Source organism: Kribbella jiaozuonensis (genome assembly GCF_005233875.1).
Lineage (GTDB): Bacteria > Actinomycetota > Actinomycetes > Propionibacteriales > Kribbellaceae > Kribbella > Kribbella jiaozuonensis.
Window position 1 is genome coordinate 168,728 of record NZ_SZPZ01000001.1, and the last position, 909,012, is coordinate 1,077,739.

Annotated in this window: 864 protein-coding genes, 5 tRNA genes and 3 riboswitches (2 of these 872 only partly in view); of the genes, 450 read left to right on the forward strand and 419 right to left on the reverse strand. The window is 67.9% G+C overall.

The genetic code is table 11. The features are described 5' to 3' along the window. Window positions 1-1,011: the 3' portion of a glycoside hydrolase family 10 protein gene (locus tag FDA38_RS00845; protein ID WP_137252154.1), read on the forward strand. Its footprint begins 561 nt before the window's first position; the window shows 1,011 of its 1,572 coding nt (coding positions 562-1,572); its start codon lies off the left edge, out of view; its stop codon occupies window positions 1,009-1,011. A 71-nt stretch (window positions 1,012-1,082) separates the two neighbouring features. Beyond that, entirely contained in the window at window positions 1,083-2,357 is a 1,275-nt protein-coding gene (locus FDA38_RS00850) for an ATP-binding protein (RefSeq protein WP_137252155.1), read from the forward strand. 2 nt (window positions 2,358-2,359) lie between these two features. Here FDA38_RS00850 and FDA38_RS00855 read toward each other — a convergent pair whose 3' ends face one another. Further along, on the reverse strand, window positions 2,360-4,783 hold the full coding sequence (locus FDA38_RS00855) for a hypothetical protein (protein WP_202877512.1): 2,424 nt from the start codon (window positions 4,781-4,783) through the stop codon (window positions 2,360-2,362). Between the two features lie 173 nt (window positions 4,784-4,956). Between FDA38_RS00855 and FDA38_RS00860 the strand changes: the two genes are divergently transcribed. The 3 genes from FDA38_RS00860 to FDA38_RS00870 are packed head-to-tail and all read left to right on the forward strand — an operon-like array spanning window position 4,957 to window position 7,194. Further along, a complete protein-coding gene (locus FDA38_RS00860; RefSeq protein WP_134105965.1) occupies window positions 4,957-5,208 on the forward strand; it encodes a phosphopantetheine-binding protein in 252 nt (83 codons plus the stop codon). After that, on the forward strand, window positions 5,205-6,455 hold the full coding sequence (locus FDA38_RS00865; protein ID WP_233714447.1) for an AMP-binding protein: 1,251 nt from the start codon (window positions 5,205-5,207) through the stop codon (window positions 6,453-6,455). The genes FDA38_RS00860 and FDA38_RS00865 overlap by 4 nt, the downstream gene beginning before the upstream one ends. Continuing rightward, window positions 6,448-7,194, forward strand: coding sequence for an SDR family NAD(P)-dependent oxidoreductase (locus tag FDA38_RS00870; RefSeq protein ID WP_137252156.1), 747 nt, complete (start codon window positions 6,448-6,450; stop codon window positions 7,192-7,194). The genes FDA38_RS00865 and FDA38_RS00870 overlap by 8 nt, the downstream gene beginning before the upstream one ends. Here the strand turns inward: FDA38_RS00870 and FDA38_RS00875 are convergent. Then, the gene (locus FDA38_RS00875) at window positions 7,158-8,651 is read right to left on the reverse strand and encodes an MFS transporter (RefSeq protein ID WP_137252157.1); all 1,494 of its coding nucleotides are present in this window, start codon (window positions 8,649-8,651) and stop codon (window positions 7,158-7,160) included. The genes FDA38_RS00870 and FDA38_RS00875 overlap by 37 nt on opposite strands. 124 nt (window positions 8,652-8,775) lie before the next feature. On the opposite strand from FDA38_RS00875, the gene FDA38_RS00880 reads away from it, so the two are divergent. After that, on the forward strand, window positions 8,776-9,375 hold the full coding sequence (locus FDA38_RS00880) for a TetR/AcrR family transcriptional regulator (protein WP_137252158.1): 600 nt from the start codon (window positions 8,776-8,778) through the stop codon (window positions 9,373-9,375). On the opposite strand, the gene FDA38_RS00885 is transcribed toward FDA38_RS00880, so the two are convergent. Both FDA38_RS00885 and FDA38_RS00890 read right to left on the reverse strand, forming a co-directional pair. Further along, window positions 9,335-9,853 (reverse strand): dTDP-4-dehydrorhamnose 3,5-epimerase family protein, encoded by a 519-nt coding sequence (locus FDA38_RS00885; protein ID WP_137252159.1) that lies wholly within the window; start codon window positions 9,851-9,853, stop codon window positions 9,335-9,337. The genes FDA38_RS00880 and FDA38_RS00885 overlap by 41 nt on opposite strands. Continuing rightward, window positions 9,850-11,055: a DUF2786 domain-containing protein gene (locus tag FDA38_RS00890; protein ID WP_233714448.1), complete on the reverse strand. Its 1,206-nt coding sequence runs from the start codon at window positions 11,053-11,055 to the stop codon at window positions 9,850-9,852. Before FDA38_RS00890 ends, FDA38_RS00885 begins: the two co-directional genes overlap by 4 nt. 154 nt (window positions 11,056-11,209) lie before the next feature. Here FDA38_RS00890 and FDA38_RS00895 point away from each other — a divergent pair, with 154 nt between their 5' ends. Further along, window positions 11,210-12,598 (forward strand): FAD-binding oxidoreductase, encoded by a 1,389-nt coding sequence (locus tag FDA38_RS00895; RefSeq protein WP_137252161.1) that lies wholly within the window; start codon window positions 11,210-11,212, stop codon window positions 12,596-12,598. Here FDA38_RS00895 and FDA38_RS00900 read toward each other — a convergent pair. The 4 genes from FDA38_RS00900 to FDA38_RS00915 form a co-directional block, all read right to left on the reverse strand. Next, on the reverse strand, window positions 12,573-13,544 hold the full coding sequence (locus FDA38_RS00900) for a GNAT family N-acetyltransferase (RefSeq protein WP_137252162.1): 972 nt from the start codon (window positions 13,542-13,544) through the stop codon (window positions 12,573-12,575). The genes FDA38_RS00895 and FDA38_RS00900 overlap by 26 nt on opposite strands. Before the next feature lie 40 nt (window positions 13,545-13,584). Next, entirely contained in the window at window positions 13,585-14,613 is a 1,029-nt protein-coding gene (locus tag FDA38_RS00905) for an alpha/beta hydrolase (RefSeq protein WP_137252163.1), read from the reverse strand. Between the two features lie 16 nt (window positions 14,614-14,629). Continuing rightward, on the reverse strand, window positions 14,630-16,288 hold the full coding sequence (argS, locus tag FDA38_RS00910; protein WP_380091712.1) for an arginine--tRNA ligase: 1,659 nt from the start codon (window positions 16,286-16,288) through the stop codon (window positions 14,630-14,632). A 117-nt stretch (window positions 16,289-16,405) separates the two neighbouring features. After that, window positions 16,406-18,628, reverse strand: coding sequence for a bifunctional glycosyltransferase/CDP-glycerol:glycerophosphate glycerophosphotransferase (locus tag FDA38_RS00915; RefSeq protein ID WP_137252164.1), 2,223 nt, complete (start codon window positions 18,626-18,628; stop codon window positions 16,406-16,408). 24 nt (window positions 18,629-18,652) lie between these two features. Between FDA38_RS00915 and FDA38_RS00920 the strand changes: the two genes are divergently transcribed. Then, entirely contained in the window at window positions 18,653-19,426 is a 774-nt protein-coding gene (locus tag FDA38_RS00920; protein WP_137252165.1) for a Fic family protein, read from the forward strand. Between the two features lie 265 nt (window positions 19,427-19,691). Here FDA38_RS00920 and FDA38_RS00925 read toward each other — a convergent pair whose 3' ends face one another. After that, window positions 19,692-20,498, reverse strand: coding sequence for an HAD family hydrolase (locus FDA38_RS00925; protein WP_137252166.1), 807 nt, complete (start codon window positions 20,496-20,498; stop codon window positions 19,692-19,694). A 404-nt stretch (window positions 20,499-20,902) separates the two neighbouring features. On the opposite strand from FDA38_RS00925, the gene FDA38_RS00930 reads away from it, so the two are divergent. Beyond that, window positions 20,903-22,582, forward strand: a complete 1,680-nt coding sequence (locus tag FDA38_RS00930) for a chitinase (protein WP_137252167.1) — start codon at window positions 20,903-20,905, stop codon at window positions 22,580-22,582. A gap of 2 nt (window positions 22,583-22,584) precedes the next feature. Beyond that, a complete protein-coding gene (locus FDA38_RS00935; protein WP_137252168.1) occupies window positions 22,585-23,484 on the forward strand; it encodes a helix-turn-helix domain-containing protein in 900 nt (299 codons plus the stop codon). Here FDA38_RS00935 and FDA38_RS00940 read toward each other — a convergent pair. Both FDA38_RS00940 and FDA38_RS00945 read right to left on the reverse strand, forming a co-directional pair. After that, a complete protein-coding gene (locus tag FDA38_RS00940) occupies window positions 23,481-23,930 on the reverse strand; it encodes an aminoacyl-tRNA deacylase (RefSeq protein WP_137252169.1) in 450 nt (149 codons plus the stop codon). The genes FDA38_RS00935 and FDA38_RS00940 overlap by 4 nt on opposite strands. Further along, entirely contained in the window at window positions 23,927-25,132 is a 1,206-nt protein-coding gene (locus FDA38_RS00945; RefSeq protein ID WP_137252170.1) for an MFS transporter, read from the reverse strand. Before FDA38_RS00945 ends, FDA38_RS00940 begins: the two co-directional genes overlap by 4 nt. A gap of 71 nt (window positions 25,133-25,203) precedes the next feature. On the opposite strand from FDA38_RS00945, the gene FDA38_RS00950 reads away from it, so the two are divergent. Both FDA38_RS00950 and FDA38_RS00955 read left to right on the forward strand, forming a co-directional pair. After that, window positions 25,204-26,091 (forward strand): LysR family transcriptional regulator, encoded by an 888-nt coding sequence (locus FDA38_RS00950; RefSeq protein ID WP_137252171.1) that lies wholly within the window; start codon window positions 25,204-25,206, stop codon window positions 26,089-26,091. 88 nt (window positions 26,092-26,179) lie between these two features. Then, window positions 26,180-26,965, forward strand: coding sequence for an SGNH/GDSL hydrolase family protein (locus tag FDA38_RS00955; protein WP_170989538.1), 786 nt, complete (start codon window positions 26,180-26,182; stop codon window positions 26,963-26,965). A 35-nt stretch (window positions 26,966-27,000) separates the two neighbouring features. Here FDA38_RS00955 and FDA38_RS00960 read toward each other — a convergent pair whose 3' ends face one another. After that, on the reverse strand, window positions 27,001-28,545 hold the full coding sequence (locus tag FDA38_RS00960) for a cellulose binding domain-containing protein (RefSeq protein WP_137252172.1): 1,545 nt from the start codon (window positions 28,543-28,545) through the stop codon (window positions 27,001-27,003). A 28-nt stretch (window positions 28,546-28,573) separates the two neighbouring features. Next, a complete protein-coding gene (locus FDA38_RS00965; RefSeq protein ID WP_137252173.1) occupies window positions 28,574-30,313 on the reverse strand; it encodes a glycosyl hydrolase family 18 protein in 1,740 nt (579 codons plus the stop codon). A gap of 205 nt (window positions 30,314-30,518) precedes the next feature. Here FDA38_RS00965 and ssd point away from each other — a divergent pair, with 205 nt between their 5' ends. From ssd to FDA38_RS01005, 8 genes are all read left to right on the forward strand, one after another. Then, entirely contained in the window at window positions 30,519-31,595 is a 1,077-nt protein-coding gene (gene ssd / locus FDA38_RS00970) for a septum site-determining protein Ssd (protein ID WP_137252174.1), read from the forward strand. Then, a complete protein-coding gene (locus FDA38_RS00975) occupies window positions 31,592-32,767 on the forward strand; it encodes a TadA family conjugal transfer-associated ATPase (RefSeq protein WP_137252175.1) in 1,176 nt (391 codons plus the stop codon). The genes ssd and FDA38_RS00975 overlap by 4 nt, the downstream gene beginning before the upstream one ends. After that, window positions 32,764-33,600: a type II secretion system F family protein gene (locus FDA38_RS00980; RefSeq protein ID WP_137252176.1), complete on the forward strand. Its 837-nt coding sequence runs from the start codon at window positions 32,764-32,766 to the stop codon at window positions 33,598-33,600. The genes FDA38_RS00975 and FDA38_RS00980 overlap by 4 nt, the downstream gene beginning before the upstream one ends. 112 nt (window positions 33,601-33,712) lie before the next feature. Continuing rightward, a complete protein-coding gene (locus tag FDA38_RS42845) occupies window positions 33,713-34,429 on the forward strand; it encodes a type II secretion system F family protein (RefSeq protein WP_233714451.1) in 717 nt (238 codons plus the stop codon). A gap of 101 nt (window positions 34,430-34,530) precedes the next feature. Next, window positions 34,531-34,977, forward strand: a complete 447-nt coding sequence (locus tag FDA38_RS42570) for a DUF4244 domain-containing protein (RefSeq protein ID WP_137252177.1) — start codon at window positions 34,531-34,533, stop codon at window positions 34,975-34,977. Between the two features lie 316 nt (window positions 34,978-35,293). After that, window positions 35,294-35,629, forward strand: a complete 336-nt coding sequence (locus tag FDA38_RS42015; RefSeq protein ID WP_170989539.1) for a TadE family type IV pilus minor pilin — start codon at window positions 35,294-35,296, stop codon at window positions 35,627-35,629. Continuing rightward, window positions 35,626-36,174, forward strand: a complete 549-nt coding sequence (locus tag FDA38_RS01000; RefSeq protein ID WP_137252179.1) for a pilus assembly protein TadG-related protein — start codon at window positions 35,626-35,628, stop codon at window positions 36,172-36,174. Before FDA38_RS42015 ends, FDA38_RS01000 begins: the two co-directional genes overlap by 4 nt. A gap of 183 nt (window positions 36,175-36,357) precedes the next feature. After that, a complete protein-coding gene (locus FDA38_RS01005; protein ID WP_137252180.1) occupies window positions 36,358-36,978 on the forward strand; it encodes a response regulator transcription factor in 621 nt (206 codons plus the stop codon). A gap of 57 nt (window positions 36,979-37,035) precedes the next feature. Here FDA38_RS01005 and FDA38_RS01010 read toward each other — a convergent pair whose 3' ends face one another. The 10 genes from FDA38_RS01010 to FDA38_RS01055 form a co-directional block, all read right to left on the reverse strand. Then, the gene (locus tag FDA38_RS01010) at window positions 37,036-38,013 is read right to left on the reverse strand and encodes a phosphotransferase family protein (RefSeq protein WP_170989540.1); all 978 of its coding nucleotides are present in this window, start codon (window positions 38,011-38,013) and stop codon (window positions 37,036-37,038) included. Then, window positions 38,010-38,420 carry a hypothetical protein gene (locus FDA38_RS01015; RefSeq protein WP_137252182.1) on the reverse strand — a complete coding sequence of 137 codons (411 nt, stop codon included), beginning with the start codon at window positions 38,418-38,420 and terminating at the stop codon, window positions 38,010-38,012. Before FDA38_RS01015 ends, FDA38_RS01010 begins: the two co-directional genes overlap by 4 nt. A 56-nt stretch (window positions 38,421-38,476) precedes the next feature. After that, window positions 38,477-39,724, reverse strand: coding sequence for a CehA/McbA family metallohydrolase (locus tag FDA38_RS01020; RefSeq protein ID WP_137252183.1), 1,248 nt, complete (start codon window positions 39,722-39,724; stop codon window positions 38,477-38,479). Window positions 39,725-39,806: 82 nt separating this feature from the next. Continuing rightward, window positions 39,807-40,907 carry an ABC transporter ATP-binding protein gene (locus tag FDA38_RS01025; protein ID WP_137252184.1) on the reverse strand — a complete coding sequence of 367 codons (1,101 nt, stop codon included), beginning with the start codon at window positions 40,905-40,907 and terminating at the stop codon, window positions 39,807-39,809. Beyond that, on the reverse strand, window positions 40,907-41,749 hold the full coding sequence (locus FDA38_RS01030) for a carbohydrate ABC transporter permease (RefSeq protein WP_137252185.1): 843 nt from the start codon (window positions 41,747-41,749) through the stop codon (window positions 40,907-40,909). The genes FDA38_RS01025 and FDA38_RS01030 overlap by 1 nt, the downstream gene beginning before the upstream one ends. Beyond that, complete coding sequence (locus FDA38_RS01035) at window positions 41,746-42,672, reverse strand: carbohydrate ABC transporter permease (RefSeq protein ID WP_137252186.1); 927 nt, start codon at window positions 42,670-42,672, stop codon at window positions 41,746-41,748. Before FDA38_RS01035 ends, FDA38_RS01030 begins: the two co-directional genes overlap by 4 nt. Continuing rightward, window positions 42,672-44,102 (reverse strand): extracellular solute-binding protein, encoded by a 1,431-nt coding sequence (locus FDA38_RS01040; RefSeq protein ID WP_137252187.1) that lies wholly within the window; start codon window positions 44,100-44,102, stop codon window positions 42,672-42,674. Before FDA38_RS01040 ends, FDA38_RS01035 begins: the two co-directional genes overlap by 1 nt. Window positions 44,103-44,692: 590 nt before the next feature. Continuing rightward, window positions 44,693-45,460 carry an RICIN domain-containing protein gene (locus tag FDA38_RS01045; protein ID WP_170989541.1) on the reverse strand — a complete coding sequence of 256 codons (768 nt, stop codon included), beginning with the start codon at window positions 45,458-45,460 and terminating at the stop codon, window positions 44,693-44,695. 318 nt (window positions 45,461-45,778) lie between these two features. Continuing rightward, window positions 45,779-46,180, reverse strand: a complete 402-nt coding sequence (locus FDA38_RS01050) for a hypothetical protein (RefSeq protein ID WP_137252189.1) — start codon at window positions 46,178-46,180, stop codon at window positions 45,779-45,781. Between the two features lie 36 nt (window positions 46,181-46,216). Further along, complete coding sequence (locus FDA38_RS01055; protein WP_170989542.1) at window positions 46,217-48,526, reverse strand: DEAD/DEAH box helicase; 2,310 nt, start codon at window positions 48,524-48,526, stop codon at window positions 46,217-46,219. Window positions 48,527-48,714: 188 nt separating this feature from the next. On the opposite strand from FDA38_RS01055, the gene FDA38_RS01060 reads away from it, so the two are divergent. The 7 genes from FDA38_RS01060 (at window position 48,715) to FDA38_RS01090 (ending at window position 57,564) form a co-directional block, all read left to right on the forward strand. Beyond that, window positions 48,715-49,074: an STAS domain-containing protein gene (locus tag FDA38_RS01060; protein ID WP_272948965.1), complete on the forward strand. Its 360-nt coding sequence runs from the start codon at window positions 48,715-48,717 to the stop codon at window positions 49,072-49,074. A 225-nt stretch (window positions 49,075-49,299) separates the two neighbouring features. Next, window positions 49,300-51,603 (forward strand): sodium-translocating pyrophosphatase, encoded by a 2,304-nt coding sequence (locus FDA38_RS01065; RefSeq protein WP_137252190.1) that lies wholly within the window; start codon window positions 49,300-49,302, stop codon window positions 51,601-51,603. Window positions 51,604-51,742: 139 nt separating this feature from the next. Next, a complete protein-coding gene (locus FDA38_RS01070) occupies window positions 51,743-52,945 on the forward strand; it encodes a DUF4142 domain-containing protein (RefSeq protein ID WP_170989543.1) in 1,203 nt (400 codons plus the stop codon). Between the two features lie 270 nt (window positions 52,946-53,215). Further along, a complete protein-coding gene (locus tag FDA38_RS01075) occupies window positions 53,216-54,208 on the forward strand; it encodes an ABC transporter ATP-binding protein (protein WP_137252192.1) in 993 nt (330 codons plus the stop codon). A gap of 1 nt (window position 54,209) precedes the next feature. Then, entirely contained in the window at window positions 54,210-54,974 is a 765-nt protein-coding gene (locus FDA38_RS01080) for an ABC transporter permease (RefSeq protein WP_137252193.1), read from the forward strand. Window positions 54,975-55,148: 174 nt separating this feature from the next. Further along, window positions 55,149-55,943: a DUF2785 domain-containing protein gene (locus FDA38_RS01085; protein ID WP_137252194.1), complete on the forward strand. Its 795-nt coding sequence runs from the start codon at window positions 55,149-55,151 to the stop codon at window positions 55,941-55,943. 316 nt (window positions 55,944-56,259) lie between these two features. Beyond that, window positions 56,260-57,564, forward strand: coding sequence for a cytochrome P450 (locus tag FDA38_RS01090; RefSeq protein WP_137254050.1), 1,305 nt, complete (start codon window positions 56,260-56,262; stop codon window positions 57,562-57,564). A gap of 517 nt (window positions 57,565-58,081) precedes the next feature. On the opposite strand, the gene FDA38_RS01095 is transcribed toward FDA38_RS01090, so the two are convergent. Continuing rightward, entirely contained in the window at window positions 58,082-58,897 is an 816-nt protein-coding gene (locus FDA38_RS01095; protein WP_137252195.1) for a TIGR03619 family F420-dependent LLM class oxidoreductase, read from the reverse strand. Between the two features lie 217 nt (window positions 58,898-59,114). Between FDA38_RS01095 and FDA38_RS01100 the strand changes: the two genes are divergently transcribed. Then, window positions 59,115-60,671 carry a GGDEF domain-containing protein gene (locus tag FDA38_RS01100; protein ID WP_137252196.1) on the forward strand — a complete coding sequence of 519 codons (1,557 nt, stop codon included), beginning with the start codon at window positions 59,115-59,117 and terminating at the stop codon, window positions 60,669-60,671. A 40-nt stretch (window positions 60,672-60,711) separates the two neighbouring features. Beyond that, window positions 60,712-62,280, forward strand: a complete 1,569-nt coding sequence (locus tag FDA38_RS01105) for a GGDEF domain-containing protein (protein ID WP_233714453.1) — start codon at window positions 60,712-60,714, stop codon at window positions 62,278-62,280. Here FDA38_RS01105 and FDA38_RS01110 read toward each other — a convergent pair. Further along, window positions 62,274-63,707 (reverse strand): DUF7059 domain-containing protein, encoded by a 1,434-nt coding sequence (locus FDA38_RS01110; protein ID WP_137252197.1) that lies wholly within the window; start codon window positions 63,705-63,707, stop codon window positions 62,274-62,276. The two genes, FDA38_RS01105 and FDA38_RS01110, sit on opposite strands and share 7 nt — an antisense overlap. A gap of 51 nt (window positions 63,708-63,758) precedes the next feature. Continuing rightward, entirely contained in the window at window positions 63,759-67,412 is a 3,654-nt protein-coding gene (locus tag FDA38_RS01115) for an NPCBM/NEW2 domain-containing protein (RefSeq protein WP_137252198.1), read from the reverse strand. A gap of 167 nt (window positions 67,413-67,579) precedes the next feature. On the opposite strand from FDA38_RS01115, the gene FDA38_RS01120 reads away from it, so the two are divergent. Further along, a complete protein-coding gene (locus tag FDA38_RS01120) occupies window positions 67,580-68,947 on the forward strand; it encodes an alpha/beta hydrolase (protein ID WP_137252199.1) in 1,368 nt (455 codons plus the stop codon). A 292-nt stretch (window positions 68,948-69,239) separates the two neighbouring features. Continuing rightward, window positions 69,240-71,921, forward strand: a complete 2,682-nt coding sequence (gene topA, locus FDA38_RS01125) for a type I DNA topoisomerase (RefSeq protein WP_137252200.1) — start codon at window positions 69,240-69,242, stop codon at window positions 71,919-71,921. A 17-nt stretch (window positions 71,922-71,938) separates the two neighbouring features. Here the strand turns inward: topA and FDA38_RS01130 are convergent, their stop codons facing one another. Beyond that, window positions 71,939-72,352: a hypothetical protein gene (locus tag FDA38_RS01130; protein WP_137252201.1), complete on the reverse strand. Its 414-nt coding sequence runs from the start codon at window positions 72,350-72,352 to the stop codon at window positions 71,939-71,941. An 80-nt stretch (window positions 72,353-72,432) separates the two neighbouring features. Between FDA38_RS01130 and FDA38_RS01135 the strand changes: the two genes are divergently transcribed. Both FDA38_RS01135 and FDA38_RS01140 read left to right on the forward strand, forming a co-directional pair. Beyond that, on the forward strand, window positions 72,433-72,864 hold the full coding sequence (locus FDA38_RS01135; protein WP_137252202.1) for a Fur family transcriptional regulator: 432 nt from the start codon (window positions 72,433-72,435) through the stop codon (window positions 72,862-72,864). A 66-nt stretch (window positions 72,865-72,930) separates the two neighbouring features. Then, entirely contained in the window at window positions 72,931-75,708 is a 2,778-nt protein-coding gene (locus tag FDA38_RS01140) for a glycoside hydrolase family 2 TIM barrel-domain containing protein (RefSeq protein WP_233714454.1), read from the forward strand. Window positions 75,709-75,752: 44 nt separating this feature from the next. Here FDA38_RS01140 and FDA38_RS01145 read toward each other — a convergent pair whose 3' ends face one another. From FDA38_RS01145 to FDA38_RS01155, 3 genes are read right to left on the reverse strand one after another with little or no spacing between them, the layout of a single operon-like run. After that, window positions 75,753-76,160: a type II toxin-antitoxin system VapC family toxin gene (locus FDA38_RS01145; protein WP_137252204.1), complete on the reverse strand. Its 408-nt coding sequence runs from the start codon at window positions 76,158-76,160 to the stop codon at window positions 75,753-75,755. Continuing rightward, window positions 76,157-76,432, reverse strand: a complete 276-nt coding sequence (locus FDA38_RS01150) for a type II toxin-antitoxin system Phd/YefM family antitoxin (RefSeq protein ID WP_137252205.1) — start codon at window positions 76,430-76,432, stop codon at window positions 76,157-76,159. The genes FDA38_RS01145 and FDA38_RS01150 overlap by 4 nt, the downstream gene beginning before the upstream one ends. 37 nt (window positions 76,433-76,469) lie before the next feature. Then, complete coding sequence (locus tag FDA38_RS01155) at window positions 76,470-77,882, reverse strand: aminotransferase-like domain-containing protein (protein ID WP_137252206.1); 1,413 nt, start codon at window positions 77,880-77,882, stop codon at window positions 76,470-76,472. Between the two features lie 63 nt (window positions 77,883-77,945). Here FDA38_RS01155 and FDA38_RS01160 point away from each other — a divergent pair, with 63 nt between their 5' ends. The 5 genes from FDA38_RS01160 (at window position 77,946) to FDA38_RS01180 (ending at window position 84,180) form a co-directional block, all read left to right on the forward strand. Continuing rightward, window positions 77,946-79,046 carry a pyridoxal phosphate-dependent aminotransferase gene (locus FDA38_RS01160; protein WP_137252207.1) on the forward strand — a complete coding sequence of 367 codons (1,101 nt, stop codon included), beginning with the start codon at window positions 77,946-77,948 and terminating at the stop codon, window positions 79,044-79,046. Between the two features lie 9 nt (window positions 79,047-79,055). Next, entirely contained in the window at window positions 79,056-81,041 is a 1,986-nt protein-coding gene (gene tmk / locus FDA38_RS01165) for a dTMP kinase (protein ID WP_137252208.1), read from the forward strand. Then, window positions 81,038-82,246 (forward strand): DNA polymerase III subunit delta', encoded by a 1,209-nt coding sequence (locus FDA38_RS01170; protein ID WP_137252209.1) that lies wholly within the window; start codon window positions 81,038-81,040, stop codon window positions 82,244-82,246. Before tmk ends, FDA38_RS01170 begins: the two co-directional genes overlap by 4 nt. A gap of 131 nt (window positions 82,247-82,377) precedes the next feature. Beyond that, complete coding sequence (locus tag FDA38_RS01175; protein WP_137252210.1) at window positions 82,378-83,046, forward strand: DUF4190 domain-containing protein; 669 nt, start codon at window positions 82,378-82,380, stop codon at window positions 83,044-83,046. A 126-nt stretch (window positions 83,047-83,172) separates the two neighbouring features. Next, complete coding sequence (locus FDA38_RS01180; RefSeq protein WP_170989544.1) at window positions 83,173-84,180, forward strand: DUF4190 domain-containing protein; 1,008 nt, start codon at window positions 83,173-83,175, stop codon at window positions 84,178-84,180. A 49-nt stretch (window positions 84,181-84,229) separates the two neighbouring features. Here FDA38_RS01180 and FDA38_RS01185 read toward each other — a convergent pair whose 3' ends face one another. From FDA38_RS01185 to FDA38_RS01195, 3 genes are read right to left on the reverse strand one after another with little or no spacing between them, the layout of a single operon-like run. Beyond that, window positions 84,230-84,439: a bleomycin resistance protein gene (locus tag FDA38_RS01185; protein WP_137252212.1), complete on the reverse strand. Its 210-nt coding sequence runs from the start codon at window positions 84,437-84,439 to the stop codon at window positions 84,230-84,232. A gap of 2 nt (window positions 84,440-84,441) precedes the next feature. Continuing rightward, window positions 84,442-84,909, reverse strand: a complete 468-nt coding sequence (locus tag FDA38_RS01190; protein ID WP_233714455.1) for a VOC family protein — start codon at window positions 84,907-84,909, stop codon at window positions 84,442-84,444. After that, window positions 84,906-85,619, reverse strand: a complete 714-nt coding sequence (locus tag FDA38_RS01195) for a hypothetical protein (protein ID WP_137252213.1) — start codon at window positions 85,617-85,619, stop codon at window positions 84,906-84,908. The genes FDA38_RS01190 and FDA38_RS01195 overlap by 4 nt, the downstream gene beginning before the upstream one ends. A 131-nt stretch (window positions 85,620-85,750) precedes the next feature. Here FDA38_RS01195 and FDA38_RS01200 point away from each other — a divergent pair, with 131 nt between their 5' ends. Together FDA38_RS01200 and FDA38_RS01205 are read left to right on the forward strand one after the other, a co-directional pair. After that, window positions 85,751-88,513 carry an ATP-binding protein gene (locus FDA38_RS01200; RefSeq protein ID WP_137252214.1) on the forward strand — a complete coding sequence of 921 codons (2,763 nt, stop codon included), beginning with the start codon at window positions 85,751-85,753 and terminating at the stop codon, window positions 88,511-88,513. Between the two features lie 119 nt (window positions 88,514-88,632). Continuing rightward, window positions 88,633-89,874: an MFS transporter gene (locus FDA38_RS01205; RefSeq protein WP_137252215.1), complete on the forward strand. Its 1,242-nt coding sequence runs from the start codon at window positions 88,633-88,635 to the stop codon at window positions 89,872-89,874. 3 nt (window positions 89,875-89,877) lie between these two features. Here FDA38_RS01205 and FDA38_RS01210 read toward each other — a convergent pair whose 3' ends face one another. Together FDA38_RS01210 and FDA38_RS01215 are read right to left on the reverse strand one after the other, a co-directional pair. Further along, window positions 89,878-90,435: a hypothetical protein gene (locus tag FDA38_RS01210; protein WP_137252216.1), complete on the reverse strand. Its 558-nt coding sequence runs from the start codon at window positions 90,433-90,435 to the stop codon at window positions 89,878-89,880. After that, window positions 90,432-90,929, reverse strand: a complete 498-nt coding sequence (locus FDA38_RS01215; protein ID WP_137252217.1) for a SigE family RNA polymerase sigma factor — start codon at window positions 90,927-90,929, stop codon at window positions 90,432-90,434. The genes FDA38_RS01210 and FDA38_RS01215 overlap by 4 nt, the downstream gene beginning before the upstream one ends. Window positions 90,930-91,192: 263 nt before the next feature. Between FDA38_RS01215 and FDA38_RS01220 the strand changes: the two genes are divergently transcribed. Beyond that, the gene (locus FDA38_RS01220) at window positions 91,193-92,236 is read left to right on the forward strand and encodes a PSP1 domain-containing protein (RefSeq protein ID WP_137254053.1); all 1,044 of its coding nucleotides are present in this window, start codon (window positions 91,193-91,195) and stop codon (window positions 92,234-92,236) included. Further along, window positions 92,233-93,774 carry an alpha/beta hydrolase gene (locus FDA38_RS01225; RefSeq protein ID WP_137252218.1) on the forward strand — a complete coding sequence of 514 codons (1,542 nt, stop codon included), beginning with the start codon at window positions 92,233-92,235 and terminating at the stop codon, window positions 93,772-93,774. The genes FDA38_RS01220 and FDA38_RS01225 overlap by 4 nt, the downstream gene beginning before the upstream one ends. Here the strand turns inward: FDA38_RS01225 and FDA38_RS01230 are convergent. Continuing rightward, the gene (locus FDA38_RS01230; RefSeq protein ID WP_137252219.1) at window positions 93,771-94,403 is read right to left on the reverse strand and encodes a hypothetical protein; all 633 of its coding nucleotides are present in this window, start codon (window positions 94,401-94,403) and stop codon (window positions 93,771-93,773) included. The genes FDA38_RS01225 and FDA38_RS01230 overlap by 4 nt on opposite strands. 89 nt (window positions 94,404-94,492) lie before the next feature. Here FDA38_RS01230 and FDA38_RS01235 point away from each other — a divergent pair, with 89 nt between their 5' ends. Then, complete coding sequence (locus FDA38_RS01235; RefSeq protein ID WP_137254054.1) at window positions 94,493-94,837, forward strand: sterol carrier family protein; 345 nt, start codon at window positions 94,493-94,495, stop codon at window positions 94,835-94,837. Window positions 94,838-94,886: 49 nt separating this feature from the next. Here FDA38_RS01235 and FDA38_RS01240 read toward each other — a convergent pair whose 3' ends face one another. Beyond that, window positions 94,887-95,669, reverse strand: coding sequence for a hypothetical protein (locus FDA38_RS01240; protein WP_170989545.1), 783 nt, complete (start codon window positions 95,667-95,669; stop codon window positions 94,887-94,889). Between the two features lie 185 nt (window positions 95,670-95,854). Between FDA38_RS01240 and FDA38_RS01245 the strand changes: the two genes are divergently transcribed. Together FDA38_RS01245 and FDA38_RS01250 are read left to right on the forward strand one after the other, a co-directional pair. Next, a complete protein-coding gene (locus tag FDA38_RS01245; RefSeq protein ID WP_137252220.1) occupies window positions 95,855-97,141 on the forward strand; it encodes an MFS transporter in 1,287 nt (428 codons plus the stop codon). 13 nt (window positions 97,142-97,154) lie between these two features. Then, complete coding sequence (locus FDA38_RS01250) at window positions 97,155-98,117, forward strand: hypothetical protein (protein ID WP_137252221.1); 963 nt, start codon at window positions 97,155-97,157, stop codon at window positions 98,115-98,117. A 5-nt stretch (window positions 98,118-98,122) separates the two neighbouring features. Here the strand turns inward: FDA38_RS01250 and pdxR (FDA38_RS01255) are convergent, their stop codons facing one another. Further along, window positions 98,123-99,589, reverse strand: coding sequence for a MocR-like pyridoxine biosynthesis transcription factor PdxR (gene pdxR / locus FDA38_RS01255; RefSeq protein ID WP_137252222.1), 1,467 nt, complete (start codon window positions 99,587-99,589; stop codon window positions 98,123-98,125). Between the two features lie 28 nt (window positions 99,590-99,617). On the opposite strand from pdxR (FDA38_RS01255), the gene FDA38_RS01260 reads away from it, so the two are divergent. The 5 genes from FDA38_RS01260 (at window position 99,618) to FDA38_RS01280 (ending at window position 104,340) form a co-directional block, all read left to right on the forward strand. Then, window positions 99,618-100,418, forward strand: a complete 801-nt coding sequence (locus FDA38_RS01260; protein WP_137252223.1) for a methyltransferase — start codon at window positions 99,618-99,620, stop codon at window positions 100,416-100,418. Further along, window positions 100,415-100,555, forward strand: coding sequence for a hypothetical protein (locus FDA38_RS42020; RefSeq protein ID WP_170989546.1), 141 nt, complete (start codon window positions 100,415-100,417; stop codon window positions 100,553-100,555). The genes FDA38_RS01260 and FDA38_RS42020 overlap by 4 nt, the downstream gene beginning before the upstream one ends. Window positions 100,556-100,587: 32 nt before the next feature. After that, window positions 100,588-102,075 carry a CYTH and CHAD domain-containing protein gene (locus FDA38_RS01265; RefSeq protein ID WP_137252224.1) on the forward strand — a complete coding sequence of 496 codons (1,488 nt, stop codon included), beginning with the start codon at window positions 100,588-100,590 and terminating at the stop codon, window positions 102,073-102,075. A gap of 473 nt (window positions 102,076-102,548) precedes the next feature. Beyond that, window positions 102,549-103,736: an XRE family transcriptional regulator gene (locus tag FDA38_RS01275; protein ID WP_233714456.1), complete on the forward strand. Its 1,188-nt coding sequence runs from the start codon at window positions 102,549-102,551 to the stop codon at window positions 103,734-103,736. Continuing rightward, the gene (locus tag FDA38_RS01280; RefSeq protein WP_137252225.1) at window positions 103,726-104,340 is read left to right on the forward strand and encodes a PIN domain-containing protein; all 615 of its coding nucleotides are present in this window, start codon (window positions 103,726-103,728) and stop codon (window positions 104,338-104,340) included. The genes FDA38_RS01275 and FDA38_RS01280 overlap by 11 nt, the downstream gene beginning before the upstream one ends. Window positions 104,341-104,448: 108 nt before the next feature. Here FDA38_RS01280 and FDA38_RS01285 read toward each other — a convergent pair whose 3' ends face one another. The 9 genes from FDA38_RS01285 to FDA38_RS01325 all read right to left on the reverse strand — a co-directional run bounded on the left by FDA38_RS01285 (window position 104,449) and on the right by FDA38_RS01325 (window position 113,594). Continuing rightward, entirely contained in the window at window positions 104,449-106,080 is a 1,632-nt protein-coding gene (locus tag FDA38_RS01285; protein WP_137254057.1) for a solute symporter family protein, read from the reverse strand. An 11-nt stretch (window positions 106,081-106,091) separates the two neighbouring features. Next, on the reverse strand, window positions 106,092-106,424 hold the full coding sequence (locus FDA38_RS01290; RefSeq protein WP_137252226.1) for a DUF485 domain-containing protein: 333 nt from the start codon (window positions 106,422-106,424) through the stop codon (window positions 106,092-106,094). 174 nt (window positions 106,425-106,598) lie between these two features. Then, entirely contained in the window at window positions 106,599-108,137 is a 1,539-nt protein-coding gene (locus FDA38_RS01295) for a sodium/solute symporter (protein ID WP_137252227.1), read from the reverse strand. Next, a complete protein-coding gene (locus FDA38_RS01300; RefSeq protein ID WP_137252228.1) occupies window positions 108,138-108,518 on the reverse strand; it encodes a hypothetical protein in 381 nt (126 codons plus the stop codon). It lies immediately after the preceding gene. Continuing rightward, entirely contained in the window at window positions 108,515-109,261 is a 747-nt protein-coding gene (locus tag FDA38_RS01305; RefSeq protein WP_137252229.1) for a LytR/AlgR family response regulator transcription factor, read from the reverse strand. Before FDA38_RS01305 ends, FDA38_RS01300 begins: the two co-directional genes overlap by 4 nt. Before the next feature lie 9 nt (window positions 109,262-109,270). Continuing rightward, entirely contained in the window at window positions 109,271-110,395 is a 1,125-nt protein-coding gene (locus FDA38_RS01310) for a histidine kinase (protein WP_137252230.1), read from the reverse strand. A gap of 17 nt (window positions 110,396-110,412) precedes the next feature. Further along, window positions 110,413-111,144: a metallophosphoesterase family protein gene (locus FDA38_RS01315; protein WP_137252231.1), complete on the reverse strand. Its 732-nt coding sequence runs from the start codon at window positions 111,142-111,144 to the stop codon at window positions 110,413-110,415. Window positions 111,145-111,199: 55 nt separating this feature from the next. Then, window positions 111,200-112,435, reverse strand: a complete 1,236-nt coding sequence (locus tag FDA38_RS01320) for a hypothetical protein (RefSeq protein ID WP_137252232.1) — start codon at window positions 112,433-112,435, stop codon at window positions 111,200-111,202. 1 nt (window position 112,436) lies between these two features. After that, window positions 112,437-113,594: a hypothetical protein gene (locus FDA38_RS01325; RefSeq protein ID WP_137252233.1), complete on the reverse strand. Its 1,158-nt coding sequence runs from the start codon at window positions 113,592-113,594 to the stop codon at window positions 112,437-112,439. A gap of 166 nt (window positions 113,595-113,760) precedes the next feature. Here FDA38_RS01325 and FDA38_RS01330 point away from each other — a divergent pair, with 166 nt between their 5' ends. Further along, window positions 113,761-115,176: a serine/threonine-protein kinase gene (locus tag FDA38_RS01330; RefSeq protein WP_137252234.1), complete on the forward strand. Its 1,416-nt coding sequence runs from the start codon at window positions 113,761-113,763 to the stop codon at window positions 115,174-115,176. On the opposite strand, the gene FDA38_RS01335 is transcribed toward FDA38_RS01330, so the two are convergent. Next, window positions 115,173-116,108 (reverse strand): hypothetical protein, encoded by a 936-nt coding sequence (locus FDA38_RS01335; RefSeq protein WP_137252235.1) that lies wholly within the window; start codon window positions 116,106-116,108, stop codon window positions 115,173-115,175. The genes FDA38_RS01330 and FDA38_RS01335 overlap by 4 nt on opposite strands. A 117-nt stretch (window positions 116,109-116,225) precedes the next feature. Between FDA38_RS01335 and FDA38_RS01340 the strand changes: the two genes are divergently transcribed. Genes FDA38_RS01340 through FDA38_RS01355 form a run of 4 tightly spaced genes read left to right on the forward strand, consistent with a single transcriptional unit; the run spans window position 116,226 to window position 120,397 of the window. Further along, entirely contained in the window at window positions 116,226-117,560 is a 1,335-nt protein-coding gene (locus FDA38_RS01340; protein WP_137252236.1) for a dipeptidase, read from the forward strand. 43 nt (window positions 117,561-117,603) lie between these two features. Next, window positions 117,604-118,728: an NAD(P) transhydrogenase subunit alpha gene (locus tag FDA38_RS01345; protein ID WP_137252237.1), complete on the forward strand. Its 1,125-nt coding sequence runs from the start codon at window positions 117,604-117,606 to the stop codon at window positions 118,726-118,728. After that, window positions 118,725-119,030 carry an NAD(P) transhydrogenase subunit alpha gene (locus tag FDA38_RS01350; protein ID WP_130387084.1) on the forward strand — a complete coding sequence of 102 codons (306 nt, stop codon included), beginning with the start codon at window positions 118,725-118,727 and terminating at the stop codon, window positions 119,028-119,030. The genes FDA38_RS01345 and FDA38_RS01350 overlap by 4 nt, the downstream gene beginning before the upstream one ends. Beyond that, the gene (locus FDA38_RS01355) at window positions 119,027-120,397 is read left to right on the forward strand and encodes an NAD(P)(+) transhydrogenase (Re/Si-specific) subunit beta (protein ID WP_137252238.1); all 1,371 of its coding nucleotides are present in this window, start codon (window positions 119,027-119,029) and stop codon (window positions 120,395-120,397) included. The genes FDA38_RS01350 and FDA38_RS01355 overlap by 4 nt, the downstream gene beginning before the upstream one ends. A gap of 280 nt (window positions 120,398-120,677) precedes the next feature. Here FDA38_RS01355 and FDA38_RS01360 read toward each other — a convergent pair whose 3' ends face one another. Beyond that, the gene (locus FDA38_RS01360) at window positions 120,678-121,691 is read right to left on the reverse strand and encodes a helix-turn-helix domain-containing protein (protein WP_137252239.1); all 1,014 of its coding nucleotides are present in this window, start codon (window positions 121,689-121,691) and stop codon (window positions 120,678-120,680) included. 5 nt (window positions 121,692-121,696) lie between these two features. Next, on the reverse strand, window positions 121,697-122,680 hold the full coding sequence (locus FDA38_RS01365; protein WP_233714458.1) for a helix-turn-helix transcriptional regulator: 984 nt from the start codon (window positions 122,678-122,680) through the stop codon (window positions 121,697-121,699). A gap of 99 nt (window positions 122,681-122,779) precedes the next feature. On the opposite strand from FDA38_RS01365, the gene FDA38_RS43350 reads away from it, so the two are divergent. The 3 genes from FDA38_RS43350 (at window position 122,780) to purM (ending at window position 125,690) form a co-directional block, all read left to right on the forward strand. Continuing rightward, entirely contained in the window at window positions 122,780-122,902 is a 123-nt protein-coding gene (locus FDA38_RS43350) for a hypothetical protein (RefSeq protein WP_267901731.1), read from the forward strand. 44 nt (window positions 122,903-122,946) lie between these two features. After that, window positions 122,947-124,509 carry an amidophosphoribosyltransferase gene (gene purF / locus FDA38_RS01370; RefSeq protein WP_137252240.1) on the forward strand — a complete coding sequence of 521 codons (1,563 nt, stop codon included), beginning with the start codon at window positions 122,947-122,949 and terminating at the stop codon, window positions 124,507-124,509. Window positions 124,510-124,616: 107 nt separating this feature from the next. Then, window positions 124,617-125,690, forward strand: a complete 1,074-nt coding sequence (gene purM, locus FDA38_RS01375) for a phosphoribosylformylglycinamidine cyclo-ligase (protein ID WP_137252241.1) — start codon at window positions 124,617-124,619, stop codon at window positions 125,688-125,690. A gap of 184 nt (window positions 125,691-125,874) precedes the next feature. On the opposite strand, the gene FDA38_RS01380 is transcribed toward purM, so the two are convergent. From FDA38_RS01380 to FDA38_RS01390, 3 genes are all read right to left on the reverse strand, one after another. Beyond that, a complete protein-coding gene (locus FDA38_RS01380) occupies window positions 125,875-126,060 on the reverse strand; it encodes a DUF3073 domain-containing protein (protein WP_137252242.1) in 186 nt (61 codons plus the stop codon). A gap of 194 nt (window positions 126,061-126,254) precedes the next feature. Beyond that, window positions 126,255-127,064: an ABC transporter permease gene (locus tag FDA38_RS01385; RefSeq protein ID WP_137252243.1), complete on the reverse strand. Its 810-nt coding sequence runs from the start codon at window positions 127,062-127,064 to the stop codon at window positions 126,255-126,257. Between the two features lie 32 nt (window positions 127,065-127,096). Further along, window positions 127,097-127,987, reverse strand: a complete 891-nt coding sequence (locus tag FDA38_RS01390; protein WP_137252244.1) for an ABC transporter ATP-binding protein — start codon at window positions 127,985-127,987, stop codon at window positions 127,097-127,099. Window positions 127,988-128,129: 142 nt separating this feature from the next. Between FDA38_RS01390 and FDA38_RS01395 the strand changes: the two genes are divergently transcribed. Both FDA38_RS01395 and FDA38_RS01400 read left to right on the forward strand, forming a co-directional pair. Further along, window positions 128,130-129,344: a sensor histidine kinase gene (locus FDA38_RS01395; RefSeq protein WP_137252245.1), complete on the forward strand. Its 1,215-nt coding sequence runs from the start codon at window positions 128,130-128,132 to the stop codon at window positions 129,342-129,344. Continuing rightward, window positions 129,322-129,978 (forward strand): response regulator, encoded by a 657-nt coding sequence (locus FDA38_RS01400; protein ID WP_137252246.1) that lies wholly within the window; start codon window positions 129,322-129,324, stop codon window positions 129,976-129,978. The genes FDA38_RS01395 and FDA38_RS01400 overlap by 23 nt, the downstream gene beginning before the upstream one ends. Here the strand turns inward: FDA38_RS01400 and FDA38_RS01405 are convergent. The 3 genes from FDA38_RS01405 to FDA38_RS01415 all read right to left on the reverse strand — a co-directional run bounded on the left by FDA38_RS01405 (window position 129,975) and on the right by FDA38_RS01415 (window position 132,630). Beyond that, on the reverse strand, window positions 129,975-130,211 hold the full coding sequence (locus tag FDA38_RS01405) for a hypothetical protein (protein WP_137252247.1): 237 nt from the start codon (window positions 130,209-130,211) through the stop codon (window positions 129,975-129,977). The two genes, FDA38_RS01400 and FDA38_RS01405, sit on opposite strands and share 4 nt — an antisense overlap. Window positions 130,212-130,355: 144 nt before the next feature. Further along, window positions 130,356-131,210: a C40 family peptidase gene (locus tag FDA38_RS01410; protein ID WP_137252248.1), complete on the reverse strand. Its 855-nt coding sequence runs from the start codon at window positions 131,208-131,210 to the stop codon at window positions 130,356-130,358. Beyond that, window positions 131,210-131,377: riboswitch (cyclic di-AMP (ydaO/yuaA leader) on the reverse strand. It overlaps the preceding gene by 1 nt. Window positions 131,378-131,676: 299 nt before the next feature. After that, window positions 131,677-132,630, reverse strand: coding sequence for a pyridoxal-phosphate dependent enzyme (locus tag FDA38_RS01415; protein ID WP_137252249.1), 954 nt, complete (start codon window positions 132,628-132,630; stop codon window positions 131,677-131,679). 100 nt (window positions 132,631-132,730) lie between these two features. Here FDA38_RS01415 and FDA38_RS01420 point away from each other — a divergent pair, with 100 nt between their 5' ends. After that, window positions 132,731-133,093 (forward strand): YciI family protein, encoded by a 363-nt coding sequence (locus FDA38_RS01420; protein WP_137252250.1) that lies wholly within the window; start codon window positions 132,731-132,733, stop codon window positions 133,091-133,093. 61 nt (window positions 133,094-133,154) lie between these two features. On the opposite strand, the gene FDA38_RS01425 is transcribed toward FDA38_RS01420, so the two are convergent. Together FDA38_RS01425 and FDA38_RS01430 are read right to left on the reverse strand one after the other, a co-directional pair. Beyond that, window positions 133,155-133,340, reverse strand: a complete 186-nt coding sequence (locus FDA38_RS01425) for a YegP family protein (protein ID WP_137252251.1) — start codon at window positions 133,338-133,340, stop codon at window positions 133,155-133,157. An 80-nt stretch (window positions 133,341-133,420) separates the two neighbouring features. Further along, complete coding sequence (locus tag FDA38_RS01430; RefSeq protein WP_137252252.1) at window positions 133,421-134,083, reverse strand: TetR/AcrR family transcriptional regulator; 663 nt, start codon at window positions 134,081-134,083, stop codon at window positions 133,421-133,423. A gap of 92 nt (window positions 134,084-134,175) precedes the next feature. Here FDA38_RS01430 and FDA38_RS01435 point away from each other — a divergent pair, with 92 nt between their 5' ends. The 4 genes from FDA38_RS01435 to FDA38_RS01450 all read left to right on the forward strand — a co-directional run bounded on the left by FDA38_RS01435 (window position 134,176) and on the right by FDA38_RS01450 (window position 137,750). After that, window positions 134,176-135,600, forward strand: coding sequence for a DHA2 family efflux MFS transporter permease subunit (locus FDA38_RS01435; protein WP_137252253.1), 1,425 nt, complete (start codon window positions 134,176-134,178; stop codon window positions 135,598-135,600). Between the two features lie 157 nt (window positions 135,601-135,757). Next, a complete protein-coding gene (locus FDA38_RS01440; protein ID WP_202877514.1) occupies window positions 135,758-136,822 on the forward strand; it encodes a serine hydrolase domain-containing protein in 1,065 nt (354 codons plus the stop codon). Window positions 136,823-136,834: 12 nt separating this feature from the next. Then, entirely contained in the window at window positions 136,835-137,173 is a 339-nt protein-coding gene (locus tag FDA38_RS01445) for a hypothetical protein (protein WP_137252254.1), read from the forward strand. Between the two features lie 88 nt (window positions 137,174-137,261). Continuing rightward, the gene (locus FDA38_RS01450; RefSeq protein WP_170989547.1) at window positions 137,262-137,750 is read left to right on the forward strand and encodes a GNAT family N-acetyltransferase; all 489 of its coding nucleotides are present in this window, start codon (window positions 137,262-137,264) and stop codon (window positions 137,748-137,750) included. On the opposite strand, the gene FDA38_RS01455 is transcribed toward FDA38_RS01450, so the two are convergent. Both FDA38_RS01455 and FDA38_RS01460 read right to left on the reverse strand, forming a co-directional pair. Continuing rightward, window positions 137,685-138,917 (reverse strand): hypothetical protein, encoded by a 1,233-nt coding sequence (locus tag FDA38_RS01455; protein WP_137252256.1) that lies wholly within the window; start codon window positions 138,915-138,917, stop codon window positions 137,685-137,687. The genes FDA38_RS01450 and FDA38_RS01455 overlap by 66 nt on opposite strands. Beyond that, window positions 138,914-140,038: an XRE family transcriptional regulator gene (locus FDA38_RS01460; RefSeq protein ID WP_137252257.1), complete on the reverse strand. Its 1,125-nt coding sequence runs from the start codon at window positions 140,036-140,038 to the stop codon at window positions 138,914-138,916. The genes FDA38_RS01455 and FDA38_RS01460 overlap by 4 nt, the downstream gene beginning before the upstream one ends. A 337-nt stretch (window positions 140,039-140,375) precedes the next feature. Between FDA38_RS01460 and FDA38_RS01465 the strand changes: the two genes are divergently transcribed. Then, window positions 140,376-141,113, forward strand: coding sequence for a phosphotransferase family protein (locus tag FDA38_RS01465; protein WP_137252258.1), 738 nt, complete (start codon window positions 140,376-140,378; stop codon window positions 141,111-141,113). Between the two features lie 8 nt (window positions 141,114-141,121). Here the strand turns inward: FDA38_RS01465 and FDA38_RS01470 are convergent, their stop codons facing one another. From FDA38_RS01470 to FDA38_RS01495, 6 genes are all read right to left on the reverse strand, one after another. Continuing rightward, the gene (locus FDA38_RS01470) at window positions 141,122-141,583 is read right to left on the reverse strand and encodes a nucleoside/nucleotide kinase family protein (RefSeq protein ID WP_137252259.1); all 462 of its coding nucleotides are present in this window, start codon (window positions 141,581-141,583) and stop codon (window positions 141,122-141,124) included. A gap of 95 nt (window positions 141,584-141,678) precedes the next feature. Next, window positions 141,679-141,969: a DUF6247 family protein gene (locus tag FDA38_RS01475; protein WP_137252260.1), complete on the reverse strand. Its 291-nt coding sequence runs from the start codon at window positions 141,967-141,969 to the stop codon at window positions 141,679-141,681. A 382-nt stretch (window positions 141,970-142,351) separates the two neighbouring features. Further along, window positions 142,352-142,427 (reverse strand) — tRNA-Phe (locus tag FDA38_RS01480). Window positions 142,428-142,471: 44 nt separating this feature from the next. Then, a tRNA-Asp gene (locus tag FDA38_RS01485) sits at window positions 142,472-142,548 on the reverse strand. A 59-nt stretch (window positions 142,549-142,607) separates the two neighbouring features. Next, window positions 142,608-142,680: transfer RNA gene (locus tag FDA38_RS01490), tRNA-Glu, on the reverse strand. Window positions 142,681-142,827: 147 nt separating this feature from the next. Then, window positions 142,828-144,018 (reverse strand): hypothetical protein, encoded by a 1,191-nt coding sequence (locus FDA38_RS01495; protein ID WP_137252261.1) that lies wholly within the window; start codon window positions 144,016-144,018, stop codon window positions 142,828-142,830. Window positions 144,019-144,150: 132 nt separating this feature from the next. Here FDA38_RS01495 and FDA38_RS01500 point away from each other — a divergent pair, with 132 nt between their 5' ends. Together FDA38_RS01500 and FDA38_RS01505 are read left to right on the forward strand one after the other, a co-directional pair. Continuing rightward, entirely contained in the window at window positions 144,151-145,077 is a 927-nt protein-coding gene (locus FDA38_RS01500; protein ID WP_170989548.1) for a helix-turn-helix transcriptional regulator, read from the forward strand. Between the two features lie 17 nt (window positions 145,078-145,094). Then, on the forward strand, window positions 145,095-145,445 hold the full coding sequence (locus FDA38_RS01505; RefSeq protein WP_137252263.1) for a metallopeptidase family protein: 351 nt from the start codon (window positions 145,095-145,097) through the stop codon (window positions 145,443-145,445). Here FDA38_RS01505 and FDA38_RS01510 read toward each other — a convergent pair. After that, the gene (locus FDA38_RS01510; protein WP_137252264.1) at window positions 145,442-146,167 is read right to left on the reverse strand and encodes a polyprenol monophosphomannose synthase; all 726 of its coding nucleotides are present in this window, start codon (window positions 146,165-146,167) and stop codon (window positions 145,442-145,444) included. The two genes, FDA38_RS01505 and FDA38_RS01510, sit on opposite strands and share 4 nt — an antisense overlap. 56 nt (window positions 146,168-146,223) lie before the next feature. After that, a complete protein-coding gene (locus FDA38_RS01515) occupies window positions 146,224-146,607 on the reverse strand; it encodes an STAS domain-containing protein (RefSeq protein WP_137252265.1) in 384 nt (127 codons plus the stop codon). A gap of 193 nt (window positions 146,608-146,800) precedes the next feature. Here FDA38_RS01515 and FDA38_RS01520 point away from each other — a divergent pair, with 193 nt between their 5' ends. Beyond that, entirely contained in the window at window positions 146,801-147,556 is a 756-nt protein-coding gene (locus FDA38_RS01520; protein ID WP_137252266.1) for a DNA alkylation repair protein, read from the forward strand. Between the two features lie 14 nt (window positions 147,557-147,570). Here the strand turns inward: FDA38_RS01520 and FDA38_RS01525 are convergent, their stop codons facing one another. Next, window positions 147,571-149,064 carry an MFS transporter gene (locus FDA38_RS01525; protein ID WP_137252267.1) on the reverse strand — a complete coding sequence of 498 codons (1,494 nt, stop codon included), beginning with the start codon at window positions 149,062-149,064 and terminating at the stop codon, window positions 147,571-147,573. 4 nt (window positions 149,065-149,068) lie between these two features. After that, window positions 149,069-149,788 carry a hypothetical protein gene (locus FDA38_RS01530; protein ID WP_233714459.1) on the reverse strand — a complete coding sequence of 240 codons (720 nt, stop codon included), beginning with the start codon at window positions 149,786-149,788 and terminating at the stop codon, window positions 149,069-149,071. A gap of 169 nt (window positions 149,789-149,957) precedes the next feature. Between FDA38_RS01530 and FDA38_RS01535 the strand changes: the two genes are divergently transcribed. The 3 genes from FDA38_RS01535 to FDA38_RS01545 all read left to right on the forward strand — a co-directional run bounded on the left by FDA38_RS01535 (window position 149,958) and on the right by FDA38_RS01545 (window position 152,182). Then, a complete protein-coding gene (locus tag FDA38_RS01535; RefSeq protein ID WP_233714460.1) occupies window positions 149,958-150,881 on the forward strand; it encodes a DUF4397 domain-containing protein in 924 nt (307 codons plus the stop codon). Between the two features lie 71 nt (window positions 150,882-150,952). Further along, on the forward strand, window positions 150,953-151,531 hold the full coding sequence (locus FDA38_RS01540) for a class F sortase (RefSeq protein ID WP_233714461.1): 579 nt from the start codon (window positions 150,953-150,955) through the stop codon (window positions 151,529-151,531). Between the two features lie 33 nt (window positions 151,532-151,564). Beyond that, on the forward strand, window positions 151,565-152,182 hold the full coding sequence (locus tag FDA38_RS01545) for an L-threonylcarbamoyladenylate synthase (RefSeq protein WP_137252268.1): 618 nt from the start codon (window positions 151,565-151,567) through the stop codon (window positions 152,180-152,182). Between the two features lie 2 nt (window positions 152,183-152,184). Here the strand turns inward: FDA38_RS01545 and FDA38_RS01550 are convergent, their stop codons facing one another. Beyond that, window positions 152,185-152,715 carry a nitroreductase family protein gene (locus FDA38_RS01550; RefSeq protein ID WP_137252269.1) on the reverse strand — a complete coding sequence of 177 codons (531 nt, stop codon included), beginning with the start codon at window positions 152,713-152,715 and terminating at the stop codon, window positions 152,185-152,187. 120 nt (window positions 152,716-152,835) lie between these two features. Here FDA38_RS01550 and FDA38_RS01555 point away from each other — a divergent pair, with 120 nt between their 5' ends. Both FDA38_RS01555 and FDA38_RS01560 read left to right on the forward strand, forming a co-directional pair. Next, the gene (locus FDA38_RS01555; RefSeq protein ID WP_137252270.1) at window positions 152,836-153,795 is read left to right on the forward strand and encodes a peptidoglycan-binding domain-containing protein; all 960 of its coding nucleotides are present in this window, start codon (window positions 152,836-152,838) and stop codon (window positions 153,793-153,795) included. 13 nt (window positions 153,796-153,808) lie between these two features. After that, entirely contained in the window at window positions 153,809-154,456 is a 648-nt protein-coding gene (locus FDA38_RS01560) for a nitroreductase family protein (protein WP_233714462.1), read from the forward strand. On the opposite strand, the gene FDA38_RS01565 is transcribed toward FDA38_RS01560, so the two are convergent. Beyond that, on the reverse strand, window positions 154,457-155,095 hold the full coding sequence (locus tag FDA38_RS01565; protein ID WP_325053026.1) for a DNA polymerase ligase N-terminal domain-containing protein: 639 nt from the start codon (window positions 155,093-155,095) through the stop codon (window positions 154,457-154,459). Here FDA38_RS01565 and FDA38_RS42025 point away from each other — a divergent pair. After that, window positions 155,077-155,253 (forward strand): hypothetical protein, encoded by a 177-nt coding sequence (locus FDA38_RS42025; protein WP_170989549.1) that lies wholly within the window; start codon window positions 155,077-155,079, stop codon window positions 155,251-155,253. The genes FDA38_RS01565 and FDA38_RS42025 overlap by 19 nt on opposite strands. Window positions 155,254-155,283: 30 nt before the next feature. On the opposite strand, the gene FDA38_RS01570 is transcribed toward FDA38_RS42025, so the two are convergent. Together FDA38_RS01570 and FDA38_RS01575 are read right to left on the reverse strand one after the other, a co-directional pair. Further along, on the reverse strand, window positions 155,284-156,345 hold the full coding sequence (locus FDA38_RS01570; RefSeq protein WP_170989550.1) for a serine hydrolase domain-containing protein: 1,062 nt from the start codon (window positions 156,343-156,345) through the stop codon (window positions 155,284-155,286). Between the two features lie 39 nt (window positions 156,346-156,384). Beyond that, window positions 156,385-157,284 carry a TIGR03564 family F420-dependent LLM class oxidoreductase gene (locus FDA38_RS01575; RefSeq protein ID WP_137252273.1) on the reverse strand — a complete coding sequence of 300 codons (900 nt, stop codon included), beginning with the start codon at window positions 157,282-157,284 and terminating at the stop codon, window positions 156,385-156,387. A gap of 88 nt (window positions 157,285-157,372) precedes the next feature. Between FDA38_RS01575 and FDA38_RS01580 the strand changes: the two genes are divergently transcribed. The 9 genes from FDA38_RS01580 to FDA38_RS01620 all read left to right on the forward strand — a co-directional run bounded on the left by FDA38_RS01580 (window position 157,373) and on the right by FDA38_RS01620 (window position 169,234). Further along, on the forward strand, window positions 157,373-158,245 hold the full coding sequence (locus FDA38_RS01580) for a LysR family transcriptional regulator (RefSeq protein WP_170989551.1): 873 nt from the start codon (window positions 157,373-157,375) through the stop codon (window positions 158,243-158,245). A gap of 269 nt (window positions 158,246-158,514) precedes the next feature. Further along, complete coding sequence (locus FDA38_RS01585; RefSeq protein ID WP_137252275.1) at window positions 158,515-161,262, forward strand: MDR family MFS transporter; 2,748 nt, start codon at window positions 158,515-158,517, stop codon at window positions 161,260-161,262. A gap of 112 nt (window positions 161,263-161,374) precedes the next feature. Beyond that, a complete protein-coding gene (locus tag FDA38_RS01590; RefSeq protein WP_137252276.1) occupies window positions 161,375-162,673 on the forward strand; it encodes an SWIM zinc finger family protein in 1,299 nt (432 codons plus the stop codon). After that, window positions 162,670-164,073, forward strand: a complete 1,404-nt coding sequence (locus tag FDA38_RS01595; RefSeq protein ID WP_137252277.1) for a DUF5691 domain-containing protein — start codon at window positions 162,670-162,672, stop codon at window positions 164,071-164,073. Before FDA38_RS01590 ends, FDA38_RS01595 begins: the two co-directional genes overlap by 4 nt. Beyond that, the gene (locus tag FDA38_RS01600; protein WP_137252278.1) at window positions 164,070-165,152 is read left to right on the forward strand and encodes an ATP-binding protein; all 1,083 of its coding nucleotides are present in this window, start codon (window positions 164,070-164,072) and stop codon (window positions 165,150-165,152) included. The genes FDA38_RS01595 and FDA38_RS01600 overlap by 4 nt, the downstream gene beginning before the upstream one ends. Next, window positions 165,149-167,317, forward strand: coding sequence for a DUF5682 family protein (locus FDA38_RS01605; RefSeq protein ID WP_137252279.1), 2,169 nt, complete (start codon window positions 165,149-165,151; stop codon window positions 167,315-167,317). Before FDA38_RS01600 ends, FDA38_RS01605 begins: the two co-directional genes overlap by 4 nt. Continuing rightward, window positions 167,314-168,462 carry a VWA domain-containing protein gene (locus FDA38_RS01610; protein ID WP_137252280.1) on the forward strand — a complete coding sequence of 383 codons (1,149 nt, stop codon included), beginning with the start codon at window positions 167,314-167,316 and terminating at the stop codon, window positions 168,460-168,462. The genes FDA38_RS01605 and FDA38_RS01610 overlap by 4 nt, the downstream gene beginning before the upstream one ends. 10 nt (window positions 168,463-168,472) lie before the next feature. Then, window positions 168,473-168,760: a hypothetical protein gene (locus FDA38_RS01615; protein WP_137252281.1), complete on the forward strand. Its 288-nt coding sequence runs from the start codon at window positions 168,473-168,475 to the stop codon at window positions 168,758-168,760. A 42-nt stretch (window positions 168,761-168,802) separates the two neighbouring features. Then, window positions 168,803-169,234 carry a GNAT family N-acetyltransferase gene (locus FDA38_RS01620; protein WP_137252282.1) on the forward strand — a complete coding sequence of 144 codons (432 nt, stop codon included), beginning with the start codon at window positions 168,803-168,805 and terminating at the stop codon, window positions 169,232-169,234. On the opposite strand, the gene FDA38_RS01625 is transcribed toward FDA38_RS01620, so the two are convergent. After that, window positions 169,231-169,575: a YciI family protein gene (locus FDA38_RS01625; RefSeq protein WP_137252283.1), complete on the reverse strand. Its 345-nt coding sequence runs from the start codon at window positions 169,573-169,575 to the stop codon at window positions 169,231-169,233. The genes FDA38_RS01620 and FDA38_RS01625 overlap by 4 nt on opposite strands. Continuing rightward, complete coding sequence (locus tag FDA38_RS01630; RefSeq protein WP_202877516.1) at window positions 169,572-170,519, reverse strand: aldo/keto reductase; 948 nt, start codon at window positions 170,517-170,519, stop codon at window positions 169,572-169,574. The genes FDA38_RS01625 and FDA38_RS01630 overlap by 4 nt, the downstream gene beginning before the upstream one ends. A gap of 167 nt (window positions 170,520-170,686) precedes the next feature. Between FDA38_RS01630 and FDA38_RS01635 the strand changes: the two genes are divergently transcribed. Next, on the forward strand, window positions 170,687-171,256 hold the full coding sequence (locus FDA38_RS01635; protein ID WP_137252284.1) for a TIGR03086 family metal-binding protein: 570 nt from the start codon (window positions 170,687-170,689) through the stop codon (window positions 171,254-171,256). Here FDA38_RS01635 and FDA38_RS01640 read toward each other — a convergent pair. The 3 genes from FDA38_RS01640 to FDA38_RS01650 form a co-directional block, all read right to left on the reverse strand. Beyond that, window positions 171,227-172,393, reverse strand: coding sequence for a hypothetical protein (locus FDA38_RS01640; RefSeq protein WP_137252285.1), 1,167 nt, complete (start codon window positions 172,391-172,393; stop codon window positions 171,227-171,229). The genes FDA38_RS01635 and FDA38_RS01640 overlap by 30 nt on opposite strands. Continuing rightward, a complete protein-coding gene (locus FDA38_RS01645) occupies window positions 172,377-173,447 on the reverse strand; it encodes a glycosyltransferase (RefSeq protein WP_137252286.1) in 1,071 nt (356 codons plus the stop codon). Before FDA38_RS01645 ends, FDA38_RS01640 begins: the two co-directional genes overlap by 17 nt. Before the next feature lie 137 nt (window positions 173,448-173,584). Then, window positions 173,585-174,121, reverse strand: coding sequence for a GrpB family protein (locus tag FDA38_RS01650; protein WP_202877517.1), 537 nt, complete (start codon window positions 174,119-174,121; stop codon window positions 173,585-173,587). 132 nt (window positions 174,122-174,253) lie between these two features. Between FDA38_RS01650 and FDA38_RS01655 the strand changes: the two genes are divergently transcribed. The 4 genes from FDA38_RS01655 to FDA38_RS01670 all read left to right on the forward strand — a co-directional run bounded on the left by FDA38_RS01655 (window position 174,254) and on the right by FDA38_RS01670 (window position 179,572). Then, window positions 174,254-177,136 carry a S8 family serine peptidase gene (locus FDA38_RS01655; protein WP_233714655.1) on the forward strand — a complete coding sequence of 961 codons (2,883 nt, stop codon included), beginning with the start codon at window positions 174,254-174,256 and terminating at the stop codon, window positions 177,134-177,136. An 85-nt stretch (window positions 177,137-177,221) separates the two neighbouring features. Continuing rightward, window positions 177,222-177,785, forward strand: a complete 564-nt coding sequence (locus tag FDA38_RS01660; protein ID WP_170989552.1) for a TetR/AcrR family transcriptional regulator — start codon at window positions 177,222-177,224, stop codon at window positions 177,783-177,785. Beyond that, window positions 177,782-178,639 (forward strand): LLM class F420-dependent oxidoreductase, encoded by an 858-nt coding sequence (locus FDA38_RS01665; RefSeq protein ID WP_137252288.1) that lies wholly within the window; start codon window positions 177,782-177,784, stop codon window positions 178,637-178,639. The genes FDA38_RS01660 and FDA38_RS01665 overlap by 4 nt, the downstream gene beginning before the upstream one ends. A gap of 75 nt (window positions 178,640-178,714) precedes the next feature. Next, window positions 178,715-179,572 carry a hypothetical protein gene (locus FDA38_RS01670; protein WP_137252289.1) on the forward strand — a complete coding sequence of 286 codons (858 nt, stop codon included), beginning with the start codon at window positions 178,715-178,717 and terminating at the stop codon, window positions 179,570-179,572. 1 nt (window position 179,573) lies between these two features. Here the strand turns inward: FDA38_RS01670 and FDA38_RS01675 are convergent, their stop codons facing one another. Continuing rightward, on the reverse strand, window positions 179,574-180,584 hold the full coding sequence (locus FDA38_RS01675; RefSeq protein WP_137252290.1) for a LacI family DNA-binding transcriptional regulator: 1,011 nt from the start codon (window positions 180,582-180,584) through the stop codon (window positions 179,574-179,576). 132 nt (window positions 180,585-180,716) lie between these two features. Between FDA38_RS01675 and FDA38_RS01680 the strand changes: the two genes are divergently transcribed. The 12 genes from FDA38_RS01680 (at window position 180,717) to FDA38_RS01730 (ending at window position 196,979) form a co-directional block, all read left to right on the forward strand. Further along, the gene (locus FDA38_RS01680) at window positions 180,717-182,018 is read left to right on the forward strand and encodes an ABC transporter substrate-binding protein (RefSeq protein ID WP_137252291.1); all 1,302 of its coding nucleotides are present in this window, start codon (window positions 180,717-180,719) and stop codon (window positions 182,016-182,018) included. Between the two features lie 5 nt (window positions 182,019-182,023). Beyond that, window positions 182,024-182,959, forward strand: a complete 936-nt coding sequence (locus tag FDA38_RS01685; protein WP_233714464.1) for a carbohydrate ABC transporter permease — start codon at window positions 182,024-182,026, stop codon at window positions 182,957-182,959. After that, window positions 182,956-183,771, forward strand: a complete 816-nt coding sequence (locus FDA38_RS01690) for a carbohydrate ABC transporter permease (protein ID WP_137252292.1) — start codon at window positions 182,956-182,958, stop codon at window positions 183,769-183,771. The genes FDA38_RS01685 and FDA38_RS01690 overlap by 4 nt, the downstream gene beginning before the upstream one ends. Continuing rightward, entirely contained in the window at window positions 183,768-185,231 is a 1,464-nt protein-coding gene (locus tag FDA38_RS42860) for a glycoside hydrolase family 10 protein (RefSeq protein WP_233714465.1), read from the forward strand. The genes FDA38_RS01690 and FDA38_RS42860 overlap by 4 nt, the downstream gene beginning before the upstream one ends. Before the next feature lie 20 nt (window positions 185,232-185,251). Then, window positions 185,252-187,249, forward strand: a complete 1,998-nt coding sequence (locus FDA38_RS01695) for an alpha-amylase family protein (RefSeq protein WP_233714466.1) — start codon at window positions 185,252-185,254, stop codon at window positions 187,247-187,249. Window positions 187,250-187,259: 10 nt separating this feature from the next. Further along, window positions 187,260-188,825, forward strand: coding sequence for a malate synthase A (gene aceB / locus FDA38_RS01700; RefSeq protein ID WP_137252294.1), 1,566 nt, complete (start codon window positions 187,260-187,262; stop codon window positions 188,823-188,825). A gap of 138 nt (window positions 188,826-188,963) precedes the next feature. Further along, on the forward strand, window positions 188,964-190,760 hold the full coding sequence (locus FDA38_RS01705; RefSeq protein WP_137252295.1) for a peptide ABC transporter substrate-binding protein: 1,797 nt from the start codon (window positions 188,964-188,966) through the stop codon (window positions 190,758-190,760). A gap of 2 nt (window positions 190,761-190,762) precedes the next feature. Beyond that, on the forward strand, window positions 190,763-191,740 hold the full coding sequence (locus tag FDA38_RS01710; RefSeq protein WP_137252296.1) for an ABC transporter permease: 978 nt from the start codon (window positions 190,763-190,765) through the stop codon (window positions 191,738-191,740). Further along, complete coding sequence (locus FDA38_RS01715) at window positions 191,727-192,626, forward strand: ABC transporter permease (protein ID WP_137252297.1); 900 nt, start codon at window positions 191,727-191,729, stop codon at window positions 192,624-192,626. Before FDA38_RS01710 ends, FDA38_RS01715 begins: the two co-directional genes overlap by 14 nt. Next, on the forward strand, window positions 192,623-193,585 hold the full coding sequence (locus FDA38_RS01720; protein ID WP_137252298.1) for an ABC transporter ATP-binding protein: 963 nt from the start codon (window positions 192,623-192,625) through the stop codon (window positions 193,583-193,585). Before FDA38_RS01715 ends, FDA38_RS01720 begins: the two co-directional genes overlap by 4 nt. Continuing rightward, window positions 193,578-194,588, forward strand: a complete 1,011-nt coding sequence (locus tag FDA38_RS01725) for an ATP-binding cassette domain-containing protein (RefSeq protein WP_137252299.1) — start codon at window positions 193,578-193,580, stop codon at window positions 194,586-194,588. Before FDA38_RS01720 ends, FDA38_RS01725 begins: the two co-directional genes overlap by 8 nt. Window positions 194,589-196,013: 1,425 nt before the next feature. Further along, entirely contained in the window at window positions 196,014-196,979 is a 966-nt protein-coding gene (locus FDA38_RS01730; protein WP_202877518.1) for a hypothetical protein, read from the forward strand. Window positions 196,980-197,003: 24 nt separating this feature from the next. Here the strand turns inward: FDA38_RS01730 and FDA38_RS01735 are convergent, their stop codons facing one another. From FDA38_RS01735 to FDA38_RS01750, 4 genes are all read right to left on the reverse strand, one after another. Beyond that, window positions 197,004-198,008 (reverse strand): phosphotransferase, encoded by a 1,005-nt coding sequence (locus FDA38_RS01735; protein WP_170989553.1) that lies wholly within the window; start codon window positions 198,006-198,008, stop codon window positions 197,004-197,006. A 729-nt stretch (window positions 198,009-198,737) separates the two neighbouring features. Continuing rightward, window positions 198,738-199,886, reverse strand: a complete 1,149-nt coding sequence (locus tag FDA38_RS01740; protein ID WP_137252302.1) for a DegT/DnrJ/EryC1/StrS family aminotransferase — start codon at window positions 199,884-199,886, stop codon at window positions 198,738-198,740. Beyond that, window positions 199,868-201,631: a polysaccharide deacetylase family protein gene (locus FDA38_RS01745; RefSeq protein WP_137252303.1), complete on the reverse strand. Its 1,764-nt coding sequence runs from the start codon at window positions 201,629-201,631 to the stop codon at window positions 199,868-199,870. The genes FDA38_RS01740 and FDA38_RS01745 overlap by 19 nt, the downstream gene beginning before the upstream one ends. A 69-nt stretch (window positions 201,632-201,700) precedes the next feature. Further along, complete coding sequence (locus FDA38_RS01750) at window positions 201,701-202,069, reverse strand: cupin domain-containing protein (protein ID WP_137252304.1); 369 nt, start codon at window positions 202,067-202,069, stop codon at window positions 201,701-201,703. 69 nt (window positions 202,070-202,138) lie between these two features. On the opposite strand from FDA38_RS01750, the gene FDA38_RS01755 reads away from it, so the two are divergent. Next, entirely contained in the window at window positions 202,139-202,360 is a 222-nt protein-coding gene (locus tag FDA38_RS01755; RefSeq protein WP_137252305.1) for a hypothetical protein, read from the forward strand. On the opposite strand, the gene FDA38_RS01760 is transcribed toward FDA38_RS01755, so the two are convergent. Further along, entirely contained in the window at window positions 202,361-203,122 is a 762-nt protein-coding gene (locus FDA38_RS01760; protein ID WP_137252306.1) for a S1 family peptidase, read from the reverse strand. A 3-nt stretch (window positions 203,123-203,125) separates the two neighbouring features. Then, the gene (locus FDA38_RS01765; protein WP_137252307.1) at window positions 203,126-203,815 is read right to left on the reverse strand and encodes a DUF4386 domain-containing protein; all 690 of its coding nucleotides are present in this window, start codon (window positions 203,813-203,815) and stop codon (window positions 203,126-203,128) included. A gap of 67 nt (window positions 203,816-203,882) precedes the next feature. On the opposite strand from FDA38_RS01765, the gene FDA38_RS01770 reads away from it, so the two are divergent. The 4 genes from FDA38_RS01770 to treZ all read left to right on the forward strand — a co-directional run bounded on the left by FDA38_RS01770 (window position 203,883) and on the right by treZ (window position 210,856). Beyond that, a complete protein-coding gene (locus FDA38_RS01770) occupies window positions 203,883-204,551 on the forward strand; it encodes a TetR/AcrR family transcriptional regulator (protein WP_137252308.1) in 669 nt (222 codons plus the stop codon). 63 nt (window positions 204,552-204,614) lie between these two features. Next, on the forward strand, window positions 204,615-206,732 hold the full coding sequence (glgX, locus tag FDA38_RS01775; protein ID WP_137252309.1) for a glycogen debranching protein GlgX: 2,118 nt from the start codon (window positions 204,615-204,617) through the stop codon (window positions 206,730-206,732). Then, window positions 206,729-209,125 carry a malto-oligosyltrehalose synthase gene (treY, locus tag FDA38_RS01780; RefSeq protein WP_137252310.1) on the forward strand — a complete coding sequence of 799 codons (2,397 nt, stop codon included), beginning with the start codon at window positions 206,729-206,731 and terminating at the stop codon, window positions 209,123-209,125. Before glgX ends, treY begins: the two co-directional genes overlap by 4 nt. Window positions 209,126-209,128: 3 nt before the next feature. Further along, a complete protein-coding gene (gene treZ / locus FDA38_RS01785) occupies window positions 209,129-210,856 on the forward strand; it encodes a malto-oligosyltrehalose trehalohydrolase (RefSeq protein ID WP_137252311.1) in 1,728 nt (575 codons plus the stop codon). 474 nt (window positions 210,857-211,330) lie between these two features. On the opposite strand, the gene FDA38_RS01795 is transcribed toward treZ, so the two are convergent. Continuing rightward, entirely contained in the window at window positions 211,331-211,993 is a 663-nt protein-coding gene (locus FDA38_RS01795) for a helix-turn-helix transcriptional regulator (protein WP_137252313.1), read from the reverse strand. A gap of 166 nt (window positions 211,994-212,159) precedes the next feature. Here FDA38_RS01795 and FDA38_RS01800 point away from each other — a divergent pair, with 166 nt between their 5' ends. Beyond that, complete coding sequence (locus FDA38_RS01800) at window positions 212,160-212,975, forward strand: SAM-dependent methyltransferase (RefSeq protein WP_137252314.1); 816 nt, start codon at window positions 212,160-212,162, stop codon at window positions 212,973-212,975. A 38-nt stretch (window positions 212,976-213,013) separates the two neighbouring features. On the opposite strand, the gene FDA38_RS01805 is transcribed toward FDA38_RS01800, so the two are convergent. Further along, window positions 213,014-213,793, reverse strand: coding sequence for a class I SAM-dependent methyltransferase (locus FDA38_RS01805; RefSeq protein ID WP_170989554.1), 780 nt, complete (start codon window positions 213,791-213,793; stop codon window positions 213,014-213,016). 102 nt (window positions 213,794-213,895) lie between these two features. Here FDA38_RS01805 and FDA38_RS01810 point away from each other — a divergent pair, with 102 nt between their 5' ends. Both FDA38_RS01810 and FDA38_RS01815 read left to right on the forward strand, forming a co-directional pair. Continuing rightward, on the forward strand, window positions 213,896-214,264 hold the full coding sequence (locus FDA38_RS01810; protein ID WP_137252316.1) for a VOC family protein: 369 nt from the start codon (window positions 213,896-213,898) through the stop codon (window positions 214,262-214,264). Window positions 214,265-214,304: 40 nt separating this feature from the next. Then, entirely contained in the window at window positions 214,305-215,111 is an 807-nt protein-coding gene (locus FDA38_RS01815) for a phosphotransferase family protein (protein ID WP_137252317.1), read from the forward strand. Here the strand turns inward: FDA38_RS01815 and FDA38_RS01820 are convergent. The 3 genes from FDA38_RS01820 to FDA38_RS01830 form a co-directional block, all read right to left on the reverse strand. Further along, window positions 215,108-215,914 carry a phosphotransferase family protein gene (locus tag FDA38_RS01820; RefSeq protein WP_202877520.1) on the reverse strand — a complete coding sequence of 269 codons (807 nt, stop codon included), beginning with the start codon at window positions 215,912-215,914 and terminating at the stop codon, window positions 215,108-215,110. The genes FDA38_RS01815 and FDA38_RS01820 overlap by 4 nt on opposite strands. A 152-nt stretch (window positions 215,915-216,066) precedes the next feature. Further along, window positions 216,067-216,897, reverse strand: coding sequence for an oxidoreductase (locus tag FDA38_RS01825; protein ID WP_137252318.1), 831 nt, complete (start codon window positions 216,895-216,897; stop codon window positions 216,067-216,069). 11 nt (window positions 216,898-216,908) lie between these two features. After that, window positions 216,909-217,769, reverse strand: a complete 861-nt coding sequence (locus tag FDA38_RS01830; RefSeq protein ID WP_137252319.1) for an aldo/keto reductase — start codon at window positions 217,767-217,769, stop codon at window positions 216,909-216,911. 103 nt (window positions 217,770-217,872) lie between these two features. Here FDA38_RS01830 and FDA38_RS01835 point away from each other — a divergent pair, with 103 nt between their 5' ends. Next, window positions 217,873-218,739 (forward strand): helix-turn-helix transcriptional regulator, encoded by an 867-nt coding sequence (locus FDA38_RS01835; protein ID WP_137252320.1) that lies wholly within the window; start codon window positions 217,873-217,875, stop codon window positions 218,737-218,739. Here FDA38_RS01835 and FDA38_RS01840 read toward each other — a convergent pair. Together FDA38_RS01840 and FDA38_RS01845 are read right to left on the reverse strand one after the other, a co-directional pair. Continuing rightward, window positions 218,729-219,463 (reverse strand): Type 1 glutamine amidotransferase-like domain-containing protein, encoded by a 735-nt coding sequence (locus FDA38_RS01840; RefSeq protein WP_137252321.1) that lies wholly within the window; start codon window positions 219,461-219,463, stop codon window positions 218,729-218,731. The two genes, FDA38_RS01835 and FDA38_RS01840, sit on opposite strands and share 11 nt — an antisense overlap. A gap of 122 nt (window positions 219,464-219,585) precedes the next feature. Further along, window positions 219,586-222,165: a GNAT family N-acetyltransferase gene (locus FDA38_RS01845; RefSeq protein ID WP_137252322.1), complete on the reverse strand. Its 2,580-nt coding sequence runs from the start codon at window positions 222,163-222,165 to the stop codon at window positions 219,586-219,588. An 87-nt stretch (window positions 222,166-222,252) separates the two neighbouring features. On the opposite strand from FDA38_RS01845, the gene FDA38_RS01850 reads away from it, so the two are divergent. Both FDA38_RS01850 and FDA38_RS01855 read left to right on the forward strand, forming a co-directional pair. Continuing rightward, window positions 222,253-222,960: a siderophore-interacting protein gene (locus tag FDA38_RS01850; protein ID WP_137252323.1), complete on the forward strand. Its 708-nt coding sequence runs from the start codon at window positions 222,253-222,255 to the stop codon at window positions 222,958-222,960. Window positions 222,961-222,970: 10 nt separating this feature from the next. Then, complete coding sequence (locus tag FDA38_RS01855) at window positions 222,971-223,423, forward strand: GNAT family N-acetyltransferase (protein WP_137252324.1); 453 nt, start codon at window positions 222,971-222,973, stop codon at window positions 223,421-223,423. On the opposite strand, the gene FDA38_RS01860 is transcribed toward FDA38_RS01855, so the two are convergent. From FDA38_RS01860 to arfA, 3 genes are read right to left on the reverse strand one after another with little or no spacing between them, the layout of a single operon-like run. Next, on the reverse strand, window positions 223,407-224,024 hold the full coding sequence (locus FDA38_RS01860) for a TMEM175 family protein (RefSeq protein WP_202877521.1): 618 nt from the start codon (window positions 224,022-224,024) through the stop codon (window positions 223,407-223,409). The genes FDA38_RS01855 and FDA38_RS01860 overlap by 17 nt on opposite strands. Continuing rightward, window positions 224,008-225,444: a Si-specific NAD(P)(+) transhydrogenase gene (gene sthA, locus FDA38_RS01865; RefSeq protein ID WP_137252325.1), complete on the reverse strand. Its 1,437-nt coding sequence runs from the start codon at window positions 225,442-225,444 to the stop codon at window positions 224,008-224,010. The genes FDA38_RS01860 and sthA overlap by 17 nt, the downstream gene beginning before the upstream one ends. A 56-nt stretch (window positions 225,445-225,500) precedes the next feature. Then, complete coding sequence (gene arfA, locus FDA38_RS01870; RefSeq protein WP_137252326.1) at window positions 225,501-227,003, reverse strand: arabinosylfuranosidase ArfA; 1,503 nt, start codon at window positions 227,001-227,003, stop codon at window positions 225,501-225,503. 194 nt (window positions 227,004-227,197) lie between these two features. Between arfA and FDA38_RS01875 the strand changes: the two genes are divergently transcribed. Further along, window positions 227,198-227,836 carry a hypothetical protein gene (locus FDA38_RS01875; protein ID WP_137252327.1) on the forward strand — a complete coding sequence of 213 codons (639 nt, stop codon included), beginning with the start codon at window positions 227,198-227,200 and terminating at the stop codon, window positions 227,834-227,836. Further along, a complete protein-coding gene (locus tag FDA38_RS01880) occupies window positions 227,833-228,471 on the forward strand; it encodes a hypothetical protein (protein ID WP_137252328.1) in 639 nt (212 codons plus the stop codon). The genes FDA38_RS01875 and FDA38_RS01880 overlap by 4 nt, the downstream gene beginning before the upstream one ends. Window positions 228,472-228,488: 17 nt before the next feature. Here the strand turns inward: FDA38_RS01880 and FDA38_RS01885 are convergent, their stop codons facing one another. Together FDA38_RS01885 and FDA38_RS01890 are read right to left on the reverse strand one after the other, a co-directional pair. Next, window positions 228,489-228,824, reverse strand: a complete 336-nt coding sequence (locus tag FDA38_RS01885) for a hypothetical protein (RefSeq protein ID WP_137252329.1) — start codon at window positions 228,822-228,824, stop codon at window positions 228,489-228,491. 66 nt (window positions 228,825-228,890) lie between these two features. After that, on the reverse strand, window positions 228,891-229,259 hold the full coding sequence (locus tag FDA38_RS01890) for a DUF4258 domain-containing protein (protein ID WP_137252330.1): 369 nt from the start codon (window positions 229,257-229,259) through the stop codon (window positions 228,891-228,893). A 166-nt stretch (window positions 229,260-229,425) separates the two neighbouring features. Here FDA38_RS01890 and FDA38_RS01895 point away from each other — a divergent pair, with 166 nt between their 5' ends. After that, a complete protein-coding gene (locus FDA38_RS01895; RefSeq protein ID WP_170989555.1) occupies window positions 229,426-231,216 on the forward strand; it encodes an ROK family protein in 1,791 nt (596 codons plus the stop codon). A gap of 25 nt (window positions 231,217-231,241) precedes the next feature. Here FDA38_RS01895 and FDA38_RS01900 read toward each other — a convergent pair whose 3' ends face one another. Genes FDA38_RS01900 through FDA38_RS01910 form a run of 3 tightly spaced genes read right to left on the reverse strand, consistent with a single transcriptional unit; the run spans window position 231,242 to window position 233,570 of the window. Continuing rightward, window positions 231,242-232,252: a LacI family DNA-binding transcriptional regulator gene (locus FDA38_RS01900; protein WP_137252332.1), complete on the reverse strand. Its 1,011-nt coding sequence runs from the start codon at window positions 232,250-232,252 to the stop codon at window positions 231,242-231,244. A 37-nt stretch (window positions 232,253-232,289) separates the two neighbouring features. Next, window positions 232,290-232,490 carry a hypothetical protein gene (locus FDA38_RS01905; protein WP_137252333.1) on the reverse strand — a complete coding sequence of 67 codons (201 nt, stop codon included), beginning with the start codon at window positions 232,488-232,490 and terminating at the stop codon, window positions 232,290-232,292. 42 nt (window positions 232,491-232,532) lie between these two features. Continuing rightward, complete coding sequence (locus FDA38_RS01910) at window positions 232,533-233,570, reverse strand: aldo/keto reductase (protein ID WP_137252334.1); 1,038 nt, start codon at window positions 233,568-233,570, stop codon at window positions 232,533-232,535. 91 nt (window positions 233,571-233,661) lie between these two features. Between FDA38_RS01910 and FDA38_RS01915 the strand changes: the two genes are divergently transcribed. Continuing rightward, the gene (locus tag FDA38_RS01915) at window positions 233,662-234,696 is read left to right on the forward strand and encodes an aminotransferase class V-fold PLP-dependent enzyme (protein WP_137252335.1); all 1,035 of its coding nucleotides are present in this window, start codon (window positions 233,662-233,664) and stop codon (window positions 234,694-234,696) included. 27 nt (window positions 234,697-234,723) lie between these two features. Further along, a complete protein-coding gene (locus FDA38_RS01920) occupies window positions 234,724-235,149 on the forward strand; it encodes a MerR family transcriptional regulator (RefSeq protein WP_137252336.1) in 426 nt (141 codons plus the stop codon). Here FDA38_RS01920 and FDA38_RS01925 read toward each other — a convergent pair. The 9 genes from FDA38_RS01925 to alr are packed head-to-tail and all read right to left on the reverse strand — an operon-like array spanning window position 235,133 to window position 244,865. Beyond that, window positions 235,133-235,621 (reverse strand): SRPBCC family protein, encoded by a 489-nt coding sequence (locus tag FDA38_RS01925; RefSeq protein WP_137252337.1) that lies wholly within the window; start codon window positions 235,619-235,621, stop codon window positions 235,133-235,135. The two genes, FDA38_RS01920 and FDA38_RS01925, sit on opposite strands and share 17 nt — an antisense overlap. Window positions 235,622-235,658: 37 nt before the next feature. Then, complete coding sequence (locus FDA38_RS01930) at window positions 235,659-237,086, reverse strand: molybdopterin molybdotransferase MoeA (RefSeq protein ID WP_202877522.1); 1,428 nt, start codon at window positions 237,084-237,086, stop codon at window positions 235,659-235,661. Further along, complete coding sequence (locus FDA38_RS01935) at window positions 237,083-237,304, reverse strand: formate dehydrogenase subunit delta (protein ID WP_137252338.1); 222 nt, start codon at window positions 237,302-237,304, stop codon at window positions 237,083-237,085. The genes FDA38_RS01930 and FDA38_RS01935 overlap by 4 nt, the downstream gene beginning before the upstream one ends. Then, entirely contained in the window at window positions 237,301-240,114 is a 2,814-nt protein-coding gene (gene fdhF, locus FDA38_RS01940; protein WP_137252339.1) for a formate dehydrogenase subunit alpha, read from the reverse strand. Before fdhF ends, FDA38_RS01935 begins: the two co-directional genes overlap by 4 nt. Then, on the reverse strand, window positions 240,111-241,613 hold the full coding sequence (locus FDA38_RS01945; protein WP_137252340.1) for a formate dehydrogenase beta subunit: 1,503 nt from the start codon (window positions 241,611-241,613) through the stop codon (window positions 240,111-240,113). The genes fdhF and FDA38_RS01945 overlap by 4 nt, the downstream gene beginning before the upstream one ends. Then, a complete protein-coding gene (locus FDA38_RS01950; RefSeq protein WP_170989556.1) occupies window positions 241,610-242,086 on the reverse strand; it encodes an NAD(P)H-dependent oxidoreductase subunit E in 477 nt (158 codons plus the stop codon). Before FDA38_RS01950 ends, FDA38_RS01945 begins: the two co-directional genes overlap by 4 nt. A 54-nt stretch (window positions 242,087-242,140) precedes the next feature. Then, window positions 242,141-242,770: a M15 family metallopeptidase gene (locus FDA38_RS01955; RefSeq protein WP_137252341.1), complete on the reverse strand. Its 630-nt coding sequence runs from the start codon at window positions 242,768-242,770 to the stop codon at window positions 242,141-242,143. Further along, the gene (locus FDA38_RS01960) at window positions 242,767-243,732 is read right to left on the reverse strand and encodes a D-alanine--D-alanine ligase family protein (RefSeq protein WP_137252342.1); all 966 of its coding nucleotides are present in this window, start codon (window positions 243,730-243,732) and stop codon (window positions 242,767-242,769) included. The genes FDA38_RS01955 and FDA38_RS01960 overlap by 4 nt, the downstream gene beginning before the upstream one ends. Continuing rightward, a complete protein-coding gene (gene alr / locus FDA38_RS01965) occupies window positions 243,729-244,865 on the reverse strand; it encodes an alanine racemase (protein ID WP_137252343.1) in 1,137 nt (378 codons plus the stop codon). The genes FDA38_RS01960 and alr overlap by 4 nt, the downstream gene beginning before the upstream one ends. Before the next feature lie 138 nt (window positions 244,866-245,003). Between alr and FDA38_RS01970 the strand changes: the two genes are divergently transcribed. Next, complete coding sequence (locus tag FDA38_RS01970) at window positions 245,004-245,540, forward strand: CGNR zinc finger domain-containing protein (protein WP_170989557.1); 537 nt, start codon at window positions 245,004-245,006, stop codon at window positions 245,538-245,540. On the opposite strand, the gene FDA38_RS01975 is transcribed toward FDA38_RS01970, so the two are convergent. From FDA38_RS01975 to FDA38_RS01985, 3 genes are all read right to left on the reverse strand, one after another. Continuing rightward, window positions 245,484-246,134 (reverse strand): GNAT family N-acetyltransferase, encoded by a 651-nt coding sequence (locus tag FDA38_RS01975; RefSeq protein WP_137252345.1) that lies wholly within the window; start codon window positions 246,132-246,134, stop codon window positions 245,484-245,486. The genes FDA38_RS01970 and FDA38_RS01975 overlap by 57 nt on opposite strands. Window positions 246,135-246,170: 36 nt before the next feature. Further along, window positions 246,171-247,319: an ROK family transcriptional regulator gene (locus FDA38_RS01980; protein ID WP_137252346.1), complete on the reverse strand. Its 1,149-nt coding sequence runs from the start codon at window positions 247,317-247,319 to the stop codon at window positions 246,171-246,173. A gap of 251 nt (window positions 247,320-247,570) precedes the next feature. Further along, on the reverse strand, window positions 247,571-248,269 hold the full coding sequence (locus FDA38_RS01985; RefSeq protein WP_137252347.1) for a GAF and ANTAR domain-containing protein: 699 nt from the start codon (window positions 248,267-248,269) through the stop codon (window positions 247,571-247,573). A 913-nt stretch (window positions 248,270-249,182) separates the two neighbouring features. Here FDA38_RS01985 and FDA38_RS01990 point away from each other — a divergent pair. The 5 genes from FDA38_RS01990 (at window position 249,183) to FDA38_RS02010 (ending at window position 253,718) form a co-directional block, all read left to right on the forward strand. Beyond that, window positions 249,183-249,425, forward strand: a complete 243-nt coding sequence (locus FDA38_RS01990; RefSeq protein WP_137252348.1) for a type II toxin-antitoxin system Phd/YefM family antitoxin — start codon at window positions 249,183-249,185, stop codon at window positions 249,423-249,425. After that, window positions 249,422-249,682 carry a Txe/YoeB family addiction module toxin gene (locus FDA38_RS01995; protein ID WP_137252349.1) on the forward strand — a complete coding sequence of 87 codons (261 nt, stop codon included), beginning with the start codon at window positions 249,422-249,424 and terminating at the stop codon, window positions 249,680-249,682. Before FDA38_RS01990 ends, FDA38_RS01995 begins: the two co-directional genes overlap by 4 nt. A gap of 695 nt (window positions 249,683-250,377) precedes the next feature. Next, on the forward strand, window positions 250,378-252,264 hold the full coding sequence (nhaA, locus tag FDA38_RS02000) for a Na+/H+ antiporter NhaA (RefSeq protein WP_202877523.1): 1,887 nt from the start codon (window positions 250,378-250,380) through the stop codon (window positions 252,262-252,264). Between the two features lie 65 nt (window positions 252,265-252,329). After that, entirely contained in the window at window positions 252,330-252,767 is a 438-nt protein-coding gene (locus FDA38_RS02005; protein ID WP_137252350.1) for a rhodanese-like domain-containing protein, read from the forward strand. Between the two features lie 102 nt (window positions 252,768-252,869). After that, the gene (locus tag FDA38_RS02010; protein WP_137252351.1) at window positions 252,870-253,718 is read left to right on the forward strand and encodes an SAM-dependent methyltransferase; all 849 of its coding nucleotides are present in this window, start codon (window positions 252,870-252,872) and stop codon (window positions 253,716-253,718) included. Here FDA38_RS02010 and FDA38_RS02015 read toward each other — a convergent pair. Genes FDA38_RS02015 through FDA38_RS02025 form a run of 3 tightly spaced genes read right to left on the reverse strand, consistent with a single transcriptional unit; the run spans window position 253,715 to window position 255,888 of the window. Beyond that, on the reverse strand, window positions 253,715-254,218 hold the full coding sequence (locus FDA38_RS02015; protein ID WP_233714467.1) for a tetratricopeptide repeat protein: 504 nt from the start codon (window positions 254,216-254,218) through the stop codon (window positions 253,715-253,717). The genes FDA38_RS02010 and FDA38_RS02015 overlap by 4 nt on opposite strands. Window positions 254,219-254,225: 7 nt before the next feature. Continuing rightward, complete coding sequence (locus FDA38_RS02020) at window positions 254,226-254,585, reverse strand: DUF1622 domain-containing protein (protein ID WP_202877524.1); 360 nt, start codon at window positions 254,583-254,585, stop codon at window positions 254,226-254,228. 16 nt (window positions 254,586-254,601) lie between these two features. Beyond that, window positions 254,602-255,888: an FAD-binding oxidoreductase gene (locus tag FDA38_RS02025; protein ID WP_233714468.1), complete on the reverse strand. Its 1,287-nt coding sequence runs from the start codon at window positions 255,886-255,888 to the stop codon at window positions 254,602-254,604. An 83-nt stretch (window positions 255,889-255,971) separates the two neighbouring features. Between FDA38_RS02025 and pdxR (FDA38_RS02030) the strand changes: the two genes are divergently transcribed. Both pdxR (FDA38_RS02030) and FDA38_RS02035 read left to right on the forward strand, forming a co-directional pair. Next, window positions 255,972-257,372, forward strand: a complete 1,401-nt coding sequence (gene pdxR / locus FDA38_RS02030) for a MocR-like pyridoxine biosynthesis transcription factor PdxR (protein WP_233714469.1) — start codon at window positions 255,972-255,974, stop codon at window positions 257,370-257,372. A 52-nt stretch (window positions 257,373-257,424) separates the two neighbouring features. Then, window positions 257,425-258,159, forward strand: coding sequence for a GNAT family N-acetyltransferase (locus FDA38_RS02035; RefSeq protein ID WP_137252354.1), 735 nt, complete (start codon window positions 257,425-257,427; stop codon window positions 258,157-258,159). Here the strand turns inward: FDA38_RS02035 and FDA38_RS02040 are convergent. After that, window positions 258,149-259,087, reverse strand: a complete 939-nt coding sequence (locus tag FDA38_RS02040; RefSeq protein ID WP_233714470.1) for an MBL fold metallo-hydrolase — start codon at window positions 259,085-259,087, stop codon at window positions 258,149-258,151. The genes FDA38_RS02035 and FDA38_RS02040 overlap by 11 nt on opposite strands. Window positions 259,088-259,203: 116 nt before the next feature. Between FDA38_RS02040 and FDA38_RS02045 the strand changes: the two genes are divergently transcribed. Together FDA38_RS02045 and FDA38_RS02050 are read left to right on the forward strand one after the other, a co-directional pair. Beyond that, on the forward strand, window positions 259,204-260,079 hold the full coding sequence (locus FDA38_RS02045; protein ID WP_137252355.1) for a LysR family transcriptional regulator: 876 nt from the start codon (window positions 259,204-259,206) through the stop codon (window positions 260,077-260,079). Then, a complete protein-coding gene (locus FDA38_RS02050) occupies window positions 260,076-260,948 on the forward strand; it encodes a serine hydrolase (RefSeq protein WP_137252356.1) in 873 nt (290 codons plus the stop codon). Before FDA38_RS02045 ends, FDA38_RS02050 begins: the two co-directional genes overlap by 4 nt. Here the strand turns inward: FDA38_RS02050 and FDA38_RS02055 are convergent. Beyond that, window positions 260,945-261,331 (reverse strand): RidA family protein, encoded by a 387-nt coding sequence (locus FDA38_RS02055; RefSeq protein ID WP_137252357.1) that lies wholly within the window; start codon window positions 261,329-261,331, stop codon window positions 260,945-260,947. The two genes, FDA38_RS02050 and FDA38_RS02055, sit on opposite strands and share 4 nt — an antisense overlap. Before the next feature lie 60 nt (window positions 261,332-261,391). On the opposite strand from FDA38_RS02055, the gene FDA38_RS02060 reads away from it, so the two are divergent. Beyond that, window positions 261,392-263,254 carry a DUF6807 family protein gene (locus FDA38_RS02060; RefSeq protein WP_202877525.1) on the forward strand — a complete coding sequence of 621 codons (1,863 nt, stop codon included), beginning with the start codon at window positions 261,392-261,394 and terminating at the stop codon, window positions 263,252-263,254. Here FDA38_RS02060 and FDA38_RS02065 read toward each other — a convergent pair. After that, window positions 263,229-264,002 (reverse strand): thiazole synthase, encoded by a 774-nt coding sequence (locus tag FDA38_RS02065; RefSeq protein WP_137252358.1) that lies wholly within the window; start codon window positions 264,000-264,002, stop codon window positions 263,229-263,231. The two genes, FDA38_RS02060 and FDA38_RS02065, sit on opposite strands and share 26 nt — an antisense overlap. Before the next feature lies 1 nt (window position 264,003). After that, window positions 264,004-264,207, reverse strand: coding sequence for a sulfur carrier protein ThiS (thiS, locus tag FDA38_RS02070; RefSeq protein ID WP_137252359.1), 204 nt, complete (start codon window positions 264,205-264,207; stop codon window positions 264,004-264,006). Next, window positions 264,200-264,311, reverse strand: a riboswitch (TPP riboswitch). (Overlaps the previous gene by 8 nt.) 65 nt (window positions 264,312-264,376) lie before the next feature. Here thiS and FDA38_RS02075 point away from each other — a divergent pair. Beyond that, a complete protein-coding gene (locus FDA38_RS02075) occupies window positions 264,377-265,384 on the forward strand; it encodes a LacI family DNA-binding transcriptional regulator (protein ID WP_137252360.1) in 1,008 nt (335 codons plus the stop codon). On the opposite strand, the gene FDA38_RS02080 is transcribed toward FDA38_RS02075, so the two are convergent. The 3 genes from FDA38_RS02080 to FDA38_RS42030 all read right to left on the reverse strand — a co-directional run bounded on the left by FDA38_RS02080 (window position 265,381) and on the right by FDA38_RS42030 (window position 269,148). After that, window positions 265,381-267,939 carry a glycosyl hydrolase gene (locus FDA38_RS02080; RefSeq protein ID WP_137252361.1) on the reverse strand — a complete coding sequence of 853 codons (2,559 nt, stop codon included), beginning with the start codon at window positions 267,937-267,939 and terminating at the stop codon, window positions 265,381-265,383. The two genes, FDA38_RS02075 and FDA38_RS02080, sit on opposite strands and share 4 nt — an antisense overlap. 102 nt (window positions 267,940-268,041) lie before the next feature. Further along, window positions 268,042-268,986 carry an ArsR/SmtB family transcription factor gene (locus FDA38_RS02085; protein ID WP_137252362.1) on the reverse strand — a complete coding sequence of 315 codons (945 nt, stop codon included), beginning with the start codon at window positions 268,984-268,986 and terminating at the stop codon, window positions 268,042-268,044. 3 nt (window positions 268,987-268,989) lie between these two features. Then, window positions 268,990-269,148: a hypothetical protein gene (locus FDA38_RS42030; protein ID WP_170989558.1), complete on the reverse strand. Its 159-nt coding sequence runs from the start codon at window positions 269,146-269,148 to the stop codon at window positions 268,990-268,992. Between the two features lie 69 nt (window positions 269,149-269,217). Between FDA38_RS42030 and FDA38_RS02090 the strand changes: the two genes are divergently transcribed. From FDA38_RS02090 to FDA38_RS02100, 3 genes are read left to right on the forward strand one after another with little or no spacing between them, the layout of a single operon-like run. Then, window positions 269,218-269,619 (forward strand): hypothetical protein, encoded by a 402-nt coding sequence (locus FDA38_RS02090; RefSeq protein WP_137252363.1) that lies wholly within the window; start codon window positions 269,218-269,220, stop codon window positions 269,617-269,619. Window positions 269,620-269,671: 52 nt separating this feature from the next. Further along, entirely contained in the window at window positions 269,672-270,091 is a 420-nt protein-coding gene (locus FDA38_RS02095) for a pyridoxamine 5'-phosphate oxidase family protein (RefSeq protein WP_170989559.1), read from the forward strand. 31 nt (window positions 270,092-270,122) lie between these two features. Beyond that, on the forward strand, window positions 270,123-270,638 hold the full coding sequence (locus tag FDA38_RS02100; RefSeq protein WP_137252365.1) for a YceI family protein: 516 nt from the start codon (window positions 270,123-270,125) through the stop codon (window positions 270,636-270,638). Here FDA38_RS02100 and FDA38_RS02105 read toward each other — a convergent pair. Then, the gene (locus FDA38_RS02105) at window positions 270,635-271,207 is read right to left on the reverse strand and encodes a G5 domain-containing protein (protein WP_137252366.1); all 573 of its coding nucleotides are present in this window, start codon (window positions 271,205-271,207) and stop codon (window positions 270,635-270,637) included. The genes FDA38_RS02100 and FDA38_RS02105 overlap by 4 nt on opposite strands. Window positions 271,208-271,559: 352 nt before the next feature. Here FDA38_RS02105 and FDA38_RS02110 point away from each other — a divergent pair. From FDA38_RS02110 to FDA38_RS02125, 4 genes are all read left to right on the forward strand, one after another. Next, window positions 271,560-271,632, forward strand: a tRNA-Lys gene (locus FDA38_RS02110). A 283-nt stretch (window positions 271,633-271,915) separates the two neighbouring features. Beyond that, the gene (locus FDA38_RS42035; protein ID WP_170989526.1) at window positions 271,916-272,389 is read left to right on the forward strand and encodes a hypothetical protein; all 474 of its coding nucleotides are present in this window, start codon (window positions 271,916-271,918) and stop codon (window positions 272,387-272,389) included. Then, entirely contained in the window at window positions 272,296-272,574 is a 279-nt protein-coding gene (locus tag FDA38_RS43595) for a helix-turn-helix domain-containing protein (protein ID WP_137252367.1), read from the forward strand. Before FDA38_RS42035 ends, FDA38_RS43595 begins: the two co-directional genes overlap by 94 nt. 849 nt (window positions 272,575-273,423) lie before the next feature. Next, window positions 273,424-277,242 carry a hypothetical protein gene (locus tag FDA38_RS02125; protein WP_137252368.1) on the forward strand — a complete coding sequence of 1,273 codons (3,819 nt, stop codon included), beginning with the start codon at window positions 273,424-273,426 and terminating at the stop codon, window positions 277,240-277,242. Between the two features lie 146 nt (window positions 277,243-277,388). On the opposite strand, the gene FDA38_RS02130 is transcribed toward FDA38_RS02125, so the two are convergent. Further along, window positions 277,389-277,694, reverse strand: coding sequence for a DUF3024 domain-containing protein (locus tag FDA38_RS02130; protein ID WP_202877526.1), 306 nt, complete (start codon window positions 277,692-277,694; stop codon window positions 277,389-277,391). A gap of 131 nt (window positions 277,695-277,825) precedes the next feature. Then, window positions 277,826-278,986 carry an AAA family ATPase gene (locus FDA38_RS02135; protein WP_170989560.1) on the reverse strand — a complete coding sequence of 387 codons (1,161 nt, stop codon included), beginning with the start codon at window positions 278,984-278,986 and terminating at the stop codon, window positions 277,826-277,828. Window positions 278,987-280,247: 1,261 nt separating this feature from the next. On the opposite strand from FDA38_RS02135, the gene dpdE reads away from it, so the two are divergent. From dpdE to dpdD, 8 genes are read left to right on the forward strand one after another with little or no spacing between them, the layout of a single operon-like run. Further along, a complete protein-coding gene (gene dpdE, locus FDA38_RS02140) occupies window positions 280,248-283,505 on the forward strand; it encodes a protein DpdE (RefSeq protein WP_202877665.1) in 3,258 nt (1,085 codons plus the stop codon). A gap of 3 nt (window positions 283,506-283,508) precedes the next feature. Further along, window positions 283,509-286,109, forward strand: a complete 2,601-nt coding sequence (gene dpdF, locus FDA38_RS02145) for a protein DpdF (protein WP_137252371.1) — start codon at window positions 283,509-283,511, stop codon at window positions 286,107-286,109. Continuing rightward, the gene (dpdG, locus tag FDA38_RS02150) at window positions 286,110-287,030 is read left to right on the forward strand and encodes a protein DpdG (RefSeq protein WP_137252372.1); all 921 of its coding nucleotides are present in this window, start codon (window positions 286,110-286,112) and stop codon (window positions 287,028-287,030) included. Then, the gene (gene dpdH / locus FDA38_RS02155; RefSeq protein WP_137252373.1) at window positions 287,027-290,065 is read left to right on the forward strand and encodes a protein DpdH; all 3,039 of its coding nucleotides are present in this window, start codon (window positions 287,027-287,029) and stop codon (window positions 290,063-290,065) included. Before dpdG ends, dpdH begins: the two co-directional genes overlap by 4 nt. After that, entirely contained in the window at window positions 290,062-290,772 is a 711-nt protein-coding gene (locus tag FDA38_RS02160; protein ID WP_137252374.1) for a hypothetical protein, read from the forward strand. The genes dpdH and FDA38_RS02160 overlap by 4 nt, the downstream gene beginning before the upstream one ends. Continuing rightward, complete coding sequence (gene dpdJ, locus FDA38_RS02165; protein WP_137252375.1) at window positions 290,769-295,265, forward strand: protein DpdJ; 4,497 nt, start codon at window positions 290,769-290,771, stop codon at window positions 295,263-295,265. The genes FDA38_RS02160 and dpdJ overlap by 4 nt, the downstream gene beginning before the upstream one ends. Further along, entirely contained in the window at window positions 295,262-295,771 is a 510-nt protein-coding gene (gene dpdK, locus FDA38_RS02170) for a phospholipase D-like domain-containing protein DpdK (RefSeq protein ID WP_137252376.1), read from the forward strand. The genes dpdJ and dpdK overlap by 4 nt, the downstream gene beginning before the upstream one ends. Next, a complete protein-coding gene (gene dpdD, locus FDA38_RS02175; RefSeq protein WP_137252377.1) occupies window positions 295,768-297,936 on the forward strand; it encodes a protein DpdD in 2,169 nt (722 codons plus the stop codon). The genes dpdK and dpdD overlap by 4 nt, the downstream gene beginning before the upstream one ends. A gap of 39 nt (window positions 297,937-297,975) precedes the next feature. On the opposite strand, the gene folE2 is transcribed toward dpdD, so the two are convergent. The 4 genes from folE2 to queC are packed head-to-tail and all read right to left on the reverse strand — an operon-like array spanning window position 297,976 to window position 300,475. Next, window positions 297,976-298,776, reverse strand: coding sequence for a GTP cyclohydrolase FolE2 (folE2, locus tag FDA38_RS02180; RefSeq protein ID WP_137252378.1), 801 nt, complete (start codon window positions 298,774-298,776; stop codon window positions 297,976-297,978). Between the two features lie 3 nt (window positions 298,777-298,779). Then, window positions 298,780-299,148 carry a 6-carboxytetrahydropterin synthase QueD gene (gene queD / locus FDA38_RS02185; protein WP_137252379.1) on the reverse strand — a complete coding sequence of 123 codons (369 nt, stop codon included), beginning with the start codon at window positions 299,146-299,148 and terminating at the stop codon, window positions 298,780-298,782. After that, window positions 299,145-299,780 (reverse strand): 7-carboxy-7-deazaguanine synthase, encoded by a 636-nt coding sequence (gene queE / locus FDA38_RS02190; RefSeq protein ID WP_137252380.1) that lies wholly within the window; start codon window positions 299,778-299,780, stop codon window positions 299,145-299,147. The genes queD and queE overlap by 4 nt, the downstream gene beginning before the upstream one ends. Then, the gene (queC, locus tag FDA38_RS02195) at window positions 299,777-300,475 is read right to left on the reverse strand and encodes a 7-cyano-7-deazaguanine synthase QueC (protein ID WP_137252381.1); all 699 of its coding nucleotides are present in this window, start codon (window positions 300,473-300,475) and stop codon (window positions 299,777-299,779) included. The genes queE and queC overlap by 4 nt, the downstream gene beginning before the upstream one ends. Window positions 300,476-301,445: 970 nt before the next feature. Between queC and dbpB (FDA38_RS02200) the strand changes: the two genes are divergently transcribed. The 3 genes from dbpB (FDA38_RS02200) to dbpB (FDA38_RS02210) are packed head-to-tail and all read left to right on the forward strand — an operon-like array spanning window position 301,446 to window position 304,907. Then, entirely contained in the window at window positions 301,446-302,582 is a 1,137-nt protein-coding gene (dbpB, locus tag FDA38_RS02200) for a DGQHR domain-containing protein DpdB (protein ID WP_137252382.1), read from the forward strand. Next, on the forward strand, window positions 302,579-303,811 hold the full coding sequence (gene dpdA, locus FDA38_RS02205; protein ID WP_137252383.1) for a tRNA-guanine transglycosylase DpdA: 1,233 nt from the start codon (window positions 302,579-302,581) through the stop codon (window positions 303,809-303,811). Before dbpB (FDA38_RS02200) ends, dpdA begins: the two co-directional genes overlap by 4 nt. Further along, the gene (gene dbpB / locus FDA38_RS02210; protein ID WP_137252384.1) at window positions 303,804-304,907 is read left to right on the forward strand and encodes a DGQHR domain-containing protein DpdB; all 1,104 of its coding nucleotides are present in this window, start codon (window positions 303,804-303,806) and stop codon (window positions 304,905-304,907) included. The genes dpdA and dbpB (FDA38_RS02210) overlap by 8 nt, the downstream gene beginning before the upstream one ends. Window positions 304,908-305,569: 662 nt before the next feature. Here dbpB (FDA38_RS02210) and FDA38_RS02215 read toward each other — a convergent pair. Then, on the reverse strand, window positions 305,570-306,601 hold the full coding sequence (locus FDA38_RS02215; protein WP_137252385.1) for an aldo/keto reductase: 1,032 nt from the start codon (window positions 306,599-306,601) through the stop codon (window positions 305,570-305,572). Beyond that, window positions 306,598-307,083 carry a VOC family protein gene (locus tag FDA38_RS02220; RefSeq protein ID WP_202877527.1) on the reverse strand — a complete coding sequence of 162 codons (486 nt, stop codon included), beginning with the start codon at window positions 307,081-307,083 and terminating at the stop codon, window positions 306,598-306,600. The genes FDA38_RS02215 and FDA38_RS02220 overlap by 4 nt, the downstream gene beginning before the upstream one ends. Window positions 307,084-307,106: 23 nt before the next feature. Between FDA38_RS02220 and FDA38_RS02225 the strand changes: the two genes are divergently transcribed. Then, the gene (locus FDA38_RS02225) at window positions 307,107-307,766 is read left to right on the forward strand and encodes a TetR/AcrR family transcriptional regulator (RefSeq protein ID WP_137252386.1); all 660 of its coding nucleotides are present in this window, start codon (window positions 307,107-307,109) and stop codon (window positions 307,764-307,766) included. A gap of 190 nt (window positions 307,767-307,956) precedes the next feature. Beyond that, window positions 307,957-308,316: a hypothetical protein gene (locus FDA38_RS02230; RefSeq protein ID WP_137252387.1), complete on the forward strand. Its 360-nt coding sequence runs from the start codon at window positions 307,957-307,959 to the stop codon at window positions 308,314-308,316. On the opposite strand, the gene FDA38_RS02235 is transcribed toward FDA38_RS02230, so the two are convergent. The 3 genes from FDA38_RS02235 to FDA38_RS02245 form a co-directional block, all read right to left on the reverse strand. After that, entirely contained in the window at window positions 308,317-308,619 is a 303-nt protein-coding gene (locus FDA38_RS02235; RefSeq protein WP_137254078.1) for a DUF427 domain-containing protein, read from the reverse strand. A gap of 11 nt (window positions 308,620-308,630) precedes the next feature. Next, window positions 308,631-309,548, reverse strand: coding sequence for an NADP-dependent oxidoreductase (locus FDA38_RS02240; RefSeq protein ID WP_137252388.1), 918 nt, complete (start codon window positions 309,546-309,548; stop codon window positions 308,631-308,633). A 70-nt stretch (window positions 309,549-309,618) separates the two neighbouring features. Beyond that, entirely contained in the window at window positions 309,619-309,972 is a 354-nt protein-coding gene (locus FDA38_RS02245) for a GNAT family N-acetyltransferase (protein ID WP_170989561.1), read from the reverse strand. 103 nt (window positions 309,973-310,075) lie between these two features. Here FDA38_RS02245 and FDA38_RS02250 point away from each other — a divergent pair, with 103 nt between their 5' ends. After that, on the forward strand, window positions 310,076-310,711 hold the full coding sequence (locus FDA38_RS02250) for a TetR/AcrR family transcriptional regulator (protein WP_202877529.1): 636 nt from the start codon (window positions 310,076-310,078) through the stop codon (window positions 310,709-310,711). Here FDA38_RS02250 and FDA38_RS02255 read toward each other — a convergent pair. Both FDA38_RS02255 and FDA38_RS02260 read right to left on the reverse strand, forming a co-directional pair. Then, window positions 310,679-311,137 (reverse strand): LmrA/YxaF family transcription factor, encoded by a 459-nt coding sequence (locus tag FDA38_RS02255; protein ID WP_137252391.1) that lies wholly within the window; start codon window positions 311,135-311,137, stop codon window positions 310,679-310,681. The two genes, FDA38_RS02250 and FDA38_RS02255, sit on opposite strands and share 33 nt — an antisense overlap. Next, a complete protein-coding gene (locus FDA38_RS02260; RefSeq protein WP_137252392.1) occupies window positions 311,134-311,856 on the reverse strand; it encodes a GNAT family N-acetyltransferase in 723 nt (240 codons plus the stop codon). Before FDA38_RS02260 ends, FDA38_RS02255 begins: the two co-directional genes overlap by 4 nt. Window positions 311,857-311,990: 134 nt before the next feature. Here FDA38_RS02260 and FDA38_RS02265 point away from each other — a divergent pair, with 134 nt between their 5' ends. Further along, complete coding sequence (locus FDA38_RS02265; protein WP_233714472.1) at window positions 311,991-312,374, forward strand: nuclear transport factor 2 family protein; 384 nt, start codon at window positions 311,991-311,993, stop codon at window positions 312,372-312,374. Between the two features lie 59 nt (window positions 312,375-312,433). Next, window positions 312,434-312,889 (forward strand): VOC family protein, encoded by a 456-nt coding sequence (locus FDA38_RS02270; RefSeq protein WP_233714473.1) that lies wholly within the window; start codon window positions 312,434-312,436, stop codon window positions 312,887-312,889. A 4-nt stretch (window positions 312,890-312,893) separates the two neighbouring features. Here the strand turns inward: FDA38_RS02270 and FDA38_RS02275 are convergent, their stop codons facing one another. After that, entirely contained in the window at window positions 312,894-313,487 is a 594-nt protein-coding gene (locus tag FDA38_RS02275; RefSeq protein WP_137252394.1) for a TIGR03086 family metal-binding protein, read from the reverse strand. Window positions 313,488-313,539: 52 nt separating this feature from the next. Here FDA38_RS02275 and FDA38_RS02280 point away from each other — a divergent pair, with 52 nt between their 5' ends. From FDA38_RS02280 to FDA38_RS02300, 4 genes are all read left to right on the forward strand, one after another. Next, window positions 313,540-313,959, forward strand: a complete 420-nt coding sequence (locus tag FDA38_RS02280) for a MarR family winged helix-turn-helix transcriptional regulator (RefSeq protein WP_137252395.1) — start codon at window positions 313,540-313,542, stop codon at window positions 313,957-313,959. Between the two features lie 63 nt (window positions 313,960-314,022). Beyond that, window positions 314,023-314,946 carry a hypothetical protein gene (locus FDA38_RS02285; protein ID WP_137252396.1) on the forward strand — a complete coding sequence of 308 codons (924 nt, stop codon included), beginning with the start codon at window positions 314,023-314,025 and terminating at the stop codon, window positions 314,944-314,946. 207 nt (window positions 314,947-315,153) lie between these two features. After that, window positions 315,154-315,663, forward strand: coding sequence for a sigma-70 family RNA polymerase sigma factor (locus FDA38_RS02295; protein WP_137252397.1), 510 nt, complete (start codon window positions 315,154-315,156; stop codon window positions 315,661-315,663). Then, window positions 315,660-316,322 carry an anti-sigma factor family protein gene (locus tag FDA38_RS02300; RefSeq protein ID WP_137252398.1) on the forward strand — a complete coding sequence of 221 codons (663 nt, stop codon included), beginning with the start codon at window positions 315,660-315,662 and terminating at the stop codon, window positions 316,320-316,322. The genes FDA38_RS02295 and FDA38_RS02300 overlap by 4 nt, the downstream gene beginning before the upstream one ends. Window positions 316,323-316,668: 346 nt before the next feature. On the opposite strand, the gene FDA38_RS02305 is transcribed toward FDA38_RS02300, so the two are convergent. Both FDA38_RS02305 and FDA38_RS02310 read right to left on the reverse strand, forming a co-directional pair. Continuing rightward, window positions 316,669-316,905, reverse strand: coding sequence for a hypothetical protein (locus FDA38_RS02305; protein ID WP_137252399.1), 237 nt, complete (start codon window positions 316,903-316,905; stop codon window positions 316,669-316,671). A gap of 63 nt (window positions 316,906-316,968) precedes the next feature. Then, window positions 316,969-317,646, reverse strand: coding sequence for an ArsR/SmtB family transcription factor (locus FDA38_RS02310; protein WP_137252400.1), 678 nt, complete (start codon window positions 317,644-317,646; stop codon window positions 316,969-316,971). A gap of 67 nt (window positions 317,647-317,713) precedes the next feature. Here FDA38_RS02310 and FDA38_RS02315 point away from each other — a divergent pair, with 67 nt between their 5' ends. Continuing rightward, window positions 317,714-318,325, forward strand: a complete 612-nt coding sequence (locus FDA38_RS02315) for a flavin reductase family protein (RefSeq protein WP_137252401.1) — start codon at window positions 317,714-317,716, stop codon at window positions 318,323-318,325. 27 nt (window positions 318,326-318,352) lie between these two features. On the opposite strand, the gene FDA38_RS02320 is transcribed toward FDA38_RS02315, so the two are convergent. From FDA38_RS02320 to FDA38_RS02340, 5 genes are all read right to left on the reverse strand, one after another. Continuing rightward, window positions 318,353-319,138, reverse strand: a complete 786-nt coding sequence (locus tag FDA38_RS02320; RefSeq protein ID WP_137252402.1) for an arylamine N-acetyltransferase family protein — start codon at window positions 319,136-319,138, stop codon at window positions 318,353-318,355. An 18-nt stretch (window positions 319,139-319,156) separates the two neighbouring features. Further along, entirely contained in the window at window positions 319,157-319,558 is a 402-nt protein-coding gene (locus FDA38_RS02325) for a VOC family protein (protein WP_137252403.1), read from the reverse strand. A gap of 11 nt (window positions 319,559-319,569) precedes the next feature. Continuing rightward, window positions 319,570-319,920: a YybH family protein gene (locus FDA38_RS02330; RefSeq protein ID WP_137252404.1), complete on the reverse strand. Its 351-nt coding sequence runs from the start codon at window positions 319,918-319,920 to the stop codon at window positions 319,570-319,572. Next, the gene (locus FDA38_RS02335) at window positions 319,917-320,993 is read right to left on the reverse strand and encodes a YbfB/YjiJ family MFS transporter (protein WP_202877530.1); all 1,077 of its coding nucleotides are present in this window, start codon (window positions 320,991-320,993) and stop codon (window positions 319,917-319,919) included. The genes FDA38_RS02330 and FDA38_RS02335 overlap by 4 nt, the downstream gene beginning before the upstream one ends. Window positions 320,994-321,126: 133 nt before the next feature. After that, window positions 321,127-321,837 carry an SDR family NAD(P)-dependent oxidoreductase gene (locus FDA38_RS02340; RefSeq protein ID WP_137252406.1) on the reverse strand — a complete coding sequence of 237 codons (711 nt, stop codon included), beginning with the start codon at window positions 321,835-321,837 and terminating at the stop codon, window positions 321,127-321,129. Window positions 321,838-321,946: 109 nt separating this feature from the next. Between FDA38_RS02340 and FDA38_RS43530 the strand changes: the two genes are divergently transcribed. Further along, window positions 321,947-322,858, forward strand: a complete 912-nt coding sequence (locus tag FDA38_RS43530) for a LysR family transcriptional regulator (RefSeq protein WP_137252407.1) — start codon at window positions 321,947-321,949, stop codon at window positions 322,856-322,858. On the opposite strand, the gene FDA38_RS02350 is transcribed toward FDA38_RS43530, so the two are convergent. Beyond that, window positions 322,846-323,625, reverse strand: coding sequence for a GntR family transcriptional regulator (locus FDA38_RS02350; RefSeq protein WP_137252408.1), 780 nt, complete (start codon window positions 323,623-323,625; stop codon window positions 322,846-322,848). The genes FDA38_RS43530 and FDA38_RS02350 overlap by 13 nt on opposite strands. 83 nt (window positions 323,626-323,708) lie before the next feature. On the opposite strand from FDA38_RS02350, the gene FDA38_RS02355 reads away from it, so the two are divergent. Further along, the gene (locus tag FDA38_RS02355) at window positions 323,709-324,794 is read left to right on the forward strand and encodes a YeiH family protein (protein WP_137254080.1); all 1,086 of its coding nucleotides are present in this window, start codon (window positions 323,709-323,711) and stop codon (window positions 324,792-324,794) included. Here FDA38_RS02355 and FDA38_RS02360 read toward each other — a convergent pair. After that, a complete protein-coding gene (locus FDA38_RS02360) occupies window positions 324,779-326,587 on the reverse strand; it encodes a glycoside hydrolase family 2 protein (protein WP_137252409.1) in 1,809 nt (602 codons plus the stop codon). The two genes, FDA38_RS02355 and FDA38_RS02360, sit on opposite strands and share 16 nt — an antisense overlap. 88 nt (window positions 326,588-326,675) lie before the next feature. Further along, window positions 326,676-327,137 carry a GNAT family N-acetyltransferase gene (locus FDA38_RS02365; protein ID WP_137252410.1) on the reverse strand — a complete coding sequence of 154 codons (462 nt, stop codon included), beginning with the start codon at window positions 327,135-327,137 and terminating at the stop codon, window positions 326,676-326,678. A 175-nt stretch (window positions 327,138-327,312) separates the two neighbouring features. Between FDA38_RS02365 and FDA38_RS02370 the strand changes: the two genes are divergently transcribed. The 3 genes from FDA38_RS02370 to FDA38_RS02380 are packed head-to-tail and all read left to right on the forward strand — an operon-like array spanning window position 327,313 to window position 329,108. Continuing rightward, window positions 327,313-328,068, forward strand: a complete 756-nt coding sequence (locus FDA38_RS02370; RefSeq protein ID WP_137252411.1) for a TRM11 family SAM-dependent methyltransferase — start codon at window positions 327,313-327,315, stop codon at window positions 328,066-328,068. Window positions 328,069-328,105: 37 nt separating this feature from the next. Beyond that, window positions 328,106-328,450 (forward strand): ArsR/SmtB family transcription factor, encoded by a 345-nt coding sequence (locus FDA38_RS02375; RefSeq protein WP_137252412.1) that lies wholly within the window; start codon window positions 328,106-328,108, stop codon window positions 328,448-328,450. Then, complete coding sequence (locus FDA38_RS02380) at window positions 328,443-329,108, forward strand: cation diffusion facilitator family transporter (RefSeq protein WP_137252413.1); 666 nt, start codon at window positions 328,443-328,445, stop codon at window positions 329,106-329,108. The genes FDA38_RS02375 and FDA38_RS02380 overlap by 8 nt, the downstream gene beginning before the upstream one ends. Here FDA38_RS02380 and FDA38_RS02385 read toward each other — a convergent pair. The 4 genes from FDA38_RS02385 to FDA38_RS02400 are packed head-to-tail and all read right to left on the reverse strand — an operon-like array spanning window position 329,076 to window position 332,995. Then, window positions 329,076-329,960, reverse strand: a complete 885-nt coding sequence (locus tag FDA38_RS02385) for an amidohydrolase family protein (protein WP_137252414.1) — start codon at window positions 329,958-329,960, stop codon at window positions 329,076-329,078. The genes FDA38_RS02380 and FDA38_RS02385 overlap by 33 nt on opposite strands. 4 nt (window positions 329,961-329,964) lie before the next feature. Continuing rightward, window positions 329,965-331,200, reverse strand: coding sequence for an ATP-grasp domain-containing protein (locus FDA38_RS02390; RefSeq protein ID WP_137252415.1), 1,236 nt, complete (start codon window positions 331,198-331,200; stop codon window positions 329,965-329,967). A 12-nt stretch (window positions 331,201-331,212) separates the two neighbouring features. Continuing rightward, window positions 331,213-331,959 carry an esterase family protein gene (locus tag FDA38_RS02395; protein WP_137252416.1) on the reverse strand — a complete coding sequence of 249 codons (747 nt, stop codon included), beginning with the start codon at window positions 331,957-331,959 and terminating at the stop codon, window positions 331,213-331,215. Continuing rightward, on the reverse strand, window positions 331,919-332,995 hold the full coding sequence (locus FDA38_RS02400) for an alpha/beta hydrolase (protein ID WP_137252417.1): 1,077 nt from the start codon (window positions 332,993-332,995) through the stop codon (window positions 331,919-331,921). The genes FDA38_RS02395 and FDA38_RS02400 overlap by 41 nt, the downstream gene beginning before the upstream one ends. Window positions 332,996-333,038: 43 nt before the next feature. Here FDA38_RS02400 and FDA38_RS02405 point away from each other — a divergent pair, with 43 nt between their 5' ends. Then, complete coding sequence (locus FDA38_RS02405) at window positions 333,039-333,401, forward strand: MmcQ/YjbR family DNA-binding protein (protein WP_137252418.1); 363 nt, start codon at window positions 333,039-333,041, stop codon at window positions 333,399-333,401. Between the two features lie 184 nt (window positions 333,402-333,585). Here FDA38_RS02405 and FDA38_RS02410 read toward each other — a convergent pair whose 3' ends face one another. After that, window positions 333,586-334,326, reverse strand: a complete 741-nt coding sequence (locus FDA38_RS02410) for a response regulator (RefSeq protein WP_170989684.1) — start codon at window positions 334,324-334,326, stop codon at window positions 333,586-333,588. Further along, complete coding sequence (locus tag FDA38_RS02415; protein ID WP_137252420.1) at window positions 334,323-335,681, reverse strand: sensor histidine kinase; 1,359 nt, start codon at window positions 335,679-335,681, stop codon at window positions 334,323-334,325. Before FDA38_RS02415 ends, FDA38_RS02410 begins: the two co-directional genes overlap by 4 nt. Window positions 335,682-335,857: 176 nt before the next feature. Between FDA38_RS02415 and FDA38_RS02420 the strand changes: the two genes are divergently transcribed. From FDA38_RS02420 to FDA38_RS02430, 3 genes are all read left to right on the forward strand, one after another. Further along, window positions 335,858-336,580 (forward strand): M15 family metallopeptidase, encoded by a 723-nt coding sequence (locus FDA38_RS02420; protein ID WP_137252421.1) that lies wholly within the window; start codon window positions 335,858-335,860, stop codon window positions 336,578-336,580. A 20-nt stretch (window positions 336,581-336,600) separates the two neighbouring features. Continuing rightward, window positions 336,601-336,972: a hypothetical protein gene (locus FDA38_RS02425; RefSeq protein ID WP_137252422.1), complete on the forward strand. Its 372-nt coding sequence runs from the start codon at window positions 336,601-336,603 to the stop codon at window positions 336,970-336,972. A 64-nt stretch (window positions 336,973-337,036) separates the two neighbouring features. Continuing rightward, complete coding sequence (locus FDA38_RS02430) at window positions 337,037-337,423, forward strand: pilus assembly protein CpaE (RefSeq protein ID WP_137252423.1); 387 nt, start codon at window positions 337,037-337,039, stop codon at window positions 337,421-337,423. On the opposite strand, the gene FDA38_RS02435 is transcribed toward FDA38_RS02430, so the two are convergent. Then, a complete protein-coding gene (locus FDA38_RS02435; protein ID WP_137252424.1) occupies window positions 337,420-338,130 on the reverse strand; it encodes a YqeB family protein in 711 nt (236 codons plus the stop codon). The genes FDA38_RS02430 and FDA38_RS02435 overlap by 4 nt on opposite strands. Before the next feature lie 63 nt (window positions 338,131-338,193). On the opposite strand from FDA38_RS02435, the gene FDA38_RS02440 reads away from it, so the two are divergent. After that, window positions 338,194-339,207: an ornithine cyclodeaminase family protein gene (locus FDA38_RS02440; protein ID WP_137252425.1), complete on the forward strand. Its 1,014-nt coding sequence runs from the start codon at window positions 338,194-338,196 to the stop codon at window positions 339,205-339,207. Further along, entirely contained in the window at window positions 339,207-340,673 is a 1,467-nt protein-coding gene (locus FDA38_RS02445) for an aromatic amino acid lyase (RefSeq protein ID WP_233714475.1), read from the forward strand. The genes FDA38_RS02440 and FDA38_RS02445 overlap by 1 nt, the downstream gene beginning before the upstream one ends. On the opposite strand, the gene FDA38_RS02450 is transcribed toward FDA38_RS02445, so the two are convergent. Then, window positions 340,670-341,719, reverse strand: a complete 1,050-nt coding sequence (locus tag FDA38_RS02450; protein ID WP_137252427.1) for an iron-siderophore ABC transporter substrate-binding protein — start codon at window positions 341,717-341,719, stop codon at window positions 340,670-340,672. The two genes, FDA38_RS02445 and FDA38_RS02450, sit on opposite strands and share 4 nt — an antisense overlap. A 187-nt stretch (window positions 341,720-341,906) precedes the next feature. Here FDA38_RS02450 and FDA38_RS02455 point away from each other — a divergent pair, with 187 nt between their 5' ends. From FDA38_RS02455 to FDA38_RS02470, 4 genes are read left to right on the forward strand one after another with little or no spacing between them, the layout of a single operon-like run. After that, on the forward strand, window positions 341,907-342,560 hold the full coding sequence (locus tag FDA38_RS02455; protein WP_137252428.1) for a hypothetical protein: 654 nt from the start codon (window positions 341,907-341,909) through the stop codon (window positions 342,558-342,560). Window positions 342,561-342,604: 44 nt separating this feature from the next. Then, window positions 342,605-342,952: an ArsR/SmtB family transcription factor gene (locus FDA38_RS02460; protein WP_137252429.1), complete on the forward strand. Its 348-nt coding sequence runs from the start codon at window positions 342,605-342,607 to the stop codon at window positions 342,950-342,952. Beyond that, on the forward strand, window positions 342,949-343,425 hold the full coding sequence (locus tag FDA38_RS02465; protein WP_137252430.1) for an SRPBCC family protein: 477 nt from the start codon (window positions 342,949-342,951) through the stop codon (window positions 343,423-343,425). The genes FDA38_RS02460 and FDA38_RS02465 overlap by 4 nt, the downstream gene beginning before the upstream one ends. Further along, window positions 343,425-344,168: an SDR family NAD(P)-dependent oxidoreductase gene (locus tag FDA38_RS02470; protein WP_137252431.1), complete on the forward strand. Its 744-nt coding sequence runs from the start codon at window positions 343,425-343,427 to the stop codon at window positions 344,166-344,168. Before FDA38_RS02465 ends, FDA38_RS02470 begins: the two co-directional genes overlap by 1 nt. Window positions 344,169-344,173: 5 nt before the next feature. Here the strand turns inward: FDA38_RS02470 and FDA38_RS02475 are convergent, their stop codons facing one another. Genes FDA38_RS02475 through FDA38_RS02485 form a run of 3 tightly spaced genes read right to left on the reverse strand, consistent with a single transcriptional unit; the run spans window position 344,174 to window position 347,486 of the window. Continuing rightward, window positions 344,174-345,328, reverse strand: coding sequence for an NAD(P)/FAD-dependent oxidoreductase (locus FDA38_RS02475; protein WP_233714476.1), 1,155 nt, complete (start codon window positions 345,326-345,328; stop codon window positions 344,174-344,176). Further along, window positions 345,325-346,869 carry an aldehyde dehydrogenase family protein gene (locus tag FDA38_RS02480; protein ID WP_137252432.1) on the reverse strand — a complete coding sequence of 515 codons (1,545 nt, stop codon included), beginning with the start codon at window positions 346,867-346,869 and terminating at the stop codon, window positions 345,325-345,327. Before FDA38_RS02480 ends, FDA38_RS02475 begins: the two co-directional genes overlap by 4 nt. Window positions 346,870-346,892: 23 nt before the next feature. After that, on the reverse strand, window positions 346,893-347,486 hold the full coding sequence (locus FDA38_RS02485; RefSeq protein WP_202877531.1) for a hypothetical protein: 594 nt from the start codon (window positions 347,484-347,486) through the stop codon (window positions 346,893-346,895). A gap of 87 nt (window positions 347,487-347,573) precedes the next feature. Between FDA38_RS02485 and FDA38_RS02490 the strand changes: the two genes are divergently transcribed. After that, a complete protein-coding gene (locus FDA38_RS02490; protein WP_137252433.1) occupies window positions 347,574-348,050 on the forward strand; it encodes a DnaJ family domain-containing protein in 477 nt (158 codons plus the stop codon). Here the strand turns inward: FDA38_RS02490 and FDA38_RS02495 are convergent. Beyond that, complete coding sequence (locus FDA38_RS02495) at window positions 348,043-350,133, reverse strand: thiamine pyrophosphate-dependent enzyme (protein ID WP_233714477.1); 2,091 nt, start codon at window positions 350,131-350,133, stop codon at window positions 348,043-348,045. The two genes, FDA38_RS02490 and FDA38_RS02495, sit on opposite strands and share 8 nt — an antisense overlap. A 161-nt stretch (window positions 350,134-350,294) precedes the next feature. Between FDA38_RS02495 and FDA38_RS02500 the strand changes: the two genes are divergently transcribed. Further along, entirely contained in the window at window positions 350,295-350,939 is a 645-nt protein-coding gene (locus FDA38_RS02500) for a hypothetical protein (protein WP_137252435.1), read from the forward strand. On the opposite strand, the gene ku is transcribed toward FDA38_RS02500, so the two are convergent. From ku to FDA38_RS02515, 3 genes are read right to left on the reverse strand one after another with little or no spacing between them, the layout of a single operon-like run. Further along, complete coding sequence (ku, locus tag FDA38_RS02505) at window positions 350,936-351,781, reverse strand: non-homologous end joining protein Ku (protein ID WP_137252436.1); 846 nt, start codon at window positions 351,779-351,781, stop codon at window positions 350,936-350,938. The two genes, FDA38_RS02500 and ku, sit on opposite strands and share 4 nt — an antisense overlap. A 38-nt stretch (window positions 351,782-351,819) precedes the next feature. Then, window positions 351,820-352,683: a hypothetical protein gene (locus FDA38_RS02510; RefSeq protein ID WP_137252437.1), complete on the reverse strand. Its 864-nt coding sequence runs from the start codon at window positions 352,681-352,683 to the stop codon at window positions 351,820-351,822. 31 nt (window positions 352,684-352,714) lie between these two features. Next, the gene (locus FDA38_RS02515) at window positions 352,715-353,512 is read right to left on the reverse strand and encodes a sigma-70 family RNA polymerase sigma factor (protein WP_233714478.1); all 798 of its coding nucleotides are present in this window, start codon (window positions 353,510-353,512) and stop codon (window positions 352,715-352,717) included. A 168-nt stretch (window positions 353,513-353,680) separates the two neighbouring features. Between FDA38_RS02515 and FDA38_RS02520 the strand changes: the two genes are divergently transcribed. Next, window positions 353,681-354,394 carry an NIPSNAP family protein gene (locus FDA38_RS02520; protein ID WP_137252439.1) on the forward strand — a complete coding sequence of 238 codons (714 nt, stop codon included), beginning with the start codon at window positions 353,681-353,683 and terminating at the stop codon, window positions 354,392-354,394. Between the two features lie 150 nt (window positions 354,395-354,544). After that, the gene (locus FDA38_RS02525; RefSeq protein ID WP_233714479.1) at window positions 354,545-355,468 is read left to right on the forward strand and encodes a serine protein kinase RIO; all 924 of its coding nucleotides are present in this window, start codon (window positions 354,545-354,547) and stop codon (window positions 355,466-355,468) included. On the opposite strand, the gene FDA38_RS02530 is transcribed toward FDA38_RS02525, so the two are convergent. Continuing rightward, window positions 355,452-356,534: an alpha/beta hydrolase family protein gene (locus FDA38_RS02530; protein WP_233714480.1), complete on the reverse strand. Its 1,083-nt coding sequence runs from the start codon at window positions 356,532-356,534 to the stop codon at window positions 355,452-355,454. The genes FDA38_RS02525 and FDA38_RS02530 overlap by 17 nt on opposite strands. After that, window positions 356,531-358,186, reverse strand: a complete 1,656-nt coding sequence (locus FDA38_RS02535; RefSeq protein WP_170989562.1) for an FAD-binding dehydrogenase — start codon at window positions 358,184-358,186, stop codon at window positions 356,531-356,533. The genes FDA38_RS02530 and FDA38_RS02535 overlap by 4 nt, the downstream gene beginning before the upstream one ends. A 36-nt stretch (window positions 358,187-358,222) precedes the next feature. Between FDA38_RS02535 and FDA38_RS02540 the strand changes: the two genes are divergently transcribed. Together FDA38_RS02540 and FDA38_RS02545 are read left to right on the forward strand one after the other, a co-directional pair. Continuing rightward, window positions 358,223-360,085 (forward strand): DUF5107 domain-containing protein, encoded by a 1,863-nt coding sequence (locus FDA38_RS02540; protein WP_137252443.1) that lies wholly within the window; start codon window positions 358,223-358,225, stop codon window positions 360,083-360,085. Between the two features lie 195 nt (window positions 360,086-360,280). Next, on the forward strand, window positions 360,281-360,679 hold the full coding sequence (locus FDA38_RS02545; protein WP_233714481.1) for a DUF3592 domain-containing protein: 399 nt from the start codon (window positions 360,281-360,283) through the stop codon (window positions 360,677-360,679). 31 nt (window positions 360,680-360,710) lie between these two features. On the opposite strand, the gene FDA38_RS02550 is transcribed toward FDA38_RS02545, so the two are convergent. Beyond that, the gene (locus FDA38_RS02550; protein WP_137252444.1) at window positions 360,711-361,328 is read right to left on the reverse strand and encodes a TetR/AcrR family transcriptional regulator; all 618 of its coding nucleotides are present in this window, start codon (window positions 361,326-361,328) and stop codon (window positions 360,711-360,713) included. A 92-nt stretch (window positions 361,329-361,420) separates the two neighbouring features. On the opposite strand from FDA38_RS02550, the gene FDA38_RS02555 reads away from it, so the two are divergent. Both FDA38_RS02555 and FDA38_RS02560 read left to right on the forward strand, forming a co-directional pair. Continuing rightward, a complete protein-coding gene (locus FDA38_RS02555; RefSeq protein ID WP_137252445.1) occupies window positions 361,421-362,566 on the forward strand; it encodes a phosphatidylinositol-specific phospholipase C1-like protein in 1,146 nt (381 codons plus the stop codon). A gap of 7 nt (window positions 362,567-362,573) precedes the next feature. Then, the gene (locus FDA38_RS02560; RefSeq protein WP_137252446.1) at window positions 362,574-363,017 is read left to right on the forward strand and encodes an OsmC family protein; all 444 of its coding nucleotides are present in this window, start codon (window positions 362,574-362,576) and stop codon (window positions 363,015-363,017) included. A 404-nt stretch (window positions 363,018-363,421) separates the two neighbouring features. Here the strand turns inward: FDA38_RS02560 and FDA38_RS02565 are convergent, their stop codons facing one another. After that, window positions 363,422-364,576, reverse strand: a complete 1,155-nt coding sequence (locus FDA38_RS02565) for an FUSC family protein (RefSeq protein WP_233714482.1) — start codon at window positions 364,574-364,576, stop codon at window positions 363,422-363,424. Between the two features lie 57 nt (window positions 364,577-364,633). On the opposite strand from FDA38_RS02565, the gene FDA38_RS02570 reads away from it, so the two are divergent. Then, window positions 364,634-365,137 (forward strand): DUF5709 domain-containing protein, encoded by a 504-nt coding sequence (locus FDA38_RS02570; protein WP_137252448.1) that lies wholly within the window; start codon window positions 364,634-364,636, stop codon window positions 365,135-365,137. A 12-nt stretch (window positions 365,138-365,149) separates the two neighbouring features. On the opposite strand, the gene FDA38_RS02575 is transcribed toward FDA38_RS02570, so the two are convergent. Together FDA38_RS02575 and FDA38_RS02580 are read right to left on the reverse strand one after the other, a co-directional pair. Further along, window positions 365,150-366,481, reverse strand: a complete 1,332-nt coding sequence (locus FDA38_RS02575; RefSeq protein ID WP_137252449.1) for a cytochrome P450 — start codon at window positions 366,479-366,481, stop codon at window positions 365,150-365,152. Window positions 366,482-366,581: 100 nt separating this feature from the next. Continuing rightward, window positions 366,582-369,596 (reverse strand): alpha-mannosidase, encoded by a 3,015-nt coding sequence (locus FDA38_RS02580; RefSeq protein WP_137252450.1) that lies wholly within the window; start codon window positions 369,594-369,596, stop codon window positions 366,582-366,584. A 200-nt stretch (window positions 369,597-369,796) separates the two neighbouring features. Between FDA38_RS02580 and FDA38_RS02585 the strand changes: the two genes are divergently transcribed. Next, window positions 369,797-370,837 carry a TAXI family TRAP transporter solute-binding subunit gene (locus FDA38_RS02585; RefSeq protein ID WP_137252451.1) on the forward strand — a complete coding sequence of 347 codons (1,041 nt, stop codon included), beginning with the start codon at window positions 369,797-369,799 and terminating at the stop codon, window positions 370,835-370,837. A 1-nt stretch (window position 370,838) separates the two neighbouring features. Here the strand turns inward: FDA38_RS02585 and FDA38_RS02590 are convergent, their stop codons facing one another. After that, complete coding sequence (locus tag FDA38_RS02590) at window positions 370,839-372,215, reverse strand: sensor histidine kinase (protein WP_233714483.1); 1,377 nt, start codon at window positions 372,213-372,215, stop codon at window positions 370,839-370,841. A gap of 3 nt (window positions 372,216-372,218) precedes the next feature. Then, window positions 372,219-372,884 (reverse strand): response regulator transcription factor, encoded by a 666-nt coding sequence (locus FDA38_RS02595; protein ID WP_012918592.1) that lies wholly within the window; start codon window positions 372,882-372,884, stop codon window positions 372,219-372,221. Between the two features lie 118 nt (window positions 372,885-373,002). On the opposite strand from FDA38_RS02595, the gene FDA38_RS02600 reads away from it, so the two are divergent. Together FDA38_RS02600 and FDA38_RS02605 are read left to right on the forward strand one after the other, a co-directional pair. Next, window positions 373,003-375,012, forward strand: coding sequence for a TRAP transporter permease (locus FDA38_RS02600; protein ID WP_137252452.1), 2,010 nt, complete (start codon window positions 373,003-373,005; stop codon window positions 375,010-375,012). After that, complete coding sequence (locus tag FDA38_RS02605) at window positions 375,009-375,974, forward strand: TAXI family TRAP transporter solute-binding subunit (protein WP_137252453.1); 966 nt, start codon at window positions 375,009-375,011, stop codon at window positions 375,972-375,974. Before FDA38_RS02600 ends, FDA38_RS02605 begins: the two co-directional genes overlap by 4 nt. A gap of 241 nt (window positions 375,975-376,215) precedes the next feature. Here the strand turns inward: FDA38_RS02605 and FDA38_RS02610 are convergent, their stop codons facing one another. The 4 genes from FDA38_RS02610 to FDA38_RS42870 all read right to left on the reverse strand — a co-directional run bounded on the left by FDA38_RS02610 (window position 376,216) and on the right by FDA38_RS42870 (window position 379,020). Continuing rightward, window positions 376,216-376,869, reverse strand: coding sequence for a hypothetical protein (locus tag FDA38_RS02610; RefSeq protein WP_137252454.1), 654 nt, complete (start codon window positions 376,867-376,869; stop codon window positions 376,216-376,218). A gap of 159 nt (window positions 376,870-377,028) precedes the next feature. Further along, complete coding sequence (mgrA, locus tag FDA38_RS02615) at window positions 377,029-378,093, reverse strand: L-glyceraldehyde 3-phosphate reductase (RefSeq protein ID WP_137252455.1); 1,065 nt, start codon at window positions 378,091-378,093, stop codon at window positions 377,029-377,031. 70 nt (window positions 378,094-378,163) lie between these two features. Continuing rightward, complete coding sequence (locus FDA38_RS02620; protein ID WP_233714658.1) at window positions 378,164-378,850, reverse strand: aminoglycoside phosphotransferase family protein; 687 nt, start codon at window positions 378,848-378,850, stop codon at window positions 378,164-378,166. Next, entirely contained in the window at window positions 378,835-379,020 is a 186-nt protein-coding gene (locus FDA38_RS42870; RefSeq protein WP_233714484.1) for a hypothetical protein, read from the reverse strand. The genes FDA38_RS02620 and FDA38_RS42870 overlap by 16 nt, the downstream gene beginning before the upstream one ends. 117 nt (window positions 379,021-379,137) lie before the next feature. Here FDA38_RS42870 and FDA38_RS02625 point away from each other — a divergent pair, with 117 nt between their 5' ends. Then, window positions 379,138-379,761 carry a flavin reductase family protein gene (locus FDA38_RS02625; RefSeq protein WP_137252457.1) on the forward strand — a complete coding sequence of 208 codons (624 nt, stop codon included), beginning with the start codon at window positions 379,138-379,140 and terminating at the stop codon, window positions 379,759-379,761. Window positions 379,762-379,794: 33 nt separating this feature from the next. Here the strand turns inward: FDA38_RS02625 and FDA38_RS02630 are convergent, their stop codons facing one another. After that, complete coding sequence (locus FDA38_RS02630) at window positions 379,795-380,748, reverse strand: hypothetical protein (RefSeq protein WP_137252458.1); 954 nt, start codon at window positions 380,746-380,748, stop codon at window positions 379,795-379,797. Between the two features lie 127 nt (window positions 380,749-380,875). On the opposite strand from FDA38_RS02630, the gene FDA38_RS02635 reads away from it, so the two are divergent. After that, window positions 380,876-381,400, forward strand: a complete 525-nt coding sequence (locus tag FDA38_RS02635; RefSeq protein ID WP_137252459.1) for an acyl-CoA thioesterase — start codon at window positions 380,876-380,878, stop codon at window positions 381,398-381,400. Continuing rightward, window positions 381,397-382,059 carry a potassium channel family protein gene (locus FDA38_RS02640; protein ID WP_137252460.1) on the forward strand — a complete coding sequence of 221 codons (663 nt, stop codon included), beginning with the start codon at window positions 381,397-381,399 and terminating at the stop codon, window positions 382,057-382,059. Before FDA38_RS02635 ends, FDA38_RS02640 begins: the two co-directional genes overlap by 4 nt. On the opposite strand, the gene FDA38_RS02645 is transcribed toward FDA38_RS02640, so the two are convergent. Continuing rightward, a complete protein-coding gene (locus tag FDA38_RS02645; protein ID WP_137252461.1) occupies window positions 382,056-382,676 on the reverse strand; it encodes a TetR/AcrR family transcriptional regulator in 621 nt (206 codons plus the stop codon). The genes FDA38_RS02640 and FDA38_RS02645 overlap by 4 nt on opposite strands. Before the next feature lie 39 nt (window positions 382,677-382,715). Here FDA38_RS02645 and FDA38_RS02650 point away from each other — a divergent pair, with 39 nt between their 5' ends. From FDA38_RS02650 to FDA38_RS02690, 9 genes are all read left to right on the forward strand, one after another. Further along, complete coding sequence (locus tag FDA38_RS02650; protein WP_137252462.1) at window positions 382,716-383,675, forward strand: DMT family transporter; 960 nt, start codon at window positions 382,716-382,718, stop codon at window positions 383,673-383,675. Next, a complete protein-coding gene (locus tag FDA38_RS02655; RefSeq protein ID WP_233714485.1) occupies window positions 383,668-384,081 on the forward strand; it encodes a MarR family winged helix-turn-helix transcriptional regulator in 414 nt (137 codons plus the stop codon). Before FDA38_RS02650 ends, FDA38_RS02655 begins: the two co-directional genes overlap by 8 nt. Before the next feature lies 1 nt (window position 384,082). Next, complete coding sequence (locus FDA38_RS02660) at window positions 384,083-385,321, forward strand: glycoside hydrolase family 3 N-terminal domain-containing protein (RefSeq protein WP_233714486.1); 1,239 nt, start codon at window positions 384,083-384,085, stop codon at window positions 385,319-385,321. After that, the gene (locus tag FDA38_RS02665) at window positions 385,318-385,650 is read left to right on the forward strand and encodes a YidH family protein (RefSeq protein ID WP_137252464.1); all 333 of its coding nucleotides are present in this window, start codon (window positions 385,318-385,320) and stop codon (window positions 385,648-385,650) included. The genes FDA38_RS02660 and FDA38_RS02665 overlap by 4 nt, the downstream gene beginning before the upstream one ends. Further along, window positions 385,647-385,955 (forward strand): DUF202 domain-containing protein, encoded by a 309-nt coding sequence (locus tag FDA38_RS02670; RefSeq protein WP_137252465.1) that lies wholly within the window; start codon window positions 385,647-385,649, stop codon window positions 385,953-385,955. Before FDA38_RS02665 ends, FDA38_RS02670 begins: the two co-directional genes overlap by 4 nt. A gap of 140 nt (window positions 385,956-386,095) precedes the next feature. Continuing rightward, a complete protein-coding gene (locus FDA38_RS02675) occupies window positions 386,096-386,728 on the forward strand; it encodes a DUF47 domain-containing protein (RefSeq protein ID WP_137252466.1) in 633 nt (210 codons plus the stop codon). Window positions 386,729-386,730: 2 nt separating this feature from the next. Then, window positions 386,731-387,729: an inorganic phosphate transporter gene (locus tag FDA38_RS02680; protein ID WP_137252467.1), complete on the forward strand. Its 999-nt coding sequence runs from the start codon at window positions 386,731-386,733 to the stop codon at window positions 387,727-387,729. An 87-nt stretch (window positions 387,730-387,816) separates the two neighbouring features. Then, a complete protein-coding gene (locus FDA38_RS02685; protein ID WP_137252468.1) occupies window positions 387,817-388,953 on the forward strand; it encodes an inorganic phosphate transporter in 1,137 nt (378 codons plus the stop codon). Window positions 388,954-388,966: 13 nt separating this feature from the next. Next, on the forward strand, window positions 388,967-389,200 hold the full coding sequence (locus FDA38_RS02690) for a hypothetical protein (RefSeq protein ID WP_137252469.1): 234 nt from the start codon (window positions 388,967-388,969) through the stop codon (window positions 389,198-389,200). Window positions 389,201-389,272: 72 nt separating this feature from the next. Here the strand turns inward: FDA38_RS02690 and FDA38_RS02695 are convergent, their stop codons facing one another. Together FDA38_RS02695 and FDA38_RS02700 are read right to left on the reverse strand one after the other, a co-directional pair. Further along, the gene (locus FDA38_RS02695) at window positions 389,273-389,797 is read right to left on the reverse strand and encodes a hypothetical protein (RefSeq protein WP_233714487.1); all 525 of its coding nucleotides are present in this window, start codon (window positions 389,795-389,797) and stop codon (window positions 389,273-389,275) included. Between the two features lie 134 nt (window positions 389,798-389,931). Beyond that, window positions 389,932-390,678 carry a lysophospholipid acyltransferase family protein gene (locus tag FDA38_RS02700; RefSeq protein WP_137252470.1) on the reverse strand — a complete coding sequence of 249 codons (747 nt, stop codon included), beginning with the start codon at window positions 390,676-390,678 and terminating at the stop codon, window positions 389,932-389,934. A gap of 153 nt (window positions 390,679-390,831) precedes the next feature. Between FDA38_RS02700 and thiC the strand changes: the two genes are divergently transcribed. The 3 genes from thiC (at window position 390,832) to FDA38_RS02715 (ending at window position 393,590) form a co-directional block, all read left to right on the forward strand. Beyond that, the gene (gene thiC, locus FDA38_RS02705; protein WP_202877534.1) at window positions 390,832-392,355 is read left to right on the forward strand and encodes a phosphomethylpyrimidine synthase ThiC; all 1,524 of its coding nucleotides are present in this window, start codon (window positions 390,832-390,834) and stop codon (window positions 392,353-392,355) included. Between the two features lie 84 nt (window positions 392,356-392,439). After that, on the forward strand, window positions 392,440-393,039 hold the full coding sequence (locus FDA38_RS02710; protein WP_137252471.1) for a helix-turn-helix domain-containing protein: 600 nt from the start codon (window positions 392,440-392,442) through the stop codon (window positions 393,037-393,039). Then, window positions 393,036-393,590: a hypothetical protein gene (locus FDA38_RS02715; protein ID WP_137252472.1), complete on the forward strand. Its 555-nt coding sequence runs from the start codon at window positions 393,036-393,038 to the stop codon at window positions 393,588-393,590. Before FDA38_RS02710 ends, FDA38_RS02715 begins: the two co-directional genes overlap by 4 nt. 2 nt (window positions 393,591-393,592) lie before the next feature. Here the strand turns inward: FDA38_RS02715 and FDA38_RS02720 are convergent, their stop codons facing one another. Further along, window positions 393,593-394,138: an RDD family protein gene (locus tag FDA38_RS02720; protein WP_137252473.1), complete on the reverse strand. Its 546-nt coding sequence runs from the start codon at window positions 394,136-394,138 to the stop codon at window positions 393,593-393,595. Between the two features lie 6 nt (window positions 394,139-394,144). Beyond that, on the reverse strand, window positions 394,145-394,885 hold the full coding sequence (locus FDA38_RS02725; protein ID WP_137252474.1) for an RDD family protein: 741 nt from the start codon (window positions 394,883-394,885) through the stop codon (window positions 394,145-394,147). Window positions 394,886-394,966: 81 nt separating this feature from the next. On the opposite strand from FDA38_RS02725, the gene FDA38_RS02730 reads away from it, so the two are divergent. Continuing rightward, window positions 394,967-395,407 carry a DUF2752 domain-containing protein gene (locus FDA38_RS02730; protein WP_202877535.1) on the forward strand — a complete coding sequence of 147 codons (441 nt, stop codon included), beginning with the start codon at window positions 394,967-394,969 and terminating at the stop codon, window positions 395,405-395,407. Between the two features lie 39 nt (window positions 395,408-395,446). Here the strand turns inward: FDA38_RS02730 and FDA38_RS42580 are convergent, their stop codons facing one another. Further along, window positions 395,447-396,073 (reverse strand): hypothetical protein, encoded by a 627-nt coding sequence (locus FDA38_RS42580; RefSeq protein WP_202877536.1) that lies wholly within the window; start codon window positions 396,071-396,073, stop codon window positions 395,447-395,449. Between the two features lie 105 nt (window positions 396,074-396,178). On the opposite strand from FDA38_RS42580, the gene FDA38_RS02740 reads away from it, so the two are divergent. Further along, entirely contained in the window at window positions 396,179-396,736 is a 558-nt protein-coding gene (locus FDA38_RS02740) for a hypothetical protein (protein WP_137252475.1), read from the forward strand. A gap of 75 nt (window positions 396,737-396,811) precedes the next feature. Here the strand turns inward: FDA38_RS02740 and pstB are convergent, their stop codons facing one another. From pstB to FDA38_RS02780, 8 genes are all read right to left on the reverse strand, one after another. After that, window positions 396,812-397,588 (reverse strand): phosphate ABC transporter ATP-binding protein PstB, encoded by a 777-nt coding sequence (gene pstB / locus FDA38_RS02745; RefSeq protein WP_137252476.1) that lies wholly within the window; start codon window positions 397,586-397,588, stop codon window positions 396,812-396,814. 22 nt (window positions 397,589-397,610) lie between these two features. Continuing rightward, entirely contained in the window at window positions 397,611-398,531 is a 921-nt protein-coding gene (gene pstA, locus FDA38_RS02750) for a phosphate ABC transporter permease PstA (protein WP_137252477.1), read from the reverse strand. After that, window positions 398,528-399,514, reverse strand: a complete 987-nt coding sequence (pstC, locus tag FDA38_RS02755) for a phosphate ABC transporter permease subunit PstC (protein WP_202877628.1) — start codon at window positions 399,512-399,514, stop codon at window positions 398,528-398,530. Before pstC ends, pstA begins: the two co-directional genes overlap by 4 nt. A 352-nt stretch (window positions 399,515-399,866) precedes the next feature. Then, window positions 399,867-400,979: a phosphate ABC transporter substrate-binding protein PstS gene (gene pstS, locus FDA38_RS02760; RefSeq protein ID WP_137252478.1), complete on the reverse strand. Its 1,113-nt coding sequence runs from the start codon at window positions 400,977-400,979 to the stop codon at window positions 399,867-399,869. Between the two features lie 219 nt (window positions 400,980-401,198). Then, window positions 401,199-402,482, reverse strand: a complete 1,284-nt coding sequence (locus FDA38_RS02765; RefSeq protein ID WP_137252479.1) for a hypothetical protein — start codon at window positions 402,480-402,482, stop codon at window positions 401,199-401,201. A gap of 86 nt (window positions 402,483-402,568) precedes the next feature. Next, the gene (locus FDA38_RS02770; RefSeq protein WP_134105638.1) at window positions 402,569-403,042 is read right to left on the reverse strand and encodes a bifunctional nuclease family protein; all 474 of its coding nucleotides are present in this window, start codon (window positions 403,040-403,042) and stop codon (window positions 402,569-402,571) included. 140 nt (window positions 403,043-403,182) lie between these two features. Further along, window positions 403,183-404,061: an NUDIX hydrolase gene (locus tag FDA38_RS02775; RefSeq protein ID WP_137252480.1), complete on the reverse strand. Its 879-nt coding sequence runs from the start codon at window positions 404,059-404,061 to the stop codon at window positions 403,183-403,185. A 30-nt stretch (window positions 404,062-404,091) separates the two neighbouring features. Continuing rightward, window positions 404,092-406,251: an RNA degradosome polyphosphate kinase gene (locus FDA38_RS02780; protein WP_137252481.1), complete on the reverse strand. Its 2,160-nt coding sequence runs from the start codon at window positions 406,249-406,251 to the stop codon at window positions 404,092-404,094. Window positions 406,252-406,357: 106 nt separating this feature from the next. Between FDA38_RS02780 and FDA38_RS02785 the strand changes: the two genes are divergently transcribed. Beyond that, window positions 406,358-407,629, forward strand: a complete 1,272-nt coding sequence (locus FDA38_RS02785; RefSeq protein ID WP_233714488.1) for an alpha/beta hydrolase — start codon at window positions 406,358-406,360, stop codon at window positions 407,627-407,629. Window positions 407,630-407,634: 5 nt separating this feature from the next. Here FDA38_RS02785 and FDA38_RS02790 read toward each other — a convergent pair whose 3' ends face one another. The 3 genes from FDA38_RS02790 to mshD form a co-directional block, all read right to left on the reverse strand. Then, a complete protein-coding gene (locus FDA38_RS02790) occupies window positions 407,635-408,195 on the reverse strand; it encodes a PKD domain-containing protein (RefSeq protein WP_137252482.1) in 561 nt (186 codons plus the stop codon). A gap of 341 nt (window positions 408,196-408,536) precedes the next feature. After that, a complete protein-coding gene (locus FDA38_RS02795; protein ID WP_267901734.1) occupies window positions 408,537-409,148 on the reverse strand; it encodes a DUF6318 family protein in 612 nt (203 codons plus the stop codon). 232 nt (window positions 409,149-409,380) lie between these two features. Then, window positions 409,381-410,289, reverse strand: a complete 909-nt coding sequence (mshD, locus tag FDA38_RS02800; RefSeq protein WP_137252484.1) for a mycothiol synthase — start codon at window positions 410,287-410,289, stop codon at window positions 409,381-409,383. A 134-nt stretch (window positions 410,290-410,423) separates the two neighbouring features. Between mshD and FDA38_RS02805 the strand changes: the two genes are divergently transcribed. Both FDA38_RS02805 and FDA38_RS02810 read left to right on the forward strand, forming a co-directional pair. Continuing rightward, entirely contained in the window at window positions 410,424-412,286 is a 1,863-nt protein-coding gene (locus tag FDA38_RS02805; protein ID WP_137252485.1) for a bifunctional metallophosphatase/5'-nucleotidase, read from the forward strand. 128 nt (window positions 412,287-412,414) lie between these two features. Next, on the forward strand, window positions 412,415-412,723 hold the full coding sequence (locus FDA38_RS02810; protein WP_137252486.1) for a hypothetical protein: 309 nt from the start codon (window positions 412,415-412,417) through the stop codon (window positions 412,721-412,723). Between the two features lie 7 nt (window positions 412,724-412,730). Here the strand turns inward: FDA38_RS02810 and FDA38_RS02815 are convergent, their stop codons facing one another. After that, on the reverse strand, window positions 412,731-413,441 hold the full coding sequence (locus FDA38_RS02815) for a response regulator transcription factor (RefSeq protein ID WP_137252487.1): 711 nt from the start codon (window positions 413,439-413,441) through the stop codon (window positions 412,731-412,733). Between the two features lie 161 nt (window positions 413,442-413,602). Between FDA38_RS02815 and FDA38_RS02820 the strand changes: the two genes are divergently transcribed. Together FDA38_RS02820 and FDA38_RS02825 are read left to right on the forward strand one after the other, a co-directional pair. Next, a complete protein-coding gene (locus FDA38_RS02820) occupies window positions 413,603-413,842 on the forward strand; it encodes a MoaD/ThiS family protein (protein WP_137252488.1) in 240 nt (79 codons plus the stop codon). Window positions 413,843-413,892: 50 nt separating this feature from the next. Then, window positions 413,893-415,257, forward strand: coding sequence for a hypothetical protein (locus FDA38_RS02825; RefSeq protein ID WP_233714659.1), 1,365 nt, complete (start codon window positions 413,893-413,895; stop codon window positions 415,255-415,257). Here the strand turns inward: FDA38_RS02825 and FDA38_RS02830 are convergent. From FDA38_RS02830 to arfB, 5 genes are read right to left on the reverse strand one after another with little or no spacing between them, the layout of a single operon-like run. Continuing rightward, a complete protein-coding gene (locus FDA38_RS02830) occupies window positions 415,220-415,825 on the reverse strand; it encodes a hypothetical protein (protein ID WP_137252489.1) in 606 nt (201 codons plus the stop codon). The two genes, FDA38_RS02825 and FDA38_RS02830, sit on opposite strands and share 38 nt — an antisense overlap. Beyond that, entirely contained in the window at window positions 415,822-416,388 is a 567-nt protein-coding gene (locus tag FDA38_RS02835; RefSeq protein ID WP_233714489.1) for a DUF4352 domain-containing protein, read from the reverse strand. The genes FDA38_RS02830 and FDA38_RS02835 overlap by 4 nt, the downstream gene beginning before the upstream one ends. After that, window positions 416,385-416,585, reverse strand: coding sequence for a hypothetical protein (locus FDA38_RS42875; RefSeq protein ID WP_233714490.1), 201 nt, complete (start codon window positions 416,583-416,585; stop codon window positions 416,385-416,387). Before FDA38_RS42875 ends, FDA38_RS02835 begins: the two co-directional genes overlap by 4 nt. Continuing rightward, window positions 416,582-417,004, reverse strand: coding sequence for a hypothetical protein (locus FDA38_RS02840; protein WP_233714491.1), 423 nt, complete (start codon window positions 417,002-417,004; stop codon window positions 416,582-416,584). The genes FDA38_RS42875 and FDA38_RS02840 overlap by 4 nt, the downstream gene beginning before the upstream one ends. 26 nt (window positions 417,005-417,030) lie before the next feature. Further along, the gene (arfB, locus tag FDA38_RS02845; RefSeq protein ID WP_130446285.1) at window positions 417,031-417,456 is read right to left on the reverse strand and encodes an alternative ribosome rescue aminoacyl-tRNA hydrolase ArfB; all 426 of its coding nucleotides are present in this window, start codon (window positions 417,454-417,456) and stop codon (window positions 417,031-417,033) included. Between the two features lie 93 nt (window positions 417,457-417,549). Here arfB and FDA38_RS02850 point away from each other — a divergent pair, with 93 nt between their 5' ends. The 6 genes from FDA38_RS02850 to FDA38_RS02875 all read left to right on the forward strand — a co-directional run bounded on the left by FDA38_RS02850 (window position 417,550) and on the right by FDA38_RS02875 (window position 422,376). Further along, window positions 417,550-417,981 carry a TlpA family protein disulfide reductase gene (locus tag FDA38_RS02850; protein ID WP_137252491.1) on the forward strand — a complete coding sequence of 144 codons (432 nt, stop codon included), beginning with the start codon at window positions 417,550-417,552 and terminating at the stop codon, window positions 417,979-417,981. A gap of 61 nt (window positions 417,982-418,042) precedes the next feature. Continuing rightward, the gene (locus tag FDA38_RS02855; protein WP_170989563.1) at window positions 418,043-418,954 is read left to right on the forward strand and encodes an RDD family protein; all 912 of its coding nucleotides are present in this window, start codon (window positions 418,043-418,045) and stop codon (window positions 418,952-418,954) included. Window positions 418,955-419,227: 273 nt separating this feature from the next. Then, on the forward strand, window positions 419,228-419,674 hold the full coding sequence (locus FDA38_RS02860; protein WP_137252493.1) for a DUF4395 domain-containing protein: 447 nt from the start codon (window positions 419,228-419,230) through the stop codon (window positions 419,672-419,674). A gap of 12 nt (window positions 419,675-419,686) precedes the next feature. After that, on the forward strand, window positions 419,687-420,535 hold the full coding sequence (locus FDA38_RS02865; RefSeq protein WP_137252494.1) for a sulfurtransferase: 849 nt from the start codon (window positions 419,687-419,689) through the stop codon (window positions 420,533-420,535). A gap of 3 nt (window positions 420,536-420,538) precedes the next feature. Then, window positions 420,539-420,835 (forward strand): DUF1416 domain-containing protein, encoded by a 297-nt coding sequence (locus FDA38_RS02870; protein ID WP_134105618.1) that lies wholly within the window; start codon window positions 420,539-420,541, stop codon window positions 420,833-420,835. A gap of 314 nt (window positions 420,836-421,149) precedes the next feature. Next, window positions 421,150-422,376: a choice-of-anchor P family protein gene (locus FDA38_RS02875; RefSeq protein WP_137252495.1), complete on the forward strand. Its 1,227-nt coding sequence runs from the start codon at window positions 421,150-421,152 to the stop codon at window positions 422,374-422,376. 87 nt (window positions 422,377-422,463) lie between these two features. Here the strand turns inward: FDA38_RS02875 and dtd are convergent, their stop codons facing one another. Continuing rightward, complete coding sequence (dtd, locus tag FDA38_RS02880; RefSeq protein WP_137252496.1) at window positions 422,464-422,889, reverse strand: D-aminoacyl-tRNA deacylase; 426 nt, start codon at window positions 422,887-422,889, stop codon at window positions 422,464-422,466. A 92-nt stretch (window positions 422,890-422,981) separates the two neighbouring features. Between dtd and FDA38_RS02885 the strand changes: the two genes are divergently transcribed. Then, entirely contained in the window at window positions 422,982-423,806 is an 825-nt protein-coding gene (locus FDA38_RS02885; RefSeq protein WP_137252497.1) for a BKACE family enzyme, read from the forward strand. A gap of 161 nt (window positions 423,807-423,967) precedes the next feature. Beyond that, the gene (locus FDA38_RS02890; RefSeq protein ID WP_137252498.1) at window positions 423,968-424,198 is read left to right on the forward strand and encodes a hypothetical protein; all 231 of its coding nucleotides are present in this window, start codon (window positions 423,968-423,970) and stop codon (window positions 424,196-424,198) included. Here the strand turns inward: FDA38_RS02890 and FDA38_RS02895 are convergent. Then, entirely contained in the window at window positions 424,191-425,327 is a 1,137-nt protein-coding gene (locus tag FDA38_RS02895; protein ID WP_137252499.1) for a molybdopterin-dependent oxidoreductase, read from the reverse strand. The two genes, FDA38_RS02890 and FDA38_RS02895, sit on opposite strands and share 8 nt — an antisense overlap. 238 nt (window positions 425,328-425,565) lie before the next feature. On the opposite strand from FDA38_RS02895, the gene FDA38_RS02900 reads away from it, so the two are divergent. Continuing rightward, window positions 425,566-426,123, forward strand: coding sequence for a hypothetical protein (locus FDA38_RS02900; RefSeq protein WP_233714492.1), 558 nt, complete (start codon window positions 425,566-425,568; stop codon window positions 426,121-426,123). Then, the gene (locus FDA38_RS02905) at window positions 426,123-427,910 is read left to right on the forward strand and encodes a midas domain-containing protein (RefSeq protein WP_137252500.1); all 1,788 of its coding nucleotides are present in this window, start codon (window positions 426,123-426,125) and stop codon (window positions 427,908-427,910) included. Before FDA38_RS02900 ends, FDA38_RS02905 begins: the two co-directional genes overlap by 1 nt. 377 nt (window positions 427,911-428,287) lie before the next feature. On the opposite strand, the gene FDA38_RS02910 is transcribed toward FDA38_RS02905, so the two are convergent. Next, a complete protein-coding gene (locus FDA38_RS02910) occupies window positions 428,288-428,650 on the reverse strand; it encodes a DsrE family protein (RefSeq protein WP_137252501.1) in 363 nt (120 codons plus the stop codon). Between the two features lie 360 nt (window positions 428,651-429,010). On the opposite strand from FDA38_RS02910, the gene FDA38_RS02915 reads away from it, so the two are divergent. Then, window positions 429,011-429,505 (forward strand): FABP family protein, encoded by a 495-nt coding sequence (locus FDA38_RS02915; RefSeq protein ID WP_137252502.1) that lies wholly within the window; start codon window positions 429,011-429,013, stop codon window positions 429,503-429,505. A gap of 430 nt (window positions 429,506-429,935) precedes the next feature. Here the strand turns inward: FDA38_RS02915 and FDA38_RS02920 are convergent, their stop codons facing one another. Both FDA38_RS02920 and FDA38_RS02925 read right to left on the reverse strand, forming a co-directional pair. Beyond that, complete coding sequence (locus FDA38_RS02920) at window positions 429,936-430,616, reverse strand: response regulator (RefSeq protein WP_137252503.1); 681 nt, start codon at window positions 430,614-430,616, stop codon at window positions 429,936-429,938. Beyond that, a complete protein-coding gene (locus tag FDA38_RS02925; RefSeq protein ID WP_137252504.1) occupies window positions 430,609-431,865 on the reverse strand; it encodes a sensor histidine kinase in 1,257 nt (418 codons plus the stop codon). Before FDA38_RS02925 ends, FDA38_RS02920 begins: the two co-directional genes overlap by 8 nt. 130 nt (window positions 431,866-431,995) lie before the next feature. On the opposite strand from FDA38_RS02925, the gene FDA38_RS02930 reads away from it, so the two are divergent. Beyond that, window positions 431,996-433,363: a cation:dicarboxylate symporter family transporter gene (locus FDA38_RS02930; RefSeq protein WP_137252505.1), complete on the forward strand. Its 1,368-nt coding sequence runs from the start codon at window positions 431,996-431,998 to the stop codon at window positions 433,361-433,363. Window positions 433,364-433,425: 62 nt separating this feature from the next. On the opposite strand, the gene FDA38_RS02935 is transcribed toward FDA38_RS02930, so the two are convergent. Next, a complete protein-coding gene (locus tag FDA38_RS02935) occupies window positions 433,426-434,247 on the reverse strand; it encodes an LLM class flavin-dependent oxidoreductase (protein WP_137252506.1) in 822 nt (273 codons plus the stop codon). A gap of 110 nt (window positions 434,248-434,357) precedes the next feature. Here FDA38_RS02935 and ygfZ point away from each other — a divergent pair, with 110 nt between their 5' ends. Continuing rightward, window positions 434,358-435,350, forward strand: a complete 993-nt coding sequence (gene ygfZ / locus FDA38_RS02940) for a CAF17-like 4Fe-4S cluster assembly/insertion protein YgfZ (protein ID WP_137254092.1) — start codon at window positions 434,358-434,360, stop codon at window positions 435,348-435,350. A 46-nt stretch (window positions 435,351-435,396) separates the two neighbouring features. Continuing rightward, entirely contained in the window at window positions 435,397-436,353 is a 957-nt protein-coding gene (locus FDA38_RS02945; protein WP_137252507.1) for an asparaginase, read from the forward strand. On the opposite strand, the gene FDA38_RS02950 is transcribed toward FDA38_RS02945, so the two are convergent. Further along, window positions 436,346-437,596 carry an erythromycin esterase family protein gene (locus FDA38_RS02950; RefSeq protein ID WP_137252508.1) on the reverse strand — a complete coding sequence of 417 codons (1,251 nt, stop codon included), beginning with the start codon at window positions 437,594-437,596 and terminating at the stop codon, window positions 436,346-436,348. The genes FDA38_RS02945 and FDA38_RS02950 overlap by 8 nt on opposite strands. 82 nt (window positions 437,597-437,678) lie before the next feature. Then, complete coding sequence (locus FDA38_RS02955; RefSeq protein WP_137252509.1) at window positions 437,679-438,314, reverse strand: TetR/AcrR family transcriptional regulator; 636 nt, start codon at window positions 438,312-438,314, stop codon at window positions 437,679-437,681. Window positions 438,315-438,582: 268 nt separating this feature from the next. On the opposite strand from FDA38_RS02955, the gene typA reads away from it, so the two are divergent. The 3 genes from typA (at window position 438,583) to FDA38_RS02970 (ending at window position 442,878) form a co-directional block, all read left to right on the forward strand. Continuing rightward, window positions 438,583-440,448 carry a translational GTPase TypA gene (typA, locus tag FDA38_RS02960; RefSeq protein WP_137252510.1) on the forward strand — a complete coding sequence of 622 codons (1,866 nt, stop codon included), beginning with the start codon at window positions 438,583-438,585 and terminating at the stop codon, window positions 440,446-440,448. Continuing rightward, the gene (locus FDA38_RS02965) at window positions 440,448-442,106 is read left to right on the forward strand and encodes a glutamate--tRNA ligase (RefSeq protein ID WP_137252511.1); all 1,659 of its coding nucleotides are present in this window, start codon (window positions 440,448-440,450) and stop codon (window positions 442,104-442,106) included. Before typA ends, FDA38_RS02965 begins: the two co-directional genes overlap by 1 nt. Window positions 442,107-442,299: 193 nt before the next feature. Then, window positions 442,300-442,878, forward strand: a complete 579-nt coding sequence (locus FDA38_RS02970; RefSeq protein ID WP_137252512.1) for a L,D-transpeptidase — start codon at window positions 442,300-442,302, stop codon at window positions 442,876-442,878. Between the two features lie 29 nt (window positions 442,879-442,907). Here the strand turns inward: FDA38_RS02970 and FDA38_RS02975 are convergent, their stop codons facing one another. Together FDA38_RS02975 and FDA38_RS02980 are read right to left on the reverse strand one after the other, a co-directional pair. After that, a complete protein-coding gene (locus FDA38_RS02975) occupies window positions 442,908-443,411 on the reverse strand; it encodes a macro domain-containing protein (protein ID WP_137252513.1) in 504 nt (167 codons plus the stop codon). Beyond that, complete coding sequence (locus FDA38_RS02980; protein ID WP_137252514.1) at window positions 443,411-444,274, reverse strand: haloalkane dehalogenase; 864 nt, start codon at window positions 444,272-444,274, stop codon at window positions 443,411-443,413. The genes FDA38_RS02975 and FDA38_RS02980 overlap by 1 nt, the downstream gene beginning before the upstream one ends. Before the next feature lie 90 nt (window positions 444,275-444,364). Between FDA38_RS02980 and FDA38_RS02985 the strand changes: the two genes are divergently transcribed. After that, complete coding sequence (locus tag FDA38_RS02985; protein WP_137252515.1) at window positions 444,365-445,156, forward strand: L,D-transpeptidase family protein; 792 nt, start codon at window positions 444,365-444,367, stop codon at window positions 445,154-445,156. 2 nt (window positions 445,157-445,158) lie between these two features. On the opposite strand, the gene FDA38_RS02990 is transcribed toward FDA38_RS02985, so the two are convergent. From FDA38_RS02990 to FDA38_RS03010, 5 genes are all read right to left on the reverse strand, one after another. Beyond that, window positions 445,159-445,503: a DUF2516 family protein gene (locus FDA38_RS02990; protein ID WP_137252516.1), complete on the reverse strand. Its 345-nt coding sequence runs from the start codon at window positions 445,501-445,503 to the stop codon at window positions 445,159-445,161. 112 nt (window positions 445,504-445,615) lie between these two features. After that, complete coding sequence (locus FDA38_RS02995) at window positions 445,616-446,137, reverse strand: hypothetical protein (RefSeq protein WP_137252517.1); 522 nt, start codon at window positions 446,135-446,137, stop codon at window positions 445,616-445,618. 32 nt (window positions 446,138-446,169) lie between these two features. Next, window positions 446,170-446,598, reverse strand: a complete 429-nt coding sequence (locus FDA38_RS03000; protein WP_137252518.1) for a helix-turn-helix domain-containing protein — start codon at window positions 446,596-446,598, stop codon at window positions 446,170-446,172. Between the two features lie 81 nt (window positions 446,599-446,679). Further along, window positions 446,680-447,426: an SDR family NAD(P)-dependent oxidoreductase gene (locus FDA38_RS03005; protein WP_137252519.1), complete on the reverse strand. Its 747-nt coding sequence runs from the start codon at window positions 447,424-447,426 to the stop codon at window positions 446,680-446,682. A gap of 43 nt (window positions 447,427-447,469) precedes the next feature. Further along, window positions 447,470-448,468 (reverse strand): hypothetical protein, encoded by a 999-nt coding sequence (locus FDA38_RS03010; protein ID WP_202877537.1) that lies wholly within the window; start codon window positions 448,466-448,468, stop codon window positions 447,470-447,472. A gap of 93 nt (window positions 448,469-448,561) precedes the next feature. Between FDA38_RS03010 and FDA38_RS03015 the strand changes: the two genes are divergently transcribed. Further along, on the forward strand, window positions 448,562-449,773 hold the full coding sequence (locus FDA38_RS03015; protein ID WP_137252520.1) for a metal-dependent hydrolase family protein: 1,212 nt from the start codon (window positions 448,562-448,564) through the stop codon (window positions 449,771-449,773). On the opposite strand, the gene FDA38_RS03020 is transcribed toward FDA38_RS03015, so the two are convergent. Further along, window positions 449,745-450,488 (reverse strand): SDR family oxidoreductase, encoded by a 744-nt coding sequence (locus FDA38_RS03020; protein ID WP_137252521.1) that lies wholly within the window; start codon window positions 450,486-450,488, stop codon window positions 449,745-449,747. The genes FDA38_RS03015 and FDA38_RS03020 overlap by 29 nt on opposite strands. A 127-nt stretch (window positions 450,489-450,615) precedes the next feature. Here FDA38_RS03020 and FDA38_RS03025 point away from each other — a divergent pair, with 127 nt between their 5' ends. From FDA38_RS03025 to FDA38_RS03045, 5 genes are all read left to right on the forward strand, one after another. Then, window positions 450,616-451,494, forward strand: coding sequence for a helix-turn-helix transcriptional regulator (locus FDA38_RS03025; RefSeq protein ID WP_137252522.1), 879 nt, complete (start codon window positions 450,616-450,618; stop codon window positions 451,492-451,494). A gap of 31 nt (window positions 451,495-451,525) precedes the next feature. After that, on the forward strand, window positions 451,526-452,776 hold the full coding sequence (gene mshA, locus FDA38_RS03030; RefSeq protein WP_137254093.1) for a D-inositol-3-phosphate glycosyltransferase: 1,251 nt from the start codon (window positions 451,526-451,528) through the stop codon (window positions 452,774-452,776). Beyond that, window positions 452,773-453,258 carry a type III secretion system chaperone family protein gene (locus FDA38_RS03035; protein WP_137252523.1) on the forward strand — a complete coding sequence of 162 codons (486 nt, stop codon included), beginning with the start codon at window positions 452,773-452,775 and terminating at the stop codon, window positions 453,256-453,258. Before mshA ends, FDA38_RS03035 begins: the two co-directional genes overlap by 4 nt. Before the next feature lie 10 nt (window positions 453,259-453,268). Then, a complete protein-coding gene (locus FDA38_RS03040) occupies window positions 453,269-454,015 on the forward strand; it encodes a phosphoglyceromutase (RefSeq protein ID WP_137252524.1) in 747 nt (248 codons plus the stop codon). Window positions 454,016-454,590: 575 nt separating this feature from the next. Then, window positions 454,591-455,424 (forward strand): hypothetical protein, encoded by an 834-nt coding sequence (locus tag FDA38_RS03045; RefSeq protein WP_137252525.1) that lies wholly within the window; start codon window positions 454,591-454,593, stop codon window positions 455,422-455,424. A 293-nt stretch (window positions 455,425-455,717) separates the two neighbouring features. On the opposite strand, the gene FDA38_RS03050 is transcribed toward FDA38_RS03045, so the two are convergent. The 3 genes from FDA38_RS03050 to phoU all read right to left on the reverse strand — a co-directional run bounded on the left by FDA38_RS03050 (window position 455,718) and on the right by phoU (window position 458,042). Next, window positions 455,718-455,936, reverse strand: a complete 219-nt coding sequence (locus tag FDA38_RS03050; protein ID WP_137252526.1) for a hypothetical protein — start codon at window positions 455,934-455,936, stop codon at window positions 455,718-455,720. A gap of 287 nt (window positions 455,937-456,223) precedes the next feature. Beyond that, window positions 456,224-457,168 (reverse strand): hypothetical protein, encoded by a 945-nt coding sequence (locus FDA38_RS03055; protein WP_137252527.1) that lies wholly within the window; start codon window positions 457,166-457,168, stop codon window positions 456,224-456,226. A gap of 166 nt (window positions 457,169-457,334) precedes the next feature. Then, a complete protein-coding gene (gene phoU, locus FDA38_RS03060; RefSeq protein WP_137252528.1) occupies window positions 457,335-458,042 on the reverse strand; it encodes a phosphate signaling complex protein PhoU in 708 nt (235 codons plus the stop codon). A 207-nt stretch (window positions 458,043-458,249) separates the two neighbouring features. Here phoU and FDA38_RS03065 point away from each other — a divergent pair, with 207 nt between their 5' ends. The 3 genes from FDA38_RS03065 (at window position 458,250) to FDA38_RS03075 (ending at window position 461,245) form a co-directional block, all read left to right on the forward strand. Continuing rightward, window positions 458,250-459,467 (forward strand): sensor histidine kinase, encoded by a 1,218-nt coding sequence (locus FDA38_RS03065; RefSeq protein ID WP_137252529.1) that lies wholly within the window; start codon window positions 458,250-458,252, stop codon window positions 459,465-459,467. Beyond that, a complete protein-coding gene (locus tag FDA38_RS03070; protein WP_130383318.1) occupies window positions 459,464-460,141 on the forward strand; it encodes a response regulator transcription factor in 678 nt (225 codons plus the stop codon). The genes FDA38_RS03065 and FDA38_RS03070 overlap by 4 nt, the downstream gene beginning before the upstream one ends. An 84-nt stretch (window positions 460,142-460,225) precedes the next feature. Next, on the forward strand, window positions 460,226-461,245 hold the full coding sequence (locus FDA38_RS03075; RefSeq protein WP_137252530.1) for an iron-siderophore ABC transporter substrate-binding protein: 1,020 nt from the start codon (window positions 460,226-460,228) through the stop codon (window positions 461,243-461,245). Between the two features lie 101 nt (window positions 461,246-461,346). Here the strand turns inward: FDA38_RS03075 and FDA38_RS03080 are convergent, their stop codons facing one another. Continuing rightward, window positions 461,347-461,994, reverse strand: coding sequence for a superantigen-like protein SSL4 (locus FDA38_RS03080; RefSeq protein WP_137252531.1), 648 nt, complete (start codon window positions 461,992-461,994; stop codon window positions 461,347-461,349). A gap of 275 nt (window positions 461,995-462,269) precedes the next feature. Between FDA38_RS03080 and FDA38_RS03085 the strand changes: the two genes are divergently transcribed. Genes FDA38_RS03085 through ispF form a run of 3 tightly spaced genes read left to right on the forward strand, consistent with a single transcriptional unit; the run spans window position 462,270 to window position 463,935 of the window. Further along, window positions 462,270-462,755, forward strand: coding sequence for a CarD family transcriptional regulator (locus FDA38_RS03085; RefSeq protein WP_130446326.1), 486 nt, complete (start codon window positions 462,270-462,272; stop codon window positions 462,753-462,755). Between the two features lie 14 nt (window positions 462,756-462,769). Then, window positions 462,770-463,468 carry a 2-C-methyl-D-erythritol 4-phosphate cytidylyltransferase gene (ispD, locus tag FDA38_RS03090; RefSeq protein ID WP_137252532.1) on the forward strand — a complete coding sequence of 233 codons (699 nt, stop codon included), beginning with the start codon at window positions 462,770-462,772 and terminating at the stop codon, window positions 463,466-463,468. Then, entirely contained in the window at window positions 463,465-463,935 is a 471-nt protein-coding gene (ispF, locus tag FDA38_RS03095) for a 2-C-methyl-D-erythritol 2,4-cyclodiphosphate synthase (RefSeq protein ID WP_137252533.1), read from the forward strand. The genes ispD and ispF overlap by 4 nt, the downstream gene beginning before the upstream one ends. Here ispF and FDA38_RS03100 read toward each other — a convergent pair. Beyond that, window positions 463,925-464,884: a nitrilase family protein gene (locus FDA38_RS03100; RefSeq protein WP_137252534.1), complete on the reverse strand. Its 960-nt coding sequence runs from the start codon at window positions 464,882-464,884 to the stop codon at window positions 463,925-463,927. The genes ispF and FDA38_RS03100 overlap by 11 nt on opposite strands. A gap of 70 nt (window positions 464,885-464,954) precedes the next feature. On the opposite strand from FDA38_RS03100, the gene FDA38_RS03105 reads away from it, so the two are divergent. Beyond that, a complete protein-coding gene (locus tag FDA38_RS03105; RefSeq protein ID WP_137252535.1) occupies window positions 464,955-465,833 on the forward strand; it encodes a LysR family transcriptional regulator in 879 nt (292 codons plus the stop codon). On the opposite strand, the gene FDA38_RS03110 is transcribed toward FDA38_RS03105, so the two are convergent. From FDA38_RS03110 to FDA38_RS42585, 4 genes are all read right to left on the reverse strand, one after another. Further along, window positions 465,817-466,386, reverse strand: a complete 570-nt coding sequence (locus FDA38_RS03110; protein ID WP_137252536.1) for a hypothetical protein — start codon at window positions 466,384-466,386, stop codon at window positions 465,817-465,819. The two genes, FDA38_RS03105 and FDA38_RS03110, sit on opposite strands and share 17 nt — an antisense overlap. Window positions 466,387-466,390: 4 nt before the next feature. Further along, window positions 466,391-467,674, reverse strand: coding sequence for a M1 family metallopeptidase (locus tag FDA38_RS03115; RefSeq protein ID WP_233714493.1), 1,284 nt, complete (start codon window positions 467,672-467,674; stop codon window positions 466,391-466,393). 14 nt (window positions 467,675-467,688) lie between these two features. Then, window positions 467,689-471,621, reverse strand: a complete 3,933-nt coding sequence (locus tag FDA38_RS03120; RefSeq protein ID WP_202877538.1) for a Pls/PosA family non-ribosomal peptide synthetase — start codon at window positions 471,619-471,621, stop codon at window positions 467,689-467,691. A 317-nt stretch (window positions 471,622-471,938) separates the two neighbouring features. After that, window positions 471,939-472,271: an SDR family oxidoreductase gene (locus FDA38_RS42585; protein ID WP_202877539.1), complete on the reverse strand. Its 333-nt coding sequence runs from the start codon at window positions 472,269-472,271 to the stop codon at window positions 471,939-471,941. A gap of 91 nt (window positions 472,272-472,362) precedes the next feature. On the opposite strand from FDA38_RS42585, the gene FDA38_RS03130 reads away from it, so the two are divergent. Beyond that, complete coding sequence (locus tag FDA38_RS03130; protein ID WP_202877540.1) at window positions 472,363-473,283, forward strand: AraC family transcriptional regulator; 921 nt, start codon at window positions 472,363-472,365, stop codon at window positions 473,281-473,283. Window positions 473,284-473,346: 63 nt separating this feature from the next. Here the strand turns inward: FDA38_RS03130 and FDA38_RS03135 are convergent, their stop codons facing one another. From FDA38_RS03135 to FDA38_RS03145, 3 genes are read right to left on the reverse strand one after another with little or no spacing between them, the layout of a single operon-like run. After that, window positions 473,347-474,120: an FHA domain-containing protein gene (locus FDA38_RS03135; RefSeq protein ID WP_137252540.1), complete on the reverse strand. Its 774-nt coding sequence runs from the start codon at window positions 474,118-474,120 to the stop codon at window positions 473,347-473,349. A 1-nt stretch (window position 474,121) separates the two neighbouring features. After that, window positions 474,122-475,960, reverse strand: a complete 1,839-nt coding sequence (locus tag FDA38_RS03140; protein WP_137252541.1) for a serine/threonine-protein kinase — start codon at window positions 475,958-475,960, stop codon at window positions 474,122-474,124. Beyond that, window positions 475,957-477,054 (reverse strand): neutral zinc metallopeptidase, encoded by a 1,098-nt coding sequence (locus tag FDA38_RS03145; protein ID WP_233714494.1) that lies wholly within the window; start codon window positions 477,052-477,054, stop codon window positions 475,957-475,959. Before FDA38_RS03145 ends, FDA38_RS03140 begins: the two co-directional genes overlap by 4 nt. A 66-nt stretch (window positions 477,055-477,120) precedes the next feature. Between FDA38_RS03145 and FDA38_RS03150 the strand changes: the two genes are divergently transcribed. Beyond that, window positions 477,121-478,830, forward strand: coding sequence for a DUF2207 domain-containing protein (locus FDA38_RS03150; RefSeq protein WP_137252542.1), 1,710 nt, complete (start codon window positions 477,121-477,123; stop codon window positions 478,828-478,830). Between the two features lie 35 nt (window positions 478,831-478,865). Here the strand turns inward: FDA38_RS03150 and FDA38_RS42040 are convergent, their stop codons facing one another. Beyond that, window positions 478,866-479,873 carry a neutral zinc metallopeptidase gene (locus FDA38_RS42040; RefSeq protein ID WP_170989564.1) on the reverse strand — a complete coding sequence of 336 codons (1,008 nt, stop codon included), beginning with the start codon at window positions 479,871-479,873 and terminating at the stop codon, window positions 478,866-478,868. Between the two features lie 570 nt (window positions 479,874-480,443). Here FDA38_RS42040 and FDA38_RS03160 point away from each other — a divergent pair. Next, window positions 480,444-480,866, forward strand: a complete 423-nt coding sequence (locus tag FDA38_RS03160; protein WP_137252543.1) for a hypothetical protein — start codon at window positions 480,444-480,446, stop codon at window positions 480,864-480,866. Between the two features lie 458 nt (window positions 480,867-481,324). Here FDA38_RS03160 and FDA38_RS03165 read toward each other — a convergent pair whose 3' ends face one another. Both FDA38_RS03165 and FDA38_RS03170 read right to left on the reverse strand, forming a co-directional pair. Then, entirely contained in the window at window positions 481,325-482,647 is a 1,323-nt protein-coding gene (locus FDA38_RS03165; RefSeq protein WP_233714495.1) for a neutral zinc metallopeptidase, read from the reverse strand. A 26-nt stretch (window positions 482,648-482,673) separates the two neighbouring features. Then, window positions 482,674-483,579, reverse strand: a complete 906-nt coding sequence (locus FDA38_RS03170; RefSeq protein WP_137252544.1) for a neutral zinc metallopeptidase — start codon at window positions 483,577-483,579, stop codon at window positions 482,674-482,676. A 234-nt stretch (window positions 483,580-483,813) separates the two neighbouring features. Here FDA38_RS03170 and FDA38_RS03175 point away from each other — a divergent pair, with 234 nt between their 5' ends. Then, a complete protein-coding gene (locus FDA38_RS03175) occupies window positions 483,814-485,508 on the forward strand; it encodes a DUF2207 domain-containing protein (protein WP_137252545.1) in 1,695 nt (564 codons plus the stop codon). Between the two features lie 54 nt (window positions 485,509-485,562). On the opposite strand, the gene FDA38_RS03180 is transcribed toward FDA38_RS03175, so the two are convergent. From FDA38_RS03180 to FDA38_RS03190, 3 genes are all read right to left on the reverse strand, one after another. Next, a complete protein-coding gene (locus FDA38_RS03180) occupies window positions 485,563-486,855 on the reverse strand; it encodes a peptidase C39 family protein (RefSeq protein WP_137252546.1) in 1,293 nt (430 codons plus the stop codon). A 61-nt stretch (window positions 486,856-486,916) separates the two neighbouring features. After that, window positions 486,917-487,474: a GNAT family N-acetyltransferase gene (locus FDA38_RS03185; protein ID WP_137252547.1), complete on the reverse strand. Its 558-nt coding sequence runs from the start codon at window positions 487,472-487,474 to the stop codon at window positions 486,917-486,919. A 31-nt stretch (window positions 487,475-487,505) separates the two neighbouring features. Next, a complete protein-coding gene (locus tag FDA38_RS03190; RefSeq protein WP_137252548.1) occupies window positions 487,506-488,336 on the reverse strand; it encodes a lysozyme in 831 nt (276 codons plus the stop codon). Between the two features lie 133 nt (window positions 488,337-488,469). Here FDA38_RS03190 and cysS point away from each other — a divergent pair, with 133 nt between their 5' ends. Both cysS and rlmB read left to right on the forward strand, forming a co-directional pair. Further along, the gene (gene cysS, locus FDA38_RS03195; RefSeq protein ID WP_137252549.1) at window positions 488,470-489,897 is read left to right on the forward strand and encodes a cysteine--tRNA ligase; all 1,428 of its coding nucleotides are present in this window, start codon (window positions 488,470-488,472) and stop codon (window positions 489,895-489,897) included. 1 nt (window position 489,898) lies between these two features. Beyond that, window positions 489,899-490,864, forward strand: coding sequence for a 23S rRNA (guanosine(2251)-2'-O)-methyltransferase RlmB (rlmB, locus tag FDA38_RS03200; protein WP_137252550.1), 966 nt, complete (start codon window positions 489,899-489,901; stop codon window positions 490,862-490,864). Between the two features lie 55 nt (window positions 490,865-490,919). Here the strand turns inward: rlmB and FDA38_RS03205 are convergent, their stop codons facing one another. The 3 genes from FDA38_RS03205 to FDA38_RS03215 form a co-directional block, all read right to left on the reverse strand. Continuing rightward, window positions 490,920-491,798, reverse strand: a complete 879-nt coding sequence (locus tag FDA38_RS03205) for a S1 family peptidase (RefSeq protein WP_137254096.1) — start codon at window positions 491,796-491,798, stop codon at window positions 490,920-490,922. 132 nt (window positions 491,799-491,930) lie between these two features. Beyond that, entirely contained in the window at window positions 491,931-492,809 is an 879-nt protein-coding gene (locus FDA38_RS03210) for a S1 family peptidase (protein WP_233714496.1), read from the reverse strand. A gap of 84 nt (window positions 492,810-492,893) precedes the next feature. Continuing rightward, window positions 492,894-493,478: a TetR/AcrR family transcriptional regulator gene (locus FDA38_RS03215; protein ID WP_131460575.1), complete on the reverse strand. Its 585-nt coding sequence runs from the start codon at window positions 493,476-493,478 to the stop codon at window positions 492,894-492,896. Window positions 493,479-493,565: 87 nt separating this feature from the next. On the opposite strand from FDA38_RS03215, the gene FDA38_RS03220 reads away from it, so the two are divergent. The 3 genes from FDA38_RS03220 to FDA38_RS03230 all read left to right on the forward strand — a co-directional run bounded on the left by FDA38_RS03220 (window position 493,566) and on the right by FDA38_RS03230 (window position 495,931). Continuing rightward, the gene (locus tag FDA38_RS03220) at window positions 493,566-494,714 is read left to right on the forward strand and encodes an acyl-CoA dehydrogenase family protein (protein ID WP_137252552.1); all 1,149 of its coding nucleotides are present in this window, start codon (window positions 493,566-493,568) and stop codon (window positions 494,712-494,714) included. Then, window positions 494,715-495,482 carry an SDR family NAD(P)-dependent oxidoreductase gene (locus FDA38_RS03225; protein ID WP_137252553.1) on the forward strand — a complete coding sequence of 256 codons (768 nt, stop codon included), beginning with the start codon at window positions 494,715-494,717 and terminating at the stop codon, window positions 495,480-495,482. Window positions 495,483-495,565: 83 nt separating this feature from the next. Then, on the forward strand, window positions 495,566-495,931 hold the full coding sequence (locus FDA38_RS03230; protein ID WP_202877541.1) for an NUDIX domain-containing protein: 366 nt from the start codon (window positions 495,566-495,568) through the stop codon (window positions 495,929-495,931). Window position 495,932: 1 nt separating this feature from the next. Here the strand turns inward: FDA38_RS03230 and dgoD are convergent, their stop codons facing one another. Beyond that, on the reverse strand, window positions 495,933-497,078 hold the full coding sequence (gene dgoD, locus FDA38_RS03235; RefSeq protein ID WP_137252554.1) for a galactonate dehydratase: 1,146 nt from the start codon (window positions 497,076-497,078) through the stop codon (window positions 495,933-495,935). Window positions 497,079-497,196: 118 nt separating this feature from the next. Here dgoD and FDA38_RS03240 point away from each other — a divergent pair, with 118 nt between their 5' ends. Both FDA38_RS03240 and FDA38_RS03245 read left to right on the forward strand, forming a co-directional pair. After that, a complete protein-coding gene (locus FDA38_RS03240; protein ID WP_170989565.1) occupies window positions 497,197-497,469 on the forward strand; it encodes a type II toxin-antitoxin system Phd/YefM family antitoxin in 273 nt (90 codons plus the stop codon). After that, a complete protein-coding gene (locus FDA38_RS03245; RefSeq protein ID WP_137252556.1) occupies window positions 497,469-497,870 on the forward strand; it encodes a type II toxin-antitoxin system VapC family toxin in 402 nt (133 codons plus the stop codon). The genes FDA38_RS03240 and FDA38_RS03245 overlap by 1 nt, the downstream gene beginning before the upstream one ends. 594 nt (window positions 497,871-498,464) lie before the next feature. Here the strand turns inward: FDA38_RS03245 and FDA38_RS03250 are convergent. Next, a complete protein-coding gene (locus FDA38_RS03250) occupies window positions 498,465-499,712 on the reverse strand; it encodes a DUF4032 domain-containing protein (protein WP_233714660.1) in 1,248 nt (415 codons plus the stop codon). Window positions 499,713-499,779: 67 nt separating this feature from the next. Between FDA38_RS03250 and FDA38_RS03255 the strand changes: the two genes are divergently transcribed. The 5 genes from FDA38_RS03255 to FDA38_RS03275 all read left to right on the forward strand — a co-directional run bounded on the left by FDA38_RS03255 (window position 499,780) and on the right by FDA38_RS03275 (window position 505,768). After that, a complete protein-coding gene (locus FDA38_RS03255) occupies window positions 499,780-500,772 on the forward strand; it encodes a LacI family DNA-binding transcriptional regulator (RefSeq protein ID WP_137252558.1) in 993 nt (330 codons plus the stop codon). A 174-nt stretch (window positions 500,773-500,946) separates the two neighbouring features. Further along, a complete protein-coding gene (locus FDA38_RS03260) occupies window positions 500,947-502,314 on the forward strand; it encodes an ABC transporter substrate-binding protein (RefSeq protein WP_137252559.1) in 1,368 nt (455 codons plus the stop codon). A 293-nt stretch (window positions 502,315-502,607) separates the two neighbouring features. After that, window positions 502,608-503,351 carry a carbohydrate ABC transporter permease gene (locus FDA38_RS03265; RefSeq protein ID WP_233714497.1) on the forward strand — a complete coding sequence of 248 codons (744 nt, stop codon included), beginning with the start codon at window positions 502,608-502,610 and terminating at the stop codon, window positions 503,349-503,351. Then, the gene (locus FDA38_RS03270) at window positions 503,348-504,217 is read left to right on the forward strand and encodes a carbohydrate ABC transporter permease (protein WP_137252560.1); all 870 of its coding nucleotides are present in this window, start codon (window positions 503,348-503,350) and stop codon (window positions 504,215-504,217) included. The genes FDA38_RS03265 and FDA38_RS03270 overlap by 4 nt, the downstream gene beginning before the upstream one ends. Before the next feature lie 9 nt (window positions 504,218-504,226). Further along, window positions 504,227-505,768, forward strand: a complete 1,542-nt coding sequence (locus FDA38_RS03275; protein ID WP_137252561.1) for a glycoside hydrolase family 13 protein — start codon at window positions 504,227-504,229, stop codon at window positions 505,766-505,768. On the opposite strand, the gene FDA38_RS03280 is transcribed toward FDA38_RS03275, so the two are convergent. Genes FDA38_RS03280 through FDA38_RS03295 form a run of 4 tightly spaced genes read right to left on the reverse strand, consistent with a single transcriptional unit; the run spans window position 505,761 to window position 509,452 of the window. Beyond that, window positions 505,761-507,977, reverse strand: coding sequence for a heavy metal translocating P-type ATPase (locus tag FDA38_RS03280; protein ID WP_137252562.1), 2,217 nt, complete (start codon window positions 507,975-507,977; stop codon window positions 505,761-505,763). The two genes, FDA38_RS03275 and FDA38_RS03280, sit on opposite strands and share 8 nt — an antisense overlap. Further along, window positions 507,958-508,920: a hypothetical protein gene (locus tag FDA38_RS03285; protein ID WP_137252563.1), complete on the reverse strand. Its 963-nt coding sequence runs from the start codon at window positions 508,918-508,920 to the stop codon at window positions 507,958-507,960. The genes FDA38_RS03280 and FDA38_RS03285 overlap by 20 nt, the downstream gene beginning before the upstream one ends. Beyond that, entirely contained in the window at window positions 508,917-509,135 is a 219-nt protein-coding gene (locus FDA38_RS03290; RefSeq protein WP_137252564.1) for a heavy-metal-associated domain-containing protein, read from the reverse strand. The genes FDA38_RS03285 and FDA38_RS03290 overlap by 4 nt, the downstream gene beginning before the upstream one ends. A gap of 20 nt (window positions 509,136-509,155) precedes the next feature. Further along, a complete protein-coding gene (locus FDA38_RS03295; protein WP_137252565.1) occupies window positions 509,156-509,452 on the reverse strand; it encodes a metal-sensitive transcriptional regulator in 297 nt (98 codons plus the stop codon). Between the two features lie 835 nt (window positions 509,453-510,287). Between FDA38_RS03295 and FDA38_RS03300 the strand changes: the two genes are divergently transcribed. The 3 genes from FDA38_RS03300 (at window position 510,288) to FDA38_RS03310 (ending at window position 513,210) form a co-directional block, all read left to right on the forward strand. Beyond that, window positions 510,288-510,758: a nuclear transport factor 2 family protein gene (locus FDA38_RS03300; protein WP_137252566.1), complete on the forward strand. Its 471-nt coding sequence runs from the start codon at window positions 510,288-510,290 to the stop codon at window positions 510,756-510,758. A gap of 542 nt (window positions 510,759-511,300) precedes the next feature. Then, window positions 511,301-512,221, forward strand: coding sequence for an ABC transporter ATP-binding protein (locus FDA38_RS03305; RefSeq protein ID WP_137252567.1), 921 nt, complete (start codon window positions 511,301-511,303; stop codon window positions 512,219-512,221). Further along, on the forward strand, window positions 512,221-513,210 hold the full coding sequence (locus FDA38_RS03310; RefSeq protein ID WP_137252568.1) for an ABC transporter permease subunit: 990 nt from the start codon (window positions 512,221-512,223) through the stop codon (window positions 513,208-513,210). Before FDA38_RS03305 ends, FDA38_RS03310 begins: the two co-directional genes overlap by 1 nt. Window positions 513,211-513,800: 590 nt before the next feature. Here the strand turns inward: FDA38_RS03310 and FDA38_RS03315 are convergent. Further along, window positions 513,801-516,287, reverse strand: coding sequence for a YfhO family protein (locus FDA38_RS03315; protein WP_170989566.1), 2,487 nt, complete (start codon window positions 516,285-516,287; stop codon window positions 513,801-513,803). Window positions 516,288-516,353: 66 nt separating this feature from the next. On the opposite strand from FDA38_RS03315, the gene FDA38_RS03320 reads away from it, so the two are divergent. After that, window positions 516,354-517,346: a glycosyltransferase family 2 protein gene (locus FDA38_RS03320; RefSeq protein ID WP_137252570.1), complete on the forward strand. Its 993-nt coding sequence runs from the start codon at window positions 516,354-516,356 to the stop codon at window positions 517,344-517,346. A gap of 19 nt (window positions 517,347-517,365) precedes the next feature. Here the strand turns inward: FDA38_RS03320 and FDA38_RS03325 are convergent, their stop codons facing one another. Further along, window positions 517,366-518,445 (reverse strand): ABC transporter ATP-binding protein, encoded by a 1,080-nt coding sequence (locus FDA38_RS03325; protein WP_137252571.1) that lies wholly within the window; start codon window positions 518,443-518,445, stop codon window positions 517,366-517,368. Window positions 518,446-518,668: 223 nt separating this feature from the next. On the opposite strand from FDA38_RS03325, the gene FDA38_RS03330 reads away from it, so the two are divergent. Further along, on the forward strand, window positions 518,669-519,697 hold the full coding sequence (locus tag FDA38_RS03330; RefSeq protein WP_137252572.1) for a LacI family DNA-binding transcriptional regulator: 1,029 nt from the start codon (window positions 518,669-518,671) through the stop codon (window positions 519,695-519,697). Here the strand turns inward: FDA38_RS03330 and FDA38_RS03335 are convergent. The 3 genes from FDA38_RS03335 to FDA38_RS03345 form a co-directional block, all read right to left on the reverse strand. Continuing rightward, on the reverse strand, window positions 519,681-521,459 hold the full coding sequence (locus FDA38_RS03335) for a sialidase family protein (protein WP_137252573.1): 1,779 nt from the start codon (window positions 521,457-521,459) through the stop codon (window positions 519,681-519,683). The two genes, FDA38_RS03330 and FDA38_RS03335, sit on opposite strands and share 17 nt — an antisense overlap. Before the next feature lie 136 nt (window positions 521,460-521,595). Continuing rightward, window positions 521,596-522,291, reverse strand: coding sequence for a snapalysin (gene snpA, locus FDA38_RS03340; RefSeq protein WP_170989567.1), 696 nt, complete (start codon window positions 522,289-522,291; stop codon window positions 521,596-521,598). A 163-nt stretch (window positions 522,292-522,454) separates the two neighbouring features. Next, window positions 522,455-523,330: an alpha/beta fold hydrolase gene (locus tag FDA38_RS03345; protein WP_233714498.1), complete on the reverse strand. Its 876-nt coding sequence runs from the start codon at window positions 523,328-523,330 to the stop codon at window positions 522,455-522,457. A 52-nt stretch (window positions 523,331-523,382) separates the two neighbouring features. On the opposite strand from FDA38_RS03345, the gene FDA38_RS03350 reads away from it, so the two are divergent. Continuing rightward, window positions 523,383-523,943 carry a TetR/AcrR family transcriptional regulator gene (locus FDA38_RS03350; RefSeq protein WP_137252575.1) on the forward strand — a complete coding sequence of 187 codons (561 nt, stop codon included), beginning with the start codon at window positions 523,383-523,385 and terminating at the stop codon, window positions 523,941-523,943. Here the strand turns inward: FDA38_RS03350 and soxR are convergent. Beyond that, window positions 523,938-524,414 carry a redox-sensitive transcriptional activator SoxR gene (soxR, locus tag FDA38_RS03355; protein ID WP_130446382.1) on the reverse strand — a complete coding sequence of 159 codons (477 nt, stop codon included), beginning with the start codon at window positions 524,412-524,414 and terminating at the stop codon, window positions 523,938-523,940. The two genes, FDA38_RS03350 and soxR, sit on opposite strands and share 6 nt — an antisense overlap. 363 nt (window positions 524,415-524,777) lie before the next feature. Here soxR and FDA38_RS03360 point away from each other — a divergent pair, with 363 nt between their 5' ends. Further along, complete coding sequence (locus tag FDA38_RS03360) at window positions 524,778-526,679, forward strand: DEAD/DEAH box helicase (RefSeq protein WP_137252576.1); 1,902 nt, start codon at window positions 524,778-524,780, stop codon at window positions 526,677-526,679. A gap of 46 nt (window positions 526,680-526,725) precedes the next feature. On the opposite strand, the gene FDA38_RS03365 is transcribed toward FDA38_RS03360, so the two are convergent. Further along, window positions 526,726-527,814: an aminotransferase class V-fold PLP-dependent enzyme gene (locus FDA38_RS03365; RefSeq protein ID WP_137252577.1), complete on the reverse strand. Its 1,089-nt coding sequence runs from the start codon at window positions 527,812-527,814 to the stop codon at window positions 526,726-526,728. A gap of 114 nt (window positions 527,815-527,928) precedes the next feature. On the opposite strand from FDA38_RS03365, the gene FDA38_RS03370 reads away from it, so the two are divergent. Genes FDA38_RS03370 through FDA38_RS03385 form a run of 4 tightly spaced genes read left to right on the forward strand, consistent with a single transcriptional unit; the run spans window position 527,929 to window position 534,264 of the window. After that, a complete protein-coding gene (locus FDA38_RS03370; RefSeq protein WP_233714499.1) occupies window positions 527,929-531,081 on the forward strand; it encodes a penicillin acylase family protein in 3,153 nt (1,050 codons plus the stop codon). 15 nt (window positions 531,082-531,096) lie between these two features. Next, on the forward strand, window positions 531,097-531,687 hold the full coding sequence (locus tag FDA38_RS03375; RefSeq protein ID WP_137252579.1) for a YbjQ family protein: 591 nt from the start codon (window positions 531,097-531,099) through the stop codon (window positions 531,685-531,687). Beyond that, window positions 531,677-533,023, forward strand: coding sequence for a GH1 family beta-glucosidase (locus tag FDA38_RS03380; RefSeq protein WP_137252580.1), 1,347 nt, complete (start codon window positions 531,677-531,679; stop codon window positions 533,021-533,023). The genes FDA38_RS03375 and FDA38_RS03380 overlap by 11 nt, the downstream gene beginning before the upstream one ends. Continuing rightward, the gene (locus FDA38_RS03385) at window positions 533,020-534,264 is read left to right on the forward strand and encodes an MFS transporter (RefSeq protein ID WP_137252581.1); all 1,245 of its coding nucleotides are present in this window, start codon (window positions 533,020-533,022) and stop codon (window positions 534,262-534,264) included. Before FDA38_RS03380 ends, FDA38_RS03385 begins: the two co-directional genes overlap by 4 nt. On the opposite strand, the gene FDA38_RS03390 is transcribed toward FDA38_RS03385, so the two are convergent. Both FDA38_RS03390 and FDA38_RS03395 read right to left on the reverse strand, forming a co-directional pair. Continuing rightward, window positions 534,195-535,520, reverse strand: a complete 1,326-nt coding sequence (locus tag FDA38_RS03390; protein WP_137252582.1) for a winged helix-turn-helix domain-containing protein — start codon at window positions 535,518-535,520, stop codon at window positions 534,195-534,197. The two genes, FDA38_RS03385 and FDA38_RS03390, sit on opposite strands and share 70 nt — an antisense overlap. Before the next feature lie 83 nt (window positions 535,521-535,603). Continuing rightward, entirely contained in the window at window positions 535,604-536,212 is a 609-nt protein-coding gene (locus FDA38_RS03395; protein ID WP_137252583.1) for a VC0807 family protein, read from the reverse strand. A gap of 93 nt (window positions 536,213-536,305) precedes the next feature. Here FDA38_RS03395 and FDA38_RS03400 point away from each other — a divergent pair, with 93 nt between their 5' ends. Beyond that, a complete protein-coding gene (locus tag FDA38_RS03400; RefSeq protein ID WP_233714501.1) occupies window positions 536,306-536,902 on the forward strand; it encodes a TetR/AcrR family transcriptional regulator in 597 nt (198 codons plus the stop codon). On the opposite strand, the gene FDA38_RS03405 is transcribed toward FDA38_RS03400, so the two are convergent. From FDA38_RS03405 to FDA38_RS03425, 5 genes are read right to left on the reverse strand one after another with little or no spacing between them, the layout of a single operon-like run. Further along, window positions 536,871-538,172: an MFS transporter gene (locus tag FDA38_RS03405; protein WP_137252585.1), complete on the reverse strand. Its 1,302-nt coding sequence runs from the start codon at window positions 538,170-538,172 to the stop codon at window positions 536,871-536,873. The two genes, FDA38_RS03400 and FDA38_RS03405, sit on opposite strands and share 32 nt — an antisense overlap. Before the next feature lie 21 nt (window positions 538,173-538,193). After that, complete coding sequence (locus FDA38_RS03410) at window positions 538,194-538,628, reverse strand: EVE domain-containing protein (protein ID WP_137252586.1); 435 nt, start codon at window positions 538,626-538,628, stop codon at window positions 538,194-538,196. Between the two features lie 4 nt (window positions 538,629-538,632). After that, window positions 538,633-540,135, reverse strand: coding sequence for a tripartite tricarboxylate transporter permease (locus FDA38_RS03415; RefSeq protein WP_137252587.1), 1,503 nt, complete (start codon window positions 540,133-540,135; stop codon window positions 538,633-538,635). Beyond that, window positions 540,135-540,638, reverse strand: a complete 504-nt coding sequence (locus FDA38_RS03420) for a tripartite tricarboxylate transporter TctB family protein (protein ID WP_137252588.1) — start codon at window positions 540,636-540,638, stop codon at window positions 540,135-540,137. The genes FDA38_RS03415 and FDA38_RS03420 overlap by 1 nt, the downstream gene beginning before the upstream one ends. Beyond that, on the reverse strand, window positions 540,635-541,633 hold the full coding sequence (locus tag FDA38_RS03425; RefSeq protein ID WP_137252589.1) for a Bug family tripartite tricarboxylate transporter substrate binding protein: 999 nt from the start codon (window positions 541,631-541,633) through the stop codon (window positions 540,635-540,637). The genes FDA38_RS03420 and FDA38_RS03425 overlap by 4 nt, the downstream gene beginning before the upstream one ends. A gap of 181 nt (window positions 541,634-541,814) precedes the next feature. Between FDA38_RS03425 and FDA38_RS03430 the strand changes: the two genes are divergently transcribed. Both FDA38_RS03430 and FDA38_RS03435 read left to right on the forward strand, forming a co-directional pair. After that, window positions 541,815-543,467 (forward strand): sensor histidine kinase, encoded by a 1,653-nt coding sequence (locus tag FDA38_RS03430; RefSeq protein WP_137252590.1) that lies wholly within the window; start codon window positions 541,815-541,817, stop codon window positions 543,465-543,467. Further along, window positions 543,464-544,129 carry a response regulator gene (locus FDA38_RS03435; RefSeq protein WP_137252591.1) on the forward strand — a complete coding sequence of 222 codons (666 nt, stop codon included), beginning with the start codon at window positions 543,464-543,466 and terminating at the stop codon, window positions 544,127-544,129. The genes FDA38_RS03430 and FDA38_RS03435 overlap by 4 nt, the downstream gene beginning before the upstream one ends. 210 nt (window positions 544,130-544,339) lie before the next feature. On the opposite strand, the gene FDA38_RS03440 is transcribed toward FDA38_RS03435, so the two are convergent. Further along, window positions 544,340-545,863: a PucR family transcriptional regulator gene (locus FDA38_RS03440; RefSeq protein WP_137252592.1), complete on the reverse strand. Its 1,524-nt coding sequence runs from the start codon at window positions 545,861-545,863 to the stop codon at window positions 544,340-544,342. A gap of 176 nt (window positions 545,864-546,039) precedes the next feature. Here FDA38_RS03440 and FDA38_RS03445 point away from each other — a divergent pair, with 176 nt between their 5' ends. The 4 genes from FDA38_RS03445 to FDA38_RS03460 are packed head-to-tail and all read left to right on the forward strand — an operon-like array spanning window position 546,040 to window position 550,329. Continuing rightward, window positions 546,040-547,527, forward strand: coding sequence for an MFS transporter (locus FDA38_RS03445; RefSeq protein WP_170989568.1), 1,488 nt, complete (start codon window positions 546,040-546,042; stop codon window positions 547,525-547,527). A 10-nt stretch (window positions 547,528-547,537) separates the two neighbouring features. Beyond that, a complete protein-coding gene (locus FDA38_RS03450) occupies window positions 547,538-548,605 on the forward strand; it encodes a sugar phosphate isomerase/epimerase family protein (protein WP_137252594.1) in 1,068 nt (355 codons plus the stop codon). Further along, window positions 548,602-549,618: a DUF6282 family protein gene (locus tag FDA38_RS03455; protein WP_137252595.1), complete on the forward strand. Its 1,017-nt coding sequence runs from the start codon at window positions 548,602-548,604 to the stop codon at window positions 549,616-549,618. Before FDA38_RS03450 ends, FDA38_RS03455 begins: the two co-directional genes overlap by 4 nt. 3 nt (window positions 549,619-549,621) lie before the next feature. Next, window positions 549,622-550,329 carry an aspartate/glutamate racemase family protein gene (locus FDA38_RS03460; RefSeq protein ID WP_137252596.1) on the forward strand — a complete coding sequence of 236 codons (708 nt, stop codon included), beginning with the start codon at window positions 549,622-549,624 and terminating at the stop codon, window positions 550,327-550,329. 86 nt (window positions 550,330-550,415) lie between these two features. Here FDA38_RS03460 and FDA38_RS03465 read toward each other — a convergent pair whose 3' ends face one another. Beyond that, window positions 550,416-550,940 carry a gamma carbonic anhydrase family protein gene (locus tag FDA38_RS03465; RefSeq protein WP_137252597.1) on the reverse strand — a complete coding sequence of 175 codons (525 nt, stop codon included), beginning with the start codon at window positions 550,938-550,940 and terminating at the stop codon, window positions 550,416-550,418. Between the two features lie 32 nt (window positions 550,941-550,972). Here FDA38_RS03465 and FDA38_RS03470 point away from each other — a divergent pair, with 32 nt between their 5' ends. Further along, a complete protein-coding gene (locus tag FDA38_RS03470; RefSeq protein WP_137252598.1) occupies window positions 550,973-552,151 on the forward strand; it encodes an MFS transporter in 1,179 nt (392 codons plus the stop codon). A 106-nt stretch (window positions 552,152-552,257) separates the two neighbouring features. Further along, a complete protein-coding gene (locus tag FDA38_RS03475) occupies window positions 552,258-552,620 on the forward strand; it encodes a cupin domain-containing protein (protein ID WP_137252599.1) in 363 nt (120 codons plus the stop codon). On the opposite strand, the gene FDA38_RS03480 is transcribed toward FDA38_RS03475, so the two are convergent. After that, window positions 552,621-553,196 carry a TetR/AcrR family transcriptional regulator gene (locus FDA38_RS03480; protein ID WP_137252600.1) on the reverse strand — a complete coding sequence of 192 codons (576 nt, stop codon included), beginning with the start codon at window positions 553,194-553,196 and terminating at the stop codon, window positions 552,621-552,623. It abuts the gene before it with no gap. A 115-nt stretch (window positions 553,197-553,311) separates the two neighbouring features. On the opposite strand from FDA38_RS03480, the gene FDA38_RS03485 reads away from it, so the two are divergent. Then, entirely contained in the window at window positions 553,312-554,691 is a 1,380-nt protein-coding gene (locus FDA38_RS03485; protein WP_137252601.1) for an MFS transporter, read from the forward strand. Then, window positions 554,681-555,148: a GNAT family N-acetyltransferase gene (locus FDA38_RS03490; RefSeq protein WP_137252602.1), complete on the forward strand. Its 468-nt coding sequence runs from the start codon at window positions 554,681-554,683 to the stop codon at window positions 555,146-555,148. The genes FDA38_RS03485 and FDA38_RS03490 overlap by 11 nt, the downstream gene beginning before the upstream one ends. Here the strand turns inward: FDA38_RS03490 and FDA38_RS03495 are convergent. After that, a complete protein-coding gene (locus FDA38_RS03495; protein WP_137252603.1) occupies window positions 555,133-555,576 on the reverse strand; it encodes an endonuclease/exonuclease/phosphatase family protein in 444 nt (147 codons plus the stop codon). The genes FDA38_RS03490 and FDA38_RS03495 overlap by 16 nt on opposite strands. Before the next feature lie 89 nt (window positions 555,577-555,665). Here FDA38_RS03495 and FDA38_RS03500 point away from each other — a divergent pair, with 89 nt between their 5' ends. Beyond that, the gene (locus FDA38_RS03500; protein WP_202877544.1) at window positions 555,666-556,505 is read left to right on the forward strand and encodes an EamA family transporter; all 840 of its coding nucleotides are present in this window, start codon (window positions 555,666-555,668) and stop codon (window positions 556,503-556,505) included. Here the strand turns inward: FDA38_RS03500 and FDA38_RS03505 are convergent. Beyond that, window positions 556,492-557,292 (reverse strand): SDR family NAD(P)-dependent oxidoreductase, encoded by an 801-nt coding sequence (locus FDA38_RS03505; protein ID WP_137252605.1) that lies wholly within the window; start codon window positions 557,290-557,292, stop codon window positions 556,492-556,494. The genes FDA38_RS03500 and FDA38_RS03505 overlap by 14 nt on opposite strands. Further along, window positions 557,289-558,617, reverse strand: coding sequence for an FAD-binding oxidoreductase (locus tag FDA38_RS03510; protein WP_137252606.1), 1,329 nt, complete (start codon window positions 558,615-558,617; stop codon window positions 557,289-557,291). Before FDA38_RS03510 ends, FDA38_RS03505 begins: the two co-directional genes overlap by 4 nt. 175 nt (window positions 558,618-558,792) lie before the next feature. Between FDA38_RS03510 and FDA38_RS03515 the strand changes: the two genes are divergently transcribed. Next, window positions 558,793-559,443, forward strand: a complete 651-nt coding sequence (locus FDA38_RS03515; protein ID WP_137252607.1) for a DUF998 domain-containing protein — start codon at window positions 558,793-558,795, stop codon at window positions 559,441-559,443. Window positions 559,444-559,484: 41 nt separating this feature from the next. Here the strand turns inward: FDA38_RS03515 and FDA38_RS03520 are convergent, their stop codons facing one another. Together FDA38_RS03520 and FDA38_RS03525 are read right to left on the reverse strand one after the other, a co-directional pair. Then, window positions 559,485-560,780: an esterase-like activity of phytase family protein gene (locus FDA38_RS03520; RefSeq protein ID WP_137252608.1), complete on the reverse strand. Its 1,296-nt coding sequence runs from the start codon at window positions 560,778-560,780 to the stop codon at window positions 559,485-559,487. Between the two features lie 62 nt (window positions 560,781-560,842). Continuing rightward, on the reverse strand, window positions 560,843-561,334 hold the full coding sequence (locus FDA38_RS03525) for a VOC family protein (protein ID WP_137252609.1): 492 nt from the start codon (window positions 561,332-561,334) through the stop codon (window positions 560,843-560,845). 120 nt (window positions 561,335-561,454) lie between these two features. On the opposite strand from FDA38_RS03525, the gene FDA38_RS03530 reads away from it, so the two are divergent. Further along, window positions 561,455-562,114, forward strand: coding sequence for an alpha/beta fold hydrolase (locus FDA38_RS03530; RefSeq protein ID WP_137252610.1), 660 nt, complete (start codon window positions 561,455-561,457; stop codon window positions 562,112-562,114). On the opposite strand, the gene FDA38_RS03535 is transcribed toward FDA38_RS03530, so the two are convergent. Together FDA38_RS03535 and FDA38_RS03540 are read right to left on the reverse strand one after the other, a co-directional pair. After that, window positions 562,100-563,221 carry a serine hydrolase domain-containing protein gene (locus FDA38_RS03535; RefSeq protein ID WP_137252611.1) on the reverse strand — a complete coding sequence of 374 codons (1,122 nt, stop codon included), beginning with the start codon at window positions 563,219-563,221 and terminating at the stop codon, window positions 562,100-562,102. The two genes, FDA38_RS03530 and FDA38_RS03535, sit on opposite strands and share 15 nt — an antisense overlap. A gap of 42 nt (window positions 563,222-563,263) precedes the next feature. Further along, a complete protein-coding gene (locus FDA38_RS03540; RefSeq protein ID WP_202877545.1) occupies window positions 563,264-566,233 on the reverse strand; it encodes a PQQ-dependent sugar dehydrogenase in 2,970 nt (989 codons plus the stop codon). Window positions 566,234-566,457: 224 nt separating this feature from the next. On the opposite strand from FDA38_RS03540, the gene FDA38_RS03545 reads away from it, so the two are divergent. Next, a complete protein-coding gene (locus FDA38_RS03545) occupies window positions 566,458-567,357 on the forward strand; it encodes a GIY-YIG nuclease family protein (RefSeq protein ID WP_170989569.1) in 900 nt (299 codons plus the stop codon). Between the two features lie 18 nt (window positions 567,358-567,375). Further along, window positions 567,376-567,969: a SecDF P1 head subdomain-containing protein gene (locus FDA38_RS03550; RefSeq protein WP_137252614.1), complete on the forward strand. Its 594-nt coding sequence runs from the start codon at window positions 567,376-567,378 to the stop codon at window positions 567,967-567,969. On the opposite strand, the gene FDA38_RS03555 is transcribed toward FDA38_RS03550, so the two are convergent. From FDA38_RS03555 to FDA38_RS03565, 3 genes are read right to left on the reverse strand one after another with little or no spacing between them, the layout of a single operon-like run. Further along, window positions 567,959-568,687: a hypothetical protein gene (locus tag FDA38_RS03555; RefSeq protein WP_137252615.1), complete on the reverse strand. Its 729-nt coding sequence runs from the start codon at window positions 568,685-568,687 to the stop codon at window positions 567,959-567,961. The two genes, FDA38_RS03550 and FDA38_RS03555, sit on opposite strands and share 11 nt — an antisense overlap. A 1-nt stretch (window position 568,688) precedes the next feature. Continuing rightward, window positions 568,689-569,213, reverse strand: a complete 525-nt coding sequence (locus tag FDA38_RS03560; protein WP_137252616.1) for a SigE family RNA polymerase sigma factor — start codon at window positions 569,211-569,213, stop codon at window positions 568,689-568,691. Between the two features lie 57 nt (window positions 569,214-569,270). Next, window positions 569,271-570,011, reverse strand: coding sequence for a TrmH family RNA methyltransferase (locus FDA38_RS03565; protein WP_233714502.1), 741 nt, complete (start codon window positions 570,009-570,011; stop codon window positions 569,271-569,273). Window positions 570,012-570,129: 118 nt separating this feature from the next. On the opposite strand from FDA38_RS03565, the gene FDA38_RS03570 reads away from it, so the two are divergent. After that, on the forward strand, window positions 570,130-570,684 hold the full coding sequence (locus FDA38_RS03570) for an AMIN-like domain-containing (lipo)protein (protein ID WP_137252618.1): 555 nt from the start codon (window positions 570,130-570,132) through the stop codon (window positions 570,682-570,684). 6 nt (window positions 570,685-570,690) lie between these two features. After that, a complete protein-coding gene (locus FDA38_RS03575) occupies window positions 570,691-571,653 on the forward strand; it encodes a GNAT family N-acetyltransferase (protein ID WP_137252619.1) in 963 nt (320 codons plus the stop codon). On the opposite strand, the gene FDA38_RS03580 is transcribed toward FDA38_RS03575, so the two are convergent. Next, window positions 571,643-571,933: a DUF4287 domain-containing protein gene (locus FDA38_RS03580; RefSeq protein ID WP_137252620.1), complete on the reverse strand. Its 291-nt coding sequence runs from the start codon at window positions 571,931-571,933 to the stop codon at window positions 571,643-571,645. The genes FDA38_RS03575 and FDA38_RS03580 overlap by 11 nt on opposite strands. A gap of 89 nt (window positions 571,934-572,022) precedes the next feature. Beyond that, entirely contained in the window at window positions 572,023-573,414 is a 1,392-nt protein-coding gene (locus tag FDA38_RS03585; protein WP_137252621.1) for a pyridoxal phosphate-dependent decarboxylase family protein, read from the reverse strand. A 39-nt stretch (window positions 573,415-573,453) separates the two neighbouring features. On the opposite strand from FDA38_RS03585, the gene FDA38_RS03590 reads away from it, so the two are divergent. Continuing rightward, a complete protein-coding gene (locus FDA38_RS03590) occupies window positions 573,454-574,779 on the forward strand; it encodes an MFS transporter (RefSeq protein WP_137252622.1) in 1,326 nt (441 codons plus the stop codon). On the opposite strand, the gene FDA38_RS03595 is transcribed toward FDA38_RS03590, so the two are convergent. Next, window positions 574,709-575,917 carry an MFS transporter gene (locus FDA38_RS03595; protein WP_325053037.1) on the reverse strand — a complete coding sequence of 403 codons (1,209 nt, stop codon included), beginning with the start codon at window positions 575,915-575,917 and terminating at the stop codon, window positions 574,709-574,711. The two genes, FDA38_RS03590 and FDA38_RS03595, sit on opposite strands and share 71 nt — an antisense overlap. A gap of 27 nt (window positions 575,918-575,944) precedes the next feature. Between FDA38_RS03595 and FDA38_RS03600 the strand changes: the two genes are divergently transcribed. The 3 genes from FDA38_RS03600 to FDA38_RS03610 all read left to right on the forward strand — a co-directional run bounded on the left by FDA38_RS03600 (window position 575,945) and on the right by FDA38_RS03610 (window position 577,267). Continuing rightward, a tRNA-Thr gene (locus FDA38_RS03600) sits at window positions 575,945-576,017 on the forward strand. Window positions 576,018-576,328: 311 nt separating this feature from the next. Then, the gene (locus tag FDA38_RS03605) at window positions 576,329-576,757 is read left to right on the forward strand and encodes a DUF3237 domain-containing protein (RefSeq protein ID WP_170989570.1); all 429 of its coding nucleotides are present in this window, start codon (window positions 576,329-576,331) and stop codon (window positions 576,755-576,757) included. A 123-nt stretch (window positions 576,758-576,880) separates the two neighbouring features. Then, window positions 576,881-577,267 (forward strand): VOC family protein, encoded by a 387-nt coding sequence (locus tag FDA38_RS03610; protein ID WP_137252625.1) that lies wholly within the window; start codon window positions 576,881-576,883, stop codon window positions 577,265-577,267. A 122-nt stretch (window positions 577,268-577,389) separates the two neighbouring features. Here FDA38_RS03610 and FDA38_RS03615 read toward each other — a convergent pair whose 3' ends face one another. Then, the gene (locus FDA38_RS03615) at window positions 577,390-578,940 is read right to left on the reverse strand and encodes an FAD-dependent monooxygenase (RefSeq protein ID WP_137252626.1); all 1,551 of its coding nucleotides are present in this window, start codon (window positions 578,938-578,940) and stop codon (window positions 577,390-577,392) included. A 70-nt stretch (window positions 578,941-579,010) separates the two neighbouring features. Here FDA38_RS03615 and FDA38_RS03620 point away from each other — a divergent pair, with 70 nt between their 5' ends. From FDA38_RS03620 to FDA38_RS03630, 3 genes are all read left to right on the forward strand, one after another. Beyond that, window positions 579,011-579,637, forward strand: coding sequence for a TetR/AcrR family transcriptional regulator (locus FDA38_RS03620; protein WP_137252627.1), 627 nt, complete (start codon window positions 579,011-579,013; stop codon window positions 579,635-579,637). Window positions 579,638-579,739: 102 nt separating this feature from the next. Then, complete coding sequence (locus FDA38_RS03625; RefSeq protein WP_202877546.1) at window positions 579,740-581,941, forward strand: carbohydrate-binding protein; 2,202 nt, start codon at window positions 579,740-579,742, stop codon at window positions 581,939-581,941. Window positions 581,942-581,969: 28 nt separating this feature from the next. After that, on the forward strand, window positions 581,970-582,578 hold the full coding sequence (locus tag FDA38_RS03630; RefSeq protein WP_137252628.1) for a VOC family protein: 609 nt from the start codon (window positions 581,970-581,972) through the stop codon (window positions 582,576-582,578). A 5-nt stretch (window positions 582,579-582,583) separates the two neighbouring features. Here the strand turns inward: FDA38_RS03630 and FDA38_RS03635 are convergent, their stop codons facing one another. The 3 genes from FDA38_RS03635 to FDA38_RS03645 all read right to left on the reverse strand — a co-directional run bounded on the left by FDA38_RS03635 (window position 582,584) and on the right by FDA38_RS03645 (window position 585,105). Beyond that, window positions 582,584-583,057, reverse strand: a complete 474-nt coding sequence (locus tag FDA38_RS03635; protein WP_137252629.1) for a winged helix-turn-helix transcriptional regulator — start codon at window positions 583,055-583,057, stop codon at window positions 582,584-582,586. Further along, complete coding sequence (locus tag FDA38_RS03640) at window positions 583,054-584,283, reverse strand: MFS transporter (RefSeq protein WP_137252630.1); 1,230 nt, start codon at window positions 584,281-584,283, stop codon at window positions 583,054-583,056. Before FDA38_RS03640 ends, FDA38_RS03635 begins: the two co-directional genes overlap by 4 nt. Window positions 584,284-584,463: 180 nt before the next feature. Continuing rightward, a complete protein-coding gene (locus FDA38_RS03645) occupies window positions 584,464-585,105 on the reverse strand; it encodes a hypothetical protein (RefSeq protein ID WP_137252631.1) in 642 nt (213 codons plus the stop codon). A 103-nt stretch (window positions 585,106-585,208) separates the two neighbouring features. On the opposite strand from FDA38_RS03645, the gene FDA38_RS03650 reads away from it, so the two are divergent. The 11 genes from FDA38_RS03650 (at window position 585,209) to FDA38_RS03700 (ending at window position 597,248) form a co-directional block, all read left to right on the forward strand. Beyond that, the gene (locus tag FDA38_RS03650; protein WP_137252632.1) at window positions 585,209-587,722 is read left to right on the forward strand and encodes an ATP-binding protein; all 2,514 of its coding nucleotides are present in this window, start codon (window positions 585,209-585,211) and stop codon (window positions 587,720-587,722) included. Between the two features lie 136 nt (window positions 587,723-587,858). After that, the gene (locus FDA38_RS03655) at window positions 587,859-588,698 is read left to right on the forward strand and encodes a DUF11 domain-containing protein (protein WP_137252633.1); all 840 of its coding nucleotides are present in this window, start codon (window positions 587,859-587,861) and stop codon (window positions 588,696-588,698) included. A 166-nt stretch (window positions 588,699-588,864) separates the two neighbouring features. Then, window positions 588,865-590,490, forward strand: a complete 1,626-nt coding sequence (locus tag FDA38_RS03660) for a type 2 periplasmic-binding domain-containing protein (protein ID WP_137252634.1) — start codon at window positions 588,865-588,867, stop codon at window positions 590,488-590,490. Further along, window positions 590,490-591,446, forward strand: coding sequence for an ABC transporter permease (locus FDA38_RS03665; protein ID WP_233714504.1), 957 nt, complete (start codon window positions 590,490-590,492; stop codon window positions 591,444-591,446). Before FDA38_RS03660 ends, FDA38_RS03665 begins: the two co-directional genes overlap by 1 nt. Next, window positions 591,443-592,318 (forward strand): carbohydrate ABC transporter permease, encoded by an 876-nt coding sequence (locus FDA38_RS03670; RefSeq protein ID WP_137252635.1) that lies wholly within the window; start codon window positions 591,443-591,445, stop codon window positions 592,316-592,318. Before FDA38_RS03665 ends, FDA38_RS03670 begins: the two co-directional genes overlap by 4 nt. A 17-nt stretch (window positions 592,319-592,335) precedes the next feature. Further along, complete coding sequence (locus FDA38_RS03675) at window positions 592,336-593,334, forward strand: LacI family DNA-binding transcriptional regulator (protein ID WP_202877547.1); 999 nt, start codon at window positions 592,336-592,338, stop codon at window positions 593,332-593,334. Continuing rightward, a complete protein-coding gene (locus FDA38_RS03680; protein ID WP_233714505.1) occupies window positions 593,298-594,800 on the forward strand; it encodes an arylsulfatase in 1,503 nt (500 codons plus the stop codon). The genes FDA38_RS03675 and FDA38_RS03680 overlap by 37 nt, the downstream gene beginning before the upstream one ends. After that, window positions 594,784-595,533 carry an aminoglycoside 3'-phosphotransferase gene (locus FDA38_RS03685; RefSeq protein ID WP_137252636.1) on the forward strand — a complete coding sequence of 250 codons (750 nt, stop codon included), beginning with the start codon at window positions 594,784-594,786 and terminating at the stop codon, window positions 595,531-595,533. The genes FDA38_RS03680 and FDA38_RS03685 overlap by 17 nt, the downstream gene beginning before the upstream one ends. A gap of 5 nt (window positions 595,534-595,538) precedes the next feature. Then, window positions 595,539-596,075 carry an MOSC domain-containing protein gene (locus FDA38_RS03690; RefSeq protein ID WP_137252637.1) on the forward strand — a complete coding sequence of 179 codons (537 nt, stop codon included), beginning with the start codon at window positions 595,539-595,541 and terminating at the stop codon, window positions 596,073-596,075. A gap of 116 nt (window positions 596,076-596,191) precedes the next feature. Continuing rightward, the gene (locus tag FDA38_RS03695) at window positions 596,192-596,884 is read left to right on the forward strand and encodes a class E sortase (protein ID WP_233714506.1); all 693 of its coding nucleotides are present in this window, start codon (window positions 596,192-596,194) and stop codon (window positions 596,882-596,884) included. Between the two features lie 31 nt (window positions 596,885-596,915). Then, complete coding sequence (locus FDA38_RS03700) at window positions 596,916-597,248, forward strand: hypothetical protein (protein WP_137252638.1); 333 nt, start codon at window positions 596,916-596,918, stop codon at window positions 597,246-597,248. 23 nt (window positions 597,249-597,271) lie between these two features. Here the strand turns inward: FDA38_RS03700 and FDA38_RS03705 are convergent, their stop codons facing one another. Continuing rightward, window positions 597,272-597,694, reverse strand: coding sequence for a hypothetical protein (locus tag FDA38_RS03705; protein ID WP_137252639.1), 423 nt, complete (start codon window positions 597,692-597,694; stop codon window positions 597,272-597,274). Between the two features lie 20 nt (window positions 597,695-597,714). Then, complete coding sequence (locus FDA38_RS03710; protein WP_233714507.1) at window positions 597,715-598,449, reverse strand: SAM-dependent methyltransferase; 735 nt, start codon at window positions 598,447-598,449, stop codon at window positions 597,715-597,717. Between the two features lie 63 nt (window positions 598,450-598,512). On the opposite strand from FDA38_RS03710, the gene FDA38_RS03715 reads away from it, so the two are divergent. Then, window positions 598,513-599,298: a class I SAM-dependent methyltransferase gene (locus FDA38_RS03715; protein WP_137252640.1), complete on the forward strand. Its 786-nt coding sequence runs from the start codon at window positions 598,513-598,515 to the stop codon at window positions 599,296-599,298. Here the strand turns inward: FDA38_RS03715 and FDA38_RS03720 are convergent. Then, window positions 599,295-600,029: a hypothetical protein gene (locus tag FDA38_RS03720; protein WP_137252641.1), complete on the reverse strand. Its 735-nt coding sequence runs from the start codon at window positions 600,027-600,029 to the stop codon at window positions 599,295-599,297. The two genes, FDA38_RS03715 and FDA38_RS03720, sit on opposite strands and share 4 nt — an antisense overlap. A 170-nt stretch (window positions 600,030-600,199) precedes the next feature. Between FDA38_RS03720 and FDA38_RS03725 the strand changes: the two genes are divergently transcribed. From FDA38_RS03725 to FDA38_RS03740, 4 genes are read left to right on the forward strand one after another with little or no spacing between them, the layout of a single operon-like run. Continuing rightward, window positions 600,200-601,402 (forward strand): neutral zinc metallopeptidase, encoded by a 1,203-nt coding sequence (locus tag FDA38_RS03725; protein ID WP_137252642.1) that lies wholly within the window; start codon window positions 600,200-600,202, stop codon window positions 601,400-601,402. An 18-nt stretch (window positions 601,403-601,420) separates the two neighbouring features. Further along, on the forward strand, window positions 601,421-602,707 hold the full coding sequence (locus FDA38_RS03730) for a neutral zinc metallopeptidase (RefSeq protein WP_137252643.1): 1,287 nt from the start codon (window positions 601,421-601,423) through the stop codon (window positions 602,705-602,707). After that, window positions 602,707-603,654 (forward strand): neutral zinc metallopeptidase, encoded by a 948-nt coding sequence (locus FDA38_RS03735; protein ID WP_137252644.1) that lies wholly within the window; start codon window positions 602,707-602,709, stop codon window positions 603,652-603,654. Before FDA38_RS03730 ends, FDA38_RS03735 begins: the two co-directional genes overlap by 1 nt. Then, window positions 603,651-604,553: a neutral zinc metallopeptidase gene (locus FDA38_RS03740; protein WP_137252645.1), complete on the forward strand. Its 903-nt coding sequence runs from the start codon at window positions 603,651-603,653 to the stop codon at window positions 604,551-604,553. Before FDA38_RS03735 ends, FDA38_RS03740 begins: the two co-directional genes overlap by 4 nt. 6 nt (window positions 604,554-604,559) lie before the next feature. On the opposite strand, the gene FDA38_RS03745 is transcribed toward FDA38_RS03740, so the two are convergent. Beyond that, on the reverse strand, window positions 604,560-605,015 hold the full coding sequence (locus FDA38_RS03745; RefSeq protein ID WP_137252646.1) for a GNAT family N-acetyltransferase: 456 nt from the start codon (window positions 605,013-605,015) through the stop codon (window positions 604,560-604,562). A gap of 180 nt (window positions 605,016-605,195) precedes the next feature. On the opposite strand from FDA38_RS03745, the gene FDA38_RS03750 reads away from it, so the two are divergent. Then, window positions 605,196-606,023 carry a mechanosensitive ion channel family protein gene (locus FDA38_RS03750; protein WP_137252647.1) on the forward strand — a complete coding sequence of 276 codons (828 nt, stop codon included), beginning with the start codon at window positions 605,196-605,198 and terminating at the stop codon, window positions 606,021-606,023. 60 nt (window positions 606,024-606,083) lie between these two features. On the opposite strand, the gene FDA38_RS03755 is transcribed toward FDA38_RS03750, so the two are convergent. From FDA38_RS03755 to FDA38_RS03775, 5 genes are all read right to left on the reverse strand, one after another. Continuing rightward, on the reverse strand, window positions 606,084-606,614 hold the full coding sequence (locus FDA38_RS03755; protein ID WP_137252648.1) for a hypothetical protein: 531 nt from the start codon (window positions 606,612-606,614) through the stop codon (window positions 606,084-606,086). A gap of 39 nt (window positions 606,615-606,653) precedes the next feature. Next, complete coding sequence (locus tag FDA38_RS03760) at window positions 606,654-607,376, reverse strand: hypothetical protein (RefSeq protein WP_137252649.1); 723 nt, start codon at window positions 607,374-607,376, stop codon at window positions 606,654-606,656. A 93-nt stretch (window positions 607,377-607,469) separates the two neighbouring features. Next, complete coding sequence (locus tag FDA38_RS03765) at window positions 607,470-608,474, reverse strand: N-acetylglucosamine kinase (protein WP_137252650.1); 1,005 nt, start codon at window positions 608,472-608,474, stop codon at window positions 607,470-607,472. Continuing rightward, window positions 608,462-609,718, reverse strand: coding sequence for a 6-phospho-beta-glucosidase (locus FDA38_RS03770; protein WP_137252651.1), 1,257 nt, complete (start codon window positions 609,716-609,718; stop codon window positions 608,462-608,464). Before FDA38_RS03770 ends, FDA38_RS03765 begins: the two co-directional genes overlap by 13 nt. Before the next feature lie 10 nt (window positions 609,719-609,728). After that, window positions 609,729-610,916, reverse strand: a complete 1,188-nt coding sequence (locus FDA38_RS03775; RefSeq protein ID WP_137252652.1) for an ROK family transcriptional regulator — start codon at window positions 610,914-610,916, stop codon at window positions 609,729-609,731. Window positions 610,917-611,131: 215 nt separating this feature from the next. Here FDA38_RS03775 and FDA38_RS03780 point away from each other — a divergent pair, with 215 nt between their 5' ends. Together FDA38_RS03780 and FDA38_RS03785 are read left to right on the forward strand one after the other, a co-directional pair. Then, window positions 611,132-612,715 (forward strand): ABC transporter ATP-binding protein, encoded by a 1,584-nt coding sequence (locus FDA38_RS03780; protein WP_233714508.1) that lies wholly within the window; start codon window positions 611,132-611,134, stop codon window positions 612,713-612,715. Further along, a complete protein-coding gene (locus FDA38_RS03785; RefSeq protein WP_137252654.1) occupies window positions 612,712-614,496 on the forward strand; it encodes an ABC transporter ATP-binding protein in 1,785 nt (594 codons plus the stop codon). Before FDA38_RS03780 ends, FDA38_RS03785 begins: the two co-directional genes overlap by 4 nt. On the opposite strand, the gene FDA38_RS03790 is transcribed toward FDA38_RS03785, so the two are convergent. From FDA38_RS03790 to FDA38_RS03825, 8 genes are all read right to left on the reverse strand, one after another. Next, entirely contained in the window at window positions 614,444-615,406 is a 963-nt protein-coding gene (locus FDA38_RS03790) for a DUF2891 domain-containing protein (protein WP_137252655.1), read from the reverse strand. The two genes, FDA38_RS03785 and FDA38_RS03790, sit on opposite strands and share 53 nt — an antisense overlap. Before the next feature lie 10 nt (window positions 615,407-615,416). After that, window positions 615,417-616,388, reverse strand: coding sequence for a DUF979 domain-containing protein (locus FDA38_RS03795; protein ID WP_137252656.1), 972 nt, complete (start codon window positions 616,386-616,388; stop codon window positions 615,417-615,419). After that, window positions 616,385-617,086 (reverse strand): DUF969 domain-containing protein, encoded by a 702-nt coding sequence (locus FDA38_RS03800; RefSeq protein WP_137252657.1) that lies wholly within the window; start codon window positions 617,084-617,086, stop codon window positions 616,385-616,387. Before FDA38_RS03800 ends, FDA38_RS03795 begins: the two co-directional genes overlap by 4 nt. A gap of 145 nt (window positions 617,087-617,231) precedes the next feature. Continuing rightward, on the reverse strand, window positions 617,232-617,909 hold the full coding sequence (locus tag FDA38_RS03805) for a uracil-DNA glycosylase (RefSeq protein WP_137252658.1): 678 nt from the start codon (window positions 617,907-617,909) through the stop codon (window positions 617,232-617,234). 140 nt (window positions 617,910-618,049) lie between these two features. After that, a complete protein-coding gene (locus tag FDA38_RS03810) occupies window positions 618,050-618,601 on the reverse strand; it encodes a DUF1990 family protein (protein WP_137252659.1) in 552 nt (183 codons plus the stop codon). Beyond that, on the reverse strand, window positions 618,598-619,377 hold the full coding sequence (locus tag FDA38_RS03815) for a YndJ family protein (RefSeq protein ID WP_137252660.1): 780 nt from the start codon (window positions 619,375-619,377) through the stop codon (window positions 618,598-618,600). The genes FDA38_RS03810 and FDA38_RS03815 overlap by 4 nt, the downstream gene beginning before the upstream one ends. Further along, complete coding sequence (locus tag FDA38_RS03820; RefSeq protein ID WP_137252661.1) at window positions 619,374-620,402, reverse strand: LCP family protein; 1,029 nt, start codon at window positions 620,400-620,402, stop codon at window positions 619,374-619,376. Before FDA38_RS03820 ends, FDA38_RS03815 begins: the two co-directional genes overlap by 4 nt. An 83-nt stretch (window positions 620,403-620,485) precedes the next feature. Beyond that, a complete protein-coding gene (locus FDA38_RS03825; RefSeq protein ID WP_170989571.1) occupies window positions 620,486-621,289 on the reverse strand; it encodes a helix-turn-helix domain-containing protein in 804 nt (267 codons plus the stop codon). A gap of 71 nt (window positions 621,290-621,360) precedes the next feature. On the opposite strand from FDA38_RS03825, the gene FDA38_RS03830 reads away from it, so the two are divergent. Together FDA38_RS03830 and FDA38_RS03835 are read left to right on the forward strand one after the other, a co-directional pair. Next, window positions 621,361-622,146: a phytanoyl-CoA dioxygenase family protein gene (locus FDA38_RS03830; RefSeq protein WP_137252663.1), complete on the forward strand. Its 786-nt coding sequence runs from the start codon at window positions 621,361-621,363 to the stop codon at window positions 622,144-622,146. An 82-nt stretch (window positions 622,147-622,228) separates the two neighbouring features. Further along, on the forward strand, window positions 622,229-622,522 hold the full coding sequence (locus FDA38_RS03835; protein WP_137252664.1) for an HU family DNA-binding protein: 294 nt from the start codon (window positions 622,229-622,231) through the stop codon (window positions 622,520-622,522). Between the two features lie 4 nt (window positions 622,523-622,526). On the opposite strand, the gene FDA38_RS42045 is transcribed toward FDA38_RS03835, so the two are convergent. After that, a complete protein-coding gene (locus FDA38_RS42045) occupies window positions 622,527-622,694 on the reverse strand; it encodes a hypothetical protein (protein WP_170989572.1) in 168 nt (55 codons plus the stop codon). A gap of 28 nt (window positions 622,695-622,722) precedes the next feature. Next, window positions 622,723-623,652 carry an SMP-30/gluconolactonase/LRE family protein gene (locus FDA38_RS03840; protein WP_137252665.1) on the reverse strand — a complete coding sequence of 310 codons (930 nt, stop codon included), beginning with the start codon at window positions 623,650-623,652 and terminating at the stop codon, window positions 622,723-622,725. 133 nt (window positions 623,653-623,785) lie between these two features. Between FDA38_RS03840 and FDA38_RS03845 the strand changes: the two genes are divergently transcribed. Further along, a complete protein-coding gene (locus tag FDA38_RS03845; RefSeq protein ID WP_137252666.1) occupies window positions 623,786-625,729 on the forward strand; it encodes a M13 family metallopeptidase in 1,944 nt (647 codons plus the stop codon). Between the two features lie 42 nt (window positions 625,730-625,771). On the opposite strand, the gene FDA38_RS03850 is transcribed toward FDA38_RS03845, so the two are convergent. Both FDA38_RS03850 and FDA38_RS03855 read right to left on the reverse strand, forming a co-directional pair. Then, the gene (locus FDA38_RS03850) at window positions 625,772-627,085 is read right to left on the reverse strand and encodes an FAD-binding oxidoreductase (protein WP_137252667.1); all 1,314 of its coding nucleotides are present in this window, start codon (window positions 627,083-627,085) and stop codon (window positions 625,772-625,774) included. Beyond that, window positions 627,082-627,486, reverse strand: coding sequence for a DoxX family protein (locus tag FDA38_RS03855; protein WP_137252668.1), 405 nt, complete (start codon window positions 627,484-627,486; stop codon window positions 627,082-627,084). Before FDA38_RS03855 ends, FDA38_RS03850 begins: the two co-directional genes overlap by 4 nt. 129 nt (window positions 627,487-627,615) lie before the next feature. Between FDA38_RS03855 and FDA38_RS03860 the strand changes: the two genes are divergently transcribed. Beyond that, window positions 627,616-630,801, forward strand: a complete 3,186-nt coding sequence (locus FDA38_RS03860; RefSeq protein WP_137252669.1) for a LuxR C-terminal-related transcriptional regulator — start codon at window positions 627,616-627,618, stop codon at window positions 630,799-630,801. 80 nt (window positions 630,802-630,881) lie between these two features. Further along, a complete protein-coding gene (locus FDA38_RS03865) occupies window positions 630,882-631,460 on the forward strand; it encodes a dihydrofolate reductase family protein (protein ID WP_137252670.1) in 579 nt (192 codons plus the stop codon). Here the strand turns inward: FDA38_RS03865 and FDA38_RS03870 are convergent. The 9 genes from FDA38_RS03870 to FDA38_RS03910 form a co-directional block, all read right to left on the reverse strand. Continuing rightward, entirely contained in the window at window positions 631,457-632,905 is a 1,449-nt protein-coding gene (locus FDA38_RS03870; RefSeq protein ID WP_137252671.1) for an aminopeptidase P family protein, read from the reverse strand. The two genes, FDA38_RS03865 and FDA38_RS03870, sit on opposite strands and share 4 nt — an antisense overlap. Window positions 632,906-632,923: 18 nt before the next feature. Beyond that, window positions 632,924-633,346, reverse strand: a complete 423-nt coding sequence (gene panD, locus FDA38_RS03875) for an aspartate 1-decarboxylase (protein ID WP_137252672.1) — start codon at window positions 633,344-633,346, stop codon at window positions 632,924-632,926. Between the two features lie 51 nt (window positions 633,347-633,397). Then, the gene (locus FDA38_RS03880) at window positions 633,398-635,614 is read right to left on the reverse strand and encodes an MMPL family transporter (RefSeq protein ID WP_137252673.1); all 2,217 of its coding nucleotides are present in this window, start codon (window positions 635,612-635,614) and stop codon (window positions 633,398-633,400) included. A gap of 81 nt (window positions 635,615-635,695) precedes the next feature. Next, the gene (locus FDA38_RS03885) at window positions 635,696-636,373 is read right to left on the reverse strand and encodes a response regulator transcription factor (protein WP_202877548.1); all 678 of its coding nucleotides are present in this window, start codon (window positions 636,371-636,373) and stop codon (window positions 635,696-635,698) included. After that, complete coding sequence (locus FDA38_RS03890) at window positions 636,279-637,544, reverse strand: sensor histidine kinase (RefSeq protein WP_137252675.1); 1,266 nt, start codon at window positions 637,542-637,544, stop codon at window positions 636,279-636,281. The genes FDA38_RS03885 and FDA38_RS03890 overlap by 95 nt, the downstream gene beginning before the upstream one ends. Window positions 637,545-637,620: 76 nt before the next feature. Then, a complete protein-coding gene (locus FDA38_RS03895) occupies window positions 637,621-639,042 on the reverse strand; it encodes an FGGY family carbohydrate kinase (RefSeq protein WP_137252676.1) in 1,422 nt (473 codons plus the stop codon). Continuing rightward, window positions 639,029-640,426: an alpha,alpha-trehalose-phosphate synthase (UDP-forming) gene (locus FDA38_RS03900; protein ID WP_137254106.1), complete on the reverse strand. Its 1,398-nt coding sequence runs from the start codon at window positions 640,424-640,426 to the stop codon at window positions 639,029-639,031. Before FDA38_RS03900 ends, FDA38_RS03895 begins: the two co-directional genes overlap by 14 nt. Before the next feature lie 8 nt (window positions 640,427-640,434). Continuing rightward, window positions 640,435-641,436 carry a Gfo/Idh/MocA family protein gene (locus FDA38_RS03905; protein WP_137252677.1) on the reverse strand — a complete coding sequence of 334 codons (1,002 nt, stop codon included), beginning with the start codon at window positions 641,434-641,436 and terminating at the stop codon, window positions 640,435-640,437. Further along, window positions 641,427-642,830, reverse strand: coding sequence for an amidase (locus FDA38_RS03910; RefSeq protein WP_233714509.1), 1,404 nt, complete (start codon window positions 642,828-642,830; stop codon window positions 641,427-641,429). Before FDA38_RS03910 ends, FDA38_RS03905 begins: the two co-directional genes overlap by 10 nt. Window positions 642,831-642,978: 148 nt before the next feature. On the opposite strand from FDA38_RS03910, the gene FDA38_RS03915 reads away from it, so the two are divergent. Genes FDA38_RS03915 through otsB form a run of 3 tightly spaced genes read left to right on the forward strand, consistent with a single transcriptional unit; the run spans window position 642,979 to window position 644,746 of the window. Further along, on the forward strand, window positions 642,979-643,287 hold the full coding sequence (locus tag FDA38_RS03915) for a DUF3263 domain-containing protein (RefSeq protein ID WP_137252679.1): 309 nt from the start codon (window positions 642,979-642,981) through the stop codon (window positions 643,285-643,287). Window positions 643,288-643,289: 2 nt separating this feature from the next. After that, window positions 643,290-643,916 carry a LytR C-terminal domain-containing protein gene (locus tag FDA38_RS03920; RefSeq protein WP_137252680.1) on the forward strand — a complete coding sequence of 209 codons (627 nt, stop codon included), beginning with the start codon at window positions 643,290-643,292 and terminating at the stop codon, window positions 643,914-643,916. Next, on the forward strand, window positions 643,913-644,746 hold the full coding sequence (otsB, locus tag FDA38_RS03925) for a trehalose-phosphatase (protein WP_137252681.1): 834 nt from the start codon (window positions 643,913-643,915) through the stop codon (window positions 644,744-644,746). Before FDA38_RS03920 ends, otsB begins: the two co-directional genes overlap by 4 nt. On the opposite strand, the gene FDA38_RS03930 is transcribed toward otsB, so the two are convergent. Next, window positions 644,712-645,179 (reverse strand): hypothetical protein, encoded by a 468-nt coding sequence (locus FDA38_RS03930; RefSeq protein ID WP_137252682.1) that lies wholly within the window; start codon window positions 645,177-645,179, stop codon window positions 644,712-644,714. The genes otsB and FDA38_RS03930 overlap by 35 nt on opposite strands. Window positions 645,180-645,226: 47 nt before the next feature. Here FDA38_RS03930 and FDA38_RS03935 point away from each other — a divergent pair, with 47 nt between their 5' ends. The 6 genes from FDA38_RS03935 to FDA38_RS03960 all read left to right on the forward strand — a co-directional run bounded on the left by FDA38_RS03935 (window position 645,227) and on the right by FDA38_RS03960 (window position 650,653). Beyond that, window positions 645,227-646,174 carry a DNA-3-methyladenine glycosylase family protein gene (locus FDA38_RS03935; RefSeq protein WP_233714510.1) on the forward strand — a complete coding sequence of 316 codons (948 nt, stop codon included), beginning with the start codon at window positions 645,227-645,229 and terminating at the stop codon, window positions 646,172-646,174. Window positions 646,175-646,195: 21 nt separating this feature from the next. Next, window positions 646,196-647,443: a cation:proton antiporter gene (locus FDA38_RS03940; RefSeq protein WP_137252684.1), complete on the forward strand. Its 1,248-nt coding sequence runs from the start codon at window positions 646,196-646,198 to the stop codon at window positions 647,441-647,443. An 82-nt stretch (window positions 647,444-647,525) separates the two neighbouring features. After that, window positions 647,526-647,669: riboswitch (SAM riboswitch) on the forward strand. 13 nt (window positions 647,670-647,682) lie between these two features. Further along, the gene (thrC, locus tag FDA38_RS03945; RefSeq protein ID WP_137252685.1) at window positions 647,683-648,942 is read left to right on the forward strand and encodes a threonine synthase; all 1,260 of its coding nucleotides are present in this window, start codon (window positions 647,683-647,685) and stop codon (window positions 648,940-648,942) included. Next, on the forward strand, window positions 648,939-649,214 hold the full coding sequence (locus tag FDA38_RS03950; RefSeq protein WP_137252686.1) for a ubiquitin-like small modifier protein 1: 276 nt from the start codon (window positions 648,939-648,941) through the stop codon (window positions 649,212-649,214). The genes thrC and FDA38_RS03950 overlap by 4 nt, the downstream gene beginning before the upstream one ends. A 46-nt stretch (window positions 649,215-649,260) precedes the next feature. Continuing rightward, a complete protein-coding gene (locus FDA38_RS03955) occupies window positions 649,261-649,641 on the forward strand; it encodes a VOC family protein (RefSeq protein ID WP_137252687.1) in 381 nt (126 codons plus the stop codon). Between the two features lie 13 nt (window positions 649,642-649,654). Continuing rightward, entirely contained in the window at window positions 649,655-650,653 is a 999-nt protein-coding gene (locus FDA38_RS03960) for a zinc-dependent alcohol dehydrogenase family protein (RefSeq protein WP_137252688.1), read from the forward strand. A gap of 3 nt (window positions 650,654-650,656) precedes the next feature. Here the strand turns inward: FDA38_RS03960 and FDA38_RS03965 are convergent, their stop codons facing one another. From FDA38_RS03965 to FDA38_RS03975, 3 genes are all read right to left on the reverse strand, one after another. Beyond that, the gene (locus tag FDA38_RS03965; protein WP_137252689.1) at window positions 650,657-651,880 is read right to left on the reverse strand and encodes a response regulator; all 1,224 of its coding nucleotides are present in this window, start codon (window positions 651,878-651,880) and stop codon (window positions 650,657-650,659) included. A gap of 226 nt (window positions 651,881-652,106) precedes the next feature. Beyond that, window positions 652,107-653,057 (reverse strand): dihydrodipicolinate synthase family protein, encoded by a 951-nt coding sequence (locus FDA38_RS03970; protein WP_137252690.1) that lies wholly within the window; start codon window positions 653,055-653,057, stop codon window positions 652,107-652,109. 20 nt (window positions 653,058-653,077) lie between these two features. Beyond that, the gene (locus FDA38_RS03975; RefSeq protein ID WP_137252691.1) at window positions 653,078-654,202 is read right to left on the reverse strand and encodes a mandelate racemase/muconate lactonizing enzyme family protein; all 1,125 of its coding nucleotides are present in this window, start codon (window positions 654,200-654,202) and stop codon (window positions 653,078-653,080) included. 95 nt (window positions 654,203-654,297) lie between these two features. Between FDA38_RS03975 and FDA38_RS03980 the strand changes: the two genes are divergently transcribed. Further along, complete coding sequence (locus FDA38_RS03980; protein ID WP_137252692.1) at window positions 654,298-655,266, forward strand: LLM class flavin-dependent oxidoreductase; 969 nt, start codon at window positions 654,298-654,300, stop codon at window positions 655,264-655,266. On the opposite strand, the gene FDA38_RS03985 is transcribed toward FDA38_RS03980, so the two are convergent. Beyond that, window positions 655,228-656,418 carry an AI-2E family transporter gene (locus tag FDA38_RS03985; RefSeq protein ID WP_137252693.1) on the reverse strand — a complete coding sequence of 397 codons (1,191 nt, stop codon included), beginning with the start codon at window positions 656,416-656,418 and terminating at the stop codon, window positions 655,228-655,230. The two genes, FDA38_RS03980 and FDA38_RS03985, sit on opposite strands and share 39 nt — an antisense overlap. Before the next feature lie 289 nt (window positions 656,419-656,707). Between FDA38_RS03985 and FDA38_RS03990 the strand changes: the two genes are divergently transcribed. After that, entirely contained in the window at window positions 656,708-657,790 is a 1,083-nt protein-coding gene (locus FDA38_RS03990) for a hypothetical protein (RefSeq protein ID WP_137252694.1), read from the forward strand. Window positions 657,791-657,801: 11 nt separating this feature from the next. Then, window positions 657,802-658,272 carry a DUF7144 family membrane protein gene (locus FDA38_RS03995; protein WP_137252695.1) on the forward strand — a complete coding sequence of 157 codons (471 nt, stop codon included), beginning with the start codon at window positions 657,802-657,804 and terminating at the stop codon, window positions 658,270-658,272. Between the two features lie 3 nt (window positions 658,273-658,275). On the opposite strand, the gene FDA38_RS04000 is transcribed toward FDA38_RS03995, so the two are convergent. From FDA38_RS04000 to FDA38_RS04045, 10 genes are all read right to left on the reverse strand, one after another. Beyond that, complete coding sequence (locus tag FDA38_RS04000) at window positions 658,276-659,148, reverse strand: carbohydrate ABC transporter permease (RefSeq protein ID WP_137252696.1); 873 nt, start codon at window positions 659,146-659,148, stop codon at window positions 658,276-658,278. Beyond that, window positions 659,148-659,963, reverse strand: a complete 816-nt coding sequence (locus tag FDA38_RS04005; RefSeq protein WP_137252697.1) for a carbohydrate ABC transporter permease — start codon at window positions 659,961-659,963, stop codon at window positions 659,148-659,150. The genes FDA38_RS04000 and FDA38_RS04005 overlap by 1 nt, the downstream gene beginning before the upstream one ends. Before the next feature lie 203 nt (window positions 659,964-660,166). Then, window positions 660,167-661,432 (reverse strand): ABC transporter substrate-binding protein, encoded by a 1,266-nt coding sequence (locus tag FDA38_RS04010; protein ID WP_137252698.1) that lies wholly within the window; start codon window positions 661,430-661,432, stop codon window positions 660,167-660,169. 90 nt (window positions 661,433-661,522) lie between these two features. Then, on the reverse strand, window positions 661,523-663,547 hold the full coding sequence (locus tag FDA38_RS04015; RefSeq protein ID WP_137252699.1) for a ligand-binding sensor domain-containing protein: 2,025 nt from the start codon (window positions 663,545-663,547) through the stop codon (window positions 661,523-661,525). 127 nt (window positions 663,548-663,674) lie between these two features. Next, entirely contained in the window at window positions 663,675-664,238 is a 564-nt protein-coding gene (locus FDA38_RS04020; protein WP_137252700.1) for a hypothetical protein, read from the reverse strand. Continuing rightward, a complete protein-coding gene (locus FDA38_RS04025) occupies window positions 664,235-665,386 on the reverse strand; it encodes an L-histidine N(alpha)-methyltransferase (protein ID WP_137252701.1) in 1,152 nt (383 codons plus the stop codon). The genes FDA38_RS04020 and FDA38_RS04025 overlap by 4 nt, the downstream gene beginning before the upstream one ends. Before the next feature lie 57 nt (window positions 665,387-665,443). Further along, a complete protein-coding gene (locus tag FDA38_RS04030) occupies window positions 665,444-665,659 on the reverse strand; it encodes a cold shock domain-containing protein (RefSeq protein ID WP_137252702.1) in 216 nt (71 codons plus the stop codon). 26 nt (window positions 665,660-665,685) lie between these two features. Beyond that, complete coding sequence (locus FDA38_RS04035; RefSeq protein ID WP_137252703.1) at window positions 665,686-666,825, reverse strand: Cmx/CmrA family chloramphenicol efflux MFS transporter; 1,140 nt, start codon at window positions 666,823-666,825, stop codon at window positions 665,686-665,688. Window positions 666,826-666,938: 113 nt separating this feature from the next. Continuing rightward, entirely contained in the window at window positions 666,939-667,130 is a 192-nt protein-coding gene (locus FDA38_RS04040; protein ID WP_130443947.1) for a hypothetical protein, read from the reverse strand. Further along, complete coding sequence (locus FDA38_RS04045; protein WP_137252704.1) at window positions 667,127-668,467, reverse strand: PspC domain-containing protein; 1,341 nt, start codon at window positions 668,465-668,467, stop codon at window positions 667,127-667,129. Before FDA38_RS04045 ends, FDA38_RS04040 begins: the two co-directional genes overlap by 4 nt. Before the next feature lie 194 nt (window positions 668,468-668,661). Here FDA38_RS04045 and FDA38_RS04050 point away from each other — a divergent pair, with 194 nt between their 5' ends. From FDA38_RS04050 to FDA38_RS04060, 3 genes are all read left to right on the forward strand, one after another. Continuing rightward, window positions 668,662-670,242: a PspC domain-containing protein gene (locus FDA38_RS04050; protein WP_137252705.1), complete on the forward strand. Its 1,581-nt coding sequence runs from the start codon at window positions 668,662-668,664 to the stop codon at window positions 670,240-670,242. Beyond that, window positions 670,239-670,880: a response regulator gene (locus tag FDA38_RS04055; protein WP_137252706.1), complete on the forward strand. Its 642-nt coding sequence runs from the start codon at window positions 670,239-670,241 to the stop codon at window positions 670,878-670,880. The genes FDA38_RS04050 and FDA38_RS04055 overlap by 4 nt, the downstream gene beginning before the upstream one ends. Window positions 670,881-670,941: 61 nt before the next feature. Continuing rightward, window positions 670,942-671,934, forward strand: coding sequence for an ABC transporter permease (locus tag FDA38_RS04060; protein WP_137252707.1), 993 nt, complete (start codon window positions 670,942-670,944; stop codon window positions 671,932-671,934). 4 nt (window positions 671,935-671,938) lie between these two features. Here FDA38_RS04060 and rpsR read toward each other — a convergent pair whose 3' ends face one another. After that, the gene (gene rpsR, locus FDA38_RS04065; protein ID WP_137252708.1) at window positions 671,939-672,181 is read right to left on the reverse strand and encodes a 30S ribosomal protein S18; all 243 of its coding nucleotides are present in this window, start codon (window positions 672,179-672,181) and stop codon (window positions 671,939-671,941) included. A 137-nt stretch (window positions 672,182-672,318) separates the two neighbouring features. Between rpsR and FDA38_RS04070 the strand changes: the two genes are divergently transcribed. Further along, window positions 672,319-673,641 carry a C1 family peptidase gene (locus FDA38_RS04070; protein WP_137252709.1) on the forward strand — a complete coding sequence of 441 codons (1,323 nt, stop codon included), beginning with the start codon at window positions 672,319-672,321 and terminating at the stop codon, window positions 673,639-673,641. Here the strand turns inward: FDA38_RS04070 and FDA38_RS04075 are convergent. Next, window positions 673,630-674,361, reverse strand: coding sequence for an alpha/beta fold hydrolase (locus FDA38_RS04075; RefSeq protein ID WP_137252710.1), 732 nt, complete (start codon window positions 674,359-674,361; stop codon window positions 673,630-673,632). The two genes, FDA38_RS04070 and FDA38_RS04075, sit on opposite strands and share 12 nt — an antisense overlap. A 40-nt stretch (window positions 674,362-674,401) precedes the next feature. Next, a complete protein-coding gene (locus FDA38_RS04080) occupies window positions 674,402-675,130 on the reverse strand; it encodes a PIG-L deacetylase family protein (RefSeq protein ID WP_233714511.1) in 729 nt (242 codons plus the stop codon). 43 nt (window positions 675,131-675,173) lie between these two features. On the opposite strand from FDA38_RS04080, the gene FDA38_RS04085 reads away from it, so the two are divergent. After that, window positions 675,174-676,244, forward strand: coding sequence for a serine hydrolase domain-containing protein (locus tag FDA38_RS04085; protein WP_170989573.1), 1,071 nt, complete (start codon window positions 675,174-675,176; stop codon window positions 676,242-676,244). Here FDA38_RS04085 and FDA38_RS04090 read toward each other — a convergent pair. Next, on the reverse strand, window positions 676,241-676,849 hold the full coding sequence (locus tag FDA38_RS04090; RefSeq protein WP_137252712.1) for a ClpP family protease: 609 nt from the start codon (window positions 676,847-676,849) through the stop codon (window positions 676,241-676,243). The genes FDA38_RS04085 and FDA38_RS04090 overlap by 4 nt on opposite strands. Continuing rightward, complete coding sequence (locus FDA38_RS04095) at window positions 676,846-677,445, reverse strand: ClpP family protease (RefSeq protein ID WP_137252713.1); 600 nt, start codon at window positions 677,443-677,445, stop codon at window positions 676,846-676,848. Before FDA38_RS04095 ends, FDA38_RS04090 begins: the two co-directional genes overlap by 4 nt. Before the next feature lie 97 nt (window positions 677,446-677,542). Between FDA38_RS04095 and FDA38_RS04100 the strand changes: the two genes are divergently transcribed. The 5 genes from FDA38_RS04100 to FDA38_RS04120 all read left to right on the forward strand — a co-directional run bounded on the left by FDA38_RS04100 (window position 677,543) and on the right by FDA38_RS04120 (window position 682,689). Beyond that, window positions 677,543-677,899: a hypothetical protein gene (locus FDA38_RS04100; protein WP_137252714.1), complete on the forward strand. Its 357-nt coding sequence runs from the start codon at window positions 677,543-677,545 to the stop codon at window positions 677,897-677,899. Between the two features lie 41 nt (window positions 677,900-677,940). After that, the gene (pcrA, locus tag FDA38_RS04105; protein ID WP_137252715.1) at window positions 677,941-680,256 is read left to right on the forward strand and encodes a DNA helicase PcrA; all 2,316 of its coding nucleotides are present in this window, start codon (window positions 677,941-677,943) and stop codon (window positions 680,254-680,256) included. A gap of 108 nt (window positions 680,257-680,364) precedes the next feature. Beyond that, window positions 680,365-680,925, forward strand: coding sequence for a hypothetical protein (locus FDA38_RS04110; RefSeq protein WP_137252716.1), 561 nt, complete (start codon window positions 680,365-680,367; stop codon window positions 680,923-680,925). A gap of 17 nt (window positions 680,926-680,942) precedes the next feature. Then, complete coding sequence (locus FDA38_RS04115; RefSeq protein WP_137252717.1) at window positions 680,943-681,626, forward strand: TetR/AcrR family transcriptional regulator; 684 nt, start codon at window positions 680,943-680,945, stop codon at window positions 681,624-681,626. An 82-nt stretch (window positions 681,627-681,708) separates the two neighbouring features. Then, window positions 681,709-682,689 (forward strand): NAD(P)-dependent alcohol dehydrogenase, encoded by a 981-nt coding sequence (locus tag FDA38_RS04120; RefSeq protein ID WP_137252718.1) that lies wholly within the window; start codon window positions 681,709-681,711, stop codon window positions 682,687-682,689. Here the strand turns inward: FDA38_RS04120 and FDA38_RS04125 are convergent. From FDA38_RS04125 to FDA38_RS04140, 4 genes are all read right to left on the reverse strand, one after another. Beyond that, window positions 682,679-683,959, reverse strand: a complete 1,281-nt coding sequence (locus FDA38_RS04125) for a lanthionine synthetase LanC family protein (RefSeq protein ID WP_137252719.1) — start codon at window positions 683,957-683,959, stop codon at window positions 682,679-682,681. The genes FDA38_RS04120 and FDA38_RS04125 overlap by 11 nt on opposite strands. Next, window positions 683,956-684,474 (reverse strand): DUF6886 family protein, encoded by a 519-nt coding sequence (locus FDA38_RS04130; RefSeq protein WP_137252720.1) that lies wholly within the window; start codon window positions 684,472-684,474, stop codon window positions 683,956-683,958. The genes FDA38_RS04125 and FDA38_RS04130 overlap by 4 nt, the downstream gene beginning before the upstream one ends. A 43-nt stretch (window positions 684,475-684,517) precedes the next feature. Further along, window positions 684,518-685,420 (reverse strand): M23 family metallopeptidase, encoded by a 903-nt coding sequence (locus tag FDA38_RS04135; RefSeq protein WP_233714512.1) that lies wholly within the window; start codon window positions 685,418-685,420, stop codon window positions 684,518-684,520. Window positions 685,421-685,638: 218 nt separating this feature from the next. Next, window positions 685,639-686,493 carry an esterase/lipase family protein gene (locus FDA38_RS04140; RefSeq protein WP_137252721.1) on the reverse strand — a complete coding sequence of 285 codons (855 nt, stop codon included), beginning with the start codon at window positions 686,491-686,493 and terminating at the stop codon, window positions 685,639-685,641. Between the two features lie 135 nt (window positions 686,494-686,628). On the opposite strand from FDA38_RS04140, the gene FDA38_RS04145 reads away from it, so the two are divergent. From FDA38_RS04145 to FDA38_RS04160, 4 genes are all read left to right on the forward strand, one after another. Further along, window positions 686,629-687,048: a cobalamin B12-binding domain-containing protein gene (locus FDA38_RS04145; RefSeq protein WP_137252722.1), complete on the forward strand. Its 420-nt coding sequence runs from the start codon at window positions 686,629-686,631 to the stop codon at window positions 687,046-687,048. A gap of 357 nt (window positions 687,049-687,405) precedes the next feature. Continuing rightward, window positions 687,406-688,728 carry an ABC transporter substrate-binding protein gene (locus FDA38_RS04150; RefSeq protein WP_137252723.1) on the forward strand — a complete coding sequence of 441 codons (1,323 nt, stop codon included), beginning with the start codon at window positions 687,406-687,408 and terminating at the stop codon, window positions 688,726-688,728. A 196-nt stretch (window positions 688,729-688,924) separates the two neighbouring features. Then, window positions 688,925-689,890, forward strand: coding sequence for a carbohydrate ABC transporter permease (locus FDA38_RS04155; protein WP_233714661.1), 966 nt, complete (start codon window positions 688,925-688,927; stop codon window positions 689,888-689,890). Then, window positions 689,890-690,744: a carbohydrate ABC transporter permease gene (locus FDA38_RS04160; protein WP_137252725.1), complete on the forward strand. Its 855-nt coding sequence runs from the start codon at window positions 689,890-689,892 to the stop codon at window positions 690,742-690,744. The genes FDA38_RS04155 and FDA38_RS04160 overlap by 1 nt, the downstream gene beginning before the upstream one ends. Window positions 690,745-690,933: 189 nt before the next feature. On the opposite strand, the gene FDA38_RS04170 is transcribed toward FDA38_RS04160, so the two are convergent. Continuing rightward, window positions 690,934-692,571 carry a glycoside hydrolase family 13 protein gene (locus FDA38_RS04170; RefSeq protein ID WP_137252726.1) on the reverse strand — a complete coding sequence of 546 codons (1,638 nt, stop codon included), beginning with the start codon at window positions 692,569-692,571 and terminating at the stop codon, window positions 690,934-690,936. A 128-nt stretch (window positions 692,572-692,699) separates the two neighbouring features. Between FDA38_RS04170 and sucC the strand changes: the two genes are divergently transcribed. Next, window positions 692,700-693,872, forward strand: a complete 1,173-nt coding sequence (gene sucC, locus FDA38_RS04175) for an ADP-forming succinate--CoA ligase subunit beta (protein WP_137252727.1) — start codon at window positions 692,700-692,702, stop codon at window positions 693,870-693,872. A 14-nt stretch (window positions 693,873-693,886) separates the two neighbouring features. Continuing rightward, window positions 693,887-694,777 carry a succinate--CoA ligase subunit alpha gene (sucD, locus tag FDA38_RS04180; RefSeq protein ID WP_137252728.1) on the forward strand — a complete coding sequence of 297 codons (891 nt, stop codon included), beginning with the start codon at window positions 693,887-693,889 and terminating at the stop codon, window positions 694,775-694,777. Between the two features lie 45 nt (window positions 694,778-694,822). On the opposite strand, the gene FDA38_RS04185 is transcribed toward sucD, so the two are convergent. Beyond that, entirely contained in the window at window positions 694,823-696,157 is a 1,335-nt protein-coding gene (locus FDA38_RS04185) for a hypothetical protein (protein WP_137252729.1), read from the reverse strand. A 175-nt stretch (window positions 696,158-696,332) separates the two neighbouring features. Between FDA38_RS04185 and FDA38_RS04190 the strand changes: the two genes are divergently transcribed. The 5 genes from FDA38_RS04190 to FDA38_RS04210 all read left to right on the forward strand — a co-directional run bounded on the left by FDA38_RS04190 (window position 696,333) and on the right by FDA38_RS04210 (window position 702,806). Beyond that, a complete protein-coding gene (locus FDA38_RS04190) occupies window positions 696,333-697,583 on the forward strand; it encodes a cell division protein PerM (protein WP_137252730.1) in 1,251 nt (416 codons plus the stop codon). 10 nt (window positions 697,584-697,593) lie between these two features. Further along, window positions 697,594-698,220, forward strand: coding sequence for a phosphoribosylglycinamide formyltransferase (gene purN, locus FDA38_RS04195; protein ID WP_137252731.1), 627 nt, complete (start codon window positions 697,594-697,596; stop codon window positions 698,218-698,220). Further along, complete coding sequence (gene purH, locus FDA38_RS04200) at window positions 698,217-699,776, forward strand: bifunctional phosphoribosylaminoimidazolecarboxamide formyltransferase/IMP cyclohydrolase (protein WP_137252732.1); 1,560 nt, start codon at window positions 698,217-698,219, stop codon at window positions 699,774-699,776. Before purN ends, purH begins: the two co-directional genes overlap by 4 nt. Window positions 699,777-700,907: 1,131 nt before the next feature. Next, complete coding sequence (gene fes / locus FDA38_RS04205) at window positions 700,908-702,107, forward strand: enterochelin esterase (RefSeq protein WP_170989574.1); 1,200 nt, start codon at window positions 700,908-700,910, stop codon at window positions 702,105-702,107. A 15-nt stretch (window positions 702,108-702,122) separates the two neighbouring features. Beyond that, the gene (locus tag FDA38_RS04210; RefSeq protein WP_137252734.1) at window positions 702,123-702,806 is read left to right on the forward strand and encodes a hypothetical protein; all 684 of its coding nucleotides are present in this window, start codon (window positions 702,123-702,125) and stop codon (window positions 702,804-702,806) included. Here the strand turns inward: FDA38_RS04210 and FDA38_RS04215 are convergent. The 4 genes from FDA38_RS04215 to FDA38_RS04230 all read right to left on the reverse strand — a co-directional run bounded on the left by FDA38_RS04215 (window position 702,803) and on the right by FDA38_RS04230 (window position 706,506). Continuing rightward, window positions 702,803-703,267, reverse strand: a complete 465-nt coding sequence (locus FDA38_RS04215) for a GNAT family N-acetyltransferase (protein WP_137252735.1) — start codon at window positions 703,265-703,267, stop codon at window positions 702,803-702,805. The genes FDA38_RS04210 and FDA38_RS04215 overlap by 4 nt on opposite strands. Window positions 703,268-703,293: 26 nt before the next feature. Then, entirely contained in the window at window positions 703,294-703,563 is a 270-nt protein-coding gene (locus FDA38_RS04220; protein WP_134106630.1) for a DUF3017 domain-containing protein, read from the reverse strand. Window positions 703,564-703,600: 37 nt separating this feature from the next. Further along, window positions 703,601-704,458, reverse strand: coding sequence for a bifunctional methylenetetrahydrofolate dehydrogenase/methenyltetrahydrofolate cyclohydrolase (locus FDA38_RS04225; protein WP_137252736.1), 858 nt, complete (start codon window positions 704,456-704,458; stop codon window positions 703,601-703,603). An 83-nt stretch (window positions 704,459-704,541) separates the two neighbouring features. Further along, window positions 704,542-706,506, reverse strand: coding sequence for a glycosyltransferase family 39 protein (locus tag FDA38_RS04230; RefSeq protein ID WP_233714513.1), 1,965 nt, complete (start codon window positions 706,504-706,506; stop codon window positions 704,542-704,544). 292 nt (window positions 706,507-706,798) lie between these two features. Here FDA38_RS04230 and FDA38_RS04235 point away from each other — a divergent pair, with 292 nt between their 5' ends. Continuing rightward, a complete protein-coding gene (locus FDA38_RS04235; protein WP_137252738.1) occupies window positions 706,799-707,785 on the forward strand; it encodes a pirin family protein in 987 nt (328 codons plus the stop codon). Here FDA38_RS04235 and FDA38_RS04240 read toward each other — a convergent pair. Beyond that, window positions 707,782-708,093: a cupin domain-containing protein gene (locus FDA38_RS04240; protein ID WP_137252739.1), complete on the reverse strand. Its 312-nt coding sequence runs from the start codon at window positions 708,091-708,093 to the stop codon at window positions 707,782-707,784. The two genes, FDA38_RS04235 and FDA38_RS04240, sit on opposite strands and share 4 nt — an antisense overlap. Before the next feature lie 71 nt (window positions 708,094-708,164). On the opposite strand from FDA38_RS04240, the gene FDA38_RS04245 reads away from it, so the two are divergent. After that, the gene (locus FDA38_RS04245) at window positions 708,165-709,085 is read left to right on the forward strand and encodes a helix-turn-helix domain-containing protein (RefSeq protein WP_137252740.1); all 921 of its coding nucleotides are present in this window, start codon (window positions 708,165-708,167) and stop codon (window positions 709,083-709,085) included. On the opposite strand, the gene FDA38_RS43355 is transcribed toward FDA38_RS04245, so the two are convergent. Both FDA38_RS43355 and FDA38_RS04255 read right to left on the reverse strand, forming a co-directional pair. After that, a complete protein-coding gene (locus FDA38_RS43355) occupies window positions 709,073-709,714 on the reverse strand; it encodes a phosphotransferase (RefSeq protein WP_137252741.1) in 642 nt (213 codons plus the stop codon). The two genes, FDA38_RS04245 and FDA38_RS43355, sit on opposite strands and share 13 nt — an antisense overlap. Then, on the reverse strand, window positions 709,715-710,983 hold the full coding sequence (locus tag FDA38_RS04255) for a glycoside hydrolase family 18 protein (protein WP_137252742.1): 1,269 nt from the start codon (window positions 710,981-710,983) through the stop codon (window positions 709,715-709,717). A gap of 81 nt (window positions 710,984-711,064) precedes the next feature. Here FDA38_RS04255 and FDA38_RS04260 point away from each other — a divergent pair, with 81 nt between their 5' ends. The 4 genes from FDA38_RS04260 (at window position 711,065) to FDA38_RS04275 (ending at window position 719,723) form a co-directional block, all read left to right on the forward strand. After that, on the forward strand, window positions 711,065-712,189 hold the full coding sequence (locus tag FDA38_RS04260; protein WP_137252743.1) for a M48 family metallopeptidase: 1,125 nt from the start codon (window positions 711,065-711,067) through the stop codon (window positions 712,187-712,189). Window positions 712,190-712,245: 56 nt separating this feature from the next. Beyond that, window positions 712,246-712,953, forward strand: a complete 708-nt coding sequence (locus FDA38_RS04265) for a transporter substrate-binding domain-containing protein (RefSeq protein WP_137252744.1) — start codon at window positions 712,246-712,248, stop codon at window positions 712,951-712,953. Between the two features lie 169 nt (window positions 712,954-713,122). Beyond that, entirely contained in the window at window positions 713,123-716,422 is a 3,300-nt protein-coding gene (locus tag FDA38_RS04270; protein ID WP_137252745.1) for a S8 family peptidase, read from the forward strand. 70 nt (window positions 716,423-716,492) lie between these two features. Next, window positions 716,493-719,723 carry a S8 family serine peptidase gene (locus tag FDA38_RS04275; RefSeq protein WP_137252746.1) on the forward strand — a complete coding sequence of 1,077 codons (3,231 nt, stop codon included), beginning with the start codon at window positions 716,493-716,495 and terminating at the stop codon, window positions 719,721-719,723. Window positions 719,724-719,774: 51 nt separating this feature from the next. On the opposite strand, the gene FDA38_RS04280 is transcribed toward FDA38_RS04275, so the two are convergent. Beyond that, on the reverse strand, window positions 719,775-720,767 hold the full coding sequence (locus tag FDA38_RS04280) for a malate dehydrogenase (RefSeq protein WP_134105369.1): 993 nt from the start codon (window positions 720,765-720,767) through the stop codon (window positions 719,775-719,777). A 191-nt stretch (window positions 720,768-720,958) separates the two neighbouring features. Between FDA38_RS04280 and FDA38_RS04285 the strand changes: the two genes are divergently transcribed. Then, the gene (locus FDA38_RS04285) at window positions 720,959-722,107 is read left to right on the forward strand and encodes a glycerophosphodiester phosphodiesterase (protein WP_137252747.1); all 1,149 of its coding nucleotides are present in this window, start codon (window positions 720,959-720,961) and stop codon (window positions 722,105-722,107) included. Between the two features lie 16 nt (window positions 722,108-722,123). Next, window positions 722,124-722,930: a spermidine synthase gene (locus FDA38_RS04290; RefSeq protein WP_137252748.1), complete on the forward strand. Its 807-nt coding sequence runs from the start codon at window positions 722,124-722,126 to the stop codon at window positions 722,928-722,930. Here FDA38_RS04290 and FDA38_RS04295 read toward each other — a convergent pair. Further along, a complete protein-coding gene (locus tag FDA38_RS04295; RefSeq protein WP_170989575.1) occupies window positions 722,893-723,402 on the reverse strand; it encodes a helix-turn-helix domain-containing protein in 510 nt (169 codons plus the stop codon). The two genes, FDA38_RS04290 and FDA38_RS04295, sit on opposite strands and share 38 nt — an antisense overlap. 58 nt (window positions 723,403-723,460) lie before the next feature. Here FDA38_RS04295 and FDA38_RS04300 point away from each other — a divergent pair, with 58 nt between their 5' ends. After that, window positions 723,461-724,312 carry an MOSC domain-containing protein gene (locus FDA38_RS04300; RefSeq protein ID WP_137252750.1) on the forward strand — a complete coding sequence of 284 codons (852 nt, stop codon included), beginning with the start codon at window positions 723,461-723,463 and terminating at the stop codon, window positions 724,310-724,312. Here FDA38_RS04300 and FDA38_RS04305 read toward each other — a convergent pair. Both FDA38_RS04305 and FDA38_RS04310 read right to left on the reverse strand, forming a co-directional pair. Then, complete coding sequence (locus FDA38_RS04305; protein ID WP_170989576.1) at window positions 724,309-724,779, reverse strand: lamin tail domain-containing protein; 471 nt, start codon at window positions 724,777-724,779, stop codon at window positions 724,309-724,311. The genes FDA38_RS04300 and FDA38_RS04305 overlap by 4 nt on opposite strands. A 113-nt stretch (window positions 724,780-724,892) precedes the next feature. Continuing rightward, entirely contained in the window at window positions 724,893-725,654 is a 762-nt protein-coding gene (locus tag FDA38_RS04310; RefSeq protein ID WP_137252752.1) for an MBL fold metallo-hydrolase, read from the reverse strand. A gap of 82 nt (window positions 725,655-725,736) precedes the next feature. Here FDA38_RS04310 and FDA38_RS04315 point away from each other — a divergent pair, with 82 nt between their 5' ends. Next, window positions 725,737-726,690: a GlxA family transcriptional regulator gene (locus FDA38_RS04315; protein ID WP_137252753.1), complete on the forward strand. Its 954-nt coding sequence runs from the start codon at window positions 725,737-725,739 to the stop codon at window positions 726,688-726,690. Here the strand turns inward: FDA38_RS04315 and FDA38_RS04320 are convergent. The 7 genes from FDA38_RS04320 to FDA38_RS04355 all read right to left on the reverse strand — a co-directional run bounded on the left by FDA38_RS04320 (window position 726,666) and on the right by FDA38_RS04355 (window position 733,148). After that, on the reverse strand, window positions 726,666-726,926 hold the full coding sequence (locus FDA38_RS04320) for a hypothetical protein (RefSeq protein ID WP_130444050.1): 261 nt from the start codon (window positions 726,924-726,926) through the stop codon (window positions 726,666-726,668). The two genes, FDA38_RS04315 and FDA38_RS04320, sit on opposite strands and share 25 nt — an antisense overlap. A gap of 75 nt (window positions 726,927-727,001) precedes the next feature. After that, on the reverse strand, window positions 727,002-727,802 hold the full coding sequence (locus FDA38_RS42050) for a CAP domain-containing protein (RefSeq protein WP_233714514.1): 801 nt from the start codon (window positions 727,800-727,802) through the stop codon (window positions 727,002-727,004). Continuing rightward, complete coding sequence (locus FDA38_RS04335) at window positions 727,781-728,113, reverse strand: hypothetical protein (protein WP_137252756.1); 333 nt, start codon at window positions 728,111-728,113, stop codon at window positions 727,781-727,783. The genes FDA38_RS42050 and FDA38_RS04335 overlap by 22 nt, the downstream gene beginning before the upstream one ends. Before the next feature lie 974 nt (window positions 728,114-729,087). Further along, entirely contained in the window at window positions 729,088-730,068 is a 981-nt protein-coding gene (locus tag FDA38_RS04340; protein ID WP_137252757.1) for a CAP domain-containing protein, read from the reverse strand. A gap of 195 nt (window positions 730,069-730,263) precedes the next feature. Beyond that, window positions 730,264-731,067, reverse strand: coding sequence for a CAP domain-containing protein (locus tag FDA38_RS04345; protein ID WP_137252758.1), 804 nt, complete (start codon window positions 731,065-731,067; stop codon window positions 730,264-730,266). A gap of 149 nt (window positions 731,068-731,216) precedes the next feature. After that, window positions 731,217-731,882 (reverse strand): GNAT family N-acetyltransferase, encoded by a 666-nt coding sequence (locus FDA38_RS04350; RefSeq protein ID WP_137252759.1) that lies wholly within the window; start codon window positions 731,880-731,882, stop codon window positions 731,217-731,219. 135 nt (window positions 731,883-732,017) lie between these two features. Beyond that, entirely contained in the window at window positions 732,018-733,148 is a 1,131-nt protein-coding gene (locus FDA38_RS04355) for a GNAT family N-acetyltransferase (RefSeq protein WP_137252760.1), read from the reverse strand. 79 nt (window positions 733,149-733,227) lie between these two features. Between FDA38_RS04355 and FDA38_RS04360 the strand changes: the two genes are divergently transcribed. Then, window positions 733,228-734,040, forward strand: coding sequence for a DeoR/GlpR family DNA-binding transcription regulator (locus FDA38_RS04360; RefSeq protein ID WP_137252761.1), 813 nt, complete (start codon window positions 733,228-733,230; stop codon window positions 734,038-734,040). Here FDA38_RS04360 and galK read toward each other — a convergent pair. Both galK and galT read right to left on the reverse strand, forming a co-directional pair. Then, window positions 734,037-735,167 carry a galactokinase gene (gene galK, locus FDA38_RS04365; RefSeq protein ID WP_137252762.1) on the reverse strand — a complete coding sequence of 377 codons (1,131 nt, stop codon included), beginning with the start codon at window positions 735,165-735,167 and terminating at the stop codon, window positions 734,037-734,039. The genes FDA38_RS04360 and galK overlap by 4 nt on opposite strands. Beyond that, entirely contained in the window at window positions 735,164-736,210 is a 1,047-nt protein-coding gene (gene galT / locus FDA38_RS04370; protein WP_137252763.1) for a galactose-1-phosphate uridylyltransferase, read from the reverse strand. The genes galK and galT overlap by 4 nt, the downstream gene beginning before the upstream one ends. A 167-nt stretch (window positions 736,211-736,377) precedes the next feature. Between galT and FDA38_RS04375 the strand changes: the two genes are divergently transcribed. Next, complete coding sequence (locus FDA38_RS04375) at window positions 736,378-737,703, forward strand: hemolysin family protein (RefSeq protein ID WP_137252764.1); 1,326 nt, start codon at window positions 736,378-736,380, stop codon at window positions 737,701-737,703. Here the strand turns inward: FDA38_RS04375 and FDA38_RS04380 are convergent. Further along, complete coding sequence (locus tag FDA38_RS04380; protein ID WP_137252765.1) at window positions 737,648-738,901, reverse strand: MFS transporter; 1,254 nt, start codon at window positions 738,899-738,901, stop codon at window positions 737,648-737,650. The two genes, FDA38_RS04375 and FDA38_RS04380, sit on opposite strands and share 56 nt — an antisense overlap. Next, window positions 738,898-739,506: a helix-turn-helix domain-containing protein gene (locus tag FDA38_RS04385; protein WP_137252766.1), complete on the reverse strand. Its 609-nt coding sequence runs from the start codon at window positions 739,504-739,506 to the stop codon at window positions 738,898-738,900. The genes FDA38_RS04380 and FDA38_RS04385 overlap by 4 nt, the downstream gene beginning before the upstream one ends. Before the next feature lie 81 nt (window positions 739,507-739,587). Between FDA38_RS04385 and FDA38_RS04390 the strand changes: the two genes are divergently transcribed. After that, the gene (locus tag FDA38_RS04390) at window positions 739,588-741,192 is read left to right on the forward strand and encodes an MFS transporter (RefSeq protein WP_137252767.1); all 1,605 of its coding nucleotides are present in this window, start codon (window positions 739,588-739,590) and stop codon (window positions 741,190-741,192) included. Here FDA38_RS04390 and FDA38_RS04395 read toward each other — a convergent pair whose 3' ends face one another. Next, window positions 741,193-742,035 (reverse strand): alpha/beta fold hydrolase, encoded by an 843-nt coding sequence (locus FDA38_RS04395; RefSeq protein ID WP_137252768.1) that lies wholly within the window; start codon window positions 742,033-742,035, stop codon window positions 741,193-741,195. It lies immediately after the preceding gene. A 96-nt stretch (window positions 742,036-742,131) separates the two neighbouring features. Here FDA38_RS04395 and FDA38_RS04400 point away from each other — a divergent pair, with 96 nt between their 5' ends. Then, window positions 742,132-742,515 (forward strand): YciI family protein, encoded by a 384-nt coding sequence (locus tag FDA38_RS04400; RefSeq protein WP_137252769.1) that lies wholly within the window; start codon window positions 742,132-742,134, stop codon window positions 742,513-742,515. Between the two features lie 669 nt (window positions 742,516-743,184). On the opposite strand, the gene FDA38_RS04405 is transcribed toward FDA38_RS04400, so the two are convergent. After that, window positions 743,185-744,249: an N-acetylglucosamine kinase gene (locus FDA38_RS04405; protein ID WP_233714515.1), complete on the reverse strand. Its 1,065-nt coding sequence runs from the start codon at window positions 744,247-744,249 to the stop codon at window positions 743,185-743,187. Window positions 744,250-744,461: 212 nt separating this feature from the next. On the opposite strand from FDA38_RS04405, the gene FDA38_RS04410 reads away from it, so the two are divergent. The 6 genes from FDA38_RS04410 (at window position 744,462) to FDA38_RS04435 (ending at window position 749,815) form a co-directional block, all read left to right on the forward strand. Further along, on the forward strand, window positions 744,462-745,253 hold the full coding sequence (locus tag FDA38_RS04410) for a sugar isomerase domain-containing protein (RefSeq protein WP_137252770.1): 792 nt from the start codon (window positions 744,462-744,464) through the stop codon (window positions 745,251-745,253). Between the two features lie 29 nt (window positions 745,254-745,282). After that, on the forward strand, window positions 745,283-746,626 hold the full coding sequence (gene ngcE / locus FDA38_RS04415) for an N-acetylglucosamine/diacetylchitobiose ABC transporter substrate-binding protein (RefSeq protein WP_137252771.1): 1,344 nt from the start codon (window positions 745,283-745,285) through the stop codon (window positions 746,624-746,626). A 56-nt stretch (window positions 746,627-746,682) separates the two neighbouring features. Further along, window positions 746,683-747,084, forward strand: a complete 402-nt coding sequence (locus FDA38_RS04420; RefSeq protein ID WP_170989577.1) for a hypothetical protein — start codon at window positions 746,683-746,685, stop codon at window positions 747,082-747,084. An 85-nt stretch (window positions 747,085-747,169) separates the two neighbouring features. Beyond that, the gene (gene trpS, locus FDA38_RS04425; RefSeq protein WP_137252772.1) at window positions 747,170-748,225 is read left to right on the forward strand and encodes a tryptophan--tRNA ligase; all 1,056 of its coding nucleotides are present in this window, start codon (window positions 747,170-747,172) and stop codon (window positions 748,223-748,225) included. An 8-nt stretch (window positions 748,226-748,233) separates the two neighbouring features. Next, complete coding sequence (locus FDA38_RS04430) at window positions 748,234-748,749, forward strand: 2'-5' RNA ligase family protein (RefSeq protein WP_137252773.1); 516 nt, start codon at window positions 748,234-748,236, stop codon at window positions 748,747-748,749. A gap of 28 nt (window positions 748,750-748,777) precedes the next feature. Next, window positions 748,778-749,815: a YihY/virulence factor BrkB family protein gene (locus tag FDA38_RS04435; protein ID WP_137252774.1), complete on the forward strand. Its 1,038-nt coding sequence runs from the start codon at window positions 748,778-748,780 to the stop codon at window positions 749,813-749,815. Here FDA38_RS04435 and FDA38_RS04440 read toward each other — a convergent pair. Then, window positions 749,812-750,939 carry a D-alanyl-D-alanine carboxypeptidase family protein gene (locus tag FDA38_RS04440; RefSeq protein ID WP_137252775.1) on the reverse strand — a complete coding sequence of 376 codons (1,128 nt, stop codon included), beginning with the start codon at window positions 750,937-750,939 and terminating at the stop codon, window positions 749,812-749,814. The two genes, FDA38_RS04435 and FDA38_RS04440, sit on opposite strands and share 4 nt — an antisense overlap. A gap of 46 nt (window positions 750,940-750,985) precedes the next feature. Beyond that, window positions 750,986-751,930 carry a zinc metalloprotease gene (locus FDA38_RS04445; protein WP_137252776.1) on the reverse strand — a complete coding sequence of 315 codons (945 nt, stop codon included), beginning with the start codon at window positions 751,928-751,930 and terminating at the stop codon, window positions 750,986-750,988. 172 nt (window positions 751,931-752,102) lie between these two features. Between FDA38_RS04445 and FDA38_RS04450 the strand changes: the two genes are divergently transcribed. From FDA38_RS04450 to FDA38_RS04485, 8 genes are all read left to right on the forward strand, one after another. Beyond that, window positions 752,103-753,455 carry a glutamine synthetase family protein gene (locus FDA38_RS04450; RefSeq protein ID WP_233714516.1) on the forward strand — a complete coding sequence of 451 codons (1,353 nt, stop codon included), beginning with the start codon at window positions 752,103-752,105 and terminating at the stop codon, window positions 753,453-753,455. Then, the gene (locus tag FDA38_RS04455; protein WP_233714517.1) at window positions 753,436-754,140 is read left to right on the forward strand and encodes a gamma-glutamyl-gamma-aminobutyrate hydrolase family protein; all 705 of its coding nucleotides are present in this window, start codon (window positions 753,436-753,438) and stop codon (window positions 754,138-754,140) included. Before FDA38_RS04450 ends, FDA38_RS04455 begins: the two co-directional genes overlap by 20 nt. Further along, complete coding sequence (locus FDA38_RS04460; RefSeq protein ID WP_137252778.1) at window positions 754,137-755,483, forward strand: aldehyde dehydrogenase family protein; 1,347 nt, start codon at window positions 754,137-754,139, stop codon at window positions 755,481-755,483. The genes FDA38_RS04455 and FDA38_RS04460 overlap by 4 nt, the downstream gene beginning before the upstream one ends. Continuing rightward, window positions 755,484-756,260, forward strand: a complete 777-nt coding sequence (locus tag FDA38_RS04465) for a 3-oxoacyl-ACP reductase (protein ID WP_137252779.1) — start codon at window positions 755,484-755,486, stop codon at window positions 756,258-756,260. 9 nt (window positions 756,261-756,269) lie between these two features. After that, entirely contained in the window at window positions 756,270-756,989 is a 720-nt protein-coding gene (locus FDA38_RS04470; RefSeq protein ID WP_137252780.1) for a FadR/GntR family transcriptional regulator, read from the forward strand. A gap of 93 nt (window positions 756,990-757,082) precedes the next feature. Continuing rightward, entirely contained in the window at window positions 757,083-758,585 is a 1,503-nt protein-coding gene (locus FDA38_RS04475) for an amino acid permease (RefSeq protein WP_137252781.1), read from the forward strand. A 227-nt stretch (window positions 758,586-758,812) separates the two neighbouring features. After that, complete coding sequence (locus tag FDA38_RS04480; protein WP_137252782.1) at window positions 758,813-761,575, forward strand: helix-turn-helix transcriptional regulator; 2,763 nt, start codon at window positions 758,813-758,815, stop codon at window positions 761,573-761,575. After that, window positions 761,576-761,806 carry an SCO4848 family membrane protein gene (locus FDA38_RS04485; RefSeq protein ID WP_137252783.1) on the forward strand — a complete coding sequence of 77 codons (231 nt, stop codon included), beginning with the start codon at window positions 761,576-761,578 and terminating at the stop codon, window positions 761,804-761,806. Here FDA38_RS04485 and FDA38_RS04490 read toward each other — a convergent pair. Further along, on the reverse strand, window positions 761,778-762,569 hold the full coding sequence (locus FDA38_RS04490; protein ID WP_137252784.1) for a helix-turn-helix transcriptional regulator: 792 nt from the start codon (window positions 762,567-762,569) through the stop codon (window positions 761,778-761,780). The two genes, FDA38_RS04485 and FDA38_RS04490, sit on opposite strands and share 29 nt — an antisense overlap. A 23-nt stretch (window positions 762,570-762,592) precedes the next feature. Between FDA38_RS04490 and FDA38_RS04495 the strand changes: the two genes are divergently transcribed. Further along, window positions 762,593-763,417: a M55 family metallopeptidase gene (locus FDA38_RS04495; RefSeq protein ID WP_137252785.1), complete on the forward strand. Its 825-nt coding sequence runs from the start codon at window positions 762,593-762,595 to the stop codon at window positions 763,415-763,417. Here FDA38_RS04495 and FDA38_RS04500 read toward each other — a convergent pair. After that, window positions 763,392-764,126 (reverse strand): alpha/beta fold hydrolase, encoded by a 735-nt coding sequence (locus FDA38_RS04500; RefSeq protein WP_137252786.1) that lies wholly within the window; start codon window positions 764,124-764,126, stop codon window positions 763,392-763,394. The genes FDA38_RS04495 and FDA38_RS04500 overlap by 26 nt on opposite strands. A gap of 54 nt (window positions 764,127-764,180) precedes the next feature. On the opposite strand from FDA38_RS04500, the gene FDA38_RS04505 reads away from it, so the two are divergent. Both FDA38_RS04505 and FDA38_RS04510 read left to right on the forward strand, forming a co-directional pair. Then, window positions 764,181-764,591: a MarR family winged helix-turn-helix transcriptional regulator gene (locus tag FDA38_RS04505; RefSeq protein ID WP_137252787.1), complete on the forward strand. Its 411-nt coding sequence runs from the start codon at window positions 764,181-764,183 to the stop codon at window positions 764,589-764,591. A 44-nt stretch (window positions 764,592-764,635) separates the two neighbouring features. Beyond that, complete coding sequence (locus FDA38_RS04510) at window positions 764,636-765,058, forward strand: DUF2000 family protein (RefSeq protein ID WP_233714518.1); 423 nt, start codon at window positions 764,636-764,638, stop codon at window positions 765,056-765,058. Between the two features lie 9 nt (window positions 765,059-765,067). On the opposite strand, the gene FDA38_RS04515 is transcribed toward FDA38_RS04510, so the two are convergent. The 5 genes from FDA38_RS04515 to sdhC all read right to left on the reverse strand — a co-directional run bounded on the left by FDA38_RS04515 (window position 765,068) and on the right by sdhC (window position 769,623). Next, the gene (locus FDA38_RS04515) at window positions 765,068-766,231 is read right to left on the reverse strand and encodes a WD40/YVTN/BNR-like repeat-containing protein (protein WP_137252789.1); all 1,164 of its coding nucleotides are present in this window, start codon (window positions 766,229-766,231) and stop codon (window positions 765,068-765,070) included. Between the two features lie 103 nt (window positions 766,232-766,334). Then, window positions 766,335-767,039, reverse strand: coding sequence for a succinate dehydrogenase iron-sulfur subunit (locus tag FDA38_RS04520; RefSeq protein WP_137252790.1), 705 nt, complete (start codon window positions 767,037-767,039; stop codon window positions 766,335-766,337). Beyond that, window positions 767,039-768,781 carry a succinate dehydrogenase flavoprotein subunit gene (sdhA, locus tag FDA38_RS04525; RefSeq protein WP_137252791.1) on the reverse strand — a complete coding sequence of 581 codons (1,743 nt, stop codon included), beginning with the start codon at window positions 768,779-768,781 and terminating at the stop codon, window positions 767,039-767,041. Before sdhA ends, FDA38_RS04520 begins: the two co-directional genes overlap by 1 nt. Window positions 768,782-768,788: 7 nt before the next feature. Then, window positions 768,789-769,244: a succinate dehydrogenase hydrophobic membrane anchor subunit gene (locus FDA38_RS04530; protein WP_134105325.1), complete on the reverse strand. Its 456-nt coding sequence runs from the start codon at window positions 769,242-769,244 to the stop codon at window positions 768,789-768,791. Between the two features lies 1 nt (window position 769,245). Further along, entirely contained in the window at window positions 769,246-769,623 is a 378-nt protein-coding gene (gene sdhC, locus FDA38_RS04535) for a succinate dehydrogenase, cytochrome b556 subunit (protein WP_134105324.1), read from the reverse strand. A 180-nt stretch (window positions 769,624-769,803) separates the two neighbouring features. On the opposite strand from sdhC, the gene FDA38_RS04540 reads away from it, so the two are divergent. Beyond that, entirely contained in the window at window positions 769,804-770,613 is an 810-nt protein-coding gene (locus FDA38_RS04540) for an MBL fold metallo-hydrolase (protein WP_137252792.1), read from the forward strand. Here FDA38_RS04540 and FDA38_RS04545 read toward each other — a convergent pair. From FDA38_RS04545 to FDA38_RS04555, 3 genes are all read right to left on the reverse strand, one after another. Continuing rightward, window positions 770,610-771,839 (reverse strand): glycosyltransferase, encoded by a 1,230-nt coding sequence (locus FDA38_RS04545; protein ID WP_233714519.1) that lies wholly within the window; start codon window positions 771,837-771,839, stop codon window positions 770,610-770,612. The two genes, FDA38_RS04540 and FDA38_RS04545, sit on opposite strands and share 4 nt — an antisense overlap. Continuing rightward, window positions 771,836-772,960: a glycosyltransferase family 4 protein gene (locus FDA38_RS04550; protein WP_202877550.1), complete on the reverse strand. Its 1,125-nt coding sequence runs from the start codon at window positions 772,958-772,960 to the stop codon at window positions 771,836-771,838. The genes FDA38_RS04545 and FDA38_RS04550 overlap by 4 nt, the downstream gene beginning before the upstream one ends. Window positions 772,961-773,081: 121 nt before the next feature. Continuing rightward, a complete protein-coding gene (locus FDA38_RS04555; protein ID WP_137252793.1) occupies window positions 773,082-776,171 on the reverse strand; it encodes a M14 family metallopeptidase in 3,090 nt (1,029 codons plus the stop codon). A gap of 139 nt (window positions 776,172-776,310) precedes the next feature. On the opposite strand from FDA38_RS04555, the gene FDA38_RS04560 reads away from it, so the two are divergent. The 3 genes from FDA38_RS04560 (at window position 776,311) to FDA38_RS04570 (ending at window position 779,577) form a co-directional block, all read left to right on the forward strand. Continuing rightward, entirely contained in the window at window positions 776,311-777,885 is a 1,575-nt protein-coding gene (locus FDA38_RS04560; RefSeq protein ID WP_137252794.1) for an acyl-CoA mutase large subunit family protein, read from the forward strand. A gap of 615 nt (window positions 777,886-778,500) precedes the next feature. Continuing rightward, window positions 778,501-779,034 carry a helix-turn-helix domain-containing protein gene (locus FDA38_RS04565; RefSeq protein ID WP_137252795.1) on the forward strand — a complete coding sequence of 178 codons (534 nt, stop codon included), beginning with the start codon at window positions 778,501-778,503 and terminating at the stop codon, window positions 779,032-779,034. 12 nt (window positions 779,035-779,046) lie between these two features. After that, window positions 779,047-779,577, forward strand: a complete 531-nt coding sequence (locus FDA38_RS04570) for a PIN domain-containing protein (RefSeq protein WP_137252796.1) — start codon at window positions 779,047-779,049, stop codon at window positions 779,575-779,577. A gap of 28 nt (window positions 779,578-779,605) precedes the next feature. Here FDA38_RS04570 and FDA38_RS04575 read toward each other — a convergent pair whose 3' ends face one another. Then, entirely contained in the window at window positions 779,606-780,250 is a 645-nt protein-coding gene (locus tag FDA38_RS04575; RefSeq protein WP_137252797.1) for a GNAT family N-acetyltransferase, read from the reverse strand. A gap of 906 nt (window positions 780,251-781,156) precedes the next feature. After that, window positions 781,157-782,338 carry an amidohydrolase gene (locus FDA38_RS04580; protein ID WP_137252798.1) on the reverse strand — a complete coding sequence of 394 codons (1,182 nt, stop codon included), beginning with the start codon at window positions 782,336-782,338 and terminating at the stop codon, window positions 781,157-781,159. A gap of 302 nt (window positions 782,339-782,640) precedes the next feature. Between FDA38_RS04580 and FDA38_RS04585 the strand changes: the two genes are divergently transcribed. The 6 genes from FDA38_RS04585 to FDA38_RS04610 all read left to right on the forward strand — a co-directional run bounded on the left by FDA38_RS04585 (window position 782,641) and on the right by FDA38_RS04610 (window position 789,631). Next, window positions 782,641-783,720 carry a BMP family lipoprotein gene (locus tag FDA38_RS04585; RefSeq protein WP_137252799.1) on the forward strand — a complete coding sequence of 360 codons (1,080 nt, stop codon included), beginning with the start codon at window positions 782,641-782,643 and terminating at the stop codon, window positions 783,718-783,720. 97 nt (window positions 783,721-783,817) lie between these two features. Next, on the forward strand, window positions 783,818-785,368 hold the full coding sequence (locus tag FDA38_RS04590) for an ABC transporter ATP-binding protein (RefSeq protein WP_137252800.1): 1,551 nt from the start codon (window positions 783,818-783,820) through the stop codon (window positions 785,366-785,368). After that, complete coding sequence (locus FDA38_RS04595; protein WP_137252801.1) at window positions 785,369-786,586, forward strand: ABC transporter permease; 1,218 nt, start codon at window positions 785,369-785,371, stop codon at window positions 786,584-786,586. Beyond that, entirely contained in the window at window positions 786,583-787,872 is a 1,290-nt protein-coding gene (locus FDA38_RS04600; protein ID WP_137252802.1) for an ABC transporter permease, read from the forward strand. Before FDA38_RS04595 ends, FDA38_RS04600 begins: the two co-directional genes overlap by 4 nt. A 95-nt stretch (window positions 787,873-787,967) precedes the next feature. Then, window positions 787,968-788,357, forward strand: coding sequence for a cytidine deaminase (locus tag FDA38_RS04605; RefSeq protein WP_233714662.1), 390 nt, complete (start codon window positions 787,968-787,970; stop codon window positions 788,355-788,357). Next, window positions 788,357-789,631: a thymidine phosphorylase gene (locus tag FDA38_RS04610; RefSeq protein WP_137252804.1), complete on the forward strand. Its 1,275-nt coding sequence runs from the start codon at window positions 788,357-788,359 to the stop codon at window positions 789,629-789,631. Before FDA38_RS04605 ends, FDA38_RS04610 begins: the two co-directional genes overlap by 1 nt. Here FDA38_RS04610 and FDA38_RS04615 read toward each other — a convergent pair. Together FDA38_RS04615 and FDA38_RS04620 are read right to left on the reverse strand one after the other, a co-directional pair. Continuing rightward, the gene (locus FDA38_RS04615; RefSeq protein ID WP_137252805.1) at window positions 789,628-790,299 is read right to left on the reverse strand and encodes a hypothetical protein; all 672 of its coding nucleotides are present in this window, start codon (window positions 790,297-790,299) and stop codon (window positions 789,628-789,630) included. The two genes, FDA38_RS04610 and FDA38_RS04615, sit on opposite strands and share 4 nt — an antisense overlap. A 97-nt stretch (window positions 790,300-790,396) precedes the next feature. Beyond that, the gene (locus FDA38_RS04620; RefSeq protein WP_170989578.1) at window positions 790,397-790,996 is read right to left on the reverse strand and encodes a uridine kinase family protein; all 600 of its coding nucleotides are present in this window, start codon (window positions 790,994-790,996) and stop codon (window positions 790,397-790,399) included. Window positions 790,997-791,124: 128 nt separating this feature from the next. Between FDA38_RS04620 and FDA38_RS04625 the strand changes: the two genes are divergently transcribed. Then, window positions 791,125-791,313, forward strand: a complete 189-nt coding sequence (locus tag FDA38_RS04625; protein WP_137252806.1) for a hypothetical protein — start codon at window positions 791,125-791,127, stop codon at window positions 791,311-791,313. On the opposite strand, the gene FDA38_RS04630 is transcribed toward FDA38_RS04625, so the two are convergent. Further along, window positions 791,270-792,061 (reverse strand): phosphotransferase, encoded by a 792-nt coding sequence (locus tag FDA38_RS04630; RefSeq protein ID WP_137252807.1) that lies wholly within the window; start codon window positions 792,059-792,061, stop codon window positions 791,270-791,272. The genes FDA38_RS04625 and FDA38_RS04630 overlap by 44 nt on opposite strands. 6 nt (window positions 792,062-792,067) lie before the next feature. Then, window positions 792,068-793,033 (reverse strand): sugar-binding transcriptional regulator, encoded by a 966-nt coding sequence (locus FDA38_RS04635; protein ID WP_202877551.1) that lies wholly within the window; start codon window positions 793,031-793,033, stop codon window positions 792,068-792,070. A 115-nt stretch (window positions 793,034-793,148) separates the two neighbouring features. Between FDA38_RS04635 and FDA38_RS04640 the strand changes: the two genes are divergently transcribed. From FDA38_RS04640 to xylB, 5 genes are read left to right on the forward strand one after another with little or no spacing between them, the layout of a single operon-like run. Further along, window positions 793,149-794,510: an ABC transporter substrate-binding protein gene (locus FDA38_RS04640; RefSeq protein WP_233714520.1), complete on the forward strand. Its 1,362-nt coding sequence runs from the start codon at window positions 793,149-793,151 to the stop codon at window positions 794,508-794,510. A gap of 12 nt (window positions 794,511-794,522) precedes the next feature. Next, window positions 794,523-795,479 (forward strand): carbohydrate ABC transporter permease, encoded by a 957-nt coding sequence (locus tag FDA38_RS04645; RefSeq protein WP_137252809.1) that lies wholly within the window; start codon window positions 794,523-794,525, stop codon window positions 795,477-795,479. Beyond that, window positions 795,476-796,321 (forward strand): carbohydrate ABC transporter permease, encoded by an 846-nt coding sequence (locus tag FDA38_RS04650; RefSeq protein WP_137252810.1) that lies wholly within the window; start codon window positions 795,476-795,478, stop codon window positions 796,319-796,321. The genes FDA38_RS04645 and FDA38_RS04650 overlap by 4 nt, the downstream gene beginning before the upstream one ends. Window positions 796,322-796,365: 44 nt before the next feature. Beyond that, window positions 796,366-797,781, forward strand: a complete 1,416-nt coding sequence (locus FDA38_RS04655; RefSeq protein WP_233714521.1) for a mannitol dehydrogenase family protein — start codon at window positions 796,366-796,368, stop codon at window positions 797,779-797,781. Between the two features lie 9 nt (window positions 797,782-797,790). Continuing rightward, window positions 797,791-799,236, forward strand: coding sequence for a xylulokinase (gene xylB / locus FDA38_RS04660; protein WP_170989579.1), 1,446 nt, complete (start codon window positions 797,791-797,793; stop codon window positions 799,234-799,236). A 2-nt stretch (window positions 799,237-799,238) separates the two neighbouring features. Here xylB and FDA38_RS04665 read toward each other — a convergent pair whose 3' ends face one another. Both FDA38_RS04665 and FDA38_RS04670 read right to left on the reverse strand, forming a co-directional pair. Next, on the reverse strand, window positions 799,239-800,492 hold the full coding sequence (locus FDA38_RS04665; protein WP_137252812.1) for a sensor histidine kinase: 1,254 nt from the start codon (window positions 800,490-800,492) through the stop codon (window positions 799,239-799,241). Next, window positions 800,489-801,181, reverse strand: coding sequence for a response regulator transcription factor (locus FDA38_RS04670; RefSeq protein ID WP_137252813.1), 693 nt, complete (start codon window positions 801,179-801,181; stop codon window positions 800,489-800,491). Before FDA38_RS04670 ends, FDA38_RS04665 begins: the two co-directional genes overlap by 4 nt. Window positions 801,182-801,307: 126 nt before the next feature. Between FDA38_RS04670 and FDA38_RS04675 the strand changes: the two genes are divergently transcribed. The 6 genes from FDA38_RS04675 (at window position 801,308) to FDA38_RS04700 (ending at window position 805,779) form a co-directional block, all read left to right on the forward strand. Beyond that, window positions 801,308-801,505 (forward strand): hypothetical protein, encoded by a 198-nt coding sequence (locus FDA38_RS04675; RefSeq protein ID WP_137252814.1) that lies wholly within the window; start codon window positions 801,308-801,310, stop codon window positions 801,503-801,505. After that, window positions 801,502-802,488: an AAA family ATPase gene (locus FDA38_RS04680; RefSeq protein WP_137252815.1), complete on the forward strand. Its 987-nt coding sequence runs from the start codon at window positions 801,502-801,504 to the stop codon at window positions 802,486-802,488. Before FDA38_RS04675 ends, FDA38_RS04680 begins: the two co-directional genes overlap by 4 nt. Next, complete coding sequence (locus FDA38_RS04685; protein WP_137252816.1) at window positions 802,485-803,408, forward strand: DUF58 domain-containing protein; 924 nt, start codon at window positions 802,485-802,487, stop codon at window positions 803,406-803,408. Before FDA38_RS04680 ends, FDA38_RS04685 begins: the two co-directional genes overlap by 4 nt. Further along, window positions 803,405-804,343 (forward strand): VWA domain-containing protein, encoded by a 939-nt coding sequence (locus tag FDA38_RS04690; RefSeq protein ID WP_137252817.1) that lies wholly within the window; start codon window positions 803,405-803,407, stop codon window positions 804,341-804,343. Before FDA38_RS04685 ends, FDA38_RS04690 begins: the two co-directional genes overlap by 4 nt. Window positions 804,344-804,497: 154 nt before the next feature. Further along, a complete protein-coding gene (locus FDA38_RS04695; RefSeq protein ID WP_137252818.1) occupies window positions 804,498-805,259 on the forward strand; it encodes a S1C family serine protease in 762 nt (253 codons plus the stop codon). A 22-nt stretch (window positions 805,260-805,281) separates the two neighbouring features. Then, complete coding sequence (locus tag FDA38_RS04700) at window positions 805,282-805,779, forward strand: YkvA family protein (RefSeq protein WP_137252819.1); 498 nt, start codon at window positions 805,282-805,284, stop codon at window positions 805,777-805,779. Between the two features lie 225 nt (window positions 805,780-806,004). Here FDA38_RS04700 and FDA38_RS04705 read toward each other — a convergent pair whose 3' ends face one another. Beyond that, entirely contained in the window at window positions 806,005-806,748 is a 744-nt protein-coding gene (locus FDA38_RS04705) for a sulfite exporter TauE/SafE family protein (protein WP_137252820.1), read from the reverse strand. A gap of 82 nt (window positions 806,749-806,830) precedes the next feature. Here FDA38_RS04705 and FDA38_RS04710 point away from each other — a divergent pair, with 82 nt between their 5' ends. Beyond that, window positions 806,831-807,706 carry a LysR family transcriptional regulator gene (locus FDA38_RS04710; RefSeq protein WP_137252821.1) on the forward strand — a complete coding sequence of 292 codons (876 nt, stop codon included), beginning with the start codon at window positions 806,831-806,833 and terminating at the stop codon, window positions 807,704-807,706. Here FDA38_RS04710 and FDA38_RS04715 read toward each other — a convergent pair. After that, on the reverse strand, window positions 807,703-808,398 hold the full coding sequence (locus tag FDA38_RS04715) for a TetR/AcrR family transcriptional regulator (RefSeq protein ID WP_202877552.1): 696 nt from the start codon (window positions 808,396-808,398) through the stop codon (window positions 807,703-807,705). The genes FDA38_RS04710 and FDA38_RS04715 overlap by 4 nt on opposite strands. Before the next feature lie 71 nt (window positions 808,399-808,469). Between FDA38_RS04715 and FDA38_RS04720 the strand changes: the two genes are divergently transcribed. The 3 genes from FDA38_RS04720 to pepN are packed head-to-tail and all read left to right on the forward strand — an operon-like array spanning window position 808,470 to window position 812,373. Next, entirely contained in the window at window positions 808,470-809,546 is a 1,077-nt protein-coding gene (locus tag FDA38_RS04720) for an FAD-dependent oxidoreductase (protein WP_202877553.1), read from the forward strand. A 9-nt stretch (window positions 809,547-809,555) separates the two neighbouring features. Continuing rightward, the gene (locus FDA38_RS04725) at window positions 809,556-809,927 is read left to right on the forward strand and encodes a hypothetical protein (protein ID WP_137252823.1); all 372 of its coding nucleotides are present in this window, start codon (window positions 809,556-809,558) and stop codon (window positions 809,925-809,927) included. Between the two features lie 10 nt (window positions 809,928-809,937). Then, entirely contained in the window at window positions 809,938-812,373 is a 2,436-nt protein-coding gene (pepN, locus tag FDA38_RS04730) for an aminopeptidase N (protein ID WP_137252824.1), read from the forward strand. Here pepN and FDA38_RS04735 read toward each other — a convergent pair. After that, window positions 812,370-812,909, reverse strand: coding sequence for an RNA polymerase sigma factor (locus FDA38_RS04735; protein ID WP_137252825.1), 540 nt, complete (start codon window positions 812,907-812,909; stop codon window positions 812,370-812,372). The genes pepN and FDA38_RS04735 overlap by 4 nt on opposite strands. Window positions 812,910-812,956: 47 nt before the next feature. Here FDA38_RS04735 and FDA38_RS04740 point away from each other — a divergent pair, with 47 nt between their 5' ends. Continuing rightward, complete coding sequence (locus FDA38_RS04740; protein WP_137252826.1) at window positions 812,957-813,967, forward strand: serine/threonine-protein kinase; 1,011 nt, start codon at window positions 812,957-812,959, stop codon at window positions 813,965-813,967. Between the two features lie 17 nt (window positions 813,968-813,984). Beyond that, window positions 813,985-814,584, forward strand: coding sequence for a hypothetical protein (locus tag FDA38_RS04745; protein ID WP_137252827.1), 600 nt, complete (start codon window positions 813,985-813,987; stop codon window positions 814,582-814,584). Here the strand turns inward: FDA38_RS04745 and FDA38_RS04750 are convergent. From FDA38_RS04750 to deoC, 4 genes are read right to left on the reverse strand one after another with little or no spacing between them, the layout of a single operon-like run. Next, complete coding sequence (locus FDA38_RS04750; RefSeq protein WP_137252828.1) at window positions 814,578-815,591, reverse strand: S66 family peptidase; 1,014 nt, start codon at window positions 815,589-815,591, stop codon at window positions 814,578-814,580. The two genes, FDA38_RS04745 and FDA38_RS04750, sit on opposite strands and share 7 nt — an antisense overlap. Further along, a complete protein-coding gene (locus tag FDA38_RS04755; RefSeq protein WP_233714522.1) occupies window positions 815,592-816,437 on the reverse strand; it encodes an aldehyde dehydrogenase family protein in 846 nt (281 codons plus the stop codon). Between the two features lie 19 nt (window positions 816,438-816,456). After that, the gene (locus FDA38_RS04760) at window positions 816,457-817,893 is read right to left on the reverse strand and encodes an aldehyde dehydrogenase family protein (protein WP_137252830.1); all 1,437 of its coding nucleotides are present in this window, start codon (window positions 817,891-817,893) and stop codon (window positions 816,457-816,459) included. A gap of 5 nt (window positions 817,894-817,898) precedes the next feature. After that, the gene (gene deoC / locus FDA38_RS04765; protein ID WP_137252831.1) at window positions 817,899-818,855 is read right to left on the reverse strand and encodes a deoxyribose-phosphate aldolase; all 957 of its coding nucleotides are present in this window, start codon (window positions 818,853-818,855) and stop codon (window positions 817,899-817,901) included. Window positions 818,856-819,064: 209 nt separating this feature from the next. Here deoC and FDA38_RS04770 point away from each other — a divergent pair, with 209 nt between their 5' ends. The 4 genes from FDA38_RS04770 to FDA38_RS04785 all read left to right on the forward strand — a co-directional run bounded on the left by FDA38_RS04770 (window position 819,065) and on the right by FDA38_RS04785 (window position 821,945). Next, on the forward strand, window positions 819,065-819,625 hold the full coding sequence (locus FDA38_RS04770) for a PH domain-containing protein (RefSeq protein ID WP_137252832.1): 561 nt from the start codon (window positions 819,065-819,067) through the stop codon (window positions 819,623-819,625). A 71-nt stretch (window positions 819,626-819,696) separates the two neighbouring features. Further along, on the forward strand, window positions 819,697-820,029 hold the full coding sequence (locus FDA38_RS04775; RefSeq protein ID WP_137252833.1) for a hypothetical protein: 333 nt from the start codon (window positions 819,697-819,699) through the stop codon (window positions 820,027-820,029). Between the two features lie 335 nt (window positions 820,030-820,364). Then, window positions 820,365-821,315: a neutral zinc metallopeptidase gene (locus tag FDA38_RS04780; protein ID WP_137252834.1), complete on the forward strand. Its 951-nt coding sequence runs from the start codon at window positions 820,365-820,367 to the stop codon at window positions 821,313-821,315. A gap of 180 nt (window positions 821,316-821,495) precedes the next feature. After that, on the forward strand, window positions 821,496-821,945 hold the full coding sequence (locus tag FDA38_RS04785) for a hypothetical protein (protein ID WP_130444202.1): 450 nt from the start codon (window positions 821,496-821,498) through the stop codon (window positions 821,943-821,945). Between the two features lie 45 nt (window positions 821,946-821,990). On the opposite strand, the gene FDA38_RS04790 is transcribed toward FDA38_RS04785, so the two are convergent. Both FDA38_RS04790 and FDA38_RS04795 read right to left on the reverse strand, forming a co-directional pair. Continuing rightward, the gene (locus tag FDA38_RS04790; protein ID WP_137252835.1) at window positions 821,991-823,622 is read right to left on the reverse strand and encodes a phospho-sugar mutase; all 1,632 of its coding nucleotides are present in this window, start codon (window positions 823,620-823,622) and stop codon (window positions 821,991-821,993) included. Window positions 823,623-823,631: 9 nt separating this feature from the next. Beyond that, window positions 823,632-824,093, reverse strand: coding sequence for a gamma-glutamylcyclotransferase (locus FDA38_RS04795; protein WP_137252836.1), 462 nt, complete (start codon window positions 824,091-824,093; stop codon window positions 823,632-823,634). A 31-nt stretch (window positions 824,094-824,124) separates the two neighbouring features. Between FDA38_RS04795 and FDA38_RS04800 the strand changes: the two genes are divergently transcribed. From FDA38_RS04800 to FDA38_RS04810, 3 genes are read left to right on the forward strand one after another with little or no spacing between them, the layout of a single operon-like run. After that, window positions 824,125-825,504 carry an NAD(P)H-quinone dehydrogenase gene (locus FDA38_RS04800; RefSeq protein ID WP_137252837.1) on the forward strand — a complete coding sequence of 460 codons (1,380 nt, stop codon included), beginning with the start codon at window positions 824,125-824,127 and terminating at the stop codon, window positions 825,502-825,504. A gap of 2 nt (window positions 825,505-825,506) precedes the next feature. Further along, window positions 825,507-825,785 carry a muconolactone Delta-isomerase family protein gene (locus FDA38_RS04805; protein ID WP_137252838.1) on the forward strand — a complete coding sequence of 93 codons (279 nt, stop codon included), beginning with the start codon at window positions 825,507-825,509 and terminating at the stop codon, window positions 825,783-825,785. Between the two features lie 45 nt (window positions 825,786-825,830). Next, window positions 825,831-826,232, forward strand: a complete 402-nt coding sequence (locus FDA38_RS04810; protein ID WP_137252839.1) for a helix-turn-helix domain-containing protein — start codon at window positions 825,831-825,833, stop codon at window positions 826,230-826,232. Here FDA38_RS04810 and FDA38_RS04815 read toward each other — a convergent pair. The 10 genes from FDA38_RS04815 to FDA38_RS04855 are packed head-to-tail and all read right to left on the reverse strand — an operon-like array spanning window position 826,184 to window position 833,958. Continuing rightward, entirely contained in the window at window positions 826,184-826,864 is a 681-nt protein-coding gene (locus FDA38_RS04815) for a DUF6390 family protein (RefSeq protein ID WP_202877554.1), read from the reverse strand. The two genes, FDA38_RS04810 and FDA38_RS04815, sit on opposite strands and share 49 nt — an antisense overlap. After that, complete coding sequence (locus tag FDA38_RS04820) at window positions 826,861-827,079, reverse strand: HypC/HybG/HupF family hydrogenase formation chaperone (protein WP_137252840.1); 219 nt, start codon at window positions 827,077-827,079, stop codon at window positions 826,861-826,863. The genes FDA38_RS04815 and FDA38_RS04820 overlap by 4 nt, the downstream gene beginning before the upstream one ends. Window positions 827,080-827,083: 4 nt before the next feature. After that, the gene (locus FDA38_RS43600) at window positions 827,084-827,185 is read right to left on the reverse strand and encodes a DUF6893 family small protein (RefSeq protein ID WP_380091395.1); all 102 of its coding nucleotides are present in this window, start codon (window positions 827,183-827,185) and stop codon (window positions 827,084-827,086) included. Next, complete coding sequence (locus FDA38_RS04825) at window positions 827,185-827,688, reverse strand: hydrogenase maturation protease (protein WP_137252841.1); 504 nt, start codon at window positions 827,686-827,688, stop codon at window positions 827,185-827,187. The genes FDA38_RS43600 and FDA38_RS04825 overlap by 1 nt, the downstream gene beginning before the upstream one ends. After that, on the reverse strand, window positions 827,685-828,962 hold the full coding sequence (locus FDA38_RS04830) for a hypothetical protein (RefSeq protein ID WP_137252842.1): 1,278 nt from the start codon (window positions 828,960-828,962) through the stop codon (window positions 827,685-827,687). The genes FDA38_RS04825 and FDA38_RS04830 overlap by 4 nt, the downstream gene beginning before the upstream one ends. Next, window positions 828,959-829,591: a DUF6084 family protein gene (locus FDA38_RS04835; RefSeq protein WP_137252843.1), complete on the reverse strand. Its 633-nt coding sequence runs from the start codon at window positions 829,589-829,591 to the stop codon at window positions 828,959-828,961. Before FDA38_RS04835 ends, FDA38_RS04830 begins: the two co-directional genes overlap by 4 nt. Continuing rightward, complete coding sequence (locus FDA38_RS04840; RefSeq protein ID WP_202877555.1) at window positions 829,584-830,252, reverse strand: DUF5947 family protein; 669 nt, start codon at window positions 830,250-830,252, stop codon at window positions 829,584-829,586. The genes FDA38_RS04835 and FDA38_RS04840 overlap by 8 nt, the downstream gene beginning before the upstream one ends. After that, window positions 830,249-831,079 (reverse strand): NifU family protein, encoded by an 831-nt coding sequence (locus FDA38_RS04845; RefSeq protein WP_137252844.1) that lies wholly within the window; start codon window positions 831,077-831,079, stop codon window positions 830,249-830,251. The genes FDA38_RS04840 and FDA38_RS04845 overlap by 4 nt, the downstream gene beginning before the upstream one ends. Before the next feature lie 2 nt (window positions 831,080-831,081). Beyond that, window positions 831,082-832,881, reverse strand: coding sequence for a nickel-dependent hydrogenase large subunit (locus FDA38_RS04850; protein ID WP_137252845.1), 1,800 nt, complete (start codon window positions 832,879-832,881; stop codon window positions 831,082-831,084). A 3-nt stretch (window positions 832,882-832,884) separates the two neighbouring features. After that, the gene (locus tag FDA38_RS04855; protein ID WP_202877556.1) at window positions 832,885-833,958 is read right to left on the reverse strand and encodes an NADH-quinone oxidoreductase subunit B family protein; all 1,074 of its coding nucleotides are present in this window, start codon (window positions 833,956-833,958) and stop codon (window positions 832,885-832,887) included. Between the two features lie 180 nt (window positions 833,959-834,138). Here FDA38_RS04855 and FDA38_RS04860 point away from each other — a divergent pair, with 180 nt between their 5' ends. From FDA38_RS04860 to hypE, 5 genes are all read left to right on the forward strand, one after another. Beyond that, window positions 834,139-834,603, forward strand: a complete 465-nt coding sequence (locus tag FDA38_RS04860) for a helix-turn-helix domain-containing protein (RefSeq protein ID WP_137252846.1) — start codon at window positions 834,139-834,141, stop codon at window positions 834,601-834,603. A gap of 83 nt (window positions 834,604-834,686) precedes the next feature. Next, window positions 834,687-836,963 (forward strand): carbamoyltransferase HypF, encoded by a 2,277-nt coding sequence (gene hypF, locus FDA38_RS04865; protein ID WP_202877557.1) that lies wholly within the window; start codon window positions 834,687-834,689, stop codon window positions 836,961-836,963. A gap of 13 nt (window positions 836,964-836,976) precedes the next feature. Further along, window positions 836,977-837,291 carry a HypC/HybG/HupF family hydrogenase formation chaperone gene (locus tag FDA38_RS04870; RefSeq protein WP_137252848.1) on the forward strand — a complete coding sequence of 105 codons (315 nt, stop codon included), beginning with the start codon at window positions 836,977-836,979 and terminating at the stop codon, window positions 837,289-837,291. After that, window positions 837,288-838,406: a hydrogenase formation protein HypD gene (gene hypD / locus FDA38_RS04875; protein ID WP_137252849.1), complete on the forward strand. Its 1,119-nt coding sequence runs from the start codon at window positions 837,288-837,290 to the stop codon at window positions 838,404-838,406. Before FDA38_RS04870 ends, hypD begins: the two co-directional genes overlap by 4 nt. Then, a complete protein-coding gene (gene hypE, locus FDA38_RS04880) occupies window positions 838,399-839,466 on the forward strand; it encodes a hydrogenase expression/formation protein HypE (RefSeq protein ID WP_325053039.1) in 1,068 nt (355 codons plus the stop codon). The genes hypD and hypE overlap by 8 nt, the downstream gene beginning before the upstream one ends. Here hypE and hypB read toward each other — a convergent pair. Beyond that, entirely contained in the window at window positions 839,435-840,220 is a 786-nt protein-coding gene (gene hypB, locus FDA38_RS04885) for a hydrogenase nickel incorporation protein HypB (protein ID WP_137252850.1), read from the reverse strand. The two genes, hypE and hypB, sit on opposite strands and share 32 nt — an antisense overlap. Window position 840,221: 1 nt before the next feature. Next, window positions 840,222-840,551: a hydrogenase maturation nickel metallochaperone HypA/HybF gene (locus FDA38_RS04890; protein ID WP_137252851.1), complete on the reverse strand. Its 330-nt coding sequence runs from the start codon at window positions 840,549-840,551 to the stop codon at window positions 840,222-840,224. 266 nt (window positions 840,552-840,817) lie between these two features. Here FDA38_RS04890 and FDA38_RS04895 point away from each other — a divergent pair, with 266 nt between their 5' ends. Beyond that, window positions 840,818-844,924: a S8 family serine peptidase gene (locus FDA38_RS04895; RefSeq protein ID WP_137252852.1), complete on the forward strand. Its 4,107-nt coding sequence runs from the start codon at window positions 840,818-840,820 to the stop codon at window positions 844,922-844,924. Window positions 844,925-844,960: 36 nt separating this feature from the next. Beyond that, window positions 844,961-845,860 carry a hypothetical protein gene (locus tag FDA38_RS04900; protein ID WP_233714523.1) on the forward strand — a complete coding sequence of 300 codons (900 nt, stop codon included), beginning with the start codon at window positions 844,961-844,963 and terminating at the stop codon, window positions 845,858-845,860. A gap of 49 nt (window positions 845,861-845,909) precedes the next feature. On the opposite strand, the gene FDA38_RS42055 is transcribed toward FDA38_RS04900, so the two are convergent. Further along, on the reverse strand, window positions 845,910-846,761 hold the full coding sequence (locus FDA38_RS42055) for a hypothetical protein (RefSeq protein ID WP_170989580.1): 852 nt from the start codon (window positions 846,759-846,761) through the stop codon (window positions 845,910-845,912). Window positions 846,762-846,917: 156 nt separating this feature from the next. Here FDA38_RS42055 and FDA38_RS04910 point away from each other — a divergent pair, with 156 nt between their 5' ends. From FDA38_RS04910 to FDA38_RS04920, 3 genes are all read left to right on the forward strand, one after another. After that, complete coding sequence (locus FDA38_RS04910; protein WP_137252853.1) at window positions 846,918-848,297, forward strand: peptidoglycan recognition protein family protein; 1,380 nt, start codon at window positions 846,918-846,920, stop codon at window positions 848,295-848,297. Beyond that, entirely contained in the window at window positions 848,294-849,517 is a 1,224-nt protein-coding gene (locus tag FDA38_RS04915) for a SpoIID/LytB domain-containing protein (RefSeq protein ID WP_170989581.1), read from the forward strand. Before FDA38_RS04910 ends, FDA38_RS04915 begins: the two co-directional genes overlap by 4 nt. Before the next feature lie 77 nt (window positions 849,518-849,594). Beyond that, window positions 849,595-850,752 carry a glycoside hydrolase family 76 protein gene (locus FDA38_RS04920; protein WP_137252854.1) on the forward strand — a complete coding sequence of 386 codons (1,158 nt, stop codon included), beginning with the start codon at window positions 849,595-849,597 and terminating at the stop codon, window positions 850,750-850,752. A 60-nt stretch (window positions 850,753-850,812) separates the two neighbouring features. Here the strand turns inward: FDA38_RS04920 and FDA38_RS04925 are convergent, their stop codons facing one another. From FDA38_RS04925 to FDA38_RS04945, 5 genes are all read right to left on the reverse strand, one after another. Beyond that, complete coding sequence (locus FDA38_RS04925) at window positions 850,813-851,673, reverse strand: peptidylprolyl isomerase (protein WP_137252855.1); 861 nt, start codon at window positions 851,671-851,673, stop codon at window positions 850,813-850,815. Window positions 851,674-851,987: 314 nt separating this feature from the next. After that, window positions 851,988-852,428 carry a bleomycin resistance protein gene (locus tag FDA38_RS04930; protein WP_137252856.1) on the reverse strand — a complete coding sequence of 147 codons (441 nt, stop codon included), beginning with the start codon at window positions 852,426-852,428 and terminating at the stop codon, window positions 851,988-851,990. Window positions 852,429-852,440: 12 nt separating this feature from the next. Then, complete coding sequence (locus FDA38_RS04935) at window positions 852,441-853,100, reverse strand: SMI1/KNR4 family protein (RefSeq protein ID WP_170989582.1); 660 nt, start codon at window positions 853,098-853,100, stop codon at window positions 852,441-852,443. 251 nt (window positions 853,101-853,351) lie between these two features. Continuing rightward, the gene (locus tag FDA38_RS04940; RefSeq protein ID WP_137252858.1) at window positions 853,352-855,136 is read right to left on the reverse strand and encodes an acetyl/propionyl/methylcrotonyl-CoA carboxylase subunit alpha; all 1,785 of its coding nucleotides are present in this window, start codon (window positions 855,134-855,136) and stop codon (window positions 853,352-853,354) included. A 65-nt stretch (window positions 855,137-855,201) separates the two neighbouring features. Continuing rightward, window positions 855,202-855,630, reverse strand: coding sequence for an Lrp/AsnC family transcriptional regulator (locus FDA38_RS04945; RefSeq protein WP_233714524.1), 429 nt, complete (start codon window positions 855,628-855,630; stop codon window positions 855,202-855,204). A gap of 75 nt (window positions 855,631-855,705) precedes the next feature. Here FDA38_RS04945 and FDA38_RS04950 point away from each other — a divergent pair, with 75 nt between their 5' ends. Next, a complete protein-coding gene (locus FDA38_RS04950) occupies window positions 855,706-856,608 on the forward strand; it encodes an SMP-30/gluconolactonase/LRE family protein (protein ID WP_137252860.1) in 903 nt (300 codons plus the stop codon). Here the strand turns inward: FDA38_RS04950 and FDA38_RS04955 are convergent. Beyond that, complete coding sequence (locus FDA38_RS04955; RefSeq protein ID WP_233714525.1) at window positions 856,599-858,008, reverse strand: three-helix bundle dimerization domain-containing protein; 1,410 nt, start codon at window positions 858,006-858,008, stop codon at window positions 856,599-856,601. The two genes, FDA38_RS04950 and FDA38_RS04955, sit on opposite strands and share 10 nt — an antisense overlap. A gap of 118 nt (window positions 858,009-858,126) precedes the next feature. On the opposite strand from FDA38_RS04955, the gene FDA38_RS04960 reads away from it, so the two are divergent. Then, window positions 858,127-859,056 carry an SMP-30/gluconolactonase/LRE family protein gene (locus tag FDA38_RS04960; RefSeq protein ID WP_137252861.1) on the forward strand — a complete coding sequence of 310 codons (930 nt, stop codon included), beginning with the start codon at window positions 858,127-858,129 and terminating at the stop codon, window positions 859,054-859,056. A gap of 63 nt (window positions 859,057-859,119) precedes the next feature. Then, the gene (locus FDA38_RS04965) at window positions 859,120-859,896 is read left to right on the forward strand and encodes an aminoglycoside 6-adenylyltransferase (protein ID WP_137252862.1); all 777 of its coding nucleotides are present in this window, start codon (window positions 859,120-859,122) and stop codon (window positions 859,894-859,896) included. Window positions 859,897-859,905: 9 nt separating this feature from the next. Here the strand turns inward: FDA38_RS04965 and FDA38_RS04970 are convergent, their stop codons facing one another. Further along, window positions 859,906-861,342: an Nramp family divalent metal transporter gene (locus FDA38_RS04970; protein ID WP_137252863.1), complete on the reverse strand. Its 1,437-nt coding sequence runs from the start codon at window positions 861,340-861,342 to the stop codon at window positions 859,906-859,908. A gap of 93 nt (window positions 861,343-861,435) precedes the next feature. Between FDA38_RS04970 and FDA38_RS04975 the strand changes: the two genes are divergently transcribed. Further along, on the forward strand, window positions 861,436-864,441 hold the full coding sequence (locus FDA38_RS04975) for a helix-turn-helix transcriptional regulator (protein ID WP_137252864.1): 3,006 nt from the start codon (window positions 861,436-861,438) through the stop codon (window positions 864,439-864,441). Here the strand turns inward: FDA38_RS04975 and FDA38_RS04980 are convergent. After that, complete coding sequence (locus FDA38_RS04980) at window positions 864,428-864,868, reverse strand: YdeI/OmpD-associated family protein (protein WP_137252865.1); 441 nt, start codon at window positions 864,866-864,868, stop codon at window positions 864,428-864,430. The two genes, FDA38_RS04975 and FDA38_RS04980, sit on opposite strands and share 14 nt — an antisense overlap. A gap of 9 nt (window positions 864,869-864,877) precedes the next feature. Then, the gene (locus FDA38_RS04985; protein ID WP_137252866.1) at window positions 864,878-866,695 is read right to left on the reverse strand and encodes a DUF222 domain-containing protein; all 1,818 of its coding nucleotides are present in this window, start codon (window positions 866,693-866,695) and stop codon (window positions 864,878-864,880) included. Between the two features lie 208 nt (window positions 866,696-866,903). On the opposite strand from FDA38_RS04985, the gene FDA38_RS04990 reads away from it, so the two are divergent. Continuing rightward, on the forward strand, window positions 866,904-867,338 hold the full coding sequence (locus FDA38_RS04990) for a hypothetical protein (RefSeq protein WP_137252867.1): 435 nt from the start codon (window positions 866,904-866,906) through the stop codon (window positions 867,336-867,338). A gap of 61 nt (window positions 867,339-867,399) precedes the next feature. Here FDA38_RS04990 and FDA38_RS04995 read toward each other — a convergent pair whose 3' ends face one another. Further along, a complete protein-coding gene (locus FDA38_RS04995) occupies window positions 867,400-869,523 on the reverse strand; it encodes an MMPL family transporter (protein WP_233714526.1) in 2,124 nt (707 codons plus the stop codon). A 148-nt stretch (window positions 869,524-869,671) separates the two neighbouring features. Here FDA38_RS04995 and FDA38_RS05000 point away from each other — a divergent pair, with 148 nt between their 5' ends. From FDA38_RS05000 to FDA38_RS05025, 6 genes are read left to right on the forward strand one after another with little or no spacing between them, the layout of a single operon-like run. Beyond that, window positions 869,672-871,048, forward strand: coding sequence for an MFS transporter (locus FDA38_RS05000; protein WP_137252869.1), 1,377 nt, complete (start codon window positions 869,672-869,674; stop codon window positions 871,046-871,048). Next, on the forward strand, window positions 871,045-873,147 hold the full coding sequence (locus FDA38_RS05005) for a molybdopterin oxidoreductase family protein (RefSeq protein ID WP_137252870.1): 2,103 nt from the start codon (window positions 871,045-871,047) through the stop codon (window positions 873,145-873,147). Before FDA38_RS05000 ends, FDA38_RS05005 begins: the two co-directional genes overlap by 4 nt. Further along, window positions 873,144-877,085 (forward strand): nitrite reductase large subunit NirB, encoded by a 3,942-nt coding sequence (gene nirB, locus FDA38_RS05010; protein ID WP_137252871.1) that lies wholly within the window; start codon window positions 873,144-873,146, stop codon window positions 877,083-877,085. Before FDA38_RS05005 ends, nirB begins: the two co-directional genes overlap by 4 nt. Next, entirely contained in the window at window positions 877,082-877,399 is a 318-nt protein-coding gene (gene nirD, locus FDA38_RS05015) for a nitrite reductase small subunit NirD (protein WP_137252872.1), read from the forward strand. Before nirB ends, nirD begins: the two co-directional genes overlap by 4 nt. After that, window positions 877,392-878,516 carry a uroporphyrinogen-III synthase gene (locus FDA38_RS05020; RefSeq protein WP_233714527.1) on the forward strand — a complete coding sequence of 375 codons (1,125 nt, stop codon included), beginning with the start codon at window positions 877,392-877,394 and terminating at the stop codon, window positions 878,514-878,516. The genes nirD and FDA38_RS05020 overlap by 8 nt, the downstream gene beginning before the upstream one ends. Further along, window positions 878,513-879,196 carry a sirohydrochlorin chelatase gene (locus tag FDA38_RS05025; RefSeq protein ID WP_137252873.1) on the forward strand — a complete coding sequence of 228 codons (684 nt, stop codon included), beginning with the start codon at window positions 878,513-878,515 and terminating at the stop codon, window positions 879,194-879,196. The genes FDA38_RS05020 and FDA38_RS05025 overlap by 4 nt, the downstream gene beginning before the upstream one ends. Here the strand turns inward: FDA38_RS05025 and FDA38_RS05030 are convergent. The 4 genes from FDA38_RS05030 to FDA38_RS05045 all read right to left on the reverse strand — a co-directional run bounded on the left by FDA38_RS05030 (window position 879,179) and on the right by FDA38_RS05045 (window position 885,118). Further along, complete coding sequence (locus tag FDA38_RS05030; RefSeq protein WP_137252874.1) at window positions 879,179-880,915, reverse strand: SulP family inorganic anion transporter; 1,737 nt, start codon at window positions 880,913-880,915, stop codon at window positions 879,179-879,181. The two genes, FDA38_RS05025 and FDA38_RS05030, sit on opposite strands and share 18 nt — an antisense overlap. Window positions 880,916-880,923: 8 nt before the next feature. Next, complete coding sequence (locus tag FDA38_RS05035; protein WP_137252875.1) at window positions 880,924-881,856, reverse strand: PPK2 family polyphosphate kinase; 933 nt, start codon at window positions 881,854-881,856, stop codon at window positions 880,924-880,926. Beyond that, entirely contained in the window at window positions 881,853-884,654 is a 2,802-nt protein-coding gene (locus tag FDA38_RS05040) for a cation-translocating P-type ATPase (protein WP_202877558.1), read from the reverse strand. Before FDA38_RS05040 ends, FDA38_RS05035 begins: the two co-directional genes overlap by 4 nt. A 77-nt stretch (window positions 884,655-884,731) precedes the next feature. Continuing rightward, a complete protein-coding gene (locus FDA38_RS05045) occupies window positions 884,732-885,118 on the reverse strand; it encodes a MerR family transcriptional regulator (protein ID WP_233714528.1) in 387 nt (128 codons plus the stop codon). A gap of 68 nt (window positions 885,119-885,186) precedes the next feature. On the opposite strand from FDA38_RS05045, the gene FDA38_RS05050 reads away from it, so the two are divergent. Genes FDA38_RS05050 through FDA38_RS05065 form a run of 4 tightly spaced genes read left to right on the forward strand, consistent with a single transcriptional unit; the run spans window position 885,187 to window position 889,417 of the window. Continuing rightward, window positions 885,187-886,350 carry an acyl-CoA dehydrogenase family protein gene (locus FDA38_RS05050; protein WP_137252878.1) on the forward strand — a complete coding sequence of 388 codons (1,164 nt, stop codon included), beginning with the start codon at window positions 885,187-885,189 and terminating at the stop codon, window positions 886,348-886,350. A 7-nt stretch (window positions 886,351-886,357) separates the two neighbouring features. After that, window positions 886,358-887,887 carry an acyl-CoA carboxylase subunit beta gene (locus FDA38_RS05055; RefSeq protein ID WP_137252879.1) on the forward strand — a complete coding sequence of 510 codons (1,530 nt, stop codon included), beginning with the start codon at window positions 886,358-886,360 and terminating at the stop codon, window positions 887,885-887,887. A 14-nt stretch (window positions 887,888-887,901) separates the two neighbouring features. Continuing rightward, entirely contained in the window at window positions 887,902-888,690 is a 789-nt protein-coding gene (locus FDA38_RS05060) for an HpcH/HpaI aldolase family protein (RefSeq protein WP_137252880.1), read from the forward strand. A gap of 31 nt (window positions 888,691-888,721) precedes the next feature. Next, window positions 888,722-889,417, forward strand: coding sequence for a maleylpyruvate isomerase N-terminal domain-containing protein (locus FDA38_RS05065; protein WP_137252881.1), 696 nt, complete (start codon window positions 888,722-888,724; stop codon window positions 889,415-889,417). On the opposite strand, the gene FDA38_RS05070 is transcribed toward FDA38_RS05065, so the two are convergent. Then, entirely contained in the window at window positions 889,414-890,487 is a 1,074-nt protein-coding gene (locus FDA38_RS05070; RefSeq protein ID WP_137252882.1) for a CobW family GTP-binding protein, read from the reverse strand. The genes FDA38_RS05065 and FDA38_RS05070 overlap by 4 nt on opposite strands. A 64-nt stretch (window positions 890,488-890,551) precedes the next feature. Between FDA38_RS05070 and FDA38_RS05075 the strand changes: the two genes are divergently transcribed. From FDA38_RS05075 to FDA38_RS05100, 6 genes are read left to right on the forward strand one after another with little or no spacing between them, the layout of a single operon-like run. Further along, a complete protein-coding gene (locus tag FDA38_RS05075; protein WP_137252883.1) occupies window positions 890,552-891,763 on the forward strand; it encodes a GNAT family N-acetyltransferase in 1,212 nt (403 codons plus the stop codon). Window positions 891,764-891,780: 17 nt separating this feature from the next. Continuing rightward, complete coding sequence (locus FDA38_RS05080; RefSeq protein WP_137252884.1) at window positions 891,781-892,494, forward strand: DUF4129 domain-containing protein; 714 nt, start codon at window positions 891,781-891,783, stop codon at window positions 892,492-892,494. After that, window positions 892,491-893,078 (forward strand): MFS transporter, encoded by a 588-nt coding sequence (locus tag FDA38_RS05085; protein ID WP_233714529.1) that lies wholly within the window; start codon window positions 892,491-892,493, stop codon window positions 893,076-893,078. The genes FDA38_RS05080 and FDA38_RS05085 overlap by 4 nt, the downstream gene beginning before the upstream one ends. A 9-nt stretch (window positions 893,079-893,087) precedes the next feature. After that, on the forward strand, window positions 893,088-894,071 hold the full coding sequence (locus FDA38_RS05090) for an AAA family ATPase (protein WP_137252885.1): 984 nt from the start codon (window positions 893,088-893,090) through the stop codon (window positions 894,069-894,071). After that, complete coding sequence (locus FDA38_RS05095; protein WP_137252886.1) at window positions 894,068-895,369, forward strand: DUF58 domain-containing protein; 1,302 nt, start codon at window positions 894,068-894,070, stop codon at window positions 895,367-895,369. The genes FDA38_RS05090 and FDA38_RS05095 overlap by 4 nt, the downstream gene beginning before the upstream one ends. Further along, complete coding sequence (locus FDA38_RS05100; RefSeq protein WP_137252887.1) at window positions 895,366-895,914, forward strand: hypothetical protein; 549 nt, start codon at window positions 895,366-895,368, stop codon at window positions 895,912-895,914. Before FDA38_RS05095 ends, FDA38_RS05100 begins: the two co-directional genes overlap by 4 nt. Here the strand turns inward: FDA38_RS05100 and FDA38_RS05105 are convergent. Then, complete coding sequence (locus FDA38_RS05105) at window positions 895,911-896,450, reverse strand: TetR/AcrR family transcriptional regulator (protein WP_137252888.1); 540 nt, start codon at window positions 896,448-896,450, stop codon at window positions 895,911-895,913. The two genes, FDA38_RS05100 and FDA38_RS05105, sit on opposite strands and share 4 nt — an antisense overlap. 94 nt (window positions 896,451-896,544) lie before the next feature. Here FDA38_RS05105 and FDA38_RS05110 point away from each other — a divergent pair, with 94 nt between their 5' ends. Together FDA38_RS05110 and FDA38_RS05115 are read left to right on the forward strand one after the other, a co-directional pair. Next, window positions 896,545-897,945 carry a DHA2 family efflux MFS transporter permease subunit gene (locus FDA38_RS05110; RefSeq protein WP_137252889.1) on the forward strand — a complete coding sequence of 467 codons (1,401 nt, stop codon included), beginning with the start codon at window positions 896,545-896,547 and terminating at the stop codon, window positions 897,943-897,945. A gap of 2 nt (window positions 897,946-897,947) precedes the next feature. Continuing rightward, entirely contained in the window at window positions 897,948-898,283 is a 336-nt protein-coding gene (locus tag FDA38_RS05115) for an MmcQ/YjbR family DNA-binding protein (RefSeq protein ID WP_137252890.1), read from the forward strand. Here FDA38_RS05115 and FDA38_RS05120 read toward each other — a convergent pair. Beyond that, a complete protein-coding gene (locus FDA38_RS05120) occupies window positions 898,263-899,471 on the reverse strand; it encodes a neutral zinc metallopeptidase (RefSeq protein ID WP_137252891.1) in 1,209 nt (402 codons plus the stop codon). The two genes, FDA38_RS05115 and FDA38_RS05120, sit on opposite strands and share 21 nt — an antisense overlap. Window positions 899,472-899,538: 67 nt before the next feature. On the opposite strand from FDA38_RS05120, the gene FDA38_RS05125 reads away from it, so the two are divergent. Together FDA38_RS05125 and FDA38_RS05130 are read left to right on the forward strand one after the other, a co-directional pair. Continuing rightward, window positions 899,539-901,230 (forward strand): DUF885 domain-containing protein, encoded by a 1,692-nt coding sequence (locus FDA38_RS05125; protein ID WP_202877559.1) that lies wholly within the window; start codon window positions 899,539-899,541, stop codon window positions 901,228-901,230. Further along, the gene (locus tag FDA38_RS05130; RefSeq protein WP_137252892.1) at window positions 901,227-902,417 is read left to right on the forward strand and encodes a Maf family nucleotide pyrophosphatase; all 1,191 of its coding nucleotides are present in this window, start codon (window positions 901,227-901,229) and stop codon (window positions 902,415-902,417) included. Before FDA38_RS05125 ends, FDA38_RS05130 begins: the two co-directional genes overlap by 4 nt. Before the next feature lie 6 nt (window positions 902,418-902,423). Here FDA38_RS05130 and FDA38_RS05135 read toward each other — a convergent pair whose 3' ends face one another. Genes FDA38_RS05135 through FDA38_RS05145 form a run of 3 tightly spaced genes read right to left on the reverse strand, consistent with a single transcriptional unit; the run spans window position 902,424 to window position 904,554 of the window. Beyond that, complete coding sequence (locus tag FDA38_RS05135) at window positions 902,424-902,774, reverse strand: hypothetical protein (RefSeq protein ID WP_137252893.1); 351 nt, start codon at window positions 902,772-902,774, stop codon at window positions 902,424-902,426. Between the two features lie 11 nt (window positions 902,775-902,785). Next, a complete protein-coding gene (locus tag FDA38_RS05140; RefSeq protein ID WP_137252894.1) occupies window positions 902,786-902,980 on the reverse strand; it encodes an acyl-CoA carboxylase subunit epsilon in 195 nt (64 codons plus the stop codon). Further along, entirely contained in the window at window positions 902,977-904,554 is a 1,578-nt protein-coding gene (locus FDA38_RS05145; RefSeq protein ID WP_137252895.1) for an acyl-CoA carboxylase subunit beta, read from the reverse strand. The genes FDA38_RS05140 and FDA38_RS05145 overlap by 4 nt, the downstream gene beginning before the upstream one ends. A gap of 89 nt (window positions 904,555-904,643) precedes the next feature. Here FDA38_RS05145 and FDA38_RS05150 point away from each other — a divergent pair, with 89 nt between their 5' ends. Then, window positions 904,644-906,401 (forward strand): hypothetical protein, encoded by a 1,758-nt coding sequence (locus FDA38_RS05150; protein WP_137252896.1) that lies wholly within the window; start codon window positions 904,644-904,646, stop codon window positions 906,399-906,401. A 2-nt stretch (window positions 906,402-906,403) separates the two neighbouring features. Here the strand turns inward: FDA38_RS05150 and FDA38_RS05155 are convergent, their stop codons facing one another. Then, window positions 906,404-906,880, reverse strand: coding sequence for an SCP2 sterol-binding domain-containing protein (locus tag FDA38_RS05155; RefSeq protein WP_137252897.1), 477 nt, complete (start codon window positions 906,878-906,880; stop codon window positions 906,404-906,406). Between the two features lie 65 nt (window positions 906,881-906,945). Here FDA38_RS05155 and FDA38_RS05160 point away from each other — a divergent pair, with 65 nt between their 5' ends. Further along, entirely contained in the window at window positions 906,946-907,572 is a 627-nt protein-coding gene (locus tag FDA38_RS05160; protein WP_137252898.1) for a TetR/AcrR family transcriptional regulator, read from the forward strand. A gap of 100 nt (window positions 907,573-907,672) precedes the next feature. Beyond that, window positions 907,673-909,012: the 5' portion of a phosphoenolpyruvate carboxylase gene (locus FDA38_RS05165; RefSeq protein WP_137252899.1), read on the forward strand. Its footprint extends 1,288 nt past the window's final position; 1,340 of the gene's 2,628 nt are visible here — the first part of the coding sequence; the start codon lies at window positions 907,673-907,675; its stop codon lies beyond the right edge, outside the window.

A 909,012-nucleotide genomic window follows, 5' to 3' on the forward strand; every position in this document is an offset into this window, starting at 1 on the left:
AAGCTGGTCGAGGACGCGATCATGGACGCGGTCTCGCGGTACGACATCGACGGCGTGCACTTCGACGACTACTTCTACCCGTACCCGGTGGCCGGTCAGACGTTCGACGATGCCGCGACGTTCGCGCAGTACGCCGACGGCTACACCGACCTGCAGGCCTGGCGGCGGCACAACATCGACCTGCTGATCAGCGAGCTCAGCCAGAAGATGCACGCGATCAAGCCGTGGATCAAGTTCGGCATCTCACCGTTCGCGGTCTGGCGGAACAAGGCGACCGACCCGGAGGGCACCGACACCACGGCAGGCGTGCAGACGTACGACGACCTCGCGGCGGACACCCGCAAGTGGGTCCGCGAGGAGTGGATCGACTACATCGTCCCGCAGGTCTACTGGGCCGGCGGATTCGCGCCCGCCGACTACAACAAGATCGTCCCGTGGTGGGCCGACCAGGTCCGCGGTACGCACGTCCACCTCTACATCGGCGAGGCGACGTACAAGGTCGGTACGTCGACCCAGTCGCCGGACTGGTCCGACCCGCAGGAGCTGAGCGACCACCTGGCGTTCGACAGCGCGATCCCCGAGGTGAAGGGCAACATCTACTTCTCCGCCAAGGACGTCCGCGCCGACCGCCTGGGCGCGACCACCCTCCTCAACAACACCTGGTACACCAAGCCGGCCCTCATCCCCGCGATGCCCGCCCTCGACTCCCGCCCGCCCCTCCCGGCCCACGCAGTCCACGCCAGCCGCACCGCCGACGGCGTACAACTCAAGTGGTCCCGCACCTCGAAGGACACCACGTCCTACGCCATCTACCGCCGCGACCTCCTAGGCGGCGACCACTGCCCCGACAACGACGCCCGCAACCTCCTCACCACCGTCCGCTCGACGGGCGCCGCTCAGTCCTACACCGACCCCACCGCAACCCCAGGCAAGGCCTACCTCTACACAGTCACCGCCCTAGACCGCCTCGCCAACCAAAGCATCGCCATCCCCACCATCTCGCTCCGCTGAGATCTGCTAACGGTAGTGTTGAGGTCCTGCTAACGGTAGTGTTCGACTGCTGCTAACGGTAGTCTAGCGGCATGGATGCGTACGTGGAGCGGATCGTCGACGCGGAGCTGGACGAGTTGCTCGCCGGCCTGCCGGCGGTCACGCTCGATGGCCCGAAAGGCGTGGGCAAGACGGCGACCGCGGTTCGGCGGGCGCAGACTGTCTATGCGCTTGACGACCCGGCCCGACGACTTCTGCTGGAGGCGGATCCGGATCGGCTGGATCGGGCTGAGCCGCCGGTGCTGGTCGACGAATGGCAGCTGCATCCACCGGTCTGGGACCAGGTCCGGCGTAGCGTCGATCGGGACGCGACGCCGGGCCGCTTCCTGCTGACCGGCAGCGCAAGCCCGGTCAGCGCGCCGACGCATTCCGGGGCTGGGCGGATCGTCCGCCTGCGTATGCGTCCGATGTCGCTCTCCGAGCGCGGGGTCGAGTCGCCGACCGTCAGCATCCGGAGTCTGCTGACCGGCGCGAAGGGATCTGTGGACGGTACGACGGAGGTGCAGTTGGCGCAGTACACCGAAGAGATCGTTCGGTCGGGCTTCCCCGGCATCAGGCCGCTCACCGACCGGCCCCGGCGTGCCCAGCTCGCCGGATACCTCGACCGGATCGTCGAACGAGACTTTCCCGAGCAGGGACATCTGGTACGACGTCCCGCCACCCTGCGCGCGTGGTTGGCCGCGTACGCCGCCGCCACCGCGACCACCGCGTCGTACAACGCGATCCTTGACGCCGCGACCGCAGGTGACAGCGACAAGCCGGCCAAGACGACGACCATGGCGTACCGCGATGTGCTCAGTCAGCTGTGGCTGCTCGAGCCCGTGGAGGCCTGGTTGCCGACCCGCAACCGCCTCAGCCGGCTTGGTTCGTCGCCGAAGCACCATCTGGCCGACCCGGCGCTCGCGGCGGCTCTCCTCGGGGTCGGCGTGGACGCGCTGCTCGACGATGCGACCAGGGGACATCCGCGGATCCGCGACGGCGTGCTGCTCGGACAGCTCTTCGAATCGCTGGTCACTCTCGACGTGAGGGTTTATGCCCAGGCTGCCGAAGCAGCTGTCCGTCATCTTCGGACCAGGAACGGCGACCACGAGGTGGACCTGATCGTCGAGCGCGCCGATCACCGGGTGCTGGCCATCGAGGTCAAGCTGACACCGTTCGTGACCGACGACGACGTCAAACACCTGCTGTGGTTGCGATCCGAGATCGGTGCGGATCTTCTGGATGCGATGGTGATCTGTACCGGCACGGAGGCCTATCGCCGTCGGGACGGGATTCTCGTCGTTCCGGCCGCGCTCCTCGGACCCTGAACTTACGGGCTCTTGAGCGGCGGTGTGGTTGTTTGCTGGGGCGGGAGTGGGTCGGTTGGCACGGTGTTGGTTGGCAGGCTGCCTGTGGGGAAGGGCTGGGTTGGTTGGGTCTGGCCTGGGGACTGGGGCGTGGTTGGGAAGGTGGATGTGGTTGTTGGGGAGCTTGGTGTGCCCGTGGGGAAGCTGGGGGATTGGGTCGGGCTTCCTGTTGGGGAGGGGGTTCTGGTGGGGAAGGGGGTTTCTGGGGGTGGTGGGTAGATCTGGTAGACGCGGACTGTGCCTAGTTGGAACCTGAGCTCGGTGAGCTTGTCCAGGTTCTTCGGGGGCGCGCTGACGCGGTCGTCGAGAAGCAGCCACTGGACGTCGTACTTCGTGCGTAGGGTCTCGATCAGCTGGCGGGTGGGGTTGGTGAAGACCTCGTCGTTCAGTTGGAGTTGTTCCTGATCCCAGTACGGGCCTTGGACCCCAGCGGGATAGGTGTCGTCGACGCGGGTCTGGTACGACCACCCCTGGACCAGCACGCGCCGCTCGGCGTACCCGGCGATCCAGTACGAGCCGGTCTGGCAGTGGGACGCTCGGGCCTGGTGGCAGTGCAGGTTGGTGGCGATGCGGTCGTCCGAGCCGGAGTTGCGGCGGATGAATCGCGCCGCCTCGATCCCGCCCGGTGCGATCGACTCGTACGACGTCAGCGGCGGGCTGGCGAACTTCCGGATGGACGCCACCGTCGGCGACACCGTCGTACCCACCAGCACCGCCACCGCGATGACAGCCCACGTACGCCGGGAGCCGCGCAGCACCAGCCCGAATACGCCGATGCCGATCACGGCGATCACCAGTGTGACAACGAGACCCTGCCCGAAGCAGTTGCTCGACGTACAGGACCTGTCCGACCGGTAGCGACCCCAGTAGATCGCCGCGGCGCCGATCGCGAGTGCAACCGCAGCGATCCAGAACTGACGCCGCTCCAGCGACCCAAGCCCCCACGTAGCAAGCAGTACGCCGAACACGAACCCGGTCCGTACGAAGAACAGTTGCGTGTCACCACGATCCGCCAACAGCGACGCCCCCAGCACCGCCGCAACGAACGCAGCCAGCAGGAAGACCACCATCGGATCCCGCGCCAACCGCCGCTTGATCAGCAACGCCCCGACCACCGGCATGACCCACCCGACCACAACCACCGCCGCGATGACCGGGACGGCAGATCCACCACCCATCCGATCCGCCAGGCTGTCGAACGTCGCTCCTGGATCGAACCGCACACTCGATGCGGCACCACGCAGTACGAAGAAGAACGTCAACGCGTACGCCGCTGCGACGACCACGCCAAGAACCAATGCGCGCAGATTGAGCCGGCCGGCGCGGACCGTCAGATAGATCCACGCAACCGCCAGACCGGTCGCGTAGACGGGCAGTGCGGTCGCTTTCGTCAACGCCAGCGCAGTAATGAGCACACCGGCCGCAACGTAGAGCCGAAACACCTCACCCCGCGTTTTTGCCGTACTACGTCGCAGGAGCAACGCAGTGACCGCGATCAACGGCAGCAGCAAGACTGTGGAGAACGCCTGCGGCGGATTGGTCAGCTGACCGAGCGAAAACGGCCCGTCCGCGAACACCCGATCGGACACCGCCCACGGCCACGCAACCAGATCGCCTCCGGCCACCACGAGCCCAGCAGCGATCGGCGCGGCCACTGCGCGACCCGTCAACACCATCCCGACCGCAGCCGCGCCCAGCACCGTCAGCAAGATCCACGCGAACGGCACCATCCGATGCGTCAGTACGTCGAGCGGCACGCTGGTGATCCAGTGCACGGAGGCGATGTGGTCGTACGCCGCCCAGTGGCTCGTCAGCCACCCGCCATCGGCGTACGGGACGCGCGGCGGGAAGTGGTGCGTCAGTTCACCTGCCAGCGCGAGGTTGTGCGGCGCGTCCGAGTTGGGCCGTAGCGCCTCCGACCCGTCGAGCGGAATGAGCCGCGAGCCGACGCGTACGAACCACGCGGCCGCGACACCGACCGCGACCATCGCGCCGGCCACCGACCACCACGGCGTCGGCCGCTCCGGCAGTTTGCGCGGCGGCAGCGCACGCCATACCCCGAACGCCAGCGCAGGCATCAGCAACGCCGCGAACGGCATCTTGAACAGCATCCCGATCGGGTAGACCAGCGCCTCGACGGCCAGTCCGAACGCAGTACCGAGGACGATGTCGGCCGAGAACCAGCCGACGCCACCGGTCAACCGACGCCAGAACAGCGTGCCCGGTACGACGATCACGACCAGCAGATAACCGAGGTACGCCGCGGGCATCCAGGGCGGATGTTCCTGCAGCGCGACGAACCAGGCCAGCGGCAGTACGGGCAGGCTCGCCAGGGCCGCGATCCGCTTGCTGCGTCCCGCAGTACGGCGCCTGCCCGCTCTGATCATCGCGCAAGTGTATGAGTCCGACGAGTCCCGTTCGTGGCCGGTGAGCCGTTTACCACGGTGAAGTTCGCATTTACACTCAGTAATCTCCCAGACCCCGAAGTCGCCGGGAGGTCCGGATGGTCAAACGGCTGACAGCCTGGGCAGTCCATGGTGACCCGCTAGGCTTCGGGACTATGAGTTCGGTGGCGCGGGGTCGGGTCAGGGAGATGATGGGTGAGGTGATGACGGCCCAGGGCCGGTCATTGCCGGCTGACGACACAGCGGACCTCCGCGAGATCGGGTTCCGGTCGCTGGACTTCTCCGAGCTGGCCCTCCGGGTGGAGGACGAGCTGGGCGACGAGCTGAACTTCGATGCCCCTGGGCTGCGCCGGATCGCGACGGTCGGCGACGTACTGGACTTCATCGAGCAGCTGCAGTCTGCGTGACGGCCGTGACCAGCCGCCGCCGGACCACCGCCCTGATCGGCGATGACAACACCGTCGTCGTCGCCGGTAAGCGCCTGACCTGGCGGACGCTGCACAAGCTGCCGCAACTGCCGTCACCCGCTGCAGTCCTCGTCGACAGCGGCGCCGACGCGCTCGCGGCCCTTCGTCATCACGCGGTCCACGGCACCGAGCTGCTCGTCGCCACGGAGTCCCGCGTCGACATGCGGATGCGCGAGGAGCTGGGCGAGTCCGGGTTCGCCATCGTCCTGCCCGATGGGGCAGTGACCCCAGCCAAGCTGAAGCGGGTCGAGGAATCCGGCCGCGCCTGGCTGCTCACGTCCGGCTCGACCGGTCGCCCGAAACGCATCGGCCACACGCTCGAGTCTCTGACCACGGTCACGGCCGATCAACCGCCGCGCACTTGGCTCCTTCCGTACTCTCCCGGCACGTACGCGTGGTGGCAGGTCGTCACGCTCTCGCTGACCCAGGCCGACCAGGGCCTGGTCGTGATCGAGCCGAGCGAGCTCGAGGAGTGGCCGACGATCGCCGCCGAGCACGGCGTCACCGCAGCCTCGGGTACGCCGACGTTCTGGCGGCAGGCCATCTACCGGGACGCCGACGCGCTCGCCCGCGTACCGCTGGAGCAGATCACGCTCGGCGGCGAGCCCGTCGACCAGGCGATCCTCGACCAGCTGCGCGAGATCTTCCCGAAGACGCGCATCTCCTGGATCTACGCGTCGTCCGAGGTCGGCGCCTCGATCGTGGTGCACGACGGCAAGGCCGGGTTCCCCAAGTCCTGGCTGGACCGCGAGCCCGACCCGGAGCGTCCGATGCTGACCGTCGAGGGCGACGAGCTGGTGATTCGCTCGCCGCACCACGGCGCGGGTCTGGTCGGCGCCGTACATACGGGCGACCGGATCGAGTACGACGGCGACCGCGTGCTGATCACCGGACGCCTGGACACCGACGAGATAAACGTCGGCGGATCGAAGGTGTCGGCCGGCGTGGTCCGCAGTGTCCTGATGGGTCATCCGGGTGTCGCGTGGGCGCGGGTGTTCGCGCGGAAGGCACCGTTGGTCGGCCGGATGGTCGCGGCCGAGGTCGTGCCGAACCGTGCGCTCGGCCCGATCACGGACGCCGACCTGGTGCAGTGGTGCTCGACCCGGCTGCCCGATTACGGCGTACCCCGGAGGATCAAGTTCCTCGACGAGATCCCGCAGAAGGAAACCCTGAAGAGTGATGTCTGAAGTCAGTCTTGTCCCGCCGGCCTCGGTCGTGCTGGTGTCGGGCGGCTCGCGCGGTCTCGGCCTGGCGATCGTCACCGACCTGCTCGCGGCCGGGCTCAAGGTCGCGGCGTTCGCCCGGACCGTCACGCCCGAGCTGACCGCGCTCGGCGAGAAGTACCCGGACCACCTGTACTACGGATCCGTCGACGTCAACGACGCCCAGGCAGCACAGGCCTTCGTCAAGGCAGTGGAGAGCACGCTCGGCCCGATCGATGCCTTGGTCAACAATGCGGCGATCGGCCAGGACTCGCTGCACGTCCACACCTCGGCCGAACACCTGGCCGAGATCATCCAGACCAACCTGACCTCGCCGTTGATCCTGACCCGCTTCGTCCTGCGCCGGATGCTCGCGAAAGGGCTGAAGGGCCGGATCGTCAACATCACCTCGATCTGCGCGCAGCGCGGCTATCCCGGCCTGGTCGCGTACTCGGCCACCAAGGGCGGCATGGACGCGGCCACCCGCTCACTCGCTCGTGAGCTCGGTGGCCGCATCCTCGCCAACTCGGTCGCGCCGGGTTTCTTCGCCTCGGAGATGTCCGCGGTCCTAGGTCAGACCCAGCTCGACCAGATCGTTCGCCGTACTCCGACAGGCCACCTGACCGAGCCGGAGGACGTGCTCCCGGTCGTTCGCATGCTCCTGCTGGAGAACACGAACCTCAACGGTCAGGTGCTCGTCGTGGACGGCGCCGCCTCCATCTGAGCCAGGCTCTCGACGGGCTCCGGTTCGCGCCGGAACCAGGTCCACGGACGGACACTGATCACGATCATGGCCAGCGTCAGCCCGGCGTATACGAGCGCGCCGATGAACGCCGCGTGGACCCCATCGACCAGGACCTGACGCGGTACGACGGAGGTCGAGTTGCGGCTCGCCGTACCGAAGATCGTGACCAGGATGCCCAGGCCCAGTGCGCCGCCGACCTGCTGGACCACGTTCAGCATGCCGGACGCGGCGCCCGAGTCCTCCGGTGCGACACCGGAGATGGCCCGGCCGACCAGCGGGATGAAGATCATTCCGGCGCCACCGCCGAACAGCAGCAGCGGACCGACCACGTCGTGCAGGTACGTGCTGTGCGCGTCCAGCCGGGTCAGCCACACCGTGCCCAGTGCGACCAGCGTCGAGCCGGACAGCATCAGCTTCGCGCCGTCGATCCGGGCGACCAGCCGCGGTACGACGCGCGACGCGGTGAACAGCAGACCGGTCATCGGCAGGAAGGCCAGACCGGCAGCCAGCGGGCTGAGCGCGAGCACACCCTGCAGGTACTGGGTCAGGAAGAAGAACATCCCGAACATGGTCCCGACGACGAGCAGCATGGTCAGGTACGACGTCGACCGGGCGGCGGACTTGAACAGCCGCAGCGGCACGATCGGGTGACTGACCCGGCGCTCGATCAGCACGAACGAGACCAGCAGCACCACACCGACAGCGAACGCGGCCAGTACTTCGGCCGACGTCCAGCCGGCCTCGGCGACCCGGATGAACCCGTAGACCAGCGACGTGATGCCGAGCGTCGAGGTGAGCGCACCGGCCACGTCGAACCGGCCGGTCTCCGGCTCGGTCTCGGTCAGTACCCGTCGTGCGGCGAAGACCAGTGCGATACCGATCGGGACGTTGACGAACAGGCCCCAACGCCAGGAAGCCCATTCGGTCAGCATGCCCCCGAGCACCAGGCCGACGCTGCCGCCACCGGACGACACCAGGCTGTAGTAGCCGAGCGCCTTCATCCGCTCCGGACCTTCGCGGTACGTGAGCATGAGCAGCGTCAGCGCAGCTGGAGCGGCGATGGCGCCGCCGATGCCCTGCAGTACGCGGGCGGCGAGCAGGAGCTCCGCGTTCGGGGCGAGACCGCCGAGCAGCGAGGCGAGCGTGAAGACACTGATACCGGTGATGAACACCCGGCGACGGCCGAGCAGGTCACCGGCGCGGGCGCCGAGCAACAGCAGGCCGCCGAACGCGAGTGCATAGGCGTTCTGCACCCACGACAGGCTGGAGGGGCTGAAGTGCAGGGCCTGCTGGATGTGCGGCATCGCGATGTTCACCACGGTGCCGTCGAGGATCACCATCAGCTGGGTGACCAGGATGACTGCGAGAACTACCCCCGGCCGCCGAGCGGGCGTGCCGGATCTGGCGCCGGCCGGCGCCGCGGCTGTTGCCGACATATTGCTCCTTACCCCGGAGGGGTTACAGTTGTGAGAGGAAAGCGGAGCGCTCCTCCGGATACGATACGGAGGCATCCTCCGCTTTGCAAGCGATATTCTGAGCGGACCCGTGCGAGGAGGCTGGATGGCGCCGCAACCCCTGCCGTGTACGCGGCCGTCCCGTGCGGACGCGGCCCGGAACTACGACCGCCTGGTGACGGCCGCCCGGGAGACCTTCGCCGAGCACGGCACCGATACCTCGCTGGAGGAGATCGCCCGCCGCGCCGGAGTCGGCATCGGCACGCTGTACCGCCGGTTCCCGAGCCGGACCGCGCTGCTCGAGGCGGTCTACGTCGAGGAGATCCAGTCGGTCTGCGACCGGGCGTACGAGTTCGACCGGGAGCTGGAGCCGTTCGACGCGCTGGCCGCCTGGCTGCGTAGCTTCCTCGGGTACGGGCTGTCGAAGGGCACGCTGGCCGGCGAGCTGACGGTTGCTCTGGGCAAAGATTCGCCGTTCTTCAAGGCCTGCAAGGTCAACGTGCAGGACGCCGGGAAACTCCTGCTGGACAAGGCGAAGGCGGCCGGTGAGGTGCGGCAGGAGCTCGACCTGGCGGACGTGATGCGGCTGGTCGGCGGCATCAACATGGGTCGCGACATCGAGCCTGAGCAGGCGAACCGCCTGCTCGACATCGTGCTGTGTGGCCTCAGGCCCGCTGCCGCCTCAGCTGCTCCAGCGAAGGGTTAGTGGCGTCCCGCTCGGTGTAGCTGAGCTCCTGGATCGGCCACTCGATCGCCAACTCCGGATCGAAGAGGTCGACGGCCACCCGCTCCGGCGACCAGTGCTCGTTCACCAGGAAGTTGTACGTCGTGTGCGGCGTCAACGTGCAGAACGAGTTCCCGACGTCCCGCGGCACGAACAACGCGTCTGAAGTACCGAGCTCAAAAGTCTCCACCTGACCGAACGTCGCGTTGTCCCGCAGGTCGACGATCGCCGCGAACACCCGGCCGGACGACGGCGACAGGTACTTGTCCCACGGCTCCGCATGGATGCCCCGGACGATCCCCGCCTCGGCGAAGTACGCGACGTTGTGCTGTACGACGTCCATCCCGAGCGCGGCGAGCTTCTCGCGGTGGAAGTTCTCCTTGAACCAGCCGTCGTCGTTGGGCTTCACCTCCAGCCCGATCCGCAGTACTCCGGGGATCGTCGTCTGCTCGACCTTCACCGGCGCACCTGCCGGCGGCCCTCGAGCTGAGCCTGGTCAGCCGCTGTCAGACCCGCGTGCCAGCCGGCGCCGTTGGTGATGCGCGTCCGCCGGGTCGTCGTGTTCGGGAACAGCTGCGCGAACAACGCGTCCACCTGCTCCTCCCGCTTCGCCAGCACCGGCAGCAGCCGGCCCGCATCCGCTTCGGGTACGGCGGCCTGGGTCGCCGCGGCAGTCTGCTCTAACCGCTCGCCGATCCGCAGCGCATAGGCCATCAGGAACGACTGCCGGAACGACCGCGTCCTGGACTCACCCCGATGGCCGATGTGCTTGCCAGCGGCAATCATCGCGCGGTTCGCCTGCACCAGCAGCGACGTACTGAGGATCTCGGTGTGCTGCAGATCCACCTCAGCGCCGACGATGGTGACCACCGCCAGCTCGTCGATCACGACCGTCCGGCACCGGTTCGCCGACGCGACCGCTCCGACCAGTTGCGCCTTGGCCGAGACGTACGGCGTCTCGACCCAGAGCCGCCGCCCCGCGGAGTCATCCGGGATCTCCACGTCCGCCTCGACCAGCGCACTGTCCAGCGAGAACTTCGCCATCAGCTCCTGCGCCTTCCCCGACAGCGCCTCCGCCTCCTCCGGGAACTCGGTCGCCTCCGCCTTCGCCAGCAGTCCACGGATCCGCGCCAGCATCTTCCCGTTCGCCGGTACGACGTGATGCTCTCGCCGGACCGTCGTACCAGGAAGCGGAAAGAGGCGAGCCAGGACCGGGAGCGTCTGCAGGAATCCGGCCAGGGAGAGGGCGTGATGCAAGGTGAGGTAGCGGCCCACCCGTGCACCGGCGGCCCACGCGGTCAGGCTCGGCTTGGTGAAGGGCTGCGGCACGCCGAGGTCAGTCAGTTGTTCGAGCCAGCGGGAGTCGATCGTCGAAGCCTTGTAGCCCACGTGTTCAGCGGAGATCGCGGTCAGCAGCAGCGGCTCGACGCCGGCGTCCAGAGTGCGGCGGCCGTGCTGGACGACGTCGGCAGGCGCCCAGCCGCGCTCCCACGTGGTGCGCAGCAGACCGGTCAGGAACGCCTGCACGCAACGATCCACCTGCGCCTGGTCGCGCTCGTCGTACGCACCCAGGCGGGCCAGGTGTTCGTCGGCGCGATCGTCGCGCACCGCCACAGCAGCAGCCGTGATCGGTAACAATCGCAGGATTTCCTCGTCACTCACGTCGTCGAGTCTGACACTCACCGAAGTTCCTGCCCAAACGGGAATCGTTCCCCTTGTGGACAAACCCCGTGACTCTGCAGGCTGCCCGAAAGGACGCTGACGCAGCGGAGCCGGGCACCTAGCCTGGCGGCAACACATCGGGGAGGGGACTGTAATGACGCAGACTGTGGGGGAACTGCGCGCGGCGGTGAGCGGAGCCGTGTTCGCACCGGAAGATGACGGGTACGACACGGCGCGCCGGCTGTGGAACGCGGAGCACGTCCGGGAGCCGGCGCTGATCGCCCAGGTTCATTCGGCCGAGGACGTGCAGGCAGCCGTTCGGTACGCGGTGGCCGAGGGGCTGGAGATCGCCGTACGCGGCGGTGGGCACAGCATTGCCGGACTGTCGTCGGTCGACGGCGGGCTGATGATCGACCTGAGCCAGCTGAACCAGGTCACGGTCGATCCCGAGGCGCGGCGTGCTCGCGTCGGCGGCGGTGCGCTGCTGCGGGATCTGGATGCTGCCACGCAGGAGCACGGCCTCGCCGTACCGGCCGGGCTGATCGGTCACACCGGAGTCGGCGGGCTCACGCTCGGCGGCGGCATGGGCTGGCTGACCCGGATGCACGGGCTCACCATCGACAACCTGGAGTCGGTCCAGCTGGTCACCGCGGACGGCAGCATCGTGCGCGCCGCGGAGGACGAGAACGCCGACCTGTTCTGGGCTGTGCGCGGTGGCGGCGGCAACTTCGGCGTGGTCACCGAGTTCGAGTTCCGGCTGCACGTGGCCGGGCCGATCGTGAACTTCGGCCTGGCGTTCTGGGGGCAGGACCAGGGCGCGGAGCTGCTCCGGGCGGCCCGCGAGGTGATTCCGACGCTGCCGCGTGAGGTCAACGTGGTGATCGCCGCGCTGAACGCGCCGCCGGCGCCGTTCGTCCCGGAGGAGCACCACTTCAAGCCAGGGTTCGCTCTGGTGGTCGTCGGCTTCGGATCGCCCGAACAGCACGCGGAGGCAGTCGCTCGGCTGCAGTCGATACCGCCGCTGTTCCAGATCGTCACGCCGATGCCGTACGTCGCCGTACAGCAGCTGCTCGACGAGGCGAACGGCCCGGGCATGTACCACTACGAGAAGGGCGCGTACCTCGAGACACTGTCCGACGGGGCGATCGACGTCTACACGTCACAACAGCTGAACAAGACGTCGCCGATGTCGGCCGCCATGATCTACCACCTCGACCAGGGCTACCTCGAGACCGCGGACGACGCCACCGCGTTCGGCGGGCAGCGGACCGAGCGCTATGCGATGTTCGTCATCGCAACCGCGCCGGTTCCGGAAGCCCTGGAGCCGGAGCGTGCCTGGGTCCGAGGGTTCTGGGACGCCATCCAGCCGTATGCGATCAACATCGGCAGCTACGTGAACGGTATGGCCGAGCCGGACGCGGCCCGGATCCAGGCGTCGTACGGCGACAAGTACGCCCGGCTGGTCGAGCTCAAGCGGAAGTACGACCCGGACAACGTGTTCCGCCGGAACCAGAACATCAATCCAGCGGCAACTGGTAGCTGATGAACTTCTTGTGAGTGACGAAGCCGAGGCCCTCGTACAGGCCGAGGGCTCCGGTGGGGTTGTCGGCGTCGACGCCGAGCGCAGCCCGCTGGTATCCGGCCTCCGCGGCCTTGGCGAGCACCTTCGCCAGGGCCGCGCGGGCCAGTCCACGGCCACGGTAGGCACGACGGGTGCCGACCTGGCCGATGTACAGCTCGCGGACCCCGGTCACCTCGGTGTCGGCTTCCCACTCGTAGCCGTTGACGTACGCCGCGACGGTGTCGCCGTCGAGAACGCAGTACGACTGCGCGCCGCGGAACGCCCGTGATCCGACGTTCCGGGCTCGCCACGCGTCCGTGGTGGGCGGCGTCCAGCCCCAGTGGTCGGAGAAGGCCTCGAAGTGGGCCAGCCGCAGCGCCTCCTCGTACGACGTGTCGTACGCCCTGAGCCGCAGCCCGTCCGGCACCGGCGCGGGCGGTACCGGCTGGTCCAGCGGCCGGCGCATGTCGAAGAAGTAGCGCGCCTCCTCGAACCCGAGGTTGCGCAGCAGTCGGTCCGCCCCGGCATTGGTGCTGCTTGCACCCGCGCCGACCAGACCGGGGTACTCCGGATGGGCGGTCGTGTGCAGCTCGCCGGCGCGCTGGATCAGCCAGCGCATCAGCGTCGTGCCGAGGCCCTTCCGGCGCCACTCCGGGTCGATGGTGCCCTCGGTGTTGACCCGGTCCACGTCGACGACGTTGGCCCTGACGTGTGCGATGCCGTAGCCGATCATCCGGTCGCCGGACCACAGGCCGATGGTGTCCTTGGCCAGATCCAGGTGCGGCAGCTCCAGCTCCTCGGCGAGGTCCTCGGCGCCGAAGTTCTCGCCGTCCTCGTCTGCCCTCTCCTTGGCGGCCATCAGCTCCGCCCACGCCTCCACGTCACCCTTGTCGATCGGGCGCGCCTGGATCCCCTCCGGCCAGTTCATGGGACGAAGGTACGGCGTCCATGGTGCCAAGGCACGTCAATTAGCTCAGCTGTTCGGCGAGCCATCGCACTGCCATCGGATAGCGGTACTCGATGCCGCCGTGGGTGCCCTCGAACAGCTCGAAGTGCATCCGCCCGTCCGGCAGACCAGCCTGCTGCGCGGCCCGGTGGAACGCGGTCGCGCCCAGGTCGAGGTAGTACTCGTCCTGCTTGCCCGCGTCGATCCACACCGCCCGCAGTGAGAGCAGCGCCTCGGCGTACTGCGGTTCCTTGACCATCTCCACCGGGTCCCGCGACAGCCAGCGCGCCCAGACCTCTGGGACGATCGAGCCCAGGTCGTCGAACGGCAGCAGTACGGTGCCGTCGGGCTCAGCGGAGTACGCCGACGCGTAGCCGTACATCTCCAGCAGATGCAGGTCCTCGTTCGTCGTACGACCGGTCCGGGTGGCCAGCGCCTCGAAGTACTTCTCGTAGCTGCCGTCGTACTTGTCCCGCAGCGTCCGCGCGCGCTCCGGGAACTCCGGCCGGTAGCAGACGTCGAAGAGCGCGTCACCGGCGTGGGTAGCGAGTGCGCCGAACACATCCGGCCGCAGCAACGGCATCACCATCGCCGTGTACCCGCCACTCGATTTGCCGGTCACAGCGCGGTGATCGCGGTCGGGAATGGTCCGGTACGTCGCGTCGATCCACGGCACGATCTCGTCGCACAGGTACGACTGGTACTGCCCGGTGCCGGGCGAGTCGAGACACTGGCTGCCGCCGTACTTCGTCCAGGAGTCGACGAACACCACTACTGCCCGCGGCACGGTCTCGTCCGAGAACATCGCGTCCAGGAGCTCCGGGTACGGCTGGCGGAACGGAGTCCGGTTGAACCACATCCCGACGTGACCGGTGTACCCCATCGTCACGTAGATCGACGGGTAGCGGTCCTCCGAGTCGTCGTACCCCGGCGGCAGGTAGACCAGCACCGGACGCTCGTGCGGATCGCCGAGTGGGTTGCCACGGAGCAGTTCGCTGGTGAACGTCAGTTGGTCCAAGCGTCCGTTGAGTTCGGCCGACCAGGGCAGCATCCGTACCTCCGATGAGTCACATCGCGTCAGGGGCCTCGATACCGAGCAGGCCGAGTCCATCCTGCAACACGTTGCGGGTTGCGGTGCAGAGGGCGATCCGGCTTGCTCTGGTCGCGCCCTCGCTGCCGAGAACCGGGCACTGCTCGTAGAAGGTGGAGAGGGCGGACGCGACGTCGTACAGATAGGTGCAGAGCCGGTGCGGCTGGAGGGTCTCGGCGACCTGTGCGACGGCGGCGGCGAAGCCGGTGAGGAGGAGGGCCAGCCGCTGCTCGGCCGGGTCCTTGAGCTCGGTGACCTCTGTTGACGCGTCTGCCTTGGACAGGAGTCTGGTCAGCCGCGCGTGCGCGTACTGCAGGTACGGTCCGGTGTTGCCGGTCATCGCGACCATCCGGTCCAGGTCGAAGACGTAGTCATTGCCCCGGTCGCTCGACAAGTCGGCGTACTTGACCGCGCCGATCCCGACTGCCCGCGCGGTAGCTTCCCCGCTGACGCTCGCTTTTGCTATAGCACTCTCCAGTAGGTCGACGAGCTTGACCGTCCCGCCTTCTCTTGTTTTGAAGGGCTTTCCGTTCGGCCCGAGCACCGTTCCGAACGACACGTGCTCGGCCGGTACGTCGGCCGGCAGCCATCCCGCGGTCCGCGCCAGGGTGAAGATCATGTCGAAGTGCAGTGCCTGCCGGTGGTCCACGACGTAGACGATCCGGTCGGCGTGGAGAGTGCTGACCCGGTGTCGTACTGCGGCCAGGTCTGTTGCGCTGTAGCCGAAGCCGCCGTCGGACTTCCGGACGATCACCGGGAGCGGACTGCCGTCGCGGCCGAGGAATCCGGGCAGGAAAGCGCACATTGCACCCTCGGACTCGGTCAGGAGGCCTTGCCCATCCAGCTCGGCCACTACCTGTGGCAGGTCGTCGTTGTAGGCGCTTTCGCCCACCACGTCTGCTCTGGCGAGTTTCGAGCCGAGCAGGGCGTAGACCTTGTCGAAGTCGTCCAGCGAGACGTCGACCATGTGTTGCCAACTCGCCCGCGTCTCCGGATCGCCGGACTGCAGTTTGACGACCCTTAGTCTGGCCTTGTCGGCGAAGTTGCTATCAGCATCGAAATGCTTCCGGCTCCGCTCGTACAGGTGCTGCAATCCCTCCAGATCAAGGGATTCCGCCGTACCGCCCTCCTCGAGCAGCTGCTCGATCATCATCCCGTACTGCGTGCCCCAGTCGCCGACATGGTTCTGCCGGATCACGTCGTACCCGACGTACTGCAGCACGTTGCACAACGCGTCGCCGATCACCGTCGACCGGAGATGGCCGACGTGCATCTGCTTTGCGACGTTCGGCTGCGAGTAGTCGACGACGACCCGTTGGCCGTTGCTGGCAAAGGTTTCCGGCTCGTTGACTGCCTTGGCGAGTGTCGCCGGCAGCAGTGTCAGATTGATGAACCCCGGGCCGGCGATGGACGGCTGCTCGCAGAGGTCGTCTATGTGGAGTTCTGCGATCAGGCGCGCGGCGACCTCCCGCGGCGGCAGGCCTTGGGCGTTGCCGATTCTGAGCGCGAGATTGCTCTGGTAGTGGCCGAACTCGGGCTTGGTCGCCGCCCGCAGCTCCGGGTCGTACGGCGTACCGAACGCAGCCTCGGCGGCAGCGGACAATCTGGAGGCAAGGACAGGCAGAACTGCGGACATAACGGGGTCCTTCGAAAAGACGCGACTGGAACAGGCTGGGGTGTTCAGACAGTGCGTCGTCGTCGCAGGCTGAAGCTCACGCGCGCGGCGTGGATGGGCTTCAGGCTGATCGACATGTCAGCCATTATGCACGAAGTACGCCGACGGTGCCGGTGACCGATCCGCCAACGGCACGACCGCCGGTACCTCGGTCTCGCCCAGGAAGACCCGCCGTACGACGCGCTCCGCCGCCTGGCCGTCGTCGAACTCGCAGAACTTCTCCCGGTAGAGGTGCCGGTGCTTGGCCGCCTCCGGCGTCGCGAACGTGCCGTTCCGCAACGCGGCGAACAGCTCGTCGGACGACCGCGCCACGACGCCGGGCGGGAAGTCGGTGACGTCGAAATACGTGCCGCGCCGGCCGTTGTAGAAACCTTGGTCCTCGACGTGCAGCATGATCGGCCGATCGAGGTTGGCGTAGTCGAACGTGATCGACGAGTAGTCCGAGATCAGTACGTCGGCCGCCAGCATCAGGTCCTCGACCCGCGGGTGCCGGGACACGTCCTGGACCTTGCCGGAGTGCGATTCCGGTGCCTTCGACAACGAGTAGTGCGTCCGCACCAGCACCCGGCCGTGATCGCCGGCCGCGTTCGCCAGTTGGTCCAGGTCGAGCCGGATACCGGTGCCGCCGAGATCCATCACGCCCGTCGGCATGCGGACCGAGTCGACGCCGTCGCGGAACGTCGGCGCGTACAGGATGACCAGGTGCGAGTCGTCGTACCCGAGACTCGCCCGGATCGCGCGGACCTCGTCGAGGGTCGCGGTGAGCAGCCGGTCGTTGCGCGGGTAGCCGTACTCGAGCTCCTCGAAGTACGCCGGGTAGGTGCGCTCCCAGATCTCCGAGGAGTAGCGGTTCGAGGAGAGGTTGAAGTCCCAGCGGTCGACCTCGCGCATCAGCTCCTCGAGGTCGAGGCCCTTGCCGGCCTGCGGGAAGTTGCGCAGATCGGTGCCCATGGTCTTGAGCGGCGTACCGTGCTGGGTCTGCAGGTGGATCTGGCCCTCGCGCTTCTCCAGCTCCTTCGGCCAGTTCATGTTGCTGACGAAGTACGTCGCCTTGCTGAGCAGCTTGTCGTACGCCGGGGAGTCCGCGACGACGTACTCGACGCCTTCCGGGATCGCGCTCAGGTGATCGTTGTCGACGACCCAGACCCCGCGGATGTGCGGCGCGAGCTCGGCCGCCTTCTCGTAGATCGCCCGCGGGTTGCAGGCGTACTGCTTGAACCAGTACGCCGTGTACGCGGCCAGGTTCGGGTCGAGCTTGCCGCGGCGCAGCATCTTGCGGACCGTCTGGCGCGGACTCTGGCCGTGCAGCATCCGTGAGCTGAGCTTCAGGGTCGAATAGGTCGCATAGTCGTCATGGATCAGCAGCCAGCGTTTGAAGCCACGCGCCGTCCGGTCCGCCGTGTAGCCCTCGGGCTTCCAGCGCTTCGCGAACGCATGGGCCGCGTGGAAGAACTCGGCCCGGTCGTCGGTGTCGATCCGCTCGGGCTTCGCGAGTACGGCGACGATGTGGTCCAGCGACCGGTCGAACGCGAACCGGCGCCAGCCGGCCAGCTCCGGGTCGGACTGGATGAACGCGTGCACCCGGTCGTACTGGTCGAAGATGTCCCACTGCCGGCGTCCGCTGGTCGCGTGGATGTTGCCGCCGGTCCGGTGCTGCCGGTAGTGCACGACGATCCGGTCCAGGGTGGCGATCCGCTGGGCGGTCAGCATCGTCGAGTACGTCCAGGGCGCGTCCTCGTAGAAGCCGGAGGTGAACGCGAAGCCGTGCCGGGTGAGGAACTCCCGCTGGTACGCCTTGTTCCAGACCACCTCGAGGAAGGTCAGGAAGATCGGCCGCTCGGCCGCGGTGAACACGCCGGCGCCCTCCCGCGCGAACGCGTCGTGTCGCTGGCTGCCGACCGCGCGGCCGTCCCAGAAGATCCGCTCGTAGTCGAACATCACGATGTCCGGCTGGTTGGTGTCGTCGATCCGGGTGGCGATCGCCTCCAGCGAACCGGGCAGCCAGACGTCGTCGGCGTCCAGGAACAGCACGTACTCGCCGCGGCACTCCTTCAGCCCGGCGTTCCGGGTCAGGCCGAGCCCGATGTTCTCGTCCAGGTGCAGCGCCCGCACCCGCGGATCGGCGGCGGCGTACTCGTCCAGAATCCGCCCGGACCCGTCCGGATCCGCGTCGTCGACCCCGATCACCTCGAAGTCGGTGAACGACTGACTCAGCACAGAGTCCAAGCACGGCCGCAACCATGCCCGCGAGGCATGACAGGGAACCACAATGCTGAACCTGGGGACGGTGCCGAGCGCCATACGACGTCATCCTAGGCTGCGGGCATGAGTGTTGACGTGTTCGAGCCGTTGGCCGGGCTGGAGGGGGTCGGGTCGGCGGCGCGGGCGGCCCGGGATGCGGTTGACGTGCTGCTGCGGGACCGGGGGTTGCGCCGGGTCGGGTCGGACATGACCGCCGAGGCCCTGTTGCGCGGCGCCCACGCGTCCGCGGCGCTGGCCGGCAGTACGTCGACGCCGGACGACGTACGCCGTGGCGCAGCCGACGGACTGGCCTCCGGTGCGGTCCGGATCACCAGCGAGCTGATGGCGCTCGCGCCGCAGCTGGACAAGGCGCCGGTGCAGGTCTGGACCAGACTGCACCAGTTGGCCGCCGCCGACCTGAGCGGTGAGGACCAGTTGGGTCATCTTCGGACCAGTCGGGAGCCGGTGCCCGACGACATCCCGGGACTGCCGCCGGCGCCGGGCGCCGACGAGATGTGGGAGCGGTTGAGCGCTCTCGCGCAGAACCTGACCCGCCCGACCAAGGCGCCCGGCCTGGTCGTGGCTGCGATCGTGCACGCCGAGCTCGCCGTCCTCCGCCCGTTCCCGAGCGCCAACGGGCTGGTTGCCCGGGCCGCCGAACACTGCCTATTGGTTGCCCGAGGCATCGACCCGGTAGCGGTGACCGTACCGGAGGGTGGTCACTATGTGTTGCAGGCTTCCTATCCGAGCGGTCTCACCGACTACGCAGTGCAAGGTTTGACCGGAGTTCGTGATTGGTTACTGCGGTCCTGCGAGGTCGTGACAAAAGGTGCCGAGCTGTCGCCGCTCGTGTCCTGACATGCGAACGGCGTTCTCGAGTGAGAACGCCGTCGCTGGCACAACCTCCTGGTTACCATGCGTGCACCGGTTTGCCGCCACAGGACTGGCCTGGGTCGAGCTGCCCGTTTGGGATGGGCTGGTCGCCGCGTGGGTGCCTGGTTGCCGTGCAATCTCTACCGGACCCGAAAGTCCTTTGTGCTTCCTTTGTACTCCTGAAACCCCTTTCTGGGAAGGGGATACGGCGGCTTCATGGAGTTGAGAACAATGAAGCTATCTTCAGCTTTCAAGCACTCCGCGAGCGCCGGCGGGAGGCCAGCAACAGCGCCCCGGCAGCAACGGCCGCGACCACGCCGGCGGCTACGGCGGGTCGTCGTACGCCGTTGCGGTGCGGCTGTTGCGGTTCCGCGAAGTCCAGCACCGGCCAGCCGCGCTCGACCGCGATCCGGCGCAATGCCTTGTCCGGGTTGACCGCGAACGGGTGCCCGACCGCGGCCAGCAAGGGCTCGTCGGTGATCGAATCCGAGTAACCGTAGGAGGTCGCGAGGTCGTAACCCTCGGCAGCGGCCAGCGCCTCGATCGCGGTCACCTTGTTCGGACCGTACGCATATTCGGCGATCTCGCCGGTGTACTTGCCGTCGGCAACTACCATCCGGGTGGCGATCACCTTGTCGGCGCCGAGCATCGCACCGATCGGTTCGACCACCTCGGCGCCGGACGACGACACGATCACCACGTCCCGGCCGGCCGCGTGGTGCTGCGCGATCAGCTCGACGGCCTCGGTGTGGATCATCGGCCGGACGATGTGTTCCAGGGTGTCGGCGACGATCGCCTTGACGGTCGCGACGTCCCAGCCGGTGCACATCGCCGAGATGTACTCGCGCATCCGCTCCATCTGGTCGTGGTCGGCGCCGCCGAGCAGATAGACGAATTGCGCGTACGCGCTACGCAGTACGGTCCGGCGGTTGATCAGGCCGCCGGCGTAGAACGGGCGGGAGAACGCGAGCGTGCTGGAGCGGGCCAGAATGGTCTTGTCCAGATCGAAGAAAGCGGCTGAACGAGCCGTCCCGGGGTGCGCCATGGGACCGAGCATAGGAGCCGGGGAGAAACGCCGAGGGACCCGGGCTTTTGCCTGGGCCGGTATCCAGTTAGACTGATGATCAGTGTGACAGTGACACTGGCTGGAAGCGCCCGTCCGGGTGCAACCGGCGCTCGGGCAACAGGCATTCGGTTGAAATCGAATCGAGATGTGTGAAGCCTGGTCTTGGGGGGTACATACCCCCTGACAGTGGCAGACTGTCGCCTCCTGAACGGCCCCCGGCTCCTCCCCCCGAGCCCGTGGCCGAAGACGGCCCCCGGTCACCCCCCCGCCGGGGGCCGTCGCCTTTCTCCGTTCAGCCAAGTAAGCGTAAAGATTCTCGCTTTTCTGCGCGTGAGAGCGTTCCCACTTTATGCAGGGTCTTGACAATGTAATTGCCTGGTCACACTTTGTAGAGCATGAAACCGCCTGCACACCGCCCCCAGGCAGCGGTCGTCATCAGCCTGCTCGCCGTACTCATGGCCTTCCTGGTCCCCGCTTCCGCCTCCGCGGCTACCAATCTCGTCGCGAACGCCGGCTTCGAGTCCGGCACGCTGTCGGGTTGGTCCTGTCCCGCCGGCGGCGTCACGACGTCCGCCCCGCACTCCGGCTCGTACGCCCTTCAGGCGACCCCGAGCGGGAGCGACATCGCCAAGTGCTCCCAGTCCGTAGCGGTCCAGCCCAATACGGCGTACACGCTGTCGGCGTGGGTCAAGGGATCGAATGTCTACGTCGGCGTGGACGGTGGTCCCAGTACGTGGACAACTAGCTCCGGCTGGAGTCAGCTGACCGTGCCGTTCACCACGGGCGCTTCGGCGACGTCGGTGACGATCTACGTCCACAGCTGGTACGCGCTCCCGGCGTACCAGGCCGACGACGTCGTACTGGATGGTCCCGGTGGTACGGCGGACACCACGCCGCCGTCGACGCCAGGTGGCCTGACGGTCGGCAGCCCGACCTCGAGCTCGCTCAAGCTGAACTGGTCCGCCGCGTCCGACGCGAACGGCATCGACCACTACGACGTGGTCCGCGGGACGGGCGCCGCGCAGAGCGTCGGCAACGTCACCAGCTGGACCGCGACCGGTCTTGCCGCGTCTACGACCTACTCGTTCAAGGTGCGCGCATGCGATCCGAGCGGCAACTGCTCGCCGTACGGCGCAACCGTGTCGGGCACCACGTCGGACGGCGGCACCAATCCGCCGGCCGGCAACCTGCCCGCGCATGTGCTCACCGGGTACTGGCAGAACTTCAACAACGGCGCGACGGTGCAGAAGATCTCCGACGTACCCGCGGCGTACGACTTGATCGCGGTGGCCTTCGCCGATGCCGACTCGTCCCGGCCGGGTGCCATCACGTTCAACCTGGACAGCGCCGGGCTCGGTGGTTACACGGTCGCGCAGTTCAAGGCCGACATCGCGGCGAAGCAGGCGGCCGGTAAGAAGGTCATCCTGTCCGTCGGCGGCCAGAACGGCACCATCTCTGTTGCTGATCCCACCGCGGCGGCCAACTTCGCCTCGAGCGCGCTGTCGGTGCTGCGTACCTATGGCTTCGACGGGATCGACATCGACCTGGAGAACGGCGTCAACGCGCAGTACATGGGTCAGGCTTTGCGGAGCCTGCAGAGCCAGTTCGGTAGCGGACTGGTGATCACGATGGCGCCGCAGACGATCGACATGCAGAGCACGTCGTTCGAGTACTTCAAGCTGGCGCTGGCGATCAAGGACATCCTGACCATCGTCAACGTGCAGTACTACAACTCCGGCTCGATGAACGGCTGCGACGGACAGGTCTACTCGCAGGGCTCGGTCGACTTCATCACCGCCCAGGCCTGCATCATGCTGCAGGGCGGACTGCGTCCCGACCAGGTCGGTCTGGGCCTGCCGGCGTCGTCGCGGGCGGCCGGTAGCGGGTACGTCTCGCCGACGGTCGTCAACAACGCTCTGGACTGCCTCACCAAGGGCACCGGCTGCGGCAACTACCGGCCGAGCTCCCCGTGGCCGTCGCTGCGTGGGGCGATGACCTGGTCGACCAACTGGGACGCGCTGAACGGCAACCAGTTCGCGAACCAGGTCGGCAGCCACGTGCACTCGCTGCCCTGATCATGCATAGCTATCGACCGGCTCCAGTGTTGGAGGCGCTCGGTGTCTGCTCGGAGGACGAGCAGCTCTACCGGGCGCTTCTGGCCCGCCCGGAGTCCACAGCCACTGACCTGACCACGTTCGTCGATTGGCCCGCCAACCGGGTCGGCCGGCACCTGCGGTCCTTACTGTCGCTCGGCCTGGCGTCGCGTACGCCAGGCCGTCCGGCCCGCTACCTGCCCGCAGTACCGGAAGCCGCGGTCGAGTTGCTCGCACTCCGGAAGCAGGCCGCGATCGTCGAGGCGCGGTTGGGTGCTTCGGTGCTCACTGCCGAGTTCCGGCAGCCGGATGCGTTCACGGTCATCCGGGGCGCCGAGGCCATCGCGCAACGGTTCTACCAGGCGCAGCAGTGCGCGCAGGACGAAGTACTCGTGCTGGATCGCATGCCGTACGCGCGCCGGTTGGATGGAGTGAGGCACCGGATCATCTACGACATGGCGTCGTTGTCGGAGCCCGGCGACCTGACCGCGGCCCGATCGGCAGGTTGCTGCCGGATGCTGCGCGACGTCCCGCTGAAGCTGGTCGTCGTCGATCGCCGGACTGCTCTGTTGCCGACCGCTGCCGATGTGGTTGTGGAACTCGGTCCGTCGAGCCTCCTGGACGCTCTGCTCCGCCTCTTCGAGCTGTTGTGGAAGCAGGCGAGCCCGCTGACCCCATCGGTGTCAGAAGGCCCGCTGACGTCGGACGACCAGCAGCTCCTCTCGCTGGCCGCAGCAGGTCTGACGGACCAAGCCATAGCCCGTCGCCTCGGCGTCGCGCAGCGAACCGTAGAACGCCGAATGCAACGCATCCTGAAGGCACTCGACGCCACCACCCGCTTCCAGGCCGGCCTCAGGGCTGGCCAACGCGGGCTGCTCGTCTAGTCCGTGACGTCAGCAACAGTGGCGTTCAGAGCCTTGGCAAGCGCCTGTGCGTCCACGGTGATGCCAACGCCGTGGTCTCCACCGCCGATCGAGATAGTGCCGGTGATCCGCTCGTCCGCGATCACCGGCCAGGCGTGTGTGCTGCCGAGCGGCGTGATCGTCCCGCGCACGTACCCGGTGACGTCGAACGCCGTGTCCTTGTCGGGCATCGAGATCCGGTTCACGCCGAGCAGTGCCCGCAGTTTCGGCCACGCGATCTCGCGGTCACCCGGTACCAGCACGAACCGGTAGTCGTCGTCGGACAGTCGTACGACGATCGTCTTGATCAACCGGGCCGGCTCGATACCCCGCGCCGCCGCGGCCTCCTCCAACGAGTTCACCCGGCCGTGCCTGGTCACCTCATAGGTGAGCCCCAACTGATCAGCAGCATCCGTCGCCTTCGTCACCTGGCCAGTTTCGCATTCGTCTGCTTGAGCAGCACGGAAAGGACCAGGCTGACCGTGAACAGTGCCCCGGCCTCGAGCGCGACCCCGGTCCAGCCTCCGTGACTCCACGCCGTACCCGCCAGCCCGCCGAACACCGACGACCCCAGGTAGAAGGAGAAGAGGTACATGCTCGACGCCTGCGCGGTGCCGACGCCGCTCGCGTGCGCCCGAGCGGGCACCCAGCCGCTGGCGACGCCGTGCACGGCGAAGAACCCTGCCGTCATCACAGCCAGCCCCAGCACGATCAGCGGCAGTGGGCTGGCCAGCGTGATGGCTACACCGGCCAGGGTGATCAAGCACCCGATCGGCACGACCTTCCGTCGCCCGTAGCGGTCCGCGAGCGTCCCCGCCGTCGCTGAGCCTGCTGACCCGAGCAGATAGACACAGAAGACCAGCCCTGCGGCTCCAGCGCTCAGTTTGTAGGGCGAACCGGACAGTCGGAAGACCGCTCCGTTGTAGACAGCGACGAACGCGCCGACCGCCGTGGCGGCGATCCCGTAGAGGGCGAGGAGTGCGGGGTCACGCAGTACCTTCACGCTCGGCCGCGCCGGGCTCGGGCGGAAGTTCCGCGACGCTGGAAGGAGCAGCCAGACGATCGCAGCGCACAGTACGCCGACCGCGGCGATCCCACCGGTCGCGAACCGCCATCCGCCGAGGTCCGACAATCCTCCCGCGATCAGACGTCCCGCCATGCCGCCAACCGCAGTACCCGCGATGTAGAGGCCGCTGGCTCTCGCGTGGCTGTCCTGGTGCACCTCCTCGCGCAGATAGGCCATCGCGACCGCGGGCAGTCCGGCCATCGCGATCCCCTGCAGACCCCGCAGCGCCAGCAGCGTGTGCCAGGTCGGGGCGAATGCGCTCAGAAGTGCGAAGACTGACGTCGCCGCGACCGACCAGCGCATCAGATTGGTCCGGCCGAGGACCTCCGACGCCGGACCGGCGACCAGCAGCGCGAGACCGAGTCCGAACGTGGCGAACGACACGCTGAACGCGCTCTGACTGGGGGAGACGTGGAATGCGTCGACGAGCTGGGGAAGCAGCGGCTGCGTGCTGTAGAGCAGAGCGAACGTGGCCAGTCCGGCCGCGAACAGCGCGACCGAGAGCTTGCGGTACTCCGGGTCTCCGGGCAGGTACCCGGTCTGGCGAGCAACGGACTGGTGCATGTCTTCGACGGTCGCACGCCTGCTGCGATACGTAAAATGTCGATCTCAGCGGAAATCGATACGCTTTCAGTATGCATGTCGAGGATCTGCGGTGGTTCGCCGTACTCGCTGAGACCGAGCACCTGACCGAGGCGGCGGCCGCGCTGGGGACCAGCCAGCCGAATCTGTCCCGGTCGCTGCAGCGGGTGGAGCGGGCGTTCGGGGTGGCGTTGTTCGAGCGGGAACGCCGTGGTGTGCGGCTGAATCCGTACGGCCGGCTCGTACTGGAGGCGGCGCGGGCCGGGACGATGGCGGTCGATACCGCGAAGCGCCGGATCGACGCGCTCGTCGACCCGGAGTCCGGCACGGTGCGGCTGGCGTTCCTGCACTCGGTCGCGACGAGCCTGATGCCGGACCTGCTGAAGGCGTTCCGGGCGGACGCGCCGAGCGTGGGGTTCGCGCTGCGGCAGGAGCCGGCGCACGACATCGTCCAGGACCTCGAGACTGGCGAGGCCGAGATCGCGATCATCGCGCCGCGGCCGGATCCTTCCCGCTTCGGCTGGCATCTCCTGGAACGGCAGCGGCTGTGTCTGCACGTGCCGCCTGGCCACGCTCTGGCTTCTCGGCATCGGGTCGAGCTGGAGGAGGTCCGGGACGAGCCGTTCGTCGCGCTGCAGCCCGGCTTCGGCTTCCAGCGGGTGACGGACCGGTTGTGCGAGGCCGCGGGGTTCACGCCGCGGTTCGCGTTCCAGGCGACGGACCTCGCGACGATCGACAGCCTGGTCGGTGCGGGCCTCGGCGTGGCGATCCTCCCGGCCGGTGCGGTCCGCGGCAACGACAGCGGTGCGGTGTCGATACCGCTGGCCGGCGTACAGGCTCGTCGGGAGATCGGAATGTCGTGGCGGCTGAGTACTCCGTTGACGCCCGCAGCCGAGCGTTTCCGGACGTTCGTCCGATCCCGACCGGTCACCTCCAGCTGACTGCTATGACAACGACTTCCGTAGCGTTCGTCCAATTTTCCAGGTGTCGACTTGCAGTCAGAGGCCTTTCCACCGCACTCTTTCCTGCGTGAGGAAGCGTCTGGGTTCGTTCCGGCCGAGTCGCCGGCTGCTCTTCGCAGCCGGGACGGCGGCGGCTGCGTCGACGGTTGCGGCAGCGTCCGCGGCCGAGGCGGTCCCAGTTTCCCCGCAGTCAGAGACCGACGGCGCGACCGGGCTGGCTTATTTGGGCAACTACGGCTCCGGTGTGCTCGGTGCCTGGGAGCGCCAGGCGCGTGCGATCTCGAACGAAGCGCAGATCCGCCGGACGCGTGAGAACGACGGCGTCTTCATGTTCGGCGACAGCATCGGCGTCCAGGACGGACCGGCGCTGGCCCGTCAGCTGGCCCAGCTCGGCATCATGACGGCGGTCCACAACTGGGCCGGCCGCCCGGTGACGCCCGCGGTCGACGCGCTGGACACGTGGGCCCAGGACTACGGCCTGCCGCACCGGATCCTGATGTCGGTCGGCTCCAACGACATCTTCACGCCGCCCGCGGTGGCCGCACAGGTCGACCGGACCATGCAGATCGCCGGTCCGGAGCGGACCGTCTACTGGGTCAACGTGCAGGCTGCCCGCACCGCGTTCATCCCGGAGATCAAGGTCGCCGACCAGCGCAACAGCGCCTGGATCAACCTGCAGCTCGCCGAGGCCGCTCGCCGCCACGAGAACCTGCGCATCATTCACTGGGCCGAGCACCTGGCTTCCAGCCCGAACCGGCTGGCCCGTTACCTTCGCGACGGTCTGCACCCGTCCATCCCGCTCGGGCGGAACGCCCGCAACGGCCTGATCATCGAAGCGATCAAGGCCGGCTGAGCGCGACTCGTCGCCGCACCCAGCCGGACCCTGTCTCAGAAGCCCGCGGTGATGCGGGTGAAGTCCCAGTCGCCCTGGGCGATACCGCTGCAGTTCGAGACCACACCGCCGCCGGCGCAACCGCGGTCGCGGTTGACCGACCAGAACGCCAGCCGGCCGAGCCCGTTGCTCTTGGCCCAGTTGGTGATGTTCTGCCAGGTCGCGGTCGACGTCATCTCCTGCTGGTCGGACAGACCGTTCATGCCGGAGACGCCTTGGTGCGAGTACGCCTCCGCGGTGGACCAGCCGAAGGTCGACTTCAGCTTGTTGTTCAGGCCCTGCGACGCGGCGACCGTGTCGTTGTAGATGTTCGAGCTGCCGAAGTCGAACGGCATCAGCGTGAAGATGTCGATGTTCGCGCCGAGTGCCTTCGACTGGTCGATCAGCCGGTTTCCGTAGTACGTCGGACCGGTCGTCGACGTACCGAACGTGACGATGGTCTGGATACCGGGGTTGTTCTGCTTGACGATCTTCAGCGCGGTCAGGATCCGGTCCTGCACGGCCTCGTTCTCGAACTCGTCGGAGTTCTCGATGTCGATGTCGATCGCCTTCAGGTTGTAGGCGCTGATGACCTGCTGGTACGCGCCGGCCAGCGCCTCCGGGGTGCTGCAGTTCGGGCCGAGCTTGTTGCCGCTCCAGCCGCCGAACGACGGTACGACGTCACCGCCACCGGCCCGGATCGCTGCGATCGCGCTGGCGTCCGCACCACCCTGGAGCGGCCGGGTGCTGTCCCAGGCCGGGCTGCAGCCGCCGCCCGACAGGACGAACGCCATGGTGAACCACTTGATCCCGGTGGCGTTCATCACGGTCGACGGGCTCGGCGGGTCGCCCCAGCCCATGTAGAGGTACGGCGCCGCCTGCTTCGAGCCGGTGTTGCCGCCGCCGTTGCCGGTGGTGACCGAGACGGTGTTGCTCTTCGGTCCCTCACCAGCGCTGTTGGATGCGCTCACCTGGTACGAGTACGACGTGTTCGCGCTGAGGCCGGAGTCCGTGTAGGACGTGCCGCTGGGCGAGCCGACCTTCGAGCCGTTGCGGTAGACGTTGTAGCTCGTGGCGCCTGACGCAGCGGACCAGGACAGGTTCACCGACGTGCCAGACGCCGTACCCGAGAGACCTGTGGGTGCGCCGGGAGCGGTGCCGCCACCGCCGCCCGAGCACGAGCCGCCGTTCAACCGGCACGCGGCGACGCCGGCGAAGTTGCCCGGGCTGCCGTTGAAGCCGAAGCTGACGGTTGCCCCGGGCGCGAGCGGTCCGGCCCAGCTCGGCGGAGTGAACGTGTGCGTCTGTCCGCTGCTGGTGTGGTTGGCGTCCCAGGTGCTGGTGACGGTGTAGCCGGACGGGAAGTCCAGTGCGACCGACCAGGTGCTGAGGGAGCTGGTGGTGCCGTTGGTGACAGTCACCTTGCCCTCGAAGCCGCTGCCCCAGTCGGACACTTTGGTGAAGGTGGCAGAGACTCCTGCCGCGCTGGCCGCCTGTGCGGTCAGCAGAGCGATGACCACGGCCGAGATGGCCGCTATCGCCAGGGTGATGCGTCGTTTCATGATGCTCCGATCAGTGGGCGGTACGTGATCAGACCTGGCCCCAGAGTGCGGGGACGTTCGGTGGCTCCCAGCCGGTCAGGGAGGTGTGGCCCTGGATGCACCTGTAGGTGACGCCGTTGTAGGTCACCAGCGCACCGGTTGCGTACGTCGTGTTCGGCGCCCACGGAGTGGCCGATGTGGGCGGCGTCGTCGGCGGCGTCGTGGGAGGCGTGGTCGGGGGAGTTGTAGGCGGGGTAGTGGGAGGCGTCGTGGGCGGGGTGGTCGGCGGCGTGGTGGGCGGTGTCGTCGGGGGGCCGCTGCAGCCGGCGGTGTTGGCGTTGACCGAGTCGACCACGTTGTTGAAGAGGGTGACGCCGGGGTCGAGTGCCTCGAGGGAGTACATCATCGCGCCGGCCAGGCCGTTGCAGTGCTGGTAGTCCGCCTTGGCCTTGATCGACTGGGCGTTGTCACCCGACCAGAACGTGCCGTTGCTGTAGAACCAGGAGGACTTGGTCGCGTCGTCGAAGTACGTGAACGACGGGTTGTCGACGAAGCCGGTCAGCTCCTTGTAGAACGAGACACCTGGGACGTTGCCGCTCAGTGCGTGCCCGTCGGCCGGTCCGGTCGCAGTCTGGTACTTGCCGTTGGCCGTGGCCGGTACACCCTTCCATCCCCTGTAGTAGAAGGGATATCCGATGCTCAGCTTGTTCGCCGGGAACCCGCCAGGGATGCCGTACGCCGAGTCGCCGGTCGTCCACGCCTTCACCGCAGCGTCGACGGAGTACTTGCCCTGACCCGGTGGGATGGGGTTGCTCGGGTCGTTCGGCGCTGTGTAGAGCGGGTCCTGGAAGTTCGTCGGCCCGGTGGCCTCCCAGCCGCCGTGCATGTCGTACGACATGACGTTGTTGTAGTCCAGGTACTGCCCGATCTTGTTGGTCTCGATCGTGGCGATCTTGTCCTGGCCGGCCGGAGTGGCGGCGGTCAGGTAGTACCGCTTGCCGGTCTGGCTGCCGTACGCGTTGAGCTGCGTGCGGAACTCGGCCAGCAGCGACGTGAAGTTCTGCTTGTCGGCGACGCTGTAGTGGTTGCCGACGTGGCCGTTCGGCGAGCCTGGGTACTCCCAGTCGATGTCGACACCGTCGAAGATGCCGGCCGCGGAACCAGCGCCGCCGAAGCCGTCGATGACCGGCAGATCGCCCTTGAGGAACATGTTCACGCACGAGCTGACCAGGGCCTTGCGCTTGGCGTCGGTCGAGGCCGCGTCGGAGAAGTACTTCGAGTACGTCCAGCCGCCGATCGAGATCAGGATCTTCAGGTTCGGGTACCTCGCCTTGAGCTTCTTGAGCTGGTTGAAGTTCCCTTGGATCGGCTGGTTCCACACATCACCGACTCCGTCGACGCTGATGTCCGCGCCGTACGACTTGCCGTAGTCCGCGAACGCGTCACCCGCGCCGTCACCGGCGTTCGGGTTGTTCTCGTCCTGCGACGCGGCCTTGTTGGCCATGAAGCAGGTGTGGTTCGTCGGGTCGATGTTCGCGAACGCGTAGTTCAGGAAGTCCAGCTTCCCGGCCGCGCCGGTGGTGATCAGGTTCTTGGGGTAGAAGGCGTTGGCGTAGATACCCCACTGGGTGAAGTACGCCGTTTTGACGCCACCACTGCTGGCCTGCGCCATGGTGGCGGCGTTGGCAGTGGTGGCGGTGTCCGGGCCGGCAAGAGATACTCCGGCTGCGGTGAGCAGGGCGGTGGCCGCGACGGCTGAGGTGGCGGCGAGCAGGCGTAATCGACTCATCTGGGATCCTCCGGAGCGATGGGGCGGAAGCGGTCCGGTGAAATTTAGTTAAAGACGCTTCGAAAGGAACCGTAACCGTTCCCGGCGGGTTGGTCTCGGGCTCGTCGTGGCGGGTTCCCGCTGCTGACGGAAACCCGACAACGCTTTGTCCACAGGGATTCCGTTCGGGTGCGCGGAGCAGGCCGGACAACGGCATCTTCTTGGCATGGACACGAACTCATCAGCCAATTCGGTGCTCATGGCAACTACCAACGATGCTCTCCTCGACGATCTGTTGCGGCTGGCCGCGGCCGCGTCGATCACACCTCTGGTCGAGCCCGACCTGCACGGCCTCCGGCGCAACTGGCACACCTGCTCGCTGGTCGTGATCGGCCGGGACCTGGCCGAGCCGTTGGCCCGCCTCCAGCCCGCGCAACGACCGGGAGTCGTCGTGGTCGGCTCGGCGCTCGACGGCGACGATCTCTACCGCTGCGCCTTCGACGTCGGCGCCGATGTCGTGTGCCGCCTGCCCGACGACGAGACCACGCTCGCCGGCAAGTTGGCCGACGCCCTGGATGGTGTGAATCGGAAGGCCGTCACCCTCGCCTTCGTCGGCGGCTGCGGGGGAGCGGGCGCAACCACGCTCGCCGCTGCGGTCGCGGTCCTTGGCAACCGGCGCGGGTTCCGGACGATGCTCATCGACGGGGACCCGCTAGGTGGTGGCATAGAGCTTGCCCTAGGCATCGAACGCGATCCGGGCGACCGTTGGCCCAAACTCCTCAACGCCTCCGGCCGCGTCAGCGCCGCCGCTCTTCGCTCGGCGCTGCCATCCGTCGACGGCCTCGCCGTACTGTCCTGGGATCAGTCCGACGTCACCGTCCTGCCGCCGGACACCATGAGCTCAGTCATCGGCGCCGCCCAACGCAGCAACGACCTCGTCGTTCTCGATCTCCCTCGCCGCGCCGACCCCACCGTCGAGGAGGGTTTCATCCGCTCCACCGCGACCCTCCTCGTCGTCCCATGCGACGTCCGCTCAGTAGCCGCCGCCAAACGCCTCTCCGGCCCCCTCCGCTCCGTCGCCGGCGACCTCCGCGTAGTAGCCCGCAGCACCCGCCCAGCCCTCTCACCCGTAGACGTCTCCACCCACCTCTCCTTGCCCCTAGCAACGAAACTGGGCATCGACCGCACCCTCCCCACCGCCATGGACCAAGGCCACTTCACCCCCACCCCCCGAAGCCCCCTAACCCGAGCCGCCACCACCCTCCTAGACCTCTTCAACCTGACAGCCCCGACCGCCGCATGACCACCACCGATGTCCCTGCACAGCTGCTCGATCGCGTGCGGGGCACCCTCGCTCTGACCGGCGCCGAGCCAACCCCCGTGCAGGTAGCCGCAGCCCTCCGCGCCGACGGAACCATCTGCGGCGACGCCATGGTCCTCGCCGTCGTGACCGCCCTCCGCCGCGAAGCCCTGGGCGCCGGCCCCCTCGACAGCCTCCTCGCCGAGCCGGGCGTGACCGACATCCTGGTCAACGGCCCCGACGAGGTCTACATCGACCGCGGCCGCGGACTCGAGTTCGTAGCCATCCGCACCGGCGACGAACCCGCCATCCGACGCCTCGCCACCAGACTCGCCGCCGCAGCCGGCCGCCGCCTCGACGACTCCACGCCGTACGTCGACGTGCGCCTCTCCGACGGCACCCGCTTCCACGCCGTACTCGCCCCGATCGCCGCCCCCGGAACCTGCCTGTCCCTCCGCGTCCCCTCCCGCAAGGTCTTCACCCTCGAGGACCTCGTAACAGCCGGAGCCCTCCCTCAAGCCGGCGTCCCGATCCTCCGCGACCTCCTGGACTCCCGCCTGGCGTTCCTCATCAGCGGCGGGACCGGCACCGGCAAAACCACTCTCCTGAACTCCCTCCTCTCCCTGATCGACCCGTCCGAACGCCTGGTCCTCGTAGAAGACGCCAGCGAACTACGCCCCGACCACCCGCACGTAGTCCGCCTGGAAGCCCGCCCACCGAACGTAGAAGGCACCGGCGAAATCTCCCTCCGAGACCTCGTCCGCCAAGCCCTCCGCATGCGCCCCGACCGCCTAGTAGTAGGCGAAGTCCGCGGCCCAGAAGTCGTAGACCTCCTCATCGCCCTGAACACCGGCCACGAAGGCGGCTGCGGCACCATCCACGCCAACTCCGCCGCCGACGTACCCGCCCGCCTGGAAGCCCTAGGCGCCTTGGCCGGCCTCACCCGAGAAGCCATCCACAGCCAAATCACCTCAGCCCTACACGCCGTAATCCACCTGACCCGAACCCCATCCGGCCGCCGCCGAATAGCCGAGATCCACACCTTCACCCCTCACCCCAACGGCCCCCCAACCACCCACCCCGCCGTCACCTTCCACCCCAACAACACCCTCACCCTCCACCCACCCGCCCACCTCTTCACCAAAGTCCCTGGTACTGCGGTGAATGCAGCGTGAATCCAGCCTTCCTCGCTGCCGCCCTCACCCTCCTCACCTGCGCCCTCGCACTCCCACCCCCAACCGCAGCCCTCCGCCGGCTGCAAGCCAGCAGGCCCCCCAATCTGACCCGCCCACAACCCACCGACGCACCACAACCAACCCGCAGCCCGCTCAGAACCCGACTAACCCGCGCCGCCCTCCTCACCCCTCCAACCGCCATAGCCACAGCGATCCTCGGCCCCCAAGCCCTCGTCTCAACCCTCGCCATCACGGCCATCCTCACCCTGATCACCCACCAACGAGCCCAACATCAACACCAAAAATCCACCGCCGCCCGCCGCGCCAACATCATCGAAGCCCTCGACGTACTAGCAGCAGACCTCTCCGCCGGCCGCCCACCAATCGCCGCCCTGGAAGGCGCAGCCTCCATCAGCCCCGACCTAGAAGTCGCCCACGCCGCAGCCAAGCTGGGCGCCGACGTCCCCGCCGCCCTGATCCGAGCATCAACCAAGCCAGGCGCCACCAGCCTCCGAGCCCTCGCGGCCGCCTGGCGCGTCACCGAGGAATCCGGCGCCGCCTTCGCCGCCCTCACCGAACGCCTCGCCAACTCCCTCCGAGCCGACGAAGCCATCCACCGCCAAACCGAATCCAGCCTCGCCGGCGCCCGCTCCACCGCCCGAATCCTCGCCATCCTCCCCGCCTTCGGCATAACCCTCGGCTACGCCCTAGGCGCCCACCCCCTCACCTTCCTAACCACCACCCCACCCGGCTGGCTCTGCCTAACAGCAGGCCTAGCCCTAACCACAGCAGGCCTCCACTGGACCACCCACCTCTCCACCCACCCAACCTGACCGCTCACCCGGTCCACCACCACCCAACCCGACCGCTCGCCGCCCTCCGTCCGCCCAACCTGACTGCCCGCCCCTCTCTCACCCCCCAACCGCAGCGTCAACCTGAGCCCCCATGACCCAAGCCTTCGCCGCCGCAACAGCAGTTGCCCTAAGCATCTATTTCCTACTTCCACCCCGCCCCAACCTCCGCCGCCTAACCCGCCCCCGACCTCGCACCCGCCCACGCACCCCGCCCCACCACCGCCTAGCAGCCACCGCCACAGCCCTAGCCGCCCTACTCCTCATCGGCCTCCCCTGGGGCGCAATCCCAGCAGCCATCGCCCTGTACGCCGTCCCCCGATCCCTCTCCCGCCTAGAACCAGCCGCCACCAAACAACGCAACGCCCAACTAGCCCGCGACCTCCCACTAGCCATCGACCTCCTGACCGCCTGCCTACGCGCCGGCCGCCCACCCCAACACGCATTGACCCTCGTAGCCGAAGCCCTCCCCGGCCCCCTGGCCGATCTCTTCACAAAGATCGCCCACCACCTAGCCCTCGGCGCAGACCCATCCACCGCCTGGGCTCACCTACGCGCCGAACCCTCCTGCGCCCCCATGGCCCGAGCAATCACCCGCTCCATCCGCTCCGGCGCCCCACTCTCCAAAACCCTCGAACACCTAGCCGACGAAACCCGCCGCTCCCGCCACCACACCGCCGACCAACAAGCCAGAGCCACCGAGTCCCGAGCAGCCCTCCCACTAGGCCTCTGCTTCCTCCCAGCCTTCGTCCTCCTCTCAATAGTCCCCACCATCGCCGACTCCCTGATCCCCTACGTCCTCACCCCCTAACCGAGAAATCCACAACCCCAAAAGTCCTTATAAAAAAGCCCATCCAACAACGGCATGTTGTCAACGACGACTCACTCCAAGCCGAGCCCAGGAGGCCGCACATGTCCACCCCAGTAGTAGCCCCCAGCAACCACCCCAACCCCAATCCCGCCCAAGCCAACCTCCACCTCACCCAAGCCAGCCCCCAGCCCACCCGAGCCAACCCCCTCACCACCACCAAACCCTCCGACTCTCATATCTCCGAGCCCTTCCCGTCCCGCACCCCGGAGCACCTCCTGCCCCACATCTCCAATCACCTGCTGCCCGACACTCGAGAACATCGCCGCGCCCGCACCCTCCGACGCCTCCGCCCGCGCACCCTCCGAGACCTCCGAACCCGAACAGAACGCGGCGCCGCAACCGCCGAGTACGCCGTCACGATCGTCGCCGCCTGCGGCCTGGGCGGCATCTTGGTAGCCCTCCTCAAATCCCCCGTGATGCAGAACGCCCTCAAAGCCCTCATCAACTACGCCCTCAAAATCGCCGGCGTAGAAGGCGTCCACCTCTAACCACCCCCGATCCGGCGACCGGTCGGGCCACCCCTCCCCGACCGGTCGCCACCCCAAGGAGCCCCCATTGCCCCGCCGCCCGCCACCCAACTCGACCGCCCACCCCAACGGCTCCCTCCACACCGCCGAGTCCCGCCCGACAGCCGATTCCCCCGAGACCGCGTGTCCCCACCGCACCGCGTGCTCCGACCGCACCGCGTGCTCCCACCACGCCGCGTGTTCCCATCGCACCGCCGGCTCCACCCAAACCACTCGCTGCCATTCCCCCAACAGCTCCCACCGCCCCAGGACGTCCCGCCGCAACCACTGCGGCGCCGTGACGGCGGAACTCGCGATTGCACTGCCCGTGCTGTTTTCCCTGCTCCTCTTAGGTATCTGGTCCATCGGTCTCGTCGTACTCAACATCCGATGCATGGACGCCGCCCGCGACGTAGCCCGAGCAGTAGCCCGGGGCGAACCACCCGATCAAGCAGAAGCCATCGGCCGCCGCACCATCCCGACCGGCACGATCACCATCACTCGCGAGTCCGAAGACATCCACGTAACCGTCTCCGCGACCCCGACCCACACCCCTCCACTCCTCACTCTCCTGACTCCCACCCGCCTAACAGCAACCGCGACCCTCCAAGCCGAACCAGAGGCGACCCCATGACCCGATCGGAACGAGGCAGCGCCACCATCCACACCCTGCTAGCCGCCGTCCTCCTCATCACAGCCCTAGCCGCAGCCACCCTCTGGTCCACCATCTCCACCGCGCGCCACAGACTCACCACCGCGGCAGACCTAACCGCCCTAAGTGCCGCCCAATTCCTGGCGACATCCGAATTGCCCACCGATCCCGCATCTGCCGTCGGCGACGCGCGCGCGGCTGCCACCGGCGACGTGCGCGCGGCTGCTAGCGGCGACACCAGCGCGGCTGCCGTCGGCGACATGCGCGCGGCCGCCACACACGCGATGGCTACCTCGCTGACTACGCAGCGACTTGATGCGATGCACTCGTCAAATGCCGATCAACCGACCGTCACCGAACCCGCCGCGCCGTGTGAAACCGCGGCCCGCATTGCGATTCTCAACAAGGTCCGCCTCGCCAGCTGCCGCGTGACTGCTGACGATGTAACCATCCAGGTGTCGCTCGAGCTCGATCTTCCGTTCGGCCATCGGACCCTCGTTGCGACCGCCAGGGCCGGTCCTCTCTGAGCACCGCCAACAGGGCAAACTAGAGCCTGGTTCTGGTGTGGTCGCGATCTGGTCGCAATCTGGTAGAGATGCCGCGTTGATGTGGACGACTCGCGTCGCCGCGCTCCATGATCTGGAACCGAGTCCAACTCATCTTCCCGGACGTACTTCCCCGACGCCCGGACGGATACCTCGGAGGCCCGTTTGCCCGACCGGATTCGGCTGTTGCTGGTCGACGACCAGATCCTCAGCCGAGGCTTGCTCCGCAGCGGTCTGGAGCGCGAACGCGATCTGGAGATCGTTGCCGAGCTCAACAGAACCGACGACGTCGTGGGTGCGGCGAAACGGCACCGCGCGAACGTCGCTCTGCTCGACGCGGGCGGACCGGGGAACCACAGCATCACCGTCACCACCAAGCTGCGTACGTCGATGCCGGAATGCCGGGTCGTCATGCTCACCACGTACGGTCGACCGGTGCACCTCCGCCGCGGGCTCGACGCTGGCGCCAAAGGGTTCGCGCTGAAGGGGTGTCCGGCACCGCAGCTTGCGGATGCAGTACGCCGGGTGCACCTCGGCCTCCGCGTGGTCGACGCAGACCTCGCCGCCGAGACGCTGCAGTACTCCGAGACTCCCCTCGATCAGAACGAGACCGACACCCTGCGCGCCGCACGAGAAGGCGGTTCGGTTGCGCTGATGGCACGCAAGCTCCAGGTGTCCGAGCGCGTCGTACGCACCCGGCTCTGGTCCGCCATCGGTAAGACCGGAGCCCGCACGCGTTCCGACGCGATCCAGGTAGCCGAGCAAAACGGCTGGCTCCTCGATTAGCCGAGGCACGATGGCTGGCTGCGTCGATTAGCCGAGCACGACGGCTGGATGCGTCGACTAGCCGAGGCAGGCGGTGGCCAGGGTGCGGAGGCGGTGGACGGTTTGGGGGAGCGTCTGTAGGTCCTGGCTGATCAAGGCGGTCAGGTCTTGGCCTTGCATCCACCCTGGAGGAGGTTCTTTGCCGACTTCGACGTCGAGGCGTTCGGCGAGGTGGCACAGGTGGAGCGAGACCGTGCGGAGGAACAGGTCGTCGCCGATCGCGGCCAGCGTGCCGCCGGAGTCGACGTACTTCTGGAGGATGCGGGAGATCCGGGCAGGGTCGTCACCGCCGAAACTCAGCGCGGCGCGGGAGAATTCCAGGGTGGCGCTTTCGCAGGCCACGCTCTCCCAATCGATCAGGACGGGGCCTTCGGCTGAGACCAGGACGTTGTACGGCTCGAGATCGCCGTGGCTCAGTACTTGGTCGTCGGCTGCGGTGAACGCGGCCTGGATCGACCGGCCCAGCTCGCCGAAGAAGCCGACCTTCTCAGCGAGCGCATCTGCCCACGGCTTGTCCTGGCTTCGGCCGATTGCCGCCCATTCCTCCCAGCGGTCGCGCGGGAAGACTCCCCACCAACGCCATTCGGGCTGTACGCCGGTCAGCGGCATCAGCCCGTGTAGCCGCGCAGCGACCCGTCCGAGCCACGCTGCCACGTCATCGGCGGGTGTGAGCGTGCGGTGGTCGATCCAGTCGTACAGGCGAACAGTGCCGAAGTCGTCCACCCGGGCCGCGTATCCGAAGGCCGGAGCCGTCGGTTCGACCGGCCGGGCGATGGGCAGGCCTTGCGCGAGTGCGGCCGCCTCCAGCGCCATGCCCTGCTCGATGCGGGTCCACCATGGTGGGTCTTCGAGGCCCCACAGCCGTTTGACGAGATAGTCGGCTGAGGCTGTTCGAAGACGCCAGGTCTCGAAGCTGGTGTGCTGGACCGGGGTAAGAGGCTCGATGGACCGGCCGAGTCCGAAGACCTTGGCGATGGATTCCGCCGCGTGCTTCAAGACTCGAGTTGGTCTAGGAGCCAGCGGGGGCCGACGGCGGTCGCGCCGGTGGGGTCTGTTCGCTCGCGGAGGCCGCGGTCGGCGGTGACCACGGTGACCTCAGGACTTTGGGGTTGTGCCGCGGCTTCGGCGGTGACGGCAGCGATGGTGTCGTCGCCGGAGCCTGGGGCGAGGACGACGCGAAGGTTGCCGGTGTCGGGAGCGTCGGGGCCGGTGACGGCGGCTCGGGCGGCGCCTTCGAGGATCACGACGATGTCGGTCGTGTCCTGCAGGCGTTGCTGGAGTACGGCGAGCTTCGTGAGGAGACGTCGCGCTGCGCCGGGGCGATCGCGCCACCAGCCGTCGGGGCGGGAACCGACGACGTTCGCAGCATCTACCACGATCACCTGAGGCCGCTCGCTCGTCATGAGGCCAGTCTGCCGGAAGGCGGCCGCGCGCTCCGGTAGAGAACTGTCGCCGCGGGTCAGCCGCACGTCGCCAGGAACTCTCCGGTGTGGGTGACGAGGATGTGCGGGCCGGGCGTGGCGGGGATCCGTTCGGCGGACGAACGGACGGCGTGGCGGGTGCTGGCGGGGGAGATGACGAGCGTGTCGGCCGCGTCGATCGCGATGAGTTCGTCGTCGGCTCGGACCAGGACAGGAGCCGTGTAGGACCACGAGAGGGCGGTTCGGCCCGCAGACAGGCCGGCCAGGGTAGCGGCCGCCAACTCGCCCGGGCCTTCGGCGTTGGCGTCTACGGCGATCCAGGTGGTGGGGGAGCCGGGTGGCGTGAATGAAGTCGGGTTGTGCCAGTCGCTGCCGCCGATGGGGGTGGTGCCTTCGAGACCCCAGGCCTGCCACCAGGCGATGGGCCCACCCCAGGTGTGGTCCAGCCAGGAGGAGTGCCAGATCTCGGCGAGCGGTGGGTGTTCGGGGAGCGGGTGACGCCAGGCGCAGTCGCCGCCGAGGGGGTGGTTGATGGAGAGGAGACCGCCGCGGCGGGCGACCTCGGAGACCCAGGTGGCGGCGGGTTGGCGGAAGTCGATCACGCCGATCTCGCCGAACGCGTTGGCGTGGCCGGTGTCGGTGGTGACTTCCTGGCCGGGGATGAGGCCGATGCCGAAATGGTTGCTGAGCGCGGGGAGTTCTGCGTGGTGGGCGACGGTGTTGTGGTCGGTAACGGCGAGTACGTCGAGGCCGGCCGACACCCCGAGTGCAGCGAGGTTGGCGACCGGGGTGGAGCCGTCGGAGTGGAGTGAGTGCGCGTGGAAGTCGCCGGCGATCCATTTCAGTCCGGAGGATGCGGGGAGCGTACGGCGTGGTGGTCGCGGCGGTACTGCGATGGCGGCGCTCGCGTCGGCGTACTCGTTGAGGCCCGGGATGTTGGAGACCGGGCCTGTGGTGGCTTCGACGAGGAGTTCGACGCCTTCGACCGGGATGCGGTGCAGGCCGAGGACGATCCACCAGGTGCCTGGTTCGAGTTCGCCGGGGAGGTAGCCGGGGGTGGCGGCGTCGGGGGTGATGGCGAAGGTTTGACGGGCGCCGCCGGACCACCCGCGCCAGCCGGCCGCGCCTTCGCAGCCGATGTCGATGACGGCACCTTCGACCGGCGGGATGGTGAGGGTGACAAGCAGGCCGGGGCAGTCGGCCGGGATGTCGACGGGGAGCGAGTGCCATGGAGACTCGGCTCGATCGTCCAGCGTCCAGCGGCGCTTGTAGGAGGTCACAGCCATCAGACGGCTTCCCAGCTCTCCGGTGTCCGGCGGTACGACGTGGCGGCCACCCGACACGGGTGAGGGCGATACGACGTGACGGTCATGAGGCGACCGTGGCTGGTTGGCGGGCTAGGAGTTCGCCGGAGTTGCGGTCGTAGAGGAGGACTCGGGAGGCGGGGGCGGTGAGGACGACTGCGGTGCCTGGAGTGGGTTCGGCTTCTTCGGGGACGGTCACGCCGACGAGGGTGCCGTCGCAGTCGACGGTGACGAGCGACTGGGTGCCGAGGTTCTCGGCGACGACAACAACGCCGCGGAGGGCAGGTCCGGTGACATCACCCGAGACGACCGTGAGGTACTCAGGCCGGATACCGACCGTCACCTCGGCGTCGGCAGGAACAGAACCGGTTGTAGCAGGCAACGAACCACCCGCCACCGAGACTGCCCCGGTGCCAGACGTGGTGACTGTGCCCGGCAGGAGGTTCATCGGAGTCGAGCCGATGAAGTTGGCCACGAAGGTGTTCACAGGCCGGGCAAAGACCTCACGAGGCGACCCCAACTGGCGAAGCTTGCCGGAGTCCATCACGGCGATCCGATCGGCCAGCGCGAGGGCTTCCGCCTGGTCATGGGTGACGAAGACCGTCGTGATGCCGAGGTCCCGTTGCAGCTTCTTCAGGAACGTGCGGGCTTCGAGGCGGAGCCGGGCGTCGAGGTTCGACAACGGCTCGTCCAGCAGCAGCACCTTGCCCTCGGATGCGATCGCACGCGCAAGCGCGACACGCTGCTGCTGCCCGCCGGACAGCTGCGCCGGCTTGCGTTCGAGCAACCCCTGCAGCGACAGTTCGCCCGCGGTACGAGAAGCAACATCGGCACGAGTAGCCGCGGCGACCCGGCGTACCTTCAAGGGGTAGGTGATGTTCTCGGAGACGTTCATGTGCGGGAAGAGCGCGTAGTCCTGGAAGACCATCGCGACGCCGCGCTTGCCCGGCTCGACCCGTGTCACATCGGCCGAGTCGATCCGGACCGTGCCCTCGCTGGCAGCTTCCAGACCGGCGATCGTCCGGAGCAGGGTCGTCTTGCCGCAGCCGGACGGGCCGAGGAGGGCGAAGAACTCGCCGTCGGCCACGTGCAGGTCCAGCCCGTCGACGGCGCGGACGCCGTTCGGGTAGACGGTTGCGAGGCCTTCGATGTCGATGCCCGCCATCAGCTCTTGATCCCTCCATGGAAGCGGAACCCGTACCGCGAGTTCACCAACAGGTACAGCACGACGACCGGGATCGAGAACAGCAGCGAGAACACCGGCAGCACCTGCAGGTTCACGCTGCCGCCTTCGTCGGTGAGGGTCTGCATCAGCACCGCACCGGGCTGCTTGTCGATCGACCGGAGAAGCAGGAAGGGCACCAGGAAGTTGCCCCAGGAGTTCACGAACGCCCAGACCATGATCGTCGCGAGCCCGGGCCGTGCGACCGGGAGTACGACATCGCGCAGGATCTGGCCCGTCGACGCGCCGAAGACCCGCGCCGACTCCTCGTAGGATTTCGGCACCGCGTCGACGAAGTCCTTCAGGATGAAGATTGCCGCTGGCAACAACCCGCCGGTCATCACCAGCGCGACCCCGAACCGGGAGTCGATCAGCCCCAGCTGGAACATCATCACGAAGATCGGCACCATCGCCGCCGTACCCGTGACCACCGACGACAACAGCAGCAACCCGTAGAGCAACGCGTCCCGTCCCGGGATCCGCACCCGCGACAGCGCGTACGACGCCAACGCCGCGAACGCCGTCACGGCAACGGCCGTCGTCACGCAGATCAGCAGCGAGTTGACCATCGAGTGCATCGCGTACGGGTGCTCGAGGGTCTTGCGGAAGTTCTCCAGCGTCCAGTCCGGCCAGTGCACGCCGAGGCCGGGCGACGCGTCGAACGGCGCCGAGGCGATCCACAGCATCGGTACGGCGAAGAACAGCGTGATCGCGCAGATCAGCACGTAGAACCCAATGCGCCGCAGGACGAAGGCGGGGGTCGTCGGCAACGACTGCCTGCTCATGAGCGCCTCCGAAGCAGTCGCAGGTAGATCAATGAGACCAGCAGGTTCGCGATCAGCAGCAGGAACGAGATCGCCGACGAGTACCCGAGCTCACCGCCCTGCAGCGCCACGTTGTAGATGTACACCGGCACCGTCTCGGACTCGTGGTTCGGTCCGCCCTTGGTGAGCAGGAACGGTGAGAAGTCGTTCGCCGTCCACAGCGAGATCAGCAGCGTGTTCGTCAGCACATGTCCGCGAATGTGCGGGAACACCACGTCCCGCAGCGTCTGCCAGCCCGATGCGCCGACCATCCGCGCCGACTCGAGCTGCGACGGCGGGACGGCCTGCAACGCGGACGAGTAGAGCATCATCGAGAACGCCGTACCGCGCCACGTGTTGAAGACCACGAGGCAGGCCATCGGATAGTCGATCAGCCACGCGGTCCCCGACGTACCCAGCAAGCTGTTGAGCGTGCCACCGTCGCGGTCGTAGAACGCGACCCACAGGTACGCGACCACGGTCGACGGCAGGATCCACGCGAGCAGGACGAAGGCCTCGACGGTACGGCGTACGGCGGGCCGCGTACGCCGCATGATCCACGCCAGCGTGAAGCCGAGGATGTTCTGCCCGATGATCGCCGAACCGAGCACGAACACCAACGTCAGCCACAACGCGTTGTGGAACAGCGCGTCGTTCAACGCCTTGGTGTAGTTCGACAGCCCCACGATCGACGGCGACACGGCCTCGACACCGGTCAGCCGGTAGTTCGTGATGCCGATGTAGATCGTCCAGAGCGCGGGGAAGATCAGGAAAGCGCCGATCAGCAGGAACGCGGGCGCGACGAAGCCGAGGGCCCGGCCGACGCCGAGCCCCGCGACATCCCGGGCGGGCGCACGACCCCGCCCGGGCCCGACGCCCTCAAGAGGTGCGGAGGGGGAAGCCATCAGTTACTGGTGACCTTGTCCTTGCCGCCGGCCGCGGTCTCGACCGCCTTCTGGTACGCCGATGCCGCCGCGTCCGTGCTCTTCCCGGCCACCACATCCGCGGTCGCCTGCTGCAGCGCCGCCGAGATCTTCGGGTACTCCGCCAGACCCGGACGGAACTGCGTGATCGGCAGGACCTTCTCGGCGATGAAGCTCAGCATCGGGTCACTCGCGAGTACTTCGCTGTTGACGTCGGACCGCTGCGTGATCTTCGCCGCGCCGTCGAGCGACGCCTTCACCATCTCCGAGGAGTTCATGAACTGCAGCAGCTCCCACGCCTGCTGCGGGAACTTCGTGTTCGGGTTGATCACGGTCGCGCCGCCGCCCGACATCGAGACGAAGTCCTGGCCCTTCACGCCCGCGCCCGGCTTCATGGCCGGGATCAGTGCCCAGCCCACCGCGCTGTCGCGGTCGGCCATCTTGGCCACACCCTCCTTGGGCTCCACCACGCTGCGCCAGAAGTAGTCGCTCTCGCCGAGGATGCCGATCTTGTTCGCCGCGAACTCCGCGAACGACTTGTCCCGGCCCTTGGCCTCCTTCTGCAGCACGGGGTCGCCGAGACCGGTGCTGTAGATCTGGTGGTAGAAGTCCAGCACCTGCCGCAGCTGCGGGCTGTTGCCCAGCCACTTGCCGTCGGTGTTGACGGTCGCGCCGGTGCCGACCAGCAGCGGCAGTACGCCCTGCATGGTGGTCGCCTCGCCCATCGCCGTACCGGCGTTGATCTGGATCGGCGTCACGCCGGGCAGCTTCTTCAGCGCCTGGCCGGCCGAGATGATGTCGTCCCACGACTTCGGCTGCCAGTCGGCCGGCAGTCCGGCCTGCTGGAACAGCTTCTTGTTGAAGTAGAGCACCCGGCCGTCGGTGCCGCCCGGTACGCCGTACCGCTGGCCGTTGTAGCTGCCGAGCGCCTGGACGGACTCGGGGATCTGCTTCCAGCCGTCCCAGTCGTTCACCTTGGCGGCGTCGCCGACGGTGTCGGTGAGCGGCTTGATGTACCCGGCCTGCGCGAACTCGCCGACCCAGATGCCGTCGATCTGGAACAGGTCCGGTCCGGACTTGTTCGACAGGTCGAGGGACAGCTTCTGCTTGTAGACCTCGTCGTCGGAGCCGTCGCCCTGGAACTTGACCGTGACGTCGACGCCCTTGCCCTTCTGGTCGGCGACGAACTTCGGGATCAGTACGTCGGACAGGAACGTCGCCCCGGCGCTGCTCTTACCGCCCTTGACCGAGTTCGAGCCGATGGTCAGCTCGACCTTCTTGGCGTCGGCGTTCCGGTTCGCGTCCTGACCGCCGCTGCTGCCCGCGTCGGAGGAGCCGAGGCATCCGGTGAGCAGCGCGAGGGCGGCGGCGCCGAGGACGCCGGCGGTGGTCAACCGCGAGAGTGATCGCATCGAGGCTCCTAGCGAAAGGCGAAAGTGGGCCGGGGAGAGTGCCGGTCAAAGATTGTCACTCTCAAACGACTATGTGAAGACTTTTTCCCAACCGCGCGTGAACCATGCAGGTGCTGTAGGCAACGAAGCGTGCGCTGTCAAGCCGGGATTCCGCGGGACGCATTGCGGAAGAGTTAAAGGATGCTCAAGGTTCTGTGGCAACAGGTAGTTGACTAGATACAGAGCGTGAGGATCGGAGCTACTGTCTTGCCGACCGGTTCAGTGGATCGGAGGTGACAGACATGGGACTGCTCCACGGAGTTGCTTGCCTTCTCGACGACCTGCTTGATCACTGCCATCACTGGTGTTGGTGGTGACCGTGGCCGCCTGGTGACGGCTGCGGACCTGACGGCCGAGCGGTGACGACGACGCCGGGCTCCCGCTGACGCGCAAGCAGCGGGGATTCCGAAACGTCATCCCCGAGCATCGAGCAGCCGTCGTTCGCTTCACCAGACACAACTGAAGATTCACGTCGATTCGAAGGAGAAGAAAACGGTCGGCCCCGACATGATGTCGGGGCCGACCGTGTGTCTGGCTGGAACCTCCTCAGGTCAGCTCTGCGCCAGCTGCATCATCTGCTTCGGCAGCACCGTCATCTGGGCCGGGATCGGCAGCTGCGGCCGCAGCAGCGACAGCAGGCTGGCCGCCGCGCCCGCGATCGGCAGCGGCAGGGCCAGGCCCAGCGACGCCAGCAGCGCGTTCACGAGCGCCAGCACCGCGCCCAGGATGTCCAGGCTCGGCACCGGGAGTCCGGCCCAGGCCTGGATCGGCGTGCCGGCCGCACTCATGCTGCCGGTCGGTTGTGCTTGCTTGGCCTTCCCCTTGCCAAGCAGCGAGGTCAGGGCAAGGCCGCTGGCAGCGTTCACGAACGTGCCCGCGTCCTTGTCGTAGCTCCACTTCTGCCCGGTGCCTTCACGGCAGGGCAGTACCAGCAGTGGCGCGGCGGCAGGTACCTTCGCCAGGTCCGCACCGCTGTCCAGGCAGGCGCCGGTCGTTGCAAGGGCGCCACCGACGCTCTTGCTCATCGCGACCTGCAGCTGGCCGGACTCGGTGTAGATCCACTCCTGGGTCTTGCCTTCCTTGCCCGGCGCGCAGGCCATCATGACCGCCATCGGGACCTTGGCGGCCGCGACGAACGTCAGGCAGTACCGCGTGTCGGAGCGGGTGGCGATCTGTTGTGCCACGCCCACCGTGACGCCCGGTGTCTTCGAGCCTTCGGAGACGGGGTTCGCGGCCTGGGCCGGTACGGCGGTGGCGAGTGCGACGCTGACTGCGAGCACTGCCACGCCGGTACGGCTGAACAGCTTACGGATGATCAAGACAACCTCCAGAGGTCGTGCTATCTCACGGCGTCAGGTCGTCGGGACCCCGTACGCGAGCCGGAACGCCGGCAGTGACTCAGCGCGACGTTGACGCCACAACCAGTAAGGCACAGGTGGGACCGGGGAGGTTATGCCGATCCTGCGAAACTTGATGCCAATGGCAACTAACTGCCAAGCCCGATCTCGTTGCGCAAGGCATCGAAATCGGGCTGCCGGGTCGCCGTGCGACCGCTGTGAGGTGATCGAGATCTTACGGCAATCCGGCGGTATTCAGGTAGCTTGCCGGGAGAGTTGATGCCGTAGGCAACAGAGTGGTCAGTGCGGCTGCTTGGTGTCATTGGGGTCCGGGGCGAGCTCCTGCTCGGAGGCCAGACGCTCGTCGGCGGGGGTGTCGCCGGCGGTCTCGAGGGCAGGTGCGGACGTGTCACCCTCTGTGATCTCGCCGCCGACGGTGTCACTCGGCGTGGTTGTGGCCTGGGCGCGCAGCTCGCGCATCTCCTTGCGTCGGCGGTAGCCGCGGCCGAGGCCCTTCTTCAGCAGCCACAGCCCGAAGATCAGCGCGGCGCCGGCCAGGGCGCCGAGGAAGAACACGGTCGGCACCGAGACGCCGAAGTCGACGCCGAACACCTCGAGCTTGGTGGACGCGGTCGAGGACACCGAGACGCCCAGACCGAACAGCACCGCGAGGGCAATCAGAACAATTCCGAGGACGGCCATGGCAAGCTGCCTTTCCGCCGGCCCTACGCCGGCCCTTCAGGCCTCACTGCTCAGCAATGCGGAGAGCAGCGCTACCGCGCCGCTCTTGTCGAGTGGGTTGTTCTGGTTCCCACACTTGGGTGACTGTACGCACGACGGGCATCCGTCCGTACATTCACAGTGTGCAATCGCCTCGCGTGTCGCGGTCAACCACTCGCGCGCCGCGGCGTACCCGTGTTCGGCGAATCCGGCTCCGCCGGGGTGCCCGTCGTACACGAAGACGGTGAGGCAGCCGGTGTCGGCGTGGCGGGCGGTGGAGACGCCGCCGATGTCCCAGCGGTCGCAGGTGGCGAACAGCGGGAGCAGTCCGATCGACGCATGCTCGGCCGCATGCGCCGCTCCTGGTACGTCGGACAGGCCCAGGTCCGCGACCGCGGTGTCGGGCATCGTCCACCAGACCGCTTTGGTCCGCAGTGTGCGCTCCGGCAGGTCGAGAGGCTGCTCATCGAGTACGTCGCCCGTCGCGATCAGCTTGCGCTGGTACGAGATGACTTGGCTCTTCACCTGGACCCAGCCGCGCGACAACTCCGCCGTACCCCAGCTACAGGTCTCCTCGGTCGCCAGGATGCTGATCTCGGTCGTGTCCCGCGCGAACGTCGTGTAGTCCGGGGAGGCCGGCTCGACGACAGCGGCATGCTCCTCGAGGTCGAGGGACCGGACCAGGTACGACTCGCCGGCGTGCACGTAGACGGCGCCCTCATGGACCGACGAGTGCGCCGAGCCGCCGTCGACCGTGCCGAGCAAGCGACCGGTCTGGTCCTCCACGATCTGCACGGTCTTCCCGCCGGCCGACCGGATGTCGATGGCGTCGACGGCCCGCTCGCGGCGCGTCCAGAACCAGCCATGGGGCCGCTCCCGCAGCGCGCCCTGCAGCACGAGTTGTGCGATGACCTGCGACGTCGTACTGCCGAAGATCTCGAAGTCATCCTCGGTCAGCGGGACCTCCTGCGCGGCCGCACACAACTGCGGACCGAGGACGTACGGGTTCTCCGGGTTGAAGACCGTTGCCTCGACCGGCCGACCGAAGATCGCGCGCGGATGGCGCACCAGATAGGTGTCGAGCGGATCGTCGCGAGCGATCAGCAACGCAACTGCATCCCCACCAGCTCGGCCAGCACGCCCAGCCTGCTGCCAGAGCGATGCGCGCGTGCCAGGCCAACCAGATAGCAGTACGGCGTCCAGTCCGGCGATGTCGATGCCCAGCTCGAGCGCATTGGTTGCCGCGACACCGGTCAGCTCGCCGCTCTGCAACATCCCCTCGAGGCGCCGCCGTTCCTCCGGCAGATAGCCGGCCCGGTACGCCGACACCTGGTCGATCAGCGTCGGGTCGACCTCGGCCAAGTTCTCGCGTGCTGTCATCGCAACCGATTCCGCACCGCGCCGCGAACGGACGAACGCCACAGTCCGGACACCACTGACGACCAGATCGCTCAGCAGGTCGGCCACCTCGGCCGTGGCGGAACGTCGTACCGGTGCGCCGTTCTCACCATGCATTGCGGTCAGTGGAGGCTCCCAGAGACCAAACGCGATGCCGCCGCGCGGAGAGCCGTCCTCGACCACCTCCACCATCGGCAGGCCGGTCAAGCGTTCGCCTGACACCGCCGGCTCGGCAACAGTCGCCGAAGCGCAGATGAAGATCGGATGAGCGCCGTACTGCGCGCAGACCCGCCGCAACCGTCGCAGTACGCCGGCCACATGAGCGCCGAAGACGCCGCGGTAGTGGTGACACTCATCCACCACGACGTACTGCAGGCAGCCCAGAAAACGCGCCCAGCGTTGGTGATTCGGCAGAACGGACCGGTGCAGCATGTCCGGATTGCTGAGCACGTACGTCGCATGGTCGCGCGCCCAGTCGCGCTCGCTGCGCTCGGAGTCCCCGTCCAGCGTCGTCGCACGCAGACCGGGCACGGTGTACGACGAGACCGCGCGCAGCTGGTCGTGCGCCAGCGCCTTCGTCGGAGACAGGTACAACAACGACGCAGTACGGCGATGTGGTGACGCGGCCTGCGCAATGCTCAACGTGGCAAAGGCCGGCAGCAGATAGCCGAGCGACTTGCCCGATGCGGTCCCGGTCGCGACGACGACGTGCTTCCCGGCGTACGCCGCTTCGGCCGTGGCGACCTGATGTGTCCACGGAGCCGTGATGCCGGCGTCGCGCAGCTGGCCGAGCACTTCGTCCGGAACCCAGCGCGGCCAATCACACGTTTGCCCCAACCGGGGCGGCACGGACTCGACGTGGGTCAACCGGTCGTCACGACCGGCGGCCAGGCGTTTCAGGACAGCCTCCGCCTCACCACCTGCACGCATACCGCGAGCTTAGGGCGTGGCACGGACAGCGAATCGCTGAGGACGAGCTGAGAGTGCACGTGCGGCGTGCACGGTCGGATGCACACGGTCGGATGCACGCGGCTTTTTGGGGAGGGGAATCGACTTCGGTCTGACGAGATGAAAGAGTTTTCGGTAGCGGGTCTTACTCACGGTCCGTACATGGTTGAATGCAGCAGTTCACGGGATCGGAGGCCGAAGTGGATCTGTCGCTGACCGCGCGCGCCGAGGGCGGGCGGACCGTCATCGAGGTGGCGGGGGAGATCGACGTCTACACCGCACCGAAGCTCCGCGAGAAGATCGCCGCGCTTGTCGATGAAGGGGTCTACGACCTGGTCATCGACCTGGAACGCGTGGAGTTCCTGGACTCCACCGGCCTCGGCGTTCTCGTCGGCGGGCTGAAACGGGTGCGCACCCACGACGGTTCGCTGTCCCTGGTCTGTACCCAGGAACGGCTGCTGAAGATCTTCCGGATCACCGGCCTGACAAAGGTCTTCGACATCCATCCGGACGTCGCCTCGGCGATCTGATCCCGGCGTCCCGAAGCGAAAAGGTGTCCACAAGGCTACGAAGAGTGAGCTGCTTGCTCAGACACCCGGGTATGGCGTAGACCACCCTGTCGTCAGGTCTGGTCGGGAACCCGTTAGAGTAGCCCACCGCGCCAGTCCATTGGCGTTGTGTCGTATTTCCCCAACCCTTCGGTTGCGGCAGATGGGGGCCGTCAAGCCTGGATGGGTTGCCTACAAGGAGGACGGATGTCCGCGCTGCTTGCACCACAAGCGGTGGATCTTTCGTCGAGCAACACCACTCTGGTGATTGTCGTCGGGGTGATCGCGATCCTCGCGGTCGTCATCGCGATGGTCTTCCGGGGCCAGGTGCTTGCCGCGAACGATGGCACCGAGAACATGAAGACGATCGCCGCGGCGGTTCAGGAAGGCGCATCGGCGTACCTGAACCGGCAGTTCCGGACATTGTCGATCTTCGCCGTGGTTGCGTTCCTGTTGCTGTTCCTGCTGCCGGCGCACACCGACGGCGGCAACGAGACCACGCTGAAGATCTTCCGCTCCGTCTTCTTCCTGATCGGTGCGGGCTTCTCCGCCGCGATCGGGTACCTGGGCATGTGGCTCGCGACGCGCGCCAACGTCCGGGTCGCCGCGGCTGCCCGCGACGAGGGACGCAACCCGGCGATGCGGGTCGCGTTCCGCACCGGCGGCACCGTCGGCATGGCGACCGTGGGCCTCGGCCTGTTCGGCGCCGCGCTGGTCGTGCTGATCTTCAAGGGTGACGCCCCGACCGTGCTCGAGGGCTTCGGCTTCGGCGCCGCGATGCTCGCCATGTTCATGCGTGTCGGCGGCGGTATCTTCACCAAGGCCGCCGACGTCGGCGCGGACCTGGTCGGCAAGGTCGAGCAGAACATCCCCGAGGACGACCCCCGGAACGCGGCGACGATCGCCGACAACGTGGGCGACAACGTCGGCGACTGCGCCGGTATGGCGGCCGACCTGTTCGAGTCGTACGCCGTGATGCTGGTGGCCTCGCTGATCCTGGGCAAGGCTGCGTTCGGTGAGCAGGGCCTGATCTTCCCGCTGATCGTGCCGACCATCGGCGCGGTCACCGCGATCATCGGTGTCTTCCTGACCCGTCCGCGGACCGGTGAGAACGGCCTGCGCACGATCAACCGGGCCTTCTACATCTCCGCGGTCATCTCTGCCGTGCTCTGTGCGGTGGCAGCGTTCGTCTACCTGCCGAGCAGCTTCAAGGACCTGACCGGCGCGACCGAGACGATCGCCGCGTACGACGGCGACCCGCGGCTGATTGCCACCGTTTCGGTGATCATCGGCATCGTGCTGGCGGCCGTCATCCTGGCGCTCACCGGTTACTACACGGGCACCGAGGACAAGCCGGTCCGCGACGTCGGCAAGACCTCGCTGACCGGTGCCGCGACCGTGATCCTGTCCGGTATCTCGGTCGGCTTCGAGTCCGCCGTCTACACCGCCGTGGTGATCGCGGCGGCCGTGTACGGCGCCTTCCTGGTCGGCGGTTCCGGTGTGGTCGCGCTGTTCGCGATCGCGCTGGCCGGCTGCGGTCTGCTCACCACCGTCGGCGTCATCGTCGCGATGGACACCTTCGGTCCGGTCTCCGACAACGCGCAGGGCATCGCCGAGATGTCCGGTGACGTGGACGGCGAGGCGGCCCAGATCCTGACCGAACTGGACGCCGTCGGCAACACCACCAAGGCCATCACCAAGGGCATCGCGATCGCGACCGCCGTACTGGCCGCGACCGCGCTGTTCGGCTCGTTCACCGACGCGATCCGGACGTCGCTGGCCGACAACTACCCGAAGTTCGAGGCCGACGCACTGGTCTTCAACCCGGGCACGCTGGTCGGCATCATCCTCGGTGCGGCCGTGGTGTTCATGTTCTCCGGTCTGGCCATCAACGCCGTCGGCCGCGCCGCCGGTGCGGTCGTCTACGAGGTACGTCGGCAGTTCCGCGACATCCCCGGGATCATGGAGGGGACGGGCAAGCCGGAGTACGGCAAGGTCGTCGACATCTGCACCCGGGACTCGCTGCGGGAGCTGGCCACGCCTGGTCTGCTCGCACTGACCGCGCCGATCGCCGTCGGCTTCGGCCTCGGCGCCGCGGCCCTGGCCGGCTACCTGGCCGGTGCGATCGGCGCCGGCACGCTGATGGCGGTCTTCCTGGCCAACTCCGGTGGTGCCTGGGACAACGCCAAGAAGCTGGTCGAGGACGGCAACTGGGGCGGCAAGGGTTCGCCCGCGCACGAGGCCACCGTCATCGGTGACACCGTCGGCGACCCGTTCAAGGACACCGCCGGCCCGGCCATCAACCCGCTGATCAAGGTGATGAACCTGGTCTCGGTGCTGATCGCTCCGGCCGTCGTCGGGATGTCGGCGATCGGCGACGACCCGAACAAGACGCTCCGGATCATCATCGCGGTCGTCGCGGTGATCATCCTGGCCGCCGCGGTCTACGTCTCGAAGCGCCGGGAGTCGGTCATCTCCGACACTCCGGCCGAGGTCAACGCGGCCGCGTAGTTCGCAGTACTGACAGCAGCAGCTGATGAAGCGGCCCGCCGGTCTGATCGGCGGGCCGTTTCGCATGTCTGGACCCAGACCGGTGACCGCCTTACTGTCGATACGACGAAACGTCCGTTGGGGGGAGGTGGCAGGACCTATGTCTCCCCGTCGATCGGCGATCGCCCTGCTGCTTCTGGTCGTGGCAGGTCTGGTGGGTACGGCGCAGTCGGCGTACGCCGCGACGCCCGATGCCACCTACCTCAACACAGCACACCAGCTCAATCTGACGATCATCCAGGCGTCCCACGCGGCGAATGCCCAGGGCCAGAGCTCGTGCGTGCGAAGCGTCGGTACGCAGATGGAACGCGATCACCGCCGGCTCGCCGCGCAGGAGTCCGAGCTCGCCGGCCGATTCGGTATCAAGCTCGCGACGCTGCCTTCAGTCCAGCAGCGCGAACAGCTCGACGCGCTGGGAGCCAAGGCCGGGACCTCGTCGTACGACGCTGCTTGGCTCGCGTTGCAGCGGCAGCTGCACCAGGAGTACCTCGCGTTGATCAACGGCGATGTGCCGAAGAGCGCCTCGCCTGCCGTCGAGTCATTGGCCGAGGGCGCCAAGCCCGTGGTCCAGATGCACCTGGACATGGTGACGCCCACCTGCCACATCGTGACCAGCAAGCCGGTCGTGCCGACCGGCGACGGCGGCCAGGTGGGCGATGCCCAGAAGGCTCGCTCGCGCGCGGCGTTGATCCTGCTCGGCATCGGAGTACTGCTGTTGCTCGGCAAGGCGATCTCGATGCGGCGCCGGCTCCTCGGTTTTGCGGCGATCGGCGCCGGGCTGGTGATGGTGTTCGGTGGGCAGCCCAATAACGCGGGACAGGTTCCGAAGGCCGGAAATTCCGCGGAAGAACGGGAAGCTGCCATCCCACCGGTCCGGTTGAAGCTGCAAGGCGTCGAGAACGCGCCGGTGCAGGCGGTCGCCACAGGAAGCGACGGCCAGCTGCAGATGCCGACATCTCCGAACGCCGTGGGCTGGTGGGCGGCGGGCGCGGCCCCGGGCTCCGACGGTGGCACTGTTCTGCTCGCCGGGCACGTGGACACGGCCCGGTCCGGGCCGGCGGTGTTCGCAGGGCTCTCCGCAGTACCGGTGGGTGCCAAGGTCTCGGTGACGGGTGGGGACGGACACGTGCACCGGTACAAGATCGTGGCTCGGCGCACCTATCTGCAGAGTGCCTTGCCGCGCGACCTTTTCCAGGGTGCCGGAAAGCCGCGGCTGGTGCTGGTCACCTGCACCGGCTCGTACGACCACAAAGCACACCGTTACACGCACAACCTGGTGCTGTACGGCGTCCCGGTGGTCTGAGCCGTTTGGTAGTCACTTCCACCTGCGACCGACCGAAGTACGGGCGTCCGTCGACTTTCGGCTGATGCGCCAAGACCCTCGCATAGGGGATCGTCGGGGTCGTGGTCAGGGCTTTAACCGATAGCTGCCGACGTCCGGCGGACGGCAGAATCAACCCACGGGTGGACACACCGGATCCGCCCGGGGTCCGATGATCCGGACCCCGGTGACCTCGATACTGAGAGCTACACAGTCCACTACCAGGTGCGCCACCGAAAGAGGAGTACGGCGATGATCGAGGCAAAGGGCCTCACCAAGCGATACGGCGCAACAGTTGCCGTTGACAACCTGTCTTTCGAGGTGAAACCGGGAAAGGTGACCGGCTTCCTCGGCCCGAACGGGGCCGGTAAGTCGACCACCATGCGGATGATCCTCGGTCTCGACACCCCGACGTCCGGCGAGGTCACGATCGACGGACAGCGCTACCGGGATCTGCACCGGCCGCTGACCAAGGTCGGCGCGCTGCTGGACGCCAAGTGGGTGCACCCGAACCGCTCGGCGCGTGCGCACCTGACCTGGATGGCCGCTTCCAACAAGCTGCCGAAGGACTCGGTCGACAAGGCCCTGGAGATGGTCGGCCTGTCCGCGGTCGCGAACAAGCGGGCCGGCGCCTTCTCACTGGGTATGTCGCAGCGGCTCGGCATCGCCGGCGCACTGCTCGGCGACCCGGAGGTGCTGCTCTTCGACGAGCCGGTCAACGGCCTCGACCCCGAGGGCATCGTCTGGATCCGTACGTTCATGCACCGGCTGGCCGACGAAGGCCGGACCGTGCTGGTCTCCAGCCACCTGCTGTCCGAGATGGCGCTGACCGCCGAGGACCTGGTCGTGATCGGCCGCGGCAAGCTGATCGCGCAGAGCACGACGCAGGAGTTCGTCGACCGGGCCAGTGGTACGACGGTCAAGGTCCGTACGCCGCAGCTCGACCAGCTGGCCGGCGTACTGCACCAGCAGCAACTGGTCACCCGGATCGAGGACGTCGAGAACGAGGGCAAGGTGCTCTTCGTCGAGGGCGACCTGACCACCGACCAGATCGGCGAGACGGCCGCCGCGCACGGCATCGTGCTGCACGAGCTGACGCTGCAGCGCGGTTCGCTGGAGCAGGCGTTCATGCAGATGACCGGTGACTCGGTCGAGTACCACGCGCACGACGAGATCGCTGCCGTGACCGAGCTCGACGCGCCGTCGGGCGCCGAGGTGGCCGCGGGTCCGAAGGAGGACAACTGACATGTCGGTGATCACTGTCGAGCGGATCAAGCTCTTCTCCACCCGCTCGCCGTGGTGGTGCATGATCGTCGCAGCCGTGCTGACCGTCGGGTTCGCGGCGCTGACGACCGGCTTCCTCAAGGGCGCCGACGAGCAGCAGGCGACGATCTTCATCACCCAGCCGGGCGCACAGCTCAGCCAGATGGTGATGATGGTGATGGCCGCGCTGGCCGTCACCACCGAGTACCGGTTCGGCACCATCCGGACCAGCTTCCAGGCCGTTCCGCAGCGCGCCGCGCTGCTGCTGGGCAAGACCGCGGTGGTCGCGTTCCTGTCCGGTGTCATCGGCCTGATCGCGTCCTTCGGCGCGTGGGGCGTCGGCAGCCTGTTCGCCAGCAACGCGGACCTGTCGATCAACACCGGGGCCGAGTGGCGGCTGCTGGCCGGTCAGGGCCTGGTCTTCGCGATCTCCGCGGTGATCGCGGTTGCGGTCGGCATCCTGATCCGGCAGAGCGCCGGTGCGATCGCGATCCTGATCCTCTGGCCGCTGCTGGTCGAGAACCTGGTCAACCTGATCCCCAAGGTCGGCGACGACCTGGCCCGGTGGGCGCCGTTCGCGAACGGCAGCTCGTTCCTGAACCAGGGCCAGGACTTCGGTCTGGCCGGTGCGGGCGCCGGGGGCAGCGACTTCGCTCTCGGTCCCTGGTGGGCACTGCTGTACTTCGCCGGCTGGGCGGCCGCGCTGATGGCGATCGCCCTCTTCTCGGCGAGCAAGCGCGACGCATAGAAGCCACCCCGGTCGAGGTTGAGGGGCCCTGGCCGGGGCAGGGAGCCCGGTCGGGCTGAGGGGTCCTGGCCGCGACGGCCCGTGGTACATCCGGGAGACCGGATGGACCACGGGCCGTTTCTCCTGTTGATCAAGGGTTGGCGGGTGGCCCGGCGAGCGTCTACGGTGCCGCGCATGACCGATTGGGCGCAGGTGCGCGAGGCGGGCTACGCGGTCCCTGAGGGCCGCTCCACGGGCGAGTTGGTGGCCGAGTTGGTGGGCATGCTGCGATCGCCGGATCCCGTCGTACGGGATCGCCAGGCGTACGCCGTACTTGCGACCTGGATCGGCCGCGGGGTGCTGACGGCCGAGGAGCTGCGGGCGCTCGGTGACGAGATGATTCCGCGGTTCGGCGACCCGGAGATCCAGGCGCGGACGTTCGCGCCGCTGATCCTCGACTGCATCGTGGCCGCCGGGGTCTACGAGCCGCATTGGGTGCCGCCGTTCGAGCGCTGGTACGTCGCCGAGGAGGACCTGCGCGGGTACGACGAGAAGCTCGGCTGGCTGCACGCGATCGCGCACGGGGCCGATCTGCTCGGGACGCTCGGGCAGCACGCGGCGGTCGAGCCGATCCAGATGCTCCGGCTGGGGATCGGGCGGTTGCTGACGCCCACGGCGTACGTGCTGCGCGATATGGAGGACGACCGGCTCGGGTACGCGCTGGCGGCGACGCTGACGCGCGAGGACCTGACCGAGTCCGATGCGGTCGAATGGCTCGATCCGGTGATCCGGGCGTTGTCGAACCCGCCTGCCGAGGGGATCACTCCCGAGGTGACGAACACTATCCGGACGTTGCGGGTTGTATACGTGCTGGCCGATCACGGCCCGCGGGTCGGGGATGAGAAAAAGCTCACGCCGATCCCGCACCGCGAACAGGTCAAGACAAGGCTGGCGGACGTGTTCCGGATCGTCACGCCGTACTATCTCTGAGCTCTCTCAGGCGATGCAGGGCTGTCGGCAACTACCTGACGGAGTACGACGCATCCGACTTTCGTCTTGTTTTTCCCTGAATCCTCCCCGAGCAACGGCATGTCGAGGTCCAGGGCGGAGTACAGGTGAAGTCAGGTGGCAGTGGAGGCTCGTCCGTGACAAGGTCTCTGCTGGCAGGCCATGGCCCCCTCCCATGGTGGTGCCAACGCCACTACCCAAGTAGTGCCAACACCATCAGATCTGGTCCCCGGCAAGGTTAGCTTTGAGCTACAAGGCCGTCGGGGGCAGCGGGTTCTAGAGAGGGCGCGTGGAAGTCATGGTTGCGACATACCTGAAGAGATGGGTCGGCAACCGCATTCTCAGTAGGACCACCCGCAAGGGTGGTCTCGACCTGTCGAAGATGCGGATGTTCCCCAGCTCGGTCTCGATGCCGCTGCGCCGGCAGGGTCTCGACCCGGTGCCGGAGCTCGCGGAGGTGCGGGAGACCGAGCCGGTGCACAAACTGGCCCACCTGTTCGGGCTGAACGTATGGGTGGTCAGCGGGCATGCCGAGGCGAAGGCCGTGCTCGCCGACACGACGAACTTCAGCAACGACATCCGGCCGCTGGTCGGCTCGGACCCGAACAAGCCGTCGGAAGGTATCGGCGGGCTCGGGTTCACCGATCCGCCGGACCACACGCGGCTGCGGAAGCTGCTCACCCCCGAGTTCACCAAGCGCAAGCTGGCCCGGCTGGAGCCGGCGATCGAGAAGATCGTCAACGACCAGCTGGACCAGATGGAGGCCAAGGGGCCGGTCGTCGACATCGTCGCCGACTTCGCGTTCAACGTGCCGTTCCTGTTGATCGCCGATCTGCTCGGGGTCGAGGAGCAGGACCGCGATCGTTTCCGTGCGCTCGGGCCGGCGCGGTTCGACCTGTCCGGTGGCGGTATCGGGGTGTTCGGATCGGCTTCGGAGTCGCGGGACTTCCTGTTCGAGATCGTCCGCAAGCAGCGGACGAACCCGGGCGACGGGCTGATCGGGTCGATCATTCGCGAGCAGGGTGACGATCTCGACGACGTCGAGCTCGGCGGTCTCGCCGACGGGGTGTTCCTGGGCGGGTACGAGACGTCCGCGAGCATGCTCGCGCTCGGGACGCTGGTGCTGCTGCGCGACCCGAAGAACTTCGAGATGATCCGGAACGAGCCCGGTTCGGTCGACGGGATCGTGGAGGAGTTGCTGCGGTACCTGACGGTTGTCCAGGTCGCGTTCCCGCGGTTCGCGCGGCACGACCAGGAGCTGTTCGGCCAGCAGGTGAAGAAGGGCGACCTGGTCGCGGTATCGCTGTCCGGCGCGGACCGGGACAAGCAGATCTTCGGCGCTGATGCCGAGGACTTCTACCCCCGTCGTACGGTGTCCTCCGCCCACCTCGCCTTCGGCCACGGCATGCACCGCTGTGTCGGCGCGGAACTCGCGCGGATGGAGTTGCGGGCCGCATTCACCGCGCTGGCCCACCGCTTCCCGGACCTGTCCCTCGCCGTACCCGAAGAACAACTCCGCTTCCGCGACTTCTCCATCGTCTACGGCGTCGAATCCCTCCCCGTCCAACTCCACGCAGCCTCCACCAACCAAGCCGCCGTCTAACAAACCGCTCCGCGACAGCCAAAGGACACCGCTTCGCGGCGGCTGTTCTTTTGGCCGCTCCGCGGCGGCGCAACCGTCATCCGCCTCGCCCCCACCGGGCGAGGCGGATGTGTTTCCGGCGGCAACAAAGGACACCGCTCCGCGGCGACTGCCTTTCGGCCGCTCCGCGGCGAGCACGATCGCACCCCGAGCTGCTCCTTACGGGCGACGCGAATGTTTCTGACGCGAACAAAGGACACCGCTTCGCGGCGGCAGTTCTTTGGCCGCTTCGCGGCGTGCGTGATCGCACCCCGAGCTGTCCTGTCCGGGTGAGGGGCTGCGTCTGTGCGCTCAGCGAGCCACGAGACCACCGGTCGGACGACCCTCGGCGCCTCCGGCGATATGCCGGCGTCGATCGTGTCAGGCGACCCGGTGTGGGCCGGCGCAAGACACGATAGGTGGTGAAGGCCTTGCTGGCTGGTTGGATCCAAGTGGTGCTGACCGCGGTGCGGGACGGAACGACCTGGTGTGAAGCCTGTCAGTACAGGCTGAAGCGTTGGGCGAAGGTGGTTAGGGTGGCGGGGGTTTGGGGGTTGATGACGAGGCGGGTGACGCCTTGGCGTTCGTACGAGGCGAGGGCCGCGGGGGCCAGGTCGGTTGAGGCCCAGCGGGTGTACTCGAGGTCGTCGCGGCCGGAGGTTTCGCGGGCGAGTTTCCATTGGGCTGCGCGCTCGGCCGGGGGCAGTGCACCGCCTGGGAAGTAGCCGTCGCCGTGGCGGCCGGCTCGGCGGGCGGCGGCGCGGCTGGAGCCGCCGATGTGGATCGGCAGCGGGGCTAGCGGATGCGGGAAGCTGCACAGGTCCTCGAACTCGAAGAACTCGCCCGAGTAGCTCACCCCGTCCGCGCCGCCGCTCCACAGCAGGCGCAGTACGTCGATGGCCTCGTCCGTACGGCGACCACGGGTGGCGAAGTCGACGCCGACGGCGCGTGCCTCACCGGGCAGGCTGCCCAGCCCGACGGTCAGCAGGCGCATCCGGCCCTTCGACAGCACGTCGATCGTGGCGAGACGCTTCGCCAGCGTGACCGGGTGGTGGTAGGGCAGCAGCAGTACTGCGGTACCCAGCAGGAGACGCTCCGTCGAGGCGGCGACGTACATCAGCAGGTCGAGCGGATCGGCGTACTCGAGCGTCGTCGGCAGTTCGAAGCCGCCCAAGGACGCACCGCGGTAGAGCGCGACGTGCTCGGGGACGTACAGCCCCTCGAACCCGCAGGCCTCCGCGTGCCGGGCGAACTCCACCAGCCGCTCCGGATCCATCCCCTGTCCTGGCGTGCTGTAAGTAACGGCGAATTTCACCCGCCGACCTTAGAACCCGGCCCCCAGGGTCAAGGCAAATCGCGCGGTATTTCCGGCACTGGTGGTTCTCGTGAGTAGTTTGTTTGTGGCACTAGGTGGTCGTTGGCCGGATCGGGTCGTGACAGGATGCGGGGTGGGTGGTCACAATGGGCGGTCCGGCCCGAAGTGCGGGTGACGGAACAGGGAAGGGCCGTCGGCGGGTATGGGGATTGGCGAGATGGCGACGGGCGATGTGTTGACCGCCCGGATCGCCGCCGCGATGACCGCCGCCCAATCGGGTGGGCATGCGAGTGCTGCGGCGGAGATCGAGGCGATCCGGTCCGAGCTGGGTGGGGTGCCGAGTTACCGGCTGGCCGCAGTTGAGTACGTGCGGGGTGTGTCGGCTCATCACGCGAGTGACGCCGACGAGGCGCTGCGGGCGGTCGACGCCTGCATCGAGGTCGCCCGCGCGATCGACGAGCCCGGCTGGGAAGCCAACGCGCTCCCGATCCGCATCATCAACCTCGCCCGCAGCGGTCGCGGTGGCGACACCGTCAATGACCTCGTCGCGGCTGAAGCGGCCTTGAGCCGGACCAGGGATCCGGGACTGACTGCCTGGGCGCACACCGGCCTCGGCTACGCGTACGACGTACTACGACTGTTCGAGCTCTGCATCCCGCATTACGAGCTCGCGACCGGGCTCGACGAGGACGTGTTCGAGCTGGCTGAGTCCGAGGCGATCGACCGCTTGAACCTGGCCGAGACGTACCTCCGCTGGGCGCACGAACTCGAGCGGCTCGGCGATCCTTTGTATACAAGGGAGATCGAGGAGCGGCTGGCGTCAGCGGCGTACTGGGCGCGTGAGGCCGAGCGGGTGATAGTGGACGACGAGAGCCAGGAGTTCTGGCGTCTGAGCGCCCGTCTGTGGCTTGCTGCGGCCGCTACCGTCGAGGATCCGGACCGCGCGGTCGTCGACCTGACCGAGATTCGCGACGAGATCAGCAAGCTCGGCGAGACCGAGCGGCTCGCGATCGCCGGCGCGTACCTGGCAAGAGCGCTGAAGGCGCAGGGAAAGTTCGAGGAGGCCAAGGCTGCGGCGGATCGAGCCGCCGCCGACCTGATTCCGTTGGCCGACCCATCGACGCATGTCCTGGTCCTGCAGACCCGTTCGGAGATCGACGCTCTCGACGGTACGCCGGGAGGCATTGCAGGCTTGGAGTACGCGCGTTCGGTCGCGCGCGGCTGGTGGAAGGAGCGGCAGCGGGCGCTGAACGCCGTACGGCATGCGCTTGCTGTGCACGATCTTCCGGCTCGCCACGACGCGGAGTGGCACGCCGCGCGCCAGGATCCGCTGACCGGCGTGGGTAATCGCCGTGCGCTGGACGAGCGGCTGACCGCGGCCCGCGACTCCGGGCGGGCGGTCACCTTGCTGGCCATCGATGTGGACAACCTGAAGATCGTCAACGACACTTTCGGGCACGCCTGCGGGGACGAATTGCTGCAGGTTGTGGCAAATCTCCTGGTAGAACAGGCGCGAGCGACCGATGCCGTGGTTCGATCGGGTGGCGACGAGTTCTTCGTGGTCCTCGACCAGCCTGATGCCAAGGGCGGTGCGCAGTTGGCCGAGCGGATCCGGATCGCCGTCGCGGCGATCGCGGCGGCGACGGAGAAACCGTGGCTGCGCCGGCTCGGGCTGAGTCTCGGGTACGCCGCAACCGCCGAGGGTCTCGGTGTCGACCAGCTGATCGCGCGGGCGGATCTGCGTCTTTACGAGGACAAGCGCCGCAGTAGGTAATGGGCACCGCAACAGAGTGAGTCAGGGTAGGGGAGGTGTGGTGCGCGAGACGTCGGGGGTGACGGCGCGGATTGCGGCGGCGATGACGCGGGCGCAGTCGGGTAGTCCGGCGGAGGCTGCGCTCGAGATCAACGAGCTGCTGGCCGAGCTGGGCCCGGAGCCGAGTCACGAGCGGGCAGCGGCCGAGTACGTGCGGGCCGTCGCGGCGCATCACGCCACCGACTCGATCGAGGCGCTCGACGCCGTCGACGGCTGTATCCGGGTCGCGCGCGCGATCGACGAGCCGGGCTGGGAGGCGAACGCGATCGCGGTCCGGATCGTCACGCTGATCCGCACCGGTGAAGGCGGTGACTCGGTCGCCGACCTGGTCGCCGCGGAGAACGCGCTGTCGCGGACCCGCGATCTCGGCCTGGCCGCCTGGGCGCACACCGGCCTCGGCTACGCGTACGACCTGCTCCGGCTGTACGAACTGTGCATCCCGCACTTCGAGCTCGCCGCCGAGGGCGATCACGATCCGCTCGGCCTGCCCGAGGCGCCGACGATCAACCGGCTGAACCTGGCCGAGTCGAGCCTGCGATGGGCGCACGAGCTCGAGCGGCTCGGCGATCCGTCGTACGACGAGGAGATCCAGGAGCGTCGCCGGGCCGCGCATCGGTGGGCGGGTGAGGCGGTCGACGCGATCCTTGCGGCCGACCTGCTCGGGTACTGGCCGATGGCCGGGCGGATGTGGCTCGCGGCGAGCAACGACGCCGGCGACGCGGCCGAGGCGGCGGTGATCCTGAAGGACTGCCGGGACCAGCTCGCGAAGCTCGGCGATCTCGAGCTGGCCGCGATCGCGGGCGCGTACCTGGCCAGGGCGTATCTGACGCTCGGCCGGATCGACGATGCGATGGAGGCCGCGGGCCGGTCGGCCAGCGAGCTGCCGCCGACGTCGGATCCGCCGGTCGAGGCCCTGATCCGGCACACCGCCGTACAGATCGTTGCTGAGTCAGGCGACGCTGGTGCGTCGAGCGGGCTGCAGTATGCGCGGGCGATCAGCAGAGGGTGGTGGGCGGAGCGGCTGCGCGGGCTGTACGCCGTACGGAGTGCGCTGGCGAACCATGAGCTCTCGATCCGGCACGACGCCGAATGGCGGGCCGCGCGGGAGGATCCGCTGACCGGCGTGGGCAATCGGCGCGCGCTGGATGAGCGGATGTCGGTGGCGCGCGACTCCGGTCGATCGGTCGCTGTCATCGCGATCGACGTGGACAACCTGAAGGTCGTCAACGACAGCTACGGGCATGCGTGCGGGGACGAGGTACTGCGTCGCGTCGGGCAGCTGTTGAAGGAGCAGTGCCGCGCGGAGGACGTGGTGGCACGGGCCGGCGGGGACGAGTTCGTCGTCGTACTGGACAACCCGGACGAGCGCGGTGCCGGCGAACTCGTCGAGCGGATCAAGACAGCGGCGGATCGGGAGGCGGCGCAGGCGTTGGCGCCGTGGTTCGCAATGCTGCGGTTGAGCGTCGGGCAGGCGAGCAGCACCGACGGTACGTCGGTGAGCGACCTGCTGACCGAGGCCGATCGGCGGATGTACGCCGAGAAGCGCCGTCGCCGGCGGGCTGCTCAGTAGTCGAGGAAGCCTTCTACGACAAGGTTTCTGATCTGGGGAAGGTAGTCGGCGAGTACGTCGACCACCGGGCGGTCCATCAGGTCCGCGAGTGCGGCAAGGATCTGGCCGGTGCTCAGGTCGCCGTCACACGCACCGACGAAGCCGGCCAGGACGGTGTCGACCTGCTCTGCGCGGCGCATGCCACGCTGGCGTCGCAGCACGATGGTGGCCGGGTCCTCGGCGCCTGGTTGACCGGTGGTCTCCTGGATGACGTCGTCGGCGACATGCAGGTGCAGTGCGGTCAGGTCGGCGGGTAGGCCTTCCAGACGCTCGAAACGGTGCAGGACGTGCGGACCGATCGGGCGCTCGATCTCGTACGGCCAGGACTCGGCGGCGAGGGTGCCTTCGACGTTGTGCAGGGTGATCCAGCCCATGCCGATCGCCTCGACGTTCTGGTCGTCCAGGTACCGCATCCACTCGTCGTACCGGCTGGTGTACTGCGGTGGGCCCTGCAGGCCGGCGTCGCGCAGCCAGAGTTCGACGTACTCGGAGGGGTCTAGCTGCTCGCGCTGGACGGCCCACGCCGACCGGTCCGCTGTCCAGGAGGCGATGCGGTCCTGCCAGTCCTCGCCGCGCACACAGGTCCAGTTGGCGAGCAGTTGGCACCAGCCGCCGTCGGTCAGGTGGTCTGGTGCTTGCCGGATGAGCTGCTCGACGACGGTGTCACCGGCGTACCCGGTCTCGCGGTAGGTCAGGTCGCCGCCGGGCGGGGAGATGACGTACGGCGGGTTGCTGACGATGAGGTCGAACCGCTCGCCGCGCACCGGCTCGTACAGGCTGCCGTCGCGGACATCGAGGTCGATGTGGTTGAGCGCAGCAGTCCAGCGGGCCAGCTGCAGGGCACGCGGGTTCACGTCGGTGGCGACGAGCTGGTTGACCCGGTCGGCCAGGTGGAGCGACTGAATGCCGCACCCGGTGCCGATGTCGAGCGCTCGGTCGGCCTTGATCGGGACCGTGAGGTGGATGAGGCTCAAGCTGGCCGGAGCGATGCCGAGGACGTAGTCGGAGCGCATCGGCTCGCGGCGCCCGTCGAGCCCTGGCGTGGGGTCCGCAACGACCCACCATTCCCGCTCTTCCTCCGCGAACGGCCGGATGTCGAGCACAGCCCTTGCCTCGCCGCCCGAGGTCTCGACGATGCCCAGGGCAACCAGATCGATTCCCGCAAACACCTTATTTACAAGTGCTTCCGGCAGGGGTCGTTGCAGCAGGAACAGCCGGATCATCGTGTCGAGCGCATCTCCGGATCCGGTACGCCGAAACGCCGGCGCCGTCTCGTTCCGCCCCAACGCCCCGTTGGCCTGCTCCCCGAGCCGCTCGGCAACCCCGTCCACGGTGTACCCCGCGGCCTCGAACGCCGTCCGCAGCCCTGCCACCACACTCTCCTGCATGCGCACATCCTCCCACCTCCCATCGAGGGAGGCGGGAGGATGCCCCGGCTTCTACGGGTTGCAGGTGAGTTTGGCGTCGGCCCAGTCGCCGTGGTCGCTGGTGTTGCCGTCGCCTCCGTCGGTGACTTGGAGGGTGAGGGTTTGGGCGCCGGTCACGTCGACCGTTGTGGTGGCTGTTGGCGATGTTCCGGTGAGTTGATCGGACGTGTACTTCGCGGTGCCGTCGGTAAGGACCTTGAACGTGACCTTGCCCCGGTCCTCCATCTCGTCGTCGATGCCCAGCTTGCTGGTGAATGTGGTGCAGTTGCCGCCCAGGCGAACGCTCACCGACGAAGGAGCGTGCGCGCCCAGGCCCTTGGCGTACGTGACCCCGTCGAGCGTGATCGGGCCGCCGTCGCCGGTGCCGTCCTCGCCGTTGCTGTGGTCGCGTTCGACCGGGCCCCAGCCGTTGGTCGAATCCAGGAACTCCAGGTCACTGACCCAGTTCTCCCCGGTGGGTGCCGGGGGCAACGGTTTGTCGGCGATCGTGGCCGCGAAGAATCCGAGCCCGCCGCCGGGCAGCTTGATCGCCTTCACGGTCTTGCCGGGATCGAGCGGTACGGCGGTGTAGAACACGCGGTAATCCGTCGTCGTGTTGCCCAGACCGGCTGGTGTGTAACGGCCCTTGACCGAGACGGCGAGCTTGGCGCCGCCCGTGGTCGGATCCTGGCAACACCAGTTCGGCAACTGGAAGGTGCCTTCGGACGTGGAGCCGTCGGTGTAGATGATGGTGACGGTTCCCCGGGCGTTGAGGCTGGCGCCTGCACCAAGGAGCGCGAGGTGTGAGCCGGTGCCTGAGACCAGGATCGGGGCCGACTGGTCCTTCACCACGTTCGGCGTACCGGGTGCTCCGGTCGGCCAGGTGAAGTCAGCGCCCTGGACGTTCACCGTGCCGCCTGGCGTGTAGCCGGCTGCCGCCAAAGCCTCGCCGTTGAAGCTGTCGCCGGAGCCGTCGAAGTTGCCCTTGGCGTACGTCGCTGCGTCGGTCACGCCAACGACATTGGCTGCCTGCGACAACGATGCGTACGGCAACTCCGCGGTCGCTGACGCGGTATTCGAGTAACTCTTGCCTTGAGCAACGTACGACGCCCTCACAGACAGGGTGAAGCTTGCCGGCTTCACATCCGCGCCCGGAGTGACCTGGAGCTTGGTGGTCACGGTCTTGCCGGGGGCAACTGACGAGAAGGTGTTTGCGCCCGCGACGGACCAGCCGGTTGGCAGCTGAGCGTCGAGGTGCACGTTGCGGACGGATGTGCGGGTGTCGTTGCGGAAGGTCGCGGTGACCTCGGTGGCCTGGCCGGGAGCGTTCCACAGTGACGGGGTGGTGAGCTCCGGGGTGCCGAAGGTATTGGTGACGTCTGGGCCGCCCACCGCGGACGTCCCCGACAGGCGGACGACGGCGCTCCGTGAGGTGGGGATCGATGCGGTTTGCACTCGAACCACTCCGTTGGAGTAGGACCAGTTGGCAGCTTTGCCATCGATTGTGACGTGGTGCGGGGCGGTGCCGGTGTGGAGTGTCAGCTCGTACGGGCGCGCGGTGGGCTTGCCGTCGTACGAACCGTTGCTGCGGCCGATGTTCACGGTGATGTCGCCGCGGCCGTCCGTCGGTGCGTCGACGGCGAACGTCTGCGTCGCGGACTTCGTCGAGCGGGTGACGCGATCGTCCTCGTAGAGGTTGAACGACGACTTGCCCGATGGGTAGATGTCGACCGTGACGCGGTCGCCGAAGCCTTGCTCGGCGGCGTTGTTGATACCGGTCTTCCACATCGGCACGACGGCGCCGGCCTTCACGAACAGCGGCAGCGTGTCGAGCGCGGCGTGGTACCCGTTGACCGTTGTCGGGCCTTGGTACACGCGACCGGTCCAGTAGTCGATCCACCGGCCTGCAGGCAGGTAGATCCCGTTCTTGACCTCGTCCGCGCCGTACATCGGTGCGACCAGGAACTCCTTGCCGGCCAGGAACTCGTACTTCGTCGTGTCGTCCCACGTCTTCGGGTCGTTCGGGTACTCCAGCACCAGCGACCGGTTCAGCGGAGCGCCGGTCCGGTGCGCCTCAGCGGCGTACGTGTAGAAGTACGGCAGCAGGCGCTCGCGGAGCTTCAGGTACTTGCGGTTGATCGAGGTGTACGGATCGCCGTACGCCCAGGGCTGCTTGTACGCCGGGGTCGACCAGCCGGACATGCTCATGAACGCCGGGTTGAACGTCTTCCACTGCAGATCCCGCACGTACGACGTGGCGCTGCCGCCGAAGATGCCGTCGACGTCACCCGCGCTGTACGCGATGCCGGAGTTGCCGGAGCCGGTGATCGCCGGGATCTGCCACTTGATCGCGTCCAGCGAGCCGCTGTGGTCGCCGGTCCACTGCACCGCACACCGCTGCGCGCCGGCCCAGCCTTCGACCATCCACGCGAACCCGCGGGCGTTGCTGTACTGCTCGATACCGTCATGCGCCGTGTCGCAAGCACTCAGCGCGTACCGGTACCCCGGACCGACCCATGCCACGTCCAGCTTCCGCACGCGCACACCGGCGTCACCGACCTCGGCCGGCTGCCGGTCCAGGTTGGACTGGGTCCACAGCCCCATCTGGATGTTCCGAGCGCGCAGTTCGTCACCGGCCTGCTTGAGTGCGGGGATGTCGCGCTTGCCCCACCACGTGCCGTCGACCTGTTCGGAGTCGGTGGTGGCGGAGTACCCGCAGCCGTAGTCGTCGTTGACGAGCATCCAGCCGCCTGGCATGTCCTCGTCCTTGAACCGCTGCGCGACCTTGACCGCGTCCAGCGTGGTCACCTTGTCCGGGTTGACCTTCCAGTCGTTGCTGGGGTCCGGGTCCGTCGCGTAGTGACCGCGGTTGTAGCAGTCCGAGTCGCCGTACTCGAGTCCGTAGATCGGCGGCATGAACGGCCGGCCGGTGAGCTCGGTGTAGCGGTCCAGCGAGGTCTTCAGGTCACCGACGAAGTAGTACGCGTCGAACCGCTTCTCGTCGTGACTGGTTACGACCGGACTGGTGAAGCTGTAACTACCCGGGGCGAACGTGTTCCGCAGTACGCCGTAGCCCGCGGTGCTCATGTAGTACGGCGACGCGTTCGGGTTGCCGCCGTCCTCCCAGTTGAAGTCCTTGGTGATCTTGATCGTCTGGTCGCGGTGCGAGAAGCGGCCGTTCTGCATGCCGCCGCCGAAGAACTGCTCGTTCGCGCCACGGCCCAGGGTCTGCGTGGTGGAGGTGTCGGTCCAGGACAGCGGTGCGGTCTCGGACCAGACCAGCTGACCGTTCGACCGGTACAGCGAGAACTTCAGCGGGCTCTTCTGCGCACGGACCTCGATCTTGCCGGTCGTGAGCGAGTAATAGGTGCCGCGGTCACGCCAGGAGGTCCGCGGCGTGCCGTAGTCCGTCTTGGTGACGATGTTGGACGCGGGAGCGCCCGGATCGGTGGGCGGAGTGTTCGCGGGATCGGTGAAGTTCCCGTCCGGCGCCATCCACAGCCGGAAGACGTCGTCCTTCAGGAACACCACCCGCACCTTCGCCGCGCCGGCGCTGAGGGTGTACGTCGCTTTGTCGGCCGCGAAGCCGGTGACGTCACCGAGAGTGGTGGCGGCGGCCTGGGCGGGAGCCGCGGTGTACACGAGTGCGCCTGCTAACAAGGCTAAGGCGACTACTGAACGTTTCATGCGGACAAAGATGCTCACGAGTGCCTCACTTCACGCATCAATGAACAAGATGCGCACATTGAAACTCACTGACGACGCGTTGTCATCAGGTCGCGCCAAATGACCCCGTGATCAAGTTGGGACGGTGTCGCCATCACGGGGTGAAACAAGGCGATGACGATGAGCGCATGAGCAACCGGCGTCCCAGCAGCCCCAGCAGTCACGTCTTCACCAGGCGTCACGTCCTGGGCGCCGGCCTGTCGGCTGCCCTCGCCGCGGGTGCCGCGGCCGCGTGGCCGGGGTTGGCGCAAGCCGCCGCGATCGACCCGGACGCGCCGGGCGGCGTCGCGCCGGACCGGATCCGCGCGCAGGGCGACCCGGACTTCCACCCGGTGAAGTTCCGGCTGCCGGCGCCGACCGGGCGGAAGGCGCTCGGGACGACCGCCGTCCACCTGATCGACCGGTCGCGGCCGGATCCGGCCATGCCCAGCGGGCAGCGCGAGCTGATGATCAGCCTCTGGTACCCGGCCGGGATGTTCGGGTCGGCGCCGTTCGCGAAGTACATGCCGCCGCGGACCGCGGTCGAGGTCGACGACGCGTGGACGGGCGAGTACGGGCTGGCGCTGCCGAGCGGGTCGTTCGACTTCGCCGGCACCGTGACGCACGCGCGGATCGACGTACCGGCCCAGCCGATGCGGCATCCCGTCGTACTGTTCTCACCCGGTTTCCAGTACAGCCGGTTCGTGAACACCGCGCAGGTCGAGGACCTCGCGAGTCGTGGGTACGTCGTGGTGACGATCGACCACTCGCACGAGACGCCGGTGGAGTTCCCCGGCGGACGGTTCCTGCCGGGTGCGCCGGAGTCGGAACCGCCTGGTCCGGACCAGATCCGGGCAGCGGTCGAGACCCGGACCGCGGACGCGCGGTTCGTACTGGATCAGCTCGAGCGGATGGCCGGCGGCCGGAAGGTCGATGCCGAGGGCAAGGATCTGCCGAAGGACCTCGCGGACGGGCTGGACCTGCGCAAGGTCGGCATGTTCGGCATCGGCCTCGGCGGCTATGCGACCGCGAACACGATGCTCGAGGACGAACGGATCGCCGCCGGGATCGATCTCGACGGCACGCTCCAGGACGACCGGAAGAAAGGACCGCTCGGCGACGTTGCAAAGAGTGGTCTGGACCGACCGTTCCTGTTGTTCGGATCGGGTGAGACCCAGCGGACCGATCCGGCCGAGGACAACTACGACGCATCCTGGGCGAGCTTCTGGAAGACGCAGCACGGCGGCAAACTCAACCTGGCCCTGGCGAACACCAAGCAGAAGGCGTTCACCGACTACCAGTTCATCTTCTCCCAGCTCTTCCACGACATCTACGGCGAGGACCCGATCATCACGTCGGTGATGAAGGCGCTCGTCGGCAGCGCGAAACCGGCGCGGAGTGTGCTGGCGCAGCGCGAGTACATCGCCGCATTCTTCGACCAGACGCTGCGTCGCCGGCCGGCGCTTCTGCTCCGCGGTGACTCCCCGAAGTTCCCGGAGATCCGCTTCGTCCGCTGAGACGGCGTACGCTCGTAGGCGACCTCGGGGCAGCCTGTGGCGGTGCCGCGACGCGCGGTGACGATGGGTTGTACGCCACTTTCTGACAGCCTGGGGAGCATGAAGGGGGCGTCAGCGGTTACGGTGCGTTGAGAAAAGCGTTGCCGTCGGCCGTACTCTGTCCTCGGGTGGGGTCGGTCTGTGCCCGGGGGAACAGACACCGAGACAGGGGCGTTGGGTCGCAGGGACGAGAGTAGGGAGCGCAGTGGCAGGGGCAGCAGCAGGGACGAAGACAACGGCAGGGACCCGTTTGGTGATCGTCGAGTCGCCGAAGAAGGCGCGGATGATCGCCGGCTTCCTGGGGTCCGGGTACGTGGTGGAGTCCAGCTTCGGCCACATCCGCGACCTGCCGAGCGGCGCGGACGAGATCCCGGCGAAGTACAAGGGCCTGCCCTGGGCACGCCTCGGCGTCAACGTCGAGGACCACTTCGACCCGCTGTACGTCGTACCGGCCGACAAGCGGGCGCAGATCCGCAAGCTGAAGGACCTGCTCAAGGGTGCCGACGAGCTCTTCCTGGCGACAGATGAGGACCGCGAGGGCGAGGCGATCGCCTGGCACCTGCTCGAGGAGCTGAAGCCGAAGGTCCCGGTCAAGCGGATGGTCTTCCACGAGATCACGCCGAAGGCGATCCAGGACGCGGTCGGCAACGCCCGCGACATCGACGAGGCCCTGGTCGACGCCCAGGAGGCGCGCCGGATCCTCGACCGGTTGTACGGGTACGAGGTCTCCCCGGTGCTGTGGAAGAAGGTCATGCCGAAGCTGTCGGCGGGCCGGGTGCAGTCGGTCGCGATCCGGATGGTGGTCGACCGGGAGCGCGAGCGGATCGCGTTCCGCAGCGCGTCGTACTGGGATCTCGACGCGACCCTCGACGCCGGTGAGAGCCGGACGCCGCGGCAGTTCCCTTCCCGCCTGGTCTCGGTGGACAGCAAGCGGGTGGCGCAGGGCCGCGACTTCAGCTCGACCGGTGAGCTCAAGGGCGCCAACACCGTCCATCTGAACGAGGAGACCGCGACCGCGCTGGCCGGTGCGCTGCGCGACTCGCAGTTCACCGTCCGGTCGATCGAGTCCAAGCCGTACACCCGCAAGCCGTACGCGCCGTTCCGGACGACCACGCTGCAGCAGGAGGCCGGTCGCAAGCTCGGCATGTCCGCGTCGCAGACGATGCAGGTCGCCCAGCGGCTCTACGAGAACGGCAACATCACCTATATGCGTACCGACAGCGTCACGCTGTCGGAGACCGCGATCACCGCGGCCCGGGCCCAGGTCCGCGAGCTGTACGGCGCGTCGTACCTGCCGGACAAGCCGCGCGTCTACACCTCCAAGGTGAAGAACGCCCAGGAGGCACACGAGGCGATCCGGCCGGCCGGTGAGCACTTCCAGACGCCGGCGCAGACCGGGCTGAGTGGTGCGGAGTTCCGGCTCTACGAGCTGATCTGGATGCGGACGATCGCGTCCCAGATGAAGGACGCAGTCGGGAACAGCGTCTCGATCCGGATCGACGCGACCGCGTCCACCGGCGAGAAGTGCGAGTTCACCTCGTCCGGCCGGGTGATCACGTTCCACGGGTTCCTCAAGGCGTACGTCGAGGGCCAGGACGACCCGTCCGCGGGGACGGACGACCAGGAGACCCGGCTGCCGAACGTCGAGGAGGGCGACGTCCTGCCCGCCATCGAGGTGCTCGCCTCGGGGCACGACACCAAGCCGCCGGCGCGCTACACCGAAGCGACACTGGTCGGCGGGCTGGAGGAGCGCGAGATCGGGCGGCCGTCGACGTACGCCTCGATCATCGGCACGATCCAGGCCCGCGGATACATCTACAAGAAGGGTCAGGCGCTGGTTCCGGCCTGGCTGGCGTTCGCGGTGGTCCGGCTGCTCGAGGAGCACTTCACCCGGCTGGTGGACTACGCGTTCACCGCGACGATGGAGGACGTGCTCGACGAGGTCGCGTCCGGCGACCTGCAACGCGAGGGTGTGCTGGAGCGGTTCTACTTCGGTGACACCGACCTCGAGGGTCTGCACTCGATGGTGAACGACCTGGGCGACATCGACGCCCGGGAGATGTCGACCTTCCCGGTCGGCGGGGACGACAGCGGCATCGTCGTCCGCGTCGGGCGGTACGGGCCGTACGTCGAGGACAAGGACGAGCGGCGCGCGAACGTACCGGAGGACCTGCCGCCGGACGAGCTGACCGTCGACAAGGCGCAGGAGCTGCTGGCGCAGCCGTCGGGTGTCGAGCTCGACCTCGGTACTGCGCCGGACACCGGGCTCCGCGTCGTCGCGAAGGCGGGCCGCTTCGGGCCGTACGTGACCGAGGTACTGCCGGAGGACGCGCCGAAGGGCGCGAAGCCGCGGACCGGGTCGCTGCTGAAGTCGATGACGCTCGAGAACGTCGGCCTCGACGACGCGATGAAGCTGCTGTCGCTGCCGCGGGTGGTCGGCAAGGACCCGGAGTCGGGCGACGAGATCACGGCGCAGAACGGGCGCTACGGGCCGTACCTGAAGAAGGGCACGGACTCACGGTCGCTGGCGACCGAGGAGCAGATGTTCGACATCACGCTCGACGAGGCGCTGAAGATCTACGCCGAGCCAAAGCAGCGTGGACGTCGCGCCGCTGCGCCGCCGCTGAAGGAGCTCGGCGAGGACCCGGAGTCCGGTAAGCCGGTGGTGGTGAAGGAGGGTCGCTTCGGCCCGTACGTCACCGACGGGGAGACGAATGCGACACTCCGCAAGGACGACGCGGTCGAGACGATCTCGCTGCTGCGCGCGGCCGAGTTGCTGGCCGACAAGCGTGCCCGCGGTCCGGTGAAGAAGACCGCGAAGAAGTCCACGGCCAAGAAGACGACCGCGAAGAAGACGACGACCAAGAAGGCCGCCGCCAAGAAGACCACGGCGAAGAAGACGGCCACGAAGAAGACCGCAGCCAAGAAGAGCTGACGGGCTTCTGACGCGCTTCAGCCGCCGAAGCTGCTGAGGCCGTGGATGATGAAGTAGAGCACGAACGCGAAGAACGCGGCGAAGATGATCGCGACCGGCACGGCCACCCACACTGGTGGCCGCCGGGCGCGAACCGCGGCACCGGTGGCCTGGCTGACGATCTCCTTGGCGACGATGCGTCCGCTGCGCCATTTCCCGGTGACGGTTACCTCCTCGCCGTCGACGACCTGGCCCTCCAGAGCCGTCGCACGCAGCTCGACGAGAACGGGCTGCTGCGGATTCCCGACGGAGTCGTGTTGGGTGAGCCGGAAGGTCAGCACTTGGATGGAGCCGTTCTCGGAGCGGCCCTCGGAGCGGTACTGCACGTTCTGCGCGACGCCGCGCAGCTCGGCGGCGCCCCGGCGGGCGACAGCGTTCGACCGGTCACTCATCGCAGTTCCCCAGGTGTGAGACGTAGTACTGGGAAAGTACATTGGTTTGCGTTGGGAACCCCGGATTTCAAGGAGCGCGGATGACGAGTCCAGTCGAGGTCAGCGCGCAGCGGTTGCGGGAGCGGGGCGAGCGCGTGACGCCGGCCCGGCTCGCGGTCGTCGAGGTGCTGGCCGGGACCGAGGAGCACCTGAGCGCGGAGCAGATCGGCGAGCGGGCCGAGCAGCTACGCCCGGGGATCCACCGCGCGACCGTGTACCGGGCGCTCGACGCGCTCGGGGAGTTCGGACTCGTCACGCACGTCCACCTCGGGCGCGCGGGGACGACGTACCACCTGGCCGGCGACCTGGCCCCGCGCCACCTGCACCTGCGCTGCTCGGAGTGCGGCACGGTGTACGACGCTCCCGGCGACGTCCTCGAATCGGCCCGCAAGAAGCTGTCCCGTGAGCTCGGCTTCCATCTCGCGCCCGAGCAGGTGGCGCTCGTCGGGGTGTGTAAGAACTGCCAGGGCTGAGAGCCTCTGTCCATATCTGTTCATCGGTGTGGATTCGTGAACAGAGTTGGCTTAGGGTCGACTCCTGTGACGGACTATGTCGAGGACTTTGCGTCGGGTTTGAACGTGCTGGCGCCGCGGGCGTGGCTGGATGACGACTCCGGGCGGTTGGCGCTCAGCGGGGACTGGAGCTTCCGCCTGTCGCCGACGGTGGCGGATGCGCCGGACGATCTGAAGGACCCGGACACGTCCGGCTGGGACACGATCGCGGTCCCCGGCCACTGGCAGTTGAGTGGGTACGGCGCACCGGCGTACACGAACGTGGTCTATCCGTTCCCGCTCGAGCCGCCGTACGTGCCGACCGACAACCCGACCGGCGACTACGTCCGGACCGTGACGGTGCCGGCGGACTGGGACGGCGCGCGGATCGTGCTGCGGTTCGAGGGCGTGGACTCGCGGTTCGCGGTGTACGTGAACGGGTCGGCGGTCGGTTGGTCGTCGGGGTCGCGGCTGCCGTCGGAGTTCGACGTCACCGAGTTGGTTGCTCCGGGCAAGGATGTGCAGATCGCGGTCCGGGTGCACCAGTGGTCGGTCGGCAGCTATGTCGAGGACCAGGACATGTGGTGGCTGTCCGGGATCTTCCGCGAGGTCAACCTGCTGGCGCTTCGTCCGGACGCGCCGACCGACATCTTCGTCAAGGCTGCGTGGGACCACATCGACGGCGCCGGCACGCTGCTGGTCGAGTCGGATGTGCCGGGCATCGTGAGTGTGCCTGAGCTGCAGTTGGAGCTGCCGACCGGTGAGCACACGCGGGTCGATGGCGTGCAGCCGTGGAGCGCCGAGGTGCCGCGGCTGTACGACGCCGTACTGCGGACGGCGGGCGGCGAGGTGCGGCTGCGGATCGGGTTCCGGACCGTTGCGATCGTCGACGGGATCTTCACGGTCAACGGCAATCGGGTGCTGTTCAACGGCGTCAACCGGCACGAGTTCCACCCGGACCGGGGTCGCACGCTGACCGAGCAGGACATGCTGGACGACGTACTGATCATGAAGCGGGCCGGGATCAACGCGGTCCGCACGAGTCATTACCCGCCGCATCCGCACTTCCTTTCGTTGTGCGACGAGTACGGGTTGTACGTGATCGACGAGTGCGATCTGGAGTCGCACGGGTTCGGGTACGAGCCGCAGCCGCCGAAGCTGCCGAACCCGGTGATGGATCCGCGGTTCCGCGACGATCTGGTCGACCGGATGCGGCGTACGGTCCATCGCGACAAGAACCACCCGTCGATCGTGATCTGGTCGCTCGGCAACGAGTGCGGGACGGGTTCGAACCTGAAGGACATGTACGACGCGGTGAAGGAGCTCGACCCGTCTCGGCCGGTGCACTACGAGCGCGACACCGAGGCGGAGTTCGTCGACATCTACTCGCGGATGTACACGTCGCCGGAGGGGTGTGCGGAGATCGGGGCGGACACCTCGCTCTACCGGAACTTGCCTTTCATTCTTTGTGAGTACGGGCATGCGATGGGGAACGGGCCGGGTGGGTTGCTCGACTACCGCGAGGTGTTCGAGAAGTACCCGCGCTGCCAGGGCGGCTTCATCTGGGAGTTCATCGACCACGGTCTGCGGACGACGATCGACGGACGCGAGGTCTACGCGTACGGCGGGGACTTCGGCGAGACGATCCACGACGGGAACTTCGTCTGCGACGGGCTGCTGTTCCCGGACCGTACGCCGTCGCCGGGTATGCACGAGTACGTGAAGGTGATCGAGCCGCTGCGGATCGTTGCTGATGGCAACCGGGTGGCGATCACCAACCGGTACGAGGTGCTGGACACGAGCCACCTTCAGTTCACGCTGAAGGTCGAAGCCGAGGGTGAGCTGGTCGCCGGCGGCGGGCTGCCGGTTCCTGTGATCGCACCCGGCGAGACCGTGACGGTCGAGCTGCCGCCGGGGGTTGAGGCGCAGCGCGAGCGGTCGGAGAGCTGGCTCACTGTGACCGCCGAACTGAAGGAAGCAACCTCTTGGGCGGACGCGGGCCATCGCGTCGCCTGGGGCCAGATCCGGCTGGACGAGCCGGCTCCCGTTGCTGCCGTTCCTGCTGGTTCACCTGCTGAAGGAACTGTGGGCGTGCAGGGCATCAACATCGTTGATCTGCAGAACATTCGGCTGGATGTTTGGCGGGCGCCGATCGACAACGACGCGATTCCTGGGGTTGCTGCTGCCTGGCGGGAGCAGGGGTTGCACCGGGTGCAGCACCGGGTTGTTTCGCAGGGCGAGCGTGACGGTGCTTGGGAGGTTGTCACCCGGACGGCGCCGCCCGCGCTGCAGTGGGGTCTGCGCAGTACGTGGCGGTGGACGGCTGTCGACAACGGCGTGGTGCTCGAGCTCAGCGTCGTACCGGAAGGTTTGTTCCCGGAGGTGCTGCCGCGGCTCGGCATCACGTTCGAGTTGCCGAAGGTGGAGCGGGTCGAGTGGTTCGGCACCGGCCCCAACGAGGCGTACGTCGACACCCGCGCGGCTGCCGCGGTCGGCAAGTACTCCGCGACAGTCGCCGAGCTGCAGACGCCGTACGTCCGCCCCCAGGAGAACGGCCACCGCATCGACACCCGCTGGGCTCAGCTGGACGGCCTACGCATCGAAGCAGTCAACGAACTCTTCGGCCTGACCGTCCGCGACTGGACCACCCACGCCCTCGAAACGGCCAGCCACACCCCGGACCTGGTCCCCGGCGACACCACCTACGTCACCCTCGACATCGCCCAAACCGGCGTAGGCACAGCCGCCTGCGGCCCAGCCCTCCCCGACCGAGACAAACTAAAAACCGCCCCAGCCACCCTGACCCTCCGCTTCACCACGGCCTGACCTGTTCTCCGCCGCGCCGACAACGGCGCGGCGGAGAACGCAATTCAGCTGGCTCCGGGCGCGGCCGTCGGCAGGCCGATCTCGGCGGCCGCGGTCAGAAGACGCTTGTCGTAGGTGACCAGCGCCGTGAGCTCGATGCCTTCGAGGACGAGTGACTGGGCTGTCGCCAGGTGGATCGCATCGAGGGTTCGGAGCATCGGGTCCGAGTACGCCGCCGCAGTTGCAAGGACGGTGTCGTCGACCGGAACTCGGTCGAGCCTGGCCAGGACCGTCGGCACGGCTGCAAGCCGGGCGGGATCGGATCGCCGCAGTGCACGAGGAACCTCGGTGAGCACCAACGATGATGCGACGAGTTCCTTGTCCTCCTGGCTCGCGAGCCAGGACTCGAGTGCTGCGCTCTCAGCCTCCCGGCGGATCATTTTCACGATCGCTGCCGAGTCGAGGAAGATCACAGACGCTCCTCGCGAAGATCCGAGATGACCTCTGTTGAGTCGACTGACAGATCCGGCTCTCCCGGGGGAAGGACAAGCGGGCCCGGGTCGCTGGCCGGGATCAATCGGCCGCGGCGAATCAGCCCGGCGCGGATGCTGGTGTTGTCGCCGATCGGGACCAGCCGAGCCGCCGGGCGGCCGCTCACGGTGATCTCGAGGGACTCGCCGTTGGCAACCCGCGCCAGCACGGCGCTGGTGTGCTGGTTGAGCTCACGCACGGGGATGCTGTCCATGACTTTAGTGTAGAACGTTGTGTTCTACACCTGCTAGTCAGATCGCGATGGTCGGGCGTGGGGGGATGCGGGTGGCTGGTGGGTGGTAGGCGGACCAGGCCTTGGTCAGGCGGTGGACTGCTTCGGTGAGGGCTGGTTCGGGGGCTCGGAAGTGGAGGCGGAGGTGGGTGTCGCTGGCGCCGGTGACGTCTAGGCCGGCGCCGGGGAGGATGGCTAGGCCGTGGCGTAGGGCGGTTTGGGCGAAGGAGGTGCCGTCGCCGTACGGGAGGCGGACCCACAGGCATTGGCCGCCGGTGACCGTTGGGATGTCCCAGGTGGGGAAGGCGTGCGTGAGGAGCTTGTGCAGGTGGTCGTGGCGGGACTTCAGGGTGTGGTGGAGGTCAGGGCCGTCCAGGAGTGGCAGCAGGTGTACGGCGGCCAGCTGAGTCGGGACGTTGCCGCCCAGGTCGCGTACGGCGCGCAGCCGGGCCAATCGGTTGATGAGGGGTGTGGACGCGCGGATCCAGCCGATGCGCAGGCCGCCCCAGATGCTCTTGCTGAGTGAGCCGATCGAGATGACCGACTCGGAGTACGCCGCCATCGGCGTCGGCAGCTCCTCCCCAGGGAAGCCAAGGTCCGCCGGCACCTCGTCCTCGATCAGCGGGACGCCGGCGCCGGCCAACCGCTGGCGCCTCAACGCGGACAGCACGCAGCCAGTCGGGTTCTGGTACGTCGGGATCACGTACGCAACCGCCGGACGCCGCTCCCGCACCGCCGCCTCGAACCCGTCCAGCCCGACCGGCAGACCACGCAGTACTGCGCCCTCCTCGCGGAACACCTCCAACGCTCCCGGGTACGTCGGCGCCTCGACGAGCACCTGGTCGCCGGGCGACACCAGAGCATGCGCCAGCAACGACAGGGCTTGCTGACCGCCGTTCGTGACCATGATCTGCTCGAAGGACGTCCGTACGCCGCGAGCCGTGTACCGCGCGGCCAGCGCCTTCCGCAACGCCGGGTGACCGTACGGGTAGTAGCCGATGTCGTTGCTGATCCGGCTGAGCTGCGGCGCGATCTCCACGAACGCCTCGGCAAGCTGCGGCGGCGGATCGCCGGGCGCGGCGCAGATGGCGAGCAGTACGTCGTCGTCGCGCGCCTCCAGCGAGTCCAGGAAGATCGGGTCGACCGGAGCGTCCTCGACAACACCTGCAGTCGGTACGCCGGCCACGCGCGTGCCGCTGCCCTGCCGTCGCATGATCCGCCCCTCGGCGCGGAGCAGGTCGTACGCGGCGACCACCGTCGTACGACCGACAGCCAGCGCACCGGCGAGCGCACGGTCCGGCGGCAGGACCGCACCCGGTGGCAGTTCGCCGTCGTCGATCAGGTGGCGGAGGCGGGCCGCGAGCAGCAAGTACAGCGGGCCGCGGCCGGACGACCAGCGGCCCAACCGGTCAACAACCTCGATTGGTCTCATCTGCGAACCAATTCTGCCGGATTGGCTCTGGGGTCGCCAGTGGAAGCCCAGAACGATGGCGTTATGGCCACCTTCCCGCGCAACGAGATCATGTCCCTGACCGCCGAGCAGGCCCAGCACGAGCTGGGCGAGAGTTACGGGCCGGACCTCCGGCTGGCCGATGTGCTGACGCCGGACCTGGCGGAGCTCGAGCTCGGCTACGGCAAGGCGGCCGGCGATCCCCGGCTGCGGAGCGCGATCGCCGAGCGGCACGGCGTACAACCGGATCAGGTCGTCGTCACCGTGGGCGGGATGCACGGGATCTTCCTGCTCTCCTACTTGCTGGTGGAGCGCGGCGAGCAGGTCGTGACGACGGCGCCGTTGTTCCCGATGACGCGCAACATCTATGAGTCGCTCGGCGCCGATGTGCGCGTGATTCCTTTGTCCTTTGACGACGGCTATCGCGTGACCGCGGACGCCGTACGGGCGCAGCTGACGGCGGACACGAAGCTGGTCAGTCTGACGACTCCGCAGAACCCGTCAGGTGTTGCCGTATCGCTGGAAACCCTGCAAGAGATCGTGATTGCGATGGATGCGGTCTGCCCGGACGCGTGTCTGATGGTCGACGAGACGTATCGGGTCGCGGCGTACGGCGATGATCCGGTCGCGCCGACTGCCGTGTCGCTCGGCTCCAAGGTGGTGTCGGTTGCGTCGTTGTCGAAGTGTCATGGGGCTGCGGGGCTGCGGATCGGGTGGGTGATCTCGACGGATGCCGGGCTGGTGGAGCGGCTGACCACGGCGAAGTTCAGCACAGTTGTTTCGGCGTCGCCCGTCACCGAGGCGCTGGCTGTGCGGGTGTTCGAGCAGGAGGACGAGATTCTCGGCGTACGACGGCGCTGGTTGGAGGAGAATCTGCTGATCACCCAGGAATGGGTGAAGGAGAACAGCGACGTTGTCGAGTGGGTCCGGCCGGACGCGGGCGCGTTGTGTGTGGTGCGGCTCAAGCCGGGTGTGGATCTGGAGCGGTTCCGGCCGGCGGCTGCGGAACGCGGGGTGCGGCTGGCGGACGGGGACTGGTTCGGGGATGAGGAGCGGGTGTTCCGGCTCGGGTTCGGGTATCTGGCAGCGGGTGAGCTCAAGGCGGCGCTGGATGCGCTGCGTGAGGCTGTCCATGCCGCCCACTAGTCTTTAGGCGTGCCGGAGGCTTACGACCCGCTGACCGATCCTGCACCGGCGCATGATGTGCGCGCGGTGTTGCGGATCCGCGCGTTCCGGCGGCTGTGGATCGCGTTCGGGCTGTCGAGTCTCGGCGACTGGATCGGGTTGCTGGCGCTGACCGCGATGGCGAAGTCGTTCGCCGGCGACAACTACCAGGCGGCGAACTTCGCGATCGGCGGCGTGCTGTTCCTGCGCGTCCTGCCCGCGCTGGTGATGGGTCCGGTGGCCGGCTGGATCGCGGACCGGCTCGACCGACGCTGGACGATGATCCTCGGCGACCTGATCCGGGCCGCGTTCTTCGTCACGATCCCGATCGTCGGCACGCTGACCTGGCTGCTGGTCGCGACCGTGCTGATCGAGATCGTCAGCCTGATCTGGGGTCCGGCCAAGGACGCCTCGGTGCCGAACCTGATTCCGCGGCACCGGCTCGAGGCGGCCAACCAGATCAGCCTGATCACGACGTACGGCACGGCTCTTCCGGCGGCGGCGATCTTCACCGCGATCACGCTGGTCACGCGCTGGGCCGGCGACTTCTCCATAGATCTTGCTGTGTACGTGAACGCCGCGACATTCGCCATCTCCGCGCTCGCGATCGTGTCGGTCGCCGAGATCGGCCGCGCGGTCCACGACCACGAGGACCATCCGACGCTCTGGCGGACCATGGTCGAGGGCTGGTCCTACGTCACCGGTACGCCGGTGGTCCGCGGTCTCGTGGTCGGGATCTCGGGTGCGTTCGCAGCGGGTGCGGTCGTGGTCGGACTGGGCCGCACGTACGTCGAGGATCTCGGCGCGGGCGATCCGGGGTACGGCGTGCTGTTCGGGGCTGTGTTCGGCGGTCTCGCGTTGGGCATGGGGTTTGCGCCGCGGATCTTCTCGGGGCTGTCGCGGCGACGGTTGTTCGCGGCCGGGCTGGTCGGGTCGGGCATCTGCCTGGCCGGGCTGGCGTTGATCCAGCAGATCGAGATCGCGACGATGATCGCGATCCTGCTCGGGTTCTGTGCGGGTGGCTCGTGGGTTTCCGGGTACACGTTGCTCGGCCTCGAGGTGCCGGATGCCGTTCGCGGGCGGACGTTCGCGTTCGTGCAGTCCGCCGTGCGCACGGTGCTTGCGGTCACGTTGGCGATCGCGCCGTTCGCTGCTGGTGCGATCGGGCGGCACACGTGGACGATCCGCGGCCATTCGGCGACGTACAACGGTGCTTCGATGACGATGCTCGCGGCCGCGATCCTGGCCGGGGTGATCGGCCTGCTCGCCTGGCGGCAGATGGACGACCGGCCGGGTGTGCCGTTCTGGCGCGACGTACGGAAGAGTTTCGGCAAGACCCGTGGTGACTACCCGACAACCGGTCTGTTCATCGCGATCGAGGGCGGCGACGGGGCCGGCAAGTCGACGCAGTCCGCGCTGCTGGTGAAATGGCTGGAAGAGCAAGGACAACAGGTCCTGCTGACTCGTGAGCCTGGCGCGACTGAGCTCGGGAAGACCTTGCGGCAGATCGTCCTCGACCCGGCGACCGGCGACATCTCGCACCGGACCGAGGCGCTGCTGTACGCCGCCGACAAGGCCGAGCACGTCGACTCCGTGATCAAGCCCGCGCTGAAGGCCGGGGCGGTCGTGATCACCGACCGGTACGTCGACTCCGCGCTGGCGTACCAGGGCTCCGGGCGCGACCTGGATGTGTCCGATGTCGAGCGGGTGAACCGCTGGGCCACCGATGATCTCCGGCCGAACCTGACGATCCTGCTCGATCTGCCGCCGAAGCGCGGTCTCGGCCGGTTCGAGGAGCGGGACCGGATCGAGGCGCAGTCCGACGAGTTCCACGAGCGGGTGCGGCACGCGTTCCTCGAGCTGGCGGCAGCGGAGCCGCAGTACTACCTGGTCATCGACGCATCCCAGGACCGCGAGGACATCGCCAAGCAGATCCGCGCGCGTCTCCAGCCGATCCTCCCGAAGGTGGGCCTATGAGTGTCTGGGACGACCTGGTCGGACAGGAGCCGGCAGTCGCCGTACTGCAGAAGGCCGTCGCCGGCGCCGCCGCCGTACTGCGTGGTGAGAAGGGTGCCGCGGTCGCCGGGATGACGCACGCCTGGCTGATCACCGGCCCGCCTGGATCGGGCCGGTCGAACGCGGGCCGAGCATTCGCGGCTGCGTTGCAATGCGCCGACCAGGGCTGCGGCGTGTGCAACGACTGCCGCACGACGCTCAGCGGGGCGCATCCCGACGTGTCGTTGATCCGCACCGAGCTGCTGTCGATCCGGGTCAGCGAGGTCCGTGAACTGGTCCGCCGCGCCGCGATGAGCCCGACGCAGGGGCGGTGGCAGGTGATGGTGGTCGAGGATGCGGACCGCCTGACCGAGCAGGCCGCGGACGCGTTGCTGAAGAGCATCGAGGAGCCGGCGCCGCGGACCGTCTGGGTGCTGTGCGCGCCGACGGTCGAGGACGTCGTACCGACGATTCGTTCGCGCTGCCGCCTGCTGGTGCTGCGTACGCCGCCGGTCGCCGCGGTCGCGGAGATGCTCAGCCGGAAGCTCGACGTGGATCAGGATCTGGCCTGGTTCGCGGCGCGGGCTGCCCAGGGGCATATCGGCCGGGCGCGGGCTCTGGCTCGTGACGAAGAGGTGCGCGAGCGGCGGAACAAGGTGCTCGAGGTCCCGTTCGCGTTGCGTGACCTCGGGGCGTGCTTGAAGGCGGCGCAGCAGCTGGTCGACGCCGCCAAGGTCGAGGCCAAGGCCAGCGCCGAGAAGGTCGACGAGAAGGAGCGGGCCGCGCTCGAGCAGGCGCTCGGGGTCGGCACGAAGGGCGCCAAACCGCGCGAGGCGAACGCCGCGCTGAAGGAGCTCGAAGACCAGCAGAAGGCACGCGCCAAACGCTGGGAACGCGATGTACTCGACCGCTCACTCGTAGATCTGATGGCGCTGTACCGGGACGTGCTCGTGGTGCAGACGCGGTCGGGCAGCGAGCTGATCAACGCGGAGCTGCATCGCAACATCGAGCAGCTCGCGGGGCGGACGACTCCCGAGCAGACGGTACGCCGGATCGACGCGATCGGGATGTGCCGCGAGGCGATCGAGGCGAACGTCGCACCGCTCGTCGCGCTGGAGGCGATGACGGTCTCGTTGTTCGAGGGACGCAACGACGGGTTCACGATTCCGCGCCGGGTACTGCGCTGAGGCATTAGTCACGTTCCGGGGTCCACGTCCGATAACTGGGCGGATGGTGTAACACCGAGACCGGCGGGTCCGATGACTGGGTGTCCGGGTGAAGCAGACCGCTCGGCACATTTCTGCGCGAACGGACACCGATGAACCAGCCGCCCTCCGAGATCCAGCCTGTGCGGCAGCCGTTGCCGTCGGCTGAGTCATGGCTCGAGGGCGTCCCGACTCCGGCCCAGCAGAAGCAGGACGGGTACGCCGTCGCGGCACTCGCGACCAGCCTGCCCGGGCTCGTGCCGATCGCCGTCGTACTGGCCGCGATCGCGTTGCGCCGGATCAAACGGACCGGTGGCCGCGGGAAACGGCTCGCGTACGGCGCGTTGCTGGTGTCGCTGTGCTGGGTGATCGCGACAGCGGTCGCGGTGACGCTCAACCTGGTCGGTGAGCACCGGGCCGGGATCGGCCGGACGGTGTCGATCTCGCAGGTCGCCGTCGGCCGCTGCTTCGACGCGGACCTGGACGCCGATGCGCTGAAGCTGGTGACGATCGCGGACTGCGCCGCGCCGCACACCGGGGAGGCGTACGCGAAGGTGCGCGCGGGGCTGGTGGGGCTGTCCGTGGCGCAGACCGGGACGGTGGCGACGCAGCAGTGCGCTGGGGCGTTCGTCGAGTTCGTGGGGAAGCCGTACGAGCGGTCCGAGCTGGACATGTACTACGTCGTATTGGAAAATCGTGACGTTGCTGACGGCAACGTCCTGTGTCTGGTCGGGATGCCGGGGACCAAGCTGACGGGTACGATGCGCGGATCACAGCGGTAATGCCCGCGGGGGAGCAGTGGGGATAGCGTGACTCAGCCACCGTACGATCCAGAACGTCCACAGGACCGGCCACACGACGAGCCCCAGGACGCCACCCAGTCGTTCCCTACACAGGACCCGACCCAGGTGTTCCCGACGCAGGATCCGACGCGAGTCTTTCCGGCGCAGGATCCGGGCCAGGGGTTCCCGGCGGCGGGGTCGACGCGGGCGTTTCCGACGTACGGGCGGCCGGAGCAGGCGCATCCGCAACAGACGGGTTCGTCGCCTTGGGCGGCTCCTGGGCATCCGCAGCCTGCTCCCGGGCAACCGCAGTACGGGCAAACCGCCTACGGGCAGACGGCTTATGGGCCGGCGCCACAGGGGCAACAGGGTTATGGGCAGCCGTCTTATGGGCAGCAGCCGCCGTCGTACGGGCAGGGATACGGTCCTGGGCAGTATCCGCCGCAGTACGGGCAGGCACCGGCGCCGTACGGGTATGGGTACGGCTACTCGGGGTCGGGCGGGACAAACGGGCTCGCGGCCGCGGCGCTGGCGACCGGGATCGGCGGGATCTTCATCGGCATCTCCGCGCCGGTCGCGATCGGGCTCGGCATCGCCGCGCTCGTCCAGATCAACCGCCGCCAGCAGGCCGGCAAGGGCATGGCGATCGCCGGGCTGGTGATCGGCTCGCTCGTGACGATCGGGTACGTGCTCGTGATCGGGCTCGTGATCGCGTTCGGTTCGTCGGTCAACGAGGGCTACAACTCACCCGAACCGGTCTCGTCGTACTCCGCCGGTCCGACAACCAGCGTCGACGATCTCGCTGTCGGTGAATGCTTCAACGACGGCACCGAAGAGGACGAGGTCGTGCGCCAACCGTGCACGCTCGCCCACGACGGCGAGGTCATCGCCGACGTCACCCTCCCCGAAGGCCCGTACCCCGGCGACAACGGCGTCGACAAAGCCGCCGACCGCGCCTGCACCCCGACCTTCACCAGCTACGTCGGCAAATCCCCCGACGACTCCGAGCTGGACCTCTCCTACTGGACCCCCACCAGATCCCTCTGGGAAGACGACGACCGCCTCGTAGTCTGCGCCGCCTACGGCCCCGACCACGACAAACTAACCAGCACAGTAAAAAACAGCCACCGCTAACACGCAGTCGAGCCGGAGACGTTAGGTCTCCGGCTCGGCTGATGTCCGGTCAGGGAGTGGCTGGGACGACGATGTGCTTGGCGTCGGCCATGTAGCGGCCGGCGGCAGCGGAGGACTCGTCCGGGGTGCTGCCAGCCTCGCGTGCCACCATGTAGGCCGCGTACCAGTCCCACCAGTCGTGCTGCGGGGCGACTGCCTCGAAGCGGCCGTGGTGCAGGGCGGTCTCCTGCAAGAGATGGGTCATGGCTGTGACGTCCATGGTCAGACCCTCCCCGGGATGCGTTCGGTGACTTCCTGTAGGACCCACTGGTTGCCGTCCGGGTCCGAGAACGCTGCGTGGCTCACGTACGAGCGGCCCTCGGGATCTCGGCCGGGCTCGGGCGCCTGTCCCGGGCGTGCGTGCCAGATCTCGCCGATCTCGTTGCCGCGATCGACCAGCTCCGCGCGCGCTGCCTCGATGTTCGTGACGACCAGCAGTAGGCGCTGCAGCCGGTCCGCGCCGGCTGGGGCGAACTGGATCGACGCCGGTGAGCCGGGCGGAGTGAACTGGATGCGGCGACTCCCGGCGACCGTGATGTCGATGTCGAGACGCCAGCCGAGGCGTTGGTAGAAGGCCTTCGCGCGGTCGAAGTCGGTGACCGGGAGCGGCGTGGCTTCGAACCTCATTGGGACGGTCGCGAGGTCCTGACCTTCGGGCGGGGACGGAACGGTGAACTGGGTGGTGCTCATGACAACTCCTTGATGTTGTGGTTGGTGATGGAGGATCCGCGCCGTACGAGCATCACGATCGACGCGACGCCGACCCAGGCCCAGAACGGCGTGATGTTGACGTAGACCACGTCGAAGAGCAGGGCGATCGAGGCCACGATCCCCAGCCAGGCAAGCCATTTCGGGAACACGGCGGTGCGGAAGATCACCACGGCGGCGGCCAGAATGACGAGGATCCCGGAGAATCCACCGCCGAGCAGCAGGGCCAATCGACCCAACGGAGGCAGCACGCGGACCAGGTCGACATCGGTCACGGACGCTCCGCGCAATGCGATGGCGTACGGAATGGCGGCGTACGCCGCGGCAGCGCCCATCCAGACTGCGCTGAAGGCCACACCGGCGCCGAACGCGATGTTCGAAACGGTGCCCTGTCCGCCTTCAGCTCTTCGCAGTTCGTTGCGCAATCGGACCAGGAACCCCAGGAACGCAAGCGCGCCGAGGACCCAGAGGTACGCGCCGATCAGGTTGGTGGTGTGACGACCGGCGTCGGCGAGGTAGGCGGTGATCTCCTGCGCCGGTGCGTCCGGAAGCGGCACATCGCCGATCAGCATGCTGCCGACGACCATCAGTACGACGAACGCGAGGCCGGCGATCGGCCCGGAACGCCCGAACCGGCTCAATGCCGTTGCCTGGTTCGACTCTGCCGAACTGGCCTTAATGTAGGTATCCATGATGTCCCTCCAAGGGGCTCGTTGTTCAGGAGGACCACCGTGGCGCGTTGGTCGCTGGGTCGAGCCAGGCACGCTGCCTGGTCGGTGGTGACTGGCGGGCACACGGTTGTTCACGGGCGGATGCGATAGCGATGGCGACGTCTGGTCCGCAGCTGCTCGGCCGGCACCGCGAGTGCCTGGCCCTGGACGAACTGCTGACCGGCGTGTGGTCCGGATCGAGCCAGGCGCTTGTACTGCGTGGTGAGGCCGGCGTGGGGAAGAGCGCGTTGCTGGACTACCTGGTGCAGCGCGCATCGCATTGCCGGGTCGCTCGCATCGGCGGTGTCGAGTCCGAGATGGAGCTGGCGTTCGCGGCGTTGCACCAGCTCTGCGCACCGTTCGCCGACCACCTGGAGGTGCTTCCGGATCCGCAGCGCGCAGCCCTCGGCACGGCTCTCGGTCTGCGCGACGGCGATGTCCCCGACCTGTTCCGGGTCGGCCTGGCCGTGTTGAGCCTGCTGTCCGACGTCGCCGAGGAGCGGCCGCTGATCTGTGCTGTGGACGACGCGCAGTGGCTGGACGCGGCATCGGCGCAGGCGTTGGCGTTCGTAGCTCGCCGTCTCGGCGCCGAATCGGTCGGACTGGTCTTCGCCGTACGCCATCCGGTCGCCGAGCAGCACCTGGACGGGCTCCCGGAACTCCTCGTCTCCGGTCTGGACAGCGGCGATGCGCAGGCCCTGCTGGAGGCCGTGGTGGCGGGACCGCTCGACGAGCGGGTACGCGATCGGATCGTCGCGGAGACGCGTGGGAACCCGCTGGCGCTGCTGGAGCTGCCACGTGGCCGTTCGCCCGCTGAGTTGGCAGGCGGTTTCGGGCTGGACGGCGCGCCCGCGCTGATGGGCCGCATCGAGCAGACCTTCCGCGAACGGCTCACCGACCTTCCACCGGCGACGCGGCTGTTACTGCTTGTCGCGGCTGCCGAGACGGTCGGCGATTCGCTCCGGGTGTGGCGCGCGGCCGCCGTACTGGGGATCGACGCCGATGCGGCCGAGCCTGCGACCGACGCCGGCCTGGTCGAGCTCGGTACGCAGGTGCGCTTCCGGCACCCGCTTGTGCGCTCTGCGGTGTACGGCGGGGCAGATCCGGCCGAGCGCCGACGCGTTCATCGAGCGCTCGCCGACGTCACCGATGCCGAGTCCGATCCCGATCGCCGAGCCTGGCACCTCGCTCACGCGACCCCCGGGCTGGACGAAGGCGTAGCTGCCGAGCTGGAGCGCTCGGCGGACCGGGCCAGAGCACGAGGCGGGCTGGCCGCGGACGCCGCCTTCCACCAACGCGCCGCCGAGCTCACACCCGATCCGGAGCGCCGCGCGCAACGTGCCCTCGCCGCAGCCCAGAGCAAACACAAGGTCGGAGCGCCGGAGTCGGCTCTCCACCTGCTGACAGCTGCGCAGGCGGGACCGCTGCCCGAACTCGATCGTGCCCGCGCGCAACTGCTGCGTGCGCAGATCACCTTCGCCACCACGCGTGGCCGGGACGCCGCGGCACTCCTGCTCGATGCGGCTCGGCGGTTGGAGAAGGTGGACGCAACCGTTGCCCGCGAGACGTACCTCGACGCGTTCGCCGCAGCGTTCTCGGCCGGTCGACTCGCAGAGCGCGGCAGTGTGAGCGAGGTCGCCGCCGCCGTACTCGCCGCCGACTATGGGCCGTCCAAGCGGTCGTGCGACCTGCTTCTCGACGGGCTCGCGCTGCTCACGACCGAGGGCTACCGCGTGGGAGCGCCGCCGTTGGCGGTTGCGTTGCGGGCGTTCCGTGACGAGCAGCTCTCCGAGGACGACCAGCTCCGCTGGCTCTGGCTGGCCTGCCACACAGCCCGGGCTCTGGGCGACGACGAGGCGTGGGACGAGCTCACCGCCCGCCAGGTAGCGCTCGCTCGTCGGGCCGGCGCGTTCTCGGTACTGCCTGTCGCGCTCAGCGACCGCCTCAGCGTGGAACTGTTCTCCGGACGGTTCGCGGTCGCCGCCTCACTCGCTGCTGAGGCGGACTCCGTCGTCGAGGCGACGGGCAGCCACCTGATGCTGCGTGGGCCGATCGCCCTGGCCAACTGGCGCGGGCTGGACGCCGAGGCGATGGCTCTCACGAAGGCGCGCCAGGACGACGTACTGCGTCGTGGCGAAGGACTCTGGCTCGTCGCCAACGATTGGGGCCACGCGATGCGGTACAACGGCCTCGGCCGGTACGACGATGCGCTGGCCGCCGCGCAGCGAGCCGCCGAGGATCCGTATGCGCTCGGACTGCCGATCCTGTTCTTCTCGGAGCTCATCGAGGCGGCCGTCCGCAGCGGTAACCCGGAGCGTGCCACCGATCCGCTCGCACGGATGGCCGAGATCGCGGAGTCGAGCGGCACCGACTGGGCGCTCGGGACATACGCCCGTTCAGCTGCCGTGTGCGCAGACGGCGCCGACGCCGAGGAGCTGTACCGTGAGGCGATCGAGCGGCTGTCGGGCATCCACATCCGCGGCTGCGAGACCCTCGCGCGCACCCATCTGCTGTACGGCGAATGGCTGCGGCGCGAGCAGCGCCGGGTCGACGCGCGCGAACAGCTGCGGATCGCTCACGAGCTGCTGTCCGGGATGGGCATGGAGGCGTTCGCCGATCGCGCCCGCCGCGAACTGCTGGCCACCGGTGAGACGGTCCGCAAGCGTACGGTCGAGACGCTCGAGGACCTGACCCCGCAGGAGCTGCAGATCGCCCGGATGGCGGCCGAAGGGCGGACGAACCCGGAGATCGGCGCGCAGCTGTTCCTCAGCCGTCGCACCGTCGAATGGCACCTGCGCAAGGTCTTCGGAAAGCTCGGCGTCGGTTCCCGCCGCGAGCTGCGGGACGCGCTGCCCGACGGCCGCGCCGCGGTCTAGTACCTCACTGGGGCGCGACCAGTGAGGTAGCACCGGGCAGCGCGACGGGCTCGATCCGGGGCGTCTGCGAGGAGTTTTGGGGCATCCAGTCCGATCGCGACCAGGAAGGCCCGACTCCCATGTTGAACACGGAACTGACTCCCCGCCACACACTGTCCCGCCGCACCGGCTATGCCGTGGCAGCGACGCTGATCGGTGTCGCCCTGTTCGCGTCCGGTGTGCCGTCGGCGCTCTACGGCACCTACCAGCAGCTGTGGGGCTTCTCGCCGCTGGTCCTGACCCTCGTCTACGCGACGTACGCCTTCGGTGTACTCACGACGCTGGTCCTCGCCGGCCGCCTGTCCGACGCCGCCGGCCGACGACCGGTCCTGCTCGGAGCGCTCATCGGACTGATGGCCGCGACCGTGCTCTTCGTCCTCGCCGATTCGGTGACCTGGCTGTTCGTCGCCCGCGCCCTCCAAGGCCTGACGACCGGCGCCCTGATCAGCACTGCCAGCGCTGCGTTGCTCGAGCTTCATCGAACCCGCGACGCCCGGGCCGTCAGTCTCGCGAACGGCGTCGCCAGCACGGTCGGCACCGGCCTCGGCGTCCTCGTCTCGGGAGCGCTGGTCGAGTTGCTGCCCGCGGCCCGGATCACGCCGTACGTCGTCCTCTTCGCGCTGCTCGCGATCGGGTTCGTGGCGGTCTGGCGGATGCCTGAGCCGGTCGCGACGCGCTCCCGTCCGCGGCTGACCCCGCAACTCCCGCGCGTGCCGGCGGCGATCCGCAGTCCGTTCGTGCTGGCGGCTCTCGGCGCAGTCTCCTCCTGGTCGATCGCCGGACTGTTCCTCTCCCTCGGTTCGCACCTGTCCGCTGAGCTCTTCCACACCACCAACCACCTGGCCGCAGGCGTCGGCATCTTCGCCCTCACCGGCTCGGCCGCCGTTGCGCAGCTCATCTTCCGTCGTACGGCGCCCTGGTCCGGCGCGGCCTTCGGATCGCTTGCTCTCGCGATCGGGATGGCACTGCTGGTCGTCGCCGCGGCCACCGACTCGGCGATCTGGTACCTCGCCGGCACAGTCATCGGCGGGAGCGGATTCGGCGTCGCGTTCCTCGGCGGACTGCGCGCCCTGACGGCCGTCATCCCCGCGGAGCACCGTGCGGCCGTCATGTCTGCCTTCTACATCGTCGCGTACGCCGCGATCTCGCTACCCGCCATCGCCGGCGGCACCGTCGCAGGCTTCGTCGGAGTACGCCCGACCTTCGAGATCTTCGGAAGTGCAGCTGCGATCGTCGCCCTCATCGTCGCCTACCTGGCCACCCGCACCCGTCCCCAGCCTTCGCACCAGCCCGTTCCCCACGCGGCACCTGCAACCTGCTGACAACTATCGGGCGGCGCTGATGCCGCCGACCATCCAGATGTCTCCCCTGGTTGCGCAGTCTCGTCCCGTCCAGGTGTCCATGAAGTGGTCGGCACCTCCGCCGCCGATGGTGAGGAGCGTGCCGGATCGCGCGACGACCTTGTTGGTGCCGTCGAGGATCTCGAAGGACTTCGAGTCTCCGCGGACGGTGTAATCGCGAGGCCAGACGAGAGTCACGTCGGATTGACCTGCCCGTACGCAACCGTTCGCGTCGGCGGTCAGCGTGGTCTGCAGCGCCGCCTCCATCCCGCTGGGGCCGTCGAAATCAGACTGAACGAGCCGAGGCGGGACAGTCGAATGCTTGGCTGCTGGCGGCGACTGTTCGCCGCCGGTGTTAACGGCCCAGGTGGTCCCTGCGATGACCACGGCCGCAGTAAGAGCCGCACCTCCGATCGCCAGCCGTCGGCTGCGGGTGCGACGGTGGCGGATGCGGGTGGCGACCGCGTCTTCGGCGAGGTCGACGGCGTTGCTGCCCTCGGCGGCGGTGGCTCGGAGCAGGTCTCGCAGGTCGTTGGTGGTCATTGGGTGCTCTCCTCGGTGACGCCGAGCTGCGTAGCGAGCTTTGTCCTGGCGTCGGCCAGGTGGCGTTTGACGGTGCCTTCGGCGCAGTCGAGCTCATCCGCGATCTCGGTGATCGTCAGGTCTTCGTAGTAGCGCAGGACGACGCACGCGCGCTGCTTCGGGGACAGGGCCGCGAGCGCCTGCCGGACCTCGTCTGCGACCGCGAGTTGGTCGTCGTCATGGTGCGGTACGTCGACCAGCAGGTGGCGGGTCGCGTTCCATCGCTTGAGTCGGCGGCGGCTGTCGATGTACTGGTTGAGCATCGCGCGGCGGACATAGGCCTCGAGCTCGTTGACGTCCGCACCGATCCGCCGCCGACTGAACACCCGCGTGAGCGCTTCCTGCACCAGATCACTCGCTGTCGTCGCGTCACCGGTCAGCAGGTAGGCGTAGCTCCGGAGCGCGCCACCCCGCGAAGCCAGCAACGCCCGAAACACAGGCTCCCAGTCCGCCACCACGCCACCCCTCTCACCCCCAAGGACGAACAACAGGCCCATCACGTTGGGGTGCCCCCACAACAATTCTCAGACAGACCTTGGCTGAGACCGGGCGAACCATCGCAGTTCTCGGGGTGACATGCGTGGATCGCGCGTCGGCTGATCCTCACCATGGGTGTGGTCGCGCGCGGGGCTGCTCCTGTACGCGGGCTGCTCCTGCGTGCGGGGCGGCTGTCTGGCGGGTCAGATTGTCGTTCTGCAAGTACTCTGACGGCGTGGGTATGGTGATGGCGGTGTCGTTCGAGCGGTACGGGCGGCTTTATTACCTGGACCCGGGTGAGTTTCGGCCCCGGGTGGGGGACAAGGTGCTCGTGCCTACTGACGACGGGCCTGAGGTGGCTGAGTGCGTGTGGGCGCCGCAGTACGTCACCGAGGAGGTTGGTGGGCTGCCGCTGTGTGAGGGCATCGCGACCACGAAGGACCTGGATCGGGACGAGCAGAACCGGCAGCGGCGGGCCGATGCGCGGGTGATTGCCAAGCGGACGATCCGGCAGCACGGGTTGCCGATGAAGGTGGTCGGGATCGATTTCGTCGACCGGCGGCCGGATGTCGACCAGTTGGTGATCGTGTACTTCTCGGCGCCGCACCGGGTGGACTTCCGCGAGCTCGTGCGGGATCTGGCCCGGGCGCTCCGGGCGCGGATCGAGCTGCGGCAGGTCGGCGCCCGGGACGAGGCGCGGTTGCAGGGTGGGATCGGGCCGTGCGGGCGGGACCTGTGTTGCGCGACGTTCCTGAAGGACTTCGAGCCGGTCAGCGTGCGGATGGCGAAGGACCAGGACCTCCCGCTGAACCCGCTGAAGATCTCCGGCGCGTGCGGTCGGCTGATGTGCTGTCTGAAGTACGAGCACCCGCTCTACCAGGAGTTCAACGCGAAGGCGCCGGCTCTCGGGAGCGCGGTGGAGACCCCCGCGGGTGATGGAGTGGTGGTCGGGCACAACGTGCCGAGCGACACCGTGGTCGTCCGGCTGGCGGCCTCGGGCCGGCGCTGCGCCTGCAGTCGCGCGGACGTGTGCTCGCCGCGGCAGCAGTACGAGGCATCCGGTACGACGACCCCGGACGCGGTACCAGTCGCACCAGCCGGTCCGCCGGACGCAGCACCAGCCGGTACGCCGGACACTGCACCAGCCGCGGACGTCGTACCAGCAGCAGACGTCACAGACGCCGTACCCGAAGAGACGACCGAGACCCGCGAGGAGCGGCGGGTCCGGAAACCGCGCCGGCGCCGCCGCCTGCACCATGACGACGAGGGAGAAACCGGGCAGTGAGATTCCGCAGGTCGACCGTGTTGGTGGCAGCTCTTGCGGTCCTGGCGAGCGGATGTGGGGTGGCCAGTCGCGCCCAGAACGCGGGCAGCGGTACCGAGGTGCCCGGCATCGGCAGCAACCCGCCGAGCGCACCGGTAGGCCCGATCCCCGCCGGGCTGGAGAAGTTCTACCAGCAGAAGCCGGACTGGGAACGCTGCGGCTCCAACCAGCAGTGCGCGACGATCCTGGTTCCGCTGGACTACAGCCAACCGGCCGGTCAGACGATCGAGCTGCGCGCGCGGAAGGTGCTGGCCCGGGACCGCGGCGGCCGGCTCGGTTCGCTGTTCATCAACCCGGGCGGTCCGGGCGCCTCGGGGCAGGACTTCGCCGCGCAAGCGCCGCTGCTGTTCGGCTCGTCGCTGCTGCGGAAGTTCGACATCATCGGATGGGACCCGCGCGGTGTCGGCGAGTCCACGCCGGTGAAGTGCCTGGACACCGAGCAGCTGGACACGATGATCGCCGCCGACGGCAGCCCGGACAACGCGGCCGAGATCAACGACCTGGACAAAGAGGCGAAGACCTTCGCTGCCGGCTGCGAGCAGCGTTCCGGTCGCCTGCTGCCGCATCTGTCGACCAAGGACGCGGCGCGCGACATCGACGTACTGCGCGGCATCGTCGGCGACCCGCAGCTCTACTACATGGGCATGTCGTACGGCACGTACCTGGGAGCGACGTACGCCGAGCTGTTCCCGAAGAACGTCGGCCGGATGGTGCTGGACGGCGCGGTCGACCCGTCGATCACCAACGAGCAGATGGCGATCGCGCAGGCGAAGGGCTTCGACAAGGCGCTGGACGCGTTCGCGGAGGACTGCGCACAGCGGTCCTGCAAGCTCGGCAGCAGCAAGACCGAGGTGCTCGCGAAGGTCGACCAGCTGATCAAGGACAGCGACGCGAACCCACTGCCCGGCGACGGGAACCGCAAGGTCACGCAGGCCCTGGTCGTCCTCGGCCTGATCTACCCGCTGTACCTGAAGGACTTCTGGCCACGCCTCGAGGACGCCGTCGCCGACGGGCTCGCCGGGAACGGCGCCCGCCTGCTCGCACTCGCCGACGAGTACACCGATCGTGAGCAGAGCGGGTACGCCGACAACTCCAACGAGGTCAACATCGCGATCAACTGCCTCGATCACCCCGACTTCACCTCGATCGCGCAGATCGAGGCGAACCTGCCGGCGTACAAGACGGCGTCACCGCGCTTCGGCGAGTTCCTCGCGTGGTCGTCGGTGTCGTGCGCGAACTGGCCGGTGAAGCCGCAGAACCAGCCGCACAAGATCACGGCGGCCGGCGCGAAGCCGATCATGGTGGTCGGTACGACCCGCGACCCGGCCACGCCGTACGAATGGGCGGTCAGTCTCGCGCACCAGCTGGAAAGCGGTGTCCTGGTCACGCGGGACGGCGACGGGCACACGGCGTACCTGTCGGGGAACGCCTGTGTGAAGAACGTCGTGGAGAGCTACCTGGTGCAGGGCAACACACCGGCCGCCGACATCAAGTGCTAGTTGGGCCGGGTGTCGCCGGACGCGACCGGCAGTTTGAGCGTGTCGGTCGCATGCTGGAGTACGGCGCGGAGGCCGGCCTCGTCCTGTGGGCGCCCGCCGACGGTGATCTCGACGGCTGAGGTCTTACCGCCGTCGATCGAGATCCAGCGCGACAGGCCCATCCGCGGCCCGCGGGCCTGGTCGGTGTACGTGTAGACCAGCGTGCCGTTGTCGCGGCTGAGCACCTTCAGGTTGCGCTCGTCGATGCTGTGCTCACGGCCCGCGACCAGCTGGTCCGGGGTCTGCTTGCTGCCTCGCGTGTCGAACCGGACCTGCCAGACGCCGGTCGGGTCGAGGAACTTCGGCCGGGTGCCGTCCTGGGCGCTCTTCCAGCCGGTCGGGACCTCGGCGGACACCGGGTCGTCGTCGGTGCCGAAGTTCTGTACGACGTACTGCAGCGCGCCGGGCTGGAGACAACTGGGACAGGCCGGGGTGCTGGGCGGGGCCGAACTCACGATCCCCACCGAGGTGTTGTTGTCGGTGGCGAACGGATTGCCGCCGTTGATGGCGAGCACCGCGCCGAACACGGCTACGCCGACGGTCATTCCCGCCAGCGTCATCAGCAGCGCCTGGTGCCTGGGCGTGAGCATCCCGACCTCGCTTCCCTCTCTCCCGCCCGATTATCGCTGACGAGAGGGGCGTCACCGCAAACCCACGCGTACGCTGGCACGTCGTGGAGATGTCCGAACCCGCGTTCCTGCAGGCTTTGCAGCGCTACAACGACGGTACGGCGGAGCGCGCCGACTTGAAACTGCTCACCAAGGAACTGCTGAAAATCCTGGTGGCAAAGGCGCCGGGCCACGCTGTCGAGGTCCGAGTCCCGCCGTACGGCGCTGTGCAATGCATCGAAGGTCCGCGACACACCCGTGGTACGCCGGGCGCGGTGATCGAACTCCCGCCGGAACTGTGGATCGACGTAGCGCTGGGCCGCACCACCTGGGCCGATGCCCGGTTGACCGGCAAACTCCGCGCCAGCGGCGAGCGCACCGACCTGTCCGGCCTGCTGCCGCTGGTCCGGGCGTGAAATGAGCCGCGGTGCTCCCCTGCGGCACCGCGGCTCACGTTTCATCGGATCAGTGCGCCGAGGTGGACCAAACCGCCGTACGGCCGTACACGATCACCAGGCGACCGTCGTTGTTCATCTGCAGCACGGAGCCCTTGCGGACGGTCTTGCTGGACCACAGTGCCTTCTTCGCGGCGCTGTAGACGACGAAGTTGCCGTCCTGCTGCATGACCGCGAACGCGCCCTTGCTGACGGTCTTGGTGGACCAGACCGGGGTCTTGCCGTTCTTCACCATGACCAGGTTGCCGTCGGTCTGCATCTGCAGGCGGTAGACCCGGCTGGGCGAGAAGAGCATGTCGTAGGGGTTCAGCAGCCGGCCGGAGCCGAGCGTGCCGATCACCATGTGCCGGAACCAGACCGCCTTGTTCCGGACGTTGTAGATCACCAGATTGGAGTCGTTCTGCACGGCGAGGTACGCGCCGGTGCTGCCGCCGGTGTTGCTGGCCCAGACCGGCGTGCGGCCGGAGATGACGACCAGGTTGCCGTCGCGCTGCATGATCAGGCTGGAGGCCTTGCGGTTCGTCATCGAGGCCCACAGCGCGGTGCGGCCCTTGTAGAGGACGGCGTTGCCGTCGGTCTGCATGATCAGCGTGTAGATCCCGTTCGGCGAGCGACGGTACTGGCCCGGCTTCAGGTACTCACCGGGCTTGACCACCGCGGACACAGCGGTGGTGCTCGCAGCGGTCGTGCCGGCCGCCTGTGCGGACGGGGGAACAAGCAGGGTGGCACCCGCGGCAGCGCCCACGGCGAGCGTGGCGAGCAGCCGGGTGCGTGCCGACTTGATCGAGATCATCCGGTTCTTCTCCGTTTCCCGAGAACCGGCCGGGCCTTCCCGGCCGGTGAGATTGACGCCCTGGGCAACCAATCGGTGCCACGCTAGGGCGCTCGGAGGGTCTCGACCGGACGTTTCGACGGTGCTCGAAAGGGTGGCCGGAAATCAGGTTCATCCCTGCCGGTAGGACCTGTCACTATGTTCCGGTGGCAGCAAGTCTCCGCACGCGACTGGCCCGGTTGCGCGTCGATCTGACCCCGTGGCGTGGTTCCCGTGACTTCCGCATCCTGCTGGTCTCCGGATCGGTCTTCTTCCTCGGCGGCATGGTCGGGTACGTCGCTCTGCCGTACCAGCTGTACCAACTGACCGGATCGAACTTCGCCGTCGGCGCGATGGGCCTGGTGACGATCGCACCACTCGTCGTGTTCGGCCTGTACGGCGGTGCGCTGGCCGACCACGTGGAACGCCGGACGCTGCTCGTCAGCACCGGGATTGCCCAGGTCGTGATCTCCGCGCTGATGGTCACCAACACCCTGCTCGCGCACCCGCAGATCTGGCTGATCTACGTCTGCGGCGCGCTGAACGCCGTCGCCTCCTCGCTCCAGCGGCCGTCGCGTGAGGCGCTGCTGCCGCGCGTGGTCCGCCACCAGGAGATCCCGGCGGCGGTCGCGCTGAGCTCCCTGACCTCGCAGGTCGGCCAGCTCGCCGGCCCGGCGCTGGGCGGCGTCCTGGTCGGTTCTGTGGGCGTGACCTGGGCGTTTGCGGTGGAGCTGACCGGGATCGTGTTCGCGACGCTGCTCTACACCCGGCTCGGCTCGTACAAGGCGGGCGACCACACCACCGCGCCGAGTCTGCGCGCGATCGGCAGCGGGATCATGTACGCGTACCGCCGCAAGGACCTGCTGGCGACGTACGTGGTGGACATGGTCGGGATGTTCCTGGCGATGCCGATCGTGCTCTTCCCGGCGTTCGCCACGGATGTCCTCAAGGAGCCGAAACTGCTCGGTCTCCTCTACAGCGCCGAGGCGATCGGGGCGATGTGCGCGAGCCTGACCAGCGGCTGGGCGAAACACGTCCATCACCAGGGCCGGGCGGTGGTGCTGGCCACGATCGGCTGGGGTGCCTCGGTCGGGATCGCCGGGCTGGCGCCGAACATCTGGTTCGCGATCGGGTTCTTCGCCCTGGCCGGAGCTGCCGACATGGTGTCGGTGCTGTTCCGCTCGGTGATCTGGAACCAGACGATCCCCGACGAGATGCGCGGCCGGCTGGCCGGGATCGAGATGCTCGGGTACTCGCTCGGACCGCTCGGCGGTCAGGCCCGCTCCGGTCTCGTCGCCGACCTGACCAGCGTCCGTACGGCGATCGTCAGCGGCGGCGCGCTGTGCGTCGTCGGCGTGGTCGGCGCCGCTGCCTGGCTGCGCGAGTTCTGGCGGTACGACGCGCGTACCGACGAACACGCCGTACGCGAAAGGGACCTCCGCGCGGCCCGTTAGTCTTCAAGACATCATGCGTACCCTGATCGCCGCCGGGCTGGCCGTCGTACTCCTTGCGGGCTGTAGCGGTCCCGGGCAGGAGAACGCGCCGAGTGCGCCGCCGCTGGTGTCGGTATCGCAGACGCCGAGCGAAACGCCTTCCGAGACGCCGTCCGTGACACCGTCGTCGACCTCGAAGCTCGCGGAGACGTTGTGCGTGCGGATGGACGCCACCCTGGTGAAGTCGACGCTCGCCGTGCCGGTCGCGAACATCCACCCCGAGACACCGCCCGCCGATTTCGGTGTTCCGACGTACGACGTCTGTCAGCTGACGCTCAGCAAGGCTCCCAACGGGCCGGTGCTGAACGTGGAGACTTCGGTGCTTCAGGCAACAAAGGCGACGCTGGCGGCGACGCAGAAGGCGTACGCGGCGACGAAGAAGGAGCCGGCCAAGCCGGCGCTGCTGGGCGAGGGCGGATACGGGACGAGCAGCTTCGTGGTGTTCTTGCTGGACGGGAAGCTGTACAAGATCGCCGGGCCCAAGGCCACGCTGGCGAAGTACATCGTGCTCGGGCAGGAAGCGATCCGGCAGGTGCCTGGGCTGCCGGCGGCGGATCTGCTGATCACCCGGCCGGACTGCGAGCGCGGCTCGGATGCGGCCGAGAAGGTCCTGGGCGTGCCGGCGTCGGCCCGCCGGGACGGTCAGACAGCTCTCGGCGATCCGGTCTGCGGTTGGGTCACCCCGACGGGCGCCCTGTACAGCTCGGCCCGCCGTACGACGCAAGCCGCGGCGCTGATGGTCCCGATCCGCAAGGCCGCGACCTCGCAGCCGATCCCGCTCGGCGACGAGGGGTACGTCGACACCGCGACCGGCCGCACCACGATCCGCGTCGGCGACGACAAACTTGTCGACCTGGTCCCGCTTCCGGCCCGCGCGATCAACCCGGACCTGATGACCCAGTTCGCGCTGGCGATGTCCTCGCTCTACACGCGCTGAGCTCGCTAGCTGTTCGTCGGTACGGACGCGATTGTGGCGATGGCCTCGGTGATCTCGGTGGTGGTGCGGGCGGCGTAGCCGAGAACCAGGCCGGGGGCGTGGGGGAGTTGGCTGTGCCAGGAGAGAGGGTGGGTTTTGACGCCCTTGGCCAGGGCCGACGCGGCCAGTTCTGTGTCGTTGATGGTGTCGGCGAGGGTGATCGTGAGGTGCAGGCCGGCGGCGGCGCCGTGGATGGTTGCGGTGGGCAAATAGTTGTGGATGGCGGTGACCATCGCATCGCGGCGGATGCGGTGGCGGCGGCGGAGGAAGTGCAGGTGGCGTTCGAGTTCGCCGGACTCCATCAGGTGGGCGAGGGTGAGCTGCGGGAGCGCCGCGTTGCCGAGGTCGGCCAGGCGTTTGCGGCCGATCAGGTCGTCCTTGTACTGCGGGGGCGCGAGCATCCAGCCGATCCGCAGCGCCGGCGCGAGCAGCTTGGAGATGCTTCCGGCGTAGATCACCTGGTCGGTCAGCATCGCGCGCAGTGCGGGGACCGGCGGCCGGTCGTACCGGTGCTCGGCGTCGTAGTCGTCCTCGATGATCAGCCCGCCGTCCGCGGCCCATTGGATCAACTCGCGTCGACGTTCGCCGTCGAGTACGACACCGGTCGGGAAGTGGTGCGCCGGCGTCACCATGACCACCTTGGCGGCGGACTCACGCAGTACGTCGACCTGTAGGCCGCGGTCGTCGACGGGGATGGGCGGGGTGTGCATCCCCCAGTTCTGCAGGTGCTGCCGGGATCCGAGCGAGCCGGGGTCCTCGACGGCGATCTCGTGTACGCCGCGCTGGTCGAGGACCTGTGCGACCAGCCCGATCGCCTGCGCGACACCGGCCACGATGATCAGGTCGTCCGGGTCGGCGGCGATGCCGCGGTTGCGGGCCAGCCAGTTGGCGACGGCCCGTCGGAGTGCAGGGGTTCCGGCTGGGTCGCCGTACCCGAAGTTCGCGGACTCGAGGTCGTTCAGGACGGCTCGCTCAGCTCGCAACCACGCCGTTCGCGGGAAGGCCGCTAGGTCCGGGACGCCCGGCGTCAGGTCGATCCTGGCCGGTGCTGCGCGAAGGTTGTCGAAGATCTCCAGGTCAGGTGCACCTAGGACGGTTGTCGAGGTGGTTCGCCGGGGCTCCGTCGGCGTCGTACTGAACTGGGCTCGGGCGACGATCGTGCCGGAGCGGCCGTGGGTGGTGAGGTGGCCGTCTTCGGTGAGGCGTTGGTAGGACTCCGTCACCACGCCGCGGGAGATGCCGAGGTCGGTGGCGAGCGTGCGGGTGGCGGGGAGGCGGGTGCCGATCGGGAGGTGGCCGGTCGAGATCGCCGTACGGAGGCGGTCCGTGAGCCAGTCCGCGAGTCCGCCGGGCAGCGCCTCGGCCGGATCCAGTTGAAGGAAGTCCGCGCCTCCAATGGACCGACCACTTCTCCCCGGATTGGACCTGTTCACAGGACCATTGTGGCCGGATCGTAGAGGTATGGGAACTGACTACGTCCACGGCTACACCCCGGCAGAGACCCGCCGCCTGGCGGACCAGGCCGGAACGCTGGCCGACCTCCTCCACGGCGGCACCACGTACCCGGCCGGTAGCCGAGTGCTGGAAGCCGGCTGTGGCGTCGGCGCGCAGACCGTGCAGCTCGTGACCCGCAGCCCCGGGATCGAGCTCGTTTCGGTCGACGTCTCCGAGGAGTCGCTCGCCCAGGCGAAGGCCCGCGTCGCCGTACACGCGCCGGAAGCCACGGTCGACTGGCGTCACGCGGACCTGCATGACCTGCGGGACGAGAAGTTCGACCACGTCTTCGTCTGCTTCGTCCTCGAGCACCTCGTCGACCCTGGCAAGGCTCTGGTCGGTCTGCGCGACCTCCTCAAGCCTGGCGGCACGATCACGGTGATCGAAGGCGACCACGGGTCCGCCATCTACCACCCACGCAGTACGCAGGCCCAGGCCGCAGTCGACTGCCTTGTCGACCTCCAGGCCGAGGCGGGCGGCGACTCGCTCATCGGCCGGCGCCTCCAGCCGCTCCTCGAGCAGGCCGGGTACGACGACGTACACGTCGAGCCGCGCACCGTATACGCCGACGAGACGCTTCCGGAGCTCGTCGACGGGTTCACGCGGAAGACGTTCATCGCGATGGTCGAGTCGGTTCGCGAGCGCTCGATCGCGGCCGGCCGACGTACCGAGGCCGAATGGGACGCGGGCATCCGCGACCTGGAGAAGACCGCCGAGCCCGGCGGCACATTCCACTACACGTTCTTCAAGGGGGTCGGTCGAACATGATCGCTCTAGTCGTCCTCGTCGCCGCGATCTGCCGGGCGCTGAACCGCAACCAGCGCAGGCAGATCCGCCCGACACTCAACGGCATCGAGGACCGCGACCTGCAACGACTGGTCAAGGATCTACGCGCTCTCACCTGACCAATTCATGAACGCCTGGTAAACAAGTGGGTATGCCCCCGACTGAGCAGCTAGAGATCGAGACGAAGTACGACGTCGACGACAGTGTGATCCTGCCGGCGCTGCACGAGCTGCCCGGAGTCGCGAGCGTCGCCCAACCCGTCGAGCTGGACCTGGAGGCGGTGTACTACGACACCGCTGACCTCGACCTGGCCGCGAACAAGGTGACGCTGCGCCGCCGTACCGGTGGCGAGGACGACGGCTGGCACGTGAAGTTCCCGGTCTCGTCGGGTGAGCGGCTCGAGGTGCACTATCCGCTCGGGCGGTCGGTGCGGAGTGTGCCGATCGCGATCGTGCGGACGGTCCGGGTCCATGTGCGGGATCACGCGCTCGTACCTGTCGTGACGTTGCAGACGCGGCGCATCGTGCACCGCCTGCTCGACGCGGACGGCGCCGTACTCGCGGAGGTCGCCGACGACAACGTGACCGCGACGGTCGGGGACGGCGAGCCGGAGAGCTGGCGTGAGTGGGAGGTCGAGCTCGTCGGCGGGGACAAGCTGCTGCTCGAGGACGCCGGTGAGCTGCTGAAGTCGGCCGGTGCGCGTCCCGCGGGCGGTCCGAGCAAACTGGCGCGGGCGCTCGGCAACCGGGTGCCGTCGTCGGTGGATTGGACGCTGCCCAAGAAGCCGCGGACGTCGGACCTGTTCCGTGCGTACGCCGGTGCGCAGGTGCAGGCGATCCGCGAGAGGGATCCTGAGGTACGGCGGGATGTGCCGGACTCGATCCACAAGTTCCGGGTCGCGACGCGGCGGCTGCGGTCGGCGCTGGCGACGTACCGTCCGGTGATCGATCGGTCGGTCGGGGACGAGATCCGGGCGGAGCTCAAGTGGCTGGCGGGTGAGCTGGGTGTTGCGCGCGATGCGGAGGTGCAGCGCGAGCATTTCGCGGCCGAGGTCGCGGAGCAGCCGGTCGAGCTGGTCATGGGCCGCGTCGCCGGCCGGATCGACGACCACCTGCGCCGGGTTTACAAGGACGGTCGCGCGGGAGCGCTCGCGGCGCTGGAGAGCGAGCGGTACTTCCGGCTGCTCGACACCCTGGACGAACTGATCGCCAAGCCGCCGGTCACCGGCGACGATCGGAAGGCTTCCAAGCAGATCGGTGAGCTCCTGGACCACGACCGCAAACGGATGCGCAAGGCGGTCAAGCGCTCTCAGGCCGCGGAGACGGTTGCCGAGCAGGACCACGAGCTGCACGAGGTCCGCAAGGCGGCCAAGCGACTCCGGTACGCCGCGGAGTCCGCCGTACCTGTGCTTGGTGAGGAGGCGAGTGCGCTGGCTGCTCGGGCCGAAGAGGTCCAGGAAATCCTCGGCGAACACCAGGACTCCGTCGTCTCCCGCGACCTCCTCCACCAACTGGCCCTGGAAGTCTTCGCCGACGGCGGCAACCCCTTCACCTTCGGCCGCCTCCACGCCACCGAAGAAGCCCGCGGCAACACCTCCCGCGAGTCCTTCTACAAACTCTGGCCAACCCTCAAGTTCTGAGAACCCCGCGCGGGAACCAGCCCACCGCGGTGCTACGCGCGGCTCGTTCCTCGCCGTGCTACGCGCCGCCCCACCCACCCCCGGGCTTATCGCCCGGAGCATCCTTTCCGGCTATCGCCGGGTTCTTCCGGCTGTCGCCGGATCTGCGGGCTGCCGCCCGCACCCGTGCGCGCTACCGCGCGATCGACCGCCTCGTGGTGCGGCTGGTGCGTATCCGTCGAGCTGGCTCCCGCCCGCGCCCGTGCGTGCTACTGCGCGGTCGACCGCCTCGTGGTGCGGCTCGTTCGTACCTGACGAGGTGGCTGCCGGCAGTCCATCGCGGTGCTACGCGCGGGCTCTTCCTCGTGTTACGCGCCGTCCCTTCCACCTGCGGCTATCGCAGGAGCGCCTGACGGGCCGTCGCTTGGTCGCCGGCCGTTCATCGCATAGACTGAATCACTCATTGGTTGAGTGATTCAGGGAGTCGGTGAACCATGGCAGGGGTGGACGTTGGTGCGCTGATCGAAGGCGCTCAGGTGGCCGCGGGGTTGAGTCAGCGGGGGCTTGCCGATGCGACTGGGATCTCGCAGTCCACGCTCTCGCGGATCATTGCCGGTGATCGGGTGGCGAAGTTGCCTGAGATCGTGTTGATCGCTCAGGCGACCGGTCACACGGTCGCGCAGCTCACCGGGACGAGTGTGGTGGCTGACCGGGTGCAGTGTGTGGCGCGTGCGACCAACGACTGCAGCATGGATGGAATGCACGACACGTTGCTGCACTTCCTGGAGCTCGACAGCTACATGGACGATCAGGCGATTCCGCCGGCAGCCGGACTCGACGACAACGCGACGGTGAGCCCAGAGGTCGACGGGCAAGAGGCGGCAGCGCAGTTCCGCGCGCAACATCACCTGGGCGTGCAGCCGCTCGGCGATCTCGTCGCGATCATCGAACAAGCGACCGGGATCGATGTCGCAGTACTCGACGCAGATCCCGACGAGCACGGCATGACGATGCGCGACCCGGAGCGCGGCGCGGTCTTCATCGGTGTTGCCCGGACGCTGAATCCGATGCGCCAGCGCAGCACTCTTGCTCATGAGCTCGGACACGTGCTCTTCGAGGATTGGGCCGAGAAGAGCTCCGGTGATTGGAGCGCCCGGACACCGACGGAGAGACGGGCCGATGCGTTCGCGCAGCACCTGTTGATTCCGCAGGACGGCCTGGCGGAGTTCCTCGGCAATCGCGACGCCGCCAGTCCGGCGACCCTCTCCGCGATCGTTCAGCGATTCTTGGTGTCGCCGGCGATGGCAGCGATCGCACTGCATCAGCGCAAATACATCGACGCGAAAACCAAAGAGGACTGGAAAACCTGGACCACGCCCCAGCTCGCGGTCCGGTTCGGGTGGACCGATCACTATCACGTCCTGCAGGCGGACGCCGATCAACGTAGAGCGCCGCAACGACTGCTGGCAAGGGCGGTCAGCGGCTACATCGAGGGTGTTCTGCCTGCACGGGCGATCGCGACGCTTCGCGGCGTCAGCCTTGGTGACGTGGAAGCTGAGCTGAGCCAAGCCGGTGTTGTCGCCAAGCCACAAACCGTCGCCTGGGCCGCGGCCGAGGATCTTCCTGAGGTGGACGTAGACCTGTCGGACCTGGACGACGGCGGTACGGCGGATGAGTCGTAGGCCCATCATCGACGCTGGTCCCGGCCTGAACTTCCTGTCCATCAACAAAGAACGCCTGCTCATCGGCACGCTGGGTGCGCTCAGTGCCCCGGAGACGGTGCAGAACGAAGTACTTCGCAAGGCGACGCAAGATCCGCGCTTCAAGGCCGCGGAGAAGGTCTGGCGCAAGCTGTCCGAGCGCTGGATGCAGATCCTGCCCGACGACAACACACCGGAACTCGCAGCAGTAGTTCAGCGGCTCACCGACCTGCAGATGCCAGACCGGATGACGCAGTCCAAGGACCTTGGCGAGACGATGGTCATCGCGCATGCAGTCGTCGCTGCCGAGGCGGGAGAGATCGTGACCGTGCTCATCGACGATGGAAAGGGCGCTCTTCAGGCGACAGCGGAGATCAAGCGGCTCGAGAGGATGCGAGCTGCCGGCCGGGAGGTCGGGTCCATCAGGCTCATCGGCACGCTGACCGTCCTCGAGCGCGCCGCGGGTGGGAAGTACCTGACGGACAAGGCCGCGATGCGCGACGTCTACAGGCGGTTGCGTGAACTCGACGACGGCCTCCCGCCGATCGACTCCACCCACCTGTTGTCGCCGAGACTCTGGAACTGAGTCGTCCAGAAACGTGAGCCGGGCGGTCAGGTACTCGCCTACCTGGCCGCCCGGAGTGGGGCTGTCAGGCAGGTCCGCGTCGAATCAGCAGGACCTGCCTGACAGGTCTTAGTGGGTGACTGCCTTTTCGGCGCCTGCGCCGGTGAGGGAGCGGACTTCCATTTCGGCGAAGCGGTCTACGTCGACCGGCTCCTTGCTGGTGATCGTTCCGAGCCAGCCGAGGAGGAAGGCCAGGGGGATCGTGACGATGCCGGGGTTGTCGAGCGGGAACCAGTGGAAGTCGATGCTGGTGTCGGTGATCATCGACAGGCTGGCGTGGGTCTTCGCGTCGACCTTGCCGGAGACGACGGGGCTGAACACGATCAGGATGATCGTCGAGGCCAGGCCGCCGTAGATGCTCCAGAGTGCGCCGCGGGTGTTGAAGCGCCGCCAGAACAGTGAGTACAGGATCGTCGGCAGGTTCGCACTCGCCGCGACCGCGAACGCCAGTGCAACGAGGAACGCGATGTTCTGCCCGTTCGCGAAGATGCCGCCGATGATCGCGACGATGCCGATCACGACCGCGGTGTACCGCGCCACGCGGACCTCGCCGTCGCCGCTGATCTGGCCCTTCTTGATGATCTGGCCGTAGATGTCGTGTGCGAACGACGTACTCGCGGTGATCGTCAACCCGGCCACTACCGCCAGGATCGTGGCGAAGGCGACCGCGGAGATGACGCCCAGGAGGACCTCGCCGCCGAGTTCGAAGGCGAGCAGCGGGGCGGCCGAGTTCGCCTTGCCCGGTGCGGCCTTGATGCGGTCCGGTCCGACGATCGCGGCAGCGCCGTACCCGAGGACGAGCGTGAACAGGTAGAAGATGCCGATGATCCAGATCGCCCAGCTGACGCTACGGCGGGCTTCCTTCGAGTCCGGCACGGTGTAGAAGCGCATCAGCACGTGCGGGAGACCGGCGGTGCCGAGCACCAGCGCGAGAGCCAGCGAGATGAAGTCCAGCTTCGTGACGCCGGTGGCGCCGTACTGCAGACCCGGGGACAGGAGTTTCTCGCCGGCGGCCGGGCTCTTGTCGACTGCTGCGCCGAGCAGGCTGGACAGGTTGAAGGAGTACTTCGCGAGCACCCACAGCGTCATGAGTCCGGCGCCGATGACCAGCAGCACGGCCTTGACGATCTGCACCCAGGTGGTGCCCTTCATGCCGCCGACCAGGACGTACGTGATCATCAGGATGCCGACCACGGCGATCACGATGCTCTGTCCGGCGCGGTGGCTGACGCCGAGCAGCAGCGCGACCAGACCACCGGCACCGGCCATCTGGGCCAGCAGGTAGAAGAAGCAGACGACCAGGGTCGAGATCGCGGCCGCCATCCGGACCGGCCGCTGCTTGAGGCGGAACGACAGTACGTCGGCCATCGTGAAGCGACCGGTGTTCCGTAGTAGCTCCGCAACTAGTAGCAGTGCAACCAGCCACGCGACGAGGAAGCCGATCGAGTACAGGAAGCCGTCGTACCCGTTCAGCGCGATCGCACCGGCGATGCCGAGGAACGACGCGGCGGACAGGTAGTCGCCGGAGATCGCGATGCCGTTCTGCGGGCCGGTGAACGACCGGCCGCCGGCGTAGAAGTCGGCCGCGGTCTTGTTGTTGCGGGAGGCCCGGAACACGATCGCCAGCGTCGCGACGACGAACAGCGCGAAGATGATGATGTTGACGGTCGGGTTTCCGATATCCGTTGCCAGTGGCAACATCAGTGGGGCGGTCACTGCAGTTCTCCCTCGATCTGGCGGCGCAGCTTCGCCGCGTCGGGGTCGAGCCGGCGGTCGGCCCAGCGGACGTAGATCAGCGTGATCGCGAACGTCGACACGAACTGGCCGAGCCCGAACAGCAGGGCGACGGTGATGTTGCCGCCGACCTTGTGCGACATGAAGCCGTGCGCGTAGGCGGCGAGCAGGACGTAGACGAAGTACCAGACCAGGAACAGTGCGGTCATCGGGAACACGAACCGCCGGAACCTGCGACGCAGTTCGGAGAAGTCCGGCGACAGCTGGACATCCCGGTACGTCGTCAGGTCCGGATCGCGCGTATCACTCATCGGCGAGCCTCCAGGTGGATCGAGCCGGGCGGAAGAGGCCGGGCACGTCGTACTGTGGCCTGGGTCACGATGCTTCGACAGCACCGGCGCGCATCGAGCGCTCAGCGGAGCAGACCAGTCGTCCGGTGGATCACTCGGCTGCGCCGAGCGGTAGGAATCACACGACGAGCGGTCTCAGCGCGGTGGCAGACCGCGGTCCACGTCGACGGCCTCCGGGGTGTGCAGGCGGACCATGCTGCGGGCGGTCCCGGCCGGGATGCGGTCCGGGGTGAGCTTCGAGACCACGATCACGGTGAGGAACGCGAGCGGCATCGTCCACGCGGCCGGCTGCCCGACGAGCGCCCGCGGCCAACCGCCCTGAGGTGCGCCGGCCACGTTGATCAGAGCGGCAGCGCTGGCCGCGATCCCGCCGACGATCAGCCCGGCCGCGGCGCCCGTAGTCGACATCCGCCGCCACCAGATCCCCAGTACCAGCAACGGGCAGAACGTCGACGCAGCAAGGGCAAACGCCAGTCCGACGGTGTCCGCGAGGCTCAACGAACCCGTCACGGTGAACGCCAGATACGGCACGATCATCGCGATCAGTGCCGCGATCCGGAAGCTGTTCACCGCCACGTAATCGCCGCCGGTCCACTCGCGCAACCGGCTCCGCAACAGGTCCTGGTCGATCACCCCGGCGATCGCGACGGTCAACCCCGACGACGTCGACAGGAACGCCGCGAACGCCCCCGCCGCGACCAACGCACCGAGTAGATCCCCTGCTGTACCAGGGAAAACTCGCCCCGGCAGTTCGAGTACGACGGTGTCCCCGCCGCTCGCCACGAGGTCAGGCGCGAACGTCCGCCCGAGCACGGCGTACATCGGCGGGAAGAGGTAGAACAGACCGAGCAACGCCAGGACGACTACGGTGGTACGCCGGGCCGCGCGCCCGTCCGGGTTCGTGTAGAACCGGACGAGGACGTGCGGCAGCCCCATCGTCCCGAAACAAAGGGCCAAGAGCAACGAATACGTCGCGTACAACGGATGGTCGCGACCGCCCGCGCGAGACAACGGTTCCGCCCAGGCGGCCGCCGCGCCGTGCAACGAGTCGAGTACGCCGGTGGGCTGGCGCCACATGAGCAGGATCACGAAGATTGGAGTGGCCAACGCTGTCAGCTTGAGCCAGTACTGGAAAGCCTGGACGAACGTGATCGACCGCATCCCGCCGGCGGCGACGTTGATGACCACGATCACCGCGACGATCATCGCCCCGACCTGCGGCGGTGCTCCGGTGACGGTTTGTACGGCGAGACCGGCGCCGTGCAGCTGCGGTAGGAGATAGAGCGTCCCGATGCCGACCACGAGACCGGCGCAGATCCGCCGTACCAAAGGGGATTCGAAGCGGGTCTCGGCGAAGTCAGGCAAGGTGTACGCACCGGATCGGCGCAGGGGAGCTGCGACCAGGACCAGCAGCATCAGGTAGCCGACCGTGTAGCCGACCGAGAACCACAGCATGTCGGCGCCGTTGACCAGCACCAGTCCGGCGACGCCGAGGAACGACGCGGCCGAGAGGTACTCGCCGCTGATCGCCGACGCGTTCCAGCGCGGGCTGACGGCGCGACTGGCGACGTAGAAGTCGCTCGTGGTCCGCGAGATCCGCAGCCCGAACAGCCCGATCCCTATCGTTGCCGCGACCACCAATCCGATCGCGCTCAAACTGATTGCCGAGGACATCTATTGCCGACCCACGAACTCGGTGAACTCGGCCTCGATCCGCTCGGCGTTGCGGACGTAGATGCGTGCGGCGACGTACACGACCGGGTAGACGAGGATGCCGAGGATCATCCAGGGCAGTGGCAGGCCGAAGATGGACAGGGTTCGGACCGGCGGGACGAGCCAGAAGAGCAGCGGGATGCTACCGAGGACCAGCAGTACGACGCCGATGACTGCCAGCGTCAGCCGGAGCTGGGACTGCACCAGCGAGAGCATGTAGATCTCACCGAGCCGGGTCTGCTCGTCGATCTCGCGGGTGCCGGTCGGGATGATCGGACGCCGGGCCGCGCTGGTCCGCGGACTGGTGACGCGGACCCGACGCGGTCCCTCCGGCGTACTCATCGCAACGACGTCGATCGGACCAGGAGGTCGCGTAGCTCGCGGGTGTGCCGTCGGCTGACCGGGAGCCAGTCGCCGCCGACCCGGACCGCGCACCGGCCGCCGTCGACGCGCATCTCGTCGATGTGCGCCAGCGCGACCAGCGTGCTGCGGTGGATCCGAGTGAAGCCTGCGTCTCGCCAGCGCTCCTCCAGAGTGCTGAGCGGGATGCGGACCAGGTGGGAGTTCTGGCCGGTGTGCAGGCGGGCGTAGTCGCCCTGCGCTTCGACGTACCGGACTGTGGAGCGCTGGACGAACCGGGTGACGCCCGCGAGCTCCACCGAGATCGTCTCGTCCTCGGTGTCGTCCGGCGACTGCAGTGCGGCCGGTGCGCCCGCAGTGACGACCCGGCGGACCGCCTCGGCCAGGCGCTCGGCCCGGACCGGCTTCATGACGTAGTCGGCCGCGTCGAGCTCGAAGGCGGCCACGGCGTGTTCGTCGTACGCGGTGACGAAGACGATCCGCGGGCGCGGGGGGCGGAACTTGGACAGCACGCTGGCCAGGTCGATGCCGTCCAGACCGGGCATCTTGATGTCGCAGAACACCACGTCCAGGTCGCTGGCCTGCAGGATCTTCAGCGCCTCCGGGCCGTCGGATGCCGTCTGGATAGGGCCGATCCGGGGGTCCTGGCTCAGCAGGTACACCAGCTCGGCGCGGGCGGGCTCCTCGTCGTCCGCGACGAGGGCGCGCAGCGGAGTGTCGGCCATGCCCTCACCCTAGGGCGAGGCATGCACTCCTGAGGAGTATTTGGGGATGCGGAAAGTTACCTTCGTGCCGGCGTCCAGTGCTGTCTCCACGACCAGGCCGTACGTGTCGCCGTACACCTGGCGCAGGCGGGCGTCGACGTTGCCCAGGCCGACCGAGTCGCTGCCGGTCTCGCCGGAGAGCGCGGCCCGGATCACCTCAGGGTCGCTGCCGGCGCCGTCGTCCTCCACGCTGATCTCCGCCTCGTTGATCCGGTCCCGTGCACGGATCGTGATCGATCCGGCTCCTGCCTCGAGTCCATGGCGCACTGCGTTCTCCACCAGCGGCTGGACGACCAGGAACGGGATGACCACCGGCAGCACCTCCGGCGCGATCTGCAGCGACACCTTGAGCCGATCACCGAAGCGGGCCTGTTCCAGCACCAGGTAGCGCTCCACGTTGCGCAGCTCGTCGGCCAGCGTGGTGAACTCGCCGCCACGCCGCAGTGCGTACCGGGAGAAGTCCGCGAACTCCAGCAGCAGTTCACGCGCCCGCTCCGGATCTGTGCGGACGAACGACGCTATGGCGGCCAGAGCGTTGTAGATGAAGTGCGGGCTGATCTGAGCCCGCAGCGCACGCAGCTCGGCCTCCATGGCCCGCGTGCGTTCCTTGTTGAGCTCAGCGAGTTCCACCTGACCGGAGACCCACCGCGCGACCTCTTCGGTCGCTCTGACCAGGGCAGCCGAGGTGTTGTTGCTGTACGCGACCAGTACGGCGACCACGCGCTCCTCGGTGACGATTGGCGCGACCACCGCCGTACGGATCGGGCACTGCGGATCGCCGCAGGCCACGTCATGCGCACCTAGTACTGCGGTTCGGCCCGAGCGGAGCGTCGGCGCGGCGAGGGCCTTGGCGTCACGGCGGTGGTTGCTCTCGTACGGTCCACCGACGCCGTCCCACGCCAGCACGCCGGACGAGTCGCAGATCGCGATGGCCGCCGTACCGAGAAGGTCTCTGAGGTGACGGCTCGCCTTACCTGCAGCTGCGGGTGTCAGGCCTTCGCGCAGGTGCGGGCTGGCCAACGAGGCGGTATGCAGGGTCGCATACGTCGCCTTGTCGGCCGGAGTCCCGAAATGCTTCCTCCGCCGGGTGAACACCCCCTGACGGTAACCGCTCAGCCCTCCGCACGCGGCCTGAACGCCTCCAGCGCCTCCGTGTCGGAGTACGTGCTCAGCAGGTACTCCGCAACCCACGCCTCACGTCCTGGGTACGCCGACTCACGCACGATCCGCTCCGCCGCCGCGGCAGCGTCGAGCGCGGACCGACGCAGCTGTACGCCGTCTTCGGTCAGGAGCGCCCAGCTCGGACCAGGTGCGCCGTACGGCATGCCGACACTGCCCGCGTTGACCACCAGACGCCGATCGACCTGCCGGGCGAACGGCATGTGGGTGTGACCGCACACCACCGTCCTGACATCAGCCGGCAGCCCGTCGAACACTGTGGACCATCGTGAGATCGGACTGTCGACCAGGACCATCTCCTCGTCGTCGCGTGGAGTGGCGTGGCAGTACAGCACGTCCCCGAGCGTCACCGTGGTCGGCAGCCCGGCCAGCAGCTCGACCTGGTCCGGCCGCAGCTGCTCCGCGGCCCACGGACTCACCGCATCCGGCGGCTCGGCGTCGTACGTCCCCCGAGCCATCTCCACCAGCTCTCGGTCCGCATTGCCGCGCACCCACACCGCCCGATCGCCCAACGCAGTCAGCACATCCAGCGTCTCGACCGGCTGCGGCCCGCTGGCGATGTCCCCGGCGAGCACAATCACATCAGCGTCCTGAGCGTCGGCCAGAACCGCCTCCAGCGCAGGCAGCACCCCGTGAATGTCAGCCAGTACGGCAACCGTCGTCATACCCGCAGTCTGCCGCCAAAACCCTTGCTGCAAAGGGACATCTGCTCAGAGCAGATCAGCGGGCGAAGTCGATCTGCTTGGCGGCGACGATCCCGGTCGCGCGTTCACAGGTTGCGGTGTCGAGCGAACAGCGCACGACCGTGCTCTTCGTGTTGGGATCCTGACCGCCGCCGGCCACGACGGCGACCATCAGCAGGTTTTGCTCGTCCTCGGCGGTGGCCTCGTAGAAACAGCCGCTCCACTGGCGCTTGACGTCCCCGGTGCGCGAGTCCAGCGCCGTGATGACGTTGCTGCAGTAGCTGTCGCCGTACGCCGGTGTCGCGATCGCGACCGAGCCGTCGGGGGTGAACCCGATGACTCGGTAGTCGCAGGTCTTGAACCGCTTCTTGCCGGTCGCGATCTCGACGACTGTCGAGCAGCCGTCACCGGTGTTGTTCGCAGGCAGTGCGGACGCCAGACGGCCGTCCTGCGAGACAGCCATCGCGTCGCCGGTGACCGTCTTCACCGGAGTGGCCTTGGCGGCACCCGGCGTCCACGAGTAGAGCTTGAGGGTTGTCTCAGCGCCCTTGACGGAAGCCTTGTAGTAGATCGTTTCCTTCGTATATGCGAGCACGTAGATGCTCTGCGCGTCGGGGAGATCCAGCGACTTCACCGAGGAGCCGTTGTCCGCGTAGAGCGTCGCGCCGTACGTCTGCTGTCCGACGACCACGGGTGGGGTGGTGGCGTACGCAACGGCCGACTGGTCGGCTGTCCCGGCGAGGGTCATGACATGCGGCGTGCGGCTGACCACTGCGCCGCTGGAGCCGACCTTGAGCAGGTCGCCGCCGGAGGTCGTTGCGAGCACGCTGCTGCCCAGGCGGGCGACCTCCATCAGGCTCCCGTTGCTCGGGACCTTCAGCTCCTTACCGGCGCCCAGCACTGTGCGATCGAAGCGATAGGCCAGCTGCGGATCCCGGCCCTGCGTCAACTTGGCCGCCTCGAGAGCGACCGGGCCGGAGGGAGCCTCGGGAGTAGTCGACTTGGGCCTCAGCGACAGCTTCGGCTTCGGGGTCTGGGTGGGCACCACGACCGGAGTCGAGGTGAGCATCGGGGTCGGCGATGGTGTGGTTGACGGCGTCGGAGCCGGTGTGGGGCTCGGGGTGCCGCCCAGCGGCGCGGCGAGGGTCGAGGAGGCTGACTCGGGGCCCTGGCGGTAGGCGAGGGCTCCACCGATAGCAACAGCAGCGACTGCGGTGGCCGCTACGACAGCGATGAGGCGACCGTTCAGCTGTCGCTTCGGCGGAGTCGTCAACTCAGTCCCCGATCAGTAGTGCGCCCTTGGCGAGCGGCGTGGCGAGTTCGCAGGCGCCGGTCGACACCGTGCAGCGGATGATCGAGGCAGCTGTCTCCTGGCCGGTGTCGGCGAGGAGCAGCAGGTGCTGGTCGTCTTCGGGGACCCACTGGCGGAACACTCCGGACCACTCGTGGAGCAGTGTGCCCTTCTTGGCGTCCAGAACAGCTGCGATCCCGTTGCCGTACCCGTCCTGGTAGATCGGACCGGCGATCGCAGTCGCGCCGTCGGGGGTGAAACCGACGATCTGGTAGTCGCAGGTGCGCCAGAGCCGTTTGCCTGCCGGCACCGTCAGGAGACTGCTACAGCTGTTCTGGTCGGCCAGCGTGGTCAGCGAGCCCGCCGTACCGACGCTGGACACCGCCATGGCGCTCGGGACCGAGTCGATCGTTATCACCTTCGACTGAGCGGGCGTCCACTCGTACAGGGTGGAGGTCCCGTCCTGGGTCTTCGACGCGTCGAAATAGACCTTGCCGTTGAGGTAGCCCAGTAGCGCTGCGTTCCAGATGTTCGGCATGGTGACCTTCTGGACCTCTGTCTGGCCCTGGGCCTGCTCGGCGTAGAACGTCGTCACGCCGGTCTCCTCACCGGTGTCCTTCAGGCGCGAGCCGACGTACGCCGCGCCGTTGCCGTCGTCGGTGGTGACGATCTGGGTGATGTCGGGGGTCCGGGCGATGACCTTGCCGTCGGTGTCGATGGTCAGCATCTCGGTGCCGTAGCCCTTGGTGACGACGGCGAGTCCCGAGGAGCCGAGCCGGGCGACCTCCTGGATCTCGGCAGTGCCCGGGACCTTGATGTCACCGCCGGCGCCGCCGCGGATCGTCCGGCCGGTCAGGTACGCGATCTGCGGCGCGCGACCGATGGGGAGCTTGTTCAGGACGATCTTGGTCTTCAGCGGTCCGGTCGACGACGGGGTGCTGCTCGGCGTCGATGAAGTGGACGGCGTCGGCTTGGACGTCACGGGCTTGCTGGTGACGGGAGACGGGGAGGTGGAGAGCGGGGCGGCCTCGGCCTCGGCGGTCTGCGGGCCCTGGCGGTAGGCGAGGGCGCCGCCGCCCGCGATCGCGGCTACGGCGACGGCTGCGACGAGGGCGACCAGGCGGCCGTTCTGCACTCGCATCGGCGATCTCCTATCGAACATGGTCTTGGCACGGTTGATCCGGACCGTGCGGCGGACCACGGCCGAGCGGCCCTCAGGGCCCGCTGTCGGGAGATGTGACGTCGGGAAACACCGGTTTGTTCACTCCAGCGAACGGGTCGCAGGAGGGATCGAGCATAATTGCGCCATGGACCAGCCACCCCGGATCGGCCGGTACTCCCTGGTCCGCCGGGTGGGTGCCGGAGGTTTCGCGACCGTTTGGCTGGCCCGGGACGAGCAATTGGACGCCGAGGTCGCGGTCAAGATCCTGTCCGAGAACTGGGTCGAGGACGAGGACGTCCGCCGTCGCTTCCTGGCCGAAGGCCGGTTTCTGCGCAAGGTCGATTCGCTGTACGTCGTCGGCGTACACGACATCGGCGAGGCCGACGACGGGCGGCCGTTCATGGTCCTTACGTACGCCGACGGCGGGACGCTCGCGGAGCGGATCAAGGCCGGGCCGCTCGAGTTCGGCGAGGCGGTCCGGATCATCACACAGGTCGGCCGCGGCCTGAAACACCTGCATGCGCGCGGCGTACTGCACCGCGACGTGAAGCCGGCCAACGTGCTCTTCCGCACCGACTCTGCTGCCGGTGACCGCGCCATGCTGTCCGACCTCGGTCTGGGCAAGTCGCTGGCCGAGGTGTCGCGGATCACGATGCCCGGCGGCACTCCGGCGTACGTCGCTCCCGAACAAGTCATGGGCGACCGGCTGGACCACCGTGCCGACCTCTACTCGCTTGGAGCGGTCGCGTACGCTGCCTTCACCGGACAGGCACCGCATGGCGTCGCCAGCCTCGGTGCCGTGATGCAGATCGACGCCCCGCCGCCGTCGATGACCACGCTGCGCGAGGACGTACCGGACGCGATCGACGTCGTCGTACGGCGTGCTCTGGAACCGGACCGCGATCAGCGCTGGCCTGACCTCGACAGCTTCCTCAATGCGCTGCGTGAGGCGCACACCACGGGCAAGGTGCCGGCTGGCTTGGTGCCGGCGGCGGAGATGCCCGCACCGGCGCCAGCAGCCGCACCGGTCGACCAGGCGACCGCACTGGCCAGCTCCAACGAGCCAACTGTCCCGGTAAAGCCCAAGCGGCGCCGGCGGGCTGTGGTGATCACAACGCTCGTGGCGCTGGTCCTCGCAGCAGCTGGTGGGTACGGCGGGTACGAGTACGTTCTGACCCGCCCGATCAAGGTGGACGACAAACCGCTGTCGGTGGAAGTCCCGCGCGCGTGGAAGCAGAAGGCCGTCGACTCCACCCAAGCGCTCGTGGTCAGCACGAACACGGCGGCGTGGCAGAACGACCCGAAGATCGAGGGCGTGTTCGTCGGACTGGTGCCTGCGAGCAGCCTGCCGACGGTTGGCACCGCGCCGGCCGGATGCACTGCGGGCACGACGAACACCGGTCAGACGACGGTTACCTTCAATTACACCTGCGACTCGAATCCCGCGGTGGTCGAGCAGTATCGGAAGGTGAACGACAGCACGCTGCTCCGGATCCAGGTGCGGGCATCCGACGACAAGACCCGGACCAGCGTGCTCGACTCGGCGGCGTACCAGCCTTAAGGCACCAGCGACGTCAGCGACGAGATCGATGCCTTGTGCATGCGGGGGATGACGTTCAGCGTGGCCGGGTCCGATGCGTACAGGTACGAGCCGGACTCGTAGACCAGGTACGCGGTTCCGTTGTACTCCGTGAAGCCCTCGGTCATGCTCGGGGCGCGGAAGCAGCTCAGTGCGGCCGCGTCGAGGTCCTTCTGGCCGCGCTTCACCACGTAGATGTTGCTGCGGTTCCCACGGCCGTACGACGTGCTGTAGATGAAGTGGTTCGCCGTGACGGTCAGACCCTGTGTCTTGGTCGGGATCTCCCACGCACCGGCCTGAGTGGTCAGCGTGCCGTCGTCGGCGATCTTGTACTCGTACATGGTCCCGCGGCCGGTGTCGTTGAACGTCCCGGCGAACAGCGAGTCCCCATAGGTCCCGATGAAGGACGATCCGGCGACGTCGCGCGCAGTACCGACCTGTGCGAGGTACGGCGTACCCGCTGCCTTCAGGGCGTCGCGTAGGTCGGTCAGCCGGTACTTGCGGATGCTGCTGCCCTGGCCGGCCACGAACGCCCAGCCCTTGCTCACGGCGATCCCGCCGACGTGTGACTCGGCGATCGCGACCACGCCGACCGTGGAGCCGGTGGACGGGTCGATGCCGTAGATCTCGGAGTCGGCGCCTTCGCGGTACGCCGCGACGAGGAGCAGGTTCTTGCCGGAGCCGTCCCAGTTGTACCAAGTGCCCGCGCCTTGCGGGGTGTACGTGCTGAGGTTCGGGATGCTCGCGCTGTTGCTGAACCGGGCGTCGTACTTCTTGGACGCCGACGGCCCGTCGTAGAAGGTGGCCCCGCCGGTGGTGGCGGTGTCGCAGCTGATCGCCGCGTTCGCCGGCAGGGCCGTGGTGAGGGCGGCGGCTGTGGTGATGAGGGCGGTCGAGATGGCGAGAATGCGCATGGTGACCTCTGGAGGTTGGGCGGAAACCTACGAGAATTTCAGAGTAGATCGCCAATGAGTAACAAGCGAGGGCTCACCGGGCGTCGGATCGGCAAACGGACGCCGTACGGTTGTCGCATGACCGATCTGTCCGCGGCGATCGACCGCGTTCTGCCCAGCGTCCGTGCCGACCTCGAGGACCTCATCCGGATCCCGTCGGTCAGCTACGAACCGGCCCGCGCGGCCGACGTCCAGCGGTCCGCCGAAGCGACCGCCGCGCTGTTCGAGGCCGAAGGCTTCACGGTGAAGATCGTCCGCGCCGGCGACGGCGCGCCTGCGGTGATCGCGAAGAAGCCGGCCCCGGCCGGCAAGCCGACCGTACTGCTGTACGCGCACCACGACGTCCAGCCGACCGGACCGGTTGAGCAGTGGACCTCGGACCCGTTCGAGCCGACCGAGCGCGACGACCGGCTGTACGGGCGGGGCGCCGCCGACGACAAGGCCGGGATCGCCGCGCACCTCGCCGCCGTACGGGCCTTCGGCAACGATCTGCCGGTGGGCGTGACAGTTTTCGTCGAGGGTGAGGAGGAGATCGGCTCGCCGACCCTGCTGCAGCTGCTCGACGAGTACTCCGAGGACCTCGCCGCCGACGCGATCGTGATCGCCGACTCGGGTAACTGGGAGGTCGGTACGCCGGCCCTGACCGTTTCGCTGCGCGGCCTGGTCGAGGCGTACGTCGAGGTCCGGACGCTCGATCACGCCGTACATTCAGGTCTTTTCGGCGGGCCGATCCCGGATGCGCTGTCGGCGCTGTGCCGGCTGCTTGCGACCCTGCATGACGACAAGGGCGATGTTGCGGTCGACGGGCTGCACGCGTCGCGGGCAGCGGACGTCGTGTACCCGGAGGACCGGCTGCGGGCCGAGTCGTCGGTGCTCGATTCCGTTCGGCTGACCGGTTCGGGCTCGCTGGTGGATCGGCTGTGGACCCGGCCCGCCGTTGCGGTGGTCGGGATCGACGCGCCGTCCGTCGCGGAGGCCAGCAACACGCTGGTGCCGGTCGCGCGGGCCAAGGTAAGTCTGCGGGTCGCGCCCGGCGACGACGCGATCAAGGCCAGTGCAGCATTGCGTGAACACTTGGAGAACCACGCGCCCTGGGGTGCGCAGGTCACCGTGACCGAGGGCCAGAACGGCCAGCCGTGCAGCGTGAACGCGCGCGGCGCCGGGTACGAAGCGGCCCGGGAGGCCTTCAAGACCGCCTGGGGTGTCGACCCGATCGACATGGGGATGGGCGGCTCGATCCCGTTCATCGCGGAGTTCCAGCAGACGTTCCCGGAGGCAACGATCCTGGTCACCGGCGTCGAGGATCCGGACACCCGCGCCCACGGAATCGACGAGGGCCTGCACCTCGCCGAGTTCACCAAGGTCTGCCTGGCCGAAGCACTTCTCCTTCAGAACCTGGCCAACCAGGCATGACCGGGCTTTCCGGCGACCCAGTGTTTGGCATAGGTTTCGGCGAGTGAAGATCGCAGTCGTACGGGAGACGAGACCGGCGGAGCGCCGGGTCGCGCTGGTGCCGGAACAAGTCGCGAAACTGATCGAGCTCGGCTACGAGGTCGCGGTCGAGCCGGCCGCCGGTGAACGCGCGCTGTTCTCCGACGACCAGTACCGCGACGCCGGCGCCGAAGTGGCCTGGGGCGCCGACCACGCGGCCACGCTCGTGGCCTCGGTCCAGCCCTTGGAACGCGAGCGTCTGCAGCGGTTGCACGCCGGTACGGCGCTGATGTCGTTCCTGCCGACCAACCCGCCGGATGTGGTCCGTACCGCCACGCGGGCCAAGCTGACCGCGTTCGCGATGGAGCTGATCCCACGGATCTCCCGGGCGCAGTCGATGGACGCGCTGTCCTCCCAGGCGCTGGTCGCCGGATACCGGGCCGCGATCGTCGCCGCCGAACGGCTCCCGCGCTTCTTCCCGCTGAACATGACCGCGGCCGGCACAGTCCCGCCGGCGCAGGTCGTCGTACTCGGAGCCGGTGTCGCCGGTCTGCAGGCGATCGCGACAGCCAAGCGCCTCGGCGCGGTAGTCAAGGCGTACGACGTCCGTACTGCGGCCGCCGAGGAGATCGCGTCGATGGGCGCCGTACCGATCGAGCTCGAGCTGGGCACGCTCGACGGACCCGGCGGATACGCCCGCGAGATGACCCCGGAACGCGCACAGCTCCAGCGCGAACTGCTCACGCCGTACATCGCTGCTGCGGATGCGCTCATCACCACAGCCGCCGTACCGGGCCGGACTGCGCCGATGCTGGTGACGCGCTCGATGGTCGAGCAGATGAAGCCGGGATCGGTCGTGGTCGATCTGGCCTCCGAGCAAGGCGGCAACGTCGAGGGATCCGTCGCCGGGACCGAGCTGACGATCGGCGAGGCGCTCGTCTGGGGCGGCGCCAACGTGCCGTCGCAGATGGCCGGGCCGGCGTCACGGCTGTACGGGCAGAACATCGCCAACCTGATCCGGTTGATGACCCGGAACGCCGCCTTCGATCCTGACTTCGACGACGAGATCGTCCGCGGCTGCTGCGTCACCCATGACGGCAGCGTGCTCCACGAGCCAACGCGCCAGCTTTTGGAAGGACATCCCCAGTGACCGAGTCCATCGCACTCCTCACGATCTTCGTGCTGGCGGCGTTCGTCGGGGTCGAGGTGATCAGCAAGGTCTCCTCGACGCTGCACACGCCGTTGATGTCCGGTGCGAACGCGATCCACGGCGTGATCCTGGTCGGCGCCATCATCGTCACCGGTGCGGCCGACTCCGTGATCGTGGTGATCGTCGGGCTGCTGGCCGTCGTACTCGCGACCGTGAACATGGTCGGCGGGTTCGTGGTCACGGACCGGATGCTGGAGATGTTCAAAGGTCCGGGGGCTCGTAAGAAGGAGCTGCACAAGTGATCCCCACCTGGGCCCAGATCGGGTATCTGGTCTCCGCGGTCTGCTTCATCGTCGCGCTGAAGGCACTCTCGTCGCCGCGCAGCGCCCGGACCGGCAACCTGATCGGCGCCGCGGGTGCGGTGCTCGCGGTAATCATCACGTTCGCGGCGTACAAGCCGAACCACCTGGCGCCGATCCTGATCGCGCTGATCATCGGCACCATCGGCGGTGTGGTCGGTTCGCGCCGGGTGCAGATGACGCAGATGCCGCAGCTCGTTGCCTTGTTCAACGGTGTCGGCGGCGGCGCGGCCGCTTTGGTCGCACTGCTCGAGCTCGACGAGGTCTCCTCCGACGCGACTGTGGCGGCGATCGCTTCGGCGTTCACGATCCTGGTCGGGGCGGTGAGCTTCTCCGGATCGGTGGTCACGTTCACCAAGCTGCAGGAGCTGATGACGACCCGGCCGGTGACGTTCCCGGGGCTGCCGGTGCTGTTCATCGCGTCGATCCTGGGCGGGGTCGCGCTGAGCGTGTGGCTAGTGTCGGACCCGCGCGTGTGGGTCGGCGTACTGCTCTGCCTCGTGGGTCTCGCGATCGGCGTGATGCTGGTGCTGCCGGTGGGCGGGGCCGACGTACCGATCGTCATCTCGTTGCTGAACGCATTCACCGGCCTGACGGTGGCCGCGAGCGGATACGTGCTGGGCAACACGCTGCTGCTGATCGCGGGCACGCTCGTCGGCGCCGCCGGTACCTTGCTGACCAAGCTGATGGCGGACGCGATGGGGCGGTCCGTGTTCAACATCCTCTTCGGCGCGATCCGAGGTGGATCGACGCTGGGCGCCACTACGGCGTCCGAGCGGCCGGTGATCTCGGGCGGGCCGGAGGACGTGGCGATCCTGCTCGGGTACGCGAACAAGGTCATCATCGTGCCTGGGTACGGTCTCGCCGTTGCGCAGGCGCAGCACACCCTGCGTGATCTGGTCGAGGAGCTGCAGGCCCGCGGCGTGAAGGTCGACTACGCGATCCACCCGGTCGCGGGTCGGATGCCTGGTCACATGAACGTGCTGCTGGCCGAGGCGCAGGTTCCGTACGACCAGCTGCGCGAGATGGACGACATCAACGGCGACTTCAAGACGACGGACGTCGTACTGGTCGTCGGCGCAAACGACGTGGTCAACCCCGCGGCTCGCAACACCCCGTCGGCCCCCATCTACGGCATGCCGATCCTGAACGCGGACGAGGCCCAGCGAGTCATCTTCCTCAAACGCTCGATGCGCCCCGGCTTCGCCGGCATCGAGAACGAACTCCTCTACGACCCGCGCACCACGCTGTTGTTCGGCGACGCCCGGGACTCGCTGACCAAGCTGCTGGCCGCATTGAAGACGGTCTGAGGATCACATGCGAAAAGGCGCGTACTAAACCACAGGCGCGCCTTTCCCCGCAACCATCTGGCACCTTCCTGCCCGAAATTCCCCCAGCCGGTCCAGGCCGGTAAGTAGATCGCATCCCCATGGCCACCCCCGGTCAACGACCTACCCCGGCCACACCCTCTCGTTGCCCCTGGCTCCACCCCTCTGTTTCACTTTTCCCACCCCGAGAGGTTGAGCCAGGCACCCCGCCTTTTCCCTCTCCCCTTCCGCCCCAGAGGAGACAACTATGCCCTGCCCACCCTCACCACCCCGAGCCTGGGACTGGGGCTAATCCACCCACCCCCGCTGAGCCGCCCCGAACCCCCAACTCAAACCGCCCCGAAGCCCCAACTTGCTCACTGAGCTTCGCGGCAATCCGCCGCACGGTCCGCATAGACACACCAAGTTTCCGAGCAACTTGCTCGTCAGTCGCGCCGTGCACCAGGAGCCTGAGGAATTCAGCCTCCTGAGCGTTGATGCCGCCCTCCTTGGCCCACCGCTCCTCGTTGAGCGGGTCCATGGCTCGGTCCCACATGCTGAGGAACAGCTCCATCGCCAGGCGCACAACGGCGCGGCTGTGGTGCACGACCGCGCCGACCGTATGGTCATCGGGGTCGATCCCCATGACCGCGGACTCGTCGTCGAAGATGACCAACCTGAACGGAACTGACGGCGCGATTCGAACAGTTCCGCCCAGGCTGGTAAGAAGATGTACGAACTCGGGCGCTCCGGGCCTTTTCCAGAAGGCCTCCGAGTAGAGGTATCGTATTTCGATACCGCGTTCCAAATGCGGTCGGTCGGGTAAAACGTGAGGATCCATGTTCACGACCCGATCAGCCTGGTTTATCCCCCAGATTGATTTCTTAGGCTTGAAGCGTTGCATTCGCTGGTTGGCGAGTGCGCGACCTTCGAGGATTTCGACGTCGCGCGTTGTTCTTTGCACGAGGAAATTCGCCAGGTCGGCCGTGAATCTGTCTGCGGCGAGTTGGTCCGACCGCAGTTCGTTGCTCAACGCCTCGATTTCCTGCTGTCGACGCGCGGCGAGTCGCCCGAAGGTGAGCGACGGATCCAGCGGGTACTCCACGCCCTCGATCCAGCTCGGCACGAGGAAGCCAAGCTCTCGCAGCGTTTGCAGGTCGCGGGCCGTCTCGTTCTCGGTCTGGTGTAGCTCGGCGGCGAGCTCACTCAACCGCGAGCCGCGCCCGAGCTCCGGCTTCTGCAGCAACGTCCGGTAGACCGCAAGCAACTCCTCCGTGAGCCCAGAAGAGTCGAACAACGCCGTCAGACCCAGCCGCGCTTCGCCGCGGCCACCCCGAGCTCGAAGCGGCTGGCGGCGTCGAGGCGTTCGGAGAGGTTGGCGGTGATGCGCCGCGCGGTGCGGAGGGAGATGCCTAGGAGGCGAGCGACCTGCTCGTCTTTGGCCCCGCCGGCGAGAAGGCGCAGTACCTCGGCCTCGTGCGGGGTGAGCGGGGCGTCGTTGTCGCGCTCGTCTGGGTCGAAGAGGTCACTTGCCCGAGACCAGTAGGCGTCGAAGAGTGCCAAGGCAACTGACACGACTGCCGGACTCCGGTGGATCACCGCGCCGGCGGTCGGGTTTGCCGGATCCATCGGCATGACGGCGATCTCCTGGTCGAAGATCAGTAGGCGCATGGGGATCGTCGGGGTCGCCCTGACCTCGCCGCCCAGGCGGTGGATCATCGCCGCGTAATCCATCGCCTGCTTCGACGTGGTCATGCTTTGCAGATATACCGTCCGCATCCGGAGTCCTCGCTCCAGCAGCGGTAGATCTGGCGAGCGTTCCAGCGGTTGGACAGCCTCATCGACGTGCGCGGGCAGCAGACCCCAGAACGTCTCCCTAGCCTTGAGGCCGAGCTCCTCGATCCTGCGGGACGCGTTGGCGCGCCCCTTGAGCACCTCGACATCGCCGCTGCTCCGAGAGGTGAGCAGTTCGTTGTACTGCTCCGCAATGACCTCGGCAGATGCCTCTGCATCCTTCAGTTCGCTCATCAATCTGCCGAGCTCGGCACGGCGCCGCTCTGCGAGGCCTGTGAGTCCCACTCGCGGATGCACGGCATGTTCGCCATCGGGGTTCGTCCACGTAGGCACGAGAAGCTCGAGGTGTCGAAGCTTCTCCATCAGTTCCGCAACCTCGGTCGCCGAGAGATTAACTAGCGCGGCAATCTGGTCAGGCGTACTGTCTGGGTGGTTGAGCAGGGCGTGATAGACCGCAAAGGTGGCTTCGTCCACCCCCAGCGGCTCGAGCACGTACTTCTCCTTCAGAGCTAGTCGGAACCGACCATATACAGAGTGCGTCAATAAAGAGCACTCGACAGTGGTTGTGAATTATTTCCGAAAGGACAAGGTGTGATCAAGAAGCTGCTGATCGTAGTCAGTTCGGCTCTGTTCGTCGCAGCGGCCGCCGCCCTCCCGGCGTCCGCGGCTGGTGGCAGCGAGCCGAGCTGCAACGCTGCAGGACTCTGCTGGTAGTCGGTGCGGTCATGGGGCGCTTCGGCGTCCCGTAGACTGTGGGTGTGGCTCGTGGCGATGGTCGGCTTACTCATGAACTCGACCCGCAGGATCTGGGTCCGCAGGATGCTTGTGGGGTGTTCGGGGTTTGGGCGCCCGGTGAAGAGGTTGCCAAGCTCACCTACTTCGGTCTGTACGCGTTGCAGCACCGGGGGCAGGAGTCGGCGGGGATCGCGGTCAGTAATGGGTCGCAGATTCTGGTCTACAAGGACATGGGGCTGGTCAGCCAGGCGTTCGACGAGGCGACTCTTGCCTCGCTCCGCGGGCATATCGCGATCGGCCACTGCCGGTACTCGACCACTGGTTCCAGTGTGTGGGCCAACGCGCAGCCGACGTTCCGGTCCACGGCGACCGGTTCGATCGCGCTCGGCCACAACGGCAACCTGACCAACACCAGCGAGCTTGCCGCCAGTCTGAACGGCGAAGGTGACCTGGATCTCGGTCTCGACGCCGACGTCGACCACGCGAAGGCGAACGCCAAGCACGGTGCGTCGTCCGACACCGACATCCTCACCTCGATGCTGGCCGGCTACCCGGACCTCACCATCGAAGAGGCCGCGGCCAAGATCCTCCCGAAGGTCAAGGGTGCGTACAGCCTGATCTTCATGGACGAGAACACCCTGTACGCCGCCCGCGACCCGCAGGGCATCCGTCCGCTGGTCCTCGGCCGACTCGAGCGCGGTTGGGTGGTCGCCAGCGAGACCGCCGCCCTCGACATCGTCGGCGCCTCCTTCATCCGTGAGGTCGAGCCCGGTGAGATCGTCGCGATCGACGCCGACGGCCTGCGCTCGACCAAGTTCGCCGAGCCGGACCCCAAGGGCTGCCTCTTCGAGTTCGTCTACCTGGCCCGCCCGGACACCCAGATCTCCGGCCAGCGGATCTACTCGACCCGCGTCGAGATCGGCCGCAAGCTCGCCCAGGAGCACCCGGCCGACGCCGACCTGGTGATCGCGACCCCCGAGTCCGGCACCCCGGGCGCGATCGGGTACGCCGAGGAGTCCGGCATCCCGTACGGTTCCGGCCTGGTCAAGAACGCGTACGTCGGCCGCACGTTCATCCAGCCCAGCCAGACGATCCGCCAGCTCGGCATCCGCCTGAAGCTGAACCCGCTGCGTGAGGTGATCGAGGGCAAGCGCCTGGTCGTCGTCGACGACACGATCGTCCGCGGCAACACCCAGCGCGCCGTCATCCGGATGCTGCGCGAGGCCGGCGCCAAGGAGATCCACGTCCGGATCACCGCGCCGCCGGTGAAGTGGCCGTGCTTCTACGGCATCGACTTCGCGAGCCGCGCGGAGCTGATCGCCAACGGGCTGAACACCGAGGAGATCTGCCGTTCGCTCGGCGCCGACTCGCTCGGGTACATCAGCCTGGACAACTTGGTCGAGGCGACGACGGTCCCGAAGGAGCGGCTCTGCCGGGCCTGCTTCGACGGCGTCTACCCGGTCGCACTGCCGGAGCCCGAGCAGCTCGGCAAGCACCTGCTCGAGGAGCCGGCGCGGACCGACGTGGACGGGTTGGCGACGATCTCCGGTGGTGGCGGCGCGGCCGACGCGCTCAGCCGGCCGTAGCCCGTCCGGACCGGTCGGCGTGGTGTGTCAGCCGGTCCGTCAGACTGGGCGGGTGACGCCGGAAGTACGCCGTACCGGCCGGACAGCTGTCGTATCGAGGAGAGAACGTGAGCGAACGGGCGAGCTACGCCGCCGCTGGGGTCGACATCGAGGCCGGTGACCGGGCCGTCGAGCTGATGAAGGAGTGGGTGGCGAAGGCGACCCGCCCCGAGGTGGTCGGTGGGCTCGGCGGATTCGCCGGCCTGTTCGACGCGACCGCCCTGACGTCGTACCGCCGGCCCCTGCTGGCGACGTCGACGGACGGGATCGGGACCAAGGTCGCGATCGCGCAGAAGCTGGACAAGCACGACACGATCGGGTTCGACCTGGTCGGGATGGTCGTCGACGACCTGGTCGTGTGCGGCGCGGAGCCGCTGTTCATGACTGACTACATCTGCACCGGCAAGGTGGTCCCGGAGACGATCGCGCAGATCGTGAAGGGCATCGCGGAGGCCTGCGTCGAGGCCGGCACGGCGCTGGTCGGCGGCGAGACGGCCGAGCACCCGGGTCTGCTGAAAGCAGATGAGTACGACGTGGCCGGCGCGGCGACCGGTGTGGTCGAGGCGGACGAGGTACTCGGCGCGGAGCGGGTGCGCGCGGGGGACGTCGTACTGGCGATGGCGTCGTCGGGACTGCACTCGAACGGGTACAGCCTGGTCCGGCACGTGTTCTTCGACCGCGCGAAGTGGACCTTGGACCGTGAGGTGCCGGAGCTCGGTACGACGCTGGGCGACGTGCTGCTGACGCCGACACGCGTGTACGCCAAGCACTGCCTGGAGCTGATCCAGGAGCTGAACGACGGCGAGGACCGCCCGCTGCACGCGATGTCGCACATCACCGGCGGCGGCTTCGCGGCGAACCTGGCGCGGGTCATCCCGGCCGAGCTGTCGGTCCGGATCGACCGGTCGACCTGGACGCCGGCGCCGATCTTCGGGCTCGTCGGACTGCTGGGCGATGTCGCACTGCCCGAGCTGGAGAAGACGCTGAACATGGGCGCCGGCATGGTCGCAGTACTCGACCCGTCGGCCGCCGATGCGGCGATCCAGGCGTTGGCCGCCCGCGACATCCCCGCCTGGGTATGCGGTGAGGTCACCGCAGCTCCCGGCGGCACCGTCGCACTGGAAGGCGCGTACGCCAAGTAAGCCGACCGGCTGTGCATCCCAGCACCACCTGGGAGCGGCTCTGGAACGAGCTGTCCGACGCCTCGGGCAGCTACGACCGCTGATCCGCCACAGGTGGTGCTGGTGTGATGGAACTCGTCGGACGCACGGTGAACTGCTCAGGCACCCCGATGGGCGCTGAGCAGCTCAGCCGGGCTGATGTTGCTTACCGACGGGGGTGGTAGTCGTCGGCGTCGTAGTCGTCGCCGTCGTTCTCGCCGTTTGCAGAACGGTCGCCACCCTGGTCACCGGACAGCTCACGCTTGAGCTGGTCCAAGTCGGTGTCCCAGGTGCGGTACTTCAGGTCGCGTGCGACCTTCGTCTGCTTGGCCTTTGCACGGCCGCGCCCCATAGCGTCGACCCCCTCGCACAAGTCAACCGGGTACGCTGCGTGGCGCCCACGGATCAGTCGTCAGTAATCGTGGTTCAAGGATACCCGGAGCGCGGGATCGACACACGCACCGCCCCCGTCCAGAGGTCCGATCACAGCATCGATAGGGCGGGCCGATCCCCTCTAACCGGCCCGCCCCACCGCGTCCGGCCCCGCTACTTCACCTCGCGACGTGAGCTAGCCCACAGTCCGACGATGGTCGGAAGCACGATCCAGACCCCGACCGCGGTCAGCGTCTCGGGCACCATCCCGTGCAGATCGCGCTCCGCGATCCGGCCGAGTGCGCCGAACACGTCCAGGTAGTTCGCGTTGTCCTTGAACAGCGCCGGCCCGGCCAGCGACCATGCGGTCGGCGCGATGAAGAAGGCCAGGATCGCGACCGCGGTCTGCGGGATGACCGCACCGAACGCGGCACCCATCACGACGTTCAGGGCCACAGTCAGGTAGGCCCCGGCGAGCTGCCCGCCCAGTCCGGCGTACGACGCAGCGTGGTCGGTGACTCCACCGGCGAGCGCAGTGCTGGCGAGCGCCAGCGCGACGACCCCGGTCATGACGACCACGCTCAGCACGACGGCCGAGACGAACTTGGCCAGCTGCACCCGGACCCGGCGCGGAGACAGCGTGAACGTGGTCAGCGCGGTCCGCTGGGTCCACTCCGACGTCATCGCCATCACGCCGATCACCGGCAGCAGCAGCATGACGCCGGTGGATGCGGCGCCGAGGAAGCCGTCGAAGCCGGCCGCTCCCTGCGGCAGGTGGGTGATCTGCCAGGCCAGCGCAGCCAGCGCGACCAGCAGGATCGCGGCGATCAGGACGCGGCCGCTCCGGGTGTTGACGGATTTGCGTAGTTCGATTGCAACTAGTTTCAGAAAAGACTGGCCGCGGGCGGGCGGGAGCGCGGTGGCTACCTCGGCCCGGTGCTTGGCCGGTGCGGTGGTCGGGACGTCTTCGGTCACGGTGGTCATAGCGATGAGCTCCTGAAGAGAAGTAGGTGTGATCAGGCGGCCACGGCGGCGGGCGCCGCGGTCAGCTGGAAGAACAGGTCCTCCAGGCCGGCGCCGTCGCTCTGGCGGAGTTCGATCAGGATCTGACCGGCAGCGGCGGCGGCGCGCCCGACCTGCTCGGCGGTGGCGTCGACGCGCAGCGAGCCGTCGGAGAGCGGCTCGAGGTTCAGACCGGCCGCGGTCAGGGCCTCGTTCAGGCCGATCAGGTCGAGGCCGCGGACCAGCGTGCCGGTCCCGGCGAGCAGCTCGTCCAGCGAGCCGTTGGCGACGATCCGGCCGCCGCCGATGACGACCAGGCGGTCGACGGTCGCCTGGACCTCACCGAGGAGGTGGCTGGACAGGATCACGGTGCCGCCGCGAGCGGCGAAGTCCTGCAGCAGCCCGCGCATCCAGCGGATGCCCTCCGGGTCCATCCCGTTGGCAGGCTCGTCGAGGATCAGTACGGCGGGGTCGCCGAGCAGCGCGGCCGCGATGCCGAGCCGCTGCCGCATGCCGAGCGAGTACTGACCGACGCGGCGCTTCGCGGCGTGGCTGAGTCCGACCGCCTCGAGCATCTCGTCGGCGCGCGTCTTCGGCACTCCGAGCAGGCTGGCGTTCAGCAGCAGCGTCTCGCGGCCGGTCCGGCCCGGGTGCTGCGCAGCGGCGTCCAGCATGACTCCGACGACCCGGCCCGGGTTCGGCAGGTCGGCGTACCGCTTGCCGGTGATGGTCGCGGTGCCGGAGGTCGGTGGCGTCAGGCCGGTGAGCATCCGCAGCGTGGTCGACTTGCCGGCGCCGTTCGGGCCGAGGAAGCCGGTGATGCTGCCGGGCTGAACGGTGAACGACACGTCCTGGACAGCCGTGGTGCTGCCGTAGCGCTTGGTCAGGTTCTCGACGGTGATCATGACATCGAGTCAACCGTCACCGACCCCTCCCGCACATCGGACGAGCGGCTGCGGTCACCCCCTACGAAAGTTGTCCGAAGCGGCCCGGAACCCACCCGGAAGGGGGACGTGATCGCGTCGACCGTCGAACTACAGTGACGGAATGCGACGGTTGCGCCGGTGGTACGCCTGGTGGGTCAGGCATGCCGCGCGCGTGCGTGACTTCCTGTACGTCGCCTTCAGCCTGCTCACGATCGTCGCGCAGGCCGCGTCCGGCGGTCACTGGACCGCCAAGGACTGGTACGTCCTGGGCGCGGGCATTGTTGCCTCCGTCGCCCTACTCTGGCGTCGCCGCTTCCCCGTCACGGTCACAGCTCTCACCGTTGTCGCGATGCTGACCGGCGGGATCTTCGTCCCGATGGGCCTCGCCCTGCTGACGCTCTCGATCCGTCGCCGCGATCTGGCGCTGGCGATCCTCGGCCTCGCGTCGTACGCCGCCTATGTCCTGAACACCTGGGGTGGCAAAGGCTCGATCTGGGTGTCCATCTTCACCGGCCCGTTCCTGGTCGGCGCCTGGATAGCCGTCGGTGCGTACGTCGGCGCTCGTCGCGACCTGATGGCATCGCTGCGGGACCGGGCCGAGCGCGCCGAGGCCGAGCGCGAGCTCCGTAGCGAGCAAGCCCGGCTGGGCGAGCGCGCCCGGATCGCCCAGGAGATGCACGACGTCCTCGCCCACAAGGTCTCGCTGATCGCCCTGCATGCCGGCGGTCTCGAGGTGAACCCGGCCGTCGGCGCGGAGAAGGTCGAAGGCTCGGCCAAGCTCATCCGCGAGACCGCACGGCAGGCCATGGAGGACCTCCGCGAGGTTCTCGGCGTACTGCGGACCGACGTCAGCGTGGCCGGTGCGGACCTGGCGCCGGTGCCGCAGGCGGCCGATCTGGAGCGCCTGATCGAGGCCTCCCGCGACGCGGGCGTGACCGTCGGGTACGACGTTGCGCTGCCGGACGACGTACCGGATTCGGTCGGGCGGACCGTCTATCGGCTGGTGCAGGAGTCGCTGACCAATGTCCACAAGCACGCGCGCGGCGCGGCGACCGAAGTACTGGTCGATGGCGCTCGCGGTGAGGGCGTGACGGTGAGGGTGACGAACGTACGACCGGTGGCTGCTGGTTCACTGCTGCCTGGCGCCGGTGCGGGCCTGGTCGGGCTGCGCGAGCGGGTGCAGCTGGTCGGTGGCCGACTGACCACCGGGCCGACGATCGAAGGCGGCTGGCGGGTCGAGGCCTGGCTGCCGTGGGACGACCGCAAGCAAGATGCCGAGCCTGTGCTCCTGGACGAAGCGATGAAGGGGAACGATGACGCGGCTGCTGATCGTTGACGACGAGGCGCTGGTGAGGGCCGGGCTGAAGATGATCCTCGAGTCCGACGACGAGCTCGAGGTGGTCGCCGAGGCCGACGACGGCGCGGATGCCGCGGCGATGGTGAAGGAGCACCGGCCGGACGTCGTACTGATGGACATCCGGATGCCGCGACTGGACGGGCTGGCCGCGACGCGGGAGGTGCAGGCGCTGCCGGATCCGCCGAAGATCGTCGTACTGACGACCTTCGACCTGGACGACTACGTGTTCCGTGCCTTGCAGGCGGGAGCCAGTGGGTTCCTGCTCAAGGACACGCCACCGCGCGAGCTGGTCCAGGCCATCAAGGTCGTCGCGGCCGGGGACGCGATGCTGTCGCCGGCGGTGACGCGGCGGCTGATCGGGCACTTCGCCGGCGACCCGCGGACGGACCGGCGACGGGTGGCGCGCGAGCGGATCAGCAAGCTCACCGAACGCGAGCGGGAGGTGCTGGTCGAGGTCGGCCGCGGCCTGCAGAACGCCGACATCGGCCGGAAGCTCTTCATGAGCGAGGCCACCGTCAAGGCGCATGTCTCGCGGGCGCTGGTGAAACTCGATGCCACCAACCGCGTGCAGATGGCGATCCTGGCGTACGAAGCCGGTCTGCTCGACGACTAGTCGCGGGAGAAGAAGTACCAAGCGGTGACGGCCACGGTAACGACGGTGAGCGCGATCAACACGGGGTAGTACCACCCCGGCGCGCTGTGCCAGATGAAGTTCTCCTGCCCGGAGAAGAAGACGCGCCAGAAGGACTTCCCGGTGGCGTGCGCCTTCTCGGACACGCCTTTGACCGTGCCGTAGAAACCTGTCGCCAGCGTGACGACCCACAGCAGCCCGGTCAGTGCCTTCACTCCCCAAGAATAGGAAACCGGCCCGGCCGTCGGAGGGGTGGGGGATCGACGGCTCGGACCGGTTTCATGGCCAGCGTGCCTGGGGGGATAGGACGCTGACGACCAGCGGCACCCGATGGGGGGAAGGGCGCCGCCGGTCAGGACTCAGATGCGGCCGAAGGCCACGCTGCTGGTCCAGATCTTCGCCTTGGCGACCGGACGACCCGGCTTCGAGGCGTGCCACAGCATGTTCCCGCCGGCGTAGATGCCGACGTGGTACACGCCGCCGCCACCGCTGCGGAAGAACACGAGGTCACCCGGCTTGGCGGCCTTGCGGCTGATGTGCTTGGTCGCGCTGTACTGCTGGCGCGACGTGCGCGGCAGCTTGTGGCCGGCCTTCTTGTACACGTAGCCGGTGTAGCCGGAGCAGTCGAAGCCGCGGGTGGTCGTGCCGCCGTAGCGGTACGGCGTGCCCTTGAGCTTGGCCGCCTCCCGGAGCACCTTGGCCCGGAAGGTGGTGGTGCCGCTCGATGCGCTGGCGCCGTACTTGCCGTAGAGCACCTTGTGCTTGGCGGCCCAGGTGAGCCGGCCCCAGGTGTTCTTGTCCATGTAGCCGGTGGCCTTCAGGCCCCAGGACGCCTGGAACTTCTTCAGCACGCGAACGGTGCTGGAGCCGAAGTAGCCGTCCGGGCCGAGGTGCAGCGCACGCTGCACGTACTTGACGGTCGGGCCGGAGTCACGGAACCGGAGCAACGGCCGGCTCGGGATGCTCATGTGGCCGCGCTGCTGAGCAGCGGTCATGGTGGCCGCGGACGCGGTCGCCGGGGTGGTGCCGATGCTGAGGGCGGCTCCACCGGCGACAGCGAGGCCGACCGAGAGTACGGCGGCTGCGGCACGGGGCGCCGCGGGCTTGCTGGTGGTCCTACGGTGCTTCGCCAGGGTCCGGCCGGTAGGCCGGTCGGTACTGGAAAGCTGGCTGACGGCGCGCGAAAGCGACGTCCGTCGGGCAGTGACGGGCATGGTTGTCTCCCGACGCCTGTGAAGTTAGCTGTCGGGTTCGGGCTGGGATTCATAGCCCGGTCCGCTCCCGCGGACTTCACCCCAGGGTTTCGACCACTCACGGTCGAGACCCAACTTCCTGGGTCCCCCACCCCTGCCATGGTTTTCGAGGGGAGCACATGGGCCCTGGCAGGGCTCGGCGTTGACCCACGTGCGGTTCGTGTTGTTTACCGAACCGCCGACGACTGTATAACAGGATGATCACGACGCAAACCCTCAGATCCACAAAGACCCTCCCGAATGCCTCTGAGAGGGCATCTGACGGATCAGCAAGCCTGGGTGAACACCAGGTGTCCTGAGCGCATCTGAGCGGGGCTGAGGCGGGAAATGAGGGCCTCGGTGTGACCTCGGTCACAATCGATGGTGGCTGTCTGTGACAACGGGCACAGAGGGTGGTCAGGGCACCCTAAAATCCTTGCGAATTCAGCTATTTTCCGAGGAGCTCGCGGAACCGCTCCAGGCCCACGTTCCCGCCCGACAGCACCACTCCGACGCGCTCCGGCGTCCCGTGGATCCGTCCGGCCAGCAAGCCGGCCAGCGCGCTCGCCCCGCTCGGCTCCAGCACGATCTTCAGCCGCTCGAACGCGAACGCCATCGCGGCCACGATCTCCTCGTCGCTGACCAGCTCGAACGACTCCACCAGCCGCCGGTTCACCGCGAACGTCAGCTCGCCGGGCGTCGAGATCGCCTGCCCGTCCGCGATCGTCCGCGGTACGTCGATCTCCACGCGCTCGCCCGCGGCCAGCGACCGGGCGTGGTCGTCGCCCGCGGCGGGCTCGACCCCGATCATCCGGATCCCCGGGCTCATCAGCGTCGCCGCGGTCGCACAGCCGGCCATCAGCCCGCCGCCGCCGACCGGGACCAGCAGCGCGCCCAGGTGCCCGACCTCCTCGAGCAGCTCGAGCGCGACCGTCCCTTGCCCGGCCATCACGTCGTAGTTGTCGTACGGCGGGATCAGCGTGCGCCCGCGTTCGGTCGCCAGCTCCTGCGCCAGGGCGGCCCGGTCCTGCGTGTAGCGGTCGTACGTGACCACCTCAGCGCCGTACCCGCGGGTGGCGGCGACCTTCGTCGGCGGCGCGTCCTCCGGCATCAGGATCACCGCGCTCGCGCCGGCGAGCTGCGCCGCGAGCGCGACCGCCTGCGCGTGATTGCCCGACGAGTACGCCGCGACGCCCGCCCCGAGCTGTTCCGGGGTGAGCCGGCTGATCGCGTTGAACGCGCCCCGAAACTTGAACGCACCGATCCGCTGGAAGTTCTCGGCCTTGAGGAACACCTCCGCCCCGACCCGCTCGTTCAGCGTTCGCGACGTGAGGACCGGCGTACGGTGGGCGACACCCTTCAGGCGCTCTGCGGCGGCCCGGACATCTGTGAGACTCAGCACGATCCGAACTTATCCGCGGGCGATGTCAAAGTGCGGCGGCCCGCTCCGTACTGATGAACGAGAGGCACCCACTCCGGGGGCCGCGGGTGAAGGAGAAACCGTGAAGTACCTACTGGTCCTGAACATCAACCCCGACGTGATCGCCGCGCTGCCCCAGCAGGAGCAGGAGGCGATCGGCTCCGGGCACCAGAAGTTCATGGACACGATCAAGGCCTCGGGCGAGTTCCACAGCACGGTCGCGCTGCAGCAGCCCGCGCAGTCCGCCGTCGTCACGGTCCGGGGCGGCCTCCCGGCGGTGACCGACGGGCCGTTCGTCGAGTCGAAGGAGTTCCTCGGCGGCTACTACCTGGTGGACGTGGCGTCCCGGGAACGCGCGCTGGAGCTGGCCGCGATGATCCCGGACGCGGCGATCGAAGGCCTCGGCGTCGAGGTCCGCGGTGTCGAGTTCGCGGACGGGCTCTGAGACAAACCAAGGGGGTTTCTCCGCCGGATCGGTGGAGAAACCCCCTTGTTTTCTTGACGTTTCAGTCAGTCTGGTCGTCGATGTTCGCCTCGCCGGCGTTCCGCTTGATCGAGTCGATCCCGTTCAGCGCGGACGCCTTGGTCTTGTAGCTCTCGCTGCTGGTCGCGATCACCTCGCCGTTGCCGGCCTTCAGACGAAACCGGAACTCGCCGGACTTGTCCTTGTACAGCTCGAACTTCCCCGCCATCGATGTACCTCCATAGAGAGTGGTATCGCTCCGTTTCGGAGCGTAGTCCTCTCCGGCCCGTGGTGGGGTGCGTACACGCCCTACGCGCGGAGGCCGCGGATGCCCGCGACGACCAGGTCGAGGCCGATCTCGTAGTACCGGTCCCGGGACTCCGGGCAGATCAGCGCGCCGGCGGCGGACGTGATCAGCGGGTATCGATCGGGGGAGAGCGCGCCCAGGGATGCTCGCTTCCGGCGCAGCGACGCCTCGCGGGCCTCGGGGTCGCTCACCTCGCGGGCGATCGGGTCGGTGGTCACCAGTGAGATCAACGAGCAGATCGCCTGCCGGCCGACCTCTGCCGCGTCGTCGACGGCGAAGCCGCCCTCGGTCAGCAGCTCCAGCGCCCGCTCGGCCAGCGCCAGCCCGGGCTCGGCGATCAGGATCCGCGGCAGCGTCATGTCCGCGAGCCGCGGGTGCGCGCGGAGTGCGGTCACGAACGCGGTGAGCAGCTTGTGGAGCTGCTTGTCCCACCGCTCGTCGTTCGGCTCCGGGAGTACGACGTCGGCCAGGATGCGGTCGCCGATCGCGGCCAGCAGGTCGTCCTTGTCCTTGAAGTGCCGGTACAGCGCCATCGGCGTGACGTCGTGTTGCGCGGCCAGCTTCCGGAACGAGACCGCGGCCGGTCCTTCGTCGTCGGCGATGGCCAGCGCGCTGTCGACGACCTTCTCCGGATCGAGGCGACGGGAGGTCTCTTTGATGATCACGTTGACAAGTCTACACCGTAGACCTAGTGTCTACTCCGTAAGCTTACGGCGTATACATACAGCGTAGACTCTCAACCGAGTGAGGTACGGCAATGCGACGCAGTCCTTGGGCCACCCTGGCGGTGCTGGCTCTAGCGCAGTTCATCGTGGTGCTCGACGTGACGATCGTGAACGTCGCGTTGCCCCACATCCAGGCGGACCTGCACTTCTCCGCCGATTCCCTGCAGTGGGTCATCAACGCGTACACACTGCTCTTCGGCGGCTTCCTGCTCCTCGGCGGGCGGATGGCCGACCTGCTCGGTCCGCGCCGCGTGTTCACCGCGGGCCTCGTGCTCTTCGGCGCGACCAGCCTCGTCGCCGGCCTCTCCAACTCGCCGGAGTTCCTCATCGGTGCCCGTGCGATCCAGGGTCTTGGTGGAGCGCTGCTGTCACCGGCGGCGTTGGCGATCCTTACGATGACCTTCGCGCACGGACGTGAGCGGAACATCGCGATGGGCGTCTGGGGTGGTCTAGCCGGTCTTGGCGGCACGCTTGGCGTGGTCGCAGGCGGCGTACTCGTGGATTCGCTCAGCTGGCAGTGGGTCTTCTTCGTGAACGTGCCGATCGTGATCGCGCTGATCGCCCTGATCCCGGTCTTCGTCCCGGATATGCGGCACTCGACGGGTCGCCGTACGTTCGACACCCTCGGCGCGGTGCTCGGCACGGCTGGACTGATGTCGGTCGTGTACGGCGTGGTCCGGTCGGAGCCGGCTGGGTGGGGATCGTTCGAGGTCATCGGCGTACTGACTGCTGGTGTGCTGCTGCTGGCGGCGTTCGTTGTGGTGGAGTCGCGGTCGGCTGCTCCGCTGGTGCCGCTGCGACTGTTCCGGTCGCGGGCGTTGAGTGTGTCGGGTGCGACGTTGGCGCTGAACGGTGCCGGGTTCCTGTCGATGTTCTTCCTGACTGCTATCTACCTGCAGCAGGTGCGTGGCGACACTGCGCTCGAGGCCGGCGTCCACTTCCTGCCGATGGGCGGCGCGGCGATCGTCGGTGCGGTGCTGGCGTCGCAGTTGGTGCAGCGGCTCGGCACGCGGACGGTCCAGCTGGCCGGTGCGGTCCTCAGCGTTGTCGGACTGCTCCTCCTGTCGCAGGCCGACGCCACCGGTAGCTACAGCTCGCAACTCCTGCCCGGCCTGATCATCTTCGGCTTCGGCATCATCGGCGTCGGCGTACCCGGCCAGATCAACGCCGTCTCCGAAGTACGCCCCGCCGAAGCCGGCGCTGCTTCCGGCGTGGTCAACGCGATGTACCAGGTCGGCGGCGCGCTCGGCCTGGCGATCGTCACTACCCTCTCCATCTCCCACACCACCAACGAACTCACCCACGGCGCGACTCAGCTCCAGGCTCTCCAGTCCGGCTACGAACGCGGCCTCCTCGCGGCAGCAGCCTTTGCCGTAGCCAACGTTCTGCTGACCCTGGCATCACCCCAGCTGCAGCCCACCTCGGAGCAACTCACCGAGGCGACCGCAGCGGCATAAGTTGCTCAGGGCAATATCCGGCCGGGCCCTTTGCGGGCCCGGCCGGATTGCTTTGCCCCGAGTGGTCTAACCGGGTCATTCCCGGGGCGATCCCCGATGTTTGTGATGTTCCGTGCGGGGAGGGTTGGAGGCTCGGACGGAACAAGAGGAGATCGGGATGCTGGTTCAGGGAATGGTTGCGTTGGTGACGGCCGCGGTGACCGCGGTTGTGCCGGCTTCTGGAGGTGCTGACTTGCAGAAGGGGCTCGACGGGGTGGCGTCCATCGGCGCGTTGGCTGAGGTGCGGAACGGTGCGCAGGTTTGGCGGGGGAGTAGCGGGGTTGCGGAGTTGGGGACCTCGCGGAAGGTGCCGGTGGATGGGCGGTTCCGGGCCGGGAGTATCACGAAGACGTTCGTTGCCACCGTCGTACTGCAGTTGGTTGCTGAGGGCAAGATCCGGCTGGATGACTCGGTGGAGCGGTGGTTGCCTGGCGTTGTGCCGAACGGCGAGAACATCACCGTGCGCCAATTGCTCAACCACACCAGCGGTTTGTACGACTACAAGAACACGTTGCCGATGCCGCCGAGCGAGGAGTTCTACGCGCTTCAGTACCGGACCTGGACGGCGAGCGAGCAGATCGAGCGGGCGCTGGCGAATCCGCCGGTGTTCGACAAGCCGGGTTCGCAGTACAACTACTCCAACACGAACTACCTGCTGGTCGGCGAGATCATCAAGAAGGTCACCGGCCGGACGTACTCCGAGGAGATCGAGCGCCGGATCATCCGCCCGCTCGGACTGCACGGTACGACGATGCCCGGTGCGTCGACGCGGATCCCGGGGCCGCATCCGCATGGCTACGTGCCCAAGGACGGCGGCCAGCTCGACTTCACCGAGATGAACCCGACCCTGTTCGGCGCCGGCGGCGACATCATCTCGACGACCCACGACCTCAACCGGTTCTTCGCGGCCCTGCTCGGCGGGCATCTACTCCCGGCTCGACTGCTCAACGCGATGAAGCAGCCCGGAACCGAGGGCGGTACGTACGGCCTCGGCCTGTCCTGGCACAAGACCGCGTGCAATGTCCGTGTCTACGGCAACGACGGCGACGCGCTGGCGTACCAGGCCTATTCGTTCTCCACTGCGGACACCCGCCGGCAGGCAACCATCGCCGTCACACCGCACCTCCCGACCAACCCGGACGCCACCGTCGACATCTTCCTCGACAAGGCGTTCTGCTCGTGACACGTTGACCCCATGACTCGCTTCACTGACGAACAGATGCGTGCAGGGCTGAGCACGACCCGCGAGTACACGGTCGTGCTCCTGGAGGAAGGACCGCAGTACGGCAAGGAGGGCGCCGACGCGATCGTCTGGGAGCACGGCCGGCGCAACTTCGAGCTTCGGGCGGACGGTCTGCTGAACATCGTCTGCCCGATCCGGGACGACTCCCCGCTCTGCGGCGTCGGCATCTTCCCGGGTACGGCGGACGACGTACGACGGCTGATGGACGACGACCCCGGAGTCCGGGCCGGGGTGTTCACCTACCGGATCCACCCCGCCCGGAGCTTCCCCGGAGATGCCCTGGGAATGTGAGATTGTCCGGCAATCGGTTTGGCCCTCCGGCGAAACGGCGACACTGGGATGGATGCGTTGCTGCCGTCGACCGAGGGGGACCGGGACCTTGGAACTCGCCACGCTCGATGCCGACGACTGGCCCATCGCCCGGGAAGTTCGCCTCCGGGCGCTGAAGGATTCCCCGTCGGCGTACATCTCGGAGTACGAGGACGAGGTGGCGGTGGGCGAGGACGGCTGGCGGGAACGGTTCACCCGGATGCGATGGATCGTGGCTCGTCACCAGGCGCGGGTGATCGGCCTGGCGAGCTCGGTCCGCGTCGACAGCCGGCCGCCGTACGAGCGGCATGTCGAGTCGGTCTGGGTCGATCCGCGGCATCGGCGTACGGGGATATTGCGGGCGATCTTCGGCCATCTGACCGAGGTCGAGCCGGACGTCACCGAGTGGCGGGTGTGGGTGCTGGATACGAACTTCGTGGCGCGCGAGGTCTACGAGCGCCTCGGATTCACGCCGACCGGCGAATGGCAGCCGCTAGCCGACGGTTCCGGTCGGCTCGAGATCCGCCTGCGTCTTGACGCGCCGCGGCGGCCTGGCTGAGACGCCGTACCCACAGGAAGCCCAGGTCTGCAGTCCGAGCTCGGCCAACGCGTCGCGCTCCGAAAGCTCCGACGTGTAGCGCCACAAGACCTGCTCCCACTGCAGTTCGTCGTCCTGCCACTTCTCGATGAAGTCCACGCAGAGCTCCGGCGTGATGGTCAAAGCCCGCTCCATCGCGACCCGCAGGGATTCGCGTGCGTCCAGGATCTTCAGGTAGTTGGCCGGGTTTGCCGACGGCTGGGCGTGGGACAGCGCAGCGATCGTCTCGGCGATCGTCTCCAGCCGGATCTCCGTGAACTCCCGCCAGTGACCCATCCGGGTCGCGGCCGCCAACTGCTCCTTGAAGGTCCAGTGCCGGGTGCTCTCGAACAACGCGTACAGGCCCTCGGCCAGCAGGTCGCCGAACTCCTCGCGATCCGCGCGTCCCGGGTCCGCGAACGGCTGGTACTTCGCTTGCCGGACCTCACCGATCTTCGGCAAGGACCGCTCGGCCGCGTGCCGGGCAAAGAAGAACCAGTCCTCGTTGTAGACGTCCGCGAAGAACGACAGACCCGGGTGCTGCAAGTTGACGCCGAGGGCCGCACCGCTGACGAAGACGTCCTGCTTGAACCCTGCGAGTCGTCGAGCGTGGCAGACCACCGAGTTGTCCGGGAAGTACCGGCTGACCATCGACGCGACGGGGTGCCGGTCGAGGTAACCGCTCAGGCGCTCGACGTCCCACGGGTTGAACTGGCTGATGTCGTCGTCGACGAAGAGGATCTTGTTCCAGCCGCGCATCCGGCCGAGCAGGAGGCCGATGTTCCGCTTCGCGCTGAGATCACTCGAGCGGCCGGCCGATGCCTCCTTGAACTCCGAGCCGGAGGTCAGCGGAGCGTCGTGCGGAAGTTCGTAGTTCTCCGGCACCTCGACGACGAGCGCCCTGGCGCCGAATGTCCGTTCCACCCGGCGTACTACCTGCCCGACCTGGGCCTGCCTGCTGCACAGGATGACGAGCGGCACGGACAGTGTCGCCGACAGGGTGATGACGTCTTGCAGTGCAGATGCCGGCCGGGCGGCCGGGACGACTATCGCGTCCAGTCCGCTGCGCGCGGCCGGCGCCGCACTCGCGGCGGAGACGTCGCGTAACAGCGACGCATGAGATTGGCCGTGCTTGAGCTGACGGCTCATTCGTCCTCCTCCTCGGGGGACCACTCGTAGAGTCGGTTCTCCGGGACTTCCAGATCGGGGGTGATGGCCTCGCCGTTGATCACTGGCACGCGCAGGAGCAGACCGAAGATGCCGCCCGGGAACCGATTCGCGAGGAAGGCCTCGTTACGTTCGCGGACGGCGTCGTCGGTGAGCGTTCGTACTGCGCCCAGGACACCGCGGCTGTAGACGCCATTGCAGATAGTGATGGTCCGGCTGTGATTGAAGGGATTGCGAAGCCGGGCGAGAAGGGCCACGTCCTCGACGAGCTCGCGAGGAGTCTCGCCTTTCCAGGCATCCTGGGCCTGGACCGCCTCAAGCTCCGCCTTCGACGGTGCATCCGCGTCGGCGTCCTTGAGCTCTTCCCACAAAGGCCGGTACTCGCGGCCGTCGCGCGATCGGAAAATCTCGCCGTCGGCCAGGTCCGCGACGGACATCTGCCGGATCGGCAGTTGGTCCAGTACTCGCAGCAGTCGGCCGGTGACCTGGTTCCAGGCGATGCCGCCGAGCAATATGAGGTGACCGGACAGATGGTCCGCGCTCACCTCGGAAGGAATCTGGTGTCGCGTGCGGAGCTCCGGGTTGGAGGCGCGCACATGGCCCCACATCTCGATCAATGCGTCGAGGTCGGCGTATCTGTACAACCTCGTGTAGTTCGGATTGCCTTCCTCCGCGAGCGGAGAACGTCCATCTGCTGGAGCTTCCGGGCAGACCAGCGTGATCGGCCCTGATTCGAAGTCGAACGTGTACGAGCCGCCGGTGGGTGACTCGACCTGATGACGGACCGAGTCCCGCAGCGCGACGAGCTCACGGTGGAGAGTCCTGAAACGGTCCCGCTCCGCTGCGTCCAGATCCTGCTCCCGCGGCAACCGCGTCGTACCTTCCGGAACGACGGACTTCGCGAACAGCAGCGCATACCCTCGCAGCCGTTCTTCCGGCGGCAGTTTCGGATTGGCCTGTGACTCCCACGAGCTGATCGTCGCCACCGCGACCCGGGAGTCGGAGCTGAGCGCATGCGACAGATCCTTCTGGGTCAATCGCTGCGACTCGCGGAGTTCCCGAAGTCTCCTGGCGAGTCGTACGGCCTCTGGTGAGGGGGCCACTGTCACTCCCGAAATCTGCTCAGCCAATTACGGGTGTCAAGGATCCGGCTGATCCTATACCCGCCTCTACCCGACTCCACTGACTACATCTGAACCCCGCACCGGAGATCCTCCGATGCCCCGCGACGCTCAGATTCGTCGACTCTCTGCGTTTCCCCGATCACAGCCGGTGCACCACGAGCCGCAGTACACCATCGCTCTACCGTAGTACCGAACTCGACCTGAATCCAACTGAACCCGCACAATACGCCGAAATATGCCAGATCTCGGCCCCGTCTCAGCTGGCGACCCCCGATATTCCAGTGACGTCAGTGGTCTTACCCGCCATGATGGCGCGGTGGACGAGGTCAAAGTCGTAGTTGCCCACAGCGAACGAGCCACCCTGCAGGTTGGTGATGTGTTCCTCAAGATCGACTCGGATCAGACGAACATCGACGTCGAGGTCGAGGCGATCGCCCTGGCGCCGATCCCGACTCCGCAGATCTTGTGGCGCCGGCCGCCGGTGCTCGCGCTCGCCCGCGTCCCCGGGATGGCGCTTGGCAAGCTAGGCGAACCCTCGCCCGCATCGCCGGCCGCATGGGCCGCGGCAGGCGCCGCCATACGAACCCTGCACGACGCACCCCTCCCACCTTGGCCCGGCGGCAACCTCGACGACATCACCGAGCATCTAGACAGCGAATGCGACTGGCTCATCTCCAGCGGCACCCTTCCCGCCGACCTGGTCAAACGCAACCGCGAGGTAGCCGAAGCCGCCCTCCGCCCCTGGACCCCGGCCTTCACCCACGGAGACCTGCAAATCACCCACGTCTTCGTCGAGAACGACCAAGTCACCGGCGTCATCGACTGGTCCGAAGCAAGCCAAGGCGACCGCCACTTCGACCTGGCCACCCTCACCCTCGGCCACGAAGAAGTCCTCCCCGACCTCCTCGCCGGCTACGGCACCGACGTAGACGTCGACGTAATCCGCGGCTGGTGGTCCCTCCGAAGCCTAAGAGCCTCCCGCTGGCTCGTAGAACACGGCTTCGACCCCAACTCCCCAGGCTGCGAATTCGACGTACTACGCGCACGGATGTAAGCCAGCACCTACTTCCAGAGCCTCGACACTTCTCCGATCTGGCTCCGCAAGTCGAGTGTGTCCACCTGGATGCGGTGATCGGCATGAGGCGGATTCGCCGCATCCGCCTCATGCAACATCCGAAACTCATCCTCAGTCAGCCAGACCTCGCGAGAAGCCGCCCGCCGCCTCGCCTCCACCAAGCCGACCTGCAGATGCACGATGACGCACCCCGGCAGCTCTCTTCTATACAGATCACTGGTCTCCGGCGTCAGCACATCAGCAATAACAACTTCGATGCCCACAGCCACAAAACCCCGAGCCAAGCCACATGCGTTAACCACCCCGAGCCGCTGCTGCTCGTGCCCTTCCTCGCCCTCCCACGGCGCCGCAGCCCCCGCAACAACCAACTGACGCACATCATCCACATCAACAAAGGCACATCTACTTCGGCCTTCTGCCAGAGCCCGCCCCGTCACACTCTTACCCACCGCAGGCCCACCCGTAAGAACCAACGGCGGAAGAGTCATACCTCAACCGACCCAGGTTGGGGCGAGTGTGGACGCGTGAAACTCCACGCGGTAGTTCATTGTTGGTCGGGCCAACCAGGGATCGCTTGCTCGGCCGGCACGAACTCGTCGGTTCGATCTTCGCGCGTGGCCTGCATCGCCTCATCGAAGCCAGGAGCGGAGTAAGCAACTGCTCGCATCCGCCAGAGTTGGAGGACGTCGCGCAGTTGCTGGAAACGCCAGACTTCGTGGGCGGCGTCGAGCGCACTGTGGTACTCACTCAAGAACTGTTCATGCCACCGTGCCGGCAACAGCCGAAGGATCTCACTCGGATCCTCCGGCGAGCTCTGCATCGGCTGAGCGGTCATGCCAACAGACTACTCGGAGCCAAGTTTGTGGGTATCAAAGTTATCCACACCGCCACGCTGCAATCGTCGTCAATCTTCAGAGGGACATACGAGCCTCGAGCAAGCTCATGACGGCTGGAACGGCGCGATCGGGCTTCGTAGCCAGTACGCGTGATCAGGGTCACCTAGATGGGTGGCCTGGCATGCGTCGTCGATCGCGCGATAAGCGCGCACCCGCGGGCGATAAGCCCGCAGACGCCGCGATGAGCGGCAGGTTTGCCGGCGATGAGCCGGAGGGTGGGCGGGAGCTCGCGGAGTGGGCGTTGAGGAGCGGAGCGACGAAGAGAGCCCCGCGTAGGGTGCGTGGGAAAGAAAAATCCCTCCCCGGTGTGCGGAGAGGGTGTGGTGGTCAGGGGCGGTCTCGAACCGCCGACCTTCCGCTTTTCAGGCGGACGCTCTACCAGCTGAGCTACCTGACCGGGGAGAAAATTCGGCGGCGGTGTTGGACACCGCCGCCTTCTCCTGGCGACCCAGACGGGACTCGAACCCGCGACCTCCGCCGTGACAGGGCGGCACGCTAACCAACTGCGCCACTGGGCCAAATGACTCGACGATCGTACAGCATCTTCGAGCTAGTTCTTGCACCGGCCTTTCGGCCGTATCCCCAACGGGATTCGAACCCGCGTTACCGCCTTGAAAGGGCAGCGTCCTAGGCCACTAGACGATGGGGACTCGGACCCGCGGGAGCCGAAGCTCCAGGGACAGCCGTAAGCATAGAGGGTTTGGGCCGCGGCTCCAAAACGAGATAACCAGGGTGCGCCGTACGCCGCAGGTGGTCGGCGTACGGCGCCCTGGGAGGGGGCCGCGAAGGGCCCGGGATCAGCTGGTCGCGTCAGGCGCGATCAGCCGCGGATAGTGCGCGGCGAACAGGTGGAACACGACCAGCGACGGCAGCACGCGGTTGCGGGGCGGGATCGTGACGGCGACGCCGTACCCCCACAGGGATGCCTTCATTCGCTGGTTGGGTGTGCCGTGGTGGCCGTCGGCGGTGAAGCCGCAGTCGCCCAGCTGGTAGAACATCTGGCTGAAATCGCGGACCTCGCGCAGGCCCATCCGCTCGCCCCGCGCGTGGGTGAGGAAGTACCCGCTGAACGAGTCCGCCATCAGCTCCGCCCACCGGGACGCCTCCGGCCCGGGCAGCTCCGGCCGCATCAGCGAGTCGGCGAACTGGACCTGGTGACCGAACTCATGCCCGAGGATCGCCTGCGGCGCCACGTTACCCAGACCGACCCGCGCAAACCCCTCCATCACCCCGTCGCCAAAGGCGATCCGCTTCGGCGACTTCCCGTACCCCGGGATGTCCTCGCCGCCCGGCGTCGCGTACGCGTTGAACGTGAAGATCGGCAGGTCGCCGTACCCGAGGGCCGGGCTGTTCAGCTCGTGCGCGACCAGATCGGCAGAGACACGCGACTGCGCCGGGTCGAGACCGTAGAGCACCGTGAAGACGCGGTAGTTCACGTCGGCGTTCAGCATCGACCGACCGTGCGCCGGCACCACCGAGACACCACGCGACGGGATGTCCCAGAACTTCTGCAGGTCCTTGAAGGTGCGGTTGACCGTGTGCGTGTACTGGCCGTGCGAGCCGAACGTGTACGGCCCCGGCTGCGGCAGGTACGCCGCGTCCATTAGCGCCATGTTGAAGATCAGCACATGCAGTACGGCGAGCGCCTGCTCCTGCGTCCAGCCCGTCGTGTCCGGCAGGATCGCGGCGACGACCGGCGGGGTGGCGTCGGAGCACTTGTACTGCGTCGGGTCGATCGCGTCGAGCACGGCCTCCTGGACCGGGTTGTCGTGCAGCCCGAGCTTGGCCTTGACGGCCTCGGCCCGCTGGCGCAGCGCCGGCAGTTCGTCGGCGAGCTGCTGGAACTTCGGGTCCAGCTTGTGCGGTACGGCGCCCTGCACCAGGGCGACCGGGCCGGGTGAAGGAGCGGCGGTGGCGGCCGAGGGGACTGCGAGACCGAGCGTGAGGCCAAGGGCGGCGACCACTGGCCAGATCAGGCGTTTTCTCATCGGGGACTCCTGCGAAACGCATGGGGGATGTGGGCGGCATCAGTATTTGCCGGGCGCGGCGGCCGGTACGAGCGTTCGGACCTGTCAGAAACCGGCATGGCGAGAAACTGTCGCCCGGTGGTACACAAGGGCATGGAAGCGCTCCAGGCACTCGGCCTGACCCCTTCGGCCGAGGCGCTCCTCGTGCGGCTCATGCAGCACCCAGAGACCTCGCCGACGGATCAGGACCCGGTCGAGGAGCTAATAACCCTGGGGCTGGTGGAGCAGATCGACGGCGCTCTCGTCGTACGTCCGCCGCGGCTGGCCATGGACGCGCTGGCCGAGCGGCACACCAAACAGGCCGCCCTGGCCCGCGAGAGCGCTGATCTCCTGACAGAGCTGTGGAAATCTGCCGCCGGCCGGCAGGACTACCTCGAGATCCTCCCGACGTACGCCGCCTCCCAAGCGGTGCTGAACTCCGTCCAGAAGGACGCACAGGAGCACGTACGGGCGATGACGATGGGCAACCTGGCCGCCCGTGAGCTGAAGATCGTCGAGGGCATGTTCGACGCGCTGGACCGTGGCGTCCGGTACGACGTGATCTACGGCGCGCACGTCCTCCAGGACGGCAATGCCCTCCACATGGTCCAGTCCTGTATCGAGGCGGGCGAGCAGGCCCGCGTGTTCCCGCACGTGCCGCTGAACATCACGATCGTCGACGACCGCTGGGCACTCGTCGGAGCCCGTGCCGAGGTACGGCGGGGGCCCGAGTTCGTCGCCCTCGTCGTACACGATTCCCCGCTGCTCCGCGGGCTGGAACGGATCTTCGAGGCGCTGTGGCGGATCGCCGTACCGATCACGAGCGGGACCGAACTGAACGACGTGACGGCCGGGCCGAGCCTGGACGCGAAGCGGCTGCTGACCTACCTGAGTGCGGGGCTGACCGACGAGTCGATCGCGCGTGAGTTCGGGGTGAGCGAGCGGACGATCGCGCGAAGGATCGGCCGGTTGCAGGAAGCGCTCGGAGCCCAGACGCGGTTCCAGCTCGGCGTACAGGCGTCGCGTCAGGGGTGGTTGTAGGTCACTACGCTGGAGGCGTGATCGAGATAAGCCGGGCCAACTTCGAGGCGCTGGTCTCCGACGCGCTCGACGAGATACCCGAAGAGCTCGCGCTGCTGATCGAGAACGTGGCGGTGTTCGTCGAGGATGATCCGCCGCCCGGCGATCCCGAGCTGCTCGGGATCTACGAAGGCATCCCGCTGACCGAGCGCGGGCACGAGTACGGCGGCGTCCTGCCGGACCGGATCACGATCTACCGGAACCCGACGCTGGCGATCTGCGACACGTACGGCGACGTCCTCGACGAGGTGAACATCACAGTGGTGCACGAGATCGCGCACCACTTCGGCATCGACGACGCCCGACTCCACGAGCTGGGCTACGGCTAGCGGTTGAACAGCAGCTTCCACGGCATCAGCGCCGACTCGAGCTGCACCTTCAACGACATCTTCGAGACGCCCTCGGTGCGCTCCTCGAAGCGGATCGGCGTCTCGGCGATCTTCAGGCCGCGCTTGACCGTCCGGTAGTTCATCTCGACCTGGAACGAGTACCCGTTGCTCGCGATCGACGCGACGTCGATCCAGCGCAGGGTGTCCGCCTTCCACGCCTTGAAGCCGGCCGTGGCGTCCTTCACGTGCAGCCGCAGGATCGCGTTCACGTAGAAGTTCGCCCAGGCGGACAAGGCCCGTCGGTGCCAGCCCCATTCGGCGGCCGCGGAACCGCCCGGGACGTACCGCGAGCCGATCACCACGGCGGCGTCCGTCGTACGCAGCATCTCGACCATGGTCGGGATCACCGACGCCGGGTGGGACAGGTCCGCGTCCATCTGGATGACGATGTCGGCACCCTCGTCGAGCGCACGGGTGATCCCGGCGACGTACGCGCGGCCCAGGCCGTCCTTGACGGTCCGGTGCAGTACGCCGACCTTCTCCGGCGACTCCTTCGCCAGTTCGTCGGCGACGTCGCCCGTACCGTCGGGGGAGTTGTCGTCGACAACGAGAAGCTCGAGGCCGGGCAGGTTCAGGTCGGACAGGAGTCCGGCCAGCACGGGCAGGTTCTCCCGCTCGTTGTAGGTCGGCACCACGACCACGATCTTGGCTAGCTCACCCATGACTTTCCTTTGTCGGAGACACCGAAAGCTACCGTATCCGCCGACCACAGCTGACCTCAGAGCTCGGCGAGTGCCTCCGCGACCGTGCTGTAGATGCGGAACTGGCCGCCGAGACCGGTGACGCTGAGAGGGCGGTCGACCGGCCGGCCGACGCCGACCAGGGCCAGCGTGATGTTCTGCTCACCGGCCAGGTTGCGCGCCTCGACCAGGTTGCCGAGGCCGGCCGAACTGCAGAACGTCACGGCCGAGAGCTCGATCAGCACCAGCCGGGCCGGTGGCGCGACGGCGGCGCGGATCGCCTCGGCGGCGAAGTCGGTGCTGGCGATGTCGATCTCACCCGACAGTCTGACCAGCAGGACGCCAGGTGTCAGCTCCTCGGTCACCGCGTCGAAGGTGGTTCGGATCATCTCGCCGTCACGCGGCTCTGGGTGGCTGGTCACGCCGATATCTCCCCGGGTAGCGCCACGAACGCAAGGTCCTGGCGGAGTGGAACTGCCCTGCTCTCACCGTATGCCTGAACGCGCAGGCATAACAACGGGTCTGCCACGGATGACCCCGGAGCGTGACCTCGGACCTGCAAACGCTCCAATGTCAAGCAAACGAAGGACCCAGCACGGTGATACACAGGACGACATGGGCGTTCTCGACGGCAAGGCGGCTCTGATCACCCAGGATCTGCTCGAGGCAGTCGACGCCGCCGCCGATCCGGCCGTGGCGGAGGTGCTCGCGCGCTACTTCCAGCTCCAGCCCGGCGGATACGGCCATGGAGACCAGATGGTCGGCGTCAAGCTGTCGACGATCCGCGGCATCCTCAAGCCGTACCTGCAGGTCGGCCTGCCGCTGCCCGAGCTCGAGCACGCCCTGACCAGTCCGATTCACGAGCACCGCCTGGCAATCCTTTGCCTGCTCGCCGATCGTGCCGCACGCGCCCTCAAGCCGCGTACGGCGAACCCGGCTGAGCTGACCGCGATCCACGACCTGTACCTGCGGAGTACGGCGTACATCAACAACTGGGATCTCGTCGACTGCAGTGCTCCGCAGGTCGTCGGCGGGTACCTGTTCGACAAGCCCCGGGACGAGCTCTACACGCTCATCCGTTCGAGCAGCCTGTGGGAGCGCCGGATCGCGCTGGTCGCCACGCAGTTCCTCATCGGTCAGGGTCAGACCGACGACACCTTCCGGCTGGCGGCCGAGGTGCTCGACGACAAGGAAGACCTGATCCACAAGGCGTCCGGCTGGATGTTGCGCGAGGCCGGCAAACGCGTCTCCGAGGCCGAGCTCCGCGACTTCCTCGACGAGTACGCGACCCGGATGCCGCGCACGATGCTCCGCTACGCGATCGAACGCCTCGACCAGGTCAGCCGCAAGCACTACCTCGGCCTGCGCTAGACAAAGTCGACAAATCAGCCGGTCGGCCGAGTGGTGTGCGCGTCGGCGAGCGGTGGCGCCTCGAGCGCGCAGTGCCGGTGGTGGATCTCCGCGGGCTGCACCTCGCGAGCCTTGTCGCGGCGATCGCCCAGTGTGACCCAGGCGATCACGCCACCCGCCGCGGCGAGGACGGCGGAGATCCACAGGGCCTTGCCGAATCCGTTGTGGAAGGCAACGGGATCGCGGTAGGCGTTGCCGGTGATGCCGGCCGCCACCGGGATCGCGGCGACCGCCATCAGCTGCGCGGATCGGGCGACCGCGTTGTTCACGCCGGAGGCGATACCCGCGTGGTGGTCCGCGACCGACGACATCACGGTCGCGGTCAGCGGAGCGACGGTCGCGACCAGGCCGAGCCCGAGCACCACGACGGCCGGCAGTACGGCGCTGACGTAGCTGGACTCGGAGTTGATCCGCAGCATCAGCAGGAACCCGGCGGCCATCAGTACCGGTCCGACCGTCATCGGGATGCGGGCGCCGATCCGGTCCGACAGACCGCCGGCGTACCCGGACAGGAAGAACATCAGCAGTGTCATCGGCAGCAACGACGCACCGGCCCACAAGGCGGAGTAGCCGAGTGCGGTCTGCAGGTACACCACGAGCAGGAAGGTCGCGGTTCCGAGACCGCCGTACACGACGACGGTGACGAGGTTCGCGCCGGTGAAGCGTCGGTTGGCGAAGATGTTCAGCGGCAGCATCGGGTGCGAGGTGCGGCGCTCGACCTCGATGAACCCGGCGAAGGCCAGTACGCCGATCGCCAGGCTGGTCAGAACCAGCGGATCGCCGAAGCCGTGGTCCCCGGCACTGATCAGGCCGTACGTGAGACCGGCCAGGCCGACGGTGGCCAGGATCGCGCCGTTGATGTCGAGCCTGCCGCCGGCGCTCTCGTCGCGGCTCTCGGGCACATGCCGCAGCGTGACCAGGACGGTGACCAGCGCGATCGGAACGTTGAGCAGGAAGATCAGCTGCCAGTAACCACTGTCGACCAGGGTGCCGCCGACGAACGGGCCGACGGCTGCCGCGACCGACGTGAGGCCGGACCAGGTGCCGACCGCCTTGCCGCGGTCGGAGTGCTGGAACGAGGTCTGCAGGATGGCCAGGCTGCCCGGGGTCAGCAGGGCGCCACCGATGCCCTGCAGTACGCGGCCCGCGATCATCACCTCGAGTGTCGGCGCGATCGCGCAGACCACCGAGGCGATGGCGAACCAGATCACCCCGACGACGAACGTCCGCCGTCGCCCGAGCCGGTCGCCGATCGAACCGCTGAGCAGAACCAGCGAGGCGAGCATCAGCATGTAGCCGTTCACGATCCATTGCAGGCCGGCGACGTCCGCGTTCAGGTCCTCGCCCATCGCCGGCAGTGCGACGTTGACGACCGTTCCGTCCAGGAACGCCATCCCCGACCCGAGCGCCGTCGCCGCCAGTACCCACCGGCCCCGGGCCGTGCCCAAGGCGATCCGCTCATCCGTCATAAGGTCAGCGTGGCAGATCCAATTGCAGGACGACGAGGGCCTTGCTCGCCGGGATGCCGGACTGGATCCCGAGGATCGGCGGATCGCCGACCGCGCAGCGGGTCTCGGTCAGCAGCGGGCAGATCGCGTTGAGCAGACCGGTGGTCACGGTGACGTCGGTCGGCAGCGCTCCGCCGGCCGCCGAGGTGAGCGGTTTGATGGCCGCACTGGCCCGCGTCGACGTCGACGGAGAGGCGATGACCGCCGATCCGGACAGTGTGTAGGTCAGCCGGATCCGGGTGGCGGAGACGGTCAACGGCAGGTCGCCCGGGGCGGTGACCGTGGTGTTCTCGATCGGCACCGACTGGTCGTCGGCGACCACCTTCAGGTTGGTGACCCGGGGCGTTGTCCGGGCCATCATTCCGGGCAGGTGGTCGCCGGACGACGGCAACTGCAGCGGCAGGATGTCGGTGGCCGCAGGCAACATCACGTTCTCGGTCATGTCGAACGACCCGTCCCGATGCGGTACGGCGATCAACTGGATGCCGGGCACGGTCTCGCCCGGACCGGGCGTGGTGGGCCTGGGCGTTGCAGCGCTGCCCGACGGCCGCGAACTGTTCAGCCCCGGGCTCGGCGCGACCGGGAGTGCGTCGATGCTGGAACAGGAGACGGTCGCGCTGTACCCCAGCACCAGCGCGACCGCCGCCAGGATCAGCGATCCAGCTCTGCGTCCGGGCTCCCCCACCCCCGATGTCCGCTCGGGGAGGAGCCCGCGACGCCGGTGCGGTGAGCCGGGTCCTGCCACGAGTCACCGCCCCCCAAAAACGGACCTGACCGTTTCCCCTTCCGGTCCGGTCGACTGGGGCATACGATACGCCCGAATTCGTGGGGTAGGGAAATGCTTACGCTATTTTTTGGCGAACACCGGAGGGGGAAGGAAAATGCAGGAACGGAGCGTGTCCGGGCAATTCCGGGCGGTATCCCTGAGTATTTCGAGAATTCGTGGTCCGGTAATTCGCAGGGTGTTGTCGCTGCTGCTCGCCGTGATGGTGGCGGCGGCGCCGGCAGTCCTGGCGGTACCGGCGCAGGCCGCTGCGGGGGCCAACCTGTACTTCGTCCAGGGGCTTCCCGGACGCAGTCTCGACATCAGCGTCGACGGTCATCAGGTTGCCGCGGGGGTGGCCGGCGGGAAGCTGGTGGGGCCTTTCGGGGTTGCGTCCGGCAAGCGGATGATCACAGCGAAACAGAACGGAAAGCTGGTCATCCAGCGTGAGGTCTCGGCCGGTTCCGGGGCCAGTCTGGATGTCGTCATCCACCAGCCGGTGTCGCCGACGGGGCAGCCGCTGATCACGACGTACCCGAACAAGCTGACCGCGGTGCCGACGGACAAGGCCGGGTTGCGGGTCGCGCACGACGCGGCTGTCGGTCCGGCTGACATTCGGGTTAACGGAAAGGTGCTATTCCGTAACGTAGCGAACGGAGAATCACTCGACGTGGTCGTTCCGGCGGCTACGTACAAGGTGGACATCGTTCCTACTGGCGCAACGTCACCAGTTGTTCTCGGTCCGTTGGATCTGCCGGTGAAGGCCGGTTACCTGACCCGGGTGTTCGCGATCGGTGCACCCACCCAGAAGACGATGACCGTTGCCCTGGGCACGATCAAGCTACCGGCCACCGGGTCGGCGAAGCCGGGTGTGGTGAACACCGGAACAGGCGGACAGGCGGCAGGGCTCGACCAGGCGCAGAGCCCCGCCGGACAGTCCGGACTGTGGGTCGTGGTGTTCCTTGCTGCACTGGGAGTCGCGGTCGTCACTGCCCGGAAAGTAGTCCGCCGCTGAAGCGGGCACTGGTCGGTACGGCGCTGTGCTGTTTCGCCCTGGCGGGTTGTGCCGCCGGGGCGGACGGCGCGGTGCCGACACCGACGCCTACGTTCGGCTTCACGTTCGAGGGCACACCGTCTGCCGTACCGTCTCCGACCGAGCCGATGTCCGCGCCGCCGGGACGGGTCGGTACACCTGCGCCGAGTCAGCGCATCCGGTTCGTACCGCAACAGGTCGTGCTGCCGGGCGGCAAGGACGCACCGGTGCTTCCGGCAACTACCGTCAGCGGGCAGCTCCAGGTGCCGGCCAAGCCGCAATGGGTCGGCTGGTGGGACGGTGGCGCCCAGGCCGGTGATCCGTTCGGTTCGGTCGTGCTCGCCGGTCACGTCGACTCGAAGAACGAGGGGATCGGGTTCTTCGCGCGTCTGCTCAATGTGCGGGCGGGCGAGATCGTCGTACTGAACGGCTCGGGCCACACGGCGTCGTACCGGGTCGTGTCCATCGAATCGGTGCGGAAGGATGCGCTCGCGACCAAGAGTGGCGCGTTCGACCAGACCGTCGATCATCGGCTGATCCTCATCACCTGCACGGGTCCGTACCATGCCGATCGTGGCGGCTACGAGGACAACCTGGTGGTGACCGCGACCCCGATCGGCCTGGCCAAATAGACCGAAAGTTCTGCAGCGGTAGGCTCCCCGGTCATGGCCAGGTATTTCGACATCCATCCCGAGAACCCTCAGCGGCGGTCGATCGGTCAGGTGGTGGACCTGCTCCGCGAGGACGGGCTGATCGCGTACCCGACCGACTCCTGCTACGCGCTCGGCTGCCAGCTGGGGAACCGGGACGGGATCGACCGGATCCGGACCATCCGGCAGTTGGACGACCGGCATCACTTCACGCTGGTCTGCGAGAACTTCGCGCAGCTCGGGCAGTTCGTGCACATCAGCAACGCCGTCTTCCGGTCGATCAAGGCGGCCACGCCGGGCAGCTACACGTTCATCCTCCCGGCCACCAAAGAGGTCCCGCGCCGGCTGCTGCACCCGAAGAAGAAGACCGTCGGCGTACGCATCCCGGATCACGTGGTCACGCAGGCCCTGGTCTCGGAGCTCGGCGAACCGCTGGTCTCCAGCACTCTGCTGCTCCCCGGCCACGAGGATCCGATGACGCAGGGCTGGGAGATCAAGGAAGAACTCGACAACCAGATCGACGCCGTCATCGAGGGCGAGGCCGGCACCGAGCCAACCACAGTCGTCGACTTCTCCGAAGACGTCCCCGAGCTCGTCCGAGTAGGCGCCGGAGACCCGACTCCGTTCGAATAGGCCTACCAGCGGTCCCAGTGCAGGACCTGGTCGCGTGGAACCCGTTTCGCCGGACGGAAGTCGGTCCCGATCGTGAACGCCAGCGGGATGAACGCGGCCAGCATCACGTCGTCGTACGGAACCCGGAGTACTTTCGCGAGTTCCCGCTCGAGCGGGCCTTGCGCGGTGGTCCACACCGTGCCGAGGCCGCGCTCGCGGGCGGCGAGCATGAAACTCCAGACCGCCGGCAGGATCGAGCCCCACGTCCCGGACTGCTCCGCCGCAGACGCCCGATCGGTCCGGCCTTCGACGGCCGGGATCAGGAACGCGGGGACCCGGTGGATGTTGTCCGCCAGGTAGCGCAGGCTGTCGAACACCCGCTCGGTCGAGCGCGCGTGATGGTTCATCCGCCGTACGTCGTCCTCCGTCAACGGCTGCCCCGCCGCCTGCGACAACGCCCGCCGGAAGATGTCCGCGACGGCCCGGCGCTGCGCGTCCTCGGTGACGACGAGAAAATGCCAGCGCTGCCGGACGAGTTGAGAGCCATCGTCAATCCTTCCGTTAGCAGATAGTCTGCTTCAGGACTATCTCACACCCTCTTGCTCCGTGGTAACAAATGACCGATGGTGGCGGGTGAGCGTTAGTCAGTTACCTCACCCGCCCCGGAGGGACTCATGCGACGTGCTCTGCTTGCCCTGATCGTTCTGCTCATCACTGCCTTAGTGCCGGCCTCCGCGCAGGCTTACGCGAACGCTTTCTTTCCGACCCAGAGCAGTGGTAACCGCGGTGCCGACGTACAGGCGATCCAGTTTCTGTTGCAGTACGCCGGACAGGCCGTCGACGCGGACGGGGTGTTCGGTGCGACCACTGTCACCGCGGCGAAGGCGTTTCAGACCGCGAAGGGGCTCGGTGTCGACGGGATCGTCGGGCCGCAGACCTGGGGAGCGTTGGCGCCGACGATCCGGTCCGGTGACAACAACGCTGCGGTCAAGGCGCTCCAGGTCGAGCTGAACTCCAAGCGCCGGCTGAGCCTCCCGGTCGACGGTGTCTTCAGTACGGCGGTCCACGACGCGGTCGTCTCGTTCCAGTCGCATGCCGGCATCGGCGCGGACGGCATCGTCGGCCCGGTCACCTGGCGCAACCTCGCCTGGCACTACGACTACCCCGACTTCAGCAACAACTTCTGCGATCAGGACCCGGACGGCAACGGTACGGCGGCCAACTGGGCGGCAGCCGCCCCGATCGCCCAGATCGAGGCCGCAGCCCGTTCGTTCGCCGGCACCAACCAGGGCCAGGTCCCGTACGGCGATGCCGGGTTCGAGCACGGTGGTGACATCCCCGGCCACGCGAGCCACGACAACGGCATGGACATCGACATCTGGCCGATCCGCACCGACAACGCGCAATGCACCGCGGGCCGGATCACCTGGGAGAGTGCGACGTACGACCGTGCCGCTACCCGCCAGCTGATCCAGGCTGTCCGCGCCGCGGCGCCCGGGCACGTGAAGTACATCTGGTTCAACGACCCGACGCTGATCAACGAGGGCCTGACGATGAACTGGCCCGCCCACGACAACCACCTGCACGTCCGGTACTGCGAGAAGGTGCACCCGAACAGCACGTATGTCTGCTGACACACTGTCCCACGTGACCTACACCCTCGACCTGAACCCCGACGAACTGCTGACGACGACCCGGACGGTCCGCAAGCGCCTCGACCTCGAGCGCCCGGTGCCGATGGAGCTGATCCGGGAGTGCATCGAGATCGCCCTGCAGGCGCCGTCGGGGAGCAATCGGCAGACGTGGCACTGGCTGGTGATCACCGACGCCGAGAAGCGTGCGGCCATCGGCGAGTACTACCGCCGGTCGGTCGAGCAGTACCTGGCCGGCCCGGGCGCGGCCGGGAAGCTGCACGCCGACGACCCCGAGCGCGGTCCGGTCCAGCGCCGGGTCGGCGACAGCGTGGCCTACCTGGGCGAGCGGATGGGCCAAGTCCCTGTGCTGGTGATCCCGTGCCTCAAGGTCCACTCGCTGCCCGCAGGGAACCAGGCCGGCCTGTGGGGTTCGATCCTGCCGTCCGCTTGGAGCTTCATGCTCGCCGCCCGGGCCCGTGCTCTCGGTACGGCGTGGACGACGCTGCATCTCACCTATGAGCAGGAGGTTTCGGAGCTGCTCCGCCTGCCGGAGGACATCCGTCAGACGGTGCTGATCCCGACGGCGTACACGATCGGGACCGATTTCAAGCCGGCCGCGCGGCAGCCGCTCGACGAAGTTCTCCACGTCGACAGCTGGTGATCACGAGGCGGCCATCTCCTCGATGGTCAGCCCGCTCAGCACCGAACGGGGCTCGGTCACCGTCAGGTCCAGCCCCGGATCGGCGTCCGCGTCCTTCACCTTGACCAGCAGCCAATCCGCGCCGGTGCGGGTGAAGGCCCAGGCGCCGTTGAGTTTCACGCCGTGCAGTTGCACCTTCAAGTGCCCGCGCTCGATCGCCTCCGCGGGATCGACGAGCTTGTGCCGGTCGTCGCGGGTCAGATTCGTGTAGACGCCGGCATCCCAGACGATCACGGCGCCGCTGCCGTACTGCGCATCCCGGTGCACTCCCTCGTACGACGCGTACTCGAGATCGTGGTCCGTGGTGAACACCGCGAGCCGCTTCACGATCGGGTCCAGCGACGGCCCGCGCGGCACTGCCCAGGACTTCAGCACCCCGTCGACCTCGAGCCGTACGTCGTAGTGCAGCCGCCGCGCATCATGCAGCTGAACGACGAAAATCGGCTTCGACATCAGGCTCCTGAGGGAATTCGAGTTACAGCTAACGGTCCGTGGTGAAGCGGTTGTAGGCTTGCGTCTGGTTGGGAAACCAGCCCCCACAACCTTCCCATCACATCCGCCCCTGTCACGAAGCAGGTGCCATGCCCGTAGCCCCCTCACCGGCGCGGCCGGTCGCTGTCCAGGTCCTGATCGCAGGGCGCTGGATCGCAGGCCAGGAGCTGGGTCGACGGAGCGGGACGGCCGGGGCCGACGAGGTTCTCGTCAGCCACCACGGCCATCTCGTCTGGGTCGACCAGCGCTCGGTCCGCGAATCCTGAAAAGCTGAAAGCCCTTACCGTAAAGGGTTTTCAGCAAAGAGTTTTCGCAACCAGGTTGCCGATCTCGACCGCGGATGCCGATCCGCTCGGGTCGAACAACGTCCTGGTCAGCGCGAACGCAACGCCTGAGCGCGTGTCCGCCCAGGCGATACTGCCGCCCATGCCCGGCCACCCGAACGTCGCCGGGCTCTCCTCCGCCGTCGATCCCAGCCGGCCGATCGCGTAGCCGAGCGCCATGGTCGCCTCGTTGCCGAGCAACTCGTCCTGCGCGACCAACGCCGGCCCGGTGATCACCGGCACCGCGTCCGGCCGGACCAGCCGTACGCCGTCGACCTCGCCGATCAGCCCGGCGTACAACTTGGCGATACCGCGGGCATTCAGGATCGCGCTCGACGGATCCTCGATCGCCAACTGCTCGGGCCGGTTGAGCCCGGCGGCGCGCGGCTGCATCGCCGGCGGCATGACCTTGCTGAACATCCCGGCCAGCATCGTGAACGTCTCCTCGGCGCCCTCGGGTTCAACCAGTGGAATCAGCCGATCTCGCTGGTCGGACGGCAGCGCGAAGAACACGTCGTTCTCGATACCGAGCGGCGCGATGAGCTCCCGCAGTACGTCGGAGATCGATCGGCCGGTCGCGCGCCGGACGATCTCGCCGACCAGCAGGCCGAACGTCTCCGCGTGGTACGTCATCTTCGTGCCCGGCTCCCACCAGGGCTCCGCGGCGGCGAGGTAAGCGGGAAGCGTGGGGAACGACTCGTGGGTCGCGTCCGGCGGCAGCGCGGGCAGGCCGACGGAGTGCGTCAGCACGTGCCGCAGCGTCGCCTTGTCCTTCCCGTGCGCGCCGAACTCGGGCCAGATGTCCACAATCGGCTGGTCGTAGTCGAGAATCCCGCGATCCACCAGCACGTTCGCGACGGTCGCGGACGCGCCCTTCCCGGTCGAGGCCGCGTAGTACAAGCTCTCCGACGTCACGCCGTCGCCCGCGACCGCGTCCACGACCAGCTCACCGTGCTGGTAGACCGCGACCTGCAGCCCGAGCTCCGCCTCGACCATCTCGTCGACGCGCTTCTGCACTATCTCCTGGAGGTCCATACGGGTACGTCGGAGCGGAGCGGGGTCTTTTGACACCATCTATGCATACTCCAGGGCGAACCTGATCGTGCGCTCCACCTCCGCGTCCGTCCCGACCGGGCAGACCAGGAACTCCGTCGTACCGGCGTCTGCGTACCGCTGGAGCTCCTTCGCCACCGTCTCCTCGTCGCCCAGGACCGCGGTCTCCTCCGGTCCCGCCTTGCCGCCGCGATCCAGCACCGCGCGGTACGACGGCATGTCGCCGGCCGCGCCGTAGTGGGACCCGATCCAGTTCCGGGTCGTATCCGGATCGTCGGTGACCGCGACGCAGACGCCTGCGATGACCTGGGGTTGCGGTCGGCCTGCTGCGGTTGCCGCGGCGTCGATGGTCGGGCGGATGAAGCTCCCGATGACCTCGGGGCCGGCCCAGCTGGTCGTCGTACCGGCCGTGAGTTCGCCGGCGGTCTTGAGCATGCGCGGGCCGAGCGCGGCCAGGATGAGTTCGGGCGCCTCGGCTCCGGCGATCTCGAGCTGGCCGCGGGCGGTCAGCCGTTCACCCACGTAGTCGGTCGGCTCACCGGCGAGCAGCGGGCCGAGCGCCTCGACGTACTCGCGCACGTAGGCCGCGGGGCGTTCCATCGGGATGCCGAGCATGCCTTCGACCATGTGCGGGTGGCTCGCGCCGACGCCGAGCGTCAGCCGGTTGCCGGTCAGCGCCTGCACGCTGAGCGCCTGCGCCGCAAGGGCGAGCGGGTGGCGCGGATACACCGGCACGACGCCGACGGCGTACCCGATGGTCGAGGTGTACGGCGCGACGCCGGCGATCAGTGTCAGCGCGTCCCAGCCGAGTCGCTGGCTGAACCAGACCCGGTCGATGCCGTTGTCCTCGGCGGCCTTCGCGGCGGCGCCGATCTCGTCGATGGTCTTGCCTTCTTCGTCGATCCACAGTCCGATCCTCATGTCCTCCAGTCAACGGGCGCAGCGGCTGCCGACCCAGACGCAGTTACGCTGTACAGCGATAAGGAATCGTGATCGCCGGGGGTGCCCGATGGAGCTACGGCAACTGCGGTACTTCGTCACCGTCGCCGAGGAGCTGCACTTCGGCCGGGCCGCCGATCGGCTCAACATCGTCCAGCCCGCGGTCAGCCAACAGGTCGCCCGGCTCGAACGCGAGCTCGGTCTGCAACTCCTTGACCGATCGTCCCGGCACGTACGGCTGACCGGCGACGGCGAGCGGATGCTGCGCGAGGCTCGCGCGGTGTTGTCTGCCGCGGATCGAGCCGCTGAGGTCGCGGCGGAGCTCGCGTCGGGGCGTTCCGGCGTACTGCGGATCGGCACGGCGGCTGGGTTGCGGGATCGGTTGGAGCGCGGTCTGACAGCGCTTCGAACCCAGACGCCGGATCTCGAGATCCAACTCAGCGCCGGGTCGACGGCTGGGTATCTGACTGCTCTGCGTTCGGGAGAGCTGGATATCGCATTCGTTCGCGGTGAGGTGGCGGCCGCGGATCTGCAGGTCATCGAGCTCTGGCGGGATCCGCTGTCTGTTCTGGTTCCGACGGCCTTCCGGTCGGATGACGGCGTCAAGCTGATCGACCTCGCGGGACTCCCGCTGCGGCTGCCTGCCGACGACACCTGGCTGCGCGACCACCTGGTGGCGGCGTGCCGCGGCGCTGGCTTCGAGCCGTTGATCGGTCGGCCGATCGAGGACTTCGAGTCGGCGGTCGTCGAGATGTCGACGGGTTCGCCGGCGTGGACCGTGGTTTATGGGACGGCGTGCGAGGCCGCCGAGGGTGCGCTGTGGATGGGCCTGCTCAATCCGCCCGAGACGGCACCGGGCAACTTGGTGATGGGCCCGGGGCAGTCGGAGTGTGCTCGCGTCCTGCTCGACGCGTTCGGCGATGAGCCCCCCGGCGGGCCCTGACAGCTCCGCCGAGGGGTGTTGATTACTCAACAAGCACGGGATCGTACGTCGGAAAGCGAGTTCCGAGGAGGGCTCGTCTCATAAATAGGCACGAGCTTTCGGTGAACGGTTGCTGGCTCCCGGTGAGCGGTTGCTGACGCTGCGGGGATATTGTTGGTAGTTGCAACCAAAATATCGGGCTGTGTGAGGACAGATTCAGCCGTTTCCGCCCCGGGACAGTGCATGGCACTGCCCCGGTCGTCGCGATCCCGCCGTACGAACGGAAACTGATGTCTGCCACCACTCAGACCTCGCCGGTCACACCCCAGACCGGCACACCGAACCGCTATCGCTCTCGGTACGCCGAGGGCGAGCCGGACACCACACCGGCCGCACCACCGCCGCCTACTCCACCGGCTCCTGCCGCGGAGCTCTCGCATCGGGAGATCCTGGAGATCCTCGCCGGGCTGCTCGCGGCGCTCTTCACCGCGGTGCTGAGCTCGACGATCGTCAGCAACGCGCTGCCGACGATCATCGCGGACCTCGAGGGCTCGCAGACGCAGTACACCTGGGTCGTCACCGCCAGCCTGCTCGCGATGACCGTGTCGACGCCGGTGTGGGGCAAGCTGTCCGACCTGATGAGCAAGAAGCTGCTCGTGCAGCTCGCGATCGTCATGTTCGTCACCGGTTCGGTGCTGGCCGGCGCCTCGCAGAACGTGCCGTTCCTGATCGGCGCGCGGGTGCTGCAGGGGCTCGCGATGGGCGGGCTGATGGCGCTCGCGCAGGCGATCATCGGCGCGGCGATCCCGCCTCGGAACCGCGGCCGGTACTCCGGGTACATGGGCGCCGTGATGGCGCTGGCGACCGTGTCCGGGCCGCTCGTCGGCGGCGTGATCGTGGACACCTCGTGGCTGGGATGGCGGTGGTGCTTCTACGTGTGTGTGCCGCTCGCCGTGCTGTCGCTGATCGTTCTGCAGCGGTTCCTGCACCTGCCGGTGGTGAAGCGCAAGGTCAAGATGGACTACCTCGGCGCGCTGCTGATCGCGGGGGCCGCCAGCCTGCCGCTGATCTGGGTGTCGTTCGCGGGCTCGCATTTCGCCTGGTGGTCGTGGCAGACCGGCGCATATCTCGGTGGTACGGCGGTGCTCGCGCTGCTGGCCGTCGTCGTCGAGGTGCATGCGCGGGAGCCACTCGTACCGGTTCGCGTTGTGCGGGAGCGGACGACGGCGTTGGCGATCCTCGCGAGCCTCTCGGTGGGGATCGCGATGTTCGGCAGCGCGGTGTTCCTCGGGCAGTACTTCCAGGTGGCGCGCGGGTACAGCGCGACCGAGGCGGGGTTGCTGACGATCCCGATGATGTTCGGGTCGTTCGTCGGGTCGGTCGGGTCCGGGCAGCTGATCACGCGGTTCGGGAAGTGGAAGCGGTACCTGGTGCTCGGCGGGATCTTCCTGACCGCGGGGCTCGGCGTACTCGGGACGATCGACCACACGTCGCCGTACTGGTACATCGGGCTCGGGATGCTCTCGATGGGCATCGGCATGGGCATGATGATGCAGAACCTGGTGCTCGCCGTACAGAACACCGTGGATGTCAGCGAGGTCGGGGCGGCGAGCGCGTCGGTCACGTTCTTCCGCAGCCTCGGCGGCGCGGTCGGGGTGTCGGTGCTCGGCGCGGTGCTGGCGACGCGGGTGACAGACTCGATCGCGGAGCACATCAAGGCACTCGGTCCGGCCGCGGCCGCCGCGGCGCAGGGCGGGTCGGGGAGTGTGCTGGACGTGAACTCGCTGCCGGCACCGGTCGCGGAGATCGTCCGCCAGGCGTACGGCGACGCAACCGGACGGATCTTCGTGATCGCCGCCGGCGCTGCCGTCGTGAGCCTGCTGGCGGTCCTGTTCATCCGCGAGGTCCCGCTCCGCCGGACCGTCGCGATGAGCGCCGAGGGCGCTGCGGGGGCCGACGGCGCGGTGGGCGCGGACGGCGCGGCGGGTTCCGCGGGTGCTGCGGGTGCTGCGGGTGCTGCGGGTGCTGCGGGTGCTGCGGGTGCTGCGGCGGGTGCGATGGGCGCGGGGGGTACTGCGGGGGCCGACGCTGCTGCCGGGGCGCCCGGTGCAGCGGGCTTCGCAGGGGCCGGCTCGTCGGGGCAGTCGGCGGTTGCCGAGGATGATCCGGCTGAGCGGGCGGCGGTTGTGGCGCTCGACGTGATCACGTCGGCCGAGCGCACGGCTCGCGAGCGTGAGCGCGAGGCCAACGAGCGCGTGCAGGCTGCCGCGACCGTGATCCGGCAGATGCGTACTGACGTCAAGGATCTGTTCAGCCGCGTAGACCAGCAGATCGCCGACCTCGAGGACACACTCCCCGACGCCGCCATCCCACAACCAGCCGCCGCAATCCTCGACTCCCAGCGGCCGCAGGGCGAGCTGGTCGACGAGCTCCGCCGGTACGAACTGAGCGTCCTCAGCGCCAGCCAACGCACCGCCGACCACCTCCGCGCCACCGCCCGCGCCGAAGCCGACCAACTCCTCGCCGAAGCCAAGTCCGAGGAAGAAGAAATCCGAGCCCGCATAGCCGAACTCCAGTCAGTCGAAGAACGCCTCCTAGGCACCGTCCGAGACACCCTCTCCACCACCCCACCCCCACCCACCCCAAGCACGTCCTACCCACCGGCCGCCCACCGCGAGCCGGCAGATCACCCCGAGCCGGCAGCCCAGCCCGAGCTGGCAGTCCAGCCCGCGCCTGCAGCCCACCCCGCGCCTGCTCCCGCATCCGCGGCTGGGTCGGCAAGCACGTCCGCGGGAGTGGCGAGCGGGACAAATCCCCACCCCGGGGTGGCGAGTGAGACGAACGCCCATCCCGATGCGGGGAGTGGAACGAGCGGCCAGTCCGGGGCGCGGAGTGGGACGAACGGCCAGCCTGGGGCGGGGAGCCGGGCGACCGCTCCGCCGCCGTTCCCGTCGGACGGGTCGCCGTACATCCCTCACGCCACTGGCAACGGCTACCCCGACGCCACCGCCAGCCCGGAGCGGCAGCCGTTCGGGTAGGTCTGCTCTTGCCGGAGGGCCGCGCGCCGGATGGTCCGCCAGCTAAATGCGGTGGGTGGGTTGTCGGGGGTGGGTGGCATGCTTCGGGTAGGGACGGTGGTGAGGGAGTGGTGTGGGGTTGTGGGACGTAGAGCAGGTGCTGGGGCTGGCGCCTGATGCTGCGTCCGCGAAGGCTGCGCAGGCGCAGGCTCGCGCAGCCAAGTGGTCGGAGACCGGGTCTTCCGAGCGGGCCGTCTGGGGGTTGTGCCAGGGCAGCGGCAAGCAGCCGTACCAGACCGCAGTCGACCTGAGCGGTCCGGCGTACAAATGCTCCTGCCCCAGCCGCAAGTTCCCCTGCAAGCACGCGCTCGGCCTGATGCTGCTGTCGGCCACCGGTGAGGTGCGGCCGGCTGACGAGGTCGACTGGGTGAAGACCTGGGTGGACCAACGCGCCGCCCGCGCCGACCAGCCCGAGCGGAAGCCGGGCGAGGTAGCCGATCCGATAGCCGCTCAACAACGTGCCTCGCGTCGTGCCGATCGGGTCTCGAGCGGCATGGCTGAACTGAAAGGCTGGCTGGACGACCAGGTCCGCCTCGGCCTGGGAGGTTTCGACCAGCGTGCGTACACAGAGCTCAGCCGCCTAGCCGCACGCATGGTCGACGCCCAGGCGCCAGGAGTCGCAGGAGCAGTACGCCGTGCAGCGGGCGTCGTCGGCCGCGGTCACGGATGGCCGGGCGAACTGCTCGAAGAGCTGTCCCTCGTCCACCTGATCGTCTCCGCCCACGACCGCCTCGCCGACCTCCCGCCGTCGCTCGCCGACACCGTGCAGACCCGGATCGGCTGGTCGACCGAGACCGCCCGCGTCCTGGCCGACGGCGAGAAGGTCCAGGACGACTGGCTGGTACTCGGTCGCGTGATCGAGCCCGACGACCGCCTCACCGTCCGCCGCGTCTGGTTGCGCGGGGCAACAACCGGCCGCCTCGGCCTCATCCTCACGTTCGCCGCCGCCGGCCGCCCGCTGGACCCTCTCCCCGCCCGCCCCGGTGAGTACGTCCCCGGCACGCTCTCCTTCTATCCGGGTGCCCTCCCGATGCGCGCCCTCCTCACGCAGACCGATCCCCGCATGCCCGCACCGCGCCCGGCCGGTTTCACAGCCCGTCAAGCGCTCGCGTCGTACGTCGAATCCCTCGCCGCCGACCCGTGGAACGAACGGTGGCCGCTGGTGCTCCAGGATGTACGACCGGCCAGTCACGGTGACGGATGGGCGTTGGTGGATGCGGACGGCGACGCGCTCGAGCTGCTGCCGGGATGGGATGCCTGGAAGCTCCTCGCGGTATCGGCCGGCGACCCGATCACGGTCGCCGGCGAGTGGAACCGCGCCGGCCTCCGCCCGATGACCTGCTGGCACAACGATCGGCCGGTGATCCTGTGAAGGGTTGGGACGGTCTCGTCAGCTCCGCGCTCCTCGGCACGGATCGTCGGCCCGCACACTTCGAAGAGCTCCCCGAGCACATCCATGAGCGCCTCGGCGGCGGCGGCCTCCTCGACGCCGCCGCGCTCGCGACCGTCTACAAGCGCGCCGGCCGCAAGCCCCTCCGCGAACTCGAACCGATCGCTGCCGCACCCGGCGAAGATCGGCCGTTGCCGCGCCCGGTCGCGATCCGCCGGCTGGCTGCCATGCTGGGCGGATTCCAGACCTCGGCGCTCGGCGAATGGTTGCGCACCGCCGACGCACACGGTTGGGGCGTCCCACCCGAGCACCTCCCGGCGCTCGCCGACTACGCGCGCCACCGTGCGGAGTACCGTCCACTCGTGATCGCAGCCGCCGGCCGACGCGCTCGTTGGCTGGCCGATCTCAACCCCGAGTGGCGTTACCTCCACGCCGCCGTTGCCGAGAGCAACGATCCCGAGCTGTGGACGCACGGCAACGCGATCCAGCGCCGGACCTGGCTCCGCACCCTCCGCAGCCAGGACCCTGACGCGGCCCGTGAGGCGCTCGCGGAGGTCTGGCCGACCGAGTCCGCCGCCACCCGAGCCGACTTCCTCGGCCTCCTCGCGGACAGTTTGTCCTTGCAGGACGAGGATTTCCTGGAGGCGGCCCTCGACGACCGTTCCCGTGAGGTACGCCGGGGCGCCGCGCGCCTGCTCGCCCGCATACCGGGATCGCAGTACGGCGAACGCATGATCGAACGCCTCCACTCGCATCTCGTCGAGAGCCAGGGCGTGCTCGCGGTCGACCTGCCGAAGCGGCTCTCGCAGTCGATGGAACGCGACGGCATCGACTCGCAGAACCCGGAAGGTATCGGCAAGCGAGCCTGGTGGTTCCTGCAGATCGTTGCCAACACGCCGTTGTCGGCCATGGACCTCGCCTGGTTGCAGACACCGGTCGAAGGCTGCGCACCCGACATCCTCCAAGCCGCATGGACCGAGGCCGCCATCCGCGAAGGTTCCGCCGAGTGGGCCCGAGCCCTCCTCCGGTCAGAAGCCTCGACCGGAGACCGCAGTCCCGCAGAGCTGCTGCGATTGCTGCCGGCCGACGAATGGGCCCGCGCAGTCGACGTACTCCGGAAGACCGTCGACGTCACCGAACTCGTCGGCGGCCTGCCCGTCCCGTGGCCGGACTCGCTCGCGAACATGATCCTGGACCAGCTCGCCAAGGTCGGCTCCAACCGCGCCTGGGCCCGGCTCGCGAGCACCGCGGCCCGCGCCGTACCGCCCGACGTACTCAATCATCCGATCACCCGCGAAGCCACCGGCGAGGAAGACACCTGGCGTCGCCGCCTGGTGGAGACCTTGACCTTCCGCCGTGAAATGTACGAGGAGCTCTCATGACAACTGAAGTCCTTCGCCCCCACGCGGAAGTCGAGTACGCCGACGAGCTGCAAGCGCTCAGAGACACCGACGACAAACCGCGTCCGCCCGCCTGGCAGATGTCGCCGGCGGCGGTCGTCACGTATCTGCTCGGCGGCAAGGCGGGCGACACCGAGATCTCACCCAAGTATGTCGGCCCGCGCCGCCTGGTCGAGGTCGCAGTCGCCACCCTGGCGACGGATCGCGCCCTCCTGCTGCTCGGCGTACCGGGAACGGCGAAGACCTGGGTGAGCGAGCATCTCGCCGCCGCGATCAGCGGGGACTCGACACTGCTCGTGCAAGGTACGGCGGGAACCGCGGAGGAAGCGATCCGTTACGGGTGGAACTACGCCCAGTTGATTGCCCAGGGCCCCAGTGAGGCCGCGCTCGTGCCGAGTCCGGTGCAGCGCGCGATGGCCGAGGCGAAGATCGCCCGGATCGAAGAGCTCACCCGTATGCCTTCCGACGTACAGGATGCGCTGATCACGATCCTGTCCGAGAAGTCGCTGCCGATCGCCGAGCTGGCCACGGAAGTCCAGGCCCGCAAGGGATTCAACGTCATTGCCACCGCCAACGATCGCGACAAGGGCGTTAACGAGCTCTCGTCCGCGCTGCGCCGGCGGTTCAACACCGTCGTCCTCCCGCTGCCCGAATCCGCGGACGACGAGGTCGAGATCGTCTCGCGCCGGGTCGCGCAGCTCGGTTCGGCCCTGGAGCTCCCGCAGCCGGACGACGCGCTCGACGAGATCCGCCGCGTGGTGACGATCTTCCGTGAGCTGCGCTCCGGCCGGACCGAGGACGGCCGTACGGCGGTCAAGTCCCCGTCCGCAACTCTGTCGACCGCGGAGGCGATCAGTGTGGTGACCGGCGGTCTCGCCCTCGCGGCCCACTTCGGCGACGGCGTACTACGGCCGACAGATGTTGCCGGCGGCATCCTCGGCGCGGTCGTCAAGGACCCCGCCGCGGATCGGGTCGTGTGGTCGGAGTACCTCGAGACAGTGGTGCGCGAGCGAGACGACTGGGCGCCGTTCTACCGGGCCTGCCGAGAGATTTCCGGATGACCGTTCACCTGCTCGGGATCCGGCACCACGGGCCGGGGTCGGCGCGCGCGGTGGCGACCGCGCTGGCCGAGCTCCAGCCCGACATCGTGCTGATCGAGGGACCCCCGGAGGCCGACAAGATCGTCGAGCTGGCGGCCTCCGAGGAGATGGAGCCGCCGGTCGCACTCCTCGCGTACGCCGTCGACGACTCGACGCGGGCCGCGTTCTGGCCGTTCGCGGTGTTCAGCCCCGAGTGGCAGGCGATCAAGTACGGGCTGGCTGCGGAGATCCCGGTACGGTTCTGCGACCTGCCGGCGGCGCAACAGTTCGCGTCTTCGGGTGGGCGGTCTGTGTCGATGGATCCGCTGGCGACACTGGCCGAGGCGGGTGGGTACGACGATCCCGAGCGCTGGTGGGACGACGTGATCGAGTCGCGACGCGACGGTGCCGAGCCGTTCACGGTGATCGCCGACGCAATGCGCGAACTGCGGCGCGATTCGGAGGCGACGGGCCGCGAAGCGCAACGCGAGGCCTACATGCGGACGGTCCTGCGGAAGGCGATCCGGGAGGGCTTCGAGCGGATCGCGGTGGTCTGCGGCGCCTGGCATGTCCCCGCGCTCGAACTTCCGTTGCCCCCAGCAACACATGACCAGCGGATCCTCAAGGGCTTGCCGAAACGCAAGATCGCCTGCACCTGGGTACCCTGGACGCACGGGCGATTGGCGGCAACGAGCGGGTACGGCGCCGGCATCACCTCGCCTGGTTGGTACCACCACCTGTTCACCGCGCCTGATCAGATCACCACGCGCTGGCTGTCCAAGGTCGCGCAGGTGCTGCGGGAGGAGGATCTGCCCGTCTCCAGTGCACACGTGATCGAGGCGGTGCGACTCGCGGACACCCTTGCGGCATTGAGAGAACGCCCGCTCGCCGGCCTGAGCGAGGTGACCGAGGCGACGCGGGCAGTCCTCTGCGGCGGGAACGACGTACTGCTGGATCTCGTGACGCGAGAAGCAGTTGTCGGTGAGTTGCTCGGGTCGGTGCCGGGAGAGACACCGCAGGCGCCGGTCGCGGCGGATCTGGCGGCGCAGGCGCGGCGGTTGCGGATGAAGCGGGACGCGACCGAGCGGGTGATCGAGCTTGATCTGCGGAAGTCGAACGACCTGGAGAAGTCCAGACTTCTACACAGGTTGAGGATTCTCGATGTGCACTGGGGTGTGCCCGCCGCCGACGAACGGCGGGCGCAGGGCACGTTCCGCGAGATGTGGCGGCTGGCCTGGGATCCAGGGCTCGAGGTCGAGTTGGTTGCCGCAGGCGCCCACGGTACGACGGTGCTCGGCGCGGCGACGACCGTGATGCTGAAGGCGGCCGACTCGACGACGCTCGCCGACGTCACGGCCGCGCTCGAGCGGTCGTTGCTCGCCGATCTAGCGGACGCACTTCCGTCTTTGCTGCAAGGGATCGACACCCGCGCGGCCGCCGACGCCGATGTCGGTCACCTGATGGCGGCGCTTCCAGCTCTGGCGCGAGCCTCCCGGTACGGCGACGTACGCGGGACCGACACGGCCGGGCTGGCCTCGGTCGCCGGGCGGATGGTGTCGCGAGTCTGTGCGGGGCTCGCACGGACGGTCCACGGGCTCGACCCGGATGCGGCGGCCGCCGTACAGGAGCTGATCGACGGCGTGCAGGACGCGACCGTGCTGCTGGCCGAGGACGTACGGGCGGAGTGGCTGAACACGTTGGAGGGGTTGAGCGACCGCTCCTCCGTGCCGCCGTTGATCCGCGGGCGGTTGACGCGGTTGATGATGGACACGTCGCGGCTGCCGGATCACGAGGTCGCGCTGCGGTTGGGGCGGGCATTGTCTCCCGGTACTGCGACTGCGGAGGCGGCCGGGTACATCGAGGGGTTCCTCGCCGGCGGCGGGTTGTTGCTGGTGCACGACGAGCGGCTGCTGGCGCTGGTGGACGAGTGGTTGGGCGCGATCCCGGACGATGCGTTCGTGGAGGTGCTGCCGTTGTTGCGGCGTACGTTCGGGACCTTCGCGGCGCCGGAGCGGCGTTCGATCGGCGCGCGTGCTCGGGTCCTCGCCGACCCGGCGTCGTTGGTGATTGCCGACGACAACGACCTTGACGCCGAGCTCGCAGTGACTGCGTTGCCGGTCGTCGCGCAGTTGCTGGGGGTCTCATGAACGACGAGCGGATGCGACGCTGGCGGCTCGTGCTGGGTGGTGAGGCCGAGGAGGAGACGGGTACGACGCTGTCGTCCGAGGACCGCTCCGTCGACGCCGCGTTGGCCGCGCTGTACGACGCAGGAGAAGGGGAGTCGGGCAGTCAGCGGTCGTCCGGGTTGGGTTCGTCGGCGCCGCGGGTGGCCAGGTGGTTGGGCGATATCCGGCAGTACTTCCCGAGCACCGTCGTACAGGTCATGCAGCGGGATGCGGTCGAGCGGCTCGGCATCACGCGGATGCTGATGGAGCCCGAGCTGCTCGGCGCGGTCGAGCCCGACGTACACCTGGTCAGCACGCTGCTCGCGCTCAACGAGGTGATGCCCGAGGAGACCAAGCAGACCGCACGGGACGTGGTCGGCCGGGTGGTCGCCGAGCTCGAGGCACGATTGGCGGAGCGCACGAGGGCTGCGGTGACGGGCGCGCTCGACCGGGCCGGGCGTACGACGCGGCCGCGGCACTCGGACATCGACTGGGACCGGACGATCCGGATCAACCTGAAGCATTTCTCGCCGGCGCTCGGGACGATCGTGCCGGACCGGTTGGTCGGATATGCGCGCCGCAACCACAGCGTGCAGCGGGACATCGTGCTTGCGATCGACCAGTCGGGATCGATGGCGGAGTCGGTCGTCTACGCCTCGCTGTTCGGTGCGGTGCTCGGCTCGATCCGCACGTTGCGGACTTCGCTGGTCGTCTTCGACACTGCCGTCGTCGACCTGACGGATCAGCTCGACGATCCGGTCGACGTGCTGTTCGGGACGCAGTTGGGCGGCGGGACGGATATCAACCGGGCGCTGGCGTACTGCGAGGACCTCGTGACGAAGCCGGCCGAGACGGTGCTCGTACTGATCTCCGACCTGTACGAGGGCGGCGTCCGGGAAGAGATGCTGCGCCGGGCGCGTTCCTTGGTGGAGTCCGGCGTACAGGTGATTGCTCTGCTGGCGTTGGCGGACTCGGGCACCCCGTCGTACGACGCCGAGAACGCGGCGGCGCTGGCGGATCTCGGCGTACCCACGTTTGCCTGCACACCGGATCTGTTCCCGGACCTGATGGCCGCTGCGATCCGGCACGAGGACATCACCAGCTGGGCCTCTACCAACCTGACGTGAAAGGAATCCGATGACCACCGTCGAACTGACCCGCTTCCGGGTGCTGGCCGAGAAGACCGAGGAACTGCTCGCCGCTCGCGCCGACATGCTGAAGGACTTCGAGGCCGATCGAGCCGGCTTCCTGCGCGCGCGGTTGGTGCAACTGCCCGACAACGAGTGGCTGGACATCGTCGACTGGGCGACGCCGGAAGACTTCGCGACGTCGCGCGAGAAGGGCCCGAACCTGCCGGGGATCGCGAGGTTCTTCGCAGCCATCGACTCGCTGGTGGTCGCCGAAGAGGGCGTAATCGCCAGGTAATTCGCCTGACACCGCCCGGAGGCGGATGCGACCGTGGGCGACATGAACGTGAGCGAGATCCGGCCCGACGAGTACGACCGCGCCGCCGAGCTGTGGGAGGCGTCGGTGCGGGCGACGCACCACTTCGTCACCGAGGCGGATCTCGATGTGTTCCGGCCGCTGGTCCGGGCGTCGTTCGGTGAGATCGCGCAGCTCGCGGGATTGCGGACCGACGACGGGTTGCTGATCGGGTTCATCGGCGTCGAGGACGGCAACGTCGAGATGCTGTTCCTCGACCCGGCGTACCGCGGCCAGGGCGGCGGGAGTCTGCTGCTGGAGCACGCGTTCGCTTCGTTTGCGGCGGTTGCGGTCGACGTCAACGAGCAGAACCCGCAGGCGATCGGCTTCTACGAGCGCCACGGTTTCCGGGTGGTTTCACGCAGCGAGCACGACACGACCGGCAAGCCGTACCCGATCCTGCACATGAAGCGTTAGCCGGCGATCTCCAGGATGTCGATCGGGGTATACGGGTCGGCCTCGGCGAAGCGGAGGGCCCACTGGACGGCTTCCTCCTTGGAGTCGACGCGGATGATCGAGACCCCCGCGACGAGCTCCTTGGTCTCCGCGAACGGGCCGTCGATCACCCGCGGCTGACCCGGCACCGGGAACGTGACCCGCGCACCCCGCGAACTCGGCATCAGCCCTTCACCGAGCACCAACACCCCGGCCTGACGCATCTCCTCGAGTACGGCGTCGGCCCGCTCGAGGATCTCCGGGTCGGGCGGGTTGCCCGCCTCGAGACTGTCATTGGTCTTGTGCAGCAGCATGTACCTCATAGCCGAGACCTTAGTGCGCCCCAGAACGCATGAGGGATCTCGTAATCGAGCCACGCCGCGATCTCGGTGATCTCCCGCGGACTCCGCGCCCCGACGACGACGGCCGGTACGGCGGGATGCGTCAACGGGAACTGCACCGCAGCCGCCAGCAGCGGTACGCCGTGCTGCCGGCAGAGCTCCCGCAGTACGTCGATGCGTCGGAGCACGTCCTTCGGAACCCGCTCGTACCCGTGGGGAGCGCCGTCCGCAGTGTCGGCGAGGACTCCGCCCTGGAACACCCCAGCCGCGAGCACGGCGACGCTGAGCTTCTCGCACAGCGGCAGGAGCTCGTCCTCACCGGTCTGGTCGAGGAGCGTGTACCTCCCGGCGAGCAGGACGCAGTCGACTCCTTCGGTCTCCCGGAGGAAGCGCGCCGCCAGGTCCGCATGGTTGACGCCGAGCGAGATCGCCCCGATCGTGCCGCGCCCGCGGAGCTCGGTGAGCGCGCGGAACGCCTCGGTCGACGCGGCGCCATAGTCGAGGTCGGGGTCGTGGATGTGCAGGATGTCGATCCGGTCGATGCCCATCCGCTCCAGGCTGGCTTCGAGCGAGCGGATCGTTGCGGAGTACGAGTAGTCGAGCCTCGGCCCGAGCCCGGCCGGCGGCTCGGCCCAGATCGGCTGCAGATCCGGGCCGCCCGGCTCGATCAGTCGCCCGACCTTGCTGCAGAGCACGAACTCGCCGCGTGATCGACCGCGCAAGGCCAGGCCGGCCCGCTGCTCGGACAACCCGTACCCGTAGACCGGCGCGGTGTCGAACAACCGAACCCCCAGCTCCCAGGCCCGGTCGATCGTCGCCACCGCCTGCTGCTGCGGAACCGCGGCGAACATCCCACCGATCGAGGCGAGCCCCAACCCCAGCTCGCTGACCCGCAACCCCGTTCGCCCCAGCTCAACCGTCCGCACGCCAACGACCCTAGGAGTCCCCACCGACAGTCTTCGCCGCTAACGACAGGAGGTGGTCATGGATCCGCGCCCGCCCAGCGCTCAGCCCCGGGTGCCGAGACCGACTACCTCCTGTCGTTAGCCGCGCAGACCTTCCGCCGGGCGGCAGCGGACGGCACTATGCGGGCATGAGCGAGATCGCGGAGCGGTACCGACGGCGGGCCGATGCGTTCGAGCAGAAGGTTGCCGCCGTGGCGCCGGACGAGTGGGAGAACCAGTCGCCGTGCGCGAGGTGGACCGCGCGGGACGTGGTCGAGCACGTCGTCACGATGCACGGCGTGATGCTGATCCCGGTCGCACGGAGGCTGACGCCGGCGGACGATCCGCTCACCGCGTTCCAGGAGGCGCGCGCCGCGATCGAGGACGTACTCGACGACCCCGTCGCCGCGTTGACCGAGAGCGATACACCCGGCGGCCGGATGACGGCCGAGGAACACATCGACCAGGTGGTGTCCGACGACCTCGTCCTGCATGGCTGGGACCTGGCCAGGGCCACTGGTCAGGACGAGACGATCGAGCCGGTCGACATCGAACGGCTCTGGGCGGCGGCGGTCGCGATCCCACCGGACCTGATGGCGAAGTACCGGACGCCAGGCGCCTTCGGCGAGGGCATCGAGGTGTACGGCGCCGAGGTACCTGTTCCGCCGGAAGCTCCCCTGCAGGACCGGCTACTGGGGTTGCTGGGCCGCGAGCCGTGAGAGGTTGTTTGGCGCGTAGTAGCTGCTGGGGTCGTCGCACAGCGGTGCCTGGGTGAGTTCGGCGGGCCGTGTCATCAGCGCTGCGTGGCCTTTCGCGATCGCCGGGTCCAGGTACTCGTGGCCGGGGAGGTCGGCGACCGCCGTACGGCAGCCGAGCGCCATGCCCTCGAACAGCGCGGTCGTCGAGACGCCGACCTGGTACGTCGCGGTGGCGAGCAGGTCGAGCGTGCTGCCGCTGGTCGACAGGTGTATGCCGTCCGGGATCGTGTAGTCCTCGGGGCGCTCGCTCGGGTGGAGGCGGTAGACGATCTCCAGTTCGGGATGCTGCTTCGCGACAGCATCCGCCGTACGGATCAGCTCTGCGCCGACCGTTCCTTGCGAGAGGAACACCACTCGGTTTGGATCCTTCGGCCCGGGCTTCGGCAGGAACGTCGCGCCGATCACCTCGGTCCGCATCCCGGCGGGGAGATCCGCGACGTCGGTCCAGTACGACCCGAAGCACCAGAGCTCGTCGGGCTGATCCGCAACGGCCGGCCGGCCGGGGTAGCTGTAGCCGAGGTGGAACGGGCTGATCGCGCCGTGCTGGAGCTCGACGACGCGGATGCCGAGATCGCGGGCGGCGCCGACGATGTGCTGGTGGAAGTACGCGACGACGACGTACACGGTCTTGATCCGGTGCCGCTTGAGCAGGGCTCGGTACAGGGCGCGCAGTCGCAGGTGCTTCGGGACTTCGCGGGCCAGGATCGCGCCGACCGGGACGCGGACACCGGTGAGTTTCTCGAGCGCGCTGCCGATGCCGCGATCGTCTGTCGTGCGGGGATGGATCGCGCCGGCGGCGGACGTGAAGAAGTCGAGGTTCTTGCTGCCGGGGAGCGGGGTGCCGTTGATGCCTGAGTCGAGGATCAGGGCGTTGTCGCCGAGGGTTCTGCGGAGTTCGTCGGTGTAGATCTCGACACCGTTCGGTTTCCGTGGATGCGGTACGACGAGGGCGTCGTACCGGCCGGGGAACGGGGAGCGGGTGACGATCCCGGCGACATGCTTCGCGACCAGGGCGGCCTTGTCGTACGGCGTACGTCGTACCGGATGGGGTGCGCCGTGGATGCCGGTGCGGCGGGTCAGCTCATGGAAGACGCGCATCCGGATGATCGGCCAGGGGTGAGCGCCTCGGGTCTGCCACTCGAGCAGCCCCAGGTCCGTCTCCACCTGCCAGATCGCCCGGCACAGCTCCGCCACCGTCGGCCGGCCCGGGGCCGTCGCCGGACCCGTGCCGTTCCCGGTACTCGTCATGGTTGATCCCTACTATCCCCGCGAGACTGCCGACGCCCGAGAAGAACCGGCGGACTGCCTTCAGCAGGTGCGTCTTCCGGCCGAGCAGCAGCCCGGCGAGGGCGAACCCGATCGCCGAGATCACCCGGGCCGAAGCATAGGCCAGCACGAGTACGTAGCTGATCGCGCCCGGGCGGATCAGCAGGCGGCTGATGGTGTCGCCGGAGCCGGAGCGGAAGGCACGGCGGACCAGCCAGCGGAGTGTGGTCCGGCCGACCGGCACCTCCTCGGCGATGCACGCTTCCTCGCACCAGACGATGCGGAAGCCGGCGCGGTGGACGCGGAGGAAGAAGTGCAGGTCGCTGGAGCCGGTGTAGCGGAACGCGGGATGGAATCCGGGCGTGACTGCGTGGTAGACGCGGCGGCTGACCAGGGTGTTGTTCGTGTACGCCTTGCGGAGTTCCTCGCCGGTGGTGTGCTTGCCGGTCGAGTCGTGGACGTCGCTGTAGTGGTTCCAGGGCGGGGCGCCGGGCGGGAGGTTGCCCTTCACCGGGCCGGTGACGACGTCGGCGCCGGTCGTCTCCCAGGCCTGGAGGAGCGTTTTGAGCCAGCCGGGGGGCGCGGTCTCGTCGTCGTCGACGAAGATCAGGGCGTCGTCGTTCCAGCACAGCTCGACGGATCGCTCCCGGGCGAAGGGGATTCCCGGCTCCGGTTCGACCACCGATTGGATCGGGTACGGCGTACCCGCGCCGAACTCCTCCAGGACCGCCGCCGCCGAGCCGTCCGCGTCGTTGTCGACCACGACGATCCGGATCGCATAATCGGAGTCCGCGGGGAGCTCCTGAGCCTGCAAACTGGTCAACAACCCCCGCAACAGAGCAGGTCGCCTGAAGGTAATCACCGCAATGGCGACGCAGGTGCTCATGGCGCCCGAGACTATCGGTCCCCACCAACAACCGCCCATCCAACTGGTGTGAGATCAGTTGGCGTGGTGGGAGAACACGCCCGATGCGCGATGGCTGTTCCGTGCAGCCACGGGAAAGTGCGTCGTGTTCGGTTAGGTCAGGCGTCTGTGGGGGCTGGTTCCCAGCCGGTGGCTTGGGACCAGGTGTCTGCTCGTTGGATGGTTTGCCAGAACCAGGGGAGTTTGGCGTTGGTGTAGGCGGTGCGGTCGTCGGGGTGTTGGGCGGCTAGGGAGCGTTTCAAGGTCTCGTATGGAGGCAGTTCCTCGGGGTGTGTGCGGAGGTAGTCGCGCAGGAGGAGCGGGAACTGTTGGGAGAAGCTGCCCAGTTTCCGCACGTGGATGTGGGTGCGGGGCGTGCCGGGTGGTTCGCGGAAGTAGCGTTTGGTGCGTTCGGGGTTGTCGGGGCGGTATACGTATCCAAGGGCTTCCAGCGGCATCCGGAACGGCTCGACCGGTTCCAGTGACGAGACCGAGATCTGGATGTCGATGATCGGTTTGGCGGCCAGGCCGGGGACGGCGGTGGAGCCGATGTGGTCGATTCGGACGGCGACATCGCCGAGGGCCGAGCGCAGCGACAGGCCGAGCTCGGTGAAGCGGTTGGCCCACGCAGGGTCGTAGGAATCGATCCGGATCACCGCGCCAACCGTAGACCCGCGCAGCCTGAAATTGCAGGAAGTTGCAGAAGGTGTAACGCGGGTGGCTGTTCGCGCGATTTATGGCCGGGACCACATCCGGTCCAGTCCGCCCGATTGAGGTTCTTGGGGGTTGTGGTGTTCCGTACTGCTCGTTGGTTGCGGCTGGCTGTGCCGGCTGCGCTGGTTGCGGGGTCGGTGGTGGTGGTTACCGGTTCATCCGGCACGGCTGCGGTGTCGGCCGAGCCGAATGTGCGTCACGCGAAGTTCCAGCCCGCTGCGGCGAGTGGTCCGAAGTACGACCCGAAGTCAGTGATCGTGCAGTTCAAGCCGAAGGCAACGACCTCGGCGCGCAAGTCCGCGCTGGCCAAGGTCAAGGGCACGCCAGATGTTTCCGTCACCGCCGACGTCGTCAAGGTGACCGGTGACGTTCCGGCGACCGAGCTGCTGAAGAAGGTCAAGGCCGACCCGTCGGTCGAGGTTGCCTCGCTCAACTACATCCGGCAGAAGTCCGCCATACCGAACGACTGGCTGTACACGAACTACCAGAAGTACCTGTCGACCGTCCGCGTCGACAAGGCGTGGGATCTCTCGAAGAGCGCCGGCACCCAGACGATCGGTGTCCTCGACACCGGCGTCGACGCGGGCCACCCGGACCTGGTCGGTCACCTGCTGCCCGGCTACAACACGTTCAACACCGCACTCCCGCCCAACGACGGCGACGGCCACGGTACTGCGACCACCGGCATCATCGCGGCCGGCACGTCCAACAGCACCGGCATCGCGGGCGTCGCGTGGAACGCGAAGGTCCGCCCGGTCAAGGTGCTCGACGACACCGGCTCGGGTGACGACACGAACCTGATCAACGGCATCAACTGGGCGGTCAAGAACGGCGTCCGGGTGATCAACATGTCGCTCGGCGGTGAGGGCGACGACCCGGTCCTGCACACCGCGATCCAGAACGCGGTCGCCAAGGGCGTCGTACTGGTCGCCGCGGCCGGCAACACCGGCGGCGACTCGTCGAACCACTTCCCCGGCGCATACCCGGAGGTCCTGTCGGTCGGCGCCACGAACCAGGCCGGCGTACTGACCAGCTTCAGCAGCTACGGCGACTCCGTCGACCTCGCCGCCCCGGGCTACGACATCACCAGCACCTCGCCCCGCGCCGGAACCCCGGCCGGCTACGAGCCGTACTTCCTCGGCCTCGCCGGTACGTCGTTCTCCTCGCCGATCGTGGCCGGCGTCGCCGCCCTCGTCCGCAACAAGTGGCCGTCGTTCACGCCGGCACAGGTGATGGCCCGCCTCAAGGCAACCGCCCGCGACGCCGGTCCGCGCGGGACCGACCCGTACTACGGCGCAGGCATCCTCGACGCGTACGCCGCCCTCGGCGGCGCACCCACCACCGACTTCGCCATGGGCACAGCCGACAAGAACGACCAGCCGGCCCGCGCGGGCGAGCTGATCGCCGGTGTCGCGGCTTCAGGGACCATCAGCGTCGAGGGCGACGTCGACTGGTACAAGATCCCGGGCACGGCCTCACACCAGGTACGCGTCGACGTCACCGGAGCGATGTTCGACTCCGGCACCTACGCGCAGAACTTCGGGCCGGTCGTCTCGGTGTACGACAGCGCGCTCAAGCCGCTGGCGTTCGTCCAGAAGCCGGAACCGCCGGTGGACAGCGACGGCTACGAGATCCCGCAGGCGCTGACCGCCAGCACCTACGCCACGTTGCCGGCCCAGACCGCCTATATCGCCGTACGGAACGCGAACGGTTCGCGGGACAGCCGCGCGTACAGCATCAAGGTCACCAACGCGGACGGCAACGTCGGCGCCGCGCCGATCCCGGCGTACCCGGTCCTGGACGCCTTGCCGGCCGACCTGTCGACGATCGCGAGCACCGAGATCCAGCCGGTGGTCACGTTCGCTCCGGAGGTCGACGCGAACAGCGTCATCGCCGGTCTGAAGCTGCTGAACGGGAAGACCGGTGCGGTGGTTCCGGCGGGTGTGACCTACGACCCGTCGTCGCACCAGGCGATCCTGACCCCGAAGGATTCGTTGCTCGAAGCAACGCCGTACAAGCTCGCGGCGACCGGGGTGGTGGAGACCTCCAGCGGCCTGCCGATCCAGCCGTTCAGCTCGGTCTTCAGTACGCCGGACCTGGTACCGCAGAAGCTGACCACGTTCACCGGCGGCGGTGCTTACCTGGCGGCCAACTTGGCCTGGACGATTCCGCCGACGACGGACCTCGCCCAGGTGATCGTGCGGCGGAACGTCGGGAGCAAAGCGCCGACGCCGAGCACGGGCACGCTGGTTTACTCGGGCACCGGGACCGCGGTGAAGAACACCGGGCTGGCGCAGGGTACGACGTACACGTACGCGGGCTGGGTCGTCGACCGGGCCGGCCACTACAGCCCGATCGCGATCAAGCAGTTGCTCGGGATGAAGTCCGGGATCAGCACGACGTCGACGCTGATCAACTACGGCGGCGCGATCACGATCAAGGGCAGCACGCTGCGGATCGACAACCTGGCGTACGCCGGACTGCCGGTGAACGTGTACGTGCGGCCGAAGACCTCGACCAAGTTCACGTTGCTCGCGGCGCTGAAGACGTCCTCGACCGGAACGCTCTCGGTCGTGGCGAAGCCGACTGTGTCCTCGGTCTACATGCTCACGTTCCCCGGCAACGCCGACCTGATGGGCACCCGGACCGCCGACATCACCGTGCAGGTCGCGCCAACGATCTCCGCGACCCTCGCGCCGGCGGCGATCAAGCTCGGTAAGACCACCGCGTTCAGCGGGTACGTCGCACCCGCGCACGCCGGCAAGGTCGTCTACCTCCAGCAGTACGGCAACAAGGTCTGGAAGTCGATCGCCTCGGTCAAGCTCAGCACCTCGGGTAAGTACGCCTTCGGCATCAAGCCCGCCATCCGCGGCCAGATCGCCTACCGCGTCTGGTTCCCGGCCGACGCGGACCACGCCCAGGCCTTCACGGCCAACAAGATCGTCACCGTCAGCTGACAGCGACGACGTGGGGAGGATCCCGAATGCGGGATCCTCCCCAGCTTTATGTTCGCGGGCTGTACCTGTGGGTACAGTGGGCGGGGTGGAGACGGTGGAGCGGTTGATTCGGAGTACGCAGGAGTTGTTGTGGGAGCGGGGGTACGTCGGGACCTCGCCGAAGGCGATCCAGCGGGCTGCGGATGCGGGGCAGGGGAGTATGTATCACCACTTCGCGGGGAAGGCGGAGTTGGCGAAGGCTGCGATCGAGCGGTCGGGCGCCGAGTTGCGGGCGGCGGCTGAGGTGCAGTTGACGGGGGACGGGTCGGCCAGTGAGCGGATCGCGGGGTACCTCGAGCGGGAGCGGGACGTGCTCAAAGGGTGCAAGGTCGGCAGGCTGGCGGCGGATCCTGACGTGATTGCGGATCCGGTGTTGCGGGAACCGGTGGCCGAGACGTTCGAGTGGTTGCGGAAGCGGCTGGCCGAGGTGGTTGCGGAGGGCAAGCGTTCGGGTGAGTATCCGGACTCGCTCGACCCGGACCGGATCGCGGCCACCGTGGCGGCGGTGTTGCAGGGTGGGTACGTGCTTGCTCGAGCGGCCGGCTCGGTGGAGCCGTTCGAGCTGGCTGTCCAGGGATTGATCGACTTGTTGCCGGAGGCTACGAAGTGAAGATCGGTGCGGTGTTCCCCCAGTTGGAGATCGGTGCGGACCCCCAGACGGTGCGCGACTGGACGACCACCGTGGAGCAGGCCGGGTACAACCATGTGCTCGCCTACGACCACGTGCTCGGCGCCGATCCCACGAACCGCCCCGGCTGGACCGGGTACACCGACAAGTCCTTGTTCCATGAGGTTTTCGTGCTGTTCGGCTACATGGCGGCCATCACCACCCGCCTCGAGCTCGTGACCGGCGTACTCATCCTCCCGCAGCGTCAGACGGCCTTGGTGGCGAAGCAGGCCGCTGAGGTCGACGTACTGAGCGGCGGCCGGCTGCGGCTCGGTGTCGGCATCGGGTGGAATCAGGTCGAGTACCAGGCGCTCGGCGTACCGTTCAAGCAACGCGGCGCGGTGCTGGAAGAGCAGGTCGACCTGCTGCGCCGCCTCTGGGCCGAGCCGGTGATGTCCTACGACGGCAAGTACCACGAGGTCGTCGAGGCTGGGCTCAACCCATTGCCCGGCCGAGAGATCCCGATCTGGTTCGGCGGCACTGCAGATGCAGTACTGCGACGTACCGGCCGGATCGGTGATGGGTGGATGCCGCAGTCGGCGCCGGACGATCGAGCCAGGCAGCAGATCGCGATGCTCCGCGAAGCCGCGGAAGCGGCCGGCCGGGATCCGCAGTCGATCGGGATCGAGGCGAGACTCACCCTCGCCGCCGTACCCGAACAGGACCGCAAGGCCTTCGTCGACAGCTGGCGCGAGCTCGGCGCGACCCACCTCGGCATCAACACGATGAACCTCGGCCTGGCCACACCACAGGACCATGCCAAAGTCCTCGCCGAGGTACTCCCGAAACTCACCTGAACCCAGAGGTATCTCCCGGCACCTCCCGACGGTCCGAACGGGTAGGGGGAGTTTCGTCAGGGAGAGGGGACGGTCATGGCCGCCCAGAGTGATTTCGAGAAGCGGACCTACAACTACCTACGGCTGGCGATGATCGGAGTCCTGATCATGCTGGCGGTCGCGGTGTGGCGCGAGCACCGCCAGACGGCGTCGGACTGCTGGCAGGGTTCGATCAGTGCGTATTACTACACGCCGGTGCACGCGGTCTTCATCGGTACGTTGGTCACGGTCGGCGTCTGCATGATCGTCCTGAAAGGCGCTTCGACCCTGAAGGACGTGCTGCTGAACCTCGGCGGTCTCCTCGCACCGGTCGTCGCCTTCGTGCCGACCCCGAACGCGGGCAGCTGCTGGTCGAAAGAACTCGTCTCGCGCGACCCGGCCGACGACATCGGGAACAACATGGTGGCGTACTTCTGGGTCGGCAGCATCGCCCTGCTGGTCTCCCTCATCATCGGGCTGACCGCCAGGGGCAGCGCGAAGTGGGGCTGGAAGCAGAAGTTGGGACTGGGAGTCTCGGTGGCGCTCTGGCTGGCCGGGATCATCTGGTTCAGGACGTCGCGCGAAAGCTTCGACAACAACGCGCACTACACCGCCGCCGCGCTCCTGTTCGCGGCGATCATCGGCATCGTTGTGCTGAGCGCACTGGGCCAACGTCACCTGCCCGTCACGGGGGCGCAGGAGAAGAAGGCGTTCACACGCATCTACGGTCTCATCGCGATCGGCATGGCCCTCAGCCTCGTCATCGGCGTCATCTTCAGGTCGTCGGCAATCCTCTGGGTCGAGATCGCACTGCTCGGTTTGTTCCTGCTGTACTGGATCCTTCGAACCGCCGAGCAATGGCGCGCCGACAAAGAGACAACCCCAGACATCCCGGCGGAACTGCACAAGGTATGACCTAACCCTGTGGGGTGTTCGCGGTGGAGCCGCGGATGGCCAGCGGGCAGGGGAGGGTGACGATCTCGGTGGGGCGGTCGGGGGTGGTGATGCGTTGGCGGAGGAGGGTTACGCCGGTTTCGACGATGGCGTGGGTGGGTTGTTCGACCGAGGTGAGGTCGAAGGATTCCCAGGCGGCCATTTCGGTGTTGTCGAAGCCGATCACCCAGACGTCGTCGGGGACCCGGGCGCCGACCGCGCGGGCGCCGTCGAGGATGCCGAAGGCGAGTAGGTCGGTGACGGTGTAGATCGCGGTCGGCGGGTTCTTCTTGGACAGGAGTTTCTCCGCGGCCGCGTGGCCGTCCGCATGCGGTACGCCGACCGAGACCACGTTGCTCGGCTTGATCTTCACGCCGGCGTCGGCGAGGGCCGCTCGGAAACCGAGGTCGCGGTCGCGGGACGTGTTCCCGGTGTGGATGAGCGTGACGAGTCCGATGTCCGTGTGGCCGTGGTCGACGAGGTACTTGCCCGCGTCGTACGCGCCCTGCCAGTTGTCGCCGACGACCTGGTCGCAGTCGAGCCCGTCGATGCCGCGATGCAGCAGCACGGTCGGCGTACCGGAGGCGAGCGCCATCGTGTGCAGCTTCGAGTCGTACGTCGCCGACGTCAGCAGGAACCCGTCGACGAGGCGCTGGTGCAGCACCTGGGCGATCGTCTCCTCCGGGTCGTGCTCGATGTTCCACAGGATCATGTGCAGACCGACCGAACTGAGCACCCGGCCGATCTCGTCGAGCAGCTCGGCGTGGAACGGGCTGGTCACGCGCGTCATGAACACGCCGATGGTGTCGGTCCGCCCGGTCTTCATCGCGCGCGCCAACGCGTTCGGCGTGTAGTTGGCGTCCTTCAGCACCTGCAGAACCCGGGCCCGGGTCTCCGGGTTGACCTTCGGATTGTTCGTCAGCACTCGCGAGACCGTCGCCTGCGACACCCCCGCCAGCCGAGCCAGATCCCTACTTGTCGGTGGTCGAGCCATGACCCTGCCTCCCCTAGTCCAAATGCTGAACCCTACTCAAGAGTGTGGCCACGGGCCGTTGACCACGCCCAACGCAATGTGTATACGTATTCATTGTATACGTATTCATCCCCTTGTGGATGGGAGATTCCGGTGCAGACACAACTCTCCAACCTGAGCCGCCGCAGGTTTCTCGCCGGACTGACGGGACTCACGGCCGCCGGAGTTATGGCCGGCTGTGGTGGCAACGGCAACGCAGGTGGTGGTGGGGGCAAGAGCCTCACCTTCCTCAACTGGGAGCAGGTCAAGGGCAACCCGCTGGAGCAGGCGATCCAGGCGTTCGAGAAGGAATCGGGCACCAAGGTCACCATCCAGCCCGCTGTCACCCAGGAGTACGACACCAAGATGCGCACGCTGATCGCGGGCGGCAGTCCGCCGGACGTGATGCGGATCAACGACGACTTCGTCCGCGGCTTCTCCACCCAGGGAGCGCTGCTGGACCTGAAGCCGTACATCGAGAAGGACAAGCTCGACACGTCGCAGTTCGCCAAGGAGACGTTCGACTTCCCGCAGCAGCCCGACGGCTCGCACACCGCGTGGGTCCTCGGGTACGAGCCGCGGCTGATCTTCTACAACGTCGATCTGTTCAAGAAAGCCGGCGTACCGCTGCCGCCGACGACCTGGTCCGCCGACGGCTGGACCTGGTCCGACTTCGAGGAGCGGGCCAAGAAGCTCACCGACCCGGCGAAGAAGCAGTACGGCGCGCTGGTCTACCTGGACACCGGTTACGAGCAGACGTTCACGGTCAACCACGGCAGTCAGACAGGCATCTTCTCCAAGGACGGCACGCAGTTCACGCTGTCGGACTCGAAGGAGTCCGAGGCGCTGCAGTGGGCGACCGACCTGACCTGCAAGGACAAGGTGCAGCCGCCGTGGTCCGCGCTGCAGCAGGACAGCATCCAGAACCAGATGTTTGCCCAGGGCAAGATCGCGATGATGTTCGCGACCTTCGGCACGGTGCCGTACATGCGGCAGACGATCAAGGACTTCACCTGGGACGTCGCTCCTCCGCCTGGTGACGTGGAGCAGAAGACCGAGTCCAGCGTGATCGTGTTCTGCATCCCGAAGAAGGCGAAGAACCCCGACGCGGCCTGGGACCTGCTGAAGTACCTCGCCAGTGAGGACGGCGGCAAGATCCTGCTCCAGGGCGGCGCGTTCACACCGATCAACCTGAAGGCCGCGGCCGACCTGGCGCCGAACGGGAAGGCGCCCGCGCATATCGGGCTGTTCGCCGAGGCGGCCAAGCATCTGACCGCGACCAACCAGACCAAGAACACGATCGGCGCCCGCGAGCTGTACCGGCCCGCACTGGACACCGCCTACAACTGTGAGAAGCCGGTCTCCGACGTTCTCCAAGGCGTCAAATCACAGGTGGAGAACGCCTTGAAGGGTTGATGTCGATGGCAACCATCACGATGGCACGCGACACCTCCGCACAAGTCAACACAGCCGACGTACGCCGGGCCCGCCGGAAGCAGAACCTGACCGGCTGGCTGTTCATCAGCCCGATCGTGGTCGGGGTGGTGGCGTTCCAGTTCTTCCCGATCCTGGTCTCGATCGCCGCGTCGCTGACCGACTGGAACGGCATCTCGGCGCCGAAGTTCGTCGGGCTGAAGAACTTCAGCGAGATGTTCACCGACGACCCGTTGTTCCTGCAGACGTTCAAGAACACCGTGTACTTCACGCTGGCGAGCATCCCGCTGACGATCGGCATCGGCCTGGTGCTGGCGTTGCTGTGTGCTCGTCCGATCCGCGGCGTCGCCTTCTTCCGGACGGCGTACTTCGCGCCGTACGTGACGAATGTGGTGGCGATCGGGTTCGTCTGGTTCTGGTTCTTCCAGCCGGACAACGGCGTGATCAACGGTCTGCTCAGCCAGCTCGGGATCAGCGGCCCGCAATGGCTGTCGAGCTCGAGCTGGGCGATGCCGGCCGTGATCATGGTCAGCGTCTGGCAGGGCATCGGGTACCCGATGATCATCCTGCTGGCGGGTCTGCAGGGCCTGCCGAACGAGTTCTACGAGTCCGCGAAGATCGACGGCGCGAGCGCGGCGCAGCGGTTGCGGTTCATCACGCTGCCGCTGCTGACGCCGCACTTCCTGTTCCTGCTGATCACGCAGTTCATCTCGTCGTTCCAGGTGTTCGGCCTGATCTACGTGATGACCAAGGGCGGGCCCGGCCACGCCACCAGCGTCTACATCTACAACATCTATCAGAACGCGTTCAGCTACGGGAAGGTCGGCTACGCCTCGGCAATGGCGTGGATCCTGTTCGTGGTGATCGCGGCCGTCACCTTCCTGCAGTGGAAGCTGCAGAAGAGGTGGGTGTTCTACTCATGAGAATCGTCGGAAAGACTTCGCAGTACGTCGTGATGTCGTTGTTCGCGATCGCGTTCCTGGCGCCGCTGGTGTGGATGATCAGCGCATCGCTGCGGCCCGAGGCGAAGGTGCTCAGCTCGCCGCCGAAGTTCCTGCCCACGGACACGCAGTGGAGCAATTACGGCGACGTGTTCAGCCTGATCCCGGTGTTCCTGTGGAACAGCGTGAAACTCGCCGGATTGAACGTGATCGGCATCCTGATCGTCGCGTCGATGGCCGGCTACGCGTTCGCGCGGCTGCGGTTCGCCGGCCGGGACATCGCGTTCATGGTGCTGCTCGCCACCTCGATCATCCCGGGCATCGCGTACCTGATCCCGCAGTACATCGTCTTCCAGCACATCGGCTGGGTGGACACGCAGTACCCGCTGTGGGTGCCGAAAGTGCTCACGCCGGTGTTTGCGACCTTCCTCATGCGGCAATCGTTCCTGACAATCCCGAACGAGCTCGAGGACGCCGGCAAGATCGACGGTGCGTCCACGTTCGGCATCTATTGGCGGATCATGCTGCCGCAGACCAAACCGGCGCTCGCCGCGATCGGGGTCTTCACGTTCCTAGAATCGTGGAACGACCTGTTCGGTCCGTTGATCTACATCACGTCCGAGAACCTGCAGACCTTGCCGGTGGCACTCGCGCAGTTCCAGGGCGAGTACTTCACCAAGATCAGTCTGCTGATGGCAGGCGCGACGATCTCCGTCGTACCGGTCATCGCCGTCTTCCTTTTCGCCCAGCGTTATTTCATCCAAGGCATCACGATGACAGGAATGAAGGGGTGAGCATCGTGCCCGATCGGGTCGTTGCCATGCAGATCGGAGCCATTTCGTTCGTCGACGAAGGCGTCGACCAGACACTCGACATCCTGGCCGAGCGCGGCGCGGTCAACGCGCTGTTCCTGGCCACACCGACCTGGACCCGGGGAACCGGTGGCCGGCAGATTCCCGGCCACCCGATCCCGGACCACGGCGTCCAGGAGTACGACCTCGGCTGGGTCGGCGGGAACTACGCGACGCCGCACCCGCAGTACTACGGGAACACCGTCCTCGGCGATGTCGGCCGCGCGCCGGAGCACCCCGAGCTGGACCTGCTCAGCGAGGTGATCCCGAAGGCCCGCGAGCGCGGGATGAAGTCGTTCGCGTGGATGGAGGAGAGCGGCGGCGCGCGCCAACTCCGCACGTACCCGAACTTCGCCAAGGTGCTCGAGGTCGACGCCTGGGGACGTCCCGGACGGCGGCCGTGCTTCAACAACCCCGACTACCGCAACTGGCACCTCGGGTTCGTCGAGGACTACGTGCAGAGCTACGAGCTGGACGGCCTGGCCTGGTGCTCGGAGCGGCCCGGTCCGCTGAACATGCTCATGCAGGGCACGGTCGACGTGTCCGAGATCGGCTGCTTCTGCCCGCACTGCCGCCAGGTCGCCCGCGAGCGCGGTATCGACGTCGACCGGGCGATGCGTGGGTACCGCGAGCTGGTCGAGTGGAACCAGCGGGTCGGCGCGGGCGAGCGTCCGGTGGACGGCGCGTTCGTGACGTTCTGGCGGATCCTGCTCAACTTCCCCGAGGTACTGGCCTGGCAGACGTTGTGGACCGAGAGCCAGCGGCAGCTGTACCGCGACATCTACGGCGTCGCGAAGGCGATCTCGCCCGAGGTACAGGTCGGCTGGCACGTCTACCACAACATCTCGTTCAGCCCGTTCTACCGGGCGGACCAGGACTACACGGAGATGGCGAAGTTCTCGGACTTCATCAAGGTCGTCATCTACAACAACTGCGCCGGCCCGCGGTTCTTCACCTGGGTGAAGAGCATCTGCGGTGCGCTGTTCGCCGACGCGGAGCCCGAGGACGTGTACCCGTTGATGATGAAGCTGCTCCAGCTCGACGAGGGTTCGTACGAGAAGCTGCCGCAGACCGGCTTCACCGCGGACTATGTACGCCGGGAGACCGAGCGGGCCGTCGCCGGTGTCGGCGGGCAGAGCGCGATCTACCCGGGTATCGACATCGATATCCCGGTCGGTGTCGCGAAGCAGCGCGGGCTGGAGAAGCCGCGTGACGTCGGTACCAAGATCAACTGGGACGACAACGAGGGCGAACTGACCGCGTGCACCCGCGAGTCGGTGCGCGACGCCACGCTGGCGGCGTTCGAGGGTGGCGCGGAGGGCGTCGTACTCAGCCGCAAGTACTCCGAGATGTTGCTCGAGAACGTGTCCGGTGCCGGCGACGCGGTCCGGAGTCTCAAGTGAAGCCTTGGTATCAAAGGACTTTGAGGTGGGCGCAGACGAATCTCACCGAGAAGGATCCGGCCCGGTACGACGCCGAGTGGTGGCGGGAGCACTGGCGTCGTACCAAGGTGCAAGGGGTGATCGTCAACGCCGGCGGCATCGTCGCGTACTACCCGAGCAAGTTCGAGCTGCAGCACCGGGCGGAGTACCTCGGTGATCGTGACCTGTACGGCGAGATCGCCAAGCTCGCGCAGGAGGACGGGCTGACGGTCCTGGCCCGGATGGACTCGAACCGGGCGCATCAGCCGTTGTACGACGCGCATCCGGACTGGTTCGCGATCGATGCTGAGGGCAACCCCTATCGCGCCGGGAAGTTGTACGTCGCCTGTGTGACCGGCCCGTACTACAAGGACTTCCTGACCGGGATCCTCGAGGAGATCATCGAGCGCACGTCACCGGACGGGCTGACCGACAACAGCTGGAGCGGCCTCGGCCGGGACTCGATCTGCTACTGCCCGAACTGTCGCGACAGCTTCGGGCAGGACCTGCCGGCGTCGCCGGACTGGGCCGATCCGGTGTACCGGCAATGGATCCGCTGGAGTTACGACCAGCGGCTCGCGGTCTGGGACCTGAACAACGAGGTGACCCGGCGAGCGGGCGGCCCGGACTGCTTGTGGATCGGGATGAACGGGGGCGAGGTCGTTGCCCAGAGCAAGAGGCTGCGGGATGACGTCGAGATCTGCAAGCGGGCGTCGATCTTCATGCTGGACTCGCAGTGGCGCCACGACGAGTCCGGGTTCCAGGCGAACGCGGACTCCGGCAAGCGCCTGCACGGACTGCTCGGCTGGGACACGCTGATCCCGGAGAGTACCGCGATGTACGACGCCGGCGTACCGACGTTCCGGCTCGGGAGCAAACCCGAACCCGAGGCGCGGATGTGGGCGATCGAGGGCTGGGCCGGCGGGATCCAGCCGTGGTGGCACCACATCGGATCGGTGCACGACGACCGGCGGCAGTACGCGACCGCACAGCCGCTGTTCGAATGGCACGAGGCGAACGAGGAGTACCTCGTCGACCGCGAGCCGGTGGCAACGGTCGGGCTGCTGTGGAGTCAACGGAGCGTGGACTTCCACGGCAAGGATTCGGCTGAGGAGGTGAGCCAGCTGCCCTATCGCGGTTGGGTGGATGCGCTCGTCCGGGCGCGGATCCCGTACCTGCCGACGGCCGAGGTGGATGAGCGCTTCCAGGTGCTTGTCGTGCCGAACGTCGGGGTGCTGACCGACGAGCAGATCGCGCAACTGCAGGCCTACAGCGGCCGGCTGGTCGTGACCGGTGAGTCGGGGCTCTACGACGAGTGGGGCGATCGCCGGGACGACTGGGCGTTGGGTGACCTGCTGGGAGTCCGGCACGCCGGCAAGCGGCTCGGCGACGGGACCGTGACGGACTGGGAGAACTACGACAGTCACAGCTACCTACGGATCGAGGACCGGGCGGTTTTCGACGGCGACACCGACGTACTGCCGTTCGGAGGGCAGCTGGAGGTCGTGGAGGCCGACAAACCCGCGCTGACCTGGATCCCGCCGTTCCCGATCTATCCGCCGGAGAAATCGTGGATGGAGGAGCCGCAGAGCGATACCCCGGCGCTGGTCCTCGGCGAGCGTACGGCGTACCTCGCGGCCGATCTGGACCGTCAGTACGCGAAGCACCACCACCCGGATCACGGGAAGGTGCTTGCGAACCTGGTCCAGCACGACGGGATCCCGCTGCGCGTCGAGGGCGCCGGCGTACTGGATTGTCAGCTCTACAAGCAGGGTGACCGGCACATCCTGCACCTGGTCAACCTGGACCAGGGAGGCGCCTGGCGCGGTCGGCTGGAGGAGTTCACGCCGGCCGGGCCGTTCACGGTGTCGCTCCGGGCGAGCGGGTCGCGGGCGCAGCTCCTCGTCTCGGGTGATGAGGTAGAAGTGAAGGAGCAGGACGGCTGGATTACGGTCGAGGTAGACCGGATCACCGATCACGAAGTCGTAGTACTCAGCTAAGGAGCCCCTTGTGTCCATCGACGTCACCGGCCCGATGAACGAGCGGTACGACGAGATTCTCACCGAGCGTGCGCTCGGACTCATCGAGACGTTGCACCGCACGTACGACGGGCGGCGGAAAGAGCTGCTGGAGCGCCGCGAGCAGCGGGTCGCGGAGATCGCGGCCGGGGCGTCGCTGGGGTTCCTGCCGGAGACGAAGGACGTCCGGGACGACCCGGAGTGGCGGGTCGCGCCCGCCGCTCCGGGCCTGGTCGACCGGCGGGTGGAGATCACCGGCCCGACCGACCGGAAGATGACCATCAACGCGCTGAACTCCGGCGCGAAGGTCTGGCTGGCCGACCAGGAGGACGCGAACACGCCCACCTGGGAGAACGTGGTCGGCGGCCAGCTCAACCTGCTCGACGCGATCACCCGCAAGATCGACTTCAGCACCGACGCGAAGAGCTACGCGCTGAAGCCGGACGAGGAGCTCGCGACGATCGTCGTACGGCCCCGCGGCTGGCACCTGCCGGAGAAGCACATCCAGGTCGACGGGGAGCCGGTCAGCGGTTCGCTGGTCGACTTCGCGCTGTACTTCGCCGCGTGTGCGGAACTGCAGATCACCCGCGGGCAAGGACCGTACTTCTACCTGCCGAAGATGGAGTCGCACCTCGAGGCACGCCTCTGGAACGACGTGTTCGTGACCGCGCAGGACACGATCGGGATCCCGCGCGGGACGATCCGGGCGACCGTGCTGATCGAGACGTACCCGGCCGCGTTCGAGATGGAAGAGATCTTGTACGAACTGCGCGACCACTCCGCCGGGCTGAATGCCGGGCGCTGGGACTACATGTTCAGCGTGATCAAGACGCACCGGACCCGCGGTACGGACTTCCAGCTGCCGGACCGGAACAGCGTGACGATGACCGTCCCGTTCATGCGTGCGTACACGGAGCTGCTGGTGCGGACCTGCCACAAGCGCGGCGCGCACGCGATCGGCGGGATGGCGGCGTTCATCCCGAGCAAGGACCCGGCGGTCAACGAGCAGGCGTTCGCGAAGGTCGAGGCGGACAAGACGCGCGAGGCCGGCGACGGCTTCGACGGCTCGTGGGTCGCGCACCCCGGCATGGTCGAGACCTGCCGGACCGTGTTCGACTCGGTCCTCGGCGACAAGCCCAACCAGGTCGACAAGCTCCGCGAGGATGTCGCGGTCACGGCCGACCAGCTGCTGGACGTCGCCGCCACGCCAGGTGAGGTCACCGAGGCCGGCCTGCGGAACAATGTCAGCGTCGCCGTGCAGTACCTGGCCGCCTGGCTCGAGGGCACCGGGGCGGTCGGCATCTTCAACCTGATGGAGGATGCCGCGACCGCCGAGATCTCCCGCTCGCAGATCTGGCAGTGGCGCCGCAACCAGGTCGTCCTCGACACCGGCGAGACCGTAACCACGGATCTGGTCGAGCGGATCGCGGACGAGGAGATCGACAAGCTCGGCAACCCCGACCGCTACGACGCGGCCCGGGCGCTGTTCCTCGAGGTAGCCCTCGCCGACGAGTACATCGACTTCCTGACGCTCCCGGCGTACGAACGCTTCAGCTGACAAGGAGATCTGCCGCCTTTCGGCACCGCTGGTCACGATCTTTTCGGTAATGGCCGTAAAGCGTTGACATCGACGCTTCGACGGCCCTACGGTCGCGACCATAAGTCGAGTTCCGGACGCCAGAAAGGCGGCACTCCCTTGCCCAAGCCTGCGTGGTCCAGCACGGCGCCGCCGGTCGGTCAGACCCGGCGCGACTTCCTCCGACTGTCCGGTCTGACCCTCGCCGCGCTCGGCGGCAGTTGGTCGCTGACCGGCTGCGGACTGTTCGGCGACGACAACGACAAGGCCGCCAACGGCCAGTCGACGCTGAAGATCGACTACGTTCCGGTCGAGGTGCTCGACCCGCAGGTGATCACCAACGGCATGTGGATCCTCAGCCGCGGGATCTCCGAGGGCCTGGTCACCCAGACGGAGAAGGGCGACGACGTCCAGCCGGCCGTCGCGTCCGAGTGGAAGATCTCCGACGACAACCTGACCTACACGTTCACCTTGCGGGACAACGCCCAGTGGTCCGACGGCAAGCCTGTCGTCGCCCAGGACTTCGAACGGACCTACAAGCGGCTGTTCACCCCGGCCGGTGGCTCGGCCGGCGGTACCACCCTCGGAGCCAACAGCTACCAGACCGCGACCGGGATCAAGGGCGCCCAGGACTTCCTGTCCGGCGTGCTGACCGACTGGTCGAAGGTCGGCGTGAAGGCGACCGGGGACCACGAGCTGGTCCTGACTCTCTCGAATCCCAACCCGGATTTCCTGCTCGCGCTCACCCACCCGGCGATGCTGCCGCTGCCGATGGACCTGGTCGAGGGCAAGCCGAAGGACTGGCAGAACCCGCCGAACTACGTGTCCAACGGCGCGTACACGGTCAGCGAGTGGGTCGCGAACTCGCGGCTGATCCTGGTGCCGAACGAGAAGTACTGGGACCGCGACAAGGTCAAGCTCGGCCGGATCCAGGTCAACCTGGTCGAGCCGAGCGCGGCGGCGACCGCGACCGTTCCGTACGAGAACGGCGAGACGGACCTGGTCCAGCTGAGCGGTCCCGACGTACTGCGGTTCCAGAAGAACGCGGACCTGTCGAAGCAGCTCCAGCAGACCGAGAACTACAGCATCCTCTACCTGGCGAAGCTGCGCAGCCAGCACAAGGCCATGGAGGACGTCCGCGTCCGCAAGGCGCTGTCGCTCGCGCTCGACCGCAAGACGCTGGCCGGTGTGCAGCCGGGGCAGGAGCCGGGCGTCTCGCTGGTGACCAGCCGTACTGCGGGCTGGGACGAGAGCATCGGGATCAAGGACGACGTCGCCGAGGCGAAGCGGCTGCTGGCCGAGGCCGGCTACCCGAACGGTCAGGGTCTGCCGCCGGTGCGGCTGCTGGTCGGCGTACCGGACACCACGCTCGCCGACGCGATCGTGGACAGCTGGACCAAGCAGCTCGGTATCAAGGCGAGTGTCGACCACGTCGAGGCCGGCGTGTACACCGAGCGGCGCTGGCAGGTCCAGAAGGGCAACTACATCGGCTTCTACTACGGCACCTTTGCGGGTCTGCCGACGTGGCCGACGATGGTCGGGTCGCTGTGGTCGCCGAAGAACGTGCAGGAGATCAGCCTGCCGAGTGACCAGTGGCAGAAGTACCAGGCGTTGCAGGACAACAAGAACCTGAAGCCGGCTGACAAGACCGCCCAGCTCAACGCCGTACTGGCCGAGCACGCGTCGGCTCCCGCGCGGGAGATCGGTGCACTGGTCGACAAGGCCAACGTCGAGACGGACGACGCGAAGCGGATGGCGTTGTACAAGCAGGCCGCGAAGCTGCGCGAGGAGCAGTACCTGTACCTGCCGGTGCTCTGGCTGAGTCTGTTCCACGCGGTCAAACCGAAGGTGCACGGCCTGCAGTTGCGGGCGTATCCGGACTACTTCTATCTCAAGCCGCTGAGTGTAGGGAGCTGACGGTGGGGCTCGCCATCTACATCGGCAAACGGCTGGTGCGGCTGGTCCTGTCCTTGATCGCGGTGTCGATCCTGACCTTCACACTGCTACAGCTTGCCCCGGGCAACTTCGCCGATCTGCAGCGGGTGAACAGCGGCGCGACGAACTTCGGCGGCGTCGGCACCGAGTCGATGGTCGGCGAGCTCGAGTCCCGGTACGGCGCCGACGTACCCGTCTGGAAGCAGTACGTGATCTTCATGAAGGGTGCTGTCGTCTGGGATTTCGGCCCGTCGTACAAGTACGCGAGCCGCAACGTGCAGGACATCATCTCGGAGGCGTTCCCGGTGTCGGCGACGCTGGCGTTGCTGGCGGTCGTGCTCGCCCTGCTGATCGCCGTACCGGTCGGGGTGTTCGCGGCGCTGCGGCAGAACAGCAAGGCCGATCACGGGACGATGTTCGTGGTCACGCTCGGGCACGCGTTGCCGAGTTATCTCAGTGCGGCGTTCATGATCTTGTTGTTCTCGGCAACGTTGAAGTTGTTGCCTTCGGGTGGGTGGAACGGGCCGAAGGACCTGATTCTGCCGGTGCTGGCGCTGAGTCTCGGGCCGGCTGCCGTGCTGGCGCGGTACGTGCGGTCGAGCATGCTGGAGACGCTGCGCGAGGAGTACGTCACGGCGGCGATCGCGAAGGGCGGACCTCGGCGTACGGTCATCGTCCGTCATGCATTGCGTAACTCGTTGATTCCTTTGGTGACCGTGGCCGGGCCGTTGCTGGCGGCATTGATGACCGGCACGGTGTTCGTCGAGGCGCTGCTGCGGATCCCAGGGCTGGGGCTGTACTTCGCGAACGCGGCGGCGAGCCGGGACATGCCGCTGCTGATGGGTACGGCGTTGTTCTTCGCGCTGATCCTGATGGTGACCAACCTGGTTGTGGATCTGATCTATCGCTTCCTCGATCCCCGAATCCGCACGGTGGGAGGTGTGTCCGATGACGGCCACTGAGGGCATCTCGGTCGCGGCCGGCGAGCCTGAGCGGGCTGCGCGTGGTCCGTTGGCGCGGGCCTGGTCGCGGTTTCGTCAGCACCGGTTGGCGTTCGGGAGTCTGATCTTCTGCTCGCTGCTGATCATCACGGCGATCGCGGCGCCACTGATCGCGCCGTACGGCTATGAAGAGACCGACATCCAGCACAAGCTGGCGGGGCCGGGGTCAGAGGGGCATCTGCTCGGGACCGATCTGCTCGGGCGGGACATTCTCAGTCGGTTGATCTACGGACTGCAGACGGCATTGACGGTGGCATTTGGGGCGGAGTTGACCGCGCTCGTGCTGGCGTTGGCGATCGGATTGCTTGCGGGTTATCTCGGCGGGCGGGTCGAGTCGTTGCTGATGGCATTCACCGATGTGATGTACGCGTTCCCTAGTTATCTGTTCGCGGTGGTGATGGTGACGGTTCTTGGTCGCAGCATCTTCGCGCTGGTGGTGGCGATCGGGATCGCGTCGTGGGTCACGCAGGCGCGGCTGGTGCGGGCGCAGGTGATGACGATCAAGGAGCGCGAGTACGTCGAGGCGGCCAGGTCGATGGGCGCGAAGGGCAGCACGATCGCGATCCGGTACATCCTGCCGAACGCGATCGGGCCGATCCTGGTCACGACGAGCTTCGCGATCCCGGCCGCGATCGCTGCTGAGGCCGGTCTGGCTCTGCTCGGGTTGGGCGTTCAGCCGCCGACGCCTTCGTGGGGCGCGATGATCAGCGAGGGCAGTCGGTACTTGTTGGCGGCGCCGCACATGCTGGTTGCGCCGGCGGTGCTGTTTGCCCTTACTTTGCTGGCGTTCACGTGGATCGGTGACGGCGTACGGGATGCCTTCGACCCGAGCGGGGAGCAGCGATGAGCGATGAGGCTTTGCTGTCGGTGCGCGATCTGCGTACGACCTTCGGCTCGTTGACTGCGGTCGACGGGGTGTCGTTCGACGTACGGCGTGGGCAGGCGCTCGCGATCGTCGGCGAGAGCGGTAGCGGGAAGAGCGTGACCATGCGCAGTGTGATGGGGATCCTGCCGCGGACGGCGCGGATCACCGGCGGGCAGGCGTACTTCGGCGGGCGCGATCTGCTGGCGATCGGGGACAAGGAGTTGCGCCGGGTCCGCGGGCGGGAGATCGCGATGGTGTTCCAGAGTGCGATGGAGGCGATGAACCCGACGCTGACGCTCGAGCGGCAGTTGACCGAGCATCTGATCTGGCACGGCCTTTGCAACAAGGCGGAGGCACGGAAGCGCGCCGTACGGGCGCTTGGGGATGTGGGGATTCCTGATCCGGAGAAGCGGATCCGGACGTATCCGTTCCAGCTGTCGGGCGGAATGCGGCAGCGGGCGATGATCGCGATGGCGATGGTGACCGAGCCGGACCTGTTGATCGCCGACGAGCCGACGACGGCGGTCGACGTGACTGTGCAGCGGCAGATCCTGGATCTGTTGAAGGGGCTGAAGGATCGCGGTACTGGGGTCATCATGATCACGCACGACCTCGGTGTTGCGCGCTACTTCTGCGACGACGCGGTGGTGATGTACGCCGGGCGCGTGGTCGAACGCGCGCCGATGGGTTCGCTGCTGGACGATCCGCGCCATCCGTACACGGTCGGCCTGCTCGGCTCGAGCGTCGAGGTCGGTGGACGGGAGCTGGCCTTGCGGCCGATCCCCGGCAGTCCGCCCGACCTGTTGCGGCGGCCTGAGGGCTGCGCCTTCCATCCCCGCTGCCCACGCGCCGAACTCCCCCAATGCCAAACCAACCAGGAGCCCCTCCCCATCGGCCCCACCCGATCCGCCGCCTGCTGGAAGGCAACCACCGATGCCTGACGAACTCCCTCACACCTCGTCTGACGAGCTGGTCCCCGCTCCGTCGTCTGACGAGCTGACCCGCGCGTCGTCGCCTCGCGAGCTGACCCGCGCTTCGTCCCCTGACGAACTGGCTGACGCCGCGTCGCGTGACGAGCATGTCCATGCCTCGGCGCGTGACCAGCTGACCCACGCTTCGTCGCCGCGCGAGCTCGCCTCGTCGCGGGACGAGCTGGTCCGCGCATCGTCGGCTGGTGAGTTGGTTTGCGCCGAGTCGGTGACGAAGGTCTTCCGTACGCGTGCGGGCGAGGTGCGTGCTGTCGACGACGTTTCGCTGACTGTGCATCGCGGGGAGACGCTCGGGCTGGTCGGCGAGAGCGGTAGCGGGAAGTCGACGGTGGCGCGGCTGATGATGGGGTTGCAGCCGTGTACGTCGGGGCGCGTCGTGTTCGACGGGAAGGATCTCGGCCGGCTGCCGGCGCGGGAACTGCGGGTACTGCGCCCGCGGATGCAGATGGTGTTCCAAAACCCGTACGGCTCGCTCCTGCCGCACTTCAGCGCGATCGGCAACGTGATGGAGCCGCTCCGGCTACACGATCGCGGCGACAAGGCATCCCGACGTACTCGCGCACTCGAACTGCTCGACTTGGTAGGTATCAACACCCACAACGCAGAGCTGTACCCGCGACAGTTCTCCGGCGGCCAACAACAACGAATCGCAATCGCCCGAGCCCTCGCCCTGGAGCCCGACCTACTCGTCTGCGACGAGCCAACCTCATCCCTGGACGTCTCAATCCAGGCACAAATCCTCGAACTCTTCACCGACCTCCGCAACCGCCTCGGTCTGTCGATGCTGTTCATCTCCCACAACCTCGCAGTAGTAGAACGCCTGGCCGACCGAGTAGCGGTAATGAACAAAGGCCGCGTAGTCGAGGAAAGCCCAACAGAAGCCCTCTTCCACGCCCCCAAAGACAACTACACCCGCCAACTCCTATCCGCCGTACTCCCAGTCCGCCAGCAGTAAGCCCCCGTGTGCTCCCGGTCCGCGGGAAGGCCCCCCGCGTGCTCCGGGTGCGCGGGAACCCCCGCGTGCTCCGTGGCCGCCTCTCGTCGCTCCGCTCCTCGGCGCGACCACTCCGCACGCTGCCCACCCACCCCCCGGCTCATCGCCGGTACATCCTTTCCGGCTATCGCCGGGCGTTTCCGGCTATCGCCGGATGTAGCGGCTGTCGCCCGCTGCGTGCTTCGTGGCCGCCTCTCGTCGCTGCGCTCCTCGGCGCGCCCACTACGCGCGCACCCCTCCGCCCAGCTCGCTCCACGCGCACCGCCTATCCCCGCACGTCCCGCGGATCTCGCCCCTCCCCGCACGCCGCCTATCCCCGGGCTTGTCGCCGGTGCATCCTTTCCGGCTGCCGCCGGGACCTGCCGGCTCGCGCCGAACCTTGCGGCTGCTGCCGGCCGACTCCGCCCCTGCGTGCTTCCCTCCGTCCAGCTCACTCCGCGCGCACCGCCTATCCCCGCACGTCCCGCGGATCTCGCCCATCCCCGCACGGCCCGCCCATCCACGGGCTTTGTCGCCGGTGCATCCTTTCCGGCTGGCACGGGCTTCGGCTTCTGTCGGGGGCAATCCTCTTGTGCTTCGTGGTCGCGTCGCCGCACCCCTCGGCATGCCCGCTACTCGCGCATCCCTCCGCCCAGCTCACTCCACGCGCACCGCCTATCCCCGCACGTCCCGCGGATCTCACCCATCCCCGCACACCCCGTCCACTCCGCGGTCTATCGCGGGTGCGTCGTTCCCGGTTATCGCCAGATCTCCGGCCGGGCGCTCGACATGCGGCTGATGCCGGGTTGTGGTTTGCGTTGGGTGTGGACCGAGTGCGCGGAGGTTCGGCATCGCTCGGCGAGGTGACTGTCGTAGGCTGGGCGCCGATGTGCGAGGTTGGCTCATCGCATGTGGGGGTGTGAAGTTGCCCGGGGTCGGGTGAGCTTTCAGGGGGCAGGGGTCCGCGAGATCGGGGTGACGGCGCGTCAAGGGTTTCGTTGGACGGGGAGCGTGAGCCCGTGTTGGACGACCCTGAGGCGCCCGGTCTCAGGCTGCTGTGATCTCGACTCCATCACCGTCAGCCGTGAAGAGCCGCGTTTCCCTGCCTAGTTTCAGGAGCCCGTGATGGATGACGAGATTCAGCTGATTAGTGACGGTGACGGGTTGGCGGTTATTGGGGATCCGGCGGCTGTTGAGCGATTCCTTGTCTCCGAAGGACTGACGTCGAAGGATCTCGGGCTGCCGCGGCTCGGGACTGTTCTCAGTGCCGGGTCCGCAGTAACACAGGCGGGTTCCGAGATTGCTGCCAACTCGGGTCGCTGGGTGAAGCTGAGCAAGAAGTCTGCGCAGCTTGTTCAGAAGCACGGGCTGAGGGAAAGCTCGAAGACACATCTGAGCACGGGCGTCGTGAGGGGAAAACACGGCCAGATCAAAGGCTTTGTCGAATTCACCAAGGGAAGTCTTCTGACCAACCCGGCGGTTCTCGCCGGCGCGGCGGGGATCATGGCGCAGCTTGCTATGCAGCAGGCGATGGATGAGATCACCGACTATCTCGCCACGATCGACAAGAAGGTTGACGACGTACTCCGTGCTCAGAAGGACGCGGTGTTCGCGGACCTCATTGGCGTGGACTTCGTGCTTCAAGAGGCCATGACCATCCGGGAGCAGGTCGGCACCGTCTCCGAGGTGACGTGGTCGAAGGTGCAGGCCACCTCGCTGACGATCGCCCGAACCCAGGCGTACGCGTTGCGTCAGCTCGACGCACTCGCGGAGAAGCTGGAGTCCGAACCCAAGATCGGTGATCTCGCCAAGGCGGCGAAGGAAGCCAGGTCCAAGGTTCAGGAGTGGCTCGCCGTTCTGGCCCGCTGCTTCCAGCTGCAGGACGCGATCGCCGTACTCGAACTCGACCGCGTACTGGGTGCGTCTCCGGACGAGCTGGACCGGCATCGCCTCGCCCTCCGGGTTGCGCGCAACAACCGGCTGGATCTCATCTCGCGGAGCACCGAGCGCCTGATGGTCCGCATGGATGCGGCCGCCGGTACGGCGAACACAAAGGTGCTGCTGCATCCGACCTCCGCCCGCGAAGTGGTCGATTCGAGCAACCAGGTCGCGGAGACCGTGGTGGAGTTCCACGCGCTGCTCGGGATCGAGCGTGGTCGGGAATCGCTGGAGGCGAGAAGGTGGACAGAGGCGGCCACCGAGGTGAGAGACAAGGCATTCGATGCGGGAGCAGACGGCGTCGGTGCTGCCAGGCGCCTCGGCGGCGAGACGTTCGACCTGGCCAAGTCGACGACGGGCAGGTTCTCGAAGGGACTTACGGATCGGGTACGCCGTCGGCGTACGGCGGACGACGAATTGGACCAGGAAGGCTGATCGGGCGCCGGCGGGCTCCCGCGGTTAGGCAAGGCCGAGGTCGGCAACGCTGGTCGTGAGCCGGCGGAGGTGGTCGAGCTTGGCGGGGAAGCCTTGCAGTAGGTGGGCGATGGCGGCGTCGATCGTCGCGGGGTCGCCCATCCAGCGGGCCGCGGTGGATTCGCCGAGTGAGACGCGGATCTGCTCGGCGAGGATCTGGAGGTGATTGCGGGTCACGCTGAGGAACAGATCCGGCCCGGCCCATCCGAGCTCGCCGCCGGCTTCGACGTACGCGGTGAGGATCTTGTTGATCTGCTGGGGGTTGTCGGCTCCGAAGATGTATGCGACTCGTGCCGCCTCGAGGACCGCGCTGTCGGTCCGCACGCTGTCCCAGTCGACGAGGACGGGGCCGGTGGGGGACGTGACGATGTTGTGGGTCTTGAAGTCGCCATGCGTTGTGACGATGTCTGGGGCGATGTCGAGCAGCTCGGTGACGCGCTCGGTCGCGGCGAGGATGTGTGGAAGACAGTCCGCGCATAGGCCCGCCCAAGACGTGTCACGATCCCTGGCCTTCGCGAACCACCCGTCCCAGGTCTCAGACGATTGAGTCGCTGGCCGCCACCACTCAGGCAGGCCGATCGCGCCGAGCGGCTGCAGTTGATGGACCTCCACCATCGTCCGTCCGAGCCAGGCCGAGACGTCTCCGTCGTACGTCCGGTGCTCGATCCACCGGTAGACCCGAAACAGCCGGTCCCCGATGAGGGTGAGCCAATCCAGGACCGGATCGATCGGTACGACCGGCTCCGGCATGTCGACGCCGGCCGCGCGGCCCTTGCGCTCGAACGCCATCGCGACCGCCAGTTGGTCGATCAGGTGCTCGCCGTTGAACTGGCTGCCGATAGTCGGAAAGTACCCTTTGACGAAATAGCTTCCGGTCGAGGTGCCGAGCCGCCAGGTGTCGGCACCACCCCGCCTGAAATGCACGAGTCCGCCGTCGGGTTCGTCCAAGCCGAACGCGAGCGCGACTTCCCCGGCAGACGGCGTGTACAAGTTCCCCTCCAGCTACAGCGGATTCGTCGATGGTTCCAACGCCAACCCGCGCTGCAAGGTTCCCTGCACAAACACGTTCAAGTAGCTCACTTCCACGCGAGGTGTGAACGGGGCTCATCGCAGAAACCCTTTACTGGCAGGGATATCCGCCGACAGACGATCCCGACGGTGGGCGGGAGCACGCGGCGGAGAGCGCCCTGCAGAAGCCGCAACCCGGCGAAGCCGTCACGTCCGGCGGTAGTCGGAATGGATGCTCCGGCGACGAGTCGGGGGTGGCCGCGAAGCACGCGGGGCCGTGCCAGGCGGAAGGGGCAGCCCGGCGAAGCCGTCACCCGAGGCGGTAGTCGGAATAGATGCTTCGGCGGTGAACCCGGGGGCGGCGGACGGGGTGCGCGCGAGAGCTGTGCCCGGCGGAAGCCGTAGCCCGGCGAAGCCGTCGCGCCGGGCGGCGGTCGGAATGGATGCTTCGGCGGTGAGCCCGGGGGCGGCGGACGCGGGGCTGTGCACGGCGGTAGCCGCAAATCCGGCGGTAGCCGGCACGGCCCGCGATAGCGGGAAGATCCCCGGCGATAGCCGGAAGGGATGCTCCGGCGATAGCCGGGGGTGGGTGGGGTGCGGGCGTAGTGGTCGCGCCGAGGAGCGGAGCGACGAGAGGCGGCCGCGGAGCACGCGGGGGCATTCCCCGCGGAGCACGCCGGGCATTCGCGGCGGCAGCCCCCGCGCGCGGGGCTACCGGACGGCCTTGGTGATGGTGGTGGCTATGGATCGGGTTTGGGGTTCGGTGCCGAGGAGGTAGGTCTGGGGGAGCCAGATTGTGTCGGTGGAGACGGTGTCGGCGTTGGGGCAGTCGGGGGTTGGGTAGGGCTGGCCTAGTTTGGTTGTGATGGCTTGGGATTCTCGGAGTACGGCGGTGTTTCGGTGGAGCGGGACGTAGCCGGAGGACGCGCGAGTGAGGCCGTCTGCGGCGAGAGCTTCCAGGACGGCATCGCGGTGTCCGGGGAGGCGGAGCATGAAGAGGTGGCGGCCGTGGGCCGTGATGGCGGGGTCTTCCGGGGCGAGACGGATGCCGTCGACGTCGCGGAGTAGCTCCGTCAGCAGGCGAGCGTTGCGTTCACGGATCTCCTGCACCGCTGGGTGGCGACGGAGCTGAACTCTCAGGATCGCCGCCTGGAACTCCGTCAACCGCAGGTTGTACCCGACCACCTCATGTTGATACCACCCACCGCCCGGCACCCGGCCGACATTGACGAGCGAGTACAGCGCACCCGCCAGCTGCTCGTTGTCCGTGAGTACGGCGCCGCCCTCGCCGGCCGTGATGTTCTTGCTGCTCTGGAAGCTGAACGTGCCGAGATCACCGATCGCGCCGACCGGCCGACCCTTGTACGCCGCCCCATGCGCCTGCGCCGCGTCCTCGACAATCGTCAGGCCGTGCCGCGCACCAAGTGCAGTGAAAGCATCCAAATCCGCCGGCCGACCCGCGAGATGGACGACGATGACCGCCTTCGTCCGCGCGGTGATAGCCCCCTCCGCGGCCACCGGATCGAGCAGATGGGTATCCGGATCCACGTCCGCAAACACCGGAACCGCCCCCACGAACAGCGCCGCCGAAGCAGTCGCGATGAACGTGTACGGCGGCACGATCACCTCGTCGCCGATACCGACCCCCGCGGCCCGCAGCGCCGCCGCGATCGCCAGCGTGCCGTTGCTCAGGCAGATCCCATAAGCGGCCCGCTGGTACGCCGCGAACTCCCGCTCGAACGTCGCGACGACATCCCCGCTCGTGCTGCCCCAGTTCCCCGAGTGCAGCACGTCGAGCAGCGCCTTCGCCTCATCGTCGTCGTACTGCGGCCACTCCGGCATCATGGTCTGATCACCCATCTGTTGTCTCCGGCAACGAGATCTGCGGACAGTTCGACGAAGGTCCGACCGTGCCGGATCACGGTCCGGGCCGACCCCTCGCCCTCCTTGACGATCGGGTCCAAACCACCACCAGGTACGGCGAGCAGCACTGCGGCACCGGAAACGGGCTCAGCCGCCACCGCACGAACCAAAAGCCCGTCCGCCACTGATTCGACCGAAAGCGTGACGCCCCGCCGGCTCCGCTCCCAAGCATTGATCCGGCCGGCGGTCCACCACGGCATCCCGCGCCGTCGCGCCTCCGCGGCAAGCTCGATACACGCCGCCCGGGTCGCCGGCCGCTTGTGCAGGTGCGGACCATGGAACAGGAAATGCGCGACGCCGTGCACAGCCTGCGCTCCGTCGAGGATCACGTCCCGCACGGCAGAGTGTCCCGCCCAGGCGAGATCCTGTGTGTGCAACGGCAGATTCAGTACGTCGAACAACCGGTTGCCCTCAGCAACTGGACCCATCGGGTACGAAACATGTGTCGCGCCGAACACGAACCCCACGTCACCCTGCTTGCTCGGCCCGCGCGACTCGTCGATCTGGATGCCGAGCCGCTCGCACCAGGTGTAGAACTCGGTCCAGCCTTCCCAGCGCGTGTAGTGGTTCTTGTTCGAAATGATCTGCTCGGTCCCGGTGACGGCCTGCGCCCAGGCGTACTGCGCCCGCATCTGCGGCCAACCCCAGACGGCAAGGTCGGCGTCGCCCATCGCGTTGTAATGCAGGGCATTCTCGTGCCCTGCGGCCGTGATCGCCGCGTGCAGCTCAGCGGAGTACCCGCCGGGGAACACGTGACACCAGGTGACCTCAACCTCGGCCTCGGCGAACGCGTCGAGCGCCGCCTCGCCCTCTTCCTCTTCATTCCCGTCGGAGTCATGCGACATGTGCGCGACGGCATCAACCCCGGCCGGCCAATACCCAAGCCAAGGCACCACGGCACCGGCCTGTTCGGCGCCCCACCACAGGCTCTGCGCGAACAGCGAGCACCACCAGTCGGCCTGCGGCTGATCGAAGATCGGTACGGCGCTCGGCGGCGGGTAGGTGTGCTCGAACGGCTCGACCAACGCCGGCTCGCCCGGCGGCATGGCCCGGTCCCGCTCGAAGCTCAGCGTCATCCCGTCCTCGCACTTGAGGACGCCGTCATCGATCGGCGCAGTACCGTCCGCGGCCGGCTCGCCGTCGGCGGTCACGACGTACCCCTGCTGGATGCGGACGATGCTCTGCCAGAGGTCGACGCCGTACGTCAGCACAGCACCCGCATCGAGCCGACGCAGCGTGATCGCGGCCGCGCCCGAGGACTCCCAGTGCGCGAGTACCTCGACCTCCGTGCCCGTGAGCTGACTCCCGCCGACCGCGTGCAGCGCAACAGGGGGCCGCGACGACCACACTGCGCTTTCCGCCACCACAACGTGGTCCTCCGGGACCAAACCGTCGGCCGATACTCCGGCAAGCCCAGACAGCGGCCCGGGATCGCCCACCAGGATCAGCACGCCGCCGTCGCGTACCCACTGCTCGAGCCCAGGATCGGCCTCAGCGGTGGTCGCGGAGATCAGGACGCCGTCCGCAACACCAGCTTCGGACAGAGGAATCGTCCGGTACGGCAGGCGCAGATGCCCGAGCACCTCGGCCAGATAGACCCACCAGGCGTCCTGACCCGCCTGGTGGGCGCGCTCCGTCGCCACCTGGTTGTCCACGACCGCGACCGCATGACGTTCTGGCACGCGGCCAACCCTGCCGTACCCCTCTACCTTCGGCAAGACCTAAATATCAGTTATGGACGCCCGTAATAACTATCGAGGAGGTTCGACGTTGACCGTCGGGATGCCGCCGCCCGCTCGGGCGATGATCGCGAGGGACGGGTCCGAGCTGGGGTTGCTTTCGCGGTGGATGGTGAAGGCGGGGACATGGACGAAGTCGCCGGCCACCGCGTCGAGGTACTCGTCGGTGCCTTCGAACTCCAACCGGAGTACGCCGCGGACGATGTAGAGGCTGCTCTCGTTCTTGTCATGGTGGTGCCAGCCGGAGATCGCGCCCGGCTCGGTGATCACCTGGCCGGACCACAGAATCGGCAGCTCGAACGCCCGCATCCGCAGCATCCCGGACGTCGGGTCGGCGGCGACCAGATCGCCGGCCTTGATCACGCGAACAGCTTCAGCCATGGCGTCAGTCTCCCTCCGCGGCACTCCGGACGAAACGCCGGTCGGTGTGGATCGACGTAGGCTGCGGAGATGGCAAGCATCGTGTTGCGGGTTCGGCTCATCAGCGGTGACCAACTCGATGTCACCTACGAGGAGGCCGGCGCGACCGATGACGACGTGGTCGATCGCGCGGTCGCGGCGCTCGCGGGCAATACCGGCATGCTCCGGTGCAGGCACGGTGACCGGCTTCTCGTGCTGTACGCGCGCGGTGTCGCCGGCCTGGAGGTCGCGCCGCGGGGCGCGGTGCTGTAGCTAGCGAGCCAGCTGCGGCGCGAGTGCCTTGGCGACGGCCGCGGTCTCGGCGTACACGCCGGGCTTGCCGGGCTGGGCGCAGCCCTGACCCCACGACACGACACCGAGCAGCCGGCCGTTCAGCACCAGCGGACCGCCGGAATCGCCTTGGCAGGCGTCGATCCCGCCGTTGAGGTATCCGGCGCAGACGTTGGTCGCGGCGGCGTACCCGTTGGTGACGTAGCTCTTGACCGCCAGGCAGGTCTTGTCCCCGAGGTCCGGCACCGCTGCCTTCTGCAGCGTGTCGTCCAGCCCGGTCCCTTCCGTGTCACCCCACCCGTAGACCGTCGGTACGGCGCCATTGCGATCCGCCCGCGCCCGCGTCTCGAGCGGCAGCACCGGAACTCCGACGAACGGCTTCGCCAAGGTCAGTACGGCGAAGTCGTAGCGGTTGTCCTTGGTGTTGTACCCGGGATGAATCCACACCTTGCTGATCGCGGATGCCTGCCCGACCGAGTCGTCCGCCAGATTCGCCCGCCCCTGCACGGCGTAGTACGTCGAGATGTCCTCGTCCATGCAGTGCGCGGCCGTGACGATCTTGTTCGGCCGCACGAGTACGGCGCCGCAGTACCGCCCGCTGTCCGACGCGGACTGCGTGTTGTTCAGCGCGATCGCCCACGGCGCCTCGGTCGAACTCGCCAGCGTCCCGCCGACAACGACCGGTTTCGCGCCGGCCGTGACGGCCAGCAGAACCCCGACAACAAGTGCAGCCCGCTTCAGCATTCACTACTCCACGTGAGATGACGATCGCTGCAAGTAAACTCCCACGCCGAGCAGGATCGTCCACAGCCCCCACGCCGTACTCCCGATGAGTCCGGCCGCATCCCACACCGGGAACCCGGGCACCGCAGTCGCGAGCACATCCCCTTGGTTGGCCAGATAGAGCAGACTCGCGACCAGCCCCACCCAGCCGATCCACCGCGGCAGCACCGCCGACCGCAGTACAAGCAGACTGACGAGGATGCTCCACGCGATCGCGAGCACCTGTCCCAGATGCTCACCCAGCAACGCCCCGCCGTACTGATGCTGCGCGGTCCACGCGGCCGCCGCGGCGCTGTCCCCGTCCACATACGCGTGAGCCAACGGTGGTACGACGAAAACCCAGCGCAGGAAGCCGATCAGCGACAGCAGCACCGACACGGCCCCCAGTGCGGTCGCCACCCGCAGCAGCGTCGAGTCCGTGCGTTTGATTGCCTGCGGCAACATCAGGATCGGGATCGCCAGCAGCCCGTACGTCCAGGCGGTGGCGAACCAGGTCCAGGTCAGCCCGGCGCCGCCGTCGACGTACGACCTCAGGACCTTGTCGGCCGGCTCCCGCAGGATGTCCGGCCAGTCGAAGGTCGCGGACAGCACGCTCGCGGCGACGGCGAAGCTCGCGGCGGAGATGACGAACAGGATTCCAGTAGTACGGCGCATGGCCCCTCCCAAGAAATTGTACGGTGTACAGAGATAGTGTGCACGTAATTCTGTACGCTGTCCAGAGATGGCTACGAGAGGGCGGCCCGGGCCGCGACGAACCCTGACCGAGGACGAGCTCCTGACCGCCGCGCTCCAGCTCCTGGACGAGGGCGGTCAGGCGTCGATCCGTGGCATCGCGGCGAAGGTCGGCGTCGCGCCGAACGCCGTCTACACGTACTTCCCTGACAAGTCAGCCGTCGTCGCGGCGCTGGTCGAGAAACTGCTCGGCGACGCCGACAGCGGCGGCTTCGCCGACGAGACCCTGCCCTGGCGGGACCGGATCGAGGCGCTCGCCCTCGACGTCCGCACGAACCTGGTCGCACATCCCGGCGCCGGCGCGCTGCTGATGAGCGGTCCGATGGACGGTCCGCGTACGACGGACCTCAACGAGCGGCTGCTCGGTCTCCTCATCGACGCCGGCATCGATCCGGTCGAGGCGGCGCGTTCGACGTACCTGCTGATCGTTTACGTCCTCGGATCGATCGCGCTGGAGGTCTCGGACGAGACCGATCCGGGCCCGCTTCCGTCCGAAGATGTCCGTGTCGCGCGCCGTCGCGCCACCTACGAGCAGATCCCCGCCGAGGTCTTCCCGCGCTCCGCCGCAGCGGTCCCCACCATGGCCCGATTCGTCACCACCGAGCAGTACCTGTGGGGTCTGCACCGCATCCTCGACGGCATCACGGGCGACGAGTGAACACTCGCACTCAAAACTCCTACCGATGAGGTCTCCAACGTCGGAGGTGGCTACTGTCGTCAGGTGCAGAAATGGCCAGGTCGTCCTTACCCTCTCGGTGCCACGTACGACGGCGCCGGGACGAACTTCGCGCTGTTCTCGGAGGTTGCCGAACGAGTGGATCTGGCGCTGGTCGCTGACGACGGTGCCGAGCAGCTGGTGCAGCTGACCGAGGTGGACGGTTTCGTGCACCACGCTTACCTGCCGGGGGTGCAGCCCGGGCAGCGGTACGGCTTCCGCGTGCACGGCCCGTACAACCCGGCCGAGGGCCACCGGTGCAACCCGTCCAAGCTCCTGCTGGACCCGTACGCGAAGGCGATCGACGGACAGATCGACGGGGACGAGTCGCTGTTCAGCTACCGGTTCGCCAAGCCCGACGAGCTGAACACGATGGACAACCGCGAGCACACCATGCTCTCGGTGGTCACCAACCCGTTCTTCGACTGGAGCAACGACCGCCCGCCGGGCCACGCGTACCACGAGACCGTCATCTACGAGGCGCACGTCAAGGGCCTCACCAAGACGCACCCCGGCCTCCCGGAGAACATCCGCGGCACGTACGCCGGTATCGGGCACCCGGCAACCATCGAGCACCTCAAGGAACTCGGGGTGTCGGCGATCGAGCTGATGCCGGTGCACCAGTTCGCCCAGGACGGCCACCTGCAGGAGTTGGGCCTGTCCAACTACTGGGGCTACAACACGATCGGCTTCTTCGCGCCGAACAACGCCTACTCGTCGACCGGCACCCGCGGGCAGCAGGTGACCGAGTTCAAGGCGATGGTGAAGGCGCTGCACGAGGCGGATATCGAGGTCATCCTCGACGTGGTCTACAACCACACCGCCGAGGGGAACGAGTACGGTCCGACCCTGTCGTTCAAGGGCATCGACAACGAGGCGTACTACCGGCTCGTCGACGAGGACAAGCGGCACTACTACGACACCACCGGCACCGGCAACAGCCTGCTGATGCGGCACCCGCACGTGCTGCAGCTGATCATGGACTCGCTGCGCTACTGGGTCACCGAGATGCACGTCGACGGTTTCCGCTTCGACCTGGCGGCCACCCTGGCCCGCCAGTTCCATGAAGTCGACCGGCTGTCGGCGTTCTTCGACCTGGTCCAGCAGGACCCGGTGGTGAGCCAGGTGAAGCTGATCGCCGAGCCGTGGGACGTCGGTGACGGCGGCTACCAGGTGGGCAACTTCCCGCCGCTGTGGACGGAGTGGAACGGGAAGTTCCGCGACACCGTGCGGGACTTCTGGCGTGGTGAGCAGTACACGCTGGCCGAGTTCGCCTCCCGGCTGACCGGCTCGTCGGACCTGTACCAGGACGACAGCCGCCGGCCGCTGGCGAGCATCAACTTCATCACCGCCCATGACGGCTTCACGCTGCGCGACCTGGTCTCGTACAACGACAAGCACAACGACGCGAACGGCGAGGGCGGCAAGGACGGCGAGAGCCACAACCGCTCCTGGAACTGCGGCGTCGAGGGCCCGACCGACGACCCCGAAGTACTGCGACTGCGCGCCAACCAGCAGCGCAACTTCCTCACCACGCTGCTGATCTCGCAGGGCGTGCCGATGATCGCCCACGGCGACGAGCTCGGCCGGACGCAGCTGGGCAACAACAACGTGTACTGCCAGGACAACGAGCTCGCCTGGGTCGACTGGGAGCTGACCGAGCCGCAGAAGCACCTGCTGGAGTTCACTCGCTCCGTAGTCCGGTTGCGCAACAACCATCCGGTGCTGCGCCGGCGCCGGTTCTTCCACGGCGACACCGGCGTCGACGGCCTCGGTGACCTGGTCTGGTTCACGCCCAAGGGCACCGAGATGCAGAACGGCGACTGGCAGCAGAACGACGCCCGCGCGATCGCGGTATTCCTGAACGGCGATGCGATCTCCGAGCCGGACCCACGCGGCGAGCCGGTGGTCGACGACTCGTTCCTCGTGCTGATGAACAGCAACTACGAGCCGGTTGACTTCCTGCTACCACCGGAGGAGTACGGCGAGAGCTGGACAGTCGCTGTGGACACCACGAGTGCCACTGGCGGGGCGAGTGACGAGCCATACGTCGCCGGCAACACCATCCAGTTGGAAGCCCGCAGCACGCTCGTACTCACCCGCCCGAGGCAGGCTGCCGGATGAGGGGGGTCCCGCAGGCCACCTACCGGTTCCAGCTCCGCGCGGAGTTCGGCTTCGACGCCGCCGCCGCGGTAGTCCCGTACCTGCAGAGCCTCGGGATCTCCCACGCCTACCTGTCCCCGATTCTCCAGGCCGCGCCCGGTTCCACCCACGGGTACGACGTGGTGGACCACAGCCGGCTGTCCGAGCCGATGGGTGGACTGCCGGCGTTCGAGCGGCTGTCGGCGCGGTTGGCCGAGAGCCGCATGGGTGCGATCGCGGACGTCGTACCCAACCATGTCGCTGTTCCGACACCGGCCAGCTTGAACAAGGCGCTCTGGTCCGTACTGCGGCTCGGCCCGGGTTCGCAGTACGCGGAGTGGTTCGACGTGGACTGGGGCTCGGGTAACCAGCCGCTGCTGATGGCGGTGCTGGGTCAGCGGATCGGCAAGGTGCTGGCCGACGGCGAGCTGTCCGTGGACAACGGCGTACTGCGGTACTACGAGCACGAGTACCCACTGCGCCCGGGGACCGAGGACCTGCCGATCGCCGCACTGGTGACGGAGCAGTGGTATCGCCTCGCCCATTGGCGGGTCGCCGACGAGGAGCTGAACTACCGGCGCTTCTTCGACGTCGACACCCTCGCTGCGATCCGTCAAGAAACACAGGAGGTCTTCGACGCGACCCACCAGCTCCTGCTGGCGTTGCTGAACGACGGCAAGCTGAACGGCTTCCGCATCGATCACCCGGACGGACTGGCCGACCCGCGCGGCTACCTGCGCCGACTGGCCGAGCGGACCGGCGGTGCGTGGGTTGTAGTGGAGAAGATCCTCGAGGGCGACGAAGAGCTGCCCAGCGACTGGCCCTGCGCCGGCACCACCGGGTACGACGCTCTCCTGCGCGTCGGCGGCCTGTTCGTCGACCCGTCTGGTGCTGCACCCCTCGCAGCGCTGCACTCCGAGCTCACCGGTGCTCCAGCCGATTTCGGACCGGTCGTGGAGGAGGCGAAGCGCGAGATCGTCCAGCACGGGCAGTACGCCGAGGTGCATCGGCTGGTCGAGTTGCTGGCCCGCATCTGCCAGGACGACGTACGACTGCGTGACCACACCAGGCGGGCGTTCCACGAGGTCGTAGCTGAGCTGCTCGTCCACTTCGACGTCTACCGCGCGTACGTCGTACCAGGGGAGGAGCCGTCGCCGACAGCGGTGGCCGCGCTGGAGCGGGCGGCCGAGAAGGCGCGGGAGAACCTCGACGAGGACCGGCAGGCCACGTTGGACGTCGTACTGCATCTGCTGCTCGGTCGGGAGACCAGCACGATCGACGAGCGGGCTAGGGCCGAGCTGATCGTGCGCTTCCAGCAGACCTGCGGTCCGGTGATGGCGAAGGGCGTTGAGGACACCGCGTTCTACCGCTGGTTCCGGTTGACGTCGCTGAACGAGGTCGGTGGGGACCCGGAGCACTTCGGTGTCACTCCGGAGGAGTTCCACGCGTACGCGACCCAGCTGAACAAACACTGGCCCAAGACGATGACCACGCTGTCGACTCACGACACCAAGCGATCTGAGGACGTGCGTGCGCGACTCGGTGTGCTGTCGGAGCAGCCCGCGGCGTGGTCCGAGGCGGTCCGCGAATGGCGCCGGCTGTCGGAGGATCACCGCAATCCGTTGCTGGACGGCAGTACGGAGTACCTCTTCTGGCAGACGCTCTTCGGCACCTGGGACGACGGACCGCTCGCCGAGGACCGCCTGCAGGCCTATCTGCTCAAGGCGATCCGCGAGGCCAAGCGCACCACGTCCTGGACCTCACCGGACGAGGAGTACGAGCAGACGGTCGCTGCCTTCGTCACCGCAGTCCTGCACGACGACAGCGTCCTCGACTCGGTACGCCGCTTTGCCGACGACCAGACCGGCTACGTCAGGGCAGCCACGCTGGGGCAGAAGCTGGTGCAGTTGACGATGCCCGGCGTACCGGATGTCTATCAGGGCACCGAATTGGTGGACCTGTCCTTGGTCGACCCGGACAACCGCCGGCCGGTGGACTACGAGCGGCGTATCGCTCGGCTGCAGCATCTGGACGGCGGTGGCAAGCCGGAGGACCTGTCCGACGAGAAGCTGCTGATCACGTCACGTGCACTCCGCATCCGGCGTCAGTACCCGCAGGCCTTTGCCGGCAGCTACGCACCGCTGCCGACGTCCAACGGACATGCGGTCGCTTTCGCCCGTGGCGACGCGGTCATCACCGTGGCGACCAGACTGCCCGCCGCACTGCAGCGCCTGGGTGGCTGGGGCGATAGCGCAGTAGTGCTGCCGAGTGGGCAATGGAAGAACGTGTTGACCGGTCGCGAGGTCGGTAGTGGTGCTGCCAGGATCGAGGACCTGCTGACGGATCTGCCAGTGGCCCTGCTGGTCAGGAGCTGACGCATGCACACCTTCCGTGTCTGGGTGCCTGAGGCAACCAACGTCGACCTGGTACTGCGCGACGGCGTACTCCCGATGCGCGGGAGCACCGACGGCTGGTGGGAGCGGCACGTCGTCGAGGCGCACCACGGCACCGACTACGCGTACTCCGTCGACGGCAGCGACCCGATGCCCGATCCGCGCAGCCCGTGGCAGCCGGACGGCGTCCACGGGTTCAGCCGGGTCTTCGAGCCGGACCGTTTCGAGTGGAGCGACGACAACTGGACCGGGCGGGACGTCGGCGGGTCCGTCTTCTACGAGCTGCACCTGGGCACCTTCACCGCAGGCGGCACGCTGGACGCGGCCGCCGAGCACCTGGACTACCTGGCCGTGCTGGGCGTTGAGGTGGTCTCGCTGCTGCCGGTCGCCGCGTTCCCCGGCGTACAAGGCTGGGGGTACGACGGTGTGGACCTCTACGCAGTCCATGAGCCGTACGGCGGACCGGAGGCACTGCAGCGGTTCGTCGACCGGTGCCATGAGGCCGGACTGGCCGTTTGTCTCGACGTCGTCTACAACCACCTCGGTCCGAGCGGAAACTACCTCGCCAGCTTCGGTCCGTACTTCACCAACCGCCACTCCACCCCGTGGGGCCCCGCGGTCAATCTGGACGACATAGGCAGCGCAGAGGTACGCCGGTGGATCTGCGACAACGCACTGCGCTGGTTCCGCGACTTCCACGTCGACGCGCTGCGGCTGGACGCCGTACACGCGCTGGTCGACGACAGCCCGACACATCTGCTGCAGCAGCTGTCAGAGGAGACCGCAGAGCTCTCCCGTGAACTTGGGCGGCCGCTTGGGCTGGTAGCCGAGTCCGACCTCAACGATCCGCGCACCGTCGAGCCGGTGTCCACGGGTGGGATGGGTATGACCGCGCAGTGGAGTGATGACTTCCACCATGCGCTGCATTCCTTGCTGACCGGCGAGCGCTTCGGGTACTACGTGGACTTCGGCGACCCTGCTGTGTTCGCGAAGACGCTGACGCGGGTGTTCATGCACGACGGGACGTACTCGACGTTCCGCGGCAAGATCTGGGGTCGGCCGGTCGATCCGCGGAAGGAACACGGCGGCCAGTTCCTCGTCTACACGTCGAACCACGACCAGATCGGCAACCGGGCGCTCGGCGACCGGCCGGCACTGACGCCGGGGCAGCTCGCCATCGGCGCCGCGCTGGTGCTGACGTCGCCGTACACGCCGATGCTGTTCATGGGTGAGGAGTGGGGCGCCTCGACGCCGTGGCGGTTCTTCACCGACTTCGGCGAGCCGGAGCTGGCCGACGCGGTCCGGACCGGGCGGCGCCGGGAGTTCGCGGACTTCGGTTGGAGCGCCGACGAGATTCCGGACCCGCAGGATCCGCAGACCTGGCGGAGCTCGGTGCTCGACTGGTCGGAGCCGGACGAGTCGCCGCATCACGAGTTGCTGACCTGGTACCGGCACCTGATCACGTTCCGGGCGCGGATGCCGGAGCTTCGCGATGACCGGCTCGAGTCCGTCGGGATCTCGTTCGACCCGGCCGGGAGCTGGCTGGTGGTGACGCGCGGCAGCCTGCGGGTGGTGGCGAATCTGGCCGCGGAGGACGGGATCGTGCCGGTCGACGGGCCCCCGGAGTACCTGGTGATGGCATTCGGCAGGGCCGAGCTGGCCGACGCCGGACTGTGGTTGCCCGGTCACGGCGTCGCGATCGTCTCCGTCTGAGACTTTCCAACGCTGCACATTTGTGGGGCAAACCAACACAAGCAGGCGTTCAAGCGTGTTGATCGATGGTGATTTCTGGAATCGCTTGTCTGTCGGGGTTGTCGTGACGGACTGTTGATGGGCCAGCAGGGGACGGGGGGTTTTAGGGAGGCCGGATGACTGTCGGAGGAGTCGACACTTACTACGATTACGAAGAAAAGCAGTGGAAGAGCCGGAGGCTGGGCGGCGGACCGATCCGTCGAGGCCCGGTGTGCCCGGCCCCACGTACTGCGGACCACGCGGTGCACGAAACCAAACCGGACCGACGCCGCGACCACGAAGCACCGAAACACACACTGAACTGACAATTCCGGTGGCAGGGCCCGCCAGACCAGGTCACCGTTTCTGCACAGCCCGATGAGCGGCCGTCGTCCGCGAGTCCGACGGCCGTTTCGGCACGTCTGCCGACGCCGGGGGTCGGGTCGCGTTGGTCCTTCACCCGGTGGCAGTGAGCCCGTCGTCGACCGGCAGCCAGCCGCGGTCGGCAGCTTTGACGCCGGCCTGAAAACGGCTGCGGGCGCCGAGGCGGTTCATGACCCGGGCCACGATCCGCCGTGTCGTCCGGACCGAGATGTCGAGGTGTGCCGCGACCAGCTCGTCGGTCGCGCCGAGGGCGAGCAGCCGGAGCATCTCCTGCTCACGCACCGACAGGTCCGCCCGGTCCGGCAGCTCCGGGCCGGCCAGCGGTACGGCGTCCGGCCAGATCCGCTCGAACAGCTCCAGCGCTGTCGTCACGACGCTGGTCAGCCGCAGTACTGCGATGTTGCCGTTGCCGGTGTCGGCAGGCAGCACGACCACCGAGCCGTCGACGACGATCATGTCCATCGGCACCCGCGGGATCGTGCGGACCGCGACTCCGGCCAGCGACAGCGCGCCGAGGTGCCGGCCGAGGGCGGGCGTCGTACGGGCTCGGTCCGGGTGGATGGCTCGGTAGCGCACTCCGCGCCTGACCTCGCGCGGGTTGAACGCGGGCGCGGCCGGGGTGAGCGTGCTCATCGCGACCACCTCGTTCTGGGCGGATGCGAGCAGCTCGGCGATTCCGCCGTACGCGGGTTTCTGTGCGCCGGGGACCGGTACCAGGGAGAGCTGACCATTCATGGCACCCACGATCGCGGTGGGCGATGACATAACGATGACATCGCCGGACGGACCGGGGTTCGGCGGTGGTACGGCGTCGGTCGAACGTGACAGGCCGGGGTCCGGAGCGGTGTGGTTTCCGCGTCGCATAGAGTGACATCTGTCTCGAGAGGAAGGGTTCCGCGCGATGGCTGACGCAAACGAGCAGGTGGGTTCGGCGTACCCGTTCGACACCAGTAAGCCGAGCATCGCCCGGACGTACGACTACTTGCTCGGGGGCAAGGACAACTTCGCGGTGGACCGCGCGTTCGGGGACCGGTTCATCAACGAACTGCCCGGCTCGCGGATGATCGCGTACGACAACCGCGGCGCGCTGATCCGGGCGGTCCAGGAGATCGTCACGAACACGCCGGTGCGGCAGTTCATCGACCTCGGCAGCGGCCTGCCGACCGCCGACAACGTGCACCAGGTCGCCCAGCGGTACGCACCGGACGCAAAGGTCGTGTACGTCGACAACGACCCGATCGTGCTCGCGCACGGGCGCGCTCTGCTCGCGGAGAACGACAACACCACCGTCATCCAAGCCGACCTGCGCGAGCCGAAGGCGATCCTCGAGCATCCCGACACCGTGCGGCTGATCGACTTCGGCAACCCAGTCGGCGTGATCTTCAGCGCCACCCTGCACCACGTGAACGACGACGAGGACCCGGCCGCCATCGTCCGCTTCTGGCGCGACCACATCGCCTCCGGCAGCCACGTCTTCATCAGCCACTTCCGCAGCGAGAACGACCCCCGCAGCCAAGAACTCGAAGCCGTCCTCCAGGGTTCCCTGGGCCGCGGCCGCTGGCGTACCGACGACCAGATCCTCGCCCTCTTCGGCGACGGCTTCACAGTGCTGGACCCCGGCATCGTCCCCGCCTCCGAATGGCGCAACGACGACACCCCCGAAGACCCCAACGACTACCAACGCCTGATCGCAGCAGTACTCGCCCGCAAGAACTAGCTCGTACTGCGGCAGCGCCCGCGGTGGCCCCGTATTTCTTAGGGTTTGACGGCTCGGGTGGCGAAGTAGCCGGGGAGCCAGCCGGCGGTGGCGTCGGCGTGGTGGGGGGCTTCGTCGAAGGCGGTGATTACGAAGCCGGCGGCTAGTTGGCCGCCGAGTTGTTCGGCCATTGTGTGGCTGTACTCCAGGGGCGCGTTGGCTCCCCACAGGCGCTCGCGTTCCTCGGCCGGGACATGCGTGAGGTCGCTGTACGGCAGGCGGTGGCGGACGATCAGTTCGCCGCGGGTGTCCATGGCCTCGTTGTCGAACAGGTACACGTCAGGGTTGAGGAAGCCGCACAGCAGCGTGCCGCCCGGTCGCAGTACACGGAAGCACTCGCGCCACACGGGTGCGAGCTCGGGTACGAACAAGTTCGACACCGGGTTGAAGACGAGGTCGAACGAGGCGTCGGCGAACTCCGACAAATCGCGCATGTCGCCCAGTACCGTGCGCAGCTCCAGACCCTCGCGCTCCGCGACCAGCTGATCCTGTGCGAGCTGACGCGGCGAGTTGTCGAAGACCGTCACCCGCGCGCCGGCCGCGGCGAGCGTCGGGCCTTGCTGCCCGCCGCCCGAGGCCAGGCCGAGGATGTCCACATCGGACAGGTCCGCGGGGAACCACTCTCGGTCGACCGGCTTGTACCCGATGAGCACGACGGACCAGTCACCGGCGCGTGCCCGTGCGACGGTCTCGGGAGTGATCGGGCGCGACCACTCGTTGCCGCTCTCGACCTGAAGGTCCCACGCCGCACGGTTGTGCGCTACCGGATCAATGCTCACGCGCTTACGGTAGCGCCCCGCTCCAGTCAATAAACCGCAGGCGTTCGCGGTCGTGAGCGTTCATGATGTTCAGAAGGCCCGCGCGGGTCGGCGAGGAGATTCATGCGTAGTGCGATCTTGAACGTCACCTTTGATTGTGGCGATTCCGCAGCGGTCGCGCGGTTCTGGAGTGCGGTGACGCGCTGGCCGGCGGAGAAGGTCGAGATGCCGGGGAATCCGTTCTGGGTGGTGGCTGACCCGGAGCGGGACGGGCCGCAGCTGGTGTTCGTCGAGGTGCCCGAGCCGAAGGGCGGGAAGAACCGGGTCCACCTCGATCTCCTGCCGCAGGGCGGTTCGCAGGACGACGAGTTCGCCAGGCTGCAGGCGCTCGGTGCGGTGGTCGTCGACGATCGTCGTACGGCGGAACCCGGCGGCTGGATCATGATGGCCGATCCCGAAGGCAACGAATTCTGTCTCGAACCCAACGACTGATCGAAGGAGAACTGTGGAGGCGTCCGAAGGTGCGCGAGCGATGGATACGGCGAAATGGATCGCCTCGTCCAACGGCCTGGTGGTTGAGGAGGCGGTAGTACTCCACAACTCGAACAAGCTGGCGCTGCGGCTGTTGCCTTGTGACGTGATGGCGCGGGTGGCTCCGGTCCACGAGCAGAATGCGCAGTTCGAGGTCGACATCGCTCAGCAGTTGGTCGAATTCGGTAGTCCGATGGCCGCGCTGGAGCCTCGCGTGGAACCGCGGGTCTATGAACGTGACGGCTTCGTCGTCACGCTGTGGACGTACTACGAATCCGTGGCAGGTGAGCTGATTCCTGGCGAGTACGCCGACGCACTCGAGCGGCTGCACGCGGGCATGCGCAAGATCGACATCCCGTCGCCGCACTACACGGATCGGATCGCGGAAGCCCAGGAACTCGTGGCGAACCGCGAAAGTACTCCGGATCTCGCCGACGCAGGCCGGGACCTTCTCGACAATGCCCTGCGATACCTGCGACGTACGATCGCCGACCACCACGCGTCCGAGCAACTGCTGCACGGCGAACCGCACCCGGGCAACCTGCTCAACACGAAGCAAGGCCCGCTCTTCATCGACCTCGAGACGTGCTGCCGCGGCCCGGTCGAATTCGATCTCGCCCACGCACCCGAGGAAGTCACCGCGCACTACCCGGAGGCCGATCAAGACCTGGTCGACGTCTGCCGCATCCTCGTGCTCGCGATGGTCACCACCTGGCGCTGGGACCGAGCCGACCAGTTCCCCAACGGCCGCCAACTAGGCCTCGACGGCCTCGACGAGCTACGAGAAGCGCTCGACGGAGTCCTTTAGAGCTGGCTGAGAGCTGCCCGCAGGAAGGCGTCGCGTCTAGCGGTGGCCTCTGGGTTGTAGAGGGTCGTTGGGGTGTTGAGGGCGGCGACTGCGTCCCAGTACGGGATGTCTGTGGCCGGCCTGCCGGAGGCTGACTCCCAGGCGTCCACGATGTGCTGGGGTGTTGCGCCGTACGTGATGGCTATCTGCTTGCGGAGCTCGCCGAGATCTACGCCGGGGTTGCCGACGCCGGCCGTCTTCCAGTCAATCAGGGTGCAGGTGCTGGTCAGGTTGCCTGGCCAGACATCGCCGTGGACGAAGACGGTTTCGCCTTGCGGCTGGGGGAGGCTCTGGATCAGCTCGTCTGCTTGTCTGAGGAGTGGCGTCGTCGGCAGGTTGCCCAGGCGCCGGTCCCTGGCGAAGTCGTCGACCGCAATCGGGCGTGTGCGCGACGGCAGGTGAGGGCTGGGCTCCAGCCGGATCGCGTGGACTCGCGCGAGTGCAGCACCGGCAGCGCGCAGCCTCGCGACGGGCAACGTTCGCGGCCAGTTGGTGTTGCCAGAGGCAACAGTCTCCAGGGTCACGCAACGGTCGAGGTCCTTCGCAACAAGCCGCGGAGCCCGCACCCCATACACTTCGGCAACCTCGAGCGCAGCCGCACCCGTAGCAATCAACGCCGCATCGATACGCGGCGTGAGCGAACGCAGTACGAACTGCCTCTCACGACCACCAACGTCGACACCGACCCGCCAAGGCCCCTGGTCGTCGTGCAACGCCTGCACCGACCTGATCGCGCCCCCGATCGAATCGGCGACCCACTCCAACGTCCGCTCGGTCGGCTCCGCGCCGCCTGCAGTTCTACCCTTCCCGCACTCGGAGAGAGTGCCAGCTCAGAGGGAAGGGGGCAAGCCGAAGGTGGTTGGGCAGTTGTTCGAAGCTGCTGGACGTGACCAGGCTCGCGACGCTGTCTCCTTGATCAGGTGTTGAAGTCGGTGCTCCGGCTGAGGGGCTCCCAGGCATCGGCCTCAGCGCGAAGCGCGTCGAGTGCAGCGCGGAAGCCGTCGGAGGTGTCGTTGCCGAGGAGCAGCATGTACGGCGGGTTGTCGGACTCGACCGCCTGGATCAACGCGCTCGCAGCCTTCGCCGGATCGCCCGGCTGCTTCGCGTGCCCGGTGTCGTGTTCCTTGCGCCGCTTGCCTGCGGTGTCGGCGTAGTCGGCGATCGGTACGGCGGACTGGGTCAGGGACCGGCCGGCGAAGTCAGTGCGGAAGCCGCCCGGCTCGACGACCATCGCGGTGATGCCGAGCGGCTCCACCTCCTTGCGCAACGACAAGGTGAGCGCCTCGACCGCAGCCTTGACCGCCGAGTAGTAGCCCGAACCCTCAGGGCAGATCCGCGCACCGATCGAGGACAGATTCACGATCGTGCCGGTACGCCGAGCACGCATCCCAGGCAGCACGGCCTTGATCGTGCGCACCGTACCGAACACGTGCGTCTCGAACAGCCGCCGTACCGCATCGTCCTCGCCTTCCTCTACAGCGGCGCGATACCCATAGCCGGCATTGTTCACGAGTACGTCGACGCCGCCGAACCGCTCCTCGGCCGCGCCGACAGCGGCCGTGACCTGGTGGTCATCGGTGACGTCGAGTGGAAGCGGCAAGGCCGTATCGGGGTACTTCTCAGCGAGGTCCTGCACCTGAGCGACCTCGCGCGCGGTGACGACAACATTGTGGCCGCGGTCGAGGACGGCCTCGGCGAAGGCGCGGCCGAGTCCGGTGGAGCAGCCGGTGATGAGCCAGGTGGTCATGTGATTCCTTCCTAGATCCTGCGGCTGCCGAGGGAGCTGACCATGGCTGGGTCGCGATGGTCGAAGAACAGGCTGTCGCCGGTGTCGAGCGTCGCGATCTGCTTCAGCTCGTCGTCGGTGAGGACGAAGTCGAAGATGTCGAGGTTCTGGGCCATCCGGTCCGGGCGGACCGACTTCGGGATAACGACAACATCCCGTTGGACGAGCCAACGGAGTACGACCTGAGCGACCGACTTGCCGTGCACCTCGGCGATCGCAGTGAGAACCGGATCGGTGAACAGGTTGTTGCGGCCTTCGGCGAACGGCCCCCAGGACTCGATCTGTACGCCGCGTTCGCGCATCAACTCCTGATCGCCGACGCGCTGGTGGAACGGATGCGTCTCGACCTGGTTCACAGCCGGGGTGATCTCGTTGTGCTCGATCAGGTCGACCAGCCGGTCAGGGTGGAAGTTCGACACCCCGATCGCCCGGGACCGGCCTTCCTGGTAGAGCTTCTGCATCGCGCGCCACTCGCTGTAGTAGTCGCCGAGCGGCTGATGGATCAGATACAGGTCCAGGTGGTCGAGCCCGAGCTTGCGCAACGACGTGTCGAACGCGCGCAACGTGTCGTCCTCGACGCTGCCGGTCGGGGCGTGCTGGATCCACAGCTTGGTGGTGACGAACAGGTCGTCACGAGGCAGTCCGCTGGCAGCGATCGCGGCGCCGACGGCTTCCTCGTTCAGGTACGACGCGGCGGTGTCAAGGTGCCGGTATCCCGCCTCGAGAGCGGCTTCGACCGCGGCCTGGGTCTGATCCTGCGGGATCTGGAAGACCCCGAAGCCGAGGATCGGCATCGTGACGCCGTTGTTCAACGTGACGGTCTGGGTGGTCATGCGTCCAGCGAACACCCATCTCTGTCACAGGTGGGAGTCTCCCGTGTACCAGGTACCAGCAGACCCTCCCAGCGCGCTCGTCCCCGCCCGTACGGTGGAATCCGTGAGCAACAAGGACGACGTACGGGAGTTCCTGACCAGCCGGCGGGCGAAGGTGACGCCGCAGCAGGCCGGTCTCCAGACGTTCGGCGACAAGCGCCGCGTGGCTGGGCTGCGCCGCGAAGAGGTCGCCCTGCTCGCGGGTGTCAGCGCCGACTATTACATCCGCCTCGAACGCGGCAACCTCGCCGGCGTCTCCGAACAAGTGCTCGACTCCCTCGCCCAGGCGCTGCGCCTCGACGACGCTGAGCGCGCCCACCTGTTCGACCTGGCGCGCGCGTCGACCGGCCCGGTCCGCGGGTCACGCCGTACGACGGTGTCCAAGGTGCGCCCCGGAGTACTGCGGCTCCTCGACGCGCTCGCCACTCCGGCGTACGTCCGGAATGCGCGTACCGACATCCTCGCCTTCAACGATCTCGCGCTCGCCTTGTACGACGGCATCCTCGACCGCGCCCGCCTGCCGTTCAACGTCGCCAGGTTCCTGTTCCTCGACCACCGGGCGCCCGAGTTCTTCCTTGACTGGGAGAACGTCGCGGACGACTCGGTCGCCGCGCTCCGGGCCGAGGCCGGCCGTAACCCGCACGACAAGAGCCTGACTGATCTCGTCGGCGAGCTCGCCACCAGGAGCGAGGAGTTCCGGACCCGGTGGGCGCGCCACAACGTCAAGTACCACCGCACGGCCGCGAAACGGCTGCACAACTCCCTGGTCGGCGACCTCGAGCTCACCGGCGAAGCCATGGAACTGCCCGGCGACGGCCTGGTGATCATCACCTACACGGCCGAATCGGACAGCCCGGCCGCGGAGGCCTTGCGCTTCCTTTCCAGTTGGGCCACCCAGCACAGCGAGGCGCAGCGCTCCACTACGGAGTGAACAGTTTCCACTGTCCTTCGGAGACGACCTCGATGTTGCCGTCGACAACCTTGATCGCGGAGTCGTCGTCGATCGCGTACGTCGGTACGGGAATGTGTGCTGCCCACTTCTCGGCGTTGGCCAATGACGCGTCGAGGTGGTGCGGGTGCTCGAAATGCGGGATGACCGCGAAGTCGACCAGCCCTGCGCCTTGTGCGGTGACCAGAGTCCTGTCGATGTCGCCCTCTGGCGTGCTGAAGACGACGCTTTCGGACTTGAGCGGTCCGTCGGTGCTGAGGGGCGGCTCGGTGTAGGTCTCGACGAAGGTAGAGGCGGCGGCGATGGCTCCGGCGCTGGCCCCGACGTACACGGCCTCGGGGCGAAGGGTCGGCAGGAGCTCGGCGAGACCGGAGCGCCGCATCCAGTTGGCGAGGAACACCGGGTCACCGCCCCAGAACAGCAGCGCGTCGGCCTCGCGGACGATCGGCACCCACGCATCCTCTTCGATACTCGGCAACACCGACAGTTCGAGCAGCCCCACCGACTTCCAGCCGACGTCGGTGAAACGCGACGGACCGTTCCCGGAGATCATCCGATACGCACCGAACTGCCCACCGCGGAACGGGTAGATAGCGGTCGGAATCACGAGCGCGGTGGCCTCCGCGATCGGTTTGCCCAGCAGCTCGACCAGCGCGTCCTCGATCGTCGCGTTGTGAATCCCGGCAGAAGTCAGCAGAAGCTTCATGGTCCCTTTCCTAGGTCGTCCGCACGGCGGAGCCCGCCGCTCACCTCTACAACGAACACCCCCGCCCCGATCCGACACCCCACCCAAGAATTTGTCCAGAAACCGTGCGGCAGGGCGAGCGGCTACTTCCTGACGGCCAGGAACTGGGCCTTTGTGAGGAAGGCGAACTGGGCGGTTTTGGTTGAGCCGTTGGGTTGGGGGATCTTGGCTTCGGGGCCGAGGGTGAAGCCGGTGCGGGTGAAGCGGTCGATGGCTCGGGTGTTGCGTACGTCGGGCTCGACCACGAGCCGCGGGTGCCCGAGATGCACGAATACGAACTGTGCAAGGGCTTGCAGCAGGTTGGCGGTGAAGCCCGGCCGTGGATCGCCTGGCGCGATCAGCAGATGCAGCCCGAGATCGCCGGCCTTGATGTCGTACGCCGCGCCCGCCGGATCGGCCTGCGGATCGTAGGTCTGCAGCAGCGCCACCGGTACGTCGTCCAGCCGCACGACGTACACGTGATGCGTCGGCACCGAATCCAGGAACAGGTACGTCGCAGCGATCTCGTCGCGCGACAGTTCACCCATGCCCCAGTACGTCGCCCGCTCGGCCGTCACCCATTCGTGGATCAGCTCGAGATCCCGCGCCGGATCAGCCTCCTCCAGCAGGACCGTGCCGAACCCGTCCACCTCAACCGCATAGCCGCGATCCTCACGAACGGTCTCGGAGACCGCCGGCGCCAACGACCCACGCAACCACAACGGAAGCTGGTCATGATGATGTGGATCCCCGAGTACGCCGGACGCGCCGAGCGGCACGACCCAGGCACTCGACGAGCGATCCGCCAGGTCCCACGCATACCGCGCCGCCGACGCACGGATGCAGACATCAGTAAGCCCAGGCAGGCTCGACGTCGACATCACGCAATGATGATCGCCGGAGAGCGCCAGATCGTACGGCTCCTCATCCCGCGCGAACACCGGACCGCGTAACGCATGCAACGGCGAGAGCTGATGCGTCTCACCCCACGGCGGCCGAGGCTTCTGCGCGGCAACCTCCTCCAGAGCCTCCCGCGCCAACCAAGCGAAGTTGATCTCCGGCAAGTCCGCGGCGACCAGATTCTCCAGCGCGTAGGAGACGTGGGTCAGCGGATCCATCCACGGCTCGAACACCTCCGCGACCTCGGCATTCTCCAGCACCGTGAAGTGATCCGTGAGCCGCGAGATCAGCGCCTTGCGCACTGCGGCGTACAACGACGCCGTCGTGCTCGTGGCATCCATGCGCCGGTCCCACTCGAACAGTTCGGTGCGCAGGGCAACGGCTTGCGTGGAGAGGTCGTCGAGGTCAACCAAGAGGTCGAGGACTGAGCCGGCCGAGCCCAGGAACGTGTCCTTGTGGATGGACGGCATGTCCTCGACGGTCCAGTCGGTGCGAGCATTCACCAGCTCGCGGATCCGCGCCGAACGATGCACAGCCGCGAACTCAACCCCCAACGGCGCCGCCAACTCACGAGCGTTCGCCATCACCGCGGGGCCGTCCACCTCGGCCCGCGGCATCGGCTCGTACCACCCGTCCCACTGATGCGCAGCCTCCCAACCCGGCACAACCCGCATCCGGTTGCTGGCATCCCGCCGCGGCACCAGCCCCGCCGTCCGATGCAGCAGCCCGCCGGCGGTGTCAGCCGCGAGCACGACATTCACCGGCTCGACCCACTCGTCAAAGGCGGAGTCGACATCAGCCACAGTCGTTGCCCGGAGCAACTTAGCCATCGCCTCGAAACCGAGCCGCCCGGTCACCCGCGGCGGATACCGCAGACTGATGCCGTCCTGGATGATCGGACCACGCTCGGTCTCGATGACCTCGACCGAGATCGGATCCGCGTCGGCGACCTCGACCACCTCGACATGCGCAGCCGCCGGCCTCCACCCGTCCGGACCCAGGGCCTCGACACCACCTGCAGTCCGGCGGAGCTGCTCGGCATACAGATCCTGATAGTCCGCCATCGCATTCGTGATCGCCCAAGCGACCCCACCCGTATGCCCGAAGTGCGCCAGCCCAGGAATACCCGGCACCGCGAGACCCAGTACGTCGTACTCCGGACAGGTCAGCCGGATCTGCTGATACACGCCCGGACTCTCGACGTACCGATGCGGATCACCAGCCACGATCGCCTGACCAGACGCGGTGTACGACCCCGGGATCAGCCACCCGTTGCTCCCGGCACCATGCGGCCCCTCGGACGAGAACAGATCCAACGCATCCTCACCGAGATGTTGCGCAACATGGGTCCGCCACAACTTCGTCGGGAACCCCGCGAACAACACATGGATCGCCAGCCAGATCCCGAGCGGCGCCCACGGCTCCCACTCCTGCAACGTCAACCCGGTCTCCGCGAACTCCGGCGCCCGCAGAGCCCCACCCGGCAGCGCGTGATTCACACCCTCGACGTACGCCGTGACCCACTCGCGCGTCTCGTCGTCCAGCGCCTCGAAACACCGCTGAGCGGTATCGGCCAACCGAGCCTGCCGCGCGAACACGTCCCACCCAGCCGCCTCCGCCCCGAGGAACGCGGCGCTCGTCCCGAGATACCGGCGGCGCTCCAGCTCGATCTGCCACGCCCGGTCCCGTGCAGCGTTCACGCCTTGCAGATACACCAACGCGAGAGGGTCGCCGGCTTGAAGCTGCGGCACGCCGTACGTGTCCCGGAACACTCTCGCATTCACAACGCGCCTCGTTTCAGTTAGGTTAGGCTGCGCTAACTTACAAAGCAGCAATCCAAGCCGCAAGAGCATTGTCGCCGGAGGTGGGTAGTGGGGCACGGCTGGGAAGGCGTGGTGCTCAAGCTGTTCCGCGGGAAGGACTTCGTCTTCACCGTCACGGCTGCCGAACAGGTCACCGAGCGCTACCGCCGGGTGCACTTCACCGACGGCGGTCTGCTGCGGGCGATCGGCGTACATCCGACGATGTGGGTGCGGCTCTGGTTCGAGAACGCGGGCAAGCCGCACCAGCGCGCGTACACGCTGGTCGATCCGGATGTCGAGGCCGGCACATTCAGCCTGGAGTTCGCGCTGCACGACGGCTGCGCGAGCGACTGGTCCCGCAAGGCCGAGCCCGGTGACACGATCGAGGCGACTGTGCAGGGGACCGGGTTCGAGGTGCCGGACCCGCTGCCGCCGCGGATGCTGGTGATCGGCGATCCGGCCTCGCTGCCCGCGATCAACTCGTTGCTCGCGGTCGCCCCGAAGCTCCCCGCGACGATCTGGTTCGAGACGACCCATGACCTCGACGACGAGCTCCCGTTCCGCATCGACCCCGCGCATCACGAGCTGCGCAAGGTGCCGCGGCCGGCGATGGTCGAGAACGTGAAGGCCGAGCTCAAGAACGAGATCGGCCCCGACACGTTCGTTTGGATCGCCTGCGACACCGCGACCACGCGCGCGCTCACGTCGTACGTCCTGAAGGATCTCGCCGTACCGAAGCATCGCGTGAAATCCCTCGGCTACTGGAAGGCCGCGTAGCCTACCCAAGGTGATCACGCCGCTGGACCTCACCGACCGCACGCTCGCCGAGCGTCTGCTCGCGATCCAGCACGCCGCGTACGCCGTCGAGGCCGAGCTGATCGGCTTCGACGGCATCCCGCCACTCCAGGAAGACCTCGCCGGACTCATGCAGTCCACAGAGCACTGGCTCGGCCGGTACGACGGAAGCACGCTGGTCGGCGCGGTTGCGTACGAGTTCCCCGACGACGCCACGGTCGAGATCTCCCGCCTGATCGTCGACCCCGCCCACGCCCGCCGCGGCCACGGCCGAGCCCTCCTCGACCACCTCGACCAGCTCGAACCGCGACCTGTCAGCCAGGTCTCGACCGGCTCGGCCAACACCCCGGCAGTCAACCTCTACAAGTCCCGCGGCTACACCGAGACCGGCAGGCTAGAGGTTGCCCCCGGCATCTACATCACCCAGTTCAGTCGCGGGTCCTGACCTGCTCGAAGGCGTAATACAAGGCGAGCAGGAACACGATCAGCAGCGTCGCCTTCGCGGAGATGAACGAGATGCCGATCGTCGCGCCGTAGATGACCGTGCCCATCGAGTAGCGGACCAGTGAGCGGCGCATCTCGCTCTTGGTCATCTCGTGTTCGACCAGATGATTGCGCAGGACGTACCACCAGATCATGCTGAACGCGATCGCCGCCAGCGTCAGGTTCGCGCTGTAGACGGCGGCAGCGACGTTCGCGTTGATCGAGTCGTCCTCGAGATGCTCGGCGAACAGGCTGGTCGGGAACGGCAACAGCGTCGTCCACAGCAACAGCAACAGGTTGAGGAACATCAGCCCGCGATCCGCGCGCTGGATCTGGCGGAACATCGAGTGATGGTTGACCCACATGATGCCGAGGATCGCGAAGCTGGTCAGGTACGCCGCGAACTGCGGCCACTCGTCCAGCAAGGCCGGCCACAGCCGCTGGCCCTCCTCGAGCTCGGGGCTGTGCAGTTCGAGGACGAGAAGGGTGATCGCGATCGCGAAGACGCCGTCGCTGAACGCTTCCAGGCGGTTGGTCTCCGCGAGATCAGACTGATTGCTCACGCCCGTCAGAGTAATCCGTACCGAAGGCATCGAGGGCCCGGATTTTGTTGGTGACGTCGAGCGCGGCGACCTTGTAGGCCTCGGAGAGCGTCGGGTAGTTCAGGACGGTGTCGACCAAGTAGTCGACGGTTCCGCCGCAGCCCATGATCGCCTGTCCGATGTGGACCAGGTCGGTCGCGTTGGTGCCGAACACGTGCACGCCGAGCAGGGTGCGGTCCTCGGTCGAGACGAGCAGCTTGAGCATCCCGTACGTATCGCCGAGGATCTGCCCGCGGGCCAGTTCGCGGTACCGCGAAACGCCGACCTCGTACGGCACCGACGAGCGGGTCAGCTCCTCCTCGGTCGCACCGCAGTACGAGACCTCGGGGATCGTGTAGATGCCGATCGGCTGCAGCCCGGCCAGCTCGCGGGCTGGTTCGCCGAACGCGTGGTACGCCGCGAGCCTGCCCTGATCCATGCTGTTCGCCGCAAGAGCCGGGAAGCCGATCACGTCACCGACGGCGTAGATGTGCTCGACGGTGGTTCGGTAGTGCTCGTCGACCTTGATCCGGCCGCGTGCGTCCGCCTCGAGCCCGGCGGCCTCCAGGTTGAGCTGGTCGGTGACGCCTTGCCGGCCGGCGGAGTACATCACCATCTCGGCCGGGATCCGCTTGCCGCTGGCCAGCGAGGTGACCGTGCCGCGATCCGACACCTCCACCCGCTCGACCTCCTCGCCGAACCGGAAGGTGACCGCCTGGTCGCGGAGATGGAACTTGAGCGACTCGACCACCTCGGGATCGCAGAACTCCAGCATCCGGTCGCGCTTCTCGACCACCGTCACCCGCGTCCCGAGCGCGGCGAACATCGACGCGTACTCGATCCCGATCACGCCGGCGCCGACGACAACCATCGAGCCCGGCACCTTCTCGAGCTTGAGGATCGCGTCGGAGTCGAGCACATGCCGGTCGTCGAACTCGATCTGCCGCGGCCGGGCCGGCCTGGTCCCGGTGGCGATCACGATCTTCTCGGCCGTGACCGTGCTGGTCTCGCCGCGCCCGACCCCGGTCACCTGGATCGTGTTCGGGTCGACGAAACTCGCCGTACCGTGCAGCAGCTCGACGTGGTTGCGGAGCAGTTGCGACCGGACGACCTCGACCTCGCGGCCGACTACATGCTGGGTCCGGGCCATCAGATCGGCGATCGTGATCTCGGACTTCACGCGGTAGCTGGCGCCGTACAGATCGCGCAGCGCCATGCCGGTCAGGTAGAGGACGGCCTCGCGGAGCGTCTTGGACGGAATCGTGCCGGTGTTGACGCAGACGCCGCCGAGCATCGAGATCCGCTCGACCACCGCTACCCGCTTGCCCAGCTTCGCACCGGCGATCGCGGCCTTCTGCCCGCCCGGGCCGGATCCGATCACCACAAGGTCGTAGTCGTACATCGGATCTCCCCACCAGACTGGGCGCCCCTACAGGCACCCAGTCTCGTACAGCGGGGTCAGTCAGTCGACAGTGAAACAGCTGTCCAGCTGATGGCCGGGAGCGTAACGGTCAGTTTGCCGTCGGCCAGCTTGGCCGCGTCGAACTGCTGCGGAACGACGTGGTCGGGATCCGTGGCCGAGTTGGTGGCCAGCGGGTCCTCGTTGTGCATGATCAGCGCCTCGGCGACGGTGGTGACGCCGGTGCGGCTGACGTCGATGGTCACCTCGATCGGGCCGTCGGTCGACCGGTTGACGGCGAAGATCGCGACCTTGCCGTCGTCGTACGTCGCGACCGCGTCGATCGCCGCGACATCGCCGTACTTGTCCGTCGTGGTGAGCGGTGAGTCGGTCTCGACCCGGAGGACCTGACCGGCCGCGAGCCGGGAGGTGATCGCGAACGGGTGGAACGTCGGCTGCCGCCAGGCGGGGCCGCCGGGCTCGGTCATGATCGGGGCGATCACGTTCGCGAGCTGGGCGAGACATGCGACGCCGACTCGGTCGCTGTGCCGGAGCAACGAGATCAGAAGGTTGCCGACGACAACGGCATCGGTGACGTTGTACTCGTCCTCGATCCGCCGTGGTGCCACCTCCCACTGGTCGTGCGGGCCGTCGGTACGGCGGGAGCGGTCGCCGTACCAGACGTTCCACTCGTCGAACGAGATGCCGATCTTCTTGCTGCTCTTGAGTTCCGCGCCGACGTGATCCGCGGTCGCGACGACCGACTCGATGAAGCGGTCCATGTTCACCGCGGACGCCAGGAAGGAGTCGGTGTCGCCGTCGTCGTTCCCGTAGTACGCGTGGCAGGAGATGTACTCGACGAACTCGTACGTCTCCCGCAGTACGTCGCGCTCCCAGGTCCCGAACAGCGGCATCCGCGACGACGACGATCCGCACGCGACCAGTTCGAGATCCGGCTCGACCATCCGCATCACCCGCGCCGTCTCCGCCGCGAGCCGTCCGTACTCGGTCGGCGTCTTGTGCCCGACCTGCCACGGCCCGTCCAACTCGTTGCCGAGACACCACAGTTTGATCCCGTACGGCGCTCCGCCGTGCTGCTCGCGCAGGTCCGACAACGCCGTACCGCCGGGGTGGTTCGAGTACTCGAGCAGGTCGAGCGCCTCCTGCACCCCGCGCGTCCCGAGGTTGAGCGCCATCATCGGCTCGACGCCGGCCTTCGCGCACCACCGGCTGAACTCGTCCAGCCCGAACTCGTTGGTCTCGATGCTGTGCCAGGCCAGGTCGAGCCGACGCGGCCGCTCGTCCCGCGGGCCGACACCGTCCTCCCAGCGGTAACCGGAGACGAAGTTGCCGCCGGGGTAGCGGACCACGGACACGCCGAGCTCACGGGTCAGCTCGAGCACGTCCTTCCGGAAGCCGTCCTCGTCGGCGGTCGCATGGCCGGGCTCGTAGATGCCGGTGTAGACACACCGACCCATGTGCTCGACGAACGTCCCGAAGGTCCGACGGTTCACAGGCGCGATCGTGAACGCGGGGTCGATGATCAGAGTGGCAGCAGGCACCAGGTTGCTCCTGTCGTAGTCCTTCAGGACGGATCTACATCGGTGTACTACATCGGTGTAGAAAGGATGCCCGGAGGCTTCTCCACCGTCAACAGTTCGCCACTGAATCTCCTTGGCAACGGTTGTCGACGAGTGTAGACAAGCGTAGACGACCTGGGTATGCTCGTGAAGCTGTCGGCGGCGAAGGAGGGGCAGTGAAGACCATCAAGATCCGGGACCTGCGCGGGTCCACGCTCGAGGCGCATGCGCGTAACGGGGATCTCGTCGGGCTCACCCGTGATCGTGCCTTGATTGCTGTCGTGATTCCGGCCGGGCAGGCGTGGGTGGAGCATCTCGTCGACCGGAACTGGTCCCAGGTCACCAAGGAGATCGCCGCGGGAGAGGCGGCGATAGCCGGCCCCGGCTCCCTGCCCCTCGCCGACGAGGTGGTTTCCGAGGCGAGTGAGGCAGGCGAGATTGCCGGTCGCGACGAGTACAGGCCGGCGGCCGGACGGCGGCGCGGCGCCGACGAACTGGCCGAAGTGGTTGGGTTGCCGACCGCTGAAATGCTGAGGCGGCTGGGTGCGCAGATCGGCCCTGCATCCCCGGACGGCAGGCAGAGCACCAAGTCGAGCACGATTCGGGTCGGGGATCTTTCGGCTCGCCGGATCGACGCGGCGGGGCAGGCCGGTGAGCTTCTGGTCCTCACCAACGACGGCATGCAGGTGGGGATTGTCGTTCCGGTCTCGCAGAAGTTCGTCGAGTTCCTGGTCACCCAGAATCTGTCCAGGATCATGTACGACGCGCGGCGATCCGAGCTCGACCTGGCGGCCGAAGAATCGAGCCATCTGTGAACCAGGCCGCGATCGCCCCGGATCGCAGCTCGACGGCGGCGGCGACATTTGCGTCGGCAACCGAGACGCTGCGGTCGACCGTGCGTTGGCTCCTCACCGCGGCTGCAGGCGTCGGCGGATTCCTGGTCGCCGGACTTCAGCTCACGAGTCTGGGGTCCTTGAGTCTGGCAGATTGGCGGCTGTGGGCCGCGGCCTGCGGTGTTCTGGTCGCAACGGCAGGCGTGGGATATGTGATCGTCCGGACAAGCCAGATCCTCACGAACGAATGGATCGCGCTCGCCCAGCTGAGCTTCGACGACTTCCAGGCGCGCCTGGAGGGTGCGATGTCGGAGAGCGCCTTGCTGCAGGAGATCGAGGTCTACAAGCACGAGCTGTATGCGCATGTCGCCGAGACGGTGCACCAGCTCTATCAGCGGCTGATCCAGGCGAACGAGCTCGTTCGTGCGGCGCCCAGCGAGGTGGCGGTCCGGCGCGCAGCGGAGCTACGAGAGGCCGCTGACAATGTCGTCCAGTACGCGAACTACTACGAGACCCGCGCCAGGTTCAAGGCTTTGAGTCGCCAGCTCGCTTATGCGGCGATCGCGATCGTCCTCGGCGTCCTGGTGTTCGCGTACGCGGCCAACCCGGCGGCCTGATCGATCCGGCGCTCAGGTCAGCGCGGGTGGAAACCGGACTCCGGCCTCAACAAGCTGAGGACGAAGTAGCCCGACCGCGCCAGCTTTCGATCCTGATCGTGCTGTAGCCGATCGAGCTCAGCGTCGGACAGCGGCCGGAAGACGGCCACGATCCCGCCGAGATGAAGGGGGATGGCGGTGTACTCACGCCCGCCCTCCCAAGGTGTGAACTCGAAGGCGTACTGCGCGTTCGGACCGTCGAGTTGCAGGTCCAGCCGCAGGCAGTCGGCCAACGCCGTCCGCTCCACCTGGCTCCCGAGCTCCAGCACGAACAGCTTTGCCGCTGGGCTGAGTACCACCTCGTAGCCGGTCATCAGGCTATCCTTCGCCTCCCGCGCAGACGCTCGATCGGCCCGACTCGGCCGACGCCGTAGTGATGATCACTGGATCCCCCGCCGCTGGGTGGCTCCGGACCACGACCGCCGAGAGCTGCGGTTGCGCCGGCTCGCAGGGTCGCGCCGGTACCCCCGCAAGCCCTCGTTGGTGCCGCGCCAGCGCGTCGGCATGGCTCCGCGGGGCAGGACGGTCAGCACCTTGGTCATGGCCAGGTTGAGCACCACTGCCACACCGTTGTGGCCGAAGACAGTGATGCCCCGAGAGCTGACCACTCGCGTGGTGTCGACCTCGGTGAGCGTCGCGACCAACTCGGCGCCGTCGATCTGCCGCTCGATCATCCGGACGCGTGCGTGCGCCGTGAGCCTCAATCCGCCGACGGCGAGCGTCGGGTGGTCCAGTGACGAAGTGGTCATATCCCGAGGTTCCTTCTACTGAGTAGAAGTTGTCAAGGTGATAACACTCGCTACAAGACTTAAATTCAACGATCTGCTTAAACTGGAGTATTTAATCTGCACTCTTCCTAAGTTCTAATAGGATATGCAACTATTACTGCCAGCCGGTGAAGAGAGTTGGTGGCCGATGGTCACGTCCGAGCACGAGGGGTTCGAGCAGCATCTGCAGAAGGTGCTTCCCGATAAGCCCAAACCATCCGAGAAGGTCAGTCAGCAGGTGCTCGGGGCGGTCCTGCAGGAGCTTGCGATCGCGGCACCTGACGGCCGCCTGCGCAACGAACTGCTGAGGCGGGTCGGCCCCGGCGACGGCTCGAAGTACTCGGCGGCCACTCTGTCGAAGGCGCTGGCGGCTCTGGAGAAGGCTCACCTCATCACCAAGAGAGCGGTTTACAGCGGGCCGGGTGCAGGTGGTCGACCGCCCGAGCGGTACCTCCTCGGAAGCAACCTGTGGGCAATGGTCGGCGTGCACATTTCGATCAGCCAGAACCAGCAGCACACGGTGACCTGCACGATCCGCGACCTGAGTGCACAGTTGATCCAATCGAGGAACATGCGCCTCACCGAGGACACGGAGTCCGCTCAGATCGCCCTGCAGATCGGCGATTTCGTCAAGCAGATGATCGGTCAATGGCAGGCCGGCCGGACCGAGGCCCGGATTCTCGGTGTCGGCATCGAGGTGCCGGGTCATGTCCACCGCGGTCTGGTGATGGAGGCCCCGCACTCCGGATGGCAGCACGCGGCGCCGTTGGCGATCGACATTGGCGAGGCGCTTGATCATGAGCTGTCCGTCGTGCTCGACAACGACGTCAACCTGATCGCGCTCCGCGAGATGTACAGAAGGGATCGACGATCGCGCCCTCAAGACGGAGCCGTTGTGGCCGTCTTCGACGAAGGAGTGGGCGCCGGCCTGGTTGTCGGCGGGCGCGTCTACAGAGGCCACCGTGGTGGCGCAGGAGAGCCGGGACACAATCCGGTCTTCGTGGACGCCGGCGAACCGCGGCTTCCGCGCGCCGCCGCGGTGGAGTCTGCTACGGCGGGGGGATATCCGACGTTCGCGGATCCCTGCAACTGCAAGAAGCTCAGCCACATCGACTGCTATGCGATCCCGCAACGGATAGCAGGCGAGCTGGGCTATCCGCTGGCCGAGTTCGCCAGGCTGGCCGGCGAGCCGGCGTACGACGGCGTGAATCTGACGCCGGCAGGACGTGCGTTCTGGACCGCCGGCTCCGCGCTCGGCCACGGGATCGTCTCCCTGATTCATGCGCAGAATCCGGGCTGGCTGCTGCTACTGCTGCCGCGTGCGCTCGCCGACGTCGAGCTGGGAACTGAGTGGTACAAGCAAACGGCCGCAGCTATGTATCGGCAGGCGATCGAAACCGTCGTCGATGAAGAGGCATTCTCTTCGGCGGCCTCCGATGCGCGCCGAGGCGCCCCGCGGCTCGAGGTGCGATCGACCGCCGGCGATCCCGACGGCGGACCCGAGAAGGCGGCCCGCAACGCCGCCATCCGCGTTCTCGACGACTTCATCGCCCACGCGCTCAAGCAGGACGAATGCATTCCCGAGCAGCCGGACGATCTGATTCCCTCCGTGCCGGCCGGGCTCGACGAACGACAGCTGGCCAAAGAGCGTCAACTCGCTCTCACCAAGGAGCTCCGGGAGATCCTGAAGTACCACGATCCCGAACAGCTCCTCGGCTCGGATCCACTGGCCGACCAGTACTTCACCGAGGAGCATGCGCTGTTGCGCCTGGTCATGGATCAGACGCTGAACAAGAAGGCGGTCCAGGACCTGTGGCACGAAGCGTTCAGACCGTCGAGGTTGCTAGGTGATCAGGGCAAACTGAGCGAATTCACCAGAGAGCTCGAGACGCTGCAGCGCCGGTGGATCTCCGGCCGGATTGCTCCTGTGGGCCGCTAGCCGAAGACCTTCACCGGTCGTTGCATCAGCTGCTGCCGAGGGTGGATTCCCTGACGTGGAGTTCGTGGGGGGCGACAATCTCGCGGTGCTCGGAGATGTCGCCCGCCATCCGCTGGACCAGAAGCTCGACCGCGGTCCGGGCGATGTAGACCCGGCTCGGGTCGACCGAGGTCAAGGTCGGGCTGCTGTAGCTGGCCTCGTCGATGTTGTCGAAGCCGGCTACGGCCACGTCGTCGGGGATCCGCACGCCGCGTGCCGCGAGGGCCCGGATCGCGCCCAGCGCCAACGTGTCGTTGAGGGCGAAGACGGCGTCGAACCGTTGTCCGGTCCGGAGCAGCTCCGCCACTGCGTCCGCTCCGCTCGACCGATGCCACTTCCCGCCCGAGACGGCGAGCTCCTCCGGCGCGGAAACGCCGTACTCCGCCAGCGTCTCGGCGTAGGCGCCGTACCGGATGGCCGCGGTGCCGACGCCTTCCCGGGGCCGTACGCCGATCACCGCGATCCGCCGGCGGCCTTGGTCGAGCAGATGCCGTACGACAGCCTTGGTGCCCTCGACGTTGTCGATCATGACGTGGTCTACCGGGCCATGGAAGATCCGCTCGCCGAGCAGCACCATCGGCGTGTGCGTGCGGAGGTGATCGACGTCCTCAGGGCCGAGGCCGAGCGGGCTGTAGAGCAGGCCGTCCACCAGGTGCCCGCGCGGCCTGGCCAGTGCGGTCAGCTCCCGTTCGCGGTCGGCGCCGGTGGTTTCGATCATCACAGTCAGGCCGTGCTCGCCGGCGGCCGCTATCGCCGCGTCGGCAAGCTCCGCGAAGTACGGGTTGCTCAGCTCCGGCACGGCGAGGCCGATGACGCCGGTCCGGCCGGACTTCAGGTTGCGGGCGGAGATGTTCATCCGGTAGCCGAGGGCATCGATCGCGGCGAGCACCTTGGTCCGGGTCTCGGCGCGGATGTACGGGTAGCCGTTCATCACGTTCGAGACCGTCTTCGGAGACACGCCGGCCTCGCGCGCGACGTCGCGCATCGTCACTGCCATGGCATGTCCCTCATGGGCAGCCACGGTAGTGCAGAGTTCACTCCTCCGTGGCTGCCTCGTCGTGCGGGGGACGGCGTGGCGGGTTCGGCTGCGGGCCGGCCGACCGGCCGCCGGGGTGGTCCGCGATGTCCGGCTCGTCGTCGTCGTTCAGCTCGACACCCTCCTCACGCAGCGTGTCCTCGACCGCAGGGTCCAGCTCGCGACCGGGATGTGGCAGACCGGGCCTGTCGAAACTCATCGCACCCTCCCTGGCAATGGTTACTGCCACCACAGTACGGCTTCAGCGGCCGGTCAGGGACCGCCTGCGCTGGGTGGGATCGGTGATGGACTGCGGCTGCCAGACGCCGTCCACGGTGTAGAGGTCGGTACCCGGCGGGACGATCTCGTCGATCCGGTCGAGGGTCTTGTCGTCCAGGGTCAGATCGGCGGCCTTCAACAGGCCCTCGAGCTGCTCCATCGTGCGCGGGCCGGAGATCACCGAGGCGACCGCGGGGTGGCTGGTGACGAAGGCCATCGCGAGCTCGGGCAGCGTCCTGCCGATGCTGTCGGCAACCTCGATCAGGGGCTCGAGAGCGGCGTACTTCGCGGCGTTCGCGGGCAGCGCCGGATCGAACCGGGCAGGTGCGAGCGCGGCGCGGGCCGACAGGTCGAGCGGCTGGTCCTTGCGGATCTTCCCGGACAGGAAGCCGAAGGCGAGCGGACTGTACGTCAGCACGCCCATCCCCAGCCGCCGGCAGGTCGGCAGGATCGACCGCTCGATGCCGCGGGCAATCATCGAGTACGGCGGCTGGTTCGTCCGGAACCGTCCGTACCCGCGCTGCCCGGAGACGTGGTACGCCTCCACGATGTCCTCCGCCGGGAACGCCGAGCAGCCGAACGCGCGGATCTTGCCCGCGGTGACGAGATCACTCAACACCCACAGGGTTTCCTCGATGTCCGTGGTGTGATCCGGCCGGTGGATCTGGTACAGGTCGATCCAGTCGGTGTCGAGCCGGCGCAGGCTGTCCTCGACCGCGCGGGTGATCCAGCGCCGTGAGTTCCCGCTCCGGTTCCGCCCCTCGCCGAGCGGGAAATGCACCTTGCTCGCCAGTACGACGTCGTCGCGGCGCGCCTTGATCGCCTTGCCGACGGTCTCCTCGGACTCGCCCGCGGAGTACATGTCCGCGGTGTCGACGAAGTTGATGCCCTGGTCGAGCGCGGTGTTGATGATCCGGATGCAGTCCTCGTGGTCCGGGTTCCCGGCGGCGCCGAACATCATCGCCCCGAGACAGTACTCACTGACCTCGATCCCGGTTCCACCCAGCGTGCGGTAGCGCATGACAGCAGACTCCTCGTGTTGCGATCGGTGACGTCTCGCACGGTAAGAGCTAGAGCGCTGTCTAGGTCAAGCCCGACCTAGAGTGGCGAGCATGGACATCGAGGGGCTGTGGGACCCGGAGCCGGGCTGGTTGAACACCGCGTCGTACGGGCTGCCGCCGAAACCGGCCTGGGAGGCGTTGCAGGCCGCGCTCGGGGACTGGCGGGTCGGCCGGACGAGCTGGGAGCCGTGGGACGGGTCGACCACGCGGGCGCGCGAGTCGTTCGCGCGGCTGATCGGGGCCGACGCCACGGACGTGTTCGTCGGCAGCACGGTGTCGGCCGCGCTGGTGCCGATCGCGGCGGCGTTGCCTGACGGCGCGAAGGTGCTGACCGACGACGTCGAGTTCACGTCGAACGTGTTCCCGTGGCAGGTGCACGCGGACCGCGGCGTCGAGGTCGTCGCCGTACCGGGTGACGAGTTGGTCGCGGCGATCAAGCCCGGGATCGACGTGGTGGCCGTGAGTGCGGTGCAGTCGTCGACGGGCGTCGTACTCGATCTCCCCGCGGTTATTGCTGCCAGCAAGGAAATCGACGCGCTGGTGGTGATCGATGCATCGCAGGCAGTGGGCTGGCACCCGATCACGACTGATGGTGTCGATGCCCTGATCGCTCACAGTTACAAGTGGTTGATGTCCCCGCGCGGTGCGACGCTCGGATACCTCTCGGCACGTCTGCAGGAGCGCTGCCGCCCGTCGGCCGCCGGTTGGTACGCCGCCCGCGACGTCCACGGTTCGTACTACGGACCCGTGATGGAGCTCGACCCGGGCGCGCGGCGGTTCGACCAGTCGCCGGCCTGGTTCAGTTTCGTCGGCGCGGCGCCGGCGCTCGAGTTGATCGAGCAGATCGGTGTGGACACGATCAACCGCCACAACCTCGAGCTGGCGAACGAATTCCGGGCCGGCCTCGGCCTGGAACCGTCGAACAGCGCGATCGTCAGCACGAGCCTCCCGGGGGCGCAGGAGGCGTTCGCGTCCGCCGGTATCCGGGCCGCCGTACGGGACGGGAAACTGCGCGCGTCGTTCCATATCTACTCGACCCGGGACGACGTACAGCAGGCTCTCGAGGCGCTCAAACCCCTGCTCTGACGGCCTGATCCGGAGTTAGGGTGCCCCATGCGTGGATTGAGTATCGGGCAGGTGGCGGAGCGGACGGGGCTGAGTGTGCACGCCCTCCGGTTCTACGAGCGTGAGGGTCTGCTCGCAGATCCGGTACGGCGTGAGTCGAACGGCCGGCGCGTCTATACCGAGGACGATGTCGAGTGGCTGGACATGTGCATCAAGTTCCGCTCGTCCGGGATGCCGCTCGACACCATCCGCAAGTACACCGATCTGGTCCGCCAGGGCCCCGGCAACGAGCAGGACCGGCTGGCCCTGCTCCGCAGCCATCAGGATCACGTCACGTCCCAGATCCAGGACCTGACCGAGTGCCTGAACGTCATCAGCCACAAGGTCGGCGTCTACGAGGAGCACCTGGAAGCCGGCACGGCCGAGTGCCTGTGGGTCGGCCCGTCCCAGTCAAGCGCTAGCGAGGCATCCTGAGCGCTGACTCCATCGCGGTGAGGGTCGATCGCATGTTCGCCGCCAGCTGATCGAGCCGGCCCTGGATCGCCTCGGCCGCCCGCTCGGGGTTCTCGACCGCGCCAATGCGCATCCCGCTGTTGCCGGGGCCGTGGGTGAACGACTGCCGGACGAGCGTCTTGTCGCCCTGGTCCTGCAGTTCGTACTCCCAGTGTGCGAACGGCACGTCCTCGTCGCCGTACACGTCCCAGCCGAAGCGGTGTGGCGCCTGCATGACGGTGACCGTGCAGGTCACGTAGGTCTCGAATCCATCCTTGAAGCGGTTGCGAGCCTCGAAACGGGCCCCCTCCTCCAGCCAGGCGCCGTAGTAGCACTCGGGGCTCCACTCGCCGTACCTGTCGATCGCGGTGATGCCGGACCACAGCTCTTCGATGTGCAGCTTGATCAGTACCTCGACACCAGTGGTCGAGCCGGTCACTCCGTAGTCATTCATGCCCGGTACGTCGGACGTCCGCCGCCGGGCTCGACATTTACGTGATTCCCGGATTGAGGGGGAGCAATCGAGCGGCGATTGCCTCCGCTGGACCGGGGGCGACCACGGCCAGGGCGTCGGCGGCAGCGGGTCCGCGGAGCATGGCGGATCCGCCGTGGCCGATCGGTACGGCGCCGTGGGCCGTGAGCCGGACCGGGACGAGGCGGGTGCTCGTCGGATGGCACGGGACACCGCCGGGTACGGCGATGTGGGTGAGCTCGGGGAGCCGGACGCCGCGCATGCGGGTGATGGCCGCGACGCCGAGCGTCAGAAACGCGACCAGCGCGGCGAACGGATTACCGGGCAGCCCGAGCACCAGCCGTCCGTCGGCCAACCGAGCCAGCGCTTGAGGATGCCCGGGACGACAGGCCACGCCATCCACAACAAACTCCGCACCGAGCGAGACAAGCGCCGGCCGAAGATGATCCGCCGGCCCAGCAGCCGACGACCCGGAGACGAGAATCAGGTCAGCCTCCGTCTCACCGAGCGCCCTGGTCAGCGCGTCCAACGAGTCCGGCAGATGCAGCACCGAGGCCGGCGGCGCACCGGCCCGCAGTTCCTGGCCAACCGAGCCACCGGCGATCAGCCGCGCGCCCGCGCCCGCGACCTCCGGCGCACCTGCGCCCGCGACCTGCTGCGCGCCCGCGCGCGTGACCTGCTGCGCGCCTGCGTGCGTGACCAGTTGCGCGCCTGCGCGGGTGATCAGGCCCGGGAGCATCGGGCCGATAGCGTCGCGTACCCGGCCCGGGCCGGAGGGGCCGCGGTGGACTAGTTCGTCGCCTGTCACGAGGGCGGCGACGGTCGGCTGTGGGATGACGGTCAGGCGGTTGAGGCCGACGGCTGCGGCCAGCCCGAGCACCGCTGGGTCGACGACCACGCCGGCCGGCAACAGTTGCTCGCCCGGCTGGCACTCCTCACCCGCTCGGCGGATGTGACGACCGTCCTCGGCCGGGCCTTCCAGCCGGTCGCCGTTCACCACCGCATCTTCGGAGCGCACCACAGACGTCGTCCCGCTCGGCACGGCCGCTCCCGTGACGATCCCGGTCGCGTGCCCGTCCGCCAACGTCCCCGGATCCGCAGCCCCGGCCGTCACATGACCGTTCACCCGCCAAGGACCAGCCCCACGTACGGCGTACCCGTCCATCGCAGCCCGATCCACGGGCGGAACTGCCCCCGGCGACACCAACGGCGTACCGAGAACGCATCCGTCCACAGCGTCCAACGGCCGCGAGACCGCCGCGCCCGGGCGGGCTGCCGCGTGGGCCAGCACCCGGGCCGCGTCCCAGGACACGGCATCGGGTCGCGTCCGGAGACCGCGGCCTCCGGACAGCACGTTCCCAGGCCCGTCCTCCACAGGACCACCCTCGCCGACCCGTGCGCGGTTGTCGAAAGGATCCCGCTCGCCGGACCGGGTGGGATACGTCACAGAGCGCCTTGCAGGTTGCGCGCCGCCAACGCCGCCGCAGGGGACAGGTCGGTCGCGCCGGACTCGGCGTACGTGATCAGCGCCTGCTTCATCCGCGGATCCCAGGTCGCCTTCAGGTGGTTGGCGATCATCGTCGCCGCATCCTCGGGGGAGCGATGCGCGAACTGAGCCGCGATCTCGTTCGCCAACCGCACGTACGGCGGCACCCCACCACTCATCGGTTGCCTCCTGCAACGACTGCCTCAAGTACGGCGGCCGATGCCGGGATCAGATCCACCTGCACCGCGGTCACCTTGTACTCGGGGCAGTTCGTGGCCCAGTCCGAGTTGTCGGTCGTGACGACGTTCGCGCCACTGACCGGATGGTGGAACGTCGTGTAGCAGACACCGACCGGCATCCGATCCGAGATCTTCGCCCGCAACTCGGTCCGCCCGACCCGGCTCGACAGCGCGACCAGATCCCCGTCCGTGACGCCACGCACCTCGGCGTCGTGCGGGTGGATCTCCAGCACGTCCTCGGCATGCCACGCGACGTTCGCCGTACGACGGGTCTGCGCGCCCACGTTGTACTGCGAGAGGATCCGCCCGGTCGTCAGGATCAGCGGGAACTTCCGGGTCGACCGCTCCGACGTCGGCACGTACATGGTCTCCATGAATCGACCCTTGCCGCGGGTGAACTCGTCGGAGTGCATGATCGGCGTACCGTCCGGATGCTCGACGTTGCACGGCCACTGGATCGACCCGAGCTCGTCCAGCCTGGCGAACGAGACACCCATGAACGTCGGCGTCGTCAACGCGATCTCGTCCATGATCTGCGCGGTCGAGTCGTAGTGCATCGGGTACCCCATCGCCTGCGCGATCTCGCAGATGATCTCCCACTCCTGCTTGCCGGTCCGTGGCGCCATGATCGGCCGCACCCGGTTGATCCGCCGCTCGGCGTTCGTGAACGTGCCGTCCTTCTCCAGGAACGATGTTCCCGGCAACAAAACGTGCGCGAACTTCGCGGTCTCGTTGACGAAAAGATCCTGTACCACCAGGAGATCCAGTGCACCCAACGCGGCGAACACATGCTGCGTGTTCGGATCCGACTGCGCGATGTCCTCGCCCTGCACGAACAGCGCCTTGAACGATCCGTCGATCGCGGCGTCGAACATGTTCGGGATCCGCAGCCCGGGCTCGTCGAGGATCGGCGTACCCCACAACTTCTCGTAGATGTCGCGGACGTCCTCGTTCGACACGTGCCGGTAGCCGGGCAGCTCGTGCGGGAACGAACCCATGTCACAGGAACCCTGCACGTTGTTCTGACCGCGCATCGGGTTCACGCCGACGCCGGCGCGGCCGATGTTGCCGGTTGCCATCGCGAGGTTGGCCATCCCCATCACCATCGTCGAGCCCTGGCTGTGCTCGGTGACGCCGAGACCGTAGTAGATCGCCGCATTTCCGCCCGTCGCGTAGAGGCGGGCAGCCTCTCGGATCTCGTCAGCCGGTACGCCGCAGGTCTCGGCCAGCGCCTCCGGGCTGTGCTCCGGCCGTGCGATGAACTCCGCCCAGCCGTCGAAGTCCTCGCACCGGCTGTCGACGAAGTCGCGGTCGACCAGGCCTTCGGTCACGACCACGTGCGCGAGCGCGTTGATGATCGCGACGTTCGTCCCGGGCCTGACCTCGAGGTGGTGGGTCGCCTCGACGTGGGGCGAGCGGACCAGGTCGATCCGGCGGGGGTCGATCACGATCAGCTTCGCGCCCTGGCGGATCCGCTGCTTCATCCGCGATCCGAACACCGGGTGCGCGTCGGTCGGGTTCGAACCGATCACGAGAATCACGTCGGCTTCGTCGACCGACCTGAAGTCCTGCGTGCCGGCGGATTCGCCGAAGGTCTGCTTCAGCCCGTACCCCGTCGGCGAGTGGCAGACGCGTGCACACGTGTCGACGTTGTTGTTGCCGAAGACGGCTCGCACCATCTTCTGGACGGCGTACACCTCTTCGTTGGTCGTCCGCGACGACGTGATCGCACCGATCGAGCCCTGGCCGTACTGCGCTTGGATCTCCCGGAGCCGACGCGCGGTGAACGTGATCGCCTCGTCCCAGGAGACGGTCCGCCATTCGTCGGCGATCGTGTCGCGAACCATCGGCTCGAGGACGCGGTCGGGGTGACTCGCGTAGCCGAATGCGAACCTGCCCTTGACGCACGAGTGGCCCTCGTTCGCGCCGCCGTTCTTGTACGGGACCATCCGGACCAGCTCGTCACCGCGCAGTTCGGCCTTGAACGAGCAGCCGACACCGCAGTACGCGCACGTCGTCAGGACGGTCCGTGTCGGCATCCCGAGCTCGACGACCGATTTCTCCTGCAGCGTCGCGGTCGGGCACGCCTGCACGCACGCTCCACACGACACACAATCCGACTCGAAGAACGGCACCCCGGCCCCGGCCGCGACCTTGGAATCAAACCCACGCCCCTCGATCGTCAGCGCCAGAGTTCCTTGTACTTCGTCGCACGCGCGGACGCAGCGGGAACACGCGATGCACTTGGATGCCTCGAAGTCGAAGTACGGGTTGGAGGTGTCGGTCTCCAGTTGCATGTGGTTGGCTCCGGCCTCGACGCCGGATCCGTACCGGACCTCGCGCAGGCCGGTGACGCCGGCCATGTCCTGCAGTTCGCAGTCGCCGTTGGCCGAGCAGGTCAGGCAGTCGAGCGGGTGGTCGGAGATGTACAGCTCCATCACACCGCGGCGCAGTTTGCCGAGTCGCTCGTTCTGGGTGCGGACCTGCATGCCGTCGCGGACCGGCGTCGTACAGGAGGCTGGAGTGCCTTTGACACCGTCGATCTCGACCACGCACAGGCGGCAGGATCCGAAGGCCTCCAAGTTGTCGGTCGCGCACAGCTTCGGTACGTCGATCCCGGCTTCCTTCGCGGCGCGCATCACCGACGTACCCGGTGGGACTGTCACGGCGACGCCGTCGACGGTGACCGCCACGGTCGCCTCGCCGGGTCGCGCGGGGGTGCCGAAGTCAGGCTCTTTGAGCAGCGTCATGCGTTGAAGTCCTCTCCGAAATGGCGGACGGCACTACGTACCGGCATCGGGGTGAGGCCGCCCATCGCGCAGAGCGAGCCGTCGGTCATCAGTTCGCACAGGTCCTCGAGTACGACGAGGTTCTTGGCGCGCTCGGTCCCGGCGACGATGCGGTCGATCGTCTCGACGCCGCGGACCGCCCCGACCCGGCACGGCGTGCATTTGCCGCAGGATTCGGCCGCGCAGAACTCGAACGCGAACCGCGCCATCGCGGCCATGTCCACGGTGTCGTCGAACACCACGATCCCGCCGTGCCCGACCATCGCTCCGGCTTTGGCGAACTCCTCGTAATCCATCGGCAGGCCGAACTGTTCGACCGGGAGGTAGGCGCCGAGCGGACCACCCACTTGAACGGCTCTGGTCGGCCGGCCAGTGGCTGTCCCGCCGCCGAAGTCGTTCACGAGCTCGTCGAGGGTGATGCCGAACGCGGTCTCGACGATCCCGCCGCGGGCGACGTTCCCGCCGAGCTGGAAGACGCTGGTGCCTCGCGATCGGCCCGTGCCGTAGCTCGCATAGGCCTGCGCTCCGTGCGCGAGGATGGTGGGGACTGTTGCCAACGACAACACGTTGTTGACGACGGTCGGCCGGCCGAAGAGCCCTTGTAGCGCAGGGATCGGGGGCTTCGCGCGGACCATGCCGCGCTTGCCTTCCAGGCTCTCGAGCATCGAGGTCTCTTCGCCGCAGATGTACGCACCCGCGCCGACCCGGACATGCAGGTCGAAGCCGAACCCTGAGCCGAGCACGTCCGGCCCCAACCAGCGGTTTGTTTTCGCGAGCTCGATCGCGTCCTTCAGTGTTGCGACGGCGTCCGGGTACTCCGAGCGCAGGTACACGTACCCCTCCGCCGCACCGACCGCGTACGCCGCGATCGCCATCCCCTCGATCAACGTGAACGGATCGCCCTCGATCAGCATCCGATCCGCGAACGTACCGGAGTCCCCTTCGTCCGCGTTGCAACACACGAACTTGAGACCAGCCTCGGCACCGAGCACCGTCCGCCACTTGATCCCGGTCGGAAACCCCGCGCCCCCGCGCCCGCGCAACCCCGAGTCGACGACAACCTCAACCACCTCAGCCGGCGTCATGCTGAGCGCTGCCCGCAGCCCGCTCATCCCACCGTGTACTTCGTAGTCCTCAGCTGACAGCGGATCAACCACTCCCACCCGGGCGAACGTCAACCGCTCCTGCCGTTTCATCCACGGCAGTTCCTCCACCAATCCCAACGACTCCCCGCGCCCGTCGAGCATCCCCGCCGCGATCAACCCGTCGACGTCCTCAGGCATGACCGGCCCGTACCCGATCCGCCCCGCAGTCGTCTCCACCTCGACCAGCGGCTCCAACCACAACATCCCCCGCGACCCGGTCCGAACAACCTCAACACCGCTCGCAGTAATCCGCTCGGCCACTTCATCCGCGCCCACCGAGCGCGCAGCCGAGTCCCGCGGCACGAAAACCCTCATCGCGCCTCCCCAAGCAGCGCGTCCAGCCGAGCCGGTGTAACCCGCCCGTGCAACTTCCCGCCGACCTGCACCGCCGGCCCCAGCGCACAGTTCCCGAAGCAGAACACCTCATCAAGCGTGATCCGCCCGTCGTACGACGTCTCGCCGAACCCGCACCCAACCACCCGCTTGGCATGCTCACCCAGCCCCACCGCACCAACAGCCCGACAGGCCTCCGCCTGACAGATCGCCACGGTCGTCCGCCCAGCCGCCGTACGCCGAAAGTCCTTGTAGAACGTGACAACCCCATGCACCTCGGCCACGGAAAGGTTCAACACCTCCGCAACCACCGCCACATCCGGCTGCCCGACGTACCCGAACTCCTCCTGCACCGCATGCAGAATCGGAATCAACGCCCCGCGCAGCCCCCGCAACTCCGAGGCAATCTCCCGCACCCTCTGAGCCCGAACATCAACCACGACCCCACTAGTCATGTATACAACATTCCGTCGCCACGACCACGGGGTCAAAGCAATGCTGCCTATGACCTAATAGCTACCGGCTATCACCGCCGCTGGTCCGTACACCGCTGCGGGTCGGTCCTCGACGTATGCCCAGTAGCGGTCGCCGTAGGACCAGTGCCACCACTCGGTGGGGTAGTTGATCAAGCCGGCGGAGGTCAGGACGTCGAAGAGGAGGGCGCGGTTGGTGCGGGCCTCGCGGGTGATGTTGGTTGCGGTGAAGAAGCAGGCGCCGTTGCTTTGTTCGGGGGTGGCGTCGATGGGGGTGCCAAGGTCTAGCGGACCGTGGGCGCCTACCAGGGTTAGGTCGACCGCGGCGCCGGCAACGTGGGGTGCGACCTCGATCGGGGAGACGAAGCGGCTGGCCAGGACGTGTACGTCGTGGTCGGAGATGCCGGGACGTAGGCGCTGGAGCTCGGCGCGGTAGTCGTCGTAGATCTGCTGCTGGCTCTCGATCGGGCGCAGGCCTTCGACTACGTGCAACCGGATCCCCGCCGGGAGGAACGTGTCGGCCAGGGCGAGTCGGTCGGCCACGGTCTCGCGAGTGAATTGGCGGCCGGTCGTCGCTATGTCGCGGGTGAACAGGTCGACCAGTGGCTCGCCACTCTCGATCGCGGGGATGCTCGTGATCCGGTCGTCGCTGAGGAGTACGGTCATCCGCGTGCCACCGCCGTACGGATCAGTGTGTCGACAACCTCGGCGTACGACAGCCCGGCCGCGGCCCACATCCGCGGGAACTGGGACGCCGGCGTGAACCCGGGGAACGTGTTGATCTCGTTGACCACTGGCTCACCGTCGTTCGGTACGAAGAAGTCCACCCGGGCAAGCCCCGCACACCCAAGGACCTCGAAGACATCGATCGCCGTACGCCGCAACCGCTCCGCCAGCTCGGGCTCAAGCGGAGCCGGTACGACGAACCGCGTGGCGGCGCTGTCGTACTTCGCGGTCGCATCGAAGAACGGCTGCGCAGGATCGGCATGGATCTCCAACGCGGGCGCCGTCTCGATCCGCCCGTCCGGGAACTCCAGCACCGCCAGGTCGATCTCGCGCCCGACCATCTCCCGCTCGACCAGCACATGCGGATCGAGTACGGCGGCGTCCGCGATCGCCGCCAGCAGCGTCGGGAGATTCGTTGCCCTGGACACCCCAAAGCTCGAGCCGCCGTTGCCCGGCTTCACGAACAGCGGGAAGTCCAGCCCGGCCGCCTTCAGCTTCTGAAGACCTGCCTCCGTGTCGGTCAGCTCGGCCCCGCGAAGCGTCACACCCGGCGTGACGGGGATGCCGTGCGCTCTGAGAACTGCCTTGGTCAGGTGTTTGTCCAGACCGACAGCGCTGGCCGCGATCCCGCTACCGACGTACGGAACCTGAAGCTGTTCGAGGAATCCCTGCAGCCGACCATCCTCGCCGCCTTCACCGTGTAGCGCCGGGACGGTGACGTCGCACGCCTGCAGGATCTCGATCGCCTCGTGCTGCCCGTCGATCCAGTTGCCCTCAGCATCGATCACGAGAGGGATCGCCATATGGCCGAGGAGCTCGACCGCCTTCAGGATCCCCTTGCCGCTGGCAAGCGAAACCTGATGCTCCGGGCTCGCCCCACCCATCACCACCGCGACCTTCATCGGTTGCCCACCTCGTAACGCCGAGGCACCCGCGATCCGATGCCGCAGTAGATCTCGTGCGGGATCGTGCCCGCCCAGTCGGCCCAATCGGACGCGGTCGGCTCACCGGCCGATCCGTCGCCGAAGATCGTCACCGGCTCGCCCGGTTCGACCGCGACCTCACCGGCATCCACGACGAACTGGTCCATCGCGATCCGCCCGATCACCGGCATCCGTACGCCGTGGCACAACACGCTCGCCTGCCGTACGGCGACCCGCGGGATCCCGTCGGCGTACCCGATCGGGACCAGCCCGATCGTCGTGTCCCGATCCGCCACGAAGTCATGCCCGTACGAAACCCCTTCGCCCGCGCGGATCCGGCGTACCTGGGCCAGCTTGCTCACCAGCCGCATCACAGGCCGCAGCCCGAGTCCCACCTCGTCGATCCCGTACAGACCGGCGCCGATCCGAACCAAGTTGCAGTCCGGCGCGTCCAGCGTGATCGCACCGGCCGAGTTGGCCAGGTGTACGACGCTGGGCCGCAGCCCGGCGCGGCGAGCGAGACCCACCCCTGTCCGCAGGAGTTGCAACTGCCGCGTGCTCTGCACGGCGTCGGCGGAGTCGCCGTGCGAGAGATGCGACCAGATCCCGCGGACCGTGACGGCGCCGAGCGCCTCGTAGTGCGCCGCCGTTCGGGTGAGTTCGATCCACTGGTCAGGTGCACTGCCGGCCCGGTGCAGACCGGTGTCCAGCTTGAGGTGCACGTAGTGGACGGATGGGATGGACGCGACCCGCTGCAGCTCGGCGACGGTCGAGACGCTGACGTCCACGTCCATATCGCCGAGCAGCATCAGCTCGGCGGCGTCGTACAGCCAGGTCAGGATCGGTACGGTCAGCCCGGCCGCGCGCAGCTGCAACGCCTCGTCGGCGCGCGCGACGCCGAGCCAGGTCGCCCCGGCCTCGACCGCCGCTCGGGCCACCGGTACGGCGCCGTGCCCGAAGGCGTCGGCCTTGACCACGGCCAGGACGCCCTGCGGTACGCGCTGCCGGAAGGCCCGGACGTTGTCGCGGATGGCGGACAGGTCGACGACGGCTTCGGACAATCCGGTGATCCCACGTGTCGCCGGGCGGTGGCGGGACTGAACCAGGTACATGCGAGTCATTGTTGTTTCCGGCAACGATCCGCTTCATCGGATCGCGGACGGATGTGTGCGACCGCTGCCTACGACCCTGGTATGACCCACCTCATCCACATGAATGAACTACCGACGGTCACCAGGGATACTGGTCAGGTGGAAGCCACCGATCACCTGAAGGCGTCGCTGTCCGCGGCGATCGCGCTGGCGAACACCTTCGGAGCCGACCCGCGCCAGGGCCGCCCGGCGGCGACACCCGACGCCGAGGCTGTCCGCGCCGCGCTCCGCCTGACGACCAACCGCGTCCCCGAGATCGACGTCGCCTCGTATGAGTCGGGCGCCAAGATCCTGTACGACGCCCTGCGCCGCCTGCCCGATGTCGACGGTGCTGTCGACCTGGTGAACGGGCTGCTGCGGGAGACCAAGGCAGCGCCGCAACTCGTCCGCCGCGACGGCGCGCCCTGGCACCTGCACTTCGGCAGCCCGGACGAAGCCGCTGGCTGGCTGGCCGAACTCGCTACCGCCGTCGCGATGCTCCTCGGCAGCGACGAGGTCGAGCGTCTGCGCCGCTGCGAGGCGACCCGTTGTGAAGACGTGTTCCTCGACTCGACCCGCAACCGCACGCAGCGGTTCTGCTCAACGGCCTGTCAGAACCGCACCAAGGTCGCCGCTCACCGCGCGCGCATCTCCTGACGCCGTCACCATGGTTGCCTCGGGCAACCAGCCGAGCTTCCGGTACAGGTGGAGCCCGTCGGTGGTCGCCATCAGCAAACCCGTGCTCGCACCGCGCTCGATCGCGCACCGGCTCAGCGCGCCCATGACGATGCTGCCGAGCCCGCGTCGCCGGTACGCCGGGTCGGTCTGGATGTCGTGCATCACGGCGTCGTCCCCGACGATCGCGACCATGCCATGCGCCGCAACCGTGCCGTCGATCATCACTCGCGCGTAGTTGAGCGGTCCGTCCGACTCGAGCTCCGCGGTCGCCAGCGGATGCTCCCGCAGGTTGATCGACATCAGCGTCTTCTGCTCCTCGAACGGCTGCGCGCCGGCCTCGGTGAGTCGACGCGCAATCTCGTCACCGGTTTGGGTGGTAACAGTCAGCCAGGTATCCGCGGCCAGCCCAGCGGCAAGCCTGTCCACGATCCCCGGGGCGTCGCTGCGCGCGAACAACTCCCGCTCCCGTCCGGGCAGGCGCAGTACGGCGGCATAGGCGTCGTCGTACTCGATCACCGGCTCCAGCCCGCGGCACAGCCGCCAGCCCTCCAACCATCGCCTCACGATGTCCATGATCGCAAGTGTAACTGTTTATCGTGGATTAGTCAGTTACGTTGTTCCGAGAACGAAGGTCTGGATCGCGACGACCGCGGCACCGCGAGCCCACTCGCTGAAGTCGGCCGGCTGGAGGACCATCGGCAGTTCCGCGGCGGACGGATGCCGGTCCGCATGCAGCGCGGCGAGCAGGTCGTCGTGCGCGACCTCGGCCAGGCGGACGCCCTCGCCGCCGAGGACGACGAGTTCGGGCATGGTGAAGTTCGCCGCCGCCGCGATCAGCTTGCCGAGGGCGCGACCGGCCCGACTGATGATCTCGCGCGCCGCGGGATCACCCTTGGCGGCGAGATCGAGCGCCTCGTCGTACCCGACCGGCCGGCCGATCGCCGTACCGACCTGATCGGTGATGGCGCCGACGGTCAGGAGACTCAGCGCGCAGCCGTGGTGACCGCGTTCGCAGGTCGGGCCGTCGGGCAGGAGCGGGTGGTGGCCGATCAGGCCGATGGTCACGTCGGGGCTGTCGACGACCTGGTTGTGGATGACGAGCCCGTACCCGACGCCGGCGCCGATCGTGATCAGTACGAATCGGTCGGAGTTGCGGCCCGCGCCGAACCAGTGGGTGGCCTCGGTCAGCGAGGTCAGGTCGTTCGCGAGCACGACCGGGACGCTGGTCTGCGCGGCGAGGATCTCGCCGAAGGGTACGTCGACCCAGTTCAGGTACGGGCTCCAGCGGACCTCGGATCCGTCCGCCGCCACGCGCCCGCCGAGCGAGACGCCGAGCCCGGTGATCGCCGTACTGCCCGGTACCTGGACTGCCAATTCGTCGAGGATCTCGAGGACGAGGTCGGCCACCACGGAGGGGGTCGGGTCGGTGAGCGGGTGTTCGACGCTGGCGATCACGTCCGCCCGCAGAGTCGTCAGCACGCCGATCGCCGAGTCGCCGGTGAGCTTGATGCCGACGAAGTGGTGTGCGTTGGCGTCCAGGTCGAGCGGTTGCGACGGGCGTCCGACCCTGGCGTCGGTCGGGCCGCCCTCGACCTCGACGAGCAGGCCCGACTCGACCATCGGCTTCGTCAGGCGGGTCAGGCTGCCGGGGGACAGGCCGACGCGGCGGGACAGCTCGGCGCGCGACAACGGCCCGTCCAGCAGGATCTCCAACGCCACCTGCCGTGACGGGCCGACCAACGGCTGCCAGGCACCCACTGCGTCAGGGTAGCCGGAGGATCAGCCGCGCGAGTTGGTGGCGCGAGGGGTGAGGACGCCGGGACGTGACCCGGTCCGCGGTTCTGGCCGCACAAATCCCGGCGTCAAGCTCACCCAATGACAGACAGATGTCCACAACCCCTCGAATCGAGTGAACACCGTGGAGGCGCAGTACCCAACTCTCATCGCAGTATGCAACGGATTCCGTCGAGTGTTGCCTCGACAACGGTGTCAGAATCCGTTGCTGCTGATCAGTGCGGGAGCTTCCGGGTGTCGATCAGGTGCTGGGCGACGTCGCGGAGCTTGGTGTTGGTGTCCTGCGAATAGCGCTTGAGGATCGCGAACGCCCGATCGTCGTCCACGTCGAAGCGCTCCATCAGGATGCCCATCGCCTGGCCGACCAGCTTCCGCGCGTCGACCGCCTGCGCCATCGTCTCCTCGTGCCGCGCCGACGCCACCGCGACCGACGCATGCCGCGCGAGAATATGCGCGATCGCCTCGTCGTCCTCGGTGAACGCATCCGGGATCGGGCTGTACAACCCCAGTACACCGACGGTCTGTCGCGTAGCGTCACCGGTTGCAAGCGGTACGTCGAGAACCGTGCGCACCCCGAGCGCCGCAACCCTCGCCGCCCACTCGGGCCAGCGCTCGTCGGTCGTCGTATCCCGGATCAGGATCGGGGTCCGATCGTTGAGCGCGGTAACCAGCGGACCGTTCTCCGTGGTGATCTGCAGCTCGTAGACATCGGCAACGACAGGGTCCGTGACAGCGGCGATCTCCGCTCGCGAACCACGGGTGTAGAGGGCCACGCCGGCGTACGTACAGCTCAGCGCCTGCAGCGCGAACTGCACAACAGCATCGATCGTTTCCTCGACACCATCCGCATCATGCAACTCGATCGCCAGCCGGGCAAACGTATCCGCCGACGTAGCGAGGTCAGGCTCGGTCACAGGGGCTCCAGGGCATGGTCGTGCAACAAGGCACGGTAATCATGCAGCCCAGATGCCCCGAAGCGTTAGCCAGTCCACCGAACCGAGACCATGCCCCAACCCACCCCCGATCGTTGGCCACCCCCGCAGTACTACGAAAGCCTGCACCGGGGGGGGCGGTTGGGGTGAAGACCAGCCCATCGCGGGGCTCCGCGCGGCTCCTTCGTCGCCGTGCTCCGCGCCGCACCCGCCCACCCCCGGGCTTATCGCCCGGAGCACCCTTTCCGGCTATCGCCGGACCTGTGGGCTACCGCCCACACCCGTGCGCGCTACCGCGCGATCGACCGCCCCGTGGTGCGGCTGGTTCGTACCCGGCGAGGTGGATGCGGTCGGCCCATCGTGGGGCTACGCGCCGCCCTACCCGGCCCGGGCGCATCGCCCGGGCCATCCCTTTCGGCTGTCGCTGGACCTGTGGCCTATCGCCCGCATGGTGCGCGGAGCCGGGATCGACACTCAGCACACGATGAGCGATACCGGCCGGGAGCGCGAGACGATGCGTGAGTTCATGCGCCAACACGACTTCAGGATTGCGAGGCGAAAGCACAACCGCCGCCTAGCTCATACAGCGACGTCGAACCCGTGCCAGGTGGCGCGGTTGCGTCCGGGCCCCCTTGACTCTGGCCGCTTGGAGCCCGCCGGAACTCCACCCCCCATCAGGTTGGACCTCACGCCAGCTAGTGGTACCATTTTTGGTACAACTGGAGATCCGGTGCCGGCGCTGGGGATCCCGCCAACTGACAGCTGCGAAATCACACACGAAAACATAAACAAAGAAACTCGCAAAACAAACAAAACTTACAAAGACAACAAGACTTAACAGACTTACAAAAATGACAAAACTTACAAAAATGACGCGAATGACATGGAGGGCCAAGTGGCGATTAACGCATCCGCAGCGCGGCGGGACCTGTTCCCGCTGATCGAGCAAGTCAACGACGACCACACCCCAGTGGAGATCACGTCAAAGGCCGGCAATGCGGTGCTGATGTCGCTAGACGACTACACCGCCTTGGAGGAGACGGCCTACCTCCTGCGGTCCCCCGCGAACGCGCGGCGACTGCTGGAGAGCTTGAATCAGGCCAAGGCGGGCAACCGAGAGGAACACCCGCTGTCGTGAAGGTCGCATTTACTCCTACAGGGTGGGAGGACTATACATACTGGCAGGTCAAGGACCGCGCCCAGGTCAAGCGCATCAACCGCCTGATCGACGACGCGTTGCGTGACCCGACCAGCGGTATCGGGAAGCCGGAGCCCTTGAAGCACGTACTTCAAGGGGCGTGGTCCCGGCGGATCGACCAGGAGCACCGACTCGTCTACATGATCGACGATGACTACCTGGTGGTACTGGCAGCCCGCTACCACTACGAGAAGTAGACCCACCCCGCAGTGCCAGCAGCCCGGTTCCTCGAGAACCGGGCTGCCGGTCGTTCTAGGACCATCAGGGGCTTACGTGGCCCTTTCCATTTCCTGGGTGCATCATGAGCGTCACACAGCTGGTCCTGTCGGGGCGCCACCCTGTTTCCGTGCCTCGATTGTCGGCTGCCTCAGGCGCACTGGATGGCTCTACGTGTCGTCCACCAAGGGAGCCCGTGTGGCCAAGAAGTCCTGGACTGCTGCAGGAGCAGCCCGTCTGCTGGTGAAAGCAGAATCTCGACCTCCGGCCCGGCCGGGTCATGGAGGAGTACCAGGTTAAGGCGCTGACGCTGGGGGATTCAGATGGAGCCGCACTGCCGCTTTTCGCTCCTGACAGGCTCCGCGGCTGACCCGCTGCTCGGATCCGCGCGAGTCGTTGGTTGACGACCGCGGGTCTGCGTCGCCTCTCACCCAGGGTCAGCGTGACTCACACGAACTAGCGCGACCACGGGGCGGTCGGTCGCGCGGTAGCGCGCACGGGTGCGGGCGGTAGCCCGCAAGTCCGGCGATAGCCGGAAGGATGCTCCGGGCGATGAGCCCGGGGGTGGGTGGGTGCGGCGCGTAGCACGGCGACGAAGGAGCCGCGCGTAGCCCCGCGATGGGCTGTTCCTAGTTGTTTGACGAAATTGCTGGTCTGCGTGGTTACAGTTTCCCGTGTGGCGGACTTGAGTGGTCTGTTCAGTGGGCGGACCAGTTGGCGGCGGGAGGTTGCCGCGCCGATGCGGTCGTTTCTGCGGACCGAGGCGGGGAGTTCGGGGGTACTCGCAGCGGCGATCGTCCTCGCCCTCCTGTGGGCGAACCTCTTTCCGGGCATGTACGAGGACCTCTGGCGCACCCACCTCTCCGTCGGGCTCGGGGACGGCGTACTCAGCCTGGATCTCAGGGAGTGGATCAACAGCGGCCTGATGACGCTGTTCTTCCTCGTGGTCGGGCTGGAGGCGCGCCGCGAGTTCGACCTCGGGGATCTCCGGGATCGCACCCGATTCATCCTGCCGATGCTGGCGGGCATCGCCGGAATGGTCGCCCCGGTGCTGATCTACCTAGCGTTCAACGCCGGCGGACCGGGATCGCACGGCTGGGGCGTCGCGATGTCGACCGACACCGCGCTCGCGCTCGGTCTGCTTGCGCTCGTCGGGCGCGGCGTACCGGATCGGGTGCGGGTGTTCCTGTTGACGGTGTTCGTGGTCGACGACCTGCTCGCGCTAGTTGTCATCGCGGTCGTCTACAGCGAGGACATCCAGCTGATGCCGCTCGTGCTGGCGATCATCGCGTTCGCGATCGTCCTCGTGCTCGCGATATTCAGAGTCCGCAAAGCCTGGGTGTACGCCGTCCTCGGTGTCGCCATGTGGGCCGCGCTCCTCAAATCCGGTGTGGATCCGGTCGTTGCCGGACTGGCGATCGGTTTGACCGCGCCGGCGTACTCGCCCGGGCGGGAAGAGCTCGAGGAAGCGACCGGGCTGTTCCGGCTGTTCCGCGAGCAGCCGACGCCCGAGCTGGCCCGCTCCGCGACCGTCGGCCTGACCACGACGATCTCGCCGAACGAGCGCCTGCAGTACCTCTACCACCCGTGGACCAGCTACCTCATCGTCCCGCTCTTCGGCCTCGCGAACGCCGGCGTGACCATCGACATGGCGTTCCTCGGGCGTGCGTTTACCTCGCCGATCACGCTCGGCATCCTGCTCGGATACGTGATCGGCAAGCCGATCGCGGTGACGTCGGTGTCGTGGTTGCTGGAGCGTCTCAGCCGCGGCCGGATCCGGGCCGGTGTCGGCTGGGCAGCGGTGCTCGGCAGCGGGACGATCGCCGGGATCGGTTTCACCGTCTCCTTGCTGATCGCAACGATCGCGTTCGACGGCCCGCAGCTGGCCGAGGCGAAGGTCGGTCTGTTGTCGGCGGTGATCGTCGCGTCCGCGCTCACCTGGGTCGTGTTCCGCGCGGCCAAGCTGCTCTCCCCGCCGAAGAAGGCGTTCGCGCTGCTCGGCGACGCGGAGCAGTTGCAGGACCTGACCGACCCGGTCGATCCAGAGCGTGACCACATCCGCGGCCCGGAGAACGCGTCGGTGACCCTGGTCGAGTACGGCGACTTCGAGTGCCCGTACTGCGGTATGGCCGAGCCGATCGTCCGCGACGTACTGCAGGACGTCGACCTGCGTTTCGTCTGGCGCCACCTGCCGCTGAGCGACGTGCACCCGCGGGCGCAGATCGCGGCCGAGGTGTCCGAGGCCGCGGCCGAGCAGGGCAAGTTCTGGGAGATGCACGACCTGCTGCTCGCGAACCAGGACAATCTGCAGCCCGCGGACATGATCCGGTACGCCGGCCAGCTCGGCCTGGACACCGACAAGCTGCACGACGAGGTGAAGCGGCACGTGGCGGCGGCCCGGGTCGCGCAGGACGTCGAGTCCGCCGACACCAGCGGCGTGTCCGGTACGCCGACGTTCTTCGTCAACGGTCAACGGCACTACGGGGCGTACGACGTGGAGTCGTTGAAGGCGGCGATCAAGGTCGCGCGGGCACGGGCCAAGATCACCCAGCGTCATGGCTGAATCTTGATGTACTACGACATTTCTGCCACTGTTCGCCGTGCCATGAGATAGCTGACCCTGGCTGCATGACCAAACAGATCGACCAGGCCGCCGTTGTACACTTCGCCGAGCGGCTGGCGTACGAGACGGACGTGTCGGATGTCGCCTCGGACATCGGCGGCGGGGTGACGGGCTGGGTGCTGATCGACAGCCGCAGTCAGGAGAGCTGGGACCAGGGCCACGTCCCCGGCGCGGTCCACCTGCCGACGCGGGAGATCGCGGCTCGCGCGGCGTCCGTCGTACCTGAAGGTGTGAACATTGTGACGTACTGCTGGGGGCCGGGATGCAATGGCGCGACCCGTGCTGCGCTGGAGTTCGCGAAGCTCGGGTATCCGGTCAAGGAGATGATCGGCGGGTTCGAGTACTGGACCCGTGAAGGGCTGCCGGTGGAGACCGCCGACGGGATCGATCGCCGGCTGCCGGATCCGCTCACCGCGCCGCGTGGGGTGGCCTGCGCGTGCTGAAAGCCCTGTGGACGTTGAGGTTTTACACAGATTGAACTCGCCGTGGTGAAACGCTGACTCTCCGTACGTTACCCTCGTAGTGGACCGACGCGAGGAGACAGTGTGACCGATCAGCCGATGAATGACGGTGGGCTGGTCGCGCACGGGATCGACACCACGCGGCCCAGCGTGGCGCGGGTCTACGACTACGCCCTCGGCGGTAAGGACAACTACGAGTCCGACCGCGCGCTGTACCGGCAGATCATGAAGATCGCGCCGGAGACACCCGTCTGGGCCCGGGCGAACCGGGCCTGGCTCCGCGAGGTGATCACCTGGCTGGCCGAGGAGGCCGGCGTACGGCGATTCATCGACGCGGGCTCCGGCCTGCCGACCGCCGAGAACACGCATCAGATCGCCCAGAAGGTCAACGCCGACACCTCGGTGATCTACGTCGACAACGACCCGTCCGTGGTCGCCCACGGGCGGGCGTTGCTGCTTGACAACGACCGGACGCAGTTCACCGCCGCGGACCTCACCAAGCCCGACGAGGTGCTGGCGGAGCCGTCGATCGCGGCTCTGCTGGCCGGCGGCGAGCCGGTCGCGCTGGTAATGGCGCTGATGCTGCACCACATCCACGACTACGAGCAGACCCTCGAGATCGCCCGCAAGTACGTCGACGCGCTGCCGCCGGGCTCGTACCTCGCGATCACGCACGCCTGCAATCCGGGTGACGGCGGGCCGGTCGACGTGATGGTGACCGAGCTGCTGGAGAAGGTCAAGGACGCCTTCCCGACGCTGGCCTTCCGCTCGGTCGAGCAGATCACGTCGCTGTTCGGCGACCTGGAGATCCTCGAGCCGGGCGTCGTCCCGCTGGGCGAGTGGCACGTCCCCGGCGGCCGCGTCGAAGAGGAGCGCCAGGCAGACATCCGCGATGCCATCTACGGCGGAGTCGGCCGGAAAGCCTCCAGCTAACCCAGGTTGGCCAGGTAGTCCGCGTTCCCGCGGATCGCGGCCTCGTAGCGCTTGATCTCGGCCGAGTCGACCTTGTCGGCGATCACCAGCAGCAGCGTGGCCAGCGCCTTGTCCTGGTAGCCGGCGGCGTGCAGCGTCAGCGCCTTGAAGACCCGCAGCGAGTCCGATTCCGGGTACTCCGCGCACGCCTGTTTGAACACCGCCAGCGACTCGTCGAAGCGCTCGAGGTTGCGCAGCGTGCTGCCGTACTGCAGCAGGCACTTGCGCCGCGTCTCCCCGGTCAGCCCCGGCAGCGCGCGCTCGTAGTACCCGACCGCCTTCTCCTCCTCGCCGGCGGTGTCGTACGACCCGCCGACCTCGTAGAGCACGTGCGGGTTGTCCGGATGCTCGCTCAGCAGCTTCTCGAAGAAGGCGATCGTCGGGCCCATGTTCGACCGGTCCCGCCGGGCGAACGCCTCCTCGATCGTCGCAGCCAGCTCCGGAGTCAGGTCAGTCGTCACATCTCCATCATGCCGCGTCCGACTGGTCACCACGTCGCTGCTGCCACGGCCACGACCCGGAGATCTCCACTTCGAGCGCGAAACTCAGCACCACCCGGATGATCACGATGAGGCCGAGCACCAGCACGCTTTCGAGGGAGGTCTCGACGATGATCGTCCGGATGATGTCGCCGACGATCAGGATCTCCAGGCCGAGCAGGATCACCCGGCCCAGGTCCACCCGCAGCTGGGTGTAACTCCCGGCGCCTTTGCGGATCACGTCGTACGCGTAGCGGACCAGGACGGCGGCGAGGCCGACCGCCATGATGACCACGCCGGAGCCCTCGATCACCCGGGCCACATCCGCGAAGACTGACTGGAAGTCCACCCTCCAGGGGTACCAGTCAGGCGGCGCTCTCCGCACTCGCCTCGCCGGGGCAGATGTTCTGGTTGAGGTGGAAGACGTTCGCCGGGTCGTACGCCGTCTTCAGCGCCACCAGCCGCTCCAGCTTCGCCGGCGGGAACGCGCGCTGGATCGGGTCGCCGTTCAGCGTGTTCACGTACGCCCCGCTCGCGTACGGCGCCAGCGTCGCGGCGTACCCGCGCAGCTGAGCGATCCGGGTCTGGTCCTCGTCCGCGTCCTCCCAGCGGGTCGCGGTGACGAACTCGAACAGCGTGTCCCGGTGGCTGAACGCCGCATCCCCATCCGGTACGTCGGCGATCGCGCCGCCGTACGCCTGCAGGCTCGCGGACGGACCCGGCGTACGCAGCAGTGCCCGGATGGCGTCGTCGGGCAGGGACTTGAAGTAGTGCCCTTTCCAGTAGCGCCGGTACCGGTGACCCTGCACGTTGTCGTCACGCGTCTGCAGTTTCAGGTACGTCGTCTCCTCGACCACCTCATCGACGACCGGACCGAGCGCGCGGAACGCCGGCAGCAGGCCGTACCCGCCCTCGCCGACCCACACATACCCGACTGTCACCGTGCTCGGCGTGATGTTCGCGGTGAACGTTGCCTCCCGCGGGGCCTCGGCGTTCAGCTCACGCCAGCCGCGCAGTACGTGGAAGCCGGCCGACGCCGGGTAGGTCAGCTCGACGATCAGCGCCCGCGTACCGACCTCGTGCAACTGGAACTCGAACTGCGTCACGATCCCGAAGTTCCCGCCACCGCCGCGCAGGCCCCAGAACAGCTCGGGGTTCTCGTCCGCACTCGCCCGGACGACAGATCCGTCGGCAGTCACGACCTCGTACGACACCACGTTGTCGCAGGCCAGCCCGAACCGCCGGGCCAGCCAACCCATCCCGCCGCCGAGCGTCAGCCCACCGACTCCCGTGTGGGAAACGTTCCCCGCGGTCGTCGCCAGCCCGTACTCCTGTGCAGCCTTGTCCAACTCGCCCAGCAGCGCGCCGCCCTGTACCCAGGCCCGCTTCAGCGAAGGATCCACCTCTACCGAGTTCATCGGCGTCAGGTCGATCATCAGCCCACCATCGGGTACGGCGAGACCCGCGATGTTGTGCCCGCCGCAGCGGACCGCGATCTCCAGGCCGGCCGCCTGGCCGAACCGCACCGCCTCGACGACGTCCGCGGTGCTCGAGCACCGGGCGATCGCGGCCGGACGGCGGTCGATCATCGCGTTCCAGACGGTCCGGGCCTCGTCGTAGCCGGCGTCGCCGGTGTGCAGCATCGTGGTCATCGCTCTCATCTCCTTGTCATTTGGTCTGTGCACAACCCTGACAGCGAAGCGGTACTCCGATAAGGTCCAGTTGTGTGAGCCGAATGAGGACCAGTTCCGGTTCCGGTGAGCTCCTGGTCGAGCTGCAGCGGGACAGCGGCGTACCGCTGCATCAGCAGTTGGAGAGCGGGATCCGGACGCGGATCCGGGCCGGTCTGCTGCGGCCCGACACGGTGATGCCGTCCACGCGCGCGCTCGCACAGGATCTGGGACTGTCCCGTGGCGTGGTCGTCGAGGCGTACCAGCAACTGGTCGCAGAGGGCTATCTCGTCAGCCGGGGCGGCGGGTACACGCAGGTCGCGGACATTGCCGTGGTCGAACCGACGGCCGCGCTCCGATCCGCGAGCGGCCCGCCGCGGATCGACTTCCGCTACAGCCGGCCGGACGTCTCCCAGTTCCCCCGCGCCGCGTGGCTCCGGTCGATACGGCGCGTGCTGAACGAGACGCCGTACCGCAGCCTCGCCTACATCGACGGTCGCGGCACCATCGAGCTGCGTACGTCGCTCGCCGACTACCTCAACCGAGTCCGCGGTACGGCGGCCCGCCCCGAGAACATGCTGATCTGCAACGGGTTTGCCCAGGGCTCGCGGCTGCTGCTGCAGGTGCTGGCCGCGCAGGGGTACAAGCGGCTGGCCGTCGAGGATCCGTCCGACAACGAGCTTCGCGAGGTCGCCTCGGCCGCCGGGCTCGAGGCGGTCGGCGTACCGGTGCTCGAATCGGGCGTCGATGTCGACGTGCTCGAGCGGTCCGGGGCGGACGTGGTGCTCGTGACGGCAGCCCATCAGTTCCCGACCGGCGCGGTCACCTCGGCGGAGACGCGGGCGGCGCTGGTCGCGTGGGCCGAGCGGCGCGACGGGCTGGTGATCGAGGACGACTACGACGCGGAGTACCGCTACGACCGCGAGCCGATCGGTGCGATGCAGGGGCTCGCACCCGAGCGCGTCGCGTACGCCGGGACAGCGAGCAAGACACTTGCGCCCGGGCTGCGGCTGGGGTGGCTGATCCTGCCGGCCTGGCTGGTCGAGCCGATGGCGCGGGCGAAGCTGATGGACGATCGCGGGTCGCCGGTCTTCGATCAGCTGGCGTTCGCGGACTTCGTGGCGCGGGGTGAGTTCGACCGGCATCTGCGGCGGATGCGGCCGCGGTACCGGCTACTGCGGGACACGTTGGTGGAGGAGCTTTCCCAGCGGATCCCGGAGCTCGAGCCGGTCGGAGTGTCGGCCGGGCTGCATGTGATGACGTTCCTGCCGCCGGATCTCACCGAGGACGCGGTGCGTACGGCGGCGTTGGAACGCGGGCTCGGCGTGTACGGGCTGGCGCAGTACTGGGTGGCCGGATCAGGGCCGGCCGGGCTGGTCTTCGGGTACGGATCACTCACCCAGAAAGAAGTTGTCGAGGGCATCGAACTGCTCGCGGACGCGGTCGCGACGATCCGCGATCGATGAATAATTATCCATTTCATTGCAATTCGATCCGAGCGGTTCTACTCTTGGTGGAGTGATCGCCGCAGCTCGCATCGACTCCTTGATGAACCAGGCGTGGCCCGCCGCGGACAGCACCGAACTCGACGGCTGGCTGGTCCGCCGCAACGCAGGTGTCACCCTGCGAGCCAACTCGGTGCTGCCCGCCAACGCACCTTTCGACGTCCAGAAAGCCTTGGATTACGTCGAAAGTCTGTATCTCGCGCATGACATCACGCCGTCGTTCCAGATCAGTCCGGCGGTGCAGCCGAGCGACCTGGACGTCCACCTCGAAGCCCGCGGGTACACGGTTCGCAACCCCACGCTGGTGCAGTGCGCGGCGCTCCCCGACGTACTCGCCAAGCTGCCCGTGGCGGCGGACGAGGTGAATATTTCCACGGCCCCGTCCGCCGCCTGGATGGACTGCTGGTGGGGCGTCGACGGTCGCGGCGGCGCGGCGAACCGCGACACTGCCGAGCAGATCCTTGCCCGGGGCAAGGCTCTCTACGCGAGCATCCCCGATGGTCAACAGGTGAAGGCGATCGGCCGGCTCGCGCTCGTCGACGACACCGCAGGTCTGTACTGCCTGGCCGTCGACGAACGCTTCCGGCGTCAAGGGCTCGCGTCCGCAGTCATCCGCGGTTTGTTGCAGGCGGCAACGGCCAAGTGGGTCTGGCTGAGCGTGCTCGAGGACAACACGCCCGCCCGCACCCTTTACGACAACCTCGGCTTCCGCACGGTCTCGCGGTACCACTACCGCGTCAAAGCGTGACCTTCTGCAGGTGATCGACGACGACGAACTCGGCGCCGGTCCGCTCCACCGACTGGCGGAGTGGGGCGAGATCGGTCCAGGGGATGCCGGGATCGTCGAGTGGCTTGTCGAAGTCGTCCCAGTGCGTCGCGATCACCTTGCGCACCGGCTTGATGGTCTGCATCAGGCGGTCGGTGATGCCGGGTTCGCCGCCGGGGGCCGCGAAGACCACGTCGACCTGCAGGTCGCGCAGGGCGTTCGGGTCGAAGTTCGCCGTACTCAGGCTGAGGATGCGCAGGCCGCCGATCGTGATCACGAACGCGAGCGTGCCGCCCTCGACCAGGTCCTCGATCACGCGCGGACGCGGCGGTACGTCGTACCGGTAGCCCGGGTAGGCGTACGTGTGCCGCTTGCCGCTGCAGGAATGCAGCGACGGGAACACCTCGATCGAGAAGCCGTCGAACGGCAGGTACTCACCGCCGCGGACCGGCGAGAGCAGGTCGTCCTGCGTCCGCATCGCGCGGAGCAGATTGGCGTGCGTCTCGGTGCACAGCACGGTCGCCTGCGTCTTCTTCGCGACGTACGGTACGTCGGCCATGTGGTCGTAGTGCGCGTGATGAACCAGGATCGCGTCGGCCGTGGTCAGGTGCTTGTCGATCACCTCGGGCTTGATCACGAGCTTGGTCTTCGGATCCGCACCCTCCGGCGTGAACGTCCCCGTCTTGAAGCGGGTCAGCCACGGATCCGTCAGTACGACGCTCTTGCCGCATTTGAGCTGCCACGCGTGCGTCCCGAACCAGGTCAGCTCGACCGGTTCGCGTTTCGGCTGCGCCGCCGGGGTCGTCACCGCTTCGCTCCGGCCTTCGAGCCCGACCACGCCGGCCGCCCCGACCGCCGCCGCTCCGACCGCGGCCGCGCCCGTCAACATGCCTCTCCGACTCACCTTCACGCTGTCTCCTCTCGTCGTGCTGGGGCTTCAGTCAAGGCCGGGCTGACACGAGCTGTCGAATATGCTCTTGAGCATGGGCCGATTGTCTGGAGATATCACCGCAGGTCAGTCACGTCATGCTCACTGAAAGGCATCTGCAGATTTTCATCGCTCTCGCCGAGGAGCAGCACTTCGGCGACGCGGCCCGAGTCGTCGGAATCACCCAGCCGCCGCTGTCCCAGGGGTTGCGCCGCCTCGAGGCCCTCGTCGGCGCCAAGCTGTTCGAACGGGGTGCGGGCGGGGTCGAGCTCACGCCCGCCGGGGTCGCGCTGCTGCCGTACGCGCGCCGCGCGCTGACCTCGATCGAGGAGCTGCACCAGGCCGCGGTCTCCCGCGATCCCGAAGGACCGGAGATCCGGCTGGGCCTGGCGCCCGAGGTCCCGCCCTCGGCCGGTGCCGCAGTCGCCGTCGCCTCCGGCGCGGTGATCCCGGGCAGCCGGGTCACAGTCGTCACCGCCTCGACGAGCTCGTTGATCAACCAGGTGAATACGGGCCGGCTGACCTTGGCCGCCGTACTGCATCCCGTCGTGCTGGACGGATTGGAAGCCGGCCCCGTCTCGCTGCTTCCGACCTGGGCGCTCGCGCCGGCCGGCGTGGTCGACGGAGAGGTCGTCGGGTTGCGGCAGCTCAAAGGCCTGCCGGTCGCCGTCCGGCCGCGCACCGAGGCACCGGCGGCCCGCGATCTGTTCCTGGACACGCTCGCCTTGCATCGACCCACCGGCGGGACCGTCGTCGTCACCGATGAGCGAGCAGGCTTGGCGATGGCTGCCGCGGGCCAGGCGATCGTGGTCACGGCAGATCCCGCGCTGACCGCGCCCGGCGTGACCCGCCATCGGCTCGCCGACGATCCGCTGCCGTTGCGGCTCCGGCTCGTGTGGTCGAGGACGCGTACGCCGTTCCTCCGGCCGAACGACGTGATGGCACAACTGACCGAAGCGCTGGTGGCGTCGTGAACGCCCGTATCCGCGCGGTCTTCGAGGACGCCGGCGTACGCGGCTGGTTGCATGCGGTCGCGCTGGACGAGCCCGAGTCGACGGTCGAGGTCGACGCGGACGGGATCGTGCCGCTGGCCTCGGTGTACAAGCTGCCGCTGCTGGCCGGGTTCTGCCGGCTCGTGGATCTCGGCGAGATCGACCCGCGGGAGCAGCTCACGCTCGATCCCTCGACGAAGACGGGCGGACCGACCGGGTTGTCGACCTTCGCGGATCCGGTCACCGCGTCGCTGCGAGACCTGGCGCTGTCGATGATGACGCTCTCCGACAACGCGTCGGCGGATGCGCTGCTGGACGTCGTCGGCCTGCGCCGGCTGGCCGAGCTGCTGGAGTCATTCGGCCTGCACCGGACCCGGGTACGCCGCGGTACCGCGGGCAACCTGCTCGACCTGCAACGGCGTACCAGGACGAACGATCCGGACGCGGCGCTCGCCGTACTCGCGGACAACGACCGAACTGATCCGGCCGGGGTTTATGAGGCTGCGAACGCGTCGGCGAGCAGCGCCCGCGACCTGACGTTGTTGCTGCGGCGGCTGTGGGCGGGGGAGTTGTTGTCGCCGGAGCAGACCGAGTTCGTGAAGGTGACGATGCATCGGCAGGTGTTCCTGCATCGGCTGGCGTCCGGGTTCCCGCACGACGGCGTGCGTGTCGCGGGGAAGACCGGGACGTTCGGGGCGTTGCGGCACGAGGTCGGCGTGGTCACGCTGCCCGGTGGTACGGCGTACGCGATCGCGGTCTTCACGCTTGCCGCGCGCGGCGACATCCGCCAGCCACGCGTGGACGCCGCGATCGGCGAGGCCGCACGCGTGGCCGTCGACCTACTGCGTTAGACGATTGCGAAGGCCTCGATCTCGAGGAGGACGTCGGGGTGGAAGAGGGCTGCTACCTGGACGGCCGAGGCGGCCGGTTTGGTGCCGGGGATGTAGCGGTCGCGGACCGCGCGGATCGCCGGCATGTTCGCCATGTCGGTGACGAAGATCGTCATCTTCGCGACGTGCTCGAAGGTCGCGCCGGCGGCCGCCAGGCAGTGCTCCAGGTTCGCGAACACCTGCTCGGCCTGGGCGCCCGGGTTTCCGACTCCGACGAGCTTCCCGTCCGGGGCCAGCGCGACCTGTCCGGAGATCGCCACCCACTGCCCGTGACCGGTCACGACGTGGCTGTAACCGTTGCCCGGGGCAACTCCTACTGCGCGCGGATACTCCAGGTTGCTCATGCACCAGATATACCCCGGCAAGGGTTGAGAAACCGGTTTCCGTCGGGAGAGGATACGAGGGTGGGCCGGACACCGAAGGACTCGATCACGATCGCCGACGTCGCGCGGCTGGCGGAGGTGTCGCGGGCGACCGTGTCCCGGGTGATGAACGGGCGTCTCAGTGTCGCACCCGAGATCGTCGCCCGGGTGCGCGCGGCCGCCGAGCGGCTCAACTACCGGCCCAGCGACCTCGCCCGCAGTCTGTCGCTCGGCCGGACGAACATGGTCGCGCTGGTGGTTCCGGATCTCGGCAACCCGCTGTTCCAGCAGATCCTGCGCGGCATCACGAACGCTTCCGCGGCGGCCGGATACCGGGTGCTGGTCGCCGAGACCGATGAGGACCCGAGCGCCGAGGCGGCGATCGCGATCGAGGCGCGGCGGCGGTGCGATGCGCTGATCATGGTCTCGCCGCGGATGGATGAGGAGCGGCTGCTCGAGCTGTTGCCGCAGGTGCAGCCGGTCATCCTCGTCAACCGGCAAGGGCCGGAAGAGGTCGCGTCGGTGGTGGTCGACTACGGCCGCGCCGTACGGATCGTCGTCGATCACCTAGTCGGGCTCGGGCATCGGCGGCTCGCGTTCCTGTCCGGGCCGGCGGCGAGTGCGTCCAACACGCTCCGGTTGCGGGCGCTCGAGGTCGCCGAGCGGGAGATCCCTGGGCTGGAACTCGTTCGGTTCGAGTGCGGCCGGTCGATCGAGGACGGGTACGCCGCGGTCGAGCGGGTGCTCGAGTCGCACGTGACGGCGGTCGTCGCCTTCAACGATCTGGTCGCCTTCGGGTTGCTGGCCCGGCTCAATGAGGTCGGGGTCGCCGTACCGACTGATCTTTCGGTGACCGGGATGGATGACATCGGGCTGGCGCGGTTCGCCGTACCGTCGCTGACCACGGTTCGCGTGCCGCAGAAGGATCTCGGGGAGTTGGCCTGGCGGCGGTTGCACGCGTCGATCGCTGCGCCGAACGGCGACGCGGACGACGTACCGGAGCTGCGGTTGGCGGTGCGGGCGAGCACGGGGCTGGTGCCGCAGGCGCCGGTGTCGCGGAGTGGTACGTCGGCTGATCTGGTCGGCTGGCGGCGGCAGGGCGACATCTTCGCGCTCGGGAGCGATTCGGGGATGCTGGCGCGGTACGAGTTCGGGCGGCGGATGCCGCAAGTCCATGCGCCTCGGCCGTATCTGCACCCGGTCCGGACGCTCGGTGGGCACTCGTTGACCGAGGTGAGCCCGGTCGATCATCGGCATCATTACGGCGTCTCGCTCGCCGTACCGGTCGTCAACGGCACCTCGCACTGGGGCGGCCGGACGTACGTCCGCGATCAAGGACCGACCCTGCTGACGAACCACGGTCAGCAACGCAGCCGCGGCGTCACGGCCGACTGGCACGAGCTGATCGACGACATCACCTGGTACGACGAACAAGGCCGACCGCAGCTGGTCGAGCGTCGTCGTCTCGTCGGCGAACTCGCTGCCGGCGGCTGGCGACTCGACTGGGAGAGCGTCCTCACCGCGCGCTACGGCCCGGTACAGATCGAAAGCCCAGCCACCGTCGGCCGAGAAGGCGCCGCGTACGGCGGGATCTTCTGGCGGCTACCCCTGGTCGAAACGACGGTGCTCTCAGCCGATGGCGAAGGCCTCGATGCCGCCTTCCGCTCGACGAGTCCGTGGCTGGGATTCGTCCAAGGTGACGTCACGTTGCTGCTGGTCCAACCGGCCGACGTACGTCCGTGGTTCCTCCGCGTGGACGCGTACGTCGGCGCGTGCCCCGCGCTCTCGTGGGACGACCCGCTGACGTTGCAGCCCAATCAGGAGCTGACGTTGTCGCTCAGCGCGCTCCTGCTGGATCGGCGCGTGGATCTGGCCGAGGCTAAGACGTTGGCAAGCCAGTTGTAGGCGATGACGCCAGCGCGGACTGCCAGCGGCGAGGCACGCGGCCTGCAAGGCGTGCCGACCGGCCGGCAGAGACAGCGTCGCGCATCGCGGCGGCCATCAGGGCAGGTTTCTCCGCGCGGGTGACCGGGGTCGCGAGCATGACCGCGTCGCAGCCGAGCTCCATGGCCAGCGCGGCGTCGCTCGCCGTACCGATCCCGGCATCGACGATCACCGGTACGTTGGCCGCTTCCGCGATCAGCGCGATGTTGTGCGGGTTGCGGATGCCGAGCGCCGAACCGATTGGTGCGGCCAACGGCATGACGGCCGCACACCCGGCCTGCTCGAGCCGGCGGGCGAGGATCGGGTCGTCGTTCGTGTACGGCAGCACGGTGAATCCGTCCGCCACCAACGCTTCGACGGCATCGAGCAACTCGAACGGATCGGGCAGCAGCAGGTGATCGTCGGCGACGACCTCGACCTTGATCAGGTCGGTCTCCAACGCCTCCCGCGCCAGCTTCGCGGTCAGCACAGCCTCGGCGGCGGTGTGACAGCCGGCCGTGTTCGGCAGTACGTCGATGTTGTGCTTCTTGAGTACGTCGAGCACCGAGCCCTCGTGCCCCGTGCCCAGGCGGCGCATCGCGACCGTGGTCAGTTGGGTGCCGGAGGCAATCAATGCCTCCTCCATCACTTCCAGGTTGGCCGAACCGCCGGTCCCCATGATGAGCCGGGACGTGTACGTCCGTCCGCCGAGCTCCAGTGGATCATCCATGTCAGCCTCCCTGCGTCGCGCTGACGATCTCGACCCGGTCGCCGCTCCGCAACGCGGTCTGCGCCCACTCGGCCTTGGTCAGCACGTTCTGGTTCACCGCGACCGCGATCCCGGTGGTGCGATCGGAGTACTCCGTGATCAGCTCGGCCACGGACTTGCCGGCCGGTACGTCGATCGCCGTACCGTTCACCCAGACGGATTCCATCGCGCTTCCTCCCTACGCCGGAATTACCCGATTCAGGTTCGGCGGTCGGTGACGGCGTAGTCACCCTCTCAGCCCACTCCCGGCGAGCTCCCGCGGACGTTCTCGACTATAGCGCTCTCCCGCGCGAGGGCGGATATCGTGACCAAAAGCGCCCTGGGAGGGGGAGGCCTTGGCCAAGCGGGTCGGGATCTCGGACGTGGCTGCCCGGGCCGGCGTGAGTCCGACGACGGTCTCGCACGTGTTGTCGGGACGGCGGCATGTGTCGGAGGTGACGCGGGCGCGGGTGCGGTCGGTGATGGACGAGCTCGGTTGGGAGCCGAACCAGCTCGCGCGCAGCCTGCGGATGCAGCGGACGCTGACGATCGCGCTGATCGTGCCGGATATCACCAACCCGTTCTACCCGTCGGTCGCGCGCGGTCTGCTCGATGTGGTCAGCGAGCCCGGGTACCAGGTGCTGATCGGCAACACGGACGGCTCGCCGTCGGCCGAGAAGGATCTGGTCGCGCGGATGGTGACTCGCAGCGTCGACGCGATCGTGTTCGCCGGCTACTACAGCAAGTCGAGCGATGTCGCGGCCGCGGTCGAGGCCGGGATCCCGGTGGCGCTGATGGGAGGGCGTCGGGCCTCGGCGGGTATCGACGTACTGACCTCGGACGATCTCGCGGCGGGGGAGATCGCGACGCGGTACCTGATCGGTCGCGGCTATCACCGGATCGCGTTCATCACCGGTGCTTCGGGGGACGGGCCGCCTGCCGATCGGGTGAAGGGTTATCGGCGTGCGCTGACCTCGGCCGGGTTGCGGTTCAACAGTCAGCTGATCGTCCGAGAAGAGTTCTCGCGCGCCGGCGGTGCGGCGGGTATGGAGAAGCTGCTCGAGCTGCACAAACCGCCTCGGGCGGTGCTGTGCACGAACGACATGGTCGCTATCGGCGCGCTGGATGTCGCGCGGGCTCGCGGCCTTCGCGTACCCGATGACCTTGCGGTGATGGGTTTCGACGACATCGAGGCGGCGGCGCTCATCTCGCCGTCGTTGACGACGATCGCGGGGGATCCGCGCGAGCAGGGTCGCGCGGTGGGACGGGTCCTGCTGGGCAGGCTGGCGGAGACGGCCACCACCGCCAGCCTGCCGCAGCGCATTCTGTTCGCGCCTTCCGTCGTACCGCGGGAGTCCGCTTAGGGTGCGGTCACCGAGGTGACGGTCGAGCCCGAGATGTACGTCGGCCAGACGCCGACTGTGACCGTGATCTGGCCGCTTGCGTTAGGTGTCATCGTGCTGGTCAGGCCGTAGAGGCTGGTGACCTGGACGGGGCCGGTCGCGTTGACCGTCACCGTCGTGTTGGATCCGGATGCGGCCCAGATCGCGCGGAACGGCGTACCGTCGTTCGCCGCGTACACCTGATCGATCAAGCCGTTGCCGGGGTTCTCCTTGCCGAGGAACGTGGCGCCGCGCAGCTGACGGGCAGCGGTTGCGTAGGCGACGTACGACGGTTTGGGCGTGTACTTGCCGAGTGCGTCGGCCTCGTTGTGCACGAGCCCGAAGTTGTTCTCGGCCGCGGCCGGGTCGATGCCGTCGTTCTTGAAGTCGTACATGTAGAACCGGTCGACGTCGTGCCCGGGGACGTTGAGCATCTCGCGCGCCATGTACATCGCCTGCGTGGGCTCGTCGACGGGTACGGCGCTGCCGGAGCCGGTGTACCAGCCGGCCTCGGTGATCCAGATCGGCTTGTCCACACCGCCGTTGTACTGCCGGATCGTCGCCCGCACCTGATCGATCGCGGTACCGAGACTCTCGGGTGCGTGCAGGAAGTTGTACGGGTGGATCGACACCACGTCGAGGTACTTCAGCCCGCCGAGCTGGCAGAACGTCTGGAACCAGGCCTGTTGCGTCACGTCGGTGTCGCCGCCGCCGACGATGGTGAGATCGGGATGGGTCGCCTTCACCTTCGTGTACGTCGCCTTGAGCAGCGCGAGGTAGCTGTCGGGCGTCTTATTGGCCGGCCCGGCCGCGTTGACGTCCCACTCGTTCCACACGGCCAGGTTGTGGACCTGCGGATACTGATTCGCCAGCGCGTTGGCGTAGTTGGCGAACGCGGTCCGGCCGGCGTCGGTGTACGGCGCGTTGAAGAGCTGATCGGGGCAGTCGTAGAGGCAGTTGCCGTAGTCCGCGACCATCAACGGGTCGAGACCGTTGGATTGGAAGGACTGCAGGTACGTCGTGACCTTGGCCGGGAACGCGTAGGTGCCGGCGGTGGTCTCGGCGGCGGACCAGTACGCCTCATCTCTCGCCGTCCGCGCACCTGCCTGGCTTACCAGCGGGATCGCATCCGGCGCCCAGGAACCGGCAAAGTGCGTGCCGACCCCGTTGTACGTCGTGGGCGTCGTCGCTGCGACCGCGTCGACGTTGACGGAGGCCGTCGTACCGCCGCCGATGATCAGGCTATTGTCCAGCGTCAGCATGATCGCCTTGGCGGGGCCGTGCCAGATGCCGTCGTCGGCGCCGCCGAAGTGCAGGTAGCTGGTGCCGCCGTTGAAGGTGGTGACATTGAGTTGTTGCCAGGCCGTCGAGCCGGACAGCGTGAGACGTTGCTGATGGACCTGGCCGGTCGCGTCGGTCAGCCGCAGACCGATCGCCGACAACTGACTGGTCTTCACCCACAGGCTGAGGGCGGTCAGGTTGATCGGGACAAGGTTGCGCTGGATGGCGACGTAGTTGCCGCCGCCCGTGAAGTCACCAGAGAGCTTCGCGGACTGGGCACCGGCCTGCAAGTTCGTGGTGTCGTAGGTGAGGCTGCCGGTGGCGCCGGCGAACTCGCTGCCTGGGTAGAACGACCAGCCTTCGGCCGCGCTCTCGTAGTCGCCGAGCGGTGTCGTCGGTTTGGTCGACAGGGCGTTGAGAGTGAAGTCGTCGAGGCTCACGCTCGTGCTCGTCGCGCCAGGGATCGCTCCTTTGTCGAGCACGATCTCGAGGCCCTTGGCCGGACCGTGCCAGACGCCGTCGTTCGCGCCGCCGAAGTGGACGTACTGCTTGCCGCCGTCGAACCGGGCCACGCTCAACGGCTGCCAATCAGTTGCCCCAGACAACGTTAGGCGCTGCTGGTGGACCTGGCCGGTGGAGTCGGTGATGCGGAACGTGAGGAAGGACAAGTTCGGGGACTTGACCCAGAAGCTGACGCTGGATGCGTTGACCGATGGGAGGGTTCGGTTGACGCTGACGTACGCGCCGCCGGCGCTGAAGTTGCCGGACAGTTTGCCGGAGCTGGTGCCGGAGTGGTTGTCGGCGGTGTCGAGCGCGAAGCTCCCGGTTGCGCCGGGGAATTCGCTGCCTGGGTAGAAGGTCCAGCCTTCCGCGGTGTTCTCGAAATCGCCGACGTGGTTGGTGGTGAGGCCCGCGACTGACGCCGTACTGAGTGGGCTGAGGATGGCGAAGGTTGTCTGGGCGCTGAGAGTGCCTGCTTGGACGGTCAGCTTGTACCAGCCGCGGGTGGTGACCGAGATCTGCAATGTGCTCGCGGCGGCTTGGCTGCCGGTCGCGACGACGGTGCCGTTGACGTCGGCTGCGGACCAGGTGACGGATGACGCGTCGGTGCTGAGGCCGACCTTCACCTGCTGGCCGTCGGTGAACACGTTGCCGAGGGTGAGGGGAGTGAGGGCGAGGGTCGCCGCATGGGCTGGGGCGATGGTGCCGAAGCAGAGGAGGAGAACTCCGAGAACGATGGCAAGACTACGTCTCATGCCGACTCCTTGAATCAGGGCGGTGTAGGTGAGACGTCGGCTGCCACGACGTTATGCAAATCGATTTGTACTATCGCTGTGGGTGATCTTGGTGTCAACAGCTCAGCTGAGCTCGGCGCCAGTCAGTAGGGCGGCCAGCTCGGTCGGCCGGTACAGGACCTGCTTGCCGGTGCGTTGCGGCTCGACCAGGCCGGTACGGCGGAGCAGTTGGAGGTGCTGGCTCACGGCCGATGGCGTCACCTTGAGCTCGCCGGCGAGGTCGGTCGTCGTACGGGGATGTGTCAGGAGCTCGAGGATGTGGGCGCGCGGCGTACCTATGAGTTGGGCGAGATCTTGTTGCGAGGGCGGCTCGACGACCGACCACAGGTTGGCTTGGCCGCGGGGTGGGTAGCCCAGGATCGGCTCGGCTCCGGGGTCGAACGGGATCACGGCGTGCGGCCCGAACAGGCTCGGCTGCAGGACGAGTCCGCGGCCGTCGATGGCTTCGCTCCGGCTGATGACGGCTACGCGGTCGACCTTGAGGAGTCCGTCGGCGTACGTGATCGCCGGCGCGAGGCCGTTGAGCATGGCGCCGGTGCCGTGCTGGGTGAGGACGTGGCCGCGGTAGCTGATGTCTGCGGACAGGAGGGTGCGCGTCCGGTCCCAGTACGGCGCCATCATGGCGTCCCAGTACTGGCGGAGTGCGTCGATGACTTTCTCGAGGGTGAGGTCTGGCGGGAGTTCGCCGTTCACCGCGACGAGTTGGCGCTCGTACGTTTCGCGGTCGACGGCGGCGATGATCTCGAGCTCGTCGGCGAGCTGGGTGAGAGGCGAGGTCGGTCGCGGGGTGAGGAAGTCCGGGCTGCCCATGGTGTCGTTGACGAGCCACCGCAGTACGTCCCAATCGAGCTCCGTCACTTTGGGCTGGACCGCGCGTACCCAGCCCAGCTGGAGCGGGAACCTCCCCGGCTCCCGGAGCGCGCGCAACGACAACACCATCTCCGCGACCGGCGACACCGCAAACCGCACCTCCGCCAGATCACGCGAAGTCAGCTCGTAAGTCAGCACCTGTTAGCTGGCCGGCCCGTTGCCGTAGCCGAGGTCGTTGGCGATGTCGAAGTTCTCCGTGCCGTACTGCGTTTGCGGCTCCGCCACGTCCGTCCCCAGGTCGAACCCGGCCTCGGTCTCCTCCTCGGTCAGATCCGGCTCTACTGGATCCTGATCACTCATCAACCCCTCCTCGTCTCTTGTCGTACGACGGCAGTATGAACCACTGAGCTTGCTACTAGGCTGACCGAGGTGACGTCAGAGGAGCCGCCGGCTGTCTGGTGCATCGTCGCCAACGTCGTCGAGGAGCGACCGTACGGACCTGGTGGCGAAGAGACTCGGCGTGGGCTGAAGATCTTCCCGGCAGGCGCCAAGCTCTACGTCCCCGACGGCTTCGGCGGCATGGGCTGGGAAACCGTCGAGGTAGTCGGCCGCGGCCGGGGCTCCGCACGCTATGTCGCGGCAAGGGTCCAGACCGGGCAGCTGACCAACTGGCGGGTCAAGGCCGTCTACAGCCCGGCTGCTTTGCAGCAGGTAGAGCGAATCCGGGCCGGCCGTCCTGGATTCTGGCTTGCGTCGACCTTCGCCGATCTCACCAGCCAGGCGTACCACGATGCGCTGCTCGAGGTGGCGGCTGCTCTCTCCACGCCCTGAACTGTCGGTGGCTCGTGGAAGGGTCGGTGACGACCTCACGAGTGGAGGAAGCATGGGTTTTCGCACGATGGACGATGACGAAGCAGCGAAGTTTCTGGCGCAGCCGCTGGTTGCTGTGCTGGCGATCGACGATCCCGGCTGGTCGCCGCATGTGACACCGGTGTGGTTCCACCACCTGCCCGGCGAGAACAGATTCCAGGTGATGACGCCGGCGAAGTCGAAGAAGGCTCGGCTGCATCGCGAGGGTTCGGGTGAGTTGTCGCTGTCGGTGCAGACGGCCGACGGACCGACCGCGAAGTACGTGAATATGCAGGGTGCGGCACGGTTTCTTCCGTTGAGTTCAGACCTGCTGAACGCGATGGTGGAGAAGTACCTGCCGGAGGAGTTCCGCGCGGCGTACCTGGCCGATCCGCCCGAGGATTCGATGTTCGACATCACCCCGCGACGTATCACCACGGGGGTCATCGGCTGACACTTCGACGCGCTGCCTCGTCGTACCCGGCATGACGACGACACTCAACCAGCTCACCGGTGACTACGTGCTCGACGCCGCGCGGACGCGAATCGGGTTCGTCGCGCGCCACCGGATGGCCACCCGGGTGCACGGGCGGTTCGACGTGTTCGAAGGCGCCGTACACCTGGACGGCGACGATCCGGCCAGGTCGAGCGCTCAGCTCACGATCCGCGCGGACAGCATCGAAACCGGCGACCGACGTCGCGACGCCCAACTCCGCAAGGACTTCCTCGACGCGCCGACGTACCCGATCATCACCTTCGCCTCGACGAAGGTCTCGCAGGTCGGCGGCACGACGTTCGACGTGACCGGCGACCTGACCATCCGCGGCGTGACGCACTCGGTGACGGTGCCGTTCGAGCTCGTCGGTACTGCGGACGGTGTCGCATTCGCCGCCCGCCTGACGATCGACCGCGCCCGCTGGCAGGTGAACTGGAACGCCTTGACCACGGCCCTGGTCAGCCCGACCGTGGTCCTCGACCTCCAGGTGGTGGCCACGGCCTAGCCCTCGCAGGCGATCCCGTCGTGATCGGCGTCCAGACGGTAGATGTCCGAGCCGATCACCTCGATCGGACCGGCGACGTACTCCGGCCCGTTGCCACTGCCACCCGAACAGTCGACGTCGCTCGCGATCGGGACGCAACCGGAGTAGTTCGGGTCACAACCCGACGACTCCTCCTCCGGCTCGTCGACCTTGGTCCCGACGGCCGTGATCTGCGTCCGCGGCTCCTTCGCAACCTCCTGCCGCAACAGGTGCTTCGCCGTCTGCACACCATCCACAACCGTCACCCGGTAGATAAGGCGCCGAGTCCCGTTCACCCCTTTGGCCCGGACCTCCTTCTCACCCTTCGGCAGCGAGTCATCGGTCACCGTCTTCTTCTTGAACGCAATAACCCGAAGCTCGACAACTTCCTTGGTCGTGACGACCGGCGTGGCCTTAGGGACCGACGTGGGGACGCTCGTCGGCTGACTCGCCGTCGCCGTCGCCGTCTCTGTCTCTGTCGGGGTCGGCGTCGGCGTGGCGTTCGGCGTTGTGCTGACCCGAACGCTCGCAATCGCCGCCGGCTGATCCACCCCCGCCCCCGGCTCCGCCCCACACCCAACAACCAACACGCCAACAGCCGCGACCACCGCAGCACGAACAAACAACACAGCACTTCCCCCCAACCCGCCGTCGGTTCCCCCGCGGCAGGATTGTCACCACCCGGACCCCCCGAGCGAATTCCGATCTGTACCACCACCCCCACCCACACCGCGACCCCACGCCCCTCCATCCCCCCAAACCGCATCACTTCCGTGACCTACCCCGCAGTACCCCCAACTCCCACCCCCGCCCACCCCACTACCCACCGTAACCACCCCAAGCCCCCACCCCCACCAAGCATTCCCACCCCAAACCTGACACACTGTTCCCCTCACCAACTGAGGGCCTCTAGCTCAACTGGCAGAGCAGCGGACTTTTAATCCGCGGGTTGTGGGTTCGAGTCCCACGGGGCCTACCGCTTTCCCAGGTCAGGCGCAGATCAGCGCCTCGGCCACTTCCGTCAGGTCTGCTTACTCTGCCAATCCGCGGAGCCACCGCAGCCAGCTGGCTGCGCGTTGTTGAGCGATGTATCGCATCCTGTCGCACTGCTCTCGTTTCATCAGATCTCCGACCCGCCCAGCCGTTGAGCTTCCACGCGCAGCTGGACTGTGGAGGGCCGAGATGAGCAGACCGCACCCTGCGATCGGAACGTGGGGCAACGTCCGATCCTGCCCTGAGAGGAAGGACGCCCAGGGCAGGTGGTCTCCGGGCGTGCGTCCGCGTACTTCCGCGACCACGACGGACGTCCCCGTGAAGTCACCGCGTCCGCCAAGACCAAGACCGCAGCCGAACACCGCCTACTCACGAAGCTCCGAGACCGCGCAACGATCACGCAGTCCGGCGAGCTGAGCCCGACAGACAAGATCAACGACCTCATCGACCTCTGGATCGAGAAGCTCGAGGAACGCATCGAAGACGGCCGTCGATCACCGACGACCCTCACGACGTACCGCACAGCCATCAAGAACCACGAACGGCCCGCCCTCGGCCAACTCCTGATCGGTGAGGCAACCACGCCCCGCATCGACAGAGTGATCGGAACCATCAAGCGCAACGCGGGCCGCCCCACCGCGAAGACTTGCCGCGCGGTCAATCCGCCCGCCTCCAAGCCGGCCTCACCCGCAAACAGGTCGTCACGAAACTCGGCTGGCCAAAGACCAGACTCGAGCTAATCGAGAACGGCCGCATCAAGCTCGCTCGCGAACTCGTAGCCACCCTCTTCAAGACCTACCGCATAAACCTCGACGCATCCCCCACCATCAGGGCCCAAGTCGACCAAGCAGCCCAACCCTCACCCTCAGACGCCCTCATCTGGATCCGCTCCCACACCTTCCGCAAACCACCGCCACCGCCCTAGACCGCCGAGGCCGATCCGCCCGCCAAATAGCCGACCACCTAGGCCAAGCCCAAGTCTCCATAACCCAAGACGTCTACATGGGCCGCCGAATCCACAACCCCTCCGCAGCGGAAGCCCTAGACCAAGAATTCGCCAACCTCGACCTCTGGTGAGCACCTGCGTGGCCTGGGGACTGGCCAATGCCATGGATTCGCCAGCCGCGCCGTCAGGGATTTGACCAGTCTTCTTCACATCCAGGTGGATCATGTGGCTGGGGTCAACGGGACGATGCGGCGCGGTCGCCGGCTGGTGACCCGGGGGCGATGTAGTGGGCGCCTTTTGCAGGCCGAGGTGCCGTAGCTGGCGAGTGGCAACACGACGGGTGGCCGTTGTCCCAGCGACGTCGAACTCAATCGCGATCCGCGACGCCGGCACTTGTGATCGCGGCGCATCGTTCGGTCCGGGCTGTCACAGCGCCGGGGTCGCGGTGGGCTGACGGTGCGGTACCGACGACCAATCGCGCAGGCCGGCATCGACCTCCAGCGTCACAGGGTCAGGCTTGGAATAGTGGAGTCTGTGCGGCTGCTGCCAGTTGTCATCAGGAGGCAGGGCGGCGAGATTAGGAGTCCGCGCCTGTCCCTCCCGTTCTGTGCTTGCCGATGCCGTCGTGACGCTTCCAGGTCGCGCCACGAGAGGCTATGTTCTTGCAGGGCTCAGTAGGAGCTTCGGTTCAACAGGGGGCTTGGCATGACTGTGCGGGTGACGTCGTCTGACCTAGATGATTGGTCTCGTCGTCGGGACTCCGAGGCCCATCTGCCGACGCTAGTTCGACGCCTGATCATGGCGTCCGCAAGACCTGACTGCATCCGGATGCCGGCTGCCGAGAGCGTCGCCCTGTCGGGCCTCGACGGCGTCGTGCAGGTCAAGGGTGGTGCCGCCCCGTACGTGCCGGCCGGCGACTCGGTCTGGGAGATGGGCACGAACGCCGCGCGGCTCGCGAAGGCAGACGATGACTACGCGAAGCGCACGAAGCAGACCTCGGCTGTTGATCGGGCCGCGACAACGTACGTGTGCGTCCTGAGCCGGAGATGGGGTTCAGGTGAGGAATGGGCTGTCGGCAAGAAGGCTCAGAGCGACGGCTGGAAGGACATCAAGTGCCTCACCGCCGACGAGTTGGCGCTTTGGATGGAGGACTGTCCCGGGGTCGAGGCGTGGTTCCGCGAGCACCACGGTCTGGGCTCGCTCGGTGACGTCGGGATTGGTGACTGGTTCGGCCGATGGAGCAGGCAGACTGATCCGAACACCCCACCTGCACTCCTCGTGGCTGGGCGTCGTGACGATGTCATCCGCGTCCTCGACGCATTCGACGACGCTCCAAGTGACATTCCGATCGCGGCGCCGAGCGTCGACGAGGCCGTGGCGTTCGTCGCGGCGGCGCTGCTCCTCGGGCCCGGCCCGAAGTCCGAAACCGTCCACGCCGGCGTCGACGTCATCGAGGATGCAGACGACGTCAACGTCACTACTGACGAGATCGAGTCGACAGATGAACCCAGTGTCGACCCTGCGGCCCGTCAGCCAGAGAAGTTGGAGGCCCTGCGGGAACGCACCATCGTGATTGAGGATGAGGACGGCTGGCGCCGTTGGAGCACCCACGCTGTGCCCCACATCCTCGTCCCGCTGTTCATCCCGGCCTCGGTTGCACACGCGGTCGATGCCGGTCACCACGTGGTGCTGCCTCAACGCTCACGAGCCGCTCAGCAGGTCGGACGGCTGGCCTCACTCGACCCTCACGCTGCCACTACCGCGTGGACGGATGCCGGAGTCGACTTCTACAGGGCTCAGGACTATGCGTTTGGTTCGAGGCGGAACCTCGGGTCGCTTCGTCGTCGGCTCAGTCCCTATCGGCAAGTTCCGACTTGGGCAGAATCTTTCGACGCGTCGTTGCTTGCATCGGTGCTGCTGGCCGGCGGGTGGTCCGAGAGTGCACCGGGCGACCGGGAGGTGCTATTGGCGCTCGCCGAGCACGACTCGTGGCGCTCCCTGAGCAAGGCGCTAGTGCCGTTGACCGCCATAGAGGACGCTCCACTCAGCGTTTTGGAGGACCGCTGGGACTTTGTCGACCTCATCGACGCATGGGACTTCCTACTCCCCATGGTCACCGCAGATGACCTGACCGTTTTCGCGGACGCGGTTGATAAAGTTCTGACCGACGTTCACCCTGATCTGGGGCTGTCTAGGGAGGACCTGCTCAAACGGGTCTTCGACGAGAACCGCCCGCGCCGCCAGTACTCCGACACGCTGCGTCGGGGTTTAGCTGCGACGCTCGCGATCCTTGGTGCGGTCGTCGGCAGGGGGATGGTCGCGGGCAACCGATCGGGGCAGGCCGTCGCGGCCATCGCGGTGCGGAACCTGCTCGACGGAGCCGACGGGACCAGGTGGCTGACTACCGCCGATGTCCTCCCGCAACTCGCCGAGGCAGCGCCCGAGGCCTTCCTCGACGCGGTCGAAGCTTCGTTGCGCTTGGACGACCCGCCGGTCATGGGGCTGTTCGTCGAGAGCGAGACCATGTTCGGTGAATCGAGCAGTTCGCACTCGTCGCTGCTGTGGGCCCTGGAGACCCTCGCCTACTCGCAAGCCCTCGTCTCCCGTGTCTGTGTCGTACTCGCCCGCCTCGCAGTTCTCGACCCGGGCGGACGATGGGCCAACCGCCCGAACGTCTCCTTGGCCTCCATCCTGAGCTTGATTCGGCCTGACAGCGCCATCACCGCCGATAACCGGTTCGACGTCATAGACGCAGTGGTGGCTTCAGTGCCCGAACACGCCACAGCGTTGCTGAAGGAGCTCGCTGAGGACCGCGGAGGCGGCATCATTCCGTCCGGACCGCGGTATAGGCCTTGGCCTGTCTCCCGGGCTCACGCAACACGCGCCGAGTGGGCCGATGGCGTCAGCAAGGTCTGTAGGCGGCTGCTCGGGGGAGCCCCGGATGGTCTTCTCGCGGCAACGAAACTCATCAGCCGGTTCTCGCGCGCCGACGTCGTCAGCGGGCTCGACACGCTCGCTGCGAGATGGGATGACCTCGACGACTCGGGCCACGATCAGGTCGTCGCGTCGCTGAAGTCGACTGTGAACGACCACCGCCGTCACAGCTCCGCGAGTTGGGCGATGTCGCCCGACGACCTGGATGTCATTGAACAGTTCCTGGTTGATCAGGGAGTCGACCTGGACGCTGACAAGGCCGCGCTCCTGTTCGCCTTCACCTCCGACTACGACGACCGCCATGCCGAGCTCGGCGGCCACAGTCATGAGCAGGAGAGCGCCAATGAGGTCGCGCGAGCGACCCCGGTGAGACCGCTAATGGAGCGCCGACGTGAGGTCGTCATGAGGCTGCTCGCTGACGGTCTCGACAGCGTAATCGAGTTCGCCAGTACGGTTGAGGTCCCGGGATATGTCGGCAAGACGCTCGCCGAGGCGACCACGATGGCGGACGAGGACCTGCTCGATCGCCTCGAAAACGACTCAGATAACTCTCCGGTTGGCAGCGGGCTCGTCCTCGGGTTCGTAGCCCACCGGGCTACCGACCTGAACTGGATCCGGACGCAGATCGCGGCGAGACCCAACCAGGCTGCGCGGCTCCTCCTGTGTTCCCGTCTCGACTCCGAAGTCCTCGACATCGTCGACACACTCGAGCCGGATCACCGCCGTGTTTACTGGTCGAACGTGAGCCCGTACATGACTGACTCCGCGACGATCGAACGTGTCTGCGCCGGGCTCATGGAGGTCGATCGGCCGTTCAGCGCGATCGTCGCTGCCAGCGTACGAGACGAACCGGGGCCGTCGGCGGACCTCATCATTGCTGTGCTCAGCGCGCCTATGAGAGAGACGCAGGAGCGTCCCGACGCCGGAGCGCACTCGTTCGAGTACATCATCGGTCGCCTGCTTAACCGGCTGGAGAAGCTCGGGGTCCCAGACGAGATCGTTGCCGGCCTTGAGTTCTTCTATCTGCCCATCCTTGACCTTCGGCGCGAACCGCGAGCCGCGCATCGCGAGCTGGCCCGGAAGCCCGAACTGTTCGCCCAGGCCGTGGCACACTGCTACAAATCCGACACCGAGGACCCGACGGTCACGAACGGGCGAGCGGATGGTGAGGAGTCTGCAGAAACTGTGTCCAACACAGCAGTGACTTCAGAGTCGGCCCGTTACACCGACGCCTTCTTCAGGCTCCTCCGTAGCTGGAATGGCCCGCTGCCCGGATCTGATGGCGTCGGCCTCCCGACGGCAGAGGCCGTCCAGGCATGGGTCGATCAAGTGCGGGTGGAACTCGCCAAGGTCAATCGGACCGGCGTCGCCTCAATGGTTATTGGAGAAGCTCTCGCGGCACCAATGACCGATGCTGACGGGATCTGGCCATCTGAGCCGGTCCGTACTGTTCTCGAGCACGAGCAGGATGACAACCTCGAACGGCACCTCGGCATTCAGCGCTTCAACCAGGGCGGGTTCACCGGTCGATCGATGTACGCGGGTGGAGACAAGGAACGCAAGACTGCAAAGAAGTATTTTGAATGGGCGCGGAAAGTGTCCGGACGATGGCCCCGGGCTGGCGCACTCCTCGACGGTCTTGCCTCCGAATACGAGGACGACGCCAGCCGAGAAGACCGTCGGGCAGAAAGGGACGCACGGGGCGACGCGTAGTCCTACTCGAACAGTCGCAGCGACTAGCGTATGCGGGCTCTGGATCCTGCTCGGAGGAACGAGATCGCAACAGCGTTCGATACGGCTCCGCGGGCGAACTGTCAACGCCGGCTCGACCGTCGAACCATGTCGCCGACGGTTTACGGTCAACCCCGGAAGATGTTCGTGGGGTCGCGGTCGATCTCCGTCAGCAGGTCGTCGATGCTCTGCGACGGGGACAGGCGGGCGTAGGCGTGGAAGAGTTGTTGGTCGGCCCAGTACAACATCCAGGACTTGGGGGTGGCGTTGTAGTGCAGGCGACCAGTTGCGCAACTGGTCAAATCCGGCCCGAGGTCCTCCCGCCGTGATCGGCGTCGTTCCACGATCGTGAGGCGGCGGGCAGCGAGTTCGCTGCGATGCGCAGTTGGTTGCGGGCGTGCTCGGGATTCGTGCGGCGCACCATAGCCGTACACGTGCAGCATCCTGTTCGGGAAGAACCATTCAGGTCACCAACCGTGGGTGGCCTGCGGCCGCTGGTCCGGTCAGCGGCTGGTCGATCGGCGTGCGGAGCACAGCGAGTTGGCCGATACCTTGATGGAAGCACTCAGGTCGGCAACCGTCGTACGTCACCCCCTACCGCCCGCGGTCGATCGGGCCTGGCTGGCCAACTGACATCGCGGTGCCAGTTCGGCCGCGGGATGATCTGTGTTGGCATCTCGGCGATGCCTGCGTCGTTTGCCGAGCGTTCGGCAGCCTCTAAGGGATAGCCGGAGAGCATCGTCATGATCCGGGAGTGCTGACGGCGGCGCTCGTCTGGGTTGGGTGGTGGAGCATCGCCGAGGATCGACTTGCCGTGGACCTGGTAGCGCTCCCTATAGGCGGCGATCTCGCGGGCAAACTCGGGGAGATCCTGGTCCAGGCTGGCGCTGGCTGTGCGCTGCAATTCGCGGTACCAGGCGGGTGGGTTGGTGCGCAGTTCGCTGGCTAGCCAGTTGACGCGCTCGGTCATCTGGGATTCGAGTTCGCGTAGTGACGCGATCAGCGTGGGGTCGCTGACGTGGGTGGCTGGGGTGACGAGGCCGACGATTTGTGCAGGGTGGCGGCCGCTCTTCCGTAGTGCGCGGGCGAGCCAGGCCTTGTAGGCGGCGTCTTCCATTTCCTCCCATGACCCCGCGGCGAGCCGGTCGTGCTCGTCGTACGCGTCGATGACGGTGAGGTCTCCGGCGCGGAGCGCGAGGCTGGCGTCGCGTTCCCAGGGGTTGGTGAAGCGCCAGACGTCTGTGAGTTCGGCCGCCTTCGTGTCTTTGGCGATGAGGCGGAAGACACCGCCGGTGTCGCCTGCTGAGAGTTGTGCGTCGTCGCCGACGAGGAGGAGTTTGGCGCCGGCGGTGTTGGCGGCGCGAGCGAGGGTGGAGAGTTCCAGGGTGCCGGCCATGGAGGCTTCGTCGACGATGACGAACTGGTTCTTATGGAAGGTCCATGGATCGTGGTCGGCTCTCAGGGCGGCGAGTTGCTCGATCAATCGCCGTTGGCGGAGACGACGCCGTGTGCGGTGGGCGAGGGCGGCGGCGTGTTCGGTCCGCTGGATCTGGTCGCGGCGTTGTTCGGCGCCGAGGCCGGCGGATTCGTAGATCCACTTGGACATGTTCTCGCTGGGTGCGCCGATGGCGTCGGACAGGATGGTCGAGGCGGCCGACGATGGCGCGAGAGCGATGATCGACCCGTCGCCATGCGCGGCTTGCCAGCTGGCGGTGACGGCGGACAAGAGGGTGGTTTGCCTGTACCGGCTGGGCCGACGAGTGCTTCGAGTTTCCGGCCGCTGGTCGCGATTCGCTCGAATGCAGCGGACTTGTCGGGGCTGAGTCCGGCAGTGTGGATGGCGGCGGAGTTAATGGTGGGTCCAATGACGTTTCGGGCTAGGTCCAGTAGGACTGCTTCGGCGCCGAGGATCACTGGCGAGGTGAAGACCTGGCCGTTGTGGACGGTGAACACGCTCCCGCCGCTCGCCCGCGTGACGAGGGCAGTCGTTAGGTCGGGTGCGGTGAGGCTGATCGAGTGCTGTTCGGCCTGTTCGACGATGGCCTGCAGCGCGGCGAACCGGTCGTTGGTAGAGACGAAGCGGAGGAGCCGGGTTTGGCGTGCGGCCTCGGCGAGGAGGTTTCGGGGGGGGGGCAGGTCGCGCGCTTGGTTTGCAATGTCAGGACGGTTGCGGCGCCGTACGCGTCGAGCGTGTCCGAGCTCAGGTCTGCCGCCGAGAGGTTGAGGCGGCGACGGTGCAGCCTGCCACGAGGATCGGTTCGCTGGCGCGGCTCGTGACCGCCTGGCGCCGAGGACCTAGCCATGCCGCGGTGCGAGAAGAACCCGGCACCAACTGACGGGTGCGGGCTGCCGGAGGAGTTGGCGCGGGACGAACCTATGCCGTCCAATTCGCCACGACGCCGTTGTCTACGTGCAGCGCGGAGATGCCCTGTCGCAACGAGGTCGAGTAGTTGGCGATCGATAACTGGCGATCCCGTTGCGCGCGTGCGGCACTGTCGCACGTCTGTCAATGGCCAGCCATAGAACCGTCCGGGCCTGCATTGGTCCCAACTTCATCCATGGATAGTAGACGTGTAACGCCTAGCGGCTTGTCGCGATATCCAAGGTGTTGCCGGCGGTCCGGGGGCCGATCCGTCAGGGTCGAATGCGCGCAGCCAGGGGGATGGTGCAACTTTGCATTCAGGTGTAACGAGGCGTCGGTGTGACTGTGTTGAGCGGTCATGCGGTGCGCCTGACCGGACACGCCGAGCCTCCCTGACTTCGCGCCGATTCATGGATAGCCTCAATGAGGCTATGTCTTGATTGGGGTTCCATTGACCGACCGTGTGCGTTGCCCAGTCTGCAACTCACCCATGGTCATGCAGTTCGCATCTCGGGGACGGAATGCCGGCAAGGCGTTTTGGGGTTGCTCGCAGTATCCACGCTGCCGAGGCTCCCGCGACGCCACTGGCGACGTGTCACAGCCGCGGCAGCTGCCGAAGAATCGTGTGGCCACTCCTGCCGCGTCGGGACGCGCCCGCGGGAGATCGCTGAGTCGCGGCGATCTGCTGATCTCCTCCGAGAACACATTCGGAGCCGGCAAGTTGGTTGCCCGTGACGGCGAGAACCTGCTGCTCGAGTACTTCGACGCCCCTGGTCAGGATCCGTCTGCCCGATATCAGGAATCTGTGAGTCGACGCAGTCTCACCCGACTGACGCTCAGCCCAGAACTTCGCGTGTTCTGGATCGACCAACAAGACCGCTGGCGCTCGGGTCGGATCATTGAATCCAACGAGCACAACGACATCTATGTCCGCGGTCACGAATGGGAGGGCTTCGTTCCAGAGGAAAAGCTCTTCGTCCGCTGGGATAGGCCGCTGTCCGATCCGGTCGGCTTTGGCGAGGCAGGTCTCCTGGAGTCTCCCCTCCTCGCCGACATGCGGTTGCCGTTCCTCCAGGGCATCCTCCGGCAACGTTCGGCCGTCCACGGCATGCGTGCAGTGCTCTCGAGTTGTATCGAGTTGCACGAACACCAGGTCGAGACAGCTTGGCGAGTCCTGCAAGACCCTGTCCAGCGCTACTTGCTTGCGGACGAAGTCGGCTTGGGCAAGACCATCGAGTCTGGCATCGTTGTCCGCCAGCAACTGCTGGACAAGCCCAGCCTGCGCGTCCAACTCATCCTCCCGCCATTCCTTGTCGAGCAGTGGAAGCGCGAGTTGACCCAGAAGTTCCGCATCCACGACTTCAAACGAGCTCAGATCCGGTTCGCGCGGGACGATGAGCCGCAGCATTGGGAGCCGGCCGATCTCCTTATCGTGGATGAGGCACACAACCTGGCCCGGATGGCCGGCAGCGCCGATCCCGCCCTTGCGGCGCGCTTCGCGCGCCTCGCTGAGGTTGCGAGCGCCTCGCCCCGCCTGTTGATGCTGTCTGCGACACCGGCGCTTCACAACGAAGACGCGTTCCTAGCGATGTTGAAGTTGTTGGACCCGGCCGTCTATGCCGAGACAACAGCGGCTGACCTGAGGCGGCGCCTAGAGGCACGAGCCAGCATCGGCCGCATCTTCCTCGGCCTGCAACCGGGTCTGCCGAGTAGCCTCCTGAAAGCGCGACTCGCCGAGATCGAAGCCGAGTTCCCTGGAGACGAGGACCTCACTGCGATTGTCGCCAGGACCGGCGAAGCGATCCGCGCACAAAACACGGATGCGGTTGTCCTTGAGATCCAGGCCCTGCGTAACCATGTGGCTGAGGTTTACCGTGTCCACCGGCGGATGCTCCGCACTCGACGGACCGCAGCGCTGGAAGGCTCATACCGTGTCGGCGGGCGACGTGCGCCGAAGGTACTCGCCTTTCACTCCACGGCCGACCAGGACGCGACAGAGGTCCTTGACCGGTGGCGAGAGCAGGCGCTGGCTGCTGCGGAGGGCGACCGCGAGGCACTCAGCGCAACTGGGCGTGCCTTGGCCCAGGCAGTGTCATTTACGCTGGACCCGGAGGCTCTGCGGGACTGGGCAGCCGAGCGGGCCTCGACTGGTGTTGATGCGGAAGAACGCGCAGCGTTGGAGCGGGTGATCCGGGACCTTGCCTTCGTGTCGCGTCGCGACACAGTCAGCCGTCCGATAGCCGACGCGATGAGCTATCTATTCAGCGCCAAGGAACGTGTTGTCCTGTTCGGCCCGACTACAGCGTCGGCGGCGGAGATCGCCGACGAACTCGAGGAGTTGCTCGGAAGCAAGTCTGTCTTCCGCCACCTCGCCAGCGAGCCTCCTGACCAGGCAGAACGAGCGTTGCGCCGCTTCGAGCAGATCCGCAGCGCCGCCGTATTAGTCGCAGATGCGTCGGCCGAGGAGGGTCGCAACCTCCAGTTCGCCAACGTGCTGGTGCACGTTGGCTTGCCTGCCGAGGCCAACCGCCTCGAGCAGCGCATCGGACGTTGTGACCGTTGGGCCGCGAAGGACACCTCTCCGTGGCGCTCGTACATGATCGCAGGAGAGACCGAGAACTCGTTCGCCGGCGCCTGGCGGCGGATCTTGACCGACGGCTTTGGCATCTTCGACGTATCGGTCGCGAGCCTGCAGCAGGCGGTCGACGAGGCGACCGACGAGGCCTGGCGGATCTTGCTGGAGCAGGGGGTAATTGGCGTCGGCGAGGCGATCACTAGGGTGCAGGAGATGCTTAACCGAGAGATCGAGCGCGTGCGAGAACAGGACGCGCTCGATAGCCTCGAGACAACTGCGGACGAGCGGTCCGTCTATGCCCGGATGATGGACGTCGAATCCGTGGCGGATGAGTTCGCCGACCTTACCGACAGACTGCTATCCGCGAAGCGGGTGCCAGGCAATTTGCGCTTTGAGCCAATCGGCAATCCGATGGTGGATCTCGGCGGCTACGAGATCCTTGGCCGCTTGCCGGGCAAGCAAGCACAGATCCCGCTGATCCCTGCCTGGCGCCTGCTACGCGACTTCGTGCCGCTCAAGGGGCACCAGGGAACGTTCTCCCGGTCGATCGCGATCGAGAAGGACGACGTCCATCTCTACCGCTACGGCGACCAGTTCATTGACGCAGTCAGCGACTTCCTCTGGCACGACGACCGCGGCCGAGCGTTCGGCATGTGGCGGTGGTTGCCCGATTGGCGGCGTGACGATACTCCTGTCTACCGGTTCGACTATGCCGTCGAGGCCAACCCCCTCGAGTTTCCGAAGACCTCCGATCTGCGTCGCGAACTCGCGAGGGTCAGCCTGGGGATGGACCAGTTGTCCATTACACGCCGCGCCGACGGGATGTTGCCGCCGATCATCGTGACGGTCTGGATGAGCGCGGACGCGACGGAGCTCACCACAAAGGTGCACCTCGATGCGCTCTCGACGCCGTACGTGAAGCCGCACCCTGCGGTGGAAGGCGGCGACTATGCGCTCAACCGGACCCGCATCGAGCGTGCCTACGAGTTGATCTCCATCTCGGACTGGCGAAGTTCCTGGCGGAATGCCGAAGCCGCTGCCCAGCAGTTAGTCCTTGGGCGTGAGAACATCCGCGATGCCGTTGCACGTGCGTCAGCCATAGCGTCCAGCGACGCGACGACGCGTCTGTTGCAGTTGCGACTGCGCGCAGCGCGCAGTTCGGGCGCGGAACTGGAGACCCTCGAGCAGGACATCTATCGCGAAGAGGTCGTTGCTGGCGCCTTGGCTGAGGCAATAAGGACCCCTACCTTACGGCTGGACAGCACTGGCCTGGTCATCCTCTCTGGCCGTTCAATCGGAGAGGACTGACCAGTGACTGATCAGTGGGACTTGATGACAGCTCTGCTCGCCGGCGGGGCTGGAGACCGATCACTGCTGAAAGGGCCCTACCGACGGTTGGTTGATGCATGGCTGTCGGACGAAGCAGGCCCGGCAATCGCCGGCGATGTGGCCGCGCTGGTCGGACAGATCCTGCGCCACCGGCGCGGCTCTACCGGCCACGGGAACCACAATCTTCGCCTGCGCCTCGCCAATCGCGGAGTCCCGACTGAGCGTTTCGCCCAAGCGCACCTGACGACGGAAAGATTCGGACTGCAAGAGCACCGAATCTCACTGGGCGCGGACTGGGCCCCCGGTTGGCTCCTGGGCGATCCGCGCTGGATAGACCTGGCCTGCACTAGCCCGAGCCCATACGTCGGGCCGGAGGGAACGGTCTCCACCTTCGCGCGTCCGGACATGGCGGTTCCGGTCGACCCCGCTGTCGCTGCGATCGCGGGCATCGATGCGTATCGATCGCGCAGCCAAGCCAGCGCCATCCGCGCGGCCGCTTTGGCGGACCCCGAATCGACGTTGCACGTCGTACTCCCGACCGGCACCGGGAAGTCTCTTGTGGGCATCACCCCGGGACTCCTCGCCGACAAGAGCGTAACCGTGGTCGTCGTGCCGACCATCGCTCTTGCTATGGATCAGGAGAGGCAGATTCGCAAGCGATTTCCTGGTCAGGGCATTCCCGCCGAGCTCGCGTATTATGGCGGCCGACACGAGCACGAGAAGGACGCGATTAAGGAGCGACTGCGGAACGGATCGCAGAAGGTCCTTTTCACATCGCCCGAGGCGTTGGTCACGAGCCTCGCTCAATCGCTGCGCCATCTGGCATCTCGCGGCGCACTTGGCCATTTGGTCATCGACGAAGCCCACTTGATCCGTTCCTGGGGTCTGAGTTTCCGGCCGGACTTCCAATTGGTCGCCTCTTTGGTCGGCGAACTCCGAGATATCGCGCGGGCGCAAGCCGTCGCACCGCCGCGGGTCGTGCTGTTGACGGCCACGCTGTCGAAGCAAGGATTGTTGCTGAACGATGAACTGTTCGCCGGCGCAAAGGGTTCGATCTTCGTAGGGTCGACATTCCTGCGAACGGAGCTACGCTACCTCTTCGCACCACCGACGTCAGCCGAGGAGCGGATCAACCGGGTTGTCGACGCAATGCGCCACCTGCCGAGACCGGCGATCGTGTATACGACGAAAAAAGAGCCAGCCGATGAGATTGCAGCGCGACTGCGCGAGGCCGGGTTCGCGCGGACCGCCGTCTTCCACGGCGACGTAACGTCTGGGGCACGACTGGACATTCTGCGAGGTTGGTCGGGCGATGACGGGCCAACCTCCTACGACATAGTGGTCGGGAATAGTGCGTTCGGACTCGGCGTCGACCAACCTGACGTCCGAACTGTTCTGCACGCCTGTGTGCCGGCGTCAGTCGACCGGTTCTATCAGGAGGTCGGGCGAGGCGGGCGCGACGGCCACTCCGCGGTGTCTGTCTGGCTTCCGACCACCACGGACGGGCAAGAAGGACGCGCCATCGAGAACTCCGCGATTCTCGGCGATGGGAAAGGCTGGGGTCGCTGGGAGGCGATGAGAGATGCGCGAGTCGGAGACGACCCGGTCACGCGTCGGATGGTGTTGGATGCTGGCACCATCCCCCCGTGGCTCACCTATCGATCGGACAAGAACCAACTTTGGAACCGGAACACGTTGGTGTTGATGCAGCGCGCAGGATTGCTGGACCTAATTGAGACCTCGCCCCCGACGCTGGTGCGAGATCCGGGCGAACCCGCTGAGATGTGGCAGGCACGCAACGATGCGGCGTGGGAGAGATACGTGCGGTTGGCGACCATCCAGGTCCGTCCTGGCGTGAACAACCTCGACGAGTCCGCTGTCACGAAAGCCTTCGAACGCGTCCGAACCGAGGTCCGTGATTCCGAGGCAGACTCGATGGATCGCGTGGACCGCATGTTCGCCCTTACCGAATGTTGGGGACGCATCCTCAGCGAGGAGTATGAATACCAGGACGTCGGGCCGATGCACGCACACCAGGTGGTCGCTGCCGCGTGTTCGGGTTGTCCGTCCACCGAGCACGTGCCGGAGTCGTCGTACGGCGCGGCTCAGCCGGTCGTGGCGGAGGCGGCGTTGCCCAACCTCCATCGTCAGGTCAGTCCAACGCTCGCAGCATTAGCACACGGGCAGCGAACGCTCGTGGTGACCTACCCCGAAGGCGGCCTCCGTGTGTACCTCGACGACCTCGTGCAGCGCTGCGTCTCCCACGGTGTTAGAGGAGTGCTCGCAAGCCCGAGTTTGGTCGCACTCCCCGCCATAACCGGTGCGGCGCGCTTCGCGGAGGAACGCCTGGTGGCAGTCGACCCGATCCTTCCTCTCGGTCCAGCCGTTCATTTCGCGGTGCCGAGTCTGATACTCCTGGATCCGACGGACAAGCCGCGCTTGAGTTGGCTCGCCGGTTCCTCAGGGGCGCTGCGGATACTTGTGCTCCCTGACATCGCCCTTGATCCTCAATATCCGAACGACCTCGTCAAGAACATCCGCGTGCCGCACTGGGCGCTCGCCGACTTCCTCAGGAGCCTGTGAATGGCCGTTCTAAATCCGCCGCGAGTCCTGCCGGGCCTTGGTCGAGCGATCGTCAACTATCTGTTGGATGCGCGTCGGACGCTCACTCAGGATGAGTTGGTTGCGGCGTTCAAGCCCGACGGGCTAAATCCTGGCGCGAACGCAGCATCCGGCGTGACGAATACCGTTTCGGCGTTGCGTGCGATCGACGTCCTCGATGAGGATGCAGACGGCGCGCTTCGGATCGGCTCGAAGGTGGAAACCTTCAAGACGCCATTTACAAAGCAGCAGTTCCGCCGTGTTCTTCAGAATCGCGTGTTTGATGTAGATCCGGGCGACGATCTCTGGAGAACTCAGACTGGTGAAGGGCGGACCCGGGGAGCGCGGGATCTCCACCGTGCGCTCACCTGGTTGCTCGCTCAAGATGCGCTGGGGCAACCGTTGGGGTGGAACGACAACGTTCAGGTCATGCAGACAGACCAATTCAGCACTACAAACAACGAGGCTTGGGCAATTACTAACGATACCCGTTGGCTCGCGACTGTCCGCTGGATCCTAGTGCTCGGACTGGCTACAACGTCCGTTGTCCGGGACAAGAACGGCGTCGTCCCGCTTCCCGTGATTGCGGTCGATGATGCCCTCACTGATTTTCCGAACGAGCGGCTAACCATCCATGACTTCTTGGCGAGGCTCGGAAGAGCGATCCCATTCGTGCACGGAGGTCCGGCACGCAGTGGCCTCGTCGCATACCTGGGCCGCGATCCGGACGCCGGGATCAAGGCAGATTGTGCTGACAGTTCCATCGGGCAAGCGCTACGCATCCTCGAGGAACAAGGACGCGTCCATTTCGAGGCACTTCCGGACGCCGACGGAATCCGCCTGTCTCGTTTCGACAGCACCCGCCAGACCCACGTGATCGTCCAGGCCGGAGGTATGAAGTGAGTTGGCGTGGGAGTCTCCCGGCGGCATGCTGGAACGCCAACGAGGCTTCGAATGTTATTCCGGTCGAGGCAGAGAGCACCTCGGAGGGTGTCTTCCTCGCGACGCACAGCACGATTCCGATCACACAACGCGATCAGGTAAACAACGCCAAGCGAGTCACGGTCGTCGACGAACGTGCCCTGCTCCAAGCGGTCCAGGATCAACCAGATGACCAGCCCATCATTCCGATCCTTGGTAAGTCAGGCACAGGTAAGTCCCACTTGGTCCGTTGGTTGCGCGCGAACCTCAAGACTAAAGAATCGACACGCGTCATCTTCGTGCCAAAACACCGGGTGTCGCTGCGGGGGATCCTTGAACTGATCTTGGAACACGCGACCGGCGAGAACGCGGACGACCTCCGTGCCAAAGTTGCGGCCGCCGTGGATGCTGCAGCGGACGAGAAGACCGCTCGACTGAAGTTGCGCAACGCGCTCGCGGTGAACATAGAAACCAGTGGCGCCCGTTCCAACGGTTCTGCTGAAGAGATCGAGAATCGCGCGTATCTGGCCTCTCCTCAAGGTCTCCCGGCTTTGTTTGGCGACGATGTGTTCCGCGCTCGTCTGCTCCATGAGAACGGTCCTATTGCTCGCTTGGTTCGCGAAAAGCTGACGGGAAAGGGGACTGAGGACAAGGAGGATGCGTTCGGCTTTACAGTTGAGGATCTCAACCTATCAGTCGATGATGTCAAGAGGGCCGGTCTGGCTGCTCAGCAGGTGGCTGGCGCCCTGACTAGTGACCTGGGATTTCGCGAACTCGCCGCGAGGATGATCAACGAGCAGTTGGCGCCCTCGGTCAGCGAGGTGTTTGGCGTTGGTGGCGACGACCTCAAGCAGATCCTGACTGACGTCCGGGCGCAACTGAATAAGCAGGGGTTGGAACTGCTCGTGCTCATCGAGGACTTCTCGATCTTCCAAGGAATTCAGGGTGGACTCATCGATGCGATCACGCTGATCTCGACTGTTGCACAGGAACTCTGCCCGATGCGGGTAGTAATGGCCGTGACCACCGGCTACTTCATTAATCAAATGCCTGAGACCGTATTCACTCGTACCTATAGGGTCTTTGATCTCGATCTTCCGGATGGCACCGCAGTTGCATTCAGCCCCGCCGGCTTCGCAGCTCGCTACCTTAATGCCGTTCGGGTAGGTGCCGCCGCACTCGATGTAGCCAACGAGAATAATGACCACCCCACAAACGCCTGCCATGAATGCCCGGTGGATGAAAAATGCCATGCGGCGTTCGGTGTGGCTGATGGTTTTGGCCTTTTCCCGTTCAATCAGGCCGCCCTGGAGCGGGCAATTAAGGGTCAGTCTAGCAACGGATCCTTCGTGGCGCGGGACGTGCTGACCCGGGTGCTTCGTCCGGTACTGCGTCGCGACAAGGTGGAAATCGATCTGAACCGTTTCCCGAGTGAAGGTTTCGCCACCGAATTCAAATCAGGTGCGGACGATCGACTCTCCAATATCGAGGACCAGGTGAGGCTGCGGACTCCAGGAGACGTGGAACTCACTGACCGCCGGGTTCGCCTGGTGCGCTTCTGGGGTTCGGGTGGCGGCGCTGAGAACCTCGACCCGACGATCCATGAAGCCTTCGGGATCCCGCCGATCGACGGGTTGGATGACGTGGCGCCGGAGGAGGAACTTCAAGGCCCCATTGGCAGGCCGAGTACAAGTAAGACCACGCCTCCGGACGAGACGCCGACAATCGGCCCGGCAATCCCTGATCCGCCATTGGTGAAGGCCATCGACAGGTGGCGGGCAACTGATGAACTTGGCATGACCGAACGGAACACTCTTCGCAACATGGTCCACAATGCCGTGCAGTCGCGTTTGATGTTAGAAGACGGCCTCGGCGGCGAGTCCCTGTGGCGGGGTGGCAAGGAGTTCGCGCCCAGTTTCGAGGGCACCTCGGTCGAATTTAACCCGGCCAAGCATGCTGCCGCCGTCCTACCGATCGATCGTACGAACGACGACGACGTCCGTGCGCTCCGTGCACTAGCCTGGGTAAACAGGTTAGGGTCTTGGGCCGACGTGCCGGACGGCGAGCGGTTACAGCGTCTCGCCGAAGCACGGATCCAGGTTTGGGTCGAGCAAGTGGCGCGGGTTCTGCTGCCGCCAGCTCGGGCCGATGATGACCCCGAACTTGTGCGTCTGACCCACACGCTGCTGGCAGTTGCACGGTCGCTCGGTATCGGGGACGCCTACAAACGGGATACCTCTAGCAGGATTCAAGCGCTGTTTGCGCCGCCACCCCCTCGGCCGACTCCCGACCTCCGGCCGCAACTCGCAGCGATGCAGTCATACGTCAGTTCAGGAGCCACCAATCGTCTGAACCGCACTCAACTGCAGCAGCGACTGCTCCGACGCGCGTCCTACAGTCAAGGCGATGGCAAGCCACTGGCTCTTGACCTGGCCAAGGTGAGTCGAGTGATCCGGGACCCGGATGCCGATATGCCGTGGCCGGCCTCGACGCCGGGCCTGGTCGTTAGTTCTGTCGATGCAATTACGGTTCGAATGGAGACGCTCGCTGCGCTCTGTTCGGAGGCCGAGACACTGCTGCCGGATCTTTCGAATCTCGGAGGCGACATTGCCCAAGTGGCCGCCGAGTTGATCACGTTGGTCAACGAACGAGCAAACGTTGCCGCGCTCCCCGACGGCATCAATGTGGACGACCTGCGGGCGGCAGCAAGAGCCATCAAATCAGGAGACCAGAGGCTCGTTGAGACAACCCGCGCTGAGTTCGACCGCTGGAGTGAACTGACGGTGGACGAGCGGATGAAACTAATAACCGGAGATTGGGATGAGAGTGCTCGCCGAGTCAGGGCCTGGCTTGTCCTGGCAGAGCCCGCCGTCGACCTGCTAGCGAACAGCCTGAAGACGGCGACAGCGTCGGACGCCCAGCGCGAATACGCCGAAGTTCGTGAGAAGTTGATCGGGGACGTGGCGACCTTGGCTGACGCTCTCGCGGCGATCCCAGCGGCGGAGGAGACCGCATGAGCCTGCGCAGCAGGATCCGGGATCTGCATACCTCTGCGGTCGTTGCCGACAACGAACACCAGGTGCGTCTGCGAACCGGACAACTGTCTGACCTCAGTGACCGAATCGCAACAGTCGTGCAGGGACTCTCGGCACTGAGAGTGGGGTTGGCTGAGGTACGGCAGTTGAATGTGGAGATCCCGGCAGACTTACACCGCGCTGCTGGTCACGCGACTGATGGACTTCGCTCACTCGCCGCCGAACTCCCCGACATCGCGGTTGACTCGGACCTGGACGCGGCAAAGGTCCATGTCAGCAATACGGAAAGGTTCGTATCCGGTTTACGCAGTTTCGTCGCGGACAATTGGCGCAGGCATGTTACGCAACCGCTTCCCCCGATCAACCGCGAACTTGTCGATGCGCTGGCCGAGAGTGGCGTCGATGTCGAATCAATTCGGGTGGCTCTAGAGAGCGCTCAAGGGCAGCTTCTCGCGATCGTCAACCGCACCATCCCATTGAAGGGTGATGTCGACAAATTTCGTGCCGCGTTCGAGTCGGTGCGCGCCTCCGGGGATCAGATCGGCAACGTCGTCGATCCGGACATTGCCAAGGGGATCGTCGGCTCTCAGGAGGGGGCTGGTATGCCGCTGGTCTGGTTCACTCCAGTGCGACTCCAGGCCTTGTCCGAGTTGGGAATCATCGACCGCTTCCGGGTCCGGTTGCAATGAATCCTACGCTGCTTACCCGCGTCCTCGATCGGCTTGAGTCACTCGAGGACCCGCTCTTGTGCTGGGGCGTCGTCGACGGGGGCTTCAGCGACGACGAACTCCGCGAAGTGATCGAGCGGGAGTTGACAGACAGCCGCGAATGGGAGTTGGACGCGGAGGCTGTCATCGAGGCGATGAGGGCGCGAGCGCTCCTAGTTTTCGACCCGAACACGGCACCACCGCGATGGCGCACGCGCAACGGCGAGACGATCCGACTTGTCGCGCGGCTGCGACAGATCTTCCTAGACAAGTCTTGGCAGGACGGCACCAACCTGATCTCGGACTTCCGCTATGCGCGGCGCCCCCGCTTCTACCCTAAGCGCGATCAGCCGTGGGACACCTTGCTCGACGGTCTCTCCGGCATCGCTGACGTCCAGCGCAGTGTCATCGACGTGATGACCCTGCGCGACGGGAACCACGATGACCTGAGCGGCTTCCAGGTTCGAGCCACCCGGCAGATCCTTACTGCCCTACAGTCGCAGGTGACCACCGCGACCGTCGTCGGTGCCGGTACGGGTAGCGGGAAGACGAACGCGTTCTATCTCCCAGCTTTCAGCTACCTCGCTGGGATTGAGGACTCCTCCGCCTGGACTCGGGCTCTGGCCGTTTATCCGCGGATTGAACTGCTGAAGGATCAACTCGACACTGCCTTCACGCACGCCCGTCGCCTCGACGGCCTCTGGCAGCGCCTGCACGGACGCCCGATGTCTATCGGTGCGCTGTACAAGAGCACACCGGCCAATGCCGGCAACGCCAAGGCAGCGTACACAGGCTGGGGTAAACGATCCAATGGTATGGCGTCCCCGCAGTTGCGTTGTCCGGGCGACGGCTACCTGCATTGCGGTGGTGAGTTGATCTGGCCATTCGCAGACATCGACAGGGACGTCGAGCGCCTCGTCTGCCATACCTGTCGCCGCGAGTTCGACGAGCGCCAGGTGGTGCTAACCCGGAAGCGCATGCAGAACAACCCGCCGGATCTGCTCTTCGTCACTACCGAGATGCTCAACCGCGGACTGTCCGACTTACAGCTCCGCGGGCCGCTCGGCGTCGATGTCAGTCAGGCTAGAAAGCCACGCATGATGCTGCTCGACGAGATCCACACCTACGACGGAACAACAGGTGCGCAAGCCGCCATGGTGCTCCGGCGCTGGCATCACAGCGTCCAGGCTCCGGTCGCATTCGTCGGCTTGTCCGCGACGCTCTCTAACCCGGTTCGCCATATGGCCGACCTCACCGGTGTCGCCGATGACCTCGTCACCAGTATCGCTCCGGAGCCAGAGGAATTGGAGTACGAAGGCGCCGAGTACCTGCTAGCGCTACGCAGTGACCCGACGAGTGGGGCATCGGTGTTGTCAACGACCATCCAGACCTCGATGCTGCTTCCGCGGACCCAGGATGTTCCTGGCGCGCGCGTCTCCGAAGGTGTCTTCGGTACGAAAGCGTTCGTGTTTACCGACGACCTCGACGTCACCAACCGACTGTTCTACTACCTCCTTGATGCCGAAGGACAGCGCTACATCGAACGTAGGACCAAGTCCGTGAAGCCGCCGCTTGCCTCGAAGCGCGCGCTAGAACCAGGAGATGACGCGACTACGCAACGCCGAGCTGGCCAGGTGTGGGACTTGCCGGTCTCAATCGGGCACAGGTTCAACCGGAAGGGCGACGGCCTCAACGTTAGTCGGACGACCTCGCAAGACGCTGGAGTGGAGGCTGGCAGTCAACTGATCGTTGCCACCGCATCGTTGGAGGTCGGCTTTGACGACCCCGATGTCGGCGTGGTGATTCAGCATAAAGCCCCTCGCGGGACAGCTGCATTCCTGCAGCGAAAGGGCCGCGCCGGCCGAAAGCGGACGATGCGGCCGTACACCGCCGTCGTGCTGTCCGACTACGGTCGAGACCGCGCGACTTACGAGGCGTGGGATGGCCTCTTCGACCCGGTGCTCCCGGATCTGGTTCTGCCGATCCGCAACCGCGCGGTACTGCGCATGCAGGCCACAATCGCGATGGTGGACTGGCTCACGGCCCAGTTGAAGATGCAGGACGTCCCGCCTTCGACCAAGACCTGGGGTGCCCTCGCCAAGCGACCGGCAGCGAGTTTCGCCAAACCCGGCCGCGAAACGCAACTCAAGGCCGTCGCGATTCTGAATTCGGTACTCCGTGACCCGAGCCGCCAACGTAGCCTGCGGACGTGGGTCCAGAACGCACTGCGCCTCTCCGACGCCGAGGTGAATGAGATCCTTTGGCACCCACCTCGACCGTTGATGCTCGCTGCAGTGCCCACCCTCAAGCGTCGTCTCCAGCACAACTGGGCGGTTGCCAGTCCGGGTTCGCTCGACGAATTCCGTGATCTGAGCGGCGACAACCCACTGCCGGACTTCTTTCCGATGAATCTCTTCAGCGAACTGTCACTTCCGGAGAGCTACGTGAGTTCGCCTCCTCAGTTGGAATGGGAGACGGACCGGGAACTGCACGCTATGGGACTCGGCCAGATGCTGCGTGAGTACGCTCCAGGCCGGGTCTCTCGTCGGTTCGCGACGCGCAACCCCGAGCACCGCCATTGGATCCCGGTCCCGCTCGGTAAGAGCGATGCGAGCATCGAGTTGAGTGAGATTCTGTCGATCTATGGGATTGAAGAGCCGAGCACTATCGCGATCGACGGCAAGCCGGTGGAGACAACCGTTGTCCGTCCCGACCAGATCCTCGTGGAACATCCGCCACCGTTTGTCAAGGACTCATCGAACGCAACCATGCTGTGGCGCTCGCAACTGCTCGAGACCGGTCCCGGCCTCTTGGTTCGCGTTCCGACCGCCGATCCGATCGGTCGCTTGATCACTGAAATGCGCTTCTTCTTGCACGCCCAGAACGCACACATCAACGTTCACCGGGCAGCGGTGGGCTCTGATGCTACTGTTGCGATGGAGGATGGAACCGAACAGCGGGTGCACGCTCGGTTCTCGCTCGACGGTGAACCGGTCGCTCTCGGCTCGACCTACGATGTTGACGGGCTGCGCATTCGGGTGGCGCTCTCCAGCGAGATCGACCCTCCAGCGGATGTCCTGCCTGGCCTGCGCAGCGCTTGGTTCAAGCACGTGCTGATGACCGATGCGGGTCTGCTCGAAACGCTAAATACATTCCGGATCGACTGGCTGCACCAGTGTCTCGAGGCGATGCTGTTGACAACAGCTGTGCGAGACAGTTGCACGGTGGCTGAAGCCTTTGCTTCGGTACACGGATCGTTTGCGAGTCAACTACACGAGACCCTGAACGCGATGTTCCGCAGCCACAATGTCCTCGAGTCCGAATCGACAGCCCTGACGAATATGGGCAAGCGGCTTAAGGCTGCGTTTGCCGACCCATCGGTTGCCACGCGACTCGATGCGCTTGCATCGCAGTACTGGTCGCCAGATCCTCACCGCTTCAACGAGTGGCTTCGTGAACGAATCCTGTCCACGATCGGCCACTCCGTGTTGGCCGCCGCGAGGCAGATCTGTCCCGAGCACGACCCCGAGGGCATCGTCGTCGACATTGAGCCCGGATTCAATTCAGAGGGAGTTCTGCGAGCCGGAGAGATCTGGCTGACCGAATCCTCGGCCGGTGGCGGCGGCTTTATTGAGGCGCTGACGGCGCGGGTGCGTCCGGATCCGCGTCGCTTCCTCCGCTTGATCATGCGGGCAATCCAGCCCAGCACGTACGAACTGGTCGACACACATATGCAGCGCGTGATCCACCTGATTAATCACGACTCAGCCTGGGTCCAACTGGTCAATGACTTCCGGTCGGCCCCGGACCAGGCCGCCCGGGTCGCGACCCTCAACGGGATCCGGGACGGCCTCCGTCAGGCGGGGATCTACGGGGCAGAACAGTCTGTGATCTCTGCGCTGTCAAACCGGGTGCTGCGCCCCGGGTCGAGTGCGGCCACGGACCGCGCGCTCGGAACGCTGATCCAGGAGTGGCGCGCTGAGGAAGACCGACTGGGCGTCGAGATCCCGCCGCGCACGTGGGCCTACCTGATGCGAGCGCGGACGGACTTCGATCCCGGCCTCGTCCTGGTCGCGGCCGCCACCGAACGCCAGCGAATGGACGCGATCCAGAGTCTGCTTTGGCCGCGCGGCTGGCAGTTGCGCGCCGAGGAATTGCATGCGTGGAACCCGTTCGCGGAAAACCTCCCGGCCGCACCGGACCTTCTCCGTTCCATCACCGCCGCCGGCGAGCCGCCGATGGCGTTGTCCGACGACATCGGCGTGACCCTGCGCGCCGTCCTCGCCGAACGAGGATCGGCGCAGGTGATGGCCACGCCTGACCAGGCCGTGGCGTTGGCCACCCTGCTAGTCGACCTCAGCAACGAGCCCGTGGTGACGGAGTACCTGAGCGTTTACCCACGGGTGGTTGAGATTGATCACCAGGCCGACGGCAACGTCGTCGTGGCTCTCGAGCTCGCCGAGGTTTCAGCATGAGGCGCATAACGACGACCGGCCTCGGGCACACCCGAGTCCTTAACGACTTACTGCAGAACCTCTTTATCACCGAACTACTGGTGCCCTCCAGCCAACTGTGGGTGCTTTCCCCGTGGATCTCCGACATCGACGTCATCGATAACACGGCCGGACAGTTCAAGACAGTCCTACCCGGGATGCCGGCTCGGCACATCCGGTTCACCGAGGTGCTCATCGAACTAGCCAGGCGCGGTTCGGACGTACGTGTCCTGACTCGCGACGTTGAGAGCAACACGGCGGTGCGGCAGCGACTTGAGGATGTCGGTGGACTGAGCGCAAGACCGGTCGTCAAGATCAGGCCTAACCTGCACGACAAGGGAATCGTTGGTGATCGCTTCCACATCCAGGGATCGATGAACTTCACCTTCCATGGTCAGGCTGTGAACGACGAGGGCGTCACGTTGACCTCCGACCCCCACGAGATAGCTGGGGCCCGGATCGCTTACAACGCGAAGTATCAGGTGTGATCGCCGTGGTGACCGACGACTTCTTCGAGGCGGGCAACCTGATCAATCCGGTTGAACTGCCGCCTGAGCACGAAGCCTCGATCGAGAGTTGGCTAGATGCGATCAGGCATGGCCAGATCGGTTTTCTGCCGCGTACGACGTCTCAAGGCTTGTACTGGTATGCCTTCGCGCCGACGATTCGCGAGCAGAAGGAGTTGCTCGTCCTCCTCGACGCCTGGGTCGGGCCGACATTCAGCGATCTTCCACGAAGTCGCGGACGCTTGTATCCCGCAGATCCGTTTGATGCCCCGTTGGCCGCGATGCAGGTTTCCCCATTGCGCTTCGAGGTCCTTCCTCGCGGAGATAGACGGTCGAGAGACCAGGTTCGTAACGCTCTGTTGGTGCTCTCGCGACTCGTCTGGAACCGGCCGAGGTCGGAGTTCGACGCGCCGCGTACGACCGTCGAGGTGCTCGACGACCTCGGACATGCGATCGCGGCACAGGATCGTCCGATGGCGCTCGGATGCTTGCGCGAACTGGAAGCGACCGCGGATCTCGATCAAACGAACCTGGCCCTCCTGCGGTTCCGGGTGTACGAGGGCCTGGAAGACTGGGCCGCGATCTTCGCCGATCAGGATCTCGAGCACGTGCTGCTGTTGCGCCGGCCAATCGGCATCACCCGTATTCTTCAGCGTGCGGTGTACACCCAGTATCTGGAGAAGGCCGATCTAGACGGCAGTGCCGCTGATCTCCACGAAGCCGCCGAGGAGATCCCACCGTACCTCCGGGTGCTCGCCACAGGCGCGATTACCCGCACCCGGCCAGCCGTCGTTGTCGAGTTTCTGCTTGGTCTGTTGACCCAAGCGACATCGGCGACGTTCGACCGTCTACTCGGGGAAGCCGCGTTGATCGCGCCGGAACTCGACGCTCGTCTGAGGTCGTTGCTTCCGCCAACCTCAAGACCCGAATCCGCGCTAGATCCCGAACAGGATCCGCCCTCCGCGACGACGCTCGTTCACCTGCTTGTCAATGCCGGCGAATTCTCCTCTGCGATCGAGGAGGCACTCGCTGTCGAGCCGGACGTCGAACTGGCTGGGCTGATGCTCGCCTGCACACGAGAACTGGAAGAGCACCACCTTGCAGTTAGAGTCGCAGAGCACCTGTCAGTATCTGGCCTTCGGGACACGTTGGCTCGAGACGACGCCTTGGTGCGCAGCGATCTGGCTTGGCTAGACGAGTTCCTCAGCCAACAGCAAACCCTTGGATGGCTAGGGTGGCTCGCCGCGGTTGAAGCAGACCAGGCGTTGAAGATCACCCAGGCCGACCTGAACTCAACGGCCGAGTGGGAGATCCTCGACCGTTCCACGGTTGCTCAGCGTCTGGCTGGGATGCCCGACGAGGCGCTCGCACGCTTCGGCGAGTACGGCGGTGCGTTCATGGCCGCGCACCGCGCGTTGTTCATTGAGGCCGGCGGCGCCGATTTGTGCGAGCGTGTCCTCGCAGGCCTCGCACTTAGCGAGAAGACCTCGGCCGGTGTTCGAGTTCAGACTCTGACGCTCCTGGAGTACTTGGCTGCTGCCGGTCCCACCGTCGAAATACTGACCTCGGCGCTGGAGTGGACCGGCTTGGTCGTCGGAGGCGCAGTCTCCGCGGTCACCGCTAGTTGGGCTGTCGACGTCCTCCAGACGGCGACGAGTGGTCCTCAAGCTCTGGCTTTGGGCGCCAAACACCAGTTCTTCTTCCAGGTGCTGGAGCAACTCCGGCCGGTCAAGTCTGCGCTCGACCTTGCGGACCTCGAAGGACTGCGGCTCGTAGCCGATGAGTTGGCGACGTCTCTCCCAGCCGACTTCGAGATTGAGGACTCTGAGCCCGAGTTGGCTGCGCCGTACCGGCACTTGGCGAATACAACGGTCGTGCTCTACTCGTTGACCGAATCGGCTATCACGCGGGCCGCTCAACTCCTGCGTCGGCTGGTTCCTGGAATCGACGTGCGGACAACCTCCGAGCACGGCGGAAGCCAGCAACTTGCGTCGTGGAGTAGTAATGCGGACGTCTTCGTCATGGTTGCCGCCTCAGCGAAGCATGCGGCTACCGACTTCATCAAGGAGCATCGAGGTAGCAAGCCTCTGATTCAGGTGAACTCACGCGGCTCCTCCTCGATCCTGCGCGCGCTCGCCGAGGGCTGACTGGGTCGAGATGGCGCCATTGATGCGTGTACGTAGCAGTCAGACGGCTCTCTCAAGCCGTCTGACAGGCCACGTAACGGCGGCTCTGGCATCGTGACTGTGAATGCTCTCGAAGTTTCTAACTGCAACCCGGTGAGCGACTCCGATCTCTCGGCATGACGCTGAGAGATCACGTGCCATGTCTTCGACGAACGCAGGATTGTCGTGAGCGCGCATGGTCACCACGCGCTCGTCGACGCGCTTGATGATCGGGAAGACAGGAGTCGACCCAACTTCGCGGATCATCTCGAAGAGGCGTTTGACTGGCAGAGGGTACGCATCGTCTGACGCCCCTAGGACCGTGAGCTCCACTCGGCTTCGCTGATTGTGGGCTCCGTAATCGCTGATGGCTTTGCTGCATGGACAGAGGCTTGTTACGTCGGTGCGGACCGTCGTCTCCGCGAGTACATCACCTTCGTTGAACTTGGCTGACAGCGAGACGTCGCTGGCCTGCCATGAGGCGATACCGGACTCGGGTGCAACTACCTCGAAGGCTATGGGCAGGGAGACGTCGAACTGCACACTATCGACGTCTAGCCGACTGGCGGCCGCTTTAAGTGCTGTGGGCAACTCTCGGGGGTCGAGGTGCCGCAGGTGCTCATGCACCAACTCGAGCATCCGGCTCATGTGCGTGCCGCGGCGATCAGCCGGCAGGCGAACCGAGACGTCAATCGATGCGATACCGTCCTGCACGGTGCTTCCGTCAGTGAAGTGGACGGGATAGCGCACTCCGGCGACTCCGACTTCGTCGAGTTCGATGCCGCGGCGATCTGGCTCGTCTTGAATGTCTGGTAACTGCATTGCTCAGGCTCCCCTGTACACGCATCCTGAGGTGCAGGTCTCACGGACCCGGATCTCGCTGAGGTTCGGCAACTCGGACACAAGACGGTCCCAGATCCACTTGGCGAGCACTTCGCTGGTCGGATTCTTCAGTCCCTCGACCTCGTTGAGGAAGTTGTGGTCGAGTTGGGCTTCCAGCGGCTTGAAAGCCGCCTTGAGATCCCCGAAGTCCTGCACCCAACCGGTGTCGTCACCGACCGACCCGACGAGGTGCACCTCGACCCGGTAGGAGTGGCCATGAAGCCGTCCGCACTTGTGACCCGTCGGCACGTTCGGTAGTAGGTGCGCGGCCTCGAAGGTGAACTCGCGATAGATCTCGGCTGTGTAGGTCACGGGATTCCTAGGTACTTGTGGGTCTGTAGGCTGAGTTGCCAGCGGGGGTTCTCCATGCAGAACTTGACCGCGAGTTCGGTGTTCACCGCGAGGTCAGGTCCGTCCATCGGCTGGACTCGAAAACTGGTGAAGTCGAGGTGCTCGAACGAGATCGGGTCGACGTCGGCCTGAGGTATGACGAACTTCAGTTCCTGGCCCCTGTGGACTACCAGTTCCGAGCCGATCTTCGGGCTCACGCACAACCAGTCGATCCCATTCGGAGGGTTGATGGTTCCGTTGGTCTCGACGGCAACGTAGAACCCGCGAGTCTTGAGGGCCTCGACGGCGACGTCATCGAGTTGCAGTAGTGGCTCACCGCCGGTGAAGACGACCATCGGCTGCCCGCCGGAGACTGATGGCCACTTTGATGAGATGGCCTCGGCCAGGCTGTCGGCATCCCGGAATTTTCCGCCGCCTTCGCCGTCGGTGCCTACGAAGTCCGTGTCGCAGAACTTGCAGATCGCGCGATCCCGGTCCTTCTCGCGTCCAGTCCAGAGGTTGCAGGAACTGAAGCGGCAGAACACTGCTGGGCGCCCAGCATGTGTGCCCTCGCCCTGAAGGGTGTAGAAGATCTCCTTGACCTTGTAGGTCACGCGCCGGACTCCTGGTAACGGAGCGGATCCTTCATGCCCGCCTCCGCGAAGCCCTTCAAACGCAGCAGACATGAGTCGCAGTGCCCGCACGGACGGCCGTCGGCGTCGGGGTCATAACAGGATGATGTAAGTGAGTAGTCAACGCCGAGGCGGGTACCAACCTCGACGGTTTGCGCCTTGGTTAGCTCGATCAGGGGAGTGTGAATCCTGAGGCGTTGTCCTTCAACGCCGGCCCGGGTCGCAAGGTTGGCCATCTGCTCATAAGCCGCGATGTACTCAGGACGGCAATCGGGATAACCCGAGTAGTCAAGAGCGCTGACACCGATGAAGATGTCGGTCGAGCCGACAACCTCCGCGTACGCGAGCGCGAACGACAGGAATACTGTGTTGCGCGCCGGTACGTAGGTGATCGGGATCTCATTTTCAGCGAGCTCGTCTGTTGCATCGTGCTTGGGCACATCTAGCTCGGCCGTCAGCGCGGACCCGCCGAACACTCTCAGATCGATGTCGCACACGACGTGCCGCTGCACCCCAGCAGCGAGGGCAACGCGGCGAGCCGCTTCGAGTTCGACCGCGTGGCGCTGACCGTATCGGAAGCTCAGGGCGTAGGTTTCGTAACCTTGGTCTTTCGCCATGGCGAGGACTGTGGTCGAGTCAAGGCCCCCGCTGAGCAGGACCACTGCCTTCTGGCTCATCAGCCCACCTCTCAATCGTGTACGTTCTGGCAGATACACACTAGGCTTAACTGCAACCTACAGTACCTGCAACTGGACGACAGTTTTCTTCCTGAGGGGTCATGTCGCGACAGAAACTGACGATCGTGGTCACCTGCACCGATCGCAAAGTAACTGCGGCGCAGCCTGCCCTCACGGCCCGAACCCTTCCTCAGGGGACGGTGCAGGCCAGGGTCCGGGAGTGGCGTAGACGGCTGAGTCGAGAGCAAGCGACCATGCGCCTGACCGATCTCTACTCTGGAGAGTCATGGACGCAGGTGAAGCGCCTCATAGCGACTGCCCGCTCCACCGGCTACGCCCCGGATGTGTTTGTCGCGTCTGCTGGCGTTGGACTCCGTCGCATCGACGAACTCTCCCCGCCGTACGCCGCTACTTTTAGCGTCGGCCATGCAGACTCTGTCGCCCCCTCAGTCAACGAGGCGCGAACGTGGTGGTCGGGGCTTCCCCACGCCGCCGCACCAGAAGCCCGCCATCCATCTGTCTGGGTGTTGTCGGAGGCCTATTCGCGAGTCCTCGCACATACGCTGACGTCGATTGAGCCTGGGGCCGCCGCAGTCGTCTTCGGCGGCTCATCTAACGTGCCCGATGAGGTACGCGTCCCTGCTGATCGTGGGCTGCGGCGCGCGCTTGGCGGCACGGTCATGAGTCTTAACGTTCGTATGGCCATTCGTTGGCTAGAAATCGCGGAGGGTCAGGCGCTCGCAGGCGAGCGAACGCGCCTGGCGTGGGAGGAGTGGTCCCGCCGCGAGAGACACACGGAGCAATACGATCGAAAGCCGCTCTCTGACGACGCTGTGCGTGAGTTCATAGCGAACCTGGCCAAACTTGAACCAGGTGTCTCAAAGACACGCGCCCTCGGGACACTGAGGAACTCGGGGATGGCCTGCGAGCAACGCAGGTTCGCAACACTCTTTTCGGAGGTTGTGAAGCGATGACCGAACCGCAGTGGCTGGAACGGCGCGCGCTCAAGGTCTTGCAGAGTGACGACACGCCGTTGTACCTCTTCACACTCGCCGCTGAAGAGGTGGATCTGGTTGCAGACGTCGCACGGATCAGCCGCGATGAAGCTGGCAAGTTGATCGGCTACCAGAGGCCCGAGAAGCGGAAGCACGTCAAGCAGATTCAGGACTACCTAGACTCCGCGCATCCGCTGTTCCCGAACGGACTCATCCTTGCGTTGCCACCTGAGGTCAAGTTCAAGTCCAGCCGCGGTCCGTCGACCAGCGACGGGCTCGCGATTTCCGGAACGCTGGAGATCCCGATCGCGTCGGACGCCGAAGGGCCGAGGCCGGCATGGATCGTTGACGGCCAGCAGCGCAGCCTAGCTCTCGCTCGGACGAAGAATCGGCGAATGCCGGTACCAGTCGCTGGATTCGTCACTCCAAGCCTCGAACTTCAGCGCGAGCAGTTCCTTCGAGTCAACACTGTCCAACCTCTGCCGATAGGCCTCGTTACAGAGCTACTTCCGGAGATTGCGCGCGTCCCATCCGCGCGCATGGCGACGCGGCAACTGCCCTCGGCCCTTGTTGACATGCTCAACCAGGATCGCGAGTCGCCGTTCCAAGGCATCATTCGACGTGCGTCAACCACCTCCAACGACAAGAAATCCACGTACGTGACCGATACCAGCCTCGTGGAAGCAATTCGAGAGTCGCTCGAGTCGCCGTCGGGAGTGCTGTTCCCCTACCGCAACATCGCGACAGGGACTACTGACACTCAGGGCATCCGGCGTCTCCTTCTGGCCTACTGGACCGCGGTACGCGAGACGTTCCCGTCCGCCTGGAACAAGCCCGCGACGCAGAGTCGACTCATGCATGGCGTCGGAATCCGTGCAATGGGACGACTAATGGACCGCGTGATGACTCACGTGCGCGACGATGATCCGCAGGCTACGCAGCGCGCGTCCGATGAGCTCCGACTCATTGCGTCAAGGTGTCGGTGGACTAGCGGAACGTGGGAGGATCTGGGCTTGGCTTGGGACGAACTTCAGAACACGCCCCGCCACATCAGTGCATTGTCCAACCATCTCGTCCGGATCTACCTAGCTGAGCGGACGGGACCACGGTGAAGTTCTACTTTCCAGATAGCCAGGACCTCGTGAGCCCGACCTACGATTTCATGCGAGACGAGTACGTCGCGCATCGCGTCCGGCAACGGGATGACCGGTACGCGCACGAAGTACTCGAGTCGGCGCCGTATCACGGGATCTTGGTCAGTAAGTCCATCGTCGATGGTTCCATCAACGGCGCGGGCAAGTACTCGGCAGCACAGCGTGCACGCATCTACAGGATGGGGGTCCGGCGCTTCTTTCGTCTCCCGGACGCCGTTGAAACGCTGGGCGACAACGGGGCCTTCAACTACGTAGACGAGGAAGTGCCACCGGTCACGGCTGAGCAAACACTCGACTTCTACGACGAGTGCGGGTTCGATGCAGGCATCAGCACTGATCACATCATCTTCGGATATGAACCCGGCGCGGGCGAGTCCGAAGTAGATTCTCAGTGGGCAGAGCGGCGACGGTTGACCCTCCGCCTCGCGGAGCAGTTCATCAACGCAACTCGCGAACGGCGCACTAGCGTGCGACCAGTTGGCGCCGCACAGGGTTGGAGTCCTGCCAGTTTTGCAGACAGCGTGCATGCCCTCCAGGACATGGGATACGAGCGGATTGCGCTGGGTGGGATGGTCCCGCTCAAGACCGCCCAGATCCTGGCATGCCTTACGCAGATTTTCGACGTACTCAAGCCGGAGACAGAACTTCACTTGCTCGGGATTACGCGCGTCGACTCGATGGACAAGTTCGCTGCTCTGGGAGTCACCAGCTTCGACAGCACCTCAGCCTTCCGGCAAGCATTCATGGATGATCGAAACAACTACCACACCAGAGAGCGCGCGTATGTCGCCATCAGAGTGCCTCAGGTCGACGGCAACCCAACGCTGAAACGCGCGATACTCGCTGGATCGGTCAGCCAGAGGGAGGCCATGGGCGCAGAACGCGAGGCTTTGACCGCACTGCGGTCGTATGACGGATCGACGGCCTCGCGAATAGGGTGCCTGGATGCGCTCGGGGCGTACGAGTCAGTGTGTCAAACGAAGAAGTCGTACCTGACTGCCTATGAGGAAACGTTGGAAGCAGCGCCTTGGACACGGTGCGCATGCAATCTCTGCCAGCAGCATGGAGTCGAGATTGCGATCTTTCGCGGCACCGAGCGCAACAAGCGCCGGGGCTTTCACAACATGTCAGTGCTCGCGCAACAGATGAGTGCGTTGAAGCCCACACGAGGAGATGCTGATGGCTGATCAGTACGAGATTCGGCTTCCCGCGTTGCGGATCCGCCAGGGAGAACAGTTCATCTACACATTCGGGGTCGATGGCAAGCGGATCCACGACTTCACGACCGTCAGCAGAGTCCATCGCGATGACGTCGACCTACGCGGGTATCAGCGCCCTGAGGTCTTGAGTCATATCCGCGCGATCCGGCGCTATCTTGAAGCAGACGGGGCGATGCTGCCGAACGCGATCGTGCTCGCCTTCGACGACCGCGTTACCTTCGAGCCGATCCGCTCGAAGAGCCCGGTGGATTACGTCGCAGTTGGGCAACTCGTGATCCCGGTCGACGAGTCACTCCCGGATGAAGCGAAGCCAGCCTGGCTTGTCGATGGCCAGCAACGAAGCGCGGCGATCAGAGATGCGGATCTGGCCGAGTTCCCGGTTGCCGCCGTCGGTTTCATTGCGCGCGGAGAAGCCGAACAGCGGTCACAGTTCATTCTGGTCAACAACACCAAGCCGCTCCCAAAGGGCTTGATCCATGAACTCTTGCCTGACACAAAGGGTCAGCTTCCGACGGCGTACGCCCGAAAGCAACTGCCGGCGCAGGTCCTCGCGAGACTGAACTTCGGCGATCGGGCCGCCGGCGAGCCGTTCGCAGCACGAATCGCAACCCCGACGATGGCGAACGGCTACATCAAGGGGAACAGCGTTCTCAAGATGGTCGAGAACAGCCTCTACGACGGTGCCCTCTACCAATACAGAAACCCGGAGGACGGTACTGGCGACATCGATCAGATAGTGCTGCATCTCAACTACTTCTGGACTATCGTTCAAGTGACATTTCCGGATGCTTGGGAGCTCCCTCCCACGAAGTCGAGACTCACCCATGGAGCGGGCATCCAGGCCATGGGCTATGTCATGGACGCCCTCACGGATGGCGTTCCGACGCGCAAACTGTCGCGTCTCAAGCTTGAATCGAAGGTTGCGGAACTTCGTGAGCACTGCGCATGGACGTCCGGAGCATGGGACTTCGGACCGGACCAAACCCGGCGATGGAATGGCATCCAGAACACGCCCAACGACGTCCGCTTGCTGACGAGCCACCTCCTGCGTGCTGTTAAGTGATGTGGCCGCCTGCTACCTGACCGCGGTAGGCCAGGGCAAACCCTCAGCCATGACCGGATCTCGTCGACGTGCCGCGGTTGCGCTACTCCTGCCGGGCCGGAGTTGAGGTACCGCGTTTACTCAGCCTAGTCAACGGAAAGCAATGACGATGCACGAGCACCGGTGCGCAGCCCGGTGGGGAGAATTCGCAGGTCACGGGTAGGTTTGGCAATTGATGACAAACGATGAGCTGATTCACATCAGGCTCCGCGGGTTGTGGGTTCGAGTCCCACGGGGCCTGCCAAACACCCAGGTCAGGGCACGTATGGCTGCGGTGGCCACCCTCTCGACCCACCACTTACCCACCATTTTGGCCTCTGAGCCTTGTTCAGCGTCGCCCGCTGGGTGACCGGCGCCTACGTGAAGCCGGTCGTGCGTCTCGCCGTCACCCCGATCGGCGGCAGGCCGGTCGAGTCCGTGCCGGCGAGCAAGTCGCCGACCGACGGCAGCCGACGCCCGTACGTCGTTCGCGGGTACGACGCAGCCGGAGCCCTCGTGTATGCCAGCCCCGAGGCCGATCGGAAGGCCGAGCAGGTCGTCTGCCGCGCCGACGAGCGGTCGCGCGTACGCCGTGATCGGCACGGATCGATCGCTCCCTGCCCTCGAGGACTGCCGCCCCAACTTCAGTGGGTGACGGCTGGTGTCGTGGTCGGCGGTGGGGCGATGAGGGCTGCGCCGAAGACCCATGAGGATGTTTGGGCGATGAAGTCGTTCGGGAACCCGAGGGGGAACGCGCTGGCCTCGTTCAGCCGCGCGATGCTCTCGGGCGGAAGGGTGAGTTCGACGGCGGAGAGGTTGGCGCTGAGCTGGTCGGCGGTGCGCGCTCCGATGATGGGATGGATCAGTGGGGAGCGGCTGGCCGTCCAGGCGATTGCTACCTGGGAGGACGTCGTACCGAGTTCGTCGGCGACGTCTTGCACTACCCGGGCAACGGCATGATCCCTGGCCGAAAGGGATTCCGGGGGTAGTCGTCCAGCGGCTGGCTCGCGGCCGCTGTATTTGCCGGACAGTACTCCGCCGGCCAGCGGGCTCCACGTGGTGATGCCGAGGCCTAGCGACTCGGCCATGGGCAGCAGCTCGCGTTCGATGTCGCGCTGGAGCAGGTTGTAGGGAACTTGCAGTCCGACGAACGGGCTCCAGCCGCGCCACTCGGCCAAGGTATTGGCGCGGGCCACGACCCAGGCCGGTGCATCCGAGATTCCGACGTACAGGACCTTGCCGGCCTGTACTGCGTCGTCCAGCGCCCGCATGGTCTCCTCGAGCGGCGTGGAACGGTCCCACATGTGCACCCAGTACAGATCCAGGTAATCGGTGCGCAGTCGGCGCAGGCTGGTCTCCAGCGATGCACGCAGGTTCTTACGGTGGTTCCCGGCGGCGTTGGGGTCGGTGCGGTCGCGGGAGACGGTGTACTTCGTTCCGAGCACGAACGACTCGCGACGGCCGGACAGAAGTTCGCCGACGAACTCTTCGCTGGCCCCGTCGCGGTAGTTGACGGCGGTGTCGATCATGTTGCCGCCCGCCTCGGCGTACAGGTCCAGCATGCGTCGGCATTCTGCGATCGGTGCGCCGACGCCGCCCTGTTCTCCGAACGTCATCGCGCCCAGGATCAGCTCGGAGATTCGAAGACCGCTGGTACCCAGGGTGCGGTATCTCATCGGGTTGCCGATCCACTGAACAGCTGAGCGGCCAGGGCGGCAATCTCCTCGGACGGCACGTCCCGCACGTGTTGATCCAACGCCCAACGATGCCCGGACGGATCCAGGAACTGGCCGGTGCGATCTCCCCAGAAGGCATCGTGGACAGGCTCGAAGACCGTGGCTCCCGCCTGCAACGCGCGAGCCCACGCGGAGTCGATGTCGGAGACCTGAAGGTGCAGCGCGGCCGGCGAACCGCCGAGCGCTGCGGGGGTGCGCAGGCCGCGGTCGGGCATTTCTCCCGCCACCGCCAGGCTCGTGTTGTCGAGGAGGAGTTCCACGGTCAGCGTCCGGCCATCGGGGAGGGTGAGGCGGCTCGTCTCTTCTGCGCCCAATACCTCGGTGTACCAGGACGCGGCCTGATCTGGATCGTTGACGACCAAATGAATCGCTATCACGGCTGTGACCATACATAGTGTCTGGTCACAGTGTCTATACACCATGTCCGGACACTATGATGACGCGCATGCCTTCCAGACGCACTGCGGGCTCTGCCCGTCGATCCGCAGCGGCCCCGGCCTCCGCGGAGTTGCGGGAGCGAATCTTGTCCGCGACGCGCGAGTTGCTGCGGGAGCGGCGCTTCGACACTCTCAGCGTGGCCGACATCCTCGACGCTGCCGGTGTATCCAGGGCCAGCTTCTACTTCTATTTCCCGAGCAAACAGGCAGTGCTCGCTGACCTCGTGCGCGAGGCGGTCGCGCAGGGACAGCAGGCAGCGCGCCCCTGGACCGATCGGGAGCAGGATCCGGTCACCGCGCTTCGATCCGGTGTGACCGATGGGGCCCGGCTGTGGCGCGACAATGCCGGCGTTCTGATGGCCATTGTCGAGAGTTGGGGATCGGACGAAGGGCTTCGAGAGTTGTGGCTCGAGCAGATGAACCTGTTCACCGAGGCCGCCACCGCACGTATCGAGTCCGACCCGGTCGCCGGCCGGCGACTCGGCTCCACGCGTGCACGCGCCGCTGCCGCATCACTGACCTGGATGGGAGAACGCCTCTACTACCTCGCCGCAGCATCGGTTCCGCCGTTCGACGACGAGGAAGTGCTGATCGAAACCCTCACCACCGCCTGGACCTCGATCCTGTACGGCGACGCGGTGCCCGATCATCGGGATCCCAGAGGGTGACAGCCGGCCACACGAGGCCGACACTGCTCGTGTCTGGCGATTTCGGGTGGGGAGGCGCGGGATGGCGGTGGAGTGGGTGCTTGTGGGGGCCTCGTTCTTTTCGGGGCTGGCGGCGGGGTTTTTGGGTGGGTTGTGTTTGATCTTGCGGCCGGTGCAGGCGTCTATGGGTGGCCGGGAGTTTCGGGGGTTTATGGAGACGTTTCTGCAGTACGCCGACAACGGGTGGGGCAAGGTGTTCAATTACGCCTGGTCGCTCGGGATGGGTATCGGGCCGATCGTCGCGCTCGTCCTGCTTCGGGACGATCCCGGCTCGGCGTCGTTCGTGCTGACCGCGATCGGTCTTGTCATCGTGCTCATCGGCGTGTACATCGTCTCGAACGTCTGGAAAACCCCGCAGTACAAGGTGATCCTGTCCTGGGACCCCGACGCGCTACCGGCGAGCTGGGAGGCGGACCGGCAGCGCTACTTCACCATCAACTGGCTCCAGCTGGCGACAACCTGGTCCGCCTTCATCCTGTTCCTCGTGGCGCTCCTCGCGCTGCCGCGGTGATCAGCTGACGGTTACCTGGTGGGGGTCGAAGGCTATGTAGCCGGTGAAGTCGTGGCCTACGTGTTCTATGGCGGAGTGTTTGGGGGACGGGTAGGTCCATGCCGCGTCGGAGAGGGTGCGGCTTGGGGTGGTGACGTCGAAGTACTCGGCGCGGCCTTTCCAGGGGCAGGTGTAGGGCTTGGGGGAGGGGCGGAGTACGCCGATGGTCAGGGAGGCCTGGGGGAAGTAGTGGTGGCCTTCTATTACGACGATTTCGTTGGCGGGGGCCTCTGCGAGGAGGGTTTCGCCGGCGACGGCTTTGATGGCGGGTCTCCTTACGGGCGGACGCGGATGATGGTTTTGCCCTTGGTTCGTTCGGTGGGGTTGAAGGCGGCGACGGCGTCGTCGAGGGTGGCGATGGTGCCGAGGTTTGTCTTCAGGCGGCCGTCGCGGACTCGTTGGACGATTTCGGTTAGTTGGGTGCGGTCGGCTTCTACTACAAAGTCGATTGCCAGGCCGTCTGCGGGGCGGGCCTCGGGTGGGCCGACGATGGTGACCAGGATTCCGCCGGGGCGGACCAGGGTTGCGGACTGCTGCTGGATGTCGCCGCCGATCACGTCGAACACCAGGTCGACGCCGCCGATGTCCTTCAACGAATCGTTGTCCAGGTCAACGAACTCCTGCGCGCCGAAGTCGAGCGCGGCCTGACGGTCGGAGGCGCGGCCGGTGCCGATGACGTACCCGCCGAATTCATTGGCGAGCTGCGCCACCATCGACCCGACGGCGCCGGCAGCGCCATGCACCAGCACGCTCTGCCCCGACTGAAGGCGGCCGTGCTGGAACAGCCCCTGCCACGCGGTGAGGCCGGAGATCGGCAGGCTGGCGCCGACCGTGAAGTCGACGTCGCCCGGCAGCGGCGCGAGGTTGCGGGCCTCCATGGCGACGTACTCCGCCAGCGTGCCGTCGCGATGCCAGTCCGCGAGCCCGAACACCCGCTGGCCGACCGACAACCCCGTCGTACCGTAGCCGAGAGCCGTGACCACTCCGGCCAGCTCGTGGCCAGGGATCGACGGTGTGCGGTCGCGGCCCGCGCGATCAGTCCAGGTCGAGGGCCACGTCACCTCGGTCGGGACGTATCCCGACGCATGGACCTCGACAATGACGTCATTGATCGCCGCCGACGGCTCCGGACGCTCGGTCAGCGTCATCCCGGCCGTTCCCGCAGCCTCATCCGTCACCACGATCGCCTTCATCAGATACCTCCGGTTGTTATTGGACCAATTCGTCCACAGTAGTACTGGGTCCGTTCCGCCGACAATGGCGTCACGAAGCGTCGTGCACCACATCGCTGCGCGGAGCCCGGTCCGGGACTGCCGCGCCGCCCGGGTGCTCGGGGTCGACGAGCGTCCTGTACGACGGGTGGTCCGCGATGTAGTCGGCGATGAACGGGCAGAAGTTCGTCACGCTCCGTCCGGCCGCGAAGGCATCGTCGAGGGCGGCCTGGACCAGTTGGTTCGCGATGCCCTTGCCGCGATGAGCCTCGTCGACCTCGGTGTGGGTGAGTACGACGCGCTCCTGGCGCAGCCGGTATCCGACTCGGCCGACAACCTCGCCGTCGATGACGGCCTCGAATGCGCCGTCGGTGGCGTTGTTCCTGATCTGCAGCCCTGTGCTCAACGTGCCGTACCTTTCGTCTCTGATTGGACTATATCGTCCAAAATCAGAGTACGCTGCAGCCCAGCTGACGCGGAGTCGGGGGCCGGACCGGTACCGTTGGATCGTGACTCGATCGAGAAGCGCGCCGGAAGCGCCGCCCCGTCAGTTGACGGCGCGCGGCCTGGCGACACGGGCGCGAATCGTCGATGCGGCCGCGGACCTGATGTACGTGAAGGGCGTCAATGCAACCACCCTCGACGACGTCCGGGCGGCAAGCAGTACGAGCAAGTCGCAGCTGTACCAGCACTTCGCCGACAAGGACCAATTGGTCCGGGCGGTTGTCTCGCGGCGCGCCGGCCAGGTCCTCGAGCGTGAGCAGGGGTACCTCGAGCGGCTCCGCTCGTTTCGCGGTCTGCAGCGCTGGCGGGACGCTTTGGTCCAACGCAACGCCCTGCAGAACGGTGCGTACGGGTGCGCGCTCGGCTCCATGGCAAGCGAACTGTCCGATCAGGACGACGAAGCCCGCAGGACGCTGGCCGAGGCCTTCGCGGAGTGGACGGGCTTGATCGCGGCCGGACTCAGACGAATGCAGGACGGCGGCTCACTCAGCAAATCAGCCGACCCCGACAAGCTCGCGGTAGGCCTGATGGCGGCGCTGCAAGGTGGGTATCTTCTCGCCGAGACGCAGCATGACATCACGCCGATGGAGACCGCGCTCGACATGGCGCTAGACCACATTCGGTCGTTCCTCACGAAGTAAATTGGCGAAGGCCTCGATGCGGTCCAGGGCCATGTCCAACGCGTCGGCCATAGGCTGCGAGTTCTGCGCGTTCTGAGCGAGGACGTATCCGCCTTGCAGAGCGGCCAGCAGACCGGTCCCGAGTTTCTGCGGGTCGGCGTCGTTGGTGAGTACTCCGAGGTCGCGCAGCCGTGCCAGTGTCTCGATGAGCAGCTGATGCCAGCTCTCGAATGCCAAGGCCAGTACTGCGCGCGATCGTTCGTCGTCGGGCAGTTGGGCGCGTAGCGTGCGAAGCTCGCATCCGTAGGAGTCGTCCTGCAGCGTATTCGCCTCGACGAGCGAGTCGCGCCAGCGCCGCAATCCACGGAGGTCTCGCACGCCTGCCAGGCGGGCTTCCTCGCGGGCCAGAACGGATCGTGACCGGTCCTCGATCGCAGCCAGATTCATGGTGCCGGCCGCGGCTCGGCGAGCAGATCGCCGTACTGCGGGTTCTTGTCGACGAATCGGCTGACGACCGGGCAGTAGTTCGACACGGTTGGGTACTTCGTGCGGATGTCGTCGAGCGCGCCGCCGACCAGCGCCCACGAAAGTCCTCGTCCGCGGTACGTCGGCTCGATCATGGTGTGCGTGATCGACAGGTGCGAGCCGATCACGTGATAGACGAGGAGCCCCGCCTGACGGCCGTCGACGAGGAGTTCGTAGTACTCGTCGCTCGGGTGGTGGACCACGGCCGTCGTCGGAGACTGCGGCGCCGGGGCGTCGACTGCGCAGTCGATGGTCAGGAGCTCGGCCAAGGGTGCCTGCCAGCCCGCATCGAACGCTTCGGTGGGAACCTCTGCGTTCCAGGTGAGGCTCGTGCCGGCGTGATTGCGGAAGTGCAGGACGAGTCGCCAGTCGGCTTCGGTGGAGGCTGCGCGCAGTTGTACTCGTACGCTGCTCGGAAGGGAGCTGAGCATCATCGGCCGGGTCTGCAGCGGCAGGACTGTTCGCTCGCCCAGACGTGCGGTACTCCGGCTTGCCAGCGTGACATCGAGGCCGCCGAGCAGGCGCGCGGTCACGCTGATGTCGACGGTGCCGCCGTCCATCTCGTCCAGGCCGGCCACCGTGAGCTCGCCGCCGGCGAGGTAGAAGCCCGTTCCGTCGGGCGGAAGAACCTGATCAGTCATCGCTACGTCCTCGTGCGTTCCTAGATGGACTATATGGTCCACTTCAGTCAATGTAGCGCGCCGCCGGCGAGGACGCCAAGGCGGGTGGATGTCACATCGCGTCGCCCTGTTCTGTCGTTGTGGGTGACGTGCAAATGATCGGGACCAGGTCCCGGAAGGAGGCCTTCGTCATGGCCGAGGACGAGGTGAGCCGCAACCTCAAGGGAATGGATGAGCTCGACTTCCACGGGTGGAACCGGGCTGACTGGCATGGCGCGTTCGCGCGGTGCCACACCGACGATGTGGTCGTCGAGCTCTCGGGGCAACCGACGACCCGTGGTCTGAAGGAGCACATCGAGGCGATGGAGGCGCTGGTCGAGTCCAACGGCGGTACGCCGGTGCAGGTCGCCTCGCATCCGATCATGTTCGGCTCCGGGGACTGGACCTGCGTGGTCGGCGAGTTCGAAGGCGGCGGCCGGATGGTCACCATCGCGAAGTGGCGCGACGGCGCGATCGCCGAGGAGCACATCTGGTTGTAGGGCTGGGCAGACCGAATTGTCGGTGGGCTCGGGCACGCTGGTGGTGAAGGGTCGCCGGCGTGGAGGAGAAGTTGATGGGCGCGGAGTTTCAGTTGGTGGTCGACTGTGCTGAGGCTGATGTGCTCGCGCGGTTCTGGGCTGCGGCGTTGCGGTACGAGTTCGCGCCGGCGCCGGACGGGTTCGCGACCTGGCAGGATTTCTACCGGCGGTTAGGGGTGCCGGAGAGCGAGCTGGTCGACGGTGTGGATCGGATCAGCGATCCGCAGGGGCGTGGGCCGGATATCTGGTTCCACGTGGTGTCGGAGGGCAAGGTGGTCAAGAACCGGTTGCACCTCGACATCCACGCCAGCGGTGAGTGGTCGGACCCGATCGAGGCGCGGATTCAGCGTGTTGATGCTGAGGCGGCCAGGTTGGCGGGGTTGGGTGCGACCATCACCGGGGCGTTCGAAGAAGGGCTTGACCACTACGCGGTCGGCATGAAGGACCCGGAAGGCAACGAGTTCGACATCAACTGATCGTCTAGTTCGGCCAGTTGGGGTTGCGGCCGAGGTAGGCGACGATGCGGTCGAGGGGGTCGTCGCCGGACCACGGGATGTCTGCGGCGAACGGCGTGCCTGGAGCGCGGCGGACGTCGCCGCTGGGCACGATCTGGGCGACTGTTGTAGCGGCCTCGAGTGTGGCTGGTGCGAACGTCACCGTCTTGCCGAGGGACTTTGCGACGTCCCAGCTGTGGACGATGTAGTCGATGAAGTGGAAGCTGACAGCCTGCGCTCCCGGGAAGGATGCGTTGGGTCCGAACTCGGCCAGCGGGAAGGTTCGCTCCGCGACACCGGGCTGGGCGAAGGCGTCGAGGACGTGCTCGGCGGACTCGACGTACGCCTTGACCGGGTCGTCGCCGAGGTCGAGGAGCTTCCAGATCGTGGGGTCGGACTCGCCGCGGGAGGCGGCGGCGAAACCGTAGTGCTGGGTGGCCATGTGGGCGAGCAGGCCGTACAGGGTCCAGGCGCGGCATGGGGTGGGCTTGGGCAGGTCGGTGTCGGTGACGGTGGTGACCAGGTCGATGCTGGTGCGGACGGCTTCGGCGTCCAGTGCGATGTAGTCAATGGTAGGCATGTGCTTATCGTAAGCCCATGCATATGATTGCGCCAGTGCTACCTTTTTAGCCATGGCAACCGAGCGCCCCGATCTGGCTGCGATGCTGTACCCGCTGGTGCGGGAACTGATCGCGCTCGAGCTGCCGGTGCTTGCTGCTCATGAGGTGTCGATGTGGGGGTATTCGGTCCTCACTGCGCTTGATGACACTCCGGTGCGTACTCAGGCCGCGCTGGCGGAGGCGATCGGGGCGGACAAGTCGCGGATCATCGGCACGCTTGATGAGCTACAGAAGGCTGGGCTGATCGAGCGCACTCCGGATCCTGATGATCGTCGGGTGCGGCTGCTGTCGATCACGGCTGAGGGGCGTCGGGTTCGTCGGGCTGTTCGCCGGGGGATCCAGGTGAAAGAGGTGCAGGTGCTCGAGGGTCTTCCGGTGCCGGATCGGAAGACGTTCATCCGGCTCCTGCAGCAGTTGCACGCTTCACGCTGACGGTGGAGGCCGGTCCCTCCCGCGGGTGATCCGGTCGCCGGGTGTGCTCAACAGACTGGGTGCATGAGGCGAGCGGTGGTTGCGTGGGCGGTGGCGTACGGCGGTCTGCGCATCTGGTTCGCAACCGGCCATGCGCCGGCGTGGAAGCTGCCGGGCAACGACCTCCTCATCCCGAACTGGATAGCCGTCGCCGGCTGCGCCATCACAGCCCTAGCCGCAATCGTGAGCCGGCCGGGACCTCGCGTGCGGGAGGGGAAGCAGGAGCTGGTGGGGTCGCCGGAGCACGTGCCGCGGGCGGTGGATGCGCGGCGGGGTGGGGTTTGGGATGGGTGGTTGTTGTGGGGGTTGGCTGTTGGGTGGGTTGGGGCGGCGGCGTTCATCTTGCTTGACCTGGTTGCGGGGGTGTTGCCGGGGTTGGGGATTCCGTTTGATTTGTGGGGGATGGGGTGTCGGTTGGGGGCGATTCTTGGTGCGGTGCTGTTGGGCGTGACGGCGAAGGCGCAGCAACCGGCGGCGAGGCCTTGGCCGGGGTGGGTCGCGAGGGTCGGTGCGTGGCTTGCGGTGGGTGGGTGTCTTACGCGGCTGGCGGCGCAGGCGGTGGTTGGGTTTGGCACGACGCCGTACGGCGGGAACTTGTCGCTCATCCTCTTCGAAGGCGGCTTCCTGCTTGTCGGCACGCTGTTGCCGTTCCTGCTGGTGCATCCGATCGGCCGGCGGTTCCCGCGGTGGATGCTGCTCACTCCGGGCTTCGTGATCGGCGTCGGCATGACGGCGTACTTCGGGGTCGGGTTGATCCAGATGATCGTCGCCGTGGCGCAGGGCAAACCGCCGTACGACGATGTCGGCCTGCCGGACGCGTTCTTCTGGGTGGCGGTGCCGGCGTACGTCGTCTGGGGCGCCGGTCTCGTCCTCGCCACCCGCGGGTACCAATTCGCGACCCGGAAGGCATTCGATTCGGAGTGTGATCTTCAAGTCACACACAGTTGAACCAGGTTCCCGTTCGCCACCCACGGTGCGGCCGCGCTGCTCTGCTCGGGGTCGATGGCCTTTGCCTATTTCACCGTGCACCAGACAGGTGCTTTGCTTCCTGTGCAGAATGGTGGCGAGCAGGCAGCCCGAACGGCGCCACAGCAGGCAACCGCAGCAGCCGAGTGAGCGATGTCCGACCCCACGTCCCACAGAGCAGGAGCGCCGATGGCCGACGACCGGGCGGCGCTGCTGCGTGAGCTGCACGATGTGCATGCTCCGGCGCTGTGGCGGTTCGTCGTCCGGCTGACCGGCGACGATCGGCTGGCGGAGGACGTCGTACAGGAGACGCTGCTCCGGGCCTGGCGGCGGCCGAACATCCTGTCCGAGGACGAGGCGGGAGCCCGGGCCTGGCTGTTCACGGTGGCGCGCAACCTCGTCATCGACGACCGGCGCAGTGCCCGGGTCAGCCGGGAGGTCGCCAGCGACGACCTCCCGGAGAAGCCGAGCGCCGACCACGCGAACGCAGTACTCGACGCGTGGCTGGTGGCGGAATCCCTGGCACAGTTGTCTGAAGAACATCGGCAGGTAATCGTTCGGGCGTACTACGGGCGCCGTACGGTCACCGACATCGCCGAGGAGCTGGACATCCCGTCCGGCACCGTGAAGTCGCGGCTGCACTACGGGCTGCGCGCGCTGAAGCTCGCGCTGCAGGAGAAGGGGGTGACAAGTCAGTGAGCGACCCGTACCGGGAGTGGGATTCGGCGTACCTGCTCGGGGCGTTGTCGGCGAGGGACCGGCGCGCGTACGAGGAGCACCTGCGTACCTGTGCCGAGTGCTCGGCCGAGGTGGCGTCGCTGGCCGGCGTGCCCGGCGTACTCGCCGCCCTTCCGGCCGAGCGCGCGCTGGCCACCATCACGGCCGAACCGCCGAACCTGTTGCCCGGTCTGGTCCGCAATGTCCAGCGCGACCGTCGCAAGCAACGCATCCGGCTCGGCGCGTTGATCACCGGCGTCGGGGTCGCGGCCGCCGCGATCGGCGCGGTGATCGCGATCCCGCTGGCCAATGACGAGCCGCAGGGCGATTACGTCGTACTCGCACAGACCGTGAGCAGCAAGCTGTCCGCGGACGCCCGGCTGGTTCCGGAGCGCTGGGGTACGACGATCGAGATCAGCTGCCGGTACGACGAACTCGCCACGCCGAGCGAACGCGCCCGCGGGTACGAGCTCTATGTCACAGACGCATCCGGTAAGGCGTCGCTGATCGCGAGCTGGACGTCATCGCCCGGTACGACGGTGAAACCGGCCGCCACGACGAAGCTGCAGCGCAACGAGATCAAGGCCTTGGACATCCGCAGCTCGGAAACTGGCCGGGTTCTGCTGGCTGTGCACTTCTGACTCGTTCCGGAAGCGAATGATCACGGGCTGTCGGGGCACCTGAAGTTTACGAACGGTTGTCGCTCGAGAGGCCGCCGATCCAGGCCCCGGTGTTCAGGGACGTGCACCGGGGTCGCGGCTTGCCGTGGCGTGACGTGGCTGGAAGAAAGTTCAGGCGATCCTGTAACACTCACCCCGTTATCAGCGATACACCCTGTGTAACGCCACTGAGGTTCCCGTCCCAGGTCGACCGCCCGAAGGGCCTGGGGCGGGTTCCTCTCGTTCGTCTGAGGCGCCACGGCGGCGTTATGCGCACGAAAGCCCCCGGTGATGCTCACCCGGGGGCTTTCGTGTGTGTGGTCCCTCCCTAGGACGCTCTCTCCGTGCCGTCCGACGACGGCAAGGCGATCCGGTCCGCCGGCAGGCGTTCCGTCCGCTCGTTACCGTCGTCGCCCTCGTACTGCACCAGGGCGGTCCATCCAGTCTCCTCATGGTCGCGGCCGATCAGCCAGCCGCGACGCCACTGACCGTCAACACGGACGACCACATGGCTGGGCAGAGGGAGACGGGACACCAGCTCGGTGCCGGGCTCGAACTCAGTCATGGCCGAAGGTTAAGTGCTATCGACGCTGAGCGCTTCCTGAAAGCGTGTTCCCTCACACAGTTCTCAGACTCCGGACGAGAGTCCAAACGCTTGTACGGCGCCGTTCACCTTCAGGGCACGGCCGCCTGGTATGTGACTTACCCAACCTTCTTGCAACGCGTGCGAGCACAACGCCGCGCCGACCGCGCCGGCGAGATGCGGTCGTCGTTCGGTGACATCCAGGCAGGATCGCAGCGGCGGCCGGCCGCGGCGTACCTCGACCTTGACGCCGAGATTCTCCAACCAGGCTTGGCCTTCCGGCGTCAACGCGATCCCATCGGACCAGTCGATCAGGCCACGCTCAGTCATCGCATCGGCCAGCGCGACGCCGAGTTTGCCGGCCAGGTGGTCGTAGCACGTCCTAGCTCTGGCGAACGCATCCCGTTTGCTGACTGCTGACAGGCTGTTAGCGACTTGCGTACGGCGTGGTGCCAGCGCGGCGAGCCCTTCGATCAACTCGGCGGTGTCGGGGCCGGCGAGCTTCACATAGCGGTGCCGCCCCTGCCGTACTTCGGTCAGCAGACCGCCGCCGACGAGCAGGTTGAGATGCTCGCTGATCGTCGGCCGCGAGACCTTGGCCAACTTCGCGAGCTCGGTCGCGGTCCACGCTCGGCCGTCGAGCAAGGCTAAACAAACCGTCGCCCGCGTCCCGTCGGCAAGCATCCGCGCCCAACCGGCCAGCTCCTCACCTTCGGCACTCATACCCGCCATCATGCCTGCTGGACTGTTAGGCCGACGCCGAAGCATCCCGTGCCTACCGTCGATTCACATGACCCATCTGACCATCGAACCTTCCATCCTGTACGTCGGAACCCCGGTCGCGCTGCTCAGCACGCTGAACGAGGACGGGAGCGTGAACCTCGCGCCGATGTCGTCCGCGTGGGCGTTAGGTGATGTTGTGGTCCTTGGTGTTGGCGTGACCGGTCAGACTGCGATGAACCTGCGCTCTCGCGCTGATGTGGTGATCAACTTTCCGTCGCCTTCACAGTGGAAGGCTGTTGAGCGGTTGGCCGGCCTGACCGGTCGCAATCCCGTGCCTGAGGGTAAGCGGGCGCGATTTCGCTTCGAGCGCGAGAAGTTCGCTGCGGCCGGGCTGACACCGGTGGCGTCTGAGTTGGTCGCGCCGCCGCGCGTCGCCGAATGCCCGATCCAGTTCGAAGCAACCGTCACCCAAGCCGAGCTGGATGCCAAGGGCAACTTCCTGATCGCCCAGGCCGAGGTACTACGAGTGCATGCCGAGGAGGCCGTTGTTGTCGCGGGAACTTCGCACGTGGATCCCGGCGCCTGGTCGCCCCTCATCTACAACTTCCGCCACTACTTCGGCCTGGCGAAAGAGCTGGGCGAGTCCTTCCGAACGGAAACTCCGAGGACGCGGACGTAGGAGTTCGCCAGCAGCGTGCGGGGTTGACTACATCAGCCGGAGGCGGTCGATTTCTTCGTCGGTTAGGTGGACGTCGAGGGAGGCTAGTGCTTCGGGGAGGTCCTCGGCTCGGACGGTCCGCTCGGTCGTGCGGCCGTCGGCGTGGTCGGTGGTGAGGGTGTTGCCGATCAAGCGTCGTACGACGCCGTCTGATACGCGCATCACCACGGGGCGACCGGTGAATGGGGACTTCGGGTGGGTGGAGACATAGTGGTGGTAGACCTCGTAGTCGATCGGGCGTACCGGCTCGTCGTTGGACGCGTGTTGGGGCTCCCAACCGTCCGCGGTCTTCTTCGACAGCGTCCACACATCGTCGTCGAGCGTCAGTCGGTGGTCCCACCCGGCCTGGTCCACCACGGCGCCGTCCTTCAACGGAGTCGGATACAACTGACCGGCCCCGAAGCCAACGTCAGCCAGGAACGACTCCCCATCGACCCCCACCTTCAGCAGGGCGTGCGTACGCGGTCCCGCCTTGTGCGGTTGCACCCGGGCAACCCGTCGTACGACGTCGAACCCGAGCTGCTCGAGCGCCGCCCCGAACAACAGCGCGTGCTCGTAGCAGTACCCACCGCGCTGCCGACCCACCAGCTTCGCCTGGATCGCATCCAGCGCAATCCCCGGATGTGTCCCGAGGATCACGTCGATGTTCTCGAACGGGATCGCCAGCACATGCGCCCGATGCAGACTCCGCAGCGCATCCGCCGACGGCGCCACCCGCGCGTGCCCGATCCGCGCGAGATAGGCGTCCAGGTCAAGGCTTTCGATGTTCCACATGATCCCTAGCCCAACACCTCAAGCCTGCTTCAAGTCAAGTTCTGTGAAGAGCGTCAGTTGGATGCCACCGGGCGTTTCGAGCCGGGCGTTGAGCGAGTTCCACGGCGTACGGGTCGGCTCCGCGATCACCGTCGCGCCGGCCTCGGCCAGCTTCTGCGTCGTCGCCGCGGAGTCCTCAACCTCGAACGCGACCCGGTACTTTCCCGCGACCCGCCGCCCGACCTCGACCGCGTCGGTGTAGTCCGCCTGCCCCGGATCCGCGATCTCGAGCGTGGCCCGCTCGACCTCGAGGATCGTCACCCGCCCGTCCTCCGAGGAGTACGACGCCCGCTCCGGCAGCCCGAGTACGTCGCGGTAGAACGCGACCGCCTCCTCGTAGTCGTCCGCCGTGACCACCAACCGCAGTTCCTTGACCGTCATGGACTCAGTATCTACAACCGCGAGACCTGGTAGTGCGAGATCAGCCAGCCGTCAGCTGCCCGCCGAAGAATGACAAGCAGGTTGACGGAGATCGCCGGACGGTCGGTGAAGCTGAAGTCGACGGCGAGGTACGCGAGGAGCGTGTCGTCGGCGAGTTGGCGGGTCTCGAGCAGTTTGTACTGCGGGGACAGGCCGATCGGCTGCGATTCGTAGTACTCGGCGACGGCTTCACGACCGACGCCGTACGGGTGCAGGCCCTGGAAGATCGCGTCGTTGGTGAAGAGGGCCGCGGCGCGCTGCGGGTCGTGGTCGTCGATGGCTGACTTCCACTGGTCGAGGACGCCGTACAGGATGCCGTTCATGGGAGTTCCTTTGGTTGATGGCGGACCAGGAGCGCGGCGATCGCGGCGAGGGCCACGACGCCGGCGCTGACCAGGAGCGCCTGGTGATATCCGTTGTGGAGCAGTGGTCCGACTGCCAGCGGGCCGATGATCTGGCCGAGGCTGTAGCCGGTGGTGAGGATGGCGATCGCGTGTGGGATGTTGAGGTCGGCGCCGAGCGCGATCGCGAGATTGGCGACGCCGAGGAATGTCGCGCCGAAGAGTGCGGCGGAGATCAGCGCGGCGGCGATGCCGTGGATGACGGTCGGTAGTGCGATGCCGATCGCCTGCAGGAGCAGCGCGATCAGTAGGAGTGTGGAGCGAGACCATGATCGGCTCAACCAGGCCCAGAGTGCGGTCGAGGGGAGAGCGGCCAGGCCGACGATGATCCAGGCGCCGTTGCTGACGGCACCGGTTGCGGTTTCGTTGATTGCGGCAACGAGGAACGTGCCGGCGATGATGTACCCGATGCCTTCGAGGGTGTAGCTGGCGAGGAGGGCGTTGAAGTGTCGTGAGCTGGTACGGCGGGTGGCCGCGCGTGGGGTGGGTGATCCGGTCAGGTGCCAGGCGGGGACGGTGCAGGCGATCGTCAGCAGGGCGGTGATCCACCAGGCTGTTCGCCAGTTGCCGCTGGCAAGTACTACGCCGGAGAGTGCGATGCCGGCGCCTACTCCGCCGAAGGTCCAGCCCACGTGGTGGTTGTGCAGGCGGGGGAGTACGGCGCTGACCGCGATCACGAATACCAGTGCGCTCGCGATCCCCGCGATCAGCCGCAGGGTGAGCCAGAGCGAACCGCTCCGACCGAGCGGCATCAGGGCGAGGGTCACGGCCAGGATGAGCATCGAGAGGCGGAGCGCCCAGCGGGAGTGGAGCAGGCGCGGTACGGCGATCGCGGCCAGCGCACCGGCGAGGTAGCCGGTGTAGTTGGCCGTCGCGAGCGTCGCGCCGAGGCGGGAGGACAGGCCGGCCTGCGCGTGCATCATCGGCAGGATCGGCGTGTACGCAAACCGCCCGATCCCCATCCCACCCGCCAACGCCGCCGCCCCCCGCCCCACCAACCACCAAGCCCCACCCCCGCCAGCCGCGCCGCCAGCCGCGCCCGCAACCACACCGCCGGCCGGGCCGGCAGGCGCCCCAGCGCCGGTGGCGGATCTGTCGGTGTCAAAGGTGTTAGCAGTCATGGTTGTTTCAGTGGCCGGCCTGTTGGCCGCCGTCTACGTGGAGGATCTCGCCGGTGACGAACTTTGCGCTCTCCAAGTACGTGACCGCGTCGACGATCTCCTCGATCTCGCCGAGGCGGCCGAGCGGGTGTAGCGCCGCCAGGAATTCGTGCGTCTCCGCCGGGTGCATCGGCGTACGAATGACGCCGGGCGCCACCGCGTTGAACCTGATCCCGCGCGCGGCGTACTCGGTGGCAAGCGACTTCGTGACCGAGTTCAGCCCACCCTTCGTCAGCGACGCCAGCGCGGAAGGCACCGTGCTGTAGGCGTGCGTTGCGAAACTGGTGGTGATGTTGACGACGTGCCCGCCGTCCTCGTTCTCCAGCATCGCGGTGATCGCGCGCCGCGTGGTGTCGAAGAAGCCGCGCAGGTTGATGCCGGCGATCCGGTCGTAGTCCTCGTCGGTGTACTCGGTGAACGGTTTGGCGACGAAGATCCCCGCGTTGTTGACGAGCGTGTCGATCCGTCCGAACGCATCGAGCCCCTGCTCGATCACCCGCGCGCCGACGCCCGGCTCGGCGATGTCGCCGGGGACGGCCAGCACCAGCGGATCGTCGGAGCGCTTGATGCTCCGCGAGTTCGCGACGACGGCATAGCCGAGCTTGCGGTACGCCGTGACCAGGCCCGCCCCGATGCCCTGGGACGCTCCGGTGATCACGGCAACTTTCTGGTGGTTCATGGTTCTCCTCATCCGAAGTTGATGTACTTCGATCGTCGTCGAACCATGTGAGCTTTTCCACGACCGCTTTGCTCCCAGCTGGGAGGCTCGGCCTACTACGCTGTGGCACGTGGAGCTGCGGCAGTTGCGGTACTTCGTAGCGGTCGCCGAGGAGCTGAACTTCGGCCGGGCCGCGGCCCGGTTGCACATCGCCGGCCCGTCGTTGTCGCAGCAGATCAAGTCCCTCGAGCGCGATCTCGGCGTACGGCTGTTCGAGCGCGATCGCCGTACCGTCACGCTGACCGCCCACGGCGAGACGTTGCTGCCGCAGTCGCGGGCGTTGCTCGAGCAGGCGGATGCTCTGCGGCGTACGGCGCGAGGATTCGCGGCGAGCGAGCCGGTGCGATTGGGGTACGTCAGCTGGCGGCCCCCGGATCTCGCTGAGCGGGTGTCCGGGGTAGCACAACTGCTCGTTGACACCTGGGTGATGCCGTCGCACACGCAAGCCGCGCGAGTCTCGGACGGGAGCATCGACCTGGCGATCTGCTGGGTACGTGCGACGGACTTGGCCGAGCAGGAACTGTCCGGCCGGCTCCTCGGCGCGGATCGGTTGTTCGCGGTGTCAGCCGGCGACGAGTCGCCGGTCCGGGCGCGGGACACGGTCGTGCTGGTCGATGCGGACACCGAGGCGTGGGCTTCGTGGAACATCTACGCCGTCGAGTTCGCCCGCGCGACCGGCGCCGCGGTCGAGCGGATCGACGATCACGGGATCACCGGCCCGGCATTCTTCGATCACGTACGCCGGTTGGGCCGGCCGATCGTCAGCTCGCCGAAGCGGGACGCGACCCCGCTGCCACGCGGTTTCGTACGCAGGCCGGTCGTCGATCCGATCCCGGTCTGGACCTGGGCGCTGGTGTCGCGGCAGGACGAATTGCGTCCCGCCGTACTCGCGGCTGTCGACGCACTGACCCGGGATGTGAAAGTCGACTTCGACCCGGCCACGTCCTGGTTGCCTGCCGACGACCCTTTTCACCAAGCCTGAGACAGCGCCGTGGTGCTCGGCGTCAGGCGATAGCCGGCGTTCGCCGAGAACTCTGCGGACAAAGCGAATCGGTCGCCGCGGACGAGCGTGTGCCGCCATTCGACCGGACGGTTCTGAGCGGTGCCTTGGCGGACGATCGAGAACGCCGCGGCATCGGCAGGGCAATGCAGGAGGGCGCGCTCGGACGGGCTCGGATTCACGGCGCGGATGTCTTCGCGGCCGTGGTCGAGGTTGACGCCGGCGCGGGTGGACAGCTCGTTGTAGAGGCTGGTGTGGGTGAAGTCGGCGTCGAGCAGTGGTTCCGCGAGGGTGGCGGGGAGCCAGACGCGGTCCAGCGCGAGTGGCTCGTCACCGGCGTACCGGAGGCGTTCGAGGTAGAGCAGCGGGGTCGATCCGTCGAGGTTGAGGCGGGCGGCGATGACGCCGTCGGCGCGGACATCGAGTGCGCGTACGGCGCTGCGCTGCGGCAGGCCGGACGCCTCGACCGAGGAGAACAGGCTGTAGAGCGCACCCATCGGCTGCCGGATCTCGGGCACCGTCGCGACCCGCGGCTGGCGACCGCGCTCGGCGATGATCAGCCCGTCGGTCCGTAGCTGACCGAGCGCCTGGCGAACGGTGTGCCGGCTGACCGCGTACTCGTCGACCAGCGCGAGCTCCCCGGGGAACGCGTCATCGAACTCCCCGGAGCGCAACCGCCGGACGAGGTCCTCCTGCAGCTGCTTCCACAGCGGCCCGCCGCCGGCACGGTCCAGCCTGCCCACGCTCATCGGTTCCTTCCGGGTTGCCAAATGTCCGGTCATCTCCTACCGTAAATGTGCGTACATTTCCACGGGAAGGGACCGGTTCGGTGGTGCACCTTGAGGTTAGGCCACGGCACACCTCGGCCGTTGCGCCCAAGCTGACGTCCCGAGTCCCGGGTCTGGCTGCCGTTCTGGTGATCACGGCAGTCGCGGTCCCGCTCGGGCGATTGGTGCCTGTGGTGGGCGGTCCTGTGTTCGGGATCGTGCTCGGCGTGCTCGCCGGACTGTTCATCTCGGCGCTTCGCAGTGACGCGTGCCGCCCGGGGTACGACTTCGCCTCGAAGACGCTGCTCCAGCTGTCGATCGTCGTCCTGGGAACCGGTCTGTCTCTCCAGCAGGTCGCACGCGTCGGCGTCTCGTCGTTGCCGGTCATGCTCGGCACACTCGCGCTCGCGCTGGGAGGAGCGTGGTTCTTCGGCCGGCTGCTCGGCGTACGCGGAGATACTCAGACCTTGATCGGCGTCGGTACGGCGATCTGCGGCGGATCTGCGATTGCGGCCGCGACTGCTGCGATCGGGGCGCGACGCTCGTCCGTTGCGTACGCGATGGCGACGATCTTCACGTTCAATATCGTCGCTGTACTGACGTTCCCGCCGATCGGCCACTTGCTCGGGATGAGCTCAGAATCGTTCGGGCTCTGGGCTGGTACGGCGGTCAACGACACGTCGTCCGTTGTCGCTGCCGGGTACGCGTTCAGCCAGGCAGCCGGCGACCAGGCGATCGTGGTGAAGCTGACCCGATCGCTGACGTTGATCCCGATCGTGCTGACGCTGGTCGCGCTGAAGATCCGGCGGGAGAATCGCGCGGCCCGGGCCCTCGACGCCGCCGCCGAGGGTTCGTACGCCGGCGCGACGGCTTCGATCCGTAAGCCGCTGCCGTGGCGCAAGCTCGTCCCGCTGTTCCTGATCGGCTTCATCGCCGCCGCCGGATTGCGTAGCGCAGGTGCCATTCCGGACTCGTGGCTGCCGACGCTGACACTAGTCGGCAGCACACTAATCACATCCGCACTAGTTGCAATCGGACTATCGCTGCGGCCGCGCGAACTCCGCGACGCAGGACCCCGGCCGCTCCTGCTCGGAGCGATCCTGTGGGTCCTGGTCGCGGTCGGTTCGCTGGTACTTCAGTCCTTCTCGTAAGCCGCCTGACGCTCCTGGACGGCCTTGATCCGCGGTACGTCGAGCTTGTTGCTGCGGTCGAAGTTGTAGATGCCGTTCTCTTCCTGGAACACGTCGGTCAGCTGCGTGTAGCAGTAGCCGAACATCAACTCGTTGTCGAGAAGTGCGTCGACGAGGCCGGCGAAGCGGGAGTAGAACTCCTCCTCGTCCGCGACACGCTGACCGTAGCCCCACGAGTCCGCGGAGTTCCCGCTCTTCCCGGCGGCGGCCTTCTCCTCGTTCCACCAGATGCCGCCGAACTCGCTGCAGAAGTACGGCTGGCCGTCGTACGCGAGCGAGATCGGCTTGCCCTCGGGCCCGCCGGTGTTGCCGTACGGCTTGTTGTTGACCAGATCCGCCATCTGCTCGGCGAACTTGGCCGGGTCCTGCTCGTAGTTGTGCGAGTCCCAGACGTCGGTCTCCGGCACGCGGTGGCTGTAGCCGGACGCGTCGAGTACGGGGCGGCTCGTGTCCGCGGCTTTCGTCGCGAGGAACATCGCGCGGGTGACGTCGTCGAGCTGGGTGATCCGGTCGTGCAGGAGCTGGTGGGTTTCGTTCAGCGGGCACCAGCCGACGATGCTCGGGTGGCTGTAGTCGCGTTCGACGGCCTCGAGCCACTGACCGACGTACGACGCCGTCGGCTGCTGGTTGTCGGTGTCGGTGTGGCCGACGCCGGAGCCCCAGTCGCCGAACTCGCCCCAGACGAGGTACCCGAGCCGGTCCGCGTGGTACAGGAACCGCTCCTCGAACACCTTCTGGTGCAGCCGTGCGCCGTTGAACCCGGCCGCCAGGCTGAGCTCGATGTCGCGGACCAGCGCCTCCTCGGACGGCGCGGTCATCAGGCTCTCCGGCCAGTAGCCCTGGTCCAGCACCAGCCGCTGGTAGACGTGCTTGCCGTTGATCAGGATCGCCTTGCCGTTGATGCTGACCGAGCGCAGACCGGCGTACGAGTCGGCGGCGTCCGTAATGTTGCCGTCGGCATCGATCAGCTCGAGACGGACGTCGTACAGGTGCGGGTCGGTGGTGTCCCAGAGGCGGACGCGGTCGGCCGGGACCTGCAGGGTCAGGCGCGGAGCGAGGTCGAGGTCGGCGCGTACCTCGGCCGTGGTGACCTCGCCGTCGGCGTCCTTGAGGGTGGCGCGGATCTTGTAGCCGGGCTTGTTCGCGGACACCGGTACTTCGAGGTGGAACGCGGAGCCGGCGACGTCGGGGGTGATGCGCGGGCGCTTCAGGTGGACCGTGGGTACGGCTTCGAGCCAGACGGTCTGCCAGATGCCGGTGGTGCGGGTGTAGAGGCAGCTGTGGTTGAAGTACAGCTGGCTCTGCTTGCCGCGCGCCTGCGGGCCGCGGTGGCTGTCGCGCGCGCGGACGACGATGGTCGCCTCCTCGCCGGGGTTGGCGACGTGGCGGAGGTTGGCGCTGAACGGCGTGAACCCGCCGCGGTGCCGGACGACCTCGACGCCGTTCACCCAGACGGTCGCGTCATGGTCGACGGCCTGGAAGTGCAGCACCGCCTCCTTGCCGGCCCAGTCCGCGGGGATCGTGACGGTGGTGCGGTACCAGACCGCTTCCAGGAAGTCGACGTCCTCGATCCCGGACAACTCGGACTCCGGCGCGAACGGTACGACGATCCGCTGCGTCAGGTCTCGCTCTCGCAGCCCGCGCTCCAACCCGGAGTCCGACCGGTCGATCTCGAACTGCCAGTCACCGTTCAGATTCACCCACTCCGAACGCACGAACTGCGGACGCGGATACTCCGCACGAGGCTGCGACATGAACTCTCCCGTAAAGCTGATCGGTGTCGGGACACCCGCACTTTACAACGTTGAAATAGCTCGGGCAACGGTCAGTTCCGCAGCATCGTCAGAGTCTGGTCAGGGTCTTCGCGTAGCAGCGGGTCAGTGGTTCGTTGATGTATTTGCCCCACGCAGCCGTCTGCACAAAACCGCTTGACTCGTACAGGGCGATCGCTTCGGGTTGGCGTTCGCCGGTGGTCAGGCGGAGGACTGGATGTTGGTGCGCTCGAGCCGCGTGCTCGAGTCCGGCCAGCAGGGCCCGCGCGTATCCCTTGCCGCGGGCTGCCGGTGTCACATACATCCGCTCGACCTCGGCGTCCCCAGGGTGAGCACTGCCCGGCTCGAACACCTGTACGGCGCCGCACCCGACGGCCTGGCCCTCGTCGTCGAGGGCCACGAAGTACCGCGCTCCGTCCTTGACCTGCGTCCGTCCCTCGGCGCCGTTCCGCGCGACGAGCTCGTCGAACGCGGCCTTCAACAGCACGGCCAGCTCCGCGTCGTCGGCCGGCCGTTCCTCCACGTCTGCCATCCGTCCACAAAATCAGATGAGGACCGGTAGTGCGACCGAATACTCTGCCACCGATGTCGTGTTTCTGAAGGCGTAGGTACGGCCGCGGCCGGCTCCGGTGGGAGTCGGCCGGCCTTGTCGTGCGTACGCCGCGCTTCGACCGAACTGTCGATCGCGAGCCTTCAGGAGCATTGCTGTGCCCCATCTTGTCCTGCGCACCATCGACGGCGCCGCCGATCTCCTCCAGGAGGAGCTGCGCACGATGCCGTCCGTCCGTTCGATCCGTCAACTGTCAGCCGAGGCCGTCGAGTGCGCCGTCGACGGTCCATGGGACGAACTCGTTGCCTGTGCGCTCTATTTCACGATCGCCGTCCGCGATGCCGGGGGGCCGGCGGTCGAGATTCCTTCGTTGTCGTGGATGCGACGGTTCGGCCGGGTGGAACGGTTGCCGTGGTCAACGAATCCGGTGGTGGCCGAGGTGCTCGTGCGGTTGGCGAAGGTCCGGCCTGGGGATCGCGTCGTCGATCCGTTCTGCGGGACGGGAACGATCCTTCGAGCGGTACGCCGTCGTGCACCGGGCGCTCGGGTCGTCGGGACGGATCACGATCCGCGGGCGCTGAAGATCGCGACCAGGAATCAGGCCCACAATCTCGTCGAGGCCAAGGCCGACGCTCTGCCGCTCAAAGACAGCAGTGTCGATCGCGTCGTCACGAATCTGCCGTTCGGCAAGCAGGTCGGCAGTCATCAGCTCAACCGCGCGCTGTATCCGGCCGTGGTGCGTGAGGTCGATCGAGTGCTTGCCGGCGACGGTCGCGCGGTGCTGCTGACCGAGGACAAACGCCTTCTGGAGAACGCGATCCAGCGACACCGTGCCCTCAAGGTCGTCCGCCGGCGCCTCCTCAAGTACAACGGAGCCAGCCCGACCGCTTATGTCCTGACCCGCACAAGATGACTGGACTCGTCTCGCTCTTAGGCGATAACATCGCCGAATGGCGATGAGTGTGGTCGGTGCGGACCTGTCGGTCGCGGCGTGTCTGTTTCATGGGTTCAGCGATGCGTCGCGGTTGGCGATCGTGCGGCATCTGGCGTTGGGGGAGCACCGCGTTGTCGAGCTGACCGAGCATCTCGGGCTGGCGCAGTCGACGGTGTCCAAGCATCTTGCGTGTCTGCGGGACTGCGGTCTGGTCGAGTCGCGTCCGCAAGGGCGGGCTTCGATGTTCAGCCTGTCGCACCCCGAGGCGACGATGGACCTGCTCGCCGCGGCCGAACGCCTCCTCGGCCTGACCGGCGACGCCGTCGCCCTCTGCCCCAACTACGGCCTGAACCATGGCTGAACCGCTGCAGCTAGGAAAAGCCTGGGCCGTCGATCCACACGAACGCCGACGCCTCGGCCGACGAGCTCAGCTCCTGGCCGGCGCCTCGGTCACCTACAACGTGATCGAGGCGGTGGTCGCCGTGTCGTCCGGGATCGTCGCCGGCTCGGTCGCCCTGGTCGGATTCGGCCTCGACTCAGTGGTCGAGGTGTCCAGTGGGCTGATCATCCTCTGGCAGTTCCGCCACCCCCTCCCGGAGTCCCGCGAACGCCGAGCCCTCCGCCTCCTGGCGTTCTCCTTCTTCGCCCTCGCCGCGTACGTCGGTTTCGAATCGATCCGCACGCTGATCACCGGTACCGACCCGCACTCCTCGCCGGTAGGCATCGGCCTCGCGATCGCGTCCCTGATCGTGATGCCGTTCCTCTCCTGGGCCCAACGCCGCACCGGAAAGGCGCTGGGCTCCAACGCGGTGGTCGCAGACTCGACCCAGACGCTCCTGTGCACCTACCTGTCGGCGGTGCTGCTGGTCGGATTGCTCCTCAACACGACCCTGGGTTGGTCGTGGGCGGATCCGATCGCCGGCCTGATCATCGCGGGAGTGGCCGTGAGGGAAGGAATCGAGGCCTGGCGCGGAGAGGGCTGCTGCTCACCCCTCGGTGGAGCCTGCAAGGCCGAGTAACCGCGCTCCGTTCTCCCAGCACACCGCCCGCAACCAGTCATCGCCCAGATCCAATGCCTCGAGCGCATCCAGTTGCACGGCGTACTCGTACGGGATGTTCGGGAAGTCGGTCCCCAACACGATCCGGTCCTGCAGCTCGCCCAACCGCGGCACCAGCTCACGAGGGAACGGCATCATCGCCTCCGTGAACGGCGTCAGCGCCATCGTCGTGTCCAGATGCACGTTCGGATAAGACGTCAGCGCGAGATGCTCGGCGTACTCCGGCATCCCTAGATGCGCGATGACGGCGGTCAGGCGGGGATGGCGGCGGAGGACTTCGCCCATGGGACCGGGGCCGGTGTGCCGCCCCGGGATCGGGCCGGACCCGCAGTGCACGACCACCGGCGTACCCGCCTCGGCCAGCTGCCCCCACACGTCGTCGAGCTCATCGGATCGCGGGTCGTAGTCGCCGACCTGCAGATGAACCTTGAAGATCCGGGTGCCGAGCTCGAGCGCCTGCCGCACGTAGGCGGAGGCGGACGGCTCAGGAAAGAACGTCCCGCTGGCCACACACCCAGGCGTCACAGCCGCGAAGTCCCTCGCCCACTCGTTCAACGACGCAGCCATCCCCGGCTTGTGCGGATAAACCAACGCCGGAAACGCGCGAACCCCCAACGCGTCCAGTGTCTTCAACCGCTGGTCGACCGAGGTCCGATACGTGATCGGCCACGCGGTCCCGTAATGCTCCACCGCCCGGTCGAAGTACGCCCAGACCGCGTTCATCACCCGATCCGGCAGAAAATGCACATGCACATCCACCAGCCCGTCCAACCCGAGCCGCCGCCACCAGGCCGGTACCTCCGCGTCACGCACGCCTCTAGCCTGCCTGATCCGCCACCCAGAGGTCGGTCAGGCCCTTGAAGTGGGCGTGGAACTTCTCCTGCTCGTGTTCCGGGTACGTCGCGACGACCGTCTCGCGCAGCAACCGGTCGAAGTCCGGGCCGGCGACCCAGTCGCGGACGCGGAGGTCGAAGTCGCCGAGGTGAGCGGCACACCATTCGTGGTACTTCGGGGTTTCGAAGTACTCGTCCGCGAGTGCCAGATAGCCCTCGAGCTTCGCGTCGTAGTCCAGCGCCGGGTCGTCCGCGATGTCGAAGTACCGCTCGGTGTGGAGGTCGACCTTGCTGCGCCGGCCGGTGGCGAGCGAGAAGACAGACCACTTGACCAGCGCGCTGATCGCCCACGGGAAGTAGTAGTGCAGCGAGGTGACCGCGACGTCCGGGCAGGCGTTGGCGTAGTCGATCGGGTGGACCGAGTCCCCCTTGACGAGCATCTCGCAGGAGTTGAACTCCCAGCCGAAGAACGCGTTCACGATCCGGCTGATCGCGACCGCCTGGTGTCCGGCCGACGGCGAGAGGAAGTCGTGCGAGACGGCGTACCGGTTGTGCATCGGCTCGTCGGGACGGAAGTCCATCACCATCGTCTCGGCGCCGATCGACAGCGCGCGGGCGAACTTGTCGTACTCGACCGTGGCCTGCAGGTGCATCAGCATCTCGTCGGACTCGTCGTACGCGCGGTGCAGGTCGTCGCGGTTGTTGATCCGCGAGACCCCACGCCACCCGCCGCCGTCGAACGGCTTCATGTAGAGCGGGTAGCCGAGGTCGTCGGCGATCGCGTCCAGGTCGAACGGCCGGTTGTACTTCGCCGACGTGTACGCCCAGCGCACGTTGTCGACCGGGTTCTTGTACGGCACCAGCACGGTCCGCGGGATCTTCAGCCCGAGTCGCAGCATCGCGCAGTACGCCGAGTGTTTCTCCATCGACTGGAACGTGAACGGGGAGTTCAGCAGGTACGTGCCGTTCATCAGCGCGGCCTTCTTCAGCCACTCGCGCGGGTGGTAGTACCAGTACGCGAGCCGATCGATCACCAGGCCGACGCGGACCGGATCGTTGAGGTCGAACGGCTCGATGGTCAGCCGCCGGGACCCGAACTCGTGCTCGTGCCCGTCGAGCGTCACCGGCCCGACCCGCTGCAGCAACGCCTCGAACGCCTGCGGCCAGTCTTCCTCGGCCCCCAGCAACAACCCGATCAAATGACGTGAACGATCACTCACGTGTGGATCTCCTCAGCAGAATCGGGGCAGTTGATGGGCGAGCTGCTGACGCCACCACGGCCAGTCGTGTGCTACGTCGTACCCCCACATGTCCAGCTCATGCGGGATGCCCTTCTCGGTCAGCACCTTGTCCGTCGCACGAGCCGACGGCAATGAGCCGGTCGGGTTCGTCTCCCAGTCACCCTGTCCCACCGTGAGCACGATGAACAGCCGCCCACGCAAATAGTCCAGATGCTCACCGGACAGGTTGGGCAGGTAGTCGGCCGGATTGTTGAAGTACGTCGCGTCGCCGCGCTCGCCCCACGCGTGCCAACTGCTCGCGTCATAGTTCCCGGACTGACAGATCGCGACCGGGAACAGATCGGCCCGCTTGAACGCGAAGTTCAGCGCATGGAACGCGCCCAGGCTGCACCCGGTCGTGATGATGTCGCTGACCCCGGGCGAGTCGGCCCCGATCGCCGGGACGACCTGGTTCACGATCCAGGACTCGTACAGCTCGTGCCGGCGGGCGCGGTCCTCGAGCTGGATGCTCCGGTCCGACCAGCTGACATGGTCGTACGAGTCGACGCAGTACAACTTCACCCGCCCGGCCCCGATCAGGTCCGAGACGGCGTCGACCATGCCGTTGTTCTCGTAGTCCCAGGCCCGGCCCTGCTCACTCGGAAAGACCAGCACCGGGCGGCCGAAATGCCCGTAGCGGATCACTGTTCCGGGGCGATCAAGCCCCGGCGCCTCCAACTCGGCCTGCTCCCGTTCCATCAGCCCCACCCCAGGTCTGCCGCAGTAGATCCGTCAGATCAGGATGGAGCACATCCCGCCAGGCTGTGAAGTTGTGCATGTCGGGTGTTTCGTCGAGCGTGACCTCGAGGCCGAGCTCGGCCAGCCGCGCGGCCATCACCCGGTTGTTGTGCACGTTCTCCTCGGTCGTCCCGGCGGTCATGCCGACGAGCGGCGTACTCGGCGCCGTGGTTGCCGTCAGCACCTGCTCGACGAACGCGGTCACCTCGGCGTAGAACTCGAACCGCGACTCCTGCGGGTCGGTCTCCGGCGTGAAGAACGACCCCGACTGCAGGAACAGTCCGTCGAACGTCCCCGGGTGGTTCCACTCCGCATGCAGCGCCGCCAGCGCACCCAGGCTCGCCCCCATCATCACGGGCCGCCGGCTCTTGTACTGCGCCTGCACGGCCGGAACCACGTGCTGCGTCAGGGCCGTGGCGTACTGCGGGTTCGCGGCGTACCAGAGGTTGCGGGACGTCGGCCGGACCAGCGCGAGCCGGAACGGCGGCAGGCTACCGTCGGCGACGAGAGCGCCGGCGTAGTGCGTCAGACCGGCGTACTTCGCGAACTCGGGACCGTCGTGGGACAGCAGCAACGGCAGCTCGAACACCGGCGCGATACCCTCCGGCGCCCAGACGTGCACGTCGACCGGCCCGACCGGGGAGTCGACCACGAGCGGGGTCAAGGTCGATGCGATCGGCTCAGCAGCGATCCACGTGGGCTCGACGTACCCAGGGAGCGGGAGCCAGGAATGGTCGCCGAACGCGCCGCCGACCACCCGCGGGTTGGTCGGATCGGTCCGCATCCCGAGGTCGGCGATGTCGAACAGGTACTCCATCCGGTGCACCGACGGCCGCGGCAGCCGCAGCTCCCAGCCGTAGTCGACCGGCTTGAACTCGAGCAGCTCGGCCGGCAGACCGAGCTCCTGCCACAACCGAACGCCCGTGAACGCATGCGCAGGGTCACCGAGGCGGAACACCACCTCGGCCCCCTCGACCGCGCTCACGACACCAGGCATCCGACCACCGTACTGCTGGAAATACTGACAAGGGATGTCAGTGATGGCGTTCTATCGTGGAAACGTGGTCGATCTCACCGACATCCGCGAAATCACCGCGGACCTCCCGCGCAGCTACGAGGTTCTGGTCCGGGACCGGATCAAGTTCCGCGTCGGCCAGATCGTGTACCTCGCGGTCGCGGCCGACGAGCAGACCATCGGCCTCGGCTTCCCGCGCGAGGAACGTGCCGCCGCGCTGGCCGCCGAACCGGACAAGTTCCTCCCGCCGCGCCCGTCCGACGAGCGCTTCCAGTGGATCGAGCTGAACCTGGCGGCCGTCGACTACGACGAACTCCGCGAGCTGATCCTCGACGCCTGGTCGATGTGCGTCCCGAAGAAGGTCCGCGCCGCCTACTTCGGTGACTGAGGGTCATCCTCAGGTAGTAGACCAGAACCATCCTGACGACCGATGGGTGACGCGATTTCCCGAGCAACTCTGGAAGCATGACTGGGGACTTCCTACCCCGGCGCCAGAAGGCGTCGGTGCTGAGCCAAGCTGTGACCGTGGTAATCCTGCTCGCCGTGGGGGCGGTCGCGCTCGTGCTGTTTACCTAGGAGTCCCAGCGCACGTCGGCCTCGCCGGGCCGGACCACGCCGGCTTCGTAGGCGACGACCACAGCCTGGACCCGGCTGGACAGGCCGAGCTTCGACAGGACCGAGCTCACGTGGGTCTTGATCGTGGTCTCGCTGACGAACAGCTTGGTCGCCAGGTCGCGGTTCGACAGGCCGCGGGCCATCCAGACCAGGATCTCGCGTTCCCGTTCGCTGAGCTGGGACAGCAGTCCGACCCAGCGCGGATCCGGCTGCGCCGGCGCGGCGTTCGGCGTACCGCCGTCGACCTGGCGCTCGAGCTCCATGCACCGCTCGAGCAACACCCGCGTCGAGGCCGGGTCGACGAGCGAGTCGCCGCGATACACCGCGCGGACGGCCGACACCAGCAGATCGGGATCGGTGTCCTTCAACAGGAACCCGGACGCCCCGGCGCGTACGGCGGCCAGCACATACGCCTCGTCGTCGAACGTGGTCAGCACGAGTACGGCGGGACGCGCGCGGCCGGCCTCCCGGTTGGCCGTCGTGATCCGCTCGGTCGCGACCAGACCGTCCATCACCGGCATCCGGATGTCCATCAGTACGACGTCCGGGTCGTACTGCTCGATCAGCCGGAGCGCCTCCTCGCCGTTCTCGGCCTGGGCGACCGTGGTCAGGTCCGGCTCGTGATCGAGGATCATCGCCAGCCCCATCCGGATCACGCCCTGGTCGTCGGCGACCAGGATCCGGATCGACTCGTTCAGTTCTGCGGCGGCAGCCATGCCTGCACTCTCCATCCACCCAGGGGGCCGGCCGCGACGGCGAGGGTGCCGCCGACCGCTGTGGCCCGTTCCCGCATCCCGATCAGCCCGTTGCCGCGACCGCTCTCGCTGCGCCGCGCGGTCTCCAGCACGTTCACCGGCGGCGGTCCGCCGTTCCCGTTGTCGTCGATGGTGAGCAGGTCACCCTGCGGCCCACTCTGCCAGGTCACCCGCGCCGCGCTCGCCTTCGCGTGCACCATCACGTTGGTCAGCGCCTCCTGGATGATCCGTACCGCGGTCAGGTCGGTCGCCGACGTGAGCTGGCGCTGCCGTGGCGGAAGCTCCATCGTCACGTCGATCCCGACCGCCTTGAGCCGCTCGCCCATCCGCGCCACATCGGCCAGATCCGGCACCGGCGCGGTCCCGCCACCCGAGCCGGTGTCGCCCGCGATCTGCGGCGAGGCGGTGTTCAGTACCCGGACCGTCTCCCGCATCGCGGTCAGTGCTTCCTTGCCGCTGGCAATGATCCAGCGGATCGCTTCCCGCAGTACTTCGGGGCGCTGGTCGGCGACCCGGTCGGCGGCCTGCGCGCGGATCACGACTGCGCTGACGTGGTGCGAGATCACGTCGTGGAGGTCCCGGGCGATCCGGGTCCGTTCCGCAACTGCCGCCCGCTCGGCCTCGACCGCGCGGAGCCGGACCAGCTCGGCGTTCCGCTGCTCGAGCAGGGCGACGCTCTTGCGGCGTCGACGGGCGTCGGCGCCGAGCAGCACCATCCCGCAGATCAGAGCCTCCGCGAACACGAACAGCGAGACGTCGATGTAGGAGTAGAGGCTCGGCACGTTGCGCGGCAGGCTCCGGTACCGGTCGCCGAGCAGGATGTCGCGGTTCACATGACTGAGCACGATCGCGACCACGGTCGGCAGTCCGATCATCAGCCCGGCCAGACTGCCCATCGTGAAGAACAGACAGGTGAAGCGCCGTACGCCGGCCGACGCCGCGAGATAGCCGACGACGAGGAGCGGGACGAGGTGGATCTCGGACTGGAGCGCGGCGTCGCTGATCTCGGGCTGACCGAACATCGTCAGCCCGATCTGCGCGGCCAGGCCGGTGCCGGCGGCGGCGTAGAGGAACGGGTACAGCACCGAGACGATCACGAGCATCGTGCGCGGGATCCGCCGTACGAACGCGACCGTGGCGACCAGGAAGACGCCGGTCACCACGGAGACGGCGGGGTTGTGCGGGCGTAGACCGGTGCCGTTGATCAGGTTCAGCGCGGCGAACCAGACCAGGCCGATGACCGCAGCGAGCAGCAGATCCTGCTGCCCCTGCGACAACCGACGCCAGACGCCCACCATGTCGCCCAGCGTAGTCAGTTCGTGTTTGCCGAAGCTTCATCTGCCCGGAGGGGCAGTCTCTCCAACTTTTGGAGGAGGCTCGGCGTCCGAAATGATACTCAGGGGCTACAGGTGGGGCGCGAGGACGGTCCCTGGGACCGATGTGTCGACCGCGCCGATCCGAAAGGCTGTACCCCATGAGGAACGACCTGCCGCCACGCCGTCCGGGCGGGGTGCGGACGCGGTTGCTGTCCGTGATCGGTGTGGTCGGGGTCGGCGCGGTCGTCGGCTCGCTGCTGTTGTGGCACGCGCAGGTCGGGGACTTCCTCGGGCTGGCCGCGGACAAGGAGCCGGTGGTGTCGACCGTGAGCGCGCCGGCCGTCGGTGCGCCGCCCGCGACGACGCCGTCGACCCTGGCGACCGAGACCCCGACCCGCCGGCCGACGTACCCGCCGTCCACCCCGACCACTCCGACCAGGACGCCGTCGACGACTCCGACGAAGAAGTCGACGACGAGGCCGGTGGTGCGGGAGGAGAGCATCAGCGGACTGTCGCCGAAGCTGAAGGCCCGCCTGAAGAAGGCGATGGCGGCCGCGAAGGCCGACGGGATCACGATCAGCATCACCTCTGCCCGGCGCAGCGCGACCAAGCAGCAGCGGCTGCTGAACGCGGCGATCAAGAAGTACGGCTCGTACAAGCTGGCGACGCGCTGGGTGCTGCCGCCGAAGTACTCCGCTCACGTGCAGGGCAAGGCCGTGGACATCGGTCCGGCGGCCGCGATGACCTGGCTGAACAAGAACGGCTGGCGGTACGGCGTGTGCCGCCGGTACGACAACGAACCGTGGCACTTCGAGGCGCTGACCGCGCCCGGTACCAAGTGTCCGCCGCGCGAACCGCACGCGGTCGCCAAGGCTGACTGAAACCCAAGGGGGAACACACCATGACCATGACCTACGCGCAGCCCCTGACCCGGCGCTACACCCGCGCCCGCCTGGCCGTGCCCGCACTGTGGCGGCAGGTGATCCGCTCCAGCGAGAAGGGAGACGTGACCGCCGTGCCGGAGCCGGACCGGTCCGCGTACACGCAACTGGAGATCTACGACGGCGTACTGGCCGCGTTCGAGCGCCGCGACGAGGTGGCCGAGGTACTGCGGGCGTCCGCGGACCGCGACACCGCCGTACGACGTCTTCGCGCGCAGTTCGGACTCAGCCACCTGCAGGCGACCGCACTGCTCGATCTGCCGCTCACGACCGAGTGCCGGGACCGGATCGCGCACCGCGCCGAGGAACTACGCAGCGCACTCGGCCGCTGACCCTCATCCCCCCACGGCTCGCCGCGAACCTGCGCCGTTTGCGTGCCGTGGGGAGGATGGAAGGGTGATCACGATCGAGCAGGCCGGACGACTGCGCAAGGCCGGGGTGCTGTGGGCGCCCGCGGCAGGGGATCGTTTCGTCGTACCGGACCGAGATATGGACGACGACGTGTTCGTGGTGAGCGACATGACCGTCGAGGTGCACGACTACCAGGGCAGCAAGGTGATCGGCTTCAACGGCACCACCGAGTGGGCCCTGGACAGCATCGAGCAACGCGAGGTGATCTGGCTCCCTCGCGAGGAGCAACTCCGCGCGATCCTCGGCGACCGGTTCACCTCCCTCGAGGCCGTCCCCGGCGGCTACCGCGTCAATCTCACGGACTCCACGCACTCGGCCGAAGACGCCGAACAGGCCTACGCAACGGCCGTCATCCACCTGCTCGGCGCCTAGCCCGCCGAGCGCCAGTACTGCTTCTTGTCCCGGTCCTTCACCGTGTAGCCGAGGTTGGCGATCTCGCCGCGGAGTTCGCGGAGGTCGGCCTTGCCCTTGTCGCCCTGGTCGAACGCCTTGGAGCGGACCTTGAGGATCGCGTTGACGGCCGGCGGGAGGTCCGGGTCGTCCTCGATCCAGCGCCGGAACTCGGACTCGTGCGGATCGCCGGCGTCCGACCACGGATAGCCGTGGGCGCGGAACGCGACAGGGATCTGCTTCGCCTCCGACTTCAGCTGGTCGTGCTTCTCGCGCGCCAGCTCCCGCGACGACGCGTCCTGCAGCACGATCTCCTTGCCGTCCAGGAACGCGACCGCGACCCTCTGCCGCGGCACCGTCACCGTCTTCTGGTTCTTCAGGAACTCGACCGACTGGTGGGTGATCGTCACCTTCAGGATGTCGTCCAGCGCCACCGCGGCCAGCAGCACGCCGGCGATCAGGCCGACGAGCACGCAGATCGCGACGACCCACCAGCCGTCCCAGGCGGCGATGATCTTCAGCACGCCCTGGAAGGGCACCCAGCCTCGCCCGGCCGCCCAGTCCGCGATCCGCGGCAGGAAGAACCCGAGCACCAGCCCGAGCAGCGGCAGCCCACCGAACAGCATGACCTTGTCACCGGTCGAATGCCCGATCACGGTGCGTTGTGGTGTCCCAGTCGTCGACCCCATGAGCTGAACGTAGCGTGACGACGAGAAACTTAAGTATCAACCGACGACAACCGAAGGAGCCAAGTGGCGGACGGCATCTGGTTGAGGTTCATCAGCGGCCCGGACATCGACGCGCTCGGGCTGACCCGGCTGGAGATCGTGGACGCGGTCGAAGCGGCGGTCCGCGAGCACGGCGAGGGCCGTACGGCGTTCGAGCCGCGGGTGCACCTGACACCGGACAACGGCGGTATCGGCCACTTCAACATCCTCCGCGGCCATCTCGACCGGCTCGGTGAGCACGGGATCAGCGGCGTGAAGGTGGTCGGCGACTTCGTCCCGAACTACCAGAAGGGCCTGCCCAGCGAGCTCGCGATGGCGACGCTGTTCGACCCGACGACCGGTATGCCGCTGGCGGTCCTCGACGCGACGATGATCACCGCGTCTCGCACCGGCGCGATGACCACGGTCGGCGCGCGGCACCTGGCGCGGCGGGACAGCAAGGTCCTCGCGCATGTCGGCGCACGGGGTACGGCGTGGTGGAACGTGACGATGCTGGACGAGCTTTTCGACCTCGACGAGATCCGGGTGACGTCGCGGCGGCCGGAGTCGCGGGAGAAGTTCGCCGCGGAGTTGTCGGCCGAGCTGTCCACACCGGTGCGGGTGTGCGCGAGTGCCGAGGAGGCGTTCGACGGGGCGGACGTACTCGTCGAGGCGACGCGGTTGATGGAGCCGGAGCCGTTGCTGCGTACGGCGGCGGTGCGGCCGGGGGCGTTCGTCGTACCGTATGGGACTGTGTCGGCGGTTGAGTTGGATCTGCTTGATGTGATGGACAAGGTGGTTGTCGACGACTGGCGCGAGGCGGAGTCGGGGCGGTTCGGGTCGTTGCGGCGGCACGTGGACAGCGGGCGGTTGTCGCCGGAGACGTTGTACGCCGAGATCGGCGAGATCGTTGCCGGGCGGAAGGCCGGTCGCGAGAATGATGCCGAGCGCAACCTTTTCTGGCATCGGGGGTTGTCGTTGCTGGATGTCGCGATCGCTCATCTGATCCTGCGGCGGGCCGAGTCCGCCGAGGTCGGCACGATGCTGCGGTTCCACTGATGATCAACGATCCCGCGGAGCTGGACCCCGCGAGCGCGGACGTTGTCGAGCTGGCGCCTGCACTGCTCGAGCGGATGGCGGCGATTCGTGCTGCTGCGCTTCAGACTCTCGAGTCGGGGGAGCCTGTGTACGGCGTGAACACCGGCATGGGCAACCTCAGCAAGGTCCGCCTGACCGAGGCCGAACAACGCGTCCACCAACGCAACCTGCTCCTGGGCCGAGCCGTCGGCGGCCCACCCTGGCTCCCACCCGAAGAATCCCGAGCCGTCCTCATAGCCCGCCTAAAAACCTTCCTCACCGGCGACTCAGCCGTATCGGTCGGCTTGATCCACCAGTTAGTTGCCCTCATCAACAGCCGCCACACCCCCACCATCCCAGCCGAAGGCGCCGGCTCCGCCGGCGAAATCATCCCCCTAGCCCACGCCGCAGGCCCGTTGGTAGGCGTCGGCTGGCTCCAACCCCCGCCCCCAGCCGGCACGACGCCCCTCGCCACGACGGCCGGGGCCGGAGGCCCCACGCCGACCAGCGGCGGCGAGTTGCGGTCTGCGGCAGGTTTCTTGCCACCGTTCGAGCTGGGGCCCAAGGAGGGCATCGCGCTGCTGGCGGGTACGCCTGGGGCGGCTGGGCGGGCGGCGCTTGCGGTGCGGAAGGTGGGGCGGCTGGCTGATCGGCTGAGCGAGGTGGCTGCTGGGGCTATTGCTGTGGTGGGTGCTAATCGGGATCCGTATCGACCGGCGGCCGCTCGTGGGGACGACGTGTTGGCGGCTGAGTTTGCTCGGCTGGTGGAGCTGGCCGGTCCCGAGCCGGAGCCGCGTAGCCTGCAAGCACCAGTCTCGTTTCGGGTGGCGGGGCATGTGAATGCTCATGTGCGTAGGACCTTGCAACAGTTGGAAGAGGCCGTCGAGCGCGCCTTCACGGGCGTGTCCGACTCACCGGCGTATCTCGACGGCGACTTCGTCGGCACCGCCGGATTTCACGGGATAGATCTCGCCGCGTACTGCGACCACCTGACAACCGCACTCGCCCACGCCGCCGAGGTATCAACGGCCCGCCTCCACCGCCTCCTCGACCCGAACGTCACCGGCCTGACCGCCCAGCTCGCCCGCGAGCCAGGCCCGCAAGCCGGTCTCGTCGCGATCCACAAACGCGCCGTCGCCACCACCCACCAGCTCCGCCGCCTAACGTTGCCCACAGCAATCAGTACGGCGGAGACCTCCAACGGCCAGGAGGACGTCCAGACCTTCTCCTGGGAGGCCGTCGGCAACCTCGCCGAAGCCATCCGCCTCACCCGCGAGACAACCGCCTGCGAGCTCCTCGCCGTACGCCAAGCCTTCGCACTCTCAGCCCGACCAATCCCACCAGGACTGCACGACCTCATCCAGGCAGTCGACGACGTAGTACCTCCGATCGACGCCGACCGCCCGTTCGGTGAGGACCTCACGAACCTGCTGACGAACGTGCTCTAGCCCTTCCCGGCCAGCGCGTCCTTCAGCATCGGGACGAGCTTCGGCAGTGCGTACTTGATCCCGAGCGGTCCACCGATCGACATCGCGCTGGAGAACTCGCCGCTCGGCGTCGCGGTGTTGATCACCGGCGCGCCACCCCAGTACGCGACACGCCCGGCCTTCACCGCCGGCAGTGCGTTCCACACCTTGTCGTTGACGACCGCGGGATCCAGCTTGCCCGAACCGTCGAGCGCAGCCATGAAGATCAGATCGGCGTCCAGCCTGGGTGTCAGCTCCGGCGAGATCTTCACGTAGAAGTCGCCGTTGTCCATCGCGTCGATCTGCGGGTTGGACTTGAACCCGAGCGAGGTCAGCAGCCGCATCCGCGGATCCGACGGCAGCCACGCATTCAGGCTGTCGGCCGAGTACACGCCGGCCGTGATGACCTTGCCGGCGAAGTCCGGGTTCGCCTTCGCGGTGTCGGACACCAGCGTCTCGGTCTCCTTCACGACCTGCTCGCCCGCGGTGGCCGTACCGGTCGCCTTCGCGATCTCGCGGACCTGGTCCTGCCACGGCACGCCGTACACGTTCTTGGTCCCGGCCGGTGCCGCGATCGTCGGCGCGATCGCGTTCAGGGTGTCGAACTGCTTCTTGTCGTTGACCGTGTTGATGTAGACGATCAGATCCGGCTTCAGCGCGGCGATCTCCTCGTACTTCGGTTCCGACGCCTGGATCAGCTTCGGCGCCGGGCGATCGCCGAGCGCGGTCTTCACCCAGCCGCGCATCTGCGGATTCCCGAACCAGTCGGCACCCGCGACCGGGACGACGCCGAGCGCGATCGACGCTTCCATGTCGCCGCCGCCCAGCGTCACCACCCGCTCCGGCTTGGCCTTGATCGTGGTCGAGCCGAACAGATGGTCGATCGTCACTGGGAACCCGGCACTCGCTCCGGTGTCCGCGGCGGAGTTCTGGGTGTCGTCGTTCTCGCTGCAGGCGGTGAGGCCGGCGCCGAGCGCGAGTACGGCGACCGCGACGGCCGCGACGGACCGGATACGGGACAAGGCCATGGCGGATGGTTCCTTCGAACGGCGGCTGATGTAGGTAAGCCTAACCTGACTTGCAGCCGTTTCATCCAGGGGGTTGATCGAAAAAGCGAGCCCGACACGCGGGTGAAGCCGAGTCGCAAGTAGCCTGCATCGGGTCTGAGTCGTTGGCCTGGGTGCGCGCCTGCACGAGAGCTTGGAGGAGTTTCTGGTGAAGCGGTTCGTGGTACCGCCGAACTGGCCGTCCCCACCCCGTCGCAGCTGGGCCCCACCGAAGACGTGGCGCCCCGATCCGTCCTGGCCGCCGGCCCCCGAGGGCTGGCGCTTCTGGGTCGACGGCAAAGGCAATCCGGTCCGTGGCCCGATCGGCCGCTACGGCGGTCCGTCGCGACGTGTCATGTACGCCGGTGGCGCCGCGCTCGTCCTGTTCCTCGGGGTCAACCTCTGGGCCGTATCAACGCTCGGCGTGTTCGGCGGCGGCTCGGACGACGCTGCCGTCAAGGTCTTCGGCAGTGAGTCCCCGTCGCCCACCGCCTCATCCAGTACGACGCCGCCCGCCGTACCGCGATCGACGGTGACGCCGCCGCGGGTGCCGACGACAACTCCGGTGCCGACCCACGCGCCGACGCGACGGCCGACTCAGGAGCCGACCCGGCGGCCGAGCGCCACTAAGACCACCGAGCGCACGCAGACGCCCGACCCAAAGCCGACGCGTACGACGACCAGCACGAAGACGCCGACTCCGACGCGCCCGACCAGCCGGCCGTCGACCCGCGAGGAGATCCTCCGGCAGTACTGCATCGATCACGGCTGGGATCCGTCCCTGTGCGACCCGAACCGCTGGGAAACACCGCGGCATCCCTGACCCGGCCTTGACGACCGGGGTGCATCCGGCGCATCCTTAACCATATGGTTCTGAAACCATCTGGTTCTGAAGTCGCGTTGACCGGAGTCTTCGCGGCCCTCGCCGACCCGACCCGCCGGGCGATCCTGACCCGGCTCAAGGACGGCGATGCGACCGTCGCGGAGCTCGCGGCGCCGTTCAGCATGTCGCAGCCGGCCGTCTCCAAGCATCTGAAGGTGCTCGAGCAGGCCGGACTGATCAGCCGCTCCCAACGCGCGACCGCGCGGCTGAGTCACCTCGAGGCGGAGCCGCTCCGCGCGGCGGTCGGGTGGTTGATGGACTATCGCGCGTACTGGGCGGAGAGCTTCGACCGCCTGGACGAGCTGCTCGACGACCTCAAGGAGCAGTCATGAAGGTCGTCGCCGAGCCCGGCCAACCGCAGGTCGTCATCACGCGGGACTTCAACGCGCCGCGGGAGCTGCTGTTCCGCGCGTACACCGAACCCGAGCTGGTGAAGCGCTGGCTCGGTCCGGCCGGGCTCGAGCTGGTCGTGAACCAGCTCGATCCGCGGCACGGCGGCCGCTGGCGATGGACGCACTACGACGGGGACGGCAAGGGCTATGTGTTCCACGGGCTGTACCACGGAGAGCCGACGCCGGAGCGGATCGTGCAGACGTACGAGTTCGACCAGGCGCCAGGCACCGTCTACCTGAACCTGATCACCTTCGACGAGGCCGACGGGGTCACCACACTGACCCAGAACACGGTGTTCTTCGCGGTCGAGGACCGCGACCTGTACGTCGCCGGCGGCATGGAGCGCGGTATCCGCGCGTCCATGCAGCAGCTCGAAGACCTCGTCACCGAACTGGCCGAGGAGGCCCACTGATGATGCTCACCGACAAACACGCGATCGTGTACGGCGCGGCCGGACCGATCGGCAGCGCAGTCGCCAAGGCGTTCGCCGCCGAGGGCGCGACCGTGCACCTGGCCGGCCGTACGGCGGAAAGCCTGGAACGCGTCGCCGACGAGATCCGCTCCGCCGGCGGCACCGCTGACGTCGCGGTAGTCGACGCTCTCGACGAGAAGTCGGTCGACGAACACGCGGAGGCGGTCGGCCGGATCGACATCTCGTTCAACCTGATCGGCCACCAGCAGTTCTTCGGTACGCCGCTGGTCGACATGCCGCTCGCAGACTTCGAGCAGCCGGTCACGACCATGGTCCGGACGTTCTACCTGACCTCGCGGGCGGCCGCGCGGCGGATGATCCCGCAGGGTTCGGGCGTGATCCTGACCTTCGGCGGGTACGGCGAACCCGCCGCGAACCTCGGTGGTTTCCAGGTGGGCTTCGGGGCTGTCGAGGCGCTACGCCGCGGTCTCGCGCTGGAGCTCGGGCAGCACGGGATTCGCGTGCTGACGTTGCAGACCAACGGAATCCCGGAGGCTGTACCGGCCGGCTTCCCCGAGAAGGCAGCCCAGGCGATCGCGAAACACACCGCCGACAGCACGATGCTCAAGCGCGCCGCGACGCTGTCCGATGTCGGTGCTCTTGCGGTGTTCGCCGCTTCGGACCTGGCTCGCTCGATGACCGGCACCGCCCTCAACCTGACGGCGGGCGCGGTCGTCAACTAGCGTCGTCAGACGACGTTGCGTTCGGCGCGGGTTGCGGAGTACGCGAAGCGGCGGGCGCTCAAGGGGCTGATGTCGACGAAGGGCTCGCGGCCGAGGTACAGGTCGCGGATCACCTCGCCGACGGCTGGGCCTTGGAGGAAGCCGTGGCCGGAGAAGCCGGTCGCGTAGAGGAAACGGGAGACGTCGTCCGCCTCGCCGATCAGGGCGTTGTGGTCGGGCGTGATCTCGTACAGGCCGGCCCAGCCGCCTGTGAGGCCGACGTCGAGGAGCGACGGTGCGCGGCGGGCCATGATGTCGGTCAGGCGGGGGATCCAGGTGTCTGTGCGGTTCAGGTGGAAGCCGGGTTGCTCGTCGGGATCGGACATGCCGACCAGCAGGCCAGGACCCTCGCGGTGGAGGTAGAACGTGGTGCCGAAGTCGATCGTCATCGGCAGCCCGGCCGGGAGATCGGGGATCGCTTCGGTCACCACGATCTGCCGGCGCAGCGGGGTGACCGGCAACTCGACCCCGACCGACGCGGCAAGACTCTCGGACCAGGCGCCGGCGGCGCAGATCACAGTGCTCGTCCGGACTGTGCCGCGGTTGGTCCGCACCGCGGTCAGATGGTTGCCTACAGCATCAACCCCGACAACTTCACATCCGGTCACGAGTGTCGCGCCGAGTCGGCGGGCGGCCGTCGCGTAACCGAGTACGACGGATTCCGGCGTACAGTGCCCGCCTGTCGGTGAGAAGCACGCGCCGACCAACCCGTCAGGCGCGACGATCGGCGCGAGTGCGACGGCTTCGTCGACCGAGATCATTCGGGTCGGTTGGCCGAGGGTGTTCTGCAGTCCCGTGCTTTCGCGGAATTGCTCCAGCTGCTCGTCGGTCTCCAGCAGGAACAGATACCCGACCCGATGCAGGTCGATCTCCTGACCGGGCCGTTCCGCGAACCGCGCGAAGGCCTCCAGACTGCGCGCGCCGAGGGCAATGTTCACCGCGTCGGAGAAGTTCGCCCGCACCCCACCCGCAGCCTTACAGGTCGACCCCGAGCCGAGCTGGTCCCGCTCGAGCAGCACCACATCCTCGACGCCGGCCTCTGCGAGGTGGAAGGCGATGCTCGTGCCCATCACCCCGCCTCCCACGATCACGACGTCGGCGGACTCGGGCACTGTGGTCACGGGAGTTGGAAGGTGAAGTCGGCTTCGACGGTTTCGATGTCCATCTGGGCCTTCTGCAACCGGCCGGAGTAATCCCAGTTCATCGACTGCCAGCGGGTGAACTGGTCCAGCACCCAGATCCCGCTCTGGCGCGACCCGTTGCCCGACTTCCCGTTGCCGCCGAACGGTAAGTGAGCCTCCGCGCCGGACGTCGAGTTGTTCACACTCACCATCCCCGCCGAGATCCCCTGCGCGAACCGGAACGCCTTGTTCGGGTCGGTGGTGTAGATCGAGCTCGAGAGCCCGTACCCAGACTTGTTGCCCAGAGCAATCGCTTCGTCCAGCTCGGAGTACGGCGTGACGGCCACGATCGGCCCGAACGTCTCGTTCATGAACAGCTCGTCGTCCGGCTGCACGCCGGCCACGATCACCGGGTGGTAGAACAACCCGTCCGACGGATCGCCGACGAACCCGGTCCGCGGATTGTCCGCGGTGACCCGCCCGGTCCGCCCGAGGACCCGATGATGCGGCTCGATCCACCCCAGCGACTTCTCGAACCCGGCTGCGAACTTCTCGTCCAGCAACGGCCCGAACAGCACGTCCTGCGCCGGATCGCCCATCGCCGCCTCGGCAACAGCCCGCTCGAACCGATCGAGGAACTCCTCGTGCACCGACCGATGGACGATCGCCGTACCGAGTGAGGTGCACCGCTGTCCCGCCGTACCGAAGCCGGAGAACAGCGCGCCCTCCACGGCCAAGTCGAGGTCCGCGTCCTCGGTGATGATCATCGGGTTCTTGCCGCCGAGCTCGAGGCACGGCGTCTGCAGGTGCCGACCGCACAGCTCGCCAATCCGCTCGCCGACCGCGCTCGATCCGGTGAAGCCGACCTTGTTGATAAGCCCGGCCTGCAACGCTTGCTCGAGACCGGTGAACGTGTCCGACCCGTCGGCGTACACCACGTTGAAGACACCGGCCGGTACGCCGGAGTGCGCGAAGATCTCGTAGAACGCGTCCGAGACGACCGCGGAGTACTCCGCCGGCTTCCAGACCACGGTGTTGCCGCAGAGCAACGCCGGCACGATGTACCAGGACGGGACCGCGACCGGGAAGTTGCCGGCCGTGATCACCGCGACCGTCCCGACCGGTCGGCGGAACGTGAACAGCTGCTTGTCCGGCATCTCCGACGGCACCGTCTGCCCGTACAGCCGGCGGCCCTCGCCGAGGAAGAAGTCGCAGGTGTCGATGATCTCCTGCACCTCGCCCAGCGCCTCGGCGAGCGGCTTGCCGATCTCCTGGGTGACGAGCGCCGCGAGCCGCTCCTTGTTCAGCGTCATCAGCCGGCCGACGTTCGAGATCACCTGACCGCGCTGCGGCGCCGGTGTCGCAGCCCACGCGGCCTGCGCGGAGTGTGCCGCCGACGCGGCCCGGACGAACACGTCCGGCCCGGCGCTACCGACCGTCCCGACGACCTCGCTCAACCGAGCAGGGTTGGTCGACGGAGAACGCCGTACCGCCTCCGTCACACGCTCGCCACCGACAACGGACAGCACCTCTACGGCCATGCGGGATCCTCCCCAGCTGCGACTCAGTCGTGAGGCTCCACCCTAAGTGGGAGCTTGTTGCCGGGGTAGAGATCCGGGATCGGGATCGGCATCCGCCACAGGTGCGAGTCCGGGTGGATCATGCCGTGCCGGATGGCGACGTACCGGAGCAGGCGGAGCGGGCCGGCGATCAGGACGAACGCCAGCGGGAGCTCGACCAGCAGAGCGCTGAGCAGGGCCTGGGTGAGGTCACCGCCGCGGTGGCTGGTCATCACGTCGAACCAGGCGTCACAGATCAGCAGCACGCCGGTCGCGAACGCGGTCGGGAACACGAACTGCTTGCGCTTCCAGCCGGCGAGCGCGGTCAGGATCAGCATCGTGAGCAGCAGGATGTCGAAGCCCACCCAGGTCGCGACCCAGTTCCGCGCGACGTAGTGGCTCGGGAGGGTGATCGCCAGGTACACGGTCCACGGGATCAGGGCGGCCGCGCAGACCAGCATCAGCACGGTCCGCCACTTGCGCAGCCGGTCCATGGTTCGCCGGGACGGCAGTCCGCCCGGGTTCGGCGCCAGCCGCAGGATCAGGTCCCGCCGCTCGGCCGGCGTCATCAACGCGATCTCTTCGTCGGTCAGCTGCACATTTCGAGTATGCCTTGTGATTCCATTCACAAGCTAGTAATCTGGTTCCCGGTAAGCAACTGTCGATGATGACAGCGAGGTGTGGGCATGACCAAGCGCAGACCACCGGGTATGAGTAACCAGGAGTGGGTCGAGTCGCAGATCCAGCTGGCGCAGAACCAGGGCGAGTTCGAGAACCTGCCCGGTGCCGGCAAACCACTGAAGCTGGCGGACGACCACGATCCCGACTGGTGGGTCAAGGACTTCATCCGCCGCGAGGACGTCGAGACCGAGGCCCTCCTGCCGCCGGCGATGCTGCTCCGCAAGGAGAAGCAGCAGGTGTACGAGAAGGTCCGCGGGATGCGGCGCGAGTCCGAGGTCCGCGAGTACCTGGCCGATCTGAACAAGCGGATCCGGATCAGCATCCGCGACACCACCGGACCGGTCGTGCCGACAGGCCCGGTGAACGAGGACGCGATCATCGCCCAGTGGCGGATGGACCGGCCCGGGACCGAGCCGCGTCAACAGCCCGCCGAGGAGCACCGGCCGAGGAAGAAGTCGGTCTGGCAGCGGCTGTTCAGCTGAGCATGTCGCGGGCGGCGGTCTCGATGGTCTGCTCACTCAGCAGTACGTCGTGCGCCGCCGCGCCGAGCGGGACGTACGAGTCGTAGCTCGTCACCCGGCCCAGCCGCCCGGTGTAGCCGTGGTCGATCAGCGTGGCCAGGATGCCCTCGGACACGCCGCCGGACCGCCGGGTCTCGTCCGCGACCAGCACGCGTCCGGTGATGTTTGCCTGCAGCAACAGATCCTCGACCGGCAGCGGCGCCAGCCAGCGCAGGTCGAGGACGCGGACGCCCGGCACCCGGGCAGCCACCCGCAGGCTCATCGGCACGCCGTTCCCGAACGTGACGATGGTCAGGTCGGTCCCGTCGCCGTACGTCCGGCCGCGGCCGATCGGCACCGGTTCGTCCGGGTACGCCGCCAGCCACTGGTCGTCGCCGTCGTCGTACAGGTCCCGCCGGTGGTAGAGCGCGATCGGCTCGAGGAACACGCTCACGGTGCCGGACGATCGCGCCGCCGCCGTACACGCGTGCAGCATCGCGGCCGCATCGTCGGGCCGCGACGGTGATGCGATCACGATGCCGGGGATGTCCCGCAGTACGCCGATCGCGTCGTCGTTGTGGAAGTGACCGCCGAAGCCCTTCTGGTACCCGTAGCCGGCGATCCGCAGCACCATCGGGTTCGCGTACTGCTCCTGCGAGAAGAACTTCAGCGACGCCGCCTCGCCGCGGAGCTGGTCCTCGGCGTTGTGCAGGTAGGCGAGGTACTGGATCTCGGGAATCGGCAGCAGCCCGGACACGCCCGCGCCGAGCGCCAGCCCGAGGATCGACTGCTCGTCGAGCAGGGTGTCGAAGACGCGGGGCGGCCCGAAGGCCTTCTGCAGTCCGCGCGTGACGCCGTACACGCCGCCCTTGCGGCCGACGTCCTCGCCGAAGACCATCGCCTCGGGGTACGACGCGAGCACGTCGCTCAGAGCGCGGTTGATCGACTGGCTGAGCGTGAGACGTTCTGTGGACGGGGTGCGCTCGGGCAGTGCGTCGGCAACGGCATCCGGTGACGGGAAGCGGAGGGGAGCGGCGACGGTCTCGGCGGAGGAGAGCTGCGGGAGGCCGGCGACCTCGGCCGCGATCCGGAGCGCTTCGGCGTGCTTGTCCTCGTACAGCTCGATGATCTCGTCGGCCGTGTAGCCGGCGCCGAGCAGGTAGCGCGCCGTACCGAGGAGTGGGTCGCGTTCCTCGTCCGCGGCCAGCTCGGCGGGAGAGCGGTACGCCGTCTCGACGTCGGAGCCGGCGTGGCCGAGCAGGCGGACGGTCCGCAGGCGGAGGAAGGCCGGGCGGCGGTTGCGCCGTACGAAGGTCGCCGCCTCGGTCGCCATCGACAGGGCCGCGTCCAGGTCGGTGCCGTCGGCGTCGAAGTACCGCAGGCCTGGGCGGGAGCCGTACGCCTGCCGGATCCAGCCGTCCGGCGTACGCACGCTGATCCCGATCCCGTTGTCCTCGCAGACCATCAGCAGCGGCATCGGCAGACCCTGGTACGACGCGTGCAGCGCCGCGTTGATGGCGCCGGTCGCGGTCGAGTGGTTCGCGGACGCGTCGCCGAAGCTGGTCACGACGATCGCGTCGGCCGGCCACGGTGACGGTACGCCGAGCTTCGCCGACCGGTTCAGCGAGAACGCGACGCCCATCGCGCGCGGCAGGTGGGATGCGATCGTCGAGGTCTGCGGGATGATCGACAGCTCGTGCCGGCCGAACACCTTGTGCCGGCCACCCGCGATCGGCTCGCTGGTCGCCGCGGCGACGCCGAGCAGGATGTCGCGGAGGCCCTCCTTCGACCCGCACTGCGCGGCGCGGGTGAGGTAGAAGGCGCCGGAGCGGTAGTGCAGCAGTGCCGGGTCGGTCGGCTCGAGGGCGGCGGCGACGGCCGCGTTGCCCTCGTGACCGGCCGAGCCGATCGTGTAGAAGCCGGTGCCCTGGGACTGCATCCAGCGAGCGGCGAGGTCCGCGTGCCGGCTGCCGAGCTGAGCGTCGTACAGGCCGCGGAGCAGCTCTGCGTCGTGCTCCCACGGGGCCGGGGCGAGGCCGCGGACGCGTTCGGCGAAGGTCCTCATCTGATACATGATCCGTGATGACGGTCCGTGCCACAGCTCGGCCCACGGGTTGAACACCTCACCCGGTTGGGGCCACGCTGGACGGGGAACGGTGCCGGTGGCTCGTTCGTTCGTCGGGGGAGGGGGATCTGGGTTGTGGTGACGATGAGTGAGCTGCGGTGATGCATCGGTCTGCACTGGTACGGCGAATGGGGGTCGCGGCGGGTCTCGGAATCGGGACGGCCGGGGCGCTCTGCGGCGTGCTGCTGCTGGGTCCGCTGGCCGCGTCGATCCTGCTGGCCGTGGTGTTCCTGCTGGTCTGGCCGCTGGCCGCGGTGGTCCGGCATGTGGCCGACGAAGAGCCGTACGGCTCCTCGGCTGTGATCGCGGCCGCGTGCGCGGCGGCAGTGCTGTGCCTGCCCGGGCTGGTGCGGCTGCTCGCTTGGGGCGCGCTCGGGATAGCGGCGGCGCTGCTGCTGGCCGGCCTGTTCATCGTCATCGACCTCGTGGTGCCCGATCGGCCACCACGCCGGCGTCGGTCGCGTAAGCAGCGCAGGCTGGAGCGCCTCACCGAGGCCCAGTTCGACGAGGACGAGCGGCTGATCGAGTCGCTGCAGTGCCCGCTGAGCATCGAGGAGCTCTGCGGCGTCTGGTCCGACACCGCGATGCAGCTGTCCAAGGGAGCCGGCCTCCGCGATCGCCAGGCCGTCGCCGAAGTACGCCGGATCTGCCTCGACGAATTCGAACGCCGCAACCCCGAAGGCTTCCACCGCTGGCTCGACGCCGGCGCACCGGCCAACCCGAGCCGCTACCTCCTCGGCAACTAGGCAGCCTTCTTCTTCCTCGCCGCAGTCTTCTTCTTGGCGGTCTTCTTCGTTCTCGAGCTGCGGCTCTTCCGGGCCTCCTCGACGCTGGCGCGCAGGGCGGCGACCAGGTCCGTCGGGTTGGTGGCCTGCGGCTCCTCCTCGGAGTACACGACCTCCTTGCCCTGGTGCTTGGTCTTGACCAGTTCCTTCACGCGCTCGGTGTAGGTGTCCTTGTACGCGGCCGGCTTCCACTCGCCGCTCATCGCCTCGATCAGGTCGACCGCCATCGACAGCTGCTTGCCGGCGCCGGACTTGCGCGGCAGGTCACCGAGCTCCTCGTCCGGGTCACGGATCTCGTCGGCGAAGAACATCGTCTCGAGCACCAGCACCCGGCCGTCGGACCGGATCGTCGCCAGGTACTCCTCGCCGCGCATCACGAACTTCGCGATCCCGGCCCGGTTCGTCTTCGCCAGCGCGTCCCGCAGCAAGGCGTACGACGAGGCGTTGTCGGAGTCCGACGGCGCCAGGTAGTAGCTCTTCTGGAAGTGCATCGGGTCGATGTCGTCGAGGTCGACGAACGTGTCGATCTCCAGCGAGCGCGACTTGCCCGGCGCGATGTCGTCCAGCTCGTCGGGCTCGACGATCACGTACTCGCCGCCGCCGACGTCGTGCCCCTTGACGATCTTCTCGTACGGGACCTCGCGGCCGGTGCGCTCGTTCACCCGCTTGTAGCGGATCCTGTCCGACGTCCCCTTCTGGAACTGGTGGAAGTCGATCTCGTGCTCCTGGGTCGCGCTGTACAGCCCGACCGGCACCGAGACCAGTCCGAAGTTGATGTAACCGGTCCAGATCGCCCGTGCCATCGCCGGCTCCTCTCGAGTCGGCCCAGCCGGTACCCACTTCAGAGCCGGTTGTACCGCTTCCGTGCCTCGCGGCTCTCCTTCTGGGCCTCGCGGGCGGTACGGCGGGCCTCGTCGAGGTCGGCGCCCAGCCGGTGCACCAGCGCCTGCGCCTCGGAGAGCGCCTCGCGGGCGTTGTCGAGCTGGGTGTCGAGGTCCTCGACCTTCGCCTCGGCCTCCTGCGCCGCCGCGACGGCCTCCTCGAACGCCTGCCGGGCCTTGGCCCGCTCGGCGGCCTCGCGTTCCTCTTGTTCCCGTGCGGCCGCGGCCTTCTCCTGCGCCGCCCCCTTGGCAGCATCCGTCTCGGCCTGCTGGGTCTTGCGCCGGTCGCGGGCGGCCTTGCGGCGTTCGTCGGTCAGCGGGGTGACGTTGGACGGTTCGCCGTTCTCGTCGACGACGCCGAAGCCGACGTGCCGGAGCGCGCTGCTCAGCCTGCCCTCGCGGACGGCATCGCCCGCGGCCGGGTCGACCAGGGCAGCGTCGAGTGTCTCGCGCAGCTTCTGGCCGACGTCCGCGCTGATCTTCTGGCCGTCCTCGGCCGCCAGCCGGGCGGCCTCCTTGGCCAGCTTGTCCAGCAGTTGGTGGCGCTTCGGTGTCAGCTCCCGCAACCGCTCGCCGTCGAGATCGGCGGTCGCCTCACGGAACTCGTCACCGAGCGCCAGCAGGTCATCCAGCTCGTCCGGCGCCTTGCGCGCGACCAGGTTCGTCACCCAGGCCGCGACGGTCGGCTTGCGCATAGCCTTCAGCCGCGTCGACCCGACCGGGTCGCCGTCAGCCTTCAGCTGCTTGGCCAGCTCGTTGCGAGTAGCAATGAAGTCGGCCGCCGGCGCCGCGTACAGCGCATCGGCCGCCTCTTCGAAGTCCACAGGAGCGACGCTACCGCACCGCCAACCGCCGCTACGCGTTCTTCGGTACGCCGCCGGCCAGCTCCCCCCGGAGCCTGTCCAGGATCCCGCGGAGCAAGCGGGACACCTGCATCTGGCTGACCCCGAGCTCCTGGCCGATCTCCTCCTGCGTGAACCCGTTGCAGAATCGCAGCTGGAGGATGCGTTTGTCCCGGTCGCCCAGGTTCGCGACCGCGGGCGTGAGAGTGTGCACGTCCTCGACCAGGTCGTAGCCGTCCTCGGCGTTGGCGACCGTCTCGATCAGGCTGGTCCCACCCTCGGGGGCACCCGGCGCGTCGAGGGACAGCGTGCTGAAGCACCCGCGGACCGACGCCGCCTCGGCGACCTCGGCCGGATCCGTGCCCAGCGCCGCCGCGGTCTCTTCATCGGTCGGCACGTGACCGAGGCGCTGGATCAGCTCCGGCTCGGCCGCGGCGATGTTTCCCTGCATCTCCTGCACCCGGCGCGGCGGCCGGATCGTCCAGGCGCAGTCGCGGAAGTACCGCTTGAGCTCGCCGCGGATCGTGGGAACGGCGTACGACAGGAACGCCGTCGACGCATCCACGCGGTAGCCGTTGGCAGCCTTCACCAGGCCCAGGTAGGCGACCTGCTCCAGGTCGTCGGAATCGACGCCTTTGCTGCGGTACCGCGAGGCGATCGACCTCGCGACCGGGGCATTCAGCAGCACGACCTCGTCGATGCAGGCCTGGTGCCGGGGATCGGGGACGGCGTCCGCCTCGAGCAGGAGCTCATGGGTGGCGTCGGCGATGGTCTGCTTGCGGTCTTCGGCTCTGACAGCTGCGATCGTCACGGGAGAAACCTCGTCGTGTCGTCGTACATGTCCGGGTGGCAAGGGGCTGAACCACTACCTCCACCAGATCAAACTCGGCCGGAGCATGCAAGTACTCCCCTGTTACGAGTGCTTCAAACGACTGTCTCCTGACAGTAACTGTCAGGTTTCGATGCTTGGCTTGCAGCTATGAACGAATGCTGCGCCGTCGTGGACCTGCGCCAGTACACGCTGCACCCCGGGCAGCGTGACACCTTGATCGAGACCTTCGACACGTACTTCGTCGAGGGTCAGGAACAGACCGGGATGCACATCGCCGGTCAGTTCCGCGATCTCGACGATCCTGACCGGTTCGTCTGGATCCGCGGATTCCGGGATCTGCCGGCCCGGGCGGACGCGCTGAAGGCGTTCTACTACGGCCCGGTCTGGCGCGAGCACGCCGCGGTCGCGAACGCGACGATGATCGACTCGGACAACGCGTTGCTGCTGCGGCCGCTCCGGCTCGGCGTCGGCTACCCGGCGCTGGACGCGCCCAGGCCGACCGCAACCGCCGGCTCGGTCATCGCCGGTGCTGTTTACCACCGGGGCTCCGAGGACGACGGGTTCACCGAATTCTTCACCGACCAGGTCGCTCCCGTCCTCACTGCTACCGGAGCCGAGCCGGTCGCGGTGTTCGAGAGTTTGGTTGCCGAGAACAACTTTCCGGCGCTGCCGTTGCGGGACGAGGTGGTGCTCGCCTGGTTCGCCCGGTTCGCGGACGACGCGGCGTACGACGAGCATCGGCGGGCGTTGGCGGGATCGCGGGTGTGGCAGGAGCGGGTGCTGCCGGAGTTGGTCTGCCGGACGGCGAAGCCGGCGCAGGAACTGCGGTTGCGGCCGACCGCACGTTCTCACCTGCGTTAAATACGTTGCGGCGCCCGGAGCGGGCATGCATCCTGGTTTGACCCGAGCGGCGACGCGCGCTGCCTGGACCTAAGGAGGGCTGACGGATGGCCATCACTGTGCTGCGGCATGTCCGCATCAGTTCCATCTCTAGGTTCAGGAGAACCCCAGTTGTCTGCAGAGTACGACCTCACCGATAGCTACATCCCCGACTTCGACTCCCGCTGGTCCGAACTCACCGGCGACGAGTCCCAACCGGATCCGTCCGACGCCTTCGTCTTCAAGTTCCATTCGGTCGACGAGCAGCTCGGTCCGGATCAGCGGTGGTCCACCTGGCTGGACGTCGAGCGCGGTTCTCGCGGCCCGGAACCACGCCCCTCGTGGGTTGTGACGGAACAGGCTGCGATCGACACCGAGCTCGGCGTCCTCAAAACCGGTAAGGAAGCCGACGTCTTCCTGGTAGAGCGTGCCGTCGATGCCATCGGCGACAATCCCGGTCGCTCGGTGCTGATGGCCGCGAAGCGGTACCGCACCGAGGAGCATCGCTCCTTCCACCGCAGTACGGCGTACGTCGAAGGGCGCCGGATCCGCAACAGCCGCGACAGCCGGGCCATGCAGAAGAAGACCGCGCACGGCCGCAGCGTCGCCGCGGGGCAATGGGCGGGCGCGGAGTGGGGTGCGCTGTGCCAGCTGTGGAAGGCCGGCGTTCCCGTGCCGTACCCCGTCCAGGTGGACGGCACCGAGCTGCTGATGGAGTTCATCGACGACGGTGAGGGCGGGGCCGCGCCACGGCTCGCCCAGGTCCGGCCGTCGAAGGAGCTGCTCGGTCAGTACTTCGAGCAGGTCCGGCACGGTATGCGTGAGCTGGCCCGGGCCGGGCTGGCGCACGGTGACCTCTCGCCGTACAACATCCTCGCCCAGGGCGACCGGATCGTGATGATCGACCTGCCACAGGTGATCGACATCGTCGGCAACCCCAAGGGGATGGACTTCCTGCTCCGCGACTGCCACAACATGGCCACCTGGTTCACCAGCCGCGGCCTGGATGTCGACGATCAGGAGCTGTTCGCCGACCTGCTCACGATGGTGTTCTGATCGCGGCCTGCAGCAGCGGGACGAGTGGTACCAGCCGGTCGGGGTGGGCGTCGACGAGACCGTCGAGATGGTTGCCCGCCTCGACCCGCTGGTACGTGTGCAGGCCGGTCGGTCGGGCCAGCTCCGCATACCGGTCGGACTGCGTGATCGGGAGTAGGCAGTCGTAGGTCCCGTGGATGCTGTGCAGCGGTTTGCCGATGTTCCCGGTCAGACCGAACCGCCGGATCGCCTCGTGTGCCTCGGGTCGTTGCGAGTAGTCGTAGCTCGCATCGCTGCCTTGGTACGACGGGTCGAGTTCGCGGGTGTAGATCCGTTGGGTCAACGTCCAATAGACGGTGTAGTGGTACTCCCAGAGGAAGTCCGACCCGGGATCGAAGCCCGCCGCGGTGATCAGCTTCGGAGATTGTTGCTCATAGCCCCTGATTGCCGACGGCAGGGCCGAGAACGGGTTCAGGTCCGCGTTCCAGAGCGTGCCTTCCAGTTCGACGCCGCGGGTATAGAGCTCCGGATGGTTCTCGAGCTGCCAGCGGACCAGGTACCCGCCGTTCGAGACGCCGGCCGCGACCACCTCGTCGGCCGGCTGGCCGTAATGCTGCGCGACGGTCTGGCGTGCGGCCACGGCGAGCTCGGTCATCCGCGTGTTCCACTCGACGATGGCGTCGCCGGGCTCGCGGCTACCGGCGTAGAACTCGAGGCCCGTGTTGCCCTTGTCGGTGGCGGCGTACGCATAACCCAGCGACAGCACGTAGTCCGAGATCGCCGGATCGTTCGAGTACTGCGCTCGCACGCCGGGCGCGCCGGACACGACCAGGCCGCCGTTCCAGCGCTCCGGGAGCCGGATCACGAACTGGGCGTCGTGATCCCAGCCGTTGTTGGCGTTCGTGTGCGAGTCGGACGGGAAGTAGCCGTCGATCTGGACACCCGGCACACCCGACCGCACCGGCAACCCTGCGTGCGTCGTGCCCACGTAGTCGGCGGGGTTGGTGTGTCCGGAGGCCACCGTGCCGGTCGTGGTCAGATCGTCCAGCCGCGCGGACTCCTCGCGCTCGGCCCCGGGGACGGTCACCCGACGGCCCTGGCTGCGGCGCGTCCCGCCGTACGGCCGGTGAAGAGGCAGCCGCCGACGAAGGTGCCTTCGAGCGATCGGTAGCCGTGGATGCCGCCGCCGCCGAAGCCCGCGACCTCGCCGGCCGCATAGACGCCGGGTAGTGGGCTGCCGTCATCCCGCAGTACCCGCGAATCCAGGTCGGTCTGCAGACCGCCGAGGGATTTGCGGGTCAGGATGTTCAGCCGTACGGCGATCAGCGGGCCGGCCTTCGGATCGAGGATCCGGTGCGGCGACGCGACCCGGATCAGCTTGTCGCCGCGGTAGTTGCGGGCGCCGCGGAGCGCGGTCACCTGCAGGTCCTTGGTGAACGTGTTGGTCAGCTCCCGGTCCCGCGCCACGATCTGCCGCTCGAGGTCGTCGAGGTTGATCAGGTTCTCGCCGGTCAGGTCGTTCATGCCGCGGACCAGATCAGGAAGGTTGCTGCGGACAATGAAATCCGCACCCTTGTCCATGAACGCCTGCACCGGCGCGGTCGCGCCGCCGCGAGCCCGGCCGAGCACACCCTTGATGTCCTTGCCGGTCAGGTCCGGGTTCTGCTCCTGGCCCGACAGCGCGAACTCCTTCTCGATGATCTTCTGCGTCAGCACGAACCAGGTGTAGTCGTACCCGGTCGTCATGATGTGCTCGAGCGTGCCGAGGGTGTCGAACCCGGGGAACAGCGGCACCGGCAGTCGTTTGCCGGTGGCATCGAACCAGAGCGACGACGGACCGGGCAGGATCCGGATGCCGTGCATCGGCCAGATCGGGTCCCAGTTCTGGATACCTTCGGTGTAGTGCCACATCCGGTCCCGGTTCACGTACCGGCCGCCGGCCTTCTCGGTGATACCGAGCATCCGCCCGTCGACGTGCGCCGGTACTCCGCTGATCATCCGCTTCGGCGGCTCGCCCATCCGCTTCGGCCACTGCGACCGGACGAGGTCGTGGTTGCCGCCGATGCCGCCGGACGTGACGATCACCGCCTGCGCGGTCAGCTGGAAATCGCCGGCCTCGACCCGCGAGCTCGACGCCCCACGCGGTACGTCGCTGGGCTCGAGCACCTTGCCCGCGACACCGTCGACGACCCCGCCGGTGACGGTCAGCTCGTCGACCCGATGCCGGAACCGGAACTCGACCAGCCCCTTCGCGACTGCCTCCCGCACGCGCCGCTCGAACGGTGCGACCAGCCCTGGCCCGGTGCCCCAGGTGATGTGGAAGCGCGGTACGGAGTTTCCGTGGCCGTCGGCGTTGTACCCGCCACGCTCGGCCCAGCCGACGACCGGGAAGAACCGCACACCCTGGCCGTGCAGCCACGGACGCTTCTCGCCGGCGGCCCAGTCGACGTACGCCTCGGCCCACTGCCGGGCCCACTTGTCCTCGTCGTCCAGCCGGTCGAACCCGGCCGAGCCGAGCCAGTCCTGCATCGCGAGGTCGCGCGAGTCCTTGATCCCCATCCGCCGCTGCTCCGGCGAGTCGACGAACATCAGCCCGCCGAACGACCAGAACGCCTGCCCACCCAGCGACGCCTCCGGCTCCTGGTCGAGCAGCAGCACTTTCCGCCCCGCATCGGCCAGCTCCGCAGTCGCAGCCAGCCCAGCCAAACCCGCCCCGACCACGATCACATCAGCGTCCATGTCGACCATGTATAGCGCACTTGCGAAGATGTGGCTGTGACGATCCTTTCTGCGCAAAACCTCGTACTTCCCGCAGCTTCGCTCGGTCCGGAGAACCCGCTCGCGCCACTTCGGACCGAGCGTGAACTCCACGAGGTCGAGAACATCGCCGACCTCCCGGACGAGCTGCGGGAGAACATCGAGTACGGGCGTCTGCAGAGCCCGCTGCCCTGTCTGGACCAGGACGGCTACGACCGCACCCTGGTCGGGACATCGTTCCCGGCGCTCGTGCTGGAGAACGATCATTTGCGCGCGACCGTCCTACCGAGCCTCGGCGGACGGTTGTACTCGATCGTCCACAAGGCCACCGATCAGGAGCTGCTCTACCGCAACCCGGTGTTCCAGCCCGCGAACCTTGCCCTACGCAACGCCTGGTTCGCCGGCGGCGTCGAGTGGAACGTCGGCAGCACCGGCCACTGGACCGGCACCTGCGCCCCGATGCACGCCGCCCGCGTCGAGGGCCCGGACGGTACGCCGATCCTCCGGCTGTGGGAGCTCGAACGGACCCGCAACCTCGTCACCCAGCTCGACTTCTGGCTCCCGGCCGACTCCGAGTTCCTGTACGTCGGCGTGCGGCTGCAGAACCCGTCCGACGTCGAGGTCCCGGCGTACTGGTGGTCGAACATCGCGGTCGCGCAGTCCCCGGACAGTCGGGTGCTGGTGCCGGCGGACCAGGCCTGGCGGTACGGGTACGGGAGTCGGCTCGATCTGATCGACGTCGAGACCGACCTGACCTATCCGATGCGGCACCCGCAGGCCGTGGACTACTTCTTCGAGCCGCTCGCGGAGGAGCACTCGTGGATCGCGTCGGTCGACGGCTCTGGAGTTGGGTTGGCGCAGGCGTCGACCGAGCGGCTGCAGGGGCGGAAGCTGTTCGTCTGGGGGCAGGGCGATGGTGGGCGGCGGTGGCAGGAGTGGTTGTCGCCCGGGCTTTCAACGGATGGGTACGCCGAGATCCAGGCCGGGCTCGCGCGGACGCAGATGGAGCACCTGAAGCTGCCCGCGCACACTGATTGGCACTGGCTGGAGGCGTACGGGCGCGTCTCGGTGGACGCCGCTGCTGCGCATTCCGAGGACTGGCAGGTAGCTCGTCATGCCGGGGCTGACGCGTTGGAGTCGGTGCTGGACGGTTTGGCTGGACGGGAGGCTTCCTGGCGGGAGGTTGTGGATGCGGCTCCGGTAGAACGGCTCGCGGTCGGGTCGGGGTGGGGAGCGTTGGAGCTGGCCCGGACGGGATGGACGGTGTCGGCAGGTACACCGTTTGATGACGGCACCATGACCGCCCGGGAACGGGCCTGGTTGCCCCTGCTCGACGGGCGGTTGCCGGCGGTTGACGGCGTACCGGATGGGACTTTGGTGGCGTGGCGGGAGTTGCTGGAGTCGGCCGAGGACAACTGGCTGGTTTGGTATCACAGGGGAGTCGCGCGGCATTACTACGGTGATGTCGAGGGCGCGATCGAGGCCTGGACGCAGTCCGGCGAGAACGCCTGGGCGCTGCGCAACCTCGGCCTGGTCACGGGCGATCTGTCGCACTACGAACGGGCCGTCGAATTGCTGCCTGGCCTGGTGCCGTTGGTGGTTGAGGCGGTCGCGGCCGCCCTCACCTCCGACGTACAACTGGCGGAGCGTCTGCTCGAACATGCCCCGGACGACCCCCGGATCCAGCTGCTCCGGGTCCGGCATGCCCTGGAGACCGGCGATCCGGCCGCGGCGCACGATCTGCTGGCCGCGGGTATCCAGCTGGCGACGGTCCGTGAAGGCGCGAATCCACTCACCGACTACTGGGTCGCCGCTGAAGAGGCACTTGGCACACAGCGGCCCGTACCGCCGCAGTACCAGTTCGGAATGGGCGGAATCTGACAACTTCAGGTCAACTCTACCTCTAGCAACACCGCTCCACCGGGTTCTACCATGATGCTGTAGAAAAGAATTTGTCTTTACCTGGAACCGAGTGGAATCCGGTGGCGTCTCACCGGTGTGCGGCAAGGGCCGCACGAGGCAGGAACGACAACAACGACCGCGTCGCTCGCGGGCGGCGCGTCGGGGGTGAGTGCCATGTTGACGATCGTTGTACTAGGTGGGTTCGGCCTGGTGCTGGTGGTTGCAGCCTTCATCGTGACCGAGGTTCTGGCCGGAATCCGGCGGAACGAGCCCAGCAGTGCCGAAGAGAAGACCGCGGGACGAGTGATCCGGGTGCGTGGCCCGGTCCGCGGCCAACTGGAGAGCGGTGCCCCGGCGGTCTACACCGAGGTCATCGTCGAGTACTACACCCGCCGGGGCGAGGGACCGTACGAGGTCGGCCGCAAATTCCCGGTCGGGAGCAGGATTACTTACGCCAAGGGTGACCGGGTGATCGTCTCGTACGACGTCCGGACCCCCCGCCGGGCCCGTCTGGCCGGCCGGGTCAGCCACTGGCCGGCCCTGGGTCTGCCGTCCGCAGCCCGGGCGGCCTGACCGTTCGTCCTGCTTGAGCCACCCCCCCGGCTCAAGCAGGGAGATGAGGGGCGAGCAGGTTGTACAGCACCGGCCGGCCCTGATCCAGCACGTACTCCGCCTCGTCCGCGGACAATCGGTCCGCCAGATGAGCCAGTGACTCGCCCATCGCGATGCTGAGGGTCACGGCCAGCCGGAAGTCACGCGAATCCCGCGCGCCGAACCGCGCCGCGAGCAGCTCCGCGAACTCGCCGGCGTGCTGATCGTCGAACTCGCCCGGCTTCGATTCCAGCTCCGGATCGCCGAGCCCGCTCAGCACGACCGCCCTGAACCCCGGATCGGTCCGGTGCATCTCCCGGAACGTGTCCAGCGTGACGTCGACGGCGGCCCGCCAGCTCGACACGTCCGCCAGCCGCTCGCTGACCGCCTCGGTGTAGCGCGCCTGGTTCCGGCGTTCGATCGCCTGGATCAGGCTGCGCTTGTCCGGGAAGTACCGGTACACGCTGCCGACCGCGATCTCGGCCCGTTTCGCGATCCCGCTGGTCGAGGCCGCGTCGTACCCGCGCTCGACCACCTCCGCACAGGCCGCGTCCAGGATCCGCTCGACCTGCCGGCTGGCCCGGTCCTGGGTCGGCGTCCGGCGGAGCGGATACGCCCCCGAAGTCACCATGTCGCTCATTGTCCATCGTCAAGGGGGACAACGTTGCCACCTTCCTGTGACAGATTGCCCTCAATCGCCACGACGGAGGGGACGTTTTTCGCATGCGCATCAGCAGAACAGCGGTCGCCGGGGCCGCTTCCATCGCCCTGGCCGCATCCGGAGTCGCCGGTACGGCGGTCACCAGGCACGACTCGCACAGCGGGGACGGCCTGCGGCTGAACCAGATGCAGGTCGTCGGGTCGCACAACTCGTACCACCGGGAGCTCAGCCCGAACGAACAGAAGGTCCAGCAGGCGCAGAACGCCGGCTCGGTCGACCTCTGGTACTCGCACGCTCCGATCTCCCAGCAGTTGGAGGACCAGAACGTCCGCTCGCTGGAGCTGGACCTGTTCCCGGACCCGCAAGGCGGGCTGTACACGTACCCGCTGATCCGGAAGCTGACCGGACAGGGACCGCTGACCGACCCGGCGATGGCGCAGCCGGGGATCAAGGTCATGCACATCCCTGACTTCGACTACAACACCAACTGCGACACGCTCGTGGTGTGCCTGCAGCAGGTGAAGACCTGGTCCGACGCACACCCGAGCCACGTGCCCATCGCGATCAACCTCGAGCTGAAGCAGTCCGACCCGAACGTGGTCGCCGCCGGTGGCGTCGTCGCGCCGCCGTGGGACGCCGCGAACCTGGACAGCGTCGACACCGAGATCCGCTCGGTGTTCAAGGAGAACGAGCTCCTCACGCCGGACGACGTACGCAAGCCCGGCCTGACGCTCGAGAAGTCCGTGCTGACCAAGGGCTGGCCGAAGCTGAAGGACGTCCGCGGCCAGGTGATGTTCTACTTCGACAACGGCGGACCGGGCGCGATCCGCGACATCTACACCGCCGGGAAGCCGAACCTGGAGGGCCGGGCGGTCTTCACCCGCGGGCCGGAGGGCGCGCCGGACGCAGCGGTCACCGAGGTGAACGACCCGCGCGGTACGGGGCAGGCGGAGATCCAGCGGCTGGTCCGCAAGGGCTACCTGGTCCGGACCCGGTCCGACGAGCCGATGGCCACGATCCGCGACAAGGACTACACGCGGCTCGGGATCGCGCTCGACAGTGGCGCGCAGTGGGTGACCACGGACTTCCCGGTCGCGGGGATGGCTGCCCGCTACGACAGCGACTTCGTCGCGAAGCTGCCTGGGCACACTCCCGTACGATTCAATCCCGTCACCGCAACCGCGAAGACGGCTGTCTCGGAAGGGTGAGCTGAACATGTCGGAGCACGTGGTCGATGTGAGTTGGAGCCGTGGCGAGTACGACTTCGCCTACGACAGCTACAACCGCGACCACGAGTGGCGCTTCGACGGCGGCATCACGGTGCCCGGCTCCGCCAACCCGAAGTACCTGGGCAACCCGGGCCCGGTCGATCCGGAGGAGGCATTCGTGGCGGCCCTGTCGTCCTGCCACATGCTGACTTTCCTGTCGATCGCGGCCCGCAAACGCCTGGTGGTCGACGCCTACGACGACCACGCAGTAGGCGTAATGGCTCCGAACGCCGCGGGCCGGCTGGCGATCACCCAGGTGACACTGCACCCGAAGATCGTCTGGGCAGGCGACGAGCCGGACGCGGCAACGATCGAGAAGATCCACCACCTGTCGCATCGGGAATGCTTCATCGCGAACTCGGTCACCACCGAGATCACGGTCGCCAGCTGACTGTGGGCAGACAAAAACCACCCGCCGGACCGGCCTGAGCCTCGCGCAAACGGTGTCAGGATGGTCGGCGGGTGGTTTTGGGTGCACCTCTGTGGCGGTGCACCGGTAACGGATCCGGCGGCGCCTCGCACTGGGCGCCTCTGCGTTGGTGCGACTTCCGCGCGGTCTAGCTCGGTGGGCAAGACCGTTCGGCGCGCCGCCGGGGATCCGTTCGTCCGGTTCGCGCCTTACTGCTCGGCGGCGGCGTCGCTCCGGTCGTCAAGGGTCGGGGAGTCGGCCAGGAGGTCTTCGAGCTCGCGAACCTGCTCGGTGGCCATCGTGGTCATCAGTCGGTGGATCGTCATGCCAGTGAGACGCACCCGGCGCTCAGGTATGACGGGAATCCGCGATGTGACCTGGACCACTTACTTCTCGTCGAGCCCGTCCAGCCGCAGCGGGACGAGTTTCCGGGCGTCGTCGTACGACGTGCCGGTCAGCTCGAGCAGGTCGATGATCGTGGACCGGAGCTGACCCAGTACGACGACCGCGGACAGCCCGGTCGGCAGCGGCATCACCGCAGTACGGCGGCCGAGCTCGCCCAGCACGCGATGGGCAGCGACATCCGCGGCCGGTTCGAACAGGGACTCGCCGATCAGGCGGGTGCCATCCGCGAGCCGCTCGAGCAGCATCGGGTACTCCGCAGGCATCGCCTCGTCTCGCCAGACCGACACCGCGCACCGCCGTACCAGAACCCGGATGTTCCGGATCGCCCGATCCAGCGGTACGACGAGATCGGCGATCTCCTGGACCCGCCCGCGGTGCCGGCGTACGAACGGCGACAACCGGACGACCGCGACGCCCTCGTCGGCAGCGCTGCGCAGATCGTCGAGGCGGGACTCGCTCGACCGCGCCCGGCGGAGCGCGTCGGTGACCGCTTCCTCGTCGCGGTTGCGGAGGCCCTCCGCGGTCTCGATCAGGATCTCGGCCAGCTCACTCAGTACGCCGGAAGCCTGCTGCCGCGGACGCCTGATCGCGGCAGCCGGGGCGATCGTGGCGGCCGCCAGCGCGACGACGCCACCGAGGACCGCGTCCAGCCAGCGACTGAAGCCGGCGCCCGGGTTCGGCAGCAAGGTGGTGACGATGGCGGCCTGGACTCCGGCCTGCGTGGTCATCAGGTTGCCGGCACCGAGCAGTACGGCGACGCTCATCGCGAGCGCGATCACGACGATGATCTGCACCACTCCGGTGCCGAACACGTGGACGAACAGGTCGCCGACGGCCACGCCGACCGCAACGCCGACCATCACCTCCGCAACCCTCCGCAGCCGCTGACCGAAGCTGAAGCCTAGGCAGACCATCGCCGCGACCGGCGCGAAGAACGGCGTCTTGTGGCCGAGGACGTACCGGCCGAGCACCCAGGCGACCCCGGCGGCAAGCGCGCACTGGGCGATGAAGAAGGACCGGCTGCGCCAGCGTTCGATCCGGCGGCGGACCGAGGCACGCGACCTCAGGGCGGCCCGCGGCGCGATATCGTCGCGCAGCTCCCGCAACTGGTCCAACGTCAGCCTGACCGGATCCACGGCCCCCATTCTGCGTCGAGCTTGATTCCAGTGCCTGCGACGCGCCAAGGTTGCCCCATGAGCGACGACAGCCGTGAGGACTACGGGAGCTATTCCGTAGACGACGAGGATCAGCTGCAGGCCGAGGACACTCTGAACGACCGGGGTGTCGACGATCTGCTCGACGAGGGGTACTCGCCGCCGGAGAAGTGGTCCGCGGGCGAAGGGTTCGGCACCACGGCCGACGAGGCGGTGCAGGGCGAGACCCTGGACCAGCGGATCGCCCAGGAGGTCCCGGACACCGACCCGTACGCCGAGGACGGCGAGGACGTCGGCGGCCCAGAGGTCGGCGTGGTCCGCTCCGGGCGCCTGGTCGCTCCGGACGAGGGCGCGCACGGCGACGACGACAACGAGCTGTTCGCCGAGGACGTCGGCATCGACGGCGCCGCGGCCGGAGCCGAGGAGGCTGCTGTCCACCTCGTCGACGACGAGGACAACTTCGAGCTCGAGGACGACGACGAGGAAGACCTCGAGAGCTACGACGACGTCGACCTGGGAGACGTCGGCGACCCGGAGGACTGAGCGTCCGGACGCTCAGCTGCGGCGGCGGGTGACGGTGACGACTGAGCCGTGGCGGGGGACGAGTGTGACGTTCTTCGCCTGGGGTGGTTCGGGTTTCGGGTTCGGGGCCTGGAAGTCGTAGACGCTGAGGGCGGCGCGGAGGATCTCGGTGCCTTCCATTAGCGAGAAGCCGGCGCCGATGCAGCGCCGGGCGCCGCCGCCGAAGGGCATCCAGGTGCCGGGGGCGGGCGGGTCGTCGGACAGGAATCGCTGCGGGCGGAAGTCCATCGGCATCGGGAAGTGCTCCGCATCCCGGTGGACCAGCCCGATCGCGGCCATGATCGTCGTACCGCGGGGCAGGCGGTAGCCCGCGATGTCGGTGGTTTCGGTGAGCCGGCGGCCGACCTGGTACACGACCGGGTGCAGCCGCAGCGCCTCCTTGACGGTCGCCTCCAGCTCGTCGTCCGCGCCGGCATCGGCGGCCCGCTGCCCGAACGCGAGGTCCTCGGGTCGCCGGGCGAGTTCGTGGAAGGCCCACGCCATCGCGGTCGCTGTCGTCTCGTGCCCGGCCAGTAGCAGCGTCACCAGTTGATCGCGCAGCTCGACGTCCGTCCAGTTGCCCGCGGCAAGCAGCCGGGACAGTACGTCGTTGCGTCCGGCAAACGTCTCGCGGCGCTTGGCGATCTCGTCGTACAGGATCTCGTCGACCTTGCGCTGGGTGTCGAGGTACGTCTTCCACGGCCGGACCCGGAGCAGCGGCGGGTAGAAGCCGCCCAGCATGATCACCGGCGACACCGACACGATCTTGTCCATCAGCGGGCGCAACGTGTTCAGCCGGTCGATGTCGGTCACGCCGAAGATCACCTGCAGGATGATCTCGAGGGTCAGGTTCCGCATCCGCTGGTGCACCTTGAACGGCTCGCCGACCGGCCATTTCGCGACCTCGGCCTGAGCGAGCTCGAACACCATCCCGGCGTACCCGCGCAGCGCCGCGCCGGAGAACGCGGGCATCAACTGCTTGCGCATCCGGACGTGATCCTCGTCGTCCAGCAGCAGCAACGAGTGCGAACCCATGATCGGCTCGAGCACCGTGTTGCCCTCGCCGGCGTGCATCACCGCGGGCGGGCTGCCGAACACCTCGCGGATGTGGTCCGGCCGGCTCAGTACGACGCAGACCCGGCTCGACGGCACCAGGCGGATCGTGAACACGTCGCCGTACTTGTCCCGCATCCGCGGGAAGAACGTCCGGCGGTGACTCGCGAACAGCACGGTCTGGACCAGGGTGGGGAGCTTCGGGCCCGGCGGCAGCGTGCGGGCCGTCTGCCGGTCGAGAGTCCGGGAACCGAGCAAGGGTGTCGGAGCCATACCTTCACGCTACGTCAGGCGGGTGAACACCGGGCATCGAACGCGACAAGCATGCGAAGGCCCGCCGGTCCGATGGACAGGCGGGCCTTCGGGGTGGGGGTCAGGAACGCTTGAAGCGGAGCGTCAGGATCTGGAAGGGACGCAGATCCAGTGCGACCCCGTTGTCCTGCAGCTCCCGGTCCGCGAGGTGACGCTCGAGCAGATCGACCTCGGTGGCCGCGGACGCCGCGAAGGACGGCGTGATCGTGGCCCGGGACCGGCCGCCGGTGGACTCGTACAGCCGGACGATCACGTCACCCGACTTGTCGTCGGCCAGCTTGATCGCCTCGACGATGACGTTGTCGTTGTTCAGGGCAACGATCGGCTCGACGCCGTCGGTACCGCTGACGACGCGCTCGGGGAGGTTGATCGCGTAGCCCTCCTCGATCGCCTCCGGGATGCCGGCGCCGACCACCAGCGCGTGGTTCACGACGTGCACGCCCTGGTCGGTCTTCGGGTCGGGGAAGCGCGGCGCGCGGATCAGCGACGTCCGGATCGTGGTCGTCGTACCGCCGTCCTCACGGGCGGTCCGGTTGATGTCGTGGCCGTACGTCGAGTCGTTGACCACGGCAACGCCGTACCCGGGCTCGCCGACGTGCACCCAGCGGTGTGCCGCGATCTCGAACTTCGCCGCGTCCCACGAGGTGTTCTGGTGGGTCGGCCGGAAGATGTGCCCGAACTGCGTCTCCGACGCCGACCGGTCCGCGTGGACGTCGACCGGGTACGCCGCCTTGAGGAACTTCTCGGTCTCGTGCCAGTCCATCTCGGTCTCGATGTCGACCCGCTTGGTGCCCGGGCGGACCCGCAGCGTCTGGGTGACGGTGGACCGGCCGAACGAGCGATTCACCACGACGACGGCCTCGTCGTCGTCGGTGCTGAAGTCGACGCTGTCGACCTCGGTGACGTCGCGGACGTTGTTCTTGTAGAACGAGTCGACGTCCCACGCGTCCCAGTGGTTCGGGGTGTCCACGTGCAGCTGGAGAAGGTTGCCCACGGCGCCTGGTGCGATGACCTCGCGGTCGGCCTCGACGTCGTACAGCGAGGTGATCAGACCGCGCTCGTCGATCGTGACCCGGATCAGGCCGTTGTCGATCACGCCGTTCTCGACGGTGACCGCCTGGCCCGCGGTGGTAGCGACGCCCGCGCCGAGGCCGGCGACGCCGTTGCGGCCGTGCGGCGCGGCGTTGAAGACGATCTGCTCGTCACCCTCGCCGGCCAGCGCCTGCTGCGCGCGGGAGATGATCGCGTCGAGCTCGTCGGCGATCTTCGCGTACGTCCGCTCGGCCTCGCGGTGCACCCACGAGATCGAGGAGCCCGGCAGGATGTCGTGGAACTGGTGCAGCAGCGCGATCTTCCACAGCCGGTCCAGGTCCTCGTACGGGTACGTGTCGAGCTTGCCCGCGACGACGGCCGCGGTGGTCCACAGCTCGGCCTCGCGGAGCAGGTGCTCGGTCCGCCGGTTGCCCTGCTTGGTCTTGGCCTGCGAGGTGTACGTCGCCCGGTGGATCTCCAGGTAGAGCTCGCCGGACCAGACCGGAGCGTGCTCGCGGTACTCGTCCTCGGCAGCGGTGAAGAACTCGGTCGGGGACTCGATCGTCACCTTCGGCGAGGACTCCAGGTCCTTCACCCGGCGCGCGGTCGCGACGAACTCACGGGTGGGGCCGCCACCGCCGTCGCCGTACCCGAACGGAACCAGCGAGCGGGTCGCGGCGCCGTTCTCCTGGAAGTTCCGCTGCGCGTGCGCGAGCTCGCGACCGGACAGGTCGGAGTTGTAGGTGTCGATCGGCGGGAAGTGGGTGAACACCCGCGTCCCGTCCAGGCCCTCCCACCAGAAGGTGTGGTGCGGGAACTTGTTCTCCTTGTTCCAGGAGATCTTCTGGGTCAGGAACCACTTCGAGCCCGACAGCTTCACCAGCTGCGGCAGGGCCGCCGTGTAGCCGAACGAGTCCGGCAGCCAGACCTCCTGGGTGTCGATCCCGTACTCGTCCAGGAAGAATCGCTTGCCGTGCACGAACTGCCGGGCCAGCGCCTCGCTGCCGGGCAGGTTGGTGTCGGACTCGACCCACATTCCGCCGACCGGAACGATGGTGCCCTCGGCAACGGCCTTCTTCAGCCGCTCCCAGACCTCCGGGTAGTTGTCCTTCACCCAGACGTGCTGCTGCGCCTGCGAGAACGCGAAGACCAGCTCCGGGTACTCCTCGGCGAGGGTGGCGACGTTGGAGACCGTCCGGGCGACCTTGCGCCGCGTCTCCCGCAGCGGCCACAGCCACGCGGAGTCGATGTGCGCGTGCCCGACGGCGGACAGCTGGTGGGCGCTGGCGTGCGCCGGCCGGCTCAGTACGTCGGTCAGCTGCGCGCGGGCGTCCGCGGCGGTGCCGGCGACGTTCTCGTAGTCCAGCGCGTCCAGCGAACGGCTGATCGCGCGCAGGATCTCGCGACGGCGGGGCTCCTGGGCGGACAGCTCGTTCTGCAGGCTGTTCAGTGCCTCGAGGTCGAGGATCAGGTCCCACACCTCGGCGTTGAACACGGCCAGGTCGGCGCGGGTCAGCGTGTAGATCGGGGTCTCGCCGAGCTTCTCGCCGATGTCGACCTTGGCGTAGGCGTTGTCGAGCGGGATCTCCGGGTTGGCAGCGCCCTCGACGTAGAACTGGATCGAGTCGCCGGCGGAGGCCGCCGTACCGTCCGGGCCGAGGATCGAGAGCGGGGCGTAGGTCTGTCGCGGGTGCAGGCCCTTCAGCGGCTTGCCGGAGGTGGTGTGCACCAGACCCTCGGCGGAGAAGCCGGGGCCGCCGCTGAAGCCGAGGTCGATGACCGCCTCGATCTCCTGGCCGGCCCATTCGGACGGGACCTGGCCGCTGAACCTGAACCACGCGGTACCCCAGGCCGGACCCCACGGCAGGCCGATCTCGGCCTTCTCGTAGGTCTGCGCGAGCGCTTCGGCGGGGGACACGGGCTCACCGGGTGCGTGCCACACCTCGATGTCCAGCGGGACCGCCGCGCCGTAGATCGCGGGGCGGAGCCGCTCCCGCAGGGCGCGCCTGAGCCGCTCCTCGATGAGTTGACGGTCGTCGTGCACGAAATCAGCCTCCGGGGAAGATCCTCACGCGGCCGCTACGGCCGCACGGATGACAACGCTGTCACACCTACCCCTGGCCCGTCCAGACGCAGTTCGGCCACAGTATCCAGACAGGATCCAGGCTTACCTGTCGGTAGCGGTTCGGTTGCGGCCGCGGGCGCGGCTACCCCGGAGGCCCGGTTGTTGTCTAGGTTGTCTGCATGGATCGCCCCCGCCTGCTGACCCCTGCCCGGCCGACTGGGATGACTAGGCGCAGTGTTCTCGGCTTCGGAGCCGCGGCCGCGTCGGCCCTGCTGGTGCCCGGCTGCTCCCGTGGCCGCGCCGACGAGCCCGCGCCCGCCGCCGCCGGGACCTTCGTGACCGGAAACCCCGGCGGCGTCTACAACGTCTTCGGTGCGGCGCTCAGCGCGCTGGTGAGCGAAGTCACCGGGATGGAGCTGAAGCCGCTGCCGAGCAACGGCTCGGTCGACAACCTGGTCAAGGTCGCGAGCCGTGCCGCCGACCTCGGTTTCTGTACGTCGGACTCGGCACTCGCGGCGTACGAGGGCACCGGCGAGTTCAGCAAGGGCCCGCTGCGGTTCACCGCGCTCGCCCGGGTGTACGACAACTACGTGCACATCGTCGTGCCGATGGCCTCGAAGGCCAAGGAGCTGACGGACCTGAACCCGCCCAAGGACAAACCGAACGCGCCGAAGATGGTGGTCAGCGTCGGCCCGAAGAACTCCGGGACCCAGATCATCGCCGACATGATCCTCGACGAGGCGAAGGTCGACGTGAAGCGGGTCAACATGACCCTGGAGCAGTCGGTCGCGGCGCTGACCCCGAAAGAGAACGCCACCCGGGGCTCGATCGACGCGTTCATCTGGAGCGGCGGCGTACCGACGGTGCCGATCGCGAAGCTGCAGAGCACGCTCGGGTTCCGGCTGCTCGACATCGCGAAGGTCGCCCAGACGATCGCGCTGAAGGAGTTCGGCGGGTTCGTGGTGTCGTCGATCCCGCCGTCGCAGTACGGGCTGGCCAGCGCGGTGCAGACGCTGGCGGTGCCGAACTACCTGATCGCGAAGCCGGGCCTGTCCGACTCGTGGGCCTGGTGGACGGTCAACACGCTGTTCCGCCGCCAGAACGACCTGATCAAGGATCACCCCGAAGCCGGCGCCCTGGACCCCCGCTCGGCGATCTCCACCATGCCGGTACCACTACATCCCGCCGCGGAACGCTGGTATCGGCAGAACCACATCTGACCTAGACGTCGTAATCGTCGATCAGCGGGACGCGGACCTCGATCACCAGGCCGCCGCCGATCGGCGGGCGGGCGACCACACGGCCGCCGACCCGGGCCGCCTCGGAGCGGACGATCGCCAGCCCGAGACCGGTGCCTGGCATCTCCCGGTGGTGCGCGCTGCGCCAGAACCGCTCGCCGACCTTCTTCAGGTCGCGTGAGCCGAGACCCAGGCCGTGGTCGCGGACCGACATCACGACCTCGGTGCCGTCCCGGGTGACCGAGACCTCCACCGGCGGAGCGCCGTACTTCGACGCGTTGTCGAGCAGTACGTCGAGGATGTCGTCGACCTCGAGCTCCGGCGCGACGCCGCCCGGGACCATCTCGCCGACGATCAGCTCCAGGTCGTCGGCGGCGTACACGGCCTTCCAGCCGACCAGTCGTTCCTTCACCGCCTGGGCCAGGTCCAGCGGCTCTTCGTTGCCTTCGGCATCGGCTGCCGAGGGGCGGTCCGAGCCGGCCAGCCGGGACAGCCGCTGGACGATCCGGCCGAGCCGGTCGATGTCGCTGAGCGCGAACCGCGCGGTCGGCGACAGCCGGGACAGGCCCTCGATGTGGATCCGGGCCGACGTCAGCGGCGTACGCAGCTGGTGCGACGCGTCCGCGACGAACTCACGCTCACGCTGACGGGCCTGGTGCAGGCTCAGTGCCATCGAGTTGAAGCTGTCACCGAGACGGCGTAGCTCCGGTGCGCGACCGTCGGTCGACACCCGGGTGTCGAGCGCGCCGCGGGTGATCTGGTGGGTCGCGTTGTCGAGGTCCTGCAGCGGCCGCAGCACCCAGCGGGTGATCGGCCGGACGATACCGACGATGATCGCGCCGATGCTGATCAGCAGGCCGCCGAGCAGCAGCAGCAACCCACGCTGCACCTGGTCGCGGGCGGTCTCGGTCGGCACCCGCAGTACGGCGGCACCGAGGACGCTGCCGTTGTTGACGACCGGACGGGACACGATCATCTCGCCGGAGCGCCACGGCCACAGTGCCGGCGGCTCAGGCGGCAGCCGGCCGGCCAGCGTGCTGTGCAGTGCGGACGCGATGTCCGGCTCCTTCACGTCCACACCGGACACGGAGGTGGCGATGACGCGGGAGTCGACGTCGACGACGAAGACCGGCGTGTTGTAGAGCTCCTGGTACCGGACTGTCAGCTCACGCAGGTTGGCGATGTCACCGGTCTGCAGCGGGGACTCCGCCATCGTGGCAAACCAGTCCGCGTCGTTGCTCCGGGACAGGAACAGCGTGCGCGACGTACTCGTGGCGATGAAGTTCGCCAGCGGGATGACGGCGACGATCGCCAGCGCGACGACCATCGGGACGAGGGACTGCAGTAGTCGACGGCGCAACGGTCAGTCCGAACCCAGGCGGTAGCCGACGCCGCGGATGGTCTGCACCAGTTCGGGCCGGCCGAGCTTCGCGCGCAGGCTGGCGACGTGGACGTCCATGGTTCGCGAGGACGCCTCGAAGACCGACTGCCAGGCGTACAGCGCGACCTGTTCGCGGGGGACCACCCGGCCGTGGTGAGCGGCCAGCACTGCTAGCACGTCGAACTCCTTGCGGGTCAGGCTGATGGGCTTGTCCGCCACCTGCACCGTGCGGGCTTCGATATCCACGGTCAGGTCGCCGACGGTCACCCGGGGGCGGGGCTGCAAGAGACCGGTACGACGTAGTACAGCATCGATGCGGGCCAGCAGTTCGGAAATCGCGAACGGTTTGACCACATAGTCGTCCGCACCGCTGCGCAACCCGCGCACCCGGTCCGCGGCCTCGCCGCGGGCCGTCACCGCGATCACCGGCACATCGGACACCGTACGGATCTGCCGGCAGACGTTGATGCCGTCCCCGTCCGGCAGTCCGAGGTCCAGCAGGACCAGGTCGCCGGGATCCGCCGCCAGGGCGTCGGCGGCGGTGCGAACGTGCGTCACCATCAGGCCGTAGCGCCGCAAAGCAGGTATCAGGGCATTGGCGATATCGAGATCGTCCTCGACCAGCAGAATCCGGACCGCGCCACTCATGCGGTGATCGTAGGCCAGGTCACGCCCTCATGTGTCAGATCTTGGTAAAGACGTAATCACGCGACTCCACCCAGTGTTCGGCAACATTAGCCTTCCGGACACAGGAGGGAACCAGTCGATGACTGTCGGTGTTGACACGGGGGGCAGCGTCACCGCGCCCTCCGAGGAAGAACTGGCCGAGTACGAGCAGGAACGCCCCGCTCGGCGGCTCAGGCCTGCCCTGGACCTGGTTGTTTCGGTCTGGTGCGCAATCGTCAGCGTCGGCGTCCTTGCACAGGTTTTCTTTCCAATACCACAAGGCACGCAGTTCTACTTGGTGATCTTTCTCGCAGCCGTTCTGCCGATCACGCTGCTCTGTTACCGGGGCTTTCGTCTTCCGGGCAGGGTTCGCACGCATGACGATCCCGGTGTCGTCGACTGGATCCTCGCCGTCATCGCGTTGGTCGTGTGCCTCTATCCGCTCTTCGATTTCGACGGATACCTGGAGCGGCGTCAGGCGCCGACCGTGTTGGACGTGGTGGCCGGAGCAGTGCTGCTGGTGCTGTTGCTCGAGGCCTGTCGTCGTACGACGGGCTGGGTTCTGCCGGTCTTCAGCCTGGTGTTCATCGCGTACGCGTACTACGGCGGCTACCTGCCCTACACGTGGTCGCTCGCCCATCAGGGCTTCAACTTCGACGCGATCATCGCGCAGTTCACGATGGGCACGGCGGGGTTCTACGGGACGCCGTTGAGCGTCGCGGCGTCGTACATCGTGCTGTTCACGATCTATGGCGCGGTGCTCGACTACTCCGGTGCCGGCAAGTTCTTCATCGACCTGTCCTTCGCCGCCTTCAAACGCAGCCGTACGGCGCCTGGCCGAACGGTCACGCTCGCGGGCTTCCTGCTCGGCAGCGTGTCAGGTTCGGGTACGGCGACTGCCGTGTCGCTCGGCACCGTGTCGTGGCCGATCCTGCGCCGGGCCGGTTATCCGCCCGAACCGGCGGGCGGAATGCTTGCCGCATCCGGTATCGGCGCGATCCTGTCGCCGCCGACGCTCGGTGCGGCCGCGTTCATCATCGCGGAGTTCCTGCAGGTGTCGTACCTGAAGGTGCTCGGGTTCGCCGTGATCCCGACGATCCTCTATTACCTGGGGATCCTGCTCGCGATCGAGATCGATGCCCGCAAGCACGGGACGACATCGGCGGAGACGTCGACGGATTCGGCGTGGCGGTTGCTGCTGCGGTTCGGGTACCACTTCTTGTCGTTGTTCGTGATCATCGCGTTCATGGCGGTCGACGTACCGCCGTTCAAGGCTGTCGTCTACGCGGTGATCATCCAGTTCGGGTTGTCGTTCCTGGACCGCGAGCACCGGCTGACCGGCCGGCCGTTGTTCAAAGCGCTTGCCCAGGGCACCCGTTCGGTACTGCCGGTGGCGGCCACCTGCGCGACGGCGGGCGTGATCGTCGCGGTCACCACGCAGACCGGGCTCGGGCTGAACCTCGCCGAGATCATCGTCAACGCTGCGCACGGATTGACCTCGAACCCCACCGCGGTGCTGATCCTGACCGTGGTGCTGTCCGGCTTCGCCGTACTGATCCTCGGGCTCGCGGTGCCGGTGACCGCGTCGTTCATCATCGCGGCGGTGATCATCTCGCCGGCGCTGGTCAACCTCGGCGTGACGCAGCCCGAGGCGTACATGTTCATCTTCTACTACGCCGTACTCTCCGAGGTCTCACCGCCGACCGCACTGGCCGCGGTGGCGACGGCTGCGATCACCGGCGGCAAGGTGATGCCGACGATGTGGCAGGCGTGGAAGTACACGCTGCCGGCGTTCCTGGTGCCGTTCGCGTTCGTGCTGACCGACAACGGCGCGCATCTGCTCGGTCAGGGCTCGTTCGTCGGGATGGTCTGGACCACGTTGGTGTCGATGCTCGCCGTCGCCGCGCTCGCCGTTGTCACGGGCGGCTGGGTGTTCGTCCGGGCGACCTGGCTCGAGCGGGCGGTCTGCGTACCTGCGGCTGCGTTGCTGCTGTACCTCGCGCCCGTAACCATCACGGCCGGAATCTGTTTGCTACTTGTTGCCGTCGTCATCAATCTGGTCCGGCGGCAGCGCCAGGCCTCTTCCGTGGAAGGAACCGTTGCCTCATGAGACTCCGCACCACTGTCGTGGCGCTTGCTGCCGTCGTCTCGCTCGCTGCCTGTGGCGGTCAGCGTGAACCTGCCGGGTCCTCGGACGGCGGCGGGCGACTGACGATTGCCACCGGCAACACGACGGGGGTGTACTACCAGCTCGGCGGCGCGCTGGCGTCGGTGATCTCGTCCAAGGTGGCCGGGTATCGCGCGACCGCGAGCGAGACCGGGGCCTCGGTGCAGAACATCCAGGGGCTGGTCGCGGGCAACTACGACATCGCGTTCTCGCTCGGCGACTCGGCCTCCGACGCGGTCAAGGGCGAGAACAGCTTCAAGGACAAGCAGGACGTGGTCGCGCTGACCCGGCTGTACAACAACTACACGCAGGTCGCCGTCCGGACCTCGGCCGGGATCAACTCGATCGCGGACCTGAAGGGCAAACGGGTCTCGACCGGTTCGCCGAACTCCGGGACCGAGGTGATCGCGCGCCGGCTGCTGGAGGCGGCAGGGCTCGACCCGGCCAAGGACGTGACCGCGCAGCGGCTCGGGTTGCCGGAGTCGGTGGATGCGATGAAGTCGGGCTCGGTCGACGCTCTGGTCTGGTCCGGCGGTCTGCCCACCGGCGGGATCACCGACCTGATCACGAGTATGGGCAAGGGTGTGAAGCTCTTGCCGATCACGGATCTGCTGCCGAAAATGCAGGAGAAGTACGGCTCGATCTACACGCAGGCGCCGATCCCGGCCGCGACGTACAAGCAGGCGGCCGACGTACCGACGATCGTCGTGCCGAACGTGCTGCTGGTCCGCAAGGACATGAAGGACGAGCTCGCGGAGCAGTTGACGAAGGTCATCTACGACAACATGGGTGCACTGGTCGCGGTGAACGCGGCCGCGAAGGGCATCACGCTCGAGAACGCCGAGAAGACCGACCCGGTGCCGTTGCACCCCGGCGCGAAGAAGGCGATCGACGGGCTGAAATAGCAGTTTGCTGGTTTACGGGTGGGCACCGGACCTTAAGGGGTCCGGACCGGCTCGGTGATCAGCTCACAGACCGTCCTCCCCCGCACACCAGGCGCAGCGGGGGAGGACGCAGGGCCCGCCTCCGCAGACCAGGCGCAGCGGCGGCGGGACCTACGCCGGCCCCACAACCAGGCGCAGTGAGTGCCGGCGGACCGGGTCCATTCGGCGGAGGCATCCGTCGGGTGGGCCCGGTCACCCTTTTCTAGTGGGGTTCGTCCTCCTGCGGGATCGCCGTCCCGTACAGGTAATGCGACAACGCGGAGTCGCGCTTGGGGTGCGCGTGGTACTTGATCGGCACCACCCGTCCCTCGGCGCTGTCCCACGCGGTGTCGGCCATCCGCCACATCCGGTGAGCGATCCGGCCGGCCATGCCGGTGTGCGGCGAGGACGGGTGTGCGCGGGTGGGCGCGACCTCCTCAGCCTCCAGCAGGTCCTCGGTCAGCGTGTTCACGTCCGCGCCGTCGAGCTGCTCACAGATCTGCCGGCTGTACGTCGCCTCCATCTGCTCGTGCTGCCCGAGCAGCCGGTCGATGTGCTGCCACAGGTCGTCGTGCTGGAGATCGACGAAGCGACTGTCGCCGTACTGCCGTCCTTTGAGGAAGCGCAGTGAGCGCTCCAGTTCCTTGGCGTTGCCGACGTACCTGGTGACCATGCCTGCGCCGTCGGGGAGACGTCGGACGTGCGGGAGGAGCACGTCTTCTGCAGCGGCCAGGTGTTGTGCGGCGATGGCGTAGAACCGGTCCGTCTGATGCCTTTGCTCGGGGTGGGCCGCATCCAAATGATGCGCCGGCTCGGCCAGCTCCCGGATCTTCGCGTGTTCGTAGGTCAGGGCCAATTCGAGCGTCGAAGCGGTCATCTCAACCACCTCCAGAGGGTCTCTTCCAGCGTGTGCCCATTCCCGCCGGAGCGCAACCACCCCACCCCGCTCCGTAACCTTCCGGCAAGGGATCCCTTACGACGAAGCGCCCGCCGTAAGGGGTGCGGCGGGCGCTTCGGGCTGGTGATGTGCGGCTGGTCAGCCGTCCGAGCTCTTCTTCCAGAGGTTGATGCCGGCTTCCACGGCATCGGCGTCGATGGCCTCGAGCTCCTCGGGCGAGAACTTCAGGTTGCGGACCGTCGCCAGGTTGTCCTCGAGCTGGGCGACGCTGGAGGCGCCGATCAGCGCGCTGGTGACGCGGTCGTCGCGAAGCGTCCAGGCGAGCGCCAGCTGCGCGACGGACTGACCGCGCTCCTTGGCGATCTCGCTCAGGGCGCGGACGTGCTTGAGGGTGTCCTCGGTCAGCGAGTCCGGGTTGAGCGACTTGCCCTGCGCCGCGCGGGAGTCGGCCGGGATGCCGTCCAGGTAGCGGTCCGTGAGCACGCCCTGCGCCAGCGGCGAGAACGCGATCACGCCGACGCCGAGCTCACCGACGGCGTCGAGGAGGTCTTCCTCGATCCAGCGGTTCAGCATCGAGTACGACGGCTGGTGGATCAGCAGCGGCGTACCGAGCTCGCCCAGGATCCGGGCCGCCTCGCGGGTCCGGTCCGCGGAGTACGAAGAGATACCGGCGTACAGCGCCTTGCCGGAGCGGACTGCCGCGTCGAGCGCACCCATCGTCTCCTCGAGCGGGGTGTCGGGGTCGAACCGGTGCGAGTAGAAGATGTCGACGTAGTCCAGGCCCATCCGGCTCAACGACTGGTCGAGCGAGGCGAGCAGGTACTTCCGCGAGCCGCCACCCTGACCGTACGGCCCCGGCCACATGTCGTACCCGGCCTTGGTCGAGATGATCAGCTCGTCGCGGTACTTGGTGAAGTCGCGCGCGAAGTGCGTCCCGAAGTTGGTCTCGGCCGAGCCGTAGGGCGGGCCGTAGTTGTTCGCCAGGTCGAAGTGCGTGACGCCGAGATCGAACGCCCGCCGCAGAATGTCGCGCTGCGTCACGAACGGCTTGTCGTCGCCGAAGTTGTGCCACAACCCCAGCGAGATCGCCGGCAACTGCAGCCCGCTCCGCCCGGTCCGCCGGTAACTCATCTGGTCGTCATACCGACCCTCAGCCGCCACATAATCAGTCACGAAACCACAGTCTGCCCCATCCCCAACCATTCGCAAACCCCTTGTTTTCAAGCAGAAACCGCGCAACTGACACCAAGAACCCCACCTTCTTGATCGGTGGTCAGGTGAGCTCGGCCCAGGGAGTGGGCGGGGTGGTGGTGAAGAAGTGAAGGATGTTGAGAAGGCGGCTCGCGGTCGGGGCGGTCCAGTGGCGTTGGTCCGGCCAGGGTGAGGCCGGAAGTTTGGCGAGGGCCCACGAGAGGTGGAACCAGAGGATCGCGGCGGCCAGGTCTTCCTCGGAGTCGGGGGATTGTCGGGCGTAGACGGGCAGGAGCTTGGCCACCTGGGTGAGCGGCAGCTTGGCGAACTCCATGGCGCGCGGGGCCCAGGAGGCGTCACCCCAGTCGATGAGCGCGCGGAGCTCGTTGCCGGGGCCGGCGAGAAGGTTGTGCGCGGCAACGTCTCCGTGGATGAGTACCTTGGGTCCGCTGTCGTCGAAGCGCTCCGCGAGCCGCGTGAACCAACCGGTCAACCAGCTTGCTGTCGCCGGATCCACATACCCACGGGTCGCGAGGTCGTCGACCGTCCGCCACGGATCCCCCCAGTCATCCTCCGGCACCCCAGGAATCACCAAGGTGGGGTCAGGAGTGTGGTGGAGCTGGTGGAGGCGGGCTAGTTCGTTGGCCAGGGTGGTGGGGGCTTCGGTTGGTTCGGCGCCGTGGATGCGTTCCATCACGACGTACGGGGCGGGGAGGAGGCGGTGGGTTTCGTCGTACTCGACGATTTCGGGGGTCAGTACGCCGACCAGTCGGGCGGCGGGGACGACGTGGGTTTCTTTGCGGAGGTCGTCCTCGTAGCCGGGGGGGAGGCGCGGAGGAACAGGTCGTCGCCGAGGATGAAAGCGCGGTTGGCCACGCCGCCCGGGACCTCTTTCACGTGTTCGGCGTCGATGCCGTGGCGGCGGGCGACAGTGGTCACCTGGTGCAGGAAATCGTGATGCTCGGGCAATCCACTTCTCCGTCGCGCGCGGGAGTCGCCGGCCGGATCCGCGAGGCGGGGTGGGGCGGCATCCACCGAGTTTGATGTACTGCGGGCGTGCGTGTCGATGTAGATCCGGAGACCGTCGGGCGACGAGAGTTCTACGCGCTGCTGAACTCTGTGGTGGTGCCGCGACCGATCGCGTGGGTGTCGAGCCGCTCGGCCGACGGTGTGCTGAACCTCGCGCCGCACTCGTTCTTCACCGTCTCGTCTGTCAGGCCGCCGATGGTGCAGTTCACTTCCGTCGGTCGGAAGGACAGCCTCAACAACGTCGAGGCGACCGGCGAGTTCGTGGTGAACTTCGCCGCGGAGCCCCTGTACGAGCAGGTGAACGCGTCCGGGACGAACTTCCCGCCGGAGGTCTCCGAGTTCGAGGCGATCGGCGTCACCACCGAACCGTCGCGAACGGTTTCCGTCCCACGGGTCGCGGAGTCGCCGGTCGCGATCGAATGCACGCTGCACACCACCCTCGAACTCGGCGACTGCACCCTCGTGATCGGTCAGGTCCGGCAGATCGCGATCGACGCCGCCATGATGGACGGCGATCACCCCGAGGTACGCCGACTCCGCCCGCTCGCCCGGCTCGGTAAGGACGAGTGGAGCACGCTCGGCGAGGTCCGCTCGATCACGCGCATCCGCCACTCCGACTGGCCTGGTCATTTCACACCTCCTGGTAGCTGAACAGTTCGAGTTAGTTGCTCATGGCACCTGTCGTCACCGCGACCTCGACGGCAGCTCCGACGTGGCCAAGACCTTGGTGAGCGTTTCGAGCTCAGAGGACAACCGCAGCGGCGTGTAGTCCGGCGACACGGTGGTCGCCGGTAGCCAACGGAAGTCCGGCGTCACCATGAAGACCTCGGGCGACAGCGGTCCGGGGTCGTGGGCGTGGCTCCGGGCCGCGACGTTGAGCAGCAGACCCAGAGCCGGGATGAGCGACAGGTCCCGGATCACGTGCAGCATGAGCGTGTCTCGGGCCGGCACTGCCGCGAGGACGCCGTGTGGTGCATGCTCCACGTGCAGCGACTCGCGCAGAACGGTATCGAGAACGAGTGCCCGCGACGCCGCGAACGGCGTCCCGGTGACGAAGTCGACCTGTAGATCCTCGTGTTCGACGTGCTCGACGTGGTCGGTCATCCTGCGGAGGTTGGCGAGGCCGAACCGCTCGGCCTCGGACCAGGTGATGCCCATATCGGCCGGCTCGAGGAACATGGTCACGATCCCGTCGTCGGTCGTGGACGGAACGGACAGCAGACCGGGCAGGAAGTCGGGCCGGTCGGCGGTCCAGCCGGGCGGCAGCGCGTCGCGGGGGACGAGACGCTGGATCAACTCGCGCTCGGGATCTGTCGGTGGTGTCGGTGGACCTTGCCGGAGTTGCTCCAGCAGTTGGTCGAAGTGCTCCTCGACGAGCACCGGCCAGCTGTCCTCGTCGAACTGGGCGACGATGCGGGCGAGGTTGCTCAGACCGAGCACCGGATTGTCGGCGGAGCGATCCGCCGGGACCAGGGCCGCGCCGCCCTGGTAGGCGAGATCGAGCCCGAGCTCGGCCGCGGTGGACAGGGCGAGCTGAACGAGTCGGGTGGCTTGTCGGCGGGACAGTGGGGTCAGGATCGGGTCGGGACGGTCGGAGTTGTTGCCCTGGGCATATTCGGTGGCTGCGTCGATGGTCATCGTGGTCCTCCTTCTCGGCAGAGAAAGTACGAGGATCGGGCCTCGCCGGAGACCGTGATTCCGAACCTGTGGACAACTCCCGGGGGATACTCTGCGCAGACCCATCAGGGAGCCCGAAGGAGCCTGTATGTCCAGCAGCCCGTCGTCGCGGCCGACCTCCGAGACCCGGCTGTCGCTGTCGCACATCACCGCGCAGAACGAGACCAACCTGCTCGGCACCGTGCACGGTGGCGTGATCATGACGCTGGTCGACTCGGTCGCAGGCGTCGTCGCGGCCCGGCATTCGGGCGGGGCCGCCGTCACCGCGTCAATGGACGAGATGGTGTTCCTCGTCCCGGTGCGGGTCGGGGACGTCGTGCATTTCAGCGGTCAGGTGAACTGGACCGGGCGCAGTTCGATGGAGGTCGGCGTACGGATCACCGCGGATCGGTGGGACGCGGTGGGTCCGCAGGTGCATGTTGCCTCGGCGTACCTGGTGTTCGTCGCGGTGGACGAGGAGGGCAAGCCGCGCGAGGTGCCGCAGGTCGTGCCGGTGACCGACGAGGACCGGCGACGGTTGCGTGAGGCCGAGATCCGGCGGAGTCACCGGCTGGCCCGCCGCGCCGCCATCATCGCCTCCCGCGAACAAGCGGACGAGGAAGGCGAACAATGACGCTCGTCGGCAGCGCCCGGCGGAACCCGTCGGCCGTGCTGCTCATCGTGCAGTTGCTCGGTGTCCTGATCTACCCGGCGATGGAAGGATCGCGGCCGGGTCGGGTCGCGTTCGAGATCCTCGGCATCGTCGTACTCGTGCTCGCGGTCTTCTCGGTCCGCTCGACGCCAGGGCTCACCTGGGTCAGCATCTGCCTGGGCATCCCGGCCGTAGCGCTCTCGCTGCTCGATGCGTTCGACCCGACCGATCCGGTGGTCGCGATCTCCGCCGTACTGCATGCCGCGTTCTACTTCTACGCGGCGTACAGCCTGCTCCGCTACATGTTGTCCGACCATGACGTCAGCGTCGACGAGCTGTTCGCGACCGGCGCGACGTTCACGTTGGTGGCCTGGGGTTTCGCCTACTTGTACGTGTTCGTCCAGGTCCTCGTTCCGGAAAGCTTCACCGCGGCTGTTGCTCCGAGCAACGATCGTACGTGGATGGAGCTGCTGTTCCTGAGCTTCACGACGCTCTCCAGCACCGGCCTGAGCGATGTCGTCCCGATCACATCGTGGGGCCGCTCGGTAGTGATGATCGAGCAGCTAGCCGGTCTCGGATACGTCGCCATGGTCGTGTCCCGCCTGGTCGGTCTCACTCTCACGAAGCGCACCAACAACTAGACCCGAGGCCACCCGGCCAGCAGATCGGCTGCTGCTCGCGCGGCAACCTCCGGCGCTTCGGTCATCGCGGCGACCCGATAGCTGACGAGCGCGCCCTCGTGGAGCAGCAGCAAACGATCAGCCAGCTCACCCGGATCGGCAAGCCCGGCCGCTCGCGCCTGCGCCTCGAACTCGGACCGCATCCACCGCTTCTGGCCCACGATCACCGGCATGGCCGGATGGTCCGGCGCAGCCAGCTCCACGCTCGCGTTGATGAACCCGCACCCGTTGCGCGACCCGGCAAGCCAGTCCGTCAGCGCCGCGAACAACGCCAGGATCAGCTCTTCGGGAGTCGCCGGCTGCCGCTCGGTCAGCTGCTCGTCGAGGAACAAATGCCAGGCGCGATCCCGCTCCTCGAGGTACGCCGCGATCAGCCGGTCCTTCGATCCGAACCGGTCGTACAACGTCTTCTTGGTCACGTCCGCCGCGGCAGCGATCGCATCGACCCCGACCGTCCGGATGCCCTGCTCGTAGAACAGCGTCGACGCGGCCGCGAGGATGCGCTCCCCGGCGGGGGTCAACCGGGGCGCCGCACGCACCTGGCGGTCCACGATCAGTCTCACCTGCTGGTCAAGCATACTGACAGTATACCGACCGGTGTGGTTACTCTCGCAGACATGACGACCAACAAGGCGCTCACCCTGGCGGCCGGAGCCGGGTTCGTCGTGTTCTGGAGCTGCGGCTTCATCGGCGCCCGGTGGGGTACGCAGTACACGAACGCGTTCGACCTGCTTGCCTGGCGGTTCCTCGTCGCGGGCGCGATCGCCGCTGCGATCCTGGCGATCAGGCGACCGCGGATCTCCCGCAGGGATCTCGCGACCCAGATCTCGATGGCCTTCCTGACCCAGTTCGTCTACCTCGGTCTGATCTTCACCGGTATCGACCACGGGATCACAGCCGGCGTCACCGCGCTGATCGGATCGCTGCAGCCGCTGGTGATCGCGACCGTCGCCGGCCCGCTGCTGGACGAACGCGTCAGCCAACGCCAATGGCTCGGTCTGGTGCTGGGCCTCGCCGGTGTGGGCTTGGTTGTCGCCGACGACCTCGGTGCCGGGCATGGGTCGCCGCTGTTGTTCCTGCTCCCGATCGGTGGGCTCCTCGGTCTCGTCGCAGGCACCTGCCTGGAGCGCTCTCGCAAGCCGAGTACGAGATCTCTGGATGCGCTGGCCGTGCAGAGCCTCGTGTCAGCTGTCCTCTTCACAGCCTTGGCCATCTCGACCCACAGGATGACTGTTCCGCAGCAGCCCGGCTTCTACGGCGCGGTGCTGTGGTTGGTGTTACTGGCGACCGGTGGTGGCTGGGGCCTGTACCTCGTCAACCTCAAACTCTCCGGCGCAACCCGCATCAGCTCGCTGCTCTATCTGGTCCCTCCGACCACGATGGTGTTCGCGTTCCTGCTCTTCCACGAGACCATCGGCGCGCTCGCCGTCGCAGGCATGCTGGTTTGTGCGGTCGCCGTGCTGCTGATCCGGATCGGTGAACAAGTACGCTGCGGGGATGGCGGAGACCCGGTGGCTGGACCAACGAGAAGCACAGGCCTGGCGCGCGTACATCGCGGCGCAACGAGTAGTGAGTAGCCGCATCGAGCAACAGCTGCAACGCGACGCCGGAATCCCGCACACGTACTACGAGATCCTGGTCCGGCTGTCCGAGGCGCCGGGCAACCGGCTGCGGATGAGTGAGCTCGCGGTGGCGACCCAAGGTTCGCGCAGCCGACTGTCGCACGCGGTCAACCGGCTCGAGCAGAACGGCTGGGTCAAGCGCGAGGGCATCGAGTCCGACCGTCGCGGCCAGGTCGCGATCCTCACCGAGCTCGGACGGCAGAAGCTGATCGACACGGCCCCCGGTCACGTCGAGGAGGTGCGCAAGTCGATCTTCGACGCACTGACCCCGGAGCAGGTCGAGCACCTGTACGACGTGTGCGCGACCCTGGCCCGGCATTCCGGGGACACCGTCGACCGCGCCGCCTGGGAGCGAAACTGAGATGAGGCGACCGGTCGCGCTGATCGCGCTGACTGCTCTCGTGGTCGCCGGCTGCGGCGACAGCAACTCTCCACCGACCGCCGGTCCGAGCACAGTGCCGTCCTCATCGATGCCGGTCGAGCCGACCGATCAGCCCACCGATGAGCCCAGCACTCCGGCGAGCGAGACGCCACCACCCCAGACGCCGACGGACTCGCCGACTGAAGGCTGCATCGACCAGAAGCTCCAGAGCCTGACGCTCCGCGAGCAGGCCGCTCAGCTGATCATGACCGGCATCGACGCCAACGGCATGACGTCCGCGCAGAAGGCCGTCGTACAGCAGAAGTCCGGCAGCGTCTTCCTGATGGGCGCCAGCGGCAGCCTCTCCCACACCCGCTCGGCGATGAGCGCGGTCAATACCGCGGCCACAGTGAAAGGCGTCCGCCCACTTATCGCAGCGGACCAAGAAGGCGGCCAGATCCAGCGGCTCAAGGGCCCCGGCTTCGACCGCATCCCCGCAGCCACGGTCCAAGGCACCTGGTCGAGCTCCAAGCTCACCGCACAAGCACAGGTGTGGGGCAGCCAGCTCAAGCAGGCCGGCGTCAACGTCGACCTCGCGCCGGTGGCCGACGTCGTACCCAGCTCACTGAAGTCCCAGAACGCCCCTATCGGCCAGCTCAACCGCGAGTACGGCAACACGCCGGCCGACGCGAGCCGCGGAGTACAGGCATTCGTGCAAGGCATGCGCAAGGCCGGAGTCGCGACCTCGGTCAAGCACTTCCCCGGACTCGGACGGGTGCGCGGCAACACCGACTTCTCGTCTGGTGTCGTCGACAACGTCACGGTTCGCGGTGACGACGACCTGCAGCCGTTCGCCGACGGGATCAAGGCCGGTGCGTCGATGGTGATGATCTCGACCGTCACCTACACCAAGATCGACCCGAAGAACCGCGCGATCTTCTCGCCGACCGTCATCCAGGGCATGGTCCGCGGCGACCTCGGCTGGAGCGGGGTGGTGATCACCGACGACGTCGGTGCGGCCGCCGAGGTCGCATCGGTCCCGGCCGGGGCCCGCGCGACCCGGTTCGTCGCGGCCGGCGGCGACATCGTCATCAACGCCAAGGCCGGGCTGACCACGACGATGGTGGACGCGCTGGTCGCCAAGGCCCAGCAGGACAAGTCCTTCGCGGCGAAGCTGGCGAGTAGCGTGCGGCGTGTGCTGACGCTGAAACAGGACCACGGCCTGGTGAGTTGCGGATGACGGAGGAGGAGCCCGATTACCGGTTCACGCTGGCGAACGAGCGCACCTACCTCGCCTACCTGCGGACGTCGCTCGCCTGCTACGCCGGGGGACTGTCCGCGGTGCAGTTCCTCGACCTCGGCCCGGATCGCTGGCCGGCCCGCATCATCGGACTGATCCTGGTCTGCGCCGGCATCGTCACGACGGCCGGAGCGTTCCGGCGCTGGCAACAGAACCTGATCGCGATCCGTCGCGGTGGCGCGCTTCCGGTGACCCGGCTCCCGTTGATGCTCGGGGCAACGATCGCGGTCGTCGGCCTGATCGGCCTGCTGTTCTCACTGTGGCGATGAGCACACCGGATCCCGGCCGGCAGCCCGAGCGGACGCTGCTCGCATGGCGTCGTACGGCGCTCGGCCTGATTGCCAACGGCATCCTGCTGATTGCCTCCGGCCACGGTTCGTCGGACGTCCGCACCGGGCTCGGAATCGTCGTACTGGTGCTGTCCTTGGGCTGCTGGGCCGCCGTCAGCGCCGTCTATCGCAGTACCAGCGGCGGCGCGATCCATGCCCTCGGTCACGAGAATGTGCTCCGGGTCGCGGCCGGTCTGGTCCTCGTCGTCGGGCTGTTCGACCTGTACGCCGTGATAACGCGCTGAAACCGATCGGTTACCAACTGTGCAACGCTCAACTGCCCAGTTCATCACAACGCGATACGTTGCTCCGGGCGGATGCCACGTCAGGCGGATGTTCCCCCTAGCATGTTCACGGTTTGTCCCTCGTTCACCCGGAGCTTGAAGTGCCGTTACGTCTGCGTCCGAACGACCCGACGTTCTACGACCTTTTCACCGAGTCCGCCAACCACCTCGTGGACGGATCCCGGATCCTGGCCGAGTTGCTCGGCAGTACGGCGGGGACCGGCCTCTCCTCGAGTCACCAGATCGCCGCCGAGATGAAGGATGCGGAGCACGCGGCCGACGAGACCACCCACTCGATCATCCGCCGGGTGAACTCGACCTTCGTCACCCCGTTCGACCGCGAGGACATCTACCGGCTGGCCTCCGATCTCGACGACGTGATGGATTTCATGGAGGAGGCGGTCGACACCGTCCACCTCTTCAACCTGGAGAAGCTGCCGGAGGAGATCGCCGAGCAGATCGAAGTACTCCAGCGGATGGCCCAGCTGACCGCTGAGACCATGCCCAGGCTGCGGACGATGAAGGACCTGGCCGAGTACTGGATCGAGATCAACCGCCTGGAGAACACCGGCGACGCGGTCCACCGCAGGTTGATCGCGAAACTCTTCAGCGGCGAGTACGAGGCGCTGACCGTGATGAAACTCAAGACCGTGGTCGACCTGCTGGAGGCCGCGATCGACGCGTTCGAGCACGTTGCCAACACGGTCGAGCAGATCGCCGTCAAGGAGGGCTGAGCGTGGAGCTCGCGCTCGTCATCGCCGTAGTCCTCATCGCGCTCGTCTTCGACTACACCAACGGTTTCCACGATGCCGCCAACGCGATCGCTACCTCGGTGTCCACCCGGGCGCTCACTCCGCGGGTGGCGCTGGCGATGGCGGCGGCGTTCAACTTCCTCGGCGCGCTGGCCGGCACCGAGGTCGCCGAGACCGTTGGCAAGGGCATCATCAGTACGCCGTCCGGGACCCACGGCCTGGTGATCGTGATCGCAGCCCTGATCGGCGCCATCACCTGGAACCTGATCACCTGGTACTTCGGCCTGCCGAGCTCCTCGACCCACGCACTGATCGGCGGCCTCGTCGGCGCCGGCCTCGCCTCGGCGAGCACCGTCCTGTGGTCGGGCATCATCGACAAGGTCGTCATCCCGATGGTGCTGTCACCCGCGGTCGGCTTCCTCGGCGCGTTCCTGCTGATGGTCGCGATCCTCTGGCTGTTCCGGCGCAGCAATCCAGGCAAGACCACACGCGGTTTCCGGATGGCGCAGTCGCTGTCGGCCGCCGCGATGGCGCTCGGCCACGGACTCCAGGACGCGCAGAAGACGATGGGCGTGATCTTCCTGGCGCTGGTCACCACCGGGCACGCCCAGCAGAGCGACGGCATCCCGCTGTGGGTCAAGATCTCGGCCGCGACGGCAATCTCGCTCGGCACGTACTCCGGCGGCTGGCGGATCATGCGGACGCTCGGCCGCCGGATCATCCACCTGGACCCGGCCCGCGGGTTCGCGTCGGAGGCAATCGCCGCGACCGTGCTGTACGTGATGGCGATCGGCCTGCACGCCCCCGTCTCCACCACGCACACGATCACTTCCGCGGTGATGGGCGCCGGCGCGACCAAGCGGCTGTCAGCGGTGCGCTGGGGTGTCGCCAAGAGCATCGCGATCGCGTGGGTCCTGACCATCCCGGCCGCCGGGATCGTCGCAGCACTCATCTACGAACTGGCACATCTGATCTTGGAGTAAATTCCCTGGTTCCATTCATTTCAAATTCACTCACCGGGCCTACGGTCGATCGACGTTACTGATCGTCCGCCTAGGGAAGTGATCGGGATGGATCTGTCGTTCCTTGTCGTCGTGGTGATCATCACCGCATTGGTGTTCGACTTCACCAACGGGTTCCACGACACCGCCAATGCGATGGCGACGTCGATCGCCACCGGCGCACTGAAACCGAAGGTCGCGGTGGCTGTGTCCGCCGTGCTGAACCTGGTCGGCGCGTTCATCTCCACCGAGGTCGCCAAGACGATCTCGAGCGGGATCGTCGACGACGCCAAAGTGACCGTGCCGGTGATCTTCGGCGGCCTGGTCGGCGCCGTGCTGTGGAACTTGATGACCTGGTACGTCGGCCTGCCGAGCTCGTCGTCGCACGCGCTGTTCGGCGGCCTGATCGGCGCCACCTGGATCGCCTCCGGGAGCAGCGCCGTGCACTTCACCACCGTCGTGCAGAAGATCATCATCCCGGCGGTCGCCGCGCCGATCGTGGCCGGCGTCGTCGCGCTGCTCGGCACGTTCCTGGCCTACAAGATCACCCACCGGGCCGAGAAGAAGACGGTCACCGAGGGCTTCCGGGTCGGTCAGATCGCGTCCGCCTCGATGGTGTCGCTGGCCCACGGCACCGGTGACGCGCAGAAGACGATGGGTGTGATCACGCTGGTGCTGATCACCTCGGGCACCCTGGCCTCGGGATCTGCGCCGCCGGTCTGGGTCATCCTGTCCTCCGGTCTCGCGATCGCGGCCGGCACCTATCTGGGCGGCTGGCGGATCATCCGGACGATGGGCAAGGGCCTGACCGAGATCGAGTCGCCGCAGGGCTTCTCCGCCGAGACCAGCTCGACCGCGGTCCTGCTGGCTTCGTCCCACCTGGGCTTCCCGCTGTCGACCACGCAGGTCTGCTCGGGCAGCATCCTCGGCGCCGGCCTCGGCAAGCGGCTGGCCGAGGTGCGCTGGACGGTGGCCGGCCGGATGGCCGTCGCCTGGGTGCTCACGCTGCCCGCCGCCGCGATCGTCGGCGCGCTGGCCGGGCGGGTGGCCGACTCCGGCAACATCGGCGTGCTGATCATCGCGATCCTCGCGGTCGCGGCCGGTGTCGCCATCTACGCGGCCTCCCGGCGCAAGCCGGTCACGTCGAAGAACGTGAACGACTACCCGACCTCCACCCCGGCCGCCAGCTCGGCCGCGGCGGCCTGAGAGGAGTACGGCGATGCACATCGACTGGAGTTCACTCGGTCAGGTGGCACTGGCCAGCCTGATCTTCGGGGTCGGCCTGGCGGTCCTGTTCGCGTTCGGGGTCAGCGCGATGTCGCGGCGCGCGGTCGCGATCGACGCGAAGCGGCAGCCGTCCGTCGTGGACACCGGCGTCGCGGCACTCTGCTTCGCGGGCTGCCTGGCCGCGGTGCTGTACGGGCTGTACCTGATCATCCCGCAGTTCCACTGAGTCTCTTGAGTCTCTGAGAGGTACGACGGGCGGTCTGGCGGCTGCCCGTCGTACGTCTTCTCAGGGTGCGGCTCAGCGGTTCCAGCGCCGGACCGACTTCGCCACGTCCTTGGCGCGGATCGAGCCGAGGTTGTACTCCCACGCGGCCAGCAGCCGGTCGCCCAGTACTTCCGCGTCGAGGTACGTCCGCGGCCGTACGGCGACCGCCCATGTCGCAGCGGCGGCGTGGCCCTGCTGGTGCAGCAGGTGGTCCACCGTCGCCTCGATGCGGCCCACCTGCTCGTCACGCAGGCCGTCACAGGCCCACTCCTGCAGGATCTTCGGGTCGTCGGCCGTCATTCTGGCCAGATAGGTCAACGGACCCCGCCAGAAACCCCTGCTGCCGATGCTGTCCAGCGTCTCCAGCGGGAACCAGCCGTTCGGGTTCCGCCGGCCGTTCACCGCGGACTCGATCTCGCGGGCGCGCTCCGGATTCAGCCCGCGGGTCGCCCAGTCGACGAAGAACGCTCCGGCGTCCGGGATGTGCTCGGCCACATGCGGCGCCGGAGTCATCGCGCCCGGGTCGAACAGATGCAGCTCTTCCGGTGAATCGAACAAAACCTTCCCCGCCCGCTCGTGTCGCAGGCCACCGACACCGGCCCGCCGCACAGGGACCCCCCAGGTTCCTGCTCAGTCAACGAAAGCCTTCGTACCCTCGTTCCGCCCCGAGGGTCAAGGTCCTGTCCGCCGTCTTAACGACGTTTGGAGGCCCGGCGGGCAAGCTCTTCCTGGTCGAGTCGTTCGGCCTCGGCCGGGGTCGGCGCGCTGCCGCCGTACGCCGCGGGCAACCACCAGGCCCCGGCGGGCTGCTCGGGGTACGAGCGGACGGTCTCGTCGAGCATCCCGGCCATCGTGGACCGCAGCTGTGCGGTCGCCTCGGCCGCGTCGTCGTCGCGCGTCACCGTGATCGGTTCGCCGACGGTGATCGAGATCGGGCGGTGCCGGGAGAAGTCCCGCGGATGGTCCTTGGTGAACATCCGCTGCGTGCCCCACAGGATCATCGGGATCACCGGTACGCCGGCCTCCGCCGCCATCCGGACCGTGCCGGACTTGAACTCCTTGAGCTCGAACGAACGGCTGATCGTGGCCTCCGGGAACACGCCGACGACCTCACCCGCGGCCAGGTACTCCAGCGCCTTCTGGTACGACGCCGCGCCCGCGTCCCGGTCGACCGGGATGTGGTGCATGCCGCGCATCAGCGGACCGGAGTACCGGTTGCGGAACAGCACCTCCTTGGCCATGAACCGGACCAGCCGCTTGCTCGGCAGAGCGCCGTACCCGCCGAGGATGAAGTCGACGTAGCTGATGTGGTTGAGGGCGATCAGCGCGCCGCCGGTCCGGGGCACGTTCTCCGTGCCGGTCAGGCGGAGCTTCAGGTCCAGCACCTTGAACGAGGTCCGGGCGAAGGCGATGACGGGCGGGTACACGAGGTCGCGCATACCTGGACGCTACAGGCTTCGTCTAGGGTGGTCGTGACAACTTGAGATCGCGGGAGCTCGCACCGTAGCGGGCTGAGAGGGCGGCTGGGTTCTGATCCCGGCGCCGCCGACCGCCGAACCTGTCCGGGTAATTCCGGCGTAGGGAGCACCAGCATGGTGAATGTCAGCACGATCCGTCCGACGGTGACGACGGGTCCGATCTCCGGCTCGGAGAAGATCTGTCGCGGGGAGCTCGGCGTACCGGCTCGTCGCGTGCATCTGACCAACGGGGAGCATTTCGACCTGTACGACACGTCCGGTCCGTACACCGACGCGTCGGCGCAGATCGACGTACAGGCGGGCCTTCCCGCGTTGCGGCGCGAGTGGATCGCGGGACGCTCGGGACTGACCCAGCTCGGGCATGCGCGAGCCGGGACGATCACCGACGAGATGAGGTACGTCGCCGTCCGGGAGGGCGTCGACCCGGAGTTCGTCCGGGCCGAGGTGGCCCTCGGACGGGCGGTGATACCGGCGAACCGGCGGCATCCGGAGAGCGAGCCGATGATCATCGGCAAGAAGTTCTTGGTGAAGGTGAACGCGAACATCGGCAACTCCGCCGTCACCAGCTCGGTCGAGGAAGAGGTCGAGAAGCTCGTGTGGGCGACCCGGTGGGGCGCGGACACGGTGATGGATCTGTCGACCGGGAAGAACATCCACGAGACGCGGGAATGGATCCTGCGGAATTCGCCGGTGCCGATCGGGACGGTGCCGCTGTACCAGGCGCTCGAGAAGGTGAACGGCGATCCGGCCGCGCTGTCGTGGGAGGTGTACCGCGACACGGTGATCGAGCAGTGCGAGCAGGGCGTGGACTACATGACCGTGCATGCCGGCGTACTGCGACGGTACGTGCCGCTGACCGCGCGACGCATCACCGGGATCGTGTCGCGCGGCGGGTCGATCATGGCGGCGTGGTGCCTCGCGCATCAGCAGGAATCGTTCCTGTACACGCATTTCGCGGAGTTGTGCTCGATCCTGCGGGAGTACGACGTGACGTTCTCGCTGGGCGACGGGCTGCGGCCCGGGTGCATCGCGGACGCGAACGACGAGGCGCAGTTCGCGGAACTGCGGACGCTGGGTGAGCTGACCCGGATCGCCTGGGAGCACGACGTACAGGTGATGATCGAGGGCCCGGGACATGTGCCGATGCACAAGATCGCCGAGAACGTGCGGCTCGAGGAGGAGCTGTGCGGCGAGGCGCCGTTCTACACATTGGGGCCGTTGGCAACTGATGTGGCGCCGGCGTACGACCACATCACCTCGGCGATCGGCGCCGCACAGATCGGCTGGCTGGGTACGGCGATGCTCTGCTACGTCACGCCCAAGGAGCATCTCGGGCTGCCGGATCGCGATGACGTGAAGACCGGTGTGATCACGTACAAGATTGCTGCTCACGCGGCGGATCTGGCCAAGGGACACCCGGGCGCGCAGGACTGGGACGACACGTTGTCCAAGGCAAGGTTCGAGTTCCGCTGGGAGGATCAGTTCAACCTGTCGCTGGATCCGGACACGGCCCGGTCCTTCCACGACGAGACGTTGCCGGCCGAGCCCGCCAAGACCGCCCACTTCTGCTCGATGTGCGGGCCGAAGTTCTGCTCGATGCGGATCACCGCCGACCTCCGGGCCGAATACGGGGAGTAATCGGCTGAAGCGATTCAGGTTTTGTCCTTCACTCTACGTGAATAAGACTGTAGCCTTAAGCCGTTCAGAAGGAGGTGCAGGGCGATGGTCTTCGTTCTCACGGTAGATCAGCGGGGCAGCCGAAGCACGAGCGATCTCGTACCCGAGCTGCTGAACTCCCTGAACCGCCGCCCGCGCCGGTCCGGACTGCTGCGGAGGTTCGAGCGGACCGCCGGCGACGAGGTACAGGGCGTGTTCTCCGAGGCCCGGTCGACGGTCGACGTGATCGTAGAGCTGCTCCGCGCCGACTCCTGGTACGTCGGGCTCGGTATCGGCGAGGTGACCCAGCCGCTGCCCCGCAGTACCAGAGCAGGCAGCGGTGAGGCGTTCGTGTTCGCCCGCGAAGCCGTGACGAAGGCCAAGTCGAGCCCCCACCATGTGAATGTGGTGGGGGCCGACTCGCGGGTCGCGGAGCAGGTGGAGACGGTGCTGTGGCTGATGGCGTCCGTACTGCGGCGCCGGAGCGAGCGTGGCTGGGCAGTGGCGGACCTGTTGGCCGAAGGACTCACCAGGCGGGAGATCGGCGTGAAACTCGGCATCAGCCAGTCGGCGGTGACGCAACGTGCGCAGGCGGCGGGATTCGCCGAGGAACAGCGCGGACGGGTGCTGGCCGCGGACCTGCTCGGTGCTGGAGTCGCTGCGTGACGGCGCTGGTCCTGTCGTTGACGGCCGCCGGGCTGATCCTTGCTGTGCTCGCATGGGTGCCCAGGTCCGGTTCCAACCTCGAGATCGTGATCAGCGGCGTCATGCTCGCCTGTCTCGCCGCTGTCGGCGTACTGCTGCTGTCAGGGCACGGAGTGGCCGGCTGGGCCGAGCGCTGGTGGAACGTGCTGCTCCTGCTCGCCGGAGGGCTGGCAGTGACCGGCGGCGGCCCGCTGACGACATCTGTGCTGGCCCTGGTCGACCGGAACAACACCAGAGCCCAGTCGACCCAGAAAGCCGGTGAGGTACTGCGTGGCGGCGCGCTGATCGGAGCCCTCGAGCGGACCGCGATCTACGCGTCCCTGGTAGCCGGCTGGCCGGAAGGCATCGCAGTAGTACTGGCGATCAAGGGCCTTGCCCGGTACCCGGAGCTCCGCAGCCCCGACCAGCCGGCCTCAGTGACTCCGCAGGCCGTCGCCGAGCGGTTCATCATCGGCACCTTCACCAGCGTGCTGTGGGCGGTTACCTGCGCCGGTCTCCTGCGTTCGCACTGACGTCAGCTCTTGATCACGATGTCGCTGACGACCTTGTCGTGCCAGGTCTGCTTCTTGTCGTCCCACAGCGGCCAGAGGACGTTGAGGAAGCAGAGCTGATTGAAGATCTGGGCGCAGACCTCGCGGCCGAGATTCTTGCCCATGCCGATCAGCTGACCGGTGTGTGCGTCCACGATCCGCAGGCCGGTCACCTTCTTGCCGAACGACTGGCCGGTGCGGCCCTGCTGGATGATGCGGTTCCACACCCAGATACCGAAGGCGACCAGGAAACCGGCGATCATCGCGATCCCGCCGCCGGTGCCCAACTCGTCCTGGTCGCCGTCGATGACCAGTGCGGCGAGCACCCCGGCGATCGACGGAATGGCCATGATGAGCGAGTCGACCAGTGACGCGCCGACCCGGATCGGCCAGTCCGCCAGCCGGCCCGGTGGCGCATAGCCGTACCCGCCGCCCGGAAAGCCTTGCCCGTAAGGGTTGTAGCCCTGCGTCGGGTACTGACCAGGCGGTGGATACTGACCGTCGTACGGCCCTGAGGGAGGGGTGCTCACGACAGGTCAGAGCTTGATGACGTAGGTGTTGTTGATCTTGTCGGCGAACGTCTGCCGCTTCTCGTCCCACAGCGGCCACAGGTAGCCGATGTAGCAGGCCAGGCCGTCGAGGATGTGTGTGAGCTGGCGGAGGAACGTCCTACCCGCGCCGATCGGCTGGCCGGTGTCGGCGCCGACGAGCTTCAGCCCGAGCACCTGCTTGCCGACGGTCTGACCGGTGCTGCCCTGGCGGATCAGGATGTTCCAGATCGCCAGTCCGACGCCGGCCAGGTAGAAGATCAGGCCGATGATCCCCAGCACCGAGTTGTTGGTGTTGCCCGCGATCGCGGAGCCGATACCGGACGGCACACCGACGATCAGCGCGTCGACGAACCAGGCGCCGACCCGGTTCGGCCAGGCCGCCAGGTTGCCGGGGATCCCGCCGAAGCCCGGCTGGCCGTAGGGCTGACCGTACGCCTGGCCAGGCTGGCCGTAGGGACCCGGCTGGCCGTACTGGCCGGGCTGCTGGGGATAGCCCGGCTGCTGGCCGTACTGACCAGGCTGCTGGGGATAACCCGGCTGCTGCCCGTAGCCAGGCTGGCCGCCGTACCCCGGCTGCTGCCCGTACTGGCCCGGCTGCTGCCCCGGCTGACCAGGTTGACCGTACTGGCCGGGTTGGCCGTACTGACCCGGTTGCTGTGGGTCTTGCGGGCCGTAACCCGGCGGTGGCGTCGGATTGCTCACGACGATCCCTTCTACTGAAGACATGTGAGGAGTGAGTTGCAGGCTACGGGTCAGACGGCTCAGACCTGTCGACGGATCCCACCGGTTGAGAGTTACCGTTAGGGGGTGAGCGTCTCGCAGAGCGTCGTACTCCGGCCGGCCGGTCCGGTCCAGCCGTTGGACCGCCGGGTCTGGGGCCTGTCCGCGGTCGGTGTCGGCGGGTTCGCGCTGGCCGGGCTGTACCAGCTGTCCGGCGGCCGGATCGGCGTCCCGTGCATCCTGCACGCCACCACCGGTCTGAACTGCCCGCTCTGTGGGTCGACCCGGATGGCGGCCGCCTTGCTCCGCGGCGATCTGGACGCCGCCTGGCACTTCAACCCCGTGATCCTGGTGCTCGGCCCGCTCGTCGGCATTGCCGTCGGCTACCAAGTGCTTGCCTGGGGCCTCGAATCGCTGCGGCTGGTGCGCCTGCCCAGGCTGTCGATGAGCCCGCAGGTCGCGGACTGGCTGATCAAGGGCGTCATCGCCCTGCTCGTCGTGTACGGCGTCGCCCGCAACCTGAACTGACGCCGTCGCGGGGCCACGCCGGCCCCGCGACGAGCAGGATCAGTTGGACGCGAGTCCGATGATGTAGAACAGCAGTCCCAGGCCGGTCAGGGCGGCGCCGCCGATCCACGCGACCTTTGCCAGCGTGTCGGAGCGGCCCTGCTCGCGGAACTTGCCCTGGGCAATCAGCCCGAGCACGATCGAGGCCGGCGTACAGATCACCAGGCAGACGATGCCGATGATCGCCAGCGTCTGCGGGGTGTTGTTCTGCGGTACGGCGCCGCCGCCGTACCCGTAGCCGGACTGGCCGTACGCGCCGTACTGGCCGGGCTGCTGACCGTACGCACCCGGCTGCTGCTGGCCGTAACCGCCTTGCTGGCCGTAGCCCTGCTGCTGCCCGTACTGACCCGGCTGCTGCTGCCCGTATCCCGGCTGCTGCTGGCCATACTGCCCAGGCTGGCCCGGGTACTGCTGCTGGCCGTACCCCGGCTGCTGCTGGCCGTACTGCCCAGGCTGCTGACCGTACTGGCCCGGCTGGCCGTACTGGCCCGGCTGCTCAGGCTGGCTCTGGCCGTACGGATTCGGCTGGCCGTACTGGCTCGGCTGTTCACCCGGGGTCTCGGGAGTGTCCTGCGGCCGGTTCTGGTCGTTCTGGTCGTCGCCGGGAGGTGGCGTCGGAGTGCTCACCGCGGTTCCCTTCTGAGAACGTCGAGGAATCCCCAGAGGCTATCTTTTCCACAGGTTCGCGGTCACGTCCCCACACCGGTCCGTGGACCCCTTAGGGTCTCGTCTGTGACTGAGACCCCTCGTGAACCCGCGCCCGGTCAGGGCCCTGGCGGCGATCCCGACCGCCATCTCCCGGTGCAGTACCCGACGCCGCCCACTTTCGAGGCCGCCCCCCAGGCCCAGCCCGGTCCGTACGGGATGCAGCCGGGCGCGTTCCCACCGCCCGTCGGCGGCCAGTACCAGCAGCAGCCCCAGCCGCCGCTGGTGGCCCTGCCTGCCGGTCCGGTGCTGGTGACGATCGGCGACATCTCGGTGGAACAGCAGCGGATCGTCACGCCCGCCGGCGTACTGCCGACACACGGGACCAACTGGTCGGCGATGGACATGTCGCGGACCGAGGAGAAGATCCCCGGCTGGGCGATCGTGCTGGCGATCATCTTCGCGCTGGCCTGCCTGCTCGGCCTGCTTTTCCTGCTCTGCAAGGAGCGCCGGACCACCGGCTTCGTCCAGATCACCGTGCAGAACGGCAACCGCACTCACAACACCCACGTCGGTGTGAGCTCGCCGCAACAGGTGGCCGACGTCCTTGCCCGGGTCAACTTCGCCCGTTCGCTCTGCGTCTGACACGGGTCCGAAACGCCGACGGCCGCCGCGACGGACCTCGTCGCGGCGGCCGGCAGCAAACCGTCGTACGGCGGATCAGCCGAAGCGACCCGTGATGTAGTCCTCGGTGGCCTTCTCCGTCGGGTTGGAGAAGATCTGCTTGGTCGGGGCCATCTCGATCAGCCGGCCCGGCTTACCGGTGGCGGCCAGGTTGAAGAACGCGGTCTGGTCCGAGACCCGGGCCGCCTGCTGCATGTTGTGCGTGACGATGACGACCGTGAACTGGTCCTTCAGCTTCTCGATCAGGTCCTCGATCGCCAGCGTGGAGATCGGGTCCAGGGCCGAGCACGGCTCGTCCATCAGGATCACCTCGGGCTCGACCGCGATCGCACGCGCGATGCAGAGCCGCTGCTGCTGACCGCCGGACAGACCCGCGCCCGGCTTGTCGAGGCGGTCCTTGACCTCGTTCCACAGGTTCGCGCCGTGCAGGGACCGCTCGACCACCTCGGTCAGCTTCTTGCGGTCCTTGACGCCGTTCAGCTTCAGGCCGGACGCGACGTTGTCGAAGATCGACATCGTCGGGAACGGGTTCGGCCGCTGGAACACCATGCCGACCACGCGGCGGACGGCGACCGGGTCGACCCCGGAGCCGTACAGGTCCTGCTGGTCCAGCAGCACCTTGCCCTCGACCCGGGCGCCGGGGATCACCTCGTGCATCCGGTTCAGGGTCCGCAGGAAGGTGGACTTGCCGCAGCCGGACGGGCCGATGAACGCGGTGACCGAGCGGGGCTCGACCGTCATCGACACATCCTCGACGGCCTTGAAGTCGCCGTAGTAGACGTTGAGGCCGCTGACCTCGATGCGCTTAGCCATATCGACTCAGAACCTCTCGTGACTATTTCGACTTGATGGCGCTGAACCGGGCGACGAGCCTGGCCAGCACGTTGAGGACAAGGACAAGCAGGATCAGCGTCAGTGCGGCTGCCCAGACCCGGTCGGCGGCCGGCTGCAGCGCCAGCTCGGTCCGGTCCTGGTTGATCATCGTCGGCAGCGCGCCCATGAATCCGTTGAACGGGTTCAGGTTGATGTTCTTCGAGTAGCCGACCAGGATCAGCAGCGGCGCGGTCTCACCCATCACGCGGGCCAGACCGAGCATCACGCCGGTGACGATGCCGCCGAACGCGGTCGGCACGACCACCTTCATGATCGTCTTCCACTTCGGCACCCCGAGCGCGTACGACGCTTCTCGCAGTTCGTCCGGGACGAGTTTGAGCATCTCCTCGGTGGACCGCAGTACGACCGGGAGCATCAGCAGCACCAGCGACAGCGACACTGCGAAGCCGACCCGGTTGAAGCCGAAGATCGTGATCCAGACCGCGTAGATGAACAGTGCGGCGACGATCGACGGGACACCGGTGAGGATGTCGATCATGAAGCTGACCACCCGGGCGGCCTTGGTGCCCTTGCCGTACTCGACCAGGTAGACCGCGCCGAGGACGGCGATCGGCACCGCGATCACGGCGGTGATGAGCGACATGATCAGCGTGCCCATGATGGCGTGGTACGCGCCGCCGCCTTCGCGCCGGACGGTGATGCCGCGCTGCGACTGGCTCCACCAGTCCGCGCTCAGCAGCAGGTGGTAGCCCTTGCTGATCACGGTGCCGAGGATCCACAGCAGCGGGATCATCGCGACCACGAAGGCCAGCACGATCAGCACGGTGGCCAGCGTGTTCTTGAAGGCCCGGGCGCCGGACTTGCCGGACAGATCCAGCTCCTGACCGTCGTACGCCGGTTTGTTCTCTGCGATCGCGGTCATGAGGACGCTCCTTGGGCTGCGGCGCGGCGGCTGCGGCGGGGACGCCGGCCACCGGGGCCGCTGCGGTCGACGATGATCCGGGCCGCGGAGTTGACCAGGAACGTGACGACGAACAGAACCAGGCCGGCCGCGATGTAGGCGCCGGTCTTCTCCGGCGAGTCGAACTCGGCGGCGTTGTTGGCGATCTTCGACGCGAACGTCTCGCCGCCGGCGAAGATCGACGAGTTCCACGGGTCGTTGCCGTTCGGCACCGACAGGATGATCAGGACGGCGACGGTCTCGCCGAGCGCGCGGCCGAGGCCGAGCATCGATGCGCTCACCACGCCGGAACGCCCGTACGGCAGGACCGACATCCGGATCATCTCCCACTTGGTCGCGCCGAGTGCCAGCGCGCCCTCACGGTGCGCGATCGGTGTCTGCGCGAAGATCTCCCGGCTGATCGCGGTGACCACCGGCAGGATCATGATCGCCAGTACGACGGACGCCGTGAAGACCACGCCGACGTTGTCGCCCGGCGGCTTCTCGAACAGCGGGATCCAGCCGAGTGCGTCGGACAGGCCGTTGATCACCGGCAGCAGGATCGGGGCGAAGAACAGGATGCCCCACAGGCCGTAGATGATCGAGGGGACCGCGGCCAGCAGGTCGACGGCGTACGCGACCGGCTGGGCCAGCCGCTTGGGGGAGTAGTACGTGATGAAGAGCGCGACGCCGATCGCGATCGGGACCGCGATCAGCATCGCGATGATCGAGCTGATCACGGTGGTGTAGAACATCGCAGCGATACCGAACCGGGGCTCGTCGCCGCCGGGCTCCCAGATCCGGGAGAACAAGAAGCTGCTCTTGTTGTCGGCCAGCGCCGGGATCGCCAACGCCAGCAGGAAGATGCCGACGAACGCGACGATCAGGACCACCAGGCCGCCGGAACCACGGGCGAACCCGCTGAACAGCCGGTCACCGAGATGACCGACCGGACCGAGCTCCATCTTCTTCTCCGGCTCGGTCGCAGCGGCGGTGCCGACTGCGGCCTCGGGGCCGGTCTCGGTCATCACTTCGGCGGGCTGATCCGCCTCGTGCTCGGCGTGTTCCTCGGCGAGGCCCTCGAACCGCGGAGTCGGTCCCGCGTCGTCGTGGACCAGATCCTCGATCTTGGGTTGTTCCTGTCCGGCGGCCGTGCCGTCCGGCCGGTCGGGCGGTGCCGTGCCGTCTGGACTACTCATCGATGGTGCTCCAAGCGCCTGGGTCGTGATCTGTCACGTCTGGGTCTGACGAGGCGAGCCCCGGCCGTCTCCGATGAACAATCGGACCGCCGGGGCTCGCATCAGTGCTACTTCGAGGTCAGCTGATCGCCTGGATGGCGGCGTCGACCTTCGTCTGGATCTCGGCCGGGAGCGGCGCGTAGTTCAGGTCGGTCAGCGAGGCCTGGCCGTCCTTGCTGACGAAGTAGCTCAGGAAGCTCTTCACCAGCGCGGTCTTCTCGGCCGGGAGACCCTTGGTGCAGGCGATCTCGTAGGTGACCAGGATGATCGGGTAAGCACCCGCGGCCTTGGTCGCGTAGTCCAGCTTCAGGGCCAGGTCGGACCCGGTGCCGGCCGGCTGCGCGGCGGCCAGGGCCTTACCGGCGGAGTCGGCGGACAGCTCGATCGGGGTGCCCGAGCCGTTGTCGATCTGCGCGATGGTCAGCTTGTTGTCGACGGCGTACGACCACTCGACGTAGGTGATCGAGTTCTTGGTGCTCTTGACGCCCTCGGCGACACCCGCGGACTTCTCCTTGCCGGCGCCGGTGCCGGTCCACTTCTTGGCCGGCTCACCGGTCCAGGCGCCACCGCCCGAGGCCTTCAGGTACTTGGTGAAGTTCTCGGTGGTGCCGGACTCGTCCGAACGGAAGAAGACCGAGATCGGGGCCGACGGGAAGGTCACGCCCGGGTTCAGCTTGGTGATGGCCGGGTCGTTCCAGGTCTTGATGGTGCCCTGGAAGATCTTCGCGGCGGTCGGGCCGTCGAGGACGAACTTGTCGACGCCGTCGACGTTGATCGCGATCGCGACCGGGCCGATCACCATCGGCAGGTCGATGGCCGGGTTGCCCCCGCAGCGCTTGGTGGCGGCGGTCATCTCGTCGGGCTTCAGCGCCGAGTCGGAGCCGGCGAAGTCGACCTGGTTCGCGTTGAACTGCTTGACGCCCGCACCGGAACCGGTCGGGTTGTAGTTCACCGTGACGTCGGCGCACTTCTCGTTGTACTTGCTGATGACCTCGTCGATGGCGTTCTTCTGCGCCGAGGAGCCCTCGGCGTTCAGAGTGCCCTGCGGGCAGTCTGCACCGGTGGACGACGTCGAGGAACCGGGGCTCGAGGAGCCGGACGGCTCGGGGTCACTGCCACAGGCGCTCAGAGCGAGGACGCCGAGGGATGCCACGGCGACGGAGCCGACGCGGAGCAGGCGATTGACGGACACGAGAATGTTGCCCTTCTGCGGGAATCAGACTTCTTGAACTTCCACAGACGGTAGGGAGAGCAGGTGACCGACCGGTCCGTCGCTGGTGAACGAGCGGTGAACGGTTCCAGTAGCGTGTGCGACGCCTGGCGTGCCGACAGGCAGCCATTAGGTGAACTGAGTTAAGAGCCGTCACACTCTGTCGATGTAAACGGCCGTTGGCTCACGTTTCGGTAACGCTCAGCGCACTGTCAACGAGAACGAGCGACTGCCCGTGGTCTGGATCGGCAGCCCGTAATACGTCATCCCCGGGACGGCAACACGGTACTGCGTGGTCGTGCCGCGACCGGCAGCCCGGATCGACATCGTTGCCTTACCTTTAGCAACCGGCACCGTCAGCACGCTGCGCCAGTACTTGCCGTCCCAGCGCTGCAGCGCGCCCTTCACGGTCCCGCCCGGCTTCACGTCCACGGTCAGCTTCACCATCTGCCCGACCTGCGCGGTCCGAACGTTGAACCCGGCAACGGCGAAGTTCGCCAGCGTGGGGATGTACTTCGTCCCCGAGGTCGCCAGCGCCGTGACCGTCGAATAGCCGCTCCAGGCCGGGGCGTAGAAGCGGTACTCGCGACCGCCGACGGCGACCGGTTGGGCCTCGAATCCGCTCAGGTCGAACGAGGTGTAGCGCCCGGCGTACTCCCAGGGCTTGGCAGCGCTCGCCCTGGTCTGCATCGTGATCGGGATCCCCGCGCCACCGAACAGCCGGCCCTTGCCGCAGTTGCCCGGGTTGTCGCAGAGCAGCGCGCCCGCGATACCGGAGATCGTCATCGGCTTGCCGAAGACGCCGTACGCCGGTCCGGCCTTGAGGGCGAACTTCATGTCCGTGTAGTCGACCTGGTCGGGCGACATCCCGCCCCACTCGTTCGTCGCGATGACCAGGGTCGTCAGCGGACGCGGGCGTGGCGGCACGACCGCCGTCGTGGTGCCGAGCGGATGCGGGAACAGCTCCGTCTTGTCGGTGGGCAGGGACCAGGCCTTCACGATGACCTCGCCGACCTGGCCGACCGGCACGTCCAGCGGGTCGCCCGGGGTGTTGTCCTTCGGAGCCGGCGGGTTGGTCCAGGTGAGGCGCAGCGACCCGTCGGCCTGCGGAACCGCGGCGGTCACGGTCGGTGCGGCGGGGATGTTCGTGTCGAACCAGGGCGAGTACGCGGCTGCGCTGTCACCGGTCGCGTCGGTCGTCACCACGGCGACCCGCGCGGTCTTCCCCGACTGCACTACCCAGCGATGGTTGAAGTCGTTGTCCGAGGTCGCGAGCCAGCCCATCGGCGCCGTTCCGTCCTGGTACTCGATGCGCAGCTTGTTGGCGGCCCCGGCATCCGTCCACTGCACCCGCATCAGGCTGGTCGCCGGATCCGACCAGCTGACCTGTACGCCGGTCGGCGGCGGTGGTGCGGCGTGGGCCGTGGTGGTCTGGAGCGCACCGAGCAGTACGGCGGCGGTCGCGGTGGCGACGATTCTGCGCATGTCGGAGTCCCCCAGGTGAACGGCGCGCCTGGAGGTCACCCCTGCCACCAGTGCGCTGTCGGATCGTAGCGCATCGGGGCGCACGGTCAGCTGGAGAAGTCCTCCGGGGCGACGCTGTCGAGGAACTGGCGGAAGCGTTCGAGCTCGGCCTGTTCCTCTTCGGGGGTGGCGATGCCCGCTTCGCGGAGCACCTGTTCGGTACAGCGGATCGGCGTACCGAGGCGGACGGCGAGTGCGACCGAGTCGCTCGGTCTCGCGGACACGCGGGCGCCGTTGGCGAGTACGAGTTCGGCGTAGAAGACGGCGTCGCGCAGTTCGACGATCTCGACGGCCTCGATGTGGACGCCGAACGCCTCGATCAGGTCGCGCATCAGGTCGTGGGTGAGTGGTCGCGACGGGCGCAGGCCCTGCTCCTCGTACGCGATCGCGGTTGCTTCGACCGAGCCGATCGAGATCGGCAGGTAGCGGTAGCCCTCGGTCTCGCGCAGCATCATCACCGGGGCCCGGTTGGGTGATTCCATCCGGATCCCGATCAGTGTCAGTTCTCGCATCATCGTCATGGTGCGCCCCGAACCTCTCCTCAGACCGGCACCCGGTGGGGCGCCGGTTCCTCGGGTAGGAACATACCCGTCACCTCCAGTGTCACCCGGCTGCCCCGTCGGCTGTGCCTGGATCGTCACCGAGCCGTGTCGCAGTGTGCTCAGGGGGCCCGGAAGCGCTCGTGGACGAGGCGTCCGTCGGCCAGCCGGTGCGCGACCAGAAAGGCGCCGGTGGAGAACTTGCCCACCTTCAGGCCCAGTTCCCGGGACAGGGCCGGCAGCACCGGCCGGTGCGAGCAGACGACCGTCACCTTGCCCGGGCGCCACACCCGCTCCGCCAGACCGCGCAGACCGCCCGGATCGGCGTCGTACCCCCGCTCCGAGATCTCCGGCCAGAGGTGGATATGCCGGTCGATGGAGGCGGCGTACGGCGTGACTGTGGCGGCACAGCGCTCCGCGTCGCTGCTGATGATCCGGTCCGCGCCCAGAGCGGCCAGTACGTCGGCCAGCCGCTCGGCAACCGCCGTACCGTTGCTGGTCAGCGGGCGGACCGTGTCCTTGCCGTCCCAGTCCTTCCGCTTCACCGCCTCCGCGTGCCGGACCACGACCACCGTGGAGACCACGGGTACGGCGTGCTCCAGTGCGTCCAGGATGTCCACGTCACGCGGGTAGCTGAGCTTGTTGCGGGCCTTGTCGACCGGGAGCCAGCTGATCTCGTCGACTTCGTCGTTCGGCTCGAAGTCGCCCTCATTCAGAGGTACTGCGGACCAGTAGTGGACCAGCTTCTCTGCGGTGCCGCCGTTCTTGCGGACGGCGTACCGCTGGACGCCGAGCGGTGGACCGAGCAGGACCTGTACTCCGGTCTCCTCTGCGATCTCCCGGCGCGCTGCGAGCAGCACGTGCTCGTGTGCGTTCAGCTTGCCCTTGGGCGGGGACCAGTCGTCGTACCTGGGACGGTGCACCAGCAGCACCTCACGGGTGCCGCGGCGCTCTCGCCAGACGACACCACCCGCGGCGATGACCGTCGCCGGGTTGCTCATGACTTCACCTTAGGAAATGTGCTCCGGCAGCTAGCTGATGGGGTCGATCGCCCGGCGGCGTCCGCGTGTCGCGATCAGCCGCTCCTGCAGGTCGCGCAACGGTTGACCGTCCGGTCCGTTCAGCCGCGGCTGCCAGCTGTCGTCCTCCTGCAGCCACCACGAGCCCGTGGTCTCGTCCATCGCCAGGTCGAACATCTCGCCCAGCTCGATGACGTGGTCCGGCTCCTTCAGTTGCACGAGCACCTCGACCCGGCGGTCCAGGTTGCGGTGCATCAGGTCGGCCGAGCCGATCCACACCTCCGGCTCACCGCCGTTCTCGAACAGGAACACGCGGCTGTGCTCGAGGAACCGGCCCAGGATGCTGCGAACGCGGATGTTCTCCGACAGACCCGGTACGCCGGGACGCAGCGTGCAGATGCCGCGGATCCACAGGTCGACCGGTACGCCGGCCTGCGACGCCCGGTACAGCGCGTCGCAGAGGGCCTCGTCGACCAGGCTGTTCACCTTGAACCGGATCCGGGCGGGACGGCCGGCCAGGTGATGCTGCACCTCGCGGTCGATCCGCTCGACGAGCCCCCGCCGTACCGACTGGGGAGCGACCAGGATCCGCCGGTACCCGGCGCTGCGGCCGAAGCCGGACAGGTGGTTGAAGAGCAGTGCGACGTCCTCGGTGACCACCTTGTCGCTGGTGAGCAGGCCGAGGTCCTCGTACAGCCGGGCTGTCTTCGGGTGGTAGTTGCCGGTCCCGATGTGCGCGTAGCGGCGCAGTCCGTCGGGCTCGTCGCGGACGACCATCGACAGCTTGCAGTGCGTCTTGAGACCGATCACGCCGTACACGACGTGGCAGCCGGCGTGCTCGAGCTGACGGGCCCACTTGATGTTCGCCTGCTCGTCGAAGCGTGCCTGGATCTCCACCAGCACCAGGACCTGCTTGCCGGCCTCGGCCGCGTCGATCAGTGCGTCGACGATCGGCGAGTCACCGCTGGTGCGGTACAGGGTCTGCTTGATCGCCAGTACGTGCGGGTCGGCGGCGGCCTGCTCGATGAAGCGCTGGACGCTCGTGGAGAACGAGTCGTACGGGTGGTGGACCAGCACGTCGCGCTGCTTGAGCGCGTGGAACATGTCGGCCGGGTTGGAGGTCTCCACCTCGGCCAGGTGCGGATGCGTCGACGGTACGAACCCGGGGTACTTCAGCTCGGCCCGGTCCAGGCTGGCGATCGTGAACAGGCCGCGCAGGTCCAGCGGGCCCGGCAGCTCGAACACCTCGGCCTCGGTGACGCCCAGCTCGGACAGCAGCAGCGCGCGCACCTGCGGGTCGATCGACTCCTCGACCTCGAGCCGGACGGGCGGACCGAACCGGCGGCGGAGCAGCTCCTTCTCGAGCGCTGCCAGCAGGTTCTCCGCGTCGTCCTCCTCGACCTCGAGGTCCTCGTTGCGGGTCACGCGGAACGTGTGGTGCTGGGTGACCTCCATACCCGGGAACAGCTGGCCCAGGTGGGTCGCGATGACGTCCTCGAGCGGCACGAACCGGCCCTCGGCGACCCTGACGAACCGGGGCAGCAGCGGCGGCACCTTGACCCGGGCGAAGTGCTCGCCGCCGGTGTCGGGGTTGCGGACGACGACCGCCAGGTTCAGGCTCAGGCCGGAGATGTACGGGAACGGGTGGGACGGGTCGACCGCCAGCGGCGTCAGCACCGGGAACACGCGGTCCCGGAAGAACCGCGTCATGTCCTCGCGCTCGGTGTGCTGCAGCTCGTCCCAGCGGAGGATCTCGATGCCCTGGTCGACCAGCGCCGGCTGGACCGACTTGCGCCAGGTCTCGGCCTGGCGGTCCATCAGCTCGCGGCTCCGGGCCAGGCTGCGGTCGAGGACCTCGCGGGGGAGCAGACCACTGGCCGCCCGCACCGCGACGCCGGCCGCGATACGCCGCTTCAGACCGGCGATCCGGACCATGTAGAACTCGTCCAGATTGCTGGCGAAGATCGCGAGGAACTTGGCCCGCTCGAGCAGCGGGATCCGCTCGTTCTCGGCGAGCTCGAGGACGCGCTGGTTGAACGCGAGCCAGCTCAGCTCCCGATCCGAGAACCGGTCAACCGGAAGATCGCCGGCCGCACTGATGTCGTACGGCGGCTCGACGTCGTACTCCCGGTTGTGCGATGCCAGCAAGTCTCCTGCCACGCCGTCCAGCATCGCATCCTTTGGTGAACGAGGGGTAGCCGTCCGCGCGTTGGCAGATGTGACGTTCTCGTTGCCTACGGACCACATCTCGGGCCGGCGGTTGCTAGCGTCACTCCTTGTGAACTCACGACTGGATTCGGCACTACGCGACACGCTGACCGCCGTACAGGCCAATGCGCTGACCCCGCTGTACGCCCTCCCCACGGCCGTCCGCCGCCGCCTGGCCGGCGCCCCGATCCAGATCGACGGCAACATCCTCGACCCCGACCTGCAGCTCCTCATCCGCGTCGACAACCTGTTGCCCAACACAACCAAGACCGACGCGCCCACAGCCCGAGCCCACTTCCGCAACCTCTGCAAACTGATCCCCGGCACCCCCGCCGAACTACACCGAGTAACCGACCTAACCGTCCGAGGCGCCGCCGGCCAACTAGGCGCCCGCCTATACATCCCCCGCGGAGTCCGTCCGCCGAGCGCGGGCTTGGGCGCCACCGCCACCGACTCGGGTTCGCGGTCCGCCTCCGGCTCGGCCCCGACCTCAGGCCCGGGCTCCGCCAACTCCACCAGCATCGGCTCGGGTTCGGGTTCCGGTACGGGCCTCGGCTCCGGCTCGGACTATGGCTTCGACCCTGGTGTGGGCTCCCGCCCCGGCTTCGGCTCCGGCGGTGTGGATGGAGTGGGCCGGGGGTTGCTGGTCTTCTTCCACGGTGGCGGGTGGGTCGTCGGCGACCTCAACACCCACGACGCTCTCTGCCGCGCGATCGCCGCCGACGCCGGGATCCGCGTCCTCTCCGTCGACTACCGCCTAGCCCCCGAGGCCCCCGCGCCCACCGCCGCCGAGGACGCCATCGCCGCGTTCACCTGGGCCGTCGAGCACGCTGAAGACCTGGGCGTCGACCCAGACCTGATCGCCGTCGGCGGCGACAGCGCCGGCGGCAACCTCGCCGCGGTAGTAGCCCAGCAGACCGTACGTCGCGGCCTGCCGCACCCCGCCCTCCAGGTACTCCTCTATCCAGCAGTCGACCTGGTAGCCCGCCGCCCCAGCCGAGACCTGTTCTCCGAAGGCTTCATCCTCAGCGAGAACGACATCATCTGGTACCGCGACCACTACACCCCCGACCCCACCCTCCGCCCCGACCCGATCGTCTCCCCCATCCGAGCCAAGGACCTAACCGGACTCCCACCCACCTACCTCACAACAGCCGGCTTCGACCCCCTAAGAGACGAAGGCCTCGAGTACGCCGAAGCCCTCCGAGCCGCCGGCAACCCCCTCACCCACATCCCCCACCCCACCCTCTGCCACGGCTACGCCAACCTCCTAACCGTCCCCGGCAAAATCCGCCAAGCCCACACCCACCTAACGAACTACCTACGAAACGCGCTGTACTAGACAGCTCAGCGACCAGGATCAACGAGCACAGGTACGGCCTCCCGAACCAGGAGTGGCGTGGCGGGGCCAGTGATCGGGACGGTGCCGTTGACGTACTGCCAGCCGGTGTCGGCGACGTTGAAGCGGGCGGCGTAGTTGGTGGTCAGCGTGAGACTGGCATCGCCACGCTTCATGTACTTGTGGGTGATCTCCTTCGACGGGTACGGCTTGCCCGGCGTACTCGTAGTCAGCGCAGGGCTGCCATCCCCGAAGCTCCAGGTGTAACTGATCGGCGTCGCCTCAACAACCACCGGGAAGCCGAGCAGCGTCACGGTCGTCGTCGACACCTTGCTGTCCTCGGTATAGACGATCGTGTCCAGATTCACCAACGTCCGCCCGTCGGGCTGCACCTTCACGGAAAGCCCAGGAAACAGGACGTTCTTCGTCTCCGACCGGATCTGCTCCCAGGTGACGTCCTCTGGGCGCGGGCGTACTACTTCCGGTGGAATCGTCGGCGGCGCCACCCGCCGTTCGATGCCGCCGGGCTGGCATCGCGTCGGGCCGGGCACCGATCCATCCGGCTGCATGCGGCCACAGATGCCGATGTTGAGTTCGAGATCGTCTTCAACTGATTGGGGTGGATCGTCCCGACGCTGGTTGTGTCCAGGATGCTGGTTGCCGGCATGCTGTGTCGTCTTGCCGCGATCGGACGTAGATGCCTTGCCAGAGGACTTGCCGTGGCCGTGTCGCCTGATGATTCCGTCGGCACTCCCCTGAATTCCTTCTCTTGTCGGCTTCACGGTCACGACCGGCGGCTTCGGTGTCGGTGTCAACGGTGCATAGGTTTGTGCATGCGAGGCCGCCGCGTTGCTGAACACAAAGCCTGTCAATATCGCGAATATCAGGCTGGTCACAACGGGTCGCGGTCTCATTGCGCGGTCAACCTCATCGCAGCCATTACCCACGATCCCTGCTGATCCAACAGCGTGAATTCGCGCTTGTATTTCCGCACCGTGCTCGTCACAGGTTTTGCCGACGGAGAATCCTTCGACGTGTACGCACCGATCGTCACTGCTGCGTAGCCGCCGACCCGTCCTCCGTCTCCGCGGAACAGATCGGGTACGTCGTCGACCCGCTCGAAGTAGTCTCCAGTGAGACCGCCATTGGCGGCGTTGACCTTCGCCACGTAATCCGCATAGAGCTTGCATTGATTGCAACTTGCCGCGCTCGCGGACATCATCGGCGCGACATCGCCGGTCGTCGATGCGTAGTTCAACAGGCTGACGTAGTACCTGACGAAGGACTCTGCCGCGGAGAGGCTGACGCCGGCGGCCGTCTTCGGCCGTTGAGGCACGCCGCTGCCAGTGGCCGACGAGGTGGGCGACGCGGTTGTCGCCGGTGCGCTCGTCGAGTTCGTGGCCGAAGGCGGGGCCGTGTTGGGGCGGCCGGCGGCTGGGCTGCCGGTGCTGCAGGCGGTTAGGAGTGCGGCAGCGCAGAGGCAGGCTAGGAGCTTCAGGGTGGGGGTGTTGCGGTGTGTCACGAGTGTGTGCCCTCCGTAGTCGAAAATTATCGTAACGGGGGTTGGGCTCTTGGTTCGATGTCAAAAGGTGCAGTTGTGGATAACGGGGTTTGGGGCCAGGAGCCGCCCGGCTGGGGGGTTAGAGGCTCGGACGGCTCCTGGTTGGTGGTGGGACGGGTCGGAGGGGGTGTTATGACGTGAAGTGAGGGGGTGACTTCGGTGTGAGGTCGTTCACAGGTCGTTCACGGAAGGGTCAGGCGGGGGCGTATTGGACGTCCAGCGCGGCTGTGGCGAAGCCCAGCGACTTGTAGAGGGCTCGGGCTGCGGTGTTGGTGCCGTCTACGTAGAGGACGATCGAGTCGAGGTCGCGGTCGTCCTGGAGGTGGTGGAGGCCTTGGAGGGTTAGGGCTTTGCCCAGGCCGGAGCCTTGGTGGGACGGGGAGACACCTACTACATAGACCTCTCCGACGCCGTCCTCGACCTTCGTCCAATGGAAGCCGGCCAGTGCGTCGGTGGCGGAATCGACGGCCAGGAAGAAGCCGTTGGGGTCGAACCACGGCTGCTGCAGACGCTCCGTCAGGTCCTCCGCGGTCCAGCTGCCCTGCTCCGGGTGGTCGGCGAATGCGGCGGCGTTGACCTCCAGCCAGGCCGCGTCGTCCTGCCCGGGCACAAAAGTCCGTACTGCGATCCCGTCCGGCCACACCGGATCCGGGAGTGAAGCCCTGGTACGGCGGAGGAAGTAGAGCTCTCGCGATACCTCGAGACCGAGCCGCCGTGCCAGCTCGTCCGACCCAGGCAGACGCCCGTGGGCCCAGACGCGAGTGCGAGAGCCGCCGTGGTCCAGCAGCATGCGCAGAAGCGCCGTACCGAAGCCTTGTCGTCGGAAGTCTGGAGCTACGACGAGTTCGGCCGAGCCGTCGGGGGACAGGGCGGCGTACCCGACGAGGTTGCGGGCGCTCTGCAGGCCGGTGACCTCGATCGTGCCGGGATCGCCTTCGTACGCGAGGACGTGGACGTCGTCGGGGTGCTCACCGTCCAGGTGCAGCAGCGTGCGTTCGGAGAGCGGATTGACGCCGTCGCTGTGTGCTGCGGCGCGGGCGAGTTCCGTGACGGCGGCGGCGGTGGCCGGGGGCAACGGTGAGGGAACGGCTTCGAGGGTCACCCGAATACCGTAAAAGGTCCGGTTCAGTTCATGCTCAGGTCCTGGCCGGGCCACGCCGATCCAGGTAGTTTTCGCGGCACCGCGGGGGATTTCGCCTTCGCGGCGACCGAGACGACGGACCAGACGGAGTTGACATGGCCCTGACAGGACGAGACAAAGCGCGGCTGGGGGGACGGCGAGCGGTCGGACTGCTGGCCGCCGGAACGGCTGCGGTGCTCGCCTTGGCCGCGGGGGGATCCGTGAGCCAGGCCGCCGGCGCCAAGCCGACGCAGGCAACGCAGGCGTCGCAGACCACCGAGCAGACCGCTGAGCAGACCGCCGTGCAGACCGGCGCACAGGCGAAGAAGCCGAAGCCGACGCACACCCAGATCCAGCTGCTCGCGATCAACGACTTCCACGGCAACCTGGAGCCGGCGACGGGGTCGGGCGGCAACATCAACGGCATCCCGGCAGGCGGCGCGGCGTACCTCGCGACGTATCTGAAGGATCTGCGGGCCGCCGCCAAGGCGAAGGGCCAGGACTCGGTCACGGTCGCTCCCGGTGACCTGATCGGCGCCTCGCCGCTGCTGTCGGCCGCGTTCCACGACGAGCCGACGATCGAAGCGCTGAACGGGATGGGCCTCGAGGTTGCGTCGGTGGGCAACCACGAGTTCGACGAGGGCTGGCACGAGCTGCTCCGGATGCAGACCGGCGGCTGCCTGCCGGACGGCGACGGGCAGAACAACCAGAACTCCTGCCCGGATGCGAAGCACCCGTTCACCGGCGCCAAGTTCAAGTACCTCTCGGCGAACGTGTTCTTCACGAACACCCAGAAGACCCTGTTCGCGCCGTACACGATCAAGACCTTCAAGGACGGCCAGAAGGTCGGCTTCATCGGCATGACGCTGGAGAACACGCCGAACATCGTCACCAAGTCCGGTGTCGAGGGTCTGACCTTCAAGGACGAGATCGAGACCGCGAACGCGCTGGTCCCGGTGCTGAAGAAGAAGGGCGTGAAGTCGATCGTCGTGCTGCTGCACGAGGGCGGTTTCCCGGCCGACCCGAAGGCGTACAACAGCTGCCCGGGCATCTCCGGCCCGATCGTCGACATCAACGCCGGCCTGGACCCGGAGATCGACGCGATCATCTCCGGCCACACCCACCAGGCGTACAACTGCTCCCTGGCGGACAAGGCCGGTAAGCCGCGGCTCGTCACCAGCGCGTCGTCGTTCGGCCGACTGGTCACCGACGTCCGGCTGAGCATCGACAACGCGACCGGCGACGTCGACCGGGTGAACACGCTGGCGAACAACCAGATCGTCACCCAGGACGTCGTGCAGGACCGGAAGACGGCCGAGCTGATCGCGAAGTACAAGGCGCTGGTGGCGCCGATCGAGAGCAAGGTGATCGGCCACATCACCACACCGTCGGTGGTGCGGACGACCGACGACTCGCTCGAATCGCCACTGGGCAACCTGATCGCCGACGCGCAACTGGCCGACCCGTCGGTGGTGTCCGGCGGGAAGACACCGGTAGCGGCGTTCATGAACCCGGGCGGTATCCGTGCTGACCTGGCGTCGACCGGCGGTGCGGTCACCTTCGGGCAGGCGTTCACCGTGCAGCCGTTCAACAACTTCCTGGTCTCGATGGACATGACCGGGACGCAGATCAAGGCACTGCTCGAGCAGCAGTTCTCCGGGGTCAACGGTCCGGAGGCGCCGAAGTACAAGGTCCTCCAGGTCGCGGGCATCACCTACACCTGGAACCCGGCGGCCGCGGCAGGCTCGAAGATCGTGGCCGGCTCGATCAAGATCGGCGGGCAGCCGCTGGTGGACGGTACGTCGTACCGCATCGTCACGAACAACTTCCTGTCCGACGGCGGCGACGGCTTCCCGGCCTTCACCACCGCGACGAACAAGGTGTTCGGCGGCCTCGACATCGACGCGTTCGCCAGCTACCTGACCGCGCACGACCCGTACACGCCGGTCGCCACCGACCGGATCTCGATCGGCTCCTGACCCCTGGACGCCTGACCGGGCAGGGTCCCGGCGTACCCGAGCGGGTACGCCGGGACAGCTCCGGCGGTTTTTCGATCCGCGAAAGCTTTTGATACCTTGCGTACTCAGGCTTTTACGGAAGGTGAGCGATGGCGCACGTTGCTCCGACCTCGCATCGACGGGCCAGTCGCTCATCGCACCGTGGGCATCGCAGCGGTGATGGGCCGATCCAGACCACCAGCTGGCTCGGGTTGACGTTTGCATTCGTCGTGGGGCTGGTGCTGACAGCCCAGTCGCACGTTGGCGTTCACGCCGCCGGGATCACCCTGCTGGTGATGCTGGTCCCGATCACGATCGGGACGTTCGTGGCCGCGTTCCGGCAGGGCGTCGGGTCCTGGAAGGCAGCGCTGTTCACCGCCGTCGCTCTCGCGGTGACCTTGCTGAAGTTCCTGTTCTGAGCAGAGCTCAGGACTTCACTTCAGCCGGCTCACGGCTCGGCGCGGGCGGCACGACGAAGCGGTAGCCGACGTTCCGCACGGTGCCGATGAGCGACTCGTGCTCGGGGCCGAGCTTCGCGCGCAGGCGGCGTACGTGGACGTCGACCGTCCGGGTGCCGCCGAAGTAGTCGTAGCCCCAGACCTCCTGCAGCAGCTGCTCGCGGGTGAACACGCGGCCCGGGTGCTGCGCCAGGAACTTGAACAGCTCGAATTCCTTGTAGGTCAGGTCCAGCGCCCGCCCGTTCAGCTTCGCCGTGTACGACGCCTCGTCGATCACGACGTCGCCGCTGCGAATCAGCGTGGACTCAGGTTCGTCGTTCCGGGTCGCGGCCAGACGGCCGATGACGAGTCGCAACCGCGCCTCGATCTCGGCCGGGCCCGCGGTGTCGAGCAGTACGTCGTCCGCGCCCCAGTCGGCGTTGACCGCGGTCAGACCGCCCTCGGTCACCACCAGGATCAGCGGTACGTCGATGCCGGTGGTGCGGATCAGCCGCGAGGCGCTCCGAACGGCGACCAGGTCGCGGCGGGCGTCCAGCAGCACGGCGTCAGCGTCGGGCGCATCGACCAGCGCGGCCACCTCGGGCGGCAGGATCCGGATCTGGTGCGGGAGCAGGGCGAGCGACGGCAGGACCTCGGTGGAGGCCTGCAGGGCGTTCGTCAGCAGAAGCAACGTGCTCACGCCGTCTCCTTGTGCTGATCATCGGATCCTGGGGATGCGATCCGGTCCTCGTGCACGGCAGGCCCCGTCGGCGTCGTTGCCGGGGGCCTGAGACACACTGGGCATAACAGCAAGCTGACATAATAGCCGAAGACTTAACCGATTAGTGAGGCGCCGACCAGATGCCGGAAGTCACCATCAGGTACTTCGCTGCCGCTCGTTCAGCCGCAGGGGAGTCCTCGGCGACCGCCGAGGCGGGCTCGATCCGCGACCTGGTCAGCACCGTTTCCACCGACCGGCCGGAGCTGGCCCGGGTGCTGTCGATCTGCACCTTCCTGCTCGACGGCGAGCGCGCCGACCCGGCCACGCCGCTGCGGCAGGGCTCGCTGGTCGACGCGCTCCCACCCTTCGCCGGGGGCTGAGCGACCGGACCGGGGAGAGCTTCCCGAAGGGTAGATTCGTCGCCGTGGCGATGGAGTCGGGGACGCTACTCACTACGGTGGGGCGGGCGGGGGTCCTGTTCGGCAAGGCCTGGCCGCGCCTGTTCGCGGTGTTTCTGGTGGCGCAGCTGGCGCACCGAGGTCTGCAGTGGGTCGCAGTGCAGGCAGGGGCCAAGGCAGAGGCTGCCGGCATCGCAGTACTCGCTCTGCTTGTTGTGGTGTCGCTCGCGATGTACGTCGGCATGTTCCTGGTACTGCGTGGTGAGCTGCCCTTCCACCGGCGGGCAGTTGCCGAAGGCACCCTTGCACCGGACGGCATGGAGCCCGGCAACGAGCACAGGCCGCTCGACGCGCTCGCTGCGGCGCTGCTGCCGTTCCTGGCGTTCTACGCGGCGTACAAGTTCCTGCAGAACGAGGCGCTCGACTACGAGTACCAACTGGCCGTCCACAAGGTCAACGAGACCGCTGCGACCGTTCTGAACGGCGGTACGGTGCCGCAGCCGTCGGAGGGCCTGCAGTCGCTGTCCACCTGGTTGTTCATCGGCCTCGGCGTCACGGCGTACCTGCTCCGCTTCGTGTTCAAGAAGTGGAAGAAGGAGAAGGAAGGGCCGGTCCGCAAGCTGTTCGTCACGTACCTCGAGGCGCTGTGGATCTTCGTGGTGGTCTACCAGGCCACGTCGGTCATCCCGCCGCCGATGACCTGGCTGAAGGAACGCGTGGTCTGGCAATGGCTGCACGACGGCTACAGCTGGGTGCTCGACCACGTGCTCGGCGTCGATCAGGTCCGCGAGGTGTGGGACGCAGTCACCGGCTTCATCGCTGCCGGCATCGGTGACCTGTGGAACGCCGCCGTACTGCCGCTGATGTGGATCACTATGACCGCGGTCATCTACGGCCGCGTCGTACAGAAGCTCGACGCGCCGCGGTGGCGGTTCGACCGGATCACGCACCGCTGGCAGCAGACGCCGCGGATTGTCCGCATCGCCGGGAACTCCGTGGTGTCCGACTGGAAGGACCGCTGGGTCCCGGTCGCCAATGCGTTTCGGCTGGTCGTCCGCTCGGGGCTGCGGCCGATGCTGGGGTACTTCCTGGCCTGGGCGGTCGTCACGTTCGCGGCCAGCGCGGTGTGGATCGCGCTGAAGCTCTGGGTGCTCGGCCCGCACAGCCTGCAGTTCTGGCTGGTCATCGACGAGCCGCTGAACCTCATCACCGACGGTCTGAAGATCTCGCTGCAAGTCAGCCTGCTGGCCGCGGCGTACGACCGGATGATCGGCGGATTGGCCGGTTACCTCACGCCGCGGACCCGCGCGGTCCACGAGCAGCCGGCCGGTGACCATGGCGTCACCGACCTGAGTGCGGCTACCTCGGGAATGCCAGGTACTGAGGGAGCTTCGTAGCAAAGGTGATCGTCGGCTGCACGCTCGCAGCGACAGAGGTCGGTACGACGAACACGGCGACCGTCTCGAACGGCTTCCCCGCCACAGGCTTCACGTAGTACTGCGCCAACTGCCCGCGCCAGCTCTCCGGCTTGTCGTCGTACCCGCCGGTGCAGCCGGTCGGACGGTCCTGGTAGTCGTCCGCGACCACCGTGTCGTCCCAGATACGACCGTCCGGTGCGCGCAGGTGCAGCTGGCAGCCGCCGAGCCCGTCGAGCGCGGACAGCTTGTCCACCTGGATGCGGTAGTACACCCGGATCCGGGTTGTCCCGTCCGGTAGGGCGCCACCCGCACCGGTCCGCACCGGCTGAGGGTCCTGCTCGACGCTGGCGCCGTACCAGATCGCGCCGTTGTACGGCGTGCCGCCGGCCGACACGACGACCGGATCGCGGGGCTCAGCGTCGTACCAGGACTTGTAATCGCTCCGGGTGGTCCACCAGCCGGCGAGCGGGATCGCCAGCACCAGCGTGGCGAGCGCCGCGGTGTTCGCGCGGAACCAGCCGCGGCGGGCCCGGCGCGCGCCGGTCATGTGTCGCTCGCAGGGGTCAGCGCCACGACGTCCTGGACCTTCACCGTCTCGGGGCCGAGCGGGACGCTGACCTGAGGCTCGAGGTCGTTCAGGATCGCCTTCTCCATCACCAACAACGTTGCCCCCGGCACCTTGTCGGCCGGCATCTCGACCACGAACGAGCCGCGGACCGGGATGTCCGGCGAGAGTTCGCTGCCGGTCAGGTCGACCTCGTTCAGACCGTTGCGGTTCGCGCCGAGGTACGTGACGCCGTCGGACGACTTGATCCGGACGTTGGAGACGTGGATCGGTTCGCGGGTAGCGGTGATGGTTGCGTCGACCACGACGAAGTCGGTCAGCGAGTCCCGGTCCGGCGTCGAGTGCGGGATGCGGAGCTTCTTGCCGACGCGTACGTCGTTGACGGTCAGGTCGAACCGCGGCGTCTTCACCGTGCGGCCGACGATGCCCTTCACCGGGGTTGGGTCCTGGATGTCCTTCTGCGTTGGCGTGAGGCGGTAGAGGCCGACGATCGCGACCAGTACGGCGAGCGTGAGGCCGACGTTGAGCAGCTTCCGCCCACTCACTTCTTGGTCACCTTGACCGTGCTGTCGGCAACGACCTTGTCCGGCAGCCATTTCTCGTGGTGGTCGAGGATCGACTCGTCCTCGTGCTCGTAGCCCTGCACGGTCAGGTTGACCTGGGTCGGGAGTTCCGTGGCCTTAGGCAACTTCCAGACGTACGCGACGTCCTCGCCGGCGTCTGGGGTGAGGACCGGGTTCATGGTCTCGTCGCGGATGTTGGTGGTGCCGAGCGGCGGGTCGTGTCCTTCACCCCTGATACGCCGATCAGCCGGATCAGGTCGGACGGTGGCGTGGTGCCGGTGTCGTCGGTGACCTTCAGCTTGGTCACGACCGCGATCAGAGCGCCGCCGTCGTCCGGGGTGAACAGTGGCTTCAGGTCCTTCACGGTGACGACGCGCTGGATGGTGACCTCGAACTGACCTGCATCGATCGCGGTGCCCGCGTCCACGTGCGGCGTCTCCGCGCCGGCCTTCTTCAGACCGCCGAACGCCGCGGAGATCACCAGCAGGACGGCGGCCGCACTGATCGACCAGGTGCGGAGCGTGCGGCCACGCACCTTCAGATCCTGGAACTCCGGGAGCTCCTCTTGTTCAGATCCCCCGCTCCCCGTTTCCTGCACGCGGGAAGCCTAACGAGCCAAAGGTCCTAGTCGTCCGGGCGACCGCGCAGGCGCTTGGTCTGGCCGCGCCGCTTCTTGTCGTCCAAGCGTCGGCGCACCGACGCCTTCGAAGGTTTGGTGGGCCGCCGCTTCCGGGGCGGCGGCGCGATCGCCTCCCGCATCAGCGCGACCAGCCGCTCCCGGGCCGCCTCCCGGTTGCGCCACTGCGACTTGTACTCCGAGGCCGCGATCGTCACGACCCCGTCCACCAGCCGCGACTGCAGCCGCTCGAGCGCCCGCGCCTTCAGTACGTCGCTCAACGCCGACGTCCCCGCCACGTCGAAGCTCAACTCGACCCGGCTGTCCGTCGTGTTCACCGACTGCCCACCCGGCCCACCCGACCGCGAGAACCGCCACGCCAACTCGCCCTCAGGAATCACCACCCCGGCCCGCACCACCAACCCAATCTCCACACGCCAATTAAGACAGAATCCCGAGCTGAACGCCGTTCTCAAGGGGTGGATGGGTGGTTGAAAGGTGGATGAGGGGTCGTACCGTGGGTAACTGTGAGTCTTGGTGTGTGGGTGCTCGTCGGGGCTGTGGCTGCCGGCGTGGTGCTGAGTGCGCTGAAGGCTTGGGTTGACGGGCGGTTTCGTGGGAAGAGCGAGGACGACGTGGAGCGGGTGACTGCCGCGGAGCTCGGGGAGGACCTGGGGGAGCGGGCGACGCTGTTGCAGTTCTCGTCGGCGTTCTGTGCGCCGTGCCGGGCGACCCGGCGGACGCTGGCCGAGGTCGAGGGCATGGTCGACGGAGTACGGCACGTCGAGCTGGACGCGGAGTCCCACCTCGAGCTCGTACGCCGGCTCGACATCCTGCGTACGCCGACCACGCTGGTGCTGGACAGCACCGGAGCCGTGGTGAAGCGCGCCAGCGGAGCACCCCGCAAGCCCGACGTGATCGCCGCGCTGGCGACCGCGATCGACCGCCAGGCGAGCTGACCACCGTCCGGTACGTGCCACCGAATGGCGCATGCACCTGCGCGTAAGCAAGACTCTCCAGGTGAGCTCTCCAGCCGGTTGGTACGACGACCCCGCGGACCCGACCCAGCAGCGGTACTGGGACGGCAACACCTGGACGGATCAGCGCCGCGCGCCGCAGGGCCCACCGCCGTACCAAGGTCAGTACGGCGCCGCGCAGCACGGGCAGGTGTTCGGCGGCGGCGAAGCGCCGAGCGGACCGACCCGCCCGGCCCAACCGCAGTACGGCCAGTACGCCCCGCCGCAGCAGCCCCAACAGCCGCAGTACGGGCAGTACGCCGGACCGCAACAGCCCCAGCAGCCGCAGTACGGCCAGCAGCCGCAGTACGGGCAATACGGCCCGCAAGGACCTCACCCGCAGCAGCAGGGCTACGGCTATCCCGGCAAGCGGCCGCACACCACTCCGGACGGCCAGCTGCTCTCCGGCTGGTGGCGCCGCGTCTTCGCCCGCATCATCGACTCGATCATCGTCGGCATCATCGGACTGCCGCTGACCGGCTACTTCTACTACCAGTACTCGCAGGTCCTCTGGGACTACTTCAAGACCACGATGGACCAGGCCGAGGCCGGCACCCCGACGACCACGACCGCGCTGCCGCCAGAGGTCTACAAGTGGATGATCCCGGCGGTCCTGATCGGTCTCGTGGTGTCGTTCGTCTACGAGTACCTGTTCCTGACCAAGAAGGGTGCCACCCCGGGCAAGATGGCCCTCGGGATCGCGGTCCGGCTGCGCGACACCCCCGGCAACCCGCCCGGCGCGGCCGTCGCCAAGCGGTACGGCTTCGAGATGGCGCTCAGCGTGCTCGGCCTGATCCCGCTGATCGGCACGCTGGCCGGCTTCATCGCGCTGATCAACTACCTCTGGCCGCTCTGGGACGACAAGAAGCAGGCGCTGCACGACAAGGTAGCGGCGACCAACGTGGTCCGCACCTGATACCACCATGTGATCAGTTGTCTCAAGTAATGGGACCACAGCTGGCAGGCCCGGCCGGGTTCCGTACGCTCGATCCGTGGTTTACACGACATGGCTGACGAAGCGCAGGGCAGTGGACAACTGCCGCGTGCGCTCATCGCTGTGTCGATGCCGCTGACCAGGCGGCGTCCCGAGCGCTGCGGAACCGGTCGCTGAGCACGGTTCCGCGTACGTCGCCTCCCCGCACACCCGGGCGGGTCCGGCTCGACAGCCCTCCTCCTCGCAGGAGTCGTCATGTCCGAATCATCGGCGGCACAGAAGGTTGATCCTCGCGGACTGCGGTTCGCGGCCGGGGTGACCACGGTCGTCCTGGCGTTGACGCTCGTACTGAACAACCCGTGGCCGCTGGCCGTGCAGGCCGTGGTGTTCGCGATCTCGGTCGCGTTCGGCGTGCAGGCCTCGCCGTACGGGCAACTGTTCAAGCGGCTGATCCGGCCCCGGATCGGTCCGCCGAAGGAACTGGAGGACGCGGCCCCGCCGCGGTTCGCCCAGCTGGTCGGCCTCGTCTTCGCGGTCGCCGGTCTGATCGGGTACCTGACCGGCGTCACCGTGCTGGGCGTGGTCGCCACCGGATTCGCCCTGGTCGCCGCGTTCGTGAACGCGGCCGTCGGGCTCTGCCTCGGCTGCGAGGCCTATCTGCTGATCCACCGCATTCGTACGCCAACCACCGCTACCAACTGAGAGGCAGCACACATGAGCAGGGAATCCGCGCTCGTCTCGGCCGACTGGGTCGAGGAGCACAAGAACGACGCCGGTGTCGTCCTGATCGAGGTCGACGAAGACGTCTCGGCGTACGACGCCGGCCACATCGCCGGCGCGATCAAGCTGGACTGGAAGGACGACCTGCAGGACGCGGTCCGTCGCGACTTCGTCAACCAGGAGCAGTTCAGCGCGCTGCTGTCCGAGCGCGGCGTGAAGAACGACGACACGGTCGTGCTGTACGGCGGCAACAACAACTGGTTCGCGGCGTACGCGTACTGGTACTTCAAGCTCTACGGCCACGGTGACGTCCGCCTGCTCGACGGCGGCCGCAAGCGCTGGGAGCTGGACAGCCGCGAGCTGACCGACGAGGTCGTCAAGCGTGACGCGACCGAGTACGCCGCGAAGGCGCCGAACCTGGACATCCGCGCGTTCCGCGACGAGGTCAACGAGGCCATCGGCGTGAAGAACCTGGTGGACGTGCGGAGCCCCGACGAGTACGCCGGCCGGCTGCTCGCCCCGGCCCACCTCCCGCAGGAGCAGGCGCAGCGCGCGGGCCACATCCCGACCGCGGCGAACATCCCGTGGAGCAAGGCGGCCAACGACGACGGCACGTTCCGCGCCGACGACGAGCTGAAGCAGCTGTACGCCGACGCGGGCGTGGACTTCGGCAAGGACACCATCGCGTACTGCCGGATCGGCGAGCGCTCGGCCCACAGCTGGTTCGTGCTGCACGAGATCCTCGGCCAGCAGAACGTCAAGAACTACGACGGTTCGTGGACCGAGTGGGGCTCGCTGGTCGGCGTACCCGTTGCCCTCGGCGACGAACCCGGAAAGGCCTGACACATGTGCGGAGCAACGAAGGGCGGCCTCGACCTCAAGGGTGTCGACGTCGACAAGGAAGCCGTGATCCAGGGCCAGGTACTGCGTGGCGAGGAGCCGGTCGGCGGCGCGTACGTGCGGCTGCTGGACTCCACCGGTGAGTTCACCGCCGAGGTGCCGACGTCGGCCACCGGGCACTTCCGGTTCTTCGCGGCGCCGGGCAGCTGGACGCTGCGGACGCTGGCCCCGAAGGCCGACCCGGTCGACCGCCAGGTGGTCGCGCAGTACGGCGAGGTCGCGGAAGTGGCCGTCACCGTCTGAGCAGTCGGTCGTTACACAAGGTGCCACCACCACCCATCGGTGGCCCACCCTGAAGTAAGCACGAAGGGCCCGGACCTTGCGCGTCCGGGCCCTTCGCCATGCCCGGAGATCGCCAGAATCGCTTACCCGGCAGGGATTCCGGGAGTCATCGCATTGGGGTTACGGGCAACGACCGGAAATCTCGTGGACCGAGCGGCAATGTAACGGTTTGGTCTCGGAGCGGGGTCGGCTCGTCACCTACCGCAATCGGCTGAGTTGTGTCTGTGTCCTGACCCGCACTTCGGGTCACGTCATCACTCAGGGAGGAGGGGTCAATGCGACCCCGCATCGGATACAAGAAGCTCGCTGCCGTCGGAGTTGCGGCGGTTGTCGGCGTGGCTTCTACGATCGCGCTGACCTCGGGTTCGGCGTCCGCCTCGCCGGTTTTCGGATACAGCGGTTACTCGTACGGCACCGACGTCGAATCCGGCCTGGCGAACAGCGGTCCGCAGGTCATCAGCAAGTTTGGTTGCACCACTGACGCCACCAAGGCTGACAAGAACGACATCGCCACGGCGAATGTGAACAACCAGGCGATCGCACGCTCGGTGAAGACCGACACGCACGCGTTCAACAACAAGAGCGGGACGGGCGTCACCAGCACCGCGACGGCTGCCGACATCCGCGTCGGCAACCTGGTCACGCTGACCGGCGTGAAGACCACGACGACGGCCAAGTACTCGAAGGGCCAGCTGTCGTACACCGGTGACACGACCTTCGCGGGCGTGCGGATCGGCGCGATCTCGGTGCCGTCGCTGCTCAAGCCGAAGTGGAACACCAAGATCGCGGTTCCGGGTCTCGGTTACATCGTGCTGAACCGGGTCGGCGGCGTGAAGACCGCGTCCGGCATCTACTCGTACGCGCAGGCGGTCGTGCTGCACGCGACGGTGAAGAACCAGTACATCCCGCAGGGCGTCGACGTCGCGGTGCTGAAGACCCGCGCGGAGATCTCGAAGCCGGCGACCGCACTGGTGATCGGTTCGGCCTACGGCACCCAGGCCAACGTCGACAAGCTGGTCGTCTCCAGCCCGACGTCCCTTCAGACCACCTGCCAGGGCACTGAGGGCAAGACGGTCCGGGTTTCGGTCGGCGAGGTCAACATCCCGAAGGTCGCCTACGTCGGCGGTGTCTACACCACCAAGAACGGCGCCATCGGCACCAACAAGTCCTACATCAACTTCACCTCGCACGTCGCGGGCGTGAAGGTGGGCAGCCTGTCCATCGGCGCCATCGAGTCCTCCGCCTCGGCGTGGAAGACCAAGGACGGCAAGGGCGGCGTCAGCTCGTCCTCGACGATCGCCTCGATCAAGGTCGGCGGCAAGACCTACGCCGTACCGACGGGCGAGAACAAGACCCTGAACATTCCGGGTGTTGCTCGTCTGACCTTCAACCAGGTCCTGCGTCAGAAGCGCTACATCTCGGTGGACGCGCTGGTGATCGACGTGTACAGCCTGAACACCAAGGTCATCGTCGGCCACTCGGCCGCGGGCGTCGTCAGCTGATCTCGGCACACGCCATCTGAGTCGAACCTCACCGACCCAGAACACACCGGCCCCCGGATCCCGCAAGGATCCGGGGGCCGGTTCGTTTTAGGCGTCCAGGATCAAGGTGACCGGGCCGTCGTTGGTGAGGTCGACCTGCATGTCGGCGCCGAAACGGCCTCGTTCCACCTTGGCGCCCAGGTTCTCGAGGGCGGCGCAGAAGTCGTTGTAGAGCGGTTCCGAGACCGGGCCCGGGGCGGCGGCGCTCCACGACGGGCGGCGGCCCTTGCGGGTGTCGGCGTACAGCGTGAATTGGCTGATCGCGAGGATCGGGGCCTGCTCGTCGGCGGCGGAGCGTTCGTCGCGGAGGATGCGGAGGGTCCAGATCTTGGCGGCGAGCGCGGCCGCCTTCTCGGCGGTGTCGTCGTGGGTGACTCCGAGGAGGACGACCAGCCCGGGGCCGTCGATCGCTCCTACCACCTCGCCGTCCACGGTGACCGACGCCCGGCTGACTCTTTGTACTACGGCTCTCATGAGGCCATCCTCTCCTGCCGGAGATCGTCCGGCGATCGGAGCCATGGACCGGCAAATATCCGTTATCGATCCCGATCTGGCAGGATTCGTCCATGGCGTCGACTCTGATCACTGTTGCTCCCACCGGTGCCGAGACCGCGAAGGCGGACTGCCCGGCGTTGCCGACCACGCTCGACGAGCTGGTCGAGACCGCGAAGCGGTGCGAGGCCGCGGGGGCGGCGATGATCCACATCCACATCCGGGACGGGGAGCACAAGCCGACGCTGGATCTGGGCCGGCTGACAGAGACCGTTGCCGCAGTACGCGAGAACACGGCGCTGATCGTGCAGCTGTCCACGGGCGGTGCGGTCACCGATCCGTATGATCATCGGTTGCGCGTGCTCGACGCCGTACCGGACTCCTGTTCGCTGACGATGGGGACGGTCAACTTCGGCGACGACGTGTTCATGAACCCGTGGCCGTTCGTGACCCAGCTCTACCAGCTCACCCAGGAGCGCGAGGTCGTGCCGGAGTTCGAGCTGTTCGACCTCGGCCATGTCGCCGCGCTGCACCGGCTCCTCGGAAAGTACGGCCTCCCGTACGGCGGACGCGTGCACTGCGACTTGGTCATGGGCGTCCCCGGCGGCATGCCCGGTACGGCGGACGCGCTCGTCGCAGCCGTCAACGCGTTGCCGGACGCGGTTACGTCATGGTCTGCGACGGGCATCGGTCGTACGGCGCTGACGGTCGCACTGGCCGCTCTGTCGAAGGGCGGCAACCTCCGCGTCGGTATGGAGGACACGCTCACGCTGGCGAAGGGGCAGCCGGTCACTCACAACGCGGAGCTCGTCGAACGCGCAGCAGCGCTCGCCACGCTCGCCCAACGGCCGCCGATGTCGCCGGACGAAGCTCGTTCCCTGCTGAACGTGAAGCGATGAAGTAGCCGGCAATCCCGGCCGCGATGATCGTTGCCTCCAGCAATAACCAGTCGCGGAGGTAGTCGCGGGGGAGGATCGTCGGGTTCGCTCCTTTGCCCTGGCGCAGGAGCAGCGGGATCGCGATCAGGCTGGTGATGCCGACGTACAGTGAGGTAGTCCTGATGACGCCCACTGTGCGGTGGCCATCGGGTCTGCTCGCCCAACGGGTGACGATCCAGCCCGCGGTGATTGTCAGTGGGACCAGGAAGAAGTCGTCGGCGACGACCGCGCCGCCCAACCACAGCGGCAACCTGACCAGGGCCCTTAGGTCCAGCGCGTCGATCATCTTCCAGACGCCCCACAGGCCTATCGGTACGCCGACTGTTGCCAACCCGATGCGGGTTCTCATGTGATGACCTCCAGCCGATGGACCCACTTGGTTTGGAGTACGCCGGGGCGGTTGGGTGCGATGATCCGGGCGGGGAACCCGTGGTCGAGTGCGAGTTGGCTGCCGTTGAGCCGGAGGGCCAGGAGCGTGAGCGGATCTGCGGCGAACTGCTCCGGCAGCTCACTGGTCGCGTAGAACCCGCCCTTCTCCATCGACACCACCCGCACGCGCGAGTGCGCCGGAGCGCCGCACAGTTCGAGCAGGTCGCGGATCCGGACGCCCTCCCAGCGTCCGCCTTGGCTCCAGCCCTCGACGCAGGCGATCGGGAGTGCCGACCGGCTCTGCGGGAGTTGCTGCAGTTCGTCGAGGCTGAGCTCCAGCGATCGCGGTCCGGTGACGGTGAAGCGCCAGTCCGGCCCGATGCCGGTCACGCCGGCGGCTTCCGCCGTACGGTTGACCGGGAGTCCTTGTGGGCCGATGTTCGGCTTGCGTGGGGCGAGCACGGCGACCGGGCCGAGCGCGGGTACTGACTGGCCGACCGAGGTGATGCCTACGAGCGCGGCGGCGCCGGCGACTGTTCGGAACAGGCCTCGGCGGGTGAGGCCGGAGATTGCCGGGGGCAAGGAGTTCGGAACGATCTCGGCGATCCGACGCCAGTTGGCACGGATCAGGGGGAGCTTGACGGCGATGTGGACTATTAGCGCGCCGACGATGATCCAGGCGAGGGCGTAGTGCGTCTGGCGGAACGGGAAGGGCCACGGGTACCACTGCAGGGTGTTGAGGAACCCGGTGACGAGTTCGAGTGCCATCGCCGACACCAGGACCAGGATCGACGCCCGCTCGAGCATCGTCTCGATGGCCTTGCGGCTCGGTGGCCACGGCAGCTTCGCGAACAGCTTCGGGTAGACCGTCCATAACTTTGCCAGCAGCAACGGGACGGCGACGGTTCCGGTCAGTACGTGCAGGCCCTGCGTCACGCGGTACAGCGTGGCCGGGCGGCTCGGGATCGGCAGCCAGCTCGGGGTGTCCTGCTGGAAGTGGCTGTACAGCCCGGTCAGGAAGCAGATCACGACCGCGACGCCGAGCCAGCGGCCGATGACCGTCGCGACCCTCGGGTGGTGCAGGGGCGATGGGAACGACTTCTCCGTCGGCATGTTTCCACTACAACCCCGCCGGGGACGTCTTGACGGCGTACTCCGGTTACTGCTCGCGAACGGCGTATTACTGGTCGCGAACGAGATCCGGCGGGAACAGTTATCCACAGGTCTGCGTCTGTACCTCGGATGGTGATACCGATCGGGGCATACTCTGAGCGAACTGATCGCTGGCTGGACTCGTTTTCTGGGCGGACTGATCTCTCTTGGCGGACTGGGGCGAAAGGAGTGAGGCGGAGTGAAGACGCAGGAGCGGTCGTCCGAGGATGACGAGCGTGCGATGGCGGATCTGGCCGAGGTTGCGGACTGGCGCGCGATCTGGGGTCCGCCGGACACCGGCATGGACGCGATCCGTGCCCTGGTGAACCGCGTTACCGCCGCCACCGGCTGGCGTCCGTGGGCGCCGGGCAACATCGACCCCGATCGGTACACGTGGGGTCTCGTGACCCAGCGCGAGACCGTGATGCTCGTGCTGCCGGACGCCGTGTTGCCGGAGAGCCCGCGGAGCGGCTGGTCGGCGTACGACATCGCCTCGGGTGAGCTGCCGCTGGTCGAGGAAGGTCTGGACGACCACTGGCCCGGTCAGCTCGAGCTCGCGCGTCGTTACTGGGGACCGCCGGTCTTCGTCGGGCCGGGGAGCGATCTCCGCGTTCCGCCGGAGTGGCGCGGCCGCCGCCGTCATCTCGCTGTCTGGCTGCGTCCGGGAGCCGAGCTCCACCTGTATGCGTCCCAGCCGGGCCCGGAGGACAACGCCGCCGGTTTCGGATACTCCGTCTATGCCAGCGAGGTGGCCTGATGGCTGAGGAAGAAAGCGCCGAACACTACCTCCAGGTGCTCGCCGGCCATGCCCGCCAGCTCTGGCAATGGATGCGGGCGGCCGAGCAGCGCGTCCGGCGGACGTTCTCCAACCAGCAGCGCCGTCGAATGATGATCGAAGGCGGGAACTCCCAGCAGAGATGGAACGCCGACCTCGACCGCGAGGCGCAGGACCGCGACCCGCGTGTCCGCAGTCAGGACCTCGAGCGCACGGCCGACGAACAGTTGCGGCAGGCGGAGGCTCTCGAGGAGGGCAACCGCGACCTCGAGGTGCAGAGGCAAAGTCTTGAACTGGAGGCGGCCGCCTCCGAGGACCGGATCCGTCAACAGGAAGCCCAGCTGAACGACCGCGACCGGGACGGCATCCCCGACGACTACGAGAACCGCGTCGACCGCGACCGGGATCACCGCGACGACTCCGTCGAGCGACGTGACGAGATCGACCAGCAGAACGACGCCGCCAACGACCGCGACGGCGACGGCGTGGACGACGCGGTCGAGGACCGCCAGGCCCAACAGGCCCGCGACGACGAGGCGAGACGAAAGCAGGAAGAGGACCGCCGCCGCGACCAGCAACGCGAAGACGGCGTCGACGCCGCCGACGCCGTGCCGGCCGCCGTCGGCGCAGCAGCAGCCGCCGAGGCGCTGGACGACCGCACCGAGGATCTGCAGGAGCAGCAAGACCTGGCAGCCGACGGCCAGCAGCAGGACCTGGGACCTGACGGCGAGCGGCAGGACCCGGCGGCCCAGGCCGAGAACCAACAGCAGGCCGAGACCGATGTCGCCGAGCAGGACCAGCCCAACCCGGGCGCAGCCGAGCAGGCCGGCCTCGACGCGGACCTACAGCAGGACAACCTCCAGCAGCAGGCTGAGACCGACGTCCCCGGGCAGGACCAACTCACGCCGGACGCAGAGCAGGCCGGCCTCGACGCGGACCTACAACAGGACAACCTCCAGCAGTCCGGCCAGGCCCTCGACGAAGACGGCGCACTCCGCGACTCAACACTCGACGCAGCCGGCCAGCAGTCTGACCTGGAGCAGACGGGCGACCTCATCCACCAGGACGACACCGTCCGGAACCAGACGGTCGGTGCCGAGAACCAGCAGGACGCGGACCTCGATCAGACGGTCGTCGGTCAGGATGGCGCCGTACAGAATCAGACGGTCAGTGCCGAGAATCAGCAGGACGCGGATCTGACGCAGGACCAGCAGGCACCCGGCGCGGACCAGCAGGTGACCGGTCAGCAGCAGGAGGTGTCGGGTCCGGAGCACGAGGTTGTTGAGTCGGATCAAGAGGTTGTTGCGCCGGAGCCGCAGCAGGCGCAGGTGGCCGAGCAAGGGCAGCAGGTTCAAGCACCTGAGCAAGGGGCGGAGGTTCCCAACCAGACCGGTCAGCAGGTGAATGCGCAGCAGGTCGGCAACGCCGCGCAGTCGGGAGTCGACCAGAGCGCCGCGCTAGGTTCCGACGAACAAGGCCAGGGCGGCCAGACAAGCGACGCCCAGAGCCAATGGCGCCCCGCCGAGGAACCTCTCCTAGATCAACAGCGGGCAACCAGTAGCCCCAACCAGCCCGGCGGCGAGATCTCAGCTGGCGAGCGTGACACCCTGACCCGCACCCAACAGGGCCACGCCCCTGCCGCCGGCGCAACCAGCCGCGAAGGCGGCGGCGTAGCCACCAGCGAGCGTCCCGGCACGCCATCCCAGCAACGCGGCCAGGACCGCAGCCGCAACGACCGAGGCCGAGACGACGGCGGCCGCGAACGCTGACCTCCCGACTCAAGGGCCTCTCGCCAACAACCACCTAACGCCAACGTTCCACGCCAACGAACCACCCAATGCCAACGGTCCCCCGCCAACAACCACCCGGCGGGGGACCGCTGCATTCCACCGAACGACAACCCGCGGAGGTTCCCGGCGCAGCATCACCTGGCCGGCGTCCGCATCTGGACCGCGATCAAGCCCTGCCTGGACATCTTCCGTTCCCGTCCAGCCTCACCTGGCGGGTGTCCGCATCCTCGACCCCGAACCTGCTGTGCACCGAGCCCATCGCCTGGACCGACTCGCATCCCGTGCGCTGGGGACACGCCGCCGCGTCGGGAACTCCGTACCCGCGAGGCACCAGCTGTCGGTGGTTGATGGAGTGGTTAGTAGACGATTGCTTGGGTGTTCTCCGTGAGGATTTCTTCGGTGAAGGCGGGGGCGCCGGCGATGCGGGTGCCGGGGCGGAGGTCGGCTTCGGTGAGGTTGCGGCGTTTGGCGCATTGGGTGCAGACGGTGAGTTGACCGCCTTCGAGTACTGCGGTGAGCAGGTCGGCCAGTGGAGCGGCGTGGGGGAGCTCGAAGGACTCCGCGCGCCCGGGTACGGCGAACCAGACGGCCTCTCCGGTCAACCAGAGCGAGACCTGCGCGCCGGCCGCGACGGCCGAGGCGGCGACTGTGAAGGCCTGGTTGGCGCGCTCGGGTTCCTCGGCACCTGCGGTCAGCTTGATCACCAACGAGCGAGACATCCCGCCACGCTAGCCGAACCCAGACACCCGCCGTCCCGCGGCCGGCACATCCGGTCCGACCCCAGCAGACCTCGGTGCAGTCGGCGAACCGGCTGATGCCAGCCGAGCCCCGCGGACCGGCCGAGCTCCGGTCGAACCCCGCAAGTGGCGGGCGGGGTGGGTCGCAGTAGGTGGAAGGGGTTGGTGCGGGAGGTCACGTCGTGGGAGGGGTGGGGTGGGAGGTGGATCCTTTAGAGTGGGAGACGTGTTGCATGTTGTGTTTACCTCGTTGCTGATTCTGGTCTGTGTGTTCATGGGCTGGTTCTCGGCGTTTGTTGTCTATCGGCTGTATCGCGGCCGCAACGCGGGCTGAGTGATTCGATGGCGTTCGAGATTCCGCAGGATCTGCATCCGGACCTGATGCCGCTGGCGTGGTTGCTCGGGCGGTGGGAGGGGCGCGGGCACGGCGACTACCCGACGATCGAGAAGTTCGAGTTCGGGCAACAGATCGACTTCAGCCACAACGGGAAGCCGTACCTGCACTACGTCAGCCAGACGTTCGTCGTCGGCGAGGACGGGACCAAGGAACGCCCGCTCGCGGTCGAGACCGGGTTCTGGCGGCCGCAGCCGGACAACAAGGTCGAGGTGATCCTGGCGCATCCGACCGGCATCGCGGAGATCTGGTACGGCGACATCGACGGCGCCAAGATCGAACTGCAGACGGACGTCGTCGCACGCACCATCACCGCGAAAGAGGTCACCGCCGGCCACCGCCTGTACGGACTCGTCAACGGCGAACTCCTCTGGGCCTACGACATGGCCGCCGAGGGCCAAGCACTCCAGCCCCACCTCTGGGCCACCCTCGTCCGCGCCTGACAGCAAAGTCGGCTGAGCGTTTCCAGGCATCACCCCACAACCGGGGCTGCCCCGCACCCGAACTGCCCCGGATGGGCCGCCACGGATCAGGTCGGCGCCCCGAGCGAGTCAGCTTGACGGTGGTCGGTTGGTACGACGCTGGGCGACGTGTGACCGTCGCCGTATCGACGAAGGCCGAGCGCGTGCTTGAGCCGTGAGCACGCTCTCGACGCTCGGGGCCCAAAAGCCGCAAGTACACACGCTGCCCCAGCAGACGCAGTCCCACCTGCACGGGATCGTGCGGATCGCCCGCAGTCGCGTGCCCGCGGTACGACGCCGGGTGGCGTGCGACCTTCGCCGTACCCAACGAAGGACGAGCGCCTGCGTGCTTGAGCGCCTGGTCGAAGTTCGCGGGGCTGTGAAGCAGTACGAGCCGCAGTACGAGCCGTGGTTAGCTTTCGGAGACCCAGGAGTATTCGACTTTGGGGCGGCCGCTGCGGCCGTCGTAGCGTTGGGTTCGGAGGGCTTGGCCTTGGTCGGCCAGGTGTTCCAGGTAGCGGCGGGCGGTTATGCGGGAGGTGCCCAGGGAGGTGGCGACCTCCTCGGCGGTCCAGCCTTCGCGGTTGCCGAGGAGTTGGACTACTCGGTCCAGGACGGAGCCGGCCAAGCCCTTGGGGACTGAGGAGACTGTTGCTGGGTGCAACAGGCGGTCGACCTCGTCCTGGTCGGCGACCACCTGACCGGATTCGGCGGCTCGGCGGCGGCGGGCGTACGCCGACAGTCGGTCCCGGAGCGTCTCGAAGGCGAAGGGTTTCAGGACGTACTGGACGACGCCGATCCGTGCCGCGGCCTCGACGGCGGCTACCTCACGCGCGGACGTGACCGCGACGACATCAGTTTGGTTGCCAAGGGCCCGCATCCGTCGTACGACGTCGAGCCCGTGACCGTCGGGCAGATGCATGTCCAGCAGTACGACGTCCACGCCGCCGCGCGCCAGCAGCTGCAGCGCGCGCCCCGCAGTACCGGCAATCCCCACACACGCGAAGCCAGGCAGGCGATCGACGTACGTGCGATGGGCCTCCGCAGCCACAGGATCGTCCTCGACGACGAGGACGCGTAGCGGATCAGGCACTCGCGCCCACCGCCCGCGGCAGCCGTACTCGCACGGTCAGCGCCGGTACTTCGTCCAGCTCGGAATCCGGATCCACCATCAGCGACCCCTGCCACCGCTCGACCGTGCTCCGCACCAGCACAAGCCCCAACCCGTGCCCGGGCTCGGCCTTCGTCGTCCACCCGCGCTCGAACATGTGTGCCAACTCCACCGACCCCAGCTCAGCACCCGTATTCGTCACGATCAGATCGATCGCATCCGCCAACGCGACCGCCCGGAACTCCACCTTCCGCGGCGCCGGCCCGCCGCGCGCGGCCTCGATCGCGTTGTCCAGCAGGTTTCCGACCACGGTTACCACGTCCTGCGCCGGCAACCGCGTGTTCAGCGCCTCCTGCCCGAGGTCGAGCGAAAGCACCACCCCGCGCTCCTGCGCCTGCGCCAACTTCGCCAACAGCAACGATGCAAGCACCGGATCCCCGACCGTACCGACGACCCGATCCGTCATCGCCTGCGCGAACTGCAGCTCCGACACCGCGAACTCCCGCGCCCGCTCCGGCCGACCGATCTCGATCAGGCTGACCACCGTGTGCAGCCGGTTCGACGCCTCATGATTCTGCGCCTGCAGCGATTCGGCCAAACTCCGTACGGCGTCCAGCTCGCCGAGCAACCGCTGCAACTCGGTGTGATCCCGCAGTGTGACGATCCGCCCGCGGCCCGACGGCTGCTGGTTCACGACGACCACGCCTTGCGCGCCGAGGTGCAGTTCGTCGTACGCCGTCCGCCCGGTCGCGAGCATCTCGGCCAGCGGGGCACCGAGATGCAGCTCCTCCAGCGGCGTACCCGGGGCAACGGAGCGTAGCCCGAGCAGCTGCAGCGCCTCGTCGTTCGCGAGCTGGACCCGCCCGTCGAGGTCCAGCAGGATCAGCCCTTCACGCGCCGCATGCAGCACGCCTTCGTAGAAATCGAGCATCCGCGCCAGCGACTGCGTGCCCATCCCGCGCGTTGCGCGACGTACCCGCCAGGTGACCAGCGCGTTCCCGGCGATCGCAACCCCGAGCATCAGACTGGCGATCCCGAGCATCGAGCGCAGGTCGAGCCGGGCCAGCTCCCACCAGCCGGGCGCCGGCAGGCCGGTGGCCGCCGCGTCCCGCAGGGCCTGCGCCCGGGACCGGCTGACCATCACGATCCAGACCATGGCGATCAGGACGGTGACCGTGACGGTCTGCAGCCAGAGCACCTGGCGACGCAGCTCCCACGCACGGTGTTTCATGCCGAACAGTTTGCACGGCGAACGATATGAACGAAATGCGCACTTCTCCTGTGCGTCACGTCACAGTTACTCACCAAGTCCCCAACCGCCCCAACCACCCCTCCGCCAGGCCGATACAGGGAGTCCCACCATGTCGAGCCCGACCGAACCCCGCCCGACTCCGGTCCGCAACGACCGGACCCATTTCCTCTACATCGCCGTCATCGTCGCCGTCCTGCTCGGTATCGGTGTCGGCTTCCTGTTCCCGGACTTCGCGGTCGAGCTGAAACCGCTCGGTACCGGGTTCGTGAACCTGATCAAGATGCTGATCAGCCCGATCATCTTCTGCACGCTGGTCCTCGGCATCGGATCGGTCCGGCAGGCCGCCAGCGTCGGCAAGGTCGGCGGTCTCGCGCTCGCCTACTTCCTGGTGATGTCGACGGTCGCACTCGCCATCGGCCTCGTGGTCGGCAACATCGTGCAGCCGGGCGCCGGGCTCGACCTGACCGACAAGCTGCGCAAGACCGGTCAGGCGCAGGCCGCCGGCGCGCACGAGAGTACGACGGACTTCATCCTCGGCATCATCCCGAAGACACTGCTGTCCTCGCTGACCGAGGGCGAGGTGCTGCAGACCGTCCTGGTGGCGCTGCTCGTCGGGTTCGCGCTGCAGGCGATGGGCGCGAAGGGCCAGCCGATCCTGACCGGTATCGGTCACATCCAGCGGCTGGTCTTCAAGATCCTGTCGATGATCATGTGGACGGCGCCGATCGGCGCGTTCGGCGCGATCGCGGCGGTCGTCGGTGCGACCGGCTGGGATGCGCTGGTCAGCCTCGGCAAGATCATGCTGGCCTTCTACATCACCTGTCTGCTGTTCGTGATCGTTGTCCTAGGCACCATTTTGCGCCTCGTCACCGGACTGTCGATCTTCCAGCTGTTGCGGTACCTCGGTCGTGAGTTCCTGCTGATCGTGTCCAGTTCGTCGTCGGAGACCGCCCTGCCCCGACTGATCGGAAAGATGGAACACCTCGGCGTCGACAAGTCGGTGGTCGGCATCACCGTCCCGACCGGGTACTCCTTCAACCTGGACGGTACGGCGATCTACCTGACGATGGCGTCGTTGTTCATCGCGGAGGCGATGGACCAGCCGTTCTCCATCGGCCAGCAGATCTCGCTGCTGCTGTTCATGATCGTCGCCTCGAAGGGCGCCGCCGGCGTCACCGGTGCCGGCCTCGCAACGCTCGCGGGCGGTCTGCAGTCGCACCGGCCGGAGCTGGTCGACGGCGTCGGTCTGATCGTCGGCATCGACCGGTTCATGTCCGAGGCCCGTGCGCTGACGAACTTCGCCGGCAACGCGGTCGCGACGGTCCTGGTCGGCCACTGGGTCGGCGAGTTCGACAAGGAGCAGGCGCGTCAGGTGTTCGCCGGCGAGGACCCGTTCGACGAGGTCGCGTTCGCTGCCGGCGACACGCATGCGGGCGACATACCGGAAGCGGTCGAAGCACGTCCGTCCGGCCACTAGTCCACTTCCCACCCCTCCACGCGCTGCCCCGCCGAGCCACAGATCGGCGGGGCAGCGCGCTGTTACTTCCCGTCCAGCAGCTCGATGACGGGAGCGAAGTCCTCGAGGTAGCCCGAGTTCACGCTGATGTAGCTCGCGCCGATCTCTTCGCGGCGGCGCAGGAGCTCGTCGGCCATCTGCTGCGGAGTACCGCGGAGCAGCATCAGCGAGTCCATCGCCTCGAGCTCGTCGGGGTCGACGCCGGAGGCACGCTTCGTCCACGGCGGCAGCGGACGGGTACCGGCCGCGAGCAGGTTCATCGCGAGTTCGATGTCGTCGGCGCGGTCGCCGGCCAGCTCACGCAACTCGCGCGCGACGGCCGCGACCTCCGAGCGAGGCGTGGTCGCGTCCTTGGCGAGCGAGACGATGTCCGCCCGCTCGGCCGCCAGCGCGAGCGCCTTCGGCCCGCCGGCGGCCAGCATGATCGGCGTACGGCGTTCGCCGTCGAGCTCGCGCAGCAGGTCGAGGGTCGCGATGACCTGCTCCCGCCGCTCGCGGGCCGTCCCCCATGGCAGACCGATCTCGGCCGTCTGCTGCTCCGCGACCGGCCGGCCGGTCCCGATACCGAACTCGAAGCGGCCGTCGGTGAGCGTGGTCAGCGTGTGCGCCTCCCAGGCAGCCTGCCGCGGCGTCCGCAGCGGCGCCGCCGCGACGAACGTGCCGACCCGGATATCGGCAACCGCCGCTGCCATCGCCAGCGACGCGAACGGCGCGGGGAGCTGCAGGCCGTCCGGCATCAGCACGGTCGCGTACCCGAGGTCAGCCGCCTGCCGAACCGTCTTCACCCACTCCGCACCGGTGGTCGGACTGCCCGCCACACCGAACCGGAATCGCCTGTCGCTCATCGCCCTGCTCCCTCCGTCGTTTGATGACTCCAGCCTCGCCGTACCAGGGGTCTGTCCACATCCCACGACGGGAGGCGTTCGCCGTACGCCGCGCGACGTACTCTGGTGACATGTCACGCAAGCGCAGCCCCCTGCTGGACCGGCCCGGCGCGGTCGAGGCCGACGGACTTGACGCCGGAGTCGCCGCGCACTACGGCTCGGATCTCCGCGAACAGCGGGCCCTGATCGCCGGTGAGGCGTTCGTCGACCTCTCGCACCGCGACGTGGTCACGATCACCGGCCCGGACCGGCTGACCTGGCTGCACGCGCTGACCACGCAGTACTTCGAAGGTCTCAAGCCCGGTACGTCGACCACCGCGCTGCTGCTCTCGCCGACCGGGCACGTGGAGCACGTGATGTACGGCGTCGACGACGGCGAGACGTTCTGGCTGCACACCGAGCCCGGTGCGGCGGAGGCGCTCGTCGACTGGCTGCAGAAGATGGTGTTCATGTCTCGCGTCGAGATTGCGGACGTGAGCGACGACTACGCGATCATCTGGCGGCCAGGTACTGCGGAAGGCGAGCACCTGACCCGCAGCGGCGAGGACTCGTTCGGCGGGCATGAGGTGTTTCTGCCTCGCGCCGAGCTGGGCAGCCTGGAGGGGCCGGCTGCGGGCGTGTGGGCGTACGAGGCGCTGCGGATCGAGGCGGGGGCGCCGCGGTTCGGGCTGGACACCGACGAGCGTGCGATCCCGAACGAGCTCGGTTGGCTCGGCGTCGGCGTACATCTGGACAAGGGGTGTTACCGCGGGCAGGAGACGGTCGCGCGGGTGCACAACCTCGGTCGCCCGCCGCGACGGCTCGTGCGGCTGCACCTGGACGGTTCGGTGGACCGCCTGCCGCAGCACGGGGATGCCGTTATGGCGGGGGAGAAGCAGGTCGGAGTGATCGGGTCGGCCGCCCGGCACCACGAGCTGGGGCCGATTGCACTGGCTGTCGTGAAACGCAACGTCGACCCCGAGGCTGTGCTGGACGTGGTGGCGGAGGACCAGCCGACGGTGAAGGCGAGCCAGGAGGTTCTGGTCGACCCCGAGGCCGGGCTGCACGTCCGCGCCCGGTTGTGAGCGGAATCATTCGCAACACGGCATTTTGCACCTGTACAGTTCAGCCGTGACCGAACCTGTGATCCTGGCCGACGTCGTCCGTAGCGACTTCGTCGAAGGCCACCACCGCGGCTCCGTCGTGGTGACGCGTCCCGACGGCAGCGTGGACTGGGCCGTCGGCATCGTGGACGAGCCGATGTTCCCGCGCTCGTCCAACAAGCCCATGCAGGCCCTCGGCATGCTCCGCAACGGGCTGCCGCTCACCGACGAGCTCCTCGCCCTCGCGGGCGCGTCGCACTCCGGCGAGCAGTTCCACCTGGACGGCGTACGGAAGATCCTCGCGACGGCCGGTCTCGCTGAGTCGGATCTGCTGACGCCGGTCGCGTACCCGCTGGACGACGAGGCCCGGGACGCGTGGGTCAGGGCGGGTCACGGCAAGGAGCGGGTCGTGATGAACTGCTCCGGCAAGCACGCCGCGATGCTGCTGACCAGCAAGCTCAACGATTGGGACCTGAAGGCGTACCGGTCGCCGGATCACCCGCTGCAGAAGGAGATCCGGACCGCGATCGAGGACACCGCCGGCGAGAAGGCGTCGTACGTCGCGGTCGACGGCTGCGGCGCACCGATCTTCGCGCTGACGCTCTCCGGCCTGGCCCGCTCGTTCGGCCTGTTCGCCGCAGCGGCCCCCGAAACAGACGAGGGCCGGATCGCGGATGCGTTCCGCGCGCACCCGGAGTACGCCAGCGGGAGTACGCGGGACGAGGCCGAGCTGATGCGAGCCACCGAGGGCCTGTTCTGCAAGGCGGGCGCCGAGGGTGTGTACGCGGTCGGCCTCGCGGACGGCACCGGGATCGCGCTGAAGCTCGAGGACGGTACGCCGCGCGCCCGCAAGGTCGTGATGGCAGCAACCCTCCAGCGCCTCGGCATCACCAACGAGACCATCGAGACCCACCTCCACTTCGACCTCACCGGCGGCGACAACATCGTCGGCGCAGTCCGCCCCCACGCACAGACCTTCAGCTGATCAGGTGGGTCGGGGTTACTTCGCGGGTGTGGACTACGACGTCGAACCAGTCGGCGAGCGTGTCGCCGGTTAGATAGGACGTCGGACCGGCGTCGGGGAAGCCGCGGGTCCTCGCGGTGCGCCGTAGCCAGGCGCGAACCGGTGCCGGCTGCGGTTGGGTGCGTAGGTCGAGGACGAAGTTGTCCAGGCCGGTCGCCGTCAACTGGTGCTCGAACCAATCGGCGGGCGCGGGCGGCATCGTGAGTGGGCCGAGGGATGTGCCGTGGTCGAACGTGCAGCCGATCGAGCGGTAGCGGTCGCCGTACCAGGTACGGAGGTATGAGCCGGCGTTGCGGAAGCTGACCGGCGGTTCGTTGACGGTCAGGTGTGGTGCGTTGGCGGTGTGCGCGCTGGCCGCCCAGTAGATGACCTTGTTGCGGGTGAAGCGGTGCCACCAGCGGACGTTCTCGGCGGCGCGGGCGTCGCGGTACACCCAGTTCTGCTCCTCCGGCAGGCTGAATGCCGTGTAGAACGAGCGGATCTGGCGCGCGTGGTGCTCGGTGAGCGCGTAGTCGCGGTCGTTCGACCGGTGCGGTAGGTCGCGGACGAGCGAGTAGACCGCGCGGGCCTTGGCGACGTACGGCGCCTTGTCCTTGACCTCCTGCCAGTACCACTGGACGTAAGCGCCCATGTCGTCGGTGTTCGGGCGGATCGGGTCCAGACTGCGGTGCAGCTCCGCCAGCCGATGCGGTGCCCGACGAGCGACGTACTCCGCGATGGCGTCGTACGAGAGCCGCCGCGTAGAGAAGTACTCCGAACCGGCGAAGCGGACCTTGTCGCGATGCGTGGCGTTGTACGCGCGGAGGTACTCGAAGAGCTCCGCAATCTCGTGCGTACGAGCCTCCGTGCTCAGCTGGCCCATCAGCGCGTACAGATCGCCGCGGCCGGTGAGGACGTAGTCGTTCAGCTGAGTGCCGAGCGACCAGTCGTCCTCGAACGCGATCGCGCGGAAGCCGTGATGCTCGACCAGGTCGCGGATGATGCGGAGCTTGAGGTGGGTGATCTCGGCGGTCGCGTGGACGGCTTCACCGAGGCCGACGATCTGCGCGTTGCCGACGTTCAGTTCGTTGACGGGCTTGGCGTTCGCGGTGATCCACCGGGTGACCTTGTCGTCGGTTGCATAACCGGCTGAAGGAAGAAGGCCGGCAGCGGCGACACCGAGTGCCGAGCCGCCCAGCAACGTTCTGCGAGAGATGGTTTCCATGCCATCCCACCCTGACGTTCAGGATCCGCCGGAGCATCCTCCACCGGAGGGCTTCGGACCTACGCCCGCTGTCGTACGCCGGTCACTTGGCGCGGAGCCGGTCGACCGCCGGGGACACGATCGGGAGCGACGCGACCGGGGCGGGCAGGTCGTACCCGGCGTACAGGCGGCGGCGGATCGCCTCCAGCGGGAAGGTCTCGTGGTAGATCGCGAGCTTGACCGTCACGCCCTCTAACGTTGCCCTCAGCAACATCTCTTCGACGGCCGGGTCGGTGGCGCCGCGGGCCGCGAAGACGTCGCGGATCGCGTCCTCGACCAGCGACAGCCGGTCGGACTTGGCCTGCTCGACGCGGGCGAACACGTCGTGCGTGGTCGGCAGCATCATCAGGCTGATCGCGAGCCGCTGGATGTGCAGCGTGGTCGCGGCCGCCATCAGGGCGCCGTCGATGATGCCGGCCAAACGTTCATCCGGAGTTCCCTGGATGGTCAGGATGCCGGCGATGCCGTCCAGCCAGCGGTCCAGGAGCTCCGCGGCGAGCTGTTCCTTGGTGGCGAAGTAGTACGAGACCAGGCCGCGGGAGACACCCGCAGCAGTGGTGATGTCGGAGATCGAGGCGGCCTCGTAGCCGTTGGCAGCGAAGACCTCCAGAGCCGCCGCCAGGATGCGTTCGCGGGACCGTTCGCGCATCTCCTGGTTGACGGTGGCCGATCGCGGCACGGATTCCTCTCCTGGTCGAAGCCCTGAAGCGCCGGGCAACCCCCCATCCTCGTGCCCGGCGCCTCGGGGCTGACCCCCCGTGGTTACGGCCCCTCCCCAGGCGCCGTTTATAGACTGGACGTCCAGTCAACAAATGTCAAAGGGATGCCCGGTTCGTGGGACACGCGCAGTAACCGGTAAGATGAAAGGGCTGCGCCCTGTGTCGAGTGGCACGTGTACCAGCCGTAGCCACCGCCTGAACCCATCTGACTGCTTGGAGCGCTTCCTCATGCCTGTCCGTAACGACCTGCGCAACGTCGCGATCGTGGCCCACGTCGACCACGGGAAGACGACCCTCGTGGACGCGATGCTGTGGCAGTCGGGCGCGTTCGGTGCCCACCAGCACGTCGACGAGCGGGCGATGGACTCCGGCGACCTGGAACGTGAGAAGGGCATCACGATCCTCGCCAAGAACACCGCCGTCCGGCACAAGATGGCCAACGGCGAGCAGATGACGATCAACATCATCGACACCCCCGGCCACGCCGACTTCGGTGGCGAGGTCGAGCGCGGCCTGTCGATGGTCGACGCGATCGTGCTGCTGGTCGACGCCTCCGAGGGTCCGCTGCCGCAGACCCGGTTCGTGCTGCGCAAGGCGCTGGCGCGGAAGATGCCCGTGATCCTGGTGGTGAACAAGGTCGACCGTCCGGACGCCCGGATCGCCGAGGTCGTCGACGAGACGTACGAGCTGTTCCTCGACCTGCTCGACCACGACGCCGACCAGAGCGCGCTGGACTTCCCGGTCGTCTACGCGTCCGCGCGGGCCGGCCGTGCGTCGCTGACCCAGCCGGCCGACGGCGGGATGCCGGACTCCGAGGACCTCGAGCCGCTGTTCGAGACGATCCTGAACAACGTGCCGGCCCCGGAGTACACCGAGGACGCGCCGCTGCAGGCCCACGTCACCAACCTGGACGCCTCGCCGTTCCTCGGCCGGCTCGCGCTGGTCCGGGTGCACGAGGGCACGCTGAGGAAGGGCGCGCAGGTCGCCTGGTGCAAGCACGACGGGTCGATCGAGCGCGTCAAGATCACCGAGCTGCTGGTCACCGAGGCGCTAGAGCGGGTGCCGGGTGACTCGGCCGGTCCGGGCGACATCGTCGCGATCGCGGGTATCCCCGAGATCATGATCGGCGACACCCTCGCCGACGCGGAGAACCCGAAGCCGCTGCCGCTGATCACCGTGGACGAGCCGGCCATCTCGATGACGATCGGCACCAACACGTCGCCGTTGGCCGGCCGCGCCAAGGGCACCAAGGTGACCGCCCGCCTGGTCAAGGACCGGCTCGACAAGGAGCTCGTCGGCAACGTGTCGATCAAGGTGCTCCCGACCGAGCGTCCGGACGCGTGGGAGGTGCAGGGCCGTGGTGAGCTGGCGCTGGCCATCCTGGTCGAGCAGATGCGCCGCGAGGGCTACGAGCTGACCGTCGGCAAGCCGCAGGTGGTCACCCGCGAGATCGACGGCAAGCGGCACGAGCCGGTCGAGCGGCTGACGATCGACTGCCCGGAGGAGTACCTCGGCACGGTCACCCAGCTGCTCGCGGTCCGTAAGGGCCGGATGGAGCAGATGACCAACCACGGCACCGGCTGGGTCCGGATGGAGTTCCTGGTGCCGGCGCGTGGGCTGATCGGCTTCCGCACCGAGTTCCTCACCGACACCCGCGGTACGGGAATCGCACACCACGTGTTCGAGGGGTACGAGCCGTGGTTCGGCGAGCTGCGTACGCGCCCGAGTGGTTCGCTGGTCGCGGACCGGTCCGGCGCGGCGACGTCGTACGCGATGATCAACCTGCAGGAGCGCGGCACGATGTTCGTCGAGCCGACGACCGAGGTGTACGAGGGGATGATCGTCGGCGAGAACTCGCGCTCCGACGACATGGACGTGAACATCACCAAGGAAAAGAAGATGACCAACGTCCGGTCCTCCACCGCCGACGAGTTCGAGAAGCTCGTCCCCGCCCGCAAGCTGTCCCTTGAGCAGTCGCTGGAGTTCTGCCGCGAGGACGAGTGCGTCGAGGTGACCCCGGACGCGGTCCGCATGCGCAAGGTGGCACTCACCCAGATCGAGCGCTCGAAGCTCGGCCGCAAGAACAAGAACTGATGCTGGATCGCGCGGTGGTAGACGGTCTGTTCCCGGCGGAGCTTCCGGAGCCGGCGTACTGGGAAGAGCAGTATCCGGCGCGGGAGCTGCCGGAAGGGGCGAAGGTCACGCGGTTCGGGCCTTCGCCGACCGGGTTCGTGCACATCGGCGGGATCTACACGGCGATGATCGATCGGGATGTCGCGACCGACTCCCAGGGCGTGTACCTGGTCCGCGTCGAGGACACCGATCAGGCGCGTGAGGTCGAAGGGGCGCTCGAGCAGTTCGACCGCGCCTTCGCCTACTTCCGGATCAGCTCCGACGAGGACCGGCGCCAGGGCGCGTACGGGCCGTACGTGCAGTCGCAGCGCGAGCAGATCTACCTGACCTATGTGCGGCACCTGCTCCGGCAGGGCAAGGCGTACCTGTGCTTTGCGACCAAGGACGAGCTCGCCGAGATCACCGCCCGTCAGCAGGCCGCCAAGGTCCCGACGGGGTACTACGGGAAGTACGCGCTGTGGCGCAACGCCGACCCGGCCGACGTGCAGGCGAAGCTGGCCGAGGGTACGCCGTACGTCGTGCGCTTCCGGGCTCCTGATGACGCGGACGGGCAGCGGACCAGCTTCGTCGACGCGATCCGCGGGCGGCTCGAGCACGAGGCGAATCGCAACGACGCGGTGATCCTGAAGTCGTCGGACCAGTCGCCGCGGCTTCCGACGTACCACTTCGCGCACGCGGTCGACGACCACCTGATGCGGGTGAACCTGGTGATCCGCGGCGACGAGTGGATCTCGTCGGTTCCGCTGCACCAGCAGCTGTTCGCGGCGCTCGAGTTCGAGCCGATCACGTACGCGCACGTCGCGCCGCTGATGAAGCAGATCCCGGGCGGGAAGCGGAAGCTGTCGAAGCGGAAGGACCCTGAAGCGGGCGTCGACTTCTACATCGGCGCCGGGTACCCCGCGGACGCGGTCCTGTATTACCTGCGCGGCCTGGCCAACGGCCGGCTCGCGGAGATGCCGTTGGCGGAGGCGCTGACGACGCCGATCGATCTGGCCCAGTGCGGTGTCGCCGGTCCGCTGGTCGACCTAGTGAAGCTCGAGGACATCAGCGCCGACTACATCGCGACCCTGAGCGGCCAGCAGATCCTCGACGCAGTGCGGGTCTGGGCGACGGAGTACGACGCTGAGCTCGTTCTCGTGCTCGACAACGAGAAGGAGCTCGCGCTCCGGGCCCTCGCGGTCGAGCGCGACGGCGTCGAGAACCCGCGCAAGGACCTGCGCAAGTGGTCGGACTTCCGGTCGGCGTACGGCTTCTTCTTCCCCGAGCTCTTCGCCCCGGTCGACGGTCCGACCGACGGACGGCTGCTACCGCTCGGCGTGGCGCCTGAGGTCACCACGGCGTTCGCGCAGGATCTGGTCGCCGGCTATGAGCACCTGGACGACCCGCAGGAGTGGTTCGACCAGATCCGTTCGCTCGCCGGCAAGCACGGGTTCGCGCCGAACGCCAAGGAGTACAAGAAGGATCCGGACGCGTACGCCGGTTCGATCCGCGAGGCCTCGCAGCTCGTGCGGGTCGCGATCACCGGTGCGACGCGTAGTCCCGACCTGCACGCGACCGCCCAGGCTCTCGGGGCGCCCGAAGTACTGCGCCGGCTCCGAGCGCTGACTTCTGTGGCGTAAGTGGCTGCTGGGAAACGCGTAGGGCACGAAGTGGACACGGTGGCTCACAGTGCGCGACCGCGACTACATCGGTGTGATACATAATTTCTCGGTCGCCGGTGGGGGAAAGAAGTTCTGATTCGTTACCAACCAGACGCCATGCGGCGACGTCTGTCTTGTTGAAGCACTCTTTTGGGGGAAGGACAAGGGAAACATGGGCATTCTGCGTAAGGTCTGCGCAACTCTGACGGCTGTCGCGTTCGTGGGCGTCGGCGCACTGTCGGCGACCACTTCGGCTGAGGCCGCACCCCAGGTTGCGGGGTCGGCGCAGACGGCGCCGAAGCCGGCGGGTCTGCCGCCGAAGGCGGTGACGAAGGCTCCCGCCTCGTCCACCAGCAAGCTCATCGCCAAGTACAAGATCGACCGGCGGTGCGTGACCAAGGGCCGGGTCCTCTGCATCAACAAGAAGACCCGCAAGCTGGTGTACATGGTGAACGGCAAGCCGATCCAGGTCATGGACGTCCGGTTCGGCGCGATGAAGACGCCGACCCGCAACGGCGTCTTCAAGGTCTACCGCAAGTCGAAGAACCACGTCTCTTCGCTGTACCACTCGAAGATGCCGTACGCGATGTTCTTCAGCGGCGGCCAGGCCGTGCACTACTCGTCGGACTTCAAGGCCCGCGGCTACAACGGCGCGTCGCACGGCTGCGTGAACGTCCGCGACAAGAACAAGATCGCCTGGGTGTTCGCCCGGGTGCACGTCGGCGACAAGGTTGTCGTCTACAGCAAGTGAGCTGAGCGTTCAGAACAGCGGCCGGGGAGCTACTCCCCGGCCGCTGTCGCGTTCCGGAACGCCGTGTACAACCGCGGCTCCACCAGGCAGAAGGTGCCTTGGGCAACATTCGTCGGGGTGCCGCGCAACGTTGCAACCGCGATGTCCGCCGCGGACTGCGCCGGCCACCCGTAGATCCCGGCCGACACCGCTGGCAGCGTCATCGTCTTCACACCGAGCTCGTCCGCGATCCGCAACGCGTTGCGGTAGCAGGACTCGAGCAGCGCCGGATCCCGTTGCCCGGCGAGGTAGTTCGGCCCGACCACATGGATCACGTACGACGCGGGCAGCGCGCCGGCCGTCGTCCACACCGCCGTACCGGTCGGTGTGCCGTCCGGGTACCGCTCGATCAGCTCCGCGAGGATCTCGCGCCCACCGGCCCGGTGGATCGCGCCGTCAACGCCACCACCGCCGCGCAACGCGTGATGAGCGGCGTTCACGATCGCATCCGCGGGCACCGTGGTGATGTCCGCGGTACTCAGAACGACCTCCATCACGAGCTCCTTCCACAGAGCGGGATCCAGTCGAGCAACGCGGCGCTGATCGCCGCCGCCGAGTCCTCGGGCAGGAAGTGCAGCCCGGCGACCGTGACCTCCCGCTGGCTCGGCCAGCGCCGGCACTGTTCGCGGAGCGGCCCGGTGAGCAGTGCGCCGGGGTCTCCGTTGATGAAGAGTTTCGGGACTTGGGTCTCGGCCATCCAGGCGGCGTTGGCTGCGACGATCTCGTGGACGTCGGCGGGGCTTCCGTCGATGGGGATCTCGCGGGCCCAGGTCAGCGTCGGGCGTCGGCTCTCACCCGGTTCGGCGAAGGGCGCTCGGTACGCCGCGAGCTCCTCGGGGGCGAGGTCACGCAGTACCCCGCTCGGGAGGACCGTCTCCACGAACACGTTCTGCTGCAGCACGAGCTCCTCGCCCTCAGGGCTGCGAAGGCGCCGGAACAGCTCCGGCGCCGGGGCGTTCGGGCTGTCCCAGGTGACCGGGGCGACCAGGGTCTCGAGGTACGCGATCCCACGGACCGCATCAGGGTGCCGCCGGGCCCAGTCGGTTGCGAGTACGCCGCCCCAGTCGTGGCCGACGAGGATCACGTCGTCGGTCAGCCCGAGCGCGTCGAGGAAGCGCTCGACGTACCGCTGATGGTCGAGGAAGCGGTACCGGCCGGACGGCGACGGCCCCGAGCGGCCCATCCCGGCCAGGTCCGGCGCGATACAGCGGGCGATGGCGGACACCGGTCCCAGGACGTCGCGCCACAGGTACGACGAAGTGGGATTCCCGTGCAGGAAAACGACCGTTGGCCCGGTGCCGCACTCGCGGTACGCGATCCGGGCGCCGGCGTCCACGGAGCTGAACACGGTCTCCATGAGTGCTTCCTCCGGTACGCTAGGCCAACCAAATGACCGGTGAGGACGTCCTAGCAGTGTAGGGATGCGGTCGATTCAGAGGGGTGTCCGATGCGTGGGCTGATCATTCGCAAGGCGCTGGGCGGGCTGGTCGTGGGCGGCGTGATTGCGACACTCCTGAGTTCCGGAACGACCGCGACGGCGACGAGTGTCGATCTCAAGACCGTGCCGTTCGAGGTCAGCGGCGAGCTGCCGATCTACCCGAAGGCGCTGTGGAAGAACGGCTCCAGCGGGACGAACGTCCGCAAGGTCGAGGCGCGGCTGGTGCAGCTGAAGCTGCTCGAGAAGAAGTACCTGGACAACGACTTCGGGACCATGACCCGGTCCGCGGTGAAGAAGTTCCAGAAATCCAAGGGCATCCCCGAGCTCGGGTACGTCGACCAGAACACACTCGACCAGCTGGCCAAGGTCACGCATGTGCCGACCCAGACCGAGCTGTATCCGCCGGCGCCGGTGGTGAACGGCAAGAAGCTCGACGCGCGGTGCGCGACCGGTGTGGCGCTGTGTATCGACAAGAGCACCCGCAAGCTGCGGTACGTCGTCGACGGCGTGGTGAAGATGCAGATGGACGTCCGGTTCGGCGCGGTGAAGACCGCGACCCGCGAAGGCAGCTTCACGGTCGGCTGGAAGAGCCGGAACCACGTCTCGAAGCTGTACGACTCGAAGATGCCGTTCGCGATGTTCTTCAGCGGCGGCCAGGCGGTGCACTACTCGTCGGACTTCGCGGCGCGTGGTTACAACGGCGCGTCCCACGGCTGCGTGAACGTCCGCGACCTCGCCAAGATCAAGGTCCTCTTCGACGAGGTCCACGTCGGCGACAAGGTCATCGTCTACCGCTCGTAGGTTTACAGCGGGCGGGGACCCCGGCGGCGACGCAGGGCGCCCCAGCCGCCTCGGCCGCGGCCGGTGGCGGCGCGTAGTGCCGGGCGGGCGTCGACCAGGTAGACAGCCGATGCGACGATGCCGATCAGGCCGAAGAAGCTCAGCCAGCCCTGGAAGAACTGACTCAGCGTGAACACGACCAGGATCAGCACCCAGCCTGGTTTGGTCAGCTTGTCCGCGGCGATGAACACTGCGCGCGGCCGGAACGCCGCGTCGAGCAGCGCGACCAGCTTGAGGACAAGCAGCACCCACCAGATGACCGACAGTGGATCGCCGAACCCGGGGACCAGGTTCTGGAAGGTGATCATGCTACGAGCCTAACTGACAGACCGGGCGGTCCACCTCTGCTGAGTCGCAGCTGTGGACCGCCCGGGCGAGGATTCACACAAAGATCGGTGAATTGTCACCGTCAGTGGTGGTTCAGTCGCCGATCTTGTCGGCCGCGGACCCGGCAGCCTTACCGGCCGCCTTCGCGGTCTTGCGGGCGCTGGTCGCGGTCGCCTTCACGGTGCGGGTCGCGGTGTCGGCGGTCTTCTTCACCGTGGTCCGGGTCGCCTTGACCTTGCTGACCGTGGACTTGGCCTGGGCCTCGAAGTCCTCGGTGGCCTGCTGGTGGCGGATCCGCTCGACCAGGTCCTTGCCGCGGCCGGCCAGGTCCTCGTAGGTCTCCTCGGCCTGGCCGAGGACGGTGGTGAAGCCGACCTGGGCGGTCTTCGGCAGCTCGCGCAGCTTGGCCGGAGCGGTCTTCGCGTCGGCGACGATCGCCTCGAAGCGCTTGTTCAGCTCGGACTGGGCCTTGGTGAGCTCGGTCTGCAGGGTCTTCTGGTCCAGCTTGGCGAACCGGGCGGTGACGTCCTCGCTGATCGCGCGGAACTTCTCGACCGCGAGGTCGCCGGCGCCGGCGATCGCGTAGAACGGGGTAACAGGCGTACGGGTAGCCATCAGGCTTCTCCTCGGGATGTCGTCAGCAGGTTTCAGTTGGTGGTGCGCTTGCGGGCGGAGGTCTTCTTCGCCGGAGTCTCTTCCGGTACGGCGTTCTCCCGGACGAACGACATGTAGACGTCCAGCAGGACGCGCTTCTGCCGCTCGTTCAGGGCGGGGTCGAGCAGGACGGCGTCGACCACGCCGGCGGCCTGTCGGCCGTCCGAGTCGTCATCCGGATCGAGGATGCCGGCCCGTACGTACAGGGTCTCCGCGGAGATCCGCAACGCCTTCGCGAGCTGCTGCAGCACCTCGGCCGACGGTTTACGCAGACCACGCTCGATCTGGCTCAGGTACGGGTTCGACACACCGGCCAGGTCCGACAACTGCCGCAACGACAACTGCGCTTGCCGCCGCTGCTCGGCGAGGTACTCCCCAACGGAGCCCACCGCCCCAGCCGCCCGATCACTCAACCTGGCCATGTCCCCAGTGTGCTAGCAGAGTGCTTGCAATTGCAAGCAGGCTGGCCGTGAGGCGGCTCACGTGAGGGATTTACGCGGGAGCTACTGCTCGCGGAAGACCTTGTGCTGGGCGGCCTGGGCGCGGGGGCGGACGGTGATGCGGTCGAGGTTCACGTGGGCCGGGCGGGTGGCGACGTACGTGACGATGTCGGCGATGTCGTCGGCGGTGAGGGGTTCGCGGACGCCGGCGTACACGGCGTCGGCCTTGGCCTGGTCGCCGCCGAAGCGGGTCAGGGCGAAGCCTTCGCTCTGCACCATGCCGGGGGCGATCTCGGTGACGCGCACCGGCTGGTCCCAGAGCTCGAGGCGCAGCGTGTCGACCACGGCCTTGGCGCCGTGCTTGGCGGCGACGTACCCACCGCCGCCCTCGTACGCGACCTGGCCGGCCGTCGAGCCCATCACAATGATCGTGCCACGACCGGCGATAAGGGCCGGGAGCAACGACTTGGTGACGGCCGCGACCGCGATCACGTTCACCTCGAACATCCGCCGCCACGCGTCCAGATCGGCCTCGGCAACGGGCTCGAACCCGAACGCGCCGCCGGCGTTGTTCACCAGCACCTGCAACTGGTCGCCGACGGCCGCGGCCAGCGCGGCGACGTCCTCGGCCGACGTGACGTCGCACTGCACGGCGCGGCCGTCGATCTCCTTGGCCAGCGCCTCGATCCGGTCGAGCCGCCGCGCGGCGCAGATGACCTCGAACCCGGCCCGGGCGAGGTACCGCGCCGACGCGGCTCCGATCCCACTGCTAGCTCCGGTCACCACGGCAAGAGGACGCTCGGAAGTCATAGCCCGAGTCTCTCAAACCCGGCCGTCGAGCAAGCCAGGTGTCTCAGGACCGACCGGCTCCGACCGGCTGCCGCGGTGCCGCTTCCACCGGTACGGCGGTGCGCCGGGCGGCCGCGACGACCGCTGTGAGCGCCACGAAGCTGATCGCCAGGAACCCGCCGAGCATGCCCAGCGTCTTCCCGTCCGGGTGGATCAGCGCCTGACCACGGAACGCCTGGACCGTGACGGTCGCCATCACACCGGCATACGCGAAGGCAGCGACGCCGATCAGGCGGGCGCGGACGCGCTCCGGGCGCAGCCAGGTGATACGACCGGCGAGGAGGTGCAGGACGAGCAGGGTGATCAGCAGGAAGTGGATCGCGTGCAGACCGACGAAGTGCGGGATACGCAGGTCGCCGCCGACCGTGCTCCAGTGCGTGAGCGGCATGCCGGGACCGCCGGGCTCGACGCCGATGCCGTGGCTGCCCGCGAGCGTGACCGGGTGGCCGTAGGCGTCGGTCACCTGCTCGCGGTCGGTGTTCGCGCCGACCAGGTAGAACGCGATGCCCATCCCCGCGACCGCGAGGCCGAGGCCGACCCGGATCGCCCGGTTCATCGGGGCGTCGCCTACGCGCTGGAACAGCAGCATGATCGCGACCACCAGGCTGGCGCCGAACAGCCCGAGTACGCCGGACATGAAGGCCTTCTGCCCGACCTGGTTGAACGTGTCGGTGTTGTCGTTGAAATGGCTGAACGTCCCGCGGGCCGCCTGTACGGCGATGAACCCGACGTCGACGATCCCGGTGATCGCGAACACCGTGCCGGTCCACCAGCCGAGGCGCTTCGCCTTCCGCAGGTTCGACAGCAGCCAGGCCAGCGTCGCGCCGTACAGGACGAACGCGATGCCGAACTTGAACGGCTTGAGCCATACGGACTCGTTGAGGATCTCCCGGTTGTCGACCGCGAGGCCGATCCCCGACGCGACGACGAGACCCAGCATGGCGAGCACCATCAGCATCAGAGGACGGTGCCAGGACTTGGCTTGTTCGAGGACTGTACGCATGTGATCCATGCTTTCGGCGCGGAGACCGCAGCGCAGTGGGGCGAATCCGCCAACCCGGGTAGGGATAAACCCACCCTGAGAGAGACTCCGGGTATGACCAGGGTTGCGTTGCAGGCAGCACGGATCTTCGACGGCGAACGGCTCCTCGACGAGAACGTCGTGCTGGTGGACGACGGCAAGATCGTCGGCCTGGCTCGCGAGGTCCCGGCGGACTGGCTGGTTCGCTCGTTGCCCGGCGCGACGATCCTGCCGGGGCTGATCGACGCTCACGTCCACCTCACCGCCGACGCCGGCCTCGGCGCACTGGACCGCCTCGCCACCACACCCGCCGAGGCCGCGACACCGACGTACGCCGCCGCCATCGCGACCACGATCGAGCAGTCGCTCCGCATCCACCTGGCTGCCGGCGTCACGACCGTCCGCGACCTCGGCGACCCCCGCGATGCTGTCCTCCGCTGGCGCAGATCCGCAGCTCCCGACCTGCCTACGGTGGTTGCCTCGGGGGCGCCGCTCACCAGTGTCGGCGGACATTGCTGGGCGCTCGGCGGCGAGGTCTCCGGCGCCGCGGAGATGCGTACTGCGGTCCAGGCGCGGGCCGCGAATGGCGCGGACGTCATCAAGATCATGGCCAGCGGTGGGGTACTGACGCCGGGCTCGGACACGATGAGCGCGCAGTTCACGCTCGAAGAGCTCAAGGCCGCCACCGACGAGGCGCACGAGCAGGGCCTGCCCATCACCGCCCATGCCCACGCACTCGCCGCGGTTCGACAGGCCCTCGCGGCCGGTGTGGACGGGATCGAGCACTGCACCTGTCTCACGCCGCAGGGCGCCAGTGTCGAGGTCGAGCTCGGTAGGGCGATCGCCGCGGCCGGGATCGCGGTCTGCAGCACCCTCGGCTCGGACCGCTCGATCGTCGTACCGCCGGCGGTCCTCGAGATGGTCGCCAAGGCCGGCATCGGGGAGGCCATCCTGCAGGAGGCCGTTCGCCGGCTGTACGACGCGGGGGTGAAGCTGGTGGGAGGCTCCGACGGAGGGATCGGCCCCGCGAAACCTCACGGTCTCCTCCCCGCCACGCTCGCGGAGTACGTCGAGGCGGGGATCCCGCCCATTGCGGCCCTGACAGCTGGTACGTCGGCCGCCGCGGATGCGCTCCGCGTTGAGAAAGGTCGCATCCGCGCGGGTGCAGACGCCGATCTCCTCGTTGTCGCAGGCGATCCGACCGAGGACATCACAACGTTGGCCGCCCCAACGGCTGTCTACCTTGGCGGAGAGGACGTCACGCCTGACGCGTCGGCAGGGCGATGATCTGACGCAGGTTGACCTCGCGACGCCGGCTCACTGCGAACGTCACCACGTCCGCGATGTCGTTCGCGGCCAGCGGGCCGATCTGCTCGTTCATCGAGGCGATCAGGTCCTGCCCGGAGCTGTCCAGGTGCGTCGCGAGTTCGGTGTCGGTCAGGCCCGGCTCGACGTTCGTCACGCGGACGTCGTACGGCGCGAGGTCGGCTCGCAGCGCGGCGGACAACTGGGTGAGAGCGGCCTTCGTGGCCCCGTAGACGGCGTACCCGGGGAAGATCGCGTGCGCGCCGATCGACGAGATGTTGACGAGGTCGGCGGTCAGCCCTTCACCGGCAGCCGCGATCAGGTCCGGGGTGAAGGCCTGGATCAGCCGGAGTACGCCGGTCACGTTGGTCTCGATCATCCGGGTCCAGTCGTCGAGCCGGCCGTCCTCGATCGGTGCGGCCAGCATGGCGCCGGCCGCGTTCACGACGAGGTCCGGCCGGCCCAGCCGCTTGTGGATCTGCTGGACCCCGGCGTCGACCGAGGCCTGTGACGTGACGTCGAGGCTGACGCCGATCGTCCGTGGTCCGAGCTTGCCGGCCAGGTCGTCGAGCCGGTCCTGTCGCCGCGCTACCAGCGCGACGGATGCGCCCGCATCGGCCAACTGGGTGGCGATCGCAGCTCCGATGCCGCTTGCGGCGCCGGTGACGACTGCGGTGCGGCCGGTGAGGTCAGTCATGGTGTTCCTCCAGGTTGCGGTTGATGTCACCGATCCTGGAGCGGTCGCCGAGGCTTACCCAGGTGTCTGTTGAGCCTGGTTCTGGCAGGACCAGGTTGTGTTCCGGGCCGCCCTGGATACTGGAGGCATGGATCGTCGAGCGGAGCTGACCGAGTTCCTCAAGTCACGCAGGGCCCGGGTGCAGCCCGAGGACCTCGGACTGAAGGTGTTCAACGGCCGGCGCCGCGTCCCCGGACTGCGTCGCGAGGAGCTCGCGCAGGCGGCCGGGGTGAGCGCGGACTACTACGTCCGGTTCGAGCAGGGCCGGGCCGAGAACGTCTCGCAGGAGATCCTCGACGCTGTCGCCGACGTACTGAGTCTGACCGACGACGAACGCAAACACCTTGCCCTGTTGGCGAAACCGGCCCGGCGGCGTGCGCGTCGCCGTACGGCGGAACGCATGCGGCCCGGCCTGCAACGGCTGCTGGACTCGATGACCGACGTACCGGCGTTCGTCCTCGGTCGGCGGATGGATGTCATCGGGTGGAACCGGCTGGCCGCGGCGCTGATCGCCGACTTCGGCAGCCTGGAGCCCAAGGATCGCAACATCCCGCGGATGGTGTTCCTCGACCCGGCGTCGCGGGACTTCTACCCGCAGTGGGAGGCGGTCGCGGACGAGACCGTCGGGTACCTGCGGATGTACGCCGGCCGGTACCCGGACGATCCCGAGCTCGCCGAGCTCGTCGGCGAACTGTCGATCCGCAGCCCGGAGTTCCGCGAGCACTGGGCTCGGCACGACGTGAAGGACAAGACCTTCGGGACCAAGACGCAGCACCACTCCCTGGTCGGCGACATCACCGTGCAGTACGAGACCCTGCAACCGCCGGGCGAACCGGACCAACTGCTGGTCACGTACACCGTCGAGCCGGGATCGACCTCCGAACAGAACCTCCGTCTGCTCGCCAGCTGGACGGCCGCCGATAGGGAGAACTCCCGATTCCCGGCGGAAGCGCCAGAGTTACCCTGACAGCGTGAACAAACCCCTCCGGCGGGTCGCGATGATCAGCCTGCATACGTCGCCACTCGACCAGCCGGGGACCGGGGACGCCGGCGGGATGAACGTCTACGTGGTCGAGCTGTCCAAGCAGCTGGCCGGCCTGGGGATCGAGGTCGACGTGTTCACCCGCGCGACCGCCTCGGTGCTCCCGGCCCGCGTCGAGCTGATGCCCGGCGTGGTGGTCCGCAACGTCGCCGCGGGGCCGTACGAAGGCCTCACGAAGAACGAGCTCCCGTCCCAGCTGTGCACGTTCGCCCGGGCGGTACTGCGCGCCGAGGCGATCCACGAGCCCGGCTGGTACGACGTGATCCACTCGCACTACTGGCTCTCCGGCCAGGTCGGCCTGCTCGCCCGCGACCGGTGGGCGGTACCGCTGGTGCACACCATGCACACGATGGCCAAGGTCAAGAACGCCAGCCTGGCGGAGGACGACGTACCTGAACCGCCTGCGCGACTGCTCGGCGAGGAGCAGGTGGTCGAGTCCGCGGATCGTCTGCTGGCCAACACCTCCGACGAGGCGCAGGAGCTGATCGACCTGTACGGCGCTCAGCCCGCGAAGGTCGGCGTGGTCAACCCTGGCGTGGATCTGGAGCTGTTCAGCCCGGGTTCGCAGGCCGAGGCCCGGCAGGAGGTTGGCTTGCCGGCGGATGCCGTCGTACTCGCGTTCGTCGGGCGGATCCAGCCGTTGAAGGCGCCTGACCTGCTGATTCGGGCGGCGGCGAAGATGATCGAACGGGATCCGTCGCTGCGCTCGAGGCTGGTGGTCGCGATCATCGGCGGGCCGTCGGGCAATGGGATGGAGCATCCCGAGTCGCACGCCGAGTTGGCGCGGGCGCTCGGGGTCGACGATGTGACCCGGTTCGTGAAGCCGATGGAGCGGGCCCGGCTGGCCTCGTGGTACCGGGCGGCCTCGGTCGTGTGCGTTCCGTCGTACTCGGAGTCCTTCGGGCTGGTGGCGCTGGAGGCCCAGGCGTGCGGTACGCCGGTTGTCGCTGCCGCTGTGGGTGGTCTGAGTACGGCGGTGGTGGACGGGCGGACGGGGTACCTCGTGCGCGGGCACCGGGTGGACGACTTCGCCGACGCGCTGGCCCGGATCGCGACGGATCCGGCCACTCGCGAGAGCATGAGCACCGCGGCGGTCAAGCACGCGCAGGGATTCGGCTGGGAGGTGACCGCCCGCAAGACGCTGGCGGCGTACCGGACCGCGGCGGACACGATGGCGGCCGAGATCGCCGCGGAGGTGGCCGGGTGAGAGTTGCAGCGGCGGACGTGATCCGCCAGGTGCTGACAGAGAACGAGATCGAGTTCACCGAGAAGGACAGCGTCTTCACGGCGGACCTGCCGGGGGAGCGGAAGCTGAAGACGACCGTGACGCTGACGGTCGGGCCGCAGGCGGTCCAGGTGCACGCGTTCGTGGCCCGGCACCCGGACGAGAACCACGAGGCCGTGTACCGCTGGCTGCTGGAGCGGAACCTGAAGATGTACGGGGTCGCGTTCGCGGTCGATCACCTCGGCGACATCCACCTGGACGGGCGGGTGCCGCTGCACGCGATCACGCCGGTCGAGGTGGATCGGCTGCTCGGCGCCGTACTGGAGTATGCCGATACGTCGTTCAACACGATCCTCGAGCTGGGGTTCGCGTCGTCGATCCGGCGGGAGTACGACTGGCGCGTCTCGCGGGGTGAATCGACCCGAAACCTGGACGCGTTCAAGGGCTGGCTGGAGCCTCGATAGACTCCGAGGCATGACCTATCGCCTGATCCTGCTCCGCCACGGCCACAGCGACTGGAACGCCAAGAACCTCTTCACCGGCTGGGTCGACGTCGACCTGAACGCCCAGGGCGTCGAGGAGGCCCAGCGCGGCGGCGAGCTGCTCCGCGACCGCGATCTGCTCCCCGACGTACTGCACACCTCGGTGCTGACCCGGGCGATCCGGACCGCGAACATCGCGCTCGAGGTCGCCGATCGCCAGTGGATCGACGTACGGCGCTCCTGGCGGCTGAACGAGCGGCACTACGGCGGCCTGCAGGGCAAGGACAAGAAGCAGACCCTGGAGGAGCTCGGCGAGGAGCAGTTCATGCTGTTCCGCCGCTCGTACGACACCCCGCCGCCGGCGATCGAGCGCGGCTCGGAGTACGACCAGGCCGGCGACCCGCGGTACGCCGGACTCCCGTCCGAACTGCTGCCCGCGACCGAGTGCCTCAAGGACGTCGTCGAGCGGATGCTCCCCTACTGGTACGACGCGATCGTGCCGGACCTGCGCGCCGGCAAGACCGTCCTGGTCGCCGCCCACGGCAACAGCCTCCGCGCGCTGGTCAAGCACCTCGACAACCTCGACGAGCAGACCGTCGTCGGCCTCAACATCCCGACCGGCATCCCGCTGTACTACGAGCTGGACGACGACTTCAACCCACTCACCCCCGGCGGCGAATACCTGGACCCCGAAGCCGCCAAGGCCTCAATCGAAGCCGTCAAGAACCAGGGCCGCTAAAGCCCAACCCCCAGCCGCGCCAAAGGACACGCCTTCGGCGCGGCTGTTCTTCTGCCGGCTTCGCCGGGGTGCGGACTGCATCACACGCACCCGCCCGGCCGCAGGCAACTGCAACTCGCGCGTGAAAGGACGCGCCTTCGGCGCGACTGACTTGTTGCCGGCTTCGCCGGGGAGCGAATCGTGTCGGCGAGCACGTGCCCCGACGCAGGCAACTGGAGTCGCGCGGAAAGGACGCGCCTTCGGCGCGGCTGTCTTGTTGCCGGCTTCGCCGGGCAGGACTGATCCCGCGGCAACTGGTTCCGACGAGACATCTCGTGTCCCACCGCCCGTCCCTGCCCACGGTCCCGTCGCAGTGGGCCGATCCGCACAATAGTTGGGATGTCCGCACTCTTGTGCCGACCGTGCGACTCCGCCGGAGCTCCTTCGCTTCGAAGAGCTGTGATTACGGAATGTAGGCGAAACCTGCTACATATTGCTTCACTCTGCTGGGCCTGGCGGCCCGGACGTCACCTGGATCAGCGACCGGTGAAGGTTCAGAGGACGCCAGTGGAAGGAAGTACGTGGGACGCGGAATCGTGCAGTTTGCTGAGTACCGAGCGTTCGAGGTTCAGCGTCAAGAGGCCAGCAACGCGATGATGGGACTGTTGGCCGGTGCCCAACTGGCGTCACATCTGCTGCAGCTGACCGAGGGATCGGACACCCTGCTCCCCGAGGTCTTCCCGCGTGTGCCGCACATCCGCCGCTTCAACCTCCGGACCGAGGCGGCATTGTCGATCCTGCAGTCTGCTGACACCCATCTCGGTGCGATGAGCGTTCCGTACGCCCTTGCGCTCCACGAGGATTTCCTCAAGACCTGCGTCGGGCTGCTGATTCGTGATGGGAGAGCACCCGCGAATGCCGGCAGCGCGGTGCTCGCGCAGCTGCACGATGCGATCGAGACGGCCACAGGTATGACGTTCGACGCGGACAGCATCATCCAGATCGACACGATCCGGTTGATGCGCAATGCGACCATCCACAGCGGTGGCCGAGCACACCAGGCACTCGTCGACAAGGTCGCATTGTGGACCTCGACCGCGGAGGCCGGCTGGGTGAGGATTGCGAAGAAATCCCTTGCCGGGATCGCGGTGGACGACCGAGTGGAGTTCGGCCACCCCGAGCTCATCCTCACGTTGGCAGTGACCAAGTCCCTCGGACGCCAGGCGAACGTCATCCTCCGCGATTCCCTTAGCCGGAACTTGTGGGCGAAGCTGGTTATCGAGGACGTCCTTGCCGAGGAACCCGGCGTTTTGAACCGGCACCAGCTCGAGCGAAAAGCCGCAGGAAAGGCTCGACGGCACTATGCCGCCCTCAAGCTGACCGACGCCGAACTCATGGCTGCGCTTCGCGTCGTACTGGCCAGCACGTGACGAGGGGCGGGCCGCCGAGCGGCCCGCCCCTCACGAAAAAGTGGGGCTCTGCCATTGAGCTACGTCCCTCCGAGGAGGGCGCCGGGATTCGAACCCGGATCGTCCACTTCAGTCGGAGCATCCGGCGATGAACCGCTGGGACTGACTCCCCATGCTCCGTTGCCACGAGCTTCTTTCCAACCTGAGTCTACCACCGAGGCGCTGGAGCGCCTTCGCGCTGCAGGTCCGCGCCACAGGCCTCAGGGCCTGACCGACGCACCCTCCGGCTGCGGCAGTTGTGCCGTGCCGCCGTGTTAGGAGTCGAGGGGCTTGGTGCGGAGGGTGTCCAGGCGGGCCTGGAGGGCGGGGTGGTTGGCGAGGGCTTCTGCGTTGGCTTCCAGGAGGTCGCGTTCGGCGCGGAGGAGGTCCTTCATGTGGCGGTCGACCGCTTCCAGGTGGGCCTTCAGTTCGGTGGGGGTCAGTTTGGAGACGTCGGTGTTGACCAGGCGGTCGGTCTCGGAGGCGTCTGTCATGCGGTGACGATATCCGGCACCGCAGAAACGAGTATCGAAGCGCTCCAAGTCAGCGCGCCCCGGCGGAGCGGGCGACGAGCAGTTGCGCCGGAGGTGTGGAGTTTGTGAGGGCGGGGCCAATTGTTGCGCTGGAACCTTAGCCGGGCAGCCGGACATGCTCCCCGGCGAAGCCGGCAAAAGATCAGTCGCGCCGGAGGCGTGTCCTTTCCACGCGCCGGAGGCGTGTGCTTTCCAACGAAAGCAGCCCTCGGCAACGGATTGGTTGCCGAGGGCTGCTTTGTTGGTGGTTACTCGCCGACGAGTTGGTCGTAGTACGAGGCCTCGCGGACGGTGTCGACGCCGTTGAAGACGACGTCGTGGATCGGGCCGTAGCCGGTCAGGGCGGTGGCGGCGCCGTTGGCCTTGCTCATGGCGTAGAGGGTGCCGGTCTGGGTGTTGTTGTCGACACCCACGATCAGCAGACCGCCGCGGTTACCGCAGTTCTCGACGACCAGGGACTCGAAGTTCTGCCAGCCGCCGGTGCGGATCCGCTTGAGGATCGGCTTGGTCGAGGCGGCGGTCGGGATCCGGACGGTCCACAGCGCGCCGGCCGTGGTCGTCATCAGCAGGGTGTCGTACGCCGCGTTCTCGCTGATCACGGTCATCGCCTTGAAGCCCTTGAAGCCCGGGAACGAGCCGTACGACTTGATGCCGGCGCCGACGATCGAGTACCGGTACAGGCTGCCGTTGCTGTTCAGGCCGTACAGGAACTGGTGCCGGGCGTTGTAGGTGTTGAGGTTCGACGTGGCGATCGTCTTGAAGGTCGTCCAGCCGCCGCCGACCTTCTTGAAGGTGGCAAGCGGGGCGCGGTCGTCCTCGTAGATGTACGTCGTCTGCCGGTAGAGGTTCCCGCCCTGCAGCAGCAGGCCGTAGTAGTAGAACTGGGTGAGCGCGGCGTTCGCCGCCAGGTACCACGTTGCGTTGGCGCGGGTCCCGACGAACTTGAACGCGTCGTACTGCACCCCCTGCGCCGGGCGTCCGGCGAGTACGTCGGCCTCCGATACGGTGCCCGCCGCGCCCGGGAAGGCGGTCGAGACCAGGCAGGCCGTGCCCGCTTTGGTCGTGTTCGTCTGCTTGGTCCGGTCGGACCAGGGCTTCGAGTCGGTCGTGGCGGCGGTGGCCGGCGCGGACACGACGGACGCAGCGAGCAGGCCCATCCCTGCCATCGCGAGGGCGAGTCGTTGCAGTCTCATGGACGGTTCCTCTTTCAGAAGAAGTCTTTCAGGTCACTCCTCGTCCCATCGCGCCGCGAACACCCAGCGTTACATCGAGAACCGGACGTGACCAGATCGAGACATCCCTTGAAAGAAACAGCCCTCGGCAACCAATGGTTGCCGAGGGCTACAGAAATTCGGAGCGTCAGTTGCCGTTCGGGTTCGGAGCGGAGGCGCCTGCGCCGGAGCCGGCCGCGGTGCCGCCGATGGCTACCGGGAGCTCGCCGGTCACCAGGTAGACGACGCGGCGGGCCATGGCGACCGCGTGGTCGGAGATGCGTTCGTAGTAACGGCTGAGGAGGGCCATGTCGACGGCTACCTCGACGCCGTGCGGCCACGCGTCGTCCATCATCAGGCGGAACTGGTTGGAGCGGAGCTTGTCCATCTCGTCGTCGCTGGCCTCGAGCTTGCCGGCGGCCTCGACGTCGCGGGACGCGATCACGTCACCGGCCGCGTCGACCATCTTGCCGGCGACCGAGCCCATCGACTCGATCACGTCATGCAGCTCGGCCGGGATCGCGGGAGCCGGGTAGCGCATCCGGGCGATCTTCGAGACGTGTGCGGCCAGGTCGCCCATCCGCTCCAGGTCGGCGACCATGCGCAGCGCGGCGACCAGCATCCGCAGCTCGTTGGCGACCGGCGACTGCCGCGCCATCAGCTCGAAGACCTTCTCCTCCACGCCTTCGCCGGCGGCGTCGAGCTGGATGTCGGCCGCGATGACCTCTTCCGCCCGGCGGATGTCGGCCTCCAGCAGCGCCGAGGTCGACCGGCGTACGGCGGTGGACACCGTCCGCGTCATCCGTTCCAGTTCGGCGAGGATGTCGTCGAGCTGCTCGTGGTAGGTGTCGCGCATTGTGTTCGAATCCGATCTGTGGTGTCCGATACCGCCGTGGACGAGGCCGAAAGCACAGGTCAGGTACCCGCCCACAGGTGACCGTATGCCGTCGAGGTTGCCGGACGGCGACGAGTGGTGAACGACCGATGAACAGTTAGGTCGTGTCCCGGTCATCCCGTGATCATTCGGTCTTTCCCTGCTGGTTGCCCGCGTAGCATCGTTGCCGTGGACCCCACGCTGGCTGCGGTGCTGGGCGGCGTCATCGGCGCGGCCCTGGCCCTGCTTTCGCTCGGTGCGATGATGCTTTCCGAGCGGGCCCAGCGCAAGATCCCGGAGTCACCGGACCCGATCGTCCCGAACGGCGTCGCCACGGTCCTTTCGGTACTGCGTTCGTCCGCGGTCGTGATGGGCCCCGAGGACCAGGTCCTGCAGGCCAGCGCCCCGGCGCACGTGCTCGGCATCGTCCGCGGTGAGCGGCTGGTGGTCGAGGACATCCTGACCATGGTCCGCCAGGTCCGGCGGGACGGTGAGATCCGCCAGCAGGACCTCGAGATCGTCCGGGGCCGGCTCGGCGCCACGCAGTACGTCAGTGCCCGGGTCGCGCCGCTGGGCAGCCAGCTGGTGCTGGTGCTGGTCGAGGACCGGACCCGGGAGCGCCGCCTGGAAGCGATCCGGCGGGACTTCACCGTCAACGTCAGCCACGAGCTGAAGACCCCGGTCGGCGCGCTGATCCTGCTCGCCGACGCGGTCTCGGAGGCCTCCGACGACCCGGAGGCGGTGCAGCGGTTCTCGGACCGGATGCGGATCGAGGCCTCGCGGCTCAGCCGGCTGGTCAAGGAGATCATCGAGCTGTCCCGGTTGCAGGGCGACGACCCGCTGGAGAACCCCGGCCCGGTCGACGTCAACGCGATCATCGAGACCGCGGTGGACCGGTGCCGGATCGACGCCGACGACCGCGACATCAAGATCGTCGTGAAGACCGAGCCCGACCTCGAGGTGATGGGCAGCGAGGACCAGCTCGCGATGGCGATCGGCAACCTGGTCGAGAACGCCATCAACTACAGCCCGGACGGCACCCGGGTCGCGGTCGCCGCGCACCCGATCGGTGACCTGGTCGAGCTGACCGTGTCCGACCAGGGCGTCGGCATCCCGAGCAGTGACCTGGAACGGGTCTTCGAGCGGTTCTACCGGGTCGACCGGGCCCGCAGCCGCGAGACCGGCGGTACCGGGCTCGGCCTGTCGATCGTCAAACACATCGCCTCCATCCACGGCGGCGACGTCCGGGTGTGGAGCGTCGAGGGCCAGGGCTCCACCTTCACCGTGAGACTCCCGCTGCGGCTCGAACCCGCGCCGGGTCAGACCGACTCCTCCAGCCAGGAAGAGGCGGCCGTTCCCCTGACGCCTACCCCGTCAGGTCAGATCGCAAAGGAGACAGCTTCGTGACCCGAGTGCTGGTCGTCGAAGACGAAGAGAGCTACAGCGACGCGCTGTCGTACGTGCTGCGCAAGGAAGGGTTCGAGGTCGCCGTCGCGGAGACCGGCCCGGATGCGCTGGACGAGTACGACCGCGCCGGTGCGGACATCGTCCTGCTCGACCTGATGCTGCCGGGTCTGTCCGGCACGGAGGTCTGCCGGGCACTGCGCAGCCGGGGCAACGTCCCGGTGATCATCGTGAGCGCCAAGGACACCGAGGTCGACAAGGTCGTCGGGCTCGAGCTGGGCGCGGACGACTACGTGACCAAGCCCTACAGTCCGCGCGAGCTGCTGGCCCGGGTGCGCGCCGTACTGCGTCGTGGGCAGGACGTCGAACTGCTTCCGGACACGCTCGAGGCCGGACCGGTTCGGATGGACGTCGAGCGGCACGTGGTGACGGTGTCCGGGACCGAGATCCGGCTGCCGCTGAAGGAGTTCGAGCTGCTCGAGATGCTGCTGCGGAACACCGGCCGGGTGCTCACCCGCGGTCAGCTGATCGACCGGATCTGGGGCGCCGACTACGTGGGCGACACCAAGACCCTGGACGTGCACGTGAAGCGGCTGCGCTCCAAGCTCGAGAAGGACCCGTCGAACCCCGCCCATCTGGTCACGGTGCGCGGTCTCGGCTACAAGTTCGAGTCCTGAGTCACACCCCCGCAGGTCGCGACGGCCTGTGGGGTTAGCTTAGGCTCTCCTTAGTTGAGGCACTTGGTCTAAGGAGAGTTCACCATGTCCTGGTCCCGTACGCGGGTCGTCAGTGCGGTCACCACCGTGCTGCTCGCCACGACCACGCTGGCCGCTTGCGGCAGCGACGGCGACAAGCAGGCCGACACATCGGCCGGTACGGCGTCGTCGGGGTTCCCGGTCACGCTGAAGAACACGTTCGGTGATACGACCATCACCAAGAAGCCGGAGCGGATCGTGACGCTCGGCTGGAACGCCCAGGACGTCGTCTACGCGCTGGGTGAGACCCCGGTCGGGATGCCGAAGGTCACCTACGGGCCGACCGCCGACGGCGTGACCGCGTGGGACGCGGACAAGTTCGACAAGTCAAATACGACGTTGCTCGACACCGGGGACAAGTACCCGTTCGAGCAGATCGCGGCGCTCAAGCCCGACGTCATCCTGGCCCCGTACGAGGGGTTCGACGAGGCGACGTACAAGACCCTGAGCGGGATCGCGCCGACGGTCGCGTACCCGGGGGCGCCCTGGCAGACCACCTGGCAGGACCAGACGCTGCTGGTCGGTGAGGCGCTCGGCAAGAAGGCCGACGCGGAGAAGCTGATCACCGGTATCGAGGACAAGATCAAGCAGGTCGCGACCGAGCACCCGGAGTTCAAGGACAAGACGATCACGGTCGGCTCGTTCGGCGCCGACAACTACGTCTACATGCCGGGCGACCCGCGGGTGCAGATCCTGAACGAGATGGGCTTCAAGAACGCGCCGGGTGTGGAGGCGCTGCAGAAGACCAATACCAAGAAGGAGTTCTCGCTCGCGATCAGCAAGGAGAAGGTCGCGGACGTCGACGCGGATGTGCTGATCGCGTACGTCGACGGGATCGGGACGCAGAAGTTCCTGTCCGACCCGGTCTACTCGTCGCTGGGGGCGGTCAAGAGCGGCGGGGCGTACGCGCTGCAGGACCAGCAGGTGATCTCCGGGATGAGCGCGGTCAGCGTGCTCAGCGTCCCGTGGGTGCTGGACAAGATGATCCCGGGCCTGTCGAAGGCAGCGTCAGCCGGCAAGAACTGAGCAAGAACTGAGGCTTGTACGGCGGGCCTCGGCCACCGGTTCGCCGTACGAAGAAGAACGGGCCGTCCCGCGCCGGGGCGGCCCGTTCCGCGTGCTGTGAGCTACTCGGCCGAGTTCGGCGACGGGGAGTAGTGGTCGTCGGTGAGGACCGGGACGTACGCCGAGACCGGCGCCGCGTTGCCGAACGTGACCGTCACGTTGACCATCTGGCCCGGCTTCGCGCCGGTGACGATGATCGCCGGACCGGCGTCCTCGGCACCCGGGGTCGGGGCCGACGGGGTGTCGGTCGGAGTCGCGCTCGGGGTCTCCGACGGCGTCGCGCTCGGGGTGGCCCCGGCCTCGGCGATCGGCGGGGTGTCGGCACCCGGCAGGCGGAGCGCGGCGTGCGGCTCCAGCTCGACCGGCTGGGTCAGGCCCTCGAACTTGACGTCGGTCGGCTGGTCGGCGCCCGCCTGGCCGTCCTGCGTCCCGGCCGGCGCCTGCGCGATGCTGACCAGCGTGTCCGCCTCGTCACCGTTGTTGACGATCACGCTGTGCAGTTCGCCCTTGCCCTCGGCATCGGCCAGCACCAGCATGTTGCGGATCTTGAGCTGGCCGGACTCGAAGTTCGAGCCCTCGGCGGCCTGGTACGGCTGCAGGGTCGGCGCATCGAAGCTCGCGCTGCACGCCGCCAGCGCGATACTGAGAGTGGCGGCGGCGCTCGCCAGCGCAGTACGCCGGACGAACCGCGAGGACAACGTGATCGGCACTGGAATCCCTCTCGTGCAAGCTGTTTCGACACTGTCTAGGACAGTTCGTGACGCCGTCAGGCGGCCGCCTCCGGCGCCCCAAAGCGTAGCCCTCGGGCTCCGCGACCGTGACGGCGGGATGCCCGCGACCGGGGCGGCAGGCAACGGCTCGCGCGCGTACGAGGCACGCGAGACAGCGTTTGTCAAGGCGAGAAGTGGGCCCTGACCAGCGCAAACGCCAGAACCGGACCACCGACCGCGTGGTAGGATAGGTCTTGGAAAGGGGCACTTCACACATGACTTTCACAGTCGGCGAGACGGTTGTTTACCCCAATCACGGAGCGGCCGTCATCGAGGACATCGAGACCCGTCAGATCAAAGGTGAGGACAAGACCTATCTGGTCTTGAGGATCGTCGCTCAGAACGACCTGGTCGTCCGGGTCCCCGCGTGCAACCTCGATCTTGTCGGCGTGCGTGACGTCGTCGATCAGGCTGGCCTGGAGCGCGTCTTCGACGTGCTGCGCGCACCGCACACGGAGGAGCCGACCAACTGGTCGCGTCGTTACAAGGCGAACCTGGAGAAGCTGCACTCCGGTGACGTGCTGAAGGTGGCAGAGGTCGTCCGCGACCTGTGGCGCCGTGAGCGTGACCGCGGTCTGTCCGCCGGTGAGAAGCGGATGCTGGCGAAGGCTCGCCAGATCCTGGTCTCCGAGCTGGCCCTGGCCGAGCACACCAACGAGGACAAGGCCGAGGCCATCCTCGACGAGGTCCTCGCTTCCTGAGGTCGCAGTTCTGAATGACTAGCGCGGTCGTGATTCCCGCGGCCGGGTTAGGGCTGCGGCTCGGTGGTGAGACACCGAAGGCATTTCGAGAGGTCGGTGGCGATTCGCTGCTGGTCCACGCGGTGCGTGGACTGAAGGCAGCGACCGCCGCCGACCTCAGCTGTTTCGTGGTCGCCGTACCGCCGGGCACCGAGGAGACGGTCTCCAAGGAGCTCGAGCCGTACGTCGGGGACGCGACGCTGCTCGTCGTCGCCGGCGGCGCCGAGCGACCCGATTCGGTCCGGGCTGCCCTCGAGGTGGTCCCGGTCGACGGGATCGACTGCATCCTGGTGCACGACGCGGCGCGGGCGTTCGTTCCGGCCGACGCGATCGAGCGGGTGGTCGCGGCGGTGCGAGCCGGCGCGCAGGCCGTCGTACCGGTGGTGCCGGTGACGGACACGATCAAGCGGGTCGGGCCGAGTGGCGAGGTCGTCGACACGCCTGACCGTTCGACGTTGGTTGCCGTCCAGACGCCGCAGGGGTTCGCTCCTGAGGTGCTGCGGCGCGCGCACGCCGCCGGCGCTGACGCGGGCGTGACGGATGACGCGATGATGTGTGAGCGGCTCGGGGTGACCGTGCAGACGGTCGAGGGATCGCCCGATGCGTTCAAGGTGACCCGCCCGCAGGACCTGCTGCTGGCCGAGGCGTTGTTGGCGGAGAGGCGGCTCGGATGAAGATCCCGCGAGTCGGCAACGGTATCGACGTACACCCGTTGGAGGACGGCCGCCAGATGTGGCTGGCCGGACTGCACTGGCCGGATGAGCCTGCTGGGCTGTCGGGTCATTCGGACGGAGACGCGGCCGCGCATGCCATCTGTACGGCGTTGCTCACGGCGGCGAAGCTGGGTGACCTGGGTTCGAACTTCGGCACCGCCGAGCCCGAGTGGGCCGGTGCGGCCGGGGTCGCGCTGGTGGCGGAGGCTGCTCGCCGGGTGCGAGCCGCCGGGTTCGAGATCGGGAACGTGACGGTGCAGATCGTCTGCAACCGCCCTCGAATCGGCGCCCGCCGCGAGGAGGCGGAGAAGGTGTTGTCGGCTGCCTGCGACGCCGAGGTCTCGGTGAGCGCGGCAACAACCGACGGCCTGGGCTTTCCCGGCCGGGGCGAAGGTATCGTCGCCCTCGCCACCGCCCTTATCTATTGACCGGGTCCGTCGAGAATCTGGCGGCACGCGGGTCGAGTTCGTTGCCTTGGCGTTCGGTGAGGAGGCCGTAGAGCTCGGGTCGCCGGCCGCGCAGCCAGCGCCTGCCAGTTGCCAGAGGCACCAAATCCAGGTCGAGGTCGGCAATGACCACGGCCTCCGCCGGTACGGGTGTCTCGGCGACGATCCGGCCGTATGGGTCCAGGATCATCGCGTTCCCGGTCCGGAATTCGTCGTCGTCGCGGCCGACACCGTTGCTGAACAGCACGAACATCCCGTTGTCGTGTGCCCGCGCCGGCAGCCACCGCATCAGCCAGCCCCGCCCGCTCGGGCCGTTGAACGCCTCCGCGATCGCTGCCTGGTCGCCGCTCTCCCAGACCTCGAGCGGGATCGGCCTCATCCCGTGCGGGCTGCGCGAGTTCGTCCCGCCCGTCTGATGCGGCGCGATCAGGACCGTTGCACCGAGCAACGCCGTGATCCGGACGTTCTCGACCAGGTTGTTGTCCCAGCAGATCAGTACGCCGGCCCGGAATCCCCAGGGCGTGTCGAACACCGTGTACGACGATCCGCTCGCGATCTGCTCATGCTCGAACGCGTGCAGCTTCCGGTGCACGTGGACGGTCCCGTCCGGCAGGCAGACGGCGTACGCGTTGAAGAGTGTGTCGTCGGCGATCTCGAGGAAGCCGACGCCGAGGCCGGCGTCCAGTTCCTTGGCCAGGGCAAGTACTCGCGTGACCAGCGGTCCGTCGGCGGGCTCGGCCAACTCGTGCAGTCGCTCGGGCGTGTGCCGGCGGAGGTGCCAGTAGCCGAGCAGGCACAGCTCCGGGAACACGACCAGCCGGGCGCCGTCGGCAACCGCCGTACGGGCGAGTCGTTCGACGGTGGCGAGGTTGATCGACGGCTGGTCGGGGGTCGGCTCGAACTGGACGACGGCGGCGCGGAAGGACGTCATACGACCATCGAAACGCCGAGGCGTCTATGACGTCCAATAGACGTTTGAGACAATTCCATATCCTGGGGTTATGGATCTCCGTCTGCTCCGGGCGTTCGTCACGGTGGCCAGGCTGCGGAACTTCGGTGCCGCGGCCGAGGAGTTGTCGACCAGTCAGCCGGCGCTGACCAAGCAGATCCAGGTACTGGAGCGTCGGGTCGGTTCGGTGCTGTTCAGTCGCGGCCGTCATGGTGCGCGGCTGACGCCGGCCGGGGAGCTGCTGCTTCCTGACGCTCTGGAGTTGCTGGACCGGTCGGAGGCTTTCGAACGGCGGGCTGTGCAGGTCGCGTCCGGGGCCGAGGGGTCGCTGGCGATCGGGTTCGGATTGTCCGGGATCGAGCTTGCCCCGAAGGCGGTTGCGCTGTTCCGGAGCCGGTGGCCGGGAGTGACGATCTCGCTCGAGGACATGCCGTCGTCGGTGCAGTGTGAGCGACTGCTGGCCGGGAGTCTGCAGATCGGGTTCGTCCGGCTGCCGGTGCCGGCCGGTCTCGAACACCTTCGGTTACGGCGGGATCGGCTCACGCTCGCGGTGCCGGCCGGGCAGGATCTGCCGCGTGACCTGGTCAGCTGGATCGACGCCCGCCCGCTGATCCGGCTCACGCCGTCGCGGGGGCCGGGGCTGACGGCCCAGATCAACAGCCTGTACGCCGAGCTTGGTTGCCATCCGCAAATACTTCAGGAAGCCGGCGATCTACAGACCGTACTCGCCCTGACCGCCGCCGGCGCCGGGCCTGCCGTCGTACCGCAGTCCGCCGAACGGATCGCACCACCCGAGGTCCGCCTGGTGCCACTGCCGGGCCGCGCCGCAACCTGGTGGACCGGCACCGCCTGGGCCACCAGAACCCCACTCACCGAACGCTTCGTAAAAGCCGCCGCCGAAGTAGCCCGCCAGGTCAGGGACCGGAGCTGAACCCTGGGTTGACGACCTGGCGGACGTTGCCGTGCAGGCGGCGGTTGTGGACGGCGGCGGCCGCGATGATGCCGGCGGCAACGAGCAGGCAGAGGACGCCGCCGACGAGGTCCGCGGTCACGTTCTCCTCGCCGGCGAACTCGGGCTGCAGTACGCCGTGCTTGTCGAGGATGACCGGGACCTTGCCGTCGGGGAAGTCGTGCGAGCCGTGTTTGGTGAAGTCGTAGCTGTGGCCGTTCGGGCAGTCCGCGGTGAACTCGTACACCGGGTCGCCGTCGTACCCGCGGACGTGGCAGGTGATCGTCGTACCGACCTGGGACAGCGCGACCGGCGTCGGCGTCATCACGAACGGTACGGCGGCCAGCCCGCCGGCCAGCGCACCGAAGTACCCGAAGTTGCCGCCGCCCAGCGTCGCGATCCCCATCACCAGGAACCCGGCGCCAAGGATCAGCACGAGCACCGACAGCACGATGTCGTGCGGCGGAAACGTGTACAACGCGCCTGCCGCGACCAGCAGCACCCAGCCCAGCACGATGTGATGCCAGCTCCGCACCGGTTTATCGCCTCCGGGGCAGGGGCGGTAGCTCGTAGGAGTCCAGCCAGGCGGCGAACAGGTGGCGGAGGACTTCTTCGTCCGGGCTGAAGGTGGTTGCCAGCGCGATGAACTCGGTGGTGGTGACCGAGCTGTGCCGATGGACCTTGGTCCAGGTGTGTAGGAGTTCGAAGAATGCCTCGTCGCCCAGGTGCTTGCGCAGTACGTGCAGGGTGATCGCGCCGCGCTTGTAGAGGCGGTCGTCGAACATCAGTTCCGGGCCGGGGTCCGACAGCATCAGGTCCTGCGGGAGGCCCTTCAACCGCGAGTGGGCCTTCGAGACCTGTTGGTCGGCGGTGAGGCCGCGTGACTCCTCGGACCACAACCACTCGGCGTAGCAGGCGAAGCCTTCGTTCAGCCAGATGTGCTGCCAGCTCGCCGGCGTCAGGCTGTTGCCGAACCACTGGTGCGCCAGCTCGTGCGCGACCAGCCGCTCCGATCCGCGCCGCCCGTCGACATGGTTGCTGCCGAACACCGAGATGCCCTGCGCCTCGAGCGGGATCTCCAGCGGATCGTCGGTCACCACGACCGCGTACGCGCCGAACGGGTACGGCCCGAACTGCCGGCAGAACAGCTTCATCATGTCCTGCTGCCGCCCGAAGTCGTGCCGGAACTCGCGGATCAGTCGACCCGGCAGCACGCCCCGCATCGTCACCGGTGACGTGGCCAGGTCCACCTCGTCGTACGACCCGATCTGCACGGTGGCGAGGTACGTCGCCATCGGCGCGGCCTGGTCGAACACCCACGTCGTACGGCTCGCCTTGACCCGCCGCGACACCAGCCGCCCGTTCGCGACGACGCGGTACGGCGAATCCGTGGTGATCGAGATCCGGTAATGGGCCTTGTCGCCGGGGTGGTCGTTGCACGGGAACCAGGTCGCCGCGCCGCTCGGCTGGCTCGCGACGATCACGCCCTCGGTGAGTTCCTCCCAGCCGAGCTCGCCCCACGGGCTGTCCTCGGGCTTCGGGTTCCCGCCGTACTGGATGTCGACGGTGAACTCGGCGCCGTCGGGCAGGTTCGCGGTGATGTAGAGCTTGCCCGCGCGCTGCGTGAAGCGCTGCGGGCGGCGGCCGTTGACCAGCACCTTCGACGCGCGCAGCCCGGAGAGGTCGAAGCTGAACCGGGACAGCGGCTGGGTAGCGAAGGCCGTGATGGTCGCCTTGCCGTTCAGGCGGTTGCTGTTGACCCGATAGTCGAGCTCCAGGTCGTACGACTCGACCTTGTAGCCGGCGTTTCCATGAGTGGGCACATAAGGGTCAACCATCAGCCCTGCCAAGGAGCGATCGGGTTCCCAGCCCAGCGCGTACCCGCCGGCACACCTTCACCACGCATCACGAGAGACACCGGCCCGATGGTAGCTCCTGCTCCTACGCTCGCGGCCGGGAGGACGATGCCGTGCGGTCCGAGGGTTGCCCCGGGCCCGAAAGTGACTGTGCTCATGGAGAGAACTCGATCATGAAAAAGGTGCGTCTGCAGCACGCAGCCGCGATTCACCGTGGCACCGTCGCCCAGGGTGACCAGATCTGCCTCCGGCAACCAGTACGTCTCGCACCAGACGCCCTTGCCGATCTTGGCGCCGAGTGATCTGAGCCACAGGTTCAGTACCGGCGTACCGGCGGCGGCGTTCGCGAACCACGGCGCCGCGACCAGCTCGACGAAGCTGTCGACCACCTCGTTGCGCCAGACGAACGAACTCCACAGCGGATACTCGACCGCGCGCGTGCGGCCCACGATCAGCCACTTGGCGACCGTCGCCATTCCGCCCGCGACCGCACCGGCGGTCAGGATCACCGCGCCGGACAGCAGCAGTGCGGCCAGCGGGCCGAGCCAGATGTCGAGCGCCTGCAGCGCGAAAAGCACGCCGATCCCGATCAGGACCGTGCACATCATCGGGACGAAGCGGCACAGCTCGACCAGCGCCCGCGCGACCTTCAGCTTGTACGGCGGGTTGAACGTCCGGCTCTGATCGCCCGCAACGGCCTGCCGACGCAGCTTCACCGGCGGCGAGCCGAGCCACGACGTACCGGCCTTGGACTTCTTCGGCGCCGCCGACAGCACGGCGACCAGGCCGTTCTTCGGGACGCTCCGGCCCGGTGCGGTCATGCCGGAGTTGCCGAGGAACGCGCGCTTGCCGACCTTCGCGCCGGCTACGTGCAGCCAGCCGCCGCCGAGTTCGTACGACGCGATCATCGTGTCGTCGGCGAGGAACGCGCCTTCGCCGACCGTGGTCATCTTCGGGAGCAGCAGCACTGTCGAGGCCTCGACGTCGCGGCCGATCTTCGCCCCGAGCGCCCGCAGCCACCACGGGGTCAGAAGGCTCGCGTACAGCGGGAAGAGGAACGTCCGGGCCGAGTCGAGCAGCCGCTCGGTCGCCCAGACCTGCCACCCGATCCGGCTGCGGACCGGGTAGTGGCCGGGCTTGATCCCGATCCCGAGCAGCCGTACGCCGATCAGCGTGAGGATCGCCATCGTCGCGAACCCGACGACCGTCATCAGCGGGATCGCGGCCAGCCCCTTGAGCGCCGCGTCCCCGAGGGTCTGCGTGCCCTTCACATACTGTCCGAGTACGACGAACGCCGCCGCCGCGGCCGCCACCGGGATCAAGGACATGATCGCGGACTGGGCGCCGTACGCCGCGACCCACCACGGCGCGCGGGCGGGCCGATGATCCGGCCACGGGTGCCGGGCGCGACCGATCCGGGCCGCGGGCGAGCCGGACCAGCGCTCGTTCGGCGGCACCTTGCCGGAGACGGCGGAGCCGGCCATGATCTCGGCGTTCCGGCCGATCTCCGAGCCGGGAAGAAGAGTGCTGCGGGAGCCGACCACTGCCTCTGCGCCGACGGTCACCGCGCCGACATGCAGCCGGTCGCCGTCGATCCAGTAGCCGGCCAGGTCGACCTCGGGCTCGACGGATGCGCCGCGACCCATCGTGAGCATGCCGGTCACCGGCGGAAGCGTGTGCAGGTCGACGCCGCGGCCGACCTTGGCTCCGAGGGCGCGGGCGTAGTACGCGATCCAGGGTGCGCCGGCGAGGTTGGCCGCGCCGGCGGCGTCGGCGAGGTTCTCCGCGGCCCAGAGGCGGACGTGGACGTTGCCACCGCGTGGGTACGTCCCGGGCTTCAGGCCGCGCAGCAGGATCCGGGCGCCGAGTACTGCGATGCCCATGCGGCCGGCCGGGCTGATCAGGATCAGCCAGCCGGCGAGGATCCACCACCACGACACGGTCCGCGCCCACGGCAGCGGCTCGATCAGCTCGGCGAGCAGGTTGTTCAGCGTGAAGACGTACACCAGCCAGCGGACGCCGACGACGGTCTGGAGGATCAGGGTCAACGCGGTCTGCAGGAGCTGGGTGCTCTTCGGCGTCGGACGGATGTCGCGCAGCTCGACCGGCTCCAGCGCGGCGGGCTGGAACTCGTCGAGCCGTTCGGCGAGCGCGCCGAGCCGCGGGTACTCGTAGATGTCGCCGACGGTGACGTCGGGGAACTTCTCCCGGAGCGCCGAGACCAGTTGAGCCGCGGCGAGGCTGCCGCCGCCGTGCAGGAAGAAGTCGTTGTCCTCGCCGGTGACCTTGGCGCCGAGGACCTTGGTCCAGCGCTCGGCCAGCCAGCCCGCAGTACCGGTCAGCTCGGCGGGCGGGCCGTCGCTGTCCATACCGGGCAGCGGCCAGGGGAGTGCGTTCCGATCGACCTTGCCCGACGTCCTGGTCGGCAGCGTGTCGACGACAGCGAGCAACGGCACTAGCGCCGCGGGCAGTGCTTCACGCAGCCGCTCGGTCGCCTTGGCATTGTCGAAGGACGCCGGGTCCTCCGGTACGACGTACCCGACGAGCAGCTGATTGCCGGCCGCGCTGTTGCGTACGGCGGCCGCGGCGCCCGTGATCCCGGGGAGCGCCTGCAGGGCCGCGTCGACCTCGCCGAGCTCGATCCGGCGGCCGCCGAGCTTGACCTGCTCGTCGGCACGGCCCTGGAACAGCAGGCCCAACGGATCGGACTTGACCAGGTCGCCGCTGCGGTACGCGCGCTCCCAGCCCAGCGTCGGCATCGGGGCGAACTTCTCGGCATCCTTGACCGGGTCGAGGTACCGGGCCAGGCCGACGCCGCCGATGATCAGCTCGCCGATCTCACCGTCGGCGACTTCGTTGCCTGCAGCATCTACTACGGCGAGATCCCAACCGTCCAACGGCAAACCGATCCGGACCGGGCCTTCGCCGGTGAGCTGGGCGGCGCAGGCCACCACCGTCGCCTCGGTCGGGCCGTACGTGTTCCAGACCTCGCGGCCGTCGACCGCGAGCCGCTCGGCGAGCTCGGGCGGACAGGCCTCGCCGCCGAAGATCAGCAACCGCACCTGATCCAGCGCGTCCGGCGGCCAGAGCGCGGCCAGCGTCGGCACGGTGGAGACGATAGTGATGCCTTGGGCAACCAACCACGGCCCGAGGTCCATACCGGTCCGAACCAGCGAACGCGGAGCCGGCACGAGGCAGGCGCCGTGCCGCCAGGCCAGCCACATCTCCTCGCAGGACGCGTCGAACGCGACGGACAGACCGGCCAGGACGCGGTCGTCCGGTCCGATCGGCTCGCTCTGCAGGAACAGGCGAGCCTCGGCATCCACGAACGCGGCGGCAGAACGGTGTGTGACGGCGACGCCCTTCGGTACGCCGGTCGACCCCGAGGTGAAGATGATCCACGCGTCGTCTGTCGTCTCCGGGCCCTGCGTGCCGCGCGGGACGTCAGTCGCGGTCCCGGCGTCCATGCGGGCGGAGTACGGGTAGTCGAAGGCGCCGTTCGCTGCGTCGTTGTCCGCGATCGGTTGCTGCTGCGGGCGGGTCACCGTCAGCTCGAGCTCGTCGCCGACGGTGGCCGCGACAGCTGCCTCACCGAACACCAGCTCGGCGCGCTCTTCCGGGTCGTCCGCGTCCACGGGAACATACGCCGCACCGGCCTGGAGCGTGCCGAGAATCGCGACGTACAGGTCGTTGTGCCCGGACGAGATCCGGATGCCGACGCGGTCGCCCGGACCGATTCCCGCGGCCGTCAGGCGGTTGGCGAACTTGGTCGTCTGCTCCAGCAGTTCGCGATAGCTGAGGCTGACGCTGCCGTCATCGAGCGCCGGCTCGTCGGCGTACCTGTTGGCGGTCTCTTCAAGCACATCCACAAGCGTCCGCGCGGCCGTCGCCAACTCCCCGCGTCGCAACGTCACGGGCGGATAATACGCCGCATGGTTATCAGCTGGATAACCCGAAGCGAACAGCTCAACTGCTTGTTGTATCCCGATCGTGTGCGAATGCCTTGAAAGTACGGGCCGATCGCCCGAGCGCCTGCTCCACATCAGTGGTCGGTTCGCCGCCGTATCCGTTGGCGATCGAGGTCAGGATGTCGGTGAGAAGTTCCGCGCCGGCCCGCGGAACGCCTTGGTCTACTAGCTTTTCGGTGTAATCGGCGGGGGACAGGGCGACGTACTCGACGCGGAGGCCGGCCTCGGTCAGTTGGTCGGCGGCTTCGGTGAACGTGATGGCTTCAGCCGCGGACGGTCTGTTCGACGGCGTGCAGGGGATGGCTGGGGTCGGATGCGCGGGAGGCCGACAACAGGACAAGGCGTCGTACGCCGGACGCGAGCGCCCGGTCCGCGAACCGGGCGAGCCGGTCGCCGGGGCGGACTGTGGGCTCCACGAGATAGGCAGCAGTGATGCCGTCGAGCGCCGGCGCCCACGTCGAAGGGTCGTCGAGATCGAGTCGTACGTCGCTGCCGGTGCGCGACGCCGTACGGACGTCGTGGCCTGCGGAGCGGAGGCGGGCTGCGATCCGGCGGCCGGTGGTGCCGGTGCCGCCTAGGACGAGGAACTTGTTCATGCGCTTCAGCCAACTGCAGTCCAGGCAGACGATCCATGGGAGATCGTCGCCGATCCCTTTGTGATCGTCTAGCTTGGTCAGAGTGGATGTGTTGAGCGACTTGCTGCAGCGGGCACAGGCGTCGGATGCGCTGGTGCGGCAGATCATCGCGCGTGGGCCGTGGTCGGTGACGTATGCGGACGTGCCGTCGCTGTCGGTCGTCGCGACGCTCGGTGGCAGCGCATGGCTCCGGCTGGACGACGGTGTGCCGACGATGTTGGCTGCTGGTGACATCGCGCTGATCACGGGTGTTGGCAGTTACACGATCGCGGACGATCCGGCGACACCGGCGTACTACGTGATCCGCGGCGGGCAGAAGTACACGATCGACGGGGAGCCGGTGGAGTGGCGGGGTGAGTACCTGGCGCCGAGGACTTATGGCGATGGGTTGCCCGGCGCGACGACGATGGTGCGCGGCGCGTACGACCTGCGCGGTGATGTCGGGCGGCGGGTGCTTGAGCTGCTGCCTCCGCTGGCGGTGGTGTCCGGTACGCCGCAGAACCGTCCGGCGCTGGACCTCCTGACCACCGAGGTCGCTCGCGAGGAGCCGGGGCAGGACGCCGTACTACGGAGGTTGTTGGACTTCGTGCTCGTGCTGGCGCTGCGTGCGTGGTGTGCGAATGCGGAGCTGCCGTCCTGGTACCAGGCTCTCAGCGCCCCTGGGATCGGCGATGCACTCCGCCACCTCCACGATGACCCTGCACACCGTTGGTCGGTCGCGGAGCTCGCTGCCAAGGTCGGCCTGTCCCGCGCCACCTTCGCCGCCCGCTTCACGAAGCTGGTCGGCCAGCCGCCGCTCACGTACCTGACTGCCTGGCGGATGACCCTCGCAGCCGACCTCCTCCGCACCACAACCGCCCCCGTGGCGGCTGTGGCCCGCCAGGTCGGCTACGAGGACCCCTTCGCGTTCAGCGTCGCCTTCAAACGCACGTACGACGAGTCTCCGACGACGTGGCGCGGACGGGGACGTTGATGGCGTTGTCGCGTTTCAGCATGGCCGGACGGTAGGTCTGGTTGCTCGGGACCCCTCCCGAGCTCAGTCGTCGAGTACGGCGAGGTCTGCTGGGACCAGCGTGGTCGTCAGGAGCAGGGCCCGGAACAGGTTGTCGTTCAAGGCGTTGCCGACCGGCTCACCGACCTCCTCGCGAGTCAGCCCGGGTACGCCGTCCCGCGACAGCCGGCTGCGCACGTTGGACACCAGGTGCTCGACGCGCTTGGCGGTCCAGCCTTCCGTCGGCTGTAGCTCGGAGAGCTGGTCTGCGGCCTGTCGCCAGGACAGGGGCAGCGGATGTAGGTCGTGTAGCAGGTACCGCTGGCCGACGACGGTCAAGGCCAGCTTCTCCGCGGGAGACAGTTGCCAGACGCGGGGCGGGTGCGTGGGGTCGCGTGGGCGCAGTACCGGTCGGGTGCCGCTGTCGCCGACGACGTACACCTCCAGCAGATGCTCGCGACCGCTGGAGCCCTGGACGAACAGCGGGGTATATCCGGCCGCGAGCGGCATCGGGTCCTCGCCGGCGAACAGCGTCTGCTCGCGTGGGAACCGGACCGGCAGCCGCCCGGTCACTGCGACCCACCACTGCCCAGACCGGTAGCTGATCGACCCGTGCATCCGGCTGACGCGCGGATCGTCCTCACCGACGCATACATGGACCTCAGGCCGGTTCCGCCCGAACAGAATCGTCCGGTGCGGTCCAGGGTCGACGGTGAGGCCACCGCCGACGCTCAGCACGAACATCGTGCCCGGCTGGGCGTCAGGTACGCCGCCTGCCAGGCTGGCCTGGTCCTGCGGAAGACTCCGGATCGGCTCCATCTCACGCCCTCGGCAGCTTCACGACGGCGGACTGGGCGAGCTTTGTCGCCAGTCCACACAGCGTGGCGGGCTTCGCCGAACCACCTACGGACATCGTCACCAACTCGACCGCGTCCTGCCCGTTCGACTCGACGTACGTCCGGTAGACGATCACTACCGCGCAGGTCTTCGGACCGTCATTCTCGTTCGAGAGGAACGCGGACCGCCCGCCCACTGTGATCGGCTGCCCGTCCGAGGCGTCGAGCGGCTGGTTCCGGTCGAAGTACAGGTCCACCGACAGGTCGCTGGCCGTGCTTTCCCAACCACACGACCAGTTCCCGAACGACGTGTCCGGATGTGTGGCGTCGACACCGGGGATCAGCTCGAGTGCCTTGTTGTCCAGCAGCGTGCACGCGTTGACGTGCGCCAGCGACGTGGCCGGCAAGGGCTCCACCCGCCGCGGGACCGGACCGGCCTGCACGACGCTGATTGCCTTCTGCGTAACGGCTTCCGCCATCGCGCACACGTCCATCCCGGAGCCCTCCGTGTGCCGCGCCTCCACCTGGATCTGTGTGCGGTCGGAGAGGACCAGCACCCGCTCGCAGTCGTCACCGCCGGACTGCACTCGCGTCACAGTGCGCAGGTTGCCGGTGAACTTCTGCACCGCACCTCTCGGCGAGTCGGTGTAGGGCAGATTCAGCTCCGCCCGTACGTCGACCTCCTGGTCGCCCTTGCCGGTCACCACCACGTCGCACCGGTCGAAGTTCCCGTACGCCGGATCCAGCGTGGTCTGCCCGAACCGGCTCAGCGACTTCTCGTCGATCAACGCACACGGATCAACCGTCAGCGGATCCCCGACCGGTCCGGCGGCAGGCGTCGTGGGAGTGGAGGGCTGGACCGACGGCTGCCCTGGCTGCTGCTCTGACGGCCGGCCTGACTGTTGCGCCGACTGCTCCGCGGTCGGCTCGGCCGGTCCTGAGAACACATGCGACAACACCAGCGCCACAACGACGGCAACAACAACGGCAGCCGCCGCGGCCGGAATCACCCAGCGGCGGGGGCGATGCGGTGGCGCAGCAGCCGCGGCGCCGCCGCCGAGCTCCTCGACCACCTCGGCAGCCGATGGCCGGTCCTGCGGATCGATGGCGAGCATCCTGGTGATCAGCGGCGTCAGCTCACCGCCTCGCTGCAACGGCTCCAGCTCGCCCCGCGCCGCGCGCCGCAGTACCGCGAGAGGATTGGGGTCGTCGCCGAACGGCGAGTGCCCTTCCAAAGCCGAGTAGAGCACCGCACCGAGCGAGAACACATCGGAGGCAGTAGTAGGTTCGTTGCCGTTGGCCACTTCCGGGGCGAGGTTGGCCGGCGTACCGACGGTCGCGCCGTCGGTCAGCGTCGCCTCCGCCCACATCCGCCGCGAGATGCCGAAGTCCGCGAGTTTCGCCGTACCGTCCGAGGTCACCAGGATGTTGGCCGGCTTGAGGTCGCGATGGATGATGCCGGCCGCGTGCACGGCCTGCAGCGCGGAGGCGATCTGTACGCCGATCTTTGCGACCTGGTCGACCGGCAACCTGCCGAGTTCGTCCAGACCGCGCGACGGCAGGTACTCCAGTACCAGCCAATGCTCGTCGCCGTCGGACACCACGTCGAAGATCGTCACCACGTGCGGATCGTGCAGCCGGGCGCCGGTCTGGGCCTCGCGGCGCAGCCGGCGTCCGTCCGGGTCGTCCACGCCGGGGTGCGCGCGCTTCAGTGCGACCGTGCGGTCGAGTTGCTGATCGTGGGCACGCCAGACCGAGCCCATGCCGCCCGAGCCGAGCGGTTCCCCCAGTAAGTAACGGCCCCCGATCAGCCGATCGCTCACTTCACCAGGTCCGCCGATACAGCGAAGGTGTCACATGCCTTGTTGGCGCCGATGTTGAAACCGTTCTGGATCCAGAAGCCCTGACTGGTGGCCAGACCGTGCGTCCGCTCATCCGGCGGCGTGTCCGGGGACTCGCCGAAGCTGTTGCTGGATTGCTCCTTGAACTCGTCCAGCCGGTTCGTCAACGGGTACGACTTCTCCACGGCCTTGCTGAACACACCGCCGAAGCACGAGGCCTGCAACTCGTTGCGCCGCGAGCTCTCGAGCTTCTGGTCCGGATGGTCCTGCAGATAGACCGCCCGCGCGTAGAACAGTCCGGTGACGCCTTGCACGTGGTGCCCGTACTCGTGCGCGATCGTCATCAGGTACGCCAGGTCCTGCTGCGGTCCGAAGGCCCGGTTCATCTGCTTCACGTCGACGTACATCACCTGGTTGCCGTAGCAGTAGAACGCCAGTACGCGTCCGGACAGCGGCTGGAAGTTGCCGCACGCGGTCTGCACCGGCTGGTCGAACACGACCAGTCCTGGATCCGGCTTGTCCTGGCCGAGCTCGTGGAAGATCGGCCGCCACGCATCGTTGAGGCACTTGAACAGCCGCTGGTAGTAGACCTTCTGCGCGGCCAGGCTGCCGCTGCCGAGGTTCGCCGCCGGGCAGTTCTCCTCGGGGAGCGGGCCGGTGCGGTAGACGTCGGCGTTCAGCAGGTAGTCCTCGGCGGTCCCCTTCTGCGGGTTCGTGGTCGGGGTCGGCACGATCGACGGACCCGTCACACCGGGGTCAGCGGTGTCGGTGCCGCTGTTGCCCATCAGAGCAGCCATGACGGCCACTGACACACCGATGAAGATCAGCAGGACGAAGCCGAGCAGGATCAGCCGGAGCGGGCCACCGCGCTTCCGCGGGGGCTGGAACCCGTTGAACTGACCCGGAGAACCGTAGTACGGCTGCCCCCACTGACCCGGGTACTGCTGCGGCGGACCGGGTGGGTACTGGCCCTGCTGCGGCGGCCACGGGGCTGCCTGCGGCGGTGGCAGGATGCCGGGCGGCGGGCCGGGTGGTCGGCCCTGCGGCGGGCCGCCGTACCCGTACGGGCTGCTCACTACTCTGGCCTCCAGGCTGGTCGGTCGAGTTCGCTGCACGAACCGGCACGAGACTACTCTCGACCCATGTCACCGAAGCGCCGCCTCCTCCCGGCTGCCCTGCTGATGTCCCTGACTGCACCGGTCGCGGGCCTGTTCGTTGCCCTGAGCCCGGTGTCCGCCCAGGCGGCGGGTCGGGCCGACGACCAGATCACGGCGTACTCCGCGGATGCGACGCTCACCAAGGACGGGCAACTCCAGGTGAAGGAGTCCGTCGACCTGACCGCCGGCGGTACGACGTTCAGCCGGACGCTGACGACCCGGGTCCGGTCCGACTCCGAGCGCGACCGCACGTACGACCTGAAGGACGTGTCGGCGACGGTGAACGGCCAGCCCGCGCAGGGCTTCCAGAACCAGAGCACCGACGACGGCCGCAAGCTCACGCTGAACGTGTCCGGCCAGTCGAAGATCGTCTACAGCTACACGGTGGACAACGTGGTCGCCGACTCGACCGAGGGCCGCGAGGTGAGCTGGCCGATCGTGCAGGGCTTTCCTGTCTCAGTGCCGACGGCCAACCTGAGTGTCAGCGTCCCGTTCGCGACCTGGGTGACCTGCTTCGCCGGCCGGACCGGTTCGAGCATGCCGTGTACGTCGTCCCAGTTGGGTGAGTCCGCCGACCTGCAGATCCAGCAGAACGGCGTACCCGCAGGCGGGCGGCTGACGTTCCTGACCGGGCTGAGCGACCAGGCGACGGTGCAGGCCAACGCGCAGTACTCGACCCGCTGGTCACTCGGCCGCGCGTTCACCGCGGACTCGAGCACGATCGGTCTGGCCGTGATCGTGTTCGGCATCGGACTGCTCGGCGCGGTCGGCCTGTGGTTCTTCCGCGGCCGCGACGCAGCAAAGGTCGGTGACGGTGCGCCGGAGCGCCCGGTGCTGGACGGCGACGACGGACCGCAGTTCGCCGCCCCGGACGGGATCCGGCCAGGTCAGGTCGGCACGGTGGTGGACGAGACGGCCGACGTCGTCGACATCACCGCCACGCTGCTGGACCTTGCCGTGCGCAACTACCTGACGATCGTCGAGCAGCCACGCGAGTCGCACTTCGGGCGGCTGGACTGGGAGCTGCAGCGGCTGCACCCGGGCGGTCCGGAGCTCCTGCCGTACGAGAAGGCCTTGCTGGACGCGGTATTCGCGGACGGCGACTCGGTGCTGGTGTCCGCGCTCGGCCCGTCGCTCCGGCCGAGGCTCAACCTGGTCCGCGAGCAGTTGTACGCCGACGTCGTGACGCAGGGCTGGTTCAACAACCGTCCGGACGCGGTCCGGAACCGGTGGACCACTGCGGGCGTGGTGCTGCTCGGTGCAGGCGTCGTACTGACCATCGTGCTCGCGATCGTCAGCAAGTTCGGTCTGGTCGGGTTCGCAGTCATGGCGGCCGGCCTGGTGCTCGCACTCGTCGGTCAGGCTGCTCCGGCCCGGACCGCGCGCGGCGCCGCCGTACTGGGCCGGGTGGCCGGTCTGCAGCACTACCTGGCCAACGAGTCCTCGGCGACCCTGCCGCAGAGCCACCGGCTCGAGTTCGCGTCCCGCTGCCTGCCGTACGCCGCTGTGCTCGGACTGACCGAGAAGTGGGCGCTGGAGATCGCGGCGACCGATGACGACGACGACCCCGACGCCGGGATCGGCTGGTACTCCGGACCGGAGAACTGGCACCTGTCGGACATCGGGGAGTCGCTCAGCAACTTCGTCAACGCGTTCGGCGGCTCGCTGACCACCGCCCGCCGGCTCTTCGGCTGACGGGCGGCGGCTGCGCTCTTGCGGCTGTTGCGGGCTTAGTTGACCCGGACGTCCGCTGCGGTGAACGTGTTGCAGGCGTCCGGCTTCTTGCTGTTGTAGCCGGTGATCGACCACTGGTAGTTGCTCACCCGGTTGCCGTGGTCGTGCACGCGCGGCCGGGCGTAGTCGTCACCGGAGTGGGAGATCAGGAACTTCCAGTTCGCGAGCAGCGGGCCGCTCATCGGGGTGAACGTCGCGTTCGCACCGAGGTAAACCGCGCCGAGGCAGGTCGCCTGCAGCTCGCGCCGGCGGCTCTCGAGCAGCTTCTGGTTCGGCGTCATCGACTGCTGTCGTGACATCGACGAGGCGAGGATGCCGCTCAGCTTCTGCACGTGGTGCCCGTATTCGTGGGCGAACGTGTTCAGCATGACCGCGCGGGCGTAGACCGGGTTGGTCCGGTAGTACCCGTTGTCGACGGCGAACGGCAGGTAGATCGTCTCGTTCGCAGCGCAGTACGCCGCACGCACGCTGCGCTGGATCCCGCACGGGGACGGCGTCTTGCCGACGTACACGACTGCCTTGGGGTTGCGGAACGGGAGGTTGGCCTTCTTCATCGCCAGCCACCAGGTGCGGTTGAGGCAGGGCAGCAGACGGTTGTAGTACTGCTGAGCTGCGGCGACCGTGACCGGTGCGAACGGCGGCTCCGCGCACTTCGACGCGGCGACCGGGCCGATCTTGTAGAGCGCGCTTCCCTTCACGACCTCGTCGACCGTCGGGCCGCGCGGTGTGGACGGGCTCGGCGACGTCGACGGGGACTCGGACGGCGACGAGGAGGACTCGGACACGGGTGCCGTCGGATTGTTGGTGGCCTGCTGGTCATTGCCGCCGATGCTGCGGACGATCAGGGTGATGCCGGAGCCGACTACCAGCACGGCGAGGACGACCAGGCCGATCAGGAGACCGCGGGAGACCTTCTTCTTACGCCGGCGGCGGCCGCCTGGTGGCTGGGGGATCGGGATCGGCGGGTACTGCCAGGTCGGTGCTTGCTGAACGGGCTGACCCATCGGGCCGGTTTGTCCGCCGTGGGGAGCGCTGTGGCGGCCGGACTGTTGCTGCTGCTGTGGGGTGAGCGCGTTGCTCCATGGGGAGGCAGGTTGTTGGTTCTGGTTTGCCGGGCCCCAGAGATAGGAGTCTTCTGAGCGAGGACCGCTCTGGTCGCGCTGCGGGGGCTGAGACGGCGATGACTGCCAAGCACTCGACGCGGACTGCCCCGTCGCCGACCATCCCTGCCCTGCGGTTGGTTGACCGGAGCCGGTATCGGACTCATCCCGGGACTCGCCGTCGCCCGCGGACTCATCCCGGATCGTCCACGACTGCGCAGACCATGACGAGCCGGCCTGCTGGGCGTCGGACTGGCCGGACTCCGGCGGAGCCGGCTGCCACGAACCGGACGGGCCTGCCTGGGATGGGCCGGGTTGGCTGGAGCCCGCTTGCGTCGTGTCGGGCGCAGACTGCGCCCAGAACGAGTCCGCCTGCTGGGCGGCCGGCGACGGGTTCGTCTGCCACGGATCAACCTGAGCCGGCCCGGCCTGCCACGAACTCGGCTGGTTGGCACCAGGGCGACCGGGACCCGCTTGGTTCGGGCCCGGCTGGTTGGGTGCCGACTGATTCGGGCCAGGCTGCTGCGGACCGCGCTGCTGCGGGCCTGGCTGGTTGGGGCCGGGCGGAGGCGGGCCGGGCTGCCACGAGCTCGGCTGGTTGGAGCCTGGCTGGTTCGGGCCTGGCTGGTTCGGACCTGGTCGGTTCGGGCCGGACTGTTGCGGGCCTGGCTGGTTCGGGCCGGGCTGGCCAGGACCTGGGCGACCGGGACCGGGCTGCTGCGGGCCGCGCTGTTGAGGACCGGGCTGCTGAGGTCCGGGCTGCTGAGGTCCGGACTGCTGGGGACCGGGCTGGTTCGGGCCGGGTTGGCCTGGGCCGGCTGGCTGGTCGGGGTGTTCGCGGCGGTTGGGGTTCCAGCCGCCGGCGAACCAGTTGTTGGCCGGCGGCTCGGCCTGTGACGGGTTCTGGAACTCGCGCTTGGCGTCGGTGTCCCCACTCCACCACGACTGCCCAGGCTGACCGTCCCCAGGACCACCCTGCTCCTGCTGAGGACCACGCCGCCCATCCCCAGAACCGGACCGCCCCGCACCGGGGCCTGACTGGTCGGGTGCGCGGCGACCGTCGCTTGTGGTGGGGCCGCGGTGGCTTTCCCCGGGAGCGCCTTGGGGCTGTCCGGGGGCGTGCTGGTCTGCGCCGGGGTGGTGGGGGGTTTGCCCGGGACCGTGCTCCGGTGGGCGGTTCGGCTGATCGTCAGCCGGGTCGCTCCCCGGGGGCTGGTTCCAGTTGTCCGACATCGATGCTCCTCACGACCTTGCTGGGTGGGGGTGCCGAATGCCGCCTCCCCCGGACATACTTTGCGCGATCCGGACCCGCCAGGCTAGCTACCCCGGCCAGTCGTCTCGAACAAGTTAGTCACCTACTGCACCTGCCCCGCCGATGCGGCCCAGGTGTTGCACGCGTTCGGGTTGCGTCCGTTCCAGCCGCGCAGTGCCCAGTAGTTGTGGATCGGCGGGGCGCCGTGGTCGTGCGCGTTGTCGATCGTGTTGGCGATCAGCCACCGCCACTGGACCAGCGACTGCCCGGTGATCGGGTACGTACGCCGGTTCGAGCCGATGAAGATGTCCGAGAAGCACGACGCCTGCAACTCCAGCCGCCGGCTGTCCTGCAGCTCCTGCGCGTACGTCGCCCGCTCGTACCGGATCCGCGCGTACGCCTGCAGGATCCCGGTCTGGTTCTGCACGTGGTGCCCGTACTCGTGGGCGAACTGGTGCAGCATCCACATCCGTGCCCAGACCTTGCTGTACGACTGGGTGTACTTGTTGTAGTTCCCGACGTCCTCGGTGAGGTTCATGTAGATCGTGTCGTTGGTGCCGCAGTAGAACGGCGGCCCGGAGTCGCTCTTGGCCCCGCACGGCGACTGCACGGTCCCGCTGAACGTGATCACGTTCGGCGACTTGACCCGCCCGCCGGCCTTGGCGATAAGCGGCGCCCACGCCTTGTTCAGACAGCCGAGCAGGTTCTTGTAGTTGGCCCGCGCTCCGGCGGCGGTGCTCTGCCGCGACCTGGACTCCTTGCAGTTCACCGAACTCATCGCGCCGGCCTTGTACAGCTTGTTGCGCAGCACCAGGTCGGTGTCACTCGGGCCGGGGTTGGTCTTCGGCGTGCTGGTCGTCGAGCGCGTCGTGGTCGGTCGCGGCGCCTGCGTGGTCGGCTGGGTCGTGGTCGGCCGGACGGTGGGCCTGGTGCTCGGCTGCCCGGACGGTTCGGTCGACGGCTCGGTCGTGGGGCTGTACGACGAGGTGGTCGTCGGCTCGGCGTACGACGGGTCGCCGTCACCCTTCATGATCGACGAGGCGATCTTCAGCCCGATCACTCCGACCACCACCACGCCGAGGATCACGAACAGCGCGATGATTCCGCCGCGGCCCTTCTTCGGCGGCCGCGGTCCACCGGGCGGAGTACCCCACCCGAACTGCGGCTGCCCGTGGAACGGCTGCCCCTGGAACGGTTGCCCAGGCCCCTGATAAGGCGGCCCCTGGTACGGCGGACCAGACGGCGGCCCCTGCGGCGGCCCAGGCGGACCAGGCGGACCCTGGTACGGCGGTCCCTGCGGCGGGCGACCAGCCGGCGGCGGTGCGCCGTACCCGGGCGCCTGCTGACCCGGCCCCGGCTGCCACCTCGGTGGCTGCTGCGGCGGGTACTGCTGCCCGGGCGGAGGACCCCACTGGTTGCCTGACACAGCGGTGACGCTACCGGAGCCCAGGCTCAACTTACCCGTGCGGGTGAGGCCGACCAGGTGTTGCAACTGGCCGGGTTCCGGCTCGCGAACGCCGCCCGGCTCCAGGCGCCGTGGCTGGTCGTGCTGCCGTGGTCCCGCGGGTACGGCGGCCGGTCGCCGCTGTTGTTCACGTCGTACAGCCACATCTGGTACGCGTACCCGGTGATGCCGTAGCTGCCCCGGTTGGAGCCCAGGAACACGTTGCCCAGACAGGACGCCTGTAGCTCGAGTCGTCTGCTCAACAGCAGTTGCCCGTCCGTGGTTGCGTCGTACCGGAGCTTCTCGTACGCCTCGCCGAGACCTGTCATCCACTGGACCGAGTGCGCGTACTCGTGCGCCACCGTGAAGCTGCCGACCATCCGGCCGAACGTCGGGTTCTGTTTGTAGAAGGAGACGACCGACGGCGACTCCATATAAATGGTGTGGGTCGTCGGGCAGTAGAACGAGCGCCCTGGTCCGCTGCCACACGGCGTGTTCACCGTGCCGCCCCAAACAACCAGACCGGGCGAACGGAACCGCCCACCGGCTGCAGCCACCTGTCGCGGCCACGCGCGGTCCAAACAGGCCTTGATCGTCTTGAAGTACGCCAATGCCTGCGCACCGTTGCCCGGACCGGTCTTTGCCTGCTTGCAGTTCACCGTCCGCATCGCACCGGTCTTGTAGAGCCGGTGCGTTGCGTTGTACGTCGCCGGGCTGACGGACTGCACCGGCTTCGGCGGCGCGGTGGTCGTCGTCTTCTTGGTAGGCGTCGGAACAACTGTGGTCGGCGCAACGGACGTAGGAACAGGCGGTTCCGCAACCGTCGGCTCCTCGCCACCACCCTGCGTGAGTTTCACGAACAGGAACACACCACCGGCAGCAACCACAGCAACCAGGGCAACGATCAGCAGCACTGCCCCGCCTGACTTCTTCCGTGGCGGTTGGGGTGGCAACGGACCCCAGCCGTACTGCGGTCCGGGCGGAGGCGGCGGCGCGTGGTACTGCGGAGGCCGGGGAGGAGCCGGGTAACCCTGCTGTGGCGCCGGGGCGAATTGTCCGGGAGGCGGTCCCCATTGGTTGCCTGACACTCCGCAGACGCTATCGTGCCCGGTGTCAACCTGACCCTCTTTCTACGGTGTGATTGGGCGATGCGTCTACGTCTCCTCGGGCTCTCCCTGTGTGCCCTCGGCCTGCTCGGCCTGTCCGCTGTCCCGGCCGGCGCGGCCGGTACCTCCGGTTCCGGCGCTGCCGCCGACCCGGTGGTGACCAACTACGACAGTCAGGTCCGGGTCGAGCGTGACGGCCTGCTCCGGGTGGCGGAGACCTGGAAGCTCAGCAACGTGAACGGGACCTTCACCCGGTTCATCGTCACCCGGGACCACCTGCCCGACGACATCGACCACGTCCAGGAGATCGGCGACCTGCAGGTCAAGGCCGGCGGCCAGGACAAGAAGGCGGACGTCAAGACCGACGGCGACGTCACGTCGATCGCGGTCCCCGGCATCGACAGCGGTACGACGGAGCTCGACTTCTCGTACACGGTCAAGGGTGCGGTAGCAACGGTTCTGGACGGCACCGAGGTCCGGTTCGCGCCGCTGACCGGGATCAGCATCCCGATCCAGCAGGCGAACGTGGTTTACAGCGTCCCTGAGGTTTCGCACGTCTCCTGCTTCGCGGGCCCGATCGACAGCAACATCCCGTGCACGCTGGCGCAGATCGGCGAGACGTCCGGTCCGACCTTCCAGCAGACCAACCTGCCGCCGGGCAACACGGTCCGGATGGCGGTCGGCTTCCCGAAGGGCCAGATCGCGGCCAACTCGATCGTCGAGTACCGCCACACCTTCAAGCGCGCTTTCTCCACCGACGCGGCCCAGCTGATCACCGCGCTGGCTGTTCTGCTGCTCGGTGCGCTCGCCCTGTTCGCCCTGTACCGCCTGCGTGGCCGGGACCAGGTCGACCCGCGCCGCGTCGTACCGGCATCGTTGTTCAGCCTCGGGACCGATGCCCGGATCAACTTCTCGCCGCCGTCGGACCTGCGGCCCGGCGAGGTGGGCACGCTGATCGACGAGCGGATCGACCCGGTCGACGTGACCGCGACGATCATCGACCTGGCCGTCCGCGGGCACATCACGATCATCGAGCAGGAGCACAACACGGAGTACTCCCGTCCGGACTGGGAGCTGCGCCGGGTCTCGAACGCGCCGTCCGAAGAGCTGCAGCGCTACGAGAACGTGCTGATCCGTGCGATCTTCGGCGACGCCGACTCGGTGCTGGTCTCCGAGCTCGGCCGCCAGGTCCGCGCGAACCTCGAGCAGGTGCAGGACGCGCTGTACGACGGTGTGGTCAAGCGCGGCTGGTTCAGCGAGCGCCCGGACCGGACTCGGTCGCTGTGGGCAACTATCGGCATCGCCACCACGGTGGTCGGCGTCATCGCGACCGTCCTGCTGGCACTGCTGTCGACCTGGGGTCTGCTCGGCATCGCCATCACCCTGGTCGGTATCGGACTGCTCGTCGTCGGTCGCTACATGCCGGCCAAGGCTCCGGCGGCCGGCCGCGTCCTCGGCCAGGTCGCCGCGATCCGCGGTGAGCTGCTGGAGATGGACGTCAGCGAACTGCCGACCGACCAGCACGCCGAGCTCTGCTCACGCGCCCTGCCGTACGCCGTCGTACTCGGCGGCTCGGAGCGCTGGATCGACGCGCTGGTTGCCACCGACACCACACCGGACCAGGAGGACGAGGGCTTCACCTGGTACCGCGGTCCGCGCGGCTGGCACCTGCAGTACCTGCCGGACTCGCTCCGCAACCTCACCACGAACCTGACGGGCGCACTGTTCGCCCGCTAGTCCGTTAAGAACAGAGCCCGCCACGCCGCCCCGGCGCGGCGGGCTCTGTCGTCTCTACCAGTTGTGCTGCGGAGCAGGACTCGGCGGAAGCGCCACACCCTCCGGGTGGATCACATAGACGAGCCCACCCGAATGCGGCACCCAGGCGTTCTCGAAGGCAGCCCGGTCGTACGTAGTCCGCACTTGGTCGTCACTCGCGATCAGATGAGACGCCGGGTCGTTCACCACCACGTTGCCGGCGGCATCGAATCCGACGATCACCATCAGGTGCCCGTTGGTCCCGTATCCCGCGCCGGGCAGATCACCCTTCTTGAACGACAGCGAGGCCACCAGCGGGATCCCCGCCTTGATGAACTGCTCCGCCTCGGTCAGCGACCGCAGCCGGGTGATGAACCCGTCCACGCCACGACTCCCGGCGTACGCCGTGTTGAACGGCCAGTTGCCGGCACCGTCGTACGAGTAGTCGAAGACATGGCGAGCAGAGTGGTCCACCTGCGGATCCGGATCAGACGGGTCGACCCACGCGGTCTCGGCCGCGGTTGGACCGGCGCCCCAGTAGTCCAGCACCATCGCGGTCGACGTCGCCGAGCACCAGGCCTCGCCCCCGCCGTCCCACTGCGGGTAGTGCCCGATATGCGTCTCCTGCGAATACGTCGGTACGTCGAGCACCATGCCCTCCGCGCCGCCAAGGGGGCTCACGGCAACGGTCTTGTCGGAGGGCAGCCGGGACGCCATCGCTCCGACGGAGCGGACGACCGGCGACTGCGTCGTACCGCTGAGCCGGTAGAGCGTGACCTTGAGCTGCCAGCGGTCCAGCCACTTGCCGGCCGCGGCCTGGAAGGTGTCGACGGCAACGGATCCGTCGGCGTCGCCCTGGCTGGGCACTGACGTGCGGTGGATGTCGCCGGCTGCGGTGTCGTCGCCGCCGGACCAGCGGCCCAGGACGTACCACTTGGTGGCGGCGCCGAGGTTCGTCGTACCGGCCATCGACACTTCGACCCAGGTCCCGGGCGGGGTGGTCGCGTTCCACGAGGCGACCAGCTCGGTCAGCCCGAAGCCGGTGCTGACGTGCGGCGAGATCCAGCTGGTCTGGTCGTAGCTCTTGGCGGTGCCGTCGCCGAACGGATCGACGTACGACGTGGTGCCGGTCGATGTGCCGAAGGTGAGGGCGCCGTCGGTGACGGTGGTGCCGAACCGGTCGCCGGCCAGGAAATCGGTGGTCGACGTCCACGTGTGGTAGGCGATCTCCCGGGCAGGGGCGACCTTGACGGCTTCGCTCGGCAGGGTGCCGGCGCTGAGAACAACCGCCCCGACGATCAGGGCGGTGACAGAACGGGCGGAGGTCATATTTCGACGTTAGACCCGGATGGCACTCGCTGCCATGTGAGCGCGTGCCTTAGCCAAAAACTTACGAACGCTTGTCCCATTCGGCTTTGAGCATGGCGAAGACCAGTTCGTCGGTCCACTCGTCCTTGAGGTACTCGTTCTGGACGAAATGCGCCTCCTGGCGCAGGCCGAGGCGCTTCAGCAGATTGGCGGACGCGTCGTTGCGAGCGTCCAGCCGCGCGATGATCCGATGCATGCCGAGCTCTTCGAACCCGACCCGGAGCAGCTCGACGGTCGCCTCGGTCGCGTAGCCGTGACCGGCCGACTCCGGGTGGAAGACGTACCCGAGCTCCCCGGTGCGCTGCTCGATGCTGTTCATGAACATGGTGACTTCACCGAGGTGCACACCGGTGTCGCGGAGGATGACCGCGGCGGTGAGCGCTTGACCGTCGCGGTCCATCGCAACGTCGGCCATCCGGCCGGCGAGTGCCTCCTTGACCTGCTCGGGCGTCCGTACGTCGTACAGCAGGTAACGGGTGACGTCCGGGTTCGACTGCAGCTTCAGCAGGTCGTCGTAGTCGGTCTCGGTGTAGCCGCGCAGAGTCAGGCGGTCAGTCTCGATCGGCAGCGTGTAGCTCACCGGTCGAGACTATTCGACCGCCGCAATGCAATTAACCGTTGGCGAGAGCCACCAGCCGGGACTGGTCGCCGTTGAAGCGGTCCTGGTCGATCGGCGTCGAGCTGTACTGCCAGATGGTGTGGAACGGCCAGCCGCCGGGCAGCGTCCCGGGCGCCGAGGCGTACCGGGCCACCCAGAGTGGGTTGGTCGAGTTGAACGCGGTGCTGTTACCGGTGCACTGGCTCCACCAGTCGAGGTTGGTGTAGATCACCGGGTCGCGGCCGGTCCGCGCCTTGTAGGTGTTCAGGAAGTCGCGGATCCAGGCGACCATCGAGGCCTGGCTCAGCCCGTAGCAGGTGGCGCCGTACGGGTTGTACTCGATGTCGAGTGCACCGGGCAGCGTCCTGCCGTCCCTGGACCAGCCACCGCCGTGGGCCAGGAAGTACGTGGCCTGGTTCGCGCCGCTGGAGTCGTTCGGAGTGGCGAAGTGGTACGCGCCGCGGATCATCCCGACGTTGTACGAACCGTTGTACTGCTGGGCGAAGTACGGGTTCGTGTAGTAGTTGCCCTCGGTCGCCTTCGTGTAGGCGAACCGCTTGCCGGCGCTCCACTGCCCGGCCCAGTTGACGTTGCCCTGGTGGCTGGACACGTCGATACCTTCGACGCTGGCGGCGGGCGCCATCACGGCCGGGGCCGCGCTCTTGGTGGTGGTGTTCTGCACCCAGCCCATGTACGCGTCGCCGGCTTTCTCGATGCCGTGCTGGCGGGCCTGGGGGGTCGGCTGGTGCGACCCGGTGCTTTCTGCGTTTGCTTGGGCGGAGCCGATCGAGGCCAGCAACAGGCCAAGAGTCACGGCGGCACCCGTGAAAAGGGCGGACTTCACGGTTTCCTCCAGAGCGATGAGGGGCGGACAGAGCGCTCGGAACTCATTCTTACCCGACTCCGGAAAGAATCAACCTTTGAAGCTGTGGTGCAGGTGATTATTTACCTAGGTAACCTCCCGTTACCCTTGACCGGTGACACTTCGTTTGTACGACACCGCGACAGCAGCAGTGCGAGATTTCGAGCCGGTCCACCCGGGCAAGGTCGGGATCTACCACTGTGGGCTGACGGTGCAGGGTGCCCCGCATGTCGGGCACATCTACAAGGAAGTGGTCTTCGACGTACTGCGTCGTTGGCTCGAGCGCTCCGGCTACGACGTCACCGTGATCGCGAACGTGACCGACATCGAGGACAAGATCCTCGCCAAGTCCGCCGATCGCGGCGTCCCGTGGTGGGCGCACGCCTACGAGTTCGAGCGCGAGCTGCACTGGGCGTACGACGTCCTCGGCTGCCGCCCGCCGACGTACGAGCCGCGTGCGACCGGGCACATCCCGGAGATGATCGAGCTGATCGAGCAGCTGATCGCGGACGGGCACGCGTATGTCGCCCCGGACGGATCCGGCGACGTGTACTTCGACGTGAAGTCCTGGCCGACGTACGGCGCCCTGTCGCACCAGAAGATCGACGACATGGAAGCCGCCGAGGACGCCGACCCCCGCGGCAAGCGGGACCCGCGCGACTTCGCGCTGTGGAAGGGCTGGACCGAGGCCACGCCGCGGACCGCTTCTTGGCCGGCGCCGTGGGGACGCGGCCGCCCGGGCTGGCACATCGAGTGCTCGGCGATGGCAGGCAAGTACCTCGGCGAGGAGTTCGACATCCACGGCGGCGGGCTCGACCTGCGCTTCCCGCACCACGAGAACGAGCTGGCCCAGTCGACCGCGGTCGGGCAGAAGTTCGCCCGGTTCTGGATGCACAACGCGCTCGTCACCACGGCCGGCGAGAAGATGTCGAAGTCGATGGGCAACAGTGCCGTCGTACGCAACGTGGTCGAGCGGGTCCGCCCGATCGAGCTGCGCTACTACCTCGTGCAGTCGCACTACCGGTCGGTGGTGGAGTTCTCGTTCGAGGCGCTCGACGAGGCCGCGAAGAGCTTCCAGCGGATCGACGGTTTCATCACCCGGGCGGTCGAGGTGACCGGCGGGGTCGAGCCGGCGGACGAGCTGCCCGCGGAGTTCGAGACCGCGATGGACGACGACCTGGGTACGCCGGCTGCGATCGCCGTACTGCACAACACCGTGCGGGACGGCAACAAGCTGGTCGCCGACGGGGACTCGGTCCTGCTGCGGGAGACGCTCGCGTCGGTGCGCGGGATGCTCGGCGTACTCGGGCTGGACCCGCTGGCCGAGCCGTGGGTCTCTCGTACCGGTGGCAGCGACGAGCTCACCGAGGTCGTCGACGGGCTGGTGAAGGCGCTGCTCGAGCAGCGTCAATCCGCTCGGGAACGCAAGGACTTTGCCGCCGCGGACGCCGTCCGCGACCGCCTGAAGGCGCTCGGCGTCGTCGTCGAGGACACCCCGCAAGGACCACGCTGGTCTCTTGCATCAACAGACGAAGGAAGCTGAAGTGCCAGGCAGTAGTCAGCGCAAGGGCGCCATCCGGAAGAAGCCGAAGGGGAACCCGACGGCCGGGTCCGGCGGGCGGGTTCGCCGTGGTCTCGAAGGCAGGGGCCCGACGCCGAAGGCGGTGGACCGGGTCAAGCACCCCGCGCACAAGCGGGCGAAGGCGGCCGAACGCGCCAAGGAGCGGGAGCGCACTCCGCGGCGCCAGGCGCGCAAGGACGGCGACGCGACCGTCGAGTGGGTGTACGGGCGGAACCCGGTGGTCGAGGCGCTGCGAGCCGGCGTACCGGCCTCCGCTCTGCACGTCGCCGAGGGCACGGAGCGGGACGCACGCCTGCGTGAGGCGCTGCTGGTCGCGGTCGAGACCGGTGTCTCGGTGCTCGAGGTGCCGCGGACGGAACTTGACCGCGTCACCGCGGGCGGTTCGCACCAGGGCGTCGCGCTGCAGATCCCGCCATACGAATATGCGCACCCCGATGACCTGGTGGCCCGGGCGCACGACTTGGGCGAGGTGCCGCTGATCGTCGCGCTCGACGGCGTGACGGACCCGCGCAACCTCGGCGCGATCACCCGTTCAGCGGCCGCGTTCGGCGCACACGGCGTCGTCGTACCGGAGCGTCGTACGGCGTCGATGTCCGCCTCTGCCTGGAAGACGTCGGCCGGCGCCGCGGCCCGTATCCCGGTCGCCCGCGCCGGCAACCTCAACCGGGCGCTCAAGTCCTACAAGGACGCCGGTCTGCTGATCATCGGCCTGGACATGGACGGCGACGTCGACCTCCCGGACTTCGAGGCCGCGACCGAGCCCGTGGTTCTGGTCATCGGCTCCGAAGGCAAGGGCCTGGCCCGCCTGGTCCGCGAGAACTGCGACCTGATCGTCTCGATCCCGATGACGTCGGCCACCGAGTCGCTGAACGCAGGCATCGCCGCCGGCGTCACGCTGTACGAGATCTCCCGCCGCCGCGCGAGCTGAACACACGACAGCGCCCCGGACCGCGAAGGTCCGGGGCGCTGACTTGTGCAGAGGGTCAGTAGACGCTGACGCCGTAGCGGGACAGCGCTTCGGTGACCGGCTGGAAGTACGTCGTACCGCCGGAGGAGCAGTTGCCGGAGCCGCCGGAGGTGAGGCCGAGGGCTACCGAGCCGGCGAACAGCGCGCCGCCGGAGTCGCCACCCTCTGCGCAGACGTTGGTGCGGATCAGGCCGGTGACGGTGCCCTCGGCGTAGTTCACCGTGGCGTTCACTGCCTGGACCGTGCCGCTGTGCACACCGGTGGTGCTACCGCTGCGCTTGACCGCCTGGCCGACAGACGCGTTGCCGGCGGACGTGATGTCCTGCGAGGTGCCGTTGTACAGATCCACCGTGCCGGGGTGGTTCGTGTACGACGTGCTGTACTTGACGATCGCGTAGTCGTTACCCGGGAAGCTCGATCCGGACGTCGTACCGAGCAGGGTGGTCTTGCTGGAGTTCGAGTACCAGCTGGACGCGATGTTGCCGCAGTGACCCGCGGTCAGGAAGTAGTACGTGCTGCCGCTGCGGACGTTGAAGCCGAGCGAGCAGCGGTACTGCCCGCCGTAGATGGCGTCGCCGCCGGCGATGTACTTCGTCAGCTTGCCGGACATCTTCTCCAGCGTGACCCGGTCGCCGAACTGCTTGGTCACACCGGTCAGCTTCGACAGCTTCGCGCCGGTGACGGTGTCGTCGTACGACACGATGATCCGGCCGTTCGGGTCGGTCTGCCACGCCGTACCCGGGATCGTCGCGTCCTTGCTCAACGTCGACGTGATCGCGGATGCGGACAGGGTGGCGGGGTTGACCGGCGCAGCCGAGGCTTGTGACGCCAGAAGTCCGGCGGCAGCAAGCCCGGCCGCGGCCAGGAGAGCGGTGGTACGGCGGAATGGGGACATGTTCACGGTTTCAGCCTCCTCACGATGAGGACGCCTTCGGGGCGGGGCGTCCTTGACTTCAACCGTGTCCAGTCCTACCCCTAATCTCCCTGAGTATTCAAGAGGTTCCGGAGAGTAGGGGAAACCTGCGCCTCAGTAGATCGAGACGCCGTAGACGTTGAGGGCTTCCACTACCGGCTGGAAGTAGGTCACTCCACCGGTCTTGCAGTCACCGGAGCCACCGGAGGTCAGACCGAACGCCCACTGGCGGTAGAACAGCGGGCCGCCCGAGTCGCCCGGCTCGGCGCACACGCTGGTGCGGATCAGGCCGGCCACGCGTCCGTCGCCGTAGTTCACGGTCGCGTTCAGCCCGGTCACCCGGCCGCTGTGCAGGCCGCTGGTGGCGCCGGAGCGGTACACCAGCTGGTTGAGGCCCGGGTTCATCGCGGTGGTGATGTCCTGCGAGCGCCCGTTGTACAGGTACACGCTGCCGCCCGGGGGCTTCATCTTGATGTCGGTGCGGTAGACGACCAGCGAGTAGTCGTTCCACGGGTAGCTGGCGTTGACCACTGCGCCGGTGTAGACCGCGTGGTTCTGGTCCTGGTACCAGCGGGCCGCCGCGACACCGCAGTGACCGGCAGTGAGGAAGTAGTACTTACCGCGCCGCTGCACGTTGAAGCCGACCGAGCACTTGTACTCGCCGCCGAACGTCGCCATGCCGCCGCTGATGTACTTCTGCAGCTTGCCGGGCAGCTTCTCCATCGTGATGTTCGAGGCCAGCTGCTTGGTCAGGCCGGTCAGCTTGATCAGCTTGGTGCCGGTGACGGTGGAGTCGTACGACACCACGACGGTGCCGTCCGGCTTGGTCATCCACGCCGTACCAGGGGTGTTGATCTGGTCGTTCAGCGTCTCGGTGATCGCTTTGGCGGAGAGTCGTGGCGGCTTCACCGGGTCCGCCTTGGCCGGTACGGCGGCGGCCAGGGCGAGCGCGGCAGCCGCCATGACGGCCGCTGTTCGTCGCAGGGTTTTCATAGTCATCAGCCTTCCGGGGCGTACGGCTCTGATGCGCAAGATGGCAGCAAGAGGACGATCCCCAACCTTAGAGGGGCCTGTGGTTCAGTCCAGGCGCAGGGAGTGCAGGACGAACGAGGCGAGTTCGCGGTACGCCTCGGCGTCGTTCAGACCGGTACGCCGGGCGATGTCGCCGCGCTGGATCGCCTGCATGGTGTGCGCGATCATCTCGGCCGCGAACGCGATGTCGACCTGCCGGAACGTCTTGTGGTTGATCCCGTCCTCGATCAGCTGCCGGACCCGCTCGGCGGCGATCCGGGTGTTCCGCTCGTACACCGACCGGGCCGGCGCGAACGTCGCCACGTCGTCCAGGAAGGTCCGGCTGGCCGGCCGCAGCGCGTCCGCGACCGCGTTCAGGTACGCCGCGATCCGCCGGTCGTGCCGGGTCTGCCGCGCGACCGCGGACTCCACCTGCGCGGTGGCATTCTTGAAGTAGTGCTTGACCACCTCGACGGCGAGCTGTTCCTTGCTCGGCGCCAGCGCGTAGAGGGTCGTCTTGCTGCAGCGCAGCTCGGCGGCCAGGTCGTCCAGGGTGAACCTGCTGAACCCCTGCTCGAGGAACAGGGACAGGAGCCGGTCGAGGAGCTCGGACTGACGGCGGGTCCGCCGCCCCGGAACGACTGTTGTCATATCGAGACAGCATAGAACGATACGGAACTATGTGCGCCAGTATCGTCCGGAGTATCATTTCCTCAGCTGTTGATGAGGGGGTTCCTGATGCCTGTCGACCGACTCCTGCCGACCGACGAATCCGTTGACCTGCTCGCCCTGGTCCGTGACCTGTGCGAGCACGAGCTCGCGCCGCACGCCGCCCGGGCGGAGGAGAGCGAGACGTTCCCGAGGGACGCGTTCCGCACCCTCGGCAAGGCCGGCCTGCTCGGCCTGCCCTACCCGGAGCAGTACGGCGGCGCCGAGCAGCCGTACGAGGTGTACCTCCAGATGCTCGAGGAGATCGCGTCCGCGTGGATGTCCGTCGGCGTCGGCGTCTCTGTGCACACGATGACGAGCTACGCCGTCGCGACGCTGGGGACTGAGGAGCAGAAGGCCCGGCTGTTGCCGGACATGGTCGGCGGCGAGCTGCTCGGGGCGTACGCGCTGTCCGAGCCGCAGGCCGGCTCCGACATCAGCTCGCTGACGACTCGGGCTGTCCGGGACGGCGACTCGTACGTCCTGAACGGGACAAAGGCGTGGATCAGCCACGGCTCGCACGCCGACTTCTACACGACGTTCGCCCGGACCTCGGACGACCCGAAGCACGGGATCTCCGCGTTCCACGTGCCGGGCTCGGCCGAGGGGCTGAGCTTCGGGGCGCCGGAGCGGAAGATGGGGCTGACCGGGTCGACCACGACGCTCGTGAACTACGACAACGTGCGGATCCCGGCCGGAAACCTGATCGGTGCGGAGGGCGACGGTATGCGGATCGCGTTGTCCGCGCTGGACTCCGGTCGGCTGGGGATCGCCGCGTGTGCGGTCGGTCTGGCGCAGGCCGCGCTCGACGTGGCTGCGTCGTACGCGAAGGAGCGTCAGCAGTTCGGGCACGCGATCGCGGACTTCCAGGGGATGCAGTTCCTGCTCGCCGACATGTCGGCCGCGGTCGAGTCCGGGCGGGCGACGTACTTGCATGCCGCGCGCCGGCGTGATCTCGGGCGGACGTTCACCCGCGAGGCGGCGATCGCCAAGCTGGTCTGCACGGACGCGGCGATGAAGGTCACCACGGACGCGGTGCAGGTGCTCGGTGGGTACGGTTACACCCGGGAGTTCCCGGCCGAGCGGTACATGCGCGAGGCCAAGGTGACCCAGATCTTCGAAGGCACCAACCAGATCCAGCGGCTTGTCATCAGCCGTGAAGTTTTGAGGAGCGTCTAGATGAAGTTCAGCCCGTCCGACGTCGCGCTGGTCACCGGTGGTGGTTCCGGGCTCGGAGAGGCGACGGTACGACGGCTTGCCGCCGACGGACTCGGCGTCGTGATCGTCGACCTGCCGTCGTCCGCGGGCAAGGCGGTCGCGGACGAGCTGGGCGACCGGGTCGTGTTCGCGCCGACCGACGTCACCGACGAGGCCGGCGTGACGGCCGCGCTCGACGCTGCGGCCGGGCTGGGTGATCTGCGGGTAGTCGTGAACTGTGCCGGCATCGCGACGCCGGGCCGGGTCGTCGGCCGCAAGGGTCCGTTGCCGCTGGCAACGTTTCGGCAGGTGATCGAGGTGAACCTGATCGGCACGTTCAACGTCCTCCGGCTGGCGGCCGAGCGGATGATCGCGCTGGAGCCCGGCGAGGACGGCGACCGCGGCGTCGTGGTGATGACGGCATCGATCGCGGCGTACGACGGTCAGGTCGGCCAGGCAGCGTACGCGTCGAGCAAGGGCGGGATCGTAGCGCTCACGCTCACCGCGGCAAGAGACCTTGCAGACAAGGGCATCCGGGTCGTCACGATCGCCCCCGGCACGATGGAGACCCCGATGCTCGCCGGCCTCCCCGAGGAAACCCGCACAGTCCTCGAGCAACAGGTCCCCCACCCGTCCCGCCTCGGCAAGCCATCGGAGTACGCCGCCCTCGTCCGCCACATCCTCGACAACCAACTCCTCAACGGCGAAGTAATCCGCCTAGACGGCGCCCTACGGATGCCGCCACGTTGATCCGCCTCCACGCCCTCCTGTTACGGGCGGGCTCGCCATTCGCCCAACTCTGGTTCCGGATCCGCAGACCCACCACGTTCGGCGTGAAGGCTCTTGTGCGGCAGGCGGACGGCCGCTTCCTCGCCGTCCGCCACTCGTACGCCGACACCCGCCGCTGGGCCCTCCCCGGCGGAGGCTACAAACCCACCCGCGAAACCCCCACGGAAGCAGCCGCTCGCGAACTCCGCGAAGAGCTATCCATCGCCTTGCCGGCCGCAGCCTTTACCGTGCTCGATACGACCGTCACCACGCTCGAAGGTAAGCACGACACCCTCACGATCCTCACCGCAGTCGCGCCGTCCGATGCCTTCACGCTCTCACCGGAGATCGCCGAGGCCCGCTGGTTGACGGACCTCGACGAGCTGGGCGACGCGCCGCTCTCACGGTGGCTGGTCAGAGCGCTCGGGTGATTCACCACTCGGCGAACGAGCCGTCCTCGTGTCGCAGGATCGGGGAGCGCCAGCGGTGGGGGTTGGCGGCGGCTTCGCGGACCACCTCTTCGTTGACCTCGATCCCGAGCCCGGGACCGGTCGGTCGCTCGACGTGTCCGTCGGTGAACGTGAAGACGCCGGGGTCCACCAAGTAGTCGAGCAGTTCGTTGCCGCCGCCGTACTCGATTCCCAGGCTCTGTTCCTGGATCAGGAAGTTCGGTGTCGCGAAGTCGATCTGCAGGCTGGCGGCCAGCGTGATCGGACCGAGTGGGCAGTGCGGCGCGACGTTCACGTCGTACGCCTCGGCCATCGCCGCGATCCGCCGTACTTCGGAGACGCCGCCGGCATGCGAGATATCCGGCTGCGCGACCGCGATCCCGGTCGTCAGCACATCCCGGAAGTCCCACCGCGAGAACAGCCGCTCACCGGTCGCGATCGGAATACTCGTCGACTCCGTGATCCGGCGCAGATCGCGCGAGTACTCCGGCGTCACCGGCTCCTCGACGAACAACGGAAGCAGCGGCTCGAGCAACGGCAGGAGCTGGCGGGTGGCCGCCGTACTCAACCGTCCGTGGAAGTCCAGCGCGATATCAACGCCATCACCCGACGCACTCCGCAACGCCTCCACTCGCGACGCCATCCGCCGCAGATCAGCCGCACCCGGAATCGGCGGCAGCGCCTCCGACACATTGATCTTCACCGCGGTGAACCCGCTGGCGACCTTCGCCTGTGCGTCGTCGACAAGCGCAGCGTTGTCCACCCCGTGCGCCCACGTATACATCCGAACCCGCTCCCGCACCGGCCCGCCGAGCAACTCATGCACCGGTACGCCGTGATGCCGCCCCTTGATGTCCCACAACGCCTGGTCGATCCCCGCCAGCGCACTCGACAGCACCGCACCACCGCGATAGAACCCACCCTTGGCCAGCACCTGCCAGTGCTCCTCGATCCGCAACGGATCCGCCCCGACCAGATACTCCATACAGGCCGCAACCGCCCCCTGCACAGCCTCAGCCCGCCCCTCAACAATCGGCTCCCCCCAGCCACTGATCCCCTCATCAGTATCAATCCGCAGAAACTGCCACCGCGGCGCCACCAGAAACGTCTCGTACCCCACAATTTTCACGTTTCAACCCTAGTCAACTTCCCCTGTGGACAACCGACTGACGGTGTCGGAACCGCTGTACTTTCTCCGCCGATCAACGGGAAGGCGGTGTCAGACAAATATGTACTACTCTGGATCCATGGCTGAGGTACCGATCCGTACGCTGAATCAGGAAACGGCCCGGGTGCTGGCGCGGGTGAAGCAGGGCGAGGAGATCGAGATCACCGAGCGCGGTGTTGTCATCGCGCGCCTCGTTCCGGTCAAGCCGTCGCCAACGGCGCGGCTGCTCGCCACCGGGAGTTTCCGGCCCGCTCGGCTGACCAGACCTTTCTCGCGACCGAAGGGCGAGATCAGGACCGACGACGAGGCGGGCGAGCTGCTCGAGCAGATGCGCGACGAGGAGCGCTACTGATGATCTACCTGGACACCGCCGCGCTGGTGAAGCTCGTCCGCCGGGAGACGGAGTCGGACGAACTCGTCGGCTGGCTGAACGAGCAGGTCGATCGGATCTTCGTCTCGTCGGCGCTGGTCGAGGTCGAGTTACCCCGTGCTCTCCGGCGCTCCGAACCGGCGCGGCTCACCGAGGTTCCGTCCGTGCTTGCGCAGATCTCCGTCTATGACGTCGACGAGACGGTTCGTGCGACTGCCGCCGGTTATCAGGATCCGTGGATCCGTTCTCTCGACGCGATTCACCTTGCGACGGCGGACGCCATTCTGGGCGATGACGTGACGTCGTTCGTCACGTACGACCGGCGTCTGCTGGCGTCGGCCAAGGCGATCGGGCTGCCCGTCGTCAGCCCCGGGATGTCCTGAGGTCAGCGGGTGGGTGGGGTGATGGCGCGGGGTGGGTCGAAGAGATCGCTGGGTTGGTAGGGCTTGTGGATGCCTTGCTGGATCAAGTCGAGGGTGATGCCGTCGGCGCGACGTCGGGTGGTGCCGTCGTCGGTGGGGAAGGTGTGGTCGACTGTGCAGTAGTCGGACGTGATCCGGACGGGGTACGACGCGGCACGGGTGTGGAGTCAGCAAGCGGACGTCCGATGGCGCGGCGGCCGCGTGCTTGGACAGGCTGTCCGCGATCTGCTTCTCGGATGCGTCCATCAGCCCTTGACCTCCTCGGCCCCGATGGTGGTGCGCAGGCTCGCCAGCGCACGGTGGGGACGGTCGCGGGCTCGCTGCTTGGCCGGCAGTGTCGCGCACAGCGCCACACCGCGTCCTGTTCCGCCTGTGTGTCCGAGTGGTCCGGGCTCGTCGCCGCACTATCGACGTCCTCGGCGGGTGTCTCCCGGCGGGGTACGCGAACCTCAGCAGCGCAGCCCCGCGCTGTGTGACCCAGTCGTCGAAGTCGGGCATCTCCATCCGGCACCTCCCACTCTGATCACGTCATGGAAGGGCCGAACGTTGCAAACCTCAGTCCGGCTCGGGGAGAGAGGGGGTGGGGAGGGCCAGCTTCTCGTCTGGTTTGGCGGCCAGTACGTCGTTTACGTATGAGCGGGCTGCTTCCATTGTGTCGACCTCGTGGCCGGCTTGTTCGGAGAGGAACCAGCGGTGTTCCAGGACCTCGTGGAAGACCTCGGCGGGTTCGAGTTTGCGCTTCAGGTCGCGGGGAACGGAGCGGACGACCGGTTCGAAGACCTCGGTCAGCCACTGGTGGGCGACGATTTCCTCGTCCTCGTTCTGCTGGTCGGTGGCAGCGGCGAAGGCGTCCAGGTCGTTGAGCAGCCGGCGCGCCTGGTTCTCTTCGACGTCCAGACCGGTGAGGCGAAGCAGCCGGCGGGAGTGGTGGCCGGCGTCCACGACCTTCGGCTGGATGCGGACCTGGCTGCCGTCCCAGTCGGTGATGATGTCGATCTCGGCGACGTCGAAGCCGAGCTCGTTCAGCCGCCGGATCCGCGAGTCGAGCCGGTGCATCTCGTCGGTGGCGAACTCCTCCGGCGCGGTCAGCTCGGCCCACAGCGCCTCGTACCGCTTCTGGATCGACTCGACCGTCTCCTGCGGGTCGATCGACTCGTCGAGCAGACCGCCCTCCTGCAGGTCGAGCAGTTCGCCGAACAGGTTGATCTCCGCGGTGTAGAGGTCGTGCGCCCGCTGCCCGTCTGAGATGTCCTGGTGCAGCTCGCCGGTCTCGGCGTCCACCAGGTACGCCGCGAACGCGCCCGCGTCCCGCCGGAACAGTGTGTTCGACAGCGAGCAGTCGCCCCAGAAGAACCCGAGCAGGTGCAGCCGAACGATCAGCGCGACCAGTGCGTCGATCAGCCGGTTGACCGTGTCCGGCCGCAGCGTGCTGGAGAACAGCGCGCGGTACGGCAGGGAGAACTGCAGGTGCCGGGTGATCAGGATCGAGTCGATCGGCTCGCCGTCGCGATCGATCCGGTCGGTGATCACGCCGACGGGCTCGACGGACGGGGCCTCCAGGCGTTCGAGGTCGCGGAGCAGGCGGTACTCGTGCATCGCCAGGTGCTCGAGGACCTCCTTGATCGCGTACACCGTGCCGTTGACCCGGACGAAGCGGACGACGTGCCGCGAGATACCGCGCGGCAGCGCGACCAACTGGTCCTCGGGCCAGTCCTCCAGCGGGACGTCCCAGGGGAGCGACAGCAGGCCGGTGTCCGGGCGGGTGGCGACGAATCGGGGCACGGTTCCCAGTCTGTCAGGAATCCTGAGGGTTCAGCGAGGTACGCAAGTGCTTGCAAATTCTTGCGTGATTGGGCGTAGAGTTTGCGGCATGACTCGACGACTTGCAGAGGTGGCCAAGAAGGTCGGCGTCAGCGAGGCCACCGTCAGCCGCGTCCTGAACGGGAAGCCGGGCGTCTCCGAGGCGACCCGTGAAGCGGTGCTCACCGCCCTCGACGTGCTGGGGTACGAGCGTCCCACGCAGCTGCGCGGTGATCGCGCCCGGCTGGTCGGTCTGGTCCTGCCGGAGTTGCAGAACCCGATCTTCCCCGCGTTCGCCGAGGTCGTCGGCGGCGCGCTCGCGCAGCAAGGTTTCACGTCCTTGCTCTGCACCCGCACGGTCGGCGGCGTGTCCGAGGCCGACTACGTGGATCTGCTCCTCCAGCAGCAGGTGTCGGGCGTCGTGTTCGCCGGCGGTTTCTACGCCCAGGCGGACGCGCCGCACCAGCACTACGAGCTGATCCAGGAGCGCAAGCTGCCGACCGTCCTGGTCAACGCGGCGGTCGACCACCTCGGGTTCCCGCAGGTGTCGTCGGACGACTACGTCGCGGCGGAGATGGCGATCGGCCACCTGCGAGCGCTCGGTCACCAGCGGATCGGGATGGTGCTCGGCCCGCGTGACCACATCCCCTCGCGCCGCAAGTTGGAGGCGTACCTGGCCGCGGACGAGGCCGATCCGCAGCTGGTCGAGCACACGATGTTCTCGCTCGAGGGCGGCCACGCGGCCGCGACCCGGCTGGTGAACTCCGGCGTCACCGGCATCGTCTGTGCCAGCGACATCCTCGCGCTCGGTGCGATCCGCGCCGTACGGCGAGCCGGCCTGAGCGTCCCGGGTGAGGTGTCGGTGATCGGGTACGACGACTCCGCGATGATGAACTGCACCGACCCGCCGCTCACTACCGTCCGCCAGCCGATCGACGCGATGGGCCGCGCCGCGGTCGACATGCTGGTCGCGCTGATCGAGCGCGCCGTCGTACCCGCCGACGAGCTGCTCTTCGAGCCGGAGCTCGTCGTCCGCGCCTCGACCGCCCGGGCCCGCATCTAGGCATAACGCAGTACCCCGGCAGCCGCTGACCGCTCTGGTCGGCGGCTGCTGTCGCATGTCCTCTAGCGGGTAATCTCCCACGCGAAGTCACGATTTTGCAATCTCAGATCGAAGTATTGCGATCATGCGTCCAGTTCCCTACGGTGTCCACACGATCCGAGGGAGAGGGTGGAAATGACGACAACGCGCCGCGGGCTCAGCCTGCTGCTGGTTGCGGGACTCGGGCTGGTGGCCGCGTCCTGCGGGTCGGGGGACGCGAACAAACCGGCTGCGGACGCCGCCGATGGGCCGGTCACGATCACGGTCGGCTGCGAGCCGCCGAAGAGCAATCCGAAGGAGCGTCAGGCCTGGGAGGCGGACGTCGCCACGTTCCAGAAAGCGCATCCGAACATCACCGTCCAGGGCAAGGACGCGTTCCCCTGCATCAACCCCGACACGTTCCAGGCGAAGCTGGCCGGCGGGACGCAGGAGGATCTCTTCTACGTCTACTACACCGACGTCCGGAAGATCATCGAGAAGAAGCAGGCCGCCGACATCAGCCAGTACGTCGGCAGCGTCAACGCGGTGAAGGACCTGCGCCCGGACGTGATGGGCGTGTTCAAGGACGGCGACAAGACGTACGGCCTGCCGCGGAACAACTACAACATGGGCCTGGTCTACAACCGGAAGCTGTTCACGCAGGCCGGTCTGGACCCGGCGAACCCGCCGAAGACGTGGGAAGAGGTCCGCGACGCTGCGAAGAAGATCGCGGCGCTCGGCCCGGGGTACGTCGGGTATGGCGAGTACTCCGCCGGCAACACCGGTGGGTGGCACTTCGCCGCCGAGCTGTACGCGCGGGGCGGGTCGATGGTGAGCGACGACGGGAAGACCGCCGCGTTCAACAGCGACGAGGGTAAGGCGGTGCTGGAGAACCTGAAGAAGATGCGTTGGGACGACAACTCCATGGGCACGAAGCAGTTGCTCCAGTGGGAGGACCTGATGCGGATGATGGGCGGCGGCAAGCTCGGGATGATGGTCGGTGCGCCCGATGTCGTGCAGTCGGTCAACAACGACTTCAAGGGCAAGTTCGACGACTACGGCGTCACCGCCGTACCGGAGTCGGACGGGAAGTCGTCGCTGAGCGGTGGCGACGGGTACATGTTCAACCCGAAGGCGTCGCCGGAGAAGATCAAGGCCGGTCTGCTGTGGCTCGAGTTCCACGAGCTCACGCCGGGCAAGGGGCAGTTCGACTACGCACGGTCGAAGGAGCAGGGTCGCCCGGTCGGCCTGCCGATCCCGGACCTGTACGGAACCACTGCCCCCGGCAACGAGATCACTGCCTTGCGCAAGCAGTACGCGACGGTCCCGGTCGACAACTTCGCGCCGTACGTCGCTGCCCAGGGCAACATCACCAACAAGCTCGAACCGCCCAAGGCGCAGGAGCTGTACGCCGTTCTCGACGTCGCGATGTCCGCCGTCCTCACCCGTAAGGACGCTGACATCAACAAGCTCCTGAGCGACGCGGAGAGCAAGGCGAACAAGATCCTCGCGAAGAACGCCTGATGGTCGACGACACCACAACAAACACCCGCCGTCCCCGCTCTGCGGGGGCGGCGGGTGGTCGGGGAGCGGCCGAGGCCGCCGAGGAACTGCGAGTGGGTTGGGGGTCGGAGAGCCGACCGGTGGTCGGGTCGGACGAACCTCCGATGCCGGACGGTGCGGGAGCTTTTCGGAGGGCGTTCGGGCGGAACCTCACGGCGTACGGGTTCCTGTGTGGGGCATTGATCTGTTTCGCCTTGTTTTCTTGGTACCCGATGGTGCGCGAGGTTGTGCTGAGTTTCCAGCAAAACAACTTTGTGGATCCCGGGGTGTGGGTCGGGTTCGACAACTTCCGGACGGTGATCTCGGACCCGGCGTTCCGGTCCGCGTGGTTGAACACGGCGGCGTTCAGCGGGTTGGCGCTGGTGATCGGCTACGCCGTGCCGTTCGTGCTCGCCGTGGTACTCAACGAGTTGAAGCACGCGAAGGCGTATCTGCGGTTCGTCGTCTACCTGCCCGTGATGCTGCCGCCGGCGGTCGCCGTACTGCTGTTCAAGTGGTTCTACGATCCGGGCGCGGGCCTGTTCAACCAGGCACTCGGCGTGGTGAACATCCCGCCGTTGAGCTGGCTGGACTCGACGAGTACGGCGCTCATCAGCCTGGTGATCGTGTCGACCTGGATGAACCTCGGCACCGGCACGCTGATCTACCTCGCCGCGCTGCAGAGCATCCCCGGTGATCTCTACGAGTCCGCGGAGCTCGACGGCGCCGGCCTGTTCCGCCGCGTCTGGCACGTGACGGTCCCGCAGACCAAGCTGATCCTGCTGGTCATGCTGCTCCTGCAGATCGTCGCGACGATGCAGGTCTTCATCGAGCCGTACCTGCTGACCGGCGGCGGGCCCGAGAACGCGACCGTGACGGTCGCCTACCTGATGTACCAGTACGCGTTCAACTTCGGTGACTTCGGCGGCGGCTCCGCCCTCGGTCTGATGTTGATGATCGTGCTGCTGATCTTCTCCACGGTCTACCTGCGTGTCTCGCGCGAGGAGGACGCCCGATGAGGACCTTGGTCTCACCGCTCGCACTCCGTACTCCGCGCGGCCGGGTGATCTACTGGACGATCCTGACCGTGACGGTGGTCGGGTTCACCGGCGCGTTCGTGTTCCCGCTCTACTGGATGGTGACCGGCGCGCTGAAGTCACCCGACGAGCTCGCGCAGATCCCGCCCAGCTTCTTCCCGAAACACCTCGACCTGCACGTGTACGTCGATGCGTGGGAGCAGCTCCAGCTGGGAGTCTTCCTGAAGAACACCGTGCTGTACGCCGGTGGCGCGTGGCTGTTCACGCTCGCGATCGACGTGAGTGCCGCGTACGCGTTGTCGAAGCTGCGGCCGATCTTCGGCAAGCTGGTGCTCGGCGCGATGCTGGCGACGCTGATGATCCCGCCGATGGTCCTGCTGCTGCCGACGTACCTGGTGGCGAAGGACCTGCCGATCTTCCACGCGAACCTGCTGAACACGCCGTGGGCGATCTGGTTGCCGGCGGCTGCGAACGGGTTCTTCGTGTTCCTGCTGAAGCGGTTCTTCGACTCGATCCCCCGGGAGCTACTGGAGGCCGCGGAGATCGACGGTGCCTCACCCGGCAGGATCCTGTGGTCGATCGTGCTGCCGGTGTCGCGCCCGATCATCGGTGTCGTGTCGATCCTGTCGGTCGTGACGGTCTGGAAGGACTTCGTCTGGCCGCTGCTGGTGTTGCCGGAGACGGACAAGATGTCGATCAGCGTGGGCATCGCGTCGCTGTCCGCCCAGATGCCGCAGAACGTCCTGATCGCCTCCCTGGTGATCGCCAGCCTGCCCACGATCATCGTCTTCTTCATTTTCCAGCGCAGCATCATGGCGGGCCTCACAGCCGGAAGCCTCAAGGGTTAAGGAGATTTTATGGCCGACGAATGGTGGCGTGGAGCCGCGATCTACCAGGTCTATCTGCGGAGCTTTGCCGATGGCGACGGTGACGGGATCGGGGATCTGGCCGGGTTAAGGGCGAAGTTGCCGTACCTTGCCGAGCTTGGTGTGGACGCGATCTGGCTGAACCCTTGGTACCCGTCACCGATGGCTGACGGTGGGTACGACGTGGCGGACTACCGGGCGATCGACCCGGCGTTCGGGACGTTGGCGGAAGCCGAGGCGTACATCGCCGAGGCGCATGCGCTGAACATCCGGACGATCATCGACATCGTGCCGAACCACGGCTCCGACCAGCAGGACTGGTTCGTCGAGGCCCTCCGCGCCGGCCCGGGGTCGCCCGAGCGCGAGCGGTTCCTGTTCCGCCCCGGCCGGAACGATGGCCCGCCCAACGATTGGCAGTCGATCTTCAACGGCCCGGCCTGGACCCAGGTCGACGACGGCGAGTGGTACCTGCACCTGTTCGCCCCCGAGCAGCCCGACTTCAACTGGCGTAATCCCGAGGTTGTCGAGGAGTTCCACGACATCCTCCGGTTCTGGCTGGACCGCGGCGTCGACGGGATCCGGATCGACAGCGCCGCCGTACTGTTCAAGGACCTGGACAGCGTCGAGGAGTCGTACACCGACCACGACGAGGTCCACGAGGTCTATCGCGGCTGGCGGCACATCACCGATCAGTATGACGGGCGCTTCCTCGTCGGCGAGATGTGGATGCCCGACCAGGAACGCTTCGCGCTGTACCTGCGACCCGACGAGATGCAGACCGCGTTCAACTTCGACTTCCTGTCCCGCCCTTGGGAAGCCGAAGAGCTGAAGGCGTCCATCGACCTGACCCTGTCGACGCACGTGCCGATCGGTGCGCCGCCGACCTGGGTCCTGTCGAATCACGACGTGACGCGGCCGGTGACGAAGTACGGCCGTCCGGACACGTCGTTCTCGCACCAGGATCGCAAGCACGGGATGCAGACCGACCTGGTGCTGGGGGAGCGCAGAGCACGCGCAGCCGCTCTTCTCGCGATGGCGCTTCCCGGCAGTCTCTATGTCTACCAGGGCGAAGAGCTCGGGTTGCCCGAGGTAGAGGACCTGCCGGACGAGCTGTTGCAAGACCCGATCTTCGCTCGGTCGGGAGGGGCGGATCGCGGGCGAGATGGTTGCCGAGTGCCCCTACCGTGGTCGGGGAAGGAGCCGCCGTTCGGCTTCGGTTCCGGTACTCCGTGGCTGCCGCAGCCGGCGGACTGGAAGAACCTGACGGTCGAGTCCCAGCACGACGACCAGAACTCGATGCTGGCCCTGTACCGCACCGGACTGCGGCTGCGTCGCGAGCTGCTCGGGGACGGTGCGCTGACGTGGTTGGACTCGGCCGCCGACGTACTCGTCTTCCGGCGCGAGAACCTGACCTGCGTCGTCAACCTGACGAGCGCGCCGATCGAGTTGCCGGCGTACGAGGAGGTGCTGTTGACCAGCATTCCCCTCGACGACGGCAAGCTTCCGAGCGACGCGACCGCCTGGATCAGGTGAGCGAGCGGAACCGGCGCAACCGCAGGCTGTTGGACACGACGAACACCGAGCTGAAGGCCATCGCGGCCCCGGCCAGCATCGGGTTCAACAAGCCGGCGGCGGCGAGCGGCAGGGCCAGCACGTTGTAGGCGAAAGCCCAGAACAAGTTGCCCTTGATCGTGCGCAACGTACTGCGGGACAGCCGAATGGCATCCACAGCCGCGCGCAGATCGCCGCGCACCAGCGTCAGGTCGCTTGCTTCGATCGCCACGTCGGTGCCGGTGCCCATGCTCAGGCCGAGGTCGGCCTGGGCGAGGGCTGCCGCGTCGTTGACGCCGTCACCGATCATCGCGACCACGCGGCCCTCGTCCTGCAGCTTCTTGATCGCGTCCACCTTGCCGGCCGGCAGTACCTCGGCGATCACCTCGTCGATGCCGACCTCACCGGCAACCTTCGACGCGACCGCTTCGTTGTCGCCGGTCAGCAGCACCGGCCGAAGGCCGAGCTCCCGCAGTTCCCGGATCGCCTGCACCGACGTTGGTTTCACGGTGTCCGCAACAACCAGCACCGCGCGCGCAACCCCGTCCCAGCCGACGGCAACCGCAGTACTGCCCTCGGCCTCGGCGTGTTCCTTCGCGTGGGCCAGCTCGGACGGCAGGTGCTGGCTCCACTCCTCGAGCAACCGCGTGCGCCCGACGAGTACGGCGTGCCCGTCGACGATCCCTTGCACGCCGAGACCTTCGACGTTCCCGAAGTCCTCGACCTCGGGCAGCTTGCCGGCGGCTGATGCGGCGCGGGCGACGGCCTGCGCGATCGGGTGTTCGCTCGAGTGCTCGAGCGCGCCGGCCAACCGCAGTACCTCAGCGCGGTCCTGACCGGGAGCCAGCAGTACGTCGACCAGCTCCATCCGGCCCGTGGTCACGGTGCCCGTCTTGTCCAGTACGACGGTATCGACCCGACGCGTGGACTCGAGCACCTCCGGCCCCTTGATCAGGATGCCCAGCTGCGCGCCCCGGCCGGTCCCGACCATCAACGCGGTCGGCGTGGCCAGGCCCAACGCACACGGGCAGGCGATGATCAGTACGGCGACTGCCGCCGTGAACGCGACCTCTGCCGGCGAACCGTTCCCCAGCCAGAAGCCGAGCGTTGCCAGCGCCAGCCCGATCACGATCGGCACGAAGATCCCGGACACCTTGTCGGCAAGGCGTTGTACCTCGGCCTTCCCATTCTGCGCGTCCTCCACCAGCCGCGCCATCTGCGCGAGCTGCGTGTCCGCGCCGACCCGGGTCGCCCGTACGACGAGCCGCCCGCCGGCATTGACGGTCGCACCAACGACAGCGTCACCCGCACCGACCTCGACCGGCACGGACTCACCGGTCAGCATCGACGCGTCGACCGCGCTGCTCCCCGTCACGATCACGCCGTCGGTCGCGATCTTCTCGCCCGGCCGTACGACGAACTCGTCACCCACGACCAGTTGGTCGGCCGGGATCCGGGTCTCCGCACCGTTCCGCAGCACGGCGACGTCCTTCGCGCCGAGCTCGAGCAGCGCGCGCAAGGCCGCACCCGAGCGACGCTTGGCCCGCGCCTCGAAGTACCGGCCGGCCAGGATGAACGTGGTGACAGCGGTCGCCACCTCGAGATAGATCTCCTCGGCGCCGCTGCCGCGGGACGGGATCAGCGTGAACGGCATCTTCATGCCGGGCTCACCCGCGCTGCCGAGGAACAGTGCGTACAGCGACCAGAGGAACGAACTCACCACGCCGAGCGAGATCAGCGTGTCCATCGTCGTGGCGGCGTGCCGCAGGTTCGTCCAGGCGGCCTTGTGGAACGGCCAGGCCGCCCACGTCACCACCGGGAACGCCAGCGTCAGCGACGCCCACTGCCACGATTCGAACTGCAGCGCCGGGATCATCCCGAACGCGACCACCGGAATCGTCAGCACGATGCTCGCGATCAGCCGCTCCCGCGGGGGTTTCAGCTCATCGGGCTCGTCGGCCTCCGTCGACACCGCCGGCGTCGGCAGGGCCGCGGTGTAGCCGGTCTTCTCGACCGTGGCGACCAGGTCGTCGGTCGAGACGCCGTCGGGGTACGTCACCTTCGCCTTCTCGGTGGCGTAGTTGACGGTCGCCGTGACGCCGTCCATCCGGTTCAGCTTCTTCTCGACCCGGGCGGCGCAGGAGGCGCACGTCATCCCACCGATGATGAGTTCAACGGACTGGTTGCTCATGCTCGTGTGCCTCCTCCTCGTGATTCGGTACGGCGGTTGGCGGGACGATCGTCGTACCGGTCGAGCTGACCTTCACCGTGAACTCCGCGGTGTGTACGGCGCCCGCGTGCTGGAAGTCCAGGAACAGGCTGTACGTCCCCGCGGTCGGGAAGGTCGTCATGAAGTCGATCGACGGACCGCCCTTCATCCCCGGCTCGGCGTGCTGCGCCGGGTGGTTGTGCAGGTAGGCCAGGTCGCCGCTGCGCAGCGAGACCAGGTGCCCGAAGGCGCCTAGGTACGGCTCCAGGTCGGTGACGGGCTTGCCGTTCTTCGTGATCTTGAACGTGAGCTGCGATTCCTTGCCCGCGACGGGCGTGCCGGCGAGCGTCACGTCGTACCCATGGATGCTGGTGACGGCGGCAGGGTCGTTGAGCGGGACCGGGATGTACAGGCCGGAGACGTTCACGTCCGTGCCGAGGGTGATGTTCTTGTCGAGGCCGGCCGGCTGGAAGTCGGCGTACATCCGCCACGTCCCGCCGGCGGTGAACGTGAACGGGATGCTCCACGTCCCGTCCGCAGCCAGCGTCGGGTGCACGTGGTGGAAGCCGGACAGGTCCCGCCGCACGACGATCAGATGCAGGTCCTTCTCGTGCGTCTTCGTGTACTGCGTGACCGGCTTGCCGTCCGGCCCGGTGATCGTGAAACGCAGAGCGGTCTTCGTGCCGGCGGTGAAGAACGTCGTCGCCGGGCTGAACGTGTACCCCGCGTCGGACACCGCGAGCCCCGGCAGTTGCCCGCCGGCGTCGTGCCCGCCCATGTCGCTCATGCCCATCTCCTGCGACTGCGAAGGTGTGTCGGCCGCCGCGATCGGGTCGACCGCGGTGCCGATGCCGTACGCCGCCCCGAAGGCGAGCGCCAACGCACCGGCGAACGCGCCGAGCCGGAGCGCGGCGGCCCGGCTCACGACGCCGCCAGTTCGTAACCCGCCTCGTCGACAGCCTCACGTACGGCGGACTCGTCGAGCGCGGACTCACTCGTCACGTGCACCGCGGAGGTGCCGCCCGCGACGAGATCGATCGTCACGTCCTGCACACCGACGAGCTTGCTGAGCTCCTCGGTCACTGCAGACGTGCAGTGCGCGCAGGTCATGCCGGAAACCGAGTACGTGGTGGTGGTCATATGCGTTGCTCCTTCGGTGATTAGCTACGAACCAGGCGGGCGATCGCGTCGGAGGCCTCGCGAACCTTCTCCTCGGCCTCCGGACCACCCTTCTGCGCGGCCTCGACCACGCAGTGCGAGAGGTGCTCGTCGAGCAGCTCGAGCGAGAACGACTGCAATGCCTTCGTGGCCGCCGACACCTGGGTCAGGATGTCGATGCAGTACTTGTCCTCCTCGACCATCCGCTGCAGACCGCGAATCTGCCCCTCGATCCGCCGCAGCCGCTTCAGGTGGCTGGTCTTCTCAGCGGTGTAACCGTGTACGTGGTCGTCGGTCATCTCAAACTCCTCAGCTACCCCTCGGGGGTATGTCGACAGCACGAAAGTACCCCCTGCGGGTATCGAATGCAAGTCGCGGATCGATACGGGGAGGGGGTATTTGTTGCGACTGGTGATCTGCCCCACGCGTGCTGCGCAGGCGCTTTCTTCGTCGCGGTGCTCCTCAGCGCGTCTGCTTCGCCCGCTCCCGCCCGCCCGTCGGCTGCCGCCGACATTGCCGGCTTATCGCCGGGGTGACTGCTTGGTGGGACTGGTTCGTCGGGGTCGGGCGTGGTGGGGGGTGGAGGTGGTCTGTCCCACGCGGGCTGCGCAGGCGCTTTCTTCGTCGCTACGCTCCTCAGCGCGTCTGCTTCGCGCGCTCCCGCCCGCCCGTCGGCTGCCGCCGACATTGCCGGCTTATCGCCGGGTGAGTGCTTGGTGGGACTGGCTCGTCGGGGTCGGGCGTGGTGGATGGTGGAGGTGGTCTGTCCCACGCGGGCTGCGCAGGCGCTTCCTTCGTCGCGGTGCTCCTCAGCGCGTCTGCTTCGCGCGCTCCCGCCCGCCCGTCGGCTGCCGCCGACATTGCCGGCTTATCGCCGGGTGAGTGCTTGGTGGGACTGCTTCGTCGTGACGAGCGTGGCCGGGGATGGGCGGGGCCCCGCTCGCTCGACGGCGGGTACCTGGCGGATGTGCACCGCCGGGGGAGGCGTGCGCGGTGGCGGCGAGGGGGGCTTGGTGAGCGGCAGCTGCAATCCGAGGGGCGTTCAGTGGCTGGACCGTCGGCCAACTGTGATCGCGTATCTGGGAGATCTGATCCAAGATTGAACCGACCTCTTGGCCAACGAAGGAGCTGGTTGTGAACGCTCGTCCGCCACTGCCCCCGTTTACGCGGGAGACGGCGATCCAGAAGGTCCGTGCCGCCGAGAACGCGTGGAACAAGCAGGATCCGGAGGCGGTGTCGCTTGCCTACACGCCGGACACGTACTGGCGGAACCGCGACGTCTTCGTGAACGGGCGGGCCGAGGTCGTTGAGTTCCTGACCCAGAAGTGGGCGCGTGAACTGGACTACCGGCTGATCAAGGAGCTGTGGGCGTTCACCGACGACCGCATCGCCGTCCGGTTCGTCTACGAGTCGCACGATGCGGCCGGCCAGTGGTACCGCTCGCACGGCAACGAGAACTGGGAGTTCGACGAGAACGGCCTGATGCGGGTCCGGCGTGCCAGCATCAACGACCAGGTGATCGCGGAGTCCGACCGCCTCTTCCACTGGGACGCCCCAGGCCCCCGCCCAGACGACCACCCCGGCCTCACCGAACTGGGCCTCTAACCACTGAGCCCAGTTGCCCTGCGACCGGTACCCGATCACAGGCCACTACATCGCCAAGCTGGAATGCGGCGCCGACGACGCCTAGCACTGCCAAGTGGGTATAGAACTGCTGTAGCCCGGGGCAATAGCCCTTGGGAAGTGAACCCGGCAGCCTTCCGGACGGTTGGTGAGCCGGGTTTCGCGCGTTCAGAGCTCTATGCCGGGCGGCGGCCACCTCCACCACCCACCACGTCCGACCCGACGAACCAGATACACCTAGCAGTCACCCCGGCGAGAGGGCAGATGTCGGCGGCAGCCGGAGTGTGGGTGGGAGCGGGCGGAGTGGGCGCGCTGAGGAGCATCGCGACGAAGAAAGCGGCTGCGCAGCGCGCGTGGGCAGACCACCTCCACCACTCACCACGTCCGACCCTGACGAACCAGTCCCACCAAGCAGTCGCCTGCGTAGCACGCGTGGGGCAGACCACCTCCGCCCCTCAACACGTCAGCGTTTTGCGAACAAACCTGTCAGGCTGTGCGTCTGCTGTCTGACGAGAGGGGTGTGGATGTCCGACGTGGCCATCAGTACGCAGGGGTTGCGTAAGACGTACCGGACCCGGCGGGGGCGCAGGGTTGTTGCGGTCCAAGGGCTTGATCTTGATGTGCCGACCGGTGGCGTGCACGGGTTCCTGGGGCCGAACGGATCCGGGAAGACGACCTCGATTCGGATGCTGCTCGGGCTCGTCCGGTCCGATGCCGGAACGATGACGGTCTTCGGTAAGACCGTGCCGGCACAGCTGCCTGAGGTAGTCGGCCGGGTTGGTGCGATTGTCGAGTCGCCGAAGTTCTTCCCGACGTTCACCGGCCGGAAGAATCTTGAGCTGCTCGCCGAGGCGATCGGCGCCCCGCGCACTCGTGTCGGCGAAGTACTCGAGCAGACCTCGCTAGGTGAACGCGGCAACGACCGCTTCCGCTCGTACTCACTCGGCATGAAGCAACGCCTGGCGATCGCCGCCACGCTGCTCAAAGAGCCTGACCTGCTGATCTTCGACGAGCCGACCAACGGCCTCGACCCGGCCGGTATCCGGGAGATCCGCGAGACCATGCGCGGCCTCGGCGACCAAGGGAAGACCGTCCTTGTCAGCAGCCACATCCTCGCCGAGGTCGAGCAGGTCGCCGACACCGTCTCGATCATCGGCCATGGCCGACTCCTGGCCTCCGGAACGGTTGCCGAGGTCATCGGTGGTGGTACGGCGCCAACGGTGAAGGTTGCTGTGGACAACCACGAGGCCGCGACCCGGATCCTCACCGCAGCCGGGATGACTGTGCGAGCCGATGGCAACTACCTGCTCGTCGAAGGTGCGCCCGACCCGGCCGACGTGACCCGGCGCCTCGCACATCAGGAGTTGTACGTGTCGGAGCTCGTTCCGGTCCGCGCCGACCTGGAGTCGGTGTTCCTGGAGCTGACCGAAGGCGAGGGCTTGTGATGATCCGCCTGACCAAGGTTGAGCTCCGCCGGCTGACCGCACGCCGGCTCACGATGATCGGCGTTGCCGGTCTGTTCGTCATCACCGCGTTGCTGCTCGTCGCTACCTGGTTCGACGCGCGCCCATTGTCCGCGGCCGAACAGCAGCAGGCCGAGCGTCAGTTCCAGTTGGCGCACAAGGACTGGGTCGACCACGCGGCCGAAAATCGGGCGCAGTGCGAGGAGGACTGGAAGACCCAGCCCGATCCGAAGCCGACGCTCGAGGACATGTGCGCCTACCCGGAGCCCAAACTCGAGGACTTTGGCAAGCCGCCGACGGTGTTCGCCCAGGTCATGCCGGACCTGCTGCAAGGGTCGTCGTACTTCTTGGCCTTCGCTGCGTTCCTGATCGGGGCCAGTTTCCTCGGCGCGGAGTTCAGTTCCGGTGCTATCGGCAACTGGTTGACGTTCGAGCCTCGTCGGCTCCGGGTCTATGGGAGCAAGCTGCTCGCGGCCGCGACCGGGTTCGTGCCGATTGCCGCGGTGGTGCTCGCGGTCGTGCTGCTAGGCACGTACTTGATCGTCGACCACCTAGGCGACACAGCGGGTACGACGTCCAAGACTTGGGGAGACCTGAGCGCGATCGGCGGCCGGTCCGTGGTGACGACTGCGTTGGCGGCCGCGCTCGGCTGCGTCGTCGGCCTGCTGCTTCGGCATACCGCGGCCGCGATCGGGTTGGTGATGGCGTACCTGGTTCTCGCCGAGGGCGTGTTCGCCGCGTTCCTCGAGAAAGCCCAGCCGTGGCTCGTGAAGGTCAACTTCGACGCCTTTGTCCGCCACGACGCGCAGTACTACGTCACCGAATGCAAGACCGGCAACGACGGCAGCTACATCTGCGACTACGTCCAAAAGACGCTGACGTTCGAGCACGGCGCCTGGTACCTGGCGATCCTCGCGGTGGTGGCGATCGCACTCGGCGGCTGGGTCTTCCACCACCGAGACGTCAACTAGCCAAGCGCGCGTCAGGTCCTCGCGAGCTGAATGAACGCGTGCGGGGTGGTCCCGCCGAGAGCGCAGCTACGAGAGACGACCGCGCAGCACGCGCGGGGCCGAACCACGTTCACCACCCACCACGCTCGGCCCGACGAAGCAGGCCCACCAAGTAGTCGATGCGAGCGGCAGCTCGCCTGGGCGAACCACCTCCACCACCCGTCACGTGCGACCTCGACGAAGCAGTCCCACCGAGTAGTCACTCCGGCGATGAGCCGGAAGATTCGGGGCGGCAGCCGGAGGGTGGATGGGAGCGTGCGGGGCGGGCGCGCTGAGGAGCGCAGCGACGAAGAAAGCGGCTGCGTAGTGCGCGTGGGACCGACCACCTCCACCACCCACCACGCTCGGGGCTGACGAAGCAGGCCCACCAAGTAGTCGCCGCGAGCGGCAGCTCGCAACCCCGGCGATGAGCCGGAAGGTTCGCCGGCGGTAGCCGGAGGGTGGGTGGGAGCGGGCGAAGCAGGCGCGCTGAGGAGCGTAGCGACGAAGGAAGCGCCCGCGTAGCGCGCGTGGGGCAGACCACCTTCACCACCCACCACGCGTGGGACGGACTACGCGTCAGCTAGTCGCGTGCGGCGGCGTCGGCGTGCGGCGCCTAGGAGGACGATTCCGAGGGTGAGGAGGGCGGCTGCTCCGCCGATTGCCAGGCCTCGACGGAAGCCCGGTGGGATGAAGGTGCAGTCGATGCGGTCCGCGCTGCCTGTCAGCGGTACGGCGACCAGGCCGCCGTAATCGCGCGGTACCTGCGACTTCCCCCCGCCCACCGAGCACATCCACCCGTCGATCTTCGGTACGGCGACCACGGCGTACCCCGTGCTGCCAGGACGCAAAGTCGCATGCAACGCATGCCCGCCGGCCTCCACATCGCTGGCTCCGCTCTCGCGTAGCCGTCGGATTGCCTTGGCCAGGGCCTGGTGGTTGAGACAGCCGATCGCGCTGTGCGGTGGGATGCCCTGCGGGTCCTCGCCGAAGTTGAGTTCGATCAGCACCACCCCGGTCTTCGGGACGGACCCGAGCCCGATCATCGCGCTGCTCGTATTGATCCCCGGCCGCCGCGTCGCGCTCAGTTCGTGCCACTGCCCGTCCGCCAGCCGAGCCCGTCCGCCGACCCGTGGCATGAACAGGTACGCCGACGTACCAGGTGTGCACGCCGCGACCAGCTTCACGTCGCCGGTCTCGAACCGTGTGCCCTTGTACTTCGGTACTTCGTACACCGTGCTCCCGAGCAGCCGCTCCTGGATCGCGTACGCGTTCGGGGCCTCGGTATCGGCCGGGACCGTTTCACCGAGCCGTCGCCGGACGGTGACGAGTGGCGGCGCATCGGACCGGGTGATGTCCGGCTGGCCAGTCCCGACGAGCCGCATCCGCGCCCCGACCGCGAAGATCGCGTCGGTGACCGGGTTGTCGAGGGTGCGCGACGCGCGACCGTACCCGGACCAGCCGAAACCGAGGCTGGTCAGCGTCTCGTTGGTCGACTGCGGCAACAGGCTGCTGTACAGGCCGGCGCCTTGCCCGCCGAGCAACATCGGGTCGTTCGGCGTGATCGACGTACCCGGCTCGGTCCGGTACGCCGGCCAACGGCCCGCCGCCCGAAGCGCGTCGTACCGCGCTGTCTGCTTGTCGTCCCACGCCGCGGCCGACGCGCCGAGCACCCGCCCGCGCCGCTCGTCGGTGACCACCGCGGACCAGGTCGTCTCGACGGCCACAACCGCAAGCAGTGCGGCGAATGCAGCCGCTACCGGCCACTTGACCCGCCGGGTGACAGTGAACCGCCGCAGCGTCCAAATGGTGCCGAACGCAACCAAAGTCGCGACTCCGGACATGATCAGCGCGAACCGCCAGTGCCGGGTCAGCAGCGTGCTGCCGTCGGACAGTACGGCGATCAGCGCCAGCAACGCAGCCCCGCCGAGCAAGGCGATCGGGCCGGGCAGCTTGTGCGACACGGAGACCCACGCGATCACCACGATCACGCCGCAGAGCACGAACGCCTCGCGGTACTGGCTGCCGTTCGGGGTGTCGAACGCGTGCCAGAACTCCTGTGTAGGCGGCCACCTGAACGATAAGGCGATCAGGACGGTCGTAATAACCCAGACGATCTTGGTCAGCCATGGCACGAACTTGTTGAACGGCATCGTCAGCGCGAGCAGCAGCGCAACGGTTCCGACGTACAGGCTGGCCGTTCGCCCGACGCCCTCGGTCAGCGGCAGCAGGCGGGACAGGAAGATGTCCAGCTGGGACGGGTTGAAGATCCCGGACGGGGACGGCGTTGCGGCGCGGTTCGCGGTGATGATCGGTAGCAGGATGGGCGCGACCAAGGCCATGCCGAGCACGAACGAGATGCCGTGCCGCAGGATCGCCCGCAGGCGCAGCGACCATTTGAGGTCGCTGGTGAGCACCCGGGCGAGCAGGTAGATCCCACCCGCGATCGTTGCCATGTAGGCGGTGTAGAAGTTGGACAGCCAGAACAGGCCGACCACCAGCACACTGAGCAGCCGGTTGGTCCGGCGCAGTGACCACTCCGCGACCATGAAGAACATCGGCAGTGCGATCAGGCCGTCCAGCCACATCGGCACGTACGATCCGTCGTCGAGCGCCCAGCCACAGACGCCGTACGAAACACCCAGCATTGCGGCAACCCAGCGGGGGCCTGGACGCATCTTCATCAGTAGGGCCGCCATCGCGGCCCCGGCCAGGCTCAGCTTCAGGGTGGTGATGACGTAGACGGCCAGGTCGATCTGATGGCGCGGGAACAACCCCACCAGCAGGGACAATGGGCTGCCGAGATCGACGCCGAAGTCGGCCAGGAAGCCCACCCCGAAGGCGCTCTGCCAGTTGAACAGCAGGTCACCCTGGGCCCGGCCGTGCAGGACGTCCCACAGGTGGGCGAAGAAGGGGATGTACTGCGTGCCAAGATCGTTGGTACTGCGCGACAGCGAACCGAAGGGATAGGTACCGCGGATGATGCCGGAGGTGGCGAACACCGCCGCCACGACGACGAAGGCGACGACGGCGGGCAGCAGCGCCGAACGTCGCCGCACTGCCCCTGGTGAATCGCCGTCCGCTGAGGCCACCGACCGTTCCCCTGCCCTTCCTGGAAGTTGCGCATGAGCCCGACAACGCGCCTGAGCCTAGTGGTGCCGTGTTACAACGAGGTCGAGGTGGTCAACCGGTTCCACGAGGCGCTCAGCCGCGAACTGAATGCCACCGGCCGTCCGTACGAGGTCGTGTACGTGGACGACGGCAGTAGTGATGGGACGCTCGAGGCGCTCGTAGGGTTGGCAGCCACCGACGACTCGGTCCGTTATCTGTCGTTCAGCCGCAATTTCGGCAAGGAAGCCGCGATGCTGGCCGGCCTGCGGTACGCCACCGGCGACGCGGTCGTGATCATGGACGCGGACCTGCAGCACCCGCCGGAACTGATCGGCCGGATGCTGACGGAGTACGAGCGTGGTTTCGACCAGGTCATCGCCCGGCGGAACCGCACCGGCGACCCGGCCACCCGGACGCTGTTCGCGCGGGCGTACTACTGGTTGATCAACAAATGGGCCGATGTCGAGCTGATGGACGGCGTCGGCGACTTCCGGCTGCTGTCGCGGCGCGCGGTCGACGGGTTGCTCGAGCTGAACGAGTACAACCGGTTCTCGAAAGGGCTGTTCGCCTGGATCGGGTTCGAGTCGATCCTGTTCGAGTACGACAACGTGAAGGCGGCGCCGGACCGCAAGAGCCGGTGGACGTTCCGGCGACTGCTGGAGTACGGGCTGGACGGGCTGCTGTCGTTCAACAACAAGCCGCTGCGGATGGCGATCTACGTCGGCCTGCTGCTGACCGCGGTCGCTGCCGGGTACGCGATCTGGGTGCTCGTGGCAGCGCTCCTGCACGGCGTCGACATGCCGGGGTACGTCACGCTGATCGCGGCGATCACCGGGCTCGGCGGGCTGCAGATGGTGATGCTCGGCGTGATCGGCGAGTACATCGGCCGGATCTATTACGAGACCAAGAAACGCCCGCATTACCTGCTCAAGCAGACCAACATGAACCCGGTGGACCGGCTGAACGAACCTCCGGCCCCGGGCGGACGAACCACCCAGGGCCGGTAGGCACAACTACTGCTGCCGATCAGGCGGTCAGCCGCTCGTCGGTGGAGGTCGAGAACAGGTGCAGCTTGTCCGGCACCGCCGCCAGGCGGACCGTGGAGCCCTTCTCGACCGACATCCGGGCGTCGATCCGGGCGACGATCTGCTGGTGGTCATCGGAGTGCTCGGCGGTGCCGTACAGGTAGGCGTCCGCGCCGAGCTCCTCGACCACGGCGACCTTCACCGGCAGACCCTCGTCGGCGACCTTGAAGGCCTCCGGGCGAACGCCCACGGTCAGGGTCTTGTCGCTACCGGCCTTGGCCAGCACCGAGCGGTCGATCGGAATCGTGTAGTCGCCCAGCTTGGCGCCACCGTCGGTGATGTCCGCGGTCAGCAGGTTCATCGCCGGCGAGCCGATGAAGCCCGCGACGAACTTGTTCTTCGGGTTGTCGTACAGGTTCAGCGGGGTGTCGACCTGCTGGAGCAGACCGTCCTTGAGGACGGCCACCCGGTCGCCCATCGTCATGGCCTCGACCTGGTCGTGCGTGACGTACACGGTCGTGACACCGAGACGCTGCTGCAGTTCGGCGATCTGCGTACGGGTCTGCACCCGCAGCTTGGCGTCGAGGTTCGACAGCGGCTCGTCCATCAGGAAGACCTGCGGGTTACGCACGATGGCGCGACCCATGGCGACACGCTGACGCTGACCACCGGAGAGGGCCTTCGGCTTGCGCTCCAGGTACTCCTCCAGGCCGAGCAGCTTGGCGGCCTCCATCACGCGCTTGGCGCGGTCCTCCTTGGACACGCCCTGCATCTTCAGCGCGAAGCCCATGTTGTCGGCGACCGACATGTGCGGGTACAGCGCGTAGTTCTGGAACACCATCGCGATGTCCCGCTCCTTCGGCGGACGGTGCGTGACGTCGCGGTCGCCGATGTAGATCGAACCCTCGTTGACCTCTTCGAGGCCGGCGAGCATCCGGAGCGAGGTGGACTTACCACAACCCGACGGGCCGACGAGCACCATGAACTCGCCGTCCTCGATCTCGAGGTTGAGCTTGTCGACAGCAGGAGTGTCGGAACCGGGGTAGATCCGGGTCGCCGACTTGAACGAAACAGTAGCCATGACGATTTCTTCCCTTCACCGGCAGGAACGTGCCGGACGATCCGAGTAAAGGCACCCCCGAGGCGGGGGAGTCCGCCTATCCTCGCCTGGCCCGCTCGTCCTGACAAGGTATGCGGCGTGTGACGTGTCCGTTCTGTTCACGTAGTGGACACCCATGCGCAGTCTGCAAGTTCTTGCAGGATCTTGCTGAAAAGTCAGGTTCGGGCTGGGTACAGTGCCGGGCGTGAGTAGCAGAGCGCGGCTGGCGGATATCGCGGCCAAGGCGGGGGTCAGTGAGGCGACGGTCTCGCGGGTACTGAACGGCAAGCCCGGGGTGGCGGACGAGACCAAACAGTCGGTCCTGACTGCCCTCGACGTCCTCGGGTTCGAACGGCCGACCCGGTTGCGGCGGCGGTCGGCGGGCCTGATCGGGCTCGTCATGCCCGAGCTGATCAACCCGATCTTCCCGGCGTTCGCCCAGGTGATCGAGTCGGCGCTGTCGCAGCGCGGCTTCACCCCGGTCCTCTGCACACAGTCACCCTCCGGAGCCACGGAGGAGGAGTACGTCGAGATGCTGCTCGAGCGCGGCGTCTCCGGAATCATCTTCGTCTCCGGCCTGCACGCCGACACCGGCGCGGACCACGCCCGGTACCAGGCGCTGGTCGATCGCCGACTGCCCGTGGTGTTCGTGAACGGGTGGCTGCCGTCGGTCGAGGCGCCGTTCGTGTCCTCGGACGAGTACGCCGCGATGGAGCTCGCGGTCGCGCATCTCGTTGCCCTCGGCCACCGCCGGATCGGGTTCGCGTCCGGGCCGGAGCGGTTCATCGTCGTACAGCGGAAACTCGCCGGGTACCGGACCTCGATGAAGGCGCAGCTCGGGGTGTCGGACGAGGACATCGATCCGATGGTCGCGCTGAGCATGTTCGGCGTCGAAGGCGGCGAGGCAGCCGGCCGGCAGCTGCTCGACGCCGGCGTCACTGCGGTCGTCTGCGGCTCCGACATGATGGCGCTCGGCGTCATCCGAGCCGCCCGCCAACGCGGCCTCGCCGTACCAGGCGACATCTCGGTCGTCGGCTACGACGACGCCCCGATGATGGAATTCACCGACCCCCCGATGACCACCATCCGCCAACCGGTCCAGGCGATGGGCCTCGCGGCCGTGCAGTCGCTACTGGAAGAGGTCCGCGGCCACGCCACGCCCCACACCGAGTTCCTGTTCCGCCCCGAACTGGTAGTCCGGGGCTCGACAGGTCCGGTCAGAAGGGATATCTGAGCCGCAGCCCAGGCGGGGTGGTGGAGTTGGTCGTGTAGATCGACGTGATCTCGGCCGGCGTCAGCGCGCGGTTGTACAGACGGAAGTCGTCGAGCGCGCCGCGGAGATGCTGTGCGGCGTCGAGGCGCTGGCCGAGGTGGATCTGGAACGGTCGCTTCGGACTGACCGAGCCGATGGCGCCGGTGACGGTCGCGGCCGCCGTACCGTCGACGTACAGGGTGAACGTGTTGCCCTGGCGGGACAGCGCGAAGTGGTGCCAGGCCTGGTCGTTGTAGGACTTGGTGGTGGCGAGCGTGACGGCGGTCCCGCCGCTCTCGGCAAGGGCGCGGAGGCGGTTGCTTGCCGGCTCGGCGCGGAGCCAGAGCTGCGAGAAACCATCGCCCTGGTTGTAGGCCCACAGCAGTGGCTGGTCGGCGGTGCTGGCGCCGTACTTGAACCATCCGGTCCAGGTGAAGTCGCCGCTGCTGACCGCGAGCTTCTCCGCGAACGGCAGCTGGACGTAGTCGTCGGTGCCGTCGAGCGAGATCGCCGTACCGAACTTGCCCGCGACCGAGACCGGGCCGCGGAGGTAGCCGGTCAGATTGTTGCCGGAGGCATCAGGTGTGGTGGGTACGCCGGAGGTGTTGCCGTCGGGCAGACCGATATCGGTCTCGGTGAACGTGGTGAACCAGATGTACCCGGTCGACCAGTTGACCGCTCGTTCGTAGACAAGTGCCACGGTGTTGTCGTTGAGCTGGGTCATGTCCGTGTAGGCACACATACCGCCGTAGATCACGGTGCCGCCGCCGGGATCGACCCACTCCGTGCCGCCCTTGAACGTCGACCGAATCGTCAGGTTCTCGCGGGTGTCGCCCAATCGGGTCGGGGATGCGAGTAGGACGCGGTTGTAGCGATCGCCTTGGTCGGTGGCCCGCAGTTCCAGCGTCGACGCCTGCACTGTCGGTACGGCGAGGCTCTGCTCGGCCGCGTCGGCGTGGAACCCGGTGGAGAACGTCTCGCCGGCGTCGCTCGAGATCGCCGAGGCGACCGTCGACGGGTTGGTCCCGCCTTCGTCGCGGGCGAACGCGAAGATCGAGCCGTCGGGTCGCTCGAACGTCGACAACTCCTGGACGCGGAGCGCTGGGTCGGCGGAGTCGTCGTGGGCGCCGAGGTGCCAGGTCACGCCGCTGTCGTCGCTGTAGAGGAGCGCGCCGCCTTTACGGTCACCAGCCGTCGTCGCGTAGTGAGCGCCGACGACGAGCCGATCCGGGTGCGGCCCGCGCCGCAACTGGATGCCATGGGATGGTCCGGTGGCGTAGCTGCTCCACTCCGGCAGTTTCACGCTGGTGGTGATCTCCACGGGCTGTGTCCACGTCGCCCAGTTGTCGTCGCTGTACTGCGCCCACACGGTGTTGTAGTCCCGCGTCGTCAGCAGCGCGATCCGGCCCGTCTTGGCGTCCACGACCGGTGTGGGGTTGTGGGCCGTCGAGCTGACACCTTCATGGACCGCCTGTGGTGCACTCCAGTTCGCACCGCCGTCGGTCGACCGCACCATCACCACGTCGTGTTCGCCGACATCCCCGCACGTCGGCTTCCGCCCCTCGGCGAACAGCACCAAGGTCCCGTCGTTGCCCCGGACCAGCGCGGGGATCCGAAAACATTTGTACGGCCCGGTGTTCGGCGACAGGATCGCCTTCCCCTCGAGACCCACGCCGTACGCCGGACCTGTCAGACAGGCCGTCACCAGCACAAGTAGCGCAAGTACCACCCTCCCGGCTCTCATACCCACCAGTCTTCGGGAGAACGTGCAGGTCAGGCGGGCTCTGGCGGCGTGTCGTAGTACGTCCTATGTCATTCAAGAAAGCTCCGGCCCGGTAACCGTCCCCTGCCGGGCGGCTTCCGGGCCGGAGGTGCGTGGGTTACTTGGAGATGTGGAAGGCGGCCTTGCCTGCTGCGTTGGCGAAGCCGTTGGCCCAGAGGGCGTTGACCTTGGAGCGTTCGGTGGCGTCCGGGTACGGGTTGGTGCAGGACGGGCCGGGGCCGCCGCCGGACATCAGTTCGGAGCACGGGCCGGAGTAGTGGTCGGGCAGGCCGAGCACGTGGCCGGTCTCGTGGGCGGTGATCCGGGTGGAGTCGTACTCCTGGGCCTGGGCGTAGTCGATGAAGACGTAGCCGCTGCCGTGGCCGTCGGTGGACGCGTACGAACCACGCGGGTCGTTGCCCTCGGTGTAGTAGAAGTCGTAGTTGCTGCCCTCGACGAGCTTCACGTTGCTGACGCTCGAGTTCCAGATCGACGAGCTGGACGCGATCTGGGACGCGAAGGTCGGCGCGTCGACGGCGTACGTGACCGTGACCGCGGTGACCTTCTGGCCGGACTTGGCCTGCTTGGCCATCTTGGCGCGGGCGGACTTCATCACGGCGTCGTAGAACGCCTTGGTGGCGGCTTCGTCCTGCGGCGAGCCGACGTACGCCGCGCGGGTGGCGGCGGTGGAGACGTGCGAGCTGTGCGAATCAAGGGCCGGCGCGGCAGTCGAGGGGGACGCTGCGAGCGCGGGCACGGCCAGCGCGGCGGCGGCAAGCCCCGCGAGACTGGTCAGGATACGGCGATGCGACATGGAGGGCCTCACTCCGAATCGGTGGCGGATAGCGACGGGCGGATTACCGATCGCCACCATCGGATGCTCCCAAGCGCCTCGGATTTCCGCATCACATCGCGGAAAACCCACGGGTTAACCCGCGAATCACGGCCGCCGTTCTATGTCGGACATAGCTCCCGGCCTATGAGTGTTCGAGCAGGAACGTGCGCAGATCGGCGGCGAGCTCGGCGGGATACTCACCGCTGATCGCGTGCGACGCGTCCGGATAGAACGCAACGGTCTTCGTGCGCAACGCCCTTTCCGCAGTACTGCGGGCAATCGCGGGCCGATGCATCACCGACCGGCCGGCGATGATTGCGAGCACCGGCATTGGGAGCGCGGACAACTGCTCCTCGGTGATGCGGCGTGGTTGCGGCTGGCGGATCGTGTAGTTCTTCATGCCGGACTCGATCATGTCCGCGACCGGCACGTGCTCCACCGGCTTCCCTCCCGCGGTGTACGAGTTGAACCGGTCCCGCCACGACCGCGGCAGCCACTTCACCGCAGCCGGCAGCGATCGGAGCACGGTCCCGAGCGGAATCCCGTCGTACACGTTGACCGCATCCAGCGTGGTGACAGTCGCAACTCGCTCCGGTCGCCGTACGGCGAGATTCATCGCCGTCCATCCGCCGATCGACAGCCCGAGCAGGTTGAACCGCTTCTCCGGAAGGCCCGCCAGCGTCTGATCCAGCCAGGCCGCCTTGTCCTCGTCCGAGCTGATAGCCGCAGTCTGCACGCTCATCCCCGGCTCACCGAGCAGGTCGATCGCATAGACGTCGGTGATCGCCAGCAGATATTTCAAACAGTCAGCCCAAACCGGCGTCCCGGATGACGTACCGGGCAGCAGGACGAGCGGATCCAGGCCCCGGCCGGCCCCGGCAAACCTGTACACGCGGACGTCGCCGTAGTCGGTGTGCACGTCGTCGGCCGCAGACGGCGCGGGGAGGTCCCGCATCGCAGCGTCGTATTTACGCCGATAGTCCTCGCGCCCGGCGGCGCCGCTCCAACTGCCGATCATGACCTCTCCTAACCGCTTGGTAGGTAATCCCACCATACGGTAAGTTGAACCCATGCCAAGCTTCATCGAGGAAGCGCGCCGGGCGCAGCTGATCGACGTGACGACCGAGCTGGTGGCCGACCACGGGTACGCCGCGACGTCGCTCGGCCGGATCGCGGAGAGCGCCGGGATCACCAAGGCGGGCGTGCTCTACCACTTCCCGTCGAAGCAGGCCCTCGTCGAGGCGGCGCACGCACGGGTGCTGTCGGAGCTGGTCGAGGCGGTCGCGGCGGCGGTCGATGCTGCGGGCCCGGCCGACGCGCCGGCGGCGTACATCCGGGCGATGATCGGGCATCTCCGGGAGCAGCCGCGGCACGTGCGGATGATCGTCGAGGCGATGACCTCGGTCGCGCCGCTGGCCGATTCGAAGGCGCGCTGGTCGGCCGTGGCAGACCTGATCGCCGCGGCGCGGGCTGCGCGTGGGCTCACCGGCGAGGTGGATCTCAGGTCCGCGGCGCTGGTGATCGGCGGCGGGATCGACGCGATCGTGTCCGAGTCGATGAGAGATCCGGAGTACGACGCAGTAGCCGCCGCCGAGCTGCTCGTCGGCGTTGTCGAGCGTGGGCTGTTATGACTCGCCGGGGATGCCGACGTTGAGGAGACGGGCGCCGGGGCCTCGCGTGGCCAGGCGGTCTTCCTTGTTGTAGAGGTTGCAGCGCTGGAGGCTGAGGCAGCCGCAGCCGATGCACGTGTCGAGGTCGTCACGGAGGCGCTCGAGCTCGGCGATGCGCTCGTCGAGACGGCTGCGCCAGGTCTTCGACAGCTTGCTCCAGTCGGCGCGCGTCGGCGTACGGTCCTCGGGGAGTGAGTCCAGCGCGCCTTTGATCTCCGCGAGCGCGAGACCGACCCGCTGGGCCGCCTGCACGAACGCGATCCGCCGCAGCGTGCTCCGCTGGTACTGACGCTGGTTGCCGGCCGTGCGCCGGGACGCGATCAGCCCCTGATCCTCGTAGAACCGCAACGCCGACGCCGCTACCCCGGACCGATGTGCGATCTCCCCGATCGAGAGCCAGTGCTCCTTGCTCGGGACGTTCTCCTCCGCCATACCGCCACCCTAGGACGGCGTTCCAAGAACTCAAGTTCGCTTGAACTGTGCCGGGTGGATGCCGGGAGCACCAGTCGGCCGGGTGGTCTGGTCTCCGACGGTGTGGTCAGGGCCGCTGTCACGATCGGTTATACTTTTCTCGTGTCGGTGCGCGCGTCGCGTCACCAGAGATGTTCCCAGGCGCTCCGACCCGTCGGTTTCGGCATCCGCTGAAGATCCGGCGACATGGGTGCAACGCGATAGCACCCGCAGGTCGATGCCCGTCTCCTGCTGAGCACGTTGTCCGGTCATGATTTCGTGACCGGAGCTTCGTTGCGGCTGCGATCCGGCGCCATTCGTCCGTGAATCCGAGAGAGAGTTTGCGTGACCCAGCACCACCAGCACGATTCCGAGTCCGCTGACGGGCGGGCCAAGAAGCCCCGACACAAGAAGTACCAGAACCAGTCGTACGGCGAGCGCCTCGCCGCGAACGCGTCGTACGACGCGCCGCGTGCTGACAAGCCGCGTGAGGACAACAAGCCGGTCAAGGGCTACCGCTCCGAGCCGGCTCGTCCCGACCGCGGTCAGCGCAGCTATGACCGCAGCACCGACCGCAACCGCGACGAGCGCCCGCGCTACGAGAACCGCAGCCGCGACGACCGTCCGCAGTACAACCGCGACGACAAGCCGCAGTACGCGCGCAACGACCGTGGTGACCGGCCGCAGTACGCGCGCGACGACCGCAACGACCGTGGTGACCGGCCGCAGTACCGGCGTGACGACAAGCCTGCGTTCCGTGGCGGCGACGACCGCGCGCGGGGCGAGCGTCCGCAGTACCGGCGCGACGACCGTTCGTCGTACCGGCGGGACGACAAGCCGTTCGTCCGGCGTCCTTCGCAGGAGGCTCGCCGCGAGGAGCCCGTCCGCCGCGAGGAGCCGGTCGTCGACCTCGGCACCGTTGCCGATGACAACCAGTTCGCCGCGCTCGGCATCGCGCCGCGGATGGTGCAGCGACTGGCCCGCGACGGCATCACCGCGCCGTTCCCGATCCAGGCCGCGACCATCCCGGACGCGCTGGCCGGCAAGGACGTGCTCGGCCGCGGTCAGACCGGTTCCGGTAAGACCCTCGGCTTCGGTCTCCCGACGCTGATGCGCCTCGCCGGCGGCCACACCGAGTCGCGCCGTCCGCGCGGGATGATCCTGGTCCCGACCCGCGAGCTCGCGATGCAGGTGCACGACGCCCTCGAGCCGCTCGCGCACGTGATGAACGTGTCGCTCAAGCTGATCGCCGGCGGTCTTCCGTACCCGAAGCAGATCGACGCGCTCCGTCGTGGTGTCGACCTGCTGATCGCCACCCCGGGCCGACTGATCGACCTGTGCGAGCAGGGTGCGGCCGACCTCGGCGCCGTGGAGATCGCGGTGCTCGACGAGGCCGACCACATGTGCGACATGGGCTTCATGCCCGCCGTCACCACGCTGCTCGACATGACGCCGCCGGAGGGCCAGCGCCTGCTGTTCTCCGCGACGCTCGACAACGACGTCGACACGATCGTGAAGACGTACCTGAAGGACCCGGTCACGCACTCGACCGAGTCCGGCCAGGCCACCGTCACCACGATGGAGCACCACCTGCTGGTGATCGAGCCGGCGCACAAGCAGTCGCTGACGGCCGAGCTGGCCAGCCGCGACGGCCGGACCATCGTGTTCGTCCGCACCAAGCTGGGCGCCGACCGCATCGCCACCCAGCTGCGCGACCGTGGCGTGATGGCCGCGGCGTTGCACGGCGGCCTGACCCAGGGCATGCGGAACCGGACGCTGGACCAGTTCAAGGACGGTTCGGTTCCGGTGCTGGTGGCAACGGATGTCGCCGCGCGCGGCATCCACGTCGACGACGTCGGCCTGGTCGTCCAGGCTGACCCGCCGGCGGAGCACAAGGACTACCTGCACCGTGCCGGTCGTACGGCGCGTGCCGGTGGCAAGGGCGCCGTCGTCACCCTCCTGCTGCCGCACCAGCGGCGTGGGATGATCCGGATGGCCGAGTCGGCCGGCGTCAAGGCCGAGCCGGTCCGGGCCCGTCCGGGCGACGAGCTCGTCACCGAGCTGACCGGCGGCACGAAGCCGTCCGGGTACCCGGTGAAGCTTCCGGCCCCGAAGCCGCAGCGCTTCGGCAAGGGTGGCGGCAAGGGTGGCAAGCGGTTCGGTAGCAGCCGTCCGCGTGGCTACGAGGGCCGCGGCGGCAGCGGTGGTCCGCGCCGCAGCAACGGCAACAAGTCGTACCAGCACTGAGCAATTCGGCCCTGATTCCCTTCACCACAAGGGGATCAGGGCCGACTCATGTCAGGACGGCCCAGAGCCGGGCGAGGATCGTCGCGATCTCTTCGTCGTCGAGCGGGATCAGCTCGAGCATCAGTTCGCCCTCGGCCATCCGATCGGTCATCACGTAGATCGACGGCGTACCGGCCTCGAGCTCGGTCGCGAGGCGTTTGGCGTCGGCGACCTTGAGCAGGACCCGGGACACCTGGAGGCCAGTCGGGTCCTGGACGGCCTCAGCGGTCACGTCCGGAATCCGGGAGGCCGCGGCAACGAACGCATCGACCTTCGCGAGCTCGTCCGCCTCCCACTTCACCCGGTCGAACGCCTGCCACTCCTCGAGCGCCGCGAGTACGCCGACGATCGCTTCCTTCGTCGGCTTCATCACCCGGCCGATGCCCTTCTCCTGCGCCCGCAGCGCCTGGACCAGCGGCCAGCTCCCGGCGACGAGCCCGGCGGTCGGTGAGCCGAGGTACTTCTGCCCGCTCACCAGCACCAGGTCCGCGCCGCTCGCGAGCAGGTCCGCGATCCGCGGGAACTGCGCGGCCGCGTCGACGATCGCCGGTACGCCGCGACGGTGCGCGGCACGGACCGCGGCGACGAGGTCGATCGGCTCGCCGCGGGTCAGCCTGGATGCCACCAGCATCAAGCACGCGACGTCCGGTCCGTCGAGCTCATCCTCGAGCTCGGCGATCGTGCAACCGTCCTCGTCGCCGGCGAGGTCGACCTGCGCGCCGGCGAGCCGGATCCCCTGCAGGTTGGTGTGTCCGTAGTCGATCACCTGGCAAGCGGGCAGTACGACGCGGTTGTGCATGTCGGTTGCGTCCGGCAACGCCGCAGTACGCCGGGGGTCGCCGCCGGTCATCGTCGCCGCGACCGCGAGCGTGATGCCGGCCGCGGTGCAGTGCACGACCGCGCCGGCCTGGGCGCCGGTCACCTGCGCGATGGCTTCGCTGGCGCGATCGCCGAGCTCGTCCATCACGAAGAACTCGGGCAGAGCCTGTGCGACGGCCTCAGCCACCCCGTCGGAACTCCTGGACACCCCGAGCGGGGTGTAGGTCCCCTTGGCGTTGATCACCACACTCAATCGGTACCGCTCATGGATTGTCATGGTGAAGCAGAGCGTAGTGGTCACGGACAGCAATTGGCGAGAGTCTGGACGTGAGTTCTTGACCTGATGCTACTGGTGAGTCATTCTCACTTTCACCGACCTGAGGAGGGAACCGTGCCCCGCCCCGCACTCCGAACCCGCCTTCGCATCACGATCGCCGCCGCCACTGTCACCGCCGTCCTGGCGGCCCTGCCGGCGCCGACCCAGGCCACCCCGCAAGCCGTTGCCGCGACGCCCGGAGATTATTGCCTCGAGCAATGTCGCGACATCCTGCCGCCGGGTCAGAACGGCAACGCGACCTTCACGGATCTCCTTGCTTTCAAGGCGTTAGGCGTCAGACCGGCGCATTTCAGCGACACGGTCAAGCCCTACCAGGACCTGGTCTGGAACTCGCAGGGCATCACCGACGACGGCCTCGCGCCGTACTACGACGACTCGTCGTTCGGGGTGAAGCCGGACGACATCGCGAGCACGACGCACCCCCGCAGCGACGTCACGATCGTGCGGGACAAGTCGCGCGGGATCCCGCACATCACCGGCACCACGCGGCTCGGCACGATGTTCGGCGCCGGGTACGCCGGAGCTCAGGACCGGCTGTTCGTGATGGACGTGTTCCGTCACCTCGGTCGCGGCCAGTTGACCCCGTTCGCGGGTGGCGCGGCGGCGAACCGCGAGTTCGAGCAGGAGTTCTGGCGCACAGCGCCGTACACCGAAGCCGATCTGCAACGGCAGTTCGACGATGCCGACGAGTTGTACGGCGCCGACGGCGTGAAGATGCAGCAGGACATCCAGGCCTGGGTCGACGGCGTCAACCACTACATCGACACGGTCGGCATCGCCTACCCCGGCGAGTACGTCGCCCTCGGCCTGCAGTGGCCGACTCCGCACTGGAAGGTCACGGACGTCGTCGCCACCGCCGCGGTCGTCGCGGGCATCTTCGGCACAGGCGGCGGCGCAGAGGTCACGTCAGCACTCGCATTGCTCGAAGCACAAGCGAAGTACGGCGTTGCCCAGGGCACCAAAGTGTGGGAATCGTTCCGCTCCCAGAACGACCCGGAAGCCAGTACGACGGTGCACAACGGCACCTCCTTCCCGTACGGGACGACCGGTCCGAACCCGGCCGGCCGCGCGATGCCGGATCGTGGCTCCGTCACCGCCGAGCCCGAGGTCATCGACCAGACGGCGAACAAGACAGCGGCCGCCAAGCCCGCGCCGAAGGGCTCGGACTCGTTGAAGGGGATCTTCGACGACGGCCTGTTCCCGGAGGGCTTCGGCAAGAAGGGGATGTCGAACGCCCTGCTCGTCTCCGGCGCGCACACCCAGAGCGGCAACCCGATCGCGGTCTACGGCCCGCAGACCGGGTACTTCGCGCCGCAGCTGCTGATGCGCCAGGAGCTGCAAGGCCCGGGCGTCAGCTCGCGCGGCATCGCGTTCGCCGGCCTCAACTTCTACACGCTGATCGGCCGCGGCCCCGACTACTCGTGGAGCGCCACATCCGCCGGGCAGGACATCACCGATACGTTCGCCGTACCGCTGTGTGAGCCGAACGGCGGGACGCCGACCAAGAACTCGCAGTACTACGAGTTCCGCGGGCAATGTGTTCCGATCGAGCGGCTCGAGCGGCACAACGCCTGGTACTCCAGCCTCGGCTCGTCCGAACCGGCCGGGTCGTACACGTTGGTTGCCTTGCGCACCAAGTACGGCATCGTCACGCACCGCGGGACCGTCGGCGGGAAGCCGGTGTTGTTCACCAAGAACCGGTCGACGTACGGCAACGAGGCCGGATCGGCGCTCGGGTTCATGCAGTTCAACGATCCGGACCGGATCCACTCGGCCGCGGACTTCCAGAAAGCCGCGGCGAACATCGGATACACGTTCAACTGGTTCTACACCGACAAGGACTCGATCGCGTACTTCAACTCCGGCGACAACCCGGTCCGCGCAGCCGGCGCCGACCCGAACCTGCCGACCTGGAGTTCGTACGAGTGGCAGGGCTGGAACCCGGACACGAACCGTGCGACCTACACCCCGCCCGCGCAGCACCCGCAGGTCGTGAACCAGGACTACCTGACCAGCTGGAACAACAAGCAGGCGCCCGGGTTCTCCGCGTCGGACGGGCAATGGGGTTACAACGCCGTTTACCGCAGCCAGCCGCTCGACGACCGGATCAAGGCGGTCATCAACAGCGGGCAGAAGTTCACCCGCGGCAAGCTGGTCGAGGCGATGGAGGACGCGGCCACGGTCGACCTTCGCGGCGACCAGGTCCTGCCCTACCTGCTCAGAGTCCTGAAGTCGGCGCCGATCACCGACCCGGCCGTCGCCGACGCCGTCGCGAAGCTGACCGCCTGGCAACAGGCCGGCGCGCACCGCAAGACCCTGAGCGCGTCGTCGCGCACGTATGACAACGCCGACGCGATCCGCATCCTCGACGCCTGGTGGCCGCTGCTCGTCCCGGCCGAGTTCAAGGACCTCGGACCGGACCTCTACAACGCAATGGTCGCCAACCTGAAGATCGACGAGCGTCCGAGCGCGCAGGGTTCGTCGTTCCAGAGCGGCTGGTGGGGCTTCGTGCAACGTGATCTGCGGAAGGTCCTCGGCGATCCGGTGAAGGCATCCCAGCCGGTGACGTACTGCGGCAGCGGGTCCCTGGCCGGATGCCGATCGGTGCTGACCGACACGTTGCTGGCAGCAACCAAGGTGCCGGCCGCCCAGACCTACCCGGCGACCGCGGACTGTGCCGCCGGCGACCAGTTCTGCGCGGATCAGATCGCGCATCAGCCGATGGGCGGCATCACGCAGGACCGGATCGCGTGGGTCAACCGGCCGACGTACCAGCAGGTGGTCGAGTTCCCGGCGCGGCGGGGTGACGATGTCGCCAACCTGGCCGTAGGGAAGACGGCAACGGCGAGCAGTTACGAGACCGGGTGGTTCAACTCGCCGCCGGCGCAGGCTGTCGACGGGAAGCCGGACACCCGGTGGGCCAGCGACTGGTCGGACCCGCAGTGGCTGAAGGTTGACCTCGGCAACGAGCAGACGGTACGCCGGGTGGTGCTCGACTGGGAGGCGGCGTACGGGAAGTCGTACAAGGTCGAGGTGTCGCGGGACGGGGCGACCTGGCAGCAGGTGTACGCGACGACGACCGGGAACGGCGGGGAAGACGTGGTCAGGTTCGCGGCCACTCCCGCGCGGTATGTGCGCGTGACCGGGACGCAGCGGGCGACGTCGTACGGGTATTCGTTGTATGAGTTCCAGGTGTTCAGATGGTGATGCCAGGATGAGGGCATGAACCAGAACTTTCCTCCGAACCAGCCGTTCCCGCCGCAGGGTGGTTACCAGCAAGGCCCGCCGCCGGGGTACCAGGGCCCGCCGCCGGGATACCAGCAGGGGCCGCCGCCGCAGGGGTACGGGCAGCAGCCCGGGTACGGTCAGGCGCCGGGCAACTATCAGCCGGCCCAGCAGAGCGCGCCGCATGTCGCGCCGCAGGGTTCGCCGTACCCGGTGCTGGTCTCGACGATGAACGACCTGCCCGGGTACACCGCGGACAAGGTGTTCGGCGAGGTGTTCGGGCTGACCGTGCGGAGCCGCGACTTCGGGTCGAACTTCACCGCGAGCTTCCGGTCGCTGGGCGGCGGCGAGGTTCCGGAGTACACCCAGATGCTGGCGGAGTCGCGACACGTCGCGGTGATGCGGATGTGCCAGATGGCGCAGCAGATGGGTGCGAACGCGATCCTCGCGATGCGGTTCGACTGCAACGAGATCGCGCAGACGATGAGCGAGGTCGCGGCGTACGGCACGGCCGTCATCGTGCACAAGGTCGAGCCGCCGCGGCCGCAGGACTCCAAGCCCGATGAGGATGATGCGAATGACAGCTGAGTTTGTGTTTCCGCCCGGGTTCAAGTGGGGGGTCTCGACGTCGGCGTACCAGATCGAGGGTGCCGTGGCCGAGGACGGCCGCGGTCCCTCCACCTGGGACACGTTTTGCGCCGAGCCCGGGAAGATCCTCAACGGCGACACCGGCGCAGTCGCGTGCGACCACTACCACCGGTACGCCGAGGACGTCGCGCTGATGCGGGAGCTCGGGGTGGACACGTACCGGTTCTCGTTCTCCTGGCCGCGGATCCAGCCGTCGGGGAGCGGGCCGGGGAACGCGGCCGGCCTGGACTTCTACGACCGGCTGATCGACACCCTGCTCGGCGCCGGGATCCAGCCGGCGCCGACGCTGTTTCACTGGGATACGCCGCAAGCGCTCGAGGACGCCGGCGGCTGGCTCTCCCGCGACATCACCGATCGCTTCGCGGAGTACGCCGGGCTCCTCGGCGCGCGTTTCGCCGACCGGGTGCCGATGTGGATGACGATCAACGAGCCGGTCGTGCTCACGCTGATGGGCTACTCGCTCGGCGCGCACGCTCCGGGGAAGCAGCTGTTGTTCGACGCTCTTCCGGTCGCGCATCATCAGCTGCTTGCGCACGGCCGCGCAGTACAGGCGCTTCGGGCCGCTGGTGCTACTCAGATCGGTATCGCGAGCAACCACGCGCCGACCTGGCCGGCCAGTGACAGCGCGGAGGACAAGGAAGCGGCCGCGCTGTACGACAACCTGATCAACTGGCTGTTCGCCGATCCCATCCTGCTCGGCGAGTATCCGAACGGCATGGGTGACGCGATGCCCGGCCCGGTGGCCGACGACCTCGCGATCATCTCGACGCCGCTCGACTTCTTCGGCATCAACCACTACGCGCCGGTCTCGGTCGGCGCCGCCACCGGCGAGGCCGACACCGCGGCGACGGACGGGGTTCTGTTGCCGCCGGGCCTGCCCTTCGAGCCTCGGACGCTGACCGGTTATCCGACGACCGATTTCGGTTGGCCGGTGGTGCCGGAGGCGTTCGGTGAGATCCTGCGGATCTTCCAGGAGCGGTACGGCGACCGGCTGCCGCCGATCTACATCACCGAGAACGGTTGCTCGTTCGACGGCCTGGACGACCAGCGCCGCATCTCGTACCTGGACGGGTACCTCCGTGCGCTGAAGGGCGCGATCGACGATGGGATCGACGTCCGCGGGTACTTCCACTGGTCGCTGCTCGACAACTTCGAATGGGCCGCCGGGTACTCGCAGCGGTTCGGGCTGGTGCACGTCGACTTCGAGACGCAGGAGCGTACGCCGAAAGCGTCGTACCACTGGCTGCGTGATGTGATCGCGTCGAGCCGGGCATGATTCCCGAGCCGGGGGTGGTGCCGTCCGCGCTGGCGGAGCCGACCGTCCGGGTCCGGCCGGGGTGGACGGCGGCCGTCGTACTCGCCAACGTCGGGGTGTTCGCGGCCTGGCTCGGGCCGATCCAGGTGCTGCTCGCAAAGCAGTCGGAGTCGGTTGCTCCGGACAACAAGGAGTTCGTGTTCGGGCTGGTGACCGGGGTCGGCGCGGCGGTGTCGGTGTTCGCGAACCCGGCGTTCGGCGCGATCTCGGACCGGACCACGTCACGCTTCGGCCGGCGGGTGCCGTGGGTGGTGGCCGGTGCGGTCGGCGGCGCGGTGGGGCTGGGCATCCTGGCCGGTGCGCACGTGATCGTGTTGATGCTGCTCGGTTGGTGCCTGATGCAACTGTTCGGCAACGCACTGCTCGCCGCGGCGACGGCCGTCGTACCGGATCGCGTCCCGGTCGCCCAACGTGGCGGGGTCGGCGGGTGGGTGGCGATCTCGCAGGTGCTGGGCGCATTGGTTGGTACTGCGCTTGCCGCCGCCTTCGACAGCTACGCGCTCGGGTATGCCGCCTGTGCCGCGTTCCTGTTGTTGTCGGTGGTGCCGTATCTGTTGCGCAGTCATGACGTGCAGCTGGTGGAGCGGCCTACGTTCGTGCTGCGCGACTTCCTTCGTGGGTTCTGGATCAGCCCGCGGCGGTACCCGGACTTCGGGTGGGCGTGGCTGACTCGGTTTCTGTTCAATGTGGGTAATGCGCTCGGCACGCTGTACCTCTTCTACTACCTGCAGGACGAGGTCGGCGTCGACGATGCGGACACCGGCGTACTTATCCTGACCGCGATCTACAGCGTGTGTGTGCTGACGACCGCGATCACCTTCGGCCGCTGGTCGGACCGGTCCGAACGCCGGAAGGTTTTCGTGACCGCGTCCGGCTGGGTGATGGCCGTGGCGGGTGTCGTCCTGGCGTTCTGGCCGACGTGGCCGGGCGCGATCCTCGGCGCGATCATCCTCGGCATGGGCTTCGGCGTGTATCTGTCCGTCGACTTCGCCCTGCTCACGCAGGTGTTGCCGAACGCCCGCGACCGGGCGAAGGACCTCGGCGTCATCAATATCGCGAACTCACTCCCGCAGGTACTCGCGCCGGCGATCGCGGCCCCTATCGTCAAGCACTTGGGCGGCTATCCGGTGCTCTACCTCTTGGCGTCAGCGGTCACGGTTCTGGCCGGCGTACTCGTCACGCGCATCCGGTCGGTCAACTGAGCCGCGAGTCGTCCGGCAGCGGGGACGGCGATGTGCTCGAGCGACAGCCAGTCGGCCATCAGGTGGAGCTCGGCGGCCAACGGTTCGATGAAGTCGGGGGCGGCGGGCTCGGCTGTGAGGGTGGGGACGACGAGGGTCGAGGTCTGGCGGTCGGCCTTGAGGTCGACGCGGGCGACGAGTCGGTCGCCCAGCAGGAACGGCAGAACGTAGTACCCGTGCACGCGTTGGGGTGCGGGGGTGTAGATGCTGATCCGGTAGAAGAAGTCGAACAGGTGGTGGGTGCGGTCGCGGTTCCAGATCAGCGGGTCGAAGGGGGAGAGCAGTGCCTGCGTGTCGATCGGGCGGTCCTTTGCCTCGTGCCAGCGGTAGCTCTGCTGCTTGACGCTCTCGACGCGGACCGGGATCAGCTCGCCTGACTCGACCAGCTCGCCGATCACCTCGCGACCTGTTGCTGCAGGCAACGGGAAGTGCGCCTGACCGCTGCCTCCGCACAGTTCCTTGAGGGTCCCGACGCCCAGACCACGCGCCGCGATCCTGACCAGCTCACGCCGCGCCTCGTCCGCGGTCGGTTCAGGAGCATTCAGTACGTCGGCCGGCAGGACCCGCTCCGTCAGGTCGTAGATCCGCTCGAAGTGCCGCCGCCCGGCGATCGTCACCTGGCCCGTGCAGAACAGGAATTCGATCGCGATCTTCGCGTCCTGCCAGTTCCACATCCGCCCGGTGGTCGGATCCGGGTCCGGGTCGGTGCGCTTCCGCCGTACGCCGTCCGGACTCGCCTCGCCCGCGGTCAGCGGTCCCTTCTCGGTGATCGTCTGCAGGACCTGGTCGACGTACCCGGGCCGCTCGGCGCTCAGCCGCCGCATCCCCGCCACGACCGACCACGGCGCGGTGACGTCCGGGCTCAGTTCCTCGTCCCATACCTGCCGCTCCGCCGCCCGCATCCGCCACCGCATCAACGGGTACGCCGTCAGCGGGATCAGCGCCGCCTTGTGCCCCCAGAAGTACTCGAACAACTCCCGGTCGGATCCCCACGCCAGCTTGTCGAGCGTCGCCCGCAGGTAGTTCCCCACCCGCGCAAACACCGGCAGATAATGCGACCGAGTCAACACATTCACCGAATCCAACTGCAACACCCCGGCCGCCCGAATCGCCTTCCGCACATCCACCCGCTTAGGCCGCCCAACCCCAAACCCCTGCGCCCCCAGAGCAAGCCGGCGAGCAACCTCCACCGAAACCTCATCACCAACGGCCGCCATACTCCGAACCTATAGCGCAACACTGGCCTCATGCAGTCCGTAACAATCGGCAAGCCCGACACCTACTTCCGCCTCACCGCCGACTAGGTCGTTTGTAGGGCGCGTTGGCGGTGGTTGCGGTACCAGAGGGACCAGCTGATGAGGATTGCCAGGGCGGCTATGTGCATGACGGGGGACAGGTTGGCCATGGTGTTGACGGGGAGGGTGTAGACGAGGATCAGGCGGATGATCGCGTCTGCCAGGAGTACGGCGCCGAAGACTGTGGTCAGGGTGGTGAAGTGTTTGCGGAACGTCGGCTGGGTGTCCCAGCGGTCGTCCCACTCGGCTAGGAGCTCGGGCTTGCCGGCGTTGGCTTTTCGGGCGATGGAGTAGACGAGCGGTCGGCCCAGTAGGACCGAGCCCAGCAGTAACAGCCCGGCCGCGCCGGACAGCACGGACTCCTTCGCGAGCAGGATGCGGGGATCGCCGGTCAGGAGCGAGATGACGAGCAGTACGGCGAATGTCCCGCCGACAAAGGCAGCGAGTCCGTTCAAGCGTCGCTGTACGACGGCAATGACGGCGACCCGCACCAGCGCGGCACCCGCGGCCGCGGCGAGGGCTGGGAGTACGTCGTACCCGAGGATGCGGCCGGCGTAGTAGACGACGAGCGGTAGACCGATGTCCCAGAGCAGACCCACGAGCTGTTTACGCATGATTCGAACCCTTCTCTTTAAGATACTGCTAGTAGCTTAAGAGCGGAACCCGAGGCGCGATTAGGCCGAATGTCATGAGATACCCTGAGTGTCGTGACGACACGGCGGCGGGGTGCGGCGCTGGAGGAGGCGATCCTGCAGGCGGCGGTCGAGGAGCTGACCGAGGTCGGGTACCGCGAGCTGACGATGGACGGTGTCGCCGCCCGCGCCGGCACCGCGAAGAACGTGATCTACCGGCGTTGGCCGAGTCGGGCCGCGCTGTGCATCGCGGCGTACCGGCACATGCTCCCGACCGGTCCTGACGCGACCCCCGACACCGGCTCGCTCCGCGGCGATGCGCTCGCGCTCCTCACCCGCGCCAACGACCGCATGTCATCGCCGGTCGGCCGCATCCTCCGCCAACTCCTGGCCGACATCCAGTCCGACCCCGAACGGATGCGCGAACTCCGCGACCAGGTCGCCCGCGCCGGCGTCTCGCGCTGGCTGACCGTGCTGGCCCGCGCCGCGAGCCGTGGCGAAGTCGGCCAACAGGCGCTCACTCCACGCGTCGCCACGGTCGCCGTCGACCTGCTCCGCAACGAGTACGCCCTCAACGGCGCGACCGCGGTCTCCCCAGAAGTTCTGACCGAGATCGTCGACCAGGTCTTCATCCCGCTGGCTACGCGGGCACCAGCCCATCCTCGTAGCTGACGTTCAACCGCCGGTACGCCGCGCTCAGGAACGCCAGCAGTACGACGACCAGCATCAGCAGACTCGCCGCGACGAACGCGAGCGCGATCCCACGCGCCTGCCCTTCCCCGAGCAACCACCCGAACGTCTCCCGACCCGACGCCGACTCCATGTACGGGATCAGCAGGAACTGAGCCGCCGGACCAACCGCGAACGCCGCAACCGGAGTAGACGCAGTCTCGATGCTCTGCGCGAACCCGAAGATCCGCCCCTGCTTCTCGAACGGCACCAGCCGCTGCAGGATCGTCTGCTCCGCCGCCTCCCCGATCGGCACCAGCAGCATGAACCCGAACATCCCGACGATCAGCAGCGACTGCCACTCGCGTACCGCCGTACCCATGCCGACGATCGCGATCGCCACATTCGCCACCAGTAGCACCCGCAGCGGCGAACGCCCGAGGCCGAACCGCGCGACCAGCGCACCGCCGGCGATGAAGCCGATGCTGGTGATGCCGAGCACGAGACCCCATGACTGCACCGAGAACAGATTCAGCCCGTACGGGTCCATCAGCGCCATGAAGACACCCATGATCAGGTTGTTGAAAGTACTGAACAGAACCAGCGGAAGAAGGCCCGGTACGGCGCGCATCGTCTCCCACGCGCCACGGATATCGATCCGGGCCCGCTCCTGGTGCGCCGGCCGCGGCTCGTCGATGTGGATCGCCAGCAGCAGATGAACGAGTACGGCGGCGGTGAAGACGACCGCGATCGCGACCGTGCCGCCCATGCCGACGAAGCCGACCGACAGGCCGCTCAGGACGCTGGTGACCAGGTGCGCGACACCGTTCACGGTCCCGACGAGCCCGTTCGCCTTGTCGCGCCGATCGGCCGGCACCAGCAGGGTCACCGCCGTCGACAGCGCGATACTCCGCAGTTGACCGGCGGTGCTGCCGACGAGGACCAGCAGGGTGAACGCCCAGAACCACGGTCCATGCCAGTCACTCAGCCGCTGGCCCGCGACGACGTACAGAATCCCGGCGAGGACGAAGGCGACGCCGGTGATCGAGCTGGACAGCGCCATCGCGGTCTTCTTGCGGTGCGAGTCGACCACCGCGCCGAAGATCGTGCCGCTGGCCGCCCCGATCAGCATCGAGACGCCGGAGACGATCGACGCCGCGAGCACCGAGTGCGTCACCAGGTACACCCAGAACGCGAACCCGAAGCTCAGGAAGGTGGTCGTCACGTTCGCCACCAACGTGTTGATCAGCAACCGCCGGAATGTCGTCGTCATACCTGTACGTCGAACGCGACCTCATGGAATTGACATGGCCTCCCGAAGCGCCTCGAAATCGTCCGGCTCGAGCGGGACCAGGCCGCGCCGGAGCTGATAACCCCAGTTCGGCCGCCGGGTGAGCTCAAGCTCCACCTCATGCACGTCCGCCCGGTGCACGGGCAGGAACTCGATCCGCCGGCGCCACGGCTGCACGATGCCGCGCTCGCCCATACTCATCGGCTCGGCCTGGTACGGCGCCTCGTCGACGACCACACCCAGCGCGGTGAACGCGCGGAGCGGCCGCTTCTCGCGGTAGTGCTCGGTCGGCGAATAGATCACGAACCCATCGCCCTGCCGCAGCCGCGCGACGCCGTACCGCTTGCCGTGGTTGAGCTGGATGAAACCGCCCTCGACCGCCCGCTGGGTGTGATCCGCGGAGATCACACCCAGCCAGGCGCGCTGCAAATCCGTCATGTCACTACTGTCCGCCGGAATATACGACATCTTTCGTCATGATTTTGCGGCGGAGTTTGGCGATCAGCGGCCAGGCGATCATCAGCAGGATCACCGCGTAGATCACGTACGCGACCGGCCCGCCGATCAGCCCGGAGACGTTGCCGTTCGAGAGCTGCAGGGCCATCCGGGCCTGCCGTTCGGCGATCGGACCGAGGATCACGCCGATAATCAGCGGCAGCACCGGCAGACCGAACCGGCGCATCCCGAAACCAAGCAGCCCGAGCAGCAGAAGCAGCAACAGGTCGAGCGGCTGCGCGTTCACGGCGTACGCGCCCATCGAGGCGAAGAAGATGATCCCGGCGTACAGATACGGCCGCGGGATCTGCAGCAGCTTTGCCCAGGCCGGCGCCAGCGGCAGGTTGAGGAGCAGCAGCATGAGGTTGCCGATGAACAGGCTGGCGATCAGCGCCCACACCAGCCTCGGCTCGCGCTGGAACAGCAGCGGCCCGGGCTGGATGCCGTACGACGTGAACGCTGCCAGCATCACCGCCGCGGTCGCGTTCGTCGGCAGACCGAGCGCGAGCATGGGCACCAGCGTCCCGGCAGCGGAAGCGTTGTTCGCCGCCTCCGGACCGGCGACGCCCTCGATCGCGCCGTGCCCGAACTCCTCCGGATGCTTGGACAGCTTCTTCTCGGTCGCGTACGACAAGAACGTCGGGATCTCGGCCCCGCCCGCCGGCAGTGCGCCGATCGGGAACCCGTACGCCGTCCCGCGCAGCCACGGCTTCCACGAGCGGCGCCAGTCCGATTTCCCCATCCACGGCCGACCGACCGGGATGACTGTGCCCGGGTTCCGCCGCAGATGCGCGGCGACCCACAGCGCCTCGCCGACCGCGAAGATGCCAACGGCAACCACGACGACATCGATGCCATCGGCAAGCTGTGGCACTCCAAAAGTCAGCCGTTGCTGCCCGGTAACTTTGTCGATCCCGACCAGCCCGATCACCAGGCCGAGCAGCAACGCCGCGAACCCGCGGATCCGGGACGATCCGAGCACCGACGTCGCACCGGCGAACGCGAGCAGCATGATCGCCAGGTAGTCCGGCGCACCCAGGCTGATCGCGAACTTCACCACCTGCGGCGCGACCAGCACCAGCAACAACGTCCCGATCGTCCCCGCCACGAACGACCCGATCGCCGCGGTCGCCAAGGCCTGCGCGGCCCGTCCGGCACGCGCCATCTTGTTGCCCTCGATCGCCGTCACCACCGATGACGACTCGCCTGGCGTGTTCAGCAGGATCGACGTGGTCGAGCCGCCGTACATGCCGCCGTAGAAGATGCCGGCGAACATGATGAACGCCTGCACCGGCTCCAGTCCGTACGTGATCGGCAGCAGCAGCGCGACGGTCATCGCCGGGCCGATCCCGGGCAGTACGCCGACCGCCGTACCGACGGTGACACCCAACAATGCGAGCAGCAGATTGATCGGGGTCAGGACATCTGCGAATCCTTGCAGGAGTTCCATCACAAGATCCCTTGCAGTACGCCGGCCGGCAGGTTGACGCCGAGCCCGATCGCGAACGCGTAGAACGTGATCAGCGCCAGGGCGGCAGCGATGAACAGGTTCCGGATGTGGTGCCGGCTACCGAGCGCGAACGCGGACCCCCAGAACAGCAGGGTCCCGCTGATCGCCCAGCCCAGCGGCTCGATCAGCGCCAGGTTGACCACGAACGCGGCGATCAGCGTGAGCACGGTGCGCCAGTCGACGGCGGACGTCACGTCGACGTCCTCGCCTTCCTCGGCCTCACCGGTCCCGCCGCGGGCGACGTCGACGGCGTACAGGACGGCGACGACGAGCAGCAGTACGCCGAGGACGATCGGTACCGGCTTCGGGCCGATCGGATCGTTGCTGTTGGCAATGTGCTGGAGCCGGGCGGCGTCGACGATCACCAGGACGCCGACCACCGCCAGGAACCCGCACACGCCGTACTGCGCTCGATCCGGCCGCCGGGTCGCGGCCTCGGTCATGCTGCCAGGCCCAGCTTGGCCAGGATGTCGGCGACCGCCTTGTCCTGGTCGGTGAGGAACTTGCCGAACTCGTCACCGGTCACGAACGCGTCGGTCCAGCCGTGCTTCTCCAGCTCGGACTTCCACTGCGCGGACTCGTGCATCTTCGTCAGCGCGTCGATCCAGACCTTCTTGTCCGTGTCGCTGATCCCCGGCGGGGCGACGATCCCACGCCAGTTGGTGAACACCAGGTCGATCCCGGAGCCCTTCAGCGTCGGCACGTCCTTCAACGCCTCGATCGGCTGCTCGCTCGTCACCGCGAGCACGCGCACCTGGCCGCTCTGGACCTGGTCGAGGAACTCGCCGAATCCGCTGGCCCCGAAGGCGATCTTGCTCCCCAGCAGCGCTGGCAGTAGTTCGCCGCCGCCGTCGTACGAGACGAAGTTGACGTCCTTCGGGTTGATGCCGACGGTCTGCGCGAGCTGCATCGGCAGCAGGTGGTCCGGTCCGCCCGGCGACGAACCGCCGCCGACCGCCAGCCCCTTCGGGTTCGCCTTCCAGGCCGTGACCAGATCGCCGATCGTCTTGTACGGCGAGTTCTTCGGTACGACGATCGCACCGGCCTCCTCCACCAGCTTCGCCAGCGGCGTGGTCTGGGTCAGCGTCGCCTTCGACTTCGAGGTGTACGTCGCGCCGACCACGCCGAGCCCCATCTGCATGGCGAGCTTGCCGTTGCGCTTCTCGTTCACGGTCCGCTGCAGGCCGACAGTACCGCCGGCACCAGGCAGGTTGAACACCTGCACGCCGGTTGCGATCTTCGCGTCCTCCATCACCTTCGCGGCGACCCGGGCGGTGGTGTCGTACCCGCCGCCGGCCGCGTTCGGCACCATCAGCCGCAGGCCGGTGGCAGGCTTGCCGCTGTCGGCGTTGGTGTCGGATTTGTCCGCGGTCGCGCCGCAGGCGGTCACGCTGGCCAGCGCGAGCACTGCTGTGGTGACCCAGAGCATCGGCCTCATGGCGGTGTCCTTTTCGATGGGGATCAGGTGGCGACGATCGTGGACCTCCAGCGGGTGCGGCGTCTGCGTTGTGGCCGCAGCGGTAGTTGAGTTCATTGTGGTCACGGGCGGAACCTGGGTGAAGTGTGGCACTCGAGCGCCGCAGCGGTGATCATGCGGCAGAACCTTATGGGAGGTGAATATGGCCGTCAGGCTGGGAAGACGTCCGACTTTGGCCGGGCAGCTGCTCGTGCTGCAGTTGGCGATCGTCGTGGTTGTTCTCGTCGCCGTCGCCGCAGTCTCGCTCGCCCAGTCTGCCGCCACGTTCAACCGGGTCGAGGGTCGTCGCGTCACCGCGCTGGCCGAGCAGCTCTCCGGGAATCAGACGCTGCGGTTCGGCATCCGGCACCCCGCGCCCGCGGAGGTGCTCGCGCCGTTGCTCCAGACAACGTTGACGCAGTCCGGCGTCACCTCGATCACGGTCGCCGACGCGCACGGCCGGATCATCGCGGCCACGAACCCCACCACGATCGGCAGCGCGTTGGCGCTCGGTGATCCGTGGGTGGCCTCGGGACGGGGATGGTCAGGTGAGCTGCGGCTAGGGGATGGGAAGGAGTTGGTCTCGCAGGTCCCGGTGCTCAGTCAGGGCACGGATGCGAACGGTCGGCCGGACGGAACGCTCGGGGATCACATCGGCACGGTGATGGTCGGCGAGCAGGCTCCGTCGATCTGGCAACGGTTGCGCGGGGCATCGTCGTACCTGGCGATTTATCTCGGGATCGCCTGTGTGCTCGGGCTGCTCGGGTCGTGGTTGCTGGCGCGCCGGATCAAGCGGCAGACGCTCGGGCTTGAGCCGCGGGAGATCGCCGGTCTCGCCGAGCACCGGGAGGCGATGCTGTACGGGCTGGCCGAGGGAGTCGTTGCCTTGGACCCCCATTTGCGGGTCACGCTGGTGAACGATGTCGGTCGGCGACTGCTCGATCTGCCGTCGAACGCGGTCGGGAGGTCGTTGAGGGAGTTGGGGATCGAGGGTCGGTTGCGCGAGGTGCTCGCCGGGGAGGACGAGGCGCGCGACGCGGTCGTCGTACGGCGTGGGCGCGTGCTGGTGATGAACCGGATGGAAGTGTTGAAGGACGGGCGTTCGCTCGGATCGGTGACCACGCTGCGCGACCGGACCGAGCTGGCACAGCTGGAGCGGGAGCTGGGGTCGTTCCGTTCGTCGGCCGAGTTGCTGCGGGCGCAGACGCATGAGTTCGCGAACCAGTTGCACACGATCTCCGGCCTGATCCAGATCGGGGAGTACGACGAGGTCGTCACGTACGTCGGCGCGCTCAACCGCTATCGTGAATCGCTCGACCTGACCGTGACCCGGCGGGTCCACGACACCGCGGTCGCCGCCCTGCTGATGGCGAAGTCCTCGCTCGCGGCCGAACGCCGCGTCGAGCTCCGGGTATCCGAACGTACGACGCTGCTCCGGCTCGACCCCGCGCTGTCGGCCGACGTGGCGACCGTGGTCGGCAACCTCGTCGACAACGCGATCGACGCAGCGGCCCAGTCCGGTACGCCGCTGTCACCCGCGTGGGTTGAGGTCGAATTGCGACAGGACGCCACCAGTGTGGAGATCGTGGTCCGCGACTCCGGTCCTGGCGTGGCGCCCGAGCTGGCGCAGGAGGTGTTCGCGCACGGCTTCACCACCAAGGCCGCGGCCGAGGGCGAACGCGGGATCGGCCTCGCGATGACCCGGCTGATCTGCCGCCGGCGCGGCGGCGAGGTCGCCGTCACCAACAACGCCGACGGCGGCGCGGCGTTCGTCGCCCGCATGTCCGCCCAGCGCACGCCCGAGGGAGCCCGATGATCACGGTCCTCGTCGTCGACGACGACTTCATGGTCGCCCGCATCCACCGCGGCTTCGTGGACCGCGTCGACGGCTTCGAAGTCATCGGTACGGCGAACTCCGGCGACCAGGCTGTCTCGGCGCTGTCCTCGCTTCGTCCTGATTTGGTGCTGCTTGATCTGTATCTGCCTGACGTGTTCGGCATCGAGCTGATCGGGCGGATGCGCGCCGTACAACCTGATGTCGACATCCTCGTGATCACCGCGGCGCGGGAGGCCGAGGCGGTGCGGGGCGCCGTACGCCAGGGTGTCGTCAACTACTTGCTGAAACCCTTCGGTTTCGAGGATCTGCGCGCTCGACTGCAGGAGTACGCCCGCCGCCGCGCCAGCGTGCCCGACCAGGTCACCTCCCAAGCCGACGTCGACCGCGTCCTCGCCCCCGCCCGCCCATCGGTCAACCGCCTCCCCAAAGGCCTCAGCCAAGAGACCACCGACCTGGTCACCGCCGCCCTCCGCACCACCCCCGAGAACCTGTCCGCCGCCGAATGCGCCGAGAAGGTCGGCATCTCCCGCGTCAGCGCCCGCCGCTACCTGGAATTCCTCTGCACCCAAGGCCAAGCCCAAGTAACCCTCCGCTACGGCACCACCGGCCGCCCCGAACGCCGCTACCACTGGCGAACTTGATGCCCCCCGCGTGCGCTCGCAGTGAATGCCAGGCCCGTGTCACCCGCAAGACACCTCGAGCCGAGGGGACCGCGACACTCCCACGCCCTCGCGGCAGGCTGCTGTCCGCGTACCGCTGTGTCCGGCGCCGACGACAGGAACGTGGCGACGTGTTGCAGTCAGCTCGCCGCTGACAGTGGAGAAAGCTGAATTTGGTGGGATCCTCCAGCGTCAGAGTGATTTCAGGGCGAGGTACATGTCTACCCGGTCCTGGAAGCGGGAGAGGTCGCGGCCGGTGAGCTCCTGGATTCTGTCGATGCGGTAGCGCACGGAGTTCACGTGTAGATGGAGCTGATCGGCGGTGCGTGCCCATGAGCAGGCGGTCTCCAGGAAGATCGACAGCGTCCCGACCAGGTCGCCCCGAGTGCGGCGGTCGTGTTCGAGGACTGCGCCCAATACGCGGGTCGCATAGGTACGGCGTACGTCGTGGGGGACCGCCGCGAGTAGTAGTGCGTGTGAGGTGACGTCCTCGGAGCTGACGACGCTGACCGGTGTACCGCCGACGTGGGCGACGCGGTGGGCGAAACGTGCCTCCTCCAACGCCCCGGCGAGACCGGAGATATCGGCCGGTCCGCTGATGCCGACGGACAGTGTGGTGCTCGCGAGTAGGCCGGGTGCGAAGCGGGCGCACGCCGTACGCACGAGATCAGGCAGCTCCGGTGAATGCGGAAGGAGCGCCACAGCGCGGCCGTCGCCGGTGCGAGCCACCACGGGCCGGCTCACCGTGAGCGCGATGTCCTCGAGCAACGCCGGCGCACCCTCGGGCGGCCCGCTGCCCGAGATCTCTACGACCACGACGACGACCGGCTGATCAGTGGCGAGACCGGTCTGCCGAAGACCTGCCAGTACCTCGCTTTGCGACGCCCCCGCCTCGACCATGGCGACTGCTTCGGTGGCGATCGGCCGGAGCGCCCGCTGGCTTTCGTCCCGTCGCGAGCGATCGAGGGACGCGATCGCGCACAGCTCGCCGACTGCGTCGACCTCGTCGCGGGGCCAGGTCCGGAGATCTCCGTCGACGACCACGAGCCAGGTCGTGAGCCGCTGGCCGAGCGTCGAGCCGACCGGGAACACGCTGTACGTCCCCGACTCGGTCTCGATCGGCGCGGGCAACCGGTCGGTCGTGAGGAAGCCCGCGGTGACGGCGTCAACGGTCGCGGGGTCGAGCTCGGCAGGGCCCGGCACCACATGCCGACCGGACGGCGTGAGCACCCGGCAAATGTGGCCGAAGGCAACCGACACCCGATCGGCAAGCTCGTCCAGGCTCCGGCCGGCGGCGATCGCGGCGAGCATGTCGCGCTGGCGTACCAGGCTGGCCGACGCGCGGGAGTGACCGTTCCCCGAGTCGCGCTCGACGATGTGCTCGGTGATGTCGGTGAACGCAACCTCGGCCGGCACCTCGATCAAGGTGAGTTCGTGAGCCCGGCAGGCCTCGACCAGATCGCTCGGTACGTCGCCGCCGGCCAGCAGCGCTCGAGCACCCCGCCTCGATACCGATCGCACGAACCGCTCGCTGTCGCCGGGACTGCGGTGCCAGACCAGCCCGCTGAGCACGAGCTCGCCGCCGCTGAGGTAGCGGCCGGGGTCGAGGAGGTCGGTCGTGACCAGTCGGCCGATGGGCTGTGCCTGCGCGTCGGGCGCGGCGTACAGCACGCGGAGCCCGAGGCGCTCCTCGTCGAGCAGCTCCGAAAGCAACATGGTGACCTCCCTGGATGAATCTACAGTTTCATCGGCCTGGTGGCAGCCCTTGACTGTGGGATTGCATGGGCTGGACGCTTGACAGTAGAGAAGGCCAGGTTCAATCTTCTAGCCATCGGAATCCAGTTTCCGGGATGCGGAATTCTGTCCTGTCATGGCAGAGGTGGGAGCGCACGATGGCTGAGCAAGAAAAGATCGCGGAGCAGGACGTGCTGCTGGCGGCGACACCCGTCCGAGACGACCGGACGCCTGATGACCGGGCGCCCGACGACGGGAGACGGGCGCTGCTGCGGCTCGCCTCGGTGATGGACCGGATAGGCACCAACCGCAGTCACAAGGTGATCCTGGCCGTGGTCATCTTCGGTGCCTTCTTCGACGTGATCGAGCAGAACACGGTCGGCATCGTCGGGCCCTCGCTGAAGGACCAGTGGGGCGTCTCGTCCGCCGGCATCGGCTTCCTGGCCTCGGCGACGTTCGGCGCGATGTACATCGGCGCCGCACTCGGTGGCTGGCTGAGCGACCTCAAGGGCCGCAAGACCATGTTCAACTTCAACCTGGCGCTCTACAGCATCGGCGCGCTGGTCTGTGCGCTCGCCCCGAACTTCCCGGTGCTGGTGATCGGGCGTGTCATCGTCGGTCTCGGGCTGGGCGGCGAGTTCGTCGTCGGGCTGGCCTTGCTCGCGGAGATGACGTCGACGAAGTTCCGCAGTACGGCGGTGGGGTTGCTGCAGGTCGGCGCTGGGGGGCTGGGGAACCCGGCGGCGTACCTCTTCGGATTCGTGATCGTCGGCGTGATCGGTCCCGATCTGCCGCTGTGGCTGGGTGGACCGGATGCGAGCTGGCGTTGGGTCTTCGCACTTCTTTGCCTGCCGGCTCTGCTCGTCCTCTACACGCGGCGGCACATGCCGGAGACGCCTCGGTACCTGTTGAGCAAGGGTCGCATCGCGGAGGCGAACCGGTCCCTCAGCGTGCTCGCATCCGACCGGCTGAACCCGCGCGGGCTGCTGGTGACGAACTACCTGCCGGAGAACATGCGACTCGCGCAGGCCGACGTACGGTGGACCGAGATCCTGCGCGGTCGGCTCGGACGCAACTCGGCCGTGCTCGGCGCCTGCACGGCATCGCTGTTCGGGGCGCAGTTCGTCCTGCTGACCTTCTGGCCGACGCTGTTGGTCGACCAGGGGTACGAGATCGCGACGAGTCTGTGGTTCACGATGGTGATCTTCACGGGCGCTGTTGCTGGAGCCCTGGTCTCCTCGGTGCTGAACGCAAGGTTCCGCCGGCGTCCGACGATCGCGGTCGCGGCTGCCCTCTCGTGCCTGTCGGCGTTGGCCTTCGCCTTCCTTGCCAACGGCGCGGTCGCGATCCTCGTCCTCGGCTTCCTGTTCGAGTTCTTCTCCTGGTGGGCGAACTGCTCGATCTCGACCTGGTGCCCGGAGCTCTATCCGACGCGGGTACGGGCGTTCGGCATCGGCGTGATCTCGAACCTGGGAATGATCGGCGGCGCTCTGCTCCCGCCGCTCGCCGGAGCTCTCCTCAGCTCGCTGGGACCGGTCGCGTTGCTGAGTCTGGTCGGTGCCATGTGTGCGGTGGTGCTGGTAGCGGTGCCATTCGGGCCGGAGACGTTCGGACGATCGTTGGAGGAATTGCACGATGGCAACTGAAGGACCTCGGATGCGGGTCGGCGTTGACGGACTCAAGATCCCCGAATCGGCCAAGCGCGGTCCACTCGGGACGATCGAGCACGCGCATCAGCTCGGACTCGAAGGCGTCTTCTTCCGTTCGGTGCTGGACCTGAGCCCGACGCTGAACCCGGCCGAACTGCGGAACGCGCGGGCCCGCGCGGACGAGCTCGGGATGTACCTCGAGACCGGGCTCGGCAAGGTGAACCCGTTCGCGATTCCCGAGGCGCCTGAGCTGCGCGAGATCGGCGACGGCGACACCCTGCTCGGATTCCGCCGGATGATGGAAGCCTGCGCCGCGATCGGCTGCTACGAGCTGTGGTCGTCGACCGCGATGGTCAAGCCGAAGTTCCCGGGACGGCTGGCCTGGGACCGCTTCCGTACCGACGTCACCTGGGAAGAGCAGCTCGTCGCGATCGAGCGCTTCCTGCTGCGGCTGGCGCCGTACGCACGAGACCTTGGTATTCACGTGAACCTCGAGACTCATGAGGAGATCAGCTCGTTCGAGCTGGTCCGCCTGGTCGAAGCGGTCGGGCCGGACGTGACCGGGATCGTCTACGACACCGCGAACCCGCTGCACCGGATCGAGCACCCGACCTGGACGGCCCGCCGGGTTGCGCCGTACGTCCGTCAGACGCATATCAAGGACGCGCATCTTGCTCATGGCGAAGGCGGTCTGTACTACCAGCTGCGCCCTTGTGGAGCAGGGGTTGTGGACCTCGCTGAGGTCCTGCCGATCGTTGCTGAGAGCAACCCGTCGGTGAATCTCACGATCGAGAACTACGAGTCGTACGAGGACCGGCCGCGGCCGCCGGAGAAGTGGCTGATCGAGGTGTACGACGAGGAGTTCCTCGCGGCACATCCCGATCTCACGGTGCCGGAGTTCGCGGCGTACCTGGAAATGGTGCACGCCTACGAGAACCGGATCGCTGCCGGCGAACTGCCGGATCTCGACACCTACGCCGCGCAGCCCTTCGGCTACAGCGAAACCGTTCGCTACATCGTCGACAGTGCTGCCCACATTCGCGCTATCTGCGCTTCGGAAAGGACGACCATATGACGTACCTCGCGGAGACCTCGGACAACCGCTCGATGGAACTTCCGGACGAACTGCTCCAGGGCGCGATCGATATCCATGTGCACGCAGGGCCTTGGCTGCGGTCGTGTCCCGGCCGGCTCGATCCGTTCCAGATTGCCGAGCAGGCGAAGGCCGTCGGCATGCGGGCGTTGATGTACCTCGACCACACGCTCGGGATGAGCTGCGGTACGTCGCTGCTGACGACGCGGCAGGTGCCGGGTATCGACGTGTTCGGCGGGATCATCATGACGTCGGTGCTCGGCGGGCTCAATCCGCGGGCGGTGAAGACCGCGCTGGAGTACGGCGCCGGCGCAAGGTTCGTGCACTTCGGTGCACATTGCACGCACTTCATGGCAAGTCACGAAGGAAGCTATGTCGACGGGAAGCCGGTGACGTTCAAGGATCAGTACCCGGCGTTCCAGAAAGAACTTGATCGCTCGATCCGGGTCCCGCTCGACGGCTCTGTGCCTGATGATCTGGCGGAGATTCTCGGGCTGATTGCGGAGCACCCGCACGTGCATCTCAATACCGGGCACGTCTCGGTCGACGAGGCGATGCGGCTGGCGGACCTGGCGATCGACGCGGGGATCCGGAAGATCGTCGTGGCGCACCCGTGCCGTGGTCGGATGACGGTCGAGCAGCAGCGGAAGCTTGCCGAGAAAGGTGTGCTGCTGGAGGGCGCGGTCTCGGACTGGATGTTCCATCGCGGGCTGCCGCGGACGAACTACTACGTCGAACGCGAATGGGCCGACGAGATCGCCGGGATCGCGAACGCGCCGGAGTTCAGCGGGATCATGCCTTGGGCGCGACAGATCCGGGAGATCGGCGTCGAGCACTTCATCCTCGGCACCGACTACGGCATCCGCTCCGGCCCGACACCGGCCGAGGGCATGCGGACGCTGATCAGCTCACTGCTCGACCTCGAGTTCACCGTCGACGAGATCAACACGATGATCAAGAACAACCCCGCCCGCCTCCTCGACCTGGAGCCGTGAGCGGTGCCGGGGACCGTACTCGTCATCAACCCAAACACCAACAAACAAACGACCGCGATGATGACGGACCTGATCCGGCCGGCGCTATCCGCGGCTGGGTTGACGGTCGAGGGCATCACGGTCGCCCACGGTCCCCGCATGCTCGCCGACCCCGCAGCCCTCGCCGCAGCCGGGCCCCACGTGTTGCACGCCGTACGCCACCGCCTCACCACGGCGGCCGGTGTTGGCGCGGGTGGTGAGGTGGTTGCGGTGATTGTTGCGGCGATTGGGGATCCGGGGCGGGAGTTGTTGGACGGCGTACTGGATGTGCCGGTGGTGGGGATCGGGCAGGCTTCGATCTTGGCGGCGGCGCGGGGTGGTCAGCGGTTCGGGATGGCGACCAGTACGCCGTTGTTGGCCGACTCGCTCGTGGACCTCGTGGCGCAGTACGGCCACAGCGACACCTTCATCGGCGTACGGCTGACGACGTCCGATCCGCTCGTGCTGGCGGCCGACCCCGAGCGCCAGTTCCTCGAGTTGGCCGACGCAGTCCGCGCTTGCGTTGCCGACGGCGCGGAGTCCGTGATCATCGCCGGCGGCCCACTCGCCGCCACCGCCCGACGCCTGGCGGAGCTCGACCTGGCCCCGATCATCGAGCCACTCCCCAGCGCAGCCGCCTTGGTCATCGCAGCTGTGGACAACAGCCCCGGAGGCACGAGCCGGGGTGGGTGAGAGCGGGTGCGTTGAGGAGCGGAGCGACGAAGGGAGCGACTGCGGAGCACGCGTGGAGCAGACGCAGTACGCCTCACCACATCCGGCTAGTCCTCGACCAGTTCTACGGTGGTGGCGTGGCGTTCGGCTAGGGCGTGGTAGACGGTGGCGTTGTGGTCTACGAAGAGTTTGGCGGTGCCGTCCAGCGGGATGATTTTCTTGGCGGGGCTGCCCATTGCGACTGACTCCGGTGGGATGACGGCGCCGGGGGTGACGGTGGAGCCGGCCGCGACCAGGGAGCGTTTGCCGACGATGGCGCCGTCGAGGACGATCGCGCCGTTGCCGACGAGCGCCTGTTCGCCGATTGTGCAGTCGTGGACGAGGCATTGGTGGCCGACGGTTGCGTTCGGGCCGATTTCGCAGCCGTTGTGGCCGACGTGGATGACCGTGTTGTCCTGGATGTTCGCGCCGGCGCGGATCGTGATCGTACCCAGGTCGGCGCGGATCACCGCGCCGTACCAGATCGAGACGCCGGCCTCCACGACGACATCCCCGACCAGCGTGGCGGTCGGCGCGATCCAGGCGTCCGGGTGAACGGTCGGGCGCTTACCTTCGAACGAGTACATGGGCATACGCCGCACCCTATGCCGCGTAGCCTCGTGCGGTGCTGAAAACAGTTGCCGGGTTCGCCGCGTTCGGGTTGTTCTGGGGAGCGTGGGGCGCGATCCTGCCCGCGGTCCGGACCGGCGCCGGGGTGAACGACGGTGAGCTCGGCGTCGCGCTGCTGATGATCGGACTCGGTGCGCTGGTGTCGATGCGGTTCACGGGGTATCTGATCGATCGGTACGGCGGTGTCGTGCTGCCGGTCGTGACCGTACTGTTCGCGATCTGCGGCGTACTACCCGCGCTGGCCGGCTCGGTTGTCACGCTGAGCGCCGCGTTGTTGTTGCTCGGAGCAACCTCTGGCGCGATGGACGTAGCCATCAACGCAACCGGCTCCCATGCGGAGGCCGCCACCGAGCGCCCGGTGATGAATTTCGCGCACGGCATGTTCTCGGTTGCGGTCGTAGTCGCAAGCCTGGGTACGGCGGGACTCCGCGCCGCCGGCGTCGGCGCGCTCCCGGTGCTCGGCGGGGCCGCCGCCCTGATCGTCATCACCGCACTCGTTGTCCTGTCGCAACGGGACACCGCACAGGCCGCCTCGGGCAGCACCTCGGCGCAACCAGCAGCCACAGGCGACGCACGGAACCCGCGGGCTGATGCCGAAGGGTCGGTGAGGGGGAGGTTGGAGCCGACTTTGCTGATGTTCGGGGTGCTGTGTGCGATTGCTTATCTGGTTGAGAATGCGTGGCAGAGCTGGAGTGCTGTGCATCTGGATACTTCGCTCAACGCGCCGGCCGGCCTCGCGTCTGTCGCCCCCGCTGTCTTCGCGGCTGCGGCTGCCACCGGCCGGTTTGCCGGAAACGCTCTCCTGAAGCGGGTCCAGCAAGTGCAGCTGCTCGTTTTCGGCGGGCTCATCGCGGCGGTGGGCTCGCTTGTCGCGGCGACCGCCGGACACCCGTGGATAGCACTGGTCGGCATTGGCATCGCAGGGCTAGGTACGTCGGTCTGCGCGCCCACCATCATCGGGATGGCCGGCGCCTGGGCCGGACCCGCCCGACGCGCAGGCGCGATCTCGGTCGTCACCACGATCGCCTACCTCGGATTCCTGATCGGCCCGGCGGCGGTCGGCGCGGTCTCCTCGCAGTGGTCGCTGCCAGTCGCACTCGGCGGCGTCGCCGTACTCGCGGTCGTCGTCGCCGGCCTCGCTCCGGTAGCCGGCCGCATCGCCGGAGCCCGTTGAAGGCCGCGAACGCGATCGACCCGAGCCGGCCTTCGACGTACGGCGAAAGGGATTTGAAAGGACCTCCCGCGAGGCTACGGTGACAAGGACTAGCGAGGAGGGTTCCATGACGGAGATCGCGAAATCGGGGGCCGCGGTGATCAACCGGGCCGACGGGCGGGACGACGGGGAGGAGTGGACCGAGAATTACACCCAGTTGCCTGGTGGGGCTGGGGTGTCGCTGATTCTCGAGTCAACCACGAAGGAGGGCGCCGGTCCGCGGCTGCACAAGCATCCGTACGCCGAGACGTTCATCATCCGCCGCGGTACGGCGACGTTCACAGTCGGCACGGAAGAGATCGTCGGCCGAGCGGGCCAGATCCTGGTCGTCCCCGCCGACACCCCGCACAAGTTCCGCACCGGCCCCGGCGGCTACGAAGCGGTCCACATCCACGCCAACCCGACGTTCGAAACGGTCTGGCTGGAGTAGCTACTCCGACGGGGGAGTGAACGCGGCCAGCAAGGTCGCGGTGATGTACGGCGCGGCTTGGTCGGACGTGATGCGGCCGGCGTGGAGTTCGCTCGCGGCGCCGTGCATCACGTTGTGCATGACGCTGACCAGCCACGAGGTCGGCAGGTCGGTGCGGAAGAGGCCCTCACTGCGGCCGCGTTCGAGCAGCCGTTCCACGCGTGCCATCGGGTCGGCGTGCAGCTCTTGGACCCGCCCCGGCGGCAGCGCGTCCTGAGCCGCGAGCAGCAAAGCGCGGTACTGGTCGACCAACTGCCAGCTCGACTCGATCAGCCGCCCCAGCGCCGAACGGGGATCGCCGGTCAGATCGACTTGCCCGAGTGTCTCCTCGCCGGTCGCGATCGCCTGCACGAAAACGGCGTCGATCAGCTCGGCCCGCGACGGGAAATGCCCGTACAGCGTGACTCGCCCGACCCCGGCCGCCTTCGCGATCTCCGACGTACTCGCGGCCGGATCGCGGCTCAGGCACTCCGCCGCCGCGGTCAGGATCGCCGCGATGTTCCGCTGCGCATCCGCCCGTCTGGTCGTGACAGCCACGGAAACCTCCTCATCTCGAACACCGTTGTACGAATTCCTCTTGTCGAACACCAGTGTACGAGTTACGGTACCAACTTAACCCGTACACACCTGTTCAACTTAAGGACGATGACCGATGAATCAACCCGACCCCCGGCGGTGGCGACTGCTGGGGCTGCTCGCCGTCGCGCAGTTCATGCTGATCCTCGACGTCACCGTGGTGGCGATCGCGCTGCCGAACATCGAGACCGATCTCCAACTCGGCCGCGAGACCCTGACCTGGGTGGTCAGCGCGTACACGCTGATGTTCGGCGGCCTGATGCTCCTGGGCGGCCGCGCCGCCGACCTGTTCGGTTCCCGCCGCGTCGTGCTGACCGGCCTGATCGTGTTCACCGCGGCCTCGCTCGTCACCGGCCTGGCCAACGGCCCCGAACTCCTCCTCGCCGGCCGCGTCGCCCAGGGCATCGGCGCCGCGATGCTCTCGCCGGCCGCGCTGTCCGTCGTCACGAAGACGTTCGACGGCGACGAGCGCAACAAGGCACTCGGCATCTGGTCCGCGATGGGTGGTGGCGGCTCGGCGATCGGCGTACTGCTCGGCGGCCTGCTCACCGCCGGCCCCGGCTGGCAGTGGGTCTTCTACATCAACCTGCCCATCGGCCTGATCGTGTTCATCCTCCTGCTCCGGATGCTCCCCGCCGATCGCCCGAGCGAGCAGCAGGGCCGCCTCGACGTTCCCGGCGCTCTTCTCGTCACAGCCGCCACAGGTACGGCGATCTACGCGCTCATCAACGCCGGCGACCGCGGCTGGCTCTCGGCCGCGACTCTCGGCACACTGGCCGGCGCCCTCGTCCTGTACGGCGTCTTCGCGTGGGTCCAGCGCTCCGTCCGGTGGCCACTGATGGACCTCCGGATCCTGACCCGGCGACCTGTTGCCGCAGGCACCTTCATGTTGCTGGTAGCAACGGCTCTGATGATCTCGATGTTCTTCCTCGGATCCTTCTACCTGCAACACTTCAAGCAGTACGGCGCCCTGCGTACCGGGCTGCTGTTCTTGCCGGTGGCAATCGCCGCGATCGTCGGCGCGCACCTCGCCGGTCAGCTGGTCGGTCGCGTCGGAGCACGACCGGTCGCCGTCGTTGGATTCGCGATCACCGCCATCGGCGTCGCCATCCCCGCGATCTGGGACGGTGCCGCTGAGATCGTGATCGGGATGACCGTCGGGACGGTAGGACTCGGTGCTGCGTTCGTCGCGTCCTCGACCACGACGTTCGCGCAGATCGATCATCGGGAGGCCGGTCTCGCGTCAGGCATCCTGAGCACGTTCCACGAGTTCGGTGCATCGCTCGGCGTCGCGGTCGTGTCTAGTGTCGCGGCGGCCAGTCTCGCCGGCACGGTGTCGACCGGATTCTCTCGTGGGTTCACGTTCGCCGCGATCACCGCAGTGGTGGCGGCTGTCCTTGCGCTGATCGTCGTACCGGCGTTCAAGCCTTCAACCGGAGGGGTTCATGTCCATTGAGATTCGCCGCGCGGTGGTCGCGGATGCAGAGACCGTGCTGACCATGCTGGGGGAGTTGGCGGCGTACCAGGATCAGCAGCAATACGTCACTGCGAGCGTGCATGACTGGGAAGGGTTCCTCGAACGCGAGGACGTGATCGTGCTGCTGGCCGAGGTGGACGGCAGCGTCGCGGGGTACGTGTCCGCCCTTCGCCGTCCGTACCTCTGGGTCGGTGGCGATCAGCTCGCGCTGGACGACCTCTACGTCCGCGAGGCATTCCGTGACGCCGGCGTCGGTCGCCGGTTGATGCTCGGCCTCGCCCGGTACGCGCTGCCGGACCGACTCCCGATCGGCTGGGGTCTCCGCCTCGAGAACACGGCCGGCTACCGCTTCTACGAACGCCTCGGCGCCAAGCTGGTCACGAAGACCGCAGCCGGCTGGTCGCCCGAGGCGTACGAGGCTCAGCTCAACGAATAGGTGGCCGCGACCGGGAGATGGTCGGAGGCGAAGCTCACCGGGACGGACACCGCCGTCGTCGCCAACTGCGCGCTGTGCAGCTGGTAATCGATCCGCTTGGTCGGCAACGGAACCGGACTGGTGAGCCCGAGCCCGAACCCCTTCTCCGGCCAGGCGTCGGTCAAGTGCGTGGTGAGGGTCTTCACCTCGGCCGACGTCGGTAAGGCGTTGAAGTCGCCGACCAGCACCGTTGCCTCGGGCGCACACGGCCTGCCGTCGACGTCGATCAGCGTCTCGAGCGGATCCCAGTCCAGGTTGGCGGCGAAGACGTAGTTCATCTTCAGCCGCGCCGCCAGCCAGGCCGGCTGGTCGACCCAGTTGCTACGGGCGTCGAAGTACTTGTCGACCCCCGCGCCGTGGTGGATGTTGAACGTCACCGTCTTCACCACTACGGCAGTATCACATTTGGAAAGGATCAAGGCCCGGGACTTACCGAAACGCCATGGCCCCGCGCAGGGCCGCTTCCTACCGTGAAGTGATGCGAAGGACCGTCCCGCCGCAGGCCTACTTCATCGTCAGCGCGGTCTTCCACTACCTGGGACCCGCGTTCGCGGTGCTGCTGTTCGCGCGCATCGATCCACTCGGCGTGGCCTGGCTGCGGATCGCCGCCGCCGGTCTGATCTTCTCGGTCTGGCGCCGGCCGTGGCGGACCTGGCGGACCCTCTCGTGGACCACCCGACGCCTGGTGATCGCGTGGGGTGCCGTCCTCGCGGTGATGAACTGCTGCTTCTATCTGGCCATCGATCGCATCCCACTCGGCACCGTCGCCGCCGCCGAGTTCGCGCCGGTGATCCTGCTCGCAGCGATCGCCGTGCGTTCAGTGCGCAACCTGCTGGCGCTCCTACTCGCAGTCGCCGGTGTCTACGTGCTGACAGACATCCGCCTGTCCCACGACTGGATCGGGTTGACCTTCACCGCCCTCAACGCGATCCTCTTCGCGGCGTACGTCGTACTCGGCCACCGAATGTCACAAGGCCTGCAACGGATCGATGGCCTCGCACTAGCGATGACAGTAGCGACCGTCCTCGCACTACCCGTCGGACTACACGCAGCCGTCCCCGCGTTTACCAATCCCGCTCTGCTCGCCGCAGCCGTAGGAGTAGGCGTGTGCTCATCGGTGATTCCGTACGTCGCGGATCAGCTCGCGATGGCGCGGTTGAAGCGGTCCACGTTCGCGTTGATGCTGGCGTTGCTGCCCGCCACGGCGACGGTGATCGGTGCCGTCGTACTGCGGCAGTTCCCGCGGCCGGCCGAACTGGCCGCGGTTGCGATCATCGTCGTCGCGGTCGGGCTGCATCGCGAACCTACATCGCCTTGAGCGACAGCTCTTTCCAGTCCTCCCAGGTCTGCAGCCGCTCGGCGTACGCCTGCTTGACCAGCTCGTGGCCCTGGCCGAAGAAGACCCGCAGCGGCGGGTTGGGGGTGTCGGCGAGCTCGAGGATCGCCTGCCCGGCCGCGGCCGGGTCGTCGAAGTCGACCGCCGCGACATAATCCACCAGAGCCTTCCGGTGGCCGTCGTACAGCGGATTCGGCGTCGCGGCCACCCCGCCGGTCAGGCCGTCGGTCGCGTAGCCGCCAGGCTCGACGACTGTGACGTTGATACCGAAGCCGGCGACCTCCTGAGCAAGCACCTCGCTGAGACCTTCGAGAGCCCACTTCGACGCGCAGTAGCCGCCGCCGAGCGCGAGTCCGACCAGACCAGCCACCGAGGAGATCTGGATGATGTGGCCGCTGCCCTGTTCACGCAGGTAGGGCAGCGCCGCCTGGACCACCCAGATCGGACCGAAGAGGTTGGTCTCGAGCTGGTCGCGCAGTTGCTGGTCGCTGATCTCCTCGATGGCACCCGACAGCCCGTAGCCGGCGTTGTTCACGATCACGTCGAGCCGGCCGAAATGTTCCTTGGCCTGCTCGACGGCCCCGAAAACAGCGGCCTTGTCGGTCACGTCGACCTCGAGCGGGAGTACGGCGTCGCCGTACGTGTCGACCAGCTCATTGAGGCTCTTCCGGGCCGTCGCGGCCACCCGGTCCCCGCGGGACAGGGCAGCCTCGACGAAGTGCCGGCCGAGCCCGCGAGACGAGCCGGTGACGAACCAGACCTTGCTCATGCGGGCCTCACGTTGTGGTTCCCGGCGAACAGGTTGGCCGGGTCGTACTCGCGCTTGACCGCCGCAAGCCGCTCGTACGTCGCCGTCGGGTAGACCGCATCCACATCGGCGTCCTCTGCGGCGGACAAGAAGTTCGCGTACGCGCCCCTGACCTGCGGCGCGAGCTTGTCCCAGAGCGCCTGCCGGGCCGGACCGGTCGCCTCGACGACCGGCGGCGGGCCGATCGTGGTCGTGGCGAACATCAGCTCCGCCTCCCGATGCGCGTACGCCGTGGCGTCGGCCGCGACCTCGGAGACGGCCCCGCCGACGGTACGGACGGACATGATCGGCGAGCCCTGCGTCGCACCGGTCTCGGCGAGGATCCGCAATACCTCCGGGACGGAATCCTTGTCGACAAAGGCACTCCGGGTGATCAGCTGGATGCCGGGCGGCGGAGTCACCCCGTCGACCAGGACCTCGGCGTACGGCCGGAGCGCGACGTCGTCGGCGAGTACCGTGCCGAGCTTGCGGATCGGGTCGATCGCCTGGGCGGCCAGCTCCGCGTCGTCGCCGTCGAACGCGACCTCGATCTCCAGCGGCGCCTCGGGACCGCCGAGGAACGGGTTGGCGAACGCCGCGATCGAGGTGAGCTCAGCCGGCGCGGTGCGCTGGTACTCCGCCCAGCCCTGCAGCACCTCAGCGATCTCGTTCGCCGGGAACACGACCTTGCCGAAGTAGATGTCGGTCGTCGGGTGCGCCGCGAACTCGAACGCGGTCACGACCCCGAAGTTCCCGCCACCACCGCGGATCGCCCAGAACAGCTCGGCGTTCTCGTCCTCAGCCGCGCGAACCACGTCGCCCGCGGCGGTCACGACCTGCACCGCGACCAGCTGGTCGAGCGCCAGACCGTACTTGCGGACCTTCCATCCGATCCCGCCGGTCAGCGTCAGCCCGCCGACGCCGACGCTCTTCGTGTCACCCGACGAGATCGCCAGCCCGTGCGGCGCCAGCGCGGCCGCGACCTGTCCCCAGGTCGCGCCGCCGCCGATCCGTACGACGTTCTTCTCCTTGTCGATGACCTCGATCCCGGCCATCTGGCTCAGGTCGATCACTACTCCACCGGCGTTCGTCCCGAATCCGGCGAACGCGTGCCCGCCGCCCCGGACCGCCAGCGGCAGCCCGCTCGCGGCGGCGTACGCGACGGCTTTGCGGACGTCCTCGACACTCGCCGGCCTGAGGACGTACGCCGGGCTGCCCCCGACCAGCACGGTCCGGCTCGCGGCGTCGTACCCCGCGTTGTCCGGTCCGACGATCTCCCCACCGAATCCTTCGATCACTGCGTTCATGACGTTCCTTTGCGTTTGTCCTCATCGAACAAACACCTGACGTCGGCCGGGCAGGTCATGTGACGTGAACAAACGCACATCACACTTCGCGGGGCTATTTCGTCTGTCGTGTCGAACCGGCGCATGGTCGCTCGACGCAGGGGTGACGGATACCCCCTGTGGAAGGACTTTCGAGATGACTACTCACGATGTGACCGTTTCGGCCGGCAGCGTCTCCACCCGTGCCCTGCTCACCGGCGGTGCGGTCGCCGGTCCGCTGTACGTCGCGGTGTGGCTGGTGCAGGCGTTCACCCGGGAAGGCTTCGACATCACCCGCCACCCCGCCAGCCTCCTCGCCAACGGCGGCCCCGGCTGGATCCAGACGACGAACTTCATCGTCAGCGGCCTGCTGTCGATCGCCGCCGCCATCGGCCTCCGCCGTACCCTCTCTGGTCGAGGTCGGACCTGGGGACCGTGGCTGGTGGGCGCGTACGGCTTCGGGCTGCTGCTCGCCGCCGCGTTCCCCGCCGACCCGGCGGCCGGCTTCCCGGTCGGCACTCCCGCCGACTACGCCGAGATCAGCACCCGCGGCATGGGGCACTTCGTTGCCGGCAGCATCGGCTTCTCCGGCCTCATCGCGGCGTGCCTCGTGATTGCCGCGCACTACCGCTCGATCGGCCGCCGCGGCTTCGCCCGCTTCTCCGCCATCACCGGCATCCTGTTCTTCGGCGCCTTCGCCGGGCTCAGCGCCGGCGCCGGCAGCCGCCCCACGATCATCGCGTTCGATCTCGCCGTTGTCCTCGGCTGGACCTGGCTCACCGCGGTCTGCCTCGACAAGCGGCGCTGAAAGCGGCCCTGGGAGCTCCCTGTGCTCCCAGGGCCGATCCTTCAGTGCAGACGGATCGTGACCAGCGTCGTCTCGATGTCGCTGTCGACCAGGTTGCCCTTGGCATCGAAAGCCGCCGGACCGTCGGTCATCCCGAAGTCGTTGTCGTTGATGACGACCAGGGTGTCGTGCGACAGCAGCGCCACACCCTCGATCTTCTTCGGTGCACCCTTGACCGTGTTCAGGTCGAGGAACAGCTGCTTCTTCAACACCGGTACGCCGGTCGCATCCGCTTCGTACGACGGTGTCGTGGCAGCGTCGTCCCACTTCGACCCGAGGATGTTCGCGGACGGCCGCAGTACGACGCGCTGCAACCGGGCGGCGTTGTCGGTCCGCTCCTCGACCAGCAGCGTTTCGGGGCCTGCAGCAACGATCGACGAGATCTTCAGCTCGCTGGTGTCGTCCTCACCCGGGTCAACCACACCGACCGGGTCGAACTGGTACGCGTACTCGGCCGTCAGCTTCCCGCGGTGCGGCGAGAACCGGAGCAGCCGGGTGTTGAGCGACGCCTCACCGACCTTCTTGCTCGGGTTCGACAGCGGGCTCTGCAGCGCGAGGACCAGGTCGCCGCCGGGCAGCTGCGCCAGACCCTCGAAGCCGCGGTTGATCTTGCGGGTCAGGAAGATCGCCGGCAGCGACTCGATGACCGGGTAGTCGGCGCCCTTCAGGTTCAGGCCCTTCGGGACGTACCGCGCGAGCACCTGCCCGCGGCTCGACACGTGCACGAGCGACGGGCTGTACTCGTCGACCAGCCAGAACGTGCCGTCGCTCGCCCGGACGATGCCCTCGGTGTCGAGGCCGTTCGGGTTGATGCCGAGCCGCGTCGACGCGTCGAAGTTGTACGGGAGTTCGTCGCGGCTCTCCTGGTTCGACAGGCCGGTGACCGGCTTCCCGTGCCGGGTGGTGATCGGGATCGCGTCGATCACCTTCAGCTTCTTGCCGTCGACCTTGATCTTGACGATCGCCGGGTCGAACCCGGGCACCGGGAACGTCCGCCGGTTCACGTCGTCGATCTTGATCTGCCCGTTCGGACCCCGGTCGGTCACGGTCCAGAACTCGCCGCTCTTGCCGGCCGGGAAGATGTCACTCCCGATCCCGCCGAGGTCGACCTTCCGGTCGTTGTCCACCGACCCACGGATCAGCGAGTTCGAGAACTTCCCCAACGAGATGTCCGGCAACGTCGCCGTCCCGACCACCTTCGGCCCACGGTCACCGGCCACGGCAGCCGGCGCCGTACCCGCCACCAACGCGGCAACCCCCACCACCGAAGCCGCCATCACCCACTTACCACGAGACATGCCAACTCTCCCCTCACAGACGTCCACGCGACCCTCCCCTGGCCGCGTGAACGTCACATGAACTACGGGACCCGCGAGCGCATTTCCGCGGCGAAGGATTCCTGCAGGCGGCGCATGGTGGCGGCCTCGGTGGGGTCGGCGAAGAGGGCGGGAAGGTCGGCGGGGTCTACGTCGTAGAGGTGGGTCTGGATCCACCAGATGTTGCCGGCCGGGTCCTTGATGCGGGCGCCGCGGTCGCCGACGATGCGGGACGTGGTCAGCTCGGTGACGACGGTCGCGCCGGCGGCGACGGCGCGGGCGACCGTTGCGTCCGCGTCGTCGACGTACACGCTGAGGAAGCTCGGGGTGTCGGGCCAGTCGGGTCGGGCGTCGAAGGCCATCACGACCGAGTCGCCGATCGTGATTTCGGCGTGGCCGATCGTGCCGTCCTCGTTGGGTACGGCGAAGGCCGGCTTGGTTCCGAATGCCTGCTGGACGAACTCGAGCCACGCTGCGGCGCCACGAACGGCGACGTACGGAGTAACAGTCGACTTACCGCCAGGGTTCTTGGTCATGCCTTCATCTTGAACTTAGTAGAGGACAGCTTTTGTCCTCTAAAGGGGGTTGGCGGCGAAGAGGTATTCCCTGGCTTCCTAGCGGTGGCGAGCCAGGGCTGGATCTTGTGAGATTGCCTCATGACGACATTTGTTCTGGTTCCCGGTGGGTGGAAGGGCTCCTGGGCCTACGAGGCGGTGATCCCGCTGCTGGCCGGACACGTTGTTCACGCGCTGACGCTGACCGGTCTGGGTCCGACCGACGACGACGCGACGGTCGCGACAGCCAACCTCGACACGCACGCTGACGACGTACTGCGGTTCCTCGATCGCGCCGACCTGTCCGACGTCACGTTGGTCGGCCACAGCTACGCCGGCATGGTGATCACCGCCGCCGCGGACCGTGCCGCCGATCGGATCTCGCGACTGGTGCATCTCGACGCGTTCGTACCGCGCGACGGCGAGTCATGGTGGTCGTTGGTCAACGACTACTTCCGGGCCGTGGCCACGGCCGGTGCTGCGACCACCGGGTACGCCGTCAGCCCGCCGGGCAACCGCGACCCCCGTCGCCGGCCGCATCCCCTTGCCTCGTTCATGCAGGAGATCCGGCTCACCGGCGAGGTCGATCGGATCGCTCGCCGGGACTTCGTCTACTGCTCGGGCTGGGAGGAGCAGACGCCGTTCGCCAGGCTCCGCACCCGGCTCGAGGCCGATCCTGACTGGCAGGTCCACGTCGTCCCGACCGGCCACGACGTGATGAACGAGGCTCCGCAGGCAGTCGCCGACCTATTGCTTAGCTAGGGTCTCGATCAAGCGGGTCGCGCGTGCGTCGCCGTGGCCGATCATCCGGTTGGCGGTGTAGGCGAAGGCGATGCCATGCTCGTCGTCCGCGAACGCGAACTGCCCGCCGGCACCGTCGTTCGCCAGGCTGCGCCGACCGAGGGTAGGACGGAACGCCGAGTCCAGCAGAAAGCCGGAGCCCCACCGCGCGCCGGCGTCGAAGCCCAGGTAGCTCTTGCCGGCCGACACCTCTCGGGCTGCATCGGAGACGGTGCCACGAGACAGCAGCGGCTCGGCGCCGTCGAGTCCGGTGATCGCGGCGGCGTACACGCCGGCCAGACCGGTTGCCGAGGCAACAGCACCTGCACCAGGCAGTTCCATCGCAAGCAGGGCAGGATCGTTCCAGCCGTGCGAGACGTCGAGACCCGGAAACTCGAGCGCGCCGTTCATCGTCACGATGCGCATCAACAGATGCTCGGGATCCAGCGCCGGCGGACGTCCTTCGGACTCCTCCAACCGGGCCAGGTTCGGCAGCTCCGACGCGGGCAACCCGATCCATGCTCGCAACCCGAGCGGGTCACCGATGACGGTCCGGAAGTATGCCCCCGGCAACTGTCCGGTCAACCGCCGTACCACTTCACCGAGCACGAACCCGAACACATGCCCGTGATACTCGTACGTCGTCCCCGGCTCCCACAGCGGCTTCTGCTCCTCGATCGCCGCAACCACCGGCGTCCAGGCCGCGATCTCCTCGAACGAGAGCGTCTTGTCCAGCACCGGGATCCCGGCCCGATGCCCGAGCACCATCCGGCAGCTGATGTCCTCTTTGCCGTTAGCAACAAACGACCGCCAGTACGTCCCGATCGGCTCGTCGAGTGACAGCTCCCCGGACTGAGCCAGCAGGTGTACGACGACGCTCACCAGCCCCTTGGCGCAGGAGAACACCGGTACGACGGTCTCCTCCGACCACGGCCGGCCCGGCGCCGCATCCCCGTCCCAGAGCTCGACCACCTTGCGCCCACCGGCGTACACGGTGACGGCAGCGCCCAGCTCCGGGAACAGCGAGAAGTTCTCCGCGAACGTGTCCGCGACCGCGCCGTACCCCTCGTCCACCCAACCCTTGCTCATGCGGAAGACGATAGATCGGGCGCGGCCGTCAGAACGACCGAATTACGGCAGCACCCACTTCTGGTTCGTCGCGGTTGTACACGTCGCGAGGATGAGCTTGGTGCCGTTGGCACTCGAACCGCCGGTCGCATTGAGGCACAGTCCGGACGCGGCGTTGACCAAGGTGCCGTTGGTCTGGGGAATCCATCGCTGGCCGGGTGAACTGTCGCAGGTCCACAACACCGCAGGGGTGTTGAGAGTCGTCGTACGAGCCGACAGGCATTTGCCCATCGTCCGAACGGTTCCGTCCTCGAGCGACGGCGTCCACAGCTGGTTCGCCGACGACTTGCAGGTGTAGAGCGTCGTGGGCGTACCGTCCGCGGATGCGGCTTGGTAGACGTCGATGCACTTGCCACCGATCCCGGTCGCGGGCCCGGCGTCCTGGAAAGCGCCGAACTCCCACAGCGAGTAGTAGCTGCCGGCAACAGCCCGCTTGGTCGCGTTGATCCGGATATACCTGGCGTAGTTCGCACTGAACTGCACGCTGTCGGTCCCGCCGTCGCCGGCCGTCGTGGAGTAGACGGTCTTCCACGTCCGCGCGCTTCCGGAGACCTGGATCTGGTACGACTTCGCGTACGCCGTCGACAACCAGTTCAGCAACACCCGGTTGACCACCTGCACCGATCCCAGATCGATCCGGAGCCACTGCGGATCGGTCCGCGCACTCGACCACGCCGTCGACATCGACCCGTCAACAGCCTTCGTTGCCTCCCGCCCCGCAAGATAGGTGCTTGAGGCAAGCGCCGGTCGACCACGCGCGAGGTTCCGCTTCACGCCGTACGACGCCGTGTACGTCGTGGCCGCCGCGGGCGCGACGAGGTTGTGGTTCCGCGCGCCGCCGTCCGACCAGGTCGCGAACCGGTAGAGCTGGTTCGCCACCGGCTGCGTCGGATCAGCGGACACCGACACGCTCGACCCGACAATCACCGTGGAGGTGAAGGGAGTCTTCGCCGTCGTGTCGAGAGACGTCACCGGCAACCCCGCAGGCGACGAGGCGAGCCGCAGGCCGACCGTCTTGGGATCGAGCCGGACGCTCTTCGTATCGGTCAAACCTTGTGCATCCGTCGCGGTCAGCTTCAGTTCGAGGTACGACGGATACTCGTGATCCGGCGCGGTGAACGATCCCTGCGCACCGGTCATCGACGTGATCGTATGCGTGTGGCAGTCGCTCGGACAGTGATGCATGATCAGCGACCAGGTCAGCGCCGACGCCGGCAACGTCCCTTGCTCGGGATCGGTCGCCGAACCCGAGAAGCTGATCGTGTCCCCGACCTTCCACGTCGTCGCCGGACCAGGTGACGTGATCAGCGCGGTCGGCGCCGTGTTCGCCACATTGATCTGCATCGACGTCGTACCGGTCGTATGGCCGTCCGACACTTTCAACCGGGCGACGACTTCTCCCGAATTCATGTACGTGTGCTGCACGGTCGCCGCCGTCGAGTCGTCGTACACACCGTCGCCGTCAAGGTCCCACGCGTACGTCAACGGATTGCCGTCGGCGTCGTTGGAGGCGGTCGCGTCGAACGTCACTGCCAACGGCGTCGGCCCGCTCGACGGGTCCGCGTGGATCACCGCGGTCGGCGGGTTGTTCGTCGCGTCGTACACGTACCGGAGCAGCCGGCCGTTGTCGTAGTCCACTGCGAACAGGTCCCCACCCGGGCCGGTCTGCAGCTTGGTCGCGCCGTACCCGGAGGCGAAGTTCTGGATCTTCGCGGGATCCGGCAGGCCGTCCGCGCCGGGCATCATCGCCCAGACGCAGCGGCGGCTGTAGTCCGCGAAGAACAGCGCGCCGTTGTACTCCGCCGGGTAGTTCCCGTTGCCGTAGAACTGCATGCCGGAGATCGACGAGCTGCCGACCGTGCAGGACTCGCCGGTCACGATGTGGTCGGTGTGCTTGTACGCGTAGTACGGCGACGTGACCGCGGACGGCCCGGCGGCGTACAGGTTCTCGCACAGGTTGACGTTGATCGCGTCGTACCCGGGCTGTCGGTTGGCGCCTTCGTAGCAGGGCCAGCCGAAGTTCGTGACCTTCGCGGTCGGGTCGACGATCCGGTCGATCTCCTCCCAGGTCGAGTAGCCGACGTCGCCGATCCACATCTCCTTGGTCCCCGGCCGGAACGTGAACCGCATCGGGTTGCGCATACCGTTCGCGACGATGCGGCGCGCGTTGAGGTCCGTGCTGCTCGCCGCCGGGTTGCCGGGCGCGGCCTGACCGGTGTCGGGATCGATGCGGATGATCGAACCGTCGAGGCCGGCCGGATCGCCCGGCGTACGGACGTCCTGAGCTCGGAGCGCGCCACCTTCGGCGGTCGGCGGCGTCAGCGTCGTACCGACAGCTGCAGGTCCATCACCACAAGGGTTGTCCGGCGTGATGTCGGACGACGGGTAGCCGTCCTGGCCGTAGTCGACGTAGTTGAAGCTGCCGCCGTCACCGCCGCCGGCGTACAGCATCCCGTCCGGGCCGAACTCGATCGAGCCGATCGAGTGGCTCGGGAACACCTGGCACCAGTCCTCGACCAGCACCTGTTCGGCGCCGGTGCCGTTGAGGACGGAGAGTCGCGCACTGGCCTGGCAACCGTCAGCGGTCGGGCCGGGTGGCGAGGGACAAGGGTCGTCGTTGGTGTCCGGCGTACCCCATTTCGGTGTCGGTCCGCCGATCAGCCCGTCGTGCGTGTACAGCACGTAGATGCGTGGATCCGTTGGGAAGTTGGGGTTCAGGGCCATGCCCAGCAGGCCGCGGTCCCAGTAGTTGTAGACCTCGGTACGCAGATCGGCGTACACGCTCGGTGTCGGATCCTCGAGCGAGTCGAAGACCTTGATCAGGCCGCTCTTCTCGGCGACGAACACCCGGCCGTCCGGCGAGAACGCGACGTTCGTCGGATTCGTCAGCCCGGTGAACACGACCTGCTCGCTGAAACCGGTCGGCGCGACCGCGGCCTGTGCCGGCGCGATCACGGCAAGCGGCAGCAACACCAGTACACACAACGTAGGCAGCGCATGACGCAGCCATGTGGCGGATAACCTCACGAAGCCCCCCAGCCTCCCAGGTCCGGTGCTCGCCCTCACAGCCCCCTGCGAACACTCGGATCGCTCGCCAGAATGACCTGCGCCGTCTTGGTGCACAACCCCGGATGCGCATTCGTTTCAAACACTCAACCGACAATCACTCGTTCGATCCGATCGGGCACACTGGGCTGATGATTCGCAGCGTCCGGGAGTTGCCGACAGTGCCGGGCGTATACCGTTTCCGCGACGATGCCGGCAAGGTGCTGTATATCGGCCGCGCCCGGAACCTGCGGCGGCGCGTGCAGTCCTATTGGGTGAATGTCGGCGATCGTCCGCATCTCGCCCGGATGGTACGGCGGATCGCCCGCGTAGAAGGCGTTTCCTGCGACTCCGAGCACGAGGCGGCGTGGCTGGAACGCAATTTGCTCGAGCACTCAAAGCCGCGCTGGAACCGCATCGAGGGCGGTGCGGAGGTCGTCGGCTACATCCGCCTCTCCTCTGGATCCAAGCCAGGCTTGCGATTTGAGCACACCGTGACCGGTCCGTCACCGCATTTCGGTCCCTACCTCGGCGGGCTGCGGATCCGGCAGGCGATCTCGGGGCTGCATCGCGTGTTGCCGTTGCAGTACACGGTCGAGGGTGACGGGTCGGCTGAGGAGTTCGGGCGGCTGTTCGGGATCGGGCCGGGGGATCGCGAGGCGCTGGCTCGTACTGCGATCGCCGTACTGCAAAGGGATCCGGCTGCGGTCGCGACGTTGCGGGAGGAGCTGGTGCGTCGGCGGGATCGTGCCTCGGCCGAGCTGCGGTACGAGTTCGCGGCCAAGGTGCAGGGGGAGCTCGAGGCGCTTGACTGGATCGTGGCGGAGCAGAAGGTTGCTTGGCTCGAGCCTACGGATGTGGATGTGTACGGGTGGGCGGACGGCGTACTCGTGCGGTTCGAACTGCGTGGCGGGCGGATGTGCACGTGGACGGTGCGCGCAGTTCATGAAGCGACGGCGCGGGAGCGGGTGGCGGCGACGCCGGAGCTGTGGCGGACGTTTGCTCGGCGGAACGCCGAGTTGGCGGCACGGCTGCTCAAGGTGACTTCTTGATTACCTAGCATGTCGTTCATGACTTACCCGCCTTTGTTTCCGCAGCAGCCTTCGCCCAAGCGATCTCGGGGTCCTCTGCTGCTCGTCGGCGGGCTCGTGCTGCTGCTTCTTGCGATTGTCGCGACCGGTGTCGTCTTGGTTGTGAGGAGAAGCGACGACCAGCCGGCGGTCGACCCGGCACCTCGGACGAAGCCGTCGGATCCGACTGCGGTCGAGTTCCGTCGCGTGCTGACTGTGAAGGCGGGCACCTGCCCGACGCCGGCGCCGGCGGGTACGACGTGCGATGCGAAGGGTATGCGCTACACGCTCGGCAAGGTCGAGCTCGACGGCAGCAACGTCACCGAGGTCAAGACCGGGATCCAGCAGGGCTCGACGACCGGCGGGTGGTACGTCGGCCTCACGCTCGACCCAGAGGGCACCAAACTGTTCGCGCAGCTCACTTCCAGCCTGTCGAAGGCGAACCCGCCGGCGAACCAGCTGGCGATCCTGGTCCGCGGGCAGGTCGTCACCGCACCGTCGGTCCAGTCGGCGATCGCGGGCGGCAAGATCGAGATCTCCGGCGGCTACACCCGCGACTCGGCCGAACAGCTGGCCGGCGAGATCACCGGCTAGCCGCGACGTACTCCGCTTTGCCCGCGAACTTGAACCGGACGATCGCGTGCGGAACCGGGCCGGGCCAGGGCGAGTGCTCCACGCGGCGGTAGACGAAGTACCCGTCCTTGACCTTGGCGACGCCGACATGTCCGTCGGCGGTCTGGACCGTCACGCGCGGGGGAGTCCCGCGCGGCACGGTGCCGAAGACGCTCGTCACGCTCGAACCAGGTTGCGCGCCGCGCCCTTCCGCGGCGGTCTTGCGCAGCACGATCCCGTCCTTCGCTCCACCTGGTACGACGGACAGCTTGGCGCCGTTGCCCCACTCGGTCGTGCAGAACGCGATGCCGCCCGCCTGCGCCTTCCTCACCATCGTCATCCCGAACGTGTCCTGGGTGTAGAGGACCACCTTCGGCCACAGCCACCCGTCGGATGCCGAACCGTCCGCGGCGGTGCACAGCCCGGTGCTGCCGCCGGGCGGTGCAGATGGGAGTGCCAGAGGAGTCTGGGTCGGCGTCTGCACGGGAGCGACGGGATCCTCGGAGCGATCGATCGTTCCGACTGCGACCGTCGTCGCACCCGCCACCAGCGCAACGGCCGCGGTGGTCGCGATCACGGTCGCCAGGCGGCGTCGCCGTACCTGCTTGCGTCCGGTCCGCAGGAGCGTGTCCACATCGGGGACGTACGGCGCTTGCGCGTCGACGGCCTCTGTCATCAGACCTTTGAGTTGGTTCGTCATGTCAGCCTCCCAGTTCGGCGAGGTCGAAGTCAGCGAGGGCCGGGTGCAGGCGGAGCTTGTCGAGCGCGCGCAGCGTCTGGCTCTTCACGGTGCCCGGTCGGCATCCCAGTACGTCGGCGGTCTCCTCGACGGACAGGTCGTCGAAGTACCGCAGTACGACGCACGCCCGTTGCCGCTCGGGGAGTTCGGCGAGCGCCTGCGTGATCACGAGCCGCCGCTCGACCCGGCCGACGTGGTCGGTGGGGTCGGCCTCGCCGGTGAAGTACGTGTCGCCGCCGACGACCTCGGAGCTCGACCGCCGGCGCAGTCCGTCGAGGGTCGCGGAGACGACCACTTTCCGTGCGTACGTGACGATCCCGCCCTTGCGGTGCAGCTTCGGCCAGCGCCGGTACAGCCGCAGCAGCGCCTCCTGCGTCGCGTCCTCGGCCCGCCGACGGTCTCCGCAGAGCAGGTACGCCGTACGCCACATCGCGTTGGCGTGATGGGTCACGAACGCGGTGTATTCACTCTCCGCCTCGCTGTCCAACCTGGTCTCCTCAACTCGCGCTGCGCAATAAACGCGTCGGCGCGAGGTTCGGTTGCATCAGCGGTTGGTGACCTCGAAGGCGACGACCGCGGCGGCGACAGCGACGTTGAGCGACTCGACGCCGGCGTGCAGCGGGATCTGCAGGTCGGAGTCGGTCGACACCGTGATGCCGTTGGTCTCGCCGCCGAGCACGTAGACCGCGCGCGGGGCGAGCTCGGCCTTGAACAGCGAGTCCTGCGAGCGGGCCGCGAGCCCGTAGATGTGGTACCCGGCCGTGCGGAGCAGGTCGACGGCGGCCTTTGCGGTGGACGCGTTCACGATCGGCGCCTGGAAGGCGATGCCGGCCGAGGCCTTGATCACCAGCGGGCCGACGTGCGGCGTACCGGCCTTGGGCAGGATCACGCCGTCGAAGCCGGCGCCGGTCGCCGTACGCAGGATCATGCCGACGTTGCCCGGGTTGGTGACACCGTCGAGCAGGAACACGTTCGTCGGCCGCTTCCCGCGATCCCGGACGAACTCTTCCAGCGGCGTCATCCGCGGCGCGTCCACGTCCGCGACGACACCCTGGTCGTGCTTGCCGTTCCCGGCCAGCCACTTCACCCGGCTGGCCGTGGCCCGCTCGACCGGGGTCCCGTACCGCTCCGCGGCTCGCAGGATCTCCAGCATCGAGCCGCCGGTTGCGTTGTCCGCCAGCACCACCTTCGCCACCGAGAGCTTCGGATCGTGCAGGGCCTCGAGCACAGGCTTGCGCCCGTAGACCGTGATCCACTTGTCGCGCGGCGACTTCCTCGATTCCACCCGCCTACGGTACGCCATCACCTAGCGTCGAATTCCAGGCACTTAAGATCACCGCTCCGAAATGTCAACTTCTGCCTCTCTGAATGCATCGAACAGGTGTCTCAAAGGGGGGACAAAAATGAAGCTTTTCCATTCCATCCGAACCACGATCGCCGTACTCGCGGTGGTTTCGGTTCCAGCTGTTGCCGTACCAGCCACCGCGTCGGCCGCCACCGGTTGTCAGACCGCCTGGGGTTCTTTGCCGGAGGCAAGTAACAACGTCAGCACCGCGACGCTGGCGACGGTCCGCGCCGGCCGGCACGCCTGTTTCGACCGGATCGTCTTCGACGTCACGAGCACGCCGACCGCGTACTCCGCGCGGTACGTCCCGGACGTCTTCCGCGCCGGTGCCGGCCATCTCGTTCCGCTCCGTGGTGGCGCGAAACTGGAGCTCATGCTTGGCGTCCGCGCAATGGATGACGCCGGCCACTGGGCGTTCCAGCCTCCGAACGAAGTCGAACTGGCGAACGTCTCCGGGTACCGCACGCTCCGCCAGATCTCGTACGCCGGTGACACCGAAGGCGCCGCCTGGATAGGGATCGGGCTCCGAGCCCGCCTGCCGTTCCGCGTGTTCACCCTCGACGGTCCGGGCTCCGGCAGCCGAGTCGTCGTCGACATCGCCCATCGGTGGTGAGGCGCAATGACCACCGCCGTACTGCCGACCGAGTACACGGTCCGACCGCCTGTGCCTGCCGATTCCGGGGCGATCTTCGCCCTGGTGTCGGCGTACAACACCGCTGTGATCGGATCCGCCGACTGCACGTTGGCCGACATCACCGGCGGCATCGTTGACCCGGGCTTCAAGCCCCGGACCGACGGCTGGCTGGTAGTCGACCGGGACGAGGTGCCGGTCGGCTACGGGACGGCCTTCGGCAAAGGCAATCGCGAGGTGGCCGAGATCGAGGTGGTGTCACAAGACCCGGTGGTCGCCGGCTGGCTGTTCGACCGATCCATGCGACGCGCGGAGGAGATGGGACGCGAAGCAGGCCACGCGCAGGTCACTGTCGACAGCTACGTCTACGGCGCCGACGCGTCCCTGCGTGCGCTGTTGTCCGACCGCGAATTCAGCACCGGTACGACGTTCAACCGGATGCGGATCGACCACACCGGACCGGTCGCCGCCCCCGACGTACCGGCCGGCTACGTCGTTCACCGTGGCGCGGAGGACGACCGGACCCGCCGGATCGCACACGATGTCATCATCGACTGTTTTCGTGGTCAATTCGGTTTTGTCGCTCGTCCGCACGAGGAATGGCTCGAGGCCCGCGCGGTACACGCCAATTTCTCGTGGTCCCAGTTCACTCTGCTCGAGCTCGACGGGAAAGCAGTCGCGTTCCGCGACTGCAGCGATCGGGATGTCGAGATCGAGAATTGCGGCCATATCAACGGGCTCGGCGTGATCGAGTCGGCGCGTGGGCGAGGTCTGGCCACCTACCTGCTCCGCGACGCCTTCGCCCTCGACGCAGCCGCCGGCCGAACCGGCACGAACCTGCACGTCGACACCAACAACCCGACCCCGGCGCTGCATCTCTACCTGTCGGTCGGCATGCGGCCCACTCTGGTCCTCGAGGGTTGGCGACGCACCAGCCCGACTACGCGTTGAGCGGGTTGGTCGCCTTCCCGTCCAGCCAGAGCAGGTTGCTGGGGTCGGAGTGGGTGCCGTTGCTGCCGACATGCTTGTCGCTGATCTGCGGCCCGTTCTTGATCACATGCACGAGCGCCATCGCGTGCCCACGGCCGAGCTCGTAGTCCTCCTTGAGCCAGTCGCAGATCACGCCAGCCTTCACATCCTGATACCCCTTCGCCTTGGCCTCCTCGACCAGCTCCCGCGGGGTCCGCCCAGTCTTCTCTTCAATCTTGTCCAAGTACGCCTGAAACGACATGTCATTTCCTCCTGTGATCGTCGTACGCCTGGGCGTCGAGCGACGACGCCGGAAATCGACACGGCGCAGAGAAGTTTGTTGTCCGGGAACTAGCCTCGGACCTGTTGTAGGCAGCGCAGGACGGCTTCTGCGGAGCGGTCGATGTCTTCGGGACCGGTTGTCCAGTTGGAGACCGAGATGCGCATGGCGGCCTTACCTTGCCAGGTGGTGCCGGACATCCAGCAGGTGCCTTCGTTCTGTACTTCGGTGACCACACGCCGCGTGATGGCGTCGTCGTCGTCGAAGCGGACGAGGACCTGGTTGAGGACTACGTCGTTCAGGATCTCGACATCGGCTGTGCGCAGGTGGTCTGCGAATCGTTCTGCCATCGCGTGACAACGGTCGACGATCTCGGCGATACCTTCACGTCCCAACGCCCGGATGGCGGCGTACACCGGGATGCCCCGGGCCCGCCGTGAGAACTCAGGGTTGTAGTCGAGCGAGTCCCGTTCGCCGTTCTCGTCCTGGATCAGGTACGCGGCCCGGATCGACATCGCCGCGCGATGCGGCTCGGGGTGCGCACAGAACACCAGCCCCGAGTCGTACGGCACGTTGAGCCACTTGTGCGCATCCGTCGCCCACGAATCAGCCTGCTCGACCCCGTCAACTAGTTGCCTAAGGCCCGAACTGACACGCGCCCAGATCCCGAACGCTCCGTCGACATGAACCCACGCACCGTGAGCATGCGCGGTCTCGCAAACCTCGGCGACCGGATCAAACGCTCCAGTGTTCACATTCCCAGCCTGCGCACAGACGATCGTGGGCACCGCGCCGCGTCCATTTTCCCGTAGCGCCTCGGCGAGCGCATCAGCGCGCATCCTGCCTTGGTCGTCGACCGGGATCGGCTCGATGCAGTCCGTCCCCAGCCCCAGGAACCGCAGCGCTCGATCGATCGTGTCGTGCCGCTCGGCTCCGGCCAGCACCCGGATCCTCGGCGACCCGCTCAACCCCTGACGCTCCACATCCCACCCGGCGCGGCGCAGTACCTCATGCCGTGCCGCCGCCAGCGCCGTGAAGTTCGCCATCTGCGCACCTGTGACAAACCCGACCGACGTCCCCGCCGGCAGCCCGAACAGCTCAACCAGCCAGCGCGCGGTCACGTCCTCAACCACGGCGGCCGCGGGCGAAGCGGCGTACAACCCCGCGTTCTGATCCCATACTGTCGTCAACCAGTCCGCCGCGAGCGACGCCGGCGTAGCGCCGCCGAACACGAACCCGAAGAACCGCCCACTCCCACTCGGCAACAGCCCGTCATCAACCCCCTTCGCAAGGTGCTCAACCACCTCACGCGGATCGGTCGCCCCGGTCGGCAACGGGCCGCCGAGGGCCTCATGCAGCTCAGCCGCCGTCGCCCGCGGCCCCACCCGCCGCTCCGGCAATGCCTCCAGATAAGTCAACGCCCGGTCGTACGCCTCGGACAGCGGCCCCTCCCAATCAACCATTCCTCCTTTGTACGCCAGTCCCGGCGCTACAGTTCGCAGATGCGGATGCGGAGTCAGTGGCCGGCGATCGTCGGCTACTCATTGGTCGGCGCGGCAACCCAACTCGTCTGGCTGAACTTCGCCGGCGTCACCACGGTCGCCGCCGACCACTACAACGTCTCCGAAAGCGCGATCGGCTGGCTGGCCCAGGTCTTCCCGCTCTTGTACGTCGTACTCGCCATCCCCTGCGGTCTCCTACTGGACCGCTGGTTCCGCCCGGCCCTGATCGCCGGCGCCGTACTCACAGCACTAGGCGCGCTAGTCCGTCTGATCGGCGACGACTTCAGCTGGCTCCTAGCTGGCCAGATCCTCGCCTCGATCGCCCAACCCCTGGTCCTCAACGCAGTAACCGGCATCACCGGCCGCTACCTGTCAGAAAAGGACCGCCCCACCGGAATCGCAGTAGGCACCGCCAGCATCTTCGCCGGCATGGTCATCGCCTTCCTCCTCTCCGCCATCTTCACCACCGCCTCCTCCCTCCCAACCATGCTCTGGATCACCGCAATCTTCTGCGTCCTAGCAGCCCTCGTCCTCACCCTCGTCATACGCCGCCCCGGCCCCTTCGACCCGGCCCACCCGCCGGTCCTCCGTGCCTACTTCGCCGACGCGCCGCTGACCCCACAGGAACCCCCGACCGACCCCCAGGCCGCCCCTGGAGCCGCACACGTCCCCGCGACTGCGCCTACTGATGCGCCGCCCGCGTTCTCCGGCTCCACCCCACCTAACCGTCCCGACCGTGGCGCACTTGCGGCCGCCTGGGGCGACCCGTTGATCCGTCGCCTGTGCGTGCTCGCGCTCTTCCCGTTCGGTGTGTTCGTTGCCATGAGCACCTTCGCCCAGGCGCTCCTCGAACCAGCCGGCGTCAGCGGCGGCACCGCCAGCACCATCCTCCTGGTCAACGTCATAGCCGGCGTACTAGGCAGCGCGATCATCCCCATCCTCGTCGTACGCCGCCAAGCCGAGTCCACCCTCCTCGTCATCAGCCTCACCGCGACCGCCGCGGCCTGCGTACTCCTCGCGCTCGCCCCCGGCGTACTGACCGGCTTCGTAGCGATCACCCTGATCGGCCTGCTCCTCCTCCCAGCCCTCCCGATCGTGCTAGAGCTGGTAGAACGCCGTACCGGAGAAGCCGAAGGCACCGCCGCCGGCCTCATCTGGATGTCCGGCAACCTCGGCGGCCTCATCGTCGCCGTCGTGGTCGGCCTGCTCGTCGATCACCCACCGGCAGCGTTCCTCGTGATGGCCGCGATCGCGCTCATCGCCGTACCGGGCGCTCGCGCTCTCCGTCGCCCGATCGCCGAACTCCGATCGCAGTCACGACCGTAACCAGCAACCCACCAGCCCCCGCCGTGATGAACGTCGTACGAGCGTCCGTCTGCTGCAGCAACAGCCCGCCCAGCACGTACGAAATCCCCGCCGCCAGCCCGATAGCGCCGTACAGATTCCCGAACACCCGACTCCGCAACCGCGCCGGCACCACCCGCTGCAGGTGAGTGTTGACGCCCACGTCGACCCCAGAGATCCCGAGCCCGCGGATCACCTGCAACGCCAGCGCCGCCCAGATCGCCCACGCCAGTCCCGTGACCAGATTCCCCAAGCTGCTCACCGCGAACCCGATCAGCATCAACGTCGGCATCTTGAAGCGCCCCGCGTACCGCCCCAGGATCATGAACCCGACGATCAGCCCGATCCCGACCCCGGCGTACAACGTCGCCGACGCCGAGTCGCTCCCATGCAACTCGTCCTTCGCGAGAAACACCATCGCGACGTCATCCACCCCGTTGAACGCGACCACCGCAAAGAACCCGATCCCGATCACGCGCACAGCCTTGGCCCGCCAGATGTACCCGAGCCCGTCCCGCGCGTCCCTCAGGAAACTGTGCCCCGACGGCTCAGCCCGCGGAATCCCCGGCAACCGGCTCAAAAACACCGCCGACACGAAGAACGTCGCCGCATCGATCACCAGAATCCCGCGTACGTCGGTCACCAGGAACAGCGCCGCCGCGATCAACGGCCCAACCGCCTCGAGCCCGTTGGTCCCCGCCCCGAGCGCCGAGTTCGCCGCCTCGAGCTGCTCGTCCTTCACCAACCCCGGCATCGCATTCCGCGACGCCGCCTGAAACACCGTCGCCGCAACACTCCTGACCGCAACCATCACCAGCAGCACCGGCAGGGGCGGCAGAACCACCGCCATCCCAACCGTCAGCACCCCCTGCACCAGGTCGCAACCCACCATCACCCGCTTGAGATCGAACCGATCCCCGACCGCCCCCGCCAGCGCCCCGAACAACCCCGGCACAAAATCCCCCGCCAACAACAACAACCCCACCGCCAGCGCCGCCCCCGTAGCCCCCTGCACATACAGCAACAACGCCACCAGCCCCAGCGAGTCCCCCAGAACCGAGACCCCCCGAGCCCCCCAAAGCCACCAAAACCCCACCGACCCCCGCAGTCCACCCCTCACAATCCACTACTATGTACCCGCACACCCGCCGGTGTGGCGCAACTGGCAGCGCACCGCTCTTGTAAAGCGGGGGTTAGGGGTTCGAGTCCCCTCACCGGCTCTCAAGTACGACGTACTGCGGTCCGCCGGACGTAGGGCGTCAGCCCCCGCGCGCTACGCAGCCGTCTCTCGTCGCTCCGCTCCTCGGCACACCTGCTCCACGCGCCCCCACCCACCCCCGGCTCAGCGCCGGCCTTCCCTTTCCGGCTATCGCCGGGTCTTGTCGGCTGCGGTAGGCGGCACCGAGCTACCCGTTGTGCCGACCACTACAACCTCATCGCGACATCTCCGCGAGCAACGAGCTCAGGCGCGGGTTGCGGACCGGACAGGGAGGGAGGAATGTCGTCGGGAGGGGCGGCTGGGAGGTGGATCTTGAAGCTTGAGCATCTCTGTGATGTGGAGTGGCGCTACGACCTGGTCGAGACGATCGAGCCGTCGGCGGCGGGCGATGGGCTGCTCTACGGGCAGGGGAGCGCGGCTTTCGAGGGACGGCTCTCCGGCACCGCGCGGTGGTCCAACAACCCCAGGCTTCAGGGCGGGTACGCCCACCCGGACGCCCGCGGGATGGTCGACGTTGGCGATGGCGGCTTCGTGATGTTCCGGCTGACCGGACTCTCGAACCTCGCCGACGGTTCGGGCCTGCACGTCCTGACCTTCCAGACCGACCATGAACCCCACCGGTGGCTCAACCATGTCCTCGCCGTCGGCGAGGGCGCCATTGACGTCCAGCGCGCCGCGCTCTCGATGCGCTACTACAGTTGCGAGGTCGACTACCTCCCCGAGATCCCGGCCGACGACTGACGTCTGTAGGTGAGTCGATCCCGCTGACCTACACCGGATTCGCAAGGGTCTTCACGGGAATGGGGCTTGGGGCGGAGAGTGGTGTGCACGCTGCCAGTTGAGGACAGGCCACGGGAGAGTCCGATGAGTATCGAACTGAACCACACGATTGTGCACGTGAGGGACCGATGGGCTGCTGCTCGCGATGTCGGTCAGTTGCTCGGTCTGCCGGAGGCGGGAGCGTACGGACCGTTCGCCGAGCTGAAGTTGGACAACGGGGCGAGCCTGGACTTCATGGACACCGAGGGCGAGATCCACGGCCAGCACTACGCCTTCCTCGTGAGCGAAGAGGATTTCGACCGCATCCTCGGTCGTTTGAGGGACGAGGGTCGCAAGTGGTGGGCCGATCCGTTCAAGCGCCAACCGCAAGAGATCAACCAGGGCGACGGCGGCCGCGGCCTGTACTGGGAGGGCCCTGACGGGCATTGGCTCGAGATCATCACACGCCCGTACGGCAGCGGCGAAGGCTGATCCCGATGGCCGTGCCGACGCGGCCGTCTGGCAGAGACTGCAGGATGTCTTAGGGCGCGCATGCGAGGCCGGGACTCCGCCGGCCGGAACGTGGCGGCGGCCGGTGGAGTCGTGGGGACTTGTCAGGCCGGGTCGCCCAGCCAGGTGTGGAGGGCGGGGGCGAGGCCGTCGTGGTCGTCCGTGTTGGTGGCCCAGGCGATGTGGCCGTCGGGGCGGATGAGGAGGGTGGTCGCCGGCGGTGGGGTTGTGGGCTTGGTGTTGATGAGCTGGAAACGATCGGACCAAGGGGCGGTCAGGTCGCTCAGGTGTGGGGAGTCGGTGAGGTTGAGGAGGAGGGCTTTGCCGTGCTTGAGGTGGTCGGCGAGGCGGGTGCCGTCGGCGAGTTCTAGGTCGGGGGCTGAGGTGCCTGCCAGGGAGTGGGCGTTGCCTAGGTCGTAGCTCTGCCAGGTGCCGGAGAGTTTTTTGGCTAGGTAGGTTGCGCCGTTGGGGGTGTTGAGGAGGTCGGCGATGATTGGGCGTAGGGCTCGGGAGTGGCGGTCGGGGCGCATGATGGTTATTTGGGCTCGGGTCCAATCCAGGACCCATTCGCCTATGGGGTGGCGTTCGGTGGTGTAGGTGTCTAGGAGGGCGTCGGGGGCCCAGCCCTGGATGGTGGCGGCTAGTTTCCAACCGAGGTTGACGGCGTCGCCTATGCCTAGGTTGAGGCCTTGGCCGCCGAAGGGGGAGTGGACGTGGGCGGCGTCGCCGGCCAGGAGGATTCGGCCTTTGCGGTACGTGGTGGCTTGGCGGGCGTTGTCGGTGAAGCGGGTTGCGGTGATGACCTTGGTGATGGTGACGTCGGCGCCGGTTACGTTGCGGAGGCTTGATTCGAGTTCGGCGGTGGTGATGGGGGCGTCGCGGTCGATGGGTGGGCCGTCGAACTCGACGGTGAGGATGCGGCCGGGGATCGGGCCGTACGCGTAGATGCCGGTGTCGGTGCTGTGCCAGCCGAGGGTGAGGTTCTCGGCGCCTTCTAGTTCGACCATGGCTTGGTGGCCGGTGATCTCGGGGTCGGTGCCGATGAAGTCGAAGCCGGCCAATTTGCGGACGATGCTGCGGCCGCCGTCGCAGCCGACGAGCCAGCCGGCCGTCACTTCTTCGTCGCCCAGCTGGACGCGTACGCCGTTGTCGTCGGCAACAAATCCGGTCAGCTCGACGCCGCGGCGTACGTCGACGCCCAGTTCGGCGGCGCGTTCGGCGAGGACCAGTTCGATGGTCTGCTGGTTGACCAGGAAGATGCTGGAGGCGGGGCCGGCGTCGCGGAACTCCGGGTCGGTGAAGTCGACGTTCTCCGCGCCGACCAGGATGCCGCCGAAGTGACCGGCGATCGGCGGCCGTTTCGGCGGCGCAGGAGTCGGGCCAGGAGCAGCGTCACCAGACGGTGCAGGAGCCGATACGCCCGCCATCCGCGCGAACTGTTGCAGCATCAGCTGCTGCTGTTCCTGCAGCGCAGGCAGCAAACCCCTGCGATACAAGGCTTCCGCCGTCGGCAGGTTGATGGATCCCGCCTTGATCGTCAGGTCCGGCTCGGTGAGCCGCTCGACCACCAGTACGTCCACCCCGGCCAGGCGTAGCTCGCAGGCGAGCATGAGTCCTACCGGCCCTGCGCCGGCCACCACCACGTCGTAGTCCATATCAACTCCCAGATCGTCGTCTACCAAATAATGTACCCGGTCCAAATTTATGTCGAGTATGCTATCTGTCATGGATGAGCGGCTCGGGCTCCGGGAGCGGAAGAAGCGGGAGAGCCGTCGGCGGATCGCGGACGTGGCGTCGGGGTTGTTCATCGAGCGCGGGTTCGACAACGTGACGATCGCCGAGGTCGCGGAGGCGGCCAACGTCGCGCGGATGACGGTCTTCAACTACTTCCCGCGCAAGGAGGACCTGTTCCTGGATCGGCAGGCGGATCTCGTCGACGATCTGAGTCGGGCCATCCGCGAGCGCGAGCCCGGTGAGTCCGTCGTCGGCGCGGTACGGCGCTATCTGCACGAGCTCCTCGCGGCCCAGCACCCGCTGTCGGGCGCACGGGATGGCACCGAGGGTTTCTACCAGATCGTCGACGCGAGCCCGGCGCTCGTACGTCGTACGCTCGAGCACACCCGTGAGCTGGCGGACTCGCTCAAAGCGCTGCTCGAATCCGAGGTCGGACCGGGCCTACAGGCCGAGGTCGTCGCCAACCTGATCGCGACCGCCGTCACGATCGTGCCGCGCGTCGCCGTCGACAAGTTGATCGCCGGACGGCCGGGCAAGCAGGTACGTCGGGAGCAGGTCGACGTCATCGATCAGACCTTCGATCTGCTCGAAGGCGGCATCGGTCAGTACGGCCGCTGAGTTGCGGAACCAGTTCCGGAACCGGCAGGGGGTGTTGGGGAGGGAGTTCGCGACCTAGAGTCGGCCTGCTTGTAAGGGCTTTCCACCGACTTTGGAGGGTTTGTGAGGCGGACTCTTGGAGTTGCGGTTGTTGTCGGAGTGGTCGCCGGCGGGTTGGCGACGGCCGGCGTGCCGGCGGCGGCTGAGCGTGGGGCGCTGGTGAGCGGCACGTACTCCAGCGGCTCGGCGCAGACCTGGCAGCCGCTGCCGACGACGTACGTCGGGAACGACGACACCAGCCCGGTCGATGCGACGGTGGTCGTGGACCCCAGCACGCTGAGGCAGAAGTACTCCGGTGTCGGCTTCTCGCTGGACGAGACCAGCGTCTCCAACCTCTGGAAGCTGACCCCGGCCGAGCGCGAGCGGGCGATCAAACTCCTCGCCGATCCCAAGACGGGAGCTGGTTTCGACCGGTTCCGGCTCACGATCGGGAGCCCGGATCTGATCGAGCACCTGCCGTTCTGGTCGTACGACGAGTTGCCGGCCGGCCTGACCGAGGACCGCGGCCTGAAGTACTTCTCGATCAAGCGGGACGTCGATCTGCACATCGTCGACACGGTCAAGCTGATCCAGAAGTACAACCCGCGGGCGACGTTCTTCGCGTCGGCGTGGAGCGCGCCCGCCTGGATGAAGACCAACAACCGGTTCACCGGCGAGGTCGCGCTCAACCCGGGGAGTACGACGACTTATCACCAGGTCGGCAAGCTCCGCGACGACTGCATCGACGTGTTCGCGAAGTACTACGTGAGATACCTGCAGGCGTACGCGAAACACGGCATCAACGTCGACGCGCTGACGCTGCTCAATGAGCCGGGGATCGATGTGGTCTATCCGGCGATGGACATCAGCGTCGAACAGCAGCAGAAGTTGTCGGTGGCAATCAAACGGGAGGTACGCCGCGCCGGCCTGCACACGGATCTGTATGTCCACGACTTCAACTTCTGGGACTGGCGGGATCCGAACAGCACGGAGACCAAGAACTACTACCGGATCTTCAACGATCCGAAGGCCGAGAAGGCCGCGGATGCGATCGCGTTCCACCCGTACTGGGGCGACCCGACGGTGATGCGCGATGCGTTCGAGGAGTTCGGGAAGCCCGTGCACATGACCGAGACGAGTGACTTGTCTCCGGCAACGATCCTGAACTATTTCCGGCTCGACGCGTCGTCGTACATCATGTGGGCGCAGACGACCGACCAGGACGGCGGCACGCTGCACTGGACGCCGGCGCGGGACAACAACGTCGACTGGGAAGAGGTCGGACGTACGACGAAGTGGCCGAACCGTCTCGTCACCGTCGATACGACCACGAAGACGTTCACGGTGCGGGACGAGCTGTACGCGATGGGCCAGTTCGCGAAGTACCTCGGGCCGGAGCACACGCGGGTCGAGTCGAGCGCGACGGCGAACGGCATCAGCAACGTGGTGTACAAGGATGCCCACGACAACTTTGTCGCGATCGTTGGCAACTCCAATGTAGCCCCGAGCAAGGTCCGCGTGACGCTGGCGGGGAAGTCGTTCACGGTGACGGTGCCGGCGAACGCCTACGCGACGTACCGCTGGCATGGTGACGTGCCGCGCCGTGACCACGCGCCGGTGTTGCAGGACGTCGCGGACGTGGTGGCCGACCAGTACCAGACCACGCAGATCCAGTTGAAGGCAACCGATCGCGACCACGACAAGCTCGCCTACTACGCGACCGATCTGCCGGCCGGCGTCAGCCTCGACGGCGACACCCTGAGCCTGCATCCCACGGTGGCCGGAGTCATGGACGTCAAGGTGCGTGTCACCGACGGCGCCTCGCACGACGAGGCCACGCTGCACGTGACGGTCAGGCCGCACGGCGCGCCGGTCGGCGAGAAGGTGGAGGCGGAGTCGTACGTCGCCCAGCACGGCTGGACCGACGGCGGCGCCAACTTCATCGAGAGCAACCCGGCCGCGAGCGGTGGCAAGAACGTCGGCTGGACCGCACCCGGCAACTGGCTGCAGTACCGTGTCGACATCGCCCAGGCCGGCACCTACGACCTCGAGCTCCGCGTCGCCAACGGCACCGCCGCTCCCGCGCCGGACGCCATCTCGATCCGCGATGCATCAGACGCGACACTGGCGAAAGCCACAGTCCCCGACACCGGCGGTTGGGCCAACTACCAATCGATCACGACCCAGGTCACCCTCCCCGCAGGCGAGCAAACCGTCACCGTGTACTGCGAGACCGGCGGCTTCAACCTCGACTACCTGAAGCTGGTCAGGAATCAAGAAGCGTGACGCGGTCGCCGCTACCTAGCTTGGAGGCATGACAAATCTTCAAGGTGTGGTTCTGGAAGTGGCCGACGTTGCAGCGACCGAGCTGTTTCTGAAGGAGGCCTTCGGGCTGGACGACCGGGTGCGGGTGCGTGAATCGGCAGCGGAGACGACCGGTTTCCGCGGGTTCACGCTCTCGCTCACCGTCGGCCAGCCGAGTACGGTCACCAGCCTGTTCGAGTCCGCGGTCGAGGCCGGTGCGACGGTGGTGAAGCCGGTGACCAAGTCTCTGTGGGGGTACGGCGGTGTCGTGCAGGCGCCGGACGGGACGATCTGGAAGATCGCGACGTCGGCGAAGAAGGACACCGGCCCGGCGACCCGCGACATCGACGCCGTCGTGCTGCTGCTCGGTTGCGAAGATGTGGCCGAGAGCAAGAAGTTCTACGTCGATCACGGCCTGACGGTGGCGCGGAGCTTCGGCCGCAAGTACGTCGAGTTCGACGCCGCCGGGCCGGTCAAGCTGGGGCTGTACGGGCGGAAGGCGCTGGCCAAGGACGCCGGCGTACCGGTCGATGGCGGCGGCGCGCACCGCATCGCGCTGAGCATGGACGCAGAGAGCACGGTCGACCCCGACGGATTCGCCTTGGAGTCCGCGGCCTGATGCCGTCAGCGCCAGTCGCTGCGGTCCGCCGTGCTGCCGGGGACCGGGTCGAAGGAAACCTCCGCGGCCGGCACCCGGGTCCCCGACTCGGTGGTGAACGAGACGTCGACCAGCTCGCCCGACTTGGCGTGCCGTACGACGGTCGGGCCCTGGTCGCGGGGGACGTGGACATCGCCCCACTGCTGGAGGGCGGCGAGGACGATCTTGAGGTCGTCGCCGGCCGGCGTCAGGTGGTAGTCGCAGCGCGTGCGCTCCCCCTCCGCGCGGTACTCGCGCCGCTCCAGCAGACCGGCCTCCACCATCGCCGTCAGGCGGTTGGTCAGAATGTTGGGCGCGATGCCGAGCACATCACGGAAGTCCGCGAAGCGGGTTGTACCCAAGTGCGCCTCGCGGAGGATCAGGAACGTCCATCGGTCGCGCAGCAGGTCGAGGGCCCGGGCGATCGAGCAGTTCGGTCGCCCGGCGGTGCGGGTACTCATGACACCTCCCTGCGGGTGTTGAGGAGAACGGCCGCCGCCAGGATCAGGATTGCCAGCGTACCGATCACGGTGACGCCGAGGAGCAGCGCCGTACTCAGGCCGGAGGCTGTCGCAACCAGGCCGAGGGTGAGGGCGATCGCGCCCTGCAGGATGTACGCGACGAGGTAGACGGCCGAGACCGTGGCGCCGCGATGGTGCGCCGGGGCGTGGGAGGCGATCAGGCCGAGGCCGCCGGAGAACAGCAGGCCGTACGCCGTCCCGCCGGTGATCGTCGTCGCCATGAACAGCGGGACCGAGTGTGCCGTCGCCGCCAGTTCGAGCAGACCGAGGTCGATCAGCGTGAGGACCGCGCCGAGCGGGACCAGCCGGTGCGCGGGGAACCGGCGGCCGATGATCGCGGTGGTGCCGGTGGCGACCGAGAAGATCGCGAGCAGGACGCCGATCACGAAGACGTTCCCGGTGCCGACCAGGTCACGCACGATCTCGGCGCCGAGGGCCAGAAAGACGGAGCCGAACGCGTACGCACCGGTGACTGCGAGGGCCGCGGCCAGGTAGAGCAGACGGATGCCCTTGGCAACGGTAATGGGACGCGGGCGCCAGTGGCCCTGCGCCTCGTCCTTCGTGTGCCGCGGCATCCGCCAGACGGCGCCGAGAACGCCCACGATCACCGCGACCAGCACCCAGTAGTCCAGGTGCAGCGGAGCGGGGGCGTACTCGATCAGCCCGCCGCCGACGATCGTCGCGAACGCCAGTCCCGCGGCCGTCGCCACCGTCGTCACCGAAGCTGCCCGGTGCGCCTTGCCGCGGGCGCTGAACTCGACGGCCGCTGCCGTCGCCGGCGTCAACGCCAGGCCGACCCCCGCGCCCATCAGCGCCCGGCCCGCGTACACCCAGCCCACCGACGGGGCGACAGCGAACAGAAGGACACCGGCGAGCATCGCGCCGACGCCGTACAACATCGTGGTGCGGCGGCCGATGTAGTCGGACACCTGGCCGAAGATCAGCAGGAACGCGACCAGCACCACCGGGTACACCGCGAAGATCGCGGTCGTCGCCGTGGGGGTGAGGTGCCAGGTCGAGGCATAGAGGGGGTACGTCGTGGTCGGGGCGGCGCTCGTCCACAGACTGATTCCCGCGACGGCAGCGGCGGTCCAGAAACTGCCGCGCCGGCTGAGGACGCGGCGTGATTGCGGAGCAGCTGAGACTGGGAGGTCGAGGGTGCTCACGTAGGGGGGGTCCTTTCAGGGACGGCTGAGTTGCTCGATGCAAGTCAGAACACCTGACTAGCTCGAAGCAATCCAGCATCTGATGTGAGCCCCATCACATCCGTGAAGAAAGGGGCCTGGAGGCGAACCAAGTCCGCTTCCAGGCCCCTTCAGCCTCGTGGTGCGAGAGCACCCCCGATATCAGCCGGCCAGTGCGAGCGAGAGCGTTGCGTAGTTGATGACCGCGCCGAGCACCTTGCTGTCGGCGGTGGAGCCGGCCGTCGAGATCTCGACCTCGGCGTTCTTGCTGCCCTGCTGGCCGACGTACCGGGTCGCGACCCAGCGGGTGGTGTTGCCGCTCTTGTAGGTGTAGACGACCGTGCTCACGGTCATCCGGCCCTGGTGGTTGGTCGAGTTCATCCCGACCGTCGAGGTGCCGACGATGTGCAGACCGCGGGTGCCCTTGAGGGCCGCGATCTTGCGGTTCAGCGCGGTCACCGTGCTGACGTTGGCGTACTGGACGTTGAACCGGATCATCCGGTTGTTCGCGCTGTCGTCGAAGCGCGTCTGCCAGTTGCCGAGCTCGACCTGCCGCCAGGTGCTCGGCAGCACCGCCATCGCGTGGTTGCCCTCGCTGTAGCGGATGAAGAACCGCGTCTTGTACCGCACCGGCGTCGACGCCGCACTGTTGCTCGAAGCAACCGTCCTGATCTGCTCGGTGGCGGCGTTGCTCGGCGCCGCGCCACTCAGTACGAGCGCCGCCGCGCCCGCCAGCGCAGCCACTCCGGAGACAGCCCCCGCAACGATCCCGAACCGCTTCATCCCTGTATACCCCCAGCTCATGTCGCAGCCTCCCTGGCCGCGCACCGGATGAGACTCCGGCTCGTTCGGAAAAGTTGCCGCCAGACTCTCGACGTTTCGAGGGCTGCCCGTCGAGACTGACCGCATGGGTGGGGGAATGGTGTCGATGTTGTTCTCCGACATCGAGGGGTCGACGGTGCTGCTGCGGCGGCTGGGGGATCGGTACCTCGATGCGCTGGAAGGACACCGCCGGATCCTGCGGGCGGTCTGGACGACGTACGGCGGGACGGAGATGGGGACCGAGGGCGACAGCTTCTTCGTCGTGTTCGAGACGGCCGGGGACGCGGTACGCGCTGCGGTCGACGGGCAGCGCGGGCTGGAGGAGCACCGGTGGCCGGGTGGTGAGCGGCTGCGGGTGCGGATGGGCATCCATACCGGTACGCCGGGTGTGTACGACGGCGACTACTGGGGGATGGACGTCCATCTCGCAGCGCGTATCGGCGCTGCCGCGCAGGGTGGCCAGATCGTGGTCTCGGCAGTCACCGGTCAGCTCACGCAACTGCCCGACGGCGTGACGCTGCGCGATCTCGGAACCCATCATTTGAAGGACATTCCGGAGCCCGAGCACCTCTTCCAGGTCACGGTCGACGGCCTGCAGACCGACTTTCCGCCACCGCGCACCGTCGGTACGTCGACCAGCCTCCCGGCTCCGGCGACTGCATTGCTCGGTCGCGAGCAGGACGTCGAACGCATCGGCGAGCTGCTCGGCCAACCCGACGTACGGCTCGTCACGCTGACCGGTCCCGGAGGCTCGGGCAAGACCCGTCTGGCGATCGGTGCGGCGTCCAAGATCCCCGGCCAGGTGTACTTCGTTCCGCTCGCGGCCGCCACGTCCGAGTCGGTGATGTGGACGACGATCGCCGAAGTACTCGACGTACCGCCGCGGGAGCGCGGCCGGATCGTCGCGTACCTGGCGCAGCGGTCTCTGCTGCTGGTCCTCGACAACCTCGAACAGCTCCCGGACGCCGGCAAGATCGTTGCCGAGATCATCGAAGGTGCCGCCCACGTGAAGGTCGTCGCGACCTCCCGGCGCGCGCTGGGCCTGGTCGGCGAGTACCAGCATCCCGTGGCACCGCTGCCCGTCACGGACGAGGACTCGGCCGCCGTACAACTGTTCATGGAGCGCGCCCGCGCCGTGCAGCCGGCGTTCGCGTACACCGACGACGTACTGGAGATCTGCCGGCGGCTCGACGGGCTTCCGCTCGCGATCGAGCTCTGCGCACCGCGCGTCCGCCTGCTGAGCGTCAAGGAGCTGCTGGCCCGGGTGGACCAGTCGCTCGACATCGCGTCGACGAGCAGTGTGACCCCGGAACGGCAGCGCACCTTGCGGGAGACGATCGCCTGGTCGTACGAGCTGCTCAGCCCCGAGTATCGTCGTACCTTCCGCCGGCTTGCGGTCTTCTCCGGCGGCGCCGACCTGGCCGCGATCCAGGAGGTTGCTACTGGCATCGACCCGCTGGAAACCCTGGCAGAGTTGAACGATGCGAACCTGATCACGCTCGCGGATGGACCGGAAGGCGCCCGCGTCGAGCTGCTCGAGACCATCCACCAGTACGCCGCCGACGAACTGCGGGCAACCGACGAATCAGAGGCCATCCACAGCCATCACGCCACCTACTACACCGACTTGGCCGAGCGGCTCGAGATCCAGAAGAGGAGTATGGCCGAGCCGCCGATGGAACGCGCCGAGGCCGACCTCGACAACTTCCGCGCCGCGCTCGCCTGGGCGACCGACAACGACCTTCGGACGGCGCTGCGCCTGTGCTCGGCCCTCGGCTGGGTCTGGCAGCTCGGCGCGTACCACACCGAAAGTCGCCGCTGGCACGAACAAGTCGTCGCAGCCGCCGGTACGACGTCGTCGCCCGAGCTGGCCGCATGCCTTCGTGGATTGAGCAACCTCCTTCTGCTGCAGGGCGAAACGGACCGCGGCTACGAGGTTGCCGCCCGGAGCCTGGCTATGTCGCGCGAGCTCGACGACCCGGCCGGCATCGCCTTCGGGATGACCGTGCTCGGCACCGCGCAACGTCAGCGCGGTGAACTGGACTCGGCCAGGCAGACGCTGACCGAAGCCGTCGAGCGACTCCGCACGCTGGACGACAACTGGCGGCTGGCCCGGGTGCTGGGCCATCTGGGCGGCATCGAGGAGGCGCTCGGGCACTTCGACCGGGCAGAGGAGCTGCTCCGCGAATCCCTGGCCATCAGCGAGTCGTTCGGGGATGCGTTCGAGATGACCATCCACGGACAGAATCTGGCCTATCTACTCGCTCTCGCCGATCGGGTCGACGAGGCCGCCGAGCTGGCGCGGCATCTGACGCCGACCGTGGTGGCGCTCGGCAGCCCGAGTCTGACCATGGCGTTCTCGAACACCGCGATGAACATCCTGCTCAGGCGGGGCGATCCGGCCGGCGCGGCGGAGCTGTTCGGCGCGGAAGAGGCGATGGGCGAGCGACTGGAGATCGTCAATCCCTACGCGGAGGAGGAGCTCGCGGAGGCACTTGAATTGGTCGGCGATGCACTTTCGCGCACGGACTGGGAGCGTCATCGGCTGGCCGGTCGCACCGAACGCGTCGAAGATCTGCTCCTGAGACTGGATTTCTGAGGCGTGCGGTTGTACAAGGCAACGGCGAGTGGTTGACCGCTGTGAGCGACCACACCATACTGCTTGCACCGCCATCAGGGCGGTCTGTGGGGGCAGTTGTTACTGGGGTTCAAATGGGGATGGGGGGCTATTGCTTATGCATGCCTGGAAGTTGTTTCGTGCTGCGCTGGTGACGGCCGTCGCCGGTGCGACACTGGTGACGGTCCCGGTGACCGCTCACGCGGCACCGCCGACGAGTGCGATCGAGGTCAGTACGACGTCGGTCGCCCGCGGGGAGACCTTTACGATCAAGCAAACCGTGTACAACTCGGACTCGGGCACGGTCCTGGGCGGCAAGGCGACGCTGTACGCCAAGGACGCCATGCTCCCGGACATGGTCGACCTGGTGTCATGCCCGGAGGCCACGGCGTGTGACACGCTCGGGACCAGCGTCCGGGCCGGGACCGGCGACGTACTGCCGGGTGCGTCCAAGACCATCACCTTCACTTTCCGGGTGAAGGACGACGCGCCGCTCGGGACGATCCAGTTGCAGCACCAGTTCGTCGGCGAGAACTTCTCGTTCGAGATCATCGACGGACCGGAGCTGACCATCAAGGAGGCGCCGGCCGACGTCGCCGTCTCGCTGAGCGGGAAGGCCACCGGAGCGAAGATCACCTACACGATCGGCGTGAAGAACAACGGCCCGGGCACCGCGACCGGGGTCCGGGTGGTCGGCACCTTCCCGGCCAACCTGGCCTACGTCAGCACGACCTGCGCGCGGGTCGGGTCGACGCGATCGGTGAACTGTGACATCGCCTCTCTGGCCAGCGGCGAGAGTGCGACGCGGACGTTGACGGTGCAGGCGGGGCTGCTGACGATCGGGACGCTGACCACGACCGCGCAGCGGACCGTCAGCGCACCGACCGACCCGGTGGTCGCGAACGACAAGGCGAGCAAGGTCTGCCGGGCGCTGACCTGGTTGATCGTTTCTTGCTAGCAACGCGCTGAAACAGTAGGACGGCCGGCGGCCGCGGGTTCTCGAGCCCGCGGCCGCCGGCTTCATTTTTGTCTCATGCCTTGCATCCGAGGGCGGCAGAGGTTTACGGTCCGGGTTAACGTTTAAGTGAGTGTTAGTGAGCACTTCTTCGAAACTTGGAGCAACTATGATCAGTCGGCGACGGTTTCTGCAGGTGACCGGTGCGGCGATTGCCACCTCGACGACGCTGGCGGCCTGTGGCGACGGTGGCGCGTCGAGCGGCGGCGCGAAGGCGTCCGGTGAGCTCAAGCTCCCGACGTACAGGCCGTTCGAGGGGCTGCACCCGGACTTCCCGGGGGCCGAGTCCGGCCTCGAGCCCGGGTTCCTGAAGTTCCCGGCGGATGCGATCTCGAGTGTGAAGGCGCCGCCGCTGACGAACGCGGTGACCGCGCTGACCGAGACGTTCGCGACGCCCCCGCCGCCGATGGGCAGCAACCCGATGTGGCAGGCGCTGAACTCCGCCCTCGGCGCCGAGCTCAAGCTGACCATCGGCACCGACCCGGGCTACCCGGAGAAGTTCGCCACGCTGCTCGCCAGCGACTCGCTCCCGGACCTGATGTGGCTGCCGCCGAACCAGGGCATCCCGAACATCGGCCCGATGCTCGAGGCCAAGTTCCAGGACCTGACCAAGTACCTGTCCGGCGACGCCGTGCTCGAGTACCCCAACCTGGCGGCGCTGAAGCCGGCCTCCTGGCGGACCGCGGTGGTGAACGGGAAGATCTGGGGCGCACCGATCCCGTCGACCCCGTTCGGCCAGGTGATGATGGGCAACCCGAAGACCTGGGCGAAGGTCGGCGGTCTGCAGTGCACGACCGCGGACGAGTTCTTTGCCAAGTGCAAGGAGCTGAGCAACGGCACGAACTACGCGCTCGAGCCCGCGATCATCAACATGCTGCACATGTTCGGCGAATGGTTCGGCGCCCCGAACGGCTGGCGGGTGAACTCCGACCGCTCGCTCACGTACCTCTACGAGACCGACAACTACAAGGCCGCCGTCGAGTACGCCGCGAAGCTCTGGGCCGCCAAGGTGTTCTACCCGGACCTCAACCTGGCCGACGCGACGCCGAAGACCGTCAACGGCCAGATCGCCGCGCAGGTCACGGTCGGCCCGCGGGCGACCGCCGACTTCCGGAACCTCGACCCGACGCTGTTCGTGGACACGATGATCCCGTTCGGCCATGACGGCAAGGCGAAACCGACGTACGACATGGGCTACGGCACGGTCGGGTTCACGCCGTTCAAGAAGACCGACGAGGGCCGGATCCGCGAGCTGCTCGCGCTGATGGACTACCTGTCCGCGCCGTTCGGCACCAAGGAGTACCTGATCAAGAACTTCGGCGTCGAGGGGCAGCAGTACACCCTGGACGCGCAGAAGAACCCGGTGCTGACCAAGGCCGGCAACCAGCAGGCGCCCGGACTGGTCAGTGCGCTGCAGATCATGAACTCGCCGGAGAGCGTGATCTTCAACCCGGCGTACCCGGACGACACCAAGAAGATCTACGCGACCGAGCAGAAGCTGCTCAAGTACGCGATGCGGAACCCGACCGCCGGCACGTACTCCGACACGTCGAGCAAGCTCGGTCCGAAGCTGACCGCGGCGTTCCGGGACACGATCGTCGACATCGTCACCGGCCGGCAGAAGATGGACGCGTACGACGCGGCGCTGAAGCGCTGGAAGTCCGGCGGCGGTGACAAGATGCGCGACGAGTTCGCGGCCGTGCTGCCTGCGAGCGTGCCGGTGACCGGGTCGTGATGCTGAAGTCGAGTGCGGCTGAGCGGCAGGTCAAGAACGGCCTGCCGCTGAAGGCGAAATGGGCCCGGGACTGGCAGATGGTGCTGCTGATGATCCCCGGAGTCGTGTTCCTGCTGGTGTTCTTCTACCTGCCGGTGCTCGGCAACGTGGTCGCGTTCCAGGACTTCCAGCCGTACCTCGGGATCATGCACAGCGAGTGGAACGGCCTGCAGAACTTCGTCAACCTCTACGACAACCCGGACTTCTGGGACGCATTGCGGAACACGTTGCTGCTTGCCGTCGTACAACTGGTGCTGTTCTTCCCGGTGCCGATCGGGCTGGCGCTGATCGTCGACTCGCTGGTCAGCAACCGGTTCCGGCGGTGGTTCCAGACGATCGCGTACCTGCCGCACTTCCTGTCCTGGGTGCTGGTCGTGACGCTGTTCCAGCAGTCGCTCGGCGGGGCGGGGTTCGTCAACAACCTGCTCCGGCACGCGGGACTGGATCCGATCCCGTTCATGACCAACCCGGACACGTTCCCGTTGCTCGTGGTCGCGCAGCTGGTCTGGAAGGACGCGGGCTGGGCGATGATCATCTTCCTCGCGGCGCTGACCACCGTGGACGTCTCGCTGTACGAGGCTGCCGCCGCGGACGGCGCCGGCCGGTGGCGGCGGCTGTGGCACATCACGCTGCCGTCGCTGCGGACCGTCATCGTGCTGCTGCTGATCCTGCGGATCGGCGACATCCTCAGCGTCGGGTTCGAGCAGTTCATCCTCCAGCGCGACTCGGTCGGCCCGGGCGCGGCCGAAGTACTCGACACGTTCACGTACTACGCGGGCGTGGTCGGCGGCGACTGGAGCAGCGGGGCCGCGGCCGGTCTGGCCAAGGGTGTGGTCGGGGCGCTGCTGTTGTGGGGCGCGAACTCACTTGCTCATCGGCTCGGCGAGCCGGGTATCTTCCAAAGGCGCGGCGCATGAGACCTATCTGGAAAGAGCGTCCATCTCCTGGCTATCAGGCGATCAAGGCTCTGGTGCTGGGCGGGTTCGCGCTGGTGATCGTGATCCCGATCCTGGTCGTGATCTCGACGTCCCTGGCCAGTGATCGCGACATCATCGATGCCGGCGGGTATGTGCTGTGGCCGTCGCATCCGACGCTGAAGGCGTACCAAACGCTGTTCGGCGGCGGGTTGATGGGCCGGGCGATCCTGGTCAGCGTGTTCGTCACGCTGATGGGTACGGCGATCGCACTGGCCGTCACGATCGCGCTCGCGTACGCGACGTCGCGGCCGGTGCTGTTCGGACGACCGGTGTTGCTGATGGTGCTGTTCACGTTGCTGTTCGCGCCGGGGATCATCCCGATGTTCCTGGTGGTGAAGCAGCTCGGGTTGCTCGACAGCCTGTGGTCGCTGATCCTGCCGGGGGCGTTGGGTGCCTTCAACTTCGTTGTCCTGCGCACCTTCTTCATGAACGTGCCGGGTGAGTTGCTGGAGAGCGCGCGGATCGACGGCGCGAGCGACTTCACCATCCTGCGACGGATCGTGCTGCCGCTGTCGAAGGCCGTGGTCGCGGTGGTCGGGCTGTTCTACGCGGTCGGGTTCTGGAACGCGTTCTTCAACGCGCTGCTGTACCTGAACGACACGTCGAAATGGCCGGTCCAGGTGATCCTGCGGACGTACGTGCTGCAGGGCAAGTCGCTGTCGGCGGACCAACTCGGCGTACATCCGCCGTCGCAACCGCAGTCCCTGCAGATGGCCGTCGTCGTGGTCGCACTGGTCCCGATCGCCATGGTGTACCCGTTCCTCCAACGGCACTTCACCAAAGGCGTCATCACCGGTGCGGTCAAAGGCTGATCTGCAACAATCGTCCTATGTCCTCACCTGCGGCCGATCGGCCGACGCTGCGCATGGTGGCGAAGGAGGCAGGTGTCTCGGTCGCGACCGTGTCCTACGTGCTGTCCGGGCGGCATCGCAGCCACACCATCAAGGACACGACCGCGGACCGGGTCCGCGAGGCCGCCACGCGACTCGGGTACCGACGCAACGATGCGGCGCGCGCGATCCGGACCGGGAAGTCGGACCTGGTCCTGCTCTCGCTCAGCGTGCTCGCCGACCCGTGGTCGCAGGCGGTCGCGGCCACGGTCAGTACGGCGGTGACTCCGCTCGGCAAGACCGCCCTGATCGTGGCCGACGGCGACTGGCGGACCGTGCTGGCGAACCGGACGCCGGACGTGATCTTCATCGACAGCGTCAAGCCTGATCCGTCCCAGATCGCTGAGCTGGAGGCGTTTGCGGCGCAAGGTGTGCAGATCGTGGCGTTCAGCGAGACGCTCGAGCCGGAGGGCTTCGACGTGATCCGGTCGGGCGCCGAGCCGCGGTGTCATCTCGCGGTCGAGCACCTGCTCGAGCACCACGACCGGGTCGGCGCGCTGACCTCGCGGACCACGGACTTCGCGCGCTTCGACGCCTACCTGAACACGTTGCGTGCCGCCGGCAAGCCGATCCGGGACGACGACATCGAGGTCTTCGAGCAGCATCCCGAGGGTGCGTACCGGGCCGCGATGGCGTTGCTGTCCAAGCCGGATCGGCCGACCGCGCTCTACTGCACCACGGACTTCGCCGCGATCGCCGCCGTACGGGCAGCGCATCGGCTGCGGATCGACGTACCGCGGGAGCTGGCGATCGTCGGCGTCGGCAACACGCCGGAGGGCGAGCACCTCGACCCGTCGCTGTCGACGGTCGGGCCGGTCAACTTCAACGAGGCGCTGGCGCAGATCATCGTGAGCAGGCTGACCGATCGAGAGGGTGCTCCGGGTGAGGTGTTCGACTTCCCATGGCAGTTGATCGTGCGGGAGTCGTCCCGGGTATGAGCCGGCCGAATGTCGTACTGATCTGTGTCGACGAGTGGCGGGGTGATGCGCTGTCGTGCGCCGGTCATCCGTACGTCGAGACACCGCATCTGGACGAGTTGGCGCGGGGTGGGGTGCGGTTCAGCCGGGGGTATTCGGCGACGCCGACTTGTGTGCCGGCTCGGGTCGCCTTGTTCACTGGGCAGTCGCAGGAGCGGCACGGGCGGGTCGGGTACACCGATGGTGTTCCGTTTGATGCTGCGCATCCGGTGACGATCCAGGGTGAGTTTCGCCGGGCGGGGTATCACACGCAGGCGATCGGGAAGATGCATGTGTGGCCGGAGCGGGCGCGGCTCGGGTTCGACGACGTCGTACTGCATGACGGGTTCCTGCATCATTCGCGGCGGGAGTATCGGCAGCAGTTCGGGTTCTTCGACGACTACGTGCCGTGGTTGCGGCGGCAGCCGGGGGCGTCGCCGGACGCGGAGTACTTCGATCACGGGGTGAACTGCAACTCGGTGGTCGCGCGGCCCTGGGACAAGGCGGAGTCGTTGCATCCGACGTCGTGGATCGGGACGTCGACGATCGACTGGTTGTACCGGCGGGATCCGACGCGGCCGTTCTTCTTGTACTTGTCGTTTCATCGGCCGCATCCGCCGTACGATCCGCCGGCCTGGGCGTTCGACCGGTACGACGCGTTGCCGCCGTACGAACGGGTGCTGGGTGATTGGGAGAGTGACTGGGACGAGTTCCGGCGCGACGGGGACTACCAGGCGTCGATCGGGGATCTGCCGGACCGGGTCGTTCATCGGGCGCGGGCCGGGTATTACGGGTTGATGGCGCAGATCGACTTGCAGATCAACCGGATCCGCGAGGCGCTGGTCGACTTCGGGGTGTACGACGACACGATCATCGCGTTCACGTCGGATCACGGCGAGATGATGGGCGATCATCGGATGTTCCGGAAGTCCGTGCCGTATGAGGGATCGGCGCATGTGCCGTTCATTGTCGCGGACCGCGCGTCGGCTGCGGGTGCGACGCGGGGTGGGGTTGTCGATCAGGTGGTCGAGTTGCGGGATGTGATGCCGACGTTGCTGGATCTGGCCGGGGTGCCGATTCCGTCGTCGGTGGATGGGTGTTCGCTGGCGCCGTTCCTGCGTGGGTCGTCCGTGCCGGTGCGGGAGTGGTTGCATGGGGAGCATCTGCATTTCGGGCAGTCGATCCAGTGGGTGACGGATGGGCGGGTGAAGTACGTGTGGGGGTCGGAGCGTGGTGTGGAGCAGCTGTTCGACCTGGTGGAGGATCCCGGGGAGTTGCGGAATCTGGTTGCGTCCCGTCCTGAGTTGCGTGCAGTGTGGCGGGATCGGCTGATCGAGTCGCTGACCGGCCGCGAAGAAGAATTTGTTGCTGATGGCAACCTGGTGGCCGGCCGTCCGGTGACCGCGATCCTCGAGCACACCAGGGAGAGAATTGCTGCCGCCGGGTGACGACTGGAGCTTGGTAGACGTCGGTGAGTCCGATACGACGGTCTACCGGCGGGGTGAAGTCTTCGCCAAGTGCTGCGGTCCGTCGGGCGTCGCGGAGTTGGCCGCCGAACGCGACCGCGTCGAGTGGCTGGCAGGCACCGGGATCCCGGGTGCCAGGGTCGTCGATTGGCTCGAGTCGTCCTCGGACGGTGCCTGCCTGCTGACCTCGGCCGTCGCGGGTGTGCCCGGCGGCGCGCTCCCGCCGTCGTCGTACGAGCGCGCGATGCGGGGCTTCGGTGTGGTGCTCCGGGAGCTGCATGCGTTGACCGACTGCCCGTTCGAGCGCCCGCTGGCATCGGTGATTGATGTTGCGGCGGACGTCGTACGGCGGGATGCGGTGAATCCGGACTTCCTCACCGACGAGTGGCGGCTGCTGAAGCCGTCGGAGCTGCTCGACCAGGTCGTTGCTGAGAGCCCCTATGTCGAGAGTGTCCTCGAGCCTGTGGTCTGCCATGGTGATGCCTGCCTGCCGAACGTGTTCTTCGATCCGCAGACGTTGGAGGTCACGGGGCTGATCGACCTGGGGCGGCTGGGCATCTCCGACCGGTACACCGATCTGGCGCTGGCGGCCATCCAGCTCCACGACGAGTGGTCCGCCGATCCTGCGCCGTTCTTCGAGGCGTACGGGCTGTCGGAGCCCGACTCCCGGCGCCTGGAGTTCTTCCGCCTCCTCGATCCACTCACCTGGGGCTGATCCGCATGCTGGTCGAGCTCGTTGCGTTCGTCGTCTCCCGCCAGCACGCCTTCGAGGGGCGACCGGCCGACGGGCCACGCCCGGATCCCGAGCCGGTCGCGCGCACGTCGATTGAGGTTCGCGCCGAACTGGGTATCGTCGGCGACCGCTACTACGGCCAGAAGATCCACAAGAACGCCGCCGTCACGCTGATCGACGAGGCCTCGCTCGACGAGGTCGTCCGGACCCTCGGTCTACCCGGACCGCTCGACCCACACCTCACCCGCCGCAACATCACCCTCCGCGGCTACCCAATCGACGAGCTGGCCGCACATCGCGCGGCGGACGGCTCACGCGTCACCGGCCGCCGCTTCACCCTCGACTCCGGCACTGGCCCCATCACCTTCCAGGCCAACCGCCCCGCCAACCCGTGCGCCTGGATGGACGAGGTACTCGCCCCCGGCGCAATGAAGGCCCTCCGCAACCACGGCGGCATCCGCGCGACGCCGCTCACCTCCGGCGTACTCCGTCTCGGACCGGCCGAGCTCACCGTCCTGGACTGAGTGTCTGGCCGACTTCCTGCCGCCGTGGGTGGCTGAGTCTCTGGCGGTTTCGGCCGAGCTCGCCGTGCTCGCCGGGGTTTCGGGTGGTTTTCGGTGGCGCGTCGTACCGTCTGAGGGTGAGGCTGGTGGGGGCGATTGTGGTGCTGGCGGTGTTGGCCGGCTGCACGGACACGGCGGCGACCAGCCCGAGCCCGACATCACCCGTCCCGACGATCTCGCCGTCCGCCACCCCGACGCCGACCGACCCGACGCTCAAGCCGTCGACGCCCACACCGACGCCCGCGCCGCGGCCGACCGGCGTTGGTCCGGTGAGCATGTCGATCCCGGCGATCGGCGTACGTGGGTTGCGCGTGGTTGCCTACACCGGCACGGCCGACGACCGGCCCGGGACCAAGATCCAGGACCGAGGCGTCGCCGCGAGTCCCCGCGGCAAGGCCGGTGGCGTCGGCCCGGGCGAGATCGGGAACTTCATCATCACCGGCCACCGCGTCAGCCACGGCCGCCCCCTGGAACACGTACCCGACCTGCAGAACGGCGACCACATCCTGATCACCGCCAACGGCACGGTCTACGACTACGTCGTCACCCGCACCATGACGATCTCGTTCCGCAAACCCGCCGAGAAGGCCCAGCAGAACGCCGCAGTCCCCGGTTACCCAGGCGCCAAGCCGACCCAACCGATGATCACCATCTCCACCTGCGCCACCATCGAAGACCACGCCGCCGGCAACTTCTGGCACGACGCCCTCGGCAACCCCGAACACCGCATCAACAAAATCGGCGTCCTCACCGCGAGCCATTCGGTTTGATCTGCCATCGACCACAGGCGAACCTTGGCAGATGACCACTCCAGATCCCGACAGCGTCGTCGAAGAACGGTGGATCATCGACACCAACCTGCGGCCGCTGTGCGAATCCGTGGCGGAATTCGTGGGATACGAGTTCGACGACTCCGACTGGCAGGCCATCGACACCGCTCTGCCGACGACAGATGTCGAGCGTTCCGTCTGGTACGACCACCCGTTCTCGGGTCAAGCACCCGTGACGCTGGAAGTCGCAGCCGATCCAGGGTCGTCCGTGGTCTTCGTCAGGTTCTTCGACGTGTCCGACGACCGTACGAAGGCACAGATCGAAGCCGCGCTGCACATCTTCGCCAGCTGGGAGCTGGCTTAGTCCAGCTCGTTGCGCCGCCCGGACTACTTCCGGCCGAACTTCCACCACTTCGGTTTGTTCATCTTGATTTCGTCCGGGGTCATCGGCGGCGGGACGGGTGGGCGGGATTCCTCGGTGAGGAAGTTGCCGGACTCGGTGTCGTACGGCGTGACGCCGAGCTTGCGGCTGATTTCCATCACGATCGGGATCGAGCGCGGGCCGTCGTTCAGGTAGAACGTGATGTCGCGGACCTCGACGCCCTTGCCGATGGTCATCTCGACGTCGTACTCCGGACTTCGCAGCGCCAGCCAGGACGGTTTGCTCGTGTCGACATCCGGCACCACCTCCCGGACCGCAGCCACCACGTCGGTCGCCGTACCGACCGATGGCGGCTCGTAGTCGACCGGCATGTCGTCGAGGCGACGTACGCCTCCTGGCCCGCGCACTGCATAGACAGCCCAGCTCATGCCCCCAGCATGCCAGGCGGTCAGCGCTTTCGGGCGGCCAGGATCGCGAACGTTAGATACTCGCCCTGATCCGTCTCGAGCATGTCGAGCGAACCGTCGCGTCGCTCGTCCCTGTACTCCGCGACCGCGCGGGACCATCTGAGCCAGTCCGACCAGCCGTTCTGCTGCAACCGGGCCGCGGTGACGTCGACCAGTTCCGTGATCTCCCACTGGAATCGCCACCAGTCCGCGGTGTGCCAGGCGAGCGCCTCCCACCCGACCACGTTCTTGATGTGCTCCGGGATGAGGCCGAGCTCCCGGACCTCCTTCGTCATCGCCGGAGTCGCGACTCCGAACTGACCGCCCGGCTTGAGGAAGCTGGTGATGTAGGTGAGGTAGTTGTCCGCGGTCCCGAAGTACTCGTACGCGTCGACGCAGACGATCGCATCGAAGAAGCCCTTCGCGAACGGCAGCGTATGAGCCTCCGCCTTGAGCGTCACCACCCCGGCCTGCGGCGCGATGTAGGCAGCAGCCTCCGTCGGGTCGACCCACAGGTCCGCGGCCCACACCTGTACGCCGTACTCCTTCGCCAGGAAGACCGCGGTCGCGCCCTTGCCGGATCCCAGATCGAGCACCCGCATACCGGGCCGCAGATCCAGCTCGCGGGCCAGATCCTCCAGCAACCACAGAGGATTCGGGCCCATGTCGCCGGACAGCAACCACTCGGCGTCGTACTCGTTGGCCCTTGGATAATCTTCGTGCTTCAGCTCCACCACGCGCACAGGGTAGCGGTGCCAAAACGGGATGTGCTCGGGTTTTTCGACCAGCACAGTGGGTGAATGGTTGATCTTGATCCGTTGATTCACGAGTTCTACCGGGACCGGTACGTCGAGGACGATCGGCTGATCCGCTCCGGACACGGCCGGCTGGAGTTCGTGCGAACGCAGGAGCTGCTGCGCCGATGGCTGCCGCCCGCGTCCGACGTACTCGATATCGGCGGCGCGACCGGAATCCACGCCCGCTGGCTCGCCGCGGACGGTCACCAGGTCACGCTGGTCGATCCGGTCGTGGAGCATGTCGAGCAGGCGGCGACCGCGGGTACGTTCACCGCGGAGGTCGGCGACGCCCGGCAACTCCGACAGGCCGACGCCAGCGTGGACGTCACGCTCCTCCTCGGCCCGCTCTACCACCTGGTCGAGGCGTCCGACCGAGCCCAGGCGCTGTCCGAGGCGCTGCGGGTCACGCGCCCAGGCGGCCTGGTGATCGCGGCCGGGATCAACAGGTACGGCGGTCTGATCGAGGCCGGCAGCAACGGTCACCTGAGCCCGGACAACCTCCACCTCTTCACCGAACCTTTCGCCTCCGGCCGTAATGACGGCAAGTCCGGCTTCACCGTCGCGTACTTCCACCACGCCGACGAACTGTCCACCGAACTCACCACCGCCGGCCTGACCGACGTAGAGGTCCTCGGCGTAGAAGGCCCCGCCGCCAACGTCCTCCAAAACACCCCCACCGACGACGTCGACGCTCTCCTCCCCGCCGCCACCCTCCTGGCCCGCCACGTCGAGTCCGACCCCAACCTCATCCCCACCAGCTTCCACTTCCTGGCCCGCGGTACCCGCTAAACCGAGATCACCGCGATCGGGATCCCGTCCGCCTGCAGCAATACCCGATCCGCCAACGGCTGCGTCAGCTTCGCCATAACCACCCGTCCGACCGCGACCGCGGGAATCGCCTCGACACCCGGGCGGGTGGCGCCGTCGAGCACAAGAACCACCGCAGTCCGCGACTCGAGCACAGCTCCCACCCACAGGTCGGTGTACTCCGGCGGCGACCCGTGCACCATCCACCTGACCGTCCGCCCGCGGTCGGTCAGCACCGCCGGCGGCAGGCCTCGCAACCCACCCCGGTAATTCGAGTCCAGCCCTTCAGGCCACCAGAGCTCGACCGCCGGATCGATCACATGCAGGGGCGGATACCCGCTTCCTTCCGCCTTCGGGTTCGGTGCATGTCCCGGCCGGTACCTCAGCCCCTCGAACTCGATCCGGTACGCCGGAAGCGGTCGATGCCCACGATCCGTGCGGAACTCCGGGGCAACCCGCCGTACGGAACGCACCCGTACCGGATCTCCCTGCCGCTGCCGTCTCGGATCCGGCTGCAGCGCCTCCAGCAGCCAGTCCGGTATGTCCACGTCGGAAACCACCGCCGCATTCCGGAGTACGTCCGTCCGGTCCTCCAGCATGGGAGCCCCGCCCGGGCCGTGCGAGAAGCTCATCAGGACGATCGGCCGCGGTTGGCGGTCGAGCGGGAAGTCGGCCCACCAGGCCAGTGCCTCTTCGGGCAGAAGGTGGTGCATGTCTCCAGGGGGTGACGGTCGCGAAACGATGTCAATAGGTGCAACTCGGTTTTCGGCAAGGTGGTGCAGGCCGTAACATCAGCCGTCGGCCGGCACTGGGGGTGTTCCGGCCGTTCTGGCGAATGGGTGGGACCGGCGTGGGGCCGGTACTGGGGAGAAGCGGGGAAGTCATGGCCGACAAGCCGGCACCCAAGCCTGGTCACTTCCTGCCTGGTGGCGAGGGTGAGCAGGGGACGACGGACACTCAGCGTCCGACCGTGCCGTCGACAGCTGCGCCACTGGCGGCGCCGACGCCGCGACTGGGTGGCGAGGCCCCGCCGACCCCGCCCCAGCTGCAGGGCACCCGGATCGACCCGCGCCGTACGACGTTGTCCGGCAGCCGGCTCGGACCGCCGCCGGCCGACGACCCGGCCGCCGCGGCGTACCAGGCGGTGTTCCACCCGCAGCCGATCCCGTTCGACCCGACGAAGCGGCGCTCGAAGGGCCTGGTCGCGCTGATCGTGGTCGCCGCGCTGCTGTTCGTCGGCGGTGGGGTGACGTTCGCCGTCAAGGTGTTCTCGTCCGACAGCTTCAGCGTGAACCCGATCGTGACGCCGTCGGTGAAGCCGACCGGCGAGCCGTCGACCACCCAACCGGTCGGGAAGGGTACGCCGGACGCCGACATCGTCGGCAAGAACGCGATCTACGCGGCCGGCGCGATGCCGGTGGTGAAGTGCCAGGAGCCCGCGTTCCGGCCGACCTCGATGGAGAACGTGCGCTCGTACTACGAGGCGCTGACGGCCTGTATGGACAAGGCCTGGAAGCCGATCGTGACCAAGGCCGGGTTCGAGTTCCGGTCGCCGCGGCTGATCATCTACAACGAGGGCGACGAGACGGCGTGCGGCGTACAGAAGGACCTCGCGCTGTACTGCCAGGACGACCAGGGCGGCAGCGCGACGATGCCGTGGCAGAAGATCGTCGAGGACTACCCGAAGCACAAGGCCGAGATCCGCGCGGAGATGGCGCAGACGTTCGCGTTCGTGTACGGCGTCCACGTGCAGAACCTGACCGGGATGGCCGACGCGTCCGACAACCTCGCCGACACGGCCGCGAACAAGACGAAGCAGTTCGAGCAGCAGCGGCGGGCCGCGCTGCAGGCGTACTGCTTCGGCGCGGTGTTCTTCGGCGCCGCCAAGAACAGCTTCCCGCTGCGCGGTGAACTGCTGAACCAGTGGAACGGGCTGATCCAGCGCCGCGGCGACGACAAGACCAAGGACAAGACCCCCGACCACGGCTCGAGCAAGAGCCTTGCCCTGTGGATGAACCAGGGCTTCGCGACAACCAACCCGGGCAGCTGCAACACTTTCGTCGCAGCATCCGCGAAGGTCAGCTGAGCGAGATGGGAATGGTCGATGCCTGAGTCCGAGGACGGTACGCCGAAGCCGGGACACTTCCTGCCCGGTGGCAGCGAGGAGCCGGCCGCCGGCACACGTCCGCTGACCCTGAAGAGCCGCCAACCCGACGGCCTCGGCAAGGCCCGCTCGGTCGCGCTGGAGGATTCTCCGGTACGCCGCAAGGCTCGCCCGATCCCGACCGAACCCGGCACCACGAGCGAGTACAGCGGCCCACCGGTCGCACCGCTCACCGGCGCCCCGCTACCGCCCCTCACCGGCACCCGCCGGATCGGCGGTCCTCGTACGACGGGCTGGCACAAGAACCCGTCCCGCGGCGTACCGCAGTTCTCGACCGAACCACCGCCGGTCAAGCCGCCCCGGCACTACTCGCACCGCGTGATCGCCGGCCTCTCGGCCCTGGTCCTCGTCATGCTCACCGGCGCCACCGTCGCCGGCTTCAAACTCATCAACTCCTACGACACCAGGGTCGACAACCCCCTCTCCCAGCCGTCGGTGAAGAAGTCCCAGGTCCCGATCCCGGTCCCGCCGGACCCGACGGTCACCGTCACGGTCCCGGGGATCCCGGACATGGTTCGCCTGCAGAAGAACAAGATCTACACGTCCGGCAAGGTCGCGGCGATCAGCTGCAAGGAGCCGGCGATCAAGCCGGACTCGCAGTCCGCGATCCTGCGCTACTACCAGGCGCTGCTGCCCTGCCTGAACAAGGCGTGGGAGCCGATCGTCAAGCGGGCCGGCTACGACTTCCGGGCGCCGAAGCTGAAGCTCCAGAGCAGTCAGGCCACTTCCGAGGACGACTGCACCGGTGAGTCGAAGACCGCCTACTACTGCAGTGACGACGAGAGCATCAACATCAGCTGGAAGAACGACCTTGCGTACTACAAGGACAGCCCGCTCAGTGCGCGCGTCTGGATGCTCGACACGCTCGCGCACGAGTACGGCCACCACGTCCAGCAGATGACGGAGATGATCACCGCGTCGTTCTCTCGCGAGGGTTGGACGAACTCCAAGGCAATGAAACTCGAGTGGGCCCGGCGCCGGGAACTGCAGGCGACCTGCTTCGGCGCGGCCTTCCTCGGCGCCAACAAGAAGCCGCTCGGGTTGTCGGGAGAGAAGCTGCGGCTCTGGCAGTGGGAGGTGCAGCACTCCGGCGACGAGTACAACCCGAAGAAGGTCCGCGACCACGGCTCCCGCAAGAGCAACTGGGCCTGGTCCGACCCCAGCTTCAAATCCGCCAGCCCCGCCTCCTGCAACACCTTCAGCGCCCCAGCCGCCAAGGTGAGCTGATGCACCGCGGACCGGCGGTGGCGCTGGTCGCGTCGGTTGTGGTGTTGGCCGGTTGCGCGCCGTCGCGTGCGCCTGCCGCTGCACCGGCACCCTCGACGACAACACTGACCGCGACGACGCCGTCCGCGACGGCACCGCTGGTGACGCCGACGCCAAAGCCCAGCCGGGCACCGGTTGCGCCGAAGACCGTGCGGGTTTCGCCGAAGGCACCGACCCCGACGTACCGCTCGTTGGAGAAGAAGTACCTGGTCCGCAACAAGATCTACTCGGCGGGTCTGGTTCCGGCGGTGACCTGTGCGTTGCCAGAGATCGCGCTGACGACGCGGAAGGAAGTGCAGCAGTACGCGAACGCGGTCCTGGGCTGTCTCCAGCGAGCCTGGAAGTCAGTTGTCGAGCGGTCGGACGTCGCGTTCTTCTCCGCAAAGGTGTACTCCGTCAATGCGGGTGCGAAGACCCGCTGCGGGATTCTCACCAAGGAGGTCGGGGGCTTCTACTGCGCGGCGGGCTCCGGGATCTATCTCGACTGGCAGGAGTTCGTCGAGGACAACGAGTACGACCGGGTGTGGGCCGGGGTGTACCTCCAGTTCACGATGGCGCACGAATTCGGCCACCATGTGCAGCAGTTGGTCGGAATCTCGGAGTACTACGACGAACGCTCGGAACGCGTGAAGGGCGCGCTCGGCCTGCAAGAGATGCGCCGGCACGAACTACAGGCGTCCTGCTTCGCCTCCGCGTTCCTCGGCGCGAATCAGCAGACCCTGGACCTGTACGACGCGAAGTTTCAGGCGTACCGGGACGCGGCGTACTCCGGCGACGACGACCCACCGGCATCCACACCGGACCACGGCTCCCGCAAGAGCAACACCGCCTGGGCCGAAGCCGCCTTCACCTCCAAATCCCCCTCCGCCTGCAACACCTGGGCCGTCCCCGCACAACGAGTCACATGACACTCCCGAAACGCCTGTTGCCCGCGACAATCACCGCCCTGTGCCTCCTGTTCGCAGCAGCCTGTACGCCGACCGACGCCGCACAAAAGCCGCTTGTCTCAGCAACGCCCTCGCCGAAGCCCACTCCGACGAAGCCCTCGGTGACGCCGCGGACACCCCCGGCCAAGCCGATGCCCGTCATCGATCCGGTGGATGAATCGACCAAGGGGAACAAGCTGTACGCCGCAGGCAAGGTCGCGCTCGTGCCGTGCACGTTGCCGACGGTCGTGTTGCGCTCCGACAGCGAGATGCTCAAGTACGCCCGGGCGATGGTCGCCTGCATGCAGAAGGCCTGGACACCACTGATCCTCAAGTCCGACGCGTACTACGGTGGCGCGAAGGTTGCGGCATATTCCCTCGGAAAGGGGCCGGACTCGCCGCTCTGCGACGATCCGCCGAATGACAGCGGCGCCTTCTACCAGCCTCAGGGCAGCGTGATCTGCCTGGACCGCAAGTCGCTCGGGACCGATCCGGAGTTCGCTCTGATCGACCTCCAGGAGACTGTCGCGCACGAGTTCGGTCATCATGTCCAGATGTCGGTCGGCATCCTGACGTCCTACGACATGCGCGACTACGCCGGCAGCACGGAGCGGCTGGAAGACGAACGTCGCTTCGAGTTGCAGGCGAGCTGTCTGGGTGCTGCATTCCTCGGTGCCAACCGTCGTACGTTCGGTCTCACCGGCCGGCGTCTCGAGATCTGGCGATACCTGGTCCGCCACCTCGGCGACGAGTACAACCCCAAGCACATCCGTGACCACGGCTCACGGACGAGCCACGGCTACTGGAGCCTCCGCGCGTTCGACGCCGGCAATCCGTCGGCCTGCAACACCTTCACCGCCCCGGCGAAACGTGTCAGCTGACAGTCGCTACCCGAGTTTGAGTTTGAAGCCTTCGTGGGAGTTGGTGAAGCCTAGGTTGGTGTAGAAGCGGTGGGCGTCGGTGCGGGTCTTGTCCGAGGTCAGTTGGACCAGGGTGCAGCCTCGGGTGCGGGATTCTTCGATGGCCCATTGGATGAGTTTGGTGCCGAGGCCGGAGCCGCGGGCGGGGGCGGCTACCCGGACGGCTTCGATCAGGCCGCGGGTGGAGCCTCGGCGGGACAGGCCGGGGATGATGGTGAGCTGTAGCGTGCCGATGACCTCGTTGTTGCGATCGGCAACCATCAGCAATTGATTGGGATCGCCATCGATCTGCTCGAACGCCGCCAGGTACGGCGTGAGGTCGTCGACGGACTCGCGGGTGGCGCCGAGTTGGTCGTCGGCGATCATCGTGACGATCGGGGCGACGTCGGCGGCGGTGGCGCGGCGGATCACGAAGTCGGTCATGGTCGCAGCATCTCAAACTTATGCAAACACTTTTCCTAGCGGGACCCGCCGCAACGGGCTGTTTGCCCTGCGCAACCAAGGGTACGAGTGATACTGGACACCACTGCATCCGCCCGTGTGCCGGGGTCGTGTGCAGTCCTGCGCGACAGCGGATGCGGGCCAATTCGGAAGGAAGTCCCGATGTCCGCATTAGCGATCGACTTCACCGGGCCGTTCGAAGATGCCTTCAGCAAGTTGCTGTCGTTCATCCCGAACCTGCTCGGCGGTCTGGTCATCCTGGTGGTCGGCTACTTCGTCGCCAAGGTGCTGGGCAAGCTCGTCGGCAAACTCCTCGGCCGGGTCGGCTTCGACCACTGGATGGAAAGAGCCGGCGTTTCCGGTGTGCTGCAGCGGTCGGGCACGGGGCTGACCGCTTCGGCGATGCTGGGCAAGGTCGTGTTCTGGTTCGTGTTCCTGATCAGCTTCACGATGTTCGCCTCCGCCCTCGGCGTACCGGAGATCTCGAACTTCATGAGCAACATGCTCGGCTACATCCCGCGGATCTTCGCCGCGATCGTGATCATCTGCCTGGCCGCCCTGTTCGCGAACTTCCTGGCCGCGATCATCCGCGGTGCCACCGGCAACGAAACGCTCGCCAAGGTCGGCAAGTACGCGATCCTCGTGTACGCCGCCTTCGCCGCGCTCACCCAGCTCGGTATCGCGGTCCAGCTGACCGGTAACACGCTGCTGATCGTGCTCGCCGGCGCCGCGCTCGCCCTCGGTCTTGCTTTCGGCCTCGGGGGCCGCGAGATGGCCGGTCGCGCATTGGCCAACCTGTTCGACCGCGAGAAGATGATGAAGCCGACCGCGGATCCGAACCCGATGAACGGTACGCCGTCGTACCCGAACCAGGGCGGCTACGACAACGGCTACGAGCAGCCGATGCCGCCCCAACAGCCCCCGGCCGCGCACAGCGCCGGTTACTCCAACGGCACCCAGCCCACTGGTAACTGGCAGTCGGGGCAGTAGATCCGAAGTAGTTCTCCTCAAGGCGGGCGGCGATCCTACCGGGTTGCCGCCCGTCCCTTGTCAGCTCTCCGAGGCGTCGGGGCCGGCCTCGCGGACGTCCTCGACCTTGCGCATGGCTTCGCGGAGGTCCGCGAGCCAGCTTTCGCTGTGCTGGGCAACGAGTTTGACGCACCAGCCGAGGGCGTCGCTGCGGGAGCGGGCCACGCCGGCGTCGACGAGGGTGTCGAGGACCTGGCGCTCGGGCTGGCGGAGGCGGGTCATCACCGGCGCGGACAGCGAGGTGAAGATCGTCCTGGTCTCGCCGCAGCGGACGCCCCAGGCGACCTTGCGACGGGTGGCGTGCTCGAGCTCGCGGGCGATCTCGATCCGGTGGTCGCGGGTGTCCTCGCGGAACTGCTTGACCCGGCCCGCCTCGGCGGCGGAGCGCTCGGAGTCGCTCACGTCCTTGCTCTGCTCAGGTGCGGGGATCCGGCCGACGATCAGGATCTCGTCCCGGTCGATCGACAGCTCGGTCTCACCCTCGAACCAGTCGCCCGGCAACCGCCCGGTCAGCCAGCCCCGCACCTTCTCCTGCTCGGTCTGTGTACTCATGTAATCATGATTACACCTCAACAGGACGAGCTCAAGCAATCAGCGGTACTGCACCGTGTACGCCGCGTGCGCGTCCCCCTGGGACAGCCCGACGTTGGACACACCGATCACCAGCCTGTGCTTGGTGACGTCGTTCCGGTACGTCACGTACGTCGTCCCGGCCGCGCCCTCGGTCGCGATCCGCGTCCAGTGCGAGCCACCCTTCGCGGCGACCTTGTGCAGCTGGGCGGCCGCGGTCGGCGTCGCGTAGTACGCCGTCCACTTCGTGTCGCCGCGTCCCCAGGCGCGGACCAGATTGTCCGACCACTGGACCGCGTTCCAGGCCTGCGGCTCGCCGCTGAACTTCGCGGTGTACGCCGCGTGCCAGCCGTTCGCCGCGCGCAGACCGACGTTCTGTACGCCGATCGTGAGGTTCCCGCCGCGGGCATCGTCGTGGTACGTCACGTAGATCGTCCCAGCGGCGCCTTCGGTCGAGACACGGCGCCAGTGGATGCCACCGGGTAACGCCTGTCCGTAGAGCGTGCGGGTGACCGCCGTCGACGCGTAGCAGTTGGCCGTTGCGGTCGCGCCGCTGCCCCACGCCCGCACCAAGCGGTCGGCGTACGCCGCCGCGGAGATGTTCGTCGCAGACGCGAGCTTGCTGCAGCTCGCCGTCGTCGTTGTCGTGCCGGCGTTGGCCGGCGCGGCAGCTCCGGTGAGCACGATCGGTGCCGTCACCGCGAGCGCCGCAGTACTGCCGAGACCTATGATCCTTCGAATCATCATCGACCTCCCGAGTGGATGTGGTCCTACTTGTGGGACGCCACATCACACCCGGGAGTTTGCATCGCACTCCAATGAAACACGGCTGCAATATCAAGCAGCCGGCGGTGGCGCGAACGCTGCGCGTAACCGTTCCTGCGCGCTCGCTTCGGCGGCCGTGTGGTCAAGTCCGAGCAACGCCGCACCAACCACCGGCGGTACGTCGACCACGCGCGGCACTGCCTTCGGAGCGATATCCGCGAGCAGACGCGTGACGCGATCGAGCAACACCGAGTGTCCCGCGGTGAGAACGCCGCCGCCGAGTACGACGGTGACGCGTTCGTCGAGCAGCTCGAGGCGCCGCAACGCGCTGACCGCCATCGCGACGATCTCCTCGGCCTGCTGTTGAATGATGCCCAGGGCAACGGTATCGCCGTCAGCAGCAACCTGGAACAGCACCGGCCCGGCCTCCAGTTGCCGCTCGGCCGGGAACTCGCCGAAGTGGAACGCCTCGATCACTCCAGCCAGCGACGACTTCCCGTAGTGCGTCGGCAGTGCCGTCAGCAGCGCGGTCGCCGGCCCGCGCCCGTCCTCGGCCCGCGACGCCGACCAGAACGCCTCCTCAGCCAGCTGTGCACCACCGCCCCAGTCGCCAGTCATCTTCCCCAGCGCCGTGAACCGCGCAGTCCGCCCGTCCGGCAACATCCCGGAGCAGTTGATCCCCGCACCGCACACCACCGCCACCCCACGCGGCTCGTCCACTCCAGAACGCAGCAACGCAAAAGTGTCGTTGGTGACGTACACCGACTCCGCCCAACCACAATCCTCGAAGACAGCCGTCAGCTGCTCCACCTCGATCGGCAGATCGGCGTTCGCCAGGCACGCCGAGATCTGCTGCACCAGCGGTACGTCGCCCAGCTGCAGTCCGGCGTCTGCCGCCGCAGCACGTACCAGCGGTTCCAGTCCGGCCACTGCGGCCACAGGCCCGATCTTCTGCGGCTCGAACCCACCACCTCGCGCCGTACCGAGCACTGTCCCGTCTGCGGCAACCAATGCGACGTCTGTCTTGCTGTTGCCGGCGTCGAAGGCGAGAACTCCGCCCGGTACTAGCGCGCCCACGGCAGGTACGCCTTGTTGTGCGCCAGCAGCTTGTCGGTCAACTCCTGCGCCAGCGAGATCTGCCCGACCAGCGGATGCGCCAGTAGCGCCCTGAACACACGCTCGGATCCGCCCTTCACAGCAGCCTCCAGTGCGAGCTCCTCGTACGCCGTCACGTGCGCGACCAGTCCGGCGTACGACGGCTCCAGCGGGGCGACCGGCTCCGGCGTCGTACCCTCGGCGCCGACGGTGGCAGGCACCTCGATGACGGCATCGTCAGCGAGGAAGGGGAACGTGCCGTTGTTGAGGGTGTTCACCACCTGGACGTCACCGGTGTTGTTGAGGAGTGAGGACGCGAGTGCGACAGCTGCCTCGGAGTAGTACGCACCGCCGCGCTTCTCGAGCAGTGCAGGCTTCTCGTCGAGCTTCGGATCGGCGTACATGTCCAGCAGCTCTTTCTCGAGTGCTGCGACCTCAGCGGCCCGAGACGGCTTGGTGAGCAGCTCCTTCACCACTGCGTCATGGGCGTAGTAGTAGCGCAGGTAGTACGACGGTACGACGCCCAGCTCGCGTACGACGTCCGCCGGCAGGATCAGGTCCTCGGACAGCTCGTCCAAGTGCTCGGCGAGCAGCTTCGGCAGCATGTCCTCGCCGTTGACGCGGACCGCGCGCTCCCAGGTCAGGTGGTTCAACCCCACGTGGTCCAGCGACACCTCTTCCGGCGTGACCCCGAGCATGGCGGCGAACCGGCGCTGGAACCCGATCGCCACGTTGCACAGCCCGACAGCCTTGTGTCCGTGCGACAACAGCGCACGCGTCACGATCCCCACCGGGTTGGTGAAGTCGATGATCCACGCATCCGGATTGGTACGCCGTACCCGCTCCGCGATGTCCAGCACCACCGGCACGGTCCGCAGTGCCTTCGCGAGGCCGCCGGCTCCGGTCGTCTCCTGGCCGACGCAACCGCACTCCAGCGGCCACGTCTCGTCCTCGTTGCGCGCTGCCTGCCCACCGACGCGCAGCTGGAGCAGTACGGCGTCCGCACCCTCGATGCCGGCGTCCAGGTCGGAGGTGGTGATCACCCGGCCCGCATGCCCTTGTTTTGCGAAGATCCGGCGGGCCAGACCGCCGACCAGCTCTAGCCGGTCCGCTGCCGGATCGACCAGCACCAGCTCCGACACCGGCAACGTGTCCCGCAACCGGGCGAAGCCGTCGACGAGCTCGGGCGTGTAGGTGGATCCGCCACCAACGACTGTGAGTTTCACCCTGTGACTCCTAGGTAACCGGTGGACCCGCTGTGTCGAAGACTTCGTCGCGGGTGGTGCTCAGTGCGGACTGCAATGCTCCGGAGAGCACGGGGTCGGTGCTGATCGCGGTCATCAGCAGCTGCGGCCGCGGTACGGAGAGATCGGCGAGCTCGTCCTGGACGAGGCCGCGCAGCCGTTCGCCGCCCGCGGTGATGACGCCACCGGCGAGCACGATCAGCTCGGGGTCGACGACCGCGACGATCGCCGCCAGACCGACGGCCAGCCGGTGCGCGAACTCCTCGAGTACGGCGTCGCCCGCGCCCTCGGTCTGCAGTGCGATCGCGATGGCGTCTTCCGGCGTACGCGCCTTCAGGCCGTGTTCGCGGGCGAGCTCCAGGACCGGTTCGCCACCGGCGAGCTCCTGGAAGCCGCCGGCGTTGTTGCGGCCGACGTTGCGGACCAGCGGCGTACCCGGGAGTGGGAGGAACGCGACCTCACCCGCGCCACCGGTCGCACCGCGGTGCAGCCGGCCGTTGATCACGATCGCGGCGCCGATGCCTTCCTCGCCCCACAGCAGCACGAAGTTGTCGTGCTCCTGCGCATGGCCGACGCGCTGCTCGGCGATCGCGGCCAGGTTGACGTCGTTCTCGACCTCCAGCGGTACGGCGATCGCGGCGGCCAGCTCTTCGAGCAGATGCGGCGCGTGCCAGCCGGGCAGGTGGGTCGCGTACCGCAGCCGGCCGGTGGTCGGGTCGAAACCACCCGGAGTACCGATCGACACGCGGTGCAGGCGCTCCCGGTTCAGACCTGCTTCGCCGGCCGCGCCCTCGATCGCCTTGACCACCCGGTCGACCGTGCCCTTGGCGCTGCGGCCCGGAGTAGCCAGCTCGTACTCGCCGACCACCTTGCCGGTGAGGTCTGCGATCGCAGCCCGGATCCGGGTCGGCGTGACATCGAGGCCCGCGACGTACGCGATGCCGCCGTTGATCTCGTACAGCTGCGCGTTCGGCCCGGGCCGGCCGGCGGTGGTGCCGCGCTGGCGGACCAGGTGCGCTGCCTCCAGGCGTGCCAGCAACTGGGATGCGGTCGGCTTGGACAGACCGGTCAGGTTGCCCAGCGTGGTGCGGGAGAGCGGGCCCTGGCTGAGCAGCAGATCCAGGGCGGCGCGGTCGTTCATCGCGCGCAGCAGGCGCGGCGTTCCGGGTGTTGTTGCCATGAGCCAACCCTGCCTCCCGTCGCCGCCCGTGGGTACTCGCCGCGCTGATCTCGCGAGACTGTTAGGAAAGTTTACTATTAACGCGAGACCGTACGGCGGACAACGGCGGGTGTCAATCGGCGGGTGTCGGTTAGGGTTACCTAACTATGTCCACTGGGGAGCTGTTGAGGCGGGCCGTCCGGCGACATCGGGGCCGGATGATCGCGGGGAGCCTGGTGCTTTCGCTGCATCAGGCGACCGAGGCGGCGGTGCCGGTGGCGATCGGTGTGTTCGTGGACCGGGCGGTGTCGACGGGGCGGTTCGAGCCGCTGCTGTGGTGCGTGCTGATGATGATCGTGCTGTTCGCCGTACTGTCGAACGCCTGGAAGACCGGTGCGCGGCAGGTGGTGTGGGCGATCGAGTACGAGACGCACCTGCTCCGGCTGGAGGTCGCACAGCGCGTGCTGGACCCACGTGGTCACCGGACCGGGCTGCGGTCGGGTGAGCTGCTCTCGATCGCCACATCGGACGCGGAGAAGGCCGCACTGGTGATGCGGGGTCTCTCGGTGGGCGCGGCCGCGTGTACGGCGTTGATCGTGTCGTCGGTGTCGTTGCTGCTGGTCGACGTACCGCTCGGGCTCGGGGTGCTGATCGGCGTACCGCTGCTGATGCTGGGGATCCAGGCGCTGTCGCCGTTGCTGACCCGCCGTACGTCGAGCCAGCAGGAGGCGGTTGCGCAGACGACGGCTCTGGCTACGGACCTGGTCAGCGGGCTGCGGACGTTGCGGGGGATCGGGGCGCAGCACAACGCGGCTGCACGCTACCGGCGCTCGAGCCAGGACACTCTGCACGCTACGTTGCGGGCGGCATCGACCAACGGGTTGCAGGACGGTGTGACGACTGCGCTGAGCGGCCTGCTGCTCGCAGCCGTTGCTGGGGTCGCCGGCTGGTTCGCACTGCACGGCCGGATCACGATCGGCGAGCTGATCACCGTAGTCGGCCTGGCTCAGTTCGTCGCTGAGCCGGTAGGCACCCTCGGCTACGCAAGCCAGATCATCGCCAGAGCCCGCGCATCCGCCGCCCGGCTGGCATCCGTCCTCTCCTCATCGCCAGTCATGCTTGATGGCACCTCGACCGCCATCGACCTTCGTCAGCCTCTCCTCGCAATGGAAGGCGTTTCGCACGGGACGCTCTCCTCGCTCACTCTCGTGCTCCAGCCGGGCGAGTCCGTCGGCGTCCTCTGCTACGACCCCCGCGACGCAGACGCCCTCCTGAACGTCGTGGCGGGACGAGCTCCGGAGCACACCGGCACAGTGCTCGTCGGAGGCACCGCCCTCGAAGAGCTGGACGTTGATGTGCTTCGGCGAACGGTGTTGCTGGAGCGCCACGAGACGGACCTCTTCGAAGGCACGCTCCGCACCAACCTCCTTTCAGAGACCGGCCTGGAGCGCGTGATGACCGCCGCCGGCGCAGCCGACCTCGTCGAAGAGCTGGACCGCCCGCTGGCGGACCGCGGACAGGCGTTGTCAGGTGGGCAGCGTCAACGCATCGGCCTGGCGCGCGCACTCCTGGCCGAACCACCTCTGCTCGTGCTGCACGATCCCAGCACCGCGGTTGATGCCGTCACCGAGGAACTGCTGGCGGAAGGGCTTGCTCAGGAGCGCAACGGCCGGACCACGCTGGTGTTGACGAGCAGCCCGGCCCTGCTGGGGAAGATGGATCGGGTCGTGGTCATCGCCGACGGCGCGGTGGTTGCTGAGGGCATCCATTCCGAGCTCGCCGCGTCAGATGCGGTGTATCAGGAGGCGGTACTGCGATGAACCTGCTTCCTGTTGCCGGTCCGCGGGCGACCTGGGTCGTGCTGTGGCGAGAGATCCGCCGGCTACCGGTCTTGTCCGTGCTGGCTGCTGTGGCGATCACCGGAGCCAGTGCGGCCGGTCTGGTAGCGCCGTGGGCGCTCGGGCAGCTGATCGACAAGATCAGCGAAGGCGACCGGTCCGCGATCGTGCGGGTTGTCGTGATGATCGGCATCGCGGCGGTGCTGTCCGGCGTACTGACTGCGGTTGGTGTGACGCTCGTGGCGCGGGTCGGCGAGACCGTGCTGGCGCGGATCCGCGAGAAGGTACTTGATCGAGTCCTGCAGTTGCCTGCACCGGTGTTGGAGAAGGTGCGGACGGGCGATCTGCTGTCACGCGTGGGTGACGATGTGGCTTCGGTCGCGTCGGCGTTGACGGAGGTCGGGCCGTCGGTGCTCGGTGCGGCGCTGACGATCGTGTTGACCGTGGGCGGGATGTTCGCGCTCGACTGGCGGCTCGGCCTGGCCGGGTTGCTCGCCGTACCGATGTATCTCCTCGCGCTGCGGTGGTATCTGCGGCGGTCGGCGCCGTACTACAAGCAGGAGCGGGTGGCGCTGGGTGAGCGGTCCGAAGCGATCATCGCGTCGTTGCGGGGGAGCGCGACGGTCCGTGCGTACCAGCTGGAAGACCGGCAGCTGGAGAAGATCCGGGAGACGTCGGGGACGGCGCGGGACATCTCGATCACGGTGTTCCGGCTGTTCAGCTTCTTCTCGGCGCGGATCAACCATGCCGAGTTCACCGGGCTGACTGCGATCCTGGTGACCGGGTTCTTCCTGGTGCGTGCCGACGCGGTGACCGTGGGCGCGGTGACGGCGGCGGCGTTGTACTTCCACCGGTTGTTCAATCCGGTCAACGTCGTACTGATGGAGTTCGACCAGATCCAGACCGCGGCCGCGGGCATGTCCCGCTTGGCCGGCGTACTCGAGATCGAGCCCACACCCGAGCCTGCCGACAGTCTCGACCCAGCCGACGCGTCACTTGAGCTCGAGAGCATTGGCCACAGCTACGACGGTCCTGAGGTTGTGGCAGGGGTATCACTCCGCTTCGAACCAGGTGAAAGAGTCGCACTGGTCGGAGCGAGCGGCGCCGGCAAGACCACGTTGGCCGCCATCGCAGCAGGCGTTCTCGCGCCGACAGTCGGCACGGTGAAGCTCGGCGGCGTGGACATCCGCGACCTCGGCGAGGACCGGACCCGTGCACAGGTCGCGCTGCTCAGCCAAGAGGTGCACGTCTTCTCCGGCCCATTGGTCGAGGACGTACGGCTAGCACGACCTGCTGCAACGGCCGACGAGGTCGAAGCAGCACTCGACCGGGTTGGGGCGTTGGCGTGGGTGCGGGCGCTACCCGACGGCCTGGACACCGTGGTGGGCGAGAACGGGCATCAGCTGACCGGTGCGCAGGCGCAGCAGCTCGCCTTCGCTCGGCTGGTACTGGCTGATCCGCCAGTCGCCGTGCTGGATGAGGCGACCGCGGAAGCGGGTAGTGCGGGCGCACGCGAGCTGGAGCGAGCCAGCGCGGCCGCGACTCTCGGCCGGACCACGCTGGTCGTCGCGCATCGATTGACGCAGGCCGAGCAGGCAGACCGGATCGTCGTACTCGATCACGGGCGAGTCGTTGAGTCCGGAACACATGCGGCGTTGCTGGCAGCCGGTGGGCGCTACGCGCAGCTATGGCGTAGCTGGACCGGAACGTCTACGCCTGATCGGCCAGGAGGGCGAACGACACCAGCCAATGTGTCGACATGAAATCCCCACCGGTGACGGTCGGCAGCACTGCCTCGACCTGACGATCCGCACCTTCGCGCAGCACTGAGGCCACGTCAGGCAGAGCAGGTGCGATCGTCCGCAACTGCCAAGCCCGACTCAACGCCAGGCCGGACAAGTGCGCCAGCTGCCCGTCTCCGGAGTTGTCGGTCACCGGCACTTCCAGCAGGTGCTGATGAGCGTCCTTCCCCAGTCCCGGGAGGAACGCGGACAGCCAGCTCGCGAATTCGGCCTCCGGCAACACCCGGCGCATCAACTCCGCCTCGGACAACGCCGGCGACAAGAAGTCTGTGCCGGACGGCTCGAACCTCGTGTCGTACGCCGTGTCCTGCCCGAACCACTCCACCGCCCGAGCGTGAACGGCGTCGACCACATCCGCCCGCCCGAGCTCGTCGTACGCCTCGAACAACAAGGCAAGCGCGAACGCCGTATTGAGATGCACGCCGTGCCGTACCGGGTAGGCCTGCTTCGGCAACCAGGCGAGTACTAGGTCCGCGATGACTTCGCCGAGCGGGCTCAGCGCATCCGCCCACTTGGTCTCACGACCGGCGGCCACCAGCATCGCCGCCCAGGCCCAGCCGTACGGGCGTTCGTACGACGGCCGGTCCCGCAGGTACGCCGCCTCGGTGGCGATCGCCTCCGGTGTCAGGCGCCGATCGAGTACTTCGATCGGACGCCGGCCGACCTGGTCCGGCGCCAGTGCGAGCAACCGGACCAGGGACCACTGCATGTGCGCGCTGGAGTGCCAGTCGTACGACCCGTGGAAGGCAGGGTGCAGGCGATCCGGGGTCACGTCCACGTCGTCCGGGCCGGTCGACGCGTGCGCAGCGCCGTACGGGTACGGCGTTTCGAGCACCTCACAGGCGATGTCGGCCCAGGCGGCGTACTCCATCGAGAACTCCTTAGAAAGCGAAGACGTACATGATGACGATGTTGCAGGCGAGGAGCGGGACAGCTGTCGGGATCTGGGCCTTGATCGGCCCGTACTGATCCTTCATCTCCAGTAGTGCCGCTGGAACGAGGTTGAAGTTGGCGGCCATCGGCGTACAGAGCGTGCCGCAGAATCCGGCCAGCATGCCGACCGCGAAGATGACCGCCGGGGTGCCGTGGAACTGCTCGTGCAGCAGCGGCCAGCCGACCGCGGCCGTCATCACCGGGAACGCCGCGAACGCGTTGCCCATGATGATCGTGAAGATCGCCATGCCGATGCAGTACAGCGCGACCGCGGCGATCAGCGAGCCCTTGGGAATCAGGTGATCCGTGACCCGACCGACTGCCTTGCCGACCCCGGACGCGTTGAACAGCAGGCCGAGCGTGGCCAGCATCTGCGGCAGGATCGCCGCCCAGCCGATGTGCTCGAGCAGCCTGCGGCCTTCGTGCAGTGGTACTGCGGGGCTCTTCGGCTTGAGCAGGACCATGCCGACGATCAGGGCGAGGATCGACGCGACGCCGAGGCCGATGATGGTCGCGGAGCCGGACTCCAGCAGCAGCTGGCCGCTGCCGAGCTTCACCTTCGCGAGCCACGCGCCGAAGATCGCCGCGACCACCGGAATCACCAGTGCGGGCAGGAACAGCTTGTTGCCGAACCGGTCCGCGAGGTGCACGCGCTCGGCCGGTGTCGTCGTACGCTCCTCGCCCTTGCCCGGGAAGCCCGAGCCGGCCAGGACTGCCAGGCCGATCACGGCGATGCCGAGCAGCCAGGACGGCGCCTGCTTGTGCACCACGAGCGTGCCGTAGCCGAACGAGAGGCCGAGGATGCCCCAGAACGCCGCGCTGCCGAGTCGCTTGGGGTTGGTGCGGTCGTTCAGCACCTGCAGCGCGATCAGCACGAAGAAGATCCCGCAGAGCCAGTAGAACCACTCGACCTTGATCATCGGGCCGCCTCCTTGGCCGCGGCCCGGTTCTCGGCGGCGAGCTTGTCCAGCTTCCGATCGAGCAGGAGCAATCGGGTGCCGTGGATGAGCAGGGCGCAGATACCGGTCGGGATCGCCCAGAGCGCGATGTCGATCGCCTCCAGGTGCAGGCCGTACGTCGTGTCGACGAAACCGGTGATCAGCAGGATCGAGCCGATCGCGACGAAGATGTCCTCACCGAAGAACAACCCGACGGTGTCGGCACTGGCCGCGAAGCCCTTGATCTTCTCCTGGATCTTCTCCGGGAGCTTGCCGTAGCGGCGTTCCGCGGCGCCGGCGGCCATCGGGTGGATGAGCGGGCGGACCGCCTGCGCGGGACCGCCGATGCTGGTCAGGCCGAGGGCCGCGGTGCCCTGCCGGATCAGTAGGTAGATGGCCAGCAAGCGGCCGGTGGTGAGGATCTGGAGTTTGCTGATCAGCTTCCGGGCCTGGTGTTGCAGGCCGTAGCGCTCGATCAGTCCGATGACGGGCAGGGTGACGATGAAGACGGTGACGGACCGGCTGCCGGCGAAACCGTCGCCGAACGCGTTCAGGATCTTGACCGGAGACAGGCCGCCGATCAGGCCGGCCACGATCCCGGCCGCGGTGACGACCAGCATCGAGTTGATCCGGAGGGCGAACCCGACGACTACCACCGCAATGGCGAGCAGAACCCACATGGTTCCTCCCGGGGGGAGAGGGCGATTCCGCTCACCATAGGAGATTGTTGAACGATCCTGCAATGGATCATTCGAACAAATTGTCCGACCATGTCAGAACGCGCCGTGACCACGAGGGTCCGGCGCGTTATCGGTTCGGGGTTGTTTAGGGCAGGCGCCAGTCGACCGGAGTCGCGCCCTGCTGCTCGAGGAGCGCGTTGACCCGGCTGAACGGGCGGGAGCCGAAGAAGCCCCGGTCGGCGGACATCGGGCTCGGGTGCGCGCTCTCGACGTACGGTGTGGTGCCGAGCATCGGCTTGAGGGTCTGGGCGTCGCGACCCCACAGGATCGCGACCAGTGGGCCGCCGCGGTCGACCAGCGCGTGGATCGCCTGCTCGGTGACGCTCTCCCAGCCCTTGCCGCGGTGCGCACCGGACTTGCCCGGCTGCACGGTCAGCACTCTGTTGAGCATCAGCACGCCCTGCTCGGCCCACGGCGTCAGATCACCGTTGGACGGAGCCGGTACGCCGACGTCCGCCATCAGCTCGCGGTAGATGTTCGCCAGACTCCGCGGGATCGGCCGTACGTCGGGAGCCACCGAGAAGCTGAGCCCCACCGGGTGTCCAGGCGTCGGGTACGGGTCCTGGCCGACGACCAGCACCTTCACCTGCTGCAGCGGCTGCTGGAACGCTCGCAACACGTTCTCACCCGCCGGCAGATAGGCCCGCCCGGCGGCGATCTCGCCGCGCAGGAACTCACCCATCTTCGCGACCGTGTCCTCGACCGGCGCCAAAGCATCGGCCCAGTCCGGCGTCACCAGATCCGTCAGCGTCTTGGGACTCACCCGCGACAGTTTTGCAGCACCACGACCTGCTGTGCACCCCGGGTTGTCGCTCACTGTTCGCGTGTCGCTCAAACGCTGGTGTTGCTACGGAGGGTACAAAGGACGCGGCCCCGCAAAGGTATGAGCTTGCGGGGCCTTTGCTATCGGGTCGCCAGCTGTTGCAGTGCGTTGGCGTAGCGGCGGGCGGCGTAGTGCTGGGCTTTGCGGGTGACGGGGCCGGCCAGGCGGGTGTACCAGGTGGCGCCGCGGCTGTAGGCGCGGACGGTGAAGTAGATGCCGTCGGGGTCGCGGGTGACGATGAAGGACTCCTCACCGGACTCGGGGTGGCCTTGGAGGGTGCCGTACGCGAAGCCGATGCGGTCCGGTTCGTTGACGGTCCAGACGACTCGGCACGGGACCGGTAGGCCGATGCCGTCGAGTGGCGATCGGCCGATCAGCAGACCCGGTCCTAGGCGGCCGAGGGAGTTGCTGCCGAGCTGTGCGGTTGTGTCAGTCGCAGTCATCGGCAGTCCGGCCGCGGGTTGCATCCGCCAGCTCAGCAACGCGTCGGCCGCCCGTTGGAACACCTCGTCTCCGGTGCCGATCCGCTGGCGGTACTCCAGGCGGTGGTAGCCCGCGGGCGTCTCGACGTACCGCGTCGAGCCCACGACGTCGTACGTCAACTGCAGCCCCGCCAGGTCTTCCAGCTTCATCCGGCCTCTTCCCGTCGCATCGCCAGTACGCCGCACAGCGCGAACCCGACCGCGTTCGCCACACCGTGCGTCGCAACCATCCACTCCAACGGTAGATACGGCGTATCCACCACGTGCCCCAACGCCCAGCTGACCGCCAACAGCATCGTGACCACGAGCACGGATCCCGACACCACTAGCAGGATCGCAGTACTGCGGTCAGCTCGCCGCGACCGACGCCACAGGCTCCAGCCGACCAGCCACATCCCAGCGGTCAGCACGACGGCCCCTGCGAGCTCAACGGGGTCACCGAGGAAGAACCCCAGCAGAACGAGTCCAGTGCCCAGCGGGACACTGACGGCTGCCAGACCGTCTGCAGACAGGTACGCCATCAGTGCGGCCGCAAAGCCCGCGAAGTGGAAGTGGGCGACCGTCAGCGACAGCACAGTGAGGTTGAAGCCGAACAGCTCGTACGACGAACGCTCGGCGACCAGTGCGAGCGCTGCGATCGACGGGGTGACCAGTGCGGTGTACAAGGCGATCTGCCGCGTTTGCAGCGCTCTGTGGCTCAGGAAGTGCCGTGCGGCCAACGCGATCAGGACAACCGTGCCGGCGAAGTAGACCGAGGCCAGGGTGATCGAGACTGCGCCGCGCGGTAGCCAGAGCGACACAGCACCGGGAACGGCGAACGCGAACCACCAGCGGGTGCTGGTGGTTCGCGTCGGGAGCAGAGTGAGTCCGAGAGGTACGACGATGAGCATCCCCAGGCTCACCACCGCATGGACGAGGAGGATCAACTGCTCTTCAGGCCGCTGGTGTTGTCCTGCTTGATCGCGTTGAAGAGCGCCGTGGCCTTCTTCGTGTCCCACTTCACCGCGTCACCGCGGTTGCAGCACAGCTGGTAGTTGTCGTCACTCGTCGGCACGCTCAACGCCACGCCGCCGCTGCCGGAGATCGCCTTCATGCCGCGGGCGAACCGGACGAAGTCCAGCAGGCTCATGTCCTTGTCGACGGTGAGGGCGTCGACGCCCTTGGTGGCGACGTTGTAGTACCGGATCGGGTTCAGGAACGTCGACGGCGAGGCGGCCTTCTTCGCGACGGCGCCGACCATCTGCCGCTGCCGCTCGGTCCGGCCGAAGTCGTTCTTGCCGTCGGCATGCCGGGACCGGACGTACCCGAGCGCCTTCACGCCGTCGAGCTGCTGGCACCCGGCCGGCAGGTTGATATGCGCCTTGTCGTCATTCATTGCCTTCGGCAAGCACATCTCGATCCCGCCGATGCTGTCGATGACCGAGGCGAAGCCGCCGAACCCGACCTCGACATAGTGGTCGATGCGCAGCCCGGTGTTGTTCTCGATCGTCTGGATCAGCAGCGCCGGACCCTTGTTGAAGGCGGCGTTGATCTTCTGCTTGCCCTGGACGCCCGGGATGTTGACCGCGCTGTCACGCGGGATGCTGATCAGCACCGTCGGCCCGGACTTCGGGACATGCATCAGCATGATCGAGTCGGTCCGGGCCGGCCCGGCGTTGCCGCCGGTGTGCAGCCGGGCACGCTCGGCCCGGCTGAGGTTCTCCCGGGCGTCCGATCCGACCATCAGGTACGTCGTACCGGAGGTCTCGGCGGGTCGCTGTCCGGTCGGCATCGCCTCGATCTTGTCGATCCGGCTCCACGCGTACAGCGGGACCGCGATCAGCATGAGAACGAACAGCAGGACGATCAGTCCGACGGTGCGGAGGAACCAGTTGCGTCGCTTCTTCGGCTTACCTGCCGACTTGGGCGACCGGTTCGCGTATCGCGGGTCGATGGGCTGCGTTTCACTCATAGCCAAGACCGTATCGGTGCCCGGCCCGCGACACGTCACCCCACTGAATGGTTTTACACGTCGGAAAGTAGGTCCCGCCTCCGTCAAAGGGAGGAAATCGGCGCCGAGAGCGAACCAGATCGCCGGAACGCGCCGGGCGACATCCCAACCCTGGCGGTGAACAAGCGGGTGAAGTACGCCGGATCGTCGTACCCGACCCGCCTGGCGACCGCTGCGACCGGCAGGTCCTCCTCGGCGAGCAAAACCTTTGCATTGCTGAGTCTTGTGGTCAGGACCAGTTCATGTGGGGTTGAGCCTGTCGTACGCCGTACGGCGTCGCGCAGCTCCTTCACGGTGAGACCGAGCTCACTCGCGTAGTCCTGAACGCTCATCGGCGTACTGGCGAGCTCCGCAAGCTGTGCGGCGACGTCGTCACCTGTAGTGGTCGCAGCTGCGGCGAGCACGTCGTACAGAGCACTTGCGAGCTGCACGGGGTTGTGCTGCGTGCTGACGCGCAGCAGTCGGCTGAACGCGCGGTCGACCGGACGCGCGTCAGCGAAATGGCGGACTGGTCGGCTGACGTCCAAGTGGCCGAGTGTTGTGAGTGCTTCGACGGCTGAGCCGCTGAAGAGGGTCCACGCCTGACGCCACCTCGTAGTCGGCCGGTAGCGGTGCAGGACGCCGGGGAAGAGCCACAGCATCGCAGGTGCTCGTACCTCGTGCAGTTGGCGGTCAGGTCCGTGTTGCAGCTGACCGCGGCCCTCCTTGAGCCAGACGAGCGCGTGGCAGCCGAGAGCGCGTTCTCGCGTGTTCTCCGAACCATGTGTCTGCTCGCCGGCGCCGAGGCAGAAGAGTCCAAGCTGGCGCTCGATAGCACCTGGAGTCAGGTAGATCGACCAGTCCGGCACGTCACAAGAGTCCAAGAAGCTCGGCACTGTTGTCCATTCCGCTCGCTGGAGGCGTTGGGTGGAATGGACGTGTGCTGACGTCTAACGGATATGTGCTGGATGAGCAGCGGCTGGGTCAACTGGTCGCCGTACCCTTCGAGCAGCGTGGTGATCGGTCTCTGTTGCGGTCCCGGCTGCAGCGGGACGGGTACCTGTTCCTGACCGGATTGCTGGACCCCGCGGTCGTGCAGGAGTTCCGCGAGTACTACTTCGGGTTGACGGGTGCTGCGGCGGACAGAGCGTCGTACCGGAAGGTGTTGTTCGGGGAGATCGTGCCCGGACCGGAGTACGCCGCCTTCTGTGCGCAGCCGGCGTTGAAGGGCTGGTTCGAGTGGTTCCTCGGCGGTACGCCGTTCCTGCACCGGCGCAAGATCATCCGGCAGACCGCGCCGGGCGAGAACGGCATAGGTACGGCGACGCAGGCGCACTACGACCTCGTGTACCTGCGGGACGGGACCGACCAGGTGCTGTCCGCCTGGATCCCGCTGGGTGACTGTCCGGTCAGCCGCGGCGGACTGACCTATCTGCAGGGCAGCCACCACCGGGTGCTCGAGGAGGAGGCTGCCGGGCGGCTCAAGAGGCCTGCGGCGTCTATCACCGCGGACCTGCCCACTCTGGCGGAGGAGTACGACGCCAACTGGCTGGTCGCCGACTATGCGGCTGGGGACGTGGTTGTCCACACCGCGCACACCGTCCATGCCGCCTTGGACAACGTGTCGACCGAGCTACGGTTGTCGACGGACATCCGGTACCAGCTCGCCGGCGACGCGATCGACGCCCGCTGGCAGAACCACTGGCACGATCGGGACGGTTTGTGACCGATATCCGGAACCTTCTCGCTAACGACATTCATTTCGGTTAAGGTGCCGCTCGGAAGTCGAACCGAGTCTGAGGAGAGCCGTGAACCGGAATGAACTGATCGCCGGCGTGGCACACAAGGCGGGCATCCCGCGGAACCAGGCCGAGAAGGTCCTCGACGCCCTCGGCGACGTCGTCACCGAGGCCGTGCAGCGCGGTGACAAGGTGTCGCTGACCGGCCTGCTCAGCATCGAGCGCGTGCTGCGCGCCCCGCGGACCGGCCGCAATCCGCAGACCGGTGAGCCGCTGTCGATCCCGGCCGGGTACTCCGTGCGCCTGTCGTGCGGAAGCCGCCTCAAGGCCGCGGCCCGAGGCAACCTCCGCACTGCGAGCTGAGCTACTAGGGCGCCAGGAACCTGATCTGGTCGCAGTGGCCGTCGTCGACGGAGTGCTTGACAACTGTGGGACCTGGTCCGGGCGGTGCCGCGGCCGCGGCGGACGACGTGGTGATGCCGCCCAGCAGAAGTGCTGACAGCCCGATGACAGCTGTGATGGTGGGTTTGCTCATGTTTCCTCCTCAACCAAGGTAGGACGATTCACCGCACTCGGGAACGGCTCACCGCGGTCACCCAGTACGGCGTGGTCGGAGTCGGCGGCGTGGCGAAGCGGGCGTTCGGCAGGTACAGGCGGTTCCCGAAGGCGGCGACCGTCGTGGGTACGTCGAAGTCCGGGCTGGTGATCTGGTCGACCACCGTGCCCTTGGTGCCGGATTTGTTCAGCGTCAGGACCGAGATCTGGTTCGAGCGGTTCTGGACGACGTACAGCGTGCGGCCGATCAGCAGCAGGCCGTCACCGTTGGTCATCAGTGCGTCGCCGATGTCGATCCGCCGGGCCACGCCGGTGCGCGGGTCCACCCGGAGCAGGAAGCCGGTCGACGACTGGACCATGATCAGTGCGCGGCCGTCCGGCGTGAGCGAGATGCCGTTCGCGTTGTTGCCGGGCAGGTGCTGGTAGTCGCCGCTGAGCGGGATCGTCTGTGGCTTCGCGTTCAGCCGGCGCAGCGAGACCTTGTAGAAGACGGGCTGTTGTGAGTCGGTGAAGTACGCCGCGTCCTTGCCGAGGATGACGTCGTTCACGAAGGTCGGGGTCGCGGTCGTGAACGTGTAGCTGGCCAGGACCTTGCCGGTCCGGGTGTCGATCACGCGGCCGTTCCCACCGGCGGCACCGGCGACGAAGAGCCGGCCGAAGCGGTCCACCTTCATCCCGAGCGATCCGGTGCCCGGGCCTTGGCTGATCACCTTGCCCCGTCCGGTCCGCAGGTCGGCTGCATAGATGTCCCCGTCGGCACGCGAGCCGAAGTACGCCGTACCGCGGGCGATCGCGATGCCTTCGGGCTGGAACCCGTTGGGCAACTCGATCCGGGTCGGGAAGGAAGTCGTTGGAGCAGCGGTTGCTGCCGAGGTGCTCACGAGCCCGAGCACTACGGCGGTGAGCAGTGTGGTGAGTCGACGGACGAGGTGTGGCATTTGGCGGGGTCCTCCCTGATCCGTGTTCTTTACCTGGGAGAACGGCTGGGTCCTGTGGATAGTTCAGACCGGCCTGATCGCGAACCGGGTATGTTCGCTGGCAGCAACTGGAACTGGGACAAAGGGGTCAGGGATGACAGCAGGAATCGACAGCTCGGCGGCGACCGGCGCGGTGCGGCCGCAGGACGACCTGTACCGGTTCGTGAACGGGACGTGGCTGGCTGAGCACGAGATTCCCGCGGACAAGGCGATCCACGGCGCGTTCCACGCGCTCTGGGACACCGCGGAGCAGGACGTCCGGGCGATCGTCGAGAAGACCGCCGCGGCCGGCCACCCGGAGGGCAGCGAGCCGCGGAAGATCGCCGACCTCTACACGAGCTTCATGGACACCGAAACGATCGAGCGGCTGGGTGCCGAGCCGATCGCCGACCAGCTCGCGTTGGTCCGCGACGCCAAGGATCTGGCCGGTCTGGTCTCGGTCCTCGGGCAGCTCGAGCTGCAGGGCGTGCCGGGCGTCTTCCACTACTGGGTCGACGCCGACGCCAAGAAGTCCGACGAGAACATCGTCCATCTCACCCAGGGCGGCCTCAGCCTGCCCGACGAGTCGTACTACCACGACGACAACTTCGCCGAGATCCGTGCGGCGTACGTCGCGCATGTGGCGAAGCTGCTCGAGCTGGCCGGACTGCCGGACCCGGCCGGGTCCGCGGCGCGGATCCTCGAGCTCGAGACCCGGATCGCCGACGGCCACTGGGACCGGGTGAAGGACCGGGATGTGCAGCTGACCTACAACAAGCTCGACCGGGCCGGGCTCGAGGAGCTCACGCCGGGCTTCGACTGGTCGACCTGGCTGGCGGGCGCGGGTGTGCCGGAGAGCGCGTTCGCGCAGGTCGTCGTGCGCGAGCCGGACTTCCTCACCGCCGCTGCGGCCGCGTTGCAGGAGGTTGAGCTGGACCGGTGGAAGGAGTGGCTGAGCTGGCGAATCGTGCACAGCGCGGCGCCGCTGCTGAGCCAGGCGTTCGTCGACGAGAACTTCGCCTTCTACGGCAAGACCCTGACCGGTGCGCCCGAGCTGCGTGAGCGCTGGAAGCGCGGGGTCGGCGCGGTCGAGCAGTCGCTGGGCGAAGCCCTCGGCAAGCTGTACGTCGCCGAGCACTTCCCGCCGTCCGCCAAGGCCCGCATGGTCGACCTGGTGCAGAACCTGGTCGCTGCGTACCGGCAGCGGATCGAGGCGCTGGACTGGATGGGCCCGGAGACCCGGCAGCGGGCGCTCGACAAGCTCGGCACCTTCGTGCCGAAGATCGGGTACCCGGACGAGTGGAAGGACTACTCCGCTCTCGAGGTCGACCCGGCAGACCTGTTCGGCAACGTTCGCCGTTCGGTCGAGGTGGAGACCGCGCGGGACCTGGCCAAGCTCGGTCAGCCCGTCGACCGCAACGAGTGGAAGATGACGCCGCAGACGGTCAACGCGTACTACAACCCGCGGATGAACGAGATCGTCTTCCCGGCCGGCATCCTGCAGCCGCCGTTCTTCGACCTCGACGCCGACGACGCGACCAACTACGGCGCGATCGGCGCGGTGATCGGGCACGAGATCGGCCACGGCTTCGACGACCAGGGCTCGCGGTACGACGGCGACGGCAACCTGAACGACTGGTGGACCGACGAGGACCGCGCCGCCTTCGAGCAGCGCACCGACAAGCTCGTCGCGCAGTACGACGCCCTCGAGCCGGCCGAGACTCCCGGTCAGAAGGTCAACGGCAAGCTGACTCTGGGCGAGAACATCGGCGACCTGGGCGGACTCTCGATCGCCTACGTGGCATACGAGCTCTCGCAGGGCGGAGCCGAGCCGGACGAGGCCGGTAGCGAACGCTTCTTCTCGGCTTGGGCGCATGCCTGGGCGACGAAGACCCGACCGGAGGAGGCTGCTCGGCGGTTGACTATCGACCCGCATTCGCCGCCGGAGTTCCGATGCAACGCCGTCGTGAAGAACATCGACGCCTTCCACACGACGTACGACGTCCAAGACGGCGACGGCATGTGGCTGGCCCCCGAGGACCGCGTCCGCATCTGGTGATCCCTGTTGCGCGCCGGCCGGCCAACTCCCGGCCGGCGCGCCTCACCGATGCAATGCCGTTTGGGTGAAGACGTTGTGGGGGTCGTAGGTGTCTTTGACCTGGAGCAGGCGGGCCAGCTTCTCCGGGGAGTAGGCACGGTGCACGGCGGTGGGATCCTCGTCGGCGATGGTGTTGACGTAGCTGCCGCTGGTGTAGGGCTCGAGACCCGCGGCGTAGGTTCGCGCCGCGGTGATGCGGGCCTCGTCCTCGCCGGGATCGCTCCAGTCGTCGCCGGTGGTGAACTCGACGAGCGCGTCGCGGTGGCTGTACGCCGTCTCCCCGTCCGGTACGTCGGCGACTGCGCCGCCGCACAGCGTCAACCGTGCTCCCGGATTGTTGTCCGAGGCAAGGAACGCGTCGATGGCGGCGTCCGGCAAGGACCGCAGGTAATGCCCTTTGCAGTAGCGGCGTAGGGCGTGGCGTTCGACGTCGTCCGACTGGGTCTGCAGGTCCAGGTAGCTGAGCTCCTTGATCCGCCAGGCGACCGGCTTGCCGATCCGTTCGTACGACGCGAGGTGCCGTAGACCCTCCTCGACATCGCCGACCCACACGTAGCCGATGCTCGCGACCAGGCGCCCGCCGTACTCGTCGCGTCGGCCGATCCGGGCGACCGGGGTGGCCTGGCGTGGGGTGTCCGCGAACAGGTCCCGCCAGCTTCGGAGCGCCGTACCGGCATCTTCCAGTTCGTAGAACAGGTCGACGGTCAACGCCTGGGTCCCGACCGGATGCAGGCGGAACTCGAACGCAGTCACGACGCCGAAGCTCCCGCCTCCACCGCGCAATGCCCAGAAGAGGTCCGGGTGCTCGGTCTCGCTGACCCGCAGTACGACGCCGTCCGCGGTGACCAGTTCGAACGACGCCACGTTGTCGCACGTCAGCCCGTACGCGCGGGCCAGCCAGCCGACCCCACCGCCCAGGGTGAGACCGCCGACACCGGTGTGCGAGACGTTGCCGGCCGTGGTCGCCAGCCCGTACCGCTGACTGGCGACATCGAGTGCGCCCAGCAGCGCGCCGCCGCCGACGCGGGCTCGGCGGCTGACGGGGTCGACCTGGACCGAGTTCAGTGCGGACAGGTCGAGCAGCAGGCCGTCCTCGACCACCGGCAGCCCGAGGAAGCTGTGACCGCCGCCGCGAACCCCGATCGCCAGCCCGGCGTCCCGGCCGTGGCGCAGTGCCGCAACAACGTCCGCCGTACTCGAGCAGCGCGCGATCAAGGCCGGTCGCCGGTCGACCATCGCATTCCAGACCGCCCGGCCGGAGTCGTAGTCCGGATCCCCCGGCCGGGTCAGGAGTCCGTCGAACGCCGTGATCGTCATCGCCGGACCAGCCCTCGAGTTGCCGCGAGGATCGACTCCCGGCGGAACCAGGCGATGACGGCCGCCACCAGCAGGTAGCCGATCGGAATCGCCGGTGAGGCGCCCAGCGCGACGATGTTCGTGAGCGTCGCGCCGACCATCAGCATCGCCAGGCCGAGCGCGGCGAGACCGCACAACCGCGGTACGAGCAGACCGATCGCGCCGGCGAGTTCGAGCGCACCGACCACGTCCCGCAACCACTGACCGGCGCCGACCGCGTTGAAGAGGTCGACCATCACCGGGTCTCCGGTCAGTTTCGGCAGGCTCGCCATCACGAACATCGCCGCCAGCACCACCTGCGCCACCCACAGCACCACCACGCCCGGCCGGACCCTGCGCGTGGTTGTCGTCGCTGTACTCATCACTGCCTCCAAGGGTTTGTTCTGGTACGACGACCCTCGCGCCGGCGACCCGCGACCCACATCCGTGCCGACCACGGATCCACCACTGATCCGGCACGGCAGGCCCCGCCGATCGGTCATGATGGGCGCGTGAACGAGGTGTCCGCGCGCGAGGCCGAAGTACTGGCGGCGTTGGCCGACCACCGGTCGAACGCGCAGATCGCCCGCGCTCTGCACATCTCGGTCCGCACGGTCGAGAGCCATGTCTCGTCGTTGCTCCGCAAGTACGGCGTCACCGACCGTCGTGAACTCGCCGATCTGGCTGGATCGCATCGCGGTCCGGGGATGAGCGGGCTGCCCGCAGGTCGGACGACCTTCGTCGGGCGGTCCACCGAGGCGACCGCGCTCCGGACAGCGCTCGGGGAGTCTCGCCTGGTGACGGTGCTGGGGCCTGGTGGGATGGGCAAGACGCGGCTGGCGGCGGTTGTTGCGGCTGAGTCGGGGGCCGCGGGTGCGTTTATCGACCTGGTGCCGGTTCGGGACGGGCTGGTGAGTCGGGCGGTGGCGACAGGGCTGGGGCTGACCGAGCGGCCGCCGCAGAGTCTGGAGCAGGTTCTGATCGAGCAGCTGGAGCAAGGCCGGTGGCTGCTCGTGCTCGACAACTGCGAGCACCTGGTCGACGAGGTCGCTGCACTCGCGGAGCAACTGCTCCGGACCTGTCCCGAGGTGACGATTCTCGCGACCAGCCGGGAGCGGCTCGGGGTTCCGGCGGAGGCGACCGTGCTGTTGCCGCCGTTGGACGCCGCCGTCGAGCTGTTCGCGGACCGGGCGCGGGCGGTCGACCCGGCTTTCACTGCATCGGCCGACGAGCTCGCGGAGATCTGCGCGCGGCTGGACGGGATGCCGCTGGCGATCGAGCTCGCCGCGGCCAGGATCGGGTCGCTCGGGGCGGACGGTCTGCAGGCGGCGCTCGACGACAGACTCCGGTTGCTGGCGGGTGGGCGTGGTGTGGATGCCCGGCACCGGTCGCTGGGCGCGGTGATCGGCTGGAGCTACGACCTGCTGGACGACCAGGAGCGGCTGCTGTTCCGGCGCCTCTCCATCTACGTCGGCGGGTTCGACCTGGACGCGGCCAGCGCAACCAGCCCGGAGCTCGGCCGGGGCGAGGTCGCGGACCTGCTCGGCCGGCTGACAGACAAGAGTCTCGCCGTACGCCGGGGGTCCCGCTGGCGGCTGCTCGAGACGATCCGCGAGTTCGCCCGCAACCAACTAACCGAGGCCGAACTAACCACCGCCCAGAACCGCTGCCTCCACTGGGCCGCCACCACCGCCGCCGCCCTGGAAAGCCGGCTCGACACCTCCGACTGGCAACACCCGTACGACGAGGCAGCCCCCGACCTCCGAGCCGCCCTCGCCACCACACCCGCGGTGACCCACCCGACGGCCGCGGCGAGCCACCCAACATCCGCGGCGGCCCACCTGGCGACTGGGGCGAGTGACCCGACGGCTGGGGCGAGTGATCCGGCGGTTGCGGCGACGCACCTGGGGGCTGGGGCGCCGGACCCGTCGGCTGGAGCGACCCACCTGGCGGCTGGGGCGAGTGATCCGGCGGTTGCGGCGACCGACCTGGGGGCTGCGGTGCCGGACCCGGCGGCTGGGGCGAGTGACATGGGCGCTGCGGTGCCGGACGTGACGGCTGGGGCGGCGGACGCGACTGCGCATCGGTTGGCGCGGGCGTTGGGGCATCTTGGGTTTGCTCGGCGGGAGTTTCGTGAGGCGATCGGGTATTACCGGGCGGCGGCCGAGCGTGCGCCTGACGGTGTGGCTGCTGCGCTGGATCTGCGGTCGGCGGCCGATGCCACGCTCGCGGTCTCCGATGCGGAGACCGGCGTCCGGCTGCTACTCGACGCGGCCGACCGTGCAGTTGCTGATGGCAACGTCCGGGCGACGATGCTGGCGCTGGCCGTGATCGCCGCCAACCGGTATCCCACCGGCTCGCTGTACGACCTGTCCAAGGAGCGCAGCCAGGAGCTGCTCCAGCAGGCGGTCGACAGCGCGCGACCTGGCGACTCACAGGTGACCGCATTGCTCGCAACAGCGAAGGCCTGGGAACACGGCGGCCGCCGGATCGGCGCTGACCCGGAGCTCGCACAGGAGGCCGTCGATGCGGCCAGACGGACCGGCGATCCCGTGCTGATCGCGGGCGCGCTCGACGCGCTCACGGTAGCCGCCGGGAACGCAGGACGGCTGCGCGACGCACGCTCGTACGCCGTCGAGCGCATGCAGCTGGTGGGGCCGCTGCCGCGCCACGAGCCGTACGCCGCGGCCGAGATCATCGACGCGTTCCATGTCGCGCCGACCACCGCGACCGCGGTCGGCGATCTCCACGCGGCGCTCGCAGCCGTGGGTGCGCCGGACGATCCGGTCGGTGACCACCCGTACATCTCGCTGCCGCGCCTGATCCGGATCTGCGCGCTGACTGGGCAGTTCGACGTCTGCGTCGAGCAGTCGGACGCTCTCTGGGAACGCTGGCAGGGCGCGGGCGCCCCGCCGATCGAGTGGATGGCGTCTGCCTTGTCCGCGGCCGCGATGGTGCACGGTCTGCGCGACGACGGCTTGTTCGACCTCTGGCAGTCACGTGCCCTGGAGGTCGCCCGCTGCACGGACGTGGAGGACGCCCCCTGGCTCGCCGCCCCCTACACGTTCGCCCAGGCCCGAGTCGCCGTACAGCACGCAGACGTACGGCGCGGGGACGTGCAGCGCGGGGGCCTCCGGCACGGGGACGACGGCCGGGAGGGTGGCGATCACGGGGCGCTGAACCACGACCTGGCGGTCCAGCGTGGGGGTCTCCAGCACGGGGACGTGCAGCGTGGGGACGTGCAGCGTGGGGACGTGCAGCGTGGGGACGTGCAGCGCGGGGACGTGCAGCGTGGGGACGTGCAGCGCGGGGACGTGCAGCGCGGGGACGTGCAGCGCGGGGGCCTTCTGCCGGCCGAGGCCGTCGTGCGGCGGGCGTTTGGGGACTTTTCTGAGCGCTGGTGGGTGCCGTACGCGCGTGCCGCCGCTGCAGAGCTCGCCGTGGTCGCGAACCTGCCCGACGCGGCCGAGTTCCTCGTCGCCACCGCGCCGGAGGCTGTCGAGAACGACTGGGCCGCCGCATGCCTCGCCCGGGCCACGGCGCGGTCCACAGGTGACCTGGACGGGCTCCTCGCAGCAGCCGAGGCCTTCGACCGCATCGGCGCCCACTTCGAGCGCGCTTACACCCTCACCCTCCACCCCGCCCACGCCTCCGAAGCTCGCGCGGAACTCGCGGCGTTCCAGGTGCCCGTTCCGTAGTGGATCCGTAGTCGCCACGGATGTGGCTAGACATCCCGCCAGCAAGGCTTGGGAGCAAGACCACAAGCCTTGGAGGAATCATGGGAAACGTCGCATCAGCTATGTCGATGTCGCTGGACGGGTTCGTCACCGGCCCGAACGTCGGCCGCAAGTACCCGCTCGGCGAGGGCGGCGAGATCCTGCACGACTGGCTCGGGCCGACGGCGACCTCCGCCGACCGGGCGGTCCTGCAGGAGATGGTGGACGGCGCCGGAGCGATCCTGATGGGACGGCGTTCGTACGACATCTGTGTCGGGGAAGGCGGCTGGGGCGACGGCGGACCGGCTGGGGACGTCCCGTGCTTCGTCCTGACCCACGAGCCGCCGGCCGAGGCGCCGAAGGTCTTCACCTTCGTCACCGACGGCATCGAGAGCGCGGTCAAGCAGGCGAAGGCTGTCGCCGGCGACGGTACGGTCGGCGTCCACGGAGCCACCGCGGCGCAGCAAGCGCTGGCCGCGGGGCTCCTCGACGAGATCCACGTTCACCTGGTGCCGGTGTTGCTCGGCAACGGCGTCCGCCTGTTCGACCTGCTCGGCGGGGCGCCGGTCAACCTGAACCGCAACCGCGTGATCGAGGCCGGTAGCGGCGTAACCCACCTGCGCTTCGAGGTGGTCCGCTAGGAAGCCATCCAGTTCTGGAGGCCTTCGACGGTGCGGGGCATGGCGTCCGAGAGGTTTTCGGTGCCGTCGGAGGTGATGAGGACGTCGTCCTCGATCCGGATGCCGATGCCTCGGAGGTCCTCGGGGACGGTGAGGTCGTCGGACTGGAAGTACAGGCCGGGCTCGACGGTGAGGACGTAGCCGGGCTGGACGGTGCCCTGTCGGTAGGTCTCGCTGCGGGCCGCGGAGCAGTCGTGGACGTCGAGGCCGAGCATGTGGCTGACGCCGTGCAGGGTGTAGCGCTGGTACAGGCGGCTCTGCGGGTCGAGGGCCTCCTCGGCGGACACCGGCAGCAGCTCCATCGCGTCCAGGCCGTGCACGATGACCTCCATCGCCGCCTCGTGCCCGGAGCGGAACGCCGCACCCGGCTTGAGCGCTGCGATCCCGGCGTTCTGCGCGTCCAGCACCAGCTGGTACAGGTCACGCTGGCGCGGTGTGAACTCGCCGTTCACAGGCAGCGTGCGGGTGATGTCGGCGGTGTACAGCTGCCGGTTCTCCACGCCCATGTCGAGCAGCATCAGCGTGCCGTCATTCACCGGGCCGTCGTTCTCGATCCAGTGCAGCGTGGTCGCGTGCGGACCGGCCGCGGCGATCGAGGTGTAGCCGACATCGTTGCCCTCGGCCCGTGCCCGGCGCCAGAACGTGCCCTCGATCCAGCGTTCGCCGTACTGCCGGACCTTGTCCATCTCGGCGAGTACGTCGGAGAACCCGCGGTGTGTGATCGCGACCGCGTCCCGCAGCTGCTCGAGCTCGTACGCGTCCTTGACCAGCCGCAGTTCCGACAGCGTCGCGGACAGCTCCCCGTCCTTCAGCTGGTCGATCCGCGCACCGCTCAGCAGCGACGCGATCGACTCGTCCTCGCCCCGGCGTACGCGGGTCGGTACGTCGCCCTTGAGCGCGTCGGCGAGCTGGTCGACGTGGCGCGTCTCGATACCGAACTCCTTCGCGGTCTCGGTCAGCGAAGGACGCCGGCCGGCCCAGAGTTCGCCGTACATCCGGTCGCGCCAGAACTCCTCGCCCTGCGCGCGGTCGGCGCGGGGGCGGAAGTACAGGACCGCGTCGTGGCCGCTGGTGCCGTTCGGCTCCAGGACCAGGACGGCGTCGGAGGTCTGGTTGCCGGTCAGCCACACGTAGTCGGTGTGCGGGCGGAAGACGTAGTCGGTGTCGTTCGAGCGGACCTTGTAGGTGCCGGCCGGGATGACGAGACGCTCGCCCGGGAACGCCTGCGACAACGCGTCCCGCCGCTTCGCCGCCCACACGCCGACATCGCTCAGCGCGAGATCGTGGCGCTCCGAGTCGGCCCATCCCGAGTTCATGAACTCGCGCAGCTTCGGGCTGGGCTCGTTGTCGTGGGAAGCGGTCTTCGGGGCAGCGCTATCGGCTGTGTCAGCGGTGTTCTCGGTCATCGTCGCCCAGTCCTCGTCTCAACGCGGGGTGTGCAGTTGGTCGCCGCGGAGCGTGCCGCTGTCGGGCAGCGCCTCGGCGGGGTCGGAGCCGATGCGAGTGATCGCATTGTGCTCGTCCACGAAGACTACGCTCGGTTCGAAGACCTTCGCCTCGGCGGTGTCGAACATCCCGTAGGCGATCAGGATGACCAGATCACCCGGGTGGATCAGGTGCGCCGCGGCCCCGTTGATCCCCACCACCCCGGACCCGCGCGGCCCCTCGATCAGGTACGTCGAGAGCCGCTGCCCGTTGGTGATGTCGACGATGTCCACCTTCTCGCCCGGCAGCAGATCGGCCGCGTCCATCAGCTCCGCGTCCAGCGTGCACGATCCGACGTAGTCCAGATCGGCCTGTGTCACCGTCGCCCGGTGCACCTTCGACTTCATCATCTCGCGCCACATGGCAGGGAATGATCCAGGCGCTCACGTCCCCTGTCAGTGGCCGCGATCACGTCAACGAGAGACGAGTTCCGGCTCACGTGGACCGGACGCGGGTGGGCGGCGGAGCGAGTCGCCTTCGACGTCGACGTTCGGGAGCAGCCGATCGAGCCAGCGGGGGAGGTACCAGGCGCGCCGCCCGAGCAGCGCCATCACCGCCGGTACGACGGTCATCCGGACCACGAACGCGTCGATCGCGACCGCGAGCGCCAGGCCGAACCCCATCTCCCGGATCAGCGCCTGCCCGGACAGGATGAACCCGGAGAACACCGCGGTCATGATCACCGCCGCCGCCGTCACCACCCGGGCACTGTGCGCGAATCCGTCGACGACTGCGGTCTTTGGCTCGGCGCCGTGGACGTGTTCCTCGCGCATCCGGGTCACCAGGAAGATCTGGTAGTCCATCGCGAGACCGAACACCACTCCGATCAGGAACACTGGCAGCATGCTGATCACCGGCCCGGTCTGCCCACTGACCCCGAAGAGCCCGGCCAGCCAGCCCCACTGGAACACCGCGACCACCGCACCGAACGTCGCCGCCACGCTCAGCAGAAACCCGAGCGTCGCCTTCAGCGGCACCAGCACCGACCGGAACACCAGCATCAGCAGCAGGTACGCCAGTCCGACGATCAGTGTCAGGTACGGCGCCAGCGCGCCGCCGAGCTTGTCCGAGATGTCGATGCTGATCGCGGTCGCGCCGGTCACCGCGACCTCGGCGCCGCCGGATGCGGGCATCGCGCGGATTGCCTTGACCAGGTCGTTCGTCTGCGTCGTACTCGGACCGCTCTTCGGGATCACCGTCAGCAAGGCGGTGTTTCCGGCGGGGTTGAAGCGGGGCGGGCTGACCATGGTGACGTCCGGGAGCGCGCGGATCGCGGTGGCGGTGCTGGTGGCGGCTGCTTGGGGATCGGGTGCAGAGCCGGCGTCGACGACGACCATGAGCGGGCCGTTGAAGCCGGGGCCGAAGCCGTCGGAGAGCAGGTCGTAGGCCTTGCGCTGAGTGGAGGCCGGCGCGGCGGTGCTGTCGTCGGGCAGTCCGAGCCGCAGGTCGGTCGCGGGGATCGCGAGTACGCCGAGGCCGACCACCGCGACCAGCAGGACAGCCAACGGCCGCCGGGTGACGAAGCCCGCCCACCGCCGACCGAGCGTGACCCGCCCGCGAGCGGGCTGCTCTTGCGCGGCGGGACCGGAGGCGGTGCCGCGGCGGCGCAGGCGGGAGGTGAGGTGGGGACGGCCCTCACCTACGCGGCGGCCGGCGAAGCCGAGGAGGGCGGGGAGGAGGGTGAGGGCGATGGCTACTGCGATGACGACGGTGAAGGCTGCGGCGAGGCCCATCTGGGTGAGGAACGGGATGTCGACCACGAACAGACCGGCCAGCGCGATCACCACGGTCAGCCCCGCGAACACGACCGCGGACCCGGCCGTGCCGACCGCTCGTCCGGCCGCCTCCTCGGGCTCGAGCCCCGCGCTCAGCTCGTGCCGGTACCGCGACATGATGAAGAGCGCGTAGTCGATCGACACCGCGAGCCCGATCATCAGCGCGAGGATCGGCGTACCGCTCCCGATGTCGATGAACCCGCTCAGCGCCGAGATCGCAGTCGCGCCGATGCCGACGCCGATGATTGCCGACAGCAACGGTAGACCCGCCGCGATCAGCGAGCCGAACGTGATCAGCAGCACGACAGCTGCCACGCCGATGCCGATCACCTCGGTCAGTTGCTGGCCGTCCTGCGGTTGCAGCGCATCGCCGCCGTACTCGACGGTCAGACCGGATGACCGCGCCGGTTCGATGGCAGCATCCACCGCGTCCTTGGCCTCCGGCGTGACGTCGGCGGCGGGTACGTCGTACGTCACCTGCGCGTAGCCGGTGCGGCCGTCCGGGGAGATTGCCTTAGCGGTGAACGGATCGAGGACGCGGGCGACCTGCGGTGCGGTCGCGATCCGGTCCAGGGTCTGCTGAACCTGTGGGGTGTCGGTGAGCTTCTGGCCGACGGGCGCCTGGAAGACGATTCGCGCGGTCGCGGCGTCGGCGCCGGCCTGCGGGAAGCGTTCGTTGAGCAGGTCCGCGGCCCGCTGCGACTCGGTGCCGGGGATCGAGAAGCCGTTGGCGGTCGGGCCGGATAGCGTCACCGCGCCGGCGATCCCGGCCGCGAGCAGGCCGAGCCAGATCAGTACGACGAACCGTCGCCCGCGGAAGGCGAGTCGGCCGAGCCGGTAGAGATTCGTAGCCATGCCGCCGATGCTTCCGGCGGGGCCCCGTCGCTCGCGTCTGCCGACTGCGGGCTCCTGGCGGTACTGCGTTCGCCGTACGAGCTACTGCGCTTGCGGTACGCCGGGGCGGACCAGTCCGGTCTGGTACGCGAGGACGACGAGCTGGGCGCGGTCGCGGCAGTCGAGCTTCATCATCGCGCGGTTGACGTGGGTCTTCGCCGTCGACGGGGACAGGACGAGGCGTTCGGCAATCTCGTCGTTGGACAGGCCGAGGGCGACCAGGCCGACGATCTCGCGTTCGCGCTCGGTGAGTACGTCGAGGACCGTCGGGCCGAGCGGGTTGCCGGGGGTGGGCTCGGCGAGGAAGCGGTTGATGAGGCCGCGGACCGCCTTGGGGGAGAGCAGGGCGTCGCCGCGGGCGACCACGCGGATGGCGTCGATGAGTTCGGCCGGCTCCACGCTCTTGCCGAGGAAGCCGCTGGCGCCGGCGCGGATCGCTTCGAACACGTACTCGTCCACCTCGAACGTGGTCAGGATCAGCACCTTCACGCCGGCCAGCGCCTCGTCCGCGGTGATCATCCGGGTCGCCGCGAGACCGTCCAGCTCGGGCATCCGGATGTCCATCAAGACCACGTCGGCCCGCTCGGACCGCGCGAGCTCGACCGCCTCCCGCCCGTTCGACGCCTCAGCGACGACCTGCAGATCCGGCACTGAACTCACCAGCACCCGAAACCCACTCCGGATCAACGTCTGATCGTCCGCCAGCAACACCCGAATCATCACCCACACCTCCCGTCCCCGTCGGCAGCACAGCACACACGCCAAACCCACCACCCGGCTCAGGCCCCACGACCAAGCTCCCGCCCACAGCCGCAACCCGCTCCCGCATCCCCACCAACCCGTGCCCACTGACCTCTCCTGTGCTTGCACCCTGGGTGGGTGCCGGGTTGTGGACGGAGACCGTGAGGGCACCGGCGGTCTGCGTGAGGCGTACTTGGGCGGGGGCGCCCGGGGCGTGTTTCAGGATGTTGGTGAGGGACTCCTGGATCACGCGGTAGGCGGTGAGTTCCAGGACGTCTGGCAACGGTTCGAGGGGGTCGGGTGCGTGATAGTCGACCTGGACTCCGGCGGCTGTGAAGGACCGGATGAGGGCGTCGAGTTCGTGCAGGGACGGGGTCGGCGCGGTCGGAAGGGGAGAGCCGGAGCGGCGTAGTACGCCTAGGAGGACGGTGAGCTCCTGCAGCACCGTGCGGCCGCCGGAGCGGACCAAGGCGAGGGCGTGCTCGGCCTCGTCGGGTTGGGAGCGCAGTACGTGGGCAGCCACGCCGGCCTGCACGTTCATCAGCGCGATGTGGTGCGCGATGACGTCATGGAGCTCGTGGGCGATCCGGAGACGTTCTTCGATCACCCGACGCTGCGCCTCTTCGTCGCGTGACCGCTCAGCCCGCAGCGCCCGCTCCTCAAGCTCCTGCACGTACGCGCGCCGGTACCGCGTCGCCTCCCCGATCGCGGCGCCGAACAGCACCACCACGCCGTTGAAGAGGTTCGCGAGCAGCTCGCCGTTCGTGAAGACAGCCGCCGCGACCAGCGTCACCGCGACCACGGTGATGATCGACGTACCCCGAGTGCGGTGGTCCGTTCGCAGCACCACCATGTACGCCGCGCACGCCATGAACAGCCCGATCGGACTCTTCGCCTGCTGGGTGATCGCGTAGCAGACCCCAGCGGCCGTGGTCAGCCCGAGCGCGACCAACGGCGCCCTCCGCCGAAACACCATGCCGACAGCAGCCGCCGTACACAGCACGACTCCGGACACAGTCGCAGCGACCTGCCCCGGATGACGCTGACCCAGCAGCACCAGGTTGAGCGCGAGGATGACCCCGGCAAGCAGGCAGTCCGCGGCGACCGGGGGTATCCCCAGGTCCCGGCACCACCGCGACACCACGCCCATGCTCTTCACAGTACGTGCCGCCCAAGCCCCGAACGTCGTCCTGCAGCAGTATCCAGGCCGTACCGCGAACGCAGTATCAGGCCTGCAACTCGGACGCCTGTGCGGCGAGCTCCCGCAGCGCCGCGTACCGCGGGCGCATGGCCGAGACCCTCTCGACCTCCGCCTCAACCGGCGTCAGATGCTCGCCACCCGGCAACGGAGACAGCCCGAGCGCGACGGCTGCAGCCCCACGCGCACCCACCTCAGCCTCCGCGCACACAGTCGTCGGCCGGGCGAACGTCGCAGTCAGACACCGCCGCCACCACTCAGACGCGTCGATACCGCCACCACCCAGCACGACGTCCAACTGGCTTCCGAAGAGCGAGTCGAGCATGCGCAGCCCGCGGTCGACCTCCAGCGAGGCGCCCTGCAACGACGCGGCCAGCAGGTCCGCCGCAGTGTCATCGAACGACAGCCCGAAGAACACCCCGGACCCGCTCGGCACCGTCGCCGGCGGCCTGGTGCCGGCCATGAACGGGATCGCGATCGCCCGTGACGCCCCGACCTCCACACCCGCCAGCTCATCGGGCTCCAGCCGCAGTACGCCGGTCAGCCACGCATGCAGGTTCCCGGCCGCAGAGAACGCCATGCCGGTCACCGCGCGCTTGTCATCGACCCGGTACCGCCACAGCTCCCACGGCAGCTCAGGCGCGTCATCGATCGGATGCACCACGCGTACGGCGGCCGACGTCCCCACCGTCACAGCAGCAGTCCCCGCGTCGTACCCGCCCGTCCCGACGTTCGACGCCGCCCCGTCACCCGTCGGCGGATGCACAGGTACGCCGACCAGCCCCGGCCAGCGGCGTGAATACTCGGCGGACAACGACCCGGTCCACCCGGTCGGCACGATCGACGGCAACCGGTCCGCGCGTACGCCGGCGATGTCGAGCGCCTCGTCGTCGTACGAGCCCGTGGCCAGGTCGAGCGTCCCGGTGCCGGATGCGATCGACACCGACGTCACCCGCTCGCCGGTCAACCGCTCGAGCACGAGGTCAGGCAACCCGGCGAAGGATGCCGGGGAGGCCGTCGACAGCAGCCACGGGATCCGGCGGGTCCAGTACAGCCGGTGCAGCCAGGTGCCGGTGCGCGCGTGGAAGGCGCGTTCGTCGATCGATGGGTCGAGGTCGATCGAGCGGGTGTCGGCCCAGGTGATCACCGGCGTCAGTGCGCCGCCGTGGTTGTCGAGGGCAACGATCGAGTGCCACTGCGAGGACAGCACGATCGCGCCGATGTGCTCGAGATGACCGTTCTGCTGGAGCTCGTCCAGGCAGCCGAGCAAACCCTCGACGTACTCGTGCAGGTCGAGCGTCGCGGAGCCGTCCGAGCCGTACGTCGGCGCGATCTTGTGCCGCGCCAGTGCACCGGGGATCGGCGACGCGTCGTCGTCGGACAACACCAGTGCGCGCGCCGACGACGTACCGAGATCGAGTGCGAGGACCCGACCGTCAGTCTTCGTCATGGAGGGCCTTGAGGAAGTTCTGGGCCCAGACGTTCACGTCGTGCGCGGCCAGGTGCTTGCGCATCGCCTTCATCCGGCGGCCGAGCTGGCGGTCGTCGGTGTTCATCGCGTCGACGATCGTGTCCTTCATGCCGTTGATGTCGTGCGGGTTCACGAGGAAAGCTTGCCGGAACTCGTCCGCCGCGCCGGCGAACTCGCTCAGCACCAGCGCGCCGGTGTCGTCGTACCGCGTCGACACGTACTCCTTCGCGACCAGGTTCATGCCGTCGCGCAACGGGGTCACGACGGCGACGTCCGCGGCCCGGAACAGCGCGGCCATCTCGGTCCGCGAGTACGACGTGTGCAGGTAGTTGATCGCCGGCGTACCGATCCGGCCGTGCTCGCCGTTGATCCGGCCGACCAGCAGCTCGATCTCGTCACGCAGGACGCGGTACTGCTCGACCCGCTCGCGTGACGGCGTCGCCACCTGGATGAACACCGCGTCGTCGACCGAGATCCGCTTCTCGTCCAGCAGCTCACCGAACGCGCGCAACCGTTGCCGGATGCCCTTGGTGTAGTCGAGCCGGTCGACGCCGAGCAGGATGTGGGTCGGGTTGCCGACCTCCTGCCGCATCTCGGCCGCACGGGCCGTGGTCTCCGGTTGCCGGGCCAGGTTCTCCAGCTCGTTGACGTCGATCGAGATCGGGAAGGCCTTGGCCCGGACGATCCGGTCGTCCGGCAGGTGGATGCGGTCGCCGCGGGTGCGCAGCCCCATCCGGTTGCGGGCCAGCCGGGCGAAGTTCGACGCAGCACCAGGTCTTTGGAAACCGACCAGGTCCGCGCCCATCAGCCCGTCCAGGATCTGCCGTCGCCACGGCATCTGCGCGAACAGCTCGGTCGGCGGGAACGGGATGTGCAGGAAGAACCCGATCCGTACGTCGGGACGCAGCCGGCGCAGCATCGCCGGGACAAGCTGCAGCTGGTAGTCGTGCACCCACACGTCGGCGTTGTCGTCGGCGGCGTCCGCGGCGGCCTCGGCGAAGCGCCGGTTCACCGCGACGTACGACTCCCACCACTCGCGGTGGAACTCCGGCGCCACGATCACGTCGTGGTACAGCGGCCAGAGTGTCGCGTTGGAGAAGCCCTCGTAGTACAGCTGCACGTCCTCGGCCGTCAGCATCACCGGGACCAGATGCATGCCGTCGTTGTCGAACGGGTCGACCTTCTCGTCCGGGCTGCCGGTCCAGCCGATCCAGGCGCCGTGGTGGCTCTGCATCACCGGTGCGAGCGCGGTGACCAGTCCGCCTGGACTGCGGCGCCACGCCGTACTGCCGTCGGGCATCTCGATCCGGTCGACCGGCAGCCGGTTGGCCACCACTACGAAGGAACTCCTACCGTTCGGCATCTTCAGCGTCATCCACTCAGGTCGTCGTCGTCACCGGGGTAACGGACCCCGATCTGGCTCCGGGTCTCGTCGAGCAGGTCGAGAATCTCGAGGGTGGCGGCATGAGGTAACGCCGGTACTTCGAGCGCCCCCGCACGCAGCGCATCGATCACTGCGCCTGCCTCATAGTGGTACCCACGTCCATGCGTCGGTACGTCGATCCGCTCCGCTCCGGCAGCGGTCGTGCGCACGTAGTACTCGGGGTGGTGGAAGCGGTGCGGCAACTGCAGACTGCCCTCCGGACCGCTGATCGAGGCGACCCACGGGTTCTGCGAGCGCAGACCACAGGTGAGCGCGGCGACCGCGCCCGAGTCGTACCGCCAGGCCATGGCGACGTTCAGGTCGACGCCGTCCTCGTTGAGCGAGCCGACAGCCTTCAGCTCGGCCGGACGGCCCAGGGCCATGTAGGCGAACGTCATCGGGTAGATGCCGCCGTCCATCAGCGAGCCGCCGCCGAGGGCCGGGTCGAGCAGCCGTGACGGCAGCGAGTCTTTGTAGAACGCGAAGTCCGCAACGACCTGCTGCGGTTCGCCGATCACGCCACTCGCCAGATCGTTGAAGACCGCCTGGATGACGGGGTTGGTCCGCATCCACATCGCCTCGGCGAAGAGCGTCTTGTGCTCGGTCGCGACCGCGATGAGGTCCCGGGCCTGCTTCGCCGTCAGGGTGACGGGCTTCTCGCACAGTACGGCGACGCTGGCCTGCAACGCGGTCCGCGCGATCGCGTAGTGCTGCGGATGCGGCGTACCGATGTAGATGACGTCGACGTCACCCGAATCGATCAGCTTGCGGTAGTCGTCGTACGCGTTCGGGATGCCGAACTCGGCCGCGAACCGGTCCGCGCTGTCCTGCGACCTGGACGCGACCGCGGTGGCGACGGCGTCATCGGGCAGTAGCCCCAGATCCTGCGTGAACTGGGTCGAGATGTTGCCAGTAGCAACGATGCCCCATCTGACGCGATCTATACCCACTGGGTTAACTCCGGGGTCGGGAACGGTCCGTCTGCAGCGATTCTCGCGGTTTCGAACGCGTGAGCCAAGCGAATGAGCGTGACCTCACTCCGCGCCGTACCGCTGAACGTGATCCCGACCGGCAGTCCGGACACCATCCCGGACGGCATCGAGAGCAGCGGATAGCCGGCCAGCGCGGCGTGTGAGGACGAGCCGCCGAGGACGTGGTCGCCGTTCACCAGGTCGATCGCCCAGGCCGGTGAGTACGACGGACTGACCAGCGCGTCGAGCTGGTTGTCGCGGAGCAGGTCGTCGATGCCGTCCCGCCCGGCGCGGAGCGCGGTCAGGCGTGCGGCGACGTACACCGGGGAGCTGAGGCCCTCCGTGGTGGCTGCCCGCTCGAACAGCTCCTGCCCGAACCACTGCAGCTCTACGTCCGCATGTTCCTTGTTGAAAGCAATCAGGTCGTCCAGCGTGCGCGGACCGCCGGGGACCCGGGTGGCCAGGTACGCCGCCAGGTCGACCTTCAGCTCGTGCGCCAGCACCTGCAACTGGTCCTCGTCGCCACCTGGCGTCGGCAGGGACAGGTGGTCGACCAGCGTCGCCCCGCAGCTGCTGAGGATCTCCAGCGCGTGTTCGGTGACCTCGTCCAGCCCGGTCGAGTAGCCCCAGAGCGGTCCACGCGGTACGCCGATGCGCACATTGCTGAGGTCCGTGCCTCGGCAGTGCTCGGTGTAGTCGACCTGGCTGCCAGTGAGGACCGAGAGCAGCGCGGCGGCCTGGGTGACGGTCCTGGTCATCGGACCGGCGGTGTCCTGGGAGTGCGAGATCGGGACGATGCCCTGCTGCGGGATCAGCCCGACGGTGGGTTTCAGACCGACGATGCCGTTCAGTGCGGCCGGGCAGACGATCGAGCCGTTGGTCTCGGTGCCGATCGCGTACTCCGCCAGTCCGGCGGCGACTGCTGCGCCGGATCCGCTTGAGGAGCCGCCCGCGGAGCGGTTCAGGGCGTACGGGTTGCGCGTGAGACCGCCGTACGCGCTCCAGCCGGAGGAGGAGGCCGAGCCGCGGAAGTTGGCCCACTCGCTCAGATTGGTCTTGCCGAGGATCACGCAGCCCGCGTCGCGGAGCCGGCGTACCAGCGGGGCGTCGTCGGGCGGCGGTGGCTGGTCGGCCAGCGCCAGCGAACCGGCCGTCGTCGGCAGGTCGGCGGTGTCGATGTTGTCCTTGACCAGGACCGGTACGCCGTGCAGCGGGCCGCGCACGCGCCCGTTGTCACGCTCGGTGTCGAGACGGGCGGCTTCGGTGAGAGCGGCGGGGTTGGGCGTGCAGATGGCGTTGACCAGCGGATCCACCTCACGGATCCGCGCCTGCAGCTCCTCCACCAGCGCCACGCTGGAAAGAGTTGAGCTCACGCGAATGATCCTGCCAGAGTTGGTGACGCCCGGCCGTCCGCCGACGACACGCTCCGTGTCGTGTCACGGGTGAATGACATCGCTGTTGTTCAACACGTACAGTGGAGCGCGGACGGACGATCACCGACCGCACAGGAGTCAGCAGCAGATGGACAGCGCCAACGCCAGCTCATCCGGCCCCGCCGAAGCTGCGCCGCCGGCCATTGCCGGACTCTCCGAGAGGGACGGGCAGATCCTCGCCTTCGAGCGCCACTGGTGGAAGTACGCCGGCGCGAAGGAGCAGGCGATCCGGGACCAGTTCCAGATGTCGGCGACCCGGTACTACCAGGTCCTCAACGCGCTCATCGACCGGCCCGAGGCCCTCGCGCACGACCCGCTGCTGGTCAAGCGCCTGCGCCGCCTCCGCGCCGCCCGCCAGCGCGCCCGCTCCGCACGCCGACTGGGCATCGAGGTCTGACCATGTCCCGCCCACGTGGCGACCGGGGGCAAGTCTTGTCCTCACTCGTCGCCGTGGCCGCGGTCGTCGCGATCGTGGCCGGTCTGCTGGTGCTGTTCGGGACCCGGGGGCACGACAGCAAGGCCGACGAGCCGTCCGGCGCTGCGTCCAAGCCGAGCAGCAAGCCGTCGCCCAAGCCTTCCTCCGGGCCGTCGACGATCGCCGCCAGCATCCCGAGGCCGTCGACGGAGACCACGACGCCGCCGGAGGTCACGCCGTCCAAGGTGCCGACGAGCGCACCCTCGTCGACCGAGCCTCCTGTTGAGCCGACGTCTCAGCCGCCCAAGACCCAGCCGGTGACGATTCCGGTCGAGGAGCGGCCGGCGATCGAGGTTTACAACAACACCCCGCGCAAGGGTCTGGCCGACGAGGTCGCGGGCCGTGCGCGGCAGGCGGGCTGGACAGTGGCCGGCTCGCCCGACAACTGGCACGGCAAGATCGCCGAGAGCACGGTCTACTACCCGCCGGGCATGCTCGAGGCCGCGAACCAGCTCGCGCACGACATCGGCGTCGGCCGGAGCAAGGGCGCGCTGGACAACATGAAGAAGGATCGCCTGACCGTGATCCTCACCTCGGACTACGCCGGATGAGTACTCCGGTCATCCAGACCGACGCCGGGCTTGCAGGCTGGGCAGCCATCGTCGCCGATCCGGCCACCGCGGTGATCGCGTCGGACTTCGACGGTGTGCTCTCTCCGCTCGTCGAGGACCCCGCACTGTCCCGGCCGGCCGAGGGTGCACTGGATGCGCTGGCCCGGCTGGCCCGCTCGGTCGTCCAGGTAGCGATCGTGACCGGCCGCCCCGCTTTGGTGGCGACCGAGCTCTCTGGCGTGAGTGCTCACCCCGGACTCGGCGAGCTCGTTGTGCTCGGCCACTACGGGCTGGAGCGGTGGGACGCCGCGACCGGGAAGGTCACCACCGAGCCTGTGCCGGCAGGGGTCGCGACGGCTCGCGGCCGGTTGCCGGAGCTGCTGACCGAGGCCGGCGTACCGGATGCGTTCGTGGAGGACAAGGAAAGCTCGCTGGCTGTGCACACGCGCCGGCTGGACGATCCGACCGGGGCTTTCGAGCTCCTGCGCGGGCCGATGACCGCGCTGGCCGAGGAGACCGAGCTGCGGCTGGAGCCCGGCAACCTCGTCCTTGAACTGCGACCGCCCGGCATCGACAAGGGCGTCGCGATCCGCAGCCTGATCGAGTCGACTGGCGCGCGCTCGATCCTGTACGCCGGGGACGACCTGGGCGATCTCGCCGCGTTCCGCGCGATCTCGGAAGAGCGCGAGCACGGGCTGAGCGCAGTACTGCTGGCGACGCGGTCGTCGAACGCGACCGAGCTGATCGAGGCCGCGGACATCGTCGTCGACGACCCGAGCGGCGTGGTGACCGTTCTCACGGCCCTTTCGGACGCGATCTCAGCACGCTGAACGCCTGCGTCACGGTCTTCCCGAGCGGCTGGATCGGCCGTTCGACGTACCCGCCCTCCTTCAGGTTGGCGAGCCGCTCGAACGGGTTCCGCGACGCCGGATCACCGGTCAGCAGGAACGAGATCACCACGCCCACGACGTACAACGGCAGCATCGGCAACCCGATCAGGCAGAAGTACTGCCAGGAGTGCCGCTCCTCGTGCCGCACCAGCGCCGCGTCGTCGAAGTACGAGCGGTTGTGCTTGCTGAGGACGACGTTCCCGATCGTGAACGCACCGGCGACGGGGAAGCCGAGCTTGTAGCCGTTGGCGAAGTACAGGCCGCGCGGGCCGCGGGTGAACTTCGCCCGCCCCAGGACGCCGACGAAGGCGCCGGCCAGCGTGGACAGATTGAGGAAGTTCCCCACCACCTTGACCCACTGCCAGGCCGTCATGTCGCCCAGTATGGGGTTCTGTCGGTGGGGTGGGTAAGACTTGGCGGGTGAGTTCGGTGGTGCGGGTCTGGCGAGCGGGGCGCGTGGTGGATCCGCATTCGGTGATCGGGGGGTTGCGGAAGGGGCCGGGCGATCCGGCGTACGTGTTCGATCCGATGCGGCGGACGGTGTGGCGGGCCACCCGGACGCCGGAGGGGCCGGTGCTGCTGCGGCTGACGCCGTACGGGTCGGAGGTCGAGGCCGAGGCGTGGGGAGCCGGGGCTTCGTGGGCGCTCGACGGGGTGCCGGAGTTGTTGGGGGACAAGGACAGCTGGGACGGGTTCGAGCCGCTGCCGGAGCATCCTGCGCTGGTGGATGCGGCGCGGCGATTCCCGGATGTGCGGGTGCCGCGGACGCGGGCCGTGTTCGAGGCGATGGCGGCCGCGGGGATCGAGCAGGTCGTCACCGGCAAGGAGGCGTTCCGCGGGTGGCGGGTGCTGCTGCGTGAGTACGGCGAACGCGCGCCGGGTCCGGGTGGTCCAGAAGGACGGATGCTGTTCGTGCCGCCGGCGCCGGAGGACTGGCGGCTGATCCCGTCGTGGCAGTGGTTGCGCGCGGGCGTCGAAGGCCGACGTTCGAGGGTGGTGTTGACGGCGGCGACCCGGGCCAAGGCGCTGGAACGAACGCTCGACCTGACCGACTCGGCCGAGATCGAGCGGCGGCTGCGGTCGCTCCCGGGCGTCGGGGTGTGGACGGCGGCGGAGGTGCGTCAGCGGGCGCATGGTGACGCGGATGCGTTCTCGTTCGCGGACTATCACGTATCGCGCGACGTTTCGTACGCGCTGATCGGCGAGGAGCTGGACGACGACGGCTGCGCCGAGCTGATCGAGCCGTACCGCGGCCACCGGTTCCGAGTCCAACGGTTGCTGGAGATGGCCGGGATCCGTCATCCGCGCTACGGCCCACGCAAGGCGCTGCCGACCCACACGCCCGGCGCGACGCATCGGCTGCGTTAGCCCGGGCACCGGGACCGCATCATGAAGATCAACGGCGACGGCCTGTATCTCGTGGCGGGCCTGGCGCTGTTGCTCGGCGCGGTCCTGCCGCGGCTGCTCCGCCGGTACGCCGTCTCCGCACCGATCGGCTTCCTCGGCGCGGGCGTGCTCCTCGGGCTCGCGGTCGACAAATCCCACCTCAGTCCGATCGTCGAGCCGGGTCTCACCGAGCACCTCGCCGAGCTGACGATCCTGGTCGCGTTGATGGGCGTCGGCCTCGCGATCGACCGCCCGATCGGGTGGCACCGCTGGAAGGTGACGTGGCGGCTTCTGCTGGTCGCGATGCCGGCCTGTATCGCGGCTGTCGCCGGTGCGGGCTGGCTGCTCGGGCTGGCGCCGGCGACCGCGTTGCTGCTCGGCGCCGTACTCGCTCCGACCGATCCGGTCCTCGCGTCGGATGTGCAGGTGCAGGGGCCGTCGACTGGCGCGGACGCCGAGCCGGAGGAGGATGACGAGGTCCGCTTCGCGCTGACGTCGGAGGCCGGGCTGAACGACGGTCTGGCGTTCCCGTTCGTCTACGCGGCGGTCTTCGGGGCGACGAAGGGTGCGGTGGGTAACTGGGCGCTCGAGTGGTTCGCCTGGGATCTGATCGGGCGGACTGTGATCGGTGTGCTGGTCGGCCTCGGTGTCGGGTGGTTGCTCGGCAAGATGGCGTTCTCCGCGCCGTCGCGGACCTTCAGGTTGGCCGACGCGCGTGAGCCTGTGCTGGCACTTGCGATGACGCTGGGTGTCTACGGGCTCGCACAGGTGCTGCACGGGTATGGCTTCGTCGCCGTGTTCATCGCCGCGCTGACACTGCGCGCGGCCGAGCGGCATCACGACTTCCACGAGGACCTGCACGGGTTCGTCGAGCAGCTCGAACACATCCTGACCTGGGGCATCCTGCTGCTCCTCGGCTCGGCGATCACTGCTGGGTTGCTCCGGCCGCTGAGCTTTGCCGGTGTCGCGCTGGGCCTGCTGCTGGTGCTGGTGATCCGTCCGCTGACCGCGTGGGTCGCGCTGGCGGGCACGCCACTGGGTCGGTCCGAGCGCTGGGTGACGGCTGCGTTCGGGATCCGCGGGGTCGGTTCGGTGTTCTACCTGGCGTACGCCGGGTCCGATTTCGGCACCGACCTACCGTGGTTGTGGGCGACGGTCGGGTTCACCGTCGTACTGAGCGTGGTCGTCCACGGTGTCGCGGTGACGCCGCTGATGCGGATGCTCGACGTACGCCGGGACGCCGCCGCCTGAGCGTGGTCGCGGCTGAGATCGGCGGTCTCGCATGGTGGGATCACAAGACACAATATGGACCCGATTGGGTAATCTCGGGGGCAGCTCATCCAGAGGGACTGAGGGAAACGGCCCGTTGAAGTCCCGGCAACCCTCCCCGTCGAGCCCCCGCCCGGGGCGTCTCGCGGTGGAACGGTGCCAAATCCGTCCCGCCGCCGAGATCCGGTGTTCGCGGGGAAGATGAGAGGGGAACCTCACTCATGAGCCAGACCGCCACCCACACGATCCGTGAAGGTGCCTTCGGCAACGGTACGCACCTGAGCTGTCGCGCCTGTGGGGCGAAGTCGCCGCTCGGTCCGTTCTACGCCTGTATGGAGTGCTTCGGTCCGCTCGAGGTCGGATACGAGTACCCGACGATCACCCGCGAGCAGATCGAGGCCGGACCCAAGAACATCTGGCGCTACCAGCCGCTGCTGCCCGTCCCCGTCGACGTGGCCAGCTACCCGAACACCGAGCCCGGCTACACCCGGCTCATCGACGCGAAGAATCTCGCCCGCGAGCTCGGCCTCCGCAAGCTCTGGGTGAAGGACGACTCCGGCAACCCCACCCACTCCTTCAAGGACCGGGTGGTGGCCTCCGCGCTCAGCGCGACCCGCGAGCTGGGCATGAAGGTCTTCGCCTGCCCCTCCACCGGCAACCTGGCCAACGCCGTCGCCGCGGCCGCCGCCCGGGCCGGCATCCGCTCGGTCGTGTTCATCCCGCACGACCTCGAGCGCCCGAAGGTGATCACCACCGCCGTGTACGGCGGGACGCTGGTCGCCGTCGAGGGCAACTACGACGACGTGAACAAGCTGGCCTCCGAGATCGCCGGCGAGGAGGAGGGCTGGGCGTTCGTCAACGTCAACGTCCGCCCGTACTACTCCGAAGGCTCCAAGACGCTGGCCTTCGAGATCGCCGAGCAGCTGGGCTGGCGGCTGCCGGAGCAGATCGTGATCCCGGTCGCGTCCGGCTCGCAGCTGACCAAGATCGACAAGGGCTTCACCGAACTCGGCAAGCTCGGCCTGGTCGACGCCACCGACTACAAGGTGTACGGCGCGCAGGCGACCGGCTGCTCCCCGGTCTCACAGGCGTTCCGCGACGGGTACGACGTGGTCAAGCCGGTCAAGCCGGACACGATCGCGAAGTCGCTGGCGATCGGTAACCCGGCGGACGGGCCGTACGTGCTGGACGTCGCCCGCCGTACCGGCGGCGCCATCGAGGACGTCAGCGACGAAGAGGTCATCGAGGGCATCCAGCTGCTGGCCCGGACCGAGGGCGTCTTCGCCGAGACCGCCGGTGGCGTGACCGTCGCAACGCTGAAGAAGCTGATCGCGACCGGGCAGCTCGACCCCGAGGCCGAGACCGTGATCATCAACTCCGGCGACGGGCTGAAGACGCTCGACGCCGTGGCCGACCGGGTCGGCCCCAAGGTGACCATCCCCGCGTCGTACGACGCCTTCGTGAAGGCAGGCCTGCAGTGACTGTGAGCGTTCGGGTTCCGACCATCCTGCGTCCGTACACGCAGGGCGTGTCCGAGGTCTCCGCGGAGGGCTCGACGCTGACCGAGGTGCTCGACTCGCTGGACGCGTCGTACCCCGGCATCAAGGGCCGCGTCCTGGACGAGGCGGGCGAGCTGCGCCGGTTCGTGAACGTGTACGTCGACGATGACGACGTACGCTTCGCCGACGGCCTCCAGACTGCAATCAAGGACGGCGGCCAGGTCTCGATCATCCCGGCGGTCGCCGGCGGCTGAGCTTTCCGGTCGCCGTTCGTCCGGAATCGGCGCTAGCGTCACCCACATGGCGACGAACTGGACGATCGGCGCGGATGCGGCCGACCCGCAGCGGCTGGCGGAGTTCTGGGCAGCTGCGCTGGATTATGTGCAGGAGCCCGGGTACGAGGATCCGGAGGGAGCCTCGATCGTGGACCCCGACGATGTCGGGCCGGCGATCGGGTTCCTCCGGGTGCCCGAGCCCAAGACCTCGAAGAACCGGTTCCACATCGACATCCGGGTGGCAGGCCCGACCCGCGACGACGTGACGGCCGAGCGCATGCGCACCAAGGCTTCGGAGCTCGTGGGTCTCGGCGCGACCCAGGTCCGCGAGGAGTTCTACGGCCCCGACGTACTCGGCCATATCGTGATGCTCGATCCCGAGGGCAACGAGTTCTGCGTGGGCTGACTACGATGCCTTGGTGCGCGCTGTCGTGATCGAGGAGTACGGCGTTCTGCCCGTCGTACGAGAGGTTCCGCGGCCCGAGCCGGCGGAGGGTGCGGTCGTCCTGAAGGTCGAGGCGACCGGGCTGTGCCGCAGCGACTGGCACGGGTGGATGGGGCACGACGCCGACATCGTCCTGCCGCATGTGCCCGGCCACGAGTTGGCCGGGACGATCGCGGAGGTGGGCGCCGGGGTAACGGGCTGGCAGGTCGGCGATCGCGTCACGACGCCGTTCATCTGCGCGTGCGGCGTCTGCGAGCAGTGCCTGGAAGGCAACCAACAGGTCTGCCCGAACCAGCTCCAACCCGGCTTCAACTACTGGGGCTCCTTCGCCGAGTACGTCGCGGTCCCCTACGCCTCCGTCAACCTCGTCCGCCTCCCCGACGACATGGCCTTCACCACCGCCGCCGGCCTCGGCTGCCGCTTCGCCACCGCCTTCCGCGCCGTCCACCAGATCGCCAAGGTCCGCCCCGGCGAACGCGTAGCCATCTTCGGCTGCGGCGGCGTAGGCCTCTCCGCAGTCATGATCGCCGCCGAGCTCGGCGCCGAGGTCATCGCCATCGACACAAACCCTGAGGCTCTGAAGCTGGCAGCTCAGTACGGCGCGGCGCACACGACGTCGACGGTCCCGGACTTTGGTGGAGTGCGTGTCACCATCGACGCCCTGGGGTCGAACGAGATCGTCCAGCAGGCTCTCCGGCTCCTGCGTCCGCGCGGACGGCATGTCCAGATCGGTCTGCTCCCGTCCGGCGTTTCTCTGGATGTCGGTCGCCTCATCGGGCAGGAACTGTCGTGGCTGGGCAGCCACGGCATGCCGGCCCACGCTTATCCGGAGATGCTCGAATTGGTTGCTGCAGGCAAGCTAAGCCCGTCGAGCCTGATCACTCGCACGATCACCCTCGACGAAACCCCCGCCGCACTGGCAGCACTCTCCGACGGCACACCTGCCGGCGTGACGGTCATCCAACCGAACTGAGTGCTACAAGCGGATCAGGTAGACCGTCGGTGGGCGGCCGGTGCGGCCGTGTTGTTGGGTGCCGGTGGGGGCGGCCAGGCCGGCTCGTTCGAGGCGTTTGAGGACTCGGCGGGCGGTGCGGAGTTGGACGGCGAGGTGGTCGGCTACGTCTTGGGTGGTGAGGCCGTCGGGGAGGGTGGCGGTGAGTTCGCGCATGCGGGCGAGGGTTTGGGTGTTGAGGCCTACCCGGCGGGCGAGTAGGGGGAGGCTTTCGGTGCCGCGGGCGGTGGTCGGCTGTTCGCCGCTCGGTTCGATGACGATCTCGACGTCGTCGGACATCGAGACAACGCCGGCGACCGATCCGATCGATGCGGCACGGCTGACGGCTCGGCGGGCCAGGGCCTCGGCTTCAGCGGCAGTGCGGCCGACGCCGAAGCCGACGTACGCCGTGGTGTGCCTAGCTGCAAGGTGATCGAGTAGAGGCATCCGGGAGAACTGCTCGGTCGCCTGCTCCAGCAGCCCGCGTGTGGTGACGACCAGATGCCGGCCGTCGGGGAGAGCGGCCAGGCTGCCGCCCAGCGTGATGAGGTCGGCGGCGAGGGCGTCGTCCGGTTCTGGTAGATCGATCACCCCAAGCGCGACCTGCGCATCGCCGACGTGCTGGCCGGTCGTCGTCAGCACCAAAGCCTGCAAAGTAGAGCGGATCGAGTAGCGCGACGGTGCGAGCCGCACAGACGGCATCTCGTTCTCGATCAGGTGGAATGCCGAACCCAGGCAGCTGATCGCGACCTTTGTGTCGTGCTTCTCGCGTGCGGTCCGGTGGAACTCGACGATGTCGTCCGACGTCAGCCCGGGCCGGTACGGCAGCACGTGGATGTGCTCCGTCGGCAGCTTCGCCTCGATCAGCGTTTCGATCACCTCGGACCGCCGCAGCGTGTCGATCGAGAACTGCGTGACGTTGTGCCCGAGCCGCAGCAGCTCGACCAGCGCCCGCAGCAGCGTCGCGCCGTCGTACGAGACGTACATCGCCGGTCGGTCGATCACCCCGGCCTCGGTGGCGATCGTGTACGGGACGACGCCGGTGAACAGGAACGCGTCGACGTCGGAATGCGCCTGCTCGACCAGCTCGACCGCTTCGGTCTCGTGCCGGTAGGCCAGCGGGAGGAGGGCAGTCCCGCTCGGTGCGCCGACGGCGGTCACGCGCTGGACCAGATCCTCCGGTCCGACCACGCCGACCGTGAGCGCCATCAGGACACCGGCCCCGAAGCTGAGCTGATCCGCACGGCATCCTCCGACGACTTCTGGTCTGGCCCTCAACTCGCAGAATAGCGCAGCAGAGCCCCGGGCCCTTGACGTTCAGGTCTAGCTCTCTTAGTTTCGGTCAAGACCACAATTGCCGCCACCCCCTGAGGCGGCCCGCGACGGCGGCGGTGTGGTGGAGCGAAGGAGGGAGCGCGCCACCCCACTGCCCGTGCTAGGCGTGGAGCTCCTCGAGGCAGCGGACCACCAGGTCGCGTTCGCCCGGCGGCAGGTCAGGACCGTAGGGATCGTGCGCCGCCTCGGCCGGCACCAGGCCCTCCCATTCGGCTGCCCACAGCATCCGCTGCACGTACCCCTCGATCGGTGCGTAGAACGTCGCCGCCGCGAACCGGTCCAGCCGGTCCGACGCGGTCAGGAACCCGGAGTGGTCGCCGGCAATCCATGCACGCAGTACGGCGGTCGACAGCTCCACCTGCGCCGACGCGATCCCGACGAGCGCCGTGTCGGCGCCCCACATGAACGACGGCCCGTACATGCGGTCCTCGCCGGTGATCAGCAGCTTGCCGCTGCCACGCCCGGCCCAGATCGCGTCCTGGCAGCCGATGGCCCGGTCCAGCGTCGCCGTCTTCACTCCGAGCATGGACGGCAGTGACAGCAGGTCCTTGATCAGCGAAGGCGAGTACGGGTACCCGCCGGCCTCACCGTGCAGGTAGAACCCGACGAGCGGCAGCCCGCTCTCCGCGGCCACCCGCTCGTGCAACGCCACCGCCTGCGCATCCCCGTCCGGCAGGTCGCCGAGCGCCGCCAGCGGATAGACCATCACCGCATCCGCTCCACCCGCTGCAGCGGCCAGCGCCATCTCCACCGTCGCATTGGCCGCCTCCTGCAGCCCGGACACCTCAGCAGAGCGAGGTACGCCGACACCCGCCACGATCGGTACGTCGGTGGCCTGCCGCCACGTCTCCAGCACCTTGGCGCGGTCGCCGGGCGACAGGTACAGCCCGCGCCCGGTGTGCGCCCACACCGCGATCCCGCCGACGGACTGGGTCGTCAGCGCACCGGCGTACGCGGTGAGAGCGTCGTACGCGACGACACCGTCGGAGTCCATCGGTGTGACCACAGCGGGAAGCAGTGTGCCGCGCAGTCGCTCTACGAGTGGGTGCATCAGAGACCTCTCAGACAGCGTCAGACGGAGTGCCCGAGACCGGGCCCCTGCGGTACGTCGATCCAGCCGTCGCAGTCGGCGAACACACTCGGCGCCAGCGGGTCCTCGGTGACCATCAGCGGCCCCACCAGGTCGGCCGCGACGGTCGCACCGGGCACGGCGGCGGCCAGGTGTACGGCGGCCAGCGTGGCCACGCCCAGCTCCGGCATCGAGCCTACCTTCACCGCCAGCCCGGCAGCCTCGGCCACGTTGGCGATCTGCAGCGCACGGTGGAGTCCGCCGACCTTGAGGATCTTGATGTTGAGTACGTCGGCCGCACCGCGCCGTGCGATCTCCATGGCGTCGTGCAGCGAGTGCATGCTCTCGTCGACCATCACGCGTACGTCGAGGCGCTCGCGCAGCCGCACCAGCCCGGCCAGGTCCCAGCGGGGCAGTGGCTGCTCCAGCAGGGTCAGACCGGCGGCGCTCATCTTCGCCAGGTACGGGAGGGCTGTGGTCGCGTCGTACCCCTCGTTGGCGTCCAGGCACAGCTCGGCGTCGTCGGGGATCGCAGCGCGGACGGCGCGGATCAGCTCGAGATCCTTGGCCGGGTCCTGGCCGCCCTTGACCTTCAGGTGCATGAACCCGCGATCGGCGTACTCCGCTGCCTCCGCAGCCATCTCGTCGAGCGTGCCGAGGCCGACGACCCACGTGGTCTGGACGCGGTCGCGGACGCTGCCGCCGAGGATGGTGTGCACCGGCCAGCCGCTCAGGCGACCGGCCAGGTCGTACAGCGCGATGTCGAGGCCCGACTTGGCGACCTGCTGACCACGCAGTACGGCGTCCATCACCACGTGCGCACCGGCCCGGTCGAGCGGATCGCGACCGACCAGCGCCGGGGCGAGGTGTTCCTCGATCGCGGCCTGTACGCCGGCCAGCGTCTCACCGGTGTACGCCGTCATCGGTGACGTCTCGCCGATCCCGACGGCCCCGTCGGCGGTGTGGACCTCGACGACCAGGCTGATGAGCTCGGTGCTGATCCCGCTGCTGATCTGGAACGGACGGCGGTACGGCGCGCTGACCACGCGGGTCTTGATCGCGCTGATCGGCCCGGACGCCGCCGATGCCCCGTCCGGCAACCCCGCCGGTTGTGCTGCAAGACTCATAACCGGCTCCTAGGGTCGCAATCTGAGCGGAAAGCATTTACGGTCAAGACCGTAAATACCCTGAGCGCTCTCTGTCAACGGAAGGTGGCACCCCGATGCGGCTGGGTCTCTATCTGAACCTCTACGGCACCCCGGACGAGCGGCCCCGGTTGGCCGACGCGGTCGAGCAGGCGAAGCTCGCCGAGCAGGCCGGGTTCGAGTGGGTCGTGCTCGGCGAACGGCACCTGCACCGGCCCGGGTACCACGAGATCCTCACCTCGATGACGTGGCTGGCCGCGCACACCTCCCGGATCGGGATCGCGACGGCGGGGATCGTGGCGCCGTTGTACGACCCCGTCGTACTCGCGGAGACGCTGGCGCATATCGACGTACTGTCCGGTGGGCGGCTGACGGCGGGGTTCGTGCTCGGGTACCGGCCGGAGGAGTTCGCGCTGTACGGCGTGACGCAGTCCGAGCGGGTCGCGCGGTTCGAGGAGGGGCTGGAGATCCTCACGCGGCTGTGGACGTCGGACGAGGTCACGTACGACGGGAAGTTCACGAGCATCCAGGACGCGTACCTGTCGCCGCGCCCGGTGCAGTCGCCGCGGCCGCGGATCTGGAACGGCGGGCGGGTGTCGGCGGTGCTGGAGCGCACCGCCCGGATGTGCGACGGCTGGACGACGTCGTTCAACGAGCTGGACGCGGACCTGCCGGCGAAAATCGCGGAGTACCTGTCGTATCGCCGCGGCGAGGGGACGCTGGGGCAGGAGGTCATCCTGTGCCGGGAGGGGTACTGCGCTCCCACGTCGCAGGACGCCCGCGCGGCGTTGGAGGAGCCGCTGCGGGACCTGTACGACGCCTACACCGGGTGGAAACGGACGTCGACGGATGTCAGCCGGTACACGCAGGGCTGGGACGACATCGTCGACCGCAGCGTGATCGGCTCGCGCGCCGAGTGCGCTGAACGGCTGGCGCACTACGAGGAGATGGGCGCCGACGGCATCGTCCTGCGCATCCAGCCGCCGGGTATGTCGCAGGCAGACGCGCTACGAGCCATCGAGGCCTTTGGGGCCGTCGTTGCTTGAGATCAGGCCGTTCACCCAGCGGGTGGACGGGTCGGCGTCCAGGAGCAGGGCCTTGGCGAGGAGGGAGAGGGGGATGGCGAGGATTGCCCCCAGCGGGCCCAGGACCCAGCCCCAGAAGACCAGGGACAGGAACGTCAGGGTGGTCGACATACCGACCGCGTCGCCGACGATCTTGGGTTGGATGATCGACTGGAAGACGAAGTTGATGACGCAGTACGCGATGATCACCCAGAGGAGGGTGGTCCAGCCGCTGTCGAGCAGGCCGAGCAGCGCCGGCGGGACGACGCCGATGATGAAGCCGATGTTCGGGATGTAGTTGGTGATGAACGCCAGCAGGCCCCACAGCCACGGCAGCGGGATGCTGAGCAGGTAGAGAACGCCGACGTCCACGACGGCAACGATCAGGCCGAAGATGGTGGAGACGACCAGGTACCGGGTGGTCCCGCGGGCGAAGCTGGTGAGGGCGCGGGCGATTCCGGGGCGGTGCTTCGCGGCCTCGGTCAGGCGCGCGGTGAAGCCGTTCGCGTCCATGCCCATGAAGAACAGCAGGATGATGATGAAGCCGAGGTCGGAGAACACTCCGAGCAGCTTGGTCAGCCAGGTCTGAAGGATCCCGAGCGCCTTGCCGAGGTCGAGCGCCTGCAGTACGCGCTGGATCTCCTGGTTTCCGATGCCGCGGTGCGCCAGCCAGACGCGTACGTCGTTGATGAGCTGCCCGAAAGTGTCCTGGTACGTCGGAAGCAGCGTCGCGAGCCGGGCGAGCGAAAGGGCCAGGGCGGCGGCGAGGCCGAGCAGGAGAGAGATCACCACGACGAGGGCGACCAGGGCGGCGATCCAGCTGCGGACGCCACGCCGGATCAGGAACCGTCGGAGCGGGCTGACCGCGATGGTGAGGATCAAGGCGAGGAACACCGGCCCGGCGATGCTCGAGAACCCGTGCAGCCCGCCGGCGGTGATGATCGCACCGGCGGTCCCCAACAGCACCACGACACCCCGCGGAAGCGACCACGAGCCCGCTGTGCCGTCCTCCGGCGGCGGTTCGTGCGAGCCAGCAGCAACTTCCGCCTGCGGCGGTTGGGGGGAGAGGTCAGCCGCAGGTGGGCCGGCCGGCGAGGGGGCGGGTGGGGGTGGGGTGTCGGGGGAGTTGGGCATGGTGTCGCTCTCCTCCGCGTCGGACCAGGGGTTCGAACATGTCGGACATCCGGGCGGGCGGCATCACGCGTGTCGGAGGAGGCGGCAGCGGGCGTCGTACCTAAAGGGTGAGCCGGTCCCGCCGGTTGCGCAGACCCGGTCGACCACCGCCCACTCCCGGACAAGCCCCGGCCCGCGTCATCCGCCCTGGATGACCCCCCGAACCGGGCCGATCGGAAACCCCCGGGTTGAGGTGAGGCCCTCGGGACGGTTCCGGTCGTAGCCTGAGTCGGACAGATGGGGGTGGCGGATGGACGTCCAGGTGGTGTTCTGGGGCGTCGTACTGGCGCGCTTCATACTGCCGTTCTTCATCCTAAAGTATCCGCTGCCGGCGATCATCGCCTGTCTGCTCTTGGACGGCGTGGACCAGACGATCTTCCAGCTCTTCGGCGTCGACCCGCCGAACTACCAGAGCTACGACAAGGCGATGGACGTGTTCTACCTGTCGATCGCCTACCTCGCGAGCCTGCGCAACTGGACCAATCCGGCGGCGGTCAAGATCAGCAGGTTCCTGTTCTTCTACCGCCAGGTCGGCGTGGTGCTGTTCGAGTTGACCGGTCTGCGGTTCCTGCTGCTGGTGTTCCCGAACACGTTCGAGTACTTCTTCATCGCGTACGAGGGTGTGCGCGCCCGGCGGAACCCGAACCGCTACGGGTTCCGGTTCTGGGTCAAGGTCGCGGCCGGGATCTGGATCTTCATCAAGCTGCCGCAGGAGACGTGGATCCACATCCTGAAGCTGGATCTCACCGACACGATCCGCGACGTGCCGTGGTTCCTCCCCGCGCTGATCGTGGCGCTGCTGGCACTCGCGGCGGTCGTCTGGTTCGTCGTACGGCCGCGGCTCCGGCCGCCCGACTGGACGTTGCGGCTGAGCGCCGACCCGCTGCCCGAGGAGATGGACGAGGCGAGCGAGCGGATGGCGTACCGCGCGGCGCACAACCGGGTGTTCGACTGGGCGTCGTTCGAGAAGATCGTGCTGATCGGGCTGACCAGCGTGATCTACGGGCGGGTGCTGCCCGGCGTGGAGACCAGCGACCTCAGGCTCTTCCTGGGTATCGCGTTCTTCGTCGTACTGAACTCCGCGATCGGGCTGTGGAGCGCGCGGCGCGGGTACGGGTGGGACTCGGCGACGTTCTCGTTCGTCGTCCTGCTGGTGATCAACATCGCGCTGGTCTTCATTGCGGACCTGCTGCTGACGCGGGGGAACGGAGATCTGTCGCTGCCGGACACGCTGTTCTTCGTCTTCCTGGTGACCACGCTGACGATGCTCTACGACCGCTACCACCCGGTCAGTGAGTACCGCGCCACTGCGGCGACCAAGGCCGCGAGCTGAAGGAGAGCGCCATGCCGGAGCCCGACGAAACCCCTGGCGGTACCCATCGACGGCCCGGCGAGGTCGAGGTGCCGGAGTGGCCGAGCCGCTGGGTCGGCTGGATCCTGTTCGCCGGCGTCATGATGATTGTGCTCGGCATGATCCACGCGTTCCAGGGCTTCGTCGCGATCTTCGACGACACCTACTTCCTGGTCCGCCCACCCCGCCTGGCGATCCACCTCGCCTACGACAACTGGGGCTGGATCCACCTCGGCGTAGCCGTCTTCGTCCTGATCTCCGGCATAGCCCTCCTCAACGGCCGCGTCTGGGGCCGGGTCGTCGGCGTGATCGTCGCCATCGCCAGCCTCATCCTCAACATGGCCTTCCTGTCCGCCTACCCCATCTGGTCCACCATCACCATCGCCATAGACGTCCTCATCATCTGGTCCCTGACAGTCCACGGCGACGAACTCCACCAAATGCTGAACAAGCCGAAGCCGTGATGCTCAGGCCTTGAGGCCGGACATGGCGATGGAGTCGGTGAGGTAGCGCTGGAGGAGGCCGAAGACCAGGAGGCTGGGGACGACTGTGATGGTGGCACCGGCCATGACCTGGTTGATGGGGACGGCTTGGGTTTGGAGGGTGGCGAGGCCGACGGTGAGGGTTTGCATCTTGCCGGACTGGCCGATGACCAGCGGCCAGAGGAAGTCGTTCCAGTGCCAGAGGAAGACGAAGATTCCCAGCGTCGCCAGCACCGGACGGATCAGCGGTACGACGATCATGGTGAAGATGCGCCACTCGGACGCCCCGTCGATCTCCGCGGCTTCGAACAGTTCGTCGGGCAGCTGCATGATGAACTGCCGCATCAGGAACACCGCCTGCGAGTTCGCCAGCGTGGGAACGATCAGCCCCCAGTAGCTGTCCACCCAGTCGAGCCGTGAGACCAGGATGTACGACGGAATCAGCGTCGCCTGGAACGGGACCATCAGCGTCGCCAGGAACGCCCAGAACATGATCTCCCGCCCCGGGAACTTCTTCTTCGCGAACGCGTACCCCGCCATCGACGCGAACAGCAGCACGCAGACGACCGAGATCAGCGAGTAGAGCAGCGAGTTGACCGTCCACCGCGGGATGTCCGAGCTCGACAGCACCCGCGAGAAGTTCTGCAGCGTGAAGTTCGACGGATTCAGCGCATCCGGAAACGTCCGCCCGCTCGGCGGCGCGAACGCGACCAGCACCATCGCCGCGAACGGCACGACCGTCACGATCGCGGTGAGCGTCAGTAACGTCGGCAGTGTCAAGCGGGCCGCCGTACGCCGTCCGACCGCCTTGGTCTCGCTGACAGCCCGCACCGGCGGGCGTTCGAGCACGTTGACCATCAGTCGTCCCTCCCGACGAGCCGGCGCTGTACGAGCGAGACGATCAGCACGATCAGGAACAGCACCAGACCGATCGCGCTGGCGTAACCGAAGTCGAAGAACTTGAAACCGCTGTCGTACAGGAAGTACACGAGCGAGTAGCTGGACCGCACCGGCCCGCCGCCGGTCATCACGTACATCGCGTCGAAGACCTGGAACGACCCGATCGTCTCGATCACCAGCACGAAGAACAGCACCGGACGCAGCTGCGGGAGCGTCACGTACCGGAACCGTTGCCACGTCCCGGCGCCGTCGATCATCGCCGCCTCGAGGTACGACTTCGGCACCGCCTGCAGGCCCGCGAGCAGGATGAGCATCGAGTACCCGAAGCCCTTCCAGGCCGAGGTGACCGCGATCGACGGGAGCACCGTGCTGGACTGGCTGAGGAAGTCGATCGGGCCGATGCTGACCAGCCCGAGTACAGCGTTCAGCAGGCCGTCCTGGGCGTCGTAGATCCATTTCCAGATGACCGCGGCGAGCACGATGCTGGTCACGTACGGGAGGAAGAAGACGCCCCGGAAGAACCCGCGCTTCCACACCACTTGATGGAGCAGTACTGCGGTACCGAGCGAGAGCAGGACCGTCAGCGGTACGAAGATCACCGTGTAGGTGACGGTGACGAGCAGCGCCTCGTGGAACACCTTGTCCGACAACAACCGCGTGTAGTTGTCGAGGGCAATGAAATCCCACTTGCCGCTGATCCGGTAGTCGGTCAAGGACAGCAGGAACGCGCCGATCGCCGGCAGGAACCGGAACACCAAGAACAGCAGCAGCATCGGCGCAACAAACAGCAGCCCCACCCATGGTCGCCGGCGCGGTCCGCCTCGCCCTGCGGGCGAGGTGGACCGCGAAAAGGCGGAGTGGAGGCGTGAGCCGAAGCTGCGGGGGTCGGGGGAGGTATCGCCGGCGGCGTCCGACTGCACCGGCTGACCGGGCACGGATCCCGCCCGACCCGTGCCCGGCACCTGGCGTGCCTCCGTCAACGTTGTCTCGACAGGAGGTCGTTGGCCTGCTTGGCGGCGTCGTCGAGGGCCTGCTGGGGCTGCTTCTTGCCGGTCAGCACGGCCTGGATCTCGGTGCTCAGCATCGACATGATCTGTCGCGCCGACGGGTTCGCCTCACCCGGTACGGCGTACTGCAGCGCGTCGTGGAACTTCGCCACGGTCGCGTCCGTCGACTCGGACTTGGCGTCGTTGCGCGGCGAGTAGAACCCGGACGCCTTGCTCAGCCCGTCCAGCTGCGCCGACTGCTCCATGAACGACAGGAACTTCTTCGACGCGTCGACGTTGTCCGATGCCGCGTTCAGCACCAGACCACCCGGGATCCCGTACCCGACCTGCTTCTTGCCGGTCAGCGGCGAGCCGATCTCGACGTTCCCCGCGCCCCAGGTCTTCGTGACCGTCGCCACGTCGGCCGGCACGCTGGTCATCGCCATCGCGACCTGACCCTTGCCGAACGGCGAGTCGGCGACCACGTTGCCCGCGGTGAGCGCGGTCTTCGGGATCGCGCCCTGGTCCCACAGCGACTTCAGGAACGTCAGCGCCTCCAGCCCCGGAGCCTGGTTGAACGTCACCGACTTGCCGTCGTCGGCGAACACCTTCCCGCCCGCCTGCCACAGCAGCGGGTAGAAGTTCAGGTTCAGCGTCGCCTCCGGCGAGGCCGAGTAGTCCAGCGTGGAGAACCCGGCCGCCTTCAGTTTCGGCGCGGCCGCCTTGATCTCGTCCCAGGTCTCCGGCGGCTTCGCGATCCCGGCCTTGGTCAGGACGGTCTTGTTGTACATCGTCGTCGTGACCGTGTGATAGATCGGTACGCCGTACACCTTGCCCTCGACCGTCAGGCCGGGGACCGCGGCCGGCAGGAACTTGTCCTTCTCCGGCTCGACCACGTCGTCGACCGGCTCCAGCGAGCCGCTCTTCACGTACTGCGGGATCTGGTCCGGGATCATCAGCAGCACGTCCGGGCCCTTCTTGCCCGAGAACGCGGCCGCGACCTTCTCCTCCCGGTTCGCCCACGGCTGCGCCTCGATCTTCAGGTCGATCCCGGAGTTCGCCGCCTCGAAGTCGGTCTCGACCTTCTTCCAGTAGGTGTCGCTGGCCGCCTGGTCGGCGATCACCGGGTACATCCAGAGCGTGACGCTCTTCTTCGAGTCCGAGGAGCCCGAGTCGCCTCCGCCGCAGGAACTGAGCGCGGCGGCGAGAACGAGCGCCGTGAGTGGTGCCGCGATGCGGCGGACGGTCGATTTCATCGCACCCCCAGGGTGTCCGGAAGTCAGGGCCGGAAGTAGTTGCGGCGAATAACGGTCAGGACCGAAAGTAGCCGGGGTGAAATTCTGCTGTCAACGGCTGATATCAATCCGGAACAGCTCGGAACCGCTCGTCATCAGCAGTTGGTGGTCTCCCCGGACCCCGAGCCGCCGGTGCGCGTGCTCGACGAACAGCGTCGGGACGGCCTTCTTCCCGGGCTCGATCCGGTAGATCTTGTTCAGGTCGATGCTCACGTACACCGCCTCCCGCGTGGACACGATGTCCCCGCTCGAGGTCGTCGTACCGAGCGTGAAGGACTTCTTCAGCTTGCCGCTGTCCGGGGCCACCGCGAACACCGTCTTGCCGGCCACGCCCCAGAGCAGCCCGTCCGGCCCGATCGTGACCGACGAGACCGTCGCCGCGCCCGGCACCGGCACGGTTTCCCAGAGCTTCTTCTTCTTGGCCACGTCCCACGCGAATACTGTGCCCGCTTCCCGGGTCGGCGGTGTGGTGGTCAGCCCGCCGGCGATCGACGTGCCGCCGTACACGATGCCGCAGTCGGCGGTCAGCCCGAAGACCGACTCGTCCTGGACGACGTTGCGGTACTTCTCCGCCGTACCGGTCTTCGGGTCGTAGATGACCAGCGCGCCGCCGAGCCGGTCGCCGTCCGGGACGGTGCCGACCGCGATCTTGCCGTTCACCTCGGCCAGCGCGCGGGCGCGGGTCTGGAACAGGTCCGGCTTCAGGTTGAGCGCCTGGACCGGGTTGTCCGGCGTACCGGGCGGTCCGGGGGAGTACTCCGGACTGCTCCACGGCTTCGACGTGTCATATGAGTAGAGGCGGGCCTCCGGATAGGCGCCGACCCAGACCTTGCCGTCGGAGCCCTCCATCAGCGCCTCGACCTGGGAGAACCGGTTGAACGTCGCCGCGCCGGTGTCCGGGTTGACGACCGACACGCCGCCGTTGAGGAAGCCGCCGGCGTAGATGTTGTTGCTACCGCCGGCGACGGACAGGATCTCGATCGGCTCCCGCCGTACCTTGGTCTGGAAGATCTCGGACTTGCCGGTCTGCGGGTTGTACCGGAACTCCTCGCCGCGCCACAGCGTGCCGACGACGCTGGTCCCCGGGTAGTCCGGCAGGTTCAGGTCGGCGTACCCGATCGAGCGGGCGTTCTGGATCCGGCCGGTGAAGGTCAGGCCGGTCCCGGTCAGGGTCTTGGTGGCCGGGTCGTACTTCTTCAGCTCACTCGCCTGGATCATGTACAGCGAACCGTCCGCGCCGATCGGCGAGATGTCGAGACCGTGCTCGTTCGCGATCTCGTCGACCCAGGTCCGCGACGCGATGTCCCAGACGTACATCGGGCCGGGGAACGCCGTGCTGACCCGGGTGTACACGCGACCACCGCGGACGTTGAGGTCGTAGACGACCTTGTCCTTCGGATCGCCCATCGTGGGCGGTGCCGGGATCTCGGTGACCGTGCCGCTGGCCACGTCGACCTCCTGGAAGTACGCGTCCGGTTCGGTGCCGGTGTAGAGCTTGCCGTTCGCGTAGTCGATGCTCTTCACGTACCCCTGGCCGGCCTTGATCGTGCCGTAGTCGCGTACGGCGCCGGTCGCGTGGTCGTAGCTGAACACGCGCCCGTGCGGGTACGTCCCGCCGTACACGTTGCCCTGCTCGTCGACGGTGATCCGCAGGATGAACGTCTCGGACGCCAGCGGCCGCCCCAGGTCCTCGGCGGTGGTCGCGCCAGGCTTCAACCGATAGAGATGGCCGTTGTTGTACGTGCCGGCGTAGATCGTGCCGTCCGGCGCGGCCGCGACCGCGTAGCTGCCGTCGGCGCCGGGCAGGGCCGCGGACAGCAGGCTCTCGCCGGTGGCCGGGTCGATGGCGTTCAGGTACGCCGGGCTGCCGCTGGACACGTTCCAGATCGCGGTCTTGCCGTTCGGGCCGGGCGCGACCGTACCGCCGATCAGCAGTACGTCGGACAGCGGAACGCCCAACGAGGTCAGGGTCGCCGTCGGCGGCTGATGACCTGCCTCGGCAGCGGGGGGAGTGGTCAGAGTCGTGACGAGTACGGCGGCGAGTGCCACCGCGATGAGCGAGCGGGCTGATCGCATGCGATGCCTCCGGGGTGCCGTATTTACGGTCCTGTCCGAAAGTGAAGCTCTGACCGCAGCGCGAAGTCAACGTTTCGGCACAATTTGCCACTACTGGCAGCAGCAGCTCCGGTTTCGGCCTCGGCCGTTAAGGCTGCGGGATCGCCGCGAGCAGGTTCTGCAGCTTCTCCCGGGTCGCGGCGAAGTAGCTGTTCTCGCGATGCAGCGCACGATGGAAGGCGGCCAGCTCCGCCGGCGAGATCGTGTTCGAGAACGTGCTGATCTCGGTCAGGTCGAGGCGCCGGTTGAACAGGTGCACGGTGTCCCGCCAGCGGTGCAGCAGCCCGACCAGGTCGGCGTCCCGGTGGAGCCCCAGCGCGCCGGACACCAGCGCGAGATCGACCGCGGACACCACCAGCCGCGGGTACACCTGCCGACTCGTGGGTGCGTCAGGCGAGAACCGCTCGTCGTTGAGCAGCCGGGTGTTCTCCTGCAGTTCGTCCACCACAGCCCGCAGTACTTCGGTACGCCGCTCCGCCTCGGCCGTGAGCCGCTCGACGAAGATGCCGCTCAGCCCGGCGACCAGCGTGAGGGTGTTGACGGCCGGTTCCCAGCGCGAGTTCCCCGGCCAGAAGAACCAGATGATGCCGAGGACGAACGCCACCCCGAGCAGCCCGTACGTCACCACGGTGACGACGGTGCGCCGGGTCATATTGCCCAGATGTCGTCGGCGAGGCTGTGTGCCGCCTCGCCGGCCGCGTCCGGTGCGAGCAGGAGCAACTCCAGGCCGAACGGGTTCGGACGGCGGGTGTACCGGAACTGGGACTGGATCGCCTCGACCGGTGTGAGCTGGCAGGCCTCGGTGAGCCGCTTCAGCCGGGTGGTCGAGTACTTGCGGGTGGTGTAGAGCCGGATCGTGTCGCCGATCGGCAGCACCACCTCGGTGTGGTCCGGCAGCTCCATCCGGATCTCGCTGTCGGTGTCGTTCTGCCAGAGGATCTTGACCAGCAGCGCGTCCTCGTCCTCGACCTCGCCGATGAACTTGACCCGGTCGTTGTTGATCTTGAGGTCGGTGTTGTACCGCAGTGCGCTGGTGACGAACTCCGCGAACGCGCGGGTCTGGTGGTACTCGTCGGCCGCCGCGTCCGCGGTCTCCTGGTCGAGTCGGGTGGTGCTGGCCACCTCGAGCAGCAGCCGGTCCTGCGGCCGCAGTACGCGGGTGAGGGTGCTGAGCAGCTCCTCGTCGCTCTCGAAGTTGGCCAGCGTGTTGCCGGTGAGTGTGAACAGGATCGGATCGTTGCCGACCAGCCGGGCGAGCATCTGGGCGAGCTCGTCCATGTTGTCGGCGATCGAGAAGTCCAGCTGCACGGGCAGCACGTGGGAGACCGGGAAGCGGGCGCCGCGGACGGGCTCCAGCGTGCCCATCCGCAGCATCTCCGAGCTCATGTCGACCGGGATGTAGTACATGCCCGGGTTGTTCCGGCGCATGTCGCTGAGGATCGTGCGGTCCTTCACGCCGGTGCCGACGCCGAGGCTGACCAGGTGGAAGCCGCCGTCCTCGACGTGCGGGCGGACCTTGCGCCAGTGCCGCAGGAACGACTCGGCACCCGCCTTCATGACCAGGTAGAACGGGTCGTTGGTGGCGTTCGCCCAGGCGATCGTCGGACCGATACCCCAGTACGAGAAGCCGGACGTGATTTGCTTGCCGTCACCGGTCGTCGAGACCGGCCCGCGCAGGTCACCGGTCAGCGTCGCGAGCTTGTCGGTCTGATCCTCACCGACGAGCAGCAAGGACCAGGCGAAGTCGTCGTCGGCCAGCGCATGCTCGAGCTTCCGGATCACGGGTACCGGCTCTGCCACGTCCCACCCCTCACACGATGAGACGACAGGTTATCGGTTGCCGGACCAGACCGCTGGTCAGATCGGCGTGACCGCGTCTGCCTCGCGGCCCTTGGGGCCGTCGACGATCTGGAACTCGACCTGCTGGCCGTCCTCGAGGGTCTTGTACCCGTCCGACACGATCTTGCTCCAGTGCACGAACACGTCGTCCACCTCGCCGCCGCCACCGGTCTCGATGGCAAGAAAACCGTAGCCCTTGTCGGCGTTGAACCACTTCACGGTGCCGCGCACCATCGGAACTCCTCGACCACGGGACCCACTTATCCGGGCCCCTCGCGATGAACAAGCCTAACCGAGCCCGCCGCCACGCAGAGCGCGGTGCCCACCAGCGCGGCGCTGACCCACAGCGGCCCGCGGAACCCGGCGGCCCCGATCGCCAGGCCGCCGAGGACAGGCCCCGCGGCCGCTCCGACGTTGAGCGCGGCGGTCGCGAGTCCACCGGTCAGGACCGGCGACTCGACACCGGCGTACAGGGCGTAGGCGATCAGCGTCGAGCCGACCGCGAAGGACAAACCGCCTTGCAGGAAGGCCAGAACGACGGTCGGTACGACGTGCGCGGCGGTCAGTGCGAACGCACACCAGCCGAGCAGCAAGATGCCACCGGCAACCAACACGAGCAGGTGGTTGCCGCGATCGGCGTACCGGCCGGCGACGGTGACGCCGGCAAAGGATCCGAGACCGAAGAGCGCGAGCATCAGCGGCACCCAGCCCACGCCGAGACGGGTGACTTCGGTCACGACCGGCGCCAGATACGTGAACGAGCAGAACGTCGCACCGTTGACGAGCGCCCCGAGCAGCAGCAGTACGCCGAGCCGTCGGCCGACCCGGAACCGCCCGATCGAGGTCGGACCGGTCCCGCGGGCCGGGACCGAGCGCAGGATCGCGATCAGCGCAGGCAACGAGATGATCGCGACCGCCCAGAACGCGGACCGCCAGCCGAAGGACGAACCGAGCAGAGCGCCCGCCGGTACGCCGACGATGCACGCGAGCGTCGTACCGCCGAGCAGAACCGAGGTCGCACGCCCCTTCGCATCCGCGCGGACCAGGCTGGTAGCGGTGGCGAGCGCGACGGCCAGGAATCCCGCGTTCGCGAGCGCGGCCAGGATGCGGGTGATCAGCAGTACGACGAAGCTGGCCGTTAACGCGCCGACCACGTGCACGGCGAGGAAGACGGTCAGTGTCACCAGCAGCGTCCGCCGTCGCGGCCAGCGGGCGCCGAGGACCGCGATCGCCGGAGCGCCGACGATCATGCCGAGCGCGAACGCCGAGGTCAGCCAACCGGCGGTGGGAATCGAGACGCCCAGGTCCTGGGCGATGTCCGGGCCGAGCCCGGAGAGCATGAATTCGGAGGTCGCCTGGGCGAACACGGCCAGGCCGAGCAGGTACAGCACGAAAGGCATGGAGATACTCCCGTAAACCATCGATGGAATGCGTCATCGGTGGTTACGGTCTGTCGGCCTCCGGGCTGGACATGCCGCGAGCCTAGGGAACGGCGGGGAAGCCGTCCATCGAGTTAACCGCGGCGGGAGGCGGCCAGGCCGAGGACGCCGGCTGTGACGAGGAGGAGGGCGCTGGTGACGCCGAGGTCGTCGGTCTGCAGGACGCCGTTCTCGGTCAGCATCCAGATCGTGGCCGCGCCGGTCAGGACCGCGCCCGTCACGACACCGGGAACGTCCGGCTTCGTCTTGCGTGGCTGCTGGCTCATCCGCGCTCCACCTTGATGCTGCCCAGCCTGACATCCAGGTCCAGGGTGACCTGCTGCGGACCGGCCTTGCCGTCCGTGCCCAGGTCGTTCAGGTTCAGCTCGGCATTATGTCCGCCCTGGTGCTGGTTGAGGAAGGCAACGTCTCCCATCTCGGCCGACAGGTTGCCGGTCACGTCGACGTTCGAGGGCAGCTTGACGATCACTTCGCCGGCGCCGCCGTGGACGTCGACCTTCGCGCCCGGGCCGAACTTGGCCTTGGTCAGGTCCAGATGCACCGACCCGGCGTCGAACTGGTAGCTGGTCCCGGTCGCGGTGATGGTCTGGCCGACCGGCGCGACGTAGTTGGTGTCGGCGAAGTTGCGCGGCACGTTCGGGAACACCGTGCTCGCCACCGCACCGGCCGCGAGCAGGATGCCCAGCGGCAGCAGGGCCAGCGTGCGGCCGACGAACCCGCCGAGCAGCATGCCGGCGCCGAGCGTGGCCAGGCCGATGACCAGCATGGTCGCGGTGGAGGCGCCGGCCAGCGCGGCGATACCGATCGCGAGACCGGTCAGTACGACGACGATCGACTTGATCCCGCGCATGCCCTTCGCCGGCGGTCCGGCGGGCTTGGTGCTGACCGGCGGGGTGGTGCCGGCCGGCTCGTCGACGTACAGGCCGAGAGGGTCGTCCTCGGTCCACACAGGCTGGACCGGTTCGACGGTGCGGTCCTGGGGTCGCTGTGTGGCCGAGGACGACGGACCCGCCGGGGGAGCTGACGGGTCGTACTGGGTGGGCGCGGCGTACGCCGAAGGCGCCTGCTGGCCGGGCGTGGTGTCCTGCGGGCGGCCGGTCCAGTTGGTGTCCTGGCCGGTCCAGTTCGCGTTCGGACCGCCCATGTACTGGCTGCGCCGGCCGCGGCCGATCCCGCCGTTCTTACGCTGCTTGGCGACCACGAAGATCACCGCGAGCACGATCAGCGGACCGGGAACGAACCGGCCGAAGTCGAACGAGGACATCATCGCGATCGCGGCGAACACACAGGCGCCGATCACGACCGGCCACAGCCACGGGTGGTCGGGACGGACCCGGTCACCGAGCAGACCCTGCGCCGCCGAGCGGTCGCTGCCCTCGTCGGGCATCAGCACCCAGGCGGCGATGTAGAAGATGATCCCGGGACCGCTGAGGATCAGTACGGCCATCACCACGCGGATCAGCACGGGGTCGATGTTCAGCGCGCGGCCGATGCCGCCGCAGACACCGGCGACCCAACGGTCCGACCTGCTGCGCCGCCACGTCTGCGGGTTCTGCAGGCGGTCGCGGTCGAACCCACCGGGTCCACTCTGGTTCTGCTCCATGTCATCGATACTCACACCACACGCGGGCGCGGAACATCGGGATGCACCCTGACGATCCCCCGAGTCCGGCCGGGGCGGGCGGGGGCTTCAGGGTTATCCCCGAGCCGCCCCTGAGCCAGGCGCGCGGGCGTTGAGGAGGCGGCCGGGGACAAGCCTGCTGGTGTGCGGCCCGTCCACATGTGACGATCGTTGTGATGAGCCAGCCAGCAGCCGCGCCGCCGGGCGGGACCTCCACGAACGGAGGCCAGCCCGAGCAGCCGCCTGCCCAGTCTGCACAGTCCGGGCAAGAGCAGTGGCGCTACAAAGGCTGGGGTCCCGAAGGCCCCGGGCAGTACCAAGGCCCGTACGCCGCCTACGCCGCCCGCATGGCCGCGGAGCAGGCCGCCGGCACCCACCACGCCGGCAGCCACCAGTACGCGCCGGGAGCAGGTGGCGCGTGGACGCCCCCGCCGTACGGCCAGTCCGGATCGGCCGGACCCGGGGCGGCGCTCCCGCCTCGGCAGCCGACGGACCCGCCTCGCCGGGCTTACCGGCGTACAGAAGGTCGTGTCGTCGCCGGTGTGGCCGGCGGGATCGCCGACCACCTGGGCGTGTCCGACACGATCGTCCGCCTGGTCCTGATCGCGACCACAGTCTTCGGCGGCTTCGGCGTACTGATCTATGCAGCTCTCTGGTTCCTGATGCCGCTCGCGCCGGACAACATCCCCGGCGCGCCAGGACTCGCCGCGCACACCCGCAGCGGCATGCGTTCCGACGAGCCGCCGCCACCGGTGGCCGAGGCGAAGCAGCGGAAGCGGGAGAAGAGCCGCGGCCAGCTGCCCGCGTTGGTGGCCATCGGCATCGGTCTGTGCCTGCTGCTGCAGGTGGCCGGGTTCGGGATCGCCGGGAAGCTGTTCTGGCCGCTGGTGTTCGCCGCGACCGGTCTCGCGCTGATCTGGCGACAGGCGGATGAGAACCAGAAGGACAAGTGGACGCAGGACATCCGCGTCCCGATCCTCGGCCTGGTGCTCGGCAAGGGCGGCTGGAAGTCGCTGATCCGGATCGCCGTCGGCCTGATCCTGATCGGTACCGCGGTCACCCTGTTCCTGGTCCAGAACGGCCGGCTCTCGATGGTCGGCGACGTACTCATCGCGCTGCTGCTCGCCGTCGTCGGCATCGGTGTCATCGCCGGGCCGTGGGTGCACCGGCTGAGCCGCGACCTGAACTCCGAGCGCGCCGAGCGGGTCCGCTCCCAGGAGCGCGCCGACATGGCCGCGCACCTGCACGACTCGGTGCTGCAGACGCTCGCGCTGATCCAGAAGCAGGCCGAGGACCCGAAGGCCGTCACCCGGCTGGCGCGCTCGCAGGAGCGCGAGCTGCGGTCCTGGCTGTACGACGAGGACGACACGACCGACCAGACCATCGCGAGCGCGGCGAAGCGGGCCGCGGCCGAGGTCGAGGACTCGCACGGCGTACCGATCGAGGTGATCACGGTCGGTGACTGCGACCTGACCGAGCCGCTGTCGTCGATGGTCCGGGCCGCGCGCGAATCGATGGTGAACGCCGCAAAGCACTCCGGAGCTGCGAAGATCGACGTGTTCGTCGAGGTCGACGGCGACCGGGTCGAGATGTTCGTCCGCGACCGGGGCAAGGGTTTCGTGGTCGACGAGGTGCCGGACGACCGGCTCGGCCTGCGACACAGTGTGATGGGCAGGATGGAACGGCACGGCGGCCGCGCAACAGTGCGGTCCGATCCGGAGACGGGGACCGAAGTGCGACTGGAGATGGACAGATGAGCAGCAGGCGCGTTGTCGTCGTCGACGATCACGACATGTTCCGGGCCGGGGTACGCAGCGAGATCGGCGCCTCGGTCGACATCGTCGGGGAGGGATCCGACGTCGACACCGCGGTCAAGGCGATCGTCGGCACCGAGCCCGACGTCGTACTGCTCGACGTGCACCTGCCCGGCGGCGGTGGCACCGAGGTGATGAAGCAGGTCCACCAGCGGCACCCGGACGTCAAGTTCCTGGCGCTGTCGGTGTCGGACGCGGCCGAGGACGTGATCGGCGTGATCCGGGCCGGCGCCCGCGGGTACGTCACCAAGAACATCTCCGGCACCGAGCTGATCGACGCGATCAACCGGGTCGCCGACGGTGACGCGGTCTTCTCGCCGCGGCTGGCCGGCTTCGTGCTGGACGCCTTCTCCGGCGCGATCGACATCGCCTCGGTGGACGAGGACCTGGACCGGCTGTCGCAGCGTGAGCGCGAGGTACTGCGGCTGATCGCGCGCGGCTACGCGTACAAGGAAGTCGCCCGCGAGCTGTTCATCTCGGTGAAGACCGTCGAGACCCACGTCTCCTCGGTACTGCGCAAGCTGCAGCTGTCCAACCGCCACGAACTCACCCGCTGGGCAACCGACCGACGCCTGGTCTGACCTGAACTGCCCCCTTCGGGGTAATCTCCACCAACCGGGTGGGGATTGGAGGGGCAGGGTCATGTTCCATTACGTGCTGCGACGGGTGGCGTCCGCGATCAGTGTGGTCGCGGTCACGCTGGTGGCGACGTTCGCGCTGTTCTTCATCGCGCCCACGGATCCCGCGGCCGCGATCTGCGGTGAGCGCAAGTGCCCGCAGTCGCGGTACCTCGAGATCAAGAAGAACCTGCACCTCGACGAGCCGAAGGTCCAGCAGTTCACCCGGTACGCCGCGGGCATCGTGGTCGGCCGCGACTTCGAGACGTCCGGCGTGGTCCAGCACTGCTCAGCGCCGTGCCTGGGCTTCTCGTTCAAGAACGACCGCCCGGTGACCGGCACGCTGATGTCCAGGCTGCCGGTGACCGCCTCACTGGTCCTCGGGTACGGCGTACTCGTGCTCACCATCGGCGTGACCGCCGGCGCGATGTCGGCCAGACGACGCGGTACGCCGGGGGACCGTCTGCTGATGAGCGGCACGCTGCTGATCAGCTCGGTGCCGTACTACATCGTCGGGCTGATGGCGGCGCTCTACCTGACGATCCTCTACCCGATCCTGCCGAGGAGCGGGTGGGTGTCGCCGCTGGAGAACCCCTGGCACTGGTTCACCGGCCTGGTGGCGCCGTGGGTCATCCTGAGCGTCTACGGCTGCACGGACTACGCCCGCTACTCCCGCGGGTCGATGGTGGAGACGCTGAACGAGGACTTCATCCGGACCGCTCGGGCCAAGGGGCTGTCGGACCGGGTCGTCACCTACAAGCACGCGCTGCGGGCCGGGCTGATCCCGGTCGTCACGATCTTCGGCCTGGACCTGGCCGCCAGCCTGTCCGGCGCGATCTTCACCGAGAAGATCTTCGACCTGCCCGGGCTCGGCGTACTGGCGCTGGACGCCGTCAGCGACTACGACCTGCCGCTGATCATGGGCTCGGTCCTGCTCGGCTCGGTGCTGCTGGTCGCGATGAACCTGATCGTCGACCTCGCCTACAGCGTGATCGACCCCCGGGTCAGGCTGCAGTAGCCGATCAGCGGCCTGCCGACGTGTACGGCAGCAAAGCCATCTCGCGGGCGTTCTTGATCGCGCGGGCGACCTGCTTCTGCTGCTGCACCGACAGTCCGGTGACCCGGCGGGAGCGGATCTTGCCGCGGTCAGAGATGAACTTCCGCAGCAACGCGGTGTCCTTGTAGTCGATGTAGGTGATGCCGTCGCGGTCCAGCGGGTTCTGCTTCGGCTTGCGCTTTCCGGTCGGGGCCGGGCGTCGGGGCATGGCACCGCTCCTTCTTGAATGTCGTTTTCAAATAGCGTAGCGCAGGTGTCCATCGGTGGCGCGTTTCGGCCAGGGCATGGATTCGCCACCCCGATACCGGCGGTCCCGGCTTGGTGGCTGTTATACCGTCGACTCTTATGGAGCGGAATCTCACAGCCGATCAGCTCGCGCTCTTCGAGAAGGAGTTCGCGTCGAACCCGCAGTACCGGGTGATGCAGAACGCCGTCACGCAGACGCCGGTCAACAGCATTGCCCTCGACCGTCAGGTCGTCACCTCGATCGACCATTCGGTGTCGAACCTTCTGGACGACTGGAAGGTGACGAACCAGAAGAAGAGCGGCCGGTGCTGGATGTTCGCCGGCCTGAACCTGCTCCGGGTCGGCGCGGCCGGGAAGCTCGGGGTCAAGGACTTCGAGTTCTCGCAGAACTACGTGCTGTTCTGGGACAAGTTCGAGCGGGCCAACTTCTTCCTCGAGGCGATGATCGAGACCGCCGACCGGGACGCCGACGACCGGACGGTGGCGCACCTGCTGTCCGACCCGATCAGTGACGGCGGCCAGTGGAACATGTTCATCGCGATCGTCCGCAAGCACGGCCTGGTGCCGAAGTCGGCGATGCCGGAGACCGAGAGCTCGTCCGCGACGGCCCAGCTCAACGACGCGCTGCGCAAGCTGCTGCGCCAGGGTGCGCGCGACCTGCGCGCGCTCGAGGGTGACGAGGCCCGTCGCGAGCGCAAGCGCGAGATCCTCACCACCGTGCACCGGGTGCTGAGCATCCACCTCGGCACGCCGCCGCAGAAGTTCCTGTGGCAGTGGAAGGACTCCGACAAGGGCTTCCACCGCGACGGCTGGACCACTCCGCTCGAGTTCGCGGCGGAGTACGTGCAGCTGCCGGTCGACGACTACGTCTGCCTCGTCCACGACCCGCGCTCGACCAGCCCGGTCGGCAAGACCTTCACCGTCGACTACCTCGGCAACGTCATCGACGCCCCGCCGGTGGTCTACCTGAACGTCGAGATCGACCTGATGAAGCAGCTCACCCAGGACGCGATCGTCGGCGGCGAGCCGGTCTGGTTCGGCTGCGACGTCGGCAAGCAGATGAACTCCGACCTCGGCTTCTGGGACGCCAAGCTGTACGACTACGGCTCGGTCTACGACACCGAGTTCACGCTGGACAAGGCCGACCGGCTGGTCCACCACGAGACGCTGATGACGCACGCGATGCTGTTCACCGGTGTCGACCTGGTCGACGGCAAGCCGCGGCGCTGGCGGGTGGAGAACAGCTGGGGTGACGAGAAGGCCGACAGCGGCTTCTGGACCATGAACGACTCGTGGTTCGGCGAGCACGTCTTCGAGATCGCCGTACGCCGTTCCGCGCTGCCGGCCGAGCTGCAGGCCCGTCTGGACGACGAGCCGATCGTGCTCCCGGCCTGGGACCCGATGGGCGCCCTAGCGGATTAGTTCCAGCGCCTCGGCCGGACGCTCGAGGGTCGGCAGGTGGCCGGCCCACGGGAGGTGGATCCGTTCCACCGTCGGCAGCCGTTCGGCCAGGTAGTCCGCGCTGTTGGTGAAGAACGCGAAATCATGCGCGCCCGTGATCAGCCTCACGGGCGCGCTGATCTTTTCCGGCTCCACCGGGTACTCCTCGTTCTCGACGTCCCCGGCCGCGAGCTGTACGTCGTACGCACGCCGCTGCATGGTCCTGAGCAGCGCTCGCGCGTCGTCGTCCGCCTCCGGACCGATCCACCGCTGGACGGTGAGCTCGGTCGCGCCGGCGACATCTCCCGCTTCCAGCAGTTCGTTCTCCTCCGACCACAGCGCCCGCAGGTTGTCGTCGGGTACGACGTTGTCGGTCGGCGCGCACAGCAGCACGAGCCGGTTGAACCGCTCCGGCACGCGGCTGGCGACCTGCTGTACGACGTACCCGCCGTACGACGCTCCGACCGCGGTGACGGTCTCCACGCCCAGCTCGTCGAGCAGCGCGAGCACGTCGCCGGCATCGGAGTACTTCGCTCCCGGCTGCAGCGGGGTCTCGCCGTACCCGCGCAGGTCCAGCGTGATCACGCGGTGGTCCGCCTTGAGCTCATCGACCTGCTTGGCCCACATCCGCGCATCAGCCACGCCCGCGTGCACCAGGAGGAGATCGGGTCCGTCGCCGGCAACTGCGTGAGAAATCGTCATGCCCGCACCCTGACTGGTCGGGCGACGGGCTGCAAACCGATTAGCGCATCCGGATGACGGTGAAGGCTTCGGCGTAGTGGTTGGGCGGGAAGCCGGCGGCGGTGGCCACGCGGTTGAAGTTGGCCCGGATGCCCTTGAGCAGGCCTTCGGGGTCGCGGTGCTGGCTGGTGTGGGACATCAGCGCGGCCAGCTTCTGGTCGAAGGTGTCGGTGATGTCGACGTGGTGGTTGATGTCCGGGTGGTCCATCATCCACAGCTCGTCGACGTCCCAGGCCTCCTCGGCCACGTCGGTGTACGCGTATGGGTTGCCGGCCGCGGGGTAGAACGCCCGTACGGCGGCTTCGGCCGCGGCCAGGTGGTCCGGGTGGGAGACCTGGAGGCGGGACCACACGCGTTCGGGCGACTGCGTGAGCAGGCGTTGCGGCCGGACCGTGCGGATCACGCGGCTGATGTCGCGGACCAGCTCGAACGTCGGCTCGACCGCGCCGTCGGCGTACCCGAGGAAGTGCAGGTCGTGGACCCCGACGTGTTCCGCGGCGGCGGTCTGCTCGGTCCGTCGTACGGCGGGAATCTCGGCGCGATCACGCTCCGGCTCGAAGCCGCCGGCCTGACCGTCCGTGACGATGCAGTAGTGCACGTCGATTCCGGCCTTGGTCCACACAGCGACCGTGCCGGCGCCGCCGAAGTCGATGTCGTCGGGGTGCGCGACCACCACCAGCACCCGCTCGATTTCGCTGTCCGGTCGCGGATTCGCCTCAGGCACGGTCACTCGGCGAGCCTATCCGTTTGCCTGGATGGGCACAGTTGAATTCATGGAGTTCGGTGGCACGTGCGATCCGCAGGACGCCGGCCTCGACCCGGACCTGCTGACACAAGCGATTGAGTTGATCGAGACCCGCGGAACGATCGCGCAGCTGTGCGTTGTCCGCGACGGTCGGGTGGTCGTCGATCGCTCCTTCGGGTGTCCACCGGACGCGTTGTTCTGGCTCTTCTCCGCAAGCAAGCCGTACCTCGCTGTGGTGATCCACCAGCTCGTCGAGTCCGGCCGGCTGCACCTGGACGACGCGGTCGCGGCGTACTGGCCGGAGTTCGGGGAGAACGGGAAGCGCGAGATCACCGTCCGTCATGTCCTGCGGCACCGGTCCGGCGTGACGAACGCCGGCTCGTACGTCGGTGAGGTCCGCGCGATGACCGACTGGAACCGTTCGCTGCAGCGGATCGAGGAGACCAAGCCCCGCTGGCCGATCGGCACCGTCGCGTACAGCCCGCTCGCCTTCGGGTTCATCCTGAGCGAAGTCGCCCGGCGCTGCAGCGGCGTCCCGATCCACGAGCTGGTACGTCGGTTCGTCCTCGAGCCGCTCGGGGTCGCCGACACGTATCTCGGGTTGCCCGACGACCTGTGGGACCGGCACGTGCCGATCCGTGCGACGGGTCCGCTCGGGCCGTTCATCCAGTCCGTGGTGAATCGGCGCAGTACGCGCGAGGCCGTCGTACCGGCGGCTGGGATGTCGACGACGGCGCGGGATCTGGTCACGTTCTATCAGGCGTTGCTCGGCGGAGCGCTGCTGCGACCGGAGACGCTTGCGCTGGCGTGCGAGCCGAGCAGCGAAGGTGATGTGGACCGGACCGCGCGGGCGCCGATCCGTTGGTCGCAAGGGTTTCAGCTCGGTGGACCGCGGTGGATCGAGGGCGCGTCGACGTCGCTCGGATCGCTGAGCAGCCCGCGGACGTTCGGCCACAACGGGAGCAACTGCTGCATCGGGTGGGCCGACCCGGACCGCCAGATCGCGTACGCGTACCTGACCAACCGGGTCGGGCGTCCGACCGCCGACCTCACCCACCACGCTGCCGTCGCCGACAAGGTGCTCGAGGCCGCCGGCTAGGCGAGTGCGGGCACCTGGAGCCGCTCGGTGATCACGTGGTCGACGATGCCGTACGACTTGGCACCTTCCGCCGTCAGCACGTGGTCCCGATCGGTGTCGTGCCGCAGCTGCTCGATCGTCTGCCCGGTGTGCCGCGCGAGAATCGACTCGACCTGGCCGCGGACCCGCACGACCTCGTCGGCCTGCAGAATCAGGTCCGGGATCGTGCCCCGGCCACTCGCCGCCGGCTGGTGCAGGACGATCCGCGCATGCGGCAGTACGGCGCGACGCCCGGCCGCACCCCCGGCCAGCAGGACCGCTCCGGCCGAGATCGCCTGCCCGACGCAGAACGTGGCGACCGGCGACTGGATGTACTGCATGGTGTCGTAGATCGCGAGCATGGCGGTCATGTCGCCGCCCTCGCAGTTGATGTACAGGTTGATCTCCTGCTCGGGCTTGTCGACCTCGAGGTGCAGGAGCTGTGCGATCAGTGCGTTCGCGACGCCGGCGTCGATCGCCGTACCCAGGTAGATGATGCGCTCGCTGAGCAGGTGCGAGTAGACGTCCATGATCCGCTCGCCGCGAGGGTGCTGGGCGATCACGTTGGGGATCGTGTAGCTGCTCATGCCGCTACCTCCTTCAGCTTCGGCATGACCTGGTCGAACGACTCGACGATGTGGTCGATGAAGCCGTACGTGCGGGCCTGGTCGGCGGTGTACCAGTGGTCGTGCAGCGAGTCCTCGTGCACGGTCTCGAACGGCTGGCCGGTGTCGTCGGCGATCAGCCCGAGCACGGTGTCGCGGATGTGCCGCAGGTCGTTGGCCTGGATCTCGATCTCCACCGCGGAGCCGCCGATCCCGGCCGAGCCCTGGTGCATCAGGATGCGGGCGTGCCGGAGGGCGTAGCGCTTGCCCGGCGTACCGGCCGACAGCAGGAACTGCCCTGCGCTGCAGGCGAGCCCGATCGCCAGCGTCGACACGTCGCACGGCACCAGGCGCATCGCGTCGCGGATCGCGAGCATCGACGGCACCGAGCCGCCGGGCGAGTGGATCCAGAACGCGATGTCGGTGTCCGGGTCCTCGGCCGCGAGCGTCATGATCTGGGTGGTCAGGAGGGTCCCGAGGTCGTCGTCGAGGGCTCGGTCCAGGACGACGATCCGCTGCCCGAGCAACCGCTGCCGGGCAGTCTCGTTGAACAACGGCGCTTTCATGTCTTCTGCCATGTCATCCACCCTGACGCGGGCGGATCGCCGTACCCAGCTTTTCTGCTCACGGCAAGTCTGCCCACAGCAAAGCTGATGCTGTGGCAGGCTCCTGCGGGTGATTCTGACTGACGACCTGTCCGAGCAGGAGCGGGTGCTGCTCGAGCTGACGGCGACCCCGGCGGCGACGCTGCTGGGAGCGGCGTCGATGATCCTGCGTACGACGCTGTTCAGCGAGGACCCGGCGACCTGGGTGGACATGTGGCAGGCACGTCCCGACCTGGCCCGGATCGAGTGGTCGGACGGGCCGGAGCTGGCCGAGGTCGTCGCGCACCTCGCCGCGAAGGACTACGAAGGCACGATCGAAGGCGTCCCGGGGCTGCGGATCACGTCGTACGACGACAACTCCGCCAAGCTGCTCTGGCTCGGCGCGGCCACCCCGGTCGTGCTCCACCTCACCCGCCAACTCTCCTAGCTTTCGGTAACTGTCGGCGGGAGCGCCTAAGGTGTTGAGTGATGACTACGCTGTTCTCGCCTGATGAGCTCCCAGTGCCGCTGGAGGAGCCGAAGACGTCCCGGACCGACCCGGATTCGCTGCTCGAGGGGCTGAATCCGCAGCAGCGCGCGGCCGTGGTGCACAGCGGCAAGCCGCTGCTGGTGGTGGCCGGTGCGGGCTCGGGCAAGACCCGGGTGCTGACCCGGCGGATCGCCTACCTGCTGGCGGCCCGCGACGCGCACCCCGGGTCGATCCTGGCGATCACGTTCACCAACAAGGCCGCCGCGGAGATGCGCGAGCGGGTGGTCGAGCTGGTCGGGCCGCGGGCGAAGCTGATGTGGGTCTCGACGTTCCACAGCTCGTGTGTGCGGATCCTCCGCCGCGACATCAAGCGGTTCGGGATCAGCTCGACGTTCTCGATCTACGACGACACCGACTCGCGCCGGCTGATGACGCTGGTCTGCCGCGAGCTCGACCTCGACGTCAAGCGGTACAACCCGCGCGCCGTGCTGAACTGGATCAGCACCCAGAAGAACGAGCTGATCGACCACGAGACGGCGGCGGCGAAGGCCGAGAACCATCTCGAGGAGACGTACGCCGAGTGCTACCGGACCTACCAGGAGCGCCTCGCGCAAGCGAACGCGCTGGACTTCGACGACCTGCTGATGACCACGGTCAACCTGCTGCAGGCCTTCCCCGAGGTCCGTGAGTACTACCGCCGCCGCTTCCGTCACGTGCTCGTCGACGAGTACCAGGACACCAACCACGCGCAGTACACGCTGATCCGCGAGCTCTGCGGTGAGGACCCGGCGGACTACAACGGACCGACGGCACCGGCGGCCGAGCTGATGGTGGTCGGCGACTCCGACCAGTCGATCTACGCGTTCCGCGGCGCGACGATCCGCAACATCCTCGCGTTCGAAGAGGATTTCGCCGGCGCCGAGACGATCCTGCTCGAGCAGAACTACCGCTCCACCCAGACGATCCTGTCCGCGGCCAACGCGGTGATCGCCCGCAACGAGGGCCGGATGGCGAAGAACCTCTGGTCCGACCAGGGCCAGGGCGAGCAGATCGCGGTGTACGTCGCCGACAACGAGCACGACGAGGCGCAGTTCGTCGCCGACGAGATCGACCGGCTCACCGACGCCGACGGGATCAAGCCGTCCGACGTCGCGGTCTTCTACCGGACCAACGCGCAATCGCGGGTCTTCGAAGAGGTCTTCATCCGCACCGGCCATCCGTACAAGGTCGTCGGCGGCGTCCGGTTCTACGAGCGCAAGGAGGTCCGCGACGCGCTCGCGTACCTGCGCGTGCTGACGAACCCGGAGGACACCGTCTCGCTGCGCCGGATCATGAACGAGCCGAAGCGCGGGATCGGCGACCGGGCCGAGGCGGCGATCGAGGCGCTGGCGGCCCGTGACCGGATCTCGTTCGCGGCCGCGATGCGCCGGGCCGAGGACGCACCGGCGATGGCATCGCGCTCGGTGAACGCCGTACAGGCCTTCGTGGACATCCTCGACGAGCTGACCGCGATGGTCGACTCGGGAGCTCCGCCGGACGACATCCTCGACGTCGCGCTGCACCGCTCGGGGTACTACGAGACGCTCCAGAAATCCCCGGATCCGCAGGACGAGACCCGCCTGGAGAACCTGGACGAGTTCATCTCGGTCGCGCGCGAGTTCGTCGAGGAGCGGACCGCGGCCGGTGAAGCCGCCGATCTGCAGGCGTTCCTCGAGGGGGTCGCGCTGGTCGCCGACGCGGACCAGATCCCGGACGCGGCGACCGACGGTGTGGTCACGCTGATGACGCTGCACACCGCGAAGGGCCTGGAGTTCCCGGTCGTGTTCCTGACCGGCATGGAGGACGGCGTCTTCCCGCACTCGCGTTCGCTGACCGATCTGAAGGAGCTCGAGGAGGAGCGCCGGCTCGCGTACGTCGGCATCACCCGCGCCCGGCAGCGGCTGGCGATCTCGCGGGCTGCGGTGCGTTCGGCGTACGGCGCTCCGCAGCACAACCCGCCGTCGCGGTTCCTCGAGGAGATCCCAGGCGAGCTGCTCGACTGGCGGCGCGACGAGTCCGCGATCACCCGCTGGTCCGGCACCGGGACGGTCCGCGGCAGCGGCATCCCGAGCCGGTACGAGCCGGCCCGCCGCAGCGCCTCCGACAAGCCGGTGATCAGTCTCAACCCGGGCGACCGCGTCGTACACGACACGTTCGGGATGGGCACGGTCGTCGTGGTCCGGGGCGAAGGTCAGCAGGCCCAGGCCGATATCGACTTCGGCTCCGAAGGCGTCAAGCGCCTGCTGCTCCGGTACGCGCCGGTGGAGAAGATCTGAGTCGGTAAGGCAAGTCCGCGTCAACCTTTCGGACGTTTGCGTTGCATCTGCGCCGGAGATTGAGACAATCAAGGATCTTCGGCCCCCTCCCCGGAAGTGTCCTCCCTCATGTCCAAGTCGGCTGGCAACAACCGCCGGATCATTCTGGCGGGGGCCAATCCTGGGCTGCGGCTGTTCGACGAGAACGGCAAGGTGACGGCGTACGCCTCGATCTGGATGGTCGACTGGTCCATCCGCGGCTCGGGGACGGCGGTCGTGCTCTGGTTCGACGGGATCGTCCGGGTGGTCTCCGAAGACGTCGACCTCGCCTCCTGGCTGGAGCGGTACTTCGTCCGCTCATTCCTCGAGGTACAAGGGCTGCCGTGGCACGAGCCGGCCGTCGAGCGGGACCTGGTCCAGGTCTCGATGAACCTCGCCGACGGGCTGAGCGCGAAGGCGGCCGACATCCAGATCGAGATGGGCGGCGTACTCGACCGGCGGCTGTTCGCGACCGACAACTTCCAGTTGGCCGAGGGCAACCACAGTCTGAGCCTGGTGATCGCGCCGGTCCGGTCGGCGACGGTCTCGATCGGCGGTGCGTCGGTGCCGGGGTTCGTGCAGGTCGACGGGTCGCCGGACAAGCCCGGCTCGTCCGCGTTCCTGACCACCGCCGAAGTCTGGCAGCGCTGACCCCTTACGCTGTACGAATGGCAAGTCAGGCGCCGGTACCACGCGTACCGCTGAGCCGGGACCGGGTACTGCGGGCTGCGGTCGAGCTCGCCGACGCCGACGGTCTCGACGCTGTCACGATGCGCCGGATCGGTGAAGCGCTCGGCGCCGAGGCGATGTCGCTGTACTACCACGTCGCCAACAAGAACGACCTCCTCGACGGCATTGTCGACGTACTGATGGCCGAGCTCAACGAGGCCGTCGATCGCCTGGTCGTGGTCAACGACTGGAAGGCCGCGATGCGGTACCGCATCCTCACCGCGCGGGCCGTGATGCTCCGGCACCCGTGGGCGCCACGCCTGCTGGAGAGCCGTACGACGATGCGCCCGGCGGTCGTGATCTACCACGACCGGCTCGTCGGGCTGATGCGGTCGGGCGGGTTCTCGTACGACCTCGCCCACCACGCCCTGCACGCGCTCGGCAGCCGGGCACTCGGCTTCAGCCAGGAACTGTTCGACCCGGGGAACGCCGCCCCGGACCCGGACGCCGACGCCCGGATGCTCGCCGACCTGGCCGCGCAGGTGCCGAACCTGGCCGGCATGCTCGCCGAGGTCGCGCACGACGACCCCGACTCGACGATCGGCTGGTGCGACGACCAGGAGGAGTTCGAGTTCGCCCTCGACCTGATCCTCGACGGCCTCGACCGGCTCGCCTCCCGCTAGAACCCTTCGCCCGACCCCTTGACGTTTCTTACGCCGTAAGTCAGCCTTACGACGTAAGACTTACAACGTAAGGGGCGGGATCATGAAGGCCATCGTTCAAGACACCTACGGCTCACCCGACGTCCTCCGCTTCGCCGACGTCGACACTCCCAGGCCGACCGGCGACCAAGTCCTCGTCCGCGTCCACGCGGCCGCACTCAACGCCCGCGACTGGCACGTCCTGCGCGGCGATCCGTACATCGCCCGGCCGTCCGCCGACCTCGGCTGGCGTCGCCCGAACGACCGCATCCGCGGCACCGACCTCGCCGGCACTGTCGAAGCGGTCGGCCCCGAAGTCACCCGTTTCCAGCCCGGCGACGAGGTGTACGGCGACGCCGCCGGCGCCTTCGCGGAGTACGTCTGCGCCCCCGAGCACCGGATCGAACGCAAGCCCGCCAACCTCACCTTCGAGCAGGCCGCCGCGATCCCGCTGGCCGGACAGACCGCGTTGATCGGCATCCGCGATGTCGCGAAACTCCAACCAGGGCAGGAGATTCTGATCAACGGCGCGTCCGGCGGCGTCGGCACGTTCGCCGTCCAGCTGGCCAAGGCGTACGGCGCCAACGTCACCGGCGTCTGCAGTTGGCGGAATCTCGAGCTGGTTCGGTCAGCCGGAGCCGACGAGCTGATCGACTACACCACAACGGACTTCAGCCGCTCCGACAGCCGGTACGACGTCGTCCTCGACCTGGTCGGCAACCGGTCTCTGCGCGACCTGCGTCGCGTGCTGGCGCCCGGTGGTCTGCTGGTCCTGTCCGGCGGTGGCATCTTCACCGGCGGCAGCTTCTTCGGCCCGATGGGCTTGATGATCCGAGGTGCCCTGCTGTCACCGTTCGTCGGACGCCGCATCGTCAGACTCACCGTCCAGCCAGGCAGCAAACACCTGGAGACCTTGCGCGAGTACGCCGAGACCGGGAAGGTCCTTCCGATCATCGACCGGACGTACCCGCTGGCCGCGACGGCCGACGCGATGCGTTATCTGGAAGGCGAACACGCCCGCGCGAAGGTCGTCATCACCGTCTGAGCGCCCACCAGTTGTCCATCCGCTCCACGACGCGCGGATCGCCGCCCAGCACCCGCTGCAGCCGGAACAGGTACGCCGCGATCCCGGCCGCCCCCTGCATCCAGCCGACGCCGGGCGGCAGCAGCGGATCCTCGTTGCGATGCTCGATGAATCGCCAATAGGCGTGGCTGCCCTCGTGATGCGCGTGATCGAGCAACGTGTCGCCCATCAGTACGGCGAACTCCAGATCCTGATCGTCGCCGGTGTCCAGGAATGCATCGCCGACGCCGGCAGTACCGCAGCAGCGGCCGTCGTTGTCCCAGAAGCCGGGGTGCAGTCGCTCGGGAATCCCGGAGTACCGGACGCTGTCCAGACAACGCCGATGCCACGTCGCGGGCGTTTCACCAGCCACCTGTTTCACGTCGGCGTACTCGAGCGCGCTGAACAGCAACGCCGTCCCCGCGCCGCCGTGACACCAGTTGTAGGTGAACTCGTCGCCGTGCCGCTCGGCCCACGGAATCACTCGCGCGACCCGGAATCCCTTGTCGTCGTTGATCCCGATGCTGACCAGATGCTCGGCCCCGCGCTGGGCCACGTCGATGAGCTCGGGCCGGCCCAGGTCCACGCCGGCCACCGCCAGCGCCGTCGCGATCCCGGCCAGGCCGTGCGTGAAGTTCGGCATCTCGGTCGGCTCGTCGGACCTGAACCGCCGCGACACGAACTGCCAGTTCACCCCGGTCGGCAACTCTTCCTTCTCACCCAGGACCACGTCGGCCGCGCGCGAGGCAAGCGCTGAAGCGTCGTCGCCCCGACGCATCGCCCACAGCCCGCCCAGTAGGACCGCAGCCGTCCCGAGCGTGACATCGTTCCCGAACGCGCCCGGCTCGTACCGCGGTTCGTCGAGGAACTTCTCCGGCCAGCCCTCATCGGTCGCGATGTCCCGGATCCGCTGCAGTGCGGCGTCCGTACCCGGCTCCCCGAGCGCGGTCAGGATCCCGATCGAGCTGACCAGCCCGTCGAAGAACGTGGTCGACCTGTCCGCCGGGATGAGCGCGCGGATCCGGTCGGCGATACCCGTCGCCAGGTCCTGCTCGGCGGTCGTCCACGGCCGAGCCAACCGGATCTCGGCCAAGGTGTAGGCGAGCCCGCCGATCCCGCTGTGCATGCCGTCGATGTACTCGACAGGTTTCTCCCCACCCGCGGCCTCGGGGATCCACGGACCGCTGTCGTCCCAGCGGACCTGGTTCCTTACCCACGCCCAGGCCGCCTCGGCCACGTCGCCATACGTCATGGCTTGGCGTTCCGCATCCGGATGCCGCTCCACTCGAGCGTGCTGGCGACAACCTCGGCCCAGAAGCCGTGCAGCCGATGCAGCACCCGCAACTGGATGCCCGCCTCGTCGTGCAGCGCGAACAGGTCGCCGACGCGTTCGGCCGGACCGAGCGGCCGGACCTCGGTCGTGGCGACGACCGCAGCGTCATGCTCGACGAAGTCGTCGGCCGGGAGCCGGTACGCGTACAGCTCGACCGAGCGGATCGCATCCAGCCAGCCGTACTCGACGGCGTGTACGCGGGTGCCGGAGCCGGCGCCGATGATGCGGTCGCGGTCCTCGGGAGTCGTCGCGGGGCCCACCCACGCCATCGCGCGGGGGCACTGCCGCGGGAACCAGTAGTCGGGGGCGCGGTCGTGGCCGACAGCCCAGACGTACGGCGTGACCTTGCCGTTCGTCCTCGCGACGTGCGGACGGAAGGTCGTGATCGTCGGATCTTCGGAAAAGTGCAGTACCTCGCCGGCAGCCGGGCGCATGCGCCGCAGCTTAGCCGTGAGGCCTGCTCACTGCTCGGGTTTCCTAGCCGGCGGTGTACGGGTTGAGGCCGCAGTGGTTGCGGAGCCACGGGTCCGGGTCGACCGCTGCGCCGCCGTCCGGGTGTACTTCGAAGTGCAGGTGCGGGCCGGTGGTGTTGCCGGTCATCCCGACCGCGCCGACCTGGTCACCGGCGTACACGGTCTCGCCGACCGACACGCTGAACTTCGACATGTGGTTGTACCAGGTGACGGTGCCGTCCTCGTGCCGGACCTGGACCTGACGCCCGTACGGACCGGCCCAGTCGGCGAAGATCACCACGCCCTTCATCACGGCGCCGATCCGGGTGCCGATCGGGGCGGCGAAGTCGAGGCCGGTGTGGTTGTGGGCCCAGCGGCTGCCGCCCTGACCGAAGGTCGCGGTGATGTGGTAGCCGGTGACCATGATCTGGCACCGGGTGGCCGACTCGCGGGCGGTCTTCTCGGCCAACTCCGCCTTCGCCTTGGCGACGGCCAGGGCGCTCGCGCGCTTGGCGGTCAGTGCCTGGGTCGCGGTCAGCTTCGCGGCGCGGGCCTTGGCCAGCTGCGCAGCGGCGGACTGCTTCTTGGTGGTCGTGTCGGCCAGCTGGACCCGGGAGGAGTCACGGGTGGCGAGCTGGCGCGCCTGGATGCGTGCCGTGGTGATGCCGGACAGCTGCTGACCGCTGTTCAGGCTCAGCGCGGCAAGGTTCACCGCGGAGTTCGCCTGGGTCGGCGACGCCAGCGTGCTGGCACTGAATCCGACTGCTCCGGCTGCCGCGGCGAGCGCGGCGGTCAGACCGACGATCTGGGTACTGCTGGGGGTATTACGCCTGGCGACGCGATGCTTGGCACTGTGACGTCCTGCGCCGGGTTTGCGCGCAGCGTTGCCGGGCGTGACGCGGTCTCCCGCGGCACGGTGCTGGGACACAACGTGGCCTTTCGGTCACAGGGGAGGGGCTTTGGAACGAACTAGGGGGGCTCGTTCCTCCCTTGCGGGGGTTTATTCCCGCTAGGGACCTGACGCACGATAACGGATCAGTCACGGGGCCACAAACCCTGTCCCGGCGTTTTCCGCCTCTCCTTCACGAAACCTTTGCATGCGCGCCTGCACGTGCATCTGCCGCGAGCGCTCAGGAGGCTGACCGGTCAGGCAGTTTTGGGCTGTTCGTCGAGATGGGCCAGCATCCCGGTGATCTGATGCACGACCTCGCCGTGGAACGGCAGTGACAGGTGGCCCACGCCGTGGATTCGAAGGTTGCTCGCCAGCAGGTCGGGATGCCGGATCCGGGCCCGCCGCTGCGGCACGATCAACTGGTCGACGTCGCTGTAGAACGCGACGAACCGGGTACGGCAGTCCGGCGCCGGCTCGGCCAGCTCGGCCATCAGGTCGCTGTCCGGCCGGACCTGCTTCACCAGCGGCCACGGCAGCAGCTTGGCCGCGATCGTGCCCTGGTGCGGCGTACCGAGCGTGACGCAGGTGTGTACCCGCTCGTCCCCGCCGAGGCGCTGGATGTAGTACCGCGCGATCAGCCCGCCCAGGCTGTGCCCGATGACATGGATCTGGTCCGACCCGGACTCCTCGCAGATCGCCTCGATCTCCTGGCCCATCCGCTCGGCGGTCCGGCGTACGTCGAGCGTCAGCGGCGAGTACGAGAACGTGTGGATGCTGCTGAACCCGCGACGGACCAGGTGCCGGCGCATCAGCGCGAAGATCGTGTGGTTGTCGATGATCCCGTGCGCCAGCAGGATCGGCGTACCGGCGGCCCGTACGTCGCTGACCAGCAGGCCGCGCTGGGCGGGACCGAGGCCGGCCAGGTTCAGCCGGGACGGGAGCGCGCGCTGGGTGCCGTTGATCAGGCCGAGCGGATACATCGCCAGGTGCGTGGTGAGCCAGCCGAGCTCGACGGCGGCACCCTGCAGCACGCTGGGCGAGAGTGCGGAGCGGGCGCCGTACGCGAGTCCGTCGAGCGCGCCGCGGAGGTCGTCCTGCCAGGAACCCATGGGCGACTCCTCACAAAAACCAGACCCCCCGATTGGTCCGATCTCTTTCCACGGTAACCGGTTCCCATCGCGCGTGGCGGGGAACACACAGCTCCGTGTCTTATCCGTGAGGTTCACACCGGTTAGCCTGCGAGCATGCCTGCTACGAGCCCGTTGCGTGTCGTCGTCGCCAAGCCCGGTCTGGACGGTCACGACCGCGGCGCCAAGGTCGTGGCCCGCGCGCTGCGCGATGCCGGCATGGAGGTCATCTACACCGGACTGCACCAGACCCCGGAGCAGATCGTCGAGACGGCGATCGCGGAGGATGCGGACGCGATCGGGCTGTCGGTGCTGTCGGGCGCGCACATGACGCTGTTCAAGCGGGTCCGTGAGCTGCTGACCGAGCGGGACGCCGAGGACATCGTGGTGTTCGGCGGCGGGATCATCCCGGACGCCGACCTGCAGCCGCTGGCCGAGCTCGGCGTACACAAGATCTTCACCCCGGGCGCGACCACCACCGAGATCGTCGAGTGGGTCCGCGGCAACGTCGGCGACGCGTCGGCCTCTCCGGCCTGAACTCTCCGCCGCCGAAAGTCCGCTATACCGCTACCGGAGTCCCGGATCCGCTCCGGAGCGTGATGACGACTGCCCGGAGTCGTTCTGAACAGTCCTGCCCGGTTCAGCCAGGTTACTAATCGGTAATACCGAATCGTTAGGAAATGCCCGGTTGTGCGGGCTTCCCAAACGCGGTCGCATACAGCCATGCGGCTGTCCGTTTCAGAGACCGTCGAGCCGGGCTGTGTGTGGCACAGAGCACACCGGCCCCACTCTCGGTTACTGTCCGGACAGGGCGGATCGCAGTGCGGTGGGGGACTGTGAACCCCGCTGACGCAGACCCAAAGCGACGTCCCATCGGGAGAGGGCAGGTAAACGATGAGGTTTGAACGATCACACACACGCAAGGCGGCATTCCTTGCCGTCGCAAGCAGCCTGGCGCTGCTCGCAACGGCGTGTGGCGGTGACGACGGAAGCAGTGGCAGCGGGGGCAGTTCGTCGGCCAACGCGCTCGAGGGCCGAGGACCGATCACCCTTGCCAGCGGCAAGGACACGTCCGGAAACCTGCAGAACCAGCTCAACGCCTGGAACGCGGCTCACCCGACCGAGAAGGTGGAGCTCAAGGAGCTTCCCGACGACGCGGACGCACAGCGGCAGCAGATGGTCCAGAACGCGCAGAACCAGTCCGACGCGTACAGCGTGCTGGTGATGGACGTCGTCTGGACGTCCGAGTTCGCCGCCAACCAGTGGATCACCCAGATCCCCGAGGACAAGGTGCCCGACCTGGGCAAGCTGGTCCCGGCGACGGTGGAGACCGCCAAGTACCGCGACAAGCTGTACGGCGTGCCGATCACCTCCGACGGTGGTCTGCTCTACTACCGCAAGGACCTGCTGACGGCGGCCGGTATCACCGACGCGCCGAAGACCTGGGACGAGCTGCTGGCCGACTGCCAGAAGGTCGCTGCGACCCCGGGCGGCAAGGGCCTGAACTGCTACGCGGGCCAGTTCGAGAAGTACGAAGGCCTGACGGTGAACTTCTCCGAGGCGGTCAACTCCGCGGGCGGCCAGATCGTCGACAAGGACGGCAAGCCGAACGTCGACACCCCGGAAGCGCTGGCCGGTCTGCAGGAGCTGCAGAACGGCTTCAAGACCGGAGCCATCCCGAAGGCCGCGATCACCTACAAGGAAGAGGAGAGCCGGCGCGCGTTCCAGGACGGCAAGCTGCTGTTCCTGCGTAACTGGCCCTACGTCTACTCGCTGGCGAACAAGACCGACGGTTCGTCGAAGATCGCCGGCAAGTTCGCGGTCGCGCCGCTGCCGGGCAAGGACGGCCCCGGTGTCTCGTCGCTGGGTGGTCACGACTACGCGATCAGCTCGTTCGCCAAGAACAAGGCGACCGCGGTCGACTTCATCAACTTCATGGCCAGCGAAGCCCAGCAGAAGGACAACCTGTCGAAGACGTCGCTGGCGCCGACCTGGGCCTCGCTGTACGACGACCCGACGCTGATCAAGCAGTTCCCGTACCTGCCCCAGCTGAAGGCCTCGATCGCGTCCGCCCAGCCGCGGCCGCGGGTGGTCAAGTACGGCGACGTGACGGCGGCGATCCAGCAGGCGGCGTACGACGCCCTCAGTAAGGGGACCGACCCCAAGACGGCGCTGTCGGGCCTGCAGACCAAGCTCGAATCGCTCATCACGCAATGACCGATGTGCCGGGGCCGGTGCGCGGTGAGTCAGTTGCCGCGTACCGGCCCCGGCCAGTCCCTGCCCGGGTTCGCCCGGGAAGCAAAAGGAGGCGCAGGTGACTGCAACCGCGCCGGTCGCAGAACGGCCGGCCAAGGAACCGAAGCAACCGAAGCGACCGCAACGGTTCAACGAGGGCACCGGCCGGCTCGCCGCGCTGCTGCTCTCCCCGACGCTGCTCGTGCTCGGGCTCGTCGTACTGTTCCCGATCATCTCGGCATTGCGTGAGTCGTTGTTCACGAGTGGTACGAAGCTCGACGAGAACGGCTTCATCGTGAAGGGCTCGACGTTCGTCGGGCTCGACAACTACCTGGACATCTTCAAGGGCGACACCGGCGACCGGTTCTGGAACGCGTTCTACAACACGACGTTCTTCACCGTGGTCTGTGTCGTACTGGAGACCGTGCTCGGCGTCGCGATGGCGTTGATCATGCACAAGGCCTTCAAGGGCCGCGGCATCGTCCGGGCCAGCATCCTGGTCCCGTGGGCGATCCCGACCGTCGTCTCGGCGCTGCTGTGGAAGTGGATCTTCCAGGCCGACGGCATCGCCAACCAACTGATCGGCACCCAGGTGCTGTGGTCCACCGAGGGCTGGCAGTCCAAGCTGTCGGTGATCATCGCCGACACCTGGAAGACGGCACCGTTCATCGGCCTGCTGGTCCTCGCAGGTCTACAGACCATCCCGGCCGAGGTGTACGAGGCGGCCAAGGTCGACGGCGCGAGTGTCTGGAAGACCTTCACCCGGATCACGCTGCCACTGGTGAAGCCGGCACTGCTGGTGGCAGTGCTGTTCCGGATCCTCGACACGCTGCGGATCTTCGACCTGCCGTTCGTGCTGGTCGGCCCGCACAAGGACTCGGTCGAGACGCTGTCGATGCTCGCGTACGACGAAGCGTTCAATACCAGATACGGGCCGGCGGCCGCCTATGCGACGGTGCTGTTCGTCTACGTCGCCGTGGTCGCCTATGCCTTCGTGAAGATTCTCGGAGCTGACGTGATCGGTGAAGCCCGGGCCCGCAAGCCCGGTGGCGGTGGCGGCGGCAAGCGCTGGCGCAAGAAGAACGCGGTGAAGGGCTCGGCCGACATCTCGGTCGGCGCCGCTGCCATGGGAGGTGGACAGTAATGGCTGCCGTTGCTCCCCAGCCGGCCGAGGCCGGACCGCTGCGCCGGTGGGCGCCGCTCCTCGGCGTCGCGCTGATCGTGATCTACTGCCTGGCGCCGTTCTACTGGATGGTGGTGTCGGCGCTGCGCCGGCCGTCCGACCAGTTCTCCAACGCGATCATCCCGTCGCCGTTCTCGATCCAGAACTTCAAGGATGTCTTCGCCGGCTCGAACGGTTTCGGCCGGGGCCTGCTGAACAGCCTGATCGTGGCCGGCACCGTGACGATCCTGACGCTGATCATCGGCATGGTCGCCGCGTACACGCTGGCCAGGCTGGACTTCAAGTTCAAGAACGTCGTACTGGCGATCATCATCACCACGTCGATGTTCCCGGGGATCTCGCTGGTGATCCCGCTGCTGAAGCTGTTCATCGACATCAAGTGGATCAACACCTACCAGGCGATGATCGTGCCCAGCCTGTCGTTCGCACTGCCGCTGGCGGTGTGGAACCTGACCTCGTTCTTCCGGCAGATGCCTCAGGAGCTCGAGCAGGCGGCGATGGTGGACGGGTGTACTCCGGCGCAGGCGTTCCGCAAGGTCATCATCCCGTTGGCCGCGCCCGGTGTGTTCACGACCGCGATCATCACGTTCATCGCGGCCTGGAACGAGTTCCTGATCGCGCTGAGCATGACCAACAAGAAGTCGATCCAGACGGCGAACGTGATCATCTCGCAGTTCACCGGTACGACCGGCCGGGACCAACCGTTCGGCAGCCAGATGGCCGCCGGTGTGGTGGTCACGATCCCGCTCGTGATCGCCGTACTGCTGTTCCAGCGCCGGATCGTGGCCGGCCTGACGGCAGGCGGCGTGAAGTGAGCTGGCGGGACCGGCAGGACCGGGATCGCCGGGACCGGGAGGACCGGGACCGGCGGGATCGTGAAGACCGCGACCGCCGCGACCGGGAGGACCGGGACCGGCGGGACCGGGAAGATCGGGACCGCAGGCGGTAGAACTGGCAGCAAGGAAACGGCCGGAGCCTTTGTGCTCCGGCCGTTTCGCGTTGGATCAGACTTCGAGCCAGACCGTGGTGTCGACCGGCAGTACGCCGCCCGCCAGCGGCTCGCTGGCCAGCAGGACGCGCTGGTGCGGCGGCAGGGTGACTGGGCCGTCGCCGATGTTGACCACGCACCGGAACCCCGGCTCGCGGGTGAACGAGAGCACGCCGGCCGGGGCGTCGGCGTCCCAGACCAGACGGCCTTCGCCGAGGGCAGGGTGGTCGCGGCGGATCCGGAGTGCCGCCTTGTAGAGGCTCAGGTGGCTGTCGGGCTCGCTGGCCTGCGACTCCGCGGTCAGTCCGACCCAGTCCGCAGGCTGCGGGAGCCAGGGCTGGCCGGTGCCCGGGCCGAAGCCGAACGGCGGCTGCATGCCGGACCACGGGATCGGGACCCGGCAGCCGTCGCGGCCCCGGACCGTGTGGCCGGAACGCTCCCAGGTCGGATCGTCGAGCACGTCCTCCGGCAGGTCCTCGACCTCGGGCAGCCCGAGCTCGTCGCCCTGGTAGATGTACGCGCCGCCCGGCAGCGACAGTTCGAGCAGGGCAGCGGCCCGCGCTCGGCGCAGTCCGAGCTGCAGATCGGTCGGTACGACGCCCGCGCCCTCGAGCGCATCCCGCTTGTCGCGGCCGTACCGCGTGCGGTGCCGGATCGTGTCGTGGTTGCTCAGCACCCACGTTGCCGGCGCTCCGACCGCCCACAGGTTCTCCGTGGTGTGGTCGATCACCTCACGCAGGTCCTTCGCATCCCACGTGGCGCGCAGTGCGTCGAAGTTGAACGCGGACTGCAGCTCGTCCGGCCGCACGTACTGCGCCAGTCGCTCCGCCGGGGACAGCCACGCCTCCGCCACGAAGACGCGGGCACCCTGCGGCGTATCGGCGTACTCGTCCGCGATCGCGCGCCAGCGTTGGTGGATGGTGTGCACACCGGGCTGGTCGTAGAACGGGTTCCCGACGTACTTCTCCCGCGTCGGCTCACCGTTGTGCAGCGGTACGTCGGGCAGCGTCGCGTCCTTGGCCATCGAGTCGGCCACGTCGATCCGGAACCCGTCGACGCCGCGGTCGAACCAGAACCGCAGGATCGAGTCGAACTCCTCGATCACCTTCGGGTTGTCCCAGTTCCAGTCCGGCTGGGAGATGTCGAACAGGTGCAGGTACCACTGCCCGTCGTCGATCTGCTGCCAGGCGCCGCCGCCGAACGCGGCCGGCCAGTTGGTCGGCGGGCCGCCGTCCTTGGAGTCGCGGAACCAGAACAGGTCGCGCTCCGGCGAACCCTTGCCCGCCGCCAGCGCGGCCTTGAACCACGGGTGCTCCCAGGAGCAGTGGTTCGGTACCAGGTCGATCAGGATCCGCAGGCCCAGCGCGTGCGCCTCGGTGATCAGCGCGTCGGCGTCGGCGAGGGTGCCGAACTCCGGGTTGATGTCGCGGTAGTCCGAGACGTCGTACCCGCCGTCGAGCAGCGGGGACGGGTACCAGGGGCTGATCCAGATCGCGTCGACCCCGAGGTCGGCGAGGTACGGCAGCCGGGCGCGGATGCCGTTCACGTCACCGGTCCCGTCACCGTCGGCGTCGGCGAACGAGCGCGGGTACACCTGGTAGACGACGGCGCTACGCCACCAGTCGTCAGCTGGTCTGGTTGCTGGATCACTCATGTGACCTAGCCTGACACGAGAGGCCGGGGAGGTTGTGATGGTCGTCTCAGCCAGGACCCCGGCTGTTGCTCCGGTCACCAGGGTGGCTAGTGTCAGGAGCCCGTACAGGCGAGAGAGGGACCACACTCGTGGATCTGATGGAATTCCAGGCGAAGACGGTCTTCGCCAAGCACGGAGTGCGGACGACCGTGGGTGCGGTTGTCACGACTCCGGAGGAAGCCCGCGCGGCGGCCGAGAAGATCGGCGGCCGGGTGGTCGTGAAGGCCCAGGTCAAGACCGGTGGGCGCGGCAAGGCAGGCGGCGTCAAGCTGGCCTCCAGCCCGGACGAGGCGGAGGAGAAGGCCCGCGAGATCCTCGGGCTGGACATCAAGGGTCACGTCGTCAAGATCCTGAACATCGTCCCGGCCGCGGCGATCGCCGAGGAGTACTACTTCTCGTTCCTGGTCGACCGGGCCAACCGCAACTACCTCTGCATCGCCTCCGCCGCCGGCGGGATGGAGATCGAAGAGGTCGCGCACACCAACCCGGACGCGGTCGCGCAGATCTCGATCGACCCGGCCACCGGCGTCGACGAGGCGAAGGCGCGGGAGATCGCGGAGGCCGCGAAGTACCCGGCCGACGTGATCGACGCCGTCGTACCGGAGATCGTCAAGCTGTACGAGGTGTTCATCGCCGAGGACGCGTCGCTGGTCGAGGTGAACCCGCTGGTCAAGCTCGAGGACGGGAACGTCGAGGCGCTCGACGGCAAGGTCACCCTGGACGAGAACGCGGACTTCCGGCACCCGGACCACGCCGAGTTCGAGGACGTCTCGGCGGCCGACCCGCTGGAGGCGGCAGCCAAGGCCAAGGGCCTGAACTACGTGAAGCTGGACGGCTCGGTCGGCATCATCGGCAACGGTGCGGGTCTGGTCATGTCCACGCTCGACGTCGTCGCGTATGCCGGTGAGGAGTTCGGTGGCCAGAAGCCGGCCAACTTCCTCGACATCGGCGGCGGCGCCTCCGCCGAGGTGATGGCGAACGGCCTGGAGATCATCATCTCCGACCCGCAGGTGCAGAGCGTGTTCGTGAACGTCTTCGGCGGGATCACCGCCTGCGACGCGGTTGCCAACGGCATCGTCCAGGCGTTCGAGCTGCTCGCCAGCCGCGGCGAGGCCGTCACCAAGCCGCTGGTCGTCCGGCTGGACGGCAACAACGCCGAGGAGGGCCGCCGGATCCTCGACGAGGCCGGCCTGGCCGGTCTGGAGCGGGTCGACACGATGGACGGCGCCGCCAAGCGCGCCGCCGAGCTGGCTGCGAAGTAAGGGATCGCCGAACAATGTCTATCTTCCTGACCAAGGACAGCAAGGTCATCGTCCAGGGCATGACCGGCTCCGAGGGCACCAAGCACACCACCCGGATGCTCGCCTCGGGCACCAACATCGTCGGCGGCGTGAACCCGCGCAAGGCGGGCCAGAGCCAGGACTTCGACGGCAAGTCGGTCGCGGTGTTCGGCACCGTCGCGGACGCGGTCAAGGAGACCGGCGCGAACGTGTCGGTCATCTTCGTGCCGCCGAAGTTCACCAAGGACGCCGTACTGGAGGCTGTCGAGGCCGAGGTGCCGCTGGTCGTGGTGATCACCGAGGGCGTGCCGGTGCACGACACCGCCGCGTTCTTCGCCGCCGCGCAGGCGTCCGGCAAGACCCGGATCATCGGCCCGAACTGCCCCGGCATCATCACCCCGGGCGAGTCGAACGCCGGCATCATCCCGGCCGATATCGCCGGCCAGGGCCGGATCGGTCTGGTGTCGAAGTCGGGCACGCTGACCTACCAGATGATGTACGAGCTGCGGGACTTCGGGTTCTCGTCGGCGATCGGTATCGGCGGTGACCCGATCATCGGGACCACGCACATCGATGCGCTGAAGGCGTTCCAGGACGACCCGGACACCGACGCGATCGTGATGATCGGTGAGATCGGCGGTGACGCCGAGGAGCGGGCGGCCGCGTTCATCAAGGAGAACGTGACCAAGCCGGTCGTCGGCTACGTGGCCGGCTTCACCGCGCCGGAGGGTAAGACGATGGGCCACGCGGGCGCGATCGTGTCCGGCTCGTCGGGTACGGCGGCCGCGAAGAAGGAGGCCCTCGAGGCCGTCGGCGTGAAGGTCGGCAAGACGCCGACCGAGACCGCCAACCTGATGCGCGAGATCATGCAGGGGCTGAGCAAGTAGTACTTCGGGAAGCGGGGCCTGTTCCTTCGGGAGCAGGTCCCGTTCCTATTTGTAGGCGGCCGAGCGGTCGACGGCGCGGGCGACGGTGTCGTTGAACGCCGTGTCGGTGATGTCCAGCTCCTTCAGCACCGGGAACAGCACGTAGACCATCCGGTCCCCGGAGCCGGCGACCCCGATCCGGTAGATGTACTTCTTCCCGTCACCGGTGTCGTACGTCGCCTTCCAGCTCTCACCCTTGATCGTGCTGGTCTGGATGTTGCCGGTCGACTCGACCTTCGCGTTCGACACGTTCTTCTCGCACGAGTCGACGTTCTTGCGGATCTGGCTGAGGTAGCTCGCCGCCGCGTTCGCGGTGGGGAACTTGGCGACCGTGTCGTCCAGGCCGAACTCGGTCGGTACCTTCGCCTCCGGCGTCACATACGTGACCGTGCCGAACTTCGTCGCCTTGGCCTTCTTGAAGTCGATCTTCTCGCAGCCGCCGCTGCTGTTGCCCTTCGCCGCCGGAGCGCTCACCCACGGCTTGTTGATCTCGTCCAGCAGCGGTAGGTCGACCGAGGCCATGAACCCGGGCGCGTCGACGTTCGGCAGCAGGGCAGGCTTCGCGACCGGGGCGCCGGTGCCGCAGCCGCCGGACTGGGCGCAGACCTTCTTCGCCGCGGCGTTCGCCGTGGCTAGCACGAGGTCCGGCTTCGGCGGCGCGGCAGCCAGGGTGTCGTGCTCGACCACCATCGTGGCCTGGCCGGCCAGCGTGACCGCGACGGTCTTGTACTTCGTCTTGGACCCGGGCACCTGGCCGAACACGGCGATCACGCCGCGCTCGCCGACGCCGGTAGTCACGTAGCCGGACGACAGCCGCGTCTGCGGGGCGGTGCACTGGCTCAACCAGTGGACGACCGAGTTGTAGGTCTTGAGTGCGGCGGCCTTGTCGTTCGACACCTCGACGTACTGGACGGCGGTGTCCTTGGTGGTGGCGTTCTGGAAGGTGCGGACCCAGGTCCGCAGGCCGGCCGGGTCGGCGAACCGCTGAGCCTGGCAGACGAAGGCGGTGTCCGGCGCCGAGTTGCCGTCGGCAGTCTTGGTGACCGCCCAGGTGCCGGTCGCGCCGAGGGTCTTCGCCCCGGCGGCGTCGAGCAGTGCCTTGTCGTCGGCGAGCACGTTCGAATCGTTCGACTTGTCGTCCGAGACGCTGCTGCCGGCCTTCGGGTCGGGCGTCTTGTCGCCGCCGAAGGCGTTCAGCGCGGCGACACCGCCGCCGCCGACCAGCACCACGACCGCGACGCCTGCGGCGATCGTCTGGTTCCTTTTACGCGCCTTCTGGCGACGCGCCTCCCGGGCAGCGGCGCGACCGCCGCCGCGTGATGCACGGTGGGAACCGGCCAAAGCTCGACCTCCTGACTGATTCCACCCGACAGTACCGGGTAGACCAACGCCGCTCCCACTCCGCTACCACCTGCCGAACAGGCACGAACTGAGCGTGAGCAAGCGGGCTGAAGTCTCCCACATCCGGCGTGTCAGGACGAGTGGCGTCCGTCCGCGGGGAGACGATGGGAGCCAGATGACCGACATGCTGAGCCGCCCGGGCGCCCGGGACGGTGAAACGAGTGCTACGCCCGCGTCGGAGATCGCCGCCCAGACCAAGCCCTTGCTTGTGTCGGCCGTGATCTCTGCCGGGGCGTGCCTGCTGACCGGTCTGCTCACCTGTGCCGCAGTTGCGGTGATCGGTTGGCTCGGCGCGACCTTCGGCGGCGCGTCCGGCGCGGTCCGCGCGGGGGCATCGGCCTGGCTGGTCGCGCACAAGGCCGGTGTGACGATCGGTACGGGCCGGATCAGCGTCGCACCGCTCGGTCTGACCTTGTTCTTCGCCTGGTGCCTGTACCGCGGCGGCAAGTCCGCGGCCCGGTCCAGCGCGGCCGATCGGACCAGGGACCTGATCTCGCTGGCCGGAGCGTTCGCGCTCGTCTACGGCCTCGGTGCGCTGGTCGTGGCGTTGCTCACGTCGGACGGCGCGCTCAAGGTGTCGCCGCTGTCGGCGTTCCTGGGTGCGTTCTCACTTGCGCTGATCGCCGGTGTCGCCGGAATTCTGGTCGAGTCCGGTGCGGCGGCAGATATCGCCGACGCGACACCGGCCGGTCTACGGGACGTGGTTCCGGCGGCGTTGGCCGCAGTACTGACGGTGATTGCGGTCGCCTCGCTGCTGTACGGCGTACTTCTCGCGGTCCATTTCTCGCGGATCACCGGGATGCTCGAGCTGCTGGATGCGGGCGTGATCGGGTCCGTCGTACTGTTCGCGATCTGCCTGATGCTGGTGCCGAACGTGGTGCTGTACGTCGTGGCGTTCCTTGCGGGGCCTGGGTTCCAGCTGGGGACCGGGACCACGATCGCGCCGACCGGGGTGGACGTCGGGAACCTGCCGGCGTTTCCGCTGCTGGCCGCAGTACCGGCTGACGGCGCGACTCCGTCGTACCTGCTGGTGCTGACGGCGTTGGTGCCGTTGCTCGCCGGTGCGGTCGCGGGGCTGGTGGTCGTACGGCGGGGGCTGGTCCAGCGGGACTCGGACGTGCTGGGGTGGGATGCGTTCGCGCTGCGGGGCGCGATGGCGGCGCTGCTCGCGGGGATCATCATCTTTGCGCTGCTGGCGATGTCGGGTGGTTCGGCGGGGCCGGGGCGGATGTCCTCGGTCGGGGTTCCGGGGGCGCTACCGGCGGCCGGCGTACTGGCTGCGGGGATGGCGATCGGGGCCGCGATCACGGCCGCCGTGGCCGCCTCCCGCCGACCGGCTGCGGAAGAGGCTGACGCGGAGCGATAGGCTGCCCGCCGTGACTTCTGCTTCTGATTCCGCTTCTGCGCGCCTTGTCGTGCTCGTCTCGGGATCGGGATCGAACCTGCAGGCCCTGCTGGACGCCTGCGCGGATCCGGCGTACGGCGCTCAGGTGGTCGCGGTCGGCGCGGACCGCGAGGGGATCGCCGGGCTGGACCGGGCTGCGGCCGCCGGAGTGCCGACGTTCGTGCACAAGGTGAAGGCGTACGCCGAGCGGGCGGACTGGGACCGGGCGCTGACCGCGTCGGTTCTGGAGCACAAGCCCGACCTGGTCGTGTCGGCGGGCTTCCTGAAGCTGGTCGGCGACGACTTCCTGGCCGCGTTCGGCGACCGGTACATCAACACCCACAACGCGCTGCTGCCGGCGTTCCCCGGGATCCACGGTCCGCGGGACGCGCTGGAGTACGGCGTGAAGGTCGCCGGGGCGACGCTGTTCTTCGTGGACGGCGGCGTCGACACCGGGCCGATCATCGCGCAGGTCGTCGTACCAGTTCTGGACGACGACACCGAAGAAGACCTGACCGAGCGGATCAAGGAGGTCGAACGCCGCCAGCTGGTGGAGTGGGTCGGCCGCCTGGTCCGCGAGGGCTGGACCATCACCGGACGAAAGGTTCGACTGAAGTGAGCACCGACCGCAGGCCGATCCGCCGGGCGCTGATCAGCGTCTACGACAAGACCGGTCTGGAGGAGCTCGCTTCCGCGCTGCACGCCGCCGGTGTGCAGATCGTCTCCACCGGTTCGACCGCGGCCCGGATCGCGGCAGCCGGCGTACCGGTGACGAAGGTCGAGGAGCTGACCGGGTTCCCGGAGTGCCTGGACGGGCGGGTGAAGACGCTGCACCCGATGGTGCACGCCGGCCTGCTGGCCGACGTACGGCGGGACGAGCATGTCGAGCAGCTGCGGGAGATGCGGGTCGAGCCGTTCGAGCTGCTGGTGAGCAACCTCTACCCGTTCAGCGAGACGGTCGCTTCGGGCGCGTCGGTGGACGAGTGTGTCGAGCAGATCGACATCGGCGGTCCGTCGATGGTGCGCGGTGCGGCGAAGAACCACGCGAACGTGGCGGTCGTGACGTCGCCTTCGCAGTACGCGTCGGTTTATGCGTCGCTGGGCGAGGGTGGGTTCTCGCTGGAGGAGCGGCAGCGGTTGGCTGCGGCGGCGTTCGTGCACACGGCGGAGTACGACATCGCTGTTGCTTCGTGGATGGGGTCGGTTCTTACCGATTCTGGTGAGGGCTCGGGCTTCCCGGCGTGGGTGGGTTCGGCGTGGGACAAGTCCGCCGTACTGCGGTATGGCGAGAACCCGCATCAGCCGGCGGCGCTGTACCTGAACGGGCGGGGTGGGCTGGCCGCGGCGGAGCAGCTGCACGGCAAGGAGATGTCGTACAACAACTACGTCGACGCTGACGCGGCTCGGCGTACTGCGTATGACTTCAGCGAGCCGGCGGTTGCGATCATCAAGCACGCGAACCCGTGCGGGATTGCCGTGGGCAAGGACATTGCCGAGGCGCATCGGCGGGCACACGAGTGCGACCCGGTGTCGGCGTACGGCGGTGTGATCGCGACGAACGCGCCTGTGTCGGTCGAGATGGCCAAGCAGGTCGCGGAGATCTTCACCGAGGTGCTGGTTGCGCCGGCGTTCGAGGACGGTGCGGTCGAGATCCTGCAGGGCAAGAAGAACATCCGTCTTCTGGTGGCGCCGGCTGTCGCTTCGGACGAGACGGTGGAGATGCGCGCGATCAGCGGCGGGTTGCTGCTCCAACACCGCGACCGCTTCCAGGCACCGGGCGACGACCCGTCTGCGTGGACGCTTGCTGCCGGCACTGCGGCTTCGCCGGAGGTCCTCGCCGACCTCGCCTTCGCATGGAAGGCCTGCCGCGCCGTCAAGTCCAACGCGATCCTCCTCGCCTCGGACGGCGCCTCCGTAGGCGTAGGCATGGGCCAGGTCAACCGAGTCGACTCCTGCCGCCTGGCCGTCTCCCGAGCCGGCGACCGAGCCCCCGGCTCCGTCGCCGCCTCCGACGCCTTCTTCCCCTTCCCCGACGGCCTAGAGGTCCTGATCGAAGGCGGCGTCAAGGCAGTAGTCCAACCCGGCGGCTCCATCCGAGACGAAGCCGCAATCGAAGCCGCCACCAAAGCAGGCATCACCATGTACTTCACCGGAACCCGCCACTTCTTCCACTAACCGTTCGCACGGGGATGAGTGAGTAGCCCCCGCGCACTCCGCAGTCGTCTCTCGTCGCTCCGCTCCTCGGCACGCCTGCTCCGCCCGCTACCCACCCACCCCCGGCTCATCGCCGGAGCACCCCTTCCGGCTATCGCCGGACCTTCCGGCTGCCGCCGGGACCTTCCGGCTATCGCCGGGGTGTTCCGGCTATCGCCGGGTGTTGCCGCTGCCGCGGCGGGTTGCGGGCTGCCGCCCGCGGGTGAGAGCTGGGGGACCCCCCGCGTGCTCCGCAGCCGTCTCTCGTCGCTCCGCTCCTCGGCACGACTGCTCCGCGCGCTACCCACCCACCCATCCACCCACCCCCGGCTCATCGCCGACGCCTCCTTGCCGGCTATCGCCGGGACCTTCCTGCTGCCGCCGGATGCTGCCGCGGCGCGTTGCGGGCTGCCGCCCGCGGGTGTGAGCTGGGGGCGCCCCCGCGTGTCCGGATGCCGCCAGGGGTGTTCCGGCTGTCGCCGAGAGTTTCCGTTGTCTCCGGGGGTTTCCCGCTGTCGCGGGTATCTCGCGGCTGGCGCCAGCGCTCCGCTGTTGCGGGTCTCTCGCGGCTATCGCCGGTGGTGTTGCAGCTGTCGCGGTGCTGTGGCTGCGAGCGCGGTTGGCGGGCTGCGGCCCGCGAGCGGGAGTTGGTGGGCTGCGGCCCGTGAGCGGGGGCTGGTGGGCTGTGGCCTGCGGGCGGGGCTATCGGGAGATGGCGGGCGGGAGATGGCGGGCAGGAGATGGCGGGCGGTGGCGGGCGGCGGTGATGGTGCGGTGGGGCGCGGTGCTGGCTCGCGTACCCCGCGGGTTTTTGCTGGTGCATCCGGTGTAGCTGTCGGGGCATTCCGGCGTACACGTGGATCTTCCGGCTCGGGCCGGTTGTTGCTAGTAGGTGCGCGCTGCCCGGCGTTTGGGTGAGGCTTGCTGGTGCGCGGGTGCTTGCCGCATCGGGCTGTTGGGCTTGGGCTTTTGCTGGGTATCTGTAGACGGAGCCCTTTCAGCTTTCGCCACTCGCTGGACCGGGTGCTGGCGATAATGGGCTGCGGCGGGGACCGCCGCTTCTGTCGACGCCCTGGGGTGAGGTAGTTGTCTGATCGGGTTGATAGTCCACGGTTGCGGGAGCTTGATCCGGGGCGGGTTGCGGAGTTCTGGGACGAGGTTGGCGGGGATGGGTCGCCGATGGTGGAGTCTGTGGGGGATGGGGGTGGGGATGTTTGGCTGACGTTTCTTTATCGGGCTGCTGAGGCGGTCAGCAGTGTGGCGGTGTTTGGTGGGCCCGCCGGGTGGGAGGCGCCGGGGAATTTGATGCGGCGGCTCGATGGGACCGACGTTTGGTATCTGACCTTTCGGGTTGGTGCGGACCTTCGGTGCACCTATCGGCTGGCCATCAGCGATGGGGATGGGTCGGCGGTCGAGGCCGAGGATTGGCAGGAGCGTACGGCGGATTGGTTCACGGATCCGCTCAACCCGGCGACGTTCGTCTTTCCCGAGGACGAGTTCCTTGGCTCGGACGGGACCGTGGTGTCGCTGGTCGAACTGCCGTCTGCCCCGGAGCAGCCGTGGCTGGCTCCGCGGGAGGACGGCAAGCGCGGCGAGCTCGTCCAGAAACTGCACCGGAGCGAGTTCCTCGACAACGAACGTCGGATCTGGATCCACACCCCGCCCGGCTATCAGCCGAACGACGAGCCGTACCCGCTCCTCGTGCTGTTCGACGGTGACGTCGTGCGCGGGCCGATCCCGTTCCCGACGATCCTCGACAACCTGATCAACGCCGGCCGCATCCCGCCGATGGTCGCCGTCCTCGTCGACAGCCTGACCCAGGAGGTCCGGAACCGCGAACTCCCTTGTGGAGCAGCGTTTCTGGAGTATCTGACCGACGAGCTGCTCCCGTGGGTCCGCGAGCAGTACCCGATCACGACCGATCCGGCCCGCACGATCGTCGCCGGTCAAAGCCACGGTGGGCAGGCGGCTGCGTTCGCGGGGCTTCGGCGGCCGGATGTGTTCGGCAACGTGATCAGCCAGTCGGGTTCCTTCTGGTGGAGCCCCGACGATGATCCGGAGCACGAGTGGCTGACACGCCAGTACGCCGAATCCGAGCGTCAACCGGTGCGCTTCTACCTCGAGGCCGGACTGATGGAACGCGGGCAAACCCCCGACTACGGCCCGTCCATCCTGGTCGCGAACCGTCACCTGCGTACGATCCTGCGCATCAAGGGCTACGACCTCGAGTACGCCGAATACAACGGCGGCCACGACTACGCCTGCTGGCGAGGCTCCCTTGCCGACGCGCTGATCAAGCTCGCCGCCCGCTGACAACTGGGGAGAGATATGCGGAAGCTGGGGGGACTGCTGGTTCTCGCGTTGGCGCTGGCGGGATGCGGGGAAGAGATCGCGCCGCGGGCGGGGAGTACGCCGAGCCTTGGGTTGCGAGCGATCGAGCCGTCCGGCGGTACGGCGCAGACCTCGCCGTACCCGGAGACGCCCGGAGACACCCGGCCCGCGCCGTACCCGACGACGCCTTTGCCGCAAAGGCCCGAGCTACCTCCCGAGGCGTACCAGCGGATCAGCGTCAGTCGGCTGGACGCGCCTGACGCGGCGCTGCAGGTGCCGCCCGACGGGTATGCGCAACTGATCTTCGCGTGCTCGTACGAGGAGTGGAGCTCGCAGTACGAGTACAACGCTCTGACGAACTACAACCCGCCCGGGCGGCACCTGCGCGGTGACAAGACCGGCGACTTCCTGGCATCGGTCAGTCAGAGCGAGGTCGGGCGGGCGCTGGGGTCGGCGGAAGATCCGACGTCGGACGACTGGATGGCGCGGTCGTACACCGAAGACTCGTGGCCCGATCGGCAGCTCGTCACGGCGTTCCAGGTGAAGCGGGTGAATCTCACCCGGGCGAAGGTTCTTGCCGCTCGCAACGCTTATGCCAAGGGGTGTTCGGTCAAGTACACCGCGCCGTTGCTCGACGCAGTACGAGTCAGCATCTACGCGCCGTGGGACTGGAGCATCTAGAAGCGGCGGCGGTAGGAGACCTGGTGACCGTTGTCGCGGGAGTTGCCGTCCAGCGCCCAGCCGGTTGATTCGTAGAAGGTTTGGCCCTGGGGGTAGTTGGCCAGGGTCCAGAGGATGGCTTCGGGGTAGGTGGCGGCGAGGGCTTGGAGTGCCTTCTGCATAAGGGTTTCGCCTACCCCTCGGCGCCAGTACACCGGGTCGACTGCGATCGTGTCGAGCTCGCCCAGGTCGGGGTCGATCGGGTCTCGGCTGGGGCCGATGCCGACGAAACCCGCGATCGTGTCGTCGAGCTCGGCGACCCACCAGTTGCCGTCGGCAAGCGTGTCGGACCAGCGGGCGATCCGGGCGTCGCTGACCTCGATCGACGGCATCAGGTCGCCGAAGCCGTCGTTCCACGAGTCGACATAGATCTGTACGACGCGCGTCGCGTCGGCGCGGGTGGCGGAGCGGACGGTCACCATGTGCCGGATGATTCCACCGCTCCGGCTCAGTTCGGGATGATCAGGCCGAGTACGGCGATGGCTGCGGCCGTGAGCAGGAGGAATGTTGTGTCGAACATGCGGCTGCGGACGTGGAGGAGGCCAGCGGCTGTGTCGGTGAGGGCGGCGCGGAGGAGGCCGGCCAGACCGACAGCGCCGGCGAAGATGAGTACGCCGTTGCGCCAGTCGTAGAACCAGAGCACGACCAGGCCGGTGAGGGCGGCCAGGAGTGACAACGCTAGCGGCCATTGGCTGCGCCGCTGGGCCTCTCCTGCCATCAGCACGTCACTCTCACCTTCAGCACGGATCCTGTGGTCACTGGGGCAGGCTCGATTCGGCGGCTTCGACGACGTTGGTGAGGAGCATCGCCCGGGTCATCGGGCCGATACCGCCGGGCATCGGGGCGATCCAGGAGGCCTGCTCGCGGGCCGCGGGGTCGATGTCGCCGACGATCTTGCCCTCGGCGCTGCGGCTGGTACCGACGTCGAGCAGTACGGCGCCGGGCTTGACCATGTCGGCGGTGATCAGGCCGGCGGACCCGGCCGCGGCGATGACGATGTCGCCAGTGCGGACGACGGCGGCGAGGTCCTTGGTGCCGGTGTGGCACTGGGTGACGGTCGCGTTCTCGCTGCGGCGGGTGAAGAGGAGGCCCATCGGGCGGCCTGCGGTGACGCCACGCCCGACGACGACCACGTGCGCGCCGGCGATCGGTACGTCGTACCGGCGGAGGATCTCGACGCAGCCCTTCGGCGTACACGGGAGCGGGCCGTCCTGGCCGAGGACGAGCTTCCCGAGGCTCATCGGGTGCAGGCCGTCGGCGTCCTTCGCGGGGTCGATCAGGCCGAGGATCGTGTTCGTGTCGACGTGCTTCGGGAGCGGGAGCTGGACGATGAAGCCGGTGCACTCTGGGTTCTCGTTGAGCTCGAGCACCTTCGCGGCGATCTCGTCCTGGGTCGCGGTGTCGGGCAGCTCGACCTGGATCGAGGAGATCCCGACCGCGGCGCAGTCGCGGTGCTTGCCGGCGACGTACGCGCGGCTGCCCGGGTCGTCACCGACCAGAATCGTGCCGAGCCCGGGCATCACGCCCTGCTCAGCCAGCTTCGCGACCCGGACCTTCAGCTCGTCCTTGATCGCCGCCGCCGTCGCCTTGCCATCCAGAATCTGAGCCGTCACGCCACCAGAGTCTGCCACGCCACAGTGTTGCCGGTACGACGCAGGTCCGGCAGACACCCTGCGCGGGTGCCTGCCGGACTCCGTCAGCTGGTGAGTTTGTAGACGGTTGTGCTGCCGACGGTGGTGGCTGTGTAGTTGGAGGTGACCCAGGACTGGATCTCGGAGGCGGCGGACGAGCCACCGCCACCACCGCCCTGGCCGCCGGAGATGTAGTAGGCGATCTTCCCCTCGGCCACCCACTGCTTGAACTGCGCGAGCGTCGGCGCGTCGTCACTCCCGCTGAAGCCGCCGATCGCGATCACGGACTTCCCGGTCGCCAGCTCAAGCGAGGCGGCAGACTGAGAGCCGCTGGTCGCCGCGGCCCAAGTCGTCGTGGTCTTGGACAGCAGAGCCGTCAGCTCGCTACTGGCCTCACCACCCATCCCACCAGCTCCAGCGGAGCCGGAGCCCCCCGCCGACCCGGCAGATCCGCTGGAGCTGGAGCCGGAGGTGCTAGTAGAGCTGGAGCCGGATGTCCCGGTGGTGGTGGAACCAGACGTGCCCGAGGTGCTGGAGCCGGACGTGCCCGAGGTGCCGGACGTGCCCGTGGTCCCGGTCGTGCTGGAGGGGCCTGAGCGGCTGGGTGGGGTTCCGGCTGATCCGCCTGGGCCGCCGGAGTTGCTGCCTCCCGGCATTCCTCCTCCGCCGCCCATGGCGGTGGTGGTGGGGCCTGAGGTTGGGATGGAGCCGGTGTGGGTGTGGGAAGCCGTGGATGCTGCGTACGCCGTGGTGCCGAGGCCGAGTGACAGTGCGACGGCTAGGACCACCGCGGGTGTCGCGTGGCGGAGGCGGCGGCCGGTGAGGAGGAGGGCAGCGCCGAGGATGCCGGATGTGAGTACGGCGTACTTTGCCCACGGTAGGAAATCTGGTGTGCGAGCCAGCAGCACATAATCCCAGAGACCAGTCGCCAAAACCATTGCCGCCAGCAACCACCGTGCCCGCCGCCCGACGACCACACCCATAGCCACCAGCCCAGCAATAGCCGGCGCCAGCGCGACTGCGTAGTACGGATGCACCGTCCCGCTCATGAAGCTGAAGACCAGCGCGGTCACCAGCAGCCATCCGCCCCATAGGACGAACCCGGCGCGAAGCAGATCCGTTCGCGCCGCACGCCGAGTCACCCACAGCCCGCCGACTAGCGCGATCAATGCCGCCGGCAACAACCACGAGATCTCAGTCCCAAAAGAGGAACCGAACATTCGCGTGATCCCAGTGCTCCCACCAAACCCAGTGTTCCCACCACCCCCGCCACCACCGTTCCCCTGCCCACCCAACAACCGCCCAAGGCCGTTGTACCCAAGCGCCAGCTCCAGCAGCGAATTGTTGGTCGACCCACCGATATAAGGCCGACTCGACGCCGGCCACACCTCAACAAGCGCGACATACCACCCAGCACTGACAACCACCGCACCCAACGCCCCCACCAGATGCAGCAACCGCCGCCGCAACGACGTAGGCGCAGCGATCAGATACACCAGCCCGAACGCCGGCAACACCAGGAACGCCTGCCCCATCTTCGTCAGGAACGCGAACCCGATCGCCACCCCCGCCAGCGCCAACCACCGCACCGAGGCCTTCTCCAGCGACCGTACGACGAAGTACGCCGCCGCCACCATCAACAGCACCAGCAACGCATCCGGATTGTTGAACCGGAACATCAACACCGCAACCGGCGTCAACGCCAACGCCGACCCAGCGATCAGCCCAGCCCCCGGACCAGCCAGCCGTCGTACCGTCAAATACAACAGTCCAACCGCAGCGATCCCCATGAACGCCTGCGGCGCCAGCACAGTAAAACTGTTGAACCCGAACACCCGCGCAAACGCCGTCGCCACCCACAGCGCACCCGGCGGCTTGTCGACCGTGATCGCGTTCCCCGCATCGAGCGACCCGAACAGCCAGGCCTTCCAACTCTGCGTCCCGGCCAACTCGGCCGCCGCATAGAAGCTGTTCCCATACCCCGACGCCGTCAGATTCCACAGATACAGGAACGCCGTCCCGACTAACATCGCGAACACAGAAGGCCGCACGTACGCCGCCTGCCCGGAAGGCCCGCGGACCAGACGCCGGAGTCTGCCCGGTGGTCGGGTGGGTGGTTCCTGCACTCGAGCGGGTCGGTCCAGCAGCGTCGTCATGATCGTCTCCAGTTCGCGGATGGGTTCCACTGACGACGGTGCCAACCGGGACTCCGACCACCCTGCACGTTCGCTGGGAGGTTCCTGGGAGCCGGGAATGCCCACGCTCTTGCCGTGGTTCGGGGAGATAGTTTATTCTTGAACTATCAACCAGCGAGGAGCCACCATGCCCGCCGTGACCGTCAGTGACATCACAGTCCTGCCCCGCATCACCCAGCCGGACCCGGCGATCGCGCACGAGCGCCCGGTGAAGTCGGTGACATCGGCTCCGAGCGGCTACGAGGGCGAGGGCTTCCCGGTCCGGCGTGCGTTCGCCGGCGTCGACCTCCGCGACCTGGACCCGTTCATCCACATGGACCAGATGGGCGAGGTCGAGTACGCGCCGGGCGAGCCGAAGGGCACCCCGTGGCACCCGCACCGCGGCTTCGAAACCGTCACGTACATGCTCGACGGGATCATGGAGCACCAGGACTCCAACGGCGGTGGCGGCATCATCTCCAACGGCGACACCCAGTGGATGACCGCCGGCTCCGGCCTCCTGCACATCGAGACCCCGCCGGAGCACCTGGTGCTGAGCGGCGGCCTGTTCCACGGCATCCAGCTCTGGGTGAACCTGCCGAAGTCGCTCAAGTGGGCGCCCCCGCGCTACCAGGACATCCGCGGCGGCGACGCCGCCCTGCTCTCCACGCAGGACGGCGGCGCGCTGATCCGCGTGATCGCCGGCTCGGTCGACGGTCATGACGGCCCCGGCTCGACCCACACCCCGATCACGCTCGTCCACGCCACGGTCAGCCCGGGCGCGGAGCTGGTGCTGCCGTGGCAGCCGGAGTACAACGCGCTCGTCTACGTTCTTGCAGGTCAGGGCACGGTCGGCGTCGGCAAGCGGCCGATCCGCAAGGGTCAGCTCGCCGTCTTCGGCCCGGGCGACACGATCCGGACGGCGGCCGGTACGACGCAACCGCAGGCCGAGCCGAACCTCGACGTACTGATCATCGGCGGCCGCCCGATCCGCGAGCCGATCGCGATGGCCGGGCCGTTCGTGATGAACACCCGCGCCGAGGTCATCCAGGCCTTCGAGGACTTCCAGGCCGGCAAGCTCGGCTCCATCCCCGCGGTCCACGGCGCCCCCACGGAGCTCCGCAGTACCGACTAGCCCTCGGGGTAGAACAGGAACAGCGTGCAGCCCTTCGCGGACTGCGGCACGTGTGACGACCCGGCCGGGGCGTGGATGAACGAACCGGCCGGGTAGTCACGCTCCCCGTCGTTGAACACGCCGTCGACGACGAACACCTCCTCCGGTCCGGGGTCATGTACGTCGATGCCTTCCCAGCAGGATCCCGGATCCATCTGCAAGACAAAGGCTTTCGCGACCTCGCCGGACCAGAGCGGTCGCAGCGTGATGCCGGGGAAGAGTTCGCGGACCGGTGCGTCGTCGACGAACGCCCACTCGTAGTTCTGCATGCCTCCGATCCTCTGCATTCCGAGGCGCGGGACCCAGTGTCTGGATAGTCCCGATCAGGTACTTTCTTGCCATGCACCGTGTTGTCGCTCTGGTCAGCGCACCGCAGGCGAGCTTCGAGCTCGGCTGTGCGGCGGCGGTGTTCCGCGAGGCGCCGTACCGGTTCAGCGTCTGCACGGAGCAGCCGGGGCCGGTGCGCACCACCGAGGGTTTCGACATGGTGGTGACATCCGGTCTGCGGGCGCTGGATCGCGCGGACACGATCGTCGTACCAGGTTGGCTGCCGATCAATCGCGAGCCGACCGACACCGTCATGCGCGCACTCAAGCGGGCACATCGGCGCGGAGCTCGGTTGGTCAGCATCTGCTCGGGTGCCTACGTCCTCGCGTCGACCGGCTTGCTCGACGGGCGCCGGGCCGCGACGCATTGGCGGTACGCCGATGAGCTCCAGCGCCGATTCCCCGCCGTACAGGTAGATCCAGACGTGCTGTACATCGACCACGGCGACGTGGCGACCAGCGGTGGATCCGGGACCGGGATCGACCTCTGTCTTCAACTCGTCCGTAACGACCACGGGGCCGCCCACGCCGCCCGAGTCGCGCGGCAGATGGTGATGCCGCCGCATCGCGAAGGCGGCCAGACTCAGTACCGCACCGAGGACCAGGTGCCGACAGATTCGTTGGGCGCCCTGCTCGATTGGGCTGGCGAACACCTGGCCGAGCCGATCACGCTGGAACACCTCGCCGGCCAGGCGAACGTCTCACCGCGGACACTCGCGCGGCGGTTCACGGACCAGCTCGGCGTTGCGCCCGGCCAGTGGTTGCTCGCCCAGCGGATCGCCCGGACGCGTGTCCTGCTGGAAGAAACGGACCTGCCCGTCGAGACGATCGCCACCAAGGTCGGCCTGTCGTCGGCGACCAACCTGCGCAGGCGGTTCCGCGCCGCGCTGCACACGACGCCGAGCGCCTACCGACGGGCGTATCAGGGCATGTAGTCGCCGGAGTCGTCGAGCGTGATGTAGTGCTCGATCCGCGGGTCGTCCGGGTCCCCGCCGTACAACTCGACGAAGCGCCGGGCCGCGGGCAGACCGCCGTACTGCGGGTTCAGGCTGCCGCGCAGGCTCTTGAACATCAGGGCGAGGTCCAGGTAGCGGTCGCCGACACCGAGGCGGCCGAGGTCGAGGATGCCGCAGAAGCGCAGGGTGTCAGGGTCGATGAAGACGTTCGGGGCCGCGTAGTCCCCATGTGTCACCGCATCGCCGCGACCGGGGAAGGGCGACGGGAACGGACAGCCCGACAGCTGATCCAACGCGCGCAGCCCGTCCGCGATCGCGGCCAGTACGGCGGGGCGGTCGGCTGCCGGCCAGTCCTGCGACGCATCCCGGCCGGGCAGCTCCGTGGTCAGCAGCCAGTTGTTGCCGCGGTCAACGATCTGCGGACACGGGAAGCCGACCGAACCGAGCCAGGCCAGTCGATCCGCCTCGTCGGACACGCCCGGGCCGGCCTTGTAGTACAGGCGTTCCGACCCACGGTCGAGTCGCACGACCGTCGCTCCGGAGCAACCGACGTGGACCGGTTCGGCATTTGCCGCGCCGAACCGGTCCTGGAGAGTATTCAGATCCACTCAGCGAAGGTTACGGTGCAACGCCGAGATCAGCTCCCCATTTGAATCGCCGTCGAGGGACCAGATCATCGCGCCGCCGAGATCGCGGTGCGAGATGTACTGCGCCTTGCGGGCCATCTCGACCGGGTCGTCCCAGGTCCAGAACGTCGTACCGTCGAAGAGCCAGGCGAACCCGGCCTTCTTGTCCCGGTAGACGGTGTAGTCGGACAGATGAGCCTTCAGCAGGCGGTAGTCCTCGGTGCCTGCTTCGTACGTCGCCGGCGCCGGGCCGGTCGACGGCTGGAACAGACCGTGGTTCGCGTTCGTCACGCCGGTCCAGCCGTGTGAGTAGAACGGCACGCCCATCACCAGTTTGCTGCGCGGTGCGCCGCGGGACAGGTACGCGTCGATCGTGACCTGCGAACTGAACTCCGGTGTGGTCGGGTCACCCTTCGGTCCGTCGATCGCGGACTGCTGGTTGGTGAGCGTCTCCCACGGACCGTGGTAGTCGTAGCCCTGCGTCGTACCGAAGGTCAGGTCCTTGAACAGCTTGCGGACCTCGAACCCCTTGTCGATCATCGTCGGATTCGCCGGCAGGAACGCGGTCAGGTTGTAGCGACCGGCGTGCCCGGACAGCTTGTCCAGCTGCTTGCGGTACTCGTGCACCAGCGCGGTGAAGTTCTGCTTGTCCTCGGGCCGGATCACGTTGCCCGGGTTGCCTTCGCTGGCCGGCCACTCCCAGTCGAGGTCGACGCCGTCGAAGATGCCCTTCGCGGCACCGGCGGGGAGGCCGGGCAGGTTGCCCTTGAGCCACATGTCCAGGCACGACTTCACGTGTGCGGCCCGGGAGGCCGGCGTGAGCGCCGCATCGGAGAAGTGTGCCGAGCCGGTCCAGCCGCCGAGCGAGATGCTGATCCGAAGCTTCGGGTACAGCTTCTTGAGCTCCTTGAACTGGTTGAGGTTGCCGTTGAGCACCTGTCCGGGCTCGTCGGCCTTGCCGTTCACACTCTGCTCGGCGCTGAACGGTCGCTGGTAGTCGGCCCACGCGTCACTGCTGATGCAGTTCCCCGACGCGTCGACGAAGCCGAATGCGTAGTTGATCTGGGTCAGCCGCGCCGCAGCGCCACTCTTCACCAGATCGCTGACCAGGTAGTTCCGGTCGTACCCACTCCAGTTGGTGTAGTACCCCACCACTCGTTTGTCGCTGTCGTGTGCTTGCGCAGGCACCGCGACGGTCACCGGAACGACCATCGCCGCCGCCACCAGCAGCCCCACACTCCGACGTTTCATCTGCAACCCCCATCGGACGGTCTGTGCGCACACAGTAGGACCGCCCAACGACTTACACAATGTCTCTGCAAAAACTGGTCCATGGCCCCGCCTCTGGCTGATCAGAAGTTGGCCGACGCGCTTGCCGCCGGGCGGGCTCCTGGGCCGGAGCGGTCGCTGGGTGCGTTCCTGCTGTCGTTGCCTGTGCTCCTGGTGCCGTTGCCGCTCTTCGTCGGTGGTGTGGCGCTGCTCGTGTTCTACCGGCCGCTCTTGTTCGCTGCGCCGTTCGCGGCGATCGCGTTTGTCTTCACGGCGATCTTCCGGCCTCGCATCAAGCGGCTTCCCGCCGCAGCGCAGGCGGTGACCAGAGAGCGAGCTCCCCAGCTGTACGACGTACTCGACCGCCTGGCCGCGCAGACCGCCACACCGAAGCTCGGCAGCGTCGTGGTGACCACCGACACGTGGATCGCCGTCGACCGGATCGGCTGGCGGTACCGCCGCGTGCTGCGACTCGGCCTGCCGGCCTGGGCCATGCTCAGCCCGCAGGAGCGGTACGCCGTCCTCGCCCACGCCCTGTACGACGACCAGCGCGGAACCCACGACCGCATCCTCGGCGCCGCGGAGCACATCCTCGACGAGCTGGCCGCGACCGTACAGCCGGGAGCGCTCGACTCGGCCGGAAACGGGAAGCTCAAGTCGTCGGAGGGCGTGGTCGTCCTGGTCGGACAGGGGAGTGACGACCAGGTCCTCCACAGCCGTCTGGTGAAGATCGCCAGCGTCGTCTTCGGACCGCCGATCCGCGGGTACCGCCGGCTGCTGCGCAGGCTGGACCTGACCGGCAGCCAACGGCGCGAATACCGGATCGACCGGCAGGTCTCCGAGCTGGCCGGCTCGGAGCCGACGGCTCGATCGCTGGAGCGCGTGCTGCTCGCCGGCACCTGCTACCGCGCGCTCGCCCGCGCCGTCCGGTTCGAGCCGGGCAGCGATCCGCTCGACGTACTCCGCCGTACCGCAGCCGGGATCCCCGACCACGAGTTTGTCCGACTGCTGCGCTTGGACGAGGCCCGCAACGGCCGCACCGACGTGGACCATCCGCGGACCGCGCTACGCACGCGCCTGCTCCGCGCCAACCCGACGCCGACGACCGCCGTCTTCGCGCCGTCGAAGGACGACGAACTGGCGACGGCCGCCCGAGCCGCCGCGGCGTACCTCCGCGACCACGACTGACGAGATCCGTCAATCGATCGCCTGCCCGGCCGGGGTCGACGGATAGGGTCGCGGACATGACTGTTGCAGCGGATCTCGCGCCGACCGGCGTACTGCGGGCCTCGATCAACCTCGGCAACCCGGTGCTGGCGAACGGTACGCCGGACGCGCCCGGCGGGGTCACCGTGGACATCGCCCGCGAGCTGGCCGAACGCCTGGAGCTACCGCTCGAGCCGGTCTGTTTCGACGCGGCGCGGAAGTCGTTCGAGGCGATGACGAGCGGGCAGGCCGACATCTGCTTCCTCGCGATCGACCCGGCCCGCGCGGAAGAGGTCGCCTTCACCGCGCCGTACGTGGTGATCGAGGGTGTGTACGCCGTACCGCGGGACTCAAAGCTGACCACAGTCGCCGACGTCGACACCGACGGCGTGCGGATCGGGGTGAAGCAGGGGTCGGCGTACGACCTCTACCTGACCAGAACGTTGCAGCAGGCAACGGTTGTGCGCGGGGACGAGGGCGTCGACGTGTTCCGGGTCGAGGGGCTCGAGGCGGCGGCCGGGATCCGGCAGCCGATCACGCAGTACGTCGCCGAGCACCCCGACCTCCGCGTGATCGACGAGCGGTTCATGCAGATCCAGCAGGCCGTCGGCACCGCGAAGGCGAAGCACCCCGACACCGTCGCGTACCTCCACGCCGTGATCGAGGACCTCAAGTCCTCCGGCTTCATCGCCGCCTCCCTTGCCGCTTCGGGTCAGGCGGACGCGATGGTGGCCCCGCCTGCCTGAACCCCGTTGCCCTTACGGACAGTAGTCAGGCAGGAACCTGCCGTGGCAGGTGGTGCAGGCAACCTTTTGGTCCAGTCCGGACATCTACCGGTGAGTGGTCGTCCGGCTCCGCTCCGTGAGGCGACGTCGGGCGGCCCGATGTGAGGACAACGATCGGGAGGGACTCATCGTGGTATCCACACTACGATCGAGGCGCCTCGGCGTAGCCGCCGTCGCCTCGATCGCCGCCTTGAGCCTCGGGCTCTCCGCCCCGGGCCATGCATCCGCAGTACCGCAACCTCATCCACTGGCCGCAAAGACGGCCAAGCCGAAGGATCAAAGCGTCACGCTGATCACCGGTGACCGCATCACGCTGAAGGGCGGCGATCCGGCCAAGCCCGCGGTGCAACCAGGCGCCGGCCGGACCAACGTCGCGTTCAGCTCGTACCGCCTGAAGGACCACCTGTACGTCGTACCGTCGGACGTCCGCGAGCAACTGTCCACCGGCAAGCTCGACAACCGCCTGTTCGACGTGACCGCCCTGATCAAGGACGGGTACGACGACAAGCCGCTGCCGCTGATCGTCACGTACAGCGGGAAGACTCAGAAGCGGGCCGCGATCCCGGGCGCGACGGTCTCGCGCCAACTGCCGGTCATCAACGGTGCCGCGATGACGGCCACCAAGCCCGCAAGCGTCCTGAGCGCGGCCGGAATCGACAAGATCTGGCTCGACGGCAAGCGCAAGGTCACGCTCGACCAGTCGGTCCCGCAGATCGGCGCACCGATCGCCTGGCAGGCCGGCTACACCGGCAAGGGCATCCCGGTCGCCGTCCTCGACACCGGCATCGACAAGTCGCACCCGGATCTCGCGACCCAGGTGGTCGGCGAGAAGAACTTCACCGACGCACCCGACGGGGACCACTTCGGCCACGGCACCCACGTCGCCTCCACGATCGCCGGTACGGCGGCCGCGTCGAACGGCAAGTACAAGGGCGTGGCTCCCGACGCGAGGCTGTACGACGGGAAGGTCTGCGACGACTTCGGTGGCTGCCCGGACTCGGCGATCCTGGCCGGCATGGAGTGGGCCGCGACCGAGGTCAAGGCCAAGGTCGTGAACCTGAGCCTCGGCGGCACCGACACCCCGGGCATCGACCCGCTCGAGGAGGCCGTGAACCGGCTGACCGCCGAGACCGGCACGCTGTTCGTGATCGCCGCCGGCAACGACGGACCGACCGAGCGCACCATCGGTTCCCCGGGCAGCGCGGACGCCGCGCTCACGGTCGGCGCCGTCGACAAGCAGAACGGGCTGGCCGACTTCTCCAGCCGTGGCCCGCGCGTTGGGGACAGCGCGGTGAAGCCGGACATCAGCGCACCCGGTGTGTCGATCGTCGCCGCCAAGGCGAAGGACTCGATCATCGGCGAGCCGGTCGGCGACGAGTACCTGCGCCTCGACGGTACGTCGATGGCGACGCCGCACGTGGCCGGATCGGCCGCGATCCTGGCCCAGGAACACCCGGACTGGAAGGCCGCCGAGCTCAAGGGCGCGCTGATGGGTTCGGCCAAGCCGACCGACGACCAGACCGCGTTCGAGCAGGGCGCCGGCCGGGTAGATGTTGCCAAAGGCATCAAGCAGACCGTGATCGCCGAACCCGGCAACGTCTCGTTCGGTACGGCGGTCTGGCCGCACGACGACGACACCCCGGTCACCAAGACGCTGACCTACCGCAACCTCGGCGACCAGCCCGTCACGCTGAACCTGGCCGCGTCACTGAACGGCCCGGACGGGAACCCGGCGCCCGCGGATGCGCTGAAGCTGAGCGCGACCTCCGTCACCGTCCCCGCAGGCGGTACGGCGTCCGTACAGGCGACGTCGGACACCAAGCACAACGGCCCCGACGGCCTGTACTCCGGCCGCATCACCGCGACCAGTGGCGACACCACAGTCACCAGCGCGATCGGCGTGGAGAAGGAGCAGGAGAGCTACACCCTGACGCTGAAGGCGATCGGTCCGGACGGCAAGCCCGCTCCGGTCGACGGTGTGCTGACCGCGATGGACCGGAACTTCTTCCAGTTCCTCGGCGACGGCAGCGACACGATCTCGATGCGGCTGCTGAAGGGTGAGTACCTGGCGCAGGCCAGCCAGTTCATCGAGCAGCCGGACGGCAGCTTCGTCAGCTACAGCCTGGTCCAGCCGTCCATCCAACTGGCCAAGGACACCACGGTGGTGTTCGACGCGCGGACCGCCAAGCAGGTCAAGGTGACCGTGCCACAGGCGGACGCGAAGGTCGCGCTCGGCGACGTCGGGTTCGACCGTACGTCGGCCGACGGCAACATCGGATTCGGCTACGCGGGTCTCGTATCCGACTTCGACGCCGTCTACAGCGCACAGCTCGGTCCCGCGCTGCCGCCGGAGCAGCTCACCGGCCATGTCGCGTCGCAGTGGGCGAAGCCGGACGCGAACGGTTCCTTCAACAACTCGCCGTACGTCGTCGGTCAGCTGAACACGTTCCCCGGACGCTTCCCGACCGGGTTCGTGCGGGCGGTCAAGGCGAAGGACCAGGCCGTCGTCAAGCAGACCACCAACGCCACGAGTGACCGGGCCGTCGAGCGGATCCTGATCGGCAACGGGCCGGGGATGAACGGCAGTTGGTCGCCGGTCCTCGACTACGGCAAGGCCCCGCTGACCACGACGCTGTACGCCGAGGCCAAGCCGGCCACCTGGCAGCTCGAGACGGACGAGATCGTCCCGAGTACGGACCCGAACGATCCGTTCCCGCAGACGATCAGCCGGCTGATGTCGCCGGTGAAGTCGTACCGGGCCGGCACGTCGTACCGGGAGCGGTTCAACGCCGCCGCCTTCACGACGGCGCCGGATCTCGCGGCCCGGGCCCAGAACGACCTGATCGTGTCCGCCTTCGGTCTCGCCGATGCGGACGGGAACAACGGCTACAGCGCCACGGATGCGGAGTCCAGCAAGCTGATCCGGGACGGGCAGGTCGTCGCCGAGTCGCCGTACTTCGGGTACGTCGAGGCGACCGGGCTGCCCGCGGAGAAGTCGACGTACACGCTGGAATCGACGCAGACGCGACAGTCGTTCAGCACGTTCAGCACCAGGATGGATCTGCGCTGGACGTTCTCCTCGGCGGCGACCACCGAGCAGTCGGCGCTGCCGTTGCTCGGGATCCGTTTCCGGCCGACGGTCGACAGCCACAACGTGGCCGAGCGCAAGCCGGTCACCGTGCTGCCGCTCGTGGTCGAGGCGCAGCCCGGGCAGTCGCTGCCGAAGATCCGGAAGCTGACGGTCCAGGTCTCCGGTGACGACGGCAAGACCTGGCACGACGCCGCGGTCGCGCCGACCGGGCACGGCGGCTACAAGGCGATCTTCGTGACGCCGAAGGGCGCCAAGGGGATCTCGCTGAAGTCCCACCTGGTCGACGGCGCCGGCAACATTACGGAACTGACCGTTATCGGCGCCTATCCGTTGGGCTGAGCACGCAACCCCGGAGACCGGTTGTCACGTTTAGAGAGTCGCGCAGACAACCGATTTCTGGGGAGGCCCTGTGAAGTTCACGCACAGAGGAACGCCCGCGATCGCCGTACTGGCGGTCGCGGGCCTGGTCGCCGGACTGGGAGGAACTGCTCACGCGGTTCAGTCCGGTCCGGCGGCCACCGCCCGTTCCACGGCGGGTAAGGACGTCAGCGTCACGCTGATCACCGGCGACCGCGTCGTCCTGCCCGGCGGCGATCTGACCAAGGCGACGATCGAGCCGGGAGCGGGCCGGCAGCACGTCGGCTTCACGACGTACCGGGTGCGGAATCACTCGTACGTGATCCCGGCCGACGTCACCAAGGCGGTCGGCGACGGGAAGATCGACCGCCGGCTCTTCGACGTCGCCGAGCTGGTCAAGGACAAGTACGACGACGCGTCGACGAGCACGATCCCGGTGCTGACGACGTACGCCGGTACTGCGAAGCGCGCCGTGCCGGCCGGCACGAGGGTCACCCGCCAGCTGCCGTCGATCGGCGGCGCGGCGATGAAGGTCAACAAGTCGGACGCGAAGACGTTCATGAGCTCCGGCGGATTTACGAAGCTGTGGCTGGACGGCAAGCGGAAGGTGCTGCTGGACCAGTCGGTGCCGCAGATCGGCGGACCGGTCGCGTGGCAGGCCGGGTACACCGGCAAGGGCGTGTCGGTCGCGGTGCTCGACACCGGCATCGACGCGACCCATCCCGACCTGGCGACCCAGGTCGTGGGGGAGAAGAACTTCACCACCGAGTCCGCCGACGACCTCGTCGGCCACGGCACGCATGTCGCCTCGACGATCGCCGGCACCGGCGCCGCTTCGGACGGCCGCTACAAGGGTGTCGCGCCGGACGCACGTCTCTACGACGGGAAGATCTGCGAGGTCTTCGGCTGTGACGAGTCCGCGATCCTGGCCGGGATGGAGTGGGCCGCGACCGACGTCAAGGCGAAGATCGTCAACCTGAGCATCGGCGGCCAGGACACCCCGGAGCTCGACCCGGTCGAGGAAGCCGTGAACCGGCTGACGGCCGAGACCGGCACGCTGTTTGTGGTTGCCGCAGGCAATAGTGGCCCGGGTGACGGGACGATCGAGTCGCCCGGCAGCGCGGACGCGGCGCTGACCGTCGGCAACGTGACCAAGCAGGACCAGCTCAACCCGACCTCGAGCCGCGGCCCGCGGACCGGCGACAGCGCGCTCAAGCCGGACGTCACCGCGCCCGGCACGGACATCGTGGCGGCCAAGTCGAAGGACTCGACGATCGGCGAGCCGGTCGGCGACAAGTACCTGCGGCTCTCCGGTACGTCGATGGCCACGCCGCACACCGCCGGCGCGGCCGCGATCCTGCTGCAGGAGCACCCGTCCTGGACGCCGGCCGAGTTGAAGGCCGCGCTGATGGGTTCGGCGAAGGTCGCGGCGGACCAGACGTCGTTCCAGCAAGGAGCGGGTCGGATCGACCTGACCACGGCGATCAAGCAGAGCGTGGTTTCCGAGCCCGGCAGCGTTTCCTTCGGCAAGGCGTCGTTCCCGCACACCGACGACCAGCCGGTCACGCGCGAGGTCACCTATCGCAACCTCGGCGATGCGGCCGTCACGCTGTCGCTGTCCTCGGTGCTCAACGGCCCCGACGGTACGGCGGCTCCGGCCGGTGGGCTGAAGCTGAGTGCCGACTCGGTGACCGTTCCGGCCGGTGGTACGGCGTCCGTCCAGGCGACGTCGGACACCAGCCTCGGCGGCGCGGACGGTCTGTACAGCGGTCGCATCACCGCTACCGGCGGCGGCCAGACGGTCGTCGTACCGCTGGGTGTGGACAAGGAAGTCCCGACGTACACGCTGACCGTCAAGCTGATCAAGCCGAACGGGGCACCGGATCCGGACTACCCGGTGTCCGTCACGGGCGTCGACAACGACGAGAACGACATGATCTCCCCGGACGAGAACGGCACGGTGACACTCAGGCTGCGGCAGGGCGAGTACGTGCTGAACCAGTTCCAGGAGTTCGAGCGCGGGACCGAGGACTGGATCTTCTTCACGCTGCTCGCACCGAGCGTCAAGCTCACCGGCGACCAGACGGTCGTCCTCGATGCACGGAAGGCCAAGCCGGTGACCACCTCGGTGCCGAACGCCGGCGCGGTCCAGGCCAACTCCGACATCGGGTTCGACCGGACGATCAAGGGCGGCGTGTACACCTACTCCGCGGGCGGGTTCTTGTCCGGGACCATGTTCACCTACAACGCCGGGCCGAAGCTGCCCGCATCCGAGCTGACCGGGCACGTCATGTCGCAATGGGGTGTGCCGGGCGCGGACGGGCTGTTCACGAACACGCCGTACCTGTACGGGATCGCGAACTTCCAGCCGGGCGACTTCCCGACCGGGTTCGATCGCAAGGTGAAGCAGTCCGACCTCGCGACCGTGGATGCCACGGTCAACGCGACTGCCGAGGCGCGGGTCTTCAAGACGCTGTCCGCGGTCGGGCCGACCGGTGACGGCGGATGGGCGAGGGTCATCCGGCTCGACGTACCTCGGACCATCCGCTACTACGTGGACCAGACGCCGTACGGCTGGTCCGGCACCACCGACGAGGACACCGACGGCTCGGAGTTTCCGTTCGGGAAGTGGCACCTGGAGGGCAAGCCGGTGATCTACAAGGCCGGGCGGCACTACCAGGAGCGTTGGAACGCCGCGGCGTTCGGTCCGTCGGTGTTCGGCTACACCGGCCGGTCCGCGGACCGGATGGACATCTACCTGAACACCCTCACCGACGCGGACGGCCACAGCGGCTACATCGACTCAAAGTCCGCGAGTACGACGCTCTACCGCGACGGGACCGAGATCGGGTCCGCGGACGGGTTCGGCATCAGCGCCACCGGCCTGCCGGCGGGCAAGGCGTCATACAAGCTGGTCGCAACGGCGACGCAGGACGTCTGGCCGGTGTCGACGCGGATGGATCTGGAGGCGACGTTCACGTCGTCGGCGGACCAGTCGAACATCGCCATTCACACCGTCGGCTTCCAGCCGGATGTGGACGGCAACAACACGATGGTCCGCAAGCCGGTCACGGTCCTGCCGTTCACCGCCGACGGAGCGAAGACGGTGAAGGTCCAGTACTCCGACAACGGCGGAGCCACCTGGAAGCAGGCGCCTGTCGCCGGCAACAAGGCGATCTTCCCGACGCCGGCCGGCAACACCATCTCGCTGCGCTCGATCGCAACGGATGCGGCCGGGAACAGCACGACGCAAACGGTGATCGCCGCCTACTCGATGCGGTGAGAACAGCAGAACGCCCCCGCCGGCCGGCGGGGGCGTTCTGTTTTGCTGGGTTCAGCCGATCAGGCCGAGTGCCTTCACCGCGTCGCGCTCCTCGCCGAGCTCGGCGACCGAGGCGTCGATCTTGCCGCGGGAGAAGTCGTTGATCTCCAGGCCCTGGACGATCTCCCAGTTGCCGTCCTTGACGGTCACCGGGAACGACGAGATCAGGCCCTCGGCAACGCCGTACGAGCCGTCGGAGACGACCGCCATCGACAGCCAGTCGCCGTCGGCCGAGCCGGCCAGCCAGTCACGGGTGTGGTCGATGGTGGCGGCCGCGGCGGAGGCGGCCGAGGACGCACCGCGCGCCTCGATGATCGCGGCGCCGCGCTTCTGCACGGTCGGGAGGAAGTCGTTCTCCAGCCAGGCCTGGTCGTTCACGACCTCGGCCGCGTTCTTGCCGGCCACCTCGGCGTGGAAGATGTCCGGGTACTGCGTCGCGGAGTGGTTGCCCCAGATCGTCAGCTTCTTCAGATCGGTGACGTGTACGCCGGTCTTCTTCGCCAGCTGCGCCAGCGCCCGGTTGTGGTCGAGCCGGGTCAGCGCGGAGAACCGCTCGGCCGGGATGTCCGGGGCGTTGCTCTTCGCGATCAGCGCGTTCGTGTTCGCCGGGTTGCCGGTGACGGTGATCCGGACGTCGTCGGCGGCGTGATCGTTCAGCGCCTTGCCCTGGACGGTGAAGATCGCGCCGTTGGCCTCGAGCAGGTCGCCGCGCTCCATCCCCTTGGTCCGCGGCCGCGCACCCACCAGCAGCGCGACGTTGACCCCGTCGAAGACCACGTTCGGGTCGTCGCCGATCTCGATCCCGGCCAGCGCCGGGAAGGCGGAGTCCTCGAGCTCCATCACGACGCCCTCGAGTGCCTTCAGCGCCGGGGTGATCTCCAGCAGCCGCAGCTCCACCGGGGTGTCCGGCCCGAGCAGGGCCCCGCTCGCGATCCGGAACAGCAGGCTGTAACCGATATTCCCTGCGGCCCCGGTAACGGCCACCTTCACCGGTGTAGTGCTCACGACACGCTCCTAGCTCATCTGATTGTGTGCTTCGGACGCTAGCAAGCCGGGTGTCGCAGCCCAACGCTGGGGGACCACCGATTAGCTCACATCCCGATGGATCGTTCACCGATCGGTCATGCGGCGTACGTCGCGGGGCCGACGGTGTGTCCGAGGGTGACCTCAGTCCCCTGACTTGTTAGGAGAAGTCCATGAAGCTGCCCAGCCGGCTGCTGCCGGTTGCTGCCTCGGCCCTCGCGGTCGCCGCGGCCGTCGCCGTCCCGCAGGCCGTCCCGTCCCTGTCGTCCGCGCAGTCCACGTCGGCGGCCGGCCCGGTCGCCGTCCAGGCCGCCAAGCACCGCGACGACTTCGTCATCGTCGGCCACCGGGGCGCGTCCGGCTACCGGCCCGAGCACACGCTGGCGTCGTACGAGCTGGCCGCCCGGATGGGCGCCGACTACATCGAGCCCGACCTGGTCACCACCAAGGACCACGTGCTGGTCACCCGGCACGAGCCCGAGATCGGCGGTACGACGGACGTCGCGAGCCACCCGGAGTTCGCCGGCCGCAAGACCACGAAGATGCTCGACGGCGTCGCCACCACCGGCTGGTTCACCGAGGACTTCACGCTGGCCGAGCTGAAGACGCTGCGCGCCAAGGAGCGGATCCCGGCGACCCGGCAGCACAACACGGTCTTCGACGGGCACTACCAGATCCCGACCTTCCAGGAAGTGATCGACCTCAGCAAGCGCCTGTCCAAGGAGCTCGGCCGCCCGATCGGCATCTACCCCGAGACCAAGCACCCGACGTACTTCCGGGCGCAGGGCCTGCCGCTCGAGCCGGAGCTGATCAAGACGCTGAACCGCAACGGCCTGAACCGGCCGGACTCGAAGGTCTTCGTGCAGTCGTTCGAGGTCGGCAACCTGAAGGCGCTGGACAAGCAACTCCGGGTCCCGCTGGTCCAGCTGACCAGCTCGGTCGGCGCGCCGTACGACTTCGTGGCTTCCGGCGACAAGCGCACGTACGCCGACATCGTCAGCGCGAAGGGGCTCCGCGAGGTCGCGACGTACGCCGACGGTGTCGGGCCGAGCAAGGACCAGATCATCCCGCTCGACGCGGCCGGCAAGCTGGGCAAGCCGACCAGCCTCGTCGCCGACGCGCACAAGGCCGGGCTGGTCGTGCACCCGTACACGTTCCGGGTCGAGAACACGTTCCTGCCGGCCGATTTCGACAGCTCGACGAACCCGAACGACTCGGGCAACCTGTTCGGCGAGATCGCGGCGTACCGCAAGGTCGGGATCGACGGGTTGTTCACCGACAACACCGACATCGCGGTGGCAGAGGAGAAGGAAGCTCGCTGACTGGAATGATGGCGGGGTGGAACGGCGGACGGCCTCCGGGCTGGCGAGTGTAGAGGCACAGCCCGACGGGACGTTCGTGCTGCGGATCGACGGGTCGCCGCAGTCCCAGGTCGATCTCGCCGATCCCACCCACCTGCCGTTCGAGTACATGCGCCGGATCGGCGACGTCGTGGACGCGATCGCGCCGCGACGTCAGCCGGTCGCGGTCCTGCACGTCGGCGGGGCCGCGCTGAGCATCCCGCGGTACGTCGCGGTCACGCGGCCGCGGTCCCGGCAGATCGTGCTCGAACCGGATGAGGATCTGACCGAGTTCGTCCGCGAGGCGCTGCCGCTGCCGAAGCGGACCGGGATCAAGGTGCGGCCGGTCACGGGTCGGGCCGGGATCGGCGAGGTGTACGACGACTCGATGGACGTGGTGATCCTGGACGCGTTCGAGCATGAGGCGGTGCCGGCGAATCTGGTGACGGCGGAGTTCTTCGCCGAGTGTGCCCGGGTACTGCGGCCGACCGGGGTGCTGGTGGCGAACCTGATCGACGGGAAGGCGGGGCTGCCGTTCATCCGGCGTACGGCGGCGACGGTGCGCGCGGGGATCGGCGCCGGGGTGGTGCTCGCGGAACGGAAGATCCTACGTGGCAAGGGATTCGGGAACGTCATCATGGTTGCGTCGCGGCAGCCCGTCCCTGACCTGACGGATGCCGGGCGGCGAGCCCAACCCCCGTACGACGTGATGCCCCTCGACGAACTCGCAGGAAAAGCCGCACCCCTCACCGACGCCGAAGGCTACGTCACCCCGCAGGCACCACCCTCAGTCTTCCGCAGCTGAGCCGCTCGACCGCGTCGGCAACTGCAGCGCGCTCGTCCGGGGTTGCACCGACCGAGCGGACCAGATGGTCGAGCCGGTCTCTGCCCGCGAGCCGCTTGCCCTGGAGCCACGCCTGGATCGTCGCCCGCGGAATACCTGTCTGTCGCTCGAGTGCCCGCAACGACTGCGGTCGGGCGAGTGCTGCGAGAGCGGCGCCCAGGTCCTGCAGGCTTTCTGCGTCGTCCAGCAGTCCGACTATGTCGCGGGGGTCGCGGCTTGCTTGTTCCCAGCGGCGGCGCCAGACGGGCATGAGGTCGGCGGGGACGCCGCAACCGGCGAGGAACGCCTCGGCGACTTCCCAGGTCGGCAGATGTTTGCCGTTCGTGGCGCGGACGAGGTGTGGGTGCGAGTAGTGCGCGCGCTCCGCCAGTTGCCGGTAGCTCAGCCCGGCATGCCGCCGTACCCGCTGCAACGCTTCCGCGAAATCCTCCACGTGTTCAAACATAACTCAACACGTTTCAACAGATCAAGCGGCAGTTACGCTTGACCCTGTGTCTGTCGCGAAGGTTTCCGCCCTGGCCTACTACCCGGTGAAAGGTCTCGCCGGGATCCCCGTCGACTCAGCTGAGGTCGGCCCGACCGGCCTGCTCAACGATCGCCTGTTCATGCTCGTCGAGCCGGACGGCACGTTCCTCAGCCAGCGCAAGCTCCCCGCGATGGCCACGCTGCATGCCGAACTGGACGGCGACCGCCTCCATCTGTCCGCCGCGGACGCTCCCGATGTCGAGCTCGCGATCCAGTACGACGGCAAGCGGCGCGACGTCAGCCTGTTCGGGAAATGGTTCGGCCAGGGCATCGTTCAGGACCCGGCCGCGGACGAATGGTTCACGGCCCGCCTAGGTACGCCGGCCGCGCTGGTCCGCGTCACGCCCGAGCACGAACGACCCGGCTGGGGCGCGCATCGCGGCCTGACCGGGTACGGCGACGCGCACGCGCTGATGATCACGTCGCTGTCGTCACTCGACGGTCTCAACGCGCGCATCGTTGAGCGCGGCGGCGAGGCGATCCCGATGAATCGGTTCCGGCCGAACATCGTCGTGTCCGGCTGGCCGGAGCCGCACACCGAGGACAAGGTCCTGCGGATGACGGCCGGCGCAGTCGAGATCGGTTACTCGGCGCGCGGTATCCGGTGTGCGGTTCCGACGGTGGAGCAGTCGACCGGGGCAAAGTCCGGCCCGGAGCCGACCAGGACGCTGGCGACGTACCGGCGCGAACCGGCGTACGGCGGCGGCGTCAGCTTCGGCGTCAAGGCCGCAGTGCTTGCCGGAGGCACCATTCACGTCGGCGACGAGATCGCCGTCCAGGAATGGATCCCGGACGGCACCGATCCCGCGCAGGACTAACAGCCGACTCTCGACCGGCCAGTGACGGCCTTGTAGGTGCAGGTGTCGAAGGTCTTGCCGGCCGGGGTCTGGAAGCGGGCCGTGTCGCCGGTGTTGTTCCAGACGTACCAGCTCTGGTTCCAGTAGAGCGTCAGCGCCCGGTTGCGGTTCTTGCCGGTGCGGACGATGACCGTCGACCGGCCCGGCAGTACGTACCCACGCGGGAACACGAACACGTGGTTGGCCACGTCCGCGACCCGGAAGCCGGACAGGTTGATCGGCCGGCTGCTGATGTTGCGGACGGTGAAGAACTCGTTGTTGATCTGGGCATTGGTGCGCGTGTCCGTGCCCGGCGGGTCGTACTGGATCCCGCTGAGTACGGCGGTGATCGCCGCGTCGGCAGTCAGTGGTGCGAAGGCCGCCGTACCGGCCAGCACCACCGCGGCCGTCGCGGCGGAAAAGAGCGTGCGGAAGCGTCGTGCGAACACAGAATTCCCCTTCGGCAGTGGGCCGATCTCCCCCCCGGCCCGATGAACTTCGGCTGCCGGTTCCCCCCGGCGGTCGCACACGCTAGTCGTTACGCTCCGTGCTCGTCAAGGGCTCAATCAACGGTCGTCGGTACGCCGTGCTCGAGCACCTTCACGCGCTTCTCCAGCCCTGCTTCACGGAACGCCGCGACGAGCTGGTCAGGCCCCTCGGTGAAGTGCGCCCAGCCCTCGGTGTGCACCGGGACGATCGTCGCCGAGCCGAGCAGACGCGCTGCCTCGACCGCGTCCGCGGACGTCAGCGTGAGGTTGGCGCCATCGAGAAGCCCGGTACGCGCGGCGCCGGCGAACAGGACCGCGACATCGATCGGTGCGAACCGGTCCGCGATCTCCTTCACCAGACCGAGCGACGCGTTGTCGCCGGCGACGTACACGGTCGGCAGACCTTCGCCCTGCAGAACGAACCCGGTCACCACGCCGAGCACCTTCTCCGCACCTTCCGGTCCGTGCAGCGCGGGTACGCCGGTCACCGTGATCACGCCGCCGTCCGGCCGGCGCAGGTCGATCGACTCCCAGTTCTCGAGGCCGCGGACGCCGTCGATGCGAGTGGCCGCGCCCGGGGTCGACAGCACGGTCGGGATGGTCGCCAGCAGCGCGCGGCCGGCGTCGTCGAGGTTGTCCTTGTGCTCGTCGTGCGAGACGAGCGCGACGTCGATCGGACCGAGCTTGTCGGCCGGGATCGCCGGACCGATCAGCTTGGTCATCACCCGGCCGGGCAGCTGGTAGTCGCGCGGCTCGTCGAAGGCCGGGTCGATCAGGAACGTCAGGCCACCAAGGTTCAGTACGGCGGTCGGGCCGCCGATGTGCGTGATCTCCATGTCCACGATCCTCCGCCGTGGCGGTCGGTCCGGCCATTGGCCCGGGAGCCATAGTTACCGAAGATCGGGCCATACTGTTCTCATGCGTACTGTCGCGGTCCTCGCGTACGACGGGATGAGCCCGTTCCACCTGTCGGTGCCCTGCCTGGTGCTGGGCGAGCGGCGCGGACGGGCAACGGCGTACGACGTGCTGGTCTGCGCGGAGCAGCCGGGGTCGATGCGGACGAACGCCGGGTTCGGGATCAGCGTGGATCACGGGCTCGAGGTGATGGAGCGGGCGGATGTCGTCGTACTGCCGAGCTGGGAGCCGGGGTTGCAGGCGTCCGACGTACTGCTGGATGCGATCCAGCGGGCGCATGCGCGGGGCGCGACGGTGGTGGGGTTGTGCATCGGGGCGTTCTTGGTAGCGGAGAGCGGGATCGCGGCGGGGCGTGAGGTGGTGACGCACTGGCGGTGGGCGGACGAGTTGCGCGCTCAGCATTCGGAGCTGGACGTGCGCGCGGACGTGCTGTGGTCGGACCTGGGCGACGTGATCACCTCGGCCGGTACGGCGGCGTCGCTCGACTGCTGCTTGCACCTGGTTCGGACGCATCACGGGGTGGAGATGGCGGAGAAGGTTGCCCGCGACATCGTGGTCGCGCCGCATCGGAGCGGGTCGCAGGCGCAGTACATCCCGGTGCCGGTGCCGCCGGATCCGAGCGACGACGTGATCGAGAAGGCGATGGTGTGGGCACGGGCCCGGCTCGACCAGCCCGTGTCGCTGGACGAGTGGGCCGGGGCGGTGGCGCTGTCGCGGCGTACGTTCACGCGGCAGTTCCGGGCGCGGACCGGGAGTTCGGGGCAGGCGTGGTTGCTGCGGCAGCGGCTGGACCGGGCGCGGCTGTTGCTGGAGACAACCGATCTGCCGGTCGAGCGGGTGGCGGCGTCGAGCGGGTTCGGGAGCAGTGATGCGTTGCGGCACCACTTCCACTCGCTGCTGGGGACGACGCCGCAGCGGCATCGGCAGGAGTTCTACAGCAGCACGAGCAGGATGTAGATCACCGGCGCGGCGAACGTGACGAGCAGGATCCAGGCCATCATCCGGTGCCCGGTCTTACCGCGGTCGAGCGACGAGGCGAAGTACAGGACGGCACCTTCCTCCGTGTGCCGGCTCAGCCCCATCCGCTTGGCCTCCTCCGGCCGCGGATCAGGCCGCTCCTCGGCAAATGCATCCGGATGAATCCCGTAGTGCGCCGGCCCGGCCGAATCCACGTCGTCACGCTCGGAGAACATCCAGCCTCCCGCAGGTTGGTGGACCAGGTCGTCAAACCATGATCACACCAACCACCAGGAATCGTGCCGCACTTCCTACGAGAAGTCCGCCACCCAGGCGTACCGCGTCGGCTTCGAGCCGATGCAGAGGCCGAGCAGGTCGATCGCCGTACAGTGCGCGTAGCCCTTGCGGCCGACGCCGAGGGTGGTCAGGCCGCAGTTCAGGATCGTGCTCCGGCTCTGCGCCATCATCTGCTCGTACGCCTGCTGCGCGCTCCAGTTGTCACCGCCGGCGGTGGACTTCGAGGAGCCGCTGCTGTTCGTCGCACCCGACTTGGCGCGGCTGCCGGCGTCCGAGCGGGCGCTGCCGGTCAGGTCCGGATCCTGCTCCAGCGGCTGGCAGCCGGCGTTCTTCCGCGCGCTGTCGATCATGTCGAACAGCTGCGACTCGTCGGCGTCCATGCCGCCGTCCCGCGCCGGAGGTGGCGGGGGCGGCGGGGTCGTCGTCGGGGTCTGGGTCGGGCGGCCGGTGGACGTCGTACGGCCCGGTGTGGTCGGCGCGCTCGTCGCCTTCTCCGAAGTGGGGGAGTCGGTCGGCTCGAGGGTGCTCGGGGTCTCCGACGGGACCGTCGTCGGGGACGCGGAGTCCGTCGGGGTGCCGGTAGGGGTGCCGGTCGGCGTCGTCGTCGGGGTCACCGTCGGCGTACCAGTCGGGGTCGCCGTCGGCGCCACCGTGGGGCGCGTTGTCGGGGTTGCTACGGCGGCCTTTGTGGTTGGGGTGATGTAGGTGTCGTCGGTTCGCGTGACGATCGGCACCGAGGCGTCCGCGTCGTCGTTCTGCGGCTGGTGCAGGAGGATCCACGAGATCGGCGTGATCACCAGCACCACAGAAGCCATAGCAATAATCGACCGCCGCCCCCGAGACCCCCGCTCTCCGGACGCAGCCCGCCGCCCAACCCGCCCAGGCCCAGAACCCCCAGGCCCACTACCAGGCCCAGAACTCCCACGCCCACCAGCCCGCGCGGCTCCAAGCTCTCGCTCACCACCCGCGCCAAGCCCAGCAGCACCCGCACGCCCAGCAGCTCCACCAGCGCCAGCACCCACGCCAGCCCCAGCCCCGTCAGCCAGCCCAGCACCACCAACCCGCTCGGCGCCGCGAACACCTGCGCCAGCCGCCTCCGCCGCGCCAAAGGCACCTGCAGCCGCACGCGCGCTGTCCGCACCGGCCGACCCGAAGTCACCAGCGGAGCCGAAGCTCGTGGCGCCTGGGCCGGCTGATCCGAAGTCGGTGGATCTGCTGGGGCTTGTCGTGTCGGTGGTTGGTGTTGGGGTGGTGCGTGGTGTTCCGGTGGTGCGGCCGGTGGCGGCTAGGAGGTCGGCGGCTGAGGCGGCGGGGGTGGGGCGCGGAGGGGTGTCCGGCGTGCTCGTGCCCAGGGATGCCCAGTCGTCGGTTGCTCGGCGGATGGACCAGGTGCCGGCGGTTTCGCCCAGGCCCGGGCGTTCGGTCGGTTCCGGGGTTTCCGGGCGACGGGCCGCACGGCGAGCGCGGGTAGGCGACTCAGGTTCGGCGCCGGCGATCGACTGCTCGACCCACGACGGCGTACCAGCAGGACGCCGCCCAGCAGCCGCGCCATACGAGTCCGCAGACTCGGCAGGCGTGCGCGTAGGCAGTCCGGACGTGGCGTCCTCGGGGGCCGTGTAGCTGGGCAGGGCTCCACGCGGCGCGTACTGCGGGGTTGCCGGGCGCGACTGGTTGCCGTTGGCCCAGAACGGGTTCTCGTTGGACGCACCAGCGGATTGCGCCGTGGCCCAGAAGGGCGACTCGTCGCTGGAGCGCGGTGCGTACCGCGGTGGTTCTGGTGGTGCGGGCGGGGTGTTTTCCGCGGGCGGGGTGGACCGGTTGCCGGAGCGCGACGAGCGTGATGCAGCTCGGGTCGCCTTCCTGCGTGGCTTGTACCGGCCGTTTCCGGACTCGGACATTATTCCGTTGTTCCTCTCAAAGTCGCGCCCCCAAGACGTGCCTCATCAGCCGTCTCACCGGAGCCCCCCAGGAACGTCCGGCGACATGACAAGGTCGGATCTACCCGCGGCGACCGGCCGTGAACCGGCCGGACATTGTGGGCCTGAGACAACGTCTCGCCCGCACTCGGTGATCTCCACACAATGACAACCACAACGGCCCTCAGCTCCGGCCGAAGTCCTGGACCCAACTGCCCGGTCCGTAGTTGGACTTGACCTGCCCCGGGTCGTATCCGATGCCGATCGTGGTGAACCGGCAGTTGAGGATGTTCTTGCGGTGGCCGTCGCTCTGCATCCAGGCCGCGACCACCTTCTGGGCGGTGTCGTAGCCGGCCGCGATGTTCTCGCCCCAGCTCGACCCGCGGTACCCGGCGGCCGCCATCCGGTCGCCGGGATCCTGACCATCGGGGTTGGTGTGGTCCATGTAGTGCCGCCGGACCATGTCCGACGCGTGCTTCCCGGCCGCCTCGACCAGTGCGCTGTCCAGCCGGAGCGGACCGCAGCCCTGCTGCTGACGGATCTGGTTCGTGTAGTCGAGGACCTGCCGCTCCTGCGTGCTCGTCCCACCACCACTGGGCGGCGGCGGAGGAGTGTCCGTCGGCTCGGTGGTCCGTGTCTTCGTCGGCGTCGTACTCGCGGTCTTCGTCGGATAGCTCGGCTTCGGCCGGCCACCGCCGCTGGTCGTCCGCGTACTCCCCGGCGAGGTCGGCGGCACAGTCACGGTCGTCACGCCGACCGTCGGAGAAGTAGGAGTCGTGAGTACGTCGGTAGGCGTATCGCTCGGCGTACCAGGACTCGTCGGAGTCGCCGAGGTGGACGACGACGTCGCGCCCGGACCGAGCGCCGGCGTACCGACGACGGACGTGGTCGTACGACCGTTCGGCAAGGTCTTGGTGACGGTGATGAGCGGCGTACCGGCCTTCGTGCCGTCACCCGATCCGCCGTCGACGCGGGTGTCCTCGGAGACGTTCAGAACCTTGGCGGCATCGTCGGTCCGCGAGTTGTCGTGGGACATCAGCCAGACGACCGGGCCGATCGCGAGCAGTACCGACAACGCGCTGACGACAGGGCCGACCAGGCCACGGCTCCGCCGGGGAGCTCGTCTACTGCCGCGGTGCCGCCGGGGGGTAGGCGAATCCGTCATGGGATGGGCGAATCCTCTTCGTTTTTCGTCGTACCGAGTGTCGCGTCGTTCCCCGTTGGTCCAGCCAGGTCCCCCCTGGTTACCGAACAGGAACCTTAACGGACACGCGAGGTCATCGTTACAGGTCTGCGACGCCTCTTAACGATTCCCGAAGGTTCTCGGGCAACGATTAACGAACAGGGCCTGAACCGCCGGTCATTCGCCGAAGTCCTGCACCCAACTTCCGTTGCCCCAGTCCGGCTTCACCTGGCCGCTGTCGTACCCGATGCCGATCATCGTGTAGCTGCAGTTGAGGATGTTCGCGCGGTGGCCGGCGCTGTTCATCCAGCCGGTCACGACCGCGGACGGGCTCGAGTAGCCGACGGCAATGTTCTCGGCCATCGCACCGCCGGTGAACCCGGCTGCCTTCATCCGGTCGAACGGGCTGCGGCCGTCCAGGCTGTCGTGCGCGAAGTAGTGCTTGTCGACCATGTCGGAGGCATGCGCCTGGGCGGCTCTGGTCAGTGCGCTGTTCGTGCGCAGCGGTCCGCAGCCGGCCTTGGCCCGCTCCTGGTTGGTCAGGGCAAGCACTTGCGCCGCGGATCCACCGCTGGGCTTGGTGGTTGCCGTCGGCTTCGGTGTCGCGGTGTGGCTCGGCTTCGGCGTCGGCTTGGACGTCGTCCGGGTGGGCTTCGGTGTCGCCGTACGGGTGCTGTCGCGGCTCGGTGCCGTGGTCGACCGGGTCGGCTTCGGCGTCGGGGTCTTCGTGGTGGAGCGCGTCGGCGTCGGCGTCGTACGGCGGGGTGTGTACGACGGACTCGTCGGACGGCTCGGCGTCGCCTTCGGGGCGTCGTCGCTGGCGGGCGCGACGGACGTGATCGGGTTCTCCTGGCTCGTGGGCTTGCTGCCGGTCTGTCGTACGACGAACCACCCGACGCCGACCAGCAGGACCAGAGCAGACAGCGACGCGATGAGAGGACCGGCCACGCCACTACCGAGTGACCGTTTGTGGTTCGTCATGGTGAGCACCCTTGCCCAGGTCAGCGTTCGCCGACCCTCGCGCAGGCCTCACTTCACGAACCTTTGACTATCGCAGTCGTTTCAAACGGTTGAGCACGCCTTCGGCGTGAAAAAGATGACGCCGCTCCGCGGCGGGGGTGGGGGGCGTCTCAAACGGTTGAGCGGGCGATGACGATGTCGGCGATGACCTTCCAGCCCAGGCTTCGGTACAGGCGCAGGCCGTCGATGGACGCGATCAGGATGCCGCGTTTGGCGCCCCTCGCCGCGGCCGCTTCGACCAGCGATGCCATCACCGCGCTGCCGAGTCCGCGTCGTCGATGAGCCGGGTCGGTCTCGATCCGGTCCGCGACCGCGTCCTCACCGACGACCGCCATCCGCCCGCTCGACACCACTCCACCGTGCAAGGTGGCGCGGGTGATGATCAGGTCGTCCTCGAGTTCGGTGTGCAGCGCATATCGCTCGTGCAGCTTCAACGCGGGCTGCTCCGAGAGCTGGATCGTCATCAGCCAGTCCTGGTCCTGCTGGACCTCGAGGCCGAGGTCCTCCAGCTGCTCGATCCGGGCTTCCTTGTCATCGGTGGCCAGGGTGATCCAGCCCGCGCCGCGCCCGCCGCCGTCGGCCGAGGCCAGCTGGGCAGCACGCTCCACACGTTCCGGTTTGTCGTCGGCATCCAGTACGACGTACTCCGTCGGCCGGCTCTCCTCACCCGCACGGACGATCAAGATGCCGTCGTTGTCGTCCTCCACTGTGGTCCAGCCCCGCGAGACGGACCACCCGGCCTGCCAGCGGCGGACGAGCTCCTCACGATCTCTCACCAGTCGATTCAAGCAGCCCGCAACCGTCACGGCGAGGGGAACTGGTGTCGCTTGACACCAACTGGCCGTAAATTTCCGCCTGCAGGCTGTCACCACTACCGCTCAGCCGCCCGCCGCGCAACCCCTCACAGCCTGTCAACGACCGGCGTACTCGTCCGCGAGCAGGTCGAAGACCAGGTCGTCGTCGTAGTTGCCGTCCCGGCGCGGAATCGCCGCGCGCTCGGTGCCGACGTGGGTGAATCCGTTGGCCTCGGCAACGTGCGCCGACGCGCTGTTGCCGAGGGCAGCCTTCACCATCAGCCGCCGGCGACCTAGACCGCCTTCCGCGACAGGCTTGAACGCGTGCGGGATCAGCAGCTCGACCGCGGACGTCATCACCTTGCGGCCGCGCGCGTCCGGGTGCATCCAGTACCCGATCTCGCCCACGGTCGCGTCCATCCGGTTGTTCAGATTGAAGACGCTGACGTTCCCGAGCAGCTCGTCGGTCGCCGGGTCGGCGATCGCCCAGGCGACACCTTCGCCGCCGGCCATCATGTGCAGCCGGGTCTTGATGAACCCCTCGGCGTCCTCCAGCCGGTACGGCGACGGCATGCCGGACAGCCAGTGCTGTGTCCGCTCGTCGCTGCACGCCTCCTGGACCCGTTGCGCGTCCGAGTCCCGCAGCCCGCGCAAACGGATGCTGCCGCCCTCGAGCACCGGCACCGTCCACCAGTTGCCCTGCGGCTCGAGGTCGTCGTCGCGCCCGACCGATGCGACCCATTCGTCCTTACGTACGCCGCGTGCGCGTCCGCCACCCGGGATCGTCACCAACCCCCGGAACCCCGCCTTCCACGCGACCCGTCGGCTCGCATAGTTCCCGACGAACGCCCGCCAGATCACCCGCTCCCAGCCGAGTCCGTCGAACGCGTACCGTACGGCGAGCTTCAGCGCCCGCGTCATCACCCCGTGGCCGCGCACCTCCGGCGACACCGCGAACCCGACCTCCCCGACGCCGCCCTCGCCGTCACCGAGATCGATCGTGCCGGCGTACCGGCCGTCGTACTCGATCGCCCAGCCCCACATCGTGTTCGTGCGCCAGCCGTTCGGGATCATCTCGGTGAGGAAGTTGACCGCGTGCTCGTGCAGGTAGGGGACCGGGATCGTGGTCCACTGCTGCATCACCGGGTCCTGGCACATCCGGTAGGCGGGCTCGACATCGTCGATGGTGTGGGCACGCAGGGTCACCACACCGTCGGTCAGAACCGGGACGTCCTCGGGGAATCGCATACCTCAGGGTGACGCGCTGCCACCGGCCGGGCAACGCATTTGCCTGACACGGAGAGCAATCGAGATTAGGCTGTGAGCTGTGAACGCAGCCGGAGCAGAGCCGCCACGCGGCCGGGGTGGGCAGCTGGCAGCTCAGCGACAGGCCACGATCGTTGCCGAAGTCAACAGTCGCGGTGCGATCACCGTGGCCGAGCTGGTCGATCGGTTCGGTGTCTCGGACATGACCATCCGTCGCGACCTCGACGCCCTGGACTCCAGCGGCCTGCTGCACAAGGTGCACGGAGGCGCGACGTCGGTCGGTCTGCGCAGCGCGCACGAGCCGGGCTTCGACGCCAAGCTCACGCAGGAGTCGGCGGCCAAGCAGGCGATCGCGGCCGAGGCGGCGACGAGGGTCCAGCCGGACAGCGCGATCGGCATCGGCGCAGGGACGACGACGTACGCGCTGGCTCGTCAGTTGCTCCGCGTCGAGAACCTGACCGTCGTGACGAACTCGGCGCGGATCGCCGACGTGTTCCACGGCAACGCGCGGTCGGACCGCACCGTCGTACTGATCGGCGGGATCCGTACGCCGTCGGACGCGCTCGTCGGGCCGATCGCGACCGCGGCGCTGGCGTCGTTGCATCTCGACCTGTTGTTCCTCGGCGCGCACGGTGTCGACGCCGAGCACGGGTTGAGCACGCCGAACCTGATGGAGGCCGAGACCAACCGATCGTTCATCGCCGCCAGCCGCGAGATCGTCGTGGTCGCGGACCACACCAAGTGGGGGACCATCGGCCTGAGCACGTTCGCGACCTGGTCGGACCTCGACGTGATCGTCACCGACAACGGCCTGTCGACCGCCGCACGCAAAGCCATGCGCGATACGGGATGCGACCTCGTCATCGCCTCCTAGCTGAGGCGGGACGCGCCGGCTGACGGGGCCGCGGCGAGTGCGCTGGGTGTGCTGAAACCGTGCTCCGCAAAGGCTTTCTCGATCGCGGCCAGGACCGACTCGGACGCATCCGCCTCGACCAGCGCGATGATGCAACCGCCGAAGCCACCGCCGGTCATCCGTGCGCCGAGCGCACCTGCTTCAAGCGCGGTGTCGACCGCGACGTCGAGCTCCGGCACGGTGATCTCGAAGTCATCGCGCAATGACACGTGCGAGGCGGTGAACAGCGGGCCGACCTCGCGGAGCTTGCCGGCATGCATCAACGCGACCGCGTCCTCGACCCGGCGGATCTCGGTCACCACGTGCCGCACCCGACGCCGTACGACGTCGTCCGACAACCGCGCCAGCGCATCGTCGAGGTCCTCGAAGGCGATCGAGCGCAGAGCCGGTACGCCGAGCTCGGCCGCAGCCTGCTCGCAGCTCTTCCGGCGGGCGGCGTACTCGCCGTCGACGTGGCGGTGCGGTGCCTTCACATCGACCACCAGCAAGGCGAGGTTGTCGGCCGCCGGGTTGAACGGGATCTGCTCGGTCGACATCGCGCGGATGTCGAAGTACAGCGCGTGGCCCTCGGTGCAGCACATCGAGGCCATCTGGTCCATCAGCCCGACCGGCGCACCGACGTACTTGTTCTCGGCCTTCTGCGCGAGCCGCGCGACCTCGGCAGGGTCGACCTCGATATCGCGCAGACCGAGCAGGGCGACCAATGTCGCGCACAGCAGTGCCGCGGACGAGGACAGGCCGGCGCCGGAAGGGATGTCGGACTCGAAGTGCAGGTTCGCGCCGCCGATCGGGTAGCCGGACTCGCGCAGGATCCAGGCCGCACCGGCCGGGTACGCCGCCCAGTCGCCGACCGATCCCGGTGCCAGGTCCTCGATCGCGAACTCGGTGACGCCCTTGTGTCCGGCGGAAGCGACCGCGATCCGGCCGTCGTCGCGCTTCGAGGCGGTCACGACGATCCGGTTCGGCAGGGCGATCGGGAGGACGAGCCCGTCGTTGTAGTCGGTGTGCTCGCCGATCAGGTTGACCCGGCCCGGCGCCCGCCAGCTGCCGTCAGGCGTCGTACCGAAGACGTTCTCGAAGGAGCTCACGAACCGACCTTCCGCAGTGTCTCGGCCACGTCCTCGGGCCGGGTGTCGCTGATGAACGAGCCCATGCCGGACTCCGAGCCGGCCAGGTACTTGATCTTGTCCTTCGCCCGGCGGATCGACAACACCTCCAGGTGCAGGTAGCCGAGCTCGCGGTCGATCCGCACCGGGGCCTGATGCCACGCGGCGATGTAGGGCAGCGGTTCGCCGTACAGACCGTCGAGTCGCTGCAGTACGTCGAGGTACAGCTCGACGAAGTCGTCGCGCTCGCCAACCGACAGCTCGTCGATACCGAACACCTGGCGGTGCGGGTACAGGTGCACCTCGACCGGCCAGCGCGCCGCCTCGGGGACGAACGCGGTCCAGTTGCCGTTCTCGCCGACGACCCGCGTACCTTCCTTGCGCTCGGCCGCCAGGACGTCGGCGAACAAGTTGCTGCCAGCAACTTCCTGGTGCTCGCGGGCGCGCGCCATCAGCGTCCGCATCCGCGGCGGAACGAACGGGTACGCGTAGATCTGGCCGTGCGGGTGGCTGAGCGTGACGCCGATCTCACGGCCGCGGTTCTCGAACGGGAAGACCAGTTCGACGTCGTCGCGGGCGCCGAGCTCGGCGGTCCGGTCGGCCCAGGCGTCGACGACCAGGCGGGCCTGGCCCTGGGACAGGTCGGTGAACGACTTGTTGTGGTCGCTGGTGAAGCAGACCACCTCGGTCCGGCCCGGGCCGGCGAACGACGGGAACCGGTTCTCGAACACGGCGACGTTGTAGTCGTGGTCCGGGATCTCGGTCGGCTTGCCCGGCCGGCTCGCGTCCAGCGGGCACTCGTCGGCCGGCGGCAGGTAGGTCCGGGTGTTGCGGTGGGTGGCGTAGGTGATCACGTCGCCGGTCAGCGGGTCGGTGCGCAGGTCGACCTGCGGCTGCGGGGCGGGCAGACCGCGGGTGTCCTCGAGCGGTACCCGCACCGGCGTGTCGGCGGGGTCGTAGTAGATCAGCTCGCGTCCGTCCGACAGTTTGGTGTCGGTACGGCGTACGCCGCGCGGTGTTTTCATCGTGTGACCCTCCCGGCCGTACGACGCGTCCGGCCAGGAATCATCGTAAACCAACAAACTCGAACAAGCACGGTAGCCCGGGCGGCCGCTAGTCTTGGTAGATGGACGACTACGCCCAACGCCCGCCCTCTCGTGGTCTGACGAGAGGGCGCTAGGAACTCCGACCCATGAACGCCACCCTGCTCAACATCGTTCTGATCCTGGTTTTCGTGCTCATCGGCGGGGTCTTCGCCGCCGCCGAGATGGCCCTGGTCTCGCTCCGGGAGAGCCAGCTCAAGTCGCTATCGCACCGCGGCCGGCGCGGCGAGATCGTCGCCAAGGTCGCCGCCAACCCGAACCGGTTCCTGTCCGCCGTCCAGATCGGCGTGACCCTGATGGGCTTCCTGTCCGCCGCATTCGGTGGCGCGACGCTGGCCGACAGCCTGTCCCCGCACCTGCAGAAGCTCGGCCTGCCCGAGTCGGTGGCAAACACCGTCGCGCTGGTGCTGATCACGATCGCGATCTCGTACGTCTCGATCGTGATCGGTGAGCTCGCCGCCAAACGGCTCGCGCTGCAGCGGGCCGAGACGTTTGCGCTCGGCCTGGCGCCGCTGGTCGACAAGATCGCCTCCGGCGCCCGGCCGGTGATCTGGCTGCTGTCGAAGTCGACCGACCTGGTGGTCCGCGCGCTCGGCGGTGACCCGAACGCGAACCGCGAGGTGATGACCGACGAGGAGCTCCGCGACCTGGTCTCGGCGCACGAGTCGCTCGGCGAGGAGGAGCGCAAGATCGTCGACGACGTCTTCGAGGCGGGCAGCCGGCAGTTGCGCGAGGTGATGCTGCCGCGGACCGAGGTCGACTTCGTGGACGGCGAGATGCCGGCGTACAAGGCGGTCAAGTTCGCCGCCGAGCGGCCGCACTCGCGGTACCCGGTGATGAACGGCTCGGCCGACGACATCGTCGGGTTCGTCCACGTCCGTGACCTGTTCGACCCTGCCGTCGCGACTCGCTCGGTGCGGGTCGGCGACCTGGCCCGCGAAGTACTCATGCTGCCGGACACCGCGAAGCTGCTGCCGACGCTGACCGAGATGCGCCGCCGCAGCACGCATATCGCGATCGTCCTCGACGAGTACGGCGGTACGGCGGGCATCGTCACGCTGGAGGACCTGGTCGAGGAGCTGATCGGCGACATCAAGGACGAGTACGACGAGGAGGCGGCCGAAACCACCCGCCTGGGTGGCGGCGACATCGTCGTCGACGGCCTGCTGAACCTCGACGACTTCGCCGACGCCACCACGATCGAGCTCCCCGACGGCCCGTACGAGACCGTCGGCGGTTTCCTCGCCGCCCAGCTCGGGAAGGTCCCGTCAACGGGCGACGAGGTCCGGATCGACTCCCACACGCTGACCGTCACCGAGATGGACGGCCGCCGGGTCGCGCGGGTCCGGCTGCACCGGATCAAACCGGAAGCGGAACTGACCGAGTCTCCAGCACCCGCTGCCGAGCAAGGATGACCAGCCCGCCGACCACGTACCCGAGGCCCTGGAAGACGAGGACCGGGATGATGCCGACTGCGTCGCCGAGGAAGCCGGCCGCGGCGATGCCGATCAGCACCGCGACGCTCTCGGCGGCGCCGACCGCGCCGTAGATGCGGCCGCGGGTGCCGTCGACGGTGAGGTTCTGGAAGACGGTCATCATGCCCGCGATGGTGAGTGCACCGGGCAGCCCGACGACGATCATGCAGACGAACGCCGGGATCACGCTGTCCGACGCCAGCGGGTAGAGGAACAGTGTGGTGTCGATCAGCCCGAAGGCGAGTGCGCCGATACCCCACAACCTCGCCGCCGGCCAGCGCGAGCCGATCGCGGCGGCGACCAGACCGCCGACGATCCCGCCGATCGCTTGGGACGAGACGATCAGGCCGTACACCTGTCCGTCCCCGCCGATCTGGGAGCTGACGAACGGCGCGAACAGCGTGCTCATGATGCCTTCGCCGACGCCGGTGACCATGCAGAACACGAAGAACAGCTGGATCGCCGGGCCGGCGACACACAACCGCAGCCCTTCGGTCCACTCCTCTTTCAGTCGCTTGATCGCGCCGCCCGCGGTCTGCTCCGGGTTCTCGGGTCGCACCTGCCGGTGCCGCATCCGTGCGATCAGCACGACAGCGATCAGGAACGTCGCGGCGTCGCCGAGCGCGAGAAGGGTCAGTCCGCCGGCGGCCGCGAGAACACCACCGAGCGCTGCGCCGATGAGCCGGGCGAGGTCGCGGATCTGACTGTTCAGCGCGTTCGCCGTGACGAGTTGCTCCTCGTGCACCAGCACCGGAACCAGCGATTGCTCGGCCGGCTGGAAGAACTGCTGCAGACAGCTCTGCGCCAGTACGACGCCGTACACGATCCAGATCGTGCTCGCGTCGTGTACGGCGATCAGCGGCAGCAGCACCACCGCGTTGAGGATGTTCGTCACGATCATCGTGGTCCGCCGGTTCCAGCGGTCGACGAAGACGCCGGCCAGCGAGCCGAGTACGACGGCCGGCAGGAACGACGCCAGCAGCAGACCACCACTCGCCAGCGTCGAGCCGGTCAGTACGTACACCTGGAACGCGAGTCCGGTCCGCAGTAGCCAGTCGCCGATCAACGAGATCAGGCCGGCGCTCAACATCAGGCGGTAGTCGCGCTGGCGGGCAAGGACGCCCCACAAGTCCTTCATCTGTCTACTCCGCTCTGGTCTTCGGGGGAGATCGTGACGATCTGGGTGAACGAGACATGCCGGCTGCCCGGCGGGCGGGTGGACTTGTCGTCGATCGGCCGCTCGTCGACCCAGCGCTGCAGCAACGCGTCGACCTGGCCGACGAGCTCGGTCAGCTCATCGGCAGTCAGGTAGAACCCGCTCTGCCCGATCCCCGAGCTGTCCCGCCAAACTGCGTCCTCGGTCTGCCGTTGCTGCTGCCACTGGCTCAGCCGCTCGAGCGCGCGCTCGGCCAGTAACTGCTCGAGTACGTCGGCCGCCGCGGCGCCTTCCGGAGTGGCGGCCGCATCGCGCCACGACTGCGATGTCGACACCAACCGCCACGGCCGCTCCCGGTTGTCCTTCCCCGGAGCAGGCTCGACGAAGTCGTACTTCGCCAGCTGCCGCAGGTGGTGCGATGCCAGCGCCTGACTGATCCCGAGGTGGCGGGCAGCGTCGGCCGCGGTCATCGGACCCTCACGCCCCAGCAGCGACTGCAGGTCCAGCCGGACCGGATGCGCCATCGCCCGGATCGCCAACGGATCGTTCAGCAACCGGGAACGGCGCGGGTCCTTCTCCAAAGACATGCTTGGAATATGCATCCGGCTGAATCCGATGTCAAGCTGTTGCTTGGAATGTGCTGGCGATCTGCCGCCGTACGATGCGGCATGACCGTTGCAGCATCTGCGCCGTCGTCTGCCTGGGCCCCGCTGCGGCGGCCGGTGTTCCGTGCGCTGTGGCTGGCACAGCTCGGCTCGAACGTCGGCAGCTGGATGCAGTCCGTCGGCGCGCAGTGGACCGTCGTACATCAGCCCAACGCGGCAGCGCTGGCATCGATCGTGCAGGCCGCGAGCCTGCTCCCGGTGCTGTTCGTGTCGCTGCCCGCGGGCGTGCTTGCCGACGTACTCGATCGCCGCCGCCTGATCGCGCTGGCGACGCTGGCGATGGCCGTCGTGGCCGGCGGGTTGGCGATCCTGAGCGCCGAGGGCTTGCTGACTCCGACCGCGCTGATCGCGATCACCTTCGTCCTCGGTGCCTGCCAGGCGCTGACCAGTCCGGCCTGGCAGGCGATCCAGCCGGAGTTGGTACCGCGCGAGGAGCTGCCGGAGGCCGCGGCGCTCAACAGCCTCAACGTGAACATCGCCCGGGCGATCGGCCCCGCGCTGGCCGGATTCCTCCTCGGCCTGAGCAGCCCGGCCGTGGTGTTCGCCGTCAACGCCGTGTCGTACCTCGCGATCCTGATCGCGCTCCTGCGCTGGCACCGGACGACCGCGGTCGCCGCGGCCGGCGAGCCGATGCTGCCTGCCCTGCGCGCCGGTCTGCGGTACGTCGCCTATGCACCCGGCGTACGACGGATCCTGCTGCGCGCGATGCTCTTCGTCCTCCCGGCCTCCGCGTTGTGGGGGCTCCTGCCCGTCGCCGCGGTCCATCGCCTCGGTCTCGGTTCCACCGGGTACGGCGTACTCCTCGCGGCGCTCGGTCTAGGAGCCGTCGGGGGTGCTGTGCTGCTCAAACCGATCCGGACGAGGATCGGCCGCAATACCCTGCTCGGCGGGGCGACTGTTGCCTACGCCATCGGCGTACTGGCCGTTGCCTTGTTGCACAACGCAACAGTCGTCGCGCTGATCCTGATCGTCGCCGGAGCTGGTTGGCTCGGTGCGTTGTCGACGCTCAACACCACGCTGCAGTTGGCGTTGCCGGCCTGGGTTCGCGCGCGGGCGCTGGCTGTTTATCTGATGGTGTTCCTCGGCGGCCAGGGCGTTGGCGCGTTGATCTGGGGTCTGCTCGCCGCGGCCCTCGGTGCCGCGACGACGCTGCTGGTCGCGGGTGTGTTGCTGCTGATCGGTGCCGCCTCGCTCGCGGTCTTCCCGTTGCACGAACGGACGGGGCACCTGGATCGGACCGTGGTCCAGCCGTGGCCGGACCCGGAGGTCGGCATCCTGACCGACGAGGAGCCGGAGATCGATCCGCGGTCAGGTCCGGTGCTGATCGAGGTCTCGTACCACGTGCCGTCGGAGAACGCCGAGCAGTTCAAGACCGTGCTGGCCCGGGTCGGTCTCTCGCGGCAGCGAACCGGCGCGCGGCGCTGGGCGGCGTACCGCGATGTGAGTACGCCAGACCTGTACGTCGAGGTGTTCGAGGTGGCGAGCTGGTCCGAGCACCTGCGCCAGCACAACGAGCGCATCACCGGGCAGGACGCGGACTTGTATCGGCAGGCCGCCGAGCTCGCGCTCGAACCGCCGCGGGCGCGGCATCTGCTGTCGGCCGGTTGATCAGCCGGTCTGCTCGCGGATCCATTCGAGGGCGGGCTCGGCGTGGGCGAGGACGGAGACGTGGCCGAGGCCGTCGTGCAGCTCGAGCTCGGCGTTCGGCAGGTTGGCGGCCAGCCACTTCCCGTGCGAGCAGGGAATGATGCCGTCGGCGGTTCCGTGGACAAGCAGGGTCGGGGCGGCGATCGCGGTCGGGTCGCAGCCCCAGTCCAGGACATAAGAACAGTCGTCGTCGATCACGCCGTCAGGCCCGTTGGGCGTGGCGTTGCTGCCGGCGATGGACCCGAGCCAGCTCCACGGGCCGTCGAACATCGCGATGTCGCTCGCGGTGAACTCCGGGTCGTACTCGACGCCTGACGTCTCGTGTTGCACCTTCGCGTCCCGCCCAGCGGCCGCCGCGTGGAGTGAGGCGAGCCCGGACGCGACCATGCCGTCGTACCAGTCGAGACCTTTGGCGTCGTACGGCGCGATGGCGGCGAACGTGGTGACGGCCTCGACGCGTTCGCGGAGGATGGCTGCCGAGGCGAGGGCGAACGAGCCGCCGCCGGAGTACCCCACCAGCGCGAACGTGCCGATCCCGAGCGTGTCCAGGACCGTGGTCAGGTCGGCCGCCACCGAGGACATCGTCCGGCCCGGCGCCGCGGTCGACCCGCCGTACCCGGGTCGGTCGAACGAGATCCACCGGATGCCGAGCCACTCGCCCGCCTCGATCAGCGGCTCCGGCGGGACGCCCAGGTTCGGCGTGCCGTGGTGCCAGACGACGGCGAGGCGCGCGTCGTCACCCGGGGCGCTGTCGTACGCGTGCAGGATCCGCCCGTCGGCCAGGCGCAGGTCGATCTCGTCCATGCCGTTCACGATAAATGTGCGAAATGTCGAGTGCTCCCGATCGTGTCCGACCTCTGCTGCGAAGATCCCCTTCAGATCCCGAAAGGATGCCCGATCATGAAGTACCTGCTGCTGATTCACAGCAACCCGATCACCTGGGGCCACCCGTCGTTCCTCAACACCGAGGAAGGCAAGAAGCTCCCGAAGAAGGCCCGTGACGCCCTCGCCGACCAACTCAACAACCTGCTGACCGAGATCCACGAGTCCGGCGAACTCATCAACGCGGTCCCACTGGACCCACCGGCGAAGACCCGGGTAGTGCGGGTCCGCGAAGGCGTCCGGGCCACAACGGACGGCCCGTACTCCGAGGCAAAGGAGCAACTAGCCGGCGTCTTCCTCATCGACGTCAAAACCCCGGAGAGGGCCGAGGAGATCGCCGCGACAATCCCCGAGGCCGAATTCGTGGCGGTAGAGGTCCGCCCAGTTTCCGTCTTCGACTGAGGTACTGCGACCAGCTCGCCGCGGTGGGCGCGTGCGGCCAGCCCATCGCGGGGCTACGCGCGACTCCTTCGTCGCCGTGCTCCGCGCCGCACCCGCCCACCCCCGGGCTTATCGCCCGGAGTGACCTTTCCGGCTGTCGCCGGGACCTTCCGGCTATCGCCGGGGGTGGCGGGCTGCCGCCCGCGGGTCGCTCGCTGCCGCTCGCGGGCGACTGCTGGGCGGGCGCCGCTCAATAGCCGACTGTCGGCGGGCAGACTGTGGGCGGCGGAGCGCGGTGGGGCGGACCGGGCTGAGCCGGCTCGGACTCGGCTGGATCTGGTCTGGGCTGGTCCGAGCTGCTGGTCCGAGCTGGGCTGGGCCGGGGCGGACCGGGTGGGTGGACCGGGTGGGTGGACCGGGTGGGGCGGACCGGGGGCCGTGGTCCGGTCGACTGCGATGGGGTGGAATGCGGCCGCCGCACCCCGGCGGCACATCCACGCAACTGATCCGCAGCACGACCCACCACGCGGCGGTCGACCGCGCGATAGCGCGCACGGTTCGGCGATAGCCGGAAAGGATGCTCCGGGCGATAAGCCCGGGGGTGGGCGGGTGCGGCGCGGAGCACGGCGACGAAGGAGTCGCGCGTAGCCCCGCGATGGGCTACCCCCGCGCGGGTCGACCTCCGCGGGGTTAGCTGCTGACCAAGCGTTGGTGGTTTTCGTGGGTGGCGAGGGTTGGGTCGAGGGCGCCTAGGGCGAGCCAGGTGGCTCCGCCTACGCCGTCGCGGGCGGTCAGTACCTCGCCGGCGAAGTGTTGGCGGATGAGTTGGCCGACCGGAGATGATTCGCCCGCGACGCTGCCCGCCAGCACCATCGGGCCGCCGTCTGAGGTCGTCTTCAACCGGGCGACCGTCTCTGTGAGCAGCTCGGCTGCGCGTTTCACCAGGGAGCGCGCGGTTTCGTCGTCCTGGGCGTACGCCGCGATGACGGCCGGTGCCAACTCGGCGAGCAGGACTGGTGGCCGGCTGTTGACCGTCCTGACCAGGTCGTCACGTAGTGCGTCGTATCCTTCACGTTGTGCAGCCGACTGTCGGTCCCAATCAGGCAGGACTGTCTGCACAACTGTCTGCTCGAGCAGGCCAAGCGGCTCGCGAAGATCGAGAGCTTGCAGGACGCTGCGCACAGCCTCCCGGCCGAGCCAGAACCCCGACCCCTCGTCACCCAGCATCCAGCCATGCCCGCCGACGGTCCGGACGAGCTGGTGATCGCGGACCAGTCCGACGTTGCTGCCGGTGCCCGCGATCAGCACGATTCCGCCCGGCTGCGGCGTACCCGATGCGAAAGCGACCTCGAGATCGCCGATGTAGTCAGGTGCCACGGTGAGCCCCGCGCCGGTCCAGGCGTCGTCGAACCGGGCTGCCACGTCGGGCCGCCCGAGCGCCGAGCCGCCGGCCATGCCGACCACGGCGGCTTTGACGTCGGACGGGTCCAGACCGGCGAGGGCGGTGTGAAGTGCCTGACCGAAGTTGGCCGCCGCGCTTGCCGGATGACTCGTCGGGTTTCCGCCCGCGGCGGCGCCGCGACCGACTACCTTGCCTTGGGAGTCGGCGATCACGATCCGGGTGGAGGTACCGCCCAGATCGCCGCCCAGGACCAGCGGCCCGGCCGGCATCGAGACCGGCCGGTCGGCAGATCGGTCGGCAAGTCGGTCGGCAGGTGGGGCGGACGGGTCCGGCAGGGGACGTTCGACCGACATACGCAATGCTCCAAACTGCTCAAAGAGCCTATTTACAAGCACAAGGGAACAAGGTCACGCAACGGTCCCGATCTGGGGAGATCACACGGAAATGATGGGCCTTGACTTTAACTGCCAGTTGAGAAAAGTTCTGTCCAGCAAACCGCAAACTTGCGCACTTGTCGGCACCAGGAGTGTCGCTGCGAGCAGATTAGTCGAGGGGTGGGCCGCTCATGGCCAGCAGTAAGCACGGGGGATCCGGCGAGACGAGCGGCGTCAGCGCGCAGTCTTATGTCAACACTCTGACTCCGATCCTGGCCGCCGTGACCGAGCAGATCGACGGCCCGATCCAGCAGGCCGCCGACCTGATGACCGAGTCGCTACGCGCCGACGGGGTGATCCAGGCGTTCGGCTCCGGGCACTCCGAGGCGCTCGCGATGGAGATCGCCGGTCGCGCCGGCGGCCTGATCGCGACCAACCGGATCGCGCTCCGCGACCTTGTCTTGCTCGGCGGCGAGCCGCCGGAGCTGCTGCGCAGCGCCGAGCTCGAGCGCGACCCGAAGTACTCCCGCAAGCTCTACGAGCTGTCGGCGGCGCGGCCGGGCGACGTGTTCGTGATCGCTTCGAACTCCGGCGTGAACGGCTCGATCGTCGAGCTCGCGACCGTTGCGAAGGAGCACGGCCACCCGCTGATCGCGATCACCTCGCTGCAGCACACCAACGGGATGGACTCCCGGCACCCGTCCGGCAAGAAGCTGATCGACTTCGCGGACGTGGTGCTCGACAACAACGCGCCGTACGGCGACTCCGTGCTCGACCTGCCCGATGGTGGCGGCAAGGTCTGCGCGGTCTCGTCGATCACGGCCGCCCTGATCGCGCAGATGATGGTTGCCGAGGTGCTCCGCCGGATGACCGACGCCGGCGAGACCCCGCCGGTCTACCTGTCGGCGAACATCCCCGGCGGCGACGAGCACAACCACGCGCTCGAAGCGAAGTACGCGGGCCGCATCCGGCGTACCGCCTGAGAGGCACCCCGAGGTAATAGCCTGCCGAGGTGCTGAAACGGCGGACGTTGCTGCAGGGGGCACTGGCCGGCGCGGTCCTGAGCGGATGCTCATCGGCCCCGCCGGCCAAGACCGTCTCCCCGCAGAACCCGTTCGACGTCGACGCGAACGCTCCGCTCGACGTCGTCACCAGCGAGGAGTACGGCGGGTTCGCCGCGGCGGCGTACCGGAAGAAGTATCCGAGCGCCGCCGTCACGCCGAAGGTCACGCCGCAGCTGTCGGATGCCCTGCTGCCGCGGTTCGCCGCGGGCAACCCGCCTGACGTGGTGCTGAGTACCGGCGACCAGGAGCTCGAGCTCGGCCGGCTGGTGAAGGACGGTCAGGTCGCCGACCTGCAGCAGTTGCTGGACGCGCCGTCCTGGGTCAACCAGGCCGCGAAGGTCGAGGACCAACTGCTGTCGGAGCTGCTCGACATCGGCCGGTACGACGGCACGCAGCGCACACTCAACTACGTCGCAACCGTCTACGGGCTGTGGTACTCGGCCAACCTCTTCCAGGCGAACGACTGGGAGGTCCCGCACACCTGGCCGGATTTACTTGCCCTCGGCACCGATATGAAGGCGGCCGGTCTCGGCCCGTTCATTTATGCGGGCGCCCATCCGTACTACGTCCTCGAGTTGGTACTCACGCTGGCCGCCAAGACCGGCGGAGCGGACGTGCTCAAGCGGATCGACAACCTCGACGACGGGGCCTGGAAGGACGAGAGCGTCACCCGCGCGATCGCTGCGGTCGGCGAGCTGACCAAGCGCGGCCTGATCGCCGCCGGGAGTGCGCAGTACGACCACATCGGGTCCCAGAAGCGCTTCCTCGCCTCGAAGGCCGGGATGCTGCCGTGCGGGAACTGGCTCGAGAACGAGATGAAAGGCCTGATCCCGCAGCGGTTCGGGCTGACGATGTTCGCCGTACCGCCGCTGGATGCGTCGCCGGCGCTCGCGAGCGGGCTGCATGTCACGGCGACCGCGCCGTTCCTGGTGCCGGAGAAGGCGAAGAACAAGGCCGGCGGGCTCGAGTACCTGCGGGCACTGCTGTCTCAGGACGTCGCGGCGCAGGTGAGCTCGGAGTCCAACCAGCTCACGATCGTCCGCGGCGCGGCCGATGGCCTGGAGATGGGTACGGCGCTCCGCTCGGCCCGCGACCTGCTGACCGCGGCCGGTGACCAGGTCATCACCTGGTACTTCGACAGCTGGTACCCGGACTTCGCGAACGCGGCCGCCGTAGCCACCGGGCAGTTCCTGGCCGGCGGACTGCAGCAGCCCGAGTGGACCGCCCGGATCCAGGCCGCCGCGGACAAGGTCAAGCAGGACAACGCGGTCACGAAGTACCACCGGGACTGATATTCCTATCGCCGTCGGGCGCTGCTCGCCGTACTCTCTTGCTGAGGAGTGGCGACATGGCATGGCTCGGAGCAGCGGTTCTGTTCTTGATGCTCTGCGGCCTGCTCAGCCTCGTCCTCCCGAGCCCGCCGCCGACCCGTCTGCGACGCCGGCTCCAGGGGCTGACGGGGTGGGCGCACGGCCGTTTCCGCCGTCGTCCGGTCCCGCTGCCGGACCCGTTCGACACGCTCCGGCTGCAGACCAGGCTCGGGACGTTGTCCACCAAGATCCGCCGGGTGGAGGCCACGCCCCATGTCTACGCGAAGGCCCACCGCCTGATGGCGCTCGAGGCGGCGTACGACGACCTCCTGGACGAAGCCTGCCGCCTGGCCGGCGTCCCCGACCCCGACGCCAAACAACCCGAAGAGAAACGCTGGCAGGAAGAGCAGGAACTGGCTTCCCGTGGCTGGTCCTGGTAGCCGAGTACTCATAGTGCTGGTCGTATGACCGGGACAGACCCGCCCGGGTGATGACCTGACCAGGGACGCTGGCAGAATCGGGCGTATGTCCCAAGCTGCGTCTGACCCCTCCGCAGCCGGTTCCCAGCGGCGCCCTCGGGTGCTTTCCGGGATCCAGCCGACGGCGGACTCCTTCCACTTCGGCAACTACCTCGGCGCGGTGCGGCAGTGGGTGGCCCTGCAGGACGACCACGAGGCGTTCTACTGCGTCGTCGACCTGCACGCGATCACCGTGGAGTACGAGCCGAAGGCGCTCCGCGACCGCACCCGCCGGTCCGCCGCGCAGCTGCTCGCGGCCGGGATCGACCCGGAGCGGTCCACGCTGTTCGTCCAGTCGCACGTGCCGGAGCACGCCCAGCTGGCCTGGGTGCTGGGTTGTCTGACCGGGTTCGGCGAGGCCAGCCGGATGACGCAGTTCAAGGACAAGTCCGCCAAGGGCGGGGCCGACCGCGCCACCGTCGGCCTGTTCACGTACCCGATCCTGCAGGCCGCGGACATCCTGATCTACCAGGCCGACCGCGTCCCGGTCGGTGAGGACCAGCGCCAGCACCTCGAGCTGACCCGCGATCTCGCCCAGCGGTTCAACCACCGCTTCGGCAAGACCTTCCGGCTGCCCGAGCCGTACATCGTCAAGGAGACCGCGAAGATCTCCGACCTGCAGGACCCGTCCGCCAAGATGAGCAAGTCCAGCTCGTCCCCGGCCGGCATCATCGACCTGCTCGACGACCCGAAGGTCAGCGCGAAGAAGATCCGCTCCGCGGTCACCGACTCCGGCCGCGACGTCATCTTCGACCAGGAGAACAAGCCCGGCGTCGCGAACCTGCTGACGATCTACTCGGCGCTCACCGGCCGCAAGATCAGCGAGCTCGAGGACGAGTACGCCGGTCGCGGGTACGGCGACTTCAAGAAGGACCTGGCCGAGGTCGTCGTGGAGTTCGTCACGCCGTTCCGGGAGAAGACGCTCGGGTACCTCGACGACAAGGCCCAGCTGGACGCGATCCTGGCCGCCGGCGCCGAGCGGGCCCGCGCGGTCACCGAGCCGACCCTGGCCCGGGTCTACGACCGCCTCGGATTCGTCCCCGGCCCTGCGCAGGGCCGGTAGGGCCGCCCGTGACGACGACGATCGGTGTCGCGATTCCGATTGCGGAGCCGTACGGGTCGGAGCTGCAGAAGTTCCGGGCCGAGTTCGGTGATCCGATGGCCGCGTCGATCCCGACCCACGTCACGCTGCTGCCGCCGACCGAGATCGAGGCGACCGACCTGGACGTGATCGACGAGCACCTGCTCGCGGTCGCGGCCCGGTTCCCCCGGTTCCGGATCCGGCTGCGCGGTACGGCGACGTTCCGGCCGATCTCGCCGGTGGTGTTCGTGCCGCTGGCCGAGGGCATCTCGTCCTGCGAAGTACTGCAGTCGCAGGTGCGGTCCGGTCCGCTGCGGGTCGACCTGCGGTTCCCGTACCACCCGCACGTCACGGTCGCGCACGACCTCGACAAGGACGCCCTCGACCGCGCGTACGACGCCCTCTCGGAGTACGACTGCGCCTTCGACGTCGAGTACTTCAGCCGTTACGAACACGGCGCCGACGGCGTGTGGCGGCCGCAGCGGTCCTTCCCCCTGGCAGGCTGAGCCCGGCACTCTCGGGTACAGGAGTCTCATGGGGACGATCAAGCGCGTCTGGGCACGATTCAGCAGGACACAGCTGTGGCGAGCCTGGAAGCGGTACGGCGACCAGCGGGGTAACCGGCTGGCCGGTGCGACCAGCTTCTTCGGGTTCCTGTCGCTGTTCCCGCTGATCGTGCTGGCGGCGGCGATCATCGGCCCGCTGCTCGGCGACGACGCGATCGAGACGCTGAAGAAGTCCCTGGAGCAGAACCTGCCGGGGATCGGCAACAACATCGATATCGACGCGCTGATCACCCACGCCGGCACGATCGGGCTGATCTCCGGTATCGGTCTGCTGCTCACGGGCCTGGGCTGGATCGATGCCATGCGGGCGTCGATCCGGCTGATGCACGAGCTCGACGACCAGCCGGGGAACGCGGTCCAGCAGAAGCTCACCGACCTCGGCGCGCTGGTCGGTCTCGGGCTGATGGGTCTGATCGCGACCGGCGCCTCGTCCGTCCTGACCGGTTTGTCCCGGCGGATCGTCGACGCGAGCAACCTGGACGGGACCTGGCTGGCGACGTGGGGTCTGCAGCTGATCAGCATCGTCGTCGGCATCGGCGCCGGAGCGCTGCTGTTCGGGTACCTGATGACGGCCCTGCCGCGGATCGCGATGCCGCCGAAGGTGCTGCTGATCGCGGCGCTCGCCGGCGGCATCGTGTTCTACCTGGCGCAGCGGCTCGGCAACCTCTACGTCAGCCACGTGATCGGCGCGAACGCGGCGTACGGCGCTCTGGCGTTGCCGCTGGCGCTCTTGGTGTGGATCTACCTGATGACGCGGGTGATCATGCTGGTCGCGGCGTGGACGAAGGAGGCGACCGTCAAGCCGGAGGTCGTCGCTGAGCCCTCGGAGCCGGTCGAAGAAGCTGAGCCGTTGCTGCTCGGCCCGCCCGGTAAGCGGTACAAGGTCGTCCCGATCCCCGAGCGCAGGGCGGACACGGTCGCGGTCGCCGCCGGCGCAGTGTTGGGCGCGACGCTCACCACGTTGGCCGTCCAAGCTGTGCGGGCGGTCCGGTCAGTCCGTCGTTAGTGGCGGCGTCGGCGGAGCGTGCGCGGGCGGCGCAGGAACAGGCCGAGGAGCAGTACGGGCGGTCCGGCGTACGCCCAGACGGGGACGCGGAACGCGAGGGACTGCATAGCCTGGCCCGGGCTCAGGACGGTGCGGCTGCGGGCGGGGCGCGGCGAACCGGCGGTCGGCTTGTCGGCGGGTTTGCCCTGCGTCGTGGTCTTCGGCGGCGCCTCCGCCTTCACCAGCGTGCCGACCGGCCTGAGCTTGCTGTAATTGCTGAACGTCCAGGTCAGTAGGTTGCTGGCGTCCTCGGTGATGCCGTGCGGCGCGTTCATCATCGTCACGACCAGCGTGTGGCCGTTCCGGCGAGCCGCGCCGACGAACGTGTTGCGGGCCAGCGTGGTGTAGCCGGTTTTGATGCCGAGCGCGCCGTCGTAGTTGAACAGCAGCTTGTTCTGGTTCGCGACCTGGTACGTGCCCTTGTTGCCCGCGTTCGGGAAGTTCGTGAACTTGGTCGAGGCGTACTTCGCGAAGTCCTGGCGCTGGAGCCCCGCCTGCGCGAACAGGGCCAGGTCGTACGCGCTGGAGTACTGCCCGTCGGCGTCGAGACCGGTCGGGTCGGTCACGTGGGTGTCGAGCGCGCCGATTTCCTTGGCCTTCGTGTTCATCCGCTGGATGGTCGCGGGGATGCCGCCCTGGTCGTGGGCGCAGAGGGCATGGACGGCGTCGTTCCCGGAGGCCAGGAACATGCCCTGGAAGAGCAGGTCGACGGTGTAGTGCAGGCCGGGGTACACACCGACCTTGCTGCCGATGATCCCGGCGTCGGCGTCCGAACCGATCACCGGATCGGTCTTCTTCAGCCGGGGCAGCAGGACCAGCGCGGTCAGCGTCTTGAGCGTGCTGGCCGGACGGAGCTTCGCGTGCGGAGCCTTCGCCGCCAGGACCTGACCGGTGTCCAGGTCGGCCACGACGTACGCCGATGCCTGCACCGCCGGCGGTGCCGCCCCGTCGGCGACGACCGTCGGCTTCGCGGTCAGCAGGTCGCCGCCGACCGGGCCTTGTGAGCCCTGGCCGGCGGCGGTCGCTGTCAGCGGGCCGGCGGCCACCAGTGCGGTGGTCGCGCAGGCCGTCAGAAGCAAACGCATCGCGGGCACTCTAGTTGCCCGACGGTGCAGATGTCACAGTCGGGTCTCATGCCCGATAAGCAGTCCACATGTTGCTCATCCGGGTTGACTGGCCCGGCGTGAACTGGTTGTAGCAGGAGTCGTAGGAGTAATCCATGTAGTTGTGGATCGGGTCCACACCGGGCAGCGAGCAGGAATCCCGGCCGGTCGGGCAGCCGCTGGAGGCGCTGCTCTGGGCGGGCGTGTCGGACACCGAGTCGTTCGTGCTCGTGCAGCCGCCCTGGAACGTGTGGTAGAGCCCGAACCAGTGGCCGGCCTCGTGGGACGCGGTCTTGCCGAGGTTGAAGTTGGTCGCCGAGCCGCCGGGCAGCGAGCTGTACTGGACCCGGATGCCGTCGATCGACGGGCTGCCGGCGTAGTCCCACGGGAACGTTGCGATCCCGAGGTACGAGAAGTCGACCAGCCAGATGTTCAGGGCGTTCTTTCCACCCTTGCGCGTTTGTGAGCGGTACGTCGTGCTCTGGCCGTCACGGTGCCAGGTGTTGTTCTTGAAGCGGTCGGTGCCGGCCAGGTAGAACGTGAAGCCGGTGTTCGCCGCCTGCGACGACTCCTGACCCGCGTAGTCCTGGTTCAGCTCGGCAATCTGCTGGTTGATCTGGGTCGCGGTGACATCACCGGCGCCGGAGGTGCTCAGCATCACGTGCACGTACACCGGCACGCTGGCCGCAGCCAGTTTGCCGGCCTTCGGCGCGAGTCCACGCGCCTGCTTGGCCTTCAGGATCGCCGCCGTCCTGGCGTCGATGGCCTTCTGCTCCGCGGCCGAGAGTTCCCGGTGGTCAGCACCGAAGCCACCACGCGCGGCGGCCCCGTCTTCCGGCGTGAAACACGCCGGGTTCCCGGTCTGGTCGACAGGCAACTGAGCAGTCGCCTGACCCCCGAGCGGGCTGAAAGCAAGCGCCGTACCGGCCAACAGAACGGCCAAGGCGCGCGGACGAGTAACGAAAGATCGCATAGCGGTCCTCCAGAATCGGGCCGCTTGGGCGGTGCGGCCGAATCCGGCGATTTTCCCCACCATCCCGCCAAGTGCCAACCCATTCACTGTCCGCCCAGTGCCACGGCACCGCATTGACAGTTCCGGCTAGGCTTGAGTCAATGGACTGGAGATAGACCAATAGACTCCGGGAGTGGCCGTGTTGGGTGTGGAGGAGTTGCGGGGGCTGGTGGAGGCCGGCCAGGTTGACACGGTGTTGGTGGGGATCACCGATATGCAGGGGCGGTTGCAGGGGAAGCGGTGTGGGGCTCGGTACTTCCTGGAGGAAGTGCTGAAGCACGGGACCGAGGGGTGTAACTACCTGCTGGCTGTCGACGTGGATATGAATACCGTCGACGGTTACGCGATGTCGTCGTGGGAGCGGGGGTACGGCGACATGGTGATGGCGCCCGATCTCGACACGCTCCGGCTGGTCCCGTGGCTCGAAGGCACGGCGATGGTGTTGTGCGACGTCCAGTGGCTGGACGGGCAGCCGGTGGTCGCCTCGCCGCGGCAGGTGCTCCGGCGGCAGCTGGATCGGCTGGCGGAGAAGAACCTCACGGCGTACGTCGGGACCGAGCTCGAGTTCATCGTGTTCGACGACACCTACGAGACCGCCTGGGACAAGCATTACCGCGGCCTCATCCCGGCCAACCAGTACAACGTCGACTACTCCCTCGTCGGCACCTCCCGGATCGAGCCGCTGCTGCGCGACATCCGCAACGGCATGACCGGCGCCGGGCTGTACGTCGAGTCCGCGAAGGGCGAGTGCAACCTCGGCCAGCACGAGATCGCCTTCCGGTACGACGAAGCGCTTGCCACCTGCGACAACCACTCGATCTACAAGACCGGCGCGAAGGAGATCGCCGCGAAGCACGGCAAGAGCCTCACGTTCATGGCGAAGTACGACGAACGCGAGGGCAACTCGTGCCACATCCACCTGAGCTTCCGCTCCACCGACGGCGACCCCGTCCTCGCCGGCGACCGTGACTACGGGTTCTCGCAGCTGATGGAGCAGTTCATCGCCGGACAGCTCGCCTGCCTGTCCGAGTTCACCTACCTGCTCGCGCCGAACATCAACTCCTACAAGCGATTCGCGAAGGGCAGCTTCGCCCCGACCGCGGTCGCGTGGGGTCTCGACAACCGCACCTGCTCGCTGCGCGTGGTCGGCCACGGCGACTCGCTCCGGGTCGAGAACCGCCTCCCCGGCGGCGACGTGAACCCGTACCTCGCCGTCGCCGCGATCATCGCAGCCGGCCTGCACGGCATCGAGAACGAACTCGAGCTCGAGCCGCTGCTCGAGGGCAACGCGTACGAGTCCGATAAGGAGCACGTCCCGTCCACCCTGCGCGAGGCCGCCGCGCTGTTCACCGGCTCGAAGCTGGCGCGCGAGGCGTTCGGCGACGAGATGGTCGACCACTACACGAACGCCGCGCGGGTCGAGCTCGATGCGTACGACGCCGCCGTCACCGACTGGGAGCGAGTCCGTGGTTTCGAACGACTCTAGGCCGCGCATCGGCATCACGACGTACCTGGAACCGGCCACCTGGGGGATCTGGCAGCGGGAGGCTGCCATCCTCCCGCGCGTCTACCTCGACGCGGTCGCGATGGCCGGAGGTACGCCGATCCTGCTCCCGCCAGTGGGAACCGACCCGTCGGTCATCGGCATCCTCGACGGTCTCGTCATCGCCGGCGGATGCGACGTCGATCCAGGTTCGTACGACGCGACGCCGCACCCCGAGACCGTCGACACGAGACCGGGCCGCGACGACCACGAAGCGGTCCTGATCCGAGCAGCCCTCGACGCCGATCTCTCGTTGCTCGCGATCTGTCGCGGCCTGCAGATGCTCAACGTCGCGCTGGGCGGAACCCTGCACCAGCACCTGCCCGAGGTGATCGCGACCGACGACCACCGCCCGTCGGAGGCCGTGTTCGCGCGCACCGACGTGAAGATCGAGCCCGGCACGCTGACCGCACGGATCCTCGGCGAAGGCGCGACCGGCAGCTGCTACCACCACCAGGCCCTCGACGTCGTCGCGCCGACCCTCAAGATCACCGCCCGCGCCGGCGACGGGACCGTCGAGGCGGCCGAGGTCGAGGGCAAGGACTTCGCACTGGGTGTGCAGTGGCACCCGGAAGAGACGCCCGAGGACCTGCGGCTGTTCACCGCGTTGATCAGGAGCACGCAATGACGCACGACGTACTCAATCCGGCCACCGAGAAGGTGATCCGGACCATCGAGCTCGCCGACGAGACCGAGGCCGACGCCGCGATCGCCCGCGCCGCCAAGGCCTTCGAGACCTGGCGGGACGTGAACCCGGCCGACCGCGGCAGGCTGCTCAGACGATTCGCGGACGCAGTCGACGCGGACCTGGAGAACCTGGCCGCGCTGGAGGTCGAGAACGCCGGCCACACGATCGGCAACGCCCGCTGGGAAGCGGGTAACGTCCGCGACGTCCTGACGTATTACGCGGCCGCGCCGGAACGCCTGTTCGGCAAGCAGATTCCTGTTGCCGGGGGCATCAATATCACCTTACAGGAACCGCTCGGCGTGGTCGGCGTGATCGTCCCGTGGAACTTCCCGATGCCCATTGCCGGTTGGGGCTTCGCCCCGGCCCTTGCCGCCGGCAACACCGTCGTCCTCAAGCCGGCCGAGCTCACCCCGCTGACGGCCATCCGCCTCGGCGAGTTGGCGTTGGAAGCCGGCCTGCCTGAAGGTGTCCTCGAAGTCGTCCCCGGCCCCGGGAAGACGGTTGGCCGGCGTTTCGTCACCCACCCGGCCGTCCGCAAGATCGTCTTCACCGGCTCCACCACGGTCGGCAAGCAGATCATGGCCGGCTGCGCGGACCAGGTGAAGCGGGTGACGCTTGAGCTCGGCGGCAAGTCCGCGAACGTCGTCTTCGCCGACGCGGATCTGGAGAAGGCGGCAGCGCAGGCGCCGTACGGCGTGTTCGACAACGCGGGGCAGGATTGTTGCGCGCGGTCGCGGATCCTCGTCGAGCGCACGGCGTACGACCGGTTCATGGAGCTGCTCGAACCGGTCGTGAAGAACTTCAAGGTCGGCGATCCGAGTGACCCGGCGACGGAGATGGGGCCGCTGATCTCGAAGGCTCAACTCGAGCAAGTCGCTTCGTACGTCGACGAACCTGCCTTCCAGGGGACGGCGCCCGGCGGGCCCGGGTTCTGGTTCCCGCCGACCGTGCTCGCGCCGCCGACCGAGCGGGCCTTGAAAGAAGAGATCTTCGGACCGGTCGTCGCGGTGATCCCGTTCGAGGACGAGGCCGACGCGGTGCGGATCGCGAACGACAGCGAGTACGGCCTGTCCGGCTCGATCTGGACCCGGGACGTCGGTCGCGCGATCCGGGTCGGTCGCGGGGTCGAGGCCGGCAACCTCTCGATCAACTCGAACTCGTCGGTCAGGTACTCGACGCCGTTCGGCGGCTACAAGCAGTCCGGCCTCGGCCGGGAGCTCGGTCCGGACGCGCTGGTCGCGTTCACCGAGACCAAGAACATCTTCATCAGCACGGAGGACTGAATGGACGTCAAGGCGCATCGGCTCGAAGGTCGCGTCGCGGTGGTGACCGGGGGTGCCAGCGGGATCGGCCTGGCCACGGTACGGCGGCTCGCCGCGGAGGGCGCACACGTCGTGATCGGCGACCTCGACCCGGACGCGGGCAAGACCGCTGCGGACGAGGTCGGCGGCCTGTTCATCGCCACCGACGTCACCGATGCCGCCGGTGTGGAGAACCTTTTCAAGCAGGCCTTCGACACCTACGGCAGCGTGGACATCGCGTTCAACAACGCGGGCATCTCGCCGCCCGACGACGCGTCGATCCTGGACACCGGTCTCGAGGCGTGGCGCAAGGTCCAGGAGGTCAACCTGACCTCGGTGTACCTCTGCTGCAAGGCAGCGATCCCGTACATGCAGCGGCAGAACAAGGGCTCGATCATCAACACCGCGTCGTTCGTCGCGGTGATGGGCGCGGCGACGTCCCAGATCTCGTACTCCGCCTCCAAGGGCGGCGTACTGGCGATGAGCCGTGAGCTCGGGGTGGAGTTCGCCCGGCAGGGGATCCGGGTCAATGCGCTCTGCCCGGGCCCGGTGAACACGCCGCTGCTGACCGAACTGTTCGCGAAGGACCCCGAGCGGGCCCAGCGCCGGCTGGTCCACGTCCCGATGGGCCGCTTCGGCGAACCCGACGAGATCGCCGCCGCGGTCGCCTTCCTGGCCAGCGACGACTCGTCCTTCATCACCGCCAACACGTTCCTCGTCGACGGCGGGATCTCCGGCGCCTATGTGACACCCATCTAGTCTGGGCACATGGTCGTTCAGGCAGACGAGGCGGTGTTCCGGCCGGTGCGGGCCGGGAACCCGTTCGAGGAGACGGTCGAGCGGTTGCTACAGGCAATCAAGCTCGGCGTCGTCGTGCCCGGCGACCGGTTGCCGCCGGAGCGCGAGCTGGCGGCCCGGCTGAACGTCAGCCGGGTCACGCTCCGGGAGGCGATCCACGCGCTCACCAAGGCCGGGTACGTCGAGTCCCGCCGCGGCCGGTACGGCGGTACGTTCGTCAACGAGCAGCTGCCCAAACCCCGTCGTACGACGGCCAAACGTCTCGCCCGCGACCTGGCCGACGGTCTGGACGACGCCCTCACGCTGCGCTTCGTACTGGAAACCGGCGCCGCCGAAGCCGCCGCGACCCGCGAACTGAGCGACGTCGAGCGCGACCACCTCGAACGTTGCCTCGCCGACACATCCGCCGCCCGCCTGGCCGACTACCGCCGCCTGGACTCCCGCCTGCACCTGGCGATCGCCGAGGTCACCGGCTCGCCGTCACTGACGTCCGCGATGGCCGACGTCCGCATGCGCCTGAACGAACTCCTGGACGCGATCCCCCTGCTCGAGCGCAACATCCAGCACTCCAACGAACAGCACACGGCGATCGTCACCGCGATCCTCGCCGGCGATCCGGAGGCTGCCCGGCAGGCGATGCAGGAACACCTCTCGGGTACGGCGGTTCTGCTGCACGGCTTTCTCGCCTGACTCCTTGACACTCGCGGGAGCGGGTGCCTCAATTGCGTAAAGGTCTGGGGGAAGACCATTGAGGCGCTGTGCTGTCTGGGTCTAGGAGGCTCAATGACTGACGACGAGGATCGCCTGCACCAACTGGGTTACGCACAGGAGCTGAACCGGACGATGTCCGGGTTCTCGAACTTCGCGGTGTCGTTCACGATCATCTCGATCCTGTCCGGCTGCTTGACGTTGTACGGGTTCGGGATGAACACCGGCGGCCCGGTGATGATCGTCTGGGGCTGGCCGATCGTCGGGCTGATGACGCTGCTCGTCGGCCTTGCCATGGCCGAGGTGTGCTCGAGCTACCCGACCGCCGGCGGCCTGTACTACTGGTCCGCGAAGCTGGCGCCGTCGAACGGCCCGGCCTGGTCCTGGTTCACCGGGTGGTTCAACTTCCTCGGCCAGGTTGCGGTGACGGCCGGTATCGACTTCGGGGCGGCGTTCTTCCTGAATGCGTTCCTCGACCTGCAGTTCGGATTCAGTGCGACGCCGGGGCACACGATCCTGCTGTTCGGGTTGATCCTGCTGCTGCACGGTCTGCTGAACTCTTTCGGCGTGAAGCTGGTCGCGCGGCTCAACGACATCAGCGTCTGGTGGCACATCCTCGGCGTGCTGTTCATCGTCGGTGCGCTGGTGTTCGTGCCGGACAAGCACCAGTCGGCGTCGTTCGTGTTCGGCCATTTCGTCAACAACACCGGCTGGGGTTCGACGTTCTACGTCGCACTGCTCGGCCTGCTGCTGGCGCAGTACACCTTCACCGGGTACGACGCCTCGGCGCACATGACCGAGGAGACGCATGACGCGGCGCGCTCCGGTCCCCGTGGAATCGTGATGTCGATCCTGGTGTCGTTGGCAGCCGGATGGGTGCTGCTGATCGGCCTGACGTTCGCGATCCAGAGCTACGACGGTGCGCTGGACAGCTCCACCGGCGTACCGCCCGCGCAGATCTTCATCGACGCGGTCGGTGCGGTGACCGGCAAGATCCTGTTGCTGGTCGTGATCGGGGCGCAGTTGTTCTGCGGGATGTCGTCGGTGACGGCGAACTCGCGGATGATCTACGCGTTCTCCCGGGACGGCGCGCTGCCGGGCTCGAAGTTCTGGCACAAGATCAACCACCGCACCCGGACGCCGACCAACGCGATCTGGCTGGCTGCGGCCGGTGCGTTCGTCCTCGGCCTGCCGTACCTGTGGAACGCGACGGCGTACGCCGCGGTCACGTCGATCGCGGTGATCGGTCTCTACATCGCCTACGTCCTGCCGACGCTGCTCAGACTCATGCAGGGTGACCGCTTCCAGCCCGGCCCGTGGAACCTGGGCCGGTGGAGCCGCCCGATCGGCATCGTGGCGATCGTCTGGGTCGCGTTCATCACGATCCTGTTCATGCTTCCGCAGGTCAGCCCGGTCACCGGCAGCACCTTCAACTACACCCCGGTCGCCGTCCTGGTCGTGCTCGGCTTCGCCGCGGCGTACTGGTTCCTGTCCGCGCGTCACTGGTTCACCGGGCCCAAGGTCCAGGGCAGCGAGGAGGAACTGGCCGCCATCGAACGCGATCTCGAGTCGATCTGATCCAACTCTCAACCGCCTGCCGTGCAAGAGATCGGCAGGCGGTTGAAGTTTGTCTACAACCGTGCAGACCATCCGGTGCCGGGGCACGATCGTGCCGTCGCGACTGCTCGGATCTGGGCAAGAGTCGGTGACAGGATGGTGACCATCAAATTTCCGCATGTGACACTTGCCGTGTCGAACGGTCGTTTCCTGTGATAATCAGCGAAGGGAATCCTTCGGGGAGCTAGATGACTGACGACGAACTGGTCGGACGTGCAGGACTGGTCGAGCGAGCTACCAAGCAGCTCGAGACCAGCGGCAGCGTGCTGCTGTACGGACCGACCGGTATCGGCAAATCGGCCCTCGGCCGTGCCCTCGTCGCTGATCGCGGCCGGAAAGGCTGCCGGATCCTGAGCGCGGCCCCGTCCAACTCCGAGGCCGGCCTGCCGTACGTCACGCTTCTCGATCTCCTCTCCAACCAGCTCGAGTTCGCCTGGGGTGTGCTGCCGGATCACCTCCGCCAGCCGCTCGAGGTAGCGCTGCTGAAGGCGTCCGCCCCCGACACGGTGCGGGACGAGCTCGCCGTGCGCCTCGCAGTACTGCATGTACTTCGACGTCTGGCCGCCACCGGGCCGGTGCTCCTGGTCGTCGACGACATCCAGTGGGTGGACCCGTCGAGCCTCGAGGTGCTCACGTTCTGCGCCCGCCGTCTGTCCGAGGGCGTGCATCTGCTCGCGACCGAGCAGGTGGCCGACGGCGATCTGCCGATGATGGTCGACGCGTGCCCGGAGCCCGTGCTGCAGCTCGAGGTTCCGCCGTTGACCGAGCCGGATGTCCTCGCCCTGCTCCGCCAACGCCTCTCGAGCCCGCTCCCGGTCCGCACGGCCCGCCGCATCTTTACCGCGAGCGCCGGCAACCCGTTCATGGCCCTCGAGCTCGGTCGCGCCGTACTGCGGCATCCGAAGAGCGTCTCGCCCAACGACCCGCTCCCGGTGTCCAGCCGCCTCAAGACCCTGCTCGGCGACCGACTGTCGACGCTGGAGCCGGCCGCGCACGAGTTGCTCCTGCATGCCGCGTCGTCGCCGCGTCCGACCACGACCCAGCTCGCCCGGTCCCTCGACCGGCCGATCGAGGCCGACCTGGCCGAGGCGGAGTCCCTGGGCTTGATCGACATCTCCGCCGAGCGCCTGCGCTTCACCCACCCGCTGCTCCGCGAGTTCGTGTACGCCGAGGCGACGTCGGCCGCCCGCCGGCAGGCCCACGCCCACCTCGCCGCCGTCGTCGACGAACCGGTCGAGAACGCGACCCACCGCGCCCTCGCCACCCAGGAGGCCGACCCGGAGCTGGCCGCCGCGATCGAAGAGGCAGCCACCGTCGCCGCCGGCCGTGGCGCGCCTGGTGCCGCCGCGACCCTGTGGAGATTGAGCGCGGAGCGTACGCCGATCACGCGGCCGGACGACCGCGCCCGCCGACTGACCCGGGCTTCCGACGACGCCGCGGCCGCCGGTCATCTCGCGGAGTCGGCCGACATGGCGCAGCTCGCCGTACAGGCCGCGACGAAGCCTGAGACCAAGGTGCCTGCGCTGCTGCTGTGCGCGGATGCGGTCTGGCCGGAGCGCGATCGCCGGGTCGAGCTGCTTGCGGAGGCGTTCGCCGCGGCCAAGGGCGACAAGCGGCTCGAGGCGCGGGTGCGGATCGAGCGCAGCCACAGCCACTACTTCGATCGCAGCCTGGACGACGCGCAGGAGGACGCCCGCGTCGCCGAGGCGTTGGCACGCGAGGCGGGCGACACCGAGGCGATCGTCGATGCTCTGAGCGCGGCGAGCTCGGTGTTGATGGCGCGGGACGCCGAGGAGTCCGCGGACGCCGTACTCGAGCAGGCTGCCGAGATGGCGAAGGGGCTGCCGCTCACCAAGACGGTTGTGAATGCCCGGCAGATGGCCGCGATGCGCGAGCTGTTCCGCGGGCGGACGGACGAGGCGATCAACCGGATCACGGCGCTGGTCGACGACGTCCGCGATCACGGCGCGATGCGCTGGCTCGCGTCCGCGCTGATCTCGGCGACCGCGATCTACGAGCGCAGCGGGCGTGGCGCCGACGCGCTGGCCGCCGGTCACGAGTGCTACCAGCTGATGCAGGACATCGGTGACGAGGCCGAGGTCGGCATGATCATCGCCAGCCGGGCTGAGTGGGTCGGCGGTTCGGCGGCCATGGGCCGGCAGCTCGCCGAGGCCGCGCTCGAAGGCGTCCGCCTGGTCGGGAACGACGAGTGGACCGGCCCCGCGCTCGCGAGCATCGGGCTGATGGCCGTCCTGACCGGCGACCCGCAGCGGGCGGTCGAGTCGTTCGACGCCATCGCGGAGTCCGGCGAGGCCGCAATGCCGTACGACCCGGCCGTGATCCCGTGGCACGCGGACTACGCCGAGGCTCTCGTCGCAGCCGGTCGGCTGGAGGACGCGGCCGCGCTGATCGCCGAGATCCGGGCCCGCGCCGACAACCTGGACCGTGAAGTGATCATGATCGGCCTGGCCCGGTCCGAGGCGCTGCTGATCGCCAAGCAGGGCGACCCGGCCGCGGCCCTCGACCTCCTGGAGAAGACGATCAGTACGGCGGGGGACCGCGTCTACCCGCTCGACCTGGCGCGCTGCGAGCTCACCCGCGGCCGCGTCGCCCGGCAGGCGCGTCGCCGTTCGGTCGCGCGGACCGCGTTCCTGGACGCGATCGAGCAGTTCGAGGCGTACGGCGCTCCCGCCTGGCGCGAGGTGGCCGAGACCGAGCTCGCGCGCCTCGACGTACCGAGCCGGAGCCGGCAGCCGTCGGAGCTGACCGACAACGAGCAGCAGATCGTCTCGATGGTCCGCGACGGCTCCACCAACCGCGAGATTGCCGCCGCGCTGTACCTGTCGGTGAAGGCGGTCGAGTCCCAGCTGACCCGCCTGTACCGGCGCTTCGGCGTGGCCAACCGGACCCAGCTGCTCCGGACGGTCGACCGACCCGGTAACAATAGTTAGGTGAAGCTCGAACGGAAACACGCCCTCGTCCTGCTCGCCATTGCGGCCTGGAACGTCGTCACCTACCTGCGCTTCATCAAGGCGCTGATGGACACCGAGGGGCGCCCGACCGGGTACTACGTGGCGCACACGATCCTGGTGATCGTGAACCTGCTGATCGCGGTACTGCTCGGCACGTGGGGTGTGCGCGCGTACAAGGCGGCTAAGGCTTCACAAAGCTCGCCGGTGTGACACCGAGCAGTTTCCGGAAATGCCGGTTCAGGTGTGACTGGTCGTAGAACCCGGCCAGCGTCGCCACCTCGGCGGCCGGATGCCCGTCGAGCAGGTAGCGCCGGGCCAGATCGACCCGTCGGCCGGTCAGATACCGGTGCGGCGGCATCCCGTACTCCCGGCTGAACGCCCGGACCAGATGCGCCGGATGGGCATGCACCACCTTTGCCGCATCCTCCAGCGTGATCCCGTCGGTCACTTTGGCGTCGAGGAGCTCACGCAGTTGCACAGCCACGCCGGCGTCCCGCCGGTCCGGTGGATCGACCACCTGGCGGCGGAGATGCTGGCCAAGGCGCTCCTCGATCAGCGTGAGACGGCTCTGCGCTTCCAGATCCTCCTGCCCGTTCTTCAGTACGCCGTGAAGCTGATGGATCCGGTGCCGCAGCAGCGGGTCGACGTACTCCGGGTGGTCGACGGCCGCGCCGATCAGGCCGTCGCCCAGCCGATCGGGCGCCAGATACAACACCCGCTTCCGGAAGCCCTGCGGCAGGACCGATCGCCCGTCGTGCGGTACGTGCGGCGGCAGCAGCGAGACCTGCGCCTGGGCGAGACCGTGCTCGCGGTGATCCAGGTCGTACCGGACCGCGCCCTCGTCGACGATCAGCACGGTCCACGCGTCGTGCGTGTGCGTCGGGTACGCGTGCGACGGGAAATGGGCGTGCAGCACCTCGACGACCCCAGCCAGCCCGGGCCGCCACGCCCGGACCACGGCGCCGCTGCTCATACTCAGAACATACGCTTCTGGGCGTGAAGGTATACGTGAGCGCGGACATGGAAGGCATCACCGGACTGGTCGACGCGGAGGACGTCCAGCCGCCGGGGCGGGATTACGAGCGCAGCCGGGTGATGATGACCGAGGACGTGAATGCCGCCGTCCGCGGTGCGTACGCCGCCGGCGCGACGGCCGTTCTGGTCAACGACGCGCACGGCCCGATGCGGAACCTTCTCCCCGATCTGCTCGATCCGCGCGCCCGCCTGATCAAGGGCCGGCCGAAGCCGATGGGCATGATCGAGGGGCTGTCTTCGGAGTACGACGCGGTGCTGTGCATCGGATTCCACTCGCGTGCCGGCGTTCTCGGCGTACTGAGTCACAGCTTCATGGGCCACGAGATCGAGGACATCTGGCTCGACGACCGCCCCACCGGCGAGATCGGGCTGCTCCACGCGGCGGCTGCGGCGTACGGCGTACCTGTCGCGCTCCTGACCGGCGACGACACCGCCTGCGACGAAACGAAGTCGTGGGATCCCAGCGTGGCCACTGTCCCGGTCAAGTTCGCCAAGGACCGCTTCGCCGCGCAGCTTGTCCCGGTCGCCGAGGCCCGCGAGGCGATCGAGACCACCACAACCCAGTCCCTGGCCAACCTCGCCGCAGCATCTGACCACGGCCTCCACCGGCTGACGGTTCGGTGGCAGTCCGCCTCGGTCGCCTTGCACCTCGGTGCGATCCCCGGCGTCGAGCGTCTGGACGACCGCACGGTGACTGTGGAGGGCGAGATGCTCCAGCTCTACCGCCTGTTCAACCTGTTCCTGCGGGTCTGCACGGCCGTCACCTCGAACCAGCCGTACTGCTGAGGACCTTCAGCAGCAGGTCGGGGCTCTCCAGTTGGGGGAGGTGCCCGGTGTGCTCGAGGAGCTCGAAGGTGGCGTTGGGGATGGCATCGGCGTACGTGCGGCCGTAGGTGAGGTCGCCGATGCGGTCGCTGTCGCCCCAGATCACCGTGGTGGGGATGGTCATTGCGGCCAGGCGGGCTTGGAGGGTCGGGTCTTCCATCGTGGCGGCGTAAACCGCCAGGGCGGCTCGGTTGCCGGCTAGTTGGGCCTGGGCTTCCGGCGGGAGCTGGGCCGGGTCGATGCGGAAGGCGTCGGGGTTGTAGTAGCTGAGCTCGGCCAGCTCCGGGAAGGTCAGCGAGAAGAAGTCCGCGACCGGGTGGCCGGGGACCTGCAGGCCGACGCCGTCGACGATCGCCAGTTCGGTGACCCGCGGCGAGTTGAGCAGGGCGAGCTCGGCCGCGATCCAGCCGCCGATCGAGTTGCCGATCACCAGCACGTCTTCGAGGTCGAGTTGGTCGAGCAGATCGGCGTACAGCTCGGCGAGGCCGCCGATCGTGGTGAGCTCGTCGGGGCGCGGGGTCCCACCGAAGCCGGGATGCGTGGGTACGACGACGTGGGCGGGTAGCTCGGCCGCGAGGCGCACGCCGAAGGGCGCGACGGTCTGGGGACCGCCACCACCGTGAAGTAACAGGACGGGCCGGCCGGTGCCGTGTTCCTCGAAGGTCTGCATATAAGGAACCTTAGATCAACTTGCTTATATAAACAACCTGCTATTGTGATCACCGTGGAGCCTTCCGTGCAGGACATCGGGATCGCGGTCAAGCGGTTGCAGTGGCGTCATCACACCGAGGCGAGCAAGCGGTTGTCCGAGCTCGGTGTCTCGCTGCCGCAGTGGGACGTGCTCCGCCGGCTGCACGAGGCTCCGGATGCTTCGCTCCACGATCTGGCGCAGCGCACGTTCCAGACCGACCAGTCGATGGGCTCGCTGGCCAGCCGGATGATCGCCCGCGGGCTGATCGAGCGCGTCGAGGGCCGGGGCCGCGCCGTACGGCACGCGGTGACTCCGGAGGGTGAGCGGATCCGCAAGGCCGGCGCCAAGATCCTCGAATCCGTCCTCAGCGAGTCGCTCAGCCCGTTGAGTCCGGCGGAGCGGTCGACGCTGCACAAACTGCTGACGAAGGTCGGAGAGGCTTAAAACGTACAAGACCGCAGCCAGGGTCGAGGGCGACCATCGGTGGTGTGGATGAGCCGATCAGATTCGATACGAAGATCGCCGTACTGCTACGCGATGATCTGGCCGTGTGGCAGCGCTTGAACGTGACCGCGTTCCTGGTCAGCGGCATCGCCGCGACCCACCCGGAGGTCGTGGGCGAGCCCTACGAAGACGCCGACGAGACCAAGTACCTGCCGATGTTCCGGCAGCCGGTGCTGGTGTTCGAGGGCAGCAAGGAGTTCATGGCGACCGCGCACGAGCGCGCGCTCCGCCGGGAGCTCGAGCACGCCGTGTTCACCCAGGACTTGTTTGCTACAGGCAACGACAGGGACAACCGGGCCGCGGTGAAGGCGGTGTCGACCACGGACCTCGACCTGGTCGGTATCGCCCTGTACGGCCCGAAGAACGCGGTCGACAAGGTGCTCAAGGGCGCCGCCATGCACCACTGAGCAGCTCGACTAGCGTGGCGCGAACTTCGTCCAGGTGGCGCCCTCGTCGGTACTCAGGACGACCTCCGTCGTACGGCGCTTCGGCACCTCGAAGCCGTACATCAAGTGCTCGTCGCCGGCGAGATCGGCCAGGTCGCCGGGGTATCCGCGGTCGAGATCGGCCGCGCCGTCCCGCACCCGGTACAGCCGCGGCCGGTCGTTGAGCCGGCCGCCGAGCATCAGCGCCGTGCCGTCGTCGAACGCGAGCGGCGGCGTGTTCAGGCTCTGCGGCGGGTGCTGGACGAGCGTCCACGTGTCCCCGCGGTCGTTCGAGATGCGCATCTTCGCGACCGCCTGACCGCTGTCGCCGACGATGACCGAGGTCGTCACCAGCGTCCTGCCGTCCGGGCTGACCGCGAGCTTCCCGAGCTGGTTGTGGTTGTCGAGCGCCTGCGAGCGCCAGGTCTTCCCGCCGTCGTCGGTCCACATGATGTCGGTCCGCCCGACCCCGGTCAGCACCCAGCACCGCCCGGTCGTGTCGCAGACCGGCGAGCGGCTGCCGCGCGTGTCGAGCATCCGGACGGACGACTCCTTGGGGTTCACCACCGCGATCCGGCCCGGGACGATCTGGTCCGTCAGGATCTCGCCGGGCTCGAACGTCGACGTGGACAGCCGGTACCGCAGCCGGGTCAGCACCGGGCCGTCGTACGTCATCCGGAACATCATCGAGGTGTCCCCGCTCAGCGTGCCCTCGCGCGGCGGCGCGACCGCGATCGCCTCGTCGCCCGTCTGCAGCGTCGCGTACGGGACCGGCCACTCCGGCGAGGTCGCACGGGCCCCGTCGCGGTCGAGTACGGCGGCGTACCGGCAGTTCGGCCCGCTCGTGCAGTCGGACCAGCCGGCCGCCCAGCGATTCCGCGTCACCATCGTCATGGACAGCACCTGGGCCCGCTCCGCGTTCACGACCGCGGTCCCGGCCCGGCCGGCGGAGGCGGGCTCGATCGCCAACGGCCCCGAGTCGGCGTCGCCCCGGTGCGAGACCCAGAGCACCGTCGTCACCACAACGGAGGTCGTGGCGGCCAGTACGCCGAGCACGAGCAGCGGCGGCATGCTCCGCGGGATGCCGCAGCGCTCCAGCAGCGCCACCAGCCGGGGGTAGTAGCGGTCGACGAACTCACGGACTCGCTGCTGCACAATCACCCCCCGGGCTGACGAGCAGCCTCTGTCCTCGCGAGGGCAGAGGCTGCGTGGCACGAATTGGCCGGGTCAGAGTTTATGCGACGCCCAGGTCCGCCGATCACACCCGGCGGAAGATCAGCGCGCGCTTCACTTCCTGGATGGCCTTGGTGACCTCGATGCCGCGGGGGCAGGCGTCGGTGCAGTTGAAGGTGGTCCGGCAGCGCCAGACGCCTTCCTTGTCGTTCAGGATCTCCAGCCGCTGCTCGGTGCCCTCGTCGCGGCTGTCGAAGATGAACCGGTGCGCACCGACGATCGCCTGCGGGCCGAAGTACTGGCCGTCGGACCAGAACACCGGGCAGGACGTCGTGCAGGCGGCGCACAGGATGCACTTGGTGGTGTCGTCGAAGCGGTCCCGGTCGGCCTGCGACTGGATCCGCTCCCGGGTCGGCTCGTGACCGGTAGTGACCAGGAACGGCATCACCGCGCGGTACGCCTCGAAGAACGGGTCCATGTCGACGACCAGGTCCTTGAGCACCGTCAGGCCCTTGATCGGCTCGACGGTGATCTCCTTGTCCGGGTTCAGGTCCTTGATCAGCGTCTTGCAGGCCAGCCGGTTCCGGCCGTTGATCCGCATCGCGTCCGAGCCGCAGACCCCGTGCGCGCAGGATCGCCGGAACGTCAGCGTGCCGTCCTGCTCCCACTTGATCTTGTGCAGCGCGTCCAGCACTCGGTCGGTCGGCTGCAGCGTGACGGAGTACGTCTTCCACTCGGCCTCGTCGACGACCTCGGGGTTGTACCGGAGGATCTTGACCTTGACGTCCATCAGTACTTGCGCTCCATCGGCTTGTAACGGGTCTGGACGACCGGTTTGTAGTCGAGCCGGATCGTTTCGTTGCCGTCAGCATCGACCTCGCGGTACGCCATCGTGTGCCGCATGAAGTTGACGTCGTCGCGGGTGGCGTAGTCCTCGCGGAAGTGCCCGCCGCGGGACTCCTTGCGCTCCAGCGCGGACACCACCAGCACCTCGGCCAGATCGATCAGGAAGCCGAGCTCGACCGCCTCGAGCAGGTCGGTGTTGAACCGCTTGCCCTTGTCCTGGACGCCGACCCGGGCGAATCGCAGCTTGAGCGCCTCGATGTCGACCAGCGCCTGCTTCAGCGAGCCCTCGGTCCGGTACACCTGCGCGTTCAGGTCCATCGTCGCCTGCAGGTCCGACCGGATCGCCGCGATCCGCTCCTCACCGGTCGAGTTCCGCAGCCCCTCGACGAGCTCCACGACGTACTTCTCCGGCTCCGCGGGCAGCTCCTCGAAGGACGCGGTCTCGGCGTACTCCGCGGCCGCGATCCCCGCCCGCCGGCCGAACACGTTGATGTCGAGCAGCGAGTTCGTACCCAGGCGGTTCGCACCGTGCACGGAGACGCACGCGACCTCGCCGGCGGCGTACAGGCCCGGGATCACGTCCTCGTTGTTGGCCAGCGCCTCGCCCTTGATGTTGGTCGGGATGCCGCCCATCGCGTAGTGCGCGGTCGGGAACACCGGGATCTGCTCGGTGTACGGCTCCACGCCCAGGTAGGTCCGTGCGAACTCGGTGATGTCCGGCAGCTTCGCGTCGATGTGCGCGGGCTCCAGGTGGGTCAGGTCGAGCATCACGTACGCGCCGTCAGGGCCGCAGCCGCGACCCTCGCGGACCTCGTTCGCCATCGCGCGGGCGACCATGTCCCGCGGCGCCAGGTCCTTCACGGTCGGCGCGTACCGCTCCATGAAGCGTTCGTTGTCCTTGTTCCGCAGGATGCCGCCCTCACCACGGGCCGCCTCCGACAGCAGTACGCCGAGACCCGCCAGGCCGGTCGGGTGGAACTGGAAGAACTCCATGTCCTCCAGCGGCAGGCCCTTGCGCCAGACGATGCCCATCCCGTCGCCGGTCAGCGTGTGCGCGTTGGACGTCGTACGGAAGACCTTGCCGAAACCGCCGGACGCGAAGATGACCGACTTGGCGCTGAACACGTGCAGCTCGCCGGTGGCCAGCTCGTACGCGACGACGCCGCTGGCCTTGCCGTCCGTCATCAGCAGGTCGAGAACGTAGTACTCGTTGAAGAATTCGACGTTCTGCTTGATGCACTGCTGGTACAGCGTCTGCAGGATCATGTGACCGGTACGGTCCGCCGCGAAGCACGAACGCCGTACGACGGCCTCGCCGTGGTTGCGGGTGTGACCGCCGAAGAACCGCTGGTCGATCTTGCCCTCGGCGGTCCGGTTGAACGGCAGGCCCATCTTCTCCAGGTCGAGGACCGCGTCGACGGCCTCGCGGCACATCACCTCGGCCGCGTCCTGGTCGACCAGGAAGTCACCACCCTTGACCGTGTCGAAGGTGTGCCACTCCCAGTTGTCCTCCTCGACGTTCGCCAGCGCGGCGCACATACCGCCCTGGGCCGCGCCGGTGTGGGAGCGGGTCGGATAGAGCTTGGTGAGTACGGCGGTACGGGTCCGCTTGCTCGACTCGAGGGCGGCACGCATGCCTGCGCCGCCCGCGCCGACGATGATGACGTCGTACTGGTGCTGCTGCATGACTTCCTTACTTACAGACAGACAGTGTGGAGTTGGGGTCCAGGCACGGGTCGAAGGTGAAGATGACCAGGGTGCCGAGGACGACGATCACGAGCGCCGCCGTGATCAGCAGGGCCTTGAGCCAGAACCGGGTCTGGTCCTTCTCGGCGTAGTCGTTGATGATCGTGCGCAGGCCGTTGGAGCCGTGCAGCATCGCCAGCCACAGCATCAGCAGGTCCCAGACCTGCCAGAGCGGGTTGGCCCACTTGCCGGCCACGAAGCCGAAGTCCAGCGCGGTGATCCCGCCGCCGAGCATCAGGTTCACGAACAGGTGCCCGAGCACGAGGATGACGAGCGCGAGCCCGGACAGCCGCATGAACAGCCAGCTGTACAGCTCGAAGTTGGTCTGGCCCGAGCGGTTCCGGCCGCCGCCCTTCAGGCTGCGCGCGCGGGAACTGCTGCGCGGTGCCGCGATCTCGCTCATCTCAGCCTCCGAACACGTGGGTCAGATGGCGGATGACGAACGGGACGAACAGCACGACCCAGATCACCCCGACGCCGATCATCAACTGGCGCTGGTACCGCGGGCCCTTGGCCCAGAAGTCGATCAGGATCAGCCGGATGCCGTTGAACGCGTGGAACAGGATCGCGGCCACCAGCCCGACCTCGAGCAGGCCGACGACCGGGTTCTTGTAGGTACCGATGACCTCGTTGTACGCGTGCGGCGAGACCCGGACCAGCGCGGTGTCCAGCACATGCACCAGCAGGAAGAAGAAGATGCCGACACCGGTGATGCGGTGCGCGACCCACGACCACATGCCCTCCCGGCCGCGGTACAGCGTGCCGGCTGGTTTGCTGGGCACCAGATCCTCCTCGCCGAGTTTGCCGAATCGTTTTGATGCTAGACCCGCTCGCCGCGGTGAAATGTCCTGACAGCTGTGACATCGATCGCGGTGGATGTGATCTCGGTCGCGTCGTAGCTTGACTTCAACAGAGCTTGAACACGTTGGCTAACGGCACATCCGAGGCGAAGGGGAACTACAGTGAGTTTCTGGATCTGTGCGACCTGTGCGGTCGAGCACTCCGAGCAGGTGGACGTGTGTGCGATCTGCGCCGACGAACGGCAGTGGGTGCCCGCCGACGGGCAGCACTGGACCACGCTCGAGGAGTTGGCCGGCACCGAGGTCACGATCACCGAGGTGGAGCCCGGCCTGTACGGCATCCGCTCGAAGCCGCCGATCGGGATCGGTCAGCAGTCGATGCTGGTGACAACCGATGCGGGCAACCTGCTCTGGGACCCGATCGGGTACGTCGACGACGACGCCGTACGCCGGGTCCGCGAGCTCGGCGAGGTGGTGGGGGTCATCGCGAGCCACCCGCACATGTACGGCGTCCAGGTCGAGTGGAGCCACCGCCTCGGCGACGTACCGGTGTATGTCTCGGAGCCGGACAAGGAGTGGGTTGCCCGCCAGGACCCGGTCATCCAGACCTGGTCGGGCAAGCTGACACCGCTACCCGGTGTGACCGTTCTCCAACCAGGCGGTCACTTCCCGGGCAGCGCGGTCATCCACTGGCAGAACGGTGCCGAGGGCAAGGGTGTGATCCTGTCCGGCGACACGATCTTCGCCAACCCCGACCGCACCTCGGTCAGCTTCATGCGCAGCTACCCGAACCGCATCCCACTCTCCGGCGCGGTGGTCGACCGGGTAGCCCGCTCGCTCGACCCGTACGAGTACGACCGCCTCTACAACAACTTCGGCGCCTCAATCCCAGTCGACGCCAAAGCGGTCGTACGCCGCTCCGCCGACCGCCACGCAGCCTGGACCCGGGGCGACTACGACCACCTGACCTAGGCGGCGATGCGGGCCTGGGACAGGCGGGTGTGGAGGGCGAGCATGTGCTGGACGCAGGTGTTCCAGTTGTAGAGCTCGGCGCGGCGGCGAGCGGCGGCTCGGCGGTTGGGGAGTTGGGCGAGGGCGAGGGTGGCGTCGGCGAGGGCCGAGGGGTTGGCTGCCGCCCAGCGGCCGCAGGTCTCGTCGACGAGCTCGCGGGCGCCGCCGGTGTTGGCGGTGACGACCGGGGTGCCGGCAGCGAGGGCCTCGAGGACGGCCAGGCCGAAGGTCTCGCCGGGGCAGACGGAGAGTGCGATGTCGGCCTCGGCGAGATGTTTGGCGAGGGTCTGGCGGCCGTCGACGTACCCGTGGAAGGTGACCGGCGCGTCGCCTGCGATCTCGATCAGCTCGTCGAGGTGCGGGCCGGTGCCGTACACGTCCATCTGCAGCTTCACGCCGCGGCGGTGCAGCTCGACCGCGGTGGCGACGGCGAGGTGCGGGCTCTTCTCGCGCGACAGCCGGCCGGCGTGGACCAGCTTGAGTACGCCGTCGTCCACTGGCTCGGACCGGGACGGGTGGAAGGTCTCCAGGTCGACCCCGAGCGGGATCCGGACCAGCGGAGTCGTCACCTCGTCGAACTCCGCGGCCGCGTAGCGGGACGTGACCACGACCGCGTCGTACGTGCGGCTGAGGATCCGGTAGAGCGCGGCGACGGTCGCGACCACGTGGAGCTGGCTGGCCTTGACGCCCTCGGCCCGGCGCTGGACGCTCTCACCGGTCCAGCGGCTGGTGCGCTGGCTGACCTCACCGAGCATCCGGCCGGGACGCAGTACGTCGTGGCCGCCGAGCTGACCCGGACGAGCCGAGCCCAGCGCCAGCATCGCGTCCAGACGCTCGTGGCTGAACAGGATCGTGCCGATGTCGTTGCGGCGGGCCCAGCGCGCGACCGGGAGCAGCGTCGACTTGTCCGAGATCTCGACCGTGGTCGGCCCGAACTTCTTCAGTACGTCGATCACGTTCCACGGGTTGGTGATCAGGCGGTACCCGCCGCTCACCTTGGGCGCCTTCACCCGGACCACCGTGCCGAACTCGGTCTCGGCCACCTCGTCGCGCTCGCCCGGCGTGATCACGATCCGCTCGGCGCCGGCCTCGACGTACCCCTGGCCGATCTGCTCGATCGCGGTCCGCATCCCACCGGACGTCGGCCCGACGAAGTTCGCCAGTTGGGCGATCCGAAGCGCACTCACGCGACCCGCCGGACAGCCGCCGCCTCACGCAGGACCTCGGCATAGTGGCGGTCGACCAGGTCGTCGACCACCGCCGGCCAGGTCCGTGACTGCACCCGCTGCAGGCCGGCAGCCGCCATCCGGCCGCGGGCCTCAGGGTGGTCGAGCATGATCTTCACCTGGTCGCGCAGCGATCCGGTCTTGCCCGGCTCGAACAGCAGACCGTTCTCACCAGGGTGGATCAGGTCGAGCGGGCCGCCCGCGGCCGGGCCGACGGTGGCGACGCCGGAGGCCTGCGCCTCCTGGATGGTCTGGCAGAACGTCTCGTGCTCACCGGTGTGGACGAACACGTCCAGCCCGGCGAAGATCGACGCCAGGTCGGCGCCCCGGCGCATCCCGAGGAAGGTTGCCGTCGGCAACGCGTTCTCCAGCGAGGCGCGGTCCGGCCCGTCGCCGACGATCACGATCCGGCAGTCCAGGTCGGTCAGCTCGGCGAGCCGCCGGACCTTCTTCTCCGCGGCCAGCCGGCCGACGTACCCGACGATCGGCTTGCCGTCCGGCGAGATCTGCCGGCGCCATTCCTCGTCGCGGTGCTTGGGATCGAACAGGTCGAGGTTCACGCCGCGGCCCCACAGATGCACCCGCGGTACGCCGCCCTGCACCAGCGCGTCGACGGATGCGGTCGAGGGCGCGAGGGTCCGGTCGGCGCGCGAGTGCGTCCGCCGTACCCAGCGCCAGATGCCGCGGTCGGCGGCGGCGTACCAGGGGTACTGACGGGCGAAGCCGGCGATGTCGGTCTGGAAGATCGCGACCGTCGGCAGCCCGAGCTTGCGGGCCGCGCGCAGGCCGTACGCGCCGATGATGAACGGCGAGGCGAGGTGCACGAGGTCCGGCTTGAAGTCGGCCATCGCGCGCTCGATCGACGGATCGGGCAGGCCGACGGGGTACTCCTTGTAGCCTGGCGTCCGGAAGCTGCGGGCGCGGATCACCGGTACGTCGCCGTACGCGTCCGGTCCCGGGCCGGGGGCAATGATCAGCAGTGCGTGCCCACGGGCGCGCAGCCGGTCGGCGACGTGGCGAGCCGTGTTCGCCACGCCATTGATCTGCGGCAGGAAGGTCTCGGCCACCATCACGATTCGCACACTTCGAAGGTTCCTCACCGTGCATGAACCCTGGGCGACACTCTCGTGACACGGCGTCGATGCCCTGTCGACAGCTGTAGGGATTTGAAGTGTCCTTCAGGTGTCGACAGGGCATCCCCAGTTACGGGGTGGTGAACAAGTGAGTCATCGACCGGCGGACCAGGTCGGTGCGCATCGCCTGCGTGGTCAGGCCTTCGGCGCCGAAGCCGAGGTACACCGTGTCCGGTGTGGCCACCCCGGCGCCCTCGTCGAAGGCGGTCGTGGTCCGGATCCAGTCGGTCGGGTTCACGGGTGAGCCGGCCGGCGCACCAGGTACCGCCCAACCGCCGAGATCCGTCTCGAAGGACGTCTGCTCGGTGGCCCCGTCCCGCGTGATCGAGACGTCGTCGACGAAGGCCCCGAGGCCCTGCGTTGACCAGTCACTGACGTAGGTGATCGACAGCTCGACCTGCTTCCCGGCGTACGGCGTGAGGTCGATGTTCCAGTCCTGCCAGCCCCCGCTGGACCCGGACGCCGCATGCCAAGCACCGGTGGTACCGGTCGGTGAGCAGTCCGCACCCTGGTAGTGCGCCAGGAACGGATGCAGCTGCACCACACCGGCCGGACAGCTCTGACCGGTGTCCTGCGAGGTATGGCCGTTCATGTCCGGCAGTGTGGTCCAGTCGTTCTGGCCGACGGTGTGCGCCTCGACCGTCACGAAGTCCCACTCCGCCTCGGTGTCGAAGGAGAACTTGAACGCCATCGACCCGCTCGAGATTCCGCTCAGGTCGACCGTCCGACTGAGCCGCTTGTAGCTCATGTCGGCCTGCCGGCTGTACACGTACTGCGAACCGGTGAACGGCTCGAACGGCGCCCCGCCGGGCCGGTTCCACTTCAGCGGTGCCGAGCTCGCGAACTGCGGGAACTGGGCCTTGGGCAACACACTCGAGGTCAGCACGAAGGCATTCGTGTGGTCCTGGTTGCCGGCTGAATCACCGCCGTTGAGCGTCCCGGTGAACCCGTTGAAGGCACCGGCGGTGCCACGGATCGGAACCGGCGCGCCGTTGCTGTCGCTGCCGCTGTTGTCGACCAGGGTGTAGGCGCCCAGCCAGTACTGCTCGAAGTCGTTGAGCAGCGGCAGGCACGGGTACGCGCGCGCCGTGCACTCACCCTGTTGCTCTTGGAACGGGTTGTAGTAGTACGCCCCGTCCCCGTTGCTCGCATAGCCGGCGTACTTGCCCGTGTAGAGCAACTTGCCGCCCTCGTTGAGGTAGTCGCGGACCGACAGCTCCAGGTCGAGGGCGAGCTCGGCCGCCGTACCGGCCGGTTGCCCGACCTTCCGGGTGATGATGTCGTCGCCGGTCTCCCAGACCACGGCCTTGTAGTGCGACAGCACGCCCAGCGGGTGCGGTGCGGTCCGGTTGTTCGCGTCGACGTCGTACACGTCCGAGGTGATCCCGGACGCGGCGAGGCTGGCGGCGTAGTTGCTCACGTACTTCGCCGTCGTGACGCCCTGCACCGGGCTCGCGCCGGTGACGTCCTCCGCGGCCAGGATCAGTACCTGTCCGCCGATATCGGTGGCGACGTGGTACGTGAAGTGCTCGCCGGCGACGTTGCCCGTCCCCGGTTTGTTGCCGGTGAACCACACCTCGACCGAGTCACCAGGCTTGGTACGGCGTACCGTGCCGCGGAACTCGGCGTAGTACCGGTTGTTGGTGTCGCCGTACCGCTCGCCGCCCTTCCACTCCGAGACCTTGTCGGACACCGCGCGGCCGCCGTTGACGCGGTAGTTGATCCGCAGGTTCTTCAAGGCCCGCTTGGCGATCACCGCGACCGGCTGAGTGGTGCCGTACGAGACCGTGAACGGGTCCGCGACCAGATCGGCGGCCTTCCGGCCGACCACCGAGACCGGGTCGTCGGGGTCCTTGGCGGACTTGGCGACGGACAGCGCGAACGGGATGTTCTTGGTGAACTCGGCCTGGATCAGGCCTTCGTCGTCCGGGAAGCTGAAGACGCTGACGCAGTCCTCCGGCCGCCACTGGTCGTTGGGGTCGACGGCGGACGCGGTCTGGCAGGTCGACATCTCCGGCGTGAACGCCATCGTGCCGTACCTGTTCGCCGCATGGTCGTCGGTCTCGCCGTTGGTGGTGTAGAGCTCGGCGGAGATGTCCGGGTCATAGCCCGGCACTGCGGGATTCGCGTCGTCGCCGGCCATCGCCTCGGAGATCACGTCGTCCGGCGACGGTGTGCTCACCTGCCAGCCGACGCCGTACAGCAGCAGCTGGGCCGCGGAGTGGTAGTTGACCAGCTCGGTGAACTTGACCTTGCGGAACAGCTGGTCGAGGGCCTTCGTCTCTGGCTCGGAGGCCGGGGCCGAACCGCGGTACGTGTCGCTGCTCGGGTCGGGCGACGAACCCTCGTTGTCGTAGCCCCACTTGGTCGGCAGGTTGCGGTTCAGGTCGACACCGTCGCCAGGGGCGATGAGGCCGTCGCCGTTGTTGTCGCGGAGGTTCTTGCGCCACAACCGGTCGCCGGTGAACGTGTAGTCGTAGCCGTCCGGGTTGGCCACCGGCAGGAACCACAGCTCGGTCGTGTTGACCAGCTTGGTGATCTCGGCGTTGTGGCCGTAGCCGTCGATCACGTAGTGCATCAGCCGGCGCACCATCTCCGGGGTGATCCACTCGCGGGCGTGCTGGGTGCCGGAGTACAGCACCGAAGGCTTGGCGCCGTCGGGCAGCAGACGGGCGCCCAGGCTCACCTTGACGGCGACGATCGGCTTGCCCTGCACCGTCGTACCGATGGTGACCAGCTTGGCCAGCAACGGATGCGCGGCCGCTGTCTGGGTCAGCTCGTCGGACAGACCGCCGGGCCCGCTGTACGGGCGGAACACGGTCGGGCCGGCCGCGGCGAGCCTGGCGGCCTCGTCGGAGGCTGCATGGCCCTTGACCTGCTTGACCTTCAGATCGACGCCGTCTGAGCGGAGCTTGGCAGCCTGCCGCTCGGACATCACGACCTCGACCTTGACCTTGCCGTCGGCTGTCTGGCCGGTGGCCAGGTCCGAGCGGTCCACCCCGGTGTCGACGACCTTCTGCAGCTGTTGCGCGCTGAGGTCTCCGACGTACACCTCGAGGCCGTCACCTCCTTGGCCTGGTACTGCGGTGGCAGCCTGTCCGGCGGCCAATCCGCCCGCTACGACAGCCAGTACTGCGATCAGAGCAGAAGTTCTTCGCATGTCGCCCCTCCCCGGTCGACGGTGCATACCGTCGCAGCGTCCTGTGAGCCACGTCACGAGTCAACAGCTGGGAGCGGGCGGGTCGCTGGGCGTGCTCGGCGTCATACCAGTCGGGCGGTGGTTCGCCTACCTTTGGGGGATGAGTCATCGCAGCGAGTCGGGGTTCGAGTTCGATCCGGTGTACGAGCCGCTGGACGGGTTCGACCCGGCGGCGAAACTCGGGGAGCCGGGGGAGTTCCCGTACACCCGGGGCGTGTACCCGACGATGTACACGCAGCGACCGTGGACGATGCGGCAGTACGCCGGGTTCGGGACGGCGGCCGAGTCGAACCAGCGGTACCACCAGCTGATCGACCACGGGACCATGGGCCTGTCGGTCGCGTTCGACCTGCCGACGCAGATGGGGTACGACTCCGACGCCACGATCGCTTCCGGTGAGGTCGGGAAGGTCGGGGTGGCGATCGACTCGATCGACGACATGCGGGTGCTGTTCGACAAGATCCCGTTGGACCAGGTGTCGACGTCGATGACGATCAACGCGCCCGGGTCGGTGCTGCTCCTGCTGTACCAGTTGGTGGCCGAGGAGCAGGGCGTGTCCGCGGACAAGCTCACCGGCACGATCCAGAACGACGTACTGAAGGAGTACATCGCCCGCGGGACGTACATCTACCCGCCGAAGGAGTCGCTGCGGCTGATCAGCGACATCTTCGCGTACTGCCACGCGGAGCTGCCGCGGTGGAACACGATCTCGATCTCCGGCTACCACATGGCCGAGGCGGGGGCGACGCCTGCGCAGGAGATCGCGTTCACGTTGGCGAACGGGATCGAGTATGTGCGCGCGGCGGTCGCGTCCGGGTTGGATGTGGACGAGTTCGCGCCGCGGTTGTCGTTCTTCTTCGTGGCGCGGACGACGCTGCTGGAGGAGGTCGCGAAGTTCCGGGCGGCGCGGCGGATCTGGGCGCGGGTGATGCGGGATTCGTTTGGCGCCAAGAATCCGAAGTCGTTGATGCTGCGCTTCCACACGCAGACGGCCGGCGTACAGCTGACCGCGCAGCAGCCCGAGGTGAATCTGGTGCGGGTGGCGATCCAGGGGTTGGCCGCCGTACTTGGTGGAACGCAGTCTTTGCACACCAACTCGTACGACGAGGCGATCGCGCTGCCGACGGAGAAGGCTGCTCGGTTGGCGCTGCGCACGCAACAGGTGCTGGCTTATGAAACGGACATCACCGCGACGGTGGATCCGTTTGCCGGCTCGTATGTGGTGGAGTCGCTCACCGACGAGGTCGAGGCCGCCGCGCTCGAGTTGATGGACCAGGTCGAGGAGTACGGCGGGGCCGTCGCCGCGATCGAGAAGGGCTTCCAGAAACAGGAGATCGAGCGCTCGGCGTACCAGATCGCCAAGGAGATCGACTCCGTCGAACGCGTCGTCGTCGGCATGAACAAGTTCAAGATCGCGGAGGAGGAGCCGTACGAACCCCTCCGCGTCGACCCCACCATCGAAGCCCAGCAAACCGCCCGCCTAGCCACCCTCCGCGCCACCCGCAACCAGTCCGCCGTCGACAAAGCCCTGGCGGCCTTGAAAAAAGCCGCCCAAGGCAACGACAACTGCCTCTACCCCATGAAAGACGCGCTAAAGGCGAGAGCCACCGTGGGCGAAGTCTGCAACACCCTCCGAGAAGTCTGGGGCGTCTACGTCCCCGCCGACACCTTCTAGAACAGGCGAAAGGACACCGCTTCGCGGCGGCTGCCTTGTTGGCTGCCTTCGGCGTGCGCGTCCATCTCGCGCGTGCCTGTTCCGGCGCGTGCGACGTCCTGGTCGAGCAGGACCGCAGATCGGACACCGCTTCGCGGCGGCTGCCTTGTCGGCCGCCTTCGGCGGCGTGCGAGTCCGTCTTAGGTGTGCTGGTCCGCCGCGCGCGACGTCCCGATCGGGCTGGACCGCAGATCGGTCACCGCTCCGCGGCGGCTGTTTTATTGGCCGCCTTCGGCGGCGTGTGCGCATTCGTACCGTGCGCATCGCTCCGGCGCGTGCAAACGCGCGCAAACGTAGACCGGGCGCTGTATCGCGCAGCTGCCTGTTGAGCACCTCCGGCGGCGGGCGGCAGCTGCCTTCTCGCGTCGGAGGTGTGCGGCGTCGCCTGCGGATGAGGCATCTCGCGGGTGCCGGGCCGGCTACGGCTGATGTGCGAGGAAGGGTGAGGCCGGGGATCTGCGGCTGCGTGCTGCGGTGTTCGGATCGGCACCGCGTGATTTGTTAAACCGCTTACCGCATGCAACCATATTCGAACGTTACGAAAGCAGATGCGGATCGTCCGTTTCCGGAGGTGTCATGGCTGCCGAGCTCTTCGAGTCGCAGACCTACCTGTCTGAGGAGCAGGAGCAGATGGCGACGATCGCCAGCTTCCTCGATGCGCACCACAGCAAGACTGGTGAGCGCCCGGAGCGGCGCTACTTCCTCGCAGGTGCTGAAGAACACGACCAGATCGAGGTCCCGGAGGCTCTCCACCTCGTACTGGTTCAGGCTGTCGCAGCGCTGAAGGCGGGCAAGGCTGTCACGATCTCGCCGACCATGCCGAAGCTGACGACCCAGCAGGCCGCGGATCTTCTCGGGGTCAGCCGGCCAACCATGGTTCGGTTGATCGACGCCGGCGAACTCGCCAGCGAGCGGATCGGCAATCGCCGGAAGGTCCTGCTGCGAGACCTCCTTGCCTATCGCGAAGTACGGCGGCAGCGGCAGTACCAGGCGATCGCCGACACCTCGGCCGACGTGAGCGAAGACGAAGACCCCGCAGTTCTGACCGAGCGGCTCAAGCGGATCCGTCGGCAGCGTGCCGAGCACAGAAAGCGAAGTACCGATCTCTGAGAGTATTGGTCGGTGTTCGCCGCCCTCCTCGATACCTGCGTCCTGTGGCCCAGCCGACAGCGTGACTTCCTCCTCAGCCTCGCCGTGGAGAACCTCTATCGTCCGCTGTGGAGCAGCGCGATCCTCGATGAGCTGCGAGCCTGTGAGATCGACAAGCACATGTTGAAGCACGGACTCTCCGAACCTGATGCGGAGTCCAAGGCTGCGTATCTCATCGAGCAGATGCGGACGTACTTCGACGACGCCGAAGTACGCAACTGGGAGCCGTACGAGGGCACGTTCGGGCTTCCTGACCCGTATGACGAGCACGTCCTCGCGGCCGCCGTGGCTGGGCATGCGGTCCCGCACGGTATCGAGATTTTGATGCCGTGCGAGTTCGCGGCCAACACCGTTGCGGTCTCACCGCAACGTGCTCTGAAGGCAGTCATGAAGCTGACCCAGCGATACAAGACGCCGCCGGTCTCGGTGGACGACTTCCTCAAGGTCCTTCGCGACACGCACGGGCTGGACGAGGCGGTCGACCTGATCGATGAATTCCGCTAGCGGTCGGAGCCGCTGACCTCCGCGCGCGTCACGACAGCGGCAGGTAGGTCTGGCAGGCCTCGGCGTTGTGGAGTTGGATGTCGGTTCGGCGTTGTTGTTGCCAGTTGTCTCTTGTCAGGCGCCACCGGTTGAGGAGGGCGGGTTCGCCCAGGCGGGTGGCCCAGTCTGAGCCGTTGGGCTCGTAGCCGAGGGCTTGGGAGATTGCGTTCGAACCGTGGTTGTCCACGAACGCGTCGCTGCCCGCCTCCTTCGCCCCGAGCCCCTCGAACGCGAGGTGCAAGATCGCGGCCCGCATCTCACGCCCGAGCCCGCGACCGCGCTCATCGGCAGACAGCCAAGAGAAGCTCGTCACCGTTCCGAGCGTGGAGAAGTTGACCCCGATGAGGTCCTGCATCCCGACCGGACGCCCGTCCACGACAACGACGAAGTACAGCCGCCAAGCATCAGGCTCAACCTTGCCGCGCCCACGCCAGATCGCCCGCAACCACTTGGCCACCCGCTGATCAGGATCCGGCTCGTACAGCGAGATCGGGTCGTCGTACGGCGGCGGCTCGGCATCCGTCTTCCCAGCCCGCACGACGTCCGCGAGCTCCCCCAACAGCTCATCGGTCGCACCCCGCAGCTCCAACACCGGCGTACTGACCCGCACATCAAGCAGCGGATAACTCGTCATACGCCGATCCAACACCACCCACCCTCGACGGCTCCGACTGCCTTCTCGGCCCGCGTCGGACTCGGCGACGATCGAAGATGCTTTGAAAGTAACAACATGTTGTTACTTTTCGAGCATCAAGAAGTGAGTGCTGTGCGTGCGGTCGATGTGCTGGAGTCGCTGGAGCTGCTTGGTTCCGGCCAGTGGGGGTCACTACCGACGTACGTCGGCAGACCATCCAGCCCGACACCAGGTACCGCAGGCGCGCTCTGCCGGGTGGAGACGTCACCTAGGTCGACGGGCTATCGGTAACCACCGTGGCCCGCACGGTCAACGACCTGAGTTGCTCGACGAGTTCCTCCGAGCATTCGGGCAGCGCACGCTTGTCCGGAAGAAGTTGATCCCTGGCGCCGACCTCGCGAACGAAGCTAAGAACCGGGGCGTACGGCTGACCCTGTCCGCGAGCAGTACTAGGAGCTGATCCAGGAAAGCTTGCCACGGACAACGGTCGCGTTCGCGTGCGTCGACCGGACTGCCTCGGTCATCTCGTCGTTCGTGATTACGGTGTGCTCAGCCTCATAGGAAGCCAAGAACTGATCCATCGCGTGCAGCGACGTGATGCTGTGTCGACGCCGGCGTTGTCGCTGCCGGGCTGCTGTGAGGACGCAGCAACCTCTGTGGCCAGGGTGGCCGTTGCCGAGGGGTTGTCCTTGTCGCTCACACCGCCAACCTCGTCGCGGTGAGGCGACTGCCCTGCCCTGACGGTCGCGCGGTGCAGCGTCGTCGGTTCGGTGCGAGTTGCCCGCGCCGAACGCATCTGCCCGGTGCGCGTTCGCCTCACGCCGCGGGAGGCGGCCGGTAAGACAGCCGCCGCGGAGCGGTGTCATTTGGGTGGCTCGGCACTTGTTGCCGCGGAGCAGTGTCCGTTTAGTCGAGGAGGGCGGTGGAGGTTAGGACTGTGGTGCCTAGGGTGATGGCTTCTTCGGAGGGGGTGAAGCCGGGGGTGTGGAGGTCGGCGGCGGATTCGGCGGAGGGGTGGCGGACCCCTAGGCGGGCCATGGCGCCGGGGACGTGTTCGAGGTACCAGGCGAAGTCTTCGCCGCCGAGGCTCTGGTCGGTCGGTGCGAGGGCGCTCGACCCGAGCGTCTGCTGTACGGCGTTCTGCAGCACCCCGATCGCCGTCGCGTCGTTCATGACCGGCGGTACGCCGTGCGTGACCTCCGTGTCGACCTCCACGCCGTACGGCCGGACGATCTGCTCGGCCAGCGACGGGATCAGCTCCTCGGCCAACCGCCATGCGCTGGCGTCGAGGCACCGCAACGTCCCCTCGGCCTCACCGCGGGACGGGATCGCGTTGGCGGCTGAGCCTGACGTGATGCGCCCCCAGACGAGCGACATCCCGGCCCGCGGATCAACCCGCCGCGACAGAGCAGCCGGAAGCTCCGACACCAGCCTCGCGAGCGCGTAGACGAGGTCCGCGGTCAGATGCGGCCGCGACGTGTGACCACCAGGCCCGGTCAGCCGCACCAGGATCCGGTCGGCGGCAGCAGTCAGCGCGCCTACCCGCAGTCCGATCTCACCGACCTGCAGCCGCGGGTCGCAGTGCAGCCCATAAATACGGCGGACCCCGTCGAGTCCGCCGGCTGCGATGACGCCGAGTGCTCCGCCCGGCATCACTTCTTCCGCAGGCTGGAAGATCACCCGCACCCGCCGGTCCAACTGCCCGTCGCGAGCCATCCCGGCCAGTACCAGCGCCGATCCGAGCAACGCCGACGTGTGTACGTCGTGACCGCACGCGTGAGCGACCCCGTCGATGGTCGACCGCCACGGCGTGTCCACGCCGTCCGGCACCGGCAACGCGTCGATATCGGCCCGCAGCGCCACGCACGAGTCGCCGGCGCCGATGTCGCAGATCAGCCCGGTCCCGGTCGGCAACACGCGCGGGGAGAGCCCGGCCTCGACCAGTCGCTTCTCGAGGATCTCGGTGGTCCGGACCTCGTGCCACCCGAGCTCCGGGTGCGCGTGCAGATCCCGCCGTACGTCGACCATCTCCTCGCGCACCGCCTCGACCCGCGCGAGCACGTCCGCGACCAGCAACTGATGACTCATCCCGAGATTGTGCACCAGCCGTGGTCAAGACCCACAGCGGGTGGGACCCACAGTGACGACCACGGACCGTGAGAGCCACCACGGAGCGTGCACACCGTGACGTGGGTACCGCAGCCGGTGACCATGCCGGAGAAGTTGTCGAAATGTGACGAGAATGCCGGTCACTTTCCGGTATCGAGGCCTGCTCGACGTTCAAAGAATGACGGGCCGCGCCCTATAGTCTGCGGATGCGGCACGTGGGGGAAGGCGTGCCGGGCAGAAGCAGTGGCACAGGTTTTTCTGGTCGACGAAGGAGACGTCCGGTGAAGAAGTACGTGCGGGGAACGGCGATCGTGGGCGTACTGACGCTCGCCGTCGCCGCTTGTGGCAGCAAGCCGAGCGACAGCGCGAGCTCCGGCAGTAGCGCCAACAAGGACTTCAAGGCCTGCATGGTCTCCGACTCGGGGGGTTTCGACGACAAGTCGTTCAACCAGACCTCGTACAAGGGCCTGCAGGACGCCGTCAAGGAGCGCGGCCTGACCGAGGTCAAGGCCGAGTCGAAGTCCGACAACGACTACACGACGAACATGACCGCGATGGTCAGCGCCAAGTGCAACGTCATCGTCGCCGTCGGCTTCAAGCTCGAGGACGCCACCGAGGCCGCGGCCAAGGCGAACCCGAACATCAAGTTCGCGATCGTCGACTCCGCGCCGAAGGCGCCGATCGCCAACCTGAAGCCGCTGCTGTTCAACACCGCGCAGTCCAGCTTCCAGGCCGGCTACCTGGCCGCCGCGATGACGCAGTCCGGCAAGGTCGGCACGTTCGGCGGTCTGCAGATCCCGACCGTGACCATCTTCATGGACGGCTTCGCCCAGGGCGTGCGCTACTACAACACGCAGAAGAGCAAGAACGTCCAGGTGCTCGGCTGGGACGACCAGAAGCAGAAGGGTCTGTTCACCGGCGACTTCGAGGACAAGGCCAAGGGTCAGAACAACGCGCAGAACCTGATCACCCAGGGCGCGGACGTGCTGTTCCCGGTCGCCGGCCCCTCGGGTCTGGGCGGTCTGCAGGCGGCCAAGGCCAGCAACGGCAAGGTCAACGCGATCTGGGTCGACACCGACGGCTGCATCAGCGCCGAGGAGTACTGCTCGGTGCTGATGAGCAGCGTCGAGAAGGGTATGGACGTCGCCGTGAAGGACGCGGTGATCTCGGTCGTCGACAACAAGTTCGACAACACCCAGTTCACCGGCACCCTGCAGAACGGCGGTACGGCGATCGCGCCGTTCCACGACTTCGACAGCAAGGTCCCGGCGGACGTGAAGTCGGAGCTGGACCAGATCAAGGCCGACATCATCAGCGGCAAGATCACCATCGAGTCGAAGGTTCAGCCCAAGGCGTCCTGAACCGCCGCACGTTTGCGTAGTACGGTGCGAGCCAGGAAGGCAGCGGACCCACCGGTCCAGCCTTCCTGGCTCGCCGTCTGAAGGGGAGGCTGCCCGCATGCACCTCGAGCTGTCCGGCCTGACCAAGAGCTTCGGCTCGCTGGTCGCCAACGACCACATCGACCTGGTGATCGAGCCGGGCGAGATCCACTGCCTGCTCGGTGAGAACGGCGCCGGCAAGAGCACGCTGATGAACATGCTCTACGGGCTGTTGCAGCCCGACGAGGGCGAGATCCTGATCGACGGCGAGAAGGTCCGGATCACCTCGCCGAGCGACGCGATCAAGCACGGTATCGGCATGGTGCACCAGCACTTCATGCTCGTCCCGGTGTTCACCGTTGCCGAGAACATCATGCTCGGCCGGGAGAACACCCGGTTCGGCGGCGTGCTGGACCGGAAGAAGGCCGATGCCCTCGTCAACGAGCTGTCCGAGCGGTACGGGTTCGAGGTCGATCCCGAAGCCCTGGTCGAGGACATCCCGGTCGGCGTCCAGCAGCGGGTGGAGATCATCAAGGCGCTCGCCAACGACGCCAGCGTGCTGATCCTGGACGAGCCGACCGCCGTACTCACCCCGGCCGAGATCGACGAGCTGATCGCCGTCATGCGGCAGCTCAAGGAGAACGGCACGTCGATCGTCTTCATCACCCACAAGCTCAAAGAGGTCAAGGCGATCGCGGACAAGATCACCGTGATCCGCCGCGGCAAGGTGGTCGGTCAGGCCGAGCCGTCGGAGACCGAGGAACAGCTCGCCGAGCTGATGGTCGGCCGCGCGGTCGACCTGGTCGTCGACAAGGAGCCGGCCCAGCCCAAGGACGTCGTACTGCGGGTCGAAGGGCTGACCGTGATCGACGAGCGCGGGTTCACCGCCGTCGACGACGTGGACCTCGAGGTCCGGGCCGGTGAGATCCTCGCGGTGGCCGGTGTCCAGGGCAACGGTCAGACCGAGCTCGCCGAGGCACTGCTCGGGCTGACGCAGATCGCGGCCGGGAAGATCTCGCTGGACGGCGAGGACCTGACCGGCCGGACCACCAGACAGCGGCTGGACGCCGGCATCGGCTACGTCCCGGAGGATCGCGCGCACGACGGTTTCGTCGGCTCGTTCACGGTCGCCGAGAACCTCGTCCTCGACCTGTTCCGGCAGGCGCCGTTCGGCAACGGGCTGGCGCTGCGGACCGACGAGATCAACAAGAACGCGCAGGCCCGGGTGGACGAGTTCGACATCCGTACCCAGAGCATCGATCTGCCGGTGTCGTCGCTGTCCGGCGGTAACCAGCAGAAGGTCGTGCTGGCCCGCGAGTTGTCCCGGCCGCTGAAGCTGCTGGTGGCCTCGCAGCCCACCCGCGGTGTCGACGTCGGCTCGATCGAGTTCCTGCACAGCCGGATCGTCGAGGAGCGTGACAACGGCACCGCCGTACTGATCGTGTCCACCGAGCTGGACGAGATCGCGGCGCTGACCGACCGGGTCGCGGTGATGTACCGCGGCAAGGTGGTCGGCGTCGTACCGGCCGACACCCCGCGCGACGAGCTCGGCCTGATGATGGCCGGCGCCTCCAAGTCCGAGGCGCACGACGTCGCGATCGAGAACCCGACCACGTTGGGAACCATCTAGATGAGCCCCGAAGAAGACACAGACACAACGGTCGAGCCGGCTCCGGCCGCGCCCGCACCGGCCAAGGAACCGCGGCGGTCCGGCCTGCCGTCGTGGGCGGTCCAGGGCCTGGTCTCACTGAGCGCGATCGTGCTGGCCCTGGTGGTCGGGGCGATCCTGATCATCGTCAGCGACGACCAGGTGAAGACCGCGATGGGGTACTTCGGCGCCGCGCCGATGGACACGATCTCCGCGGCCGCGAGTGCCGTCGGTGAGGCCTACAAGGCGCTCGCCCTCGGTGCGTTCGGCTCGGTCACCGCGATCAGCGAATCGTTGACCCAGGCAACTCCGCTGATCTGCGGCGGTCTGGCGGTCTCGCTCGCGTTCCGCACCGGACTGTTCAACATCGGCGCCCAGGGCCAGCTGATCGCCGGCGCGATCCTGGCGGCGTACGTCGGCTTCGCCTGGCACCTGCCGCCCGGCCTGCACCTGATCGTGGCGATCCTGGCCGGGCTGCTCGGCGGCGCGATCTGGGGCGGCGTCGTCGGGCTGCTGAAGGCGCGCACCGGCGCCCATGAGGTGATCGTGACGATCATGCTGAACTACGTCGCGATCTATCTGCTCGCCTGGCTGCTGACCACCTCGGCGTTCCAGCGGCCCGGGCGGACCGACCCGATCTCGCCGATCGTCGACTCGAACGCGCAGTACCCGCAGTTCGGCGACACTCGGTTGCACGGCGGGTTCATCCTCTCGGTGCTGGCCGCGATCTTCGTCTGGTGGCTGCTGAACCGGTCCACGATCGGGTTCGAGCTGCGCGCCGTCGGTGCGAACGCCGACGCGTCGCGGACCGCGGGCATGTCGGTCGGCCGCGCGTACATCATCGCGATGGTTGTCGCGGGTGCGCTCGCGGGTCTGGCCGGCACCCAGCAGGTGCTCGGGACCGACCTGCCGCTGACCGACGGGGTCGCGGCGTCAGTCGGGTTCGACGCGATCACGGTCGCGCTGCTCGGCCGCGGTACACCGCTGGGCACCGTGCTGGCCGGCCTGCTGTTCGGCGCGCTGAACGCAGGCGGTCTGCAGATGCAGCTGATCACGCAGACGCCGCTGACTCTCACCACCGTCCTGCAGGCGGTCATCGTGCTGTTCGTCGCGGCTCCGGCCCTGGTGCGCTCGATCTTCCGCTTCCTGCCGAAGGAACGCGGCAGCGGCCCCGTCCTCGCGAAAGGCTGGAACGGATGAGCGAGACGACTCCCGACGCCGTACCCGCGGCGCCCGCGAAGCCGCAGGTCATCGAGGCGCCGGCCGATCGGACCCGCCGGTTGCGGGTCGGCGGCCTGATGCTGGTGTTCGCACTGATCGGTCTGCTGCTGGCGATCTTCACCAAGAGCGGCAAAGCGACGTTCCAGCTGGTCTCCGGCGACCTGCAGAACAACCTGCTCCACTTGCCGGCGCAAGCGGTGGCTCTGCTGCTCGGCATCATCGGCGTGGCCGCCGCGGCTGCCTACATCGTGCGCCGGGTGCCGCAGCGGTACGCCGGTTGGCTGGCCGCGCTGCTCGGCATCTGTTTCATCGGCGCGTTCCTCTGCTGGGCCGCCGCGGGCAAGACCTTCCCGCTGGCGAACCAGTTCCAGGGCACGCTGAACTTCGCGACTCCGCTGATCCTGGGCGCGCTCGCCGGCGTACTGTCCGAGCGGGCCGGCGTCATCAACATCGCGATCGAGGGCCAGTTCCTGGTCGGCGCGTTCACCGCGGCCGTCGTCTCCAGTACGACGGGGAGCGCGGCGGCGGCCCTGATCGCAGCCGCCGCGACCGGTGTGCTGATGGCGGCGCTGCTGGCCGTGTTCTCGATCAAGTACCTGGTCAACCAGGTCGTGCTCGGTGTCGTGCTCGTGGTCTTCGCGACCGGTATCACCGGCTTCCTGTTCGACGAGTTCCTGCAACCGGACGCGAACAAGCTGAACACGCCCGAGGTGCTGACGGCGATCAAGATCCCCGGTCTGGCCAGCATCCCCTTCTTCGGGCCGATCCTGTTCAACCAGACGATCCTGGTGTACCTGACCTACCTCGCGGTCGCGGTCGTCACGTTCGTGCTGTTCCAGACCCGCTGGGGCCTGCGGATCCGCGCGGTCGGCGAGCACCCGAAGGCGGCCGACACGGTCGGCATCAAGGTCAAGCGGATCCGGTACTCCGCCGTACTCTCGGCCGGGATCCTCGCGGGTCTGGGCGGCGCGTTCTTCACGGTCGGGTACGCCGGTTCGTTCTCGAAGGAGATGACCGCGGGCAACGGGTTCATCGCGCTGGCCGCACTGATCATGGGCCGCTGGCACCCGATCGGGGCGACGGTCGCGGCGCTGTTCTTCGGCTTCGCTACCCAGTTGCAGTCCCAGCTGCAGATCATCCAGGTCCCGATCCCCGGCGAACTGTTGCTGATGGCCCCTTACCTGGCCACGATCATCGCGGTCGCCGGCCTGGTAGGCAGAGTGAGAGCACCGAAGGCCGATGGTGAGCCCTACGTCACCGACTAGCTCCGCCCCGAGCCTGTGGCTGCTCGCTCTTCTCCCGCCCGCATCCGCCCGGAGGGCGGATGCGGGCGGGAGGTGTGATGGGAGATGCTGAAGCGGTGGATGTGGACTGGGAGCGGTTGAGGGCAACTGCTGTTGAAGTCATGGAGCGGGCTTATGCGCCCTATTCCGGGTTCGCGGTCGGGGCTGCGGCGTTGGTGGACGACGGGCGGGTGGTTGCCGGGTGCAACGTGGAGAACGCGTCGTACGGGCTCACGCTGTGTGCCGAGTGCGGGCTGGTGTCGGAGTTGCATCGGACCGGCGGCGGGCGGCTCGTGGCGTTCACCTGTGTGGACCATCATGGGGATCTGCTCACGCCGTGCGGGCGCTGCCGCCAGTTGCTGCACGAGAACGGCGGGCCGGGTCTGCTGCTGGAGACGCCGACCGGACCGCGCCCGTTGCGTGAGTTGTTGCCCGACGCGTTCGGGCCGGAGGACTTGGAGAACTGATGAGTTTCGACGCGGTGGATGTCATCCGGGCCAAGCGGGACAAGGGCGAGCTGAGCGACGGGCAGATCGACTGGGTGATCGACGCCTACACCAAGGGCGACGTCGCCGACGAGCAGATGTCCGCGCTCGCGATGGCGATCCTGCTGAACGGGATGAACCGGCGCGAGATCGCCCGCTGGACCGCGGCGATGATCGCGTCCGGCGAGCGGATGGACTTCGGCAAGCTGTCCCGGCCGACCGCGGACAAGCACTCGACCGGCGGCGTCGGCGACAAGATCACGTTGCCGCTGGCACCTTTGGTGGCGGCGTGCGGGGTCGCCGTACCGCAGCTGTCGGGGCGCGGCCTCGGGCACACCGGCGGGACGCTGGACAAGCTCGAGTCGATCCCGGGCTGGCGGGCGGCGCTGTCGAACGACGAGATGATGCATCAGTTGGAGGACGTCGGCGCAGTCATCTGCGCGGCTGGTGACGGGCTGGCGCCGGCCGACAAGAAGTTGTACGCGCTGCGTGACGTGACCGGTACGGTCGAGGCGATCCCGCTGATCGCCAGCTCGATCATGAGCAAGAAGATTGCCGAAGGCACCGGTGCGTTGGTGCTGGACGTGAAGGTCGGCTCCGGCGCGTTCATGAAGGATCTGGCCGGCGCGCGCGAGCTGGCCGAGACGATGGTTGCTCTGGGCACGGACGCCGGCGTGAAGACCGTTGCCCTGCTCACCGACATGTCCGTGCCGCTCGGTCTGACCGCGGGTAACGCGCTCGAGGTTCGCGAATCGGTCGAGGTGCTGGCCGGAGGCGGTCCCGCGGACGTGATCGAGCTGACCGTTGCCCTCGCCAAGGAGATGCTCGCCGCGGCCGGCGTCACCGACGTCGACCCGGCCGAGAAGCTGAACGACGGTACGGCGATGGACGCGTGGCGCGCGATGATCTCGGCCCAGGGCGGCGACCCGTCCGCGGAGCTCCCGGTCGCGCCGGAGCAACACGTCGTACCGGCTCCTGCGTCTGGGACGCTGTCCAAGCTCGATGCGCTGGCGGTGGGTGTGGCTGCGTGGCGGCTGGGTGCCGGGCGGGCTCGCAAGGAGGACCCGGTGTCGGCGGTGGCCGGCGTCGAGATGCATGCGAAGCCTGGCGATCAGATCCAGGAAGGTCAGCCGCTGCTGACCCTGCACACGGATGACCCGAGCCGCATCGATCGTGCGCTGGAGTCGCTGGCAGACGCGGTGGCCGTGGCGGACTCCTACCAGCCGGGTCCGTTGGTGATCGACCGAATCGGTTAGCTCGAGGTCGCGGTGAGGCGGGCTCGCTGTTCCTTCGCGAGTGCGGTGGCGAGCGCGGTGTCCGGGGTGAGATTGCTGCCCAGGGCACCTACCTCGCGGACGCTGATCTCGACCACCATCGGCCCGACGGCAAGGCTGACCTCGGCAATCGCGCTGGACTGGTCGGTGCCGCCGTCGTACTCCACCCTGGCGTCGGAGAGCGCGCCGGGGAGGTCGAACGGGTGCTCGTGGGTGTCCTGGTTCCAGAAGCCCTTCTGGAGGGCCGCTGCCTTGCCGGCCGAGCCGGTCTTGAACAGCTGCAGCGTGAAGCGCTTCTTCTTGTCGGGGCTGAGCCGGGACGCGCGGTAACCCTCGACGAAGCTGGCGTTCAGCAGGAGGGCGCGGTCCAGCGCGGGGTCAGCCGACCAGGTGTTGAGGAAGCCGGTCGCCGTGAACGGGCCGGTGGCGTTGGCGCGCGGGTCTGCGACGTAGCCGCGGGGCAGTACGGCGAGGCCGACGAGCGAGCCCTTCGCCTTCTGAGCCGGGCCCGACAGCGAATGCTTGGCTGCCGGGGACTCTGCGGCGGTTGCCGACGAACCGTCCTCGTTGCCGCAGGCGGTCACAGCCAGCAGCAAGGCGGTTACTACAACGGCAGCGCCTACGGCTTGACTCCGCGCAGTCCGCGTCACGGTCCCTCTCCGTCCAGCAACTCGCCCCCGAGCGCATCCGACAGTTCCGAGCCCGATGCCATCAGAAGTTGGTTAACTCCAGGCAAACAGTCTTGTTTTATTGGGACGTGGACGGCGTGAGAAGCGTCTCGATCCGGCGGCGGGCGGCCTTCGGATGGAGTGGTTCACAGCCGGCCTCGACGCAGCGGCGGACGACCGCGGGGTCGTCGCGCAGCAGCAGGAGTCCGCGCCGGAGCAGCGTCAACGGGGGTTTGCGGTGCTCGCGGAGGTCGCGCTGGAAGCGGCGGAAGAACGTCACGAGCCGGTGGTGGTAGACGCAGATCGCCGCGGCGAGCAGGCCACGGTCGCGGAGCGCGCCGACGATCTGGTCGGCGAAGATGCCCTCAGCAACGATCAGCGCGGAACCCTCGGTGGTGACGGGGCGGTGACCGACGGTGCCGTCGGCGGCGATGTCGTAGATCGGGAGGTCCGCGGCCCCCGTCGTACACAGCTGCTGGAGCGCCGCGACCGCCCGCTCACCGTCCCAGGACCGTGGGTCGTCCCAATCGACAATCCCGAGCGGCGACCGCGGCATCGCCTGGTCGTCCCCGTCCCGGTAGAAGTCGTCCAGCCGCACCACCGGCAACCCCACCTGCTCCGCCAGCCGCGACTTCCCCGCCCCCGAAGGCCCGGCCAACAACACCACCCGTGAACGCACCGCCCCATTCTCTGCCACTTCCTGCAGTAACAGCCAACCCCACCCCCCCGATAACCAGACATGCCGAAGATGAAGCTGGGCGCCGCGTTCTACGCGCTGATCGCGGTGGGAGCGGTTGGCTCGTCGTGATGGGGCTGGTGGTGGCGGCGTTCGTGCTGGCGCTGCTGACCGACCAGGATGGCGTTCCGCCGTTTCCGAACCTGATCGCGGCCTTCATCCCGCCGTGGGTGAAGCGTCTGCAGGAGAAGTACTACGAAGGTGTCGCGGAGGCTCTCAGTCCAGCAGAGCCTGGTGGAGGGCGTTCGCCGACTGTTTGAACCAGGTGTTGGTGCGGTCGGTGAGTTCGGATTCGCCGGTGGTCCAGCGTTCGTGGAACCAGGGGTGGCCGGATTCGGCGCCGTGGCGGACGTAGGCCATGCACCAGACGTGGTTGTCGGCGGCGGCGTCGACCAGGCGGAGGCGGTCGGCTTCGGTCAGGCCGTAGGCGTCGGCGAAGCCGCGGAGGCGGGTGAAGGAGCGGCCTCGGCGTACGTCGTGGATGTCCGCGTCGGGCCGCAGCGGCGCCCACAGCCGGACCGCGGTCGCCACGTCCCACAGCGGTGAACCCGGGCCGGCCAGGTCGAAGTCGATCAGCGCGACCGCGACGCCGTCTCGGAAGACCACATTGTCGAGGTTCGGATCGTTGTGGCTGATCAGCCCGGTGACATACTCCGGCGGCACCGGCTCGGCCCACCGCAGGCCGACGGGCCGGAAGTCCGCCACCGCCTCGTGGTACGCCCGCAGCAGCTGCGCCACGCTGTCCAGCGCCTCGTCCGTCATCGACCAGCCCGGGTACGGCGTGGTGACCGTCTCGCCAGGCAGGTACGACAGCACCTCGCGCCCCTGCGAATCGATCCCGAGCAGCCGCGGCGCGCCCTCGAACCCGACCCGTTCCAGGTGTTCGAGCAGCGCGTGCGTGGCCAGGCTGCTGGGGCGCAGCGGACGACGGACGGTGTCCCCGACCCGCACGACCAGCCCACGGTTCGCAGTACCGCCGAGCAACTGGGTCTCAACCTCAGCAGGCATCGCGGGTCAGTGTGTCTCGTCCAGCAGGGCCTTCGCCAGGGGTGCGTGGGTAACGATCCCGTTGACCAGCCCGCTGCGTACGGCGGCACGCACCGCGGCGACCTTTGCCAGCCCGTACGGGATCGCGATCACCTCGTCGATCTTGTCCATCTGCTCGGCGTTGATCGCGATCACCCGATCGGTGACGCGACTCTGCACCGGCGCACCGTCCGCATCCACGAACACCCCGGAGATATCCGCGACCACCCCGCGCTTTTCCAGCTGCTCACAGGCCTTCTCGTCCATCGCGTCGTACAGCGTCGACTGCCCCGCCGCCCACGACCCGAGCCCGACCACGGCCTTGCTGACCGAGTCGAAGTGGCTGATCGCCTCCGCCACCTCCGGCTGCTGCCGCAACGCCCTCGCGGTCGCCGCATCCGGCACGACCAGCGGCGCATAGAACAGGTACGCCGGTCCGCCCGACAACCGCGCCGTGTGCCGCACCAGCTCCACCGAGTTCGCCTCGACATCCGGCCGGGTCAGCGCGCCCGTCAGCTGGACGACCGGCACCGGCGCGAGGGTCGTCAGTTGCTCGGTCATCGCCGTCACCGCGCGAGCCCAGGCAAGGCCGAGGACATCCTCTGCGGTGACGATCTCCGACAGGAGATCGGCGGCTGCCTTGCCGAGCTGGGTCCGCAGAGCGGGTTCGTCGACCTCTGGTGTGTCGACCACGATGGCTCGCCGCAGCCCGAGCGCCTCCTGCAGCTGAACCGAGAGCTCGAGATCGATGGCTCCCGGGTGGCTGATCTCGATCCGCACCAGCCCACTGCTGCGCGCCTGGTCCAGCAATCGCGCGACTTTGAACCGGCTGAGCCGGAACTCGTCCGCGATCTCCACCTTCGACCGCCCGTCGACGTAGTACCGCCGCGCGATCGACGCGGTCAGCACCAACTGCGCCGGCCCGAAGGTCTCCATCACAGCCTCCCCGCTCATATGAGCACCATCGGACCCAAGTGTTGCACAGACCCTTGACAGGTCAAGTCCCTTGCCGGTTCACTCATGCTGTGAGCAGAGGCGTGCTCAAATGAGCGGACTGAAGGAGCGGCTAGTGCCCGGACGAAGGCTTACGGCGGTCGGGGTCGCACTTGTTCTCAGTGCGGCCAGCGGCTGTGCCGGCTGGGGTGGTGGCGCCGGTGGTGGCGACAGCGCCGACAGCATCAACGTGCTGATGGTGAACAACCCGCAGATGGTCGACCTGCAGAAACTCACCGCCGACAACTTCACCAAGCAGACCGGCATCCACGTGAACTTCACCGTGCTCCCGGAGAACGACGTCCGGGACAAGATCAGCCAGGAGTTCTCCAGCCAGGCCGGTCAGTACGACGTGGCCTCGGTCAGCAACTTCGAGATCCCGATCTACGCGAAGTCCAAGTGGATCGCCCCGCTGTCGGACTACATCAGCAAGGACTCGTCCTTCGACCAGGACGACATCCTCAAGCCGATGACCCAGTCGATGACCGCGGACGACGGCAAGATCTACGGCGAACCGTTCTACGGCGAGTCGTCGTTCCTCATGTACCGCAAGGACATCCTGGCCTCCAAGGGCGTGACGATGCCGGCGAAGCCGACCTGGCAGGAGGTCGCGGACATCGCGGCCAAGGTCGACAACGCACAGCCCGGCATGCGCGGTATCTGCCTGCGCGGCCAGCCCGGCTGGGGTCAGCTCTTCGCCCCGCTCACCACGGTCGTGAACACCTTCGGCGGCACCTGGTTCACCCAGGACTGGCAGGCCCAGGTCAACTCACCCGCGTTCACCGAGGCGACCAAGTTCTACGTCGACCTCGTCCGCGCGCACGGCGAGGCGGGCGCACCGCAGGCCGGCTTCACCGAGTGCCTGAACAACACCATCCAGAGCAACGTCGCGATGTGGTACGACGCGACGTCGGCCGCCGGATCGCTCGAGGCGCCGAACTCGCCGGTGAAGGGCAAGATGGGCTACGCGCCCGCACCGGTCGTGAAGACCGACAGCTCCGGCTGGCTGTACGCGTGGGCCTGGGGCATCCAGGAAGCCTCGAAGAAGAAGGACAACGCCTGGAAGTTCATCTCCTGGGCCTCCGGCAAGGACTACGAGAAGCTCGTCGGCGAGAAGGTTGGCTGGTCCAACGTTCCGGCCGGTAAGCGCGCGTCGACGTACGAGATCCCGGACTACGTCAAGGAGGCGTCCGCGTTCGCGGAGCCGACCAAGTCGGCGATCGAGAACGCCGACCCGAAGAACCCGGGCACCCAGCCGCGGCCGGCGCCGGGGATCCAGTTCATCGACATCCCGGAGTTCCCGGATCTCGGGACCCAGGTCAGTCAGGACGTGAGCTCGGCGATCGCCGGGCGGATGAGCGTCGACAAAGCCTTGAACCGCGGGCAGGAGCTCGCCGACGACGTCGCCGAGCGGTACCGCTCGCGACAGGCGAAGTGAGGGGGAGCAGACATGTCCGTCGATGCCAAGCCTGAAACCGAGACCAAGCCCCGGCGTCACTCGGCGCCGCCCGAGGGCACCGTGATGCGCAGGGCCGGCGACTGGGCCCGGCGCGGGCCGTTGCTGCCGGCGCTGGTCTTCATGATCATCGTCACCCAGTTGCCGTTCGTGGTCACGATCATCGTGTCGTTCATGGACTGGAACGCGTACTACCCGGACGAGAAGGGGTTCGCCGGGATCGACAACTTCCGCCGGGTGCTGACCGACGCGAACACCCGGCACGCGATCTGGGTGACGATCGTGCTGACCGCGGGCGTCGTCCTGATCAGCCTCGTGCTCGGTCTGCTGATCGCCCTGCTGCTCGACCGCAAGTTCCGCGGCCGCGGCGCGGTCCGGACGATGATGATCACGCCGTTCCTGGTCGTGCCCGTCGCCGCGGCCCTGCTGTGGAAGCACGCGCTGTACAACCCGACGTACGGCTTGTTCAACGGCGTGCTGAAGTGGATCTTCGGTGACAACGCGCCGCAGCCGGACTGGATCAGCAACCAGCCGTTGTGGTCGATCATCTTCGCGCTGGTCTGGCAGTGGACGCCGTTCATGATGCTGATCCTGCTCGCCGGACTACAGAGCCGTCCGCTCGACGTGATCGAGGCGGCCGGGATCGACGGCGCGAACCAGTGGGAGATCTTCCGCTACATGACGCTCCCGCACCTGCGCCAGTACCTCGAGCTGTCCGCGCTGCTCGGCTCGATCTACGTCGTACAGAACTTCGACGCGGTCTTCACGATCACGTCCGGCGGTCTCGGTACGGCGAACCTCCCGTACACGATCTACCAGACGTTCTACACCGCCCACGACTACGGCCGCGCCTCGGCAGCCGGCGTCATCGTCGTGATCGGCACGATCGCGATCGCAACGTTCGCGCTGCGGTCGGTGTCCACGCTGTTCCGAGAGGAGACCGGCAAATGAGCGGCCAGGTGACGATGGTCAAGGGACACTCGCGCCGCGGCGGTGGCTGGGCGCTGAGCGGGCTGGCCTGGATCGTGGGCATCCTGTTCGTGCTGCCGGTGCTGTGGATGCTGCTGACGTCGTTCCACTCCGAGGAGAACGCGGCGAAGAACCCGCCGGACATCGCGGCGCCGCTGACACTCGACGGCTACCGGGCGTTCTTCGACACCGGGCCGTGGCCGTCGATCGCGAACTCGCTGACCGCGAGCATCCTGTCCACCGCGCTGGTCATCCTGCTCGCGTTCCCGGCGGCGTACGCGCTGTCGATCCGGCCGGTGAAGAAGTGGACCGACGTACTGTTCTTCTTCCTGTCCACGAAGATGCTGCCGGTGGTGGCCGGCCTGCTGCCGATCTACCTGTTCGCGCAGTCGGTCGGGTTCCTGGACAACATCTGGCTGCTGATCATCCTGTACACCTCGATGAACCTGCCGATCGCGGTCTGGATGCTGCGCAGCTTCCTGTCCGAGGTGCCGGTCGAGATCCTCGAGGCGGCCTCGGTCGACGGGGCGTCACTGACCCGCACGCTGCGGTCCGTGGTCGCGCCGGTGGTCACGCCGGGTATCGCCTCGGCTGCGCTGATCTGCTTCATCTTCAGCTGGAACGAGCTGCTGTTTGCCCGAGTGCTGACCGGCACAGTGGCGCAGACCGCGCCGGTGTTCTTGACTGGGTTCGTGACCAGTCAAGGATTGTTCCTCGCCAAAGTCTGTGCCGCGTCGATCGTGGTGTCGCTGCCGGTGCTGATCGCCGGGTTCGCCGCACAGGACAAACTCGTCCAGGGTCTGTCGCTGGGGGCGGTCAAGTGAAACTGGCCGCTTCCACTCTCGATGCCCTGGGCAATGAGGTTGGCGTGCCCACCTACGACCGTACGGCGGTGACACCCGGGATCGTGCACTTCGGGGTCGGTGGCTTCCACCGCGCTCATCAGGCGATGTATCTGGATCGGCTGATGGGCGACGGGAAGGCGCTGGACTGGGGGATCGTCGGCGTCGGGGTGCTGCCGCAGGATCGCCGGATGGCCGACGTGATGTCCGCGCAGGACTGTCTCTACACCTTGGTCGTCAAGCATCCGGACGGCACGCTGGAGCCTCGGGTGATCGGGTCGATCGTCGACTACCTGTTCGCGCCGGACGATCCGAACGCCGTGCTGGCTCGGATGGTCGACCCGGCGACCCGGATCGTGTCCCTGACGATCACCGAGGGCGGGTATCACGTCAACCAGGTGACCGGGGAGCTGGACGCGTCCGATCCCTCGCTCGCCGCCGATCTGGAGCCGGGCGCGACGCCGGGGAGCGCGTTCGGGTTCATCGTCGAGGCGCTGGCGCGGCGGCGGGCGGCCGGCGTACCGCCGTTCACCGTGATGTCGTGCGACAACATCCCGGGCAACGGGCACGTGGCGCGGAAGATGCTGTCGTCGTTCGCGCGCTTGAAGGATCCCGAGATCGCCGCGTTCCTCGAGACCGAGGTGCGGTTCCCGAACTGCATGGTCGACCGGATCACGCCGGTGACGACGGACGCGGACCGCGAGGCGCTGGCGGAGCGGTTCGGGGTCGAGGACGGCTGGCCGGTGGTGTGCGAGCCGTTCACGCAGTGGGTGCTCGAGGACGACTTCGGGCTCGGCAGGCCGTCGTACGAGGATGTCGGCGTACAGATCGTCGAGGACGTCGAGCCTTATGAGCTGATGAAGCTGCGGCTGCTGAACGCGTCGCACCAGGCGCTGTGCTACCTCGGGTATCTGGCCGGTTATCGGTACGCGCACGAGGTGTGTCAGGACAAGTTGTTCGTGGACTTCCTGCTCGGCTACATGGACAACGAAGGTACGCCGACGCTGCCGCCGGTGCCGGGGGTCGACCTTGATCGATACAAGCACCAGCTGATCGAGCGATTCGCGAACCCGGAGGTGCGGGACACGCTCGCGCGGCTGTGCGCGGAGAGCTCGGACCGGATCCCGAAGTGGTTGCTGCCGGTCGTGCGCGAGCAGTTGGCCGCCGATCGGGAGATCAAGCGTTCGGTTCTGGTCGTGGCGTCCTGGGCGCGGTACGCCGAGGGCACCGACGAGCAGGGTGATCCGATCGAGGTCGTGGACCGGCTGCGGGACAAGCTGGTCGAGCGGGCGCAGCACAACACCGACGATCCGCTGGTGTTCGTCTCGGATCCGGACCTGTTCGGTGATCTCGCGTCCGACGAGCGGTTCGTGACGCAGTACAAGGCCGCGCTGAAGTCGCTGCACGAGATCGGTGCCCGCGCCACGCTCGAAGCCCTGTAGCGTCGGAGCATGACTGAGCTGAGGCTGGTCGCCGGGGTGGACTGCTCCACCCAGGCGACCAAGGTTCTGGTGTGCGAGGCCGAGACCGGCGCGGTGGTACGCGAGGGGCGCGCGCCCCACCCGGATGCCACGCAGGTGGATCCTGCCGAGTGGTGGAAGGCGTGGGAGATCGCGTCTGACGGGCTCCTGGACGGCGTCCAGGCGATCGCGGTCGGCGGCCAGCAACACGGCATGGTCCTACTGGACGACTCCGGCGAGGTGGTCCACCCCGCCGTCCTCTGGAACGACACCAGCTCAGCCGACGCCACCACCGAACTGATCGCAGAACTCGGCGGCGCCGAGGCGTGGGCCGAAGCCATCGGCTCAGTCCCCGTGCCGAGCTTCACCGTCACCAAGCTCCGCTGGATCCGCGACGAAGCCGCCCGCGCGGATGCGGATGCTGTACGGCGTGAAGCCGCGCGGCGGGCCGCGGCTGTTGTGTTGCCTCATGACTGGATGACGCATCGGTTGGCTGCTGATCGGCGGGGGATTGAGGGGATTACCACCGATCGGGGGGATGCGTCGGGGACCGGGTGGTGGTCGGCGGCGACGAACAGTTATCGGACTGATCTGGTTGAGCTTGCGTTTGGGCGGCAGTTGGCGCTTCCGCGGGTGGCCGGCCCGGCTGAGGTTGTTGGGGAGACTGCCTTCGGGGCGGCGATTGCGGCCGGCACCGGGGACAACGCGGCGGCGGCGCTCGGGCTTGATCTGCAGCCGGGTGACGTTGCCGTTTCGCTCGGGACCAGCGGTACGGCGTTTGCGCGGTCGGCCAACCCGACCGCGGACCCGACCGGCCTGGTTGCCGGCTTCGCGGATGCGACCGGCGAATACCTCCCGCTCGTCTGCACCCTGAACGCGGCCCGCGTGATGTCCGCGACCGCGAACATGCTCGGCCTCGACCTGGCCGAGTTCGACGAGGCCGCGATCACCTCACCCGGCAGCGACGGACTGGTCCTGCTCCCGTTCCTCGACGGCGAGCGTACGCCGGACCTCCCGCACTCCACCGGCCTGATCTACGGCCTCACCCGCGCGACCATGCAGCCCGCGACGATGGCCCGCGCCGCCGTCGAAGGCCTCCTCTGCGGCCTCGCCGACGCCGTCGACGCCCTCCGCGCCCAAGGCCTCCCCGTCCACCGGCTCCTCCTCCTGGGCGGCGGCGCCCGCTCCCGCGCCGTACAAGCCCTCGCCCCGGCCCTCCTCGGCGCCGAGGTAGTCCTCCCCGAACCGGCCGAGTACGTCGCCCTAGGCGCAGCCCGCCAAGCAGCCTGGGCCCTCACCGGCGAACTCCCCACCTGGCCGGTCCCGGTCGGCAAACCCGAGCCCGCCATCACCCTCGACGCCACCAAGCTCCGCGCCAACTACGAGCAGGTCCTCACCAACACCCGCCCCCTCCTCTCCCACCCCTACAACCGCTGACCTCAGCGGCGGGGGCCGAGGGGGTCTTCGTCGGGTGGGGTTGGGGTGCGGCGGGTGGTGTTGGTGAGGGAGCGTTCGGGTAGCCAGAGGACGAAGGTGCTGCCGATGCCGAGTTCGGAGTGTAGGGCGACGGTGCCGCCGTGGGACTCGGCGATCTGGCGGACGATGGCGAGGCCGAGGCCGGCCCGGCGCTGGCCGCTGGACGGTACGGTCGCGGGCGACTGCCGTTGACCGGCCCGGAAGAACCGGTCGAAGACCCGGTCGGCGTCGTCCGCCGCGATGCCCGGGCCCTCGTCGCGGACCGCGATCCAGGCCCACCCGTTGCGACTGCCGACCGCCAGCACGAGTTCACTGCCGCCACGCGCCAGCCGGACCGCGTTCGAGAGCAGGTTGTCCACCGCCCGCCGCAGCGCCGACGCGTCACCGGCAGCGGTGGGTCCGGGCGCGAGCCGCAGTACGACGTGAAGCTCACGATCCGCGGCGAGCAGCTCGTACTCCTCGGCCGCCTCACCCGCGATCGCGGCCAGGTCCACGTCGGCATCGACGAACGCCGGCGACGACCGCCGCGCCGACGCGAGCAGGTCCTCCACCAGCCGCGTCATCCGCTGGATCGCCCGGCTGACGATCGCGGTCGCCTGGGCACGATCCTCCGGCGGCGTGTCGTCATGCGCGAGTACGGCGTCGACGTTCGCCTGGATCACCGCCAACGGATTGCGCAGCTCGTGCGACGCGTCGTCGACGAGTTGACGCTGCGCCACGAACGCCGACTCCAGCCGGCCGAGCATGTCGTCGACGGTGTCGCCCAGGTTGCGTAGCTCGTCGCGCGGTCCCTCCAGCGCGATCCGCCGGGACAGGTCGGTCGCCGAGATTTCCTGGGCAGTCTCCGTGATCCGTCGTACCGGCCGGAGCGCGCGACCAGACAACCACCACCCGGTGCCGAGACTGACCAGGAACAGCCCGGCGATCCCCGCGGCCGAGTAGTTCCGCAGGCTCTGCAACGTCTGGTAGTTGACCGCGGACTGGAAGCTGGAGATCTCCGCGGCCTGGATCACCTGCCCCTCCTTGAGATGCAGGTTGCCCTCGTGGTCCTTGTAGTACTTCTGGACCTCGATCTGGTTCAGCGGTTTCGGATCGAGGATCTGCTCCAGCGCGAGGTACACCCCGCCGAGCAGCAACGCCGACAGCGCGATCAGCACCGCGGAGTACGTCAGGGTCAGGCGGAACCGGATCGTCTGGGTCCAGGAAGGGAGCTTCATTCCTCACCTCGGAGCCGATAGCCGCGGCCGATCACGGTCTCCAGGACCGGATCCTCGCCGTCCTGGGTCAGCTTGCGACGCAACGTGCCGACCGTCACGCGAACGCTCTGAGTGAACGGGTCCGCGTTCTCGTCCCAGACGTGCTCGAGCAGTTCCTCGGCCGAGACGACATGCCCGGGCCGCGACATCAGATACCGCAGTACGCCGAACTCCTTCAACGTCAGCGTCAACTCGCGACCGGACCGCGTCGCCAGGTGGCGGGACGAGTCGAGGACCAGCTCGCCGACGTGCAACTGCGTCGTCCCGTTCGTGACGTCCCGCCGCAGCAGCGCCCGGATCCGCGCGAGCAACTCCACCAGCGCGAACGGCTTCGTCAGGTAGTCGTCCGCCCCCTCATCGAGCCCGCGGACGCGATCGGCCAGCGAGGCACGAGCCGTCAGCATCAGCACCCGCAGCTCCCGCCCGGACGCCACCTCGATCTCACCCCGCCGGACCGCTCGGCACAGGTCGAGGCCGTTGGTGTCCGGCAGGGTGATGTCCAGGATTGCCAGGTCGTACGCCGTGGTCGCGAGCTTATCCACCGCTTCGGCGCCGGTCGTCGCCGCGTCGACGGCGTACCCGGCCCGGCCGAGTCCGGAGCGCAGCGCACTGACCAGGCCTTCCTCGTCCTCCACCACCAGTAATCGCACGCCACCAAGGTAGCCGGGGGAGCGTGATCCGCCGGTCTGCGCTTTCGCCGGACTTTCGCTCTGCTTTCCGGTCGTTTTCGCGCCGCCTTGATGAGCTGTGGCCAACCTGATCGAAGGAGATCTCTGATGAAGAAGCTCATTCTCGGCGCGGCGATCGTGGTGGCGGCGCTCGGAGCCGGTGGCATGGCGTACGCCGCGACGAACGATCCGGCGCCGGAGCAGGGTTATGTCACGGTCGACGACGGCGCCACCACGCCCTCGCCGTCCCCGTCGCACGACTGCCCGGAGAAGGGTGACTCCGCGAACCCGAGCGGTAACGCATGACGTCGGCCGCGCTCGAACACGCCTTGTTCGAGGTGAAGAAGGTGGTCGTCGGGCAGGACCAGCTGGTCGAACGCATGCTGGTCGGATTGCTTGCCCGCGGCCACTGTCTGCTCGAAGGCGTGCCCGGCGTCGCGAAGACGCTCGCCGTCCGGACGCTGGCCGAGGTGATCGGCGGCCGGTTCGCCCGGCTCCAGTTCACCCCGGACCTGGTCCCCGGCGACATCATGGGCACCCGGATCTGGCGGCCGTCGACGGAGGCGTTCGACACCGAGCTCGGCCCGGTGTTCGCGAACCTCGTGCTGGCGGACGAGATCAACCGCGCGCCGGCGAAGGTGCAGTCCGCGTTGCTGGAGGCAATGGCCGAGAACCAGGTGAGTATCGGCGGTACGTCGTACCGGCTGCCCGAACCGTTCCTGGTGCTCGCGACGCAGAACCCGATCGAGTCCGACGGCGTGTACGCACTGCCCGAGGCGCAACGCGACCGGTTCCTGCTGAAGATCACTGTCGACTACCCGACACCGTTGGAGGAGCTCACGATTCTCCAGCGGATGAGCGCGCACCGGCCGCACGCCGGCGCCGTACTCACTCCGGAGCAGGTCGTTCAGTTGCAGGAGGCAACGGATGACGTCTTCGTCCACAACGCGGTGGCGGAGTACGTCGTCCGCCTGGTGCATGCGACCCGGGCGCCGTCGCAGTACGGGATCCATGATCTGGCCGGCGTGCTGGAGTTCGGCGCGAGCCCCCGTGCGACCCTCGGTCTGGTTGCGGCCGGGCGAGCGCTCGCGTTGCTGCGCGGGCGTGACTATGTGCTGCCGGCGGATGTGTACGACGTCGCGCTCGATGTGATGGCGCACCGATTGGTGCTGACCTTCGACGCGCTGGCCGACGGGGTCGATCCACGGTCGGTGGTCACGCGGATCCTGCACACGATCCAGCAGCCGCATGTGGTGCCGGCCGACGAGGCCCAGGGATCCGCGGCATGACTGATCTCCTGGCCGGGCGGGAACGAGCTTTGCGCGCATTGGAGTTGTCGGTGAAGCGCAAGCTGGAGGGATTCCTGCACGGCGACATCACGGGTCTTCGGAGCGGTCCCGGAAGCGAGCCGAACGAGGCACGGCCGTACCAAGCGGGGCAGGACGACGTACGGCGGATGGACTGGAACGTGACTGCGCGCTCGCTGGAGCCGCACGTCCGGGCGCCGTTGGCGGAGCGCGAGCTGGAGACGTGGGCGCTGCTGGACGCGTCCGCGAGTATGGACTTCGGCACCGCCCTGAGCGAGAAACGCGATCTGGCGGTAGCTGTTGTCGGAGCGGTCGGCCTGCTCGCCGACCGCCCGGGGAACAGCCTCGGCGTACGAATTGCCCTGGGCAACGACCTCCGCCGCCTCCCCACGGCCGGCAGTGCGGTCCAGCTCCGCCGCTCGGTGCGCACGCTGCTGTCGTTGCCCCGAGCAACACCAGGGTCCGTTCCCAGGACGGATCTGGGGCACGCGATCGGTCGCCTGAACCGTGAACATCCGCGCCCCGGCCTCCGCGTGATCGTCTCGGACTTCCACGAAGACGGCTGGTCCGACCCACTCCGCCGACTCGCCGCGCGTCACGAGGTACTCGCCGTCGAAGTCCTGGACCCCCGCGAACTCGAACTTCCCGACGTCGGCCTGCTCACGCTGATCGATCCCGAGACCGGCCGCCGGCGCGAGATCCAGACGGCGAACCGCAAGCTCCGCCGCCGGTACGCCGACGCGATGGCGGCGCACCGCACTCGAACCACCCAGGCGATCCGGGCCGCCGGTGCCGCGCATCTCGTACTGCGCACCGACACCGACTGGGTCCGCGACGTCGCCGCCTTCGCCACCGCCCGCCGCCGGGCCGGTGCCCGCTCTGTAAGGACCGGTGTCAGATGAGATTCGAGCAACCCCTGTGGCTCTGGCTGCTGGTGCTGGTCGCCGTGCTGGTGGTGGCGTACCTGCTTGCCCAGCGCCGCCGGACGAAGTACGCCGTCCGGTTCGCGACCCTCCCGATGCTGGAGAAGGTCGCTCCGAAGCGGCCCGGCTGGCGCCGGCACGCGCCGGCCGCGGCCTTTCTGGCGGCACTCACCGTGCTGACGATCGCGATCGCCCGACCGGTGGCGGACATCCGCGTCCCGCGCGAGCGGGCCACCGTCCTGGTCGCGATGGACGTGTCGAACTCGATGGCGGCGACCGATGTCGCGCCGAACCGGTTCGAGGTGGCTCAGCAGGCGGCGACGGAGTTCGTCCGGGACCTGCCGGCGAAGTTCAACGTCGGCCTGGTGTCCTTCGCTCGTACGGCGAACGTGGTGGCCGCACCGAGTACGGATCATCAGGCGACCGTCGATGCGATCAACGGGCTGCAACTGACCGACAGTACGGCGATCGGCGACGCCGTCCTGGCCGGCCTGCAGGCGGTGCGGACGATCGATCCCGACGATCCGCCGCCGAGCCGGATCGTGCTGCTGTCGGACGGCGGCAACACAGCGGGCAGCCCGATCGACACTGCCGCCGAGGCCGCGGCGCAAGCCGGTGTGCCGGTGTCGACGATCGCCTACGGGACCGCCGAGGGCACCGTCAACCTCGAGGGCCGCGACATCCCGGTCCCCGCCGATACCGAGGCGCTCCACGGCCTGGCCGAGGCCACCAACGGCACGTTCTACCAGGCACAGAACAACGACCAGCTCCGTGACGTCTACTCCGACCTCCAATCCTCGATCGGCTGGACCACCGAGTCCCGGGAAGTCACCAACCTGGTCGCCGGAATCGCCCTGGCCGCAGCACTCCTGGCCGCGATCGCCTCCCTCTTCTGGTTCTCCCGCCTCCCGTAAGGAGGAACGTCACATGCCCCACCTCGGCCTTCCCTTCCGCGGCCCGGACTACCTTCCCGGCCCGCCACCCACGAACAGCTCACCTACTCCGTTCTCCGTCACCCCGGTCGCCGCCGCGGCACCCCCCTCTCCGCCGGCGCCACCTCGAACCGGGGTGACGGGCCCCTCCTCTCCGCGCAGTGCAGTCGGCCGGCGGGCGGCTCTTCTCGTCGGCACGCTCGCCCTCTCCGTCGTGGCCGGTGGTCTTGCGGGTGCTGTCACCGGCGCTCGTGACCCGGCACCGCTTCCACAAGCAGCAGCACCTCCGGCGGCGGCCCAGGGATCCATCTCCGCCGCAGCGGCCGGCGTCCTTCCGGGCGTGGTGTCCGTGCGCGCCGGCCGGGCGACCGGGTCCGGGTTCGCGATCGACCAGGAAGGGCATGTGGTGACGAATGCACACGTGGTGGAGGGAACGACCGACGTATCCCTGGTCCTGTCGAACGGCCGTACGGTCGACGCGGACGTCATCGGATCCGACCCGGACAACGACCTCGCCGTACTGCAGGTCTCGACCGCCGACGCCGAGGGGTTGCGCTCGCTCACGCTCGGCCGGTCCGCACAGCTGCGGGTCGGCGACCCGGTGCTGGCCGTCGGGTCCCCGCTCGGCCTGGAGGGAACGGTGACCGCCGGTATCGTCAGCGCCGTCAACCGCCAGGCCCGCTTCGGCGACAACAACATCCGCCAGTCCGCGATCCAGACCGACGCCGCCATCAATCCGGGCAACTCCGGCGGCCCGCTGGTCAACGCCGCCGGTCAGGTGGTGGGTGTCAACACCGCCATCGCCACCCTCGGAACCTCCCGCTCCGGCAACATCGGCATCGGCTTCGCGATCCCCGTCGATCGCATGACCAGCATCGTCAACGACCTCCTCGACTGACCGGACCCCCTACAGTTGGTGGATGGTGTACTTCGGTGGGTTCCTCGGGCTGATCGGGTTGCTGACCCTGATCTTCCGGGACGGCGACGTGGCCGGCATGCCTTCGGCTGTGGTCGGCGGCGGGCTGCTGGCGCTGGGCGTGGCCGTAGGCGCGCTCGGTGTCGTCTGGCGGCGTCGCGTCCGCCGGCGCAAGATCGCCGCCGGCGAACCGGTGCCTGTCGGGGACATCTTCCAGCGTGCCCGCGCCCTGCCGAGGCTGCTCCGCGATGTCCGCCAGGGTGCGTACGCCGACCTGCCGAAGAGCCGCCCGTTCATGTGGGTACTGGCGCTCGTCTACCTGATCTCGCCGATCGACATCCTGCCCGACGTACTGCCGCTGCTCGGTGTCACGGACGATGCCGGCGTGGCCGTCTGGCTGCTCACCAGCGTGTCGACGGCCACCGGCCTCTATCTCAACCGCGAGCGCGAACGTCAGCGTCTGGGCAATCGCGACCTCGGCACCGGTGGACCCACGCACTGATGTCGGCCGCCGCCTCCTCGGGATGCTGATACGCGAACAACTGCAGTGAGTCGCTCGGCTCATCTGGATCGCTGAGGCGGTCGGCGGCTTCCACCAACTGATGAGCGGCCGCAAGCACACGCGCGGCCTGCTCGCGTGCCTCGGCCGGATCGTCAAGCGTGACGGCATCAGTCGCCAGATCGGCGACTTCACAAGCCTGGTAGGCCATTGCCAGCTGAGCGCGGTTCATCCGAACGCCCGCACGAAGAAGATGACGGTCATCGCAATAGCTGTCGTGAGGACCAGCACACGCAGCACAGCCGGCGGTAGACGACGTACGACGTGGGCGCCGAGGTAGCCACCTATGACGGCACCGGCGAGCAAGGCGACCAGGTGGATCGGCTGGGACAATACGTTGGCGGCGAAGACGAAAACGACCGCCGCGGTGAGGTAAACAGCCGCGACCTGGATGACCCGCAGGGGATTCCCGCGTGCCGGGTCGAGCGAGGTCGTCGCGGTCCAGAACGCGAGCATCATCAGCCCGACCGCGCCGCCGAAGTACCCACCGTAGATCGACAGCAGGAACTGCCCGGCCAGGATCGCCGTCGGACCGGCCTGCCCGAGCCGCAGCGCCGCCGTCAGCCGCCGACCGAACGCGAGTACGACGGTCGCGAACGCCAGCAACCACGGCACCGCCGCGTCGAAAGATGCCGATGGCAACAACAGGAGCAGGCCGGCGCCGATCGCGCCGCCGCAGACGCTGGCGAGCGTGAGCCGCGCCGGGGATGGATGCGTGAAGCCCTCGAACTCCCGGCGGTAGACCCACGCACTCGTCGCGTTGCCGGGGAGCAGCGCGACGGTCGTGGTCGCGTTCGCAGTGACCGGCGGCATGCCGGCCGCGACCAGCGCGGTGAGTGCCACGAAGCTCCCGCCCCCGCCGACGGCGTTCAACGCGCCGGCGGCGACACCGGCCAGAAGGATCAGCAGCACCCTTCGAGGATCAGCGCTGCAGCCGGCTTCCACAATGCGCGATCTCCGTAGCCAGCCTCAGGCTGAGACGTAGGCTGATCCCATGCGGTACGACCTCGACGATCTCCGGCTCTTCACGCATGTCGCGGCAGAGGGCTCGATCACCGCCGGCGCGCGGGTGATGCACCTCAGCCTGCCTTCGGCCAGCTCGCGGGTCAGAGCCCTCGAAGCGCAGGCCGGCGTACCGCTCCTGATCCGCGAGCGCCGCGGCGCCCGGCTCACTCCGGCCGGGGCCACGCTGGCCCGGCATGCCCGCGAGGTTCTCGCCGAGACGACCAGGTTGGACAGCGCGGTCGCGTCGTACGCCGTCTCCCGGACCGCGCCGATCCGGCTGGTCGCGGGTGGTTCCGCGATGCACCAGCTCGTCCCGGTCGCCCTCGCCACGTTCCTCCGCGAGCATCCGGAGTACGACGTGAACGTCAGCGAGCGCCGTACCGTCCGCAGTGTCCGCCTGCTCGCGGCAGGGGAGGCCGACTTGGGCGTGATCCTCGACGACGAGCCGACCTCACTGCGGACCGAACCCCTCGCCGACGACTCGCTGGTCGTCATCGGCCAGGCCGGTGGCACGCTCGCCGGCCGCACCTCGATCGCGTACGCCGAAGTCGCCGAGCATCCGCTCGTCGGTCTCGACCGCAACTCCCCGCTCACGCAATGGATGGACGACCGCCTCGGCCCGCATGCCCCGGCCCCGCGCTACCGCACCGTCGTACCGACTCTGCACACGCTGATCACCCTCGCGACCGCAGGCGCCGGCCTGGCGATCGTCCCGCGCCGGGCCGTCGACGCGATCGCCGTGCTGGACATCTGCCCGCTGCAGGACGCGTGGTCGACCCGCGCGCACCTCCTCTGCTACGCCGCGAACGCGCCCGAGTCCGCCCACCTGCTCGCCGGCCACCTGCACGCGGCGGCGAACGCCTAGCTCTGCTTCTGGATGCCGTCGATCAGGTAGCTCAAGCCGAGGTCGAAGATCTCGGCCGCCGTCCGATGGGGTGCGTCGTGGACCCATTCCTCGAGTGCCGGGTAGTTGCCGCTAGCAAACATTCGCTTGATGTACGGCGCGGTCGCGTGCTGCCACTGATGCTTGTCGAGACCGGATCCGCGTTCGGCCCGGCGCTCGGTGACCTCCTTGCGGACGGCGCCGACCAGGTAGACGCTCAGCGCGTCGAGAGCGCCCGACATCTGGTCGAGGTCGAGCCCGGTGGCGCGGAGTGCGGTCAGCGACGCCTCGGTGTGTGCGAGCGTGGCCGGTCCGAAGCGCGGCCGGCCGCCCATCAGGTCGGCGAACCACTCGTGCCGCAGGGCAACCTCGCGGATCCCGGTCGCGATGGACCGCAGTACGTCGCCCCAGGTCGAACCGGTCGGCGCCGGGATCTCGCCGTACACGGTGTCCACCATCAGCTCGAGCAGCTCGTCCTTGGTGTCGACGTACCGGTAGAGGCGCATCGGGCCGGCGTCGAGCGCGCCGGCGACCTTGCGCAGCGACACCGCATCCAGCCCGTCGACGTCGGCGAGGTCGATCGCGGCTCGGACGATGCGCTCCCGGCTGAGCGGACTCAGCCGGCGCCGCTCGGTCGGTTCGGGCCGCTCCCAGATCAGGGGACTGTCTGTCACGGTCACGACGATACACCTGCTTCGTTCGATACAGTGTATAAATCAATACACTGTATCGAGAGGAGCGGATCATGATCGCGATCATCGGCGGCGGCCCGGGCGGCCTCACGCTCGCGCGAATCCTGCACGTCCACGGCATCGCCTCCGTCGTGTTCGAGCGCGACGCGTCCGGCGCCGCTCGCAGCCAGGGCAGCATGCTCGACCTGCACACCGACACCGGTCAGGCCGCCCTGCAGACGGCCGGTCTCGAGCGGGAGTTCCTCGCGGCCGCCCGCGGCGAAGGGCAGGACCACCGCATCCTGGACCACACCGGCACGATGCTGCTCCAGGAGGACACCCCGGACGACGCGCCGATGCTGCGCCCGGAGATCGACCGCGCAGACCTGCGGGACATCCTGCTGAGCTCGCTCCCCGCGCAGACGGTCCGCTGGGGGAGCGCCTTCACCCACGCGGAACCGCACGAGGGCGGATATCTGCTGCACTTCGCCGACGGCAGTACGGCGACGTGCGACCTCCTCGTCGGCGCGGACGGCGCGAATTCCCGGGTCCGTCCGCTGCTCACCGACGTCGAGCCGACGTACTCCGGCAAGGTCGTGGTGCAGAGCTCGATCCACGACGCCGATCGAACCCAGCCCGAGCTGGCCGAGATGGTTGGCCGCGGCAACTACTGGGTGTTCGGCCCGGACCGGCTGCTGGGCGCGCAACGCAACGGCAACGGCGTGGTCCAGGTGAGCATCTCGATCCAGGCTCCGCTCGACCTGGACCCCGCGGAGGCGATCGACCTTCCGGACGGATGGGCTCCGCAGTTCCGGCGCCTGCTGGCCGCCTGCGACGAGCCGTTCGTCGTACGTCCGGCGTACCTGCTGCCGATCGGCATGACCTGGCCGCGCCGATCGGGTCTCACCCTGCTCGGGGACGCCGCGCACTTGATGCCGTCGCACGGTGAAGGCGCGAACCAGGCCATGCGCGACGCCGCCGAGCTCGCGCAGGCGATCGCCGCGCATCCAGCCGACCTGGACGCCGCCCTCGAGCAGTACGAGCCGGCCATGTTCGCGCGCACCAGCAAGGTCGCGCGGATGTCGGCCGAGATCGCGGAGATGATGACCGGGCCTGATGCCGCCCAGAAGGTCCTTGCGTTCTTCGGCTAGCGTGCGGGTATGGACGAGGTCGGCATTCCGCTGCAGGCGTTCGGCGCGTTGCTGCACAGCCAGAACATCGGCATGGTGTGCCGGGCGTTGAACATGTACCAAGTAGCCGCGGCGTACACGCAGGTCAGCGGCGGAAACCCGCTCGAACCGATGGCCGACGAGGTACGAGGTGTCGCGCGCGAGATCCTGTCCCGGCCGCCGGCCGAGGACGAGGAGATGCGCGCAGGCTTCGATCACATCTCCGCGCTGAACGTGCTGAGCGTCCTCGCTCAGCCTGCGGACGCCGAGCTGATCACAGCAGTGCTCGAGAACACGACGAACGAGGAGATTCGCGCGGTGGCGAAGCTGGCGGCCGCCACAGCTCGCACCCAGCCGGGATAGCGTGCTCTGCATGCGCGCGCTGACTGTAGAAGAGGCCCGGCAACGGGCGGCGGACCTGGACCTGCGGTCGTACGAGGTCGCCTTCGACCTCACCGGCTCGGGTGACACCTTCGTCACGACCAGCCGGATCCGCTTCGGGGCCACGAGCAGCACGAGTTGGGTCGACGTGAAGCCCGAGCGGCTGATCAGCGTCGTACTCAATGGTCAGGCGCTCGATGTCGGTGCGCTCGACGGCGGCCGCTTCCCGCTCAGCGGGCTGACGGCCGAGAACGAGCTGGTCGTGACCGCCGAGCTGAAGTACTCCGCCGACGGCGAGGGCATGGTGCGATCCGTCGACCCCGCCGACGGACGCGTCTACACGTACGGCATGTCGTCGCTGGAGTCCGCCCCGCGGTACTTCCCCTGCTTCGACCAGCCTGACCTCAAAGCGCCGTACACGATGACGGTGAAGTGCCCCGAGGACTGGGTTGTCCTGGGCAACGGCGCCGCGACGCAGACCGCGCCAGGGGAGTGGATGCTCGCCGAGACCAAGCCGCTCTCGACGTACTTCGTCACGCTCGTCGCCGGCCCGTACCACCTGATCCGCAGCGAGTACGACGGGATCCCGCTCGGTCTCGCCTGCCGGCAGTCGCTGCAGGAGCACCTGGAACGCGACGCCGAGGACCTGTTCCGGACGACCCGCGACGCGTTCGACGAGTACCACCGGATGTTCCGGCAGCGGTACCCGTTCGGCGAGTACTGGCAGGCGTTCGTGCCGGACTTCAACCTCGGCGCGATGGAGAACCCGGGCTGCGTGACGTTCACCGACACGCTGGTGTACCGCGGGCAGGCGACCGAGGCCGAGCGCAGCACCCGCGCCCGGATCGTCGTGCACGAGATGGCGCACATGTGGTTCGGCGATCTGGTCACGATGAAGTGGTGGAACGACATGTGGCTGAACGAGTCGTTCGCCGAATACATGGCGCATCGGGTGTCCGAGGACGCGACTTCGTACGGCGGTAACTGGACGGATTTCGCATTCGTGCGGAAGTGGTGGGGGCTACAGACGGATCAGAGCAGTTCGACGCATCCGGTCGCGCCGGACAGTCTCAAGGACGCTCGGCAGTCGCTTGACGACTTCGACGGGATCTCATACGCCAAGGGCGCGGCGGTGCTGAAGCAGTTGGCGAAGTACCTGGGGGACGACGTGTTTCTCAAGGGCGTCAATGCGCATCTCGAGGCGCACGAGTACGGGAACGCCGATCTGCAGGAGTTCATCGAGAAGCTGACCGAGGCCGGCGCCCGGGACCTGGATGCGTGGTCGGACCAATGGTTGCGTACGTCGGGCTTGGACACGCTCTCGGTCGAGCGGACCAGCTCAGGCGTCATCGTGCATCGGAAGAGCCCGGACGAATCGCGCCGGCTGCACAAGCTGAGCGTGGGTGGGTATGCCGAGGACGGATCGGCAACCCTGACAGACGTGGTGCTGACCGAGGATTCGGAAGAAGTTGCGATGGGCAACGAAGCGGTCGTGGTGCCGGATGCCAACGACGACACTTGGGCGAAGATCCGGCTGGATGCGGCGAGCCTGGCGAATCTGACCGAGGTGTTGCCGAGGATCGCGGACAGCACGACCCGCGCGGTGGTGTGGAACTCGGTGCGGGACTCGGTGGCGGATGCTGAGCTGGATCCTCGACGGGCGCTGGAGCTGTTCGTTGCCGCGCTCCCGCACGAGGACAGCGACATCGCGGTCGGCTCGCTGGCGCAGTGGCTCGAGGGGCGGGTGCTCGGCCGCTACCTCGACTACGACCAGGCCCGCGGACCGGTCGCCGACGCGCTCGGCAGCAAGCTCGCGACCACAGCCCCGGGCAGCAGTCTGCAGTTGATCACTGCGAGGACCTTCGTCGCGACGACGAACGATGCCGCCCTGCTCACCGCCTGGCTGACCGGTGACGCTCCCGAGGGGCTGGAGATCGACGCGGATCTGCGGTGGTCGATCGTCTTTCGGCTCGTGCTGCTCGGTGCGTTCGGCGCGAGCGAGATCGACGCCGAGCTCGCTCGGGACAAGTCCACCGAGGGCGTGACGCAGGCGGCCCGCTGCCGTGCGGCTCTGCCCGACGGCAAGGAAGCCGCCTGGACCCGGATCATGACCGACCCGGCGATCGGCGTACAGGAACTGCTCGCCACGGCGGAAGGGTTCTGGCATCCGTCCCAGAACGCGATCACCGCGCCGTACGCCCGGCGGTTCTTCACCGACATCCCGCGGACCGCGGAGATCCGGGCCGGCATGGTGGTCGGGCTGACGGCGACCCGGATGGCCCCGAAGTACGCGATCGACGAGGAGCTGATCGCGCCGGCCGAGGCGCTGATCGCGGACGAGAGCGTGGTCTCGGGTATCCGCCGGCAGACCGCGAACTTCCTCGACGACCTGCGCCGGGCGATCGCGGTACGCCGGACCTTCGGCTAACGGACGGTGAGACGTTCCGCGACGGCCTTGCGGGCCTGGTGGATCCGGGCCTTCACGGTCCCGAGCGGTACGTCGAGCTCGTCGGCGATCTCGGCGTACGACAGCGCGCCGAGATCGCGCAGGACCAGCGGCTGGACCAGCTGCGGGTGGCTGGACTCGAGCGCCTCGAGGGCCTCCAGCAGGTCGAGGCGGGAGCCGGCGATCACCGATGTAGTGCGCGGGTCGACGGACTCCGGCAGCACCTCGGCGGACTGCTCGACCGAGCGGCGCTTCAGCGACCGATAGGTCTGGCGGGCCTGGTTGGTGGCCACGATCGTCACCCAGCCCGCGAAGCTGCCGGTGCCCTTGAACGTGTGCACCTTGTTGGCGACCTGCAGCAGGGTGTCCTGGACCGCCTCCTCGGCGTCCTCGCGGTAGGGCAGGAACTTCGCCACCCGCCGCTGCACCTGCGGCCGGATCGCCTGCAGGAGTCGTGGAAGTACTGTCTGGTCACCCCCGGCTGCGCGGGCTGCCAGCTCTTCCAGCTCCTCGTTCATCGTCCCCCAGTCACTGTTGAGCTCACCTGTGGTCGACAATAGCCGGGATGGATGTCATCGGGCGGTACCGGTTGCAGGACAAAATCGGCGCAGGTGCGTTCGCGACCGTCTGGCGGGGGTACGACGACGACCTGGATGTCGACGTCGCCGTCAAGGTCCTCGCGGACAACTGGGCGTCGCGCGCCGACGTGCGCGAACGGTTCCTGTCCGAGGCACGCCTGATGCGCCGGATCGCCAGCGACCGGGTGGTCCGGGTCTTCGACCTGGGCAAACTCGACGACGGCCGGCCGTACTTCGTGATGGACTACATCGGCGGCGGCACGCTCGGCGACGTACTCCGGCAGGGCCCGGTCGACGCGGTGGACGCGCTGTGGTGGGGCGCGGATCTGGCCCGGGCTGTGGCCGCACTGCACGGCGAGGGCGTCGTACACCGCGACGTCACCCCGGCGAACCTGCTGCTGCGACCGGGTGACGAGTCCGGCGGCGGCACCCATCGGATCGTGCTCGCCGACCTGGGCCTGGCGAAACGCGCCGCGGAGGCGTCCGGGCTCACGCAGGCCGTCGGTACGCCGTCGTACATGGCGCCCGAGCAGGGCCGCGGCGACGGCGGATTCGACGAGCGGGCCGATATCTACGCGGTCGGCGCGGTCACGTACGCGCTGCTCACCGGGCACCCGCCGTACGTCGCTGGCTCGATCGGCGAGGTGCTGAACCGCGACCCGGACCTGGCGCCGCCGAGCCTGCGCTCGGTGCTGCACGACTCGGTCGGACCGCTCGACGACATCTTCGGGCGGGCCCTGGCCTATCGGGTGGTGGACCGCTGGGAGCGCGCGGACACGCTGGCCGAGCGGCTCGAGGCCGAGGCGTACCGGCTCGAGCAGGAGGCGCCGCTGCGCGCCGAGGAGCGGACCGCGATCACCGACGAGGACCTGGACACCACCGTCGCGACCGACCCACCGGTCCGGCGACGTCGCCGGACGCGGATGTGGTTCCTGCTGGCGCTGCCCTTCGTCTTCGTGGCAGCCGGCGTCGGCGGCTGGTTCCTCTTCGGCCGGTGATTTCTTAGAGTAGTCACGTGACTACTTTCTGCAGTCTCGTGGTGACACTTGCCCTTCTCACGCCGGCCCCTGCCCAGCCGGTTGCCAGCTATGCCTGCCGCGCCAACACCAAGTTCGGCCAGCACACCCTGTCGCTGCACCAAGCCGTGAACGCGACCGCGCCGGCAACCGTCCGGCCGAACACCCGCTTTACCGTCGCCGTCGATCTCCAGCCGGGGACGCTGCCGACTGAGGTCAAGGGCTTCAAGCTCCAAGAGGTCCGCGACCTCGCCCTCCGCATCCCCGTCCCCGCCAACACGTCCTACGTCAGTGCAAAACTGTCCGGCGGCTCAGGCCTGAACTCGACCCCATCCGTTCAGCTGGACGGAAACACCGCGGTCGTCAAGGTCGCCGGTCCGATCTCGGGCGGCGCGAGCTACCAACTCCCGACCCTCAGCGTGCGACTGAAATCCGGCCGCAAAGGAACGACGATCCAGACCAAGCTCAAAGGCACCAGCTACGACGATCCCGGCCTCACCCTGCAGGCGAAGATCAAGTGGAAGTTCCTCACCACGACCGCCCCGGTCGCCTGCTACCCGGACCCGAACCCCGCCTTGACCAGCACGAGGGTTCAGTAGACGACCGTGATCCGTTCCGCGGCCGGGTCGATCCGGACCTGGCCGCCGTACGGAAGCACGAGCTGGGGATCCGTGTGCCCGATGTCCAGCCCCTTCACGACCACTGCGGTCGGGTTGTACTCCGTGAGCGCGCGATCGACCGCGAGGTACTGGCCGGTGACGTACTCGAAGGACTGCTCCGGCGTCATCTCGTGGAACAGCGACGACGACTTCGGCCGGCCCCAGAGGACGGCGTCGAAGCGTTCGAGCAGGCCGCGTTCGCCGAGGTTGCGGAGGATCCGGTAGACGGTCTCGGACGACGGCAGTTCTTCGCTGGTCTCGCCGAAGAACACCCCGCCGTACGACTCGGTCGGGAGCATCCAGCGGTTCGCGGACAGCTGCCAGTCGAGGATCTCGATGCAGCCGCCCCAGAGCTTCCCGCTGACCGTCTGCGTGCCGCTCCAGGTCCAGCCGGTGCCGGGGAACAGCGGCGGCTCCGTCTCGAGGTTCTCGGGGACGGCCCAGTCGTGGTCGACGTCGGTCCAGCCCTCGGCCGGTGTCAGCGCGAACTCGCCGCCGGTGAACATTGCCGCCCGCAACGATCGCTCGGTGTCGGGGTGCATCGCGCCGCCGCGACCGAACTGCACCATCACGCTGCCGCCGTGGAAGGCCGGCACCCCCGCCGTGTGCAGGAAGTTGAGCAGGTTCGTGTTGTCGCTGTACCCGAAGAACGGCTTCGGATCGGCCTGGAACACGGCCGGGTCCAGATACTTCAGCACGGTGAGCTGGTCGTCGCCGCCGATGCTCGCGAACACTGCGCGGATCGACGGATCCGACCAGGCCGCGTGCAGATCGTCGGCGCGCTCCTCCGGCGTCGACTGGAGCTTCCGGGTCGTCGGGTACTCGACCGGCTCCAGCTCGAAGTCTTCGCGCAGCCGGCGCAGTCCCTGTTCGTACGGCCCGGGGAAGATCTCCGGCAGTCCCCGGGACGGCGAGACGATCGCGACCCGGTCACCTGGCTTCAGCACTCAGACTCCGATCGGGTGCCAGACGGTCTTCAGTTCGAGGTACTGCGTGAGCCGCGACATGCCCTGGTCCGCGGACCAGTCCTCCTCGGCGGGACGGCGTACCCGCTTGAGGTTGTCGGCCGCGGCGATCTCGAGCTCGGTCGCCTCCTCGGGGTCGACGATGCCGCACAGGTCGATCGCGTTGACGTCCATGTGCGACGCCAGCCACGGCCCGACCTCGGACGCCGATCCGGTGAGGATGTTGACCACCCCACCCGGTACGTCGGAGGTCGCCATCACCTCGCTCAACGTGATCGCCGGCAGCGGCCGCTCGAACGACGAGACCGCGACCACGGTGTTGCCGGAGACGATCGCCGGCGCGATCACGCTGGTCAGGCCGAGCAGGCTGGAGTCCTGCGGCGCGAGCACCGCGACCACGCCGGTTGCCTCAGGCAACGAGAAGTCGAAGTACGGGCCGGCGACCGGGTTGCTGGAGCCGACCACCTGGGCGAGCTTGTCGGCCCACCCGGCGTACCAGACCCAGCGGTCGATCGACTCGTCCACGACCGCACGGGCCTTGGAGATCGACAGCCCTTCGGATGCGGCGACCTCGGCACTGAACTGCTGGTGCCGGCCTTCCATCACCTCGGCGATCCGGTACAGCACCTGACCCCGGTTGTACGCCGTCCGCGCATGCCAGCCGCCGAACGCCTTGCGGGCCGCGACGACCGCGTCCCGGGCGTCCTTGCGGGAGGCCTGCGACGCGTTCGCGAGAAACTTGCCCTTGGCATCGGTCACGACATACGACCGACCCGATTCGCTGCGCGGGAAGGCGCCGCCGACGTAGAGCTTGTAGGTCTTTCGCACCTCGAGCCTCTGTGGTTCCTTAGTGGGCAAGGTAGGCCTCCAAGCCGTGGCGACCGCCCTCGCGGCCGTAGCCCGACTCCTTGTACCCGCCGAACGGCGAGGTCGGGTCGAAGCGGTTGAACGTGTTCGCCCAGACCACGCCGGCGCGCAGCTGGTTCGCCATCCAGAGGATCCGGGAGCCCTTGTCGGTCCAGATCCCGGCGGAGAGCCCGAAGGGGGTGTTGTTCGCCTTCTCGACCGCCTCCTGCGGAGTGCGGAAGGTCAGCACCGACAGCACCGGCCCGAAGATCTCCTCGCGGGCGATCCGGTGCGCCTGCGACACCCCGGTGAAGACGGTCGGCGGGAACCAGTAGCCGTTGGCCGGCAGCTCGCACTCCGGCGACCAGCGCTCGGCGCCCTCGTCCTCGCCGATCTGCGACAGCTCGCGGATCTTCGCCAGCTGGGCCGCCGAGTTGATCGCGCCGATGTCGGTGTTCTTGTCCAGCGGGTCGCCGACACGCAGCGTGCCCATCCGGCGCTTCAGCCGCGCCAGCACCTCGTCGTACACGCTCTCCTGGACCAGCAGCCGCGAGCCCGCGCAGCAGACGTGGCCCTGGTTGAAGAAGATGCCGTTGACGATGCCCTCGATGGTCTGGTCGATCGGCGCGTCCTCGAAGACGATGTTCGCCGCCTTGCCGCCGAGCTCGAGCGTGACCGCCTTGTGCGTGCCGGCCACCGACTTGGCGATCGCCCGGCCGACCTCGGTCGAGCCGGTGAACGCGACCTTGTCGACGTCCGGGTGCTCGACCAGCGCCTGCCCGGTCCGGCCCGCGCCGGTGACGATGTTGACCACACCCGGCGGCAGATCGGCCTGCTGGCAGATCTCCGCGAACGCCAGTGCGGTCAGCGGAGTCGTCTCGGCCGGCTTCAGTACGACGGTGTTGCCCGCGGCCAGCGCCGGCGCGATCTTCCAGGCCAGCATCAGCATCGGGAAGTTCCACGGGATCACCTGGCCCGCGACACCCCACGGCTGCGGGTCGTCGCCGACACCGGCGTACTCGAGCTTGTCGGCCCAGCCCGCGTAGTAGAAGAAGTGCGCGGCCACCAACGGGATGTCGACGTCGCGGGACTCGCGGATCGGCTTGCCGTTGTCGAGCGACTCCAGCACCGCCAGCTCACGCGAGCGCTCCTGGATCAGCCGCGCGATCCGGAACAGGTACTTCGCCCGGTCCTTGCCGCTCATCGGGCCCCAGACCTTCTCGAAGGCCTTGCGGGCCGCGCGAACGGCCTTGTCGACATCGGCCGGTCCGGCCTCGCTGACCTCGGCCAGCACCTCTTCGGAGGCGGGACTGATCGTCTTGAACGGCTTGCCGTCCGTCGCGTCGGTGAACTGGCCGTTGATGAACAGCCCGTACGACGACTTGATGTCGACGATGGCCCGCGACTCGGGGGCCGGTGCGTACTCGAATCTGCTCATGCCTGTCAGTCCAAGGTGAAGTAGTCGGGGCCCGGGTAGTGCCCGGTGGCCAGCTTGGTGCGTTGCATCAGCAGGTCGTTCAGCAGGCTGGAGGCGCCGAAGCGGAACAGTTCCGGGTCCAGCCAGTCCGGTCCGGCGGTCTCGTTGACCGTGACCAGGTACTTGATCGCGTCCTTCGCGGTCCGGATCCCGCCGGCCGGCTTGACGCCGATGTGCAGCCCGGTGGCCTCGTGGTAGTCGCGGACCGCCTCCAGCATCACCAGCGTGACGGGCAGCGTCGCGGCCGGTGACACCTTGCCGGTGGAGGTCTTGATGAAGTCCGCGCCGGCCAGCATCGCCAGCCAGGACGCGCGCCGGACGTTGTCGTAGGTGACCAGCTCGCCGGTCTCCAGGATCACCTTGAGGTGCGCGTCGCCGGCGGCCTCGCGGATCGCGGTGATCTCGTCGAAGACCAGGCCGTAGCGCCCGGACAGGAAGGCGCCGCGGTCGATCACCATGTCGACCTCGTCGGCGCCGGCCGCGACCGCGTCCTTGGTGTCCTGGACCTTGATCGCGAGGCTGGAACGTCCGCTGGGGAAGGCGGTCGCGACACTCGCGACGTTGATCCCGGAGCCCTTCAGCTCGTGCTTCGCGGTGGCGACCAGGTCCGGGTACACACAGACGGCGGCGACCTGCGGCGCCGTCGGGTCGGCCGGGTCGGGCCGTTTCGCCTTCGCACACAGGGCCCGCACCTTGCCCGGGGTGTCCTGGCCCTCCAGCGTGGTCAGATCGATCATCGAGATCGCCAGGTCGAGTGCGTAGGCCTTGGCGGTGGTCTTGATCGACCGGGTGCTCAGGGTGGCGGCCCGGACCTCGGCGCCGACCTGGTCGACGCCCGGCAGCCCGAGCAGGAACCGGCGCAGCCGGTCCTCGGACGAGGTCACGTCGGCCAAGCTGTCGACGCCGCTGTCGAGTGTGGTCACCTGTGGCAGTCTAGCCGTGGGCGGCGGCCCCGCGCCTACTGCGCGGCACTCGGCACGGCACCTCGGCGCACGGGAGGAAAGGCCACGATGAACCACATCGAGGCCTCCCCTCCCGCACGCCGAGCTACCGCACCGAGCACCTGCTCGCTACGGCGCGGGGCCACCGCCCACGGCTAGTGCCGTTCCGGACAGGCAGTTACCTTGTCCGGGTGAAGTCGAAGTCGCCCGAGAGCGAGCAGTACCTGTCCGCGTCGAACCGGATCACCGGGACCATCGTCCTGGTGATCGGCGTGCTCGGCCTGGTCGACGTGGTCCTGGAGTGGCGGACCGCCACCGGGCTGCTGGTCGGCAGCATCATCGCGATCTTCATGGTGCTGGCATACGTCTTCCTGATGCGGCCCTCGGTAACGCTCAGCCCCGAGAATGTACTGCTGCGTAACCACTTGCGTGATCATCTGATCCCGTGGTCCAAGGTGACCGGCGTCGATGTGACCGACATCCTCCGGGTGCACACCGAGGCGAACCGATTCCGGGCTCCCGGTGTCCAACTGGTCATGCGCGACCTTCGTAAGCAGCGTGTCGGCGGCCGGAAGCTGTCGGCGGACAACTCGCTCTCCAAGGCGGACTTCATCGTCAACCGGATCGAGACCCTCCAGGGCCAGTACTCCGAGCAATCGCAAGGTGACGTGATCACCAGCTGGGCCAAGCCCGAGCTGATCGCGATCGGAGTCCTCGCCGTGGTCGCGATCGTGGCCGCCGTGGTCCGCTGAGCGTCCTCAGCCGCCGCGTCCTGCTCCGCACCGGACTCGCGGCAGGCCGCCGGGCAAAGGTCGGCTACAGCGTGATTTACCCGGACGGGTACGACGCCTCGGCGAAGCTGCCCGTCGTGCTCGTCCTGCACGGTCGTGGGAGCGACCACACATCTGCGATCAACGACCTCGGCATCGACCGGTACCTGACCGCCACGGTGCAGGCAGGTACGCCGCCCTTCGCGCTCGCGACCGTCGACGGCGGCCAGAACAGCTACTGGCATCGGCGGGCCGACGGCAACGATCCCGGGGCCATGCTCGACCAGGAATTCCTTCCCCTGTTGGCCGATTGTGGTCGGGGCCCTGAGCCCGGCGCTGTACCGCAAGTACGACGACGTACAGGCCGGAGCGTTCGACGGGCCTGAGGACTTCGACCGAAGCCAGGTGTTCGGCCGGGCGGAGAGCTTCCGGGATGTTGCCGTTCGCATCGACTGCGGGCGGGACGATCCGTTCGCGCCGGCCGCGAACGAGCTCCGGTCCCAATTGCACGCGGCCGGCGGTCAGCAGACCGGGGCGCACACCCCCGGCTACTGGCGGCGTATGCTCCCTGACCAGTTGCGATTCCTGGGCGGAAAAGTGGGGCAGTGAGGGGAACTGTGGCGCGAATCGCCGCGTCAGAACCCGTGTTCAACCTCGGGTGAACCCCTGTGCACCCCAGGATTGGTCCGACAGGTCCCTAGACACATCGAGAGTGGAGCTCATGGTCAACCTCTCCCGTATCACCCTGCGCGGCGTGGCCGCCGTCGGTGCCCTGGCCGGCTTCGCCGCCCTGGCACTGCCGAACGCCCAGGCCGCGCAGACCTCCAGCACGACGACGTCGGCCAGCACGCAGGCCGCCGACACGAAGCCGATCGAGATCGGCACCGGTCTGGTCGCCGGCCCGCCGCCGGCTGGAGACGGTCTCACCACGAAGTCGTCGCTGACGAACGTCGTGCGTTACAACAAGCTGTACAAGACGGGTGCCATCCCCACGTCGAAGTGCAAGGAGCTCAACGTCTCGCTGCGCACCTTCGCGGGCGTCGTCGCTTACGAGAACAACCTGTACAAGTGCCTCTACGGCTCGTGGGCCCTGCCGCTGAAGCAGGCCGGCGCGGCGTACAAGGTGGCGCCGAAGCTGGTCGTCCACAACTCGAGCGCGGTCAACTCCCCGTGTGGCGTGGTCACCGGTGGCACCGCGTTCTTCTGTGGTGTCGGCAACGGCTACATCTACGTCCCGGCGTACGTGATCATCAACTACTGGAAGCAGAGCCCGACGATGGCGCGGGCGTACGCGACCTTCACGCTGTCGCACGAGTACGGGCATCACGTCCAGTGGCTGACCGGGATCCTGAACGCGTCCTGGGAGCGCCAGCGGGCCTTCAGCACCTACGCCGCGCAGCTCGAGGAGAGCCGTCGTCGTGAGCTGCAGGCGTCCTGCCTCGGCGGTGCCGTGGACGGCGCGAACAAGCGCAACTACCCGTTCAGCGGTGGCTTCATGACCCAGTACAACTGGGTGATCAGCAACAGCGGTGACCAGCCGGGCGGCGTGCGGGACCACGGTTCGATCAAGAACCACGCCTTCTGGGTGACCGCCGGCTTCAACGCGCGGCACAGCTACACGGTCGCGGGCAACTGCAACACCTTCAACGCGTCTTCCGCGTACGTCGCCTGACCTCAGGTGCGGACAGAAGTCGCGTAGCACGTAACTCGGCCGCCCGGTACGCGTTGGCGTACCGGGCGGCTGTTGCGTTTTGGCGACACCTGCACGATCTGCGATCGTGTGGTTACTTGTTTCGGGTGCGGACGCCCTAGAGTTTCTGAGTCGAGCCTCGAACGGCAGGAGTCAAGGACAGTGAACTACGACGAGTTCAACACCGAGTACGCCAAGGTGCTGGACAAGATCAAGAGCGGTCGTTCCACCTGGTCGGAGCTGTCCGGGCACGTCACCCGGCTCCGGCAGGCGACGACCGGCATCACCTCACCGGTGGAGCGCACCCAGGTCGACCACGACCTCGCGGCGCTGAGCCAGATGGTGGACATGTCGCGCCGGACCAACGACAAGGAAGACGTCTGGACGGTCACGTCCGACGCGATCCGCAAGGCCAGCAGCCAGGAGGGTTCGGTCGCCGACCGGATCGCCCGGATCGAGGCCAGCATCAACGACATCACCGCCCTCGCCAACCGCAACCCGGACGAGCGGGACGCGCTGATGCAGTCCACCAGCACGCTCCGCATCCTGCACTCGTCGCTGCAGAGCTCCCTGCACGCCGAGGAAGCCGAAGCCGCCGCAGCCGCGCGCTGAGCCGGGGAGCCACCCGCCAGGTGCTCCCCAGCTGCTCTACGGCTGTTACAGACCCAGCGCGGTCGACAGGGTTTGCTTGATGCCGGACAGGTCCTCGCCTGCCCGGCGCCGAGCACTTGCGACATCGGTGCTGACCGGCACGACCACTTCCAGGTAGCACTTCAGCTTCGGCTCGGTCCCGGACGGCCGCACGACTACGCGGGCTCCGTCGGAGAGTGTGTACCGCAGGCCATCCGTGGGGGGCAGCGTCTCGGAGCCCTGGCTCAGGTCGTCGATCCGCTCGACGGTGTAGTCGCCGAGCGTCGCGGGCGGTGTGGCGCGAAGGCGTTCCATCGCCTGGGCGATCAGCGACAGGTCGTCGACCCGCACCGCCAGCTGGTCGGTCGCGTGCAGGCCGTGCTTGACGGCCAGATCGTCCAGCAGATCCTGCAACGTGCGCCCCGCGGCCTTCGCCTGCGCGGCCAGTTGCAGCACCCGGACCAGCGTCGACACGCCGTCCTTGTCCTTCACGGCCGCCGGGTCGACGCAGTACCCGAGCGCCTCCTCGTAGCCGAACACCAAGTCCGGCACCCGCCCGATCCACTTGAACCCGGTCAGCGTCTCGACGTACCGGACGCCGTACGACGCGGCGATCTTGCCGAGGAGCGACGACGACACGATCGAGCACGCGGCGACGCCGGTAGGCCCGGGTGCGAGCAGGAACTCGCCGAGCAGCGCGCCGAGCTCGTCTCCCCGCAGCATCCGCCAGGAGCCCGACTCATCCACCGGGATCGCGACCGCGCACCGGTCGGCGTCCGGGTCGTTCGCGACCGCGATGTCCGCGTCCATCGAGCGGGCCAGCTCGAGCGCCGCGTCGATCGCGCCCGGCTCCTCCGGGTTCGGGAACGAGACGGTCGGGAAGTCGGGGTCCGGGTCGGCCTGGGACGCCACCACCTGCGGTACGGCGAACCCCGCGCGCGCGACTGCGGCTTCGACCAAGGTCCGTCCGACGCCGTGCAGCGGCGTGTAGGCGACCTTCAACTCCCGAGGGGCGTCGGCCGGCACCAGGTCGGCGATGCGGTCCAGGTACGCGTTCAGCAGGTCGTCGCCGGTCGTCTGCCAGTCGTCCCCACGCGGTACTTCGGCCAGCGGGCCGACCGCTGCGATGGCGGCCGCGATCTCCGCGTCCGCGGGCGGCACGATCTGCGAGCCGTCGCCCAGATAGACCTTGTAGCCGTTGTCCTGCGGCGGGTTGTGCGACGCGGTCACGACCACGCCCGCCACCGCGCGCAGATGCCTGATCCCGAACGCGACGACCGGCGTCGGGGTCGGCCGGTCCAGCAGTACGGCGTCCAGGCCCGCGCCACGGATCACGGCCGCCGTGTCCTGCGCGAACACGTCCGACTTGTGGCGGGCGTCGTACCCGATCAGGACCGGTCCGTCGGTGAGGCCCTTGGCCTTCAGGTACGCCGCGAGCCCGGCAGCGGCCCTGATCACGACGACCCGGTTCATCCGGTTCGGTCCGGCGCCGACGGCTCCGCGCAGGCCCGCCGTACCGAACTCGAGGGTGCCGGCGAAGCGGTCGGCCAGCTCAGTGGTGTCCCCGGCATCCAGCAGCGCCTGCAGCTCGGCGCGGGTGTCAGGGTCGGGGTCCTCGCTCAGCCAGGCGTCGGCGGCGGCCTTCAGATCTTGGGTCACATGGGCACTCTAATGACCGGACGACTGACAAGGGCGCGAACGCAGGTCCGCGACGTAGTCGTCCGGGGCGCCGGCCGCCTCCGCGGCCTCGGCGAGGATGCCCAGGTAGCGGGCCGAGGGCAGGCCGCCCTCGTAGGCGTTCAGCACGTACATCCAGGCCAGCTGCTCGCCGTCCAGGGTCTGCACCCGGACCTGGATCTTGCTGTAGACGTCCTGGGCGATCCATTCCCACTCGTCCAGGCGCTCGACGTCCTTCGGGTGGACGTCGTACAGCGCGACGAAGACCTGGTTGGCCGGGTCGGACGGGTCCTCGACCACGGTGGCCATCGAGCCCTCCCAGCCGAGCTCCTCGCCGCCGAAGGTGAGTCGCCAGCCGTGGATCCACCCGGTCCCGCGCAGCGGGGAGTACGGGCACCGGTCGGCCATCAGGTTCGGGTCCAGATTCGACGCAAACGCGGCGTACAGGGTCACGACGACACAGGATACGGAACAATGGCCTCTCGTGGCGCGAGTTGTGATCATCGGAGGCGGTCCAGGCGGGTACGAAGCGGCGAGTGCGGCCGCCCAACTCGGCGGGGAGGTGACGGTCGTCGATTCCGACGGAATCGGCGGTTCCGGCGTGCGCACGGACGCGGTTCCGAGCAAGACCCTGATCGCCACCGCCGAGGTGATGACCGAGGTGGAGGAGGCGGGCGAGCTCGGCGTCCGGCTGGACGACGGCGACGACGATCCGGCGAACTCCGTGCGTGTCGATCTCTCCGTCGTCAACAAACGGGTCAAGGCGCTGGCGACCGCCCAGTCCGAGGGCATCGAGCGCCGGCTGGACTCCGACAAGGTCCGGATCGTCAGGGGCCGCGGCCGGCTCGACGGGCCGGAGACCGTGGTCGTCGGCGACGAACGGCTGGACGCCGATGTGATCCTGATCGCTACCGGTGCAAGGCCGCGCATCCTCAAGGGGTCCGAGCCGGACGGCGAGCGGATCCTCACCTGGGAGCAGGTCTACGAGCTCGACGAGCTGCCCGAGCGGCTGATCGTGGTCGGGTCCGGTGTGACCGGTGCGGAGTTCGCCAGCGCGTACGACGCGCTCGGCAGCGACGTCGTACTCGTGTCCTCCCGGGACCGGGTGCTACCGGGCGAGGATGCTGACGCGGCAGCGGTGCTGGAGGACGTGTTCAAGCGGCGCGGGCTGACCGTGCTGAGCAAGTCCCGGGCCGAGTCGGTCAAGCGGCACGGCGACGGGGTCGTGGTGACGCTCACCGACGGCCGGACGGTCGAGGGTTCGCACGCGCTGCTCGCGGTCGGATCGCTGCCGAACACCGATGACATGAACCTGGTCGAGTCGGGCGTGTCGCTCACCGACAGCGGCTTCGTGCAGGTCGACCGGGTGTCGCGGACCACGGCCCGCGGCGTCTATGCGGCCGGCGACTGCACCGGCGTACTCATGCTCGCCTCGGTGGCCGCGATGCAGGGCCGGATCGCGATGGCGCACGCGCTCGGCGACGCCGTCAGACCGTTGGACCAGTCAACGGTCTCCGCGAACGTCTTCACGGCGCCCGAGATCGCCACCGTCGGCCTGACCCAGGCAGTCGTGGACGCCGGCGGGAGTACGGCGCTGGTCGTCAAGGTCGCGCTCGCCGACAACGCCCGCGCCAAGATGCAGGGCGTCCGTGACGGCTTCGTCAAACTCTTCTGCCTGCCCAACACCGGCATCGTCGTCGGCGGGGTAGTCGTGGCCCCGCGGGCCAGCGAGCTGATCCACCCGATCTCGCTCGCCGTGGCCGCCCGCCTCACCGTGGACCAGGTGGCCCAGTCCTTCACCGTCTACCCGTCGATCTCGGGCTCGGTCGCCGAGGCCGCCCGCCGCCTGCACCTGAGGAACTGACGATGAAGTTCCTCGTGTTGTGGCAGATGGAGCTGAGTCTGCTGTCGCCGGAGATGGCCCGGGCGGTGGGGGCGATGCCCGAGTACGGGCAGCGGCTCGAGCGCGAGGGGAAGGTGCTGTCCCGGTACCACGTGGTCGGATCGCACGGCGGGGCGTGGATCTACGAGGTGGACTCGCACGAGGAGTTCGAACGATTGCTGGGCCGGGCGCCGGTGTTCAATTTCGCCCGGTACACGGTGCACGCCCTGGCGGAGATGGAATCCAGGCCGCGGAGCGATTGACGCCGTCACGCGCTGCGGTGGAAGGTTGCTGCAGGGGGTTGGCGTATGTTCGAGGATCGCAGCGAGGTGGCTGTTGACCGGCATCTGGTGGTCAGCCATCGGCTGCGCGCGCGACGGGTGCAGCTCGGGCTGACGCAGAAGCAGCTGGTCAGCCGGTTGGCGCGGCGCGGGATTCGCACCACCAACAAGACGTTGTCGAGCTTCGAGCACGGCGCCGGGGTCGATGTGGTGCGGTTGCCGGAGCTGGCCGGAGCGCTCGACTGCACCGTGACCTATCTGCTCGGCCTGACCGAGGACCCGGCCCGCTGGGAGCCGGATCGGTCCGGCCCGCCGGATACCCGGCCGGTGTCGCGGCCTGCGGTTCTCAACTCACCCGGAGTGGTCAACCAGCTGGACGGTCACGGGATACTTGGTCCGGACATACCAGCGCGGCCGCCGAGGCGCTGATTCACCAGCTCCAGGTGGTACGCCGAATAGTGGCGTAAGGCAACCAATTGCGCCGGCGACAGCCGGTCGCAGACCCAGCCCCAGTGCAGCGACACCCAATCGCCCGGATGCAGGGGCTCGATCAGCTCGACGCTGCCGAGACCGAGCGTCGCGGTGTCCCGGCCGGGCAGGCCGAGCGCCAGGCTGGTCCCGTCCCAGACCAGTGGCCGCGACTCGACGACCACCCGGCCGCCCGCGGCCGAGATCACCTTGCCCCACCGGATCCGGCACTGGTCGAGCACCTGGAGCGCATGCTCGGTACGGCGTTCGTCGTGCAGCAGGCCCGCCCACGGGTAGTGGCAGAACACCTGGAAGCTGTGGTGCGGCAGCCCGTCGTCGGAGGCGCCGGCCCGGTCGAGCAAGCGGTTGCCGACCCAGTAGGCCTCGACCACCTCGCGGTCGAGCGGGTCCGACGTACCGGTGGCGTCCGCGATCACCCGCAGTTGCGGCCAGGCGCCCTCGAACTGCTTCGCCAGCGCGCGGAACCGGACGCCGGTCCGGCCCTCGAGCAGGGCGCCGGCGTCGGCGGGTCCGCAGTACCCGAGCTGGTTGGGTGCGAACGCGTACCGCGCGAACATCGCCGGCCCGTTCACAGGTCGACCCCGAAGAACGCGTACGCGTCGGCGGCGCGTTCGGCCGACATCCGCTCCAGTGCGAACCCGCTGTGGATCAGCACATACTCACCGGGGACGAACGGCCCGTCGAGCAGCGACACGTTGATCTCCCGGACGACCCCTGCCACCTCGACCCGGCCGAGGTCGGCGCCGGTCGGGCAGTCGACCACGCGGCCCGGAATGCCCAGGCACATCGGGCTACATGTCCCTCATCCGGAGGTAGCGTCGGACGTCGTCCAGCCCGTAGTACCCCAGTCCGACGAGCAGCAGCAGTACGACGGCCACCAGCATCCAGCGCATCACAACGTCCCCTCCGCCACACCGGGCCGGGATGCCGGTCCGGAGACCCGACCGGTGATCAGGTCGACCACCAGCTGCGCCGCGGTCCCGACAGCGTCCTGGACGGCCGCCGACAGTCCGATCCCGGCGTCGACGGCGGCCGGTTCGCAGCCGACCACGACTACAGGACCCACAGTGCCACCGAGTCGCGGCACAAGCGAGAGCACAGCGTCCGGTCCGAGGTCATGAGCGTCCATACTCACCTCGGGACCCGGCTCCGCGCCGGGCTCGGCCTCGATCACGTAGACCGTCCCCGGGGGCCCGCCGCGCTGGACCGCGTCGACCAGGACGACGAGTTCGTACGGTTCAAGCAGTTGATAGGCGAGGTGGATCCCGCGGATCCCGAAGTCCTGCACCTCCACCCCGTCCGGGAGACTGCGCTGCGACAGCTCCGCGACGACGGCCACCCCGAAGGCGTCGTCGCTGCAGAACAGGTTGCCCAGGCCGGCCACCAGAACGGTCATGTCATCGGCTCCAGTTCGTCCGGACTGAAGTACAGGTACCGGCCGTGCGAGCGCTGTACCTCGCCTTCCTCGCCGTCCAGCGCGACCGCGACGTGGGTCTCGCCGTCGACATCGGACAGTACGGCGACCACCGTCCCGAACCGCCCGGTCAGGAACATGTCCTGCGCGTCCGCCCGCTTCACCCCAGGTCGGAGCCGGACCCGCGTACCGTTGCCAACGGCAACACCGCCGACCTGGACCGTGTCGGTCGCCGGCGAGACCGTGCTGTCCATCCCGGGGTCCCACCAGGGCTTGCTGACCGGCTCCGGCTCGGTGACCTTGCGCAGGTAGCGGATCGTGCCGTGCAAGCGGTCCTGGAACTCCGCCGGCAGGGTGTCGATCCGGTCCAGCAGCTCGGCCGTGCGCGGGTCGGTGCCGCGGACCTCACGCTTCTCCTCCTCGGTCAGCGTCATCGTGCGCAGGCTGAGGATCTCGTCGATCTCGGTCGCGTCGTACAGATCGCCCTGGCTCTCCGGGGCGATCCGCGGATGGTCGTACAGGATGATCGGCGACGACAGCACCAGGTCGCCGGCGAGCACCGGGTAGAGCCCGATGTTGTCGCAGCCGGCGGCGTACGCCCTGGCCCACTCGGGCGGTTCCAGCAGCGAGATGAACCGGCAGCCCTCGGCCGCCACCAGCACGTGATGGGCGATCAACGCCTGCCGGAGTGCGCCGACCCGTTCCGAGCTGCCGTTCGGGGTGGTGTTCTCGACCCGGATCCGCAGCCGGGTCACGCCGTACGGGCCGGGGAGCTTTTTGATGCTCAGGGCAACGGTTCCGGTGATCGGCTGCCGGGTCCGGCGGAGGAAGCCGGCCGTGCCGATCGGCTCGGTCTCGGTGCCGCCGGGAAGGTGGAACGGCACCTCACGCGGGAACCGCTGCAGCCGGGTGGTGATGTCGACGGTTCGCACCACCGCCTCGTCCCACGGGCGGTACGTCGCATCCTCGGTCTCCAGCACCGTGACCTCGGCCTTGTCGGCGTCCAGGACGTGCCGCCACTGTGCCTGCAGGAAGCGCAGCCGCACGGTGATCACCGCGTCGTCGCCGTCGAGCAGGCACTCGGTCTGCGACCAGGAACGCTCGGACGGGTCCACCGCCGAGTAGTCCGGCGGCATCAGTACGCCGAACTGCCAGCGGACCCGGTTCTTCCCGTCCGACGCCCGGTACGGGTAGAGGACATACCCCTCGAACAACAGCGCGTCCGCGAGCTCCTGGACGGCGTCGAACTCGTTCATTCCAGCTGTTCCTTCAGGAGTCGCTCGATCGCGTCGTCCCAGCCGGGCAGGGCTTCCCGCGTGCGGTACCGGTACAGCCGGTCGAAGGTGTCCTGCCGCAGCCGTAGCCAGGCGGCACCCGGGAAGTGCTGGTCCATCGCCTCCCGCCACACCACGACCGGTAGTTCGTACGACGTCTCTTTCTGCCAGGCGACCGGTGTCACCGAGAGGGTGCCGGGACGGCCGGTGAAGATCGTCCCGTTGAACAACAGCAGCAGCGGTACGCCGCCTTCGCGGACGGCGTACAGGTACTTGTGGGCGGCCACGTCGAAGTCGTAGCTGCACGGCAGACTCAGGTCGGTCTCGGTGACACCGGTGAAGCCGGGCACCATCTGGGTGACGAACGCCAACTGCAGCGGTTTCAGCGTCTCGCCCCACCGGGACCGAGCGCCGAACAGATCGGCCAGCCCCTCGGCTTCCTCGTCGGTGTAGCGGCGCCGGATCGGCTCGATCCTGATCTGGCAGCGCAGCGCCACCGCGTGCACGGGGGTGCCGGTCGTCTCTTCGATCCGCAGCCGCATCCGGATGGACGGTGTCGCGGCGTACCGATCGGCTTCCGCGCCGGTGCAGCTGAACTCCAGGTCAACCACGGCCTCGCTCCTGAACCCCCGCGAAGAACTCGTCGATCCGCCGCCAGACGTCCTCTCCACCGGCGAATCCCTCCCAGTACTGGCGCACGATCCCGACCAGCTCGTAGCAGGCGTCGATCGGCACCAGATGACATTCGAAGCCGCCGTCGAGCCGGCGCAGCAGCACGGCCTCCACGTCCGGGAGGAGCTCCTGCAGTTGCGGATCGCCGGCCACCACCTCGTTCCACGCGGTCAGGTCGAGCAGCGACTCGGTGGCACCACCCGGGCTCGGGTAGAAGGCGACGTACCGGCCCTGATCGGACTGGTAGAAGAGGAACGCCAGGTTGACCGGGATGCCCATCGCGTCCCACTGCGCCGCCGACAGAGCGAAGCCCGCGTTGGCCCGATAGCGATCCGGCACCGAGCGGTAGTGCCCGTGCGATGCGCCGCCGTCCGTGAACAGCAGATAGCAGGATCGGCACGTGCACAGCAGCCGGTGATCCTGGATATCGGCCAGATGCGAGTGCTGCGGACCGATCGGTACGGCGCACATCTCGCACTGCTCACCCGGCGCACCCTGCTCCCGGACCCCGCCGGTGAACTCACGAAGGACCGCAACCGGATCGACAACCGGCCGCGGCTTGTTCCGCGCGAGTGAGCGCAGGTTCGGCGGTGGTCTCACGCCGGTTGCACCCCCGGGATCGCGACCTTCCATCCCGAGCCCTCCGGCAGCAGCGGCAGCGCTTCAAGCGGCGACCCCACCACAGCCCGGCCGGCCAGGCGTACGTCGTACTGCGCTGTGCACCGTGGACAGGTGAGCCGATCACCGTCCAGCCGCCCGTGGTGCAGAGCGGACGCGCACGCCGGGCAGGTGTTCCGGTAGGCGAACAACGCGCCGGCCAGGTTGGCCACCATCACGTCGAGCCCGCCGACAGTTAGGTGCTGGACCTGGCCGGGGGGTGGGACCAGGTCCAGCTGGTGCCAGCCGTCCCGATGAGGGCGGAACGGCTCGATGGTCAACAGGGACTGCTTCTCCTTCACCATGCCCTCGACGTCGACCGCGATCGCCTCAGGAGCGGCGTCGAGGACAGCGTTCTCGACGGTCAGCCGGACCGTCGCCGTGGACCCCGGACAGCCGTCGCAACTGCCCTGCAGCCGCAGGTGCACGACACCGTCGTCGTCGAGTCCGAGGTAGTCGATCCCGCCGGCATGTGAGCCCAAGTACGGGCGGACCGAGTCCAGCGCGTTCTGGATCCGGGTCGCGACATCGTCGGGGTGCAGGTCGTGCAGCAGCAGCAGACCGGCAACAAGGTCGTCCCCGGCCAACTGCCGGACCTGCGGCTCGTCCAGCAGGCCCAGCAGTTGCTCGAGGCCGGCGCCGTGCAGTGTCAGCACCGCGCGGACCAGTTCTTCCACCTGTCCGGCCAGCTTCGGATCGGCGCGCCGCTGAACCTCGTCCAGCAGTACGTCGATCCGTTCGCTCAGCTCCTGGACGTCGTGTCGATCCATGGTCAGTAAGGCTTGACGGCGATGGACGGCGAGTGCAGGTGCGTCTTCTCCTGCCCGTTGCCGACGAACATGTGCACACCGCACGGCAGACAGGGGTCGAAGCTGCGGACCGCGCGCATGATGTCGATGCCCTTGAACCGTTCCGGCGGGTTCTCCTCGAAGATCGGGGTGTTCTGTACGGCGTCCTCGTACGGACCAGGAGTGCCGTAGCTGTCCCGGACGCTGCCGTTCCACGGGGTCGGCGGGTACGGGTGGTAGTTCGCGATCTTGCCCTCCCGGATCACCAGGTGATGGGACAGCACACCGCGGACGGCCTCGGTGAAGCCGCAGGAGATCGCCTCGTCCGGGACCTTGAACGGGGTCCAGGTCTCGGTCCGGCCGGCCCTGACCTCGGCCATCGCCTTCTCGCAGAAGTGCAGCGCGAGTGCGGCGGCGTACGCCTGGAAGTAGGTCCGGGCCCGGTTCCGCTCGAGTGCGTTGCTCCACTGCGGGATCTTCCACTCGTACTCCGTGGCGGGCTTGAGGGCTGTCCGCGGGAGCTGGATCTTCACACTGTGTCCGGTCGCCTGCACGTAGTCGGTGTTGACCAATCCGGACAGGGCCGTCGACCAGAGCCGGGCGATCGGGCCGCCGCCGGTGTCGAGGGCCAGGTGGTCCTTGCCGTCGAACCAGCGCGGCGACATGGTCCAGCTGTAGGCGTTGGAGAAGTCGCGCTTCTGCGGCTTCGGCAGCGTGTGCTGGTTCCACGGGTGCCGGACGTCGATCGGGTTGCCGAGCGGGTCGATGTCGACGAACTTCTCGTGCGTGCCGTCGGCCCAGTCCTCGTAGTACGAACTGCCGAGCAGGATCCGCAGGCCGAGGTTGATGTCGACCAGGCTGTTGGTGACGAGCTTGCCGTCGACGATGACGCCGGGGGTGACGAACATCTTCCGGCCCCAGGCCTCCATGTTGCGGTAGGTGAAGTCGCAGTGCGCCGGGTCCTGCAGACTGCCCCAGCAGCCGAGCAGGATCCGCCGCTCGCCGACGTGCTCGTAGCCGGGCAGCGCCTCGTAGAAGAAGTCGAACAGGTCGTCGTGCAGCGGCACGACCTTCTTCATGAACTCGATGTAGCGCATCAGCCGGGTCAGGTAGTCGGTGAACAGCTGGATGGTCGCGACCGTGCCGACGCCGCCCGGGTAGAGGGTCGATGGATGGACGTGGCGTCCTTCCATCAGGCAGAACATCTCGCGGGTGTAGCGGCTGACGTGCAGTGCCTCGCGGTAGAACTCGCCCTCCAGCGGGTTCAGCGAGCGCATGATGTCGCCGATCGTCCGGTAGCCGTGGTCGCCGGCGTGCGGCGCCTCGGTCCGGTTCGCCAGCTCGAGGACGCCCGGGTTGGTCTCCTTGACCATCCGCTCGCAGTAGTCCACCCCGACCAGGTTCTCCTGGAAGATGTTGTGGTCGAACATGTACTCCGCGGCCTCGCCGAGGTTGACGATCCACTCGCCGAGGTGCGGCGGCGCGACGCCGTACGCCATGTTCTGCGCGTAGACCGAGCAGGTGGCGTGGTTGTCACCGCAGATCCCGCAGATCCGGCTGGTGATGAAGTGCGCGTCGCGCGGGTCCTTGCCCTTCATGAAGATGCTGTAGCCGCGGAAGATCGACGAGGTGCTGTGGCATTCCTCGACGGTCTTCGACTTGAAGTTCACGTTCGCGTAGATGCCGAGGCTGCCGACGATCCGGGTGATCGGGTCCCACGCCATCTCGACGACGTCGGTGCTCTTGGAGTCGGTCGGCCTGACTTTGGGGTCGATGGCGGTCATGGCCTACCACACCTTCTCGTAGCCGGTGCTGAGATCGGAGCCCTTGGTCCGCCACTTGGGTTCCTTGTTGCTCGCGTTCTGGGTGTACTTGCGCAGCCGCCGGATCACAGTGCCGTACACCATGCTTGCGGTGGTCGACACCTTGCTGCCGGGCGGCGCATCCATGAACGGCATGAACTTGTCCGGGAATCCGGGCATCGTGCAGGCGATACAGATCCCGCCGACGTTCGGGCAGCCGCCGACGCCGTTGATCCAGCCGCGCTTCGGCACGTTGCAGTTGACCACCGGGCCCCAGCAGCCCAGCTTCACCAGGCACTTGGGTGAGCCGTACTCCTTGGCGAAGTCACCCTGCTCGTAGTACCCGGCCCGGTCGCACCCTTCGTGCACCGTGCGGCCGAACAGCCACTGCGGCCGCAGCTCGGCGTCCAGCGGGATCATCGGAGCCTGGCCGGCCACCTGGTACAGCAGGTAGACGAGCGTCTCGGACAGGTTGTCGGGGTGGATCGGGCAACCTGGCACGCAGACGATCGGCAGACCGGCCTTGGACTTCCAGCTCCAGCCGAGATAGTCAGGCACTCCCATGGCACCGGTGGGGTTGCCGGCCATCGCGTGGATTCCGCCGTACGTCGCACAGGTGCCGACGGCGACCACCGCGGTGGCCTTCGGGGCCAGCCGGTCCAGCCACTCGGACGTCTTCATCGGCTGACCGGTGGCCGGGTTGTTGCCGAAGCCGGCCCAATAGCCGTCGGTGCCGTGCACGGCCTCGTTCGGGATCGAGCCCTCGACCACCAGTACGAACGGCTCGAGCTCACCGCGGTCGGCCTTGTGCCACCAGGCGATGAAGTTGTCCGCGCCGGTCTCGGGGCCGCACTCGAAGTCGATCAGCGGCCAGTGCACCGCGATCTTCGGCAGCCCGGGCAGGGCGCCGAGGACGATCTCCTCGATGCTGGGCTGGGTGGCCGCGGTCAGCGCGACCGAGTCGCCGTCGCAGCTCAGTCCACCGTTCATCCAGAGGATGTGCACGACACCCTCGTCGGTCTCCTGCTTCGCCTGCTCCGGTTCCAGCGTCGTGGACACGACCCCGCCCTTCCCGTCACGCTCAGAATGCCGATCTTTTTCGACCGTACTTCTGTCCCGAGCGGACCGACAGACACTTGTGTCAGCTATTAATGGCGGTGTCCGGAAATCCTGGAATCGGCGATTCCAGGACAATCCGGAGCGGCTTTTTTCCCGCTCTTCCGCCGATATTCTCAGGCCATGGAGGACGATCCCGGTCGCGAGGTGTTCGTCTCGCCCGTGGTCGTGGCCTCACAGGTCTTCCCGGCCCGGCCGGGATCGCTGCCGGACGCCGAGCAGTTCGTCCGCGAGGCACTCGAGCCGATCACCCTCGAGACCGAGGAGCGGCAGGCCCTCTACCAGGCCATCACCACCGCGCTGCTCGCCGCGGCCGGCAAGGACGGGGTCTTCGACGTGACCGTGCGGATCTTCCCCGACGGCGTCGAGGTCGAGGTCCTGCACGGCGCCGGGATGCACCGGGTGCAGCCCGCGGCCGAGCCGTTCGCGGACTGGCTGAACGGCGTACTGCGCGGTCAGGGCCTGTCCCAGGAGGCGGCCGCGCAGCGGATCGGGGTGTCGGTGCGGACCATCAGCCGGTGGCTGCGCGGTGACACCGAGCCGCGGATGCGGGATCTTCGCCGGGTGCACGAGATCTTCGGTCCATGATCTCTGGCCTGGGACCGGCGCCGGGTTTAGTGTGCGAATTGTCCGTTGATCGCGGAATTCGCCATTTCTTTTCGCCCACCGGGGTGAGCATCACGAACGAACCGGAACGGGTCCGCAGCCGCGTGCAGGTCACCGGCGTCGTCCAGGGCGTCGGGTTCCGTCCGTTCGCCTACGCGCTGGCCCGGGAGCTCGGCCTGTCCGGCCAGGTCGGCAACACCGCGGCCGGTGTGATCGCCGACGTCGAAGGACCGGTCGCCGCGGTGAATGCCTTCGCCGATCGCATCCGGACCGACGCGCCCCCGCTGGCCGTGGTCTCGGCTGTGACCACAGAGTCGCTGCCGGCCGTCGGCGGTACCGAGTTCACCATCCTCGACTCGACGACGGGCCCGGGCCGGACGCTGGTCTCACCCGATGTTGCGACCTGCGCGGACTGCCTCGCCGAGTTCTCCGATCCCTCTGACCGTCGCTACCGCCATCCGTTCATCACCTGCACCAACTGTGGTCCGCGCTTCACGATCATCACCGGTCTGCCCTACGACCGCCCCGCGACCACGATGTCCGGGTTCCCGTTGTGCCCCGACTGCGCCCGCGAGTACGCCGATCCCGCCGATCGCAGGTTCCACGCGCAGCCGATCGCGTGCCCCGCCTGCGGCCCGCGACTGCAGCTCGTGCAGCCCGGCCTGGAGGCGGAGTACGACGAGGACGCGTTGGCGGCGGCGCATGCGCTGCTGGTCGACGGCGCGATCCTGGCGGTCAAGGGGATCGGTGGCTTCCACCTGGTCTGCGACGCCGCCGATCAGGCGGCCGTGACGACTTTGCGCAAACGCAAGGACCGCGGCGACAAGCCGTTCGCGGTGATGGCCGCCGATCTCGACGCGGCCCGCCGGATCGTCGCGGTCGATGCCGACGAGGAGGAGCTGCTCACCGGCAGCCGGCACCCGATCGTGCTGCTCCGCCGCCGTCCGGGCGCGGCCGTCGCCGAAGCCGTTGCCCCCGGCAACCCTGACCTGGGCGTGATGCTGCCGTACACGGCGCTGCATCAGCTGCTGTTCGACCAGCCCGGTCCGTGTGTGCTGGTGATGACGAGCGGCAACCTGTCCGGCGAGCCGATCGCGACGGCCGACGACGAGGCGATGACCCGGCTGGCCGGTCTGGCCGACGCCTGGCTCGGTCACGACCGCCCGATCCACGTGCCGTGCGACGACTCCGTCGTACGGATCGTCGACGGGACCGAGCTGCCGGTACGGCGGTCTCGCGGCTACGCGCCCTTCCCTGTGGACTTACCGGTGCCGGTCCGGCCCGCGCTGGCGGTCGGCGGAGATCTGAAGAACACGTTCTGCCTCGGCGACGGGCTCTACGCCTGGCTCTCGGCCCATGTCGGCGATATGGACGACCTCGCGACGCTGCAGGCGTTCGATCGGGCCGAGCAGCACCTGGAGGAGCTGACCGGGGTCCGGCCCGAGGTGCTCGTGACGGACAAGCATCCGTCGTACCGCTCGCGGCAGTGGGCGCAGCTGAATGCGCGCGGCCGGCCGGTGATCGGCGTACAGCATCATCACGCGCATCTCGCGTCCGTCATGGCCGAGCATCGGTACCAGGGCGAGATCATCGGGTTCGCCTTCGACGGGACCGGGTACGGCGACGACGGCGCGGTCTGGGGCGGCGAGGTGCTGCTGGCCGGGTACGACGGCTTCGACCGGTATGCGCATCTGAAGTACGTGCCGCTGCCGGGCGGGGATGCCGGGGTTCGCAATCCGTGCCGGATGGCCTTGTCGCATTTGCGCGCCGCGGGTCTGCGTTGGGATCCGCGCCTGCCGTCGGTGCGGGCCTGTCACGGCGCGGAGCTGGACCTGCTCAGGACCCAACTGGACAAGGACATCGCGTGTGCGCCGACATCCAGCATGGGCAGGTTGTTCGACGCGGTGTCGTCGCTGGCCGGGGTGTGCCACCGGGCCGGCTATGAGGCGCAAGCGGCGATCGAGCTGGAGGGGCTGGCCTCGTCCGACCAAGGGCTCGGCGCGTACGAGTTCGAGGTCATGGGGGAGGAGATCGATCCGGCGCCGATGCTCGCCGCGGTCGTACGGGACGTGCTGGCCGGGGTGGCGCCGGGTGTGATCAGCGCTCGCTTCCACCGGGGCCTGGCCGGACTGATGGTGACGCTGGCCGAACGGATCCGCGCCGCCGAAGGACTGACCACCGTCGGCCTGTCCGGCGGTGTGTTCGTCAACAAGATATTGCTGTCAGCAACTACCTCGGCGTTGACCGACGCCGGGTTCGCCGTACTGCGGCATCGCCGGGTACCGCCGACGGACGCCGGGCTCGCCCTCGGGCAACTGGCCGTCGCGGCTCGGGTCCGGTAAGGGAGGGAACATCATGTGTCTGGCCGTACCGGGGAAGGTTGTGGAGATCCGGGAGCAGGACGGTACCCGGATGGGGCAGGTGGACTTCGGCGGTGTGCTGAAGGAGGTCTGTCTGGAGTACCTGCCAGATCTGCAGGTGGGTGAATACACCATCGTGCATGTCGGGTTCGCGCTGCAGCGCCTGGACGAGGAGTCCGCGATGCAGTCGCTTGCTTTGTACCGCAAACTCGGTGCGCTCGAGGAGGAGTTCGGCGACCAGTGGGGCCTGGCCGCGCGGCAGGCCGGTGAGCGCCGACCACCCGGAACGGAATGGGGGGTCGAGCGATGAAGTACCTCGAAGAGTTCAGCGATCCGGTGCTGGCCCGCAAGCTGGTCGACCAGATCCACGCCACCGCGACGAAACCGTGGGCGATGATGGAGGTCTGCGGCGGACAGACGCACACGATCGTCCGGCACGGTATCGACCAGCTGTTGCCGGACGGTGTCGAGATGATCCACGGCCCCGGCTGCCCGGTCTGCGTGACGCCGCTGGAGATCATCGACAAGGCCCTCGAGATCGCCGCCCAGCCCGACGTGATCTTCTGCTCGTTCGGCGACATGCTGCGCGTGCCAGGCAGCGGTCGCGACCTGTTCCGGATCAAGAGCCAGGGCGGTGACGTCCGCGTGGTCTACTCGCCGCTGGACGCACTCCGGCTGGCGCAGCAGAACCCGGACAAGCAGGTCGTCTTCTTCGGCATCGGCTTCGAGACCACCGCGCCGCCGAACGCGATGACCGTCTACCAGGCCAAGAAACTCGGCATCCCGAACTTCAGCCTGCTCGTCTCGCACGTCCGGGTGCCGCCGGCGATCGAGGCGATCATGCAGTCGCCGAGTTGCCGGGTGCAGGGCTTCCTCGCCGCCGGCCACGTCTGCAGCGTGATGGGTACGACGGAGTACCCGCCGCTGGCCGACAAGTACGGCGTACCGATCGTCGTGACCGGGTTCGAGCCGCTGGACATCCTGGCCGGGATCCTGCGCACGGTCACCCAGCTCGAGAAGGGCGAGCACGTGGTCGAGAACGCGTACCGGCGCGCGGTCCGCGACGAGGGCAACCCGGCCGCGATCGCGATGCTGGCCGACGTGTTCGAGAGCACGGACCGGGCCTGGCGGGGGATCGGCATGATCCCGCAGAGCGGCTGGCGGCTGTCCGAGCGGTACCGCGAGTACGACGCGGAGTACCGCTTCCAGGTCCGCGACATCGCGACCGAGGAGTCGACGGTGTGCCGCAGCGGCGAGGTCCTGCAGGGATTGATCAAGCCGCACGAATGCTCGGCGTTCGGGACGATCTGTACGCCGCGCAACCCGCTCGGGGCCACGATGGTGTCGAGTGAGGGCGCGTGTGCGGCGTACTACCTGTATCGCAGGCTCCAGACGCCCGTCGAGGTGGTGACCAGCGGTGGCTGAGCAGGTCATGGTGCCCGACTTCGACGGCTGGACCTGTCCGCTGCCGTTGCGCGATCACCCGAACGTCGTGATGGGGCACGGGGGCGGCGGACAGATGTCGGCCGAGCTGATCGAGCACCTCTTCGTGCCGGCGTTCGCGAACCCGGTGCTCGGTGGTCTGACCGACTCGGCGGTGTTCACGCTCGGGGATGCACGGCTGGCCTTCTCGACGGACTCGTTCGTCGTCCAGCCGTTGTTCTTTCCCGGCGGCAGTATCGGGCACCTCGCGGTGAACGGGACGGTCAACGATCTCGCGATGAGCGGCGCACAGGCGGCGTACCTGTCCTGCGGGTTCATCCTGGAGGAGGGCGTCGAGCTGTCCGTGGTCGGCCGGATCGCGGCGGATCTCGGGGACGCGGCGCGGGAGGCCGGGGTGACTGTCGCGACCGGCGATACCAAGGTCGTCGATGCGGGACATGGCGACGGCGTGTACATCAACACCGCCGGCGTCGGGCTGGTCCCGGCCGGCGTCGACATCCGTCCGCAGCGCGCAGCGCCGGGGGATGTCGTCATCGTCAGCGGCCAGATCGGCGTACACGGGATCGCGATCATGAGTGTGCGGGAGGGCATCTCGTTCGGCACCGAGGTGGTCAGCGACTGCGCGCCGCTCAACGGCCTGGTCGCGGCGATGCTCGCGGTCTGCCCCGACCTGCACGTACTGCGCGATCCGACCCGCGGCGGTGTGGCGACCTCGCTCAACGAGATCGCCAAGTCGGCCGGCGTCGGCATCGAGCTGACCGAGAGCGCGCTACCGGTGCCGGAGACTGTTGCGAACGCTTGCTCGTTCCTCGGCCTCGATCCGCTGTACGTCGCCAACGAGGGCAAGCTGCTCGCGATCGTGGCCCGCGACGACGCGGACGCCGTACTCGCGGCGATGCAGGCGGATCCGCTCGGGTCGGACGCGGCGGTCATCGGCGAGTGCGTGGAGGCACATCCGGGGATGGTCGTGACCCGGACGGCGTTCGGTGCTACCCGGGTGGTGGATACCCCTATCGGAGAGCAGTTGCCGCGGATCTGCTAGCGAGCCACTCGTGCCAGGCGTCGAGGCCGTCTCCGCGGGTCGCGGAGACGGGCAGCATCTCGACGTCCGGCTTGACCCGGTGGATCAGGTCGAGACACAGGTCGACGTCGAAGTCGACGTACGGGAGCAGGTCGATCTTGTTCAGCAGGACGAGGTCGGCGGTGCGGAACATGTACGGGTACTTCGCCGGTTTGTCCGCGCCCTCGGTGACCGAGATGATCACCACGCGCGCCGCTTCGCCGAGGTCGAACAGGGCCGGGCAGACCAGGTTGCCGACGTTCTCGACGAAGACCAGGGAGCCGTCGGGCGGGGCAAGTTCGGCCAGGCCGCGGTCGAGCATCTCGGCGTCCAGGTGGCAGCCGGCTCCGGTGTTGATCTGGACGACCTTGCTGCCGGTGGAGCGGATCCGCTGGGCGTCCAGCCAGGTCTCCTGATCGCCTTCGATCACCAGGGTCTCGCGGCGGTCGCCGAGGTCGGTGATGGTGCGCTCGAGCAGCGTGGTCTTGCCGGATCCGGGGGAGCTCATCAGGTTGATCGCGGTGATCCCGTGCTCGAGCAGCCGGTGCCTGGTAGCCGCGGCGAGCAGGTCGTTCTTGGCCAGGATGTCCTGTTCCAGCAGCACGGTCCGGGTCTCGTGCTCGTGCTCGTGTGGATGTGGGTGTGGATGTGGATGGTCGTGGTGGTGCTCGTGCCCGTCGACCAGCGTCACGCGGGTCGTACCGTCCTCGCCACCGCATCCACAGGTGCTGCACATGTCAACGCACCTCCACCGAGATGATCCGCAGTTCGCGGCCGGCCAGGACGTCGAGATCGGCGCTGCCGCAGTCGCACAGCATGATCGGATCCTCGAGCGTGAACTCCCGCCCGCAGTCCCGACAGTACGCCCGCCCCGGCGGCTCGTCGATGTCCAGCCGGGCCCCCTCCAACCCGGTCCCGCCCGCCACGATCTCGAAGCAGAACCGGATCGAATCGGTCACCACCCCGGACAGCCGGCCGATCTCGAGTCGCACGGCCGCCACCGGTCCGTCGCCGATCTTCTCGACGATCGCATCGACGATGCTCTCCGTGATGGCGAGCTCATGCATCTTCCCGACGGTACTCCGGGTCCGGGTGGAAAAGTTGCGGGAAAACCTGCACGCCTGGCGACCACCGAGAGTAGCCGGCCGCGGCGCGTGATTTCGGCAAGAATCCGGGTCCGGGAATCCATTGGGCACGAATAGTTACCGTTGTGTGCGGCAACCATCTAAGACGTCTGTGCCAATCGCTACCGCGGCGGCTACCGGCGGCTTACTCTCCGTTTGTTGAGCCCGCGGTCGACTCGGGGGGACCGCTCCAGTGCGGAGGGGAATGTATGAGACGACGCCTGAGGTACTCTGCTGCGCTCGTTGGCCTGACCGGTCTGCTCGTCGCGTCGATGTCGGCACCGGTCCACGCTGCGACCCAGGACCATTCGCCGCCGGGGCAGGGGCCGGGTGCGATGCAGGTGCAATCGGCGACCGACGCCTCCTCCTCGAAACTCGACCCGAAGCTCGAGGCGAAGGTCAAGAAGGGTGACACCGCGCCGGTGGCCGTGTTCGCCACCGTTCAGGGCGACACCGCCAAGGCCCAGCAGGTACTGGACAACGCCCACGTGGCGAAGTCCGGTGACGCCGCGCTGGTGATGGGGTCGATCCCGGTGCAGGCGCTGCCGAAGCTGGCCGCCGTACCAGGGGTTGTCTCCGTGCAGCCGGTCGAGCTGGCCCGGACCGGCCAGCCGTTGTCCGACCCCGATCCGAGCCTGCACCAGGCGCCGACCGCGGCCGAGTTGAAGGCCGCGCTCGCCAAGGTCAAGTCCGACGACGTGCCGTACGACCACGCTCCGCCGCTGCGGGGCTCGAACTTCGACAAGCTCCGTAAGCAGAACCTCCTCGACGCCAAGTCGCACAACTTCACCGGCGCCTGGAACGCGGGCTTCGCCGGCCAGGGCGTGACCGTCGGCGTACTCGACGGCGGCACCGACTGGGGCCACCCGGACCTGGTCAACACCTGGCAGACGTGGAGCGGCCAGACCGGTGACAAGGCCGGCTGGAACGGCTGGCCGAAGGCCTTCGATCCCTACGGCACCCTGCAGTGGCTGTCCGCGCCCGACCAGGTCGACCAGGGCCTCTCCTGGTACACGAAGACCACCGCGGCCACCTGCACTGTGACCGCCAAGACCTGCTCGGTCGACTTCGCCACGAAGACCGGACCGTCCCGCAACTTCAGCGCTCCGACCGGCACGAAGCAGCACACGTACAGCTTCCCGGCCAAGTGGAGCAAGTCCGGCAAGGTCATGCTCGGCAGCCATCCGGACGACCACCTGCTGCAGCTGTACGGCGAGCGCCCGGGCTTCCTGATCACCGACCCGCACACCGCCGGCGTCTACGACACGGTGTACGTCGACCTCGACGACGACTACTCGTTCGCCGACGAGAAGCCGGTGACCAAGTCGTCGCCGGCGTCGTACCGCGACATGAACGGCGACGGCTACACCGACCTGTCCGGCGGCCTGCTCTACTACATCTCCGACGGCAAGACCCCGATCCCGGGCGGCCTGGACATGTTCGGCGTCGACGACACGTCGTACGGCTCCGGTCAGCTGGTCGCGTGGACCGGTGACTTCGACCCGGCGATCGAGGGCCACGGCACGCTCACCGCGTCGAACATCGTCGGCCAGGCGGTGATCAACGGGAAGGCGCCGACGTTCAAGGACCTGCCCGGCGGCAAGTACGCCGGTGCTGTGCTGGGCGGCGCTCCGAAGGCCAAGCTGGCGCCGTTCGGTGACATCTACATGGGCTTCGACTTCTCCACCCAGTTCGGGTACCTGCTGTCCACCCGCAAGGGCGTCGACGTCACGTCGAACTCGTACGGCGAGTCGACCACCGACAACGACGGCTGGGATGCCGCGAGCCAGGAAGCCGACGTGATCCACGACGGCTTCAAGACCACGGCCCTGTTCTCCACCGGCAACGGCGCACCAGGCTTCGGTACGGCGACCGCCGCCGCGCCATCGACCGCGATCGAGGTCGGGGCGTCGACGCAGTTCGGCGGGACCGGCTGGGACTCGATCGTGCGGACCAGTCAGATCACCGACAACGACGTGATGGTGTGGTCGAACCGCGGCTTCGGCGCGAACGCGACCAACGGCGTCGATGTAGTTGCCGACGGCGCCTATGCGCCCGGTGACGCGACCCTGAACACGATCCTCGACGGCCGGAACGCGTGGGTCACGTGGGGCGGCACGAGCCGCTCGACCCCGGTCGCCGCAGGTGCGACGGCGCTGGTCTACCAGGCGTACGAGAAGGCACACCACGGCGCCGTACCGGCCGGCTTCTACTCGACCGCGCAGGACATCCTGAAGTCGTCGGCGAAGGACCTCGGGTACGACGCCAACGTGCAGGGCTCCGGCTCGATCGACGCCGGCAAGGCCGTGGCCAGTGCACTCGGCCAGCGAGCCACCGTCTCGCCGACCGAATGGCGGGTGGGTGACTACCGCGGTACGGAGTACCCGGTGTTCGCGAACATCATCTCGCCAGGTGGCACCGACACGCAGAAGTTCACCATCAACGGCGGCGGGGCGTGGCAGGTCAGCGACCGGCAGTTGGTCCGCACCGATTCCGACACGCTTTCGTTCAGCAGCAAGGATCTGAGTCAGGAGAGTACGGGCAACTTCAATGCGCCGGACTACCTGATAGACCTGACGAAACAGGTCAAGCAGCATCGCAACGCGGATCTGATGGTGGTCAAACTCGAGTACCCGCGGAACGAGTTCGACGGCAACAACGACCTGACCGAGGACCAGGCGTGGCGGCTGCTCACATACAACTGGACCGACGTCAACCACGACGGCAAGCTGTGGACGGACAAGAACCACAACGGCGTCGTCAACCACACCGACAAGACGACCAGCTCGAACGTCGACGGCTTCCTCGACCTGGACTTCGCCAAGTCGGAGATGGAGCAGGGCGAGTACAGCCGGTTCATGTACCACCGGGCCGGCTCCAACGCACTGCAGTCGTATGTCGCCGATCCCGCCAAGCGGATGGCCGACGGCCTGTTCCTCGGCCTGCAGCACTCGGCGACGAACGCGAAGATCCCGGTCACCGACTTCAAGGTGTCGATCGACTGGTACCAGAACACCGACTGGAAGTGGGTCACGACGCCGCACACGGCCGTCGGTTCGTTCAACGCATCGATCAAGGTGCCGAGCAACGCTCCGTACGGCATGTACTCCGGTGCCGTCGTCCTGAAGCGTGGCTCGGACTCGATGGTCGTGCCGGTGTCCGTGGCGGTCGCCGCGAAGGTGACGCAGGACGCGACCGGCAAGATCACCGGGGCGATCAACTTCGGTGGTGACGACGTGGCCCAGTCGCAACGGAACCTGACGTACAACAACGGCACGGTGTTCGGTGCGAACGACTGGACCTGGCGGGCCGAGTCCGGTGACTGGCGGTTCTTCTACCTCGACGTACCGAAGACACCGGCGGAGGGCACGAAGTTCCTGGCCAACACCAGCTGGGAGGATTCGGGTCCGTACACCGACCTCGACACGCTGATCATGGGTAGATCGGTGAACCACTTCCAGCTCGAGCCGGATTCGGTGTACGGCGCGCCGTACACGATCGACACCGTCGGGAAGAGTCCGAACACCAACGTCCGAACGGGTGCCTGGCTGTTCAACACCGCTACCGGAGGGCCGGCGGATGTGGTCACCGCACCGGCGCAGGAAGGTCTGCAGGCGCTCGCACTGCACCAGGTCGGCTGGCAGGGCGACAAGTTCAACACGCCGTTCAAGGTGCAACTGGGGAGTGCGTCGGTGACGCCGTCCTCGGTGGTGCAGACGGCGACCGGTGACACCGGCGGGTTCGACGTGACGTTCGACTCGAGTGTGCCGCTGGACGGGCTGAAGGCGGAGGCCTTCGGATTGAGCCAGCCGAGTACGACGACGGAGACGGCGCATCAGGACAACCCGGACGACCCGTCGACGTCGAGCGTGAAGAAGAACATCACGCTGTCGCACGCCTCCCGGCTCAGCGTCAGCACGGCACTCGACAGCAACGACCTGGACCTGTACGTCGTCCGGGACGCCAACAACGACGGCGTGTTCTCGCCGTCCGAGATCGTTGCCTCGTCGGCCGGTGGTACGGCCAACGAAGCGGTCGATCTGGTCAACCCGCCCGACGGCAACTACCAGATCTGGGTGCACGGCTTCTCGGTCAGCGGTACGCCGGCGTTCACCCTGAACGTCAACGCGATCCAGGGCAACGACCTGACCGTCAGCGGGCTGCCGACCGGCCCGGTCGCGGCCGGTACGCCGGTCACCCTGCACGTCGACTACAACAAGGCGATGACTCCCGGCCAGAGCTACAACGGCGAGCTCCTGCTCGGCCCGTCCTCGGCTCCGACCGCGCTGTCCGTCCCGATCAAGATCACCAGATAACGCAACTTCTGCGGCGGAGGCGGTATCGAGGAGAGTGTGAAGACACTTACCTCCAAACGCGCCTCCGCCGCGGTTGCGGCTGCTGCTCTGCTCGGTGGCCTGGCCACCGCAACGATGACCACGGCTCCGGCCGCCGCGAACTCCACCGCGGCGGCCGCTGCCTGCACGATGTCCGTAGGTTCGATCACGGCCGGCGGCGACATCGCCAACACCGGCGTCACCGCGTCATCGCCGATCAAGTCGACGCGCGCGGCCGGCCCGCACCTGTTCGGTCCGGGGCTCTCGAAGATCGCGTCGACGTGGACCACCACGATCGGAGTCGCGGGCGAGGACACGACGTACGGCGAGGTCGTCGTGAACGGCACGCTGTACTACGGCGAGTACGGCCACGACTCGACCGGCAAGCCGACGAGCAGCCTGAAGTCCGAAGGTGTCGGGTACCAGGGCTACAAGGCGATCGAGTCGTCGTTCTACTGGGGCAAGACCGTGCGCGGGGCGGACTACCGGCTACGTGGCGACGGCGTGCTGTACCGGTTCGTGAACAAGCAGGTCACCCGCTACCCGGGCTACTCGGCGGTCAAGACGATGACGCTGATCAGCGAGACGCTGACCTACGACACCTTCCTGGCGGTCACCAACGGCGGCGCGCTCTACACGATCCACATCCCGACCGGCACCGCGGCGCCCACGGTCAAGAAGGTCCGCACGTCCACCTGGCAGAACTTCGACTCCCTGGTCGCGGAGAAGTGCGGCGCCCAGAGCACGTTGCTCACGGCAATCGACAAGGACAGCGGATCGGCGTACCTGTACGCCGTTGGCCACGCCAACGGAGCCGCCACCGTCATCCAGGGTCTGGGCAAGGTCCCCGGCACCTTCAAGGACCCCGTCTACTACCTCCACACCGCCGAGGGCACCCCGTCCCTCTTCGGCGAGTAAGGCAACGACAGAGCCCGGGCAACTTCGTGGTTGCCCGGGCTCTGGTCGTTCAGAAGTCGCCGCCGAAATCCCCGCCGCCGAAGTCTCCGCCGCCGAAGTCGAAGCCGCCGCCGTCTCCGCCGCCGAAGTCCCCGCCGTCGCCGCCTCCGCCGTCGCCACCATCTCCGCCGCCGTCACCGCCGTCGGCCTGGCCGTCCTCGTAACCGGCCGCGTAATCGCCGTACCCGCCGCCGGCGAACATGCCGCCAAGCGCGGTGCCGATGAACATGCCGGTCAGCACACCGCCGACGCCACCGAACAGACCCTGCGCGTACGGCGAGTAGGCCGGACCGGCCTCCCAGTACGGCACGCGCTGCGGGCCGACCATGACCTTGCGGACATCCGGCTCGGCGCCGACGCGGACCCGCTCGGCGTCGGCCGCACAGGCCGGCACCTCACGCGGCGCGCCGCCGGGCGGCGACCACATCACGTCGACCACGGACGGGCCGTGCTGCGGGTTGAAGAAACACGCCGGCCGCCGCTGCGGCAGCGGCTGGTCGTTCACACGGGCCTTGACGCACGCCGCGGCGTACCGGCCGTCCTCGAGGATCTCGACCACGTGCTTGATCTGGTCGGCCTGGGTGACCTGGCCGATCGCCTGCTTCGCGGACTCGTAGGAGTCGAGCGCGCGCTGGTAGTCCTGCCGGGCACCGTCGCCGAGGTCCTTGCCGACCATCTCCAGGTCGAGGTCCTGCAGTTCCTCGCCGAAGCGAGTGATGTCTTCGTCGGCAGTGCGCTTCACCGACTCCAGCTCGGCGGCCGTGATCTCGTGCTGCTTCTTGTTCTGCAGCTGGGTCCGACGGTACGAGCGGTACGCCAGAACCGCGATCACCACGACAGCGATGATCAGGATGAATTCCATGTCGGGCCTCTCTCGGGGGCTTTGGACAGAGCGTATCGAATCCCTCAAGCCGCCCACGCCACGCAGGGTGACGCAATCCCCGGAAAACGATGACCGACCGCGCATAATCGGTGACACCGCCCAGCGCCCGTCGTACCACCGCCGGAAGGCTGGCTCATGCGCAGGACTGCCCGACTACTCCCACTCGTGCTGACCGCGGCCACCCTGATACCCCTGCAGCACAACGATTCCGACGCTTCCTACCAGGAGATCCCGCTCGACGGCCCGACCGTCCAGGCCCGTACCAAACCGTTTGGTATGGCCGCCGTCACCTGGCCGGAGGGCACACGCAACGTCACCGCCAAGATCCGCGTCGAACGCGACGGACAGTGGACCGACTGGGAATCGTTATCGGTCGAGGACGAACACGGCCCAGATCCATTGGTACCTGAAGGAATTGAGCGCGGCGGCACCGAACCGTTGTGGGTCGGTAATGCCACCGGCGTCCAGGCCAGCGCCGTCACCGACACCGGTACGACGATCGCCGGCGCCAAGGTCGTGCTGATCCAGCCGGGCGTACTTGCATCGGATGCCGATGAACCGTCCGCGCAATCGGTCGAGCCGGCGGCCTCGCGAGCGCCGTACCCGATGCCGTTGATGGTGAGCCGGAAGCGCTGGGGTGCCGACGAGCGGCTTCGGACCCACAACGGGGCTGCGTGCGCGCGTCCGAAGTACACGACGACTGTGCTGGCCGCCTTTGTGCACCACACTGCGGACCGCAACGACTACACGCGTACGCAGGTCCCGGCGATGGTGCGGGCGATGTACGCGTACCACGTGAAGAGCCGCGGCTGGTGCGATCTCGGCTACAACTTCCTCGTCGACCGCTTCGGTCGCGTCTTCGAGGGCCGGTACGGCGGTGCGCAGCTGCCGGTGCTCGGCGCGCACACGGCGGCGTTCAACTCGAACTCGTTCGGCGTCGCGCTGATCGGCAACTTCGAAAAGGCCGCTCCACCAGCCGCGATGCTGGAGTCGACGGCGCGCGTGATCGCGTGGAAGCTCGACGCGAACTATCGGTCGCCGTTGGCAACGATCACGCTCGACGGCAGTCGCCTGCACACCGTCTCCGGACACCGCGACACCAAGGCGACCGCCTGTCCCGGAACGCAGCTGTACAACAAACTTGGTTGGCTGAAGCAACGGGTCAACACGTTGATGAGCGGCAGTTTCTCGACGCCGATCTATCAGTACGCGCGAAAGCTCGGGTTCCGGAACATCGGCCAGCCGTTCTGGGGCGAGCACCGGACCCGCACCGGCTATGCGACGTACTTCGCCACCCGCGACGTCTTCTACTCCGTTGCCAGCGGCACGCATTCGACGGCCGGCGCGTTCCGGACCCGGTTCCGGCGGCTCGGCGCCGGCAGCGCGCGGCTCGGACTGCCGATCACCGAGGCGTACCGCGTGCCGGGCGGCTCCCGGCAGAAGTTCCAGCGCGGCTGGCTCGTGTGGGACCGCCGCACACGTCAGGTCCATCTTGTGTACGGGAGAGCTTCATGAGGAAACGTGTGATCGCTGCCGTCGTGCTGTCGTCCACGGTGATCAGCGCGACCGCGCAGGCCCGCGAGGTCGTGCCCACGGCAGCGGCTCCGGACACGACGATCAACGGCCGCGGATTCGGGCACGGGCGGGGGCTTTCGCAGTACGGCGCGCAGGGTGCGGCATTGGCGGGGAAGTCGGTGAAGCAGATCCTGGACTTCTACTACCCGGGCACGACGGTCGGGAAGGCGACCGGCAGCATCCGGGTCCGGGTTAGCGCCGACACCACCGACGGGGTGCGCGTGGGGGCGGTCAACAAGCTCAGCGTCAGGTCCTTTGCCACTGGCAAGGTCTATGTGTTGCCGAAGGCATCGACCAGGAACCAGTGGTCGATCGACCCGAACGGCGAGCACGGGACCAAGCTCAGCTCGTACGACGCGAAGACGAAGAAATGGACGCTGTACAAGACGTTCACGGGGATGGCGCAGTTCGAGGGACCCGCGGTGATCGGGCTGGTCCTGCCGAGTGGCGCCGTACGGCGGTATCGCGGGGCGCTGCGGGCGATCGACGTGTCCGGTACGCATCTGGACACGGTGAACGTCGTACCGCTGGAGTATTACCTGCGTGGCGTCGTGCCTCGGGAGGCTGTGTCCAGCTGGAGGCCGGCTGCGCTGCAGGCGCAGGCTGTTGCTGCGCGCACCTATTCGGTCTTCCATCGCAATCGGGCGGCCGCGAAGGCCTATGACCTGTGCGACACGACGTCGTGCCAGGTGTACGGCGGGTACGACTCGGAGGAGACGTCGACGAACAACGCGATTGCTGCGACCGCGGGACAGATCCGGCTGTACAAGGGCAAGCCGATCATCGCCGAGTTCTCGTCGTCGAACGGCGGGGCGACTGCGGCCGGGGACGTGCCGTACCAGCTGATGAAGGCGGACAGCTGGGACGCATACCCGAAGAACGGGAACCCGAACGTGTCGTGGAGCGTGACGCGGTCGGCGGCGGACATGCAGTCGGTCTTCGCGGTCGGGTCGATCCGGTACGTGCGGGTGCTGAAGCGCAGTGGCGTCGGTCCGGGCGGCGGGCGGGCGCTGACCGTCGAGGCCGTCGGGTCGAAGGGGAAGCGGGTGCTGACGGCCGATCAGGTCCGGATCCGGCTGCATCTGAAGTCCGGCTGGATCAGCTTCCCGGCCCGTCCACTTGATATGCCAACTGCTGTTGTCGAAGAGCCTGGTCGCTGAGCCATTGACGCCGTGTCCGTGCGCCGGTTAGAACGTGACATCGATGTCAACCGCCACCGCCCAGGAGGAGCAGGTCGATGCGCAGGAAATTTGGTATATCAACTCGTCTGGCCGCCGGAGTACTCGCGGTCACCGTCCTCGGGTCGCTGAGCATGACCACGGCCGACGCGGGAGCCGACCCGAACGCAACTCGAGCGCGGGCGTCGTACGACGCGATCAACAAGTACTTCGATGCCGGCAAGGGTGGATTGCTGCTGGAGGAGTACCCGAACACGCAGTCCAATCCGTACTCGTACGTCTGGCCGTATTCGCAGGCGGCGATCGCGGCCGAGGACCTGGCCGGGGTGCCCGGCGCGGGGCACAAGGGCTCGGCTGAGGCCGATCGGCGGCTCGCGGCGTACGAGTTCTACTGGAATGCCGGTACGACGCCGACCGGGTACGACTCGTACGTGCGGCCGCCGAACGGCCAAGGTGGGGACAAGTTCTACGACGACAACGAGTGGATCGGGCTGAACCTGATCCAGCGGTACAAGCGGACTGGTGACCGCGCTGCACTCGCCCGCGCGAAGGACATCTTCGCGCTCGTCGTCCATGGTTGGGACACGGATCCGTCGCATCCGTGCGCCGGCGGCGTTTTCTGGACCCAGGCGCCGTGGAGCCAGGATCGCAACACGGTGTCGAACGGGCCGGGTGCTGAGCTCGGCGCGCATCTGTACCTGCTGACCCGGGACAAGTCGTACCTGACGTGGGCGCAGCGGATGTACACGTGGGCGCAGACCTGCATGCTCGCCCCGAACGGCCTGTACTGGGACCACATCGACCTGGCCGGCAACGTCGAGAAGACCCAGTGGAGCTACAACCAGGGCGTGATGCTCGGCGCCGGGGTTTTGTTGTTCAAGGCAACCGGTAACCCGAAGTACCTGCGGGACGCGAAGTCGGTGGCGTCGGCGTCGCTGGCGTTCTACAACACGCCCGAGATCCTCGCGAAACAAGGCGCCGCGTTCAACTCGATCTGGTTCAAGAACCTGTTGATCCTGGACTCGGTGGCTCCGGACTCCCGCTACCGCAAGGCAATGCAGTCCTACGCCACCGACAACTGGACCACCACCCGAGACCCCGCCACCAACCTCTACCACTTCGACGAAGGCCCAGTCGAACTGCTACAACAATCCGGCATAACCCAAATCCACGCCCTCCTCGCCTGGCCTCGCTCGCGCTACCACCTGCTCGCCTGAGTGCTAACAAACACCGCGCCGCCCGCCTCCTCCAGGAGACGGGCGGCGCGGTTCTTTTACTTAAGCTGCTGCGGTTGCCGTCTTGATCTCCACCGGCGTGATCGGCGTACCGTCCTGCGGCCCGTTCTGCGGCGTAACCCCCGCCTCCGCCACCTTGTCGATCAGCTTCGCGCTCGCCTCGTCGATCGTCCCGAACGCCGTGTACTGCGGCGTCAGCCCCGACGCATCGCCGTACACGATGAAGAACTGACTCCCGTTCGTATTGGCCCCGGAGTTAGCCATCGCCAGCACCCCACGCCCGTACTTCAGCGTCGGATACACCTCATCCGCGAAGCTGTACCCCGGCCCACCCGACCCGCTCCCGGTCGGATCCCCACACTGCAGCACCTGCAGCCCTTCGCCGACAGTCAGCCGATGACACTTGGTGTTGTCGAAGTACTTCTGTCCGACCAGGCTCAGGAAGTTCTTCACCGTGCACGGCGCCAGCGCACTGTCCAGCGTGAGCTGCAGATCCCCGATCGACGTGTCCAGGCTGACCTTCGACGTACCCGACGCCTTGGTCTTCCCGTCGGCCGGCGGGTTCACCTTCTTGCTGGCCGGCTCGGCGCTCTTCTTGTACGTGCAGTTCACCTCGGCCGCCAGCGGCGTCGCCCGCTTCGGCGCGGGCGCCATCGCGGTCGGAATACTCGCCGGCTTGTTGTCCGGCCCCGCCGACGCCTGATCACCCGACGCAGCCGCCGGCTTGTCGTCACCACCCACCCCGAACACCACGAAGACCCCGACGATGACCACGACCACCGTCGCCACGGAGGCGATCGTGACCGCCAGATTCCGCCGCTGCCGCCGCCGCTCAACCTCCCGCTCGGCCAGCCGCTTCGCCTTCCGCGCCGCCAACTGCTGCTGATGGGTCTTCTTGGACATGCAGTAACCCTCCTCACCGGAATGCCTGCACGGGAACCTACAGCGAAAACCTGAGAACTGTCTGTCAATCCACAAACAACACCAAATCGACACCCCCTAACGGACACCGCTCCGCGGCGGCGGTTCTGTTGCCGCCTTCGGCGGGTGCGGGTCGTGGTGGGGGCGAGTGTGGTTGGCGCGGATGGACGGGTGGGGTGGGGGCGTGTGAAGGACACCGCTGCGCGGCGGCGGTTCTGTTGCCGCCTTCGGCGGGGCGCGGAGTGTGGTGGGGCGACCGTGACTGGCGTTGAGGTACTTGAGCCGAGCGCGGCGATCTAGGTGGGAGTGACGGTCGACCGGCGACCGAGCGAGGATTGGAAGCGGATCAGGTAGCCGTCGGGGTCGGTGACGAGGAATTGGTTGACGCCGGTTTCTTCCTGAGGGCTGACGCGGTACCACTTGGTTTCCGGCTGCATGAAGAGCGGGTGGTCGGCGGCGGTGAGCGCGGAGAGGATCGGGGCGAGATCAGGCACGTTGATCTGGAAGTTGATCCCGCGTCCTAGCGGCCGCTCCAGCGGACCGGTGACCCAGTTCCGCCCGGCGCCTTGCTGTTCGAGCATCACGTGCGCCGACCCACGTACGACGTACGCGAACCCCTCCTCCTCGCGCTGGTATTCCACCGCGAACCCGCAAAGCCCACACCAGAACTCGAGGCTCCTCGCCACATCGCCCACCAGGAGTTCAGGCACCAGCGATGGCTCAGCAGATGAACTCACGCGCCAATGCTTTCAGACCCCGACGGACTTCCACCGGAGGCGCCCGTCGTCGATGTACGGCGACCATCCCATCGGCGGATGCGTCGGAAACGGCGTGGCGGCATGCAAGCGGCGACCGTGATCCTGCAGCGCGGGCCGATCGAGGGTGAGGGAGTCGGCCACATCGGCCAGCATCTCGGTGATGCTGAACCACTCCGGGATGGAGAACCCGCCCGACTCGTTGTCGAACGTGCCGACGCATCCGTGATGCTCACCCTCACGAAGGTCGACGAACAGGAGGCAGTCGGTCCCCGCGTCGCCGATCGGCAGGAACGCGTCGAGCCAGTCGAACGAGTCGGTGCCGGCGGGATCCCGCTCGTTGGAGAGCGGCCGGTCTGGCGAGACCCTGGCCGTAATCCCGCGCAGCATCTCGCGATCGCGCAGCATCTGCTCGATCCCCATCGGGACGTAGAGGAACGGGATGAGCAGACCGAAGTTCGCCTGCCACCCGAACCCGTTGTTCAACCCAAGCCAGGCAATCAGATCGCTCGGCAGCCGGCGCCCCATCGCAGCCCGAAGCCCGGAGATCTCGGCCGGGGTCGCCGGCGGGTGAAGGTGTTCCAACCCGTGCGGCAGGCGCTCCGCGAGCCACCCGGTGATCGAACTCCACGACTGCGCCACCGAACCATTCATAACTTCCGCACTATGCCAGAGCCTCAGGTCCGTACGGTGTGAGGAGAAGGCCCGCGCATCACCTCCGGGCGGATCCGCCACCGCGCGATCGGCATCGTGGTCGACCTGCACGACCGCCGCGGTCGCCTCCATTCCCGAGCCCGTTGGTCCGCGCGGCCTCAGTCCCCACGACCGCAACCCGCCCGCCGCCGAAGGCGGCCAACAAATCAGCCGCCGCGAAGCGGTGTCCTTTGGGCGGTTGGCCCGCGGGGTTAGTCCTTGATTTCGCAGATGGGGGCGCCGGCGGAGACGGTGGCGCCTACCTCGGCGGTTAGGCCGGTTACGGTGCCGGACTTGTGGGCGTTGAGGGGTTGTTCCATCTTCATCGCCTCCAGGACGACGATCAGGTCGCCCTCGGCGACCGTGGCGCCTTCCTCGACGGCGATTTTGACGATGGTGCCCTGCATGGGGGACGTGAGGGAGTCTCCGGACGCCGCCGAGCTCTTCGTACCACCGGCCCGTCGGGACGGCTTCTTCTTCGCCCCAGCGCCAGCAGAAGCGACAGCAGCACCACCGACAGCACCTAGGCCAGCAGGAAGGACGACCTCGAGGCGCTTGCCGCCGACCTCGACGGTCACCCTCTCCCGCTCGCCCTCCTCGACCGTCTCAGCGACCGGGCCGTCGTACGGCGTGAGCTGGTTGTCGTACTCCGTCTCGATCCACCGCGTGTGCACCTTGAACCCGTCAGTCCCGACAAACGCCGGATCCGACACCACAGCCTGGTGGAACGGGATGACAGTAGGCATCCCCTCGACGACGAACTCGCGCAGCGCCCGCCGCGACCGCTCCAGCGCCTGCTGCCGATCCCGCCCGCTCACGATCAGCTTCGCAACCAGCGAGTCGAACGCCCCCGGCACCGTCTCGCCCTGGTCATACCCGCCATCGAGCCGCACTCCAGGCCCCGACGGTGCATGCCACCGCGTCAGCGTCCCCGGCGCAGGCAGGAACCCGCGCCCGCCGTCCTCAGCGTTGATCCGGAACTCGATCGAGTGCCCCGACACAACCGGGTCGTCGTACCCGAGCTCTTCACCGTCGGCGATCCGGAACATCTCCCGCACCAGATCCAGCCCAGTGACCTCTTCCGACACCGGGTGCTCGACCTGCAGCCGCGTGTTCACCTCGAGGAACGAGATCAGTCCGTCCTGCCCGACCAGGAACTCGCACGTCCCCGCGCCGACGTACCCGGCCTCGCGGAGAATCTTCTTCGACGAGTCGTAAAGCAGCGAAAGCTGCTCATCGGACAGGAACGGCGCCGGCGCCTCTTCAACCAACTTCTGGTACCGGCGCTGCAGCGAGCAGTCCCGCGTCGACACCACGACAACGTTGCCGTGGGCATCGGCCAGGCACTGGGTCTCGACGTGCCGCGGCTTGTCCAGGTACCGCTCGACGAAGCACTCGCCCCGCCCGAAAGCCGACACGGCCTCCCGGGTCGCCGACTCGAACAGCTCCGGGATCTCCTCCATGGTCCGCGCGACCTTCATCCCGCGACCACCACCGCCGTACGCCGCCTTGATCGCGATCGGCAGCCCGTACTCCTCCGCGAAGGCAACCACCTCGGAAGCATCCGCGACCGGATCCGGCGTACCGGGAACCTGCGGCGCGCCGACCTTCTCCGCGATGTGCCGCGCCTTGACCTTGTCGCCGAGCGAGTCGATCGCCGACGGCGGCGGGCCGATCCAGATCAGCCTCGCATCGACAACGGCCTGCGCAAAGTCGGCATTCTCGGCCAGGAACCCATACCCGGGATGTACGGCGTCCGCCCCCGACCGCGCCGCGACGTCCAGGATCTTGGCGATGTTCAGATAGGAGTCGGCCGGTGTCGACCCGTCCAGCGCGTACGCCTCGTCGGCGAGCCGGACGAACAGCGCGTCGCGGTCCTGGTCGGCGTACAGCGCGACGCTGCCCAGCCCGGCGTCGGCGGCGGCCCGGACGACCCGGACGGCGATCTCGCCCCGGTTGGCCACCAGCACCTTGGTGATCTGCTTGCTGTCGGACACAGCTGACTCCCTTCGGCTGGCCCGAGTCTAGGGTCAACCGGCCGTCGAAGGAGACAGGGCGTTCCTCACACCACGGCGGGTTGCCGCTCGAAGAACGACTCCAGTACGACGACAGTCTGCGTGCTGGTCACGCCGTCCACCGCGTGGAGAGCGCGCAACGTCGCCTGCAGGTCCTCGGTGGTCGTCGTCCGCACCTTCACCAGCACCGAGGCCGGTCCCGCGATGATGTGCGCCTCATCTACCGCCGGTATGTCCAGCAGCGCCTCCCGGGAATCGCCCATCCACGCGTTCGCCTCGAGCAGGACATACGCGAGTACGCCGCGGCCGAGCGCAGCCGGGTCGACCTCGATCGTCGTACGCCGGATCACGCCGGCCGCCTTCAGCTTGCGCACCCGCTCGTGGGCCGACCCCGCCGACAACCCGGCGATCTCCCCGAGCGCGGCGTACGACTGCCCGGCATCCTCCTGCAGCGCCGCCAGCAACTTGCGATCCATATCATCTATGGTCATCTGCACTCAATTCCATATCTCATTCTGTCAAACCCAAGGATAACAGGATACAGTTCAGCCATGACCATCACTCTCACCAACACCCTGCCGCGGATCCGCGCCGAGTTGGTGGTGCTCGACGAGCGTTTCGCCCGGATCGCCGGCGACGAGTACGTCGAGTGCCTGTACGACGGCGGCCGCTGGCTCGAGGGACCGGCGTACTCGGCGGCTTGGCGCTGCCTGATCTTCAGCGACATCCCGAACGACCGGATGCTCCGCTGGGACGAGGTCTCCGGCCAGGTCAGCGTGTTCCGCGAGCCGTCCGGCTACGTCAACGGCAACACCATCGACCGCACCGGCCGCCTGATCAGCTGCTCACAGGGCGATCGCCAGGTCGTCCGGACGGAGTACGACGGCAGCCGCACCGTCCTCGCGTCGCACCGCGACGGCAAGCGTCTCAACAGCCCGAACGACGTGGTCGAGCACAGCGACGGCTCGATCTGGTTCACCGACCCGCCGTACGGCATCACCTCGAACTACGAGGGCCACGCGGCCGAGCAGGAGCTCGACGGTTGCCACGTCTACCGAATCGCGCCGGACGGCGTGCTGACCGTGGTCGCCGACGACTTCATCCGCCCGAACGGGCTCGCGTTCACGCTCGACGAGCAGCAGCTGTACGTCGTCGACACCCCGGGCAAGCACATCCGGCGGTTCGAGGTCGACGGCGAGAAGCCGATCGGCGGCGAGGTGTTCGCGCCCTGCGAGGCCGGGATGTTCGACGGGATCCGGGTGGACAGCGCCGGCCGGGTCTGGGCGGCGACGCACGAGGGCGTGCACTGCTTCGACCCGGACGGCACTCTGATCGGCAAGCTGCTGCTGCCGAATGTCGTGTCGAACCTGACGTTCGGCGGTCCCAAGGGCAACCGCCTGTTCATCACCGCCACCACGTCCGTGTGGTCGTGGCTCACGACGGCTCAGCGGTAGGACTTGGAGACCCCGTCCAGCAGCCGCTCGAGGGTGTCGTACGTCGGGGTGTCCGCGACGTCGATGACGTCCTTCGCGACCGGAACCCGGTTCTGGCTGACGACGTTCGCGAACTGCGACTCGTCGGCGGTCCGGAACCCGTGCCTGGCCGCGAGCTCCTGCAGGTCGGTGTCGGTCGACAGCAGCTCGCCGAGCTTCTCGCCGTTCGCGTTCAGCGAGACCAGCGTGTGCTTGGACTGGATCGTCGGCGACGGGTACATCAGCACCATGCCCGCCTTGAGCTTGTGCTGTACGGCGGCGTCCACGAACTGCGCCTCGTAGATGTTGACCATCGGCGACTTGCCCATCCCGAGCGACAGGTAATCGTCGAACGGACCCTCGCTGGAGCTGTCGGTGTAGCCCTGGTTGACGAACAGCGGCGCGACCAGCGGCAGCACCTTCTTCTCGTCCGCCGCGCTCTGCACCACATTGTTGTGGTTGGCAACATAACTGACGATCGACAGGAACATCGCCGCCGAGTTCGAGGTGCGCGGGTCGGTGGTGGTGACGAGGATCTTCTTGTTCACCGGGTACGTCGTGTTGCCGCGGATGTTGGTCCAGCGCCAGCCGGCCTTGGCGAGGTCGGCGTACTTGCGGACGTCGAAGTACCAGATGCCGTTGACCTGCCTGGCGATCCCGGTCGCGGACAGCAGGTCGACGATCGGCTGGAACGTCGCGATCGCCATCGGCGACGAGAACACGGCGTACTTCTTACCGTTCACGGTCGGGCGCCCGGGCGCCGGCTGCAGGATCTTCTCCGCGGCGACCGTGCTGGACGGGAACGCGAAGTCGTACTTGCTCAGGTCGACCGAGGTGGCGATCTCGCGCGACCCGGCGGTGTCGACCTTCACGTCGAACCCGTGCTTGGCCAGCGCCGCCTTCACGTCAGGATCCTCGAAGAAGGCGCGCTTCTCCGAGCCGATCACGCCGCTGACGGTGATGACGCCGGACGTCTGGGCCTGTACGTCGCCGCCGCCGCGGACGATCACGACCGTGACGATGGTGGCGACGACGAGTACGCCGGCGATCCCTGCCGGGAGCGCGACGCCGCGGGTCTTGAACCGGCGGAACGGGCTGCCGGCGCCGGCCGCGGGCTCCGGGGCCGGGGTGGTGGTCGATGCCGGTCTGGTCCACCTGGCCAGGCGGTCGTCGGGCTCGGGCTGCGGGGTGAGTTCCTGGCGGACCATGCGTTCGACCAGGATCGGGACGTAGTCGCGGACGCGGTCCCCTTCGAACTGCCGGCGGGCGGCCGCCACGGCGGTCTCGATGTCTTCGGGAGTATGGATGTCGGCGAAGCTGTCGGTGAGACGGCGGGTGAGGTTCTCGATCGCCTTTTCTTCGCGAACGGTGTCGAGCGTCAAAGGATGTCTCCACATCACGGTGTCTGACTCCGGCGCCGTGCTCTGCGCCCCCGTTCGGCGCCACGCATATCCTTCCGGTCGAGAGGTCCAACCGACGGGGTTCACATAGGGTGGAGCGATGACGGGAATTCTCGAGCCGTTGGCAGGGACCGCACCGGCGGTCTGGGAGAAGCTGGACGACCGGTTCGCCGGGATCCGCGGGGACAACAAGCTCGAGCGGCTGTGGACCGGCGGACGCTGGGTCGAGGGGCCGGTGTACTCCGCCGCGGGCCGGTACCTGCTCTGGAGCGACATCCCGAACGACCGCATCCTGCGCTGGGACGAGACGTCGTACCAGGTCTCCGTCTTCCGCCACCCGGCCGGCAACACCAACGGCCACACCCGCGACACCGAGGGCCGGCTGATCAGCTGCGAGCACGGCAACCGGCGGGTGACCCGGACCGAGCACCACGGCGGCATCACGGTGCTTGCCCACGAGTACGACGGGAAGCGGCTGAACAGCCCGAACGACGTCGTCGTCAAGCGGGACGGATCGATCTGGTTCACGGATCCGGCGTACGGGATCGACAGCGACTACGAGGGCTACAAGGGCGAGGTCGAGACCGGCGGGTGCCACGTGTACCGCGTCGGGACGGACGGTGCGCTGACCCGCGTCGCCGACGACTTCAACCGGCCGAACGGGATCGCGTTCTCGCCCGACGAGTCGTTGCTCTACATCTCCGACTCGGAGGAGGGCACGATGCGCGTCTTCACCGTCGACGGCGACAAGCTCTCCGGCGGCGAACTGTTCGCCGAGTGCGGCAACGGCATCTTCGACGGCTTCCGCCTCGACACCCAGGGCCGCATCTGGACCTCTGCCGCCGACGGCGTCCACATCTACCACCCCGACGGCACCCTCCTCGGCAAACTCCTCGTCCCCGAAACCGTCAGCAACCTCACCTGGGGCGGCCCCAAACGCAACCGCCTCTTCATCACCGCGACAACTTCCGTCTACTCCCTCCTCACCACCGCCAACGGCGCCCCGGAGGCCTACGGCCCTCGGGTCTAATTCGTTCGCCTCGGTGGTGGGCGGTGGGTCATGATGGCCTGCTGACCTGATCGAGGAGGAACTGTGGAGCTGGTCGGCGTGCCGGAGCATCTGCGGGTGCTTGCGGAGAGTGTCGTGGCGGAGGCGGAGAAAGATCCGCGGGTGGTTGCGGTGATCGCCGGGGGATCGGTTGCCTCGGGCACTAGTGATGAGTATTCGGATCTGGATCTTGTGATCGTGTGTACAGCGGAGGGCCAGCCGGAGCTGCTCGCCGGGGCGGAGGAGTTTGCGGGGCGGGTCGGGCCGCTGCTGGCTGCGTTCACCGGGGAGCATGTGGGTGAGCCGCGGTTGTTGATTGCGTTGTTCGGGTCGCCGTTGGCGCATGTCGATCTGAAGTTCGTGACGCCGGACGGGCTGCGGGAGCGGGTCGAGGACGGGGTGGTGCTGTGGCAGCGGGACGACACCGTCGACAGGGTTCGCAAGGAGTCCGTGGCGGAGTGGCCGCAGCCGGATGCGCAGTGGATCGAGGACCGGTTCTGGGTCTGGGCGCACTACGTCGCGGTGAAGATCGCGCGTGGTGAGCTGTTCGAGGCGATCGACGCGCTGGGGATGATCCGCGCGGCCGCGATCGCGCCGTTGGCCGGGATCGGGCGGACGACGCGGCCGGCCGGCGTACGGCGGTTGGAGACCCTTGCGCCGGAGCTCGTGCCCGCGTTGAAGGAGACCGTCGCGACCGCCGACGCTGCCGACTGCCTGCGCGCACTGAAGGCGTCCGTCGACGTGTACCGCACAGTGCGGGAGCGCGTGCAGGTGGTACGACGTACCGCAGCCGAGGAAGCCGTCGTCGACTTCCTCGGCTGACGGATCCGCCTACAGCTTCTTGACCTGGTCGATGATCGTGAAGACGGCCAGGAAGCCGAAGGCCAGGAATGAGAAGGCGAGTACGGCGGCGCGCCAGGTGGTGATGCGGATCGCGTGCGGGAGGGCGCGCGAGTTCATCCACCAGAGCAGACCGGAGTACACGAACATCATCGTGCCGGCGGTGCAGGCCGAGATGACCAGCAGCACCAGCGGCTGGGTCAGGCCGGCCAGCAGGACGATGATGCCGAAGGCAACGAGTCCCCAGACCAGCCAGAAGTACAGCTTGGACTCGGTGATCTTCGATTCGCGCAGGTAGCGGGCCTTGATCATGTCGGACGACAGCCGCGACGTGTAGTCGACGATGCCGGCCGCCGCGGCGAACAGCGAGAACGCGCCGATCGCCCAGAACAGGTACCCGAACCAGTCGCCGACGAGCGTCTGCAGCGTCGTACCCTCGATCTTCAGGAAGCCGATGTTGTTCTTGACGTCCGGATTCCCGAACAGGGTGGCGTGGGCAAGCATCGACGTGAACACGATCGTGACCACGGTGATCGCCACGAACGTCGCGGCCTGCTCGATGTTCGCGAACTTCCACCAGCGCCGCCAGCGGGCCAGGTTCGCGTCGTCCGGTGTGAACGTGTACCCGTTGGCGGTCGGGTCGGCCTCGGTCTCGCCCGTCACCGGCGACGTCAGCCGCGGCACGTGCGCGCCCTGGCCGAAGCCTTTGTCGCGGATCCAGTTGCTCTGGACAAGGTTCTGGCCGCCGCCCGCACCGGCGTACGCGATCGCACCCATCACCAGCGCGAACCCGAGCTCGTCGGCCGGGAACTGCGGATGCGTGACCGCGTCGCCGAGCGCGCCGTACGTCTTCGCGCGGATCGCGAACACCAGCGCGAGGATCACCAGCAGCGCGACGGCGGCGATCTTCACCGCGATCAGTCGCTCCAGCATCACGTAGACGACCGGCGCGAACGTCAGGATCGCCCCGATCAGCAGCAGCATCCCGATCGCGATCCAGCGTGGGTCACCGGCGCCGAAAAGATACGTCAGCATCGAAGCCGAGCTGGTCGCCCATCCGGGCCAGAGGTTCGCGAAGTACGTCATGATCGCGAAGAACAGGCCCCAGTGCTTCCCGTACCGGTTGAAGCCGGTCAACGCTGTCTCACCAGTTGCCAGCGTGTACCGCTCGATCTCCATGTTCAGGAACCACTGGATCACCACGCCGACGACGGCGCCCCAGAGGAACACCAGGCCGACCTGGCTGGAGATGTACGGCCAGAGGATGAACTCACCCGAGGCCAGTCCCACGCCGGCGCCGACCATGCCGGGGCCGATGATCTTCCAGGTCTTCGTGGGCGGCTCGGGAAGGTCGCGAACTTGCGGTGCGGGCAGATTCTTGGTCGGTAGTGCGAATCGTCCGTGGTCAGTCGATGTGGTGTCTGCCATCAGGCTCCTCACTCTCCTCGACCCCTGCCTCGGAGGGTAACGAATACTGTCGACAACGGCGACCCGACACAGCCGGATGGCAGACTGACCGGCATGGGTGGGGTGACTGTTCTGACCGCGTCGTACGCCGGTGCCGCCAGCGCGCCCGCCTACGCACGCCTGGCCGGGCTGGCCGCAGAGCTGCCGGGGGAGCTGCTGGTACGACGCGACGCCGGCTGGCCCGTTCTCGTGTACGACGACGTCGCGGAGGCAATCGCTGCCGCCGCTGACCTGCGCGAGGCGGCGTCGTTGGTGCCAGCGGGGGAGCTGCTCCGGATCGCCCTGCACGCTGCGCCAACCGTGGCTCCGGCCGTCCGGCACGCCGAGCAGTTGCTGGCGATCGCCAATCCCGGGCAGACGTTGCTCACGGCAACAACAGTCGCCGGTCTCGCAGACGCCTTCACCGATCTCGGCGTACACCGCCTGCGTGACCTCGGTTCGGCCGAGCGGATCCTCGAGCTGACCGCGACGACCGAGCCGTTGCGCTCGCTCGACCAGGTACCGAACAACCTTCCGGTGATGTTCACCAGCTTCGTCGGCCGGCAGACCCAGGTAGCAGCCCTCCGCACGCAACTCTCCGGCAACCGACTCGTCACGCTGACCGGCCCAGGTGGCAGCGGCAAGACGCGACTCGCGGCGCAGACCGCAGCACAGTTGGCCGAGCGCTGGCCGGACGGCGTCTGGTGGGTCGACCTGTCCGCGCTCACCGACGCCGGACAGATCCCGGAGGCCGTCGCGGCGGCGATCGGTCTGCTGGTTGAGTCCGGCGACCGGCTGCTGCTCGGTCAGTTGCGGACCAAGCGAGCGCTGATCTGCTTGGACAACTGCGAGCACATCATCGACGGGGTGGCGGACTTCGTCCTCGCGCTCCACACCGGCTGCCCGGAGATCTCCGTACTGGCGACGAGCCGTGAGCCGCTGGATCTGGCGGGAGAAGCAGTCTGGCGCGTGCCCGCGCTGGCTCCGGACGAAGCGCGGGCGTTGTTCGTCGAGCGGGCCGGCACGGAGTTTCCTGAGTCGGAGCAGGCAATACGTTCCATCTGCCTCCGGCTCGACGGCATCCCGTTGGCGTTGGAACTGGCGGCCGCTCGAGTCCGCACTCTCACACCCGAGCAGATCGAAGCGGGTCTGAGTGACCGGTTCGGGCTGCTGACGAAGAACGTTCGTGGGGTTGCGGCGCGGCAGCAGACTCTCGCCGCGTCGATCGGGTGGAGCTACGAGTTGCTCTCGCCTGAAGAGCGGGAGGTGTTCCAGCGGCTGGCGGTCTTCGCGGGTGGCTTCACGTTGGACGCAGCGGCCGCGGTGTGCGACGTCGTACTCGAGGATTTTGCGCGGCTTGTCGACAAATCGCTCGTGGTGGCGGAGGGCGGGCGGTACCGCCTGCTGGAGACGATCCGCGAGTACGCCGCCGCGCGCCTCGCCGAGGCCGGCGAGACGGACCGGACCCGGTCACGTCACCTTGACCACTATCTGACCGTCGCGGAGACCGCCGAACCCTTGCTGGACGTAGATCGCGAGGCTTGGCGGGCGCGGATCGAGCCCGATCGGGAGAACTATCGGGCCGCCCTCGAGTACGGCTTGCATGCGGACGATCCGGAACGCGGCCGTCGACTGGCCGCGGCCCTGCGCTGGTTGTGGAATCTGCAGGCGACGGGCAATGAGGGCATCGGCTACCTGCGCCGCGCGATCGAGCGCGCGCCGGACGACCGGTCGTTGCTCCAGGCCCGTTTGCTGTACGGGTATGCGACGGTCGCCGACACTGTCGATCCGTTCGGGTACGACGCGGCGGGTCGCGGGCTCGCGCTCGCCACCGAGCTGGGAGACGATCGGCTGCGATCGCTTTTCCTTGCGCTGGTGGCGGTCGGCGAGTTCTTCACAGACTTCCAGAAGGCGTGGGATCTGACCGCCGAGGGAGTGCGGCTGGCAGGGGACAACGAGCCGGCGCGGAACGCGAACATCGCCTTGCAGTGCGTCCTGCTGTCCTTGTGGGACCGGCACGACGAACTGCGGCCGCTGCTGGAGCGCGCCGTCGACGGTCTGATCAGCAGCGGCGAACGCGGGATCGCGACGACCGTGCTGACAGTGTGGGCGGAGAGCCTGATGTCGACCGGCGAGCCTTCGAAGGCCGTCGAGGTCGCGGAGCGCGCCCTCGCTGCCGCTGAACCGCTCGGCGACTTCCACCGGGTCGGGGCCGCGCGTGGACAGTTGGCGACGCTGCTCGTGCGGACCGGTCGGCTCAACGAAGCGCGTGAGCTGATGCGGCCGTTGCTCGAACTGGCCGAGACCGCGGGCGCCGTCGTATCGAACCTCGGGCAGGTGATGGGGCTGATCTCCTACTGGAGCGGGGAGTACGACGCTGCGGTTGAGTGGGTCGCCCGCGAGACCGCGGCCGACGGTCCGCTGGCGGAGACGTTCGTACCCGCCATGCTGTTGCCGAGTGTTGCGGCTGCGATGCGTGCCGGCGGTCGGGATCCGGGCGAGGTGCTCGAACGTGCCGTCGTCCTGGCCCGCCGCTACAACCTGCCGCGGATCCTCGCCGATGCGCTCGACCAGCTCGGCCGCATCGCGATGGTTGCGCAGCCGGACAAGGCGGCCGACCTGCTGCACCAGGCGTTGACGATTCGGGTCGACCACGGGCTGCGTACGTACGTCATCGACAGCCTGGAATCCCTTGCCCTGCTGGCAAACCACACCAACCGCCCCGCCGATGCCGCGCGCCTGGCCGCCGCCGCGGCCGCCGCCCGTACGGACCTCGGCCTGGCCACGCCACCGGACCACCCGGACCTGCCGACCTCGGATGAGCCGCCGCTGCCATTGGACGAGGCCGTCGCCTACGCCCGCCGTACCCGCGGAGCCCGCGGCCGCCCGTCCTCCGGCTGGGCCAGCCTCACGCCCACCGAACAACAGGTCGTCGACCTCGCCGTCGAAGGCCTCAGCAACCCCGAGATCGGCGAACGGCTCTTCATGAGCCGCGGCACGGTCAAGACTCACCTGGCCCACGTGTACGCCAAACTCGGCGTCGCCAACCGAACCGAACTGGCGTCCCTCAAGAAGACCTGAGCATCTCCAACGCCTTGCCGATCCGCCGCTGACGGGTCTCCGGCTTCTTGGCGTCGTTGATCGCCTGCACATGCTCCCGCCGATGACTGTAGGCAAGCTTGTCGAACGCCTCCCGCAAACCCGCCTCCGTCAGCGCCGCCGCAAGGTCATCCGGCACGTCAACAGTCCGCTCAGCCGTATCCCGCTCCACCGTCACGGTCACCGCGTCGCCGTCCCCCTTACCCAACTCACTCCGGATCCCCTTGAGAATCCCGAGCGCCATGCACCCACCCATGGAGGCAATCGACCCGCGATACTCCACCCCGTCAAACGTCGCCTGCACGGGAATCCGCCCACCCCCACCCAGCGCCGCAACCACCTCGCCCGGCACCTCAACCCACGCCCCACCCCCGTCGTTGACCAGGATCGTCCCCTCAAAGGTCTCCATACCGCCACGTTACAAAGCGCGCTTGACGGGGTCGACCCGGTGTGTGCCGGTGGGGTTGACCCGGAAGGTGAAGCCGTGGGGTGTGGTCCATTCCAGAGTTTTGGTGTCGACGCGGCGGACGTTCCAGCCTGGGGCGTGGGTTTTGACCCGGTGGGCGTAGCGGCTGAGCGGGGCGAGGTTGCGTGTGCTGGTTTGGCCGGCTGGGCCGTACGGGTCGTAGGGCTGGATGTGGTCGAGGTCGATGGCGCGATGGGTTTCGCGGGTGCCGTAGGGGAACAGTTCGACGGGGTAGGTGAGTCGGACGTGTTCGCGGATCCGGGTGGGGATCTCGTAGGCGTCGGCGCTGACGGAGTCGTTGAGGTCGATCACGGGTTTGACGACGTATGGCTCGTGGCCGACGAGCTCGGTGAGTTGGTCGGCGAGCAGCGGGCCGATTCCCTCGGCGCGCAGCACACCGTTGCCGGTGGCGAGGGTGTGGTCGGTCAGGTGGACGAAGATCTCGGTGTGCCCGGGACGCACCTGTCCTGCCGAGGTCGTGGGGTTGGTGTAGGCCGCCTGTTTGATCTCGGCCAGGCGAGCGTCGAGTGCCCGTTGGGCCGCGAGGTCCATCGGGAGCCCTGGATCGGGTTGTGTCCGTGGACCAGGTACGTAGCTCATGGCCCGACTGTCGAAGGGGTCAGCCGGCAGATCGGGTTCAGGTGGCTCGGAGCTGTGAAGGAAGGGGTCGTCGGGCGGCTCGAGTGGATCGCCTGACGGAGAAGTCTCGCTGTGGTCCGATCCGTCACTGGTCCCGTCGCTGGCGCTGGCGCCGGCCGTCCCGTTGAGGGAGTCACCGACGGCTCCATGAGCGGCTCCACGGCCGGACGCCTCATCCACCCGCAGTAGGCGATGGGCGGGGCCGCAGTCGTCGGTCGGGTTGGCCTCGTTTGTGTTCGGGGTGTCGTGTTGCGGGGTTGGCGGGCGCGTCGCAGTACCGCGTCGGTCGGTGGTCGGAGAGGAAACCGCCACCTCACCTGGGACGGTGGCATCTGTCGGGCGTGCGGGGGCTGGGTGGTTGCGGGCTTGGGTCAGGAGTTCTTGGGTGTAGCGGGGGTCGGCGATGATGCCGATGGCGTCGGCGCGGCGGTGTTGGAGGTGGCGGGTGTCGCCGAAGGTCTGGAGGGCGTCGGCGATCGCGGCGATGGTCGCGTCGTGCCGGATTACTGCGGCGGCGGGAGCCTTGGCGAACAGGGTTTTGTTGCCGTGGTCGTCGCTGCGGCCGACGAAGACGCCGCGCTCGTCTGCTGCCTCGGCGGCTTCGGCGCGGGCCAGTTCGGGATCGGCGTGGCGTTTGGCGGCACGGATGATCTTCTCCAGCCGGTACGGCGTGATCGAGTCGATCAGCGGCGCGATGCGTTGGTCGACGTACGTGGCGGCTTCCTCGGAGAGTTTCACGCACGCGGACGCGAGCTGGCGCGCCTTCCACGGGGTGGCGTCACCGGCCAATACGCGTGCCCAGGTGAACGGGAACCGGTGCCGTAGCGCCAACGCCTCACCGATGAACCGCGCGGCCACCATCGGCGAGATCCCGAGCACGACCCCGAACTCGGCGACCGCGAACTCCGCGATCTCCGGGCAGCCTTCACCACCCAGCACCACGGCCCGCTCCCGCCCGTCACAGGACCGGCGACCAGGCCGGACGCCACAGGTGGACGGGTGGAACCTGTCGGCATAGATCTGCGCATGCTCCAGCAGCCGCGCGTCGGCCCGGTTCGCCGCCAAACGATGCTCAACGGCCGACTCCAACAGGTCGGCCGTCGCGAGCTCACTCAGATCAGTGTCGAACATGTGTTCGATTCTATCTGCGAGATCCAGAGTCGGCAAATCGATGATGCTCGAAAGCCCTTATTTGTAAGACGAACGCGGCATCGCGATCACAGGCGACGAGTATCAATGACCGCATGTCGGATTGACCCGACGCGGCGCGGGCCTGGAGCGTCGGAGAGCAGGTGTAGCACCTTCTAGTCGCGTGCGATGTACCGGGCGGGGGTTTGACATGCGATTCATCACCGGGACGGCGGTGCTTGCCCTGATCATCACCGGCTGCGGCTCTACGCCGCCCGCAGCTAACGAGACACCGGCCACGACTTCGGCCGCCAGCTCGTCACCGCCGTCTGCGCAGCGGTATCAGACGGTCGCTGCATTGAAGGATGCCGCGGTGGCGGCAGGCCTGCCGTGTTCGACTTGGACTCAGGACAACGTTGTGCAGACGGCCGCGGAGTCGGGGAACTGCACAGAGGACACCGTGTTGTCGACGTACGCCACGGATGGCGATCTGCAGTCGGCGATCGACACTCTGCGGGATCTGAATGAGCTGATGACCGAGCAGAAACTCACGCCGGACCCGATCTTGATCGGGCCGAACTGGATCATCAATGGGCCTACGGCAGACAACGTTGCCGTGCAGTTAGGCGGCACGGTCGAGAGGTGACGCATCCGTCGCAACGAAGGCAACCTTCGCGTTTCTCTCTCCTCTTTGTTTTGTCTTCTTCCTACTTCCCCTTCGCCAGTTTGCTGGGCCACCAGACTCGGGGGCCGATGTCGTGGGCCAGGGAGGGGACCAGGAGGGAGCGGACGACTGTGGTGTCGAGGAGGACGCCGAAGGCGACCATGAAGGCTATTTGGGCCAGGAAGAGGATGGGGAGGACGGCGAGGGCGGAGAAGGTGGCGGCCAGGACCACGCCGGCTGAGGTGATGACGCCGCCGGTGACGGCCAGGCCTATCAGGATGCCGGGTCTGGTGCCGTGTTCCTGGGATTCCTCGCGGACGCGGGTCATCAGGAAGATCGAGTAGTCGATGCCTAGGGCAACCAGGAAGACGAAGGCGTAGAGCGGGATCCCGGGGTCGGCGCCGGGGAACTTGAAGACGTGGTTGAACATCAGCGCGCTCACCCCGAGCGTCGCGCCGAACGACAACACGTTCGCGATCACCAGCAGTACGGCGGCGACGAGCGACCGCAGCAACAGCATCAGTACGACGAAGATCACCGCGAGGATCGTCGGGATGATCACCTTCAAATCTCGTTGCGCGGCGTCGAGTACGTCGAGGTTGATCGCGGTGTTGCCGCCGACCAGGATGTCCGGACTGACCGCGTCCAGCGAAGATCGCAGGTGCTTCACGACCTTCGTCGCCTCCGGTGAATCCGCCGGCACCTTGAGAGTCGCCTGGACCAGCACCTTCCCGTCGACGACCTTCGGCGGTACGCCGGGAGCGACCGAGGCGGATGCCGCGCCGATACCGTCGACCTTCAGCGCGGTCTGGACCACCTGATCCGCCTGCGCGACCGGCGTGAGGATCTGCACCGGCGTACCGGCGCCTGCGTCGAAGTGCTTGCCCAGTTCCTGCTGTCCGGTGACGGACTCGACCTTGTTCAGGAACAGATCCTCCTGCGAGGTCCCGCTCGCCTTGAACGTCGGCAGGAACGCCGCACACGCCAGCAACCCCAGCGCGCTGATCACCCAGACCCGGCGGGAGTGCCGGCCGACGAGCCCGGAGATACGGCCCCAGAGGCGTTTTCCGCCGACCTGGTCACGCGAGTGGACGTGGTCGACGCGCGGGATCGACGGCCAGAAGATCCGCCGGCCGAACGCGAGCAGGATCGCGGGCAGGAACGTCATCGCCGCGATGAACGCGCCGGCGATCCCGAAGGCGCCGACCGGGCCGAGACCCTTCGTACTGCCGAGCTGGGAGAGCAGCAGGCAGAGCAGACCGAGGATGACTGTCGCCGCGCTGGCCGCGATCGGTTCGATCGACGCCCGCCACGCGACCCGCATCGCCTCGAACTTGCTCTCGTAGTCGTGCAACTCCTCTTTGTAACGAGAGACGAGCAGCAGCGAGTAGTCGGTCGAGGCTCCGACGACCAGGATGAACAGGATCCCCTGGCTCTGACCATTCAGCTGCAGTACGCCGTTCTTCGCCAGCGGATACACCACCAACGCGGCGAGTGCGAGGCCGAACACCGCGGTCAACAGGACGGCGATCGGCAGGATCGGGCTGCGGTACACGATCAGCAGGATCACGAACACGACCGCCAGCGCGACCCCGAGCAGGATCCCGTCGATCCCGCTGAACGCGACGACGAAGTCCGCGAACACGCCGCCCGGACCGGTGACGTACACCTGCAGACCGGTCGGTGTGAGGTTCTGCTTGATGTCGTTCCGCAGCGTGTCGGCGACCGCGAAGAGCACAGTGGTGCCCTGCTTGACCACCTCGTCCGCGCGGTCGCCGTTCGTCTGGACGGTGATCAGCAGCGCCTGGTGATCCTCCGACGGGATCGGGGCCGCGACCGGAGCGGTCAGGTACGAACCCAGCTTCTTCCCGTCGCCGATGTCGAGGCCGGGTATCCGGGCGATGAAGGCCTTGGCCGCCTCCAGGTCCGCCGGGGTGATACCGGATTCACGCTCGATCAGCACGAAGTACGGCAGGGCCTTGGAGTCGACGAACTTCGCCGACTCGTTGGCCACCAACGTCGACTCGGCCTGCTTCGGGAGGAAGTTTGCGTTGTCGTTCTGCTGGACCTCGCTCAGTTTCCCCACCGCCGGGCCGCCCAGGGCGCCCAGCACCAGCCAGCCGATCAGTACTGCGGCAATGGCCGCCCGCCACGTCCATCGGTTCACGCTGGGCAGAGTACCTGCGACCTCTCACCACCCGGCAATGGGTGTGCGGGAGCCGTTTCGGCGGCGTAACAACAAGATGACTACGCGGAAACACCCCGGTCATAACGTCCAGGCCTAATCGATGAGGTCGGATGATCGGAGACTTGCGATGACGCTCGAGGCAGGACCGAAGACCGTCACCACTACAGACGCCCAGGGCACCGTGGGCACCGTGGGGACCGTCGAGGCGCCGCGGCGCGGACGCTGGATCGACGTCTGGGATCCCGAGGACGCCACGTTCTGGGCCGGGAAGGGCCGTGCGATCGCGCGGCGGAACCTCTGGCCCTCGATCTTCGCCGAGTTCCTCGGCTTCTCTGTCTGGCAGCTGTGGAGCATCGTCGTGGTGTCGATGCCCAAGGCCGGCTTCAGCTACGACACCAACCAACTGTTCTGGCTGGTCGCGCTGCCGAGTCTGGTCGGCGCGACGCTGCGGTTGCCGTACACGTTCGCCGTACCGCGCTTCGGCGGCCGGAACTGGACGGTGTTCTCCGCGCTCCTCCTGCTGATCCCGACCGTGGGTCTGGCGTACTTCATGACCAGGCCGGACACGCCGTTCTGGCTGATGGCGCTGGTCGCGGCGACCGCTGGCGTCGGCGGCGGCAACTTCGCGAGCAGCATGACCAACATCTCGTTCTTCTACCCGGAGAAGGAGAAGGGCTTCGCGCTCGGCATCAACGCGGCCGGCGGCAACCTCGGCGTCGCCGTCGTCCAGCTCGTGGTGCCGATAGTGATCGTCGCCGGCGCGGGCCTGTCGCTGAACCGGGCCGGCCTGATGTGGCTGCCGCTGGTCGTGCTGGCGGCGTTCTGGGCCTGGAAGGTGATGGCCAACCTCTCGGTGGCGAACTCCTCCTTCCGTACGTCGATCGCCGCGGCCAAGCGCCCGCACACCTGGGTGATCTCGTTCCTCTACATCGGTACCTTCGGGTCGTTCATCGGCTTCGGGGCGGCGTTCCCGCTGCTGATCAAGACCACGTTCCCGGACGTCACGCCGGCGCACTTCGCGTTCCTCGGCGCGCTGGTCGGATCGGTCGCGCGGCCGTTCGGCGGCAAGCTGTCCGACCGGGTCGGCGGCGCGTGGATCACGGTCTGCTCGTTCGTGGTGATGGGCCTCGGCATCCTCGCGGCAATCGTGTCGCTGAAGTCGGGGAGCTTCGCGGCGTTCCTGATCAGCTTCCTCGTCCTGTTCGTGGCGAGCGGTGCGGCCAACGGGTCGACGTACCGGATGATCCCGGCCGTGTTCCGGCTGACGACTCCGGGCGACCTGGGCCGGGCGCGGCGCGAGGCGGCGGCGTGCATCGGGATCGCGTCGGCGGTCGGCGCGTACGGCGGGTTCCTGGTACCGCGCGGGTTCGCGATGTCGACGAGCCACTTCGGATCGCTGATCCCGGCGCTGTACGTGTTCTGCGGGTTCTACGTGCTGTGCCTGGCGGTGACGTACTTCTGCTACCTCCGCAAGGGCGGCCCGCTCAGCCAGGAGCGCGTGTGAGCTCTGTCCCCACTCACTGTCCGTACTGCGCTCTGCAGTGCGCCACCACGCTGCACCCGGTCGCGCGACCGGGTGCCGTGGAGGTGCGGCCCGCCGGCCGAGGCGGGCTGTGTCGCAAGGGCTGGACGGCTGCCGACGTACTCACGGTGCCGGATCGACTCACCACGCCGCTGATCCGCAACGCCGCGGGCGAACTGGTCGAGACGAGTTGGGACACCGCGCTGGATTTCGTTGCCTCGCGCATCAAGTCGTTGCAGCAGGCACACGGTCCGGACGCGGTGGCGGTGTTCGGTGGCGGTGGGCTGACGAACGAGAAGGCGTACGCGCTCGGGAAGTTCGCCCGGGTCGCGTTGAAGACGGCGAACGTGGACTACAACGGCCGGTTCTGTATGTCGTCGGCGGCAGCCGCGACGAACCGGGCGTTCGGGATCGACCGGGGACTGCCGTTCCCGTTGGCTGATCTGGGTGGTGCGGGAGCGATCCTGCTGGTCGGCAGCAACATCGCGGAGACGATGCCGCCGGCAGTCACGCATCTACAAGGCGCGAGGGACGCGGGTGGGCTTCTGGTCGTCGACCCGCGTCGCTCCGCCACTGCTGGGCTGACCGAGGATGACGGCGGTATCCACCTGCAGGCGACGCCCGGCACGGATCTGGCGCTCGTGCTCGCACTGACGCACGTGATCCTGCAGGAAGGCCTTGCCGATACCGCTTATCTGGCCGAACGGGTCGATGACCCTGACTTGCTGATTCGGTCGACGGCTTCCTGGTGGCCGGAGCGGGCTGAGCGGGTGACCGGCGTACCTGCCGCAACCATCCGCCGGGCTGCGCGGGTGCTGGCTGCTGCTGCACCGGTGCATGGTGGCGCCGGGGCGTTCATCCTGACGGGGCGTGGGGCTGAGCAGCACAGCAAGGGCACTGACACGGTGACGGCTTGTATCAATCTCGCGCTGGCGCTTGGACTGCCCGGTCGGTTGGGGAGCGGGTACGGGTGCATCACCGGGCAGGGGAACGGGCAGGGCGGTCGGGAGCACGGGCAGAAGGCGGATCAGTTGCCTGGCTATCGGAGCATCAGTGATCCTGCGGCTCGTGAGCACTTGATGCGGGTCTGGGGCGTGGAGGACCTGCCCGGGCCTGGGAAGAGTGCGGTTGAGCTGATCAACTCGCTCGGACAGGCGGACGGGCCGAAGGCGTTGATGGTGCACGGAAGCAATCTGCTGGTGTCGGCGCCGAACCTTGCCTCCGTGCGTGAGCGGCTCGCTTCGTTGGAGTTGTTGGTGGTTGCGGACGTGGTGCCGTCCGAGACAGCGCTGCTCGCGGATGTGGTGTTTCCGGTGACGCAGTGGGCCGAAGAGGACGGGACGATGACGTCGCTCGAGGGTCGCGTCCTTCGTCGGCGTGCCGCGGTCGCGCCGCCGGGTGAGGTGCGGAGCGATCTTGCGGTGTTCGCGGGGCTTGCTGAAAGGCTTGGTAGTAAAGGGTTCTCGACTGATCCGGGGGAGGTCTTTGAGGAGCTTCGGCGGGCTAGTGCGGGTGGGCGGGCCGACTACTCGGGGATCACGTGGGAGCGGTTGGACGCCGGGGAGGCGTTGTTCTGGCCGGTGCCTGGCGAAGGACATCCCGGTACGCCGCGGTTGTTCGCGGACGGGTTCCCGACGGCTGACGGGCGGGCTCATGTGGTGGCGGTCGACCACCGGCCGGTGGCGGACGACCTGAACGCGGATGCGCCGATCTACCTGGTGACCGGGCGGTTGCTGCAGCACTACCAGAGTGGTGCGCAGACGCGGCGGGTGCCGGAGTTGGCCGAGGCTGAGCCGGAGGTGTTCGCGGAGATTCATCCGCGGGTGGCTGCGCAGTTGGGGATCGGCGACGGACGGCCGGTGCGGTTGCGTACGGCGCGTGGATCGATGGTGCTGCCGGCGCGCGTGACGACCGAAGTACGGCCGGACACTGTGTTCGTGCCGTTCCACTTCGGTGGGGTCGAGGCGGTCAACGAGCTGACCAACGATGCGCTGGATCCCGTGTCGGGGATGCCTGAGTTCAAGGCGTGTGCCGTTGAGGTCACTGCTGCGGCTCTTCCGGCGGCGGGGGTGTCGGCATGAGGGTGGTGATCATCGGCGGCGGGATGGCTGGGCGACGGTTGGCCGAGTTGCTGCCGTACGACGTGACGGTGCTTGGCGACGAGCCGTCGTACAACCGGAGCCGGCTGACCGAGTACGTCGCGGGCCGCGCCGAACCGCTGATGGGGGATGAGCCGACGGCCACCGCGGTCGCCGTCGATCGCGCTCGCCGCGTGGTGGTTGATGCTGCTGGGCGCGAGTGGCCGTACGACCGACTGGTGTTCGCAACTGGAGCAGAGCCGGTGGTGCCAGATGCGGTTGCGTCCGGGGCCCATCTTCTCCGTTCGGTTGGTGATGCGCGGGCGGTGGTGGACGCGGCGGGGTTGGTGCGGCGGGCGGTGGTGCTGGGTGGGGGTGTGCTTGGCGTCGAGACTGCTTGTGCCTTGCGGGAGCGCGGGGTTGCGGTGACGCTCGTGCATGACGGGGAAACCCTGCTGGATAGGACGATCCGGGCGTCGGAGGGGCGGCGGGTTACGCGGGCGGTGCGGGGGCTGGGTGTCGAGGTACTGCTCAACACGACGGTGGACGGGACGGACGTTCGCGACGGGCGTTTCCGGGGGTTGAACCTGCGCAGCGGACGGCAGGTGTTCGGCGAGTTGCTGGTGGTCGCGTGTGGCGTGCGGCCGCGTACGGAGCTGGCGGACGGACTTACAGTCCGCACCGGCATCGTCGTCGACCAGACCCTCACGAGCCCCGACGATCCGAGCATCCACGCAATCGGTGACTGCGCCGAGGTAGAAGGCCGCACGACCGGAACGGTCGCCTCGGCTTGGGCCCACGCGGAGCTCCTCGCCACCCACCTAAGCGCCGCCCAGCAAGCCAGCGCGCCGGCGCCGGAGGGGCCGTCGGCGGCGTCCGCCGCGTTCGCGTACCCACTCGGGCTTGTGCCTGAGGTGGTGCGGCTGACGGCGGGTGGGCTGGATGTGCTTGTTCTTGGGGACAAGGACGAAGCGGGCGAGGTTGTGCGGCTTGAGGACGGGAGTAGGTATGTGCGGGCCGTCCTGCGGGACGGCATCATGCGGGCGGCGGTGGTGGTGGGGGCGCCGGAGGTGGCGGCTGAGTTGATTCTGCTGGCGGATCGGGGGACGCCGGTTGTTGCGGATGGGTTGCTGACGGCAACCGAAGTACCGACGAAGAGGGTGCCGGCGGTTTGTCGGTGTAACGGCGTGACCCGGGCCGCGATCGAGGCGGCCTGGCGTGGGGGTGCCGACAGTGTCGACGGCATCGCCGCCACGACGCGGGCGACGACCGGGTGCGGGAGTTGCACCGGCGCCGTCGGCGAACTGCTCGACCGCTTCCGGCGCGGCGAGACCGAACCAGTCCCGAGCAGGAGGGCGACGATGGCAGAGCTGAAGAAGGCCAAACACGTTGTGGTGGTCGGCGGTGGCATGGTCGCCCATCGGCTGGTCGAGGCGCTGCGGCAACGCGACACCGACATCACCTATCGGATCACAGTCTTCGCCGAGGAGCCGCGGCTCCCGTACGACCGCGTCGCACTCACCAGCTACTTCTCCGGCCGCGACCCGCAGGACCTCTCGCTCGGCGACCCCGACCTCTGGGACGACCCCGCGGTCAACCTTCGCAAGGGCGTCCAGATCACCTCGATCGACACGACAGCCAAGACGGTGACAACCGCCCGCAACGAGCAGATCGGGTACGACGAACTCGTCCTCGCGACCGGCTCGGCCGCCTTCATCCCGTCCGTCAAGAACAACGACGCCCAAGGCTGCTTCGTCTACCGCACCATCGACGACGTCGCCGCGCTCCGCGTGTACGTCGAACGCCTGAAGTCCGAGGGCAAACAGGTCAACGGCGTAGTCGTCGGCGGCGGCCTGCTCGGACTGGAAGCAGCCGGTGCCCTCCGAGCGCTCGACGCAACCACGAAGGTAGTCGAGTTCGCGCCCCGCTTGATGCCGTTGCAGGTCGACGAAGGCGGCGGTTCGGCCCTGTCCCGGTTGATCGAGGGACTCGACGTCGAAGTACTGACCGCGACCCAGTGCCAGCGGGTCAAACTCACCTCCCAAGGAGCCGCCCGCGCAATGGCCGTTGCCGACGGCCCCGATCTGCCGGCCGACGTGGTCGTCTTCGCGACCGGCGTCCGCCCGCGCGACGAACTCGGTCGCGAGGCCGGTCTCGAGATCGGCGAGCGCGGCGGCGTCGTCGTGGACGAAGCCTGTCGTACGTCGGTACCCGGCGTCTGGGCGATCGGCGAGGTCGCTTGTATCGAAGGCCGTGTCTGGGGATTGATTGCCCCCGGCTACACCATGGCCGAGGTCGTTGCCGACCGCCTATTAGGTGGCGAGGCAACATTCCCCGGCGCGGACACCTCGACCAAGCTGAAGCTGCTGGGCGTCGACGTAGCCAGCTTCGGGGACGCGTTCGGCGCGACCGAGGGCGCGCTCGACATCGTGTACGCCGACCCGGTCGCCGGTGTCTACAAGAAGCTCGTGCTGTCGGACGACGCTCGTACCCTCCTCGGCGGCATCCTGGTCGGCGACGCATCGGCGTACTCCGGACTGCGCCCGATGGTCGGCCGCGAACTCGGCGCCGACCCCGCCGCGTTCCTCCTGCCCGAGGGCGCTGCGCCGGTGCAGCTCGAGCTGCCGGACGACGCGCCGGTGTGCTCGTGCAACAACGTCGACGCGGGCACGATCCGGTGCGCTGTAGGTGACGGGTGCGGCGACATCAAGTCCGTGTGTGGGAAGACACGAGCGGGTACCAGCTGTGGTTCGTGCCTGCCCATTGTGAAGAACCTGCTCAACGCAGAGCTCACCAAGGCCGGCGTCGAGGTCAGCAAGGCGCTCTGCGAGCACTTCGCGCTGAGCCGGGCCGAGCTGTTCGACGTCGTCCGGATCACCGAGCTGCGGACGTTCAGCGAGATCGTCGAGCGGCACGGGACCGGGCGCGGCTGCGACATCTGCAAGCCCGTGGTCGCGTCGATCCTGGCCAGCCTGGACCCGGCCGGTCACGTGCTCGAGGGCGAGCGCGCGACACTGCAGGACACGAACGACCACGTGATGGCGAACATGCAGAAGGACGGCACGTACTCCGTCGTACCGCGCATCCCCGGTGGCGAGATCACGCCGGAAGGGCTGATCACGATCGGCGAGGTGGCGCGCGACTTCGGGCTGTACACGAAGATCACCGGCGGGCAGCGGGTCGATCTGTTCGGCGCGCGGATCGAGCAACTGCCGGCGATCTGGAAGCGGCTGGTCGACGCCGGCTTCGAGTCGGGGCACGCGTACGGCAAGGCGCTGCGGACGGTGAAGTCGTGCGTCGGATCCACCTGGTGCAGGTACGGCGTCCAGGACTCGGTCGGCATGGCGATCGCGCTGGAGCTGCGGTACCGCGGGCTGCGGTCGCCGCACAAACTCAAGCTCGGTGTATCCGGCTGCGCGCGTGAATGCGCCGAGGCGCGCGGCAAGGATGTCGGCGTGATCGCGACCGAGAAGGGCTGGAACCTGTACGTCGGCGGAAACGGCGGGATGACGCCGCGGCACGCGGAGCTGCTCGCCTCCGATCTGACCGATGACGAGCTGTTCCGGACCATCGACCGTTTCCTCATGTACTACATCCGGACCGGCGACCGGCTGCAGCGGACCGCGGTGTGGATGCGCGAGCTCGAGGGCGGCCTCGACCACGTGCGCGACGTCGTACTGAACGACAGCCTCGGCATCGCCGCCGACCTGGACGCGGCGATGGCCAGGCACGTCGACTCGTACGTCGACGAATGGCAGGCGACGCTGAACGATCCGCAGAAGCTGGCCCGGTTCGTGTCGTTCGTGAACGCGCCGGACCAGCCCGACGCCGACCTGCGCTACGTCGTCGAGCGCAGCCAGCCGCGTCCGGCCAGCCCGGCCGAACGCGGTCAGCTCGAGCCGGTCCTGCTGGCCGGCCCGCGATTGGAGGTACGCCGATGAGGGTCTGTGAGTACGACGTCCTGCTGCCGGAGCGTGGTGTCGCGGCGCTGCTCGGGGAGGTGCAGATCGCGCTGTTCCGCACCCACGACGGCGAAGTGTTTGCCCTCGGCAACCAGGATCCGTTCAGCGGGGCGAACGTGATCTCCCGCGGCATCGTCGGCAGCCGCGGCAACGTACCGACGGTGGCCTCGCCGATGTTCAAGCAGGTCTTCGATCTGCGGACCGGCGCCTGCCTGGACGATCCGGAGGTTTCGCTGCCGGTGTACGCCGTTCAAGTGGTCGACGGGCAGGTTGTGGTGAGCACCGGTGACTAGGACCGGGCCGCTGAGCGGCTGCACGATCGCGATCACCGCGCACCGGCGTGCGGAAGACCTGATCGCGTCGTTCGAGCGGCGCGGCGCGAGGGTGCTGCACGCGCCGACGCTGCAGATCGTGCCGGTCGCGGACGATCATGCGCTGATCGAGGCGACCCGGCGGGTGATCGCGAACCCGCCGGACGATGTCGTGGTCACCACCGCGGTCGGGTTCCGTGGCTGGGTCGAGGCGGCCGACACCGCCGGGCTGGCCGCGGATCTGCTGGGCACGCTGGAGCAGTCGCGGATCCTTGCCCGCGGTCCGAAGGCGCGCGGTGCGATCCGGGCGGCCGGGTTGGTCGAGCACTGGTCGGCGCGGTCGGAGACGACGGCCGAGGTGGTCGAGTGGTTGCGTACCCAGGGCGTGCACGGCCGGAAGATCGTCGTACAGCTGCATGGTTTGTCGGATCCGTCGTTGCAAGATGCGTTGCGTACGGCGGGTGCATCCGTGCGCGGGCTGGAGGTGTACCGCTGGGGGCCGGCACCCGACCCGGTTGTCGTCGAGCGGATGATCTCGCAGATCTGCGCGGGAACCGTTGATGCCGTCGTCCACACGTCGGCACCCGGCGCGCAGGCCATGCTCGACGCGGCCGCGCTGACCGGGCAGTACGACGCGTTGGTGTCGGCGCTGCGGACGGGACGTGTGCTGAACACCTGCGTCGGGCCTATCACCGCGGGGCCGTTTGTCGCGCTAGGTCTCGAGCCGCTCGTTCCGGACCGCTTCCGGTTAGGTGCGCTGATCCGGATCGTCACGGATCGGCTGACCGATGACAACGCCCGGACGATCGAGACGGAGTTCGGCCTGTTGGTGATCCGCGGCGGTGCGGCCGTACTGGACGGCGTCGTACTGCCGCTCGGACCGGGGCCGCGCGCCGTACTCGCAGCTCTGGTCGCGGCGGGTGGCGATGTGGTGTCGAGGCCGGAGTTGCTTGCTGTGTTGCCCGGCGCCGAGGACGTTCATGCTGTCGAGGTGACGGTCAACCGGTTGCGGACCGCTGTCGGTCGGCCCGAGTTGGTTCGCACCGTTGTCCGCCGCGGCTACCGCCTCGCCGTGGAACCGGCGGGAGTGCCGTCGTGACGGATCTCGTCGCGGTGGCCCACGGTACGGCGGATCCGCGGGGTATCCGGGTCGTACACGAACTGGTCCGCGAGCTGGCCCGGCGGCGGCCGGAGCTGCCGGTTTCGTTGGGCTTCGTCGACCTCCTGACGCCGGCTCTGCCCGATCTCGCCCGCCGGGTGGCGACCGATACCGACGAGGCCGTCATGGTCCCGCTCCTGCTCAGCTCCGGCTACCACGTGTACGTCGACATCGCTGCCGAAGCCGCCCGTCGTCCCCACAAGCTGCGTGCGGCCGCTGCTCTCGGGCCCGACCCGGTCCTCGCGGACATCCTGGCCGACCGCCTCGGCGACCTGTCCCGCGTCGACCAGGTCGTCCTCGCCGCCGCGGGTTCGTCCGACTCTCGTGCGCTGATGGATTGCGAGGAGACCGCCGGCCTCCTGGCCCGGCGCATCGACCGGCCAGTTGCCGTCGGCTACCTTTCCGGCATCGGCGAACGCCTGCCGTCCGTCCTCTCCCGGGTTCACGGTCGCGTCGCGGTGGCGACGTACCTGCTGGCTCCCGGGTACTTCGCGAACCGCATCCGCCGGCTGGCCGGCCCGCGTTTCGTCGGTCCGCCGCTCGGCGCGGATCCCCGGCTGGCCGAGCTTGCCCTGCAGCGCTACGACGCCGCCCGCCGTTCGTCAGCCATCGCCGTCTGACGGCCGGACCGGGGCCCGCCAGGCTGCTCCGGTCTGCCGCACGTACTCCGCGACGGCCTCGTCCACCGTCGGCAGGAAGTGCCGCGGGTCGATCGTGCTGGTCAGCTCGTACCGCTCGATCTTCTCGCGGACCGGATCCTTCATCTCCGCGAAGACCAGCGAGATGCCGCGCTCGTTGAGCCACTCGTCCAGCTCGTGCAGCATGTCGGAGGCGGTCGTGTCGACGTCGGTGATCGGCTCGGCGGCCACGATGATCCACTGCAGGTCCGGATCGTCCTCGGCGATCTCCCGCACCTTCTCCCCGAACATCCGCGCGTTCGCGAAGATCAGCGGCGCGTCGAACCGGTAGACGACCAGACCGGGCAGCAGGTCGGCGTCGGGGTGGCTCTCGATGTCGTGCAGACCCGCGATCCCCGCCACCCGGCCGAGCTCGGTCTCGTGCGGCCACCAGGTCCGTCTGAAAACGTTCAGGATCGACAGTGCGATCGCGATCAGGATTCCGGGCAGTACGCCGAGCAAGGCCACGCCGAGCAGTGCCGCGATGGACAACCAGAACTCGGTCTTGCGTTGCTTCCAGAGCCGGCGGGTGCCGGCGACATCGGCCAGGGACAGAGCGGCCGCGATGACGATCGCGCCCAGCGTCGGTTGTGGCACGTACTGCATCACGGAGGTTGCGAACAGCAGTACCGCGGTGATCGTCGCGGCACCGACGACACCGGTCAGCTGGGACTTCGAGCCGGCCTGCTCTGCGACGGCGGTGCGCGACCCGCTGGTGCTGACCGGGAAGCCCTGGAAGAGCCCGGCCGCGAGGTTGGCGGTGCCGATGCCGACCATCTCCTGGTTCCCGCGCACCCGTTCGCCGCGGCGCGCGGCGAACGCGGAGGCCGTGGACATCGTGTCCGCGAGTGCGACGACGGCGATGGCCAGCGCACCGATGAACAGCGGCGGTACGTCGTCCCAGCTGACGTGCGGGATCGTGAACGGCGGGAATCCCTCGGGGAGCACGCCGACCGTGTCGACACCGTGCGACTGCAGGTCGAACGCGCCGACCACGACGGCGGCCAGCACCACCACGATCAGGACGCTCGGCAGCTTGGGCAGGAACCGGTTCAGCAGCAGGATGCCGGCCAATGAACACACCCCGATGATCGCGGCCGTGGTGTTCGCCTTCCCGTCCGCGAGCCCCGACACGAACGCTTTCAGCTCCGCCAGCAGTCCGTCGGCATCGATCGAGAACCCGAACAGCTTGGCCAGTTGACCGACCACGATGGTCAGCGCGAGCCCGTTCATGTAGCCGATCTGGGTCGGCTTCGACAGCAGATCCGCGACGAACCCGAAGCGGGCCAGCCCCGCGACCACCATCACCACACCGACCATCAGCGCCAGCATCGAAGCGAGTGCGATCGCCCGGGCCGGATCGCCGTTCGCCAGCAGGAGTGGGGCGAGCGTCGCCGCGATCATCGGTCCGAGCGACGAGTCCGGGCCGAGCACCAGCACCTTGGACGGTCCGAAGACCGCATAGCCGAGCAGACACAGGATCGACGTGTAGAGGCCGGTCACCGGCGGCAGGCCGGCCAGCTGGGCGTAGGCCATCCCTTGCGGTACGAGCAGCGCCGACAGCACCAGGCCGGCGACGATGTCCTTGGGCAACCACGATCGCTGGTACGACCTGGCCAGCTCGGCTCCGGGGACGTACGCGCGCCACCCCGACGGTTCCACGTCGCGACCTAGCCGGCTTCGAACGGGTCGGGTGCCGCCCCCTCCGGCGACTGGGCCTCGAGGGTCTTCTTGACGTCCAGGAGAGCGTTGTGGGCGTCCTTGTCGATCGTCGGGAACTGCGGATCGATCTCGATCAGCGCGTTGGCGATCACCGCGGCCGCGGCGATCCGCGCGTACCACTTGCGGTCGGCTGGGATCACGTACCACGGCGCCCATTCGGTGCTGGTGTTCGACAGCATCTTCGAGAACGCCCGCTGGTAGTCGTCCCAGTACTCGCGTTCACGGACGTCGGCCGAGGAGAACTTCCAGTTGTGGTCGGGCAGGTCGATCCGCCGCAGGAAACGGGTCCGTTGCTCCTCGTTGGACAGGTTCAGGAAGAGCTTGACGATCTTGGTGCCGTTGCGGCTGAGGGTTCGCTCCCACTCGTTGATCTCGTGGTACCGCCGTCGCCACATCCCCTTGCCCCGGGCGCTGTGCGGGAGATTCTGACGCTCCAGGAGTTCAGGGTGCACGCGGACGACGAGCACCTCCTCGTAGTGCGAGCGGTTGAAGATCGTGATCGCACCGCGCCGGGGGAGCTGTCGTTGGTAGCGCCACAGGTAGTCGTGATCCAGCTCCGCGCTCGACGGCACCTTGAAGCCGTGCACGTCCACGCCCTGCGGATTGACGCCGGTCATCACGTGCCGGATGGTGCCGTCCTTCCCACCGGCGTCGAGTGCCTGGAGCACCACGAGAACGCCGTGGCTGTGCTGCGCGTACAGCCGGGTCTGGTACTCGGACAGTATGTCGATGCCCTCGGCCAGCAACTGACGGCCCTTCTTCTTCTTCCGTACGGTGCCGCGGTACGTCGGGTCGAAGTCCTTGGACAGCTTGACCGTCGACCCCGGCTCGACCCGGAACGCCTCGATGAAGTCGGCGATTCGTTCCTCGCGAGATGTCATGCGTTCCCCCTGACCTCGGACCGGGCGCGCTGCGGCGCGACGGTGTACTCGGGGCTCAGCGTTTCCGGCCGCGGGTGGCGGCGTCTCCGGACCGCCTTGGCCACCTCGACGACGATCGGAAGGATCGCCGCCAGTCCTGCGCAGGTGAGCCATTCGCGCGGACTCAGCGTTCGGGTGAGCAGCCCGTTCTGGAGGGTCGGCAGTTGGGTGCCCAGGAACAGCAGGGCGAAGGACGCGAGCCCGATCGCCACTGCCTTCAGGATCGGTGCGGTCAGGCCGCTGGCCGGGTCACGCCGGTTGACCAGCGCGTTGAAGATCGTCCCGAGACCCATCACGGCGAACGTCATCGTCATCGACGTACTGGCGTGGTCGGGGCTCGGCTCGTCCGGTCCCGCGACCAGGGGGCCGAGCGCGGCCAGGAACAGCACGAGCGCGTAGCCGATCCACGTCATCACCGCCCCGCGGTTCGTGATCGGTACGCCGGGATCTCGCGGCGGCCGGTGCATCACGTCGGGATCGCCGGGGTCGACGGCGATGATCACGACGCCGGTCGCGGTGGCGACGAACAGCAGGTACAGCACCATCGACGGCGTCATCGCGACGCCCTGGTTGATGCCGAACACCGTGGCGGCCAGGAACAGCAGGACCAGCGACAACAGCTGCGTCATCTGGTACCGGACGTACGACACGACCTTGTCGTAGACGCGCCGGCCGATCTCCACGGCGTGCACGAGCGTGCCGAAGTTGTCGTCGGTGAGCACCATCCGCGCGGCCTGCTTGGTGACCTCGCTGCCGGTGCCCATCGCCACTCCGATGTCGGCCTGCTTCAACGCCGCCGCGTCGTTGACCGCGTCACCGGTCATCGCCACGATCAGGCCCAGCTCCTGCATGGTCCGGGCGAGCCGCAACTTGTCCTGCGGCGTGACCCGCCCGAACACGTGCAACTCGGGCAACCGCTGCTTCAGTTCCTCGTCACTGAGCGCCTTCAGTTCCGTGCCGCTGACCGCCCCGGGACCGAGGCCGAGTTCGCCGCCGATCGCCTGCGCGGTGATCGCGTGGTCGCCGGTGATCATCCGTACGTCGATACCGGCCGTGAGCGCCGTACGGACCGCATCCTTGGCCTCGCTCCGGAGCGGGTCGATGATGCCGGCCAGCCCGACGAACGACAGGTCCCGGGTGAGGGCCATCGGATCGCTGGTCATCGTCGCCTGCTCGTCGTCGGCGATCAGGCGGGCGGCGAACGCGAGCACCCGCAGGCCCTTCTGCCCCATCCTCAGGTTGGCGTCGTCGATGGCCGCGCGCGCCTCCGCGATCGGAACCTGCGAGCCGCTGAGCGGGCCGCCCGCCTGGGTACAGCGCGCGACGACCACGTCCGGTGCGCCTTTGACCAGCTCGATGAGGTGCTCGACGCCGTCGACGGTCGCCCGGTGGAACGTCGCCATGAACTTGTACTCGGAATCGAACGGAACCTCGGCCAGCCGCGGGTACGCCTGCCGGGTCTGGTCGGCGTCGATGCCGAGCTTCGCGGCCAGCACCACCAGGGCCGCCTCGGTCGGGTCGCCGATCACCGACCCGTCGTCGCCCACCACCGCGTCGCTGTCGAGCGCCAGGCCGAGGCCGAGGCGGCTGAAGTCCGGTACCGGCGTACCGGCCTTCGAGCGGATCGCGCCGCTCTTGCGGTAGCCCTCGCCGTCGACGGTGAACCACGACCCGCTCGCGTACAGCGTGGAGACCATCATCTGGTTCAGCGTCAGCGTCCCGGTCTTGTCGGTGTTGATCGCGCTGGTGGCGCCGAGGGTCTCGACGTCGGTCAGGTTCTTCACCACCGCCTTGGCCGCGGCCAGCTCCTTCGCGCCCAGCGAGAGCAGGCCGGAGACGAAGGCCGGCATACCGGTCGGGATCGCCGAGATCGCCATCGCGGTCCCGAGCAGCAGCAGGTCCTTGCCCGGAAGCCCACGGATCAGGCCGGTGATCACGATGATCGCGACCGCGCCCCAGGCGATGATGCCGAGGACCTTCGTCAACGAGTCCAGCTCCCGCTGCAACGGCGACCGGGTGCGCTTCACCGAGGTGAGCATCGTCGCGATCTGGCCCATCTGGGTCTGCATCCCGGTCGCGGTGACCAGGATCGTGCCGGTGCCCCGGGTCACCGAGGTGTTCTGGAACAGCATGTCGGTCTGGTCGCCCAGCGCGACGTCGCCGGCGGTCAGCGCGCCGGCGTCCTTGGCGACCGGCGCGCTCTCCCCGGTGAGCGCCGCCTCCTGCGCCTCCAGCGTCGCCGACCGGACGATGCGCCCGTCGGCCGGCACGATGTCGCCCGCCTCGACCTCGACCAGGTCGCCCGGAACCACCTGGGTGGCCGGGATCATCGTCACCTCGCCGCCGCGGACCACCCGGGCCTGCGGAACCTGCATCTTGGACAGCGCGTCCACGCTGGCCCGCGCGGTCAGCTCCTGCCGGGTGCCGAGGCCGATGTTCAGCAGGATCAGCAGGGCGACGAGGATCGCGGTGGAGATCTCGGCGATCAGCAGGCTGACGACCACGACGGCGATCAGCATCAGGTTCATCGGGTCGCGGACCTGAGCGAGCGCGACGGACCAGATTGACGGCGGCTTCTCGGCCGCGATCTCGTTCGGCCCGTACGACGAGAGCCGGCTCGCCGCCTCGGACCCGGACAGCCCGGCGGCGGCGTCGGACCCGGCCGCGGCGACGACCTCGTCCGCTGCCAGCGAGTACGGCGGCGACTCGGTGCCGGCCGTTCCGGTCGATGATCGCGCCGTCATCCCGGTCTCGCTCACGACCATCCCCCTCCGCCTCGTGGAGGTCACGGTAGTCCGGGCATCGCCCCGGGCTCATCGTCCGTGCAGGAGGAGATTCAGCGGGTGCGCAGCACGTCCAGGTCGGCCCGGCAGCGCGCTTCGACCTCGGCCAGATCCTCGAGCGTCTCCTCGATGTCCTGCCGGCGTTGCTCCAGCTCGGCGCGGCGGTGGGTGATCTGGTCCAGCAGGTAGACGAGCTGGCCCTCTTCGCCGGGTTCGGCGTCGTACATGTCGACGATCTTGGCGATCTCGTCGAGCGAGAAGCCCAGGCGTTTGCCGCGCAGGATCAGGCCGAGGCGGACCTTGTCGCGGGGGTGGTAGACGCGGGCGGTGCCGCGGCGTTCGGGGGTGAGCAGGCCGCGGTCCTCGTAGAACCGGATCGTTCTCAGCGTGACGGCGTACTCGGCGGCGAGCTCGGCGATCGACCAGGTCTCAGCGGACACCTGGCTATTGTGCATGCAGCCCAGCGTGCTTTACGTTTACGTAAGCGTCAAGCACGAAGGGGTACCGCATGTTCGAGCTGTCCGAGGAACACCGGGAGTTCCGCCAGAGCGTTCGCGACTTCGCCGAGGCGGAGATCGCGCCGCATGCGGCCGAGTGGGACCGCAAGCACTACTTCCCGGTCGAGGTCGTGCAGAAGATGGGGCGGCTCGGCCTGTTCGGGCTGACCGCGCCGGAGGAGTACGGCGGTGCCGGCGGCGACTTCACCAGCCTGTGCGTGGCGATCGAGGAGATCTCCCGCGTCGACCAGTCGATGGGCATCACGCTCGAGGCGGCGGTCGGGCTCGGGATCAACCCGATCCTGACCTACGGCACCGACGAGCAGAAGGCGACCTGGCTGCCCGACCTGGTCGCCGGTCAGAAGCTGGCCGGGTTCGGCCTGACCGAGCCGGAGTCGGGCTCGGACGCCGGCGCGACCAAGACCCGCGCGGTGCTCGACGGCGGCGAGTGGGTGATCGACGGCTCGAAGCAGTTCATCACCAACTCCGGATCGAGCATCACGAGCTGCGTGACGGTGACCGCCCGGACCGGCGAGCGCGCGGACGGCAAGCCGGAGATCTCCACGATCATCGTCCCGAGCGGTACGCCGGGCTTCGTGGCGGAGGCGGCGTACGACAAGCTCGGCTGGCACGCGAGCGACACGCATCCGCTGGCGCTGAGCGGCGTACGGGTGCCGGAGGCCAACCTGCTCGGTCAGCGCGGCAAGGGGTTCGCGCAGTTCCTCGCGACGCTCGACGACGGGCGGGTCGCGATCGCCGCGGTCGCGCTCGGGTGCATCCGCGCGTGCCTGGAGATGTCCGTGCAGTACGCCGGTGAGCGGCAGACGTTCGGCGGACCGATCGGGCGCAAGCAGGGCGTCGCGTTCCAGATCGCCGACCTGAAGGTGATGGCCGACGCGGCCGAGCTGCTCGTCTACCGGGCAGCCGCGTTGAAGGACGGCGGCGCGTCCGTTGCCGACTTCAAGCAGGCGGCGTCCGTGGCCAAGCTGTACGCGACCGAGTCGGCGGTGACCGCTACCAGGATCGCCACCCAGGTCTTCGGCGGCTACGGCTTCATGGAGGAGTACCCGGTCACCCGCTTCTACCGCGACGCCAAGATCCTCGAGATCGGCGAAGGTACGTCGGAGGTGCAGCGGATGCTGATTGCCCGAAGCCTCGGGCTGCCGGTGGAATGATGCATGCATGACCCACGATCACTGGACTGAGGTCAAGGTCGCCCGCGAAGCGACGCTGGCGCCGCCGGAGAAGGCCAAAGCCAAGCTCGACAGTCAGAACAAGCTATATGTCCGCGACCGGATCGCGCTGCTCGTCGACGAGGGCAGCTTCGTCGAGGAAGCGCAGTTGGCCAATGCCCTCAACGCCGGCCTGCCCGCCGACGGTGTGGTCACCGGTCGTGCGCTGGTCGACGGCCGCCCGGCGCTGATCGTCGCCAACGACCCGACCGTCAAGGCCGGTTCGTGGGGTGCGCGCACGGTCGAGAAGATCGTCCGGATCACCGAGGTGGCGCTCCGCGACGAGCTGCCGATCTTCTGGCTGATCGACTCCGCCGGCGCCCGCATCACCGACCAGGTCCAGCTCTTCCCGGGCCGTCGCGGTGCGGGCCGGATCTTCCACAACCAGGTCGCGCTGTCCGGCAAGGTCCCGCAGATCTGCTGCCTGTTCGGTCCGTCCGCGGCCGGCGGCGCGTACATCCCGGCGTTCTGCGACATCGTGATCATGGTCGACGGCAACGCCTCGATGTACCTGGGCTCGCCCCGGATGGCCGAGATGGTCGTCGGCGAGAAGGTCACGCTGGAGGAGATGGGCGGCGCCCGGATGCACACCAGCGTCTCCGGCTGCGGCGACCTGCTCGCGTCCGACGACACCGAGGCGATCGAGCTCGCCAAGCAGTACTTCTCCTACCTCCCCGGTTCGTGGCGTTCGCGACCTCCGTCGTACGACGCCTCGGACGCCGGCCGCGACTTCACCCGGGACCTGGTGCCGGCCGAGGAGAGCGTCGGGTTCGACATCCACGACGTGATCGATGCGGTCGTCGACGCGGACACGTTCTTCGAGATCAAACCGGCGTACGCGCCGGAGCTCGTGGTCGGGTTCGGGCTGCTGGCCGGGCAGGTGGTCGGGATCGTCGCGAACCAGCCCGCGGTGAAGGGTGGCGTGCTGTTCGTCGACTCGGCGGACAAGGCGGCGCGGTTCATCTGGCTGTGCGATGCGTTCAACGTGCCGCTCATCTACCTCTGCGACGTGCCCGGGTTCATGATCGGCAGCGAGGTCGAGCGGGCCGGGATCATCCGGCACGGTGCGAAGATGATCACCGCGGTGTCCGAGGCGACCGTGCCGACGGTGTCGGTGATCGTCCGCAAGGCGTACGGCGCGGGCCTGTACGCGATGTGCGGCCCCGGCTTCTCGCCCGACGCGTGTGTCGCGTTGCCGACCGCGAAGATCGCCGTGATGGGTCCGGAGGCGGCGATCAATGCCGTGTACTACAACAAGATCCAGGAGATCGCCGACGAGGGCGAACGGGTCGAGTACGTCGCGAAGCTCCGCGAGGAGTACGAGACCGATATCGACATCCTGCGCCTGGCCGCCGACCTGGTCATCGACGCGATCGTCGAGCCGGAGGACCTTCGCAACGACCTGATCGCCCGGCTCGCCGCGGCCCAGTCCAAAGACCGGACGTTCTCCCACCGCCGTCACGGCGTACCGCCGGTGTAGCTAGGCTCGGCCGTGTGACTGCACGGGAGTTCGCCAACAGGATTCGTTCGCGGGAGACGCTGGTCGGTTACTGGGTGACGCTGGACGCGCCGCCGGCGACCGAGCGGATCGCCCGGCTGGGCTACGACTACGTCGTACTGGACGGACAGCACGGTCTGATCAGCACCACCGGTCTGCTGCACGGACTGATGGCGATCGACGCCGGTTCGGCGATCGGGTCCGGTACGGCGGTCGGTCTGGTCCGGGTCGAGGCGAACGATCCGACGCCGATCGGGCGGGCGCTGGACACCGGTGCGGCCGGGGTGATCGTGCCGTTGATCGATACCGCGGACGACGTGGCGCGGGCGGTCCGCGCGGCGAAGTACCCGCCGATCGGCGTACGGTCGTTCGGGCCGTTGCGGGCCTCGTTGCGGATCGACCAGGTGCCGGCCGAGGCCAACGCGACCACCGTCGTACTGGCGATGATCGAGACGCCGCTCGGGCTGAAGAATGTCGCCGAGATCTGCGCGACGCCGGGTCTCGACGGGGTGTACGTCGGCCCGTCGGACCTGGGGTTGTCGCTCGGGGCGCGGTTCCCGGGTGATCCGGAGATCGAGGGACCGTTCGAGGAGGCGCTCGAGCTGATCGCCCGGACCGCCGCCGACGCGGGGATCGCGGCCGGGATCCACACCTTCGACGGGGAGAGCGCGCGGGCGCGGCTGGCGCAGGGGTACACGTTCGCAACCGTCTCCTCCGACCTGAGTCATCTCGAGGCTGCGGCCGCCGCACACCTCGATACCGCCCGCGGTACCTATCCGGGTTAAGTTCGAAGGAGCACACCGAGGAGGGCCGCGGATGAAGGCACCCGAGCGAGGGGCACTGCCGTTGGGACTTGCCGCCACGCTGGGGCGGACGTACGGGCGGCTGACCGAGACGGTGCAAGGGCTGAGCGACGCGGACTTCGAGCGCGAGACCCGCTGCCCGGGGATGCCCGTCGGCCCGTTGCTCGTGCACCTCCTGTACGACGCGGAGCGGGCGCTGATCGCCTTCGCCAGCCCGGCCGTGGTCGAGCCCGACCGGGACTTCGTCACGTACTGGAAAGACTTCCCGCCACAACCCGATGGCGACACCAGCTTCGTCCGCGGGATCGCGGCGTCGTACCGCAAGCCCGGCCAACTCGTGCAGCACTGGCGTGAGGTGTCCGAGGCCGCCGTCCGGGCGTCCGCGCTGGGGCTCGCCACGAAAGGCCACCGGATCGAGACCCAGGGGCATGTCCTGCGCGCGGCCGACTTCGTCGCGACATTGGTGCTGGAGGCAACGGTTCACCACCTCGACCTGACCGTCGGGTTGCCGGACGCGCCGGAGCCCGATGCGGAAGGTCTGCAGGTGACCGCACGCACGCTGGACGGGCTGTTCGGCCCGGACGCGTGGGACGTGATCGGCTGGGACACCACGACGTACGTGCTGAAGGCAACCGGTCGGGTGCCGCTCGACGAGAACGACCTGGAGATGCTCGGCCCGCACGCGAGCCGCCTGCCGCTGCTGGGCTAGAACACCCCGGCGAACGGATCCTCCAGCTCCTGCCAGTCGAGGCTCGCCAGCTCCGACTCGGTGAGCAGGCAGGCGTCGAGGACCGCCTGCAACCGCGCCGGATCGAGGCCCATGCCGGTCGCGACCACCGTGCACTCGGCGAGGTGCTCGGTCTCGGACCATTCGCCCAGCATCCCGAGCGATGCGCTGTACCCGGCGGACTCCCAGCGGACGCGCTGCGTCGGCCGGTTTGCCAGCCAGACCACACCGCGGCTCCGGACGACGCCGTCGACGATGTCCTCGAGCGCGTCGTTGAGCCGGGCCGGGTGCAGCGGACGCGTTGACGTCCACAACACGGTCGTCACTCCGTCGCCGCTCGGCTGGACCCGATCCGACGACGCGAGCTCACCGGCCCACGCCTCGGCGGCCGCAAAGTCGAACCGCCCGGTCCGCGCGACCGCTCCGGTCGGCACGCCGGCTGCATCAGCAGTCACCACGGACGTGCGCGGGTTCAGATGCTCGAGCAGATGCACCAGCCGCTCAGCTGCTGCGCTGCGATGGACATTGGCGAGCAGGCACACATCGGCGTACTCGATCTGTCGGGCCGTCAGCTCGGCAACATTGCGTCGATCGGGCAGACCGAGGGCGAGACCGCGCTCGGCGAGCAGCTCGTCACCGGACAGTTGCTCGACGAGCAGTACGGCGTCGACGACGCAGGTGACCGTGTCCACGACGATCTCCGGCAGGGTGGACACCAGCGTGGCGACGAGCGGCCGCGCCTCCATCGCGGGCGGCGCCGCGAGCACGATGTGGTCCCAGTTCGCGCGCGTTACGAGTGCCTCCAGCAACGGCACGAGCGACTCGATCAGCTGGCAGGCGCCGCAGTCGTCCCCGACCGTGAACTCACCGGCGTCGATCGGCCCGGACCCATCGCGCACCTGCCAGCACAGCACGCCGCGCGCGGGCAGCTCGTCCTGGTCCACGACCACGACCACTGTGGTGGCATCGGTCATCGCATCGAGAACAGGCTCCCGCAGGGTTGTCGAGAGCCCCACCAACAGGGACAACGGAGTCTTCGCTCGGGCGGTCATCTCCCCAGTATATGAAAACGGTTTTCATCAGTCCAGAGGCCCGATCGTCTGATAGTCAAGGGGTATGGCGATCGAGATCGGGCGGTTCACCGGTGAATGGGACGAGCTCCTGGAGCTCCTGGACATGGCGTTCTCGTCGCCGTGGACCGACGCGCAGTACGAGTCCGAGCGGAAGATCTGGGAGCGCGAGCGGTCGACGGTCGCGATCGACGACGGGCAGCTGGTCGGGCACACCGGGACGTTCTCGCATCGGATGGCGGTGCCGGGCGGGCAGCTGCCGGTCGCGGGCGTGACGATGGTCGGCGTCCGGGCCACGCATCGGCGGCGGGGCATCCTGCGGGACCTGATGCGGTCGCAGCTGACCGACATCCACGAGGCCGGCACCGAGCCGCTGGCCGCGCTGACGGCGAGCGAGCCGGTCATCTACCCGCGGTTCGGGTACGGGCTCGCGGCCGACCACCAGGAGATCGCCGTACCGAAGGTGTCGCGCACGCTGCGGCCGGTGGACGGCATCGACGACGTGCGGATCCGGTACGTCGACGTACGCGAGAGTCTCGCTCGCTGTGGAGAGCTGCGGAACAAGCTGGCGCTGGAGCGGCCGGGGATGTTCCAGCACGACGAGCGCTGGCAGGAGTACACGATCAGCGACAACCTGACCGGCAACCCTGCCAACGCGTCGAAGGTCCGGTGCGTGCTGGCGGAGCGGGACGGCGAGCTGACCGGGTTCGCCCACTACCGGACCAAAAGGGCAGAGAAGGGGTACGTCGACGTGCACCGGGTGCACGCGGTCGACATTGCGTCCCACGCTGCGCTGTGGCGGTACCTGCTCGAGCCGGACCTGCTCAGCGAGACGCGCAGCGAGATGCTCGCCTCCGACGACCCGCTGCTGGACCTCCTGCTCGACCCGCGGGCACCGTCGCCGATCACACGGGACGGTCTGTGGGTCCGCCCGGTCGATGTCGGTACGGCGCTCGCCGGGCGGACGTACGCCCGTGACGTCGACGTCGTCATCGAGGTCATCGACGACTTCCTGCCGTGGAACGCGGGCCGCTGGCACCTCGACGGCGGGCCGGACGGCGCCAGCTGCGAGTCCACGACCCGGGATGCGGACCTGACGCTGCACGTGCGTGATCTCGGCGCCGTCTACCTCGGCCGCCCGTCACTGGCCCGGCTCGGCCGCGCCGGTCTGGTCGAGGAGCACACGGCCGGCGCGCTGTCCACGACTGCGGAAGCGTTTTCCACATCTCGACTCCCCTTCCTCGATACGGGCTTTTGACGGGGTAGCCTGCCCAGATGCAGACGCAGCGGCGGGGTGCACTCGCGGTGGCCGTCGTGGTGCTCGTGGGGGTCGTGGCGGCAGGCTTCGTCGTGCTCGCGTCGGCGAGCGGGCCGGTCCGGCCGGTGAGCGAGAGCACGCTGAAGGCCAGCCCGCGGCCGCTGCCGACGTTCACGCCGTCCGACACCGCTGCGCCTCCGCCGTCGGCGACGGCATCGCCGCGCGACATCAAACCGGTGGAGATGCCGGCCTGGTTGAAGGCGTTGTGGCAGGCGGTGATCTACTTGGCGATCGCCGCACTGTTGGTGTTCATCGGCCTGCTCATCTACCGGATCATCAGCAAGGTGCGGCTGCCGCAGGCGGAGCCCGACGACACGGACTGGGAGCGGGTGAAGACCGAGCGGCTGGCCGAGGCCGTCGACGAGGGCTTGGCTCGCATCGACTCCGGCAAGGCGACGGATGCGGTGATCGCCTGCTGGGTGGCGTTGGAGGAGGCGGCCGCCTCGGCCGGAGTGCCGCGGGATCCGGCGGAGACACCGGCCGAGTTCACCGTGCGGGTGCTCGGCATCGGCGGGATCTCCGAGGGGCAGCTGGTCCGGCTCGGTGAGCTGTACCGCGAGGCGCGGTACTCCACCCACGGCTCGAGCGAGGACGCGCGGACCGAGGCCAGGGCGGCGTTGCTGCGGTTGCGTGATGACCTTGCCGCGGCTCATCCCCAGGAGGTCGGATGACGTCGTACCGCTGGTCGGCCTTGGAGGAGAAGGGGCCGCCGCAGGAGGTCAAGAAGACTCGGTCGCTGCGGCTGAACAAGCTGCTGCTGCAGCACGTCGGCATCGCGGTGCTGGCGAGTCTGCTGCTGGTTGCCGTGTTCGGTGCGGCGGGTATGGCGCCGCGACCGCTCTGGTTCGTCGGCGCCGCGCTGGCGATCGGGATCGGGTCGCTGGCGATCCGGTTGGTCCTGCCGCAGGTGGTGGAGACGAGCTGGCCCGGCCAGCACGACGACAAGCTCGCCGCGCTGCGTACGCGGACCAGCGACAACCGCACGCAGTTCATCGCCACCTGGCTGCAGGAGTCGAGCCGTGAGCGACGTGCCGGCGAGGGCTCCCAGACGTTCGTACGTCGGGTTCGGCCGATGCTGCTGGAGCTGGCCACCGACTGTCTGGTGCACCGGCACGGCGTCGACCCCGAGCGCGAGCCGGACCGGGCTCGCGAGATCACCGGCGATCGCCTCTGGCTGCTGATCACCAGTGATGACAAGCGCACCGCGTCCCTCGACGAGATCGAGTACGCGATCCACACCATCGAGAACCTGTGAGGAATACCTGTGACTGATGGCGAGCTGACGCTGGACGAGGTCTCCGACCTGTGCCGGCAGGTGCTGGAGCGGGTCAGCCAGGCCGTGGTCGGGAAGGCCGAGGCCCTCGAGCTGGTGCTGGCGGGCGTCCTGGCCGGCGGGCACGTGCTGCTCGAGGACTACCCGGGTCTCGCGAAGACGCTGGCCGCGCGGTCGTTCGCGCAGGCGCTCGGGCTGGGGTTCCGGCGGGTGCAGTTCACGCCGGACCTGCTGCCGTCGGACGTCACCGGCGGATTCGTGTACGACCAGAAGGAGTCCGAGTTCGTCTTCCGGCCCGGCCCGATCTTCACCGGCCTGCTGCTCGCCGACGAGATCAACCGGACGCCACCGAAGACGCAGGCCGCCCTGCTGGAGTCGATGCAGGAGCACCAGGTCACCGTCGAGGGACAGACCTTCCCGCTGCCGACTCCGTTCCACGTGCTCGCCACGGCGAACCCGGTGGAGTACGAGGGCACCTACCCGCTGCCGGAGGCCCAGCTCGACCGTTTCATGCTGCGGATCGGCTTCGGCTACCCGAGCCCCGCGGAGGAGTGGGAGGTACTGCGGCGTCGGATGAGCCGTCGTAGTGAAGACCAGACCGTCGACGCGGTGACCGACGCGGCTGGCCTGCTCGCTGCACAGCAGGCCGTCGAGCGGGTGACCGTCGACGACACCGTCGGCCAGTACTGCGTCGACCTGGCCGCGGCGACCCGTCGGGACTCGCAGGTGCTGGTCGGTGCGTCGCCGCGTGGTTCGTTGGCGCTGCTGCTGACGGCCCGGGCGTACGCGGTGATCAAGGGCCGCGACTACGTCGTACCGGAGGATGTGAAGGCGGTGGCCGTGGCTGCGCTGGCGCACCGGATCACTGTGCGGCCGGAGCTGTGGCTGCATGAGGTCACGGGGGCGACAGTTGTGCGGACGGTGCTCGGTTCGGTCGCGGCGCCGCCCACGGTGGTCGGCGCTACCAGCGCATGAGGTGGCGTCCGACGCACGCGCAGATCCGGGCGATCTGCGTGGCCGCGGTGCTGCTCGCGGTCGCCGTACTGTTCCGGCGGCCGGACGCTGCCGTGTTCGGGTTGCCGTTGGCGTTCCTGGCCGGCTGGGGGCGGTTCTTCCGGCCTAGTGAGCAGCCGGAGGTACACACCGAGCTGGACGCGGACGTGCTGTTCGAGGGGCAGGCGACGACGTACCGGCTGCGGGTACCGGAAGGGGTCGATCCGGATATCGACCTGATCGTGGCGGCGCTGCCGCGGACGGCCTGGTTCCAGTACGACCCGCCGCAGGCGGCGATCGCGGAGCCGGTCTCGAACGGTGAAGTGCAGCTGGAGGTCGGCGTACGGTCGAAGCGGTGGGGACTGCGGTCGTTGGAGCGGCCAACGGTCACGGCGACATCGGCTGTCGGGGCGTACCGGGTCCAGGTGACGTCGGTGGAGTCGCAGGCGGTGACGACGCTGCCGCTGCGGGAAGGTTTCGAGGCGGTCGACGCCGTACCGCGGCCGGCTGGGCTGGTCGGGTTGCACCGGTCGCGGAGGCCGGGTGAAGGGACGGAGTTGGCCGGCGTACGGCCGTTCCGGACGGGCGACCGGCTGCGGCGGATCAACTGGGCGGTGTCGGCCCGGACGCGGGAGCTGCATGTCACGTCGACCTGGTCGGACCGCGACACCGAGGTCGTGATCATGGTCGACACCGGTGGCGAGATCGGGGTCAGTGAAGGGATCGACGGGCGGTCGTCGAGCCTCGACACCGCCGTACGCGCAGCTGCTGCGGTTGCGGAGCACTACTTGCGCAACGGCGACCGGGTGCGGTTGATCGACACCGGCAGCCTGTTCCGTGGCGTGCGGTCGGGGAGCGGGCGCGCGCATCTGCGGCGGATCCTGGACACGCTCGTGCATGCGGATCGTCGCGGTCGGCAGCAGGACGAGGAGCAGTTGGCGCGGCGCAACCGGGTCCGGTCGGACAGCCTGGTGCTCGTGCTGAGCCCGCTGCTGCGTCCGGTGATGCTCGGCTACATCGTCACGTTGGTCCACTCCGGCTGCACGGTGATCGCGATCGACACGTTGCCGCCGGACATCACCTCGATCCTGGAGCCGGAGGCGCATGACGTCCGGTCCTGGCCGCTCGCCTGGCGCCTGCGGTTGCTCGAACGACGCCGCGACCTCGACCGCCTCAGCGACCTCGGTGTCCCGACGGTTCCGTGGCGTGGCTCCGGGACGCTGGATGAGGTACTGCGGGACGCCGCGCGGCTGTCTGCGGCACCGAGGATCCGCTCATGAGTACGGCCGAGAAGATCACGCTCTGGCTGGCGCAACTGCGGGCGTCCGGGCGGGCGGTGATCTATGCCCGGTTGGTGATTGCGGTTGCGGGCGCTGTCGCGCTCGTCGTACCGGCTGTTCAGTCGTGGGACCAGCTGGATCTGATCCCGCTGGTCGGCGTACCGATGCTGTTGGCAACTGTTGTGTTGCCGGATTCGCTGGCGGGGTTCGTGTTGCTGGTGGTGGTCGCGCTGGGGTGGTTGGTGCGGGCGCCGGCCGACATCAGCTGGAGCCTGGTGGTGACGGCGGTGGCGCTGGTGGTGGTGCATCTGGCCACCGCGTTCGCGGCTCAGCTGCCGTCGTACGCGCGCGTGCATCCGGCAGCGCTGCGGCGTTGGTGGTTGCCTACGGCAATCGCCTCGTTGTTGGTGCCGGTGGTGGCTTTGGCGGCTGCCTTGGTCCAGGGAGCGGATGTTCCGGGATCGCTGGTGGTGACGGTGGTTGCGATGGGGCTGGGGACGGCGACTATCTGGTTCGCCGCCGGGCAGAAGCTGGATCGGAGCTAGTTGCCGAGGGTGCCTTCGATCTCCTCGGCCCAGGGCATCGGGATCGCGTTCGGGCCGATGACCTGCATCGCGGACATGACGGTCAGCAGCATGCCGGCGGAGAGGAACTCGCGGGCCTCCTGCGGAGTCGCGCCGGTCAGGTCGCGGATCAGCGTGTAGATGCTGCCGAAGCGTTCCCGGACGCAGTCGCCGATGGCCGGGTCACCGCTGGCGGAGAAGCCGTGCAGCAGGACCAGGAGCAACTCGGGCTCGCCGAGCAGCGCCTTGTAGTTGCGGCCCAGAGCGCCCAGCTCGGGAGACTCCTCGGCGGCCTCGCGGAAGATCTCCTCGATCCGTGTGCACACGCTCTGCACCGCGGCCAGGAACAGTTGCTGCTTGGTGCCGAACAACCGGATCACGTAGGGCTGTGAGACCCCGGCCATCCGCGCGATCTCATCGGTCTTGGTGCCTTCGTACCCGGACGCGGCAAACGCGCGGACGGCGGCCTCCAGGACCTCTGCGCCGCGCTCCTTGGCGGTCAACCTAACCCTCGTCATCCCAGCTCCTCTCGAACACGCTTGACATGTTATCAGTCGATGCATACTCTCGTCATCAGTGAAGTTATCAGTCAATTACAACTTGGAGCTTGCGATGACCGCTCTCGTCGAGAGGGAAGTGGTGGGGACCCGGAGCCGTGGGCTCGGGGTGGTGCTGGCCGCGGTGGGGATTCCCACCTTCATGGTCACGCTGGACAACCTGGTCGTGACGAACGCGCTGCCGGTCATCAAGACCGAGCTGAACGCGTCGCTGTCCGACCTGCAGTGGTTCGTGAACGCTTACACGCTGGCCTTCGCCGCGCTGCTGCTGACCGCGGCCGCGATCGGCGACCGGCTCGGCCGGCGGCGGATGTTCCTGGCCGGGATCGCGCTGTTCACGCTCGCGTCGGCCGCCTGCGCGCTGGCGACGGAGCCGTGGATGCTGACCGCGTTCCGCGCGATCCAGGGCATCGGAGCCGCGGCCGTCATGCCGTTGTCGCTGACGTTGCTGGCGGGCGCAGTACCGGAGAAGCAGCGGAGCGCGGCGATCGGCGCCTGGGGCGGCATCTCGGGCCTCGGTGTCGCCGTCGGTCCTGTGGTCGGCGGAGCGGTTGTCGACGGTCTGAACTGGCAGTGGATCTTCTGGCTGAACGTGCCGGTCGGCGTATTCGCAGTACTGCTCGCCGCTCGGGTGCTGACCGAGTCCAAGGGTGCGGCGAAGCGGCTCGACCTGCTCGGGCTGGTTCTGGCGACGGCCGGCGTGCTGTCGATCGTGTGGGGTGTCGTGCACGGAGCCGACGACGGTTGGACGTCCGGCGGCGTACTCGGCTCGCTGATCGCGGGCGTCGTACTGCTCGCTGCCTTCGTCGGTTGGGAGAGCCGTACGTCGGCGCCGATGCTGCCGCTGCGGTTGTTCTCGGTCCGCTCGTTCAGCGTGGTGAATGTCGTCGCGTTCACCTTCGCGGTGGGCGTGTTCGGGTCGGTGTTCCTGCTGGCGCAGTTCTTCCAGGTCGTGCAGGGCTACACGCCCTTCCAGTCCGGTGTCCGTACGCTGCCGTGGACCGCGGCTCCGCTCGTGGTCGCGCCGATCGCCGGTCTGATCGTGGATCGAGTCGGCCCGCGGACGCTCATCGTCACCGGTCAGTTGTTCCTGGCCGCTGCACTCGGGTGGATCGCGCTGATCACGACGGCGACAACGCAGTACGGCGATCTCGTCGTACCGTTCATCCTCGCCGGGATCGGGATGGGGCTGACCTTCGCGCCGACCGCGAGCGTGGTGATGAACAGCGCGTCCGACGCTGACCGCGGCGTGGCGTCCGGTACGAACAACACCATCCGCGAGGTCGGGGTCGCGATGGGCGTCGCCGTACTCGCGTCGGTGTTCGCCTCGTCCGGGTCGTACGAGTCGCCGACCAGCTACGCCGCCGGGCTGGTGCCCGCGGTCTGGACAGGTGCCGCGGTCGTCACGGTCGGTGCGCTGGTCGCCTTCCTGCTGCCGGGTCGCTCTAAAGTGTGACCGTGCTGGACGCAGACGACGTACGCCGGATCGCGCTGTCCTTCCCGGAGACGGTGGAGAAGAAGCGCTGGGGACACCCGACGTTCGACGTCGCCGGGCGGATGTTCGTCACGGTGCCGGACGACCAGACGTCGTTCGCGGTTCGGTGTCCCCGGCTGGAACGCGAGGAACTGATCGCGGCGGAACCCGAGAAGTTCTGGGTGCCGAAGCACGAGGCGGGCTCGAACTGGGTTCGGGCCCGCCTCGCCGCGCTCGAGGACGCCGACGAACTGCACGACATCCTGCTCGACTCGTGGCAGCAGGTCGCGCCGCCGGGGCTAGCTGACGTATCTGGGTGACACCGCGAACGTGTTGCAGCTGGCCGGGTTGCCGGTCTTGAACGACGTACCCATGAAGCGCTGCTGGCTCGCGACGCTGCCGTGGTCGCCCTCTTCCGGCTTGTCGCCGGCGGTCACGACCCACTTGTTCCAGACGTAGAGCATCTCGCCGCTGATCGGGTAGGTGCGTTTGTTGACCGCGAGGAAGACGCCGGCGAAGCAGTTCGCCTGCAGTTCCATCCGGCGGGTCTGCCGGGTCCGGTCGTCGTAGTTGGTCAGCTCGTACCGGATGTTGTCCGATGCCTGCAGGATGCCGGTCATGTTCTGTACGCCGTGCCCGTACTCGTGCGCGACCGAGCGGGTGTACCACATCCGCGCGTACGCCTTCGACTCCGCGTCGGGGTACTCCGTGTAGGCCTGCACGAACACGTCGACCTTCATGTACAGGTTGTTGTTGGCCGAGCAGTAGTACGGCACGCTGACCGGACCGGTGCCGCACGGGCCGGTCGCGTTGGTGCCGGCCCAGAACGTCATCGTCGGCGGCTTGAACTTGTAGCCGGCCCTCGCCACCAGCGGCGCCCACGCCTTGTCCAGGCAGGGCTTGATCGCGGTCCAGTACGCCGCCGCGTTGCGCGCGTTGGTCGGCCGGACCCGCGGCTCCTTGCAGTTGACCGTCTTCATCTGGCCGACCTTGTAGAGCGCGTTCTTGGCCACGACCGTCGAGTCCGACACCTTCGGCGCCGTCGTGGTCGTCGTCTCCGTGCTGGTCGGCTGCTCGGTCGGCTGCTCGGTCGGCTGCTCCGTGGGCTGTTCGGTCGGTTCTTCGGTGGGCGCGCCGGTCGGCTCCGGGGTGTAGCGGCTCGGGCTCACCGGCGGGGTGGTGACGTCGTCGGCGTTCTTCTTGATCACGCCGATGATCCAGCCGCCGACGATCGCGACGCCGACGATCGACAGGATCGCGATCAGCGGCGCCTTCGACTTCTTCCGCGGCCGCTGCGGCTGCCAGCCGGGACCAGGACCAGGTGCTCCGAAGCTCGGACCCCAACCGAAGCCGGGGCCTTGCGGCGGCGGCCCGCCGTACTGACGCGGTGGCTGTCCGTACATCGGCTGGTACTGCGGCTGCTGCTGCTGCGGGTACTGCTGCTGGTACTGCGGGTTAGGCGGGTACGGCGGATTTTGGCCGGGCGGCCCGTAGGGTGGCTGGCTCAACGCCGTTCCTCTTCTGTGCGTCCGAAAAAGCGACCGCCACAGTATCCCGGACGGTAGGGTCGGCTGCGTGACTGATGCCCGTACACCGAACAGTCCGATCGACCAGCTGGCTGAACGGCACCTCGAGCAGGAGATCGTGCTCGACCCGATCACCGCCACCGAGCTGGGGATCGCCGGCCACGACCATGAGCTGCCGGACTTCACGCCGGCCGGCTTCGAGGCGCGGATCGAGCTGACCCGGCAGACCGTTGCCGCGGCGCAGGCGATCGAGCCCGCGAGTCCGCGGGAGGAGGTCGCCAAGGACGCGCTGGTGGAGCGGCTCGGGCTGGAGCTCGAGCGCTACGACGCCGGCGTACCGCAGCATCAGCTGAACGCGATCTCGTCGGTCCCGGCGGCGCTGCGGCAGGTGTTCGACCTGATGCCGACGGACACCGAGCAGGACTGGGAGACGGTCGCGATCCGGCTCAACCAGATCGGTACGACGCTCGACGGGTACCGCGAGACGCTGCTCGAACAGGCCGCGCTGGGCCGGATCTCCGCCGTACGGCAGGTGAACGGGCTGGCCGAGCGGATCGCCAGCTGGACCGGTGCCGACGGCGACGACTTCTTCGCCGGGCTGGCCGCGCAGGCGCCCGAGAGTGCGGTCAAGTCGACGGTCGAGGCCGCGGCAGCGTCGGCCCGTAAGGCGTTCGACCAGTTCGGCGCGTGGCTCGCGACCGACCTCGCGCCGCGGGCGCCGCAGCGGGACGCGTGCGGCCGGGAGGTGTACGAGCTGGCCTCGCGCAGCTTCCTCGGCGCGGCGATCGACCTCGAGGAGACGTACGCGTGGGGCTGGGCCGAGCTGGCCCGGATCGAGAACGACATGCAGGACATCGCCGCCGGCCTGAACGGCGGCGAGCGGAACATCGAGGCAACGGCCGCGCTGCTGGACAACGACCCGGCGCGGACGATCCGCGGCAAGGACGCCTTCCGCGACTGGATGCAGCAGCTGTCCGACGCCGCCGTCGCCGAGCTGGGCGGTACGCACTTCGACATCGCCGACGAGATCCGCACGCTCGAGTGCATGATCGCGCCGACCTCGGACGGCTCGATCTACTACACGCAGCCGAGTGAGGACCTGACCACCCGGCCGGGCCGGATGTGGTGGGCCGTGCCGACGGGGGTCGAGCAGTTCGCCACCTGGCGCGAGGTCACGACCGTCTACCACGAGGGCGTGCCCGGGCATCACCTCCAGGTCGCTCAGACGATGCTGCGGACCGACCTGCTGAACCGCTGGCAGCGGATCGCCTGCTGGGTCTCCGGACACGGCGAAGGCTGGGCGCTGTACGCCGAACGCCTGATGGAAGAGCTGGGGTACCTCGAGGAACCGGGCGCGCGGTTCGGGATGCTGGACGCGCAGGGCTTCCGGGCGGCGCGGGTGATCGTTGACATCGGCATGCATCTGGAGCTGGAGGTCCCGCGGGACAACCCGTTCGGCTGGCGGCCGGGGGAGCGGTGGAACGCCGAGCTCGGGTTCGAGTTCCTCCGCGCGCACTGCCGGATGGAGACCCAGTTCCTGCAGGCCGAGCTCAACCGGTACCTCGGCTGGCCGGGGCAGGCGCCGTCGTACAAGGTCGGCGAGCGGATCTGGCTGCAGGCGCGCGAGGAAGCTAAGCAGCGCAAGGGATCCGCGTTCGATCTGCGGGCGTTCCACTCGGACGCGCTGAACCTCGGATCGATCGGTCTGGACCCGCTGCGCCGGGCGCTGGCGAAGCTATGAGCCTGCGTTTCGTGCTGGCGTCGGCCTCGCCGGCCCGGCTGAAGACCCTGCGCGGCGCCGGCGTCGAGCCGGAGGTGATCGTCTCCGGCGTCGACGAGGACCACATCACGGCCGAGAGCCCTGGCGAGCTTGCGCGTCTGCTTGCGACGTTGAAGGCGCGTGCGGTCGTCGCTTCATTGACCGAGCACGCGACCGTGCTCGGCTGCGACTCGGTCCTCGAGCTCGACGGTGTCGCGTACGGCAAACCCGGTACGCCGGAGATCGCGCGCGAGCGGCTGCGGATGATGCGCGGGCGGAGCGGCGTACTGCACACCGGGCACTGCCTGATCGACACCTCGGCCAAGCAGGAGCTCCGCGAACTCGCGTCGACCACGGTCCACTTCGCCGACCTGACCGACGACGAGATCGACGCGTACGTCGCCACCGGCGAGCCGCTCGTCGTCGCCGGCTCCTTCACCGTCGACGGTCTCGGTGGCCCGTTCGTCACGGGTGTCGAAGGTGATTACCACAACGTCGTCGGTATCTCGCTGCCGTTGCTCCGGCGCATGCTCGCCCAGGTCGGGATCGCGTGGCCCGAGCTGTGGAAGACCACCTCGGAGTACACCTACGACGAGACCGTCGCCTCGACGTACGACGAGACGCGCGGCGGTCTCACCCGCGCCGTGGCTGCCGCCGAGGCGGTCGATTCGCTGCTCCCCAAGGGCGGACGCGTTCTTGAGCTCGCCGTCGGGACCGGGATCGTCGGCGCCGAGCTCGTTGCCCTAGGCAACCTGGTACACGGCGTCGACCTCTCACCCGCCATGCTCCAGCACGCCCGCGTCCGCCTCCCCGGTCACGTACTCGCGGCCGATGCGGCGACGCTCCCGATCGCAGACCGCCGCTGCGACGCGGTGGTTGCGGTCTGGCTCCTCCACCTGCTCAACGACAGCGAGCCGGTGATCGCCGAGGTCGCCCGCGTACTCCGCACCGACGGCGTCTTCGTCACCACCACCGAGAAAACCGACGCCAGCCGCTACGCCGACGGCCGCGGCCCCAACGACACCCGCTCCCAGGACTCCCTCGCCCACCTCGCCGCCACCGCAGCCCGCCACGGCCTGCTCCTCGACGGCGTAACAACCTTCTACGGCCCGACCCGCAACACCGGCGAGTCCCCTGTCTACCCGCTGGTCCGCTTCCGCCGCCTCTGAATCCGGTCAGGCGGTCTTGGCGTCGAGGTACTGCAGCAGGTCGTGAGCTGCCAGCTCGACCTCTTTGTGACGCCACTCGGAGGCTCGGTAGACCGAGGCGATCAGCGCGGTGCGGTGGATCCGGCGGAAGTCGCCGAGTACGAACGCGTAGCGCGCCTTGGTCTCCTCGCCGGCGCCGTCGGTGAGCCCGAGGTGCCAAGCGCCGTACTCGTCCCAGCTGTGCTTCTCGAGGTAGGCGTTCTGGTCGTCGGCCCGCGGCTGCGCCTCGCCCCAGTCGCTGTCCAGCACGTACTGCCGCGCGTCGATCAGCTTGCGTGCGTTGTCGACGGCTTCGGGATTGACCGCGTACTTAGCCATACCGTCAGTGTTTACGGATGAGCGCTGGCGCGCCACTGCCCGGGGCCGGGGCGGAGCGGGGTGCGCGCGTTGCGCCAGTACATTGCCCAGTTGCTGGCGCGTTGCGGGTCCGGTGCCGGCGCGGGTGCGGCGGCGCGAGCGGCCAGCACCGTGACCAGGGCGGCGAGTTCCTCCGGGGTCGGGTTGCCTTTGCGGATCTCGATCACAGGGGGATGTTCCCATGCTTCTTCGGGGGCAGGGTGTCGCGCTTGGTGCGGAGCAGGCGGAGGGCGCGGATGATTTCGGCGCGGGTCTCGCTGGGCTTGATGACCGAGTCGATGTAGCCGCGTTCGGCCGCGATGTACGGGTTCGCCAGGTGGTCCTCGTACTCCGTGATCAGCTGCTGGCGGCGGGACTCCGCGTCCTCGGCGCCGGCCAGTTCGCGGCGGTACAGGATGTTGACCGCGCCCTGTGCGCCCATCACCGCGATCTGCGCGGTCGGCCAGGCGATGTTGATGTCCGCGCCGAGATGCTTCGAACCCATCACGTCGTACGCGCCGCCGTAGGCCTTGCGGGTGATCACGGTGATCATCGGGACGGTCGCTTCGGCGTACGCGTAGATCAGCTTGGCGCCGCGGCGGATGATGCCGTTCCACTCCTGGTCGGTGCCGGGCAGGAAACCGGGGACGTCGACGAAGGTCAGGATCGGCAGGTTGAACGCGTCGCAGGTACGGACGAAGCGGGCCGCCTTCTCGGACGCGTCGATGTCGAGCGTGCCGGCGAACTGCATCGGCTGGTTCGCGACCACGCCGACCGGGCGGCCCTCGACCCGGCCGAAGCCGACGATCAGGTTCGGCGCGAACAGCGCGTGCACCTCGAGGAATTCACCGTCGTCGACGACCGCCTCGATCGCGGTGTGCATGTCGTACGGCTGGTTCGGCGAGTCCGGGACGAGCGTGTCGAGCGCGAGGTCGGTCTCGGTCGGCTCGAGATCGGCCGGGGCGTCGTACACCGGCGGGTCCTCGAGGTTGTTCTGCGGGAGGTGACCGACGAGCGCCTTCACCCACTCGATCGCGTCCTCCTCGTCACTGCCGAGGTAGTGCGCGTTACCGGACTTGGTGTTGTGCGTCCGGGCGCCGCCGAGCTCCTCCTGGGTGACGTCCTCGCCGGTGACGGTCTTGATCACGTCGGGACCGGTGATGAACATGTACGACGACTCGTCGACCATCACGGTGAAATCGGTGACCGCGGGGGAGTAGACCGCGCCGCCCGCGCACGGGCCCATGATCAGCGAGATCTGCGGGATGACACCGGACGCCCGGACGTTGCGGCGGAAGATCTCGCCGTACAGGCCGAGGGAGACCACGCCCTCCTGGATCCGGGCGCCGCCGGAGTCGTTGATACCGATCAGCGGGCAGCCGATCTTCATCGCCAGGTCCATCACCTTGACGATCTTCTCGCCGAAGACCTCGCCCAGACTGCCGCCGAAGACGGTGAAATCCTGTGCGAACACGCACACCTGCCGGCCGTCGATGGTGCCGAACCCGGTCACCACGCCGTCGCCGTACGGGCGGTTGCCGTCCAGGCCGAAGCTGGTCGAGCGGTGCCGGGCGAACTCGTCCAGCTCGGAGAAGGAGCCCTCGTCGAGCAGCAGCTCGATCCGCTCACGGGCGGTCTTCTTACCGCGCGCGTGCTGCTTCTCCACGGCGCGCTCGGATCCGGCATGCACGGCCTCGTCCAGCCGGTGCTCGAGGTCCGCGAGCTTCCCGGCCGTGGTGTGGATGTTCACCGTCTCTCCCATGAACGCGCAGCCTACGCGTCAGTACGCCGTACCGCCTGTGACGTCCGCCGCAACGCGTCGCTGAACCTGGCCGCCGGTAGGTTCTCGCCGTGGCGGACGCACAGGTCGGTGATCTGATCCGGAGCATCAACAGGCTGGTCGAGCGGGACACCGGGAGCTGGTCGTTGGCCGTCGGCAACCAGATCGCCCAGCGGGTGACGCGGTCCGACCAGCGGCGACTGCGCCTGCTGGTGGACAACCTCGACATTCCGGCCCGGCTCGCGCCGCGGCCCGGCGAGGCGGACCAGCGGGCGGGGATCCGGGACGCCCTGGTCGAGACGGTAGCCAGCTGCGCCGGAGTACTGGAACCCCGGGAGCCGGCCCCGGAGTCTCTGTATTCCTACGGCCAGTCGCGGTTCGAGGCGGCGAACAGCCGGTTGTACGCGCAGTACGAGACGCCGCGGCTGGTCGCCGAGCTTCGGCCGGACGGGCGGCCGGACGATCTCGGCATCTTCCCGCCTCCGAGGATCGAGGGCGACGTGCTGGCTGCGCATGCGGCCGTCGTGGCGATCAGCGCGCGGACCGGGCGGCCGGAGCGCGTCGTACTGCGGGAGCTCGTCGCCGCCGGTCGTGGCGCGCACGCGACGGCGGCGGCCAGGATGCTGCTGCAGTCGCGGCCGGGGTTCACGGCGTTGCCGGCGTCGGAGCGGAACGACCTGACGACGCGGATCGCCGATGATCTCGAGGCCCAGTTCGAGAACCACGAGCGGGAGGCTCCGGGGCCGGAGATCGGCGCCGTACTGGCGGATCGGCAGCAGCTGGCGGGATTCGGGTCGACCGCGATCACGACGGCCAGCCAGGATGCCAACGAGGAGATCGCCCACCTGCATCAGTACTTCGACACCATCGGCTGGCCGCCTGCGGTCGCGCGACCGGACTCGGTCGCCGAGCTGTGCGGTCAGATCCAAGGCGCTGTCGGGGAGGTCCTCGACGCACCCAACTCGCGGTGGGACGGCGGGATCGAGTCTGGAGGTGGTGCCGCGACGACACTCAAGCTTCCGCGGGAGCAGGCGGTGGCGCTCGGGAAGCTGCTCGAGAGCAGCAGGACTCACCCGCTCGATGCTTCGGATGCGACCGCTGCGCGGGAGGCGTTCCAGTTCGTGGCGGCGGAGTACGCGCGCTGGGCTGTGCCGGAGGAGTTCGACGAGCGGCACGAGGCGGCGGTCGGGGCGGTCGCAGCGGAGTACGCGACGATCGAGCAGGCGGTCGGTACGGCGTTTGCCGAGGACAACCTGCGGGATCTTGCGGACCGTTCGTTGCCGTACGAGCTTGCGATCCAGGTGCGGCAGGCGCGGGCGCCGGAGCCTGATGGGCGGCTGGCGCCGGCGGCTCGCTCGTTCGCGGCGGTCATCGACAAGGCTGTGGGTGCTGAGGAGGGCGTGACGCTTCGGCGGATGGCGGGGGAGAGCGCGCCGCGGATGGTTCAGGCGGCGGTGGGGGATTTGGTGGCGGGTTCCGGCGTACAGGCCGTTGAGCGGCCGTTTGCGTTGAGCCGGATCACGGACGAGGTCGACCTTCAGTTCGCGGCGCTGCCGGGTGTACTCGACAACGCGCTGTATGACGACTCGGCGCCGGAGTACGGCACGTTGGTCGGCGAGGTCGCGGTGAAGATGAGTGAGACCTACGCGGAGGCGCCCGGTATGGCTCGGCGTGAGTCGCTCGCGCGGGAGCAGGAGTCGGCGGCGCGCTTCGCGTCCGGGCACGACCCGGCGCTCACTCGCCCGCAGGCACAGGCTCCTGCTGCCTCTCAGACGACGGCTCGAACCACCTCGAACGCCGACCCGAAGCGCCCCACGCTGGACCGCTGAGGTCAGGCGGGGCCGACGGCGAAGAGTTTGGTGAGGCGGGCGGCCTGGGCCAGGTCGCCGCGGACCGACAGGCGTTGCTTGAGGACGGCAACGATCGGGTCCTCGTTGCCGGTGACGATGCGCAGCAGCGTGGCCGGATCCGTGCGGATCGAGATGTCCGCCGGGGCAGGCGGCGTCGACGACACCGTGCAGCGGCTGTCGTGGACGTGGATCCAGTACTCGTCGACGGAATGACCGTCCCCGCCCGCGCCGGTGATCTGCCAGCTGATCACAGCGTCGAACCCGGCAGCCCGGGCGGGTCGGAGGTACTCCGGCATCCGGCGAAAGATCTCGCGCAACGCGACCTCTCGCACTCCCCCGATGAGACGATGCCGAAGCTCCCGCTCCGACGTCCGGTCGACCAATCGGGCCAGCTCGCTCGCGTCCAAGGTCGTGATGCCCTCGGACTCCAGCCAACCAGCACTGCCTCGCTCGGTCATCGACCACCCCCGCGGCAGTTCCTACCGGACTGTAGGAATTTCCTACGATGCGGTAGGTTTGTCAAGTGGTTGGGGACCCTGAACGACGTCGGCGGGCTCGTCATCTCGGTCCGGAGCGCCGTCGGCCGCTGATCCTGGACGCCGCGCTCGAGGTGTTCTCGGCGAACGGCTTCGCCGGTACGACGATGCAGTCCGTCGCGGATGCGGCCGGCGTCACCAAACCCGTCGTCTACGACTCGTTCGCGAACCGCGACGAGCTGCTACTGGCCTTGCTCGCCCGCGAGGAGCAGCACCTCGTCGTCTCGATCGTCGCCGCGCTGCCCGCGGACCCGAGCGTCGGCACCCCGGAGGAACACGTCCTCGAGGGCCTGACCGCGTTCCTGACCGCGGTCTCCGAGCAGCCGCAGTCGTGGCGGATCGTCTTCGGCGCGCAGTACGGCGCTGCGCCCGTCGTCGCCGAGCGGGTCCGCGCCGCCCGCGCGTTCCTGGTCGAGAGCCTGCGCCTGACCCTGCTCCAGTCCCTCCCCGGTGTCGCCGACCCCGATGCGAACCTCCCGATCCTGGCCGAACTGCTCGCCTCGATGACCGAGTCCTGCGCCCGGATGCTCGTGGTCGACGGCACCGACCGCAGCCCGGCCGAGCTGGCGAAGACCGTCTCCCAGGTCGTCGCCGGCGGCTTCGGCAACGTCTGAGCGCGACATACTGTGAAGTAGCTGAACGGGCGGTCACGATCGGCTTCCAGTGGCTGGACTGTGCGGCATCGACGGGCGTCCGCCGATAGGGTGGGCGAACGTGAGCGAGACCGGTAGTGAGACCCGTACCCGCGCGCGGTTCGAGGTGCCTGAAGAACTCAGGGCCGACGTCCGCCTGCTCGGCGAGATCCTCGGCAAGGTTCTGGTCGAGTACGCCGGACAGCCGCTGCTCGACGACGTCGAGAAACTGCGCGAGCTGACGATCGCCGGTGACGGCGCCGCGGCTGAGCAGCTGGTCGCGTCGTGGCCGTACGAGCGGGCCGAGGACGTGGCGCGGGCCTTCACCTGCTATTTCCACCTGACCAACCTGAGCGAGGAGCTGCACCGCGCCCGCGTACTGCGGGAGCGCGACCGGGCCGGCAGCGAGGCCGTGGTGTCCGAGCTGGCCCAGGCCGTCGAGCAGATCGCCCGCGACAGCGGCGAGCAGCAGGCCCGCGCACTGCTGAACGGGCTGGAGTTCCGCCCGGTGCTGACCGCGCACCCGACCGAGGCCCGGCGCCGCGCCGTACTGGCGACGATCCGGCGCATCTCCTCGCTGCTGGACGAGCGCCACGACCCGCGGGCCGGCGACAGTGACCTGGCGGAGAACCGTCGCCGCCTGGTCGAGCAGGTCGACGTCCTCTGGCGTACGTCGCAACTCCGCACCAGCCGGCCCACTCCGCTGGACGAGGTCCGCTCGGCGATGGCCGTGTTCGAAGAGACCCTGTTCGATGTCGTGGGCAACGTGTATCGCCGGCTCGACGACGCGCTGGCCGGTGACGCAGCCGGCACCCGTACGCCGGTGGTCGCGCCGTTCGTGCACCTGGGCTCCTGGATCGGTGGCGACCGCGACGGCAACCCGAACGTCACCGCAGCGATCACCCGGGAGGCCATGCAGATCCAGGCCGACCACGTCCTCCGGGCGCTCGAGCAAGCCACCGAGGCGCTCGGCCGCGCGCTCACCCTGGACGCCGCGACCACTCCGCCGTCCGCACCGGTACGCCGCATCCTGGAGGACGCCCGGGCGGTCAACCCGGAGCTGATCGCGGACATCGAGACCCGCTCGCCGGCCGAGCCGCACCGGCAGCTCCTGCTGCTCGCAGCGCGTCGGCTGGCCGCGACCCGATCCCGTGACGCGGACTTCGGTTACCCGCGGGCCGCTGACTTCCTGCACGAGCTCAAGGTCCTGCAGGACTCGCTGGTGACGGCTGGCGCACCACGCCAGGCGTTCGGCGAACTGCAGCAGCTCATCTGGCAGGTGAACTCGTTCGGCTTCCACCTGGCCGAGCTGGAGATCCGCCAGCACTCCTCGGTGCACGCCAAGGCTCTCGAAGAGGTGCTGGGCGGCGGCGAGCTGTCCGACCAGACAGAAGAAGTACTGGCGACGCTCCGGGTGATCGG

What these genes read in the sequence shown, in the direction of transcription:
- FDA38_RS03785 (WP_137252654.1), top strand. Translation starts at nt 612,712, where the DNA reads ATGAACCTGCTTCCTGTTGCCGGTCCGCGGGCGACCTGGGTCGTGCTG.
- FDA38_RS03210 (WP_233714496.1), bottom strand. Translation starts at nt 492,809, where the DNA reads ATGAAAACCCTGCGACGAACAGCGGCCGTCATGGCGGCTGCCGCGCTC.
- FDA38_RS00860 (WP_134105965.1), top strand. Translation starts at nt 4,957, where the DNA reads ATGAGTTCGGTGGCGCGGGGTCGGGTCAGGGAGATGATGGGTGAGGTG.
- FDA38_RS02700 (WP_137252470.1), bottom strand. Translation starts at nt 390,678, where the DNA reads ATGCGCGACCTCGTGTACCCGCCCGTCATCGCCTTCGCCCGGACCTCG.
- FDA38_RS04170 (WP_137252726.1), bottom strand. Translation starts at nt 692,571, where the DNA reads ATGAGTGATCCAGCAACCAGACCAGCTGACGACTGGTGGCGTAGCGCC.
- FDA38_RS01760 (WP_137252306.1), bottom strand. Translation starts at nt 203,122, where the DNA reads ATGCTGAAGCGGGCTGCACTTGTTGTCGGGGTTCTGCTGGCCGTCACG.
- FDA38_RS03245 (WP_137252556.1), top strand. Translation starts at nt 497,469, where the DNA reads ATGATCTACCTGGACACCGCCGCGCTGGTGAAGCTCGTCCGCCGGGAG.
- FDA38_RS01795 (WP_137252313.1), bottom strand. Translation starts at nt 211,993, where the DNA reads ATGAATGGTCAGCTCTCCCTGGTACCGGTCCCCGGCGCACAGAAACCC.
- FDA38_RS02325 (WP_137252403.1), bottom strand. Translation starts at nt 319,558, where the DNA reads ATGACGGTCAAGGAACTGCGGTTGGTGGTCACGGCGGACGACTACGAG.
- FDA38_RS02305 (WP_137252399.1), bottom strand. Translation starts at nt 316,905, where the DNA reads ATGACTGAGTTCGAGCCCGGCACCGAGCTGGTGTCCCGTCTCCCTCTG.
- FDA38_RS03735 (WP_137252644.1), top strand. Translation starts at nt 602,707, where the DNA reads ATGCACCGCGGACCGGCGGTGGCGCTGGTCGCGTCGGTTGTGGTGTTG.
- FDA38_RS01910 (WP_137252334.1), bottom strand. Translation starts at nt 233,570, where the DNA reads ATGCGCTACCGCACGCTGGGTGGAACCGGGATCGAGGTCAGTGAGTAC.
- FDA38_RS03335 (WP_137252573.1), bottom strand. Translation starts at nt 521,459, where the DNA reads ATGAGAGCCGGGAGGGTGGTACTTGCGCTACTTGTGCTGGTGACGGCC.
- FDA38_RS03415 (WP_137252587.1), bottom strand. Translation starts at nt 540,135, where the DNA reads ATGGAACTCCTGCAAGGATTCGCAGATGTCCTGACCCCGATCAATCTG.
- FDA38_RS04665 (WP_137252812.1), bottom strand. Translation starts at nt 800,492, where the DNA reads ATGAAGCTCCCTTCCTGGACCCAGACGATCCGGTTCCGCCTGACCCTG.
- FDA38_RS01285 (WP_137254057.1), bottom strand. Translation starts at nt 106,080, where the DNA reads ATGTTGCCACTGGCAACGGATATCGGAAACCCGACCGTCAACATCATC.
- FDA38_RS04870 (WP_137252848.1), top strand. Translation starts at nt 836,977, where the DNA reads ATGTGTCTGGCCGTACCGGGGAAGGTTGTGGAGATCCGGGAGCAGGAC.
- FDA38_RS01070 (WP_170989543.1), top strand. Translation starts at nt 51,743, where the DNA reads ATGTCTCCCCGTCGATCGGCGATCGCCCTGCTGCTTCTGGTCGTGGCA.
- FDA38_RS03505 (WP_137252605.1), bottom strand. Translation starts at nt 557,292, where the DNA reads ATGAGCAAGGTCTGGTTCGTCACCGGCTCGTCTCGCGGGCTCGGCCGG.
- FDA38_RS04980 (WP_137252865.1), bottom strand. Translation starts at nt 864,868, where the DNA reads ATGGAGACCTTTGAGGGGACGATCCTGGTCAACGACGGGGGTGGGGCG.
- FDA38_RS03985 (WP_137252693.1), bottom strand. Translation starts at nt 656,418, where the DNA reads ATGCCCAACTCCCCCGACACCCCACCCCCACCCGCCCCCTCGCCGGCC.
- FDA38_RS04440 (WP_137252775.1), bottom strand. Translation starts at nt 750,939, where the DNA reads ATGCGTTTGCTTCTGACGGCCTGCGCGACCACCGCACTGGTGGCCGCC.
- FDA38_RS01235 (WP_137254054.1), top strand. Translation starts at nt 94,493, where the DNA reads ATGTCCGAACCCGCGTTCCTGCAGGCTTTGCAGCGCTACAACGACGGT.
- FDA38_RS01250 (WP_137252221.1), top strand. Translation starts at nt 97,155, where the DNA reads ATGCGTACCCTGATCGCCGCCGGGCTGGCCGTCGTACTCCTTGCGGGC.
- FDA38_RS04560 (WP_137252794.1), top strand. Translation starts at nt 776,311, where the DNA reads ATGAGTCATCGCAGCGAGTCGGGGTTCGAGTTCGATCCGGTGTACGAG.
- FDA38_RS01325 (WP_137252233.1), bottom strand. Translation starts at nt 113,594, where the DNA reads ATGCGAGTGCAGAACGGCCGCCTGGTCGCCCTCGTCGCAGCCGTCGCC.
- FDA38_RS02820 (WP_137252488.1), top strand. Translation starts at nt 413,603, where the DNA reads ATGCCGGAAGTCACCATCAGGTACTTCGCTGCCGCTCGTTCAGCCGCA.
- FDA38_RS02360 (WP_137252409.1), bottom strand. Translation starts at nt 326,587, where the DNA reads ATGTCGCAGCCTCGTGCGGAGTATCCGCGTCCGCAGTTCGTGCGTTCG.
- FDA38_RS04760 (WP_137252830.1), bottom strand. Translation starts at nt 817,893, where the DNA reads ATGAGCAGATTCGAGTACGCACCGGCCCCCGAGTCGCGGGCCATCGTC.
- FDA38_RS02985 (WP_137252515.1), top strand. Translation starts at nt 444,365, where the DNA reads ATGCGTGGGCTGATCATTCGCAAGGCGCTGGGCGGGCTGGTCGTGGGC.
- FDA38_RS05065 (WP_137252881.1), top strand. Translation starts at nt 888,722, where the DNA reads ATGAAGGCACCCGAGCGAGGGGCACTGCCGTTGGGACTTGCCGCCACG.
- FDA38_RS03590 (WP_137252622.1), top strand. Translation starts at nt 573,454, where the DNA reads ATGCGGATGCGGAGTCAGTGGCCGGCGATCGTCGGCTACTCATTGGTC.
- FDA38_RS01575 (WP_137252273.1), bottom strand. Translation starts at nt 157,284, where the DNA reads ATGAGGATCGGACTGTGGATCGACGAAGAAGGCAAGACCATCGACGAG.
- FDA38_RS04575 (WP_137252797.1), bottom strand. Translation starts at nt 780,250, where the DNA reads ATGACGAGTTATCCGCTGCTTGATGTGCGGGTCAGTACGCCGGTGTTG.
- FDA38_RS04490 (WP_137252784.1), bottom strand. Translation starts at nt 762,569, where the DNA reads ATGAGCAGCGGCGCCGTGGTCCGGGCGTGGCGGCCCGGGCTGGCTGGG.
- FDA38_RS04625 (WP_137252806.1), top strand. Translation starts at nt 791,125, where the DNA reads ATGGGGCTGGTGGTGGCGGCGTTCGTGCTGGCGCTGCTGACCGACCAG.
- FDA38_RS03175 (WP_137252545.1), top strand. Translation starts at nt 483,814, where the DNA reads ATGCGTCTACGTCTCCTCGGGCTCTCCCTGTGTGCCCTCGGCCTGCTC.
- FDA38_RS04650 (WP_137252810.1), top strand. Translation starts at nt 795,476, where the DNA reads ATGAGCGGCCAGGTGACGATGGTCAAGGGACACTCGCGCCGCGGCGGT.
- FDA38_RS01905 (WP_137252333.1), bottom strand. Translation starts at nt 232,490, where the DNA reads ATGAGTTTCGACAGGCCCGGTCTGCCACATCCCGGTCGCGAGCTGGAC.
- FDA38_RS04445 (WP_137252776.1), bottom strand. Translation starts at nt 751,930, where the DNA reads ATGCGATCTTTCGTTACTCGTCCGCGCGCCTTGGCCGTTCTGTTGGCC.
- FDA38_RS02480 (WP_137252432.1), bottom strand. Translation starts at nt 346,869, where the DNA reads ATGGCCGTAGAGGTGCTGTCCGTTGTCGGTGGCGAGCGTGTGACGGAG.
- FDA38_RS01955 (WP_137252341.1), bottom strand. Translation starts at nt 242,770, where the DNA reads ATGACCGTACTCCTCAGCGACGACCGGATCACGAGCATCCCCGCGATC.
- FDA38_RS42585 (WP_202877539.1), bottom strand. Translation starts at nt 472,271, where the DNA reads ATGAACAAGTTCCTCGTCCTAGGCGGCACCGGCACCACCGGCCGCCGG.
- FDA38_RS01150 (WP_137252205.1), bottom strand. Translation starts at nt 76,432, where the DNA reads ATGGACAGCATCCCCGTGCGTGAGCTCAACCAGCACACCAGCGCCGTG.
- FDA38_RS03055 (WP_137252527.1), bottom strand. Translation starts at nt 457,168, where the DNA reads ATGAGACTGCAACGACTCGCCCTCGCGATGGCAGGGATGGGCCTGCTC.
- FDA38_RS04735 (WP_137252825.1), bottom strand. Translation starts at nt 812,909, where the DNA reads ATGAACGAGGAGCTGGAAGAGCTGGCAGCCCGCGCAGCCGGGGGTGAC.
- FDA38_RS01065 (WP_137252190.1), top strand. Translation starts at nt 49,300, where the DNA reads ATGTCCGCGCTGCTTGCACCACAAGCGGTGGATCTTTCGTCGAGCAAC.
- mshA (WP_137254093.1), top strand. Translation starts at nt 451,526, where the DNA reads ATGATCAGCCTGCATACGTCGCCACTCGACCAGCCGGGGACCGGGGAC.
- FDA38_RS04235 (WP_137252738.1), top strand. Translation starts at nt 706,799, where the DNA reads ATGCCCGCCGTGACCGTCAGTGACATCACAGTCCTGCCCCGCATCACC.
- soxR (WP_130446382.1), bottom strand. Translation starts at nt 524,414, where the DNA reads ATGGCGGAGGAGAACGTCCCGAGCAAGGAGCACTGGCTCTCGATCGGG.
- FDA38_RS04990 (WP_137252867.1), top strand. Translation starts at nt 866,904, where the DNA reads ATGCGATTCATCACCGGGACGGCGGTGCTTGCCCTGATCATCACCGGC.
- FDA38_RS03975 (WP_137252691.1), bottom strand. Translation starts at nt 654,202, where the DNA reads ATGAGTCTTGCAGCACAACCGGCGGGGTTGCCGGACGGGGCATCGGCG.
- FDA38_RS00975 (WP_137252175.1), top strand. Translation starts at nt 31,592, where the DNA reads ATGACCACCACCGATGTCCCTGCACAGCTGCTCGATCGCGTGCGGGGC.
- FDA38_RS00945 (WP_137252170.1), bottom strand. Translation starts at nt 25,132, where the DNA reads ATGCACCAGTCCGTTGCTCGCCAGACCGGGTACCTGCCCGGAGACCCG.
- FDA38_RS02980 (WP_137252514.1), bottom strand. Translation starts at nt 444,274, where the DNA reads ATGGAGACCGTGTTCAGCTCCGTGGACGCCGGCGCCCGGATCGCGTAC.
- FDA38_RS02265 (WP_233714472.1), top strand. Translation starts at nt 311,991, where the DNA reads ATGATCGGGACCAGGTCCCGGAAGGAGGCCTTCGTCATGGCCGAGGAC.
- FDA38_RS04115 (WP_137252717.1), top strand. Translation starts at nt 680,943, where the DNA reads ATGGCAAGTCAGGCGCCGGTACCACGCGTACCGCTGAGCCGGGACCGG.
- FDA38_RS02775 (WP_137252480.1), bottom strand. Translation starts at nt 404,061, where the DNA reads ATGAGCAACCCGGCGACGGTCATCGCCGCGGGTGGTGTCGTCTGGCGA.
- FDA38_RS02645 (WP_137252461.1), bottom strand. Translation starts at nt 382,676, where the DNA reads ATGCTTGACCAGCAGGTGAGACTGATCGTGGACCGCCAGGTGCGTGCG.
- FDA38_RS01230 (WP_137252219.1), bottom strand. Translation starts at nt 94,403, where the DNA reads ATGCTCACGCCCAGGCACCAGGCGCTGCTGATGACGCTGGCGGGAATG.
- FDA38_RS02825 (WP_233714659.1), top strand. Translation starts at nt 413,893, where the DNA reads ATGGAGTCGGGGACGCTACTCACTACGGTGGGGCGGGCGGGGGTCCTG.
- FDA38_RS04710 (WP_137252821.1), top strand. Translation starts at nt 806,831, where the DNA reads ATGCGGTACGACCTCGACGATCTCCGGCTCTTCACGCATGTCGCGGCA.
- FDA38_RS03635 (WP_137252629.1), bottom strand. Translation starts at nt 583,057, where the DNA reads ATGAGTACCCGCACCGCCGGGCGACCGAACTGCTCGATCGCCCGGGCC.
- FDA38_RS03665 (WP_233714504.1), top strand. Translation starts at nt 590,490, where the DNA reads ATGCTGAAGTCGAGTGCGGCTGAGCGGCAGGTCAAGAACGGCCTGCCG.
- FDA38_RS01715 (WP_137252297.1), top strand. Translation starts at nt 191,727, where the DNA reads ATGACGGCCACTGAGGGCATCTCGGTCGCGGCCGGCGAGCCTGAGCGG.
- FDA38_RS02640 (WP_137252460.1), top strand. Translation starts at nt 381,397, where the DNA reads ATGACGCTCGTCGGCAGCGCCCGGCGGAACCCGTCGGCCGTGCTGCTC.
- FDA38_RS03965 (WP_137252689.1), bottom strand. Translation starts at nt 651,880, where the DNA reads ATGGCGCTCACGGTCGGCGTGGTCGGACCGGAGGATCTGGTCCAGCGC.
- FDA38_RS01335 (WP_137252235.1), bottom strand. Translation starts at nt 116,108, where the DNA reads ATGCGCATTCTCGCCATCTCGACCGCCCTCATCACCACAGCCGCCGCC.
- FDA38_RS03675 (WP_202877547.1), top strand. Translation starts at nt 592,336, where the DNA reads ATGTCCTCACCTGCGGCCGATCGGCCGACGCTGCGCATGGTGGCGAAG.
- FDA38_RS02215 (WP_137252385.1), bottom strand. Translation starts at nt 306,601, where the DNA reads ATGAGATACCGCACCCTGGGTACCAGCGGTCTTCGAATCTCCGAGCTG.
- FDA38_RS00850 (WP_137252155.1), top strand. Translation starts at nt 1,083, where the DNA reads ATGGATGCGTACGTGGAGCGGATCGTCGACGCGGAGCTGGACGAGTTG.
- FDA38_RS04210 (WP_137252734.1), top strand. Translation starts at nt 702,123, where the DNA reads ATGCGGAAGCTGGGGGGACTGCTGGTTCTCGCGTTGGCGCTGGCGGGA.
- FDA38_RS05100 (WP_137252887.1), top strand. Translation starts at nt 895,366, where the DNA reads ATGAGTACGGCCGAGAAGATCACGCTCTGGCTGGCGCAACTGCGGGCG.
- FDA38_RS02995 (WP_137252517.1), bottom strand. Translation starts at nt 446,137, where the DNA reads ATGGCTACCCGTACGCCTGTTACCCCGTTCTACGCGATCGCCGGCGCC.
- pstB (WP_137252476.1), bottom strand. Translation starts at nt 397,588, where the DNA reads ATGGCTAAGCGCATCGAGGTCAGCGGCCTCAACGTCTACTACGGCGAC.
- FDA38_RS02350 (WP_137252408.1), bottom strand. Translation starts at nt 323,625, where the DNA reads ATGAGCGTGGGCAGGCTGGACCGTGCCGGCGGCGGGCCGCTGTGGAAG.
- FDA38_RS04340 (WP_137252757.1), bottom strand. Translation starts at nt 730,068, where the DNA reads ATGACGGATTCGCCTACCCCCCGGCGGCACCGCGGCAGTAGACGAGCT.
- FDA38_RS02660 (WP_233714486.1), top strand. Translation starts at nt 384,083, where the DNA reads ATGAGGCGACCGGTCGCGCTGATCGCGCTGACTGCTCTCGTGGTCGCC.
- FDA38_RS03895 (WP_137252676.1), bottom strand. Translation starts at nt 639,042, where the DNA reads ATGACGAAGACTGACGGTCGGGTCCTCGCACTCGATCTCGGTACGTCG.
- FDA38_RS01900 (WP_137252332.1), bottom strand. Translation starts at nt 232,252, where the DNA reads ATGGCAGTGACGATGCGCGACGTCGCGCGCGAGGCCGGCGTGTCTCCG.
- FDA38_RS01585 (WP_137252275.1), top strand. Translation starts at nt 158,515, where the DNA reads ATGTCTGCCACCACTCAGACCTCGCCGGTCACACCCCAGACCGGCACA.
- FDA38_RS04960 (WP_137252861.1), top strand. Translation starts at nt 858,127, where the DNA reads ATGACGGGAATTCTCGAGCCGTTGGCAGGGACCGCACCGGCGGTCTGG.
- FDA38_RS03205 (WP_137254096.1), bottom strand. Translation starts at nt 491,798, where the DNA reads ATGTCCCCATTCCGCCGTACCACCGCTCTCCTGGCCGCGGCCGGGCTT.
- FDA38_RS02025 (WP_233714468.1), bottom strand. Translation starts at nt 255,888, where the DNA reads ATGACCACGATGCTGCACACCGGCGACGCCGGCTACGACGAGGCCCGG.
- FDA38_RS01055 (WP_170989542.1), bottom strand. Translation starts at nt 48,526, where the DNA reads ATGCGTGCAGGTGGTGAGGCGGAGGCTGTCCTGAAACGCCTGGCCGCC.
- FDA38_RS02220 (WP_202877527.1), bottom strand. Translation starts at nt 307,083, where the DNA reads ATGGTGTATAGACACTGTGACCAGACACTATGTATGGTCACAGCCGTG.
- FDA38_RS04125 (WP_137252719.1), bottom strand. Translation starts at nt 683,959, where the DNA reads ATGACGTATGGCGACGTGGCCGAGGCGGCCTGGGCGTGGGTAAGGAAC.
- FDA38_RS04310 (WP_137252752.1), bottom strand. Translation starts at nt 725,654, where the DNA reads ATGGAGATCACGCACATCGGCGGCCCGACCGCCGTACTGAACCTTGGT.
- FDA38_RS01120 (WP_137252199.1), top strand. Translation starts at nt 67,580, where the DNA reads ATGAGCAACCGGCGTCCCAGCAGCCCCAGCAGTCACGTCTTCACCAGG.
- FDA38_RS03800 (WP_137252657.1), bottom strand. Translation starts at nt 617,086, where the DNA reads ATGTGGGTTCTGCTCGCCATTGCGGTGGTAGTCGTCGGGTTCGCCCTC.
- FDA38_RS03435 (WP_137252591.1), top strand. Translation starts at nt 543,464, where the DNA reads ATGATCACGGTCCTCGTCGTCGACGACGACTTCATGGTCGCCCGCATC.
- FDA38_RS02635 (WP_137252459.1), top strand. Translation starts at nt 380,876, where the DNA reads ATGTCCAGCAGCCCGTCGTCGCGGCCGACCTCCGAGACCCGGCTGTCG.
- FDA38_RS03465 (WP_137252597.1), bottom strand. Translation starts at nt 550,940, where the DNA reads ATGCCCATGTACTCGTTCGAAGGTAAGCGCCCGACCGTTCACCCGGAC.
- FDA38_RS00925 (WP_137252166.1), bottom strand. Translation starts at nt 20,498, where the DNA reads ATGCTCGGTCCCATGGCGCACCCCGGGACGGCTCGTTCAGCCGCTTTC.
- FDA38_RS02490 (WP_137252433.1), top strand. Translation starts at nt 347,574, where the DNA reads ATGACCAAGCGCAGACCACCGGGTATGAGTAACCAGGAGTGGGTCGAG.
- FDA38_RS02780 (WP_137252481.1), bottom strand. Translation starts at nt 406,251, where the DNA reads ATGCTGGACGGCGTGGCAGGAGACTTGCTGGCATCGCACAACCGGGAG.
- FDA38_RS01950 (WP_170989556.1), bottom strand. Translation starts at nt 242,086, where the DNA reads ATGACTAGTGGGGTCGTGGTTGATGTTCGGGCTCAGAGGGTGCGGGAG.
- FDA38_RS03920 (WP_137252680.1), top strand. Translation starts at nt 643,290, where the DNA reads ATGTCCCGCCCACGTGGCGACCGGGGGCAAGTCTTGTCCTCACTCGTC.
- FDA38_RS02605 (WP_137252453.1), top strand. Translation starts at nt 375,009, where the DNA reads ATGAGACTCCGCACCACTGTCGTGGCGCTTGCTGCCGTCGTCTCGCTC.
- FDA38_RS04860 (WP_137252846.1), top strand. Translation starts at nt 834,139, where the DNA reads ATGGAGGACGATCCCGGTCGCGAGGTGTTCGTCTCGCCCGTGGTCGTG.
- FDA38_RS04685 (WP_137252816.1), top strand. Translation starts at nt 802,485, where the DNA reads ATGACTGATCTCCTGGCCGGGCGGGAACGAGCTTTGCGCGCATTGGAG.
- FDA38_RS01645 (WP_137252286.1), bottom strand. Translation starts at nt 173,447, where the DNA reads ATGAGCACCTGCGTCGCCATTGCGGTGATTACCTTCAGGCGACCTGCT.
- FDA38_RS03025 (WP_137252522.1), top strand. Translation starts at nt 450,616, where the DNA reads ATGGATCGTCGAGCGGAGCTGACCGAGTTCCTCAAGTCACGCAGGGCC.
- FDA38_RS03730 (WP_137252643.1), top strand. Translation starts at nt 601,421, where the DNA reads ATGCCTGAGTCCGAGGACGGTACGCCGAAGCCGGGACACTTCCTGCCC.
- FDA38_RS03555 (WP_137252615.1), bottom strand. Translation starts at nt 568,687, where the DNA reads ATGACGAACCAACTCAAAGGTCTGATGACAGAGGCCGTCGACGCGCAA.
- FDA38_RS04015 (WP_137252699.1), bottom strand. Translation starts at nt 663,547, where the DNA reads ATGCGATCAGCCCGCTCGCTCATCGCGGTGGCACTCGCCGCCGTACTC.
- FDA38_RS03350 (WP_137252575.1), top strand. Translation starts at nt 523,383, where the DNA reads ATGCCAAGCTTCATCGAGGAAGCGCGCCGGGCGCAGCTGATCGACGTG.
- FDA38_RS05110 (WP_137252889.1), top strand. Translation starts at nt 896,545, where the DNA reads ATGACCGCTCTCGTCGAGAGGGAAGTGGTGGGGACCCGGAGCCGTGGG.
- FDA38_RS01390 (WP_137252244.1), bottom strand. Translation starts at nt 127,987, where the DNA reads ATGATCACCGTCGAGAACCTGACCAAGCGCTACGGCAGCACCACGGCT.
- FDA38_RS01620 (WP_137252282.1), top strand. Translation starts at nt 168,803, where the DNA reads ATGAACGTGAGCGAGATCCGGCCCGACGAGTACGACCGCGCCGCCGAG.
- treZ (WP_137252311.1), top strand. Translation starts at nt 209,129, where the DNA reads ATGCACACCTTCCGTGTCTGGGTGCCTGAGGCAACCAACGTCGACCTG.
- FDA38_RS03955 (WP_137252687.1), top strand. Translation starts at nt 649,261, where the DNA reads ATGGCGACGAACTGGACGATCGGCGCGGATGCGGCCGACCCGCAGCGG.
- FDA38_RS04355 (WP_137252760.1), bottom strand. Translation starts at nt 733,148, where the DNA reads ATGCGATTCCCCGAGGACGTCCCGGTTCTGACCGACGGTGTGGTGACC.
- FDA38_RS05105 (WP_137252888.1), bottom strand. Translation starts at nt 896,450, where the DNA reads ATGACGAGGGTTAGGTTGACCGCCAAGGAGCGCGGCGCAGAGGTCCTG.
- FDA38_RS03425 (WP_137252589.1), bottom strand. Translation starts at nt 541,633, where the DNA reads ATGAGGCCGATGCTCTGGGTCACCACAGCAGTGCTCGCGCTGGCCAGC.
- FDA38_RS01185 (WP_137252212.1), bottom strand. Translation starts at nt 84,439, where the DNA reads ATGGACGTCACAGCCATGACCCATCTCTTGCAGGAGACCGCCCTGCAC.
- FDA38_RS04610 (WP_137252804.1), top strand. Translation starts at nt 788,357, where the DNA reads ATGAGTTTCGACGCGGTGGATGTCATCCGGGCCAAGCGGGACAAGGGC.
- FDA38_RS03475 (WP_137252599.1), top strand. Translation starts at nt 552,258, where the DNA reads ATGACGGAGATCGCGAAATCGGGGGCCGCGGTGATCAACCGGGCCGAC.
- FDA38_RS04395 (WP_137252768.1), bottom strand. Translation starts at nt 742,035, where the DNA reads ATGGACGAGATCGACCTGCGCCTGGCCGACGGGCGGATCCTGCACGCG.
- FDA38_RS01545 (WP_137252268.1), top strand. Translation starts at nt 151,565, where the DNA reads ATGGCCAGGTATTTCGACATCCATCCCGAGAACCCTCAGCGGCGGTCG.
- FDA38_RS02630 (WP_137252458.1), bottom strand. Translation starts at nt 380,748, where the DNA reads ATGACCATCGACGCAGCCACCGAATATGCCCAGGGCAACAACTCCGAC.
- FDA38_RS03385 (WP_137252581.1), top strand. Translation starts at nt 533,020, where the DNA reads ATGATTCCCGAGCCGGGGGTGGTGCCGTCCGCGCTGGCGGAGCCGACC.
- FDA38_RS04945 (WP_233714524.1), bottom strand. Translation starts at nt 855,630, where the DNA reads ATGGATCGCAAGTTGCTGGCGGCGCTGCAGGAGGATGCCGGGCAGTCG.
- FDA38_RS01380 (WP_137252242.1), bottom strand. Translation starts at nt 126,060, where the DNA reads ATGGGGCGCGGCCGTGCAAAGGCCAAGCAGACGAAGGTCGCACGCGAC.
- FDA38_RS04700 (WP_137252819.1), top strand. Translation starts at nt 805,282, where the DNA reads ATGGTGTACTTCGGTGGGTTCCTCGGGCTGATCGGGTTGCTGACCCTG.
- FDA38_RS04190 (WP_137252730.1), top strand. Translation starts at nt 696,333, where the DNA reads ATGACCGACATGCTGAGCCGCCCGGGCGCCCGGGACGGTGAAACGAGT.
- FDA38_RS04935 (WP_170989582.1), bottom strand. Translation starts at nt 853,100, where the DNA reads ATGAATGGTTCGGTGGCGCAGTCGTGGAGTTCGATCACCGGGTGGCTC.
- FDA38_RS03395 (WP_137252583.1), bottom strand. Translation starts at nt 536,212, where the DNA reads ATGCGTAAACAGCTCGTGGGTCTGCTCTGGGACATCGGTCTACCGCTC.
- FDA38_RS01085 (WP_137252194.1), top strand. Translation starts at nt 55,149, where the DNA reads ATGACCGATTGGGCGCAGGTGCGCGAGGCGGGCTACGCGGTCCCTGAG.
- FDA38_RS01445 (WP_137252254.1), top strand. Translation starts at nt 136,835, where the DNA reads ATGACTCGCTTCACTGACGAACAGATGCGTGCAGGGCTGAGCACGACC.
- FDA38_RS02950 (WP_137252508.1), bottom strand. Translation starts at nt 437,596, where the DNA reads ATGGAAACCATCTCTCGCAGAACGTTGCTGGGCGGCTCGGCACTCGGT.
- FDA38_RS04345 (WP_137252758.1), bottom strand. Translation starts at nt 731,067, where the DNA reads ATGACGAACCACAAACGGTCACTCGGTAGTGGCGTGGCCGGTCCTCTC.
- FDA38_RS01885 (WP_137252329.1), bottom strand. Translation starts at nt 228,824, where the DNA reads ATGACCGGCTACGAGGTGGTACTCAGCCCAGCGGCAAAGCTGTTCGTG.
- FDA38_RS02275 (WP_137252394.1), bottom strand. Translation starts at nt 313,487, where the DNA reads ATGCCTACCATTGACTACATCGCACTGGACGCCGAAGCCGTCCGCACC.
- FDA38_RS01945 (WP_137252340.1), bottom strand. Translation starts at nt 241,613, where the DNA reads ATGAGGGTTTTCGTGCCGCGGGACTCGGCTGCGCGCTCGGTGGGCGCG.
- FDA38_RS03725 (WP_137252642.1), top strand. Translation starts at nt 600,200, where the DNA reads ATGGCCGACAAGCCGGCACCCAAGCCTGGTCACTTCCTGCCTGGTGGC.
- FDA38_RS02420 (WP_137252421.1), top strand. Translation starts at nt 335,858, where the DNA reads ATGAGGAACGACCTGCCGCCACGCCGTCCGGGCGGGGTGCGGACGCGG.
- FDA38_RS02910 (WP_137252501.1), bottom strand. Translation starts at nt 428,650, where the DNA reads ATGTCTCGCTCGTTGGTGATCAAGCTGACCGCAGGTGCCGAGGAACCC.
- FDA38_RS03075 (WP_137252530.1), top strand. Translation starts at nt 460,226, where the DNA reads ATGTCCTGGTCCCGTACGCGGGTCGTCAGTGCGGTCACCACCGTGCTG.
- FDA38_RS03740 (WP_137252645.1), top strand. Translation starts at nt 603,651, where the DNA reads ATGACACTCCCGAAACGCCTGTTGCCCGCGACAATCACCGCCCTGTGC.
- FDA38_RS03050 (WP_137252526.1), bottom strand. Translation starts at nt 455,936, where the DNA reads ATGACAGACGCCTCCGAGACCGACCGCCTGGTCAACACCGACGTCTCC.
- FDA38_RS01895 (WP_170989555.1), top strand. Translation starts at nt 229,426, where the DNA reads ATGGTCACGTCCGAGCACGAGGGGTTCGAGCAGCATCTGCAGAAGGTG.
- FDA38_RS04050 (WP_137252705.1), top strand. Translation starts at nt 668,662, where the DNA reads ATGAGCCAGCCAGCAGCCGCGCCGCCGGGCGGGACCTCCACGAACGGA.
- FDA38_RS04240 (WP_137252739.1), bottom strand. Translation starts at nt 708,093, where the DNA reads ATGCAGAACTACGAGTGGGCGTTCGTCGACGACGCACCGGTCCGCGAA.
- FDA38_RS04720 (WP_202877553.1), top strand. Translation starts at nt 808,470, where the DNA reads ATGATCGCGATCATCGGCGGCGGCCCGGGCGGCCTCACGCTCGCGCGA.
- FDA38_RS05035 (WP_137252875.1), bottom strand. Translation starts at nt 881,856, where the DNA reads ATGACATCTCGCGAGGAACGAATCGCCGACTTCATCGAGGCGTTCCGG.
- FDA38_RS02380 (WP_137252413.1), top strand. Translation starts at nt 328,443, where the DNA reads ATGGCTGAACCGCTGCAGCTAGGAAAAGCCTGGGCCGTCGATCCACAC.
- FDA38_RS02890 (WP_137252498.1), top strand. Translation starts at nt 423,968, where the DNA reads ATGACGCCCACTGTGCGGTGGCCATCGGGTCTGCTCGCCCAACGGGTG.
- FDA38_RS04070 (WP_137252709.1), top strand. Translation starts at nt 672,319, where the DNA reads ATGGAGCGGAATCTCACAGCCGATCAGCTCGCGCTCTTCGAGAAGGAG.
- sdhA (WP_137252791.1), bottom strand. Translation starts at nt 768,781, where the DNA reads ATGCAGCAGCACCAGTACGACGTCATCATCGTCGGCGCGGGCGGCGCA.
- FDA38_RS01020 (WP_137252183.1), bottom strand. Translation starts at nt 39,724, where the DNA reads ATGGCTGTGACCTCCTACAAGCGCCGCTGGACGCTGGACGATCGAGCC.
- FDA38_RS03890 (WP_137252675.1), bottom strand. Translation starts at nt 637,544, where the DNA reads ATGGGCGTGGTGTCGCGGTGGTGCCGGGACCTGGGGATACCCCCGGTC.
- FDA38_RS04895 (WP_137252852.1), top strand. Translation starts at nt 840,818, where the DNA reads ATGAGACGACGCCTGAGGTACTCTGCTGCGCTCGTTGGCCTGACCGGT.
- FDA38_RS00930 (WP_137252167.1), top strand. Translation starts at nt 20,903, where the DNA reads ATGAAACCGCCTGCACACCGCCCCCAGGCAGCGGTCGTCATCAGCCTG.
- FDA38_RS03870 (WP_137252671.1), bottom strand. Translation starts at nt 632,905, where the DNA reads ATGACCGAGAACACCGCTGACACAGCCGATAGCGCTGCCCCGAAGACC.
- FDA38_RS03085 (WP_130446326.1), top strand. Translation starts at nt 462,270, where the DNA reads ATGACTTTCACAGTCGGCGAGACGGTTGTTTACCCCAATCACGGAGCG.
- xylB (WP_170989579.1), top strand. Translation starts at nt 797,791, where the DNA reads ATGACTGAGCTGAGGCTGGTCGCCGGGGTGGACTGCTCCACCCAGGCG.
- FDA38_RS04055 (WP_137252706.1), top strand. Translation starts at nt 670,239, where the DNA reads ATGAGCAGCAGGCGCGTTGTCGTCGTCGACGATCACGACATGTTCCGG.
- FDA38_RS02860 (WP_137252493.1), top strand. Translation starts at nt 419,228, where the DNA reads ATGTCCGAATCATCGGCGGCACAGAAGGTTGATCCTCGCGGACTGCGG.
- FDA38_RS03150 (WP_137252542.1), top strand. Translation starts at nt 477,121, where the DNA reads ATGTCACCGAAGCGCCGCCTCCTCCCGGCTGCCCTGCTGATGTCCCTG.
- FDA38_RS04475 (WP_137252781.1), top strand. Translation starts at nt 757,083, where the DNA reads ATGACTGACGACGAGGATCGCCTGCACCAACTGGGTTACGCACAGGAG.
- FDA38_RS03455 (WP_137252595.1), top strand. Translation starts at nt 548,602, where the DNA reads ATGACGTACCTCGCGGAGACCTCGGACAACCGCTCGATGGAACTTCCG.
- FDA38_RS03320 (WP_137252570.1), top strand. Translation starts at nt 516,354, where the DNA reads ATGAGCCCGACAACGCGCCTGAGCCTAGTGGTGCCGTGTTACAACGAG.
- FDA38_RS02465 (WP_137252430.1), top strand. Translation starts at nt 342,949, where the DNA reads ATGAAGGTCGTCGCCGAGCCCGGCCAACCGCAGGTCGTCATCACGCGG.
- FDA38_RS03390 (WP_137252582.1), bottom strand. Translation starts at nt 535,520, where the DNA reads ATGGCGGCCGTTGGTGATGAGGTTTCGGTGGAGGTTGCTCGCCGGCTT.
- FDA38_RS02550 (WP_137252444.1), bottom strand. Translation starts at nt 361,328, where the DNA reads ATGGTGACTTCGGGGGCGTATCCGCTCCGCCGGACGCCGACCCAGGAC.
- FDA38_RS01220 (WP_137254053.1), top strand. Translation starts at nt 91,193, where the DNA reads ATGGTGATGGCGGTGTCGTTCGAGCGGTACGGGCGGCTTTATTACCTG.
- FDA38_RS03610 (WP_137252625.1), top strand. Translation starts at nt 576,881, where the DNA reads ATGAGTATCGAACTGAACCACACGATTGTGCACGTGAGGGACCGATGG.
- FDA38_RS02285 (WP_137252396.1), top strand. Translation starts at nt 314,023, where the DNA reads ATGAGGCGAGCGGTGGTTGCGTGGGCGGTGGCGTACGGCGGTCTGCGC.
- FDA38_RS02810 (WP_137252486.1), top strand. Translation starts at nt 412,415, where the DNA reads ATGGCGCACGTTGCTCCGACCTCGCATCGACGGGCCAGTCGCTCATCG.
- FDA38_RS02915 (WP_137252502.1), top strand. Translation starts at nt 429,011, where the DNA reads ATGGCGTTCGAGATTCCGCAGGATCTGCATCCGGACCTGATGCCGCTG.
- FDA38_RS03520 (WP_137252608.1), bottom strand. Translation starts at nt 560,780, where the DNA reads ATGTCTCGTGGTAAGTGGGTGATGGCGGCTTCGGTGGTGGGGGTTGCC.
- FDA38_RS00950 (WP_137252171.1), top strand. Translation starts at nt 25,204, where the DNA reads ATGCATGTCGAGGATCTGCGGTGGTTCGCCGTACTCGCTGAGACCGAG.
- FDA38_RS04095 (WP_137252713.1), bottom strand. Translation starts at nt 677,445, where the DNA reads ATGGCAGAAGACATGAAAGCGCCGTTGTTCAACGAGACTGCCCGGCAG.
- FDA38_RS04285 (WP_137252747.1), top strand. Translation starts at nt 720,959, where the DNA reads ATGAAGCTGCCCAGCCGGCTGCTGCCGGTTGCTGCCTCGGCCCTCGCG.
- FDA38_RS03900 (WP_137254106.1), bottom strand. Translation starts at nt 640,426, where the DNA reads ATGCCGAACGGTAGGAGTTCCTTCGTAGTGGTGGCCAACCGGCTGCCG.
- FDA38_RS03270 (WP_137252560.1), top strand. Translation starts at nt 503,348, where the DNA reads ATGAGGACCTTGGTCTCACCGCTCGCACTCCGTACTCCGCGCGGCCGG.
- ispD (WP_137252532.1), top strand. Translation starts at nt 462,770, where the DNA reads ATGACTAGCGCGGTCGTGATTCCCGCGGCCGGGTTAGGGCTGCGGCTC.
- FDA38_RS01195 (WP_137252213.1), bottom strand. Translation starts at nt 85,619, where the DNA reads ATGGATACCTACATTAAGGCCAGTTCGGCAGAGTCGAACCAGGCAACG.
- FDA38_RS42030 (WP_170989558.1), bottom strand. Translation starts at nt 269,148, where the DNA reads ATGAGTGATCAGGATCCAGTAGAGCCGGATCTGACCGAGGAGGAGACC.
- FDA38_RS03775 (WP_137252652.1), bottom strand. Translation starts at nt 610,916, where the DNA reads ATGGCAACAACACCCGGAACGCCGCGCCTGCTGCGCGCGATGAACGAC.
- FDA38_RS04130 (WP_137252720.1), bottom strand. Translation starts at nt 684,474, where the DNA reads ATGCGCCCGGCTGCCGGCGAGGTACTGCACTTTTCCGAAGATCCGACG.
- FDA38_RS05055 (WP_137252879.1), top strand. Translation starts at nt 886,358, where the DNA reads ATGACCCACGATCACTGGACTGAGGTCAAGGTCGCCCGCGAAGCGACG.
- FDA38_RS01400 (WP_137252246.1), top strand. Translation starts at nt 129,322, where the DNA reads ATGACGCGGCTGCTGATCGTTGACGACGAGGCGCTGGTGAGGGCCGGG.
- dbpB (WP_137252384.1), top strand. Translation starts at nt 303,804, where the DNA reads ATGGCTGATCAGTACGAGATTCGGCTTCCCGCGTTGCGGATCCGCCAG.
- FDA38_RS02875 (WP_137252495.1), top strand. Translation starts at nt 421,150, where the DNA reads ATGCGACCCCGCATCGGATACAAGAAGCTCGCTGCCGTCGGAGTTGCG.
- FDA38_RS04780 (WP_137252834.1), top strand. Translation starts at nt 820,365, where the DNA reads ATGGTCAACCTCTCCCGTATCACCCTGCGCGGCGTGGCCGCCGTCGGT.
- FDA38_RS00920 (WP_137252165.1), top strand. Translation starts at nt 18,653, where the DNA reads ATGAGTGTTGACGTGTTCGAGCCGTTGGCCGGGCTGGAGGGGGTCGGG.
- mgrA (WP_137252455.1), bottom strand. Translation starts at nt 378,093, where the DNA reads ATGGTTGGGGATGGGGCAGACTGTGGTTTCGTGACTGATTATGTGGCG.
- FDA38_RS01115 (WP_137252198.1), bottom strand. Translation starts at nt 67,412, where the DNA reads ATGAAACGTTCAGTAGTCGCCTTAGCCTTGTTAGCAGGCGCACTCGTG.
- FDA38_RS03015 (WP_137252520.1), top strand. Translation starts at nt 448,562, where the DNA reads ATGACCAGGGTTGCGTTGCAGGCAGCACGGATCTTCGACGGCGAACGG.
- FDA38_RS02765 (WP_137252479.1), bottom strand. Translation starts at nt 402,482, where the DNA reads ATGCGCAGAATCGTCGCCACCGCGACCGCCGCCGTACTGCTCGGTGCG.
- FDA38_RS01455 (WP_137252256.1), bottom strand. Translation starts at nt 138,917, where the DNA reads ATGAGCCGTCAGCTCAAGCACGGCCAATCTCATGCGTCGCTGTTACGC.
- FDA38_RS01280 (WP_137252225.1), top strand. Translation starts at nt 103,726, where the DNA reads ATGAGTCGTAGGCCCATCATCGACGCTGGTCCCGGCCTGAACTTCCTG.
- FDA38_RS01410 (WP_137252248.1), bottom strand. Translation starts at nt 131,210, where the DNA reads ATGCCCGTCACTGCCCGACGGACGTCGCTTTCGCGCGCCGTCAGCCAG.
- FDA38_RS02315 (WP_137252401.1), top strand. Translation starts at nt 317,714, where the DNA reads ATGACCCATCTGACCATCGAACCTTCCATCCTGTACGTCGGAACCCCG.
- FDA38_RS04230 (WP_233714513.1), bottom strand. Translation starts at nt 706,506, where the DNA reads ATGTTAGTCGGGACGGCGTTCCTGTATCTGTGGAATCTGACGGCGTCG.
- FDA38_RS03575 (WP_137252619.1), top strand. Translation starts at nt 570,691, where the DNA reads ATGACCACCGCCGTACTGCCGACCGAGTACACGGTCCGACCGCCTGTG.
- FDA38_RS01610 (WP_137252280.1), top strand. Translation starts at nt 167,314, where the DNA reads ATGAACGACGAGCGGATGCGACGCTGGCGGCTCGTGCTGGGTGGTGAG.
- FDA38_RS02435 (WP_137252424.1), bottom strand. Translation starts at nt 338,130, where the DNA reads ATGGGGTCGACGACTGGGACACCACAACGCACCGTGATCGGGCATTCG.
- FDA38_RS42045 (WP_170989572.1), bottom strand. Translation starts at nt 622,694, where the DNA reads ATGAGCAAACCCACCATCACAGCTGTCATCGGGCTGTCAGCACTTCTG.
- FDA38_RS03500 (WP_202877544.1), top strand. Translation starts at nt 555,666, where the DNA reads ATGCGAAGGACCGTCCCGCCGCAGGCCTACTTCATCGTCAGCGCGGTC.
- FDA38_RS04565 (WP_137252795.1), top strand. Translation starts at nt 778,501, where the DNA reads ATGGCTGCCGAGCTCTTCGAGTCGCAGACCTACCTGTCTGAGGAGCAG.
- FDA38_RS01035 (WP_137252186.1), bottom strand. Translation starts at nt 42,672, where the DNA reads ATGGCTTCCCCCTCCGCACCTCTTGAGGGCGTCGGGCCCGGGCGGGGT.
- FDA38_RS02230 (WP_137252387.1), top strand. Translation starts at nt 307,957, where the DNA reads ATGGAGACGTTTCTGCAGTACGCCGACAACGGGTGGGGCAAGGTGTTC.
- FDA38_RS04680 (WP_137252815.1), top strand. Translation starts at nt 801,502, where the DNA reads ATGACGTCGGCCGCGCTCGAACACGCCTTGTTCGAGGTGAAGAAGGTG.
- FDA38_RS02930 (WP_137252505.1), top strand. Translation starts at nt 431,996, where the DNA reads ATGTCGAGCCCGACCGAACCCCGCCCGACTCCGGTCCGCAACGACCGG.
- FDA38_RS02905 (WP_137252500.1), top strand. Translation starts at nt 426,123, where the DNA reads ATGGCTGAGGAAGAAAGCGCCGAACACTACCTCCAGGTGCTCGCCGGC.
- FDA38_RS01295 (WP_137252227.1), bottom strand. Translation starts at nt 108,137, where the DNA reads ATGTCCTCGGCAATCAGTTTGAGCGCGATCGGATTGGTGGTCGCGGCA.
- FDA38_RS03410 (WP_137252586.1), bottom strand. Translation starts at nt 538,628, where the DNA reads ATGACGGATTTGCAGCGCGCCTGGCTGGGTGTGATCTCCGCGGATCAC.
- FDA38_RS04470 (WP_137252780.1), top strand. Translation starts at nt 756,270, where the DNA reads ATGGTCGTTCAGGCAGACGAGGCGGTGTTCCGGCCGGTGCGGGCCGGG.
- FDA38_RS03535 (WP_137252611.1), bottom strand. Translation starts at nt 563,221, where the DNA reads ATGAGCAAGGGTTGGGTGGACGAGGGGTACGGCGCGGTCGCGGACACG.
- FDA38_RS01100 (WP_137252196.1), top strand. Translation starts at nt 59,115, where the DNA reads ATGGCGACGGGCGATGTGTTGACCGCCCGGATCGCCGCCGCGATGACC.
- FDA38_RS42570 (WP_137252177.1), top strand. Translation starts at nt 34,531, where the DNA reads ATGTCCACCCCAGTAGTAGCCCCCAGCAACCACCCCAACCCCAATCCC.
- FDA38_RS03705 (WP_137252639.1), bottom strand. Translation starts at nt 597,694, where the DNA reads ATGAGCTGGGCTGTCTATGCAGTGCGCGGGCCAGGAGGCGTACGTCGC.
- FDA38_RS03915 (WP_137252679.1), top strand. Translation starts at nt 642,979, where the DNA reads ATGGACAGCGCCAACGCCAGCTCATCCGGCCCCGCCGAAGCTGCGCCG.
- FDA38_RS04265 (WP_137252744.1), top strand. Translation starts at nt 712,246, where the DNA reads ATGACTGTTGCAGCGGATCTCGCGCCGACCGGCGTACTGCGGGCCTCG.
- FDA38_RS01570 (WP_170989550.1), bottom strand. Translation starts at nt 156,345, where the DNA reads ATGGACCTCCAGGAGATAGTGCAGAAGCGCGTCGACGAGATGGTCGAG.
- FDA38_RS01690 (WP_137252292.1), top strand. Translation starts at nt 182,956, where the DNA reads ATGAGAATCGTCGGAAAGACTTCGCAGTACGTCGTGATGTCGTTGTTC.
- FDA38_RS43600 (WP_380091395.1), bottom strand. Translation starts at nt 827,185, where the DNA reads ATGCGCTGGATGCTGGTGGCCGTCGTACTGCTGCTGCTCGTCGGACTG.
- FDA38_RS03750 (WP_137252647.1), top strand. Translation starts at nt 605,196, where the DNA reads ATGTCCGCATTAGCGATCGACTTCACCGGGCCGTTCGAAGATGCCTTC.
- FDA38_RS03345 (WP_233714498.1), bottom strand. Translation starts at nt 523,330, where the DNA reads ATGATCGGCAGTTGGAGCGGCGCCGCCGGGCGCGAGGACTATCGGCGT.
- FDA38_RS03525 (WP_137252609.1), bottom strand. Translation starts at nt 561,334, where the DNA reads ATGACCAAGAACCCTGGCGGTAAGTCGACTGTTACTCCGTACGTCGCC.
- FDA38_RS03365 (WP_137252577.1), bottom strand. Translation starts at nt 527,814, where the DNA reads ATGACAATCCATGAGCGGTACCGATTGAGTGTGGTGATCAACGCCAAG.
- FDA38_RS03820 (WP_137252661.1), bottom strand. Translation starts at nt 620,402, where the DNA reads ATGAGTGAAACGCAGCCCATCGACCCGCGATACGCGAACCGGTCGCCC.
- FDA38_RS02710 (WP_137252471.1), top strand. Translation starts at nt 392,440, where the DNA reads ATGGTCTTCGTTCTCACGGTAGATCAGCGGGGCAGCCGAAGCACGAGC.
- FDA38_RS01090 (WP_137254050.1), top strand. Translation starts at nt 56,260, where the DNA reads ATGGTTGCGACATACCTGAAGAGATGGGTCGGCAACCGCATTCTCAGT.
- FDA38_RS04590 (WP_137252800.1), top strand. Translation starts at nt 783,818, where the DNA reads ATGCACCTCGAGCTGTCCGGCCTGACCAAGAGCTTCGGCTCGCTGGTC.
- FDA38_RS01770 (WP_137252308.1), top strand. Translation starts at nt 203,883, where the DNA reads ATGGCTACGAGAGGGCGGCCCGGGCCGCGACGAACCCTGACCGAGGAC.
- sucD (WP_137252728.1), top strand. Translation starts at nt 693,887, where the DNA reads ATGTCTATCTTCCTGACCAAGGACAGCAAGGTCATCGTCCAGGGCATG.
- FDA38_RS04045 (WP_137252704.1), bottom strand. Translation starts at nt 668,467, where the DNA reads ATGGAGCAGAACCAGAGTGGACCCGGTGGGTTCGACCGCGACCGCCTG.
- FDA38_RS03225 (WP_137252553.1), top strand. Translation starts at nt 494,715, where the DNA reads ATGAAGTTCAGCCCGTCCGACGTCGCGCTGGTCACCGGTGGTGGTTCC.
- FDA38_RS04160 (WP_137252725.1), top strand. Translation starts at nt 689,890, where the DNA reads ATGGCTGCCGTTGCTCCCCAGCCGGCCGAGGCCGGACCGCTGCGCCGG.
- FDA38_RS04085 (WP_170989573.1), top strand. Translation starts at nt 675,174, where the DNA reads ATGGAGTTCGGTGGCACGTGCGATCCGCAGGACGCCGGCCTCGACCCG.
- FDA38_RS01205 (WP_137252215.1), top strand. Translation starts at nt 88,633, where the DNA reads ATGTTGAACACGGAACTGACTCCCCGCCACACACTGTCCCGCCGCACC.
- FDA38_RS04140 (WP_137252721.1), bottom strand. Translation starts at nt 686,493, where the DNA reads ATGGGTTCCTGGCAGGACGACCTCCGCGGCGCGCTCGACGGACTCGCG.
- FDA38_RS03970 (WP_137252690.1), bottom strand. Translation starts at nt 653,057, where the DNA reads ATGCACCCACTCGTAGAGCGACTGCGCGGCACACTGCTTCCCGCTGTG.
- FDA38_RS04400 (WP_137252769.1), top strand. Translation starts at nt 742,132, where the DNA reads ATGAAGTACCTGCTGCTGATTCACAGCAACCCGATCACCTGGGGCCAC.
- FDA38_RS02500 (WP_137252435.1), top strand. Translation starts at nt 350,295, where the DNA reads ATGCATCGGTCTGCACTGGTACGGCGAATGGGGGTCGCGGCGGGTCTC.
- FDA38_RS01675 (WP_137252290.1), bottom strand. Translation starts at nt 180,584, where the DNA reads ATGGCTCGACCACCGACAAGTAGGGATCTGGCTCGGCTGGCGGGGGTG.
- FDA38_RS04520 (WP_137252790.1), bottom strand. Translation starts at nt 767,039, where the DNA reads ATGGACGTCAAGGTCAAGATCCTCCGGTACAACCCCGAGGTCGTCGAC.
- FDA38_RS01170 (WP_137252209.1), top strand. Translation starts at nt 81,038, where the DNA reads ATGAGTGTCTGGGACGACCTGGTCGGACAGGAGCCGGCAGTCGCCGTA.
- FDA38_RS01825 (WP_137252318.1), bottom strand. Translation starts at nt 216,897, where the DNA reads ATGACCACCTGGCTCATCACCGGCTGCTCCACCGGACTCGGCCGCGCC.
- FDA38_RS01330 (WP_137252234.1), top strand. Translation starts at nt 113,761, where the DNA reads ATGGACCAGCCACCCCGGATCGGCCGGTACTCCCTGGTCCGCCGGGTG.
- FDA38_RS02595 (WP_012918592.1), bottom strand. Translation starts at nt 372,884, where the DNA reads ATGAGTGGCGCGGTCCGGATTCTGCTGGTCGAGGACGATCTCGATATC.
- FDA38_RS02770 (WP_134105638.1), bottom strand. Translation starts at nt 403,042, where the DNA reads ATGACGATGATGCGAGAACTGACACTGATCGGGATCCGGATGGAATCA.
- FDA38_RS03720 (WP_137252641.1), bottom strand. Translation starts at nt 600,029, where the DNA reads ATGCACCACCTTCTGCCCGAAGAGGCACTGGCCTGGTGGGCCGACTTC.
- FDA38_RS04970 (WP_137252863.1), bottom strand. Translation starts at nt 861,342, where the DNA reads ATGGCAGACACCACATCGACTGACCACGGACGATTCGCACTACCGACC.
- FDA38_RS04985 (WP_137252866.1), bottom strand. Translation starts at nt 866,695, where the DNA reads ATGTTCGACACTGATCTGAGTGAGCTCGCGACGGCCGACCTGTTGGAG.
- treY (WP_137252310.1), top strand. Translation starts at nt 206,729, where the DNA reads ATGAGGGGGGTCCCGCAGGCCACCTACCGGTTCCAGCTCCGCGCGGAG.
- FDA38_RS04635 (WP_202877551.1), bottom strand. Translation starts at nt 793,033, where the DNA reads ATGAGCGGGGAGGCTGTGATGGAGACCTTCGGGCCGGCGCAGTTGGTG.
- FDA38_RS03005 (WP_137252519.1), bottom strand. Translation starts at nt 447,426, where the DNA reads ATGACTTCCGAGCGTCCTCTTGCCGTGGTGACCGGAGCTAGCAGTGGG.
- FDA38_RS02055 (WP_137252357.1), bottom strand. Translation starts at nt 261,331, where the DNA reads ATGAGCAACCTGGAGTATCCGCGCGCAGTAGGAGTTGCCCCGGGCAAC.
- FDA38_RS01015 (WP_137252182.1), bottom strand. Translation starts at nt 38,420, where the DNA reads ATGACGAGCGAGCGGCCTCAGGTGATCGTGGTAGATGCTGCGAACGTC.
- FDA38_RS04630 (WP_137252807.1), bottom strand. Translation starts at nt 792,061, where the DNA reads ATGCCTGCTGAGGTTGAGACCCAGTTGCTCGGCGGTACTGCGAACCGT.
- FDA38_RS03280 (WP_137252562.1), bottom strand. Translation starts at nt 507,977, where the DNA reads ATGAGCAACCAGTCCGTTGAACTCATCATCGGTGGGATGACGTGCGCC.
- FDA38_RS01495 (WP_137252261.1), bottom strand. Translation starts at nt 144,018, where the DNA reads ATGAGAAAACGCCTGATCTGGCCAGTGGTCGCCGCCCTTGGCCTCACG.
- FDA38_RS02400 (WP_137252417.1), bottom strand. Translation starts at nt 332,995, where the DNA reads ATGCCTGGTGTCGTGAGCGCGGTCGAGGGGGCCGAGGTGGTGTTCCGC.
- FDA38_RS01075 (WP_137252192.1), top strand. Translation starts at nt 53,216, where the DNA reads ATGATCGAGGCAAAGGGCCTCACCAAGCGATACGGCGCAACAGTTGCC.
- ygfZ (WP_137254092.1), top strand. Translation starts at nt 434,358, where the DNA reads ATGTCACGCAAGCGCAGCCCCCTGCTGGACCGGCCCGGCGCGGTCGAG.
- sthA (WP_137252325.1), bottom strand. Translation starts at nt 225,444, where the DNA reads ATGTACGACTACGACCTTGTGGTGATCGGATCCGGCCCGGGCGGGCAG.
- FDA38_RS01200 (WP_137252214.1), top strand. Translation starts at nt 85,751, where the DNA reads ATGGCGACGTCTGGTCCGCAGCTGCTCGGCCGGCACCGCGAGTGCCTG.
- panD (WP_137252672.1), bottom strand. Translation starts at nt 633,346, where the DNA reads ATGTGGCGCGAGATGATGAAGTCGAAGGTGCACCGGGCGACGGTGACA.
- FDA38_RS01315 (WP_137252231.1), bottom strand. Translation starts at nt 111,144, where the DNA reads ATGACGACGGTTGCCGTACTGGCTGACATTCACGGGGTGCTGCCTGCG.
- rpsR (WP_137252708.1), bottom strand. Translation starts at nt 672,181, where the DNA reads ATGCCCCGACGCCCGGCCCCGACCGGAAAGCGCAAGCCGAAGCAGAAC.
- FDA38_RS03290 (WP_137252564.1), bottom strand. Translation starts at nt 509,135, where the DNA reads ATGACCACCACCACGTACTCGGTTTCCGGCATGACCTGCGCGCACTGC.
- FDA38_RS04845 (WP_137252844.1), bottom strand. Translation starts at nt 831,079, where the DNA reads ATGGATCGACACGACGTCCAGGAGCTGAGCGAACGGATCGACGTACTG.
- FDA38_RS02690 (WP_137252469.1), top strand. Translation starts at nt 388,967, where the DNA reads ATGCACATCGACTGGAGTTCACTCGGTCAGGTGGCACTGGCCAGCCTG.
- FDA38_RS03105 (WP_137252535.1), top strand. Translation starts at nt 464,955, where the DNA reads ATGGATCTCCGTCTGCTCCGGGCGTTCGTCACGGTGGCCAGGCTGCGG.
- FDA38_RS04925 (WP_137252855.1), bottom strand. Translation starts at nt 851,673, where the DNA reads ATGTCCAAGAAGACCCATCAGCAGCAGTTGGCGGCGCGGAAGGCGAAG.
- FDA38_RS04645 (WP_137252809.1), top strand. Translation starts at nt 794,523, where the DNA reads ATGTCCGTCGATGCCAAGCCTGAAACCGAGACCAAGCCCCGGCGTCAC.
- FDA38_RS01920 (WP_137252336.1), top strand. Translation starts at nt 234,724, where the DNA reads ATGCGTGGATTGAGTATCGGGCAGGTGGCGGAGCGGACGGGGCTGAGT.
- FDA38_RS02895 (WP_137252499.1), bottom strand. Translation starts at nt 425,327, where the DNA reads ATGCCGACGGAGAAGTCGTTCCCATCGCCCCTGCACCACCCGAGGGTC.
- FDA38_RS04830 (WP_137252842.1), bottom strand. Translation starts at nt 828,962, where the DNA reads ATGAACGAGTTCGACGCCGTCCAGGAGCTCGCGGACGCGCTGTTGTTC.
- FDA38_RS03980 (WP_137252692.1), top strand. Translation starts at nt 654,298, where the DNA reads ATGCGGCTGGGTCTCTATCTGAACCTCTACGGCACCCCGGACGAGCGG.
- FDA38_RS03680 (WP_233714505.1), top strand. Translation starts at nt 593,298, where the DNA reads ATGGCAGTTGATCGTGCGGGAGTCGTCCCGGGTATGAGCCGGCCGAAT.
- otsB (WP_137252681.1), top strand. Translation starts at nt 643,913, where the DNA reads ATGAGTACTCCGGTCATCCAGACCGACGCCGGGCTTGCAGGCTGGGCA.
- FDA38_RS02460 (WP_137252429.1), top strand. Translation starts at nt 342,605, where the DNA reads ATGGTTCTGAAACCATCTGGTTCTGAAGTCGCGTTGACCGGAGTCTTC.
- FDA38_RS03430 (WP_137252590.1), top strand. Translation starts at nt 541,815, where the DNA reads ATGGCCGTCAGGCTGGGAAGACGTCCGACTTTGGCCGGGCAGCTGCTC.
- FDA38_RS03295 (WP_137252565.1), bottom strand. Translation starts at nt 509,452, where the DNA reads ATGACCGACGACCACGTACACGGTTACACCGCTGAGAAGACCAGCCAC.
- FDA38_RS03620 (WP_137252627.1), top strand. Translation starts at nt 579,011, where the DNA reads ATGGATGAGCGGCTCGGGCTCCGGGAGCGGAAGAAGCGGGAGAGCCGT.
- FDA38_RS01740 (WP_137252302.1), bottom strand. Translation starts at nt 199,886, where the DNA reads ATGGGTGATCAGACCATGATGCCGGAGTGGCCGCAGTACGACGACGAT.
- FDA38_RS02570 (WP_137252448.1), top strand. Translation starts at nt 364,634, where the DNA reads ATGAGCGACGACAGCCGTGAGGACTACGGGAGCTATTCCGTAGACGAC.
- FDA38_RS03990 (WP_137252694.1), top strand. Translation starts at nt 656,708, where the DNA reads ATGGACGTCCAGGTGGTGTTCTGGGGCGTCGTACTGGCGCGCTTCATA.
- FDA38_RS01300 (WP_137252228.1), bottom strand. Translation starts at nt 108,518, where the DNA reads ATGAGTACGCCGGAGGGACCGCGTCGGGTCCGCGTCACCAGTCCGCGG.
- FDA38_RS04040 (WP_130443947.1), bottom strand. Translation starts at nt 667,130, where the DNA reads ATGAGCCAGCAGCCACGCAAGACGAAGCCGGACGTTCCCGGTGTCGTG.
- FDA38_RS01935 (WP_137252338.1), bottom strand. Translation starts at nt 237,304, where the DNA reads ATGAGTGGTGGGGTGCCGCCGTACGTGCGGTTGGCGAACGAGATCGCG.
- FDA38_RS01340 (WP_137252236.1), top strand. Translation starts at nt 116,226, where the DNA reads ATGACCGATCTGTCCGCGGCGATCGACCGCGTTCTGCCCAGCGTCCGT.
- FDA38_RS04890 (WP_137252851.1), bottom strand. Translation starts at nt 840,551, where the DNA reads ATGCATGAGCTCGCCATCACGGAGAGCATCGTCGATGCGATCGTCGAG.
- FDA38_RS02280 (WP_137252395.1), top strand. Translation starts at nt 313,540, where the DNA reads ATGGCAACCGAGCGCCCCGATCTGGCTGCGATGCTGTACCCGCTGGTG.
- FDA38_RS03885 (WP_202877548.1), bottom strand. Translation starts at nt 636,373, where the DNA reads ATGATTCGGGTGTTGCTGGCGGACGATCAGACGTTGATCCGGAGTGGG.
- FDA38_RS01815 (WP_137252317.1), top strand. Translation starts at nt 214,305, where the DNA reads ATGGATACGGCGAAATGGATCGCCTCGTCCAACGGCCTGGTGGTTGAG.
- ispF (WP_137252533.1), top strand. Translation starts at nt 463,465, where the DNA reads ATGAAGATCCCGCGAGTCGGCAACGGTATCGACGTACACCCGTTGGAG.
- FDA38_RS02545 (WP_233714481.1), top strand. Translation starts at nt 360,281, where the DNA reads ATGTTGACGATCGTTGTACTAGGTGGGTTCGGCCTGGTGCTGGTGGTT.
- FDA38_RS00935 (WP_137252168.1), top strand. Translation starts at nt 22,585, where the DNA reads ATGCATAGCTATCGACCGGCTCCAGTGTTGGAGGCGCTCGGTGTCTGC.
- FDA38_RS02685 (WP_137252468.1), top strand. Translation starts at nt 387,817, where the DNA reads ATGGATCTGTCGTTCCTTGTCGTCGTGGTGATCATCACCGCATTGGTG.
- FDA38_RS01840 (WP_137252321.1), bottom strand. Translation starts at nt 219,463, where the DNA reads ATGAAGCTTCTGCTGACTTCTGCCGGGATTCACAACGCGACGATCGAG.
- FDA38_RS00880 (WP_137252158.1), top strand. Translation starts at nt 8,776, where the DNA reads ATGGCGCCGCAACCCCTGCCGTGTACGCGGCCGTCCCGTGCGGACGCG.
- FDA38_RS03655 (WP_137252633.1), top strand. Translation starts at nt 587,859, where the DNA reads ATGCATGCCTGGAAGTTGTTTCGTGCTGCGCTGGTGACGGCCGTCGCC.
- FDA38_RS04035 (WP_137252703.1), bottom strand. Translation starts at nt 666,825, where the DNA reads ATGCCTTTCGTGCTGTACCTGCTCGGCCTGGCCGTGTTCGCCCAGGCG.
- alr (WP_137252343.1), bottom strand. Translation starts at nt 244,865, where the DNA reads ATGTACCTGGTTCAGTCCCGCCACCGCCCGGCGACACGTGGGATCACC.
- FDA38_RS42845 (WP_233714451.1), top strand. Translation starts at nt 33,713, where the DNA reads ATGACCCAAGCCTTCGCCGCCGCAACAGCAGTTGCCCTAAGCATCTAT.
- FDA38_RS01130 (WP_137252201.1), bottom strand. Translation starts at nt 72,352, where the DNA reads ATGAGTGACCGGTCGAACGCTGTCGCCCGCCGGGGCGCCGCCGAGCTG.
- FDA38_RS42040 (WP_170989564.1), bottom strand. Translation starts at nt 479,873, where the DNA reads ATGGGTCAGCCCGTTCAGCAAGCACCGACCTGGCAGTACCCGCCGATC.
- FDA38_RS01135 (WP_137252202.1), top strand. Translation starts at nt 72,433, where the DNA reads ATGACGAGTCCAGTCGAGGTCAGCGCGCAGCGGTTGCGGGAGCGGGGC.
- FDA38_RS03760 (WP_137252649.1), bottom strand. Translation starts at nt 607,376, where the DNA reads ATGATTCGAAGGATCATAGGTCTCGGCAGTACTGCGGCGCTCGCGGTG.
- FDA38_RS01155 (WP_137252206.1), bottom strand. Translation starts at nt 77,882, where the DNA reads ATGAGACCAATCGAGGTTGTTGACCGGTTGGGCCGCTGGTCGTCCGGC.
- thiS (WP_137252359.1), bottom strand. Translation starts at nt 264,207, where the DNA reads ATGGAATCCGTCTGGGTGAACGGTACGGCGATCGACGTACCGGCCGGC.
- trpS (WP_137252772.1), top strand. Translation starts at nt 747,170, where the DNA reads ATGTCCCAAGCTGCGTCTGACCCCTCCGCAGCCGGTTCCCAGCGGCGC.
- FDA38_RS01190 (WP_233714455.1), bottom strand. Translation starts at nt 84,909, where the DNA reads ATGAGCACCACCCAGTTCACCGTTCCGTCCCCGCCCGAAGGTCAGGAC.
- FDA38_RS02830 (WP_137252489.1), bottom strand. Translation starts at nt 415,825, where the DNA reads ATGACCGGCGCGCGCCGGGCCCGCCGCGGCTGGTTCCGCGCGAACACC.
- FDA38_RS02925 (WP_137252504.1), bottom strand. Translation starts at nt 431,865, where the DNA reads ATGAAACACCGTGCGTGGGAGCTGCGTCGCCAGGTGCTCTGGCTGCAG.
- FDA38_RS02520 (WP_137252439.1), top strand. Translation starts at nt 353,681, where the DNA reads ATGAACGAATGCTGCGCCGTCGTGGACCTGCGCCAGTACACGCTGCAC.
- FDA38_RS04245 (WP_137252740.1), top strand. Translation starts at nt 708,165, where the DNA reads ATGCACCGTGTTGTCGCTCTGGTCAGCGCACCGCAGGCGAGCTTCGAG.
- FDA38_RS04820 (WP_137252840.1), bottom strand. Translation starts at nt 827,079, where the DNA reads ATGTGCCTGGGCATTCCGGGCCGCGTGGTCGACTGCCCGACCGGCGCC.
- FDA38_RS01160 (WP_137252207.1), top strand. Translation starts at nt 77,946, where the DNA reads ATGGCCACCTTCCCGCGCAACGAGATCATGTCCCTGACCGCCGAGCAG.
- hypD (WP_137252849.1), top strand. Translation starts at nt 837,288, where the DNA reads ATGAAGTACCTCGAAGAGTTCAGCGATCCGGTGCTGGCCCGCAAGCTG.
- FDA38_RS01800 (WP_137252314.1), top strand. Translation starts at nt 212,160, where the DNA reads ATGGCTGACGCAAACGAGCAGGTGGGTTCGGCGTACCCGTTCGACACC.
- FDA38_RS03550 (WP_137252614.1), top strand. Translation starts at nt 567,376, where the DNA reads ATGACTTACCCGCCTTTGTTTCCGCAGCAGCCTTCGCCCAAGCGATCT.
- FDA38_RS02365 (WP_137252410.1), bottom strand. Translation starts at nt 327,137, where the DNA reads ATGGCAGACGTGGAGGAACGGCCGGCCGACGACGCGGAGCTGGCCGTG.
- FDA38_RS03660 (WP_137252634.1), top strand. Translation starts at nt 588,865, where the DNA reads ATGATCAGTCGGCGACGGTTTCTGCAGGTGACCGGTGCGGCGATTGCC.
- FDA38_RS03135 (WP_137252540.1), bottom strand. Translation starts at nt 474,120, where the DNA reads ATGGAGCCGATCCGGAGTCTTCCGCAGGACCAGGCCAGCCTGGCAGGC.
- FDA38_RS02790 (WP_137252482.1), bottom strand. Translation starts at nt 408,195, where the DNA reads ATGCAGCCGGATGGATCGGTGCCCGGCCCGACGCGATGCCAGCCCGGC.
- FDA38_RS02160 (WP_137252374.1), top strand. Translation starts at nt 290,062, where the DNA reads ATGAGCCTGCGCAGCAGGATCCGGGATCTGCATACCTCTGCGGTCGTT.
- galT (WP_137252763.1), bottom strand. Translation starts at nt 736,210, where the DNA reads ATGAAAACACCGCGCGGCGTACGCCGTACCGACACCAAACTGTCGGAC.
- FDA38_RS04460 (WP_137252778.1), top strand. Translation starts at nt 754,137, where the DNA reads ATGACGCACGACGTACTCAATCCGGCCACCGAGAAGGTGATCCGGACC.
- FDA38_RS00905 (WP_137252163.1), bottom strand. Translation starts at nt 14,613, where the DNA reads ATGCTGCCCTGGTCGGCCGAACTCAACGGACGCTTGGACCAACTGACG.
- FDA38_RS03010 (WP_202877537.1), bottom strand. Translation starts at nt 448,468, where the DNA reads ATGCGTACAGTCCTCGAACAAGCCAAGTCCTGGCACCGTCCTCTGATG.
- FDA38_RS02310 (WP_137252400.1), bottom strand. Translation starts at nt 317,646, where the DNA reads ATGAGTGCCGAAGGTGAGGAGCTGGCCGGTTGGGCGCGGATGCTTGCC.
- FDA38_RS03690 (WP_137252637.1), top strand. Translation starts at nt 595,539, where the DNA reads ATGCTGGTCGAGCTCGTTGCGTTCGTCGTCTCCCGCCAGCACGCCTTC.
- FDA38_RS02805 (WP_137252485.1), top strand. Translation starts at nt 410,424, where the DNA reads ATGGCCCTGACAGGACGAGACAAAGCGCGGCTGGGGGGACGGCGAGCG.
- FDA38_RS02100 (WP_137252365.1), top strand. Translation starts at nt 270,123, where the DNA reads ATGACGACGACACTCAACCAGCTCACCGGTGACTACGTGCTCGACGCC.
- FDA38_RS02375 (WP_137252412.1), top strand. Translation starts at nt 328,106, where the DNA reads ATGGCGATGAGTGTGGTCGGTGCGGACCTGTCGGTCGCGGCGTGTCTG.
- FDA38_RS02495 (WP_233714477.1), bottom strand. Translation starts at nt 350,133, where the DNA reads ATGAGGACCTTCGCCGAACGCGTCCGCGGCCTCGCCCCGGCCCCGTGG.
- FDA38_RS04975 (WP_137252864.1), top strand. Translation starts at nt 861,436, where the DNA reads ATGGGTGGGGTGACTGTTCTGACCGCGTCGTACGCCGGTGCCGCCAGC.
- FDA38_RS03530 (WP_137252610.1), top strand. Translation starts at nt 561,455, where the DNA reads ATGACGACATTTGTTCTGGTTCCCGGTGGGTGGAAGGGCTCCTGGGCC.
- FDA38_RS03700 (WP_137252638.1), top strand. Translation starts at nt 596,916, where the DNA reads ATGACCACTCCAGATCCCGACAGCGTCGTCGAAGAACGGTGGATCATC.
- FDA38_RS01510 (WP_137252264.1), bottom strand. Translation starts at nt 146,167, where the DNA reads ATGGGTGAGCTAGCCAAGATCGTGGTCGTGGTGCCGACCTACAACGAG.
- folE2 (WP_137252378.1), bottom strand. Translation starts at nt 298,776, where the DNA reads ATGCAGTTACCAGACATTCAAGACGAGCCAGATCGCCGCGGCATCGAA.
- FDA38_RS02225 (WP_137252386.1), top strand. Translation starts at nt 307,107, where the DNA reads ATGCCTTCCAGACGCACTGCGGGCTCTGCCCGTCGATCCGCAGCGGCC.
- FDA38_RS01040 (WP_137252187.1), bottom strand. Translation starts at nt 44,102, where the DNA reads ATGCGATCACTCTCGCGGTTGACCACCGCCGGCGTCCTCGGCGCCGCC.
- FDA38_RS01500 (WP_170989548.1), top strand. Translation starts at nt 144,151, where the DNA reads ATGGAAGCGCTCCAGGCACTCGGCCTGACCCCTTCGGCCGAGGCGCTC.
- FDA38_RS05050 (WP_137252878.1), top strand. Translation starts at nt 885,187, where the DNA reads ATGTTCGAGCTGTCCGAGGAACACCGGGAGTTCCGCCAGAGCGTTCGC.
- FDA38_RS04555 (WP_137252793.1), bottom strand. Translation starts at nt 776,171, where the DNA reads ATGCGAAGAACTTCTGCTCTGATCGCAGTACTGGCTGTCGTAGCGGGC.
- FDA38_RS04375 (WP_137252764.1), top strand. Translation starts at nt 736,378, where the DNA reads ATGAACGCCACCCTGCTCAACATCGTTCTGATCCTGGTTTTCGTGCTC.
- pepN (WP_137252824.1), top strand. Translation starts at nt 809,938, where the DNA reads ATGCGCGCGCTGACTGTAGAAGAGGCCCGGCAACGGGCGGCGGACCTG.
- FDA38_RS03850 (WP_137252667.1), bottom strand. Translation starts at nt 627,085, where the DNA reads ATGACGATCACGGCGTTCGACGGACTCCTGACCCGGCCGGGGGATCCG.
- FDA38_RS03930 (WP_137252682.1), bottom strand. Translation starts at nt 645,179, where the DNA reads ATGACGGCCTGGCAGTGGGTCAAGGTGGTGGGGAACTTCCTCAATCTG.
- FDA38_RS02600 (WP_137252452.1), top strand. Translation starts at nt 373,003, where the DNA reads ATGACTGTCGGTGTTGACACGGGGGGCAGCGTCACCGCGCCCTCCGAG.
- FDA38_RS02405 (WP_137252418.1), top strand. Translation starts at nt 333,039, where the DNA reads ATGGCGTTCTATCGTGGAAACGTGGTCGATCTCACCGACATCCGCGAA.
- FDA38_RS03405 (WP_137252585.1), bottom strand. Translation starts at nt 538,172, where the DNA reads ATGACGACGACATTCCGGCGGTTGCTGATCAACACGTTGGTGGCGAAC.
- FDA38_RS04030 (WP_137252702.1), bottom strand. Translation starts at nt 665,659, where the DNA reads ATGGTGCGCGGCACCGTGAAGTGGTTCAACGCCGACAAGGGCTACGGT.
- FDA38_RS01385 (WP_137252243.1), bottom strand. Translation starts at nt 127,064, where the DNA reads ATGACCACCGTGACCGAAGACGTCCCGACCACCGCACCGGCCAAGCAC.
- FDA38_RS03615 (WP_137252626.1), bottom strand. Translation starts at nt 578,940, where the DNA reads ATGGACTACGACGTGGTGGTGGCCGGCGCAGGGCCGGTAGGACTCATG.
- FDA38_RS04215 (WP_137252735.1), bottom strand. Translation starts at nt 703,267, where the DNA reads ATGGTGACCGTCCGCTCCGCCACCCGCGCCGACGCGACGCGCGTCGTA.
- FDA38_RS02330 (WP_137252404.1), bottom strand. Translation starts at nt 319,920, where the DNA reads ATGAACGGCATCCTGTACGGCGTCCTCGACCAGTGGAAGTCAGCCATC.
- FDA38_RS03240 (WP_170989565.1), top strand. Translation starts at nt 497,197, where the DNA reads ATGGCTGAGGTACCGATCCGTACGCTGAATCAGGAAACGGCCCGGGTG.
- FDA38_RS04740 (WP_137252826.1), top strand. Translation starts at nt 812,957, where the DNA reads ATGGATGTCATCGGGCGGTACCGGTTGCAGGACAAAATCGGCGCAGGT.
- FDA38_RS01625 (WP_137252283.1), bottom strand. Translation starts at nt 169,575, where the DNA reads ATGAGGTACATGCTGCTGCACAAGACCAATGACAGTCTCGAGGCGGGC.
- dtd (WP_137252496.1), bottom strand. Translation starts at nt 422,889, where the DNA reads ATGAGAGCCGTAGTACAAAGAGTCAGCCGGGCGTCGGTCACCGTGGAC.
- FDA38_RS02260 (WP_137252392.1), bottom strand. Translation starts at nt 311,856, where the DNA reads ATGACTGATCAGGTTCTTCCGCCCGACGGAACGGGCTTCTACCTCGCC.
- FDA38_RS03840 (WP_137252665.1), bottom strand. Translation starts at nt 623,652, where the DNA reads ATGCCACACCTCGTCCGTCGACTCACCACACTGCTCACCGCCGTAGTG.
- FDA38_RS04390 (WP_137252767.1), top strand. Translation starts at nt 739,588, where the DNA reads ATGACCGTTGCAGCATCTGCGCCGTCGTCTGCCTGGGCCCCGCTGCGG.
- FDA38_RS00900 (WP_137252162.1), bottom strand. Translation starts at nt 13,544, where the DNA reads ATGAACTGGCCGGAGGGGATCCAGGCGCGCCCGATCGACAAGGGTGAC.
- argS (WP_380091712.1), bottom strand. Translation starts at nt 16,288, where the DNA reads ATGTCCGCAGTTCTGCCTGTCCTTGCCTCCAGATTGTCCGCTGCCGCC.
- fdhF (WP_137252339.1), bottom strand. Translation starts at nt 240,114, where the DNA reads ATGACGCTGCTCAAAGAGCCTGACTTCGGCACCCCCGCGCGACCCGGC.
- FDA38_RS01615 (WP_137252281.1), top strand. Translation starts at nt 168,473, where the DNA reads ATGACCACCGTCGAACTGACCCGCTTCCGGGTGCTGGCCGAGAAGACC.
- FDA38_RS02445 (WP_233714475.1), top strand. Translation starts at nt 339,207, where the DNA reads ATGATCAACGATCCCGCGGAGCTGGACCCCGCGAGCGCGGACGTTGTC.
- FDA38_RS03865 (WP_137252670.1), top strand. Translation starts at nt 630,882, where the DNA reads ATGGGAAACGTCGCATCAGCTATGTCGATGTCGCTGGACGGGTTCGTC.
- FDA38_RS01025 (WP_137252184.1), bottom strand. Translation starts at nt 40,907, where the DNA reads ATGGCGGGCATCGACATCGAAGGCCTCGCAACCGTCTACCCGAACGGC.
- FDA38_RS01580 (WP_170989551.1), top strand. Translation starts at nt 157,373, where the DNA reads ATGGAGCTACGGCAACTGCGGTACTTCGTCACCGTCGCCGAGGAGCTG.
- FDA38_RS01395 (WP_137252245.1), top strand. Translation starts at nt 128,130, where the DNA reads ATGCGACGGTTGCGCCGGTGGTACGCCTGGTGGGTCAGGCATGCCGCG.
- FDA38_RS02125 (WP_137252368.1), top strand. Translation starts at nt 273,424, where the DNA reads ATGCCGGCTGCCGAGAGCGTCGCCCTGTCGGGCCTCGACGGCGTCGTG.
- FDA38_RS05080 (WP_137252884.1), top strand. Translation starts at nt 891,781, where the DNA reads ATGCAGACGCAGCGGCGGGGTGCACTCGCGGTGGCCGTCGTGGTGCTC.
- FDA38_RS02670 (WP_137252465.1), top strand. Translation starts at nt 385,647, where the DNA reads ATGAGCACACCGGATCCCGGCCGGCAGCCCGAGCGGACGCTGCTCGCA.
- FDA38_RS03310 (WP_137252568.1), top strand. Translation starts at nt 512,221, where the DNA reads ATGATCCGCCTGACCAAGGTTGAGCTCCGCCGGCTGACCGCACGCCGG.
- FDA38_RS01260 (WP_137252223.1), top strand. Translation starts at nt 99,618, where the DNA reads ATGGGAACTGACTACGTCCACGGCTACACCCCGGCAGAGACCCGCCGC.
- FDA38_RS01925 (WP_137252337.1), bottom strand. Translation starts at nt 235,621, where the DNA reads ATGAATGACTACGGAGTGACCGGCTCGACCACTGGTGTCGAGGTACTG.
- queC (WP_137252381.1), bottom strand. Translation starts at nt 300,475, where the DNA reads ATGAGCCAGAAGGCAGTGGTCCTGCTCAGCGGGGGCCTTGACTCGACC.
- FDA38_RS02005 (WP_137252350.1), top strand. Translation starts at nt 252,330, where the DNA reads ATGACCAAACAGATCGACCAGGCCGCCGTTGTACACTTCGCCGAGCGG.
- FDA38_RS01685 (WP_233714464.1), top strand. Translation starts at nt 182,024, where the DNA reads ATGGCAACCATCACGATGGCACGCGACACCTCCGCACAAGTCAACACA.
- FDA38_RS03570 (WP_137252618.1), top strand. Translation starts at nt 570,130, where the DNA reads ATGAAGCTTTTCCATTCCATCCGAACCACGATCGCCGTACTCGCGGTG.
- FDA38_RS01640 (WP_137252285.1), bottom strand. Translation starts at nt 172,393, where the DNA reads ATGCGCGTCTTCCATGAGCTGACCCGCCGCACCGGCATCCACGGCGCA.
- FDA38_RS04810 (WP_137252839.1), top strand. Translation starts at nt 825,831, where the DNA reads ATGTTCGAGGATCGCAGCGAGGTGGCTGTTGACCGGCATCTGGTGGTC.
- FDA38_RS01725 (WP_137252299.1), top strand. Translation starts at nt 193,578, where the DNA reads ATGCCTGACGAACTCCCTCACACCTCGTCTGACGAGCTGGTCCCCGCT.
- FDA38_RS04145 (WP_137252722.1), top strand. Translation starts at nt 686,629, where the DNA reads ATGCCTGCTACGAGCCCGTTGCGTGTCGTCGTCGCCAAGCCCGGTCTG.
- FDA38_RS42055 (WP_170989580.1), bottom strand. Translation starts at nt 846,761, where the DNA reads ATGGAATTCATCCTGATCATCGCTGTCGTGGTGATCGCGGTTCTGGCG.
- FDA38_RS03020 (WP_137252521.1), bottom strand. Translation starts at nt 450,488, where the DNA reads ATGACTGACCTCACCGGCCGCACCGCAGTCGTCACCGGCGCCGCAAGC.
- FDA38_RS42875 (WP_233714490.1), bottom strand. Translation starts at nt 416,585, where the DNA reads ATGAACCCGGTCCTCACCCCAGACGCCGGCGAGGACGTCGCGTACGTC.
- FDA38_RS05095 (WP_137252886.1), top strand. Translation starts at nt 894,068, where the DNA reads ATGAGGTGGCGTCCGACGCACGCGCAGATCCGGGCGATCTGCGTGGCC.
- nirB (WP_137252871.1), top strand. Translation starts at nt 873,144, where the DNA reads ATGAGGGTGGTGATCATCGGCGGCGGGATGGCTGGGCGACGGTTGGCC.
- FDA38_RS00895 (WP_137252161.1), top strand. Translation starts at nt 11,210, where the DNA reads ATGACGCAGACTGTGGGGGAACTGCGCGCGGCGGTGAGCGGAGCCGTG.
- FDA38_RS04000 (WP_137252696.1), bottom strand. Translation starts at nt 659,148, where the DNA reads ATGGTCAACGTGCTCGAACGCCCGCCGGTGCGGGCTGTCAGCGAGACC.
- FDA38_RS01240 (WP_170989545.1), bottom strand. Translation starts at nt 95,669, where the DNA reads ATGATCTCGATCAAGTCGGCACGCACCCGGCTGCTCGCCACGCTCGCC.
- FDA38_RS03645 (WP_137252631.1), bottom strand. Translation starts at nt 585,105, where the DNA reads ATGAGCTGGGGGTATACAGGGATGAAGCGGTTCGGGATCGTTGCGGGG.
- FDA38_RS04435 (WP_137252774.1), top strand. Translation starts at nt 748,778, where the DNA reads ATGGGGACGATCAAGCGCGTCTGGGCACGATTCAGCAGGACACAGCTG.
- FDA38_RS05145 (WP_137252895.1), bottom strand. Translation starts at nt 904,554, where the DNA reads ATGGGAGAGACGGTGAACATCCACACCACGGCCGGGAAGCTCGCGGAC.
- FDA38_RS04920 (WP_137252854.1), top strand. Translation starts at nt 849,595, where the DNA reads ATGCGCAGGAAATTTGGTATATCAACTCGTCTGGCCGCCGGAGTACTC.
- FDA38_RS04530 (WP_134105325.1), bottom strand. Translation starts at nt 769,244, where the DNA reads ATGAGCGAGATCGCGGCACCGCGCAGCAGTTCCCGCGCGCGCAGCCTG.
- FDA38_RS03000 (WP_137252518.1), bottom strand. Translation starts at nt 446,598, where the DNA reads ATGGCCAGGTTGAGTGATCGGGCGGCTGGGGCGGTGGGCTCCGTTGGG.
- FDA38_RS00960 (WP_137252172.1), bottom strand. Translation starts at nt 28,545, where the DNA reads ATGAAACGACGCATCACCCTGGCGATAGCGGCCATCTCGGCCGTGGTC.
- FDA38_RS03670 (WP_137252635.1), top strand. Translation starts at nt 591,443, where the DNA reads ATGAGACCTATCTGGAAAGAGCGTCCATCTCCTGGCTATCAGGCGATC.
- FDA38_RS01635 (WP_137252284.1), top strand. Translation starts at nt 170,687, where the DNA reads ATGAGCGAGATCGCGGAGCGGTACCGACGGCGGGCCGATGCGTTCGAG.
- FDA38_RS03440 (WP_137252592.1), bottom strand. Translation starts at nt 545,863, where the DNA reads ATGTTGCTTTCGGAGCTGCTCGACGAGGAGCGCCTCGGGCTCCGCGTG.
- FDA38_RS04075 (WP_137252710.1), bottom strand. Translation starts at nt 674,361, where the DNA reads ATGACGATTTCTCACGCAGTTGCCGGCGACGGACCCGATCTCCTCCTG.
- FDA38_RS02395 (WP_137252416.1), bottom strand. Translation starts at nt 331,959, where the DNA reads ATGGAACGGGAGCAGGCCGAGTTGGAGGCGCCGGGGCTTGATCGCCCC.
- FDA38_RS01525 (WP_137252267.1), bottom strand. Translation starts at nt 149,064, where the DNA reads ATGACGGATGAGCGGATCGCCTTGGGCACGGCCCGGGGCCGGTGGGTA.
- FDA38_RS01110 (WP_137252197.1), bottom strand. Translation starts at nt 63,707, where the DNA reads ATGCAGGAGAGTGTGGTGGCAGGGCTGCGGACGGCGTTCGAGGCCGCG.
- FDA38_RS01960 (WP_137252342.1), bottom strand. Translation starts at nt 243,732, where the DNA reads ATGAAGGTCGCGGTGGTGATGGGTGGGGCGAGCCCGGAGCATCAGGTT.
- FDA38_RS02340 (WP_137252406.1), bottom strand. Translation starts at nt 321,837, where the DNA reads ATGAACCACCAGAAAGTTGCCGTGATCACCGGAGCGTCCCAGGGCATC.
- FDA38_RS05070 (WP_137252882.1), bottom strand. Translation starts at nt 890,487, where the DNA reads ATGACCGCCCGAGCGAAGACTCCGTTGTCCCTGTTGGTGGGGCTCTCG.
- FDA38_RS04005 (WP_137252697.1), bottom strand. Translation starts at nt 659,963, where the DNA reads ATGCTGCTGCTGTTCTTGGTGTTCCGGTTCCTGCCGGCGATCGGCGCG.
- FDA38_RS05130 (WP_137252892.1), top strand. Translation starts at nt 901,227, where the DNA reads ATGAGCCTGCGTTTCGTGCTGGCGTCGGCCTCGCCGGCCCGGCTGAAG.
- FDA38_RS04220 (WP_134106630.1), bottom strand. Translation starts at nt 703,563, where the DNA reads ATGGCAGGAGAGGCCCAGCGGCGCAGCCAATGGCCGCTAGCGTTGTCA.
- FDA38_RS03995 (WP_137252695.1), top strand. Translation starts at nt 657,802, where the DNA reads ATGCCGGAGCCCGACGAAACCCCTGGCGGTACCCATCGACGGCCCGGC.
- FDA38_RS00870 (WP_137252156.1), top strand. Translation starts at nt 6,448, where the DNA reads ATGTCTGAAGTCAGTCTTGTCCCGCCGGCCTCGGTCGTGCTGGTGTCG.
- FDA38_RS04725 (WP_137252823.1), top strand. Translation starts at nt 809,556, where the DNA reads ATGGACGAGGTCGGCATTCCGCTGCAGGCGTTCGGCGCGTTGCTGCAC.
- FDA38_RS01050 (WP_137252189.1), bottom strand. Translation starts at nt 46,180, where the DNA reads ATGGCCGTCCTCGGAATTGTTCTGATTGCCCTCGCGGTGCTGTTCGGT.
- FDA38_RS04910 (WP_137252853.1), top strand. Translation starts at nt 846,918, where the DNA reads ATGCGCAGGACTGCCCGACTACTCCCACTCGTGCTGACCGCGGCCACC.
- FDA38_RS02240 (WP_137252388.1), bottom strand. Translation starts at nt 309,548, where the DNA reads ATGAAGGCGATCGTGGTGACGGATGAGGCTGCGGGAACGGCCGGGATG.
- FDA38_RS04480 (WP_137252782.1), top strand. Translation starts at nt 758,813, where the DNA reads ATGACTGACGACGAACTGGTCGGACGTGCAGGACTGGTCGAGCGAGCT.
- FDA38_RS04850 (WP_137252845.1), bottom strand. Translation starts at nt 832,881, where the DNA reads ATGACCGCCATCGACCCCAAAGTCAGGCCGACCGACTCCAAGAGCACC.
- dbpB (WP_137252382.1), top strand. Translation starts at nt 301,446, where the DNA reads ATGACCGAACCGCAGTGGCTGGAACGGCGCGCGCTCAAGGTCTTGCAG.
- ssd (WP_137252174.1), top strand. Translation starts at nt 30,519, where the DNA reads ATGGACACGAACTCATCAGCCAATTCGGTGCTCATGGCAACTACCAAC.
- FDA38_RS01275 (WP_233714456.1), top strand. Translation starts at nt 102,549, where the DNA reads ATGGCAGGGGTGGACGTTGGTGCGCTGATCGAAGGCGCTCAGGTGGCC.
- FDA38_RS04380 (WP_137252765.1), bottom strand. Translation starts at nt 738,901, where the DNA reads ATGAAGGACTTGTGGGGCGTCCTTGCCCGCCAGCGCGACTACCGCCTG.
- FDA38_RS01030 (WP_137252185.1), bottom strand. Translation starts at nt 41,749, where the DNA reads ATGAGCAGGCAGTCGTTGCCGACGACCCCCGCCTTCGTCCTGCGGCGC.
- FDA38_RS03810 (WP_137252659.1), bottom strand. Translation starts at nt 618,601, where the DNA reads ATGAAGCTGGAAGACCTGGCGGGGCTGCAGTTGACGTACGACGTCGTG.
- FDA38_RS04150 (WP_137252723.1), top strand. Translation starts at nt 687,406, where the DNA reads ATGAGGTTTGAACGATCACACACACGCAAGGCGGCATTCCTTGCCGTC.
- FDA38_RS03375 (WP_137252579.1), top strand. Translation starts at nt 531,097, where the DNA reads ATGAACCAGAACTTTCCTCCGAACCAGCCGTTCCCGCCGCAGGGTGGT.
- FDA38_RS01915 (WP_137252335.1), top strand. Translation starts at nt 233,662, where the DNA reads ATGGACATCGAGGGGCTGTGGGACCCGGAGCCGGGCTGGTTGAACACC.
- thiC (WP_202877534.1), top strand. Translation starts at nt 390,832, where the DNA reads ATGGTGAATGTCAGCACGATCCGTCCGACGGTGACGACGGGTCCGATC.
- FDA38_RS05075 (WP_137252883.1), top strand. Translation starts at nt 890,552, where the DNA reads ATGGCGATCGAGATCGGGCGGTTCACCGGTGAATGGGACGAGCTCCTG.
- FDA38_RS03580 (WP_137252620.1), bottom strand. Translation starts at nt 571,933, where the DNA reads ATGTCGTTTCAGGCGTACTTGGACAAGATTGAAGAGAAGACTGGGCGG.
- FDA38_RS03275 (WP_137252561.1), top strand. Translation starts at nt 504,227, where the DNA reads ATGGCCGACGAATGGTGGCGTGGAGCCGCGATCTACCAGGTCTATCTG.
- FDA38_RS03305 (WP_137252567.1), top strand. Translation starts at nt 511,301, where the DNA reads ATGTCCGACGTGGCCATCAGTACGCAGGGGTTGCGTAAGACGTACCGG.
- FDA38_RS01265 (WP_137252224.1), top strand. Translation starts at nt 100,588, where the DNA reads ATGCCCCCGACTGAGCAGCTAGAGATCGAGACGAAGTACGACGTCGAC.
- FDA38_RS01555 (WP_137252270.1), top strand. Translation starts at nt 152,836, where the DNA reads ATGCGACGTGCTCTGCTTGCCCTGATCGTTCTGCTCATCACTGCCTTA.
- FDA38_RS03745 (WP_137252646.1), bottom strand. Translation starts at nt 605,015, where the DNA reads ATGACCGACTTCGTGATCCGCCGCGCCACCGCCGCCGACGTCGCCCCG.
- FDA38_RS04420 (WP_170989577.1), top strand. Translation starts at nt 746,683, where the DNA reads ATGGCATGGCTCGGAGCAGCGGTTCTGTTCTTGATGCTCTGCGGCCTG.
- FDA38_RS04060 (WP_137252707.1), top strand. Translation starts at nt 670,942, where the DNA reads ATGTTCCATTACGTGCTGCGACGGGTGGCGTCCGCGATCAGTGTGGTC.
- FDA38_RS02425 (WP_137252422.1), top strand. Translation starts at nt 336,601, where the DNA reads ATGACCATGACCTACGCGCAGCCCCTGACCCGGCGCTACACCCGCGCC.
- FDA38_RS02560 (WP_137252446.1), top strand. Translation starts at nt 362,574, where the DNA reads ATGTCGGAGCACGTGGTCGATGTGAGTTGGAGCCGTGGCGAGTACGAC.
- FDA38_RS02610 (WP_137252454.1), bottom strand. Translation starts at nt 376,869, where the DNA reads ATGACCGCTTCGACGCTCGAATTGGCCCTGACCTACGAACACGCGAAG.
- FDA38_RS02065 (WP_137252358.1), bottom strand. Translation starts at nt 264,002, where the DNA reads ATGGATGATCCACTGGAGCTCGGCGGACGGACGTACACGTCCCGGCTC.
- dpdG (WP_137252372.1), top strand. Translation starts at nt 286,110, where the DNA reads ATGGCCGTTCTAAATCCGCCGCGAGTCCTGCCGGGCCTTGGTCGAGCG.
- FDA38_RS04320 (WP_130444050.1), bottom strand. Translation starts at nt 726,926, where the DNA reads ATGTTCTCCGAGCGTGACGACGTGGATTCGGCCGGGCCGGCGCACTAC.
- FDA38_RS00965 (WP_137252173.1), bottom strand. Translation starts at nt 30,313, where the DNA reads ATGAGTCGATTACGCCTGCTCGCCGCCACCTCAGCCGTCGCGGCCACC.
- pdxR (WP_233714469.1), top strand. Translation starts at nt 255,972, where the DNA reads ATGAGGACCAGTTCCGGTTCCGGTGAGCTCCTGGTCGAGCTGCAGCGG.
- FDA38_RS00875 (WP_137252157.1), bottom strand. Translation starts at nt 8,651, where the DNA reads ATGTCGGCAACAGCCGCGGCGCCGGCCGGCGCCAGATCCGGCACGCCC.
- dpdK (WP_137252376.1), top strand. Translation starts at nt 295,262, where the DNA reads ATGAGGCGCATAACGACGACCGGCCTCGGGCACACCCGAGTCCTTAAC.
- FDA38_RS02870 (WP_134105618.1), top strand. Translation starts at nt 420,539, where the DNA reads ATGTGCGGAGCAACGAAGGGCGGCCTCGACCTCAAGGGTGTCGACGTC.
- FDA38_RS01975 (WP_137252345.1), bottom strand. Translation starts at nt 246,134, where the DNA reads ATGGACATCGTGAGGCGATGGTTGGAGGGCTGGCGGCTGTGCCGCGGG.
- FDA38_RS02045 (WP_137252355.1), top strand. Translation starts at nt 259,204, where the DNA reads ATGCTCACTGAAAGGCATCTGCAGATTTTCATCGCTCTCGCCGAGGAG.
- FDA38_RS03040 (WP_137252524.1), top strand. Translation starts at nt 453,269, where the DNA reads ATGACCTATCGCCTGATCCTGCTCCGCCACGGCCACAGCGACTGGAAC.
- FDA38_RS02295 (WP_137252397.1), top strand. Translation starts at nt 315,154, where the DNA reads ATGGCCGACGACCGGGCGGCGCTGCTGCGTGAGCTGCACGATGTGCAT.
- FDA38_RS04690 (WP_137252817.1), top strand. Translation starts at nt 803,405, where the DNA reads ATGAGATTCGAGCAACCCCTGTGGCTCTGGCTGCTGGTGCTGGTCGCC.
- FDA38_RS00855 (WP_202877512.1), bottom strand. Translation starts at nt 4,783, where the DNA reads ATGATCAGAGCGGGCAGGCGCCGTACTGCGGGACGCAGCAAGCGGATC.
- FDA38_RS02450 (WP_137252427.1), bottom strand. Translation starts at nt 341,719, where the DNA reads ATGGCCTTGTCCCGTATCCGGTCCGTCGCGGCCGTCGCGGTCGCCGTA.
- FDA38_RS03420 (WP_137252588.1), bottom strand. Translation starts at nt 540,638, where the DNA reads ATGACCGAGGCCGCGACCCGGCGGCCGGATCGAGCGCAGTACGGCGTG.
- FDA38_RS01305 (WP_137252229.1), bottom strand. Translation starts at nt 109,261, where the DNA reads ATGGCCGACACTCCGCTGCGCGCCCTCGTCGCGGACGACGAGGAGCCC.
- FDA38_RS03715 (WP_137252640.1), top strand. Translation starts at nt 598,513, where the DNA reads ATGGTTGATCTTGATCCGTTGATTCACGAGTTCTACCGGGACCGGTAC.
- FDA38_RS04465 (WP_137252779.1), top strand. Translation starts at nt 755,484, where the DNA reads ATGGACGTCAAGGCGCATCGGCTCGAAGGTCGCGTCGCGGTGGTGACC.
- FDA38_RS42020 (WP_170989546.1), top strand. Translation starts at nt 100,415, where the DNA reads ATGATCGCTCTAGTCGTCCTCGTCGCCGCGATCTGCCGGGCGCTGAAC.
- FDA38_RS03325 (WP_137252571.1), bottom strand. Translation starts at nt 518,445, where the DNA reads ATGGCTACTGTTTCGTTCAAGTCGGCGACCCGGATCTACCCCGGTTCC.
- FDA38_RS03490 (WP_137252602.1), top strand. Translation starts at nt 554,681, where the DNA reads ATGTCCATTGAGATTCGCCGCGCGGTGGTCGCGGATGCAGAGACCGTG.
- FDA38_RS04120 (WP_137252718.1), top strand. Translation starts at nt 681,709, where the DNA reads ATGAAGGCCATCGTTCAAGACACCTACGGCTCACCCGACGTCCTCCGC.
- FDA38_RS01720 (WP_137252298.1), top strand. Translation starts at nt 192,623, where the DNA reads ATGAGCGATGAGGCTTTGCTGTCGGTGCGCGATCTGCGTACGACCTTC.
- FDA38_RS03445 (WP_170989568.1), top strand. Translation starts at nt 546,040, where the DNA reads ATGGCTGAGCAAGAAAAGATCGCGGAGCAGGACGTGCTGCTGGCGGCG.
- FDA38_RS01520 (WP_137252266.1), top strand. Translation starts at nt 146,801, where the DNA reads ATGGGCGTTCTCGACGGCAAGGCGGCTCTGATCACCCAGGATCTGCTC.
- FDA38_RS05000 (WP_137252869.1), top strand. Translation starts at nt 869,672, where the DNA reads ATGACGCTCGAGGCAGGACCGAAGACCGTCACCACTACAGACGCCCAG.
- FDA38_RS03100 (WP_137252534.1), bottom strand. Translation starts at nt 464,884, where the DNA reads ATGACGTCCTTCCGCGCCGCCGTCGTCCAGTTCGAGCCGACCCCCGAC.
- FDA38_RS01440 (WP_202877514.1), top strand. Translation starts at nt 135,758, where the DNA reads ATGCTGGTTCAGGGAATGGTTGCGTTGGTGACGGCCGCGGTGACCGCG.
- ku (WP_137252436.1), bottom strand. Translation starts at nt 351,781, where the DNA reads ATGGCACGGGCGATCTGGACCGGTTACATCAACTTCGGACTGGTCTCG.
- FDA38_RS42050 (WP_233714514.1), bottom strand. Translation starts at nt 727,802, where the DNA reads ATGGCTTCTGTGGTGCTGGTGATCACGCCGATCTCGTGGATCCTCCTG.
- pstA (WP_137252477.1), bottom strand. Translation starts at nt 398,531, where the DNA reads ATGACCGCGATCGCAGAGAACAAACCGGCGTACGACGGTCAGGAGCTG.
- FDA38_RS03855 (WP_137252668.1), bottom strand. Translation starts at nt 627,486, where the DNA reads ATGAGTACAGCGACGACAACCACGCGCAGGGTCCGGCCGGGCGTGGTG.
- FDA38_RS01175 (WP_137252210.1), top strand. Translation starts at nt 82,378, where the DNA reads ATGAACCAGCCGCCCTCCGAGATCCAGCCTGTGCGGCAGCCGTTGCCG.
- FDA38_RS02975 (WP_137252513.1), bottom strand. Translation starts at nt 443,411, where the DNA reads ATGGAGGTCGTTCTGAGTACCGCGGACATCACCACGGTGCCCGCGGAT.
- thrC (WP_137252685.1), top strand. Translation starts at nt 647,683, where the DNA reads ATGAGCCAGACCGCCACCCACACGATCCGTGAAGGTGCCTTCGGCAAC.
- FDA38_RS01080 (WP_137252193.1), top strand. Translation starts at nt 54,210, where the DNA reads ATGTCGGTGATCACTGTCGAGCGGATCAAGCTCTTCTCCACCCGCTCG.
- FDA38_RS03485 (WP_137252601.1), top strand. Translation starts at nt 553,312, where the DNA reads ATGAATCAACCCGACCCCCGGCGGTGGCGACTGCTGGGGCTGCTCGCC.
- FDA38_RS01600 (WP_137252278.1), top strand. Translation starts at nt 164,070, where the DNA reads ATGACAACTGAAGTCCTTCGCCCCCACGCGGAAGTCGAGTACGCCGAC.
- FDA38_RS03180 (WP_137252546.1), bottom strand. Translation starts at nt 486,855, where the DNA reads ATGACCTCCGCCCGTTCTGTCACCGCCCTGATCGTCGGGGCGGTTGTT.
- FDA38_RS03880 (WP_137252673.1), bottom strand. Translation starts at nt 635,614, where the DNA reads ATGGCTACGAATCTCTACCGGCTCGGCCGACTCGCCTTCCGCGGGCGA.
- FDA38_RS03650 (WP_137252632.1), top strand. Translation starts at nt 585,209, where the DNA reads ATGGGTGGGGGAATGGTGTCGATGTTGTTCTCCGACATCGAGGGGTCG.
- FDA38_RS01890 (WP_137252330.1), bottom strand. Translation starts at nt 229,259, where the DNA reads ATGACCACTTCGTCACTGGACCACCCGACGCTCGCCGTCGGCGGATTG.
- FDA38_RS02650 (WP_137252462.1), top strand. Translation starts at nt 382,716, where the DNA reads ATGACGACCAACAAGGCGCTCACCCTGGCGGCCGGAGCCGGGTTCGTC.
- FDA38_RS04385 (WP_137252766.1), bottom strand. Translation starts at nt 739,506, where the DNA reads ATGTCTTTGGAGAAGGACCCGCGCCGTTCCCGGTTGCTGAACGATCCG.
- snpA (WP_170989567.1), bottom strand. Translation starts at nt 522,291, where the DNA reads ATGTCGCATCGCCGTATCCTGACCAGTCTCGCGGGGCTTGCCGCCGCC.
- FDA38_RS02080 (WP_137252361.1), bottom strand. Translation starts at nt 267,939, where the DNA reads ATGAGACGTAGTCTTGCCATCGTTCTCGGAGTTCTCCTCCTCTGCTTC.
- pstC (WP_202877628.1), bottom strand. Translation starts at nt 399,514, where the DNA reads ATGGAGCTCGGTCCGGTCGGTCATCTCGGTGACCGGCTGTTCAGCGGG.
- FDA38_RS03585 (WP_137252621.1), bottom strand. Translation starts at nt 573,414, where the DNA reads ATGGTTGATTGGGAGGGGCCGCTGTCCGAGGCGTACGACCGGGCGTTG.
- FDA38_RS01605 (WP_137252279.1), top strand. Translation starts at nt 165,149, where the DNA reads ATGACCGTTCACCTGCTCGGGATCCGGCACCACGGGCCGGGGTCGGCG.
- FDA38_RS04950 (WP_137252860.1), top strand. Translation starts at nt 855,706, where the DNA reads ATGACCATCACTCTCACCAACACCCTGCCGCGGATCCGCGCCGAGTTG.
- FDA38_RS04500 (WP_137252786.1), bottom strand. Translation starts at nt 764,126, where the DNA reads ATGCAGACCTTCGAGGAACACGGCACCGGCCGGCCCGTCCTGTTACTT.
- FDA38_RS04110 (WP_137252716.1), top strand. Translation starts at nt 680,365, where the DNA reads ATGTCCAAGTCGGCTGGCAACAACCGCCGGATCATTCTGGCGGGGGCC.
- FDA38_RS42025 (WP_170989549.1), top strand. Translation starts at nt 155,077, where the DNA reads ATGCCCGTAGCCCCCTCACCGGCGCGGCCGGTCGCTGTCCAGGTCCTG.
- FDA38_RS02255 (WP_137252391.1), bottom strand. Translation starts at nt 311,137, where the DNA reads ATGAATCTGGCTGCGATCGAGGACCGGTCACGATCCGTTCTGGCCCGC.
- FDA38_RS04260 (WP_137252743.1), top strand. Translation starts at nt 711,065, where the DNA reads ATGGCCCCGCCTCTGGCTGATCAGAAGTTGGCCGACGCGCTTGCCGCC.
- FDA38_RS02885 (WP_137252497.1), top strand. Translation starts at nt 422,982, where the DNA reads ATGGCGTCGACTCTGATCACTGTTGCTCCCACCGGTGCCGAGACCGCG.
- FDA38_RS03380 (WP_137252580.1), top strand. Translation starts at nt 531,677, where the DNA reads ATGACAGCTGAGTTTGTGTTTCCGCCCGGGTTCAAGTGGGGGGTCTCG.
- FDA38_RS01290 (WP_137252226.1), bottom strand. Translation starts at nt 106,424, where the DNA reads ATGAGTGATACGCGCGATCCGGACCTGACGACGTACCGGGATGTCCAG.
- FDA38_RS04600 (WP_137252802.1), top strand. Translation starts at nt 786,583, where the DNA reads ATGAGCGAGACGACTCCCGACGCCGTACCCGCGGCGCCCGCGAAGCCG.
- FDA38_RS01425 (WP_137252251.1), bottom strand. Translation starts at nt 133,340, where the DNA reads ATGGCGGGGAAGTTCGAGCTGTACAAGGACAAGTCCGGCGAGTTCCGG.
- FDA38_RS01755 (WP_137252305.1), top strand. Translation starts at nt 202,139, where the DNA reads ATGGCAAGCATCGTGTTGCGGGTTCGGCTCATCAGCGGTGACCAACTC.
- FDA38_RS01000 (WP_137252179.1), top strand. Translation starts at nt 35,626, where the DNA reads ATGACCCGATCGGAACGAGGCAGCGCCACCATCCACACCCTGCTAGCC.
- FDA38_RS05155 (WP_137252897.1), bottom strand. Translation starts at nt 906,880, where the DNA reads ATGACCGAGCGAGGCAGTGCTGGTTGGCTGGAGTCCGAGGGCATCACG.
- FDA38_RS02725 (WP_137252474.1), bottom strand. Translation starts at nt 394,885, where the DNA reads ATGTCTTCAGTAGAAGGGATCGTCGTGAGCAATCCGACGCCACCGCCG.
- FDA38_RS04010 (WP_137252698.1), bottom strand. Translation starts at nt 661,432, where the DNA reads ATGAAATCGACCGTCCGCCGCATCGCGGCACCACTCACGGCGCTCGTT.
- FDA38_RS04580 (WP_137252798.1), bottom strand. Translation starts at nt 782,338, where the DNA reads ATGAGTCATCAGTTGCTGGTCGCGGACGTGCTCGCGCGGGTCGAGGCG.
- pcrA (WP_137252715.1), top strand. Translation starts at nt 677,941, where the DNA reads ATGACTACGCTGTTCTCGCCTGATGAGCTCCCAGTGCCGCTGGAGGAG.
- FDA38_RS02095 (WP_170989559.1), top strand. Translation starts at nt 269,672, where the DNA reads ATGGGTTTTCGCACGATGGACGATGACGAAGCAGCGAAGTTTCTGGCG.
- FDA38_RS04090 (WP_137252712.1), bottom strand. Translation starts at nt 676,849, where the DNA reads ATGAGCAGCTACACGATCCCCAACGTGATCGCCCAGCACCCTCGCGGC.
- FDA38_RS02665 (WP_137252464.1), top strand. Translation starts at nt 385,318, where the DNA reads ATGACGGAGGAGGAGCCCGATTACCGGTTCACGCTGGCGAACGAGCGC.
- FDA38_RS03220 (WP_137252552.1), top strand. Translation starts at nt 493,566, where the DNA reads ATGCCTGTCGACCGACTCCTGCCGACCGACGAATCCGTTGACCTGCTC.
- FDA38_RS01475 (WP_137252260.1), bottom strand. Translation starts at nt 141,969, where the DNA reads ATGACCGCTCAGCCGATGCAGAGCTCGCCGGAGGATCCGAGTGAGATC.
- FDA38_RS02470 (WP_137252431.1), top strand. Translation starts at nt 343,425, where the DNA reads ATGATGCTCACCGACAAACACGCGATCGTGTACGGCGCGGCCGGACCG.
- FDA38_RS02555 (WP_137252445.1), top strand. Translation starts at nt 361,421, where the DNA reads ATGCGCATCAGCAGAACAGCGGTCGCCGGGGCCGCTTCCATCGCCCTG.
- FDA38_RS04020 (WP_137252700.1), bottom strand. Translation starts at nt 664,238, where the DNA reads ATGACCCGGCGCACCGTCGTCACCGTGGTGACGTACGGGCTGCTCGGG.
- FDA38_RS04410 (WP_137252770.1), top strand. Translation starts at nt 744,462, where the DNA reads ATGGCCAGCAGTAAGCACGGGGGATCCGGCGAGACGAGCGGCGTCAGC.
- typA (WP_137252510.1), top strand. Translation starts at nt 438,583, where the DNA reads ATGCCTGTCCGTAACGACCTGCGCAACGTCGCGATCGTGGCCCACGTC.
- FDA38_RS05135 (WP_137252893.1), bottom strand. Translation starts at nt 902,774, where the DNA reads ATGGCTAAGTACGCGGTCAATCCCGAAGCCGTCGACAACGCACGCAAG.
- FDA38_RS04315 (WP_137252753.1), top strand. Translation starts at nt 725,737, where the DNA reads ATGCGTACTGTCGCGGTCCTCGCGTACGACGGGATGAGCCCGTTCCAC.
- FDA38_RS04805 (WP_137252838.1), top strand. Translation starts at nt 825,507, where the DNA reads ATGAAGTTCCTCGTGTTGTGGCAGATGGAGCTGAGTCTGCTGTCGCCG.
- nirD (WP_137252872.1), top strand. Translation starts at nt 877,082, where the DNA reads ATGAGGGTCTGTGAGTACGACGTCCTGCTGCCGGAGCGTGGTGTCGCG.
- FDA38_RS02965 (WP_137252511.1), top strand. Translation starts at nt 440,448, where the DNA reads ATGCTGGATCGCGCGGTGGTAGACGGTCTGTTCCCGGCGGAGCTTCCG.
- FDA38_RS04675 (WP_137252814.1), top strand. Translation starts at nt 801,308, where the DNA reads ATGAAGAAGCTCATTCTCGGCGCGGCGATCGTGGTGGCGGCGCTCGGA.
- FDA38_RS02575 (WP_137252449.1), bottom strand. Translation starts at nt 366,481, where the DNA reads ATGGCTCCGACACCCTTGCTCGGTTCCCGGACTCTCGACCGGCAGACG.
- FDA38_RS03450 (WP_137252594.1), top strand. Translation starts at nt 547,538, where the DNA reads ATGCGGGTCGGCGTTGACGGACTCAAGATCCCCGAATCGGCCAAGCGC.
- FDA38_RS02865 (WP_137252494.1), top strand. Translation starts at nt 419,687, where the DNA reads ATGAGCAGGGAATCCGCGCTCGTCTCGGCCGACTGGGTCGAGGAGCAC.
- FDA38_RS01210 (WP_137252216.1), bottom strand. Translation starts at nt 90,435, where the DNA reads ATGACCACCAACGACCTGCGAGACCTGCTCCGAGCCACCGCCGCCGAG.
- FDA38_RS04255 (WP_137252742.1), bottom strand. Translation starts at nt 710,983, where the DNA reads ATGAAACGTCGGAGTGTGGGGCTGCTGGTGGCGGCGGCGATGGTCGTT.
- FDA38_RS03940 (WP_137252684.1), top strand. Translation starts at nt 646,196, where the DNA reads ATGAAGATCAACGGCGACGGCCTGTATCTCGTGGCGGGCCTGGCGCTG.
- FDA38_RS04915 (WP_170989581.1), top strand. Translation starts at nt 848,294, where the DNA reads ATGAGGAAACGTGTGATCGCTGCCGTCGTGCTGTCGTCCACGGTGATC.
- FDA38_RS02585 (WP_137252451.1), top strand. Translation starts at nt 369,797, where the DNA reads ATGGATCGCCCCCGCCTGCTGACCCCTGCCCGGCCGACTGGGATGACT.
- FDA38_RS02320 (WP_137252402.1), bottom strand. Translation starts at nt 319,138, where the DNA reads ATGTGGAACATCGAAAGCCTTGACCTGGACGCCTATCTCGCGCGGATC.
- FDA38_RS04405 (WP_233714515.1), bottom strand. Translation starts at nt 744,249, where the DNA reads ATGTCGGTCGAACGTCCCCTGCCGGACCCGTCCGCCCCACCTGCCGAC.
- FDA38_RS01810 (WP_137252316.1), top strand. Translation starts at nt 213,896, where the DNA reads ATGCGTAGTGCGATCTTGAACGTCACCTTTGATTGTGGCGATTCCGCA.
- phoU (WP_137252528.1), bottom strand. Translation starts at nt 458,042, where the DNA reads ATGCGCGACACCTACCACGAGCAGCTCGACGACATCCTCGCCGAACTG.
- dpdJ (WP_137252375.1), top strand. Translation starts at nt 290,769, where the DNA reads ATGAATCCTACGCTGCTTACCCGCGTCCTCGATCGGCTTGAGTCACTC.
- FDA38_RS03845 (WP_137252666.1), top strand. Translation starts at nt 623,786, where the DNA reads ATGACAGCAGGAATCGACAGCTCGGCGGCGACCGGCGCGGTGCGGCCG.
- FDA38_RS05085 (WP_233714529.1), top strand. Translation starts at nt 892,491, where the DNA reads ATGACGTCGTACCGCTGGTCGGCCTTGGAGGAGAAGGGGCCGCCGCAG.
- FDA38_RS01765 (WP_137252307.1), bottom strand. Translation starts at nt 203,815, where the DNA reads ATGCGCCGTACTACTGGAATCCTGTTCGTCATCTCCGCCGCGAGCTTC.
- FDA38_RS03630 (WP_137252628.1), top strand. Translation starts at nt 581,970, where the DNA reads ATGACAAATCTTCAAGGTGTGGTTCTGGAAGTGGCCGACGTTGCAGCG.
- FDA38_RS03795 (WP_137252656.1), bottom strand. Translation starts at nt 616,388, where the DNA reads ATGATCAAGGTCGAGTGGTTCTACTGGCTCTGCGGGATCTTCTTCGTG.
- FDA38_RS02415 (WP_137252420.1), bottom strand. Translation starts at nt 335,681, where the DNA reads ATGGTGGGCGTCTGGCGTCGGTTGTCGCAGGGGCAGCAGGATCTGCTG.
- FDA38_RS01750 (WP_137252304.1), bottom strand. Translation starts at nt 202,069, where the DNA reads ATGGCTGAAGCTGTTCGCGTGATCAAGGCCGGCGATCTGGTCGCCGCC.
- FDA38_RS02935 (WP_137252506.1), bottom strand. Translation starts at nt 434,247, where the DNA reads ATGAGCGACAGGCGATTCCGGTTCGGTGTGGCGGGCAGTCCGACCACC.
- FDA38_RS04595 (WP_137252801.1), top strand. Translation starts at nt 785,369, where the DNA reads ATGAGCCCCGAAGAAGACACAGACACAACGGTCGAGCCGGCTCCGGCC.
- FDA38_RS01060 (WP_272948965.1), top strand. Translation starts at nt 48,715, where the DNA reads ATGCAGCAGTTCACGGGATCGGAGGCCGAAGTGGATCTGTCGCTGACC.
- hypB (WP_137252850.1), bottom strand. Translation starts at nt 840,220, where the DNA reads ATGTGCAGCACCTGTGGATGCGGTGGCGAGGACGGTACGACCCGCGTG.
- FDA38_RS03510 (WP_137252606.1), bottom strand. Translation starts at nt 558,617, where the DNA reads ATGAACGCAGTGATCGAAGGATTCGGTGGGGAGATCGTCGGACCGGAC.
- FDA38_RS04825 (WP_137252841.1), bottom strand. Translation starts at nt 827,688, where the DNA reads ATGACCGTTCTGGTGGCCGGCCTGGGCAACCTGTTCTGCAGCGACGAC.
- FDA38_RS00915 (WP_137252164.1), bottom strand. Translation starts at nt 18,628, where the DNA reads ATGGCGCTCGGCACCGTCCCCAGGTTCAGCATTGTGGTTCCCTGTCAT.
- FDA38_RS03545 (WP_170989569.1), top strand. Translation starts at nt 566,458, where the DNA reads ATGATTCGCAGCGTCCGGGAGTTGCCGACAGTGCCGGGCGTATACCGT.
- FDA38_RS03260 (WP_137252559.1), top strand. Translation starts at nt 500,947, where the DNA reads ATGACGACAACGCGCCGCGGGCTCAGCCTGCTGCTGGTTGCGGGACTC.
- FDA38_RS03790 (WP_137252655.1), bottom strand. Translation starts at nt 615,406, where the DNA reads ATGGAGTACGCCGCCTGGGCCGACATCGCCTGTGAGGTGCTCGAAACG.
- FDA38_RS03255 (WP_137252558.1), top strand. Translation starts at nt 499,780, where the DNA reads ATGACTCGACGACTTGCAGAGGTGGCCAAGAAGGTCGGCGTCAGCGAG.
- FDA38_RS02535 (WP_170989562.1), bottom strand. Translation starts at nt 358,186, where the DNA reads ATGGACGCTGATGTGATCGTGGTCGGGGCGGGTTTGGCTGGGCTGGCT.
- FDA38_RS03755 (WP_137252648.1), bottom strand. Translation starts at nt 606,614, where the DNA reads ATGAGTACACAGACCGAGCAGGAGAAGGTGCGGGGCTGGCTGACCGGG.
- FDA38_RS01830 (WP_137252319.1), bottom strand. Translation starts at nt 217,769, where the DNA reads ATGACCACCCAGACCGTCACGTTGAACAACGGCGTCACGATGCCGATC.
- FDA38_RS02990 (WP_137252516.1), bottom strand. Translation starts at nt 445,503, where the DNA reads ATGATCACCTTCCAGAACCTGGTCCCCGGGTTCGGCGATCCACTGTCG.
- FDA38_RS03515 (WP_137252607.1), top strand. Translation starts at nt 558,793, where the DNA reads ATGACTACTCACGATGTGACCGTTTCGGCCGGCAGCGTCTCCACCCGT.
- FDA38_RS01435 (WP_137252253.1), top strand. Translation starts at nt 134,176, where the DNA reads ATGCGACGCAGTCCTTGGGCCACCCTGGCGGTGCTGGCTCTAGCGCAG.
- FDA38_RS01670 (WP_137252289.1), top strand. Translation starts at nt 178,715, where the DNA reads ATGGCCGCCCAGAGTGATTTCGAGAAGCGGACCTACAACTACCTACGG.
- FDA38_RS02970 (WP_137252512.1), top strand. Translation starts at nt 442,300, where the DNA reads ATGGGCATTCTGCGTAAGGTCTGCGCAACTCTGACGGCTGTCGCGTTC.
- FDA38_RS03215 (WP_131460575.1), bottom strand. Translation starts at nt 493,478, where the DNA reads ATGACAACAGTCGTTCCGGGGCGGCGGACCCGCCGTCAGTCCGAGCTC.